The following is a 922,746-nucleotide window of genomic DNA, read 5'->3' as shown; positions in this document are numbered from 1 at the left end:
AGACGTAGTTGTCGTCGACAAACAGATCTTTGCCTTCCACCAGTTCCACGCCCATCTGCTGAGCCAGGAACGTGTGCTCGAAATACGCCGAGTTGTACATGCCCGGCGTGAGCACCACGACGACCGGATCGTCGACGCCTTCCGGCGCGACCGAACGCAACGTATCGAGCAGCAGATCAGGATAGTGCGCCACCGGCGCAATGCGGTTCTGTACGAACAGTTCCGGAAACAACCGCATCATCATCTTGCGGTTTTCCAGCATGTAGGACACACCGGACGGCACTCGCAGATTGTCTTCGAGCACGTAGAAAGCACCGTCGTCGCCGGCCCGCACCACGTCGACGCCGGCAATATGCGCATACACGCCGAGCGGCACATTGACGCCCTGCATCTCCGGACGATACTGCGCATTGGTATAGACCTGCTCAGCGGGAACGATGCCGGCGCGCACGATATTGCGGTCGTGATAGACGTCGTGGATAAACAGATTGAGCGCCTGCACGCGCTGCCGCAGACCCGCTTCGAGAGACTGCCATTCGCCGCGCGGAATGATCCGCGGGATCAGATCGAACGGGATGAGCCGTTCGGTGCCGGACAGGTCGCCGTTAACCGCGAAGGTGATCCCCACGCGGCGAAACAACAGGTCCGCCTCCGCGCGCTTGCGCGCGATTGCCTCATTGCCCTGCTTTACGAGCCAGCGCTCGAAGCGTGCGTAATGAGGCCGCACGACTTCATCGTGATGACGCATCTCGTCATAGCATCGCATGTCACGCCCCGCTCTTGTTGTCGGATAGAAGGCGAATGCGCTGCGCATTCGGGTGTTCAACAAGCATCAAAGCAAACGCTATGCCATTGGCTTTCCGCACACAAACCGGAGAAGGATGCACACGAACAGCGCATACGGCCCGCACAGCTTCGGCATCATCGTACTGCGGCGCCCCGCAATGCGCTACTCCGGTGCATCGGGCGCATCTCCATGGCGTATTGGCGGCCTCATACGCCCAGCCCGTGCGCGTTGCGCAACAAACCGCAGCGCCAATAAAAATCCCCGCGGATTCGCACCCGCGGGGATTTTGCACTGCCTGAACATTCAGCACATCAGCTCGGCGTGACGCCAACCGCTGTTATCGAACCGGCCATAACGAGCGGGACGTCCTGCACGATTACGCTGCTGCTGCGTCCTTCAGCTTCTTCAGCGGACGTGCCTTGATGCGCACGCTAGCCGGCTTGGCCGGGAACCAACGCTCTTCGCCCGTGAACGGGTCTTTGCCGAAGCGCTTCTTCTTCGCCGGCACAGCTTGCACGACGATCTTCAGAAGACCCGACAGCGTGAATTCGCCAGCACCCTTCTTGTGGACTGCGCCGAGGATCGTGTCTTCGAGCGCGGCCAGCACAGCCTTGGCAGCCTTCGGCTCAACAGCAGCCAGTTCTGCGACGTGTGCAGCCAGCGAGGCCTTCGTGAAGGTGTCCTTGATCGGCGACGGGGCGCCGCCAGACGCCTTCACGGCGACCTTCTTAGCTGCGACGACTTTCTTCGCAGGAACTTTCTTCGCAGCAACCTTTTTGGTCGGTACCGTAGCAGCCTTCTTGGCCACCTTTTTTGCGGAAGTCGGCATGTTTCTCCTACCTGTTGTTGGTCAGTGAATGCAAGAAGCGCCCGCGGTATGCGCACGCTTCAAGGCCGGATTCTACAAGCGCTATGGCGTTTTGCGCGACTCTTTTGTGTATTAGCGTTACGGTTTGTTGCGTCGCGCCGACTCCGCAACACTTTTTAACCCGTATTTCAGGGGGTAAACGTGAAACGGCGCATGAAAAATGAACCCTGGCGCTCAGCGTGCGAGACGGGGCATCAGCTTCGCAAGCGCCGTTAACGCAGCATCAATCTGTTCAACCGCGATGCCGCCGTAGCCGAACATCAGACCAGGCTGCGGCCTCGCTCGACGATGAAATCGAGCGATTCCGTAGAGCCCGATCGACGCCGCGCGCGCCGCTGCGATCACCTTTTCCTCGGTAATCGTCCCTTTGAGGCGCGCGGCGAGATGGATGCCGGCGGTCGGCACCACGGCGTCAAACCATGGTTCGAGGCCGCCTTGCAGATGCTCGAGCAGACACACGCGACGCGCCGCATAGATCTTGTGCATGCGCCGCAAATGCTTGGCGAACTCACCATCCAGCATGAAAGCCGCAAGCGCGGTCTGGGTCAGCGTGCAGCCGTGCAGGTCGGCAACCTGCCGCGCCGTGCAAAGCGGCCTGAGCAATGGAGCGGGCGGCACCACGTAGCCGACTCGCAGCTCCGGGAAGATCGTTTTCGAAAACGTGCCGATATAAGCGACCAGTCCGGCGCGATCGAGACTTTTCAACGGCTCCATAGGCCGGCCTTCGAAGCGATATTCGCTGTCGTAGTCGTCCTCGATGATCACTGCGCCGCGCTTTTGCGCCCATTCCAGCAACGCAACGCGACGCTCGAGACTCATCGGCATGCCGAGCGGAAACTGGTGCGAAGGCGTGACATAGACGAGCCGCGCATTGTCCGGAAGTTTGTGAACCATCAGGCCGTCCGCATCCACCGGCACGGCAACGACCTTCGCCCCGGCCGCCGCGAAGCAGGCACGCGCGGGCGGATAGCCGGGATCTTCGAGCGCCGCCACGTCACCCGGACGCAGCATGACACGCGCCATCAGGTCGAGCGCGTGCTGCGCGCCTTGCGTGACGAGTACCTCATCCGCGTTGCACACGACCGCGCGGTTAAACCCGAGATAGCGCGAAATCGCGAGACGCAACTCCGGCTCCCCGGCGGCGTCGCGATAAATACCTGGACTGCGCGACTGCACTTGCACAGCCTGATTGATGCAGCGGCGCCAGACGTCGAACGGGAACAGCGATTTGTCCGTCATGCCGCCGATGAATTCGTGCTCCAACACGAGCTTCGATGCCGGCAACGACAAGCCGGCAGGCATGTGTTCCCAAAGCGGCTGTGCGCGCGCTTTAGAACGGGCTTTCGTCTGCGCACGCGCCGGTTCAACTGTCCGAACGTAGCCCGCATGTTGCACGGGTAGCCGCTGCAGACCTTCGGCAACGAACGTTCCTGCCCCTGTGCGCGCGCTCAGATAGCCCTCGGCAAGCAGCCGCTCGAACACATCAAGCGTCGTCTTGCGCGATACGCCGAGTTGCACCGCGAGATCGCGCGTGGAAGGCAAACGCGTGCCGCCCGCCAAACGTCCTTCGACGATGCCCGCGCGCAATTGCCGGTAGATCTGGCCCGCCAGGTCGCGGCGTCCAACGACTACGATGTGGATGTCCATCGAAGTGGCTACCTGAAATAGTCGATAAATGGCTATTTTATACGACCAATCTAAGGCCTAAGCTGACGTTCGTGGTCCCGTCTTGCGGACATTTTCAATCAGGAGCAAATCATGCAATCCCGTCTCGACTTCTACAAAGCGAGCCCCACCGGCACCCGCGCCATGATGGCGCTTGAAAAGGCCGTCAGCGAATGCGGTCTCGAGAAGCCGCTGATGGAACTCGTGCGACTGCGCGCCTCGCAGATCAACGGCTGCGCGTTCTGTGTCGACATGCATACTACCGATGCGCGCAAAGGCGGCGAAACGGAGCGGCGTCTGGCGTCCATCGTTGTCTGGCGCGAAGCGCCATTCTTCAGCGCACGCGAACGCGCAGCGCTCGAATGGACGGAAGCGCTCACGCTGGTTGCCCAGACTCATGTGCCGGATGCAGTGTGGGACGCGGTAAGACCGCATTTCACCGATCAGGAACTGGCCGACCTGACGATGCTGGTGGTCGCGATCAACGGTTGGAACCGGATCTCGGTCGGCTTTCGCAAGATTCCGGAATGAATGAAGCCGCACAGCGCAGTGACAGGAAGCGGCCATAAAACAAGGCCGTAAACGGAACAGGGCGCGCCGCAAAGGCACGCCCTGTTCCGTTTATCGAGCGGGAAACGGCATCCGTTCCCGTCTGATATTTACTTCGCTGCGGCAGACAGTTGCCCTTCAGCCTGCGCGGTCTCGCGCGCTTCGTTCGAACTGCGATGATGCTCGCGCGACAGGCGGTTCATCAGCGGCAACAGCAGAACGGCCACCAGCGCACCGAGCGCCGCGAGCCAGCCGAGGCCCATAAAAAGTTTCGTATAGAGCGGCAGCGACTGCAGCGGATCGAGATCGCCGGAAGGCATCTGCGCGAAGTTCGCCACCACGCTGCCGAGGTATTGCGACACACCGCTCGCCACGAAGTACGCGCCCATCAGAAAGCCGCTCATACGCGCCGGCACGTAGCGCGCGATCATCGCGAGACCCAAGCCGCTCACCAGCAGTTCGCCGAGCGAATACAGGCCGTAGCCACCCACCATGAACCACGACGACACCCGGCCGTCCACCGCATAACGACCGCTCACTGCGTAGACAAAGAAGCCCGCTGCGACGACCGCGAAGCCAATCGCATACTTCACCGCCACCGACACATCGTTGCCGCTCTTCGCCGCCCGCGTGTACATCACCGCGAGAATCGGGCTCAGCAGCATGATCCAGATCGGATTGAGCGCCTGGAACTGCGCCGCGCTCCAGGTGAAGAGCGAAGTGCCGAGCACGTAGAAATGCGGATCGACATTGCGAACCGCAAACAGCGTAAGCGACGTGGACATCTGCTGATAGAACACGAAAAACAGGATCGCCTGCAGTGTGAGAACCAGCGCAGCAATCAGACCGGCGCGTTCCGACTGTTCGCATTTCGCGAGCATGTAGCCGAAGATCGCCAGAATCGCGACACCTGCCGTGTAAACGCAGGCCACGGCAATCGCCTTATGCTGCAGCACGAACATGGTTGCGAGGCCGAGCGCGGCGCCACCGATTACCACCATGCCCACGCGATCCCAGCGGATCGGTTCGGAGTCCGGTGCAGAACCCACATGCGCCAGCGTGCGGAACATGATGAAGTAATTCACCACGGCGAGCAGCATGCCGCCGCAGCACACGGCGAAGGCTGCATGCCACCCCCAATGGTCCTTGATCCACGGCGTGGCGAGCATCGACACCGTCGAGCCGATGTTGACGGCCATGTAGTAGATCGTGAACGCGCTGTCGATACGCGCGTCGTCGCCTTCATAGATGCGGCGCACCAGATTCGCCGCATTGGCCTTGAAGAGGCCATTGCCCACGACGATCACGCCAAGCGAGCCATACATGTAGCCGAGCTGATCATTCGGCATCGCCAGCATCAGATACCCGCAGCACAGCACCAGTGCGCCGAACACCATCGTGCGGCGGGCGCCGAGGATCTTGTCGCCGATCCAACCGCCTACCGACGGCGCGGCATACACGAGCGCCGTAAACGCGCCCCAGGTGAGCGTGGCATGACTGTCGGTGAAGCCGAGCTTGTCGATCATGAACAGGACCAACAGCGCGGCCATTCCGTAGTAGCCGAAACGCTCCCACAGCTCGATCAGGAAGACGGTCGAAAACGATCGAGTCTGGGATACGGTTGAATTCATCATTAATCTCGTGTTCTTGGCAACGGCGCGCTTCGGTGAGCGCGCCGCCCGTATGTCCGCGCCCAGGATCGCCGTGCGCGGGATTTCAAGGAGCAAGCGAACCGAAAGCTTATGCCGCTTCGCGAGCGCTCGCGATTCTCCTGAGTGCCAACCTCCGCGTCACTCAGGGAATTCACTGATGCAGGTAACACCACGTAAGGGCAATCGAACATTTTTCCCATGCCTGCCGCGCGATATCATCCATTACTCCAAACGCATCGCGTAATTTAAGCGCCAGATGCATGAATGGTGCGAATTCCAAATAGACGCTGCTATCCTCTGCTGCGCCTCCGGACGGCACCTGTCACTGAGCAAACTGCCGACCAGAATGGGCTTCTGGCACTATAGAGAGTTTATTTCGAAAAAAAACGCCCCCGGGCATACTCGCGCTAGTGCGATGGCCTACAAGGCTATCAAATTTTGTTTACTTAAATCAAACATATTTTGACGGGCTGATTCATCTCGCTATGGTCACGAAAACTGAAAACAAAAATCCGGCCCTCGAGCTGGGTAGCAAGATACGCGCGCTGCGCCAGCGGCTGAAGCGCACACTCGATGACACAGCCACAGCAGCACGCATTTCAAAACCCTTCCTCTCGCAGGTGGAACGCGGCCTCGCCACGCCTTCGCTGACGTCGCTAGCGGGGATCGCCAGCGCGCTCGGCGTCACCGTGCAGTATTTCGTCGACACGCCCAGCGAAGAACGCTCGGTCAGCCGCGGCAACCAGCTGAAGTTTTTCGGTTTCGCCGACTCTGCGAACCTGTTCGCGCGCCTGACCAACCTGACAGGCGGCCGTCAGCTCGAAGCGATTCTGGTGAAGATGCCCCCAGGACAGAAACGCTCCGAGGTGAACACCCATGCAGGCGAAGAATTTCTGTATGTGATCAGCGGCAAGGTCTCGTTGACACTGGAAGGCAAGACATTTGCGCTACAGGCAGGCGATAGCGCGCACTACGAGTCGACCGTGCCGCATAGCTGGGCCAATACGGCGCGCGGCGAATCGCTGGTGGTTTGGGTCGGAACACCGAGATTGTTCTGATAAGGGCGCCCCGCCACCTTCGGTCAGGCCACCCGCTCGTTCGTCATGACACGTGAGAGGCCATGCATTGGCCGGCGCAATGCCACATCGAACGGGTTGGTCTGCGGTCCGAGTGCCTGAGCCTGGCGCCGCAATAATTCGACCACCATCGGCAGACGGTCGTCGCCGAGACGCGCGGCTAGCGTTCCGACGCTGAGCGCCGCCACCGCCACGCCGGTGCGGTCGAGAATCGGCACCGCCACGCCGGCCATGCCGTCCAGCACGCCGCTATTGCGGCCTGCGTACCCGAGTTGCCGCACCCGTTCGATTTCGGTACGCAAATAGACTTCGTCGAGCACGCCGTAGCCGCGAATGCGCGGCACATTGAAGCGAATGATTTCCTCACGCTCGGCTTCCGGAAGAAACGCCAGAATCGCGAGACTCCCCTGCCCAACGCCAAGTGCCACGCGCCCGCCAATATCGCCGGTGAACGAGCGAATCGGGAACGGCCCTTCGCAGATGTCCAGACACACCGCGTCGAAACTGCTTTTGACCAGCAGGAAAATCGTGTCGCCAAGGCTCGCGCACAATCGCAACAACGCCGGCCGGCACAGCGTGCGCATGCCGCTCGGATTGCCCGCCTGAGCCGCGAGCGCAAAGAACTCGACGCTCAGGCGATACAGCTTCGAATTCTCGTCCTGCTCGACCATTCCCTCCGCGATCAGCGCGTGCAGGATGCGGTGTACCGTGCCCTGGGTCAGCCCCACCGCTTTCGCTAGCCGGGTGACGCGCCCGCCATCGGGTTGCGCATCGGCCAAGGCGCGGATGACGGCAAACGAGCGCTGCAGCATGCCCGTGCCGGGTGCGTCGGGTGCGTCGGGGGCATCGGGCGTGTCGGCATGAGCAACCCCTCGCTTTGCGGCAGCATTCATAGTTTTTCCTCAAACTTATTCCACTGTACGGAACACTATAAAGATTTTTATTCGTCAATGGAATAGCCGTCCGCTACCCTCGCGCACGCACTTCCTCCTGAATATTGGGGATTCCTCGCGTATCACAGAGCGGAATGATGCACCGCCATTCCGAACAATTCATTCCGATCAATGGAATTTTTTCCATTCTTATACCGCCAAACGGAATTTGCATTTGACGACGCATAATTTGGCTAGCTAGAGTCGGCTCCATCAGAAGCGTTGTCGATTCAGCCGGTGCCGAGCCACCGAAAGGCCACATCATGTCGTTCCTCACACTCACGGACGTGACGAAAACGTTCGGCGACCTGCATGCCGTCGCCGACGTCAATTTGTCGGTGGAAAAGGGCGAATTCGTTTCGCTGCTCGGTCCTTCCGGTTGCGGCAAGACCACCACGCTGCAGATGATCGCGGGCTTCGTCGAGACCACACGCGGGCGCATCGTGCTCGATGGCCGCGACATCACACATACCAGGCCTAACCAGCGTGGACTCGGCATCGTGTTCCAGAGCTACGCGCTGTTTCCGCACATGAGCGTCGCGCAGAACGTCGCTTTCGGTCTGGAAATGCGCGGCATCGGCAAAACCGAACGCGCCGAACGGGTACGTGAAGCGCTGGCACTGGTGCGGCTCGACACGCTCGCACACCGCTTTCCACGCGAACTCTCCGGCGGCCAGCGGCAACGTGTGGCGCTGGCGCGCGCCATCGTCATCGCGCCGCCCGTGCTGCTGCTCGACGAACCGATGTCGAATCTCGACGCCAAGTTGCGCGAGGACATGCAGTTCGAACTGCGCGCGATCCAGCGCAAGATCGGCACGACCACCATCATGGTCACGCACGACCAGTCGGAAGCGCTGTCGATCAGCGACCGCGTCGTCGTGATGGAAGCGGGTCGCATCACGCAGGTCGATACGCCGTATCGCGCGTATGAGCGCCCCGAAAACCACTTCGTTTCGCAGTTCATCGGCAAGGCCAACATGCTGCCGGGCAAGATCGTCGCGCGCGATGGCAACGACATCCGCATCGACCTCGGCCACGATCTCGCCGAGACCGGCAATACCGCACAACTGCCGATGCGCGAGCGCGTCGTCAACATCGGCGATGCCGTCACCCTATGCATTCGCCCCGAAAAACTACGGCTCTGCGCAGCGGGCGCGGGACGTCTGCCCGCCACCGTCACCAGCCGCTTTTTCCTGGGCAGCCAATGGCTGTACCGGGTGGACTCGAAGCTCGGCGAAGTGCTGGTGTGTTGCCAGAACGAAGGTACGGAACCTTTAGCGGAAGGCGCCACGGTCGGCGTGGACTGGAATAGCGACGCGATCCGCTTCGTGCAGCGGGAGGCACGCCATGGCTAGCGCGCCGCCTCTTTCCTCTGATAACGCGAACAACGCCGATAGCACAGGCAACGCCAACGAGAGCGGCAACGGCAGCAACGGCGATAGTGGTCACCGCGCCGGAAGCACACGCCGCGCGCCATGGCATGCCTTTGTCCCGCTATGGCTGATGTGCGCACCCGCCTTCCTGCTCTTCGCAGCGCTGGTGCTGATCCCGCTCGCGATGACGCTCGTGCTGACCTTCTACCGCTTCGATCCTGCGAGTGGTCCGATTGCTGCATTCCAGTTCGGCAACTACGCGGAAGTGTTGACGTCGAGCTACTTCCACACGATCTTCCTGCGCACTTTCGGCATTGCGTTCGTGACGACCTTGTTGTGCGTGGTGATCGGCACACCCGAAGCGTATGTCCTGTCGCGCATGCGCGATCCGTGGCGCTCGCTGTTCCTGCTGGTGATCCTGGCGCCGTTGCTGGTGTCGGTGGTGGTGCGGGCATTTGGCTGGAGCATGCTGCTCAATCCGGGCGGCCTGGTGAATCAGGCATTCGCCCTGGTGGGTCTCGGACCATACAAGCTCGAATACACGACCTTCGCGATCGTCATCGCTCTCGTGCACGTGATGCTGCCGTTCATGGTGATCCCCGTGTGGACAGCCCTGCAGAAGCTCGACCCGCAAACCGAAAACGCCGCACTGTCGCTGATGGCCTCGCCTGCCACGACGCTGCGGCGCATCGTGTTGCCGCAACTGACGCCGGGCATCCTGTCCGGCAGCCTGATGGTGTTCGGCCTGTCCGCGAGCGCCTTTGCGATTCCGGGCCTGCTCGGTGGACGACGCCTGAAGGTGGCCGCCACGGCCGTCTACGACGAATTCCTCAGCTCGCTGAACTGGCCGCTCGGCGCCACCATCGCCGTGCTGCTGCTGATTGCGAACCTGATCGTGATGTTGACCTACTACCGGCTGCTGGAGCGCAGGTACGCCCGGAGCATGGGCTAATCCACCAGACGACGAGACTACGATGAGAAAAAACGGCCCTCTCGCGCTACTCTTTCATGCGCTCGTGATCCTGTTCGTGCTGGCTCCCCTTGCGATCGTGGTACTGGTCGCCTTCACGCCCGACGAGACGCTGACGTTGCCCACGCACGGTTTCTCGCTGCGCTGGTTCCGCGCGATCCTCGACTATCCCGACTTCATCTCGGCGTTCTTCAACAGTCTCAAGCTTGCCTTCGCGTCGGCCACGCTGTCGCTGATCGTCGCGCTGCCGGCTGCACTTGCCATCGGCCGGGCGCGCTTTCCTGGGCGCGGCTTTCTGAACGGTTTGCTGCTGTCGCCGCTGGTGATTCCCGGTCTCGTGCTGGGCATTGCGTTGCTGCGCTTTTTCGCGCTGATCGGTGCAACCGGCTCGTTCGCATGGCTCGTGCTGGCCCATATGATCATCATCACGCCGTTTGTGATGCGGCTCGTGCTCGCCTCGGTCAGTGGTCTCGATCGCAGCGTCGAGCATGCGGCCGCGTCGCTCGGTGCGGATGCGTGGACCACGTTCCGCCGCATCACTTTTCCGATGATCCTGCCCGGCATCACCGGTGGATGGCTGCTCGCTTTCATCAACAGCTTCGATGAACTGACGATGTCGATCTTCGTCACCTCGCCGCAAACCATCACGCTGCCGGTGCGCATGTACATGTATGCGACCGAATCGATCGATCCGATGATGGCCTCCGTCTCTGCGCTGGTGATCTTTATCACGGCCGGCGCGATGCTGCTGCTCGACCGCGTGTATGGGCTCAATCGCATTTTGATCGGGCAGCACTGATGACTTCTTCTGCTTCGCCTACCATGTCCGGCACGCTGCACGTACCTGAATCCTCCGCTGAACACCGCCCGCAATTCGTACGCGTCGCGGAGCTGCGGCGCGCGCCGCTCGCTTTCGTGCTTGATGGCAAGCCGGTTAGTGCCTTGAACGGCGACACTGTGCTGACTGCGATTCTGACGCAGCAGCGCGAGGTCCGTCGCAGCGAATTCAGTGGCGAACCACGTGCCGGTTTTTGCCTGATCGGCGCGTGCCAGGATTGCTGGGTGCGCAGCGAAGATGGTGTTCGTCTGCGGGCATGTTCCACTTTGCTCACGCAAGGCATGCGCATTGTTACGCACAGCGCTGCGCCGGTTGGCTGCGCGGTGAATGCCGCGAGTAACGTTGGTGCTGCTGGGGACGCTGATGCTGCTCGTACTGCCGGTACTGCTGCGGACGCCGGTAACGCCGGTAACGGAGATGCTGGCAATGCAGCCGCCGACGGAGCCACGCCATGACGCACGAACAACGCGTGGTGATCGTAGGCGCGGGACCAGCCGGCGTACGCGCCGCCGAAACGCTCGTTGCAGCGGGCGTACGCCCCGTGGTGCTCGATGAAAATGCGCGCTGGGGCGGACAGATCTATCGCCAGCCGCCCGCCAATGCCGCATTCGAACGCACGAAGCAAACCCTCTACGGTTTCGAAGCCCGCAAGGCCGACGCCCTGCATACAGCAATGGCGGCGCTGCTGCCGCATCTGGACTACCGGCCCGACACGCTGGCGTGGTCCTGCGGGCAAGGCCGCCTCGACACGTTGCACGCGGGACGCGAAACCGGCGTGCCGTTCACGCATCTGATCATCGCCAGCGGCGCCACCGACCGCGTGCTACCCATACCCGGCTGGACCCTGCCGGGCGTCTATACGCTCGGCGGCGCACAGGTCGCGCTGAAGTCGCAGGGCTGCGCGATCGGCCAGCGCGTCGTGCTGGCGGGCACCGGTCCCTTGCTGTACCTCGTCGCGTATCAGTACGTGAAAGCCGGTGCGCAGGTCGTGGCCGTGCTCGACACCAGCGCGTTCTCGCAGCAGATCGCCGCTGCGCCGAAACTTGCACGCCAGCCCGTCACATTGGCGAAGGGGCTGTACTACGTGGGCTGGTTGCAGGCGCATGGCGTGCGGATCGAGCGCAATGTGACGCTCGTCGGCATCGGCGGTGGGCACCACGTCAAATCCATCGCCTGGCACGGTGCGGGCAACGGCGCAACTGAGGAGACCCTCGTCTGCGACGCAGTGGGCCTCGGCTTCGGCCTGCGTCCGGAGACCCAGCTCGCCGATCTGGCCGGCTGCCGTTTCCGCTTCGATGCGCAGAATCGTTGCTGGCTGCCCGAACTCGACGCCGCTGGACGCAGCTCGGTGCCAGGCATTTACCTGGCCGGCGACGGCGCGGGAATCGCCGGCGCCGATGCCGCGGAACTCGCAGGACGCCGCACCGCTCTCGCCGTCCTCGACGATCTGGGTATCGCCCATCCCCGTGGCCCCAACATGCCCGGCGCAGCATCGCTCGAGCGCCGCTTGCAGCGCATCACCGTGTTCCGCCAGGGCCTCGAAGCCGCCTTCGCGCCGCCCGCCGGCATTGCATCCCAATGGCCTGACGAGATGACCGTGTGCCGTTGCGAAGAAGTGAACGCGGGCGCGCTGCGCGGCTGCATCCGCAGCGGTGGAGCAACCGAGATCAACCGCCTGAAAGCGCTGACCCGCGTCGGCATGGGCCGCTGCCAGGGACGCATGTGTGGCGAAGCCGCGCTTGCCCTGCTGAGCGCGGAAACCGGCAAGCCGCTGGAAGCGGTCGGCCGGCTGCGCAGCCAGCCGCCGGTCAAGCCGATTCCGCTCTCTCCCGCGCTGTATGCCGACGACGTCGCCGAGATACCCGAAGAGGCCCGCGATGAATAAGCCTCTGCACTACGACGTCGCGATTGCCGGCGGCGGCCTGGTCGGCGCCTCGGCTGCGCTTGCGCTCGCCAAAAGCGGCCTGCGCGTGGGCCTCTTCGAACGGCGCTTCTGTGGCGCCCAGGCGAGTGGCGTCAATTACGGGGGCGTGCGTTGCCAAGGGCGGCCGGCCGAACAGATGCCGCTTGCCATGCGGGCACGGCGCGTCTGGGACCGCTTGCCTGAACTGATCGGCATCGATGGCGAGTTTGTAGTCTCCGGCCATTTGCGGCTCGCACGCAGCGAGTCCGATCTCGCCGCGCTCGAAACGTGGGCCCGGATGGCGCGCACGCACGGTCTCGATCCGCAAGTGATCGGCGGCAACGAATTCCGGCGCCGTTACCCGTGGCTGGGCGCCGCGGCCATCGGCGGCTCGCTGTGTGCCAGCGATGGGCACGCGAACCCGCGCCTCGTCTCGCCGGCCTTCGCTCGCGCTGCGCGTGCCGCAGGTGCGGATATCCGTGAGCAGACCGAACTGACCGAAGTTAGCCACGACGGCACGCACTTCCAGTTACGCGCGGGCGATCAGCATTTCACTGCGGACTGGTTGATCAATTCTGCCGGCGCATGGGCCGACAAGATCGCCGCATCCTTTGGCGAAAGCGTGCCAATGAAGCCGATCTACCCGAACATGTGGGTCACCGAGCCACTGCCGCTCTTCATCACGCACAACCTGGGCGTGTACGGCGGCGGCATCTACGCGCGGCAAGTTGCACGCGGCAACTGCGTGGTCGGCGGCGGTCGTGGACACGGCGACGGCGAATACGGCCAGCCCTCCACCGACACCACCCGCGCCGTCATGCGCGATGCCTGCGCGTTGTTGCCTGCGCTGCGCGACGCGCTATTGATCCGCACATGGAGCGGCGTGGAAGGCGAGACGCCGGACAGCAACCCGATAATCGGCGCGAGCCGCACCGTGCCGCGCCTGCTGCACGCGTTCGGCTTCTCGGGCGGCGGCTTTCTGCTCGCGCCCGGAGTCGGCGAAGTGCTCGCCGATCTGATTATCCGCGGCGCGACCTCTACGCCGCTAGACGCATTTGCAATCGATCGTTTCACCTCCGTCCCTACCCTGCACGCTCTCTAGTCAAACCCAGGAGATCCATCATGAAACTATTCCGGACCATGGCGGCGCTCGCCGCATTGTGTGCCTTCGGTGCTGCGACGCCGGCGTGGTCGCAGACCAAAACGATCTACATCGGCATGAACGGTGGCCCGATGGAGAAGGCCTATACGAGCCAGGTATTCCCCGACTTCGAAAAAGCCAATGACGTGAAGGTGGTCGTGGTGCCGGGCACGTCGTCCGATATCCTCGCCAAGCTGCTCGCCAACAAGGCCAATCCGCAGATTCATGTGGTGTTTCTCGACGATGGCGTGATGGCGCGCGCGGTCAGCATGGGCGTCTGCAAAAAGCTCGACGACGCACCGGTGCTCAAGGAGTTGTACCCGTTCGCGCGCATGAAAGACGATATGGGCGCAGGCGTGCAACTCGGCATGACCGGCATTGCGTACAACAAGAAGCTGTTTGCCGAAAAGGGCTGGGCGCCGCCGACCTCATGGATGGATTTCGCCGATCCGAAGTACAAGGGCAAAGTGGTGTTCCAGTCGGAGTCGAGCAGCACGTTCGGCCTGCATGGCTTCCTCGCGATCAATCGTGTGATGGGCGGCAGCGAGCAGAACGTCGAACCCGCCTTTACGAAGTGGTCCACGACCGTCGGGCCGAACGTCGCGGAGTACATCCCCAACTCGGCCAAGATCTCGGAAATGGTGCAGACAGGTGAGGCCGCTCTGTTCCCGCTCACGCCGACCGGTGTCAGCGATCTGCAGGACAAGGGCATTCCGGTGGCTTACGCGAATCCGAAGGAAGGTGCGGTGCTACTGCTGGTCGACCTGTGCGTGGTGAACAACAACCCGGACCCGGCGCTCGCCCAGAAGCTCGCGCAATTCCTGCTGTCCGCTCCTGCGCAGACCAAGGCGGCCGACGCCGGCAAGCAGATTCCGACCAACCGCCTCGCGAAGATGCCGCCCGCCATGCAGCAAAGCCTCGGCAATGTCGAGGATCTGCTGCACAAGGTGACGGTGGTGGATTGGGATGCGATCAACGCGCACCGCGCGCAGTGGGATACGCGCTGGAACCGGCAGATCGAGCAGTAAATACCCGCGGTGCGCGGTGCGTGGTGCGTTGCAGCGTCGCTGCAGCGCGCCGCGCTTAAGCGGACATCATGACGGAAAGCGACACCGAGAACCAGATCGCGCACACGCCAGCCAAAAACAGACGTCGGGCCACGCGAATCCCGGCGTCGTTACTCTCCGACTCGACCGGGCGGGTTGCCATCCACGGCACGAGACCGAGGCAGGCGAAACCGCCCAGCGCGCACAGGACCACCAGCGCATCGGTGAATCTCCACGGCGCGGGCTCGTGGATCCCCCAGTAGCCGAGATAGACGATACCGATCGAAAACGTCGTCGCCGACGCCGAACTCAGCGCCACCACGGATCCCGTTGGACTCGGCATCATGCCCTCCTGTTGAACGACCGCCGCTGCGTTCGCGGCCTGATCGATTCTACTGCATGGCATGTTTCGTTCTACCGCGTGCTGTGCGCCGTGCGCCGCAAAACCTCGCCAGCGGCGCCCCAACGCCCGACTATTGCCCGACTATTCAGCCGTGCGTGCCTGACGAGCCTCGTAGGCCTTCAAATGGCTATAGGCGATGCGCAACAGCGACAGCCCTGAATCGCGCTGTTGCGCCGATCCGCCGCGCTGGATCAGATCGCCGAGAATGTGGTCCGCTTCCGTGCGGGCGTGATTTTCGACATCGCGCAGCATGGAAGCCGTCAACGGCGAAGGAGTGAACAGTGTCTGGTTGGCACGCGCGTCGAACTTCGGCCCCATCGAGAAGCCGTTGTGCTCCGCCACGGCGCGGCATTCGCCGAGCACGCCTTCAATCACGCGACGGCCATCCGGCGCACTCAGAATATCGGCCACTGCGCCACGGAACAGGCACGTGCTCGCCGCGAGCGTTGCAAGGAACACCCACTTTTCCCACATGCCCAGCAGAATATTGTCGCTCGTCGCGACGTCGAAACCTGCGCCGGACATGACCTCGCCAATTGCGCGCACGCGCTCCGACAGGCCGCCTTCCAGTTCGCCAAAAGAGATTGCCTGAGATTCGTTCAGGTGAACAATCTCGCGCTCGCGGTTGAGTGTCGCTGCGATAAAACATTGACCACCGAGCACACGCGTTGCGCCGAACTTCTGCGTAAGGATATCGATGTGCCGCATGCCGTTGAGCAACGGCATGATCACCGTCGACGAGCCAACGAAAGGTTCGAACGACGCGATCGCATCGTCGAGGTTGTAGGCCTTGCAGCTCAGCACGACCAGATCGAACGGCTCGGCGGTATCGCCTGTCTGCACGGTCTTGACGTCACGCAGCGTGGCGTCGCCGTGCGCGCTCTTGATGACAAGGCCGGCACGCCGCAACTCTTCGGCCCGGCCGGCTCGCACGAGGAATGTCACGTCACGGCCAGCCTGAACCAGACGGCCGCCGAAGTAGCCGCCCACCGCACCTGCACCTACAACTAGAATTCGCATCGCTTTGTCTCTCGGGAGAATGTGTTGCGCCGTTCACGGGCACTGTGCCGCCCGCCGCCTGAAGGCCGCGGGACGCGAACCGGCGCATCTGCGTGAATGTAGCAAAAATTCCCGGTCCGCATCGACGCGGTGTGCATTGGGCAGCTCGCCTCCCTGCGCGCGCGCATTGGTGGCGACGCCGCTCCGCTTTCGCAAGGCTCAGAGAATTTCGAGCGCCAGCGCGATGCCCTGGCCGCCGCCGATGCACAACGTCACGATCCCGCGCTTGAGGCCATCGCGGCGCATCGAGTGGATCAGACGAGTGGTCAGCACGGCGCCCGTTGCGCCGATCGGATGACCGTGTGCGATCGCCCCACCTTCGACATTGACGACCGCTTCGTCGAGGCCGAGCCTGCGCAACACGGCAATCGGCACAGCGGCAAAGGCCTCGTTGATCTCGACCCGCTCGACGTCCTTCAACTGTCAGCCGGCGCGCGCCAGCGCCATCTGTACGGCCGGCACCGGTCCAAGCCCGAACATACCGGGCTCGACCGCCGCCACGCCGTACGCGACGAGCCGCGCAAACGGCTCGATACCGTGCGACTCAGCAAAGCCGCGCTCCGCAACCACCATCGCTGCCGCACCGCTGTTCAGACCCGGCGCGTTACCGGCGGTAATCGTGCCGTCGTGGCGGAACGCCGGACGCAGCCTGGCCAGCGTTTCCACCGTGGTGTCCGGACGAGGTTGCTCGTCGCGTGAGAATGGCTGCGGTCCCTTGCGTCCTTCGATCTGCACGCTCACTACCTCGGCATCGAACAGGCCGCGCTCCTGCGCCGCCGCGAAACGCTGTTGCGAACGTGCGGCCCAGCGGTCCTGCGCCTCGCGCGTGATGTCCATCAGCGTCACGAGGTCTTCGGTATGCCAGCCGGAATGCTCGCCGGAAAACGCATCCAGCAAACCATCGCGCAGCATGCTGTCGTGCACCTGAGCGTTGCCCATCCGATAGCCCCAGCGGCCTCCGTCGAGCAGATACGGTGCACGGTCCATGTTTTCCATGCCGCCCGCCACCGCGGCGTCGCCCAGACCTAGCCAGATTTCATTTGCCGCCGATGCGATAGCCTGCGCGCCTGAACCGCAGACACGGTTCACGGTCAACGCCGGTACCGCGACCGGCACACCGCCGCCGATTGCCGCCTGACGCGCCGGGTTCATCCGGTTGCCGGCCTGGATCACATTACCCAGCACCACCGAGCCCAGTCGCTCTGCCGCAAGACCGCTGCGACTCAGCGTCTCGCGCACCGCAACGGCACCGAGATCCGTCGCCGGCACCTCTTTTAGCGTCCCGTTGTAAGCACCAATCGGCGTTCTCACCGGATTGCAGATCACTACATCTCGCTTGCTCATCATCATCTCCCGCTATGAAGTACCGCACGCCTACGCCCCGCATGCGCGAGGCAAGCGTGCCTCAATTGGCGGCCACCGCCGCCGGCGCATCCCATCCGCCGCCCAACGACCGGTACAACGCCACCGCCGCCAGCGCATGCTCGCGCTTCGCCTGATTCAATGCTTCGGAGTCCCGCAGATACGCTTCCTGCGCAGCCAGCACGTCGAGGAAGCTGGAAGCGCCGTCCTTATAGAGTTCGGTAGACAGCCGCAGCGCATGACCGGATGCATCGAGTGCACCGCCCAGGCGCTCCACCTGCGTGGAATCGCTGACCAGATCGCTGCGCGTGTCTTCGACTTCCTTGAGCGCCTGCAGCATCGTCTGCTGCAAGCCGAGTTGCGATTCGCGCAGCTTGCTTTGGTGCTCGTCGATATTGGCGGTGATACGGCCCGCGTTGAAAATCGGGCTGGTCGCGTTCAAGGCGGCGCTAAACAGGTTGTCGGTCAGGGTTGGCAAGCCGAGATACGACGACGCCAGCAAACCATCCGCGAGATTCAGATTGAACTGCGGATAACGTTGCGCCTTCGACTGCCCCACTTCCGCTGCACGTTGTTCGACGCTCGCATAGGCAGTCCGCACATCGGGACGGCGCAACAATGCTTCGGAGGGCAGAACTTGCGGCACGCTTTGCGCCGGCACGGGGATATCGCGCGCCGTGGTCAGCAGCAGGTCATTGACGCTTTCCGGCGTACGTCCCGAGTAAACCGCGATCAGACTCAACTGATGCTGGATCGTCGACTGCACATGCGGAATCTGCGCCTGCAGGTCCTGCAACTGGTTCTGCGCACGGGCGACGTCGAGCTGCGTCGACAGGCCATAGTGCAGCCGTTCTTGCGTCAGCTTCAACGCCCGGCTTCGAATCTGCTCGTTGTCGTTCAGGATCTGCAGCTCCGACTGCGCCCAACGCAGATCGATGTAGGCCGACGCAGTGTTGGCCGCGAGCGCGAGGCGCAGTTCGTCGAGCGCACCCTCACGGCCCGAAACCTGAGCCTCGGCAGCCAGCACCGCGAGCCGCTCGCCGCCGAAGACGTCGGGCGTCCAGCTCGCCGCTACGCCGAAGCCAGCCTGACGTACATAGCCAAGCGGTGGCGGCGCATTCTCCCGTTGGTCCGCGGCCGTCGCCGTAGCATCGAGTTCGGGCAGCAACGTCGAGCGTTGCTGCGTGGTGACGGCCTGTGCCTGCTTGACACGCTCCACCGCAGCCTGCACATCCAGATTGCTGTTCAGCACCGACTCGACGAGTTGATGCATCACCGGGTCGCCGAAATGCGTCCACCAGGTATTTGCGTCCACCGTATCTTGCGGTGCGTCGACGCTCCACGCGGTGGGCGCCACAGCCTGAGCCGAGTGCGGCAGATCCGCGTGCGTCTCGGGCTGTACCGCACAGGCCGCGAGTCCCAGAAGCAGCGCACTCGCCATGCTATATGCTGCGATCGATTTCATATCGCTATCCTGATCAATTTCTAATGAGCGTCGGGAGGCGGCACGTTCAGGCCGAACGGACGCGAAAACGCCACGCTCACCAAAGCCACCACAAAACAAAGCGCCACCGCAAGATAGGCGTCGGAGAAGGTCAGCACCAGCGCTTCGCGCATCAGAAGCGTGTGCAGCAAGTCCAGTCCCGCATGGCCAGCATTGAGCGTGTCGCCGCCGATCGCGGCGAGCCGCGCAGCCTGCTGTTGCAGTAACCCTTCGACTATCGGACGCCCGGCGGTGACGTGCTCGTCGAGCCGTTGGTAGTGCAGGTTCAGGCGGTCGTTGAGCATCGTGCTGCTCACTGCAATGCCGATAGCACCGCCCAGGTTTCGCATCAGGTTGAACAGCCCGCTTGCCGAGCGCAGCCGCGATTGCGGCAGCGAACCGAGCGCCATCGTGACGATCGGCGGCACGCAAAATTGCTGGCCGATACCGCGCAACGCCTGCGGCAACAGCAATTCCTGCCAGCCCCATTGGTTAGTCAACGGCACATACAGATAGCAGCCCAGACCAAAGCACGCGAGTCCGAAGACCATCAGCCAGCGCATGTTGATCACCCGTGCGAGCCGCGAATACGCAACCAGCGCGATCAATTGAAAACATCCCACGGACAGCAGCGCGATACCAATCTGCAGCGAATCGAAACCGCGCACGCGCCCGAGGAACACAGGTGTCAGAAACACCGTGCAAAAGAGGCCAATGCCCGTGATGAACGACAGCAGGCTGCCAATGCCGAAGTTGCGGATCGCCAGCGCACGCAAATCGACGATCGGCTCTTTGGCCGTGAACGCATGCACGAGGAATAGAAACCCGCTGACGGCGGAGACCCACGTACACAGCACGATTACGTCGTCGCCGAACCAGTTCTTGCGTGGCCCTTCTTCGAGCACGTATTCGAGGCAGCCGAGAAAAAGCGACATCAGCAGCATGCCGAGGTAGTCGCCTTTTTTTATCAGCGACAGCTCGACTTTATCGATGTGCACGAACTTCGGCACCAGCACCGTGACCAATACGCCCGGCACGAGGTTCAGGTAGAACAGCCAGTGCCATGACCACTGATCGGTGATCCAGCCGCCGATCACCGGGCCGATAGTCGGCGCAAGCGAAGCGAGCGCGCCGATGGTGGTGGACGCAATCAACCGCTGTTTGCCGGGGAAAAGCACGAACGCGGTGGTGAACACAGTAGGAATCATCGCGGCGCCGAGTGCGCCTTGCAGGCCGCGAAACAGGATCATCGAGTTGATGTCCCACGCGAGGCCGCACAGCATGCTGGTGATCGTGAAGCCGAGGGAAGAGAACGCAAACAGCCAGCGCGTCGAAAAAACGCGCGTGAGCCAGCCCGACATCGGAATCACCATGATCTCCGCGATCAGGTACGAGGTCTGCACCCACGAGAGCTCGTCCTGGCTGGCGGACAGGCCGCCGCCAATATCCCGCAGCGAAGACGCGACGATCTGGATGTCCAGCGTGGCCATGAAAAAGCCGAGGCACATCAGCGCGAATGCAAACGCCTTGGTGCGGGTGGGCTGGTCGGCAGGGTTCAAGGGTTGGGTCATGGTCGGCAGGTCTCAGACGGACGTGTACGCGAGCGCAGAGCCGCGCGATTCGGGGCTGCGGTCACGAATGCGCCGGCGTGCTGCCGCCGCTGCCGACATGAACCTTCACCGTCGCGGACAAGCCGGGGCGCAGCACGCCCAGCATGTCTGGAGGCACCTCGAGGTGTATCCGCACCGGCACGCGCTGCACGATCTTCGTGAAGTTGCCGGTTGCGTTTTCTGCGGGCAGGACGCTAAAGGTCGCGCCAGTAGCAGGCGCCAAACTGTCGACCACGCCGTGCAGCGACTTGCTGGAAGCGTCGAGCGACACGTCGACCGCATCGCCCACGCGCATCTTCTTCAACTGGTCTTCCTTGAAGTTCGCGTCGACCCACAGACCCGTCGAAGGTACGACCGTCAGCAGCGAAACGCCGGTATTGGCGAGCAACCCCACCTGGGCCGTGCGATTACCAATGTAGCCATCCACCGGTGAGCGGATCGTGGTGTATTCGACGTTCAGTTCCGCGACGCGCTGTGCCGCCTGCGCCGTCGCCACGCGCGCCTGCGCCGCACCGATTTGCGCGTCGAGCACGCTGATCTGGCGCTGCGCGGCCAGCAGCGCCGCGCCGCTGCGATCCACCGCGGCATGCGCCTTGGTGAGATCCGCGTCGGCGCGCTCGACGATCTGGTTCGACACGGCTTCATCCTTGACGAGTTCGCGGTAACGGGTCTCGTCCTGGGCACTACGGGTCAACTCCGCGCCCGATGCCTTCACCTCGGCCGCCTGCTCGGCGATGGTCGCCAGTTGCAGCGACTTCCTGGCCTGCAACTCGGTGACCGCTGCCTGGGCGCTCTGGACGTCGGCGGTAGCTTGCGCGAGACGCGCATCGTAATCGCGCGAATCCAGCCGGATCAGTACCTGATTCACCTGCACGTGCTGATTGTCATGGACCAGCAGATCGGTGACGAAACCGTTCACCTTCGGCGCCATCACCGTGACGTCGCCGCCGACGTAGGCGTCGTCCGTGGTCTCGACAAAGCGGCCAATCACAAACCAGTACGACAGCGCCGCGGCCAGAACCACGGCCACGGCAATCACCGCGAGCAGCATCCACGGGGTACGTCGTGCCGGTTTTGCGAGGCCGGCGGCGCTGGGCGGAGCAATAGTCGAAGGTGTAGTGGACATGATGATGGTGTGTGTGTATGCACTAAATATTGGTCAAAGCGAGCGTGAAAACCACGCCACCCCTTACCTGATAATCAGGCCTTGGTCATATCGAACAGCTCGCGCCGCAGCGATGCCGCGCGTTGAGCGCCGAAACGGCGCTCGAAGTCGTCCTGCGCCGCGTGCCAGCAAACGCGCGCGGCCGCGAGTTTCGCCTCACCGGCCTCGGTCAGGCTAAGCGCCAGTTCCCTGCCCTTCGTTGCCGCGCTGCGACTCTGCAACAGGCCATCGCGCTGCAGCGGCTGGATCGCACGCACCAGCGTGGTCCGTTCCATCACCATCTGATCCGCCAATACCTTCATCGTCATCGACGCCGCGCGACTGATCCGGCTCAGGATCGAGAACTGCGTGATCGTCAAACCAACCTCGGTGAGATGCCGGTCATAAAGCTGCGACACGTAGCGAGCGGCCTGGCGAATTGCGAAACAATCGTCATCGGGGAACACCTGCATCTCGTCGATCCTGATTCCAAGTGCATACGCACTTACCAGCATAAAAGATGATCGCCAACCTTACAGCCTTGCAGCGCTAACGTCCGCGTCCGGCGGCCGCTTCACTCAGCGGTCATACCGAACAGTTCAGCCCGCAACGCCTTCGCCCTCGCGTGGCCGAACTTTCCTTCGAACTCGGCCTGCGCGTTGTGCCATGCCGCGGATCCCTGCGCGAAGGTCGCCTTGCCCGCTTCCGACAAGCTGAGCAGATAGGTCCGCCCATCGTGCTCCGATGCTTCGCTAACCACCAAACCATCGCGCTGCAGCGGTTTGAGCGCTCGCACCAGCGTTGTGCGGTCCATCACCATCGAATCGGCCATCTCGACCATGGTCGCCGGTGCCCGCCGCGCCAGCTTCGCCAGAATCGTGAACTGCGCAGCCGTCAGCCCCACCTCGCCGAGATGGCGCTCGTAAAGCTGCGTCACATAGCGGGCGGCTTGCCGCAGCGCGAAGCAATTGCACTCGTCGTAAGAGATAGGTCGGGTCATGAGAGCGAGTCTATATGTGCGTACACACAGAGTCAAGAAGCAAGCAAATCGAAAACTTCTTGTAATCTCCCCGAATACGTTATTACAATATCTTACAAATCGATCCACCGGGGTTAGAACGGCTTGGGCACTTGTTTGAGCGCCCGCTTACCGCCGTTTCTATGTATCAAAAAAGACGCGAGGGGCCACCACGTCATGACAACGGTAACCAGCAACACCGCTTCCAGTTCAGCGAGCACGGCACTCCAGGAAGCCGCGCAATCGATCATCAGCGGCTCGACCAACTCGACCACTGACGTGAACGCCCTCGTCACAGCGCTCGTCAATGCGAAAGTGGCCGGCAAAACGGCCATGCTCGCCAGCCAGGCGACGCGCGACAACAATCAGTTGACCGCACTCGGCACATTGAAGTCAGTCCTGTCGCTGATGCAAAGCGCCTTGACGCCGCTCGCAAACGGCACCGCCTTCTCGAGTTTCACGGCCACCGCCAGCGGCAAGGGGCTCACCGCCACTGCCGGCAAAGGCGCTGTGGCTGGAAGCTACACGGTCGACGTCGACAACATTGCCTCCTCGCAGTCCATCACCTCGGGCGCGTTCAGCAGCAAAGAGGCGCTCGGCTCTGGCTCGCTGAAGATATCGTTGGGCGGCAACAGCACCACGATCAATATCGAACCGGGCAAGAGCACGCTTGCTGATATTGCCGCGGCTATCAACTCGGCATCCGGCAATCCGGGCGTGTCGGCCACGGTCGTCAACGGCGTGGACGGTACGCATCTGTTGCTGCACTCCACCTCCACAGGGCTGGCTAACGGCATCAACGTGCAGGTCACCTCTAGCGACGCTGAACTCAACAAGCTCAGCGTCAAAACCAGCACCTCGACCACGACGCCTGCCACCACGGTAGTGGACGATTCGGGCAACTGGAAGCAAAGCGTTGCCGGCCAGGACGCGCATTTCAGTATCTCCGGCATGGCGATCGCGAGTGCGAGCAATACCGTCACCTCGGCGATCGACGGCTTGACGCTGAACCTCTCCGACGATGCCGTAGGCAGCCCGCAGACGCTGACGATCGCGCAGGACGTCACCGATCAGAAGACCGCCATTGGCGCGTTCGTCACGGCGTACAACAACTTCGTCACCGCGGCGGCTTCGTTCACGGGTTTCGATGCAACGAAGGCGGCCGGTTCCCAGGGTAGCGTGCTGCTCGGCGACTCGACGCTCAACGCGATCCGCAACACGCTCTCCGGCGCGATGAGCGGCGGCGTGAAACAGGGCAGCGGTGCGGCGAATCTCGCAGGGATCGGCATCACGTTTCAGAAAGACGGCACGCTCGAGATCGACGATGCCAGACTGACTAGCGCGTTGAGCAACGACTCGACAGCGGTCTCAGCGCTCTTCAATTCAAAGACTGGTCTGGCTGCGTCGCTGGACACGTCGCTTACGTCGTTCCTGAAGACCGGGGGTTTGCTCGATACGCACTCCGCAGCGCTCACTACTGATCTGAAATCGCTGACCACCCAGCAGGACCAGCTCACCGATTACACGGACAAGCTCACCAAGCGGTATGAGGCGCAGTTCACGGCGCTCAATCAGTTGATGGCGCAGACCAGCCACAACGCAGACTATCTGACCGCGTTGTTTGGCGGGAAGAATAGTGATGGGGCGTTGGCGAATAACAAGTAGGTCGCCAACCGCACACCTCACCCCCGCGACAACACAGCCTGCAAAAAAGCCTGCGTCCGCGGTTGAGTCGGCGCCGAGAAAATCTCCGAGGGCGGTCCGGCTTCGACAATCACGCCGCCGTCCATCACTACGACGACGTCGGCGACTTCTCTCGCGAAGCCCATTTCGTGCGTGACGACTACCATCGTCATACCTTCGCTAGCCAGCAGTTTCATCACCTGCAGCACTTCCCCAACCAGTTCCGGGTCAAGCGCCGAGGTGGGCTCATCGAACAGCATCACACGCGGCTGCATGGCGAGAGCGCGCGCAATCGCGACACGTTGCTTCTGGCCACCCGAAAGACTGGCGGGCATCGCATCGGCCTTATGTGCAAGGCCAACCTTCTCAAGCAACGCCAGCGCCGCGGCGTCAGCATCGCCTTTGCTCAAACCGCGCAACATGCGCGGCCCCACCGTAATGTTATGCAGTACGGACAGATGCGGAAACAGATTGAACGACTGAAACACCATACCCACTTCAGCACGCAACGCATTGAGCGAGCGCTCCTTGAGCATGACGCCATGATCCACCAGACGATGTCCGCAAATATCGACGGTGCCCCCCTCGGCCTGCTCGAGCCCATTGCAGCAGCGCAGAAACGTGCTCTTGCCCGAGCCGCTCGGCCCGATTACGACCACCACCTGCTGCGGCTGAATGTCGAAGTCGATGCCGTTCAACACCACATGCGAGCCAAACGATTTGGTCAGTCCGCGAATCTGAACGATAGGTTGCGATGCGTCGTTCATTGCACCATGCCCCCTGCGCGCAGATGGCGTTCGACGCGATGCAGCGCGTAATGCGTCGCCTGGGTCAGCACGAGATAGACCAGCGCGATGACGAGATACACCTCGAGCGAACGGTACGACACGCTGATGATCTTCTGTCCTTCATGCATGAGATCGTCGATCGTCAGCAGCGAAACCAGCGCCGAGTTCTTGATCAGCGCAATGAACTCGTTGCCGAGCGGCGGGATCATCCGCACCACGGCCTGTGGGAGAATGATGGCGCGCATCGCCTGCCCCGACGACATGCCGATCGAGCGTGCCGCCTCCATTTGCCCGCGGTCCACGGATTGAATCGCCCCGCGTACGATCTCGGACACATACGCAGCCGAATACAGCCCAAGCCCAAGCACGCCGCACACGAACGCAGGCAACAGGATGCCGAACTGCGGCAAGCCGAAGAACAGCAAAAACAGTTGCACGAGCAACGGCGTACCGCGAAAGAACGTCAGATAAGCGGTGCAAAACCCGTACAGCACGCGGCGTTTCGGCGTAAGCCGGCCAATGCCGATAAGAAGTCCGAGCACACAACTCAGCGCGAGCGCCGCGGCAGTCACTTCCACCGTAACGAGCGCACCGTGTGCGATGTCGCTCCAGCCTGCGACGACCGGCGAGAAATCGAGTTCCATCTGGATGGCTTAGCCGTTTACTGTGCGTCGGCGCCGAACCATTTGTGGACAATCGCCGTGTACGTGCCGTCCGCCTTGATCTTCGCAAGCGCGGTGTTCAACGCGGTCTTCAGTTCAGGCTCGTCCTTACGGACCGCAATGCCGTATTGCTCGGTGGTGAGCTGCTGGCTGATCACGCGAAAACCGCCGCGCGTTTTCGCCAGTTGATAAGCAGCGGGCTTGCCGGTGACGGCGGCATCGACACGGCCAATGCCGACCAGATCGAACATCTCCTGATTCTTCTCCACCTCGACGCGCTGCACTTGCGGGTAGTTGTCACGCAGGAAGTTGACCGACTTCGTGCCCACCTGCACCGAGATCTTCTTGCCGTTCAGGTCGGTGAGTGCCTTGATGGGCGAATCGGTTTTCACCAGCGCGACGAGACCACCTGCATAGTATGGCTCGGTGAAGTCGACCACTTTGGCGCGCTCGTCCGTGATGTAGATCGCCGAAATCGCAATGTCGAAGCGGTGCGCAATCAGACCTGGGATCAGGCCTTTGAAGTCGATATCGGTCCACTGCACGGTCTTGCCCATCACCTTCGCCAGCGCATTCATGATGTCGATATCGAAGCCGGTACGCGCGCCGTTTTCGGTGAACTCCATCGGCGGGAAGGTAGCGTCAGTGGCGACCTGTAGCACGTTGGCGCCTTGCGCGGAAGCGGTCCCGGAGAACCCGGCGAACGTGACGGCGAGCGCGAAACACGTGAGAGACAACAGGCGATGCAGTTTCAAGGCGGCGCTCCTTAAGAGGATCAATGAAAGGCTCGATGCAAGGATCAATGCGACGCTCGAGTCACTCAAGCGGCAGCACGCTCACCCCCACTTCAACACGATGCGCCCCGCCACCGAGAATCATCCCGCGCAACAAGGATACATCGCTGTAATCGCGGCCAATGGCCAGCGTCACGTGATCCATATCGGCCAGCACGTCATTGGTAGGATCGAGATCGATCCAGCCGCTGCCGGGGCAATGCACCGACACCCACGCATGCGACGCGTCCGCGCCAATCAGGCGCGGTTGTCCGGGCGGCGGATCGTTGCGCAGATAGCCGCTGACGTAGCGCGCCGGCAGCCCAAGCGAGCGCAGACAGCCGATCATCACCTGCGCAAAATCCTGGCACACGCCGCTCTTGAGTTCGAAGGCGCGCTCGGCCGGCGTATCGAACATCGTCGCCGAAGGCTTGTAGTCGAAGTCCTCGTAAATGCGATGCATCAGGTCGATCGCTCCAGCTGCGATCGGCGTGCCGGGCGCGAAGCTCGGCAGCGCATAGGTACGCAATGCGGGCCGCAGCGTGATATTCGGGGAAGCAAAACAGAACTCGACTTCGGGCCGGAATTCGCCGCCCACGCGAAAACGCAGCGCCTCGGCCACCTCGTCCCAAGCCGGCGTGGTGTCCGGATCGAGCTGCGTCCAGCGCGGCGTCAGTTCCACGGTCGTTTCGCTGATCATTTGCAACCGTTCGTGCGGCGCATCGAGCGTGAAGTACAGCACATCGTTGCCGAATGCGTCGACCCGGCTATGCAGATACGACGGCTGCGGTTCGATCGTCTCTTCGTGCGAGATGACACGCTGCCATTCGCACTCCAGCGGCCGGATCGTCGCCAGATGCTGGGCGGTCTCGACGAACGTCGAATAACGATAAGTGGTGCGATGCGAAACCGACAGGATGGTCTGCGCGGTCTTCATGACGATACCTGCGAAGCGAGCGTGTTGGCGTGGCTGAAATAGCGCGCGCTGATTTCATTGGCCGCGGCGGCGGCAAAGGCGCCGAGTTCGTCGCACACCTGGATCAGTGCGACATAGGCGCCGTTTTCATCCGTTTCGCACAGGCTTTCGAGCGATGGCAGCGTGCCGGGCGGCGGCATCAGATCGACAAACGAGCGACTCCGGGCGCTGCCCGCCGCGATCGAAATCTCGTCGAGCTTGCCGCACAGGCGCTCGTAGACCCCGTATAAACCACGCGGATTGGTCGGCTCGACCACCAGCAGATCGATCAGCGCCGGAACTTCGAGACGCCCCGGATAGAGCGAGCGATACGTGAGCGTGCTGTCGAAAAGCTGCAGCAGCAGATCGAATCCGGCGGGCGTCGCAAGCTGTCCTTTGTCGGCTACCACGCGCAGGATCGACGTCATCGCCGCGACCCGCTCGATATGCCGGCCGGCGAACAACAGACGCCACGCTTCGTCGCGCGTCATGCGGTCGCCTTGCGCGCCGCTGATCGCCGAGAGTTGGGTTGCGAGGTGTTCGAGCGCATCCATCAAGGTGACGCGGTCGTAGCGGTCATAGCGTCCGCTGCCGGCCGACGCGGCGACGCCGTTCGCACCATTGCCGCCCGCCTGCGACACGCTCGCCGGCATCAGCCTCTGCAACGCGTCGCGGAAATCGTTGCGAGCGGCGAGAATCGTGCGCCAATGATCGTTCGACAGGCGGCCACGAATCTCGCCGCTCGCCCGCGCCTGCGCCGACAGCACCTGGCCGATGCTGGCCGCGCCGTTGGCCTCGTGCAGATTGGCCACCAGCGTCCGCTCGAAGGCCTGCAGCGAATCCTCGGCGCGCACGTCGCCGGATTGCACCAGGCCGCAGTACAAGGCCAGTTCGACCAGCGTCTCGAACATCGCATCCGCGTCGGCGCTTTCGAGCGAGCCGAGAATCAGGCGCAACAGCCGCACGTTGTTTTCAGCGCGCTCGCTGTAGCGGCCGGCCCAGAACAGATTCTCCGCGGCACGGCTCGACACCGTACGATGCTTGCGCGCGAGATCGGCGGGCTGCATCGGCGATGGCAACAGCGTGAATGTGGAGATCGGCTGGCTCGATAGCACCCACGTGTCGACGCTGCTGCCGCCGAACTGCATCGAGACGGTAGCCTGCCGTTCCGCCGCGAGGCGCGTGAAGCCGCCAGGCATCACATGCCAGCCGCCGTCGAAATCCGCGATGGCATACACGCGCAGCACCGACGGCCGTCGGCCAAGTGTGCCGTCCTCGAAACGAGGCGTGCACGAATACGGCAACGGAAGCTGGATCGTGAAGTTATCGGGCAGCGCTTCAATACGGCTGCGCCACGCTTCGAGATTCTGTAGACCTTGCTCCAGTCCAGGTGGACTGTCGCGCCGCGCCGCGGGCCAGGTCGGCACGAGAAAGGCTTCATCCAGCCGCCTGAAGGCGTGCTCGCGAGCCGCTTCCTCGCCGCACCACCACGTCGGCACGCCCGGCAGCAGCAGATCTTCGCCCAGCAGTGCCTCGGCGATGCCCGGCAGAAAGCCGTGCAACGCGGGCGATTCGACGAAGCCCGAGCCCGGCACGTTCGAGACGATCACGTTACCTGCCCGCATCACCTGCAACAGGCCAGGCACACCGATGCTTGAATCCGCACGTAGCTCGACCGGATCGCAAAACGCGTCGTCGAGGCGGCGCAGCACCACGTGCACGCGCTCGAGTCCTGCGAGCGTCTTCAGATACAGCTTGTCGTCGCGCACCGTGAGGTCTTTGCCCTCGACGAGCGTCACGCCCAGGTAGCGCGCCAGAAAAACATGTTCGAAATAGGTTTCGCTGAACGGCCCTGGCGTGAGCAGTGCGATATGCGGGGAACTGTCCGCGGCGTCGCCATGCATCACGGCGCGCGCCGACTCCACCAGCGTGGCGATCAGTTGCGAATAGGTCGGCGCGAGCCGGTTCACATGCAGCGAGCGGAACGGCTCGGCAAACTGGCTCGAAACGATCAGCCGGTTTTCCAGCGCGTAGCCGAGGCCCGACGGCGCCTCGGTACGATGCGACATCACGGTCCAGTTGCCGTTAGACGCACGCGCCAGATCAACGGCGACAACGTGCAGATACTGGCCGCCCGGAGGCGTAAAGCCGCGCACGGAACGCAGATAACCCGGATGGCCGAACACCAGCGCCGGTGGCAACTGCCCATTCTGCAGCAGGGTCTGTGGGCCATAAACATCGGCCACTACGGCGTTCAGCAACTGCGCACGCTGCATCACGCCCCGCTCGATTTCGGCCCACTCGGCCTCGCCAATCAGCAACGGTAAAAGATCGAGCGCCCACGGCCGTGGCTCGCCCTTGTCCGCGTAGACGTTGTAGCTGATGTCGTTATCGCGGATCTGCTGCGCGACCGAGGCGGTGTTGTTTTCAAGCCTGGCGATACCGTCTTCGCCTAGCAGATCGAAAAACTGCCGCCACGGTTCGCGCAACGCCCCGGACGAATCGAGCAACTCGTCCCAATGCCCATCGCGGACCGGCAGCACCCGCAGGAGCGACAGCGCATCCGCGTGAGCCGCGGTTGCCTCAAAGGGAAAAGTCGATTGAAAGGCCAAGGTCGTGTCAGGTTAATTGTTTTCAGATCACCAGTAGCGTAAGTCCAGCGTGAACGGGAATTCCAGGCTGCGTTGCGGCGCTTCGGCCACGAGCGGCCCAGGTGTATGACCCATCGTGAAGAAGCGCGCGCGCCGCCGGCTTTCGGCCTCGTACGCGTTGACCGGGAAGGTCTGGTAATTGCGCCCACCCGGATGAGCCACATGATACTGGCATCCGCCTATGGATCGCCCAGTCCAATTGTCAACAAGGTCAAAAACCAGCGGTGCGTCGACGCCAATCGTCGGATGCAAGGCCGACGGTTGCGACCACGCGCGATAGCGTACGCCGGCCACGTACTCGCTGACGCGGCCCGTGGGCTGCAGCGGCAACGGCACGCCGTTGACCGTCACGACGTGGCGGTTCTCGTTCAGACCGAGTACTCGCACTTCGAGCCGCTCCACCGACGAATCGACATAGCGCACCGTACCGCCGGGCGCCCCCTCCTCGCCCATCACGTGCCACGGTTCGAGCGCACTACGGATGGACAGCGTCACGCCGCTGGTGGTGGTTTCGCCCACCAGCGGGAAACGGAACTCGAAATGCGGCGCGAACCACGAGCGGTCGAACGCGTAGCCAGCCTCGGCCAGGTCCGCGAGCACGTCGTCGAAATCCACCTGCACGAACGTGCCGAGCAGGAAACGGTCGTGCAGTTCCGTGCCCCAGCGCGTAAGCCGCGCGGTGTACGGCGTCTTCCAGAAGCGCGCCACCAGCGCGCGCAGTAGCAACTGCTGGACCAGGCTCATGCGCGCATGCGGCGGCATTTCGAAACCGCGCAGTTCGAGCAGACCGAGACGGCCGGTCGGACCATCGGGCGAATAGAGCTTGTCGACGCAGAACTCGGCGCGGTGCGTGTTGCCGGTGACGTCGATCAGGATATTGCGCAGCGAGCGGTCGATCATCCACGACGGCAGTTGCCCGCCCTCGCGGCCGCCGAGCAGGTCGATCTGCCGCTGCAGTTCCCGGAACGCGATCTCCAGTTCGTAGACCTGGTCGTTGCGCGCTTCGTCGACGCGTGGCGCCTGGCTGGTCGGTCCGATAAACAGGCCCGAGAACAGATACGACAGCGAAGGATGGTTGATCCAGTACGCCACCAGGCTAGCAAGCAGATCCGGCCTGCGCAGGAACGGACTGTCCGCCGGCGTCGCGCCGCCGAGCACGAAGTGATTGCCGCCGCCGGTGCCGGTGTGGCGGCCGTCGGTCATGAACTTCTCGGTGCTCAGATAGGTTTCGTGAGCCGACTGATAGAGGTACTCCGTGTGATCGACCAGTTGATCCCAGCTCGAAGCCGGGTGGATGTTCACTTCGATCACGCCCGGGTCCGGCGTCACTTGCAGCAACTTCAGACGCTGATCGCGCGGCGGCGGATAGCCTTCGATGACGATCTTCATGCCCAGTTCGGCGGCGGTCGCTTCGACGGCGGCCAGCAGGTCCAGATAGTCGTCGAGTTCGGTCAGCGGCGGCATGAAGACGTGCAACATCTTGCGACCGCTGCCGAAGGTTTCGGTTTCGACCTTCGGACCGGCTGCGCGGGCCGGGTCGCGCGCTTCGACGCACAGTGCGGTGCGGGTGATCCAGCTTGCCGATTCACCGCGTTCGGGGACGCGCAGGGAGGCGCGTGAGGCGTCTGAAGCGTCGGCGCCAATGCCAATGCCGGTGCCAATGCCCGTGCCTGTACCACCAAGACCGCTGCCGGCTGTGCCCAACGCCGCAGCGCCGCTAACGCCACCATGGCCGCCTGCGCCCTGGCCGTCCGCCGCGTTCGCATCTGCGCCTGAAGCACCGCCCGCGCGACCCGCCCCACCCGTGCTGCCTTCATACTGCATGCGCAACTGCGCCGCGCTGCGCAGCGGCGCAGGCGGCGCGAACGGATCGTGCGCGTGCTGGTACGGGTAGTCCGTCTCCGAGACCCACGGCAGCGCATCGAGCGGCAGGCGGTAGCCCATCGGCGAATCGCCAGGGATCAGATACATCCGGTCTCCGCGGAAATACCACGGCCCGGTGACCCAACGCGGCCCTTGCAGCGGCAGATCACGTTCGCGCGACAGCGGCAGCACATAGCCCGTCACCGACGCCAGCCCGCTGTCGTACACACGTCGCAGGCGCACGCGCTCCATCTCGTCGTCCAGACGCGATTCGAACGGATCGACGTTGACCGGCAGACGACGCTCGCGCCACAGGTAGTACCACGTGTCCTCGTAACCAGGCTTGATGAACTGCGTATCAAGCGCGAGCTTGCCCGTCAGGTGGGTCAGGAAACGCCTTGCATCCTCGGCGGTATAGCTGCCCGGCTCGCGCTCGTCGGCGAACAGCGTGTGGTCGTGCCAGCACGGCTCGCCATCTGCACGCCAGTACAGCGACAGCGCCCAGCGCGGCAGTTGCTCGCCCGGATACCACTTGCCCTGACCAATGTGCAGGAAGCCATTCGCGCCATAACGCGCGCGCAGCTTGTCCATCAACCCGACCGCGTAGCTGCGCTTGGTCGGCCCGAGCGCGTCTGTATTCCATTCCGCGGCGTCGCGGTCGCGCACCGCGACGAAGGTCGGCTCGCCGCCCATCGTCAGGCGAACGTCCATGGCCTCCAGTTCGCGGTCCACGTGCGCGCCCATCTGCAGCACGTCGGACCACACTTCCTCGGTGTACGGCTTGGTGACGCGCGGGGTTTCCAGCACCCGCTGAATCGACATCGTGTGCTCGAACTCGACTTCCGACTCGTCGACCGCGCCCGAAATCGGCGCGGCGCTGCCCGGTTCCGGCGTACAGGCGACGGGAATGTGTCCCTCGCCCGCCAGCAGACCCGAGGTCGGGTCGAGGCCGATCCAACCCGCGCCCGGCAAATACACTTCGCACCACGCGTGCAGGTCGGTGAAGTCGATTTCGGTGCCGCTCGGGCCGTCCAGCGACTTGGTATCCGGTGCCAGTTGCAGCAGATAGCCGGACACGAAGCGCGCCGCGAGCCCCAGTTGGCGCAGTGTCTCGACCAGCAGCCAGCCCGAGTCGCGGCACGAGCCGGCAGCCGTGGTGAGGGTCTCTTCGGGCGTCTGCACGCCAGGTTCCATGCGGATCAGGTAACGAATCTCGCGCTGCAACCGCTGGTTGATCTCGACCAGAAAATCCGCCGTGACCTTGGGCGAGCGGTCGATGCTCGCCACGAATTCGGCAAAGCGCGGGGTCGGCTCACGCTTGACCAGATACGGCGCCAGCTCGGCCGCGAGGCCGGGCGCGTACTCGAACGGGAATTTCTCGGCGGACGGCTCGAGGAAGAAGTCGAACGGGTTATAGACGGCCATTTCGGCCACCAGGTCTACCGTGATCTTGAACTCGCGGGTCTTCTCGGGAAACACCAGCCGCGCCTGGTAGTTGGCGAAGGCATCCTGCTGCCAGTTGATGAAATGCTCGGCCGGTTCGACGCGCATCGAATAAGACACGATCGGGGTACGGCAATGGGGCGCCGGACGCAGCCGCACGACTTGCGGCGACAGTCCGACGAGGCGGTCATAACGATAATGTGTGACATGGTTCAGCGCGACACGTATAGACACACCTGACTCCTGGGCGAAGAATGGCAGCCCGCCAAAAAGCAAGCTTCATGCCGTTGGTAGAAAAACTTTCCGGGTTCGGTCCTGATTCGACCCGGGATTGGCCTGCCGGCCTAAAAACACACCCTGCACGCATCGCAGTGGACGTTGCAGCCTTCGCGAGCCCGCGCGCGAGCGTCGAACGCCCTTCGCCAGCCCACCATGCAACGGGCGTTGCCGACCGCGCGCACCAAAGCGGCGCACTCCACATGCCCCATCATGCACGTAATGTGCGTTAAACCAGTGACCTCTGGCAAATGCGGCATGAAGATTGCGACGTCTTCCGCGACAGTCACGCCTCCCCGTTCCTTACTAGAAGCCCCGCCATGCGAACCTTCCACTGCAACCGCTGCGATCAACTCGTGTTCTTCGAAAACGTCCGCTGCGAGCGCTGCGAGGCGCTGCTGGGCTATCTCCCCGATCTGGGCGAGCTCAGCGCCTTCGAGGAAGCCGGCGACGGGCTGTGGCGCAGCCTGCATCCCAAGGCCGAAGGTGCGCTGTATCGCCAATGCCACAACTACGCGGTCGAAAACGTCTGCAACTGGATGATCCCGGCGGACCAGCCGGAGACGCTGTGCCGCTCCTGCCAGTTGACGCGCACCATCCCGAACCTCACCGCGCCGGACAACCGGCTCTACTGGTACCGCCTGGAAGTCGCCAAACGGCGCCTGCTCTATACGCTGGCGGCGTTGGGTATCAAGGTCGAGTCGCGCCATGAGAATCCTCAGACGGGGCTCGAGTTCGAGTTTCTCGAAGAGACGAGTCCCGGCGAGAAGGTCCTCACCGGCCATGACAACGGCCTGATCACGCTGAATATCGCGGAGGCCGACGACGCTTACCGGGAGCGCACCCGCACTGCCATGCACGAGCCCTACCGGACGCTGCTTGGGCATTTCCGGCATGAAACGGGTCACTACTTTTTCGACCGGCTGGTGGACGGCACACCCTGGCTGGAGCCGTTTCGCGCGCTGTTTGGCGACGAAAGCGTCGACTACGCCGCGGCGCTCGACACTTACTATCGCGACGGCGCACCGGCCGACTGGTCGCAGTCGTACGTGAGCGCCTACGCGACGATGCATCCGTGGGAAGACTGGGCGGAAACCTGGGCGCATTACCTGTTGATTGTCGACGTGCTCGACACCGCCACCTCGTACGGCGTGGCGCTGATCCCGCTCGACCCGAGCGATCCGACGCTCACCGACCAGACGCCAGTTGAAGACGCCAGCTTCGATAATCTGATGAAGCGCTGGTTTCCGCTGACTTACGCGCTCAACAGTTTGAACCGCAGCCTCGGCATGCCGGATGGGTATCCGTTCACGCTTGCCGCACCGGTGGTGGAGAAGCTGCGGCTGGTGCACCGGGTGATTGCGGCGCAATCGGCGGCAGGGGTGGAACCTGCGCAGGCGGCCCAGGCGGCGCAGGCGCCGGGGCCGACGCCGGGGGCCCAGCCGGGTCAAACAGGTCAAACGGGGCAAGCGGGGCAAGCGGGGCAGCCCGGTCAAACGGGCCAGCCGGGCCAAACCGCCTCAGCGGCTGAGCCCGCTCCGGCGCCGCAACCTGATCAACCACAGCAAGCGCCGCAAGACACGCCCGCGCCGAATCCTGCAACCGCTCCGTAATATATTGTTACCAATAGTAAACCTTGGTAGTGAAACGCTCGTTATCCTGCCCGTTCTGGCGGAGAGGCACCGGCTGATCGGCCCCGGCTGACTCCGCCCAAATCGCCACCCCCAAGAACAAGGCAGGACTTCGATGCGGACCGACCAGTGTCTCGCGTTGGCCAAAGAGCGTCACCTCGCGGGCGATCTCAACGGCGCACGCACGCTCTACGAAACCGTCCTCGCCGACGAGCCCGCCAATGCCGACGTGATGTTTCGCCTGGGCGTGCTCGGCCTGCAATGCGCCGCCTACGACGACGCCCTCGCCTGGCTCGACCGCGCGATTGCGCTGGCGCCGCAGGAGTCCCGCTACCATTTCGCACGCGGCCAGGTACTCTCGACGATGGGACGTTTCGACGACGCCATCGATACCTATCGCGCCCTCCTCGCCTTCGACGCCACCTCCGCCGATCTCTGGTTCGCGCTCGCCAACGCGTTGCAATCGAGCGGCGACCTTCGCGCTGCGGCGTCTGCTTACGAGTCCGCCGCCTTGCTCGACCCGGCACAGGTCGATGCGCTGAACAACCTGGGCAACTGCCATCGGCAACTTGGTGCGCCCGAACGCGCGCAAGACGCTTATCGCCGCGCCCTCTCGGTTCAGCGCGATCACGCGAATGCTTTAACCAACCTCGGGACCCTGCTGCAGGCGAGCGGCCAGATCGACGCCGCCGTCGAACTGCTCAACGAGGCGCTGCGCGTCGCGCCCGATTCGCCGTCGTGCCTGCTCAATCTCGGCGTGGCTTTGTGCGAACGTCACCAGTTCGACAAGGCGGCAGCCCTGCTCATGCGCACGCTCGAACTCGAGCCGCGCTTCCCCAAAGCGGCCTATAACCTGGGCAACGCGCTGCACGCACTCGGCCAGCGCCGTGACGCGCAGACGCAGTATCGCAACGCGATCGCACTCGACCCGCACCACGCAGACGCCTACAACAATCTAGGTAACGTCAGCAAGGAACTGGGCGAATACAAAGCCGCCGCCGAAGCATTCGACGCAGCGATCCGCGCACGTCCGGGGTTTGTGGCCGCGTATAACAACGCGGGCAATCTGATGCGCACGCTGCGCCGCACTGCTGATGCAGAGGCGCTCTTCACAGCCGCGCTCGGCTTTGATCCGGATCACTCGGCTTCGCACAACAACCTCGGCAACGTGCTGAAAGACTGTGGCGCGCTCGACGAAGGCATCGTCCACTACCGGCGTGCAGTGGAATGCGATCCGGGCAACGTCGTCGCACATAGCAATCTCGCCTATGCGCTGACGTTTCAGGCCGAGCATGGCGAAGCCGTGCTCGATGAGTGCCGCCGCTGGTCCGCGCAACATGAAGCGCCGCTGCGCGCCGCGCGCAAGCCGCATACAAACGACCGCACGCCCGGCCGCCGTCTGAAAATCGGCTACGTGGCGGCGGATTTCCGCGATCACTGCCAATCGCTCTTCACAGTACCGTTCTTCTCGCACCACGATCATGAACAGTTCGAGATCTACTGCTATGCGAGCGTCGAGCGGCCTGACGATCTGACGCGGCGTCTCGCCGGCTACGCCGACGTGTGGCGCGACGTGCGTGAACTGGACGATGAAGGCCTCTCGCAACAGGTCCGCGCGGATGGCATCGACATTCTCGTCGACCTGGCCATGCATATGGCCGACGGCCGGCCTTTGCTGTTTGCCCGCAAGCCGGCGCCCGTACAGGTGGCATGGCTCGCCTATCCGGGCACCACAGGCATCGAGGCGATCGACTACCGCCTGACGGATCCTCATCTCGACCCGCTCGACTCACACGGCACAGGCGCGAACGACAGCCACTACACCGAGCGCTCACTGCGCCTCGCGGACTCGTTCTGGTGCTACGACCCGCTGACGAACGAGCCGGGCGTGAACGCGTTGCCGGCGCTGACGACGAACCACATTACCTTCGGATGCCTTAACAATCCCTGCAAGCTGACCGATCGCACGCTCGCCATGTGGGGCGCCGTGTTGCGCGAAGTGCCCGATGCCCGTCTGCTCCTGATGGCGCCGGCCGGCAACGCGCACCGCAATCTCGCACAGCGCATGGAACAGCAGGGCATCGATACGCAGCGCGTCGGCTCCGTACCGTTCCAGCCGCGCGCCGATTATCTGCGCACGTATCACCAGATCGACCTCGGCCTCGACACGTTTCCGTATAACGGCCATACCACCAGCCTCGACTCGCTGTGGATGGGTGTGCCGGTCGTGACACGGGTCGGCGAGACGGCTGTGGGACGTGGCGGGCTGAGTCAACTGGCGAATCTGGGACTGACCGAACTGGCAGCATACTCAGACGATGCGTTTATACGCATCGCCGTCGAGCTTGCCGCGGACAGGCCGCGTCTGGTTGCATTACGGCAAACCCTGCGGCCGCGCATGGAGCAATCGCCACTGATGGACGGCGCGCGTTTCGCGCGCACCGTCGAGGCGGCGTATCGGGAGATGTGGCAGGCCTGGTGTGCCTAGTACGCGATATACGGTCCCGTGCCACCCGGTGTCGATTGCTGCTCGACTGCCGCGTAGACACTGCGGCCGTAGAAAAACGGCAGGCCCCAGTCGAAAATTGTCGAAGTCACGAACGCCGGCCCCGCCAGCAGCGGCATCACCGCATCCCCGCTGGAAGTCTGCGTTAGCGCCGTGGCGTTGCCTACATCGAACGACACCGCACTGTTGATGCCGTTCACGCCTTCGATCACTGCGCTTAACTGCTCGGTCGAGGCCGGACAGTAGTACGCGCTATTCGGGCTCGCGCAGACAGGCAATCCAGTGGTCTGGAAGAACAGGCCGGTCGAGCCGCTGTCCATGATGCTGTTCGTGTAGGTCGTGCCGTTTTGCACGGTCGAGAAGGTGCCGTTGTTCGGATTGACGCCGATCACCTGCGCACTGCCAAGACCGTTGTTGGTCTCGGTGCCGATGCCGAACACCAGTTGTCCGGCAAGCGACGCGGCACCGCTCGAAGCGGCGGCGGGCAACATCAGGACAGAGCCGTTATTGTCGGTGCTGAAGTAAGGAATCGGATTGGCCACCTGCAGCGCTTCCGCGAGGGCGAGCGACGCGCAGGTGGTCCCCTGGCAGCCGTAATAGGTCGCTGGCACCGCCTGCTGCACGCAGTTATAGCCGCAATCATGCTTGAACACGCCAATGCCGAGCACGCCATTGGCGGCAAGCGCGGTGGGCGTATTGCGCGATGCGCCAACGCTGCTGCAGTCCGACGGCACGGCGCTGTAGTTCGGATCGATCACCTGGATCGGCAGCGAAGCCGCCTTTTCACCGCCTATCTGCACATCGGCGATCCGCACGGAACCCCACGTATAGCCATCGAAGAACTGCATGCATTCGGCCAGCGGATTGGCGAGAACATCCTGTTCCTGCGGCAACGCCACCGACGCCGGCAATTGCGACGCGAACACCCGCAGACCCCACGAGCCGGTGTCGACCAGCACGTGATTGATGGTTTGACACTGCGTCGAACCGGGCGCACAGACCGTCACGCTGACGAAGGGCATGTTCGGCACGTCCGTCACGCCGGAGTCGACGGTCACCGTCGCGACGTTGGCGGCCAGCGCTTGGGCTGCAGGCGCGGTAGTGGTAGCGGTCTGCGTCGACGTGGAAGCATTCGACGCGCTGGTGCTCGCACTGCTGCCGCCACCGCCACCCCCGCCGCATGCGGCGAGCAACAGGGCAAAGACTGCAACGGCGAGCAACTTAAGGAACGAATCAGATGGGCGCATGATCGCTCCGTTATTGAATGACGTTGACATCGACGCCCGCAGGCACCGCTTGCGGCAGGTACGCATGTCCCGCGAAGGCACGCAGATGACCGCCCGAGAACACCACGAGATCGCTGTTCGACACGGCCAGCGGCGTGGCGCGTCGTGTCGCGGTGGCTGCGACGTATTGGTCGAAAGCCGCGCCCAGCGTGGTCTTCAGATCCGGCAGAGTCGGCCCTTCCCATGCAACGCCGAACACCGTGCCATTGGGTGCGACGTACTCGCGCACCACCGTGCCGGAGGACAGCGTCATCAGATGCACCGTGTACGCGAATTGCGAAGTACTGCTATGCGATATGGCATGCATCACCGCCTGGTCACTGCTGATGCTGCTGACCTTCTGGCCCAACGCGGCTTGTGCAGGCGAAGAAAGCGCACAGATTGCCCCGAGCATTGCGCAAGCAATGCCTGTATGAAGCATCGTTTTCAAGTGAATTCCTTCGAGGTGAAAGCGCTCGTGATCCTCATCGCGATCGCGAACGACGAATTAGGGGCGCACTTCTCGACCGGCGGGCACTGGTGCTGCAATCACGCCTAGAGAGGTTGCGTGAATGCGTCTACGGAGTGGCGGCGCGAAACTTTAGTGAAGGAAAACTGCTCTCGCAATCGTTTGGCGGGGAATCCAAACTTGCGTGGTGACAGAGGTTGTTTGACTTATGGAATCGGCGCCAACACCAGCGGTGCATACGCGTCGATTTCCGCTATGGCTCGCGTTTTAAGCGAACAGCATCTATGCGGGCAGGATTTGCAGCAAAAAAGTTATGACGCGCCGACGCTTGGTTTCGTTTTATTAAATGAACGCTACATAAATGCAGATCAAGCAGCTTTTCCTCATACTTTTCGTTCTGCGAACTTTATTTTCTTCGAGGAACCCGGCACCGGCTTCATGTGAATTCAGGTGGACCCGCAGCGGAAAGCTAACCGTAATCTCCTGCGGTCCGGCCTCCAAATGAAAATGCCGGCGATGACTGCGTACTTCCAGTCAGCACCGGCATCTGTTCGACCGCATCGGTTTGCTCTCGGGGCGAGAGCAAACGCGAGGCCGTTACTGCTTCGGTTGCAAGAGCGTCTTGAGTTCCTGCACGTTCTCTTCTACGCGCTTTGCGATCACCGCATACGACTCAGCCTGCGATTGATACGCTGCCTGCGCGAGCTGTTGCATATCGGCCAGGGCTTTATGCAAGGTTTGCTGGACCAGCTCGGCCGTTTGCGTGGGTGCGCCTCCCGTAGCGGAGAACTGACCCGCCAGGGTCTGCAACTCGCCCAGAGTCGAACGGAGCATGTCGGCCTGCTTCTGCGCGAGCGACTGCATGCCCTGCAGCGCAGCCTGATTTGCCGTTACCAGCGCTTCGACATCCTTACGTCGCGCTTCCATGATGGCGGGCACGTCGAAGCCAGGTAGTTTGAACTGCTCCAGCATTTTGGTGAATTCGCCAAACGGATTGGCGGCGTCAAATCGTTCCATGCTATTTCCTCCAGAGCAGATAGTTACATGTCGTGCCAGCCCACGACGTAATGATGCGCCTTCTGCCGCTATTGCGCCAGCTAAGGGACAGAACCGTGGGCCCGAACCGGGTTTGATCGTCCCGCGTTGCGCGATTCTTACCGGCCCTTACTACGCTCGTTCATCCGCCGCACATTCACCACGCTTGTGCGCACTGTCAGCGCGTTTTGAAGCGAACGTAAACCGAATGAAATAAGCCTCACTGCATCTGCAAATCGATGTGCAATTCTGCGGCCCCATACCTCAAGAACTCATCCTGCAGGTCGTTTACACGGGTACGGCCCAGCGTCGCGCGATGGGGATTCCGGCGAAACAAACACGCGCGCATTCCCTCCGCAAAGATTGATTACACCATCGTCACAGGTATCCCCGCATGAACAAGTTGACCAATACCATCAGGTTCAAGATCATTCTCGCGCTCGGCGCGTGCATCGTCTTGATGATCGCTATCGGTTTGATGGGCGTTCGTGGGCTCTCGACCATGAGCTCCGACATGAACTCCATGTACACGAGCAGCACCGTGCCGATCGAAGACCTCGCTGCCACGCAGGCCGACGCGCTGAAGATTCGGCTGATGTTGAGCCGTCTGATGGGCATGCACGATGCGAACGACCAAAAGCAGGCGGTCGGGCAGGTTCGCGAACTGCAGAAGAAACTCAACACTTCGTGGACCGACTACTACCCCGGCAAGGTCTCCGATGATGACGAACGCAAGGTCGCCGATCAGATCGCCGCGCAATCCGCCGACTTCAAATCGCAGGTCGACACCGTCCTCTCCGCCGTCGACGGCGGTACGTTCGACGCCAGCAGTACGTCCCTCGAAAAAATGCGCGACGTGGGCAACGCGCTGTCCGACACCATTGATCAGGACATCGATATCAACGCGGCCCAGGTCAAGCAGACCGCGGATCAGGGCGTGGACACGTTCCACACGCTGCTGTGGGTCGCCATCGGCACAATCGTGCTGGGCCTGATCGTCGCCATCGCTGCATCCATGTATCTGTTGAAGACGATCATGATTCCGCTCGGAGCGGCACTGAATGTCGCGCAGCGCATCGCGGAAGGACAGCTCGAAAACGAACTCAGCGTTCACTCGAAGGACGAATTCGGCCACCTGCTTGGCGCGCTCAAACAGATGGACACGCAACTCGCCAGCATCGTGCGCGGCATCAAGACTTCGAGCGAATCGATCATGGTCGCTTCGAGCGAAATTGCCGCCGGCAACATGGACCTGTCTTCGCGCACCGAAGAGCAGGCTGCGTCGCTGGAAGAAACCGCTGCCAGCATGGAGCAGCTCACCGCCACCGTCAAACAGAACTCCGAAAATGCCCGTCAGGCCACCACGCTGGCCGGCAATGCATCGGAGATCGCGGACAAGGGCAACACCGTTGTCGAACGCATGCTGGTGACGATGGGCGATATCACGGCGAGTTCGTCGAAGATTGCCGAGATCACCACGCTGATCGAGGGCATCGCGTTCCAGACCAACATTCTTGCGCTGAACGCCGCCGTGGAAGCGGCGCGTGCCGGTGAACAAGGGCGCGGTTTCGCGGTCGTGGCGGGTGAAGTGCGCAGTCTCGCGCAGCGCTCGTCCAGTGCTGCGAAAGAAATCAAGGACCTGATCCAGAGCTCGGTCGCGACGATTCACAGCGGCTCGACGCAGGCCGAAGAAGTGGGCCGCACGATGACTGAGGTACAGCAGGCCATCAAACGGGTCGCCGATATCAACGCGGAAATCTCTGCCGCTTCCGATGAGCAAAGCCGCGGTATCGAACAGGTGAACCAGGCCGTGAGCCAGATGGACGAAGTGACGCAACAGAACGCGGCGCTGGTCGAAGAGGCGTCGGCTGCAGCCCAGTCGCTGGAACAGCAGGCCGCGCAGCAAAAGCGGGCCGTCTCCGTGTTCAAGGTGGCCGAGAGCCATTCGGCCGCCGCGCCGCGTGCGCAGCGTGATGCGGCTGCTCCCGCCAAAAAGCGCGCTCCCATCATGCGCCCCGCAGTCAAACGCGAACCGCTTACCGCAGCCGCTCAACCCGCCGTTGCATTGTCCGACGCCGGTTCGAACAACTGGGAGACGTTTTAACGCTTGACCCACACGGTGCGCGATCGCGGATCACAACAGATTGCGCACCGTTCGACACTTCTCCAGACAGGCCAAGGCCTCCGGTTTCATCAAACCGCCTGCTGGAAAATTCTGTAAGACTTGGCCGATGTATTCGCAACGCTCTCGCTAACCGGCGCCCCCTCGCGACATTCACGGCGCAATGTTAGTGCCCGCCTGCAAGGTTATGTAAGGTCCAGACGGACTTCCGTAACCCTACAATCGGCTATCTCCACTATCGTGTCCACATGGTCGGCGCACTGTCGTGCCGACGCTGATCCGATGGAATCGATAATATGAAAAAGGCCTTTGTGAGCACGGCGGTGGCCGCGCTGCTGATCACCGCTACGTTCTCTGCAACCGCACAGCAAGACACCTCGCCGCCACCTCAGATGGACGGCCTGATGGGTCATGGCCAACCCTCTCACGGCGAAGGCATGCCGCCGCCCCACGGTCCGGGCTTCGCCGTGATCAACGACCTGGAACAGTTGCGCAGGCTTTACGCGATGACCGGACACGAAAGCGAAATCATCGGCGTCTATCACGATGTGCTTAACAAAACCCAAGACCCGATGTTGCGGCATTTCATTTATGAGTCGCTCGCGCGCGAACAACTGAAGCCGGCGAATCCGGATCAGGCCATCGCAACGCTGCGTACCAGCCTTGCCGAGGATATCGTCGAGGCCAACCGCGCGCCTCACGGCGAGCACGCAGGCGCCGACGTGCCGCACGCCTCGTCTCAGACGCAGTAATACGCTCGCCGAAGTTGGCTGAGTGATTGGCCAAGTGATTCACCGCGCGACTCGCCGATTAGCGCGCTGCGCGGTTCTCGCTGGTGGACAGCAGGCAGACCGTCGTATTATCTGCACCTTGGCCACCCACCGTCGAGCACCATGCCGTCTGCCGCAGCGCCCCGCATCGAGTCCGCCTCCCCGCTATTGCCTCGCATCGCCCCGCCACCTTCGTGGCGGGCTCGCTCCCGCACGTGGCTGTGCCTGCCCACCGCTGCGCTGTGCCTCGCGCTCGCGGCGTGCGCCACGCCGCCGTCTGCGCCCACTACGCAGGTGCGTATCGGTATCGATCCGGTCAGCGTGTTCCCGATGGATGCCTACGACCAGGACGTCGATCATTGGATCGACCCGGCCAGCCCTGGCTACGATCAACCGTTCCTGAGCGCTGCGGACCAGCAGACTCATTTTGAAGCGTTGCGCGCCCGCTACTTCGGCGCAGCAGAAGGCGATGCTTCGCCGTGGAATCGCGCTTACGTCGACACACGCGTCTACCGCGATGGCGGAGCAGACATCGCCGCCCTGCAGCGCCGCCGTATTGCGGAGTTCGACAACACCGGCAAGGCTGCCGACGAACTCGGCTACGGCCAGAACTTCCGGCCTCACACCAAGGCCTGGATCGACGCCATCGAGCAGAACATGGATGTCGGCCAGTTCGAGCGAGCGCCAGGATACTCGGCTGCGCGCCGCGCCATTGCAACCGGCAACGTGCTGGTGCGTGAACTGCCGACCGTCGACCCATCGTTCTACGATCACCGCCTCGCTGGCGAAGGCTATCCGTTCGACAATCTGCAAGTCTCGGCGGCCCGTCCCGGCACGCCGCTCTATGTGCTGGGCAGCAGTCTCGACGGCGGCTGGTACTACGTGCAGACGCCCGATGTGCAAGGCTGGGTGCGCAGCGACGAGGTGGGCCTCGTGAACGACGCGTTTATCGACATCTGGCGCAGCGCGGCACGCAACGGACTCGCCGCCGTCGTCGTGGCATCGGCGCCGGTGCGCGACAGCCAGGGCACTTTCCGTTTCGATGCACCCGCCGGCACCTTGCTGCCGGTCGCACCCGACGATAGCGCAACCCAGCGCAGCGTGATGGTCCCCGCCCGCGACGCAAACGGTCATGCCGTGGCGCGCATCGCACAACTAAGCGATGCACAGGTGGCCACTGCGCCTCTCGCAGCCACGCCACGCCATCTGGCGATGCTGATCAAGGCGCTGATCGGGCGGCCATATGGCTGGGGCAATGCCGACTTCTACAACGATTGCTCGTCCGAAACGCAAAGCATTTTCGCCGCGTTCGGCGTATGGCTGCCGCGCCATTCGTCGACACAGATGAGCGCTGGGCGCATGACCGATTTGTCCGCCGACACGCCAGAGCAACGCATCGCTTACCTTGCCGAGCACGGCGTGCCGATGCGCACGCTCATCTATATCGGCGGCCACGTGATGCTGTATCTCGGCAACACCACGCGCGACGCTCAGGTGGTGCCCGTGGTCTATCAGGACGTGTGGGGCTTGCGCCCGGCGGACAACAGCCGCCGCGCGGTAATTGGCGGCTCGGTGATCTTTCCGCTGCTCGCGCATATCCCCGAGGACCCAAGCCTTCAATCGCTCGCGGCCACGCGCATCTTCCAGATCAGCATCATCGGCGCGCCTGGCGAAGGCACGCCCGTTCAACCCGACGACGACAATCCCGCCGGCTGAATACAGCTTCGCTTCCGGTTACTTCGACCCTGGCATGGCACTTGCAGCAGGTAGCTGCAAGCGCAGGGGCCTCAGGCCCCTGTCATGATCAACCACAAGTATCCGGAGGCGTTATGTTGGGAACCATTCTTCTGATCGTTCTGATCCTGCTGCTCATCGGCGCCTTTCCAGCATGGCCGCATAGCCGCTCATGGGGTTATGCGCCGACAGGCACGATCGGTATTGTCGTCATCGTCGTGATCGTTCTGGTCGTGATGGGGCAGATATAACCCAGATGTAGCGACACCGCGAAACGCGTAACCCGTCAGTTTTACCGTTTGGTTTGTCAAACTGGCGGGCTACGTGCCCAACCGACCATCCGCAGTCTCAACTATTGGCAATGCGCCGCCCGCACCGCGCAGTGATTCTTACACTGCCCCGGCAATCCGTGCATTGTTGTTTTGCGCATCTCCCATCCCTCCAGCACGTAACACCCGGCCGGCATCGTCCACATCCAGAGCAGGCGTCAACCGCCCGCCCTTCTCTTCGTCTCGTCGCGATCTGCGCCTCGGCGCCGCGCCAAAGTGAGGCACGCTGCTTGCGGCCCATAAAAGTGTGCAGATGGATATCCGTCTGCGTGACAACCCTACCTTCTGGAGGATCTGAAAATGAACAGCACAACGAAGAAAATTCTTGCATCGGCGCTCGTCATGGCCCTGTCTGGTGGTGTCTATGCAGCAGGTGGTGCCGGAGGCGCTGGCGCGGGTGCTGGTGGCGCCGGGGCTGGTGCTGGTGGGGGTGCCGGCGTAGGCGGAGCCAGCGGCAACGGCGGCGGGATTGGTACAGGCGGGACGGTTGCACCTAGCGGCCCCGGCAGCGTGAAAAGTCCGGCTGACACCAGCGGCTACGGTTCGCCGGGCACGACCGCTACCGGCGGCGGGATGGGTACAGGTTCAGGAGCATCGCCTAACTCGGCCACCAGCCCGCGTAACAACATGACCAGCCCGAACCAGATGGCCCCGAACGGCACGATGCAGAACGGCCAGTAACGTGGCCAGCAACTTGACGGCGCAAAGACGCGCCACATAAAGCGGCGGCGCGCGCGCCGCCGCTCCCTATTGCCTGGGTTGCAAGAGTACGTCTGCAGCCCACATGACTTGCCTGACTCGCGTTCTTTGAGGAACCCACCATGCCAACAGATGCCCGGCGCGTCATCAGCCTGACGCAACTCGCCACAGAGCACGCGACACGCGTCGAGGTAGACGGCGAGAAGATCCTGCTCGTACGCGATGGTGACACGGTGCGTGCTTTCAGCGCGGACTGCCCCCATGCGGGCGGCCCACTAGAAGAAGGCGCCCTTTGCAACGGCCATATCGTTTGCCCATGGCACAAGGGAACGTTTGACGCCACCAGCGGAGACGTCCTCGAACCGCCTGCACTCATGGGGCTGGACCGTTACCCGGTCGAAGTGCGCGATGGTGAAGTCATGGTTACGCCGCAAAAGCTGGAAAGACCCCGAGCGACGGAGTTCAGCGATACGCCGAAATTCGTCGTGATCGGCGCAGGCGCGGCAGGTGCGGCAGCCTGCTCCGAGCTGCGCAGAATCGGCTTCAATGGGCGCATTACCCTGATCGGAGAGGAATCTCAGGAGCCATACGACCGGACCGCGCTGAGCAAATTCGTGCCGTCTGGGGAGATGGCCGTCAAGGATGTGCCGCCGCTGTTACCCGGGCACTGGCTGGAGAACGGGCAAATCGAGCGCATCACCGCGACGATCGTCGAGCTCGATGTTCCAAAGCGCCAGATTCGCCTCAAGGACGGGCGCGAACTGACGTACGACACCGCGCTACTGGCATCTGGAGGCACGCCCAAGGCTCCGCCCATCCCCGGCTGCGAGCTTGGATCCGTGCACATGCTGCGCAATCTGCAGGACGCCAGTGCCTTGTGCGATACGCTGAAATCCGCACAGCATGCCGTCATCGTCGGCAGCAGCTTTATCGCACTCGAGGTGGCGTCGGCGCTGCGCGAGCGTGGCACTCAGGTCACCATCGTGTCGCCTGAAAAAGTGCCCTTCGAGCGTCAATTCGGCGCCCGTCTCGGCACGCTGTTTCAGCGCCTGCACGAGAGCCATGGCGTCACATTCAGACTGAACGAGAAGGTGACGGAACTTACCGGCGATACGCGCGTGCGGGACGTCGTGCTCGAGAACGGCTCGCGCATCGCCGCGGACGCGGTTCTGCTTGCCACAGGCGTTGCGCCCGCCACCGGTTTCGTCAAAGGACTGCCGTTGCAAAAGGACGGCAGTGTGCTGGTCAACGCCGGCATGCAGGCAGCACCTGGTCTCTATGCCGCCGGAGATATCGCGGCGTTTCCGTTATACGAGGATCAGGAACCCGTACGCATCGAGCACTGGCGTCTCGCGCAGCAGCACGGATTTATCGCCGCGCGAAACATGCACGGTGCGCGCAAGCCTTACGCGGGTGTGCCGTATTTCTGGACTTATCACTACGGCATGAACTTCGAATACCTGGGGCACGCCAGCGGTTGGGATACCGTAACAATCGACGGCGACCTCGAGCAGCACCATTTCCTCGCCCTGTTTGTGAAGGCGAACATCGTCGTAGGAGCACTGGCCTGCGGGCGCGAAGCTGCAACCGCGCGCCTGATCGAATCGATGCAAATGGGAGTGTCGCCCTCCGAAGCGCTTCGACTAGCCAAGGAGCAGGAAAACGCCACCGCCGGGTGAGCGGCCATTTATCAAAACAATCCCGAAACCACAGCGAAAAAACAATGAACCACCGAGACGTGGAACAGGAACTCCGGCACCTCGAATATGTGTTCGGACACATCACGGCCGCCAATACGGTCCCATCGCTCACGTACTGGCGCGGCCGCCTCAATTCGCTGCGCCAGGCGTCGATCGCGCCGCAACAGCGCAACCGCATCAATCGTCTGGAGCAACAGCTACTGAAGCTTGAATTACCCGAGCGTGAGACCGCCGGGCCGGCGTCGCAAGAGACGCGCACCCATCCCCCTCAGCGTGCGCCGCGTTAACCCCGTGTTAACCGTCAGCGTGGATCCACTTCGAGGCGCAGGCGATCGAACGAGCGCAACACACGGCCATCGGTAAGCGCCGTTTTCCAGTAGCGTTCCTTGAGTGCGCCGCCGAGGAGCAGGTTGTAGGGCAGCACAATCGCCCCATGTCCCCAGTTAGGGCGCCAGGTGCGTGCGATGCCGCGTCGCATGAACAGCGATAAAGTCGGCACCCCCAGCGCGGACGCCAGATGCCCAAGACCGGAGTCGTTGCCGATAAACCATCCGGATTCGGCAATCCAGGCCGCCACATCCCCGAGACTATCGAATGACTGGAGCCGTTGAGCCGCCTCATGGTCCATCAGCCAAGTGTGCCGTTCGCAGGGCGCAACCAGAAAGGTCGGTTGAAAATCGCGCTGCACGAGCTTGCGCACCAGCGCGAGAAACTTGTTGCGCGGCCACATTTTTTCCACGTGACTACCGGTGGGATGAATCGCCACTCGCCGCTCGTGGATCCGGAAGCGAATCCAGTTCGGCACAGCAATACCATTGTGGCGTGTGACGTCGGCGAGGCCAAAGTTGTCACGCGCCACAGCAACGATCATGTCGATCATATGCCCAAGCGCCTGAAACGCTTCACAGCGGACGATTTCGCAGACTTCGCCATCCGCCGCCAGCGAGGCACCCAATGGGGTCGCGCGCAACTGGATCACCAGATCGAATTTTCCGCTCGCCTCCCGCTCGTGACGCACGTCGACGCCCGGGAACCAGTCGGCCAGATCCGCTATCACCCAGCTAAAGACGGTAAGGCGGTAACCATTCCTTATCAGGTTGTTGACGAGCACCATCATCAACAACGCATCGCCGATGGCCGTCGGCATTGCTACGGCGATCGACGCGGCACCTTCAAGCTTCGCCTTCATCTTCCAAACATCCCCGTTGAACTTCTTATGTGCGCCTAACTAACCCGCCGCGCGAGAACGCAACCCGCTAAAGGCCTTGATCACGCGCCGGACGCTGATGCTCTCGCGCCACCAGCGCTCCTTGAGCCTCGCCGTCGGCACCCACCATGACGGCAAAACAATGACTCCGGCCGTGAAGCCCGGACGCCAACGCTGCGCGACGCCGCGCCGGCGGAAGATAGTCAACGTCGGAATACCGAGCGCAGACGCCAGATGTCCGACGCCAGAATCGTTGCCGATAAACCAGCCGGATTCGTAGAGCCATTCCGCCAGCTGCGCCGAGGAAGCAAACGAACGAAGCGGCGGTAGCGGGTCGGCACGTTGCTCCCAACGCGAACGCTCGCGCTCTGCGAGAATGAATTCCACCTGCATCCCGGTTGCCTGGAGACGGCGAAACAGGTCGAGGAAGCGCTCTGGCGACCAACGTTTGTCAGGCGTGCTCGCCTCCGGATGAACCGCCACACGCGAGCCGTGTTTACGAAACACCAGATCGGCCGGCGGCCGCATGCCATTCGAAACCACCACGTTTTGAAGCTCGAATCGCGCTGCTGCGAAATCGGCGAAGCGCTTCGCCATGCAATGCGGGTTATCGGCGTATTCCACGTCGTGCAGGTCGATAAAGCCCGGATGCCAGTCTCCCACCTGCGCGAGCGGCCGGTCGCGATGCATCTGGATGACATGCGCATAACCGGTGAGCACGTTGCGCACATCACCCGGCTCGAGCGCGGGGGCAACGCTCAGATTCGGGAACCACGCGGCAAGCGCATGGGCGTGGGCGCCAAACACGTCTACCCGCCAGCCGGCGAGCACAAGATTGTTCGCGACGATGAGCAGGTTCAGGGTGTCGCCCAAGGCGGGCGACATGACGAACGCGACGCTTTGCGGGCCGGATTGCACGTCAGGCAAGCCGCTGCCGATCGAACCGGTGCGATCCGCCTGATGCGCCTTGTCATTCCCCATACTGTCAATCCGGCCAAAGTCGATTCGCTCGAATGTTGCCACAAGAACGGCTAAATCATGGATTTCGGAGTCTTGCACCATATTTCGATTTTGAAAGCCTGGAGAACCTGCGCGCGAAGCCAACCAGGTGGTCCGCTTTGGCGATTTGATTTCGAAGCATTTCTTGAGGTGCTTGCAGCGCCCAGCCAGCCGGCCCGTGCCGCGTACCGAAGCGCTAGCACCGGCGCGACTCTGCCCCCTTCGAGCGGCGCGCGCGGCACGCGTTTTCTCGCGAAGCGCTGAAACTTTCGGTAAGACTCTTGAGTTCGTGACGCGGCGCGCTTCATGCACTATGCCGCTGGAATCGACCGGGCGGCGCAGCCATGTCCGCTTTCGATTTTGACTATGGGGATTCCCCTATGCATCACGCCGTCCGGCTCATTTTCTGACCGTCATTTCCAGCCATGCAAGTTGTCGTGTGCCTGACCTCGTTCAATCGCATCGATTGCGCGCGCATCTCCATGGAGATCATCAAGCTCAACTGGGCCTACAAATGGCCTGTGGTGCATGCCTGTTCGGATGACGGCTATACGCGTTATATCGAAGACGTCCTCGTCAAGCGCGAGCCGCGGCCGCTGACCTCCGGCGCCGCCGATCTGCTGCTCGCCTCGGTCACGGCGGCCATCGACCGCTTTCAGGCCGATTACGTTATCCACCTCGAAGCCGACACCTGGATATTCGATCAGAACGTCATCAGGCGGTACCTCGAGAAGCTCGCGGAAAAACCTCATGCGATGATCGCCGCCTCCTCCTGGAGCACCGATTGCATCCCGCAGTGGAAACGCTCGCCGTTGCTCGGAAGGCGGCTGCGCGCCGGCCTCGCTAGCGCCATCAGGCCGCTTGGATTCCGCTATGGGATTCGCGAGAGAAAGTCGCTCTCCACCCAGTTCTTCATCGCGAGGGCAACGCCCGCGTTCCTGGACATGCTGTCAGGGATGCGCGTGAAAGACGGCGACTTTCTGGAGAAGGAACTGTATGCGGCAGTGGTCGAGCGCTTCGGGCGGCGCGCGATCATCAACATGCCGGAGCGCGAGCCGGTCCATCCGCACTTCCGGCACGCTTGCGAGCCGCTCAGTCTGTTCTGCCAGCATTGGCCGAGCGCGGAAGACGCTCCGACGGATCGAACCCATCCGGACCTTACGCAGGACGACCGGCTGCGCGGAAAGAAGGAATGCCTGGCGACGGCGCCTTTGATGCGCCGTGGTCCGTACATGGAGCAACTGCTCAACAGCAGCGATTTGCGCTATTACAACGGCAACGCCAAGCGGTCGGGCTAACGCGCTCAACAAATACCAGGGTGGATTAGCGTCGCCCTCGCCTGAAAACATTAGTTGCCAAGCTAATCATATTGCGCTTTAATACGCTCCATGTTCGATCATTGCCTTTACTTCAACTCCGTCGCCCTTGGCCGCCTGGTCGAGCGCGAATGGACTATTGCCTACGCCGGCTTTGGACTCACACCGGCGCAAGGGTTTGTGCTGCGTGTCGTGCTTGCAACCCCAGGTTGCTTGAGCAGTCAGGTGGCCGATCTACTGGGCATCGCTCGTCCCACCGCTACCCGTCTCATCGACAACCTTTGCGACAAGGAGTTGGTGGAGCGGCGTCAGGGTGAAGCGGACGGCAGGGAATGGGGCGTGTACCCCACCCGCTCGGGCAAGGCACTCGAGCGGCCCATTAACGAGGCGAGCGCGGACATTGCCAAAGCGTTGCGCCGGAAAATTGGGCCCGGCTTGTTCGAATCCGCTGTCTCTACCATGCACGACGTCCGCAAGGCACTCGATTAGCGCAGTCCGTTTGTTCGGTTGTCCATTTTCCTGCGCCAATCATTGTTTGCTTATTTTCCATCGCAAATGATTGCCTTGCTAATCAAATTGAGGAAGCCCGAATGGAAAAGCTTGCGGTACAGCGTCTGAATGTCTGTGAGGCTTCTCAGCGAGGCGCGCTCAAGGCGGAAGGAAAGCGGCACTGGACGGTTGGCATCGCGATTACGCTAGCTGCGATTGCCTTGTTTGCGATCGCTGCTGTTTTAGCGGCTTCAAGCGTGCCCGCCAACAACGCCTTGTGTCTTCAGAAGGTTGCAAACGATGAGCACGTAAGCCTTGACGCGTTCTTTCAGAACCCCGCACGACAGGACGCGCTAGTGGAGGCCGCTACCCTATGTTCACGCTAAACCGCAAGCGAACCGCAAAACGAGGCAGGCGGCGCGGAAAGCCCGGCGATGATCAACCGGCTTGGCGCGCTGCAACAGCCCGCTCGACAGGTTAGCGTTTTGGCGACCCGTTATGCGACATAGTTCGCTGCCCTGCGCTGCCGCACACCAGGACCGAACGTCAAGGCGCTAAGCAGCGCTAAAGCCCAAACACCGAGACCACCATAGAGCATCACCAGACCAAACCCATGCACGAGTGCGGCATGAACGATCGCGCCATGCGAAGCGATCGTCGCAAGTACCGCATCATGGTTTAGCAAACTCATGTCCCCTGCGGCTACTTTTTCGGCGAGCTGCTGCAATTGTCCCTCGTCGGCAATCGCCGCAAGCGCATGTTTCAGGTACGACAGCACACCTTCAAGAAGAATAAACCCCATCACGGCGATGTTGATCGCAAGCGTGATCAGCCGCGCACTCATGTCGATGCCAGAAGCCATCCCCGCGCGGTCCGCAGAGACTGCGCCAGTGGCCGTGTTCGTTACCGGCGTGTTGGTCAGACCCAGCCCGATCCCGGACAACAGGCAGCCGGGCAACATCGTGAGCCAGTTCGCATGCTCGGCACTACTGCCGAACTTCATCAGGATGAAGCCGAGGCCGATTGTGAACATGCCAAGCGGAATCACCCTGCGTGCCTCGCAGCGAAGCACGAGCCGCTCGGCTAGCGGCGGAACGACCAGTGTGGGCAAGGTATAGGCAAGCAGCGACAGCCCGGCGCTAACGCTCGCATAGCCCAGACCCCCATGAAAATAGATCGGCAGATAGATCATGAACGGCCAGAAACTGAAATTCATCCCCATCGAGCCGAACAGCGCGCCCGAAAAACTGCGGATGCGCAGCACCGAGAAATCGAACATCGGCCGCGCACTGCGCCGCTCCACCACCAGGAACGCGATGAAACTCAACACCGCCACGGCAATGATGCTGATTGCAGCGACGCTCCCGAAACCCAGATCCGGGCCTTGCGTAATGTAGTAAACGAGACCGAAGCACGCCACGGAAAGTGTGACGACGCCCGCCACATCCAGACGTTGCGCCTCCGGATCGCGCGACTCCTGCACGCCGGCGAAGACCAGGCCCAGTGCCACGAGCGAAACAAAAACGTGGATCAGAAAAACCCACTGCCAGTTCGATACCGCGACGATCACGCCGCCAATGATGGGACCGAATCCAAGTCCAATGCCAAGGATGATTCCCCAGGCTGCAAACGCCCTGCTGCGCTCGCGGCCTTCCTGAAACTGATGCGAAAGCACCGCCACCTGGCAGATCAGCATGGCGCCCCCGCCGATCCCTTGCAGAAACCGGCTCACGATCAAAGCCGACACGCTCTGCGCGATGCCGCAAAGCAACGACGTGATCGCAAACAGCACGATCGTGGCGGCGTACACGCGCTTTCGACCGAAGCGATCCGCGAGTGCGCCGGTTGCCATCAACACGGTTGTGCACGCAATCGTGTACGCATTCATGATCCATTGCATCGACTTGAAATCACCGTGCAGCACGGTCTGAAGCGTTGGGAGAATGGTTGGTACGCTGGAAATTTCGAGGCCGAACATCAAAGAGGTCAGGCAAACCGCAGCCAGTGCGAGGGCGTTTCTCGGATTATGGGTGTGCGTCATGGGTACCGCCGGAGGTTGAGTAAGGTCCGATCGCGCTGGGCGCGAGTTCAGGATTAATATATCGGGACCACACTTCCCCATTGGCGAGAGTTTTTCCCGTGAATTATTCCTGCAGGGACCCAATATGACGGACCGGCTCGATGGCGTAACGACCTTCGTACAGGTGGTCGACGCGGGCAGTTTCACGCTGGCGGCCGAGCGCATGCACCTCACGCGCTCGGCTGTCGGCAAGGTGATTACGCGGCTCGAGACCCGGCTCGGCGTGCGCCTCCTGAATCGCACGACGCGCAGCCAGACGCTGACTGAAGCCGGTCAAGCCTATTACGACCGCTGCGTGCGGGCGCTGGCCGAACTGGAAGCGGCAGAGGCCGACCTGGAGAGTGAGCGCACCGACCCGCAAGGCCGCTTACGTGTCAGCGTGCCGATTGCGTTCGGCCATCAATGCGTCGCGCCCGTGCTGTTCGAACTTGCACGCCAGCACGCGCAACTGCAGATCGATATGTCGTTTACGGACCGGGCCGTGGATCTCATCGAGGAAGGGTTTGATCTGGCGGTACGCATCGGCGATCTGCACGACAGCACGAGTCTGGCCGCGCGCCGTCTAGGTGTGCAACATATGAGCATTGGCGCCTCGCCGTCGTATCTGAAGCAGTACGGCATGCCTGCGGACCTCGACGACCTCCACGGGCATGCCGGCATCGCCTATTCGCGCGGTGGAGTATCGGCGCCTTGGCGCGTGCTCGATAGCGACGGCCATCAACAGGAATTGCGCATCACACCGCAACTAAGCCTCGACGACGTCCAGGCAATCGCAGACGCCGGCATTGCCGGCTTCGGCCTCGTGCAATTGCCATGCTGGTTGCTGAAACGCCACGTGCAGACAGGTGAGCTCGCCGTCGTGAGAGAGCGCTGCGGCGTGCGGGCGCAGGACATCCACGCGGTGTGGCCGAAGACGCGTTATCTGCCGCTCAAGACCCGTTGCGCGATCGATGCCCTCGTGGCAGAAATTCCGGACATGATTCGCGCCTGACGCACTAGCTACCCTGCAACGCTGTCCGTATTGCAGCAAGCCAAAGTCCCACTGCGTGCGCACCAGGATCGGCGAAACCGAGCGCGCGCTTGCCGACATAACTGGAACGCCCTAGCCGCGGACTCATCGATGCCGTCTGCTCCGCACCAGCTTTGGCTGCATTGACCGCGGCCAGCAACGCAGCGTCGACATCACCCGAATGCGCGAGCGCGCCTTGCAACGCTTCGGCAGCAGGCTGCAGCGCATCTACCATCGTGCGATCGCCAGGATGCGCGCCGCCGAGTTCCATCAGCGCCGCGACGCCCGCGCTAAATGCGTCTGTCCAACGCTTTGCATCGGCCCCGGTGGATTGATCCAGCACACTGCCCGCGCGCAGCAACATGACGGCATAGAGCGGCCCCGAAGTCCCACCCACGACGCGCCGGACTGTTGCGGACACGGCCCGCAATACCGCACCTGACGCCGTCTCTGCCGGGTAGCTGCCGATTTCCTGAAGGATGCCACGCGCGCCGCGTGAGAGACTGATGCCCAGGTCGCCATCGCCCACGCGTTGATCCATCTCGGTCAGGACCGGTTCCGCATCGATCAGGCACGCGCAAACCGCTTCGATTACACGGCGCAACCGGGATTCGCGGGCGAGCCGCGCGTCGTGGTTCTCACGAGGCGCGGTCGGCGCGTCTTTGATGGACGCCCGTGCAATATGGCCGCTCAAAGCGGGCCAAGCCGACGTATGTGCAGGCGCGTCGAGCCACGCAAGCCGCTCATCGTCGAGGCGTAATAAGGTCAGCGAAACACCGGCCATTTCTAGCGCGCTCAAGAAAGTGCCAGCCCACGCGCGCTCGACGTTGATGTGCCGCTCCCCAAGGTAGCGCAGTGCTGAAGCGGCCACAATGCTCAACTCGCTCTGCGGCGTGCCACCGAGATTGTTCACCAGCAACGCGACCCGCTCGCTCGTCTGCAGCGCAAGGTCGTCGACGATTTTCGTCAGCAGCCTCGCGACGATCGCATCAGCGGACTCCAGCGCGCCACGTTCGACGCCTGGCTCGCCATGGATCCCTAGCCCCCACTCGATCTCGCCATCGGCCAGCGTAAAACCCGCCTTACCTGCCGCCGGCACAGTGCACGGCGTCAACGCCACGCCCATGGTGCCGAGCTTGCTGGCGGCCTCGCGAGCCACCTGGGCCACTTCTGCCAGCGGACGTCCCTCGGCGGCAGCCGCGCCCGCAATCTTGTGAACCAGCACCGTGCCGGCCAGACCGCGCCGGCCGGCGTGCTCACCGCTTGCTGCCAGCGCGACGTCGTCCGCAACGATAACCATCTCGACCTTGGTACCTTCTGCGCGTGCGATCTCCGCGGCGAGGCCGAAATTGAAGCGGTCGCCCGTGTAGTTCTTGACGATCAGCAGCACGCCTGCGGGACCCGCTACAGCGCGGATTGCGTCGAGCACAGCATCCGTCGACGGCGACGTGAACACTTCACCTGCTACCGCTGCGCTGAGCATGCCCGCGCCGACATAACCCGCGTGTGCCGGTTCATGACCCGAGCCACCACCGGAAATCAGCGCGACCTCGCCGCGCCGGGCGGCCGCTTCTGCGTCAGCACGCACGATGATCGTGCCGCCCTGCAGCAAGGAAAGGTTGGGGTTGAGCGCAGCGAGTCCGTCGAGCATGTCGGGGACTACCGCGGAAACATCGTTGATGAGCTTTTTCATATGCGCCAGCTTCCTTGTAGGCCGCGGGCCCTGTCTCCATCACGAGCCGGTCGCGGCTGGGGTTGCGAGTCTGTCGAGAAACAGTTGCAAACACATCACCGGAAACCGGACTTTACCGCGCCTCGGCGTATAGCGTCGAATTGCACGGCAATGCAGGAAACCAGGACCACGAAAAGAAGCTGGAAACAAAGCGGAGCATAGACCCCAACCAGACGCTCACATCTTCACCACCGTAAGCAGGGTCTGCTTGCCGCTCTTGTAGTCATAGAGCGAGATCGCACCCTGCTTCAGATCGCCATGCGCGTCGAACTGGGTACGGCCCAGTACGCCGACAAAATTTGCCGCCGGCATCGCCGCGAGAATGCTCGCGGGCTGCGTCGAATTCGCACGCTTCATTGCATCGACGATGATGTACACGGCGTCGTAGGCAAACGGCGCATTCAGCTGCACATGTTGATGAAAACGTGCTTCGTAACGCTGCTCGAATGCAGGGCCATCCGGCATCTTCTCAAGCGGCATGCCGGCAATCGAGCACACGACATTGTCGGCGGCGTCGCCCGCCAGCTTCGCCAGCGAGTCGGCACACAGACCGTCGCCACCCAACACCCGCGAAGTAATGGCAAGCGCACGCGCCTGCTTGGCAAAGGGGCCGCCAGTGGCATCCATGCCGCCATACATGATGATGTCCGGATGCTCACCCTTGATCTTCGTAAGAATCGAACGGAAATCGACCGCCTTGTCGGTGGTCGCGTCGTGCGACAACACATTGAGCCCATCTGCCTTCGCCTGTTTCTCGAACTCGTTGGCGAGGCCCTGGCCATAGGCGGTTGCGTCGTCAACGATCGCTACGGTTTTCGCCTTCAGGTCCTTCTGTGCGTAATTCGCCAGGGCTGGTCCCTGTTGCGCATCCGTCGCCACCACCCGGTACGCGGTCTTGAAGCCCTGTTGCGTGTACACCGGATTGGTCGCCGAGGGCGACACTTCGACGATGCCGGCATCGCTGTAAATCTTCGACGCCGGAATCGTGGTGCCCGAATTCATATGACCAACCACCGCGGCGACATGATCGTCGACCAGTTTTTGCGCCACCTGCGTGCCCTGACGCGGATCCGAAGCGTCATCCTGAGCGTCCAGTTCCAGGGTCACCTTGTGGCCGTCGATCACCAGTCCTTTCGCATTGATTTCTTCCACGGCGAGACGCGCGCCGTTTTCCGTGTCTTTACCCCACTCGGCGTTCGGACCGGTCAACGGTGCGACGTGACCGATCCTGACCACTTCGTCCGCACGGGCCAAACCTGTGCCCGCCGTAACCAGCCCACCCAGAATGCCGACCGTCGCCATACGACGAAACCCTGCGAACATGCTCATACCCCACCCGCCATAGTGTTGGTTCAATCAGGAACGCGCTGCGCGAAGCAACTGACAAACACCTGCAACGGGCCACGATGGCCTTGCGCGTTCACCTACCCCAGCCAGGCTCGCCAGATGCGATATGGCTTAAGGGATAGGGCGAATGTAGTCAGAACGAAAAGATCGGCATTGAACCGATCGGCCCGAAAACAGAAGAATTGCGGCAGCGCGGATTACCCTTATTGATGCGCCCAGCCAGCCTTATACTGGCCGTGTTCAATTGTTTGTTCTGCTCAAGTTCCGTTTCTTCGATCAGGAAATCGTCATGCGCCAGACCGATAATGCAATTCGCAGGGACGATTGTCCCGCGGGCCGTGAGCTGGTCGAGCATCTGGATCACGCCGCGGACATGCCGGAGCAGCGCGGCAACCGCTCCAGCTCTGCGGAGCTCAACGTGGGTTTTCTGCTTTGGCCGCGCTTCCCGCTGCTCTCGCTGGCCGGGCTGTGCGATGCGCTGCGTCACGCCGCCGATCTCGGCGACCAGAGCCGGCCCTTGCGCTGTTCATGGACCATCATCGGCGAACAGAACGAGGTAGTCGAGGCGAGTTGCGGCGTGACCGTAACGCCGCAGGCTGCATTTCCGCCAGTGGAGCAGTTCGATTACATCGTGGCAATTGGCGGCTTGCTGCCGCATCTCGACGACGCCCATCCATGCTATTGGGATTACCTCCGGCAAGCAGATCGAGCGGGGATTCCGCTAATCGGCATGTGCACAGGCAGCTTTGTGCTGGCGCGCGCGGGGCTAATGGAAGGCCACGTGGCCTGCGTACACAGCTTCCATCTTGAGGATTACCAGCAGATGTTCCCCGCGCTGCGCGTCATCACGCACAGTGACTACCTGATCGACGGTAATCGCATCACCTGCGCCGGCGGCATCTCCGTTATCGAACTGGCGACTCGTCTGATCAGCTTGCATTGTGGAGCCGACCGCGCGTCGAAGGTGATTCATCAGATGACAGTCAGCCGGCAAAGCGGTACCTCATTCGTCGAACGGCGTCGCGCGCTAGGCTATCTCTCCGTTGAAGACGTGACGGTGCGGCACGCGATCATCCTGATGGAGGAGAACCTCGAAGCACCGCTGAATATCGCCGTAATCGCCAAAATGAGCGGCACCAGCGTGCGGCAACTCGAACGCGCTTTCATGACAGCCATGAAAACGTCGCCTAACGAATTTTATCGGCAGATGCGCCTGCGCTACGCACGCTGGATGTTGCTCAACACCGCCCGACGCGTCACCGACGTCGCGTACGAGTGCGGCTTCGCCGACTCCGCACACTTTATTCGCGTGTTCAAGGAAACCTACGGCGTGACGCCCGGCAAACTGCGCGCCTCAGTTGGGGCGCCCGCAACGGAGGCTTGACGGTAGCCCGCCCCCTGTCGCTTTTCTTCTATTTTTCTGCAGATTGGTGCAATCGCAGTGCCCGGCTTTACCCGTACATTGCCTGTCATGAAAGACAAGGCCCACATCGTCGTGATCGGTACAGGCGGCACCATCGCAGGACGCGGCGCATCGTCCGTCAACACATCGGACTATGCGTGCTCTGTTCTATCGATCGACGAAGTGCTATCGGGTATCCCACAAGCGCACGCTATTGCGCGCGTAAGTGCGGAACAACTGATGCAGATCGGTTCGGAGAACTTCTCAACCACGCATCTGCTGACACTCGGCAAACGCATCGATACGCTGCTCAAGCAGGACGATATCGACGGCATCGTGGTGACGCATGGCACCGACACGATCGACGAGACCGCTTACTTTCTGCACCTGACGTTGAAGAGTTCAAAGCCCGTGGTGGTAGTCGGCTCGATGCGGCCACCGTCTTCGCTCAGCGCAGATGGCCCGTTGAACCTGTATAACGCGATTCTCGTCGCCGGCAGCGAAACCTCTCACGGCAAGGGCACGCTGGTCGTTGCGAACGATGAGATACATAGTGCGCGCGATGTCGTCAAGACCAGCACGTTCAAGCTCGAATCGTTCCGCTCACCCTATGGCCCGCTCGGATATGTCGTCGAAGGCAGCCCGCGCTATTACCGCACGCCGGCGCGCCGCCATACGCTCAGTACCCAATGGTCGATCGATGCGATAGACGAGTTGCCGGAAGTCGGCATTGTCTATGCACACGGCGGCATCGATGCCGCCGTGATCGACGCCACCGCGCAATCTGGCGTACGAGGCTTGATTTACGCGGCTACCGGCAACGGCAATGTCGCGGCGCATGTCGTCGGCGCGCTGCAGCGGGCAAGACGCCGCGGCGTGCAGATCGTGCGAGCCTCGCGAACCGGCAGCGGCATCGTGATACGCAACGCCGCGCAACCGGACGACGAGTACGACTGGCTCGTCGTCGACGATCAGGTGCCGCAAAAAGCGCGGCTTCTGCTGATGCTCTCGCTTGGCAGCGAACAACGCAGCGCGGATCTGCAGGACGCGTTCTACCACTACTGAAGCGCAACCAGCCGCTGCGGCCTGCACGGATTCCCGCTCAGCTTCCAGTCAGTTGCTCAAGACTGTCTACATTCTCCGAATACGTCCCCGTCTGGGTGCCCACGGTAACGACAACATTCACCGACGACGCCCCTGAAGCCGTAATCGTTTCAACCGCGCCATCGTCCGTCAGCTGAATCACTCCGCCTTCCAGGTTGCCGTTGCTGATCGTAACCGCAGTAGGAGTGGTGACCCCGAAGGAAATCACCGCGTCGCTCGCCTGCACGCTGATCGCGCCGCTGGACGACAGCGTGTCGCTAGACGGATCTACGCCGTGCAGACGCGAATAGGCAAGCGCAGTAATCGTGATGGTGCCGCTGACGTTTCCAGAGCTCGCCGTATGCGTAATGGCCAGCGTGACCGTCGGTGCGCTTGCGGTCGTCGTGGTGGCGCCCGTGGCGGCATCGTAGCTCATTGAAAACGTTACCGTCCCGTTGACTGACGTGACGCCGTCGGGCGAAGTCAAGGTCAGGTTGTTCGCGGTTTCAACGGCGGTGTACGACCAGTCCGCCGAATTGTTGCCCACCACACCCTGCGCGCTTTGCACCTGCACCGTCACCGAACCGCTGACCGACGCACTGCTCGATACGGCTGGAGCCTGCACCTGCCCCACGCACTGGTTGAAGGTAACTGTTGCCGTCTCCCCGCTTTGCAGACCGGATGCACCTGCGTTCTGCGTGGCGATGTCGATCGAGCCACTGCCAGGACACAACTTGGTAGTTGTGGCCGCGCTCGACGTGACACCGGTCACCAAGGACTGCACGACTGACGAATAGATCGCGCCCACGCCGGGACCGGACAGAATTCCGAAGGCCGCCGCATAGCGGGCAACCGGTTCGCTCTGCACTGCCGTCGAGAGTTTTAGCTGGTTCGAAGCAGCGGTACTGCTGGCGCTACCCGACCCTCCGCCACCGCCGCATGCACCCAACAGGGCCGATGCCGCGATAAGCGCGACTGCAGCGAATGACCGTGACGCCTGATACAAAGACATGCTTGCTCCACTCAAAAATGCCGGCGTGCACACGGTCCCGCCACTCGCAAACGAAGGCGCTCGTGCGCCGCGTTTAATCAGACAAATCGGTTCGTCTGCATGTCCGTGTGTGCGAAACGGACGAACCAATGAACAGAGTGATTATCGAAGCGAGGCGTCGTCGGCAATCTCACGAACAGGCCTTAAAAAGCAGGTCTAATCTGCGCAGGCGAATCGATCATTTAGGATTCCGGCAATACTTACCCGCAGAAAATTCCGGTTGCGCGAAGTTCGACTTCACGAATCAGAACTGCTGTGTGATTTCCCCGTTGTTCATGCATTTGAACTCGCCGCTCGAACCGTAAAGTCTCTTCCACAAGACGGATTTCGTTTACGGAGAAGGCGCGGTGAAACAGGTAAAGAATGCTGCTCTCGCAGCAGCAACGGTAATACTCGCGGCAAGCGCAGCGAGCACGGTAAGTGCGCAGGAAGTGTATGTTCAGGGTGGCACGCTGGGCGCCGGCGTCGGCGCTGCATTGCCGCTCAGTTCGTGGGCCGGTGTGCATGCCGAACTCGAAGGCTTCGGTCTCTCGCATTCGGTCACGGTGGACGGCAATGTTTACGATGGCCGTCTCACGCTGTTACAGGGTGGGCTGTACCTCGATCTGTTTCCGTTTTCGTCGAGCGGCTTTCGCGTGACAGCCGGCGCGCTGATCAACAATGACGAGTTGAAGGCGCACGCTGTCGCCAACTCGGACGGTAACTACAAGATCGGGAATAGTTACGTGCCCGCCGTCGGCGCTGCTCCATCCGCAACCGCCGAATTTCCGCACGTGATGCCGTATCTCGGCATCGGTTACGGGCACAAGCCGGTTTCGAAGGGCTTTGGGGTGACGTTCGATCTGGGCGTGGCCTATGGACGTCCACACGTCGACTACAGCGTGCCGCAGATCTACACACTGTTCACGACCCAGGCGAACATCGATCAGGAAGAGCAGAAGCTCAATAATGACGTAGCCCGTTACAGGTGGTACCCGGTCGCGCAGATCGGTGTGACTTACCGGTTCTGAGTTGCGCGCGTTATCCGAAGTCCGGTTGATGACTCCCAGCCGCCGCCGTCTGCGCCAGCGGCTCACCAAACTGCAACGCCGCTAGCTGGGCATAAAGCGGCGAGCTCAGAAGAAGTTCGGCATGACGTCCCTGCGCAATGATGCGTCCATGTTCCAGCACGATAATGCGGTCGGCCTGCTGAACGGTCGCTAGCCGGTGAGCGATGACCAGCGTGGTGCGGTTTTGCGCGGCATTGTCCAGCGCCTTCTGCACGAGACGTTCGCTGGCGGCATCGAGTGCGCTGGTGGCCTCGTCGAGCAGCAGGATGGGCGGATTCTTCAGGATCGCACGAGCAATCGCAATGCGTTGCCGCTGTCCGCCGGAAAGCCGCACACCGCGTTCACCGAGAAACGTGTCGTAGCCCTGCGGCAGTTCTTCGATAAAACCCGCCGCAGCGGCCATTTCCGCAGCGCGCTGAACTTGCGCGAGCGTGGCCTCGGGCGCGCCGTAGCGAATGTTATCAAGCACGCTACCCGAAAAGATCACCGATTCCTGTAGCACCACACCAATCTCACGGCGCAGTTCATCGAGCGGCACCTGTCCCGTAGGGACACCGTTGATCAGAATCGTGCCGCCCTGTGGGTCGTAAAAGCGCAGCAGCAATTGGAACAAGGTGGTCTTGCCGGCGCCGGACGGTCCCACTAGCGCAACATGCTCGCCCGCGCGCACGTGCAGCGAGAGCGCGGATAGCGCAGCGATGCCGGGGCGTGACGGATACGAGAAGCTCACGTTGTCAAAGCGGATGCCGTCCCCGCGCGCCGGCAATGTGATAGTGGACTCGGCTTGTACCACTGGCGAGCGCGCGGCCAGCAGCTGCAGCAACCGCTCAGTCGCGCCAGCCGCGCGCTGCAGATCGCCCCACACTTCCGCGATCGCCCCTACCGCGCCAGCGGTGAACACCGCGTAAAGAATGAACTGGGACAATTGGCCGGCCGTCATGCGCCCGGCCAGCACCGCCTGCGCCCCGAGCCACAGCACGAAGACAATCGCGCTGAACACCAGCACGATCACCACGGCGGTCAGCCACGCGCGCGCCCGGATACGCGTGAGCGCAGTTTCGAAAGCCACTTCCACCGCGCCGCCAAACCGCTGCGCCTCGAAAGGCTCCTGCGTATAGGACTGCACAGTAGGCATGGCATTGAGTACCTCGCCCGCCAGTGCGCTCGTGTTCGCTATCTTGTCCTGACTGGCACGAGAAAGACGCCGCACGCGCCGTCCGAAGATGACGATAGGTGCGACCACTACGAGCAACGTAACGATGATATAGCCCGACAACACAGGACTGGTCACTACCAGCATCGCTACGCCGCCGGTCAGCATGAAGAAGTTGCGCAAGCCCATGGAAAGGCTCGTGCCGACCACGGCCTGGATCAACGTGGTGTCAGCCGTAAGCCGCGACAGCACTTCTCCGGTCTGCGTGGTTTCGAAGAACTGTGGGCTCATCCCCAGCACGTGCTCGTAGACCGCGCGCCGCAAGTCCGCCGTTACGCGCTCCCCTAGCCACGACACCAGATAGAAGCGCAGCGCCGTCGCGGCAGCGAGAATCAGCGAAACGAAGAACATCGCGAGGAAATAACGATCGATGTGCACGCGTTCGCCGCTCGCAAAGCCACGGTCAATCAGGTATCTGAACGCCACCGGCAACACCAGCGTCGCACCTGCTGAGGTGATCAGAGCGAGGAACGCGAGCGCCCAGCGCCCGGCATACGGACGCAGGAAGGGAAACAGGGCAAACAGCGGCGCGATACGCCGTGAGGCCGGTGCAGGGTCTGGCATGAGGATTCCCAAGGGATCGAAGATCGCCTCGATTGTGCCAGTCCCTGCCGATTTGAAGTTGTTCCCCCGCGAAAAGACTGACGCCGCCCAGAAGATTGCCAGCACCCCGGCAGCGCCCGCTTGCTGTGAACGTCCAGAAGGATCAAGATCGGGGCGACACATTCCTCGCAAGTCATTCCCATGACAGACCTACCCGATCCTGATCCCGACGCCGATAGCGATCCCGACAAACTGAAAGGACCTGGCGGCATGTCGTTGCGTCAGATCCACGAACAGGTGCAAAAGAGCGTCGAACGCGATCGCGAAGCGCGCGCCGGCCATGATGCCCAGGCCATGCCGCGCAGCAGATGGCAGCGTTGGGTGCGGTACGTGTGGGGGCGTAGCGGTCGCCGCTAAGCGTTCAAGCTCAAAGGCTCGCGGCCCCCATATCGGCCGGCGAGCGGAAGTCTGCAAAAAATACACGGCCCCGCAGCACGCCTCACGGCGCCCTGCAGGGCCGTACCTACACGCTAGCTACGATCAGAAGCGGTGCTTCAGACCAACCGCCACAACAACCTGCGAGTTATTCGACGACGGATCCAGACTGTAGACGCTGGCGTCGAACGCTGCATTGCCGTTGCCGCCGCCAACACGCTGATACACGCCTTCCAGATAGACATCCGTGCGAGCCGAAAGGAAGTAATCGGCCTGAGCCATCACCTGGTTCCAGTGCGGCGTGGCCGACGTAAAGCCCTTCGTCGCGCCGCCGAAGCCGCCCGTCGTGTACGTGTACGCAACGCCCAGGCTTAAGTCCGGCATCACGAAATAGCGGCCGTTGATTTCGAAGTTGTCGAACTTGATATAGCTGCCGCCGATCGCACCCGTAGACGTGCTGCCGCCCTGCCAGATGCCCGTCACGTTGTCGGTGACAGAATGCGTCCACACCGCGCCAACGGAGGACTTGCCGAACTTGTACTGGACACCGGCACCGTAGATCTGCTGGCTGCCGCCCGTCGTGAGCTGGTCGCCGTCGCCCGTGCTGACTGCACCCGTTGCGTTCGCCAGTGCGGACTGCGCCGTGCGGTTGATCTGCAGGTATGCGGCCGCGACGTTGAACGGACCATACGTGTAGCTCGTACCCAGGCTGTATGCGCTGTTGTTGGCAAAATCACCCGCCTCGCCGGAGAACGCATACATCGCGCCTGCCTTGAAGCCGCCAAACGAAGCGCTGCTGAACTTGACCGAGTTGTTCAGACGCAAATCGTTGTTCAGGTTGTCGTTGTCGTACACGTGCGACGCAAGGTTGCCGCCGAAGCCCGAACCCGTCGCGCTCAAAGGTGCAACGTAGTCGACCATGAAGTCGTATTGACGACCGAGTGAGAGCGTGCCGTACTGTTCCGAACGCAGACCGACCCAGGCTTGCCGGCCGAACAGGTCGCCACCGTTCTTCAGGGCGCCGCTGTCAACGTTAAAACCGTTCTCGAGCCAGAAGACCGCGGCAAGCCCACCGCCAAGATCTTCCGAGCCGCGCAGACCCCAACGCGACGTGAAGACGTTGCCGCTTTGCATCGACCAGGAGCTGGCGCCCGGTGATGTGGCGCTCGATTCCGACACACGCGCGTTGTTCTGGTAAACGACGCCGGTATCAATGAGTCCGAAGAGCGTGACGCTGCTTTGCGCGTGTGCCGCTCCAGCCAGAAGCATGGCCGACGCAGCGGCCAGATATCGCATCTTGATCAAAACCTCACCCCATATTCAAGTTCGTGTTTCCCATCTGGCGATCGGCGACCGCCATGAAAACGGGTGGAGTATAGGGTTGAGCCCAATTGCAATGAATGCGCAAATCGTGGAAATCAGCCTTCCTGTTTTTGAGGGCAAAAATTCATAAAACTTTAACGTTACTGAATTCAATGGCTATTGACGCGGCTACTCAAGGGACAACATTAAATGTACATCTCTCAGGGAGAGATATCGCCAGCCCATGAGCCAGGCAGGCACTTCCCTCATGTCGCAATTTAGCTACAGGAAGCGCTGCATATTCTCATAAGACGTAACTGAACCACAGGACGATCGTCATTTGAAATTTCAGCGTCGGCCAACTGAAATTTAGAAAATAAAGTCATTTATAAAATAAAATTTAATTTCTAAAAAAACTTTCATCTTTCAACGGTGGTGTCGAAGCCTCGATGTCAGTATCGGCATCACGGTCGAGCACCGCTCGCGCCTTCGTCATATCGAGCGCCCCCTCCCATCGCGCCACCACGATAGTTGCCACACCGTTGCCTATCAGATTGGTCACGGCGCGCGCTTCGTTCAGGAAGCGATCGACGCCTAGCAACAGCACCAGGCCGGCCACAGGAACCTTGTGCATGGTCGACAGCGTGGCCGCGAGTGCGACGAATCCGGCGCCCGCGACACCGGCTGAGCCCTTGGAGGTCAGCAGAAGCACGCTCATCACCAGCAACTGATCCCAGATCGTCAGGTGGATGTTCATGGCTTGCGCAATGAAGAGGGTTGCCATCGTCAGGTAGATTGCCGTGCCATCTGCATTGAACGTGTAACCGGTCGGCAATACCATTCCGACGACGGGCCGCGAACAACCCAGCTTCTCCATTTTGATGAGCATCTGCGGCAGTACCGCTTCGGTGGAAGCCGTACCGAGCGTGATGAGGATTTCGTCCTTGATGTAACGGAGAAACTTCCACAAGGACAAACCACATAGCCGCATGACGGCGCCCAGCACGACGATCACGAAGACGATCGAAGTCAGGTATAGGCAGAACATCAGTTGACCGAACGATGCGAGCGTGCCGATTCCGTACTTGCCGATCGTGAATGCCATGCCGCCGAACGCGCCGATCGGTGCGACATACATGACAATTCGAACCACGCCGAACATGCCCTGCAGGAACATATCGAGCATGTCGACCAGCGGCGCGGTACGTGGCCCCAGCTTGGCAAGGGCAATTGCGAACAACACTGAAAAGAAGATGATGGGCAGCATGTCCCCGTTAGCGAACGCGCCGACGATACTGTTCGGCACGATGCTCATCAGGAAATCGAGCGTGCCGTGCTGCTGCGCCGCGTGGGTGTAGCTTGCAATCGACGCGCTATCGATATGCGCCGGGTCGATGTTCATCCCGCTGCCAGGCTTGATGACGTTCACGACCAGCAGACCGATGGCGAGCGCGATGGTGGATGCGACTTCGAAGTAAAGAATAGCCTTTACGCCGACCCGCCCCGCCTCGTGAAGATCGCTCATGCGCGCAATGCCGACCACCACCGAAGCGAAGATGATGGGCGCAAGTGCCATCCGGATCAGCTTGATGAACAGGTCCCCTAACGGCTTGAGCTGATCGCCGGTCTCAGGATAGAAGTGTCCGACCAGAATGCCGGCGATGATGCCAATCAGGACCTGTACATAAAGCCTGGAAAGATATTTTCCAATCGTTGAAACCAGCATGTCTGTCTCCTGTCGTCCTTTTTGCTTTTTTGTGGACGCTGCGCCGGCGCTTTGAGCCGGCGCGGTTTCGCTAACGGCTTACGCGGAAAGCTTCTTCATCTCCGCAAAGAGATCGGCCTTGCCTTCAAAGCCGATACCCGGCAAGTCGGGCATGGTGATATGGCCGTTCTCGACCTTCACGCCATCCGGGAATCCACCATACGGCTGGAACAGATCCGGATACGACTCGTTGCCGCCAAGCCCCAGGCCAGCGGCGATATTCAACGACATCTGGTGGCCGCCATGCGGGACGCAGCGGCTCGGCGACCAGCCATGCTGGCGAAGCATGTCGAGCGTACGAAGGTATTCGACCAGCCCATAGCTCAACGCGCAGTCGAACTGCAGCCAGTCGCGGTCCGGGCGCATGCCGCCATAGCGGATGAGGTTGCGGGCGTCCTGCATCGAAAACAGGTCTTCGCCAGTCGCCATCGGATTGGCGTAGTAGTTTCGTAGCGTCGCTTGCAGTTCGAAGTCCAGCGGATCACCCGGTTCCTCGTACCAGAACAGGTCGTACTGCGACAACGCCTTCGCATATTGAATCGCGGTGTCGAGATCGAAGCGGCCGTTGGCATCGACTGCAAGCTTCTGGCCGTCGCCCAGCACGCTCAGGATCGAATCGATGCGACGCAGGTCTTCGTCGAGCGATGCTCCGCCAATTTTCTTTTTCACCACCGTATAGCCCCGGTCGAGATAGCTGCGCATCTCGTCCTTGAGTTTTCCGTGGTCCTGGCCCGGGTAGTAGTAACCGCCCGCGGCGTAGACGAAGACCTTGCGATCGGGTTGACCGTTGCCGTAGCGGTCGGCTAGCAACTGGAAGAGCGGCTTGCCTTCGATCTTCGCGACGGCATCCCAGACCGCCATGTCGATTGTGCCGATGGCAACCGAACGCTCGCCGTGACCGCCCGGCTTCTCGTTCGAGAACATCGTGGCCCAGATTTTGTGGGGGTCGAGGTTATCCCCGGCGTCGTTGATAAGCGTGTCCGGAGCGGCTTCCAGCAGACGCGGAATGAAGCGCTCGCGCATCAAAGTTCCCTGTCCGTAGCGGCCGTTGGAGTTGAAGCCGTAACCGACGACCGGCTTGCCGTCACGCACGACGTCGGTCACTACGGCGACCAGACTCAGCGTCATCTTGCTGAAGTCGATATAGGCGTTGCGGATCGGTGAGCTGATAGGGACGGTTTTTTCGCGGATTTCAACGATTTTCATGAGGGTCTCCTGGCGGCATCGCGCGTCGTCGATGCAACGGGCTGTAAGAGCCGCTAGGTTATGCCCTGCAAGTAGCGTTATGATTCACTGAAAGTCACTTCTTTATTAACTTACGGTGAAGACTGACCTCGCCTCCCACCTGCAGTTTTTCGTCCTGCTCGCACGCCACGGAAATCTGACCGCGGCCGCACGCGAACTCGATCTGACGCCGCCCGCAGCGACCAAGCGGTTAGCCCAACTGGAGGCGCGGCTTGGCGTACGACTGGTGAATCGCACCACACGCAGCGTCAGCTTGACCGCTGAAGGTGAAACCTACCTGCACCACGCGACGCGAATTCTGGCCGAGGTGCGGGAGATGGAAGATGCCGTTTCATCCAGCCGGTCGATGCCGCGAGGACTGCTGCGTGTGAACGCGACGCTGGGGTTTGGCCGCACCACGATCGCGCCACTTGTCTCCGAGTTCGCAAAACGTCATCCGCATGTGGAAGTACAGCTTGACGTCACCGACCGGCCGATCGATCTCGTAGACACTGGTGTCGATCTGGCCATCCGCTTCGGTTCACTGCCCGACAAACGGCTCAACGCGCGGCGCGTCATGTCGAATCGCCGATTCCTCTGCGCATCGCCACGCTATCTGGAGCAGCACGGCACGCCTGCGACGCTTGCCGACCTTTCCGATCACCAGTGCATCGTGCACCGCCAGAACGACGATGCCTATGGGATCTGGCGCCTGGTGCACAAAGGACACCCCGAAGTGGTAAAAGTGCAAGGCATGCTGTCGAGCAACGACGGCGACATTGTGCTGGGTTGGGCACTCGACGGACACGGCATCCTGGTCCGCTCGGAATGGGACCTTGCGAAATACCTGGAGAGCGGACGACTGCGCATTGTTCTGCCAGAGTTTGTGCAGCCCTCGGCAGACCTCTTTGTGTACTATCCAAGCAAGCGCAATCAGTCCGCACGCGCCCGAGCGTTCGTAGACTTTCTGGTCGAACGATTTAAAAAGCCAGTAATACCTGCTGTTTAGGCCGCTTCTCTCCGACACCGGCGGACCGCGCCATAACGATATGGCATCAATTAACAATCCTTAACGAACCCGGTCTCCCGACTGCTGTTCGTTGCCCTTACACTGGGCTCTCCGCCGCGAAATATAACCAGACTAGCCTGGACATCGACGCGTTCCCTTCCCGAACGTTCGATCTGGACCGCGCTCGGGTTCTTCCGATCGCCTATCGTCACCATGAATACACTTCAGACTCCAATCGTCCCTGTCGCAACCGTACTATTGGTCGACGATCAACCGATTGTTGGAGAGGTGATAAGACGCGCCCTCGAGAACGAGACCGGCATCCTTCTCCATGTCTGCACCGAGGGACGCGAAGCCCTCTCCACGGCGTGCCGGATAAAGCCCACGGTAATCCTTCAGGATCTCATCATGCCAGGCATAGATGGGCTGGATATCGTGCGCAGCTATCGCACTCATCCCGTCACGGCGAACGTCCCGGTTATCGTGCTGTCTTCGCGGGAACAGCCTACGGTAAAAAGCGCAGCATTCGTTGCCGGCGCTAATGATTACCTGGTCAAACTACCCGACTCGATCGAGCTGATCGCGCGAATCCGATATCATTCGGCATCCTATATTAGTCTGCGCCAGCGCGACGATGCGATGGATTTTCTCTCGCATGACATGCGCTCGCCGCAAACGTCCATTCTGGCCCTGCTCGAACTCTATCGCGCGGAACACGGGACGCTCACGCCGCTGCTCGAGCGTATTGCCACGCACGCCACCAATGCACTGGAACTGGCGGACGGCTTCCTCAATCTCGCGCGTGCACAGTCGGAATCGCGGCAATTCGAAATCGTCAACCTGAACGAGATACTGATCGTTGCCGTCGATCAGCTCTACGAAAAGGCTGTCGCTAAAGGATGCCGCATCTCCATCGAAGCGCCCGACACGTCGCTGGTGTGTCTTGCCGACAGCCTGCTATTGACTCGCCTCGTCACCAACCTGCTCGACAACGCATTGAAATACGGACCGCGTGACGCGACCGTGCGCTGCATCCTTGCGGATACGCGCGAGGGTCTGCTTATAGGTGTGGAGGATGAAGGCACGGGCATTCCGGCGAGGGAAACGGACCGCGTCGCGGAGCGCTTTGTCCGGCTGCCGTCTGGAGTGATCAATGAAGCGAGCGGCTTCGGTCTGGGGCTGGCATTTGTCAATTTCACCGCCACTAAACATAGAGGCCGCGTGATCATGAGCCGAACGGAGAGAGGCTTTATGATCGGCGCGCTCTTGCCTAAGGCCGAGCAGCTGCCGAGAAGTCTCGGTGCAAGGTAAAGTTGACCAGCGAATGATCTGATGTTTGCAGTATCAGGCTCTGCATAGCAGCAATAACCGCAGGCGGGTTAGCCTTGCAAAGGCAAAGCTGACCACCCGCGGGATTTTCTTGCCGGGCAAGCTTACCGGGCCTGCGATTGACCCTGCTGAGCGGATTGCTGGTCTTGTCGGGCAGCGTCCTGCTTCGCCTTCTTCGCCGCCATATGATGGCCCACCGCGCATCCCCCTGCGGCGCCCACCGCTGCGTGGCCGTTGCCAACATAGTGGCCCGCAACGCCGCCAGCCGCGGCGCCTTTCAGGCATCCCGCAGCGTTCGCTTCGCCGGCCAGCGCCATTGAGACGATGCATGCGGTCAGTACGATAACTTTGGATTTCATCTGCTTTCTCCCTGTGAGTTCGGCTTGGCTTCATAGCCTTGCTTCTAACCAGGAGAGCGCAAGTTCCATTCCATCCATAGCGATTGGGGCAACGTGAAGCGAAAACGTCGCGGTTCGCGTCACGTACTCTTCGCACACTTTTAACTTTCGAAGTCTTTCGAAACCTAAAGCACTTACAAATTCCGGTCGATACGCGAGTGGTCAATGCAAGCTGCCCAAAGGACCAGGATGAACAGATCAGAATCACGTTCACACGCCAGGCGAACTGTATCGGCATCGCGCCTGCGTAGATTGCAATGGTATTTTCGGCCGCGGCTCGGCCTGCGCGACCTCGACGCGTTGCTTCGCCCAAAGCGCGGGGTGACAGGACAGCATGCCCGTCGATGACGGCGCCCGATGCTGTTTGCGGTCTCCGTCCGTGCGTGGGGCGTACGGCGCGAATACGCCGGGGCCCGCGGTAGACGTGTGACGGCAAACGAGGCCAGGCCGCGGATTCTCAGGACCGTGTGAGGGTTGGCTCTCGAAAGCCGTATAGCCGGTGCGCGTTCTTCGTCAGAATCGCGGTGCGGGTCTGCTCATCCGGCGCCCACACGGCGAGCGTATCGAGCAACTGCCCGACTGTCGGCATGGCGCCCCACAAAGCGACGTGCGGCCAGTCGGAGCCCCATACGCAGCGATCCGGCGCCGTTGCGATCAGGGCGCGTGCGTAATCGGCGGTATCGGCGTACGCGGGCGCCTGGGTACTCAGCCGGTATGCACCGGAAAGCTTGACCCATGCGCCGTCGCGCACCAGTGCCAGCAGACCTTTAAAGCCCGCGGACTCAACGCCGACTGCGGTCGGCATGTGGCCCATGTGATCGATCACGATGGCCGAGCGCAGCTTGTCGAGCCGCGGCGCGAGTTCAGGCAAGCTCCGCGCGTCCAGCAAGAACTGGATATGCCAGCCCCAATCGCGCGCCAATGCGTCGTACTCGGCCAGTTGCGAAAAACCGATGCCGCCTCCGCCGAACAGCACGTTCAGGCGCAATCCAACCGCGCCGGCGTCCGTCATGTCCTGGTACGCAGCATCGCCTAATCCTAGTGACGGCACCACCACGCCGCGCAACCTGTCCGGATTCGCACGCAGCGTTTCCAGCAGCAGCGTGTTGTCCTGCCCATGCACGCTCACCTGGACCAGCACGCCATACTGCGAACCTGTGTCGTCGAGCATCTTCAGATAGGCTGCGGGGGTGGCCGCTGGCGGCGTGTACGAGCGATCGGGCATCCACGGATAACGCGGCGGCTCTCCGATCACGTGCGCGTGTGTATCCACGGCGCCGGGCGGCATGACGAAGGTGGACGGCCCCGATTGCACTGCAGCGGGCGGCGGACACAGCGGTGCATCATGATTTTCCGTTGAACCGGTCATTTAGGGATCCTTGCATGTTGGATTGCCCGGTCCGCGCGGCCATAACGCGTGCGGCTCCGAAGCAGGCTTAAAGACGAAGCATGCTCCGCGTGGCTCACGTCCCGTGCGGCAGAGACTTCTCAGAGGTCGATTCCGGCTGCTGGGCGGGGATCAGATGATCAGCATCGTCGAGCCGTCGTCCTCGCGTCTCAGGTAACGCCAACACCGTCACAAATACTGCCGCGTTGGCGATAACGGCGAGAATGCAAATCGCGTTTCCCAGTCCGGTCTTCGCACTCAGGAGGCCGACGAGGGCCGGAAACAAGGCGCCGATGCCGCGGCCGAAATTGTAGGCAAAGCCCTGACCGTTCGCGCGAAGCGCAGCGGGAAACAGTTCCGTGAGATGCGCACCGACTCCGCCGAAGATTCCCGACGCACAAAATCCGAGCGGGAATCCAAGGTAGAGCATTTGTGAATTGCTGAAGTTGACCTTCGTATAGGCGATCGTGATGACCGCAGACAGGAATGCGAAAAGCAGCATATTGCCGCGCCGGCCGATCCGGTCCGAGATATAGCCGCCGCTTGCGTAGCCGATAAACGATCCGGTAATCAGCACAGCCAGGTAGCCGCCGGTGCCGATCACCGACAGGTGCCTGTCCATCCGCAGAAAGGTGGGAATCCAGGTGGCGATCGCATAGTATCCGCCTTGCAGGCCGGAGCACATCAGCGACGAACATACCGTTGTGCGCAGGATCCCGGGTGCAAAGATCTGCAGAAACGAGGGGCGTCTCGCGCTCGAGCGCATGATCTGCTGCGCTTTATTGAAGCTCTCAGGTTCCGCCACATGCCTGCGGATATAAAACACCAGCAATGCCGGAGCAAGCCCCACCCAGAACATGCTGCGCCAGGCCAGCGCTTCGGGGAGGACAGAGAACGCCACCGTGTAGAGAATGGCGGCGAGGCCCCAGCCAATCGCCCAGCCGCTTTGCACCACGCCGACAGTTTTGCCGCGATGCTCCGGCCGAACGATCTCGCCAATCAATACGGCGCCCACGGCCCACTCGCCGCCAAATCCAAATCCCTGCAACGCTCGCAGGACAAACAGTTGCTCTACGTTCTGTGACCAGCCAATCAGGAAGGTGAACACCGAGAACCAGACGATGATCCATTGCAGCACCTTGACGCGGCCGAACCGGTCCGCAAGGATGCCGCCCACCCATCCTCCGGCGGCGGAGCAAAGCAGACTCACCGTGCTTAGCAAGCCGATCTCGCCCTTGCCGACGCCCCACAACGTCATCAGCGAGGTGACGACAAAGGTGAACACCATAAAGTCAAAGGCGTCGAGCACCCAGCCCGTGAAGGCGGAATGGAAGGTCGTGCGCTCCGCTTTGCTAAACGACGCGTACCAGTTCATCGCTTGTCTCCTTCATTGCAGCCTCGGTCTCGCGCCGCTGGCGAATGGAAAATTATTACAAGCTCACGACGGCACGGAAAGGATGTTTATGAAGATTCAGTAGATAAAAAAATTTGCGTCCCACCGGCTGAGCAACCTGCGATGCCTCGCGAGAATGGCTGTGCCTTGCGCCAGGCACGACGGCCACGCAAACCAATCGATCATGCTAGGATCATCAGCTCCCCTGTTCGAACCGATCGAAATCGCGGCCCTTGGTTGACGCCACGATTCCTGCACCAGCGAGGATTCCGATGACTCATTCTGCTCTCACTCCCGGCGCAGTCGCCGTGATCACTGGCGGCGCTGCCGGCATCGGCCTTGCTGCGGCCAAACGCTTCGCACAACTCGGCCTGCGTGTCTGTATCGCCGATCTCGGCGCTGAGCGCATCGCGCAAGCAGTGGAGGAAATCGCTGCGCTGAGCGCGAACGGCAAACAGGATGTCTTCGCGCTCGAAACCGACGTGAGCGTCGTCGCCGACGTGCAACGCTTGCACGATGCCGTCGTCGAACGATTCGGCGGTGTGGACGTGTTGATGAACAACGCGGGTATTCAGCCGGGCAGCAAGATGTTCGGGCCCGCCGAAAACTGGGAGCGCGTGCTTGGCGTCAATCTGTGGGGCGTGATCCACGGCACCCAGGTGTTCGTACCGGAGATGATCAAACGTGGTCGCCCGGGTCTCGTGATCAATACCGGTTCGAAGCAAGGCATCACCACGCCGCCCGGCGATCCGGCCTACAACGTTGCGAAGGCTGGGCTTAAGGCGTTCACCGAGGCATTGCAGCACGAACTGCGCAATACCGCGGGCTGCCAGCTCAGCGCTCACCTGCTGATTCCTGGCTTTGTGTTCACGGAACTGACACGTCACGGCCGCGGCGAGAAACCGGCCGCCGCGTGGACGCCGGAGCAAACCGTCGAGTTCATGCTGGAGCGTCTGGAAGCCGGCGACTTTTACATTCTCTGCCCGGACAACGACGTGCCGCGAGCGCTCGACGAGCGGCGCATTCTTTGGGCAGCCGGCGATATCGTCGAGAACCGTCCTGCGCTGTCGCGGTGGCATCCTGACCACGCAGCGGCGTTCGAGGCATTTATCAAGCAGCCTCGCTAGGCGCAGCTCTGGCCAACCGGCCCGATGCCGGGTTGGCTGAGCGACCTGGGCGCTATCAGGCGGTCGTATTGATGTTGCCGCCCAAGATGCTGTTCACGGCGGTCGAGGTCGACGATCCGCTACCCGTGGACGACGTGCTCAACCCTGCGTCCGTCGCGACCTTATGGCCGTGGTGGCCGCCGCCATGTGTGCGCTTCGGTTCAGATGTCTGCTGTGCAGCCGGCTTGCTGCTGATGCTTTGGGCGGAACTGACAGAGGAGGCAACGCTGGAAATGGACATGATGTTCCCCGTATATAGGTCGATGTTTTGATGTACGGCCGCGCAAGAAAGGGACCCATGCGCGCGCGCCATTTAACAACATCGCCAGCATGCGACGTTTACTGCGTCGTTTCAATGACGAAACCACATCATCGGGCGACGCCCTGTTACCAGAAGTTACGGCGTGCGGACTTCGTCATTGTCCGGTAATCCCGGATTCTCTATCGCCGCCGGCCTCACTTATCACGCGCGACGCCGTCGCGGACAATTTGGGTAAGGGATTTCAGCCGAATTCCATTACCGGGAACCGCCATGAATACGTCCGCTTCACTGAGCATGCCGAGCACGCCGAATTCGATTCGGGCAGCTGCCGCCGTAGCTTTCACAATCCTGTCGTGGGCCGCGGCCTTTCCTTTCATCCGGCTTGGTCTGCAAGGGCTCACGCCGATGCAACTCGCGGCCGCGCGCTTCGCGACAGCAGCGGTGCTGGTCGTGGGATGGTTGATTTACGCGCGTCCGAAGCGACCGTCGCTGCGCGATTCACTGCTCTTTGTCCTGTCCGGCTTCCTCGGCATCGCAAGCTATAACGCGCTTCTGAACACCGCCGAACTGACCGTTGCGCCAGGCGCAGCGGCCTTCATCATGAGTACCTCGCCTATCTTCACCGCCATTCTGGCGACGGTTTTCCTGCGCGAAAAACTCAATCGATGGGGTTGGCTCGGCTCGGTGTTCAGCTTTGCAGGCATCGGTCTGATTGCATGTGGACAACCCGGCGGCCTCGCACCCGGCAGCGGCGCAACACTGATCCTGCTCGCTGCTTTGGCATCCTCAGCATATTTCGTGTTGCAGCGACGCCTGATTCCGATCTATGGGCCGCTCGCAAGCACTGCTTATACGCTACTCGCCGGCGCATTGCTGCTATCGCCGTGGTTGCCGGGCGCCATGAGCGCACTTGCAGCGCCTTCTGCATCGGCAGGAACTTTGGGTGCTGTGCTCGTGCTCGGCGTCTTCCCGGCCGCGCTCGGTTACGCGACGTGGACGATTGCCCTGGGCCACTTCGGTGCGGCGCGGGCGTCCAATTTCCTGTATCTGGTACCCGCGATCGCGATCGCGCTATCGATCTTTTTGACTGGCGAGCACCCCGCGCTGACGACCATCGCCGGTGGACTGATGGCGATTGCTGGTGTTGCCTTCGTCGCGTGGCGCGGCCGGGGCTGACTACAACCTCACTTCTGCTGACCCGCCGCTTCGAGGATCAGGTTCGCCACTTCAGTCGGATGCGACAGCAGCGACACGTGGCTCGAATCGAGCTCGATCGTATGCGCATGCATCCGGTTCGCCATGAAGCGCTCCAGATCGGGGTTGATCGTCCGGTCTTCAGTCGACACCGCATACCAGGTGGGTTTGTCGTGCCACGCGGCGACCGTCGTCTTCGCCATCGTGATTGCCTTGCCAATCGGCTGCTGAACCGCGTAGTACGTCTCAGCTTCAACGGTAGGCAGATCGCCCGCAAAGTCGTGCACAAAGGCCTGCTCAGACAGCTTGCCGTAACCATCCGCCGACCACTGCAACCCCGCCGACGCCGGTGCGGCCGGGAATTTCTTCGTCAGCGCCGGATAGTCCTCGCCAGCGTCCGGCGCACGCGCGGCGATGTACACGAGGCCCGCCACCTTCGGATCGTCGCCGGCCTGGCTGATCACCATCCCGCCGTACGAGTGCGCGACCAGCAAGGTTGGACCATCCTGTTGCGCAAGCGCTCGCTTGACCGCATCGACATCCGCGTCGAGCGAGGTGGTCGGATTCTGCACCGCCGTCACGTGCAGGCCCTTCGCCTGCAGCAGCGGAATCACTTTCTGCCAGCTCGAACCATCTGCGAACAGACCGTGAACCAGCACGACATTCCTGATCGGTGCGGACGGGGCCGCAGCGCTGTCCTGCGCGAATGACGTCGTCGCGCTCACCAGCGTGGCGCAGGTCAGACCCGCGAGAACAAACGAACTCAACTTCATGAAACTTCTCCCAAGCATGTGTAGGACGAGATTCGTGGATTTCGTTCACCTCGTTGTGGTGACGCCATAGACGAACCATACCCAGGCAGTCATCATTTGGCCGATTCCTGACGTCCGCCGAACGGACGCTGCACTCTGGTGTACTTAGGAGCAAACACAGCGCTGGCGCAAACATTCCGCTCAGCGCAAAAATTTTTCGCGGCGTCGGCGCCGACTGTTGCGCAAGTTGCCATGCGAAAATGTCAGCCACTCGCCTCTTTCCAGCTGACAAGCGAATGACACGATAATGTTCACAAAAGGATTAACACTGTGAAACTCGAGTTACGCCACATTCGCTGCTTCATCGCGGTCGCGAGACACCTCCATTTCGCTCGCGCAGCCGAAGAGCTCGGCATCGCGCCCCCGTCCCTTACCAAGCAGATCCAGGAGACGGAGCGGCTGCTCCAGGTCCGTCTGTTCCACCGGACCAAGCGCTCTGTTGCATTGACAGCGGCGGGCGAAGCGTATTTGCCCGAAGCGACAGCCGCCCTCGCCTCGCTTCAGCGCGGTCAGGAACTCGCTGAACTGGCGGAACGAGGCGAACTAGGTCGCATCCAGATTGGCTTCATAGCCTCGGCGGCCTTTGCGGGGATCATGCAGAAGACCATAAGAGGCTTCCGGAAGCACCGCCCTAAAGTGGATGTCGTGCTCATCGAAGCACCGATGACCCAGATTCCGGGGATGCTTACCGACGGCCGGCTCGACGTTGCGTACATACGGCCGCCGTTGGACTTTCCGGAGGAAATACGGGCCGTCAGCGTCTATCAGGACGAGTTCGTGCTGGCCCTTCCGGACGACTCACCGCTTGCAGATCATGCGGTCATCAATCCGTCGCAACTGCGTGAGGCGTGCTTCGCGCTTCCGGAGCAGGAGTTCGGCACATTCGAGGTGGGCAGACGTGGACGCTTCCAGCCAAAACTGGGGCCGAGACCCGGCCCGCTGGCTGCGGTACTCGCGTGCGTTTCGCTTGGAAGCTTTGTGGCCGTCGTGCCCCGCACATTGTGCGACTGCCTGAACTTACCGGGCGTGGTCTATCGACCGCTTGGCGGCAAACCTGTTGTCTCGGAGATAGCCCTTACGTTCCGGCGACATGAGCGTTCCTATGCTGTCCGCGAATTTATTAAGTATGCCGGAGCAAATACGCGCTAGGTTGAGCGCTTGCCGCTACTCCTCCGGTTCGGGTTGAAGCAACGCGGCTGCGGAGCATAAGTAAAGCCGGCGTGACGAACGTCAGTAGGCGAATTTGAGGTAACTTTCGGCACTCTGGAAGGCGCCGGCGTCGTCGACCTGGGGCATGTGCCGGAGCAATCGCTTTGCTTTCGGGCCAAGTTGTTGATAGACGTCGCGCGGAACGTCGATATGCACTTCCGGTCTGAAATACCAGCTTCGACTGTATCCAATGACGACCATTGGACGCGGGGCGTCCGTATTGTTTGGCGTACCGCGATGCAACGCTCTGACGTCGCGAATCATGACGTCGCCGAGTTCCATCGGAATGGCATGCAACGGAATCTCCCCCGCCACATATGCCCGCATCGCGTCTTCCGAGTTCATTCGGTGGGTGCCGAGCGTCGTTTCGAACGGGCCGTTATCTGCGGTGACGTCGCAAAGCGGAAAATTTACGGCAAGTTGAAACGACGGCGTTTCCGGCTCGTTGTCGAACAGGGCAGGTGTGTCGCGATGAACGTCCTGATACGTCGACCCGCGTAGTGGCGTGTCGGTCGCGAGTTGGCACATGACCGGGTCTTCACCTGCAACGCGTTCGACAATAGCCAGTACGTCAGGGTCGCAGAATATGCTTTCATCCGCGAACACGCCCGCAAACGGCAACGTGATGTAGTGCCGGTTGGCTCCGCGCACAGCCGTTGCGTTCTCCTGCAATCTATGGGCAAGGATGCCGTCGAAGGCCTGTCGCCAGCCCGAGAGCGTCTCCTTTGGAAAGTGCTGCTTCAGGAGCACCATTCCATCGCGATCGAATGTCCGCGCGAGCACATCGTGTTCCTCGTTTGAGTAACGCATCAAAGTGTCCCCGTGTAAGTTCCATAAGGCTAGCAAGCGGGCTCAGATAGATCAATCCTGGTGAATAGTGGTTTCGCCTTGAACGAACTCCCGCTTACACTGCTTACTGGCAGACGTACACCCGATACAAATTGATCTCGTCCCAAGGGTGGCACTTTTTTTGCGTCTGGCTTGGGTTGCTCTCCGGCGGTCTCATGTTCCTTTAGAAATCCAAGGGGTCTACATCATGCAGAAGCGGGCATCGTCAGGCGTAGTGCATCTCCTCAGCGTTCTGTTTGCAGCCCTCGCCGGCTTGTATCTGCTGATCGGCGGGGCGTGGCTCATCTCGATCGGCGGGTCGCCCTACTATGTCGTCGCCGGCCTGGTCATGCTGGTGACGGCCGCCCTGCTTTACCGCCGGAACGCGAGCGCGCTTGGCTTGTATGCGCTGCTGCTGCTGTGCACCATCGTATGGGCGGTGTGGGAAGCCGGCTTCGACTTCTGGGCATTGACGCCACGACTCGATGTGCTGGTTGTGTTCGGCATCTGGCTGCTGCTGCCGTTTGTCTATCGCACCCTCGAAGCCCCTGCGAAGTCCGCGGCGCTGGCGCTGGGCGCGACCTTGATTCTCAGCGGCATTGTGCTCGTGTACGCGTCCTTCAACGATCCGCAGGAAATCAATGGAACCCTGAGCGCCAGTGCAGCATCGTCCGCAAACCCGGCGGCGGGCGGCACCGATGCCGATTGGCCTGCCTACGGCCGCACGCAGCACGGCACGCGCTACTCGCCGCTCAAGCAGATTACCGCGGACAACGTGAAGAATCTGCAGGTTGCATGGACATTCCAGACCGGTGACACGAAGCGTGCGACCGACCCGGTCGAAACGACCAACGAAGTCACACCGATCAAGGTGGGCAACATGCTCTACCTGTGTTCGCCACACCAGATCCTGTTCGCGCTGGATGCTGCAACGGGCAAGCTCGCGTGGAAATTCGACCCTGGCCTGAAAACGGATCCGAGCTTCCAGCACGTGACATGTCGTGGCGTCTCTTACTACGACTCGACCGCGGCAAGTACCGATGACAGCGGTCAAACAACGGCCTCGACCGCTGCCAATACCGGTAACAACGGTCAAACGACGGCCTCGAGCGCCGCCCCGGCGGTTTGCGCGCGCCGCGTGCTTCTGCCGGTCAACGACGGCCACCTGTACGCGCTCGATGCGCAAACGGGTCAACGCTGCCCGGATTTCGCCAACCATGGCGACCTCGATCTCCAGCATGGCCAGCCGGTGACCACACCCGGTCAATATGAACCCACCTCTCCGCCTATCGTCACCGACAAGGTCATCGTCATCGCGGGTGCGGTGACAGATAACTATTCGACCCGCGAGCCTTCCGGTGTGATCCGCGGCTTCGATGTCAATACCGGCAAGCTGCTTTGGGCATTCGATCCGGGCAACAAGGATCCGAACGTCATTCCCGGCGAAGGGCAACATTACTCGCTGAATTCGCCGAATTCGTGGGCGCCCGCGGTCTACGACGCCAAACTCGACATCGTTTACCTGCCGATGGGCGTGACCACACCGGATATCTGGGGCGGCAACCGTACGCCCGAGGAGGAGCGCTATGCAAGCGGCCTGCTCGCGCTGCACGCTTCGACCGGAAAGCTCGCCTGGTTCTACCAGACCGTGCATCACGATCTGTGGGACATGGACCTGCCGGCGCAGCCCACGCTGGCCGACATCACCGACAAGTCGGGCAACGTCGTGCCGGTGGTTTACGCACCCGCAAAGACAGGCAACATCTTTGTACTGGATCGCCGCACTGGCGCGCTGGTCGTCCCGGCTCCGGAACAGCCTGTCCCGCAAGGAGCCGCGCCTGGCGATCACGTCTCCCCTACCCAGCCGTTCTCCGAGCTGACGTTCCGGCCAAGCAGGAAATTGACGGGCGCAGACATGTGGGGCGCAACGATGTTCGATCAGATGGTGTGCCGCGTGATGTTCCACCGCCTGACCTATGACGGCACGTTCACGCCGCCATCGGTGAACGGCACCCTGGTGTTCCCGGGCAACCTCGGCATGTTCGAGTGGGGCGGCATGGCTGTCGACACCGATCGTCAGATCGCGATTGCCAACCCGATTGCCCTGCCATTCGTATCGAGGCTGATGCCGCGTGGTCCGGGCAATCCTATCGAGCCGGCCGCGAGCGATGCGGGCGGCAGCGGCACCGAATCCGGTATTCAGCCGCAGTACGGCGTACCGTTCGGCGTGACGCTGAACGCGTTCCTGTCGCCGCTCGGTTTGCCGTGCAAGCAGCCGGCCTGGGGTTATGTCTCGGCAATCGATCTGAAGACCAACCAGATCGTCTGGAAGAAGCGTATCGGCACCGTGCGCGACAGCTCACCACTACCTCTTCCGTTCAAGATGGGAATGCCAATGCTCGGCGGTCCAATGACAACTGCGGGCGATGTGTTCTTTATCGGCGCCACCGCGGACAACTATATCCGCGCCTTCAGCACCAACACGGGCGAGCAGTTGTGGCAGGCCCGTTTGCCTGCAGGCGGTCAGGCCACGCCGATGAGCTATGAAATCAATGGCAAGCAGTACGTAGTGATTGCCGCTGGGGGACATGGCTCGTTCGGCACGAAACTGGGCGACTATGTCATCGCCTACGCATTGCCTGACGGGAACTGATCCGCGTGCGTAAACACGCGGTCTGCTCGCTTGCCGTTCTGCTTGCACTGGGCGCTGGCGCCCGGTGCGCTTACGCGCAAAGTTCGGTGACGCTGTATGGTTTGATCGATACCAGCATCGAAATCACCAACCCCGGCTCTTCGTGGACACCACGAGTGGATTCGGGCGCATATCGTGGATCGCGGATAGGCTTGCGCGGCGAAGAGCAGATCGGCTCGGATACGCGCATCCTGTTCGATCTCGAGAACGGTTTCAATGCGGGCAACGGCGCACTGGCGACGGCAGGCACCCTGTTCAATCGCCAGGCGTGGATCGGCGTTGGTGCGCCATGGGGCGAAGTGCGGCTCGGTCGCCAGTACTCGCCGATCTACATTCCGTTCAAAGGACAACTCGACGCATTCGGCGCAGGCACGATTGCATCCGGACTGAACAACCTGTCGAAGATCACGCCGTATACGAACAACGGCCTCGCGTATCTGTCGCCCGATCTGCACGGCTTCACGACGACCTTGATGGTCGCACTGCCCCAAAGCGGCAACGGCAACGGTCTATCCGGCAACTACGAGACCTTCGATTACCGTAACGGGCCATTCCACATTTCGTATGCTCACCAGCAGACCTCAGGGGACACGGGACTGCGCGCGAATCTCGGCGGCGTGTCATACGTGATCGGCAAGACGACCGCTTTCGTGTCGTTCTTCAACGGCGACGGCGGATCGCCGCGTTATCACGACGACGGCATGTCGGTGTCGGCGCGCTACGCGGTCTCGACGCGCCTGCGAGCCTCACTGGGCTACACCTATATGCGAGACCGGTCGGGTGGCGACAACAACGCGGACCAGTTCAGCGCTGAATGCGAATATGACCTCTCGCCGAGGATAATGCTGTACGCGAGCGCCGGCATATTGCGCAATCGTGCTGACGCTGAGTTCACGCTGCGCGGTGTCGACGTGACCGGGCTTGCGCCGGCTTATCCGGGTGCGCCTGTGCGCGGTGTCCAGTTTGGGATGATCGACCGGTTCTAGAACCCGTGGCGAAGGACAATCTGTACCGGATACCATCATCGAATCTGTACCGTTACTGTACCGGCTCTGGCCGATAGACTGCGTAAAAGCGTATCGTCACCGGAGTTACCCCCATGTCTTTCGAATCCCTCAGTGCGTTGCCCGCCGGCATCCTGTTCGCGCTAGTCACCAGCATCACGCCGGGGCCTAACAACACGATGCTGCTCACCTCGGGGGTCAACTTCGGCTTTCGCCGCACGCTGCCGCATGTGTTCGGCATTAGCGCCGGGGTCGTATTGCTGATGCTGTGCGTCGGTTTCGGGCTCGGCGAAGCATTCCACCGTTTCCCGGCGCTGTACTCGGTGCTGGAAATCGCCAGCGTCGCCTATCTGCTGTATCTCGCGTGGAAAATCGGTACGTCGGGTGAGGTGAAGCTGCGCAACGGGGAGCGCCGCCCGATGAAATTTTACGAGGCCATTGCGTTTCAATGGGTCAATCCGAAGGCATGGATGATGGTGCTGACTGCCGTCACGACAATTCACGTGAGCGAAAACTTCGGCAGCAATGTGATGCTGATGGCCGTAGTGTTCTACGTCATCGGTCTGCCCTGCATCTGTCTGTGGGCCGGGTTCGGTACGGCCATGCGGCAAGTGCTGACGGACCCGAAACGGCTGCGCATCTTCAACATAGCGATGGCCTTGTCGCTCGTGCTGACGCTGTATCCGATCGCGGCGCGTCTGCTGGGTTAATCGACCGGGTTAATCGAGCTTCCCTTTACCCACGCGCTCGATAAACAGCCACAACGCGTCCTCGGTCGAATACGGCGCGTTGAAGCGGAACCACGCGCTCGCCGCATCATCCGGCCGGAAATACGAGCCCGGCGCGAGCCAGATGCCGTGAGCGAGCGCGGCCGTCGCCACCTCTCCTGCACGCTCCGGTTCGACCGGCAAACGCGCCCACAGAAAGAGTCCCCCACGCGGCCGGTGAAACACCTCCAACCCCAGCGCATCGAGCCGCTCTTCCACCACCGCATGGGCGGCCTTGAGCCGTTCGTTGACGTCCTCCACGTGACGCGCGTAGCGCCCTTCGAGCAGCACCTTGTCGACGATCCGCTCGATCGTTTCTGACGACGTCAGCCCCACCGCCATCTTGGTGCGTGCCAGTTCGCGCAGCACGTCGCGCTCGGCCACCACATAACCGCAGCGCAACCCAGGCGTCACCGTCTTCGAGAATCCACCCACATACAGCACCCGCTGCAAACCCTCCATCGCGGCAAACAGCGGCGCGCCCGGCGGAGCGAGCTCGCGGCTCACGTCATCCTCGATCACCCACATGCGCGCGCGTTCCGCAATCTGCAGCAGACGGAACGCCGCGGCCATCCCGAAGGTCGCGCCGGTTGGATTCTGCAGCGTCGTGTTGACGAAAATCGCCTTGGGCCGATGCGCGGCCACCAGGGTTTCGAGGACATCCGTATCGACACCCGCCGGCGTGCGCGGCACGCCGTACACGATCAACCCCGCCAGCTTGAGAATCTGCAGCAGGTTGCAGTAGCCGGGATCTTCGACGATCACCACATCGCCCGCGCGCAGCAAGGTCCGCACGATCAGATCCAGCCCCTGGGTCGCACCTTGCGTCAGCAGCACATTCGAAACCTCGACCGGCAAGCCGTGGCGATCGAGTTGCCCGGCGATGCGCTCGCGCAGCTGCGCAAAACCGTACGGATGACCATAATCGCCCATGCGTGGCCCCGGCACCCGGCTCATCGAGCGTAGCGCCTGCTGCAGGCCGCTTTCGTTGATCCATTCGTTCGGCAGCCACCCGCCGCCTGCCTTGATCGGCACCGAATGGTCGGCGAACACGTCGGACAGCAGCCACGTCGCGGTGAGGCTGGGCGGTTGCCAGTCGGTCGCGCTCACGCGCGCGGCCTGCGCGCGCGACGCCACCCGGTAGCCCGAACCCCGGCGCGCGACCACCAGACCCATCGAAACAAGACGGTTGTAGGCCTCCGTCACGGTAAAGGTGCTCAGCTCGTGGCTCGCCGCCAGGCGCCGCACCGACGGCAGCAACGCGCCGGCCCGCAACGACTGTCCTTCAATGGCGCTCGCAAACCCTTGCACCAGTTGCTCGACGAGGGTGGGCGCGGCGCGGCGGCCGCGTTCCAGTTGGAGTTCGATCATTGGGGCGAAAGCACGGTTGCGAGCGGAGTCACGGCAAAAGGAGTGCAATATGGGCAAGAGAGGCGAGTTGCAGGACGCCCAAAGGACGTCCAAGCAACCAGCACAGTTTCAGCAACTTGACCTGCACAGTTAGCAGCGCAGTGCATCAACTGTTTATGTCCTCCATTTAACCGCGGACGCTACAGTTTCGCAACGGCAACGCCCCGAAGGAAATCTCCTCGGGGGACCACTTCGAGGAGAACACCATGACTTCGCGCCCCGTCATCGACGATCTGTCGTCTTTCTGGATGCCTTTTACCGCCAACCGCCAGTTCAAGGCGTCGCCGCGCCTGCTGGAATCGGCCAAGGGCATGTACTACCGCGCGACGGACGGCCGCGAGGTGCTCGACGGCTGTGCCGGACTCTGGTGTGTGAACGCTGGCCATGGCCGCGATGAGATCGTCGCTGCAATCACCCAGCAGCTTTCCACGCTCGATTTCGCGCCGACCTTCCAGATGGGCCACCCGCTCGCGTTCGAAGCGGCAACGAAAGTCGCCGAACTGATGCCGGCCGGCCTCGACCGGATTTTCTTCACCAACTCGGGTTCCGAATCGGTGGATACGGCGCTGAAGATCGCGCTGGCGTATCACCGTGCGCGCGGCGAAGGTCAGCGCACGCGCCTGATCGGCCGTGAACGCGGTTATCACGGCGTGGGCTTCGGCGGCATTTCGGTCGGCGGCATCGCACCGAACCGCAAGACGTTCTCTGGCGCGCTGCTACCGGCGGTCGATCATCTGCCGCATACGCACAACCTCGAACACAATGCATTCACGAAGGGGCAGCCCGCCTGGGGCGCGCATCTGGCCGACGAACTCGAGCGCATCGTCACGCTGCACGACGCGTCGACGATTGCCGCGGTGATCGTCGAACCGGTGGCCGGCTCCACGGGCGTGCTGATTCCGCCGCAAGGCTATCTGCAGAAGCTGCGCGATATCTGCACGAAGCACGGCATCCTGCTGATTTTCGATGAAGTCATTACCGGCTTTGGGCGTCTGGGCAAAGCGACGGCCAGCGAATACTTCGGCGTCACGCCGGACCTGCTGACGATGGCCAAGGCCATTAATAACGCCTCGATTCCGATGGGCGCGGTGGCCGCCAGCCGAAACATCCACGACACGGTCGTCAATGCCGGCGCACAAGGTGCGATCGAGCTGTTCCACGGCTATACGTATTCGGCGCACCCGGTTGCGGCTGCGGCGGCCGTGGCGACGCTCGACCTGTATCGCCGCGACGGCCTGTTCGAACGTGCTGCATCGCTAGCGCCCGCGTTCGAAGCCGCTGCGCATGCACTGCGCGATGCGAAGCATGTGAAGGACATTCGCAATCTCGGCATGATCGCCGGGATCGAACTCGAACCGCGCGACGGCGCACCGGGCGCACGCGCCTATGAGGCCTTCGTCAAATGCTTCGAGGCCGGCGTGCTGGTCCGCTTCACGGGCGATATTCTGGCGTTCTCGCCGCCGCTGATCATCAGCGAAGAGCAGATCCAGCACATCTTCAAGACCGTGCGCGACGTGCTCGCCACGGTGCAGTAAGAACTGCGGCAACACTTTGAGGTATCGGGCAGCGCCCGCGGCTACGTGCCGTCAGGCGCCGCTGCCCGATCTGTTTAGCCAGCCCTGCCGACGATCGTCTCGAAGTAGAGCTGCAGAAAGCCCTCTACGTCGACGTCGACACACACATCCTGCTTCGCCACGTCATCCCAGTCGGGCGCCGGCACGCCCATCGTCTCCGGCTTCTGAATGGTTTGCCCAATCGCGAGACCTTCCACCACCACGCGCACCGCGCCACGCCGGATCTGATAAAGCTCAGGCGCCATCAGATAGGCAACCGCGGACGAATCGTGCACGTAGATGCCCTGCACGCCCGAACTGTCGACGTGAAACTGCTCGTATGAGCGCGACACGTCCCAGATAAACTGCCCCACCTCGCCGCCGTGCTGACGGATGCGCTCGAGGTACGCCGTGTTCATGATGGCCTTTTGCGTCACGTCTAACCCTGCCGCCGTGACTTTCCACGCAGCGGTGAAGACCTGATCGGCTGCGTCCGGGTCGGCGGAAATATTCGCTTCGGCACACGGCCTCACATTGCCTAACACGCCGTTGATACCGAATGCGCCGCCCATGATGATCACCTGTTTAACCAGCTGCTGGATCTCCGGGTCCTCCTGCAGCGCGAGCGCGAGATTGGTGAGCGGCCCTACCGCGATCAGGTTGATCTCGTGCGGATGCTTACGGATTTCGTCGATGATGAAACGATGCGCCGGGCGTGCGTCGAGGCGGGCACGGCCCTCGTCGGGCATATCGGGGAGCTCGATATCGCCGAGGCCGTTTTCCCCGTGGATATGCGGAATCGGCTCGGGTGCGGCCTTGCGCAGCGGCTTTGCTGCGCCGCGCGCCACGACGACGCCCGGGTCAGCGAAGCGTTCGACCAGATACACGGCATTGCGGGTCGTGGTTTCGATCGTCGCGTTGCCGAACACGGACGTCACGCCGATTAACTCGATCTGCGGATGACACGTCTGGAACACCAGCGCCATCGAGTCATCGACACCGGGATCGGTGTCGAAAATTACCTTGTGCATGATGGTTGGGCACTCATGTTGATTGCGTATGGGACCGCTTTAGCGTGCATGTGAAACGCACGTCGCCATGCCTGACGCTAAGCCGCAGACGCGCCGCCGTCAGGTTCGAGATAGAACGCGCCCGGTAGTAATGCGGCGGCGCTGGTCACTTCGACCTTGCCATCCAGATTGCTCAGTACGACTTCGAGTTTGGGCGAGCCCAGTTCGATCATCACCTGACGGCAAGCGCCACAGGGTGCAATCGGGCCATCGGTTTGTCCAATGACAGCTAGTCTTTTGAATTGCCCCGGACGATAACCTGCCGCCACCGCGCTAAAAAACGCCGTACGTTCCGCGCAATTGCACAGGCCATACGAAGCGTTCTCCACATTGCAGCCGTGAAAAATCTTGCCGTCGTTTGTCTCAAGCGCAGCGCCGACCAGGAAGCGCGAGTAAGGCGCATACGCAAGCTCGCGGGCTTTGCGGGCTTCGTCAATCAGATGTTCGTGTGTCACTACTCCTCCGCATCGGGGTCAGGATCCGCGTTGTTCGGTTACTCAGCTGATCAGTTCGTACACGGTGGCCGGAACGGGCGAAGCGGTCTCGGCGAGCGTGCACGCTGTCAGGATGTCACGGGCCGCCTGTTCGGCGGCAGGAAGATCGCTGGCATGAATAAGTGCCAACGGCACTCCCGCTTCGACGTATTGTCCGAGTTCAACGACGTCTGTCAAACCGACCTGGTAGTTGATCGCATCATCAGGGCGGCGCCGGCCTCCACCGAGCCCGACTACCGCCAGTCCCAGCGCGCGGCAATCGATGTGTGCCACATACCCTGCACGAGGTGCAGTAACCGGCACGATCACCGCCGCCTGCCCCAGATGACGCTCGGGCGCACCGATAAGATCAGCGGGCCCGCCCAACGCTCGCACCATCCGCGCGAAGCGCTCCGCCGCGGCGCCGGAATCGAGCACCGCGTTCAACTTTGCACAGGCTTGCGCGGTATCGCTGGCGAGGCCACCCAGTACGAGCATCTGCGCGGCCAAGGCCAGCGTGACCTCATGCAAGCGCGCAGGACGACGATGCCCGGTCAGATAATCGATCGCACAGCGCACTTCCAGCGCGTTGCCGGCGCAAGGGGCCAGCGGCTGGTTCATATCGGTGAGCACGGCGGTCGTCTTCATGCCTGCACCGTTGCCGACCTCGACGATGCTGCGCGCCAGTTCCAGTGATTGCTCGTAGGTCGGCATGAAAGCGCCGGAGCCGACCTTGATGTCCATCGTCAGCCCTTCGAGCCCTGCCGCAAGCTTTTTCGACAGGATGGACGCCGTAATCATCGCGATCGATTCGACGGTCGCCGTTACGTCGCGGATCGCATAGATCCGTTTGTCGGCAGGCGCGAGCTGCGCCGTCTGACCGATGATCGCCACGCCGACTTCCCGCACGATCCGCTGAAACGTCCGCGCCTCAGGAACCAGGTTATAGCCGGGAATGGCCGCGAGCTTGTCGAGCGTCCCGCCGGTATGGCCGAGACCGCGCCCGGAGATCATCGGCACGAAACCGGCGCAGGCAGCCACCATCGGGCCGAGCAACAGCGAAGTCAGATCGCCGACGCCGCCCGTCGAATGCTTGTCGATCAACGGGCCCGGCAGATCGAACGCATCCCAGGACAGCACCTGGCCCGAGTCGCGTTGCGCCAGCGTCAGCGCAACGCGTTCGTCCACGCTCATGTCGTTGAAATACACCGCCATCGCGAACGCGGCGACCTGCTCGTTCGCGACGCTGCCGTCGACCACACCCCGTACGAATTCGCCGATCTCATCACGGCTCAGCGGCTGCCGGTCGCGTTTCTTGCGAATGATTTCCTGCGTCAACGACATAATGATCAGCTTAAGAAAAGGTAGGAGCCCCTGGCGTTCCGGTGACGGACGGACTCAATGAAACGACAGGAAAATCCCCGCAATGGCGGCGCTCATCAGGTTCGATAGCGTAGCAGCCGCTACGACACGCAATCCATAGCGCGCCACTTCCGCACGGCGTTCCGCGGCAACGGCACTAAAACCGCCCGTGAGAATCGCGATCGAAGAAAAATTAGCAAAGCCACACAGTGCAAACGACACGATCGCAAGCGTCTTCGGATCCAGCACCTGCAAGCCGGCCGCCGCGACCGACTGGGCGCCCTTCAGGTACGGCGACAGATCGACGTACGCGACGAACTCGTTGAGGATCAGCTTCTCACCGATAAAGTTGCCGGCGAGCGGTGCGTCCTGCCACGGTACGCCAATCAACCACGCGAGCGGTGCAAACACCCAGCCGAGGATGCTTTGCAGCGTGATCTGCGGATGGCCGAACAGACCCGCGATTCCGCTGACGGTCGAATTCAGCAACGCGATCAGGCCAATAAACGCAATCAGCATGGCGCCGACGTTGATGGCGATTCTCAGGCCAATCGAGGCGCCTGCTGCCGCCGCCTCGATCACGTTGGCCGATTTCCTTTCGTCGAAATGCAGCCCTTCCAGCACCACCCGGCTTGGCTCCGTGGTCGGGAAGATCAGCTTGGCGAACAGCAGGCCGCCCGGTATGGCCATGAACGACGCGGCCAGCAGATACTCCAGGTTGACGCCGAGGCCCGCATAGCCGGCCAGCACCGAACCCGCCACCGAAGCCATTCCGCTCGACATGACCGCGAACAACTCAGCGCCCGTCATCTCGCGGACGAACGGCTTGACGAAAGCCGGCATCTCGCTCTGGCCGAGGAAGATCGTAGCTACCGCGGAACATGCCTCGACTCGGGTCACAGCCAGCAGCTTCTCGAACACGACACCGAGGCCGTTGATGATCCACTTCATCACGCCGATGTGGTACAGCACCGCAATCAGCGCGGTGACGAAGATGATCATGGGAAGCACACGCAACGCGAAAACGAAGCCGCCACCGCCGAAGAGCTGGAACATCTTTGCGTCGACGAGGCCGCCGAACATGAACGACACGCCGCGGTCGCCCATCTGCAGCACATTGTTGACACCACGCGCGGCGGCCGCCAGCGCTGCGCTGCCAAGCGGTACGAACAGCACTAGCGCACCGATCGACACCTGCGCGAGGAGCGCGGGAATCAGCGTGCGCAAACGGATACCACTTCGATTGGTCGACAACACATAAGCGATCAGCAACAGAAAAACAATGCCACACAGACTGCGTAAGATATCCACGTTGTGCTCGCTGTTTGGAAATTAGAATTGGGGATGAGCGGATGGTCACAAAGCGGACTAAATTTTCCTTCGCATACCTATCTTCCTCCTGTCGTCTCTTTTGTCGATCTTATCCAGTGCGTCGCCCAAGCGTGCACCGTATAGTGCAGCGCAAAGACACATACGTCCACCCTCGGCCGGCGAACGTCCCTTCACTTCGACATGCTGCAGCGCGATGAGCTTCTACGTCGCGTCGTTATGGGGAAGCCGCATCGATGCATCGCGCATCGTTGGGCTTTTCGAGCTTCAATCCTGTCCTGTCGGTCAGGTTATAGATGAACAAAAAAATAAAGTACAAGGGTTTTGTGAGGACGCAGGATTTTGATCGCCTGGCCGCGCGTCATGCAAGCGGCCCGACCGGAGCGCGAAATTACCCGGACTTACGTGGGGTAAGGGTTCTGCATTTATTACATTCGCCCATCCGCATTGCACGGAAGGCGAGATCAGGCGGCGGCGTGGTACCGCCGCCCTTCTACCGCTTTTGCGCCCAACTCAATGGTGCGAGCGCGCCGCTCTCGTATGAGCGGCTTTTTTCGCCGCGGCCGAACGGCCCGCGGTGCCCTTGGTGGCGACCGCCTTTTTCGCCGCCGCCGAACGGCTCGCTGCGGGCCGGCGAGTCGCCGAACTCTTCGCCTGTTTCGACATCGCCGCACTCGACGCGCCGCATCCGCTCTCGCGCTTTAGCGCTGTAGTGGCGGCACGCGCGCGTTTTGCCTTGGATTCAGTGCTGGTGCTTTTGGCTGCGGTCTTGTGCTGGCCCGCCGCGTTGTCTTTGGCGGCCTTCTTACGCGTCGCTTCGCTGGTCGTACCCTTCTTCGGCGCCTTCAGATCGACGCCGGCACGGCGCGCCTTCGACAGACCGATGGCGATGGCCTGCTTGGCCGATTTCACGCCGTGCTTGCCGGCGCGCACGCGGTCGACCTCTTCCTTGACGAACTCCCCGGCCTGGGTACTCGAGGCTTTGCCGGCGCGCTTGTCCGCGTGGGCACGGTGGATGGTTTTCTGTTCAGGCATGACAGTCCTCCAGATTGGCTGTTGGCCTGTATCACGCAGCAACCCCTGTGCCTTGGCAAAAACGTGCGGTATCCGCGCGGACGGCGTATGGTTATAACAAGGGGCGGCAGCTGCGCCGACTCTACGGTTTTCGGACCATCCGGGAGAAGCCGCATGAAGATACCCACCTTACGAGCAGGTGCCCACATCGAAGGCGTGCACTGGATTGCCGAATATGCCGAGGACGTCCACGAGATTCGCGTGTTTCGCGAGGGACAGGAAGTGGATGTGCATAACGCACCGTCGACGCTGTTCGGCGACGAGGAAAACGCCGGTTCGAAAAGCTGCGCCGATCATCGCGCCGCGGAAGCGGCTGTGCTTGCTTACCTGAAGCGTTTCGTCGCCGAGCACGACGCCGAAGAGTAGCGAACGCAGGCGCGGCGATTTTCACCGCACCCGCCACGCCTGGCCCGCTTTAACATCCAATCAATCAGCCGGACGCAGTTTTTTCACTTCGGCGTCCGAAGGCTGCACGCTCGCGCCGTCGATATAGTGGAACGACGTCATTACGCCCTTGCCGTCCTTCACGCCCGTCACGCCGACAAAAGCACCCATGGTCGACTGGTTGTCCTGCGCGCGATACGACACCGGACCAAACGGCGTGTCGACGCTCAAGCCCTTGAATGCAGCGGCCAGCTTGTCAGGATCCGTAGAACCGGCTTTCTTCAGCCCATCCGCAAGCGACATCAACGCGGAATATCCGACCACCGAACCGAGGCGCGGATAGTCGTGATACTTCGCCTGATACGCATCGACAAACTTCTTGTTCGCAGCCGTATCGATCGAGTACCACGGGTAACCGGTCACGATCCAGCCGGTCGGCGCTTCGGCGCCAAGCGGATCCAGGTAATCCGGCTCGCCCGTCAGCAGCGAAACCACGCTGCGGTCCTTGAACAATCCCGTCGTATTGCCCTGACGGACGAATTTGCCGAGGTCAGCGCCAAACAGCACGTTAAAGATCGCATCGGGTTTCGCATCGGCGATGGCCTGGGTCACCGCACCAGCGTCGAGATTGCCTAGCGGGCTCGCCTGATCGGACACGAACTCGATATCGGGTTGGGCAGCCTGCATCAGCTTCTTGAAGGTCGCCACCGCCGACTGACCGTACTCGTAGTTCGGATACACCAGCGCCCAGCGCTTTTTATGCAGCTTGAGCGCTTCCGGCACCAGCATCGCGACCTGCATATAGGTGGAAGGACGCAGACGGTATGTATATTTGTTGCCGTCGGCCCAGACGATCTTGTCGGTCAACGGTTCGGCCGCGAGGAAGAAAACATGCCGCTGCTTCGCGTAGTCGGCCAGCGCGAGGCCGGTATTCGACAGGAAGCCGCCGAACAGCACCTGCACGCCTTCGCCCGTCACCAGCTCCTGCGCGACGCGTACCGTATCGCCAGGGTTGGCGTTGTCGTCGCGCGAGACGACTTCGAGTTTCTTGCCGAGCACGCCACCCGAAGCGTTCACCTCGTCGAGCGCGAGATTCCAGCCGTTCTTGTAAGGGCCGAGAAAGGCCGGTTGGGCCTTATAACTGTTGATTTCGCCGATCTTGATCGTCTCCTGAGCCACGGCCCCAAGCGCCGTCAGCGAGAGCGTCAACGAAACAGTCAGACGAGAGATCCATCCTGCGCGTGTGGTCATGCGTTTCTCCGTTATCAGTAGTGGGTGCGAGAAGGCGAATGCGGGTACAGCGAATCAATCGGCGCGCGATGTCGCGCGAATACGCGCCACGCTTGCCTCGACGTCTTGCCATGCGGGCCTGCCGCCCGCGAATTGCTGACGCAGGTACGACACGAGTTCGGCTACCTGGGCGTCGTTGAAACTGTCGCGGTAAGCCGGCATCGTACCGAGTTCGGGCCGTGCAGGCGAGTTGATGCCGTCCAGAATCACGCGAATCAGATTATCGGGCGCTGCGCTATGCAGATTCGTGTTAAGCGCGAGCGACGGATGCGCACCGAATAGCGTCGGTCCACTGCCGGTGTGATGGCACGCCGCGCAGGCGCCGTCGAACAGCCGTGCGCCCATGCTCGACGCCGTGGGCGTAGCCGCGCTGGCCTGCTCGTATTCGCGCGCCAGCGCTTCTGGATTCGCATTAGGACCCGCGGGGTTCAGCGAGGCAAGGTAATTCGCCATGGCGCGGATATCGCTGTCCGGCAAGGAAGCCAGCTCGCTGACGACCGGTCCCATCGGGCCGGCCGCTACGCCATGCAGCGGCGCGTGCCCAAAGCGCAGATAGCTGAACAGTTCGTCTTCGGTCCACGGCACGGGCGCATTCGAAAGTGTCGTCAACGCAGGCGCTTCCCAGCCTTCCGCTATACCGCCGCCAAGAAACGCCGCGCCAGTTTTCTCGGCGCCGAATGCATTGCGCGGTGTATGACATGCGCTGCAATGGCCGAGGCCGTTGACCAGATAGGCTCCGCGATTCCATTGCGCGGTTTGCGTTGCCTCCTGCGTGAACGTATTGCGCTTCAGAAACATGGTGTTCCATGCGGCCATCAGGGGCCGCACGCTGAAGGGAAACGCCAGCTTCGTTTCAGGCGGACGTGAGCGTACCGGCGTTTGCGACATCAGGTAGGCATACAACGCCTGAAGGTCATCGTCCGATACGTTCTTGAACGACGTGTACGGGAAAGCGGGGTATAGGTGCCGTCCATCGCGATGGATGCCCTTGCGCATCGCCCGTGCAAACGCGTCGAACGACCAGTTGCCGATGCCCGTCTGCTCATCCGACGTGATATTCGTGGTGTAGATCGTGCCGAACGGTGTATCCAGCGCGAGACCTCCCGCGTTCGGCACGCCGTTGTGTGCCGTGTGGCAGACGGCGCAGTCACCGAGCGAGGCGAGCAGTTTGCCGCGTGCGATCAACCCGGGTGCAAACGAAGTCGCTAGAGGCGGTGTGATCGGGGCAATCGGCTGAGGTGCGAACGAGGCCATGCTTAACCAGCCCGCGGTACCTGCAGCCAATGCGCCGAGGAAACCGAAACGCCAGCGCTTTTTCCTGCGCGCGGTTGCGGCCGCGGCCGCCTGCGCCGGGCCGTCGGCGAGCGCGGCCCGAATCACTTCCGGCGTGAACGGCGGCCTGCGAAACCGCACACCCGTCGCATCGAACAGCGCGTTTGCAATCGCAGCCGCACCAGGCAGCGACGCCGATTCGCCCGTACCCATGGGCGGCTCGCCGTGGCGCGGCATCATCACCACCTCGATGACCGGCACCTCGCGGAACGTCAGGATCGGATACGCGCCCCACTCCTGGCTCGTCACTTCGTTCTTGCCGAAAGTCACGCGCTCTTTCAACGCGCGGCTCGTCGCCTGGATCACGTTGCCGTGAATCTGGTGACGGACACCATCTGGATTCACCATCGTTCCGGTGTCCTGACCGACTACCACACGCGTCACCGCCAGTTCGCCGCTCTTGCGATTCACCTCGATATCCGCGACCCACGCGGCCCATGCCGCGCCAAAGCCGGGGAATTTACTGTGCACGTAGCGCGCGTAAGCGAAGCCTCTGCCGCGCGCGATGTCGCCTTCCTCTTCCTCTGCGTCTTGCGCTTTGAGCGCGACGTTGCGGGGTTCCCAGCCAGCTTTCGCTGCAACGGCTTTGACGAGATCGATCGCGCGCGGATCCGTCAAATGCTGCAGACGGAACTCGACCGGATCGACACCCGCGTCGGCGGCCAGTTCGTCGATGAACGATTCGTGTGCAAACGTGTTGGGCAACGCCGACACGCCACGCAACCACGAGGCCCGGACAATCGGCGGCGTGTCGTCGCAAACGATACGCATCGTGCGGTAGTCATAGGGCGGAACGGACGTGCGGTCGCCCATTTCGAACACCTGCGGCTGCGGCGAGATCGCTCCGGTCAACAGCAGCCCAAGTGTGGGTGCATCGTTCGAGGGGTAACGCGTGGAGAAGTCGTAGCCCGTGAGCAGGCCATTCGCATCCACAGCGCCACGCACGTCCATCAATTGCGCCGCGCCTTTCGGTTCCCACCGGTGTTCGTCTTCGCGAGACAGTTGCACGCGCACTGGACTGCCCATCGCACGGGAGAGCAAAGCGGCATCCGCGGCTACGTCGTCGGCACAATTGCGACCGTAGCAACCGGCAGCGTCCATGCGCACCACTTCAATCTGCGTTTCTTCCAGCGACATCAGCAACGCCAGATCCGCGCGCAGCGAATGCGGGTTCTGTGTACCGGACCAGACCTTAAGCACACCGTCGCGATAGTCGGCCACCGCACACGACGGTCCGATCGACGCATGCATCTGGAACGGCCAGACGTACGTGCGTTCGAGCGTGTTGTCCGCTTGCGCCAGCGCCGCGTCGACATCACCTTCGATCAGCAGATCGCGGCGCGTCGAGGGATTGGCGCGCAAGGCGGCCTCGACCTCCTCGCTGGTTTCGAGCGCCGGCAGGCCTTCCACTGTTTTCCACTGCACGTCGAGCCGTTTCACCGCCTCCTGCGCGACCTCCTCGCGCACCGCGACGATGCCTATGAAATCGCGGATCACGACCACTTTGACGATACCCGGCAGATCGCGCACAGATTCTTCGTCGACGTGCAGCAGGCTGTTGCCGATAAAGTCGCCTTGCGCGACGCCCGCATAGGGCGGCCGCACTACCCGGCCGTGCAACATGCCCGGCAGACGCACGTCATGCACGAACATCAGTTCGCCGATCGCCTTGGCCGGAATGTCGATGCGCGCAGTGCTTTTGCCGACGATCCGATACGCCTCAGGCGGCTTCAAAGGCGTATCCGCTGCTAGCGTCAGCTCGATACGCCGCCCAGCGATCAGTTCGCCATAACCGATTCCTTGCGCCCGGTCGTCGCCACGACGATGCACGATGCCATCGCGAACCTCCAGCGTCTGCGCGCCGACGCCAAAGCGCAACGCTGCTTGCCCGACCAGGTACTGCCGCGCCTGCGCCGCGGCCAGACGCAGCGGCACGGCGGAAATCTGGATCGTTGCGCTCGCAATGGTTGGCCCCTGATTTGGCGCCTCGGTGGTGTGACCGAGCACGACCGAGACACGCGTGAGCGGCACATCGAGCTCTTCGGCGACGATCTGGGCGAGCGCCGTGCCGATGCCCGTCCCCAGATCGACGTGGCCGTTAAACGCCACCACGCTGCCGTCGCCACGCACGACGAGGAACACATCGGCCAATGTCGGCACAAACGATGAGCGCGACCCAGGTTGCCCGATCGCGGGTTTTACCGGCGCTTGCGGCGGCCGTACGACGACCAGCACGTTCTGCATGTCGTCGAGCTGCTGCCGCGACAGAGGCTGACGCTCGACGCTCACGTCCGGCCCTGTCATGCGCGCTCTCCTTCAAGCCCTTCATGCCCGCGACGGCATGCTGCCAGCAATTCGGCGGCACGATGCACTGCACGCAGAATCTCGACATGCGTACCGCAGCGGCACAGGTTGCGTGACAACTCGCGCCGGATGGTGGCGTCGCTGGGATGAGGATCGCGGTCGAGCAGAGCTTTCGCGGTCATGATCATGCCGTTGAGACAATAGCCGCACTGTGCGGCCTGTTCGTCGATGAACGCCTGCTGCACCGGATGCAGTGCCGCACGCGTGCCCAATCCTTCGAGCGTGGTGATCTCTCGTCCTTCCGCAACCCTCGCCGTCGTCACGCACGAGCGGGTTGGCATGCCATCGAGCAGCACCGTGCACGCGCCGCACTCGCCCAGCCCGCAGCCGAACTTCGGACCGTTCAGCGCCAGGTCGTTACGCAGCAGATAGAGCAGCGGCGTGTCAGCGCTGGCACTGACGACATGCGTCGCCCCATTCACCCTAAGCGTGAGGTTCTCGGGGAGGTTCATGGCCACCACGCCGGCAGGTCGCGACGCGCGTTCAGACAACCACCGGCACTTCGGTCGCCGGCGGCGTATTACGGCTACGCCGGCAACGGATCAGGCCGTCGATCATCACCATGCCAACGCCCGGAATGTCGCCAAGCTGTACGCTCTCGAGCAACGTGCTGCCGGCCGTATGCTGCGCGCGGTCCATGAACACGAGATCCGCGGGGCGGCCCACTTCGATCAGCCCTTGCCGCAGATTGCGCTGCCGCGCCGTGTTGCCGGTTGCAAAGCAGAATGCGATTTCCGCCGGCACGTCGGCGAGGCTTGAGATCAGCGCGATCATCCGCAGAATGCCAAGCGGTTGCACGCCGGAGCCGGCCGGGCTATCGGTGCCGAGAATGATGCGGTGCGGACATTTGAGTTCGATCGCATGACGCGCGGTCAGCAATGCAATGCGTTCATTGCCGTTGTGGACGATTTCCAGTGCGCGTGTGGATTGCTCGCACAGGTCGCAGACGTGACGATAAGACAAGGACGTGTGGCCGCCATTGATGTGACCGATAACGTCGGCGTCAGCCGCGAGCACCACGTCCTTGTCGATCAGACCCGAGCCGGGGATCGACGGGCCGCCCGTGTGAATCGTGCTTTGAATCCCGTACTTGCGCGCCCAGGCGACCATCTGGCCCGCTTCCTCGCCGGCCTTGACACTGCCGAGACCGACTTCGCCGAGCAGCTTTACGCCCGCTTCCGACAGTTCCTTGAAGTCTTCCTCGACCATGCCCTTTTCGATCACCGGCGCGCCGGCCAATACCTTGACGCCTCCGCCGACGCCCGCGCCGCGCATGCCTTCGAACGAGCGCTGCGCCGTAATCGCCAGCGCCTTCACGCCGATGATATCCTTAGGACGCCCTGGCAAGTGCACTTCGCCGGCGGAGATCATGGTCGTCACGCCGCCGTTCAGGTTCGACTCGATCCAGCCCATCTGGTTCTGGCGCGGCGTCCAGTCGCCGAAGACGGGGTGCACGTGCGAATCGATCAGGCCAGGCGCCACCGCCGTGCCTTTGCAATCGACCTTCGTGCGCGCGCCTTCGAGGTCGCAGTCTTTCTCCTTGCCAACCGCGACGATCACGCCATCGTCGATCACCAGCGTGTCGGCATCGAGAATCGGCTGATCGATATCGCCCGATAACAGCAGGCCGATGTTCGTTACGACAACCTTCCCCGACAATCCTGTCAACGTCTCTGCTGCCATCTGCTTCTCCCTTTCGCAACGACTACCCGAGGCGGCCCACACGCGCGCATTGCGCGAGGCGTATGACCGCGTCGCAGGAATCAGACGCTCAAGTAAGCGCGCCTGACTGTTTCGTTCTTCGCGAGTTCGCCGATCGTGCCGCTAAAGCGGATCTGCCCTTTTTCAAGGACATACGCGCGGTCGCTGACCAGCTCGGCGAAGTGCAGGTTCTGTTCGGACAACAGAATCGACAGCCCTTCGCGCTTGAGTTCGAGAATCATGTTCGCCATCTGTTCGACGATCACGGGCGCCACGCCCTCCGACGGTTCGTCGAGCAGCACCAGATACGGATTGCCCATCAGCGTGCGCGAGACGGTCAGCATCTGCTGCTCGCCGCCGCTCATCTGCCCGCCGGGACGTCTTGGCATCTCGCCGAGATTGGGGAACAGGCGAAACAGCTTTTCCGGGGTCCACCGCGGCGCGCCTTCGCGCGGCGGTTGCCGACCTGTGTCGAGGTTTTCCAGCACCGTGAGATCGGAGAACACGCGACGGTCCTCGGGTACGAAGCCCATTCCCATGCGGGAAATCCGATACGGCGGTAGCGATCCAATGTCCGTGCCGCGGAAACGCACTTCGCCCTGGCGACGCGGCAACAGCCCCATCACCGCCTTCATCGTGGTCGATTTCCCCGCACCGTTGCGACCCATCAGCGCCACTACCTCGCCGCGCCCGACTTCGAGGCCAACGTCGAACAGGATGTGTGCGCGACCGTAGAACGCGTTGAGGCCGGAGACTTTCAGCATCGGCTCGCTCATTGCAAGGCCCCTTGGCGACCGCTTTGGTCGTCGTGATGGTCGTCCAGCGCCGCATGCGCCTGGAAGGTCTTGCCAGTGCCGAAATAGACTTCCTGCACGCGAGCGTCGTTGCGGATCGTCTCTGCGCTGCCTTCGGCAATCAGCTTGCCGCGCGCGAGCACGATCATGCGGTCAGCGTAGGCAAACACGACGTCCATGCTGTGTTCGGTGAACAGCACGCCGATCTTGTGCTCCGTGACCAGGCGCTTGGTCAGCGCCATCAGATCGTTGCGCTCCTTGGGCGCCATGCCGGCGGTCGGCTCGTCCATCAGGAGAAGCTTCGGGCGGTTCGCCATGGCGATAGCAAGTTCGACGCGTTTGACGTCGCCATAGGCCAGCACACCGCAGGCGCGATGCGCGTCGGCGGCCATGCCTACCTGCTCGAGCAGGCCGAATGCTTCATCCGCATACCACGATCCGGCGGCCTTCCACAGGCCAAACAGTTTGCGTTCGCGAGACACCAATGCCATCTGCACGTTTTCGAGCACGGTCATCGAGTTGAAGGTTGCGGCAATCTGGAACGTGCGGCCCACGCCGAGTCGCCAGATATCGCGTGGCCGCATGCCGACGAGTTCGTGATCGTCGAGGCGGATCGAACCCGACGACGGCCGCAGTTGCCCGTTGACCATATTGAAGCACGTCGATTTTCCAGCGCCATTCGGGCCGAGCAGCGCGAGCAGTTGACCGGCTTCGAGATCGAAGGAGACATCGTCGACCGCTTTAAGGCCACCGAATGATTTAGACAAGCCCGAGACGCGCAGGAGGCTCATAGACCCTCCTTCATCGCAGTGGCCTGCGATGGCGGGGTTGATGCTGGCCCGGCGGCAGCCCGCTCCGCGTCGGCCGATCCACCTGCGTGACCATTCTTCGTACCAGTATCGTCGTCGCCGAAGCGTTCACGGACGAAACCTACGATGCCTTGCGGGAAAGCGATCACCAGCAGCAGGATGGCAAAGCCAAGGAGTGCTTGCCAGTAGTCGGTCTGCCGCGCCACCGTATCCTGCAGCCAGGTAAACACCGCCGCACCGACGATCGGCCCGGCGAGGGTCTGCAGACCGCCTAGCAGCACCATGACGAGTCCGTCGACGGAACGGCTCACGCTAATCACTTCAGGCGAAATCGTGCCCTTCGAAAACGCGTACAGGGAGCCCGCGAGACCACAAAACACCGATGCAATCACAAACGACGCCCATTGCACCCGCTTGACGTCAATGCCGATTGCCTCGGCGCGCAAGCCGGAATCGCGCGAAGCTCGCATGGCATAGCCAAGCGGTGAGAACAGCATGCGCCGCAGCAACCAGACGCAGATCACGACGCACACTAGCGTCAGGTAGTAATACGCAACCGGCGAGGACAACCAGTTCGACGGCCACAATCCGAGCACGCCGTTGCTGCCACCCGTCACATCGTCCCACTGAAACACGACTGACCACACGATCTGCGCAAACGCCAGCGTCAGCATGGCGAGGTACACGCCAGACAGTCGCACGCAGAACCAGCCGAACACCAGCGCTCCGGCGAGAGCGAGCAATGGCCCAAGCAGGAGCGCTGCTTCCATCGGCAAGTTGAGCACCTTGAGGAACAATGCAGCCCCATAAGCGCCGAGGCCAAAATACGCAGCGTGCCCGAACGAGTGCATGCCTCCCGGTCCCATGATGAAGTGCAGGCTAGTGGCAAACAACACCGCAATCATGATCTCGACCAGCAGGATGGGCATATACGGGAACGCCTTGGCCGCAAGCGGCGCGAGCACCAGCACGGCAAGCACCGCTACCGCCAGCCGCTTCAGACGTTTGCCCGCGGGCCGCAGCGGCGCTTCCGGCGCAGCCATGCCGCGCACCGCGGCAGTTGCGCGGCCAAACAGACCCCAAGGCCGCACAACGAGCACGACGGCCATCACGACGAATTCCGCAACCAGTGTGAAGCGGCTTAGCGAAAAGTCGATCCCGCCAATCGACACGTGTCCGATGCCAATACACAGCGCCTTGATCTCCGCAATCAGCAAGGCAGCGACGAACGCACCGGGAATGGATCCCATACCGCCCACCACCACGACCACAAATGCATTGCCGATCGTCTCGAGGTCAAGCGACAGATTCGCCGACATGCGCGGCCCTTGCAACGCGCCGCCGAGGCCTGCTAAAAATGCGCCAACGAAGAACACCCCGGTAAACAGCCAGGCCTGATTGATACCCAGCGCGCCGAGCATTTCACGATCCTGTGTCGCCGCGCGCACCAGCGTGCCCCAGCGCGTGCGCGTAAGCGCATACCAGAGCAACAGCAATACGAGCGGGCCGATGATGATCAACGCGATATCGTAGGTAGGCAGTGGGTGGCCGAGCAGATTGATGGCACCTCCCAGATGCGGCGAACGTGGCCCGAACAGATCTTCCGGACCCCACAGCCATAACGCGGCGTCACGGAAGATCAGCACCAGCGCGAAGGTCGCCAGCAAATGGAACAGCTCCGGCGCCTGGTAGATGCGCCGCAGTACGATCATTTCGACCAGCGCACCCAGCACCGCAACAACCAGCGCTGCCGCCAGCACCGAAAACCAGTAGCCGCCTACGGTGTGGCCGAAGCGGCTCGCAAAGGTATACGCGACATAAATGCCGAACATATAGAACGAGCCGTGCGCGAAGTTGACGATGCGCGTCACGCCGAAGATCAGCGACAGGCCCGCGGCGACGAGAAACAGCGTCGACGCATCGGCGAGTCCGTTGACCAGTTGTACCAGCAGATTCGAAAGCATCGTAATCCTTAGCGGCTTGCCATCCATCCCATGCGCGGCACGCTCATACGCACCTCACGGGCAGCACAGTACCAGCGAAACTATTCAACGCAAACCGTCTTCGCCCTTGATTTCGCTCGCCTGCAATCCACCGATGCGCGGCAGCGGCCGGCCCGAGGCCGTCACCGCAACCGCCACGACGATTTCGTTGGCGCGCGGCGCATCGGCAACGCGTGCTTCGATGGCGTCGAAATGGCTGCGCACGAAGGCGGCGTCTTTATGGCCAAGCGGTACGTCGATGGCAGTACCCAGCGTGCCCATTTTCTTCGCCGACGGCACCAGTGCCGCCCCCTTCTCCACTGCAACGCGCAGCGGCGCACCAAGCTTTGGATGCAGGATCGCCGCAGCGTGCTCCAACTCGCCCGCCTCTCCGACAATCGCCGCCTTACCGTAACTTTGCGCCTCGCCTGGTTCGATGCCCAGCGCTTCGACGCACTTCTTGCCGAGCAGCGCGCCGAGTTCTTCACCCGCCTCGATCAGTGCATCGAGTTTAGGTTCGAAACGGCCCGCGTAGGGGTTTTCGATCACGGCGATGGCCACCGCGCGACGCGTCGGCGGATCGATCGTCTGGCCCATTTCAATGCGTGTTTCATCTACCTGAACTACCAGCTTGCGAAGCTTGATTGCCATTTCGCTCTCCGTGTATGGGTTCGCCGGGTTTGCGTGAGCCCGGTTTGCCTTGACCCTGCGTTGACCGTGTCTACGTGTCTGCCACTACGCTACGTCGCGGTCGCCTAGCGCAGGCCGTCCTTGCCGACAATCGCCTCTTTCGCGAGACCGCCTACCCGCGCATGCACGCGCTGCCCCGTGCTCATGACGAGGATGTAGACCACTTCGTCCGCTGCCGGCGCTCCGGGCACGCAGACTTCGATCGCATCGAAATGACTGCGCACGTAGCTCGCGTTCACATGAGTCATCGGTACATCGAGCGCCGTGGAGGGTGCACCGACCTTCTTGGTCGACGGCACGATCGCGTTGGTCGGCACGCCGTTCTTCTCCAGCAGTTCACGCATGGCGTAGCCGCCCGGCACGTGCCATAGCGCACCGTGTTCCAGTTCACCCGCCGCGCCGACGATTGCTCCCTTGCCGTAGCTCTCGATTGCCGCATGCGGGACGGCCATCGCGGCAAGCAGACGCTGGGCCAGGTCGATGCCGATCGGCTTGAGCGCTTCCATGGCGTGCTCGATCTTCGGCTCGTAGCGGCCCGCAAACGGATTCGTCATCACCGCGGCAATCGCGCCCTTGCGCAATGGTTGCGCAGGCGGCGGTCCGAACTCGTGAAAAATGTCTTCGACGTGCGTCAGCACGCGGCGGATTTCGAACACGGAGCCTCCGTTGGATATTGGGTGTTATGGGTCACGCGCAAGCCGCTGCCAGCGGTCAGCGGCGCATGCAAACTCGTCATGCCGACGACACTCACACGCCGCTGCAAAAACAGCGCGGCGCCTTCGATCAAACCTTGCTCGTGCAGACGTCTCGCTTCCTGCGCACCGCAGGCGAGCGCGAAATCGACCAGCGGTTGCGGCAACGGCGGCACGTCGACGGTGACCAGCAAGTCGCCGAGGTCGCTATCGTCTTTCAGCGACGAAGCCGGCTGGCGCACGATATCCGCGTGCTTCAGATCGACCGCGTTGGCGATCATCGTTGCAGCGGCGTCAGCGGCGGCTGCGCTGCGAGCCAGCACGGTCACGCTATCCGCGATGCCGAGGCTGAAACTGCGGCCACGCCAGCCGCTCGTTGCAATACCGCGCACCGGCGACGCAGCGTCGAGCGTCAGGTTGGCGTCGAGCTTGAGGCCTTCATTCAAGCCGGCATCGGGACCATTGGCCAGGCTCGCGCCTTCAAATTCAGCCAGATCGGTGAACACGCCGATCCGGTAATGTTGGCCCTCGCCAAGATACAACGCAATATCGCCACCGTTGTTGATGAACGCCCGCGATACGCCGGGCCGCGCGAATGCCGCGATCAGTTCATCGGCCACGCTGCCCGCGACTGCAGCCATCGGCGTGATGTAGCGGGCCCGGTGCGGATAACAGGCGTCCCACATGCGGCGTGCGACCGCGCCTTCGCATGGCGCGCTCGACGCATCCTGCGGCACGGGCTGGCGTAACTTCGGCAACTCGGCCACCAGTTCGTCGAGGATCGTCGTGAAGCGCGCCCAGCACGCTTCATGCGCAGCCTGCACCGCCGCGGCGTCACCATCGGCGCCGATGATCAGATCGATCGGGCCGTGATGCAGGTGCCAGCGTGTGGCGTCGAGGGGCGCGCGGGTTGCGGTCATGGACGTCATCCGAGCATCGGTGGTGTGCCGAGCGGCCAAGGGTTGTCAGGGTGACGCACGAGGGTACGGCGCCCGAGCGGCGCTCCTTCCACATGATCTGGTCCGTGAGCGAGCACGCTTTCCAGCGAACGAACGGCATCGAGGTGGCCGCCGAGATCGCGGTAAACGTCATAGCTCATGGTGAATTCGATCGGCGCCACGATAGCGGGTGTGGGCACCGTACCGAACGAACGGTCCGGCATGCGCGTCACGTCTACCATGACGGTGATACCACCACCAGGCCATACGTACGCAGGCGCCCCGCCGCAGGTCACGTTCACCAGACGCTGTTTGATCGCACGGGTCAGCAGGACGGGATTCTCAGTAGCGCCGGCGCGCAGGCTGCCGCCCGCGCCGCCCAGGAAAAGCACCGTAGCCAGCGATGGCTCGCAGTTTTCACCAATCCGCTCCACGGTCCGACGAACCGCTTCGGGCATCTCCATCACTCGCGGCGCCAGATTCGCATCCAGTTCGTACCACTGCGCATGTTCGCCCGTGGTGGACACCATCAACAAACGCATACCGGGCCGCGCTACAGCGGCATCAAAGCCCTCAACGATGGCAAGCGGGTCCGAGATGTCCGTGCCGCCCCATCCCGTGCCGGGGTTCGCCACCTGGAAATAACGGCCCGGTGTCGATTTGCGGCCGCGAATCTTCAGACCTGAACGCGTCATGCCGAGGCATCGTCCCGCTTGATGCTCGGTCAGCACGCCGGTAATGTGATCGTCGACCACCACCACTTCGTCGACATGTCCGAACCACTGCTTGGCAAATATGCCGATGGTGGCCGAGCCGCAACCCACACGCATGCGCTGCTCTTCGACGCCATCCACGATCGGCGCCGCGCCGGCGCGAATCACGAGACTCGCGCCGCCGTCGATGGTCAGCTCCACCGGCTGCTTGTTGCCGAGTTCGAGCATCATCTCGCAGGTCACGCGGCCCTCTTTCTTGCTGCCGCCGGTCAGATGGTGGACGCCGCCGAGGCTCAGCATCTGCGAACCGTATTCGGCCGTGGTCACGTGGCCGACGATCTCGCCCTGGCAACGCACATTCGATTGCTCAGGGCCGAGAAAGCGGTCGGTATCGATTTTTACCTTGAAACTGCAGTAGCTGAAGATGCCCTCGGTGACGACCGTCACCATGTCCACGTCGTCGAGCTTTGAAGAAACGATGAAGGGCGCCGGCTTGTAGTCAGGATAGGTAGACGACGCGCCTACGCCAGTTACAAACAGCGCCTGGTCCTGAGCCTGGAGTACCGCCGGCGAAGCTCCGTTCACGCCGGCAGATGCACCAAATTCGATCACCGCTGCTTCGTCCGTGGGCTTGCCGGACGCAAGCGACGGCGCCATGAACACCACCGGATCAACGCGGATCAACCGCCCGTCCGCATTTGCATAGCGGTCGCAAGCTCCGGTGCGGCCTTCGGAGATCTGGCACAGCACGGGACACGCATTGCATTCGATCTTGTTGCCCGCCATCCGCTCGCTGCGGGGCGCCGCTTTTTCGAGCACGGTGGGACCGGGCGTGGAAGCGGTTTCGCCATCCACACGGTCTGCACCGAAATCGACCTTCGTATGTTCGGTCATGTTGGGGTTCCCATACGACGACATTACAATCGGCCCTGCCCGGTTGACGAAATAGCCCTTGTTTCAAGGCATATTCGTGTGACCCGCACCGGCATGCATTTTGAAAAATGTTGCGGTCACTAACCGTTCGTGTAGTATGCACTACATCAAACTTGATAGAAATCTACTCGATCAAAATAGACTGCGCAACGTCTTTTCCCTGGTCGTTGGTCATGTTGCGGCGCGCCATTGTCTGCGCCGCGGCCCTATGCAGAAGGAGTTTCGCCGTGACACATGTCGTGACAGAAGCCTGCATCCGCTGCCGTTATACCGACTGCGTAGACGTCTGCCCGGTGGACTGCTTCCACGCCGGACCGAACATGCTGGTGATCGATCCGGACGAATGCATCGACTGCGCGGTCTGCGTAGCCGAGTGTCCCGTCAATGCAATTTACGCCGAAGAAGACCTGCCTGCAGCACAGCAGACGTTCACCGCGCTGAACGCCGAGTTGACCGGCGTGTTCCCGGTGCTAAGCAAGCGTGAAGACCCGTTGCCCGACGCCGATGTATGGAAAGACGTCACGGACAAATTGCATCTGCTCGAGCGCTGAGGTGTGCCATGCCGGGTCCCATGCGTTCCGCGCCACCGCCGTTCAGCATCCTGATTTCGCCGCACCGCAGCCTCCCCGGCGTGCGTATCCGGCTCCTCGTTCCCCCGTTGTTTTTCCCTCAACCGATCGCAGGAGAAACCCATGAACGAAGTTGTTGACCACCCCGCCTCTCACAATACGCAGGACACCCATGCCGAACCGCCATCGCCCATCGAAACCGACGCATTGATCGTCGGTGCAGGGCCGGTCGGCCTCTTCCAGGTGTTCGAACTGGGGCTGCTTGAAATCAAGGCGCATGTCATCGATTCGCTGCCGGTAGTAGGCGGCCAGTGCGTCGAGCTGTACCCGGATAAACCGATTTACGACATTCCTGCGGTGCCGATCTGCACCGGTCAGGAGCTCGCCGATAATCTGTTGAAGCAGATCGAACCGTTCGGCGCAACGTTTCACCTCGGGCAGGAAGTGCAGATCGTCGAGCGTCTGGAAGACCGGCGCTTCTTCGTGCGCACCAGCAAAGGCACCGAGTTCGTGACTAAAACCATCTTTATTGCAGCGGGGGTGGGCTCGTTCCAGCCGCGCACGCTGAAAGTCGCGGGCATCGACAAATACCACGGGCGGCAACTGTTTTACCGCGTGCGCGATCCCGAACTGTTCCGCGACAAGGACATTGTGATCTGCGGCGGTGGCGATTCCGCGCTGGACTGGGCACTCAATCTCGTGGACGTCGCGCAAAGCGTGATCCTCGTGCACCGGCGCGATGACTTCCGTGCGGCGCCTGCATCAGTAGCAAAAATGCGCGCGCTCTGCGACGATCTTCGCATGCAATGTCTGGTCGGCCAGGTAAGCGGTTTCGAAGACAATCATGAAGCGCTTCATCGCATCAAGGTGACGGGCGGTGACGGCGTCACGCGCACGCTCGAACTCGATCATCTGCTGGTGTTCTTCGGACTCTCCCCGCAGCTTGGGCCGATCGCCCAGTGGGGACTGGATATTGAACGCAAACAGGTAGGCGTCGATACTGAGAAGTTCGAAACCAATGTGCCGGGCATCTTTGCGGTTGGAGATATCAACACCTACCCCGGCAAAAAGAAGCTGATTCTCTCGGGATTCCATGAAGCCGCGCTGGCAGCATTCGGTGCTGCGCCCTATATTTTCCCGGACAAGAAGATTCATATGCAGTACACAACAACCAGCACTAAACTGCACAAGGTGCTGGGTGTGGAGTCGCCGGTGTTCGATTAATGACGTGCTTGCCCGTTTGCATCCGGGCGGTATGATGACAACGGCCGGCGGCGGAAACCGCTGGCCCGCAGTTTTGTGCCTAGTTTTGTGAGTAGATGCATCAGAACCATCACCAGAGAGAACCGAGGCCGCCCATGAGTCCAACTGCCGCCCGCAAGACGGGCGCTACCGGCATCCGCGCGAAGCAGGCCCAGGATACGCGCGCAAAGATCCTGAAAGCAGCCATCAAGGTATTCGCGAAGCAAGGCTATGCAAGCGGCCGGGTCGAAAGCATTTCAAAAGCAGCGCGCTCGCACGACCGGATGATTTACTACTACTTCGGCAGCAAGGAGCAACTATTCGTCGAAGTGCTCGAGACGATCTACTCGCAGTTCAATGAAGCCGAAAGCCGGCTCGACCTGGATCTGGACAATCCCGTGCATGGCCTGCAACAGATGGTCGAATTTGTCTGGCAGTACTACCTCGATCACCCCGAGTTCGTCACGCTGCTGTCCAGCGAAAATCTGCATCAGGGTAAGCACTCGAAGAAATCGTCCAAGCTGCGTGAGATTTCCGGCTACGCGATTTCTGTGGTCCAGAAAGTGCTGGATGCGGGCAAGGACAAGGGTGTGTTTCGTAGCAGCATCGCAGCGCGCGATGTGTACATCATGATCGCGTCGTTAGGGTATTTTTATAACGCCAATCAGTACACGCTTGGCGCGTTTCTGGGCGAGTCGCTGATGGACAAGGCAGCACTCGCGCATTGGCGCGAGGTCATCAAGGAGACGGTACTGCGAGCGGTGTTGGTAGAAGTGCCGGCCGAGGTGGCCGGCACAGAGAGCGAAAAAGCTTCGGTATAGGGCTGACCAGGGCTGGCGCTTAAGCCTTTGCCCCGTCTTCCTCGCGGAACAGCTTGTCGGCCAGATGAAACGCCGAATTAGCCGCGGGCACGCCGCAATAGATTGCGGTCTGCAGCAGCACTTCCTTGATCTCGTCGCGGGTCACGCCGTTGTTCTTCGCGGCGCGCAGATGCAGAGCGAGTTCTTCGCTGCGATTGAGCGAAACCATCAGCGCGATCGTCACGAGGCTGCGGGTATGACGCGGCAAACCTTCGCGCGTCCAGATCTCGCCCCATGCATAACGCGTGATGAAGTTCTGGAATTCCTCGGTGAGTTCGGTGCGGTTGGCCAAAGACCGCTCTACGTGCGCGTCGCCCAGCACGGCTCGGCGCACGTTCATTCCGGCTTCGTAACGTTCGTCGTCGTTCATTGCTGCTCCGTGAGGAAGTCGAGGATGGTCTTCGTGAAGGCGTCAGCTTGCTCGATGTTGGAGATATGCGAGGAGTCGAGTTCGACATAGCGCGCGCCAGGAATCGACGCTGCGAGCTCCTTGCCTTGCGCGGGCGTCGCGGCCAGATCATGCGTACCGGAAATCACCAGCACCGGCAGCTTGATACCAGGCGCTTCGGGACGCAGGTCGGTGGCATCGATCGCTTCGCAATTGCTGGCGTAGCCTTCCTTGTCCGTGTGGACGAAAACATCGCGGATTACGGAGAAGATCAGCGGTTCGCGTGCGATGAACTCGGCGGTGAACCAGCGCGGCAAAACCGCTTCGGAAAGCGCCAGCATCCCTTCCTTGCGTGCCCGTTCGGCACGCGGCACCCAGACTTCCGGCGAACCGATGCGCGCTGCCGTATTGCACAGCACGACGCGTTCGAAGCGGTTCGCGTGACGGGCCGCGAGGCCGACGCCGGTCAGTCCGCCCATCGAGAGGCCGCAAAAATTCGCCTTGGCGATCTTCAGCGTATCCATCAGGCCAATCACGTCGCCCGTCAACTGTTCGATCGTGTACGGCCCCTTCGGCGCTTCCGAATGACCGTGGCCGCGCGTGTCGTAGCGCAACACGCGAAACGTCTTCGATAGCGCGGCGACTTGCGGCGCCCACATCGACATATCGCTGCCAAGCGAATTCGACAGCACGATCCACGGCGCGTGACCATGACGGTCGCCGTCGATCCGATAATGAAGCTCGATGCCGTTGACTGCGGCGTAGGGCATTCCGTTACTCCTGGGAAGGTGCGCGGCCAGCGCGCTCGCTGTGAAGAGCCAGCACGGCGTCTACATAGGCGTGTGCCTGGCCGACGTATTGAGCCGGATCGAGCAGGCGTTGCAGTTGCTCGACCGGAAGATGTTCGGTGACTGCGGTATCGGCAGCGAGGACGTCGAAGAGCGTTTGCCCCGATTGCACCGCTGCTTTCGAAGCCCGCTCTACCAGATGATGCGCGTCGAGCCGGCCGATGCGATCGCCCAGCGCAAGCATCACCGATTCGCCGAGGATCAGACCATGCGTGACTTCGAGGTTGCTCGCGAGCCGTTCGACATTGACGTCGAGACCGCTCACGATCTGTTCTATGTTGGCAAGCGCCCCACCTGCGAGCCGCGCGAGATCGGGCAACGCATCCCATTCGGCCTGCCAGCCGCCGAGGGCACGCTCGTGTTCCTGCACCATGCCTGCAAGCACGGTAGCGACGAGCCCCGGCGCGCGCGCCGAGGCGGTTAGCACGGCCGCGCAGCCGACGGGATTGCGTTTATGCGGCATCGTCGACGAACCGCCCTTGCCCGCCGCGGCCGGTTCGGCCAGTTCGCCGAGTTCGGTTTGCATCTGCAGCGAGATGTCGCGAGCAATCTTGCCAAGCGTGCCGATCAGCATGCCGAGCCATGAGGCCGTTTCGGCGATACGGTCGCGCTGCGTGTGCCACGGCACCGCGGGCACGCTCAGGCCCAGCTCTTTGCCTAGCGCTTGCGTTACTTCCGGCGCTGCGTCGCGCAGACTCGCAAGCGTGCCGGCCGCGCCGCCGAATTGCAGTGCCAGCACGCGAGGGCGCAACGCATCGAGCCGTTCTTGATGACGCAGTAACGTATCGAGCCACTGCGCGAATTTCAGACCCAGCGTAATCGGCAAAGCCTGCTGCAACCAGGTCCGACCGATCATTGGCGTCGCGCGATGGGTGCGGGCAAGCACAGCGAGCGCCGCACAGGTAGATTGCAGATGCGGGCCGAGCAGATCGAAGGTGTCGCGCAGTTGAAGGACGGTCGCGGTATCGATGATGTCCTGGCTCGTCGCGCCCCAGTGGACGTATTTCGACGCTTCCGCGTCCGCCGCCTTCACGCGCGCAGTCAGTTGCTTGACGAGCGGAATGGCCAGATTACCGCCGAGAGCCGCGTCGCGTGCGAGCGCGTCGGCATCCAGTTGATCGGCCTGGCAAGCCGCTTCGATCGCGGCCACCGCCGATTGCGGAATGACGTTGTGCTGCGCCGAGGCCCGCGCGAGCGCCGCTTCGACATCGAGCATTCTTTGCAGCGTGGCGCGGGGCGACCAGACATCGTTCATTGGCTGCGTGCCGCAGATGAGACCGGTCAGACGGGCGCTGGCTTCGAGCATGGTGAATTGAAAAAAACGGAGAAAGGATATCGTCCGCGTCCGAATCTACGCGCAAGCGGAGCACGCGCGGCCTTCGGAAACAATGGACACGCGAGACACGTTACACCATTGTCGCCAATGCCGCGCCGAGCTCACGCAGCGCGTGCCGCCTGGGTGCCGTCGATCAGCGGCACGCCGGTCAGTTTGTGCAGCGCGTCGAAATCGATGTCCGAGAAAATCTCGCGCACCACGAGGCCGTCTGCGGTGACGTCGATCATCGCCAGGTCGGTGTAGATGCGATCCACGCAGGCCACGCCTGTGACCGGATAGGTGCACTCGGCAGCGATCTTGCTCTCGCCCTGCTTGGTCAGGTGCTCCATCATCACGTACACCTGCTTGGCGCCGATGGCCAGATCCATTGCGCCGCCGACTGCCGGAATCGCATCCGGCGCGCCGGTGTGCCAGTTCGCGAGGTCGCCCTTGGCCGATACCTGGAATGCGCCGAGCACGCAGAAATCCAGGTGGCCGCCGCGCATCATCGCGAACGAGTCCGAATGGTGGAAGTACGCACCGCCCGTCAGCAACGTGACGTGCTGCTTGCCGGCGTTGATCAGTTCGTCGTCTTCCGCGCCAGCTGCCGGTGCCGGGCCCATGCCGAGCAGACCGTTTTCGCTGTGCAGGAAGATTTCCTTGTCTGCAGCGAGGTGGTTGGCCACCAGCGTCGGCACGCCGATACCGAGGTTCACATACGCGCCTTCAGGGATGTCCTGAGCGACGCGCTTCGCCATTTCATCGCGGGTCAGTTTTTTCATGTCGGGTCTCCTCAGGCTGCGGTCGCGGATGCGAGCTCTGCTTCATGCGTGGCTTGCGGCACTTCGATCACGCGTTGCACGAAAATGCCGGGGGTGACGATCACTTCCGGATCGAGTTCGCCGAGCGGCACCACTTTCGACACCTGCACAACCGCAGTTTTCGCCGCGCTCGCCATGATCGGGCCGAAGTTACGCGCCGTCTTGCGATACACCAGATTGCCCCAGCGGTCGCCCTTGAAAGCCTTGATCAGCGCGAAATCCGCATGCAGCGGCGACTCGAGCACGTAATGCTTGCCGTCGATCAGGCGCGTTTCCTTGCCCTCCGCGAGTTTCGTGCCGTACGCGGTCGGAGTGAAGAAGCCGCCGATACCCGCACCTGCTGCGCGAATACGCTCGGCGAGATTGCCCTGCGGCACCAGTTCGAGTTCGATCTCACCGGCGCGGTAGAGCGCGTCGAACACATAGGAATCGGTCTGGCGCGGGAACGAGCAGATGATCTTGCGCACGCGCCTGGCCTTCAGCAACGCGGCCAGGCCGATGTCGCCGTTGCCGGCATTGTTGTTGACGATGGTGAGCTCGCGCGCGCCTTGCTCGATCAGCGCGTCGATCAGTTCGGACGGCATACCGGCCGTGCCGAAACCGCCGATCATGACGGTCGCGCCGTCGTGCACATCGGCGACCGCCGACTGAAGTGACTCGAAAATCTTGTTGATCATGTCGAATTCCCTAAGGGACGCGCCGTACCGTGCCGCTCGCGCCGTCACGGCACGCCTGCTCTGGCGAACCACGCGGAACGGTTTGCGGGACGGTCTCCACGTCCTGGTCATGGCGCGCCGACCGGATTCGATCAACACGCAGTTTGTTCGCAAATTTGTTCGGTATACGAACACTGATTCGTTTAGCGAACGCATTGGCGCATTATGAAAGCTGCTGCTTGCGCTTGTCAAGGCGGGGCTATCCATGATCCGCTTTTATCCCACCCGCCCGGTAAAAATTCTGACGAAAGAAAAGAAGTCCCCGCTTGTTTAACCTGCTCAGGATATTCAATATCTTGATCTGGCGATCTTCGATGTCCACGTGGTTTTGAGTTCCTGACGGTTGGGGTAAGTGATTCAGGACACACGATCCGTATCTCACGTATCTCACTTCATCAGGATTCTTAACTAACCAAATTGAATGAGCCAGATCGAACCACAATTCATCATAGAGACAAAATATCTTGCAGCTCAACCATCCGCCTAACAACAACGTCGACGCAACCCTGGACGTGGAGGCGCTTGTCGCACTCGCCGACACTGACTTTGCCGCGCGGCGTTTCACCGAGGCGATGAATGGTTACCGCAAAGTGCTCGCCATCAGCCCGCGCCATGTGCACGCGCTGCATCTGATGGGACTCGCCTGCGTGCATGCGAACGACATGAACCAGGCGCGCGGCTATCTTGAACAGGCGCTGCAAGTCGCCCCTGACCGCGCCGATCTGTGGGAGCACGCCGGCCTGCTCGCGGCGTTGCAGGGAGACATCGTTTGCGCCGACGCGTTCTATCGTCGCGCGATCGCATTGGGCGGCAGCACCGCCAGCCTTCACAGGAACCTCGCTGACAGCCTGCGGTTGTCCGGCCGCTTTAGCGAGGCAATCACCCACTACAAAAAGTCCCTTGAAATCGAGCCAGCGTTGAATCATGCAATTCGTGCCTTGGCCCGAATCAGCGCGCAAATCGGCCACATCGATGACGCCGCCGATTACTGGTTGCGCGCATGGACGCTCGATGCATCCTGCCTGCAGGACGGCCTTGATCTGATTGCAGCACTGGCAAAGACAAACCGTACCAGTCAGCTCGACTTGGCGACCGCGCAGATCCGAACCCGCTTTGCCCGCGACGCCGAGGCGCTCAAATCGCTGTCGTTCGTATTGAACACCAACGATCATTTCAGCGACGCATACAGCGTTGCGACACAGGGACTCGCCATCGATCCACGCCATCCCTTACTGCACCACAACGCAGCGCGCGCACTCGGCATGCAGGGTGACCTCGCCGCAAGCCGGCCACACAGTATGGAGGCTGCGCGGCTTATGCCGGATAACCCATATATGCAATTTCAACTGGCCGGTGTGCAACTTGGATTGGGCGAGTTCGAAGAAGGCTGGCAGCGATACGGATGGTTCTACAAAATCCCCGGCCGGGAGAAAGAATTGGTCCGTCCACCGTTTCCTGAATGGCAGGGTGAATCGGTTGCGGGACGTCTATTCCTGCTGGTTGGTGAACAAGGACGTGGCGATGAAATCCAGTTCATCCGGTTTGCTGAATGGTTGCATCAACAACGAGCAATCGTCGACGTGCTGGTAAGCGAGCCCATAGCAAGGCTAGCCGCCAGCATGACGAACGTGCGAACCGTATGGACTACCGTACCTCCCGGACCTTACGACTACTGGAGTCATATGCTAAGGATTCCAGAGCGCATGAAACTCAGCTTGCCCATGCTCCCCGTTGCGATGCCGTATCTCACCACGACGCCTCACAAGTTTCGCTATTGGCAGGGCTACATTGATGCCCTGTCATCGCGAAAGATGAGCGAAGGAGGCAAACATATCGCCGTGGTGTGGGCAGGCAGCGCGACCCACGCTCTCGACCGTTACCGGTCTATCCGGATCGAGGCGCTAAAGCCGCTCTTCAACCTCCCGCAGGTCAGATGGTATTCCGTGCAGAAAGGCGAGCGCGAACGCGAGAGCGAACGTCTCGGCAATGACTTCGACGTGCACACGTTAGGCCCCGCAATCGAAGACTTCACCGATACGCTCGCGATACTTCAAACGCTCGATCTGCTCATTACGGTAGACACCTCCGTTGCCCACCTTGCCGGAGCCGCGGGCTTGCCCGTGTGGACGCTTATACCCGCCTGCGCGGACTGGCGCTGGCTGACGGACAGAACAGATAGCCCCTGGTATCCATCAATGCGCCTGTTCCGGCAACGTCGGTTGGGAGAATGGGATGCCGTCGTCGACGAGGTAAGGCATGCGCTACGCGAGTGGCAAACGGCCCCTTCGGCGCTTTCCCCAATATCCGCCAGCGCGATTTAAGGAGTAAGGTATATGCGTTAAACCGATACTCCCTTGCGCTGCCGGCATGCCCGAACTAGACCTCAACCTGATCCCCTACCTCGTTGCGATGGAGGAAACCCGCAACGTGAGCCGCGCCGCGGAGCGTCTGGGCGTCAGCCAGCCACGCGTAAGTACGGCGCTTGGCCGGCTGCGCGAGTATTTCGGCGATCAACTGTTCGTGCGCACTTCGCGCGGCATGGAACCGACGCCGCGTGCTCTCGCGCTGATTCCCGCGGCGCGCGAGGCACTGCTGCGCATCGAGCAAGGCATGCTGGACGCGCAGGACTTCGAGCCGTCCACTACCACCCAGACGTTTTCGATCGCTCTCTCCGACGTCGGCGAAATCGTCTTTCTGCCGCGTCTGCTGCAAATGTTCGCCGAACGCGCACCACGCGCGAATCTCCGCTCGGTCTCACTGCCGCCTTCGCAAATCGAGCGCGGTCTCGAATCAGGCGACGTGGATCTGGCGGTCGGCTACTTCCCGGACCTCTCAGGGAACAACTTCTTTCAGCAACGCCTCTTCACGCATCGCTTCATTTGTCTGATGCGCAGCGATCATCCGCTCGCGCGCGAACCGTTGACGCTGTCGCAGTTCATCGGATGTGGACATGCTGTCGTGCGTGCCGAAGGACGCAGTCAGGAAGTCCTCGAGCAATTCCTCGAGAAAAAACGCATCCGGCGCCGCGCGGTGCTCGAAACTTCGCATTTCATGAGCTTGCCGTTCATTCTCGCGCGCACCGACCTGATCGCCACAGTGCCGCATGCAATCGGCTTTGCGTACGTCTCCGAACATGCCTCCATCATGCTCGTCGAACCGCCGCTCGAACTGCCGCGCTTCGATCTGAAGCAGCACTGGCATCGCAAGTTTCATAACGACCCGCGTGCGAGTTGGCTGCGTAGTGTCGTCGCCGAACTCTTTAACGACGCCATGGACGAGTGGCCGAAATAGCCGGCGCATTGCGGTGCCGCGGACCAGCGCTCACGGTTATAAAGCTGCAGCCTTGCACACCGCATCGCAAAACATGGAACAATGACCGGTACCGGTCGGACCTGGTAGACGTGCGACCTCACAGGAGTGAAGGATGACCAGCAAGGCAAAGAAGACCAAACAAAGCGAAGCCCTTGGCCGCCCGACGCGTGAAGAGGCGGAAGATGCCGTACGCGTGTTATTGCGCTGGGCCGGCGACGATCCGCAACGTGAAGGACTGCTCGATACGCCGGCGCGCGTCGTGCGCTCCTATGAAGAGTTCTTTGCGGGCTATTCGGTCGATCCGCGCGAACTGCTCGCTCGTACGTTCTCCGAGGTGGATGGCTACGACGAGATGATCGTGCTGAAAGACATCCGTTTCGAAAGCTATTGCGAACATCACATGGTGCCGATCATCGGTCGTGCGCATGTCGCCTATTTACCGGGCCATCGCGTAGTGGGGATTTCGAAGCTGGCGCGGCTCGTCGATGCGTTCGCCAAGCGTCTGCAGATCCAGGAGAAGATGACTGTGCAGATCGCCGATACGCTCAATGAAGTACTGCAACCGGCCGGGGTCGGCGTGATCCTCGAAGCGGCTCATCAATGCATGTCGACACGCGGCGTGCACAAGGCCGGCGTCACGATGGTCACCTCGCGCATGCTCGGCACATTTCGCACGGATCCGTCCACGCGTCGGGAATTCCTGTCGATCGTCGGCCATCCTGGTGTCGTGGCAGTGTCGAATACCTGAGCACGCACCTAGGTGCTCGCAAAGTTCCGTCGTGGGATCGGCGCTCAGACCCGCGATCAAAGCCGCAGCCAGGTACGCCGCGTCACGCTGTGCGACGCGGTGCGCGCTTCAGGTGCCCCATCGTCGCAAGCAAAACCGCGCCGAGTACACACGCCACCCCGGTAAGCTGCGCACCCGTCACCGGCTCGCGTAGAAACACCGCCGCCATCACCACGGCGCTAATAGGCACGAGCGCCGTCATGAGGCCAGCTTCCGCGCCGCTGATCCGGGCGGCCCCCGCATACCACAGCACGAACCCGCCAACCGTCGGCACCAGGGCGTAATAGACAACGCCCGCCAGCGCGGCTGCATCGAACGGCAGACGCCATGCGTGCTCAAAGGCCGCTGGTACGATTGCCACCGCGAAGCCTATTCCACTCATCAATGCGGACAGCGGCAGCGCCGCCACCGGCGTGCGCAGCTTGCGGTTAAGCAGAATGAATAGCGCTTCGCACACGATCGCGATAAACACCAGTGCATTCCCCGCTAACGAACTCGCTGCACGCGGGACACCAAGCTCGCCCAGCCGCACGGTGCACACCAGCACGCCTGATGTCGCCAGAATAATGGCGCCGACGAGCGAAGGCGCTGGACGCTCGCCGAGCGCCAGCATCGCCACGAGTGCCGACACGGCCGGAAGAGTGCCCGCAATCACGCCGGCATCCGCTGCCGAAGCGAGCTTCATGCCGCTGATCAGAAACACCGTGTAGCCGACGCTGCCCGCACCTGCCTGCGCGATCAGCAGCAACACGTCTCGCCATGCAAGGCACGGCCAACGCACACCGCGCACGCGCATCACCAGCAGGAACACAGGAAACGCGATCGCAAAACGCAACGCAGTGGCCGAAAACGGCGGCAGCCCGGCCGCGATCGTCTTGCTGACCACGACCGTGCTGCCGACACCGATCATCGCCAGACCGCAAAACAGATAGCCGACGTAACGCGAATTCATTCTGCCGCCGTTCATGATTGAATGAGCGGCCAGCTTAGAAGTCGCGCAGCGGGCGGTCTTGAACGAAATTGCAGCGTACTGCGTGTTGACGCGCGCAGATCGCCCCGCGCGCCGCCGCATGCAAAAGAAAGGAGAGAACGCTGCGAACACGGGCCATGTGGCCCTCGCGAGACGCCGAACGGATCGCTAGCGGATCGCCGCGGCGTAGTTAGCCGGCGTCACACCGAGCAAACGCACGAATGCACGCGTCATATGACTCTGGTCCGCAAATCCCGCGGCAGCCGCCGTCTCGGCAAGCGCAGTGCCACGCGCAATCAGCTGACGAGCCAGCACAACGCGCCGCTGCATACGGTACGCATGCGGCGGCAGCCCTAGCGCTTGCGCGAAGTTGCGCAATAACTGAAAGCGGCTCATGCCCGCCTCTGCGGCCAGCTCCGCGAGCGTAAGCTGTGCTGCGGGATCATCGTCGATGCGGGCCCTGGCGCGCGCAATCGGAGTCGCCACGTCGCGCGGCGAAACGTACCTCAACGTAGTGTGGCGCCGCGCGAGATGCCCGAGCATATGCAGCAGCGCCGTTTCGCGCGCCAGTGCATCGCCGGGGCCGGCTACCGTAACGGACACCAGGAACAGCCGATCGAACAGGGCGTTCAATACAGGATCGTGAGCGACCGGCTGCGTCAATTCAATCATCTGATGCGGCACGCCGGCTGGTCCCTGCGCTACCAGTTCACCCGCAACATCGCGCAGAAGTGCCGGCTCGAAGTAAAGCATGCGCCATGCGCGGCCACGCTCGTCCAGCGGACTGCCGTCGTGAACTTCCCCAGGGTTGACCATGATCGCGTCATTCATGCGCGCTTCCACCACACCGCGCCCGCTCGCCGAGCGGTGTCCGCCTCGCACGATCACCCCAACGCCGAAGCGGTCGTGCGAGTGTCGTGGAAATGCATGTGCCGTTTCCGCAATCGTCGCCTCTACGCCGGCGATCGCGCAGCGGGGCATATAGACGCGACCGCCAGTCACGGCGAACTCCTCCGGGCGTGGAAGAGCGTCGGCATCAACGCCCCCCGTCGTCCTTGCGATCGCCTTCGCGGATCTTGCCCTGCGAGACGCTGCTGCCCGGCGGCACGCTATGCGTCAACCAGACATTGCCGCCGATCACCGAGCCTCGCCCAATCGTCACACGTCCGAGAATCGTCGCGCCAGCGTAGATCACGACATCATCTTCAACGACCGGATGGCGGGCATTGCCCTTGACCAGCGTGCCATCCACATCCGCCGCGAAGCTTTTCGCGCCGAGCGTCACGGCTTGATACACCCGCACGCGCTCGCCGATCACAGCGGTCTCGCCAATTACCACACCCGTGCCATGGTCAATGAAAAAACTCGGCCCGATCTGCGCGCCAGGGTGGATATCAATGCCAGTGGCCGAATGTGCGATCTCGTTGATAAAGCGTGCCAGCAGCGGCACACCGAGCCGGTGCAGTGCGTGCGCGAGGCGGTGGTGCGTCATCGCCCACACGCCCGGATAGCAGAGCAGGATTTCGGTAATGTGCTGCGCAGCGGGGTCGCCCGTGAATGCGGCCTGAATGTCGCTGACCAGCAGCGCGCGGATACCAGGCAACTGCGTGCCGAATTCACGCGCCACCTCGAACGCGCGCTCGCCCAGCTCCGTCTCCGGTGTCTCGGCGTGTTCCGGCAGGAATCGCAAGGCGCGGCGAATCTGTTCGGCGAGCAGCCGCAAGGTGCTTTCGAGTGTGTGCCCAACGTAGTAGTCGACAGTCTCGTCAGTCAGGTCGGGCGCACCATAGTGCGTCGGAAAGAGCGCGGCGCGCAGGCCCGTGACGATACTGCCCACTGCCTCGCGTGAGGGCAGGTCGCGAATGCCGAGCGGGTGGCGGGTGCGGTGCAACTGCTCGCGCGACTCGCGCAGGTCTGCGACGATCTGCTCGAGGCCCCAGTTATGGGAAGGACGGTTTGACATGGTGAGGACGGCGCCCGTGCGGCGAGCACGGTTCAGAGTGAATTGTCCCCAGAGATTACCGCGTTTTGCCGCCGCTCGCGCGGCGCTGCATCCAGGCCAGCAGCGTCATATGGTGACGCTGCTGGCGTCGATCCAGCGCACCGCCCAGTCTCGCGCATGCGCGATCGCGGCGGCTTCATCGGTAAAGCGGAAATCGGTAGGGAAGAAACGGTTGGCCACCAGTTCGCCGTCGCTCGAACGGGAGATCACCACGTAAGGTTGCCAGGTTCCATCTCCTGCGCGCGCCGGCTCGCAATTCAGCAAGTAGCCGCGATGTGTGAATGCAGCATCGAAGTGCATGTGTCACCGCCCCTGATTGCCTCGTATATAGTTGGCTCGAGCAGCGCCGTCTCTCTCTGGTCACGCTGAAACGGCTCGGTAAAAACCGTCGATTTAATAACCGCGCTGACTCGTCGGATTAAGATCATACTCTGTAGAAAATACGCGCTGGTCAAAAAAAAATCAAAAGAATGTCATACGCCCGCCCTGGTGCAAGCTGAACCGTGCAGCGCTACTCAGGGAAGACCCGGAACAACTTTTGCTGCACTCACCTATGTTGTCTTCAAGGAGAAAGCATAATGAACAGCAATGTCACAGACACCACCCGTAAGCCCGGCACCGGCGGTCCGAGCAGCACAGAGTTGCACAACGACCGCACTCACGACAGCACCGTCGACACCGACGGCAAGAATCTCGAAGCTGCGCGTCTCGCGGGCCATAGCCCGATTGGACCGGACGAAGTCACAACCACCAACGCCACGCTGGTGAACAGTGTGCCGGAAGCAGGCGACGGTCTTGGCGGCTTCGACAGCCGCGTTGGCGGCAATCGCCTACTGCTCGCGTTAGAGCCGGGCTATACGGTGATCGACAAGGGCATGGTCGGGCCGCAGTCCGCCTACGATGAAGATCATCAGTTCGACGATCCGCGGCCGGTGGGGAGCCGTCAGGACCGCGGGCGCATTCATTACGCGTTGAACCATATGCGGCCTACGCGCGTCATCGAGTTGCAGCGCAGGACCAAGGAGTGACCTTTGCACCGCATGAGGTCACGAGACTCATGCGGTGCAGCGTTTACTTTCTTCCTGTTTCGCCCGGATCTGAGGGAATCCGCGTAGCGCGTACCGTTTGAATGACGACGTGGCGCTACGCGTCGCTGCATCGACATGCCGCTTCGCAAGACGATTCGAAACTGCAGGTTTAAGCACTTGCAAGCCGCGCCCTCTTACTCCCGCTCCCTATCCCGTCGACAATCGAACCCACATTTAACATTCAGGGGTGGCAGATGAAAAAGATCGTCGTGATTGGCGCTACCGGCACACTCGGCCAGGCAGTGAGCGCCGAATTGAAGGCCCGCCATGAAGTAATCGAAGTGGGTGCGACGCGCGGCCAATATCGCGTCGACAGCACGGATCCTGCGAGCATAGAAAAGCTGTTCCGCGAAATCGGCAAGGTGGATGGCGTCGTCACCACCACGGGCAAGGTACATTTCGGCCCGCTGCCGGAGATGACGATCGAACAGTTCTGGGTCGGCTTACGCGACAAGCTGATGGGACAGATCAACGTGGTGCTCGCGGCGCAGCAGTACGTCAATGACGGTGGCTCGTTTACGCTGACCAGCGGCATCCTCGCCGAGGAGCCGATCCGGGAAGGCGCGAACGCGACTACCGTTAATCTCGCGCTGGAAGGTTTTGTGCGCGGAGCGGCGATCGAATTGCCGCGCGGTATCCGCATCAACCTGGTGAGCCCGACGGTGCTGACCGAATCGATGGGAGGCTACGCGCCGTATTTCCGCGGCTTCGAACCGGTGACGGCCCAGCGCGCTGCGCAGGGGTATCTGCGCAGCGTAGAAGGCGCGCAGACGGGACGCGTGTATCGGATCGGGTCTTGACGATGCATTGATGCGCAATGACGTATTAGATGCCTGCGGCGCCAGGCAACCAACGGCGGCGGGACGCGACCAAAAACGTCCCGCCGCCCCGAGCAAAACACTCAGTGAATTTCCGGCTCGCTGCCCGCCTCAGCCGCACCGTCGCGCTGCAGGAAGTCGAAGTCGCAACCCTTGTTGGCCTGCATCACGTGTACCTGATGCATCGCACCGTAACCGCGCGTAAAGCGCGGCGCCGGTTCGACCCACGCGGCCTTGCGGCGCGCCAGTTCCTCGTCCGATACCAGCACATTGAGTTTGCGTTGCGGCACGTCGAGTTCGATCATGTCGCCGTCCTGCACCAGCGCGAACGGTCCGCCGATAAACGATTCCGGCGCCACGTGCAGCACGCACGCACCGTAGCTCGTACCGCTCATCCGTGCATCGGAGATGCGCAGCATGTCGCGCACGCCCTGTTGCAGCAGCTTCTTCGGAATCGGCAACTGGCCCCACTCCGGCATGCCCGGTGCGCCCACCGGACCCGCATGCTGCAGCACGATCACACAGGTCTCGTCGATATCGAGCGCGTCATCGTCGATGCGCGCCGCCATGTCGTTGTAGTCCTTGAACACCACTGCGCGGCCGGTATGCACGTGCAGCTTCGGGTCGGCCGCACCCGGCTTGATGACGGCGCCATCCGGCGCGATATTGCCGCGCAGCACGGCGAGACCATTGTTCGGCAACAGGGGCGCAGCGCGGCGGCGGATCACGTCGTCGTTGAAGATCTTCGCGCCTTCGAGATTCTCGCCGATCGTGCGGCCATTCACAGTCTTCTGCGAGCGGTCGATCAGATCGCCGAGCTCGCCCAGCATCGCCTGCAGGCCACCCGCATAGTAGAAGTCTTCCATCAGGTACGAACCGGTCGGACGGACGTTCGCCAGCACCGGCGTCTGCCGCGAGATATCGTCGTAGCGGTTCAGCGTCAGGTCGATGCCGGCACGGCGTGCCAGCGCAATCATATGCACGATCGCATTGGTCGAACCCGAGAGCGCCAGACACGTAGTCACGGCGTTGTCGATCGAACCCGCCGTGATGATGTCCGACGGCTTCAGGTCTTCCCACACCATCTCGACAATCCGCATGCCGGTTTTCGCCGACAACTGCGCGTGGCGCGAATCCGGCGCAGGCGTCGAGGCGAAGCCCGGCAGCGTGAAGCCCAGCGCTTCCGCTGCACTCGTCATGGTCGAGGCCGTGCCCATCGTCATACAGTGGCCCGGCGAGCGCGCGATACCGCCTTCCACGCCCTGCCAGTCCTGCTCGGTGATCTTGCCCGCGCGCAGGTCGGCCCAGTACTTCCAGGTGTCCGAACCGGAGCCGAGCGTCACGCCATTCCAGTTGCCGTTCAGCATCGGACCGGCCGGCAGGAAGATGGTCGGCAGATCCATCGAAATCGCGCCCATCAGCAAGGCCGGCGTGGTCTTGTCGCAGCCGCCCATCAGCACCACACCGTCTGCGGGATACGAACGCAGCGTCTCTTCCGCTTCCATCGCAAGGAAGTTGCGGTAGAGCATCGTGGTGGGCTTCTGGAACGGCTCGGAGAGCGTCTGCACCGGCAGCTCGATCGGGAAGCCACCCGCCTGCCAGATACCCCGTTTAACTTCTTCCACACGCTGCTTGAAGTGCGTGTGGCACGGGTTCATCTCGCTCCACGTGTTGAGGATCGCGATCACCGGCTTGCCTGCATATTCCTCGCGGCTATAGCCCATCTGCGAGGTACGCGAACGGTGGCCGAACGAGCGCAGGTCATTTACGCCATACCAGCGATGGCTGCGCAATTCTTCAGGGGTCTTTCTCTTGGTCACAACACTCTCCAACGACGTCTTGACTACAAAGCTCGTTAATAAAACACGCTGAGCACGCCTGCCCGAACCGCCGCGTTACCTCGCGCGGCGGTTCGCCTGGCTCAGCGCTTCTGTTCCTTCACACGTGAGACGATCTGCGTCGGACTCACGAATTGCAGCGCGATCAACACCCATACCAGCGTGATCGCCATATAGATCATCGCCATCGCATCGATCGATTGCGGCGCGCGCACCCCGGTCGAAAACACCGCGTAGTACAGCGCGACCACCAGCGTCTGCGTGCCGGGACCGGCCGTGAAAAAGGTCAATTCGAACATGCCGATGGTGCGCACCAGCACGAGCAACCCCGCGGCCAGCATGCCAGGCACCAGCAGCGGCAGCAGCACGTAACGGAAATAGCGGAACGTATTCGCGCCGAAGATCCGCGCAGCCGCTTCGAGATTCGGGTCGATCTGCTCGATAAACGGCGTCATCACCAGAATCACGAACGGCAGCGCCGGCACGAGATTCGCGAGAATCACACCGGGCAATGTGCCGGCGAGGCCGACCTTGTACATCACCGTCGCCATTGGAATGCCGTACGTGACCGGCGGCACCATCAATGGCAGCAGAAACACCAGCACTGCGAAGCGTTTGCCGGGGAATTGCACGCGTGCCAATGCATAGGCGGCCGGCACACCGAGCAGTACCGACAGGATCACCACGGCGCCAACCACTTCCACCGTGACCCACAGCACGCTCGCCAACTGGAAGTCGCTCCATGCCTGCGCGTACCAATGCAGCGTGAAGCCTTGCGGAAGCAGCGTGCCGAACCAGCGCGTGCCCACCGAGTTGACGGCTACCGTCGCGATCAGCAGCAGGACGTTGAGGAGGAAAAACACCATCGCGCCCCACACCAGCACTTTCCAGATCCGCTCGGCAAGCGGCGTGCGCTGTTTGACGGCTTTGCCCGGCTGCACGCCGCGATTGCGGCCCGCGCTATCGTCTTCGGTCTGGCCGGCCTGGGTTTGCGGCTTGGCGGAGGCGGGCCACGCTTGCGTAGCGTGATGATCGGTTGTCATCAGCCCTTCCCTCCTGTCACCGGGCCGCTATAGAAGAAGCGGCGCGCACCCAGCATCCCGGCGACCACCAGCAACTGCACGAAGCCCATCACCATCGCGATGGCCGACGCAAGCGAGTAGTCGTAGTTTTCGAACGCGGCTTCGGCGGCGGCAATCGACATCACCCGCGTCGGTCCCGCCGGCGCGCCGAGCAGCACCGCCGAGGGGAACACCGAAAACGCCTGCACGAACGAGAGGCAAGCGGCCATCGTCAAACCGGGCACCAGCAGCGGCAGGTAAATGCGCAGAAACTGCTGCCACGGGCTCGCGCCGAGCGTGGCGGCGGCGCTGGCAAGCGTCGGATCGATCCCCGTCACGTACGACAGCGTTAGCAGAAACGCAAACGGAAAGCCCGACACGATCAGCGAAATCAGGACACCCCAATAATTGTGCGTGAGCCGTACTTCGTTGGTGTACAGATGCAGGCCTTGCAGCGCCTGAGGAAACCAGCCGTTCGGCCCGAAATACGTGAGCATGCCGTCCGCAATCAACACCGTGCCGAGCGTGACCGGAATCACTAACAACGTCGTGACGAGCTTCTGATACGGCGAATTGCGGCGCAACGCGAAGGCTACTGGAATCGACACGCCCACGTTGATCAGCGTTGCAGGCACCGCGAGTTTCAATGTGACCAGGATCGTCGGCCACATCGACGTATCGGTGAAGAACGCGACGTAGTTCGCCCACAGGCCACCGCCGTTCATCGGCTGGAACGACAGCACCAGGCCGTAGGCGAACGGGTAGATAAACAGCGCAACGATAAAGATCAGCGCAGGCGCAACCAGCCAGCCCTTGGGATCGTGCGCAGCGACCGGCGGTGACAGCGTGCCGGCGTTCATAGCGCGTCGCCGTCGTAGACGAGCGTGCGTGAAGGCGGCACGCGCAACGTAATGCGCTCGCCCTCAGCGAAGTCGCCCGCCACGCGCGCCCACAGATCGCCGAATGCCGACTTCACACGAATCAGCGAATCGCGGCCGCCGTATTCGACGGTCGTTACCTCGACGTCAAACGCGTTCTCGGCGCCGGGCGTGCTGCGTTCCAGATCTTCAGGACGCATGGCCACATTCACCCGCTTGCTGTTGAAGCCGTGCATCGGCATACCCAATAGACGGACACCGTTCGCGTTCACCGCGACCGCTTCTCCCTGCGTGCCTTCGAGCGTGAACTCCATCACGTTGCGATAACCCATAAAACGCGCGACGTGCAGGTTCTTCGGCCGCCCATACACTTCCTTCGGCGTCGCTACCTGCTGCACAACGCCTTCCTTCATCACGACGATGCGGTCTGCCATCGAAAGCGCTTCGTCCTGATCATGCGTCACGTAGATCGTCGCGCGCTCGAGCTGACTATGGATGCGGCGAATCTCCGCGCGCATCTCGATGCGCAACTTCGTATCGAGATTCGACAAGGGTTCATCCATCAGCACGAGTGGCGGCTCGATCACAATGGCCCGCGCGATTGCTACGCGCTGTTGCTGGCCGCCGGACAACTGCCCTGGCAGCTTGCCTTCATGCCCGACCAGTTGCACGAGTTGCAAGGCTTCGCGCGCGCGGCGCACCGCGTCGCTTCTCGCGACGCCGCGCATCTTCAGTCCAAAGCCGACGTTGTCGAGTACGCTCATGTGTGGAAACAGCGCGTAGTTCTGAAACACCATACCGAAGCCGCGCTTTTCCGGCGGCAGGACGTCGATACGGGTGTCGTCGAGCCAGATGCCGCCGCCGGTGAGCGGTTGCAAGCCGGCGATGCAATTGAGCGCGGTCGACTTGCCGCACCCGGACGGCCCCAGCAACGCAATGAACTCGCCGCGCTGGATGTTCAGATCGAGGCCCTGCAACGCAGCCACAGGATGCCCTTCAGCATTCGTAAAACTGCGGCTCACCGAATCGAGACGCAACTGCTCAAAATGAGGCTTCATGGCGCTTACTCCCGTCCCATGCAAAGCGGAGGCGGGCCGTAGCCCGCGCTCCGGCTATTGGCTTTTCTGCGCGCCGATATCACGGTCCCACTTCTGGAACGCGGCGACCATCGCAGCAGCGTCCAGCGGCAGAACGTGCGGATGAGCCGCCAGCATTTGCGTATATTCCGGCCGGCCGTATTTCTTCAGGACTTCCTGGCTATGCGCCGGTGCCTGATCGACGGTCACGCCCTTGATAGCCGGTCCCGGGTAGAAGTAGCCATCGTCATAGGTCAACGCCTGCTGCGCCGGTTCCAGCATGAAGTTCATCAACTTGTAGAGCACGTCGAGCTTCTCTTTCGGCACGCCCTTCGGAATCACCATGTAGTGCGCGTCGTCGACCCACGTCATGTTGTCGAAGTTCTGCACACGGAACTCCGCCGGTACGATCCCGAGCGCACGCGGGTTGATGTCCCAGCCGGTCACCGTCACCGTCATGTCGCGAGTGCCTTCGCCGAGTTCCTTCATCACCGCCGATGTGCCGCCCGGGTAATACGGAATGCAGTCGTTCAGCTGCTTGAGGAATGCCCAGGTCTTGTCCCAGCCGTGCACCGGATCGCGCGGATCCTTGTCGCCAAGCACATACGGCAGCCCCATCAGGAACGTGCGGCCCGGGCCGGAGTTAGCCGGACGGGCGTAGATCAGCTTGTTCGGATGCGCCTTGCACCATTGCAGCAACTGATCGGGAGTCTTCGGCGGATCGGTGACCTTGGCCGGGTTGTATTCGAGCAGCGGTCCAGCCGGCATGTACGCCACTTCCAGCCCAAAGCCCTGCGCCAGGTCCTGCATCTTGCGTGGACCAGGCGCGTATTTGTCGAGCACGCCCGGGAAGGTGGCGGCCTGCTCCGGCAGCAGCTTGGTCCACAGGCTCTGTTCGATGCCTGCAGCGAGTGCGTCCGTGCCGGTCAGCACCAGATCGATATCGGAGCGGCCAGCCGCCTGCATCGCCTTGATCTTGCCGGGCAATTGCGGCGCCGGAGCGTTCGTATAGGTGATGTTCGCCACGAGGTTCGGGTACTTCGCCTTGAACGCCTCAAAGCCCTTTTGCGTCAACTGAAGATCGCCCGCTACATCGACGATATTGAGCGTGACGGGGTCTGCATAGGCCGGCGACGCGAAGGTCGCGCCCAACGCTGTTCCCACTGCCACGCAGATACTCGCTAACCTGACTGACAAGCTGCCAGAAAAAGTCATTACGTCTCCTCGCTTCTTGGTATGGAAGTCCGCCGGTCGGATTGCGGTGCCCGCGGTACGTGTCTCTCAATGCAACATAGCCAGCGCCCATTCATCACGTCAAGCAAATCGCAGGCTAAAGCGCGGGCAAGACGCCGTAGCCTGTTTCAGCAAAATCCTTTTGATGCTTAACCGCCCTTCACACCCTGCGTGTTCACGTACAGCGAATACAAACCGTGGCTCGCCGCCATGAACAGGCGATTGCGATGCACGCCGCCAAAGCAGACGTTCGCGCAACGCTCGGGCAATGCAATATGGCCGATCGCCTCGCCTTGCGGCGTGAAGATGCGCACACCATCGAGTTCGTCGGTGCCCATACCCCAGCCGCACCACAGGTTGCCGTGAACATCCACGCGGAAACCGTCCGGCGTGCCCGGGCCCGCATCGATGAGCACGCGGTTGTTCGAAAGCGTGTTGCCGCTGACGTCGAACGCGCGGATCTTGCGCGGCTCGCTACGCGACTCGACCACGTACAGAATCTTTTCATCCGGCGAGAAGGCGAGGCCGTTCGGGCCAAGCACATCGTCGATCACCATCGTCACTTCGTCGCTCTGCCCGTCCACGCGATACACGCAGGCCGGCAATTCAGATTCCTGGTGCTCGCCTTCGTAAAACCCGTCGATGCCGAAGGTGGGATCTGTAAACCAGATCGAGCCGTCCGACTTGACAACCACATCGTTAGGCGAATTGAGGCGCTTGCCGTTGTAACGATCCGCCAGCACGGTGATCGAACCGTCGTACTCGGTACGCGTGACGCGGCGTGTCAGATGCTCGCAACCGATGAGCCGCCCTTCACGGTCGCGCGTGTGACCGTTGGCGTTGTTCGACGGCTGGCGAAACGGTGTCACCGTGCCGCTGTGTTCATCCCAACGCAGAATGCGGTTGTTCGGGATGTCGCTCCACAGCACATAACGCCCGTCGCCAAACCATACCGGACCTTCCGACCAGCGCGCACCCTGGTACAGGCATTCGACTGAAGCCGACGCAAGACGCAAGGCTTTGAAACGCGGATCGAGAATACGGACGGCGGGGTCGGGATAGCGTCGGTTTGTCTCGGTCATGCAATGTCCTTTGGATGCTTCGTTTGGTGCCTCTTACGGCGCCCATATGGCGCTTCTTCGCACGGCACCTCGTTCGGCGCCCGTGCGAAGCGATCGACGCTTATCCCTGCACAAGCTTGCCGTCGCGCAGGCGCCAGAGCTTGAGCGGATTATCGTCGTGCAACGCTTCGGGCAACAGTTCGGCCGGCAGGTCCTGATAGCAGACCGGGCGCAAGAAGCGCTCGATTGCGGTCGCACCCACTGAAGTCGCACGCCCGTCGGACGTAGCCGGGAACGGGCCGCCGTGAACCATCGCATATGAAACTTCGACGCCCGTCGGGAAACCGTTCGCCAGAATCCGGCCTACCTTGCGCTCGAGTGTCGGCAACAGACGCCGCGCCAGTGCGTAATCGTCGGCTTCGAGTTGCAGGGTCGCCGTCAGCTGGCCTTCGAGATGGCCGGCCACCTTGAGCATTTCGTCGATGTCCGCACAGGTGACGATCAACGAAGTCGGCCCAAAGATTTCGTCTTCGAGTTGCGCTGTCGCGAGAAATTTCGCCGCCGTGGTTTCGAACAGGACCGGGATGGCGGCGCAAGTCGCTTCCGATGGCGTGCCCTGCGCCACGCTTTGTACGCCGCTCTGCTCCGCGCGTTGCTTGACACCGTCCTTATAGGCAGCGGCGATGCCGGCGGTCAGCATCGTCTGCTCGCTTTTCTTTGCGAGCGCCTGCGCGGTGGCGTCGATGAAGCCGCGTGTATGCGGCCCTTCGAGCACCAGCACGAGGCCCGGGTTCGTGCAGAACTGGCCCACCCCAAGCGTGACCGAATCGACCAGCGCATTCGCCAGCGCTTCGGCGCGCTTCGCCAGCGCACCGGGGAACACGAAGAACGGATTGACGCTGCTCATCTCAGCGAACACGGGAATCGGCTCGCGACGCTTCGAGGCGATGTCGACCAGCGCAAGACCGCCGCGCCGCGAACCGGTAAAGCCCACCGACTTGATGGCCGGATGCTTGACCAGCGCCTCGCCGATTTCATTACCCGCGCCGATGACGAGCGAGAACACGCCTTCCGGCAGACCGCTATCGGCCACGGCTTTCTGGATGGCCCGTCCGACCAGTTCGGAGGTGCCGAGGTGCGCCGGATGCGCCTTGACGACTACCGGGCAACCGGCGGCCAGCGCGGAGGCGGTATCGCCACCCGCCACGGAAAATGCGAGCGGGAAGTTGCTCGCGCCGAACACTGCAACCGGCCCGACCGGAATCTTCTGCAGACGCAGATCCGAGCGCGGCAACGGCTTACGCTCGGGCAGCGCTGAGTCGAGCGTAGCGGTTAGCCAGCGGCCTTCGCGCACGAGCGTTGCAAACAGCTTGAGCTGCCCGACCGTGCGTGCGCGTTCGCCTTCGAGGCGCGCTTTGGGCAGCGCCGATTCAACGTGAGCGCGCTCGATCAGCGCGTCGCCGAGCGCGACGATATTCTCGCCGATCGCTTCCAGAAAACGTGCGCGCGTCTCGAGCGGCGCATGGCGGTAAGCGTCGAACGCCTGGGCCGCCAGCTCGCATGCGCGGTCGACATCCGCTGCGCCGCCAGCGCCGAACGCGGGTTCGATCTCCGCGTTACGCGCCGGATCGAACGCGCGCAATGTGCCTTTGGTCCCGCGTACTGCGGAACCACCCAAAAGCATGTCTCCTGTGATCTGCATCTTGCAATTCCCTTAACGTGCCGCGGAGGTTTCCGCAAATTGGCGTTCGAAAGCGAGCAGCGCCTGTGTCGCGCTGTCGATACTCGCATGATGCCCCACTGGGCTCGAACTCAACAGCGGCAGCATCGGTCCCATGTCCGCGATTTTCGAGAAAGTCACGGCGTCGTGCAGCACGCGGATCAGCGAAATATCGTCGCGCAAGGTTTCGAGCGGCATGAAAGCGTCATAAAGGCGTTGGGCCTCGTCCATCTGGCCGGCCTTGATGGCACGCAGCAACGCCATGACGGCATGCGAGGCGATGCAGCCGGAGCCCGTGGTCCATGCTGCGAGACCGAATTCATGCAGATGCACCAGCGCCGGACGTTCGCCCATGCCGGACACCAGTTTAGCGGCTGGCACGCTTTCGAGCAGACGGCGCAGATACACGTCGTCGGCCGGGTTCTCACGCACGATGGCGTACTTGACCGCGATCAGCGTGCCGCTGTCGACGAGGCGCGCGAGCGTGTCGACGTCCACGTAGTTTTCGCTCTTGACGTAGAGCGTGAGCGGGATTCCCGCGGCGTCGACAATCCGCTTGAGACCGGTTTCGACGCCTTCGGAAGTGGTAAAGCCGGCGAGCGGCAGGACCATCGCGGTGCGATACGAGGTCTGCGCGAGGATGCGGGCCTGGTCGAGCATCTTGCCGTAGTCGGCGCCGATGGCCGGAATCACCCGGGTGTCCGGACCCGCGCTTTCCGCGAGCATGTCGAGCAGTTCGCGGTATTCGCTCACGGCCACGTGATACAGGTTGGCGTTGCCGCCATACAGCAAGGTGCGCACGCCGCCGGCTTCGATGTGCCGGATCAGCTTCTGGTTTTCGGCGGCGTCGAGCGAATAATCGGCGCGGCGGGCCAGCGGCGGCACGGCCATCACGGTGGCGGCAAACTCGCTATCGAGGATGGGGGAGATTTTCATGGCGCCTCAGCACAGTATCGAAGAATTGATGCCAAGGTAGCACCGGGTCCGCAATGTTGTCAAACAACATTTGCGAGACGCTCGGAGGATGTGCTCGCGCAAGCATGCACGCGCGGTGCCGAAAGCAACCTTTCGATTCTGGTCTTCAAGCCGGCCTGTCGGTGCTGTCAGAGATTTTTTCCTTAGGCCGGATCAGTGACTTAAATTTCGTATGACAACATTTAAACCGAAGGTCGTCGCGGCCCAGTCAAGATTCGTTAGTTCACGCTGGATAAGCGTCGATGGCCAGGCGGCACCGAAATCGGCCAGGCGGAACAAACCAGAAAATGGTCAAACAGGCAGAACATAATCTTTCGCGCAGTTTTATCGCTCGAATAGGCACTCTATTTTTGGCCTTGGTTTTTATAAGTACCCGGTCATTAACCGTTGGGCGATTTGAACAGAATTCCGGCACGCCGGACAACCCATTCAACCCTGGCAGCTAAATTTTTGAAGATTATTGCCGATATCAAGTGTTTGAAACTATGATGCTGTTCCGCGCGCAAAAACCGGCCCGGGACAATTGTTAAATCGTCCGGAAATCGTTTTCAGCCGGGCTGATTTGACAATTTTTTGAGGAATCCGCAGCAGCCGGGGCATTGGTCTTACAAGCGGTAACCAGTCCGGGCAAATTTTCGCCGAGCGAAGATAGTATTGGTTTATCCGCCGCGCGGAGAGATTCTGAAAGTCCGGAATATGGGTCCGGACTTCGTTTTTCGAGCCGCTCAGTAATAAACGGTGATAGATTGCTGCCCATTATCATGCCGGTCGCGAGTTCGCGCCGGCGAAGCCCGCAGCTGGGCCGCTGTGATTGAGGAATCGAAAGTGTCGCTACATTTTACTGAGCAAATGTCGCCACTCGTGGACGCTCCGGACGAAGCAACGTGGTTCAACGCGATTACCACTATTGCAGGCGGCTGGGGTTTCGACCGGGTTCTGATTGCAATGCTGCCGCGGCCCGGCATGCGTCTGGAAGATGCATATGTGCGCAGCACCTATTCGCAAAGCTGGCGCCGCAGTTATGAAGAGCAGGGATACATGCACATCGATCCCGTCGTCAGCCACTGCCTCACCCGCGCAACGCCGCTGGTCTGGTCACCCGAACTCTTTGCCACACGGGATCAGCGGGCGCTTTACGAACTGGCCTGCTCGCACGGCCTGCGCTCCGGCGTGTCGTTGCCGATTCATGGACCCAATCAGGAAGCCGGCATGCTGTGCGTCGCCAACAACTTCCACGGGACCGACACGTTCTGGACCCACATCGACGGCGTGCTGCCCAATCTCGTCCTGCTGCGCGATCTGGTAATCGACACCAGCCGCCGGCATCTCAACTCGCATGCGAAAAGTGTCCTGCCGCAATTGACGCCACGTGAACGGGAATGCCTGAACTGGACCGCGCGCGGTAAATCCACCTGGGAAATCTCACATATTCTTAGTTGCTCGGAAGCTGCAGTGAACTTCCACGTAAAGAATATCAGGGCGAAATTCGGGGTGAACTCACGGCGCGCGGCGGCCGTGATTGCCGCTCAACTCGGTCTTATTGACCCGGGCTAAGCAGCGCAGCGGCGTCGCGGCTGTAAATCACGCGTTCGGCACGCCCTAAATCGCTGTCGGAAACCGTTTTCAGGAAGTAAAGCCCCAGCAGGATTGAAACCGGCGGCGGAATTTCCGCGCCCGATTCGAACCGGCTGCCGCGCGACTGCGTCACGCCAAAGCGCGCCCAGAAACGGCGCTGGCTTTCCTTTTTCATTTTCCTGTAAGCAATGATGAGATGCCGATCCACTGCGGTGGCCGGAGTCTCTTCTGCGACGTCAACGGCCCGATTTTGAATGGTGACGGGTGCTTTCCAGTGATTTTCGAGTAATTCCATTTTTTGAGTCTCTCAGGTGGATTAACCATTATTCGTCTGAATTTTGATGGACCCTGAAAAAGGACACACCTATCCAGGTAGGTAGGTGCAAATCCGACCCAACATGCATACCGTTTTTCACGCGTTTTTTATGCCCTACGGACGAGCCGATAAACACAGGAAATCAGGAATTATTTCCGGATAACTGATTATGGTGTTTGAAAAACGGTAAAAATGTGACTTAATTGGCGCTGCGTCTGAACGTGATATTCGAGATCCGGCGGACCACAAAAGCCGCCACCAGCGCGGCAACGCCCGTGAGCACCACGCCGATATGGATGGACTGAACCAGCACATGGCGTGCCGCTTCCACTAGCGCCGGACCCGCGAGACCCGCCCGCCCCAGCTCGCCGAGCAAGGTATCGCGCAGGCTCGGATCGATCAGGATCCGCGGGTCAGACAACTTTGGCAACCAGGTGGAGGCCACCGGTTCGCCGAGCACCTGCAACGCGTCCGCGACGCCCGTCTCGTAGCGGCGGTTGATGATCGTGGCGACGATGCTGGTACCCAGCATCCCGCCCACCATCCGGCTCGACTGCAACAACGCCGTCGTGATACCGAAGCGCTCCCGGCCCGCGATCTCCTGGCCGAAGACGTTCAGATTGTTGAGAATGAAGCCGAGTCCGATGCCGACCGCGCCCATCGCCAGTTCGAGATAAAGATGCGGTGTGGCCGGCGTCGCCAGTGCGATCCCGACCGAAGCGATCACCAGCAGCATGAAACCGATCGACAGGATCAGCGTCGGCTTCGGCAAATGAATCACGATCCGCGTGTTGATCAGACTGCCGAGCGCGATGCAGGCGGCGATCGGCGTCGCAAGCAGTCCGGCCTCCTGCGGAGTCAGCCCAAAGCCGCCCTGCAGCAGCAACGGCGCGAAGAAAATCAGCGAAAACATCACGAAACCGGACAGCAGCGAGAGGGTGAACAGCGTCACGAGCTGGGCGTCCCTGAACAGGTCGAGCGGAATGATGGGGTGCGTCGCCCGGCGCTCGCAAACCAGCAGCGCGCCGGTGCCAAGCACGACGAACGCCGCCAGCAGCAGATTGGCCGTTGTCAGCCCCGACTTGGGCACCGCCTCGATAAACGTCTGCAGGCCGCCCAGCACGAGCGCCACCAGTACCGCCCCGCTCCAGTCGATACGCACCTCGCCGGTCACGGCACGCCGGTAATTCGGCAGATGCGCCCAGATGAAATACAGCGCAAGCGCACCGACAGGCAGATTGACGAGGAAGGTAGAACGCCAGCCGAACTGCTGACTCAGCCAACCGCCGAGCGACGGCCCCGCCGCCGTGCCGATGCCGTAAGCCGCCGCCATGATGACCTGCCAGCGCACCCGCGCGCGGGCGTCGGGGAACAGATCGGGAATCGAGGCGAACGCGGTGCCGACCATCATCCCGCCGCCTACGCCTTGCAGGCCGCGCGCCACCACGAGGAACGGCATGGTGGGCGCCACGCCGCACAGAAGCGAGGCGACCGTGAAGACGATCACCGCTGCGATCACAAAGCGCTTGCGGCCGAAATAGTCGCCAAGGCGCCCGAACACCGGCACCGTCACCACGGACGCCAGCAGGTAGGCGCTCGCGATCCACGCGTAAAACTCGAAACCGCGCAACTCGGAGACGATCGACGGTAGCGCGGTGCTGACCACGGTCTGGTCGAGGGCGACCAGCATGTTGACGAGGGCGATGCCGAGCATTGCCAGCAGCGCGTCACGGAAAGGCAGGGGGCGGGGAAGATTCACTTCGGCACGACGCGGCGTAGCGCGTAAAGGAGCATGAGGGAGCCAGACACGAGGCCGGACCGTTCAAAAAAAACGGGCCGCGTTCGACGCGGCCCGCAGAGACTGGGATAACTCAGGAACCGAACATCCGCTCGAGCGCATTTTCGAGGTGCGCGCGCATCGCCCGGCCGGCTCCGGGGCCGTCCTTGCGGCGGATTGCTTCGAGCACCGCGAGATGCTCGGCCTGCACCAGCCGCTGCCGCTCGACCGTCTTCACCAGCGACAGGTTGCGCGACAGGTTCATGCTGAACACGATCTGCTCTTCGATAAAGGACATCACGGTAATGAAGAATGGATTCTTCGACGCCCGCGCAACCGCCAGGTGAAACGAGAAGTCATCCTTCGCGCCGATCCCTTGGGTTTCGACGATGCGCTCCAGTTCGTCCCACGCGAACTGGATCGCGTCGATGTCGTCCACTTCAGCTTTTTCCGCGGCGAGTTCGGCGGCCCCGCCCTCTGTGACAATGCGAAATTCGTAGCAGCGACGGATATCGGAGAGCGTTTCGAGCGGCGCAAAGCGGCGCACGTCCGGATCGGGGCGACGCGCGACCGTAGTGCCGGAGCCGTGCCGCGTCACGATGATGCCGTCGGCACGCAGACGGGCCAACGCCTCGCGTACCGTGGGCCGCGAGGTCTCGAAGCGCTCGGCCAGCGCGTGTTCGGTGGGCAGCCGCTCGCCTTCCTTGTACTCGCCTTCGAGTATGCGATTGAGGATGTCGCCGTAGATCTTGTCGGGCAGGCCCGTCGATTTGCGCTCGTTCATCATCGATGAAGGTTTCAGCTTGTCAGAATAGGCCACAATTGTAAGGCAAACAGGGTGGATTGCCTGCTCAAAGATTGGTTAGATGGACTGCACGCCCGCCGCAAAGGCTCACCGGACGGCGTTCCGCCTATATGACCCTACCTGCGGAAATTTGCCAAGTGTTTGATTTACATCCCGACAAAAAAACACAATCCCGCACATGATCTAAGCTGAAACCGGCAATCAGGCGGCAACAGGCGCAGCCGGTCCCGAACCCTTTCCACGCGGAGTCCAACATGTACAAACGTATCCTCGTAGCGGTCGACGGCAGCAATACCTCGCGCCGCGCATTTGAATCTGCGCTGAACCTGGCGGGTTCCATGGGCGCGGTACTCCAGCCGTTCTACGTCGTCGAAAACACGCCAATGTATTTCGAGGCGCCCGGCTATGACCCGTCTATCCTGCGTAACCGGCTGATCGAACAGGGCAAGGAACTGGGCGCAGAATTTACCCAGGCGATGCGCGAAAAAGGCGTTTCCGGCGAGGTGGCGGTCGCCGAGGCCACGGCGGTCGACGATGTCGCCACCGTGGTGCTGAAGGCCGCCGCCGCGTTCAACGCCGATCTGCTCGTCATGGGCACGCACGGGCGCCGGGGCGTTCAGCGGCTATTCCTCGGCAGCGTTGCCGAACGCTGCGTGCGTCAGGCTGCGCTACCCGTGCTGCTGGTGCCTTCGGCGGCAGGACAGGAGCACGACGCCGCATCGGCTTGACGCGTCATTTTGCCGCGAAACGGTGGATAACCACGGTGGGACAATGGATTAATTCCCTTACAAACGGTCGTACACCATGCTTACGCCCACCGCCGTAGTTCGGCCTCCAGCCCGTCGCCGCCGCCCCTCCACCAGCCTGCCGGTACCCCGCAGCATCGCGCGCTGCTCGAACTGCGCGATGCGGCCGCTCTGCATGCCGCAAGGTCTCTCCCCGGACGAACTGCCGAAGCTCGAAGCGCTCATCTGCAGCGCGCGCCCGGTCCAGCGCGGCGAGACGCTATACCGCTCCGGCGACGCGTTCGGCAATCTGTACGCGGTGCGCTCCGGCTCGCTGAAAACCACCCTGGCTTACCGCGACGGCCGCGAGCAGGTCACGGGCCTGCGCCTTGCCGGCGAGGCACTCGGCTTCGACGGCATCAGCGAAGACCGGCACGCCTGCAGCGCAACCGCGCTGGAAGACAGCACCGTGTGCATCATTCCGTACGTCAAGCTCAAGCGTCTGTGCCGCGACATCGGCTCCATGCAGGAGCGTCTGCACAAGCTGATGGGCGAGCAGATCGTCCGCGAGGCCGCGCAAATGATGGTGCTCGGCTCGCTGTCCGCCGACGAACGGGTTGCCGCGTTCCTGCTCGATGTATCCGAACGCAACGCAAAACGCGGATATTCGTCCGCGGAATTCAACCTGCGCATGACGCGCGAGGACATGGGCAGCTATCTCGGCACCACGCTGGAAACCGTGAGCCGCACCCTGTCAAGATTTCAAAAGCGCGGCCTGATCGACACGCAAGGCAAGTTCATCCGTATCGTCGATCTGGACGGACTGCGGCACGTGTAAGCCGTGAGGCGTCACACCGCGCGGCCCCGCGCGCCGCGCCTGTCCCAGGACGCTTCAGTTCCGCCACCATCCGCCTCCCCCGTGGCTCCGCCTTGGCACGTCTCCTGCGACTGCGGTACAGTCTTCAAACTGTCCCCCATCCAGGAGACCCGGCGACATGAATCGCGACCCCACCCCGCATCATCCGCTAGTCCAGCGCCTGATCGACGCGCGTCAGATCACAGACGCCCTCTTCTCCATCGTCAAACCCGAGTACCTGTACGAACGGCCGATCCGCGAGCGTCACCGGATCGTGTTCTACATCGGCCATCTCGAGGCGTTCGACCGGAATCTGTTCGATCAGCGTCTGTGCACGTTGCCCGCCTTCAATGCTTCGCTCGACCAGTTGTTTGCCTTCGGCATCGACCCGGTCGACGGCGGCCTGCCGACCGACGTGCCCGACGACTGGCCGTCGCTGGAGGCCGTGCGCGGCTACGGCCAGCAGGCACGCGAACAGATCGACCGTGAACTGGCGGCCTTGAACATCGACGGCGACCCCGAGGCGGATGACGCCCAGGATGCCACGGCCGCGCAGCTGCTGAACGTGGCCATCGAGCATCGTCTGATGCATGCCGAGACGCTCGCCTACATGCTGCATCAGTTGCCGCTTGCGTGGAAGGTAGACGCACCCGGCCGTGAAGACGGCCAGGCGCCGACGAGTTCCGAGCGTCGCACCTTCGGGCCGGAGGAAGCGGCCATGGTCCGGGTGCCGGCGGGTTCGACGCTGCTCGGCATGCCGCGCGACAGCGGCCGCTTCGGCTGGGACAACGAGTTCGGCGAACTGCGCGTCGACGTGCCCACCTTCGAGATTGACCGCTACATGGTGACGAACGGCGCCTTCCGCGAGTTCCTGCTTGCCGGTGGATACCACCAGCGGGCCTGGTGGAAAGACAAGGACTGGGTCTGGAAGGAAAGCGAGGGCATCAGCCACCCCGCCGGCTGGTCGCAACGCGACGGTGACGGCGAGTGGATGCTGCGCACCATGTTCGAAGAGATCCCCTTGCCGCTCGACTGGCCGGTCTACGTCAGCCACGCGGAAGCCAGTGCGTACGCCCGCTGGGCCGGCAAAGCATTGCCAACCGAAGCGCAGTGGCAGCGCGCCGCGCACGGCGCCCCGCACGCAGCGTCAGGCAACTTCGATTTTCGTAGCTGGGATCCGCAGGCCGTGGATGCGCATCCCGACAACATTAGCGCATTCGGCGTGGAAGGTCAGTTCGGCAACGGCTGGGAATGGACCTCGACGTTGTTCGATGCTTTGCCGGGGTTTGAGCCGTTTCCGTTCTACCTGGGATACTCAGCGAATTTCTTCGATGGGCAGCATTACGTGTTGAAGGGTGGTTCGCCACGCACCGCGCAATGCATGTTGAGACCCGCGTTTCGCAACTGGTTTCAAGCGCATTATCAGTATGTGTATGCGGGGTTTCGGTGTGTGCGCGCGTGACAAACAAAGCGTAAGTTGATCGTCAAAACAGCCTTATGCTTTATTGCAAATACTGGCCGACTTATGCTTTATTTTCCCCACCCAAAGCGAATATGGAGGCGAGCAGAAAACGTGCGGGGTGTCTCGGGACGAGTATGAGCTGCCCCCAACTAAAGCTTACCTCGTATTACCAGTTTCAGTATGCGACTGCTTTCCGTGCCGGGCCAGAACCCTGCCCCTGTCTCCGAGCGAGCAACGCACTCTGTAAGCCGGCCGCCCGTCGCCTCAACTTCTCTCTTGATCTCATGCAGCCTTTGCACGAGCCGTTGCCTACGCGCGCGACGCCTCTTGGCCCTTTCAATTTCGTCCTTTCTTCTTATGGTGGCTACTAGTTCCGGGAGTATTACTTCCATCCTCCTTGGAGCGACGCGCACCGATTGCGCGAGTTCATGTAACGACATTCCAGGCATCTCACCAGCCGCCTGTTGAAACGCTAGAGCGAGCTCAGCATCGCGGATCGTCCTGCGGCGCGCCCGGGGGATAGCATCGGACGGCTGGTAAGCCCGCTCGATTTTCCCGTCAAGCAGACGTACGAGATTCGCGCCAGTTGTCAAGCATATCGTCATCAGCAAATCGATGGGGACCCTTGATCGGCCGCCAAGCGTATACAAGTGACCCACATCCATTCTAAAAAATCGGGATGCCTCCATTACGCTGCCGAACTCATCAACGAGGTGGCACAAGACCGCCTCAGCAGCGACGCCACGATCAAACTCCTTGCCATCCGATATCGCCGCAATCAGATCGGCCATCTGCGAGGCGATTATAAGTTTGTTCCCGGTTGCCCGTCTTGCAGGGTGTTCGGAACAGCCATACGACACCGATCCACAGCATGGACATACACCAAATAGATTCGGTGCCTTTGCGGACCCGTACTGCATCGGGATGAGACACGAGCAAGACATTAAGTCGATCTCATGGAATGGACATGCGTCCACTATGGAAATGTCCCACAGCACCCGGCCCCACGCATCTGGAAATGGAGATTCCTCAACACACACAGGGCAATAACGCCCGGCGCCATCTATCCCTCCGATCATTAAAGCGAAGTTATTTCGAAATGGTAGTAGTGCGCATTTATGAAGACCGTCGCAGCCCGTCGCTAAAGTGAGCGATTCTGCCTCTTTGCCCGGACTGTTATATCGATTGCGCAATCCGCGACGACTCGGATAAATTTCGGAAAGGTACGATTTTAATTTCACATAAGGTACGCAGTGCTGGAACGCGAGGCGACGCATGAAGCTTCCGACGCTTTCGCAGTCCCACAAACCGAGACCAATAGGCTTCAACGGATAAAGGATGGTTCCCGTCGTTTGCACATCTACCTGATTTACCACGGTACGTACCTTTATCAACTAGTGCAACTAACCATTACGTATCGAAGACTCGACAATTCAAGAAATCTAGCCTACGCGCGCTAGAAGCAGATCGGCGAGCACGCTGTTTGGAGTTGGTGATCGAAAAACCTCGGGCAATGTGAACGACTAACCTGTCATCTCCTCGTTGGTGCAATCGCTGCACTTCGGCATCGCCCTACTCGCGCTGTACTAATGCAGCGGCTGACGAGACTAGTCGTTCTGCGCATCCTGCTCACGCCTGAAAGGCTCTTCAAAGCGTGAGCCTCGACTTACACAAATGCCCGATTCGAGCCACACATTGCGTAGCGTAACGGATTTACCTGCGTTCTTCAGATTCTGGGCAACGGATTCAATCGATGCTTGTGCCTCAAGTATGCGCGCGGCCGTATTAATGCTTCTTGCCGAGCGCCAACGCGCTGTGAGCATCGCCGCCTCCTCCGGCAGACGTTTCGAAATGGTTGAACGGTCGCAACCTATATAAGCCGCAACAGCCGCCACGGAGGGATCTTGCAGGACAGCAAGCGCAGAATCTATCTTTTCGCGCAACTCATCAAGAGAAGTGATCCGAGTTCGGCGCGCGTGAGGCTTATAGCGAAAGTCCGCCCCTTCGGAGCATTGCGCCGGGCCTCGCAACACATCAACGACATTTATACCGCATGCCGCGCAGAGCGCGAGCAGAGGGGCGTACTTGATAAGCCTGACTCCGTGAATCCAATCGTATAGCCTGGCTTTGTTGAACCCGCATACTGCAGCTGCGCGAAATGGGAAGCCATCGCCTATCTGGGTCGCGAGCCCGCGGATACGCTCAGGCGCCAACGGTGCGTCAAAATTCTCGCCATCCGAGACCGCAGCAATGAGCATCGCTGACTGACGCGCCACCCACTGCTCTGCGAGCGACGCGCCTACGTGGGAAACCGCCCGGCAAGCGTAGGCGATCGAGCCACACTCGGTACAGACCCCTGGCATGTGAACTCTATGCCACCTCGGACGGCGTTGGGGTGTCTCCCGTCCGCATTCAGAATCGACCAGTCGCACCGCGTGAACCGGACAGCAACTGACTGCCTTCAGATCCCAAAGAAGCGGACGGTGCAGTTGGGCAAACTCTGCGGCTCCGTAGCACAGCGGACAGTGGCGAAGACGGAGAGAGGACATGCCCGCCAAATCTATGACGCCATCAAGAGAAGCTAGCGAAAGCCGACCGACCGCCTGAATTCCGGTCGCTCCGACGAGGGCGTCCCGGAGTGCCAGCGTGCGTTGCTTCGCAAAGACATCCACCGCGCGGTCTTTCATCCACGTCGAGAAATGACGCCAGATTTTGAAATCGTTTGCGGAATACCGCGCCAGTCCCATGTTGACCAGATCATCGACGCTAACGCAATGCGCCAAAGCCAACCTGCAAAGGTAACTCACCAGACCTTCGCAATCTCCCGTCCCTATCCCCATTGGCAGAAGCCCATAAAACAACGGAACAGGTTCTCGCGCCAGCGGTAGACCGGAACGCAAGTCTTCGGACATGGCGGACTGCATCGTATCTGCGTTCACTTCACCTTCCCGCCACGAGCTTTTCCATCTCCGCAACGCGATCCAGATCAATGGTTGACTCATCGAAATTTTCTCTTATCAACATGGCTTCACCGGCCTCGACTGCTTTCCGGATCTTTTCGATAGAGTGCTTCTTCTTGAGCGCAACGGGTATGAAGCCTTCCTTCCACCTTCCCGAGTTCTCTATCTGGCAAATCAGACATCGCGTCAAAAATTCCTTCAGCAATCCGACGATACCTAACGTCGCCGTCAACAAGTCGCTTGCTACCAGTTCAAATCGCGGCACCAGCTCCAGTGGCCAGCGTTCCATCAGTTTTCTTATAATATTTTTGTACTCATCCACATCGCTTTTGTTCCGAACTTTATCCGGTCGATCATTCCTGTACCGGCCGAGATAAACCATTTCGCCTCGCCGCACCACCTGGTCATAGTTTGTCACCATGCCGAACAGATCATAAGGCCCGATCAACAGAATCTGGGTTGAAACGGCGTCCGACAGGTCTTTCACCGAGTCCAAGGCTTTATCGTGATCACCATATCGCAGGATATGGAGAATTTCGTCAACGACGAGTAGCCGTGTGTCACGGTTTTTCAGCATCTGGCATACCGCATTTTGCAAAGCCGGGAGGTCAGCCCGACTACTCGAGCCGATCAGACGATTGTCCCGCACGCCCCATGAGCGCTTCGCGTCAATCATCGGTTCCTGACCTGCCTCCAGGATTTTTCTGAAAAAACCACCCCAGGATACTTTTGCGGCTCCAAAAGCGGGCGCTCTCACATAAATATATGGCCGATGACCGGCTTCAGTCGAGTTCATCCGGGAACCAACTGTCTCGGCCAGCGCTGTCTTGCCCCCTCCGGTTGGCCCGAAAAGTGTAATTATTCCGGTATCGGTGCACGGCCCCAACAGATCCGTTAGCTTAGCTTCCGCACCGTCACGAAGAAGATGCTTTACTCTCAGCGAATAAAAGTAGCGAACTTTCTGCGCATCGGGAAGCGCGAGGACCTGCTCACGAGTCAGCCTGCTATACATCAGCCTCTCTTCGTACGTAATCCTGTGTATTGTCTTAGAGAAGTCCAGCTTCATCTGGCTCGCTCCATGCGGAAGAGGTCGGATCAGACAGCGCGGCAAGTTCGGCAGCCGCTTCTCCACCAGCTCGCGCGATCGCCGCATCGGGCGCCATGTCCACCTCCGAGGAATCGGGCCCAGAGGCTGAACTGCAAGCTGGTTCCTGACGAGGTACCATGCCAAGATCAATGGCTCTTGCAGTTCCCATTCCAAGCGCCTTATAAAGCTCCAATTCGCTCTTCTGTTTCTTTGCAGTGGTCTCGTCAAAACTTATAGGCGTTCTTACCTGCCCAAGACGCACGGCCCGCGATGTCGTATGGCGGTCACGTTCTGCAGCAAGGCGGTTGAAATTTCGCTCCATCCGCTTGGCGTACTCCACTTCGTAGCGCGTTCGACCCCAGTAGGGCTCGAGGTCACGCGCGAGGGCCGTCACCCAGCAATGACCAACATAGACATAGATGACGTTCGCCAGCCACGGCTCGTATCGGACCGGACACGGCTTCCCGCCGACCTTTGCAAATTCCGCATGCCAATAAAACATGCCGCTCTCCCACACACCCCGTTGCGCGTGAACCTTGTGTTCGCTGCGTGGTGGCGAAGGCGCCGTGAGCAGAAGCAGATTCTCGTCAAATTCGACCCGTATATGGTCCCGCCGGCCTGTCTGTTCGAGCCTGGCCTGCTCGTAGTCACACTGCGTCATACCCAGCCCCGGATGAACGTGCCGACGGTATCTGAAGTCGAAAAGAAAGGATTCCATCGCGCGGTAAAGCTGAGGGAACGTCCAGACAGCGCGGCGCGTAGGATCGACTGACTTGGTTACGGTGCGAGCCTCCTTCAACTGGATCGAACAGCCTTCCAGACCGGATAGCAGTTCTTCCTCGGTCAGACCGAATAGCCGCTCAACGTCTTTGCCGCCACGCGGTCGACCGCCTGCCCGATATCGCACATCAATGTTATGGATCTTGCAGAACTGTTCAACCGCGTGCGAGCGCATGTCGGCGCCACCGTCAAAGACCACAATCCGCGGCAGGCGCCTCCACCGACGCACATAGTCCCGGAGTGTCATGAGCACCGACAGCGCGGATGGTGGACGATATGAGAGATAAAATGCGCGTGCACAGGTTACGTTACCGTCCACTGCCGCAGAGAGCCAGAGCTTTCCCCAGTCCTGTCCCTCAGGACCCTTCGTGAAGAGATTAGGCTCGGTGTGGTCGATGTAGCAGACTTCGTGGGGCGCTACGCCATCCACCGGCTCGCGCGCGTCCAGGATCAGAGGAATCTGCCCGTCCCGGTAGGCAACACGTTTGCCGAACCGGGCATTCGGGTCCTCGTATGCCTTGACCCGTTGGCACAATGTTGGATAAGACATGGGCACGACACCCTGTTTAATGCATTCCTCGCAGTAGGTGTCGTAAGTCTTCTTTGCATTGCCGGCCGATGCCGCGTTATGAACGGTCTCAATCGTCGTCTTCGCAAGCAACTCGACCAGTGGTGGAAGCCGGGGTAACCGGTTACCTTTTTCTGCGTGATGCGGTGCGAGCTCGAGCAGGACATCCTGTACGAAGGTGCAGTCGCGTATTGCCTGCCTGGACCTGCCCAGAGTCGCATCGGAATACTGGTCTGCCCCGTCGTCCAAGATTACTGCCTTATATTTCTTTATTCCATCCTTGAGCTCCGTCCTGCTTAAGGAAGCGATGGCGCGCCGTTTCTCGCTGTTAAGCAAAGCAACGCGCTCTTCATCGGTTGCGCGCTCGGCCAGCAATTGCCTTGCTGTCTCGGTGGGGAGGCTCATTCTCCCTCCCGCGCCTGAAGTAAGAAGCACCTCCGCGTCCGGTCCTGTCGAACCCAAGATAACAGTCCACGCCTCTCCTCCATATTGCAGTCGGGTGCCGATTGGGCACGCTGCAAGGCCGGGAAGGGGCAACGGCTCGCACATGAAGTCGCCCCGGCGAATGAGCCGATCGGCCTCGGCAAGGTCAGCATCGCGGTGCATCAGCAGATCGGCGGGATTACCAATACTGTCGGTATTCAGATCAACGAACAGCACACCCTGGACGATCGCCGACAGCAGAACATCCGCTTGGAATCCCTCACGCTTCATCATGTCATCGTAACTGACCGGACCGTTCTGTACGCATTGCCTTAGCCGCTCTGCCGTATCCGAGGAGAGAACCGGTGTCCTTGGATCGTAAAAATCCCGCAGATATCGAATATTCTCGAGAAACCGTCGTGGAATCTCTCGGTTCGTCCGCAGTTGATGCGCAATTCCAAGCGACCCGCAATATTGCTCGCATGCGCGGTCATGCCAGCGATCGCATTCATCACGCCAGAAGCGGCCCACCTTTTTCCATCGATCGTCTTCTTTCTTTTGCATCTGGAATAGGACCGTCTCCTCTTTCCAGTCCTCGAAGCGGGGCGCACCGTCCCCAAGTATCAGAAAATCGAACCAGTGCTGCGACTTGTTTGCGACGCTCCCATCTTCCCGTTGAGTAATTGCAGTGAATGAATGCACATTTGCATAGTATTCCTGAATTTTTTCGTCAAATTCATACCACATGGCCGCACTGGCGTGTAGCGTCCGGCTCTGTACGGTGACGCCCTGCTGCATTTTTGCGGAACGAATCGTCACGACCGTTCGTGTACCCTGATGATTGAACGGATTGAAGTCTGACTGATTGCGCCGGATCTTCTCCACCAGTTCGCGCGTGGTAGCCGGCATCGGATGGCTTGCGAGATACTCAGCTAGTTCCAGTTGACCGAACATTCTGGCACCTGTAATCCATGCATCATGATTGCAACACACTTCTGATTGACGGCGGCGGGATACGGTGGATCCTGACCAACGCTTTTGCGTTCGCCATCAGTTACACACCTGACACGTCCTGAAATAGCAGCTCATGCGCCATATTCCAACGATCGGAAGCCGGAGCACCCCAATCGCGCGCCCACTGTCAGGGACAAGCATAGCTTGCCTGCCCGGGAATCGAGGCATGACCTGCGGTGTGGGCACGTGGTGGGCGGCTGTTTCCAGGCCGTGCACGGCTGGCTGGATAACACGGGCACGTAAGAGCTTTTTCGGCACAAAATCGGGTTTTTATGGGAAAGCCGAAATGTCGATATATGTCCTACAACGGTTTTCAGAGCAGTCTGACGGAATACTGTTTGTATCGGAAACATCGTCTGTGGTATTTTTTTTCAATTGCTGATACGCGCAACCGCCATGTTCGATTGCGAACATCCGTCTTTCCCCATACCGGTTGCCGTTGTTATTTAGTTAACGGCACAAATAAATACACGGCAAAAAAAATGGACGGTTGGCGCGTCATGCCGGGACGGTGAGCGCAATAATGCCACTCTGTTTCGCGTGATAATTAAAGTTATCATTTCTCCAGCGCTCTATCCCGGACATTTATCCCAATCAGTACGTCCTGTATGTATTGGAATAACCGCGAATCACATTAAAATCCGTTTTCGGGCCATAATCAGTTTTATGAGCCGCGCTCCGTCCAATTCCCCCGAAGCCGTTCGTGCGACCGTAATCGCTTTGCTGGCCGAAGCTGGTCAACCCGCGCCTGCGTCAACGGAAGAGTTCCGCCGTCACGTCTCGGTCCGACGAGTCAGGGCGAGGCTCGGGGGCGGTGACACCACAGCGTTAGGGCGGACGATAAACGAGATTGAAGTTGAACTCGTCGCAGCGGGCCGGGCGCACCTGCGCGTGCCGGACATTCCGCCACACGTCTCTGACCTGATGCGAGGGTTATGGACTGCGGCACTGGATGCGCAGACCCACGAGATACTTAAAATCCAGCAGGCGGCGGCCGAATCCGTGGAGAACGCCGAGACCGAGCGCGACAATGCCCGCGCGAGGGTGGATCTGCTGAAGGTGGAACTGGATGATCTGCGTCAGGATCTTTCCACCCGTGACGAAACGGTTGGCGAACTGCGTGCCCGACTCGCGGAAACCGAGACGCAGCTGGAAGCAGCAAATCGCAATGCACGGACTATGGCGGATCGGCTCGATGAGATGAAGTCCCAGCGCGATGAGGCACACCGCGCTTACCAGGAGCGCGTTGATGCACTCCGACTGCAATTTGACGGCCTCGGCAGGCAACTCAGGCTTGAGACCGACACGCTGCGGCAGGGGATGGTGTCTGAAAAGGCAGCCCTCGAAGGAGGGTTGACGAGAGCATCGCAAGTGATTGAAAGCCAGAAGCAAATCATTGAGGAACTCCAGGCCGACCGGCAAAAACTCAGGAGCGAACTCGCGGGCCAGCGCGATGCGGATTCCCCGGTCCGGTAGTCAGGCCGCCCGTTCACTGTTTGAAAGGTTGCATCATGATGCCTTCCGCGTGGATCGACGCGATGGTCGCACCGCCGCGGCGACTGCCAGACCGAATCGACGACGCGATCGAGTATGTGTCCGCGGCGCTGGGTGTCCCTGTCTATGAACGATGGACACCGGCAACGCTGGCACGTCGTTATCCGTCGATGACCGCCGCGAAGAGTGCCCAGCCGGCAGTGTTCAATCTGCTGCTCGATTCGCTCGAAGCCGTGCAGTTCTGGCACGCTGGCACCATCGTGGTGATGACAAGCGAGCAGGCGCCCACCTCGGGACAGGTGCTGGAACAGCTGTTACGCACCCTCACCGTCCGGTTTCGCCTGACGCACCCGGATGCAACGAAACGTTCAGCAGACAATCACCCGATCCCGAAGGGCGACGGCCATGCAGTTGCTATAACCGGTTCCTCCCATGATGAAAGGTGGTTGGCGAGAACGGGCAGGTTCTTCAACGCGGACCCCAGCACAAATACCCTGAGCTCGACGAACGACGCGACGGCACTCCGTGCATTCCTCGTTGACCGTACCGGCCGGTCTTTGCATACCCGGCGCGCGTACGTGACAGAGCTGAAACGGCTGATCGCGTGGTGCCAGTGTGCCGATCTCGGACCGTTATCAGGTCTCACCCGCGAACACTTGATCGCATTCCGTGATACGCTGCCTCATATTTCAGCTCACGCTACCGCCCACCCGCTTGGAGCAGCAAGCTGCGCGCGCGCCATGGCGGTCGTTAAAAGTCTTTACCAGTACTGGGCGAAAACGGGCTATATAACGGTGAACCCCGCACTGGAACTCGGGAGTACCAAGGGCGAACGACCCACGTTCGAGCCGAAGCGCTTTCTGCCAGACAGTGCCACTGAAGCGTGCGATGCATGGATTAGCGCGTGGCTTAGCGCCCCGCCGGCCAACGCAAAACGGAACCGCCAGGCAACCATCCTTGGCCTCTACCGTTATACAGGTGTCAGACTGGCCGAGCTTGCGTGGGAAGACGGCTATCCACTGCTTCATACAGACCGGACAGGATGGACACTCGAGGTGAAGGGGAAAGGTCAACGCGTGAGACGCATTCCCCTTCCTGCTCAATGTGTCAGCTGCATCATGCGTTACCGCGAGTCGCGGGGACTACCGCCCGCTCCGTCTCCGATCGAAGACATGCCTCTCATCCACACCACACGAGGACACGGGCTGGGACGAAGCGGACTATATCGCGAGGTGAAGCTGGCTTTCGAGGAGATCGCAGGCCAGCTTCCAGCCAACGACATCGCCGGACGGTTCGCCCTCATGGCCGCGTCAACCCACTGGCTGCGACACTCGTACGTGCATCACCTTGTTGTGAGCCATCAGGTGCCACTGCCCGTGGCGCAAGCGCTCGCCGGTCACTCATCCGTGCAAACCACGGCAGCATATGCCCTTACCGATCAGTCGCAGCTGCGTAAATTTGTGTCGGAAAGCTTCGGCGACGTGCCAGCGTCGTGATCCTCCCGTGGCGCGACCAGCAAGTGGGGCACTTTCACTGTGCAAGTATTCTTCGCGACACCTCTACTCGGCCCGCACGCTGTGCGCCCCACCTCATGTGACAGTCGGCCATCCAGAATCGATGCAGCGTGCACCGACTGCCGCGGAGTTATCCGCAATTGAACGAGGCGCTGGCGCGTGTTTCCTACGTAAGCGCGCAGCAAACCCGCCTTGACGGATTGCGCTAATTGACTATCACAGGCGGACGCCAGCGATGCGGCAGCAATGCCGAGATGTCGCTGGCCTTGTGGGTCGGCAGCCGCGTGAGGATGTCCTTCAGATAGGCGTGCGGGTCGTGGCCGTTGAGTTGGGCCGAGCGTATCAGGCTCATGATGGCGGCAGCACGTTGGCCTGCTCGTAGCGAGCCGGCGAACAACCAGTTGGCCCTTCCGATAGCCCATGGGCGGATCTGGTTTTCGACCCAATTGTTGTCTAGGCGTCGAGAAGGCGATAAAGATCGTTCAGAGTCCTGACTACTTCGATGCGCAGGCACGTCGACTTCTGTTACCCCTTCTCACGGAGGACGACAAATGGCAGCTTTTGGGAATCGACTTCGGTGTGGCAGCGTGAGCGCACGACTGTGAATTTCTGATGTGCTTCGCCTTTCAAGCAGCGAATGCCGAACTGTCAGCCGCTAGTCCCTACGTTGAAATTGGCTTCTCCTTGCCTGAGAGTTCCGCTGCCGAGTCAGAGTTCATTCCGACAATCGAAACGGTGTTCGGCACGGATTGCCCGCGTTCAATGAGGGTCACGCGCTCACAGGAACCATAAGTGCTTCCGCGCCGAGATAGACGCCCAACGTCAAAGCGTCGTAGCGATTGAAAAATGTCTCGAAGAAAAACCGGTGCGAATCTCCATTGTCATCCGTCAAGATGAGCTCTCGTTCGCCAAGCAGGCCGCCCTTCTGTCGTCCGCAATAGCTGCTCACTGCGTTGAACAGCTCCACTTCAGTGATTCTGGAAAATCTTGCGTGAAAAGCGTGCGACTGAATCAGATGGCGGCATGGACTTGCTGGATCAAAATTGATCGGGCGACGATCCACATGCGGGTGGCAGGTCATGAGGCCCACTACGGGAGTTTCCTGTCCGACGCTCTCGACGAAGCGATAGAGGGTCGTTGAAAGCGTATTCCCATACGTATTTTTGAGATCGATTATTGATTGAAGACACGCCGGCGAGGAGCGGGCTTCGTTCACAAACCGGTCCCGAAGGAAAAGTAGCCGACCGGCCGCGAAATTAGCCTCGGTTTCAATCTGTTCGGCGCAGTCTCTCGAGACCGTGTTCTCGTTATCGCCATGCATCATGTCCTGATGCCAGGGAATGAGACTGTGGCCAATTTCGTGAGCTTCATTCCATCGGTGCTTGAGCAGTGGTACCGCACTGTCTAGCATGATCCGCTTACGATCAGGCAGGTAAAGTGCTTTCAGAGAAAATTTCTTCACTGCATCGAGAATCAGCGCGGGCCGGCGGTATACCTGCACGGCCGCGACGCGGATTCGGCTGATGGCTTCCCGAGCCAGACCAGGATCGTCCGAGGTGTAGAAAGCCAGATCTAACTTGAGGAGCTCACGAACATCTTCAAGCCGCAACGGAGGCTCAGGGTTGCCGAGGCCCCGGAGCACCCGTTCAACTCGACTGTCGATGTCATTTGAAGTCCTGGCAGAAAGAATCAGATTCCTGGCCATAGTTGCCTCATGCAGTTATGTTTACTTCTGCTCGCTGAGTACCGCGACGAACGCCTCCAGGGCGGAGCGCTCGGTTTCATTCAGGTCAGTGACCTTCTCGGATCGAGCCGCGAACCGTATTGCTTCATTGGCAAGATGGCTATCGCGCTGTTGCGATAGACCGGCCAACTGCATCAACTTCGAACTGGGAATCGCGAAATAGCTTGCCAACTGGAAGACAGTGCGCGGCTCCGGTCTGTAGTGTGAATCTTCCTCAATTTCTACGAGTTCGGTGACGTCGATGTCGGCAGCTTCCGCGAGTTTCTCGAGCGTCTGCTGTCGTCCCCTTCTCATGAGTCTGACAAATCTGCCAAAAGCTATCCTGGGATCGGCGGATTCCTCCATCGCATACTCCGGACGCTGTGTGGATGGGTCTGCGGCAAACAGGCCAGCACCGATCTCGACGTCTGTTCCATTCTCGTGCTCAAGCCTCGCCATTTTCAGGCACCACTCTTTCGTTACTTCAAATTTCATGACTAGACTCCTTTGGCGATGAACGCCTCCGCCTGTTCAGGCGTCATCTCAAAATAGCGGAGGTTCTCCTTGGCGGAATCAATTCCCAGGTCCGACATACCGCATACGTTTGCGTACCAAGCGTTGGCCTGCGGCAGCGAGTGAAGTCCAATTCGTCCGCCAAATCCTTCACTACGGCTAAGCTCGATAGCCGCGCGGACTAGTAGCGTTCCCACGCCTTTCAGACGTGGATGTTCAGCGGAGAGGCCAGGGCGATTCCATGGCGCCATTTCGAGGTACTGGATATAAACGAGCGGCTTGCCCTTCTGATGCGGCAACCGGCAGGATTCCAGGGTTTCGACAATCATCAGGCCCTGGGTCATCCCCTGGCACACGATGCTGAAAGATGGAGCCGCAAGCAGGCCTTTGAAGGCCTCAGCTTTTCTGCGCCAGTCCCAATGCCGGTTCTGTGGCCAGAATCGCCTGTCGACACCCTTCTCCTTTAGCTGCTGAAGCGCTCTCGCGAGCGCGGGCATCCAGGCATCTTCCCAGTCGCTAACGTTGGAATCGGAAATGCCCTCGATCAGGCTTGCCTCAACGGCCGCGTCCGAAGCGACATCAACTAGGTATACCGGGAATTGGCTCATAGCATCACAACTTCTGCCTTTTCCTTGGTTTTCTCATCCTCGAAAAAAAACTTGTCGCCTCGCTCAGCCCGTACTTCGACAGCCTGATAAAGCCGCAGCGCCTGCCGAAGGACCGCCGTTTTGCTCAGATCCTTCTTTTCGCAAAGCTCCTCGAGCGCACTCATCTCAGCATCGGTGAGATTTAGGGTCATAGTCTTTTTTGATGTGGCCATGTCTTTCTCCTTACTGTTTCCACAATTTTAGGTCCAAAAAATAGCCATGTCAAAGCTATTGACTAGCTAAAATTTAGCTATATAATCAGTATCAAGCTACCGGGTGGCCGGTTGCTCGAATCAGGGAGAACAGAATGAACATAACGATTGAAGATCTGCAGGATGCGCTGGCGGCAGGCCGCACGATCCGCGACCATGGCCCTTATCATGTGCGGATCGGGATGCAAGGATTCGACTTCAAGAAGGTCGTTCTTGCTGAGCCGGTCGTGACCGGCAACGCAATCCTCGAAGCGGCCGAGGCATTTCCCGTCGAGCAGCACCTCCTCTTCAGGATTACGCGAAGTGGCGTGACGGAAGAGATCCGCCCTGATTCGGCGTTGGATTTGCGCCTGGACGCTGTGGACAGGTTTGTCGTGTTTCGGAGTGATCGCACCTTCCGGTTCCTGCTGGATGAGCGTGCATTCGACTGGGGCGCATCGCAGATTTCAGGCGCCACCCTCAAGCACCTCGCAGGCGTTGACATGTCAGATCACGATGCGTGGCAACTGGGTACGGACGGGACTGAAGCGTTGATTGAGGACGACTGTTTTGCCGACCTTGCAGCACCCGGTGTTGAGCGCTTCATCACCCGACACACCGGGCTGACCATCGTCGTGAATGGCAAGCGCAAGGAGGTATTCCGACGTCGCCTGTCGTACTGGGAGGTCGTGAGGCTCGCGTTTCCCGACGCGGTGAAGAGCGAGAACATCATCTATACGATCAACTATGCTCGCGGTCCGCACGCGAATCCCGAGGGCTCGATGGTCGATGGGCAGCACGTGAAGATCAAAGAAAATATGGTGTTCTATGTCACTCCGACTGATCGCTCTTAATCAGGACCTGCGTCGCCTGCGCGACGAAGGATATGAACTGGAAATCAGATCAGGCTACCTGCTTGTTCATTCCATACCGTACGTAAATTCGAGGCGTGAAGTGTGCCTTGGGGTTCTCGTGTCGGAAATGAATATGGCGTCTCCTGACGTTCTCGATCGCCCCAACACGCATCAAATCTATTTCGTTGGGGAGCATCCGTGCAACCCTGACGGATCTGAACTTGTCCAGATCAAGAACGGAACGAAAACCTACCAGTTGGCCGACAACCTTGTCGCGAACCACTACTTCTCGAACAAGCCGAAATCCGGCGCGTACGAGAATTACTACGAGAAGGTAACGACCTACGCCAACGTCATTTCAAACCAGGCGAGAGCCCTTGACCCGACTGTGGACGCGCGGACATGGAAAACGGTCGACTCCGCTGAGGATGAGTCCGTTTTTCTTTACGAAGACACCGCATCGAGTCGTGCCGGCATCCAAGCGATCGCCGCACGCCTGAAGCACCAGCGCATCGCGATAGTCGGGCTCGGTGGGACCGGTGCGTATGTACTTGACCTGGTGGCGAAAACGCACGCCAAGGAAATCCACCTTTACGATGGAGATCCGTATCGGCAACACAATGCGTTCAGATCGCCTGGCGCTGCATCGCGCGAAATGCTCAATCGCCGGCTCAGTAAGGTTGCGTACTGGGTTGAAGTGTATTCGGCCATGCGAAAAGGTGTCGTGCCTCACGAGGTCATGATCAGCGAGACCAACGTCGCGGAGCTGTCGGGCTATGACTTCGTCTTCATCTGCGTAGACAAAGGTGAGGTTCGGCAACTTATCGTTCGGGAACTCGAACGGCAAACTGTGCGGTTTATTGATGTCGGAATGGGGATTAACCTCACAGAAGACGGAAGCCAGCTCTGGGGTACCTGCCGCATCACCACCAGCACGCCCGCGACCCGTGCGCTTGCGTCCGCCCGAATCCCCAAGGTGGACCGCGATGACGAAATATATGGCTCGAACATACAGATCACCGACCTGAACTGTCTGAACGCAACCCTGGCCGTCATGAAATGGAAGCGTCTTAGCCAGTTCTACGTTGATGACCGCAACGAGTACGACTCAACCTACAACGTTAATCTGAACCAGTTGACAAACGAGGAGCCCGAATCGTGAAGGTTAGCGGGTTCAAACCAATGTTTGTCGAGTACATCCCCGATCGGCTCGACGAGGGTGTTCTCTATCTGTCGATGGAGTTCGCCACTGCCTCTCATGCGTGCGCCTGCGGATGTGGCCGTGAGGTAGTCACACCGCTGTCGCCGGTTGGATGGCAAATGCGCTACGACGGAGAGAACGTCAGCCTTGAGCCATCCATCGGCAACTGGAGCTATCCCTGTAGATCCCATTACTGGATCAAGGGCGGGCATGTCCGCTGGGATAGCGAGATGCCGCAATGGGCCATAGATGAAGGCCGGGAGCGCGACCGGCAAGCAACAAGAAGATATTACGCGGAACGATCGAATCCGGCAGCGCCCGCAGCACAGGTCGAGCAGGCTCCGCAGTTGCATGACGTAACCCAGGAAGCAGACGTCCCCGTCTCGCGTACCTGGTGGGAAAGATTGATTTCTGTTTTCCGGTAAGGGGGACAACAACATGATCGAGCGGCACAGGCGCTAAGCCTCAAGTTCGCGCGGGGCGGTACTACGAACTGCCCTGTCATCTCGAAGACCTTGGCCATTGAATCGCTGGTTTCCAGTCGGGGATTACTGACCAAACCAGCGGACGTTGCGCATCATGTGCGATGGCGATCGCAGCTTGTGATGCATGATCCGGTAGCGGCGGCTGTCGCAGCGATCGGACGCTTGGCTCAAATTGTCGTCGTGTAGACCAGCTCTGCCCAGATTCTCAAGACCGTATTGGTCCCAGTTCAACGAGGAAATAAACATGAAGCTTGCCGAGTACATCGAACATCTCCAAAGCCTACAGAAGCAGTATGCGGGACTAGACATCGAAGTCGCCCAGCGACATCCGACAGTGAGTACGAATGCCGGACTCTATGTCGTACCAGCGAAAGCTCCTCGTGTTTGGCCCGTGAGAACGGAGGACTCTCATTCTCAACTAGTGCCGTTAGGCGCACAACCGCTCGACCCGGCCGCAAAACCGAAAGGCCCCGGTCCACACGGCGTCATCCTTGTGTTCGACGTTCAATGAGTGACGGCTGGTCCCGTATAGGCTCACACGTATCCGATGAGCAGCGGTTGCCAGCATCCAGCAATACATTTGGAGTTCCATAGTGGCGTTGCATACCGTACGTGTTCGGCTACCCGGCGTATCGGTAACGACGGACATGGAGAAGCGTTGATGACCCAAGTGCTACTGCCAATTGACCGACCAGATGCGTGGCCGGCTCGGCTGATATCCCTTCTGGACAGTCTCCACGAATTACTTCTGGACTCGCAGATCGCCCCAACGAAAGTGAATCCGCCAGACCATGACCGAGCGATTCTCGCCGTCGGTGATGCCCTTCGTCCGTATTCGATCACCGGCTGGCACTGCACCCGCCTCACAGATATAGAGATCGCGCAGATCGTCGGATCTGGGATGCAACTGCCCGACGATACGATGCTGCGCCGTCGCATCAATGCGCTGGTCAAATCGGGCCGACTTCCGGGCGACATTGGTGACCGCCTCGCAAGGACCAATCAGGCTGATGAGAGCAATCGCGCAGGACGGCTGTGGTTCTGCTTTTTCCCGCCGCATCGCGCTGGCGAACATGGCATTGGACGCTTTTTCCGTCATTCGGGCGGTGAAGCGCTCTATAACTCCCATGAGGACGACCCAGTGACGTCTCAGATCCTCTGCGCGATCGGAACACCGTGTGTGATCGAGGCCGACGTACCTGTTACCTCACTCGCCCCCGGTACCGGCCTTGCCACGAAGCTCGTACGCACGTATTTGATTAGTCGCGGCTACGGGACGCATGAACCGGTGAAACATGTAGACAGAAGCGTGCAGCCCATTGTAGCTGACTGCATCAGGCAGGTGATCCGTTATCCCGAAACTGACTTCATGGAACTCACCGGATGCGCAACCTGGCGACGTCCGCCTTTAGATGGACAATAAACGCTGTTTCGGAGTGAATTCCGCCTCTGTCCGTGCGGACAGCACGGTATGAATAGGTAATTGCCAAAGTTCAGTCCAACCCCTCCGCCGCGCTCGCCGCTTCGAGGTCCGGCCTGAGAATGTTCCAGTGCAAAGTTAGATCGCCGCGTTCGGCGTTGAATTCACCCAGCCCCATGCTGTCGACAGCGAGGTTGATCAGGTGGATCGCAGCGGCGTTGGCACATAAAAGCGTCGACGCCATGTCGGACGTATCGGGCCCGAAGAAGTACGCGTCTGGCTCGCCGTCGATACCTTCCCTCATGTGGCGAACAAATGCACCCAGCGTCGCGTGTGCCCCGTTCCCGGATGTGAACCTGTACGAAAGTTCGTAGAGCAGCGTGAGATCTGACTCATGAGCAAGCGTCGCAAGCTTCAGTGATCGCGGCCTGTCATACTGCGCTTCAATCTCAGCTTTCCTTCTCCTGAAAATTTCCAGCCGTTCGTCCCCAGCGTCATTTCCGTTGAGTTCGAGAACCCGGTTACATACACCGAGATCGTGCGCTGCATCGTCCTCGCGGAGGCGTTCGAGCGTGCCCTCCACCTTTGCCAATCCGGCCGTTACGATGACGGATTCTGTGCACAAGCGTGCCAGCGCACGAGCCTCTGGCAGCGCTCCGCGACTAGCCATCAGGATGCCCCCCTGGAACGCTCCCAACGCCCGTACGAACCCGGCAATGGCCCACTTTACTTCCTCGCGGAGCTCGTTCAGATCAAAAGCCTTCCGCATTCGCATTCCCATCTCGTTCGCGCGCCCCGCGAACTCGAAGGGCCCGGCGAACAGTTCACGCGCAGCCGTCTGCCAGCCCTCAAGATCGTCAGACAGGAACCCGACTTCATCAAAACTCGCCATGGTGGCTTTCTCCAGTCACCGCACACAATGCCGGGGCCAGCTAGAACTACGCAGCAGCCTGATCCCGCTCGATGGATGTACTGCTTCGCTGAGGCTTGCGCAAGACTAGAGGCACGTGATGGCCTGTAGGGTGGACGGCTTTTCCGGCCAGTCCAGCCGCCGCCAAGCCGAACTGGCTCGTATGGGAGAGTATCGCGGTTTTTCGCGTACGCGAAAAATGCCCCGGGCTTGTCGCGATTTTTGTAGCAACGTTGTAGCTACACGCCACCTTTTGAGATACAATCAACCTACGCGAGATTCCACCAAAGGCCCGCGCGGGATCTCGCTGTTTATCGTCATTTTCAATTTCATAGCAGTATGAAGTAACTATTTCCGGTAACGGTGAAGCGGCTTGGCCTTTGAACTTGCACGGTTCTGGAGTGGAGATATGCAATGGTCGGAACCACTGTTGATAACAAGACAGCCGATGTGCGTACCCGAATCGAACCGGAATTGAAGGAAGCAGCCGTGAAGGTACTCGCACAGAACGGGCTAACGCTGTCTGACGCGATGCGCCTGTTCCTTCGCCAGGTCGTGCTTTACAAGGGATTGCCGTTTGAGGTTCGGCAACCAAATGAGGCAACAGTAAGAGCGCTCAGGGAATCCCGGGCGATGCGGGAAAAGGCGCGCTTCGGCTCTGTAGCGGAGCTAATCGATGAGCTTGAAAAAGAAGGGCGCAAGTAGCAAACGTACGACGCTGCCCCTGCGCAGCGACATGAGTAAGGATTTCAGGAAGGACTGGAATCGGCTGTCGGAGTCGGGGCGTTATGACCTTATCCGGCTCAAGCGGGCCATGATGCTGCTGGGCATGAATGAGGGGCCGCTGCCGGCCGAGTACCAGGACCACGCGTTGACTGGCGACTGGAAGGATCACAGGGAGTGCCATGTTGGCGGCGACTTTCTTTTGATCTACCGGATCACAAAGGACGCGGTGATTTTTGTACGGGCGGGGACTCACCCGGAGCTATTCGGCTGAGTGAAGCGGGCAAGACAAAAGGCCGTCGCGGCATCGCGGCGGCTTTTTTTCGCGTACGCAAATAGCTGGCCAAGGCGGCAGAAAGCGTTCGCCAGCTAACGAAGTGTGCCCTGGCATCCTCTTTGCCAGGCATCGATCTGCGCCATCCAGTACGGTATTGCTGAAGACCCACACGGGCATCCGCAGTGGTGTGACCCGCGAAGACAGGCGGTTCCGACTCGTAGCCGCGGATATCCAGATAGTCAGGAACGGCCGGCACATTTAGGAACACGCCCAGATCATCACGAATACAAATCCGGCTCGACTCCGCACGCGTCGTGCAGTACCTGAGTCTATGACTACTCCGGCGCGTTCGCAGCCGCTGCACTTGCCCAAGGTCGCAGCGCTCCGGATCTGAGCGCGACGCCCGCGTACGGAGAACTGGCATCAAGGTCGAAGCGGAAGGAGTTCTTCTTGTCGGTCAACCCAGGAATGGCGCCATGCCAGAACAACGTTGTCTTCTGGCCTGCCAGTGTCGGAAGGTAGTCGGGCAGCACTTTCTTTTTGCTCGATACCAGTAGCAGGGGAAGTTTCTTGGCTTCATGGAGAAATCGTTTTCTGCTTTCTATAAGGAAGCTATAGTCCGCCTCTCTGACAGTTGACGCGCCGAAAATGATACGCTCGCGCGGATTCAGCGAACTGATTTCATCGGAAGCACTGCCAAGAAACGTAAAGGCAGTCTCGTACGTCAGGCGGCGGCTGCCGATTAGACAGCGTCAAGCAGCACGGCCGGTCAGCGACAACTATTTTGGCCGGTCAACGGGTGTAGTTGTCGCTGGCTAATTCATAGTTGTCGCGCCTCCATCGTAATTGTCGCCGGCGCGCTCTGTTTGTCGCTGGCCTTTCGACGGCGATAGCTTTCCACATACAGTTCAAAGATCGTCGAGTGATGGACAAGCCCGTCGATGGCTGCGACCGTCATGCCGGGGTCGGGGAACACGTCATTCCAGCCAGAGAACGGCTGATTGGCCGTTATTAAAAGACTTTTTCGCTCATACCTCTCGGCGATCAGCTCGAACAGTACGCTGGTTTCGGCCTGGTCCTTGCGCGCATACGACAGGTCATCCAAGATGATGAGATCGAAGCGATCGAGCTTCGCGAGCGCGGATGGCAGCTGCAGGCGCTGGCGTGCAGCCTGCAGCTTCTGGACGAGTTCGCTGGTGCGCGTGAACAGCACCCGGTAGCCAGCGTCGATCAGCGCGTGCCCGATGGCCGATCCCAGATGACTCTTACCGGCACGAAGCGGCCCGAACAGGAGAATCGTGGCGCCTTTCTCCAGCCAGGATTCCCCGGTTGCCAGCGCAGTGACATGCGCCTTCGAGACCATCGGCACCATGCCGAAATCGAAGGTAGCAAGTGTCTTGGTCGGGTCCAGATGCGACTCGGTTCGGTGGCGCTCGATGCGTCGTTTGGCGCGTTCGGCCAGTTCGTGCTCGAGCAATGCGCCGAGCAGCCGTGAAGCCTGCCAGCCTTCCTTGTCAGAGCGTTCCGCGAACTCGGGCCACAACCTGCCGATGGTGGGCAGGCGCAGCTCGTTGAGCATCAGGGCCAGACGACCGTTCTCATAGGCGGGTGCGTTCATGCGGCCGCCTTGTCGAGGAGTTCGTCATAGACTGCGATGAGAGGCATCTCGACCACCACCTCGGGACACAGCGCCTCGCGCGGAGCGAATTCGTCGCGCAACTGTTTCAGGTCGGGCAGTTCGCCGACTACGAGTAACGCATCAAGCCGCTGCGCCAGCAACGCTTCAACGCCGTGGTGTCCTGCAAGTTCGAGCAACCCCACCATGGTCTTGCATGCCTGACGTTGCATCGGTTGCGCCTCCAGCCGCTCCCAGGTCCGGCGGTGGGCATCGCGCGGAAACAGCGCGTCGCGAAACGCAAGTCCCCTGAACGCCTGAGGCTTGCGCTTGAGAGAATCGATGAAGTGACGGTAATCCAGCGCGTGGCGGTTGTCGGCGGCACGGGAGCCTCGCGGCGTACTGTGCGCCAGCGCGCCCGACAGATACCGGATTCGACCAGAAGCAGCTAATGGCCCATCGTTTTCACGGTGAAAAGGTTCAGCATACTAGCTGCTTCGCCCACTCGAAATCTTCATCTTCCCCGATAGACTTGAGCGTCCAGACAACATCGCGCTGCGGGCAGTGATCAACCAGTTTTTGCAGCACGTCGAGGCGGATGTTTCGCAGCATGCCCACGAGATTGACGTTATCCTCGTGCAGCCTTTCGTCATGCACAGAACCGGCCAGATATTCCAGGATGGCACGTTCTGTGGCCGCCACCGGCATCCTTGCACTACGCGCGGGCAACGCCGAAATCGCGAACGTCGTCGGCAAGGCATCGTCAAACAGGCGGTCGTGCTCGTACGTGAGCAACAGCAACTCTTTCGCCCACGAAGGAAATTCGAAGGGCACGGCGCCCCACAGATTGATCCGGGGCGTGCGTACAGGTAATAGCGTATGCCTCGCATGTCCAATGCGGCCTTGCCGCTCACATGAAGCCCGGGAACGCGTCGGGCAAAAAAGGCAACGGTGCCGTCGAGAGCCGGCAAATCACCTCGGAGTAGGTAAGCGTCGTCAGAAAGTCGCCGCAGCCAACCGCCTGTTACGAGATCTGACGCTTCGACCGACGTCACGCCGTATTCGGCGAGGAAGCCTAGATCGAGCGGCTCTCCGCGTGGCGCGAAATCCATCAGAAGCTGGACCAACCGGGTGATGTCCTCCATGTCCGATTCGACTACGTCGCGTCTACAACCGGGTCATTGCAATCCTGTGCATCCAGGTTGAGTGCAAGCTGCAATGGGGCGTCGTTGGGAAGGCGATGCCGCAGCCGGGAGCAGGGATGCAGATCACCCTCTTCCGTTCTGTACCAGTAGTCGTACGCCGGCGCAATGATTTGCTGCTGGGTCAACAAGCCTGTCACGCGTTGCATTCGCGCAGATGGCCGATCCTCGGCGGGTGCATCCATGACGTACACAGAGAAGCTCCCTGACGTCAGTTCACTCGCGATATCGAGAAGCGCCGCCGGGTCGACGACCAGCAACCCGTCGGGCAGTGCTCCGGTCCGGTCAGACTGGGGCGCGGGGAAAACCCAGAAACAGATCGTGTCGTCCGTCCATCCCACACACCTCCACGGTTGGAACGGCTTTGCGATGGCGCGCCGGAACGCACTCGACTCGGCCCAGTTTGCATCTGTGAACAACATATCTCTCCCTTACGGTGACACGGAAACGCAAAACACACGACAAGACAACAATTAATGTTGCCAACCAATATAAAGCGATGTTATCAGATCAGTACATTGAAGAGACCATCTCATGTTGAATGACAACATGAAATGGTGACTTTTGACTGCCGTGAACGAGCAGAAGACCGCAAAGCATTTGGGGCGCGCGCTAGCAGCGGCCCGAGCCGATGCACAGCTAACGCAGGAGCAGGTGGCCGAACATCTTGGCGTTTTTGTCGAGACCGTAAGCCGCTTTGAGCGCGGCGCGCATTGGCCGACCATCCCGCGTCTGCTGGAGCTAGCGGATCTCTATAAAATTCCGGTCGTGACATTGCTCAGGCGCGCGTCCGACCGGCCAACAGATGTCAGCCTGGAGATCGCCGAGCAACTCGAGCGGCTCAGTAGTGACGATCGCGCATGGGTGGGCACGCTGGTCAAGGATCTGTGCAACCGGTTGCCAGCCGCATATGAACACAAAGCGAGCGGCCAAGGCCGTGCGCGTCAGTAACGCGACTTTAGCGGTTCACTCCGCAGCGCGCGACCGAGGGAGTTTTTCAGCGTCCCGACAGGATCCGCGCAACCTGCATACTCCGCGCCTTCCAGACACGAAGCTCGCTGAGGTATGTCGTTCGAAAGCAGGCCAATCTATACCGCCGGCGCTGCAGCGGTACTTTCCCGCACAATGAGTTCCGCTTCGAACTCGTCTTGCCTGACGGGCTGATTACCCACGTTGTTGACCTGCGCCAACAGGTTTTCAGCACTTAGGTGTCCGATCTTAACGGCATCGGAATGGATGGTGGTGAGCGATGGAGAACCGAGTCTGGCTAGATCCCAGTCGCCAAAACCCGTTACCGACACCTGACCCGGAACGGAAACGCCGAGCGCTCTGCACTCGGCAAGCGCCCAGGCCGCTACGAAATCGTTGTTGCAGATAAGCGCAGTCGGAGGATTTGCCCTGGAAAGAAATTGACGCGCTGCGGAGCGAACGGACTCGGGGTCATACGGCGTAGCGATCACAGCTTCAGGCCGCAAGGCTATTCCATGACGCCCCAACTCCTCGCGTATGCCCGAGAGTCTCGCGGCCGACAACTGATGGACATCGGACGGACCTGTGAGCACGCCAATACGGACATGCCCAAGGTTGACGAGATGCTCAGTGACGCGCCCCATGGCACGTTGGTTGTCATAGCCGACGGTCGGATGAACGCGCTCCGGGTCAGTCGCCCACATCAATACATAAGGAAGTTCCTGCCTGCGTATCAGGGTTAGCACGTCGGGATGATGGCTGGAACCGACTAGCGCGAGGCCATCGACTCCGCGTTCGATAAGCGTCCGAACGATACGCAACTCCAGATCTCGATCATCACGATGGCAGGTTAGCAGCCCCGTGTAATCCAACTGAAGAAATTCGCTTTCCAGGGTATCAACGGCTCGCGCGTACAACTCGTTCATCAATGTCGGCGCAACGATACCGATGGTTCGCGAGCGACCCGACCGGAGTACGCGGGCTGGCGCGTACGGGACGTAATCAAGCGACGCAATTGCCTCTCTGACCTTTTTCAGCGTCTTCGGGTGCAGGCGCTCCGGCGCTGCAAGCGCGCGCGAAACGGTGGACGACGACACCCCGGCAAGCGCGGCGACTTGTTTCAGATTCACCATGTACACCCCGATACCGGCATGTTCATACCCATAAGATCGTGCGGCGTTGAGTGTATCAAAACAGCAATTCTCTTCATGCCCGTCTCCAATGGAGGCGCCAAAAGCATCGCAGCATCCCGGCCCGTTGAATTCCCGGCAACTCGCCCCACGAAACCACAAATGATAACGATTGCAAAACATCATAATATTGATTTAAATAGAAAAAATATGATATAAGTCTGAACGTTGCAATCGTTGTCATCAAATTCATCAAGGCTAGGGAAAGGATGGGAGCGCGCAGCTGCGGACAACTTCCCATGCAGACGGCCCCAGTAGGAGAGATAGTCCATGAAGGCATCAAAACAACTCCTGATCATGCTGTGCGTGTCCATACCGTCGTTCATGATCAACCTTGACGGAAACATCATCGCCGTATCGTTGAGTTCGATTGCCCGTTCGTTACATGCCGATTTCGCCGCAGTCGAATGGGTTATCAGCGCTTATACCTTGACCTTTGCGGCCATGCTCATGCCGGCCGGAACGCTTGCCGACCGCTTTGGTCGCAAACGCATGCTGATCGTCGGCCTGGTCCTGTTTACGGGCGCCTCGGCGATGTGCGGCGCGGCACACTCTGATACGGCGCTCAACTGGGCACGAGCACTACAGGGAGTCGGTGCGGCCTTGCAGCTGAGTGCGGCGATGGCAACCCTCTCCCACTCATTTCGTGGACTCGCACGGGCCCGTGCGTTTTCGTTCTGGGGCTCGGTCATCGGCGTTGCGATCATGCTCGGGCCAGTCGCCGGCGGCCTGATCACCCAATATCTCGGCTGGCGCTGGATTTTCTTCGTCAATTTACCGGTGGGCGTGTCAATGATCGCGTTGACGCTGTACGCGGTCGAGGATTCGAAAGATCCGCAAGCGAAGCGACTCGACATTGCTGGTGTGACGACCTTCGGCGGCTCTCTGATATTGCTGACGCTTGCCCTTATCTCGGGTAACCGTGCCGGATGGTCCAATCATCTGATTCTGGCGGAGTTCATCGGGGCAGCGGTCCTCTTTGCCGGGTTCCTGACTGCCGAGACACGACAAGTCCGGCCAATGGTCGATCTGCGCTTTTTTTACCAGCCAACGTATGTCGGCGCCAATATCGCCGGACTAGCCTACGGGATGGCTTTTCTGACCATGCTGACCTATTTGCCGATGTACTTCCAGAATGGCATGGGCCGCACGCCGCTCGACGCAGGGCTTCTCATGTTGCCAATGGCCTTGCCGCTATTCGTGATCCCACGCGTCGTCGCCTGGTGGCTGGCGCCGCGTTGTTCCGGTCGCCTGCTTCTCAGCACAGGCTTGGCACTGGTCGGGCTGGGATTGATATGGACGTCCACCGAAATGCGCAGTTTCGCCTATACACCCATCCTCGTCAGCATGCTCGTCGCCTCTTGCGGTGCCGGAATTCTCAATGGGGAAACCGCCCGGGTCGGCATGACTGTCATTCCCTCAGACCGTGCGGGGATGGCCTCCGGGGTTTCGGGTACCGTCAAGTTCAGCGGAATCGTGATCGGCTTTGCGACGCTGGGGGCGATCCTGGTTTCCCGCGTCCAGGCGTCGCTCGCAGACGCTTTGCCTGGGTACCCGGCGGCGGTGCGCAAAGAGCTCACGCGAATGATCACGGGTGGTAATTTGCATGCCGCGCAGGTGCTGGCTGGCCAGCGCGGTGGTTCGTCATTTGCGCAGTGGAGCTTTGGAAGTGGGTATGAGGCCGTGTTCTTTACGGCCGGCGCCATTGCACTGATAGCCGCCGCCCTGAGCTGGATGCTGGTCGACGCAGGTGAGACGGCACCGCTGGGAGCGGAAAGCATCCGGGATCACATCGCCGTGATGGAAGACTGAACCCATGAGATCGGCCACTCTCAACGGACCGTTCAAGCCGCGTCACGAATGACCTCCCTGATCCATGTTGTGAAGGCATCCATCGTGGCCTCGGTCCGCGTTGGCAGATGGCGGTGTCTTGGATAGAGAATCGATACTTCGGGCGCTGGCGTCTCCCATGAGGTCAGGATCCGCTCCAGCCTGCCCTCGCGTAGTGCGGGCGCAGCGAGGAACGAGAGGCTCTGGACGATACCCATGCCGGCGATCGCCAGTTGCAGCCGGGCATCGGAATCCCCAATCGAGGCGATACTGCGAGGGAACAGTTCCTGCCGTTCCCCGTTCTTGTCGAACTCCCACTCGAGCCGCGCTCCTTGCTGCGGCAGCAGAAAGTCGATCAGATGGTGTTCGGCGAGGTCTTCCGGACACTGCGGCCGCCCCCTTTTCCGTAGATACGCGGGCGAGGCGACCGTGACGCGTCGTGGACGCCCCAGGGGCCGCAGCACCAGGTCCTGATCCTCAAGTCCTCCAATCCGTACCGCGAAATCGATCCCGTCGCGTACAAAATCGCTGCGATGGTCATTCATCACCAGTTCGACGTGGATCTGCGGATGCTGCTCAAACCAATCAGGCAAGCGCGGTATGAGAATCGAACGGGCAATCGAGATGTTCGCACTGATTCGGACCCGCCCCGCGAGCGCCTCTTGAGAACCGGTCAGTGAAGCTTCGATTTCGTCCAGTTCGCCGAGCACCCGGCGACAGACCTCGTAATAGCGCGTACCAGCCTCGGTGGCGGCAACCGCACGCGTCGTGCGGGCCAAAAGCCGCACGCCCAGGATTTTCTCAAGGCGGGCCACCCGTTCCGTTGCATTCGAAGAAGACATGTCCATTGAACGGGCTGCCTTACCGAAAGAGCCCGTTTCCACAATGCGCACGAAAAGACGCATGGCAGCCAACTGATCAACGCGCATCCGATTACTCGCTTAAGCCGAAAAGAGTCTTCGCATCTTACGCTCTAGGCGACTGACCGTCGATTCCCTATTGTGTGAAGTGTTCTCAACATAAAGCGGGCTCACTGTCATGAACTACTGCACCTTCGGCCGCTCCGGCCTGCGCATTTCCCGTCTCACACTCGGCGCCATGACGTTCGGCGCAGGTGAAGGCATCTGGGCAACGATCGCCGGCCTCAATCGTGAGCAGGCAGCACGTCTTGTGGGTCTTGCCCTGGATAATGGGGTGAATCTGATCGATACTGCCGATGCCTATTCGCAGGGTCAGTCCGAGGTGGTGGTCGGCCAGGTGTTGGCCGATCTGGGCCTCGACGAAACGCGCATGCTCGTCGCCACCAAGGTCCGCCTGCGTACAGGCCCCGGCCCCAACCAGGTGGGCCTTGGGCGCTCGCATATCATCCGCACGGTCGAAACGAGCCTGAAGCGGATCGGCCGCGATCACATCGATCTGTTGCAACTGCACGATCGCGACGCACTTACACCGCTCGACGAAACCTTGCGCGCGCTCGACGATCTGGTTACACAGGGCAAGGTCCGGCACATCGGAGTATGCAATTTCAGTGCTTCCGAACTCGAGCGGGCACACGCGATCACGTCGCAGGCGCATTGGGCGCAGGTTGCCAGTAATCAGGTGCACTACTCGCTGGCCGCACGCGACATCGAGCACGAAGTCGCGCCCGTCGCACGGCAACACGACATGGCGCTGATGGTCTGGAGTCCTCTGTCAGGCGGTTATCTGAGCGGCAAATACACCGCGCAGAACGGCGAACCTGCAAAGGGTCGGCGCACCAATCTCAACTTTCCGCCAATCGTTCCGCAAAAGGTCGATCCCATCGTCGAGGAATTACGCGTGGTCGCAAATGCACTGAACACAACGCCAGCGCAGGTCGCGCTCGCCTGGTTGCTCGGGCGCGACGAAGTGGCAACCGTGATCGTCGGGGCAAGTTCCGACGAGCAACTTGGCGCCAATCTGCAAGCAGCAGAACTCGTGCTCCCGCCAGAACTCCGTGACCGGCTCGATCGCATCTCGCAACCGGACGTACCGTATCCGCACTGGATGCAGCGCTTTCATGACAAGGACCGTGTCTAATCCCACAGCAAATAGGTGAGAAAGACGAAAGGACGACCCCATGACTGAAGGCAATATGACTATTCCCCGCGCCCTCGCATTGCTGGCGATTGCAGGGAGCGCGCTTGCAGCGTTCCCCGCATTTAGCCAGGGCAGTATGCAGCCGACCGCTCAGCCGGCCACAAACGACGTCAAAACGATGCAATTCGATCTCCAACACCGTTCGCGGGAGATTCACTGGCCCGAAGGTTTCAACCCGGAAACAGCCGACCTCTTTTCCCACAATGAGACCGTCATCCATGCGTCGTGCGAACGCGTATGGGACAACATAATCGATGCCACCAAATGGCCTCAGTGGTATCCAAATTCGAAAGATGTCCACATCATCGGTGACAGCCCCGTCCTCACTCGCGACTCCGTGTTTCATTGGACAACATTCGGCCTGCAACTGGAAAGCAGGATTCACGAATTCGTTCCGTACACGCGTATCGGCTGGTACGGCTATGCACCAGGTACTCAGCCCAGCTTCTACCACACGTGGTATCTCACGCCTGAGGGGAGCTCCTGTCGTGTAGCGATGGACGAAGTAGGTAACGGTGCCGCCCCAGCCCATCTACGCGAGACCGATGAGAGCCTCATGCACCGCGGCCATGATCTCTGGCTTGCTACGCTGAAGTGGGTTTCTGAAGAACACTAGCCATCGTGACGGCATCATTGCCAGCACTGACTACGAGCACAAGCAAATCGTAGAGAAAAACAACCGCCCCAGCAATCTGTAACGTTCGCCAATACAAGGGCGAATGTGATCGTGGGTTTCAGACGATCCCACCTTCGCTTGGGAGTTCTGATGGTGAAAGCTGGAAAGCTTGGTTTGATTATGCTCGGAGTGGCGGGAGTCGCCCTTGCATGCGCAATCCGTTACGCATGGCAACCCTCGATTGAGCCGCTGTTGGCCCCTGCACCGACTGGCGCCGACACGGCGCTGGTCGCCCACGGGGAGCAAGTCGCAGAAGTGGGTGACTGCATGTACTGCCATACCGCCAACCGCGAAAAACCTTTCGCAGGCGGCATGCCACTCGATACACCGTTCGGTGTGATCTACAGCACGAATATCACGCCCGATCCGGATACCGGCATTGGCCGCTGGCCGCTCGATGCGTTCACGCGCGCGCTGCGCGAAGGCGTTTCACGCGACGGCCATCTGCTGTACCCAGCCTTTCCGTATCCGCATTTCACGAAGATGAGCGACAGCGACATCGCTGCACTCTATGCCTATCTGATGTCAGTCGCACCAGTCAGCGCACCGGCGCACCCGAACGATCTGCGCTTTCCGCTCAACTTCCGGCCACTCGTGGCTGGGTGGAATCTGCTGTACCTCAAAACGGGCGAACTTCAGCCGCCGGACAGGTCGGAATCGCCGGCATGGCTGCGGGGCCGCTATCTCGTAGAAGGAGCCGCCCACTGCGCATCGTGCCACACGCCGATGAACGCGTTGGGTGCGGAAAAAAACGGCGAAGCATTCGCGGGCAACCTGATTGACAGCTGGAACGCGCCGCCGCTCAACGCACTGACACGTGCGCCAAAACCGTGGACCCACACACAGCTCGTCGACTACCTGCGTACCGGGCTCGCCTCCGAGCACGGCGCCGCAGCTGGTCCAATGCTGCCCGTCACGCAACACCTGGGCAACGCGCCGGAGTCCGATGTAGAGGCCATCGCCACTTACCTGATGTCGTTGCAACCGCCGCCCGCACCGGCGCAACCTGCATCCTCCCGCGAGAAAGCCTCCAGGACCGACGATGCAAGTGCACAGTCCATCCGTGGCGGGACCTTGTTCGCATCGTCGTGTGCCGGCTGTCATGCGAGCGAAGCGCCGATGCGCGAAATCGGTGGCAGCCCTGCGCTCGGGCTCAGCTCCGTCCTCACCTCCGACAGCCCACGCGATGCGATCCATCTCGTCTTGCAGGGCAATCCGTGGAACGGCTCTGCGACGGCGCATTACATGCCCCCGTTTGCCGACGTTCTCGACGACGACCAGGTCGACGACCTTCTCGCCTACCTGCGTACCCAGTATGCGCAGCGCCCCGTCTGGAAAGACGTATCCCGGACGACCGCCGCAATCCGCAAGGAGATTCCACAACCATGACCAAGCTCTCAGTCAACGGTGTCGAATACAACCTCGACGTCGACCCGTCCATGCCGCTTCTCTACGCGCTGCGAAATCATCTGAAGCTCAATGGAGCGAAATACGGCTGCGGGCTCGGACAGTGCGGCGCCTGCACAGTCGTCGTCAGTAAACGCGCAGTGTTTTCGTGCCTGATGCCTATCTCAGCCGTCAAGGACCGACCGGTGCTGACGATCGAAGGACTCGGTACCGTCGAGCGGCCGTCGCCGCTTCAGCAAGCCTTCATCGACAAGCAAGCGGCGCAGTGCGGCTACTGCATCGCCGGCATGGTCATGCGCGCACAGGCGCTACTCGAACAGAAGCCCGGCGCCACAGAAGTCGAGATTCGCGAACACATGCAGCCCAACCTGTGCCGTTGCGGTACCCACATGCGTATCATCGGCGCTATCGTGGAAGCCTCGCAGACAATGCGTGAACAACACCGCGCGCAGGGAGCCGATGCATGAACGTGCGTCCCCCCTCCAATCCGGACGCCCCCACGAACCCAGGCCGCCGACGCCTCCTCGTCGCCGGCTCCCTGACGGTGAGCTTCGCGCTGTTTCCTGCTGTGGACGTCATGGCCCAGCGGGCCACGGAAGACGCCGCACCCAATGCTACCAGCGCAGCATTGACCAGCTTGCCTGGCAACCTGGCCGGGACGCCCTCGCTCGATGCATGGATACGCATCGACGAACATGGTCATATCACCGTATACACAGGCAAGGCTGAACTAGGCACGGGAATCAGCACCGGTTTCATCCAGATCGCCGCCGAGGAGCTTCAGGTTCGTCCCGGTGACATTCACCTGATCACCGCCGACACGGGCTCGACGCCGAACGAGGGCTACACCGCAGGCAGCCACTCCACCGCGGACAGCGGTACAGCCATCATGCATGCGAGCTCGCAAGTGCGTGTCCTGTTGCTGGAATCCGCCGCCGGCAAGTTGGGCGTGTCCGCCGATACGCTGCAGATCCGCGATGGGACGATCGTCGCGCCGGATAACCGCAGACTCACGTTCGGCGAGGCAGTCAGCGGTCTCAACCTGCACCGTAACGCCGTCGCGCAGTCGCAGTTGATCGCGCCGGCTCGACATCACGTCATCGGGCAGCCGATACAGCGCATCGACATTCCCGGCAAAGTCACCGGTGGAGCGAGCTACGTGCAGGACATGCGCCTGCCCGGCATGCTCCACGCAAGGGCGGTGCGCCCTCCCTCGTATGGCGCCAGGTTGATTTCCATCGACAACGCGGTGGAAATGATGCCGGGTGTCGTCAAGGTTGTCCGCGACGGCAGCTATCTTGCCGTGGTCGCCGAGGACGAATGGCAGGCGATCCAGGCAATGCGTGCGCTCGAGCGGACCGCCCGCTGGGACACCTCCGCGAAGCTGCCGACGCCAGCGACAATCTACGAGACGCTGCTCACGCTCCCGCGGCGGGAAATTCAGGTGGCCGAGCAACATGGTCCGGCGCAACCTGCCGTGCGAACGCTGCACGCCAGGTTCACGAAGCCGTATCTGTCCCACGGATCGATTGGGCCGTCGTGTGCCGTCGCGCATCTTGATCAGGGCAAGATGACCGTGTGGACGCACGCACAAGGCGTATTCCCGCTGCGCGGCGGGCTCGCGGAGATGCTCGGCATGAAACCGGAAAACATCCGCTGCATCCACGTTCCCGGCGCCGGTTGCTACGGCCACAATCCCGCCGACGATGCCGCCGCCGATGCCGCACTCATCGCACGGGCCGTTCCCGGCCGACCGATACGTGTCCAATGGATGCGCGAGCAGGAACATACATGGGATCTGTTCGGGCCAGCAATGGTGACGGACGTGCGCGCATCGCTCGACGCGACCGGCCACGTGATCGACTGGCAATATGAAATCTGGAGCAACACGCACAACTTCCGTATCGACAACGCGGGGCGATTGCTCGGCGCGCAATATCTCGCGCAGCCCTTTACGCCTGCCCCGCCCCAACCCATCCCGATGCCGGAAGGCGGCGGCGACCGCAACAGCATACCGCTCTACAACTTCCCGAATTTCAACATCCAGCACCACTTTCTGCCGGACATGCCACTGCGAGTCTCAGCCCAGCGCGGACTCGGCGCCTTCCAGAACATATTTACGATCGAGAGCTTCATGGATGAGCTGGCCAGCGCGGCGCAGGTCGATCCTGTTGAATTCCGGCTGCGACATCTCGACAACGCTCGTGGTCGTGACGTGATCGAGCTGGCAGCGCGGCAGTTTGGCTGGAACCCGAAGCACGCGCGACGCCCGGGCCACGGTGTGGGGTTCGCGTTCGCACAGTACAAGAACCTGATGAGCTATCTGGCGATCGCCGTCGAACTTCGCGTCGTGCCGGAAACCGGAGCCGTGCAGATCGAACGAGCCGTCGCGGCGCTCGACTGTGGCCAGATCGTCAATCCGGACGGCGTGCGTAACCAGGTCGAAGGTGGCATTCTGCAGTCGGCCAGCTGGGCACTGTATGAGCAGGTGCAATACGACAGCGAACGTATCCGAAGCTTCGACTGGAGCGGCTATCCGATCATGCGGTTTTCCGAAGTGCCGCTGCACGTCGAGGTGCATCTCATCGACCGGCCCGGTGCACCGTTCCTGGGTACCGGGGAGGCGTCGCAAGGACCGACGTCTGCGGCTGTCGCCAATGCAATTGCTGACGCAACCGGCAAGCGGATCCATGATATGCCCCTGGCAGCCGGCGGCCGACTACGAGAATTCACCATCTGACCGCCTGATCCTGATCAACCGTCGCGCTGCAAAAAACGCGAGATGGTTTCCCACCCCGCGTACGGCCGTTACGCCAGATCGAACTGCAAGGTGCCCAGCTTCTCTATCGTACTTTCGATCTGGTCGCCCGCCTTAAGCCAGACCTGCTGATCCTTCGGCTTGCCGAGGATAACGCCAGGCGGCGTACCCGTGAAAATAATGTCACCCGGCTCGAGCGCGAATAGCTTCGACGTATAGGCGATCATTGCCTGTGTATTGAAGATGAAACGACTCGTGTTGCTCGATTGCCGGACCTGGCCGTTGATCCGGGTTTGAAGCGAAAGGTTGTTCGGGTCGCCGACGAGATCGGCTGACACAAAATATGGCCCGATCGGCGCGAAGCCATCTAGCGTCTTGCCGACCATCCACTGGCCCCCCGTATCCATCTGCAGATCGCGCGCCGAGAAGTCATGGCCCACCGCATAGCCGGCCACGTAGTCAAGCGCGTCTGCTTCGGTCACGTTTCGTGCGGTCTTACCCATCACGATGAGCAGTTCCGTTTCATAGTCGAACTGGTAGGACACTTCGCGCGGCGGCAACTTGATCGTCGACCGGTGAGCTGCGAGCGTGTTGTTGTACTTGTTGAACAGAATGGGTACTTTGGGTAAAGCTTCGTGCGTCTCCTCCGCGTGCTCGCGATAATTCAATCCGACGCAGACGATCTTGCCGGGCGAAGTAAACAGCCTGCCGTATCGTATAGACGATTCTTCACGGTAAGCGGACGCAGCGGCCGGATTGCGAGCCGCTGCGGCGATCAGCGATGTCAATTCTGCGCCATTACCGTTACGTAGCAACGCTTCGAGCGTCACAGGGACGTTCGCGTTAAGCAATGCGTTGGCCTTAGCCACATCGAGGATGCCGTTTGGAGTTTTGACGCCGAGCGTTTCGGAACCATCGGGCTGATAAATGGACAGCAGCGTCACGCCGCGCGGCAATGCCGATGAGCGCGAAGCGCCAGCCAATGCAGCAGTATTTCCCTGCGCCAACACAGACTTTGTTGTCAGGGCCGAGGCGGCGAGAGAAAGCGCGCCTACAGTTTTGATCATTGTTCGTCGATTCAGCATGTCAATCTCCTTGGTTAAGGTCAGTCTGGTGCCATGTACGATATTGAGTTCCGCTTTCACAGCGACGACTGCACGAGTGCGCCATTAGCTGGCAAGCGCATTTCATCGCGCCCATTATGTTAAATCCGACCTCCGATCGGCCCGGACTTTCTCAGCCATCGCCAGTCAACACAGATCAGTAACAACGCCGAGAGAGCGGTTGCCGTAGCTGCCGCAAACGCAGAGGGTATGCCGTAGGATCGTGCGACCGCACCGGCACCGGGACCCGCAATCGCGAGCCCCAGATCGAAGCACGCAAGATAGGCACCTATCGCGAGACCGCGGTTTTCGCCGGGCACGCGCCTCATTGCCTCAACGCCGAGAGAGGGAAAGACAAGCGAGTAACCCAGCCCGGTGATAGTGGCTCCAGCCAGCGCGATCAAGGGGTCACTTGCCCAGCCGATCAGTCCAAGCCCGATGGTCTCTGCAAAGAGTGAAGCAAGACCCGTTTGATACCCACCCAGCCGGTCAGGAAGGCCACCCAGGACGAGACGCATCACAATATAGGCAGCGCCAAAGGCCGCAAGCGCGAAACCCGCATGAGGCCACGCCGCCATGCTGTAGCGTAGCGGTAAAAACGCGCTTATCGTGCCTACGCCGGAGGACGCCAGTGCCATGCCGAGTCCGGGTACCCATATCATGCGCAACACGCGTAAGAAGGAAGTACGCTGGGCGATGCGTTCGACGGCGAAGGCTTGCCATGTGCTTGCAGCCGCTGCGCCAAGAAGTGGGGCAAGGACCGCGCAAGCCGCGACAGCACCGAAGCCAGCGGCACGATAGATTGCCAACCCCAGCGGCGCGCCGACAGCCAGTGCTGCGTACATCGCGATGCCTGACCACGCCATCGCCCGACCTGCATATTCCGAACCGACACGACCGATACTCCACGCAGCCAACGCGGTAATGAAAAGGCTTTCTGCCAAACCGAGAAGCAAACGCCCAAGGCAAAGTAGCGCGAGACTCTCCCCCGGGTGCTGAACCAGGACAGCGGCGAGCAGATAAAACAAACCCGCTAAGGACGCGAAAAGGAGCCCCACCAGCGAGGTCAGCTTCGGGCCACGGGTATCCGACAGCCGACCGGCATACTGGCGCGTCAGAAGCGTAGCGAGTGACTGCAGACCAATTACGCCGCCGACAACAAGCGTGCCGAAACCTAGTCTTTCATGCACATAGAGCGACAGCACGGGTAACGGAAGACCAACCGCGAGAAAGCCCAGAAACGCTACCGCAGAAAACGGTACCAGTTGCCGGACCACGTGCGCTTCCTTGAGCATAGACAGAATCCTGAACAGCAACGGTGGCAACGGATCGCATGGACGCAAGAAAAATCATGGGTCTACCATGACCACTCTATTGCGACATTCGCTGTATCAGACGTTCGAGTGCCCGATCGATCGTGATAGAACCCTTCCGTATCGCAGACTTGTCGCCGTCGAACTCGATCCATCCTTCGTTGAAGCCATCGAGCATGCGTATACGTGGTTCGGGATTGGACGCGCCCTGCGAGCGGAACAGGTCGGCCCACGTCTGCCTTGGTACCACCTCCGCGCGCACCGGCCGTGCGAGCAACTTGCCGAGCGCAATCGCGATTTCGGTCGGCGTCACCCGTTGCGGTCCTTCAAGCTGCACAACACGCTGTATCGCGTCGTCCTGTTGGAGCAGTTCCGCCGCGACCTGTCCGATGTCCTCAGTGGAAACCATCGGTACCGGCTTGTCGAGCGGCTGCAGAAAGCTGGCAATCGTTCCGGTTGTCATGGCCGTCTGAATGTCGCGCGCCGCATTCTCCATGAACCATGCGGCACGCAAAAACGTGACGGATACCGGGAGCGCGATGAGGCTCCGTTCCATGATCCCAAGCTTGCTCAGCAAGTTTGACTGTGTCGCCCGCGCACCGATGGTTGACAGACAGACCACCCTCTGAGGGAGTGTCTCCTCGAGCGCACGGCGAATGGACGTCACCATCCTGACCGTCTCGGGAAATCCGTCTGCCTGATCGAAATTCGACGGCAGCATGACAAAGACCCCTCTTGAGCCGTGGAACGCGGTGACCAGTGACTTCTGATCGTCCATGTCGGCGACACACACCTCACATCCACGCTCCGCCCAGGCGGATCCCTTTTCCTGACTGCGCACGATCGCGCGAACTGGCTGGCCTGTGGCAAGAAGCGATCGGGCCACTGCTCCGCCGACCTTACCGGTTATTCCGAGAACCGAAAACATGTGTCACCCTACGAAGGATTGTCGAAAAGTGCTGCCATCGTGACTACAATGTCAGCCAGGAAAGTGGAACCAGACAGGCAAGCTTGGCTACCCCCAATTACGTGCGTCGATTACGACGGTCGCGCCAGGCCCGCATAAAATGCGTCGGCATCGCGCGCGAGCATGGCCTTGATCTCGGCGCTACGCGCGTCGGCACACACTTCGCGCTGGTTACTGGCAACGCCCGCAATCGCGCTACGTGCGATATCATCCGCGCTTGTTTTAGAAACGCCCAAGGACGCCGCCATATCCGTATCGATAAAGCTCGCATAGACACCCACGACCAGCGTGCCCTGTGCCGCCAGCTCCAGGCGCAGCCCGTCTGTCAGCGCGCGTTCAGCTGCCTTCGATGCACAGTAGGAACCGTTCATCGGATGCGTAAACCAGCTGACGACCGAAAGCATATTGACCAGCGCCCCGCCACCGTTATTACCGAGCACCGGCGAAAACGCACGGCACATGTTCAGTGTTCCGAAGTAATTTGTCATCATTTCTTCTCGCGCAGCCTCGATTGACGGCGCGGCGATGAACGGGCTCATCCGCATAACACCCGCATTGTTAATCAGCAGCGTTACATCGCTACATTGCCGGGCCGCTGCGGTGACAGTGTTGGGATCTGTGATGTCAAGTGCAACTGGAACCACACCGGGATCAGTGATTTTCGAGGGATCTCTCGCGCCGGCATAGACCTTTACCGCTCCAGCCTGAAGGAGTACTTGCGTGAAGGCACGCCCCAGCCCACGATTGGCACCGCTCACTAGCGCGGTTACCCCTTTGATCTGCATAGCCGGCTCCTGCTGTAGTTCGACGCCGCCGAGTATAGGGTTCCTCATCTGATTCAAAAAGCGCATCCGTGTCAAAATCACCGTGACACAAATTCATTGATCACTATGGCCTTCGATACACGTCTGTTGAATGGTATTGGCGTTCTCGCCGCAGTCGTCGAGAGCGGCAGCTTCGTGCACGCCGCAGAAGCACTCGGTGTAACCGCCTCTGCGGTCAGCCGCGCGGTGGCCCGGATGGAACAGCGCATTGGAATACGGCTATTCGACCGCACGTCCCGCGCGGTCAAGCTCACCGACGAGGGACAGCGCTTCTACGAGCGCGTCGCGCCGCTGCTAGCCGAAATGGAGGACGCAGCGACCGAGACGGCAGGCTCATCCGTCAACGTTCGGGGACGACTGCGCGTCAATGTAGACCCCTGGTTTGCCCGCTTCATACTGGCGCCCAAACTCGAGAAGTTTCTGTCAGCGCAACCATCGCTCCACGTCGAGCTGGCGATTCGTGACAGGCTCGGGGATCTGGTCGCGGAGGGTTTCGACGCGGCGGTACGCTTTGGCGTACCTGAAGCGTCATCGCTCGTGGCACGCCCGCTTCTGAGTACCCGCATCCTGACCTGCAGTTCGGCCGCCTATCTCGCGCGGCACGGTCGACCCGCGCATCCGCTCGAGCTCGCCGACGGTCGATACGAATGCCTGTTATTCCGGGATTCGTCGACCGGTCGGCCATTTCCGTGGGAGTTCCATCGCAATGGCGAAGTGCTAACTGTGCCCGTATCGGGACGGTTGATCGTCAATGATCTCGCGACAAAGCTGAGCGCTTGTGCCGCTGGTCTGGGTATCACACAGACGATGGAACTCGGGGCGCACCAATGGCTCGGCGACGGCAGCCTGGTCGAACTGTTTCCGGAATGGGCTCAGGAACAGCTACCGCTCTATGTCTATTACCCGTCGCGCCGACTGGTGTCGGCCAAGATGCGGGCATTCATCGACCTGCTGACAGCGGACATTGGCTAGCGTCAGGCATCTTGCAAGCCGGACGACGCGCTTCCGCTTGTTCAGATCCGCCGTGCGGCCCGCCGTATGGCGAGTAGCCACTCGCAGACGTTAGCTGCAATACGTGCCGGTAGCACCGGCTTACGCATCCTGGCGATTCGTTCAATGACAATCCGGCATCTATTAGATGACTTCGATGTTATTCAAGTTTGATCTATTTTTGTCCAGAATCTATTCCGAACGATCCGTTCCTTTCTTAACCCGCGTAAAGGAAATTTGCCATGAACTTCCGCCAAATCACCCTGGTCGTCGCGGCTGTGCTCGTCTTTCCGATCGCCAGCCATGCCCAGGAAACCTCCTCCACCGTAACCCGTGCCCAAGTGCGCGCCGAACTAGTTCAGCTCGAAAAGGCCGGCTACATGCCGAGCCGCGCCAATGATCCTCACTATCCGGACGACATTCAGGCCGCCGAGGCCAAGATCAGCGCACAGCGCAACACCTCTGCTAACGTCGAAAGCAGTTTCGGTGGTGTGCAGAACGGCTCCGAGGCATCGGGCAGTCCCACCGCCGTGATCGGCCTGGGTTCACTTTATACACGTCCCTGAGCGACCTGCCGTCCGGCCTGAAAGTACTCACACTTTCCCAGGCCTCGAAGGCCTGGATGCGTAGGGCCCGCTTTCCTTTGCGTCGGTGTGCTAACGGCAATGCAAGAAGGTCTCGCACCTGTTTAAGCGGGAAGGTGCGCCGGCAGATGCGTACTCAATGTTTGACGACGTTGAAGACGCGTGTACGGCGCATCGGCCACGACGTGACGCCTTCAAGTCGATTGCTGACGATTCGCAGGTCCGGCGTGTCGTACAAAACGATCATCGGTACATCGGCGATCATCATTTTATGCAACTGCTCAAACGTCTGTCCGCGCGCAGACGCATCAGTCACGCCGCGCAGGCTCTGCAGAAGCTTGAGTGCTTCTGGATTGTTCCACTGTGCCATCGGCGTCTTGGCTTTGTCCCCCAATATATCGCTGAACATCATCGCCGGGTCGGTTCTTGCCGAGTAAGCGAACGACATGATCTGAAAATGTCCGGCACGAAAATCGGCAACCTGCTTGCCCCAGTCGACCACGTCGAGTTCTGTCGAGATGCCTGCTTTTCTCAGCAGTGACTGAACGTAAACCGCCAGTGAAAACATAAACGGAAAGCGATGATTCGTCTCGATCTTCAACGTCTGTCCGTGATAGCCCGCCTCTGCAAGCAAACGCTTCGCTTCCCCAATATTTTGCGAGAACCCGACCCGGTCGCCGGGCCCGAACACACCACTCGTCTCCGGTACCAGTGATGGACTGTAGTGCGCACGACCATCGGTAACGGCATTCACAATGGCGGGAAGATCCAGTGCAAGCGCGATTGCACGACGAACCCGCGCGTCTGCAAGCGTTGGGTCCTGGCTTTGCATCAGTAACTCGACGGGATCGGCACTGGGGCCCACGATGACACGCCATCTGGGGTCGCTCCCGACGAGCCCGTCTCCGCTCACCGACATCATGTCGACCTGCCCGGCGACGACCGCAACCTTTTGTGCCGCCTCGTCCGGGATGACGACAAATCGAGCGTCGTCGTACGCGACCTTCGCGCCCGCAAGACCACTCGGCGGTTCGCCTCTCGGGCGATATTGCGCAAATCGCTTCAGCAGAATGTACTGTCCGTGTCTCCAGTCCGCAAATATGTACGGACCTGTTGCGACGGGGCGAAGCCAATGACCGGAGCTGTCGACGCTTGATGGGCTAAGGATTGCCAACTGACAGTGCGTGTCGACCATGTCTTTGAGGAACAGTTCGTTCGCTCTGTCCAGTTCGAACACCACGGTATAGGCATCGGGCGTCCGCACGCCGACGACCTTGGCACCTCGATGCCCGTCGTAGTTGCCACGGCACATGAATCCATTTTCTGGCCTCATCAGGAAGTCGAAGCTCCACTTGACCGCGCTTGACGTGAATGGCGAGCCGTCGTGAAACACCACGCCATGCCGGAGATGAAATGTGTAGGTCCGAGCATCTGAAGAGATGTCCCAACTGTCCGCGAGCATCGGGCCAATGCTGAGATCGGCACGTAGCGCTACCAGCGACTCGACAACGTTGGCCAGAACATTGTCGGTCATGGTATTGCGTGCGATATTGCCTGGCATCGAGGTAGGTGTGTCGGTGCCCTCCGCGACGCGGATTTCAGGTGTCCCGATCGCGGTCGACGAAAGCGTGCGCTGCGTTTCCGCTTTCGCGAAGACGGGAAGCACAATAGCGACGACGGCGGCCCCAATCCGGCAAAGAGTGGTCAGTCTGGACATTAAGATCAGGCAATTGAGGCAGGATGAGGTCCCCGCTTGCTGGCGAGTACACGCGCGAAGAATGCCTGGACTGCCGGAATCACCTCTGCGGATCGATGCGTGGCGTTCTCGACTTCTTCCAGCGCAACGTTGATCCCATGCAACTCAAAGCTGTTCTTGAGCGACTTCAGTCTCTCGGGACGCGTACGGCCCGCGTCGTTCGCGCCGGGCATATAGTGCGCGCCGTCCGGTTGATGGGTAATCTCCCAGGTCTCGATATCGGCTTTTCCGACCACCATGTGAATCGGGACTTTTCTCAACGCCTCCACATCGATCTTTTTCCCGAAATGGGACTCGACGTCTCGCGTGCCAGTCCACCAGTCACGGGTCGGATCAAGCAGCGTGACCGAGCCAGGCGCGCCGATCGATGCGGCCCATAGCCTCCCAGGATGCAGCAGGCAAAACCGGTTGGCAAACTGGCCACCGCCCGAAAATCCAAAGAGCCCAAATGTCTCCCATCTGCGTTGATACTTCTTCTCGATCTCGGCGATCATGTCCAGCAGCAACTGGTCGTAGCGGATCGTTCCTTCGCGTAGCTGCTTATACCCGTCACGATTGTCGTCGCCGCAAACGTTGGCGGGAAACAGAGGACTCAGAACGACACAGTTGTGCGACTCCGCGAACTCGGAAAAACGATCTCTGAAGCCCTCCATTCTGCGGTTCGACCCATGAACGACGACGATGAGGTCAATAATAGACTCAGGATCGAGAATGCTCTTCGGCACGTAAAGGGTATAAGCGAAGCGCGGATCCTTCGTATGCGAATAGACGGTGGTGTTCCCGAAGTTGTACATGCGATCCGAGCGCGATGCCGATGCAGACGTTTTTGTTGTGTCAGAGGTATCCATGACGTTTCCCTTTTGCTGATGCGGAGAGTATCGTATTGATCAATTCAAAAAAAAAGCTAAATTTACTTTATTTGAATTAAACAATTTCTTTCCAATCAGGTGTTGCTGAAAACGCAGAGTCCGTTGATCGAAGGGAGATACCCATGAGCACATTGAGGTTCCTCAGAACCTTCGTTGCGATTGCCGAACATGGAAGCTTCGCTGCCGCGGCTGAACGTGTCGCGCTGACGCACGCCGCTGTCGGCCAGCAGATGCGTGCACTGGAGAGCGAACTCGGCCGGCCTTTGTTCAGTCGGGAGAAGCGCTCAATCACGCTGCGCCCAGAGGCTTACCAGTTGCTTCCGCAAGTCAGGCAGTTGCTGGCCGACTATGAAGGGATCGTTGCAGGCGACAAAACTGAAAACAATGTTGCCGGGCACGTTTCGATAGGCGCGATCGTCTCCGGGATGGGGTTGCTTTCGAAATGCCTGGTCGAGGTTGCGCAGGTTCATCCCGCACTCGAGGTTACTTTGGCGACCGGACGATCGAGCGATCTGATCGTTCGGGTAGGGTCGGGCGAGCTGGACGCCGCGGTTGTTATTGAAGACAGTCGCCGGCCCTTTCGCGGTATCGGATGGACTCACTTGTATGATGAGCCACTCGTCCTGCTTGCAAATCGTGGACAGATCCGTCGCAAGGACGACTTTGATAGCCTGTTGGAAACATCCCCGTTCATTCGCTATGACAGGGCTACGGCAACCGGCGCGCAGATAGAGCGACTATTGCGTCGGGTGGGCACAAGACCACGGCAGATTCTGGAGCTAGACTCGATTCTGGGGATCAGCGAACTGGTCAGGCAGGGGGTGGGTGTTGCCATCGTACCGATGCTCGCACATTCCGGTTGGCACAAAGACCCTGCGCTACGCGTGTTCCCTGTGCCTGACGGCATCTATTCCCGTCGGGTTGGAATGCTCGAGCCGAGTCGCAAAGGGCATATCACCGGAATCATTCGGCGGCATCTGGTTGGCATCATGAGTAACCCATGCTAAGCGTATGAGGAATTCAAACCGGATTCGGAGCGAGCGTCACAGGCTTTGCGTCGATCCTGATGCGGAACAACGTATAAGGCTTCTTGCGCAAATCGTGACCATGATGAAATGAAGCCTGCCGAGGCAACTGGTTCGCCGTGAAGTACAGATAGCCGTCGTTCCCGACCGACAAAGTATCCGGCCACAGAATGCGCGGATCGTGTGCAATGGTTTGCCACTCACCGTCTGGACGCCGCCGGCGAATGCTGTCGTGTTCATAATCGCCGGCATAGATAGCGCCGCTCGCATCTGCTTCAAGACCATCGGATGCGCCCTTCTCGCCCAGATCCCGCACAGCTGCCGCTACCGCCGCGGGGCTGGCATTGCGATCGCGCAGCAGCGCAGTCGGCACCGAATACAGATGGCGGCTGGACAACGGTGAGTAGTACAGCGTCGCTCCGTCGGCTGACAACGCAATGCCATCTGCCGCACCATGTAGCGGCCGGCGTTCTCCGTCAGGACCGTCGGTTGCCATCTCTTCGCCCTCCACCACTGGAACGAACGCCGCATCGGCGCTGGTCGAAGGGTCCCCTGATAGTTTGCGCCACGCCTCGCCGCTTGCCAGATCCACAACAATGATTCCACCTGGCCCATGCGGCGACGAGTCGGTAACATAGGCAATGCCTTGCGCACCGAACCGGAAATCGAAACGCACGTCGTTCAGGTACGTTGTCGGCAACAACGCGTTCGGCGGAAGGAGAATCGTCCTGACCACCTTGTTGGTAGCAAGGTCGACGGCGACCAGTTTGGCGCCGCCCTGGATCGGTGCCGCCAATTTCGGCGACGCCGTGTCCAGAATCCACAGCCGGTTCTGCGAGTCGGCAACGACGCTTTGAACGCTAATCAGGCTATCGGCAGGATGCGCGGGATCCGCGCGATTCGTCTGTGCGTCCGGATAAGGCACGATCCGCTTACCGACGATCTCGCCGACGGTAAACGGCACGTCGTCTCCCCAACGTGGAAAGTTGACAAACAGGCGACCGTCTGGCGCTTTCGTTACACCGGTGGGCATGGCACCGTAGAACTCGAATACCGGTTCGATATGGCCGATCGTCTGTTCAGTGGCAAGTTTGGGCGTCGCGTCCGCAGTTGCCGTGAGCGTTGCTGTCAATCCGAGCGTCACCGCTGCCACGGCTTTGCTTATGCTTCTCATGTTTTTCCTGATTGGATTGCACGATTGAGCGCCTCCGGCATTCCCGTAACCAGCACGGTATTTTCCGCGGGGTGGCGCTGGACTGGAAATATCATCGCCCATTCACCGCACTGCCTCGCTCGATTTCCAGCGCTTCGAGCACCTCCGCTGCGGCATTGCTGGCAGTGTGCGCCGCCGGAAACCCGGCATATACAGACGCCTGAATCATCACTTCCTCGATTTCGCCCATGCTCAAACCGTTAGTCAACGCGATGCGAACATGATTCTTCAGTTCGTCGCGTTGGCGTAGCGCAATCAGAATACCGAGCGTAACGAGAGAGCGTGCACGACGATCAAGGCCCTCACGCGCCCATACGCTTCCGAACACAAAATCTATTGACAGGGCCGCCATCGATGCACCGAATTTCCCATCAGTCATCGAGTCCGCCATGTTCCGCGCTCGCTCAGCACCACGTAGTTGCTCGAATACGGCAAGACCCCGTTCCATGGCGTCCTTCATTGCGGCTCCAATACGATTGCACCGAGAACGGCCTTCGTCTCAAGAAACGCCTCGAGCCCGAATGTCCCGTATTCCCGACCGATGCCGGATTGCTTGTAACCGCCGAAAGGTGCGAGCGGTTCATGTGGCGCGCCGTTTATGCTCACGCGGCCGGCTTCGAGCCTGGACGCCACAGCACGGGCCCGTTCGATGTCCGCTGAAATCACGTACGCGTGCAACCCGTAGACAGTGTCGTTCGCGATCTCGATCGCTTCTTCCTCACTGCGATAGGTGAGAATGCACAGCACTGGCCCGAAAATTTCTTCACGCGCAATGCTCATGCCGTTCGTCACGTTCGCGAACACCGTGGGTTTTACATAGTAGCCGGCCAGCCCGTCCGGATGACCTTCTCCGCCAATTACGAGCGTCGCGCCTTCTTCGACACCGCGCCGGATATATCCCTGCACCCGTTCATATTGTCGCTGGCTGACCATGGGTCCGATTGCCGAATCGGCATCGTTCAAGTGACCGACCTTTACCGCTGACACGGCTTCCTTCACCAGCCGGATGACATCCTGAAGACGATCCTCAGGTACAAGAATGCGTGTACCCGCAATACACGCCTGGCCGCTATTCTGGAATCCGGAAGTGACGGCGACGGGTACCGCTGTCTCGAGATTGGCGTCGTCAAGAATCAGTGTCGGCGACTTACCGCCAAGTTCAAGCGTCACCCGCTTCATCGTGTCGGCGCCGGCGCGCAAGATCGATTTGCCGACCGCAGTCGACCCCGTAAAGGAGATCTTCGCGATGTTCGGGTTCACACTCAGTTCCGAACCCACAATGTCGCCCCGTCCCGTCACAATGTTGAACACGCCGGCTGGCAGACCCGCCTCGTGCAGGGCTTCGGTGACAATCTGCGTCTGGAGCGCGCTCATTTCGCTTGGTTTGATGACCACCGTGCAGCCCGCGGCAATCGCCGTTGCCAGCTTGTTGCAGATAAAGCCGGCGTTCGCGTTCCAAGGCGTAATTAGCGCAGCGACGCCTACCGGTTCCATCACCACTTCCGCCGACCCAATCCTCCGCGTGAACGAATACTCCTCCAGCGTCTGCGCAGCGTGCAGAAAGGACTCGGCGGCGTAACGTGCTCCCCACTTTGCACGCGTCGAGGGCGCGCCATATTCCTCGATTGTCGCAGCGGCGAGGCGATCGACATTCGCGAGCATGGCCTCATACAGACGCTTGAGCCACGCAATACGCTGCTCTCTGGTCGTACGCGCGAACGCCGGAAATGCACGGCGCGCGGCGGCTATCGCATCTTTCGTGTCTTGCACGTCGGCAAGACGCACCCGGCCGATTACGTCACCTGTCGAAGGGTTGTGGAGGTCGAACCACTCCTGACCATTTGGCTGCACAAACTGGCCGTCGATATAGATGTGTTCAATGCTGTACATGAATGCCTCGATCAAATGGTCACGTGTCCCAGCGTAGTCGATTGCATCCGGGCCGATAAGAGGGATAAACTTACACGACTTGATCCGTAAATCGGGACAATGCTCAAATCAGGCTTGATCGAACTGGAAGTCGTGCTCGCCGTCGCGCGGCTCGGTGGCTTTCGTGCGGCGGCACGTGAACTAGGCATGTCGTCGACAGCGTTGAGCCGTGCGATCGTGCAACTCGAAAATCGGCTGGGTGTGCGGATATTCAACCGGACGACCCGCAGCGTCGCGCTCACGGAACCTGGCAAGCAGTTCATCGCAACCGTCGGTCCCGCCCTGTCCGAAATCCAGCAGGCGATGGCCGCCGTCAACAATCATCGTGCAATGCCGACAGGCACCTTGCGACTGAACTGCGCGGTTGGGGCTGCGCGCGCTATCCTCGTTCCAGTCGTGCTGGAATATCTGCGCCGGTTCCCCGCGATGAGCGTCGACATCGCCACGGAAGCGCACTTCGTCGATATCGTAGGTAGAGGCTTTGATGCTGGCATCCGTGCCGCAGATGATGTGCCACGCGACATGATCGCTGTGCCGTTTGGCGGTGCATTGAAATTTTCCGTCGTCGGCTCGCCATCATATTTTGCGCAACGCAAGAAGCCGCGCACGCCAAAGGATCTGATGTCGCATCAATGCATACGAGCGCGCTGGCCAAGCGGCAAGCTGTCCCGTTGGGAGTTCGAGCGACGGGGCGAGAAACTCTCGCTCGACGTACCAGGAAATCTGACGCTAGACGAGCCCACGCTGATGCGTGATGCTGCGATTGCAGGTGCGGGCGTCGCGTATCTGTGGGAAGCCCCCGTAGCGGATGAACTCGCGACGGGGCGGCTCGTAGCTGTGCTAAAGGACTGGACCGTCAGTTCAGCCAGCTTGTGTCTGTACTATCCGGATCGGCGTAATGTATCAGCGGCATTGCGAGCATTTATCGAACTGCTGCGAGAGCCAATAAACCATGAAAGCCGAGGTGATGCGATTGTCCTGAGGTGCTGAAGTCAAGACACAGTTCGCCATTCACCGCGCCCTGCACGTCATTCCACGCCGCGAATGATCCGGAAATCGCGCACGACGGCGTCGCCCAAGGCTTCAAGCGCCTTCCGGTACGCGTCGCTTTCGTATGCGGCAACGGCCTGCTCATAGGACGGAAACTCAATCACAACGGTTCGCTCCTTCAAACCGTGCTCACGGACTTCGTCAGCCACTCCACGTGCGATCACTCTGCCGCCGGCAGCCTCCACAGCGGGTACCGCCAATTGGGCGTACGTCGCCAGCCTGGCCTGGTCCTTCGTTTCACGATAAGCCGACACCCAATATCCCTTGCTCATTTAAATCTCCTTCTTCCAAGAGGAAAGCCGCTTTTATGCAGTACCTTTTCTTCGCTTCGGCGAGATCGCACTTACGTGTCCCTGCAACGCCGCCGGCAGTGTCGTAACGCTCACGTCGTCTGATGCCGTCTGTTGGTATTCCAGAGCAGCGCTGATCAGATCCGCAGCGTCGTTAACCTTCAGACCCGACAAGCGGACGCGCGGCTTTTCCGGCGCGTCAAGCGCAGCGGCACAGGGCTTCCGACAACTGCCGAGGCAATGGACCATCATTACGGTTACGCCCTGGCCGGTCAACCTTTCTTTGACTTCGTTATACAGGGACAATCCCACCGCACCGCTGTGCGGCTGGTCCCTAGGGCAGGTTCGGCAGATTGCGACGGTATTCGACCGCGCCCTCTCGCTCATATCCTGACTAACGACCTGAGATTGTTCCTGGCTCTCGCGTGTGGCTAACATGACGCCGTCTCCTGGCTCTATCTTTTCGAGGAAGGAACTGTCCCGAGTTTTATGAACCGTCTTTAAACAACCTGGGACAGCAAATCCTATGAACAAATTCTACGAGCGTGTCAGATCGCATGCTTATCAGAGCGTCGTATCGCGTATCCTAGAATCCAACTCTGTCATTGATATTTATATGGAATCCTATATTTATCATCAATCTCTGCTATGTCACTGCTTCCCCGGTCCTGGAACTTTCCGCAAACCGCACGCCAGACGTCCGACCGCTCGAAGGACCGAACTACGGATTCAATTTCGCGCAGCTTGATATCTCAATGCAGTAGTGCAAATTTTATCGAATGGGTCGTCATGCCACGAGGTGTTCTGCATCCTCTTCGACGCTATGGACACCCATCCTTAATATCTGCGCGACAACTTGATACTCATCAGGCGTTAGCGTCTGCGGATGATATTGTAGAAGTGCCCGGAGAGCATGTAACAATCGACTCAGGGAAATGATCGGCCACGCACTCATGAGGTAAGCAAGTGGTAGTACGCTTTTTCTCTCGCACCATCTATCAAAGAGAGGGAGGCAGAGTCTTTCGAGCTCATCGATTTGCGCATCGACAACGAGTTCGTCAACGATTTTTGACGTGTCGACCAGATGTTTGCAGCGGCAGCAGCCGCCAAGCCAATTGAATAGCCAGAATCGAGACCCCGGCAGCGCAGATCCCTGTCCAGCCCCATTGACCCCAGACCCACCCGAATACCACGCCACCTCCACCACCGGCAAAATGGCACGTCATGTAGGCTGTCCGAATACGGACATGGATGATCGACATAGCCTTCCAGGCACGACTTCTACTTTCGGCAGATGCCAGCGAGCTCCACGCCAAGGTCCACGAAAAGCAATCAAACGTCATCACAGAGAGGTAAGCTCGGTTGAACCAGAAATGCCAAACGTTCCAATGGCCGGCGACATCGTTGAATCGGTTACATTGCATACACTTCCCCGATTCCCATGACTTTCAATGACGGCGCTTAGCAAAGTGGAGCCTGCGCCGATGGAGTTTGACCAGCCATGCGGAATTTCGCGTAAGTCAGACACCGTCCGACCTGCCCCAGGCAAGCTAGAGGACGAACCTCAAAATTCCGAGGGCTTACCGACACGCGTCCCACATGGCTGCTCCACGCTGCGAAAGCAGCGTGCTGGTTCAAGGCGTACCGGTCCCCTGCTCCCCAGACTCCGAGTTCGCGCTGGTTACACCACCATAGGAGGTCTGCGGATTTCCACCCGCTGCGTTGCTCGCGCGGACCCTGGCCTCGGCGGCCTGAATGTCTGCCGGGTAGTAAGGGCTGGGCTTGCCCGGATGATAACCAGCTTTTTCGAGGGCCACCAGTTCAGCACGTACTTGCTCACGCGTGACGGGAGTGCTATTTTCCTGAGCGCTCGCAAGAATGGGCAGAACCACCGCGAAACCAATAACCAGATTGCGAATGTTGACGATCATTTTCATGCTCCTGTGTATCAACGAAAACTTGAATGAGCGAAAAAAAGCTGCATCGCAGAAGTTATTAACTGCATTTCCTCGACGAGCATTTCCTTAATCAGTTCAACGTAGCGTCATTCCGTAAATATCCAGTTACATCGGGCTTCGCCCTCTGGCTATTTGCACTCGCTGAACTTGATGATATTTTCGGCAGTCGTAGCCAAGACGTCTACGTACGGCAGGTCATGTCTGTCATAACGTCGTAGCATCGCATCACCGCGCAAATCATCTACAACCGGCATGCTGGCGATCGGTGATCAGGCGGGCGAATGACGTACCGCTCCGTCAGCTTGTCGATCAGTTCCCTCAGCGCATTAGGACCGACATCGTGTCATGTCTACAATGCCGACATGGCATGGATAGTCTTCTCAAGAAACCGTCGTCTGATTTTTGCGCCGCGCGAACCGTAGGTGTCGGCGAATCGTATCGCTACGTCCGGGAGAGCCACCGCAGTTGCGCTCGGCGAATCAGGAACTCGTCGATCGATATGGCGCAGTCCACGATCGCGTATTCGTGGCCATCGTGATCGACAACCACCCGGCTCAACTTGTACAGACGGTCTGCATCGTAGTCCCACGCCTCGCGTTCGTCGGAACCGTCACCACCACGCAGGATTGCGTACGTAGTACCACCCTCGTTCAGCCTGTCGATGTTTAGCCGTCGCTCATTGCGAGCGATCTTCACTAGTTTGCGCCACGGCGGCGGACTCCACACCTCGATTCGATCGGTGCCGTCCGGCAATTTTTCCCGTTGCATCGCCCACAACTTCAATACGACCACATCCTCGCCGTACGCGTCCCATGACCACGCGCGATTCGTCAGTTTCAAATTGAGTGTGTACAGCAGAAACTCATTGATCGTCTGTTGATTGTTCCTGGCCATGCGGTTATGCCGTTCCAATGCCGTCGTGGCACGGCGGCGGTCTACGCCGAACAGTGCCCGCACGCTATCAACTAGATTACGGGTTGAGCCAGCGGAGTGTTCTCCGACGACAGGAGCTCCCGATTCTCGTCAGCCAGCGCCAGCGGCACCTGGTCTCGCGCGAACTCGACGAAGGTTCTGATCTTGGCGTCGAGGTAGCGTCTCGACGCATATATCGCATAGATGTTGCACTCTCGCAGGCGGTGCTCAGGCAAGACGCGAACAAGGCTCCCATCGCGTAAGCCCGGCAGCGCGACAGAAATCGGCAAAGGTCCGATTCCCATCCCCTCACGTATCGTCTCGACCAGCGCTTCGGCGACATTGACGGTGAGCGGTGCAGGCCGCATGTGACAAAAAACCGGCTCGCTTACATCCTCAAATTGCCATTCTCCGGGAGGCACATCCGGCAACATCAATTGCAGGCATGTGTGTTGGCTCAGGTCCGCAAGACGAGCCGGAGTGCCGCGCCTCGACAGGTATTGTGGAGAGGCGCACAGAATCGTTTGCACGCTTCCAATGCGTTGGGACACCAAGTTCGAATCCACAAGATCTCGCGTCATCACCACGGACACGTCGATACCTTCGTTAACGATATTGGGCACGTTCTGCGAGAGTACCAGCTCGATCAGTACCTCCGGAAACCGTTTGCTATAGCGTGCGATGAGCCGCGCCAGATGGTGTTGACCGACACTGGCTGTCGCGTGGACCTTTAACTTGCCGGAGGGGCGGGTGCCCGCGCCTGCCGCCTCGGTCTCTGCGAGTTCAACATGGGCCAGAATGTGCTCGCAGCGTTGTAGATAGCGTTCGCCAGCACCGGTAAGCGTGACTCGCCGCGTTGTTCTTTGCAGCAGTCGTGTGTGCAGATGCGATTCAAGGTCCGTGATTGCACGTGAAACGTGTGCTGTCGACACAGACGCAAGATTCGCGGCCTTCGTGAAGCTGCCGGTTTCCGTAACTCGCACGAACATCCGCATGTTTTCTAAAGTATCCATCGGAATCCTGACTACAAGTAAAAGGTTTTCGGCAGATCAGCATCGTGTCGATAGGCGTTGAGTCGTAAGGAGCCGTCGGGCGCTCCGAGCCTGTTGCGCCTTACTGACACAGAAGCTGGATTAGCACGCGTTTCGAATAAGCTCGCGCAATACGACATCTAAAGGTACACGCCCAATTCGCGTTTCGGTCCGACGGCCCTCGAACTTCAGCCAGCCTTCGTTGAAGCCATCGAGCATTTGCATGCGCGGCCCAGGATTCTTCATGCCTTGCGTGCGGAACACTGCCTCCCATGCGTCCCGGGGAACCAGCTTCGGCCGGACTTCGCGTCCGAGCAGTCGATCAAAGGTCCGGGCGATGTCATTCGGGCTAATACGCCTATCACCTTCAAGTTCTATGATCCGAATACCGTCCCACTCTTCTGTGAGCGTCTCTGAAACCACGCGTCCGATGTCGGCCGTTGCCACCATGGGAATGGTCTGGCCAAGCGGCTGAAAAAAGGTGGGAATCTCCCCGCTTTCACACGCAGGCTCAACATCACATAAGGCGTTCTCCATGAACCACGCAGCACGCACGAACGCGACTGGCATCTGGAGATTGCCAAGCGCTTCTTCCAGATAGCGAACCTGCGTGAGCAGGCTAGGTTGAGACACCTGAGCCCCAATGGTCGACAGGCAGACGACCTTGCGAGGTTGCGCGGTGACAATCGCGTCGTGCAAAGACGAGGCGATTTCGCGCGCTTCCGAAAAATCCGAAGAAGGATCGAAATTCAGGGGCAACATCACAAAAACGCCTTCCGCTCCCTGGAACGCCAGCGCCAACGCTTGCGTATCGCGCAAATTGGCAACCGAAACCTCGTATCCCTGCTCCCGCAACGTCGGCGTATGGTCCGGATTTCGAACAACGGCGCGAACGTCGTATCCGTTTGCCAGAAGCAGTCGGGCAGCAACGCCTCCTACCTGGCCGGTGACTCCAATCACGGAAAACATAGTGCCCCCCTTTCGCTAGAACTGAATCAAATACAGTGTTCCAGCATTCTCATTCTTCTTTCATCGGATTAGGACCGCCGTCACGTCATACCTTCCATAACGGTATGGCATAGCTAAGCCTCGAGCTGGGCTTTTTGAGACGCGAGTTCGATCTTTCGCATACTCCTGTCGGCTTTCCACCAACGTGAAGCGCATTCCTTTTCCGCCCTCGGCAACATGGCCGAAAGCACGGCTTCACATCGGACTGCTTCAGATTCAGGGATTCAGGTAACGCGTATTTTGGGCGTGCAGATAGCTCTCATTCCCGCGTGGGTATTCGCTGCAGGCGCGCTGAAAAAAAGCCGGTCGTCAGCGCATGCTCACGACCGGCTTTTTTCTGTCACGCGCTGCTCTTTCGTTGCGAGCGCCGCATCCGGGGCATCATCAGAACTTATGGCGTAGTCCGACGCTAACCACTTCCTGTGTGTTGGTGCCACCGTAGCCATACGAGCCCACGGACGCCTGCGCAGCCACCACGGCGGTGCCGCTTGCGCTAAGTGTTTCTCCGCTGGCGTGTTGCCATGCGCCTATCAAATATAGGTCAGTGCGCGTGGACAAGTTGTAGTCAGCGCCAATGTTGACTTGATGGTAGGTCGCGCCCGTGTCGCCGCTCGACTTCGTATAGCTGTAAGCCACACCCAACAGGATTGCCTTGGTGGCTTGATAGTTGAGGAAGCCCTGCCCTGTGTTGAATTTCTCAGTCGACGAGAATGCCGATTGTCCATCCGACTTGTACTGTGCGTTGCTATAAGCCGCACCGAACGTGAACGGCCCCGCCACATACTGCGCCGCGACCCGGGCAATGTTGATGGACTTCGCGCTCTGCAAGCCCAGATTGATCAGCGAGCCGTCGAAGGTGCCGTCAGATGACCCGCCCCAGCCGGAGCCACTTGTTGTCGAGGGTCGCACGAGGCCACCCACAGACGGATTGTTTGCCACAAAGTAACCCGCCGCCACTGAGATCGGGCCGTTGTTATACGCCGCAGCGGCCGACCAGGTCTGGCCCGAGCCCGTCTGTCCCGCGACGCCACCGAACGCATACATGCCCTCGACCTGCAGTCCAGAGTACACCGGCGACAGGTATTTGATCGCGTTGTTGGTACGGGAACTGTTATCGTAGTTGTCGACGTCACCTGCGGTTGCAAATCCGCTGCCGAAATAGTTATCCTCAGTAATGCCCTGCACAAGGTCAACGAGTGGGTCATATTGGCGGCCCAACGTGAACGTGCCAAATTGGCCTGAGGTCAAACCCACAAATGCCTGGCGACCAAATTCCCGGCCACCCTGCGCAAGTTGCCCCGTGCTCGGGTTAAACCCGTTTTCCAACTGGAAGATCGCCTTCAGACCACCGCCCAGGTCTTCCTGACCCTTCAAACCCCAGCGGCTGCCGGAGAGATCCCCGTTACTCGCGTTGCCGACGGACCACTGATTTTGGCCGGCTGCGTTCGCGTTATGAATGAAGGTAATCGACGTATCGATGGTGCCGTATAGCGTGACGCTGCTTTGTGCATGTGCTGCGCCTGCAGCAGTCAACAGTGTCAGCGAGAGTGTCGAAAGCGCTGTTCGTTTCATCTGTTTCTCCGGGTGGATGAATGATCTGGTTATCGCGTGATGGACGATAACGTGACGCCCCCTTCCGGAGTACCGAAAAAAATTGCCCGTCGCAAAAAGTTAACAGAAGCATGAGCCGAAGTGGACAATGATGTGCTCGACCAGAGCCAACGGACAATCAAAATTTTATGTGAGCGGAATTGGCCTGACACGGCTTTGCCGAGCAGCACACTTTCATCTACTTTTTCTGCGAACGCTGTGGTCTAACGAAACTGACTCACACCTCGACCCGCTTATAGCAGGAACGTCTGAGGCGGTCTGTATACGCGCAAAAACAAGGAACAGGACACCCATTTCAGTCGAACTGTCTTATTTTGTGTGGCGCACCCGTATCCAAAACCATGCTGGTTTCTCCAGAGAATAGCGTGTGCGTTACGCCCCCTTAACGTTGTCGACCGACCTAACCGTCGGTAAAGTCGGTGGCGCACTTGTTAGTTATACCCACCATTTGTCCCGATCCACGAGCGGCGAAACGTATCGTACAGTCCAACATATGCCATTTCGTCATAACAGGGATGCCGCTCTGGCCATTCTAATTTGACGAAATAAACGGTAAACCAAGTGCGATCCGCTTTCCGACATCAATCATAAGCCGGCTAGAGAGCTATCTCGCTCCGCGTCCGTTGCCTGCTCGGTTGTGCCGCCAGGCGCGTGCTCGGCAATCCGGTTCAGTGGCCGGATTTCTCCAGGCCTCCTTGGTGTTTTCACGCGCTCCTGTGATTCCACTGGCACTCTCTTATCAGATAGTCTATTTTTTCCGGACCCACGCGTGAACTCCAGGTGTACGACCAATACCTGGCTCTTCTAAGGCGTGCTAGCCTGTAAAAACTAAAGGCCGTCCAGCGACTGCGACTGGATAGCCACTTTATGGAGAGAGGCAAATGATGAATCCGCAGCTTTTTACCAATGTGAAGATTTTCGACGGCACGGGTGCACCAACGTTCGTGGGCGAAGCGCTTGTCGATGGCAATCTGATCCGCGCCGTGGCTCGCGGCAATGGCGGGATTCCGCGTGAATCCTACTACGACGTCATCGACGGCAAAGGCATGACGCTGATGCCAGGCCTCGTCGAAGCGCACGCTCACGTCACCTACAGCAACATGGCACAGTTCAGTGAACTTGGCCTGATTCCGATTGAAGAACACACCATCCTCGCGCTGCAGAACGTCAAGCTGATGCTGGACTCGGGCTTCACCAGTCTGTACTCGGCGGCTTCGGCGAAGTTCCGGCTCGAAGCGGTGCTTCGCGACGCCATCGACGCGGGAAAATTCCCCGGGCCGCGCATGCGGGCCGCTTCGCCTGAACTCACCGCAACAGGAGGTCTTGGGGACGAACGTCAATACCACACGAACCACCAGGGCTTCGAACTGATTGCAGACGGCCCCGATGAAATCCGGCGAACGGTCAGGACACTGATTCGCGAGGGTGTCGACACCATCAAGATGAACATCTCGGGTGACATGTTTGCTGGACGTCAGGGGTTCGCCCGCCGGCTTTCCTATACGGAGGCAGAGGTCGCCGCCGCCGCGGAAGAGGCCCATATGCGCGGCGCCTGGCTATCGTGTCATGCCCGTGCGGATGCGGCCGTGAAGCTTGCCCTGAAGTATGACTTCCGCGTTATCTATCACTGCGATTTCATCGAGGGTGAAACGTACGACCTGCTCGAGGCGAAGCGCGACAGCGTGTTTCTCGCGCCGGCCATTGGCGTGATTTACGCAACCGCGTACGAGGCAGAGCCGTGGGGCATCACCCGGGAGTTTGTCGAAAAGAGCGAGCTCTTCACCATGATCGAGCAATGCCCGAAGGTGTACGGCGAACTCAGGAAACGCGGCCTGCGGGTTCTCCCGGGCGGCGACTACGGGTTCGCATGGAATCCGATCGGCACCAACGCACGCGACCTTGAGCACTTCGTCAACATTCTTGGCTTCACGCCGGCCGATGCCCTGATGGCCGCCACGAAATGGGGTGGCGAAATCATGGATATCCCGAACCTCGGTCTCGTCAGCGATGGCTACCTCGCCGACCTGCTGCTCGTCGATGGCGATCCGGTCGAGAACATCAAGCTTCTCCAGGACCGCGACAACATCAAGGTCGTGATGAAGGACGGGGTCTACTACAAGCGGCTCATCCCGACACCCGGCATGTAGGGACCGAATTGTTACTGTGTATCTGAAGCCTATTTAAAGCAGGAGAATTTAAATGACAGTTAAAAAAAGTGTTCTCGTCGTAGGTGCCTCGCGTGGGCTCGGTCTTGCTCTTGCGGAGGAATACTGCGGCCGGGGCTGGCATGTAATTGCGACGTCGCGGAGCAAGTCCGCCGGACTTGCAAGCCTGCTTGAGCGCTATCCGGAATCGCTTGAGCTTGAGACCGTGGATATCGTGGACCTGGCCTCGGTGAGAACCCTGCGCACTCGACTCGAGGGGCGCAAGCTCAATACGCTCTTCGTCAACGCCGGCATCGCCAAGGCGAATGTATTGACGACGGTCCAGGTGGAAGAGAAAGACTTTCTCGACATGATGTTGACGAACGCGCTTAGCCCAATGCGAGTCATCGAGGTATTTCGGGACATTGTCGCGGAGAATGGCGTGATGGCAGCGATGTCGTCCGAGATCGGCAGCATTACCAACAGCTTCGGGTTCTGGGAGCTATACAGTTCGAGCAAGGCAGCGCTGAATATGCTGATGAAGGCGTTCTCGACACGCCATCCGGACGATTCGCGCGCACTTCTCCTGGTCGCTCCAGGCTGGGTCCGCACTGAAATGGGCGGACCGGAGGCAACCTTCGAGATTTCGGAGAGCATCCCGCTCGTGGTCGACGTGGTCGAGCGCAACGCAGGCGTGCCGGGACTTCGCTATACCGACCGTTTTGGTGAAATCCTGCCGTGGTGAGAACGACAGAAGGCGCGGAAATCTTCCGCGGTCGATAGCCCGTCTGAATTCCCGAGGCGATCAAATGGACGTGGACATAAAAAGAAAAAAGACCGAAGGCAAATCCACGCCCTGTTCGCCTACGCGGGCTGCGTCGACCGCGGAGTTGAGCGCCAGGACGCTTGTCTGGAAGGCTGTCCCTTCGTTTCGGTGGCGTAGGACGGCTAACCACCGGGTGGACGCCGAATGCGGCAGTTGAGCAATGTCGCGGCAGCGGCCATTGCCCTGCCCGATGTCATCGACAAAGAGTGCCGTCGCGATAGGCTACCAACCCCACGGCTGATAGCCCACCGGTTTTGCGTAGACGACGCGCTCATCGATCGACGTGTGGCGTTCACACCAATCGACCGCGAAAATTGTCGCGCCGTGCGTCTTTCTCACCACGGCAGGATTTCGCCAAAACGGTCGGTATAGCGAAGTCCCGGCACGCCTGCGTTGCGCTCGACCACGTCGACCACGAGCGGGATGCTCTCCGAAATCTCGAAGGTTGCCTCCGGTCCGCCCATTTCAGTGCGGACCCAGCCTGGAGCGACCAGGAGAAGTGCGCGCGAATCGTCCGGATGGCGTGTCGAGAACGCCTTCATCAGCATATTCAGCGCTGCCTTGCTCGAACTGTATAGCTCCCAGAACCCGATACTATTTGTAATGCTGGCGATCTCGGACGACATCGCTGCCATCACGCCATTCTCCGCGACAATGTCACGAAATACCTCGATGACACGCATTGGACTGAGCGTGTTCGTCAACATCATGTCGAAGAAGTCCTTCTCATCCACCTCGACCGAGGTCAATTCATTCGCCTTGGCGATGCCGGCGTTGACGAAGAGCGTATTGAGCTTGCGCCCCTCGAGTCGAGTGCGCAGGGTTCTCACCGAGGCCAGGTCCACGATATCCACGGTCTCAAGCTCAAGCGATTCCGGATAGCGCTCAAGCAGGCTTGCAAGTCCGGCGGACTTGCTCCGCGACGTCGCAATTACATGCCAGCCCCGGCCGCAGTATTCCTCCGCAAGAGCAAGACCGAGCCCACGCGAGGCACCTACGACGAGAACATTTTTCCTAACTGTCATTCCAATTTTCCTGCTTTAGTCTGGTGCGAGTTTTTTCGCCGGTTGTCTGGACATGCGGCTCGGATATCAGGCCACCGATGCCCCGCCATCGGCGACTACAACTTGGCCCGTCGTAAAGCTACCTCGCATCAGATAGAGGTAAGCTTCGGCCACCTCATGTGCTTCAGCGGCATGCTTGACGAGAAGGTTTTCTTCAGCGCGTTGAAATGTCGCCTTACGGACAGCCTCAGGGAAGCTATCCCAAAGGCTGGTCTTGACCGTTCCAGGGCAAACCACATTGACCCGCAGCGGCGCAAGTTCCACCGAAAGCGCACGCGCAAGCGCTTCAATCGCGCCGCAGACGCTCGACACCACGGACGAGCCCTTACGGGGGCGGCGCGCTGCCATCCCGGAGGAAAGGACGATCGAGCCCCCCTCACGAATCTGGCCCGCACCGTACTTCGTGGCCAGGAAAACACCCCAGTAGCGGACTCCGAAAAATGCCTGCGCATCCTTGAAGCTCAAGTCCTTCTGATCAGCCATTAGCAAAGGATTGCCGGCCGTATACACCAGATGGTCGTACGCTCCTATCTTCTCGAAGAACGACTTGATGCTAGCCTCATCCTGCAGGTTGAGCACATGACCTTCCGCACTCGGCGGCAGTTGCTGCTGCGCCTTCGCTACCCTCTCCTGGCTGCTAGACGCAATGACGACAAGTGCACCTTCGTCTGCCGCAGCCTTCGCCGTAGCGAAACCCATTCCCGACGATCCGCCGAGAATGACAATCCGTTTACCTTTAAGCGACATAACTTCCTCCAATACGATGCAAAAACCCCAGTTTCATTTCTGAATCATTGCCGTCAGTGTGGGCCAGACGTCCAGCAAATACAGTACCAAAGAGCGTTCTGCACGTCCTAAGCCCGCATTCGAATCTGCGGAGTCAGCGGCTCAAAGGTTCCAACCTGACGACGATGATCCTCCGGAATCCCAAGCGATCTTACTGCACACTCGATGATGTCTTACCCACGCCCATAACGCTTGACCGACTGGCACTGTTCGCCGAGACCCGCGATGCCAAGGCGCATGGTGTATCCACCGTCGAGGTAACGCGGCGGCGTGAAGCCAAGGCCGACGCCTTGTGGCGTTCCCGTTATGATCACGTCACCCGGAAGCAGAGTCATAAATTTGCTGACATAGCTGACACACTGCGCGACAGAGAAAATCATGTCTGCTGTATTGCTATGCTGCACTCGCCCACCGTTCACTTCACACCACAGATCCAGCGCCTGCTCGTTGCCCACTTCGTCCCGAGTTACCAGCCAGGGGCCGATAGGGCAAAACGTGTCATGACTCTTGCCTTTGGTCCACTGACCGCCTCGCTCGAGCTGATGCTCACGCTCCGATACGTCATTCACAATGACGTATCCAAAGACATGATCGAGCGCCACGGCCTCTGAAACATTTCTCGCACGGCGCCCTATCACAACGCCGAGTTCCACCTCCCAATCCGATTTCGTCGAGTTTTCCGGAAGAACGACGTCGTCGAACGGACCTGTGATGGCCGTATTCGCCTTAAGGAAGATGATTGGCTCCTTTGGAATCTCGGCGCCCGCTTCTTTCGCGTGCTCGCGATAGTTCAGTCCGATTCCGACCACCTTGCCGATATTTCCGATGGGACAACCAAGCCGGGAACCAGCGGGCGCTGCTGGTAAGGCGTCGATTTCCCTTGAATCGAGGCCCTGTAGCGAGTCCGACCCGATCAGTTGCGGATCAATGTCTGATACGTGTGCGGACAGATCGCGGACGACCCCGTCCGACCCGACGATACCTGGCTTCTCGGCACCTGTATGACCAAAGCGTACTAGCTTCATATCTTCCTACTGGAAGGAGTGATCCAATGTCCTGCCTGTTGGCGCGAAGACCCAGGCACGATCAGAGATTTCAGAGAAATTGACATCTCCGACTGCGGTGTCGGGCTCCTGCACGTCTTCACCTCAGCACGACACCGCAGCATGGCTTGCGCGTTTTATTTCGTCAGGAACTGGAGCAGCAATTCGTTCACGGCTGCTGCCTTTTCGATGGGCGTCCAGTGACCGCATTGCGCCAGTTCGACATACTTCGAGCCCGGAATCTTGTCGGCAATGCCCTTCGCAGTCGCAGGCGGCGACGTTGCATCCTGATCGCCCGTCACAACCAGCGCCGGAATCCGCAGCTTCTCGATTGCCGCCGGTTCGAGGCCGACAATCATCTCGCAGGTTTGCGCGTACATTTCGGGATCCTGTCGCATCACAAGCTCCCGCACGAAAGCCGCCAGCTCCGGATGATCCCGCTTGGTCTCAGGCGACGTGCCGCCCTTCACGGTCGCGTCGGCAATGCCTGCCAGACCAACCTTCCTGGCCTGCTCCGCACGATCGCGGATCGCCGTTTTCGCTGCCTCCGGCGCTGCCTGGATCGGCCCGATCAACGCAATGCTGCGCACCATCTGCGGATGCTCGAGAGCCAGACGCTGCACGATGACGGTGCCCAGCGAATGCCCGACCAGATGGACACTTTCAAAACCCGCACCGTCGATCAGCTCCACGACATCGGCGACCAGCGCATCGATGGAAATCGGTGCCTTGTCGCTGCGGCCGCAGCCACGGATATCCGGGACCACAACCCGAAAGCTGGGCGAGAGTGCCGCAACCTGCGCTCCGAAAACGTTACCCGTGCCGCCGAGTCCGTGCACGAACACGACCGGCGTACCTGTTCCTACGTCATCGTATTTGAGTTTCATATGTCATTCCTGAATGTAGTGGGTTGATGAAATGAAGGTGATGTGGTGCGTCGATCGCACCGCTCTTTTATGCTGCGCTTCGTTTCCGTTTCGGTGAAATCGCAGTTACGTGTTGCTGCAGCATCGCCGGAAGCGTCATGACGCTCACGTCATCCGATGCCGCCTGCCGGTACCCAAGTGCTGCATCGATCAGATCCAGCGCATTGACGTCCTTCAGGCCGGACAGCCGTACCCGCGGCTTCGCCGGCGCATCAAGCGCAACAGCGCACGGCGTCCGGCAACTGCCGAGGCAGTGGACCAGCATCACGGTCATACCCTGGCTGGTCAGCCTTTCCTTTATTTCGTTATAGAGAGCCAGTCCCTGCTCACCGCTGTGCGGCCTGTCCCTCGGGCAGGTACGGCAGATTGCAACGGTACTCGATTGGTCGCACCCGTTCATATCCGGGTTGACGGCATCGAGTGGTACTAGGCTCTCGTGCACGGTAAGCGCCACGCTGTCTCCTGACTTCATCTATTTCGAGGAAAGAACTACCCCTCTTTTTCTGAACCTTGTTCGGACAACCAGAAACTGCAAATTCTGTGGATGAATTCTAGGTGTGTGTTCAATCGCACGCTTATCGGATCGTCTAGTCGCGTATCCGCGCCGAGGTTGACTTGACGTTGATTTCACCAGTGTTGAAGGTCGCGGTGCCGCCCGGGCACTTCGGTCCGACGATTGCCCCGACGGCATTGCGTGACGCTGGCCGGGTGCGGAACGAATTGTTTAGGGCCGACTATAGAGCGCAGCATTCAACGCTTTCAGCTGCCCATCGTTCTGGGCCTGAATCAATTGTTCACGCACTTCCTGACGGGTAAGCCCCCTATTCGGACTACCGTAAGCGGTTGCCCCGGCCTCTGTACCGCCTTGATCCAAGCTGGCCGGTGACTGGGTGGGCGTGTTCTGATTCTGAGCGGAACCGGACACCGAATCCGCATGAGCGGCAGCTCCGACTATCAGAAGAGAGGCAAGGCCAAGAGCCGAAAGAATAGTTTTCACACCAATACTCCTGCGCGGAAAAGGCTAAAAATTAAGTGGAATGGATCAGATAGCTTTCGCAAGCGAATCCTGTGAATGTATTCTAGGTCTGGGTACGACTTCGGGCTTATCGCAGTGTCCTGACAATTATCAAAGAGTCCATGTTTACGAGAGCCAGGGTGAGCGCTCTGGGTGCACAGCAATACAACTGGATACCGACCGTTCCGAAATTGATCCTGGGACACGAGCCTTACTCTTGCTCTGCAGCAGATTTCGTTCGGTTGCGCATTAATGCGACGCTCCTTTCGCCTACGGCATCCGCGTGGTTACCCCAACTGCCACGGATGTAAGTCAACACCTCCGCAATGTCATGATCGCTCATGACTGCGCCAAAGGACGGCATCGGGTACGCCGCCGGGACACCCTGGATCACCACCCTGCCCGTCCCGTTCAGTGAGACGTTGATCAATGACGACGCATCGGTTTCGAGCAGATTCGGGTTGCGCTGAAGAGGCGCAATCAGTGGCGCCACTCCCTTCCCGTCGGCGCCATGGCATTGCAGACAATAGATCGCATACAAGCCCTTCCCGCTTTGTACCGGTGTTCTATCAGAAGTGGGGGATGCGAACGCAGATTGTGAAATGTATACGGCCCTCCCTTCCGCCGAATCACGAGCTGGGGGCAATGACTTCAGGTAATGCGCCATCGCAGCCACATCGGCATCAGTCATACCCTGCGTACTTTGATTGATGACTTCAACCATTGAGCCAAAGCTGGTGGCGTGCCGGTTTGATCCTCTCTTAAGAAATTCCGAAACTTCCTCCTCGGTCCATTGTCCTAGTCCCGTATTCGAGTCTCCGGTCAGATCGGATGCGTACCAGTTGTCGATTAACGCACCGCCGAGAAATCCCGCCCGCGAGCCGTCAAGTGCAAGCTCCTGATGAGCCACACCGCGCGCGGTGTGGCATGCTCCGCAATGCCCCAGACCTTGGACTAGATAAGCTCCGCGATTCCACCGCGCATCCCGACCCGACACAGGCTCATAGACCTTTGAGTCCAGAAAGATTGCGTTCCAGATCTTTATCGGCCAGCGAATGGCGAGCAGCGGACTGATGTCCGGTTGCCGATTGTTCTTCTGTGCCGGACGCACCCCATGCATGAAATATACATATAGTGCATGCACATCCGCGTCGTTCACCTTCGCAAAGGATGTGTACGGCATCGCCGGATAGAGGTTGTGGCCATCCTTCGCCACACCTTCACGGAGTGCTCGGGAGAAGTCTTGTTCGGTATACTTGCCGATACCGGTCACCGGATCTGGCGTGATGTTCGTGGAGAAAATCCTGCCCATCGGCAAAGCCATCGGTAAGCCACCTGCCAGCGGAGCACCGCCGGGCGCGGTATGACAGGCTGCGCAGTTTCCGACCCGGGAAAGATATTCTCCTCGTTCGACCAGTTGATAATTGGGATCCTGACTTTGAGCGCTTGCAGTGAATGCGAGGAGTGAAAGTATTGACGCGCAAACGCCACGGAACGTAGAAACATTCATTACCGATTGTCCTCAAGCGAAGTTGCCGTCGGCCAGCTGGTTTCCTACTGACAAGTGACGCAGGCGCTTGCCGGTCGCTGAAAAGATGGCGTTTATAAGGGCTGGCGCCAGAACCGCACACCCTGCTTCACCTATTCCGCCCGGCGATTCGTTGCTCTGCACTACGTGAACTTCGATGCGAGGTGTTTCATGGATACGCAAGATGCGATAGTCATTGAAGTTGCCTTGCACGACTCGACCTCGATCGATTGTGATGCCTCCATATAGCGCTGCAGTGATGGCGAAAATCACGCCTCCCCGAATCTGCGCGTCGACTGTATCCGGATTGATTACATGCCCGCAATCTACAGCGATCACTACCCGCCGCACGTGGACTTCGCTATTCCGAACGTCTGCTTCGACGACCGCAGACAGAAAGCTGCCAAACGCATGCATCACTGCCACCCCACGTCCGGCGCCGGCATCAAGGGGTTGGTCCCATCCCGCCTCACGAGCGACGACATCGAGAACATGAAGCGCACGCGGTGTAGGCGACAGCAGCGCCCGACGATAAGCGACGGGATCGGTCTTTGCCCGCGCTGCCAGTTCGTCGATAAAACTTTCAACGACAAAGGTTCCTCGTACCGGTCCTACGCCACGCCAGAAGCCGGTGACGATTCCACGCGGCTCCTGTCTGACATACTCGATCCTTTGATTGGGTATCGCATAAGGCAGATCGGAAGCGACGGCAACGGCGTCCCGGTCAAGACCGCCTTTGAAGTACGTCGGCTGAAAACGCGCAAGTACAGATGAGCCGGCCACAGTGTGCCGCCAGCCTACGGGCCAACCGTGTTCGTCGAGACTAGCCGCGATCTTGTCGTGGTACATGGGCCGAAGCGTACATTGACGAATGTCTTCCTCCCGCATCCACGTAAGCTTGAGCGGTGCATTCACATGCTTCCCGATCTGCAAAGCCTGGATGACAATGTCCACTTCGCTGCGCCGGCCAAAGCCCCCACCAAGGAGCCGGTTATGGAGGACGATTCGCTCCCGCGGCAAGCCCGTATAATTCACGCCGGCGTCCACTGCCCAAACCGGCACTTGCGTTCCGGTCCATATGTCACAGCCGTCCGGCCTGACATGAACTGTGCAGTTTAGTGGCTCCATGGGAGCATGTGCGAGGAACGGCTGACCGTACTCGGCCTCATAATGCAGGGTGTGTTTGGCGAACGCTTCCTCCACATCACCGACCTGCCGCGACACGACCCCGCTTCTCAATGCCGCCGTTTGCAGATCCCGCTGCAGTATCTGTGTATCGAGCGACGCGTTCGGGCCGTCATCCCATTCGATCACCAAGGCTTCGAGACCTCGCTTTGCTGCCCAGGTATGATCGCCGACGACCGCGACAGTGCGTTCGAGCGTAACGACCTGGCGTACACCCGGGATTTTTCGGGCAAACCGGTCATCAACCGCTTTGACCTTACCTCCGGCCACCGGACTTGTAATAGAAACCGCGTAAAGCATCCCCGGAACCCGGACGTCGATACCAAATACCGCGCTTCCATTAACTTTCTCTGGGGAGTCAAGGCGTTTCACTGGCCTGCCAATAAGGCGGAACCGCCGCGGATCCTTCAGCGTAACGGTCTTGGCGAGGTCTTTCGGGATCGGCAAACTCATAGCCATCTCAACCAGTTGCCGGTACTCCAGCGTGCGGCCGGTCGGTCCATGAATGACCCGCGCATTCTCAGCATGACAGCTCTCAGGGGGCACCTTCCACTGACTGGCCGCTGCCTGAATTAACAAAACTCGTGCGGCGGCCCCCGCGCGTCGCAGGGGTTCCCACGCATAGCGTATTGAATTCGATCCCCCCGTAATCTGCGCACCTAGCAGCGGATCGGTATAAAGCTCGGAAACCGGAGGCGAGGTCTCGATTTCGACATTGTCGAGAGATACTTCGAGTTCCTCAGCAATCAGCATCGGAATTGATGTATAAACACCTTGCCCCATTTCCACCTTAGGCATGACCAGCCTGATACGTCCATCCCGTGCAATACGGACAAACACATTCGGGACGAAATCGCTCTGCGTATCAGTGAGATCGGAAGAATCAACTAGCGGATTGCCCGCTCTCAATACTGGAGCCGCAATTACCGGCAAACTAACGCCAAACAGGAGCATTCCGCCTACGGTTAAACCAACACCGCCGCCAATCCTCAGAAACGCACGCCGGCTGTACTCGACCCCGTTCTCGTCGATCACGCCGCCTCCGCTGCCAGGTGAATGGCTGCTCGAATCCGCTCGTATGTCCCACAACGACAGATGTTTCCTGCCATTGCAACATCAATGTCCGCGTCCGTCGGTTTCGGGGTGCGGCCAAGCAGTGCGGCCGCTGACATGACCTGTCCCGACTGGCAATAACCGCATTGCACTACATCAATGTCAAGCCATGCCTGTTGCACCCGCTTCCCGACAGGCGAGTTGGCCACGGCTTCGATGGTGGTGACCTTGCGGTTTGCCAGAGTGGCCACCGGGGTCACACAAGCGCGGCCAACGTCGCCGTCCAGATAAACCGTACACGCGCCGCACTGGGCAATGCCACAACCGAACTTGGTTCCGGTGAGACCAATCACGTCTCTCAGCACCCAAAGCAGCGGCATATCACCTGGAACATCCAGCTCGTAGCCCGTACCATTGACATGCAGGAACACCATTGCTTCTCCAAAGTTTGTTCAAACGAAAGCGGGAGCCACAGGATGGGAACCAAGAGCCAGCCTGCTTACGGATTTGCGTCAGCGATGGGCTGGATGGAAGTGCACAACTTCAGCGGTCATTGCGGAGCTGATGCGCCGGTTGCCGTACTAACGGTTTTCAGCGGCGTTGACCCGGTGTGCTCCGCAGTGGATGAAGCATCCTCCGGGAAAGCCGTTTCCCAACCACCACCGAGGGCCTTGTACAGGGTCACAAGATTGACTGCAGCGTCCGCCTGACTCTGCGCCAGCTCGCTTTGAGCGGCCAGCAGGTCTTTCTGTACGGCGAGCACGTTGAGGAAATCAATGGCACCCTCACGATACCGTTGCTGCGCGACCGAAAGCGCGAGCTGGTCCTGCTGCACCACCTCCTTCAAATTATCACGGCGGCGCTGCTCGGCATCGTAGGCGGACAATGCGTCATCCACTTCATGCCACGCCTGCAAGACCGTACGCTGGAAGCCGATCGCTGCTTCCTGTTGCTGGGCCTTGCGCAACTGGAGCGTGCCCCTGAGTCTTCCGCCCTGGAAAATGGGCATCGAAATGGAAGGACCAAAGACGAACTGATGCGAAGCCCAGTCACCCAGACTCGAAAGCTGAAGCGACTGCGAACCAAGACTACCCGTGAGCGAGATCTGCGGATAGAAGTCAGCCTGGGCAACGCCAATCTCGGCAGTTGCAGCATGCAACTGTGCTTCCGCACGCCGGATGTCGGGGCGGCGTCGTACCAGTTCCGACGGAAAGCCGATCGGCGCACGAGCCGGGAGCGATGGAATGTCGCGCGGGGCTCCCAACATCTGTGCGAGTGCACCGGGTTGTTCGCCGAGCAGGAAGCTGAGTGCGTTGATAAGTGCGTCGCGGCGCGCCTGCAGCGGCGGCAGCCGCGCTTCGATCGACGCAACCTGCGCCGATGCGTTGGCAACATCGAGGGGGGTCGTAGCGCCCTCGGTCATGCGCAATCGTGTCAGCTTGACGGTAGAGTTGGCGAGCGCGAGATTCTGGTTCGTGATGTCAAGCAGGGTCTGTGTAGCTCGTAACTCGATATAGTCACGGGCAAGTTCGGCTTGCGCGGAGAGCAGGACAGCGCGGCGTTCCTCAGCCGAGGCCTGCACTGCCGCGTTGGCTGCTTCCACGCCGCGCCGCGCATGGCCCCACAGGTCCAGCTCGTAAGACGCATCGAAGCCGTACTGCCATAGGTTGTAGGGCGGCGATCCGCTCGAGCCAGGTAAGCTGGAAACACCGAATGCGGTTTCTCCATTCGCGGATTCGGGCTGCACTCCTGCGGGAGTGGTGCCCAGCAGCGAAAAGATGCCATTCGGGCTCGCCCGCTCCCGGTCGTAAGACGCAGCACCGCTTAACGTCGGATACAGTTCCGCGCCTGCAATGCGTAACCCGGCGCGGCTCTCCAGCAGGCGAACCGAGGCGGCCTTGACGTCGAGATTGTCGGTCGCGAGCCGCGACTCCAATGCCACCAGGTCCGAGTCTCCCAGCAGGGACCACCACTCGGGCGCGAGCGTGGCCTCGACGGGTCGGCTCGGCGCCTCAGCCTGGTTGGCACGGGTGAAATCATTGGGTGCTGAAACATTGGGCCGCTGAAAATTCGGTCCGAGCGTGCAACCCGCAAGCATGGCACCTGACAGCAGAGCTAGCAGAACGGGCCGAATAGACAAGGAGTGTGCCATCAGTTTGTCCCCGCCTCTTTAACTGATGTGTCACTTGCTGCGACATCGACCGTCGGCTCGACCGAAAGGCCCACGCGCAACCGGGCTACGCCCGGCTGACCCGGATCGAGGATGATCTTCACCGGCATGCGTTGCACGATTTTGGTGAAGTTGCCCGTTGCGTTGTCTGGCGCGACCGGCGCGAACGCGATACCCGTCGCCGGCGCAACGCTGTCGACATGGCCGGTCAAGACAAGACCCGGAAAGCTGTCCACTGTGATGCGAGCCGGCTGATGCGGGTGCATATGGTCAAGCTGGTTTTCCTGAAAGTTGGCGACGACATAAGCCTGTGACAGCGGTACCACGGCCAGCAACGGCGTACCCGCAGCAACGATTGCGCCAACTCGGATCGAGCGCTGGCCGACCATACCGTCTATCGGTGCGCGGATTTCCGTATAGGAAAGGTTAAGCTTCGCCTGATCGAGCGCGGCCTGGGCGCGCGCCAACTCGCCGAGCGCTCTGGTGCGCCCCGCACGCAGAATATCAAGATCCTGCTGGGCAGCTTGCAGCGCAGCACTGTCGCGATCGTGGTCAGCCTGTTGCTGATCGAGCGTGGTCACGGCGTGCTGCTGCTCCTCCATCGTGCCGGCGCCGCCAGCGGAAAGATTGCGATAGCGCGTGGCGTTGGCGCGCGCGAAGTCAATGGCGGCTTCGTCGGAGTGCAAGGTCGCTTGCGCCTGTGCGACGACTGCGGGATGCTGCGCAATCTTCGCGTCAAAATCACCCACGGTGGCCGCGGCTACATTCAGGTCACCCTGCGCACTGGCAAGGGCGGCGCGATAGTCGCGGTCATCGATACGCGCCAGAAGCTGGCCCGCTTTCACCACCTGGTTGTCGTCGACCAGAACCTCGGCAATCTGGCCAGCAACACGCGGTGCAACAAGCGTGTAATCGGCGGTGACATAGGCGTCGTTTGTCGACTCAGCGACGGGTTGTTGGGAGAGCAGCTTTGTGCCGCCCCAGCCGCAGCCGGCTAATAGGAGGGCCAAGGCCCCAAGCAGGACGGGCTTTCTGGATGGTCGGGTAGATTGTGACATTTTCGATGTGTTCAGCGAGAAGTTGTCTGGGTGGGCGCGCGGGGCGGACGGACACGCACAGGCACGATGGGAATGAGCAGCACAAGGGCGGCGGCAAAGACCGCCATGACGAGATAGAGGTCCGCCGACATTAGTACGATCGCCTGCTCATGGATCCTGCTGGCCAGTTGCGTAAACGTCCCCGCGTGATCGGCGGCCTGTCCGGCGATCAAAGGTGCGCCGCCCAACTGGTCGACGAGCATCGTGGAATGGTAGTGTTCACGCGCGGTGCCAAGCCCTTCCACCAGCCCGATGCCGATCGCCCCGGCAAAGCCCTTCACCATGTTGAACATGGCCGACGCAAACGGGCCCTCGGTTGGCGGCAGTCCGGTAGTCGTTTGCAGTAGCAGCGGAATCACGGCCATCGGTTCGCCGACCGTTAGAAGCGCCTGGAGCAGGTAGAAGTTCTCGCGCACCCAGTCCGACGTCATGAAGGTGCCGAGGGCACAAGAGAGCGCGATCAGGGTCAGTCCAATCCCCAGCACCCAGCGGCAATCAACACGTTCGATGTTGAGGATCGCCGCCGTGAGCGGTAGCGCGACAAGCTGCGGCAGGGCGACGACCAGCGCCAGTGGTGCAATCTGCAGCGGCCGATACCCACGCACCTCGGTGAGATAGTCGGCTGGAATGACAGACACCGCCAACAGGATCACCAATACGCCAGCAAGCGTAATCAGCGAATGGGTGAAATTGCGTCGAGCCAACAACCGCAACTGGAAAAAAGGCAGCGGGTGCGACCACTCGTTCAACAGGAACATACAGAACAGCAGCCCCCCTCCAACGAGCAGCAGGCAGATCAGCGGCGAATTGAACCAATCCAGCCGGTCGCCCTGGTTAAGCCCGATCACCATCATCGAGATGGCAGGAAAACCGGTGAGCAAGCCGACCCAGTTGAATGTGCGAAAGCGTTCCAGCCTCAGCGGATCCTGCGGCAGACCATAGGCGATCGCCGCGCTGCTCATGAGGCCCAGCGGCACTACCTGCCAGAACACCATGTGCCAGCCGACGTATTCGGTCCACAAGGCGGCTAACGGCGTACCCAGGTTGGGTCCGAACGTCGCGGTGAGCGCATAGCTGGCAAGCCCATAAAGTCTGACGTTGGGCGGCAGGTACCGAAGCGCCGCCGTCATCAGCATGGGCGGCAGGCATCCACCGGCAAGCCCCTGCAGCGCCCTCAGGACCGCGAGCGTTCCAACATTGGTGGCGAACGGGCAAAGGAAGCCCAACAATGCGAAAGCGAGGACCGCGCCGATGGTGAAACGTCGCAGCGAGAAGGTCACTGAGCACCAGGGCGCGAAGGCCATGGCGGTGACGTTGGTGGCCTCAAAGAGCGCGGTCAGCCAGGTTCCCTCGTCGTGGCCAATCGACAGCGCGCCACGCACGTCGATCATTGCCACGTCGGTGACGTGTTCGTTCAACCCCGCGGTAAACGAAGCGAGCAGTACGCCCACCAGTCCGATCGCAAGCCGTAGTCCGAAAGCGGGTGGCGTGGGCGCAGCGGGGGCCGGTGGCGCAGGCGCGGCAGCAGCCACCGGCATCTGCGGGCTTGGCACGGGGGGCGCCAGAAGTTCGACAGTTGTCATACTGATGAATCCGCAAACGCACACGCAAGCGTGAAAGGCACGCTTAGGCGAGCAGTTGTAGGGCAGATCGCTGTCATAGCTGCAGCGGCGCTGCAGACCCATCGGGACCGCGACCTACGCGTGGTGAGAAAATATGTACAGAAACTCGGCATGGTTTACACCCGGTGTGTTTGGAACAGTTTGTGTACTCTAGCAATTCCTGATTTGACCGTACCGTCAAGGGATGCCAACCATCGTCGCGATACGGACAACTGCTCTGAAAGAGATTTTCCCGCTTCAGCCGGGTACTTCACCAGCAACAACCCGCATCGGCCTGCGATGAGGTGGCCAGCCTGTTAATGCGCTGCCGTCGGAACATAAACGCCCTAAGACATCGGCGTGCCTGCCTGCATGCACCCCTTCGAGGTATCGGGAATAGAAGCAAAAATTCAATGTCGCTTCGTCTTGCCGGCCACCTTTCGGCCAACCTCAATTCATTCATTTCCGCCCGCTCAAATAAGCGGTTGGTGCGATCCCGAGCGTGCGCCGGAACATCGCGGTGAAGGCGCTCGGACTGTCATAGCCATGCTCCATCGCGACCTGCAACACCGAGGCGCCCGCAGCGAGACATGGCAGGCTTAGCAACAGCCGCATGCGGCGCAGCCACTGCCCGAAGCTCATCCCAAGTTCGCGATGGAACATTCGGGCGAGGGTTCGCTCGCTGACGTTGATTCCGGCGGCCAGATCTGCGAGTATCACGGGTCCGGAAGGGCTTGCGATCAGTTGCTCGCACAAGCACATGAGTCGCGGGTCTCGAGGCATGGGCACGTGCAATTGCAGCCGCGGCGCTGCTTCGAGCTCATCGAGAATCAGCTCCATGACCCGGTGATCCCTACCCCCAAGCTCGTAGTCCAGCGGTACGCGCGTCGCGGCGACGATTGCCTCGCGTAGGAACGGGGACACTTCGATGACCTCGCACGCATCTGGAAGACCGGGACGGGCATCAGGGGCGACAAAAACCGTGCGCATGCTGACGTCGCCAAAAAAGCGCACGGCATGGTCCGATCCAGTCGGCATCCACACGGCACGTCCCGCGGGTACGACCCAACTCCCGTGCTCGCTTATGACCGTCATGACACCACTAAGCGCATGAATCAGTTGCGCACGTAGGTGGCGGTGCGGCGGAAAATAATAGCCGTGCAGATAGTCGCTTGCCAGGGCCGCAATTTCTCGGGGAGATTGTTGGCAATCCTCAATGGTTCGAAAGATTTCCATAGTGCGAAAAGTGTAGCTGTTCCTAAGCAGGTCGCCGGAATCGAAAATTTCACGCATCAACTGCAACGACGCACGGCGTCCGGCAACTGCCGAGGCAGTGGACCGGCATCACGGTCGTCTCCTGCGTGGCCAGCTCTTCCTTTACGCTTTGATAGAGAGCATGTCCGAATCCTGTGAATGCATTCTAGGTCTGGGGGCGATTTCAGGCTTATCGCAGCGTCCTATCGGTTATCAAACAGTCGAGCCCGTGAGCGGGCCTTATCCGGAATTCGTGGTTTTTTCGCACGCTCCCGTGACTCTGCCAGCACTCGCTTATCAGACAGTCCACTTTTTCAGGATCCACGCGTGCTAGCCTGTAAAAACTAAAGGCCGCCCAGCGACTGCGACTGGACGGCCACTTTGAACATCTCGGGTGACATGTTTGCTGGACGTCAGGAATTCGCCCGGCGGCTTTCCTACACGGAGATGGAGATCAAAGCCTCGAGGCGAAACGCGACAGCGCGTTTCTCGCGCCGGCCATTGGCGTAATTACGCAACCGCCTACGAGGCAGAACAGCGGGGCATCACCAGAGAGTTTGTTGAAAGAAGCGAGCGCTTCACCAGTTCACCTGTCGGCTCAAACCCCGGGGCCGGTTACTACGAGCTTACCGAACGAGCCTCGCTCCAAGTGGTCCAGCGCGGCTGGGAGCTGGTCGAACCGATACGTTTTCTCGATCACAGGTTTCAGTTCTTGCCAGTCAACCGCGCGCACCAGGTCTTCTAGTGCGCGGCGCGGCCCGACTCCAATGCCCTGCACCGTGGCGCGCGCCTGCAGCAGCGGGAAAACGGAGGTCCGCAGCTCGTCTCCCTGCAGAATGCCGATAACCGATATACGGCCAGCTTGTGTCAATGACAGCATCGACTGGCCGAAGTTATCTCCACCGGCCAACTCCACAACGTGGTCTGCCCCGCGTCCTCCAGTGATCTCACGCACCGTTGCGGCCCAGTTCGGCGTCCGCTTGCGATTGATGCCATAGGCGGCGCCCAGATGCCTGACGCGTTCCAACTTGTCGTCGTCGCCGGAAATCACGATTACGCGTGCCCCCTGTGCTGCCGCAATCTGCACTGCGAACAGGGCGACGCCACCGGTTCCGATCACAACCACGGTGTCGCCTGGACGAGTCGATGCACTCTCGGTCAGCGAAAACCAGGCGGTCAGGCCGGCGCAGGTTAATGTGCTAGCCTGAGCCGGGTCCAGCGAACGCGGAGCAAGCACGAGCGAGTCCTCGTTGAGCACGACATACTCGGACAACATGCCTGGCCCTGGCGCGCCGAACATCACGCTAGTTTGTGGCTGGACGCCATCGACCCAGCCGGAGAAGAAAGTGTTGATCACCGCGTCGCCCACCGCGAAGCTGGTGACGCCCGGTCCCACCACGACAACCTCACCGCTCATGTCGGAAGCTGGCACGAAGGGCAACGGCAATGGCATGCCCATCCCATCGTGGGTGATCCGCAGATCACGGTAGTTCAATGCGATTGCCTGTACCTTCACCAGCACCTGACTAGGGCCGGGCACCGGTACAGCGACTTCGGCCAGTTGCAGATTTGTGCGACCATAAGCAGGCAATTGCCAACGTTGCATCGAGAGCGGCATGGTGTTCTTCCGTATTAACATGATGACAGCCGCAGAATAACGATTCTGTGGACTACAGAGTGCATCATATTGATCGGCAGTATGCAGATAAAATGGAACCAATAAGTGGAACCTGTTTCACATGATCGGCTGGCCGGAATTAGCGCCTTCGTGGCTGCAGTAGAAGCGGGAAGCTTCGCGCAGGCAGCGGCACGATTGAGGCTGACCCGCTCTGCAGTAGGCAAATCAATCGCCCGACTTGAGGCACGGCTGGGGTCCCGACTCTTCGTGCGAACAACGCGCAGCCAGAGCCTGACTGACGACGGCCAGGTCTTCTACGAGCGTTGTGCCCGTGCGCTGGAGGAGCTGAACGCCGCGCAGCAAATCCTCGAAGCAGGGCGCGACGAGCCGGTAGGTCGGATACGGGTAAGCGCGCCGGTAGTTTTCGGTCGTTTGCACGTGACGCCCGTTTTGCTAAGTCTGGCAAAGCGCTATCCGCGACTCCAGCTTGAAGGGATCTTCACTGATCGCCTGGTCGACTTCGTCGACGACGGCATCGATCTCGCAATACGCAGCGGTCTCCTCGCCGACAGCGATGCGATTGTGGCGCGCCGGCTCGGCGAGCAGCGCATGATACTTTGTGCGTCACCGGCCTATCTCGAGAGCAACGGAACGCCACGTGACCTTGCCGATCTCACCGCGCACCGAGGCATCAACTATATGCGTGGGGGTCGGATATTCCCATGGCCACTGACGGACGCCACTGGACGTAAGGTGGAAACGGAAATTGCACACAGGATTGGATTTGATGACATCGGGGCGATAGCTGCCGCTGCTGTCGATGGCGCTGGGCTTGCACACGTCCCGTATTGGCTGGTGAACGAACATTTGCAGTCGGGTGCGCTCGTCGGCGTCCTCGGTGAAGCCTCGTCGGTAATGGTCCCGTTGCACGCTATCTGGCCCCGGACGCGCTACCTGCCGTACAAGTTGCGTGTAGTGATAGACACACTGCTGGACGCCATTCCACCGTCCCTGCAGCCGGCAAACAAGCTTGCCGATCCGGCATACTCGCCTTGATCTGCACGCACAAGCTCAGGCATTCCTGGTACTACTGTACGTGCGGCCGCCTGACTTCACGAGCGCGAAGACCGGCAAGCGGAATGCGATGATCTCGCCAATCTCGCATCACGACGTCCCAGCTCACTGCCTTGGCACCGGGTGGCGCGAATGCCTTTTAAAAACGCTGGTTTGCCAATCCGACGTTCACCTCGTCGAGCGAGCGGGACATGTCGTGCAACACTGAGACTATGAGCAACACGGGGCTGTCTTATGTTGCGGTTACTGATCCAGTCTGAGTCGGAGCAACCGTCGAGGCGCTCGCAACCCCAGCCCAGCAAAGCGATGTCTTCAAAGAAAGCGGCACAAGAATCGATAAAGCGAACTACCGCACGGAATCTATTTCTCACGTTCAAAGGATTGTCCGTTGAGTGATCGAGTTGAAACGTCGGTCACAACTAAAGTTCGTGGCACCTGCCGGGAACGGTCACGGTCGTGGAAGCGTTGCATCCAGTGCGGATACGGCAGGCCCGGCCGCGGTACACGATCGAGCCGTTTCAAGCTGGTCTCCGCCGTACGCACGATGTGTAAGCGACCGAGTCCTAGCTGACTGGGACCAGCGCCAGTGCGCAGCCGAACTTTGGTCGCGACGAGCATGCGCCGAATGTGCAGTAGTTCATAGTCCAGACCCCTACCTAACCTCAACATGGATTGCGACGGCGGCGGGATTGATGCCCCGCCGTCTGGTGGCGGAACGACTGACAATATCCCGAATGCGGACTAAAAGCAGTGTTCGGGCGCAGGGAATTCTCTCGACTTGACAGCCTTGATATAGGCGCCGATAGCAGCTTCGATACTCGGCATTCCATCCATAAAGTTACGCACGAAGCGAGCGGTCTTGCCGGGAAATATTCCCAACATGTCGTGCATTACAAGGACCTGACCGGAACAGTCTGGACCAGCGCCGATTCCGATGGTCGGTATTTGAAGCAGGTCAGTCAGTTCTTTGCCCACCGTCGCCGGAATCGCTTCAATGAGCATCAACGATGCGCCCGCCTCCTGGAGTGCTACTGCATCCGCTTTCAATCGTTCGACATCCTCAGCTTTCTTTGCCTGAACCTTGAACCCACCAAGACGGTGAACCGATTGCGGTGTCAACCCAAGGTGGGCACACACGGGTATGCTGCGTTCCGTTAAAAATTTCACGGTTTCGACCAACCAGGCACCACCTTCGAGTTTGATCATTTGTGCGCCCGCCTGCATCAATCTCACAGCGCCTTCAAACGCAGACTCGGGCGTCCCGTAGGTGCCGAACGGCATATCAGCGGCTACCAGCGCAGATCGATTTCCGCGGGACACACACGCCGTGTGATACGCAACATCTTCGAGGGTAACTGGCAAGGTTGTGGTTTGGCCTTGCAACACGTTGCCCAAGGAGTCGCCAATCAGCAGCATATCGATTCCACAGCGGTCCATCATCGAAGCAAAGCTTGCGTCATAGCAGGTCAGCATCGCAATCTTCTCACCGGCTAATTTCATGTCCATCAGCGCTGGTGCTGTGGTCGCCTTGCGCACGGCGCTTTTGCTCTCTTGAAGATAGCCGGTCATTTAAAATGTTGTCGTTAAAGAAAATTTTTTCAACGCCGGAATGGGACTGCCGGGTGCGACGCTGATGAGGGCCTTCGTCGACGAGAACGCCCGATCGAGGTACGTGGTCGTCCGTTAGACCAGCACGTGGCCACCATCGACAATAATGACCTGGCCCGTGCTAAAACCCTGTTGTATCAGGTAAAGATACGTTCGAGCAACGTCGCTTGCCTCTCCAACCCTTCGCACAGGCATCTTTTCGGCGATGTGATCATAAAGACCATTGCGATCAGCTTCACTCATATTGTCCCACAAGGCCGTGCGCAAGACACCGGGCGCTACGGCGTTGACTCGCAGCGGCGCAAGCTCGACCGCCAGGGTGCGAGTCAGTGACTCGATCGCGCCAAGAATGCTCGACGGGATCGCCCAGGCAGGCAGCGGGCGCGACGACGCCACTCCGCTTGTGAGCGTGATAGAGCCACCCGCGCGAATCAGCGAAGCCCCGTATTTAACGGCCTTGAGCGCACCCCAATAGCGCACTTCGAAAGCCTGCTGCGCAGCCTTAATGCTGACATCGGCAAGGTTTTGCAGGAGCAGCGCTTCACCGGCCGTGTAGACAAGGTGGTCGAATGCGCCGACGCGCGTGAAAAACGCGCTCACCTGTGCCTCGTCGGTAAAGTCGAGCGACTCTCCGCGAGCGCCTTGAGGCAGTCGGTCCACTGCAGCTGCGACGCGTTCACGGTTGCTTGATGCGATGATGACCTCGGCTCCGGCTTGCGCCGCAGCTTCGGCCACAGCAAAGCCAATTCCCGAGGTGCCGCCCGCTACGACGACCCGGCTTTTCTGGAGGGTGACGTTGGATAGTTGATTGTTTCCCATGCTCGAAGTTTCGTAAGAAAGAAAGACCACGCGACGACGTAGAGCATAAGGCAGCACGCACCGCCTTAACTGATCTCTACCCTATCGCAGCTGCGAAAGAGTGTACTTGTTTAGCGACAATCGCGTCGACCCAATCGACCGATCGCCCGCGACACCGACAATCCGATTCGACAGAAATAATTTTCCCTATGTCAACGCAAAGTGTAAATTCGGACCCGATAGCTTCACCGCATGTTCCGCCTCGTAGCTGATAGACCATCGCAGCAGTGGATCATTCACACTGGGTGGATGGAATGCGCGCAGGGGTACTGCGCGCCCAGACTACATGCTCAGGTCAAACACTTTTGGCATCCTCACTGGGCGTCCGGAATTGAAACGCAACGGGTAAAGGTACGACGCGTCCTAGTTGGACTTCGACACTGCTGACGGCCCTGATTCCGACGAACCGGACACATCGCCGCCGCCGATCCCTTCCGAACGGTGTTTCTCAGCCACCTTGGCTTCAGCAGCCTGAATTTCCGCCGGATAGGTAGTTCGACCCTGGCCTGGGCGCCAACCAGTTTGTTCGAGCTCAACCAACTCGGCGCGAACCTGCGCCCGGGTGAGCGGACCATTTGATTGGGCAAAGGAGGCAACCGGGATGGCGAATACGCCGGCAACGACAATGGCTTGCATGAGGGACTTCACGATAAATTAGCTCCGTATTTCCGGTCTTGCCACGAACACCTTTGTTCATGGACTTTCATTTATATTTTAGATATCCGAATCTTTTTTATAAACGCCACAATGCGGAAAACACTGTTACGGAGTTGCGCGCCAACGCAAGCAAACCAGCTCTTTCGTTCCAGACCTACTACGCTATGGTATCGATACAATAAGCAACACTAATTTCATGCGAATTTTTCGTTCGCAAAGTACAGCAATTTCCCAATGGCGTCGCACGCCATACCAGCACGCGGAGCTGTCGCTGCGCGCCTGTAGTCAGAAGGCGAAACGCCAGTATGCTCCTTGAAAAAGCGTGAAAAATTGCTAGCCGCAGAGAATCCCAGTTCATCGGCGACGTTTATCAAGGGTACATCTCCGATCGCCAGCTTACGAATCGCCTCTTCAAGGCGAATTGCGCTCCAGAACACCTGCGGTGTAGTGTTGAGTTGGTCGCGGAATAGCGCAAACAGTCGTGCTCTCGACAATCCTGCCTCGCTCGCAATCTCGTCGATTGTAGTGCGCACATCAACTCTTTCGCGCATAAGCACTATTGCCAACCTCAACTTGCGACTGAGCAGCGGGACGCCCGCAGTCAACGGACCCGGTGAGTGTGCAACCAGCGATGTCTGGATTGAACCACTAATGAGCTCCTCTGCTGCGACCTCAATCTTCTCTTGTAGCTCCGGATGGAACATTATCAGGTCCAAGACCTTCCAGAGACTGGCGCGCAACTCGGGACTGATGGCAATACGAGGGGAGGTAAACACGAACGGCCTACCTGTTATCGCGGCCCTTTTGTCCAACCACTCTTTATTGATATACACCGAAAGGAAAACGGCTGGCGAACTTGACGACAAAAGCTTCCCGTCGTGCTGTTCGAATGGCTTGACCGCAACCGCATGCGTTTCGCTAAAGCGGAAAACCTGCGTACCTATCCTCGCCTCAGCGTCGGCGCCGCCGAGCCACCAGACGATATGCGCTTCCGAGTGCGCGTGGGAAACCAATCCCGTGCGCAGTGGCAGCAGCGAAATGCGACCGAACGCTCCTTCGTGCATGGCAAATGTCTCGGGCATCATCGTCTCCTACAGTAGTTTCACAATTGGTTAACGCCTATCAATTCTTCACTTTTGCTTCAGTATTCCTAATTTCTACGGCAGATCGGTCCAACGTGATGTTGCCTGTTTCCATTTCAGATGAAGCGAAGTGCAGCCTGTCACTTCAGCTCTGCCGTTCATCGCCGACGTGATCGAGATGGCATCACCACCTCGAACAGTGCCAGGGGTCCGATGCGGACCATGTGCGGGGCGGATGTCGCCAATCTGCACCGCACCGCTTTACGGGTAACCTCAATGCAGCGAGCGACCGGCAACTCCGCCACCTTCAGCTATGTGAGAAAAAACACTGCTTTCCGCGCCGAACAGCCAAAATCTGGCTGTTCTTGAATTTCAGCGCGAAGCGTTTAGATGTGAACGACCTCATTCCTCAGAACGCCGATACGATCGATTTCATTTTCGATGACATCGCCTGGCAAGCAATAGCGTGTCGCCGCAACCAATCCCTCCTGACCTTGCCACTTTCCGCCGAGTTCGGCGTCGGTTGACCAGGCTGTGCCTGCGGGCGTTCCGGTCAGGATGACCATACCGGGACGCAGAGTGAAGTTGATCGAGAAGAAATGAATCAGGTCTGCGCACGTCCAGATCATGTCTGAAGTCGGGCTTGATTGACGCAACTCTCCATTGATCCGGGTACGCAGCATCAGGGTCTGCGGATCGCCGATCTCATCAGCAGTGACAATGGACGGTCCTAGCGGCGAACTACTGTCGAAGGCTTTGCCACGACCTACTTCGTACCACGTGAAACCTTCAGGCGATTGGCGAACCTGCCGATCCCGGGCGGTGACGTCGTTGGCGACCGTATAGCCGAAAACGTAATCAAGCGCCTTTTCAACCGGAATGTGTCGACCCTCCCGACCGATGACAATAGCCAGTTCGGTTTCGCAATCGAGCTTCTGTGTAAGTTCGGGGTCGTAGACGATCGGCTCATCCGGTCCTACCACGCAGTCCGACGTCATCACAAAAAACTCGGGTTCTTTGCCGCTGATAGGAGCGCCCACCTTTTCGGCGTTGTGCGCGCGATAGTTGCTACCACTGCAGAGAATAGTCGAAGGCAAAATCGGCGAGGTCAATCGCACGTCACCAAGCGAATGCCTGCCCTCGCCCGAACCCACAATTGCGTTCGCCACTTCCCGGCCAGCCGCGCCGGAACGAATGAAGCTAGAGGTATCAGCCAACAGAGCGCTGTTCTCCGATCTTGCTCCAATCTTGGTCGCTAGCGGATCGACAATCTTGTCGTCGACCAGAAAACCAAGTCGACGCTGGCCGTCGACTGTGAAATTAACGATCTTCATCTTTATCCTTTGCTCTTGGGGGGTAACCGTGTTCATTGGTGATGGCGACATCTCGCCCTCGAAACCAAGGTTATACCATTAACGTCTTTGGTTCAACCAAAAATGCATCAGCATCGCACTTCCCTTCCCCACTTTCGGACCGCCAATTCCGATTTCGCACGGGAGGACGGAACGTCCCACCAGGCACCAAGGTCACTGGAAAACGGCGTCCCATCCCATAGCCGGGCACGGATCGACGTTTGCCCCAGATTCGGTTTGCCTAGGCAGAAATGTCCGCCAAGGCCGCGACTACGGGGCGCATCGAAGTGCAGTGCAGCACAGTAATTCTTTAGTTTCCATGCCTCTGGATTGAAACCAAGTAGTTGACAACGGGGTGTACCAAGGACTACATTGGTGTAACCAATGGACATTTTGGTGAAACCATTTGCCCAATTCTGATCGGGCGAGACCAGATGGATTCAAGGAGAGCGTGTGATATGGAGAAGCTTGATTTTGGCGAGGCGCACGTTCATCGACGCGTCGGTCGCTTGGCCAACGTGCCATGTTTTGCGAATACCCCTAACCCGCGAATTCTCGACGCGGCGCTCCGGACCTACCCGTTCGCGCTAGAAACTGACCTTGGAACTCCAGAAACTGGAGGGCCGCTGTGACAGCGGACCGTCCAAATGGCGGTGATTCCGCTTCTTCCGTGCACCGGGAGACAAATCTTCGTGTTCGCCTTCGCAAACGCGAGCCTTTTCTCGCGCTTTTCTCCATCATCCCGGCGGTCGAGCTCGTTGAAATCGCTGCTCAGTCCGGATTCGACGGCATCATTCTGGATACAGAACATGGCAGCTTTGGAACCGAAACGCTACCCGCTTTGATCCTCGCAGCACGGGCCTACGGCATTTTTCCTATTGTCCGCGTGCGATGCAATGATGCCTCTCTCATCGGTGCGGCGCTCGACGCAGGTGCGGCAGGCGTGCTGGTCCCCCAGATCGGGTCAATGCAAGAGGCAACACAAGCGGTACGAGCCGCCCGCTTCGCGCCGCAAGGTTCGCGTGGCGCCAACCCCTGGGTGCGAGCTGGCGGCTATGGTTGCTCTCCACGTTGGTTTGAGACGGCAAACGACGAAACCGCCGTTCTCCTGATGATTGAAGGCGCCGGGGGACTGGCAGCACTTGACAGCATCATGGGCATCGCCGATCTCGACGGCATCTTCCTGGGTCCGGTCGACCTGTCCCATGCACTGGGAGTGCCCGGACAAATCAATCATGAAACGGTGCGTGCAGCAATTACCACGACGATTAACCACGCCCTTGAGGCCAGCGTCGCGCCGGGGGTTTTCTCGCCCACGGCAACGGTGGCAAAAACCTGGCTCGATTGTGGCGCGAGGTTCGTAGCGATCGGCGTTGACACAGCACACATCGGTTTCGCCCTCAGCAACCTCGTTCAAGACGTTCGATCCACCGCTCAGGCTACCGGGCGCATCCAGAACTGATCACTAGCAAGGAGTTATACGCAATGACCAAGACGAAAGTAGCGATCATCGGGTCCGGCAACATCGGGTCCGATCTGATGATCAAGGTAATACGAAACAGTAAGTATCTGGAAATGGGTGCAATGGTTGGCGTCGATCCCAATTCAGACGGCCTCGCACGTGCATCTCGTCTGGGCGTGGCGACAACCGCCGAAGGTATTGACGGCTTGCTGGCCCTCGATGTATTCAAGGATATCGACATTGTCTTCGATGCGACTTCCGCCGGTGCACATAAACACCACAATGAAGTGCTACAGGCGCGCGGTGTGCAGGTGATTGACCTGACTCCCGCCGCTATCGGCCCATACGTCATTCCCGCCATCAATCTGGAAGAGGAAAACGCGACGAACATGAACATGGTGACATGCGGCGGGCAAGCCACCATTCCAATCGTTGCGGCTGTCTCACGCGTTGCAAAGGTTCACTACGCGGAAATCGTCGCGTCGATTGCGAGCAAGTCGGCGGGGCCGGGCACTCGTGCCAATATCGACGAATTCACTGAGACCACGCGCAGCGCGATCGAGAAGCTCGGCGGTGCAACGCGTGGGAAGGCGATCATCGTTCTCAATCCGGCCGAGCCGCCGCTCATCATGCGAGATACTGTGTTCGTCCTCTCCGAAATGGTCGATCAACAAGCCATCCAGGAGAGCATTGAGAAGATGATCGCAAAGGTGCAGAGCTACGTGCCAGGTTATCGACTTAAACAGCAGGTGCAGTTCGACGTGATTCCTGCTGATAAACCGTTGAACATTCCCGATGTCGGTCTGGTACACGGCCTGAAGACTTCGGTGTTTCTCGAAGTCGAAGGAGCAGCACATTATCTGCCTTCGTACGCCGGCAACCTCGACATCATGACCTCCGCCGCCCTCGCCTGCGGCGATCTGGTGGCACAACGTCGGCTGGCTTCAGGCATCACACGCGGCATCAAGGAGGCTGCACAATGACTCTCAACAAAAAGATCTACATTTCCGACGTGACGCTGCGCGACGGCAGCCACGCCATCCGGCATCAATATAGCGTCGCTAATGTCAGGTCAATTGCAGCCGCTCTTGATGCAGCTGGCGTCGACAGCATGGAAGTTGCGCATGGCGACGGCATTGACGGCTCAAGCTTCAACTATGGATTCGGCGCACATAGCGACGTAGAATGGATTTCGGCGGCCGCTGAGAGTGTGAAGACTGCGAAGATTGCTACGCTGCTGATTCCTGGCATTGGCACCACGCACGATCTTCGCAACGCATACGATGCGGGCGCCCGCATCGTACGGGTCGCTACGCATTGCACAGAGGCAGATGTCTCGCGCCAGCACCTTGAATTCGCGCGCGAACTAGGCATGGATCCGGTCGGCTTTCTGATGATGAGCCACATGACGACGCCTCAAAAGCTTGCCGAGCAGGCAAAGCTGATGGAAAGCTATGGCGCAACCTGCGTCTACGTCGTGGACTCGGGCGGCGCACTTGGTATGAACGATATTCGCGACCGGTTCCGTGCATTTAAGGATGTGCTCAAGCCCGAGACACAGACGGGGATACATGCACACCACAATTTGAGCCTTGGCGTGGCGAATTCGATCGTTGCCGTAGAAGAGGGCTGCGACCGCGTCGACGCAAGTCTAGCCGGGATGGGTGCGGGGGCGGGTAACGCACCGCTCGAGGTGTTCATTGCCGCCGTGGAGCGTCAAGGCTGGAACCACGGTTGTGATCTGTACAAGCTGATGGACGCCGCCGACGATCTCGTCCGACCGTTGCAGGACCGCCCCGTGCGCGTGGACAGAGAAACGCTCGCGCTGGGTTACGCAGGCGTCTATTCGAGCTTCCTGCGCCACGCAGAGCTCGCAGCCGCCAAATACGGCCTGAAGACGGTCGACATCCTCGTCGAACTTGGCCGCCGGAAAATGGTGGGGGGACAGGAAGACATGATCGTGGATGCAGCCCTGGATCTGCTTCGACGGGATGCTCGCCCTGTCGCCCAGCACGGTTAGGATTGCTATGCCAGTGAGGGGCTCCTGGAGTGATCAATCCCGGAGCCCCTCACCAATCCACCCCATCGAAATGATGGCGCTTTCTGGCAATGCGTGTGATGGCGCGGTCGCCGATATCAACACGCTGGCACGGGCGAGGCGGCCGCGAAGATCCACGTGACGCCGCTGCCGCCGTTCAGATATCCTCAACCTCCAATTCATCAAGCGCTTTGGACATAAGACCGGCGCGTCTCCATTGGACCCATTTGATATAGCACGTCTGTAACGGCGGAAAGTTAGCCGGTAACCTGTGCCGCTTCTCGTTGCAGGCTATGACCCAAAGAATCGCCTTCAGTACGTCCCGCGGATCCCGCGCGGGGCGCTCAAACCGCTGCTGCGAGCCTTGGGAGAATAAGTGACCGACATGCTGCCAATCCCGTTCAGCACTTCGATGTCCGTTGTGCGGTCGAGTACAGGCATGGTCGGACGTTTACGCATGATCCAATTAAACCGCTTCTAGAACGTTCGTCAGTGCGCGCCCTTTCAGGGGACGCTCCAGCAGTGAGACATGCGAAACCGCAACGGGCGATCCGGTGATGGATCGCCCCGCTGTAGAGAAAAGGAATCACGAGGTTCTACGTATTCCCCTGAACCACCTTGAACACGTTAACAGTTCGCCTGCTACATGCCGGGTGTCGGGATGAGCCGCTTGTAGTAGACCCCGTCCTTCATCACGACCTTGATGTTGTCGCGGTCCTGGAGAAGCTTGATGTTCTCGACCGGATCGCCATCGACGAGCAGCAGGTCGGCGAGGTAGCCATCGCTGACGAGACCGAGGTTCGGGATATCCATGATTTCGCCACCCCATTTCGTGGCGGCCATCAGGGCATCGGCCGGCGTGAAGCCAAGAATGTTGACGAAGTGCTCAAGGTCGCGTGCGTTGGTGCCGATCGGATTCCATGCGAACCCGTAGTCGCCGCCCGGGAGAACCCGCAGGCCGCGTTTCCTGAGTTCGCCGTACACCTTCGGGCATTGCTCGATCATGGTGAAGAGCTCGCTCTTTTCGACAAACTCCCGGGTGATGCCCCACGGCTCTGCCTCGTACGCGGTTGCGTAAATCACGCCAATGGCCGGCGCGAGAAACACGCTGTCGCGCTTCGCCTCGAGCAGGTCGTACGTTTCACCCTCGATGAAATCGCAGTGATAGATAACGCGGAAGTCATACTTCAGGGCAAGCTTCACGGCCGCATCCGCACGGGCATGACACGATAGCCAGGCGCCGCGCATATGGGCCTCTTCCGCGGCGGCGGCGACCTCTGCCTCCGTATAGGAAAGCCGGCGGGCGAACCCCTGACGTCCAGCAAACATGTCACCCGAGATGTTCATCTTGATGGTGTCGACACCCTCGCGAATCAGTGTCCTGACCGTTCGCCGGATTTCATCGGGGCCGTCTGCAATCAGTTCGAAGCCCTGGTGGTTCGTGTGGTATTGACGTTCGTCCCCAAGACCTCCTGTTGCGGTGAGTTCAGGCGAAGCGGCCCGCATGCGCGGCCCGGGGAATTTTCCCGCGTCGATGGCGTCGCGAAGCACCGCTTCGAGCCGGAACTTCGCCGAAGCCGCCGAGTACAGACTGGTGAAGCCCGAGTCCAGCATCAGCTTGACGTTCTGCAGCGCGAGGATGGTGTGTTCTTCAATCGGAATCAGGCCAAGTTCACTGAACTGTGCCATGTTGCTGTAGGTGACGTGAGCGTGCGCTTCGACGAGGCCTGGCATCAGCGTCATGCCTTTGCCGTCGATGACGTCGTAGTAGGATTCACGCGGAATCCCGCCATTGCCGCGAGCCACGGCGCGGATCAGATTGCCATCGACAAGCGCTTCGCCCACGAACGTTGGTGCACCCGTGCCGTCGAAAATCTTCACATTGGTAAAAAGTTGTGGATTCATTTTCTATTCTTAAATAAATGGATTTATCAGTTCCGTGTAACGCTAGCTGCGATGGCAGGCTACCGAAGCGTCGCTTTAGCACGACACCGCCGCATGGGTACCCGATCTATTTCGCGAAGAACTGGAGCAGCAATTTATTCACCGCTGCGGCCTTTTCGATGGGCGTCCAGTGGCCGCACTGCGCCAGTTCGACATACTTCGAGCCCGGAATCTTGTCGGCAATGCCCTTCGCAGTCGCAGGCGGCGACGTTGCATCCTGGTCGCCCGTCACAACCAGCGCCGGAATCCGCAGCTTCTCGATTGCCGCCGGTTCGAGGCCGACAATCATCTCGCAGGTTTGCGCGTACATTTCGGGATCCTGTCGCATCACAAGCTCCCGCACGAAAGCCGCCAGCTCCGGATGATCCCGCTTGGTCTCAGGCGACGTGCCGCCCTTCACGGTCGCGTCGGCAATGCCTGCCAGACCAACCTTCCTGGCCTGCTCCGCACGATCGCGGATCGCCGTTTTCGCTGCCTCCGGCGCTGCCTGGATCGGCCCGATCAACGCAATGCTGCGCACCATCTGCGGATGCTCGAGAGCCAGACGCTGCACGATGACGGTGCCCAGCGAATGCCCGACCAGATGGACACTTTCAAAACCCGCACCGTCGATCAGCTCCACGACATCGGCGACCAGCGCATCGATGGAAATCGGTGCCTTGTCGCTGCGGCCGCAGCCGCGGACGTCCGGAACCACAACCCGGAAGCTGGGCGAGAGTGCCGCAACCTGGGCTCCGAAAACGTTACCCGTGCCGCCGAGTCCGTGCACGAGCACGACCGGCGTACCTGCTCCTACGTCATCGTATTTGAGTTTCATATGTCATTCCTGAATAGGTTTTGTGAATCGAAGGTGATCGGTGCGTCAGGGCGCCGCTTTTTATGAAGTGTGACTTCGCTGTTCCGGCGAAGTCGCAATGACCTGTCTTTGCAACAGCGTCGAAAACGTAGTGACGGGCACGTCACCCGACATCGCCTGTCGGTCTCTCGGGCAGGTGCAGCCTGTCGCGACGGTCGTCGAACGGCCGTGCTCGCTCATATCCTGACTGACGATCGACATTGCGTTGGGCTCTCGTGTGCGATGAGCATGACACCGTCTCCTGGTTTTATCTTTTCGAGGAGGGAACTGTCCCAAGGTGCCCGAACCGTCGTTAAACATCCAGGCACCGTGAATCCCGTGAACAAATTCTAGGAGGGTGTCCAATCGGACGCTTATCGGATTGTCCAGTCGCGTATCCGGCAATCTAGCTCAGTGTCTGAATTTCTGCGGGAGTCCCTAACATTTCAGATGCCCGATGACCCGTCGGCGCTCCGTTATCAGAAAGTCCATTTTTCAGCGCCCATGCATGCAATCCAGATGCCCGACCAATCCCACGCCCCTATTGCGCGTGCTAGGCTCTACCAACACGAGTGAACCTTTCCGCAAACCGGTTGAAAAATTGGTTTACGACGGGCTAAGTGCCTTATAATCGAACAAAACGCGAGAGGAATGACAACTATGGTGAAGGTCTGATATGGAAGACTTTGAAGCTGTCGCGGCTGCATTGTCGCAGCGCATTGCGGACGGTGCCTTTCTTCCGGAGGGGCGCTTGCCTACAGAGCGAGAACTCGCTGTCGAGTACAGAATCCCTCGAAGCGGCGTTCGAAAGGCGCTTGCCAACATTGAGCGCGAAGGGATGATCGTCCGCAGTGTGGGACGGGGAACCTTTGTTGCCGGCAGTTTGCCACCCAGCTTCGAGCAAGAGGATCTTGCCGACATCAGTCCGGCCGACCTGAACCTGGCTCGCCTTCTACTTGAACCTGGTGTAGCAGAGCATGCGGCGCTTCACGCAACAGCGGCCGATCTCGCATCGATCGAGAAATGCATGCTTGAGTGCGAGAACGCTAAAGATGTCAAATCGGTCGACTTTTGGGATGCGAACCTGCACATGGCGATCGCGAAGGCAACTCACAACAGCTTCATTGCTTTCACGTTCAAGGCTTTGCATCAGGTCAGGCAGTCACCGTCCTGGAGCCAGGTCAAGTACTTCGCAGTTACGCCCGAACGATTTGAGGTCACAGTTGCTGCGCATCGCGCAATCGTGAGCAGTATTCTTCGACGAGATGCTGCAGCAGCTCGTCGTGCAATGGAAACCCATATCGAGCAGATTGGCAAATACATTGCCAATCGCGACTAGACTCGCGTAGCAAATCCACGCAATCAGGTCGGGGCCTGTGCACCCGACCATTTTCTTTGATACCCGCGGCAGCGTCCGTATTTCCAGATGCGGGACTACATAAGACGTTTCTCATTCGCTCCGGCATGATTGCTTCGTGCGGTGTCGGCACTGTACCGCTCCGGAGGCGGTCGGAAGGTGCATCTGATGCCCGCGGCGGACACTGGCCTCTGCCTCGCGGAAATGGGGCTGCCTTGTAACCGGTCATTGCTAATCGAAAGACGTGTCGTTCCAACTTTCGGGGTCGAATGATGGGGTATGCGAATCCATCCAATCATAACGACTACTGTCCGCAAGCCATGCCCAATTTTGCGTCGACCTGGGTGACTGAGCTGCAGCTTCACTACTCGCACCTTCCAGTGTTTCTGGATCCGCATTTGGATCTCGCCGGTCGGCACCGAGGTTTTCAACCTTCGACCCAGCTTTGTTGTTGAGTTTCATTGCTTTCTACTCCTATCAATGCTTCCGATATGCACGGCCAATCGCTCGCTCCCGATAAGCAAAGCCGCTGCTTGCCTGACGAACCCGACAAAAAATCAATCTACAGAGTCATCTGTCGGATCTTCACATGCAGCGGCTCATGGTCGACGGACGACGCCAAGACCAACTGCACCGATTAACTAGACCGCACCTTCCGATCGTTGCTGCGTTTAATCTGCAATCCGATCAATTTCCGACATCGCTTCTCTCAACGCCGTCCGGCAACGACCGTCCGAAAATCCTGTGCATTGATTCTAGGTGAATGTATGGCTCCGGGCTTATCGGAGCGTCCCGTCGCATATCTGGAAATCCAACTCCGTATTCTTGCTGCTCTTAAGGTCGCGGCGCTTCGCCCCTCGGGTTGTCTCACTAGCAATTATCTTTTGCGAAATATAGCTCCCGTAGATCAAGCTATGACTGCGGACGTATTAAAAACACTCACATTTCCTTCGGTTTGCTAACCATTTAAAAAAATCACATCCGAATCCAGCGCGATGGCGACTACGACAAATATCAACGACCTTGCGGGACAGATAGAACGACGCGAGCCGGAATTTTCTCGGACAGGAAACCAAAACCCTTTGCCGCCGGATGAGACGATACAGAAAATCGACGTTGGTGAAAAATCTGGGACCGGCTGATAACATGATCCACCGGCAAGGACCTATCCGTTCGCGATCGCCATGCAGGGCTGTCATTTTAGGTATGCCATCGAGGTAGTTCTAATCCGGAAAATGACTGCCCATGATGAAATACGTGTTAAATTTTTCCGGCACCTCCAGTACGATTCGCGGAGCACGTGTTGCCTAGCTCATCTATTGGAGAGTCGTTACATGGAAATCGCAATTTAGGTATCTTGCGCAGGTCCACTACTTGATCCGGAGTTCTCTCAGGCACGCGTGTATCACGAATATTTCATTTAAATCTTTTCGAAGAACTTCCGACCAACCCACACCCCTCCGCTTCGGACAACTACCATGTCACTTCGCCCATCCCCAGGATTCGACGCGATCAGTATCGTGGACCTTATCGATCGGGGTCAGTTGTCTGCCGTGTTCCAACCCATCATGAATTTCGACGACGGGGCGATTCTCGGTTACGAGGGGCTGATTCGGGGGCCAGCGGGTTCCCCGCTCGAGAGCCCGTACGACCTTTTCGCACAGGCTAGCACCGAAGGTTGCGTGATTGAACTCGAGCAGGCTGCCGCACGTACCTGCATTGAGACCTTCGCTAAGCTCGCGTGTGCGGGCAAGCTCTTCCTCAACTTCAGCGCGGATACGATACGTCGATTCGCTGAGGCCAGTGACGACGTGCTCACATTGCTGCGCGAGTCAGGCATCAGCCCTGAGCGAATCGTGATCGAGTTGACCGAACAAAGCACGATTCGTGACATCGACAGCTTGTTGCAGGTGCTTACGACTTTGCGTACCGCTGGTGCGCAATTCGCACTTGATGACTATGGTACCGCCAACGCCAGCATGAATCTGTGGGTGCAATTGCAACCGGACATTGTGAAAATCGACCGGTTCTTCATCCATAACATCGCGAGCAATCTTCTTAAGCTCGAAGCTGTTCGTGCCATACAGCACTTCGCACACGCGAGCGGCGCCAAATTGGTTGCAGAGGGAATCGAAAACGAAGCGGACCTGATCGTCGTGCGCGACTTGGGGATTGCTTGCGGCCAAGGCTATTTCTTCGGTCGACCCACCGCGCAACCGGCTCGCATGGTGGCGGACGAGGTCCGCCTGGCGATTCGCGCGGGCCACATCGCGGTTTCTTGTGATAGATCACGCTCATGTCGAATCCCGTGGTGAGCCGCACAATCTCAGGCCCTACGCAACAGACGGTTTGTCAAGCCGATCCAATCCAGCAAAATCTTTCGGCAAAGCCGGTTCATGCCATTTTGGCATTACTGACATGATGCTATGTCGCTCGCAATTAGCGAGAGAATAAACAAAACGATGTCGCTCCGGTCTCCGATATGACGAGCTGGATGACAGCCGTTTCGTGTTCGCGTCTCTTGCCTGAGCCATTTCTGGGCTGAACGTGGCACCGTCTAACTCTGGTCGATATAGGAAACACCATGGTCAAAGCAGTTCGTTTCGATAAGACAGGCGGCCCCGAGGTGATGAAGTGGGTCGATGTCGAGGTAGGCGAGCCGGGTAACTGCGAGATCCGCATCAAGCAGCATGCGGTCGGTCTCAATTACATCGACGTGTACGTCCGCACCGGTTCGTACCCGTTGCCGCTGCCGGGCGGCCTCGGCATGGAAGCGGCGGGTGAGATCACGGCGGTGGGCGCCGGCGTGACAGGTCTGAAGATTGGCGACCGGGTTGCGTATGTGGCGCGCCCTCCAGGCGCTTATGCTCAAGAACGGGTGCTGCCGGCCGTTCAGGTCGTCAAGCTGCCGGATGCACTGAGCTATGAGCAGGCCGCTTCAGTGATGCTGCAAGGGCTCACCGCGCAATACCTGTTGCGACGCACTTACCCTGTCAAGGCGGGTGACACGATCCTGATCCAGGCAGCTGCAGGCGGCGTTGGCCTGTTGGTGTCTCAATGGGCCAAGGCGCTGGGCGCGACGGTGATCGGCACAGTTGGCTCGGACGAAAAGGCGGAAATCGCCAGGGCACATGGTTGCGATCACGCCATCGTCTACACGCGCGAGAACTTCACCAAGCGCGTGCGCGAGATTACAAACGGCGCAGGCGTGCCCGTCGTCTATGATTCGATAGGCAAGGACACGTTTGCGGGTTCGCTCGACTGCCTCGCGCCGCTTGGCCTGTTCGTGAGCTTCGGCAATGCATCCGGTCCGCTGCCACCGATCGACTCCTCCGAATTCGTCGGACGCGGCTCGCTCTTCTTTACCCGGCCGACCTTGTTTACACACATCGCCAAGCGCAGTGACTACGAGGCGATGTCGACCGAGTTGTTTGAAGTTTTGGTGTCGGGCAAGGTCAAGACCAGCATCAACCAGCGCTACTTGCTGTCCGAAGTTGCGAAGGCACACATCGAACTTGAAAGCCGCCGCACCACCGGTTCGACCGTTCTCTTGCCGTAAGCGCGCCAAGAGGGACACCAAGGTGGAATCATCGGACCGTTCCGTCCAGCACTGAACGGTCTCTTTCAATCAAACATTTTTATGTTCCCTCGAGCACCCTCGAGCGAACGCGCCATGCCGATCGGTATAACGTTCTATTGGTCGTACATACCCTCGCCAAGGCTACACAACACGCCCTAGTTCACCTCTGACACAACCTTGGCCGCGCGCCTGCCACGCATAGCGCGCATCTAGCATCCCTTGTCGAGCCAGGGACAGGGGCATCTTTTGATTAGTGAGAAAAAAACGGGCGGTCAATTGACACCGCCCGTGGGAAGACCCGTTAAAAAAACAACATCGGGTCGCGTGGATCGGTCGACGCGCCCACCACGCCGACCGATCCACGCAGTCTATAGCGCCTGTCAACAATCTCGATATCAACGCGTGTCGAAATTTATTTTTCTTTCATCGAGCACAATGTCAGGGAGAGACGCCTGACTTGCCGCTCGACCACTCGTTCTCACCGCACGACCATGCATCCCAGCCGGATGAATCACCTCTGTCCCCGGGTAATACCTAATAACAGAACTGGATTCCTCGATAAACGACGAGACGATCTGGTAACCCTAAAATCAAGTCTACGCCTAGAGTTGAATCTCAGGATTCGCCAAGTCATCTTAACAACGATCAGACATTTGGCGACGAAATTTATATATTCTCACTCGAACGCGCTTAAGTTCGTAGCAATTTAACCTGATTTGCAACGAGCCTCTACAACTCTGACAAGATAACCGCGCTCCTTATGACAAACAATTCGCAATCCTTAACTTTTAATGGGATTATCGCGTTTACGCGATGCGAACTTGAAGGAGAAAGCAATGAGTACGATGGACCGTTCTTTGCGTTCCCTGGTCGCTAGATGGCTTGGAGCGAATCCCGCAACACTGACTCGGGTAGTCCGGTTCGGTCACATACGTCCAAATCGGCGCCGATATGTGTGCGTTGAGACATTACGGCCGACAGGCGCGTTGACAATTTATTTCTTCCTTCACGATGACGGCATGTGGAGCGTTTATCCACAGGAGATCGAGCGTCCGAGCATGAGTTTTTCATAACGTCGATACCGGCGGCGATCGATACAGGTACGCCAAACTGCGCGCTCTCACAGTTCGCCAGCCCGCAACCAAGAACACTTTCGAAACTAAAAACGAGCAACTGGATTATCAGCCCACGCAGCTAATTTTCAGCACTTCAACGGAAATTCGGACCCAGGCGCGCCACAACGCGCCTAACCGATCTGCAGCAGCGATGCCTGGCTCTCCAGCACAGTCTGCAGTTCGTTGCAGTCCGGCCGTGTCCCCCAGTTTCGGGAGCCGACCACTGATGCGATGGCAATCCACGAATTGGGCGGAAGCCACTTCCGAACTACAGTCTCTCCCTGAAGAATCCGCAGACGCCCGGTCTGCTCGCAATAATCGGCACGCAGTTCTGTGCCGTCCAGTTGGACAGTCATGAGAGGGTGACGCGTTCGCTTCATTGATGTCTCCTTTCAAGAAAAAATCTGATGCGTGCACGGATATCCCAACAGGACCTTTCCTTCCGCACCGCCATGCCCTACGCTTCCCTTCACAGAAACCGGTCTCGAACTTCAATGTCCCCATCTCGCAGTTACCCACCTTCACACCAATCCGCTCAACGTTTTCTCATGGTGGAAACATTCGTTAAACGAAATATAAATTGTTCGGTGCAGTCGGTTTAGTAAGCTCGCACCAGCCGATCCTGTAAATCAATCGTAGATGCACGTTGGTCCTATTTCTTATCGGAACGTCCCGTCGTATATCCATGAATCCAGCTTCGTAGTCAGGATTTTCCCGAAGTCCTCTGCGTTTCGCGTGGTGCCAGTCGAAGGCTGAATGGAGGCCATAGTTGCGGGCCGATCCTGACGAGCAGGCACAATGCTTTGACCCAGGCTGTCCCGCACCCTTTGCGGAAGCCCTCAGGAACGCATACGCCAGCGCTCATCCAGGGAATCGCGCGCGTTGATGCTCCAAGCCTAGACACTATCCGCATCTGCCGCCCCTCCCTCTATAACCTGGTATTGGTGCATGCCACGCCACCAGATCTCTCGACGAGGAAGTGCGTAATTACAAGCGTCGTCGGACGATTGCAACACATGGAACTCCGGGAAATACCTCATGACGGAACTGGACGATCCGATACGTCACAAGACGATCCGATAAGTCTGAAATCGAACACATCCTTACACTTGCTTCACATGAGCAGTTGCCGGAAGCGCAGGAGCAGTCGGCAAGCGTTGTCCGAATGATCTAGAACACGAGAGGTCTGTTCCTTCCTCCAATAGATGAAACCAGGAGACGACGTCATGCTCACCCCACAAGAGAACGCAATACAACTCGAAACCATCAGACCGGGATGCGTGAACGCAACCAGCCGATTTTCGCTTTTCGCTGGGTTTGATTAAGGTTGAGAGGACGCTGACAGCATGGAGATCCAAGCCACGCTACGACCGCCGGACACCAGATTCTCCCGATGTCCACGTACGCACTCGTAATGCGAAGTGCTGATGTATGGAGTCCATCTTGATGCGTGACGAGCATCCCGCAACGCTGCTATAGCTGACGATTAAATTTCAAACAAGGAGACAAGATCGTGATTTCTCTCAAAACACCTCTTATTTCATTAGTTATACTAATTTCGACGGCAACGGCTGCACAGCCATCGTCCGCGCAGGTCGGCGATCTCAAGGATCCACAATACAAGCCGACCTCCGCACAACTGACCAAGGCTGGCGCATTCAAGAAAAGCCCTCCCTACAACGTCGTTTTGGCTATGCCTGGTCTTTTTACGACATGGTTAATCCAGGAAACCGAGGAGGTGCGCCACGAGGCAACGTTGCATCCCGAAATCGGGAAACTCACGGTGATATCGAGTGATTCGAATGCCGCCAGACAGGCTGCAGACCTCGAAGATCAGATAACGAAGGGCGTCGACGCCATCGTAGTATCGCCGGTTTCCTCGACCGCCATTAATGCGCAGATCGCCAAAGCGGCCGCGAAAGGGATTCCAGTTGTTACCTTCACGGCCACCGCCAGTTCAGACCAGGTCGCGGTCGCCGTGTTATCCGGCGGGGCTCCTGAAGGAAAGATCATGGCCGACTGGCTTGCAAAGCAACTGGGTGGCAAAGGTAGCATTTGGGCGTTTCGTGGCATCGCCGGAAACACAGAAGACACTGACCGCTACGCGGGACTCGCTCAGTCCTTGAAAGTAACCAGGTTGCCGGTCTCTGCCGAAGTCTATGCCGACTGGAACTATGCCAAGGGCAAACAGGCATGTGAAAGCCTGCTCCTTTCAGGAAAGCCGGTCGACGGCATCTGGGCCTCCGGAGGTGAGATGTCGCGAGGATGCCTGGAGGTTTTCCAGGAAGTCGGAAAAGCTCCAGTTCCTGTGACGGGTGAGGGCAACAATGGCTTTCTCAGAGCCGCCCAGAAGTCGGGGGGACCGTTTGTAGCATATATCTACCCTCCGTCCCTGGGACCGGTCGCACTTCGAGCGGCATTGTTGCTCCTTGAAGGTGACCAGATGTATCGAAGCTACTGGAGCGACGGGGGAGAAGTCATCACACGCGAGAACCTGACCAAGTATTACCGTCCCGACCTGAACGACTCCTACTGGGTGGGTTCGTTGCTTCCGGATGCAACGCTTAAGCACCTCTATCAAAACAAATAGTCTCCAACCCGGCAGGCGTCCCTCCCATGTGCATTCTGTCCCTGACACACGGAGTCAAACATGCTGTATCAAGCTGAAAAAGCCCCGCATCGGAAGGCGTGGCCACCGCTTATCGAAGGCATCGACATTTCCATGAATTTTGGAAATACGCGCGCGGTTTCTCGTGTTTCAATAGCCGGCCACGCTGGCTCCGTTCATGCCGTGACTGGCGAAAATGGTGCTGGCAAGTCGACCTTCATGAAGATTCTCGCTGGTGTGTATCGGCCGAGCGCCGGCGAATTGCGCATGCATGGCAAAACCATAACGCTGCGCAATCCACGCAGTGCCCGAGAGCATGGCATTTCCACGATATTCCAGGAATTCACTCTGCTGCCCAATCTGACTATCGCCGAAAACATTTTCATCGGACGCGAGTCTGGCAGGCGCGGATGGATCAACAGGAAGCAAATGCATGAACGTGCGAGTCGTACATTGAACTCCCTCGGCGTAGACATCGATCCTGGGACGCTCGCAGGCAGCCTTTCCGTGAGCGAACAGCAACTCGTGGAGATCGCCAAGGGCATCACGACAGATGCGTCGGTATTCATTTTTGATGAACCTACGGCAGCACTAAATGGTCCCGAGGTGAAAAAGCTTGAGACACTCATCAAGGACCTGCAGGCAAGAGGCAAATCCATCTTCTATATTAGCCACCGACTCGATGAAATCTTTCGATTGTGCGACACCGTCACCGTGCTGAAGGATGGGCAGCATGTTCTTACGACTCCTTGCAGCGAACTGGATGAACACACACTCGTCACGCTGATGGTCGGTCGCCCTATCGAGGACCTCTTCCCGCACAGGTCGTCTGGCCAGCTATCCAGTGCGTTGCGATGTGAACGCCTGAATTCCGGTCCTGGACGCAGCGCCGTGAATTTGAATCTGAACCGACGAGAGATTGTCGGACTCGTTGGACTGGAGGGACAAGGGCAGCGGGAAATCATCCGGGCCGCAGCAGGTCTCATGCAAACACCGCATGCGACGATTGAAAAATTCAATAGCGTCGGCAAAGCCCATCCAGTCGACCCGAGTGCCGGCGTGGCGCGGCGCCTCGCCCACGGGATAGCCTTCGTACCCGGCGACCGCAAAGCGGAAGGCCTGTACCTGGATCTCTCGGTTGCGGAAAACGTCGTTATAGGCACCTATCGGGATAGTGCGCTATACGGCCACGCTTCAGCCCAATCTTCGCTTGTAGAAGACGTCATTGCGCGGATCGGTCTCAAGGTAAAGCATCCAAAGCAGTCTGTCACAACCCTTTCTGGCGGGAATCAGCAAAAGGTTCTACTGGCACGAGCGCTAATCGCTGACATCGACATCCTGCTCATCGAGGAGCCAACCCGCGGCGTAGACGTAGGCGCCAAGGCAGATATCTATCGGCTACTACGCGGATTTGCCGACGAGGGTGGAGCGGTACTCGTCGGCTCCAGCGAACTGACAGAACTCATCGGGCTGTGTGACCGTATTCTTGTCGTGCGGGCAGGCACTATTGTCGCTGAAATTGATGGCACTCAAGCATCAGAAGAAACTGTCATGTCGCACGCGCTCGGCGTCTCACAGCGACAATCAACGGAGAAGACGCAATGAACCCATTCGGTCCCAACTCCCGCTCCGGCCTTAAACCCTACGTCGTGTCGATGCCGATCGCGCTTATCGTTGGGCTTTCCTTTGCCGCCACCGATTTCCTGAATCGCGGCAATCTTTCTAATCTCTCGGCCCAGATCGCACCGCTTGCAATTGCTACATTGGGCCAGTTGCTGGTCGCCCTGGTGGGCGGAATCGACCTGTCCGTTGGTTCAGTAATCAGTCTGACTACCTGCGTCGCCTCCGCTTCTGTCGGGTCAACCGCGGGTATCGCACTCGCTCTTTTATTGGGTTGTGTCATCGGTATCGCCAACGGTCTCGCGGTGTCCGTGGCCCGTATGCATCCGATTATCGCCACGCTCAGCTCCATGACGTTCGTCCAGGGACTGGCGTTGTACTGGCTCCCAACGGCCGGAGGGCTTGCTCCTCCGTTCTTACCGGCCTTCATCAACTCGACTATCGCCGGCCTGCCGGTCAGCATATTGCTGCTACTAGGCTGCGTGATAGTCGTAGGGTGGCTTCTCGCCCGTACGCGTTTTGGTCTACGCCTTTATGCGGTCGGCGCACACCCGCGCAACGCATCGCTTAACGGCGTAACGGACCGTCAGATCATCGTTGCAGCGTACGCTGCCGGAGGTCTGTTTGCCGCTTGTGCTGGTGTTGTACTTACAGGTCGAATCGGCGCTGGCGACCCCGTCATAGGAGCGCAGTTCGCACTCGCAACGATTACAGCCGTCGCGCTTGGCGGAGTCCAATTCTCCGGCGGAATCGGCAGTGCCGTGGGAGCATTTTGCGGCGTTCTTACCTTGGGCCTGATGCGCAATGGAATGAACCTTGTTGGTATCGACGCGTTCCTGCAATCTGCCGCTACTGGGGTGCTATTGCTCATTGCTATCAGCTTTCAGCGTCGAACGATCATAGGGTTTTAATACCATGCCAGCAATCACAGTCCAACAAACTCCCGATAGCCAACGCGCCGCTCGCAGACTCTATGGCTTTCTCTCTAATCAACCGCCATCCTGGTATGGCCTCGGAATTCTGCTGCTAGTGGCCTGGGCAACGCGCCCGGCCCTGCTCTCCCCGTTGCTGCTTCTTGCAATCCTGAAGCAGGGTGCGATCCTGGGTGTAGTCACCATAGGACAGTCTCTGGTGGTCCGGAGTCGTTCCATCGACCTTTCAATCAGTGGGGTCGTCGTAGTCGTCATCTGGATAGTCACCAGCGGGGCAATCCCGCTGCCGGTTCCCGCTCTGGTCTTCCTGGCACTGCTTGCGGGGGCACTCATCGGAACCATCAACGGCCTGATCATCACTCGCCTCCGGGCGTCGGCGGTAGTCGTCACGCTCGCGATGGCCATCGTCCTAACAGGCTCCGTCGTTGCAGCGAGCCAATACCATCAACCCGGCGAAACACCCGACCTTCTGCGGATCGTGGGTTCGGGTCGCATCGGGTCGCTTCCGATCGCGGCGATTGTGTGGGTCGCAGTGCTCATCCCATTCGCCCTTAGCTTGCGCACGTGCGTGTTCGGTCGCTATCTAGACGCGGTTGGATCCAACCCGACCGCCGCAACCGTGTCCGGCATACCAAGCCTTCGCGTCATGTCGATTACCCATATCTTCTCTGGACTGACAACCGCATTGGCCGCTCTTTTGCTCGTTGGCTCAGTCTCGGTGGGCAACACGAACATCGGTCAGGACCTGGTACTTAACTCGCTGGCGGCAGTCATTCTCGGTGGCGTGAGTTTCGGCAGCGGTAAGGGACGCATGCTGGGGCCGGCTGTCGGCGCATTCATGCTTACCTACCTTTTTAGCCTGTTAATCGGTTTTGGACTCGGCGCCGCCGGTCAAGCCATGGTCCAAGGAGCAATTATTGCGCTAGCCGCACTTGTCTTCACATTTCGAAGCCGGTGATACGTCGCCTTGCGCAAAGCGACATAGCGCATGAAGTTCGACACGAAGAAGACCTGGCCGCCGCTCGCGGCCTCATTACAAGGAGACAGTAGTGAAAAGAAACACTCTTGCGGCACTGCCGCTGGCGCTCGCAATGGCAGGCGCTCATGCCCAAAGCACCGTCACGCTCTACGGCGTAATCGACGTCGGCATCGATTACGCGAACAACGTTGTCAGCGGCTCAAACGGGAACGTTGTGCCCGGCAGCGGTGGCAAGCTCACGCAGATGCAAAGCGGCGTTCCCCTCGGTAGCCGGTGGGGCCTTCTCGGCACGGAAGACCTTGGTGGTGGCAATCAGGCGATCTTTCGGCTCGAAAGCGGCTTTGACGCGGCGACGGGAGGTTTGGGCGGTGGTCTGGCGTTTTCCCGTAATGCTTATGTCGGCATCAAGTCCAATCAATACGGTTAGCTAACGTTTGGCAAGCAATGGGATGCATCCGTCGACATCGTCGAGCCGTTCACGCTGAACGGCCAGTATGGCGGCTGGTACTTCGCACACCCGAACGATATGGATAATCTGGACAACGGATTCCCAATCAACAACGCGGTCAAGTATGTGAGCCCCAATCTCGTGGGTTTTACGTTCGAGGGTCACTACTCGTTCGGGGGTGTTGCCGGCCAGTTCTCCAACAACTCTTCGTACAGTGCGGCCGCGGGTTACTCGCATGGCACGTTCAGTGCGGGCGTCAGCTACCTTCGCATCAACGATCCGATCACGGCGGTCGCCGGCTATGGCAGCAGCGGCGGCTACGTCAACACGATCTACGGCGACGCACTCGCGAACGCGCGTTATCAGGGTGCTCTGTCGGCCGGCGCCGCCTACGTGCTTGGTTCGCTCAAGGTCGGGGCCGACTATTCGAACGTCGATTTTGCCGCGGGCCCTGGAGGACATGACCTGCGCTTCCAAAACTATGAGGTATCGGGTATCTACTCGGTCAACTCCGCGTTGATCATCGGAGCTGGATATACATTCACGACCGGCCTCGAGCATGCAACCGACACGTCGCCGAAGTACCACCAGGTTAACCTGATTGCGCAATACAGTCTCTCGAAGCGCACGTCCGTCTACGTAATGGGAATCTACCAACACGCCGCTGGGGCCGCCCAATACGCGCAGATAACCTCCTTCAACCCATCCAGCACGCAAAACCAGGTTGTCACTCGCGTCGGCATCACACACTCATTTTGAAGGTGGCGCCGCGGCAACGTGGTCCGTTTCGTGCCCGCAGTTGTCGCCGCGTCACCCTCAACTTGCCACCAACGCGACAACACTACTATGAATGGGAACGGTCGGAGTGTGCCTTTTCCGGTTGCCGGCGGTTCGCCCCGCGCTTTGCAGAACAACCGCCGTCTCCGACCGGTTTCGAACGCTTTCAGTACGCCGGAATCCGCCGTTACAGCACCAGCCAGCCTCCACTAATTTGCAGCGAAATTGAACTGACATACCGGCTCTCGTCTGAGGCCAGGTAGACCGCCCCCATCGCAACGTCGTGTGGCGTCCCAAGCGCACCGAGCGGAATGAGCGCCGTGAACGTGGCTCGTGCTGCTTCCGGGTCCGAAAACTCGCCACGACGCGCAGCACCCTTTAAAATCGAATCCATCATGCCGCCGTCACCCGTCTCAATCTGGCCCGGCATGATGCTGTTGCAGCGAATGCCGAACGGAGCGCCGTGCGCCGCTACAGACCAACTAAGGTGGCGAACCGCTGCTTTGCTCACACCATATGCGACCTCAAACGGCGTTGCGAGTACTGCGGCAATCGAGGAGATGTTGACGATGGACCCTCCGCCCGCACGCTTCATTGCAGGAATTGCGCTACGGCACCCAAGCATCACCGACTCGACGTTGACCAGTTGGATGCGACGGAATTCGTCGACCTGCGTGGTCTCCGGGTTTACGTTCTCCGTGGACCCCAGAATGCCTGCATTGTTCACAAGAACATCGATGCGACCATGCTTCTTTTCGATTTCATCGATGACCTGCGTCCATTGCTCCTCGCTCGTGACATCCTGAACCACCGACGAACACCCGATTTCTTCAGCGGATTCATCCAACAGACGCTCGCTGATATCCGAAATGATGACCGTTGCGCCCTCGTCCTTGAAGGCCTTGGCTGTCGCATGTCCAATCGCTCCTCCCCCGCCGGTAACCAGACACACCTTGTTCGAAAGCCTGTTCATAACATATCTCCATTTAAGTATCATTAGCGTCCAGAGCCGTAAGCGGCACCAAGACGCGAAGGTGACTACGTAATTCCTTCTCAAGACCCACGTGTTTGCTGGCCAGCTCGCCGGTAATGGCGAGCGGACCTAACCCAAAAACAAGACAAAGTCCAATGGACCAGTTAGCGACGATGTAAGCGAAGCTCAGCCCTCATTCATGCTCGAGAAAGCTCACATCTTGCGTGTTGACTTCACTCAGGGATGTCTCTTTCGTTCGAATGTCCGTTACCTGAGATTCGGATTGAGGCGTCCCGCGTTTTCTCATCGCAGCGCGGAAAACGTAGTGGGCGTCAATGTTTTCGCCGAGAACGATTCGACGATCGGGCCGTCACGCTCGGAACTCAGCTTCGCTTCCAGCCAGCGTGGGTCTTTCAGAAACGCCCCCATCTTTTCGGCGCGTTCGGCCTCGCTGTTCCACTTCAGCAGATAAATCAGTTCGGACTTACTGTCTGCTTCGGTGGTCCAGAATCCGATTGTCTGGATGCCCAGTTCATGAAAGATACCCAGTACCGGATGTTCGAATCGTTCCGCGACAGCGTGGAGCCGACCGGGCGTACAGATATAGGTGCGCAGTTCGTAGAACATCTCAATCAACCTCCCTTCTTCATGTGGAAAACACATTTGGATAACTAATTTTATTACGACTGTCAGTGCAGGGATTTTCGCCTTCCTGACTCCACTCTAACGCGGCGTCTACGATCGACGTCCGCCATTGCGAATCAATTACAGATGGGCTGCCACCACTTCGTCCGCTTCAAACGGATGGGCTACACAGAATCTTTCGCAATAGTCATTTCCTAAATAGTCCTATGTAAGTTGTGGTGATTGATGCATCAAACATCCATCGTCGTTAGCTACTTTTCCGTGGATGCCCCCTGTTTCGACTGAGCCGAGCGGCAAGTCACCGCAAAGCCACTCGGTACATTTACATGGCGACAATGCCTCAGCCTACTGCTAACCCTCCATCGGCTACCACTACCTGACCGGTCGTGAAGCCGCCTCGCATCAGATAGAGGTAAGCTTCGGCGACTTCATGAGGTTCACCGGCATGCTTAACGAGCAGACTCTGTTCCGCACTTTGGAATATCGCTTCACGGGCGGCCTCGGGAAAGGTATTCCAAAGTTCAGTCTTGACCGTTCCTGGGCAAACTACATTGACCCGCAGCGGCGCCAGTTCTACTGAAAGGGCACGCGCGAGCGCTTCAACCGCCCCACAGACGCTCGAAACCACCGACATGCTCTTAAGAGGGCGTTGCGATGTCATCCCCGAAGTAAGGACGATCGAGCCACCCTCGCGAATTTTTCCTGCACCGTATTTTGTGGCCAGAAAGGCGCCCCAGTAGCGAACTCCAAAAAACCTTTGCGCTTCCTCAAAGCTCATGTCTTTCTGATTGACCGCTCGCAAAGGATCGCCGGCGGTATACACGAGGTGATCATATGCTCCGATCTTTTCAAAGTATGACTTGATGCTGTCCTCATCCAGCAGGTTGATCACGTGCCCTTCAGCACTCGAGGGGAGTTTGTCCTTCGCCTGCTCTATCTGCGCCTGACTATTAGATGCAATGACCACGAGTGCACCTTCATCTGCCGCTGCTTTCGCCGTCGCGAAACCGAGTCCCGACGATCCACCGAGAATCACAATCCGTTTATCTTTAAGCGACACCGTTTCCTCCGATACGTTAGAAAAACTCCAGTCTGACTTTTTGAATCATTGCCATCACAATAGATTTGTCCATTCCACATTGCTCCGCACTGTGACGTCAGGCTCCATTACTCTTCGCTTGAGGCTGGCAACAACCGATGGGTTATCGTCTGGTCCCGACTGGAACCGGAGCCGCGCTCGTTCATATCTGCCCCAAAGGTCCCGAGTTGTACCAGCCGCCGGTATGCGGCCAACCTGACACCACCTCCCAGTTTCATCTAGTAGAAGAAGTCACTTCCCTCGGTCTTCGTACTTCGCTTAGATCACATCCGCCCGTGAGCCCTGCGAAGCAACTTTAGGTGTGTAATTGACTACTGGCTTATCGTATCGTCTCACGGCGTATCGAAGAATCCAGTTGCGTGATCAGGTCTTTCCCGAGGTCCTTTGCAATTCGAACGCTCCGTGGTGCTGCCAGCGATCTTTCAGAGGTATTGGCAGATTGAGGGCGATGCGACGACAATCGCGGGGAAGCAACAACCCACGTTGTCACGGCGCACGCCGGATATCGGGTATCGGAAGGCGCATGATGCTAAGGCGGTGCGCTGGCCTGTCACGAGGAGATCAGGTAGGCGCCGAACGATCTATGGATGGCGCGCAGAGCTTTGCGCAAAAACCTGAAAATGCAAAAAAAATCGAGGCCGCCAGTCTCAACCAGCGACCTCCGGCACAGAAAACGAGGCGATCAATGTACGGAATGCTCTCAACGTTGATACCGCCGCTGAGGTTAAGGCGGCCAGATCAGCGCGCCGTAGAGGGTTGTGTTGAGGTCTGGGTCAGCGCAAGTGCATCGCAACGATCACCCCCACAGGCTTCCCACCCTCCGCCGAGTGACTTGTACAGTGCCACAGCGCGTACGTTAATATCCGACTCGGCCTGCGCCAGATCATCCCCCGCAGCGAGCTCTACCCGCTCGGCATCGAGCAGTTCCAGAAAACCTGTCGATCCCTCCCGGTAGCGGACGCGCGCGAGATCAGCTGCGCGGTGACTCTGCGAAAACTGATCGATCAGTTTGCCGACCCGAGCATGAGTTTCGTTGTAAGACGTGAGCGCGCTGTCAACGTCCTCGATAGCGAGAAGAATGCTTTGCTCGTAAGCGGCTTGCGCAGCGTCCGAGCGGGCTTGCGCCGCATGAAGGTTTGCACGCACGCGCTGTACATTCAAACCATCCCAGGTAATACCCGGCATGATCGACCATGCCTGCGAACCCGCCGTCAAGAAATCCGTGCCCTGGCTCGAGAGAAAGCCGAGAAATCCGACCAGTGAAACATGCGGATAGAAGTCGGCCTCCGCAACGCCGATACGCGCGGTCGATGCCGCCAGTCGACGCTCCGCTTCCTGCACGTCAGGTCGACGCGCAAGCACATCGCCTATTGACCCCATGGGTAGGCTCACGGCGATTGGCTCGGAAGTGCGCGGCGACAAATCGACGTCAAGTTCGCCGGGGCGCTTGCCAAGCAGCACCGCAAGCCGGAACTGTGCGGTCTGCTCGTCTATCCTGAGATTGGGCAACTGCGCCTCCACTGCACTCAACCGAGCGCCCGCGCTTGCGACATCCTGCTCCGAGCCCGTGCCAACATTCGCCTGCGCCTGCACGAGACGCAGCGTCTCCTGGAGCGTCTTGATGTCGTTCTGGACAATGGCGATTCGTGCCTGTGAACCGCGCATCATGAAGTAATTACGGGCCACTTCGCCAATGACGGAAACCTGGGCGCCGCGCAATGCCGCCTGCCGTGCATCGCGTTCATCCTTCGACGATTCCACTTCGCGTCGGATGCCACCGAACAGATCAAGTTCCCAACTGGCATCGAACCCAGCGCGATACTCGTCGTAGCTAACCTGGTCCGTGGTTATTCCCGGATACTGACCATAGGTGCGCGCAAAACTGGTCCCAGCCGAAACGGTTGGAATCTCCGCCGACTCCGCGCCGCTTACGAAGGCCCGCGACTCACGGAGGCGTGCCTGTGCAACGCGTAGATCGAGGTTATCGAGCGCCGCCATCTGTATAAGGGCATCAAGCGTCGGATCTCCAAACTGCTTCCACCATTGTGCCTGGAAGCTCCCGTTGTTCTCACGCATCGGATCGACGTTGAGCAGCTTCGGTACCGCTGGGGCGGCGGCGTGGTAATCGGGCCCGACGGACACGCACCCAGCGAGCGCCAGCGCAGACAGGATTGCTGCAACAGCCGAGAAAGGATTCAGCCTATTCATTTCAGTGCTCCCCGAGAACCGGCGCGCTTTGGATAGCCTTACTGCGGCGCGCCTCACGCCGTTCCACGAACCCGCGTACCAACACATAGAAAAGAGGCGTGTACACCAATCCGAACGCCGTCACGCCTAACATCCCAGCGAACACCGCCACACCGATCGCGTGTCGCATCTCCGCCCCCGCGCCGTGAGCCAACACCAGTGGAACAACACCCATGATGAATGCCACCGATGTCATCAGGATCGGCCTCAGACGCAGGTGCGCTGCCTGAAGGACTGCCTGCTTGCGATCCATACCGCGTCCTTGTGCGTCGCGTGCAAATTCCACGATAAGAATTGCGTTCTTGCACGCGAGGCCTACCAGCACGATCAAACCGATCTGCGTGAATATATTGTTGTCGCCATGTGTGAGCCACACGCCACCAATAGCTGACAAAAGTACCATCGGTACAATCAGGATGACCGCCAGCGGGAGCGAAACACTCTCATACAGGGAGGCGAGCACGAGGAACACCAGCAGCACGGACAAAGGAAATACGAGTACAGCCGTATTACCCGCAAGGATCTGCTGGTACGTCAGATCGGTCCATTCGAACGTCATCCCTCTCGGCAGATTCTCACGCGCAATGCGCTCCATCGCTTCCTGTGCCTGTCCGGTGCTGTAACCCGGCGCGGCGCCGCCGTTGATTTCCGCCGTGGGATAACCGTTGTAGTGCATCGAACGCTCCGTCCCGACGGTGCGCTGCACTGACACGAACGAGCCTAGTGGCACCATGACCCCCGAAGAGTTACGGACCTTCAGTTGCCCGATGTTGTCAAGCGTGCGCCTGAAGTCCGGTTCAGCGGAGAGATTCACCTGGTACGTGCGACCGAAGCGGTTAAAGTCATTCACGTAGAAGGTGCCCGTGAACGCCTGAAGCGTGTCGGCGACGTCGGTCATGTCGAGACCCTCAAGCTTCGCCTTCTCGCGGTCTATGTCCACGCGGACTTGCGGTACGCGTGCGTCGAAGCTCGAATAGAGCGGGCTCAATGCGGGCTCTTTCGCGCCTAGCGCAATGAGTTTATCAATCTGGCGTTGCATTTCCATCGAACCATAGCCAGCACGGTCTTCAATCTGCATCCGGAACCCGCCCGTCTCGCCCATGCCGTCCACCGGCGGCGCGGGCACGACGCCAATGCTGGCGCCAGAGATAGCCGCATACTTCTTGTTCAACGCAGCAATGATCGCGTCGGCCGACAGCGACGGATCCCTCCGTTCCTCAAACGGCTTGAGAAGAAGGAAGATCACACCCGAATCGCTGCTATTCGTGAGGCCATTGATCGACAGACCCGGAAATGACGCGGAGCGCCAGACGCCAGGCTGATGAGCTGCGATGTCAGTCATCTCGCGCACGACGCCTTCCGTGCGGTCGAGTGACGCGCCGCTCGGTAACTGGACAAATGCGAGAATGAGTTGCTTGTCGAGCGTCGGCACGAAACCAGTCGGTACTCGCATAAAGCCGACCGCCGCGAGCACAATCAGACCGCCATACACCACAAGCGCAACCGACGAACGGCCCAACACCCGACTCACACCGCCGACGTAACGACCCGCGCCAGTCACGAACAGCCGGTTGAAGGGTCTGAATAACCAGCCGAACAGGCGGTCGATCCATACTGTCAGCGCATCTTTAGGCGCGTCGTGAGACTTGAGCAGTATTGCGGCAAGCGCCGGGCTCAGCGTCAGGGAGTTGAACGCGGAGATCACCGTCGAGATTGCGATCGTTAGCGCGAACTGGCGATAGAACGCGCCGGTGAGCCCACTGATAAAAGCAGCCGGTATGAACACTGCACACAGTACCAGTGCCGTGGCAACGATTGGGCTAGTGACTTCCCGCATCGCACGTCGGCTCGCCTCCTTCGGACTCTGTCCCAGCTCGATATGCCGCTCAACGTTTTCAACCACGACGATTGCGTCGTCGACAACAATTCCGATCGCCAGCACGAGCCCGAACAACGACAGCGTATTGAGCGAGAAGCCGACTGCATCCATAACAGCGAACGTGCCGATCAGCGACACGGGCACCGCAATAAGTGGAATGATCGATGCACGCCACGTCTGCAGGAAAAGAATAACGACCAGCACCACAAGCGCAATTGCATCGAAAAGCGTATGAACGACCGCTTCGATGGACGCCCGCTCGAACTGCGTATCGTCGCGGATGATTCGAAAGTCCAGACCCTCCGGAAAATTCGCCTTCAGGCGTTTCATTGTCGTCATGACCTCGTTCGACGTCTGGATCGCGTTGCTGCCTGGGCGCTGGAACAACACAATACCAACAGCCGGATCGTTGTTCAGCAGGCTACGCTGCGCGTACAGGTCCGCGCCGAGTTCGACGCGCGCGACATCGCCAAGATGCACGACACCCGTGTCGCCACTGCTGCGCAAAATAATTCGGCGGAACTGGTCTTCGGAAACGAGACGCCCCTGAGTATTCACATTCAATTGAAATGCGTCGTCCGTATGCATCGGGGGAGCGCCAAGCGTGCCTGCTGCCACCTCAACGTTCTGTTCCCGAATCGCCTTTATAACGTCAGGTGCCGTCAGTCCGCGTTGTGCCATACGTTGCGGATCCAGCCACACGCGCATGCTGTATTCACCCGCACCGAAGATCTGCACGTCACCGACGCCATCGAGACGAGACAATTCATCGCGAATGTGTGTGCGGGCGTAGTTCGAGAGATAGAGACCATCATAGCGATGGTTCGTCGACACCAGATGCACTACCAGTGTGACCTCCGGCGAACTCTTCTGGGTCGTCACGCCGAGGCGCTGAACCTCATCGGGCAGGCGCGATAACACCTGCGCCACCCGGTTCTGCACTTGAACCTGCGCCGTATCGAGGTTGGTGCCGAGTGCGAAGGTAACTGTCAGCGCAAGCCGTCCGTCACTCGTCGCCTGCGACGATGTGTACAGCATGTGTTCGACGCCGTTGATCTGCTCCTCAAGAGGTGTGGCCACGGTCTGCACAATCGTCTCGGGACTTGCCCCCGGGTAGTTCGCCTGCACGACAACAGTCGGCGGTACGATGTCCGGATATTGACTGACTGGCAGCATCACTAGCGCAATGGCACCAGCGATCACGAACAGAACCGACAAAACACCAGCGAAGATCGGTCGGTCGATAAAATAATTAGCTATACCTTTCATGACTTGAGTCTCGATGAAGCGGCTATCGTGCAGCCAGTGCGGTTGTGCCAGATCCGGCAACCGGTCTGGTTACACTTGCGAGCTCAGCCTTTTGGCGGTCGTTGAGCTGCGCATCCATTGAGACGGTGATCGGCAGTACCACCATGCCCGGTTGAACATGTTGCAGGCCATCAACGACCACCCGCTCGCCTGGCTGAATACCGCTTTCGACGACGCGCAAGCCGGCAAAGACCGGACCTGTCGACACCTTGCGGTAGATGATCTTGCTATCTGGCCCGACCACGTAAACAAACTGATCCCCCAGATCAGTTCCCACTGCCGTGTCCCTCAGGAGGATGCGCGGCACCGGATGGCTCTCCTGAAGGCGGATCTGTGCATAGAGTCCTGGCGTGTACGCACCTTGCGCGTTGGGAAATACAGCTCGAAGGCGAATGGTTCCCGAACCAGAGTCGAGTTGATTGTCAACGAAATCCAGATGACCGACGTGCGTGAAGTCGTGCTCGTCCGCGAGGGCCATTGCAACTTCGGGCACGCTATGACCGTCATCGCGAAAATGCTGGAGCGTAAGGTAGCTCTGTTCGTCGACGTCGAAATATCCGTAGATGGGGTCGACGCTGACGACGCGGGTCAGGACCGCATCTGGCGTGACCAGGTTGCCGGCAGTGATCATCGCATAGCTGACCTTCCCGTCGATCGGCGCACGCACGTCTGTGAAGCTGAGATTCAGTTGCGCCGCGTCGAGCTGGGCGCCGGTCGCAAGCGCCTTCGAATGCGATGTGCTTGCCGCGGTGTCAAGTTGCTCCGACGCTTCGCGCGAAATGGCACTCTGCATCAGCAATCGCTTACCTCGATCCGAATCGGACCGGGCTTGCACCGCCTCCGCCTGAGCTTGCGCGAGTTCCGCTGTCAGACGGTCTACCTCGGCGCGATAAGGACGCGGATCGATCCGGAACAGTACGTCGCCCTTGTGTACCCGGGTGCCCTCCTTGAACAGCACCTCATCCACGTATCCGCTCACTCGTGGTCGTACGTCAATCGTGTCGACGGCCTGTAATCTGCCGGTGAATACCTGACGGTCATCCACCTGAAACGTACGGGCCTGCGCTACTGTCACCTGAGGTGCTGGCGCGGCGTTCACCGAATCGGCCGAAGCGGATGCATGCGTTTTAAGCAGCAGACTACTGCCCACGACGACCGCCAGCGTCATTATCTGGAGTACGATTCGCTTTCGTTTAAAGAAATGTGTCGTTGGTTGAGACATTACTTGACCCTCGTCGATTTGAAAGTATCGCTACTTCGTTTGCCTGATCCTCGGTTCCTGAGACACTGCCCCGCTGCGCCCCGGTCACCCCGTCTTGTACCTGATGCGTGTAAAGTTTTTCGCTCACATCGAAGTAAAAAAAGCGATTGAATGCCATCACGACATCACACGCATTCTGGCCCAGCAAGTCCGCTTTTCCGACAGCAAAGATGGCATCTTTCAGATGCAGTTTCGTCATGGCAGCGCCGATGCGCGTCACAAGCCCATGTGCATCTCGTGCGAAATCAAAATAAAGACGGACGACCGACACGAAAGCTACGCTCGCCTGTCGTCTGGCGAACCGCTCAATGTTTCTGTACAGTCTCTGGCTGAAGAGTCACTTCCGATACGCCACGACGTTTATCATTGCGATCTTCAACATCGATACGGTATTCGCTGCGAATGGTATTCGCGTCATCACACCTGGCACCAACGAAGACACCTTCTCGGGATTTAGAATAACAGCGCGAACGTCACATCCGTTCACTAGAGTCGACCGGGCGCCACCGCCTCTTACCTAGTTGACGACTCCAACAACCGAGAACATAAAGGATCCTATATTGCTAGAGCCGAATCAAATACGGTGTCTAATCATTCTCGTTCTTCTTGCATCAAATTAGGACCCCCGTTTCGTCATGTCTTTAATAACGGTATGGCATAGCTAACCTCGAACGTGACTTTTTCGAGGTTCAATTTCGACATTTCGCGCAGGCGAGCAAAGAAACGTCTCACGTCAATTTTGGGTCTGTCACGATCGTTGCCCTTTCCGAAATTCCGTCACTACGCTAGTTGCCACAGTCGCTCCCGCAGTTCTATCCGAAGAGCATCTGGTATTCCCATGCCTTCCTCTGAATGGAAACGGAACGGCACACCCTCCAAAGACGCGCCGTCGGTCAACCCCTGGCATTGTCACGTTATCGAACGGCACGCTCTCGAACACACTGTGTATAAAGACGCCGACTCTAATCAGAGTATCGCTACAGCACCGGAGCGCGCGTCACGCTTTCCCACGCCTGGAATGCCTCGGCGCGAAGAGGCCGCTTCTTTTTGCGTCGGTGTGGTAACGGCAATGCAGGAAGGGATTGGTGAACTGACCGCGTACCGAAGTTAGTGTCCGGTCCTTCATACGACGAACAAGTGGAGATAATACGTCTGCCAATCTCAAGGCGAACGCAAGCACGGTCACACAAAGGAATGACCACGTAGGCTGCCTCTCTCGCGCTGACGCGCTACTACAGATGGAGAGCGTCAAGCCGCGCTTGCGCGATCTCGTCTGGGTATTGGCGCTGGTACGCGTCGAACAACTGTAAACACAGCTGGGCGAGTAAAGCAAGTCCCAAGGCCTGCTCCGCGTACTCAACCTCGCCCGCGCTTAATACGTCATCGAGAACGGGAGCGAGACGGCGCAGTTGCAAAAACTTGGCGGACTCTAGCTTCATGCTAAACCTCGTGCGGCCTGATATTGGAGTACACGACTGCAGTGGCAACACCCTGGCAATGCTTCACCAGTAAGCGCGAATCGCCCCTCCCCACAGCGTCTCAAGCGATTGCGCGGTGCGTGGCCAGCTCGCTGGCCAGAATCATGGCGTCGCCGTTGAGTGGCCTCGATGGTCCGCGGCCTCGGGGTCGATAGACGCAATCGCCGCGGCCAATACGTTTGCCAGACAAGGCACAACGCCCGGACGAGCGAGCGCGGCACGGCACCCAGACCTGCTCCTCGTAGTTGCAAAGCGTCGGATCGTGCCAGCACAGGGAGAAGCGCGAATTGGACAATGCCTCCACAACCCTTACCGTATAAGGCCGCACTTCCCCGCGGTCGCTCTTGCGTGGAAGGCGCTGGCCGCCATCGGACCAGGAACGCCTAGACAAATGCGGAGGCTGTCGGTTCGGATCTGGCGGTGAAGAAAACTCACGGATGGTTGCGAGCATCGAAGTCCAAGGGTCCGCTGAAGTATGACCGGCTGGCCGATGCGATGATAGGAGGTCGGCCGTTAGCAGCATGGGGCCAATAGACGCATGGTAAGAATCATTGTTTAAGAATGTCTCAAGGGGCGAATCGCACTCAGCGTTCAACATCGCGTTCCTCTCTTTAGCGACGAGTGAAGATCAATCAAATTTAGCAGTACGGTCGAATGACCACTAACTTACGGCTACTGGACACATATTGAGATGACTCTTCGAAGAAGTTAAACGCTCAAACGGGGTGGGCGGCAGTTCCGCAGCAATGTTGGCCCAAGCCGCGCCGCACGCTTTGCGCTTTCGTAACGGTGTGTGGCCTCAATGTGAGAAGAGTAGCTCTTGCGGAAGAGCGAATCTATTCCCCGGTAGGATATTCTGACGCCGCATTGAGGTAAGTCGCATATACGAGGGTATAAGCGCGGCAAGGAAGCTTCATGCGCGGCGCCGATCTGCGCAAAGACGAGACTGCCGCAGAGTTGGTTCGATTCGCATATACGTTCGTATCATGTCGCCGCACATGGTTATAAGCTAATCTGCAGATGAAAAAGAGATGGACTGCACCGGCCTCACGCCGTCCCTTAAAACGAGAGGTCGAGAGGGCATTTTGCAAATTTCGCCTGTTGTTTCGATTGTCGATGATGACCAAGCGGTTCGTCATGCCCTGGACAGCCTGATCCGGTCGCTGGGTTGGCAGGTGCGCATGTATAAGTCGGCGGAGGAATTTTTTTCGTCAGGGGATGCTGCTCACACCGCCTGCCTGATTTCCGATGTTTTGATGCCAGGGATGTCCGGTATCGAGATGTATGAGCACCTTCGTGCTCAGGGGCATAATCCACCGACCATATTTATCACCGCCTGTCCGAGCTCACCTCTACGGGCGCAAGTCGTGAGTGCCGGCGCACTCGTGTTGCTGCCGAAACCTTATGACACAGCCACTTTGACTCACTGGCTCTCGGTAGCACTTGGTAGTCCTTAGCGATGGAACGGCGCTGAGAAGAAGTCCGAATTACCTGACACGATGACGCTCAATGATGATCGCCGCGAGGCAGAGAGGGCCCTATACCGAGCGATTCGGCCTTGCGGACCAGATCCGGCATCGAGCACGCGTTCATTTTACGCATGACGTGTCCACGGTGAACCTTAACCGTGATCGCACTCAGGTTCATCTCATAGGCAATCTGCTTGTTCAGAAGACCGGAAAGCACAAAGCCCATCACTTCTTTCTCGCGCGGCGAAAGGGACTGGTATAACGCACGCAGATCGGCCAGCGCGGCTTCTGCCGCGAGCCGCTCGTTGTCTCGCGCCAGAGCCTGAGCAACGGCGTCGAGCATGTCCTGGTCCTTAAACGGTTTCGCAAAGAAGTCCTGCGCGCCGGCCTTCATTGCCTTCACGCCCATCTCGATGTCTCCGTGACCGGTCATGAATACAACGGGAATACGCATGCCGCGATTCACGATATCTTCGTGAATCGCCATGCCGCTCTTTCCGCGGAGTCGCACGTCGAGGATGAGGCAACTTGGTCCGGCGGCAGGCGGGCACCGTAGAAATTCGTCCGGGGATTCGAACGCTTCGACCCGCAGGCCGACTGAGCGCATAAGGGTGCTAAGGGAAAGCCGGATTCCCTTGTCATCATCGACGATGTAGACGACGGAGCCTTCGGTTGCTGCGGTTTCGGCTGTTTTACGGGAGTTCGTTCCAGTAGTCATTCGGCCACCTCGCGAAACCGGAACGCGGCCGCGTCCCGTTGGCATGCAATTATTCTACGCCCCCGAGCGAAGCAGGTACCACTTCTACTCTCCCCCCCCAGCAGGCAACGTGAACTGAAAGACAGCCCCTCGCGGTTCATTCTTGCAAGCCCACAACCGCCCCCCGTGCGTCTCGACGATTGAACGGCAGATCGACAGGCCCATGCCTAGGCCATTCTCCTTCGTCGTGTAGAACGGATCGAAGACGCGACTGAACTCATCTGGAGGGAGCCCCGGACCAGAATCCCGCACGACGATAGACACGCCATCCGATAAATCTGCAGTTGTGCTGATCAGTAGCTCACGGGGACCCGTGCTCGTTGAGCCCATCGCCTCAAGGGCGTTGACGATCAGGTTGAGCATCACCTGTTGCAACTGAACGCGATCACCCAGGACGAGAGGCAAGGCATCGCCGAGTGCCGTCAGCACTGAGACGTCGTACTTCGCCGCTTCGCCCCGCGTCAGTTCGATCACCTCGACGACCGCCTCGTTAATGTCTACTCGGTCCTTGCGTGGAGGCGCTTTTCTGACCAGGTCGCGAATCCCGCTAATGATGCCGCCAGCGCGTGTTGCCTCATAGACGATGCCATCGAGCGCCTGCCTGACCTCATTAAGGTTAGCGGGCCTCGCGTCCAGCCAGCGCGAGGCGGCCGAAGCATAGGTCGCTACCGCAGTGATCGGCTGCCTGACCTCATGGGCAATCGAGGCTGTGAGCTGCCCCATCGTCGCGGCCCGGTTAGAGTGCGCGAGCGCCATCTGCACTTCACGGTAGCGCTCCTCGCTCTCCCGCACTTCGGCTTCCGCCCGCTTGCACACGGTCAAATCAAGTGCGAAACCGACACCTTGGTGCTGCCCTACTTCGAACGTCGCCACGCCGATCAGCACGGGCGCACGGCTGCCATCCTTTCTGAAATATTCCTTCTCAAAGGGCTGTAATGTCCCTGTCGTCGTGAGCTCCGCGATTCGCTGGTTGTCGCGCTCGAGCCACTCGGGTGGGGTCATGTCGGTCCAGCACATCCGTCCCGACTCGAGGTCCTCGCGGTCGTATCCCACGATCCGGAGAAACGCTTCATTGGCCTCGAGAATCTGGCCATCGAGATGGAAAGTGAAAATACCCACAATGTTGGCCTCGACGAGACGTCGGATCCTTGCTTCGCGTTCCGCCAGATCGCGGTACAGACGAGCGTTCTCGAGGGTAATCGCGGCCTGCGAGGCCAGCAATTCGAGGACGGTTATGCGCTCAGGCGTGAACGCCTGGATGGCCAGGTTGTTCTCCAGATACAGCAAGCCGATCAATTCGGAACGGCGCATGAGAGGCAGACACAACACGGACTTCGGTTGGCGGCGGGTAAGGTATTCGTCTGCCGAAAAGGGGTTCGCTTGCGTCGCATCATCCAGCAGCACCCGCTCCTGGCAGCGCTGGACATAGTTGACGATGGAGTCCGGCAACGCCGCTTCGCGCGCGGCTGACTCCGGCGGGGCCGAGCCGTGCGACACGTCGCCCAAGTGCCGCCGGACGTGAACGGTCTGCTGCGCGAGGCTCGCTTCGGCCACGAGTGCCAAGCTGGCATTGTGGGCTAGCAACAGCCGGCCGGTTTGCGCGCCGGCACTTTCGAGCAGGATGTGCATTAGCGTGTCGACAAGATCGTCAAGCACGATATGGCTAGATATGGCCTGCGAGGCTTTGGCGACCGACAGCAGATCGAGTTGCACCACATTGCCAACAGGCGTGGCGAGCCGAGACGTTGCTACTTCGCGTATTGGCGATATGCGCGCGTCGAGCTGCCTGACTTTGCCGTGTGCGCCCCAGCGCTCAAAACAGCTGCGCGCTTCGTTCAGATGGGCGCGGCCGGCGCTCGCCCATCCGCGGGCACGGCAAAATCCGGCGGCCAGTTCATGAGCGATGCCTTCGTTTTGGACAAACCCTTGATCGCTGGCCGCTTGAATGGCCACTTCGTACAGACACATCGCATCGAGGTTCCGCCCTTCGATCCGGGCGATCTCAGCCGACACCAAGGCGTGCTTGTCCGCGAACGTAGGCGGATAGGTGTCAGCCCACTCGCGCAATTGCTCCCGGTGCTCGTCGAGGAGGGCGTGCCACGCGACCTGCTCGCCAGCGGACCCGTTCTCATAGAGTGCAGCCAACGTCAGCGCCGTGTAGTAAAAATAGTCAAGTGACTGAAAGAGGCCGACCAGGACCCACAATTGCGGTTGCGCCCGTTGGGCGGCGTCGAGGGCCGCTACGTAGTCGCCTGCCAGAAATCTCGCGTGCAGTTTGAAGATCCAGTACGTGCAGACCATCGAGCTCATCCGGTCGTCCGTCAGTTGCGCCTCAAACGCCGCTTCGTCGAACTGCGAGTCGCTAAACGTGGATAATTTCGCGGTATGACCCTGCATGGTCGCAATGAAGCGTTGGTTGCACACTATGGCGTCCGCCGCGTCGAGGTACCCGGCCTTGCGCACGAAGTCGAGGCTCCGCTGCGACTCGCGCCAGACCGTTTCGAGCGGATCGCCCCGCAGTAGAAGGTCGCTGGTGCAATGGAACGCACTGTAGCAAGCCGTCGTCAGATCGCCCGTCTCGGTCGCGGTGCGAAACGCTGCCCGATGGAAGTCAATCACGGTTTCGATCGGCTGGGTCCAGAAAGCAACGTGTCCCGTTGCGATATAGACTAATGCCTTATCGACAGGGAAACCGCCCTCGCCGACCAGGTCGCATGCAAGCCTGGCGAAACGGTAACCGTCGCGGTAGCGGCGAAACACCGGGCCAAGGATAAACCCGAAGCAGGCGTACGCGGACGCACCACTCGAGCCGTGCAGCAGGCTGATGTTCACCATGCGGCACAGGTGCAGGCACAACAACTGGAAATCGATAAAGTAGGCGGATTCATACAGGGTCGAGAGAAGACGCATCGCGACCTGCAGTTCCGGATCGGTCATCAGCGGCACGTCTATTAAGCTCTCGACCGGGCGACCCGCCAGGTTGCGCCAGACCGCTTCGTATTCGGCCTCGACCTGTTCCTGAGACGGGTGCGCCGGGAGATCGATGCCGAACAGGCGCAGGCAGGTGAGCACGCTGTCGACGGCCTGCCGGTTCTCCGACTTGACGATATGCAGCCGCACCTTCATATGGCAGACGGCCGCATGATCGACTCTCGACACGCATCGCCGCAATAGCTCCTCGATGAGTTGCTCAGCCTTGTCGGCGCGACCTGTCAGATACTCACACTCCGCGCGTTCGAGCCGCAGACTGAACATCAGGTCACGGTGGCTGACCCAGTTGCCGTCGTCGAGCAGGTCCATGCCGGCCGCCAGGTACACGCACGCAGACGCATAAGCTGCCGAGGACTTAGCCCGGCGCCCGGCACTCAGGTCGAGCGCCGCGATCTGCACTTTCTCATCATGCCCGGTGAGCAGGGTTGCGCCCCGATTGAACTGGTTCGCGACATCGAACACATGCTCTGCAAGTTCGTCTGCAGTCAGGTTGGCCAGCAGCACGCGACCGATGCTTAGGTGGACGCCGGCGCGCTCCGCGTCGGGAATCAGCGCGTAGGCGGCCTGCTGGATCCGATCATGCAGGAACTTGCCGGTGCCGTCGGCAAGCACAATCAGATTTTCGCGCGCCGCGGCCGCGAGGGCTTGCTCGACCTCGACCTTGACCTCCCTCACGCCTTGCCATGCAGCGAACGCCAAATTGCCGCTGACCAGCGCGACATGGCGAAGGTCGAAAGTGTTGCCGAGGCATGCCGCCAGTCGCAAGGTTTCCTGTGCCGCGACCCTCAATTGTCGCAACTTACCCACCGTCAGGTCGACGGCGTTGCCGGCAAAATTTTTAGCCCTGATCTGATCCAGGTTCCACCGCCAGGCCCGGTGTTGCGCATCGTGCCGCAGCAACCCCTCCTGGTGCAGCACATCCAGGAACTGGATAAAGAAGAACGGATTGCCCCCTGTGCGCTCGCGAACAAGCCGCGTGAGCGGTTCGCAGGCGGCAGCAGATGGTGCACGGAGCGTGTCGGCCACCAGCCGGTTCAGATCCACGACCGACAGCGGCGCGAGCTGAAGCTCGTTCACCGATGTGCCATTCTGGCGGATCCTCTCGACGCTCGTCATCAACGGGTGCGTGGCACTCACTTCGTTATCACGAAAAGCACCCACTAGCAGCAGATAGCGTGTGTCCGGGTGTGTGATCAGGTCCTCGACGAGCGTCAGGCTAGCCGGATCGATCCACTGCAGATCGTCCAGGAAGAGAACCAGAGGATGTGCCTCGCTCGCGAACCCCATGACGAATTGCCGGAACACCACGCGGAACCGGTTTTGTGCCTTGGTCGGCGGCAACGCCGACACCGGCAATTGCGCGCCGATAATCAACTCGACCTGGGGCAGCACATCGACAATAAGCTGGCCATTGGTGCCGACCGCGGCCTGGATCCGTTGCCGCCAGCCGGCGACGCGCGCTTCGCTTTCCGCCAGTAGTTGTTGCACCAGTTCGCGAAACGCCTTGATGATGGCAGCATAAGGAAAATAGCGCTGGCCCTGATCGAACTTGCCCGAAATGAAGTAACCACGGTTCGCCACAATCGGCCTGCGCAACGCCTCGACCAGCGTCGACTTGCCGATGCCGGAGTACCCGGAGACGATCGCCAGCATGGCCTCGCCGGTGGCCGCCGTCCGCTCGAAGGCGCCTAGCAGCCTCGCTGCTTCGTGGCGCCGCCCGTAGAGCTTGTGCGGGGCATGGAAACGTACCGGGATATCTTCCCTGCCGAGCGGGAACGGCTCGATCTGACCCGAGGTCCGCCATTGCACCAGACACCGATCGAGATCGGCCTTCAGGCCTTGCGCGCTTTGGTAGCGGTCTTCTGGTAGCTTGGCCAGCATCTTCATCACGATATCCGACACCGGCTGTGGCACCTCGGGCGTGATCCCCGTCGGTGGTATCGGCATACGGGCGATATGGCAATGCGTCCATTCCAGCGGGTCGTTCGCCTGAAATGGCAGCTGGCCGGTCAGCATCCGATAGAGCATTACACCCATCGAATAGCAGTCGGTCCGATAATCAACCGGACGATTCATGCGGCCCGTTTGCTCGGGGGACACGTAAGCCCAATCTCCAGCGGGGGCGGTGACCTCCCTCGTCGGGACGGTGCTGGCTTCCTTTGCCGTCGCCATACTGAAATCCACCAGTAGAACCCGGCCAGTGCCAGGCTCGACGAGGAGATTGGCGGGTCGGATATCGCGGTGGATAACCTGCGCGGCATCGATACCCGCGAACGTATCCGCCAGATGACGGCCGATACGCAGGCAAACAGGCAGGTCCATTCGCGGCGCACGACCCAAAACGGCTTCGAGCGACTCGCCGGCGAAGTCTTCGAGCACCAGCACCGGGCCGATTCGCTCATCGATTAACGTGAGCGGTTTCGCAATCCCCGCGACGTTTAAAGATTGCAGCAGGAGGTGTTCGCGTTTCAGCAGAGCGAATTGGACTGGGTCGGCGTTTTCCGCAGGCAACTTCAACAGTACCGTCGACCCATCCGCGGAGCGTCCACGGAAGAGGTCGGAGCCCGCTGTCGCGCAGACCCGCTCAAGGATCTGACAGTTCGCGATGGCCACACCCTCTCCTTTGTGACGCCAGCGACTTGCCTACACCGGTACGTTGCGTTTTCCCTTAGTGCCCGAAACACAGGCACAGAGAAACCAGTGTGAGCATCGTGAGGGGGCCAATCACCCAGGGAGGTGCATAGCCCAATCGACGCGCGGGTTCGACGTCGACGATGGTAGATTTCTGTGGAAAATTTCTGATCTGCACTAGGGTAACCGGATGACAAAAGCAACAAAAATACTATTTAAAAATTGATGCTATGCTTTTGAGGTATAGGGGAACGAGGTCCCTCATGGAATTTCGCCATTTACGATATTTTCTCGCCGTCGCCGAGCATCGCAGCGTTGCCGAGGCCGCGAGACACTTGCACGTCGTTCAGCCAGCCTTGAGCCGCCAAATCAGGGATCTGGAAGAAGAATTAGGAGCCTTTCTCTTTGTCCGCAGCATTCGAGGTGTTGAACTCACTGCGGCGGGACGACAGCTTGTCGTAGACGCAACACGCCTGCTTGATGACCTACAGATGGCGACTGAGCGGGTCTCGCGAATAGCAAGCGGTCAACTTGGCGCTCTCCGAATCGGGGTATCTGCCAGCTACAGTTGGCACCCTTCAATCTTGCGACTACTACGCGAGTTCAGAACGACTCATCCCAATATAGCCGTTACGCTTGAGCCGGTACTCGCTATGAAACAGATCGAGGAAATTGCTGATGGCAGTCTCGACGGCGGATTTCTCGCGCTTAGGGATCGAAGCGATAAAGCATTTTTTGGGCACACCATATTTGGCGGCAGGCTGATGCTCGCGGTGCCGCGCCAAAGCAATCTTGCCCGTAAGCCGCCAGCTACACTTGCCGAACTCAAAGATGAACCCTGTATCTGGTTCGCTCGCGAAAACGCACCGTCGCACTACGATTTTTGGATTGATCAGTGCCAGCGAGCGGGGTTCGTGCCGCGCCTGGTAGAAGTGGCGGTCGATACTTCCACCATCTTGGGGTTCGTCGCTGCGGGCATGGGATATTCGATTGTGCCGGATGTATCAGAGTACAGCTGCCCGCCTGATGCTCAACTGATCAGTCATCCAGACCTGTCCAGCACCTATGAAGTTGAATTCGTATGGAGCGCGGACGCTAAAAACCCCGCACTCGATCAGTTCATCCAACATTTTAGGCCTTGATATCGCGTCCGGCGATTGCGTGTCCAGCATGCATTCGCGCCAGGTCTACGGATTCCCACTTACCTCATTTCGCTGGCCTGTGAGTCGCGCGGCAGCCGATCAGCAACGGTCGGCGAATCATCTGTGCCAGCAATACGCCCAAAAGAGTGACTCCGCCGCCGAGGAGGTGATATGCATGCAAATGCTCTCTGAACCAGCCAACCGCGATGACGGCTGTCGCGACAGGTAGCAGGTTAATAAACATACTGCAGCGGTTAGCGCCTAGATGTTTGACTCCCTGCATCCACAAATACGGCAGTACGACGGAAGCAGACATGCCTGCATATACGATCAACGGTACGCTCGCCCGATTCGGGAGCGCCGCGTGCAGCGGTAGCCGAAATTCGAAAACCAGCATGAAGCCCAGCGCGGCGATTGCCTGCAAATAGGTCGACTGCCATGACGGTAGGCCGACGTTCCAGCGTCGGAGCAACACGCCGTACAGTGCGTAAGCAAGAGCCGCAATCAGCATCAGCAGATCACCCACGTGGCCGCCGCCTGAGAGAAGAGCCGCCGGGTTTCCTGAACTGACCAGGTAGACAAGACCAACCAAGGATAGAAGGCCGCCGCATAGCATGCCCACCGTCGGGGCTTCGCGCAAAAACAGCACAGAGAGAAGCATAGTCAGAAGTGGCACAAGCGAGGTGATGACCGCCATGCTGGTCGCGGTGGTGGTTTTCGCTGCCTGATATGCCAGGCATTGAAACAGCGCCATGCCGAGAAAACCTAGAATCGCAAGTCTTGGCAATTGCGGCACGATCACGGCGCGGCTGCGCCACACCGGCTTCTGAACAAACGTGCTCATCAATGCAACAGCAAAAGCAAGTCGCCAGAACGTGATAGCCGTCGGATCGATGGCGTTGACCGCCAGCTTCGTAACCATCACGTTACCAGCCCATAGCAGTATCGCGACGAAAGGAAACAGGAAATACGGGGCAGACATGGCGGAACGTCTCCTGAAATAAGGAAATTGGAAAATGGTGTCCGCGGCGAACGAGAGCTCGCGAGGCATCGTGACTGTTTAGAATTTCCTGATGTAGAACCTTGCTGCCATTTTTTATCGGAGACTCGGGAGGGCTATTGCGGGGTCTCCGCGGGTCTTGTCAGCACCATGGAAGAACGCTGTGAGAAGTTTTCATACCAGTACGCAAGGTGGGGAGATGTCGCGCGCCATTGATCGCCTTGATAGCGGAAATCGGAAAACCCGCAAGCAGCGGCAATGGTTATCTGGGCAAGATCCGGTTCTGGCGCGAAATCCACCGCGTCTTCATTCAGCGCCACGAAGCAGCGCTGTGCCCGGACCTTCATCTTTTCGAGGAAAGCGGCGGATCGTCCCGCCGGATCGCGGAGCAGTTCCGCGCGCCGGCTGATGTGCGCTTCGAGTATGCCGTTCGCGATGGCGACTTGGGACAGGATGCGCCACCGGCGTTCGCCTGCCTGAGGAAGCAGCCGGTATTGACCATACTCAGCGTTCAGGTAATCGCAGATCACCATCGAATCCGCGAGGCTCAGCCCTTGATCCGTCACCAGCGCGGGGATGCGGCCAACCGGTGTAGCCTGGCCGAATTCGGGCGTGAATGGCACGGTGTGCGTTCCCCACGAGTGCGGCCATCGGGTTTGGATCGTGGTGACTTTGTCCTGGATGCCCAGTTCGATGATGCAAATCATGACCCGGCGGACCCAGGGCGATGCGGGGGTTGCGAATAGCTGCATGATGCCTTGGCGCGAACGAAATCGAACACGCATGATGTAGCTCCAGAGGAAAAGTGACTATCAGTATTTTTAAAAGCCCCCGTCAACGCATCCCTAACACGGTGTTAATGCAATCCTGATTGCCAGCCGCAGCGACCTGTCCGCACAATGTTCGGGTGTTCAACATACGAGCTGGCTCGAATGAAAATCATCGATGCACATTTCCATTTGTGGGATTTGAAGGAAAACTATTACCCGTGGCTAAACGACGGCAATCGATCTTCGGTCGTGCCGGACTACTGCTCGTTACGGCGTAACTATCTGGTGACGGATTTTCTTTTGGACTCAGAGGATTTCGAATTGCTTGCTGCGGTGCATATCCAGGCAGAGCACGATCCTTCTGACCATGTCCGCGAAACCCGCTGGCTGCAAGGTGTAGCCGACGATGTCGTTCGTTCCGGAGGGGTCCCTCAGGTCATCGTGGGCAATGTCGATCTGGCGGCGCCTGATGTGCGTGCAGTCCTCGAAGGCCATCGTGCATTCAGGAATACCAGGGGCGTCCGCCAGGCCTTGCATCGGCGGCTCGACGCGTCGCCCGCCTACGACCCACTGCACGACCCGGTATGGCAACGCAATTTTCGGTTGATCAAGGAATTCGATCTGACCTTCGATCTGCAATTCTTCCCCGAACAGGGAGCAGACGTGGTCCGGCTGGTGCGCGCGCACCCAGACACGCAATTTATTCTTACGCACGTCGGCATGCCCTATGCAAACCAAGCCGAACGCCATGCGCTCTGGCGCAAGAACATGCGGAAGCTGTCCCAGCTACCTAATGTCGCGGTGAAAATATCCGGGTTCGGCATGTTCGACACCGCATGGACGCTGGATTCGATACGTCCCATTTTGGACTATACCGTTGATCTTTTTGGCTCTGGCCGGTGTGCGCTTGCCAGCAACTACCCCGTGGAGAGTATCGTCACGCCCTATCGGGAAGTCTGGCAAGACTATGTCCGATATTTCGAAGATTACAGCGCCGACGAGGTGGAAGGCCTCTTCCGTGGAAACGCGCGACGCCTTTATCGGTTGGAACTGAATGGCGACATGTAGGCGAATGATTCATTCACCGCGGTATCATGATGCGCCATGAACCTACGTCTGGATCTGTTCGATCTACAACTCTTCATCCATATCGCCGATGCTAGCAGCCTGACTCAAGGTGCCAGCCGCAGCGCCATTTCCACCGCCGCCGCGTCCACGCGGATCAGGAACATGGAGGCCACGGTTGGTGCGCGGCTGCTCAATCGCACGCCTCAGGGGGCCACGCTGACTGCGGCTGGCCGGGCACTGCTTGCGCATGCGCAGCAGATCATACAGCAGATGGAGCACCTAAGCTTCGACATGCGCGATTTCAGCCGTGGCTTGCGGGGTCAGGTGAAAGTCTACGCGCACACGACTTCGATGACCGAATTCATGCCCCAGGCGCTCAGCGGATTCCTAGCGCAGCACCAGGACGTGGAGATCGAGCTCAGAGAGGCACTCAGCGACGATATCGTACGGGCGGTCGCTGCCGGCGAGGCGGATATCGGCGTCGTGTCCAGTCCGGTCGGAACGGGCGAATTGTGGGCCCGCCCTTTCGGCAGTAACAGGCTGGTCGTCATCTTGCCGCCTTCTTCCGAACTGGCGCGCGTCTCTTCGATCTCTTTCACCGAGACGCTCAGGCTTTCCTGCATCGCTTTGCCGGGCGACACAGCCCTACACCGGTTCATGGCGCGCGTGGCAACGCAATCCGGCGGGAATTTCCGGCCTCGAGTGCAGGTCAGCAACTTCGAGGCCATGTGCCGCATGGTCGAGGCGGGCGTCGGAATCGGCATCGCGCCGATTTCCTCAGTGGAGCGCTACGTGAAGAGCATGAACATACGTTATATCGCGCTCGAAGATCCCTGGGCCATACGCGAGGTAAGCCTGGTGACGCAACCGCCCGACACGCTGCCGACGCTTGTGAAAAACTTGTCGGAGCACCTGGTCGAATATGCAAAGGCCAATAGTCGAATGCGAGTGGACAGATGACAATCGGACACGGCTAGCGTCGGCGACGAGGGTCGTGTGGCTCCCATTCCAGTGTGGATTCATGAGACCCGCGCCGCGTTCATAGCGACGCTGGTTGACGCGTCTGACCATCAATCAATACACCCGATGACGTGCCGGTCCGGTGCCTACAAGTCGAGAACGAGTCTCGCGCTTTTCGAGCGGGAGCAACAGACTGTCATACAGTCGTTGCGAAGATGTTCCGCATCCGTCAAATACACATCCCGATGATCGGGTTCGCCCTGCAACACCCGCGTCAGACACGTTCCGCAGACCCCCTGCTCGCAGCTGACTTCCAGAGCGACACCGGCTTCGCCCAGAACCTCCACGATACTTCGATCCGCAGGAACCGTGAGGATCTGCCCCGTGCTGCTTAGTTGTACCTCGAAGGATTCCTCTGCAGACGCGGCGGTTGATGTCGATGCAGCGAAGAACTCTCGATGCAGCCGCGCTTCTGGCCAACCCCGTTCGCGCGCATTCTCCAGAACATATCCAATGAACGGCGCAGGTCCGCAAACATACACGTGCGCGTCGTCGTCCGAACTCCCCAATGCCTGCCGGATCTCAAGCCGTTGTTCTGGAAGCCCGTCATCAAAATGAAGATGCACATGAGCCGAAAATGACGATTTCGTCATGCGCCGGACAAAGGCGGCACGAGCTGCCGTGCGCACGCAATAGTGCAACTCAAAGGGCTTTCCCGAATCACTGAGATGTTCGGCCATGGCCAGTATCGGCGTCACGCCGATTCCGCCTGCAAACAGGATGTAGCGGCTTGCAGTGGGATCAAGCGCGAAGTGGTTACGCGGCGCTCTGATCCGGATTGTGTGACCGGCCTGAATGCTGTCGTGCACAGCTTGTGAGCCGCCACGCGATGACGGCTCCCGCAGCACACCGATCACGTAGCGATGGCGCTCGCGCGGACTGTTGCAAAGCGAATATTGTCTTATCAGGTCAGGTGCGACTTCGACATCGATGTGTGCGCCAGCCGTGAACCCGGGGAGCTCCCCGCCCTCCCTGTCCACCAGCTCAAGACGGACAACGCCATCCGCCTCGAGTTCCTTGGCCGAAACTTCTACTTCAATCCACGACTCATTCATTTACGACGCTCCACCATCCCATCACTATCACTCTTCGCCTCAAGGTCCAGAAGCCGCTCGCGCGCCCTGCGGACCCGCATTGCAGCTGCGTCACATGTCAGCAGCACCGGCTTCATTTCTTCTAGCGTGCGACCGTCCATATTCCTCTGGACGCTCGCGATCATTGGCTCATCCTCCGTGGCGAACGCCTGACGGATAAACTCCGCCAGTTCGTGCGTCATGGCATCATCGTCGCGACGATAGTTACGCAGATGTATAAAGAAGTAGTAACACCGGTTAGCGCTCGACGGCGTCACTACCTGCAAGGAATCAATCTGAGCTCCGTGATAACGTCCCTGTCCGGCCGGTGCGTGCCCAGATGTGAGATAGAAGTTCGCTGGCGCATCCCAACGGATGTCCAGCCAGTAATCTACGACGTCGTCCTTCGAGCACCCACCTGACATCGAAAAGGATGGCGCGGGCTTTGTGTTTGGCGCCATCCGCATGCTCCATATCGAGTTGCCATCCTCACGTACTTCCGTCTGACCAGGGACGAGCCCATCAGAACCCAAGGTATTCTTGTGCGTAAAGGCAACGTGACTCAAATCCATCAGGTTGTCTGTCATCAACTCATAATTCAAGGGCATCTCCATCGTTTGCCCACGGGTGTACGTAAACTTTTCGGGTTGATTCAACTCCGGATAACGAACAATGGTGGACTCATCGGCGAGTTCGGCTGCGCCCATCCAGATCCACACGATCCCGTCGCGCTCCGCCACCGGGTAGCGCCTGACACAAGCCGCTTTGGGAATGGTCGCACTGTGGGGATTGTGAACACATTGCCCCGAAGGTGCGAATCGCAGACCGTGATAGAGGCATTCGATGGTGTCGCCAACCACTGTGCCCATGCTAAGCGGAGTAAAGCGGTGCGGGCACACGTTTCGCAGAGCCGCCACCTCACCCTCGGAGGTACGAAACAAAACGACGGGTTGGTCGATGATGAGCCGTTCGAGAGGCTCTTGCAAGACATCCGCAGACCACGCGGCAAAGTACCAGACGTTCTGCAAAAACCGCGTATTCGGCTGCCCGTTCTCCTTCGAATCAGAACCGACAACTTCGAGTTGGACAGGGTTCTTTTGTACGGTCGACATCACGCTATCTCCTGTATTTGATCTATTCGTGCGAGGAAGCGCCCCTCGCGTTTCAAGCATTGTCCGGACAAATTTCGCCGGTTAATCCTATGTATCAATACTAGACCTGCGTCCGGCCGAACGCTTATCGGATCGTCTAACGCGTTGCCCAGGTCTTTCCCGAAGTCCGTTATGTTTTACACCGTGCTCTCCGCATAGGTCTCAGCAACAAACCTGTTAGTCGTCACGAGCCTGGAGTTTTCACTTACGTCCTTAGAAAGCTGGACGTTGAGATAAAGAAAGACGGTGGCAATACCACATACTCACGCCCAGTATCTAACGGAGGTCATGTGCCGCATTCACCCCAGGAAAAAAATTTTCTGCTTACCCGCGTCAGACGCTTGCGTGGGCAGGTCGAAGCGCTTGAGCGGGCGTTGGAGGCGAGTGCTGAGTGCGCGGCGATTCTGCAGCAGATCGCCGCAGCGCGCGGCGCGATCAATGGCCTGATGGCCTGCGTGCTTGAAAGCCATTTGCGCGAGGAGTTTTCTAACGCGACCAACCGCCAGGACGGCGCCAATGCATCGATCAACGGCGTTATCAATCTCGTTCGCACCTACCTGCGGTGATGATGTGCAGCCCAGTCCGTCCAGATACTCATATCGCCTGTCTTCGTCGTCCAATTGAGAGAGCTGTCATGAAATCACGTGCTGCAGTTGCATTCGCGCCAGGAAAACCCCTTGAGATCGTCGAGATCGATGTTGCACCGCCAAAGAAACGCGAAGTATTAGTAAAGATCACTCACACGGGTGTATGCCATACAGACTCCTTCACCTTGTCGGGCGACGACCCAGAAGGCCTGTTCCCCTGCGTGCTCGGGCATGAAGGTGCAGGCGTCGTCGTGGAAATCGGCGAAGGCGTCACATCTGTCAAACCTGGCGATCACGTGATTCCGCTGTACACGGCCGAATGCGGCGAATGCCTGTTCTGTAAATCCGGAAAGACGAACCTGTGTGTCGCCGTGCGTGCGACCCAAGGCAAAGGTGTGATGCCCGACGGTACAACCCGCTTCTCCTATAACGGCCAGCCGATCTACCACTACATGGGCTGCTCAACCTTCAGCGAATACACCGTAGTCGCCGAGGTCTCGCTGGCGAAGGTTAACCCCGCTGCCAACCATGAACAGGTTTGTCTGCTGGGGTGCGGTGTAACGACGGGTATCGGCGCGGTGCACAACACCGCGAAGGTTCAACCGGGTGACAGTGTCGCCGTGTTCGGACTTGGTGGAATCGGCCTTGCAGTAATTCAGGGAGCGCGTCAGGCCAAGGCCGGGCGCATCTTTGCGATCGACACCAACCCCTCGAAGTTCGATCTCGCGAAAGCCTTCGGCGCTACCGATTGTGTCAACCCGAAAGACCATGAAAGGCCGATTCAGCAGGTGATCGTCGAAATGACCGGCTGGGGCGTCGATCATTCGTTCGAATGCATCGGCAACGTCAAGGTCATGCGTGCCGCGCTGGAGTGCGCGCACCGTGGCTGGGGACAGTCCATAGTCATCGGCGTCGCGGGGGCCGGTCAGGAAATCTCGACGCGTCCGTTTCAACTGGTGACAGGCCGTACATGGAAAGGCACAGCATTTGGTGGCGTAAAGGGGCGCTCACAACTACCAGGCATGGTGGAAGACGCCATGCGAGGTGACATCCAGCTCGCCCCATTTGTCACGCACAGATTGCCGCTTGATCAGATAAACGAAGCATTCAACCTGATGCACGACGGCATGTCGATTCGCACCGTGATCAACTATTAGGACACGACCGTGCGCAGTCATTGGCGTAGCGTTGTTGCGCCGATTCCTATTCTGAAAACATTGGAGAATTCAAAATGAGCACTGTGGCAATCCACCCATCAGTCGATACCGGTATCAAGAAGGGTACACCCGGCTTCGCCGGCGGTACCCTCCATTGCAATTGTCAGAAGGACAAAGTCGAAGTCCGGATAACCAGTAACGTGGCACACAACCATGCTTGTGGTTGCACCAAGTGCTGGAAACCCGCTGGCGCCGCTTTTTCGGTAGTGGGAGTCGTCCCGAGAGACAAGGTCGAAGTCACGGCTCACCCGGAAAAGCTGCAGGTAGTCGACGAGAACGCCGCTATCCAGCGCCATGCCTGCAAGGCGTGCGGAACTCACATGTATGGTCGGATCGAGAACCGCGACCATCCTTTCTACGGTCTCGACTTCGTGCACACCGAACTGTCCAACGACAAAGGTTGGGAGGAGCCACGTTTTGCGGCATTCGTCTCGTCGGTGATCGAAGGTGGCGGCGCAAAGCCGGAACAAATGGATGACGTTCGAGCCAGACTTACCGAGCTTGGGCTCGCACCGCACGACGCACTCAATCCTCCGCTAATGGACGCGATAGCCGCGCACATCGCAAAGCGCAGTGGTGTGCTGAAGTAGCAAAAAAGCCAGGGCGGATCGTTCATACCGATCCGTCCGCTATTTATAGGAGTCGCAATGGAACGGATAGAACACCGTGCCTGTTTTGACGGATGGCAGGACGTATACCGGCATGAGTCGGCCTCGCTCAACTGTTCAATGAACTTCTCGGTGTTTCTCCCGGCGCTGGCATCCAGGAAAAAACTACCCGTACTGTACTGGCTCTCCGGTTTGACTTGCACCGAGCAGAATTTCACCACGAAGGCCGGAGCTCAACAATACGCGAGTCGCCATGGCGTCATCATAGTCGCTCCGGACACCAGCCCTCGCGGGCAACAGGTTGCTGACGATATGGGTTATGACCTTGGAAAAGGTGCAGGCTTTTACGTCAATGCAACCCAGAAACCTTGGGCAGCCCACTACCGGATGTACGACTACGTTGTCACGGAACTTCCCGAATTGATCGAATCGGAATTCCCTGCTTCAGAAGCCCGCTCCATAAGCGGACACTCGATGGGCGGCCATGGTGCAATCGTCGTGGCGCTGCGCAATCCGGGCCGCTATCGCAGCGTTTCGGCATTCTCGCCGATCGTCGCTCCCGCCCAGGTGCCATGGGGCAAGAAAGCATTCGAGGCGTACCTGGGTCCAGACCGTACAGCATGGAGGCAATACGATGCGTGCGACCTCGTCAGGTCCGCGGCAGAGAAGCTTCCGCTACTGGTTGATCAAGGCGCTGCAGATGAATTTCTTGAGACTCAGCTCAAACCTCATCTGTTAAAGGCTTCCTGTGAAGCAGTCGGCCATCCCCTGACACTTAGGCTCTATCCTGGATTCGATCATAGCTACTACTTCATCACTACCTTCATTGGCAATCATATTGCGTTTCATGCTAAAGCTCTCCATGGATAGTCGATTTACACCCGCAGAATTGTCGGACGCTGACACATGGAGACGATGCTGGTCGTAGTACGACCCAACACATTATTGACATGTTATGGCACCGATGAGTTACCTTTTCATCGTGATCCCTCGGTCAAAGTCGCACCGGACTTTTGCGGCGGTCTCATTTCCGATACTTTGAGGCTATAGGTAGTTCAGACGGCATTAAGGCGCGTTTCACTCGCTCCCGTATCTGCATACCGGCACGTAGTGCAAGCGCGGCACGATATGGCAATGACAACACTTCCGTCTTGTCTCTTGGAATGCGTTATCAATAGGCCTTCGCTTTTCGCTACCATCGCTGTTGCGAAAAGATACCACCGACAGGAGAAGCCATATGGCTTTCGACGAGCGAACCCTCAATGGGATGAGCGTACTTGCTGCAGTGGCCAATAGCGGCAGCTTTGCTGCCGCCGCTGAGGCGCTAAATATGTCGCAGCCCGGCGTCAGCCGTGCGATCGCGCGACTCGAGGGTCGGCTTGACGCGCGTCTGTTCGACCGTCATCCTCGTTCCGTAACCCTTACGGACGAGGGACGTCGCCTTTACGAACAGGTGGTGCCGCTGCTCACCGCACTGGAGGAGGCCGCTGAGTCAGCTGCCTGCAGCAAGGAGACCGTGCGTGGACGTCTGCGAGTGAACGTTCACCCTTTCTTCTCAAACCTTATTCTTGGACCACGCCTAAGCGAGTTCCTCAAAGCCCATCCCGAACTCAAGCTTGACCTGGTCACACGCGACCAACTCGGCGACACCGTCTCTGAGGGCTTCGATCTCGCCATCCGTTTCGGCGAGCCGAAGTCCTCGTCCATGATAGCTCGCAAGTTGCTCGAAACACGAATACTCACGGTGGCGTCGCCTTCTTACCTGAAAGAGCACGGCCGCCCGCGTAGCCCCGATGAGTTGCGTGGCTCCTCACATATTTGCCTGAGATATCGGAATCCTGAGACAGGCCTGCCATTTAAATGGGAGTTCCATCGCAATGGCACGCAAATGGAGCTTTATCCCGAAGGCCAATTAATGGTTAATGATGCAGGTACGATGCATGCGGTATGTTTGGCTGGATACTGTATCGCCCAGGTCATGGAGCTGGGCATTGAAGGCTTGATTGCAAGTGGGCGACTTGTCAATCTGTTCCCCGACTGGTGCGACGAACGCTGGCCTCTCTATGTGCTGTATCCCTCTCGAAATCATATGCCCGCGAAGACGAATGCGTTCCTCGACTTTATCTCGTCGATCGTCGGTAACCCTCGTTGAACCGCCATGTCTGTACGGCGCTTTGAGCAGAGCTGCTATCCCTGCCTCACTAACGTCTGCCAGCAGGCTCATTTGTTCCTCGCACTCGGCCAGACCTACGACTACGAGGCTTGCGTGCGTGTTAAAGCGAACCTTCGAAAGCGCGCCTGAGCCGCCGCACCCCCTCCCTGATCAGTACTTCGCCCGGAGCGGCATACGACAAACGCAGTGACGAAATGTCGGGCTGGTCAGCAAAAAACACCCTTCCTGGAACGTAAACAACGTCATTTGCAATCGCCTTAGAAAGAAGCGCCGAGGTATCACTTCCGGATCGCAAGCGTGCCCACAGAAACATTCCGCCCATTGGGCGATCAAAGACGATGCCGTCACTAAATTCCTGCTTTAGTAAGTCACACAGCACATCACACTTCTTCCCGTACTCGTCAGCAATTTTTTTCAGATGAGGTCTGAGGGCCCCACTTTTTAGATACTCGGCTGCAACGGCCTGCATCCAGGTGGAGCTGCATAGATCGGCGGTCTGCTTCGCAATGACACATCTGCGCACGATATCAGCCGGTCCGATTGTCCATCCCACCCGCAAGCCTGGCGCCGATATCTTAGACAGACTCCCCAGATGGACCACCCAGTCTCGAGCACCTTCGACGCGACCTGAGAGACTGAGCAAGGAAGGGATAGGCTCACCATCAAAACGCAACCCGTGATACGGATCATCTTCCACGATTACGAACTGATGCTTAACAGCCAGTTCAAGCAGTTCGATCCTTCTCTCCAGGCTCAGCGTAAGTCCGCTTGGATTCGAAAACGAAGGCACGACGTAGAGCAATTTCGGCTTTGCCTTTAGAGTATCCGATTCGAGGAGTAGTTTTAGCGCAACCGTATCCAGTCCGTCGCTGTCCACAGCGACTCCGGTGACCGAGGCCTGTTGCAGCCTTAGTGCTTGCAACGTGGCGGGATAGGTACGCTCTTCGACAAAAACCACATCACCAGACGACACAAATGCTCGCAACAGGAGATCGAACCCTTGTTGAGACCCCGTGGTGACTATAACCTCCGAATCGTCGCGTCTAATATCATCTTCTTCCACAAACCGGAGAATTTGTTCCTTTAACGCGGGCATTCCTTCGGTCGCACCATACTGCAGGCACGCCACTGGATTTTCGAACGCTATTTCACTCGCGCGTTTAAATCCGTGGACGTCGAACAGATCACTCGCTGGAACTCCGCCTGCAAACGAAATCATTCCCGGTTGGTTCAGATATCTTGAAAGCTCGCGGATGGGGGAACCCGTTGGTTGTTTAAAAACTGGCGCAAAATCGTACATTTTTTTCCTCGAAGCCATGCATCGCGATCACTGAAGAATGAGATCAAGTTCTTCTCAACGGTTGGCTTGTTGTTCAACACACGTGGCTATCCAGGCGAAGTCAGGTCCAGTGTTTCAAAACGCCCATTCAAAACCAACTTCGCTTATGGCGCGGCCAGGTCTGCAATCTGAGACCACAGCAATACGCGTAACGAGACCTACACAAGCAATGGCCGCTGCCCTATCTCAATCACGCGTCCACTACTTGATAGACCGACAGGTTTTCACTGACCTGCTACAGCTCATAAGAAACTGTCCCTTCCAGCCGCCGGATCATGGCCCCATACTGTTAAATTTCATACACCTTTGTTGGTTGATGTCACAACGACCCATTGACCTTGCTTCACTTGGTAAAGTGTTGAAATTGCTGTTTTGATATCGCCATTGGCAAGGAAGGCAATAGGACCGGTGATCCCAGTGAACTGGATTTTCTTGATTGCTGCGTTGATATCGGCCGGCTCCGTCGAATTGGCTGCTTCTATGGCGTGAATCAGCACGCTGGCTGCGTCATAGCTAAACGGGCCATAGGGGAGCAGGTCAATATCATAGGTTTTTCGGTATTTCGCAACAAACTCTTTGCCGTTCGGCAGCGATTGCAGCGGTAAACCGTAGTCCCAAACAAATGCGCCTTCCGCAGCATCGCCAGCGATCTTGATAAAGTTTGCATCTGCGACGCCGCCGCCCGCAACGAACGTCGCCTTCATTCCAAGCTGACGCATGCGCTTTACGACCATGGCAGAAGGCGTGTCACCACTTCCTGCGAAAAATAGCAGATCTGCACCTGTACTCTTGATTCTCGTCAACTGGGCGCTGAAATCCACTGCCTTATCGTTTGTGTATTCGCGGCTGACAATCGTTGCGCCGCTAGCCCGCGCCGCCTTTTCAAACTCGTCAGCTTCCCCAGCCCCGAAGGCAGTGCGGTCGTCCAAGATTGCAATCCGCTTCGCGTTGCCCGCTGTCGCGGCCCATCTACCAGCCGTGCCGGCATTTTGTGCATCGGTCGGCATAACCCGATACACCGTCGACAACCCCCCTTGGGTAATGCTCGGGTTAGTCGCAGCTGGCGAGATCATTGGAATACCAGCCTTTGAGTAGATTCGTGAAGCGGGAAGTGTAGTGTCAGAGGTGAAGTGCCCGATCACAGCAACAACTTTCTCGTCGACCAATTGTTGAGCGACCTGAACAGCAATACGAGGATCGCCCTGATCATCAGCGGAGACCAGTTGCAGCTTGATGGGCTTCCCGTTGATCGACAGCTTCTTCGCGTTGGCTTCGTCGATAGCGAGCCGCGCGGAGTTTTCACAGTCTTTGCCGTAGCCAGCATAGGGGCCTGTCATAGGCGCCACTAACCCGATCTGAACAACCGTCTCTTGCGCGTTCGCGTAGGCGGACAAAAAGAGAGAATGAGCAAGAAGTGCGGAGCTGGCTGCAAGACACCGCATACGAAATTTTAGCGACTTGAACATTTTTGCGAGTCCTCGGTGATCCTGAATATGGGAAGTCCGTTTGAGTCTCAGATTGAGCAAACGGGGCTACGGACCCGCTCAAGGTCCCATATGCGACCCTAGGTTTCATATCGGACGCACAGCCTAATTATAGACCCCGATCTTTTTTAGAAAGAACAAAAATCTGCGTACTTAGCGCAAACCCTAGTGCTGCACCTCGCACTGGCCCGGACGTCTCTGCCGTCGACTTAGCATCACGCGTGGCGTTCTCTACGAACCATGGGGCGCACCGAAAGCTTCGACGCAGCGTTTCGGGAGGTATTCCATACGGAATCCTGATTGCGTCCTCTTCCGCAATTCCGTCACGGCTCAGCCGTTCCCGTGGAACTCCACCGTCGCGGCAGAACCATGACCGTACTGTCAGACCTTTCGATCATCGTAGCTGCATACATAATCGACAGTCTCAAACACCGTCCCATCTATCTAGCTCTCGCGTTGAACACTAAACGAACCCCCGGCGCGATACTCGCTCCAATCATTTCTACCGACCGCCCTAACCATGCAATGACCAGCCAATACCTCAATTACATCGTCAACAGTCGCCGGAAGCGTCATTAATCCGGGCAAAAGAACGCCGAGTGTCTTCCTCATTCCATCCGCAAAAAGATAGTGTGAGACATACATTTTTCACCATATTTATTTGCTATTTTTTGATGATTAATACTCCTACGTACTGCATATCATTTTATATTTTCCCCACCTCTCCAGAGCCTCGCCTCACGCCAAAAAATAAGCGACTGCAATCTCACTCGCGACATCACCAGCGACGATGATATTTTGAAATCTGAAAGCGGTGGACAGATGCTTAGGTCAGGTTGCTCCGCTCGCGCCAGTCCACCGGCGCAAGCGCGTAGAAAATGGTCGCGCCGCGGCCTTCGTAACGAACTGACGTACCTGCGGGAATCCAAAGCACATCGCCCGGTCTTGTCTCATAGGCATGCTCACCGACGCGCAGCGTAAAAGCCCCGTCAAGCGTAAAAATCAATTCGTCGTAGTGGACCGTCCATTCGACAGAGACATTGTCGAAACGCGCGAGACCCGCACCCATGGTTTTGCTTAGTTCAGGACCGACCAGGCGTGCGATCGACGCGGATCCGCTACCTTGTTCGCCGAACGGTTCGAAGGACACAGTGTCACGTTGAAAATGAATGACTTCGGACATGGACATCTCCATCGTTGAGCGGCTGTACACAGTCGCCGAGGGTTTGCAAAAGGACGATTTTTCATCTTCCAGTGGAAGCAAAACAGCCGTGCCGTAATTGCGAAACGCGAACGGCCTTCATACCTGGGGCTGTTGACGGATAGTGCTCCTGTCATTTCATCCCCTTTGTTGTCGATTCGATGTCTTCTCGCTCTGCGACCTTGCTTTTATTTTGAAGCACCAAGTGCAGCTTCGCGAAATGAGCTAAGAGTTGCGAAAGGAGTAATTGCTTCGGGATCAATCAGACAGTGCAGGATCGCGGGCTTTCCGGAGGCGTATGCCCGATCCCACGCGCCTTCAAATTCTTCGGTGGTTTCGATGCGTTCGCCATAACCTCCGAAAGCCTGCGCGTATGCGGCGAAGTCCGGGTTACGTAATGTGGTGGCGACAACCCGGCCAGGATAGTTTTTCTCCTGATGCATCCGAATCGTGCCGTACATGCTGTTATCCACCACGATAAAAATGATGGGAAGTTCATATTGCACCGCGGTCGCAAATTCTTGCCCGTGCATCAGAAAGCAACCGTCGCCAGCGAATGAAACGACGGTTCTGTTACTGTGAACACGTTTCGCAGCGACCGCTGCGGGTACGCCATAGCCCATGGAGCCGCATGTAGGAGCGAGCTGCGTTCCGAACTCGCTGAACCGGTAAAAGCGATGCACCCAGATCGAGTAGTTTCCCGCGCCGTTGCAAATAACCGCATCAGCGGGAAGTCTTTTTTGGAGAAACTCGATGATCCGCGCCATTTGGAGTTCACCCGGAGACTGGATCCTGCTGAGGTCACTCCATCCTTCGTAATTCGTACGCGCAAGCTGCGTGGAAGACGCCCATAACGGCTGCTCAGGGGTGGCCAGCCTTGCAACCGCGGCGGCGAAGGACCTCGGCGATGCGTTGATGGAGAGTGTCGGCTGATAAACGCGCCCCAGTTCGTTAGTGTCCGGATGCACGTGAATGACATTTTGCGCAGGGGTCGGAATTCGTAAAAGCGTATAACCCTGACTCGCTGCTTCGGACAGTCGGGTGCCGATCAGCAATACGAGATCTGCCTCTTCTATCCGGGCCACCAGCTTTGGATTCGCTCCGAAGCTAAGATCGCCGATGAAATTGGGATGTGTTGCCGGAAAGAGCATCTGCCGACGATACGAAACCGCTACAGGGAGGCCATATCGTTCGCTAAATCGGACAAAGTTGGACACAGCCTCGGCGTCCCAACCGCTGCCTCCGAGAATCGCGACGGGGCGCTCGGCCGCCCGCAAATGTGCATCGAGCGTGGCAACGTTCGCTTCGCCGATCAACGTCTCGACCGGCGTGAACGGTTGAGGATCTAATGCGATGGCTGTCTCTGCAAGCATATCTTCGGGCAGCGCGATCACTACAGGTCCGGGCCGACCAGAAGTCGCTACATGGAATGCACGAAGCACAATCTCGGGGATCCGGGAAGGATCGTCGATTTCTGTAGCCCATTTCGCAAGGTGTCCAAACGTCGCCCGATAATCAACCTCCTGAAAAGCGTCGCGGCCGCGGGTTTTGCGTTCGACCTGGCCGACGAAAAGGATCATCGGGGTGGAGTCCTGCTGCGCGATATGAACGCCGGCCGCGGCGTTAGTGGCTCCTGGCCACGTGTAACGAAACAGATTCCGGGTCGTCCCGAAAGTTTTCCATGTGCCTCCGCCATCATGGCGGCACCTCCCTCCTGCCGACAAACCGTAACCTCTATGGGCGCGTCATGCAGTGCATCAAGAGCGGCAAGATAGCTTTCGCCGGGAACGCAAAAAAGGTGTTTGACACCGTGAAGTACCAGCTGATCAATGAGGATTTGCCCGCCAGTTCGCGGCGTTGAAAGAGAACATTGCATGAAATGCCGTCCGATACAGTTTGTGTGAGACGCTAGGGATCGTGTTCTGCTTCAGGGTGTTTGAGATCGGGAGTGCGCTGCTTCAGCAGGTATAGTTGAGGCCCATTCGGCCACCGTCTGCAAAGATGACTTGCCCTGTAATGTACGAAGACTCATTGCTCGCAAGAAATAGAGCAATAGATGCAATTTCCTCTGGCTTGCCAAGGCGGCCCATCGGTGTGCGAGACATGATTTTTGCCGCGGCGTCCGGGGACGACAGCACCGTGTTTCGCACCAGCTCAGTTTCAATCGTGCCAGGGCCAATCGCATTCACGCGGATGCCGTGAGACGCGAGCGTAACCGCCATATTTCTGGTCAACTGGTTAATTCCGCCCTTCGAAACGTTATAAGCAAGTAACGAAGGAATCGTCATCACGGAATTGACTGATGACATATTGATGATGACACCAGGGCTTTCTCTTGAAAGCAGGTGGCGCGCCACTTCCTGACTCGCGATGAACGCCGATTTGAGATTGATGTTCAGGGTGCGGTCGAATACCTCTTCGGTGATTTCGAGCAGATCCTGCGGTGTTGCTACCCCTGCGCTGTTGAGCAAGATGTCAACTACGCCCATGGTATCTATCGACGACTGCACCAAGGCCCGCACCTGCTTCGCATCACCCGCATCGGAGGGGAAAAACGTCGCCTTGAAACCTTGTCGCTGCAATTCGTTTGCGAGAGCCTCACCAGAATTCTCGTTGATATCTGAAAAGCAGACTTCAGCGCCTGCCAAAGCAAATCGCTCTACGCACGCTCGCGCGATGCCATTCGCACCTGCAACTACGAGTGCCTTCTTGCCTTCGAGCTGTTTCATTTGCGTACTCCCCGATTCGTGAGAAGTGCTGGCACCCTACGCGCGGACGCTACTTAAGATGCAAGCCCACCAATACTAAAGTGACCGCAGCCTACGTTCCGCTACGCCGCCCTGCATTGGTCCGATATGGGACATTACGTCCGTATGAAGACCATTCTATTGTTCCAACTCTTTGATGTCAACGAAACCTGGCTGTGGGGATTGGCCAGCCCACGGTAGTCGTGCGAGGTGGGCGTCCAGGTTTCGTTGGGTTATTCAAGTCACCTAATACCGTGAGATGAACGGCAGGTATTTCAGGAGGTGTTAATGAGGGAAGCAGACCCAAGGCGGAACTCGTGTTGAGCGGGTTGGAGTGCAGTGCAACCTCGTTCACGTTCGTTTGCAACACTTATCGAGAAGTGGCTTTGACGGGGAATGTGTCGCGACCCTTGCCGCTCAGCTGGTTTCAGTCACGCCGGACGTGGCACAAGCGCGCCGAGAACCGCATCCAGTTCAATCTGACCGCGGATGATTTCATCGGGGTGATTTTCGAAATCAATCCAGTCTTCGTTGAGTCCATCGAACATGCGTATCCGTGACAGCGGATGCTTCATGCCTTGCGAGCGGAACAGCGCGTCCCAGGTGTCCCGGCCGATGGCTTCGGCGCGTACCGGGCGGTGAAGCACGCGGGCAAAGGCCAAGGCGAGGTCGTTAGGGCTCACTCGGCGTGGACCTTCGAGTTCGACGATACGCACGCCGCTCCATGTTTGCTGGAGCAGTTCAGCCGCAACGCGGCCTACATCTCTGATGGAGACCATCGGCAAGGGCTTGTCCAGCGGCTGCAGGTAACTGGCGATGACGCCATCGTCACGAGCAGACGCGACATCCCGCGCGGCGTTTTCCATGAACCAGCACGGTCGCAGGAATGCTACCGGCACAGGCATGGTGCGCAACGCCTGCTCCATCATCGTGTGTTGTGTGAGCAGATTGCTCTCACTAGCTTGCGCACCGATCGTTGACAGACAAACCACTTTTTCGGGCCGCGCCTTCAGAATCGAGGCGGATACGGCGTCGCTAACTGCGCGCGCCTCGGGGAACCCCGGTGTGGGGTCGAATTCCGAAGGGGCAGGATGAAAACGCCAACCGCGCCATCGAACGCGGCGGCGAGCGCGGTAGCGTCGTCCATGCGGGCAGTGGCAAGCTCGCAACCGCGCTCCGTCCACGAAGCGGCTCGTGCGATGTCACGCACGATCCCTCGCACGGGGAGACCTGCCGCTATAAGTTCGAGGGCCAGCGCGCTACCGACCTTACCGGTGATTCCCGTGATTGCATACACTGCTCATCCTCCTCGCGTGGATAATCATGATGGAGCCGCACTGAAGTACAAGCCGTCCGGTGTTCCTTCGCGCCGACGTGGCTCCCCGAAGTGAACCGTGCAAAGATCTGGAGGGCTGGAAGCGTAGTGTCCGAGGTGAAATACCTGGTTCGTTTTTGTTGACAAGGTCCGATATGTGACCTATAGTCTGAATTGGGACAATTCTATTGCTGCATTCTTTTGATGTCAACGCGAGGAAGGATTGCATTGGTCATTTAGCGGATAGAGATGTGCTATATGGAAACCGAAACATTCGGATCTCGTCATAAGACTCAACCAGTCTTGAGGCATCCAGAAGCTTTAGAGGGGCACGGGAAGCGGCGCGGGGCGTTGAACGACAAGACGTCTTCGCTTCCTTGAGGAAACGCGACTTTAGCGGTATGCCTCCCGATCGGTTTCAGAGTGCAATGCCAGTATCCACACCAAGTCAAAATTCATTTATCAGCATGAGTAAAGCAACTGGAAGTACCTCGGTGAAGGAGCGTCGCCCGTCACCGCGAGCTGCCGCGCGGATAGTCCACGTCCTGCGACTCTTGGCCGATTTGCGCGAAGGTGCAAATTTAAGTAAGTTATGCGAACTTACTTCCACCCCCAAGACAAGCCTTCTGACGCTGTTGCGGGCTCTTACCGAAAGCGGCTACGTAAAAAACGTCCAGGGAACGTACACTTTAGGTTTGGAAGCGTTCAAGCTTGCATCAGCGGTTGTCGCTCACCGCCGCTTTCCCGAGGTTGCTCAATCGACAATTGAAGCGCTTGCCGCTGCTTCAGGTGAGACTGTGCTGATCGCTCATTTCACGCAAGACCGGCAACACATTGTTTATATCGCCAAGGCCGATAGCCCTAAGGAAGTGCGATTTATGGTGTCGGTTGGGGATAGAAGACCACTTTATTCGTCCTCTGCGGGGCGATTGCTCCTGGCAAATATGGCTCGGGTTGAGCAGGACGCTTACGTAAAGACTGTCCGGATCGACCCCGCCTCGAAATTGGTTACAAGCAAGTCCATGCTAAAGGACTTACTCGCTAAGGTTATTGAGTCCGGACTCGATACAGCAGACCTCGGCTCCGCCAACGATGTATATGGGATCGCTGCGCCGATCCTTGAGTCAAGTGGTGAGGTTTTGGCGGCGCTGGTCGTCGGTGGTCCAAACGCTCGAATGCTTGCCGACATACAGAACATCACCAATCTGTTAGTCCAGTCCGCGAACGAAATTTCCGAGCTTCTTGGCCGTCGCGGCCTTGACGCTTAAGTCGCCCCTTGCGCCGGAAAGCTTCGAGGCATTTAAGTAAACCTGCAATCCAGATTGAGTCAGATGGGTCCAGTGTCCCTTTAGAGTCGACTTTTTAAGAAATTCGAGCCACGTCGCCCGCGGGCGAATTTTGCTTGGATGCGAGACCTCTCGGCCCGACCAAGGGCACCCGACTCCGTTTTAGCGCATTGGTGACCATCTGCCTCCTTTACGCCCCCGCCAGAAAGCCGATCAATCTCCAGGCGTGATAGCACATTAGTCAGCGACAACATCACGTCGGGCCGATCACTTACTAAGTAGTCCGCTATATCAGCGTCAACAACGTCCCGTTTTCCCTCCGTACAGCCGTTCCTCCACCTTGATTGACGCCCGCTGAGCAGCCCGGCCCAAATTTAAAGCGCACTGCGCAGGTAGAAGATGCTCTTCGAAGATCGGTTCGAGCACTGCCATCTCTACCTTCACGCTCATACCAATCGCCCTAACCCCGGTCGACCCGGCAATCCAGTCAGTGCGCATTGCGCGCGAGATGGGTGCCGAGATTGTGCTCATCACCACATATGGCCCCACGCGAAGCTGCATATAAGAGACACCGGCATCAGGGTTTGCGATCAGTTCGACGAAATTATTTGTTTTCACAAAAAACCGATGGCTATAATCAAGTCAAGGTCTCCTATGGAACGCGTGTTCTGATATCGGACCATGAAATCGAGGCTCCAGGAACAGGCCACCTTGCTAAATGCTCAAGTCACGGTTCCCGTTCATGGATTGACGTGCGAAGGATTTGCAAAATGTCCGGAGTTTCCCGCATTGCAAGCCGCTCCTCACAATTGGTTACCCGGTGAGGTCTATTGATATGCAGAATCGACGACATGGACAGGAGGCACCGGGCTTGACGAACAGATGCCGACAAGGGGCATTGAAGTCACTGTCCAGTCAGAGTTTTGATTAGTTATACAAATTAAATCGTCGTTTGAGTGAAAACCAACCATGGAATAGGAGACCGCTGTGAGTAATTCTTCAGTCAACTTAAAGATCTCTGCAATTGCGCTCTCGTGCGCATTCTTCACACTCAGTGCGCAGGCACAGTCCACAGTAACTCTCTATGGCGCACTCGACGAAGGTCTCGACTACGTAACCAACAGCGGAGGGCATTCTCTTTGGCGCATGCGAGACGGCACATACGATGGCGTGTACGGCAGCCGATGGGGACTGAAGGGGAGCGAAGACCTCGGCGGAGGGCTCAGCGCCATTTTCAAGCTGGAGGCAGGTTTCAGCGTCGAAAATGGCCAGATGCGACAGGGGGGACTGGAATTCGGACGGCAGGCTTACGTCGGATTGTCAGACGACAAATACGGCACGCTTACGTTCGGGCGCCAGTACGATCCCGTTGTCGATTTCCTCCAGCCTATGACAGCAGGTGGCCAATTTGGCGGCCCGTTCGTCCATTCGGGCGATATCGACAATACGGACAACTCGTTCCGTGTAGACAACGCAATCAAATATGCTAGCCCGAAGATCGCTGGCGTAACGTTTGGCGGGATGTATTCGTTCTCAAACACCAATGCCGTCGGGCGGAGCACGACCGGACTCTGGGGCCTTGGAGCGAGCTACTCTTTCGGTCAATTTAATTTTGGCGGCGCTTACGAATACATCAAGGATCCAGGCGCCCTCCTCACGGACGGTGACTACGTGCCGAATACAACGGGGGCGGGGATCGGTGCGACCGGCCCCTTCAGCTACGTCGGACAGCCGGCCAGTCAACAAATCGTGGGCGCTGGGGTGTCCTATCTGATCGGTAACACAACGCTCGGCCTGGATTTCAGCGATACGAATTTTAAAGATGCGAACGGCACGACGAGCTCAGTGCGCTTCGACAATTACGAAGCGTTTGTACGCTACGCGATCAGCCCGGCGTTTTCTGTTGGTGGCGCCTATACGTACACCCACGGCAAGGTCAACTACAGCGGACAGGTTCCAATCTATCAATCAGTCGGGCTTGCGACGTCTTACGCACTTTCGAAAAGCACATCTCTCTACGCGATGGCCGTATGGCAGAAGGCAGTTGGCGGCGCCGGCGTGGCTGATATCCTCGACGGTGCAGTTGGCGATGCATCAACTAACAACCACCAATCGGTGGTCCGAATCGGCATTTATCACCTGTTCTAACAGACAAATTTCTCAACTTGAACCCAGCACCGACGTCGCGGATCTGCTTTAGCCCGAGCAGAAGCGACGCCGGCGTTTCGACGCGAGTCCCTTTAAAGCAGGGTCGCGATGGAGAACCAACCGTTGTCTGTAACGCGGTTCACAGCTGTGTTTAAACAGGTAGATTGGGCACACCGGTGGGCGAGCTGATCCATCAAACCCTGCACGTTTGACTAACTTTATTATGGATACCAAAACATGTGCCGTCCGAGCGGTACTGCGTGATGAGGACCATCACGAGACCGTACAGCAACTGACAGATCATCTCGGTCCCGACAATCTCATCGCGACTCAATGGCCGGTAGGCCACCCGGTCGATCGGGATCGCGAGCGATAACGCTGAAGCACGCCGTCGAAATCGCTAACAGGACTCGAAATCAGCAGCGGTAAAACCGCAAAACAGATGCGAAGATAGTGGTCATTCAGTTAGCAGATACGGGTGATGCCAGTCCATCCAGTCATACCATCCCGTTGTATTGACCCATGCCCACGTCGAACAATATTCCTTGGTAGCCGGCATAGCTACATCCCCTTCTCCGCTCAGTTGCTCATCTGCCCCTAACCCCGCTCGGCTTTCACCAAGATTCTTTACCGGCATTGTCATTGACTTCTCATTCATAGCCGGACTCCTTTTAAGCAGCACTCTTCACCATATCCTCGATCACCTTCTTCGCATCGCCGAAGACCATCATGGTCTTGTCCATGTAGAAGAGATCGTTGTCGAGCCCCGCGTAGCCGGCCGCCATCGAACGCTTGTTGACGATCACCGTGCGCGCCTTGTACGCCTCGATGATCGGCATGCCTGCAATCGGCGACTTCGGATCGTTCTTGGCCGCCGGATTTACCACGTCGTTCGCGCCGAGCACCAGCACCACGTCCACCTGGCCGAACTCGCTGTTGATGTCATCCATCTCGTAGACCATGTCGTAGGAGACTTCGGCTTCAGCGAGCAGCACGTTCATGTGTCCCGGCATGCGGCCTGCCACCGGGTGGATCGCGTACCGCACATCAATGCCCTTTTCGGTCAGCTTGTCCGTGAGTTCTTTCAGCGCATGCTGTGCGCGGGCCACGGCCAGACCATACCCCGGCACGATCACCACGGTTTCAGCGTTGCCCAGCATGAATGACGCATCCTCGGCCGAACCCGATTTGACCGGCCGCTGTTCCTGGGCCCCGCCCGCAGCCGCCGCGCCCGCCTCCGCGCCGAAACCGCCCAGCAGCACATTGAAGAATGAGCGGTTCATCGCGTGACACATGATGTACGACAGGATCGCACCGGACGACCCCACCAGCGAGCCTGCGATGATCAGCATCGGGTTATTCAGCGAGAACCCGATACCCGCCGCCGCCCAGCCCGAATACGAGTTGAGCATCGACACGACCACCGGCATATCCGCGCCGCCGATCGGGATGATGATCAGCACGCCCAGCGCGAACGCGATCAGCGTCATGATGATGAACGGCAGCCACGCTTGCGTCAGAAAGAAGATCACGCCGAAGCCGATCATGCCGATCGCCAGCATCAGGTTGATCAGATGCTGACCCGGATACACCACCGGCGCGCCCTGAAACAGGCGGAACTTGTACTTGCCCGAGAGCTTGCCGAACGCTATCACCGAACCGGAGAACGTAATCGCCCCGACGAAGGTGCCGATAAAGAGCTCAATCCGGTTGCCGTACGGCAGAAACCCCGGGATCGGATTGTCCGGATCGACGAGGCCGAACGCCGACGGCTCCGAGACGACCGCATAGGCAATGCACACGGCCGCGAGACCGATCAGCGAGTGCATGGCGGCGACCAGTTCGGGCATCTTGGTCATCTCGACGCGCGCGGCGACGAACGCTCCGATCGCGCCGCCTACCACCAGCGCCGCGAACAGCAGTCCGAGGCCCAGCCCGAGATTCGAGCCGAGTCCGGCCGCCTGCTTGAGGATCAACGCGATGGTGGTGAGGATCGCGATCGCCATCCCGGCCATACCGAACGTATTGCCGATGCGCGCGGTCTTCGGATTCGAGAGCCCTTTGAGCGCCTGAATGAAGCAGACCGAAGCAACCAGATAAAGCAGCGTGACGACGTTCAGACTCATTGCGCCTTCTCCTTTGCCGCTGCGGGAAGCTTCTTCGGCTCTTTCTTCTTGAACATCTCCAGCATTCGCCTGGTGACGAGGAAGCCGCCGAACACGTTGACTGCTGCCAGCCCGACCGCCAGGGTCCCGAAGAACTTGCCTGTGCCGCCCACCGTCAGGCCGGCCGCAAGCATCGCGCCCACAATGACGATCGCGGAAATCGCGTTGGTCACGGCCATCAGCGGCGTATGCAGTGCCGGGGTGACGTTCCAGACCACGTGGTAGCCCACGTAGATCGCCAGGATGAAGATGATCAGGTTGATGACCGTATGGTTGATGACTTCCATCGCGGGCTCCAGTTATGCCTTGCGCGTGACTTCGCCGTCACGGGCCAGCAGCGTGGCCGCGACGATGTCGTCCGCGAGATCGATGTTGAGTGCGCCTTCCTTGTTGATGATCAGCTTCAGGAAGTCGAGCAGGTTGCGTGCGTAGAGCGAGGAGGCGTCGGCGGCCACCATCGAGGCCAGGTTCGTGAAGCCGACGATCTGCACGCCGTTTCTGGTCACGATCTTGTCCGCTACGGTGAGCGGACAGTTGCCGCCGCGCTGGCCTTCGTACTCGGGGCCACGGCCAGCCGCCAGATCGATCAGCACGGAACCGGGTTTCATGGCCTGCACGGTTTCGACCGAGATCAGCGTCGGTGCAGGACGGCCGGGGATCAGCGCGGTCGTGATGACGATATCGGCCTGTTTGGCGCGTTCGTGGACGAGAGCGCCCTGGCGTTGGAGCCAGCTCGGCGGCATGGGCCGAGCATAACCGCCCACACCCTGTGCGGCCTCGCGCTCCTCGTCGGTCTCATACGGCACGTCGAGAAACTTGGCGCCGAGCGATTCGATCTGCTCTTTCACCGCCGGACGCACGTCCGAAGCTTCGATCACGGCGCCCAGGCGCTTGGCGGTCGCGATCGCCTGCAGACCCGCCACGCCGGCGCCGAGAATCAGCACACGCGCCGCTTTCACCGTGCCTGCGGCGGTCATCAGCATCGGCATGAAACGGGGGTAGAGATCGGCGGCGAGCAGCACGGCCTTGTAGCCGGCAATGTTGGCTTGCGACGACAGCACGTCGAGACTCTGCGCACGGGTCGTGCGCGGCGCGGCTTCCAGCGCAAAGGCCGTTACACCAGCCGTTGCGAGCTTCGCCGCGTTGTCGGCATTGAAAGGATCGAGCATGCCCACCAGCACCGCGCCGCGTTTCAGATGCGGCAGCTCGGTCTCAGTCGGCGATTGGACCTTGAGGACGAGATCGGCGCCAAAGGCGGTGGCTGCATCGACGATCTCCGCGCCTACCGCGCTGAAAGCCTCGTCAGGAAAGCTGGCGCCAGTTCCGGCGCCGCTCTGGATCGTGACCCGGTGGCCCTGCGATACGTATTTCTTGACCGTCTCGGGGGTGGCGGCAACGCGTGATTCGTGCGCTCGCGTCTCGGCTGGCACTCCTATGTGCATACATTCCTCTACTCATTGCCTTAAATCGGCGTGCCTGGTCATCGGGCACGTTCCACGTCAACGGCCGTTGCCCGCCTACTGGATAGGCCGACGTCCAATTGCACATTAGGGTTTGGGGAAACGTATCTAGGCGGTATGGTGGAACGAAGCCGTAAGACAGCGACCTCGAACCGTCAGCTCTACAGACCCTATCATTGACGTTGAGTCGTAACGTCCATCCTTTCTGGTGTCAACACAACGGATCGCCGATGATCAGCGCAGAAGCAGCGACCGCGGTCCACCTTCAAGCAGAGAGCAACCGTCAATCACGGAAGCTGCAGATATATTCGACCGTTTCAAATACATTTACCTCGATCGAGCTGTTGCGCGGGACTTCAAAGAAATCACCCGCACGATATTCGGTCCACTCAGCGCGATTCTTTTGTCGAACCGAACAATGACCAGCCAGGATCTCGAGTTCCTCATCCACTACTGAAGGAATCGTCAGTTTTCCACGAAGGAATACACCGAGCGTCTTTCTCGTCCCATCTGCAAAGATGACCGTGTGCGAAACGCATTTTTCGCCGAAGACATTCGCCCGCTTTACTACTGATACTCCTTCGTATTGCTTATCGTCTGGCATTCTGAAATATCCTTATATAACCGGTTTTTACACAGAAGGCTGGCAGGGCGCGCCAACCTTTTTCTGAATGTCACGCTGCACGAAATCTTACAGGGCTCGAACCAGCGCTCCATCGACACGGATATTTTGTCCGGTGATGTACCCCGCGCCTTCTGACAGCAGAAAGGCAACTGTCTTGGCGATTTCCTCGACGGTGCCGAGTCGCCCTGCCGGCAGGCCAGCAACAAATTCTTTCGGGGCGTCCTCCCAACTGTCAACGTAGCCGGGCAGTACAGAGTTGATACGAATATTCTTCGCCGCGTAACGCTCCGCGTACAGGTGCGTGAACGCACTCAACCCTGCTCGCAGCGTCGAAGAAACTGGCATGATCTGGAGCGGTGAATCAGCGGCAAAGCTGGAAATATTAACGACCGCGCCGCCTCCTTGTGATTCGAACACCGGTGTAACGCGCCGCAGCATACGGATGACGTTCAACAAGATGATGTCAAGACCGCTGCGCCACTGGTCATCGGTAAGAGTCAGCAGGTCGCCTTTCGGAGGGTGACCAGTATTGTTAACAACCGCATCGATTCGTCCGTATTTGTTAAGCGTTTCCCGAACCAGCCGATCAATGTCAGCGTCCTCTGTAACCGAGCCAGATAGACCGAAACCGCCCAGTTCTTCAGCGAGTTTCGCCGCGCTGCCCGACGGTGACATGAGGGCCACCCGATAACCGCTGGATGCGAGCTCCTGCGCAATCGCCCCCCCCATGCCTTTACCCGCAGCTGTGACGATAGCAACTTTTTCGGCACTCATACCACCTCCTTGTAGATAGTTTGGGAATTCACGCACGATGCGCCCGTGGAAGATCGACGTGTCTCCTTAAGACATGGTTCGGCTTTCAGTGAGGCTGGTAAGGTCAAAATCTTCGTGCAAATTCACAGTCCAAGCTCAACTTGATCATTTGAGATTTCGCGCTTTGCTGCACACACTCGAATCGCTGTGGGCCGTTTACAAATTCAGCTGATTGACGAGCTCGGGGACGTGGTCGAACAAGTCTCCCACCAGACCGTAGTCGGCGACGCTGAAAATCGGCGCTTCCGGGTCCTTGTTGATCGCCACGATGACCTTCGAGTCCTTCATGCCGGCCAGATGCTGGATCGCACCCGAGATGCCCACCGCGACGTACAGTTGCGGCGCGACGATCTTGCCCGTCTGGCCCACCTGATAGTCGTTCGGCACAAAGCCCGCGTCCACTGCGGCACGCGAGGCACCTAGTGCCGCGTTCAGCTTGTCCGCCAGCGGCTCGAGCACCTTCGTATAGTTCTCGCCACTGCCCAGACCCCGGCCACCGGAAACGATGATCGACGCCGACGTCAGCTCTGGACGGTCCAGCTTCGTGACTTCACGGCTCACGAACTGCGACAGGCCGCTGTCGGCTGCGGCTTCGATCTTCTCGACCGTTGCGCTGCCGCCTTCTGCTGCTACCGGGTCGAAGCCGGTGGAGCGCACCGTGATGACCTTGACCGGATCGCTCGACTGCACCGTTGCGATCGCATTGCCTGCGTAGATCGGGCGCTCGAACGTGTCGGCGGAATCCACGGCGGTGATATCGCTGATCTGTGCGACATCGAGCTTCGCGGCGATACGCGGGGCAATGTTCTTGCCGTAGGCGGTAGCCGGCGCGAGGATATGCGAGTAGTCCTTCGCAATGTTCAGCACCGTCGCTTCGACGTTTTCCGCGAGGCCTGCTTCGAGTTGCGGCGCATCGGCCAGCAACACCTTGGCGACACCTGCGACCTTGGCTGCAGCGTCGGCCGCGCCCTGCGCGTTGTGACCTGCCACCAGCACGTGCACATCGCCGCCAATCTTGGCTGCCGCTGCCACCGTGTTCAGCGTCGCAGCCTTCAGCGACGCGTTGTCGTGTTCCGCAATTACCAGAATCGTCATTTCGTCCGTCTCCTCACAGCACCTTGGCTTCGGTCTTGAGCTTCTCGACCAGCGTCTTCACATCGGCGACCTTCACGCCAGCGGAGCGCTTCGGCGGCTCGACAACCTTCAGCGTCTTCAGGCGCGGGGTCACGTCAACACCGAGGTCTTCCGGCTTGAGCGTCTCCAGCGGCTTCTTCTTCGCCTTCATGATGTTCGGCAGCGTGACGTAACGCGGCTCGTTCAGGCGCAGATCCGTGGTGACCACAGCCGGCAGCGTCAGCGCCAGCGTTTCCGCACCGCCGTCCACTTCGCGCGATACGGTTGCCTTGCCATCCGCCACGACAACCTTCGATGCAAATGTCGCCTGCGGCAACCCCGCCAAGGCAGCCAGCATCTGACCAGTCTGGTTCGAATCGTCGTCGATGGCCTGCTTGCCGAGAATGATCAGCGATGGCTGTTCCTTGTCGACCAGCGCCTTGAGCAGCTTGGCGACAGCCAGCGGCTGCAGTTCTTCCGACGACTCGATCAGGATCGCGCGGTCCGCGCCGATCGCGAGCGCCGTGCGCAACGTTTCCTGCGCCTGCGTCACGCCCGCCGACACAGCGATCACTTCGGTCGCCACGCCCGCTTCCCGCAGACGCACCGCCTCTTCCACGGCGATCTCGTCGAACGGATTCATCGACATCTTTACATTCGCAATGTCGACGCCCGTGCCATCCGATTTCACCCGGACTTTCACGTTGTAATCGACCACTCTCTTCACCGGCACCAATACTTTCATGTATGTCCTCTCATCGCCGCACACGACTGAATCGCAGCGTCGCTCTCCGCAAGTACGCGTCCAGACACGCGCTGACGGCGTTTCGCGCCGTCAGCGCGTGTCTTCCCCTTATATCCGGATGCTTGTCACACGACGTTTTTCTCGACAATCGGTTGGTTTTCCAACACCCTGGACCAACCGAGAGAAGAAACATCCAACGTTGTATAGCGACCATTTCTGATCAGCTCGCTCACAGCACGTCCCGTTGCAGGTCCATGTTGCAAACCATGACCACTGAAACCATTTGCAAAAACGCAATTCTCGACATCGGGGTGGTATCCGATGATGGCGTTTTGATCAAATACGTTGTACTCGTAATAGCCAGACCAGCAACTCTCGACTCTGAGCGCCTCAAACTGGGGAACCCGTTCTGCGAGTTTGGGCCACACGATCTCGTCGAAAAGTGCGTGATCTACTTCGTGCAGGGGCAAATCATCATGGTCATTCTCTGGCTTGGGTGCGATACCGCAAAGGTAACCGTTGCCTTCGGGTCGAAACCAGACGCCAGTAGGGTCAATCAGGAGAGGAGCGCGTTCTAGGACAGCAGGGGATGAAACGTTGAAAATGCTCCGACGGCGCGCGTGCACAGGGAGATCAATATCGAGCATCGCTGCGATGTTTCTAGCCCACGGCCCGGCTGCATTAACCAACGTGTCACATTCAAACTCCTCGCCGGAGGACGTCGCGACTCCGGTGGCCCGGCGAGCTTGCCTACGCACAGCGACAACTTCCAATGGAAAGTAGCGGGCACCTAGCGCCTGGGCCTTTTTCCTTAGTGCTTGAAGCACACCGTAGCTATCGAACCAGCCTTCACCTGAGACCCCGTACGAACCCGCTTCCAGATCGTCCACGTTCAGCCACGGAAACCGCTCAACCAGGCCCTTGCAATCCAGAAACGCAATGTTGGCTCCAAGACTATTCTGCATTGCGCAGTTCTCTCGCAGGACATCGGCCCCCTGCCGACCCGCAAGAAACAGATATCCGCCTTCATGCAGACTGGCCGTCGGTTTCGATCCGTTCACATCAAGAAGTTCTGGCATGGACCGAAGAAATTCGAGCCCGAAGCCCGACATCTGAACAGCCACCGCAGTCGAAAACTGCTGGCGAATCCCGGATCCAGAAAGCGCAGAAGACGAGCGAGCATAGCTCGGATCGCGCTCCAGGACCGTGACGGAGAGGCCGGGTTCATTCGCCAATAGAAAATAGGCCACTGCACTGCCAATCACTCCGCCGCCAATGATTACGACTTTCTGAGCCACTTTCGCTTCCTCCTATTGCTAACTAAGTGGTGATTCCGGATTACGTGGGCGATTGCGATCAGCCGTCCCCTATTGCGCAAGAGACAGCGAGTCGCCGACTCGTCTACCAAGGCCACTACCGGATCACGAGATCGTTTTCAACGTCGAGCCGTTCTGCGGTTTTGTCCCGCAACTTCGGGTTTCCAATGCCCCCGCCACCCGGCGTGCGTAATTGAATAACCTCGCCGGGCTGGATGACCTGCGTTCCCTTTCCTGCCATCACCCTGTCAGAGTCACGCATGCCAAGGTATCCGCTTGCACCGTCCTGACCTTCGTTACGGCCACGAGGAGGATGTTCTATCCGGTCAAAAGCAGCCAGAAGTTCTATAGGGCTGGAAGAAATATTCTCGATTTCGATATCGAGGCCGTTACCGCCGCGCCATTGACCTGCCCCCCCGGAACCGGGTCGCAGCTCTTTCTTCCAGAACATCAACGGCGTCGTGGTTTCCACAATCTCGATCGGCGTGCCTTTAACGCCGCTTGGGTACGCAGTCGCACTTAGCCCGTCTTTACCCGGACGCGCGCCGACGCCACCGTTTGTCACAATGCTACTGGCGAAAGCGCCGTTGCTACCGCCGTCGCGTCCACGGAAAGTCATAAGGTAAATGCACGATGTTCCTTCAGCGGGAACGCGGTCGGGAATCGCCTGGTGCAAACAGCCGAACACGACATCAGGAAGCATCTGGCCAACAATGTGCCGTGACGCTACGGGTGAAGGTTTCAGCGCATTAACAATAGAACCTTCTGGCGCAACTACGTCAAACAAGGATAGTGAGCCCGCGTTGTTAGGTATATGCGGCGCAACCGCGCAAGACAGTCCAAAAATTGCATAAGCTTTGGTATAGGACATCGGGCAGTTGATGCCCTTTCCCGATGCTGGCGAGGAGCCGGCAAAGTCAACAGCAATTCCCGATTCCGTGATCGTCGTCCTCGCAGTCAACGTAACAGGCTCGCTGTACCCGTCGATCGTCATGGAGCTTGTCCATGACCCCTTCGGCAGCTCCTTGACTGCGGCCAGCACCGCGGCACGCGAGCTTTCGAGAATATGTCGGCCGAGTTCGTCAAGGCTGTCCAGGTTGAACTCCCGCATCATGTCCGAAAGCCGCCGCGCACCGATTGCATTGCAATTCACAAGGGAATAGATATCTCCCTCCGTGTCGACCGGTGTACGTGTGTTGGCTTTGAAAATAGCCATCAACGTCTCGTTGAGCACACCCGCGTCAAAAAGCTTCATGAATGGCACTGCAAGCCCTTCCATGAAGACATCTGTCCCGTCTGGAACCGTCCCGATTCCCCCAATGTCCATCAGATGGCTTGTCGACGCGAACAATGCGACTAAGGTGCCGTCGTGGAAGGCTGGCGTCACCACCACGAGATCATTCAGGTGGCCCGTTCCCTTCCATGGATCGTTCGTACAATATACGTCCCCTGCCTTCATGCTATCTGCGGGGAACGCCTTGAGGAAGTGGCCAACCGATTCGGCCATTGAGTTGACGTGGCCAGGGGTACCCGTCACAGCCTGCGCCAGCATGCGTCCTTGAAGATCAAATACGCCTGCCGAGAGGTCTCCTGACTCGCGCACAATCGTACTGAACGCAGTTCGCAGCAGCGTCTGCGCCTGCTCTTCGACGACCGCCAGCAGTCTGTTCCACATGATCTGACGGCGGATCTCGTACAGTCCACCTTGCCTGACTTCCGATTTCATCTTGACTCTCCCTGGGAGACGCTCTTCTCGAGCACAATGCAGAGTCGATCGTTGACGGACGCGCTAAAGGTCGCTGGCACGAACGTCGTCGTCTCATATTCAGCGATAATGGCCGGCCCAGTAAGCGTGTTGCCGACTTCCATCTGTTCTCGCGCATAGACCGGAACGGTGATCGATTTGTCCGAGTCCGGGTCGAACAGGGTTCGTTCACCGACCGGTGTTGCCTCTGTCGCCGTCACCGGTCCCCTTCGCGTGATATCGGGCTTTTCCGCTATCGTGCTAACCGAAAACGTCCAAGTCAGTATTTCGACAATTGCGTGTGGAATTGCACGCGAGAACAATGCGATATATTCCTTTTCGAAAGCATCTCTAAGCGACTCCGCATCGCCTGCCGTCAACTCGCGCGCCGGCACACGCACCACGATCTCGTGTCCTTGGCCCTTGTAGCGCATGAATGCTTCGCATACTTCCACAAGTTCGCTGTCGCCCGCACCGGCGCGCACAACTGCACTGGCCTCCTGACGCATCTGGTCGATGAGTCGATTGGCCTGACCCGCATCGAATGTCGACAACGTCATGTAGCGGCTTCGTACGACCTCGAAAGCAATCGGCGCCCGGAGAAACCCGACCGCAGATCCCACACCGGCGTTTGCCGGGATGATCACCCTTCTCATTCCCAGCTTCTCGGCAAGACGAGCCGCGTGCAGGGGTGCCGCACCGCCGAAGGCAATCATCGTATGTGTCGCGATGTCTTTGCCGCGTTCCACAGAGTGCACTCGTGCAGCATTGGCCATGTTTTCATCGACCATTTCAAGGACACCGTAGGCCGAGTGGTGCACGGAAAGGTCGAGCTTCTGCCCGATCGCTCGTGTCAGGGCGGCTGCCGAGCGGTCCGGATAGAGCTTCATCTTGCCGCCAGCAAAACGATCGGGATCGATTCGACCGATGCAAAGATTCGAATCCGTGACCGTTGGCTCTTCTCCACCGCGACCATAACAGGCGGGCCCCGGCTCGGAGCCTGCGCTCTCGGGCCCGACCGCAATGCGCTTCAATGTGTCGACATGGGCAATGGACCCCCCCCCTGCACCGATCTCTATCATTTCGATCACGGGAATGCGCAACGGCAGTCCACTACCACGCAGGAATCGCGCTGCGCGGTCGACTTCGAAGGTGCGGGACGATTGAGGTTTCTGATCTTCGATGAGACAGATCTTCGCCGTGGTACCACCCATGTCGAACGAGACGACCTTGTGCTCGTCACATTGGGCCGCAACGTACGACGCAAGGATGGCACCGCCCGCCGGACCGCTCTCCACCAGGCGGATCGGGAAACGTGCGGCAGTCTCAAGGGTCGTCAGGCCACCACCCGACGTCATCAGGTACACCGGGCAATCGAAACCACGTGTTACGAGCTCCTTTCCGAGCCGCTGCAGATACCCCGCCATCAGCGGCTGCACATAGGCGTTTGCAACTGCTGTCGAGGTCCGTTCGTATTCGCGCACTTCGGGACAAACTTCGTACGAGAGAGTGACGGCAATGTCGGGACACTGTTCTGCAAGGATTTCCCGAACGCGCTGTTCGTGCTGCGGGTTGGCATACGAATGCAGCAACGCAACCGCGACGCTCTTGATCCCCATACGCCTGAGCTCGGGAGCCAATGCGTGAACCGACTTGTCGTCAAGTGGCAATACGACGTCGCCGCGCGCGTTGACACGCTCAATCACTGTGAATCGACGCGACCGCGGAATCAGCGCCGCGGGTTTGTCGATGAAAATGTCGTATTGATCAAAGCGTCCTTCGTCGGCGATGTCCAGGGTGTCCCTGAAACCTTCCGTGCCGATAACAGCGGTCAATGCACCCTTGCGCTCGATAATCGCATTGGTCGCGAGTGTCGTTCCGTGAATGAAAAGATCGACGTCAGACGGGGAGATTTCATGCTCCGCGAGCAAGGAAAGTGTGCCGTCGATCACTGCTCGCTCCGGCTCGCCAGGCGTCGTCAGCACCTTGCTTGTGAGTCGCTCGCCATCACGCTCCACTACGATGTCTGTAAAAGTACCGCCTATATCAGATGACAATCTCACGCGAGATTTTCTGTCTTTCGTGCTCATGTAATGCCCTTAATAGGTTGGCTGACTCTCAAAAGCTCGCGATTGAAGCGCATGTACTCACGTCAATACTGGCTTCGAGAACCACCACGCGAATGCATGTCGTACAGTCACCGCTACCGGATAGCTCATGGCGCCGAGCGCATCGCCACGCGTCCGGTCTCAGGCGGGAACACACACCATGCGCCGTCGTCGTGCCTGAAAAAAAAGAGTCCAACCGAGCCTGCAGGTCGGAGTATTTCGACACGCACATAGCACCTCTGATTCGAGCGCGTGCGACTGAATCGGGTCACCCGAACCGGTGTCGAAAGAGTCGGCACAAGCCATTTCTCGACCTGCAAACGCAATGATCTCGCTGCTACATTCACCTTCGTCTCCTTCAACTGCCAATTTTCAACTCGGGGCAGGAAACTTACGTATCGGAGTGCGCTGATAACGCGACGCCAACGACCAAAAGTCGCCTGCGGAATTGCGAGAACTCGGACATTTTGCGAATCCCTCGAATAGCCTGATGGTCAATGGAAAGCGCGGGCTCAAGCTCAAGCTCGGAACGATGCGGCCTACCTCGTGAGTACCGACGATGATGTTCCGTATTCGGACCATAAGTTTCATATCGGACCACAATTCAATTATAGGCGGGGAATTTTTCTGAAAACAACTAAATTCTGTAAAGGTCAGCGCAAACCCTAACGTTGTGACGATATGGCCTCGCGGTAGATACAGCGTCAGGGGGATACCCCTAGAATACGACTCGAGCGCACATAGATGCGCCGCTCGTGACAGCGTTGTGGCTGGCACGCTACCCCGGCGGGCCGATTCGACTGACAAAACAAGGCACCAATGCCCGGAGATCCGGACAGTCCTGGTCTGGCTTTTGTTAGGGGCCGCGGTGGGGTTGTCGGACTGGCGCCAGAGTCCCGTCTAAAACGACTTTCGGCAACCTATATGCGCGTGGCATTTATAGAGGAGTGCGAAGTAATAATTCAAGATGCCGATAAATTTCATGATATGAAATCCCCAATCCTGAACGCATCCAAACCGCTCCCACCGAAAGACATCGCCGTCGGGTGTCAACCACACCAATCGCCGCCTAGGGCAAAGGCACTGCATCGCTAGAGCCACATCGCGGCAAGAGGTGTCGGAAACCGCGATCTACGCTTGGTTAGCGACGGGTACGCGCATCCATCGCGGGTTGCGCGACTTCCGGACACCGTCGGTGGGCAACGACGGCAGACGCCAGCTTGAATCCTTCAAAACCGAGTGTTTATATTCCTTGGACATTCCTTACGTATCCGCTTCCTTCAGGACACGCTGGCTTTGGATATGCCCTAGCGGTGCGTCAACAGCTACCCCGCTACCGCTTTTTCCGCTATCAGACTCCCGCGCCTGCGGTTTACCCGCCCTGGTAATGACCCTGCCCCACGGTCTCGTCGTGGTCCTTTGTCTCGCACTCCTCCCCACCATACATCGGGTGCCCGCGTTTCCCGCGTCGACGCCGCACATTTCTTGCGCGTTGACATCCCTGATTGGGTGAAATAGACTGTTCTCCATTCAGACCATTAGTCTCGCATGAGAACAAATTCATTGCGAAATATTCTCTGCCAGAAACTTTCGCGACAACGACTCCGAGAACCTCCAGTCGAGTCGTCGCGGCCCGCGACAGGAAAATTCACCGAATCGGGAGCACGAAGATGAAATCCCTCGAAGGTAGAAAGGCACTCGTGGTTGCGGGTGCGAAGGGCATTGCCAAGGCGTGTGTAGAACGATTTGCCGCTGCTGGAGCAGAAGTCTGTTTCTCCGATATCAACGCCCAGGCCGGCTTTGCGCTCGCTGAAAAACTTCAGGAGGCCGGCTATAAGGCAAGCTTCTTCGTGTCAGATGCGGGTGATTCGAAACAGGTCCGGGAACTGGTGAAGTCGGCTATTGACACGATGGGCACCATCGATGTTCTGCTTAACAGTGCAGGCGTGGCAACGCCGCAGGATCTGCTTGACATCACCGAAGAGGAATATGACCGGACGCTCAACGTCAATCTGAAATCGGCATTTGTGGCGAGTCAGGAAGTGGCACGCCACCTTCTGGCCAATAAGAGCACGGGGGTGATCATCAACATGTCCTCGGTCAATTCCGTCATGACGATTCCCAGCATCCTGGTCTACAACGTCTCGAAGGGCGGCATCAACCAGCTGACGAGAAACATGGCGGTCACGCTAGCTCCTCATGGCATCCGCGTGAATGCAATCGGTCCTGGCACCATCGAAACTGAGCTCGTGCGATCGACCGTGTTGTCGTCCGAAGAAGCCATGGCGAAGATCATGTCACGCACACCGATGGGTAGGCTCGGCCAACCGGAGGAAATGGCCTCGATCGCCGTGTTCCTCGCGAGTGATGAGTCATCCTATATCACCGGACAAATCATCTTCGCAGATGGCGGCCGTATGGGTCTCAACTACACCTGCTGACAGTGGCTAGACACTGTCGTCTGACACGCATGTTGACGTGACGGTCTGCCGACAGGAAGGGAGCGCCACCATGATGTCCGAAGCCACGCAACAGGTAGCTCGCAGCCAAAGCAGAAAATTTCAATACTGAGTATGAAGGACGGAGGAGACAAAATGGCCAGTGCATTGTCTGAGATCAGAGTATTAGACCTGTCGCGCGTGTTGGCGGGTCCATGGGCGGCTCAGACGCTTGGAGACATGGGTGCAGAAGTCATCAAAGTTGAGCGTCCCAATACTGGTGATGACACGCGCACTTGGGGGCCGCCTTACGTGAAGGACGCAAACGGCGAACTGACCCGAGAGTCGGCCTATTTCATGTGCACGAATCGCAACAAGAAGTCCGTCACTATCGACTTCACCCGCCCCGAAGGTCAGGAGCTTGTGAGGCAACTAGCAGCGAAATCGGACATTGTTATCGAGAACTTCAAGGTAGGTGGCCTCAAGCAGTACGGTCTCGACTACGCGTCCCTAAGCGCTATTAATCCACGTCTCATCTATTGCTCGATTACTGGCTTTGGACAAACTGGCCCCTACGCGCCTCGGCCAGGCTATGACTTTCTGATCCAGGCCATGGGTGGCCTGATGAGCATCACCGGTCATGGCGATAGCGAGCCGGGTGGTGGCCCGATGAAGGTCGGCGTGGCTTTGACGGATGTTATGACCGGGCTATATGCAGCCATCGCAATCTTGGGTGCACTTGCCGCCCGGAGCGGCACGGGTCGCGGTCAGCACATCGACATGAGTCTGCTCGATGTCCAGGTGGCCTGCCTCGCTAATCAGGCTATGAACTACCTTCATGGCGGTGTCATTCCAGGACGCCTCGGCAACGCTCACCCGAACGTAGTTCCCTACCAGGACTTTCCGACTGCCGATGGGAACATGATCCTGGCTATCGGTAACGACACCCAGTTTGCAAAGCTCTGTGCGGTGCTTGAACGGCCGGAACTGCTGTCCGACAGTCGCTTCGCGTCTAACGCCGCTCGCGTCGCGAATCGCAACGAGCTAGTCCAGACCCTGCGCGACATTACCGTTCAACGTACGACAGACACCTGGCTCGCCCAACTCGAATCGACTGGTGTGCCAAGTGGACCCGTCAACACGCTTGATCGCGTATTCCGCGATCCTCAGGTCATCCACCGCAACCTCAAAATCGAAATGGAGCATACCCAGGCGGGGCCTCTCCCCCTCCTTGCCAGCCCGGTGCGGCTGTCGGACACGCCCGTGGAATATCGGTTGCCCCCGCCCCTCCTGGGCGAGCACACCAACGACGTGCTTTCAACGGTCCTCAATCTCACCCCTGAAGTGCTGGCCCGTCTCACCTCCGAAAACGTTATCTGAGGACTATCCAAACCCGACGGTGAAACCATGATCGAATCACTTGACTATGTCTGTCTCCCGGACGAAGCGGAAGCCTTACGCAGCGAGGTTCGCGCCTTCCTGGCCGAGCACCTCATGAATGTTCCGGCGAACCAACGTGCCCGCTCTTGGATGGGCTTCTCCGCAGAATTTAGTCGAGCCTTGGGCCGCCGTGGCTGGCTCGGTTTAACGTTGCCGCGCAGCTACGGAAGCGCAGAACTGGGTGCATTTTCTCGCTTTGTTCTTGTAGAAGAACTACTTAACGCGGGGGCACCGGTCGGTGCCCACTGGATTGCCGACCGTCAAAGCGGCCCGCTCATCTTGTCGTACGGAACTGAAGCCCAGAAGCAATTTTATCTGCCCCGCATTAGCCGAGGCGAAGCGTTCTTTTGCATCGGCATGAGCGAGCCCAATGTTGGATCCGATTTGGCGAGTGTCCGTACCCAGGCACGCCGCACGAGTGACGGCTGGATTCTATCTGGGCAAAAAATCTGGACAACGCAGGCGCATCGATCACATTACATGATCGCACTAGTGCGGACCTCGGGATCGCCGGAGGACCGCCAGAAAGGTCTTTCGCAGCTCATTGTCGATCTTTCGCTTCCAGGGGTGGTCGTGCGGCCAATCAGGGATCTAACAGGCGACAGCCACTTCTGTGAAGTGTTTTTCGACGATGTGCATCTTGGCGGAGACGCCCTCATTGGAACAGAAGGGGATGGGTGGCGACAGGTGACCGCCGAACTGGCCTTTGAGCGCAGCGGTCCTGAACGGATCTATTCCAGCATCGTGCTGCTGAATGAGTGGGCTAGCTATCTGCGGCGGTGTGGAGCAATCGATCGTCTCGAATACGTCGCAGCAGGCCGACTTCTGAGTTCGCTTGTCACGCTTCGGGCAATGTCCATTTCAATCGTCGCGAAACTTCAGGCAGGTGAAAGTCCGGCGACCGTGGCCGCGTTGACGAAAGACCTCGGCACGGAGTTCGAACAGCTAGTGCCCGCTGTGATCGCCGACCTCGTGTCGGCAGTAGACAGCAGAACCGGACACGACGGGCCGCCATCCCCGGAGTTGCTTCAGACACTCGCATACATCACACACGTCGCGCCCTCGTTCTCTCTCCGGGGCGGTACGCGCGAGATTTTGCGCGGAATGATTGCCCGTGGTTTGGGTCTGCGCTAAATCTGCCGGAAGGAGACCTCGCATGAACGATATTTTTGCAGACTCATTTGATCGCCTTCTCGCGGGCGAGTGCCCGGCAAGTACCGTCCGGCAAATCGAGTCAGGAGAAAGCTTTTCCGGCCTCTGGGAAGCGCTGACCGAGAGCGCCTTTGCAGACCTGCTAGTGCCCGAGAGCGCCGGCGGCGCCGGACTATCGCTGCTCGATGCATCACCACTGATTGCTGCATGCGGCCGATATGCCCTTCCCGTGCCTTTGGCGTACACCATGCTCGTGCGTGCGTTGCTCGACCGCAAAAACCTCGAGACGCTCGCGGGTCCCGTTACGATTGCGGCAAGCGCTGTCAGGCACACCGGAGACGTGTTCCATTGTGACAATGTACCGTTCGGTCACGTCAGTGAATGGATCATGGTGGAGGAAAGCGGGCTTTGCCAGTTGTGGTCACTTGAAGCCGCCGATGTCGAAAGTGACGGCATTGAGGGAAGTCTCGACGCGTCGGCGACGTGGTCAAAGCGGCCTCGCTCGATCCCTCTTTTCTGCAACGGAACGCGAATGTCTGGTGCCGCTGTCACCGCGCTGTTGATCTCCGGCGCGCTGGAAAAAGTGCTGGAAATGACGATTTCCCATGCAAACGAACGCTCACAGTTCGGTCGCCCCATAGGCAAGTTTCAGGCAATCCAGCAACAGGTCAGTGTATTGGCAGAACTGACCTTTGCAGCACGAATGGCTTCCCGATTGGCGTGTTCTCCGTCGAGTGCGACACCAATCGCCAGCGGCGTCGCAATAGCTAAAGCTTACGCGAGTCAGGCCGCAGCTACTGCTGCCAGTATCGCCCACGCCGTCCATGGAGCAATCGGCATTACGGCTGAACACGACCTGAATCTATACACGCGCAGGTTGCACGCGTGGCGTCGCGCATTCGGAGCCGAAACGGCCTGGTATGCCGAGATCGGCGCGGCTTGGCTTGGTGGCAACGATTCTGCTCTCGATTTTGTTCGAAACGCAATTCCGCCCAGTGCGTCGTACGCCGACTCAACCAGTGAGTTATGACCATGACCAACTTTCTTGAAGTCACACGCGACGGTGCAGTGCTTACCTTGGCAATGAATGCGCCAGACACGCGCAACGCGCTCACGGGCAATACGGCCATACCGGAGTTTCTTGCTGAATGCGATCGGATCAACAGCGACGTGTCCATACGGGCAGTCATCATTACCGGATATAACGGTATGTTCTGTTCCGGGGGTAACCTCAAGGACATGCGGCGATATTTCGATGACGAGCTCACTCAAGCGCAGATCGCAATCGAGTATCGCACCGGAATACAGCGCCTCACGCGTGCCATCTACGGTCTGGATGTCCCAACCATTGCCGCAGTGAACGGCCCAGCCATTGGTGCTGGCTGCGACCTTAGTTGTATGTGCGATATCCGCATCGCTTCGGAGAGAGCAACTTTCGCCGAGAGCTTCATCAAGGTCGGAATTGTTCCGGGGGATGGCGGTGCATGGTTGTTGACCCGAACTATCGGTCGTTCTCGCGCGGCCGAAATGGCTTTCACTGGCGACATGCTCAGCGCCGATGAGGCACTACGGATTGGCCTCGTTTCTCAGGTCGTTTCATCGGAGGACCTGCTGGAAGCGGCCCAAAAGCTTGCTGCCCGAATCGTTCGCCACCCCGGGGCAACGCTGCGAATGACCAAACGGCTGATGCGCGAAAGTCAAGATAGTGGACTGGATACGATACTCGAAATGTCGGCGACTATGCAGGCCCTGGCGCACAAGTCACCGGAGCACCGCGAGGCAGTGACGGCGTTCATCGAGAAACGCGCCCCTCGATTCCCGGAGTGACCTCTGCGTACGCCGAGAAATAACCGCCAAGTGCAAATTTACTATCGCTAAGTCCCCGCGACGACACACTGAGCAAGGGGCCATCTCATACGGAGAAGAAGTTATGCAACGTTACCAAATGTACATCAATGGTGAGTCCCGCGCTTCGGTGAACGGCGAATGGTTCGAAACAGAAAACCCCTTTACAGGTGAAGCCTGGGCAGAGGTCGCCAGAGGAAGCCGCACTGATGTCGATCATGCCGTGAATGCGGCTCACGCCGCATTCGTCTCAGGGCCATGGGCGCAAATGTCTGCAAGTCAACGAGGCATGCTGCTACACCGTGTTGGTGACCTGATCGCACGCGACGCCAGGCGGCTCGCCGAACTTGAGGTACGCGATAACGGCAAACTCATGGCCGAGATGTATGCCCAATGCCAGTACATCCCGCAGTGGTACTATTACTTTGGCGGCCTCGCCGACAAGATTCAGGGAAGCGTTATTCCGCTCGATAAAAAGGGCTTTTTCAACTTTACTCGTCATGAACCTCTGGGCGTGGTTGCCGCCATCACGCCATGGAACTCGCCTCTCCTTTTGGCATCCTGGAAAATCGCTCCCGCACTTGCTGCGGGCTGCACTGTTGTCATCAAGCCATCGGAATTCACATCCGTCTCAACGATTGAATTTGCGAAGCTGTTCGAGGAAGCTGGTTTTCCGCCGGGAGTAATCAACGTCGTCACCGGCTTTGGCGCCGATGTCGGAGCCCCCCTGGTCGAACATCCGCTGGTCAAGAAAATCACGTTCACCGGTGCCGAGACGACCGGCAGAGCCGTTAACGAAGCAGCGGCACGTCAGTTCAAGCACGTCAGCCTTGAACTCGGCGGTAAATCTCCGAATATCGTATTCGAGGATGCGGACCTCGAAGATGCTGTGAACGGTGCGGTGTCCGGCATCTTCGCGGCAACGGGTCAGACGTGCATCGCTGGATCACGTCTTCTTGTTCAGGAAAGCATTTACGACGAATTTGTAGATAGGCTGCTGACCCTCGCTCGCACTGCGCGAATGGGGGATCCGTCAAGCCCGGATACACAAGTTGGCCCCGTGACCACTCGACCGCAGTATAAGAAAGTCCTCTCCTATATCGATATAGCAAAGCAGGATGGTGCGACACTGCTGCTGGGCGGCAAGCCGGGCACCGCGCCTGAATGTGGGAATGGATGGTTCGTTGAGCCTACCATTTTCGGAAATGTCAGCAACAGTATGCGCATTGCACAGGAAGAAGTCTTTGGCCCGATTCTCTCTGTTATCAAGTTCAAGAACGAGGACGAGGCCGTTTCGATCGCAAACGACGTCCGTTTCGGCTTGGGTTCGGGGGTATGGACAAAAGACATCGGTCGCTCAATTCGCATGTCAGAGAAGATTCAAGCTGGCATCGTGTGGGTGAACACTTATCGCGCTGTCAGCTACATGTCGCCATTTGGGGGATACAAAGAGTCCGGTCTGGGCCGTGAGAACGGTATCGACGCGATCAGGGAATACCTACAAACCAAGAGTGTCTGGATCAACAGCGGCGTCAAGACGACAAACCCGTTCATATTGCGCTGAATCTAGTGAGACCAGGTTGCACGCGAGACCCAGTTCATCAGTTCGAGATGGCGAGTGATCCTAGCCAACCGCGAAACGACATGGGCTCGAACAGCTTCCCGGGATTCGGATGCTGAAGTACCCCTTCCTACGATGAGCTCATTTTGATGGATACGACTTCTGGCTGCGTGTACGGCCTGCGCGAGTCAATGAAATATAACGGCTGCGCCCCTTGAATCAGACCTGGCCGGAAGAGGTAACCTCGATGACAAGGGCCAGACCTTTCACGTGGCGATAGACCGCGAGCAACGGGAAGTGTGTGGCACTGACGTCAAGGGCCGCCGCGCGCTACCTAAACACAGTCAAAGACGACTGTGACCTGGTCACGCGATAAACGCATCATGCCGTCAGTGGATGTGTCGACTTCCCTCACCTGCTTGCCCTGGCTACTACAGTACGCTTTGGCACGGCCCGTGGCCGAATTCTTTACACTTGCCCATGAAATAAATTCCGAGTTAAGGTTGCCGCGCGCCGACACGGCCCAGTGCCCGTGCTCTGTCGAAGTTACGTCCGAGCTGGTCGCGCATCCCGCAAGCGCGATAGCATAAAGTATGGGTAATGTTAGTCGCATTTTTTAAATCTAAACTTTTATGGATTCCTGATCACCATTTTTTATCAGCGGATCGATTGTCGCCTTGATCGCCCACAACTCGATGGCCCTGTTTATCTCCGGTTGTCAAAGTGACCGTATCTCCTCCGCAGTGTATTTTTATTACTCATGAAAAGGAATTCCTAAACCGGTAACTAACTGTTAGCACCCGTGCAAAACTGCCCCAGTCGCTGATGTGGGAGCGGATCGACAGCGAGGCCCTTGTGATCCACTTTCTTCCGCCGAAGGCGGAAGACTCGAGTGGTGAAGCGGTCGTGGCGCAAGAGGTTGCCATTCCGATTGGCGCTACCTGCTGCGGCGCCGTGGGTGACAGAGGGGCTACATCCGGAACTCGTAGCCTCGGCCACAAGGGAAGAAGATGCATACGTGGAGATGAATACGGCCGACGCGTGTGTCTCCTCAAACCGCACGTGCGAAATGGGTTTGAGACACGTCACCGGATGACCCTACGAGTCGTTTGTTTTCAGTCTCGAAGAGTGCACCCGGGAGACGTGAAGCATCGCGGAATTTTGTGGCATGACATGCGCGCTTCGATGCGACCTTATTGCGCGCTCCATCCGCCATCGATTTGCAGCGCGGATCCTCGCATCTCATTGGCGGATGGGGAGCACAAGAATACGGCGAGATCGCCGATTTGATCAGGAGTTACAAATTGCTGAGAGGGTTGTTTTTCTCCAAGAAATCTCGCACTTGCTTCGTCTGGCGACAGCGATTCACGCACAGCGAAATCGTCGATTTGCTTCTGCAATAGAGGTGTCAACACCATACCGGGGCAAATAGCATTCACCGTGACACCTGAGCGTGCGCTTTCCAGCGCGGCGACCTTTGTCAATCCAACGACGCCGTGCTTTGCTGCTACATATGCAGATTTCCCAACAGAGCCGACAAGGCCGTGAACCGACGCGATATTGATGACCCGTCCCCAACCCCGTTCGCGCATCGCTGGTAGTGCGAGCCGCATTGTGTGAAATGCCGAACTCAGGTTGATGGCGATGATTGAATCCCAGCTTGCCACAGGAAACAAATCGATCCGCTCGACAAACTGGATTCCGGCATTGTTGACCAGTATGTCGACACCGCCAAACGTTTGGACTGCAAAATTTATCATTGCTTCGATTTCGGCCGGCCTCGTCATATCAGCGGCGTGATGCACGACGTTCACGCCCGACGTTTCGACCGTGGCAACGGCTTCTTTAACGTCGCCGAATCCGTTCAACACCAGGTTCGCACCCGCACGGGCCAAGGCGGTTGCAATTCCCAGCCCGATGCCACTCGTCGATCCGGTAACGACGGCCGCTTTGCCTGCGAGGAATCTGGAATCAGAAATTTTCATATGCAGTGTTAGACAGTAGTGGGAAAACATGGGGATATCGCCCCGGCATTGCAGTGCGTACAGACCACTGCGGTCACTTTGCATCGGAATTGCGGTGCGTGAGACGTAAAGACTAAATCGATCCGCCCGATCGTAATGCACCTCTTGCCGCTACACGGGCGTTCGGGCGCCTTCGTACATCTGGACTACCGGCGGTATCGTCATCAGCCCCGTGCCCAGCATCGGCCGCTGACTGGAAAAGCCCGAAAGCACGTTCGGCGAGTACCGCGCTGAAATTCGCGCTTCTCACTATCTGCTGGACCAGGCCGAGGTCCTTGACGAAAACGTCAAACCCCGCCCGCAAAAGGGAGGTGGCCACTCCCCTTCCCATCGCGCCCAAGCCAACCACCCCCACTTTTCGTTGCATGGCAATTTCCTTTCGCACGCCCCATATTGGTTGTACCAGAACTTACATGGTCGGACCTGAGAGGTCAATTTTCGATTTCCCGGGTCAGGCTGATACATTGCATGGATTGCAACGATTCGTCCGTGGGTCGAGGCCTGAGGGGATTGGGGCGATAAATTGACTTCGCCGTTTTTTGAAACTACCATCTGGTTGTACCAGATATGGCAAAAAATGGGACAACGTATATTTGCGTGCGAGGACATTTTTCTGCGGCTTCACCGAGGGATAAACATGCATCGCAAGTTTCGCGTTCTTTCTACGAGCAAAATCGATCCGCTCGGGTCTGAAATGCTGGCTCCTTTGTGCGAGCTGATAGTTCCACCAGATGACCGGGCGGACACGCTGCGACGATACATGGCGGATATCGACGCGCTGATCGTGCGCGTTCGCCTGCCCGATGACATATTTACGAAGGCCGCGCGACTAAAGGCTATTGTGCGCCACGGCGTCGGGCTTGATTTCATCCCGGTTAGTCAGGCGACTGAAGCCGGCATTCCTGTTGCCAATCTTCCAGACTCGAATACGCAGGCGGTGGTGGAGCATGTAGTCGGCGCGCTCTTCGCGCTTGCGCGCGACTTTCACCGCATACCCGGCCTGCTCAAACGCGAGGGTTGGTCCGTCAGGCAGGCGTATCACGGCTTGGAACTTCGGGGCCGAGCCGTGGGGATCGTTGGACTTGGACGCATCGGTCTCGGTGTCGCAACAGCACTGCACCATGGTTTCGGCATGCGAGTGCTCGGGTACGACGTCGCGACCCAAGCCACGTTACCTGATTTCATCGTACAGACGTCTCTTGAGAGCGTGTTCAGCGAGTCCGATTTCATTACGCTACACGCACCGCTCCTGCCGTCCACGCAACATCTGGTCAATGCACAACTTCTTGGTCTGGTCAAACCACAGGCTTATCTCATCAACGCCGCACGGGGCGGTCTCGTCGACGACTCCGCATTGCTAGAGGCACTGAGTGAAAATCGGCTCGCTGGAGCAGCGCTAGATGTGTTCGAACCTGAGCCACTCGCCGCAGACCATCCCTACCTGCAACGCGACAATGTGCTCGTTACGCCCCATACAGCAGCGCTTACCCAGGAGAGTGTCGCGCGCATGAGTGTGGGCTCGGCGCAGGCCGTGCTCGATGTCTTGCATGGCCGGTGTCCCACGAATCTGGTCAATCCGGAAATCTGGGACCACTACCTGGAGCGCTGGAATCTGCGCTCCCCACGCTGAGCAGTCAGCCCTGTTCTGTCAGCTACTTAAAAAATATGAAAATCACAGACATCATTGCATATCCGGTCACTTCGCCCGTGCCGGAGGCACATCAAGTTCGCCTCGGTATTGGCAAAATGGTCAAGCGCGACACGGTCGTCGTGAAAGTCACAACTGATGAGGGGATCGTCGGCTGGGGAGAATCCCATCATGCGCGCGCGCATCTGGCGGTCGCCACGCTGGTTAACACGACGTTAAAGCAACTTGTACTCGGGTTTGACGCGACTGACGTAAACGGCGTCTGGTCGCAAATCTACCGCTATCAGCTTGCGTCGCATGGCATGGGAGCGGCTTGTGCCGCGGCGATGAGCGGCATAGATATCGCCTTGTGGGACATCCGCGGCAAAGCCGTCGGGTGGCCTCTATACCGTCTTCTTGGCGGTGCCGCGCGGGACGTGCGTGCGTATGCGGGCGGTATCTGCCTCGGATTTCAGGATCCAGGAGCGCTGGTTGAAGAGGTCGCCCTCATGATTGAACGGGGATTTTCCGCCGTCAAACTCCGCATTGGGGATTCACCGAGATCCGATATTGACCGCGTGAGAGCCGTGCGCTCGCATTTCGCAGATGTAGAGATACTTACCGATGCGAACGTTGCGTATTCACTGTCGGACTTTTATGCGGTCGCACCGTACTTTGAAGAGGCGCGCATTCGTTGGTTAGAAGAAGCCTTTCCTGCACACGACTATCGCAGCTACCGGGATGCGAAACGAATGTCGCGCTTCGAGCTTGCCGCCGGCGAGAATCACTTCACCCGATATGAGTTTGCACAACTGATTGACGCAGAATGCGTGACGGTCCTCCAGCCGGATCTCTCCAAGGTGGGCGGCGTTTCGGAGATGCTAAAGGTGGCTGCGATGGCGTCTGCGCAAAAACTCCCCATCCACTGCCACTCGAGCATGGGCATCAACATGGCGGCCACGCTACACGTACTGTGTTCCATCGACAATGCAGGATATTTCGAGGCCGACTGTTCCGTTCACAATCCGCTTCGCGATCAGCTCGTCGACTTCCGTTTCGACATTGATCACCAAGGTACGCTACGGCCTGGCGAGCGCCCTGGAATCGGCATTGAAGTTGACGAAGATTTTATCCGCCACCATAGCGGCTCGACTGGGCCTAGCTTCGTTTAATGTTCACGGCAATATGTGTCAACGTGATCGATTCATTTTATTTCCAACAATCGAAGGAGCAAGCATGTCAGAGCAAATTCAAGCCGTCGTTGGCAGGACCTCGGTGCGGCACGTCGCTGCAGATGGTTCGGATATCGAACATGAATTAAGAGAATATTTTACATATCGCGACACAGGCTTAAAGGAGGCTACGTCCGGCGCTTACACTGCGCACGTAATTCGGGCGGTGCCGGGCAAACAGGGGGAGGCAGAATGGCACACCCATGAAACAACCTTCCAACTGGTGTTTGTACTTCGCGGATGGATCGACTTCGAGTTCGAAGATATTGGTGTTGTGCGCCTTGTACCGGGATCGTCGTGCTATTTCCCGTCCGGGGTGCGACATCAGGTATTAGGCAACAGTGACGATTTCGAACAGCTGGAAATCGTTTCACCTGGCGATTTCGCGACGAACCCTGCGTCAAAACCCTGAGCGACCCCGCAGAGCCAGATAAGATTTGACCTCCGGCACTCTCTACTTCAGGTAGATTGCGGGCGGAGTCTGGCTGAAACGCGCTGCCTGCCCCGTTGACAGGCGGTCTGTTGCCTCAGGCGAACTCTTTCGTAGCGGCACGTTTGCGCTTTCGACCCGGCGCCGCAAGTTTGTCCGCACCTTGTTCTTCGTCATTCTCCGTTGCAAACAACGTGCGGAAGTACACATCAACACCTTTAATGTGCTGCCGCAGTATCGTCTCGGCTTCTTCAATGTTTCTCGCGGCGATCGCGCCAAGCAACTTGCGGTGATCGGCAACCGACTTGCGGCAATGCTCGTCTGACGAAAAGTAGACCTCGCGACGCTTCTTCGACATCAGATAGAAGACGTTTACGAAGCGCACGAAGACGTCGTTTTGAGTGGCCGATACGATTGCCAGATGGAACTCCGCGTCGAGTGCTGCGAGTGCGTGACCGTCGCCACGTGCCTCGATGCAACGTTTGAGAATCGCGGAGAGCTTGTTCAGGTCCGCATCGGTTCGGCGCTCGCACGCGAGTCTCACCGCCTGAACCTCAAGCAATCGCCGCAACTCCACGGACTGGATCACCTCGTCAGGGCTCAGGGGCGTATCGGCCTCGGCAAATAAAACCATCGCTTCAATGCTTGTTTCGGCTGAGTCGGCGCGAAGAAAAATGCCGGATTTCGGCCGCGCGTCGACGATTCGCAAAGTGTCCAGCCGGATGAGTGCTTCCCGCAGCGCTCCACGACTCATGCGAAACATTTCCGACATCTCGCGTTCAGACGGCAGCTTGTCGCCCGGTCCAAAACCACGCTCCTGAATCAGACGGACGAGTTGACGAACGTTTTCCATCATGCAGTCACCGCTCAATATGCAGAACTGGCACTATTGCCTTTAGGTGCATCGGACTGGCGCAACAGCCACCATTCACGGGCCTTGCACCGCTTCGCAGGGCAAGCACCCAGCGCGCCATGTAGCTTACGCGTAAGGCCCAATCTGGTCAAACCAGATCAGGCCTTACGCTGCGTCTAACTGCCCATGCTGGTCAGTCCGCGGGCCGTCGCAGGAATCCGGCCGCCGGCCACATAGTTTTCAACTACTGTGCGATCGGGTTCACGCGATGCGGCACGAGAAACAGAAGCGCGCAGGCCGGTCCCTCCACAAAGCGTCTCCTAGAGCAGAATGCGTCACGGGAAAAGTTGTTCGCGGACGTAATCGCGAAGACGTTCATGCCATGGGCACTGTCTGCTGCTCCCAACCTCTGAGGGACGTGGTTAAAAGACCGGTTACGGTGTATCCATCCCAACCGTCTCGAAATCGTGTATCCATGCAACAGCGATAAATATCGGCTGGAGTACCTCGTTCATCTCCCGCTCCCCGTGCGCCTGCCTGGGTTTGTTTCGACACAGTCATTGTCGACGATTCGTACGGTAGAGCCGACGGACCGTTCTTGGCCGCTTGCCGCACGCGTTAGCGACTATCATGTATTGAACAGTCTCCTTCGCGAGCGTTGCGGCGGGCATGCTGGGCAAGCCGTCGCCGTTTAGCCTGCAACAACGGAGCCCAGTGGGCTCTGCCGGACCGCGGCGAGAGTGCGAATGCGACGGCCTTCGAGCATTACGTCGACGGGCCGTCGAAGGTCTTCCATCAGGTTGACGGCAGGTTCGAGTATGCGGGGCCGGGCGGCAATCGCGCGCAGCACGCTGCTGATGGTGGTGCACGCGGTGGTCGCGCAGTTGACCCGGGATGGATAAGGGTCGTGTGTACGCTACGGCATGGGCCTGATGCCGCAACGTCCGGCACCGTCTTCAGGCCTCATTGGAAGGAGACAAGACGATGAACTCGAGAAGCAGGCTGTGGCGCACGCGTGGGCGCGCGCCGTCGTGGCTGGGTGCATTCTGTGTGCTTGTACTGTGCGCCATGTCGAGCGGCGGTACGTATTCGGAGACGACGGATGGTCCATGCCGGGACGCGGAATGCGGACCACACGGGCCACCTCCGCCGTCAAAAACAAGCTGTCCGCAACTAAACGGGTTGACCATCCCGGCCCGCGAGATCGGCCTGCCGACAACCGGTGCCATCGTCACATCAACGACACAGGTGGCGGCGAGCGGCACCGGAGCGACAGCTACCGGGTCATACTGCCTCGTGGCCGGCGCGATTCGTCCGGTCGATCCGTCCGCCCCGGATATCCTGTTCAACGTCGCGTTGCCGGACCAGTGGAACGGCAAGATCCTGATGCTCGGCGGCGGCGGGTTCGACGGCTCGATTCCAGCCGTGACCGGGAACGTGCCGAGCGCGCCGGCCAATCTGCCGGGACCGTTGTCGCGCGGCTACGCGGTGTTCGCGAGCGATTCCGGGCACGAGGCGACGAACGGCTCGGTGAACGGCGCGTTCTCCGTCAACGCCGAGGCGTACGACAACTTCATGGGCGAAGCCCTGAAGAAGACGCACGACGCCGCGCTCGTGATCATCGACAAGCATTACGGCACGCATCCGTACAAGGCGTACTTCGCGGGCGGCTCGACTGGCGGCCGCGAGGCGCTGACCGTCGCGCAGCGCTGGCCACAGGACTGGAACGGTGTGATCGCTTTCTACCCCGCGTATGACTTCACGACGCTGAGCCTGCAGCAGTTGCGCGCGACGGAAGGTTTCACCGCGCCGGGCGCGTACCTCGACACAGCACAGCGCGCGCTGCTCCTGAAAGCGGTGATGCAGGTGTGCGATGGGCTCGACGGCGTCGAGGACGGGTTGATCAGCAACGTGCAGGCGTGCAACTCGACGTTCAATCCGGCGACGGCCCATGTCGACGGCAAGCCATTGCGCTGCGCCGGCGGTGCGGCACGGGGAGACACGTGCCTGTCGGACCGGCAGATCGCGGCGCTCAACACGATGAACACCCCGCTCGTCTTTGGGTATCCGCTCGAAAACGGCGAAACGCAGTATCCGGGCTATAACGTGTATGGCGCCGATCTGGGGGTGGGCAGCAGTTCGCCGCTCGAGGCGACGATCACGGAGCTCGCGCTCGGTACGACGCAGCCGTCGTATCCGCTGCAGAGCACTGCGATGTTCGACGGACAGATCAGCGACCAGTTCGTCCGCTACACGGTGATGGGCAACCCGAACTTCGATTCACTGACGTTCAATCCGGCGCTCGCCGGTCAATGGTCCGGGCGGATCAGCATGCTGTCGGGACTCGACGCGACCGATGCGAACCTGACCCCCTTCATGCGACGCGGTGGCAAGTTGCTGATGGCGCACGGCACCGTGGACCAGACCGTCAGCACGCGGGCCACCGAGATCTACTATCAGCGCTTGCTGTTCACGATGGGCTTTAGCGCCGTCGAGTCGTTCGTGCGCTTCTACGAGATTCCGGGGATGCAGCACGGGATCGGCACCGAGTTCAACGCGTCATGGGACTCGCTCGCGGCGCTGGAGAACTGGGTCGAGCACGGGACGCCGCCGGTACATCAGGTGGACACCGATACCGCGGGCGTGCCGGGACGCACGCGGCCGCTGTGCCAGTATCCGGCGTGGCCTAGCTATAACGGCGCGGGTGACGTGAACAGCGCGACGTCGTTTACCTGCGTGCAGGGATAGCGAACGCAAGCCGCGACGCGCGAATGGCTACCGCGCCCGTTATCGCCGCGCGTCGCGCATCAACCGCAATCTATAGCGCTGGTGTGCCTGCATCGACCGCGTGCATCTCCTTCTGGATATGCGCGATCTGTTGCCCGTGATCGGCGAGGCATCGATACTCATCGTTCCTTGCAACGTAGACGAAGTCGCGCTTGGTAAAGAGTCCTTTCTTCCTTGATGCCGAGGTAAGTGGTTTCGGGACATACGCCTTGATCCCGGCCAGTTTGCACGCACGGATATCCGGACCGCTGAAGTACCCCCGGTCAGCCAGCACCTTTAGCTTCGGCTTGCCCATGGCGCTCTTCGCCGACAAAGCCCTCCTGCTGAGTTACCCGTGATCGCTTCCGATATTCTTCACCTCGTGTTCGACGATCTGATGATGCTTCGTATCAGGAACGTCTGGACGTTGTAGCCAACGGTACCGGTTCTCTTGCACCGCTGGTGCTGGCGCAGGAGCGCGATCGTCTCGTACAGGCGCACGGTCTTCACATCGAAACCTGTCGGACTGGTTCGGTCTGCAGTTTCAATCATGTCGAGGTATCGCTGGAGTCACCCGGTCTCAATGCGTTGATTCAGTTTAGGTGATGAATGCGTTTTCGCACGCCCTCGGCCGGAATGAGTCGCTAACGGCGGGCGGGTCGCAACGGCCTCCGTGCTCCCCATGTCCATATCGGGGAACCGGCAGCTTCTACAAACCGCCCATCAACTTATCGGGTGTGATCGGTAATTCGCGCACCCGCACGCCGATGGCGTCGTAGACCGCGTTGGCGACGGCGGCGGCAACCCCTGTGGCGCAGAGTTCTCCGATACCTTTGGCGCCGAGCGGTCCGGAGTTGGCGTCGTATTCGTCGACGAACCCGACATCGATGGCCGGCGGAATGTCTGCGTTCACGGGCAGCGCAACGCCGGCCAGGTCTTTCGAAATCCAGCGGCCCAGAGCTGGCTCGAAGTGGCTACCCTCCATCGCCGCCATACCCCAGCCCCAGACGATGCCGCCTATCATCTGTGACCGCGCAGTCCGAGGGTTAATGATACGGCCGGCGCTATAGATTCCTGTTGCCCGCCGCAAACGCAGCAGGCCCAGATCCGGATCGACGGCGACTTCCACGAAGATCACGCCAAACGTACGAGCAGGAAATTCCGGAGCACCCATATCAACGGGCGCCCCACCAGGCAGGTCGAAGGCGCCGTCGCAAACAAGTTCAAAGACGCCTGCCTCGTCCAACACGGACTGGATGCTGCGCGACCTTTCGCCATAGAGAATGTGCCCGTTGCGCATGGTCACCTCTTCCGTCGGCCAACCGGCCAGCCGCGCGAGCTTCGCGCGCACCCCTTGCGCCGCCTGCTGCAACGCCGCGCCTGTGCTGATCGTCGTCCCCGAGCCATAAGTCGGCCCCGAATAAGGCAGTGAGGTGTCACCTGCCAGAACGCTGACTTCCTCTGGCTTCAGGCCCAGGATTTCTGCGACGATCTGCGGAAAGACCGTGGCGGAACCAGTGCCGATGTCGCAGAAGCTGGATTCCAGTCGCGCCATTCCGTGTGCGTTGAGCCGTACTCGCGCGGTGGTATGGAATCGCGCCTGCCCCTGGCTGCAATCGGCGAGGCCGCAGCCAATGCGCCAATGTCCGTCGCGCGTACCGCCCTTTGGCCTGTCTTGCCAACGGAAGCGGCGCGCGCCTTCGTTATAGGCCTCTCGTAATTTTTTCGACGACCACGACTTCCCGCTTTCAGGATCGGTTTCAGCGTAGTTGGCGAGCCGCAACTCCAGCGGATCGACCTTCAACGTGCGTGCCAGTTCGTCCATGGCCGAGCCGAGCGACCATGAACCTGGGCCGTCCCATGGAGAGCGCATGAAGGTCGGCAGCACGACATTCCCACGGCGAACCTTCTGGCTGGTCGAAATGTTATCGCATGCATAAAAGGACCGTCCCGGGATCGATCCGAACTCGACATAATCTTCCGTGACGCTCGTGATGTTGGTGACCGCGTGGACAATGCCAAGCAGTTTGCCGTCCTCGCTGGCACCCAACGCGACGTTTTGCGTCATCTGCGGCTGAAATCCGACCATGTCGTACATGTTCTGCCGACTGAGCACCAGTTTGACTGGCCGACGCGTCACCCAGGCCGCCATGCTGGCGAGGATTTCGTGCGGCCAGACGAACGCTTTCACACCGAATCCGCCGCCCGTGTACGGGGAAACTACCCGGACCCACGCCGGGTCGATGCCGAACGCGGCAGCGAGCGTGTTTTGAACCGCCGGCAGGTGTTGCACCGAGTCGTAAACGGTAAGCTGCTTGTCCTTCCAGACTGCCAGGATGGCGCACGGCTCCATCGGGTTTGCGTGGCGAGACGGCTGTATGTACTCGGCACCCGTCCTGAGCGGTGCGGCGGCGATAGCCGACGCCGCATCACCCTTGCAAAATTCCAAAGCACTCGAATGGGAATAGCCACCCCGCTCCGGCGCAGGCGGTTCGGCTGGTGCGGTGTCGGGCACGATGAAGGAAGTGGCTCGGTAGTCCACGCATACGGAATCCGCACCTGACTCGGCCGCTTCGATGCTCTCCGCCAGCACGATTGCCACCGGCTGCCCCTCATAAACGACTTCGTCAGTCTGCATCGGAACGAAGCGGGTGGCGAGCGGCGGAACACTGATGTCGGCCAGCCTTGCATGCACTTTCGGCATGTCGGCGGCGGTTAGCACGTGCGTAACACCGGGCATCGCCAGCGCCTCGTGCGCGTCGATCTTCTCGACCCAACCGGCCGGAACGGTGGCAGATACCATCACCGCATAGAGCTGTGCTGGCAGATTCTGGTCGCCGGCATAACGGGCCTCGCCCGTCACCTTTACCGGACCGTCGAAGCGTGCAATCGATTCACCCGAATGGTTCATGGCGCACTCGCCGCGAGTTCGATGGCGCGAAGCGTAGCGTTGCGAGCGAGCGCGATCTTGTATCCGTTGGACGATAGCGGTCGGGCATCGGCAAAGCTCGCCCCTACCGCAGCCGCGACGCCGGCCGAGCCCAGCCGCTCGCCGACTAGCAGTCGCTCTGTCTCGTCGAGACGCCAGGGGCGCATTGCTACGGACCCCAAAGCAACGCGAGCCTTGTTGATCACGTCGCCGTCCAGTTCGAGCGCTACCGCCGCGGACACGATGGCGTACTCATAACTCTCCCGCTCCCGAATCTTCAAATATGCAGATTTCGGCGCTGGCCCACCTAATTCGATACTGGTGATCAGTTCGCCATGACGCAACACGGTGTGTGCGGATGGATTTTCGTCGGGCAGCACGTGGAAGCTGCGTGCGGGAATGCGCCGGCCGCCGCCTTGCGCATCCTCGGTTACGATCACCGCATCCAGTGCAGCGAGCGCCACTGCCGGGTCGGAGGGCTGCACCGCCACACACTCGTCGGTCCAGCCGAAGATCGCGTGCCTTTCGTTCAGGCCGTGCAATGCTGCGCAGCCCGAGCCCGCCACTCGTTTGTTGCACGGTGTGGGCGCATCGGCACGGAAGTAGGCGCAGCGTACACGTTGCAGGGGATTGCCGCCGATAGTCGCAAGATTGCGCAACTGGGCAGAGGCCGATTTCAGAATCGCCTGCGACAGGACGGGATAAGCGTTGCGGACCCGTTCGTGTTGCGCCACGTCGTTAAGCCTGGCAAGTGCGCCGATCCGCAGCCCCCCGCATGGTAACGCTTCGATGCGATCCATTTCAGGCACACGGCTGATATCGACGACCCGTTCAGGTTTGGTAATCCCGATGCGGAACCAGTTGAGGAGTTCAGTCCCACCAGCCAACACCGCCGCGTCGGGCAGTTGGGCGAGCGTCAGGGCGTCGGCCCGCGTCGTCGCGCAGGCATAACTAAAGTCGCGCATCAGCCCATCTCCTTCGCGGCAGCCTCGACAGCCGCCGCGATCTGCGGATACGCAGAACAGCGACAGATATTACCGCTCATCCATTCGCGAATTTCAGCGTTGGAACCGGTGTGTCCCTCGGCAATGCAGCCCACAGCGGACATGATCTGGCCACAGGTACAAAAACCACACTGGAAGGCATCGTGCTCAATGAAGGCCTGCTGGACGGGATGCAGCACCCCATCACTCGCTAATCCCTCTATCGTGGTGATTTTCTTGCCATCGGCACTGACTGCGAGCACGAGGCAGGCATTGACGCGCCGGTTATCCATCAACACCGTGCAAGCGCCGCATTCTCCGCGGTTGCAGCCCTTTTTTGCGCCTGTCAACTGCACCTGTTCGCGCAACAGATCCAAAAGGGTCGTCCTTGCTTCCACGTTGACGGAATGCTCAACGCCATTGATCTGGACGTGCGTCCACCTGCGTGGGGCAAACCGCGTTTCCATTTCTGGATCAGGCTGCCCATTCGCCGTGATTGTCTCGCCGTCTGTCGCGGGACCGGCAACGGCGGTCAACGAATCGTTGTTCATGACAGGCCTCGGCAAACGCTCGTCTTTACGAGGATGCCTCACTCCGTCCTAAGTCTGGCGGTATGAGGCTTCAGTCAACACAGACAGGACCGGCAGAATCTGCTCGGTCCAAAAATTATAGATGCCCATCGTCGGTTTGCAAGAATCCGCGCAGAACGTATGGCAGCGAATCTTTGATGTTTGGATGCCGATAGCGCTGTCTTCAGTGAGTAACAAGCGGTTGATCGATTGCTTCACCGGTTACAGGTATGACATGTTCAGACGAACAGCTGACGTGCCGCCCATGCGGGATTTTCGAGCCGTCAGACGAACTACCGGTAGGTCTGGTGCATTGATGAACTTATCGTTTGCGGTGACCTACCAGGACAGCTCTCTTCAGCACAGCACCCAGTAAAAGATGGCATAAGCCATTTTGTGAGGACTCCGTGTGGCTTGTATTCCGATCCCCTTAAGTCAGATCTATGAACGACGATGGTGGCAGCGCAAACCGATTGCGGTAACAAGAGGGACCGCCGCCAGAAGAGGATTTCGCATTGGACTGCCAGCTAACAATATGATGATATCGACAAAAACACGTACCGATTCCGATGGATGATGGCGCGACGGGTATAGCTGGTATAACTGAACACTTCCCTCTCCCCATGTGCGCCCACCACCATAGGGGTGGCCGGACAAACAACTCCGTTGATTTCCGCGTAGACGAAAGGGGGGCGCTCACGCTCATGCCGCTCAGATACGAAACATCGCTCAGCGTCGCAATCGTGCTGCCGAAATCCTGCTGCAGTTGCGCCAGAGATGACGAGCCCGCGCTCGAACCTCGGTTCACCACAAGCATTGGCGTCGTGGTCGTCACCTCCATTGCGTAGCGGATCGAGCCGGCGGACATCGCGGAGGTGTCCCCCGTAAGCGTATGCCCAACGCCGCCAATGACATCATTGGCAACGCTACCGACTGGCTGTCCGGAAATGTCGGTCGAAGTCAATGTAGCCTGCAGCACTCCCGGTGATCCACCAAGGCCGAACATGAAACCGTTCACGCTTTGTGCCGCTAACTGCATGTCGTTGCCTGGATACAGCGTTCTGAAGGCCGCGGAACTCGTCACCAACGACATCTGTGTCAAGGTTGCGACGTACTGACCAATAGCCGCGCTGGTCTGTTCGTTGAATACCGTTCTGCTAACACTGGCGAGGGACAGTTAACTTCGCTAAAGCGCCCGAGAATAGCCGTTGCAGCTACACAGTGTTGCTCGAGGACAGCCTCTGGTTCGCACTCCTTGTGAGTCTGGAGACGGACCGGTCACCAGCCAATGACGACGCTTTCGTCGCCTTCACGCAAGCCCTCCAGACAAGCACTACTTAATATCTCATCAACCGGGGTAAGCGACGACGCGAACTCTCGCGATACAGTTTCCCCGAAAGCCGCCGTCGGCATTTCAAACGCTTGACCGCTTTCCCACGCGGGCTGTTCCCCCCGGCGACTCGGTGTGTAGGTTGTACCGGGTCTTACCCACGGCATGACGGTCGCGGCCAAGGAGGCGGCTGTGTTGCGCGAGGTGCTCAAGGCGCACGCTTCGAATTACGACCCACTCGACGGCGTCATCGTGGATACAAGGTGTCCATCATGCTTGAAGAATTGGGCGTACCTTACGATCTCGCCGCAAGCGTCGAACCTTATAATGCGCTAAACCTTTGACCTGCGAGATGTCGATCAAAACCTGCTTGCGCGCAGACGGAAAATGAGGTCATCAAACGAATGCTCTCCCGATAATGCGGCCTGCGAAGGTCTCTTTGGTCTGCTCAAGACGCAACTGTTCTATCCTCGTGACTGACGGCTACGACCGTTGATCAATTCATCGAAGGTAGTTGGCTCTTATCCAGTAGTACGACGCAAAGTGTATCGAGATCTAACTCGGTTCTCTCAGCCCACTTGAATACCGCGAGAGTCTTGAAATCACGGCGTAAGCCACTCCAGGATTTTAGCCGTCCTGCGTCACGATTCCTTGCAAATCAACAAGTTACGCTCTGCTTGGGCAGGAGCAACCGAGACACCGGCCAGCCGATGGATTAGCTATTTTCGCGAACGATTTGAGCCGTCAGCAAAACGTGTTGCTGGATAAGGCGAACAGCCTCTTCAACGTTTCTCGCGAGCGCCGCGTCCACCATGAGCTTGTGTTCATTTTCGCGCGGCAATACCACGGCATGCCGTGACAAATTACGGTATCGTTCGGCGTGGTCGAAAAGATGCATGCACGCGTCGATCATCCATTCTGACCCACATCCGGAAAACAGCGCCTTGTGAAATTCGCGGTGGGGACGGTCATATAGCGGGTTTACGACTCGAGGGTTCTCTGAACTATACCGATGGACTTTGGAAAGTCGATGATAGCTGAGAAGGACGCGCTCTTCCCATTCGTCGTCACCCCGCAGCACGGCTTCGCGCATGGCAACTTCCGATGTCCAGGCTCGCGCCTGCGCCAGATCCATAAGGCTTTTGGTACTGACGGGTGCTACCGCGAACCCCTTCTGATTTGAATAAACCACCAGCGCTTCGGCTGCCAGTCGACTAAGCGCCTCGCGGATAGGAATGGGGCCGCAGCCATATCGCTTGCTGATATCGTTCAGGCGCAGCTTGAATCCGGGAGGCAGTCCACAGGAAATAATGTCCACGCGAAGCCGCTCATATATGGCTCCAGCGGCGGTCTGCAGACCGAGACTTCCCGGTGTCCTAGCTTCGGCGTCGGCATTTTTGGAGCGATGGTTTTCGACAACTTCCTTCATATGTAACGTAGAACCCAGCGAGCGTCAGCTGACTATTTTTACACAGCAGCTCTTTATATACAAATTGATTTGTGAAGTCAGATATATATACTTTGTGGCGCAAGCTGTTTCCAAGAACCATGTAGAAACCGGACGGCCTGTTGGTCCCCATCGTCCCGAGTCGCTCGGACCAGAAAACTGCGACCTGGGGGCTAGTTCGGCGTAGCTGACGGCGAAAGCGTGAAGACTAAAGATCATCGCCTCCGTCGAGTCGCCCATGGGCTACCTGGTCAGCAAGTGCGTTGTAAGGAAACGGCAGATGTGCTGGATACGGTGTAGTACGTGCCAGCTACTTCAAACTCTCGTGCAGGTTCTGAACGGTGACTTGCTCGACATGTTCGAACGATGGTTTGCGAGGAACACGGCACCGGCGCAGGCGAACCCGAGGGAGGTCGCATAAAACTCCCCCTACGTCCTCCTGCTCTCCCAACAAGGGCGCCTGTAGTGGCCGTTCCTGACGAGGAGATTGAAGGAAAGAGTTAGAGGCGAATCGGGACTGCTGATCGACCACGTAAGGAGCACCGGGTCGAACAAGTCCAACATTCCATTTGCGAAAAAAGCGGATAAAGCGAAGCCTGTAGGCCCATGTTGAGAGTTCACTATCGCCTGTTGAAAAACTGATCATGACTACAATCTCTAAACATAACCAGCTTATTACGTTGATCAACGTATTCACCGTCGAGCCGTCCCGGCAACAGGAACTCCTCGATTTGCTTGACCGTGCAACCCAGATCGTGCGCCTGGAGCCCGGATTCATCTCATCAAGCCTTCACCGGGGCATAGATGGCAACAAGGTCACCATGTACGCGCAGTGGCGAAGTGTTGAGGCCTATCGGGCGATGCGTGAGAATCCCACCCCTTTAAGCTACTTTGAGCAGGCAGCAGCATTCACGGAATTCGAGACCGCAGTGTACGAGGTCGTCGAAACATATTCCCCCCAGCCGGAGAGGCGTAGGGCGATCGGCGCACGAACGTGGGTAGAGAGAAGCTTCGTCGCCATAGCGTGTAGAAGTGACTTACAGAAATAGGCCCAATGCCCCTTCGGGGACGCGCGAAGCGGACCGGGGCGAAACTCGTTGTCGTCCGCGGGGGCCAGCTGACGAGCTTTGTTCTCATTTATTTGTCGCTGTGGTAAGTCTGCGATAAGTGCACCCCGTCACCGCACCGCGTTCGCACTACTGCTCCTGCGCCACGCGCAACACCGAGTGCGGATCGTTCACCATCTCCTCGAAACAGTCGGCAGTCAACCAGCGTTGCGTCTTCTGATAGACCCGTTCCCACGGCGCAAAGCTGATAGACAGCATTTGCGCGCCGGCTCGCACCCTCCAGCGCAGCGCGTCGAACACCACGCACAATTCGTATCGGCGTGGCGGCGCGTCTTCGTTCATCTGTGTCGGGCACGGAGCAACAAAACTCCATTTCTCATTCGAAACATGCGTTGGGTATCGCTTGCGACCTGGCATCCCGCCAGGTTACCAGGTCTGGCCAAGAATGTTCAACCCGCTTCAGGTATCCCGGTGTAAGGGCCGAGATGGCCTGCGCCTCTGCATTAACGCCGAAAGCAGGCGTATACGACCATACGTAACTCGTATCGCTGAACCGTGTGAGGTTCGCATAGCCGATATTGTTCAGCAGTGGCGCCCATCCGCCGCCGAGCCACTAAAAAAAGTGACGCATCCCGATATTTACACCGTACGTAGTCCCCGGTATTTCGGTAAGAATATCTTTGTACGTCAACGACAGGCCGGTGTCCATTGCTCCGTGGTTGTCGACACGTCCGAATTGCAAATAGACGGACGTGCGTCTCGAGAGGAAGTAGGTTGTACCCACCGCTGCCAATAGTGAGTGATTGGCGGTATCGTTGCGGTCACTAGTTACCCAAACGCCGCCGTTCAATTCAAGATCCGATCGGGCAAAGTAATCGACTCCCCCACCATAAACGTTCGAGTTAAATGCACCGGCCACCTTGTAATTGGTGAACGACACCTTGGTGGTCAGTGCCCCAAACCTGTACGCTACGCCTAGCATGCGACCCGTGAATTCTATATCGGTGGGAATAGGCGTGACCGCACCACCTGCATTGCTATCGTAGATCGCGGCGTCAACCATGAACGAGCCGTTGTCATATTTGAGGCCGCCCGACCACTGCCGTCCCGCTGAAAAATCACCGGCGACGCCGCCCGGAGCAAACATCACAGTGCCTGTGAGGCCAGCCAGGTTTGGGGTGGTGTACAACACAGCATTAGAGCTGATCATGCTTGTAAAGCGGACGTTGTTGTCATACGGCAAAATGGAGCTGCCAAACGTCGAGTGCCGTGGATCCAGATCGACCGCGGCTTGAAAGAATGGCGAGTGTTGTACGCCGAGCCTGATTTTGCCGAAATTGCCCTCGAGTCCGATCCATGCCTGGCGCCCCAGGAAATAGCCGTTCGAACTGACAATGCCTCCAGTGACCGTGCTGATCCCGCTTTCAAGATCAAATTCGGCCTTCATGCCGCCACCAAGATCCTCGCTCCCTCTCAGTCCGAAAACCGAAGGACCGAGGCCTCCATTATCAATCGCGAACGTAGGGCCGGCATTTTTCCCTGTCGAACCTGGGGTCCTGTTTGCATACAGGAACCCTGCGTCGAGCATGCCATAGAGCGTGACGCTACTTTGCGCGTGCGCGACACCAATTGGCACAAGAATCGCATTGACCACAACACACTTCCACATCGAGCGAAAAGATGATCTCACCCTGTCTCCTGCATAGTTAGTACTATTAATTTATTAAATTTATATTTTTTTCATTGCACTCAACACTTCATTCGGGCAAGTCGCTGCGCCGGTTAAGTTCATGCCGATCTGGTATGGCGGTCGCTTGATACGGGTAAGAACATCGTCATTTTCGTAACGCTTTACGCCGCTATGCTGCCTGGCCGGCGAACGTACGCCTGTAGCTCAGGTGCAGGCTGCCGGCGCCAGCAGGAGCACCTCCCCAACCTGTTCGGAAGAATCAGGCTTTCCGGATTCGAAGCATGACAAGGGCGCCCATGAAGGACGCGATTGCGAGCAGAAATAACCCATACTCTGGCCGCCCGCTTATCTCGCGCAGCCAGCCAATGCCAAAAGGGAAAACGTATCCACCCGCATTTCCTATCATCGAAATCATGCCGATACCGGCGGCGGCAGCCGTGCCCGACAGGATGCTCCCAGGCACGACGAACAGCACCGCATTCGCGCTGATCAAGCCAGCCGCAGCAAGCGTCAGACCGATCAGCGACAGCACCGGAATATGTGCAAACGCGCCGCTGAGCAGGAGGCCACTCGATCCGATTATGGCCGTGCAGGCTACGTGCCATCGTCGCTCGTTTACGCGGTCTGAATGCCGGCCGACAAAGATCATCGTCAACGCCGCGAAACCGAATGGGATGGCAGTTATCAGACCTGTGTGGAGCAAGCTGGCAACTCCGAGTTCGCGAATAATTTGCGGCAACCAGAAAGCAAGTCCGTAGATGCCGCCGATCTGAGTAAAATTCACGCAAGCCAGAGCCCAAACATCTAGATCCCTAAAGGCGTGCCCAAGTTTGTGGCCCATGCCAAGAGCATCCCGCGCAGCGCGCTCCTGAACTAGTGTGTCGATGACACGTTCTCGTTCGTTAGCCGTCAGCCATCGCGCTTTCGCCGGACCGTCATCAAGAAAGAAAATCGTTGCGATGCCAGCCATGACAGCTGGGATTCCCTCGATCAGAAACAACCATTGCCAGCCATGCAGGCCACCCTGTCTGTCTAATGTCTGCATCAACCATCCGGAGAAAGGACCTCCGATTACGCCAGCGAGTGCGATGCCCAGGAGAAAATAACTGATCGCCTGAGAGCGCTGACGAGTGGGAAACCAATATGTCAGGTACAGAATGATCCCTGGGAAAAAGCCTGCCTCCGCAACGCCAAGCAACACTCGCATCACATAAAATTCCACTGGCGATGTAACGAACATCATGCCTGCGGACACCAGCCCCCAGAGGAGCATGATTCGTGCAATCCATATTCGCGCGCCCACACGCGCGAGAATAAGATTGCTCGGGATTTCACAGATACAGTAAGCGACAAAGAAAACGCCAGCGCCAAAACCGTAGGCAGCATCGCTTAGTCCAATGTCGGAGGCCATACGCAGTTTTGCAAAACCGATGTTGACCCGATCCAGAAACGAGATCACGTATAGCAGGATCATGAATGGCAGTAACCGGCTGGCTATCTTGTTATATAGTCGCCACTCTGATTCATCGCCGAACCCTGCACGCGCTAAAAGATTCACTGTCTCCTCCACTGCTTCTTATAATCGCGTGCGCAAGCACGCGCTGACTTTGCACGCCGCGAGCGGCGCCAAGAGTCACAGGATCATGCTGTCATCCAATGGCATTGAGCGATTTCGCGCCGACGCTGTACGGCTCGGCATCAATCAGTACAAAAGCGATCACGCACGGCTCGGTACCCCGGTTTATCCAATCGTGAATCGTGCCGCGTTGAACCAGCACATCGCCGGCCTTCAGGTGAACCTCGACGCCATCCACATCCATATCGATCTCTCCAGATATCACCACGGCGTAGTCGATCGAGTCCGTACGATGGTTTCGCGGTTTGACACCCGGTGCATATTCGATGACGCGGAACACCGTACCGTTGGAATGACTGGTTGCTACCTTGCGTTTGGCACCGTCGAAGTCGTCGTTGTTATCGATCGGGAAGCCTTCGGTAGTCCAGATGACGGTAGCCTGTGCCCCTTCGCGCAACGAAGCGACATTTTTCACAAGCTCGTCGATGGCGACAACTGCTTTTCCGTTGGCATCGTGACCGGTCACAACGCGGCGCACAGAGAGTGTCATAGCTGCTCTTCTCGTATATTAGGTAAGGTGATTTTCACATTCGCGACTGCAACGACGATGGGGCACACGTGTTGTGGGCGACCAGATCGTGGACCGTCAAGCGGCGGTGGCGATGAGATTACGCAACAGCCCCAGCCCCGCAACCTCTGTTTCCAGAACATCTCCAGGCTTCATAAATTCCGGAGGCGTACGGGCATGTCCCACGCCCGGTGGCGTACCGGTAGCAATCACATCGCCCGGTTCAAGCGTAAGTCCATGAGATAGCTCCGCAATGATCCTCGGAATCTTGAAGTACATGTGACGTGTGTTCGACGTCTGCTTGCTCTCACCGTTCACTCGACTGGAGAGATCGAGACTCTCAGGATCGATCTCATCTGCGCTGGTAATCCAGGGGCCCATGGGGCAGGTTCCATCGATGCTCTTTCCCTTGAACCATTGCTGCCCATGCCGACGTTGAACGTCGCGCCACGTCACGTCATTGAGTACCGTATAGCCGAAGACATACTCCATCGCGTTAGCTTCCGGGATGTCGCGGCCCGCGCGACCAACGACTACAGCGAGCTCGACTTCCCAGTCCAACTGGGCCGACAAACCGCCGAAGAAGGGTATCGGGTCAAACGGCCCAATCACCGTTGTCGGAGCCTTGGTAAAAAATGTCGGAAACGCAGGCATTTCTTTCACGTGCGGACGGATCTTTGCGCCTTCCTCGAAATGATCCTGGTAGTTCCAGCCGACACAAAAGATGTTCTTACGAGGCCGTGGAATAGGCGCGTTCACCTGCACGTCGGCAAGCAAAAAATCCGTCGAGGCATGGTTGACAATAGTCCGGATCACATCCAATCCTGGTTGACCCGCTGAGATGACCGAAATCATGTCCCTCGAGTCGAAAGGCGTCTCGAGACCCAATTCAGCGGCCGACCTTCCGATGTCGACCACGCGCCTGTCGGCGTCTCGTAGTGCTCCGACGCGGCTCGCCTGGTCTCCGGTGGTCGCAAAAGTAAGGAGTCGCATTGATATCTCTGTAAAAGTAAAATTTGAACCTATTTAGCTATGATACATATTTTTTCAACAAATCATATATTTTTTTGGTCGGCACATTGCCTGCATGTCGGAAAACGGTCACCTTGATGCCAGACCATGCGGCGACAATCGCCGACATGAGGCACATCCGGTTTCCGCCTGATACGATCAGCCGCGCGGTGCGGCCGTACTACCGCTTGCTGCCGAGCCTGCACATGGTCGAAGAACTGCTGGCCGCGCGGCATCCCACCCATGTACGAGACCAAGCGAAGTCGGTCGGTAAAGTTTGACCTGGACATTGCTCGACGTATCCGGCCCGCCGCACCGACACGAGGAGACGAAGTGGCACCTGGATGGAAGTCGTCACGATCAATGTCAGGAGGCACCGGTTGTGGCGCACGGTGGACCTGCATGGCGCCATGTTCGACGTGCTGATGCCGAGGTGGAGCGACCAACTCGGCCAGGCGCCTTATGCGCGAGCTGCTCAGGAAGCACGGGCGCACATCGCGGGTGTTGATCCCGCTTCAGATCAACGCGTCGCCAGCAACGTTTTCGCTTCGGTGCATGATCAGGTCACCAACCTCTTTCGGCATTGCATTGCCATTACCACACCGACGCAAAGCAAAAGCAGACGCTCCGAGGCGAGGTCTTCGAGGCGAAGGAAAGCTTGACGGGAGCGCCGATGCTGGGGCAATTGGCTCATTAAATAGGCATCCTCAAGCGCGGCGTGCCAAGGGCGTGCCGTTCGACAACTTGACACCACCTCTCTGCCTCATCGACAAAAATCGCGGTCAATCCGATGGAGCGCCCCTGAGAGGCTAGCTAGGATTTGCGCAGTGCGGCCGCGGCTGCGTGAATAGCCTCTCGAATCTGAATGTAGGTTCCACAACGACAAATGTTGCCGTTCATCGCATGGTCGATATCCTGATCAGAAGGTCGGGTGTTTTTCATTAGCAATGCCATCGCGCTCATCATTTGTCCCGACTGGCAGTATCCGCATTGCGGTACTTCATGCTCGAGCCATGCCTTCTGAATTTCCCTGCCGATAACGCTCGCGCCCATCGCCTCCACCGTTGTGATCTCGTTGTCCTCAACTGCCGAAACGGGAATGCAGCAGGAACGAACTGCCTCTCCGTTCAGATGTATGGTGCAAGCTCCGCATAACCCAAGTCCGCAGCCAAAACGCGTTCCCGTCATGTCGAGCTCGTCACGAAGCACCCAAAGAACCGGGGTTTCAGGCGAGGCCGTTACCGGTTGTGTTCGTCCGTTGATCCTAAGCTTGTGCATAAAATTTTTGCCACGCTATCTGGTGAAAACGACGGGATGGTTGAATGCTCAGCTTCAAACCCGTGGAACCGACGATGCGCAAACACGGTTTGCGAACAGTCGATCAGTCAAGCACTCATTCAGGCTAAGACGTAGCCTGCTCCTTCTCCTTAGCCCATCCATCCGACTCGTCGCAAGGAACCTGCGACTGCGACTTCGTTTCATGCGCCTACAAACCGCAACTGAACGGTGTTGCGAGCCAATCGGACCAGAACGGCAGGGCGCAAAGCTCCTTGTGGGCGGAGTCCTTCTCTCGTGACCAGCGGAACATCAGAGCTACCGCGCGCGTCGCGTTTACAGCAATCTTAGGCCAATAATATATATTTTTCAATAAAACAAAATTTGATATATGATTCGTACATTGCGCGGGGGAACTTGATGGAGTTCGAATGGCGGCCGGGCAGAGTGGCGAAGTTGTGCAGCGACATGAGGGAAGCCGGCAAAGGGACCGATATGAACAACAAGGGCGAAGGTATTTCGCGGCGGGGCTTTATCTTTGGAATCAGTGCTGCGGTTGGCGGTCTTGTCCTTACAGGCTTGCCTTCGCTCGCGGAGAGTACAGGGGTGGTGCAATCGCCATTGCTCACAAATGCCCCTGGCTCAGAGGTAGGGATCTGGGTTGTGATAGACGGCGAGACCACGACGATTCGTGTTGCGCGATCGGAGATGGGTCAAGGGAATTTCACGGCGTTACCGATGCTGGTAGCTGAAGAACTCGACTGTGACTGGAGTCATGTGACGGCCGAATATGTGTTGCCCGAAGCAAACCTTGCGCATGGTCACGCATGGGGCGACATGATGACTGCATCAAGCGCGTCCATCCGTATGTCTCACCTCTATCTGCGTAAGGCGGGTGCTCAGGCGCGTCATATGTTAGTGGACGAAGCCGCGGCGCGTTGGAAAGTCAGCGCGTTGGAGTGCACGGCACGCGACAGTGTCGTAACTCACGCTGCTAGTGGGCGTTCATTGACCTACGGGGAACTCGCGGAAAACGCAGCGCGGCGTCCTGTTCCACAAGAAGTGACGCTAAAAGACCCGAACCTATGGCGACTGATCGGGACACCGGTGAAACGGCTGGACCTCGAAGACAAAGTATTGGCGAAACCGATCTTCGCGACCGACGTGCGTCTTCCCGACATGCTTTACGCAACGGTTACGGCATGCCCAACTCTCGGCGGACGACTCAAAGATTTCGACGCGTCAAAGACGTTGGTCATGCCTGGCGTACGTCATGTGGTGCCGGTTGGGGATACAGCCGTCGCCATAGTCGCCGACTCGTGGTGGCAGGCCCACCATGCGCTTGATACGTTGTTGGTCCGATGGGACGCTGGCCCTGCTGCGGCGCTATCCAACGAATCCATCCGTGAGATTTTCCTGAAGGGTCTTGACGATCCGCATCCTGCAGTTGCCCAAAGGATCGGCAACGTGGACGAGGTCCTCGCAAATGCTACCAATGTAATACACGCCGATTATGAGGTTCCATATCTCGCACACACCACGATGGAGCCCCAAACCTGCACTGCTCACGTAACTCCCGAATTCGCCGAAGTTTGGGCGCCTACCCAGAATGGCGATGGGACGCTGCAAGTCGTAGCACACACACTCAAGATTGATCCGTCCCGCGTCAAGATTCACAAATGCCATCTTGGCGGCGGATTCGGGCGCCGCGGAGTATCTCAAGATTGGGCTCAACAGGCAGTCTTGATTGCCAGGGCTGTAGGTAAACCGGTGAAAATGCTATGGACCCGGGAAGAAGATGTCAGGCATGACTACTACCGCCCCATGTCCATTGCCCGACATGTAGCAGGATTCGACAGGAATGGAAAACTTCTCGCATGGAAAGTGCGGCTGTCGTGTACGTCTATTCTGGCCAACCTTATGCCCTCTCGGCTGAGGCATGGACAGGACTTCGACATGATGGGGGCATTTCTACCGGGTGACATGAGCTACCACATCCCCAATTTTGAAGTCGGCTACGCAATGCGGCAGTTGCCGATCCCAGTGGGCTTTTGGCGAGGTGTCAATCATAGTCAGAACGGATTTTTTAGAGAGTCCTTCGTTGATGAGATGGCGCATGCAAGTGGCCAGGATCCCTACGCTTTCCGGCGTGAGTTACTCGCGCATAGCCCGCGCTCGCTTGCCGTTGTGGATGAGGTAGCGACTCGCGCTCAGTGGGGGCACACTAAAGCCGGCACATACCAGGGAATGGCACTCGTCGAATGCTACGACTCAGTCTGCGCTCACGTCGTCGACCTATCGATCGATGACGAAGGACGGGTGAAAGTACATCGCGTCGTATGTGCGCTTGATTGCGGATATGTCGTGAACCCAAGCATCGTCAAAAAGCAACTACAGGGCGCCGTCGCATATGCGCTTAGTGCTGTGCTTTGGGGTCAGGTAACGATCAAAAATGGCGAGGTACAGCAGTCTAACTTCCACGACTATCCGGCGCTTCGGATCAGCGAGATGCCCGTGGTCGAAACCTATCTCATCCCAAGTGGCAACAAGTACATTGATCGCTGGGGAGGTGTTGGCGAGCCGGGTACGCCACCCGTCGCACCTGCCGTCGTTAATGCGATTTTCGCCGCAACCGGTAAGCGTATTCGACTGTTGCCGCTTGCCGGCCAAAAGCTGGTGTAGACGCTGCTCTCCTGGCTTCCTTTCGAAGCGAAATTCATCGATGAAGACTGCAATCTCAAGCAACCCGACGCGCATACGTAGATGGTTCGCGCTTGCGTCAATCCTGGCGATGGTGCTAACGGCAAGTCTACCAAGCCGGGCGGCTACGCCTGCGGATCGTTTGGTCGCTCGGGGCGGCTATCTGGCAAAAATCGGCGATTGCGCAGCATGCCACACGGTTCGAGGCGGTGCGGATTTTGTCGGCGGGCTGCCCATGCAAATGCCCGTCGGCACGATCTACACGACCAATATCACGCCCGACCCCGACACGGGAATCGGCCGATACACGCGGGACGATTTCGAGCGTGCGTTACGACACGGAGTCGCTAGAGATCATAACTTGTATCCGGCAATGCCGTATCCATCCTTTTCCAAGATCAGCGATGAGGATGTGGACGCGCTGTATGCCTATTTTATGAAGGGTGTGAAACCCATAAAACAGCGCAATCGACAATCGGATATTCCTTGGCCGCTTGATATGCGCTGGCCACTCAAGCTGTGGAACCTCCTTTTTCTTGACGATACGGTCTATCGGGCAAAGCCGAACAAAGACCCCATCTGGAACCGGGGTGCTTATCTTGTTCAGGGCCTCGCGCATTGCGGCGCTTGTCATACGCCGCGAGGCATGGCGATGCAAGAACTAGCGCTCGACGAGAAGAGTCAGACTTTCCTTTCCGGCGCATCTCTCGACGGATGGTTTGCATCGAATCTGACCGGTGATAACAATGCGGGACTCGGTAGATGGACGGAAAATGATCTGCACATGTTTCTGAAAACTGGAGCGAACGTTCATGCTTCCGCGTATGGTCCAATGACGGATGTCGTCAACAATAGTACTCAGTATTTGTCCGACGAAGACCAAGTCGCGATAGCACGGTATCTCCGTTCGTTGGTTCCGTCACACGCGGGTGACGTCAACGAGAGAGAGCCGTATCGATACGACGGTCAGATAACCTCCACCTTGGTCGCAGGAACGCCGTTACCGAACGGCGCACACGTCTACTTGACCTATTGTGCCAACTGCCACGGGGTTGATGGCCGAGGACGTGCACCCTTCATCGCTCCCCTGGCAGGAAACCCGGATGTGTTGGGCACTAATCCATTGTCGCTTATTAACGTGACGATCAATGGCGCCGCGAATCTTGTAGTCGGCGGCGTGCCCGCGGCCTATCCCATGCCCAGGTTCAGGCTAGGCCTCACGAACCAGGATATCGCCGACGTGTTGAGTTTTGTACGAAGCGGCTGGAATAACCGCGCTCCAGAAATCAAAGCACAGGATGTTGCGAAGGTGAGAGCCAGTACGAGCGGCAAGTGATAGGTGGATACACATTTTTTGAGCAAGCATCAAATACAACTAGATCTACTTTCTTGACGACCAAAGAGGGAATCATGCGCCACCCTGTCGATCACACTTTTTCTTCGAAGACGCGGCAGACTTTGCGGAACGATAGCAACAGAAAACATCGTCGCGTACATGGAGGCGGCACATTAATCGTGGTGTTGACCGCTCTAGCACTGTCGCATAACGCCGTGGCTCAAGAGTCACAGGACAAATGGCAAACGCGTTCCTGGCCTGAGCTTGCCGCCGAAACGCAGGCGCGTGCGGATCGAGGTGCCTATCCTTTGACTGGACTCAAGCCAGATGATGTTCGCGAAGCGCTCTCGCATATCCACTCCCTCGATCGCGACGAATGGGCTTCGGCCTGGATGGCGATTGGCGATCAATACGAACTGCGTGCAAAATCGGAGGAACCGACAGACTCTGGCGCCGCACGTGATGACTATCGGGCAGCATGGCTCAACTATTCGTTCGGTCGTTGGCCCTCCCCTAATTCGCCAGGCAAAGCGCAGTCGTATGCAAAAGCACAGGAAGCTTTCGCCAACTATGGGCGGCTTCTCAATCCACCGATCGAAACGATCAGCATTCCATTCGAAGGCAAGCAGATCGTTGCCTATCTGCAAAAACCGCCCGGTGTCACAAAGCCACCGATTGTCCTTGACCTCGGCGGCATGGATGAATGGAAGGACTCCGTCGCTGACCAGGGGCGCGGATTCCTGCAGGACGGCATTGCCGACGTCGCAGTCGACATGCCCGGCACTGGCGATGCACCTATGGCCCGCCCGGGAGCCGAGAGGGTCTATTCACGTCTGATCGACTATCTACTCACGCGAACCGACGTCGACGGTAGCCGCATCGTCGTACGCGGCACGAGTTGGGGCAGTTATTGGTCCGCGCGGCTCGCATTTGTTGAGGCGAATCGTCTAAAAGGTGCGGTGTATCAGAGTGGTCCGGTGGACAGTTATTTTCAGCGTGCATGGCAAGATAACTCTCTGCACACGAAGGAATACCTGTTTGATTTCGTTGCATCACGCTTATATGTTCTTGGGCAACCCTCGGTAGAAGCGCTCTTGAACTATATGCCGTCGATGTCGCTGAAGGCAGCCGGACTCCTGGGACAGCCGACGTCACCTATGCTTCTGATCGGTGGTGTACAGGACAGCCAAACGCCGTTCACCGATCTAATCGAGCTACTGCAGACCGGGACGCCAAAGGACGCATGGGTCAACCCAGAAGGCCGACACATGGGAGACTCTGGCAGTTGGACGCATAAAGCTATCTTCGACAAGGTTATCCGACCGTGGATACGGGCGCGTTTGATCGTTGGGCAATGATCCATTTCGCGCGTCTCGTGATTCAAAACTGATCAAACTATGGAGCCACCACTTGCCACTAGCGGAGATGCGTTTCGGCAGTGGCATGACGTGTTGGCGTCGACCGCGTGAATGGCAGGACAACGGCGTGTGGGCAGACTCGCATCGGGCGTTCCTTGTACGCCTGCGTGGATATGACGCGATTGACTGGAGTCGTGTGAGCATTTATAGGGCGAGCCGACCGGGCCAAACACGACCGACCGGAGCAAGCTAGGCAGCAAGCGGCATATTGCAGTAGACGCCCAGGGTATCCCGCTGGCCCCGGTGGTCACAGGCGCCAACCGGCACGACTCGACGGTGTTCGAAGCTGTACTCGATGCAATACCGCCCGTGTCGGGCGTGCCTGAGCGACCACGGCGGCGGCCGGACAAGGTCCATGCTGACAAGGGATACGACTATGCGCTCTGCCGGGAATCACTGCAACAACGAGGCATCACGGCACGCATTGCGCGTCGTGGTATCGAGAGCAGCGAAAGGCTCGGCCGTCATCGCTGGGTGGTCGAACGCACACATGCCTGGTTTGCCGGTTTCGGCAAACTGTGCATCCGTTTCGAACGGGCTCTCGATACTCATGTCGCGTTGCTCAATCTGGCTTGTGCTGTCGTCTGCTCAAGGTTGGTTGATCAGTTTTGTTGGCAACTCTTAACCAGATTACCAGAACACCTCATTGCGCCCCCCTCGATCACATGCTCAATCTCTTCGGAGAATCATAATGTCTCAAGAAAAAGAACCGCGCAGACGATTCTTGCGACAGATGTTCGCAATCGTACCGGCATCCGGCCTGGCCACAGGCGTCGCACTAACACAAACGGCCTGTTCCAAACCCCCACAGACGGGGAGTGCCAATGAACTGGGCGCTACCAGTCTCGGACTCTACGAACCAACCTATTTCACGAAAGAGGAATACACGTTCATTGAAGCGGCTGTCGATCACCTCATTCCATCGGATAAATTTGGTGCCGGCGCGCTTGAGTGTGACGTACCGGTCTTCATTGACCGCCAGATGGAAACGCCTTACGGGCACGGCAAGCTCTGGTATATGCAGGGACCGTTTCATCCGGATGAAAGCCCTGACATGGGCTACCAGATGAACCTGAACCCGCGCCAGATTTATCGCCACGGTGTTGCCGAGACCAACACGTACTGCGTGAAGCATCATGACAAGGTGTTTGTCGATTTGTCGAAGGGTCTTCAAGTCGAAGTCCTGAAAGCACTCGACGCCGGCACGCCGCAATTCGAATCTCTTCCCTCCAGGACCTTCTTTTCATATCTGTTGGCAAACACCAAGGAAGCTTATCTGGCCGATCCGATTTACGGTGGCAACAAGAACATGGGCGGTTGGAAAATGATCGGATTCCCGGGTGCCCGTGCGGATTTCATAGACTGGATCGACAAGCCAAACGTGAACTATCCGTACGGCCCGGTCTCGATCTCGGGAATGCGGGGATAACATGGCAATCCAAAAAGACAAGGTAGACGTCGTCCTGATCGGCTTTGGATGGACCGGGGCAATCATGGGAATCGAGTTGACGGCGGCCGGCCTTAACGTGCTGGCGCTCGAGCGCGGGGAGTTCCGCGATACACCGACGGACGCGGAATATCCGAAGGTCGCGGACGAACTGAAGTACTCCACACGCGGCGAGCTATTGCAGCACCTTGCCGACGAAACGGTGACCATTCGTCACGATATGACGAGGACAGCGGTGCCGTATCGTCAGCATGGCGCATTTCTGCTGGGAAATGGTGTCGGCGGTGCCGGCTTTCACTGGAACGGCATGATGTACCGCAACCTGCCGGAAGAACTCGAGATGCGCACGCGCTATACCGAGCGCTATGGCAAGAAATTCATTCCCGACAATATGTTGCTGCAAGATCATGGCGTGACTTACAAGGATCTCGAGCCGTTCTATGACTTTTCGGAAAAAGTCATGGCTGTTTCGGGTAGGGCCGGCAATATCAATGGCAAGCTAACTGGCGCCGAAGAAGGTAATCCGCTGGAGGGTCCACGAACCAACGAATTCCCGACAGCGCCGCTGCAAAAGCAATATAGCGGCATGTTGTTTGAAAAAGCCGCACGGGAAGTGGGTCTGCATCCGTACTCGGCACCGGCAGCGAATGCGTCCGCGCCATACACGAACCCCTATGGTGTGCGCATCGGACCGTGTAACTTTTGTGGTTTCTGCGATGGCTATGGCTGCTACATGTATTCGAAGGCATCGCCACAGACGACGATCATGCCGGTTCTGCTCAAGCGTGAGAACTTCGAGCTTCGGACCGAATCGCAGGTGATCAAGGTCAATATGGACTCCACGGGCACGAAGGCAACCGGGGTGACATATGTCGACCGGCAGGGGCGTGAGGTCGAGCAACCGGCGGACATGGTCATCCTGACAGCCTTTCAGATGCACAACGTGCGTCTGCTGCTGTTGTCCGGCATTGGTAAGCCGTATAACCCGTTGACGGGTGAAGGTGTGGTCGGCAAAAACTTCGCCTACCAGATGAACGGAAGCATTGGCATCCTGATGCCCAAGGGCACACATTTTAACCGCTTCGCGGCCGCGGGCGCAGGCGCTGTCGGCTTGGACGACTTCAATGGCGACCAGTTCGACCACGGGCCGCTCGGCTTCATAGGGGGGGCGAGCATTCGAAGTTTGAGCTCGGGCGGCCGACCGATCGGCCAGGCCCCGACGGTACCGGGGACGCCGTCATGGGGCTCGGGTTGGAAAGAGGGTGTCCAGGATGCATATCAGCGGTATATGAATATCGCGATCGCTGGCTCGGTCATGTCTTACAAGGACGCTTATCTCGATCTGGATCCGACCTATCGCGACAAGTTCGGTAAGCCATTGCTGCGCATGACGTTCGATTGGCATGACAACGAGTATGACATGCTGGGTTTCATGGGCGACCAGATGGAAAAGCTGGCCAATGTGATGGGCGGTGACAGGGTAGTTCGTGGCATCCGCAAGAAGGGAAAGCATTTCGATGTGCGCGAGTATCAAAGCACACACCTGACTGGCGGCGCCATCATGGGTACCAATCCGAAGGACAGCGTGGTCAACACGTATGGCCAAACCTGGGGTGTGTCGAACGTTTTCGTGATGGGCGCCTGTCTGTTTCCGCAGAACATGGGGTACAACCCGACAGGGCTGGTAACGGCAATCGCTTACCGTTCCGTGAAAGCGATCCGCGAACAGTACCTGAAGAACCCCGGCCCGCTGGTGCAGGCTTAGGCACGCACGATGACTAAATATACGAAGCGCGTGCTGCCGGCGCTGGCGTCGGTTGTCATGTCATCGCTCGCGCTTGGACTAGCGGCATTATCCACGACTGTGCGCGCGCAGGATGCAACTAGCGCGGATATGACCCAATTGATAAGGCAGGGGGCCTACCTCGCGCAAATCGGTGACTGTGTCGCCTGCCATACCGCGAAGGATGGAAAGCCGTTCGCTGGTGGCCTGCCGATGAGCATATCGATCGGCACGATCTGGTCGTCGAACATCACGCCCGACAAAGACACCGGGATTGGCAGTTACACCCTTGACGACTTTGATCGAGCGGTTCGCCACGGGATAGCGAAGAATGGCGAGACACTGTATCCGGCGATGCCTTATCCGTCGTATGCGAAGGTCAAGCCATCAAACATCAAGGCGCTCTATGCGTACTTTATGCACGGCGTGCAACCGGTCTCGCAGGCGAACAAGACCACGGACATCATGTGGCCGATGTCAATGCGATGGCCGCTGTCGGTCTGGCGTAAGCTGTATGCACCAGACGTGGTAACTGACGACACACCTGTAAGCGCTACTGATCCGGTGCTCCGTGGCCGGTATCTGGTGGAAGGTCTGGCGCATTGCTCCGCGTGTCACACGCCCCGTAAGGTGACGATGCAGGAAGCATCGCTGAGCGACGATGGATCGACGTTCCTGTCAGGTACGGTGATCGACGGTTATCTCGCAGAGAATCTGCGCGGAGACGTGAAGGACGGCCTCGGCAATTGGAGCGAGGGGGATATTGTCGCGTTCCTGAAGAGTGGCCGTAACGAGCACTCCGCTGCCTTTGGCGGCATGGCCGAGGTCGTACAGGACAGTACCCAATTCATGATGGACAGCGATCTCATGTCGATCGCCACGTATCTGAAAACGTTGGGACCGGCGCATCCGGACCAGACGTCGCTCACGTACGATAGCGCCACGGAGAAGATGTTCCACGACGGGAGCGCCAGCAGTAACGGCGCGATCCAGTTCCTGAATAATTGCGCAGCCTGCCACCGGACTACTGGCAACGGTTGGAATGGGACTTTCCCGCGACTGGCGTTGAGCACCACGGTCAACACGAAAGATCCGTCGTCGCTGATTCGTATCGTGTTGTCCGGGGCCCAGATGCCTTGGACGGCATCCGCGCCGACGCACTATGCGATGCCTGGCTTCGCTGATCGGCTAAGCGATCAGGATCTGGCGGATGTGTTGACGTTTGTGCGTAGTAGCTGGGGGAACACGGCACCTGCCGTTACATCGGAAATGGTGGCCGCCGTGCGCAAGAGCCTTCCCGAGAAGGCGCCGGCCACGGATCTTCAGACACGTCTCATCAACGGGATTTGTCGCAGTAAGACTCGATGAGTAGAGTCGAATCGATATGCAAAGTATTGCTTACGTTGCGAGTTCGTAGAATCGATCGGCGACGGGCGGATGATAAGCTCGAGCATGTTTCATCTGTCCTTTGCCGAACATATGCATCAGTTCGATGCCACTGTGATCGTCGATTAGCGCAACCCGTCAAGACGGGTTCCCGAGCCGCTTATGGTTCGTCTGCCATCATGCACAAGGATCGCTTCTACCAACGCGCCTTCCTGTCCTAGCACCGAGCTTACGGCTCATGGTTATGGACGCGATCGTTAAAGGTCGGAATCACGCAACTGATATCTGGTGACGACACGGCGCGCCTCCTCATCGCCACCATCGACGGACGTAAGCGGAGCCGGAACGACACCAACACAAGCATCTAGATCGAACGGAACATCCGTCGCCAAAGTGCTCAACAAGGTCCGTATCTTATGGCGTTGTGTCGAATAGTGCTCCTCGGCAATTTCTGCGAAGCTGGCGTCGAGCGTCGAACAGATGTCCAACCGACAGGGCATAACGGCAAGAAAACTAGCTTTCAGGCGCGGGGATTTCTACTTGACCGAGAAACTGATTCGCCTGCGCAAAATCTCTGCACGAAGACGAGGCCTAACTCGGAGGGAATTCGGGCGCCGCGGGAAGACGGCGCACGGGTACTGGGGCCGCCGCAAACTAGTTCGAGTCAGCGCAGGAGTCGGACGCCCTTTCTTATGACGAATCTGCTATCGGTGACACGCCGACTTGAGGGACTGCTAAGCGGGGCGGTGGTGCTGTCGGTAAATTTGTCTCGCCCCCCCAATTTAAGGTATGCGCAAGAGGCACTACAGCGATCGAAATACGCCCCAACTGACTGCTCGCGAACCGATTACTCCTGCTAATGCTGCATGGCAACACAGTTTTGAGACGTGCAGTAGGCTCTGCTGTATCTGAAATATCCAGAAGCGTTTGCTGCAGACTTTGTTGTGCTCCAATATCTGCATCAAAGAAAAAGCGATTCGAGAGCTTTCCCTTAGAAGTTTCTATCCAATCTCGGACCGCGCTTGAGACTCGCTCCGCTCCCTACCTTCAGCCTCTTACGGAAATATCCAACCCGCTCTGTGGACCCTCTTGGGTACACCACATTTTGATTAATAATCTGTTGGGCGGTTACCGTAGGCACGTGACGACCATGAAACGCTCAACATATGCTTCACCCCGCAATTCATTGACAAGAAATAACATTTAAAATCAATGCATTACATAAAAAATCAAACAATTTCAGCTTTTGCTTTATTTCTGCAAATAGTTGCGGGCTTTTGATTTATTCAGCGTCTGCTGCACCGATCCGCGTGCCCGATCTGACGTTCAACTTTTGGTTTATTTTTGATCAACTTTTGCTTAATTTGTCAGCGCGTGAAGGCAATAGACACCTTCTCCAGCACACTACCCTTCAAGGGATAGTGACCGCATGCGCGGAGCGCTTTCACACCGAACGCGCTGACAGCCGGTAGCTGACCGTGCGCGACACACCGGCGCGGAACGCGAGACCCGTTCGGCCCGCCAGCGGATGGTCGGCCGGAGGCATCACTACACGGCCAAGGTCGAAAAAGCTTTGGGCCGGCTCAACGCCCAATGCAAAGTTTCGTCCGGACCATGGTTCGTACGCACGTCCGCCATTGCTAATCCAGAGCAACGCGTCCGGAAGTTCCTCGGGATTCCAGTCGAGCAGGACATCGGCCTGCTGAGTGGAATATCGCAAGACAAACGGCGGCCGACACCCTGCGATCTGTAACAACTCCTCAGTCTTGCCCAGCAGTGGCAATCGCGTCACGTCCATAGGGCCGGTTGCTGTCGCGATCTCTTTCAGAGAAGCGAAGGCATGGTTCGGCAAGCTCCGCGAAATGCCCGACTCCGGTGAGACCGGGTAGCTGTGAACCATTTGATACGGACATGCGAGCACCTCGACTCCCTCGTCCGGTACGGCGAATGTAGGGTGGAGAGCGAACGGCAAGACGACGTCTCTACGCGCGTGGACAGTCAGTGAGACGATAAGCGCCGGCGCTTCAGGGTCAACTTCAATGGTGCGCTCGAGGCTTTCGATTGCTTCCTCGGATGGGTAATCAATCCGCAGCGTGAGCCTGTCTGCAGTCTTCTCGACAAGGCGCCACATGTGATTCGCGCCGTATCCATGGTTCCACGTATCAGTGGCGTTCCGTGTCTCGAAGCCTGGAGGCAGACCGGGTGGTGCCGCAACCGTTCCAAACGGCAGGCACGGCCATTCGCCGCGCAACGCGCGCAGGAGACCTGGCCAGCGAGCGTCGTCACCCCATGGAGCCACGTACAGCGGCGAAACGCTGCGGCCCCCGCCCAGTTCGAATCGCACAGGAGCAAGCATTCCGCCAAGCGACTGCGCAGTCGCTTCGCCATGGGCCCATTTCAACGTCCAACGTTCCATTGAATCCATCGTCCCGTCTTTCCAGGTTAGCTAGCAGTCGGATTCCGCCGGCCTTCTACGACGGCCACCGAAACACCAGGTCGGCACGATCTCGCGTCGAATCGATCAATACTGCATTGGGCTCGTCGGTCTGCTGGACCCACTTTCGAGCAGCGTCTTCATCGCGACCAAACCTGATGTGGCGATCGACAAGCCGCTGCCTGCGCAACTCCGGATCGACTTCGACATACCAGGCCTCGTCGAGAAGTGGGCGAACCGCCTTCCAGTGCCCGCGCTCCAGTAGCAGATAGTTTCCCTCGGTGACAACGAGTGGCACGTCGGGGCTGACAGGAATGGCCCCGGCGATGGGCTCTTCGATCTCCCGCCGAAAAGCCGGCGCATAGACCGTCTCGCCATGGCGCGGTGCCCGCAGACGGCTCAGCAGCGCGACGTAACCCGCACTGTCGAAGGTATCTTCGGCGCCCTTGCGGGACGCGCGCCCGAGCCGTTCGAGTTCGACGTTCGCAAGGTGAAAACCATCCATCGGCACAACCACGGCCCGGCCAGGCAGCGCTTCAAGGATCTGCTCCGCCAGCGTTGATTTGCCGGCTCCGGGCGCGCCCACCAGGCCGAGGATACGGCGCTGACCATCGGCGACAAGCTGTTCCAGCCGGGCGAGAAAGGGGTCTTCGATCATCGATACAATCCAGAGTTATTCGGGCAGGTAGATACTGTCAACGGGCCCAAAATACCGCATGCCATGCAATATGACAACGGGAAACCGCATGACGGCACCAATCCATACGGCATCCTAATTGTATCTGCCGCTCCTCTTTGCAACAGAACAGCACGGCACTCTCAGTGATGCGCCTTCGCTTTGGCCGCAGCATTGATCCCGCCGGCAATGAAACTCCTTGCGTGTGTTGCCAGATCCATGCCGTCGTCCCACATGTTTCGCCAGATTGCCAGTGCGTTGGACAACTGTTCGTTCACGACCGCGGAAGAGAAACTCTCGAACGTGACCACACCCTTATAGTCGATCATGGCGAGTGCGTGGAAAAACTGCACGAAGTCGATGGTTCCAGAACCCAGATAACCGCGATTGCTCTCGCCGATATGGACGTAACCGAGCCTTTTTCCGCACTCCAGTACCGGCTGCATGAAGTCCGATTCCTCGATGTTCATGTGATAGGTGTCGAGGTGCACAACCACATTGGGCGCATCGACATCGTCCAGTATTCTGAGCGCCTGCGATGCCGTGTTAAGCAGGTTGCTCTCGTAACGATTCACCACTTCAAGCCCGAGGGTCACGTTTTTCTTCAAGGCGAAGTCTGCAATCCGCTTGAGCGAGTCGACCGCGTTCCTGCGTCCCTGCACGGTGACGGGCGCTGAATACTTGGCCATCGCGCCGTACAGGATGCCGCCGAAGTAGTTGCCCCCGAGCTCGGCGGTAATGGTGATGCCTTCTTCCAGCAGCGCCACGCCACGCGCAACCGTGGCCGGATCGTCGCTGGAGACGTCCGCGTCGAAGGTCAGGCCACGCGAACAGCCGATTTGCAGCCCGTGCTCCTGCAACAGGTCGCGAGTGAGCGCCAGGTCCATTACCTTTGGCCCATGTAACGACAGTTCAACGAGATCGAAGCCTGCGGCCCTGGTCTGGCTGATTACCTTGCGCGTCGACTCCGGCGTCAGATCGCCAGCCCATACCAATGCGTGAACACCAAGCGTATTCATTGTGCAACTCCTCCCGATGCGGTCGCGCGTCTGCGGACCAAGGACTGAAAAAAGCCGTTTGCCCACGCCCAACGGAGCAGCATCACGGCAAGCAAAAACACACCCCATAAGGCGGTGGCGAGATGTTGGTTCGCACCGAGCAGATTGAGGCCAGAGGCAATCACCTGCAGGATGACCAGCGCAATCACCACCGGCACGACACGCCCGAAGCCGCCGAACGGGTCGACGCGGCCGAGGAAGCAGGCGAGTACGGAAATCAGCAGGAAAGCCTCGCCATGACCGACGCGCACCGAGTTGAAACTGGCCAGCATGACGATGCCGGCAACGCCGCACATGAGACCCGACAGCATGTAAATCCGCGTGACCGCGCGCGTGGTGGCAATGCCCGAGTAGCGCGTCGCCTCGAGATTCGAGCCGATCATGCGTGTGGCAAAGCCAAGTCGCGAGCGCGTCATGACGACGTGCCAGACGGCCGCGCAGCCGGCGAAGATCCATAGCGGCACCGGCACGCCAAGCAGCAGGCCATTGCCCATTACCAGCACGGCGGGCGGGAAGCCGGAGATATCGCCGCCGTGGGTCAGGAATTCGCCGAGGCCGCGCAGGAAGATCATCATCGAGAGGGAGACGAGGATCGGGCTTGCGCCGGTGCGCGCGATAATGGCGCCCATCACCCATCCGGACGCGGCACCTGTGGCGAGTGCCGCGACAATGCCCAGCACGATGACGCCAGCGCCGGCATCCGCCCCGCCATAGGCGTGCAGCACCCAGGCCATGGCCAGTCCGGAAATATTGGCGGTGAAGGTTACGGCGAGATTGAAGCCGCCGGAGATCAGCGGCATCAACATCGCCAGCGTGAACAGCCCCAGTTCCGGCAGCTGAAAGGCCACGGAGACAAACGTATCCGCAGAAAAAAAGCGGCTGGACGCAAGGCTCATTGCCAGAATCACGACAGCCAGAAAGCCGAGCAGACCGACGACGTCAGCAGGCACGAACGCTACAGCGGAACGTTGCGACGAAGAGGTTTTCATGAGAAGGCCTTGACGCGTTGCGACGCGAAGCGCGATCCGACGAGTTTGGCGAAGCCGCCGCTCGACAAGGTAATCGCGATCAGAATGACGGCGCCGATGATCATCTTGAACGCGTACGGAGAGACCCCTAGCAGGTTGAGTCCGTTCGCGGTGATGGCGGTGAGCAGAATGCCAAGGATCGCACCGAGGATCGTGCCGCGTCCGCCGCCCAGTCGTGCGCCGCCGAGCACCACGGCGGCGAGCACGTCCAGTTCGCGGCCATACAGCGCGTTGGGCACCACCTCCTGAACGTAGTGCGCCTGCATCAGCCCCGCGATCCCGGCCATCATCCCAAGCCAGCCAAAGGCGATGTAGTGCATGGCGCCGATATTGATGCCGACGCGCCGCGCCGCTTCCGGGTTGTCTCCCATGGCGTAGAGCTGCCTGCCGGTGGTCGTGCGCCGCAGCAGGAACCAGGTGGCCACGACCGTGCAGAACATGACGGCGACAGGCAGCCCGAGGTCGGCAACGCCGCTTGATGTCTTCAGCGCGATCAGTGAAATGCGGTTCATCCACCAGTCCGGCAGATCGTAGAGGGATACGCCTCCGGTCAAAAACATCAGGCCGCCAAAGAACACGTTAAAGGTCGCGATGGTCACCACGATGGAGACGATGCGGAACCGGTAGATGAACGTGGCATTGATGGCGCCCAGCAGAAACCCGAACGCGGCCGATGCGAGGACGCCTAGCGCCCAGTTGCCTCCGCCCAGATGCATGACCGTCAAGGCGGTCAGGTACTGCACCACGGAAGCGCCCACCGCAAACGAGATGTCGATGCCGCCAGCGATAAGTACAACTAGCAGTCCGACGGCAAAGATGATGTTGACCGAACTCTGGTTTAGGAGGTCGAACAGATTGGGCAAGGTCAGGAAAGTCGAGGTCGTCGCGCCAAGGCCGATCACCATGACGGCGATGACGAGGATCAGCAGCGCCTCGATCGAACCGATTCCGAGTTTGCGCAGATCAGGCATGGACGTCTCGCTCGATTTGGTCGATGGATGTGGCACCCGGCACGTATTCCTTCACCATGCGGCCATTGCGCATATGCAGGATACGGTCGGCGTTGAAGTAGACCTCCGGGATCTCGTCGGAGATCAGCAGGATGGCCATGCCCTGGGCAGCCAGCTTATGGATGATGGCGAAGATGCCGGCTCGGGCGCCGACGTCCACGCCTACCGTGGGTGAATCGAGAATCAGCAGCTTCGGGTTCGTGGCGAGCCACTTGGCGAGCACGATGCGTTGCTGGTTGCCGCCGGACAGCGTGGAGACCGCATCCTCGGGCTTGCCGATCTTGACCGCCAGTTGCTGGATCCAGTCCTTGATCAGGCCGTCGCGCTTCCTGAGACTGATCAGACGCGTGGCGTCGAGAAGATTGTCGAGCACCGCGGCCACGGTGTTGTCGCCGATCGATTGCGGCTGCACGAGGCCGAGCTGAAGGCGATCTTCGGAAACATAGGCTATACCCGCCCGTATCGCGTCGCGGTTCGAGCCCAGCGATAATTTCTTGCCGTCGAGGCCGATCGAGCCGGCGTCCGGACGCGTCATGCCGAACAACGACAACGCGAGTTCCGTTCGCCCCGCGCCAAGGCGACCCGTGACGCCGAGGATCTCGCCTTTCCTGACGGAGAACGAAACTGCGTCATATTCACCCCGGCGGGTCAGGCTATCTACCTGCAGTACAGCGGGTGCGGCGGACAGGTCCGTCGTGCGCACGGCATAGTCGAAGGTGCGGCCCGTCATCAGTTCCGTGAGGCGGGTTTGCGTCATGCCGGCCGTGGGAAAAGTGCCGACGTACTGGCCGTCGCGCAACACCGTCACGCGCGTACAGACGTTGAGCACTTCGGCAAGCCGGTGACTGACGAATACCACGGCAATGCCGTCGGCCGAGAGACGGCGCACGATCGTAAGGAGTGCCTCGGTTTCGGCATGACTGAGCGAGGCCGTCGGCTCGTCCATGAAAACGAGGCGCGCGTCGGCAACGAGCGCCCGGGCGATGGCGACGATCTGGCGCTGAGCGATCGACAACGAACGCACCGAACGGCCCAGATCGATTGAAACGCCGAGCCGCTCGAGGATGCGGCGCGCCGCCACTTTCATCTGGCGATAGTTGACGAGGCGCGGACGCGGCCCGAGGTTCTGTTCGAAAGCAATGTTCTCTGCGACCGTCATCTCGGGAAACAACGCGAGATCCTGCCAGATCACCTGGATGCCCAGCTCCCGCGCCTTCGCCGGATCCAACCCCTCGATCGACTGACCGTCCATCAGCATGACGGCACCAGGCTCCGGCTGATAGACCCCGCTGATCACCTTGATCAGCGTGCTCTTGCCGCAGCCGTTTTCGCCGGCGAGGCACAGCACCTCGCCGGGCAGCACGTCGAACCTGATAGCCTGCAGCGCTTTCACACCGCCGAATATCTTGGAGATATTGTCGAGCTTGAGCAGCGGCGTACGAGAGGTGTCGACGACCACGCCCGCTTCGCTCGTGTGTCCCCGCTCAGGCACAGGACGATCCTTTGAGGCCGCTGAAATCATGGGAATGCTCCAATGCGACTGACAGGCAACCAAGGTCGCTTCAGAGACCTAACTTCGCGAGATCGTCAACGGTACTGGCATTGAGATCCACCAGCTGGTCGACGATCAGATCGTGACCCTGCGGATGCACGACGCCCAGACCCGGGATGTTCGTGCCGTCCTTGATCGGTTCACCCTTCGCGACCATCGTGCCGAGTGTGACGAATACCTCACCCGCCAGCTCCGGATTCCACATGTAGCCGCCGGTCAGGATGCCGTCATGCACGAGACGCTTGCCTTGTCCCGGCGAGAACGGTCCTAGCACCACGACCTGGCCTTTCTTATGCGTTTCGTCGACAGCGCGAGCCGCTCCGATCGGCCCCTGGCTGCCGAACGCCAGAATGCCCTTCAGATCGGGATGAGCCCGCATCAGATCAAGCGCCGTCTGGCGCGATGCGTCGACGTTCTCGGCCACGCCATAGCGGTCGCCGACCAGCTTCATGTCCGGATCATTGGCCTTTAGATAAGCAATCGCGGCGTCGGCCCATGCGTTGTGCAACGGCACGGTGAGCGAACCGACGAAGACCGCGTACTCTCCTTTGCCGCCCATGGCGGTGGCGAGGCGCTTGCCATACGCTTCGCCGAAGCCTTTGACCGAGGCCAGTTCGAAGTCCCAATCCGTATTCTCCTGGTTCGGAGACTCATGCGTAATGACCTTGATGCCCGCGGCTCGCGCCCGCTGCAGGACGGGCTCCAGTACCTTGGCATCGTTCGGCACCACGCCGATCACATCGACGTGCTGCGCAATCAGATCCTCGATCGCCCGGACCTGCAACGCCGGGTCCGCGCTGGTCGGGCCAACCATAAACGCCTTGACGCCCAGTTGATCCGCGCGTTTCTTGATCCCCGCCTCCATGGCGTTGAACCATGGGATGCCGCCAATCTTCACGACGATGCCGATGACTGGCTTGTCGGGCGACGCCGAAGCCAGGCCTGTCGCGAGTGCAAACGCGGCGATGCCTGCGCACAGTGTGCGCACGAAGTTCTTTGACATGTCTCCTCCGTTGGACCTCGGCAAGCTTCGCCAAACGCCCGGATAGGTAATGGAAATGAGCCGATCCGCTAACCTCAGCAAAGTTTGCTGAATCCATTCAGCAAATCGGTGAGCAAATGCTGAATCCATTCAGCGAGGGGGTCAATCGGGTAGATACCCTAATATGGCTTCCGGTGGCAGAAGGTCTACCGTCTGCACAACATGAACGATGGTGCTTTGGGAGTAAAAGGCAGATGGCCCGCAGCAGTTCAGGACGTAAGTCGACTATTTATGACATCGCCAAAGCGACGGGTTCTTCGACGTCAGCGGTGAGCATGGTGCTGAACGGCACCTGGGCTCGCTATCGCATCAAGGAAGAAACCGCCAACCGGATCCTCGCGAGCGCCGCGCAACTTGGCTACAACGTGAACATGAAAGCGCGCGGACTGCGCCTGTCTCGCTCGGGACTGGCCGGCATGATCCTTCCGCACTATCGCAACCGCTTTTTTGCGGGGCTCGCGGAGAACTTCGAGGAGCATGCGAGGAGCCGTGGGCTGTGTCCAATCGTGGTCAGTACCCAACGCGACCCGGCGGTAGAAATGAGCGTGACGGAGACGCTCATCTCGCAGCAGGTGGAGTTGCTGTTCATCGTCGGCGTGCGCAATCCCACGCCTCTTGACGCACTGTGCTCGGCGGCAGGTATTCCATGCATCAACGTCGACCTGCCCGGCCCAGGTGCACCATCGGTGGTGTCGGACAATCGCGGCGGCGCGCGGGCGCTGACAGAGGCCCTGATGGAGAAGATGATCGCCGCCGGCAGTTCGCCCGGCGAACTACTTTTTCTGGGTGGCATCGTGGACGAATATGCGACCGAAATGCGCATTGCCGGCTACCGCGACGCGTTCGAGGCTCGCGGGATCAGCCCCGCGGCAGATGCCGTGGAATGCTTCGGATACGGCGCGTCGTCTTCGCGGCGCGCGCTGGCGAGCCGTTATGAAAGTCTCGGCAGACTTCCCACAGGATTACTGATGAATTCGATCACCGCGTTCGAGGGCCTGGTTCAATTCGCGTCGAAATTGCCGCGCGAGGCCTGGCAATCCACGGTGGTCGGTTGCTTCGACTGGGATCCTTTTGCTGTGCATCTGCCGTTTGAAGTAACCATGATGCGCCAGGACGTGCAGAAGATAATCCTCGAAGCCTTCGCGCTGGCGGACAGCCACGACGCAATCGACCATCCTCTCGTTATGGTGCCGACGGGCTTCGGAGAAATGGTCGAGGAAGACGAACTGACGATCAAGATCGGACGCGAATGCTGACACGTGCGTTCATCTGATCGCCTCATCAACGTATCTGAGAGATGCGAATCGCCCGTAAGTCACTTCAAGCGCAGGGGTATCGAGGGCACGCGTAATCAGCCGCTTGTTCTGTCCCACTTTGGCGCAAGCCCAGGTGGATTGACGATCCGGCTGTCCGCCGTCGCCAACGAATGTATTGCCGTCATATCCTCGCTCTCCAGTTCGAAGTCGAATACCGCGAGGTTCTGCGCCAGCCGCTCAAGCTTGGCGGTCCTCGAAAGCGCGACAACTCCGCGCTGTTGTACAAGCCACCGCAAGACTATCTGAGCGATGGTTTTGTCGTAACGGGCCGCGATCTCCTCAAGCGTTGGCTCCAAGAACACACGGCCAATCGCCATGCCGCAGTATCCCGTCACGGCAAGCCCCGCCTGCAACGTGCTTTCAATCAGCAAGGACTGGTTCAGATACGGGTGATATTCGAACTGGTTCGTCACGAGAGGAACCGCAGAGAGCCGCACAGATTCCGCCATCAATGCGCGATTGAAATTGCTCACGCCGATGTGTCGAACCTTGCCGGCGCGCGCGACTGCATTGAGGCCCGCGATCTGTTCCGCCAGCGGTACGTTCGATCCCGGCCAGTGCAGCAAAAGCAGATCGATATAGTCTGTCTTGAGCCTTCGGAGGCTCTCGTTCACTGACGCTTCGAAGTTTCTCACTGCATAATTGCTCACCCAGACCTTGGTCGTCAGAAAGATTTCGCTTCTTGGGATGCCGGACGCTGCGACGCAGTCGCCGATTTCGCCTTCGTTACCGTAGATTTGCGCGGTATCGATATGGCGGAAGCCGGCACGAAGCGCTGCGGGGATCAGTCGATAGATCTCCGCAGCGCTCATTCCGTAAGTGCCGAAGCCGATCGCCGGAATGGCGGCGTTACCAACATGGACGTTTTGCATGAGGTGTTCCCGAAAGAGTCTTCGCACACTGCCTGAACCGCAAACCGCTTTAAGCGGACTATCCGATGCGCCCGCTGCGACGCAGTTGTACCCCGATCTCCCTGATCCTGGCCTCACCCGCACGCAACGTTTCCGACGACGTATGAACCGAGTAATAGCCAAGCACGAGATCGTGCGGATGAGGGATCGCGGAGCCGAGGACGAACTCTGTGTCTTCATCGGCAGTGAATGCCAGGACGTCTTCGGACTCGTCAAACACAACGAGCTCGTCGGCGACGGATTCATCTGCAATGCGCAGTGCGCCACGCTGTACACAAACCCAGGCGACCTCGTGACCAGCCGGTGGCGTGTATTCCCAACGCTCTCCAGCCGCAAGCCGCACGAACAGATAGTTGATGCCTGCCGGTGCGGCTACCGGGCTTTCGGCGTTTCCATAACGACCCAGGACAACGCGCGCCGGACCGATGCGAGGCACTTCGCTCACCGACAAATACTGGCTACGGGGCTCGCCTAGTTCGATCTCGGGCGGCAACGCGACCCACAGTTGAAAGCCGCGCACCGGTCCATCGCCTCGGGCGCGACCATCGTGCCACACGCCTCGCCCCGCGTTCATCCACTCGACGCTGCCAGCCGGCATGATCCCCGACGCGCCTGTCGTGTCTTCATACTCAACTTCACCTTCCAGCAGCACGGTCGTCGTGGCGAGGCCCGAATGGGGATGCATGGAAAAGCGCATGTTGGCTTCCACCGAGCTATCGAAATAGTCGAGAAAGACAAACGGCTTCAACACTTCTCCAAGGTCGGACGGACTGACCAGCCGCTTGACGGCACCGTGTTGCCGGCCGGCTGTCCGTGTGACTATCGCTCTTCCGGCCCTCAGCGGGCCGGAGGTATGGGCAGTAGTTTGCATGGCAGGCCTAGCTTGCGTTCAGAGGCGAAAGACGTGAAGCGATGCGTCCGAGCCGGGCATCCAGGCTGAACGCGCCCGCACCGAAGTAAGTGATCTGCAGGAGGCCGCCAGCCATCATCACGTTCTTGAGGAAGTGAATCATCTGGTTTTGGTCTGCCCAGTTGTGGTGGAAGAAAAGCGCCGTGACCACACAGAACACCGCCATTGCCACTGACACAACACGGGCGCGGTAGCCCGACAGCAGCAGCAAACCGCCGCCCAGTTCGGTCAGCACGGCAAGAACGAACGCGAGAGGCGGTACTGGCAGACCCATGGCTGCGATATAACCAACTGTCGCACCGTACGCCGCAAGCTTGCCGAGACCACTCATGACAAACGGCCCACCAATCAGGATGCGGCCCAACAGCGGAAGAAATTTAAAGCGTTCCATTACGATCTCCTAAATTAAATTACGGAGGTGGATGACAAGAAAGGGAATCAGCCGGCGTCCACCATCACCAGTTCTGAATCTTCAAGTGCTGAAATCTGCGCCGTGGCGATCGTCGTAATCGCCACACCGTCAAGCGGTCCAACCGGCTCGCCGTTCACTTCGATGCGCCCCGACGCCACCACGAGATAGGCGCGACGCGCTGGCGCCAATTCGTATCGAACGCTTTCGCCTGCCTTAAGCAGCGCGCCAAGTACACGCGCATCGGCTCGAATGGGAAGCGCACCTTCGTCGCCGCCAAACCCGCTGGCAAGGACTACGAAGCGCCCGGATCGGTCGCCTTTTGGGAAAGGCTTCGTATCCCACGCTGGTTCTCCACCGCTTTCACGAGGTCGCAGCCAGATCTGATAGAGCTTGAGCGGCACCTCGCCCCGATTGAACTCGGCGTGGCGTATTCCCTTGCCTGCGCTCATGACCTGGACATCGCCTGCGTTGATCACTCCCTCGGATCCCAACGTGTCCCGATGCCCGAGCAGCCCCTGACGCACGTAGGTGATGATCTCCATGTCACGATGTCCGTGCATCGGAAACCCGCTGCCAGCGGCGATCTCGTCGTCGTTCCAGACAATCAGGGGTCCCAGGGGAGCATGCGCAGGATTGCCGTCGGCGCTGACCGCGAAATGGTGTTTCGCACGCAGCCAGCCGTGGTCCGCCCTGTCCAATGATTCCCAACGCCTGTGTGTGAGCATGTCCGCCTCCGTTTCCCGCCACCGCGAATGCGGTGCAGGCCGCCTGTATGACCGGCCGGTTTCGGCGCGGGTACAGTTGATGAGGCACATGCTATATTTGCAACGAACCCGTGCATATCTCCTGTATTGGAATGCATCGTTGCCCAGGATAGAACGATAAAAGCGAGCTTGTGCCTATGAATGCGATCACCGACCTCAACGATCTTCGGCTCTTCGCAGAGGTGGTCGAGCACGGCAGCTACACGGCGGCCGCGCGCAACCTCGGCCTGCAGACGTCGAAGCTCAGCCGGCGCATTCGTGCTCTGGAAGAAGAACTTGGCGTCCGCCTGCTCAATCGCACCAGCCGGAGCCTGTCTTTGACGGAAACGGGGCGGCAGTTCCACCAGCATTGCCTCGCGCTCGTAGCGGAAGCCAACGCTGCCAAAGATATCGTGGACCGCACGCGCGCCAGGCCGCAGGGCACCGTCCGCATCGCCTGCCCCGTCGCCTTGCTTGAGTCCGGCATCTCCACGATCATCGCGCGATACGTCGAGGAGAATCCTGATGTCCAGGTTCTGCTGGATGCAACCAACCGCCGCGTAGATGTCGTCGAGGAAGGCCTGGACTTTGCGATCCGGGTCAGGCTTCCGCCGTTGGAGAACACCGATCTCGCGGTGCGCCAGTTGGGACTGTCGATCCGCATTCTGGTTGCCAGTCCGGCCTTGGCGGCGCGCTATCCGGCGCCCAGTTCGATCGAATCGGTGAAGGAATGGCCCACCGTTTCCATGGCCAGCAGCGGCGGGCGGTTTGTCTGGGACCTCGTCGACGCCGAGGGACACGCGACATCATGGGCGCATCGACCGCGCCTCGCCACCGACGACCTGGCCAGCCTCCGGGTCGCGGCGATATCAGGTGTCGGGGTGGCCATGCTGCCGAGGGAGCAGGTCGAGGCCGATATTCAGGCAGGCCGCCTGCAGCACCTGCTGCCAGGTCTGGCCAGCACGCCGGGTCTCGTGCATGCGATCTTCCCCACGCGCCGAGGCATGGTTCCGGCGGTGCGTCACCTGCTCGACGCACTCGTTTCGGGGTGCGAAGGTTTGAACCCGGCGCACTAGAGTGGCAAGTCAACCTCCTGCGCCACGACTCAGTTGCCGGCCTCCCGGCGCCCCTGTTCCTCAACCGTATAGATCGCCTCCGGCATCACCTCTAGCCGGCCTTTCGGAATCGGGTCGCCGCTTTTGTCCGAAAAGCCGTAGGTGCCCTCATCGATCTTCTGCAGGGCACGCTCGATGTCGCCGATGCGCAGGTCATTCGTGTTACGCAGCGACTGGTTGATTTCATCCTGCGCCATTCCTTGCGCGTCGTCCTCGAATTCTTCGGCCTCGTCGCCGTGCTCCTCCTGGGACGCACGCTCATCGGCAATCGTGCCCTCTTCTGTACCGAGCAATTGCCGACGCAGCGCCTCGAGACGCGTGCGTTGTTGCGCGATAAACGCCTCACTCAAGCCACCTGATTGATCCGGCATGGTGTTCTCCCTTACGGCAATAGACGGAACGCAGCGTGATCCGCGTTTCGCGATTTCGTCACATGAACGACCATCATCGCGCCGAAAGCATGCGGCCGCAATGCCTATACCGACGACGAATGCCATGAGCATGTCACGAACACGCGGAAGTGGCATGATTGGGCTCGGTCAGCGAGAAGCAACCGCGCAACCGCAAACGGGTTTCAATCAGGAACGTAAAAGGAGAACACGATGGCAGAGAGCACCGTTTCTTACGGCGGATATGAAATCGTTATATCCCCTGAGACCAACAAGTTCGGCGCCTGGGTCACAAGCGTGAGCCTGAAAGATAGCGCGGGAAAAGTTGTCGAACATCGTCCCATGACCGTTCAACCCGAATGGCGGACTGAAGCGGAAGCGATTAGAGACGCAGTCGAGTGGGGGAGCCGGTTCATCGAGCGTGAACTCAACACGCCGCGGTCGCACTCATGGGTGGTCGACCGGTCCCGTGCGGAAATCTGGTTTCGCGATGTGCAGGAAAAATCGCGTGGCCCCGAAATCGACGCGTAAAGCCAGAAGGCCGAGGAGTGCAACAGAACCCGGCGAGGCGGGTTCTGTTCGCGTTCAGAGGATTTTTGCGGGATTTTCATCCTGCAAAAATCCTCAAACGATAGGTCCTCGACGGTGCAACAATGCCCTATCAGAACTGGTGATTGATACCGATAGTCGCGCCGAACTGGCTACGGGACGACGCAGCAGATTGCTCAGCGATGGCCGCCGTCGCGGTAACCACCTTGCCGTTATCGATCGTCTGGCCGTTAGCCCGCTGGAACGCCTCCAGCACATAGATGCGAGTTCTCTTGGAAAGGTTATAGAGCTCGGTCAGGTTGATCTGCTGATAACTCGCGGCGTCCTGGACACCGTTGGCCTGGGTAGCACGCGTGTAGCTGTAGCCAACGGCCAGATCCCACGACACCACCGGCCGGTAATGGAGAACCGCGCCGCCCGTGTTGAAGATCGCGGTCGTCGAGAAGCCTGAGTTCGGACCCACGATATATTGCACATTCGAATAGGATGCCGAAACATCCCATTGCGGATTGAACTGATAGCCGCCGGTCACAGCGAAGCGTTGCTGCGCTGCCGCGTTCTGATAGCCGTTCGTGATGCTCGATTCACCCTGTTCGCCGGTGCCCGAGTAGGCGGTCGAACTCGAGCTCCAGGCACCACCGCCGCTCGTTGCATTGTCAAAGCGCGCAAAGCCGACGCCTATGCCCGCGCCGCCAGCCACGTATTGCGCACCGACGCTCCACGATGCGCCCGAATTGAAGGCGCCCGCTACTCCGCCCAACGCGTACATGCCGCTTATCTTCAACCCGGCGAATGACGGCGACGTGTAGACGAGGGCATTGTTGACGCGATAATCGGTATCGAGCGCGTCGAGGTCGCCCGGATGGGCGCCGAAGGCACCTGTCAGCCACGGCGTCGGACCGTATTGCGCGAGCATGTTGTAGTAAGGCGTGTACTGGCGCCCTGCCGTGAACGTACCGTAGGTATCGTTGGTCAGGCCCACCCAGGAAGCGCGGCTAAACATCAGGCCGGCCTTGCTCAATGCGCCGGTGTCGGCATTGAAACCCTCTTCGAGCTGAAAGATCGCCCTGGTGCCGCCGCCCAGGTCCTCAACGCCCTTGAAGCCGAAGCGCTCGCCACCCCACACCCCTTCAACCAGCTTGACCACCGATTGTCCACCCTTGGTCGCGCCAGTCGACGGAGCCTGGCTGCTCAGGTAACCCACCCCCGTGTCCACAATCCCGTACAGCGTGACGCTGCTTTGCGCAAACACCGTCCCTGTCGCAAGCATGGCCGTCATGCCAGCGAGTACAAACCCGGCTTCCTTGTAGCGTTTCATCTGATCATCCTTTGTTGTCGTTGGAGTTATGGCGGCATGTCATGCCGCACGAAATTGTCCGGCTGCCATCCCGGCACCCAGTTATCGCTCTCGTCGTCACGCATCTCCAGAAATGCCGTTCATGACGATAAGTTATCCTTATCACGTGTTTCGAACCCTGGTCTCCTGTCGGAAAGCGCGTTCGGATGTCGCAGGCTGGGACCGATGAAGCTTTCTTTGCTGTGTGAGCTTGTGTTCGTGCGGACGGGCGCTAGCGTTCAAAGCGTGGGTTGAAGTCGCACTGAGCCGGAGGCCGAGTCGTCGCTTCGAGCGACATCCACGGCGCGACATTTGACTGACAACCGCACCAAATTGAACGCGCTAACTCACTAAAATCCTGTTATTTGGGATTTTTCGCGGATTAGCGCCCTGACAACTTTACTGTCCCAGAAACTATCCGTAAGCGAACATACCGAACCACAGGCAATGATGTCAAGCAACTTGAGGTGAGCAGCAGATGTCGCTGCTTAGGGAGAAATGACGTAACTATTTGTTTTAATTTTAATATTTTATATACGTAAGGAAAACCCGAATGTGGTGATTCCGCATACGCTTAACATCATGAAGAAAAATATCGACTCGTAATACAACTATATTCTTACATCGGTCAGTGAGCCCGCATAGCCAGCAGCGCCGTTGTCCGGCCTTCTGCTGGCCCCGCGATCTCACTCCACCGCCGACCTTACCGGCTGATGGACGAGATCAGCGCCAGCACCTTCCTCCACAACCTGGCCGTAATCGAGCTTGATATAGCGATCCGCGAGTCCAAAGTAGCGATCGTCATGGGTGATCACCAGAACGGTTTTGCCTTTGACCTTGAGATCCGGCAGCAGGCGGCGATAAAACACATCCTTGAAGGTCGGATCCTGATCTGCGGCCCACTCGTCGAACACATAGAACGGACGGTCCTCGAGATACGCAACCATTAGCGCGAGACGTTTGCGCTGCCCCTGCGACAGATTGATCGTCGACAGCTTGCCGTCGCGAATCGTCACCTTATGCTCCAGATGCAGCAGTTCGAGCAGCTCCTGTGCATGAGCGTCCAGCCCCTCCAGATGCAGGCCATGCAACTGGTCGAACAGGAAGAAATCGTTGAAAACGACTGAAAAATGCTGACGGTAGATGTCGCGCTCGGCCTCGCCGACCGCCTGGCCATTCAGCAGGATTTCACCGCCTTCCGGCGCATAGAGGCCCACCAGCATCTTCGCAAGCGTCGTCTTGCCGCTGCCGTTGCCGCCAATCAGGTACACCAGCTCGCCCGGTTTGAACGCCAGGCTAACCGGCCCGAGCGTGAACACCTCGTTTTCTTTCTCGCGGAAATAGCGGTGCGTGACACCCTTCAGCGCGATGCTATCGAACGCGCGAGCCGATTCTGCGGGCAGCACGTTCTCACGAGGAAGGTCGCGGTTCACCTTGTCGACACGTTCTAGCGCCACCTTCGCCGAACCCAGCGAGGGAATCGACGACAGCAGGCTCTCGATTGCCGTGCTCATGTAGAGGAAGATCACCACGTAGCCCGACAGCACATGTCCTTGCACCGGATAGATGCGTGTCAGCAGAAACAGCACGCAGCCGATGAAGGCGAGGAAAATCATGCTGCCCCAGCTCGCGGCAGCCGTGTACAGCACATAGCCGTGCGTGCGCTGCACGCGCACCGCCTCGACACTCGTAGCGAGCGAGTCGTCGACGAACGCTTGTCTGCGGCGGCGATGTAGTTTGAGTTCTTTTGCCCCATCGAAGAGCGAGCGGAAGTCGCCCACCAGATCATCTTCCCGCTGACGCGAACTGCGCAGATGAAACATGGCACGTGTATTGGCCAGATGAAATCCCAGCGATCCGATCAGGATCGTCACCAGCGCAAACAGCAGGATTTGCCACGACAGATAGCCCAGATACGCGAGACAGCCCAGCACAATCGAAGTGTTCATCGCGAGTGTCGGCACGCTCAGGAAGAACACGACGATAGTGTCGAGATCCTGCGTCAGTACCGTCAACGCCTTTGCGCCGCCCTGGCGTTCGAGGTTCTGATAGGAAGCCTCAGTAACGCTGCGGATCGTCCTCATGCGTAGCGCCGCTTTGGTTGCCTGGCCGAGCCGCACGAAGAAGGTCTGCGACAGCGTTCGCGTGACGAGCACGGCGAGCGCCAGCAGCAGAAAGCGCCAGCCAAGCTCCGACAACTGGTCGGCCGAAGCGCCGAGCGCCTGATTGATGATCGCGATGAGCGCGGCATTGCTCAGACCGCCGACAACACTCGTTATCAGCGCGAGCAGTAGAATCCAGCGGGATTGCCGGACCAGGGTCAGTAGCAGGGACATGAAAACCTTGTTTTGAAGTAGTTGAAAACGTCCAGCGTATCGGTCAATGCGTTGCCAGTCAGATGCGAGGCCACCGTCATAGCTCCGCGAGAATGTCCTGCATTTCAGCCGCCATTGCATCATCGTCCTGCGCCACCCGGTTCGCGGACGCGAGCGTCTGCGCGAGGTGATACAGCGGCTGATTGTTCATCAGATCCGCCAATTGCGCTTCGATGCCTAACGTACTCCGGATTGCCGACTGCACCTGCATCGCCGCCAGCGAGTGGCCGCCGAGTTCGAAGAAGCGATCGCTACGGCCTACCTGCTGTACCTCGAGGACACTGGCCCAGATCGCGGCAAGCGCCTCTTCAAGCTGGCCTTGTGGCGGGTCGGCCGGTTCCGCGTCTGCCTGCATCAGCTCATGCGAACCGGGCATGGGCAGCGCGAGCCGGTCGATCTTGCCATTCGGGTTCAGCGGCAACGCGTCGAGCACGATCACCGCTGACGGCACCATGTAGTCCGGCAGCGTAGCAGCGAGGCCGGCGCGTAACGCGCGAACGTCGAGTTGCGCGCCCGGCACCGCTGCGACATAGGCCAGCACGCGCGCGCCGCCCGCGCCTTCGCGCACCACCGCCACTGCCTCGCGCACTTCACGCTGACACAATAGCGCCGATTCGATCTCGCCGAGTTCGATGCGGAAGCCGCGCACCTTCACCTGATGATCGATGCGGCCCAGATAGTCGAGCGTGCCACGAGCGTTCCAGCGCACCACATCGCCAGTTCGATACAACCGGCCACCAGGGGACGCCGCATGAGGATCGGCGATGAAACGTTCCGCCGTCAAGCCTGGGCGTCCATGGTAGCCACGTGCCAGCAGCGTGCCGCCGATGCACAACTCGCCGGCCACGCCGACCGGCACGGGATTAAGCTGTGCATCAAGGACCTGCAGCGAACGGCCGTCGAGCGGACCCCCAATCGAAATATGCGGCGGGATCTCAACACCTGTGCGCAGATAGGGCGAGCAATCGAATGCGCTCGCCGTGACCGTAGCCTCACTCGGCCCGTAGGTGTTCGCGAGCTCAACGTGTGCGAGGCCCGCCGTGCGCCAGGCGAGTACGCCGTCAGCCGGCATCGCCTCGCCGCCGGCATGCACCCTGCGCAGGCTCGCACAAGCGACGCGTGCACGCGGATTACTGGCGAAGTCCTGGGCCAGTGCGTTCCAGTAGGCAGTGGTGAGATCGGCAACCGTGATGCGTTGTTGTTCGACCTCATCGAGAAAGCGCTCGCTGCTCCATAGCTGCGGTCCACGCAGGATCAATGCAGCGCCTGCGCTCAGCGTCGCAAACACCTGTTCGACAAAGCCATCGAAATTGAACGTAGAGAACTGCAGGACGCGGTCGCTCGAAGTGACACCGAACAGATCGATCGATACCTGGGTATGCTGAGCAAGCGCACCATGCGTAATCCCGACGCCTTTCGGGCGGCCGGTCGAGCCTGAGGTATAGATCACGTAGGCGAGGTTGTCGCGCGATACGGTGCACGCAGGAGCGCGGTCCATCTCCTCATCCTCAGGACGGGCACCCGCCAGCGCCGACGCCTGCTGCACGTCGATGCTGGCTACGCCAAGCTCTGCGAGAGCGTCAGTGGACGCCCCGCCAGTCAGTGCCAGCTTGATCCCGCTATCCTCGATCATGAACGCGAGCCGCTCGGCCGGGTAGGACGGATCGAGCGGCACATAAGCGCCGCTCGCCTTCAGCACGGCAAGCACCGCGATGATCATCTCGAACGAGCGCTCAAGCGCAATGCCGACACGCGATTCCGCCCCGACGCCGGCCGCGCGCAGACGATGCGCGAGACGGTTGGCACGGCGTTCGAGCGTCGCATAGTCGAGCGATTCGCCGTCGAGCATAAGCGCCTGCCCGGCGCCCCGCATGGCTACCTGACGGCTGATGCGTTCGTGCACCAGCGGTGCCTGCTCAAGCCTGCCGCCCGCTCCCCGTTGCCGCAATTGCGCGAATTCGGCATCAGGCAACATTGTCAGCGCACCGAGCGGAGCCGCCGGATTCGCAACGAACGCGTCGATTAGCGCTACCAGGTGCGACGCCAGATGTTCGACCTGCGACGCATCGAAAGCGCTACACGTGTAGGCGAATTCGATCCGCAAAGTCTCGCCGTCCCGTTGCGCGCCGCTATGTTGTGCGTGTCGTCCGTGGGTAACCGACAGTGTCAGCGGATAACTCGTGCGATCCTCGCTACGCAGCCCGGAGAACTGCAACTCACGCGATGTCGCTGCTTCAAGGATCTCGTCGACCGGATAGTTCTCGAACACGACGATGCTGTCGAACAACGCCTGCCCGCCTTCCAGTTTCGCCCAGCGCTGGATGTCGTACAGTGCGACGTGCTCGTGTTCGCGTGCCGCTACGCCGTGCTGCTGAATCTGTTCGAGCCATGCACCGACGCTCAGCGAAGGTTGCGGCACGGCGATCACTGGGATCGTATTGATGAACAGACCGAGGGTGCGGTGCGCACTGGCCAACGCTTCGGGGCGACCGGCGACGGTCGCCCCGAAGCTTACCGTGCGCTGCCCCGTGTAACGCTGAAGCAACAGGAGCCAGGCCGCCTGCACCAAAGTGTTCAGCGTTACGTGCTGTGCTTTCGCGAAAGCGCTTAGCTGTGCGGTGTGCTCGGCATCCCAGATCCGCAACGTTGAAGCATGTGACTCCGCGCGTATAGTGCTGGTCGACTCGGGTGAATCGGCCCGGCTGGTCGCTGCGGCGGCAGCGTCCACGGCCTCTGGCTTCGGCAACGCGCTAGCCAGCAACGTCGAACCGTCGAGGCGGCCGGTCTGCGCTCGCCACCACGCCTCACTTGCATTCTGATCGCGGGACTGCAGCCACGCGATAAACTCGCGATAACGTCCGGGCGGCCCAACCTGCTTGCGGCCTTCATACTCACCCAGAACTTCCGCGAGCAATTGCGCGGCACTCCAGCCGTCGAGCAGCGCGTGATGAAAGGTCCAGACGAAGTGATAACGCGATGCGGCCGTACGGATCAGCGTCACGCGCCACAACGGTGGACGGCCCAGATCGAAACCGCTCTCGACCTGCGCGGCCGCATAGGCATCCAGCCGCGTTGCAAGCTCTGGCTCTTGCGCATCGCGCCAGTCTTCGATGAAGAACGGTAGCTCGATGTGGCGCGCCACCCACTGGCGAGGCGCATCCTCAAACGAAAGAAAGCCAGTGCGCAGAATGTCATGGCGCGCAGCAGCCGATTCCCACGCTGCCTGAAAGCGCACGCAGTCAAGTCGTTCGATGTCGACACGCAACTGGTTCACATACGCGCCGGACTGCTGCCCCAGCAGACTGTGAAACACAATGCCCGTCTGCATCGGCGCCAGCGGATACAGGTCTGCGATTTCGCCGGCGCCCACCGGCAAGTTGTCGAGCTGCGCCTGATCGAGCATGGCGATCGGAACATCCGATGGCGTCAGGCCGCACGCACCGCTTTCACAATGCGCGAGCACCGCCAGCAGTTCACGACGAATATCTTCCGCGAGCGTGTCGAGCGTGCTCGCATCGTAACGGTCGCCACGTGCGTGCAGTAGCGTCAACGACAACTCGCCACCGTGCACCTGGCCTGCGATTTCGAGCGCGTGCGTACTGCCACTGCGTTCGTCGTGCGTGTGGCCGGTGCCTTCGCTCGCCAGTTGCCAGCCACCGTCGCCAGCGAGCGTGCCGTCGAACTGACCGAGGTAGTTGAACAGCACCTCTGCATGACCGACTTCCGATAGCGCCGCACGTTGTTCTGGAGTTCCCAGATATTTAAGCATACCGAAGCTCATTCCGCCGTGCGGTACTTCACGGCGCGCTTCCTTCACGCGCTTTAACGCAGCGCCGATCTCGCCACTAGGGTCGAGCCGGAATGGATAGACCGCCGTGAACCAGCCCGTGGTGCGGCTCAGGTCTGCCGCGCCGAAATGTGTCTCACGGCCATGTCCTTCGAGATCGATACGCAACACGTCCCGTTTGGCGAAGCGACACAAGGCACGACCGCTTGCCAATAGCAACAGATCGGCGAGCTGGGTTCGATAGGCCACCGACGCATCGCGCATCAAGCGGCCCGTCGTGGCAGCGTCGAAGCGCACGGTGGAGCTGACTGGAGCAAAGGATTGTGGCCCGACGCCGCCACTATCGCCTATCGAACCCGCGGGCAGCGCGACCGGAACATCGGCCAGCGCCTGCCACCTGGCGCTGTATCGTTCAATCTCCGGCTGACGTGCAGCGTGCTGCAACTGGCGGGCGAACGCCTGATACGAGGTGGTACGCGCGGGCAACGACACTGCCTCGCCCGCAACCAGTTGCGTGTATGCGCGCCGCAGATCATCGAGCAGGATGCGCCACGACACGGTATCGATGACGAGGTGATGGATCGCGATGAACAGACGCCAACTGCCGTCCTCGATACGCATGGCAAGTGCTCGCAACAGCGGCCCGCGTGTCAGATCAAGCGTGCGCTGCGCGGCGTCGCAGAGTGTCTCGATGGCGGATGTACGCACGCTGCTCTCAACCTGCAGCATGGGCGCTGACTCCACGGGCGCGTATTGCTGACGCCAGCTAAAGCCGTCCGATTGCGCCGGCTCGCACGGCACGAAGCGCAGACGCAACGAATCATGATGTGCGACGACAGCGTGCAATGCCTGTTCGAGACGATCGGTGTCGACGGCCTCATCGAGGCGCAGCAACACCGCCTGGTTCCAATGATGACGTTCCGGCAGCGGCTCCGCAAAAAAACGCGCCTGAATCGGCAGCAACGGAGCCGGTGCTTGCGGATCTATTGTGGTGGATGCATTGCGGTCGTCCGGCAGCGCTTCGTCTGGAGCGACTGCGCAGGCCGCGAGTTGCGCAATCGTCTGCTGTTCGAAGATCTGCCGGGCGGTCAAAAGAAGTCCGGCCTGACGCGCACGCGCAACGATCTGCAGTCCCATGATCGAATCGCCGCCCAGCTCGAAGAAATTCTCATGACGCCCGATCCGCTCACGCCGCAGCAACTGTGCCCAGATATCCGCCAGGCGCTCTTCGACAGTGCCCTGCGGAGCGTCGTCGTTCGCCGGCGCGCATGCTTGCGTGGGGGTAGGCAATGCATGCCGGTCCACCTTGCCGTTCGCGTTGAGCGGCAACGCGTCGAGCACCATCACGACGCTGGGCACCATGTAGTCGGGCAGCGTCGCGGCCAGTCCCGCGCGCAGCGCGGCCGTATCCAGCGAGTAGCCCGGTAGCCCGCTCACATAGCCCACCAGCCGCGTGCCACCCGGTCCCTCCTGCGCGTCCACCACGGCGTCGCGCACACCGGGCTGGGCGCGCAATTGCGCTTCCACTTCCCCCAGCTCGATACGAAAACCGCGCACCTTGACCTGATGATCGATGCGTCCGATGTACTCCAGCTCGCCGTCGCTGCGCCAGCGCACCAGATCGCCGGTCCTGTAGAGCCGCGCGCCCGGGTCGCCGGAAAACGGATCGGGCACGAAGCGTTCGGCCGTCAGTCCCGGCCGGCCCAGATAGCCGCGCGCCATACCGGTGCCACCCAGATATAACTCGCCAGGCAGACCTGACGGTACCCGGTTCATCTGCGCGTCGAGAACCCAGGCGCTGCGCTCGCCGACTGGCCGGCCAATCGGTGCGTACGCGCTGTCGAACCGGGCGTCGGCGTCAGGCTGCCAGAGCGTCGGTGTCACCACGGTTTCCGATGGCCCGTAGGCGTTGTAAATCCGCTGCGGATTCAGGTGCGTGCGCACTGCCTCGAAGCCCGCCCTCGACCATGCTTCGCCGCCCGCGATGCAGGCCCGCAGGCTCACCGCGCCGGTCTCCGTGACCCGGGCAAACGCGTCGAGATACGCAGGCGGCAGATAGAGCACTGAGACGTTCTTCGAGCGAATCTCGTGGACGAGCCGCTGCGCCGACCACACCTCGTCGTCGCGTAGTACGATTGCCGCCCCGTTCATCAGGGGCACGAGGAACTGCTCTGCGGCAGCGTCGAAACTGACCGAAGCAAAATGCAGAAGGCGGTCCGCGGCACTCATGCCGTAGCATTTCCCGACGGCATGGCAATGCGCCGCAAGTGCTCCGTGTGCAACCGCGACGCCCTTCGGCCGCCCGGTCGAGCCGGATGTGTAGACGACGTACGCGAGATTGTCGGCATGCGGCGTGAGCAGCGGATTCCCCGCAGGTTCGTTCGAGACATCGAGGGTATCGAGATCGAGCATCCGTCCCGCGCCGGATACAGGCAGGTGCGCGACGGACGCCCGATGCGTCTGCACGAGCAGCAGTTCGATACCGCTATGGTCGATCATGTAAGCGAGGCGCTCTGCCGGATACGCCAGATCGAGCGGCACATAGACGCCGCCCGCTTTCAGGATCGCGAGCTGCGCAACCAGCATCTCAGGCGAACGTGCCATTGCAAAGCCGACCCGAACCTCCGGTCCAACACCCTCGTGGATCAGACGTGCGGCGAGCCGGTTGGCGCGCTCGTTCAATTCGCTGTAGCTGAGTTGCACGTCGCCACACAGCAAGGCCACTGCATCGGGCTGCGCCTCTACATGCATTTCGAATGACCGGTGCACTAGCGGCATGCCAGCGGCCACGTCAACCCGGTGCGCCAGGAATTGCGATGGCTGGCACTCCGCGGGATCTGATAACTCAATGTCTATGAGCGCCTGGGCGGGATTCTCTGCCAACCCGCTCAGCACCTTCACATAGTGACGGCCGAAACGTTCGATCGTCTCTTTATTGAACAGATCCCTCGCATAAATCAGTTGTGCCGATAAATTCCCGTCGGAGGCCTCGACGATATTGAGCGTTAATTCGAAAGCCGCAGCACCGTCGGTCAGTTCGTACCATTCGACAGTCAGCCCGGGCAGCGCGTCGAGCACCCGGTAGTCACTGTGCAGATGACTGAACATCACCTGAAACAGCGGGTTATGGCTCAGACTGCGCTCCGGCTGCAGCGCATCCACCAGTACATCGAACGGTAAATCCTGGTGCGCCTGTGCGCCAACCGTCGCCTGCCGGGTACGCTCGAGCAGTTCACCTAGCGTGTCGCGGCCGGCGATCTCGGCGCGCAGCACCTGCGTATTGACGAAGAAGCCGATCAGCGGCTCCGTTTCGACGCGGTTGCGGTTCGCGACCGGAACGCCTACACGGATGTCGCGCTCGCCTGTGTAGCGGTGCAGCAGCGCCTGGAATGCGGCCAGCAACACCATGAACGGTGTCGTCGAACTGCGCTGCGCGCGCTCGCGGACGGCCTGCGCCAGTTCGGGCGGCAGCGTCACGCCATGGCGGCCTGCCGTGTACGACGCGTGCGCCTGGCGCGGTGCGTCCGTCGGTAATGCCAGCACGGGATGCGTCGTGCCCAGCGTATCGCGCCAGTAAGCGAGCTGCTTTTCCTGCTCGCCTGCTTCGAGCCACTCGCGTTGCCAAGCCGCGTAGTCTGCGTATTGCACGGGCAACGCATGTGCGGTCAACGGTTCGCTCATTACTGCTGCGCGGTAATGCTCCACCAGTTCTTCCAGCAGAACCTGTATCGACCAGCCGTCCGAGACGATGTGATGCAGCGACAGAACCAGCAGGCTGCGGCCTGCTTCGCCTTCGCTGCGGTACAGGGCGGCACGCAACAATGGACCGGCCGCCAGATCGAACGGCTCGCTCGCCAGTGCGCGCGCAGCCGTGTTGATCTGTGTGGCCGGCAAAGTAACTTCGCGCCAGTTGAGCTGAGCATGTGCATCTATCTGTTGTTCGACCCGGCCTGCTTCGTTTGCTACGAAGCGTGTGCGCAGCACTTCATGACGCGCCACGATTGCTTCAAAACTCGCGCGCAACGCAACCGCATCGACCTCGCCGGTCAGCCACAGCCCACCTGCCACGTGATACGCACTGCTCTCACGATCAAGCTGCCACAAGAACCATTGCCGCTGCTGAGCGTATGAAACCGGCAGTTTTTGTTCGGACACCCGCGCCCGCGCAAGAATCGGTAACTGCGCTGGCGTTACGCCCTGCTCGTTCATCCTCTGCCAGAACAGACGACGCTTGTCCGGCGACAACTCGATGAAGCGCTCGGCAATGCGTCGCGCGGTGTCTTTTTCCATGAATCTGCTCAAAGGGTGTCGATAAAGAGATCGAGGCCACGCAGCGCCTCGTCATTGTTCTCACCTTGACGCGTACGATCGATAGCCGCCGCCTGCTCATGCAGCGTCGCCGCTTCGAACAACGTGGCGAGCGGCAGGTTCGCGTTCAGTTCGAGCGCGATCCGCGCGTTCAAACGCACCGCGAGCAGCGAATGGCCGCCCAGCGCGAAGAAATCATCGTGACGTCCGACGCGTGCAGCGCCTAACAACATCGACCAGATCGCCGCGAGTTGCGCCTCGACGCCCTCACGCGGCGCCTCCCAGGTCACCTCGCTCGCGGCCTCCGAAGAAGGCTGCGGCAAAGCGCGCCGGTCCACCTTGCCGTTCGCATTCAGCGGCATCGCCGCGAGCGGTATGATCCGCCAGGGCACCATATAGTCGGGCAAACGTCGCGCAAGCTGCACCCGCAACGCGGCAGCGTCAAGCGACTCGCCCACCGCGTACGCAATCAGTCGGCCATCGTGCGCAACGACCACGGCTTCGCGAACACCGGTCTGTGCAGTCAACGCCGCCTCGATCTCGCCTAACTCGATGCGAAAGCCACGGATCTTTACCTGGTGATCGAGCCGCCCCAGATAGTCGAGCGCGCCATCGGCACGCCAGCGTACCAGGTCTCCGGTACGGTAGAGGCGCGCGCCGGGCGTACCGCCAAGCGGGTCCGGCACGAAGCGTTCCGCCGTCAGCCCCGGCCGGCCCAGATAACCACGCGCCAGTCCGGCGCCGCCAAGGTATAACTCACCGGGCACACCCTGCGGCACAGGCTCCATCCGCGCATCCAGCACCCAGGTTTGCGTAGCCGCAATTGGCCGGCCGATCGGCACCGGACGCCCGGCTTCTGCGACGCAAGTCCACGCGGTGACATCGATCGCGGCTTCGGTGGGCCCATACAGGTTGTGCAAAACCACCTGTGGCATTGCTTGGGAGACCTTTACTTGCAGATCGGCCGGGAGCGCTTCGCCGCTGCATACGATTCTCGCAAGTGTCTCGCCGCAGCGTGATGCCTCTCCGCTCGCGATGAACGCCTGCAGCATCGACGGTACGAAATGCAGCGTGCTCACCCGGTAATCGCGGATGGCTGCCGCCAGCCGCTGAGGATCGCGATGCGCGTCCGGCGCCGCGATCGCGAGTCGTGCACCCACCATCAGCGGCCAGAAGAATTCCCAAACGGAGACGTCGAAGCTGAACGGTGTCTTTTGCAGCACCGTTTCACCACGTTTCAGGCCGTAGGTCTGCTGCATCCAGACCAGACGGTTCCATAACGCGTCGTGACGGTTGCCCACACCCTTCGGACGGCCGGTCGAACCCGACGTATAGATCACGTAGGCGAGATTCGCGCCGTGCAACGGGATGTCGTTGAGATCGGATGTTGCGTACGCATCGGCGTCGATCGATTCCAGTTCGACGCGGCGCACGCCGTCTACCTCTGGCAACGAGATGCCGCCGTGGGTCAGCAACAGGTCAATGCCGCTATCGTCGATCATGTACGCGAGGCGCTCGGCCGGGTACGAAGGATCGAGCGGCACGTAGGCCGCGCCTGCCTTCATGATGGCGTAGAGCGCGACGACCATCTCCAGCGAGCGATGCGCTGCCATACCGACACGCGATTCGACGCCAACGCCCTGCGCACGCAGCCAGCGCGCAAGCTGGTTAGCTTGCGCGTTCAGTTCGCCATAACTCAGGACCTGCTCGCCAAAGAGCAAAGCGGCCGCGTCCGGATGTACGGTGGCATGATGTTCGAAGGCACGGAACACCGGCTCGTAGCCCACGTAACGAGTCGAATTGCGGCTCCAGTCTGCGAGGATGGAACGTTCCGTGTCGTCGGCTAGCACGATCGCGTCGACCGTTTCGTTTAGTCCGTCGGTGTGTCGCGAGAACGCTTCGAGCAGCCGCTGGTAATGGCGAGTCAGACGCTGCACAGTCGACTCGTGGAACAACTCCTGCGCGTAGGTGAATTCGAGCGTCAGCGTGCCGTCTTCCTCTTCACGTGTATCGAGCATCAACTCGAACTGCGCCATCGTGCCCGGAAGCCGGTAAGGCTCGATGGTTAGATCAGGCAGTTGCTGCAGCACACGCCAGTCGCGTCGCTGATGATTGAACATCACCTGGAACAACGGGCTGTGGCTCAGACTGCGCTCGGGGCGCAGCGCGTCCACCAGGACATCGAACGGGAGTTCCTGATGGGCTTGCGCGCCTTCGGCTGCGTTGCGTACCTGGGTCAGCAGAGTCCCTAATGTGGTCGCGCCGTCGATCTGGCTGCGCAGCACCTGCGTGTTCGCGAAGAAGCCGATCAGCGGCTCCGTTTCGACGCGGTTGCGGTTCGCGACCGGAACGCCTATGCGGATGTCGCGCTCGCCTGTGTAGCGGTGCAGGAGCGCCTGGAATGCGGCTAGCAACACCATGAACGGTGTCGTCGAACTGCGCTGCGCGCATTCGCGGACCGCCTGCGCCGGTTCGGGCGGCAACGTCACGCCATGGCGGCCTGCCGTGTACGACGCGTGCGCCTGGCGCGGTGCGTCCGTCGGTAATGCCAGCACTGGATGCGTCGTGCCCAGCGTATCGCGCCAGTAAGCGAGCTGCTTTTCCTGCTCGCCTGCTTCGAGCCACTCGCGTTGCCAAGCCGCGTAGTCTGCGTATTGCACGGGCAACGCGTGTGCGGTCAACGGTTCGCTCAGTACCGCTGCGCGGTAGTGCGCCACCAGTTCTTCCAGCAGCACCTGTATCGACCAGCCGTCCGAGACGATGTGATGCAGCGTCAGGACCAGCAGGCTGCGGCCTGCTTCGCCTTCGCTACAGTACAGGGCGGCACGCAACAATGGACCTGCTGCCAGATCGAACGGCTCGCTCGCAAACGCGCGCGCTGCTATATCAATCTGTGCGGCCGGCAAAGTAGCTTCGCGCCAGTCGAGCTGAGCATGCGCATCTATCTGTTGTTCAACCCTGCCTGCTTCGTCTGCTACGAAGCGCGTACGCAGCACTTCATGACGCGTTACGATCGCTTCAAGACTCTTGCGCAACGCAACCGCGCTGAGTTCGCCCCCCAGCCACAGCCCACCTGTCACGTGATACGCACTACTCTCGGGGGCTAGCTGCCATAAGAACCACTGTCGCCGCTGCGCAAAGGACGCTTCCGTGCGCGCCCTCACTGTATCGGGCAGACGCTTGATCGAAGGCTGTCGATGAGCATCCTGCTTAGCCGCTCCACCCTTCGACTCCGCGTGAAGCGCAAGTTCGGCCAGAGTCCGCCGCTCGAACAACTGCTTCGGCGTGAGCCACAATCCAGCCTTACGCGCTTTCGCAACGACCTTGAGGCCAAGAATCGAATCGCCGCCGACTTCGAAGAAATTCTGTCCCCGGCCGATCGGGCCCGGTTCGATACCGAGCACTTCCGCCCAGATCTGCGCGAGTGTGAGTTCGGTTGCCGTGCGAGGTGCATCGACGTTAGTAGTATCTGGGCCTGCGGTCAGCTCAAACTGCACTTGCCGATTTTCGTCGAGCACCGCCTGCAGCGCGGCGCGGTCGAGCTTGCCGTTGGCGTTCAGCGGCAGCGCATCGCGCGCGATGGTCTCCGCCGGCATCATGTAGTCGGGCAGCGCGCGGGCAGCGTCGACCATCACGGCATCGAGTGCACGGCTCGTCACGACAAACGCCGCCAGGCGTTTTCCCGACGACGCGTCGTATGTCAGCACCGCGACATCTTGCACGCCATCCACGCGAAGGATCTCGCGCTCGACCTCGCGCGGTTCGACGCGATAGCCGCGAATCTTCACCTGATCGTCCACTCGACCGAGGTATTCGAGCAGGCCGTCGGCGCCGCGACGTCCTCGATCGCCGGAGCGATAGAGGCGAGCACCGGGCACTAGCGGATCGGGCACGAAGCGTTCAGCCGTGAGGCCAGCGCGACCATGATAGCCGCGCGCGACACCCGGTCCACCGAGGTACAACTCACCCTCAGCGCCTCGCGCCACTGGCTCCATCCGATCATCGAGCAGGTAGATGTGGGCGTTGGGCAGCGGCGCACCCAAGGGCAAATCGCGGCCTGATTGCGACGCTTTCGGGAGAGCGTGCATCGCGATGCCAATCGTCGTTTCCGTTGGCCCGTAGTGATTGAAGATTCGACAGGTCGGCTGGAGCGCACTGAGACGTTCGAGCAACGCGGCGGGCGTCGCCTCGCCGCCGGCAATCAGCGCATGTGTCGGCAGAACATCGCGAGGACGCGCTGCGGACAGCAATGCGGCCAGGTGGCTCGGCACGATCTTCAGTACACCGATCCGGTGCTCGGCCATATAGTGCGCGAATCCATCGGGGTTGAATGCGAGGTCCTGTGCAAGCAGATGCAGCGTGCGTCCTGAGCACAGCGCGCCAAATAGCACCGTATGGCCGAGATCGGCGGCAGGGGTAGACACCATCGCAAACGACGCGTCCGCGTCGACCTGCAATGTCGTGAGCATCCCGTTCACGTAGTTTGCGAGACCACCATGGGTAACGACGACGCCCTTCGGTTCACCCGTCGAACCTGAGGTGTAGATCATGTACGCCGCTCGGTCTGCGTGCGGTGGGCGGCGTGAACGTGGTGCCGGTTCGGTGGAAGCGATCTGGTACGCTGACGAAGCCGTTAGGTCGTGTTGCAGCGCGAGCGTTGAGATGCTCGACGCGATACTAGTCAGGGCCGCCGGCAAGGCGCCTGCATGGAGCAACACAACTGCGCCGCTGTCCGCGATCTGCGTGGCGATCCGTGCGGGCGGCATCTGCGGATCGAATGGCACCCAGGTTGCGCCGGCCTTGAACGCCGCCAGCATGCCAAGCACCTGTTCGATCGAGCGGCTGGCCAGCACGCCAACGCGCGCTTCATCGCCTACACCGAGAACGTCAAGTTGGGCCGCGAGCGCTTCTGCTGCGGCGTCCAGTGCACCGAATGTCACACTGCGCTTGCCGTCGTAAAGAGCGATGCGTTCGGGGTGACGTGCGACGCTGGCATCCCACAGCGCCAGCACGTCTTGCGTAGTGTACGCGTCCTGTGGATTGGTGATGTTCTGAACGTTGCTTGCGCGTCGCCCGGTAGTCGCGCCGCAATGCATCAGCTCCGTAACTGAGCTCGCTACATGTCGCTCCAAAGGCGTATCGGGCGCCCCGCCGAGTCGCTCCGCCAACTCAGTAAACAAGCCCGCAAAGCGTTCAGCAAACGCGGTGTCGAACACCGTATCGTCATACGCGAGCAAGCAGTCAATCGCTTCACCGGTGCGGGTGAAATCAAGTGCAAGGTCGAAATGAGGTGCGTCATTCAACAACACATGAAGCCGCGCGTCGAGTGGCGCGAACGCGGCTTCGGCGAATGGCTGCTGTTCGGTCAGCTTGACCTGGAACAGCGCGGCCCCGCTTGCGCGGTTCGGCAGCAGCGCGCTGACGAGCCGATCGAATGGCACATCCTGATGTTCCTGCGCAGCCAGCACGGTTTCGCGTACGGCATCGACGAGCGCGCCGAAATCGCGATGCGCGTTCATGCGCGTGCGCATTACCTGCAGATTGACGAAGTAGCCAATCATCGACTGCGCTTCGGGAAGCTTGCGCAGTGACATCGGCGCGCCAACGCGAATGTCGTGCCGGCCGCTCAGACGTTGCAGGGTGACATTCAGGACTGCGAGCATCGTCATGAAGAGCGACGCGTGCCGAGTTGCGCCAACGCGTTTTAGCGTCGCTGCGGTACGGGCAGGAAGCGAGAAGGTCAAACTGCGTTGATGCCCTGCAAGGCTCGTAACATCTGCGACTGAAATCGCAGCACTTGAAGCGGGTCGTGCAAAGAGTTGCGCTGCGGCAGCGGGATCCCCGTCCGCAGCGAGTTGAGTACGCCAGTACTCGAGCTGGCGCGCAAGCGCAGCGGAATCGAGCGTGGCACGCTCCCACGCGACATAATCCACGTGCTGTAGCTGAGGCTCGATGCTCGATACCACTGAAACCGCGCCGGCCAGTTGCGCACGATAGGCGTCCGCCAGCGACGTCAGCAACACGTTCACCGACCCGCCATCTGCGATGATGTGGTGGAGTGCAAGCAACAGGCGATGCTCACGTCCACCGATGCTGACCAGGTGAGCGCGCAATAGCGGCCCGTGTTCGAGATCGAAGGGCTGTCGGGCCACCTGCTCGACCAGTGCATCGAGCGTAGCCTCACGTTGTGCGGCAGGCGAGCCGGTTTCAAGCCGCGTCACGGGTAACAGCACGCGCATGCCGCCCTCGATGACCTGCACGGGCTCACCGTCGTCGCCAAGCGTGAAATGGGCGCGTAGGATTTCATGGCGTCGTACCACGTCGTCAAACGCACGCTGCAGGGCGCCCAGATCCAGTTCACCTGTTAAATGCAACTCGCCGCTCATGTTGTAAGCGGCACTCGCGGGGTCATGGTGCCACGTCAACCAGAGGCCTCGTTGGGCATCGGAGGCGCGTGTCTGCGTCCGCTGGTCGTCAGAGAGACGCGCTACCACCAACTCCGGCGACACCGCTCCTTGCGCGCTCCTCTGCTCGATTAGTGCAGCAGCGTCCCTGAAAACGGGCGCACCAAAGACATCGCGCGGCGTGTAATCGATCGCCCAGCGCGCCCGCGCAGAAGCAGCCAGTTGCACCGCCGCGAGCGAGCTGCCGCCGAGTGCAAAGAAGCTGTCTTCGCGAGCAGGGCGCTCCTGCGGCAAGCTCAATGCATCACGCCACAGCGCGGCAAGCTCCTGTTCAAATCCGGCCAGCGGCGCTAACAATGCAGACTCGGCCACAGTAGCGCCATCATCACGCAAGGCATTCGATTCAACCCGACGTCCCTGCTCAAAATAAGCATAGGCGTCGAGCGAACGCTGCTGCCAACCGCGCACACAGGCCGCTCGCTGTACCTTACCGCTCGACGTCTTCGGCAACCCACCTGGATTCAGCAGCACAACGACACCCGCCGGTTCACCGCAAGCAAGTGCGACTGCTTCGCTCAGCGCAGCCGAAATCGCCTCCGCCGGCGCGAGCTTCTGCATGTTGCGCGAGACTTCCGCAGCGATGCCAATGCCTTCCTGACCATCGATCTCAACTGCAAACGCCGCGACGCGACCACGACGCACCAGTTCGACCTCGCGCTCGATCGCGAGCTCAAGATCCTGTGGATACACGTTGCGACCACGCACGATCAGCAGATCCTTGATGCGCCCGGCGACGTAGAGTTCGCCCTCGTGCAGAAAGCCCAGGTCGCCCGTGCGCAGCCAACGTGAGCCGTCGCGCTCGACGAACGTACGAGCGCTGTCCTCGGGCCGACGCCAATAGCCAGCCGCCACGCTCGGACCTCGCACGAGAATCTCGCCGATCTGCCCTGCACCCAGCTCAATGCCACTCTCGCTATCGACGATTGCCAACGCATGGCCGTTCACAGGCTTGCCGCATGAAACGATGGGTATGCCATCGCCATCCCCGGCGCCTTCGCCTTCGGCACGACCGGCTGCGAGTCCAGTCGCAGAAAATGACGGCGCACGAGGACCACTCCCCGGCGCAATGCCGCTGACATAGAGCGTAGCCTCAGCCAGTCCATAACACGGAAACAACGCATGCGGATCGAACCCGACGCCAGCGAAGCGTCCAGCAAAAACCTCCAGAGTGGCCTTTCGAACCGGCTCCGAGCCAGAGAATGCGAGCCGCCACGAGGACAGATCTAAAGCTGCACGCTGCTCTTCGCTGACGCGATCGGCGCACAACCGGTACGCGAAGTCAGGACCACCCGAGATCGTGCCGCGATGACGCGCGATTGCTTCGAGCCATCTCACCGGCCGTTCGAGAAAATACTGCGGCGACATCAGCACCAGTGGAATCCCGCTAAACACAGGCTGCGATAGCGTTCCGATCAGACCCATGTCGTGATACAGCGGCAGCCAACTCACAAACACGTCGTTCTCGCGAACACCAAGGCCTTCGCGGATGGCCAGCTCATTGGCCCACAAACTGCCATGTGTAACCATCACACCCTTGGGTGCCGATGTCGAACCTGAGGTGTACTGCAGAAATGCGATGTCGGACGGCACGGCGCGATGCGGCTCGAAGGAACTCGATGCGTCGCTGCCCAGATCGAGCGTGTCCACCATTATGATTTCAGCGCGTGGTGCGATCTTCTCAAACGCATCGCGAAGTTTGCCGGCAAGCGCGGCAGTCGTCAGGATGAAGCTAGCTCCCGCATCTGCGGCGATCGACTCGAGGCGCGAGAGATGTTGTCCGCGCAACGACTCGGGCGGATAAGCCGGCACTGCGATAACGCCTGCGTAGAGGCAGCCGAAAAACGCTGCTACGTAATCGACACCGCTGTCCATCAACAGAAGCGCACGCGGTGGCATATGGGCTGCTTCCGCATCCGCCTCGCCATCCACCCCGTGCAAGACTGCGCCAATTGCCCGTGCGCGCCGGTCCAGGCCCGCATAGTCATAGCGCTTCTCACCGCTGGCATCCAGCGTCACCAGCGCGGTGCCGGTCGCGCGCGATACGCTCAATGCGCGCAAGCGTTCGATCATGTTCTCAGTCATTTCACCATCTCGTGTGGCAGGCCGCGCCCGTTGCGGCGATTCGGGCAATGCGTCACCCACTCGCTCAATCTTCGCCGCGTTCACGACGCGCACGGCGTTCGCGTTCGTGCTCGGTCTCAGTCGGGTGCCGATGTTCTGCGCCATGCCACATCGGCAAGCGCGTGGGCTGCAGCCTTCTCGCGTTGACGCTTGAGAAATGGACAACGATCGTCGGCGGGCAAGTTGGTGTCGTCGAGGAAGTATTGCTTCCATTCCAGATTGCCTGGGTCGCCGTAAAAGCCGAGGTCGGGGTGTGCGGGAATCGTGTCCCAAGTTTCGATGCGTTTGCGCACCTGATTGCGCGCCTCACGCCCGATCACCTTGTTGGTAATGGTGTCGACGAACACGCTGCGTGGCTGAAACAGCAGCACCATGCCGGGTCCAAGATTGCGACTATGTCTCTGCCGGAACGACGGGCACGCGCAAACCACGAAGGTCTCCACGCCGGCAAACGAAAACTCCCAGTCTTCGTGCGACGGGTCCGGCTGGGCATCGGCATGCGGATGGGGGTCAACGTCGTGCAGGTGCTGCAGAATGCTCCAGAACAAGTCGTGATACGCCGCGTGCGTAAGCGGCTCGCGATCGGGTTCGAAGAACACTGCAATGTTGTTCTTGCGATATTGCGGCAGCGAGACGAGCTCGGCGAACGTTTGCATCGTTGCGGGCAAATCGCGAATGTCCCTGCCGTTCACATACGAATAGAACATTTCGCCGCGTTTCTCGGCCATCGTGCCGAAGAAGCACGGATACGCCGGGTCCATCACATGCCCGCACATCGTGCCATACGACGCATCCAGCCATGCGGGCGGATTCGCTGCCGCGCCAGTCGCGCGTCCTGCGATGATCCGGCTTTTCCAGTCGCCGGGATCGAATCCTTCGCTGGGCAGCGCGTCTTCGTGTGGGTTTGGCGCAGGCGGTTCGGCGAACTGCACGGCATCCATCACGGTTCCCTCGTTTGAGCGCATCTTCAATGTCCTTTGTCGTCACACATCTGCATCGCGCAGTGGCGAGCGGGCCGGCACACGCCCTCGCGGACGTGCGTCAACTGAGATATCGGTTTGCGGGGGAACCGGCGCCCTTGTCCCAGGCTTTCCGGTGTTCACGGCGCTCGGCAACGATACGGCCACAAAAGAACCGCAAGTGCCCGCGCGCGATGCTCAGGCCTCGGCCTTCGCGTCCAGTTCGGTGACCAGCGCCTGCACCCAATCGTCGGGGATGATCGGCTGATGATAGGTGCACTCGCCGGAGACGACGGTCGAGCCATGCAGGCGTCCATCGGGGATCAGCACCATGTCGCCCTCGTTCATCTTGAGCTGCATGCCGACGTTGCCCCAGAAAAGCATTTCGCCATCCTGAATGGTCACGAGACGATGGTCGTTGTGAACGTGCGTGGTCGAGCACATCTCATGCGGCTCGACGAAGGTCTCACGGTCGATGCCGGGGCATTCCGCATCGATACGCGTGCTGATGCGATGCGCGAAATCGACGTAGCGGCGAATCGACGAAAGCCACAGCAGTTGTTCGCCAAGATCCCAACGGGCCCGCTCGGCGAGACGCTCGGCAGCCGCGACGCCTTGCACAGCCTGCGTGAAGGCAGCGGCGCCGAACTGGCGCTCGATGCTCTGCAACGCCTGCGTGAAGCGCGCCACCAGTTCGGTCTTTCGCTCAGCTGCGTCGCCGCGACGGCGTCCGGCAGGCTGCAGATGCGCACAAGCGCGCTCGAGTGCGAGACCGAAAGCGAGCCACTCGGCTTGCGCCGCGAAGGCGGCGCCGACGAGTGCGAACGCGCGATCCGGCCGGCGTCCCAGCGCGTACAGCAGATTGCACTTCGCCATGCTGGTGGGCAGGTAGAACTGCCAGTACGCATGTTGCTGGCGAGTGACACCACACGCACCGGCTACACGTTGCAGCAAAGCGTCGTCAGGAAGATCGCCTTCGAGCGTCGGACGCAACTCGGCAGGGAGCATATCGAACAGGCCGCTTGCGGCAGCCTTCGCCAACGCGCGGCGCTTCGACGGCGCCAGCGCCCAGCGCTGGACCATGATGAAGCGCAACCCTTCCTCGAGATAATCGTTGCGCATCAGGCGCTCGAGTGTCCCGCTCCAGAATGCGGTTTCGTCGTCGACAATCCGCGCAAGGCGTCCCGCCGCCGCGGCGGCATCCGTTTCGATGCCCTGGTCCTGAGCGAGATATTCAAATGCATACGACTCGAGGAACGGCGCGAGTTGTGCGCCACGCACCTGGACGTCGTCACGATAGAACCCGCTGAAATGTTGCCACTCCGCCGCCTCTGCGCTGCGCGGCAGGCGCGCGATGCCTAGCTCATAGATCGATAGCAGCGTACGGTTTGCAGCCAGCGACGGCAGACGGCTCACGTTATGTTGACGGACCGGCTTGGCGAACTTGAGGAACTCGAAGTCTTCGGGGCGCAACGGACGCCGGTGGTAGTCGTCATCGAGTAGCAACTCGTCGACGGTGGCGCTGCGAAACGATTGGGCGGCGGCGAACTGCTTGATCAGCTCTACGTACTGTTCGCTTTTGCCGGCGAACGGCGCAAAGTCGAATAGCAACGGCGTAGCTTGCGTCATGGCGATATTTCCTGTGAGTGACTCGGGAGTGCGCTGCACGACAGCGTCGGCATAGCATGCACAGCACACCTCACGAATGGCTGGCGGATAACAAATGCGGCAAACGCGACAAACCCGGCAGACACACCGCCGGCTCGACATGCTGAATACAAATACGAATGATTATCATTTATACAAAATTAGACATGATGCCCAGTCTTGTCAAGTTCTTTCAGGTCAAGCTGGCTCCGAGGCGGCGCGTTTCCACAAGCGCTACGAACGCGCGGCGCTGTGCGTGAGGTCCAGAGACCAGCGCGCGGCCACGCCGTAAAGCGGAGCCGCGCATTTCATGCAGCCGCATGCGCGAAGGAATTCCCGCGCATGCCTCGATTTGCCACGTTAGAAATCTGTGCGCACCGTCAACATCAGGTTGCGCCGGTCCCCGAACTGGCTAAAGTACGTTCCGGGCGGACGCACGTAGTACTCGCGATTGAACATGTTGTTCAGCGTCAGCGAGGTATCCACGTGCTTGTTGATGCGATAGCCCACCTGCGCATTGAAGATCGCATAGCCGCCCTGCTCTACACCACGGGTAATCTCGCTTTGAGCCAGCATCCCGCCGCCCACCGTCACACCCTTCAGGAGTCCTTGCGAGAGGCGGTAGCTCGTCCACAGCTTGAACAGATGTTTCGGGTCCGTGCCGTCCGAGTAATTGGCCGTCTGGTTCGTAAAGCTTTCGTTCAGCAGGGTGTAGCCCGCATACACATTCCAGTTCGGCAGCGGCTCCCCGGTGACTTCGAACTCGAAGCCCTGGTCACGCGCCGCGCCGCCGGCGATCGAACCCGTCGGATTGTCGGGGTCCGTGATCGCGACGTTGTTGGTGTTGATGCGGAACAGAGCGGCCGTCGCACCAAGGCGTCCGTTCAGGAACGTGCCTTTCAGGCCGGTTTCGTACTGGTCACCCGTTGCTGGCGGCAACGCCGCACCCGTATAAGTGGTCGCCGTCTGCGGCTCGAAAATCTTCGAATAGCTGACATATGCGCTCAACCAGGGAACGATGTCATAGACGAGTGCCGCCGACGGCAGGAACTTGCCATTCATCCGCGCTTCCGTGCTCCAGTCGGATACGCTCGGCAAGATGGTCTGCGACTCTTCATTGAAGAACGTTTCGCGCGCACCGAGCACGAGTGTCAGCGGCTTGGCGAGATGAATCCTGGCCTGTGCGTAGACCCCGTATTCCTCGGTCCGGATGTTGGAACCATACGTGAACGGCACGTTGACGCTCGGCACCGAGTCCGCATCGAAGACGTTGTAGTCGCCGTCAGCGAATGGCCCCGTGAGGGAGACAAAGCCGGACTTCGTAGTCTCGTTCTGCAGCGAGTAGTTTGCCCCGACGGTCAGCGTATGAGTCTGGCCGAACAGATTGATCGGGCCCGACACATGGGTATCGGCGCCGAACCAGTCGTAGGTAATGCGCTGCCGCTGATCGCCGTAGGCCGAGAGGCCGTCGTCGGTGACGCCCGGGCCGGAATAGGCGTAATTTGTCGACTGCAGTTCATGGCGATAGAAGACCGTGGTCGACGACTGCCAGTCGTTCTCGAAGCGGTGCGTCAGGTTGAGATTGGTTTCCGCCAGCGACGTATAGCTGTAATTCCAGCTCGGGCTGAAGTTTTGCGAGTACGAACTCGGCAGCCGCGTGCCGGAGGCCGTTTCGCCGATACCATAGTCGAAGCCCGACACCGGATTGACCTCATAGGCCGCCGACAACGACAGCGTCGTGCGCGGATTGAAGTCGTAGTCGAGCGCGCCGTACACCATGAACTTTTTTTCGCGCACGCCGTCGACCGATTGCAGTCCATCGCTGCCCACAATCACCGCGCGGCCACGCAACGAGCCGTCCTTGTTGAGCGGCCCGGTCACGTCGACCATCTGGCGCACAGCGCCGAACGAGTCGATCTGCGTCTCGGTTTCCAGATGGAACGTGTTCTGCGGACGTTTGCGCACGAGGTTGACCGTACCGCCGGCATCGGTCGGATCGGCTGCACCCGTCATCACACCTTCCGGACCGCGGAACACTTCGATGCGGTCGTACATGGCCAGATCGAACTGGGTCTGATACTGCAACCCGCTGACAACCGACACGCCGTCGAATTCGACACCAAGGTAATTGCCGCGCGACCTGTAATAGGCCGTGCCATCGCCGTAATTCAACGCTTCGACGCCCGTGACATAGAGCAGCGCATCCTGAATCTGCGTCATGTTCTGGTCGTCCATGCGCTGACGCGTTACCACCGAGACCGAGGCCGGAATCTCCTGCAGCGGTTGTGCTACACCGCCCGCGACCGTCGCGTTGCGGGCCCGGTAGGAGCCGCTGTCCTCGGTGGTGGCATCGCTGTCGCTCGTCACCGTAACGGCCGGCAGCACACTGCTGTCGCCTGTCGTGCTTGCTGGCGTCGATTGCGCCCGGGCGTGCCCGGCCCACATCGCAATCAGCGAAATCGCCACCGGCGTCAGCCGGGACTGGAACAAGCGAGCTTTGGCTCGCCGCTTACTACGGCTATGGTCCATGGTTGTTTTCATCGTGGCTGGCAAATTCTCGGCGTGAAGACACAAACCCGTCGGGTCCTTTGAAAAGGACAACTAACGAGGCATGTCAGGATGATGTATTCGTAGCGAAAGTGAATCGCGGCTTTGCACTTTCCCCAGCACCGCGAACAGCAATAGACCACTCTCGCGCAGTGGATGCCTCACGCGGACGCGCTATGCGCCAGACATCTCGTTATCGCGAATAAGATGTTAATCGATAACGATTCTCATTTGCAAATACATTTTGAGTTTTGTCTGTTGTTTGTGACCTGTGGTCCGTATAGAGGGCGAAAGCCCGGCGTGAAGCACCGGGCTTTCGGAGCGCTCAGGTGGACGCAACTGTCTTCCGCAGAGTCAGCGCAATCAGATAAGGACCGCCTATTAACGTCGCGACAAGGCCAGCCGGCATCTCCTGAGGGAACATGACCTGGCGACCAAGCCAATCCGCGAAGCCCATCAGCAACGCGCCGACGATCGACGCCACGAACATCTGCACTGCAGGCCGGCGCGCGCCCGAATAGCGGGCGATATGCGGCGCGATCAGCCCGACAAACGAAAGCGGGCCGACCAGCAACGTGGCCGTGGCGGTGAGCAACGCCGCTAGCAGCAGGATCGCCAGACGTGCTCGCGCGACGGGCACGCCGAGGCTGCCTGCCATCGGCGCGCCCAGGCTCAGCGTTTCGATCCAGCGTGCCATCAACGGGCCGAGCACCAGTCCCGCTAGCGCGACGGCAGCGGCCGCATAAGAAGCCGCGGGTTCGATGTAATAAGTCGAGCCGACCACGAGATCCATTAGCAGACCTGCACGTGGATCGCCGCTAGCCAGCGTCGCGCTGACGATAGCCTCGAACAGCGCGCTGATCCCGACACCGATCAGCAGCAGCCGGTCCGGCACGAACGAGGCGCGGCCGCCCAGCCACAATAGCAGCGCAAGCGTCGTCATAGCGCCGGCGAGGCAGCCCGCGAACAGGATCCCAGGTGTTGGATCGAGTCCTGCGAACAGGATGATGACGATGCCGAGGGCGCCACCAGAACTCACGCCGAGCAGATCGGGGCTCGCCATCGGATTGGCGGTGACGCGCTGGATCAGCGTACCGGCGACCGCCAGCAGCACACCTGCCGACATCGCCGCGATGGCGTGCGGCAGCCGCCAGAACAGCAGCGCGCCGATCTGCGCAGGACTGGCAACGTGCCAGCCGTGGACACCGCGCGATATGCCGAAGGTCAGCACCAGCACCACGACAAGGCCGACCACTGCCCACGGCAAGCGTCTACCAAGACTGGCTACCGGTGCATGCGCGATGGCGCTCGCATGCAGGTCAGGCTGGCTGCGCAAACGCGGCAGCAACAGCATCAGCAAGGGAACGCCGAGCAACGAGGTGACCGTTCCGGTGGGCACCAGATGCGCCGAGAACAGTTCCGTTGAAGACACCATCTGGACGATTTCATCAGTTGCCCACAACAACGCCGCGCCAAGCAAAGGCGCCCAGATCAGGCGCTGTCTGAGTCGCCTTGCGCCAGCGAGGCGCGCCAGCGTGGGTGCAGCAAGGCCGACAAAGCCGATCACGCCGACCGTCGACACGACGCAGGCCGTCAGGACTACCGAGATCAGCAGCGCGGCAAAGCGCGTGCGTTGCAACGAGATGCCAAGGCTCTGCACGGTCGAATCGCCGGCCTCGAATACGCCCAATGGACGGCGCAGCAGCACAGTCGCGACGACACAAGCGAGCACACCCCACAGAAGTTGCCGGCTCTCCTGCCAGCCGCTCTGATCGAGCGCCCCGCCGCCCCAGATCATCAGCCCGCGCAGCAGGTCGAAATGGGACATGCAGATGGCGAGACTGATGGCGCCGCAGTACAGGTTGACGATCATCCCTGAAAGGATCACCGAAAGCGAAGACATCCGTTGCCGCCACGCGAGCCCGAACACGAGCAGCATTGCGATGCCGCCACCGGCGAGCGCCACTATGGTACGGCCACCGGCGACCCAGGATGGCGCCCACAACTCGGCGATCATCAACGCGAGGTACGAACCGGGGAAAATGCCAAGCGTCATCGGCTCGGCGAGCGGATTGCGCAGCACCTGTTGCGCCAGCGTGCCCGCCAGTGCCAGTGCCGCGCCGCACAGCAAGGTCATGGCGATACGCGGCAGCAGGCTGTCGCGCACGAGCACCTGATGCAAGTCAGTGCGGTTCGGTGCAAAAAGCGTCGTCCAGAACGAAGCGCCGTTCAGTTGGACATGGATACCGACGATCGCGAGAATCAGGGCAACCGCCCCAAGCACGCCGACGAGCGCCGCCCGAAAATCGCGCGGTGCAGCGGGCACAGATGCAGCAGCAAGGTTACGCAACGCCGCCTCCGCCGTTGTCGATTGTGGCGAGCGCCGTCGCCACTGCCTGCGCGAAACGCTGCATCGAAACCAGTCCTCCATACGGGGCGATCACAGGCAGGATGGCAATGCGGCGCTCGCGCACCATGGGCAGCGCCTGCCAGATCGCATTCTTCCTGACGCCGGCACGTGCGGAGGCCTCCAGCGGACCCACCAGCAGCAGGCTTGCCTGCTGGACATCGGCAAGGCGCTGCACCGGCACCATCGCGAAGCCCTGTTCCGTACGCCATGGCTGGCTTCCCGCGCCGGGATTGGCAGCATTCTGGACTCCTAGCTTCCGCAACATCTCGTCGAACAGGCTGCCTTGCGCATAAACGCGCAGATGGCGGTCGTCGACCAGATCCGCGACGAGAACCGGCGCGCGCAGCAGCGCAGGACGCACGCCGAGTTGCGCCCGCACGTTAGCGGTGTTGCGATCCGTCGCGGCGATCAGGTCGGTTGCGCGCTGCGGTCTCTGCAGTTTTGCGGCGAGTTCGCCCGTCTCGTTCAGCAGCGCTGGATAAGGCGTATCGCTCGACATGTAAGCGCCGAGCGTGAGCGTCGGCGCGATACGCTCGAGCCAGCGTTTGGCGGGGGCATGTCCCGGCGTAATGATCATCAGATCCGGCGCCAGCGCCTGCAGCATCTCGAAGCTCGGCTGATACAGTAGCCCCACATCGGCCACACTCGCGGGCAGCGGCGGCTCGACAATCGTATTGCGATACCAGTCGGGCAACGGTGTGCCGACCGGTGCAACGCCGAGTGCGAGCAGCGTCTCGGTCAATTCCCAGTTCAGGGTGACGATGCGGTGAGGCGCGGGCTCGGACGAAGTGCTCTGTGTCTGCGTAGCAGCCCAGGCGCTCGCCGAACCAAACGCGTCAAGCATGCTGAACGCACCGAGCGCGCCGAATCCTGCAAGCAGCCTGCGGCGTAGCGGGTCCGTGCGCGGAATCCTGCTCGCAGGTCGAATGACGGGTTTGGTCATCGCGGAAATCCAATCGCATAGCCGCTCTGCGGATCGGTCAGCACACCCATCGGCACCCCGTAGATGGCTTCGAGGCTATCCGGACGCATGATCTCCGCAGGACTCGCCTGCATCAGCACCTTGCCGCCGCGCAGCGAAATCAGCTCATTGCAGAAGCGCGTCGCCATGTTCACGTCGTGCAGCACGACGATAGCGGTCATGCCGCGCTTTTCGCACAGCGAACGGATCAGCCCGAGCACTTCGATCTGGTGACTGATATCGAGCGCCGAGGTCGGTTCATCGAGCAGCACGCAGCGACTGTTCTGCGCGATCAGCATGGCCAGCCAGACACGCTGACGCTCGCCTCCCGAGAGACTGTCGACGGCGCGGTCCGCGTAACGCGCGACGTCGGTCCATGCCATTGCTTCCTCGACGCGCGCGTCATCATCTGCCGTGACGCGGCCCAGCGCGCCATGCCATGGATAGCGGCCCAGTGCGACCAGTTCGCGCACCTGCAGGCCATCCGTAGATGGTGTGTATTGCGGCAAATGCGCTACTTGCTGCGCGAAGCGACGGTGCGGCCAATTCTCGAGCGGGGTACCGTCGAAGTAAATCGTGCCGCGCGTCGGCTGATGCAGGCGTGCCAGCAGCCGCATCAGCGACGTCTTGCCCGAACCGTTGTGGCCGATCAGACCCACCACCTGGCCCGGTGCGATATGGAGCGAAATGGATTGCAGCAGCGGCCGGTCGCCGATTGAAAAATCGACGTCGGAGAGCTGGTAAAGCGAGGAACCGCCTGATGACTGCATGACGAAAGCTGTGGTCCGGTTTTAGGTTGTCAGGATGAGGTATCTGTGCCGCTTGTACTTGTGCGTGTCCGCGCCTCTTGCATGCTCAGCAGCTTTTGCAGTTGGGCTTTTACGCTGGCATGCAGCGCCGGATGATGCACGATTCCGGTGTGGCTCGCTTCGATTTGGACTGCTTCGACTGCCGCGGTTGTATACGGACGCCAGTCGCGCTCGCGGCCCGGTACTTTGTCGCGGGCGGCGTGCCAGAAAGTAATCGGTACGTCCAGGGTCGGCAATGTGTGGGCGAGGCGCAAGCGGTAGTGCAATGCGTCCAGTTCGGCTGCCCGTGTGAAGAGCGCTTGCAGTTGTGCGCCATCCGTCTGCTGTTCCAGCCATGCGGACAGATCGCCCTGTGCATGCTCCTCGTCCGGTGCTGCGTCAGCGGTACGCGTCGCCGTGTCGAGCAGTCCGAGGAAATCGACCTGATGGCCGCGTGCGCGCAACTGCCCGGCAACCGCCACCGCCAGGCGCCCGCCGAATGACCAGCCAAGCAGCCGGAATGGTCCTTCGGCTTGCGCCTTCAGCACGCGCTCGACGCATGCTTGTGCAAGTGCCTCGAAACTGGCGGGTTGATCGTGACGTGCGAGTGCTGTTGCATCGAGCGCCTTACTCGTTGAATCCCCCGCATCAATCGCGAAACCCGGCGAACGCAACGCGAGTACGCTGGCGGTCCCTTGTAGCGCAGCGGCAAGAAAGCGGTATTCGCCGACAAGTCCAAAGCCTGGGTAAAAGCAGAACAGCGTGAGCGGCGCACCGGTGGCGTTCAGCGGCTGCATGTCGATATCGTTTGCCGTGCCGTAAGGCGGGCACAGCAACGCCTCGGTGTAAAAGCGCTGACGCCACAGTTCGAACGCATCGAGTTGCCCGGGTTCGGTTGTGGCGGATACGGACGTTTGCGAAGCCACCGTCAGGCCATTGAACAGATGCCGCTTAGGTGTTACAAGTCCCGGTTCATCGATCGCCGTGGCGGCCGTGTGCGATGAGTCCGCGCTTTGTGATGCACCGGCCAACGGATCCACCGGTTGAGCCAATGCCCGCACATGTGTTTCGAACGCGTCGATCAGCCTGCCAAGCTGGGCCAAATCAAGCGCATCTGAAGCGACGCTCCACTCGAGTTTCAGGCAACCGCCTGCGATCAGGCCATTCAGGTCCAGCACGTGACGTGGCCCGTTGGCGATGTTCGTGCCGATGCCGTTGCCGCTGTCTTCGGGAGCAAACGTAAAGTAGCCTTCGCTGAGCCGTTCTTCGAAACGTCCGAGGTAGTTGAAGCCAATCGTCGTGGGAGGCAAAGCCGCCAGCGCGGCGCGCATCGACGCCGAGCCACCGTAGCGGAACAGGTTGAAATGCATGCCTTCCGCGGGCACCGTCTGCAGCAGGTTAGCAATTTCGCGGCGCGTCGACTCGAGTTGCGGTGCGGCACTAAGGCGTAGTGGGTACTGCGTGGTAAACCAACCCACCGTGCGGCTCAAATCGAGCCCAGGGATGCAATCGCGGCGACCATGCCCCTCCAGTTCGACGATCACGGGCAGTTGCGGCAAATGCTCGGCACATGCCTGGGTTAGCGCAGTCAGCAGCACTTCGTCGATACGCCTGCCAGAGTCGGTGAGCTGACGCGTTGTCTGCGCATCGAGTGTCCAGTTGCGATGCTGCGTGTGGCCTTGGGAGGTGGATGGAGCGATCGCGTGTTGGCGTGACGGAGCGGCATCCGTGGTCGTCCCCAGTTGTTTCTGCCACCATGCTAGTTCGCTCAGATGCTCGGGCAAACTGGCGTATTCGGCGAGACGTCGAGTCCATTCACTCCATGCGGTACTCGCTCGCGGCAGCAGCGTCTGCGTGCCGGACAAACGTGCCGCCTCGTACGCATTCAGCAGATCGTCGAGCAGGATGCGCCACGACACGCCATCGACCACCAGATGATGGACGACGACCAGCAGTCGTGCGCCATCCGCTGTGCTCATATAAGCCGCGTGGAGTAGCTTGCCGGCAGCGAGATCGACACTGTCGTGCACTTTGTCTGCGACCGCTTCGATTGCGACCACTGGGTCAACGGAGGCTCGCAGATCTACGATGCGCAATACGTCGTTGGAAGACTTCGGCGGCAAAATAGTCTGCGACCACTCACCCGTCTGCGGATCGCGCCGAAAGCTCGCGCGCAGCGCATCATGCGTGCCAAGCACGGCATCGAACGCCGCTCGCAGTGCTTCGACGTCGAGCGCCTCGGCACTACGCAGCAATACCGCCTGATTCCAGCGTGCAGGGGCGTCCGGATAGTGCTCGAAGAACCAATGCTGCATCGACGCGAGCGGTGCCTCGAACGGGACGTTCACAAGCGGTTCATCCGCTGCTGGCGCGACACTCGCCTGCGCAACACGCGCCAGACCACGCACCGTGGGATGCTCGAATACCTGGCGGGGTGAGACGACCCAGCCCGCGGCGCGCGCCTGCGCAATCACCCGCAGGCTGGAAATCGAATCCCCGCCGAGCGTAAAGAAGTTATCGGTTACGCCGAAGTCAGTGCGGCCGAGCACAGTCTGCCAGACTGCCAGCAGCGCCGTTTCGATCGGCCCTGCCGACGGTACCGCGGCACTTTGCACCGCGTCGTCCGGCTCGGGCAACGCACGTCGGTCGAGCTTGCCGTTAGGCAGCGTCGGCAACGTATCGAGCGCGATGCAAATCGAGGGCACATGCGAGGCTGGAAGCGTCCGCGTCAGTTCTTCGCGCACGGCATCTGGATTGGCGGACCCGGTGAAGTAGGCGACAAGGCGTTTGCGCTCTCCTTCCCCCTTCAATTCGACGATAGCCTCGCGGACCTGAGCGACGCGCCGCAGTGCGACTTCGATTTCGCCAAGCTCGATGCGGTGCCCGCGCAGTTTCACCTGCTGATCGATCCGCCCGAGGAAATCGATGATGCCGTCGGCACGCGCACGGCACAGATCGCCGCTGCGATAGACGCGCGAACCCGGTGCCCCATGCGGATCCGGCACGAAGCGTTCGGCGGTAAGCGCAGGCCGCGCCAGATAGCCCTGCGCGAGGGTCGCACCGCCGATGCACAACTCGCCCAGCGCGCCGTCCGGCGCACGATTACCGTCGAGATCGGCGACATATGCGTGACGCGCCGGATAGCAGCGGCCAATTGCGACAATGGCGTGCTGCGCATCGTCGCGCGAGACCGGATGATGCAATGCCGCCACGGTGGTCTCGGTCGGACCATACAGATTGTCGATCGCGACGTGCGCTAGCGGGCCTTCGTACCATCGCTGCAATGCGTCGCCAGGCAACGCTTCGCCGCCTACTGTGATCTGTCGCAGCGCGATATCCTCCGCCGGCGGCAACGCGATGCGCCATTGTTGCCAGAGCGCAGTCGGAATCCGCGCGAACGTCACGTGCTCGTCGCAAAGCGTGCGGTTCAGCGAGGCGAGCTCCCAGGCCTGCGGCCCGCGCATCACGACGCGGCCACCCACCATGAGCGCCGGCAAGAGCTCATGCAAGGCCACGTCGAAATTGATGGTCGACGACTGCAGCACGATGTCGGACTCGACGATCCGATGGTCGTGCAGGAAGTCTTCCAGATGCAGCGCGAGCGCGCGGTGCGTGATTGCCACGCCCTTCGGCGTGCCTGTTGAGCCAGAGGTGTAGATGACATAGGCGAGCGCATCGGGGTGCACGGACCATACGGCATCATCGCAATTCGCGGTGCTATCGGAGGCATCAGGCCGCACCGCGGATGCAAGTACCGTACGCAGCGGAGCGAGCAATGCGCGGCAATTGCTCCGAGTCGTTTCGTCGACGATCACACGTGTCACGCCTGCATCGGCGATCATCGCCTGCAGTCGCGCTGGTGGGTAATCAGGATCGAGCGGAACAAACGCGCCACCCACCTTGAACACGCCGAGCAATGCTGCAGGCAGAGCCAGCGAGCGCTCCAGCAGCAAGCCAACGCGTTCGCCCGTGGCGATGCCGTCCGCGCGCAACGCAAGCGCGATGCGCTCCGCCCACGCGTCGAGCGCAGCGTACGTTATCGCTTCGCCCTCGCAACGCAGGGCGACACGCGTCGGACATTGGCGCGCACGTTGAGCTATCCGCTGGTGTGCCGCGATAAACGAATCGCGAGGGATGTCTGGTGCGGTTCCATCCCCTGTCTCTCGTTCGATATCGGTCGGAGTGCTGACTTCACCGCTGCGCACGTCGTACCGCACATGCTCGCCAATTCCCCGGCGCACAGCCAGATCGCCCACGTTGCGCTGCGGTTCCGCCGCGACCTGTTCAAGCAGTTCGACATAGTCGTCGAGCATGCGCCGCGCGGTCGCTTCGACAAAGCGGTCGCGTGAATAGGTCAACGCAAGCTGTAACGTGCCACCCGCTCCGCGATCCTGCGCATTCAACGCCAGATCGAAGCGTGCGGTCGGCGCAACGTCGAGTATCGATTCGACCGCAAGAGGGCTGTGCCCAGCGGTCCTGGCGGACTGCGCCTGCGTCTTGTCAGCGGCATCGGCCGCAAGATCGAACATCACCTGAAACAGCGGTGAGCTATCGAGGTTGCGCTCGATTGCAAGCGCCTCGACCAGCCGCGCGAACGGCACATCCTGATGAGCCTGCGCTTCTAGCACGCGCTCACGGACGGTGCGTAACAGCGTATCGAACGGCTGTCCGCCAGCAAGGTCCGCGCGGACGATCAACGTGTTGACGAAAAAGCCCACCAGCCCTTCCAGCTCGGTACGTCCACGCCCTGCGGCGGGCACGCCGACCACAATCGTGCGCTGCCCCGAATAGCGGTACAGCAGCACGTCGAACACGGCCAGCATCACCATAAAGAGCGTCGTACGCCGGCTACGCGCGATCTCACGCAGCGGCTCGGCCAGCGCGGCGGGAATCGACAGCCGGACGAGGCCGCCGTCGTGGGAACGGGTCGCGCGCGGCGGCACGTCGCGCGGCAGCGTGAGCGCAGCAGGAACACCGTCGAGCCGTTCGCGCCAATAGCCGATCTGCCGCTCGAGCAGATCGTTGGCCGACCACTCCCGCTGCCACACTGCGACGTCTGCCAGTTGCACCGGCAACGGCGACAGGTTATCCGCACCGCGATAAAACGCCAGCAGATCGCGGAACAGCACATTCATCGACCACGCATCGGCGACGATGTGATGCACTACGAACTGCAGAACACACCCCTGTCCACCCGTCTCGAACAAAGCGACCCGCAGCACCGGACCATTGACGAGATCGAACGGTTCGCAGGCGAAATCGCGTAGCGCCTCGGCGAGTGTCGCCTCGTCGTCCGCGAGGGTATGCTGTACGAAACCGTAGCTGGCATCAGGTGCCGGATATTGTGTCGGCACGCCTTCTTCCGCATCGAAACGCAGCGTCAGCGCTTCGTGCCGGCGCACCAGTTGGCGCAATGCGCGATGCAACGCGTCAACATCGAGAGCATTTGTCAGCCGCAGAGTGTGCGTGATGTGATAACCCGCGTGATGCGGATCGAGACACCACAGAAACCATAACCGCTCCTGTGCAAACAGCAGCGGAAAGCGAGCCGGTCTCGGCAAAAGCGGAACAACCGGCAGCGTGTCTACGTCAAGCCCCTGAGCCCGCGCGCGGGCGCGAAACAATGCGCGCTTGTCTTCGGGGAGCGCTGCGTACTGCTGAGCGAGGCGTAACGCGCCGGACGGCCGGCGAACCGCGCCCGGCGATGCATCGGACGTTACGGATGCGTCTTTTACACCGGACGCAGAGAAAGAGTGATCCGTCACGTTCATCGTTTCCTGTCTGTCTGCGAATGCGGCGAGTTCTGTGAATCCTGCGCTTCCCGCATTTCGTGCCAGGCGAACTGCGCGACGATGCCGACTATTGCGCTCGTGATCAATCGGTTCATAAGGAATCCATCAGATCTTGCAATGCATCGAGCGTGTCTGCTCCATCGCCATTCGCGGCGGCACTGTGATCCAGTTGTGCGGCCATCTCGACGGGCGATGGATGCGCAAACAGCAATCCGAGTTCGATCTTCCGGCCGAGCGCCTCGCCGACACGCGATGCCACCCGCACAGCGAGCAGCGAATGTCCGCCTAGCGCAAAAAAATCGTCGTCAAGCCCGACCTGTGCCGCGCCCAGCACCTCGCTCCAGATCCGGCATAAGAGAACCTCGGTAGGTGTGACAGGCGGGCGATATGCGTCAGACGTCGCTGATGTCAGCAACGGCAGCGCCTTGCGGTTCAGCTTCCCGTTCGATGTCAGCGGCAACACCTCTAGCCGAGCAATTTGCGCAGGTACCTGCTGCGCGGGCAGACGGCTTGCCAGCAGCGGACGCAATGCTGCTGGATCGGCGTCGCCCGTTATGAATGCAACGAGGCGCCGCGACGTGCCCTCGCCCTGGATCTGGCATACCGCGTCGGCGACGCCATCAAGCGCGCGCAATGCCGCTTCGGTTTCTCCCAGTTCAATCCGGAAGCCGCGCAGCTTCACCTGCTGATCGGCACGGCCCAGGTACTCCAGTTGTCCGTCGCCGCGTACCCGGCACAAATCGCCGGTTCGGTATAGACGTGCACCCGGCGCGCCATGCGGATCTGGCAAGAAGCGTTCGGCGGTCAGTCCGGCGCGGCGGGTATAACCGCGTGCGAGATTGGCACCTCCGATGCACAACTCGCCTATGCCGTTGTCCGGTACCGGATTGCCGTCGGCGTCGAGCACCATCAGCGTCGTATGTTCGAGTGGTTCGCCGAGCGTAATCGGTGCGCCAGCGGCGTCGAGCCGCGCGGCGCTCGACCAGATCGTCGTCTCGGTCGGGCCATACATATTCCATAGCTGGACGCCACGCGTCTGCAACGCGTCGGCGAGGTCCACCGGTAGCGCCTCGCCGCCGCACAAGGCGCGTATCGGTGCGCCCGTTCCCCGTCTACCCTGCCAGCCACCATCAAGCAGAACGCGCCAGCCCATCGGTGTCGCCTGCATGACGCTCGCACGCGACGCGTCGACGAGCGCTGCAAGGCGGCGACCATCGGCGACGGTCTCGCGCGTCGCGAGTTCGATCGTGGCACCTGCAAGTAACGGGAGATACAGCTCAAGCGCCGCGATATCGAAAGACAGTGTGGTGACAGCGAGCCAGACGTCATCGGTATTGAGGGCGAGGCGAGCCTGCATGCTGTGAAGGAAACGCATCAGCGCGCCGTGTGTGACTGCAACGCCCTTGGGTTTGCCTGTCGATCCCGAGGTGTAGATCACGTAGGCGAGCTGATCGGCTCGAACCGGTGCAAACGACAGGGGGCAAGCGCGTTGTCCGGTTGCATCCGCGTCTGCAAACGCGGGATCGTCTTCCGCTTCGGTTTGATCCTGGCGGTCTGCATCGCCGTCGACCTCGACGAAGACATGATCTCCAGCGATATCCGCCAGACGCTCGCGTCCCACCACATCGACGAGTGTGCATGTCAGCAGCGCGTCGTCGATCATGCCGGCGAGATGCGCCGCTGGATAGGCCGGATCGAGCGGCACATAGGCGGCACCGGTCTTCAGCACAGCGAGTATCGCCACGACCGTCTGAGGCGAACGGGAAACGCACACACCTACGCGCGCTTCCGTCATAACGCCACAACGAAGAAGCCGCTGCGTGAGTCGTGTTGCGCGCTGGTCGAGTTGCTGATAGCTGAGCGTGGCGCCGTCGCAGCGCAGCGCGATAGCATCGGGAGAGTCCAGCGCCTGCTCGGCAATGCGAGCGTGCACCGGCACAAATGACACCGTCAAAACGGAAGATTCGCTCGCGCCGCGTTGCGCGACGGGCCGCGCCTCGAGCGCAAAATCTCGCACCCGTGTCACGCTTGCCTTGTCCTCGCGCACCAGTTGCGACAACATTCCCACGTAATCGCGCATCAAACGCTCGACTGTGGCGTGCTCGAACAGATCTTTTGCATAGCTGAAGGACAGGCTGAGCTGATCCGCAATCGTTACATTGAGCGTCAGATCGAATTGCGCAGCCGTGCGTTGATCACTGAGCGGCCGCAACTGCAGCGTCGTTCCTGCGTGCTGGTCGAGCGGAGCCGCCGGAACCTCCAGATTGAACATCGCCTGGAAAAGCGGCGTGTGATTTGCCGCGCGCACCGGTTGCAGCGCATCGACGATCTGTGCGAATGGAACATCCTGATTAACCTGCGCCTCCAGTACCCGCTGCTTCACTTGCGCGAGCAACGCGTCAAACGGCAACGAGCCCGTGAGGTCCGCACGGATCACCGCCGTGTTGACGAAGAAGCCGATCAGCGGTTCGATCTCCAGCTGCTCGCGTCCCGACAGCGGGATCCCAACGCGGATGTCGCGCTGGCCGCTATAGCGATGCAGCAACGCATGGAACGTCGCGAGCAGCGTCATAAACACCGTCGCGTCGTGCCGGCGGGCAAAGCCCTGCAATGCATCGGCGAGTGGCTGATCAAGCACGCCTTCGACCTGTCCGCCGTCCGAACTGCGCAGCGCGGGACGCGCGCGATCTGTCGGCAATTCGAGCACCGGCTGCTCGTCACCGAGGCGCATGCACCAATAGTCGAGCTGCTGTTCGAGCGCGGTGGCGTCGAGCGTCTCGCGCTGCCAGACGGCGAAGTCCGCGTACTGGACCGGCAGCGGCGCAAACGCCGGTGCGCGACCGGCGCGATGCGCCGCATAGGCGCTCAGCAATTCATCGATCAACAGATTCATCGACCAACCGTCGGCGGCAATGTGATGCACCACCAAGCCGAACACGTGGGAGCCACCGGCGAGACGTGCTAGTTGTGCGCGCAGCACCGGACCACGCGCGAGATCAAATGCTCCGGAGGCACCATTGCGCAACCACGCAGCGACGACTGGATCGGCTGCGCCGTTCGCGTCCGCGAAGACCGTCTCGGACCACTCGCAGCCCAGATGCTCGTCGACGATCAGCCACGGCGCGCCGTCGCGTTCCTCAAAGCGGCTATGCAGTATCTCGTGACGCTGCACCACGGAGTCAAGCGCCTTACGCAATGCTGGAACGTCGAGTTCACCGTTAATCTGCACAGCCAAAGAAAGGTGATAAGCCGGGTTGTCGGGCGCCAGACGCCAGAGGAACCATAAGCGCTCCTGTCCATGCGTCGGCAGCGTCTCGCGTCGACCCACGGCCTGCAGCCCGCGTGCATGACGGGTTTCACTTGCTCCCTCGTCAAGGGCGGCCGCAAGTGATCGCAACACCGGATTTTCAAACAACGTCCGCAGCGCGATCTCACGGTCGAGCGCACGTTGCAAACGTGCCGCCACCTGCAACGCAAGCAGGGAATGTCCGCCAAGGGTGAAGAAATCGTCGAGTGCGCCGACCCGGTCAATACCAAGCACCGCCTGCCAGATATCCGCAAGCATCATTTCGAGCGGGGTTTCAGGCGCTATGTAATCCGTATTATCTCCATCCGCGTCGGGCAACGCCTTGCGGTCGAGCTTGCCGTTCGGCAGAGTCGGAAGCACGTCGAGCGTCACGATTGACGCCGGCACCATATACGGCGGCAACGTGCGCGTCAGCGCCTCGCGGAGTGCACTTCCAGTGACTGCGGCCACGTTGTCCGCGAGAACGACATAACCCAGCAGGCGTTTCGCCTCATGATCGCCACGTGCGATCACCACCGCCTCCTTCACGCCTGCCTGCGCGCACAGGGCGCGCTCTATTTCGCCGAGTTCAATCCGATAGCCGCGCACCTTCACCTGATCGTCGAGCCGGCCCAGATACGCGACGCTACCGTCCGCGAGCCAGCGGCACAAATCGCCGGTTCGATATACACGCGAGCCGCGGGGACCCAACGGGTCGGGCACGAAACGTTCGGCAGTCTGCGCAGCGCGGCCAAGATAGCCGCGCGCCAGTGTCGCACCGCCGATGCACAATTCGCCCAGGCCGCCTTCGGGCACCGGCTCCCCGTCTGAATCGAGGATGCGGTAGATGCGCGACGCCCACGGCGCCCCCACCGGCACCGCGATATTTTCAGCATGCCCGGCTATGACGAGTTGACCCGACGCGGTGACGGTTGCTTCGGTCGGACCATAGGTATTCACGAGGACGATATCCGCAAGCGGACCATCGAACCATTGCGCGACCGCGTCACCAGGCAAAACTTCGCCCCCTACCGTGACACGACGCAACGCGAGCCCGGCGGTATCGTCAGGCAGTTGCTGCGCCCACTGCTTCCAATATCCGGTCGGCAAGTCCGCGACCGTGACGCGGCGCTCTTGCAGAACACGGGTGAATTCAGCAGCGCTCCACAGCACTGGCCCACGCAATTCAAGTGATGCGCCCACCGCGAGCGAAGCAAAAATGTGCTCCACCGCCGAGTCGAAATTGACGGTGGAAAATTGCAGCACGCGATCTGCCGCGCACAAACCGTTCTCTGCGATGAAGTCGTCAAGATGCAAGCTCAGCGCGCCGTGAGTGATAGCGACGCCCTTGGGCTTGCCCGTCGAACCGGATGTATAGATCACGTATGCAAGTTGCTCAGCGTGCAGCGCATGCTCAGGATCGTGGTCCAGTTCCGCCGTGGTCTCGTCTACCCGGACCTCTGCGCAGACAGTCGAAGCAAACAGTTCGGCATGCGTTGCACGAGTGACCGCGTCGGTCAGCAGCGTCGTCAATTGCGCATCGTCGATCATGTCGCGCAACCGTTCGCGCGGATAGGCGGGATCGAGCGGCACGTACGCACCACCTGCCTTCATCACGCCCAGCAACGCTGCGATCAAGGCAGGCGAACGCTCGACGCAAACGCCGACGCGGGCCTCCCGCGCTACGCCCACGGCGACCAGACGGCGAGCAATCCGGTTCGCCCACTGGTTCAGTTCGAAGTAGCTCAGCGTCACGCCGTCGCAATGCACTGCGAGCGCATCCGGCTGCTGCCGCACCACGGTATCAAAACGCGCGACAAACGGACGATAGGCGTGCGCCGCAGCACCGGTCGCCGCGCCGCTCAACGCGTTTGGGCCGGCCACGCGTAACGCGGCCAGCGAGACGTTCTGAGTCTGAACTCGCGCCAACTGCGCGAGCAGGTCCACATAAGCGCTCTGCAATACAGAGAGTGTCGTCTCCGGGATACGTTCCGCGTCCCAACTCCACTCCAGCGCAATGCGCTCGCCCGGCACGATACCCAGCGTCAACGGATAGTGCGTGCGCTCGAACGACTCGGAAGACGCGACGCTCAAACCCAGCGAACCATCGTTCAACGCAGGATCGACCGGGAAGTTTTCGAACACCAGCAGCGAGTCGAAGAGGGTGCCGAAGCTCGGTCCCGCCCATTGCTGGATCGACGAAAGCGGTGCATGACCGGCCTGGCGCAACTCGACGTTGTAAGTCTGCAGTTCGTGTAACCACTCGGCGACGGACTGCTGCGCCGGCACATCGACCCACAGCGGCAGGCTATTGATAAACAGTCCCTGGATGGAAGCTGATCCCGGAAGGTCCGCGGGACGCCCCGCCACCGTCACGCCGAAGCCGACCTGACGGCGATTGCCGAAACGCGCCAGTACTAACGCCCAGGCGCCCTGAATCAGCGTATTGAGCGTCACGCCGTAACTTTTCGCAGCCTGCGCGAGCGCAGCGCCGAGTGCGACGTCGAGCGTCTGTGCACGATGGCCGAATGCGGCGCGTGCGTGCACGCCGCGTGACGTACGCGTCGCCGGCAGCGACGGCACACTATCGAGCAGCAGCGCGGGACGGTCGACGCGTGCCAGTCGGGTGCGCCACCACGTGCTTGCGTCCGGTTGCTCGCGCAGCCATTCGAGGTACGAACGATACGGTACGACGGGATCGAGTAGCGGCGCTTCACCGCGGCTGGCAGCGTGGTAGACGCGACTCAGTTCGCCAAGCAACTGTGCACTGCTCCAGCCGTCGGAGAGCGCGTGGTGATTGATCCATGCCAGATCGTGCGCACCGTCGGGCCGTTTGATCAGCGCGACATGCATCAAGGGCGCCGCGTCGAGATCGATCAGATGCGGCGCTTCGAACTCGAACCAGCGCGCAAACGCTTCTTCGTAGTCGTCGCGGTCGCTCCAATCGTGCACGACAAATGGTTCCGGTACCTCGGCATACACGGCCTGCAGCATCGCGCCACCGTGGGCGCGCACGAAACGCGTACGCAAGACCGCGTGACGCGCGACAACCGTGCGCCACGCAGAACGCATTGCGTCGACGTCGAGCGCGCCGCGCAACGTCATGCGCTTACGGTTCAGATACGCCCCCGGCTCCATCAGACTGTGGAAAATCAGGCCCTGCTGTAGCGGCGTGGCGGGATAGAGGTCTTCGATCGTCGCAAGCGGCAAGCCGAACGCGTCGAGTTCACTCTGCGTGAGCGCTGCGAGCGGGACGTCCGAAGCGCTCACACGCGGCGTCGCCGTGGCGCAATGTGCAACAAGGTTCGCGACTTCGCTATCGAACGTGGCCAACAATGCTTCGACGTCCGCTTGCGCGAGCACCTCTGGATCGTAGCGCCAGCTAAACGACAGGCAGTCGCCGACAATCATCCCGTTCAGATCGAGCGCGTAGCCGAGCGGCTCGTCGTCAGGTTGCGGGTTGCCCGCTGCTTCGCTCGCAAAACCGAACGGGCCATCGGCGCCGAGACTTTGGTCGAACTGGCCCAGGTAGTTGAAACTGATGCGCGGCGTGGGCAAACCGGCGAGGGCATCATGTACGGCTGCCGTTCCATAGGCGTGCAGCCAGCCCCAAGAAACGCCATCGTCCGGCAGCGAACGTAGTTGTTCCTTGGTGGAGATGAGCGCGGTCTGGTTGTCCGCTTCGGGTTGCGCGGACAACCAGACCGGATAGCGCGTCGTGAACCAGCCGACTGTACGGCTCAGGTCCGTGCTTGCTACACCGCGCTCGCTTGTGCCCAATACAATCTGCGATTCGCGGCCATGACCCTCCAGCGCGAGCAGCACGCCGCTGCTACCCAACGCGTGAGCCAGCGTGCGAGTGAGCGCAGTCAACAACAGTTCGTCGATGCCAAGCCGGTAAGCGCGCGGTGCGGCATGGCGCAACGCTGCGGTCGCATTGGCGTCAAGGCGCCAATCGATCTGACGACTTGACGCGGATGTGCCACGGGGTGCTGGCAGCCCCGGCGTGGCGTTGGCCAAAACTTTTTGCCATGCTTGCAATGCAGCGGTCACCCGGCTATCGCCAACTGCTTTGCGCTGGGCGTCCGACCAGACACTCCATGGCGTACTCGGACCGAGCACCGGCAGCTCGCGCGCGAGTGTCGCCGCATAGGCCTCCTGAAGATCGGCTAACAGGATGCGCCACGACACCCCGTCGACGATGAGGTGGTGAATGACCAGCAGCAAACGACCTGATGCCGTGGTTCGCGCCGCGTCCTTCGCCGTCGTGGGCACCTTGAAGTACACCGCTTTCAAAAGACGCCCAGCCTGCGGATCGAGGCTCTGTTGCGCAATCTGACCTTGCGTGGCCAATGCCGCTTGCCAAGCTCCCGGCGTGTGGGACGCGTCACGCAGATCATTGACGCTCAGCAGCTCCGGTGGCGCATCGGCCAGCACCCGCTGGCTCCAGCCGTCCGGATGCCGCTCGAAACGTAGACGCAGCGCATCGTGACGCGCCACCACGGCGCTAAGCGCACGCTCCAGCGCGTCCGCCTCCAGTTCGCCGCGCACCTCCAGCAGAACTGACTGATTCCAATGCGGTTCGCCGTCCGGATAGCGGCTGAAAAACCATGTCTGTACCGGCGTCAGCGGCAACGCGTCGCGTATCTCAACCGGCGCTTCACCACCAACATCTTCGAGTGGACGCATCACCATCGCAAGACGCGCGATGGTGGGATGCTCGAATACCTGACGCGGCGTCAACAGCCAGCCCTGCGCGCGAGCCCGGGCAATCAGTTGCAGACTCAGAATGGAGTCACCGCCAGCGGCGAAGAAATCGTCCTCGACACTCAGGCCATCGCGTCCCAACACGGCCTCCCAAAGCGTCAGCAACAGGCGCTCGGCATCGTTGCGCGGCGCGATCTGTTGTTCGTTTTCCTCTGCACCAATTGCCGGCAGCGCCGCGCGATCGACCTTGCCGTTGCGCATCAGCGGCAACGCCTCGAGCAGTGCAATCGCCGAGGGCACCATGTGGGCCGGCAACTGCTGCGCGAGTGCGTGCTGCAACGCGGCGCTCTGTACGGACTCGCCGTGTTTCGCGACCACGTAAGCAACGAGGCGCGGCGCACCCAGGTCCTTTGCGAGGACGACCACTGCATCAGCGACGCCCGATTGACGACGCAGCGCCGCCTCGATTTCCCCCGGTTCAATGCGCAGGCCACGCAGCTTGACCTGTTGATCAAGACGGCCGAGGAAGTCGATCGCGCCGTCGGCGCGGCGGCGACACAGATCGCCAGTGCGATACAGACGCGCACCTGGATGCGATGGATCGGGGACGAAGCGGTCGGCTGTCAGCGATGGCCGGTCCAGATAGCCGCGCGCGAGCGTGTGACCGCCAATGCAGAGTTCGCCCAACGCACCGACCGGTGCTTCGTTGCCATCGCTATCGAGCACGCGGGCGGTGCGCGACGCGTAGGGCTTGCCGATGGAGACGATCGGTTGCGAGGCGTCGTCGGCGGTGGTTGCGCGATACATGCAGGCCACCGTCGTTTCCGTCGGGCCATATAGATTCGCAAGGCCAATATGGCCGAGCGGTCCATTGCGCCATTGCGCAAGCGCGTCGCCCGGCAAGCCTTCACCGCCGACTGTGATCTGCCGCAGCGCCGCGAGGGCCTCCGCCGGCGGCGGCGTGCGCAGCCACTGTTGCCAATAGGCCGTAGGCAGGCGCGAAAAGGTCACGCGTGCATCGATCAGATGCCGGCTCGTCGTTTCAATGTCCCACGGCTCCGGGCCGCGCATTTCGACCTTTCCGCCGCGCAACAGCGCCGGCAGAAGTTCGTGCAACGCGACGTCGAAGTTGATCGTTGAGGACTGCAGGACGGTGTCGTTTGCAGTGATCTGATGAGCAGCGATGAAGTCGTCGAGGTGGGAGGCAAACGCTGCATGCGTGATCGCGACGCCCTTGGGCCGTCCGGTCGACCCCGAGGTGTAGATCACATAAGCGAGTTGCTCACGATGCGGCGCGTACACAGGCGCTGCGGCTGCGGTTGCCCTTGCGCTTACGGCTTCGTTGGAGATTGCATCTGCCGCTTCACACGAATCATCATCGAGCGCGTCAACGTCAATCACCGTACGGCCGGCGAACAACTCACCGCATTGCTCCCGCGTCGCACGATCGCTCAACAGCACGCGCACGCCCGCATCGTCCATCATCAGTGCGAGACGCTCTGCCGGATACGTGGGATCAAGCGGCACGAATGCACCCGGCGATCTGAGCGTCCCGAGCAGCGACGCCACCATACCGATGGAACGAGTCATGCAGATGCCGACCCGCTCGTCAGCGCGTACACCAGCCGCGACAAGACGCATTGCAATCCGCCCGGCCCATGCATCGAGCGCACCATAAGTCACGCGCTCCCCTTCGCAATGCACGGCAAGGGCCTGCGGCTGCCGTGCAGCGCTCGCCACAAAGCGCGCCGGCACTGACTCGAAAGCCTTTTGCGCAGGTATGGCCGGAATTTCTCGCACCAGTTCGAAGCTGGCAAGCGGCGCGGCGGCGTTGCGTGCGATCTGCTCCAGCAGCACAACGTAGTGATCGAGCATCTGTTCGATTACCGAAGCATCGAACAGATCTTCGGCGTAGGTCAGGGCAACTTCGAGGCCGTTCGTACGGTCACGCGCAGCGAGCACCAGATCGAAACGCGCGGTCTGCGTGCCGACTTCATGATTGGACACTTCGAGGCCAGGCAGACGCGGCATATCGCGATCCGCGCCGAGATAGTTGAACATCGCCTGGAAAAGCGGCGTGTGCCCCAGGCTGCGTTGCGGCTGCAGGGCGTCCACCACCTTCGTGAACGGCAGGTCGGCGCAGTCGTGTGCTTCGAGCACGCGTTCACGCACCTGAGCCAGCAGATCCACGAAGGTCGTAAGGCCCGCGAATTCGGTGCGCACCACCAGCGTGTTGACGAAAAAGCCGATTGCGCGCACCACTTCATGCCGGTCGCGGCCGGCGACCGGCACGCCGACGCGGATGTCGCGTTGGCCGCTATAACGGGCGAGCAACAGGTCGAAGGCCGCGAGTAGCACCATGAATAAGGTAGCGTCGTGAGCCTCTCCAAGCTGCGCAAGTGCCGTGCGCAACGTGGCTGGCAGCAACCGCACCACGCTTGCTCCGGCGCCGCTGCGCAAACCAGAGCGTGAACGCACGTGCGGTAGTTCCAGAACCGGATGCTCCGTGCCGAGACGGTTGCGCCAGTAGTCGAGTTGTCGTTCCAACGCGGACTCGTCGAACCATTCGCGCTGCCATTGCGCGTAGTCGCCATACTGGATCTGCGGCGCGAGCACAGACGCACGTGCCGCGTCAGGCGCGCCCACCGCCATCGCGCAGGGAGCCGCAACGCAGGCACGGTAAGCCGCCGCAAACTCGGCCACGAACACCTCAATCGACAAGCCATCTGCGACGATGTGATGCACAGAGATGTGCAGCAGATGATCGTCCGCTGCTCGCCGGATCAGCGCCACGCGCAGCAGCGGCCCGCGTTCGAGATCGAAGGGCAGCGCGGACCGGCTAGCCAGCAGCGCTTCGAGTGCCGCGTCCGTATCGCGAGCACCGTCGAGTTCGAATTCATCCCAGCCATACTGTGTCGATCCGGCGATCTGGAACGGCACGCCGTCGACCTCGTTGAAACGCTGCCGCAAGCTCTCATGCGCATCGACGACCTGATCGAGCGCCGCGCGCAGCGCCCGTACATCAAGGCTGCCGCGCAAGCGCACCGCGCCGGTCACGTTGTACGCGGCGCTCGCCGGATCGAGGCGCCAGAGGAACCATAAGCGCTCCTGAGCATTCGATAACGCAAAGCGTCGTTCGCTGCCGGGGAACGGGACGATCGGCAAGCGCGATGGATCGATGCCGCGCTGTTTTACACGGGCGCGGAATGCTGCACGTTTCTCGGGCGATAACGCGACATAGGCCGTCGAAATCGACAGCAGTTCCTTCGACACTTCGCTCGCAGTTTCACTCATGGATGGTCTTGATTCGAGAGGGGTTCGGCGACCAGCGGAGCCAGGCGCGCTGCGGCCGAAGATCAGATCGTTTAGGCGGTCATCGCAACCAGCACGCGGCGCTTGCCGGCGAACGGCGCGCGGCCATGCGACATCAGAAGGTTGTCGAGGATCAGCGTGTCGGCGGCTTGCCAGTCGAACGAGAGCATGGTGTCGCGGTACACCGCGCGGATTTCGTCGAGCATCGCAGCGTCGATCGGCGTGCCGTCACCGAAGAAGGTGTTACGCGGCAGGCGGTCGTCATCGACGACTTCGAGCAACGCTTCCTGTACCGCGAGCGGCAGATTCGAAATATGAAACAGGTGCGCCTGGTTGAACCACACGGTCTCGCCCGTCACAGGATGACGCAGCTCCGACTGGCAAACCTGGCGCGTGCGCAGCGCCTCGCCATCGTCGAGCCATTCGTAGTCGATCCGGTTGGCGCGGCAGTACTGCTCGACCTCGTCTCGCTCTTCCGTGCCGAACACCTGCTGCCACGGCAGATCGAGACCGTTGCCGTAGTTACGCACGTACATCACCTGCTTGTCGGCGAACCGTCGGCGCAGCGCAGGGTCGAGCCGTTCGTAGACGCGGCGGCTGTCGGCGATCGGTGTCGCGCCACCCTGCTCCGCGGCGATGTCGCAGTAGAACCAGATCGACGCCGGCCAGCTGAGCGTGTAGGACTGCTCGTTATGTTGATCGATCCATTGATCGGCCGGATACTCGGTCGAGGAGTAGACGCCTTTTTCGATTTTGCTGCGAGGCGTCGAGCCGAATTCGTAGGTCAAGGTCGGTTGGCCAAAGCTTGTGACGAGACGGTCGAAACCCGACGCACCGAGCGCGTCGAAACCGCGCAGCAGCACGCCGCCGTAGATTGGCCTTGCACGCGCTACTAGAGTCTGCAACTGCGGCAGAAGTGCCTCGATATTTGTTGCGTCATTTGGGCTCAACGCCAGCACGCGGGTGCCGTTTCGCTCGATCACCTGTTCATTGAGCGCCGCGTCGATACCGCTGATCAGTGTGTCCATGCTTCGCCTTTCATCGCGACCGGCTTAGGTGCGGCCGGCTTAGGTGCGGCCGGCCGCGCAAGTGCATCCGCGAGAGACGTGGCGACGCACGCCATCACGGAATCGGGCGTGCCGTCGAGATAGAAATGACCGCCGTCGAAACGATGCAGCGTGCACGTCCCGCGAGTTTCGTCACGCCAGGCCGCGACGTCTTCAGCGCACGCAGTGGCGCGATCGTCACAGCCTGTGAAAACGCCGACTGGACAAACAAGCGGCTCGCGCACGGTGCTCTCCTCAGCCGTTGCAAGCGGCGCATAAGTGCCACACAGATGAAAGTCAGCCCGTAGCACCGGCAGCACGAAATCGATAAAGTCCCGATCGTCGAGCAATGCAGCAGGTGTGCCGCCGAGCTCGCGCAACCTCGCGACCATCGCCTCATGTGTGCAATTGAGCCAATGCGTCTCCCGGTTGCGGCGCGACGGTGCGACCGACGCCGAAGCGCCAAACCAGATCGGCTCGAGCCCATGACGCGCACGGAGCGCGTGGATCAGTTCGAAGCCGACGAGCGCGCCCATGCTGTGACCGAACACCGCGAACGGCACGTCGTCATCGAACTGTTCGGCGAGGTCGACTATCAGCATGTCGATCAGCGCCGGCCACTCGGTATGGGCTCGCAGCCTGCAACGTGAACCGTGCCCCGGCAACTCCAGAGGCATCACCTGCACGCCGTGTGGCAGACGCTGCGCCCAGCGGCGGTACAGCATCGCGCTTCCGCCCGCATGCGCAAGACAAACGAGGCGCACGGGCGGCAGCGCTGCAGGCACCGCGACGAATCCACTCATCGGTCAGGTCGCCGAACCCGCGCGCGCCGCGGTCTCTTTCGCCGCATCCTCCGCCATCGCCTTACGGAGGCTGAGCGGTCGCATATCGGTCCAGACCTCGTCGACCCATGCAAGGCATTCCGCCCGCTTGCCCGACTTGCCGGCCTGACGCCACCCTGCCGGAATCGCCTTGTAGTCCGGCCAGATCGAGTACTGCTCTTCGTCGTTGACCACTACGTGGAAGTTCGTGTCTTCATCGCCCCAGCTCATTGAACGCTCCGGTGTAGATTGTTGAGTACTTAAATACGTATCATTCCCATTTACGTCGACCATGCGGCGTTTGATGCTGCCTGGCACGGCCACCATGATCCAGTCAACGCGGCATCCTCTTCATCGGAAGAGAGCAGCGCCAACGAACTTCGCAAATGAGAATCATTTCTGTTTAGAGGCGTAAATTAGAGGGCACGCTACCCTTTGTCAAGCAATTTTGGCGGAGCTGAGACGCGCCCGGAGCTTGGCGAAACCGCGGTCAAGCCCGTCAATTGGCACATGCAGGCGAACTTCTGGCAGTTATCGCGCAACTCCGAGATCAATTTATCAAATGAGAATCATTTGCATTTGAGGTCAAACTGTGTCATCATAGGCGCCATCGAACACGTCAATTCTCTGCGCCCATGGACTCACTTCTCGCCGTTGAACCTCTCGATGTCACAACCGCCCCGGACCCGCAAGATCGCGCGGAAACCGTATTGCAAGCGCTACTGTCGCGCCAGTCGCACTGGCCGTTGACGAGTCCCGGTCCCGGCGACAAGGAACTGGCGTCAATTTTCGACGCCGCTTTGCGCGCACCGGATCACGGCAATCTGCGGCCGTGGCGCTTCGTGGTCGTGCGCGGTGCGGCGCGCGCCGCATTGGGTGAGGTGCTGGTCGATATCGCCTGCGCACGTTCACCGGGCGAGCCGCGCTCCGCGCATGCGCATCGCGCCCAGAAGGCGCAGGCCGCACCGGTGATCATCGCTCTAGGCGCCGCCGTGGATCCGAGTTCGACGGTGCCTGAGGTCGAGCAGTTACTCGCTGTCGGCGCGGCAACGATGAATATGCTCAACGCCATCCACGTGCTCGGCTACGGCGGGTTCTGGGCCACCGGCGCGGACTCGTACGAGCCTGCGATGCATTCGGCACTCGGCTTCGAGCCATCGGAACGGCTGCTTGGCTTCCTGTTCGTCGGCACGCCGCCCGCGAATCAACGTCCCGCTAAACGGCCTGCACGCGCCGCTTTCGTGCGCGAATGGACCGGTCCGTCGTCGCAACGAACATCGGCCAATTGAGCGGATGCGCGGCGCTTGGGCCCGACGGCCCAAACGCTACGCAACACACGATCCAGGCGAAGCGCTGTACGCCAACCCGGCCAGCGGCAGGCAGCATTGGGCGCAGCGCGTCTCCCATTTCCGGTTGGAGGTCCCATGTATTTTCATAGTCCATCCGCGCAGCCGTACACGCTGCTCGACGAATCGCTCGCGCAGCATCCCGACGTCGCGGAGCAGACGCTCCTCTCTGCACTTCGGACATGGATGCGTCCGCAGTGCGATTCCGTGCGCAAGAATGAGAGCTGGCGTGCCGTGCTATCCGAGGCCGGCCTGTCCGCCGACTGCATGACCTGTTTCAATCTGCTGATGCATGCGCTCACCGACCCGTCGTGCCGGCCGCTCGATACACGCTGCCGCTGCGCGAGCGAACTCGCCAAGGATGAAGCCGCTCTGCTGCAAGCCATCGCACTACTGCAGCGGATGCGCAGCGATGCAGCGGTCGAATTGCTCGACGGGTGGTTGCCACGGCCGGCCTTGGGTGTCGTACTGAAGCTTGGCCGCTGGTTTGCATTCTCGCTGCTCGAGGCGGGACTCGAGATCCCGGTGCGCGAGCGCCGCGTCACGTACATGCATTAATGGCATTGATGGCGCTTTGTGATGCCCTTCCTTCTGGTCACCACAAAGCGCTAAAGACCCGCAACGCCCAGCATTTACTGCGCGCCGAGCTTCTTGATCAGCACATCCAGTTGCGCCATCTCGTCAGCAGTCAAATCGGTGAGCGGAGCGCGCACCGGACCCGCGTCGCGGCCCACCAGTTTTGCACCCGCCTTCACGATGCTCACCGCGTAGCCCTGGCGGCGATTGCGAATCGCCAGATACGGCAGGAAAAACTCGTCGAGCAGCTTGCCGACCGTCACGTGATCGTCAGCGGCAATCGCCCGGTAAAACTGCATCGCCGTCTTCGGAATGAAGTTGAACACCGCCGACGAGTACACGGGAACACCCAGCGCCTTATAGGCAGCGGCGTAAACTTCCGCCGTCGGCAGGCCGCCGAGATACGAAAAGCGGTCGCCCAAACGGCGGCGAATCGTTACCATTGCTTCGATTTCGCCCACGCCGTCCTTGAAACCGATCAGGTTCGGACAACTATCGGCCAGACGTTCGAGCATGTCCGCATTGAGCTTCGAATTGGCGCGGTTATAGACGATCACGCCCATATTCTCCACTGACTTGCACACCTGCTCGACGTGCGCGGCAATACCTTCCTGCGACGCTTCGGTCAGATAGTGCGGCATCAGCAGCACGCCCTTTGCGCCCAGGCGCTCCGCTTCCTGCGCATATTCAATCGCCACGCGCGTCGGACCGCCGGCGCCAGCCAGAATCGGCACTTTGCCCTTGCAGGTTTCCGTGGCAGTGCGAATCACATTCGAGTAATCGTCCTTGGTCAACGAAAAGAATTCGCCGGTGCCGCCTGCAGCGAACAACGCCGTCGCGCCGTAAGGCGCGAGCCATTCGAGGCGCGCCGCGTAGGTGTCGGGGCGGAAATCGCCGTTCGCGTCGAAGTCAGTCACGGGAAAGGACAGCAGTCCTTCGGAAACAATCGCTTTGAGTTCTTGAGGGGTCGTCATGGTCGGATGAGGTTCAAGTTTTGGGTAAAAGTGAACGGCCGCGACGGCCGCTGTCGAGTTGAGATCGGGTTGAAGTCAGGCTCAGCGCACCAGGCACGGGCGCTTGTTGTCGAACTTCCAGTTCGGAATCAGGTACTGCATCGCGACGCCGTCGTCGCGTGCGCCCAGGCCGTGCTGCTGATATAGCGCGTGCGCCTTCTCCAGCGCATCCATATCGAGCTCGATGCCCAGACCCGCTGCTTCCGGAACCTTAACCTTGCCGCCGACGATCTGCAGCGGATCGCGCGTCAGGTGCTGACCGTCCTGCCAGATCCAGTGCGTGTCGATGGCGGTGATCTTGCCGGGGGCCGCCGCGGCGACGTGCGTGAACATCGCGAGCGAGATATCGAAGTGATTGTTCGAATGCGAGCCCCACGTCAGGCCCCAATCGTTGCACATCTGCGCGACGCGCACCGAGCCCTGCATGGTCCAGAAGTGCGGATCGGCAAGCGGGATGTCGACGGACTGCAACTGGATAGCATGGCCCATCTGACGCCAGTCGGTAGCAATCATGTTGGTCGCCGTCGGCAGACCGGTCGCGCGGCGGAATTCAGCCATCACCTCGCGGCCCGAATAACCGTTCTCCGCGCCGCAGGGATCTTCGGCATAGGCCAGTACATCGTGCTGGTCGCGGCACAGACGCACGGCTTCCGCCAACGACCACGCTCCGTTCGGATCGAGCGTGACGCGTGCATTCGGAAAACGCTCTGCCAGCGCGGTAACCGCTTCGATCTCAGCGTCGCCAGCCAATACGCCACCCTTGAGCTTGAAGTCATTGAAGCCGTAGCGTGCCTGGGCAGCCTCGGCCAGTCGCACCACGGCCTCCGGCGTCATCGCCTCTTCGGTGCGCACGCGCTCCCAGGCGTCGCGCCCCTCGGCGCCGCTCGCGTACGGCAGGTCGGTCTTCTTGCGATCGCCGATGTAGAACAGGTAACCGAGCATCTCAACCTCGTCGCGCTGCTGGCCTTCGCCGAGCAACGCGGCAACCGGCACGCCAAGATGTTGTCCGAGCAGATCGAGTAACGCTGCTTCGAGTGCGGTCACCGCATGAATCGTGGTGCGCAGGTCGAAGGTCTGCAAGCCGCGTCCGTCCGCGTCGCGGTCGGCAAACTGCGTGCGCGCCCGGTTCAGCACGGCCTGCAGGTTGCCGATCGACTGACCGACGACGAGCGGCCGCGCGTCGTCGATGGTCTTGCGGATGTTTTCGCCGCCCGGCACTTCGCCGACGCCGGTATTGCCTGCGCTATCGCGCAGAATCACGACGTTGCGGGTAAAGAACGGCCCATGCGCGCCGCTCAGGTTCAATAGCATGCTGTCACGGCCGGCAACCGGCACGACGCGCAACTCGGTGACGATCGGTGTGGCATTCGTCTGGATGGGTTTCGTAGACATTAAAGTAGGACCCTAGAAGTGATGGAGCCAACGGGCAGAGTGAGTTCAAGTACGGTTCAGATGCTTAGTTGGCCTTGCTATGCAGCGGCTGCACCAGGCCGTCGGTAGGCGGCGCGCGGCGATTGCGCGTCAGGAACGCCGCAGCAGCAGCGATGAGCGACGCGACACCCAGCCCATACAACCCACCGCTAATCGAACCGGTATGTTGCTGCAGATAGCCAAACGTCGCGGGCGCGAAAAATCCGCCGAGGTTGCCCACCGAATTGATCAGCGCGATCACGGCAGCGGCCACCCGCGCATCCAGATAGCCCTGCGGAATCGGCCAGAACAGCGACGAGGCAGCCTTGAAGCCGATCGCGGAGAAGCAGATTGCGACGAACGAGAACACCGGATCGGCAGAGGTCGAGGCGAACAATCCACACGCAGCAATCACCAACGCACCAGCCAGCCACGCTTGCTGAAAACGCCACCTGGCCGATAGCACGGCGAAACAGTACATGGCGACCATCGCGATGAGCCAGGGGATGGTGTTGAACATGCCAACCTGGAAATCCGAGAGTGCGCCCATCTTGCGAATGATGGTGGGCAACCAGAACGTGGCAGCGTAAATGGTCAATTGAATCGCGAAGTACAGGAAGCAGAACAGCGCGATTTGCGGGTCTTTCAGCAACTTCAAGGCTGGCAAGTGGGCGCCGCCGAGTGCGTCGCGCTCGGCCTGTTCTTTCGCAATGGACGTTTGCAGCACCCGCTGCTCTTCAGCCGTCAGCCAGGTAGCGTCACGGATATGCGATTTCAGCAGGACCCAGCTCACGCCACACAACACGATTGAAAACCCGCCTTCGATCAGAAACATCCACTGCCAGCTCTGCAGGCCAAGCCCGTGCACGGACAGCAAACTGCCGGTAATCGGACCAGACAGCACCGACGCGAGCGCCGAGCCCGAGAGAAACACCGCCACCGCCTTACCCCGCTCTTTCTGCGGCAGCCACTGTGTGAAGTAAAACACCACGCCCGGGAAAAAACCCGCCTCTGCAACACCGAGCAGAAAACGCAGCACGTAGAAAGAGGTGTCGTTCCAGACAAACGCCATCGCCCCGGCGACCAGACCCCACGTCCCCATGATGCGCGTGAGCCATGCGCGCGCCCCGTACTTTTGCATCAGGACGTTCGACGGTACTTCGAACAGCGCGTATCCGACGAAGAACAGGCCGCTGCCCAAACCGTAGGCCGCCGCACCGATCCCCAGATCCGCCTGCATGTGCGAATTGACGAAACCGATGTTCACGCGGTCGATGTAATTCGCGATGAACATGATCAGGAAGAGCGGCAGGATGTGCCGCTTCACCTTCGAAACCGCTGACTCGAGCGGGTCGATCGCCGCGGTGGGAACAGATGTCAAGGTTTGTCTCCTGGCTCCAGACGCAACGCGGGCTGATTTGCGACGAGCGCGGTCGCGCTCGCTTCCCAGCCCCGGCTATGTTGTCTGACGACAGTCTACTTTTTATAGAATTAAATTCCCATTAGGTGTTTACCCTTTGAGTCAGGCGCACAACCTTGATGGACAAGGGATTATTACTACCGCAAGTCCTTAAGATGAGGACTCTCGCAGCAAGACTCGATGCCTAAGTGACTGTTTTTTAGGCATAACATCGTTTGTTATACGATGACTGATATTGGAACCCTGAGCAGGGCAGATGCAACAAAAAAGCGGCCCGCAGGCCGCTTTCTGACTTCGCGCGGGCCTGTCTCAGGCCGTGCGCTCGACACCCTCTTCCGACGCGCCCACACTCAAGCGTCGCAGCCGTTCGCGGCTACTCGACAAATGCATCCGCATGGCCGCACGCGCACCCTCCGGGTCGCGCCGGGCAATGGCGTCGAGAATGCTCTCGTGCTCAACATTGACCCGCGCCATGTATGCGGCGGGATCGCTGTGGGCAAGACTCGGCGAATCGACACGATGCCGGGGAATCAAGGCGGTGCCCATCTGCGTGAGAATGTCCACGAAATAGCGGTTACCCGTAGCGCTCGCCACCGCGACGTGAAACCGCAGATCTGCGGCTGCGCTGTCACCGCCGGCGCGACTGGTGGCTCCGATAGCGTCCAGCGCGGCGCGAATATTAGCCAGGTCGCGCTCGCTCGCGCGCTGCGCGGCGAGCCCTGCACACTCGGTTTCGAGGCTGATACGCAGTTCCATGACCGATAACAGGTCCGCAAGCGTCGTGGCGGGCACCATCTCGAGACCCAACGGCTCACGGCGCGGCTCAAGCACAAAGCTGCCGATGCCATGACGCGTCTCGATCACCGCATTGGCCTGCAGTCGCGAGATAGCCTCGCGCACCACCGTCCGGCTGACGCCAAGCAGCGACATCAAGGTCGTCTCGGTGGGAAGCTTGTCGCCCGGCTTCAGCGTATGCGCCGCGACCTGTTCGTTGATGTAGTTCACCACCCGGTCAGCAAGACTTCCGCGCGCGCGCGCAGGCGGCGCAGTGAGGGCTGGGGACGCGGTCATCAAGGACCTCCTGTTGGTTTGCTGACCCGCTCATTATACGTTGTCCTACAACGCGGGACGGCTGATTTCAGCAATGGACGCAACCGGAGGGATTAGGCGCAAATCCTTGTCGGACGGTGCAGAGGAGCGGATTTGCCGGAGACTTGAAGCAGCGTTATCGACGACGTCAGATGACCATCGATAACGCGCGTTGAGCGCTGGGTCCGGGACGCCGCGCACACCTCACACAGAAGCCCCCGAATCCCGCGACACCCAGCCTCAAACTTCCCGGTTCGCGTCGATCACCGTCAACGCCGCCATATTGATGATCCGGCGCACCGTCGAGCTCGACGTCAGCACATGCACCGGCGCATTGGCGCCCAACAGGAAGGGCCCCACCGCCACATTGCTGCCTGCCGCAGTCTTCAACAGGTTGTAGGCGATGTTCCCCGAGTCCACGTTCGGGCACACCAGCAGGTTCGCCGCGCCCTTCAGGCGCGACATCGGCAGGATGCGTGAGCGCAGCGCTTCGTCGAGCGCGCAATCGCCGTGCATTTCACCGTCGACTTCCAGCGTCGGCGCCTGCTGCGTCACCAGTTCGAGCGCACGCCGCATCTTCGCGCCAGACGCAGAACTGCCCGAGCCGAAGTTCGAGCGCGACAACAACGCCACCTTCGGTACCAGATTCAACCCAGCCATGCTCTTCGCAGCGGCAATCGTGAATTCGGCAATCTGCTCGGCGGTCGGGTCGTCGTTGACGTGCGTATCGACCAGCGCGATGGTGCGATCGTCGAGCAGCAGAATATTCATCGCCGCATAGGTCTGCGCTCCGGCCTTCTTGCCGATCACCTGATCCACGAAACGCAGATGGTCGTGGTACGCGCCAACCGTCCCGCACACCATGCCGTCGGCGTCGCCGAGCTTCACCATCATCGCGCCGATCAGCGTCAAACGGCGGCGCATTTCCACGCGCGCCATTTCCTTGGTGATGCCATCGCGGCACATCAATTCCCAGTACGTCGTCCAGTATTGATGGAATCGTTCGTCATACTCAGGATTTGTCACTTCGACGTCCTGACCGAGGCGCAGACGCAGGCCGTACTTTTCGATCCGCGCCATCAGCACTTCAGGACGGCCGACCAGAATCGGACGCGCGAGCTTTTCATCGACGATTACCTGGACCGCACGCAGCACGCGCTCTTCCTCACCTTCGGTAAACACAATGCGCGACTTGCCGCCTTCACGGACGATCTGCCGCGCCGCTGCGAACAGCGGCTTCATGAAGGCGCCCGAGCGGTAGACGAACTGCTGCAGTTGCTCCGTGTACGCATCCAGATCCTGCAACGGACGCGTGGCAACGCCACTGTCCATCGCGGCCTTCGCAACAGCCGGCGCGATACGCACGATCAGGCGCGGATCGAACGGCTTCGGGATGATGTATTCAGGACCGAAGTCGACGCCATATGCCCCGTACGCAGCGGCGACCACTTCGTTCTGCTCTTCCTCGGCGAGCGCGGCAATCGCGTAGACGGCCGCCTTTTCCATTTCCGGCGTGATGGTGGTCGCGCCCACGTCCAGCGCCCCGCGGAAAATATAGGGGAAACACAGGACGTTGTTGACCTGGTTCGGATAATCGGAGCGACCCGTCGCGATGACCGCGTCGTCGCGCACGGCCTTCACTTCGGCCGGTGAGATTTCCGGCGTGGGATTGGCCAAGGCGAGAATCAGCGGGCGCGCCGCCATGCGTTTCACCATCTCGGGCTTAAGCACGCCGCCGGCGGACAGTCCGAGAAACACGTCGGCACCCTCGATGACTTCGGCCAGCGTACGGGCCGAGGTGTCCTTCGCGAAGCGCGCCTTCTGCGGGTCCATCAACGTGGTGCGGCCTTCGTACACCACGCCTTCGATGTCCGTTGCCCAGACGTTCTCGATAGGCAAGCCGAGGTCCACCATCAGTTCGAGGCAAGCCAGCGCTGCCGCGCCTGCGCCGGATGTGACGACCTTGACCTCCTTGATGCTCTTGCCCACCACCTTCAGACCATTGATAAAGGCCGCGGATACGGTGATGGCGGTGCCATGCTGATCGTCGTGGAAGACCGGAATCTTCATCCGCTCGCGCAGTTTGCGCTCTACGGTGAAGCATTCCGGTGCCTTGATGTCCTCGAGGTTGATACCGCCGAAGGTCGCTTCCAGGCCCGCGATGATATCGACCAGTTTGTCGGGATCGGTCTCGTTGATCTCGATGTCGAACACGTCGATGCCGGCAAACTTCTTGAACAGCACCGCCTTGCCTTCCATCACCGGCTTCGAGGCCAGCGCGCCGATATTGCCCAGTCCCAGCACGGCGGTGCCATTCGTGATGACGCCGACCAGATTTCCACGGCCGGTAAAGCGGAACGCGTTGAGCGGATCGGCGGCGATCTCTTCGCACGCTGCGGCCACGCCCGGCGTGTACGCCAAGGCAAGGTCGCGCTGCGTCACGAGCGGCTTGGTGGCGGTAACCGCCGTTTTTCCCGGAACCGGGAATTCGTGATAGTCGAGAGCGGCCTGGCGATCCGTCGTGTTCATTCTTGTTGAGCCCTATGGTTGGGCGCCTTGCGCGGCGCAAATCAAAAGTGATGGGCTCATTCTAGGCACGCGCCATAAGGATAATATTTAGAGTTAATATGCCCCCATCATATTTTTCTAATGGCTAGCGGCTTTTATGGCGGCATTCGATCCCAACGCGGTGGTCCGCAAGCTGTCATCGCGCCTAAAAATGCGGCACCTCACCTTGCTGCTGCAAATCCAGCAACACGGCTCTCTGACGCGCGCTGCCGAGCGCATGGCAAGCAGCCAGCCCGCAGTCACCAATATGCTGGCGGAACTGGAGGACATGTTCGGGGCGCCGCTGTTCGACCGCTCCGCGCGCGGCATGGCGCCGACGGCGTTGGGCAAGGTGGTCCTGGCGCGAGCGCGGGCCATGACCGAGGATCTCGATCATCTCGTCAGGGAAATGGAGTCGGTGGCGTCGGGGCATGCGGCGCATCTGCATATCGGCGTGATCCCGTTCATCCCGGGCCAGATGGTGTCGACGGCGATTCAGCGTACTCGCCCCGAAGGCAACCGGCGTCTGACCGTTACAATTCACGAGGGTACGAGCGAGCAGTTGCTCGCCCAGTTGCGCGACCATACCGTCGACATCGTGCTCGGCCGTGCATCCGCCTCGCTCGATTTGCAGCAGGTCAGCGTCGAGGTGTTATATCGTCAGCCGCCGCGGTTGATCGCGAGCCGCCGCCTCGCGGCGCACCTCGCACGCGGACAGATCGACTGGCAGAAACTCGCGGAACTGGACTGGATTCTCGGCGCCCCGAACACGCCGATGCGCGAACAGGTCGCCGATATCTTCCTCGGCGCGGGTCTGACGCCGCCGACGCCGATCGTCGAGAGCTATTCGTCCAAGCTGATTGGCGAGATGATCGTCGCCGGCGAGCAATCGGTGTCCATCGTCCCCGCGGATATCGCCGAGGAGCTGGTGCGCATTGCCGGTGTCGCGATCGTGCCTTACTCGTTCGAATGGACGTTGTCGCCGATCGCGCTGTTCACGCGTTTGAACGAACCTGAGAGGATGTCCAATCGACTGTTCGCAGAGTCACTCCGTCAGGTCTGCCAGGAAATTTATAAACGAGTCGCTTCTTGAGAAAACCTTACGTCGTCATCTTGCGCGATGGGCAATTGGGGGGATCTTTTGCACGCCATTAATTCGCCCGCTTGCTCACGATCACCACGCCGCGTGAAATCCCGCTAACGTTATCAACCGATTGCGAGGCTGCGTACAGTTGCGCTATTGGAACCCAAACGGCGGGGTACTTGTACCGCGCAACGTCGAGAAGCAGCGCGCTATCTGTGTCTGCGTCATATGCCGCAAGCGGCGACCAATGGCCCCCGCCCGTCTCGCCGATCTCCGGACGCCTGAAATTCAGCAGCGCAAAGCGGTCGGATTGCGCCGTGGTATCGCGAATCAGATCGCGAAACTGCGCGAGCGTCAGGTCGCTGGAATGGAATTTCTTCACGTCCACCGGGAATTCGCTCAAGACCGAACTGAGCTGGTCAAGCGTCATGCCCTCTCTCGATACCCGCGCCGCGTTGGCGACCTGCGGATCGACGCTACGGAAAAAGTCCTCTTGCGAAAAGTACGGGAAGTCGGGGTATTGCGTCGACTCCGGACGCTTGATGCCCAACGCATTCAGTGTCATGACGGAACTCGCCACTGAACAGTAGGCCTCGTTCCTCTGCGTTTCGAAGTACTGGGAGAGCGGCCAATACGACTGTTTGTCCACGCTGGACAGGAGCCGTTTCTGTCCTTCGGGCTGCATCAAGGCGACGAGATTCGGCGGGACGGGTAAGGGACCGTCGGCGGAATGGATCGCCGGCGGCGGAGCGGATTGAGCTTCCGCAGATGGCGAAGCCGCACAGCCCGACAACGAAAAAGCAACACCAGCGGCTATCAGCACGCCGAGGCTCTTGAATCGACCGGAGCACAGAAATGAATTAGTGGGCATCGAATCCTTCTCACGCAGATGATTGCGGGCGATAACTGCCAGGCCGCTATGCATGCACCCGATAAGCGACTTCGTTTTTTAACACGAAACAAAGCCGCGCGTGAGAATGGTGCCCGCGCCGGCCGGATGAACGTCCGGGGCGGCGCGAGGCACTCAGGTTCGTTGGGAAGACTGCAGACCATTACGATCGATCGGCGCCGCTGACGAGCGCCGATCGATCGCTTCCAGGCTGACTGTAATCAATCCGCCTTATACAGCTTGATGACGGCCGAAAAGTCCAGACGCCCCGCGCCTTTGGTGCTCATCGTCTGATACAACTGCTGCGCCAGCGCGCCGAGATAGACGGGCTGACGCACCTGCTTCGCCGCATCCGTAGCGAGACCGAGATCCTTCAGCATCAGATCCGTGCCGAAGCCGCCGGTGTAGCCCCGCGATGAAGGCGCCGTTTCGATCACACCAGGGAACGGATTGTACGTATCCGAACTCCAGCAGCGTCCCGTAGACGTATTGATGATCGCCCCCAGCACCTTCGGATCGATACCGAGCGCTGCGCCCAGCGACATCGCTTCCGCAACGCCGGCCATCGTGATACCGAGCACCAGGTTATTGCAGATCTTCGCGACCTGCCCCGTGCCAGTGTCCCCGCAATGGACGATGTTCTTGCCCATTCCCGAAAGCACCGGCTTGACCTGCTCATAGACGGCACCGCTGCCGCCCACCATAAACGTCAACGTACCCGCCGCCGCGCCGCCCGTACCACCCGACACAGGCGCATCCACGAACGTGTTGCCGTGCTGGGCCGCGAGTTCTGCGAACGCCTTGACGCTCGCCGGATCGATCGTGCTCGAATCGATGATCGTCACGCCGCGCGCAATCCCTGCCAGCACGCCGTTCTCCGCCGTCAGCACACTGCGCACGTGGGCGGCCGCCGGCAGCATCGTGATGACGCATTCGACATCCGTCACCGCAGCCTTCGGCGAAGCCGCTGCTTTCGCCCCCGCATCGACCAATGCCTGTACCGCCTGCGCACTTAAGTCGAACACGTTCACCGTATGGCCAGCTTTCAGCAGGTTCTGCGCCATCGGCGCACCCATATTGCCGAGTCCGATAAAACCGATCTTCATGATTGCGTCTCCACTTCGTGATCCATAGGTCTCGGCGCTAAACGACTAGCGCAGGCTGATCGTCGTATTGACGCCGTCGTTGACGGTTGCGTCGTCGAACCAGCGCGCCGTCACTGTCTTGGTCTGCGTGTAAAACTGCACGACCTGCTTGCCGTACGGCCCGAGATCGCCCAGCTTCGAACCGCGCGAACCCGTGAAACTGAAAAACGGCACTGGCACCGGAATCGGAATGTTGATCCCCACCTGCCCCACGTCGATGTCGCTCTGGAATTTGCGTGCCGCAGCGCCGCTTTGCGTGAAAAGCCCCACGCCGTTGCCCATCGGATTGCGGTTGACGAGTGCAATCGCTTCATCGAGCGTCGGCACGCTCAGCACCACCAGCACCGGCCCGAAAATTTCGGTGCGATAGATTTCCATTTCGGTTGTCACGTCGGTGAAAATCGTCGGGCCGATAAAGTTGCCTTCTTCGTAGCCCGCCACCTTGACGTCGCGGCCGTCCAGCGCAAGCGTTGCGCCCTCTTTCACACCCGCTTCGATCAAGCCAAGGATACGCTGCTTCGCGGCGCGTGAGACCACCGGACCGATGTCCGTGCCAGCCTCGTTGCCTGCATTGACCTTCAACGTCTTCGCTTTCTCAACCAGATCCGGCAACCACTGCTGCGACGCGCCCACCAGCACCACCACCGAGGTCGCCATGCAGCGCTGGCCCGCTGCGCCGAAGCCGGCGCCCGCAAGCGCATTCAAGGTCTGCTCGCGGTTCGCATCCGGCAGCACCACTGCATGATTCTTCGCACCCATCATCGACTGCACGCGCTTGCCGTGTTCGCTGCCGAGGCGATACACATGCGTCCCCACCGCCGTCGAGCCGACGAATGAAATCGCCTTCACCAGTTCATGCGTGCACAGCGCATCCACGACTTCCTTGCCGCCATGCACGACATTCAGCACGCCCTTAGGCACGCCGGCTTCGATCGCCAGTTCGACCAGTTGCATCGTCGAGAGCGGATCCTGCTCCGACGGCTTCAGCACGAAAGTGTTGCCGCAGACAATCGCCATCGGGAACATCCACAACGGAATCATGGCGGGGAAGTTGAACGGCGTGATGCCGGCGCACACGCCGATCGGTTGACGTAACGTGTACGTATCGACGCTGCCCGCAACGTTCTCAGCGAACTCGCCCTGCTGCAACGTGCCGATCGAGCACGCATGTTCGACCACTTCAAGTCCGCGGAAGATATCGCCTTCCGCATCGGGAATCGTCTTGCCCTGTTCGGCTGACAGCGTCTTTGCAATGCGCGGCATGTGTTCACGGACGAGCGCCTGATACTTCAGCATGATGCGCATCCGTGCGCCGATCGGCGTGTTCTTCCACGTGGCGAACGCGGCGTGCGCAGAACGAATGGCCTGATCGACTTCAGCGGCGGTTGCAAACGGCACACGTGCGAGCACTTCCTGGGTCGCCGGATTGACGATATCGCGCCATTCGCGCGTGCCCGATTCGACGAACTCGCCGTTGATCAGCAGTTTCACCGTACTGACATTTGCGTTGGACGCCTGAGTAACAGCATTCATGATCGACTCTCTTGGTTAGGTTCGGATAGCTAAGTTCAGTGGTTTATTGGTGGGCAAGCGATGGGCTTTCGGCCGGCTGAGACTCGTCAGCATGCGGTCGCATCAACACCGTGCAGAACAACGCGACAATGCCCATTGCCACCATATAAGCGACCACGTATTTCGGACGGCCGGCACCCAAGGCAAGCAGCGCGGTAGCGATGATCGGCGCGATACCGCCGCCGATCACGCCGGCAATCTGCACGGACAACGAGATGCCGCTATAGCGAATCTCAGCCGGAAACTGCGAGGCGAACAATTGCGACTCGGGGGCGTACAGAATCGGAAATACGACGCCCACGCCAAGCACCATCGCCCACCACACGGTGACCGGATCGCGCGTGCCGAGCATTGCAAAGAACGGCGCAGCGAACAGGCACATGATGACGAGGCCGATCAGGAACAGACGCCGTTGGCCGATGCGATCGCTGAGGTGGCCGCAAAACGGCATCGTGACCAGCGACAGCACGGCGCCAGCGGTGATCGCATGCAGGATGGAGGCCTTGGGAATCTTCAACTGATTGGCGGCATAAGCGAGCGCAAAAGCAACGACCAGATAGAACCAGGTGTTTTCCGCAGCCCGTGCGCCGATGATGATGAGCAGTTCGCGCGGATGCCGGCGCATGGCCTCGAGGATCGGCGCCTTGACCGGCTCGCCCTGCGCTTTCACCCGTTCGAAGTCGGGCGATTCAGGCACGCGTACCCGGATCACCCAGCCGATCACGACCAGCGCGATGCTGGCAAGAAACGGAACGCGCCAGCCCCATGCAAGCAGATCGGCTTCCGGCAGTGCGGTGACAGCGGCCATCGCCAGCGAAGAGAGAATCAGCCCGAAGCCCACGCCAGTTTGCGGCAGGCTGCCGAAGAAACCCTTGCGGCCAGGCGGCGCGTGCTCCACCGCCATCAGAACAGCGCCGCCCCATTCACCGCCGACAGCCATCCCCTGCAGAAAGCGCATCGCCACCAGCAGCGCCGCGGCCCAGTAACCGATGCTCTGATAAGAAGGAATCAGGCCGATCACCATGCTCGGAATGCCCATCATCAGCAGCGTGACCAGCAGCATCGCCTTGCGGCCGATGCGGTCGCCGAAGTGGCCAAACACGATGCCGCCCATCGGACGCCCGATAAAGCCAACGCCGTACGTTGCGAACGCGGCAAGCGTGCCGAGAATCGGGTCGAGCGTCGGAAAGAAGATCTTGTTGAATACCAGCGCGGCGGCCGTGCCGTAGAGGAAGAAGTCGTACCACTCGATCGTGGTGCCGGCCATGCTGGCCCAACCGGCGATCAGGTAATCCCGGGCGCGCCTGGGAACCGGTGCGGCAACTGCCGCCCGGTCGGGGGTCGATTGCATCTGCATCCTGTTTGTCTCCGATATCTTTATAGGCTCGCCAGTCGCGCGGATGACGCAGGCGTCCATGCCGTGGTTGTTCCAGCGGCTTGCATCCGAGTATAGTTATTCGAATATCCACGGCATAGAGATGAAAAAGCCCATCTGATATGCAAAAAAACACAACGCAAGCCAGCTGGCATGGGCTCGGAGTAGCGCATTGAAGCGCTAACTCCGAATCGACGGGAGACTAGATGCAAAGCGTGAACTGGGATGATCTGCGCTACTTCCTCGAGGTCGCGCGGACCCAACGGGCCAGCGGTGCGGCAAAGCGGCTGGGCGTCGACCACACCACCGTGGCACGCCGGGTGAGAGAACTGGAGGCGTCGCTGGGCACCGTGTTGTTCGATAAATCGCGGGCGGACGGCTTCGTGCTGACAGCCGACGGCCAACGCCTGCTCGCCTACGCCGACGCCGTGGAAACCACGGTGCAATCCGCCGCCGAGCAGTTCACGGGTGGTGCGCACTCGCTGTCGGGGCACGTGCGGGTCGGCTCCACCGAGGGCTTCGGATGCTTTTTTCTCGCGCCGCAGCTGGCGCGCTTCGCGGGTAAACATCCGGATATTTCGATCGACCTGCTACCCGTTCCGCATTTCGTCAGCCTGTCCAAACGCGAGGCGGATCTCGCCATCATGCTGGAGCGGCCCGAGCGCGGCCAATACGTCTATACCAAACTGTGCGACTACCGGCTCAAGCTGTATGGCACGCGCGAGTATCTGGATCGTCATGCGCCGGTGAACACCGTTGCCGATTTGCGCGACCACGCCTTTATCAGCTACGTCGGCGAACTCGCCTTCAGCCGCGAACTGCTCTATCTCGACCGGACCATCCCTAACGCCGCGGCCAATCTATGCAGCACGAGTGTGATCGCCCAGTATCATGCTGCGCTGCAAGGCAACGCGCTCGCGATCCTCCCATGCTTTATGGCGGAGCCGAATCCCCTGCTCGAAGCCGTCTTGCCGCATGAAGTCGTCGTGACACGGCATTTCTGGCTCTGCTGCCGGGAGGACCTGCGCAAGCTGCGACGCATCACTTCGTTGTGGGACTATCTGCGCGCTGCGGCCGATGCCAACCGGGAACTGCTAATGGGGGAATCGGCTGACATGCTGTATGTGGAAGCCTAAGGGTCGCGCCGATGCCGCGCTCGTACCCGCAGACTCTGATAACTAACACCACGCCTATGACCGATTCTTTCGCAGCAACGTCACACGTTGTTCACGAGTTCTGGCGGCTCATGGCCACCAACGATTTTCACGCCACTGCTTCGGTGCTGGCAGCGGAGTTTGTCCTCGAGTGGCCGCAGTCCAATGAACGAATCAGAGGCGCGACGAATTTCGCGCTGCTCAATACGGACTACCCGGCCCACGGGCCATGGACGTTCACGATCAACCGCATCGTGGCCGGCGAGCGGGACGCGGTGTCGGACGTGTCGATAACCGACGGAGTGCTGCGAGCCCGGGCCATCTCGTTCTTTACGATTGCGGACGGCAAAATCGCGCGGATGGTCGAGTTCTGGCCGGAGCCCTACGAAGCACCGTTTGACCGCAAGAAATATGTCGAACCGCTTATCTGAGCGGCTGCATGGGACCGAGCGTTGGAACCGCCGCCACCGCCGGCAGATCGCGCAGGCGAACCATGACGCAGAAGAGGCTTAAGCTTTTGGCGGAGAGGCCGTTATTGCAACTGCCACCTTCTAACGACCCGCTCATGGCCAAGACAATTCCGTTTTCCGGCAACACCCAGGCAGCCCGCGCGCGGGCAGCAAAGGCCATGCTGTTGCCACTTCCGAGGGACACCGCGGATGAACTCGCCCTCCAGGTCCACCTGGCGCTCGACAGCCTGCGGCGTGGGGACGGGAACGTCGAAGCGGCCCAGACGGTGACGCAGGCGATGTTGCTCGTCGCCTTCATCGTCGAAGCAGGTTACGGCAAGCTGACACCCGAAGCGCTGCGGACGGCAGATGCTTTGAGCGCCGCCTGCTTCGAGCGCGGTCGCGCCAGCGGCGAATGGATGCTCGATCGGGCCGGCTACGACATCTTCGCGTCGATTGTGACGATTTACGACCAGCAATTGCAGAAAGCCCCTTTATGGGCGATTACCGAAGCCAGCGACCGGCTGACCCGGTTCAAAGCCGGCGAACCGTATCAGGCAGTGCAGCGGAAACGCGCGTAAGCACAGAGTGTTTCATTACCGAAACTTACATCAGACACCCCTCGTAATGATCCGTAAGCCTTCGGGCTCGAAGTTCAAATCGGCGCAAGTATTGCGCTGCTATTCTCCAACGGTTCGTCTCCTCTGATTGCGTTTCATCCGCGCAACCGGATGTGAGACCCGCTGAACCATCGCTCTACCTGCCGCGCGCGTCGCCTCACGTGCCACGCCTGGCGGCGCTCTTCAACCATGTCCATCGACTCTCATCTTTCCCTCGCCTCCTCCTATCAGCAGGAGGGACGCCTTGACCTCGCCGAAAGCCATTTTCGTCAGGCGACCGGTATCGAGCCCGGTCATTGGGACGCCTGCTTTGGACTCGCCCAGGTATTGATCCGAAGGGATCGATTCGAAGAAGCGATTGGCCTGCTCGCTCAACTGCTGGCGCGGCCCGGTGACCATGCCGCCGTGCACCGGCAACTTGGCCTTGCCGAAGCATGCACCGGACGACGGCAACGTGCGCTGAGTCATTTCAAACGCGCCCTCGAACACGAACCGGATGACGCCGCGACCCTGCACATCGTCGCCAATTTTCAGCAGGCACTCGGTCTCGACGACGAGGCCGACGCCAGCTATCGCCGCGCGCTGAAACTGAAGCCGTTGATCACGATCCCGGCCAGCGTCGCACCGCCTGCATTCCGCGTGCTGTTTGTATTTGGACCGAATGCGGGCAATACCCCGATCGAATATCTGATCGAGCGGGCCCGCTTCGAGACCAACATCATCACCCTGTTGCCGGACGTGGAGTACGACATCGACCGCCTGCGGATCTATGCTGATGTAGTCGTGAATCTCATTTCCGATGTCGATCGCGGTCACGCCTTTCTCGCACCGGCGCAAGCATTGGTGGACGGCGTGGGCAGCCCGGTTATCAACCCGCCACAACTGATTGCGGGAACGGGCCGGGATGCGGTTGCGAAGCGGCTTGCGCAACTACCGGGTTGCTGTGTCCCGCAGACGCGGCTTTATTCAGCGGCCGAACTGGCTGCGGTGGTTAAAGGAACGTCACAGGAGTCCTTATCTTTTCCGGTTCTGGTAAGGCCTGCTGGCGCACACGGTGGTGATAACTTCGAGAAATTCGAGGATCCAGCGCAGCTAGAGGCATTCCTGAGCCGCCTCAATGCCAGCAGCTACTATCTGACGTCGTTCGTCGACTACCGGTCCAACGACGGCTATTTCCGCAAATACCGCTTCGTCTGCGTGGGCGACGAGATCCTGCCGTACCATCTCGCGATTGACGACAAGTGGAAGGTCCATCACGTGACCACCAGCATGGCGACCCACGCATGGATGCAGAACGAGGAACAAGCGTTCCTTGAAGATCCGTGGCGCGTCTTCGGCGCCACTCAGCGCGCCGCATTGCAATCGATTCGTGACGCTATCGGTCTGGATTACTTCGGCATCGACTGCGGACTTGCGCGCGATGGCGCCATCGTCGTGTTCGAAGTCAATGCGAGCATGCTCGTACACGGGAATAACCAGCGCTTCCCGTACAAGACAAAGGCCGTAGAGCGCATCAAGCAGGCATTTCAGGCTTTACTCGAACGACGGGCGCGTCCCCCGGGAAAAACCTCTGTGCAAGAGTACGGCACCTGATATCAGGCCGGCGCGACTTCGATCGTCGGCTCGCAAACGATCGGGAAATTGACCGAGTTTGCCACGTAACATTTTTCATGCGCCGCATGATGCAGATGCTCCGCGAGATCACGATCGCCGCCCGCGCGAATCGTTACATGCGGGCGCAAAACGATCTGCGTAAACTGGCCACGCTGGGCGCTATCGACCATCGTCCCCTCTGCATGGTCATGGTATTCGAGCACCGCGATGCCCGCGTCAGAGCAAAGATGCAGATACCAAAGCTTGTGACACGCCGAAGCAGAGGCGACCAGCAGATCTTCGGGATTCCAGCGCGCTGCGTCACCGAGAAACGCCGCATCCGACGACCCTGGAATATCGGGCTTGCTGCCAGCGCGAATAGTATGGTCGCGGCCATATTCGCGGTAGCCAGACGTTCCAGTGCCACGGTTACCGGTCCATTCCACCGAGACCCGATATTTATGCTCGCCATGTGCCACGCCAATCTCCTTCAAGTTGAACATGCTGGGCCCGCGAGGCTGTCAGCAGCTACGCGGGCCGCTCACTTGCGCAATGCCATCACCACGTAGCGGAACGCCTCATCGCCGGGAGCGACAATCAGCGCGGCCAGTTTCGCGGCGCTCAAACGGACCTCGAGGGTATCGGCCCGAAGCGTTGCCAGTGCATCCATCCAATAACGGATGTTAAAGCTGAGGTCTACGGGCGTTCCCGCGTAGTCTATCTCAACCTCCTCCACCGATTCCTCGTCTTCAGGGTTGCTGACGCTCACCTGCAGCCGGCCCTCTCCTGCCACCCATTGGACACTTTTGAATTTCTCGGTTGTGAGCACGGCCGCACGCTGCAAGCAGGCGTAAAACGATTTCCGGTCAATCGTGAATTCCGCCTCGAATCCGGAAGGGATCACGCGCTTGAAGTCGGGATAGCGGCCCGCAATCAGCTTGCAGGTGAAGAATATCTTCCCAAAGGCGAAACTCGCGTATCCCGCGGCAGTGGTTAGCATGACCGTCGAATCGTCTTCCGGAAGCAGGCGTATCAGTTCGATGATCGCCTTTCTTGGCACAATGATCTCGCGCGCTTCGTGCTCGCTTTGCGACGCAATGCGCGCGGTCGCCAATCGGTGTCCGTCGGTGGCCACCGCCGTCAGCTCACGTCCGGTGATCAGCAACGCCCCGTTGAGGAAGTAGCGAATGTCGTTGTCCCCCATGGCGAAATGCACCATGTGCAAAAGCCGCTTCAGGCTCCCGGCGTTGACGCAAAGCGATAGTTCCGGTTCTGAGCTTTGCCTGATCTGAGGGAAATCCTCAGCGCTTCCTGCATGCAGGGATATCCGGCTGCCCGGGCCCTCAATGATGAGACGGTTGCCTGAAGACGAAAGGCTGATGGGTGCATCGGGCATGGCTCGCACGACATCCAGAAGTTTGCGGGCGTTGACCGTCAGGGACGTACTGGACTCGCAGGAGTCGATAGTTTCCGTCGCCCTCAGATCCAGCTCCAGGTCGGTACTGCGGAAACTCAATTCGTTTCCTGCGGTGGACACAAGCACGCTGGAAAGAACAGGCAGGGTACTGCGCCGCTCCACGATGCCGCAAACAATTTGCAAGGGCTGAATCAGGGCATCACGCGGCGCTTTGAGAAACTTCATGGTGTTTCCTTATGGTTTGACGATGATGCGATTTGTCGATTCGTTCTAACACCATCATTTAATTCGCCATCCTAAATGCATAGGGGCGAGCAATGCATTTCTGCCAGTGGCCCACGGCGTCGCATTTGCGCGGACGAAATCCCCCGACGCCTGCCCGCGATGGGCGAGGTTTAGTCTTGCAATGGGTGCACGATAGCTGCCCAATCGGCTTTCGTCAACTGACAAGCTTCACTTGTCAATCACCTGATTCGCGCAAGTGGAGGCATGAACCGCCTCTCGCAAGAACGATCAAATGCGGCTCCCGGCAATGCCCTATATTTGCTCGAAACCCTCGTCAGGAAACCCATGGATGTAGTTGCAAAAGCGCTGTGGTTCATTGAAATTGAAATGGGCCGGGAGCTGACCCTCGACCGGATCGCCAACATCTGCGAAGTCTCACGCTTCGGTCTTGCTCGCAGCTTCGCAATCAGCACAGGATGGCCGGTAATGCGCTACGTCCGGGCTCGACGGCTCAGCCGTGCGGCACGCGAGCTTGCGCAGGGCGCACCGGACATTCTCAGCGTGGCGCTGGACACGGGATATGGGTCGCACGAGGCGTTTACGCGCGCCTTCCACGATCTGTTCGGCATCACGCCCGAACGGGTGCGAGCCGGGCGCAATCTTGATGGCATGTCTCTTTTGGAGCCACTACGCATGAAAGAAACCAGAATTGTCGATCTCGCCGGGCCACGCTTCGAGGTGGGCGGGACGCTTTTGATCGGCGGCATGGGCGGCCGGTTTACGTTTGACACCAACGAAGGCATCCCTACGCTCTGGCAAGCCTTCATTCCGTACATCGGCAATCTCGCCGATCAGGTCGGCGGTGTGACCTATGGAGTTTGCTGCAACCCGGATAGTGAAGGCGGGTTTGAATATATCGCCGGCGTGGAGGTGAAAAGCCGCGACCGGTTGCCTCCATCGTTTCGCTGCATTGAAATCAAACCCCAGCGCTACGCCGTCTTTGTGCATCAAGGACACGTCACCACGCTGCATCAGACCTTCTACAGCATCTGGAATCATTGGCTGCCGCAGTCGGGAATGGAGGCCGCGGAGGCGCCCGAACTCGAACGCTATAGCGAAGATTTCAATCCGGTTGCGGGAACCGGTTTCGTTGAGGTCTGGCTGCCTGTAAAGGACCGCTCAGAGCCAGCTGACGAGTCAAGGAAGTGACTTATCAATGATCAGGAGAACGACTTGAGCTTCAGTACCGCCCGCGACATGATCGCTGCGTTGCAGTCGCGCGAGGTATCGGCCGTCGAACTGTTTGAAGACGCCGTGGCTCGCATCGAACGTTACGATGGGCAAATCAATGCCGTCGTGATACGGGACTTCGAACGCGCGCGCCACGCAGCCAAAGAGGCGGATGACGCGCTCGGTCGTGGCGAACGTCGTCCGCTCCTCGGTGTGCCCATGACGGTGAAGGAGTCCTTTAACGTGGCGGGACTGCCTAAAACGTGGGGAGTACCAGGCACCGAGAACCTCGAGGTCACAGAAGACGCGGTCGCCGTGCGGCGTCTCAAACAGGCAGGCGCCGTGATTCTGGGGAAGACCAATGTCCCGACCATGCTGAACGACTGGCAGACCTACAATCGCATTTACGGCGTGACCAATAACCCCTGGGACCTCACCCGCACGCCTGGTGGGTCATCTGGCGGCTCCGCTGCCGCGTTGGCGGCTGGGTTCGTGCCGCTCGAACTGGGTAGCGACATCGGCGGCTCGCTGCGCGTTCCCGCTCACTGCTGCGGCATCTATGCGCACAAGCCCACTCACGGCCTGATACCGATGCGGGGCATGGCACCCCCTGGCATTCCGATGCTTTCAGTCAGCGCCGATCCCGACCTCGCCGTGGTCGGTCCAATGGCGCGCAGCGCCGGCGATCTCGCATTGGCCCTCGATGTGCTAGCCGGCCCCGACGATATGCAAGCAACAGGCTACCGACTGGATCTTCCCCCCTCTCGCCATACCCGGCTCGCCGACTTCAGGGTGTTGATGCTCGAGGATCACCCTGACGCGACGCTCTCCAACGATGTGCGCTCGGCGATGCAACGTTTCCGCAAGCGTCTTGAGGGAACCGGCTGCGTTGTTGCAACGGGGAGCGCCTTGTTACCCGATCTCAGTCTGATATTGCGCACGTTCGGACAGTTACTTCTGTCATTCTCGGGTGCAGGGCTGCCGCTTGAGGAATATCGCTCGCTCCAGGGGCTTGTCGCCGGTCTATCGAGCGACGACACGAGTCCAGCGGCCGTCGAGTTGCGCAATGTCGTGCTTGGTCATCGGGACTGGATTGACGCCGATCGCACGCGCGTTGCGCAGATGCACCGGTGGCGCCAGTTCTTTCGCGAGTGGGATCTCGTCGTTTGTCCCGTGCTTACCGTAGCGGCTTTCGTCCATGATCATGCCGACATGCGCTCGCGTCACATCGAAGTGGACGGCAAACGAGTCGCCTACACTGAGCAGGCGGCATGGCAGAGTCTCGCGAACATGGCTGGATTGCCGGCGACCACGTTCCCAATCGGCCTTGGAGACTCCGGCTTGCCGATCGGGCTCCAGGCAATCGGCCCTTATCTGGAAGACCGCACGCCTATCGCCTTTGCCAACCTTGTGGAACGCGAGTTCGGAGGCTTTATGCCACCACCCGCGTTCTCCGGTCCATGATGTCGCGCATGGCACCTGAATCATCCCGAGGCAAACCGCTACCTACAGCGTCTTGACCCACCCAAGCGCATCGTCAGCGAACCTGCGAAGAAGACGTACGAGGTCGCGTACGTCTTCCTTGTCCCAATCCGCCAGCAATCCTTCAACGATCTTCTGGCGCGCGGCGTCAAGTGCCGTCGTAATCGCCCGCCCCTGATCCGTAATGACCGCCGCGCGAACCCGTCCGTCTTCCGGACTGGGGCAACGCGCAATAAGCCCAAGGCTCTCCAGTTTTGCGATCTGCCGGCTGACCGTTGTGTAGTCGCGTCCAACTAACTCGGCCAGTTCCACGATGCCAAGCGGCCCGCGCCGCTCTACCCGGGCCAGTAGCGGGAAAAGCGCGCGGTCCAGGTCGACGCCGGCGGCTTCGATCAAGGCAGCGTCGGGCTGCGGTCGATTCAAAATACCCGTCAGATCCAGCAGGGCTTCCCGCAGTTCGCGGACTTCTCTTTTCATCGCCATTGGATTCCTTGCGCATGTTCAATATGCGTGTATTATACATATATATCGAGTTCTCTAGCCGAGGACGAAACCGATACTTTTATACTCGTCAAAGGAAAGCAAACATGAAAGCGGCACTCGTTAAAGGACCTGGCGCAACGCCAGTTTATGCAGACTTCACAGAGCCGACCGTCACCGAAGGCACGGCTCGCATCGCAGTTGCAGCGTCAGCTCTAAGCCACATTACGAGGAGCCGGGCATCTGGCAACCACTATAGCTCCTCGGGAGAGTTTCCCCTCGTCCCAGGCATGGACGGTGTCGGGACGCTCGAGGACGGAAAGCGCGTCTATTTTGTGCTTCCCGAAGCGCCCTTCGGCGGCATGGCCGACTATTGCCTCGTCAAGCAGCAACGGTGCATCCCGTTGCCGCCTGAACTGGACGATGTCACGGCAGCCGCGATCGCGATTCCAGGCATGTCGTCGTGGGCTGCGTTCGTTGAACGTGCAAAGCTGGTCAAGGGAGAAACAGTGCTGATCAACGGCGCAACCGGTTCCTCGGGTAGTCTGGCCGTGCAGATCGCGAAGTACCTGGGCGCCGGCAAGGTCATCGCGACCGGACGCAATGCGCTGACATTACAGACTTTGCAGACGCTCGGCGCTGACGTCACGATCAACCTCACGCAGGATGCGGCAGCAATTGAAAGCGAATTTCAAACTCACTTTCGTGACGGTGTAGGCGTGGTTCTCGACTATCTTTGGGGGCAAAGCGCGGAACAGTTACTGGCGGCCGCCGCCCATGTTGCTCCGGATGCGGTGCCAATCCGCTTCATCCAGATCGGCGCTATTAGTGGATCAACCATTAGCCTGCCCAGCGCAATACTTCGATCGACGGCGATCGAACTCATGGGCAGCGGGATCGGCAGCATTCCGATGCCGCGCATCTTCCATGCGATTACGCAGGTGCTCCGTGCCGCTGTGCCCGGTGGCTTAAAGATCGCAACGAAAACCGTTCCTCTGTCTGAGGTGGAAAAGCATTGGGCAGACGTCGATGACCGCGCGCGGACCGTATTTACGATGAGCTCATGATCGCAGATCAGTGGCGCTCAGAGCGCCTTGCGGAAAAAATAGCGCTCATGCACGCCAGCCATTTCGGTCAGGCGTCCCCATTCGGAATAACCCAGCTTCCGGTAAAAGTCCGGTGCCTGAAAGCTGAAGGTATCGACGATCACTTTCTTGCAACCGCGGCGCTTCGCTTCCGCCTCAGCGGCTAATATCAGTGCCGTTGCGTGACCACGCTTGCGGTATCGCGGCGATTGTCGCAGATAATCGCATGTTCAACCCTTCGACGTCGCATGAACTGGCTTGCGACATGACAGGCGAAAACAGAAGGCAAATCGTTCATGCTCGATCTCCCCTCCCTCGTCTTGCTGCTGGTCGTTTTCTCGCTTTGCTTATCGTTGATCGTGTTTCAGGCCATTACCGGCGTGCCGCCAATGTCGTCAAGCGCACCTGAAGCGGCGGATGTCGTGGCACTACTGAAGCAGGCAAGTTTGCCGAACCAGGCCATCGTGTACGAGCTGGGTAGTGGGTGGGGCTCGCTCGTCATGGCGCTAGCGCGGGCGTTTCCCGATGCGAAAATCCACGGTATCGAGGCTTCACCGCTACCGTACTGGGTAGCCCGCTTTCGAACCCGCAGGATGCCTAATGTATTTTTGCAGCGACGCAATTTCTACGCCTGCGATCTGCGCGATGCGCATGCGGTAACGTGCTATCTGATGATCAAGCCGATGCCTAAGCTGGCCGCGCATCTCGATCGCATGCTCAAGCCTGGCACGCCCGTCGTATCGCTCACATTCTGGTTTCGCGATCGGGAAGTCGCGGCGGTCCGCCAGGGCCCCGGACTGCGCGGAGCGGCCGCCCTGTATTTCTGGCCCGCGCACAAAGCCAAAGCCACTGAGGAAACATGGTCAACGAACACATGATCTTCCCCGTGATACGCTAGCGAACGTCTGTGCGACTGCAGTTGCAACGTATGTCTAACGCAATCAGTCCGGCCTCATACCCGGACAAAGATTGCACGCAACAAACGATCAACGGTTAGCCAAACGCTCACGCCCTTACTCCTACCTTTCGCGCCCCCATGAACTTCACCGAATCGTCCTCCTCGCCGAAAGCAGCATCCCCCATTTACGCTGCATTCGGCAGTTGGAAGTCGCCGATTACCGCTGCGCTGGTCGTCGGCGAATCGATCCGGCTAGGACAGCCGCGCATCGGTGCCGATGGCATTTACTGGACCGAGGGACGTCCGCAGGAAAAGGGCAGGAATGCGCTGGTCCGGCTTCGCGCCGATGGCGAAGTGGAGGACCTGATAGCAGCGCCGTTTGACGCCGCAACGCGCGCGCACGAATATGGCGGCGGCTCATTTGCCGTGACTGCTGCCGGCGTCTTCTTCAGCAACTTCAAGGATCAACAGGTCTACACGCTCGATGCCTCCGGCCAGCCGAAAGCCGTGACGCAAACCGAGGGCCTCCGCTATGCGGACCTGATCGCAGATCCGGCTCGCGGGCGTCTGATCGGAGTTTGCGAAGATCATCGCCAGGGCGGCCATGAACCGGTCAACACGTTGGTCAGCATCGATCTGGCAACCGGAAAAGCCACAGTGATCGCGGACGGTCACGATTTCTTTTCTTCGCCCTGCATCAGCCCCGACGGAACGCGGCTTGCATGGTTGAGCTGGGACCACCCAAACATGCCGTGGGATGGCACCGAACTTTGGGTGGCTGAGATTGCAGCCGATGGCGCGCTGGGTACGCCGCGCCGTGCAGCGGGGAGCAACAGCGAATCGCTGTTTCAGCCCGCCTGGTCGCCGGCTGGCGATCTGCACGTTGTATCGGATCGTAGCGGCTGGTGGAACCTCTATCGGGTGCGAGGTGCTTCATCCGTTGTACCCGACGTGAACGCCTCAGACGACACACTCGAAGCCCTTCGCCCCATGGATGCCGAATTCGGCAAGCCGCAGTGGGTGTTCGGTATGAGCACCTACGGCTTCACGGATGACGGCCGGATTGCCTGTCTTTACGAACAGAATGGCATTACGCATCTGGCCGTGTACGATCCGTCAACGGGTGCATTCGATGAAATCCCCACGCCATACAGCACAATGCGCGACCTGCAGGTCGACGCTCAACGGGTGGCCTTCGTCGGCAGTTCGCCGACCGCAGGCGAAGCGATCGTCGAGCTTGATCTCGGGACTCGGACTAGCCGCATCGTGCGCAAGTCCGATCGTGCAGAAGTCGACGCCCACTATGTATCGATTGCCGAGCCGATCCGTTTCCCGACTGAAGGCGGCCTCCACGCACACGCTTTCTTTTATGCACCGACCAACCCCGACTTCAACGGGCCCGACGGCACGCTGCCCCCACTGATCGTGATCGCTCACGGCGGCCCGACCTCGGCGACCCATTCCGGATTCAAGTGGCAAATCCAGTACTGGACCAGTCGCGGCTTTGGCGTGGTCGACGTCAACTATGGCGGCAGCAGCGGTCATGGCCGTGCATACCGGCAACGTCTCAATGGCCAATGGGGAATCGTCGATATCAACGACGCGATCAATGCAGCGCGTTACCTGATAGGCCAGAAGCGCGTGAACGAGAACGCACTCGCCGTTCGCGGGGGCAGCGCCGGCGGCTATCTGGTGTTGTGCGCGTTGGCCTTCCATGATTTTTTCAAAGCGGGTACAAGCTATTACGGTGTGGCAGATCTCGAAGCCTTGATGCAAGACACCCACAAGTTCGAATCGCGCTACATGATCCGGCTGGTCGGTCCTTACCCTGAGGAGCGCGCTCTTTACCAGGCACGTTCGCCGATCCATTTCGTGGATCGCATGTCGAGCGCGATGATCCTTTTCCAGGGCGCAGACGACAAGGTCGTGCCACCGAATCAGGCCGAATCGATCTATCAGGCGGTGCGCGCGAAGGGCCTGCCGGTTGCTCACGTGCTGTATCAAGGGGAAGGCCATGGTTTCAAGCGGGCCGAGAACATCACGCATTCGCTCGAAGCCGAGTTGTATTTTTATGGCAAGGTCTTCGGCTTCGAACCCGCCGACAAGATCGAACCCGTGGCGATCGACAACATCTGATGCGCCGGCTAGCTGAGACGCGTAGGCCCTAAACTAAAATCGCCATCTCCGCCGAAGAGCGGAAAACCATGACCCTTGATATCAGTGCATCGACAAAGACGCCCGCCCCTGTCGCCCTTGTCACCGGCTCGACTTCCGGTATCGGCGCGGCCATCGCCCGAAGGCTATCGAGGGAGGGATACTCGATCGTTTTGCATTCGCGCACTTCGGCTGACGCGGGTCATGCGTTGGCTCGCGAACTAGGCTCAGCAGTTTATATCCAGGCCGACCTGGCCGACGATGCGGACAGGGTAAGGCTTATCCGCGAAACAGTTGGCGTGTGGGGCCGCCTCGACGTTCTGGTCAACAACGCCGGGATAAGTCGCGTGATCCCACACGCCGATCTCCAGGCGGCCACACCGGACGTGTGGCACGAACTGTATGAAGTCAATGTCGTTGCTCCATTTCGTCTGGTGTCCGAAGCAGAATCTGCGCTGCGCGATGCGGCCGCGCGAGGACGGCCTGGTTGCGTCGTGAACGTCAGTTCGCACGCGGGCGTCCGACCCAAGGGAGCCTCCATTCCTTACGCAGCAACCAAGGCCGCGTTAAATCACGTCACACGCCTGCTCGCTGTTTCGCTTGCGCCGGATATCCGCGTGAATGCGGTCGCACCTGGACTCGTCGATACCCCGCTTACCGCCAGCTGGACCCAGGCGCAGCAACTCTGGAAAGAACGCGCACCCATGCGCCGGGCAGCCAGTCCCGAGGACATTGCGCAGGCTGTCGCCTTGCTGGTCGCCTCGGACTATCTGACCGGCGAAATTCTGCTCTCGGATGGCGGATTAAATCTGACGTAAGCGCGTCGAGCGAGCCATATTCGTTTACGTAGGAACATTCCCGCCGTCAATACACCGCCCCGAATGATCCAATCTGTGGGATAAGGTGTGAAATCTTCGCTAGATCACGCTTTAGAGCCCGCCCACTAAAACGTATATTGGGAATGTACTGGATAGTTAATTGGGGTCACCGTGATGGATATTCCTCTTTCCGATGAGGCTTGGTTGCGCGTCAGCCATCTCCTGTCCCGCGATTCGAAGCAGCGGTTTGGCCGCCCCGCCCGGGATCCGCGAGATGTGTTGAATGCCATTCTCTGGGTCATCACCCGCGACGAGAAGTGGCACCGGCTACCGGCCAACTTTCCGCCATCGCAGACGTGCTACATCAAATGGCTGCAATGGCGACGCGCCGGCCTCATGACTCAGATACTCGATGAACTGCAGATCGAGCAAGTCTGAATGAAAGCTCTCCTCCTCCGTGGTATGTCGGCTGCTCGGCCGCGATAGTGCACATTTTTTGCTACTCCGTAAGCACTATTGAGCACCATTGCGACGGCGACCCGCGAGCTTAGGCCGCCACCGGCCTGCAGCAACGGGCCGGCCCGGGAGGAGTAATTTATGCGAGCTTTAAATAACAAGGTACGGACTGCAATTTTTTCCGTCGCGACCGTATTGCTTGCAGCATGCGGCGGCGGCCACGGAGGCAGTTCGAGTAGCGGCGGCAGCACAACCACACCGGCAGGCGGCGTCAATCTGCAGGTTGTCTCATTCGGCGACAGCCTCTCGGACGTCGGAACGTACGCGCCGATCGCAAGCGCGGTGGGTGGCGGGCGTTTTACGACCAATCCAGGCCAGGTGTGGACGCAGAACGTCGCGCAGTATTACGGCAATACGCTCACCGCCGCGTACACGATCGGCCTCACACATGCACTGAGTCCGAATGGCGGTATGGGCTATGCGGAAGGCGGCGCGACGGTGGCAACGCCCGCGACCGAATACAACTTCCTCACCGACGTGATTGGCGACATCGAAATGCCTGTCAATCAGCAGGTTTCGAGCTACCTGAGTGCGTACAAGAGCTTTAACGCCAATCAGCTGGTGCTCGTGTGGGCCGGCGCGAACGATGTGCTTCGCGCGGGAGCGCTGCCCGCCGCTGCTTCGATCGTCCAGACTGCCGCCAACACACTCGCCCAACAGATCGGGCTGATCGTCCAGAATGGCGCCACGCATGTCGTGGTGGTCAATCTGCCGAACGTCGGTCTATCGCCTGACGGCCTCGCGTCGTCCGACGGCGGAGCCAACTTGACGCAGGAATCGGAACTCTTCAACAGTACCCTGACCGGCGCGTTGCAAACCGCCGGCCTGCAAAGCAAGGTGATCCAGATTGATGCCTACGCATGGTTGAACGGGATCATTGCGAATTTCCAGGCCAATGGCTTCGCCGTGTCGAACACCGCACAGGCCTGCGACGCCTCGAAAACGCCCGATGACACGTCCTTGCTATGCTCGCCCGCAACCTACGTGAGCGCCAACGCGGACCAGACCTACATGTTCGCTGACGACCTTCATCCGACGACCCATTTGCACGCGCTCTTCGCCCAGTACGTTGAGCAGCAGATCGCAGCCAGCGGTTTGGGTCACTGAAGACACGACTGACCGCCCCTGCCTGCGTTGCTTGACGACAGGCAGGAGCGCTCGCCTCATTTCCTCAACCACGTAATAACAACCGCTCACGACCCACGAGCGTCAGAACTTGTACGTCGCCCCAATCTGCGCGAAGCGGCCGACATACGTGTACAGCGACGTGTCGTAGCCCTGTTGCCACAGCGGGCCATCCGCCCATACCGCGTCGAACGGCGGCACGCGATTGAAGATATTGTCGATGCCGCCGTACAACGTCCAGTGCTTGAAGCCCGTGTAGGTCACCATCAGGTTGAACTGGCTATAGGACCCCATACTGGTACTTTGCGGCGTCGGCGTCGGGATGTACGTGAAGGTCTGCGTATAAGGCCCCACGTACTGCCACGTCAGCGAGGTACTCCACTTGTGATACGCCCAGTTCAAGGTCGTATTGCCCTTCCAGCGCGGGAAAGCGCCGCCGAACGGCTCATTGAGCGCGAGGTTGTTGCCTGCCGCGTTCACCGTCTGACCGTCCAGCGTAAACTTGAACGACTCGACATAGGCCCAGTCTCCCGACAGCGTGAACGTACCGTACGGCGTCGGCAACGACTGGCGGAAGGTGGTTTCGAAACCGCTCGTATCGAGCCCGCCGAGGTTCTGATACTCGAAGGTCTCGTATTCCGGCGTGGTCGTACCCGGGTAATAGACCGTCGACGACGGCTGGTCGATGCCGATCACGTTGCTGACGTGAATCTTGTACCAGTCGAGACCGACATCGGTTGTGCGGGCCGGCGACAGTTCGAAGCCAATGTTGTAGTTCTTCGTGCGCTCCGGCTGCAGATCCGGATTGCCCGACGTCAGCGCCGTCACCGCACCGGACTGGTTGATCACGAGCGCCATGTTTTGCGAGGTGCTGTCTTCGACAAACGTCGGTGCACGAAAGCCGCGATCGTACGACGCATACGCGGTCAACTCCTTGACCGGCTGCCAGCGCAAAGCGAAGCGAGGCGAGAATGCACCGCCGACATCGCTGTAGTGATCGTAGCGGCCCGACTGACTAAACGTCAGCCCCTTGATGATCGGGATATCGAACTGGTAGTACACCGCAGCAACGTTGCGCTGACCTTGCACCTCTTCCTCATCCGGCGTCAGCACCAGGCCCTCGGCGTACGCCGCACCTTGACTCAGCGACTCGCTCTGGTGGAAGAACTCAGCACCCAGACCAAGGCCCACGTCGCCCGTCGGCAGGTGAAACAGCGTCGGGGTCGAGATCGTCGCATCAAGCGTGTCGAGCTTGGAGACGGCTATATTGTTAGCGTCCATGTACAGGCCGTTAAGCCCGTTCGGCGTCGCAGACGGATTCGCGAAGTCGTAGGTGCCGTTCTGGAAGATGTTGTTCAGAACGTTGACATTCAGCTGGTTCGAGTACGAGTTGGACACATCGCTTTGCGAGTGGGTGTAGGTGGTTGCCCAGTCCCAATCCCCGTTCGGCAGTGTGAGCGAACCCTTCACACCCGTGGCCGCCCGCCAGTAGTTGGCGTCCGTGGTTTCCGCCACGGAGTTGGGGAACGAATAGATGAGCGGCGTCGCCACCCCGAACGGGTTGTACGGGTTGCTCGCCGGCACGGTGTTGTTGAACAGCGAAAACGTCTTCGTCGATGGGTTATACACCAGCGACGAATTGGTGCCGCCCACGGTGTTGTTCCAGACTCCGCCGCCCTGCACGCTTGTGTTGTTGCTTTCCCAGAGATCGACAAATGCGGTGGTTGTGTCGTTGATCTTGAACTGCGCATCCACCTTCGCGCTTAGACGCTGACTCCACGGTTCAATGGAGAAACCGTTGCCGGTGTACAGGCCGCAGACGCTTCCGGTTGTCTGACCATAGAAGACCGAGGTGAAATTCGTGCTGGCCGGTTTGACCGAGCTGCCGTATGGACACGAACTGAGCGCCTGCGCATTGCCCGTGGTGGGATTTGTCCAGTAGGAAGGCGCGAGCATCGACATACCGCCCGGCTGCCCCGTGAAGTCCATGGACGAGGTCGAATCGCGATCGGCCAGCGTGGAGCCGTTGTCCCTGACGAAGCTTGCGGATGCCGTGACGTTGTAGCCGTCCGAAGTGAGGTTGCCGAAGCCGCCGAGCGCGCTGAACTTCGCCGTGCCGTTGCCGCCGCCACCGTCAGTGGAGCCGCCATAGCTGCCATCGAGCTGCAAGCCCTGGAAATCGTGCTTCGTGATGATGTTGACCACGCCCGCGATCGCGTCCGAACCGTATTGCGACACCGCACCGGTCTTCACGATTTCGATGCGGTCGATAGCGTTAAGCGGCAGCGTGTTCAAATCGAAGAAGGTATCGACGCCGTTCGAAAAGAAGGCGAACGGTGCAACCCGCTGTCCGTCGATCAGCACAAGCGTGTATTTTTCGCTGAGCCCGCGCAACGCCATGCCCGAGGCGCCTGCCGCAAAGTTATTGGACTCGGCTTCGCTCCAGCTATCGGCCGAATTGGCGCTAGTGCTGCGCAGGAAATCGGAAACGCTGTTGGCGCCGCTGTCCTGGATCTCCTTGGCGGTAACCGTCTGGACCTGGTTAAAGCCAACCTTGTCGGAGCTACGGATCAGCGAACCCGTCACCTCGAACCGCTTGACCTGGGCAACACCGTTTTTGTCCTTCGTCATCTCCGGTGAAGACGGTGCGGTAGCCGCCGAACTGGCTCCGGCAGCCGGCGCCGCGGCAGTGGCCGCGGGCGTCGAGTCGTTCGTTGCAGCCGGTTGACTCTGAGCGAGCGCAGAGGTGCTGAGTGTTGTGCCCAATGCTGCCGACAGCGCTATTTCAGCCCAAAGGATCTTCCCCATGGCCGATACCAAAGCTCTTTGTTTCATGATTTCCCTTCACTCTTGTCAATAAGCCAAACCCGTTGCGCAACTCAACGTGTTGCGCCTGGGCATTTTTTTCGACTTCAGGTGGCCTGGAATTTTTGAAATCCCCACCCTGGTACTGCGGGACAGCAGACACAACATCAACGACTCAAAGACCTTTCAATTACATCGACATAAAATAGGATTACTAATTTATTTACAAAACATTAAAACTGAAAGAAACTGAATCTATACGGGTTCCCGTTCGGCTCCAGGGTCGAACCCAGGCGATCGGGAAAAGCGTAGCCATGCCAGGCATGGCTACGTTCACAACTGATGAAGCACTTTGCGATGCGCGACACGGCATGCCGCGCGCACCGCTCGCACGGTGCGGACAGCGCGCTGACTAGTTAGCGGGGACGCCGTCTTTCCATTGCGCCCAGTTCTTGACGATGGCGTTGACCAGCGGCGAACCGGCGAGATAAAGGTTGTCCACTGCAGGAACGAATCCGCCCTGTTGCTGGTAGTTCAGCAGGTTGTCAACGTTCGATACGCCGGGCGGCGGCCGATCGAAGTCCGATCCCGCACGCAGGACGGCCACACGATTCGTGTCGGCGAGGCCCGCCGCAGCGGCGCGCTTGATGACCTCGAAGGTCGCGTTGTCTTCCTGCTGGGTGGTGCAGTACGTGCCTTTGCCGTCGGTCAGCAGTTTGGTCCAGTCACGCGCGCGCTGCCCCAGCGCCTCGCCGGAGAACCATGTGTCGCCGGCGAGCGTGTCGCACTGGATGACCGTCGGCGGCTGATTGGCCGGCGCGGTCGTGTATTTCGCCCGATACGCCTGTGCTTCGACGCTATCGGTCAGCTTCACGTCGCGCGAGAGCAGGTAAGCTTTCTGCAATAACGCTTCGTTTAACTGAAAGACTTCAGTGTGGTAGTCCAGCGGAGGCTTTTCGTTGCCGCTCTTTGTGTTAATGCCGAGATAGCCCGACTTCCAGCCGCTGGGGATTTCGCGCGCATCGAGCTCCCACTGGATACCGAAGTCCACCAGATAGCGAGCCCACGCTGCCGACCCCAGCGTGCCCTGCGCCGGATCGATGCCGGCAATGCCCGATACCAGGAAGTAGGTCTTACGCAGATCGAACTTCTTCGAATAAACCAGTGCGGCCATCGTGGCAGCCGCGTTCGCGTGTCCCATGCCCGTCGTGACAACGCATACGTCATCATGGTTGCAGTGAACCGCAGGGTAATCCGGCGATAAACCGGTCACTTCGATTGCCTGTGTTTTTCCCAGATGGTCGAGCCATGTTTTACCTTCCGGCGCGAACATCGAAATGATCAGTACCTTGACGTGCCGCGGCGTCGACGGCGACTGTGCGGCGAAGGTGGTGCCGGTTTGAATAACAAATGCGAGACCCGCGCAAACAAGACTTCGAAGCAGTTTCTTTTTATGCATGAGGCGCTTTGATTAAAAAATGATTCGGCCGAACAGCCCAGCTTTGTGCTTAAGTGCCCAATAATCGTGCGGCGACGTCGCCTTACTGCGAGTTTCATAAACAAACAGTAACTTTTTGTAGCGCCTCGGCGCAGTAGGCGGGACTATAAGCACGGCGCATGCCAAAGCTTGTCCGAGGGACGGGTGTGATACCCGGTATACGAGAGGATATATAACTGCGGATGCGAAATGGGTAAGACCCAAGCCGTAAAAGGAAGAAGCCCGCGCATCACACATCGCGCATGGCAAGAGGCCCAATCTTGCGGCCAAGGCAGCAAGCAAAATGTAGGCGGATTCGCTAGCGCCCCGCTTGGGGTGCGTGAGGCCGCCACGCCAGTGCGGCCCCAATGCCCTTTGAGACGCCGCTCACGATTGCTGTACGTGGCGGGCAAATGCAGATATTCGGATGCTCTACTAGTCCTTGTCTTTGAACCGCACGGCCCGGACTCGATTCACGCCTCTTAAGAGAACAGCTTTTGCCATTCATCCTGCTTGTGCATGTCCTCGCGCGTGTTGACCTCGATCAGGACGCCACCAGGCGAGCGGCAAAAGAACCGCGATCCACGCGTGTTATTGAAGACCTCAGTTTCCATGCGGACGCCTCCCGCGCGAAATTCCTCATAGAGGGTATGGACGTCCTTCAAGGTCTCGACCTCCACGCCGAAGTGGAAGTTCTTTGGCCAAACCGGCACCTCCTCCGTGACGCACTCCAGAACAATGTCGAAGCCGCTCCGTTTGAGCAGGCAGTGCTCGCCGGCGGCGACAATCTCGCAACCAAGGTATTTTTCGAAAAAGGCAGCCGTTTCGGCCACGTTGGTCGTGGGGAAACTGAGGTGGTTCAGCTTTGCTTCTTGATGAAGATTCATGATGGATCTCGCAGAAATTTTGAAATGTGTCGTAGAGCGGTTGCTCGGCGCTCCGCTTGCATGCAGCCGCGCCGATCAACGCGATGCTCCACGAGGATTATTTTGCGAGTAATTGCTCGATTTTTAAACTCGCATTGGGCAGCGCCTGTGCGGTGGCGTGCGACCCAATATCTGCGCGGGTTTACGGGTTTGATGGAGCAACGATCTGAACAATTGCTCGCTTTTGGGAAGGCAACAAGGCACCGCCGGCTATTTCCGGGCTCGCGACTTTTCGGGCGGACGCTCCACGATCCCCAGATATCCGAACAAAGCGCGGCCGACACGGCTTTCCAGGTCGCGGCGATCCGATTCGCCGCGCTCCCCCGCACCATCGACGATGGCGCGAATGACGGCGATCAGGTCTTCGGTCGTGACATCCATGTTTGACTGCAGCGGAATATCCTCGCGACCCAGAATCTGTTTCATTACGTCGTGAAAGGCGCCCTTCGACGCGGCCAGTTCTTTCGCAATCGCGGGGCGGTTTTCCTCGAAGTCGAGCGCGCGTGCAAGCGCCGGACGGCGCAGTTGCTGGTGGACCGCGACGGCGATCAGATGCTTTAGTGCCTTCTGGCCGGTGGGTTCGTGCAATGCATCTTTGGCCTCGGCAAAGAACACGGCTCCTTCCCGCTTGCTAAGGGAAACGATCAGCGCGTCCTTGTTTGGGAAGTATTGATAGAGCGTGCCGACGCTGACGCCCGCGCGCTGCGCGACGAGATTGGTATTCAGCCCGTCGAGTCCCTTGGTCTCAAGGATGAGGGCTGCTGCCTCGAGAATCGTAGCGACCGTTTGTTCTGCGCGCGATTGCTGTGGAATCTTGCGCGGCTTAAGTGAATGGCGCTTTTTTGTCGTCACCACGAGATCCGTCAAAAAGCGAGCAATCGCTCGGACCTTATAGCTTAACGGATGATTCGCCAGACCGCCGCGAACGCAGTTCGCGGCGGCGCCATCGCATCGACTACGAAGCTCCGGTCAAGACCGGACTCGAGGTTCAGCGCGATCAGACCTGCGCGGCCCATGCCACAGCGTCAGCGCCGGCAGGAATGCGCAACGGGCACGATGGGTCATTTGCCGCACGCCACACCGCTTCGGCCACATCCAGCGAATGCGTGACCACCGAGGAGTCAGCCCATCGCGCGAAGACCCCCTGTGCAATCTCGGCGTACGCCTCGTGGATGCCACCTGCCATCCGCGGACGGCCGTTTTCAGCGAAGCGGGTCTCGGGGGCACGTCCCGGCAGCACCAGGCGCGCTCGCACATTGAAGGGCTCGAGTTCCAGCGCAAGAGATTCGGTAAATGCGTTCACGGCCGCCTTGCTGGCGGTGTACACGGAGAGCAGATGGAGCGGCCTCAAGGTCACGCTCGACGTCACATTGACGACGACGCCGTCCTTCCGCTCGCGAAACTGAGGCAGCACTGCCTGAGTCATCGCTATCGTGCCGAGCGTGTTGGTTTCGAAGATCTCGCGCGCGATCTCCATCGACGTACCTTCGAGCGCGTTCAGCATGCCAATCCCCGCGTTATTGACGAGTACGTCGATCGGCCCAGCCGCATCCACAGCCGCGCGGATGCTGGCCGGATCCGTGACATCGAGCGCGAGCACGCGCAGGTGCGCGGAACGCGGCAGCACGTCCTCGCGCGGCGTGCGCATCGTGGCGATGACCTGCCAATCGCGATCGAGAAAGTAACGAGCGGTCTCGAGGCCGAATCCGGACGAGCATCCGGTGATCAGGACGGTTTTCATGGTGACTCCGTTGGTGGGTTGCCGTACCCACACGATAAGTCGCCGCACCCGGACTTGCTACAATTGAGCGTCCATTTTGCATTTGCAGGAGTCCGGTTATGGTCGACCCGCTCGCGGAAGTCGTCACGCTGCTTCAGCCGACCGCCAGTTTCTCAAAAGTTGTCACTTGCGCCGGCCCTTGGCGTGTTCGCCGCTCGGACACGGGGCAGCCCTTCTATTGTTCGATCCTCGAGGGCTCCTGCCGCCTCGAGGTGGACGGGCATGAGCCAGTAATCCTCCAGACGAACGACTTTGCACTGATCCCGGCGGCATACGACTTCGCGACGACGAGCCTCGAGCCGCCGTCGCCCAGGCACGCGGACAAGTCGCCCGTGATGCTCGCCGATGGCAGTTTCCGGGTCGGTGTTCAGGAGGGTCCGCCTGACGTGGTGGTGCTCGTGGGCCACTGCGTCGCCGGTTCGCCGGATGCGGCCCTGCTGGTGTCGCTGCTGCCGAAACTCATTCACGTCCGCGGTGAGAAAAGGCTCGCCACGCTCGTGCAACTCGTGCGAGACGAGACGCGCGCGCAGCGGCCCGCACGGGATGTCGTCCTTGCGCGGCTGCTGGAGGTTCTTTTCATCGAGGCGCTTCGATCGTCGGGAACAGCGGCATCGCCCGGCCTGGTGCGTGGACTAAGCGACCCGCGCCTCGCCGCCGCGATACGGCAGATGCACGAACGTCCAACAGAAACCTGGACTGTTGCACAACTGGCAAAAGAGGCCGCCCTCTCGCGCTCGGCATTCTTCGAGCGGTTCAGCCGCGCCGTGGGCGTCGCACCCATGGAATACCTGCTGTCGTGGCGTATGGCCTTAGCCAAGAACCTGCTGCTACGCGAAGAGTGCAGTGTGACAGAGGTCGCAGGGCGCGTCGGCTACAGCTCCGCCAGCACGTTCAGCGTCGCATTCACCCGCCACGTCGGATTGCCGCCAACGCGGTATGCTCGGGACCGGAGACTCGTCAGCGCGCAGCCGTGAATCCGGATCGTCCAGGCTGCGAATTTGAAACCCTGCAAGGAGTACGACATGAGTTCAGCTTCACTCACGACCGGAATTGATCACGTAGGTCTTACCGTCAAGGATCTCGGCCTCACCAGCGCGTTTTTTATCGACTGCCTTGGCTGGAAAAAGATAGGCGAAAAGCCGGACTATCCTGCCGTGTTCGTCTCGGATGGCCACATCATGCTGACCTTGTGGCAACTCAAGAACACCGAATCCGAGGTCGCCTTCGACAGAAAGTCCAACGTCGGGCTGCATCACCTCGCAATACGCGCCGCGGATGAAAGCGCATTCAACGAGATATTCGAGCGTGTGTCGAAATGGCCAGGCGTCAAGGTGGAGTTTTCGCCCGAGTTGCTCGGCAAGGGGCCGAAGCGCCACATGATGATTTACGAGCCGAGCGGCATCCGCATCGAGTTCGACCTGAATCCGCCCAAGTAAGCACTCGTCAGCCATCCTGAACATCGTCTATGGGCCGGGCGCGGCTGTTCACCGCGCCCGGCGCTGAGGTGTTCGCGCGACGCGCAATTCCGATGGATCGAGGAAGAAGTCCCGGTTGTCCGCCAGGCGCTCGATCATGAAGTCGATGAAGGTTTTCACGCGCAGCGGCTGTTCGGTTCGATGTCCGTAATAGATATGGATCATGCCGTAGTCCGCAATGTGCTGCGTCAGCAACGGAACGAGCCGGCCGCTTCGGATGTGAGCCGTAGCGTTGAAGGTGGCCAGCTGTCCGATGCCAAGCCCCGATAGCACAGCATGCGTTTCCATTTCTGTGTCGTTCACACAGACGACACAGGGCACGTCGCGATAGACAACCTCATCGCCGATCCGGAACTGCCACTGCGCAAGCTTGCCGGTGTTCGCGCGACGATAGCCGGTGCAACGATGCTGAGCCAGTTCCTCGATGGTCCGCGGCACGCCGTTACGCTCGATGTATTCCGGCGACGCGCAGACAATCAGATGGATCGGCATGAGCCGGCGCGCAATCGATCCGCCCGAAGGTGGCGGCCCCGCCCGAAATCCCACGTCGGAACGTTCCGTCACGAGATCCGTGAAGTGATCGTCGAACTGCACTTCGAGTTGCACGTTCGGATAAAGCTGCTGGAATGCCTCGAAGCAAGGCCACAGCAGCGGAAGTCCGAGCGATCGCGGTGCGCTCACGCGCAGCAGACCGCCGACCTCCTCTTTCGAGCGCCGCGCCTCGTCGAGCGCGGAGTGCAGAGTGGCAAGCGCCGGCTTCACGCTGTCGAAAAGCCGCTGGCCCTCCTCGGTCAGGCTCAGCTTGCGGGTAGTCCGGTGGAACAGCCGCACCCCCAACTCCTTCTCCAGTTGCATCACCGCGTGGCTCGCAGCCTGAGGCGAGATGCCCTGATCGACCGCGGCGCGTCGCAGGCTGCCGAGCGCCGCGGCGCGCACGAAAGTGGTGATCGCACGAATTTCGTTCATGATCGCGCCCAGATTAGCAAATTTTAGTTGATTATGAGTCTAGCAATTGACGGCTAGTTTGTGTCAATCGTGACGCCTACCATGGCATCACCTCATCCGAGGCCACCCATCCGTAGGAGAGACATCATGGCAAGTACCCAGCAAGGCGATTTCAAGCGCGTATGGTTCATTACCGGTGCGTCGCGCGGTATCGGCGCGCTGATCGCCGAAGCAGCGCTCGCGGACGGCAACGCCGTCGTGGCGGCGGGACGCAACGTCGCGGCCATCGTCGAGCGGTTGGGCGAATCGGCCGCCTTGCTGCCGGTGGCGCTGGACGTGACGGATGAGACGCAGGCCCGAGCGGCGGTACGACAGGCGGTGGAGAAATTCGGCCGCGTCGACGTGCTGGTCAATAACGCCGGCTTCGGCCTGCTGGGCGCAGTAGAAGAGTCTGCTGACAAGGACGTCCGCCGGATGTACGACACCAACGTATTCGGCCTGCTGAACGTGACGCGCGCGGTACTGCCGACGCTGCGCGCCCAGCGCTCGGGCCATGTGATCAATATTTCGTCGATTGGCGGTTACCGCGGCTCGGCGGGATTCGGCGTGTATTCGTCGACGAAGTTCGCTGTCGAAGGCATTACCGAAGCGCTGCATGCCGAATTGAAACCGCTCGGGATTCACGCGACGGTCGTCGAGCCCGGCTATTTCCGCACGGACTTTCTGGATGGGTCCTCGCTGGTCGTCGCGCCTGAGGTGATTGCCGACTATGACGCGAGCGCAGGCGCCGTGCGCCGCAAAGCCCAGGAGATGAATCACAACCAGCCGGGCGATCCGAACAAGCTGGCGGCTGCGATGATCAAACTCGTTGATGCACCTACGCCACCGCTGCGTCTTCCGCTTGGTACTGACACGCTTGCTGCTATCGCTGCGAAGAACGCTTATGTTACGCAGGAAACGGAGACGTGGAAGGCGTTGTCGGCATCGACGGACTTTGCTGCTTGAGTCGGGAAAAAACAGGAGCGCGGCGATTCGACATCCGCGCCTGAATCGTCGACAATCAACCCCGATCCAGGGCCATCGGGGAAAGTGACATGAGCATTCGGGACGCGCGATCGAGCGATGCGAAAGAAATTTGCATCTTGAGTTGCCAGTTCGGCTGGACTGCTTCCGAGGAAGACATCAAGACGCGGCTTGAGGTCATATTGCCCAGATCGGATCACAAGATTCTTGTCTATGAAAATGATGCCGGAGAAGTCCTTGGATGGATTCATGCTCGCGTCGACATCATCGTCTCCAGTGGAAACTATGGAGAGATTTTGGCTTTCGTGGTGCGTGAGGGTTCGAGAGGCGTCGGCACTGGCCGCGAACTCCTTTCAAGCGCCGAGCATTGGATCAAAAGCCACGAATACAACGCTACATCGATTGTCATACGCTGCAACAACGAGCGAAAGCGCACCCACGAGTTTTATACGCGCAACGGCTATAGCATTACGATGATTGGCCTTAGAAAGCAGATCGGCAACTGAGCCAGCCCGCCTAAAACTGGTCCCATGACGGCTGTTCTCCATAAGCCTCAGCCAGGTAATCCATGAATCGCCTCGCCTTCGAAGGCACATAGCGCGCAGTCGGATAAACCGCGTGGATCGTCAATTCGGGCGCCTTATATCCGGGCAAGAGTTCCACCAGTCGCTTCGTGCGGATATGCGGTCCAAACACGAACGTAGGCCCATACGCAATGCCGATACCTGCCAGCGTCGACGCCAGCAGCATCTGCATGTTGTTCGCCTGCATCCGGTACGGCCCGTCGATCGCATGTTGGCGGCCTGCTTCATCTATCAGTGCCCACTCAGGTATCGACACCGCCTCGTTGAAGGCCAGACGAGGCGCGTCACGCAGATCTTCGGGCGTTTTCGGCACACCCTCACGTTCGAGAAACGCAGGTGCCGCGCACAGGACCATCCTGCACGGCGCAAGACGCCGCGCGACCAGCTGCGAATCGGGCAACCGGCCGATGCGGATCGCGACATCGACTCCATCGTTCTGCAGATCAACGTAGCGATCATCAAGCGAAACCTCGATGTTCACCTGCGGATGGTTCTCGAGGTAACGCGCCACCACGTCGCCCATATGCAGTTCGCCAAAAGTAACCGGCGCGGCCACGCGCAACGTGCCGCGTGCAGTGCTGTGGGCATCGCTCGCCTCGCTGTTGGCGTCGTCGAGTTCTTCGAGTATCCGCTTGCAGCGCACGTAATAACTACGTCCGGCATCCGTGAGGCTAAGGCTGCGCGTACTTCGCTGCAGCAACCGGACGTTCAGATCGGCCTCGAGCGCGCTCAGATACTTTCCTGCCATGGAGGCCGACAGTCCAAAGCGTCTGCCGGCTGCCACCAGGCTGCCCTCGTCCACCGCGGCAACGAATACCCCAATGCTCGCAAAACGGTCCATGGCTCGCTCATTCGATAGTTTTACGACAGGTTGATGATAAGAAATACCGGATTATCTCGCCAAGCGATCCAATCTACTATGGATTCACGGTCCGGAAACGGAAATCGAATCGCGTGAACATCAGAGGAGCGGCGCCATGAAAATCGCATCAAACGGCATTCATATCGAGGTCAACGATCAGGGCAGCGGCACACCCGCTATTGTCTTTCTGCATTACTGGGGCGGCTCGTCACGCACCTGGAACGACGTGATTGCCGCGCTGCCGAACTCATACCGGACAGTCGCGCTCGATCACCGCGGCTGGGGAAACTCGGACGCTCCGGCTAACGGCTACGCACTCGCTGATTTCGCCGATGACGCACAAGGGGTAATCGGGTCGCTGAATCTGGGCAAGTTTGTGCTGGTAGGTCATTCGATGGGCGGCAAGATCGCACAATTACTGGCGGCGCGCCGTCCCGAAGGACTGGCGGGATTGGTGATGGTCGCGCCCTCCCCGCCGGTTCCACTTGTGCTTCCCGCTGAAACGCGAGCGCAGATGGAAGTGGCCTACGAATCGCGCGCGTCGGTCGAGATGTCGATCGACCACATGCTCACGGCGAAGACGCTAAGCCCGAAGCATCGTGAGCAGGTGATTGAAGACAGTTTGCGTGGTGCCCCGCAGGCCAAAGCAGCGTGGCCGCTCCATGCGAGCCATGAAGACATTACACGCGAGGTTGCGACGATCAATGCCCCTGCGATCGTTATCGCTGGCGAACTGGATCGGGTGGACAGCGTGGAAACGCTTCAGACGAAACTGCTTCCCTATATTCCACATGCTCGCATGCATGTCGTGCCAGGCACCGGCCACTTGTCGCCGCTCGAATCTCCGGTTGAGGTCGCCAGGCTTGTCAAGAATTTCGTCGGGTCCCTTGAATTGACGACCTCGTAAGCGAAGCAATGTTTGAAATGCGCGGGGAAAGCCGCGTTGGCACTACCTTCCCCGCGTACTCGGCTATAAAATGACGCTCCCCTGCAAAAGCCCTCTCCGCGGAGCAACATGACTAACGTACGACTCAGCCGCGCTACCCCGGCCGACGCAGCCGATCTGATCGCCGCCAACGTTGCGAGCCAGGCTCACCATTTGCCATGGGTTACATCCTTCACCGATCAGGCCGGTTTCGACACCTGGTTTGCGCGTAGCCTCACCGGACCCAACGTTGGCCTGGTCGCGCGTGAAGCAGCGTCGCATCAGGTAGTGGGCATCATCAATCTCAACGAGATCGTCATGGGCGCTTTCCGGAGCGCCTATCTCGGCTACTATGGAATGCTTAGCTTCGCCCGCACGGGCCTGATGACCGAGGCGCTCCGCGCGGCCGCATGCTATGCGTTCAACGATCTTGGTTTGCACAGGCTGGAGGCCAACATTCAGCCGGACAATCTCGCATCGATTGCGCTAGTGCGCCGCGTGGGTTTCAAGCAGGAAGGCTTCTCGCCGCGCTATCTTCGCATCAACGGGGAATGGCGCGACCACGAACGCTGGGCACTGCTTGCCGACACGGCGGACTAAGCAATGCCCCACACAGGGCGCCGTCGCGCGGACCTTTTAGAACCGGTGGCGCATCCCCACTCCCACCACAATCTGCTCATCGGTCGAAGACATCGCCTGACCGCTTACATCGGCCGTTAATCCCGAGCCGTCGCTGTCGATATGCTGATAGCTGGCCTGCAAATACAGGTCCGTACGCTTGGACAGAAAATAATCGGTCATCACCGATACCTCATGCCACTTCGGATGATGCTCGCCGCTCGCCGTAGAGAGCGCCGCGTCCGTGTAGGTGTATTCGCCGATCAGCTTGAGCGCCGGGCTTAGTGTGTAACTCGCATTCACTTCATAGTTGTTAAAGCTCGCACCCTGACCATTCTGCGTGAGGCCGAGGCTATTGGCCCCGTTGATCGTATCCAGGCCACCCAGTTGCGTGCGGGTCCAGACGAAGCCGAACCTTGCTGCTCCGAGCGCATAGTTTGCCCCTGCGCCATAAGTACGCTGCTGCGCGGCTATAAACGTCCGATCAGTCAAGGTTATCGCGCCGCCGGTGTTGCTACCGCCACCGTTGTTCGCCTGCAAATAACCCGCACCGAGACTCAACGGACCCGCGTCATAGGCCGCGCCGAAGCTGTACAAACGATTGTCGTCGAAGCCGCCAGCCTCATCCGAAAACCCATACAGTGCTCCAAAGCGCAGCCCCTCGTATGAGTTGCTGGCGAACTTCACCGAGTTATTCACGCGAAACGAGTTATTCAGGTTGTCGTTATCGAACGGATGTGCAGACAGATTGTTGCCGCCAGGATGCACACCGGTGAAGCTGAGCGGGGCGAGATAGTCCACCACCGAGTCGTACTGGCGTCCCAACGTGACCGTGCCGAAGCGGTTGTTCGACAGCCCCGCAAGCGCCTGATAGCCAAACTCGCGACCGCCTTGCCGAGCCGTTCCATTCATTACGCTGAAGCCGTTCTCAAGCTGGAAAATCGCCCGTGTGCCGCCGCCGAGATCTTCGCGCCCGACGAAGCCCCAGTGGCTGCCGGTCACATCACCGCTGCCTGCTTGCCAGGCAGAATGCCCATTCTGATTGCTGGCATACAAGAGCCCAGCATCGATCACCCCATAAAGCGTCACGCTCGATTGTGCTTGCGCCCCGCAGGCGTACCCCGCCGCGCATACGGCAATAACAAGAGTCTTCTTCATTTGTGTCCTGAAGTTTTGATTTGACCGCTCGTGCGCACGCCGACGCGACGCCCCTTCCGAGAGCGTGCGTCGATGCGTTGCCGAAGCGGCGTGGTTTGGGGGCTGGCTGGGCCGTGTGGCTAACGGCTGGCGATGCCCGTCTGAACGGCGAGTCCGTCGATCAGAACCTGATGGTGGCCGCGCGAGCATGGCTCGATACGCGCGGCGACACCGAATACCTGGCTGAGCGTCGCAGGCGTGACGACTTCGGAGGGAGGTCCGAAGCGCACGATGCGCCCCTCGTGCAGCAGCATCGCGCACTCGCACGCGCGCATCGCTGCGTTAATGTCGTGCAGCACCACTACGGTGACGATGCGGCTCTCACGCGTGACCTCGCGCAGTACCTGCATCACGTGAAACTGGTGGTTGAGATCGAGTGCCGAAAGCGGCTCGTCGAGCAACAACACTTGCGGGTCGCGCACCAATGCCTGAGCAATGCCGACGAGTTGGCGCTGCCCGCCCGACAACTCGTCGAGCGAACGCGCAGCGAGGTTCTCGATGCCGAGCCTGCGCAGAACGCTGTGGGCGTGCGCTAGATCGTCCCCATGCTGGGACCGTCCCAGAGAACCGGCATATCCGCGCGTGGCGCGGCACGCCACCAATACGGACTCCAAAACTTGCAGGCGCACTCCGGCGGGCAACGCCTGCGGCAGATATACGACGCTATGCGAACGGGCACTGGCCGCCGACAACGCGAGCGCCTCGCCATCGAGCGACAGCGAGCCGGCGTGAACGCGCGTAAGCCCGGCTAAAGCCCGCAATAGCGTGGACTTGCCACTGCCATTGGGTCCCAGCAGTGCAGTGATCTGGCCACGAGGCAGCGGTCCGGCCTCGAGCGCAGTGAGCACCTGACGCTTGTCGTAGCGCACGCTGAGATTGTGGATGTAAAGGCCACTCATCCCAGTTGCCCCTGCGAGCGCACCACAATGCCGAGAAACAGCGGAATGCCGACCAGCGCCGTGACAATGCCCACCGGAATCAGCACACCGGGGATGATCAGCTTCGAGGCGATGGATGCAAGCGAAAGCGTCAATGCGCCGATCAACATGCTGCCGGGCAGATAAAAGCGATGATCCTCGCCGAACAGGGTGCGCGCAATGTGCGGCGCAATCAGCCCCACGAAGCCGATCGTACCGACGAACGACACCGCGAGTGCGGACAGCACCGATACGCGCAGCAGCGTCGACAGGCGCAAGCGCCGCACGTCGATACCGAAGCTGGCCGCGCGGTCTTCGCCAAGACGTAGCGCAGTCAACGTCCAGGCGTTGCGCATCGACAGTGGCAACGCCAGCGCCAACGCGACCGCCAGCACTGAAATCTTGGGCCAGTCCGCGCGCGCCAGCGAACCGAGCGTCCAGAACACGAGACCCTGGAGCGCATCGGCCGAGGCCACGAATTGCATCAACGAGACGAGCGCGTGAAACGCGAACACGAGGGCAATGCCGAGCAGCACGACACCTGCCGTGTTCATACCGCGCCAGCGCGCCACCAAATCGAGCATCAACGCGGAAAGCAGTGCAAAAATGAATGCATTCGCGGAAACGATCCAGGTTTGCGATACGCCAGGAATCGCGATATCCAGCACGATCGCCAGAGATGCGCCGAACGCAGCCGCAGCCGATACGCCCAGGGTGTAGGGGCTTGCGAGCGGATTGTTGAGGATCGTCTGCATCTCCGCACCCGACAACCCCAGCGATGCGCCCACCAGCAGCGCCATCACCGCGTAGGGCAGGCGAATCTGCCAGACGATCACGCTGGTCGCCGGATCAGCCGAGGCCCGTTCGAAAACCGTGTGCAGCAGCGCCATCAACGGCAAGCCGGAGGGCCCGGTGCGCAGGTCGAACAGCAGCGAGCACGCAATCAGCGCGGTGACAGCCAAGAGCCACATGACGCGTCGATGCGTGAGGCGCCGGTAATGCCGCAGGCTGATGTCCTGCGGCATGGTCTGGTGCGGAAGCGTCGCCATGCATTAGCCGCCAGTTGAATGCGACGCAACCGTAGATGCGGCGCCCTTCACTCCGTCCACCCAGTACGCGCCATCAGGCGGCACAGCGAGGAAGCGGCGATACAGTTCGGCCTGCGTAGCATTCACGTCGAGGTCCTTGAACTGCTGCGGATAAAACCACTTCGCAAACGCCTCGATCGCCACGATGTTGTACGGCGAATCGTAGTAGTTGTGTGAGATGCCATGCACGTCGCCGTCGTGAATCGCCTTGATCGTATCGAAGCCCGGCCGTGCGACGAGCGTCGCGAGGCTCGCTTGCGCATCGCGCTCGCTCGTCAGTGCGCCGACCCGCAACGACGCGAGGCCTGGCTTGGTGCGGCTGCCAGTGGCGATATACACATCGGGTCGTGCCGCGATGATCTGCTCCATGCTGATGTCGCCGAGCACGCCGGGCAACAGGCCCGCCGCGATGTTGCGTCCGCCTGCGGCCTGGATGAACTCGCCAAAGTTGCCGTTGCCGGCGGTATGGCAGCAACCAGCATCCCACGCGCCAGCTAACAGGTCGATAAAGACCGTCGGCCGCTGCTGCAGTGGAATCTGTTTCACCACGGCCTGCACGCGCGCCAGGTGCTGCTGATAGAACTGCGCATACGCATTCGCCTCCGGCTCGCGGTGCATCACCTTGCCGAGCAGTTCGATACTGGGCAGGGTGTTCTGCATCGGATGCAAACGGAAGTCGACGAATACGACCGTCGTACCGGTCGCCTCGAGTTGCTTGACGAGCGCGTTATAACGGCTCGGGCCGTGACCCGCGAGACTGAAAATGGCGAGATCGGGCTTGAGGCTCAGCGCCTTCTCATCGCTGACGCTGTCTTCTGTTGCCTTGCCGATCAGCGGAACCTGCCTGATGCCCGGAAATTGCTCGGCGTAGGCGTCGAAGGTCTGCGGATCCATGGTCGGCAGATCGCCTTGCCATCCGACGATACGCTCCAACGGCTGTTTGCCTTCCAGCAGTGCGACCGCCATCAGCAAGCGGCTTTCGCCAAGCAGGATGCGGTGCGGGTTCGCTGGGATGCGGATCGTGCGGCCGGCAAGGTCTGTCACAGTCTGCGCGGGCGCCGGGCTTGATATTCCGGGGGCCGGCATTGTTCCGGGGGCCGGCCTTTCTCCGGTTGGGGTCGTCGCAGCATGCGCTGCTCCACCGGCCCCGAGCATGGCGAAACCAACCGCCGCGCACGCCACCATGGCGCGCGCGACCGGGCCAAGGAAGTGAGCCCGTGACTGAAACCGGAAAATCGACATGGTATAGTTCTTGAATGAGAATGATTGCCATTTGCGGACTCCACTTTAGCGGTGCAATGTAATGGCGATGTGTTGAAACAAGGCTGTTTTGTAATGGAATGTGTTGGCGCGGACGCGATCGCGGTGATTGCGTCGTAGATGCGCAGATGTGTAGATGCCCCGCGCCCCGCAAACAAGAACTCACGATGGACCACATACTCGTTGTCGACGACGACCCCAACATTCGCCAACTGCTGCAGGACTACCTGCGCAGCATGGGCTATGGAGCGACCGCCGTCGAAAACGGCGTGCAGATGAAGCAGGTCATCAACACGTCGCACGTCGATCTCGTCGTACTCGATCTGATGCTCGAAGGCGAGGACGGCCTCGATATCACGCGCGATCTGCGGCGCGAACGCGGCGTACCGGTCATTATTCTGAGCGCACGAGGCGGCCTGCTTGACCGCATCCTCGGGCTAGAGATGGGCGCCGACGACTACTTGCCGAAGCCCTTCGACCCGCGCGAACTGGTTGCCAAGATCAAGGTGGTGCTACGCCGCACGCGCAGCGTGCCTGGCGAACGGCTCGCGGATTCGTCAGCGTTCGTAAGCTTCGCGGGATGGAAGCTCGACACTCGCATGAAGCAGATGTGCTCGCCCGACGGCATGATCGTCTCGCTCGGCGGCTCCGACTATCGCGCACTGCGCACGCTGCTCGATCATCCGAACCGGCCGCTCTCGCGCGAGTTTCTGCTCGACCGCGTGTTCGGCAAGGAACGCACGCCGCTCGACCGGTCGATCGACGTATGCATCAGCCGTCTGCGTCAACACCTCAAGGACTCGGCGCGCGGCACCGGACTGATCCGCACCGTGCGTAACGAGGGCTATATGCTTGCGGCCGATGTCACACATGAAGCCTGAAGCGCCTCGATGAGCCACTCACACCGATGAAACTGCGCCTTTGGCCCGATACACTGTACGGACGGCTTGTACTGATTCTGGTGATCGGCATGTTCGCGGGGCAACTCTTCACCAGCACGATCTGGTTCGAGACACATGACAACCGCACGCTTGAAATTCCCGCGCGTCTGTTTGCCAGCCGGCTCGCGGATACCGTGCGTCTGCTTCAGAACGCCCCGGACGACAGCTCGCGTGATGCGATTGCCAGGCAACTCGGCGATCAACGCTACCGCTTGCAATGGATCGACGCGCCCGCTGCCGTACCGCTTGACGGGTCGCTCGCACAGCACGCCGTTAGCGACCTGATAGCGGGCGTGATCCGCCGTCGTCTCGGTGAAGCCATCGAAGTACATCTGCTTGACGTTCAGTTGCGCGACGATAGGGGCCGCCATAACGGCATCCTCGGCCTGTTCAATTCGCGCATGCCGTCGGGCGATTTTCATCTGCAATTGAAACTGCCGCAGGGTCAGTGGCTCGACGTGCACGCCAACGAAGGACAGGCCGGCATGCAGACCGAGCCTGGCTCGCTGGTGCTCGACTACCTCTTGCGGATCTATCTGGTGCGTCTCACGGCCGTGTTGTTGCTCGCGCTCGTGGCCGTGCGCTTTGCAGTCAAACCGCTAAAGGAACTGGCGAAGGCCGCCGAGGCGTTGGGCCGCAACATCTACCGTCCGCCACTGCCGGTAACGGGTCCGCTGGAGGTGCGAACCGCGGCGCAATCGTTCAACGCGATGCAGGAGCAGCTCACCCGTAGTCTCGCGGAACGCACGCGCTTTTTGACTGCTGTATCGCACGATCTTCGTTCGCCGCTGACAAGGCTGCGGCTGCGCACCGAGATGCTCCCCGACACCGAAGCGCGCGAGCGCTTGCGCGGCGATCTCGATGAGATGGAAGCCATGGTCGGCGCGACGCTCGATGCCGTGCAAGGCGTGGAGATTACCGAAGAGCGTCACGAGATCGAGATCAATTCGATGCTGGAAGGCCTGGCAGAGGATGCCCGCGAGGCGGGTCATGAAGTCAGTATCGAAGGTCGTGCGACGCGTCCTTTGTCCGGGTATCCGCGCAATCTGAAACGCTGTTTGCAGAACCTGCTCGACAATGCGATCCGCTATGGCGATAGCGCGAAGATCAGCGTAAGCGACGATGACACCGTCTTGTCCATCGCCATCAGCGACGAAGGCCCCGGCATCGCCGACGAGGCCTTGCTCGAGCGCGTGTTCGAGCCGTACTTCCGCGTGTCGGCGTCGCGTAGCGGGGCAAGCGGCGGAACAGGACTCGGACTGACGATCGCACGCAGCGTTGCGGCCGCACATGGTGGCACACTGACGCTGCGCAACGGCGCGGTTAAAGGACTCGTGGCGACGCTAAGACTGCCGCGAGACGGCCACACGCATGAACTGTCGTGGCGCATCGGCTGAAGCGGCAGGACGCTGCGCCTTGTTGGCCCTTCTCTAAAGATCGTACCCGGGATTCCGCCGCGCGAGCCGGTAGGCGGCGGCGAGATCGAGACGAACCTGCCACTCCTCCGGTGAAACCAGATGACGGACATCAGAAATTTCGAGTGCGGTGTTCAACATGCTTTTCCTCCTGCCGCTCGCGCGGCGTGTTCTTCCTGCAGTTTGCGCCACAGGATCTTGCCGCTGCCGGATTTGGGTAACGACGTCACGAACTCGACAAACCGCGGCGCCTTGTACGACGCCATCTGCTCATGCGCCCAGTCGATGATGTCGCTCTCAGTCAGTTTTCCTGCATAACCGGCGGCGGGCACGACCAGCGCCTTTACCGTTTCGCCACGCCGCTCGTCCTGCACGCCGATCACGCACACCTCATGAATGCCCGGATGCCGGTACATCAGCGCTTCCACCTCGGCCGGCCAGACCTTGTAGCCGGATGCGTTGATCATGCGCTTGAGGCGATCGGTCATGAAGAAATAACCGTCTTCATCGATATGCCCCAGATCGCCAGTACGCAGAAAACGTTTGCCATCGAGCTCGACAAACGCCTCAGCCGTCCCCTTGGGATTGCGCCAGTAACCCTGCATGATCTGCGGCCCGTTGACGACGATTTCGCCGGTTTCGCCCCGCGCCACTTCCTGCAGCGTGGCCGGATCGATCACCCGCGAATCGAGATCGAATACAGGAACGCCAAGGCACTGCGGTTTGGGACGATGAGGCGGGTTGATATGCGTCCCGGCGATCGTCTCCGACATGCCGTAGCCTTCTACATAGTCGAGGCCGGTCAGTGTCTTGAGCTTGCGCGCAATCGCCTCCGGCATGGCGGCGCCACCGCCGCGCGTACCGCTCAGGCTGGAAATATCGTATTCAGCAAGCTTCGGATTGGACAAAAAGTCGACCATCATCGTCGAGATGGATTGCCACGCGGTAACGCGATAGCGCTGCATGCACTGAGCCGCTGCGTCGCGATCCCAGCGCGGCAATATGACGATGGTTGCGCCTGCATACAACGGACCGTTCATGCCGCCCTGCATGCCGGTGACATGAAACATCGGCAATACCGACAGATGAACGCTGTCTTGCGATCCCCCAAACCACACGCAACCACCCACCGACGTACTCATCACACTGCGATGCGTGTGCATGCAACCTTTCGGCTTGCCCGTGGTGCCGGACGTGTATGGCATCACGCACAGATCGTCTGGGCCGGCAGTGAGTGGCCCTGGAGCCAGGCGACGCTCAAGCACCGTGTTCCATGCGGTGACACCGTGACGTTCGATGGATTTTCGCGGCGCAGTGACGAACTCTGGAGGCGTAATGGGCAACGGCTGTTTCAGGTAGTCGCTATAAGTCGCGACGATTGCATATTTCAGGCCCTGCCCTGGCGCCTCGCCCAGCAAGGGCTCGATCTGTGGATACAGGCATTGCGGGACGATGGCGGTCGTCGCGCCGCTGTCCTCCACGTAATGCCGTAACTCGTCCGTCAGGTTCATCGGATTGACTGGCACAACCACCGCGTTCGCTCGCAGGATGCCGTAGTAGGCAAGCACCCATTGCGGACTGTTCTGCATGTAGAGCAGAACCCGGTCGCCAGCCTTTACTTCGCACTCCTGTTGCAGGAAACCCGCGATCCGTTCGGTTTCATCTTTGAACTCCGCAAACGTAACCGGTGTATCGTAGAAGATGATGAACGGCTTATCCGGAAAGCGGGTTGCCGCGACCTCGGCGTTATAGAACAGGCTGGTTTCCGGCAAGCTCAGGTGCAGTGGCACGCCAGTCGGCCAGTGCGCGTGATGAAGCGTATTCATGGTATCTGCTGCCCTCATGTTCTTGTATGCGTCTGCCTGTCTGCGCTCGTCGTCAGACGATGCTTGAGCCGCCATCTACCGCCAGATGCTGGCCAGTAATATGGCGCGACGCCTCGCTCGCGAGAAACACCACCGAACCCTTCAGATCTTCCTCGCCGCCGAGCCGGTGCAGCGGCGATTGCGCAATGACGGCTTCGCTCATGGTGGCGAGCAGCCCCGCCGACATCTTCGAGGGGAAAAAGCCCGGACAGATGGCGTTGACGTTAATGTTGTGCCGGCCCCATTCGGACGCCAGCGCTCGCGTGAAGTTGATCGCCGCGGCCTTCGAGGTGTTATAGGCAATCGTGTTCATGCCGGCTGGCGCGCCCTTCAGGCCAGCTATCGAGGCAATGTTGATGATCTTGCCGGAGCGGCGAGGAATCATGCTGCGCTTGCCGACTTCGCGTGCGAGAAAGAATGGCGCATTGATGTTCAGGTTCATGACCTTGTGCCACGCCTCGTCAGGATAGTCCTCTGCAGGAGCGCCCCACGTTGCGCCGGCATTGTTGACGAGAATGTCTATGTGGTCGTAGACCCCTAGCACCTCGCTGACAAGATCGGGAATCCTGTCGAATTTCGCAAGGTCGTTGACGATGGTATGGACTTCGATGCCGAGCCCTTCGAGATGCGCTTTCGCCTCTGCCAGTTCGTCGGCCTTGCGCGCGGTGATCGCCACGCGGCAGCCCATTTCTCCCAGCGCCTCGGCCATCTGCAAACCGAGCCCGCGCGAGCCGCCGGTAATCAGCGCCACCTTGCCTTCCAGTTGAAACAGGTCTTTCACATGCATCAGGCGTCTCCTTGATATAGATGGGCTTCCGCGAAGCAGACGAGTCCGTTTTTTCAGTCCATCATACGTGTGAGCATTCGCTGTGTAAATAAAAGCATGACCGTTCAATTTATGCATAAACCGTCGGCCCTGCCTCTGTCATCGGGACTTACCCGGCTGTCGAGCCGATCGCATACCGATAGATGAGCGAATAACCGCGCGTACGTTGCGCCGCACCACCAGGAGGCCCTTGCCGGTAAAATCGCTCCTTACGAAATCAAAACTTACCGGTGCGCTCCACGCACAGCCCATCACAGTGACAACGACTCTCGACCAATTGCTTGCGGGACAACTGACCGGTACGCAACGCCTGAAACTGGCCTGCGGGTTCCACGAATTTCCGCGCGAAATTCTGGATCTGGCGGACACACTGGAAATTCTCGATCTCGCCGGCAACGCGCTCTCGTCGCTACCTGATGATCTACCCCGCCTGAAAAAACTGCGCATCATCTTCTGCTCGGACAATCAGTTCACCGAGCTGCCCGAGGTACTCGGCCGGTGCGAGCAGTTAAGCATGGTGGGCTTCAAGGCAAACCGCATCCATACGGTGTCGGGCCGATCGTTGCCACCCGCACTCCGTTGGTTGATCTTGACGGACAACGAAATCGAAACGCTTCCGCCTGAAATCGGCAACTGCTCACAGCTGCAGAAGCTGATGCTGGCCGGGAACCGCTTGCAGACATTGCCAACGGAATTGACCGCATGTACCCGTCTCGAACTGATCCGGCTCGCGGCGAACCGGCTTACGGAATTGCCAGCCGCGTTGCTCAAACTGCCTCGGCTCTCGTGGCTGGCGTATGCCGGCAATCCGTTTACCGCGAAACTGGAAGCCGCAGCATTGACAGAAACGCCGATCGCGGACGTGCACTGGGATGCGCTGGAATTGCATCATCAACTCGGCGAAGGCGCCTCGGGTGTCATTCATCGCGCAGCGCATCGCAAACACGAAAAAGACGCTCGCCATGTGGCCGTCAAGCTCTTTAAGGGCGACGTGACCAGCGATGGCTTGCCCCACTGCGAAATGGCGGCTTGCATCAACGCAGGCGCTCATCCCAATCTGATTCCGGTGCTCGGCAAGCTCAAAGAGCATCCAGCGGGGAGCGATGGCCTCGTCATGGAGTTGATCGATCCGCAATTCAGGAACCTGGCTGGTCCGCCCAGCCTCGATTCGTGTACGCGCGATATTTACAGCAACGACACCCGCTTCGATTTCCCCTCGGCGTTAAGCATTGCATGCGGCATTGCTTCAGCAGCCCGTCATCTGCATCGGCGAGGCATCATGCATGGCGATCTTTATGCCCACAACATTCTGCATTGCGGTCAGGGAAGAGCCTTATTGGGCGACTTCGGCGCCGCGTCGTTCTATGCGCGAGACGACGGGACACTAGCTCCTTTGCTCGAGCGCATCGAAGTGCGGGCGTTTGGCTGTCTGCTTGAAGAGTTGACCGAGCGAATCGATGAACGTGAAGCGGAGCCGGACACTCTCGCTGCCTTGTTAAGGCTGCAGGCCGCATGTTTTAGCACAACGGTGGCCGCAAGACCGTCGTTTGAGGAGATCGTGGAAGGGCTTTCAGCATTAAGCGGCTCGCAAGGGAGCCTTGGCGCTTAGCCACCGCAGGGCGCTGCGACAGCGCGTAATAAAACCGTCAGGATCTAACTGTGCTCCTCGCCAAGTCCGGCGACTGTACCGGTTCCAGCGGCAGTCGTGCCGCTAAGATGTCGCCTCGACGAGAGGTATATCGCTTCAGCTGCGAATCAAGGTGCGATCTGCCGCACTTTATTTTTTCTCCTCGTTATATACGCAGCGATATCACGATCTGTCCGACCCCATAGATCGCGACGTCTCCCCACACGCAATCACGACAAACGAAATGATCATCAACATGAGAAAGTCGCTACTCACAGCGGCGTTGTTACTCTCCTGGGCAGGAACAAGCTATGCACAAAGCAGTGTCACCCTCTACGGCATCGTCGATACCGCACTGATCTATGCAAACAACCAGACAACCGGCGGCGCAGGCGCACCCGGTCACAGCGGCATCGAAATGGACAGTGGCGGCATCAGCGGAACACGCTGGGGCCTGAGGGGTTCGGAAGATCTGGGCGGCGGCCTTTCCGCCGTCTTCCTGCTGGAAGATGGCTTCTCCAGCGCCAACGGAAAGCTCAGCAACACGGGCGACCTGTTTGGCCGCCAGGCGTATGTCGGCCTGAGCTCGAACACCTACGGCACGATTACAGCGGGACGGCAGTATAGTTTTATGTCCCAATACCTCTCCGCGCTGAGCGCCGAAGGTCTCGGCTGGGCCGGCAATCTTGCTGATCACCCGTTCGACAACGACGACATGATCCGGCATCAAAGCATCCAGAACTCCGTAAGATATGAAAGCCCGACGTATCGCGGTCTGACCGTAGGCACGATGTATGGCTTCTCGAATGAGGCCGGCGAGTTTTCGAACGATCGCGCCTATAGCATGGGCGCCAAATACGACAACGGACCGGTCTCTCTCGTCGCCAGCTATCTCCAGATCAATCGTTCGGCCGGCGCTGCTAACGTCAACACGAGCGGCGCTGTCACCAACGACGATAGCGACGCCGTCATCACCGGCGGAAGTCAGCAGATCTGGGGGCTCGGTGGAAAATACGACTTCGGTCCGGCATCCATTGGACTGGTGTGGACCCATTCGTCAACCAACGACGTGACGAGTGTCTATCAAGGCGGCAACCTCGCGCCCTTGGTGGGCAGCCTGCTTCGCTTTAACAACTTCGAAATCAACGGCCGCTATTTCGTCACCCACGCTTTGGCGCTTTCCGCATCCTATACGTACACTGATGGACGTTTCGACTCGTCGACCGAAAGCCTTAGCCCCAAATGGCACGAGGCGATCGTACAGGCCGACTACCAGTTTAGCCGTCGCACCGATGTCTACCTGGAGAGTCTCTACCAGACGGTGAGCGGCGGCGGTGGCAATCCGGCATTCAATGCTTCGATGTTCAATGTGACACCATCCGCAAACAATCGTCAGTTACTGTTTGTAGCAGGCTTCCGTCACCGGTTCTAAAGCAGGTCTGTGCAGCAACGGAAACTAAAAAACTATTAATCCACCGTTCGCGGAAGTTAACTGCCAGACACTTGCGAAATTCCGCAGGTCCAAGACCCAGAAACGATAACGCCCAGGTTATCGTTTCGTTCCAAAAGTTTTACTGTCGCATCTTCAAACACCCCACTACTATCGCCTCCAAGGAGAGATTGACGTAACGCGTTGCTCTCCGGCCGTCGTTTTCCAGATGTAATCTCGCTGTAAATCAGAAACCTGTTTTGTTGAATGACGACACATTTCAATCGATTTCCTTTTATATAGGAATACGAAATTGTGGCGGTATATTTTTTCAAGTTAAACCACAGAAGGTAAAGAAACATGACTGACCTGTCGCGACGCAAAGTTCTGGTTGGCGCTGCTGCCTCGGCTGCAGCGCTCGGTGTAGCCGCCACTGCTAAAGCCGCGTCGTTCGGCAACCCCGATCGACCGCCCGAAGGCCAAATCAACGCAAAGAGCCCGACGAGCCTGAACGATCCCGGTCCGCAAAATCCGACACTGGCCGGACAGTTCCCGTCGTTCCAGAATCCGCCGGCTACCGATATCAACGGCATGCCGCTTTTCTGGGCCTCGTTCAACAATGCCCACAAGCGCTACCAGAACGGCGGTTGGGCTCGCGAGGTCACGCAGGACGACTTCGCCATTTCGGAAGATATTTCGGGCGTCAACATGCGCCTCGCCGCCAACGGCATCCGCGAGATGCACTGGCACCAGCAAGCCGAATGGGCCATCATGCTCGACGGCAAGTGCCGGATTACAGTTCTCGACGAACAAGGCCGTCCGCAAGTGGCCGATGTGAAAACCGGTGACCTCTGGTACTTCCCGCCCGGCCTTCCGCACTCGCTGCAAGGTCTGGGACCGACGGGCGCCGAATTCCTGCTCGCGTTCGACAACGGCCGCGCATCCGAATTCAACACGCTGCTGCTGACCGACTGGATTGCCCACACGCCGCCAGAGGTGCTTGCCGCCAACTTCAACGTTCCTGCGGACGCATTCAAGAACATTCCGGTCGACAATCTCTGGATCTTCCAGGGTGAAGACCCGGGTCCACTGGACGCCGCACAACGAGCGGTGGCTTCCCCGCTAGGCCTGCCTGCTCACCCGTTCATCTTCTCGCTCAGCGATATGCCGCCGACGAAGCTGACCAAGGGCGGCATGGTACAGATCGCCGACAGTCGCAATTTCAATGCATCCACCACGGTCGCCGCGGCCCTGGTCACGATCAAGCCGGGCGGCATGCGTGAACTGCACTGGCATCCGAACGCAGACGAATGGCAGTACTACATTAAAGGCGAAGCACGCATGACCGTGTTCGACACGGGTCCTAAGGCCGCCACTGCCGATTTCCGTGCCGGCGACATCGGCTATGTGAAGAAGAGCCTCGGCCACTATGTGCAGAACACGGGCAACACCGACCTGATCTTCCTTGAGATCTTCAAGGCTGACCACTTCGCCGAAGTGTCGCTGTCCGACTGGCTGACGCACACCCCGCCGAAGATGGTCATGGAGCATCTGAATATCACCGCCGAGACGCTTGCACGGTTCCCCAACAACCGCCCTGACGTATTGCCGATTTAACGGCTGCAACAGAAGTCGTACCAAGTTGCCGCCCGGGACATAAACGGTCCCGGGCGGCGCAAAAGGACGGGCATAGGCGGGTAGGCGACCGACGTCGCGCTCCATTAGCCGTTGCGTTCAATTCCGGTGGGTCAAGGTTAAGACGATGCTTCCATTTCTCAAGATACTCCAGCCGAGCGGTGCACCACTGTCCGGCGCGACACAGCAAACCGAGCTAGCCGTGCGCGATGTGCTGAACGGACGTCGTAAAGGTGTACGCGCTTTTCTGCCGTTCGTTGGCCCCGCCGTCATTGCGTCGGTCGGCTACATGGATCCGGGTAACTTTGCGACCAATATCCAGGCGGGTTCGTCGTGCGGGTATGAGTTATTGTGGGTCGTCGTCGTGGCGAGCGTGGTCGCCATGCTGTTCCAGGCCATGTCGGCCAAACTGGGCATCGTCACAGGGCGAAATCTCGCGGAACTGTGCCGCGAGCAATTCCCGAAACCCGTTGTGAAGGCAATGTGGTACGGCTCGGAGATCGCCGCGATGGCGACCGACATTGCCGAATTTCTCGGTGGCGCCCTGGGCGTCTCACTGCTGTTTCACGTGTCACTGCTCTGCGGCCTGGTCGTCACCGCTGTAGTGACGATGGCTATCCTGCTGCTCGACCGGGGAGGCTTTCGCCCACTCGAACTGGTCATCGCCACCCTGGTCGCCGTAATTGGGCTCAGCTACGTCTGCGAACTCTTCATTGCTCCGCCCGACTGGCACGCAACGATAATCGGCAGCATCGTGCCGCGGCTGCACGGAAGCAATGCGATCACGCTTGCCGTCGGTATCATCGGTGCAACCATCATGCCGCACACGTTGTTTTTGCATTCTGGCCTGACACAAAACAGGACTCCTGCGCGTAATGACGAGGAACGCCGCCGGCTGGTGTGGTTCTCTAACCGCGAGGTCCTCATTGCGCTCGGCATTGCAGGTTTCGTCAATCTGGCGATGGTGATGATGTCGGCGGCGGTGTTCCCGCGTTCCGCGGACGGCATCTCGGACATCAGCGTGGCGTATCACTCGCTGATTCCCCTGCTTGGCGTCGGCGCCGCCGCGGTATTCCTGATCTCGTTGATGGCATCAGGCATGTCGAGTTCGGTAGTAGGCACGATGGCGGGTCAGGTCATCATGCAGGGCTTCGTCGACTTCAAGATTCCTGTCTGGACGCGCCGCATCGTCACCATGGTGCCGGCCTTTGTAATTGGCCTGCATTTCAATGTGGTCAACGCAATGGTCATCAGCCAGGTCGCTCTCAGCTTCTTTCTGCCGATCCCGCTCGTCGCACTCGTGGTCCTTTCGTCACGCCGCAGCGTAATGGGCAAATTCACGGCCGGCAAATCTACGATCCTCGTCGCAGCGCTGGCCACCATTCTGATCGTCGCGCTGAATCTCGACTTGCTGAAGCAGGCATTGTCTTAAGGTCAATCAAGGAAACATCATGGGCTCACTAAGCATCTGGCATTGGCTAATCGTTGCGTTGATCGTCTCGCTCGTATTCGGAACGAAGAAGCTTCGCACAGTAGGCGGCGATCTCGGCACGGCGATTCGCGGCTTCAAGGACGCCGTGAACACAGAAACATCAGCCGACGCACCGACACCGGCCGCGACCACGGCGAGCACAGGAACATCATCTGCGGTCGCGGAGAACGTGACGCGCGTCACGCCATTGTCCTCACAGGAAATGCGATGAGTAGGGTTGCTCCTAAGCGCTGTAGATCGACACGGCCCGCAAAGCTATCGTTAGACGTTCGCAAAGACCGAGCTTAGTGGTGGTCGACGGCAGTCGTTATTTCATTGGTCTGCATCTCCCCCTCCTTGCTCAAAAACGTTTTGAAGGCTTGAGCGACGGGTGCGAGTTGCTTGTCCAGGCGGTGTACCACGTGCCACTTTTGCACTACCGGAAAGCCCGCGACGTCGAGTACCGCCAGCATGCCTGCCCGCAATTCGAGCGTAACCGTATGAGCGGAAAGGAAGCTGACGCCCATTCCCGACATCACCGCTTGCTTGATCGCTTCCGTGTTGCGGATTTCCATCGGCTCGCTCAACTGCACTTGACCGTCGAAACACTGTTGCATTGCATTCCACGTGTCCGAACCTTTCTCGCGAACGATAAACCGCTCGCTACGCAGATCGGACAGGCGGATGTTTTCTTTGCCAACCAGTGGATGACGCGGCGAAGCGACAATCAGAAACGCGTGCGGCGCGAACGGCGTACTAACGAATTTATGATCCGCGGGCGCGCCTACCATGATGGCGAGATCGATTCGATTCTCTTCCAGACGTCCAAGCAGCGCGTCGTGATTTTCCACGGTCAGATCCAGCTCGACCGCTTTGTTTCGTGCCGAGAATTCCGCCAGCAATCGCGGAAGAAAATACCCGCCGGTACTGATCACACCAATGCTAAGACTGCCTCCCGAGAGGCTTCTCATCTTTGCCAAGGTTTCCTCAGCTTCACGGAAACAATGAATGATCGCGCGGCTATGGCGGAGCATTTCCTGACCAGCGGGTGTGAGGTAGATTTTTTTTCCAAGCTGCTCAAACAGCGATACGCCTGCATGTTCCTCAAGATGCTTGATCTGCGTCGAGACCGCCGGCGGCGACAGATTCAACTCGTTCGCCGCCCGGGAAAAACTCAGGCGGCGTGCGACAGTTTCAAAGGTCTTGAGTTGACGCAAAGTGGCATTCTTCACAGTGACCTGCACAAGGTTGAGGGTTTTACCGGGGATGCAGCGGTCTGCCGCGCGTCCCCCAGACAGGACGCACGGAGACGGCCTTAGATTAAACCGGCCCCGGAGCTAACGGGTATGACGTCAACATTGCAAGATTTTCATCTCGCATGCGATGCCGCGCGATTGCGCAAGCAACTCATACCTGCCAAAACCGAATTAAAACCCAAATCGACTCACCCCATCAGTTACACCTGTAACACAGCCCGTCTCGCATGCAATAGACCGGCAATCGGGGCCAGCGAAACTGTTACTCGACACCACTTGCAGCAGGCACACGCTTATGCAGCGAATTCTCAGCGCGGACTATGACCGGATCATCGGCAAGGTTCTCCGGGACACAGACCTCGAGTGAGTCCCGAACCATGCGCATACTTTTCGTTTCTCCACGGCATCCGGAGGCCAGCTGGTTGTATAAAGCCTTGCACGAAAGTACCCACAGCCTGTGCCGCACCCACGACGTGGTTCAGGGCGTGCGGCGGGCCATGCTGGAGTCGTTCGACGCGGTGATCCTGATGATCAACGACCCGGGCGTCTACTCTGAACTGGACTCGGCGCTAGCGAGGCTCTCGGCCGCTGCTCGTACTGCGATCCAGATCGTCATTCTCACAGGGGCCACCGCTCAGGGGCGAACCGCAGCGTTACGCGCTGGCGCCGACGCCTGTTTTGCCCGGCCGTTCTCGTTCATCGAAATGCATGAACGTCTGCAGGCACTACACCGGGCCGCCCTGACACGCTCGCGTGGCGAACAGCAGGCCGTGATGCCGCTCCGGCTTGATTCCATGACGCGTGAACTGGTGAGTGGGGAGCGCCGCCTGCTCCTGACAAAGACCGAATACCTGTTACTCGAATGTCTGATGCGACAGGTCAATGTCCCCGTCCCTCACGAGCAGTTGATACGCTATGCGTGGCCCGGCAAAGACATCGTCACTTCCAGCAGTGTCAGTCCGTTAATCTGGCGATTGAGGTCCAAGCTGAAGACGCATGTGCCGCTGGTTCATATCAACACGGTGAACTGCTATGGCTATCAGCTAAGCGTCTTGCCGGGCTGAGGCGCCACTCACTGACTAAGGACTCGATGAAGCGTAAGCGCCAACTCGTCCGAACGCAGTGGCTTTCGTAGCGACGCCGCGACACCGGCGTTGGCCGCTTCGCTCTCGAGAAGCGGATTGCCGTGACCGCTGCAGAGAATAACCGGCAGCGTGTCCCGAATCGCGCGAATGCGGGCCGCCAGTTCAAGACCTGTCAGGTCAGGCATGGTCTGGTCCGTAACGATCACATCGAAGCGGTCCGGATCGTCTTCGAACGCCCGCAATGCAGCGGTGCTGGATCGGAAGCCCACGGGTTCATAACCCAGTTCGGCCAACACCTCCTCGGCAAGCGTCACCAGCGCATCTTCGTCATCGACGATCAGCACCACCTGCCCCTCACCGCGGGGCAGCGTTTCGGCAATATCCTCGACGGCGGGCGGCGGCGCTGCAGTGACGGGAAGGTAAATATCGAATCGCGTGCCCTCCCCAACCACGCTGTGAACGTCAATGCCGCCGCCATACTCGCGCACAATTCCGTCGACAAGCGAAAGTCCGAGTCCGGTCCCCTCACCGGTCTTGCGTGTCGTAAAGAACGGATTGAACATGCGTCCGCGTACCTCATGCGGGATTCCGGTGCCGCTATCGCTAACGCTCAGCCTGACGAAATCACCAGGCCCTACGATTCCGTCCGATAACGCTTTGGCAGATATCAGATGCTGATCTTCGAGTGTTACTGCTAGTGTGCCGCCCGCCGGCATCGCCAGGACCGCGTTGCTGCAAAGATTCATGACGACCTGGTGCAGGTGCGTGGCATCGCCAGCAACGTAGGTATCCTTTTCAGTGAGCCTGATATCGAGCTCGATGTTGTCGGGCAAGCGAGCCTTTAGCAACTCGATGGTCTCAGCGACTGCAAGCAAAACATCGACGGGAACGCGCGCGGCCATACCGCTTCGACTGAAGGTCAAGATACGCTCGACGAGCGCCCGCGCCCGGTTGCCGGCATTCAGAACCTGCTGGACGTATCGTCGCTCGTCGCTCCCGGCAGGCAACGAGTGGAAGGCCCGTTCCCCATAGCCGAGAATCGCACCGAGAATATTATTGAAGTCGTGAGCAATGCCTCCTGCGAATGTGCCCAACGCCTCGAGCTTCTGCGATTGCCTCAGTTGTTCCTCGAGCTGGTCGCGTTCGTGTTCGGCCTCACGGTGCGCGGTAATGTCTTCTACCGTCGCAATCAGCATGTCGTCGGTTTGCGGAAGATGGTGTTGCGAATGTGGGCGATGAGCCGCAACGCTCGCCATGCCGACGTCAGCCCAAACCACGCGCCCATCCAGATGTGTGAAGCGGGTTTGAAAGCGGACCGTATCGTGCACGCCGGATAGCAGTCTGGCGACGTACTCGCGCGCCGAAGCAACGTCCTCGCGAGACGTGATGTCGAACGCACCCACCTGTTCGAGCTGAGCCGCCGAGTAACCCACCATCCGCTGGAACGCTGGATTGGTCGCCACATAGCGGCCATCTGCGGTCAATACGACAACGCCCAGCGGCGCATTTTCGAATACCGCTCGCCAGCGGCGCTCGCTCGAACGAAGCCGACTGTTCACGTCCTCCAGACGGCGCATCTGGCAGATCAGCGCATAAGCAAGGAACGCGACGAAGGCAGAGATCGAGCCCGTGCGCACCACCGCATTGATCGAACTTGTGCGCCAGTCGGCCAAAGCGACCGGCTTGTCACGTGAAACGACAACTAGCAGAGGGAACCCGGGGACCTGACGCGTCGCGGCAAGCGCGTCGGCGGGCAGCTTTCCTTGAGGCTCGGCGGCAAACTCGACGATTGGCGTGCCGCCATCGCGCAGCAGCCTGATAGCGGCCCCGTCGCCCAGGTCGATGCGTTTATAGAAGTCTCTAAAGTATTCCTCTTCGACGAGCGCACGCGCCACACCCGCGAACCGGCCCTCGCCGTCCTGCAGACGAATCGCTACGGCGAACGTCGGCGTTCCGTCAATGAGACTTTGCAACGGCTCGCTCACCACGACCGCCTCTCCGGACGATTTCCTCAAATCCTGGAAGTACTGACGATTGGCGATATTCGGACTCGAGTTCGCGGGTGGCACCGTCGTGGCAATACGGTTGCCGTTCTCGTCGGCGATCGTCACCTCGCGAATCTGTGGCAAGCCGTCGATCTGGCGCCTAAGGAAAGCGGCTTTCTCCGCAGGCGTTTCCACCTGGTTGCGCGGGTCCCGCTCCCATACCGATGTGCGCCTCAGGATCAGCTCCACCTCCTGTAGCGAGCGGGCCGTCTGTTCAGCAAGCGCGCTCGCGAGGCTGGAGACTTCACGGTCATTGTCTGCGAGGGTCAAGCGGCGCGCCCGCCAGCTATCCCAGCCGGACGCCACACATACCAGCAATACGATCAGGCCTGCACCTATCGCGATGACCCAGTGCAGGTAGGGTCCGCTGATGACACGTCTTGTTGGCTCCGCCTCGGCCATGGTTCTCGCGATAGGGTGGACACTCACCGGACCTCAGCATCATGGAACAGCCCGCCAACCGCGGAGACCAGTTGCTCGCAGCTAAACGGCTTGGCCAGCACGCGGTCTACGCCGAGCTGTCGCGCCATCTCCGCGCCCGTCCCGGGTCCAGGCTGAAAATATCCGGAGACCGCTATGATATACGCGGTTGGAAAGCGGGCTTGCAATTGCTGCAACGCTTGCGCCGCGCCGACCTTTGGCGAGTTCAGGTCGGCGATGACGACTGCAAACGAGTGGCGTTCCTCGGTTCGCAGCGTGTGTAGCGCCTCGGAATCGCAGACAGCGTATCCGGCATCCGTCAGCCACAGCGAGACCAGTTCATGCATGAACGGATCCTCGTCCAGAACCAGAATGTCCTTTCCACGCGCCATGACGGATGCCCCATCATTGGTTGACCGGGGTCGCTTGAGTTACGGTAGTCCGGGCTATTTAAAGCGCGTGAAATTGCCGCGCTGTTTCTCTTTTGTGCCGTTCTATTACATTTGAAATGAAGCTTTGCGTTGCGCAGGCTACAGCGCAACGGAACTCAATTTTTCCACTGGTACGGCGAAGACGTAGCCGGCGCCCCGCTCGGTTTTGATAAATTGCGGCGTGGACGCGTCTTCCTCGATCTTGCGACGCAGACGCAGAATCTGCACATCGATGGAACGGTCGAAAACATCGTCGTACAGACGACTTGCTTCGAGCAACTGATCGCGTGACAAAACCCGCCCCGGTGCCGACAGAAACGCACTCAGCAGAGAGAACTCGCCATTCGTGAGTTCAATGCGTTCACCGGCTGGCGTCGTCAATTTTCTGGTGCCGATATTCAGTTCCCAACCGGCGAACCGATAGGCGCGAACGTCGAGTTGACGACCGATCAGGGTCTGAGATGCGGCTGTGCGGCGCAGGACCGTGCGGATTCGCGCGAGCAGTTCGCGCGGGCTGAATGGCTTGGTAACGTAGTCGTCGGCGCCCAGTTCGAGCGCCATGACGCGGTCCGCTTCGTCGAGCCTGCCGGACACGATGATGATGGGAAGCGAGGACTGGTCGCGCACTCGCCGGGCGATCTGCATGCCGTCTTCCCCCGGCATGCGCAAGTCGAGCACGATCAGATCGATCGCAAACTCTTTAAGAGCCGCAGCCATTTCCTTGCCATTCGCTGCTGCCGCAACCCGCATGTCGTTCTCGCGGAGATAGTCCGCAATCAGTGTTCTGATTGCGGGATCATCATCCACCACGAGAACGTGAGGAAGATTTTCATTGCTCATGCCTGGCGCTCCTATAACCGCTTGGATTATAGCGTGCAGGCCTTTCAGCAAGCTCTAGGTGAAACGCTCCATGGTCTCGTTAGCGAGGTCGAGAAAAGCCTGCACAACAGGATTGATGTGCTGCAATTGCGGACGCAAGGTAAAACCCCTGAACATCACATCTGGCGAAAACGGGCGGAATACGATCCGCTCCGGATTCGTGTCGAGCGTGGCAAGCGGGTTCACCACACCAATCCCGAGTCCGCGGGACACCATGGCGCAAATCGTCGCGCCGTACGGCGTTTCGATTGTCGGCACCTGGTTGACTTCTGCCTGACGCAGGGCACGATCGACCGCCGAGCGCGTATCGTCCGCATACGAGGACAGGACAAGACGCTCGCCCCTGAGGTCGCGCGCGTGAATACGCTTTTTGCCCGCAAGAGGGTGCCCGGCCGGCAACGCGCACACGCCGGCGAGGCGATACAACTCAGCGCTCGTCACACCGAATGCATCGGGCGTGGTGGTGGCAAAGCCGATGTCGCAATAGGCAGACGACGCCCAGCGCTGGATGGTCCCTTCACTACGCATTTCCAGTGCAACGGCGATGCGCGGATACGCCGCCAGAAAGCGCTCGATCACCATCGGCACAAACGACAGCGCGAGCACCGGCGCCGCCACGAGCCGCAGGCGCCCCGTGCCGAACTGCCGGATTTCGCGCGCGGAGTTCACGAGCTTCTCCAGCCCCACGAAGCTTCGATCGACCTCCCGGTAAAACGCGCTTCCCGCATCGGTTGCCTGGATGCGCCCACCGTTACGCGTGAACAGGGCGAGCCCTGTCGATTGCTCGAGCTCCGCAATCAGGCGGCTGATGCTCGGCTGCGACGTGCCCAGTTCTGCGGCCGCCGCCGTCATCGAACCACGCAGCATCACCAGCCGGAAGGCCTCGATTTGTCGCTGATTCATTGGATAGTCCCTCCGTTGAGCCTCGATCCGGATCAGCATGCCATATCAAAATTGAATAGCAGACGTTTTTGGCCGTATTTGACTGGATGATCGACGCAAACCTAGACTGGTTCCTATGCTTGTCACTTCAAAGAGGCCATGCGACCCGACACCCTGCTCTTCCACGATAACTTCCGGCTTGCGCCCTACTGGTGGGATGCAGCGCCGCCCGAGACGGCACGCGAGCCGCTGCCGGATAGCGTCGACCTGGTGATCGTCGGCAGCGGCTACTGCGGCCTGTCTGCCGCCGCGCAAGCCGCGCGCGACGGCGCGAGCGTCGCGGTGCTCGATTCGGCCGAGATCGGCGCGGGAGGCAGCACCCGCAGCGGCGGGATGGTGTCGAGCGGACAGAAGCTCGCTTTGACCAATGCGATACGCGGGGTCTCCGCGGAGCGCCTCGTGCGTCTGATGCGTGAATCGGCGGCGAGCTTCGAGTATCTGCAACGCCTGATTGCCGACGAAGCGCTCGACGCCGATTTGCAGATTACCGGCCGCTTCTTCGGGGCCTTCACAGAGCGGCATTTCGAACACCTGCGCAAACAAGGCGATCTGTTGCGCGAGAAAACCGGCGTCACGGTGCACCTCGTGTCGCGCGACGAGCAACGCTCGATCATTGGCTCGGACTACTACTACGGCGGCATTCTCGTCGACGAATATGGCGGCCTCCATACGGCCAAATATCATCGTGCCCTGCGCGGACTGGCCCGGCGCCGCGGCGCCAGCCTGCATTCGCACGCTGCAGTAGAACGAATCGAACGCAGTGGCGCGCATTTTCTCGTGCATACCGTACGTGGAAAAATCGAAGCAAGGCAGGTACTAGTGGCCACCAACGGCTATACGGGACGCTTGCTACCGTTCGTCTCGCGGCGCGTCTTGCCCGTCGCGAGTTATCAGATCGCGACCGACGCTCTGCCGGCGGGCCTGATGGATGCGCTCAATCCGGGACGCCGAATGATTAGTGATTCGAAGCGAAATCTGTTCTATACACGCCCCTCGCCGGACGGCACCCGGATGATCTTCGGCTCGCGGCCGGCGATCCGCGAAGTGGACGAGCGCGCAGCCGCGAGGCTCCTCTACGCCAAGCTGATCCAGCTCTGGCCGGCGCTGCGCGACGTGCGCATTACGCATGCATGGAAAGGCTACGTTGCGATGACCGGCGACAAGCTGGCGCATATCGGCGTGCACGACGGCATTCATTACGCACTCGGCTGCAACGGCAACGGCGTCGCGTTGATGAGCTATCTGGGGCAGCGCACCGCGCGGCACATCCTTGGCTTCGACGCCGCCCCAGGCGCGTTCGGCGAAGGCGAGTTTCCGCTTAGCGTGGCGGGCATGGCGAGCCGATGGGCGGTGCCGGTCGGCACCGCGCTTTACAAGCTCGACGATCTCTGGAACGGTCGCGCACGCGCCACCCTCTCCTGAAACCGACCTGGAAATTGCTGGACATTGCGTTGACTTCTTTGTAATACCCTTCAATCGGTGGTCCTTTCGACGGAGCAAACATCATGCGCTTTCGCCACTTTCTGCGTCTCATTGCGATAGTCGTTCCTCTTTCATTCGCGGCGCTCACCCAGGCGCATGCCGAGGATGTGGGCACGCTGACACCCGGCAAGCTCGTCGCCGGCGTGGATGCAAACAACAAGCCCTACTCGTATATCGACGACGGCAAGATGACCGGCTTCGACGTCGAACTGCTGCGTGCCATTGCGGCGAAACTCGGCCTCACCGCGGACTTTCGTGCGCAAGACTTTAGCGGCCTGTTGCCAAGCGTGGCGAACCAGCAGATCGATCTTGCTGCCGGCTCGATTTCCATCACCAAAGACCGCCTGAAGATGGTCGATTTCTCCGAGGGTTACCTGACGGGGCTGCTAAGCGTCGCGACCTTGCCTGGCAGTCCGATCACGAGTGACCCAGCCTCGGTAAAGGACAAACGAATCGGCGTCGTGCAGGGCACCATCGAAGATACGTATTCGGATAGCTACCTGCCCGGTGCGCAAATCGTGCGCTTTCCGAATCTGAATGCAGGCTTCCTGTCGCTACGCTCCAAGTATATTGACGGCTACTTCGTCGACAAGACGCTCGTCGAAGGTCTGCAAGGCAAGTATCCGCAGATGAACATCGCCGACAAGCTCGATATCTCGGCGGTCAATCTGCCCGCCGGCTTTCCGGTGCGCAAAGGTAACGCCAAGCTCGAAGCGGCCTTGAACAAGACCATTGACGAACTCGTTGCCGACGGCACCTGGCTTAAGCTATACCTGCAGTTCCATCCGGGCTATCCGAAGCCGGCCAATCTGCCGCCGTACGCAATGAAGACCGGCAGTTAGCCGGGCCGTAACTGCGACGCAACCGGGCGGCGTCTAACGCGCCGCCGACGCTCAAAACAGGAGCGCGCCATGAATGCCTTTTTGCAGAACTTTCTCGACTGGCCGTTGTTGATCGGGTCGTTGCCTTCATTGCTCTGCACCGGCCTCGTCAATACGCTCGTGCTGTCGCTGTTTTCGACGGTACTGGGCATTATGGCGGGCATGGTGCTCGCGCTGATGGCGGTCTCGCACACGCGCTGGCTGATGCTGCCGGCGCAGATCTTCATCGACGTGTTTCGGGGCCTGCCGGCCGCGCTGGTCATCCTGCTCGTAGGTCAGGGGCTGGCTCCGGTCGGACTTGCGGTCTTCGGTCCAAACCCTTATCCGCTCGCCATCGTTGCGCTCGGCCTGATTTCGTCGGCCTACATTGCAGAGATTTTCCGCTCGGGCATTCAAAGCGTGGGACGTGGGCAATTGTCCGCCTGCCAGGCACTTGGCATGACCTATTGGAGCAGCATGCGGCATGTGATCGTGCCGCAAGGCATTCGCCGTATCTTGCCGGCGCTTGCCAACCAGTTCATTTCGATCGTCAAGGACTCGAGTCTCGTCTATTTTCTCGGCCTGCTGACCTCGCAGCGCGATCTGTTCACCATTGGGCAGAACACCTCGGTCAATACGGCGAATCTTTCGCCGCTAGTCGCGGCCGGTGTCGTGTATCTGCTGATCACGGTACCGCTCACGCATGCAATCAATCATATCGACCGTTGGACCAATCGCCATGCCAATCCACGGCAAGGCGGTAAAGCACGGGGCACCATGCTCATGACTCGAAGGCAGCGTAGATCTGTCCAGGCATCGGCAAGCGAGGCCGCCGTCGCCGAAACACGTCACTAAACACAATCTCTATCTATTGGGCAGCAACCTATATGGGACCACAAGTCGAGACTGTCGCTAGCGATACCACGCCGCCTGCTGAAGTCGATGTCGTCGTGATCGGCGGCGGGATTATCGGCGTGAGCACCGCGCTCTACCTGAGCGAAAAGGGCTTACGGGTAGCGCTCTGCGAGAAGGGGCATATCGCGGGAGAACAGTCGAGCCGCAACTGGGGCTGGGTGCGTGTCACCCATCGCGACATGCGTGAATTCGAACTGAGCATTGAAAGCCTGAAACTATGGCGCGGCCTCGACCGTGCTCTCGGAATCGAGACCGGCTTCAACCAATGCGGCATTCTCTATATGACCGAGGACGAAAAAGTCATGGAGGGTCATCGCACATGGCTTGCGAATGCACGCGCGCTCGCAGGGGATGCGTTCGATACGCTCGAGGTCGATTCGAAGGCAGTCGCCTCGTTACTTCCTGGCGCGGCGAAATCGTTTAGAGGCGGCTTATACACACCGGGCGATGCCCGCGCCGAACCACAACGCGCTGCACCGGCGATCGCCAATGCTTTGCGTAAGCGCGGCGTGAAGATTCTGACGCCCTGCGCAGCACGCGGTATCGAAACGAGTGGTGGGCGGGTCAGCGCGGTGGTAACCGAGCACGGCACGATCCGCTGCCAGAGTGTCGTCGTGGCTGGCGGTGCGTGGTCGCGGCTCTTCTGCGGCAATCTGGATGTCGATGTGCCTCAATTGCTGGTGCGTGCCTCAGTACTACGAACCGATCCGCTGGAAGGCGGCCCGACCACCAGCGCAAGCAACAAGCAGTTCGCGTTTCGCAAGCGTGCGGACGGTGGATATACCGTGGCCTATGGATTCCGTACCTACACCGACCTCACACCCGATTGCTTTCGCCTGTTCTTCAAGTACCTCGAAGCATTGAAAAGCCAGTTGGGCGCCTTGCGGATCGGGATCGGCGCGCGCTTCTTCGACGAGCTGCGACGCCCCCGGCATTGGGCGCTCGATCAGACTTCGGTGTTCGAACATGTCCGCACGCTCGATCCGGAACCCATCGTCCGCTACGTCGATGCGGGACTGCACGAGTTCATCAAGGTGTTCCCGCAGTTTAGTCACGCACGTATCGCGCAGCGTTGGGCGGGCTATATGGACGTCACACCCGACGCCATTCCGGTGATCTCGGGGGTCGACAAGGTACCCGGGCTGTTTATCGGCACCGGCTTTTCGGGTCACGGCTTCGGCATCGGTCCGGCTGCGGGAAAGCTGATGGCCGACCTCGTGGCAAACGATGCGCCATTGGTCAATCCCCACGCGTTTCGTTTGAACCGCTTTAGCGACGGCACGAAAATCGTCATCGATGCAGGTTTCTAGGGAGGATCATATGCAGAAGGTAGCGATGATTTCCGGCGCGAGCCGCGGTATCGGCCGGGAGATAGCGGACGAACTGGACCGGCGCGGTTATCTGTTGTCGCTGGGCGTGCGCAATCCCGCGGGGCTCAACGACAGCTACGCCGACAGCCTCGTCTTCGGGTACGAAGCGCGTGATCCGGAAGCGGGACGTCGTTGGGTTGATGCCACTATCGAACGGTTCGGCGGCATTAACGTGCTAATCAGCAACGCTGGAATCTGCAAGCCCATCAGTCTGGAAGACGGCACGGACGAGCTGCTCGAAGAGACCCTTGATATCAACGTCAAGGCGCCGTTCAGGCTGATTCAGGCAGCGTTGCCGCATTTGCGCCGTGCAGGCAATGCGCGCGTCATACAGATTGCGTCGCTGTCGGGCAAACGCGTAAAGAACCTCAACGCGGGCTACCAGATGTCGAAGCACGCGATCATCGCGCTCAATCACGCGGTACGGCGCGCCGGTTGGGACGACGGAATCCGCGCTACCGCGATTTGCCCAGGGTTCGTCAATACGGAAATGGCAGCCGGTATTGCAGATCTGCCGCCTGAGGCAATGACACAGCCGGACGACATCGCGCGTCTCGTTGCCAACACAATAGAAATGCCAAACTCGGCGAGCGTCGCCGAGATTCTGGTCAATTGCCGTCATGAGGATTTGTTTTAGCGCAGCGCAACATTTCGAGCCGAAAGATGGTCGATGCTAAAACGTGACAATGCTGTGACGCAACAGACAGGTCGCATTAGGCCCTTTAATCGTGCCTCTTATGCAGTTCCTAAATTGGCGCTTTTGCAGCGTCCAATTAAGTTAGTTTAGTCGCGTGCAACGAGATTGTTGACGCGTCCCTCGCCTGTCACAAGGCAACTCGACAGGAAATTCTGCCCTTGTCCGCTGGAAGCCGCATCGGAGAAACCCTTATCCATTGCGCCCAGTCTGACCAGCTCAGCGCCTTTCGCGCAAGAGATCGAGCCCTCTTCACCAGCCTGCGCATGGGTTAATGCCCGGCCTGCGGTCAAATACGCAAGGAGCATCAGTACTGCAATATTAAATACGCGTCTCATGGTTTGCCTCCTCTGACGAGAAGACTAGCGCGAACCATGCTCACACGATGTTAGGGGTTTCCCGATCAGCGTTAAGCCGATAATCAGTCAATAAGGACCCCACACTTTACTGTTTACGGGTTTTCCCTTTGTCAAAATGACGCACGACATGCTGCGCTGCATTATCGTGCGGCGCAGCAATTCAAAGATGCATGGAGGTCCCTTAAGAGCCTGGGTGGTTTACTATCCGAGCTTGAACCCGACTCAGATCGATCGGGACACGTGGAGAAAGCGATGCTTCCAGCAGCGCAAACGTATGAGACATTGGCCGCCACATTCGCATGGCAGATACCGGATCGCTACAACATTGGCGTGGACGTGTGCGACAAATGGGCCGACGGCTCGGGGCGCCTCGCGCTGATCTACGAGGATCGCGACGGCAGCGCTACGCACTATAGCTTCGACGACCTCAAGGCTCGCTCCAATCAGTTTGCCAATGCCTTGCGCCGCAGCGGAGTCGAGCGGGGCGACCGGGTGGCGATCTTCCTGCCGCAATCGCCCGAAACTGCGCTTGCGCATGTGGCGGCATATAAGGCCGGCTGCGTCGCCGTGCCGCTCTTCGCGCTGTTCGGCGTCGACGCTATTCAATATCGGCTCGCGGATAGCGCCGCAGCCGCTCTCATCACCGACGCAGCAGGTCTGCAAAAGCTCGCTGAAATACGCCACACGCTGCCGGAGTTGAAAGCGGTGTATTGCATCGACGCCAATCAAGCCGCTGCGGCCAGCGACGTGCACGCGTTCTGGGAAGCCCTCAACGTAGAGTCCGACGCGTTCGAACCAGTGGACACCTCGTCCGAAGATCCCGCGGTCATCATCTACACCTCCGGCACCACGGGCAAGCCAAAAGGCGCGCTGCATGCACAACGCGTATTGCTAGGGCATCTGCCAGGCGTGGAACTGTCGCAGGCCTGCTTTCCGGCACAGGCGCAACTGATCTGGACGCCAGCCGATTGGGCGTGGATCGGCGGTCTCTTCGATGTGCTACTGCCCGCGTGGCATCACGGCGTGACCGTCCTTGCGCGCCGCTTCGAAAAGTTCGACGGCGAAGCCGCGTTCGACCTGATGGCACGCCATGCAGTCACACACACCTTCCTGCCGCCGACCGCGCTGAAAATGATGCGCACAGTCGCGCATCCGGAGCGCTGGAAGCTCGCGTTGCATGCGGTGGCGAGCGGCGGCGAATCGCTTGGCGAAGAACTGATCGCGTGGGGGCGCGCCGCGCTCGGCGTGACCATCAATGAGTTCTATGGGCAAACGGAGTGCAACGTCGTGGTGTCGTCGTGCGCGACGCTGTACCCGCCGCAGATTGGCGCGATCGGCAAAGCGGTGCCGGGCCACGAGGTTGCGATCGTCGACGATGATGGTCAGCCCGTGCCGAACGGCATGATCGGCAACATCGCAATTGCCGGCCCCGATCCGGTAATGTTCCTCGGTTACTGGCGCAACGAGGCCGCCACGCGCGACAAATTCCGCGGACGCTATCTGCTAACCGGTGATCTCGGCCAGCGTGACAACGAGGGCTTCATCCGGTTCGTCGGACGTAACGACGACGTCATCACTAGCGCTGGTTACCGCATCGGGCCCGCGTCGATTGAAGACTGCCTGCTGCAACATCCGGCAGTCTGCATGGCCGCGGTGGTCGGTGCGCCAGATGCGCAACGCACGGAGATCGTGCTGGCATTCGTGGTGCTGAATGCGGGCTTTGTGCCGGGCGACGATCTGGTGCGCGACATACAGCAGCACGTCAAGACGCGCCTTGCCGCGCATGAATATCCACGCGAGATACGCTTTGTGGAAGCTTTGCCGATGACCGCAACCGGCAAGGTAATTCGCAAGGAGTTGCGTGCGAGTCTCACGGTGTCCGGCGGAAAAGCCCCGTAAAATACGCGGTCTCAACGCCTCGGCGTAACCCACGGAATAATCGAATTGCAAAGCCTACGTGCAGACGAAGCACTCGCCTACCCGGGCTCTCTGCTTGATACCAAAGGCCGCATCGTCGCGCCGTACGATCTCGAGCAGCGCGACGCCGAGATCGGCGAGCACGTTGCGCTTGCGAGCCAGGCCGGCATCCTCAACGCAGCCGCCCAGCCATTCGAAGTCGATTACTCGCAAATCGCTGTTGCTCATGTGATCAACGGCATGGGCGTGACGCTCGGCGATTCGATTATCGGCTTGACCGCGCTGGCAGCGATCCGGCAGATCTACCCGCACGTGCGCTTCGTCGTGTACCGACCGGAACTGGCGCCAGCTTACGTCGAACAACTCTATGCGCTTGCCGAAGGCCACGTTGCGAGCACTCGCAGCTTGCCTTGGCCGCTTGCGGATATCCCACGCGAAGAAGTGCGTGTCGACCTCGGCAACCAGCTCTTCTGGCCTCGCTTTATGTCGTTGCCGATGATCGATTTTTTCCTCGATGCGCTCGGTGTGCCGCCCTCGAGCGTGCCGTCAGCGAACAAGGCCAACCGCTGGCTCCAGACACTGGAGCTGCCTTCATTGCCCGAGGCGTGGCGCAACCGTCCATATGTGCTGTTCTGTCCAACGGCCAGCACGCCGATCCGCAGCATTGCGACACCGGTGCGTAGCGCACTCGTGAGCCGCTTGTTCGAGCAGTTCGGCTTTCCCGTGATTGGCTTTGGACCTGTCGATCATCCGCAGTATGTGGATGTGACAGCAGCATCTCCAGGCACTGCAGACTTTCTTACGTGGGTCAGACACGCGCGTTACGTGCTGACTGCAGACACCGCGGCCGCGCACATTGCAGCCGGATTCGACGTGCCCACGACGGCGTTCTTCACGACGGTCGCACCTGAACTGCGGGTGCGCGACTATCCGTTGTGCCGCCCTGTCACGCTGGAGTTGCCCGGATTGAGCAATGTGCAGGCAAGCGATCGCGAGCAGGACATGGCGCGACTGAACGCGGCGTATCAAGAGGCGATGAACAGCGAGTTGCCCTTCGCACCGCTGCGACCAGCGTCGGAATGACGACGGCCCTGCAACCACCACCCGGGACAATATAAACCGACGCAACCGCGGCCCAGGCACGCCCAATGCTGGGTAGTTCTCGTACCACAACCATCTACCGGAGGAGAACTATCATGCCCTACTTACTCGGCTGGCTACTTGGCGTACCGGTAATCGTCCTCGTCATCCTTTATCTGATCTTTCACTGACATCACCGTCTCAGGCAGAGGTGCATGTGGCTACCCGCAAGGGTGCGGCTACCTCACCTCTGCGAAAATAAAGTTAACCACCCGCAAGCAGCACCGGCCAGCCTGTTAAACAGGTCCAGGTCGTATCGCGCTGCATGACTGGTGCGCGCGTCTTGATTGTGATTTTCAGCCTCGTACAATGTGATCCGGCATGTGATGTCATGTCGGGCTGATGCAGCGTCCTACGCTGTGCGGCACTCGAAAGACGATTGCGTTCGAGGAGCACATTCATGGCAAACAGCGAGTATTTGTTGTCGCATCAGGAACTGGTGAAGGCCGTGATCATTCATCAGAACATTCACGATGGATTCTGGCGCCTTAACATCAACTTCAACGTCGTTGCCACACACGGCAAGCAGATGCCGGACCCCTGCCTGTCTGTGACCATTCAGGGCATCGGCATCATGAAGGCGGACCCCACCGACGAGATGGCAGTAGACGCGGCGCTCACCAATCCGGAGAAAATCGAACCTGTTCAGGAAGCAATGCCGGAAGCTACCGCCGGCATGCAGTTTTGCCGCGACGTCTACCGCAAGGTTGCGGTCCATCTCGACGACGCGGCGAGACCGATCAGCGCGGCGACAGCCGTCGACCTGCGTGCGCGGCTACATAAATGAACGCGAACCCTCTTCGCAACACCACACGCTAGTTGCGCCGCGCCGCCCGCATCATCACCACATAAAGCACTGCACCCACCGCTGCACCGATCAGCCACCCGAAGTTATTGGCGGGCAACACGTGCAGCAGTTGCGTGCAGAGTTCCCAGCCCACCGAGATGATGCCGGAAATGACCAGCGCAGCAATGCCCACCTTGTTCCAGCCGCCGTCGTAATAGAAGCGTCCGGCCGGCGCCATGCTGTAAAGCTCGGCCGTTTCGATCTGCTGCTTCTTGATGAGGTAGAAGTCGGCCATCATCACACCATATAGCGGCGCCAGCACTGAGCCAAACACGCTGACGAAAATCGTAATCGCCTTGGGACTGTCAACAAAAATCCACGGACACACGAGAACCGCAAGAATCGAGGCCACGAGGCCGCCCTTCTTGAAGTCGATATGCCTGGGAAAAAGATTCGCGATGTCGTAGGCAGGAGAGACAAAATTGGCAACGATGTTGATGCCCATTGTCGCCACGATAAACGTCAGGCTGCCGATCACCACGGCCACCTTATTCTGGATGTGAGCGACGATTGCAACCGGGTCCATGATCATTGAGCCGAACACGGTCGCGCTGCCGGAGGTCACGATCACTGTGATGATGGCGAATACGATGAAATTGACCGGCAGGCCGAGAAAATTACCTACCTTCATCTGACGCTCGCTCTTGGCAAAGCGCGAGAAGTCGCCGAAGTTGAGCAACAGCGCAGCGAAGTAACTCACCACCAGCAGTGTGGCATTACCCATGCTGGCAAACTGCTCGCTGCCGGACAGTACCTTGCCGCCGAGCGTGAGACTCAGGCTGCCCAGCCCCGCTTGCGAAAGAATCCACGCCATCAGCGCGAACATCACCACATATACTGCTGGGCCGCAGAAATCGATGAACTTGCGGATCGCCTCCATGCCGCGCTGGAAGATGATCAGCTGGAACACCCACATGAACAGGAAGCTGACCCAGCCAAGTCCGTCGAGGCGCAGGAAGCTGAAGTCGTGCAGCGCCGCAGCCGCTGGAAAAAACAGAATGACGAGCGTCGCCACCGCTTTCGACGCAAAGTAGGTTTGCACGCCGTACCAGACAATGCCCACCACACCGCGGATGACCGCCGCGAGGTTCGCACCCATGACGCCCATGCTGACGCGGGCCATGACCGGAAACGGAATGCCATGCACATAACTGGGTTTGCCGACCAGGTTCATCAGCACATACACGACCAGAATGCCGATGGTGAGAGCAATCAATACCTGCCAGCCGGATATGCCGAGAAGAAACAGGCTTGCCGCGAACGTGTAACCGCCGACGCTGTGGACATCCGACATCCACATGGCAAAGATGCAATAGCCGGTCCACGTGCGTTTGTTGAGCGGAACCGGTGCGAGGTCATGATTGTACAAACGCGCGTCGGTCTGTGCCGCCTGCCCGCCGGTGCCATGCGGGGCGCTACCATCGATAAGCGGTGAGGTCGACATGTCTTCCCCTGTTGCTGTACCTGACGATTGAATCCCGGCGCAATGCGCTGCCATGCTGTGCCGGGTTGTGGACGGGCTGCGTTCCGACGACCTGCCGCTTGCCATTGCAACAATATAGATTGTTCTACAAGAAAATGACCGTGCCGAAATAATCAGCCATGTTTTACGGGGGAAAGTGCAAAGTGTGGGATGCACGCCTGTTCGGATGCTTAGGCGTGCTGGTGGAGATTGGCGAGCCCGCTACTGCAGGTGCTGTCCACCATTGATGGCGATGTTGGCGCCGGTGACGAAGGCCGCCTCCCGCGAGCATAGATAGAGTACGAGCGCCGCCACCTCCTCGGGCTGCCCAAGCCGTCCCACCGGGATCTGCGGAATGATCCTGGTGTCGAGCACTTCTTGCGGCACCGCCATGACCATTCTGGTGGCGATGAATCCAGGCGACACGGTATTGACCGTGACACCCTTTTTCGCCACTTCGAGTGCCAGAGATTTGGTAAAGCCATGCATGCCTGCTTTTGCGGCGGCATAGTTCGTCTGACCGAAACCACCCTTGGAGCCGATAATGGACGAGATATTGACGATGCGCCCCCAACCTCGCTCCACCATGCCGTCGCAAACCGGTTTCGTCATGTTGAAAAGCGAATCGAGGTTGGTGCGCAGAACTGCGTCCCAGTTGACCTTGTCGAGCTTCTTGAAGCTGGCGTCGCGCGTGATGCCGGCGTTATTGACGAGAACATCGACATTGCCCACTTCCGCTTGAAGCTTTTGGGCACCTCGCTGACATGCATCGTAGTCCGCAACATCTACTTCGTAAGCCGGAAAGCGGCGCCCGGCCGCTTCCATCCGCGCTAGCCAGGCTTGCGCACCGGTGTTAGCGGGTGAGTACGTCACCACCGTCGTATAACCTGCGTCATGCAGCTTGACGGCGATGGCTTCACCGATACCACCCATTCCACCCGTCACCAATGCGATCTGGCTTGTCATTGCGGCTGCCTCGCGTGAGAGGATGCTGATCCGGTCACCGCGTGTTCAGCCTTCCCGGCCACTCACCCGGTTGTTGCGCCCGATGCGTTCGATGTGCGCGGCAGCACCGCTTCGAAGCCGCCTTCGGCCATGTTGACAGCTTGCCGAGCCGACTTGTTGACGCTGTCGTAAAACGCGCCGCTCGAATCGATCAGCTTTTTCAGCGCAGCGACAGCCGCTTCGGAACCCGCCGGCGCCTGCTTCGACATATCTTCGAAGAGCGCCTGCACCCGGCGATTGTGCGCTTCGTACTGCGCCGCTGCAATCGCTGCGAATCCCGTCTGGGTGCCCACTGCAATCTCATACACGCGATACTGCCAAGCCTGGATTCGTTCGGCAAACCCACCGCCGGGACTGGCCTGCTGCGCGAAAAACGCCTGCGGGTCAGCGGCGGACAGCAGTTTATGCGTGTCGGCAAGGGCCGATCTGGCCGCCTGCAGATTCAACACGGTCAGCTTCTGGAAGCTCTCGAAGGACAGGTTTGCCAGACCGTAAAACGTTTCGAGGCTGGCCTTTTGAGCCGCGGCAAACTGCTCCGGAAACAACTCATTCATCTTGAAGCTCCTTAAGGCGACTCGTATTTTTAAATAAGCATAACAAACTAAGTTACCGCTCTCTCAGGTTCTATACCAGCACGTCCGCTCAAATTACCGTTATCTGGAAGCCTCCTCGGGATCGTACAGACGGTGACGCGGCTTCCCGCGCTCCGGGTCGATATCAGTGAATGCGGCCAGCCGCTTTCAGGAACGAGTAACCCTCACGGGTCAAACGCGGCAATGCCTCGCCGGAGCCCGCGTGTTCGAGACTGACGAGTTGGCGCGCGAGCAGAACGTCGAGATCTGCCCGATCAACCTCCAGTTGCGCCGTGGCGTCCTTGACCAGCATCAGCGTTGCGAATTCATGAGGGCTCAGCATCTTTGTCTCCCAAGCTTTTAGGGGCTGCCTTGACGGGATTCTGACGGTCAGCCGTCGCGTCCCGAAACCTGACTCATTGAACGGATTACCGCAAATGCGACTCCTCGCCGGATCGACACGCGTCGCGTATCGAGGGAAGTCATCTTAATTCGGGCCAGCGCAAAATATCAATATGTGGGAAATGGCTTTTGAGATAAGCCGCGGCTGATGACCGGCGTGCGCGATCTCGGTGAAATATGCGCTTTGCCAGAACCGGCGAGCGTTTGAACGCAGTTGCGGCGGCAACTCGAGCACTGCCGGACAAGTTGCCTCCAGGGTAAACAGGTAGCCCGTATGTATGAATATCGGTCTGGATCGGCGCGCTTATCCCCGCCAGCGGCCAGCCGGGTTTTTCTGACCAGTACCGGGACGGACGCAATCGGCGCAATGCTTCGCCGCGTCGCGAACCATGAAGTGAACCAGCGTTTGCGACACATTCAGCGCGCGAGCCGTGTCCTGCAACGTCTCTTCGCGCAGGCGCACGAACTCGAAGGCAGCACGCGTGCGCTCAGGCAACTGGGCCAACGCATCGAACGCGTGGCGCAGCGCATCGCGAGTCGCTAGCGCCGCTTCGGGACCCGGGTCAGACGAAGCGATATCGAGGCCGTCCTCTGCGTCAGCCTGCCAGGCGCTTTCGAGCATCTGACGATCGCACGCATCCATCGCGGCATTGCGCACCATCCGCGTGACATATGCCACTGGTTGACGAATTGCATCCTGGTTTGGAAAAGCCACGAGCTTGACGAACACGTCGTGCACCACATCTTCGGCGCGGCTGCCGCAACCGACGAACGAGGCAGCGAGCGTCACCAGCGACGGGCGATGTCCGATCAGCACGTCCAGCAACGCACCGCCGCAGCGGCCCGCAGCGTTAGCGGTCTGGCCCGGTTCCCGGCGACGTTTGCCGGTCTGCGGTAGGGACGCGCGCGGCGTGCGGCCACGGTGCAAAACCTGTGCGGGTCCCGCTAGTCCATCCGCCATCGCTCCAGCCTCCGTTAATCCATTGAGAGGCTGTAATCTAACTTAAATGCGAATAATTCTCAATAGCATTTAAAAGTGCCATCACCCACCAAAAGGGACGAGGCGTTCCTGCGTCGACCATGCGACGCACGTGGCATAACCCGCAGGCGCAGCGAGCCACGTCGCCGCGAGATCCCGGGCCTCGTCAGGCACGTGATCGCGCAAACGTACCTGCGTACCCTCGCGCGGCAGGACCGTCAGACGTTGCAACCCACGCACCACGCCGACGCCTGTTGTCTTGAGCAAGGCCTCCTTCGCGACCCAGGCGTCGTAAAAGTGCTCGAGACGTTGGTCCGCAGACGCCTCGTCGAGCCAGGCCACTTCGCTGCCCGCCAGCGTTAGCGAGGCAAGCGAGCGCCAGTCGAGATGGGCGCTGCGCTGCTCAATGTCCACGCCTACCCGGCGTCGCATGGATAGTGCGATCAGTCCATGCGCGCCCGAGTGCGACACGTTGAAATCCAATGACGTGGTTTCAGCCAGCGACGGACGGCCCATGGCGTCGCGCACAAGCCACAGCGCGTGCGGCGCGGTGGCGAGCGTACTCGCGAGTTGCTCTCGCAAAGCCGCGCGCACCGTCGCGAAGCGAAGCGCATCTTCGCTGCGCCGAAACACGCGCGCGTGCGCGCGCTCGTCGCCGGAAAGCACGCTGAACGCTTCGTCAGCGAGCGTCGCGGCGAAGTCGATATCGACTCGCCACACCTGAACATCGGACGGGCCGTCATGCAACAACGGACAGAGAGGGATGCGTTTCATCGCGGGGTGCGGATGCGTTGCCCGGCGGGCGTGCGGAATGCGCCACTGTACCCGATACGGGACAGCAACTTTACAGATCGCCTGCTTCGGAAGCCAGCCATGACGGGCCTGTCACGGCCCCGCTCCCCCATCAGAGGGATATTCGATGCTGAGGACTCCGCTCAACATACCGAGACCATCCCACCGGTCCGGTGAGCGAGAAGAACACTGGCCCACTGCGCATCTGCAGTTCACAAAGGCGGTAGACCGGTTCACGAACAAAGCATCCTCTGGAGAACATGTATGGCCAAAAAAGTGGCCGAAATCATCGTGGAAACGCTCGCCGCGGCTGGCGTAAAGCATTGCTACGGGATCGTGGGCGACACACTGAACCTTATCGCTCACCACATCAACGAGAGCGACATCGAGTGGGTCCATGTGCGCCATGAAGAGGCGGGCGCATTCGCTGCCGAAGGCGAAGCCATGTTGACCGGCAACCTGACGGCCGTTGCCGGAAGTTGCGGGCCTGGCAGTCTTCACTTCATCAATGGTCTGGTGGACGCGAACCGCAACCGTGCGCCGGTGATCCTGATTGCAACCCAGGTGGCCAGCGAGGAAATCGGCTTCAACTTTCCGCAAGAGGTCGACTTCAAGGCGATCTACGGATCGTGCAGCGTGTTCTGCGACATGATCATCACGCCGGAGCAGGCCCGGCGTAAAACGGTAATTGCGTGTCAAACCGCCATTGCAAAAGGTGGCGTGGCCGTGCTGATCGTTCCGGTTGACATCTCCCACGCCACTGCGAGCGACGCGGTGCCGTATTCGGTCCACACGAATGTGCCCATGGTCCGGCCGAATGACGCAGACCTCGACCGTGTCGCCGACATTCTCAACTCGGGCGAGAAAGTTGCCATCTACGGCGGCTCGGGATGCCGCGGCGCCCACGCTGAAATTCTCGCGGTGGCCGAGCGGCTGAAGGCGCCGATTGCACACACGTCGCGCGCCAAGGACGTGCTTGAACACGACAACCCGTACAACGTCGGCATGACCGGCATTATCGGCAGCGAAGCGGGTTACCTGGCGGTGTCCGAATGCGAGACCTTGCTGTTGTTGGGCGCGGACTTCGCATGGCGGCAGTTCTACCCGGAGAAGGCCAAAATCGTTCAGATCGACATCGCACCCGATCACCTCGGCCGCCGGCATCCGGTCACGCTAGGGCTGGTTGGCGATATCAGGTCCACCATGGAAGCGTTGTTGCCACGCCTGAAACCGCGCACGTCCACCGAGTTCCGCGACAGGCTCGTCGCACGGCATGCCGATGCGCTGGAGAGCCACCGGTCCAAGGCGGTCCCGTCGGACCGTGGGACGATCCCTCCCATCTATCTGACCGAGCTGATCAACCGGCATGCGGCGAGCGATGCGATCTTCTGCGCCGACGATGGCACACCCACCGTCTGGTTGTATCGGCACATCGAAACGAACGGAAAACGCCGCGTGTTTTCGAGTCTGCTACACGGCACGATGGCGGCTGCTCTGCCAATGTCGCTGGGGTTGCAAAAGTGCCAGCCCGGACGTCAGGTGATTTCGATGTCCGGCGACGGCGGTCTTGCCATGCTGTTCGGTGAACTCATGACGGCCGTGCAGGAGAAGCTGCCCATCAAGGTGGTCGTGTTCGACAACGGCAAGCTCGGGTTTATCGACATCGAACAGAAGTCCGAAGGCATGCTGCCGCTCTACACAGGGTTGCAAAACCCGGACTTCGGTAAGGTTGCCGAAGCGATCGGATTCTGGGGGCGCACGGTGACGAAGGCCGATGAGCTCGAAGATGCCGTCGTGACCTGGTTGAAGGAACCGGGCCCCGCGCTTCTGAACGTCAAGGTGGATACGATGACGCTCGTGATGCCGCCGAAGATCGATTGGGGCTCCGCGTACGGGATGGTCCTGTACTCAGCGAAAGCGATGTTGCAAGGCCAATCCGCCGATGTCTTCGCCATGATCCGGGAAAATTTATAAGGTTTGCCAGGCGAATTCGATACGGAACGAACCATGAAAGACAGTGCAGACGATCAACGGTGGCAGCAAGTGCTGGCCTTGTTGGCACCCGTGTCGCCGCTTGCGGTCGTCAGGGCCGCCGAGGCCCGTTGGGCCTTGGCGGCGGCGGACCGGCGACGTCAGGATTCCGTACGAAACTCCACACGGATCGAGATCCTCGAGCGCATATCTCCGACCTCCATCGTGGTGGCTCTCGCAGACGCGACATCAGGCAGATATGGCGACCAGACCTGGACTTTGCGCGTCGCCCGCCGCAAAGGCGTTTGTTCGCTGAGCGGCGAGACGTTCCTGGCGGGCGACCCCGTCTATCGCGCAAACGTGCGGCGGCGCAACATGGCGATTGCCCGCCAGGCGATATCCGCAGCCGCCATTGCTCGCCTCGAGGCTGGCATGTCCTCTCCGAACCCGAAAGGTTCGTGGTAACCCGAACCCGGTCCAACCCTGGGTAGAAAAGCGTCCCAAAGGGGGATAGATTGCTGACTAGAATAATCGTGTTCTAACGAACGACAGGAGACGTGCGGGAGATGTCAGGCCACGCACGCGCCGGACTGAATGGAGCCTGAAATGGTGCGCACAGATCTGGCAGTACTCGTAGGCGTCGCGATTCTCGCGTTAGTCAGCCTGCTTGCGTGTGGCTTTTACGTGCACCGGTGTAGCGATCGCTACCGCAGTCGCAACCGGAAACGGCGCTCAGGGGCGCCAATCAAAGTTAGGCCTGCGATCCAGCGCATTGACGATTTGCGCGCGAAAGCGGAGGCCACCATGGGCACCCAGCTCAGCCATCGTTGCAAAACCTCGCTGTATCGCGTGATATCCGGGCACGGGCGTGACGAAAGCATCGTGTTCCTGATGGCCGACAGCCGCATCGCCGCGCAAAAGGAAGCCATTGCCGCGCTGGCCGCAATCCATTGCATTGCTCCCCACGATGTCTCTCTCCACGGCCTTGCCTCATTTCGTGACCTGATAGACGGCGGCGTTAGCGAGGATGAGGACCTGCGCATATTCGAGGTTGCCTGGGAGGGTGCAAGCGTCACCGTTTGGGCCGAACATCCGCTGTTCCTGACCGACGATCCCAGCCTGCTTGGCAAGTGGGCCGAGCTGTATGGAGATCTTGCGCGAGAGCTGGCTACAACTGCGATCGAACGGGCGCGCAGCTAACGATACGGCACACGGTGTACGCACCACCCACCGGCAGGATCGGTGGGCCGGCGTTGACCCACACAGCTCCCGACAATCGGGGCGCAGCCTGCAGGCTGCGCCCCGATCTTCATACGCCATCTGAAAGTCGATCCATACGGCATCTTCAGGATTGCCTGGTTTCCAGAATTATCAGGCTTCGTTCCTGCGCCTGATCGCCCATGGCGTTGCCATATCCCCGCCTGCTCAACCTGGAAGAATCTACGCACACCCGATCTCGCGCGCAGTCAGGTATTTATTACCCATCACCAGGGTTTGACCCAGAAATTTTTGCTTGCTTAGAAAATACAGCCGGGAGTACATTTTTTCCTGCAGTACGGCTGTATCCGTTGGAACCTGAGAGCCTATAAAAAAGCCGCGACATAAAATAACGATGCGCGGTTACGCAGTAAAAACGGTCCGCACCCGGAATCCGGGCGCGGACCGTTTCTATCTCCTCCGTCGTCTCCTACGTTCGTGAATGGGGCTGTCAACGCACGAACGCGTCAGTAGCCTACTCGGCCACACATTGCCGGGCTTCGAGCGTGCTCAAAAACTCTTCGAAGCTTTCGATCGGAAGCGGCCGGCAGAAGTAGTACCCCTGATACGCGTGACATCCTGCTCCGGCGAGGAAGTCACGCTGCGCCTCGGTCTCCACGCCTTCGGCAATCACCCCGAGGCCGAGGCTCTGTGCAAGCGCGATGATGGCGCGGGCAATCACGGCGTCGTTCGGATCGACCAGCACATCGCGCACGAATGAGCGGTCGATCTTCAACTGATCCAATGGCAGACGCTTCAAATAGGACAACGATGAATAGCCAATGCCAAAGTCGTCGAGCGAGAACTCCACGCCTTTCGCCTTGAGCGCCGCCATCTTCTGGATAATGTCCTGCGCGTTGTCGACCAGCACGCTCTCGGTCAACTCAAGCTTCAACCTGTCTGGCCTCGCGCGGGTGCGGGCAATGATGGTCAAAACCTTGTCCACGAAATCAGGTTCGCGGAACTGCTGGACACTGACGTTCACTGCAATCGTGAGATGTTCCATGTCCGCACGCGTGGCCCATTGCGCCAGTTGCATGCAGGCCGCCTCCATGACCCAGCTTCCGAGGGCAAGGATCAGACCGGTTTCCTCCGCCAACGGAATGAACTCGGCAGGCGGGACGATACCGCGCGTGGGATGCTGCCAGCGCACCAGCGCTTCCGCACCCGTTACGCGTGTGCCGTCGACCTGAGCCTGGTAGTGCAGCAGGAACTGATTGGCCTCGATCGCATTGCGCAACCCGGCTTCCAGCGCGGCCCGCTCCAACACGACGGTCTGCATGTCCGGATCGAAGAAACACACCGCATTGCGACCCTTTTCCTTGGACTTGTACATTGCGAGGTCTGCCTGCTTCAGCAGTTCGTCGATGCACGTCTGATGTCCCTTGAACACGGTGGCGCCGATGCTCGCGGTACTGCGATATTCAATGTCTCCAAGTTGATACGGACTACCGAGGACAGCGAGAATTTTTTCGCCCAGCGTTTCGGTCTGGGTGGCGGCTTCCTCCCGATTCTCGTGCAGGCTCCCCACCACCACCACGAACTCGTCGCCCCCTACGCGGGCCACTGTGTCGTTCTCAAGTACGCTCGCGGCCAGGCGTTGCGCGACTTGCTGCAGCAGCAAGTCGCCTTTGTCGTGGCCCAGGGTGTCGTTTAGCGTCTTGAAGTGATCCAGATCGATAAAGAGCAAGGCGCCGCACGTGTCACTCCGCGCGCTCGCGGTAATCGCCTGCTTCAGGCGGTCCAGCAGCAAGGTCCGGTTAGGCAAGCGGGTCAGCGCGTCGAAGAACGCCAGTTCCTTGATTCGCTCTTCCGCGATCTTGCGCTCGGTAATGTCGTGATGCGTGCCGACATAGTGACTGATAGCCCCATCGTCGCCTCTCACCGAGGAGATCGTCAGCCACTTCGGGTAGATTTCGCCATTCTTGCGACGGTCCCAGACTTCCCCTTGCCATGCGCCGTCACACTGAATCGCTTCCCACATCGCGCGGAAGAACGCTTCGTCGTGACGACCCGACTGAAATACGCGCGGCGTCTGGCCCACAATTTCCTCGGGTGTGTAGCCCGTGCACGCGGTGAACGCCGAGTTCACGCGCAGAATTTTGGCGTCGGCGTCGGTGATCATCATCGGCTCCTGCGAGTCGAACGCAACCGCGGCGATGCGAAGCTCGGCCTCGTTGTCACGCAGTTCTTTCGTCATCGCCGAGGCGAGCCGCATCGCGCGACCGCGGCCGGTCATGATGAGCCAGGTGAGGACGGTCAGCATCAGGCTAAGGCCCGTCCCGATAGCGGCAATCAGCAGGGCTGTGTTGCGGCCGAAGCGGGCATTGAAATCGTCCTGGGCGCTCATCGAAAGCGTCCAGTCGTGACCGTCGACGACGAGATATTCGTTGGCCGAAATATCCGTGGGCAAATGATGGCCGCCCGCATCGGCTGTCTTATACACCAGCGTCGCGGCCGAAGGCTCGATGCCATCGTAGATCGCGATGGTCAGCCCGGGAGGCTGCTCGCCGTACAAACTGGCGATCACATCGCGCATGCGGAACGAAGCATAGACCCAGCCGATCAGGTGAGCGCGGCGCTGGGCAACGCTGTCCTGCGACTGCCCGGGTGCGTAGATCGGCAGGTACAGGACGAATCCGGGGCGAGGCGTGGCCTCGGAATCCACCGAGAGGCGAACCTTCCCTGAGATCGCCGCCATGCCGGAATCGCGCGCCCGCTCCATGGCGCGGCGCCGCGCCGGGTCGGTCCAGCCATCGAAGCCAGGCGGCGCGCGATTGAGGCCAATATAAGGCTCACGCTGGATGATAGGCGCGTAGTTTTCGCGCGAACCGTCAGGCTGGATCGTATAGTCGGGCAGGCCCTGTTGGCGCATGGCGGCGATGTGGTCGGCCTTTTGCGCCGCCGGCACCCACGTGACGATGCCAATGGCCTGAATGCCCGAGAAGTTGGCGTCGAGATCAAGCGTGCTGACGTAATCGTGGAAGCGCTCGCGGTCCACCGTGCCGGTCGCGCTGAACAGACTCTGCACGCCGCGCAGCAACAGCTCATACGTGCCCATTCGCTGTTCGATCCGGCTGACAGCGTCGCCCAGCGAGAAGTCGAACTGAGTAAGCAGTTCATGGCGCGCAGCTTGCCGCTCATGGTCCCAAAGTGCCCACGTCACACTGAGTGAAGTGGACAAGACCAGGAGTGGCAGCAGGATAAGGCGCGTCCAGCTCACGGCGGCGTCTGGAAGTCGACCATCGAATCGGCGAGGTCAGGTTTGAAATACTTCTGGAAGATCCGCCGTACGGTGCCGTCCGCACGCATTTCATTTACCAGCGCCCGCCATTTCTCCCGCTCGGCCGGCGACAGCGACCTCTTCGACATGATCACGCCGTGCGGTACGGCGGGATCGTTGAACTCCACGATAGTGGTCACATCGCGAATTTTCGTTTCATCGATAGCGGGGTAATCGAAGGGCTCGATAATCATCCCCTGGATTTGCCCCAGAAGCAGCGCCTTATACAGCGGGTCCAGGCCGCCGGCCTGGCTAACGCGGTTTTCCGCCGTCAGATCGTCAACCAGCCGGTTGGCCGATTCGCTATAGCGGAAGCTGCGGATAACGCCGAGCTGAAACTGGTCGTTGTGCTCGAAATCGCTTAACTGGCGAATGCCGGCATCCTTGCGCACCAGCAAATAGTATTTGTCGCTGAAGTACCAGGCGAAATCCGCGTACTGATTACGCTCGTCATTGGCAATCCCGGACAGGCTGAAATCGAGCGCGCCAGATTCGATCAGCTTCCAGATGCGCGCGCGCGACATCAGGCTGACTCTGATCTGGCAACCGCTGCGACGGATCAGCTCGTCGGCGAAGTCCTTGTCGATGCCCGTGTCGGTGTCAACCGAATAGAGCAGACCGTGATCGTGCAACGCCAGCGTAAACGAACGGGAACAGGTCGGACCAGCCGCCATTGCGCTGCCAAGGCAACTCAATGCGAGCAGCAGACCCCCGAGGCCGCGTCGAATCACAGCGTCTCCATGTGAAGGTGACCAGGATACCGCCTTCAATTCCGTCGAAAACGACTCCGCCTTCGGATTTTGCCGTCCCCGTCGCATTGAGAGCAATTGATTAAATGCGGATTTTTTCGGATGCCAGCTTACACCTATCCGCTCGAATCGCTAAAAGATTCAATCCAAAAGCGCTCCGTACGCATTAACGGCAGCGCCTGGCGATTCTTGAGGGTAATGGGAAAGAAAGCGGGAAAGAAAGCGGCGAACGCCGCTAGGACGATTCACCCGCTGCAGGTTCGGGCTCATTCGACAGGCGTGCCTTGGCATGGCGCATCTTTTCGAGGGTCTTGGGCCCAAGCTTGAGGGCCACGCCGATAGCCAGCGCATCCATGATGCACAGATGCACGAGCCGCGATACGCCCGGCGTGTGTGGATCGATCGCGCTCGGCACGCGCAGCAGCAGTGGAATGTCGACGAGCCACGCAAGCCGCGAGCCGACATTGGTCAGCGCGATGGTCGTGGCGCCGCGCTCCTTGGCGATCTGAATGCTTTCGTTCACCTCGATGCTGCGCCCCGAGTGCGAAATTGCGAAGGCCACGTCCCCGGGTTCGAGAAGCCCCGCATAAAGGCGTTGCAGATGACCGTCGACGAAAGCGCTGGCGGCGATGTCGAGTCGCAGGAAGCGCAGTGCCGCATCCTGGGCCACCAGTCCCGAGCCTGATCCTACGCCGAAGAAATACACGCGACGCGCGCTGGCCAGGCTCGCAATCGCCGCTTCGACTACCACCGGATCGAGCGCCTCGCGCGCGTGCGTGATGCCGTCGACCGCCGCTTCGCCGACCTTGTCGAGCAAGGTCTTGATGTCGTCATCCCGTGCGACGGCTGTGGACGCATACGGCAAACCGCCCGCCACGCTCTGCGCCAGTTGCATCTTGAAGTCGCGCAGGCCATTCGCGCCGACCGCGCGGCAAAAGCGCGTGACCGAAGGCTCGGACACGTCCGCGCGCTGGGCGAGCTCGGTAATGCTCGCGCGCATGGCGAAGTCGACGTCGCTCAGCACCATGTCGGCGACCTTGCGCTCGGCTGGCCGTAACTCGGTCAACGCACCGCGAATGTGGGGAATCAGGTTGGGAGCGGACACCCGTGTGTTTCCTTATGGGTTCAAGGTCTGGAATCCGCGCTTCGTACAACTCAAAACGGCGGCCACACGCGATTTCAGTCGAGCCTGCGTCCACTCTCCGTATCGAACAGGTGAATGTGTCCAGCCGGCAAGCGTAGCGCCACGCGCTGACCAGGCTCGATGGTCGAGCGCTGGCGCGTCGTCACGCACCACGTGCTGCCGCCTATTTTCCCGTACAAGTGGGTCTCGGCGCCAGTTGGCTCGACCACTTCGACCTCCATGGAGACGCCTTCCGGCGGCGCCACGACATCAATGTGCTCGGGTCGAATGCCAAGCGTAACCTTCGCGCCGGTTTTGGCGGAGGACGGAGTCTGCGACAAGGCCACCTCACTGCCGTCCGCCAGTTTCAGCGCGAGACCGCTTGCGCCGCTCGTCAGCACGCCGTCGACGAAATTCATCGAGGGCGAGCCAAGAAAGCTGGCCACGAACAGGTTCGCCGGCCGGTCGTACAGATCCAGCGGCCGGCCGATCTGTTCGATGCGTCCCGCGTTCATCACGACAATCCGGTCGGCCATCGTCATCGCTTCGATCTGATCGTGCGTGACGTAGATGACCGTGTTCTTAAGCCGCTGGTGCAGTGCCTTGATCTCGGTGCGCATCTGTACACGCAGCTTGGCGTCGAGATTCGACAGCGGTTCATCGAACAGAAACAAAGACGGTTCGCGCACCACGGCGCGGCCCATCGCCACACGCTGGCGCTGCCCGCCGGAGAGCGCGCGCGGCAAACGGTCCAGATAGCTGCCAAGGTTGAGCATCTTCGCCGCGGCTTCGATGCGCGGCTTGAAACTGCTGGACGCTTCCTTACGGATGCGTGGGCCGAAGGCGATATTTTCGTAGACCGAAAGATGCGGATACAACGCATAGCTTTGGAACACCATCGAGATATTGCGCTGCTGCGGCGCGAGACTGTTGGCGCGTGTGCCGCCGATCATCAGGTCACCGCCGCTGATCTCTTCGAGTCCGGCCACCATGCGCATCAGCGTGCTCTTGCCGCAACCCGACGGCCCGACCAGCACGACGAATTCGCCGTCGTCGATATTCAGATCGATGCCGTGCACCACCTGCGTGTCGCCGTAACGCTTGAAAATGCCGCTCAGTTGCACTGCTGCCATGCTGTCCTCATCGTCGTCCGGTGCAACCGCAAGGTGCGCGCACCACGTTCATCTGGTTCAAAACGTCTCGAGCGTCAAATCCTCGGCCATCAGCCGGTTACCTGCCATCAGGCCGCCGTCGACCGGCAAAGCCACACCGGTAATCACGCGCGCCATCGGCGAGGCGAGAAACTGCACCGCGTCGGCGATGTCGTCCGGCGTTGCGAAGTCGCGCAACGGATAGTATTTCTTCAGGTTCTCGAAGACCTGTGGATTCTTGTCGACGCGCGCCTGCCACGCCTTTGTTTTCACGGTGCCCGGGCAGACGATGTTCGCGCGGATGCCGTATTTGCCCAATTCCAGCGCCAGCGCCTTCGTATAGCTGATCAAGCCGGCTTTCGCGGCGCTGTAGGCCGGGTGACCAAGCGACGCCAGCCCGTTGACCGAGCCGATCAGCACCAGCACGCCCTGCTGGCGCTCGATCATCGAGGCGCGCACGGCTTCCACCGTGTAATACGTGCCATTCAGGTTGAGGTTCACGTCGCGTTGCCAGCTGGCGATGTCGGTGGCAGCCAGCGTTGGCGATTTTGCGCCGCCCGCGTTGGCCACCAGCACGTCGACCGGCCCGCGCAGCTTGACCGCCTGCGCGACCGCCGCCTGCACAGACGCGGGGTCCGCCAGATCGGCCACGACCGGTGTGATTCGGTCTGCGCCCAGCGTGGCGGCAAGCGCATCGAGCGCGGCCGGGTTGAGGTCGAGCGCGAGCACGGCATCGCCCTGCTCGACAAAACGCCGGCACAGCGCGCTACCGATCCCGCCAGCGGCGCCGGTGACCAAAACCACTCGATTCATGTCTTCCCTCACCCTCGGTTGACCGGCGCCAAAAACCCTTCGCACCCTGTAAATTTCCAACACAAACCACTCAAACCGCTTATTCTGAGTGCCTCGGCGGATTCTACGCCCGTCTTCGCACCGCACAAAATACGCCTTCTTTACAGCATCTTAAGCATAAACGGCCCAGATAAAAAATATCGTAGACCCTACGTGACAACATTTTTTAACTCCTGTAGGATTTTTTCAAACAATTTGATAACCCAGCAGCCGGCGACGGCAGCAGACCACCCCCCATCTTCGTTGGATGGGACCGGAGTAAGCGCTAAAGCGTTAACTCCGATCGACACAGGAGAGAGAAATGTCGTTGCAAGCCCGTGCTTCCTTCGCGCTAGGCAAGATTGCCGTAGCGCTCGCGTGTGCAGGTTTGGCCGTCGCGGCACACGCCGACACGGTCCGCGTGACCGTCGCCCATTACAGCGACGCCACCGCACCGTACTTCCAGCAAGTTGCCTCGGACTTCGAAAAGGCCAATCCCGGCACGACCATCAAGATCGAGGACGTGAGCTGGGACACGCTGCAACAGAAACTGCAAACGGACATCACGGGTGGCGCCAACGCCGATCTCGCGATCGTCGGCACACGCTGGCTGCTCGACTTCGTGAAGGACGATGTGGCTGAGCCGCTCGACGGCTACATGGATGCGAGCTTCAAGAACCGCTTCATCGGCCCGTTCCTCGCTCCGGGCGAGATCAACGGCAAGGTGTACGGCCTGCCGATCGCCGCCTCGGCCCGCGCGCTCTACTACAACAAGGATCTGCTGGCCAAGGTCGGTTATCCGAACGGCCCGAAGACCTGGAATGACGTGATCGATGCGTCGAAGAAGCTGAAGGCGCAAGGCATTGCCGGCTTCGGTCTGCAAGGCAAGGAAATCGAAACGGATGTCTACTTTTACTACGCGCTGTGGAGCTACGGCGGCGAAGTGGTGGGCAAGGACGGCAAAGCTGCGTTCAACTCGCCGGCTGGCGTGAAGGCCGCGACGCTGTACAAGACGCTGATCGACGACGGCCTGACTGAACCGGGCGTGACGGGCTATAGCCGTGAAGACGTGCAGAACCTGTTCAAGCAGGGCCGCGTCGCCATGGTGATCTCGGCACCGTTCCTCTCCAAGCAGATCGCCAAGGAAGCGCCGAACCTGAAGTACGGCATCGATCCGATCCCGATGGGCACGACGCACGCCACGTATGCAGTGACGGATTCGATCGTGATGTTCAAGAACTCGAAGGTGAAGAAGAGCGCCTGGAAGTTCCTCGACTATCTGTTCACGAAGGAACCGCGTGTGAAATTCACGAGCACGGAAGGTTTCCTGCCGACCACCAAGGCCGAAGCGACCGACCCGGCGTTCGACAATCCTGATACGAAGGCGTTCATCGCGCTGCTGCCGAGCGCGAAGTTCGCTCCGACCATCACGGGTTGGGAAGATACCGCCAAGGCTGTATCCGACGCCATGCAGTCGATCTACCTTGGCAAGGCCCAGCCGGCCGCTGCGCTTAACGCGGCAGCCGAAAAGGCAAATGAATCGCTTGGCAAGTAATGCCAGGGTAATTTAACAACGTGTCAATGTAGACCGGTGCGCGCCGCTGCTGTCAGCGGCGCGCATTGTGTTGTACCCGGCCCATCCCGTTGCACCGGCCTCGAGGCTGAATCGAGCGTCCGGCGCGACTTACGATCGAGCACGCATGAGCCGTCCTGCTTCCCCGCGCCTGTCGGCGCCCTGGTTGCTGATCGCGCCTAGTTTGATATTGGCGCTGTTTATCATCAGCTATCCGATTTTCAACATCGTGTATCAGTCGCTGCACGATGTTTCGCGTTTTGGCGCCATCCGTGACTTCACCGGGCTGAAGAATTTCTATACCGTCTTTGCCGATCCGGAATTTCTCGGTGCGCTAAGGCGAACCGTCTACTGGACCTTCTTTGTGGTGGGCGGCACCGTGCTGATCTCCGTGCCGGTGGCGCTCGTGCTTAATCAGGATTTCTACGGACGCGGCGTAGCACGCACCATTGTGATGCTGCCGTGGTCCGTGTCGCTGACGATGACCGCCGTCGTGTGGCGTTGGGCCTTCAATGACGACTACGGCATGGTCAACGTCACGCTGCACCGGCTCGGCCTCATCGACGGGCCAATTCACTGGCTCGCTACACCCGAGCTCGCGTTTCCGGTCGAGATCGCCGTGGGGATTCTCGTATCGATTCCGTTCACGGTGACCATCCTGCTGGGCGGTTTGTCATCCGTACCGGGCGATATCTACGAAGCGGCGCGTATCGACGGAGCGAGCGCATGGCAGCAGTTCCGCAAGCTGACGCTGCCGCTGCTCAAACCGTTCGTCAACATGGCGATCCTGCTGAATGTGATCTACGTGTTCAATTCGTTTCCGATCATCTGGGTCATGACGCAAGGCGGCCCCGATGAAAGCACGCACATCCTCGTCACTTACCTATACGAAGTCGGCTTCCGGCTTGGACGTCCGGGTCAGGCGGCAGCGGTGTCGCTGATCATGCTGGTCATGCTGTTCGCGTTTTCGATGCTGTATCTGCGCATGCAGCCGTCAAAAGAAGGAGAGAACGCATGAGCCTCAAGATGAAACGCACGCTGTGGTGCTGGCTCGCGCTCTCTCCGCTGATCGTCCTGGTGCTGTTCCCGTTTGCGATCATGCTGTTTACCGCGCTCAAGCCGGCCAACGAGGTGTTCGTCTATCCGGCGCGCTGGTTGCCGGTGCACTGGCAATGGAGCAACTTCGCGGATATGTGGGAGGCCGCCAACTTCGGCGTGGCGTTGCGCAATAGCGTGGTGATCAGCCTGCTTTCCATGGCGCTCGCGCTGGCGGTCAGCCTGCCCGCGGCCTATGCCCTCGCGCGCTTTCCGTTCAAGGGACGCGGCTTGTACCGGCAGTTCCTGCTCGTCACGCAGATGCTCTCGCCCATCCTGCTGGTGGTCGGCCTGTTCCGCCTCGCCGCCATGATTCCCTACGGCGACGGCAATCTGGTGGACTCGAAGCTGGCGGTCATCGTCTCGTACGCGGCGTTCAACATTGCGTTCGCGGTATGGATGCTGTCGTCATACTTTCAGACCGTGCCGCGCGACCTCGAAGAGTCGGCGTGGCTCGAAGGCTGCGGCAGAGCCAAGGCGGTATTCAAGGTGTTCCTGCCGTTGGCCGTACCAGCTATTGTCGTCACCGCCATCTTTACGTTTATCAACGCGTGGAATGAGTTTGCGGTGGTTTATACGCTGATCCGTTCGCCCGAAAACAAGACGCTCACCGTGCAGGTCACCGATATGGTGGCGGGGAAATACGTCGTCGAATGGCATCTGGTCATGGCCGCGACGCTGTGCGCAACCTTGCCGGTTTCCGTGGTGTTTGCCTGGCTGCAGCGCTATCTGGTCAAAGGACTCGCTTTGGGGGCAGTGAAGTAAATCAGCAAGCTCACGAGGCGCAGACGTCGCCCATTCCGGTCACCGTTACGCTAGACTGCGGTCGTCCCGGAGGGCTTCGTCGTGTCCAACCTGAAATCCCGACTGATTCGCTTCAACGCTGCTTGCGCCCTGCTCTGCTTCGAGGCGCTTGCGCATGCCGCATCCTTGCAGGCCGCCTCCGATGTCAAGGCTGCGAGCCAGGCGCAAGTCTCGCCGCGCGCGGATATTTTCGCGGCGCGGCCTGTTGTCGGCGACGACCCCGGTGCGGTTAGAGATACGCTGGCGACAGGGCGCGTCCATGCGAACTGGCCCACCTTGACCGAGCGTCTACGCGAACTGATTCCTGCCCGCAAGCCGCCGCCCAATCTCGACCTGGCCAAGGTCGGTCTCGATCACGATCTGGTTTTCGTCGTACCGCTGCCGTACGGCGTGCTCTATCGTTCGCAAAACCATTCCCTGACCGTCAAGACTGATCTGGCAAGCGACGACGCGCCGGGCATGATAGTGCTTAAGAAAATAGTCGCCGGGCAAAGCGGACGCGGTCTGGTGGTAGCCCCGGAAGCCAAAGCGAAAGGATTTGTCCAACAGATCGATCTCGTTGAACTCAAGCTCGACGCATCCAGCAAGACCAAGGTGCGCGCGCACCTCACGGTCCCGCAAGCGACCTTCGCCAGTGTCGACGGCGACTTCGCCATTGCGCTGATGTGTGACCTGACGCCGCCCTACCTGAGCGATAAGCGCGAACACAGCGATCCAACCGATGACGAGCCGACCGACATCACGACCCGAACCTCGGTTCTGTACGCCAATATTCGCGCCGTCTGGCTGATCAGCCCGCACACGGGTACGGTGCTAACGAAGAACCTGCATTTGTCGAACTAGCTTGGCAAACTGATTCGGCGCCGCCAGAGCGGCGCCGGTCGCCTCAAACGCCTTCGACGAGAACGGCGCGATATTTCGAGCCTTTGAAGCGGTGCTGCCTGACTTCCTGATACTCAGGACCGTCGTACCAGGCGCGTGCCGCTTCCGTGGTGGGAAACTCGACAATCACGACACCCTCAGGCGCGTCACCCTCGAGCACCTGCTGCGGACCATAGGCAGCAAGGATTTTGATGGGATGCCCCTTGAAGGTTGCGCCCACCTTGCTCTGATAGATGTCGAGTTCGGCCTGATCCTGCGTGCTTTCGCGGGTGAAAACGATATACGTTGCCATGGCATGCGCTCCTGCAGTGGAGTGGAGGTGCCACAGATGATGCCACGAAAGCGCGTGATGGTCCGCCGTGCTGCTCAGGCCGTCTGCACCTGAAGCTCGTCCAGCGACCCCTCGATCGCCTTGCGGATTGCTTGCGCCAGTTCACCGGCCGCGAACTTGGCGATATATCCGTTCGCACCCGCATTCTTCACGTGCGCTTCGTTGGCGGCTCCGGTCAGCGACGAATGAATCACAACCGGAATGTCGCGAGTACGCGCATCGCCCTTGATATGCCGGGTCAGCGTAAAGCCATCCATTTCGGGCATTTCGAGGTCGGTCAGGACGAGGGCGACCTTGTCGCGTGCGCGCAGATTCTGAGCCTGGGCGTCGCGCGCGATCTGCTGCAGCATGTTCCAGGCTTCTTCACCGGTTTTGGCCATGATGTACTCCGCGCCGATCGCACCTAAAGCCTGTTCGATCAGCTTGCGTGCAAAGCCCGAATCATCCGCCGCGAGAATCTTGGCTCCGGGCGGCATGCGCAAGTGTGCGCCGACCGAATTGGGATCGACCGCCGGGTGTTGGGTCGGGAAAACGTCGCGCAAGACCTGCTCGACGTCGATAACCTGAGCGAGCCGCGAATCGCCCGTGTTGCCGTCAATACGCGCAATGCTCGTCACCGACTTGCCGGCAGCGGCGCCCTCGGCCGTCAGCACCTGGTTCCATTCGAGCCGGACGATGTCGTCCACTTCCTCGACCGCAAAAGCCTGCGTAGAGCGCGCAAACTCGGTAACCAGCAGGATGTTCAGGCCGCGCGTCGGCTGACAGCCCATCAGTCGCGGCAGATCGATCACCGGAATGATTTGCCCGCGAATATCCACCGCGCCCATCACAAACTCCGACGCGCCCATAATCGGCGTCACGTTCGGCATGGTCGAAATTTCGCGGATCTTGAAGACGTTGATACCGTATAGCTCGTGGGCATCGCTATCGGGAACCGATCCAAGGCGAAACAGCAGCAATTCGAACTTGTTCGAGCTGGTCAAGCTTGTACGTTCATCGGTCGCGCGCAATTCTGATGCCATTACTGATTCTCCGGGTTCGATTACCGGGCACAGCGCGTTGATGTCGCCCATGACACCGATCGAACGCTCCCGCCTCATAGCTGGTTATCGGCGCACTGCGCACAAAATTCAGCGCAATCAGGGCGTGTTGCGCAGCTTTTCTGCGCTTTAAGGGTTTGCGAGCAACACGCAAACGATTGCGAGCAGGCAATAAACGTTAGACGAAAGCGTTTCGCACGCCGCGTATTCATCAGACGCTGCAAAGTGCAGTCATGAATCTTGCTGCTGCCTTTCGACCCAATGCCCTTCGCAGGGCTCACTAGAGAGTTGACGCCATGAAACTGAAGACGATTGCCCCGTTGGCCGTTTTGCTGCTCTCAACCGCCGCGTGGGCGGCAGATGGGGGCGACGCATGCGGCAGGCTGGTAGGAGCCAGCGGGGCGAACCAGCCGGATGGTGGCTTCCGGCTACGCAGTGGCGAACCTGTTGATTTCGTCGGCGGTGGCAAGACGGTGCACGGCGCGTTACAGGTATTCGTCGACGGGAGCGTGTATCGAGCCTATTGGCAGCCCGACGGCGGCCATGAACTCTATGTGCTCGCGAATGCCGCGGCAAACAGCACCCGTCTGATCTCGACACCGCCGCAAGGACAACCCGCCGGCGCGGGGCAGCCCGGCACCGTGCTCGCCCCGCTGAACGTGGTGTCATGTCCGGCCCTGTAAGCTGCGTGGCATACTCATCGCAGCAGCGGGTGCCGTCGTCTCCTCGCACGATGCGCCCCAGCGCCTACGTCTTCACACTTCGAAAACCGGCCAGGCAGGAGTCGATTCGATGCACCAAGCCATTCGCCATTTGCACGTCAGAGCGCCCGCGCGCGGGCTTGTTGAATTCACCGCGGACGTGCGTGAGTTTGTTCATGAAGCGTCCGTCCAGACCGGCATCCTGACGCTGTTTTGCCGTCACACCTCCGCGTCTCTCCTCGTTCAGGAGAATGCCGATCCATCCGTGCGACGCGATCTGGAAACCTACTTCGGCACACTCGCGCCCGAAGACCTCACCCGCTACGAACACGACACCGAAGGACCCGACGACATGCCCGCGCATCTGCGCACGGCCCTCACCCAGGTGCAGCTTTCCATACCGGTCGAACATGGACGCATGACCTTGGGCACGTGGCAAGGCATCTACCTGTTCGAACATCGACGCCTTCCCCAGACACGCGACATCGTCGCGCACCTCATCGGGGAGTGATGAACGGAACCGTTCGTCGCGTGCGCCTCAAGATTCCGCGGGGCGATGAATCCTTAAGGGCAGGAAGCTTGCCGCGCCCACGGTCATCAAATGAAAACCGGTGAGTACGATAAACACGACAAAAAACCGCTGCGGTTCGGCGTTCGTTGTGGCATGCGTCGTAAGCGACATGACCATGGCCAGCAGGGTGGTCGCAATCGGGGCGCCGAGCCTTTGCGCGATGTTTAACGCTGTATTCGCCAGCGGAATCCTGTCTTTCGGAATCGACGAATAGGCTGCGGTGATTGACGGTATATTGATCGTTCCCTGCCCCGCTCCCGCCGCGAACAGGCTGAGTGCTGCCCATACAGGCGAGAACTGATGCTCGATCATCCATAGGAACGGCAGCATGCCAAGAAAGGCGAGGCCTGCGCCTCCGGCAGAGACCACGCGGCAACCGTACCGGTCCGTCAGGAATCCTACTAGTGGGAACGAACACATCATCCCAACCCCGATTGCTGAGATCAGCCAGCCGGCTTGAGCGGGGGACAACGCGCAACCGGTTATGAGGTAGAGCGGAATGAGAAGCTGCCGTCCAAACATGATCCCATTCGCGCAGAATTGCGTGGCTGCGGCAACCGAAAAAATCCGGTTGCGGAAAATCCTCACGTCGATCAGCGACGCGCTGCCGCGACGTATAGAGTGAAAGAAAAAGCCGCAGAGAAACAGCGCACCCACCACTAACGTGCATTTTCCGAGCGTTATAGACGTGTTCTGCAGGCCATAGATGACGCCTACGAGACCTGGCGAGATCAACAGGAAGCCAGGAAAATCAAACGGCCGCTTGTGCTCTGCCAGCGTATCGCGCGGAAGCAGTCGAACCGCCAGGATGACGCCCAACACGCCAAGCGGCAAGTTGAGGTAAAACAGCCAGGGCCACGTGGCGTGCGCGAGAATCGCCCCGGCCAGCACCGGGCCGACAACCGGCGCGACCAGGATAGGCACGGTGACATAGCCCATTGCACGCGCCATGTTCTTTCCGGCGACGCGCGCAATCATCATTTGCGTCATCGGCGTCAGCACACCTCCCGCCAGTCCTTGAGCGATCCGGGCACAGATCAATTCGTCCATGGTGCGTGCCGCGCCGCAGAGAAGCGAGGCAAGTGTGAATGCGGCAAAGCACGCAAGGTAAATGCGCTTTGCGCCGACGCGGTCGACCAGCCAGCCGTTAAGTGGCAGCATCAGCGCCATCGCGAGCAGATAGCCGCTGATGATCCACTGCGCCGACGCAATCGACGCGTGGAGCGACTGACCGATGGTCGACAACGCTACGTTTACGACAGTCGAATCGACTTGCGTCATGATTGGCGCGATCAATACGACAACCGCGACCCGCCAGACCATTGGATCGATGCGATCCGATGTGTTCGCGCTTCGGGTGGAGCTGCTCATTTTTCCGCCAGCCGTTTGATGATTTCGCCGGCCTTGAAGAGCGTTTCGCGTTCTTCATCATCGAGTGCGTCAATCGCCTGCGACAGCCACATGCGCTTGGCGTCCCCCGTTTTCTTGCGCAACTGGACAGCCTTCTGGGTCAGTTCGATCAATACCTGGCGTCCGTCGGTCGCATGCGGCTTGCGTTTGATCATGCCCATTTCTTCGAGCGACGCCACCGTCGTGCCCATTGACTGGGGTTTCATACCCTCGGCACGCGCAAGATCGGCCGTGGTGGCGGGACCGTCTTTCGCGAGACGTGATACGACCATCGATTCCGTGAACGAAAGCTCGTCGCTATAGGATTCGCTGCGGGTCCGCCGCACCAGCATCCCGATGGCTTGCATAAAGTCGATGATGGCTTGATCGAAAGGCTTTTTAGACATATGTCTCAGGAACGTCTGGATGGAACAATGAGACACAGCATGGACAAAAACAGTCAAGCTTGCAAGGTAAACTTGGAAGATTAACTTCTAATATCGTTGACCACGAAGCCACGATGCCGGTCAGCGCGGCTCAGATTCGCCAACGATCCCGCGTGCCGGATGTCCGAATTTCGAAAGTACTTGACCTAACAACTGAATCGCTCCCCGCTAAAGTCTCTTCTGTATCCAGGGCAAAGCGCTGCCACGCCTGCTCTTAACAGCGACCGGGAGAATGCAAGGTGGACGCACTGAATTCGATGCGGGTCTTCGTCAAAGTTGCGGAATTCAACAGCTTCGCGCGTGCCTCAGAGGCGCTCGATATCGCGGTGCCGAGAACAAGCAGGATCATTTCCGAACTTGAAGACCACCTCGGCACCCGCTTGCTGCAACGAACTACGCGCAAGATGTCGCTGACCGAACCTGGACGCATCTATCTGGAGCGTTGCCGGCAGATTCTCGGCGAGATCGAAGAGACCTATCTGATGCTTTCGGCCAATGCGGTGAGCACTTCTGGGCGAATCCGTGTCGTTGCGCCGGCCCTCTTTGCCCAGCGGAAACTGGCGCCGGTACTCGCCGCTTACCAGCGCGCCTATCCTAACGTCGTCGTCGAATTCGTTCTCGCCGATCGCACGGTCGATCTGATCGAGGAGGAGTTCGATCTCGGGATTCTGCCAGCACGCCGGATCCATGGCATGAGCCAGATCTCGCGCCATCTTACGCATACCGACTTTTACGTCTGCGCAGCGCCCAGTTATATCGATGCGCATGGGTCACCTAAACATCCATTGGATCTGGCCAATCACGCATACCTGGCATTCCGTACTGAACACAGCAACGAAGAAGTCGTTTTCCATGCCGTCGACGGCACGCCTATAGCCGCGCATCCCAAAGCCAGCTTTGTGTGCAACAACATCGGGATGGTGCGTGAAAGCGCATTAGCCGGGATGGGCATCGCCACCCTCTCCGCGTATCTGGTCGAGGACGACATTCGCACTGGACGCCTACAGCGCGTGTTGCCCGAGTATCATCTGGCGGACCGCGAGTTTCGCATCGTTTACTCGACACGCAAGTTCCAGTCGCTCAAAGTCAAGGCGTTCATTGACCTGGCGGTTGAACACTTCCGCGAACGGGATGTCTAGCTCCTACACATAGCCCGCTTGATCGCCTGAAAGGCCGCCCCCTCCAGCACGACCCATCAGACAATTGGCCGAATCGGCATGCAGACCACCGTCTAAAGCGCCACCACCGCTCGCCCTTCCTTCCAGATGAGCCTTTCCTGGAAGGAAAGCCTGCTTGAGAATCCATCGATTATCGCGCTCCGGAAAATGCAGCAGGATGCGAAACATAGCGTTATCGCCCTTGCTTAAGAAGGAGTTTGGTATGCCATTGATCGATCACCTCGATCATCTCGTCCTGACATGTGTCGACCCCGAAGCGACCCGGCATTTCTACACGCAGGTCATGCAGATGGAACTCGAAACCTTCGGCGCAGGCCGTCTGGCGTTCCGGTTCGGCAACCAGAAAATCAATCTCCACGTCCGTGGCGCCGAATTCGAACCCAAGGCGCACGTGCCCGTGCCTGGCGCGCTGGACCTGTGCTTCATCGCCACCGTTCCCCTTGACGACGTTATCCGGCATCTGAACAAGGTGGAATGGCCGATCGTCGAAGGTCCGGTTGAGCGAACCGGCGCTATGCAAAAAATCCGCTCGGTGTACGTGCGAGATCCCGATCTCAACCTGATCGAGATTTCAGAACTCCTGAGCTGATTGGTAATGCCCAGCTCCGCACCCGGCATAAGAACCGTGGGCGGCAAGACACCACAACCTACAAATCAAGGAGACACCATGAATGCCAACAATCCGGGCATGGGCGCCGCTACAGGCGCCCAACCCGCCTTTCCATCCTCCGAAGCAGGCATAGCAGCAAGTGCAGCCCCTCAGTCCGCCGACGCCTTCACGGTCGGCGGCTGGATGGACAACATGCCGGTGGGCTCGCTGCATCGATTCGTGGTGTGGGTGATCGGCATTGGCCTCTTCTTCGACATGTACGAGATCTTTCTCGTCAGCTCGATCGGCACAGCGCTTCAGAGCGAGTACGGAATCAACCCGCACAGCACCGACTTCAAGTTCCTGCTCGCCTCAGCCTTCATTGGCATGTTCGTGGGCTCATTTCTCCTCGGCAGCATCGCCGACCGTATCGGCAGGCGCAAGGCGTTTCTGTTCACCCTCGTCTGGTATAGCTTCTTTTCGCTGGCCGGTGCATTCTCGGTGAACGCCGGAATGCTGGTAGCCTGCCGCGTGCTCACCGGCATTGGCGTGGGCGCGATCTATCCCGTTGCAGATAGCTTCCTCTCCGAGATTCTGCCCAAAGAACGCCGCGGCCGGCTGGCTGCATGGGCCTACACCACTTCGTATGTGGCTGTACCGTTAGTGGGATTCCTTGCAGTGTGGCTCAATCCGCTGCACCTTGGCGGTGTGGCGGGCTGGCGGATCATCCTCGCGATTGGGAGCCTCGGTGCCGTATTGGTCCTGTTCGTTCAGCACAAGCTTCCGGAAAGCCCACGCTGGCTTCTGGCCCAGGGACGTGTGCAAGAGGCGCACGCCATGCTGCGAAGGTTTGCCGGCAGCGCAGGTGTTAACGTATCGAGCATTACCCCGGAAGCGAAACCACACCAGCACCCAATGCGCTTGAGCGAACGTATCGCTTTACTGCGCCAGGCGCCTTACGGAAAGCGTTATGTAATGCTGACCATCTTCCATATGCTGCAAGGGTTCGGCTACTACGGCTTCGGCACTCTGGCCAGCACCGTGGTGAAAAGCCGCGGTTACGACATCACAGGTGGGACGTTGTTTATCGCGCTGTCGTTCCTCGGCTATCCCGTGGGGTCTCTGCTTTCGATTCCGCTTCTCAACTGGATCGAACGCCGGACGCTGGTAGTCGCGTCTATCCTCTCGATAGCAGTCTTCGGGTTATGTTTTGCCTATTCGAACAACTCAATGTTGATCGTGTGCTTCGGCATTTTGACAACGTGCGCATCGAATGTATTCAGCAATGCGTACCACGTATATCAGTCGGAGATATTTCCGGCCAGTGTGCGGTCCACTGCGATCGGCAGCACCTACTCGCTGTCACGCTTCGTCAGCGGCGTCTTGCCGTTCATCCTGCTGCCGGTATTGAACCAGCAAGGCGCAGGGGCCATGTTCGGCATCATCGCGGCGGCGTTGCTGACCGTAGCGATCACCATACGTACGCTGGGGCCTCGCACCACGCGGCGTAGCCAGGATGAAATCAATCCCGTTTAGCAGACCGGCGCCGCTATCCCTACAGAGGCAATAGCGGCGCAAATCGTCTATACAGCGACCTTTCGCTCCGCTCCAAGCGGCAATTCAGGCATGTTACGGTCAGACTGCGGCACAGCGTCGGCGCGCCGATGCACGTCATGTGTCACGAAGCCCTGTTCTCGGCTCGGCACATCGAACCACTCCCGATGGGCGAACGAGTCGCGGATATCCTCAAGACCGCTCTCCCAATGCTCGTTCATCGTGTCGACGCTGAACTCGTAGTCCTTGTAATGCCCCTCATAAGGTTTGTTCTTGTAGATGAGATGCACGACATTGATCGCGCTGCCGTCAGCGGCTTCTTCCGCGCGACGGAATAGCGGATCGGACTTCAGCACTTCAGGCGGAACATGCGCAAGCAGTTCCTTGATGAAACGCGCGTGCTTCTGACGATCCGCCAGCATGTTGGTGATCGCCCGCGTGCGGCTCGAGTATTGAATGTCTTTGGCGCGTTCGGACACGTCGAGGAAGTCGCCCGGAGGATTACCGCGCGCGCTCCACAGATCCACCTGAAACACCAATGCATCCTTGTGATCCGCATCGCGCAACACCTCGGTAAGCGGTGTGTTGGACACGAGGCCGCCGTCCCAGTAGTACTCGCCGTCGATCTCCACCGCAGGAAAGCCAGGCGGCAATGCGCCCGACGCCATGAAATGCTCCGGTTCCAGACGCATTTTCGTGTTATCGAAATACACCAGGTTGCCGTTTCGTACATTCACCGCGCCGACCGACACGCGGATGTCGCCGTCGTTGATGCGATCGAAATCGGCGAACTGCAGGAGCGTTTCCCTTAGCGCAGACGTATCGTAGTAGCTCACCAGGTTGGACGTCTGCTTGCCGAAGCCGGCCATCGGCAACGGTCTGCGTGGCGAGAAAAATCCCGGCTGACCTTCCGTCAAGGCGCGTCCTGCTGCCCACAGGCCGGCCCACTTGCGCGACTGATCATGCATGCCGAACACGGTCGGTATCCAGGCTCCCAAACCGCCTACCCAGTCAAGCGGGTGGCAGATCGAGTTCCAGAAATCGTGCAACGCTTCCACCCGCTTCTCCGGCGCATTGCCGGCGATGATTGCGGTGTTCAACGCACCGATCGAGACGCCTGCAATCCAGTTCGGTTGCACGCCGGCCTCGACCAGACCTTCGAAGACGCCGGCCTGATACGAGCCAAGCGCACCGCCACCCTGAAGCACCAGAGCAATTTCGTCGTAGCGCGGCAGCACGAACGCATCTGGCTGCCGGTTGTTCTTTTTCGTACTGCTGCGCATACGTTACCCCTTTTATTGCATTGCCCAACCGTGGCTGACGATCACCGACTGTCCGGTGAGCGCATTCGATTCGAAGCCGGCAAGGAACGCCACCGTATTGGCCACGTCCTCGACCGTGGTGAACTCACCGTCGACAGTTTCCCTAAGCATCACGTTCTTCACGACTTCGGCTTCGGAGACGCCGAGCGCCTTGGCCTGCTCGGGAATCTGCTTGTCGACAAGCGGCGTGCGTACAAAACCCGGGCACACGACATTCGCGCGCACACCGCGCGGACCACCTTCTTTCGCAACCACCCGCGCCAGCCCTAGCAACCCATGCTTGGCGGTCACATAGGGGGCCTTCAGCTTCGACGCCTCGTGCGAGTGCACCGATCCCATGTAAACGATCGAGCCGCCCTTGCCGCTTGCGTACATGTGTTTGATCGCCGCTTTCGTGGTGAGAAAAGCGCCGTCCAGATGGATTGCCAGCATCTTCTTCCAGTCGGAAAACGCATACTCCTCAATGGGGGCGACGATCTGGATACCCGCGTTCGAGACGAGCACATCGATGCTGCCGAGTTCCTTCACCGCGCGCTCAATGCCGCTATTCACCGCTTCCTCGCTGGTGACATCCATCGCAACGGCGAGCGCCTTTCCGCCCGCAGCGACGATGCTGCTCGCCACCTTCTGCGCGTTCTCGAGATTCAGGTCGGCAATCACCACTGCCGCGCCGAGACTGGCGAGTTTGCGTGCGCACTGCTCACCGATACCGCTTGCCGCACCGGTCACCAGCGCGACTTTATTCGTCAAAGACATGTTGCTCTCCTTTCCTGCAGGTTCATGGAGCGTTATTGATTGACCGCGAGTTTCACGGTCTCGGTCGAGGCCAGATAGTCGAACGCAACCTCGCCGATATCCAGTGTCAGATTGGCGATCACGTGCCGAGCCCCGACAATGCGCTTCACCGGCAGGTCGGCGACGGGCGCCAACGCATGCGGATGCAGTTCGAGCGCTGCCGGCCCCGACCACGCGCCGAGCACGCTCACGTCGCGCAGAAAGAAACGCACGAGTTCGCACACGCGCGCTGAACCGTCGACATGCGGAATCACTTTCAACAGATAGTTCGGTGTGTCCGCCAGCTTCTTGCGCTCGGCCTCGATATCGAGCGCTGTGTGCTTGAAACCCATCGTGCCGGTTGCGATACGCTGTGTGCCGTAGTCGAGCGTGCCGAGCAGCGTGTCGTTGCCGTCCACACTCAGAGTGGGCCTGGCCAGTTTCTTCGGAAAACCCCAGATTTCGCGGCCACCCGCGATCGGGCCTTCATCATCGAGGTACATCGAGTGCGTGTAGTTGCCGAGACGCCCTTGCTGGTCGCGTACCGAGATCACCTGACCGCTTTCGGTGTAGTCGCCAAAGCCGGATGAGTCCGGCATGCGAATAAATTCGTAATGCACAAGATCGTTTTCCGGATGCAGCGGCTCCGGCACAATGGCGCGCAATGCATCAAAATCGGTCTCATACGAAATGATGAAGTATTCCCGATTGATGAATCGATACGGCGGCCGCGGATAGGCGGGATTATGAACGGGCATCGCAAAGGCATCTTTGCGGATGGAAGCGAGATTCATGACATTCCTTTTATGACTGGGGCGCAAGCAGCGCCGCGTGAAATGGTAGGGGCAATCCTCACGCCGAACGAGCCACCATTTATCAATAGACCGTTAACCAAACTGCAACGCTGGAACTGGAACCGCCTCACACATCACGGTGTCGAACGCGGCAGTGGCATAGCCAGTAAAATCATCGCTGCCTGCGCGGAATCGTTTCTCAACGCACGCGATTCACCGGGCGCGAGGCGACACGAGTCGTGTTTATAGAGCGTCGTTTCATCGTCTCCGGTACTAACCACCACCTGGCCTTGCAGCACCAGGTAGTGCTTTTCCAGCGGCGACGCTGCAAGCGAGGTGTGGCCTCCGGGCTCTATCGTCGACACACCCATCCACAATGCTTCGGAAGGGCCGGCCTCATGGCCCTGCAGTCTCACGCAACGCATCTGATAGTGCTGCGCAGGAAAGTACTCGGGGGCTTCATTAAATCGCGTCACGTTCATGGCTTAAGCAAGGCTCCGTGGGTGATGACTTCATTCGTTGCGTTGAAGTGAATGGTAGTCGCCGCATAGCAGCCGGAATGCCAATTACTTTCGCTTTTCGGCCAACCCTTTGCAGCCAGTTTTCGCTGCTAAGGAAAAACCTGAAGTACGCAGAATGACCGGAACTCGAAAACATCTGTCTGAACGGTCTTCGGATTTAACGCTAAGCTCTGCGGCAAACTGCACTCTTCGAGATTGATACCCATGACCGAAACGCCCGGCGACGATACCGCCCAGCGCCATCTTGTACGTCTGACTGCGGCGCTGTTCCTCTCCTACCTGGCCGTCGCGATGGCGCTGCCGGCCATTCCCGTTTACGTGACCCATCAACTGCACCTTGGCAACGCGCTGGGAGGACTGGCCGTAGGTATCGCATTCCTCTCGACAATTCTCACGCGCAACCATGCCGGCAATCTCGCCGACCAGGTTAGCAGCAAGATCTGCATGCTGCGTGGACTCAAGCTGTATTCACTGGCCAGCCTGATTTGCCTCGTATCCGCGTGGGCGGTACTGCCCCCGCCCGCCAGCTACGGATTGCTGATCGTCGGGCGTCTGCTCCTCGGTCTCGGCGAAAGTCAGGTACTGGTCGGCATGATCAGTTGGGGTGTCGGCCTCATGGGCACCCACCGCTCGGGCAAAGTCATCGCACTCGTCGGCGCCGGGATGTACGGAGCATTCGCCGCAGGCGGCCCAGTTGGTCTTTTGCTGCTTCGCTACAGCGGATTTGCCGGTCTGATGCTCGCCTGCACCGTCGTTCCGCTGCTGGGTTGGTGGATGGTTCACAGCGTCCCGGAAGTGCGGTCGCCTACCGGTAAGCGCGAATCGTTCTGGCGCATCCTTGCCCGCATCTGGCGGCCCGGCGCGGCGGTGGGACTGCAAGGCGTGGGCTTCGCGGGACTCGGCGCCTTCATCTCGCTGTACTTCTCGAGCCGGGGTTGGCCGTTGGCCGGTTTTGGACTGACCTGTTTCGGTGTCGGCTTCGTGCTCGTGCGGCTCGTTTGCGGACACTTGCCGGATCGTATCGGCGGTACCCCGGTGGCCATCGTGTCGCTGATGGTCGAAGCGTGCGGCCAATATCTCTTGTGGATCGCGCCCGGCCCTTCACTGGCACTGATCGGCGCGTTGCTGACCGGGCTCGGCTGTTCGATGGTGTTTCCGTCGATGGGCTCGGAAGTGGTCAAACGCGTGCCGCCTCAACTGCGCGGCACCGCGCTCGGCGGCTTTGCCGCGTTTCAGGATCTGGCTTACGGTGCGACAGGTCCCATCGCAGGGCTGTTCGCCGATCACTATGGCTATTCTGTCGTGTTTCTGATCGGCGGACTTGCGGCTGTGCTCGGGCTGGGCATGGCGATCGCGGCCCATCGGGAAGGTAGAGTACTTGCCAGTAGCTGAGGATCACTGGATATCTTTGGTGCATTAGCGCGGTAAGCCCGAGGAGCTTCGGCCAACCGCGCAAACGTCTTGTTAGAAATGCAGCACGACCGGTTTGGAGAACATGTACCGCTCCGCAAGCGCCACATAGCGGTCTGCCGATGTGGTCATCCCGGCGAGCTCCTGCTCTGTGAGTGGACGCAAGAGTTTGGCAGGATTGCCGGCCCATAACTCTCCCGACCCAACCACCTTCCCCGGCGTCAGCACCGCACCCGCCGCCAGCATGCCGCCGGCACGGACAATTGCGTTGTCCAGCACGCGCGCACCGAACCCCACGAACGCCAGATCCTCGATGGTGCACGCATGCAGGATTGCGCCATGTCCCACGGTGACCTGGCTGCCGACCAGAGTCGGCGGGCCATTGGTCGTGCCGTGCAGAATCGAACCGTCCTGAATATTCGTTCGCGCACCGATCACAATGCGCTGTACGTCCCCGCGTAATACGCAGTTGAACCAGATCGACGCTTGCTCGCCAATCTGCACGTCGCCAATGATCGACGTACCGCGCGCAACGAATGCCGTTTTGTGCACGGTGGGTGTCCCGAACTGTCGGGCGTCCTGATGCTCGCTCATTTCACCAGGCCCAGTTGTTCGCGCGCCTCCCGTGGCGTCGCAATCTCTCCACCGAGCGACAGGACGATATCCCGTGCACGAGCCACCAGCACCGCGTTGGTTTCGGCCAGCACCCCTTCGGAGATGTAGATGTTGTCTTCGAGGCCAACACGCACATGCCCGCCGGCCAGCCAAGCCTGCGCGACAATGGGGAATTCCGTGCGGCCAATGCCGAAAGCCGACCAGGCCGCGCCTTGCGGGAGAAAGTTGCGTGCATAGAACAGCGTCTCCGGCGTTGCAGCGAAGCCGTACTTCACGCCCATGACGAACGTCCAGAGTCCCGGCCCGTCGAGTACACCTTCCTTGATCAGATCGAGCGCGAGGTGCAGGTCACCGGAATCGAAGATTTCAAGCTCCGGCTTGACGCCCGCTTCGCGTATCACACTAGCCATGCGCCGCACGTTCTTCGGCGTGTTGATCACGACGTCGCCACCTGAGTTCATCGTATTCAGATCCAGGCTGCAGATATCTGGCTTCAATGCGGCAATGTGCTCGACCCGCTTTTCAGGCGGCAACAATGTCGTTCCAGCTGCCGCCACCTTGGGATCGTGGTCGCTCGGAATAAAGCGCCCGCCGGGACCGGTGGTCAGATTGATGATCAGCTCGTGATCGACGGCACGGATGAGTTCGATCACCTGCCGGTACAGCTCGATTTCCATCGAGGGCCGGCCGGTTTGCGGATCGCGCACATGAATGTGAACGACGGCAGCGCCGGCCTGTGCTGCTTCCAATGCCGACGTAGCGATCTGATGCGGCGTGATGGGCAGGCCAGGATGCTGCTCCGGCTTTGTCAGGTTACCTGTCACCGCACAGGTGATGATGGTTTTACGTGCATGCATGATAAGTCTCGCTTAAGCTCAGTTCAGACGACGGCCACCATCGACCACAATCGCGACGCCAGTGCTGAATTTCAGGTGGGTCGCACACGCTTCGATTGCTGCGGCGATATCTTCAGGAGTGCCAATGCGACCCAGAGGTGTCGTCGTGGCCACCTTGTCGTTAAAGTCCGAGCCACGTCCAGGCACAAAGCTCGTATCCACGACGCCCGGAGAAACATTCAGAACGCGGATGCGTGGCGCAAGCGCGCGCCCCAGCGATGCGGCCATCACATCGAGGCCGGCCTTCGCCGCACAGTAGGCAATGTTGCTGCCCACACCGGTAGTGCCGGAAATCGACGATACGTTCACCACGAGACCATCACCCGACTCGTCGAGCAGCGTGCGAAAGGCGCGAATTGCCGCGAACTGCGCGCGCCAGTTCACTTTCATGATTTCGTCGATCAGTTCGTCGGTCAACGCGTCGAGGTCCGCGTGTTTGATTGGTCTGGTGAACCCAGCCGTATTCACCAGAATGTCGGCCCGCCCCAGTTGCGACTTGACGCAGTTGGCGAGGTCTGCGAGCGACGCGCTATCGGCAATCGACGTCACCGCTGCCAGGTGGCCGCTGCCCGGCAGTGAATCGACCACACGCTGTGCCCTGGCAACGCCGGACTGGCTGGTGACGACAACGGTAGCACCCGCATTGGCGAGCCGGTTTGCCGTAGCGGCACCAATACCACCCGTGCCGCCAAGAATGACTGCCACTTTTCCTTCGAGATCGTTGGACACTGTAGTCTCCGCTTTATTTGATGGGGGGCGTCGGGTACGTCGGCGTCCCTTCGGCCAGCACAAATTCGTACCCGAGTGTGTAATACGGTCCGCTCACATCCGCGTCAGGGGCGTTGCCGTCTTCGTGCAGTTCGAATGTGCCGACCAATGAGCGAATAACGCCGAACACGACGTCCGATCCCAGGTATTCCGAATCGTCTGCAAAGACCTGGCTCACCAGGGTTTCGTAGCCCTCAGCAATAACAACGAAGTGAATATGAGCCGGGCGATACGGATGCCGGTGCTGCTTGTCGAGCAGCACGCCAACCGGACCGTGCGTAGGGATCGGATAGCCCGCGGGCCTGACGGAGCGAAAGCGGAAGTAACCGTCGGCATCCGTTCTGAAGCGGCCACGAAGATTCATATCGGGCTGCTCCGGGTCCTGGTTTTCGTACAGACCCACCGGCGACGCTTGCCACACGTCGACCATGGCATTCGCGACTGGCCGGTTTGCCCGATCGACTACGCGAGCGCGCACGAACAACGGCGCACCGGGCGAACCATCGTCGACGATGCAGTCGCCATTGCGGTATTCAGGTGAATTGCCGCGATAGAACGGGCCGAGCAGCGCGCCGGGTGTCCGGTCGGTCTTGTCGATCGTATTGAGCAGCGTGACCAATGTTGAAAAGCCCAGCACGTCCGAGCACAACACAACCTCGTTGTGATCGTCCACGGTGGCCTGGCCAATCGCTTTGACAAATTCAATGCCCTTCTCGAACTCCTGGTCCGTCAACCTGACTTCCCGGAAGAACGCGTGGGCGTGACGTACTAGCGCGTCGACGATCTGCTTGAGCCGGGCGTCGTCGGTCCGGCTCATTGCGGCAAGCACCACGTCCGTAATCGAATCAGCATCGTCCACGATACTGTCCAGATGCGATAAATCGGTCATACGAGTCTCCTTATAGGCTCACCGGACTCGCCTCACGACGGCGCTGATGAAGCGCCTGAAATTGGTTTCAATGAGTTTCGTGAGGCCATGTCTGGATGCTAGCCACTCGGGAGATGCGCGGCGGACAACCGCTTTCGAGTTTCTGCCACTTGAGCGTTTCTGCGCTGCTGGTGCCCTCACCCGAGGGAGCGCGACCAGCAATCAATGATCACGCGGACGCCCGGATCCGCGTTCGCCAACCTCATCGTAAAGTCGTGCACGCGCAGCACCGCCGACACGATGCTTAGACCGATGCCAGAGCCAGCATGATGCTCCGTGCTTTTGCTCCGGTAGAACCGCTGCAGCACCAGATCATGTTCAGCGGCCGGAATACCAGGTCCTGTGTCGGCAACGGTGACCTGCGGGCCGGCCGGTGTTTTTCTCAGTTCCACCTTGACGGTGCCGCCCTCCGGCGTGAACTTGATGGCGTTATCCACCAGGTTGCTCAGCGCCTCGAACAGCAGATTGCGGTCCCCATGAATCCCGGGAATCGGCTCCACGTGCATGACGAATTGAACCGACCGGCTTTCGGCCAGCGGCTCATAAAGCTCCCCGACTTCCCGCACGAGTGTTTCCATCTCCACATCGGCAAATCCCTCGCGGCGTTTCAGCGCGCCGATCTCCGAGATCCGCAGGATTGCCCGGAAGCGCTGCAGCAAGCGGTCGGTATCGGATCGGGCACGCGCAATCAGGTCCAGCATTGGCTGGTCTTTCAGGCCTCCGGCCCGATGCGCCATGCTACCGAGCAGCACAATGACGTGCGCAAGCGGGGTGCGAAGATCGTGGGCAATGCTATCGCACGCCCCCTTCATTTCACCGATCAGCCGCTCGACTTCATCGAGCATGTGATTCACAAGATGCGACAGCATGTCGATTTCATCGCGGCCGCCTGTTGGCAGACGCTGGTTCAGATCGCCTTGCGAAATTCGCAGCGTGACGCGACGAATCGCCCTCACACGTCTCATCTGCCGCACACTCATGGCAAGCCCCAAAGCAATGCCAGCGGCCAGGCAAAACGTGCCGCCCATCGAAAATGCCCTGATGATCGCCTTACGGATGTGAAAGATGTTCGTGACATCGCGGCTGACCAGCAATATGTCGCCGTTCTTGCGCCGCTCTGCCATCGCACGCACCATGGGCACCGGGCGCCTGCCTGTGACAGACAACGTGCGCGCCAGCGTCACGCCATCCCTGTCGACGGTCAACTGCGGGGGAAACGCCATCACGTTACCCGCAATGTGCCTGCCATCGGATGTAAATAACCCGTAGTAGTTGGCGTGCATGTGCGAATTTTCGAGGCGATCCTGGATCGCCTCGGGAAGCATGTTATCGGGCGTCGAATCGAAATAGATCAGTTGCCAATCCATCACCACGTCGACTTCGTGCTCCATCTGCCCGGTCACTGCGTGCTCCACGAAGACCAGCAGCAACAGCATTGAAAACAGAAAGGTGATCGTATAGACGAACAATAGCCGCGAGGTCATCGTGGTCCAGCGGGGCCGCCGCTCCGCAGGTTCGGTCTCAAAGGGGGATTTCACTTGCGTTGGCTTCGGATGGACGATCGACGGTCAACAGGAAAACACATTTTTCGGAATCCTGCTCTGCAGCGAACAGCTTGCAGACTAGGCTCGCTGCCCGAACCGCTGCCTGACCGCTTGATTAAAGAAAATTTAACTGGCGGTCTGCGTAGACACTGTTATCCGGCCGACAATAATCCTCCTCTATCCAATCGCTTCAGGTCCGCAAGTACCGTCGAAAGGACCACAAAATAGGGGCTCAAATCGCAGTGTTCATCTAGCCGTCAGTTCGCCGCCATTTTCGCGTCACTCCATTTTTGTATGATGAGCCTAACGAGTGCCGGCCGATAAAGCGGCATGCGCATCCCATCCATCCGTGGTTCAGCGGAGAATCAGACTCATGAGTAAAGATCCCCAGAAACCGGACGCCACCACAGACGATCCTGCAACGGTGCTTGAACGCCCTACGCGTCGATCGTTCCTGACACGCGTGGGCGCTGCCGGGGTCGCAATCGGCGCCGGTCAACTTCATTCGGTGGCCCTCGCGGAGGCCGATCCCACCATCGAGGAAGCACCGCCAGCATCGAACGTGTCGGCAGATGGTGCCAACATGCACGTCCGCCTGAACGTCAACGGCACAAACTACGATCTGGATATCGATTCCCGCACGACCCTGCTCGACTGCCTGCGCGAGCATCTGCACCTGACCGGCACCAAGAAGGGCTGCGACCATGGCCAATGCGGTGCGTGTACGGTCCATGTGGATGGGCGGCGTGTAAATTCATGCCTCAGCCTTGCCGTCACCCACGAGGACGAGGCGATCACGACCATTGAGGGTCTTGGCAAGCCCGGAGCACTGCACCCGATGCAAGCGGCTTTCCTCGAACATGACGGGTTCCAGTGCGGGTACTGTACGTCCGGGCAGATCATGTCCGCCGTCGCGCTTCTCAAGGAGCCATACGGTCATAGCGACGACGATGTGAAGGAGGCCATGAGCGGGAATATCTGCCGCTGTGGCGCCTATACGAACATCGTGGCCGCGATCCAGCAGATTCGTCGCAGAGTTTAAGCGGAGCGCGCTCATGGAATCCTTTCAGCTTAAACGCGTCGCCAATGTCAGCCAGGCGATCGACTCCGCGAATCCTGCCGCTAACGGCCAGGCCAACGGCGCCCCGATTCGTTTCCTTGCGGGAGGCACGACACTGCTCGATCTTATGAAGCTCGACGTCGAACGTCCGGCCCAGGTGATCGACATCCATCGCCTGCCACTCGATCGGGTCGAGGCCATCGACGGCGGTGGCATCACGATAGGCGCAACGGTCCGCAATTCGGATCTCGCCAATCATCCGCTAATCAAAAGCCATTATCCGGTTCTGTCGCAAGCGTTGCTATCCGGCGCATCCGCGCAATTGCGCAACATGGCGACGACCGGCGGCAACCTGCTGCAACGCACACGTTGTGTTTACTTTCGCGACACCGCAACACCCTGCAACAAGCGCGAACCCGGCACCGGCTGCTCGGCGATCGACGGCTTCAACCGGAACCTGGCCATTCTAGGAACCAGCGAGCACTGCATCGCGACGAACCCCTCGGACATGAACGTCGCGATGACCGCACTCGAGGCTACGATTCACGTCGAAGGCGCGCAGGGCAAGCGGGATATTGCTATCGACGATTTCTTTCTGTTGCCGGGGAGCACGCCCGAGCGTGAAACCTCGCTTAAACCGGGCGAACTCATTACTCATGTGACGCTTCCGGCGTCGGTGCCTGGCAATCGCATGGTCTATCTCAAGCTGCGCGACCGCGCGTCGTATGAGTTCGCATTGGCGTCGGCAGCGGTCGTCATCAAGGTCTCAGCGGGCAAGATCGATCACATCCGTATTGCGTTAGGCGGTGTAGGCGTCAGGCCTTGGCGCTCAAAAGAGGCTGAAGCGCAATTGCTTGGACAAGCGCCGGACGCCACGGCTTTTCGTGCTGCGAGTGAAGCAGCGCTGCAATCGGCGCGCGTACAAAGCCAAAACGGCTTCAAGGTCGAACTCGCAAAGCGCTGCATCCAGCACGCACTCACACTTGCCACACAGACTGCCTGACGCAACGGTCGCGATGGTCGCAACGTTGGCGACGCGGAGAGAATATGCCATTAGCTAGCACTAAAGCGCAGCCGATTATCGGCGGCGACTTCACTCGAATCGACGGTCCGCTTAAAGTCAGCGGCACCGCCACCTATACTTCGGACGTCAATCTGCCCGGGACGCTTTACGCCGTGCCTGTTTGCGCGACGATCGCCAAAGGGCGCATCACACGTCTGGACACCGCCGCGGCCGCAGGCATGCCGGGCGTTCGAGCGGTATTCACGCGCGAGAACATCGGCAAGTTCTATCGCGTCGGTTTTGCGGTGGACACCCGTATCGACGAAAAGCGCCCTCCTTTCGAAGACGACAACATTTACTACTATGGCCAGTACATCGGCGTGGTGGTGGCCGATACATTCGAGCGGGCAAGCGCAGCATCGCGCGCGGTGACGGTGGCGTATTCGTCGAGCCAACCCGATGTCCGCGCGGAGATGTCAGCGGACCAGACGCCGAGCGTCGATACGCACCGCGGTGACCCGGATGCAGCGTTCGCAGCAGCTCCAGATACGCAGAAGCTGGACGAGACGTACACGACGCCCGTTGAAACGCACAACCCCATCGAATTGCATGCAACGGTAGCCGTATTCGATGGAACGAACTACACGTTCTACGAAACGTCGCAATCCATCGTCAACCAGCGCCTCGTCATGGCGCAGATGCTCGGTGTGTCGCAGGACCAGGTACGCGTGATCATGAAGTACCTGGGCTCCGGATTTGGCGGCAAGCTGTTCCCGTGGTCGCACTCATTGCTCGCCGGCGCCGCGGCGCGCAATCTGATGCGGCCCGTGAAGCTGGTGGTGACTCGCGAGATGATGTTCCACAACGTCGGTCACCGTACCAGCACGCAACAACGCATGCGCATCTCCGCGACGCCCGACGGACGCTTCACCTCGTTCCAGCAGGACTACGTCTATCAGACCGCGCGCAAGGAAATGCGCAAGGAGAACTGCGGCGAGACCACAGGCTATCTGTACAGCTCGCCTAACCTGCGCGCAACCGCCGCCTATTCGCGCCGCGACATTGCACCGAGCACGTCGATGCGAGGCCCCGGTGCCGTTCCAGGACTGTTCGCCATCGAGTCGGCTGTGGACGAGCTCGCTATCAAGCTCAATCTCGATCCTGTTCGCTTGCGCCTCGTCAACGAGCCCGAGATCGACGAAGGCCTGAGAGTGCCGTTTTCGTCCCGGCATCTCAAGGAGTGCATCACGCTCGGCGCCGAGAAATTCGGCTGGGCACAACGCACGCCTGCGGTGGGTTCCATGCGCCGCGACGGCCTCGTGTTGGGCTGGGGCATGGCGGCCGGCTCGTGGGCCGCACGGCGCCTCCCGACGGAGATCCTCGTCGAGCTTCACGCCGATGGGACGGCACGCGTCTCGACCGCGACCCAGGACATCGGTACGGGGACGTACACCGTGCTGGGCCAGATGGTGTCCAACCTGACTGGCGTCCCGCTCGAGCGCGTCTCCGTGGCACTCGGCGATACGCGCTTGCCACCCGGACCGCTGTCTGGTGGCTCGATGGTGACCGCATCGCTAGTTCCAGCGGTGACGCAGGCCGCGCAGGCCGCGATCCAACAGCTCCTGATCGCGGCGTCCCAGGCAGATAATTCGCCGTTCAACGGCCAACCGGTGACGGAACTCGCGTTCGACCACGGCATGATCTACCGTAAGGGCACCTCACCAGGCGCGGGCGTGCCGTTCGAGCGAATCCTCGCGCCGGCGCAGGTCAATATGGTAGTCGGCCGGGGCCGCTCCGGTTCAAGCGCGGACGATCCCGACGCGGCGAAAATTTCGATCCACTCGTATTGCGCGCACTTCATCGAGGTCACCTGGCAGCCCGAAACTGCTCGATTGCGAGTCAACCGCGTAGTGAGCCTGATCGACGGCGGCAAGATCATCAACGCGCGCACTGCCCGCAACCAGATTGAAGGGGCCGTGGTAATGGGCGTCGGCATGGCGCTGTTCGAAGAGACACACTACGACAAGCGCAGCGGAGCACCGATCAACCGCAACCTCGCTGACTATGTGATGACCACGCATGCCGATGCGCCGAAAATCGACGTGACGTTCCTCGACTATCCGGACCTTGCGTTGAATCCGCTCGGCGCACGGGGGATCGGCGAAATTGGCCTGGCAGGCATTGCACCTGCCATTACCAGCGCCGTATATCATGCAACCGGTGTACGGGTGCGCAATCTTCCGGTTCGAATCGAGGATCTGCTAGCGGCTCAGGTCTCTGCGTAAGCGGTCACCGCCAAAAGACTCCGGCCCTTCAAGGGCCGGAGTCCAGGCAAAAAATAAGCGAAATTCTCGCCTACATGGTCGAGTTGTTGGCGATAGCCAGGCTCGGGCAATAATGCGTCGCGCTCAGATACGGCGTTTGCTGTGTGCGAACGCCAGCCGCGCTAGACGTAGGCGGATCAATAAACACTTGCGCATTGTTCGATCCCACGGGAGCGGTGAGCGTCATTGTCACTTTCCACCAGTTCCCCTCTTTCACTGCGGAGACCGACGTAGCCTGCCCCGCGCCCCACGTCCCGCGCACTACAGCACCCGTATTCGTATTGAGAACCCATGCGAATTCGGTGCCGCTCGGGTCGTCGGTCTGAATCGAGCCTCCAGGAAAGACCGTTGCGTTAGTAGTCGCAAGCACATAGTCGCTGAAACTATACGATTGTCCGCCCTGAACCCTGATGATCTCGCGGACGTTCGACACCGACGAGCCGTTTGTGCTGATAACCGTCGCAGCTCCTTTGTCCACTCCCGACACATCCGTTGCAGGCTCTGCGGTGCCGCCATTCTGTTGCGCCCAAACATCCGGCGTTGCGAGACTCAACGGCGAATCGATCAGGTTGTTCGCATAGCAGGCTGCCGTGGTCTTGTTGGCCGGCGGACCATAGAAGCTAGCAATGCTGGCCTGAATTGCGTTGTCGGTTGTGTTGGAGGTTGCCTTGGTAATCACCGCGCCTTCGAAGAACTGGATAGGCGCAGCGCTACCGTCACCGCCTTCGCCAAGCGAGAGGCCGCCTTGCCATTGTCCGTTGAAGGCATGGCCTGCATCGCTCTCAAAGTTAAGCGCTTCCGGAGGCGCCGCATCGTAGACTGGAGTGAGTACGCTCTGTGAGGCGGAACCGCCCTTGACAACGAAGATATTGGACGCCGTCACGGGTGAGTATTTGGAGAGTACGGTGACAAATTTCTCCTTCGCAGGCTGCTGCGGACCATAGAGGTAGACGCCAGCTTCTGCATCGACGCCTGGCCAGTTGGTATCGAGTGCGTTGCAGACAGGGTCTTTTACAGTGGACGGTTGGGCCGAATCACCGTCGCAATAGCCAAACACTGCGGCATTGCCGTTTGAGAACGCCAGCGCAAACATTTCGCCCTCAATTTCTCCGTGCGCATAGGTGCTCGGGTTAGCGCTGCTTTCCATGTTCCCGTAGGTGCCGCAGCAGGTCGAGGACTGGCTATAGTGCGCCCCCGCGACCATGTATTCGGCAATCTCCGAGTCGCCGATCGACTGGTTCACCGTGCCGAACCGGTTGCGATATGCCTGTCCCGCCAACGTACCCAGCGCTGGAACCTCGGCGCCTTGCAGCGGCACGAAGCCGAGTTGTGCGGGCGTGCCGGGTAGCGCCGGCAGATCGTTACCAATCGATACCTGTTCGGTCGGCGCCGCCGTGGTCAACGCAGTAGGCGGCTGCAACAGTTGCACAGTCAGCGTGCCACTGGTTCCCGGAAGCGTGATCGTCGCAAAGCCGTTCAGCACCGGAACGGTCGTCGACTTCTTCGCAGCGGTACTGGTACTCGCCGGTGCGCTGGTGCTCGGAATGGTCAGTGACTCTGTTCCGTCCGAGTTGAGTGTCAGCGTCCCCGTCACGTTTCCGAACGCGCCTCCCTTCAGAGGTGAAACCAGGTCGATCTGATCGTAGATGTACGTGACGGAGCAGGTTGTCCTGTTGCAGAACGAGTCTGCGCTTTTCACATTCGCCGAGCCCACCAACGAGCGGTCGGAGCCATTGGGCAAGTTGCCCGACGTATAGGGATAAACGTTCAGCGTTGTATTGTCGGACGCCCGCTGAATCTGGAACAGCGGCCCCGAGTAGTGCTTTGTCAACAGCCGTGTCACGCTATGAGCCGCGGAGCACGGTGTGTTGGCCTCGGCTGCGGCGTCACACGGCAGGGGGTTCGCCGTTGACGCTTCTTCCGATGACGTATTGGCGCTCGTCTGCGCCGCGGCCTGGGCGGCGGCTTGCGTTGGCGACGAACTTGCGGCTGCTACAGCCTGAGATGCAGATGTGCCGCTACTGCCGCCGTCGCATGCGGCAAGCGCGACTGTCATCGCTAACAGAACGGAAAGTAACCCAACTCCTCTGGACATCATGACCTCCTCCTGGAAGACCAAGCTTTGGATTTAACTCAACAATTTAGTTCTACGGATTGATGTACTCAGAAACGTCACTGATCAAGCAACTGCCATGCGGAACCGTCAGTCTTTCGAAAGGGTTAGACAATGCGCTGCCAACCGGCGCACCGCGCCGTCCCGGCCACGCTCTATCCGGCAATCCAGTTCAGCCGTCGGGCACGAGTTCGCGCACGTTGGCCGGAAGCAATCGAGTTTGTAATTTGATCAGCGTGGGTTTGCGGGTGCCGTGAGATCCGGGCACCGCGGTGGGCTGGGGCAGCATTGGCTTCATCGTGTCTCGCTGGGCCGGCGGCTAGCGCAAAACGCCAGCAGGCAGCATCACCAGCGTCCGTTGAAACACTCCGTGACTCACCATGCTTGTCTCCATTGTCATTGCAGCGGTTGTCCGCCCCAGCGGGGCAGCATCCAATGCAGCGTGGCTGTCAGGCAGCCGCGTCGAGTAATAATATTAGTCAATAATATCGATTTGACGTCTAAGTACAATCCCTTACACGGAGAAAGAAGTCCAGTGGCTGGGCCTCAGCGCCCAGATCTACCATACATACGGCACGGCATTGGGTAAATATTATTGCTAATACGATCAGTCATAATCGACCGACGGCGGGCGACAGGTGGGATTTCAATTCGTTGTCCGCAACAACGCACGTGCGAGCCAGGCCGCCTGCCCCTCGTTGTGAGGGGCAGCGTTCCGCGGCATTCGGCTCAAGCGGTTCTCGTTTTGCGAGGCTGGGGAAGACTACTGGAGGGGTCTTGCAGACTTGCGGTCAGTCAGTCCTCGGCACGATCAACCGGTCCATGAGCAGCCGCCGTGGCGAGCCGCCATGATGCACGGCCGTTGCGTTTGACTTCGTAGAGTGCGCAATCAGCGGCCTGAAGCAGTTCGTCTGGCGTATATCGGGTGCCTTCTTCGTCCAGCGCGACACCGACGCTGATCGAGACCGGGATCGCCTGTCCGCGGAAAGTGACGGGCGTTGAAAATGCGTCAACCAGTTTCCGCGCAACTACGCGCGCTGCATCGTCGTCACGCAAACGGCCAAGCAGCACGACAAACTCGTCTCCGCCGAGCCGGCCGACAAGGTCATCGTCGCGTGTGGCAGTACGCAGTCGTTGTGCCACGACACGCAGCACCTCGTCGCCGGCTGCATGACCATAGGTGTCGTTGATGATCTTGAAGTGGTCGACGTCGATGTAGCAGAGTCCTACGCGCGTACCGTGACGCCGCCGGTCGTTCACGGCGTCGCCGACCGCATGCATGAAAGCACGGCGGTTGGCGGAGCCCGTCAGCGGATCGATCTTGGCAGCACGCTCGAGCGCGGTGACCTGTTCGACGCGGGCAGTGATGTCCGTCACCACGACGTGAAAACCGTCGACGCGTTCCTCGGCATTGCGGTGCGGGATGTATCGCACATCGACATAGATCGACCCGTGTGGCGACATCACGCTACGCTCCAACTGCTGAGGTTCTCCCGCTAATGCACGCTGGACGTATCGCTCGGAAATCTGGTACTGCGCGTCGCCAAGATGCTCTCGCATCGTCCTGCCAATCACTTCTTCTGGAGGAGTACCAAGCATGGTTGCAAACGCCGCGTTCGCATAACGGTAGGTTTCCGATGTATCCACGTAGCCGACCAGGGACGGCAAAGCGTCGGTAATAGCCCTGAGTTGCGCCTCGCTGCGTGCTGCGGTACCGGCAGCGCTATGCTGGGCCTTGACGATCGGCACGATGCGGGCTCGAAGAAACAGTGTGCCTGCCAGCGCACATAGCGCCATCACGCCGACGGCCACCAGCAGCGCGTGCTGTACGGGAGCGAGAAAGACCTCGGTCCTGATCTTGGAGGCTGTGGCGAGTCCGGTCGTACCGACCGGCGCGTAGGCCACCACGACGTCGTCGCTGCGCGAATCCCTGTGCCGCTGCGTGCCAGCTTCACCATGAAATGCCGGCGTGATCAGTGGGCGATTCCCCAGCGCTGGATCGATCACCAGGTTGTGCGGCAATTCGGAAGCGGTCGCCGCGAAGCAACGTAGCAGCCGGCCGTCGAGACCACATAGCACGGAGCGCCGCCCTTCGCGCGAGCGCGTCGCCGCCATCGAATCCAGTATCGGCAACGTCTGCTCGGTTTCAAGCGCGAACTGAACAGGAAGTCCAGCGGCGTCTTGCAGCAGAAGTTCGGAGCGCTGACGATAGACGAACCCTGCGTGCCAGAGCAATTGCGCCTTGACGCGGGGTTGACCGGCAGAGGGGCGCACCGGCACGATCTGGTCCGGCGTGGCGAGGCGCCTGCCCGCGCTGGAGAGCACCCGACCGTCGCTGCCGACCAGACGGATGCTAGCGAACGCATCGGGTCCCACATAGGCGCTCATGTCGAGCGCGGCGGCACACGATTCAGGGCTGCCGGCGCAGGGCGTGTGTTGCAAACGGCTCTGCTGCCTCGTGGCGAACGCATTGGCATGCTCCTGCGTATTCTGCAGGATGACTGACAATGTGGCGGCTTGCTCGACGGTGTCGCTCAGCAACTCGCTACGCTCTGTTGCTTCATCGCTACGCACCATCAGCGAAGCGAGCATGACGCCGACGGCGAGCGCGGAACTGACAACCACCAGCGCGGCGATCACGGGTACGCGCGCGTTGGCGCTTTCACCCAGAATGCTCACGCCAGGCTGGCGTTTTGCCCAGACACACCATAAGGTTGCACCGGCGAGCACGAAACCGGTGCCGTTCAGTGGCGCGACAACGAAAAGCTCGCCCCATCTCCACAGGCCACCAATTGCCATGCTCTGACACAGCAGCCCAATAATGCCCGTGAGAATCGTGCCGTAGATGAAGACACGCGGGCCGACTGCGTTGCGCGGTGCGGCTAGTCCGCGCAAATGCAGAAGCGCCCCACCGCAAAACACAAAGCCGATGGCAGTCAACGCCGCCACGGGATATGACTGGGACGCCGGATCGGCGAGAAGCCTATCCAGGTAACGGGCGTCGAGCGAGAAGCCAAGCCGTTGCAACCATTCGACCAGCACCACGGCGCCGCCACACATCAGCGTGAAAGGAGCAATCAGAGAGAGGCGCGTCGACCGCACGCTGCCGCCTGTCTCGCGCAGCATCCCGATGGAGGCGACCAGGAAACAGAACGCGTTGAATGGCAGCACATCGCTGCATGTTTGGGTCATTCCCGCTACGTGCAGCAGTGCCAACGAAAGTTCGTAGACTGCACCGGCGAACAGCAACCACGCGGCTCCCCGGCAACTCACCAGCGCGTCTGAACACGCACGCAGCTTCCGGCCGATAAAAGCACGGGCCAGTAAATATGTGATGGCGCGGCCACCCGGGCGCCGCGGGATAGACCAGTTCATGCGGCAGCGCTGTCGGAAGTCGAGATGGTCAGGTCGCCCGAGGCGCGAAACGCGCTCAATGGCCGCATGCGATCGCCGGCCGTGGTCAGCAGCGCGTCGAGCGAGCCACCATCAGCGGGCCACGCTGCGGTGCCGACACGTACAGCGGGCGACACCGGCAAGCCGTCGATGATGTCGATCAGCGTGTCGAGTTGACCAGCCAGCGAGACGACCATCGTCGCCGCGCGTGAACCGCCGGGGACCGGAATCCGGTCCGGCACCAGAATGGCGATCTGATCATCGGCGGCACGCACGAGTACGTCGGACGGTCCCAGCACACGGTTGATGCGTTCGAGGACGGCGCGCAACAGCACGTCGCGAGCCTCAAAGCCCCACGCATCGCGGACCGGCTTGAGCGAGTCGATACAGAGCAGGATGATCGACAGGGCGCCCGTGTTGCCCAGCTGATGTGCGCGATCCATGGTGAACTGCTGGGCGAGCCAGTGCCGGCTATGCAGACCTGTGGCGGCGTCAGTGTCGAGCTGCGTTTCAAGAGCGCCACGCTGACGCTCGGTCTGCGCGACCTCGCTGACGACGCGCGAGCGCAGCGCATGCAGCGTCACCACAACGAGCATGACGAGCGCTGCCAGCGCGCCCCACAAAACCAGCGCCCAGCGCGTATGGGCACGTTCGCGCCCGTTCAGCAGTTGCGCTTCCTGATCCGCGAAGGCCTGCAGCGTTGAGCGAATCACCCTGCGATCCGCTTCATAGCCTGGATCGGCAAGCAACGCTTGCGCAGCGCCGTTGCGCCCTTCCTTCATGTCATCGCGGAGTTCGTCGAGGCGGGCACGGATCCGGGCCATCGCTCCACCGATGGTCTGCAGGCGCGATACCTGTTCCGTATTGTCGGCCGTCAGCGTGAGCAGCTGGGCGCGCAGTATCTCGGAGCTGACGTAGGCGTCTTCGATTTCTTGCAAAACCGCCGTGCGATCCCCAGCCCGCGAATCCATCGTCGGGACATCGAACACATAACGCAGCATGGACGAATCGCGGACAACCATCGTAATGCGCATCTCCGACTCGAGCCGCATCACCTCGTAGGAGTGCTGGATCCAGTCCGTTTGCGATTGCTGCATGGTCGCGCCGAGCCCGACGCAGGCGAGAATCGCCGCGCCTAGCGCAGTTGCGATCCGCACACGGCGGCGCATGAGAGTTTCGATATTCGGCACGATTTACCTTGAACGACATCTGTCACACAAGTTATCGGCAAATGTTTGCGCAACTTCAATCAGACCCACATGCGTAGGTGTATTTACCTAGGGGTATTTGTCCGATGAATACTATGAGTCGGTCACAGATCTCGCAGGCGCCGTCCGTGGGCGGCGATGATTGATCGCTATGAATACGCCCATCAGAATGAAGAAACCGAGCAACAGCAATACGGCATTGATGAGCACACGCTCGTAGCCGAGCTCGCTTACGTTAATGAAAGGATAGGGATAGAAGTCGGTTTCGCTGCCGCGCCAGAGCGTTATCAACAGATAGCCGAGCGGATAGATCAGCCAGAAAAGGCAATCGCGCAGCAGCAGATGGAAGCGGGGAACGAAGAGCAGCCAGTACAGCGTGCATAGCAGCGGTATGACCGTGTGCAGCAATTCGTTGAGCAGTGCGCGGTAGCCGTACGGCGTCCATAGATGGCGCAGCAAGGTGTTGTAAGCAATGCCGACGAACACGATATAGACGACCACGGCGGTGAGCACCGGTGGCTTGCGGAAGAACCGCCCGGGTGCGGAGCGTGCCCGTATGGCCACAAACGAAAAGCTGATCGCGACGACGAGCGTCGTGAGGTTCGTCAGGTACGCACTGATACGCTCGATGCCGTCGATCACGCCCAGGCCGCGGAACAGCATCCTGCCAATCGTGATGTCGCTCTGTGCCGCGAAGCCCACCCATGCTAGCACCGCAATCAACGATGCCACGCTCAACGACGCGAAGCTCGGCGTCGGCAGTGGCAATTCAGATGAGTGCGGCTCAGGTTGAGCAGAACGCTTCAGCATACTTCCAGATTATTTCTCGGCGGTAAGCTTGTCCTGCGTGCTGGTATCGAAGTCTGTGGCGGCATGGCGCTCGTGCAACTGATCTGAAAGCTCGCCGAAGACGCGATTGACCTTGCGGCCGCGCTTGACGGCCGGGCGCTCGCCGATCGCATCGGCCCAACGCTGGACATGCTTATAGTCCTGCACCGAGAGGAATTCGGCCGCCCCGTAAAGCCAGCCCTTTACGAGGCCGCCGTACCACGGCCAGATCGCCATATCGGCGATCGTGTACGCATCTCCCGCGATGTATTCGTTCTCGGCGAGCTGCTTTTCGAGGACGTCGAGTTGACGCTTCACCTCCATCGCGAAGCGGTCGATCGGATATTCCATTTTGCTCGGCGCGTACGCGTAAAAATGGCCGAAACCGCCGCCGAGGTAGGGGGCACTACCCATCTGCCAGAATAGCCACGACAGGCACTCGGCGCGCGCGCTCGGCTCAGTCGGCAGGAAAGCACCGAATTTTTCGGCGAGGTGTACCAGGATCGCACCGGACTCGAACACGCGGATGGGTTTCGGTCCGCTGCGATCGAGCAGCGCGGGAATCTTGGAGTTCGGATTCACGCCGACAAAGCCGCTGCCAAACTGCTCGCCATCGCCAATCCTGATGAGCCATGCGTCATATTCCGCACCGCTGTGACCGAACGCCAGCAGCTCCTCGAGCATCACCGTGACCTTGACGCCATTCGGTGTCGCCAGCGAATAGAGCTGCAGCGGGTGCACGCCGACCGGCAACTCCTTGTCGTGCGTCGGCCCCGAAATCGGGCGGTTGATATTCGCAAAGCGGCCGCCGTTATCCTTGTTCCAGGTCCAGACCTTAGGCGGTTCGTAATCGACAGTGCTCATGCTTAAAGCTCCTCGCGTCCTTGCATCGTGGGATGGGTGATTGGAAGCGAGATTAACAAATTGACGGAAAACGTGCAGTCCGCTTCATAGTGCGTTCCGACCCGCAACGGAAAGTGCAGCACGATGCCAGCAATGCGTTAGTGAATCGCAAGCGGAGTTACCATACGCAAACTGGATGCAGCGCTTGCGCTGCAAAGACCGCATTTAGACTTGACCGAGCCCGCCATGAGCAACGACTCTTCAGGCAATTTCGACGAGCTGGCCTCGGGTGGCAGCCGCTACCACCAGGTATACCCACGGCTGGACGAGAGGCAACTGGCGATATTGGAACGCTACGGCGAGCGCCGCAAGCTCAAGACCCACGACATCCTCTATTCCGAAGGCGACCGGCACACCGGGATGTTCGCCATTCTGTCGGGGACGATCGAGGCATCCAGACGGTCCGTTGAAGGCCCCGTACTGCTGGGCACACATGGCCCGGGCAGTTTCACCGGCGAGGTAGCCACGCTCGCGGGCCGGGCTGCAGTCGCAACGTCGCGCGCCATCTCCGATTGCGAGGTGATCGTCATCGACGAGGAATCGTTGCGCTCGCTCGTCATCGCCGAAGCGGAGTTGAGCGAAACCATCATGCGCGCCTATATTTTGCGGCGCGTCGCTTTCATCCGCGGCGAACACGTGGGCGTGGTGGTGATCGGCAGCACGTCCTCGGCCCCTACGCTACGTCTGCGCCACTTCCTGAGCCGCAACGGTCAGCCCTCGGCTTACTTCGATATCGTTGAGCACTCCGAGGCCAAAGAACTGCTGACGCACTATGACGCAACCGAAGCCGACATCCCGGTTGTAATCACGTTGCAAGGCGTCGTGCTGAAACAGCCCAGCCACCGCGCCGTCGCCGATGCAATCGGCCTCAGTCCGGACAGACTCGACGGCGAGCACTTCGATCTCGTTGTGGTAGGCGCGGGACCCGCAGGACTCGCGGCCGCGGTGTACGCCGCATCCGAGGGACTGAAGGTGGCCGTTCTGGACGCCAAGGCGCCGGGAGGCCAGGCCGGCACCAGTTCGAAGATCGAAAATTACTTTGGCTTTCCAACCGGCATATCGGGGCAGGCGCTAGCCGGTCGCGGCCTGTCGCAGTGCCGCAAGTTCGGCGCCGAAGTTGGGGTGCCTATCGAAGCGCTGACAATCGACTGCACAGATGCCAGGTCGTTTCACATTGGCCTGAATCAGGACGAGTGCGTCTACGCTCGCGCTGTCGTCATTGCCAGCGGCGCGCGCTACCGGAAACCGGATCTCTTGCGTCTCGAACACTTCGAGGGTCGCGGCATCTACTACAGCGCGACCTTCATGGAGGGCGCATTCTGCAACAACGAAGAGCTGATCGTGGTGGGCGGCGGCAATTCGGCGGGACAGGCTGCGGTATTCCTTGCGAGGTTCGCGCGCCATGTCCACGTGGTGATTCGCGGAGAGGGACTCAGAGCGAGTATGTCGACGTATTTGATCAGACGGATCAACGCGGCGTCCAACATCACGCTTCACACGAAGACACAGATCGTCGAGTTATGCGGCGAGTCGCGACTCGAGGCCATAAAGTGGAATCGGCAAGGAGAGATTGAACATAAACCCATCCGGCACGTTTTCCTGTTTCTTGGCGCTCAGCCCAGTACCGGATGGCTTGGCGATTGCGTCACCCTGGACAAGGATGGGTTTGTGCTGACCGGCGCCGATACCGGCGCCAAATGGACAGCAGAGCGGCCGCCGCACGATCTCGAGACCAGCCGGCCCGGTATCTTTGCGGCGGGTGACGTACGCAGTGGCTCCGTCAAAAGAGTGGCAGCCGCCGTGGGAGAGGGAGCCGCCGCTATTCAGGCGGTTCATCAATATCTTGCAGGATGGGCGTGACTAATCCTTGGCGGGCACGCTCGGCTCCACTGCCCGGAAGTGCCAACCGTCGCCCTCCTTGACGTACACGGCCATGATATGGCCGCTCTCCTGGCGGAATGTCCCGTCGCCTTTTGGCACCTGAACGGAAAACTCTGCGACGCTGAATCCTCCGTCGCCTTGCGCGCTCGCATCGATCACGTGAATGTGATGCTCTTTCGCACCCGAGCCAAAGCGCTTTTCGTAGTACTCCTTGAGTGCTGCGCGTCCTTTGATGATTTTCCCGGCCGGGGAAACCAGCATGCCGTCTTCGGCATACAGTTGCGCCATGGCATCGGCATTTTTAGCCGCGTAGTTGGTGTCGTAAAGATGTCCAAGCTGCGCAGCCGCAGACTGCGCTTCCTGAGACGACGGCTCTGTCGCATTCGCATTGGACGTCGCTGCGCAAGCCAGCGTATTGCCAATGAAAAGTGCAGCGAGCAAAAGGGAAATGTGCCGTTTCACCTTGGAACTCCTTTGATCGGGTTGCGGTAGTGGCTCTCTCGATGAGTCAGTCGAGAAGAGCAGGATCGTGGATCGCGCCTGTCAGCAGTTCGGCAAACGCCTGCAATGCATGAGGTAACGTGCGGCCGGCCATCGTCTGAACCTGAAGCCTGCGCTGGTGTAGTTCGGGATTGCTGATCGGCACGGCTGCGAGTCCCTCCATTACGAGGCGGCTGCGCACGGTCAGGAAGCCGGTTAGCGTGACAGCATCGGTAAGCAGCACGAAGCTCTGCAGCGCAGCGTGGTAGTTGCTAACGAACACGGGCTCGAAAACCAGACCTTCCAGACTGCACGCAATATCGAACATCTGGCGGATCGTCACACCCTGGTTGTCGATGGCGAGCGGCCAGGCCATCAGATCCGCGAGCGAGACGGACTCGCGTGCGCCAAGCGGATGATCGCGCCTGACCAGTGCGAAGATCGGTGCCAGCTGCGAATACACTACGTGGATGTCCTTCTCCGGCGCGACGCTGAAACACACGGCGATATCCGCGGTGCCCTCACGCACGCGTTGTGTCGCGACCGATGGCGCAGACACGTCCAGTTGAAACTGCGTCGCCGGATGCGTCTTCAGGAAGCGTGCAAATACCTGCGGCAGAAAATACGGCGCGACCCCTTCCGAACTTGCCACGCGAATCGTCGCGCGGCTGCCATTGCTCAGCCCGCGAATTTCGTCGGTGACGCGCTCGGTTTCCAGTAGGCTGCGCCGCGCGTGTTCGGCAAGCACACGTCCCGCATCGCTCAGCACCATCCCGCGCGGCCGCCGTTCGAAAAGCGCCGCACCGACTTCCTCTTCGAGCTTCGCAATCTGCCTGCTTAGCGCCGACACCGCCACGTATAGTCGCTCCGACGCCTTGCTGAGCGAGCCGCTGCGGGCGACTTCGAGAAAGTAACGCAGTGCAGTATTGTCCATTTCGGTCAGGCTTCCCCGCTTTGCCGTTTCGGCAACGATATCTGCCAAATATTGTAATTGTCCACAAATATCGTCCACGCCAAGATCGTTACACTGCTTCGTACGAGCCAGGCGCGCGCCCACGGCGCGTCACGACGGAGAACGATGTCGACCAAGGACGCCTCCATGAGCCCTGATTCAGCAGCCGTAGTAAGCGAATCCCTCGCCAAGCCCGTCTCGCACGCCGGGGTATCACGCCTGATCCTGGCAACGTCCATTGGAAATGCGCTCGAGTTTTACGACCTGATTGTCTACGGGTACTTTGCCACCACGCTGTCGCGGCTGTTTTTCCCAACGCATGACAAGACGGTGTCGCTGCTGCTCACGCTCGGCACGTTCGCCTTGTCATATCTGGCGCGGCCGCTTGGTGCGTTGGCGCTCGGCTCGTATAGCGATCGCAAGGGCCGCAAGGCTTCATTGACGCTGTCGATTTCGATGATGACGCTCGGCACCGGGATGGTCGCGCTGATGCCGTCCTATGCCACGATCGGCCTGGTCGCGCCGATCGGCATTTTCGTTTCGCGTCTGTTGCAAGGCTTTTCCGCTGGCGGCGAATTCGGCAGCTCCACGGCGTTTCTGATCGAGCATGCGCCGGCACGGAAAGGCTTCATGGCGAGCTGGCAGTTCTCGAGCCAGGGGGCAAGCACGCTGCTCGCTTCGGCGTTCGGCGCAGTGCTCACCGGCACGTTGACGCAGCCTCAGCTCGAAGGCTGGGGCTGGCGCATTCCCTTTTTGTTCGGCATGCTGATCGGTCCAATCGGTCTTTATATCCGGCGCCGTATGGATGAAACGCCGGAGTTCGAACGGGCGGAGAAATCCAGTTCGCCGGTGCGTGAGCTGCTGGCTACGCAGAAGGAACGCGTGCTGGTGTCGATCGGCTCGCTGGTGCTCACCACCACGGCCAACTATATGCTGCTGTACATGCCGACGTATGCAGCGCGGCAACTCGGCCTCGCGCCATCGTCAGGCTTCATTGCGACGCTGGCCGCCGGGTTCATCATGATGGTGCTGACACCGGTGGTCGGACACTGGTCCGACAAGGTAGGCCGCACGCGCATCATGCTGGTGGCAGGCACGTTGTTCTTCTTCACGGTCTATCCTGCGTTCATGTTCATGAACGCCCACCCGTCGCTTGCGACGTTGCTTGCCGCGGTGGTGTGGGTCGCCCTGCTGAAGGCCACCTACTTCGCGCCGATTCCTGCGTTGATGTCCGAGCTGTTCCCGACCCGCACCCGCACCACCGGCATGGCGCTCGGCTATAACATCGGCACGACCGTTTTCGGCGGCTTCACGCCGCTCGCGGTGGCGGCATTGATCGAGGCCACAGGCAATAACCTGGCGCCCGGCCTCTATCTGATGTTCGCGGCCATCATCAGTCTGTTTACGGTGGTGTGGGCGCGAGCGCGTTTGAATGCCCACTAGGTCAGCCGGGCCCTTCGAACCAATCGGGATTCTACGAATGCAATACGATTTTGAACAAGCAGTGCAGTTTGCAGTTGATCATGAGTCGCTTTGGGACCGCCATGTGGATGGCATGTGGGGCGTGCATGTGAACGACCCGCCACCGTGGAACCGGTTGCTCGGGCCGGTGCATGACCGCGGTCCCGTGTCCGGCACGATCGCACTCGATGGACGCGTATTGACCTCATGGGGCGAGCCCGACCGGGCCGATCTGACTTTCAGCGTCGCGAAGATGTACCTGGCGCTGCTCGCAGGCATTGCCTACGACCGCGGCCTGCTGCCGGACGTCGACGAACCGGTGCACGTGCGAGTGCCCGGCATCGGCCTTGACGATGAGCACAATGCCGCCGTAACCTGGGCTCATCTGCTGCAGCAAACAAGCGAATGGCAGGGCACGTACTTTGGCCTGTCTGATCAGGCGGACCACTATCGCGCCGTCAACTTCGCGGCACCACCGGACGGCAAAAAAGGTGATCTGCGTCCTTTGCAGCGCCCCGGGACGTATTGGGAATACAACGACGTGCGTATCAACCAGCTTTCGCTGGCGCTGCTTCATCTGTTCCGGAAACCATTGCCCGAGGTGTTCCGCGAGGCGATCATGCGCCCGGCGGGCGCGAGCGAAAACTGGCAATGGGTTGGCTACGACAATGCGTGGGTGGAGATCGACGGCCGGCGCATGCAATCCGTGCCGGGCGGGACGCACTGGGGCGGCGGGATGTCCGTCAGCGCGAACGATCAGCTCAAAGTGGCGCAACTGCTGTTGAACGAAGGCATGGTTGACGGCCGGCAGATTCTGTCTCGCGAGTGGATCGCGCGTATGCGTACGCCATGTGCGATTGCGCCGTTCTACGGTTACCTTGTGTGGCTCAATACCGATCGCAAGATTTTCCCGAGCGTGCCGGCGTCAAGCTATTTCGGCGTCGGAGCCGGCAGCTCTTTCACATGGATCGAGCCCGAGCGACGCATGACCGTAATCGTCCGGTGGTTGAATCCTGCGCACGCGAACGAGTTCTTTGGGCGAGTTCTGGAAGCGGTCGAGGCGCCCCGCGCAGCTTAATCGTAGCCGTTCCTGTTTCCCGACATGGGCAACGGCGTTGATGTCGATGCAAACGAGATTATCGAGCCCCTTGCACGGATCGACGATGAACGCGTGGTAGTGCTGCCGAAGGCCATTCTCGTGGGCAATGATCTCTTCTGAAAGTGACGCGGTCGATAATCTGCATACCGAAGTTTTGAGTTGTGTCGCCGCCCAAGACATTTGACGTCTTGGGCAGACGTTTGCATCGCTTTCCTATCCTGTCACTTCTTGCTGGCCAGACCGTCGAGGCCGCCAAGCAATCCGCCGCCAGATGTGCCTGTGGCCGTCGTCGTGCCGGTCAATGCACCCGTTAAGGTACTGACCAGCCCCGTGACCGGCGCAAGCAGATTCCCGGCGGCTCCCGTGCCGCCCGTACCCGAGCCCGCGACCGTACCGAGGGAGCCGGTCAGCGTGGTCACCAACGACGTCACCGGCGCAAGCGGACTGGTGCCGCCGCTCTTCACGCCACCCGCCACGCCGCTCAAGGTGCCGGGTAACGAGGTGAGAATGCCGGTCAGCGGTGCAAGCGGGTTGCCTGGTGTCCCGCCTGCCGTGAGCAAGCCGCCGGCCGAGGTGACGGTGTTGCCGACTGCTGTCACGACATTGCCGAGATTCTGTCCAATCGGATTGCCGGTCGCACCACTGAGCTTGGTTCCAGCGCCATCCAATCCATGACCGATCGTCGACAGCAAGCCGCTCAGCGGCGAGCCGAGACCGGTCGTGTCGCCGACGGTTTGAGTCGTCTGCGTGAGAACGGTTGTGATTGGCGTGATGGGCGCGCTCACTGTTTGCGTCACCTGCTGAATGAATCCTGTGGACAGCGTGGTGGTGAGTTGCGTCCCGAGCGCACTGACAGCATTGCCGACCGTGGAGACTGTGTTGCCGAGCGGCGTGGTCAGCGGGCTAAGCGGCGCCGTGGGACCACTGCCCAGGCTGCTTACGAGTTGGCCGGCGCTGTTGACCGCCTGGCCCGCGTCATAGACGAGGTTGCCCGTGCTCGACACCGTCGGGCCTAGCGGATTGGCGGAATTGCCCAACTGTCCGAGGCCGTTCGTCGCGCCAGCGCCCAATGCGGTAACGCCGGCGCCGAGATTCGACACAACGTTGCCGAGCGCTGTTGTGGTGGCAGGATTCGCGCCGGGAATCGGCGTGAGGCCAATCTGGTTGCCCACCGACGATACCGTCTGGCCGGTACTGGTCACGACGTTGCCTGCGTTCTGGACCACTACGCCGAGCGGGTTGGCGCTCGTGGGCGTTGGTGTTGGCGTTGGTGTCGGCGTTGGTGTCGGCGTTGGTGTCGGCGTTGGTGTCGGCGTTGGTGTCGGCGTTGGCGTTGGCGTTGGCGTTGGCGTTGGCGTCGGCGTGGGTGTAGGCGTACCACCACCTGTTCCTGCTCCAGCACCTGCTCCAACTCCGCCCGGCTTCGTCGGCGTACTTCCACAGCCCGTCAGGACGATCATCGACGACACGCACATCGCGATCGCCGACAGTTTGAATCTGTTCATGGTTTAGCTCCCCCGCAAATGTGGTTATCTGCTGCGGGGAGCTAACTGCAAGACCTATGCCGATTTGTAAGACGAAGGAATTGATCGAAAAAATACCATTCAAATCAATGCGTTAATTAGCGAACGCCGACTCGGAAAGCCGCATTCCAAAGTGGATGTGTCGAGGAACACCTCAACGAGCGAGCACGTGTAACGTAACGCGATGCCCCCGCGAAGCACCTCAACTTTCCGGGATTCTCTCCCACGCGCCAGATCGAGCCGAGCGAAACACAGCATCGATCACTCGCATATTCGCGCGTGCATCTTCTAGTGGTATAGCCTGCGGGCGTCCACTCAATATCGCCTCGGCGAACGTGGCCGCTGCGATGCCATATTGATCGCACACAGGAAGTTCCACCCAGCGATCAGTCGCGACACCGGCGCTGGTGTTTTCGCTCACTAACAGACGCGTCGGTCGATCGGCTGGCGCATTGAATGGAATCTCGACTTCGATCCGCCCCTTCGTGCCGTGAAATTGCATCCGCTGATAGCTATAGGTCTGGGTGGAGTAGAAGAAACTCGCCTGCACACCTTCAAAATCCATCAGCACGGAGCCGAGCCGGTCCACTTCGAATATTGGGTCCCGCTCCATCAGGGCAACCACCCGCCCCGGCTCACACCTGGTAACGAAGCGTGACGTTGTGATGGGATAACAACCAATATCGAGCAGACCACCTCCGCCCAGTTCGCTCTGGTTGCGGATATCGTTCGGGTTCGTGTTGCTATAGGTGAAGCCGCCGGTCACTGCCCGCAATTCGCCAATCACACCTTCGTCGATCAAGGTCCGCACCTTCAACCATTGCGGATGCGTGCGAACCATGAACGCTTCCTGTATGTAACGGCCGGTTCTGTCGCGCGCAGCGATGAGCTGTTCGACCTGTTGGGCGTCCAGCCCGATCGGCTTCTCACACAAGACGTGCTTGCCTGCCTCGACGGCCTTGATCGTCCATTCCACGTGGATGTGATTGGGTAGCGGAATATAAACCGCGTCGATTTCCGGGTCCGCCAGAAGCGCCTCGTAGCTGTCGTATGCCACGGCCAGACCATATTTGGCGGCGGCTTCCCGAGCCTTCTCCTGAGATCGCGACGCGATGCCCTTCACCCGACACTTTGGCGCGCTGTGCATGGGCACGACAACCTTGTTGTTGATCTTCGCGGCGCCCAGGATCCCCCAGACAATCTCATCCTTTGCCATAACTTCTCCTTTTCCGATCAAGTACCTGAGGAGTAGAGACAGACTGGACAATCGCGTGAGCCGGCAAGTTCATGAGCCCGCGAAAGACCAGACGCATCCGATCCTGCCAGTCTACACGCGGCGACCACAACCACCACCGCCGGTACAAGAGCGCCCACCACCGCTTTCGCAATCGAACCGTCGCTGCCTTCTGGCCGGTCGCTGCATTCGAACCGGTATTAGCCAGAGTCGGTCATTTGACCGATACCGCAGAGACAAGCCAAGTGCGATCCTCTCTACCGACGCGAGCCTTAGCCGTGCGATAGATCACGTGCAGTCGGGCCGCCTTTGTCAAAACTTTAAGGAGTCGCAATGGTTGCTCATCACGAAGATATCACTCGCGTTCGGGAAGAACGCTGGCTCAAGCACTATTACTTTATTCGGACCGCGTTTTCCGCTATCTGGGTCGCACTTGCTTTCTCCATCGGACAGCACTCCCCGGTCGGCGCGGCTGTCTTGCTCGTCGTCTATCCTGCATGGGATGCACTGGCCAACTACGTCGACATGTCGCGTAGCGGTGGGATGGCTGAAAATCGTACCCAGGCCACGAACGTCCTCATCAGCGTCCTGACAGCGGTTGCAGTGATCGTGGCGTGGACGGTGAACATGAACGGTGTTCTCGGCGTATTTGGCGTCTGGGCCATACTTGCCGGGTTGCTTCAGCTCGGCACTGCCGTCCGCCGCTGGAAGCGCTTCGGTGCGCAGTGGGCGATGATCCTGAGCGGCGGACAGTCGGCATTGGCAGGTGCATTTTTCATCGTACAAGCCCATGCGCCAATGCCTCCCGCTATTGCCAAAGTGGCTGGCTATGCAGCGGTGGGCGCCGTCTATTTTCTCGTGTCTGCGCTCTTGCTATCCGTTGGCCAGCTGCGACGCAAGGTTGCCTGAACGCCTTGAGATCTCGGTGAAAATCCTGGCGATCGCACTCGCATCTACTATAAAGCTAGTTGACAAGACACGACGTTCATCCTACGATCTACTACATCTTTAGTAGGAGGCATTTTGGACATCTCGCTGACCGACCGCGAAGCTGACGTCATGCACATACTATGGGAACGCGGCCCCTCGGTTGTCAGCGAAGTTCGTGCTGGACTCGCAGATGACCTCGCCTACACCACTGTCTTGACGATCCTTCGCACGCTGGAAAGCAAGGGTTATGTAACCCACGTGGAAGAGGGTCGGGGACACCGCTACACTGCAGCCGTTAAGCAGCAAGCCGCGCGCAAAAGCGCTTTGCGGCACCTCACGAGCAAGCTATTCGGTGGATCAACGGAATTGTTATTTGCGCACCTGGTGGCAGATAAGAATCTCACGCCCAAGCAAGCTCGTCGTATGCGTGAGCTACTGAAAGAAAAACCAGACGAGGAGTAGCCCGCATGCTGACGTGGATGATTTACGCGGTGTCGGTGTCGGCGGTTCTATCCGTGGCTGCGCTCATTGCCGAACACTCCGCACGGGACCGGCGATCGCCCAGCAGAGGGTTCTGGCTTCTCGCGATCGTCGCATCGCTGGCCATTCCAGCGCTCATGACGTCGGTTTCAATCGAAATCCCCGAGGACCTGAAACCGTCGGTGCCCCCGAACGTAATCGCTCTGCATAAGATCACGTCGACGCGTCTATCTCCCGCAGTCTGGGTCGAAAATCACGACAGTGGCTCTTCAACGTTTCAATACGCTGAACTCCATGCCAAAGACGTATGGCTTGGAGCGTCGATATTGATGATTCTGGCTTTGCTGATCAGCGCAACACATTTGCAGTGGCGCAAACGGCAATGGACTGTTGCATCAGTCTGCGGCGTTTCAGTGTATCTATCGAGTGACGCTGGCCCCGCTGTTGTTGGCCTTCTCCGCCCTCAGATTGTTTTGCCAGCCTGGCTCCTCGATTCGCCTCTGGAGCAACAGGCAGCTGTCATGGCGCACGAGAGTTCACACATCGACGCTCATGACCCGAGACTGCTCACGATCGCACTCTGCCTGATCGCGCTGATGCCGTGGAATTTGCCACTTTGGTGGCAATTGAGACGACTCAGGTACGCCATCGAGGTCGATTGCGACGCGAGAGTCCTGGAGGCCGGACACAGGTTTTCTGTTTACGGCGAAACGCTAATCGCAGTCGGAGAACGGCAATCGCGATACATCGGCTCAGTAGCTGGCATGTCGGAGTCCAGATCATTTTTAGAGCGACGTCTAAAGCTGATGCTAAGGAAGCCAGCCAAGCGGAAATTGCTAATCGCAGTACTTCTAGGATGTATGTCAATCACCCTGGTCACTCTGGCCGCACAAGTGAGCCCACCTATCATGAACGAAGCTTCAAGCGAACATACTCAAGTGCCCGTAGCTGCTGAAATTCTGGATCGATATGTTGGCACGTACAAGTTTACCGGTACAGCGGTGATGAAAGTCCGACGCGAAGGCGACCATCTGGCCCTCCAGCTTACAGGGCAAGGATGGGTTGAAGAGTATCCCATGAGCAACACAGAGTTTTTTGCAAAGGTCGTCAAGGCGACGCAGACGTTTGTGGTTGATGATCAAGGCCACGTTACTGCCTTGATCCATCACCAGAATGGCCGCGATATCACAATGCCGCGAATCGATTCTGCCGAAGCGGAAAAGATGGAGGCAACGCTCGCTGCGAAGGTCAAGAGCCAGACTGCAACTCCGGGAAGCGAATCTGCACTTCGCCGGAACATTGACGGCTTGCAGTCAGGAAATCCGCTTTACGCCGAAATGTCGACCGGCTTGCAAGAGGCCACGCGAGAGCAACTGCCCAGAATCAAAGAAGACCTGGATCGAATAGGTCCTGTTGAAAATGTCCGGTTTGTGGGTGTGGGCAACCAGGGTTGGGACATCTATCAGGTTACGCACGATTCGGGGTCTTCTACCTGGCGCATTCATCTCGCTGACAACGGCATCATCGATGGCCTTCTCGTACAAGTGGGGCCCTGAACGCCCACACGCCAGCTAGTCGCTACCGGTCCGCACCCCTCGCGTCAAGCAGCCGGCGCGACAGTTGCGCCGACGATGCCATGCCGCTCGAGAGCCTCGGCGACAAAGCCGGACGCCTTCATCTCTTCAACGAACGCGTGCAACGCATGTGCCGCCGCGGCACCACGGCTCTTGGGCACACCCATCGCCTGGCGGATGACCATGAAGCGCTCGTCGATCAGACGCAGGCCAGACGCGTTGCGCGCATCGGCTTCGAGCTGCTGCTTGACCCCCGCCGCGACTTCGAGATTCTCGTCGAGGAACGTTTGAACGACCGTCGGCGAGGTGGGCGCGCGCACAATCTGCGCATGCTTGAGTTCGCGCGTAAGAAACAGATCATAGGCGCTGCCCTTGCCGACAGCCACGCGATGCTGAGGCTGGTCGACGTCCGCGTTGTCGCGAATCGGCGAGGCATCGCGCACCAGGTAATAGCCTTCGATTAGCACATACGGTTCGGTGAATGCGATGGTCTCACCTCGCAACGGATCGACGGCAAAAAAGCCGAAATCGGCGCGCTCTTCGCTAACCGCTTGAACGGACTTGCCAGCCGCATCGAACACAACGAGTTCCAGTTCCACACCGAGCTTTGCAGCGAAAGCGCGCGCAAGATCGACCGAGACCCCGACGACCGTGCCCGACGCATCCTTACCCGCGAGAATCGGATTGCCGAGGTTGATGGATGCGCGCAGCTTGCCTGCGGGCGTAAAGGCTTGAATGACAGACGGATCGGCTTTCATGGCTATGAGTAGGTTCGAGATTCGGTTCGTGTGGGCCGCTGTCGATGCTTCACGGCGAGTTCCCAGATGCAGTGGGCAGTGATTTCAACCGGCTATGCGCGCCTCGCTCGCCTTGAGCCGGCCGGGCAAGCCCGGCCGCAAAAGAATCGCGACAGCGAGCACGCTCGCGAGCGCAATGCCCCCCGCCAGCACGAAAGCGCTGAAGAAGGTATGGCTCCGCTGCACGAGAAAACCCGTCACTGCAGGGCCGATGATACCCGCGCAGTTGGCGATCGAATGCACGCATCCGCCAACGCTTCCAAGCTTCGCGCCGGGAATCGTGTCCTGGATCAGCGCCCAGTACGTGCTGCCGCTCAGATACAACGCGAACACGGCGACGGCCATCAGCAGCAATGCGCTGAGCGTGGTCGTCACGGTGCCTGCGAGCGCGACGCAGATGCCCGCCGCGCCAAGACACACGATCAGCACCCATTTGCGCGCGCGCAGCGCATTGCCCGTGCGGCGGAAAATCAGATCGGACAGCAGGCCGCTCAAGCCATAACCGACGAAGCCCAGCAGCCACGGCAGCACCGTCGCGAGACTCATGCTTTTCAGGCTCAGGTGACGGTCCATCATCAGGAAGCTCGGGAACCACGTGAGGAAAAAGAACAGGATGTAGCTGTATCCGAAGTACGAAATCATCGCTGCGAGAATGGCGGGCTGTCTGAGGTAAGCGCCGAGTGGCTTCAGATCAGCGGGATCCTCCGAGACGGCACGGTCGGAACCGATCAGCCTGCGCTCCTCTTCCGATACGTGCGCATGCTGATGCGGCCGATCGGTGGTCATGAATTGCCAGAACACCAGCCAGATCAACCCGAGACACGCGACGCCGGCGAATGCGATGCGCCAGCCGTAGGCCGCGGTCAGCAGTCCGACGACTGGACCCGCAACCGCGCCGCCCAATGGCAGGCCGCAATTGGCGAAGCCGAAGGCGGTGGCCGATTCCTTGTGGGGAAACCAGTTGTTCACGATCTTGTTGATGGTCGTCGCGAGCGGTCCTTCGGCCATGCCGAAAAACGTACGGATGACCAGCAGCGAGCCGAAGCCGGTGGCGAGGCCGGTTGTTCCGCACAACACGGACCACATCAGGATCGCGCCGGAAAAGACGCGCTTGCCGCCCCAACGATCGGCCGCCCAGCCGCCGATCGTGTTGAACACCGCATAGCCGATAAAGAACGTCGAGAACACCAGCCCCAGGTTGGCTGGCGACAAGTGCAGCTCCTGCATGACCGCCGGCGCCGCGACAGACAGCGCCGACCGGTCCAGGTAGTTGATGAAACCCGCGATGAACAGCAGCAGGACGATGCGCCAGCGGATTTTCGTCACCTGTAGCTCCTCCAATGTCGTTATGCGCTTGCGGGCCAAGCGCCGTGATGGGCCGCCTGAGTCCGCCGCGTGTCTCCTCGCCGGCGCGTCTCCGCCTGATGCGCGGATCATGCGCGAACCGGCGCTTCAGCTCTGCGGGCGCGCGGCCGCTTCCAGCATCGCGAGCTGCGCTGCGCCGATATCGATGCCGTCGGCCATCTGACGGTCCAGCCGGTCCAGCTCGATCTCGCCAGGCACGATCACGGGCGCGTTCGGATCAGCCGGCGCGGAGCCGTGCAGGATTGCGGCATAGTCGGCCATGCGCGCGGCGAGCCACGCGCCGCTGCCGAGCATCGCGACATCGATCAGGATGTAGAAGTGGCCAAGGTTTTGCGGCTGGTCCGGCTCGTTTTCCCACGACTTCACGTGCGTTAGATAAGCCGCGCCGGAAAGCAGCCCCGCGAGCAGATCGACGACCAGCGCGAGGCCATAGCCCTTATGGCCGCCGATTGGCAGCAGGAAGCCATCGAGCGCGGCCTTCGGGTCCGTGGTCGGCTTGCCTTGCGCGTCGGTGGCCCAGTCGCCCGGAATCGCTTCGCCACGCTTTAGCGCGTTGCGAATCTTGGCGCGCGCGGCGACGCTGATCGCCATGTCGAGAATGAACGGACGGCCACCGGGATTCGGTACACCGAAGCCCACAGGACTGTTGCCAAGCCGCGCGTCGGTGCCACCCCATGGCGCGATCGTCGTCGTCGCGTTGCTGCCGATGATGCTGGCAAAGCCCTCCGCGGCCGCCATGTACGAATACGGTGAGACAGGGCCGAAGTGATTGCTCCCACGCACGAACACACACGCGATACCCTGTTCGCGTGCGGCCTTCATCGCCAGTTTGAGAGCACGGAAGCCCACGAGTGGGCCGACGCCGTTATCGCCGTCGAGCCGGTAAAGCGCGGGGCCAACCTGCTCGGACGTAATCGACGGCGTGGGATTGATGCCGCCGATGCGCAGGCGTGAGCCGTACGATTCGATTCGGCTCGTGCCGTGCGTACGCAAGCCGAACAGATCCGCCAGCACGAGAATGGTGGCGGCGTCGGTGGCGTCGGTACGATTCAGGCCGAGCGCACAGAGCGCTTCGACCGACAGTTCGGTCAGCCGTGCCTTGCTGACGATGCCATTTGCGGACGTGGACTGGGTCATGGAACGGGTCGTCTCCTTCGATCTGCAAACCGTGCGGTTCATGCGGCTGCCGTGTGGTGCCGCTGGGTTTCACACATGATCGGACCAAACAGATTCCCATGACAAACGCATTTTTTCGCTTGATTGACGCGTCACACGCACGAATCCCGCGTCTGCCGGAAAGGCATGGAAACACGCGTTTTCAGGCGGTCGCTCGTGACTTGGCGCGCTGACGGGTGCCGCCGCGCGCCCGCACGAGCAGATCGAAGAAATGCTGCGCAGCCACCGGCAGCGGCCGGTTCTTGCGGCGGATCACACCGAGCGTGCGCACCACGCTCGGGCCCGTCACCGGAATGCTGACGAGCGAGCGATGACGGTCGCGCGGCAGCGCGAGCTTGGGCACGATGCCGATGCCAAGTCCCGCTTCGATCATGCTTACAAGCGCAGGAACGTGCTGCACTTCGCAGAACCAGCTCGGCTGCCGCACTGCATTGGCGAGCGCGCTGTCGATCAGCGTCCGGTTGCCGCTGCCTTGCGCAAGCAGCATGTAGTCCGGGTACTGTGCGATCTCCGCCCAGCTCACCGAGCGCTTGCCCGCCAGCGGATGATCGCGCTGGCAGGCAAGCACGAACGGATCCTGCAGGATCGGTGTGAACTCGATGTCGGGTTCCTGCGTGCCAATATAGGTGAGACCGAAATCGGCTTCGCCCCGCGCCACCGCGAGGAATACGACAGACGACGTTTCATCGATCAGCCGCACGCGGATGCCGGGATAGGTCTGGTGATACGCCTTGAGGGCATTGGGAAGAAAGAAGCTTACCGCCGACGGCACGCAGGCGATGGTGACGAGTCCCGTCAGCCGGCGTCCTAGATCCTCCATGCCGAACAGCGAGCTTTCCAGTTCGGCGAGCACGTTGCGCGCCTTTTCGACGAACGAGCGGCCCGCGACTGTCAGTTCCATCTTGCGCGTCGTACGTTCGAAGAGCCGCACGCCCAACGCCGATTCGAGCTTTTCCACGCGGCGCGATAGCGCGGACGGCGAGATGTTCAGCGAGTCGGCGGCGGCGCGAAAGCTGCCGAAATCGGCGGAGGCGACGAACGCACGCAGGTCGGACAGATCAAAGTTCATTTTGCTGGTCTATCGATGAAGGGGCATGTGTGTGCACGGCCGGTGTAACGCTGCCCGATATCAGCGACCACGCGCTACCCCAATCCCGTCAAGCATAAGATCGATTCCAACGAGAAAATCGACACGGTCGTCGTGAGCGCTCATCTGTCTCGCAACGCTGCGGGTGAACGGGTATTCATCCGGATCGAGCTGAGACCACACGGTCGACACCTCGTCCAGAAAGTTGGTTCTATCGAGGCCTTGCTCGCGAGCGAAATGCGTATTCGCCGCGTTCTGCCCACCCACGCCAAGGATGTAGCTCAGCAGCGCGGACACCGTCGCCCACTGCTCTTCGTCTGGCACGCCAAGAGCGCGCAACGGCTGGCCGATGCGTTCGAGAACGCGCACCATCGGCAACTGCCCGGGGGCACGTGTCAGTGCTGAGCCAACCCAGGGATGCGCGTCGATCGCGTCGAACATGGCAAGCGCGAGCGCGCGAATGGTTGCTTTCGGCGTCGCGTCATCCACAGGCGAGCTCATCGTGCGAGCGACGATGGCGTCGCACGCAGCGGTCAGCAGATCGTTCTTGCTGGCGATGTGCCAGTAAATAGCACCGGGCCCTGTGGCGAGCCGCTCGGACAGTGCGCGAAAAGTCAGGCCCTTCTCTCCGCTGCTGTCGAGAAGCGCGATCGACGCCTCGATGATTCGATCCGGAGACAGCGAGTCTTCGCGCCGTTGAGTGCCACGTGCCTTTTTACCCTGCCTCATCTTGACACCTATGGAATGTTGTTCCAATATTACTCTGGAACGACGTTCCAGTGAGTGCCCGCAGCTTGCGGCCACCTCCGGCTATCGAGGAATCAGGATGAATACTTCAGTTGCGATCGTCGGCGCGGGGCTCGGCGGGCTGACTCTTGCCCGCGTCCTCCACGTCCATGGCATCACTGCGACGATCTACGAAGCGGAAGCCTCGGCAATCGCGCGGGCGCAGGGCGGCATGCTCGATATCCACGAAAACAACGGACAACTCGCGCTCAAGGATGCGGGACTCTTCGATCAATTCCGCGCAATCATTCACGCCGGCGGACAGGCAACACGCGTGCTCGACAAGGACGGCAATGTCCTCTTTGAAGAGCCCGACGACGGCACAGGCGGCCGGCCTGAGGTTCCGCGAGGCGAGCTGCGCAGGATTCTGCTCGACTCGCTTCCTGCTGACACAGTGCGCTGGGGACGCAAAGTCACAGCGGTGTCCGCACTCGGCGATGGACGGCACGAGTTGACCTTTGCCGATGGCGCAACGGTGTCCACCGACCTCCTCGTGGGCGCCGACGGCGCCTGGTCAAGAGTGCGCCCCCTTCTTTCCGATGCCAGGCCGGCATATGTCGGCACGTCATTCATCGAGACGTACCTGTTTGACAGCGACACACGTCACAAGGCGAGCGCGGAAGCGGTCGGCGGTGGCGCGCTGTTCGCGCTGACACCCGGCAAAGGCATCGCCGCGCACCGCGAACCCAATGGGGTGCTACACACGTACGTGGAGTTGAACAAGCCCAAGGAGTGGATCGACAGCATCGACTTCTCCAACCCGGCGACTGCCTTGGCCCGCGTCGCCGAAGAGTTCGACGGTTGGGCGCCGGCACTGAGAGCGCTAATCACCGATGGTGAGACCGACCCGGTGCCGCGCGCGATTCATGCGCTCCCGGTCGAGCACAGGTGGGCGCGCGTGCCCGGAGTGACGTTGCTCGGCGATGCGGCGCATCTGATGTCGCCGTCTGGCGAAGGGGCCAACCTCGCCATGTTCGATGGCGCTGAACTCGGAAAGGCCATCGCCGCGAATCCAGGTGACATCGAGGCCGCTCTTATCGCGTATGAGAACGATCTCTTTCCTCGCAGCGCGGCCGAAGCTGTCGAGTCGGAAAGAATCCTGAACATGTGTCTTGGCCCCAACGCACCCGAGGGCCTGGTTGCCATGTTCACCGGTTATGAGGCCATCAGGTAATCACACGCCTTCCCTGCTCCTACCTCGCATTCTGGCGCGTGTCGCGGCGCAGCTTGCGTGATCCAGCCGGACAGGCGGCGCGTCTTCCAAGGTGCCCGCGGAAGCGAACAGGTACGGCCGAGTCGTGTAAACTGTCTCCATGTCCGAACCTATCGATTACCTCAATCCCGCTCTTCCTTCTGGGCTCCGCCGCGTGTCGATGCCCGTGGTTGACGCGACCCCGTCGACACTTGAAGGCTTTGGCAAGCTTGTCGAAGACCCGCGTGAGTGCTCAATCGAAATCGTGCAGTGGCCGAGGGTGGGTTCAAGACCCATCGACGCGGACACCGGTGATCAGGCAGGCACGACCGAGGGCGTTTTCGTGAGCGAGTGGCGTGGCGACATTCTCTACGGTCGAAACGAGGCTGTAGGCGGTCACTACGTCCTGGCATACGCAACAGAACCAGAAGCGGCCCGCGAAGACAATCCGAATGCGCCGGAGCGCATGTTGCTTTGGCATGCGAACTATCATCCTGACGGCGGGCAACTGTTTTTCCCGCTCGACCACCGCCCTTTCTACATTCCCTTAGCGTTACCCGGGGATGACATTGCACCAGAGAAATTCGTGTGCTTTCGCTTCGACGGGCAACAGGGCCTCTACATTCATCCAAACATCTGGCATGAAGGCGTGTTCACGCTTGGCGGCACGCAACGGTTCTTCGACAAACAGGGTGCCGTCCACGCACGGGTGTCTGTCGAATTTGCCCAGGAGTTTGGTTGTCTCCTCGAAGCGCCCATCCGCTGAGACGCCTAAGGGTAAGCCTTTTACCGCGGCACCTGCCCGCCGCGGTCAACGAGCCACGCCTTCTCACTCACGAGAGTTTATCTAACGTGATATCTCAACTTATATGGTTTGTCAGCTGATGCCGGGATAGATATCCTGTTTGCCATACCCTTGGCTACAAACCTAAATGCTTAGTTATGCTGGCGGTTTCGTTCTGCTTGCCGCCCTGCTTCACGCGAGCTGGAACGCGATGCTGCATGGCAATCGCGACCGGTTCCTCTCCATGACGTGGATGAGCATCGCCATCGCGGCAATCTCCACGCTCGTCGTCCTGTTCGTACCGTGGCCAGCCCGCGCGGCGTGGCCGTACCTCGGCGCATCGGGACTCGTACATATCGTCTATAACGTGACGCTCGTGCGGTCATATCGCCGCAACGATCTGGCGCAAGCTTATCCGGTCGCGCGCGGCTCGTCGCCGCTGCTTGTCACGCTCGGCGCAGCACTCTTCGCACACGAAGCGATCGGCCCCTTACACGCTCTCGGGATTGCGATGATCTCCGGTGGCATCATCGCGATCGCGCTGCAGGGCCAACACGTGTCGCGCGCAGGCGTGCTGGCTGCGCTGACAACCGGCGCGACAATCGCGGTCTATACGGTGATCGACGGCATCGGCGTGCGCTTATCCGGCGGTCAGGCGCTCGCCTACACCGCGTGGATGTTCATGTTCTATTGGCTGATGCCGGTGCTGTTCGTCGCGGTGCGTGGGCTCACGGCGCTGTGGGAACCGGTGCGCGAGGCGCCGCTGTCGGTCGGTTCGTCGCTGATTGGCGGTGTGGTATCGATCGCTGCGTATGGCATCGTAATCTGGGCGCTGCAGTCGGGCGCGATGGGCACCGTGTCCGCGTTGCGCGAAACCAGCGTGGTATTTGCAGTGCTGATCGGGCGAGTATTCTTGCGGGAAACGGTAAGCGCAAAGCGCTGGCTCGCATGCATGATCGTCGCAGCCGGGGCGATCTGTCTGGGGCTCTAACCCAGCGTGATTCAGATCTCGCTCAACACGGCCAATGACGAGCTATAACCTGCTGACCGTCGAATTCAATCACTGGCGTGCGCTGTGGCACGACCTGGTTGCGGCGCGCTCGATACAGGAAGCGGTGGGCTATGTAATCCGGCCACCTGGGTGGCAGCCCGATAAGGAGGGGGAAACGACCGAAGATTTACGGCGACGTGCAGAAGGACGGTCGTTCGGAATAGAGCAACCGTAGTGTGCCTTGATTACGTGAGTACGGGGCGCCGCACGCCCCACTGCCCTGCGCTTACAGATACGTGCAGACGTAGTCCAGCGTTTCGGTCACGTCGATATCGAAGCGGCTCTTGCCGGGCACCGAGAATGTCTCACCCGCACCGTATGTCTTCCACTCGTCACTGCCTTCGAGGCGAATGCGGCATTGGCCGGCCTGCACTTCCATGAGTTCCGGCGCGTCGGTCCCGAAGTTGAGCGTGCCGGGCAAGATCACGCCGAGGGTCTTGCGGGTGCCGTCGGCGAAGAGAACGGTATGCGAGACACATTTGCCGTCGAAGTAGACGTTGGCCCGTTTGATAACGGAAACTTGATCGAATTGCGTTGCGGCCGACATGGCGTTCCTCTGGGTAATCGTGAATGGATGCGTTGACGTTGGGCGGCCCCGCTGCGCGGGCTTTCTAACGGGCGCAAGCCTGTCATGATACAGGCCCCGACGCGGCCCAGAAAGCTAGTCGGCCAAGCGCCAGCGACCAGACTCCGGGCACACCGCGACACGTTCGCCGTTCAGGCAAACCTGCTCTGTGTCCAGTTGCAACGCGGTCGAAGGGTCGATATCGAAGTCGACCTTAAGCGCGTGCGCTACGTGGATATCTTCAATGGGTAGCTCCCAGGTCAGGAATATCTGGTGCCAATCCCGATCCGGCGTGAAATCAGGCACATTAAAGCCATTACTGCCGCGCGGAATTACGCCATGCGGCTGGCATGTGTCGAATATGACTGCCGTCCCGCGGGTTAGAGGAATACGAAGGCCTAAAGAGGGAAAATGCAGGTCCAGCCCTTTGTCCTCACTTAAGAAGAGATTGCAAAAGGCCGCGCTGCCATATTGCTCACCGTCATAGTGATAGCGCGCACCGCGGCTGGCCATGAGGGCTATGTCGCTAGACGCCAGCACTTCAGGCAATCCAAGCGAGGACGTCCAGTCGAACATCGCCTGCACGCAGCGCGAGTAATCGGGCCAGCGGGCACGTGCCCGCGCTAAAGGCATGACTTCGACGTCGCCGGGCTCCAGAACCATGCGCGACGATATCTCCCTGTCCCAATCCGCAAGCAGACGCACGGGCGGCACGGGCACGTCGATCGTGTCGAATAGCACGATGTCGCTAACGCGCCGACTGCGGATAGCGTCGCCGCTCCAGAAATAGGAGGTCAGCATGTCTTGCTCTCGATGCGGATGCGGGACATGGTTCATCGAAGCATTGTAACGAAGCGACAGGACCTTTCAGGCCAAAGCGACCGCCATCCGTCGGTTGCTGCCTGTGGATCAAACCGGCAACTGGAACACCGCCACCACATCGCTCATGCGCGTGGCCTGCTCCTCGAGCGAAACGGCTGCGGCCGCCGCCTGCTCGACCAGCGCTGCGTTGCGCTGCGTAACTTCATCCATCTGCGAGACGGCTTTGTTGACCTGCTCGATGCCGTCGCTCTGCTCTTCGGACGCAGCCGCAATCTCGGCCATGATGTCGGTCACGCGGCGCACCGCGTCGTTGATCTCCGTCATCGTCTTGCCAGCGCGACCGACCAGCTCGGTGCCGTTCCCCACCCGGTTGACCGACTCGCTGATAAGCGTTTTGATTTCCTTGGCCGCCGATGCGCTGCGTTGCGCCAACGTACGCACTTCGCCCGCCACGACCGCAAAGCCCCGTCCCTGCTCACCTGCTCGCGCCGCTTCGACTGCCGCGTTCAACGCGAGGATATTGGTCTGGAAAGCAATGCCCTCGATCACGCCAATGATGTCGGCAATCTGCTTCGAGCTCGCGTTGATCTCGTCCATCGTCGTCACGACCTTTGAAACGACATCGCTGCCTTCGTGCGCAACACCTACCGCGACTCTCGCGAGATCGCTCGCCTGACGTGCATTGTCGGCGTTCTGGCGCACGGTCGAAGTCAGCTCCGACATGCTCGAGGCGGTTTCTTCGAGCGAAGCCGCCTGCTCTTCGGTTCGCTGCGACAAATCGGTGTTGCCCGCAGAGATCTGCGCGGTCGCCGTGGAGATGGATTGCGCTCCGTCGCGCACAGAGACCATCGCCTCCCTGAGACGGGACTGCATCATGCGCAGGTCTTGCAGCATCTGACCCATTTCGTCGCGCGAACGTACCTCGATGTGCCGGCTGAGGTCGCCATCGGCAATCGCGCGGAAGTGGTGCATGGCCTCATCGAGCGGGCCTGCAATCGATTTGCGCAGCGCATGCCATGCGAATGCAGCCATCGACAGCCCGATCAGAAGACCGACCGCGGCGAGCGCGAGAATCGTGTGGAAACGATCCTGCGCGGTGTCGTACCGGCTGCGTGCCTGATCCGCCTGCATTCTCTCGAGCTCAGCGGAACGGTCCGTGATTTCGTTAAACGGCGCCGTCATCTTGTTCGAGATCAGATCGGCCAGTTGCGCGGTGTCTCGCCGGTCGATCGCGGCAAACACCTGGGCAACCGGCCCGTTCATGGCAAGCGTCCGCTTGGCTTCGACCGCTTCGGCCAGCTGCTGCTCTTGCGGCACCGAGGGTAGCGCACGGTAGGTCTGCCAGGCCTGGTCGCCGATCGCAAACTGCTCGCGCGCGCGAGTTTCGAGGCTTGCGACATCCGGACGATCTGGCTGAGCAGCAATCCGGTCCAGCACCAGCCGGCCGCGCGCGTAGAAGAAATTGAACTTGCCGATCGCAATCGCCGACGCGAGTTCGTTGGAATAGAGCTCCTTCTGATCTGCGTTGCTCAGGGCAATGCCAACCACGCCCAGCACAGCGCCGATCGTCATGAGCAAGCCGAGGAAGCCCATCGCAAGGGCGAGACGGGCGCGGATCGTGATGTTGGAAAACATAGACGCCTCAAGACACAGCCAGCAGAACAGGAAAACGTCGCACCGGAAAGGCGCGCGCGGTCATTGGGGTTTACGGCAATAGATCGGGAAAATGAAGGGGAGATTCGAACTTCAGGTGTTCAACGGGCTGAGAACGGCGTAGCAAAAGCGTAGTAACAGCGTCGTCACTATGTTACGGCCCGTTGCAGGACGCGTGATGGGTCCTGCAACGAGCCGTCAGAAACGCTTGCGCCCGCACGACACCGGATGACCGTGCTGGCGCCCTTCGGTCATTGCATCGGTCAGTGAGCCTGGGCCGTGTCGCTCAGCAACTGCACCAGGTATGGCTTCCACACTTCAGGATGAGCGAGGGTCTGGTGGCCGTAAGAATGCGCAGTCTCGGGTATTTCAACGTACCCGCCGTTCGGCACCGCTTTCATCTCCCGTTGCATGATGCCTAAGTCCGCGGCGTTGATCAGATCGTCGGCAAAGTTGACGGCAAACAATCGCGCGCGAATCTTCGACAAATCAGGCGCCGGGTTGTAGTCCCACGACGATTCGAACCAGTACAGCACGTCGTTGGCGTCGCTCTTCTGAGCGTTGTCGACCAGCGTGTCGTACAGATGCGTGGCCGCGTCGCGATCCGGAGCTTCGCTTTGCATGCGAGCCGGGTTGTTGGTGAAAATCGTGAAGACCGGCATCACGCGAGTCCATTGGGTGGGCGGCACGGTGTAGTCGCCGCCCTGCCAGCCCGGGTCGTTGCGAATCGCGCCGACGATCATCTGCCGCCAGAGCCAGTTGCGGCCGGCCATCGGGATGGGTTGGCTGGCAATCGGCATCAACGCATCCGCCATCTCCGGATAGCGCTCGCCCCACATCCACGTTTGCATGCCACCCATCGACGTACCGAGCACCAGGCGCAGATGATGAATATGCAAACCCTCGACGAGCAAACGGTGGTTAGCCTCGACGACATCGCCATAGCCGTAATGCGGAAATCTCGCGTGCATGCCATCGCTCGGCTTGCTCGAACCGCCTCGGCCCAGGCCATCGGGCATCACGATGAAGTACCGGCTCGTGTCGAGCGGTTCGCCGGGAGCGAAGAGTTCCTGGCGCATGGTCGGCGTGAGGAAAGCTTTGCCGGTGCCGGTAGTGCCGTGCATCAGCAGCACCGCGTTGTCGATCTCGCCGTGCGCATCGCGCCGTGGCGTGCCCAAGGTGGTGTAGTGGATATGAATATCCGGCAACGTAGCGCCGTCGGCGAAGTGGAAGTCGTGTTCGGTGAAATCGGCTGCCTGTTCGGAAGCAGGTTCAGTTGTCGCAGCGTGGGCCGGCACGAGGCCGGTCAGTACGAACATTCCTGCCGTGGCCAGCAGGGATGTGAAGCGGATCATAGCGGTGTCCCGTCGATTGTGCGGAAGGAGAGAATATCGTAACTGCGTGACGTCATGCTCTGCCGGCTGTGCTGCCTCGGCGAACAGCCTACGACGCGTTTGAAAGCCTTGCCGAACGCGCTTTCGGACTCGTAGCCGAGCGATGCGGCAATGCGGGGAATGGAGTCGTCCGGATTCTTCAGCCGGTCGCAGGCCAACAGCATGCGCCAGCGGGTCAGGTACTCCATTGGGGACGTCCCCACGGTCTCCTTGAAGCGCAGCGCGAAACTCGAGCGTGACATGCCTACGCGAACAGCCAGCGACTGCAACGTCCACGGATGCCCCGGGTCGTCGTGCATGCAGGTGAGTGCCGCGCTTAGCTGCTTATCCGCCAATGCGAAGAGCCAGCCCACGCCTGCATTCGCCTTATCGCCCAGATGCAGGCGCAGTGCCTGAACCAGCAACATGTAGGCGAGTTGCTGGGCGATCAACGATCCCCCAGGTTGCCGATCGCGCATCTCTTCGGTCATGCGCTCGAGCGACCAACGCATCGCCGCCCTGTCCGATTCCTTGCGGATATGCACGATGCTCGGCAACGAACCCAGCAGCAACTCGGTGTAGCCACCAGTGAGGACAAAGTGGCCGCCGACGAGATAACACCCTCCGCCTTCGCTGCTAGCGGGATTGCTATCGAGGCCGCCTGTTATCCGCAGTTGTGCAAAGTTGACAGGCTTCGCCGAAAGGTCAGTGGCGAGACAGAAAGGCGGACCGGGCGGCAACAAATAGCAGTCGCCAGCGTTGAGAAGCACCGGGTCGGCAACGCCATCCACGGATAACCAGCATTGACCGGAGGCCACCGCATAGCACTTGATGCCTTCATGTCGCGGCCATTGAATCGCCGTGTTGGGCTTCACTGCGACGCCACCCGATACAACGCTCCGAGGTTTCAGCAGGGACAACAGGTCTGAGAGCGGATCCATGAGATTCCCGGACGATCGATCCAAAAATGCGGACTATATGACATTGATCGTATCACGGGCGACGCCTACATTAGGCATCGTTGAACTGCGACTGCAGCCCTTAACCTACGTAGAGGCCAATTCATCATGCGTATTTTTGTTACCGGTGCGACCGGCTTTCTGGGTTCCGCCATTGCCCAGGAACTCATCGATGGCGGCCATCAGGTACTCGGACTGACGCGATCGGAGGATGGTGCGCGTTCGCTCGCCGCGATCGGGGCCGAAGTGCACCGTGGCGATGTCGAGGATCTCGACAGCCTGCGCCGCGGCGCGGGTATGGCCGACGGTGTCATCCACACTGCCTTTAATCACGACTTCACAAGGTTCGCTGCGAACTGTGAAGCAGACCAGCAAGCTGTCGAAGCAATGGGCACCGCGCTGCTCGGCTCGCAGCGCCCTCTCGTCGTTACCTCCGTTTGCATGTTGGGTACCTCTGCGCCAGGCAAGCCGGCAACGGAGGACTACACGAATCCCGACCACCCGAGCCCGCGGAATGCGTCGGAATTAACTGCGATTGCTCTGGCCCAGCGTGGCGTCCACGTATCGGTGGTGCGGCTTCCGCAAGTCCACACTCCCGTCAAGCAAGGGCTCGTTACCAATCTGATTCAACTGGCTCGAGAGAAAGGCGTTTCCGCCTATGTCGGCGACGGGCTTAACCGTTGGGCTGCAGTGCACCTCAGCGATGCAGTCCGTGTCTATGTGCTGGCGATGCAGAAAAACGTAGCGGGCAGCCGATACCACGCGGTCGACGAAGAAGGTATATCGCTTCGGACGATTGCCGAAACCATCGGTCGAGGTCTAAACGTACCGGTAAAGAGCATTGCCGCTGAGGAGGCACCCGCACACTTCGATTGGCTCAGTCCATTCGTCAGCCGCGACATGCCCGCATCCGGCGCGCTTACGCAGGAACGACTTTCGTGGCAGCCGAAGGGGCCGGGACTGATCGCCGATCTTGAAGCGATGAACTATAGATAGAAGTTGAATATTTGGTAACGTGAGCCCTGGAAAAATCCGTTACCGAATATCACCCTTCGAATCAGGAGGGTGATAAATTATTAACGCAGAATAAAACGGTATAGAGAGATACCACCACATTGCTTTGACTTGGCGCACGCGTCCAACTAAAGCAATTCAAAAATATAACAGCAGGCTTACAACCAAGAAAAATGAAAAACATCAATCGACCAAGGATAGCGATCGCGGTTACTTTGTCAGTTCTACTGATAGGGTGTGGTGGGGGAGGTGGAGGTAGCAGTTCATCTTCGACTGCGGGCCTGAGTGCGGATCAGAAAGCATTCGAACAGTTTGCGCTGGCGCCGAATGCCTCATACAACGTTCAATGGTCATTGCCAGCCTCAGGCACGCCGGTAAACGGCACTAACTATCTGATTGAATCGCATGCGTCGACTGCCGCGTCTCCGTCCACCGGCACACAACCGCTGAACGGCACTCCGTCGACGTCGCTTGCCGCCACGTTAAGTGTTCCGACCACCTTCGACAATGGCCGCTACCTGATCAACGGTGCAATAGTCGTGGGCTCCGGATCGCTTAACACTGCGAGTTTCCAGGGCACCGGCATCGTGGTCGACGCTCTTGCGACCGATGGCGTGACGGTGGTAGCAAGCCAGCTGCGCAGCAATCTTTCGGTGGTCCCCTTGAGCGGAGCCGTCGCGGCCGCTCCGACCGCTCTGGCGCAATGGTTCAATGCGCTTTACTACAACGCATCGCTACTCAGTGCATCGGCCGTCTGGGGCACTGGTTCCGCATATCTTCAATACACGGCGACCGAAGTTGCTGATACCTATACGGTTGTCGATTACGCCGGTTCTACAACGGGCAATACGCCCGATCCGGTGGCAGGCGGTACGACCATCGCGGCTTTGATGGCTGCAGGAGGCATTGTCTCGAACGATGACGGCACGACCTACACGCTGACCAATGGCAGCGTGTCGTCGATCAACGGCGTGACGACGTATGTGTCTTCGGCGGTGCGCCCTAACCTGACGACACCTACCTACAGGACCTTTTACCAGCTCAACGGCAATGTCTATGAGGGTAACTTCGTTAAGGCGGGAACCGTATTGGGCGGCAGCGTGTACCTGGTCGCGGCACCCGGTACGTCCACCGGCTATACACTCAATTACTCGCACCAATATCAGATTCGCCTGAATGCCGCTGCCGTCGCCAGCTTGCGTACAGCGGTGACGTTTTAAAGGGCGGCCTCAGCCGCCGCTCAGTTGAACGGCTCGCAAAACGACACCTTGCCGCGTAGCGCGTTGCCTGCGGCGGCAGGGTCCTATCCTGCCGGCAACGAATGTCCGGCGTTCTACCACGCGCAAAGTTGCTTTGCAATTCAGGAGATATGCGCGCCCTCGCTGCCACTCTACTATCCGTGCATAGGTCCGATCGCCGGACGATGTCTCTTACACGATAAAGGAGTTAGCGATGGAAAATTCACCCGCCAACGGCGTATCTAACTCTTTTGTCGTAACGCATCCACTCGATCCTGAAGACGGCAAGATCATCGCGATGATGCGAGCCGGCGCCAGTTCCACCAAAGGGGTGAGGCTGGGGATCGAAGCGCGCGGGGCCTTCGATGCCATGATGGAAAGCGTTTTGCCGCACGAAAACGTGACGTTCGAACAAGACGCAGTGGGCGGCGTCCCAGGCATCTGGGTGATTCCTGAGCACTGTCGGCCGGGCGACGCGATCCTCCATTTGCATGGAGGATGGTTTAACTTCGGCTCCGCCAACGCATTCCGCCATCTTGTCGCGCACATCGCGGCGAGGAGCGGAGTAAAGGCCTTCGTTCCGGACTATCGGCTGGCTCCCGAGCATCCGTTCCCCGCAGCCGTTGACGATGTGCTGGCCTGCTATCTCGGACTTGGCGAGAGAAACATCGAGCGGATTGCTATCACTGGAGACTCGGCCGGCGGTAATCTCGCCCTGATCCTCGCCTCGCGCATCGCCGGCAACGACGTCCCTGCTAAGGCGATGCTTGTTGGCGTGGTTGCCCTGTCACCCGTTACCGATCTGACGCTCTCGGGCGCCACCTACGAGACACGCGCAGACGCCGATCCGCTTTTCACACGCGCTCAAGTGTCCGAACTTGTGCATTCCTATTTGCGTGGTGCCGATCCCAAACATCCCCACGCTTCGCCGCTCCATGCACCGTTGAGCGGTTTACCTCCCGTTCGCGTTCACGTGGGAGACGATGAAGTGCTACTGGATGACTCACGTGAATATGTCCAGCGCGCCTTCGCCGCAGGTATCGATGCACGGGTCGATGTCTGGATGGGGATGCCACACGGATTCCCCGGCAGGATTGGAACGTTAAAGGCTTCGGGAGAGGCTCTCGAGGCTATCGGTGTGTTTCTCGGAGAGAAGCTGCAATCGGGAATCTGATCAAGCCGTTTGCGCCAAAAGCTGCGCATCCCGCTTCGCCGCATACATCCGCTGATCCGCCAACGAACACAGTTGATCCAGCGTTCCGGCGTCTTCTGGAAAAAGCGCGATGCCAATGCTTGCGCCCAGTTGGACCTGCTCGCCTGACGCCTTCGCAGGCGCCATCAAGCTATCCTGCAGGCATTTGGCGATACTGACAGCGGTGTCCCGATTCATCGGGCACTCAAGTAGAAGGCTAAATTCGTCGCCGCCGGTCCTCGCCAGAGTGTCGCCGCTTTGGACACAGCCAGCAAAGCGATGGGCGACATCCTGCAACGCCAGGTCGCCGGCACGATGGCCGAATCTGTCATTGATCGACTTGAATCCATCCAGATCGATCGCCAGCACAGCGACCCTGACTCCTTTCTGCTGTGCCCGCGAGAGCGCCGCACCCAGCCGGCTTTCGAATAGCCTTCGATTTGGCAAGCCGGTCAGTTCATCGTGGTCCGCCAGATGTTGATTCTGCTTGAGCTGATTTTCAAGCAGCAACATGATCATGCCGACCGCAACCAGGAACTTGGGCAGATTCCACATTTCGACGTCGAACTCAACTTTGGGCAGCCAGAGGTCTGTGAGCAGCCCCATAGGAAAAACCGCCGCCCAGGTCAACAGCCCGACGAACGTGACGATAAAGCCACCGGTGCGCGCCTTCAGCATGAACCAGCACTGAATGCAGCAGTATAGGTAGGCGGCGCAGAGCATCGTCGCTGTCTGCACGCCTAGGGTTGCGGGGAGCATTTCGCAAAATAACAGGGCGACGGCTAGAGCAATGTCGAGCACTACCGTTGTAAGGCGCGTGGTGGTTCGCTGCGCGGACGGAAGGACGTAGAAGATAGTCAGCGGGACCAGCGCGAGCAAGGTTGCAACAACCATTCTCGGCGGCGCAGGCACGCCGGGCCAATCCGCAAGGCAGATGTACAACGTGTAGACGAGCGCACGGCTCCAGAACATGAGCCGGCTACTCCAATGCCGAGGCTCCGCGTCCATCGACCAGCAGAAGAGCTGCGCACACCAGATGAGCGCGGCCGTGCCGATTGCATCTGCCGCTGCGCCCCAGGCTCCGGGCAACGCGAGAAACGAATACGCGGCGAAGTGTATTTCGATGCAGATCCAGCCGCGCAACCAAAGCCGGGTCATGGTCGAGCCGGCAGGCCGTGCGACCGCTACAAATGCGTAGATCAGTAATCCGACCGAGAACAGATCCGGTAATTCTCGCCAGGACATAATGCCTCAGAAATCTCGTTCGCCGTTGCGATACGGCACCTGAAAAGAAGCCCATGAAAGTTAGCGACCGCTACGTGAATTAACGGCAGGCGAAGAACATTCTGAAGGAATGATGTCAGTCGCGCGTATTTATTGGCAATTTTGATATTTCTGCGCCACGCCTTATTCTTCCCTGCTGCGGCGCAGGCTCGACGCATTCGGCTATCAAAAACCCTTCAAGCCTCAGCTTCCCGTGCCGTTAGCACAAGGAGCGTATCCAAAAAAAACGGCTGCGCGCCCTCGCGGAATACACACCACCGACAAACATTTGAGTGAGGTTGAGGTTTGGCGTTGCACGACGAACGAGCGTCTTCCGATGGCTGACGCATCCGCACGCGAAAATCCGGCGGAGAGCACCGCGCTGGCTGCGCCGGCAATCGATGCCCAATTGCGGGCGGTGAGGAACGGCAGCCAGCCATGGGCCGAAACGTGGGCCTGGTATCGCGCGGGCGAGCAGTTGCACCTTGCCGGCCACGGCGATGCATCGCTCGACTGGCCGCAAACCATCGCCGAACAGGGTCTCGTAAAACTCTGCGCTGGCCGGGGGTGGCTACGCTTTGCCACGGGCCGCGGCGAACGGGTGCTCGGCTGGCTCATTGCGCCAGCCACATTTGCTGACGACGAATCCCTGCAGGAATTCGCCCGGAGTCTGGGCGAACGCGCTCAGACCGACGCCCTCGCGCGTGCCCAGAACACGCAGCGCGTGCTGTATGAAATCGCCTATCTCGCGAGTTCAGTGCCTGATCGCGCGGAGTTCCTGAGGCGCGTGCACGAGCGCCTCGGTACGCTGATCGACGCCGAGAATTTCTACCTGGCGCTGTACGACCGCAAAAGCGGCAAGATCACTTACCCGTACTATGTTGACGTGATCGACGCCGATGTCATCGAAGCGGAAAACTTCGACATTCTCGATCCTGCGCGTCCGTCGATGACTGCCCAGGTGCTGACGACCGGTCAGCCGCTCTTCGTCGATGCTGCGACGATCCGCGCCGGAAAGGACGCCGGTATTTTCTACCCGATCGGCGACTGCCCCGAGTTCTGGATGGGCGCGCCGCTGAAGAATGCTTCGGATGAAGTCTTCGGCATGCTTGCGATGCAGGTGTACGACGTCTCGCGGATCTACAGCGCCGAGGACCGCGAGCTCTTCCTGGTGGTAGCGCGGCACGTAGCCATGGCATTAGACCGGATCCTGCACCGCGCCGATCTGGAGGAACAGGTCGCGCGTCGCACCTCTGAACTCTCGCAGGTCAATGCAGCGCTGCGCGAAGGCATCGCCCAGCGCGAACGTGCTGAACACCTGCAGGCAACGCTCTTTCAGATCGCAGAGCTTTCGAGCCGCCCCGGAGACATGGTGGGATTCTTTGGCAGCCTGCACCAGATCGTCGGCGAGCTGCTCTACGCGCACAATTTCTACATCGCACTCTTTGATGCGGAAACCCAGACCGTTTCCTTTCCGTACTACGTCGACGAACATATCCACGAGCCACCACCACCGCGCTTTGGGCGACGCGGCCTTACCGAATACGTGATCCGCGAGCGTCGCCCTTGCCTTCTTGACGAGGACGGCGCATTACGCCTGATATCCGAAGGCGAGATCGAAACGAACACTTCAGAAGTGCGGCTTCGCTCGTGGCTTGGGGTACCGCTGTTCGATGGAGATGACGTACGCGGAGTGCTCGCCGTACAAAGCTACGCGCCACTCGTTCGTTACTCGCAGCGCGATCAGGAACTGCTGACGTTCGTGTCGCACCATATCGACACCGCGCTGTCCCGCCGACGAGCCGCCGATGCCCTGCATGCGGCGAACGCAGAACTCGAATCCCGCGTTCAGATTCGCACGCGGGAGCTCGACAACGCCAACGCACGCCTCGTGCATGAAAATTTGCACGACTCGCTAACCGGGCTGCCGAACCGGAGCCACCTGCTCCAAAGGCTGCAGACCGCATGGAGTGCCTATTGCGAAACGGGCAGCCAACTGACGGTAATGTTCCTTGATCTTGATCGCTTCAAGATCGTGAACGACAGCCTCGGCCACCACTGCGGAGACATGTTGCTCGTTCAGGCGGCGGATCGCTTGCGCGGCTGCCTGCGTTCGACCGATCTGCTGGCGCGTCTCGGCGGCGACGAATTTGCAATTCTCTCGCCAGATGCTCCGTTGAGCGATGCCGTTTTCATTGCGGAGCGCATACTCGCCGCATTCGATCTGCCGTTCGATATTGACGAGCACGCGGTTTTCTCTTCGTGCAGCATCGGCATTGTGAACGCCGACTGCCAGTACCACAACAAGCCAGCCGACCTCCTGCGTGACGCGGATATCGCGATGTATCGCGTGAAAAGCGCAGGCCGCGACAGCTATGTCGTGTTCAATCACGAGCTGCGAAGGGAGGTGCTGGATCAGGTGGAGCGCGAAGGTGCGCTGCGTAATGCGCTTAAACGCGACGATGAACTGCTGCCGTATTTCCAGCCCATCGTCGACGTCGCGACGGGCGACGTTGTCGCGCTTGAAGCGCTGATTCGCTGGCGGCAGCCGGATGGACGGATTGTCAGTCCCGGCGAGTTCTTGCCGCGGTTCGAAGGCTTGCGGCTAATCGGGCGACTCGACCTTTACATGCTTACCCGCGTCGCCATCATTTTGTCGGCGCCGGAGCGCGCGAACTGGCCGCCCGTCCACGTAAACTGCTCGAGCTTTAGTATCACGCGGCCTGAGTTTGCGGACGACGTGCTCGCGCTGTTGCACCGGCACGGTGTCTCGCCCTCGCGCGTGTGCCTTGAATTGACGGAAGGCGCGCTCGTTGCCGAACCCGATCTTGCGCGCAGTACGATGCAGCGTCTCGCAGATAACGGCATGTCTGTTGTACTTGATGACTTCGGCGCCGGATTCTCGTCGTTGAGTTATGTTCACCAGTATCGCTTCAGCGGTCTGAAGATCGACAAGTCGTTTATCCTCGAACTCACCGCGAGCGCCCGCAGCCGGGCGATCGTCACAGCGATCGTGCGAATGGCGGAATCGCTCGGTCTGCCGGTCGTCGCAGAGGGCGTCGAGGATGCGGGGACACTCGCGATACTGCGGGAAATGGGCGCTGCCCAGGCGCAGGGGTATTTCTTCGATAAACCGATGCCGCTTGATGCTCTTCCGGGTTTGTCGAACCGTGAGCGCGGCGCGGGCACGGTTGCGAAAGCGTCGGCTTGCTAGCGCTCTGGGCTTTGTCGGCCCCCGGCTGATCACGTGGACGCGGCGGATGTAGCGGAATTGTGCGAGCTCATCGACGGCCATGCCACGCGACATCAACGCAGACTTCTAACCTGCCCTGCCGTGACATCCCCGTCAAACCGGTTGCCGAAATGGGTTCTCGTGTAGTTGACGACAGCAGCAACCTGATCGTCACTCATCGAGTCGCCAAAAGATGGCATCCCCTTTCGGCCGTGCAGTATGTTGACGATGACGTAGGGTGCCGCTTCGACTGCCGGGTTGTCAGCGAGCGCCGGGTAGTGACCCGCGCCCTGTGCGCCTTTTCCATCCGGCATATGGCATCCCGCGCAGGTAGCGTTGTAAAGCGCTTCGCCGCTCGTTTCGGTGAAGCGGTAGCCAGGCGAAAGCGTGAAGGTGCGTGGTGCGTCCTGCACCACCGCCTGAGCCGATACCTTCGCGGCTACCATCAGCAAGGCCATCAACATTACGCCGGAGATCGACCACGGCCTATCCATTGACGATTCTCCGATGCAACCGGGTGATCGCATCCAGCGACGACAACACCGCGCCTTCCTGCCATGCCGGGATATGGGAAGCGTGCTCTCCGGCAAGGACGATCCGTCCGTCGATCTGACAGAGATTCTCGTAGTGCGCCTTTCTCAACGCATCTGTCCAGGCGGCGAAGCAGCCATTCGTGAACGGCGATCGGCTCCAGCTCATTGCGAAGCCGTTCTGGTACTCGCTCGCATATTGCGGATGAATCTGGCTACCCTGGCTCAATGCCATGGCGATCCGTTCCGCCGGGGGCAGTGCACCCATCTCATAGCTGGCGGGTCCCCACATGTAGGCGCCAAGCAGTACCGCAGGACCTGTCGATCCGTAACCTGTTGCCGGATAGCCGATCGTCGAGATCGGCAGGTCGGTGTAGGTGATGCCGCCGTAGATCTGCTCGTCTTCTTCCCAGAATCGCCGGCCAAATTGCAGCCCGATTTTCACGGATGTCTCGTAGGGCACCGCATCGATCGCGGCGCGCATGCTCGGGCCGACCGCCATGTCGATCTGACTCAGAATCGAGAGCGGGATGGTGCACACCAGCCAATCCGCGTGCGCGTTCCGTTCGGCTCGAGTGACCGTGTCCGTGTAGCGCACGCTGACGCCCTGCTCGTCCTGCGAGATGGCCGTGACTCTGGCGTTGAGCACAACGGCACTCGCAACCTGCGAATAAAGCGCATGGGCAATCCTGTCCATGCCGCCGACGGGCTGGAAAATGGTGCTCTGAAAGTCCTGCTCGTTCCCAGACGAGAGCCATTGCCACAGACGGGATGCAAGCAAGGGATCGCGCGGGAGCAGATTCGACGGCACGGCCTTGGGCATCAACCCACCGCCATGCGCGGTCGCGAATCCGCGGCGTTCACTGCTTCGCTGGTTCGGTTGATAGACACCATGCCGATCGAGCGCACCCCATTGGCGCAAGGATTCGAGTAGCAGATGCGCATCGTCGGCTGACAACGCATCATCGAGTGCTTCCTTGTGGATTGCTTTGGAAAGCAACTCGGCGATATAGCCTTGATAGTCGGTCTGCACCTCCCGGAATCGTTGCGGTTTGCCGCCGAAAGCCTCCGTCGAATGCAGGTATGCGTTGTAATTCACCTGGATGAATGGCTCGAGCGGCACCTTCAGGCGTTTGGCATAGTCGAGTACGCCCTGGTGGTGATACGGAATGCGCCAAGGCCCTGGGTTCAGGTAAAGCCCGTCTGCGAAATCGCAGTACTGGGTGGCACCGCCGAGTTCTGTATAACGATCCCCACCCCTAACGGTCCAGGCCCGACCACCCGCACGGTTGTTGTACTCAAGCACCTGCACCTGGTAACCCGCGTTCCTCAACTCAAACGCTGCGACGAGGCCAGCCATGCCCGCGCCGAGCACGAGAATTCGTGTTCCTTTCGGCGCGCCATCGAGTCTGATCGGTCCGGCGTAGGTCGAGGTGGCGGCGAACCCCAACGAGCTCATGCCCTGCATCATGGCGGCCGCGCCGAGGTTCTTGCCGATCAGCGTTAGCAGTTGCCGGCGGCTTATCGCATTGGTGGTTGTTCTCGACATAAGGGCGGGCGCAATGCGACTTACGCAGATTCCCTCTGGCTATCAAATTGCCGGCGAGCCGCTGTGACTGCAGCGTGATTCTCGTCGGCCCATTGAATCAAAACGTTCAACGCCTCGAACATCGAATGACCGAGTTCAGTCAGGCTGTATTCGACGCCCGGTGGCTTCGTGGGAAAGACCTCGCGATTCACGTAGCCGTCGCGTTGTAGCTCATGAAGCGTCTGTGTGAGCATTCGCTGCGAGATGTCCGGCACCAACCGGCGAAGTTCACCGAATCGATGTGGGTGCTCGGCCAGCGCCAACATCAGCAGCGAACTCCAGCGCCCGCTGATGATATCGATGACGTCGCGCACCGGGCAATTCGCCAAAGGACCGAATTGGGTCCGGGCCTCGTCCAGCCTTGTCTTGAGATCGCCAATCGACGGCTTGGTGGTTCCCATTTGGTAACTATCTCCTGAAAAACTGCCTTCTTTACGGAAGAGCGCAGACGCCTGATTATCGAGGCGCTCTCAAAACGAGAGTAACACTCAGAATGAGGCTAGTCCATGAGCGACACCATTTTCGTCACCGGTGCATCCGGTCAACTCGGCCAGCTTGTTATCAAGCATCTGCTAGCGCGCGGCGTAACGCACGACCGCATCGTCGCCGGTACCCGCAGCCCGGAAAAGCTTGCCAGCCTCGCGGCAGCGGGCATTGAGGTTCGCAAGGCAGACTTCGAAGACCCGCAAGGCCTGACCGCAGCGTTCAAAGGCGTCGGCACCGTCCTGATCATTTCCACAGATGCGCTGGATGGGGTAGGCACACGATTGAAGCAGCATCGCAATGCGGTCTCGTCAGCCGTCGAGGCGGGAGTCAAGCGTCTCGCCTATACGTCGATGCCCAATCCAGGGAGTTCTTTGCTGACCTTTGCACCGGACCATCTGGAAACCGAGCGGACCATCAAGGCCACCGGTACGCCGTACGTGATTTTTAGAAACAGCTGGTATCACGAGAATCTGCTCAGGTCGCTCCCCAACGCGCTGAAAAGCGGGCAATGGCATACAGCGGCCAAAGGTGGGAGAACGTCGTACGTCGGAAGGGAGGACATCGCTGAAGCGATCGCCGCAGCGCTGGTCACGACAACCTCAGATAGCCGGACCTACACACTGACAGGGTCTGAAGCGCTGTCTACCGAACAAATCGCCGACCTCGCTCGCCCGGCTACAGGCAAGCCGCTTGCCGTCGTCCATGTGTCGGACGAGCAACTCGTCACGGAACTGAACGCGGCTGATGTTCCGGGCGTGTTTATTTCTGTATTGGTGTCAATCGAGGCAGAGGTTCGGGCTGGCAATCTTTCTATCGTCACGGACCATCTCGAATCGCTCATCGGCCGCTCTCCGAAGCGGCTTGCCGACTACCTGGAAGAGGCCAAGGCCACCTATGCAGTTTGAGCGTCTTCCTGCGCTGTAGCCGGACGTCAAGGGTTCGCTTTGGGAAATGCGTAGCTTGACTGAACGCTCCGAAACGATCACGTCGCCCAGCCAGCCGGCTTCGTTCGACAAGTCGGGCTACCTGTGCACGAGTCCGGGTGGGCAGGCGGGGTTGCGCTGCCGAGGCTAGCGATGCATGTCAGCACGCCCAGCAACGTGCGTGATTTCTCTGGAATTACACGAACTGGGCGTCTTTCGGAAAACTAATCGCAACGATCAATTGTTGTCATGCGCATAGCCATCCGATGTCGTATCGACACTCACGCGGATAAGTACCCCGCTGCTCCCAGTCACACCACCGCCCTGGAAAGTAAGGGAGCCCTCTTTCTTGTAAAAGGTTTCAAAACGATAGGCATCCTTTCCAAAATAGAACGGGATAAATGCCTTGCCTGTAGTGTAAGTGTGAGAATCATTAGGCATGCCGATCAAGTCCTGGACTTCCTTCTGCCCCATACCAATCCGAAGTTTCGCAAACTTGCTGTTCTTCGAAGGCGTACCGATAATTTCGCCATTGATTTGGCCGACACGGACCTTCTGGATGGGGCGGCCATCGGCAGTTGAAGATAACTGCTGGTTGTTTGCTGCTGTAGACGCTGAAGCTTGCGGTTGTGATGAAGACTGCGGTTGTGACGAAGACTGTTGCAACGCCGAGCAGCCACACAGTGCCGTTGCAAGACCGATAGCGACGATAATTTTCGTATTCATGAAATTCCCAGTTTTTATTATTACAGTGTTTGAAAATCTATTTTCTTGGCCCGTTCCGCGAGGTGCTGGTCGAGCGAACGTCCGGATCGTGTTCGACCGTAGTCCGCCGGTGACTGATGCATTACCAGCCCAGAAATAATATCGGATTAAAAAAAGAAAACTTTAGACCTGCGCCCGGCTTTCTTTCATCCGGGTCGAGGCTTCAAAGACGGGGCACTCGCCGAACACCCCTCCTATTGCACGGCGTGACAGACGCGGCGTTGATCCTCGACCGCGCGAGGTATTCTAAAATTTATTCGGTTTGAGTTAATTGCGTATCCATTGCGCATAATTGGGTTGCCCAATTGAGGCTGCCAAAAGATTTGCCGTTTGTGTTTTTGCTTCAACGCTTTCGTTTTCGCAGTCGCGGCATTGGCCTCCGTCTGATATAACTGGCCCTAGGCGGGGCCAGGCACACCTTCAGGTTTGCTGAACCATCGCGCCAAAGCTTCGGCAGGTTCCTCATCGCGAACCGCGGCCTCACTTGCCCACGCAACAAACCCGTCAGGGCGCAGCAATACCGCGCGCAATCCCAGCCGTTCCTTGACGTCGCTCGCGACGTAGGTGACCCGCTCTCGCCAACGGCTCGCGAGCGCCTGAAGCGATGCGCCTGGGTCGAACTCCAGGAACAACCCTCTTCCTTCGCGCAGAAGACTACCGACCTTAGTCCCGTCGACGAGCTCGAAATCAGGAGCACTGCGGCCTACCAGCGGATGACCGTCGCCAAGATCGTAGCGAAGCGAAACGCCCCACACGCGCTCAGCAAAGTATGTCGCGCCATCGCGGGTCTCGATGAGGTCACGGATGACGGCTGAAAGCGCACGCGTGCTTTGGGTGGGGCGCATAAGCGCAACCTGCGCGCGCGACCAGTCAAGAACGTCCGCTCCCACGGGATGCCGTTCCCGCTGATAGCTGTCGAGTAGATCGGCCGGCGCGTCGCCATTGATCGTGGCTGCCAGCTTCCAGCCCAGGTTCATCGCGTCTCCCAGACCGAGATTGAGCCCTTGACCGCCCAAGGGGGAGTGGATGTGTGCGGCATCACCCGCAAGCAGTACGCGTCCTTTGCGATACGTTGTCGCCTGGAAAGCGCGATCCGTCCAGGTGGTAGCGATCTGAAGCTTCGTCAGGGTGATATCCGTGCCGGACACGCGGCGCAACACCTCCTGTATATGCTCCAGCGTGATCGGTTGGATCCGGTGAAAAGCGCCGCCGTCGAATTCCACCATCGCGATCGTGCCAGGTCGTGCATAGGTGTACATACCATTCGACGTATAGTGCCGACCAGGGCGGAGCGCTTGCGCGTCGACCATCTCGACTTCAACGGAATAGCCAGTGAACTCGGGATCGGTGCCAACGAACTCAAAGGCGCCTGCCTTGCGCATCGCACTGCGACCGCCATCGCAACCGACAAGCCAGCGTCCAGCGAAAGTTTCGCCGCCCGCGTGAACACTTACCTCGTCATCAGACGCCGTTATCGCGTCGGCGCTAAAGCCACGCCGGATCTCAGCCCCCATCGCACTAGCTCGGCGGGCCAGGACAGTTTCGAGCGTCTCCAGTTCGACCGCCATACTGGCGCCGGCCGGGCTTGGCAGGCGATATGGCCACTTCGATGTGTCGATGTCGTCGTGATAGAACTGGATGCCCGCGAAGTGGCCGGCTGGCCGACGCGGCTGTCCCATCCAGTGTGCAGCCTTTGCACTCTTGCCTGCGGCCTCACTCTCACGCTGCGCCGCGACTACCTCGTCCAGCAACCCACGACGATACAGCGCTTCAAGCGTAGGCGCCGAAAGGCCGCGCATTCCGAATGGAAGCTGCTTCAATGGGGAGTGTGGGTCCTCGGCTTGCTCCAGCACCAGGACCGAGAGGTCAAACAGGCGCAACTCGCAAGCGAGAAACAGGCCGACGGGGCCAGCGCCGGCAATTACAACGTCATAGATATCTGAGTGATGTCTGCGCATGAACTACTCCTGTGTCGATGTCCGACCGGAGCGTTCCTCGATTGAGACCCACACGGACGAACGTTTGGACGCCTGTGCAGCGTCGAATGTTCGTCGTGGGGATCTCTTGCGCGAGGCCAAAGACCAGAGCTTTCGTTACCGAAAGGACTTGGGCTTACCAAACCAAGTCTGCCTTTTCCGACATCGCTTTATAACATTGTGGCGATGGCGTGGCAACAACCGGCGGCCGAGGCGGGCCGATCGCAGTTGACCTCGTTGGACCGGCGTCGGCCAGGAGGGGATGCTCGTCGCTCCATGGAACCATAATTCACCGAATAGCGTCCGCATCGATTTTTGGCCATGTTGACAACTGAAAATACGGCGCTTTAGACTTTCCTCTCACCCCGTGGCCTGACAATGACGTCCGCCCGGGGACCCGGCACAGAAGCCCTCTGACGAACATCCGTTCGTCAGAGGGCTTTTTTTTGTCCGCATTTTTCCCTGTCTAGCGTTCACCTCTGGAGAATCCGCATGTTGCTGAAGCCGTCGGGCTGGATGCGTCTCGCCCTTATCGCAGGACTTGCACTGACTTCGCTCGCATCGAGCGCCGCCGATCCGGTGAAAATCGGTTTGCTGGAAGACGCCTCGGGTAATTTCGCACTGGCGACCATTCCGAAGATCCACGCGACGCAACTTGCGGTCGAAGAGATCAATGCCAAGGGCGGCATTCTCGGCCGCCCCGTGCAACTGATCGCCTACGACACCCAGTCGGACAACACCAAGTTTCAGGAACTTGCGCGACGTCTCGTCCAGACCGACAAGCCGGACGTCATCTTCGGCGCATTTTCCAGCGCCTCGCGCGAAGCGATCCGCCCGATCATGGACCGCGCGCATCAGCTTTACTGGTACGACAACCAGTACGAGGGCGGCGTGTGCGACACCAACACCTTTGTGACCGGTGCGGTGCCCGAACAGCAATTCTCGACGCTCATTCCCTGGATGATGCAGAAGTACGGCAAGAAGGTGTACACCATCGCCGCCGACTACAACTTCGGGCAGATCTCAGCCGAGTGGGTGCGCAACATCGTCAAGGAAAACGGCGGAACGATGGTCGGCGAGGAATTCATTCCGTTGTCGGTATCGCAGTTCGGCCAGACGATCCAGAACATCCAGAAGGCGAAGCCCGATTTCGTGGTCACGCTGCTGGTTGGCGCGAACCAGTCGTCCTATTACGAGCAGCAGGCTTCGGCGCATCTGAATCTGCCAATGGCGAGTTCGGTGAACGTCGGTCAGGCGTATGAGCACAAGCGCTTCAAACCGCCTGCACTCAAGGACATGTACGTGACGGCGAACTACGTCGAGGAAGTCGATACGCCCGCGAGCAACGACTTCAAGAAGCGCTTCCATGCGAAGTTCCCGAATGAGCCGTACATCAATCAGGAAGCAGCGAACGCCTACGATGCCATCTATCTGTACAAGGCCGCTGTCGAGAAAGCCGGTTCGACAAACCAGGACGCCGTGCGCAAGGCGCTCGAAAGCGGAACCATCTGCACTGACGGTGAGCAAGGCAAGGTCTGCATCGACCCGAAGAGCCATCACGCGAGTCACACCATCTTTCTGGTCCACGTGAAGGAGGATCACTCCGTCGAGATTCCAAAGGTGTGGCCCGACGTGCAGCCGTACTGGCTCGGCAAGGTCGGCTGCGATCTGCCGAACAAACCGGATCATCGTCAGTACACGCCGTCGGATCTCCCCAAGAAGTCCTGATTTAAGCTGGCACGCCGCGGCAGACGCATTGCCGCCGCGCGCCCGCTCCTGAACGTGGAGCATGCATGGCCACCTTATCGGTTCTCTATTCGCTCATCTATCAGTTCGGCGACAGCTTTGCCTATCTGGTGCTCGCGGCGCTCGGCCTCGCGGTGATCTTCGGCATGATGGGCGTCATCAATCTCGCGCATGGCGAGTTCATCATGTGCGGCGCGTACGTCACGATCATTGCGGCCAAGCGCGGCGTGCCCCTGCCTCTCGCGATGCTGCTTGGCGCGATCGCGGCGGCGCTGGCTGGCGTCGTGATCGAGCGGCTCGTCATCCGTCATCTGTATGACCGTCTGTTCGATTCCGTCGTCGCGACGTGGGCCATCAGCCTCATCGTTCAGCAGACCATGCTACTGGTCGCCGGTCCTTCGCTCGAAGGCATCAGCACGCCGTTCGGATCATTCTCACTTGGCGAGTACTCCTTTTCGACGTATCGCGCCGTGCTGCCCGGCATCGCGCTGGCGATACTGTTCGGCCTCTATCTGCTGTTCTTCAAGACCAATTACGGTGTTTGTGCACGCGCGACGATCCTGAACGCCAAGATGGCGCAATGTCTTGGCTTGCGCACCGACCGGCTTTATACATTGACCTTCGCGCTCGGCGCGGGCCTCGCGGGGCTCACCGGCGCGCTCTATGCCCCGACCATGACAGCGGTACCGACGATGGGCAGCAACTTCATCGTGCAGGCCTTCGTATCGGTGGTCGTCGGGGGCGCCAACGTGATCGCAGGAACGACGCCGGCCGCCGCTGTGCTCGCCGTCATCCAGACTGCGCTCACCGCGTCCTACGGTCAGCTGTTCGGACAGATCGGGCTGCTGGTTACGGTCATCGTCGTGATCCGGCTGATGCCGCAAGGTCTCGGCAATCTCTTCACCCGCTTGCGCTAGGAGGCAGAAGTGAAGCAAACGAAGCTGCCTTCGACGAGCGTCACGACGCGCGCGCTGCCTTACGTGCCGTGGCTCGTGGCGCTCTGCCTGCCGCTCGTGGTCGATGCGAACACAAGCGGCAATCTCGCCTACTGCCTGCTTTGGGCATTCAGCGCGGTCGGGCTCGCCGCGATGTGGGGCTACGGGGGCATCCTGTCATTCGGGCAAACCGCCTTCTTCGGACTATCGGGCTATAGCTACGGCATCTTCACATTGAACTACGGCGATACGTGGCTCGAATCATGGCTGGGTCTGGGCGCAGGGCTGGTGGTGAGCGTCGTCGTCGCCGCGCTGATCGGCTACATGATTTTCTACGGCCGCATCAAGGGTGTTTTCATCGGCATCGTCACGCTGTCGGTAACGCTCGTGCTCGAAACCTTCATGTCGCAGACTGCAGGCCCGCAATGGGCAATCGGCGAAGCGCGGCTGAACGGCTACAACGGCATGGGCGGCATGCCGCAACTGACGATTCCATGGCCGGGCGGCCCGCTCACGCTGGAAAACGCGAGCTTCTATTACCTCGTGGTGATCCTGCTGATCGTGGTTTATGCCGCGATGCGCAAGCTGCTCAACGGCACGTTCGGCCTCACGCTCATCGCCATTCGCGAGAATCCGCAGCGTGCGGAGATGCTGGGCGTCGACATCCGCCGTCATCAATGGCTCGTGTTCGTGCTCGGCTGCACGCTGGGCGGATTGTCGGGCGCGCTCTACACGATCTGGGGCTCCTACATCACACCGTCGACGATGGGCCTGACTGCCGCCGCGATGCCCGTCATCTGGGTTGCAACGTCGGGCAGAAAGAGCATAGGCGCAGCCATTCTCGGCACGGCGCTGCTCGTCTGGCTTTCGCAAAACCTCGCTGTATACGGCAGCCAGTACGCGTTGATTCTGCTCGGCGCGATTCTGCTGATCGTCGTGCTGGGCGCACCCGAAGGACTGCTGCCGTTCGTCACGCGTCATCTGCGGCGTATCTCCGGCCGCGCGCATGACGGTGCGCGCCATCGGAGCGCACGCCTCAAGCAGGAGGAAGGCAAGTCATGACCACGCTACTGGAAACGCGCGGACTCAGAAAGCATTTCGGCGGCGCACATGTCATCAACGGAATCGACTTCAGGATCGATGCGGGCGAGATTCGCTGTGTGATCGGGCCGAACGGCGCGGGCAAGAGTACCTTCTTCAAGCTGATCACCGGGGAGCATCGGCCGTCGGAGGGCAGCGTGATGTTTCTCGGCGAGGACATGAGTCATGTGCTGCCGCACGAGCGCATCCGCATGGGCATGAGCATCAAGTTCCAGATTCAGGGCGTGTTCCCGGACCTGAGCGTGCGCCAGCATCTGCAATTGTCGCTGCATCGCGCGAAGGACGACCGGCCCGAGAGCCTCGACGAGCTCTTGCACCGCTTCATGCTGGAGAACGAGGAACATGTCCTCGCGCGCAATCTGTCGCATGGCAAGAAGCAGTGGCTCGAAATTGCCATGGCCGTGTCGCTGCGCCCGAAGTTGCTGTTTCTCGATGAACCGGTAGCAGGCATGTCGGTCGAGGAGACGCACGCGACCGGTGAACTCATCAAGCGTCTGTCGGCAGCCGGTCTCACGATGATGGTCGTCGAACACGACATGACCTTCGTCAAGCAGATCGCTTCACGCGTCACGGTGCTGCACGGCGGCCGTGTGCTCGCGGACGGCCCGCTCGACGAAATCCTCGCGCGCGACGATGTCGCCGAAGTCTATCTGGGGAAGAGGAAATGAGCGCGTTGCTCGAGGTATCAGGCGTAGAGGCGGGTTACGGCGGCGGACGCGTGCTCAACAGTGTGTCGTTCAGCGTCGGCAGAGGCGAGGTGCTCGCCTTGATCGGGCGCAACGGCGTTGGCAAGACCACGTTGATGCGCGCGTTGATTGGCCTCATCACGCTCGATGCGGGTGAAATCACGCTTGACGGCGATGCGATCGGCCACCGGAAACCCTACGTCCGCGCCCAGCAAGGCATGGGCTACGTGCCGCAAGGACGCGAGATTTTCGGCGCGTTGACCGTCGCCGAAAACCTTCAGGTCGGCGCGCAGGCGAATCGCGCACAGGCGGCGCGAATGAGAGAGAAAGTCGTCGGCTACTTTCCGGTTCTGAAGCAGCGCTACGAGCAGAAAGCGGGAACCATGAGCGGCGGCGAACAGCAGCAACTGGCAATCGCGCGCGCGCTCATCGGCTCGCCGAAGGTGCTGCTGCTCGACGAGCCATCGGAAGGCATTCAGCCTTCCATCGTTAATCTGATCGGCGAGACGCTACAGCAGATCGCGCGCGAAACGGGCATCGGTGTTGTGCTGGTCGAGCAGGACATGGGCATGGTCGAACGCATCGCGACGCGCTGCTGCGTGATGGACAAGGGCCGTATCGTCGAGACATTAACCCCCGCGCAGCTTGGGGACGAACACCTGATTCGCCAGTATCTGGCACTGTAACGGAGAACAGCACATGAAATGGCTTGAAGAATCGATCATGATGAAGCGCGGAGTGGGCGCTGATCGTGAACCGGTGGAGCATCATCTTACTGAGGAGCTGCAGAAGACGTATCACTACACCATCGGGCCGTATTCGCAGCCGGTGCTGCACGTCAAGCCGGGCGACCGCATCGTGGTCGAAACCCGCGACGCATTCGAAGGCAAGATCAAGGAGGAAACCGACAAGCCATCGCAAGTTTTACAGGTGCCATTTCTTAATCCGCAGAACGGCCCGATCATGATCGAGGGTGCGGAGAAAGGTGACGTAGTCGCTGTGTACATCGAAAAGATGGCGCCGCGCGGTGACGATCCGCACGGCTTCTGCTGCATGATCCCGAACTTCGGTGGCCTGACCGGCACCGACTACACTGCCCTGCTCAACGAGCCGTTGCCGGAAATCGTGCGCAAGATCAAGATCGACGAAGAGAATGTGTACTGGAGCAAACGCAACACGCTTCCGTACAAGCCGCATATCGGCACGTTGAGTCTTTCGCCCGAGATCGATTCCATCAATTCGCTCACGCCCGACAATCACGGCGGCAACATGGACGTGCCCGATATGGGGCCGGGCAGCATCACGTATCTGCCGGTGCGCTCGCCTGGCGGGCGGCTCTTCATCGGCGATGCGCACGCCTGCCAGGGTGACGGCGAAGTCTGCGGCACAGCCGTCGAGTATCAGAGCACGACGACGGTGCGCGTCGATCTCATCAAGAACTGGCAGATCGCCTGGCCACGCCTCGAGAACGAGGATGCGCTGATGAGCATTGGCAGCGCGCGGCCGCTGGAGGACGCGACGCGCATCGCCTATCGCGAGCTGGTGCTGTGGATGGCTGCGGAATATGGCTTCGACAAATGGGACGCGTACATGATGCTCAGTCAGGTCGGCAAGGTTCGTCTTGGTAATTTTGTCGATCCAAAATACACCGTTGGCGCGATGGTCGCGAAGCACTACCTGAAATAAAGCGTCAAGCAGCAAGAATCAAGGCAGATCAAAGCGCGGGGCACCCGCCCTGCGCGCTTTCGAGAGTGCATCACGAAATGGCTTTGTCCGATGTCATCCGAGTGGGCCTTCTTTGCTCTACGAGCGGCTCGACCGCGTTGCTTGAGCAGTCACAGTGGCGCGGTGCGTCCCTCGCCATCGAGGAGATCAACGCGAACGGCGGCGTCGGCGGCCGCGAACTCGTCGCCCTGCACTATGATCCCGCCTCTGACCCGACTGCATTTCGTGAACTTGCCGAGCGGCTGATCCTGCAGGACGGTGTCAACGTCATCTTTGGCGGATACACCTCGACGAGCCGCAAGGCCATGCTGCCCGTTGTGGAGAAACATAACCGGCTGCTGATCTATTCTCAGCAGTACGAAGGCTTCGAATACTCGGACAACATCATTTATAGCGGCGCTTCGCCGAATCAGAACGGCGTGCAGCTTGCCGATTTCATGACGGAAGCCTATGGCGCGCGCGTCTACTTCATCGGTTCGCGCTACGTCTATCCCTATGAATGCAATCGCACGATGCAGGAGCTCCTGCTTCAGCATCCTGAAGGTGCGATTCTCGGTGAGCGTTACCTTCCGCTCGACGCCACGCGCGATCAGTTCGCGCAGGTCGTCGCGGACATCAGGCGCAAGTCGCCAGACTGGATCTTCAGCACGGTCATCGGTGCGACCGTGCCCTATCTCTACGACGCTTACGCACACGCGGATCTCGATCCGTCACGTATGCCTATCGGCAGCCTCAATACCTCCGAGACCGAAATTCATGCGATGGAGCGCGGCATCGCGGCGGGGCATTACACGGCGGCGCCCTATTTCCAGAGCATCGACACAGCGGAGAATCATCGCGCGGTGCGGCGCCATCAGTCGCGCTTCGGCGCGGACACGCCCACCGACATGAACTGGGAGGCCGCGTACTATCAAATGCATATGTTTGCGGAGGCATGCGTGCGCGCAGGCTCCGACGAGATCGGCACCATCATGCCGCATCTGCTCGGCTCGGAATTTACTGCGCCGCAAGGCCGGGTACGCATCGATCCGGTCAATCATCACATGGCGCTTTATCCGCGCATTGGCCGCGCCAATGCGGACGGCCAGTTCACCATTCTGCGCGAATCGAAGTTCGCGGTCGGTCCCGATCCGTATATGACGCGTCAGACGCTCGGAGACTGGGTCACGAAGTTAAGCACGCGGGACTACTGACGTGAACACGCGAGCCGACAGAGGGCAGCGCAGCCTCACGAGTTCGATCCTCGAGCGCATTGCACGCGTGGTCGTTTTCCATCCGGATGACGGCGACGGCCAGACGCTCATGAACCATCTGCGACGCATGGGCTTTCAGGTGGAGCGATGCTGGCCGCCGACGGACACGCTACCCGAGCAGACCGACCTCGTGTTTCGCGCGTTGCTGCCGGAAGAGCGCGCGCCGAAGAACGAGTGGTCGGGGCCCGATGCACCGCCTGTCATCTGTGTGGTGAGCTATGAGAATCCGACCTTCATCGATCAGGCCATCAAGATGGGTTCGGACGGAATCGTGACGACGCCAATTCGCGCATCGGGGCTGCTCTCCACTGTGGTAATGGCGCTGTATCACGCGAAGCGCGTGCGTCAGCACGCCCAGCGCATCGCCCGGCTCGAACAGAAGCTGCTCGACAGCCGGCATCTGCAGGAAGCGAAAGAAATTCTGATGTCCATGCACCACGTGAGCGAACGCGAGGCGTACGACATGCTACGCGCGCAGGCGATGGAGAAGCGCGTGACCGTCGACGATATCTGTCACTCCGTCATTCAGGCGGGCGAGGTGCTGCAGATCGCTCGTGGCGTGGCATCGGAGCCAGGGCGCGAGAAGGATTGAATGCGCCGTCAAAACGTTATTCATCGATAGGCAAAGGAGCGACCAGCATGGACCTGCAACTGAAGGGCCTGAAGGCAATTGTGACCGGCGGCACCAAGGGCATTGGCCTCGCGATCGCGCGCACATTGGCCGCAGAAGGCGCGGAAGTCGCCATCTGTGCGCGCGACGAGGCCAGCGTCAAGTCGACCGCTAGCGCATTGCAGGAACTGAGCGGCGCACGCGCGTCGGGTACGGCTGTCGATGTATCGGATGGCGCGGCGCTGAAGGCGTGGGTCGGGCGCGTAGGTTCCGAGTGGGGCGGACTCGATATCGTCGTGGCCAATGTAAGCGCGCTCGCAATCGGTAACGACATCGAATCCTGGCGCAAGGAGTTCGAGACGGATCTGCTCGGCACCGTCAACCTCGTGGATGCCGCCATGCCGTTTCTTGAGGTGAGCAAGGCCGCGTCGATCGTCGCCATATCGAGCGTCTCCGGACGTGAGATCGATTTTGCCGCGGGGCCGTACGGCGTGTTCAAGGCTGCGCTTGTTCACTACATGCAGGGACTCGCGAATCAGCTGGCATCAAAGGGCATTCGCGCAAATACCGTATCGCCCGGCAATGTGTATTTCGAGGGCGGCGTGTGGGACTGGATCGAGCATAACAATCCAACGCTGTTCGAAACCGCTCTGGCATTGAATCCAACCGGACGCATGGGCAGGCCGCAGGAAATAGCCAATGCAGTGGCATTCATCGCGAGTCCGGCGGCGAGTTTCGTCAGCGGCTCGAACATCGTCGTCGATGGTGCGCTGACGCGTGGCGTACAGCTCTGAGGAACGCGTCGACTCAACAGGAGCATTGAATGGAACAAGGTAAAGCGATGAACATCGATCTGGAAAATCTGACGGTCGAAGCCGTGCAGGCTGCGTTTGCGGCCGGAAGTTTCAGCGCCGAGCAGCTGGCCCGGGCCTGCTTCGACAGGATCGAGCGATACAACGCGAAATACAACGCGCTGATCTTCCTGAATCCGGCCGCCATAGAAGATGCCCGAAGAATCGACGAGCGACGTGCCGCTGGCGAGCGGCTGGGTCCACTCGCCGGCGTGCCGGTCGTCATCAAGGACCCGATGGACATGGTCGGATTCCCGACCACGGCGGGATGGGCAAAGCTGTACAGCAAGAAAGGCGGTATCGATCTGTTGCCCGAGCGTGATTCGCCGGTTGTCGCACGCATGCGGAGCGCGGGGGCCGTTTTGCTCGGCAAGACGAACGTTCCCGTGTTGAGCCATACCGGCACGCATGCGAACGACAGTTGGGCGGGACCGACAATCAATGTGGTGATGCCCGAACGGGCACCTGGAGGCAGCAGTGCGGGAACGGCCTCGGCGGTGGCGTCCGCCATGGCGGTTCTGGGACTCGCCGAAGAAACCGGTGGGTCGATCCAGAACCCCGCATCGGCACAGGACCTCGTCGGCATCAAGCCGACCATCGGGCTGGTGCCGAACGCCGGTGTGGTGCCACTTTCGGCGAATCGGGATGTGGTGGGGCCTATCGCCCGAAACGTGAGAGATGCCGCGCTGTGCCTCGACATTCTCGCGGGATATTCGAGCGAAGACCCGAAGACGCTCACCAGCGTCGGACGGCAGCCCGAAGGCGGCTATGCCGCGGGACTGGACCGGAATGCGCTAGCGGGCAAGCGCATCGGTTTATACGGTCCGGGATGGCGCGCCCAACCGCTTTCCGATGAAGCCGCGGCGCTGTACGAGCGAGTCAAGGGCGAACTGGCCGCGCTCGGCGCGACCCTGATCGACGATCCGTTCGAAGGTTCGGGGTTCGCCGAATTGCGGCAGCCGACCCCGCCGCTTTCGAACTTCGACGCACGGGGTCTCGAGTCGATTCCTTACGATATCGAGAAATATCTGGAGCGGCTCGGCAAGCATGCACCGTTGAAGACCTTCGCGGCATTCGCCGAAGCAACCAAAGACGAAGACGCTTTTGGACCGGATGGCGTGCTGCACTATTTGCATAACCTCGCAGATTTCAAGGCGGCGCTGGCCGATCCCTCGTTGCCGCCCGAGATGCCTGAGTTCGTCGCGCTGAAGGCGCGCTATCTGCGCATCTTCGAAACGGTCATGGCGGAGCATCGTCTCGATGCACTGGTCTTTCCGCAAATGCGATGCGAGCTTCCTCCGCTTCACGGCAAGAGCACGATCCAGGAAACGACGGTGGGCGAGATCAATATCGCGGGGCTGCCCGGCATCGCAGTGCCGGCGGGCTATTACGAGTCGGGATCGCCATTTGGACTGATCTTCGTCGGCCGCCAGTGGGATGAGGCGGCGTTGCTTGGATATGCCTATGCGTATGAAAATGGCACAAACCACCGGAAGGTGCCGCACCTCGCGACCTGAGTGGCGAGCTACCTGCTACGCGGCAACCTCGGATAGCTCCGACGCGCTTTTACCGCGTCAAAATACGTCTCGAGCGCCTCGGCTGAGCGGTCACTCAACGAGCAGATTCGCGCAAGCCAATCGCCCTCGGCGAAAACCTCGGCGTCCAACAGTCGTTCATAGATCGGTCGCGTGAACTGATGCAACGCCGTTGCGCCGATGTTGCCACTAACACCGAGAAGCAGATGCAGGGCATCATGTGCGGACCCAACGTCGCCGTCAGCAACGCTGGCAGCAAGTCGCGTCACCGTCGAGCGCATCTGGTCAATGCCGCTGCGCAACGTCTTGTTCAGCAGATCGAGCGTCACCAGTTCTTCAAGATGTTTTTCGTCGAGCAGCGGGATTTCCTCGATCGGTGCAAAACTGTAGACCGGTGCTTTTGGCTCCGGGACCGCATCTGCCGCCAGTGATGCGCGCAGAGCACGTTGCCGGGCAAACTGCCGCGAGAGAGCAGCGTATAGCGCACCGACCTGGACGGGCTTGACCATGACCTCGTTCATGCCCGCAATCAGGCATGCCTGCGCGGCTTTGATGTCGGATTGGCTAGTCAATGCAATGATAGGAACGTTCGCGTACGAGTCGGTGCGAGAACGAATCGATTTCGTGGCCTCCAGGCCACCCATTCCCGGCATGTGCATGTCGATCACGATGGCATCAATGGCGTTATGCTCCTGCAACCGGGACAGCACCGCGTGTCCATGTTCGGCTTCGACGACATTGGCGCCGCAACGCTCCAGGTAGCCCTTGGCCACGAGCCTGCTATAGGTATCGTCGTCTGCCACCAGAATCGTTTTGCCGGAGAACTCGTCGAATGCGTGGGTCGGACGGTGCCGGTTACCGTTTTCCATGAGCGACTGGAGCGCACCGATCAGTTCCGTCATGCTGCTGGATTTGCTGATGATGTCGTCCATGCCGGCTCTGCGGGCGAGGACGCGAGCAACATTGCCAGGCTCCGCCGTATAGCCGACGATCAAAACACCGGCCCCATTCGGGTGTTCGCCGTCAGCGCGAATTTTCTCCGTGGTTGTGTAGCCATCCAGAACCGGCATATTGATATCCATCAATATGAGGTCAAAGGGCCACGCTCCCTCCCGAAAAATGGCTAGGGCCAGTTGCCCGTTTTCCGCTTCGGTCATCTGTGCACTGACTTTTGACAACGCGCGCCGGACCCTTGCCCGTTGAGTCGGGTCGTCGTCTACGACGAGGACACGCTTGCCTTCCAGAATGGGCTTGGCACGCTCAAAAATTCCGCGCTCGTGTTCGCTAACGTCACGGTCGGAAACCACAGGGAATTGCAGCGTGAATTCTGTAAAACTACCCACTTCCGAACGGCAGCTGATTGTGCCGCCGAATGCACGCATCGCCCGCTGGCAGTAGGCGAGCCCCAAGCCCGTGCCTGCGGAATTCCCGGCTGTCCGGAAGGGTTCAAAAAGATGCGGAAGGATGTCTCGCGAGATGCCGGAACCCGTGTCATGTACAACCACCGCATGCTTGTCTACCGTGACCGTGAGGGTCGCGGCTGGACGTGCGGCTATGTGGTGGAGGGCATTCTTGATCAGATTGAACAGCGTGAAGAGATAGACGGTTTCGTCGATCTTGAAGGTGAAATCCTCCGACACCACGAGTTTTACCTTGCTGCGCTCGGTGTCATCATCGAAGCCGTATTCGTCGAGCGCTTTTCGGGTGATGACTCCCGCGCGCAGATAGACAAGGCTGTCCGAGCTTATAGGCTTTGCACTGACTTCGTCCAATGTCATCGCGATGATGCGCATGCCACGTTCGATGGTTAGTTGACCGTGAGCGAGATGGCGATAAAGCGAGGCCACACTCTCAGGAGACAAGCCCGATGACGTTGTGGATTCGGCGGTGGCAGGCAGTGCGTCTTCAACACGATCCAGGACGTGCCTCAGTTGGCTGAGCGGATTGCGCATTTCGTGGGCAATCGTACCCGCAAGCGCCTGAAGTGCTCCGGCTTTCGCCTGCGCGGCGATCCCCTTCATGTTGCTGTAGCTGAACGTCAGGCCTGCACCAATGCCAAACGTAAAAATCGGGAAATACGTGTATATAAAAAGATGCGTGTCCAGATAAAGCGATTGCGGAATCAAAACCCGCGCGCATAGCACCGCCAGACCAATTCCCACAATAAGATTTAGTGACAACGCCGCGAATGAAGGAAACAGAACGATCAGGAAAAATATCATCCCCAGCTCGGCCATTGACCAAAGTGTCGAATAATGATTGGCGATCAGGTAATACGTGAAAAAAAACGGCAGCGTGTAAGCCACCGTTACGAAGTAGTACCATGACAGAAAGCGTGCCACTGAAACGGGCCAGAGGCGCCGTAAAAGCAATAAAGCACAGGCGACCATGCCGAAAATCCGCATCGGCAGACTTTCAAATGGTTGAGGATCGACGTAGGTCCACCATAGCCAATAGGCAGGATGCCCGATCGTGCCAATTACGCCAACCGCAAGGATATTGTAATCAGACACGCTCGCGGAGTCACAAATCCTCCGTTTGAGATAGCGAATGCTTCCTGAAATGGCTTTCATGTCGTTCTTTGTGTTTGACTGGCCCAGTCTCAGAATCTAAAGCTACTAGCGTTGAATGACATCCCTGCGCTGCCGACCCAGCATAACACCCGGTCGCCCCGCTTCAGTTGACCGCTCTCCTTGGCGAGAGAAATGGCTGCCGGGATCGAGGCCGACACGAGGTTCCCGGTATCGGGATAGATGTGGTACATCTTGTCGTCGATTCCGGCCTTTTCCCCGTAAGCATGCCACGCCGCCTTGGACGATGCGTGCGTGAACACGATGTCGATGTCTTTCTTCGGAGTGGGTAGTTTAGCCAAAACCGTCGTCAGTTCATCGGAGTTCTTGTGCAACTCGTGACCGAACGATGTAAAACGCATTTCGCCATTTTTGCCGATGCGTTCTGTCGGATGACAAAACTCTTCGTAGCCCGGGATTGGGATCGTGCAAAGGTCCGAAATTCCCGGTTTCGCGCGAAAGGAAAAGCTGAAATTATCCGGCTCCTTCGCGACGAGCAATGTGGCAGTCGCAGCCTCACCGATCGTGAACGACGGCAACGTATATTCGATCTGGTCCTTATTTTTCAACGCAAAATTCCCCGGATAGAGTGGACCACCCGCCAGCATGTTGAACTCGGCATTCACAATCATGGCGTTTCTGTACTGACCGGACTTGAAGAGGCTGTCGATAATTGCCATTGCTCTTGTCCAGCTCATACATGCGTCAACCACATCGAAACATTCGGCATTTACGAACCCGAGCGTACTGGCCATCATGTGACTGTTGCCAGGTTCCAGAAATCCTCGCCCGATGCCGACAAAAATAAACAGCTCGATATGCTCCGGATTCAAATACGTTTCCGATAGTACCTTGCGCGTGGCCATTGCAACATGATCGATCGGGCTTTCGTGGCTTGCGCACCAGCGCCGATGGACCAGTCCACTTCTATCGAGCAAAGTCTTGATGGTACGTGTAGCCCTATCGATATCGCCTTCGTATTCCGTTGAATGGAAACGAATCATATCGACAACTTCATCATTCGTCACGACTCTGGATGGCAGGCTGACAGCTACATTTTTGATAAGCATAAAAAGTCCATGAAAAGTGTATTTCGGTGAGTGAAAGTACGTTCAGCGCCAATAGCGCGCGGGCACCGAACTTCCGGTGCCCGGCCTTTGCGGCGCTGGTACCTTACCGCGCCCACCGTGTGTTACAAATATCTCGGGCTTTCGATGCTGTTTTTAGAAACCGCTTGAGGCTTGTGCTGCGATGCTATGGGAGGCGTGACGTGCCTGATCTGGCTAGAGCACTCGACCGAGGAAGTCGTGCATCCGCCTGGCGATCTCCTCACTCTTGTCGGCCAGCGCGCAATGACCGCTGTCTGTCAAATGGATCTCGGCGGCGGGCACGACTTCGCGATACCGCAACTGACTCTCGGCCGGAAACAGGATGTCGTTTTTCCCGCTAACGACCAGCGTCGGCGGCTTTTGCGCGCGCAGGTAGTCCTGGGCACTCTTGAGTGCGGGACCATTGGTGCGGATGTCGTAGAGCAGATCGAGCGAAATATCCGCAGCGCCGGGGCGCTGCAACGAGGAATAGTCGATTTGCCACTGCTCCGGATCGACCAGGGACGTATCCTGAACACCCGTAAGATACAGATCGCGGATCACGTCGAGGGTTAGATAGTATTGCCTGACCTTCTCGCGGCTCTCGTCCGTACCGTCCTTCCAATACGGCACAAGCGGCCCGAACCATGGGCTCGCTCCCAGGAACAGCGGATTGTTTTGCGCGACCAGCGCTCTCATCCGGTGAGGCGTTTTCAACATCACGCGATATCCGACGAGGCCCCCGAAATCCGTCGCGTACAAAACGTATTGATCGATGCCAACCTTGTCGACGAACTTGCCGATCGCCTCGCCGAGCGCGTCGAAGGTATAGGGCGCGTGCGAGCGATCGGGAATATCGCTGTTGCCGAAGCCGGGATAGTCCGGAGCAAAAACATGGAAGTTCGCCGACAACTCACGGATGAGATCGCGAAACATCGCGGATGACGACGGCCAGCCCGGTAGCAGTAGCACGACCGGTGCACCGGGCGCACCTGCTTCACGGTAAAAGATCGAAACTCCGTCGATATCCACCGTGCGGTAGTGGGTCGCAAAATCCGGCTTGCCAGCAAGCGACGATTTTCCATCCGGGTTGGCGGGCTGGGCTTTGGCCGACGTAGCGGTGGTTACGACCATGGCTGCAGCACCAGCGAGAAGACTTGTTGCAAAGGAACGGCGCGTAATCATAAAGGGCTTGTCCTGCGAGGGTTAAAACAGAACCATCCGTTGTCGCGGCAAAAAATCCCCGTGACCACGTCTGGGGCGCATCAACATCCGCCGATCCAGCCGGCGAATGCTGTTATCGATCCGGCCAACCGATCACCGGGGCATTCAGGCGCCGAGGTGCAGCGAGACGTATTCCAACTTCCGGTTGTCGCTCGACCACAGTTGCTCGACTTGCTGCGCCAGCGGATCGGGGAAGATGTAGGGGTGCCCTTCGGCGATGCCTTTCACGATATTGACGGCGGCATATTCCGGCGTCGCCTTGTCCGGATAAGGCACCTCCTTCGCCAGAACCGTCTCGATCGGTCCGGGATAGATGCCGATAACCGTGACGTTGTCTTTTTCCAGCGTCCCGCGCAGAGACTGGGTGAGAGAATGGAGCGCTGCCTTGGAAGCCGAGTAGCCGGCCATCAAGGGAACGGCCGACAGTCCCACAACGCTGCATATATTCGCGATGGTGCCGGACTTGCGGGCCACGAACTGCGGGGTGAATGCCCGGAGCACGCGAAGGGTGCCGAAGTAATTCGTCCGCATGTCGTCTTCGAAGGCTTCCCAGTTGTCGCCGAGATAATTGCCGAAGGCCAACGTGCCCGCGTTGTTGACGAGCACGTCCACATCCTGCATTGCAGCGGCAGCCTCGTTGACGGATGCGTCGCTCGTGATATCCAACTGCAGCGGAACGACCCGCGAGTCCCCGAACGACGGTAGCGCTTTCGGATCACGCGCCGTGGCATAGATTTTCGCCACATCGACCTTCAGCAATTCCTTTACGATGGCCGCGCCAATGCCGCGATTGGCGCCGCTTACTAGCACGACCTTGTTCGAAAGAGTCATGATCTTCTCCTGAGTGTTTGATTACCCATTGCCGGGATACGGAAAATCATTCGGCGCGAGCCGAAGATTGACGACGTCTCGCCGGGCGCGCGTCGAGACGAACGCCTGCGTCGCAGATGTAAACGAATTCGTTTACCTTCCGATATTTGTAAACGACGTCGTTTACTTTGTCAACGGAATTTGCTATAAACAGGAGATGGAATTTACGAGGGTGGGGAGATGGAGCAGGAAACGGAAATCGAAGGCAAGAAGCTCGAGATCGTGAAATATGCGTTCGACCGCTTCTACGATGCCGGCTTCCATGCAACGGGAATGGAAGCGGCCCTGGCCGGCAGCGGCATATCCAAGCGCACGCTTTACAAGTATTTCCCGTCGAAAGAGGATCTGATCGCGGCCGTATTGCGGCTCTATGGCGAGGGCGTCGTGCAAGAACTCTTCGATCCGGTCGCGCACATCAGCGACCCGCGCGAGCAGATCATCCAGTTCTTCGACGTACGCAAGATTACCGGCCGGATGCTCACGCGTGGCTGTCTGGGTACGAAGGCGGCACAGGAATATGCCAGGAAGCACGAGGGCATCGTCGAACTTGGCATAGCGGCAAGTTCACGTGGCGAAGTGAAGTTCCTCGAACTGTGCAAGCGGGCGGGCTTTGCCAAACCTCAGCGTCTCGCCAAGCAACTCAACCTGCTTCTTCAGGGCGCGTTGGCGCTCTCGCACGCCTCGGGCGAAACATCGGCGTTTTTGCTGGCCAAGGACGCGGCGGCGGCGATCCTGGAGAACGCGCCTCTGGTGCAGACTACGCGTGCAGGATCGTAGCGTCGGGTCAGGTGGACCGTGTTGGTCGGGCTCCCCGCGAACAGCGGTTCTGGCGAGCCAAAAGATGCTTGCGCGCGCTCACGCAATACTCATAGCACCACAAGCGAGCGCAAATCGTAACCGGCAGCCTTGAGTTGCTTTTCAATGCCAACTGCTTCGGCGCGAAGCATTCCGGCTTTTTCCGCATCGCGCTGAAATAGCTCTGCGTCCGTCGCTTGCAGCTGCAGGTCACTCCACTGTGCAGCCATCTGACTTATATCCATGATTTCCCCCACCCGGTTAGAGTGCTTTTGGCACTGGTAATCGCGGCGCTGATGACCGCGATATACATGGTCATCGGAAGAAATCGCGCGGAATTTAGCCCTTACACAAACTATTTCGTGTCAGACGGCCACTCCGATTGCGCGTCAGAGGCCAAGTTTTCGTTCGCTCATCCACTTTACAATCGCCGGGTCGCGATGCGAAAAGAAGCTGCTCGTGCCTGTCTCCAACGTCGCAACGGCCGTCATGTCCTCTTCGGACAACTCGAAGTCGAAGACGGCCAGGTTTTCAAGCATCCGCTCTTTCCGCACGGATTTCGCGAGAGCAACGACGCCGCGCTGAACCAGCCATCGCAGCACGACTTGCCCCACGGTCTTGCCGTGGCGCCCGGCGATCGCTATCAGCCGATCGTTCTGGAACAGGTTGTTCCGTCCTTCGGCGAAGGGCGCCCACGCCTCCGGCTGCACGCCATGCTCGCGCATGAACTCCACGCTCTCGGCCTGCTGGTGAAAGGGGTTGACCTCGATTTGATTGACGGCTGGTGTGACCTCGTTGAAAGCCGTGATGTCCATGAGGCGGTCCGGCTGAAAGTTGCTCAGTCCGATCGCACGCAGCTTGCCGGCGCGATGTGCCTCCTCCATCGCTCGCCACGCGCCGTGAACGTCGGAGAACGGCTGATGGATCAGGAACAGGTCCAGGTAATCCAGATCAAGTCGCTTCAGCGACTTGTCGATGGCCACTCGAGCACGTTCATAGCCAGCGTCCTCAACCCACAGCTTGCTGGTGACGAAAAGCTGGTCGCGGGGGACGCCGCAACGCTTGAGGCCACGCCCGGTCGCCTCCTCGTTCTTGTAGGACGCAGCAGTGTCGATCAGACGATAGCCTGCCTGCACCGCGTCCACGACGCAGCGTTCGCATTCTGTCTCGTCGGCGATCTGGAAGACACCGTAGCCGAGGATCGGCATCTTGATTCCGTTGTTGAGTGTTACGTCTTGCATGTTCGTTCCTTGCTGTTGAAAGTGACGGCGGCATGAGGTCTGCTCAGGACGCGCCGGGCTCCCTGGTCAAGCCGGTCTCGTCGAGCCACTCGTTGGCGAGATTCATCGTTTTGCGCTCCTGATCCGCCTCCATCACGAAACGAACCACTGGTGGCGCGGTCTCTCCCCATATCGGAAAGCCATACGCTCGTGCGAAGACATCATCCACGGCCCTGGTTCGACCCGTGGCCGGACCATGTCCGTTACTTTAGGTGTCGCAGTTTCAAGCGACTAGTGGATTACTCCTTGCACCAGTATCAAGCTCAGATTGATACTGGATGGACCGTGCGACGCGTCCCGACGCACTTCAGCAGAAGAATCGATCATGCCCACGAATGATTTCAAGGCCATCGCGACGTTCGCCAAAGCCGTGGAACTCGGTAGCATCCGGAAGGCCGCGCTGGCCCAGGGTGTCACGCCCCAGGCTGCCAGTCAGGCCATTGCGCAGTTGGAACAGCATCTTGGAGTCCGCCTGTTGCATCGGACGACGCGCAGCCTCGCCCTAACCGAGGAGGGCCAACGGTTCCTGGAGAACACACAGCCCGCCCTGGCTGCGCTGGACAGGGCTCTGGTCCTGGCGCGGGAGTCCAAGGATGAGATTGCGGGGCCGCTGCGGATCGTTGGGCCGAAATCGTCGTTCGCCGCCATCCTCATGCCGCTGCTCGACGAGTTCTGTCGGAAGCACCCCGATATCCAGCCGGACGTCCAGCTCGATGACGGTATCGGCAACTGGGTGCTGGATCGCGTCGATGTCGGCTTCAGGATCGGAGCGTCGCCCAGCGAGGGTGTGATCGGTCGGCAACTCTTCGCGATACAGATGATCGTGTGCGCCGCGCCAAGCTATCTGAAAGCGTACGGCGCGCCATCGACGCCCGAGGATCTGGCGGCGCATCGCTGCAGCGTGTTCCGGCATCCGGGCACACGCAAGGTGGCGCCGTGGTACTTGACTGTGGATGGCAAGCTGGAACATCGGCAGATGTCTCCTGCGTTCGCGACGAACGATTCGGAGCTGGAATTGCAAGCCGTGCTCGCGGGGCAAGTCATCGGTCAGCTCGCGAGCTTCTCGGCGGTGACCCACATCCGGGCTGGCCGACTGGAGCCAGTTCTCCTGCAGCATATGAGCGCGCATATCGGTTTGCACGTGTACTACGGAAGCCGGGCTGCTCAGCCCAAGCGAGTACGAGCGTTCCTGGACCTCGCCTTTGCTCGCCTGCTTGATTGCAGCGAATACCTGCTCACTGAGAAAGAGCTAGCCCAGTTTAGGTCGCGATCGAAGCGATACAGCCGCAATGGGTAGTGCGTTGGTTCATCAACAATAAATTCAGTACTCTCAAATTGAATGGCCGCGATCGGCTGTGAAGCCGTCGTTCACCGTGATCGGTCCACGGTCGGCAACGGGTCCAAGGGAAGTTCGAGGTTGAGTCGGAGAGATCAGCCGTGGGCCGATGATGAGCTTCCGGGTTCGGCTAAATATAGTCGGCCGCGCACGCTCCCAGACGGAAATTCGAACGTCCGCTTAGCTGAAACAACGGACCTCTCAACGACACTTAGGTTTGCCGCGTCATCCGTCGAGTTGGTCACCTCTTGATCCAGGAAAACTACTCCGCCTTCGGCGTACTGATGTTTTGCACCGAGACGTCACCTTCAGCTTAGTACCAGACCTCCGAGGCTCGCTACGAGCAAACCGAACACGACAATGACACACTTGGATAGCCCGCACAGGGGTAACGATCAGGTTCGTGACATCGCGCTCTCAAGTTCCTTGGCTTGCAAGGGGATCGAAGGATCCAGTCTTGATTCCAGCTTCGTTTAGCCTGACCAGTCTTTGTCGAAAGCGAGTGACCCAGTCGTCACTTTTCGACCACGGATGCCTTTGAACGAATACATCCCCCATGCTGGCGAGAAGCACGTCTTCGAACCGGCTGACTTGTCCCATCCGGCTCCCATAGATCATCTTGCTTATCTTGTCGTCGTCGTAACCTTCTATACATTCATCGACTTGGGACAAGGTAGTGAACCCTAGCGCGATCACATAATCCGCAAGTAAGTCGTAGACCCATGCCGCCTGTCGAGCGTCCGGCCCGAGACGTCGATCGAGGTAAGACTTAAGCGAATCAGGTGTTATCTCGACGGCACCCAATTCGCCGGACTGCACCGACTCCCGAGCCTCCTCCCGCAATTTCTGGTCTGCTTCCTGCAGCGATTCGAATTCCCTATCGGCCATCTCCAGCATGCCCGCGAGCGCGATAAAACGCCTTCGGATATTCGTTGGGATGACGGCTTCGGTCTTGTACTGAATATCGTGCTCCATTTCCGCCCAAGCATGTTGAAGCACAGTGCGTGTCTGGATTTCGAACACAATGTCTTTGAACCGGGAATACTCCGGAAGCCGGACTCGCGCATCGTTCAGTGTGACCAGAAAATGGAAGCTCTGATATCCAAACTTCCCTTGGCTGATCAAGGCCTCCGATTTGTCCTGAAATTCGGTCACTTTAAATTCGCGGCGAACAAGTTTGCATATCTCGTCAACCGCCCGGGGTTGAAAGGCGATCACACGAATACCCGCAAGGTCGGTAATCTCCGACATTGGATCAGGATATTTTGGCTTGTTCGGGTCCGTATCGGACGGCTTAGCCGCCTTGTCCGCAAAACTCTCGAATGATTTCGCCCTGCCTTCAATGGACTGTACTTTAATTGCCTGTCCAGACAGAGCATTTTTCAGGATGCCCCTTGCTGTTTCCACGAGGTCAGAGTAAAGGCCGTGTACATCGCGATATCTGCCTAATGCTACGTCCTTATGCTTGCCAAAGTCGAATTCGACCTTAAAAAGGTCATCGCCCACGCCGTCTTTTTTCTCAGCAGCCGCTTCAGCGAACATGATCGCCCCGAATCATATTTAATTAACATCGTACAGTATGACGTCACGAAGCTGATCATTCAACTGCGTTGCCCCATTCCTCTTCCAGCAGCACGGAGCCGGTTTTCGAGCGCCACAAGGTTGCCGCCTACGTCGGTTTTGCCAGGATTGGTCGATGACCTGATACAGCCGCTTTTTTCCCTGCGCCTGGTTGTGGGTAAGTACGATCTCCAGCCGTTACTCATCCCGTTCTGATGGCGACTGGCGATGCAAATTCGTTTAGGCAGGCTGGAAGGCGTCTGTCGATATAGACACACGGGTAGGCGGATGTCGGCTGCCCGCTCGAGACCAGCCGTTGGAGGCCCGATACAGCGAATGTCTCAGAGGGCAGAACTCCGCGCAATATCGTAGCTGCTCAACGCCGGCCGGCTCACCGACTCCAATTAAACAAGGGATTTTCCTTTGGAAGAGAGCACCCTCTCTTTCTTCGCCGCCACGCATGCGCCCCTCTACGCAGTCGGCAAAAACAATTTCCACTGACCTTCTGAAACAACCTGGACGGCACTATGAGTGACTGCGATGGCGGTCTGATCATCAATGGCATAGACCGGCGCCGGTATCCTGGCAGCCCATTTTTCAGCATTCTGCAAGGAGGCATCCGGATGATCCGGATTGTCCAAATGCGGGATCAACGCAAAGTCAACCCAGCCTGCTCCGTGGGCCGTGACCAGGAGACTTGAGACCTCGCCCTCTGCTGTTGCGAACGAGAAGCTCTCAGAGGTCAACGCATCGTGATTACCACTGGGCGGCCGACTGTAGTTTTCTGAAAATGTCGAAGACACCGCCATGCTACCGGCGCTAACGCCCACGTAAACCAGTTCATCGCGCAGTGAAGGCAATAGCTCGACGAGGCCGGAACGACGCATCCAGTCAGCCAGATAGATAGGGTCACCGCCCCACACCAACAGGACATCCGCCTCTTCCACCAGGGGGATCCAATCTTTTTTAGAGAGGCTCGGAAGTGCGGTGAGTTCAAGAACACCCAGCGACTTCCAGCCCAGTTCGCACAACGGGCTTCGCGCTTTTCCAGCGAACGCCTGCCACGCCATGGCAGCATGTCGCGGATAGGCATACATGGCGGTAGGAATGAAGAGCGCGCTGCACTCGGCGATCGGCTTGCCCAACAGATCAACAAGTGCCGCGTGGATGCTGGCGTTGGTGATGCCGCCGGACGTCAGAAGAAATTTCATACGGTTTCCCTCCTTTCTATGAGCATGTTTAGCATCTCATCAGGTTGACGAACGGCGACCGCCATATTCGACAATGATCCGTTTTATTTTTCAGATGCAGATTCCAGTGGTGGCTGAGCAGTATTTGGGCATAGGCTTGGATCCACGCCCGCGTTGGGGGCCTTTCTAGTATTGCCCCATTTTGGTCGCCAAAGAGGCTATGGGTCGCACGCCGTCGGTCGTCGCATTGCGAAGCATCTGCCGCATATGCTGATTGCATGATATGGAGCCCGGCAAGGAAGGGACGCTCGACGATGTGGCATACACCGTCGACAATCGACGTGCATTTCGCGAGCAATAGGCCGCCCATGTCGAGGAGAAAAGCAATCGATGGCCGAAAGCTGTCGGCCATCCACCGTGCGTCCAGTGAATTAGCCCTGCACAAGAACTAAAGTCAATATCGAGCACGGCCTTTGAATCGATATAATCCGCGTTAGCGATTGACGAGAGGTGCAAGTGAAAAAATCTATTCTTCTTGCGGTTTTTGCGTTCACGATATGTGCGGCTTTCGTCACTTGGGGCGCTTGGACTGCGCTTGGTCTCAATGCGGAACACGGGTCGTTTTTCAGTCGAGCGGGTGGAGTGGCGATCATTGCGCTATACGGTTGGGTCGCCAAGTACTACATCGAGCGGATTCGGCGCAAGGACGCGACCTAAGCCATGCGCCGATTCATCGGACCAAGCTTATCGAGCGCGGACTATCGCCTGGGAAAAAGTCTCTGACGATTTGAAGTCCAAGGCTCTAGAGCATCGTCCTTATGCAAACAAGCCTGCTCCTGATCTTCAGACCCGCAGTACATGAAGATCAAGACTTCATCTACGATTTGGTCAAGGCCAGCCTTCCTGATGTCGTTGGCATACCCGTGCCAGACTGGTCGCGGAACGATTTTCTTCAGTCGTGGGAGCGCGGCACAAAGACGATCATCACATTCGAAGGAACGCGCGCTGGCTACTTACGTTGGGAGCGTGATCCCGATGCGCTACACCTTGCCGATCTTCAGATCGTGCCGGCATTCCGTCGGCAAGGTCTCGGGACGAAGGCGCTCATGTACTTCGAACGGCAAGCAGCGGCCGAAGGCTTCGCCAAAGTTTCGTTGGTAGTCCACGATGCAAACCACGCTGCTGGCCCGCTCTACGCGAAACTCGCTTACTGCTGCGAAGCACGAGATAGCAGACGTAGCCTGATGACCAAGACACTCGCCTGAACCGTTGAGCCCGATGGCCAGACCGCTGCGAACGTCTCCTATCGAGGGAGTTGAAGGACAGCTCAGGCTCGCGTGCTGCCGAACGCAGCCATCTGAGCTGCCGGCAATTCATGCAGCATGCATGAGACAGGGATCGGCCACAACCGGACCCTCGGAGCCGCGATGAAGATCGTGAACAATTTGATCTATCCCCGCCGTCTGCTGATATGGTCCATACCGGACCTCAGCCCGGTGACAGAACTGCAGCTTCAAACAGGCCGGTTCCTACTTTAGAAAACCTCGCCTATCTGATGAGTGCGATCTTCGATGCTTATGCGCAGGAAGATCAAGCATCCTCCGGATCGTTCCGAAGCATTAAATCGCGGACGCCAGCAGACCAAAACGACATACATGACAACGACGAAGGCCCGTTGACACTCTGGTGTACCATGTGTCACATTATAAATATGACACCATTCGATTACAAGCCGCAATCTGGTCAGTCGATATTCGACGCCGTGGTCTTTGCCGCCAAGCGCGCCTTCATCAGCGGCGATTACCTGCCGGGGCAGGAGTTTCCGTCGGTCAGAGCGTTGGCGGCGGACCTGAAGATTCATCCGAACACGGCTCACAAGATCATCCAGCACCTGATTCACGAAGGTTGGCTCGAGGCGCGGCCGGGAATTGGGACAGTCGTCTGCGAGCCGCCCCAGGCGCGCCCGGGAGAAAAGGCGCAACTGCTAGGGCACGAAGTCGAGGCACTGGTGGTCGGCGCACGTCGCGTCGGCCTGACGCAGGCGGAATTGCTCGACGCGATCGTTGAGCGTTGGAACCAGATCGACATAGCGAGGGGAACACAAAAATGATCATCGAGGCCCGCAATATCGAGAAGCGCTTCGGCCCGTCTGAGGCGCTCAGCGGCCTGAGTTTTTCGGTCGATGAGGGAAGCGTCTATGCGCTGATTGGCGCCAATGGCGCCGGCAAGACGACCACGATCAAGATGATGATGAACATCCTGGCGCCGACACGGGGTGATCTCACCGTGATGGGCACGCCATCACGTGAACTCACGAGCCGCCACCTTAACCAGATCGGCTATGTCTCGGAGAACCAGGTGCTTCCTGGGCAAATGGCCGTGGGTACCTATCTCGATTACGTGAGACCGTTTTATTCGAATTGGGACGAAGCGCTTGAAAAAGCCATGCTGAGACGGTTCAATCTGCCGATGGAGCGGAAAATCCGCGCCCTTTCACATGGTATGCGTATCAAGCTCGCGCTTGTTGCCGCCCTGGCCTTCAAACCAAAGCTGCTGGTGCTGGATGAGCCGTTTAGCGGCTTAGACCCGCTGGTACGCGACGACCTGGTCGAAAGCGTGCTGAGCCATGCTGAAGACCTCACTATCTTCATCTCATCGCACGAACTGAACGACATCGAGGGTTTCGTTAGCGACGTCGGTTTTCTTAACCAGGGTCGCCTGCTGTTCGAAGAATCGATCGAGGTCCTGAACGCGCGCGTCCGCTCGATTCGCGTCACGTTGCAATCGCCGGCCCGCCCTCCCGATACCTGGCCCAGGGCGTGGATCGATCCCGGTACCTCGGGCAATGTTGCGAGCTTTGTGCATACGGCGTTCGCCGAAGATCAACTGGCATCTGAAATGGCCACCGTATTCGGCGACGTCAAATTCGTTCAGGTCGAGCCAATGGACCTAAGGTCGATATTTACCGCGTTCGCGCGGGCCGAACAAATGACGGGGAGATGATATGTGGCTGCATATTTTGAAAAAAGATCTGAGACTGCATTGGCCGTACGTAGCCGCGGTGTTGGCTCTGAAAATCGCGGCGGTCTGGATCATCCTGCACATGGGGATCTTCGGTGAGCCACTGGAATTGGTGTTGCTACACACGTTCAGCGATCTGGCGTTCGCTGTGGTGGCAGGCTTCGCCATCATTGTGGTCGTACAGAGCGACCCCATTGTGTCGAACAATGACGACTGGCTGATCCGACCGATCCGTCGAAGCGACCTCGCGCTAGATAAAATTGCTTTCGCCGCCCTCGTGACCTTCTTGCCGACCTTTGTTTTCGACCTTGGCGTCGGCCTTATACATGGGCTAGATACGCAGCCGGCAATCAGTGCGTCGGCCTATACGGCGCTCGTCATATTCATCGGTGTCGGTTTGCCCGCATTAGCCGTCGGCACGATCACCGCTAGCTGGTCCCAGGCCGCAGGCATCGTTTTCGCGATCTTTCTGATATGGATTGCCGGCTTCATAGTGACCGATGGCGGGATGGTTGACCTTGACAACTGGCCTGTTCAACTAGCGCTCATGGCTATCCTTGTCATTGCGAGCGCACTCATCCTTGGCCTGCAATACAGCCGCCGGAACACGACGACTTCGCGTGGCGTCCTCGCCGTGGCAACAATTTGCGCGATCACGGTGATGTTCACGCCGAGAATAGCAGGCCGTCTGATCCTACGCTTCACTGATTACGGCAAAGTGACGACGGGCGGCCCGATCCGCCTGTCGTTCGACGACCAGTCCAAGGCCGAGGTGATCGGCAAGGCCCAGCAGCTCGGCGACCCTGTCATCTACGTTCCGCTTAAGGTGGTGGTCGACCCGAACCGTATAGTCACGATCAATAGAGTCATCCTTAGTATCGCCAGTAACGACGGCAAGCCGCTATATAGCGGCATCATATCGGTCGCGTCTGGCTATCCGCCCCATCAGGTCAGCAACCTCCTGGGCGATACCTTCGACGGCACGAGCAATGACCGCACGTCGAACTATCAAGCGGTCAATCTTCCGAGTGACGTATTCGCAAAATACAAGAACACGCTGGGGCGGTTGACTCTGACCTATCTACTAAACTCCTATGCCCCGGTCGCAACCGTTAAAGCCGCGCTGCCCTTCGGCGCCCCACAAAAGGTTGCCGGTTTCGGCGTATGCGAAACACGGCTCAATCCCGCCAATGACCAGGTCGTCGACCTATATTGTTTTCCGGCCACGAATAGCTCAAAGTGCATCGCGGCATCGGCGCTCGATCCCGCCGGCGCTTCGATCGACGCGCCGCAAACGAGATGTCGGGCGACATCTACGCAGTGGGGCCTCAATACGGCGGCTCTGACCGACCCTGGCCAGTTCGTGGTGCAACTCCCCGCGGCGGACGGCGCCGGTATCAGGCCGCTTACCCTTACTAGCTATAGGGCAGCCGGTCGCTTCATCCAGACAGTTGTCCTTCCCCAGGTGAGGCTTACGGATTTGACGCGCTCTGCCGGGTCGTGATGACACATATGCGGATCATGCTGCCGCAAGTTTTCAGGCGGGGTAGTCCGATGGTCTGGCCGGTTATGTCGGGGTGTCGAAATCGGACCGGTCGCGAAGCGTAGTGCTACAGAGAGACGCGTTGCTCGCCGCCGGCGTGACGCTGGAACGCATCACGATGCTGGAGGTTTTTGGCCAGTGAATGGCTGCTTTCGAGCAACGCGAAGGACCGTTGAAGTGCGATCAGGGCCGTTCGCCTTCGGCCCGGGTCCGGCCAAAAGCCGACACTCGAAGCGTTTCAATCGAGTGACGGCTTTCCGGCAGCAGCCGCCATTCGTTGACGGATGCAAATTAGTGGCATCGACTCTACCTGCATGCACGTGCGATCACTTCGACTCCTTCATCGCTAATCGCACGCAATGCCGCGCCAGTATGCTGGTCGGATCCACGATGGCGACGGTCGTGCCGTTTACGATGTACGCATCCTGTTCTCCGAGGACGAGCGGCAGTTCCGTGCAGCCGAGCACTACGACTTGTGCGCCGCGCGCGACCAGATGCGCGATCGCGGCGTCAAGTTCGGTGCGGCAGGCGCCTTCAGTGAATCCCGCTTTGACACCCTGCGGGCCATAAATCGCCTGCATCACGCACTGCTGGAATTGTTCGTCCGGTGTGATCAAGGTGAGTCGCGCATCGGCGGCATCGTGATATACGAAGCTTTCGATCGTACCGGACGTTGCCAGCAGGCCCACGCAGGATCCAATGCCAAAACGGCTCACGATGCACCTGACGGTTTCGTCCAGCATATTTACGATCGGCACTCCCAGATGGGGCTGGATGCGTGCCACGAATGCGTGCGCCGTATTGCAGGGCAATGCGATTGCGCTTGCGCCGCCCTCTTCGAGGCGCACACAGGCGGAGAACAACGCGAGCGAAGGATCATCTCCGTTATGTAACAGATGCGCAGTGCGATCGGGAATCTGTGGATTATGGTCAACGAGCATCCGAACGTGCGCTTGATCAGTACTAGCGGGTGTGTGACGCACGACTTTCGCCATAAAGTCGACAGTTGCGGCTGGGCCGATTCCGCCGACGATCCCCAGCCGGAAACGGGAATTCGCGCGGGAAGCGAGCGCGCGGCGCGCCCATCTTGCGTAGTGTCGACGCGGATCCCCCGACACATCAGTAAGCGCACCGCCGTCACAGAATGCATCGACGGTGCGCATGTCGCTTACCGGCATGTCGAGCTCGGTTTCTAGGGCGACGACGACCGAACGCGCGCTCGCCCCGGACAGAAGGATCGCGTCTGCGCCTTTGGCCAAAAGTTTTCGGCAGGTGCGCAGTAGACGGAACACGTCATCGTTCCATTCGGTATGCGAGGATCGTGAGGCCACCGCTGCGATATCATACGGATGGGGCTCAACGACGACGCGCATGGTATCGCTGGTCTGTGATGTGGCCATTGAACTGTCCGGGTCATCTGGAAAAGAGACGATCCCTAGTGTCAGGTCTTCGCGGTTCATGCAAGCCTCGCCGGACGATCTGCGCTAGCCGGACGCCATGTCCATGCCACTAGCACCGCGCCGAGTGCTGCGACGAGCAGCGCCGCGTAAGCACAAAGGTAGCTACCGGGCGTAAGATCAACCAGCATGCCGATCATCGCCGGCGCGATCGCCGCCGCTAACTGCCCGCCAAAATTTATGATGCCTGCCGCCGTGCCGACCGACGTGTCCTGCATATGCTTGAGTGGAATCGCGAAGACGGTGCCGTATATGACCGTGTAACCGACCAGACATAACGTCCACATTGCCAGCAACGATGTCAGCGAATGCGCTAGCGCCATCGCGGCGAGAAACACGAACGCTGTCGCACCGCCCATTAGCATGAATTGACGCTCGCGTCCTTGCCCGGCTTTATCGAGCAGCCAGCCCACACCGTTCAGACACGCAAAGGCGATGAGATAGGGAATCGACGAGGCGAGGCCTGCATGCAGGATGTCGATATGGCGCGTGCGGATGAGGAATGCGGGCATCCACGATATGAGCGCGACGTAGACAATGTTGCTAAAGAAAAAAATCAGCATGGTCTTGCGCAGCATGGGCAAAGCAAACAGCTTCCGAAAACCCGCTTGGCCCGCAGTACGCGCGCGCCGCTTCGCAGGTTTGATGGCGAACCACAACACCACCGCCACGATGATCCCGACAACACCGAACGCGTGATACGCGTAGCGCCATCCGTGATTATGGATGAGCGTGGCGATTGCGCTTGACCCGACTGCGCTGCCCAAAAACGACGCGCCGATTACAAGCGACTTGGCCCGCGCACGGTCCCTGTGCAAAAACGCTTCCGCGATTGTGACCGTGCTGGCGGGCACAAATCCCCCTTCGCCGATACCGAACAACACACGGATCGCAAAGAGCGCGGCGAAGGTCGAGGCAAAACCAGTCAGTCCGGTGAAGACCGACCAGCACGCCACAGAAAAGACCAGCACCAGCCGCGAGCCGAAGCGGTCGCCAAGCCATCCGGCGGCGAGCTGCATCAGCGAATAACTTACGTAAAAGGCACTCAAAACGAGGCCGGCTGAACGTGCGTCGAGGTTGAAGTCCCGCGTGATCGGCACGATTGATATGCTCATCGCCATGCGGTCGGCATTGGCGAGTATCCATGAAGCGAGCAGCATTATCAGCAGAAAGGTCTTTCGCGCCGCCGAGTACGGGGTGGACCGGCACTCGCTTGCGCCGAGATGCGAATTTGCTGCACTGACGGCAGTTGTCTCAGTTGAGGAAGACATGAGGGCTCTCTCTGATGGAAGGATGTGAAACAAGCTCAGTGCGCGCGACGGATCACCTGACCGGCGTGCACGTCGTGCGGCTCGCCGTCGCGGTACGCGAGCCGTCCATTGACGAATACGGCGTCGATGCCGGCACACGCGAGAGTGGGATGCGTGAAGGTTGCTCGATCGGCGATATGGTGTTCGTCAAACACAACGATGTCGGCGCAGTGACCCGGAGTAATGACGCCCCGCTTGTGCAGTCCGAAGCGTCGCGCACTCAGGCCCGTCATTTTGTGGACGGCGGTCTCGAGCGAGAATAGTTGTCGCTCGCGCGCGTAATGCCCAAGCACGCGGGGGAACGTGCCCCACAGGCGCGGATGCGGCTGAACATCGTGTGCCAGGCCATCCGAGCCGACCATGCTCATCGGATGAGCGAGGATGCGGCCTACGTCTTCCTCGCTCATCGCGAAATACACGGCGCCTGCCGGTGCGAGACGGCGCGCCAGAACTTCAGGCGACACGTCGCGTTCTTCGGCGAGCCGGAACAATGAGTGTCCGGCAGCAGACGGATCGGCTTTGGACCATGTGACGAGCACCTCATCGGACTGCTTGACGCGAGCTGGCAGAAGCATGGTCGACGACGCGTTGTACGGATAGCAGTCGAAGCACACCGACTGATGTTGCGCTGCGTCTTCGAACATGGCGAGCGTCGCTGCGGAGCGACCATGGTTGCTCCGCCCAACGAGCTTGTGATGCGAGACGATCGTGTCGATCGCCAACTCGCGGCCGATTTGCAGCGCTTCACGCAGCGCTTCGTCGATGGCGTCGGCTTCGTCGCGCAGATGCATGGTCACGATCCCGCGTGCCGCGCTCAACGGCCGGCCAACTTCGATCACTTCCCGCGTGCTCGCCGCGCGCGCTGGCGGATAGTAAAGTCCGGTAGATAGGCCCAGAGCACCGGCAGTGAGTGCGTCGTCGAGGTCGTGTGCCATGCGGGAGGTTTCGTCGGACGTTGCGGGGCGCTCAAGGTTCGCCACATGACGCACGCGCAGAGTCGAATGGCCGACGAGACAAGCCGCATTGAGTGCGGGCCGCGAGGCATCGAGCGCGTCGAGATAATCGGCAAAGCGGGCGAAGTGCCACGCATCGTCGCCAAGCAGATCGAGCGGCGAGGGCGGCCGCGCGGTCACCAGCGGTGCGAGGCTGATGCCGCAATTTCCCGTGACGACCGTTGTTACGCCCTGCGACAGCTTCGGATGCGGTCCTTCCACACGATTAAGCAACAAGCGGTCGTCATGCGTATGGACGTCGATGAAACCTGGCGCGACGATGCGCGCACTGGCATTGAAGCGCTGGTGCGCCGGCAAACCGCCCAAATCGCCGAGCATCGCGATGCGGCCATTGACTACACCGACATCACATATGCGACGCGGTGCGCCAGTGCCGTCGATCAGCGTGCCGTTTTCGATAATGAGATCTATCACTGTTTCATGGCTTCCGATGTCAGATGGGCGCAATGATTGGCCGGCAATAAACAGCGGGCAAACCATTTGTCCTGCGGTCAGCGTGAGAATTTCTCATGGACGGGCCATCGATTCCGGCATAATTGGCTGTTCGACGCGCGAAACGATGAATTTTCGTATTGCGTGGGCAATGTCTGTCAACGTGTTGGTAAGGATGCGCCTCATGTTTCATGCCCCATCCACTCAGTCGTTGTTGTGCTTCGAGTCGAGCGCCCGTCTGCGCTCCTTCACAGCGGCCGCTCATGAACTGCATCTAACGCAAGGCGCGGTGAGTCGGCAGATAAAGATGCTCGAAGAGCGTCTGGGTGTTGCTCTGTTCGTGCGCCGTCGCGATGCAATGACGCTGACTGACGCCGGCCGGGAATACATCGCGGAGATTGAGCCCTTGCTCAAGCGGCTCGAACGCGCGACGGTCAACGTGATGGCGCTCAAGGGACGCGGCGGCGCGTTGTCGCTGTCGGTGGGATCGTCGATCGGAAACTATTGGCTGATTCCGTACCTGCCGACATTCACGCGCGAGCACGGCGAGATCACGCTCAATCTGCGCACGCGAGTCGGCGCAGTAGACTTCGCGTCCACGAGCGTGGATGCATCTCTCGAATTCGGCGATGGCAAGCGACCGGGACTGCACAGCGATTTCATCCTGCCATTGCGCCTGTTGCCATATGCCGCGCCTTCGTGGGTAAAACGGCACGGATCACGAATTGGGCCAGCAACGCCCCGCGCGGACCTGATCCAGCATTTGACCTTGCCAGACGCTTGGGACGGCTGGTTCGAGCGCGAACGAATCGCGGGCGATGCAGGCAAAGAGGGCCCGCGCTACGAGATCATGTCGATGGCGTTAAATGCGGCGGCGGCAGGCCTGGGCGCCACGTTGCTGCCCGCGTATATGGCAGACGACCAAGTTGCGGCGGGACGACTGGTGGCGCTCTCCGATCATGCTTGGGATTACCCGAAGGGCTATTACCTCGTGTATCCAGAAGCGTCGATCGGGATGAGATCTTTGCAGACGTTCAAAAGATGGATTCTTGCGTTGGGAGAGCAAGAGCGCACAACGCTGGCGGTGAGGCTAGGCGCGGAATTGGATAGCTAACTTGCCGCAGAACCGTTCGCCGTGCATTATCCGCGGTCTGTCCACGTCTACCGCCCGGACGGCACACTAGCGCCGTCACTTTACGATTGGGCATGCTCAACGCGAATTCCACATAACGCAGCGCGGGTAGAGATTTCGCTGACCGCATATAGCCGCGAAGGGGTAACAAGTGGTGTCGCCATCGTCGGACTGAGTCGTTCGACGACTGCTTCGCTTTTATAACAGCCGTTGAAGCCTTAATCGCGCGACCGGCAGCAATGGGTCGACATGTGCCGAACGTATCGGGCGGCACGCGGCCAGTTTCGCTCAGTCGACGGCGGAGCCCAGATCGTCGACAATGTGCTTCCCTGGCTTTGAGATTACCTTTCACGTCATGCGCAGATTACAGGCGTCGCGCTTCTTTATTGCGGGTGGCTCTGCAGAGCCAGTCTTCATGCTAGACGGTGCGGTCTCGGAGTGGCTCTTCGCGTCGGGATTCTGGAATCGAATCAACTACTCGCTCGGAACGATGTTCGACCAATTCGAAGAGGATGAGGGTGAGCCTGCGGTTCTCGTACGAATTGCGTCAGAGTTAGAGATTTGGGTTGGATCGCTTGAATCGCAGGGCGAAGAAAAGGTGCGCTTCGTTTGCGGTTGGTCCCCTACTGGAGACGCCCATACTGTCGAGGTTCAGCGGACGGATCTTATCTCCCAACTGATCATGCTACGAAGCCTTCTTGCTTCGGCTGCTGCCAACAGAAACGTTCTTGAATTCAGCCTTTGACTGTGCGGCCCGCTATCAAAAGGGGCATGGCGCGGCCACTTTGCGACGTTCGACCTCGTAACCTGATTCGTCGACAATCGGGCCGGCAGTGCACTCCGGTAGACTTTGGTTATTGCCAACCTCGCGGCGACAACATGGACACCCAGCTTCTGGTCATATGCGGGCTTACATTCGTAATCCATGTGATCGCGACGCTTGCGTATGCGGTACGGATCGCTGGTGTTCGCACGCGCCGTATCGCCGTATCATTTTCTCTATTCGGGATCATCGCCCTGGTTTCCCGGACGGCAAATTCCTTTCAAGGACCATTCATAGCGAAGCGGGTTGAGCTAGACATTGCTCATCACATGGAGCACGGTCTGCTCGGCGACTTTCGGCTTTTCCTGCTGACCGCCACGGTGGCAAGCACTGTCGGTGCGTTTCTAATTCCCACGTTCCAGCGTTATTTCAGCCGCGCTGTCGATCACTTTCAAGCAAACCGCTCGATCCCTCGCCTGCTGCTCCATATCTTCAGCCGCGGGGGCGTCAGCTACATTCGGCTTGGAGCAAGGCTTCCGTCCCGGCACAACGTCACCCAACTGGCAACTGGCGCAGGCGTTTCCTGGAAAGTTATAGGACTGAACGTTATCGCGATGGCGATCTGGACGGTCGGCGTTTTCGCATCGCTTTATGCTGGATACCTGAAGCCCGATTTGCGGGTTACATGCGCGAATCTATCATCAGTTATCAATGGCTTTGCGACCGTGGTATTGGCAGTCGTCATCGATCCGCAAGTCTCAGTGATGACGGACGACGTAATCGAAGGCCGGATTTCGGAAAACAGCTTCCGGCGGGCAATTACAACTCTCGCGGGCGCACGCGTTCTCGGGACACTGTGTGCGCAGGCGGTGCTCGTTCCAGCGGCATTTATCATTGTTCGCATCGCCGAACTCATTTAGCGCGCCGACCAATACTGGAAATCGCGAAGGTCTCTTGCGCGTCGGACCGAGCCACGCGTGTCCAGCAGCCAGTTTCGGTTGTTCGACACGATCGCCTGAATCGTTGAGAATCCAGGGTATTTAGGCCCGTCAAGCCTTTCACGTTCATTGACGACCCTCAGAATATGCTTTCAGCTTCCTTCATTGTCCGGGCTGCTATACCGCAAGACGCTGCGGCATGGTGTTCGTTGCGTCGCGTGCTTTGGCAACATGTGAGCGATGACGACCATATCCGCGAAGCTGAACGACTGCTTGCCGACGGGGATCGTTTCGCGACGTTCATGGCGTTTTCTTGCGAAGGTGACCCAGTTGGTTTCGCCGAAGCCACGGTGCGTCACGACTACGTAAACGGTTGTAAAGCGTCGCCGGTGCTGTTCCTCGAAGGTATTTATGTCGTTCCGGTCGCGCGTCGGCAAGGTATTGCGAAGGCATTGTGTGCCGCTGTTGGTCAATGGGGCTTGGCACACGCTTGCACAGAATTCGCATCCGATACACCGGTCGACAATATCGACGGGCAAGCGGTGCACCGCGCCCTTGGCTTCGATGAAACCGAGCGCGTGGTCTTCTTCCTGAAGCGGCTTATATAGACCGGTTTGGAAATTCACGAAGACAGCTCAACGGAGATAAGAGCTATGACCTCGAGAAGCATTCGCAGAGCAACCGCGGAGGATGTACCGGTACTTACACAGATCCGGAACGATGCGCACGCAAAGAAGGTAGCTCATGGTGATTATGCGTGGGGCAGGGAAGGAGACGGATTTTCCGAAGGGTGGGTACTAAACAGTATCTCGCGAAGACAGGTGTATGTTGTCGAGCAAGACGGTGTACCCGTGGGGACGTTCTCTCTGGATTGGGACGATGAACTGTACTGGGGGCGCCAAGAACCTATCGCGGGCTATGTGCACGGACTTTCTGTGAGAAAGGGTTTTAACGGTCGTGGACTTGGCAGATTTGTAATCGATTGGTGCGCTGATTTGGTGAGCGCCTTGGACCGACGTTTTGTTCGGCTTGGGTGCGATGCGAGAAACACGAAGCTATGTGCCTACTATGAGTCGCTTGGTTTCGTCCGGGTAGGTATCGCGCCAACACCCGAGCATGGCGACTATATCGATTCACTGTACGAGAGATCGGCTGACTAACGTTCAATCGGAGCGCCGAGGCTCGCGCATGGCTGACTATACGGCCGAGGCACGCACGAGCAATTGCGGAAGTCCGGGCCAATGACCGCTTTTGAGTTTGTGGAGCGTTCCTTTCGGGTCGGTCCATGCCGCATGTATCACGCGAGCGTCGAGGCGACTGTGAGACACTGCGCCCACGAAAAGAAGTTCACCGTCGCATACATAATCATGCGTATACGTTATTGAAGGGAGGCACAATGCCAGCATTCGTGCACGTCAATCTACGCGTCATCGACTCCACCAAGCAGGCCGCGCTCGCTCCACGCTTTCAGGCGGCGCTAAAAGAGGCGGGCGGGAAGATTCTACATTTTGGTCCTGTTGCGCAGGTTCTAGAGGGGGATGAGGTGCCGTTGCCGATGGCCGGCGTGTTCGAGTTTCCGACTCTCGCCCAAGCGCTAGCTTTCTACAATTCCGAGAGGTATGCGCCGATCAAAGTCGAACGTCGGGAAGCCCAGCAAGCGCGGATGTTCATAGTCGAAACGCCCTCGTGAGTGACCGCTTTCGGAAGGCGCGACGGTCCCAAGTGGGTCGTGTCATGCCTTTCGCATGAGAACCGAGCCCAAGGCGATCGTCGCGCTCGGTCGTGGGGCACTAGCCGGCCTGAGCGCGACGATCATTGGCGACTGCGGAATCGTCGACAAATTCGACGCTGCGGGCAGCTAGTAGAATGCGGCGGATTGGCCCGATACCCTTTACCGTGTTTGCTTTGTTGGAAAAAGCGATGACTCATGTAATCCGCGTCGTCCCATGGGAGGAGTTAAGCACGGCCCAGAAAAACGATGTTGAGAATTTGAAGATTTCCGATCAACAGATTGAATATGCTGGGCCGACTCATCGAGCGGTCGCCGCTTGCACATCCGATCTGACTGGCGACGTTCAGGGTGCGGCTATCTTCGACGGGGATGTGCCTGTAGGTTTCCTCGTTCTGAAGAGGGGAGCCGCCAACCCCAGTTGGGCATCGACGGCAGCGGCCGTCATCTCGGCGCTACGTATTGACTTACGCTTCCAAGGGTTAGGCATCGGAACGGCGGCGCTCCAGTATCTGCCAGAATGGCTCTCGATTTACTGGCCCGACACCAGGTCAATTATGCTTTCCGTCGACGAGGAGAACGAGGCCGGCCGCCGTTCATATGCAAAAGCCGGTTGGGTGGATCTGGGAACTCGGGACAAAGGAAGAATCGGATGGGTTCGCTATATGAAGCGTGACCTCCAAGCAGTTTCTTCTGCTCCTGATTGAGAGCGGCAAAGACGTCCCTCGACTAGAAGGTGATGTTCACCGGTAAACTTGCAATTCGATACTTCCTTATATTGAGTCAGCCATCGTCAAGGATGTCCTCGATGAAGCTTTGGAGCATTCGCGATTACGTGTTTTTGCTTTCAGCGCAGTCAGCATCCACCTTGGTCGGTGCGGGTATGAACGTGGTCTTTCCGCTATTGATCCTGAAATTCACCGGATCGATGGCAGCCGCAGGTGTGGTGGGTGTCCTGAGGTCCGCGCCTTACTTGTTCTTAAGCTTGCCGTTAGGGGCGCTAGTCGATCGGTGGAACCGCAAACACATCATGATGGCGTGTCAGATCGGGCGGTACATCTGCTTTTTCGCCCTTGGTCTAATGGCACGTTACGGCGTCGTCAACCAGTGGCACATTTACTTCGTTTGCATAGTAGACGGCACCTTGTTTGTATTTTTCAATATCGCTGAAGCAGCAGTTCTGTCGAGCGTAGTGCCGCGCGAACTGCTGTCTCAGGCATCCAGCACGAACGAAGCTGGCTTCGGTACCGCAATGATTCTCGGGCCGGCTGCCGCGACCTTGGTCTATCAAATTTTGGGGATTAGCGGGGCGCTTTTCGCCGGCGCTTTTTGCTACCTTTTTTCCTTCATCCTCCTCAAGATACTTAAGACCGAACTAAATGTTTCGCGTGCGGATGCGCGCCGTTCCTTGACCGAGGAAATTACGGAGGGACTTCGATGGCTTTCGGGCGCCCGCCTAGTCCTTTTGCTCGCATGCATTATGGGAGGGCTGAATTTAATTAACGCCGCAATGCCGCTTTTAGCAATCACTGTGGGACAACGTTTAGGCGTCAGTGATACGTCGATTGGCACAATGGTCGCATGCGGCGGTATCGGAAGTGTTCTCGGACCCATTTGTGGCACGCGTTGGTTGCGTCTACATGGTTTCGGCCGAGGAGTGGTACTGGCCGCCTGGTTCCATGCGATAGCCTTTGCTGCGTTGTTCATGGCAACAAATTTGCCGAGGCTTGGCTTAGTTTTTGGGCTAGTCGAAGCGTTCTACTCTCTCTACGCCGTTATGCAATTCGCTTACCGTGTTAGGTCCGTGCCTGAAAAGCTTCAGGGAAGGGTCAACAGTTCATGCCGATTGATAGCCTTCTCTTTGTATCCCCTCGGTTCGGCGGTCGCTGGGATAATCTCCGAATATTGGGGCGTAGAAGCCTTATTGACTCTATTTACAGCGGTTGCAGTCCTGCTGGCCTTTACCCTATCGCTCAGTCGGTCGATCGCGCCTACATGGCATGAAGGTTCTATTCGGGAAGGCTTACGAGAATGATTGTGCTGCTGCGGAAACACCAGCTTGGTGAGACCTGTCGCGCGGTGTTCGCCGGAGGACATTTCGGATCGATAGAATGAACGATGTAGCGTTTACGCACGTTCCTGCAACGGCAACCGTTGCTGCTTCATTACTGTGAACGGCCGCTATCGAGCAAACCGATTGACCGTAACGGGTCGCTTTATGCCCGCTGCAAGAGAGGCTGCGCCCGAGGCGATCGTCGCGCTCTGTCGTCGGGCGCTAGGCGGCTAATTTCGGACCTTGGTTACAACGCCCTACATTGCAATCCGGTCAGCATCGTGCGCCGCCGCATGCTTTCCGCCTCGATGGATAGCCAGTACAGTATGGGAGTATCGCCTCTGACGCTGAGGCGAGGCTCATTGACGCGCCGACGCAACCATTCGTCGCGGTTCGAACAACGCACAGGATTGTTATGCCCGATACCGGCTCCCCGATGCATAACCGGGGTACTGCACCGCAGCCAGATGGCGACGCACGCATTGAGGGGCTGTTGGTGGCGATCAACTCCAACAGTCGTCAGTCCCTGCTGGATTTTTTGCGCGTCCATGTGGCTCTGCCGTCCTCCAGTCCGACGACTGTGGACGAATATGCTGACTGGTTTGTCTCTTTCTCTCGTTTATCGCAAGGCATCGTGCTGCGGGAGATCAAGCCGGTAGAGACGAGCGATTTCACTCAGACGGTAGTTGTAGAGGACCGCATTTACTCCGCTACACATGAATTCCATTTGCGCTTTGAGCCGTTTGAGGACGGCAAGATTCTGGAGATTGAGGTCGGCCCGAGTGAGATGCACTGCATCGCCAGGTCGCAGGCCGATTGTTTGGGACAAGTCCAGGATCTATGCGATCGAGGCGCTCGCGCAGGAGTGTTCTCGGGAACCGTGCTTATCGCACGCGGATCTGAAGTGCTGTTTGAATATGCATGCGGAGCCGCAAACAAGCGGTATGCCGTGCCCAACAATCCGGACACTAAATTCAACCTTGGTTCGGCTAACAAGATGTTTACTGCAGTGGCGGTGGCCCAACTGGTGGAACGCGGCCTTCTTAGCTTCACGGATACCGTCGACCAGTACATTGACGACACCTGGCTACCGGCATCGGTGACCCGCCGCATCACGATTCATCATCTGCTCTCGCATACCTCGGGGTTGGGTAACTATTTCAACGAGACATTCTTCAGCGGCTCACGTGCCCGGTTTCGTGCCATCGACGACTTCAAGCCACTCGTGCGCGATGACCTTCCCGCCTTTACGCCGGGTGAACGATTCGAATACAGCAATAGCGGAATGCTGCTAGCCGGAGTGATCATCGAGCGGGTGACGGGCATGAGCTACTACGACTATGTTCGCGAAGAGATCTACGCACCGAGCGGTATGCTCGACACCGATTGCTACGACATCGACGCCCCGGTTCCGAATCTGGCGATGGGCTACATCCCGCTTGTCGATCCGCCGGATCGTCGGAGCGCATCTGGTTGGCGCGAGAATATTTTCGAGCATGTCGCCAAAGGTGGGCCAGCAGGCGGTGGCTACTCGACTGTGCGCGATCTACACCGGTTCGCCAACTCGCTTCTTTCGGGCGCCCTCGTGGGCCCGGAAATGCGTCAAGCTCTCTGGAGCGATTACGCTGGCGTGGGCTATGGCTACGGTTTCAATGTCGAAAAGACGGCATCGGGCACGATGATCGGTCACGGCGGCGGGTTCCCTGGAATCAGCGCGAGTTTCAGGGTAGCCTTGGGCACTGGATACGTAGTGATTGTCCTGTCCAACTACGACATGGGTACGTTCGGGCTTGCCCGTTGTATCGAGCACGCTGTTGATCAGATACAGCAGTGAACCGCACTGTGACCTGATATATGCGAGATCTGCGATACGTTGCCGCTTAGGGATCTAGGGCCCAAGGACTGGCGAGGCGCGAATGGCCGCTTTCGGCAAAGACGGGGGGCCGCAGTGGGTCGACCTGAGCCGGCCGCCATCGGGCTCAGTGCCGCCAGCAAGGGCCAGTCAGCATGCTTCGCTGAGTCGTTGACAAACCGCAAACAATTTGACAACAGTGGCAAGTTGACCGGCAACCATCCTATTATCGTCTTCGCAGGCCCCCCAGACTGGGCGGTACAAATCGGAGATTGCCAAATGGACGCCTTGTCTTCTTCCTCGACGGTACCGGCTTGGCGCGACCGGCTAGGGCGCGGGCTCATGTTTCTTGCTTCAATGGGTGCGGTTGGTGCGTTCGTGTCATCTGTTCCCGTGGTCCGTTCTGCATCGCCCGAGACACTTTGGGTCGAAACCTGGCGTATGTTCGGCTTCCTTGTGTTCGCGGGAATGTTCGCTCTTGTCGCTCTATGGCCACGAGCCTCCGCCGGCGTGTGGGAACTTGCGTTCTTCCACAAGCTAGCGATGGCGGTTACTGCGTTACTCGCTTCGAATGCCCGAGACGCTGTCTTGGCCGGCACCGTTGACGCAGTACTCGTGGTTTTCATTGGATTCGCTTACTTCTGCACTAGAGGTTGGCAATCCTGGCAGACTTCGACTCATCAACGAAGGAGCGGCCCACCAACGTCCCCTTTAGAGAAAATCGGCTGACTGAAACGGGTCGAGCTTGTGTGAGAACCCAATTTTTGGCGCTGAACGCCCGGTCTCGGTTCAGCTGGATCAAGTTTGGTAGGTCCAGCTTACGCTGATTGAGTCTCGCGAGCGCAGCGAAGCCCCTCCGGGCTTTAGCTTCCAGCCATCTTCATGGCCTTCATCGTTCCCGCAACCCCGAGTATGCTGATGACCCGCTTCAGGTTGTAGGCCAACACCTGAAGACTCATCTCCGTACTCACCCGCCCAAGCGTCCGAGTCAGGAAGTGCGTGGGACCCATCCAGTGTTTGAGCGTACCGAAGACGTGCTCAACGGTACTTCGGCGGATCGTCATTGCATCGGGCTTCCTGTCGAGCCGACGCTGCATGGATTCCAGTATATTTTCGTGCTCCCATCGTCGGATGCGGCGATAGTCGCTGGGCGAACATCGGTCCTTGAGGTGGCAACGGGGGCACGCACTTGGCCAGTACACCCGCAGTGTCATGTCATGCTCAACGGTGTTGAATCGATGAATGGCGCGCTCGTCGGCAGGGCATCGATACACGTCGCTTCCTGACTCGTAGACAAAGTCGGCCTTCGTGAAGAGACCTTTCTTCCTTGATGCGGAGGTGAGTGGCTTGGGAACGTACGCACTGATGTTTCCCAGATCGCATGCCCGTATCTCCGGGCCACTGTAATAGCCGCGATCGGCCACCACCTTCAGCCTGGCTTTGCCCATCGCGTTCTTCGCGGAGATTGCCATTCTGCTGAGTTGCCCGTGATCGTTTCCGACGTTAGTCACCTCGTGTGCGACGATCAGATGATGCTTTGTGTCCACGGCGGTTTGAACGTTATAGCCCACTATGCCGGAGCCTCGTCCGCTTGTTGCCATCGACCGTGCGTCGGGATCCGTCATGGACAGCTGTTTGTCCGGTTGCTTCTTCAACTGCTTTCTGACCTGGTCGAGCTCGCGCATCTGCTGGCGCAAGCTGGCAATCTTCTCGTACAGGCGGACGGTCTTCACATCGAACCCCGTCGGACTGGTCCGGTCTGCACTTTCAATCAGGTCGAGATATCGCTGAACGCTTTCCTCAATCTGCTGCTGGCGCTTGTCAATTTTGCCCGCCGTGTAGTTTTTGTCGCGGCTGTTCGCAGCCTTGAACTTGCTGCCGTCGATGGCCACCATGTCACTCGACAGCAGCTTCAGTCCGCGACACAGTTCGACGAAACGACGGCATACGTTACGAATGGCTGGCCCGTTGTCGCGGCGGAAGTCGGCGATCGTCTTGAAGTCGGGACCCAGACGCCCCGTCAGCCACATCATCTCCGCGTTGCGCTGGCACTCGCGCTCAAGACGCCGGCTGGACGGTATCCGGTTCAGATACCCGTAGATATAGATCTTGAGCATCACGCCAGGATGATAGGACGGGCGACCCGTGAGAGCTGGCGTGGTGCCGTTGAATCCAAGTTCCGCGAGATCCAGCTCTTCGACAAAGGCATCGATGACCCTGACCGGGTTGTCCTGCCCGATGTAGTCATCGACGCATTCGGGAAGTAGTGCGACCTGCTTGCGGTCATCGCCTTCAACGAATCGCTTCATGAGTCACCCGATCTCAGTGCGTTGATTCAGTCTAGACGATCAATGCGTTTTCACACACTCTGGGTCGCGTGCTGCCGAACGCAGCCGTCTGAGCTGCTGGCAATCCATGCAGCATGCATGAGACAGGGATCGGCCACTAATGGCCAGTCGACACTGGTCACCTGAATCGCTGACAATCGTCCACAAACCAGCGCTATTAAGGAAGGGTCGGCAATGCTCGCCTCGTCAAAACGGATAGAACAGTCTGCGGGACGCACGGTTTTCGGTAACGATGCCAACGGTTATGCTGAAGGTCGTCCCGATTACCCTGCTCGCGTCTATGACATCCTGCGGACGACTTGCAGGGCAACCCCGTCGACTCGGGTGTTCGAAATTGGTCCAGGCACGGGACAAGCAACCAAAAGACTACTCGACCTTGGCTGTGCGGTAACGGCCATTGAGCCAGATAGCCGTCTCGCCGACGTGCTGCTCGCGAAGTGCAAATCAAAGACACCAGGCCGCCTCTCTCTTCATATAGCAGCGTTCGAAGACGTGGATTTCTCGGACGAGAAGTTTGACCTTGGTATTGCCGCGACTTCGTTTCACTGGCTGGAGCAGGAAAGTGCTCTTGCTAAGGCCAAACGACTCCTCAAGCCGGGCGGTCAATGGGCCATGTGGTGGACAATTTTTGGGGATTCCTCGCGTGAAGATGAGTTCCAGCGCAGGACTCGTTCCCTGTTCGCCAATCTTTGGCGTAGCCCTTCGCACGGTAGTGAGTCGCAAGTCCCGTTTGCTCTGGATGCAGAGACGCGTAAGGCCCAATTGCGGGGGGCAGGATTTGCATCTCTATCCCATGAACTTATTCAATGGACAACGACCCAGACGACGAGTCAGGTACTGGCACTGACGAGCACCTTCTCCACTGTGGCTCAATTGCCTCAGACAGAGAGGGAAATCTTGATGAAAAGGCTAGAGCGCATTGCGGACTTGGAATTTGGCGGGGTGGTGGCACGCAATTTTGTCACTGTCGTATATACCGCGTCATGTCGTTCCGACGTGAGCTAAAGAGCGGGGCATTCCGCCTCCTAGCAGCAACATGGAAGCTTTGGCAGATATAGCCATTTTTTTGTGCAGCAAGTATCCGCTCGCCCTAGGTGATATGTCATAGACTGACCTCTCCGCAACCATGCAAACACGGCCTGCCTGAAGGCACAAGCAAATCATTCGATAACCACGGCGCACCGATGGAAGACCGGCGATCAGTAAAACGCAAAACTTGATGGTTGAATTTTTCGACAAAAAACAAGACGCACATGAAGAACAATCCCATTCGGAACGCCCTCCATTCTTTTCGGAATCGCATTTCGTCCAGCCTCGCAGTTCATGGGCGCTTACGTACCCGGCGCTGCATCCGCTTGTTCTATGTGGTCTTTCTGCTGGTAACGTCGGCCGTAGCCGGTGTCGCATACCTTTTTCATTACTCGTTGCGCGTTCACGGTGCAACAATGACACCTGGTCACGAATTACTGATGCGAGTGACTTTCTGCGGCGCGGCGCTGGTTGCGACCAAAGTCACCAGCGGGTTCGAGAAGGAGCCTTGGCTCGCTTACGGCCTGGACGCAAGACACCGCACCGTTCACTTCGGATTCGGACTGTTGGTAGGCACACTGGCACTGTCTGGGACGATGACCGCTTTGGTTCTGACCGGAGGCGCGAACGTCACGCGCTCGGAAAGCCTCGGCGGCTCGCCGATCGCGTCGGGAATGCTTTGGGCGCTCGTGTTTATACTGGTCGGGTGGTCCGAAGAGCTGATTTTCCGAGGCTACGTGTTCTTCAGGCTCGCTCGGGACGTCGGCGCCGTTGCCGCAGCTGTCCGGACTTCCTTGGCGTTTGGCTTCGTCCACGCATTCAATCCCAACGAAAGCATTCTCGGTCTCGTCCAGGTAGTGCTGTTCGGTCTGGTTGCCTGTTTCGCGATCTGGCGCACAGGGTCGCTCTGGTGGGCCGCGGGCATGCATGCCGCGTGGGACTGGAGCGAGTCCTTTTTATTCGGCGCAGCGGATAGCGGGAGAATGGTCTCCGGTCATTTCCTGACCAGCCAGGCAATCGGACCCAGCTGGCTTAGCGGCGGGGCAACTGGCCCGGAAGGCAGTCTGCTGGCGATACCTGCGGTAGGGATACTTGCCCTTATCGTCCTGCTTGCGCTCCCGAAGACCGGGGCGGCCATGTCATTGAGAACAAGACAGGCAGCCTGATCAACGTCCGGACTATTTTCCCCATCCCCGGACCAGATGTGGCGAGGAACCTGCGACCTTGATTTCCGGTGCGAACGTGATGGCCGCCCGTGCTTGCGTTCTGGGCTGCGATTCCATCAGCGCGCGAAGACAAAATATCCATGCGAGCGAAATACTGTCTTCCAATGATGTAGCCGACCGTAAAATCTTACGAGAACTCAATAGCCCTAGAGGAAGCCATGCTGGCGGAAACATTCAAGCGAACCATATCTCTTTTGATCCCCGCGACGTTGATAGGGATCGTCATTGGGTACCATGAAACAGGAAGAGTGACAGTCGTTGGAGTAGTGGTGTACATCGCCGTGGCGCTGGTTTCGGGCATGGCGCTTGAGAGCTTAAGCCTCTGGTATAGCCGGCGCTTCGGAACGGGCACGACTCCATCGATTGTCAAGGCTGTGTTTTGGCTAGTTGCCGCAATCTCCCTATATCTGTTCTTTCGCCACTTTGACCGTGGATGATTGAAGGCCACCCGTCTGGCGTAGTACGCAATAATCCTGTCAGCTTTGCGACATTCAAATCGTCAACTCGCGGACCAGCTCCACACGGACTGCCGCGAAAGCTTACTGGGCAGCGATCTCCGGGACGCGAATTGCACATGTCAACTGCCGCTCCGCGTCCGCCATGAGCAAAATCCACAATGTTTAGCGCGGACACTGATTACTGGTCGTTGGCGCTGACCAAATGGACCGCCCCAACCGCAAGAGCAACCCGGCCATGAAGAGACGGTCGACGGCCTCTCACAAATCGCCGACAATCGGACAGCTACAAACTCATTTGGGGACGAACGTGTCGCTGCACGATGATAACGAAAGCTACATCAGTCGGCTGAGGAAAAAGGTTGGCAGTGGTTTGATATTGAGTCCCTCCGTTGCAGCCGTGATTCACGATCACGAAGGCAAACTGCTCCTTCAGGAAAAGTCATCAGGTGAGGCATGGAGTTTGCCAGCCGGCGGAATTGAATTGGGAGAAAGCCCGCAAGAAGCAATCGTCCGAGAGGTAATGGAGGAAACAGGATATGCTGTTTGCATTCACAGCATTCTAGGCGTGTTCGGCGGGCGATCGTTCCGATACACATATCCAAGTGGCGATCATGTCGAGTACGTAGTGACGCTGTTTCAATGCAAAATCATCGGCGGCTCCGGAGTGCCCACCGATTCCGAAACCAAGTCGACCCAGTATTTCGGAAGGCACGATATGCCGGAACTGGCGCTACCGTATCCGAAAGACGATTTGTTTCGCGCATTCTAGGAACATCGTCGATCCACCTTGCCGACTGATAGACCCTTGGGTTCAGCTTATGCGGCCCTTCGATGCGCCCGCTCGGACCGTCCAGAATCAATAGCTGCTTGAGGAGTTCAGCGGCAAACATGAGCGGCACTATCTGCATAAAAGGCTCGATGACAGGCGTCAATAGGGTGCGGCCTCGGCGCGGCCCTAAGCTCTGCGTGCAACGTCCTGAACGGTGGGTTGAAGGTCCGCTTTGCGTCAAGTCGAACGGCAGAAACGCCGCAAACTATGTCTTGGCGCGTGAGCGCTGAAGCTCCGGTTCTGCAGGCGTCCACATGAGCGCGCATAACTCTGCCCTACACCGAGGCGGGACACACCCCCTACAGTCGCAAGTAACGGCGCGCCGTCAGGTCTTCGGCGACGCGAGAAGGTCTTCAAGGATGCGCTCAAGATGGATGGAATGAATCGCTAACGGCGGGCGGGTCGCAACGGCCTCCGTGCTCCCCATGTCCATATCGGGGAACCGGCAGCTTCTACAAACCGCCCATCAACTTATTGGGTGTGATCGGTAATTCGCGCACCCGCACGCCGATGGCGTCGTAGACCGCGTTGGCGACGGCGGCGGCAACCCCTGTGGCGCAGAGTTCTCCGATACCTTTGGCGCCGAGCGGTCCGGAGTTGGCGTCGTATTCGTCGACGAACCCGACATCGATGGCCGGCGGAATGTCTGCGTTCACGGGCAGCGCAACGCCGGCCAGGTCTTTCGAAATCCAGCGGCCCAGAGCCGGCTCGAAGTGGCTACCCTCCATCGCCGCCATACCCCAGCCCCAGACGATGCCGCCTATCATCTGTGACCGCGCAGTCCGAGGGTTAATGATACGGCCGGCGCTATAGATTCCTGTTGCCCGCCGCAAACGCAGCAGGCCCAGATCCGGATCGACGGCGACTTCCACGAAGATCACGCCAAACGTACGAGCAGGAAATTCCGGAGCACCCATATCAACGGGCGCCCCACCAGGCAGGTCGAAGGCGCCGTCGCAAACAAGTTCAAAGACGCCTGCCTCGTCCAACACGGACTGGATGCTGCGCGACCTTTCGCCATAGAGAATGTGCCCGTTGCGCATGGTCACCTCTTCCGTCGGCCAACCGGCCAGCCGCGCGAGCTTCGCGCGCACCCCTTGCGCCGCCTGCTGCAACGCCGCGCCTGTGCTGATCGTCGTCCCCGAGCCATAAGTCGGCCCCGAATAAGGCAGTGAGGTGTCACCTGCCAGAACGCTGACTTCCTCTGGCTTCAGGCCCAGGATTTCTGCGACGATCTGCGGAAAGACCGTGGCGGGACCAGTGCCGATGTCGCAGAAGCTGGATTCCAGTCGCGCCATTCCGTGTGCGTTGAGCCGTACTCGCGCGGTGGTATGGAATCGCGCCTGCCCCTGGCTGCAATCGGCGAGGCCGCAGCCAATGCGCCAATGTCCGTCGCGCGTACCGCCCTTTGGCCTGTCTTGCCAACGGAAGCGGCGCGCGCCTTCGTTATAGGCCTCTCGTAATTTTTTCGACGACCACGACTTCCCGCTTTCAGGATCGGTTTCAGCGTAGTTGGCGAGCCGCAACTCCAGCGGATCGACCTTCAACGTGCGTGCCAGTTCGTCCATGGCCGAGCCGAGCGACCATGAACCTGGGCCGTCCCATGGAGAGCGCATGAAGGTCGGCAGCACGACATTCCCACGGCGAACCTTCTGGCTGGTCGAAATGTTATCGCATGCATAAAAGGACCGTCCCGGGATCGATCCGAACTCGACATAATCTTCCGTGACGCTCGTGATGTTGGTGACCGCGTGGACAATGCCAAGCAGTTTGCCGTCCTCGCTGGCACCCAACGCGACGTTTTGCGTCATCTGCGGCTGAAATCCGACCATGTCGTACATGTTCTGCCGACTGAGCACCAGTTTGACTGGCCGACGCGTCACCCAGGCCGCCATGCTGGCGAGGATTTCGTGCGGCCAGACGAACGCTTTCACACCGAATCCGCCGCCCGTGTACGGGGAAACTACCCGGACCCACGCCGGGTCGATGCCGAACGCGGCAGCGAGCGTGTTTTGAACCGCCGGCAGGTGTTGCACCGAGTCGTAAACGGTAAGCTGCTTGTCCTTCCAGACTGCCAGGATGGCGCACGGCTCCATCGGGTTTGCGTGGCGAGACGGCTGTATGTACTCGGCACCCGTCCTGAGCGGTGCGGCGGCGATAGCCGACGCCGCATCACCCTTGCAAAATTCCAAAGCACTCGAATGGGAATAGCCACCCCGCTCCGGCGCAGGCGGTTCGGCTGGTGCGGTGTCGGGCACGATGAAGGAAGTGGCTCGGTAGTCCACGCATACGGAATCCGCACCTGACTCGGCCGCTTCGATGCTCTCCGCCAGCACGATTGCCACCGGCTGCCCCTCATAAACGACTTCGTCAGTCTGCATCGGAACGAAGCGGGTGGCGAGCGGCGGAACACTGATGTCGGCCAGCCTTGCATGCACTTTCGGCATGTCGGCGGCGGTTAGCACGTGCGTCACACCGGGCATCGCCAACGCCTCGTGCGCGTCGATCTTCTCGACCCAACCGGCCGGAACGGTGGCAGATACCATCACCGCATAGAGCTGTGCTGGCAGATTCTGGTCGCCGGCATAACGGGCCGCGCCCGTCACCTTTACCGGACCGTCGAAGCGTGCAATCGATTCACCCGAATGGTTCATGGCGCACTCGCCGCGAGTTCGATGGCGCGAAGCGTAGCGTTGCGAGCGAGCGCGATCTTGTATCCGTTGGACGATAGCGGTCGGGCATCGGCAAAGCTTGCCCCTACCGCAGCCGCGACGCCGGCCGAGCCCAGCCGCTCGCCGACTAGCAGTCGCTCTGTCTCGTCGAGACGCCAGGGGCGCATTGCTACGGACCCCAAAGCAACGCGAGCCTTGTTGATCACGTCGCCGTCCAGTTCGAGCGCTACCGCCGCGGACACGATGGCGTACTCATAACTCTCCCGCTCCCGAATCTTCAAATATGCAGATTTCGGCGCTGGCCCACCTAATTCGATACTGGTGATCAGTTCGCCATGACGCAACACGGTGTGTGCGGATGGATTTTCGTCGGGCAGCACATGGAAGCTGCGTGCGGGAATGCGCCGGCCGCCGCCTTGCGCATCCTCGGTTACGATCACCGCATCCAGTGCAGCGAGCGCCACTGCCGGGTCGGAGGGCTGCACCGCCACACATTCGTCGGTCCAGCCGAAGATCGCGTGCCTTTCGTTCAGGCCGTGCAATGCTGCGCAGCCCGAGCCCGCCACTCGCTTGTTGCACGGTGTGGGCGCATCGGCACGGAAGTAGGCGCAGCGTACACGTTGCAGGGGATTGCCGCCGATAGTCGCAAGATTGCGCAACTGGGCAGAGGCCGATTTCAGAATCGCCTGCGACAGGACGGGATAAGCGTTGCGGACCCGTTCGTGTTGCGCCACATCGTTAAGCCTGGCAAGTGCGCCGATCCGCAGCCCCCCGCATGGTAACGCTTCGATGCGATCCATTTCAGGCACACGGCTGATATCGACGACCCGTTCAGGTTTGGTAATCCCGATGCGGAACCAGTTGAGGAGTTCAGTCCCACCCGCCAGCACCGCCGCGTCGGGCAGTTGGGCGAGCGTCAGGGCATCGGCCCGCGTCGTCGCGCAGGCATAGCTAAAGTCGCGCATCAGCCCATCTCCTTCGCGGCAGCCTCGACAGCCGCCGCGATCTGCGGATACGCAGAACAGCGACAGATATTACCGCTCATCCATTCGCGAATTTCAGCGTTGGAACCGGTGTGTCCCTCGGCAATGCAGCCCACAGCGGACATGATCTGGCCACAGGTACAAAAACCACACTGGAAGGCATCGTGCTCAATGAAGGCCTGCTGGACGGGATGCAGCACCCCATCACTCGCTAATCCCTCTATCGTGGTGATTTTCTTGCCATCGGCACTGACTGCGAGCACGAGGCAGGCATTGACGCGCCGGTTATCCATCAACACCGTGCAAGCGCCGCATTCTCCGCGGTTGCAGCCCTTTTTTGCGCCTGTCAACTGCACCTGTTCGCGCAACAGATCCAAAAGGGTCGTCCTTGCTTCCACGTTGACGGAATGCTCAACGCCATTGATCTGGACGTGCGTCCACCTGCGTGGGGCAAACCGCGTTTCCATTTCTGGATCAGGCTGCCCATTCGCCGTGATTGTCTCGCCGTCTGTCGCGGGACCGGCAACGGCGGTCAACGAATCGTTGTTCATGACAGGCCTCGGCAAACGCTCGTCTTTACGAGGATGCCTCACTCCGTCCTAAGTCTGGCGGTATGAGGCTTCAGTCAACACAGACAGGACCGGCAGAATCTGCTCGGTCCAAAAATTATAGATGCCCATCGTCGGTTTGCAAGAATTCGCGCAGAACGTATGGCAGCGAATCTTTGATGTTTGGATGCCGATATTGTGAGGACTCCGTGCGGCTTGTAACCTGATTCGTCGGTCAGTCGTATCCGATCCCTTAAGTCAGACCTATGAACGACGATGGTGGTAGCGCAAACCGATTGCGGTAAGAAGAGGGACCGCCGCCAGAAGAGGATTTCGCATTGGACTGCCAGCTAACAATATGATGATATCGTCGAAAACACGTACCGATTCCAATAGATGATGGCGCAACGGGTATAGCCGGTTCCCCAGCATTTCTACATGCCCCCGCAATCTCCCGAGTCTCCACTCACGCACCCACGCCCCCTTCCAGTTCCGCAAGGCGCTTGCGCAGCAAGCGATCCTCCTGAAAGCGGCTGGTTTCGTCACGGATCACTGCAACGATACCGGTAAGCTCATTCTGCGGCGAATGCAGCAACGCAACCGTAAACGCAATCGACAGTGCCCGCCCGTCCTTGTGTGTGGCGGGAACGCGCAGTACGTCGTTGCCATAGCGGGTTTCGCCCGTTGCCATGGTCTTGTGATATCCGTCCCAATGGCGGCCGCGCAAACGTTCCGGAATGATCAGGTCCAGTGAGTTTCCCAGCGCTTCGCTTTGCGTAAAGCCGAACATGCGTTCGGCCGCGGGGTTCCACAATGTGATGCTGCCGCCGGCATCGGAAATGATAATCGCGTCGCCGATTGCATTGACGAGTTGCTGAAAGTCGATAGCTGTTTGCATAGCGCTCCCCCCAACGTAAAACCGCAGACCCTTGAATCGGATACGGCGCCACCAGGGACGCCGTATCTGCAGGACCAACCATACAAAATGGGCCTGCCTTGCACCGTTAAACCGCTTTGACTTCGCGCAGGTTGAAGATGTCCTGCTTGCTGTAGCCAAGGCTCGCCAGTACTTCCTCCGTGTGTTCGCCGAGCAAGGGGGACGCGGTGACTTCCGGCTTCATATCCGAGAACTTGATCGGACTGCCGACCGTCAGATACGAGCCGCGTTTCTTGTGCGGCACTTCGACGATCGTGCCGCTCGCGCGCAACGACGGATCGTTGGCGAGTTCTTTCATCGTCAGCACCGGCGCGCACGGAATGTCGAACTTGCGCAAGATGTCGACCGCTTCGAATTTGGTCTTGTCGGCCAGCCAGGCTTCGATGGTTCCGAAGATCTCGAAGATATGCGGTTGACGTGCTTCGGCAGTCTTGTAGGCCGGATCATCGATCCATTCGGGTTTGCCGAGTGCCTTGCAGATCGGCTCCCACGCATGGCCCTGGATCGTAAAGTAAATGTACGCGTTCGGATCCGTTTCCCAGCCCTTGCACTTGAGCACCCAGCCCGGCTGACCACCGCCGCCTGCGTTGCCGCCACGCGGCACGACGTCGCTGAATTCGCCGTGCGGATACTGCGGATATTCCTCGAGATAGCCCACGCGCTCCAGCCGCTGCTGGTCCCGCAACTTCACGCGGCACAGGTTCAGCACGCTGTCTTGCATCGACACCGCGACCTTCTGGCCTTTACCGGTTTTGTCGCGCCCCAGCAGCGCGGTCAGAATGCCGATTGCCAGATGCATGCCGGTGTTGCTGTCGCCGAGTGCCGCGGCGCTGATGGTCGGCGGACCGTCCCAGAAGCCGGTGGTGGATGCCGCACCACCTGCGCATTGCGCGACGTTTTCGTAGACCTTCAGGTCGTCGTAGTGATGGCCGTCGCTGAAGCCCTTCACCGAAGCAACGATCATCTTCGGATTGAGTTCGTTCAGGCGTTCCCACGAAAAGCCCATCCGGTCCAACGCGCCCGGCCCAAAATTTTCGACTAGCACGTCTGATTCGCGAATCAGTCTTTCGAGTACTTCCTTGCCTTCGGGCTTTTTCGTGTCCAACGTCAGCGACTTCTTGTTGCTGTTGAGCATCGTGAAGTACAGCGCGTCGGCGTCGGGGATGTCGCGCAACTGATTGCGCGTCACGTCGCCCGAACCCGGTCGTTCAACCTTGATCACGTCGGCGCCGAACCACGCGAGCAACTGGGTGCACGCCGGGCCAGCCTGAACATGGGTGAAGTCGATGATCTTGATGCCTTCGAGAGGTTTGGTCACTTTGGTATCTCCGTAGTTACTCTGGATCACTTTTTCATTGCCGCGCTTTGCGGATTCAGATTGGTCAGGCGGCCGCTTTCGGTCCCCGCCGCTTCATCAATGACGGCATTGATCAAGGTCGGCTTGCCCGATGCGATTGCTTCAAGCAGCGCCTTGGTCAGTTCTTCCGGCGTGGTCGCGTGGTGGCCGACACCGCCAAATGCCTCGATCATCTTGTCGTAGCGTGCGCCCTTCACGAACACGGTCGGCGCGACGTCCTTGCCGCCCGTCGGGTTCACGTCGGTACCGCGATACACGCCGTTGTTGTTGAATACGATCGTGCAAACAGGCAAGTCATAACGGCAGATGGTTTCGAGTTCCATGCCGCTGAAACCGAACGCGCTGTCACCTTCGATCGCGACAACCGGTTTGCCACTCGTCACCGCCGCGCCTATCGCGAAGCCCATGCCGATGCCCATGATTCCCCACGTGCCCGAGTCGAAGCGTTTGCGCGGCTCGTACATGTCGATGATGCTGCGCGCGTAGTCGAGCGTATTCGCGCCCTCGTTGACGACGTTGATGTCCGGGCGCGTCTTCAGTACATCGCGGATCGCGCGCAGCGCACTGTGGAAATTCATCGGCGACGGGTTCTTGTCGAGCGTGGCAGCCATCTTTGCAAGGTTCTTGCTCTTGCGCTCGGCGATCGCGCCGGTCCATTCGTCGCTCGGCTTCGAAAATCCCGCCTCGAGGCCTGCTCTCAATGCCGCCACGCACGAGCCGATATCGCCGATCACCGGCGCGGTAATCGCGACGTTGCTGTCGATCTCGGTCGGCGAAATATCAACCTGAACAAACTTCTTCGGCTCTGCGCCCCACGTTTTACCCTTGCCATGCGAGAGCAGCCAGTTCAAACGCGCGCCGATCAGCACGACGACATCCGCTTCCTGCAGCACGAACGAGCGCGCCGCCGACGCCGATTGCTCGTGCGTATCGGGCAACAGGCCCTTGGCCATCGACATCGGCAGATATGGAATGCCACTTTGCTCGACGAACGCGCGGATCTCCGCGTCAGCCTGCGCATACGCTGCCCCCTTGCCGAGCAGGATCAGTGGACGCTTCGCGCTCTTCAATACGTCGATTGCACGCTTGACCGATTCCGGCGCCGGCAGTTGACGTGGCGCGGCGTCGACCACTTTGACCAGCGACTGCTGCGCCTTCACGGCGTCCAGCGTTTGCGCGAGCAGCTTGGCTGGCAAGTCCAGATACACGCCACCAGGGCGGCCCGACACCGCAGCACGAATCGCACGCGCCACACCGATGCCGATGTCTTCGGCATGCAGCACGCGATATGCGGCCTTCGCGTACGGCTTGGCCGCGTTCAACTGATCCATTTCTTCGTAATCGCCCTGCTGCAGATCGACGATTTCGCGCTCGCTCGAGCCGCTGATCAGGATCATCGGGAAGCAGTTGGTGGTCGCGTTGGCGAGCGCCGTGAGGCCGTTGAGAAAGCCCGGTGCCGACACCGTCAGACAGATGCCCGGCTTCTGCGTCATGAAGCCGCTAATGGCCGCTGCGTTACCCGCGTGCTGTTCGTGACGAAAGCCGATGAAACGCATCCCTTCCGCTTGCGCCAGCCGCGCCAGGTCGGTAATCGGGATACCGACAAGGCCGAAGATGGTGCTGATGTCGTTCAGTTTCAGCGCGTCGATGACGAGATGAAATCCATCGGTCGTCTGGGCTATCTCCTGCTTCGGGGTCGCTTCTGTTGCGGGCCTATCGGCTTCTGCCATGATATGTCTCCTTGGTCACGGGGCTTTGTGGGATTCGTCGTGAGGGCGCGCTCACGTCGTGGTTTATTTAGGTGAACCGCCAGGCGATGGCTGCAGTCGTGCTTCGGCGATGACCACACCGGCCGTCGCGCCAGAATTTTCAATCCAGCGCTTTCTCATCGGGGCGAGGATGAACTTCGCGGACACAGCCGCTGTGATCGAGATCACTGCCGCCGAAATGAACACCGTGCTCCAGCCGCCGTTTGCCGACAGCACCGACGCGATCGGCACCAGCATCGACGCGGTACCTTTCGCGGTATAGAGCGTTCCCGCATTAGCCGCGGCGTATTTGCTGCCGAACGTATCCGCGCAGGTTGCCGGGAAGATCGAGAAGATCTCGCCCCAACACAGGAACACGGCAGCGGCGAAGAACATGAATGCGTAGGGGTTATGGCCGAACTGCATGAGTCCCAGCAGCGCGAGACCTTCGCCGAGAAAGATCATGAACATCGTGTTTTCGCGGCCAATGCGGTCCGACAGAAAACCGCACAACGGACGCGTGAAGCCGTTGCACAAGTTGTCGATCGACAGCGTCATCGTGAGCAGCGGCAGCGTGATGCCCAGCAGATTCACCGGCAGTTTGGCGAAGCCGTATTCCTTCGCGATGGGCCCAAGCTGCGCGGTCGCAATGATGCCGCCGGCCGCGACGAACACGAACATGAGATACAGCACCCAGAAGAGCGGCGAGCGGATCATCTCGCCGGGCGTGTAGTCGATCTTGCTTGCGACCACGCGTCTGGTTGCGACCGCGGTTGCGGGTGGCTTCGGCCGTACCAGCATGGTGGCGAGCAGCAGAATGCAGACGCCCTGGAAAATGCCGAAGAACATGAACGTGTGCTCGTAGCCTGAGCGCTGGATCATGTTGGCGATTGGGATTACGGTGACAGCCGCGCCGGCGCCGAAACCTGCCGCGGTCAAACCGGCTGCGAGACCGCGCTTGTCCGGAAACCATTTGAGTGCCGTGCCGACGCAGGTGCCGTACACGCAGCCCGCACCGATGCCGGCGATCACTGCCGCGGCGTATAGCTCGGCGAGACTGCTCGCATGCGCGTCGATGATCCAGCCGAGCGCCGCACACAGCGAGCCGCCGATCACAACCGGGCGCGGCCCGAACTTGTCGACGAGCCAACCCTCGACGGGCACAAGCCAGGTTTCGGTGACGATGAAGATTGTGAACGCGGTCTGGATTGCCGCCTGGCCCCAATGGTGGGCGTTGTCCATCGGTACGACGAACAGTGTCCACGCATATTGCAGATTCGCGACAAGCCCCATGCACACGACGCCGATCGCCAGTTGCATCCAGCGGTGATGCCAGAAGGCCGTGCGGCTTCCTCCGGGTACGTTGGAATGTCCCATGTCTTTCGTCTCCTGTATATTCCGTCGCGCTCGAACGGCGCGTTGGACCTACGTGATCGAATCGCTTCATGGCCCGTTTGCCTGTGGGCAATGAAGCGCCAATGGTCGGCCAGACGAAATTGCGCTAACGAAAACCCTTACCGTCGATCGAAACGACAACTGGGAAGGTGTTTGGCGTAGAGCGCGTCTGAGGGATGCTGCGCGAGAACAACAATAAGTGAAAGTTAAAACATTTTATGGTTTGTATTAGGCATACCTAATGGATGGGTTTGCGGCCGCTGGCTGTGGGCTTGTGAGAAAGGCAACGCGACTGTCCAGGCACCGAATTTGGTTGCTGCTGTGCCGGGAGCCGACACATAAGCAATGAGTTATCGTTTATCCAAATAACTTTAATTATTGTTTATTGATGCGCCAGCCTATTCTTGGTCGTGCCTATTCCTCAAGGAGACGACCATGAACCCCTCCCAGTTCGATGTTCGCGAGAGCGCGCATGATGCGGAAGTCGAGGCGCAACTGTGCGCCTATAACAGCGCATTCGATGAACTCGGCCTGCGCTTCCGTTGGGACGCGAGCACGCTGGCGTCACTAGCCCGGATCGACGATGAGCAGGCGCAAATTGCTACGTACATCGAAGCGCACCATCCGCACTTGCTGAAAGCGTATAGCGCCGTATTTCTGAGCCAGGCCATTCTCGAGAAGAAAAAAGCTCGCCGTCCAGCGCGCCTACCGATGCACGTCGAAAGTGCACCGCCTCTGAATCACGTGACACGTCAGCCGCAGATGAACAGCCGGCACGCGCGCGTGTCGTACGAGGTCGAGCTGCCGGCGCTGGCTGGTGTTTAGAGGCGGTGCCGCTCCACGATGGAAGTATCTGAGCCCTGCACCGCAGTAGAGCCACAACACAGGCGAGCCGGTTGAAATCGCCCCAAGGGCGATGAAGGGCGCGGGATAGCCAAAGTGACGCGCGAGCAAACCGCCAGGCGCCGGGCGCCGGGCTCAACGCGGCGCCCGCCGCCTGCACTGTTATCACGACGCCTTGTCCGGCATTGACACGCCCAGTGCCGGCACTTGTGCAACCCCCATTCCACCCGCCGATGCCATTCCCGGCCAACCTTGCGCACGGGCCCACGTCAGCAGGTGTCGCGTTACTGGACAGCCGCTGTCCGCAGAGTCGACAGTAAGTGGTGCCCGAGAGCGCCGTGACGTTTGCCCTGTCAGCCGGCGTGGCTCATCCTCCCCGCTTTGCGTGGCCGGTTTTTTGCTACTCTTGAAGTCCTCCCTTTCGCTACCGGCTTATGCCCGCAACCCGACGTCGTCTCTCGTTCGCCAGCCAACTCGTGGTTTTCTGGCTGCTGGTTGCGGTGATGTGCGCGCTCCTCATCGGCCTCGTCTGGTTCATGGCGCAAGGCAATCTGGAGCGGCAGATCGGCGTTGCGCGTCAACAGGCGCAGGCCGGTTGCGAGGCAGTCGCCTCCCGCTATGACTTTTCCTTAGACCGAAGCTCCGATGCGCAAGGCGCGCCGAACACAGACCTGATGCATGCGATTCTTGACGTGGTGCTCGCGCAGATGCCAGGCGTCGAAGGCGGCTTCTGGCGTCCGACGGACAGCGCGCGTGGCACGTTCGACGCCTACGCTTTTCCGACCTACGAGGGCAGCGGCATCAAGCGAGATATTCCGGAAGCCGAAACGCCGTTGATTCTGCGCACGCTGCGTGGGGTGACGGGCGGCCAGGCAGCGTCCGGGTTTGTCGAAGGACGGCAGGACGCTGTCATCGTTTCGGCCTGTCCCGTGCCGCATCGCGCCGGCCTGCTCGCGTGGACGCTCACACGCGTGCGGCCGCCGCTCGGCCCGTATGGCAAGACCCTCGTCACCGCGCTTGCTGTCCTGCTCGCTGTAATCATCGGAATTGCGATTGCGTTGGGCATACTGCTGCGCCGTTGGCGCGGCAATCTTGCCCGCGTCGAGAAGAGCCTGAGCGAGCCAGCGGATCTGCACGCGCCTTTCACTCCGATCGAGCCCACCGGCGAGCCGGACCTGGACAAGATCGTCGCCGCATTTAACGCTTACGGTACGCGCACCACGGCACTGCAACATCGGACGGGCGACCTCGACAGGAAGCTTGCGGGCGCCGAACGGTTTGCCGCGCTCGGCCGGCTGGCGGCGCAAATCGCTCACGAGATCCGTAATCCGATCGGCGCGATGCGGCTCAAAGCAGAAAACGCGCTGGCTGGAGACGCACAGCGCCAGCACCGCGCGCTTGCGTCGATCCTCGAACAGATTCAGCGCGTGGAAACGCAGCTGGCCGGTTTGCTTGCGCTCACGCAGCCGGTCCGCATCGACGCGCAACCGGTCGTGTTGCGCGAATGGCTGGCTGAGCGCATCGAGCTGTATCTCGATGCCGCGACGCAGGCCGGCATCGCGCTCGTCCTTGACGAGAATAAGGACCTGCCGCACGAGGCGCGTTTCGACGCGGCGCAACTGGCACGCGCTATCGACAATCTGATTCTAAACGCACTGCGCCATACACCCGCTGGGGGCCACGTCATGTTGCGCGCGGCGCAGCATGCGGATACCTTGAGCATCGAAGTCGCCGACGACGGACCGGGCGTGCCACCCGCCGAGCGCGAGCGCATCTTTGAGCCATTCGTGACCGGCCACGCCACCGGCTCGGGGCTGGGTCTCGCCGTGGTGCGGGAAATTGCCGTGGCGCATGGCGGCCGCGCCTTCTATGCCGTGCGTCCACGCGGCGCCTGTTTTGTGATCGAGCTGCCATGCCGCACATCCTGATCGTCGACGACGATGACGCGTTCCGCGAGAGTCTCGCCGAAACCCTTGGCGATCTGGGCCATACCGTCATCGAGGCAAGCGGAGGCCGCCAGGCACTCGAGTGTTTCACGAGCGGCGTGCCTATCGACTGCGCATTCCTCGACTTCAGGATGACGGATATGAGCGGCATCGAGCTGCTCGAACAGTTGCGCGCCATGCCCGAGCGCAAGACCCTGCCGGTTGTCGTGCTGACCGCATTCGCCACCAGCGACAATACCATTCACGCGATGCGTCTCGGTGCATTCGAACACCTGACCAAACCGGTGGGACGTGACGCAATTGCTGAGCTGCTGCGCAAGATTGCAGCATCGAATCAAAGCTCGTTCACCGCCACCCAGGTTGCGTCTGACGAGGCGTGGGGCGACGACACCGCGCCGCGCCTGCTAGGCAGCAGCGATGCATTACGCGACGCGCAAAAGCAGATCGGCCGTGCTGCCGCCACGGATTCGACTGTGCTGATCAGTGGCGAAACCGGCACAGGCAAGGAGGTGGCGGCGCGCGTCCTGCACGACGCGTCGGCGCGCCGCCTGCGTCCCTTCGTTGCGATAAATTGCGCGGCCATTCCCACTGAACTGCTCGAGAGCGAACTCTTCGGTCACGCGAAAGGGGCGTTCACGGGAGCGCAAATGCAACGCGTCGGCCGCTTCGTCGAGGCGAACGGCGGCACGCTGTTTCTCGACGAGATTGGGGATCTGCCTTTGCCGATGCAAGCGAAACTGCTGCGGGTAATTCAGGAGCGCGTGTTGACGCCGCTCGGAAGCAACCTCAACACGCCGATCGACGTACGGATCGTTGCGGCGACGCATCGCGACCTCGGTGCCGAAGTCGCCGCGGGGCGATTCCGCGAGGATCTGTTCTACCGGCTCAACGTGATCCCGATTCATCTGCCGCCGTTGCGCGAACGCCCCGACGATATCCTTGCGCTCGCCGCGCATTTTCTGGCGCTCGCCGCGCAGCGCTCCGGAATCTCGCGCACGCTCGGTGCGAGCGCCGAGCGACGTCTGCTCGCGCATACGTGGCCGGGCAACGTGCGCGAGCTGAAAAACGCGATGGAGCGTGTCGCCGCACTCGCGCGCGGCCCGCTTGCCACCGACGACGACCTCGCGTTTCTAACCGCACCGCAGATCGCGGCCAGCGATCTGCCCGGCGCGCTGCTCGATTTGCCGCTGCCTGAAGCCATTGAACGCCTGGAGCGAGCCTCGATCGAACGCGCGTTGCGACTCGCTGCCGGCAATCGCGCTGAAGCCGCGCGGCGTCTCGGCATTAGCCGCCAGTCGCTCTATACGAAGATGGCTGCGTACAAGCTGGGCTGAAATTGCTGGGCAATGCGTCACCGATGTCCGGTTCATATCGCCCAGAAAGCGACGCTCGTTCCGGTACTCATCAAAACGTTCGAACGGCCCTTTTTCCCATAACGTGTCGCCGGTCGCCACCCGCCAGCGACCGGGCACAAGCCATCAATCAGATGTGGCTAACGCACACGGGACGTACCATACTTCAAGCGTTGTGCCTTCCTCTCACTGCCCGACAGGAGAAGTGCCGCCATGAAGCTATTTACCATTGCTATCCTGGCGGTCGTGCTCGCCGGGTGCGTCGCGAACCAAGGCATGTCAACCAATGCGGCGGCGGGGCATACGGAAAGCTGTAAGGTCACATCAGATCAAGAAATTGCGGCGTTGTTCGATCGATGGAATCAGTCGCTGCAAACCGGTGATCCACACGCCGTGGTTGCCAACTATGCGGAGCGGTCCATTCTTCTCCCCACGGTATCCAACAAGCCGCGCTTAACGGTGGCGGAGAAAGAGGACTATTTCCGCCATTTTCTACAGGATCGTCCATCCGGAAAGATTGACTTCCGCTACATTGAGCTGGGGTGCAATTCCGCTGTAGATGCCGGGCTTTACACATTCACCTTCGCAAGAACGGGAGTGGTTGTTCAAGCCCGTTACACCTACACCTATCGCTGGGATGGAGCGCAATGGCTAATCACAAGTCATCACTCATCGGTCATGCCGGAGAAGCAGTAACAGGGGTAAACCTGTTACCGTCCCCAGCTCGCCGCGGTCCCGAACAACGTATCAGCCGCCTGTAACCCGGTCCCAGCCGTGCCGCACGGCAGCCTTGAATCGCTCCCAACCGCTTTCCGGGTAACGCGACTCCCAGTCCTCGCGAGCGTTCGCTTCCACCCCTTGCCAATCATGTCCGCGATACCGCTCATCTTTTCCGAGCGTGGCTCCGTGTGCGTAGGCCCGCTGATATTCGTCGTATGACGCACCCGTACTCGCGTAATGGGCGTCGTATTCTTCCCGCAGTTCATCGACATAAGGCGTGTCGTCCATCGGAATGCCGGCGACGGGATCGCCCAGACGGCCCGTCCCCAATGTCTCCTCCGTCTTTATCCCGCTCGTGCTGTCCTCGGGCGAGTACGCTGCACGAGGAGATTTGACGCCTGCGAACGCATCCTCGGGCGGGCGGGCGAGCCCGACGTCGGGTACACCCGTCAGCTGCTGGCCGCTTTGCACGGACGCAGTCGATCCGAGCCCCTCCGTACGAGTCGTTACCTGCTGCATCCCGCCAACCATCCTCCCGCCCGCCGAAGAATAATCGGTAGCGCCCTGCGTTACGGGCCGCCCGGGTGAAGGCTCCTCGCTCGTCTCTATCGAACCATTTCGCCATACTTTGGCACGCTCTTCGATGTCGGCTGCGCCGGTGCGGCGCATCAAATCGCGAGCCAGGTCTACTTGCATTTCGGACACGTCGGCGCTGACGATCGCTCCACCTCGGCGGATCAATTCTCTGTAATCCTCAGTTTCCGGCGGATATTGTCCGCTTTTGAACAGCCGCGCAAACAATTGTTCGAGTTGATCGAACACTGGGTTGTGATGCCGCAGATCGCCGCTGCCTGGTGCATAAACACGCGGGCCACTTTCGACCGGTGCGTCATCTGACTTGGCATAGATGGCAATATCGGCCTGGGCTACGCCAGCCTCGCCCAATGTCCGTTGTGCCGAGCGCGCGTCAGCGTAGCTATCGAACACGCCTAAAACAGTCTGTCTCATGATTTGCTCCTCCGCAATCGTGGTGCGACAGTCTCGCCGCCGTGTCGTAGTGGGCGCAACACGCGTGCCCGGGGGCGGCAGGAAGTCGCCGACTTTCGCTCACCTCGAGCGGTCGTCCCGCGCGCACAGGACGGTTGCCTGTCTTTCATCCTTTCCTTGGCCGGTAGTAGTTACAGGACCGGCAGGCCAGCGCTAATCCAACGCTACCTTTCGGACGCTCGCAAACCTACGCCTGTCTCAATGCTGCGAAGTATTGGCGGGTGCATCGTCGGCGGCTGTCGTAGATTGACCCGAACCTAAACGTGTGAACAATGTCCTGCGCGTCCACCGACCTCGCGAATTCAGCGGGTGGTTCAGCAATGCCATTCGTCTGACATTAACCCCGTGGCCACTTGCGCGCTGTGGGTATGACGTGCTGTGGACCGCTCAAAAGCCGCTGGAGAATCGCCATGAAATCTCTACAACGCAGGCCGGCTTTTTCTTCCACTTTTTGGCGTCACCTATTGGAGATTTGCGTCGGATTGCTAATCGCCTCGGGCATTGGATCGTGCGGCGGCGGTTCGGGTAGCAGCCCGAGCGCCACCGGTTCGGGCAGCGCCGGCAGTACCTCCGGAACCACTTCTGCGCCTGGTACGCCGGGCACGACTACACCCGGGGGCACAACTACTGGCTCGACACCGACAACTGCGCAAACCTACCCGACCGACGTTCTCATGCACCACAACGACCTCGCGCGAACCGGTCAGATGCTTGCGGAAACAACGCTCACGCTAGCCAACGTCAACTCGACGACGTTCGGCAAGTTGCGCTTCCTGCCGGCGGACGGCAAAGTCGACGCGCAGCCTCTATTCGTAACGAATCTTATGATCGGCACGGCCGCGCACAATGTTGTCTATGTTGTGACAGAGCACGACAGCGTCTACGCTTACGACGCCGATAGCGGTAACGCGCTGTGGCAGATCTCGCTGGCCGCTGCGGGTGAAACCTCGAGTCCTGATCCGGGCTGCACGGATATCACACCGGAGATTGGTATCACTTCGACGCCGGTCATCGACCGCTCACGCGGTCCGAATGGCGCGCTATATGCCGTGGCCATGAGCACGGACGCCAGCGGGAACGTCCATCACCGCCTTCACGCGATCGATCTTGCAACAGGTGCGGAACTGTTTGGCGGCCCGACCGAAATCGCCGCGACGTATCCGGGAAGCGGCGCAGAAGGTGCGAATGGCGTCCTTACCTTCACGCCCTCCCTGCACACCGTGCGCGCTGCACTGACGTTGGTCAACGGCACCATCTACATGGGCTGGACCGCCCACTGCATGTCCGGGAACTACAACGGTTGGCTCATGGCGTACAGCGAGGATACGTTGCAGCAAACGGGAGCGCTGCCCGTTACCCCGAACGGCAGCCAGGGATCGGTCTGGATGGCGGGCTCGGGCATGGCATCGGATGGGACGTCCATCTATTTGATCGACGGCAACGGCACCTTCAACCCGACGCTCAATGCACAGGGATTTCCAGTCGATGGCGATCTGGGTGATGCATTTATCAAGCTCTCTGCCACCCCTGCACTGGTCGCAACCGATTACTTTGCCATGTACGACGTCGTGGCCCAGGCCGCTGCGGACGACGATTTCGGCTCGGGTGGGGCGATGCTGCTGCCTGATCAAACCGCCTCGGACGGAACCGTCAAGCATCTGGCTGTCGGAGCGGGCAAGGATACCCATATTTACGTGGTGGATCGCGACAACATGGGCAAGTTCAATTCAACGACCAACAACATCTGGCAGGAGATCACCGGTGTGTTGACCGGCGGCATCTGGGGTTCGCCGGCGTATTTTAACAATGTGGTTTATTACGGAGGACAGACCGATGCGCTTAAGGCGCTGCCCGTTACCAACGCGTTGCTTGCCACCACGCCGTCGTCGCAAAGCCCGACAACGTTCGCTTATCCCGGCGCCACGCCGGCCATTTCCGCGAACGGTACGAGTAACGGTATTGTGTGGGCGGCGGAAAACGGCACAGTCGGCGCGTTGCACGCCTACGATGCCACCAATCTCGCGCACGAGTTGTACAACAGCAATCAGGCCGGCACGCGGGATCAGTTCGGTCCGGGCAACAAGTTCATCACACCGATGATCGCGGATGGGAAAGTTTATGTAGGTGCGACGAACGGCGTTGCGGTCTACGGCTTGCTAAATTGATGGCGGGAGACGAGGCGTGCACGGGCGTCACGCCAGGTGATCTCTATTCGTGAGAACTCATAGCCTGATCGAAATACTATTTAGGCCGCTCACCCAGCGTTAGCCTCAGCAAGCCGGATCACCCGAATCTATTGAATCAATCATTTTCGACTGGCCGCGTCCCCCAAAACAACACAGCTTCAATGGCGAAAAATACAACAACCGGCACAATCGCCCCCACCGTCCCTGCGATGTCACGTCCAAACCGGCTCGCGACATAAAGCAGCACGATCATGCTGACCGCCATGCCCGGCGCACCGAGCCCGCGAAGCGCCGCGCTGCGATGATAGCCGACCCAGAACGCGGCCCGCCCGGCGATCCAGACCACGGTTGTCGCTACGACCGCGCGCATCGCCGAACCGTCGGGAGAGTAGGCGGCCAGACCGAAAAGCGACGCCGCAAACACGATGATCTGCTCTACCGTGTTCTGCAGGTATCGTTGGTTGACGCGCAACCTGCGTGTCTCGAAGCCCGCCAGCGGATCGAACGCGGGTGAGGTCAACCGCTCGTGCGCCACTGCTTCGACACCCGTCACCAGGCAGAACAGCACGGCAACACACCAGCACTTAAGTGTCAGCAGCATCCGGGCGTCGAGACTATCCATGCCCGGCAAGGGCGACATCAGATAGTCGATACCAAACCAGAGTACCGAGGCAAGAAGCGAGGCAGCCGCGATGCCAGCAATGCCTATTGTGCGCTGCTGGCGAAAGTTGGACGGGTCATGGGCCGGATCGGTCATAGATTTTCCCCCTGGTATTTCGAACAGTGACGTCGTTGGCTATAACAGGCCAGTCGAGAGGACGGTAACACGTTGAATGTCGGGTCTCGGCAAACCCGCAAGACCTTTTCGGGTCGCATGCGACCGATAGCATGTCGGCAGGTACAGCCCGACAGTCGCAGAGATAGCCACACACAACCGTCGACAAGCCCACCCCAATCACCGACAATTTAATGCACCATCATTCCGCCGACGTCCTCGACAACATTGACCTCTCCAACTCTACCTACGTCATTTGAAACAGACCGCCTCGTGATCAGGTGTCCTCGGTCTGGCGACGGTCCCGACTTGTTTGACGCGGTCGTCGACGCGCTGACGGAACTGAGGCGCTTTCCAGCGTCGTTGCCATGGGCGCTCGAAACACCATCAATCGAGACCTCCGAGTCGTTTTGCCTGGCGGGCTCCGCAAATTTTCAGGCCGGAAAAGACTTTCCGTTTTTGTTTATCGACAAGACGTCGCGCATGGTTGTGGGCAGCGGCGGTCTTCACCGGCCAAGATGGACTGTTCCAGCTTTTGAACTTGGCTTCTGGGGAAGGTCATCGCATGTGGGACGCGGACTGTTCAGTGAAGCCGCCAACGGCCTGGCAAATTATGCTTTTGCCAATTTCGGCGCAAAGCGAGTTGAAGCGATCTGCGACGACTTGAATGAAAGAAGCATTCGAGTTTGTGAACGCATCGGAATGCAACTGGAAGGCGTGTTGCGGCAGGAACGGCGCGCATCGGACGGCAGTTTGCGAAACACGCGCATTTATTCGAAGCTAGCGTGAGTTTGCGCTCGGGTCAGGCAGGTGCCGGCAACAGGCGGTCGTTCGCTGGGTCGGCGGTTCACCGATTTGCCTGCTGGACTTCGGGCGCCAGCCACCGATTTATCGCGCCAATCCGGCCAGGCGTAGCCAGGTCACAAGTGCAACAGGGTCACGCCGGTCATCAGCAAAACCGATCACGCCATCTGGACGCACCACGAAGATCGCTCCCGTGCTGGGTTCCCAGATCGTGCTTGCGTGGTTGAGCGAATCCACGAGCGTCGGCACGCCGCCGTCCTCAGGCATCGAAGCGCCGGGCGACAACACACGGACCGCGTGAACAGCGTCGGGGGCAGCAGCGAGGCCTGCGTCAAGCACCGCCCCCCACCCTTCGCCAAACGCCAACACCGTGGCCCGTGGTCCGCGGAAGACATCGAACAGCCGCAATGACCTGCCCTCACGATCGACCAAACCCGGTGCATCTGGCGCACGATCCCCAGCGTGCAGGCTGCCGGGTGCCGAGCGTAGTTCGTGCGAAAGCGTCGACTCCCGATAGCTGATGCCGAGTTGGGACGTGTCCTCCGATGGAGCGACAAGGCCCTGCGTGTTCGAAGACAGCGTCGTGGCGGCCAGCCGCGTCGAAAGTTCGAGTACATGTCGCGCTACCGGCAACCGCTCGGCCTCGTAACTGTCGAGCAACGCACTGTCGGCGCCCCGCTGCACCGCCGCCAGCTTCCAGCCGAGGTTGAAGGCGTCCTGTATCCCGGTGTTCATGCCTTGCCCGCCCGCAGGTGTATGCACATGCGCTGCGTCACCGGCTACCAGGATGCGCCCGGCACGATACCGCTCAACCATGCGCACATTCGCGCGCCACAGCGAAGTCCAGTCGGGCCTCGACAGGCGGATGTCGCTGCGGCCCGTGTAGCGCTCGACCAGTTGCTGGAAGTTCTCCAGGGTGGGGGAATCGGGCGACTTCGGACCGATTGCGATCTGCAACTGGAATCCGTCGGTGCCGGCCAGCGGCGCCATCGCAAGAAAACCTCCGCCTTCAGGGCGCCACACGTGCCAGTGTGCGCGGTCTACCCCTTCGACATGCAGGTCGCCGACCAGCATGCGCATGTCCTCATGCGTCTCGCCGAGAAAACCCAACTTGGCGATGTGCCGCACGGTGCTGCGCCCGCCGTCGCAACCCACCAGCCAGGCCACGTCGACTTCGTCAGTGCCTCCGGCGTGCTGGAGTCTCGCGCGCACGACGTCGTTGGCCACTTCAGCGTCGATGAGAGCCGTTCCGAATTCAACGCGGCCGCCGAGCGCTTCGAGGCGGCCGCGTAGCGCGGCTTCGGTGCGCCACTGAGGGATCAGGACGGATGACGGCCAAGGCGCATCGGGCCGTTGGGCCGGCACGGGACGCGGCACGTCGCGAAAACCGCCATCGGCCGTGTACTGTCGATAGGGCAAGCCGACAAGACCTGAACTCACAATCTCATCGACAATGCCCAGCCGGTCGAACACTTCAAGCGTGCGCGGTTGTACACCTTTGGCGCGTGAACCGGCGAAAGGACCTTCGGCAGAATCGATGATCCGGAACGGCATCCCTCGCACGGCAAGCTCACAGGCGAGGGTCAAGCCGGTTGGACCCGCCCCGACAATCATGACAGTGGACATCGATGCGGCCTCCGTTAAAGGTAAGAAAGCCCAACTAAAATGGAACTAGCAATACGCTACCTAAGACTTGGCTATCAGCCTTTTACGAGTGACCGTTTCGAGAACGCTCACGAATTCCGACGCTGCAGGAGATATATCCGTGCCGGTGAGAATGCGCAGCTCAAGCGCCGGCAATCGCGGTAGCCCAAAATCGAGCCGTCGTATTCCATCAGGAATGCCATGCATCGTCCGGACAGTCACACCGAGGCCAAAGCGGACCGCGGCCCACAAGCCAGACAGGCTTGGCGTAGTGAGAGACAGACGCCAGCGGACCGCGGCCGCATCCAATGCCTGGAGGGCGGCCTGCCGAAACAGACACGGGTGATTGAAAAGCACGAGCGGAAGACCGTCCTGATACCCGCGCACTACCTCCGCGGCATCCTCCCGGCCGAACCAGAACATCGGCATGGATGCCAGCAGGTCACCCGCCCTCGAGCGCCCCGCTTCCGAAAACGCGAGCGCAATATCGAGCCGTCCCGCCCTAACCTCTTCCTCCAAGGCATAGTTGCGCCCTGCGCGGACCTCGACGTGCACGTTCGGCTGCAATTTCGAAAAGCGGGCGATCGCATCGGGCATGACGTCCTCGAAGAAATCCTGCGGCAATCCCAGCCGGATAGCCGGCGCCGCAACCGTCGCACCCAGCGTCGCGCCGGCTTCGTCATGCATGGCAACGATCCGCCGCGCATACGCGAGCAGTGTTTCACCCGCCTCGGTAGGCACAAGTCCGCGGCCGTTGCGCTGGAACAGGATGTGGCCCGCCTGCTCCTCAAGGCGTTTCAACTGCATGCTGACGGCTGATTGCGACCGCCCGAGCTGAACAGCCGCACGCGCGAAGCTGCCCAGTTCCGTACCGACGACCATGGTACGCAGCGCTTCGATATCGAAATGTGGCCTCATCTATCTGAATCCTTGAAGTGTTACTTCATATATATCCGTTAGACGAAATGGTAGCCGTTGATCAGAATCATGGGCAACTAAAAAAGGAACAGGCCATGAATACATCGAAGGCAATTGGCTTCATCGGCATCGGCACCATGGGCGAGCCGATGGCAAACAATCTTCTGCGCGCCGGCATCCCGCTGATGGTGTGGAACCGGTCGGCGCAACGGTGTGAACCTCTGTCGCGAGCTGGCGCGACGGTCGCGCAGAACATCGCCGACGTGTTCGCGAGGTGCGACACGATCATCCTGATGCTGGCCGACGGTGCGGCCATCGATGCCGTACTCGGCCGAGGCACGCCCGAATTTGTTGCGCGTGTCGCAGGACGCAGGCTGGTCGCCATGGGGACGGTGTCGCCGGGGTTTTCGGAGGCCTTGGCGGCCGACATCCGCGCAGCCGGTGGTCACTATGTGGAGGCGCCGGTCTCGGGTTCACGCAAGCCGGCCGAAGCGGGACAGCTTGTCGCCATGCTCGCGGGGGATGACGAGGACGTCGCTGCGGTACGCCCGTTGATGGCTGCGATGTGCCGGGAATGTTTCGAGTGCGGCCCGGTGCCGTCAGCCCTGCGCATGAAGCTCGCAGTGAACGTCTTCCTGATCACAATGGTCACCGGCCTGACCGAAGCTGCACATTTTGCCGAGCGCCATGGTCTCGATATGGAGCGTTTCGCTGCCATCCTCAGTGCTGGCCCGATGGCGAGCGATGTATCGCGAGTCAAGGCCGCCAAGCTGGTACAGCGCGACTTCGCTCGTCAAGCCGGCATTTCCGACGTGCTGAAAAACAGTCGGCTGATCGTCGAGGCGGCCCGCGAGGCGGCCGTCGCAGCACCGCTCATGGAAACATGCTTCTCGCTCTATGGCGAAACCGAAGCCTTGGGCTTTGGCGAGGAAGACATGGCGGCCGTTGTCCGGGCATTCGAAGCGCGTACGGCAGGTGGTTCGCTATAAGCTTCTTTTGTTTTCGCCTTAAGCACGGACCCGCTCTGAGGCACGCGGCGTCGCACAATGACCGGGCATGCGCAGGGGTGTGCACGGCATCGTTAGTTTCTCTCCCGATCTCCCTCCTGATCGCGCGCCAGTAAGGCAATCGCCCATTCCACCAAGTCGTCTCGTATCGGTAATAATTTCGGTTACCTGATTATGTTGTCATGCACAAAGATAGCTTCTTTTGATGCATTTTCATTGCGTCTCTTTCGCACTCTTTATGAAATCCAGTTCGACCAGTCTTGTTGATATTTTGTAAATAGATGATATAAACAAAGCCACGCATCGGTCTGCATCGACAACGCTCATTTAAAGCGGGCGAAATTATGCAAAGGAACGTGTGGAGTCTCGGCTTTGGCGGGATGGCAATCCTTACCGGCGCGATGCCGGTGGGCGCTGATGCAGCCTGTTCGGCGACAGCACCGGTCAGTAATACCACCGTTACCTGCTCTGGCACAGGCATCTCATCCGTCGTTGCCGCGACGGGAAGCACCAACGTCACCATCAACATCGATTCAACGGCGACCGGCAGTTTCTCATTGCCGGGAACGCCGACGCCATTCACGGTTGACTCCTCCAGCGCGATCACCAACAACGGCACGCTCTCCCTGTCAGGCAACGGCACGGGTGTCGCGAACCGCGGTGCGGTACTGATCGGCATGAACAACGGCAATACGATCACCAACGGCACGACAGGCGTGATCTCCACGACGGGTGCCTACAACGACGGTCTCGCAGCGAACGGCAACAACAACGCGCTAATCAACAACGGCAAGATCACGACGACGGGCAACAACTCGTATGGCATGACAGCCGCGTGGGGGCAAAGCAACGCAGGCGCTTCGGGCAACACCCTCACCAACACAGGGACAGTCTCCACGACGGGCAGCAACGCCCGCGCCGCGTCGCTGCTAGGCGGCAGCGGCACGATTAACAACAGCGGCACGCTGACCTCGAGCGGCAAGGACAGCCCGGCTGTCTACATGCAGGGCAACAACGACACGCTGATCAACAGCGGCAAGATCCAGACCACGGGTACCGCGACGAGCAGCGGAAGCGTCGACGCGGTCGTGTCGAACACCCTCGGTACATCGTTCACAGCGACGATCACGAACCAGACGGGTGGACAGATCATCAGCAACAACGGCATTGGTGTACGCTCGACCAACGGCAATACGACGATCACGAACGCCGGGCTGATCCAGGGAGGCGGCGGCACTGCGATCAAGGGCGGCAACGGCAATGTCACCCTGAACCTGCAGACCGGCTCGCAGATCATCGGCACCGCCGACGGCGGCGGCGGTACCAACGTCGTCAACCTGCAAGGCTCAGGCACCGCGTCGAACGCATTCGTCAACTTCCAGAGCCTGACGATGGCAGGCGACGCGTGGACCTGGGCGGGTACCGGCACGTTTTCGAACGCCCTCGTGCAGAGCGGCACGCTGAACCTGACAGGCACGCTCGGCACGACGACGGCATCGGTTATCGCGACGATCAACAGCGGCGCGACCCTGCAGGCCAATGCGTCGAACCTGCCACTCTCCGTGACGGATAACGGCCTTGTGCGCTTTCAGCAGGACAGCGCGGGCACCTACACGGGACTGATCGGCGGCGCGGGCGCAGTGGAGAAGGCAGGCGCGGGCACGCTGAGTTTGTCCCCGGCTGCGTCGGGTGGCAACACCTATTCGGGCGGCACGACCATCACGCAAGGCACCCTGTCCGTCGCGGCAGACAATGCGCTTGGCGCGTCATCCGGCGGCTTGACGTTCAACGGCGGCACGCTTCAGCTCGACAGCGCGTTTAATCTCGCGTCGAGCCGTGCTCTCTCGATCACCTTGAACAATGGCACAATCGACACGCAAGGCTACGACTCGACGATCACGCAGAACATCACGGGCGCGGGCTCGCTGACGAAGCTCGGCTCCGGCGCGTTGACGCTTAACAGTGCGAACAGTTATACCGGCGGAACGAATGTGGATGCGGGCACACTTATCGTCGGCGACGGAACGAGCTCATCGGCGGCGCTGTCCGGCGGCGGCCCGGTCACGGTCGCATCGGGCGCAACGCTTGGCGGCTACGGCAGCGTGACGGGCAACGTGACGAACAGCGGCACGATTTCCGTGGCGAATGCGCTCGGCAGTCTTTCGAGTGGTTCGACCGGCAACTTCCAGATCAACGGCAATCTGACGAATGCGGGCCTCGTGCAACTCGGTGGCAGCGGCATCGGCAATGCGTTGACGGTCGCGGGCAACTATGTCGGTCAGAATGCAACGATCGCGCTAAACACCTATCTGGCCGGAGATGGCGCAGCGTCGGACAAGCTCGTGATCAACGGCGGCGCGGCAAGCGGCACGAGCACGCTGAAGGTGACGAATGTCGGCGGCCCTGGTGCGCTGACTCCCACAGACGGAATCCAGGTCGTGCAGGCGGCCAACGGCGCGACGACGGCCGCGAGCGCCTTCACACTGTCCGGTGGATCGGTCAGTGCGGGCGCCTACACGTATTACCTCGCGAAAGGCGGTACGTCGACGGGGACGAGCGACAGTTGGTATCTGCGCAACACGGTGCCGCCGAAACCGCAGCCGCTGGCATCGCAACCGGATCAGCCGAGTCAGCCCGGTCAGCCGGCTCCAACTCCCCCATCGCCCATCGTCGCGGAGGGCACGCCGCTCTCCATCGCGCAGGCCGTCGCCGCTGCGGCCCCAGGCGCCGCAGAAGTGCCGGTCTACCGGCAGGAAGTGCCGCTGTACACGGAAGCGCCGGCGGTCGCCCGCCAACTCGGGCTGGAGCAGATCGATACGTTCCACGATCGCCAGGGCGAACAGGGGCTACTGACCGGGAACGGCCAGGCGCCAGCATCGTGGGCGCGTGTCTGGGGCGGCTACAGCGACCTGCAGCAGAAAGGCGACGTGGCGCCGTCCTTCGACGGCACGGTATGGGGGATACAGATCGGGCAGGAGCTATACGCGGACAACAGCCCCAGCGGCCACAGCAATCACTATGGATTCTTCCTCGGCTTCTCGCGCGCGGTAGGCGACGTGAACGGCTTTGCACTGGGCCAACAGGATCTGGGCGTCGGTACGCTGCAGGTGAATGCGTACAACCTGGGCGGCTACTGGACGCACGTGGGTCCGGGCGGCTGGTACACGGACGCAGTGATGATGGGTAGCGCCCTGACCGTGCGCACACTTTCGAACGACGGCGTGAGCGGTTCGACGGACGGCAACGCGTTCACGGGCTCGGTCGAGGCGGGGCTGCCGATCGCGTTGGGCTACGGGCTGACGCTGGAGCCTCAGGCGCAACTGGTGTGGCAATGGCTGTCGCTTGACCGGTTCAACGACGGAGTCTCCGACGTGACGTGGAATAACGGCAACACGTTCCTCGCCCGGGTTGGCGCACGGCTGCAATGGGCATTCGATGCGAACGGAATCGCCTGGAAGCCTTACCTGCGTGTGAGCGTGCTGCGCTCATTCGGCGCAGACGACGAGACGACTTTTAGCGGCACGACGACACTGGGCACCCAGGTCGGCCAGACGGCCGGTCAGATCGGCGCAGGGCTCGTCGCGCAACTGACGAAGCATGGCAGCGTGTATGCGACGGCCAGCTATCTCACGAATCTCGGTGGCCAACATCAGCGCACGATTACCGGCAATGCCGGCGCTCGCTGGACCTGGTAGCACGCCATCCCTGGTCTTTAAAAGCGATCACGCCCCGACCGGCAGCGACTGCCGGTCGGGGCGTGCGCGAAGCTGTGCTCCTAGAACCTGTGGCGAATGCCGACGCGTCCGACCAACTGCTTGCCGTTCGACGAAATGGCGGTGGTATCGGTGATGGCCGCGACTGCCGGACCGCCGGTAGAGTCGTCGCCGATAGCGCGCTGGTAGAGCGCCATCACATATACGTCGGTACGCTTGGACAGCGAGTAGTCGAGCGCCGCGTCGTATTGCAGATACTTCCCGCTTTCGACTGATTTTCCGTTCCGCTCCGTGAGCGAATTGCGATCGACGTAGTCGGATGCCAACAGCAACTGCAATCCGGGCGAGATCCGATAGATGAAATTGACCTGCACGTCATTGAAGGTCGCCGTGCTACCCGTCGCGTAGCCACCGGCCGGACCCTTGGCGCCGGTCGGCATCGGATTACTACCCAGATTCATGAACTTGGCGTTCGTATACGTGACGCCGAGCGTTGCCGACCCCAACTTGTAGGATCCGCCGAAATCGATCAACTGAAACGTGTTTGCGCTCATGAAGCCGGAGTAGATCGGCGTCATCAAGGTTTCGGGCAGACTCGAAGCGGCAGTGCTAAACATGCCGGTGCCCGGGTTGCGCGCGTTCAGGTAGGCAGCGCCAACGGCGACCGGCCCCTGGTTATACGAAGCACCGAGCGACCAGATCTGGTTATTGGTGAAGTTTCCAGCCGTACCGCCGAGACTGTACGTACCGCCGAATTTCAGGCCCGAATAGTTCGGGCTGGCATATTTGATGGTGTTGTTATCGTGGTAATCGATGTTCGAGTTATCGAGGTCGCCTGGGTGCGCGCCGTAGACGCCGCCGCCCAACTGCCCGGCTGCGAGCGGAGCCGCATAATCGAAAACCGAGTCGTATTGGCGACCGAGGGTGACCGTGCCGTAGGGAGTCGCGAGGCCAACCCAGGCCTGACGGCCGAACAACAGGCCGTTCTGGCTCAGCGCGCCGCTGTTGCCGTTAAAGCCGTTTTCGAGCAAGAATACCGCCTTCATGCCACCGCCGAGGTCCTCGGCGCCGGTCAGCCCCCACCGGTTGCCCTGCATCACGCTCCCGGCTAACTGGTATTGGTGGCCGCCTTTGTTGTTGGTGATCATGTCGAACCCTTCATCGATAATGCCGTACAGGGTGACACTGCTTTGTGCGTGTGCGGCGCCGGCTAATGTGCCGAGCGCGACGAGGGCGATAGTTGATTTTTTCATCTGGTGGGTGATTGTTGTTTTACTGTCTAAACAGAGCCTGTCGCAACCGGACGAAGCAACGCCAATCAAACCGCATGGAAGCGGCTGATACGTTATGGAGCGTCACACTCGAGACAGGAGTCCGTAACGTCAGCTTGTCGCTGACGACTTAACAGAGCCAACAATGCCACTACACAGCATGCTCTTAAATCAGGGTAAATTCGAAGCAGAATGTTCTATCACGCCACCCGATAACTTTGCTATGCTTTGCGGCGAGGCGCCATCCGTAGCCGCGCATCTTCGCTCCTAGCCGGTTACGGACTCCCAGGCTTCTCCAATCGGTCGGCGGGTATCCTTTAGGTCAGAAGCGGACATAGCTTCGATTTTGAAGACCGAGACTGCGTCCCGCAGCGCTGTCGCCTGCTCGGACATGGCCTGCGCGGCCGCCGATGCCTGCTCCACGAGCGCCGCGTTCTGCTGTGTCACCTCGTCCATCTGACCGACCGCGTTGTTCACCTGCTCGATTCCGGTACCCTGTTCTTCAGAAGCCGTCGCGATTTCGCTCATGATGTCAGTCATCTCGCGTACCGCCTTCACGATGTCATGCATCGTTGCGCCAGCCCGTTCGACCTGCTCCGAACCTTCGGCCACATGCTGGACCGAATCGTGAATCAATTCCTTGATTTCTTTCGCAGCACTCGCGCTGCGCTGCGCCAGCGTCCGGACTTCGCCCGCGACGACCGCGAACCCCTTGCCCTGCTCGCCGGCCCGGGCCGCCTCGACCGCTGCGTTGAGCGCGAGAATATTGGTCTGAAACGCAATCCCTTCGATCACCGAAATAATCTCGGCGACCCTATCCGAGCTCCGTGAAATCGACTGCATCGTTTCGACCACCTGATGCACCACTTCACCTCCGCGCATCGCGACTGCACAGGCTCCTCCCGCCAGCGCGTTCGCCTGTTTCGCATTTGCCGTGTTCTGACGCACCGTCGAAGTCAGTTCCTCCATGCTCGCCGCGGTTTCCTCGAGCGATGCTGCCTGCTCCTCCGTACGCTGGGAGAGATCCATATTTCCCTGCGCAATTTCTCCGGCAGAAATCTTGATCGACTCGGCTGACGACTGGATACCCGCAACGATCGACTTGAGTTGCTGCCGCATAGACTCCAGCGACGCCATCAGGCTAGCGTGATCGTTCGGCGCCACAGGCACTGCAACCGACAGGTCACCTTGCGCAATGCGCGCCGCAACATCCGCTGCATCGGCTGGCTCTCCGCCCAGCGATCGCACGATCCCGCGGGTAATCCAGATTCCCAGCGCAACCGCAAGAAGCACGGTCATCGCACCCGCCGCCGCAAGCACGAGCTTTGTTGCCAAGGCTAACGCTGCGACCTCGTTAGAGCGTCTGTCGAGTTCCATCTGCTCAGCGCTGTCGAATTCGGCCGCGACCTTCCTATAGCGACCCATGAACGGCTTGTCATTCCCCTGCCTGAAATAGTCCGACAACGCATTCCAGGGTTGTTGACCCGCGGTTACGTCTCTGCGCAGCCCGATCAGTTTCTCGTCGATCTCCTTGACCTTCGCGCGCATCTCACTCAAGGTTTTGAGTCTTTGTTGCTGGTCGGGATCGTCGGCTGTCAACGAGCGAGCCACGTTCAGCGCCTTGTCAAACTGCTCACTCCCTGCGTTGTACGGCTCCAGCAATGGTTCGGTTCCGGACGCGACGAATTCACGCACACTCGCTTCCATCTTGATCATATTGGTCAACATGTCATCGCTGGTGCGCAGGACCTGATAGCTACGAACGTTCCAGCCGTTCGCCTGATTGAGCCGGAGGAAGTTGATGATGGAGATCGTGTTTCCAACCAGCGAAACGACTACAACTGCGCCGAACGTTGCGGCAAGCTTTCTGCCTACGGTCATCCTCATGAACTTATCCCCGGGGTGACATACCACCTTTACTGCGTGGATATTTTGAAGTTATGCACTCGCGTCTGTCGCAAGCCGTTTCTCAAGGCCGAGGCCGAGCGCCTTCCCAGGCGCGCTGGAGCAGCGCTCGAAGGGGAACAGCCTCCACTGGACGCGGATTCCAGTAGGGATTCGACAAGGCTACTTCGCATGCCTGATCAAGATCGGACTCGCTCAGTCCAATCTCACGCAACCCGCGTGGCACACCGAGTTCCAGGCTCAGTTCGTACAATCCATCTGCGGCGACATCCACGTTGAGTGCCCGCGCAATACGTGTGATTGCGTCATCTGCGACGATGCTGTTATACGCGAGTGCATGCGGAAGAACGATCGCATGCGTCTCCGCATGCGGCAGATTGAAGGTGCCTCCAAGGGTATGGCAAAGCTTGTGATGAAGTGCCATTCCTACGCTGCCGAGGACCGTCCCGCACAGCCACGCCCCGTAGAGGCACTCACTGCGCGCTTCCCTGTTCGTGCTGCTCGCTTTCACGCCACGCAGACCTTTGGCGAGCGCGCGGATTCCCTCTTCAGCCATCAGCGACATGACGGGGTTTCCATCCTTTGCATATAGGCCCTCAGCAGCGTGAGCAATCGCGTTCAAGCCGCTCACCACCGAAAGACCGATCGGCAAACCGAGCGATAGCTCCGGATCGTAGAGCACTGTTTTCGGAAGTACCTTTGCGTCGCGCCCGGTCCGCTTGAGTCCCCCTTCGGTTATGCCGTATATCGGCGTCATCTCCGAACCGGCATACGTCGTCGGAATCGCGATAATCGGCAGCGACGACTCGAGCGCGATGGCTTTGCCAAGGCCAATGGTCGAGCCGCCGCCAATGGCTACCGCGCAGTCGGCGTCGACCGACTTCGCATGCTCGCGAGCACGTCGGGCGTTTTCAATGGGCACATGCATCTGCGCGCCGTCGAAAACGCCGGCACTCGAGGGGCCGAGGAGAGAGGAAACGATCTCGGCCTGCTCTCGCTGCTCCGGCGTGCACAGAACCAACGCCCTGCGCGCTCCCAGCGTCTCGACTTCCTGCTGGATGAGTTTCATGCTGCCTGCGCCGAAAATCACCCGGGAGGCAAGCGTCGTATACGTAAAGTCGTACATAAGATCTGGATTTCCTCGTTATGGGAAACAGGCGTTCGGGCTCAGATGTAATCCACCTGATGCCTGGCAATACGACTATCTCCGATGATCTGCTTAACGCGGATATGCTCGGGATGAACCGCATACGCTTCAAGCGACTCGTGACTCTCGAACTCGGTGTAGAGTACGACGTCACAGGCGTAATCGACTCCGCTGACATCCACGCCGACCTCCAGCTTTGTGAGCCCCGGGATCTTCCCAGTGAGACTTTCGAAGGCACTCTTTACAAGCTGAGCCGTTTCCTTCTTTTGCTCGGGCGTATCACCGCGAACATCCCACATAACGATGTGCTTGATCATGTCGATTCCGTATTAACTTCCAATGCCTTGGGAAACCATGCGCGAGCGTCCCTGCGGGTACTTGCCCACATAGATCGACTGCCCACTTGCCCGCTGAAATTTTCCAGGTCCAGGTGCACGTCATCTGACGGCACCTCCGAAACACAATGCTCAAGCCTTGTTCTTGTTGTAGACGTCCACAAAAACCGCCGCGAGCAACACTATCCCCTTGATCACCTGCTGATAGTCGACGCCAATGCCCATAATGGACATCCCGTTGTTCATCACGCCCATGATGAAAGCGCCCACGACCGCACCGACCACCTTCCCAACACCGCCAGAAGCAGACGCACCGCCAATAAAGCACGCAGCAATCACGTCGAGTTCAAAGCCCGTACCTGCTTTCGGTGTGCCGCTGTTCAGGCGAGCCGCGAAGATGAGACCGGCCAACGCCGCCAGCACACCCATATTCACGAAGGTCATGAAGCTGACTGCAGGAACACTGACCCCCGACAATCTGGCTGCTTTCGCGTTGCCCCCCACTGCATAGATACGACGGCCAATGGTGGTGCGATTCATGATGAATGTGTAAACACCAATCAGCACGCCCATGATGACGAGAACCGTCGGCAGACCGCGATACGACGCGAGGATGTAGCAGAGAAAGACGATCAGGCCGGTGAGGATAACGTTCTTCGCGATGAACATCGAAAACGATCCGCTGGTCATACCGTATTTCGTTGCGCTCGCGCGGTGCCGAAGCTCGATCACGAAGAAGAGCACGCCCACCAGAATTCCAAGCAGGATGGACGTGATGTGCAGATTCTGGCCGTGAAAAACGTCGGGAATGAAGCCGGAGCTGACCGTAGCGAACGCGTCCGGGAAAGGCCCAATGGACTGACCCTGAAGCACGAGGTTGGTGAGCCCGCGAAACACTAGCATGCCGGCCAGCGTGACGATGAACGACGGCATCCGCCAGAACGCAATCCAGTAACCCTGAATGGCTCCGATCAGCGCGCCGGTGATGATGCAGATGACAGTGGCCAGCACGTAGTTGACATTGAACTGCACCATCAGAACCGCCGCGAGCGCGCCCACCAGTCCGGCGGTCGAACCGACCGAGAGATCGATATGGCCTGCGACGATCACCATCAGCATACCGAGCGCCATGATGACGATATAACTGTTCTGAAGCACCAGATTCGTCAGATTGAGCGGCTGCATCAACACACCGTTCGTCGACACCTGGAAGAATGCCATGATGACGATGAGCGAAATCAGCAGTCCGTATTCACTCGCGCCCCGCTTGAACGCGCGAACGATTTCGCTTTTTTCAACTCCGGCTTCCTGCGGCGCCGCCGGCGAAAGTACCTTACGCATTTTAGATGCCTCCATTTCGCATGATTGCCCGCATGATCTTCTCCTGCGAGACTTCCTCCGCGGTGAACTCGCCAACAAAGCGGCCTTCGTTCATCACATAAACGCGGTCGCACATGCCAAGAAGCTCCGGCATTTCCGAAGAAATCATGACCACGCACTTGCCCGCTTCAACCGCCTGATTGATGATGCTGTAAATTTCGTATTTCGCGCCCACATCGATGCCTCGCGTGGGCTCATCCAGAATGAGTACTTCGGGCCCCGAAAACAGCCATTTGCTGAGCACCACTTTCTGCTGATTGCCGCCGGACAGATTGGCGACCACATGGGTTACCCCTTGGGCGCGGATACGGAGCTTCTTCAGAAAATCTGCCGCAACTGTCATTTCCTCGTGTTCGTTAATGACTCCGAGTTTCGACACGCCCGTGAGGTTCGCCAGTGTGATGTTTCGCTGGATGTTGTCGTCAAGGATCAGACCGTTTCCTTTCCGGTCTTCCGTCACATACGCAAGGCCTGCCTTGATGGCCTTCTGCACCGACGAAACGTCTACCGGCTTTCCGTGCATGAGCACGGTTCCGGAAATGTCCTGCCCGTACGTTCCGCCAAAAACACTCATGGCAAGCTCGGTACGCCCGGATCCCATCAGACCGGCGATACCCACGATTTCGCCTTTTCGTGCCTTCAGATTGACGCCCTTGATGACAGCGCGGTCCCGCTGGGTTGGGTGCTGTGCGCGCCAATCCCTGACCTCGAAAATCACCTCGCCGATCTTTGGCACACGCTTCGGGTAGCGGTCCGACATCTCACGGCCGACCATCGCCTTGATGATGCGGTCTTCGCTCACACTTTCCGCCTTGCAGTCGAGCGCATCGACCGTGGAGCCGTCGCGGATGACCGTGATGCCATCGGCAACGCGTGAAATCTCGTTGAGCTTGTGCGAAATGATGATGGACGTCACGCCGCGCGCCTTCAACTCCAGCAGGAGATTGAGCAGCGTATCGCTGTCCTTTTCGTTGAGGCTTGCCGTGGGTTCGTCGAGGATCAACAGACGGACCTCTTTCGACAGCGCCTTGGCAATTTCAACCAGCTGCTGTTTACCGATGCCGAGCGTACCTACAGGCGTATCGGGGGAGTCAGTCAGACCGACCTTCGATAGCAGTTCCTTCGCCCTGGACCGGGAGCGTTGCCAGTCGATCACGCCTCGCTTCGACTGCTCGTTGCCCAGGAAGATGTTCTCGGTAATCGAGAGCATGGGCACGAGTGCGAGTTCCTGATGGATGATGATGATCCCGACCTGCTCGCTGTCTGAGATATCCGAGAACGCGCGATCTTCACCGTCGTAGACCACATTTCCTGCGAAAGAGCCGTGCGGATAAACGCCACTCAAGATCTTCATCAGCGTCGACTTACCCGCGCCGTTCTCGCCGCATATGGCGTGAATCTCGCCTTTTCGAACTTTAAGATTGACGTTGTTCAGGGCTTTGACCGCGCCAAAGCTTTTCTGAATTTCGCTCATCTCCAGAATGGTTTCCATCGTCGTACTCCTCGGGTCGATCAACTGCAACAGACCTCTGTTCGGTGCCGGCTGCAAATGCGCCGCCGGCACCCTCATTGGCCTGCGATTTGTTACTTCAACTGCGCCTGCGTGTAGTACCCGCTCGTGACCAGTTCCGGCTGCCAGTTGTCCTTGTCGACGAGGATGGGCTTCACGAGGTAGGTCGGAACGATCTTGGCCCCGTTGTTGTAGCTCTTCGTGTCGTTCACAGGTACGGGCTTTCCGGTCAGCGCGTCGTCCACGATGTCGGCCGTGATGCTGGCCAGCTTGCGCGTGTCCTTGAATACCGTGGTCGTCTGGTCGCCGCGGATAATGCCCTTGACGTTCTGCAGGTCGGCGTCCTGTCCCGTGACGATCGGCATCGGTTGTTGCGGTGTGCCATAGCCGACACCCTTGAGCGACGAGATCACACCGATCGCGATGGCATCGTTCGGCGTCCAAACGGCATCGAGCCGGTTGTTGCCGTAGAAAGCGCTCAGCAGGTTATCCATACGCGACTGCGCCGTAGCGCCGTCCCAGTTGCGCGTAGCAACCTTGTCGAATTCCACCTGCTTGCTGCGAACCACGAATTTGCCGCTGTCGATATATGGCTTGAGCACCGACATGCCGCCGGCGTAGACCATATGAGCGTTGTTGTCGTCGGACGAGCCACCGAATACCTCAATGTCGAAAGGCGTCTTGCTGCCCCTCTTCTGCCAGGCGGCAACGATACTCTGCGCCTGCAGAACACCCACACCATAGTTGTCGAACGTGGCGTAGTAGTCGACGTTCTTGGTCTGGCTGATCAGGCGATCGTACGAGATAACCTTGATGCCCTTCTGTTGCGCAAGCGCCAGCGCGTCGGAGAAGGTCTTACCGTCAATCGGGGCAATCACGAGCACCTTGACGCCCTTGGCCAGCATGTTCTCGACCTGGTTGACCTGCGTCGGCACGTCATAGTTGGCGTACTGGAGATCCGAGGAATAGCCTTTCGCCTTCAGCGCGTCGACCATGCTCTTACCATCGGTGATCCACCGCGACTCCGTCTTGTCGGGGAGGGAAATCCCAATGACCCCTTTGTCCTGGGCGTAAGCGCATACCGACACCGCGGACAATGTAATCGAAGCGGCCAAAGCCACCGCAACGTTCTTGATCATGTTCATCGTTTTGTCTCCTGATAAGGACTACATAGTTAACGTCTGACTATCGTTAGCCAGTTTCTACTGACCGGCCCCGAAAAGAGACCGGCCGTTTTCCTTCCTAGTCGATAAAGATCTCGGCTCCGGCCTGCTTCGAAGAAGCAAACATCGACTCAATGACGCGGCTGATGTTGTATGCCTGTGTGGCGGGGACAACCGACGGGGTACCGTTGCGAAGCGCGTCGAAGAACGCGTTCGATTCGCGGTCGAAGTAAACCGGATTGCCGATTTCAGCAATGTCGGGGGAATATTCGGTCTTCTTCGTGGCCCAGATTTCCGGGAAGCTCGTTTCCTGCCATTCGGTCCATCCTTCCGGATGGGCGCCCTTACCCGCGTCGTAAATCTTGTAGCTCGACGGCAGCGAACGGGAGGACATGATGCCTTCGGTGCCGTACGCCGTGATGTCCCAGCTTTCCGTCCAAGGCAGCACGTCCCACGACATGAAGTCGATGACGACGATCTTGTCTTCGTAGTTCAACACAGCGCCCGCAGCATCTTCGCGAGACTCGTCGCCATGGAAGTTCGGGAACTTCGTGATGCGGGCATTGACGGATCGCGGCAAGCCAAAGTGCAGGAGAATGCGGTCTACCAGATGGCAGCCGATGACAAAGACAGCGCCGCCGATGTCGCCCGGTTGGGTCATGTGAGCCGTGCCTGCCTCGTCATGCGAACAACCGCCGTGCGCACGCACCTGGACGACCTTGCCGAGGCGGCCGCTCTTCAGCGCTGCCTGCATGGCGTCAACCGACGGAGCAAAGCGCCAGCAATAGCCCACCTGCACGAGACCGCCGGTACGCTCGACCGCCTCGACAATCCGTTTTGCATCCGCGGAACTGCGGCCTGCGGGCTTTTCGCACAGCACCGACTTGCCGGCCTCGAGTGCTTCAATGGTCAGGTCGGCCATCTTCTCGCTCTTCGAGTGCACGAGCACCACGTGCACGTTGTCGTCAGCGAGAATATCGTCTTTCGTGCGCACTTCCAGACCGAGCGCATCCACGAATGGCTCGAGCAGCGGACTGGTGTCCCACGCGCCGAGCATCTTCGCGTCGGTACGACGCTGGATCGCCTTGACCCGACCGGACGTGTGCGGATGCGTAATACCGAGGCACGCCACGCCTAACGTTTCGTTGGCACCAATCTTTCGTGTCATGTCTTATCTCCTCCGGATTTCCCGTTACACCTTGACCGTCTTCTCCGACACCGCGGACTCGAGCGCACACTCAGCCAGACGCAATGCCTTGAGGCCGTCCTGCACCGAGGTCGGCAGGGGCGAATTCGTACGCAGCGCTTCGACGAATGCTTCGAGCTCGGCCTTGTAAGCCGCTTCATAGCGCTCGAGGAAGAAGTTCAGGAGCGGTTCGCGAACATCGGTTGCGTCCTTCGTCCAGCGACGGATCGTCGAGGGGCGAAGGTTTTCCTGCAGAAGCATGCCCTTGGAGCCGGACACTTCCATACGCTGGTCGTAGCCGTACAGCGCCTCGCGACAGCAATTGATGTGACATTGCTTGCCCGACGCGGTGCGAAGCTGCACCATCACCGTGTCGAAGTCGCCGAGCGCTTCCAGCGACGGATCGACGAGCCGGCTTGCCGTTGCCATGACTTCGACCGGCTCTTCGCCCAGCAGCCAGCGGGCCATGTCGAGATCGTGAATCACCATATCGCGGAAGATCCCGCCGGAGTGCTCGACGTAATCGCGCGGCGGCATGCCCGGATCGCGACTGGAGATGATGACCTGGCGCACTTCGCCGACATCGCCTGCATCGATCGCCTTGCGGAAGGCCTGGGACGTCGGATCGAAGCGACGGTTAAACGCGAGCATCACACGGCCGCCGAGGCGTTCGACCGTGTTCGCCGCGGCGAGCGACTTTTCCATGTCGAGGTCGATAGGCTTCTCGCACAGCACAGCCTTGCCGTTCGCCACGGCTTTCAACATGAATGTGATGTGGGTATCCGTCGGCGTGCCGATGACCACAGCATCGATGTCATCGCGATCGAGGACGGCCGAAGCATCCGTCGACGCTTCACAGCCAAGTCTTTCCGCAAGCGAGGTCGCAGCCTTCTCAACAGGATCCGCAACGACGACCAGTTTTGCGTTCGGGCTCGCGGCGACGTTGCCAGCGTGAATGCGACCAATGCGGCCAGCACCGAGTACGGCGATTCGAATCATGTGAGTCTCCAGAAGTACTTTGTGGGTTTAAGGTCAGGCGCGTCAGACGGAAGCCGCGCTTTTTTCCGAGAACTGAGCGACGGTAGTGTCATAGGCGCGCTTTGCCATCTCGTCGAGCGGCAACTTCCGGTGCGTCTCGGAGATAAGCTCCACGCCGTAATAAGGAAGCGTGCACCCCGCCTGTTGCAGAGCATCAATGAAGGCGGGACAGTCGCCAGCACCTTCGCCACAAAGCTGACGGTTAAAGCTCGAGTCCTCGAACAGCGTCCCTTTGATCTGCGCGGCTACGTCGTTCAGTTCCACACCGGTGATGAAGCGCGCCGGAATTTTGGCGACTTCGCTATAGGGGCTGCCACCGCGAGCTACGTGCCAGTGGTCGACCATCAGGCCACCGTTGGGCTGGTCAGCACCTTCAGTAATCTTCAGCGCTTCCCCGATGTTTCGGATGGGGGAGAAAGGCATGAACTCGATTGCAACCGTCGCGCCAACCGTCGCGACGTCTTCGCAAAGTTTCGCGAATTCGTCGGTCATGCGCGCAAAGTCGGCCGGACTTTCATCGAAGGGGCTCGCGCCGATCTTCAGATTGCGCATGCCAAGCTCGCCGCCCAGCTCGATGACACGGCGACGGAAATTATCCGATTTGACACGCGCCTCGCCATCGAGGTACCAGTCCATGAGAATTTCGAGCTCGAAGTACTTCATGCCGGTGTCGTCCAGAATACGCTTGACGCCAGAGAGTCCGTATTTCTCGACGCTATGCTCGAGGTCATCGAGGATGAGGCCGACGCCGCTCCAGCCAGCACGCGATGCCGCTTCGCAACGATCTCGCAGCGGGAACGGGCTGACTTCGACCGGGCCACACGGATAGACGTCGCCCGCAATGGTCCAGTATGCCGCCAGCAGTTCAATTTTCTTCGCGCTCATGTGTAGTACTCCTGTTTCTCAGTTTCATCGGTTCGTCGACGGCACACGCTCCCGCGTGCCAAAACGGTTACGGGGTTGGCCGCGTGGGCCTGGTAGACGTTGCGAGCGTGAAGTCCCACGACACAGACCAGAACGGTGATGAGAACCCGACACGCCTGGCGGCTTCCGGGTCGTCAACCTTGTTGAATTCGGCGATGAGTTCACGCTTGACGCCGAAGACCGCGTCCTCAGGAAGGTACGGGCAGTCCGGCGTGAAGATGTGGGTAATGACGGGCTCATAGCCCGGCGCGGTCACAATGAAATGGAGGTGGGCCGCACGATTCGGGTGGCGCCCCATTGCGCCAAGGAGTTTGCCGACCGGGCCGTCCGACGGAATCGGATAGTGGCGCGGCTTGACGGACTTGAACCAGTAGCGCCCCTCCGCATCCGAAGTAAATGCGCCACGCAAATTCGAATCGGGCTGAATCCCTTTTTGCTGCACGTCGTAGAAGCCATCGTCATTGGTCTGCCAGACTTCGAGCTTCGCGTTCGGAATCGGTGTGCCGTCAATGTCCGTCACACGCCCGGCTACGACCAGAGGTTCGCCCTTTCCGTCGAGACAGATGTTGGCGCCGTTTTCGTACTCCGGCGAATTCGCAACATAGAACGGGCCGAGAATCGTGTTGGGTGTCGCTCCGCTCGGCCGGCGATGATTGATCGCGTCGACGAGCATCGAGACACCCAGGATGTCCGACAGCAGGATGTACTCCTGGCGCCAGTCGGTACACATATGACCGGTTTCAGTCAGGAACTGGATGGCGGTGAACCATTCTTCATGCGTCGGCTCGATCTCCTTCACCGCTGCATGCAGATGCTTGACCAGAACTGTCATGACCTGCCGCAGCCGTTCGTCGACATTCGGCGCCATGCGCGCGTTGACGACGTCGGCCGAGTGCGTTTCATCGAAATACGGCGATGGGGATGGCGATTCAGAGGGTGCTGCAGATTGCATGGAGCGTCTCCTTCAATGTTTTCGTACCGCTTTGAGACGAGTCTATATTCCCCGCAGCCGGCAAAACAGAGCTAAAAAGGGAATCTCTTTCGCGATGAATGGGAAACTGGGAAAGAGCAGCCGGGATTACCCTGGCCACGTGACTATTACGCTGTCCAGTGACGCTCGTACTCGTTCTGCTGAAACCGCTCGACGAGTGCATCGATAAACAGCCGAACCTTCACCGGCATATGCGCGCGTGTCTGAAAGGCAATGTTGATCGTCAGCCGCGGCAAATCCCAGTCATTCAGCACAGGGACGAGGCGGCCGGCTTTGAGGTCGTCGTAGACGATGTACTTGGGCTGCACGAGGATGCCCAGGCCGTCGAGGGCCGCGACCCGCAATATCTGGCCGTCGTTGGATTCGAGGAGAGGCTTGACCTTGACGAGGACCGATTCGCCCGTTCGGCAAAATGCGAGCTCGCGCGGATTGTCGGCGAGTGCATAATTCAATATCTTGTGCCGGGTCAGTTCCGCGGGAAGGCGTGGCGAGCCATTTGCTTCGAGATACGAAGGAGCCGCGGCCAATATTCGCCGGGTCGAGGCAAGCCGCTTCACCGTTATGTTGCTGTCTGCTTCAAGAACCTTGGTACGGATGGCGACGTCGATGCCATTCTCAATGATGTCGTGGTAGCGATTCGCCGCCACCACATCTACCGTAATGTCTGGATAACGCGCTGTAAATTCCGGAAGCATCGGTGCAACGTGCAGCATGCAGAACGAGAGCGATGCAGTAACACGCAGTACGCCACTCGGTCGAACTGTCGCCTCCTTGATAACCGACTCGGCTTCACCCAGATCTGCGAGTATGGACTTACAACGTCGATGGAACTCTGCCCCAGCTTGCGTGAGATAAAGATTGCGTGTCGTCCTGCGCACGAGCTGGACGCCAAGCCGGGTTTCCAGCGCGATCAGGTACCGGCTTGCCGCAGAGATGGAAAGGTCCACGACCTCCGCGGCGCGGCTTATGCTGCCCGACTCGGCAACCTCGACAAAAAGCCGTAGTTCCTTGAACTGATCCATCTCTTATCAGCTCGGAATGCAATTGCTGCGGTGGCCTTGGGTGGCTTCGATTTCATCTGCCTGCCCCAATGCGATCGCTCGCGCAATGCCGGATAAACTGCCTTGCACAGTGTCTCTCTCCATTTATAGGCCAAGCATAGCCCCAGGAACCATCGCCGGGGCAGCGGAAACACATCAAAAACACCTCAGGAATTTTCTCCCATTCCGGCCCGCGTCAGCGGTGTCGCCATCTTCATGGGGCGAATACGCGGCAAAACGCCTGACGGAAAGGGTTTTCCGTCAGGCAAACCAGATGTGACCGCCACCGCGACATGAACCCTTGCGTGTCTCCTAGAACTGGGTGGCGACACCTGCGATTACGCCGAACTGGCTCTTGCCATAGTTCGGGTTGGTGCTGGACGCGTTGCTGTTCGTCGGGTCGTCGTTGCTGTTCGCACCGTACAGCCCACTGTCGAGCCCAAGGTTGGACGTCGAACTGTTGCGGACGTAACCGAGCTCGGTATACAGAAGCGTGCGCTTCGAGAGCGAATAGTTCGTACCCAGTGTGTATAGCGTCGCGTTGCCATTACCCCGGTTGGCATTGGCGTGGTAAACCGCACCGGTGACCGAAAGCGCCGTCGTCGTGTGCCAGATCGCCCCAAGCCACTCGTGATTGACCGCTGTCGGCAGCGATGTGCCTGCCGGCAGCGTGCTTGGAGTGGCCGTCCCATAGTATCCGGCATTGGACGCATCGGGTGCGCTGAGGTGCTGATAGCCGATGAACGCTACGACCGGGCCAATTGCGTACGTTCCACCCGTGAGGATCGAGCGCGAGGCCAGGTACACATTGCTGAACTGGCCGTTAGGATCGCGCACCTCATCGTATGTCGCCTGCCAGAAAAGGCTGCCGGTCTGATACGAAAGCTTGATGCCGTCCGTTCTCCCCTGCGCACTACCCAAGCCGCTTGAGGTTCCCAACTGGCCTGGTGCGCTTCCCGGACTTCCGGAGTTCCATTTCGTCGAGTTTGTCAGGTCGTATTGGCCTTGCACCGTGAACCCGCCTACCAGCGGCGACAGATACTCTATGCCGTTACCCGCCTGCGAAAAGATCCGGCCACGCACCAGTGTACCGATCGCATATTTCTCGGTCTGTTGAGGATCGACATCGCCCGAATACTGGCTGATTTCAGCCGAGCCCATATTGCCTAACTTCACTTGACCCCACGTGTCGTTATGCAAACCAACGGTCGCCTGCCCCTCGAAGAAGCTGCCGTTGGCAAAGCTACCGTTGACTGTGTTGAGGCGAGACTCAAGGTGGAAAATGGTCTGGGTACCGCCGCCGATATCTTCTGCGCCCTTGAGGCCAAATCTCGACTGGGCCCATCCCCCGCTCTCTGCGCCGAACACGTGCCCCTTCGGCATACCGGTCTCGTATGCGATCCCGTTGTCTACGATGCCATACAGCGTGACGCTGCTTTGTGCAGTCGCCGACGCCGCCGCTGTCATTGCAAACATCCCAATCAGAACCTTCCTCATCACATCTCCTATATATGTAGTACTACTATTTTAATCGCCGGTCCAATGGAAACCTGACTACGGCGATTTGATGCTGCCGGCAATTTCAGATCCAGGTGGGAGAGCGTGCCATCAGCGACTCGCACGGAGATGCCACGCTCTCCCGAATCCGGTTCAAAGAAAATCAGGTCTGCCGACTATCCTGCTGGTTAAGTTGCGCTCGCTTGTTGCAGTTGCTAGCCGTTCGACAACAACAAGATCCAGGCGGTTGCTGAACGCGTTCGCTGAGTGCGGTTGGTCGAAGGACAGGGGGATCGCCAAGCTGGGGCTGCTTGCGGTAAGGCGCGTCTCCATCGTCGTTCTCGTTTGACTCTGGCCCGAGTGTATATTCGTCAACGATGGAGACATAGAGCCGAAAGGGGAATCTCTTTCGCAGAAATCGGGAAAATCGAAGCGGTCAAGGACCAGCCGAACAGTTGACGTTACACGCGGCGACCACGCATACACCAGACTGGTGTCCGTTAGCGAATCATGCATGGTTCGTCACATCAGGATATCCCTACATCAGTTTCAGCAACACCCTATGGATAGCACCTTCAGTCTCCGCCGTTTCAGCCGTATACCTGTAGTGACCGAACTCCGAAACCGCTAATGGGCATCTTCGCCCTTTAGTCATTGAAGAAAGCCACTATGCCGACCTTTATGTCCAACTTGCCCATCGCCAAACGACTGGGTGCCGGTTTTGTGCTGGTATTGATCATGTCGTTGATCAGCATCGTCATAGGGCTTGCGCGCCTCTCGTCTGTGGCGCAGGCAACCCGCGATATGGTTGCCAGTCCAATCCGGACCGAGCGGCTTATCAACGACTGGTCGCGCAACATCAATACCGCTGTCACCCGCACAACCGCGATCGCCAAGAGCGCTGACCCAAGCCTCGCCAGTTACTTCGTGGAGGAAGCCGCAGCTTCGTCCAAGGTGTCGGGAGCGTTGCAAAAGTCGATAGAAGCTTTGATGAGTTCGGACGAGGAAAAGTCCTTGTTTGCCGCCATTGGCGAACAGCGCAAGATTTTCATTTCTACCCGCGACGAGATCTACGCGCTGAAAAAGGCGGGCAAAGCCGACGAGGCGAACCAGGTGCTGGAGCAAAAGTTCATACCGGCCTCCCGGCTCTTCGTGACGAAAATTGATGCCCTGGTGAACCATCAGCGCGAGGAAATTGACACGGTAGCAACGCAGATCGACGCCAACTACCAGTTCAGCCGCACGCTGATGATTGCTTTGGGAGTGGTCAGCCTGCTGCTGAGCGTGGTGTGCGCGTGGCTCATCTCTGGGAGTATCACCAGGCCGCTGGTGAAGGCCTCCGCGGTGGCCCGTCAGGTCGCCGAAGGCGATTTGACCGCCCGTATCGACAATCAAAGCACCGACGAAGTCGGCCAGTTGCTCAGCAGCCTGAGAGACATGCAAAGCAGCCTGGTGCGCGTTGTCTCCAACGTGCGCTCCGGATCGGAAAACGTGGCCACTGCCAGCGCCGAAATCGCGCAAGGCAACGACGACCTCAGCGCTCGCACGGAAAGTCAGGCCAGCGCCCTGGAACAAACCGCCGCCTCCATGGAAGAGCTCGGCTCCACCGTGCGCCAGAACGCCGACAACGCCCGTCAGGCGAACCAGTTGGCCATGAACACCTCCACAGTCGCCATCCAGTGTGGCGAAGTCGTCAACCAGGTCGTGGAGACCATGAAGGGTATCAACGACAGCTCCAGGAAAATCGCCGACATCATTGGCGTGATTGATGGCATTGCCTTCCAGACCAACATCCTCGCCCTGAACGCAGCGGTGGAGTCAGCCCGGGCCGGCGAGCAAGGCCGTGGCTTCGCGGTAGTAGCCAACGAAGTGCGCAGCCTGGCCGCGCGTTCCGCCGATGCCGCCAAGGAAATCAAAAAGCTTATCAACGCCAGCGTGGAACGCGTCGCACAAGGCTCGGCCCAGGTCGAGCAGGCCGGTCTCACCATGTCCGAAGTCGTCCGTTCCATTCGCCACGTCACCGATACCATGGGTGAGATCAGTGCCGCCAGCAACGAACAATCGTTGGGCGTCGCTCAGGTCGGTGAGGCTGTCACGCAGATGGACGAGGCGACCCAGCAGAACGCAGCGCTGGTGGAACAAATGGCGGCCGCGGCCAGCAGCCTGCGCAGTCAGTCTCACGAGCTGGTACAAGTCGTCTCGGTTTTCAAACTCGCTAGCTAATAATCACGAGCCGGCGACCGCAAGCACGCGGATCGTCGCGTACGTATGGTTTGTCCGCCAGCGCTTATTCCCGCGCTTTGCTTTTATAGGCGCCAGGAAAGTGGCCGGTCAGTACGTATTCACCGACTGATCGGCGTCGTTCGCTGGTCGAATTGGCCGGCAGCCTTTCAGTCGACCGTCATGCCATGAGTCGCGCAAACCTGCCGCATCGCGCGCAGGACGATCGGCTGCATCTGCAGACTCAACGAATCGGGATTTGCTTCGAGGTACTTATCGACAATGGTGCCCACTTGTCGCGCGTCGGCATGCATCGTTCCAATGCACTGCCGAAGTTTCTCGATCTTCGCATCTGGCGCGCCAAAGACAGGAGCGTAAGAGAAACCGTCGAGCACACCAATCACGTAAGCGGTACGCATCGATTGGCTTCCGCTTTGAAAGGATTTGCCCGTGAGAAATCCATTGTTGATATCGGACGCCGGACTCGCGTGTGCGATGGAGCAAACTGTCATAAGCAAGGCCGCGGCCATTGATCTGTTCATCTGATGTCGATTCGGAGGGATTGGGGGTGCGCTATTGTGGGCCGCTATTGTGACGATTTCCGGACCGACGCCAGAGGTCGACTGCAAAAACTAGCCCGGCGGCCGCGATCCGAGCAGAAGTATGTCAACCAGTCTTTTCGCGCTTTGCTGCCAGTCCGGCGCAGACGCGACGTTGGAAACGCCCACGAGAGCGCGCAGCAGATCCAGCGGCACGAGGTCAGCGCGAATGTCGCCGCTGTCCACGGCGCGCGTCACAAGCGACTGGATCGCGTCCTTGATCTGGGCCCCGGACGATTCGAACAGCTTCGTCGACCCTCCCACGATTGAGTTCAATGCAGGCGCGATGATCTTTTTGGTGGCGATGTAGTCGACGAAAAGCATCATCCAGGATCGCAACGCATCAAGCGGAGGCAAAGACTCGGTCATCCTTCGCGCCTCCTCCGCAAGCTTGCCCACCTCAGCACGGTAGACACTCTCCAGCAGCGCCTCACGCGTGGGAAAGTGCCGGTAGACCGTGCCTACGCCGACGCCCGCCTGACGTGCCACGTCGTCGAGACTGACGTCGCTTCCCGCGTGCGTAAACGCCGTTTTTGCTTCTTCGAGGATGCGCTCGCGATTGCGTAGCGCGTCGGCCCGGGGCTTTCGTTCTTTCGGCGTCGAGTGACTCACTGCAGGTTGAATCCTTGCAAGCGGAGAATTTCTCCGGTTGATATACTGAAAAAAGCGGAGAGAGTCTCCGTTTTATCCCGGACGGGGAATGGCGTCAACGCTATTGTGATGGAGAAGCGGAAATGGCTGAGAAATTTGGAGCAACTTCAACGACAGACGACGTGCTTGCAGGCGTCGATCTTCACGGCAAGCGAATTCTTGTCACTGGTGTTTCGGCGGGACTCGGTGTGGAGACCGCCCGGGCGCTTGCAGCGCACGGAGCGAGCGTGATCGGGGCGGCCAGAGACCTGGCAAAAGCGGAGCTGGCGATTGCCGAAGCGCGGCGCGATGCCGCCGCGGCAGGCGGCAGTATCGACCTGGTCGAACTCGACCTCGCAAGCCTCGGGAGCGTCCGGGCTTGCGCCGACAAGCTATTGGCCGAGGGCAAACCGCTCGACGTCATCATTACGAATGCCGGCGTAATGGCGACGCCCTTCGGCAAAACCGCAGACGGATTCGAGACGCAATTCGGCACGAATCATCTGGGGCATTTCGTGCTCGTGAATCGCCTGGCGTCGCTGATTCCGTCTGGTGGTCGAGTGGTCGCACTGGCGTCATCCGGGCACCGTTTCGCGGACGTGGATATCGACGATCCCGGCTTTGAGCGTACGCCTTACGAGCCGTTTCTCGCCTACGGCCGCTCCAAGACCGCGAACATCCTCTTCGCGGTTGCTTTCGATCAGCGACATCGCGCGCGCGGCGTGCGGGCAGCCGCTGTTCATCCTGGCGGGATTCACACGGAGCTGGCCCGCCATATGGACGAGAGCCAGCTGACTGCACTCGTGGACAGGATCAACAGTCAGCTGGCATCGGAGGGGAAAGGACCGTTCCAGTTCAAGACGATCCCGCAGGGTGCGGCGACTTCGGTATGGGCCGCGGCGGTGGCGGCAGCCGAAGACGTGGGAGGCAGATATTGCGAAAACTGCCACGTAAGCGAAGTCGTGGCGGACGATGTTGTCATCACGCCCGTCAGCGAGGGCGTTCGCCGCTACGCTCTCGACGTTGCGAATGCTGACGCACTCTGGCGCAAGAGCGAAGAGATGGTTGGCGAGTCGTTCTGACCAACGCTTCGTCGAGCGTCATCGAAACGGGGCCCGCCGCGCCTTGACCCAGATCTTTGGCGCGGCGACCTGTGACAGCGCAACTTTCCTCACAGCTCAAATCGGTGAAAACGATAGGATCATCACAAAAATCGCGATAATTGTCGCAATTCTCCTGCCGAATGCCGGTCGAATAGGGGCTAAATGTTATTGACGCATCATATGCATGATGCGAAGATCACAAGACAGTTCGCGCCCGATCGCGAAGCATAAGCATTCGTCATACCGACGAAGGAGACATCAGGATGAGTGAGCCGGTTGCGGTCGCGGCCGCTTCATCGCCTCGACTGCCATTGATCCGCGTTACTGGCGTCACCAAGAAATTCGGTGGCGTGCAGGCGTTGCGCGGCGTCGATCTGGAAGTTCTGCCGGGTGAAGTGCATGCACTGCTCGGCGAAAATGGCGCGGGCAAATCCACCCTCATCAAGATACTTAGCGGCGTCCATACCTACGACGAAGGCTCGATCGAAATCGCCGGCCAGAAGGTCGCGTTCGAATCGCCGGCGAAGTCGCGCGAGGCGGGCGTCGCCGTCGTCTATCAGGACCTGAGTCTCGTCGAATCGCTGTCCGTTGGTGCCAACCTGATGCTTGGGCGTGAGCCGCGCACGCGGTTTGGCTTCGTCAGGCAACGCGAACTGTTGGCGCAGGTCAGCGCATTTCTGCGCGAACACAATATTCCACTCGATCCACGCGTGCCAGTCGACTCGCTGCCGTTTGCCTACCGGCAGATGACGGAGATCTGCAAGGCGCTGATGGGCGACGTGCGCGTGCTGATCCTCGACGAGCCGACGTCCGCGCTAACGGGCGGCGAAGAACAGATTCTCTTCGACGCGATTCGCGCGGTGACGGAGCGCGGCGTTGGTGTGATCTACGTGACGCACCGTCTGAACGAGGTGTTTCGTATCTCGCAGCGCGTGACCGTGTTCCGCGACGGCGCGAACGCCGGCCAGTTCGCCACGGCCGAGACCGACATGAAGCAGTTGGTCGCTGCCATCGTCGGCCCGCGTCATGCGGCGATGCAGGCCAGACAGGAAACCACCGGGGGCGTAGTGACGCAACCGGGGCTTGGCGTAGATGCTCAAGCCGCCTCACAGGTCGCACACAATGCGCCCGTGCTGACGCTATCAAACGTGAGCAATGCGCGTCTTTCCGGCGTGAACTTCTCCGTGCACAAAGGCGAAGTGCACGGCCTCGCAGGACTGATCGGCAGCGGCCGCACGGAGATTCTGCAGACGATCTTCGGCCTGCTGCCGACGCACGCAGGCACGATTGAGCTCGACGGCGAACCGCTCGCCGCTCGCCGACCCGCCGATGCCATCAGGCGCGGCATCGCGCTCGTCCCGGAAGACCGGCATCTGCAAGGGCTCGTGCTCGATCACTCGATTGAACGCAATCTGACCTTGCCGCGTCTGCCGCAGTTTTCGCGAGGCGGCTGGCTGCTCGCGAAAGCCGCTGCACAACAGGCGCGCACGGCGATGAAGCAGCTTTCCGTAAAAGCGCCCGATGCGTCGACGCAAGTGAAGTTTCTCTCCGGCGGCAACCAGCAGAAAGTCGTGTTCGCCAAATGGAATCATCCGCGGCCGAAGCTGTTGCTGCTCGATGAGCCGACGGTCGGTGTGGACGTAGGCGCGCGCGAAGAAATCTACGGCGTGGTGCGCGACGCGGCGCATGCGGGTACAGGTGTCGTAGTGGTGTCGTCGGATCTGGACGAACTGTTGCGGCTATGCGATCGCATTTCCATCGTGATGGACGGCTCGATCGAACGGACCGTCGAGCGCGCGCAGATTCGCCACGCGGAAGAACTTCACCATCTCATTCAACTTCCCCGGCCTATGGAAGAGCTTGCAACATGAACGACTCCGCTTCGCCGATGCCCGCCGAGCAACAGAGCACCCCGCGTCATGGACGCACGTGGCGGATCGCGCAGCTTCTGCTGCAAGGCGATCGCCCGTACATGCTGTATATCGCGTTTGCGATTCTGCTGGTCGTGTTCAGCTTTGCGTCGCCGTGGTTCCTCTCGATCGACAACTTCCTCAATATCGGACGGCAAACGGCGCTTGTCTCGATCATCGCGATCGGCATGACGTTCGTAATCATTGCGCGGCAGATCGACCTTTCCGTGGGATCGGCGCTGGCCTTGTCGGGGATGTCGGCGGCGCTCGCGATGTCGCACATCAGCGATAACTGGATTCTCGGCGCGATTGCGGGCATCGGCACGGGCGCGATCGTCGGCGCGATCAACGGCTTCGTCACGACGCGCCTCTCGATTCCGTCGTTTCTGGTCACGCTCGGAAGCTTGAGCGCAGCACGCGGTCTGGCGCTGATGGTTACGACGACGCGCCCCGAGATCATCACCAACGACAACTTCATCGCGATCTTCGGCGAGGGCACGATTTTTGGCGTGCCGGTGCCGATCCTCTGGACACTGCTCGCCGTGATCGGCGGCATTCTGCTGCTGCACTACAGTGTGTTCGGCCGGCAGATTTATGCGGCCGGCGGCAATCCCACGGCCGCGCTTTATTCAGGCATCAACATCCGCCGCGTGACGACGCTCGCTTTCGTGCTGACCGGCGCGCTTGCCGGCCTGGCCGCGCTCGTGCTGTCCGCGCGTTCGCATGCGGCGCGGCCCGACGTTGTGCAGGGCATGGAACTCGACGTGATCGCGTCCGTTACGCTCGGCGGCTGCAGCCTGTTCGGCGGACGCGGCTTCATTCTGGGCACGCTGCTCGGCAGCCTCATCATCGGCACGCTGAATAACGGACTCGTACTGCTCGGCGTGAGTTCGTCGCTGCAACTCGTCATCAAGGGCGTCATCATCGTCGCGGCAGTCGCGTTCACCCGCAAATAGGCACTAAGCAGTCCGAGTAAAACGGTCTCCCGTGCATGCGACGTTGCACGGCAGGCCACGCAGGGCAAGTTCAAAAACAGCTGGAGACGCAGTACAACAAGACCACCGGAGGAAGATCATGAACTATCGTCGTGGATCAGCAGCGAGGCTGGCGAGTGTCGCCGCAATCACTGCCATGACCCTGTGCTGTTCGCAGGCATTTGCGCAGGCATGCACGAATCTGCCTGTGAATTCAATTGGACCGAAGGGTATCGTCGGGCAGGGACCGAATGGCGAAAAGGCGGCGTCTGTGGATGCCGTCAAGCTGACGGATGCCGAGGCCGCCAAGGTCAAGGCCGGCAACTTCAAGGTCGGCATTTCGATGCAGACGATGAACCTCGACTGGTCGCAACTGCAGGTGCAGGGCATCACCGACACGCTGAAGAAATACGGCGTGGAAGTGATCGGCACGGCGTCGGCCGAGTATCAGGTCGACAAGCAGATTGCCGACATCGAGAACACGATCCAGCGCCATCCGAACGGCATCATCTCGATTCCGGTCGACGGCACGGCGACGGCTGCGACGTACAAGAAAGTCTCGCAGGCCGGCATCAAGCTGGTGTTCATGGACAACGTGCCGACGGGACTCAAACATCCGCAGGAGTACTCGGCAATGGTCTCGGCGGATAGCGAGGGCAACGGCCAGATCGCGGCGAAGGTGCTTGCATCGTGCGTGCCGAAGGGCGGTACGGTGGGTCTTGTGAACTTCGGCGTCGATTACTTCAGCACGACGGAGCGCACGAAGGCCGTCAACGACTGGATGAAGAAGAATCGCCCCGACATCAAGATCAAACAGGTCGCCTTCACGGACCCGTCGAAGGTCGGTCAGGTTGCCGGCGACTTCCTTACCGCCAATCCGGACGTGAAGGGTGTGTTTGCCGTTTGGGACCAGCCCGCGCTCGACACGCTGACGTCGATGCGCGCGCAGGGCCTCAACACGCCCATGACGACGGTCGACCTCGGCCTTGAGTCGGCGATTGAAATTGCCAAGGGCGGCCCGCTCAAGGCAACGGGCTCGCAACGTCCGTACGATCAGGGCGTAGCCGAAGCGATGGCGATGATGAAAGCGCTGATCGGCCAGACGCCACCGGCGTGGATCGGCGTGCAATCGCTGCCCGTCGTGCAGTCCAACGTGCTCGAATCGTACAAGACGGTATTCAAGAAGGACCCGCCGCCGCAACTGGCCGATGCCTGCAAGAAGGCAGCGCCCGCTTGCGGTTGATGACCGACGCGGTGTGACGTGTAGGTGTACGCGTGAACTTGAGAGCGAAGCCTTTGGGGGCTTCGCTCTTTTTTATTGCGCTTCGAATTCTTCGCCCCGCTTTGCGTTCTTCGCCCCTTGCGATGAATGCACCGCTATATTGCCGAAATTCAGCGCGATATAGCACTCCCCCGCTCAGCTCGCTTCGGAGCTCACGCCCCCACCTTCCAGCAAGACCTCCGTCACTGCCTCAGAAAACCGTTTCGTCTGGCCCTCGATCATTACCCGTTCCGGGTTCGACGGATCCCGCTCCACCTTGGGAAGCCCGTAAGCCAGGAGCGCGCGCGCGCAACCTGGCCAGTCCGGGTTCCGCGCCAAAACCGGCTCGTTGACAGAGGCCCAGGAAAGCGTACCGAGCACATCGTCTCCGAAGCCTTGCGTCTCACGCCAGCAAGCTCCGTGAGAAAGCAGAAAGGCCGTGAGATCCGCGTCACCGTGAAAGACAGCGTGGTTTAACGCCGTCGCATCCCAGTCTCCTCCGCGCGCGGCAATCGGCCAACCGAGTTCGACCATAAGCTTGACCGCAGAGATCGATCCCCATGCCGCGGCATCGGGCAGCAAGCGCAGCCGGTCCTCCGGCAACGCGCCTGGCAGATCCGGACGTCGGGCCTGAATACGACGCGCCTCGATCGCGTCAGCACGTCCACACGCGGCCACGAAGTCATCATCGTCGCTTAGCGTCTCCTGCACTCCGTAGGTACGCAGGAGTGCTACGACTTCCGGTAGACCGACCTGGCTCGCCAGCCGATAAGCACTGATGCCGGCGGGCGTCTGCGCGGTGGGATCGGCGCCGGCCGCCAGCAGTGCGGCAATATGGCGAGTCGATCGGCTCACGGCGATCGCACGCAGCAACGGAGGCCCCCAGACTTTCGTGGGCCCCTCTCCCGCCGGCTCGTTGGCGTCGCCACCATGCGCCAGCACCAGTTCGAGGGCAGCCGGGTCCGGCATATCTAGCGCTCGCCGCAGCGCATTCGTCCCGGCGGCACGCGCGCCGTACCGGAACAGCAAGCGCGTGCAGTCCGGATTTTCCAGCGAGTGGTAGAGCGATTCACCGTCATTGGGATCCGCGCCCGCCTCCAGAAGCATCTCTGTGAGCGCCAGATCGCGGACAACGCCGGCCGCACCGTAAAGCGCAGACAGCGGCTCCGACTCGTTGGGTTTTGCGAGAGAAGCCGGTGGAAACCGGTTACCGATACGCTGGTTAGGATCGGCCCCGGCCGCAAGAAGGTGCTGGGCGCATTCGCGTAGCGGTTCGATGAACTCCGGCAGTTGACCCAGCCTCGAGTGCGTCACCGCGACGAGCGGCGGGAGGCTTAGTGGTCCCCCCGCGCGGTTGATCCACCCGGGATCAACCGCGGTCATTCGCGACACCACTTCGAGATGCCCCGCAGCGCAGGCAACGTACGCATCCATGGCCAGAAAGCCGGGGTGTTCCTGTAGAAGCTGAACTGCAACGCGTGGCCGTGCCGCGTTATACGTTCCTGTGACATCGCCACCATAGGCGAGGCCAAGCCAGCGGCGTATCAGAGCCGCCTGATCGTGGTGCGCGAAAGCACTCGTCTCGACATACAGCGCGAGATCCGCCCAGGAAGAAAAACCGTACTCGCGCGCGATGCAGGACTGCGCGTCGTGTAGACGAAGCTGAAGCGCTATCGCTTCGCTATCTGAGCGGTGCGCGGCGGCGGGAAGATGATTGACGAAGCGGGCGATCGCTGTTGCGTTGCCGTCGCGGTAAAGACGCAACAACTCCTTCGCCTGCTTCTTGAGATGGTCGAGATTGGCCTTGGGAGGCAGCTTGTTCATGGCGGATCCTCGTGCATTGATGGCCGAAGGTCCGCAATACCGCCAGCACAAAGGATGGTGAGATATCTGACACGCTGCAACAGGTGGGTTCAACCCTTTCCGCGGACCCGGAAGCGGCCTGCACCGCTAATCCGGATGCTAGGCGATGGTGTGCTGCTCCGTCAACCCAGGCTCGAGGCGGAGGTCAGCCCTGCTGGACAGGGCTGACAAACTGCTCGATATACGCCTGCCGAACCCTTTCGACTGTAGCGAGCCAGGACTCCCCTTCGGCTCGCCGAAACAGACGCACCATATCCGGATACCAGGGCGAGTCCGCTCGTTCCTGCATCCATCGCCAGTCGACACCCGTCGTGGGAAGCAGTATCCAGCAGGGCGTACCCAGGGACCCAGCAAGATGGGCTATCGCCGTATCGACGCACACGACCAGATCCAACTGGCTGATAATTGCGGCGCTGTCGGCGAGATCCCCCACTTCCGACCCGAGGTGCAGAAGCGGTTGATCCGCGGGCGGGCATTGAGCTTCGCCCTCGCCCTGCCCTTTTTGCAGACTCACGAAGCTGACGTCAGGCAGGCTCCAGAGAGACGTCAGCGTAGCCAGCGAAGGCAGCGACCGGTGCGCGTCATTGTGGTGCTGCGGATTGCCCTTCCACACCAGCCCGACCTTGCGGCCACGCGGAAGCGTTGCGAGCCGTGAGCGCCAACGCTCGACGATCGACGGCTCCGGCACCAGGTGAAGCGGCGGCGGAATCGTCTCCAAGGTCGTACGGAGATGCCAGGGTGAGCTCAACAGGCTCGTCCAGCAGTCGAATCGCGCGGATTGCGCGAGGGCCGTTTCATGATCCACGACCTCGTCGACACCATCGACGGTGGCCATCAGCCTGCGTAAGGCAGGCGCACACGCAAACGCAATGGTCGCGGCCTCTCGCGCCTTGAGCAGCGCGAGATAACGGCCGAACTGAATCATGTCGCCAAGGCCGTCTTCCTGCCAGACCAGCAGGGATTTGCCTGCCAGATCGTCCCCTAGCCACTGTGGGCAACGTAGCAGGACGCGCGAATTGTGGTGAGCAAATCCAGGATGCTCGTAGCGCGACTCGTAAAGCTCCCATCCTTGCGCGTACTGTCCCGTGCCCAGCAGCAGCGTTCCCAGATAGAACCTGGCATCGGAATAGTTGGGACGCAATGCGAGCGCTTGCCGGAATGCGGTTTCGGCCTCCGGCAGACGATTGAGGCGCTTCAACGTGCTACCGAGATTGTAGTGAGCCTCGGCGTATCCGGGACGTAAGGCGGCCGCCTGCTGAAAGTGCGCAACGGCTTCGGGCAGACGCTCGAGTGCTCCGAGCACGCAGCCGAGGTTGTGATGCGCCTCCACGATTCCCGGCCGGCAGCGAAGCGCCTGCGTATAAGCCTCCTCGGCCTCGGCTAGCCGATTGAGCGCATAGAGCACATTCCCGAGGTTATGGTAAACCTCGGCATAGTCCGGGTTGGATGCGATAGCTTGCCGGAAAGCGGCCTCTGCTTCGGGCAGACGCTTGAGTTGGAGCATCACAGCACCGAGATTCGCGTGTGCTTCCGAATAGTCGGGTTGAATGGTCGATGCGAGCCGAAACGCGAGCTCGGCCTCGCGGAGCCGGTTGAGCCCCAGCAATACTCCGCCCAGGCTGTTCAAGGCAGCGGGATTGTCCGGCTTCAGCCGCAGCGCTTGCCCGTAAGCCACCTCTGCCTCCGAAAGGCGTCCTTGCTCCTTGAGCACGTTGCCGAGGTTGTGGTGCGCTTCGACAAAATCGGGACGCGCCGCCACAGCAAACCTGTATGCGGTCTCGGCATCGTGGAGCCGGCGAAGCTCGTGAAGTGCGAGGGCCAGATTGAAGTGGGCCTGCGCATAGCCGGGGCGAATTGCAATTGCCTGCCGGTATGCCGTCTCCGCCTCGAGCAAATAGCGGAGATCATGCAGAGCCGCGCCGAGATTGTGGTGAACCTCGGCAACGCCGGGCCGAATTTTTTGCAACTCCTTGTAGATCGCCACGGCCTCCGCAGGACGCTTGAGCGACATGAGCAACGTACCGAGGCTGTCATAGGCCGCAGCGAAATCAGGCTGCAGGTCGATACATTGGCGCCAATACGTTTCCGCATCCGCCAGCCGGTTCAGGCCGAGCGAGCACGCCGCAGCGATGTTGAGCGCCTCAGCGCGAAGCCCTGGAGGAACAGTTACGGTCGAGTCGAGTGCTGGCTGAACAATGGACAACGCTTCGGAAAATTTTCTCTCCGAATAGCGTGAAATGGCTTGCTGAATGCGGTCTGTGACGGGAAGCGCGGGCTTCGGCGCGAGTGGCATGGGATGTGGATTGTCTTCGGAGGCGCCCCAAGATCTTGATCCGCCAGGGGCGCCCTCCTGCAAGTTGCGTCAGACCTTGGCGACTGAGGCCTGATAGATCTCTTCGATGGCTTCCTTGAGCGTCGAGTCGAACTCACTATCGCTCATCGATACCTTGAGTTCGTTGATCAAGGCCCTGGAGAAGCTGGCGATCATGCCGTGATTTTTAGCGAGCCGTTGACACGCGTCGGTGCGCGTATAACCGCCGGAAAGCGCGACGACCCGTGCCACACGCGGATGATCGATCAGCGGACGATAGAAGTCCGGTACGTCAGGTATGGTCAGCTTGAGCATCACCTGACGGCTCTCCGGCAACGCGTCGAGACCTTTAGTCAGTTCCGCGAGCAGCGTGGCTTCCGCGCCCGGCTTGTCCGGACTCTTGATCGAAATCTCGGGTTCCAGAATCGGCATGAGACCGTGGCCGTCGATCTGCGCACCCAGTTCAAACTGTTGCTTCACGATCGCAGCGATACCCTCTTTCGAATTCAGCTTGATGACCGAACGCATCTTCGTGCCGCAGATACCGAGTTTCACCGCCCGCTCGAGCAGCGCGTCCAGCCCAGGAATCGGTTTCATCAGCTGGACACCGTCCGCTTCGTCCTGCAGGCCCTTATCGACCTTCAGGAACGGCACGACGCCGCGATCCTCCCACAGGAAGGCCGGAACCGGCTTCCCCTGAGCCTGCCCGTCCATGGTGGCTTCGAACAGAATAGCTCCGATGACCTTGTCCCCGGTAAAGGCGGGCGCCGTGATGATGCGCACCCGCATCTCGTGGATCAGTTTGAACATCTCGGCGTCGCCACTGTAGGCGCTCTCCGGGATGCCATAAAGCTTCAGGGCGCCGGGGGTCGACCCACCGCTTTGGTCCAGGGCCGCGAAAAATCCCTGTTTTTCACGAACTTGCGTCAGCATCTTCTCATCAGCCACGATTTGCTCCCTTTTTCGACAATGGAAATCGGACCAGCACGCCCAGTCGGGACATAGTGCTCAATACGGTCAGTGTATCAAACGCCCATCACATACTGTTCTCCGGGCCGCCTGCGCCCGACGCCAGCAAGATTCGGGCTCGGACCGTCCAGTTAAAGTATCTGCGCTGACTGCCGATATGCTGTGTGAGTAGCAGCCCTCCAGGGGGCGCCTAAGCAGCCCTGTTTTGCAAAGAATCAGGTGCCGATCGGATCGACGTCGAAAAGTGAACCCCAAGTGCGACAAACTGCGTTTGCGTCTTTGCTGTCCATCTTGGCCTGTTTGATTGTTTTTTCGTTGTGCGGTTGCCATCAGCAGGACCAGACTTCTTCGAGCACGGGCGCGCCCGCCAGCACCACGATCACCGCCCTGATCTGGGCTCCCGACTGGCCGCAGGAAATGCTGCAGATTGCCGCCGAATTCAGCAAGCTGAATCCAGACATACACGTGGATGTGCAGTTCATGATCGGCAACTCGGTGGAGGAAAACATCAAGCCGCGGGTCGCCTCCGGCAACTTGCCCGATCTGGTAAGTATCAACCCGAATGCCTACGCGGCCGACCTGGCCGATCAAGGGCTCCTGGCCGATGTGAGCAAGACGTCCGCCTGGAACAACATGCTCGACCCGCTCAAGAAGGACTGGACCAATCGCCAGTCCAGGCACTTTGGAATAGCGGGTGGAGTGGCTACGACGCTGATCTACTACAACGAGGACATGTTCGCGAAGGCAGGGATCAAGGAACTGCCGACCAGTTTCAACGAATTCCTGGCGGTATGCGAACAGCTCAAACGGGCGGGTGTTACGCCTATCATGTGGAACGGCGGCTTTCCGAACATGCTCGGCAACGGCCCTTTCAGTTCAGGCTTTGCCAACAATGTGGTGGCGCACGAGCCAGACTGGAAAAACCGGATCAGCGACGGCACGCTGGATCTCAACACCCCTCAGGTAGCGGATATTTTCGCCAAGATGTTGCTGATACCCGAACGTGGTTTCGTCCAGGACTCGTTCATGACGACCGGTTACGACGATGGCATACGGCTTTTCAAGGAAGGCAAGGTCGCGATGGCTTTTCACGGCAGTTGGGCCGCCGGTCTGTTGCTGCACGGGAACCCCTTCCAGGTAGGCGTATTCATCCCACCGTGGAACGCGCCGGGCGAGCGGGTCGTGCCGGTAATCGGCAGCGAAACTGGCTTTGCGGTGTCCGAGACGCCCAACAAGGCTGCTGCGATGCGCTTTCTCGAGTTCATCGCCGGGCCGGGGTTTTCCATTCTGCAGACAAAACGCCAGAACATCTCCCCGTTCAAGCAGGTCTCGGGGACAGCAGTTAGCGATCCGAAGATTATCGACTACACCAACACGGTTAGTCGCTATGCGGTGACCGGAAGCCCGTACTATTCGTTTCTACCCTCCAATTCCATCGAGCGTTTGCATCGATTGATGCAGGATGTGCTGTTTGGCAAAATCACGCCAGGACAGGCGGCGAAACTCCTGGATGAGTCGGTTAAGAATGAAGCGAAGATGCACTACAAATGACTTCCCTGCTCGGTTGGCTGCGAAACGCATTCGCCTACTTCTCGTTAGATCTGCTGCGCCGTGTCGAGATTCGCTACCGGCTGATAACCGCGTTCATCCTGCTTTCGCTGATCCCGATACTTGTTTCGGGCTACATATCGTATGTAGATTCGACCGCGGCGATCAAGCAGAAGGCGGAGATATTCTCGAAAGAGGTGGTCAAACAGGTCGCCAAAAACATCTCGCTGCGCATGGAGCAGATCGAGACGGAGAGCAGTCTGCTGGTGCTCTCCGATCGCGTTCAGGACGCGCTGACCCGCGTCGCGAGCGGCAATGAAAAGGAGCAAAGCGAAGCGCGCCAGGATATGACCCGACTGCTCCTCGAGCACTACGGCGCGGTTGATTACATCAACCAGAAATATCTGCTCGACCGGAACAACCGGATCATGGACACCCAGGCGTTCGCGCAACTGACGCGGGGTGTCGTGCGTCTGGTCCAGCAGGCGCCCAACCGCAATGGCCGGCCTTACTGGGGTAGCTACGACAACGGAGCCGGTCAACAGGACCTGGGGATGGTGCGTGCCATCATCGGCAAGAGCAACAATCAGCAGATCGGCAATCTGGTTCTGGTGATTCGTCCCGAACATTTCTCGGCGATTTTCGATGACGTCGCTACGGGCAGCGGAACGGAGATCTATGTCGTCGACGCCAGTACCGACAAGCGGATTGTCGGCGCCGACGGCACTTCGGTGACCACCGACGGCAGGGCCGAGCCGGGCCTGATCGAAAAGATCACACAAGCCGATCCGCACGGCGAGCCGAGTGGCTTCGTCGACTTCGAGGGCACAAGCGGCGGCCGATATCTCGCCGCGTACACCGCCATCGCCGGAACGCCATGGTTTGTGGTCAGTACCATCCCGGAGCAGAAGCTGACGGGGGAGGCACAGTCGGTGCGCAACCAGATCATCCTGGTGGGCATCTCGGGGTTTCTGCTTTCGATCTTCCTCGCCTACTTCATTTCGCACAGCATCTCCGCCCCGCTCAAGGAACTGGTGCGAAAGATGCACGACACCGGCAGCGATGCGGGCGCCGAGGTAGAGATACCGGTGGACGCACACCGCGACATTGGCGCCGGGGATGAACTGGGCAGACTGGCGCAGCGGTTCGAACGAATGAGTGCGGCGATCAGACAGAAAATCCAGAAGATCAACGAGATCAACGCCTCTCTCGAGCAAACCGTCATCGAGCGCACAGTGGAACTGGTCGCGCGCGAGCAGGAGTCGCGCACGTTGATCGAAAACTCGCCCGACACGATTACGCGCTACGACCGCGATCTTCGCCGCACCTACGCCAATCCCGCGTTCTGTGTTTCAGCGGGCCGCAGCCTCGCCGAATCGCTCGGCAAGCGGCCCTCAGAAGTCCCGGGCGGCGCCAATGCGCTGACCTATGAGAGGAAGATCAAAGAAACCATTACAACCGGCAAAAGTCATCAGTTTGAACTGCGATGGCTCGGCAAGGATGGAAAGGAACAGTGCAGTCATATCCGGCTCACGCCGGAGATCGATGCATCGGGCAAGGTGAACTCCGTGCTGGCGGTAGGCCGTGATTTGTCGGACCGGATGGTGTTCGAGGCAACGATCTGGAAACAGGCCAATTTCGATGCGCTGACCCATCTTCCGAATCGCCAGATGTTTCATGAGCGTCTCGACCACGAAGCTGGCGTGTCGGATCGCTCTGGGCGGCCCATGGCCCTGATGTTGATCGATCTGGACCGCTTCAAGGAAGTCAACGACTCACTGGGACACGATACCGGCGACATCCTGCTGATCGAGGCGGCGAGACGCATCACCTCTTGCGTGCGTGAAACCGACACGGTCGCTCGTCTTGGCGGCGATGAGTTCACGGTCATTCTGTCCGGGCTGGACGACACCGGACGCATCGAACAGATCGCGAAGACGGTCATCGCCAAGCTCGCCGAGCCGTTCAAGCTCGGCGCGGATGAGGCCTTCATTTCTGCGAGTGTCGGCGTCACGCTATACCCCGACGACGCCAGCGAACTCGACGTTCTCTTCAAGAATGCCGACCAGGCCATGTACGCGGCGAAAGCCGCTGGACGCAACCGTGTCCACTATTTCACGTCCGAGTTGCAGGTGGCGGCGGAAAAGCGCCGGCGTCTCACGAGCGATCTTCGCACCGCCTTGCAAGCGGAACAGTTCCAGGTCTATTACCAGCCCATCGTCGATCTCGCGACGGGCGAAATCTACAAGGCCGAAGCACTGATACGCTGGATGCATCCCGAACGCGGCACGATCAGTCCGCTAGATTTCATCGCCTTGGCCGAAGACACGGGGCTCATCGTTCCAATTGGCGACTGGGTGTTCAAACAGGCCGTGCGCCAGGCGCATCAATGGCGCCAACGATTCCATCCGTCGTTCCAGATCAGCGTCAACATTTCACCGGTGCAGATTCGTCAAGACAATCTGGTGTGTATCCAATGGTCCGAATACCTCATACGGGAAGGGATGCCCAGACAAAGCGTGGCCATTGAAATAACCGAAGGGTTATTGCTGGACGCGGAACTGAATGAGAAGTTGCTGAGTTTCCGTGATGCGGGAATGGGGATTTCGATCGACGACTTTGGGACCGGCTACTCGTCCCTGGCGTATCTGAAGCGCTTCGATATCGACTATCTCAAGATCGACCGCTCATTCGTGCAGAACCTCGGCTTCGACGGCGGCAACCAGGCGCTTTGCGAAGCGATGGTCATGCTGGCTCACAAGCTTGGGCTTCAGGTGATCGCTGAAGGGGTCGAGACGACAGATCAACGCGACTTTCTCGCCGCCGTGGGTTGCGACTTTGCGCAGGGCTTTTTGTACTCCGAGCCAGTTCCGTCCGATCAGTTTGAGGAGCGGGTGTGGCCGGCCGTCACGGCGATTGCTGACTAGGAACGACGCGACGCGCCCTATAATCAGCCGATCCCCACCCGCGCCCTCCCCATGGAACTCAGGCAGTTACGCTATTTCGTCAGTGTGGTTGCCCACGGCAGCATGGGGCGCGCCGCGCTCGAGCTCGGCGTGGTCACATCGGCACTGAGCCAGCAGATCAGCCGGCTCGAAAGCGAACTCTCCACTCGGCTGCTGCGGCGCACCTCGTCCGGCGTGGTGCCGACCGATGCCGGCCTCGCCTTCTGGCGCCAGGCGCAACTCGCGCTGCGTCACGTGGATGCGGCCGCGCTGGCAGCGCAGGAAGCGCGGCTATCGGGGCATGTCAGCGTCGGGCTCGCACCGAGTACGACGGGCGTGCTCGGGCTGCCCTTCATCCAGGCCATGCGCGAGCGCTATCCGGAAGTTCGGCTGCACATGGTAGAAAGCCTGTCCGGTCATCTGGGCTCGATGCTCGACGCGCGCCAGATCGACCTCGCGATTCTGTTTCAGGAAGAACCGGCTCAGCGCTGGAGCAGCCTGCCGTTGCTCGACGAGCAGTTGTTCGTGATCGGCAACCCGACGCTGGCCGGCATGCCGGCCACAGCGTCGGTATGGCTCGCGCAACTGGAGCGCTTGCCGCTCGTCCTGCCAAGCGGATCGCACGGATTGCGTGCGCTGCTGAGCGCCGCCTTCAGGCGCGCGCACTACGAACCGCTGATAGCCGCGGAAATCGACGGCCTCGCGATGCTCATGGACACCGTGCGCGCCGGCATTGGCGCGACGATCCAGCCGGGCGCCGCACTGGCGCGCCCCGAAAACGCCCAGCTCACCAGTATCCCGATCCTCGATGCCGACGTGACGCGCCCCAACCTGATCGTCAGCGCATCCGACGACGAGCTGTCGCCGGCTGGCCTCGCCGCGCGTGTCGTGCTCCTCGATGTCGCGCGCGAAATCGTGGCCGCCGGCCGCTGGCCCGGCGCGGCGCTCCGCGCCAGCGCGACCCTTCACGAAAACTGAAGCCCCCTTGCCCCGCCGCCCATGGCGGTGCGGCGCGTTCGCCCGTACAGTGCGAGCCAAAGGAGACAACTCGATGGTCGATGTTCTCGTCATCGGCGGCGGCAATGCTGCGCTATGCGCCGCCCTCATGGCTCGGGAAGCCGGTGCTTCCGTTCTGTTGCTGGAGGCCGCGCCGCGCGAATGGCGCGGCGGCAATTCACAACACACCCGCAATCTGCGCTGTATGCACGACGCGCCGCAGGACGTGCTCGTCGATGCCTACCCCGAAGAGGAATACTGGCAGGATCTGCTGAAAGTCACCGGCGGCCTCACGGACGAGGCGCTCGCGCGGCTTGTAATTCGCGCGTCGTCGACCTGCCGGCCGTGGATGCGCCAGCATGGCGTGCACTTCCAGCCGTCGCTCTCGGGCGCGCTGCATACCGCCCGAACCAACGCTTTTTTCATGGGCGGCGGCAAGGCCCTCGTCAACGCCTATTACCGCAGCGCGGAACAACTCGGCGTGCAGATCCGCTATGAAACGCCGGTGCAGCGCATCGAGCTCGACGGCCCGCGCTTCGTGGCCGCGTGGGCGGGCAACGAACGCATTACGGCGCGCAGCTGTGTGCTCGCGGCGGGCGGCTTCGAGTCGAACCGCGCGTGGTTGCGCGATGCCTGGGGCGTCAACGAGCGCGGAGAACACCCCGCCGACAACTTCCTGATCCGCGGCACGCGCTTCAACATGGGCACGCTGCTGCGCTTCATGATCGACGCGGGCGCGGACAGCATCGGCGACCCGACCCAGGCACATATGGTGGCAATCGACGCACGCGCGCCGCTCTACGACGGCGGCATCTGCACGCGCGTCGACTGCGTGTCGCTCGGCGTGGTGGTGAATCGGGACGCCGAACGGTTCTACGACGAAGGCGAGGACTTCTGGCCGAAGCGCTACGCGATCTGGGGGCGTCTCGTCGCCCAGCAGCCGGGGCAGACCGCCTGGTCGATCATCGATGCGAAGGCCGTTGGACGCTTCATGCCGCCGGTGTTTCCGGGCGTGCGGGCGAACAGCTTGCCTGAACTTGCAACGGCCCTCGGACTCGACCCCGCGCGTTTCATGGAGACCCTTAACGCGTACAACGCCGCCTGCCGCCCCGGCACGTTCGATCACACGAAGCTCGACGATTGCCGCACCGATGAGCTCGCTCCGCCGAAGACTCACTGGGCGCTCCCGCTCGATACGCCGCCATTCTTCGGCTTCGCCTTGCGTCCGGGTATCACGTTCACTTATCTCGGCCTGAAAACCGACCAGACGGCCGCGGTTCGCTTTGGCGACGAGCCTAGCGAAAATCTCTTCGTCGCCGGCGAAATGATGGCCGGCAACGTGCTCGGCAAAGGCTATACGGCCGGCGTCGGCATGAGCATCGGCACGGCATTCGGCCGCATCGCCGGCACCAACGCCGCCGCGCATGCCGTCGCTTCGGTACATAAGGAAAGCAGTCGTGCAAGCTCTTGAAAAACTGATCCAGCAAGCCAGCGACGAGTGGTCGCCCGTCGCCGTGACCGTCGCAAGGGCGCCGCTTCTCTCCGTGCCGGAGGACGAAGCCGCCCGGATCCTGCAGATCTGCAACGCGTGCCGCTACTGCGAAGGCTTCTGCGCCGTCTTTCCGGCCATGACACGGCGCCTCGAGTTCGGCACCGCCGACGTCCATTACCTGGCGAACCTGTGCCACAACTGCGGGGCCTGCCTGCACGCGTGCCAGTACGCGCCGCCGCATGAGTTTGCCGTCAACGTCCCGCAGACGATGGCCAGCGTGCGCGGCCGCACGTACCGCCTGTTTGCATGGCCCCGTTCGTTCGCGGCGCTGTACGAGCGCAACGGCCTCGCGGTCGCCCTCGCGCTTGCGGGCGGCGTCGCACTGTTCCTGATCCTCGCGCTCGCGATGAGCGGTAACCTGTGGCAGGCCTCTGTGAGTGGTTCGTTCTACGATGTGTTCCCGCACACGCTGATGGTCGATATCTTCGCGCCGGTCTTTCTGTTCGCTATCTGTGCACTGGGGATCGGTGTGCGTCGCTTCTGGCGCGAAGCCGTGCCGGGCTCGGCCAGTGGCGCGGCGCTTGCCGAAGCCACCAGCGCGGTCGCAACGCTCCGGTACCTGGGTGGTGGACACGGTGAAGGCTGCAACAACGAGGACGACCGCTTTTCGCTCGCGCGCCGGCATTGCCACCATGCCACTGCCTACGGTTTCGCGTTATGTTTCCTGTCGACATGCGTCGCCACGCTCTATCACTATGTGTTCCGGCTCGAGGCGCCGTATGCCTATACGAGCCCGCCGACACTACTCGGCACCGTCGGTGGCATTGGCATCGCCGTGGGTACACTCGGTCTTGGCTGGCTGAATCTGCAACGCCATCCCAACCAGGGCGACGCCGCGCAAAAGCCGATGGATCTCGGCTTCATCGCTCTGCTGCTAATCGTCGCGCTCAGTGGCCTCGCACTCATGGTGCTGCGTAGCAGCGCTGCGATGCCCAGTTTGCTGGCGCTGCATCTCGGCGCCGTGATCGCCTTGTTCCTGACCATGCCTTACGGCAAGTTCGTTCACGGACCGCTACGCGCGGCCGCGTTGCTCAAGTGGGCAATCGAGCGCCGCCAGCCGAACCGGGTCGGCCTTACGGATGACTGATCAATCCAGACAACCTGCTCGCAGCTCTCCTGTGTTCAGAGACCGTGGGCGTCCCTCTCCGTCTGGAGCAGAACCAACCCTTGGATAGGCGCCGCAGCGCCCATCCTCTGCAGCTCACTCCCGATAGCTCGGATCGATCCGGTCCAGCTTGCGCAGCAACGCCGGCCATTCGAGCAGGCCGTACGGACGACGCGTCTGCGGCTGGTAGTTCATGTACGTTTGTTCGAGCACTTCGGGCGAGACTTCGTTGAGTTCGACACCGCACGCCTGCGCCGCCAGTTGCGAGCGGCACGACAGCTCCAGTCGATGCATCGCGTTGAACGCCTCCGGAATCGTGCGGCCGACGGTCAGCAACCCATGGTTGCGCAGGATCAGTGCGTTGTTGTCGCCGAGATCCGCGATCAGCGAGTCACGTTCGCTCGTATCGAGCACCACGCCGCAGTAATCGTGATAGCCGATCTTGTAGAAGCGCATGGCGGTTTGCGTCATCGGCAGCAGTCCGCATTTGAGCGCCGACACGGCCATCCCCGGCCAGCTATGCGTATGGATCACGCAGGCAAGCTCGTGCTTCGCCTCATGAATCGCGCCATGAATCACGTAGCCGGCGCGGTTGATGCCATAGTCCGCGCCGACGAATGCAGGTTTGCTCAGAATGTTGCCATCGTTGTCGATCTTGATGAGACTCGACGCCGTGACTTCTTCGTACAGCATCCCGTATGCGTTGATCAGGAACGCCTCTTCGCCGGGCACACGCGCGGAGATATGGTTGGCCGCCATGTCGGACATGCCGTAGTGTTCGACGAGGCGATAACACGCGGCCAGGTCCACGCGCACCTGCCACTCCTCTTCGGAACAGTGTTCGCGCATCGAGGGGATGTCGAATTCGGGAATCGGTTTCATGCGATGCTCCTGCAGGTCATAAAGGAAGTGAACAAAGGAATACGTGCTTCATGCGGTCATCTGCGAATCGCTGCGGCGCAGACATAAGGCGGCCACCAGCGTGCAGGCGATACAGGCCGACGCGTACAGGTAGAAGCCCTGTTCGTAGCCGACGCTCTTGAACCAGAGACCCGCATAGCCGGCGGTGCCGCCGAACAATGCGGTCGCAATCGAATAAGGCACGCCTACGCCGAGCGCACGCAAGCGCGCAGGAAAGAGGTCCGCCTTCGCAATCGAACAGACCGACGTATAGCCGCATACGATCAGCAGCGCCACGGCAAGCAGCAGGAAGGCTGTGGATTCGCTGTGGGTGTGCGCGAGTGCAGCAAGCAGCGGCCAGGTACCGAATGTCCCGCCCACGCCGAACGCGATCAGCAGAGGCCGTCGTCCAATGCGATCCGAAAGCGCGCCGAACAGCGGTTGCACAAGCATGAACAACGTCAGCGTGGATAGCGACACCCACGCGGAGGCACGTGCCGAGAGCCCCACCGTGTTGACGAGATAGCTGTGCATGTAAACCGTGTAGGTGAAGAATGCGAGCGTGCCGCCTGTGGTGAGGCCGAACACGAGAATCACGGGACGCCAGTGCTTGCGCAGCTCGGAAAGTCCGGTGCGTTCCTTGGCGGCTTCGGAGAGGTTGCGAAAGTCGGGCGTTTCGTCGATATTGCGGCGCACCCAATAGGCGACTAGCGCCAACGCCGCACCTGTGATGAACGGTACACGCCAACCCCACGCGTTGAGCTCAGCGCGCGAAAAGAAAAACTCCTGCAGCAGGACCTGGACGAGCGTGGCGAGCAACTGGCCCATGATCAGCGTGACGTAATGGAAGCTGCTGTAGAAGCCGCGACGACCAGGCTTGGCAATCTCGCTTAGATAGACCGAACTTGCGCCGTACTCGCCGCCGAGAGAAAACCCCTGCACGAGACGCGCGAGCAGCAACACCAGCGGCGCGAGGGCGCCAATCTGGACGTAGGTTGGACACAGGCCAATCGCAAGCGAGCCGCCGCACATCAGGATGACCGAGAGCGTGAGGCCGGCGCGCCGGCCCCGCCGGTCTGCGTAAAGGCCAATCATCCAGCTTCCGATTGGACGCAGCAGGAAGCCCAGCGCGAACACGGCGGCTGCGCTGAGTAGCTGGATGGTGCGGTTCTCGCGCGGGAAGAACGACGCCGCGAAATAGATTGAAAACGTCGTGTACACATGAAAGTCGTACCACTCGATCAGATTGCCGATCGAGCCGCCGACTATCGAACGCGCCGCACGGCGCGTTGATGACCCCGCGTGGATGCCCGGCACAGCATCAGGGGCGGCGGCCGTTGCGTGTATGTCGTTCATGGACGTTTGTCTCCTGTAGTTTTGTGTAATGGCCTTCTGTGCGGCCTTAAGTCATGCCGGCGCCGAACGGATCGTCCGGGCCGGAAACGCCACTAGCAATACAACAGCACCGCAACCGATGATCGCGCCCAGCACGACCAGGCCGCTGCCGAAGCCGGCCGCGCCATGACTCATCCAGCCCAGCGCGGCAGTACTCAACGCACCGCCAAGCGAGCCGATCACGTTGATCACCGCGATACCGCCGGCTGCGGTTTCGCGTGTGAGGTAAGTCGGCGGAATCGACCAGAACACTGAAAGACAGGAATAGTGGCCCGCCGACGCCACGGCCAGCAGGACGATCGCCACGACCGTGTTGCTGTGAAAGAGCGGCAGCATCGCAAGCGCCGCGGCAGCACAAACGAGTGCGATAGCCGCATGCCAGCGCCGCTCGAGCGTGCGGTCCGAGTGGCGCCCCACTAGCAGCATCACGATGGTCCCGATGAACGCCGGGATTCCCGCCAGAACGCCAACGTTGACGACCTGCGCCACGCCCGAATTACGGATCACCATCGGCGCCCAGAAGGCCAGCGTGTTGCCTAGCGAAAAACTGCACGCGAAGGTGAAGCCCGCGCAGAATACGCGCGGGTCGGACAGAATCGCGCGAAACGGCGCGTGCTTCGAGCGGCGCGTCTTGTGGCTTTCGTCACGGTCGAGATCCGCGAGAATGAATGCGCGTTCGGCGCTTGCCAGCCAGGGCGCTGTATCGGGCCGGTCACTCAGCACGAAGAAGAGCACGACGCCGAAGACGGCCGAGGGCATGCCTTCGAGCAGGAAGAGCCACTGCCAGCCATGCAGCCCGAGTTGTCCCTGGAACGCGTGCATGATCCATCCCGAGAGCGGTGTGCCGAGCGTCGCCGCGAGTGGAATGCTCAGGTAGAAGATCGACGTCATGCGTGCACGACGCCGCGCCGGAAACCAGTAGCTCAGGTAAAGAAAGATGCCGGGCGTGAAACCGGCCTCGGCCACACCGATCAGAAAACGCACCAGGTAAAACTGCATCGGCGTACGAACAAACATGGTCATCGTCGACAAGATTCCCCAGGCCACCATGATGCGCAAGAAGGTCTTGCGCACGCCGATGCGGTCGAGCATCAGATTGCTCGGAATCTCGAACACCACATAGCCAACGAACAGCAGACCGGCGCCGAAACCGTAGGCCGCATCGCTAAACCCAAGGTCGGACTTGAACTGGATCTGCGCAATGCCGATGTTGATCCGGTCGAGATAATTAAGGATGTAGCCGAACACCAGCAAGGGCAGGATACGCAGCGCGACCTTGCGATAGACCGCCCGCTCGAACGCGTCAGCCGTCGCGCCTGTGTCGAGAGTTGCGGGGGGCGAATCGATACTCAACGCCATGCGGTAACTCCAGTTGGTGGGCTGCAAGTGTGATCAGACGACGGCGAACTGCGGCGGCACCGCATTGACGAGCGGTGCGCCGCGCTGCCAGCGCGCCAGGTTGTCGAGCCAGATGCGGCCGACGGCGTCGTAGTAGCTGTCCGAATGCCCTGCGGTGTGCGGCGAGATCAGCACGTTGGGCAAATCCCATAGCGGCGAAGCCGCATCGAGCGGCTCGCGTTCGAACACGTCGAGCCATGCGCCGGCGAGCGCGCCGCGCGCAAGGGCCTCGATAAGCGCGGACTGCGCCACCACCTCGCCACGCGCCACGTTGACGAGGTAAGCACGTGAAGGCAGCGATGCGATTCGACGCGCGTCGATCAGGCGTGTTGTGAGCGGCGTCAGCGGACACGCGAGGATTAGCCAATCGGTGTGCGGAAGCGCATCGTCGAGTTGTCCGAACGAGATCGTACGTACGGTCCCGCTCGTCTCTGCACCCGCCGCTCCGCCCGCGCCGCTTTCGCGGCGCACGACGGTGACGTTCATCTCGAGAACCCCGAGCAAACGCGCGAGCCGCTGCCCGATCGGACCATAGCCGACAATGAGGGCATTTTGGCCCGCGAGGTCGCTTGGCGAGGCCTCGCCAAGCAACGGCTCCCACGCATGACGGTGTTGAGCTTCGTAGAGACGGCTAAAGCGGCGCGCGAGCGCAAGCATTCCGCCGAGCGCCGACTGCGCCACGACACCCGCGTTCGCCCCCGAGGATGTCGTGACGGTCACACCGCGCTGCAGCAATTCCGGGAAGATTGGCCGGTCGGCGCCGGACGAATGCGTATGGACCCATGCAAGACGAGGCGATTCACGCAGTACCTTGTAGAAAGCTTGCAGTTCCGCGGTGAGGTCGGTCTTGGTTGAGCGACCCGTCACATCGCGGCTGATGAACGCAATGTCGGCTCGCCCGCGATGCGGCTCGTCGGGCGTCACGATGCGGTAAGCGGTATCGCCAAGCACGTTCGCGATCGCGCCACCCAACCGTTCGGCCGCCGAGCGCGAAAGTAGAATATCCAAAGCCAGTCTCCGTCTTTTGTTCGAATGGGTGGGGTACCTCCGCCGGGAAAACCGGCACACTCCTGTTCAGATTGTGGCCGCCCCAGATAGGGCTGCTGTTCATTTTGGCGAATGCAGCGTTTCCATTTAGATAACGCTCGAGCGGCAAACGATCCGTACCATGCAAGTATGCGCTGCGCTTTGCCGCCTTCCGTTCAGCCCGACTAAACACCTGTTCACAATGACGAAACCCTGCCTCGGTCCCCTGCCGCCCCCGGCCTTTGTGCCGGCCGCCATTCCACCGCGCGCGTGTGATTGCCATGCACACGTGTTCGGCCCTTACACGCAATTTCCTTTGGCCGACGAACGCAGCTATACACCACCGGAAAACCCCGTGACGCGCTTCATCGAACAACTCGATGCCACAGGCTTCGCGCGCGGCGTAGTCGTAACAGCAAGCGTGTACGGCACCGATAACCGCTCTCTCGTCGACGCACTCCGGCAAGCCCCTACGCGATTGCGCGGCGTGGCGGTAATCGACGGCAGCACCTCCGAGGCCGAGCTCGACAGCCTCACGCTGCATGGGGTGCGCGGCGCCCGCTTCAATCTCTATCAGGAGCACGGGCAGAAGGTGTACCGCAACGGCGCCGGCCTCGACGATCTGCGCGCCCTCGCCCCGCGTCTTGCGGCGCGCGGCTGGCACGCGCAGATATGGGTTCACGCGCCCGACCTGCCGGAACTCGCGCCCACGTTGCGTGCACTGTCGATCCCGCTAGTCGTCGATCACATGGGGCGCATGAATGTTTCACGCGGCACGGATGACGCCGGCTTTCAGACGCTTGTCGCCCTGCTCGCCGACGGCGCCGCGTGGACCAAGATATCGGGCGCGGATCGGATTTCCGCAACGGGGGCACCGTACGAAGACGTGTTCGCCTTCGAGGCCGCGATTCTTGCGGCCAACCCCGATCATGTGGTGTGGGGCAGCGACTGGCCGCACGTCAATTACTTCGAGTCCGCAAGGATGCCGGACGACGGCACACTGATCGAGCATTTCTTGCGCGCCGTGCCCGATGCTGCGTCGAGACAAGCCATACTGGTAAGCAATCCGGCGCGCCTCTACGATTTCCCGCTTTGATCCTCGCGCACTGCGCGCGGCAAGCCGGGGACCTCGCGTATCATGCATCCACCCTTGCGGGCGTGGCGAAACGCCGGCCCGCGTCATCCCATGGATCGTCCCGCGCATGAAAATGGATTTGCCCGGCCTCCAGATGCTGGTGGCCGCCATCGAGGCGAAGAGCCTTTCGAAAGCTGCAGAACGCGAGAATCTGGCTACGTCGGCGGCGAGCAAGCGCATCGCCGAGCTGGAGCGGCGGCTCGGCACGACGCTGCTCGTGCGCCATGGACGCGGCGTCGAACCGACACCCGCTGGCGCGGCGCTCTATCATCGCGCGAAGGCGATCTTGCGCAGCGTCGAACTGGCGCAAAACTCGGTAGCGGAGTTCGGCATGAGCGGGCAGCCGAAAATCCGGCTGGCCGCGAACCGCTCGTCGATCATCCAGTTCCTGCCGCAAGCGCTTAGCCGTTATTACGTGAGCGAGCCCAATGTTCAGATCGAACTGCAGGAACGCTACAGTTACGACATTCCGCGCTTGATCGCCGATGCCGATTCGGACATCGGTATTTATCATGCCGTCACGCCCGCGCCAGGCATTCATTCGATTGCCTACCACCGCGATCGCGTCGTGCTGGTCGTGCCGCTCGACCACCCACTCGCCACGCACAACGAAACAACGCTCGAAGCGGCAAAGGACTATCCGTTCGTCGGCTATTTTCCGCGACACTCATATGAGGCGTTTCTGTCGCTCGCTGAAGACGGGTTGTCGCGACCGCTCAATGTTCGCATCGAAGTTTCGAACTACGAAGCACGCTGCCGCATGATCCGCGAAAGGATCGGCATTGGCATCATGCCGGAGCTGATTGCCGCTTCCTATCTCGGCCGTTATGGTCTTAGGGCTATCCGCCTGCTCGATGGGTGGGCAACTCGCCAGTTCTATATTGGCCTTAGGAACAGCGGCGAGCAGCCGCCGCTGCTGGCGACTTTTATTGCGCATTTGCTCGCTGCGGCGGGGGATGAGAAAGCATCAGAATGAGGCTGCTGGGGCAGCCTCGTATCCCAATGCAAAGATTCCTCCTCCAGAATTTTTATTCTCGGATATCATAGGCGCCGTCGTACACCGTCAACACTCGGTCCCACTTGGCGTCAGGCTATTGTTTTGTTTCAGGGCGGACCCACTGCAATCAGGAGGTTTGGATATGAAAGATCTTTACACCGCAGCTTCAGGCGACTTTCTTCTGAATTCTTCCATGCATTGGGATCATGACCACGCTCGAATCCAACCTGCTTTGCAAGACCGCGTCTGCGCGTCTTAGCCTTCATCCTCCAAGTCCTCAACGTCCAAGCAGGACACTCGGCCCTAATGGGTCTGCAATCGTTGAACTAACGCGCTGGTTGCGCGTCTTCCTTCTCCAGCGAAATAACCCGCGCCTCGGCAGCATTGGCGCCGGACTAGCGTGCCTTGCGCAAGTCCACGGATTCCGCTTGCTCCACGATCCCCCTCCTTCCAGGCGTTGCGTTTTCTAGCACGCTCTCCAGACCTCATGCAGGCCTAAACCGCGTCGCGTCAGTCGTCGCGGTGGCTCGCGCTCGTCCCATACATTCCGGCGGCGAACGCATCGGGTCTCGTTAGTCATGCTTATTTCATTCAGCGTGGCACGCCACCGTGTGTGCCTGTGGCATTGAAGCATCCCTATGCGAATGCCCGACCTATAGATCATTCAGGAACTAACAATCTTGTCCAACTCCTTAAGAAAACTGGGCTTCAACGATCACTTCGCAGAACACGCCGCACGCTACGGCATCGGCCAACCCTATCGCGTCACCGAGGACTTCGGCTTGCGCTTTGTCGTATCCGGCGACGCAGGAGGACAACTGCGACCATTCAACCTGACCTTTGCGAGGAAGAGCGAACGAGCGCCCATCATCGGCGACTGGATACTTGGCACCCCGACGGAAACCGGCGAAGTCGAATTTATCGACATCCTCGAGCGCAGTAGTTGTTTCCAGCGCAGTACAGGCGAGGACCGTGTGCAACTGCTGGCGGCCAATGTCGACAAGCTGTTCATCGTCACGTCCTGCACGGACGAATTCAACTTGTCGCGACTTGAACGCTATCTGCTCCTGGCCCGCGCGAACCACATCTCACCCGTTCTTGTCCTGAACAAGGCCGATCTGGCGACGGACCCAAACACCTATCTCGAACAGATCGCGGAACTCGGACCGGAAATCCCCGTGTGTGTGCTAAGCACTTTTAGCGAACCGGGGGTAACGCAACTCAAGCTCATGATCGCGGAGGATGAAACCTGCGTGTTCGTCGGGTCGTCTGGCGTTGGCAAGAGTTCCATCGTGAACGCCTTGACCGAATCACAACGGCAGTTGACGCTAGGCGTAAGCGCTAAGGGCGCGCGCGGATCGCATACGACTACCAGCCGCTCGCTGTTCATGCTGCCGGAAAGCGGCGTGATCATCGACACCCCGGGCATCCGGAGCGTCGGCGTAAGCGCTAGCGCCGATAGCCTGAGCGACGCCTTTGAAGACATCGCGCACTTGATGAGCCAGTGTGCGTTTCGCAATTGCGGGCACAACGGGGAGGCAGGTTGCGCCGTCACGCAGGCCGTGGACGAAGGTCGCCTAACGTTAAGACGCCTCAACTCGTACAAGAAGTTACAGCGCGAAGCAGAGTTCTTTGAGGACAAGCAAGCGGCAATGCGGCGCCAGCGCGACGAGGCCAGGCAGCGGGCAGCGCGACGGGGCAGCCGGCAAAGATTTGAGCGTGATCCGAAATGAGGGGAAGCCCTAACGCAACGACTAGCGGGTTCCACACCGCTGTCGTTGCTACGCCACACCGACGTCCTCCTCTAGGTAAAACATTTTTATTTGTATCTAACAAATTTAGAAATATGTATCTTAGCTAGATTACATCTGGCAACACCCTGTAATGGCTGTGTTAGGTAAAAACCCCAAGCAACGGGCTTGTGCAGCTCGCACATAGGCGGTGCACGACAATGAGCGTAATCTGTGCACCCTTTTTGAAAGCACAAAAAAGGTGCTGGGGCAGAGAGAAGTACAAGCATTTGTCGGCAAGCGTGTCATAGACCCGGGCGTCTGACGCTCTCACGAAAAAAATTTTAATTGCTATGCAAATCAAGACATAACCGTTAGTAGTCCGACAGACATCGGGGATATCACCATCGGTTTATCCATGCTGCGCGCACCTCATACATGGAGTGCGTGTGAAGACGCTTGCGCGCAGCGTTTCGGCGGAATACGGCGCATCGACGCCGCGAACCGCGGGGAGAGGTCCATAAAACCACTCTCCGCATAACAACGTGTGGCCTTACTGACAAGTGTGAGGGGTGAGATGAAGCAAAGGGCATTGGCGATTGCCATCAGAAGAATAATTTGGGCTGAACTAGCGTTGTCCACGGCGATCGCCGTTCCGGCATTCGCGCAAAGCCAGCCGGCGACGCCGGCAGCAGCGGCGTCGGGCACGGCTGCAGCAGCCGCTCCGGCGGCAGCATCGGGCGCTACAGCGACGGGCGGCAAGAACGTCAAGCAACTGCAGACGTTTCAGGTGACAGGTTCGCTGATCCGTCAGGCGGACAAGACCGGGTTCAATCAGGTCCAGGTCATCAACTCGAAGGAAATCCAGGATTCGGGTGCGAAGGACGTGTCCGATTACATGCGCCAGATCTCGGCCAACTCGGCTAATAGCTGGGGAGAGTCCACCTCCGACAGTTTTGCTGCAGGCGGTTCGGGCATCGCACTGCGCGGCCTCAGCGAAAAATACACGCTGGTGCTTGTGGACGGTCAGCGCGTCGCGCCGTTCGCATTTGCCGTCAACGGTTCAGACCAGTTCTTCGACCTGAATACGTTGCCGCTAAACGTGGTGGACCGGATTGAAGTGGTGAAGACGGGTGCTGTATCGCAGTACGGTTCGGACGCTATCGGCGGTGTGGTCAACATCATCACGAAGCATGACTTCCAGGGCCTGCAACTCGACGGCAGCATTGGCGGCGCCACGCAAGGCGGCGGCGGCACGACCAAGTTCGGCGTCCTCGGCGGCTTCGGTAATCTCGCGTCGGATGGCTTCAACGTCACTGCGACCGCCAGCTATTACAAGTCGAACGGCTATACGCTTGCCGATCGCGACACGACCGAGAACCAGGACTTCAGCAACAAGCCGTTTGGCGGCAGTATCCAGCAACCGTCATACCTCCTGAACCCCAACACGGGTGCAGCGACGCCTTACGGCTGCGCGACTTCTGTGCCGGCTGGCAACAGCATTATTGCGTCACAAACCGGCGCAATCAGTAGCGGCAACGTGTGCCTGAAGAATACGGCTGAAGACGTTTCGATCGAGCCGATGACCGAGCGTCTCAACGCTAAAGTTCACGCCGACTTCAAGATCAACGACACGACGACCGCCTACGCCGACCTTTGGGAAAGCAACAACACGACCACCACAAACGATGGCCCTGTAGTCGTCGGCAACGGGCTTGCGTACAGCCCGACCACCAAGACCGTCAGCCCTCTCAGCTTTACCGTTCCGGCCAACAATCCGTACAACACGACCGGCGTAGCGCAGGAACTGTTTGGCTACCTCCCGACCACGTATAGCTCGACCACGGATTCGAATTTCTGGCGCGCGGCAATGGGCTTGAAGGGCAGCTACGAGCTCGGCAAGCAGGACTGGGACTGGAATGTGGGCTACACCCATTCCATGAGCACGGTGAGCAACACGCTCGGCAGTGTGATCAACCCGAATGCCCTGCAGACTGCGCTCAACAACGGCACGCTTAACTTCGTGAATCCGTCGGCTACACCCGGTGCGCTGAACAGCATCCTGACGACGGCTGACAACCTCGGTATTTCCAAGCTCGACGCCTTCGACGCAACGCTGGCAACGCCGAACCTGTTCCATCTGCCGACCGGCGATGTGGGCCTCGGTCTCGGTGCCCAGTTCCTGCACGAAAGCGAACTGATCGAGGAAGGCGGCAACTACCTGAGCGGTAACGTACTGAACCCGAACCTCCAGGAAGTAGCCGGTGAGCGTAACGTGGCGGCCGTGTACTACCAGGTCGATGTGCCGTTGATCGACAAGATGCTGACGTTCAGCCAGTCGGGCCGTTACGACCACTACAGCGACTTCGGCGGTGCGTTCTCGCCGCGTTTCGCCCTGCGCTTCCAACCGATCCAGCAGTTGACCACCTACGCTTCGTACACCCGTGGCTTCCGCGCGCCGGAATTCCTCGAGAATACGAATTCGTCGAACATCGGCATCATGCCGATCGGTCCGAACGGTCAGGACGAAAACGTTATTACCAAGGGCAACCCGGATCTGCAGCCGGAACGCACGAAGAACTACAACATCGGCTTCGAACTGTCGCCGACGCGTACGACTGACATCGGCTTCGATTGGTACAAGATTCACGTCGACAAGGCGATCGGCACCCAGCTCGATCCGTCGGCCACGGTCTTCAACGCGGACGGCTCGATCGCGTACATGGTCAACACGTACGAGAACCTGGGTTCGTTCGACACGGACGGCTTCGAAACGACGTTCTCGCAGTCGTTGCCGACCCCGGTCGGTACGTTCAAGCTGTCGGCCGACTGGGCCTATATCTGGCACTTCAAGATGAACGGCATTGGCGGCCTCGCCTCGACGGTTGACGGTGCAGGTAACGACCTGACGCTCGCGCAGCCGTTCGGCGGTTCGTTCCCGCGCTGGAAGGGCAACACGGACCTGTCGTGGAACTTCCACCAGTGGAATGCCGATCTGGAATGGCAATACACGGGGCCGTACTCGGACGCGCTGGGTCTGGACTACTCCACCGCCTCCTATAGCGTGTTCAACCTGAACGTAGCGTACACGGGCTTCAAGCACTGGACGATCTACGGTGGCATGAACAACATCTTCAACAAGGCGCCTCCGTACGATCCGCTGTGGGTCAACCAGATTGACCAGACCGGTTACGACCAGTCGCTGTACACGTACATGGGCCGTTATCTGCAGGTTGGCGCAACGTACAAGTTCTAAAGCGCAGCAAGTTCACTTTGAAGTAGTCGTCTGTTCCTCTCACGGCCGCTCCGGACTCCGGATCCCCTCCTTCGTCTCCGGAGCGGCCGTCTTTTTCTTCACAGCGAAAAGCGTGCAGGGGCGACGCGATGTAGTACCTTATTTCACGAAGGCAACACTGACCGGAGTCGGCTCGTCAACCGATTGCCCGGTGTTCGAAACCATGCCAGACACAGGGTCAATATTGAACGCATTGACTGTGCCGCTCTGCTGGTTGGCAACTAGCAGCCACTTTCCCGACGGATCGATTCCAAATCCCCATGGTTTCTCACCGCCTGCTGACGTGCGCTGAACAAGCGAAAGCTCGCCCGATTCAGGGTTGACGCTATAAACAACCAGCGCATTTTCACCGCGGTTCTCCACATAGACGAAACGCCCGTCACCGCTGATCGCAAGCTCGGCTCCGCTCTTCGCCCCTTGGAATTCCGGGCTGGTTGTCGGCACCGATTGCACTAACATCAGGTGTCCTTGCGATGCGTCCCAGCGCAGCACCATGAGATTCGCGCTCAGTTCGGTCAGCAGATAGACAAACTCGCCGCTCATACCGAAAGCGATGTGACGGGGGCCGCTGCCAGGTGGAACGACGAAGGCACGTGAGTTGGACTCGTCACCTGGCGACAAAGTATGAGTTGCGCGGTCAAAGCCGTAAACGAACACACGATCGGCACCCAGATCGGGGATGAGCGCATATCGACCTGACGGATCGACTGCAGCGCTATGCGCATGCGCGCTCGCCTGTCGACGATTCGGCCCGGAACCCGTTTCCTTGATCGTCGACACGAGTGAGCCCAGGCTTCCGTCGGGGTTGACGGAGACGCTGGATACGGAACCGCTTGCGTAATTGGCGGAGAACAAGGTCATCGAGGGTGCGTCCCACCCCAGATACGTGCTTCCGTTGCCCCCCGTGAGAACAGCGTTCATCTTCGTGAGCGCACCCGTCCCGCGATCCACCGCGTATGCGGTGATGCTTCCTTCCCTGGCGTTGTCGTCATCTACTGCGTAGAGAATCGGCAGATGGGGATGTACAGCGACCCATGTCGATTTAGGTCCTTCCGCAACCGGGCCGATTGCCGTCAGCTTGCCGGTGGCCGTGTCGAGGCTTAGCGCGTCGATCTGGCTCTTCTGCGTGCCCACGTAGACGAGTTCTGTCTGTGCACTGTCCGGTAACGTGGCAGCATTGTTAGGCGTGCTGTATGTTCCTGCGATTGACGCAAGCGAAACAAGCATCGCGGCAGCTCCGTACCGCGTCAGCCTGTTTCTCGGGAGAGGCTGTCTCATAGTGTGTTTTTTTAAAATTCGTTCAAAGCACGCAAACGGTCAATCATCGGTCTCGAGATCGTCGATGCGGTGACCGTGCCGGTCAAGAGTATCGGATTCGCAAGCCCGCGTCCCTGCACAAAAGTCCGATTCACTTGCACTTTTTTGATGTGCTCAGCTACAACGTGGGCTTGAGACGATGGGGTCGCGCGGAATGGAAACGAATCGCCGCGGCAGGCGACCCGGGCAAGCGAGTCGACTCGACCGCTGGCAAAAAAGGGGGTCCGGTGCTGGCGTCATAGACGCTCCAACGGCACCATGAGTTCGCTTACTGCGAAACGACCTTGCGATGAGGCTGCTGCCGGGCAGCGACGCGAAACTGGCTCGGCGCTTGTCCGACTTCCCGCCGGAAGAAACGCGTAAAGTACGCGGCGTCCGCGAAGCCAAGCCCAAAGGCGATCTGCTCCACCGACATGTCTCCGAAAATGAGGTTACGCTTTGCCTCGGTAATAATGCGCGCGTGGATCATTTTCGTAGGACTTTGCTCAGTAGCGGAGGCACATGCTGCACGCAATTGCACTAGGGACACGGCCATCATTGATGCGTAGTCTTGCAGTTGCAGGTTCTCGCGGAAATGTTCGTCAATCAGTTTGCGGAACCGGTCGACCTGGCGGACATCGTTGCGTGTTGCACTTTCGTTGCCGGTTTCTTCCAGGCGTGTTTCGCGTACCAGCATGAGCAGAAGACTCGTCAGCAATGCTTCTGTGCCCACCACATGACCAACCGCGTCCGACTCGACCTCGTGCTTGAGGCTCTTGATCAGGTTGCAGAACTCGATTCCCGCCTCGGCCGAATAGGAGAGCGGGATCATCCGGGGCGCCGCCCAGAGCGAGATGAACTCCTGAAGTTTGGCGTTAACCTGGGTCAGATATGCCACCTCGATTGTCACGACCCATCTGTCCACATCGATTTCATAGTCGAGACCGTGAACGCATTCAGTAGGCAATAGCAAGGCACATGGGCCCTCGAACGGCACGCTGCTTCCCTCGAGATTCATGACGCCGCGGCCGCTACGAACGAATATCACCTGACCATAAGCGGGATGCGCGTGGGGCTCCGTTTTCCAGCGGCCCCTGTCGGTGACATGTCCAACGTGAACAAACCAGTTCTCTTTTTCAGGGCGCTCAACGTACAGGCGGACTTTCGGAACGGTTGTCTGCTTCGCTTTGGGGACAGATTTGGGCGGGTACTTTGCCACGGTACTGTATGTCATAACGTCTCCTTGGCGGCCGTATCGATGCGTACGGCCGTCCTTGAAATTCCAGCCTCACGCGGAAGATTTCTGACGCGAATTCCGCGCAGGCCATATACCGGCGTAGAGCACCTTGGCTCTTGAAGCGATCGGCTTCGAAGCGCACACGACACAGTGGCGCACCGAGCGCGGGCCGAAGTTGCACGACACCATGACGGTTCGCGCCGATCGCGATTGCAGAAATGCTAACAGTCCCGGGGAATTTATGAAACCGCCTCTACGTTCGTTCACTGACGTTGAGAACGGATTCCAACCTGACTTCAAGCCAACCGCTCGTCGAATCTGCGGCAGTTACAGGAGGGTATTTACCAATGGCCATCCTGCCGCCGAAGGTCTTGAAGATCTTCTGCCGAGCTCGAATATCCGCTGTTTTCAGCGTATCTCGTCGCTGGAATCGCCCCGTGCAGCACGCAATCTTAACCGTCTCGCAAGATCGCGGAAACAGGGCATATTTTTCCATAGATTTCCGAAGGGGTAACTTGCGACTTACCCCCACGGGCGGCGCCGGTCTCGAGACGCGGGCGCCGCGTACTCAGAACGAATGCACCATTCCAAGCGTTACGCCGCGCGTGTTGGAACCCGGCGCGACAGTGACGCCTGCATACGAAGTACCGTTGAGGGTAAAGTCCGCTTCGTTTCGGTTCTGAATGAAACCGGTGGCCGCGTAGAGGGTGGTGGCCTTCGACAGGAAGTACTCATAGGTCAAACCAACCTGCTGCGCGTTGTTCCCCTGCCCTGTTCTGTCATGCGCATAGCCGTACATCAGCGACAGCTGGTCAGCGCTACTGAACGAGTACGAACTCGATGCCTCATAGACGTCACGCTTCTCGCTGTCGTCGGTCTGGCGCTCCGTGTGGTAGGCCAGATAAAACCGGGCAGCGCCCACGCCGAGCGAAGCCCCTGCGTTAAACACCTTCAGGATAGACGTCCCGGTTGCATTGGCCGCCTGCTCATAGCCGGCCGCCGCGCGAAACGGCCCGTTTACATAGCGGACTGCCGCGTTGTAGAACTGCAATCCGTCACTCGGTCTGGTCGTTTGATCGCGCATCGCGACCATAAATTGCGCGGTGAGGCCGTATACCGTGGGGGTGAAATAGGAAATCGCGTTATTGACCCGGATGGTCAGGCTGTTGAAATTGTTCATTGGGGACCCGATGCTCATCACTGCCATAGGGTCGAGTTCGGGGTTCATGAATATGTATTGGGGCGTATTTTGCAACCCAAAGCGCGCCTCACCAAAGCTCCCGGACAGGCCCACCCAAGCCTGACGATTAAAGGCATCCGCGGCGTTCGACGCCGCGCCGGTCGCGCCCGAGAAGCCTTGCTCCAACTGAAAGTTGACGTGAAGACCGCCGCCGATGTCCTCGCTGCCCTTCAAGCCGTATCGGCTTGCAAACAGCCCGCCGGATATGGCGCGGATCGTCGCAGGGGCAGAGCCTGGGTTCTGATATTCCACACCGTTATCGATCACGCCGTAGAGCGTGACTGACGACTGGGCGTATGCGGCATTGAAAACACATGCCGATACCGCGCCAGACACAAAAACTCTCAGCTTTTTCATGCAGTCTCCGATTTAACGTCTAGTTATTTATGTACTTCGTATGCCTAATTTTTAAAAATTGGCAGATTCCTCCAACCACATACCGTGCAGCGAAACGCGCTCAAAGCGCCGATAAGCCTGGCACTTCGGGCCACCATGTGCCAGGCGATACGAGAGGGTAAGACGAGCGAATCTGGCGGCGGCATTCATCGCGCCGAAAAGACAAGAGCGATGCTCCGTCCCATGAAAGTCTCCGTTGCTCTTTTTGAATTGGACTGCTTGGGCCGAACGCCCTTGATGAGAAATAAGAGTATTGGATGCCCGGCCGTGCGTCCCTACACAAAAACTAGATTCACTGGCATTTTTCGTCGATTGGCGGATGAAGGCGGAACGTTCCGTTTCCGCGATGACGTGGAGGTAGTGGGAACAACGTGCTGCACGTCTGAGTGGTGAGATATGGTTCGAACCGATCCATCTCATCGCGCCACGACCGCTGCAACAAAAAATGCAAGCGAATCTAGTTTTTGTGTAGAGGCACGCGCTCGACCTTCAAATACTATCCTCATCACCGCAACAAGAATTTTCTGTGTTGGATTACCCAGCGAGTTGCCGGCCGTGCGGCGCGATTGAGAGTCGAAAAACGACCACGCCGCCCATATCAACACTGATCCAATCTGGACGGAGACACGCACAACCACTTCAATCTGGCGCACCGCGCCAAGCCCTGCTATTGCCTTAGCTTCTCGTAGCAATCGTACGTCGAACGGCTTTTGACAATTTCGCCCCGAGCATCTGCCTCTCTGTTCGTCTCCAAGAAGACTAAACAGCAGCAGAGCCGATAAAAAACCATATGGAAGGAGACATGCAAAAATTATCCGTAGCTTTGCGCAAGCCGCTTCTCGGTGCAGCCATCTTCTGCTGTTTGAGCGGAGTGAGTCATGCGGAAGAGGTTATCACCGCACCGAGCGATTCCGCTCCGCCGCAAGCGCAGCCGACCCAGCAGAACCCGCAGGACCAGCAGACGCAGAGCCAACGCGCCCCTGGTACCTACAAGAACGGTGCAGCGGCTCTCAGTGCTCCGGATTTGAAATCGGCGGAACAGTTCGGCGCGCCACCTGTTTCGTGGAACGATACGTATGTCGGCTACCGTTATGGCAGCGATTTCCACTACCCCGGTGTGCCAGACAAGGTTGTGCAGAACATCGGCTATCTCTCGACCATCGGCGGTTTCAAGTACGGTAGTTACGCATTCAACGTGGACTACCTTGTCTCGAACTCCGCCAACCCGGAAGCCGGTGGACCGTCCAACGGCGGAGCTCAGGAAATCTATAGCATCGGCCGGGTCGAGTTGAGCGCCGGCAAGATTCTCGGCCACTACATGGGTTACGGCTTCATCCGCGACTTTGGTATCACCGGCGGTTACGAGTTCGGCACCAAAAACGACGCGTATGGCGAACGTGCCCGGATGCTGGTGTTCGGCCCAACCATCGAGTTCGCCGTGCCGCGTGGCTTCTGGAACATCACGGCCGGCGTTCGTACCGAGAGCAACCACAATGGCATCACGGGCGTGGACGTGCATTTCAACCCCGCGTGGCACATCGAGAGCTCGTGGCTCGTTCCGTTTCAGGCGGGGCCTGTGCCTTTGGTCTTCAAGGGCTTCGCCAGCGTGACCGGGCCAAAAGGCCGGGACGGCTTCGGCGTGCCGACTACGACAGAGTTTCTCGCTCGCGCTTCGCTGTTGGCTGATCTGGGTTCGTTTGCCGGTCATCCGCGTGTGGTCTATGCCGGTGTAGGTTACGAATACTGGTATCACATGTATGGATCGCCGACTAACGAAACGGTCGGCACGATAACGTCGGCACCGATGTTTGTAGCCGAGGTTCATTTCTAGTCAGCAGTGCTCGTGAATGCGCTCATTGGCGACCCGTCAGGCGGGTCGCCAATCGTCGTTCTGGAGAACGCTTTGATGTTGCCTGCTATCCTTTTAGAGTAATAATGCTGACAGGCATGGCGCGTCTCAGTCCGAGCAGCTTCGACCGATAAGATTGTGTATTTTTTTGAGCACGGTCGAAAAGAGAGAATTCATGGAGACGTATCAATTGAAACGACCGGCAGCCGAGAATCCCTGGAGCATTGTCGTGCTCCTCGCGCTCGGACTGCTGATTTCGTTTGTCGACCGTACGAGCCTGTCCGCTGCTCTGGCGGACAAGAGCTTCGTTCGAGAATTTGCACTGACGAGCGTCGAGCGCGGCTGGCTCAATTCAGCGGTCTTCTGGTCCTACGGTTTCGTCCAGATGCCCATGGGCTGGCTCGTCGACCGCTACGGCGTGAAATGGCCTTACACGATCTGCTTCACGCTGTGGTGCATCGCTGCGGCAGTCACTGGCCTCGTGACAACGCTGTCCGCCCTGATCATCATGCGTCTGCTCATCGGCGTGGCCGAATCCGTTGTGATTCCCGCTACCTATCGCTATCTGGCCAACAACTTCGAAGAAACCCAAAAAGGCACCGCACTAGGCATCTTTTCGATTGGCGGCAAGATGGGCCCCGCGCTGGGCGCACCGATCGCGGCCTGGATGATCGTCGCGTATTCGTGGAAGATGATGTTCATTGCGACGGGACTCGTTGGCCTGGTCTGGCTCGTGCCATGGTTGCTGATGGTCAAAAACGACTATCCGTCCAGGGAGCAACTTGCGGCAGCAATACATAGGGCTTCCTCTGTACCCCTTAAGAACCTGCTGGCGAGCCCTGTCGTCTGGGGCGGACTGATCAATAACTTCTGCTACAGCTATTTCGCTTTCTATTGCATGACCTGGATGCCAGCCTATCTGGTCGAGCAACGCGGTCTTTCTCTTGAGAGATCGGGTCTTTATACCTTCTTTAGCTTTGCTGGAATCGCGATCGTTGCGGCCATAGCGGGATGGGCTGCAGACCGGATTATCGCGCGTGGCAACGACGCCGTCGTTGTGCGTAAAGCGTTCATCGTTGCCGGCTTTATTGGTGGAACCACCGTGCTGCTCGGTGCCTATGCGCCGTCGCTCGAGATGGCGTTGTTCTGGAACGTGCTATCGCTTTCGCTGCTTGGCCTTGTCACAGCCAACAATCTGGCGCTGTGCAAGCTGACCTTGATCCCCAAGCAAGCGGTTGGATTGAACACCGGACTACAGCAGGTTTCCACCAGCCTCGCAGGTGGCGTATCGGCCAGCCTTTCAGGTTGGTTGCTCCATCTAGGCGGCAGCTATTTACTGCCGATGATGGCGATCTTCGCCTTCCTGCTGATGGGCGCAACGAGCACGCTGGTGCTGCTTCAACGTAAATGGGCGCCGAAAGTCAACGACATCGCCCTCGAACCGCCGCAGACAGAAACGCAGACTTCGATTTAGGCGCGCAGCAACGTTTGCACCCAGCGGTATGAATCAGGCCGAGCGCGGCGCTCGTGTGCGAGGACTAAAAACATAGACGATTGCCCCGACCGTGAGCGGCAATGCGGTGACCGCGAACAGCAACGCATAGACCTGAGCGGACGAAGCGTTCGCCAGCCTTGCATGTCCCGCGATCCAGCCGAAACAACCGCTAGCTAACGCCACCCCAAGGAAGACGAGACTATTGAGCAGACCCAAGGCGAGTCCCAGCCTCTCAGCAGGTGTGATCGCGCGCGCCTGTGACATGACCAACGGATGAATCGCACCTACCGAAAACAGGACACAGATCAATCCCACGCCGAGGACGCTACTGGCGCCAGGGAGAACAGCGAGCAACACGGCCGCAAGTGCCCCCGCTATAAGCCATAGCAAGGAAATGGATTTGGGCGTCCAGAGCCGAACCATCAAAGGAATGGAGAACGATGCAGCGATTCCGGCCAGGCTGGTGATCGTCATCGCGTTGCCGCGTGCCAACAGGTCAAAGCCAAACACGTCCGCCAGATAGGGGCCACCCCAGGACGTGCGAAACGTTGCACCTACCGACATCGCGAGACACGCAGGCCCCAGCGCCCAGAAGCGCCCAACTCCCGAGCGCGGTGTACCGTTCGCCACTGCGACGCGCAACGCATGCGACTCAGGATCCCGGCGCTTCACGCACAAGACGACGCTGAGCGTAGCGCAAAGCATCGCCCCCGCGGCAATCAGCAAGGGGGTTCGCCACCCTGCTTCAGCAGTGGCCCGGCTGAGCGGCCACGCTGCAAGCAATGCCCCCGCCATACCAATGGCGCTGGCGGTCGTGACCGCACTTGTCTGCCGCGGTCCAGCGCCGCTGCTGAGCACGTAGTTGAGCAGCCCCATGAAAACGGGAGCACAGCCCAACCCTATGCCGGCCTGCGCAGCAATGGCGGTCCATGGATCAGCGGTGCACGCCAGCACGCCGGCACTGAGCGTCCCTATGGCCATCAGCACCGCGGTCGGCGCACGGACGCCATAGCGGTCGAACATCAGGCCGACTGGTATTTGCGCGAACGCGAATACAAGAAAAAAGGCGCCGGCAAACCAGCCAAACATCTCCGATGAAAAACGGAAATCGGCGATGACCTGAGTCGCAATGACCGCGACGTAGCTGCGAAAAAACTGGCTCAACACGTAGCTAAAGGTCAGCGCCCAGAAGCCGTAGTCGCTCAGGAACGTTGCCGTCTGGCTACGATGCCCGGTAAGGTCGCGCCGCGTGTCGCTCATCGATGATGTCTCTGTAGGTTACCCAGACCGACATGATAAGCGTTGCCTGTAGATGTGGCCGGCAGCGTCTTCCGCCAACGACAGAACTGGTTGGCCCACGAATAAAAAAGCGCCGTGCTTCCGCACAGCGCCTTCACCACGCCGATCCAATATCCGCCCTAAGGGTTCGGAATATAAAGCGGCATCGCTTCTTCCCACAGCGTATCGGTGATCGGATGCTGATCGCTACCATCAGCGTTCATCACCCAGTTCTGGCCATCGGGCTGGAAACTGTTGTCGTACAGCGCGAGTTCATCGCGGAAGCCATACACGCCTGAGCTATACGCGATACGGCCATCGTAAGTCCAGACAGCATGGCCCTGGTTCGCGCCCGGCGTCGTCAGACGGGTCAGGCCCGTGCCATCCGGGTGGATCGTGTACACGTCATAGTGGAACTTGTTCGGATCCGCCGGGTTAACTTCCTTGCGCGTGAACAAGATCTTGCTACCGTCGGGCGACCAGCCAGGCAGGTTGTCCGGCTCGGTGGTCAAGGCCGTATCAGCGTGCGTATCCAGATCGATGATACGCAGACCCTGCACCTTCGGACTCCAGACGCGGTAGACGATCTTCTTGCCATCCGGCGAGTAGCTCGGGAAACCCGCATTGATCGAGCCATCGGTCAGGACTTCCGGCTTGCCGTTCATGCTGCCGTCGGTCTTGATCCGCATGATGCGGCCGGGGCCCATGCCACGCGTAAAGAACCAGTCCCCTACGCCGAAGGCGACCCATTGACGATCCGGCGACCAGGTCGGCTGGAATGCACCGGCGAGACCCTGCTTGATCATGACCGGATCCAGCCCGCTGTTCGCAGGATCGTAAATCCGCTGATAGCCAGTGAAGTCGGGGTTCATGATGGCAATGGAAGAGTTGACTGCCTTCTCCGTGTACACCAGTTTCTGCCGATCCAGTGACAGCTGCGGGAACACATCGATGTATCGATAGTTCCACTCCGGGTCGAAGCTATACAACGGCGTGCCATTCGTATGTGCCGGACGCATCGTGATTTTTTCGTAGACCACCTTGCTGCCGTCCGACGAATAGTGAGGCGAGCGGATACCCGAGTTGGCCGTCGAGCGGAACGTGCCAGCTGTGGTGTACAAGCCTTCGGTGTCGCCACCCTTCACGTGATACGCGATGTTGTTATCGCTGAGGTATTGCGGAAACACCTTGAAACCGGGGGTCGAGGTCAAGTCCTTTCGCTCGAGCGTGGACACATCCACCGATACCAGTTGCGAGCTAACCTTATTGATTCCTTCGGGACGGTGTGCGCCCCAGGTCGACTCCACGGGCGTTTCGTAAAAGACCACGTGCTTGCCATCGGGCGACCACGAAGGCGAACCTTCATCGAAGCCGGGATTGCTGGCAATCTTCTTCCAGTCCGAGCCATCCGGCTTGATGAGGTAGATACTGCTTTCCTGCGTGCGCTCCCAGCCGACCGGCAGATTGTGGCCGCGCCAATCGGAGCCCGTGTCGGAAGAAAGGGCGAGCCACTTGCCATCCGGGGACCAGGAAGGCCTGAAATAGCTATGCGGCTTGCTCGGATCGAATTTCAGCGCACCTGTGACGTTCTTCAGGGCACCGGTCGCGATGTTCAGCGTCCAGATGTTGACCGTACCGTAGTCCTTCTCGCCTCGGCGCGACGAAACGAAGGCGATGATATTCGGGTTCGTCGGCGAAAAAACGGCCGCATCCGAAACGCCGGGGTGATCGGTGAGCCGCTGCAAGTCCGTGCCATTCACCTTCACACGATAAAGGTTGGACTGACCGAGACCGTCGCGTTCCGATGTGAATATGATCCACTGTCCGTCTTTCGAAAACGAAGCGTGGTAATCGAAACCATCGGTTGGAAGCAGCCGGTGCTCGCCGCTACCGTCTGCATTGGAGATATACAGCTGGGATGTAACAGGCCCCACGCGATCGAGCAGCAAAGTGCCTTTCGTCGCCGCGCCTGCTCCCGTCGGCATGAGAATCCAGGCCCCCCCGATGGCCGCACAAGCCATGAGTTTCTTCAAAGACGTAGTTAGATACACAGCAAAATGCCTCCATTAATTATGCGTAGGTGAGCGGCGTGGAACCGCTCAACCGCTTGACTGCTTCTGCGCCGTACTTTTCGTCGACGCATTGTGCTTCCGTTGCTTACCTATGCATCCCGCGTCTACCCGCTGTCCCCGCAGTCGTTCAGCCAAGGCTGCCAGTAACGTCGTCGAACAGTTCGTCAACCGAGAGCCGGTGCGGAATGATCTTCTGATCGAGCGCCCAGTCGATCGCCAACTGGATCCCCTTGCGGTTCGCTTCGAGTCCGATCGGCGGGAAGATAGCCGGCACACCGCCTTCGGTGAGCGCACGGCTTTCGACGATCATCCGGTACAGTTCGCGAACCACCTCCGGGTGCTTCTTCGAAATGTCGGCGTGCACCACAAACATGTGATTGATCGGCACAACGCCCTCACGCGCAAACCAGTCTTTGGCCGCGGCTTGTGCGTCCGGCACCAGCGTGCGCACACGCGGGTCTTTCGGCATGTCCTCGCCAAGCAACGCCGCGCTTAATTCACCGTCGAGCATCATCTGCGGAATCGACGAGCCAGCGGGCAGGCGCTCGCAGTTGTTCGGATCGCGATACTCGGTGAGATGCCCGTCACCGAGCGTCATCCACGTCACCTTGTCGAGATCGACACCATATTCGTGGCGCAGAATACCGCGAATCCAGAGCGCTGTTGTCTGGGTATAGGTGCGTACACCGACTTTCTTGCCTTCGATATCTTTCGGCTTCAACTCGCCGAAGTCGATGTTGTAGCCGGCGCAATGATGCTGGAAGCGTCCCGAGATCGGCGTCGGCAGCAAGACATAGGGCTTGCCGTACGCCTTGGCCTGCAGGAAGGTGACGATGGCCAGTTCGCCCGCGTCGAACTTGTTCTCGCGAACCATCGCCTTGAAGCCGTTATGCGCCGGCGTTGGTCCGCAATAGTCGAGGTTGACGAGGTCCGACTTTACACGGCCGTCTTTCATTGCCTTCGTTACCGGATAATCGGCCAGATTGGTGCGCAGCGTCGGCACGTCGGTCCGCGTCGTTGTCATTGATGTCTCTCCTTACGCTTGAATAGATTTACAGCCTGACCTCGATGAGGCAGGGGCCAGCCTCGTTCACCGAGTCAGCCATCGCCTTGTAGAAGGCCTCGGCCGTATCGACTGCGACAGCCGGAACGCCCATGCTTTTTGCCATCGCCAGCCAGTCGATGCGGGGACGATCGATATCGATCATCGCCAATGCACGCGCACCGGGTGCGCCGGCACCCATGTTGGTGTACTCGGCCTTGAGGATGGCGTAGCTGTTGTTGGCAAAGATGATCGTTGTGATGTTCAGGCCTTCGCGCGCCTGGGTCCACAGCGACTGGATGGTGTACATCGCGCTGCCATCGCCGACCATGCAGAACGCGCGCCGCTCAGGGCAGGCGAGCGCAGCGCCGGTGGCAACCGGAGTGCCATAGCCGATCGAGCCGCCCATGTTATTGATCAGGTCATGAGGCGCAGCGCCAACAGTCAGGCCCATCGTCTCGCGGCCAGTGGTCAGCGATTCGTCGATGAGGATGCAGTTTTCCGGCAGCGCCGCGGCGAGCGCCTGGGCAATCGTCGCCGGAGTCAATGCGCCGGTCGGCGGTGGAGCGTCGGAACGTGACTGAAAAACCGCTGCCGTATTCGTTGCGCCAAGCGCTTCAACCAGCATCTCAAGACCAGCAGCACCGTCCTCGCCAATTTCCACCAGCGAGTGAACGCTGGTGGCGGGCGATTTAAGCAAACTCGGTTTGTCAGGATAGCTGAAGAAAGCTATCGGCTCGGTCGTCTCGACCGTGACGATGTGCTTGAATTCCTTCAAATACTCAACAGCCAGTCCAACCGCATAAGGAATGCGTTCGAGCGTAACGCGCCCTGCTCCGCGTTCGATTCGCGAACTGAAGAATTGCGTCGCGATGCGACAGCCGGTCGCCGCCTTGATTTTGCCCGCCAGCTCGATTGCGCGTCCGCGTGTCGACCCACCAGCCAGGACGATGAGTGTCGGTTCGCCCGAACGCAGCACCTTCGCAATGTGCTCGATACGCGCGGCGTCCGGTATTTTCGCCTTGGCAACCGCGCGCGGCGGCTTGACCTGTTCGCCCGCATCCTGCCAAGAGGTATCGCCAGGCAGAATGAGCGTCGCGATTTGCCCCGGATGTCCGCTTGCCTTGCTCACCGCCGTCGCAACGTCCCACGCCACCGCTTGCGGTGACTCGACACGGCGCACCCAGTGACTCAACGGCCGCGCGAGGCCCTCGATATCGGACGTCAGCGGCGGATCGTACTTCAGGTGCGAAGCCGAGTGCTCGCCCACGATGTTGACCATACCCGACGATGCTCGTTTTGCATTGTGGATATTGGCCAGACCATTCGCGAGGCCCGGTCCGAGATGCAGCAGCGTAGAGGCCGGCGTCTCTTTCATCCGGTAATAGCCATCCGCAGCGCCGGTGCACACGCCCTCAAACAGACAAAGGACGCTGCGCATACGCGGGTTCTCAAGCGCCTTCAGAAAGTGCATCTCCGAGGTGCCCGGGTTTGCGAAGCAGATGTCGACGCCCTGATCGGTGAGCGTCTGAACCAGGCTTTCGGCTCCGTTCATTGTTTAGTACCCCGCCATCTCGCGCGCCATGCCGACCACGCCGTAGCTCTTCAGCGGAGCCGAGATCAGGAAGCGATAGCCTTCTTCGAGCAGGCGCTTATGGTTCTTCGCATTGACGTGCGGATTGCCAACCACGACGTTGTGCTTGTGGCACGTCTCGACGATCTGGCGCATTGCGTCGACCACGACCGGATGCTCGTAATCGCGCGGATGGCCCAGCTGCTGGCTAAGATCGCCCTCACCAATCAGGATGAAACCGATACCCGGCACGTTCGCGAGAATGTCGTCGAGGTTTTCAATCGCCTCGGTGCTTTCACACATGAGACCGACCAGAATTTCGCCTTCCGGGGCCAGCGGCCACACGTCGGCCTTCCTGTAGTAATCCGCCATGCTCAAACCCCAGTAGCGGGCCGCGTTAGCCGGGCCGTCGCCGCGGATACCCTTTGGCTCATACAGCGGTGCATCCTTGGGTCGCGCATATCGGCACGATGCCACGGCGTTATAGGCCTGCTCCACAGTCGACACATGCGGCCATACCACGCCATAAACGCCACGATCGAGCACCTGCTTGGCGAACGACTGGTTCATCTCGGCACCGTTGGCCGGAATACGCGCAATCGGGGTGACACGCGGCGCAACCGAGCCGGACTCGGCAATTTGCTTGCGGCTCAGCATGTATTGCAACGCATCGCCCAGCGCCGAGACGTCGTAGGGGTTGTGCTCCATCTCGAAGATGAGGCCGTCGTACGGCGCGTCGCTCATCTCGATGGCGTTCTGCTTGTCCAGTTTTGAAAACGCGGCGAAAGCGGGCTTGCCGGATTCGAAGGCGCGAATGATGCTGTTCAGACGGGTATCGCTCATGGTGTTTCTCTCTCGTTGATTGGGTACCTAAGTGACTGCACTGAGTGGTTGCATCCAGCCAGATCAGTCAGCCGCTTTCCAGTACATGAATCCCATACCCTCACCCGTACCGGCTGGTGTGCGCCAGCAGGGCACGTAGTCCACCAGCGTCATCTCTGCGCCCGTTTCCTGCACCGCTTTCATCACGCTGACGTAGAGTTTGATTTCCGAAGTGCCCGACTGGTACGAGCGGTTATCTACCGCAGCGAGGCCGTCGTAGTCGTAACCGGCCAGCATCTTCATGATGTTGTGATCGAATTCCTCGTCATTGACGAAGTGCGACAGCCCACCCGAAGCAAAAATGCCGACCCGTACATCCTCAGGCCACGCCGTAATTGCATCGCGCAGTACCCGGCCAAATTCGATGCAGCGCGACATGGACGGCTGCGTTGGCGGATAGAAGCAATTCATGATGATCGGCACGTGCGGCGGCGGGTTATCTCCCATGATCTGGTGATACACGAAGCTGTACGCATGCGGCACCACCGGATATTCGGGCAACGGCTTCATCCACACGTTGTCCGGCCATGCAAAGAGATCGGTCAGATCGAAACCTTCGCCCTGGAAGTGTTCAATCAGATAGGCGGCCAGCTTCGGATGACACTTGTGCGTGACGTGATGATCCGGAGCGTAGACGGCGCGCTGCGGCGGACCGTTGTGCACTTCTTCGCCACTGTAGATGGCGATCGAAGGGGAGAAGTCCGTGAAGATCTCCTTCTGGTCCTTGCCCAGGATGATCGCGACATCGATATTGGCGTCGCGATAAGCAGCAGCCATCTCGTCAAGCGCGCTACGGCAGCGTGCGGCGCGCGCAGTACGTTCCTCCAGCGTCAGGAATTTCTCGAACGCTGCTCCGCGGTGCGCTTCCAGCTCAGGATAAGTCCAGGTCTGATTGCGAAACCACAATTCCGGATTGCTGCGGTCGCGTTCCCCGTTCTTGAGCCAGTCCTCCGGTGCCTGACCCAGCATGCCGCTATGCGGCACCGCCATCCCGAATACAATCTTCGCCATTTAGGATTTCTCAGTAAATTAATGTGTTCAACAAAGCCGGCTATTTCTGCTATTGCGGCCGCACCTTGATTTCTAGGCTCGCCGCAGCGATCCGTGCGCTTCGGTTACCTTGGGCGCCCACTCGGGACGAAACAGAGTCGCCGTGGCCAACGCGCCGATCAGCAGGAAGACCAGGATCACCAGCATCGGCAGGTCATAACTTCCGCTGACATGGAGAAGCCAGCCCGACAAGCTTGCCGCTACACCGCCCGCGAGACTGGTAGCGACCTGTTGCACGCCAGTCACCAGGCCGATTGCCTGCCTGGGAATCAAGGTCAGGCGCGACAAGACAAGGTTGTTCGCAGTGGCGAGTCCAAGCAGCGATAGCGAGAGCACATTCCAGAAAAGCGCCATATTCAGCGTGTGCGCATAGGCGCCAAGCAGCACCGTGCATCCGCCGCCGAAGCCCGCAATGGTGAACGCCTTGCGCACCCGAATCGGGTTGCCGCCACGGGCGATGATCCGGTCCGCTGCCCACCCCGCGACTGCCGCGACAATCGCAATCCCGGCGAAGCTAAAGAATGTGAAGAGTCCGGAGCGCGAAATCGACAGGCTGCGTTGCTCGACCAGATAAGCAGGCATCCACGTCATGCAATAAAACGTGAAGTAGCCGTAGCAAAAATTGGTGATCATGCCGCCCCACACGACTGGGCTGGCCAGAATGCTGCCAAGGCCAACCGTGCGCGCACTGTGATTCGCCACCGTCAGTTCTCCTTTCGATGGCAGGTCGTTGCGGACCATCAACAACCACGGAGCCAGCCAGAGCAGGCCAACCAGACCGGTCGCTATAAACATGATCTGCCAGGAATAGTTGACGAGGAACCACGCGCCGACCGGCGCACCGAGTGCGGGACCGAACTTGTTGCCCATCGCCAGAATGCCTACCGCAAGACCGTTCTGGCTCTCACCGAAGTTGTTGCGAATCCAGCGGTAACTCGCAGGAATCACTATGGCCTCGGCCATGCCGATGATCAGACGCATGACCACCAGACTCGCGAGCGCCGTCACCGCACCCATCAACGCGGTGGCGAGGCACCACAGCGCGAAGCTGACCGCGTACGGCCATTTCACGCCGTAGCGGTCGGCGACCCAGCCCATCGGCACCTGAAACACACCATACGACCAGAAGAAGGCCGAGTTGATCCAGCCGCGATCGACATCGGTCAGCGCAAAATGTTGAACGAAGCCTGCGTCCGCCAGCGTGGAAGAAATGCTGGTGCGATCGACAAAAGAAATCAGAACACCGATCGCAAGGAGCGCGAGTATGGCCCAGCGGTTCGCAGTCCCGGGTCGTGCAGGTTTGCTTGTCTCCATCTGCTTGTTTCTCTTTAGTGTGATTGGTTCTGCGTGCGCACTAACCGATCTGGCCTTGAACATCACGGGTAGCCCGCACAGATGCGAAGCAGCCTCAGGCCAGGGCCGGATACAGTTGCTGCGCAGTCCTGCCGAATATCCACGCACGATCTTCGTCGCTCAGGCACGCCAGACCCGCCTGGGCCTTCGCGAGGATTTCCGGCAGCGTGCCCGTCGAGGTCGGATAATTCGAGCCCCAGGCCATCCGCTTTGCACCGAAGGCTTCCACCACACGCGGGAAGAACGTTTCGGCGCTGGCCTTCTCCTTCTTCACGTCGCCAAAGATGCGCGGCGTGAGCTTCAGGTAGATGTTCGAAAGCGGCGCAAGGTCGAACAGGCTTTGCGCTGCCGCATAGGGTGCGCCGTCGGCAACCTCCGGTCGTCCCAGGTGATCGAGGACGATCGCGACGTTCGGGAAGCGCTTCGCCAACGCCGTGACTTGCGGCAGGCCGATCGGGCCGGTCTGGATGCACATCGGCAAGCCCAGGTCACCGCACAGCTCCCATGCGGGAAATGAGCGCGGATCGTCGAGCTCGCTCGGGTCGAACTCCTTGGTGCTGCCGCCGGTAAAGAGACGCAGACCCGCGAGACCGCGCCCGACCCATTCCCGGATGCGCCCCGGTGCGTCCGGTTGCAAGACGTCAACGGAGCCGACGGCCACCAGGCGGTCCGCATACTTCGCGCAACCGTCTACAACGTAGCTGTTATCGAAACCGTAAGTGGTAGAAGAATGCACCACAGCAGCCTTGGCGACGCCCGCTTCGTCCATGGCCGCGATCAAGGTTTCAACGGTCGTGGGACGTTCCTGCGACCAGTCCGAGCGCTTGCCGAACAGCGGCGCAGGCGGATAGCGGGTTTCGTCGTCGGAAATGATGTGTGGGTGAATATCAACAATGGAAGTCATGATTGCCTCTGTACTCTACTCATTGCATCCGGCTCGCGCCGGTGTCACTTGCCGCGCGCTTTAAGGCGTGCATCGAGACGCGGATAAACGCGACGCGCATTGCCTTCGAAGATCTTGTAGCGGTCCTCGTCTGACAGCGCCGTGCAAGCGTCGATGTAGCGCTTGGTGTCGTCGAAGTACTGATCGGTTGCCGGATCCTTGCCACGCACTGCGCCAATCATTTCCGAACCGAACAGCACGTTGTCGGCGGGAATCACCTTGGTCAGCAACTCGACACCGGGCTTGTGATACACGCATGAGTCGAAGAAGATGTTGTGGAGCAGTCCTTCGAGTGGACGATCGCGCATCTCGAGTGACATGCCGCGATAACGGCCCCAGTGATACGGCACGGCGCCGCCGCCGTGCGGAATCACCAGACGCAACGTCGGGAAGTCCTTGAACAGATCGGATTGCAGGATCTGCATAAACACCGACGTATCCGCATTCAGGTAATGCGCGCCCGTGCCATGGAAGCACGGATTGCACGAAGCGGCCACGTGGATCATTGCGGGCACATCCAGATCGACGAGCGCTTCGTAAAGTGGGTACCACTCGCGATCGGTCATCGGCTTGCCGGTCCAGTAGCCGCCGGTCGGATCGGGATTCAGATTGCAGCCAACGAAGCCCAGTTGCTCGACGCAACGGCGCAACTCGGGAATCGAATTCGCGGGCGCAGCACCCGGCGATTGCGGCAACTGGCATACCGGCGCGAAGTTGTCCGGGTAGAGTTCGGTCACGCGATACACGAGGTCGTTCGATACCTCGGCCCACTCCAGACTGGTGCGCTCGTTGCCGAGATGGTGGCTCATCAAACCGGCGATCGGCGAAAACAGCGTCAGGTCGCTGCCGCGTTCGCGTTGCAGCTTGAGCTGGCCATTGCCGATCGCTTCGCGAATCTCGTCGTCGCTGACAAAGGCGCCGTCACGCGACGGGGCGTTGGCCGGGTTGTTGGCAAACTCGACCTGCCTGGCGCGCCAGGCGCGAAATGATGCGGGTACGGTCGTGAAGTGACCGTGGCAATCGATGATCATGTTTTTTCCGTTCGGGTCTTGAGGTCAACGAGCCAGCGGGTCCACAAACAGTTCGTTGATGGACATGCGGCGTAGCGTGAGACCTTGCTTGAACGCGGTGGCCTCCAGCGTTTCGATCGTCTTGAGGTTCTCCTGCAGACCGTACGGCAGCGGATCGTGTCCGACGATCTTGCGCAACTGGAGGTACTTCTTGTCGCTGGCGCTCGTGGCCTCGCCCGAGTCGAGTCGCGCCAGCCATTCCTTTTTCGCCTGAGCGAAAGCGTCGTAAATCGACCTGGCGATCCACGGATTCTCGGCAAGCACCGAGTCCTTGACGACGATCGTGCCGTGCATCGGATAAACCCCCGTGCGAGCGTAGTACTCGGTCTCGAGCTCGGTCGCATTGGGCAGCAGATCCGGATAGTCAGCCTCGACTTCCTTCCATCCCCCCGTGGGAGCACCGGTGCGGCCGATACCCGCGGCGGCGGCAAAACCCGCCGACAATTCACCCGAGGCCATCATCTCCGCCAGCGAGCTGCCCGCAGGAGCATGGATCACATTCGACGGCAACTTGAGCTGCGTGACATGCTCTTCGTCGTCGACCACCCAGGTCACCTTGGATGAATCGAGGCCGAATTCATCGATCAGCACCTGACGCGTCCACACGCCGGTCGTGACCGAGTAGGCGCGTACGCCGACCTTCTTTCCTTCCAGGTCCCTGGGGGTGTTGATCCCTGCATCCCGTCGTACCAGCAGCCCGCCATGGTGAAAGCGCCGCACCACGAAGATCGGCAAGCCGACAAATGGCGCGCCATAGGCACGAGCAATGATGTAAGTAGTCGGCGCCAGTTCGCAGACGTCGAATTCGACGTCGCGCACCATGCGGCGGAAAGCGCCAATTTGCGGCTGAACGGTGATGAACTCGGCGTCGACGCCCTCAATGGGAATGGATCCGTTACGGATGGGCGACGTGTGCGGGTGCTCAGCGATAGCGATCTTGAGCGGGACTTTTCTGGTCAACTTCCTCTCCAATGTTTCGGCCGGAGTGGGCGCTTCAGCGCTTGGTCCGGTCCCATGCAAAGACATTTGCGGATTGATCGTCGCGGACAACTGAATGAAGGCTCCAGCGCCGGACGGATCGTCTCGATGGGGTGAGAATATGGGAGGATGAGCGCCGCGTCCCTACACAAAAATCAGATTCAATGGCACTTTTGTTGATGAGCCGAGGAAGGCGGGACGCGCGCGCCGTGGGCTTGTGCGCCCCACCCGGGTACGGCGATGGTCAGCGGAGAGGGTGCCGCTTGCGGGCTATTTCGCAAGACCGTCGGCGTTGGTGGAACACTGTCATTGCCGTAAGCCTACGGCGCATCGAATCCAATGCCGCGCAGGAATATCTCAAGCCGCTTCTTGATGTCCTGCGTTCTGCGCGCCCTGTCCACCGCCTGCAACAACCGTCTGCGAGGCAGAAGCGCACCGAAGACGATGTCCATCAGCATGCCTGCACACAGCAGCGGATCCGCGATCGTCATCCGTCCGCGCTCAGCCTCCCGTTGCAGCCATTCGATCAACTTTTCGCGCGAACGAATGATCTTGTGCTCGTACAGGTAGTCAGACAGTTCCGGAAACTGCACGGACTCCCGAACGATCAGGTTAAGAATCGCCTCCCGCGCACGTTCGGCTTCGTCGTCGATGTCCAGACGGAAAATTTTGATCAGCGTTTCGAGGATCGGCAAGGTCTCATCCTGAGGTCTCGGCAGATCGAGGATCAGATGCTGGTTCGCGCCGACAACGGCCGCAAACAGTTCGGTCTTGTCACGGAAGACCTCGTAGATGGAGCGCTTTGACACTTTGGCCTTCGTCGCAACGACGGCCGTCGTCGTTCGTGCGAACCCCAGTTCGACGAAGGCCTCATGCGCTGCCGTCACGATGGACTGGCGGCGCTGCGTCTCCCCGATCACCTTCGGCCGCCCGCGTCTCGCAGACGGTTTCTCTTTGGTGATTTCCACTTCCTTCTCCTGCCTTTCCATTGAAACAACCGTGTCGTTTATATATGGTACTCTGATAGTACCGCAATGTCGTTCGAACTAGCAAGGAGAGTAAGCATGGCACAGGTCGCCGTTCCTCAAGCAACCGGACCGAGTCCCATCCGGGATCCTCGCGTCCTTGAAGTCATTGCGCGTATGAACGCTTCGCGCCGTTTCCCGCCACGCGAGGCCTTCGACGGTCCGGTCGGCAAGGACCCCGAAGCGTTCGCGGATTATGGGTTTTCCATCCACCCCGACCAGGGCGATCTGATCTACCTGCTGTGCAGAGGCCTCGGCGCAAAGCGAGTGGTGGACTTCGCCACGTCAATCGGCATGTCCGCTATCTATTTTGCGGCAGCCGTGCGCGATAACGGTGGCGGCCTCGTCATCGGTTCGGAGTTTGTTCCGGCGAAGGTGGAAGTCGCGCGTCGCAATCTCGACGATGCGGGGTTGGCCGAATACGCCGATATCCGCGCCGGCGACGCACGCGAGACGCTGCGCGACCTCGGCGGACCGATCGACTTCGCGCTGATCGATGGCTGGCCTGTTGCCGAAGGCCCTTCGCTCGCCCGTCAGGTCGTCGAACTCGTCGCACCGCAGTTGCGGGTCGGCGGTTATATCCTGAACGATAACGCCGAGCCGGATTTCCTCGACTATATCCGCGACCCGAAGAACGGTTTCATCTCCATCACGCTGCCGATCAAGCGCGGCACGGAACTCGCGCTGAAGGTCGAGTGAGCGATCGTCGGCAGGCTGGGGTGTATGCAGCGCATAGGGTGTTGAAGGAGCATGAAGTTGCAAACACGTAGAGACTTTCTGATCATGACTGCAGGTGTGGGAGTGATTCTCGCAGTCAGCGTACCGGCTGTTGCAAGCAACAGCGCGCCGCATGCGAAGCGCGCCACGGCGATCACGCAGGTTTTCGGCGACGGTATTCGTCTAAGCGCAGTTGCGGTGGAATATGACACACCGGTCAAGGGTGCGGACCTGTCCGCTGCGGACTTCCGCGTCGAAGGCCGAACCGTTACAGGCGTGTTCACCAGCACGAGCGCCGATCCGGCAGACCGTGCAGAGACCGGCCGTTTCGTTATCGTGACTCTTTCGCCCGACGACACAAATGCCACCCTCGCCGAGAAGGTTCAAGGCCAAGGCGTTATGCCACCACCGATTGGCGGCAGCGGTGGCGGTCCCGGTGGTGGCGGTCCAGGAAAGGCCGGCGATATCCCGCACTACGACACCGTTTACAAGCGCGCCGAGGCATCGATCATGATGCCAGGCGGGCGCACGCTGGCAACGACAAAGGTCAAGAACCTGATCGTCGACGATTTCCGTCAAAGGGAATTCCACGACCCGAAGACCGGCAAGATGCTCCGGTACAACCTGTTTGTGCCGAAGGACTATGACGCGAGCAAATCCTATCCGCTGGTGCTCTTCATGCACGATGCAGGCGCAACTAGCGACGTCACGCGTACCACGCTGTTCCAGGGACTGGGTGCCATCTCGTGGGCAAGCCCCGAGGATCAGGCCACGCGTCCTTGTTTCGTGCTGGCACCGCAGTTTGCCGAAATCATCGCCGACGACGATTCGCGTACGTCCAGCATGCTCGACACCACCATCGATCTCATCAAGTCGTTGGCGCGTCAGTACAGCATAGATCGCAAGCGGCTCTACACCACCGGCCAGTCGGGTGGTTGCATGATGTCCATCGCGATGGATATCAAGTACCCCGAATTCTTTGCAGCCTCGTTCCTCGTTGCCGGTCAATGGGATCCCGCGCGCGTGAAGCCGATGGCCCGACAGAAGCTGTGGATTCTTGTCTCGCAGGACGACGACAAAGCGTACCCGGGGCAAAACGCCATCACTGAGGAACTGAAGAAGGACGGCGCCAGGATTAGCCGCGCGGTGTGGGATGGAACGTGGACGGCTCAGGAATTTCGGGCCGCGTTTGAAAAGATCGACGCTGAAGGTAGCTCAATCAATTATGTGACGTTCCGCAAAGGCACCGTCATTCCGCCAGGCGAGTCGTCGGCAGGGGCCAGCGGACATCGAAACACCTGGCGTATCGCATACACGATTGAGCCGATTCGTGAATGGATTTTTCGACAGCAGCGCTGAAGCTCACGCAGCCCGCCTGTAGCCGTTCATCGCCGGACGCTCGGCCACTGGAGGAAACACATTCCACGAACCGTCGTCATGACGAAAGAAGACGATCGAGAGTACACCTCCGGGACGCGTTGTCTCGACGCACACCACACACCCACGACGCGAACCCGCACGACAAAGACGGGTGACGCGTGCCGGCATCGCGGGGGTGGGCGCGAGCCACTTATCGACGATCCAACGCAAAGACTTTTCGGCGGCATACATGTCATTCCCCTTCGAAGCTTGAGGCCCTACAGCCCGTCGTTCGCAACCTAAGTTCTGTGAACGGAACGGCCATCAGGCGACACGGGCGCCCGAATAGGCACCCTTCAATTCGGCTGCGACGAGGGCCTTGAAAAGGCTCGCCAATACATGCAGCCCCGCGCGCGGATGCGTGAGGCAAGTCTCGACCTGCTGGCTGCGACTCTCACCGGACAGGCACCACGCACAAAAATGCTCGCAATTGTTCGTCAACAGGCGATAGCGGTTTTCGCCCAGGCGCGAACGGGCCCGCAAAACGGCCTCCGCGCCCATGTATTGCGCACAGGGATGAAGGCGGATTGCAATCGCGCTACCGGCGGCAAAACGGTCCAGCGTGACTTCAACGACGGGACCGCGGCAGTGGCCGGCGGCAAACCCCGCGTAGTGAACGACCTTGCCTGCGCCTACGTAGATGCCGTGGTGTTCGTAGCCACCACGGCTCGTCACGAGATGCGCGCCGAGCGGTATGTCGCATTCGTCAACGAACGGAAGGTCCGACGAGGCGCCAGCCGCGCTACGCATTACGCGTTGCCGTTCGCTACGGACGTCTTGTTGTTTGCTGTTCATGGCTCGCCTCTGTGTTTCCGGGTTCCCGCAAGCGGCGCTTGCACACATATCCAACACTGTTGCGAGCTCTCTTGCATCAACCGGACCAGAGCATTCAAGCCATTGATTTCCCTAAGGAATCGGATAATTTTCGAAAGTGGCCGAGGTTACTATGTCAGTGCCTGGCCAACACTCGTCGTGCCAAACTGTTGGAGGCTGCCCGCCATATCAGGAGCCCGAAGCATTCCACGACGTCCGTCCGATGTGTTGGGTCGCGGACACAGCTGCATCCACCAGTGTTGGCGAGGCCCCCACATTTCGCTGTGCCGCGTGCCCCGCTCCACGCGAGGACTAACGAACAATTCCCGCGCAATCAAAGGCTTACCGGCATGCGCACAAAGCGCCGCAAAGCTAGCACGTTACTTGCACCGTATCGGCCATCTACCCCATGAACCGCGGTCGCGAGTCGGCGACCACTCCGGAGACTCGACATGGCTTCCATTACGATCCACGACCTTCCAGACAGCTTCGCGCTTGACCACAAGGCAATGGCGATGATCCGCGGCGGAGACGGCGCCCCGTGGCTATACGGCTGGATACAGCCGTTCACGCCAAGTACGCCGAGCGCCGGCCCCGTTGTCGCCAACCTGTACCAGACCACCAACAACTTCTATGCTGGACAGATGATCAACCAGTTCCAGTCGATCAATGTCAACAACACCGGAACGGGTGCGAACATCAATGCTTCTCCCGACGAACGCAGCACGAACCATGCGGCGTAAATACCGTGACGTGTACCAGTCAATTCAGATGGGTATCGGCGGCCCGCTCGGATGTGGGCCGGGTCCGCGAACACAATGAGGACGCCTGCCTGCAGCAGCCGGAGCGCGCCTGCTGGGCAGTCGCCGATGGCATGGGAGGCCATGCCGTCGGCGACCTCGCGAGCGGCTTGATCGTCGACGCGCTAAGCCGTCTGTCTGCGCCCGATACGATTGCCCGCTACCTCGCGGACGCGCGCAAACGCCTGCTGACGGTCAATCAACGGCTGAGGCAGGAAGCCGCAAGACGGCAAGTATCCGTGATCGGCAGTACAGTCGTTGCGCTGTTCGCATGCGATAGCTACTGCGGCTATCTGTGGGCGGGCGACAGCCGGCTGTATCTGTACCGCGATGGCCATTTGCGGCAACTGACCCGCGATCACAGCCAGATTGAGGAGCTCAAGGCGCTTGGACTTCTCACTGAGGAAGAAGCGGTCAATCATCCGGCCCAACACGTGATTACCCGTGCGGTGGGTGCGACCGATCAGCTCGAATTCGACACCAACACGCTGGCCGTAGCCGACGGTGACATGTTCCTGCTGTGCAGCGATGGGTTAAGTAACGAATTGAGTGCGCAGCAGATGCAGGCCGCGTTGATCGCGGCCGATTGCGACGCTGCCTGCGAGGCCTTGATTGCAGCTGCCCTTACGCGCGGCGGCCGCGACAACATCACCGCTGTCGTGGTCCGTGCCGAAGACCCCTCCGCCGCCGACAAAACCCTCCTGAATCCCACACCCTAGCGTGCAACCTTGAGGCCGTTGCTGCTCAACTGCTGCCCGGCTCCTTGTCATGCGTCTGGCCGTTGCGATGACGGAAGTCTTTTGAATGCAGTCCGTGCTTCTTGAGCAGCATTTGCAGATGAGAGCGGTTCATGTCGACGCGCCGCGCCAGTTCGGCAACGGTGCCGCCCACTTCCTGGAGACCGCGTTCGAGGAACACTTTCTCCGCCTCGTCGCTGGCTGCACGTTTGGCATCACCGAGCGACATCAGATTCGGCACCACGCTTACGGCGGATGCGGACGGCGACGCTGAACTGGGTCGTACATCCACTGGCAGATGCTCGACATCCGCCGTATCGCCTGCGAGGCACGAGATCCGGTAGATGACGTTGCGCAGTTCGCGAATATTGCCGGGATAGGGATAGGTCAGCAGGAAATCGCGCAACCGTGGTGTCATTCGAACTGGACGGCGCTTCAGGATGCCGGCCGCTTCGTCGCTGAAGTACGCAAGCAGCAGCGGGATCTCGTCGCGCCGTTCGCGCAGGGGCGGCAAGGTGATGTGTATCACGCTGAGCCGGTAAAACAGGTCCTCGCGAAATTTGCCTTCTTCGCTCAGGCGCCGCAGGTTGCGGTTGGTCGCCGCGACAATGCGCGTGTCGACCGCGATCGTCTCGTCCGAACCCACGCGTTGGATTTCATGCGCTTCCAGCACGCGCAACAGTTTGACCTGGCCCGCCAGCGGCAACTCGCCAATCTCGTCGAGAAAAATCGTCCCGGTGTGCGCGCTTTCGAACTTGCCCTTCCGGTCGCTCGACGCACCTGTAAACGCCCCTTTCCGATGACCAAACAGTTCGGACTCCAGCAGGTTCTCGGGAATCGCACCGCAATTGACCGAGATAAACGGCTTGTCCGCACGGCTGCCGTTTGCGTGAATCACCTTCGCCATCAGTTCCTTGCCGGTACCGCTCTCGCCGTCGATCAACACGGGTAACTCAGTGGGTGCCGCCTTCTCCGCGATTTCGAGCGCTTCGAGCAGTTGTGGATTGTCGCCGAATGTCCCCTCGAAAATGAAGCTGCGTGCCAGCAACGCCTCGCGTCGTGCGCCGCGCGACAGTTCAACGCGCACGGGCTCCGCCACCGCCTGCACGAAGCGCTCCTTGTGCGACAGTTGCATCACCTCGTCACGCAGTACGCTCGCCTGCCGGAGCACTTTTTCGATGTCGGCGCGCTCGAGCCTGGATGCCCAGCGCAACATCGAACGCAGGATTTCGATCTTCTCGATCAAGCCGGCGTAAGAGATGGCGGGACTCGGGTCCTCGGTCTGGTCAAGTATCTTCATCCGGCACTCAACTGTTTCTGTACGAGCTGGTAGTACATCCCCTTGCGCTGAACCAGTTCCTCGTGACGCCCCTGCTCGGCGATAGCGCCTTCGTACAGCACGAGAATCTTGTCGGCGCGCATGATCGTACTCAGGCGGTGCGCGATGATGACCGCAGTACGCCCTTTCAGAATGTCGTGCATATTGCCGAGAATATTGCTTTCGGACTGCGTATCGAGCGCCGAGGTGGCTTCGTCGAACACCAGCAGTTTCGGGTCGTGGTAAAGCGCCCGCGCAATGCACAAGCGCTGGATCTGGCCGCCCGACAGTCCGACACCGCGCTCGCCCACTACCTGTTCGTAGCCGAGCGGCATCTTGCTGATGAATGCGTGCGCGTCCGCCATCTTTGCGACCTCCTCGATGCGGCGCCGGTCCGGCGCATCGTCGCCGCTCGCGATGTTGTCTGCGATCGTCCCGGAAAACAGCAGATTGGTCTGCATAACATAGCCGATCTGCCCGCGATAACACGCCTTGTCGATCACGTTGAGGTCGTAGCCGTCGACCGTCATCTTGCCCTCGTTGGGGCCGTAAAAACCGACCAGCAGCTTGGCGAGCGTCGTCTTGCCCGAGCCGCTGCGGCCGACGATCGCCACGAGCTCGCCCGGCTTGATATCGAAGCTGATGTTCTCGAGCACGTATTCGTTTTCGCTGCCACCGTAGCGGAAATACACACCGCTCAGGCTGATTTCGCCCTGGAGATCAGGCAGGATCACACGCGCGGCCAGATCTTCAGGCTTCTGTTCGGGCTCGATATCGAGCACATCGCCTAGCCGTTCCATGGCGACGCCCGCGTCGTTGAGCATGCTCCACAGGCTGACCAGGCCCATCAATGGGCCTAGCACACTGCCCATGAACGCATTGAAGGCGATCAACTGACCGATGGTCAGTTCACGAGCGAGCACGAGATTCGCACCTACCCACAGGATCGCGATGCTCGTTGCCGCGTTCAGCAACTGGCTGCCAAGGCCCACCAGAATGTTGAACGCCTGCGACCGGTACTGCACTTCGAGTGCCTTCGCGTATTTCTTTTCCCACCTGAGACGAACCGGACGCTCCATACCCATGCCCTTGATCGTCTCGACGCCGGCGAGCGCTTCCATCAGGAATGCTTTGGAATCCGTCGATGCGGCGAATACTTCGCGCGCGTAACGTTTGATCTTCGGCGTGGCGAGCGCGGTCAGCGCAACGATGGGAATGACGAAGCCAATCAGAACCAGCGTCATCTTCACGTTGTAGACAAACATGATCGTAAAGTAGATGAACACCATCAGCAGATTCAGCGCGGTCGTCACCGTCGATTCGGTCAGGAACGCGCGAATGGTCTGGTTCTCCTGAAAGCGCGCGAAGATGTCGCCGGTCTTGCGGCTGGCGAAGAAGGAAAACGGCAGCGACATCGTATGCTTGAAGAACTGCGACATCATCGCGAAGTCCATGTTGCGCACCATGAAATTCGCCAGATAGGCGCGCACCGTCGCCATGAGTTGTGAAAACACACTGGAGACGATCAGCCCTACGATCAGCAGTTCAAGCAGGCTGACGTTCTGGTGTACGACTACGCCGTCGAGAATGTTCTGGATGATGAGAGGCGGAATTACGCCGAGCACCTGGATCACGAAGGTCGCCAGAAAGAGATGCGCGAGAATTTTCCGGTACGGAGTCAGGTACCCAACAAAGCGGATCCACGGCGAACGTGACGCCGCCATCTGCACCAGGTTGGGTCCGGGCGTGAACAGCAGGCAGGTGCCGCTCCAGCCGCGCTCGAAGTCCTCCACACTCAGCTTCCTGAAGCCGAGCGCCGGGTCGGCTATCCACACCCATTCCTTCGAGGTTCCATACACAACAATATAGTGGTACCCCTCCCAATGCACGATGAAAGGCAGCTCGAAGCTACGTAGCGACTCATAGATGCACTGAACGCCCCGTGTGGTAAATCCTAGCGATTCGCCAGCCCGCGCCAGACTGTCCAGTGTCGCGCCCATGGTCGTCACATTGGCCAGATCGCGCAGCTTGCCGAGCGTCATCGAGATGCCGTAGTGCCTGCAGATCATCGCAAGACAGGCCGCGCCGCAATCCATCTCCTCGGCCTGCTCGACCAGCGGAAAACGCCGGATCACCTTTTCGCCGGACTCCGGTTTCGTATGAAGGTCGAGCACCACGGGGTGCTTGCGTCGCTGCTCGACGCGCTTTTGTCTTTCCAGCTCCCGTTCCGCAAAGCGGATCCGTTCTTCGAGCGCTTCGCGCAGCTTCGGGTTGCGCTCCAGAATGAAGTGCACCGTTTTCTCGGGGATGACGAGAAGCCGGGTCTCGGTGTTGGCAATGACCGAGACCATCTGCTCCTGGCGCAGCAAACAGGCCTTCTCACCGAAGATCTCGCCTTGCCGAAGCGTCGCCAGCACGTAATCGCGGCCCTCTTCGTGCCGCACAAGGCGCACCTCACCCTGACGGACCACATAGAGCCGGCGGTCTTCCCGCGCGCCCTGCTTGAGGATCTCCTTGTCCGCGCCCATCCGTTTCGCACCGACGCTACGCACACATTCTTCGAGTTCGGCCTTGTTCAGTTTGCTGCGTAAGTCGAACAGTTGCGTGACAAATCCGCCGGCTGAGCTGATTGCGACATAGCTCGTCACGAACGCCAACGCGTCCGGGTTGGCGGCGATCACAGGCTCGATGGCAATACGCGGAATAAACAGCAGTTCAGTCTTCGCCGATGCACGCACCGACGACTCGTGCAGATAGTCGCGCAGCATCGCGATGTCCGCAAAAATCTCGCCGGTCTTGCGTACTCCCATGCTGATTTCTTTACCCCGTTCCTCGGTAAAGATGCGCACCGAGCCGGACTTGATCACAAACAGTCCGTCCGCGGGTTCGCCGGCATTGCATACGGTTTCGCCGAATGCGAAATGCCGGGACTCGGCGTGCGCGGCCAGCCGTTCGAGTTCGTCCCGCGAAAATGGCGAGAGAATCTCGACCGTCGAGAGGAAGTCGACCGCGGGCGAAGCTGTCTGTGGTGCATCCATATGCTTGCGAACCTCGACCTTGCCAGCGCAGGGCCTAACGCACTTCGATCACGTGTTCCTGGGCGCGCGCCATCAGCCACTCTTCGCGCAGCAGGCGCTGGATTTCGGCCTCGACATCCTCGTCGAGCGTTGCGGGATGTTTCGCCGTCACCGCGAAAATCTCGTAGCAGGAGCCGTCAGGCGACGCAAATGGCCCCAGTAGGTCACCCGCTTCGGCATTGAAAATCTTCGCTTCGATCTCGGGCTTCAGCGAGCCGCGCAGCACTTTGCCGATTACGCCGCCGCGCTCTCGCGTCTCGGCAATCGAGTGTTCGCGCGCCATCTCGGCGAAGCTGTCGGGATCGTCGCGCAGCACTGAGATCATTTCGCGCGCTTTGCCCTCGCTGTCCAGCACGACATGGCTGACTTCGATCGCGTCGAACCTTGGCGAATTCAATGAGAAGTACTCTTGCACTGCGACCCGGTCTCCGATCGTGGCGAGCATCTTCTCCTGGTAGAGGCCGTCGGTGATGAAGCGCTCGAACTCGTCAAGACTCACCCCAAGCGCGTCGAGGTAGTGATTCATGTCGGTCGCTCGATGCAGGCCGCGTACCCGGCGAAACTGATCGGCACGCTGCTGTATTTCGTCCTCGGATATCCGGACGCCCTGCTTTCTCGCCGCGTGGACGGTGAGCTTCTCTCGCACGACGCCTTCAATCAAGCTCTCGAACTGTCCGGTCAGTTTCAGTAGACGTATGAACTCGGCGACGTCCACGACTTCGTCATCGATTCGCACTATCGCGGTCATCTCATCCGCTCCTTGAAGAAAGGGCCTGCGTGCCGCACATGCGTCATCCGGCCAGTTGCCTGAACGGGTCGAGGCCGAGATCGATCAGACGCCGCTCGCGCACGACGATTTCGGCATTGGCAGTCATGCCATAACGCAACGCGTATCGGCTGCCTGCTACCTGGTAGTAGTTCTGTTCGAGTGCAACCCGCCCTTCGTAGACCGGTTGTTTATCCTGTGCGGAAGGTTTCGTCGCCGGCGAGATGTACTCCAGGGTGCCGTTGATCAACCCATAGCGCTGATACGGAAACGCATTGAACTTCAGCTTGACGGACTGACCTTCATGCAGAAAGGCCCTATCGCGCTCGGCAATCTCAACCTTCAACACCGGTCTTGCGTCCTGCGGCGCGATCGCCCCGAGCGGCGTGTTGGCCTGTACCTTGTCGCCGGGTTGCGTCGAGGTCACATCCGTGACGACGCCAGAGACCGGCGCGACGATCAAAAGAAAGTTGTCCTTGTCGATATTCTCGAAGCGAATCCGCGCGGCTGCGTCCGCCACGAGACGGGCACTCTGCAGTTCCAGCCGCACCTTGTCCTCAGCCGTGGCGATATCGCGTACCGCGGAATCGTATTGAATCTGCAGGTCGGTGGCTTGCTCGCCGCTCGTGGCGAGTTGTGCATTGGCCTGTGCATATTCGTGGCTCAACTGGAAGTCCAGTTCGGAGAGTTTCGATTGCGCCACACGGTAGGCGTTTTCCGCCTCCTGATAGGCGTTTTTCTTCGCTTCGACCTGGAGTTCCGCGACACCACCGCCACCCGGCTGCGCAAACAGGCGCACATATTTATCCTGTTCGTCGCGTGCCGCATCGCGTGCGTGCCGCGCGTTGTCGAGATTGCTGCGCGCCTCTTCGAGCAGCGCCCGCTGCCCTTCGGCGAGCTTGGTCGTCCCCTCCGACATGCGGTTCTGGTGCAGATTGGATTCCACTTCCATCTGTTCCTTCAATGCCGCAGCCTTGCGCTCCATCAGCGCCTTCTTCTCGGGAAATTCGCGCCACTCGCGCTCGGCCTCCTCGAGTTTGAGTTGTGCCTGCAGAGCGTTGCTCGCCGCCTCGATCGCACCACGGGCGTTCAGGCGCGCCAGCACGTCCCCCTTCGAGACCGGTTGGCCTTCAGCCACATAGAGGTCCGCGAGTTCGCCGTCGATGGGCGCGTAGAAGCGGCGTACCTCCGACTCGGGCGCAAGCGTGCCTTGCGCATTCACGATCACGTCGGCGCGCCCGAAAAACGACCAGAGCAGACCGGCGATCACGAGCCCGACCATGAGGAGCACGAGCGCGCGTGCCAACCGCACCGGCTCGGCGGTCAGGATCGCGATGCCTTCGGCGCTGTGATCTTCCAGCGCCTCGGCAAGCGGCTTAAGGTGAATTTCCCGCTTCACTGCCGGTGCCTCCGATCAGGGCGAGCTTTGCGCGCAACAGATCCGGGTCCAGTACCATGCGCAACTCCTGCAGCGAACGACGCTGCAATTCCACCTCGGCGTTGATCGCGGCGAGCAGGCTGTCCCAGTCGCCGGAATGATCGGCGCGCAACTGCGTATAGATGCGCATTCCTTGTTGAGCCACCGACTGTGCTTCGGATAGCGTTCTGGCCTGGTTACGAAACTGTGCGGAGATGCCTGACTCGAGCCGCTGAGTGCCCCCGATCGCACCGTTCTCACGATATTGACGCCACAGGGCCTGCGCGCGCGTGAGCCCGTCTTGCGCGCGGGCCAGCGCCTTGTCGCGGATCGAGGACACGTCGGTGCCAATTGCCTGCACGAACCAGGCGTCGTCGGTGGCGTCCAGCGCGCCGTAGAAGGTCAGCAGTTGCTGGTCGTAGTCCTTCGTGCCGCGCGTTTTTTGCAGCGCACCGAATTGATCGAACACGGCCTGCTTGTGCGCCTGCTCCTGGGCGAGTACGTCGGACCATGGCGAAGGCGGCATCGACTGCAAGCCGGCGAGCGCCTGCCGCCCATCGCCGCGCTGCCACGCCGCGGCGACGAGGTCGTGCTGACGTATCAGCGCATCAGAAGGAAGCTGCGTCGCGGCGAACGACCGGTACTGTTGCTGGAACGGCGGCGTCGCAAAGTGCGCGGATTTCATCAGCGCCAGCAGGGGACCGAGCTTGCGCGCACGCGCCTCGTCGGCGAGGGCGGCGTATCGCTGAAGATCCGCTCGCAATGCATCAAGACCGGCAAGACGCGGGTATTTCTCGGCGTAGTTGCTAAACATCGCTCGCAGCCCGTCGAAGTTGCCTTGCGGCAACTCAGTGGCGATGGCTGCGTTCAGTCGCGCGATCGCCGGCAGATACACAGAGTTGTCGCGCTGCAGCGCGCGCAGGTGACTCATCGCCAGCGCGTACGGCTCAGCGAACTCAGGCACGTATGACGAAATCCGGTCCAGCGCGTGTTGATGTGCCTGCGGGTCGGCGTTCCAGCGCTCAAGGAGCTGGGTGATGCGGTCCTCATCCGCATTCATCCGGATAGGCGCTTGCGAGCCTCCTCTGCCTACGACGAACTGTTCCAGATCCCCCACCCATGCCAGTTCATCGACGAGCGGCCTCGCGTCGGGGTTGGGCCTGGCCTGGTCCTTTGCACCGGCGAGCGTCGCCGCCGCCTGATCGAAATTACCTCTGCGCAATGCCGAAAGCCATTCGGGCACAGAGGCCTTCATCAGCGCTTCGCTTGCGAGAGCTTCCATCGGCGCATCGGCAGGATGACGCTCGAGATCCTTGTTCGCCAGCGTGACGGCGTTGGAATAGTTGCCTTCCGCCAGCAGCGCCTTCACCTCGCGTTGCGACGCGCCTCTCATATAGAGCGTAATCGCCACGACCAGCAGCAGCACCAGGCCCGCTATTCCCCACGCCGCGCCGCGTCGGATTGCGGTGCGATCGCCGCCCGAGAACACGCGCATCCACTCGGCAGCGAACACGCGCCATTTGCGCGGGCTGTCCGCGGCTCGTGCATCGTGATCCGCTGCGTGTGGAACGTGGGAGACCGCCTCGTTGACCTCATCCTCTCGCTGCGCGACCTGATCGACGCAAAAGATCTCGAGAAATGAATGTGCGGCGCCGACGAAGGTGGTCTTGTCGGTATCGAGCAGCTCACACTGGGTAGGGTCGGGAACGGATATCGCGGTCACGGTAGCCTCGAGGTCGGACGCCTTTTGCAATTGCACCTTGTAGACGAAGTGGTCCCCGCCGAATGCAAGGACATCGCCGTCATGTAGGGAAACTGCCGATGCCTCGAGCCGCTTTCCGGCGATGAAGGTACCGTTCGTACTGCCGAGATCCTCGATGCAGGGAACGCCAGCGTTCAGAAAAATGTGAGCGTGACGCCGCGATATGTAATTGACCTGATGCGGATAGCGCGTCTTGTAGCGTGAGAACAGTTCGTCGATCTTGCTGACGAGAAACGGGAAGGTGTGGACTTCGATAGGCTGAAGCCCAAGGTCGCCGCGCTCGGGAACGAGCGTGAGGGTGACGGGCTGTGCCGTGTAGGCCTCGACCTGCGCACGTAATTGAATGCCCACGCGATAGCACAACGTACCGCCAAAGCAGACTTCGTCCCCGTCGCGCAGGTGGTGTGGGGTCTGCCGTACGCTTGTGCCATTGACCATCGTGCCGTTCTTGCTATCGAGATCGGCGACATAAGCGACACCGTGCTCGACAAAGACTCTGGCATGCCTGCGCGACAACGCAGAGATCAATTCGTCAGGATAGCCGGTAAAAGGAGACTCACCGCGGCCGACCGCAAACAGGCAATCGCCGATACGGATCGTCCCCAGCTCCGGGTTCGAGACAGGCGAAAGCACCACATCGAACTCGCGCTCGTGGGTCACCCTCAACTCTGCAATTGGAGCCTCGCCGGGATTCATTTGTCTTCATCACGAAGCGTTGATTCGCTGCCGCCACGAATGACTCAGCGAAAGGCCGGCGAAACCCGCGGCGCGAATGCTTTGGCGCGACGAACCGTCGGACGGGCGATGACAATCAAATTGTAAGACACGCATTGCGGGAGTCAATTATCCGTTTGCCCCTGGTGTTGCCTTTGCCTTGATGTTGTCTGCGTGTGCCTACGCTTTACCTCAGCATTCCCTTAGTTTTCCTTCACTTCAGCCTGCACATCGAGCGCGGGCCAGCCACCGCCAAGCGCCTTGTAGAGCAGCACGGTGTCCGAGAGAATCTGCTGATGATTGGCCAGCAGCGCGAGTTGCGCCTCGAGCAGCGTGCGCTCCGTCTCGAACACTTCAAGCTGCGACACCACGCCTTCCTTCAACTGCGCTTCGATCTGATCGGCAACGAGGCGCAACCGCGCTACTTCCTGTTGCAGTTCCACACGTTGCTTGCGATGCGAGTCTAGATTGACGAGCGCGTTCTCGACCTCTTCGAATGCACCCATCACCGTGCGGCGATACTGCTGCTCGGCAAGATCGCCTTGTGCCTTGCTCGTCTTCACGTGGGCGCGCACGCCGGGATCGAAAATCGGAAAGTCGATGCTGGGCATCAGGCCGTACGTGAACGCCTTCAGCAGGGAGGACAGCGCAAAGCTCGCGGTGCCGGCGTGCCCCGTCAGACTGATGGTGGGCAATTGGGCCAGCTTCGCCTGACCGACGAGGTCGTAGGCTTCCAGCACGCGGAATTCCGCAGCCACGATATCCGGCCGCCGCGCCAGCAACTGGGCGGGCAGTCCCGCGGGGACCGGCGGCAACTGGACGCGTTGCTGCAAGTGCCCGTCCGGCAGCTGGAATTCGCCCGCCGGCACGCCGACCAGCGTGGCAAGCGCATTGTTCGCGAGATCGCGCGAGCGGCGCAGTTCCAGCAACTCGTTCGTCAACCGGTTGATTTCGGCCTGTTGGCGCATAACGACGGTTTGAGGTATCAGGCCGCTGCGGCTTTGACCATCGTAGATCGTGAGTATCTGCCGGTTAGTAGCCAGCGTCTTCTCCTGCTGGGTAATCTGATCGTCGTACTGAAGAATCTGGAAATAGGTCACGGAGACGTTGGAAACCAGTTCCAGGTACCCCGCGCGCCAATCCGCTTCCGTCGCATGAAATTCGGCTTTCTGTGCCTGCACGCCCTTCTCGACCTTGCCCCAGATGTCGATGTCCCAGTTGACCTGGGTCCCCAGCATGTACTGCTGCTGGAACGGCACGCCTGTGCTCTTCTGGAAGTTACCGCCAGCGCCTGCGTCCAGGGTAGGGAGGGCGCCCGCCTGCGCCTCGCCGATCTGGGCGCCCGCCACCTGAATACGTGCGGCAAGGATCTTGATGTCGAAATTGCCTGCTATCGCTTTCGCAATCAAAGTGTTCAGATACGGGTCCTGGAAGGTTTTCCACCAGTCGGGCTCGATGGTGGCGGCGGCGGATACGGCCACGCTCCCGTTCGACCACGAATCCTTCGCCGGCGTATCGGGGCGCTGATAGGCGGGCATGCTGACGTCGACGCAACCGCATAGCAGTACTGCACACAGCGTCACGGCCCCCAGCACCCACAGCGCTGAGCTTCGATGCTCGACGTGTGCACGGCTGCAGGTACTTTCTTGCGTCGCTGCCGCAACCGGCGTGCGATGACCCGCTGCCAGACAGAACAAGGCAGACACGATTTTCTCCAGTAAGCGCAGCTGTATGGACAGAACGATCAGCTGCAGGCGCGTTTTGATTGCGTCCTGTAGCCGGAGCGCAGCTGTCAGATCAGCGTGATGCTGTTATTGGCGGACTGATGCGGCGTGATCGTCGAAGACATGCCAGTCGCGAAGGCCGTGTCCATGCCATTGACGTTGTCGATGTTCAGGCCTTGATTGATCAGTTGCGAAGCGCCGATCGTGATGCCATTGCCGAATTTGAACTGGCTAAGGGAGGGAAACAAGGACGTCAGCCCGCTTGCCGCCAGGCCGCCGCGCACCGCGCGCATCGTCTTGCGGTCGAGTTCATCTGTGTCGGCCAGATCTGAAATCATGAGCGTGTTCATTGCGGTTCTCCGGTGTCGAGGGTGGAAGCATCTCGTGTCTGCTCGCACCCATCTTATGCACAGGTCGTGCCATAACCCCGCTGCTGCCCGCTCAAAAGCACCCAATCGCCTGAAATCACGCCGCTGCTCAGCAAATCGAAGGACGTAGCCTCTTGCATCGTCAGGATCTGCAAGCCGCCATGTGATTGCCGCGTTCCAACACGATCCATTCACACCGTTGGCGCCACACCAACAGACAATGCCCGACACAGCATTGATGTAGTTACTTGACGTAGATCGTGATCTTCTTCGAGTAGACCGGCGGATCGTGAGGCATATGCATGTAGTCGCCCATCAATAGCTGAAGCGTGTGTTTCCCGGGCGGCAGCACCAACGTCGTTTCGGTTTCGCCCGCGCCGAAATGCAGATGGTTACGATCGGAAGGAATCTCCTGGTCGAGCGGGGGCAAGCTGGTATCGATCAGCAAGTGGTGGTGGCCAGTGTTCGGGTAATTGACGCCTTTGGGTGCCACGCCCATGTTACGCAGGCCGAACCACACGCGAAACGGTTTGCCCGCAGGCATCGTCTGTCCTTCGTTCGGATAGCCGATATAGCAGAATGCGCCGGGCGGCGACGGCGTACCGGCCGCAAAGGCAGCACTCAGCCAGACCATGGCGGCCAATGCAGCGAGAGCGATTATCTTCTTCATCGTGCGTGCCCCCCGTCTTCCCGGACCGAAGCATACAAAGCGGTCCTAACGTACGTAAATGGTGATCTTTTTCGAATACACCGCGGGAACCTGCGGCACGTGGTTCTCATCCCCGAGCAGAAGCTGCAGGGTATGGGTACCCGGCGCGAGTTCGACGCGCGCGTCGGTTTCGCCCGCACCGTAGTGCAGATGATTGCGGTCTGAGGGGATCTGCTGGTCGAGCGGCGGAAGATCGGTATCGATCAGCAGATGATGATGCCCGCTATTGGGAAAACTGACGCCCTTCGGACAGATGCCCATGCCGCGCAAGCCCATTCGCACCCAGAGCTTGCCGCCGTGAATCACGGTGCCGTCGGGTGGCCAGATGATGTACTCCTCGGCGCCGGGCGGCGACGGCGACTGGTGCGGGACTGGCGCCGCGGCCGTCAGGCAGATCACGGCCAGAACACTGAGCGCTGTTCTTACTGGCATGTTGCGCCTCCTTTGGGAGTGCGGAGCTCGTATTTCGTCCTTTAGCTTAGAACGTAACTTCACAAAAAGAAACGAACCATTCGTTAACCTTGTGACGCATGTGGCGCGTGCTATCGTTGTTTCATCGGGAAGCAGGTTCGGTACGGACAACCAGGATTTGAATATGTGGCGAAAATTCCTGCTCGTATGCATAGCCGGGGCCCTACACGTGTCGTGGACGGATGCCAATGCGGTCACTCGATCTGGCAGCAGCGCGATTCTTCAGACGACAACGCGAGCCGTGGAAAGCACGGCCGAGCGGCGCGTCGCGCTTGTCATCGGCAATAGCGACAGCGCAGCCACTCCGCCTGGCAGTGCGACCAACGACGCCCGCAGCATGGGCGCGCTGCTGGCTTCGCTAGGCTTCGAGGTGAGCGTCCTCATGGATGGGACGCCGCAACAGATCCAACAGGCGCTCGCCGCGTTTCGCACACGTCTTGCGAGCGGTGGTGTCGGCCTCTTCTATTTTGCTGGACATGGTCTGCAGGTCGGCAACGAAACGATCCTGGTACCGGCAGGTGTCGACACCCGCTCCCCCGCCTCTCTTCTCGTCAATGGAATCGGCCTGAGCAATGTGCTCGCCGCAATGTCAGCACCCCGCGTGCACAAGACCAATGTGGTCATACTCGATACCTGCCTGGAAAATCCATTCCATTCCGCCGATACCCAGAAGCCCGGCTTAGCGCTGCCACAGCAGACTTTTATCGCCTACGCTGCAGCCCCAGGCGGCTTTGCCGCCGACGGTCGCAGCCACGGCGTCTACACACGCGCGCTACTGCGTGCGCTCGGCAATGCGCCGGAACGCGACATCGACGGGATCATCCGTGGGGTCGAACGAAGCGTACGCGCCGATACCGGGGATAAGCAAAGACCCTGGTCAGTGTCGTCGCTTGCCGGCACCTTTCGCTTCGCACGCTATCCGGGTGGCGCTGTGGCAAGCCAGGATAGCCCGGAGCTTGCCAGCGCAGCGATTGTCTCCATGCGCAGCCGCGGCATCATGCCGAAGGACAGCAGCGAACAATACGAACTGACGTTCTGGGACTCGATCAAGAACAGCAACTACGCGAGCGATTACCAGGCCTATCTGAAGGCTTATCCTGACGGCCGCTTTGCAGCGCTCGCGAAAGCACGGATCGAGCGCTTGCAGGCCGCCGCGCCGGCGCCGACGCCGGGCACCGCGCCGGCAACTGCGCCGCCCGCGCCACCTCCCGCATCGAAAGCTCAGGCCTCCGTGGCGCAACCAGGTCACGCGGTTGTGGCGAGTAGTCCCGCACCTGCCCCTGCGCCGCCGCCCGCACCTGTCGCCGCTGCTCCCAAGGCGCCGGCCAATCCCGCGGCCAACAGTCCAGCCGCCGGCGAGAGCAAGGACTGCGCAGCTTGCCCAGTGATGGTGCCGCTACCCGCCGGCTCGTTCACGATGGGCAGCAATGCAGGCGACATCTCGGAGCGGCCACCGCATCACGTTACGGTCGGCGCGCCGTTTGCGATCGGCAAATACCCCGTGACTGTCGAACAATGGAATGCCTGTGTAACGGCCAATGCCTGCCCGAAGCTGTCGAGCGAAAACGCAACGGGCACGAAAGCTCCCGCTCGCGATCTCAGCTGGGACGACGTCCAGCAGTACATCAAGTGGCTCAGCAAGGTGACCGGCAAACCCTATCGCCTGCCCACCGAAGCAGAATGGGAATACGCCGCACGGGGCGGCACCTCGACGCCATACTGGTGGGGCGATCAGATGCGCAAAGGCAACGCGAACTGCAAGGGCTGCGGAGACCCATGGCACGAAACGGGGCCGGAAAACGTCGGAACGTTCGCGGCAAACCCCTATGGTCTGTACGACATGGGTGGCAACGTCTGGCAGTGGGTGAGTGACTGCTGGCACAGCTCGTACAAGGACGCCCCGGCAGACGGTCGTATCTGGGATGCGTCCGGTTGCAACATGCGCGTCATTCGTGGCGGCTCGTGGCTCGAAGGCGCCGACTACATGCTCGCTTCGACGCGCTTTAAGTACAGCGAAAGCGTGCGACAGTCGCAGAACGGCTTCCGCGTTGTCAAAGATCTGAAGTAAGCGAACCAGTGGAGATGAGCCGCGATGTCCAAGGGGGCCGCGCTGCGCGGCCCTCACTGCTTGCGAGGTTGGGTGTTGATCTGAGTAACGTCGGCCACGATGTGATCCGGACCATACTTGCCCGCGATCTGTGTGAGACGTGTGTCGAGTGCGCGCAGATACTCCGCGCGCGCTTCGCTTTCCGGCCGGAGTGCGTTGAAGAGCGGTGCCGGCGTGACCATCAGCACCACCAGTTCGGTTCCGAACGGTTTGGCAATCACCCAGTCCCCCGCGCCGCCGACGGTCGCTGCGTAATTCGCCGGTGCCTGATTATCTGGCGCGCGCGGACTGGGCACCATATGCACGACACTGCCGTCTAACTGGTAGTAGTCGATATTCACGTACGACTCATAGTCCGGTGTCGTCAAGCTGACCACCAGAGGATCGCCCTCCGCAAGTTGCCCGTCAGTCGCTTTCACCTGAAGCGCGGCGGGGTGGCCAGCCTGCCAGTTGCGGGTCCAGTATGGCGCTACGAACTGAATGACATCGCATTTGTCCGCTGCAACCGGTGTCACGTCGACATTCAGTGTGCTCACACCCGGCAGCGCACTCAGGCGATCCTTGAGCGTGGCGATACCGTTTGCCTGCGGCACGAAACCATGCACTTTTACCGCATGGCTCTGTACCGAGGCGGCGAGCGCGGAACACGGCATGTGCGCAAGCAATGTGGCGACCGATGCGAGCGTGGGTGGAAGCGGCGCCGACACCGCGGCTAACGACGACGCCACCCCTGACGCCAATGCAGCTTGCGGCGCTGGCGTTTGCACGCGGTCGGTCAACGCTTTCGACGTTGCCGGCGCCGCCGCAATCAGTGGCGCTGAAGCTGTACTCGGCGCACCGTTAGAATTGCCAGGCATCCGGTACCAAAGGACTCCGAGGGCAGCCACGCTCAGCCCTGCGAGCGCAGCGCCCCCGGCAATCATCATGCGTTGCCTTGTAATACGCGGCTGGGCCGAGAATTCGCTGACGAACCGGTTGACGGTCGGCATGCGCGTACGGCGATCGAAGGAGAGAGCGCCGCGCAAGGCCCGCCACGGGCGCGTACCCAAACCTTCGGGACGCTGCGGCTTGAGATCGGCACTACGGGCCTGGGTGGCCGCGAGCCGGCCGAACGGGTGATGTCCCGTCAGCAGTTCATAGACAATGCAACCGAGCGCATACACGTCGTCACGCGGATCGGGCTCGAGATGCTCGAGCATCTCGGGACTCGCATAAGCAGGCGTCAGCGCGCCGAGCGTGCCCGGATCGAACACGGTTGCATCGCTCTCCTCATCAGGCCGCTGAAACGCCCGGGCGATACCGAAGTCGATCACCTTGACGTCGCTCTTGTCCGTCAGCAACACATTGCCTGGCTTGAAGTCGCAGTGTACGAAACCATGCTCGTGAGCATAGGCGAGCGCGCTGGCCATGCCTTTGACGATCGGCAGCGCCGCGTCGTATGGCATCCCCTTGAAATTCTTGTTGCGCAACAGACGGCTGAGCGGCTTGCCAGACAGATATTCCATCGTCAGATAGACGACCGCACCGTCCCTGTCGAAGTCGTAGACGGTGACGATATTGCGGTGCGCCAGCACCTGAGCTTTCTTGGCTTCACGTTGCAGCGCGATCAGCGACTGGGGATTGCCGCGGAACTGTACGTTGAGGACCTTGATGGCGACGTAGGGCTTGCGGTCGGATGCTTCCAGCTTGCGCAGGTCAAGTGCCTTGTACACCGTGCCCATGCCACCGACGCCGAGGCATTCTTCCAGCACGAAGCGGTTATTGAGCGTGTCGCCAACGCCTTTGACAGCCTCGGAACTGGTGGCGGCCTGAGCATCAGAAGGCGCACCCGCTTGTCCGGGTTGCACCGATTGTCTCGATTGTCCTGCGCCGCTTGCAGATTGCGCTGGACTGCCCGCAAGGGACGCGGAATATCGCGGCGTTGTCTGCACACGCGTCTCGCCGCCGCCCAGTGTCAGGTTGGCGCCGCTCAGCCGCTCGATCCTGCGCTGAACTTCCGCGTACACCTCCGGAGGCAGCGGCATGTGTGTATGTGCTTCACCCAATATCTCCAGTAGCCGTGCCGAACCAACACTGTCCTTCGTCAGCGTGCTGTCGAGCTGTGCGATGAAGTCATCTTGCGACAGCTCGCCGTTCTGGAATTCGCTAATCGCGTGCGCAAGGTTTGCCATTTTTTTAAAGCCACGCAGCTCCCGATAAACCGTAATCAACCTGTCGTAAGAAGTTACATGCTCACGATCGATACTAGTCCGCACCCATGCCTTCCGCAATTCAGGATTACACAACAATGTCACAAGAGCGTCCTGCAATACACAGGTGTTGTGCCGCTTCTAACAGCATCGCCCTATTGTGTTGGTTTCAGCCCATCACTTCCCAGTCATCGCGCCAGGCGCATCCGTGCAGAGCAAAACACGTGCGAGCGATGCATTGTCTATACTGAATCGAAGCAGTCCTTTATGGATTTCCCGCTGCTCCGTCACATTCCGAAGAGCTCTACCTTCATTCCACGCAATCAGGCGATCACGACATAAGGAACAACCATGGCTATCATCGCAATCAAGGATCTTCCAGACAGCGTCGAACTCGACAGGCAGGCCATGACAGCCATCGTAGGTGGCGCGCGAAGCGGGGCACAGTACGGCTCGCTTCTGCAACCAGCACCAAACCCAACCCGTCTCGTCGAATATCCGCAAGGCTTTTCATCCATGCGTCAACCTGTTCCAACCGCCAAATCATAGTCAGACATAGACACGAACAAGCACTAACGCTTTACCCGGTCTTCTTTCGAGCGGCCTCGTGAATGGCCGCCCGGATACGCGGATAGGTGCCGCAACGGCACACCACGTTCGACATCGCGTCGTTGATGTCCTTGTCGCTCGGCGTTGGCTTCTGCTTCAGAAGTGCCGAGGCCGCCATCAGTTGCGCGCTCTGGCAATAACCGCATTGCACCACGTCGATGTTGCTCCACGCGGCCTTGAGCGCGACGGCCTCGGCGCCTCCGAGTCCTTCTATCGTGGTGATTCTGCTGTTGCCCAGCGTGGAGATGACAGCCTGGCACGACACCTGGGCCGCACCATCCAGATGGACCGTGCAGGCTCCGCACACACCAATCCCGCAGCCGAACTTGGTGCCCGTCATACCGAGTTCGCACCGCAGCACCCAAAGCAGCGGTGTAGCCGGATCCGATTTCACCATCACCTTCTTGCCGTTGATGTCGAGCGTTAGCATGTTCTCTCCCACCACTTACGCGAGTTGCAATGGCAGCGTGCGCAGGCGCTGACCAGTCAGCGCAAAAATCGCATTGGCCACGGCCGCCGCTACGGGTGGCGTGGCAATTTCGCCCACGCCTTGAGGCTCGGCTTCACTCGACATGATCTCGGTGTCGATGACGGGGCAGTCGTCCATATGCACGATTGGGAAGTCGCTGTAGTACTGCTGCTGCACCTGCCCGTGGTCGATCGTGATGGCTTCGTACAATGCCGCCGACAGGCCGAACACGATGCCGCTTTCCACCTGCTGGCATATCAGGTTCGGGTTCACGGGCGTACCGCAATCGAGCACACAGACCACCCGCCGCACACACACGGTTTTGTTCGCGCCGATCGACACCTCCGCCACCTGCGCGACGATGCTGCCAAACGCCTCGTGCAGCGCAATGCCGCGCGCGCAGGCAGCGCCGTCAGAGGTTCGCGCAAGCGGACGCCCCCAGTTCGAAAGCACAGCGGCACGCCGCAACACCGCAAGATGCCGTGGATGATGCTCGAGCAAAGCCGCCCGGAACTCCACCGGATCCTTGCCTGCGGCCGCGGCCAGTTCGTCCATGAAGCTCTCGACAAAAAATGCCTGATGCGAATGCCCTACCGAACGCCAGAACCCGACCGGAACCGGCAGGTCGACCGTGGTTTGCGCAACCCGCAGATTGGGCCACTCGTAGGGTTGGTCGAACGCGCCCTCCACCGTGGTGCGATCGCGCAGCGGGTCGGGGATACCATAGTTGCGCTTGAGCGATGCAACAACGGCCGACTGGCTGGCCGACAGGTTGCGCCACGCCACCAGCTCGCCTGCGCGATTCAGCCCGGCCTTGAAGCGGGACACGCAGGCGGGTCTGTAGAAGTCGTGCGTCATGTCTTGCGGACGGCTCCAGATCGTCTGCACCGGCCTGCCGTCAGCCTCACTCGCGATGGCGGCCGCCTGCGATACGTAGTCCACTTCCAGGCGCCTGCCGAACCCTCCACCGAGGAGTAACACCTGCACCTCCACCTTGTCGGTATCCATGTGCAACACCTTCGCCACCTGCTTCCGCACGAGTGCCGGGACCTGAGTGGAGACCCAGACTTTGGCGCCGTCGGCCGTGACCTGTACCGTGCAGTTCATGGGTTCAAGAGGCGCGTGCGCGAGATACGGCGCACGGTATTCGGCGCTCACCACCCGGGCAGCTGTTTTCAGGGCGCCGTCGACATCGCCCCGGCTATAGTAAGCATGCCCTTCCGAATGCTCCAGGGCATCCGTGAGGCTGCGAACCACGTCGGAATCCGAAACTTCGGCCGCTGCACCATGGTTCCATTCAATCCCCAAGGCGGCAACGGCATCGAGCGCGTACATCGCAATGAAGACATTCTCCGCAATCACCGCTACACCGCCGGTGCCGCCGTTATAGGCATCGACCTTCAGCACCTTGACGACACCTGGTAAAGCGCGGGCCACCGAGTCGTCGCAATCCTTGAGCGTTCCTCCCAGTGTCGGACACATCAGCACGCTCGCGTACAACAACCCGTCCGGCAACGCGTCGATACCGAACTTCGCACTCCCATCGAGCTTGGACGGCCCATCGATACGCTTGACCGGTTTGCCGATCAGCCTGAACTGCGCTGGTGTCTTCAGCACGACGTGCGTCTGCAGCGATTGCTGGCCCGCGAGTTCGGCCAACTCGCCGAAACTTGCCGAACGTCCCGACGGATGCAGCACGCGGCTGTTCTCGGCGCGGCATTCGCCCGCCGGTACGTGCCATTGTTCGGCTGCCGCGCCGCACAACATCATGCGCGCGCTTGCGCCGGCTTCGCGCATCGGCTGCCACAGGTCGTTGATGCTCGTGGAGCCGCCCGTGATCATCGTGCCGAAGAAATCACGCGAAGCCTTGCGTAACATCCAGACGGTCAACTCTTCGAAGACACCGTGATCGTCGGGGCGAAACGGAAGATCGCCAATGATGTTATCCAGATTGTTGTAGATCTTGTCGATCGGCGACTGCTCGACCTTCACCCGCGCCCAATCGGCATCCATCTCGTCTGCGAGCAGCATGGCCGCTCCGGTATAGATGCCCTGGCCCATTTCCGCTTTGCACATCATCACTGTCACGCTGTTGTCCGACGAAACCTTGACCCAGCCGTTGAGCGGCACCTGCGCGCCCTGTACCGGCAATGGCGCGGAGCCTGCCAGACGCTGGCGCAGCGGCAACGCCGACCACCCCACGACCAGGGCGCCGGCGACGCCGAGACCACCGATCAGGAAGGTTCTGCGCGTTAGCATGAGAGGGCTGGGAGCCGGTAGTTCATCGTCGATCAGTCCTGTTGCCGCGTCGGCTGGCGTCTACCGACCATCAATAGAAGAACGCGCGCGCTTGCGCGCAATTGAAATAACGGACTCCAGATCGTTTTGAAAAGAACAACGCTTCCTGCAAACAGGAACACCGCGATACGACCAGGGACATCCGCTAGTACCGCAAGCACATGAATCACCTATATTAGTCTGGGCAGTAACGCGCCGAAACCGGCATTCATACCAGGCAAGAGACCGTCAACGCATCGCACGCCAGAAGCAGAGTTCGCATAGCAACGCCACGCGGAGGTCGCCGATGCTCGTTGATCTTGTACGCGATTTACTGAATCGCATCGCCCCTGGCTGGGAAGCGGCGTTCGCGCGTCACGGCCTCAATCTTCGCGCAACGGACACCGTGAGCGAACTCGCCCGTGCGCTGAAGATCGACTGGACCGATCCGCTTGTCTGCGACTTATGCCGCACCACGTACCGGGCCATCGAACCCGGAGACCCGGCACGTAGCCTGCTTTATCACGTGCTCGCGCGTCCCGCGGAGCAGTCCGTGGGTGAAAGCATCTCGCTCGACGAACTGGATCTATTGGAGAACTACGTTTATTCACTAGCAGGGCCACCCGGCGACTGGCCGGAGCTGAACGTCGCAGTGCTTGCCTACCAGTATCGGCCGGCCCGCCGCACCGGCCACCAGGTACACGCCGACATGGTGTTTTCGCGCCTGGGTATTGCCCGCAATGGCGACGTCGAAGCTCTGTTCGATCCGCTTGGTCGCGGCTTTTCGCCCAATGCCGGAGACGTGGCACACGTCCGCGTGCTACCGGCACGTTTCGGCGCGTTCCTTGTCCGTCGCCAAAAGGGACCGCACGCGCTAGCGCTAATCGAAGGCGAGCAAATGCGTGATCACGAGCGGGACTTCGTGACGCCTGTCTACAAGCTGTTCGAAGGCCCGGAATGCATTCCCGGAATCTCTGTTTCGCTCTCCTTCATGCAACACCATGTCGGCGACAAGCTCAAACGCGCGGCGCAGGCGACATGGGGCGTTAAGGTGCCGCGCTCGGCAAACCTCGACGCACCGCCGTTCACCATGACGAGCAGCGGCCAGGCTGGAGATGCAGTGGCGTTGGTGCGATCCGGTTCCGCCGTGCTGGTGATGCCCAAACCTCTGCCGCTTATCGAGTCCGTGCAGACCGACAGCGCGCCAATATATAGCTTTAAAGTGCCACGCCAGTGGCCGTGGCTGCTCGAGATCGTCAATCGGCGCTATACCACGATGCGCATCGTCAATTCCCTGTTTCGGGTGTTTCTCGCGGGGGTCGATGAAGTGCGACAACTCTACTTTCCACACTTCGCGCCGAACTGGCTCCGCTACCCCGAGCCGCGCAACGCGCCGGAGTTCATCAACATCCGTCACCCCGCAGGACGTGGAAGCGCAGCGCCGCTGAACATGTGCATGCACCCGGACAACCGTGTGAAATTTCTGGACGAGGTCAAAGACGGCGGATACGACACCCGGTTCTTCATCGACCATTGCGCCGAGGGCGTGGTTAGCGTCGCGCTCGGCGGACCATCAGCGTTGCCCGTTCTTCCCGCCTATTCGATCGTCGCCGCACCCGATTTCTATCCGTATGCCGACCAGGTCGAGCTGGAACGCTGGTTTCGGCAAACGCACACCGATCCTAAATCGCAGTTCAGAAATGGCGGTCCTTCGTCGCTCAGCGGCGAACGGTTGACTGCCAACCCGGACCATAGCGATCCGCTCACCGGCGCGCCGGCATTCACCTCCAGGGACACCACGATCTCCGTCGCATTCAGCCTCGCGGCCCGCACCGACCATCACACGGGACCGGTGGCTTCCAGCGTGAGAATGGTGTCGTTCCTGTCGGATGCTTCGTCCAATGTATTTGCACCCGGCTGGGACGTGACGTATTCGGGCGATCGCGGCGGCATCTTTCTCGCGACGCATGGACTCGGCAGTCCATTCGCAGAAGACGTCAAGCTATGCGCGGCCTCGAACAGCTTCTGGCCCGCGCTCAGCCCGGACGCTTCGCGCACCTTCAATCGTGCCGATGCTCCAACCGCCATCCCGATGCTGGATGAGGAGATCGGCCTGCATCCTTCGCATCCGCTGGTGGTCAAGGGCATGGCCGTGGACTGTCGCGGATGGGACGGTGAGTATGGCCCTTATCTGACGCCAGACGGTATGGCAGAATACGCCGACATCTATCGTTCGGATTACGTAGCGAATGCGCTCGCTGGCAATATGCTGTTCGGTTCCTTGCAGCACGTCGATGCTGCCGAGCTGATCCGGCGCATCAGGGCGCTACGTCACGCTGTGGCTGCCTGCGATTCTGGACAAACACCCGCCCATACCCGCTTGTGGCTGGTCTCGGCGCGTCGCGTCGACGACCGGGCGCCGGGGGCGCAAACCGCTTATCGCTTCCTGTTTGTGCTTCCGGTCGACCGTGGTCCAAAGCCGGTGCAAAATGCGCCGGGCCGCTTGCGCGTGCCGTATGCAAAGGCCCTGTGTTGCGATTCGACCGCCACCGCTCTGCTGAACCAGGTTCGCACCGCCGCGCCAGGTGCTGCAGCGTTGGCGCTTTATCTGTGAGGCGCTTGACGCGCGACGCGCGTCGCGTCATCCGCTAGCTAGCGACATGCAATGAACAGCTACGCAGATGTTGTCGTCATTGGCGACGGACCCGCTGCTTGCGCTGCGGCCATCACAGCCGCGCGTGCGGGACTGGAGGTCGTCATGCTCGGACGCGGCCGTTCGAGCGGCGCACCGGAGTACCTTTCACACGCCTCTGTAACGCTGCTTGCTGCTCTTGCTCCGCGTCTTTCGCACGCGGCCGACATCTGGCTCGACCCAGAACCCTTACCGCAGTCCGGTCGCGCACTGATGCGCGACAAGTTCGATCAATGCTTCAGGATCGAAGCTGTCGAGACAGGCGTGCGATACGTTCCGCTCGTTACCGGCCGACTCGAGCCGCACGTTGCGCAAGGCAGAATTTCCGGCGTGTGCTGGGGAGAATTGTCGGTCACGAGCCCCATTGTGATCGACGCCAGCGGATCAAACGGCTGGCTTCGGCGTGCCATGCAACTCGAAGAGTCGATCGGTTCCCCGGCATTGTGGCTAGAGCGTGGACTAGCAGCAGCAAGCTCCCAAGCGCCGCAAAATCACTGGGAAATCGCGCAGCAAGGCTGGCTGTGGATCAAGGCGACCGCCACGCAGACCATCTGGACGTCCCTGTCAACCCAGCGTGAGACCGCCGTCCAATGGCCGGATGGCGTGTGGCCCATCGGCAGGCGATGGCGTGATTGCCGCCGTTGGCGTTGCCTTCAGCAGGCAGCCGGCCCCGGCTACTTCGTATGCGGGGACGCCGCCGTGCAACTCGATCCCGCCACGGGCGACGGATTCCGATTCGCTGTCGAATCCGGCGCCCGCGCGGCATCGATGGCGGCACAGCTTCGCCGCCACCCCGAAAGCTCCAGTCTCATCGAGGCGTTGTACTCGGACTGGATCGTGCAGTTTTATGTGTCCCGCACAGCGGCGCTTGCAGAGTGCTACGCGAACGCCGACCTGCTCTGGGCGGGATAAAGCGCGTGTGGTCCCAACGCTTGAAGTGTGCAGCACCACCCTCCCCGGAAGGTGATACCGCGGACCATTACAGCGCGTTTAGCTGATAGCCGCCGAAATTCTGGATGTTCGGAATGCTAACGTTGACATGCTGGCTCGCGTCGGTGGTCGTCACGATCGGCCCAACCTGGATACCGATGGTGGGGCTGGCAAAGCCGCCGCCGCCGAACACGTTGCCGTAGTTTCCGCCGACGCCGGCGAGTGCGCTGCCACCGCGAATAGCGGACATGCCCTTGCGGTCAAGTTGTTCGCTAACGGGCAGATCTCTGATCATAAGGGTCGATTGCATGACTGACTCCTGGAGTTGAGCGGACGGGCGTCACCCTCCGCGAAGGGTGACGCGCGCACCTGTTACAGCAATACGCCTTGCAAGCCGCCAAAGTTCTGGACCGTGGGGATGCTCAGGTTGAGATGCGAACTCGCGTCGGTCGTGTTGACGGCCGGCCCGATCTGCAGGCCCGTCGTCGGGCTGGCAAAGCCGCCGCCGCCAACCACGTTCTGGGTATTGCCGCCGACCACAGCGATGGCGCTGCCACCACGTACGGCGGACATTGCCTTGCTGTCGAGTTCTTCGGCGATGGGCAGATCTTTGATCATGAGGTTCGAGTGCATGATTAACTCCTTGGAGAAAAGATTGATGTGGCCACCCCGTCGTGGGGTTGGCACGCACATTGTTTAGACAACCAGCTGGGTGCCACCGAAATTCTGGATGGTGGGGAGGCTCAGGTTGAGATGCGAGCTTGCATCGACCGTGTTGACGGCCGGTCCAACCTGGATACCCGTCGTCGGGCTGGCAAAGCCGCCGCCGCCGACCACGTTCTGGCCATTGCCGCCGACGATGGAGATTGCGCTACCGCCACGCACGGCTGACATTGCCTTGCTGTCGAGTTCTTCGGCGATCGGCAGATCCTTGATCATGAGAGTCGATTTCATGGTTAATACTCCTAAAGTGTTATGCGGGTTACGTTAAGTGAGCATCGGGTGTCGCGCTCACACCAGCTAATGCATAGGGTGTGCCAGGCGAGCAGTCAACGTGTGCAATTGGGCCCCAGCGCCTTGCCGCACAAGGGAAAGGCCACGTTGTCCCGGCCTCGGTCCAGGCGGGCAGCGTCGAGTGGGGTGTTGTTCATGGCCAGACAGGGAGGGTGACAACAGTGCGCCGTTGACAGACACCTGGGCCGAACAGTCCGAGCAACGCTGGGCGAAGGTCTCGCCTGTTCGTTCGGCCGCCGCTTTTTCACGGCCCGGGTATCATTCAACTGAGGAATCAGCGAGAACGACGTGGGCACGAAGGCAGCGAATCGCGAAGACGCCCACCACGCGGCACACCGTATGCCCGAGGAACGACCTTCAGAGGAGACGAGTCAGCATGTCGAATGACACTAACGCTTTTCGTGCGCGCCTGAGTTCGAACAGTCGCGGTCCGCTTGGAAATTTCCTGACCCGGTGTGTCGCCATCGTGAGCCACGTTGCCTGCGTGGCCTGCGTTGCCTGCACGCTGATGCTGGCCGCCACGGCCACGCAAGCTGCCGGCAACAGCACGGCGACCGCCGAAGCTGTGGTGATCAAAACCAGCGAAGGCGCCCTGCGCGGCAGCACGCATGGCATCGTCGATGTCTATCAAGGGATTCCTTACGCAGCGCCGCCGGTCGGCGATATGCGATGGCGCGCACCGCAACCCGCGATCGCATGGACCGGCGTTCGCGACGCCACCCAACCCGGCAATGCATGCGTACAGGCGGCCGTGTTCTGGCGCCCCGGCAACGCGGCGAGCTGGAATGAAGACTGTCTCTACCTGAACGTCTGGAAACCGCGTCATGTGGATGCGCGTCTGCCCGTAATCGTCTGGTTCCACGGCGGCGGATGGATCAACGGGGCAAGCACCGACATGCAACCCGTACAGATCGTGTCGCACGGAAATATCGTCGTAACGGTCGACTACCGGCTTGGCGCACTCGGCTACCTCTCGCTGCCCGCCCTCGACACGGAATCCTCGGATGGTCAATCGAGCGGCGACTATGGCGATCTCGACAAAATCCGCGCGTTGCAATGGGTCAAGCAAAACATCGGCGCATTCGGCGGCGACGCCAACAATGTCACGATCGGGGGGCAATCGGCTGGCGCAGGCTCGGTCTGCTGGCTGCTCGCGTCGCCAGCCGCTGCGGGCCTATTCAACCGGGCGGTCATCGAGAGCATCGGCGACTGCGCGATCATCAGCCATGACACCGCTGCTGCGCATGGCAAGTCGTTTGCCGAAGCGATCGGCTGCGCGGATCCTGCAAGCCAGCTAGCCTGTCTACGGCAGAAGACGCCGGCTCAGATCATCGACGCACAAGCGAAAACCAATCTGAACTGGCGCCCCGTAGTCGGCGGGGAGGCTCAGCCTGTGCCGGTACTCGATGCGTTCCACTCGGGTAAATTCAATCGCGTACCCGTGCTCATCGGCAATGTGCGCCACGAGACCCGCGTGTTTGTCTACGAAGGCAACGACATGGTCCGCCAACCGGTAACGCCTGAAACCTATGTGTCGAACGTGCGCACTATGGAAGGCGACAAGGCAGACCGCGTGCTCAACGAGTATCCGCTCTCCGCGTATCCGGCGCCAGGGGTCGCGCTCGCCGCGGTGCAAACCGATTCGCGCTTTGCGTGCGGCTCGGTTCCGGTCGAAGACGCGCTGTCGGCCTGGGTGCCCACTTACACCTACGAGTTCCGCGACGAAACGGCACCGCATACACCCTACATGGTGATCACGCCGTCGTTTGAGATTGGCGCCGCGCACTCGTCCGAACTTCAGTACATCTGGCGCGGCGACGCGTCCACGCCAGTCTCCGCGGGGCAGTCGAGCGGTTATCTGCCGCTTACCAGCGCACAAACAAAGCTGTCGCACATGATGATGAATTACTGGGCCAGCTTTGCGCGAGCCGGTGATCCCAACACGGCGTCACAACCGAACTGGCCTCGCTACGATACGACCAAGACGCAACGGCTCGGTCTGTTAGCGGGCGGCGCTACTGAAATCGTATCGGGCGACGCTTACAGCAACGAGCATCACTGCGCCTTCTGGGCCTCGATGCAATAAATCAATCAGCCGGCTTGCCAAAACGATTTGCCGGCCACGACGATGAAGTGAGGACTGCATGTCAGAAGATCGAACGGTGACGCGCCGGCGCGTGCTTCAATACGCCGGTGCCGTCGCCGCAATGGCGGTATCTCCTGTGCGCCTGTTTGCGGCAGAAGACGCTGATATAACGGGCCGGCTTGCGCGCTATATGACTGCGGCTCGCGACAATGCGCTGCCTGAGCAGGTCGTGGTGGAATGCAAGCACCGTATCCTCGACACCTTCGGCGCAATGGTGTCCGGCTCGCGCATGAGGCCAGGCGAGTTGGCCGTGAAGTACGTGCAGGAACTAGGGGGCACACCGCAAGCATCCGTGATTGGCGCACGCTTTCGCACGACGACGGTCAACGCGGCACTCGCCAATGCGATGTGCGCCCACTCCGACGAGACCGACGACTTCGAACCCGTCACCAAGGCGCACCCCGGCAGCTCGGTCGTTCCTGCCGCGCTAGCAATGGGTGAATACGAGGGCCGTAGCGGCCAGGATCTGATTCGCGCGGTGGCGCTCGGGTACGACCTTGCATGCCGCCTGTTGATGGCGCTTGGACCCGATCTGGTGCGCGGCTCGCATCGTAGCGCCGAGGGCACGGCCTCCACTTTCGGGGCGCTCGGCGCCGCCGCATCTCTCGCGCAGCTCGACGAGCAAGGCATGCGCTATGCCATTTCCTATTCGTCCCAGCAGGTGTCCGGACTCTGGAGTTGGGTGAAGGACAAGGACCACATCGAGAAGGCATTCGACTTTGCCGGCATGGGCGCACGCAATGGCGTCACAGCGGTCACGATGGTGCAGGCGGGCATGACGGGCGTCAACGATGTGCTCGACGGCGCGAATAACCTCTTCATCGCGCTATCCACCGATCCCAAGCCGGAAGCGATGCTCGACGGACTCGGCAGCCGGTTTTACGTCACCGAGACGGCAATCAAGACCTATTCGGTGGGCTATCCGATCCAGTCGCCGTTGGACGCATTCCTCACGTTGCGCAAGCAATACGGTCTTACCCCGGACAATGTCCGCAGCATTGTCGTCAAGATTCCTACCGATGCTGAGGGCATCGTAGGTGAAAGTGCCATGCCAGACGTCAATTGCCAGCATCTGGTTGCGGTCGCGCTCGTTAAGGGCGCGGTCTCGTTTGCCGACAGCCACGATGTCGCGCTGATGCACGATCCGCGCATTCTTGCGCAACGTTCGAAAATCACCGTTGTGCCGGACGCTGCTCTGATGGACCCGGCCGCACCGCGTGGCGGAATCGTTCAGGTCACGACGACCGACGGACGAACCGTCGAGCATTTCACCAGGTTCCCGCCCGGCACCAAGGAGAATCCGCTCAGCACCGAGGCCGTTAGCGCGAAAGCGCGTGACCTGATGGCTCCGGTCCTCGGGGCTGCCAGAACGGAACAGCTCATCGAGCGGATCAACAGGCTGGAGACGCTGGACAACATCCGCCAGTTGCGCCCGTTGATCACGACGTGACCGAACGGCGCTAACGGCGGTCCTCTTTAGAACAAGCCTATCCGCCCACCCGCCGCTAGCCAGTCGCTAAACGCATCACGCTGCTCCTTCGACAGCAACGGTGTGACTGCCTGCTTGTCACCCAACTGCATGAAGTTGCCGCTATCGAGCTGCGGCCAGGTCATCAGACCCGGCCCGTTCGGATTGCCGGTGCGAATGAAGTTGACCCAGTAAGACTGAAGTTGATGCGAAATCTCCCGGTCCTTCGCAGTGAACGGCCGATGACCATACTCCAGCGTGCCGAATACGTACGGCACCTCTGAGCTATGAAACGTCGCAAAGCGCTTGGCAAGCGGGCCCGGTTCCGGATGCGTGTAGCGATAGCCATACGCAGGTGCCGCCTGGCCGTCGCGCCCCTGCGACCATGCAATCACCCCTGCCGAAGCAGAATCCGCCAATAACCGCCGCACCGTCGCCGATACGTCTGCATCGCTTTTCACTGGATACAGCGCAGCAAAACGCGCAGACACCGGTGCGAAACGATCGCCAAGCATTGCCTGGTAAGCCTGGGTCGTGCTGATCTGCCACGTCGGGCTAAAGGCGCTAGCTTCGTCATGGTTAGACCCGAGCAGTACCGGCACATCAGTCCGCTCCTTCGTCCCTTCAGGAATGAATTTGCCATCGTCGACAGGGAAGAAGCGCACGTGATCGCCCAAACGCGGATCCGTCTGCAATGCGAGAAGCTGATCCGCAGAGAGCGCGCGAAGCGCCTCGAGCGTCGTTGCGCCGCTCAGACCAGAGAGTTTGTCGCCAACCGCTTCGGCGCGCTCACGCGGGATGAGCGTCGTATCGCCCCACGAGTTGCTTTCTGCAATCGCGCGCGCAAACAGCCCTTCGGCCGACGGCGCGGCGAGCAGATGATGGACCGAGATCGCGCCGGCCGACTGCCCTTCTATCGTCACCTGGGCCGGATCGCCGCCGAAGCTCGCGATATTGGCCTTGACCCATTGCAACGCGGCGACCTGATCCATCATGCCGTACTCGCCCGAACTGCCTTGCTCGGCATCGAGCAATTTATCCGCGAGAAAGCCGAACAGGCCCATCCGATAGTTGATCGTGACAACCACAACGCCCTTTTGCGCAAGATGATCGCCCCGGTAAACCGGCACTGCGCCCGAGCCTTCCGAAAAGCCGCCGCCGTGAATCCATACCATGACCGGCAGCTTGCCCGCAGGACGCAGCGTGGGAGTCCAGACGTTCAGGAACAGACAGTCCTCGCTAAACGGCGGATCGGCGAGATATTCCGCAGTCCAGGGAATGACCGCTTTCGAATTGCGCCGCGGCTGTTCGCAACTGGCGCCGAACTTCGTGGCGTCGCGCACACCCTGCCAGGCCGTCGGCGGCGCGGGTGGAGTCCACCGCAGCGGGCCAACCGGTGGCGCCGCGTAAGGAATGCCCTTGAAGGAGAGGACATGCCCCTCCGTGGCGCCGCTCAATTCGCCGCTTTGGGTTTGAACCAGCGGCGCCGCAAATGCGTCGAGCGTGAGCATCGCAAGCACGATGAAAACTGCCGTCCGAATGACGTTGATCATGAGCAGAATTCCCTTCGGTTGTTCTGTTTCCCCAGCAGGTCCGATCGCGAACCGCGATCGCGAGTCGATGATAATACGCACGCTTTGCAAATGACGCGTGGGCGGCGCAGCATTCATGGCGGCAAGCTGTCACTGGAATGGCAAAGCCGCCATATATTCCCTTCGTTGACCTAAGACCTGGCGCAAACCCTTAGGGCTACCGTCGCCCCGCCGCATCATATCGGGTGAAAGCTAAGTGTGAGATTTCCACGATCATGCAACTATGTCCGACGACGCCTAAGCGCACACACCGACACGCGCGCACCAGCAGGAGGAAGCAGGTGGAAGGCATGCGTTTGACCGGGACTGCAAGATGACCTCCGAAGATCTATTGATGTTTCTCAGCGTGGCGACCAGCGGCAATTTCTCGCGAGCGGCCATTGAAGTCGGCCTGTCGCAATCGGCTTTGAGCCGGAAAATCTCGACCCTCGAGGCGGAGTTGAATATCCGTCTGTTCTATCGCAGCGGCCGCGGCGTCGTGCTAACGGAGCCGGGGCATCGTCTGGTCAAATACGCGACCGAGGTCAAGGAATTACTCGAGCATGCCACTGCCGATCTGTCTTCGCCGGAGCATCAAGGGCCGTCGAGCATCGTGCTGGCCGCGCAGCCCACCATTGCCAAGATCCTGTTTGGATCGATCGGCAAGGCTTTGAAACAGGAGTATCCCGGCATCAAGATGCGCTTCAAGGAGGGCTTGGGCGGCTATATCCGGGAGTGGATCGCGAACGGCGAGATCGACGCGGCCATCGTGTATCTGCCGGAAAATCACGCGTCGCTGGGCGCGGATGTCATTCTGCGCGAGCAGTTGTATTTTGTGGCGCCGCCCGAATTCGGCCCGATCGGCAAAGGCTTTCCGGTTGAACGTCTCGCCAGCGTGCCCTTGGTTCTGCCCGCGCATCCCCACGGACTCAGGGTTCTCGCGGAATCGCTGACGGCCCGCTTTTCCAGGTCCATCAATCTCAGCATGGAGTGCGACGCTTCCGTCTACATCACCAAGCAACTGGTGGCGGAAAACTGCGGCTGCACGATCCTGCCACTCGTATCGGTGCAAGAGGAAATGCGCAAAGGCACGTTGCAAGCCGTGCCGCTCATCAATCCCGAGATCATCCGGGACGTCGCCATCATCTCCGCACGCAACAGACCGCCCATCCCTAGCCAGCGCCAGGTGCTGGAGACGGTGCGCCAACAGATCGTGCATCTCGTGAATAGCGGTGCCTGGGCCGGCGCGACACTGGTCTGATACCGCGCGACCCTGCTGCCCGGCGTGCTCGCCAACGTGTTGCCATATACGGGTATTTACCCGGTATGGCCAATCGGGCGCGCAAGCCACACCCCGCAAAATTTCATAGCTGCTATGCGTCAAACGTATTGCTAGCACATACCCGTTCGGCAAGAATTCAGCCAGCCAATACGGCGATGCGCGCGGCCCGCATGAGAAGACAAATATAAATCGGCGTTAGATCCGATACTAAACATGACTAACAAAATAATAGTATTCAAGGAGACCCAATGAAAAAGCTGATCAGGATCGGTGCCGCCGGTGCATTGCTAGGTGTGGTCGCGTCGCCCCAGGCATTCGCGCAATCTTCCGTAACGCTCTACGGTGTGCTGGATAACTACATTGGCTACCAATCGTCCACCGTCGGAGGCAAGAGCACATCGCTAACGGTGTTGGGCAGCAACGGTCTGTCCACCAGCCGCTACGGCCTGAAGGGGGTCGAAGATCTTGGTGGCGGCATGAAGGCCAACTTCGACATTGAGGGCGGCTTCGATCCCAGCACCGGTGCACAACAGAACTCGTTTCGCATGTTCGATCGTCAGGCCTGGGTTGGATTGTCGGATGACCGCTTCGGTAGCTTCCGTGTGGGCCGCCAGGAAACCGCGATGTGGTTCTACAGCGGCAATATGGATGCGTTCGGCGCGGCCACCTATGGTTCGGGCTTCAATAATTTCGCGCAGTGGCAGGCACGGGTCGATAACGACATCGCCTATTTTGCGCCAACCTTCTTCCATACCCAGGTCGAAGTCCACTATTCGCTCGGCGGCCTGGCGGGCAATACCGGCGGCAACGGGATCTTCCAGGCGGCAGTGCAAAGCTGGCAGGGACCGGTGTACGTCGCTGTGGCGTACCTGAACGCGGTGAATGCCACGCAAACCAACCGCGTCCAGCAGTTGATGGCGGGCGGCAACTACAACTACGGATCGGGCAAAGTCTATGTGGGCTTCTTCCGCACCAATGACGTGGTTTCCGCCACCACGGGCAACGCACTCGGCAGCCCCGGCGGCAAGTTCGATCCGGCTGTGGGTGCAGTCAGCAATACGCCGGGGAACTACCACAACACCTACAGCCTTTCTGCCGACTACCAGTTCAATCCTGCACTAACAGTAGGTGCCGGCTACGCGTATATCCAGGACGACTCTTCGCTGCATAACAACGCCGAGGAGTTCAGCCTGATTTCGACCTACTCGCTATCCAAGAGCACGACGCTTTACGCGGTTGCATCGCGGATCAACAACTCGCATACCGCACAGTTCAAAATGGGCGATGCGGCAACCACGACGGGCACCTTCCTGACGCCAGGGACTGGACAGAGTGAAACCGGCTTTCAGCTCGGTATGCGTCATTCATTCTGAAGACACGTTCGAGCGGGACTATTCAGGCACTTCGTAAGCAAGACTTCAGGTGGCAAGGCTAAGCAGTTTTCTTCGATACTTCAAAAGATGGAGGCGCAATGAAGCGTTTGATTCGCGTGGTCATACTGGTGATGGCGAGCTGTTTCTGCGCGGGTGGCGCCAATATGGCGCTGGCCGATGCGACAAGCGATACGGCCAATGGCCCTGTGGTTGTCGTGGTGCATCTGGACATCGTCCGTCCCCAGGTGAGCCAGGCGCTGCCGATCATGCGGGGGTATCTCGCGACCACGCGCCAGGAACACGGCATCCGCAATGTCGAACTTCTGTTGCAGGTCGGCACGGACAATCACTTCACCGTAGTAGAGACATGGGACGACCGCGCGGCTTACGATGCACATAACGCTTCTCAAGCGATTCGCGATTACCGCACCCGGATTTTCCCGTTTCTGGCGAGTCCGTACGACGATCGCATTCATACGGAAATCTCGGCAAGCTAGTCTTGAAGCGGCGTAACCATTTTTCAGTCGTCTGGTTGACTCACCGGGCGACTGCGCCGCGTTGTGCGCATACGCATTTCACCATTGATATGGACCGCTACTCATGATGCAAGGATCTATGGAACTTAAGACACCGAATGACACGGCAGGCCAACGGCGGTGCTCGGCACTGCGGCGCAGCAGTGCGTGGATGGCTTCGCGGCTCGGTGCGCTTGTCTGTGTGGCCTGCGTTGCCGCGCTGGCTGCCTGCACAACCTCGCCACAGGCCAGCCGCCCGTCTGCCCAGGTGGTGTCGGAGCTTGCACCGTCCGGTACGATGCGCGCCGCAATCAACGTCGGCAACCCCGTGTTGGCCACAATGAATACCGCCACCGGCCAACCCGAGGGCATCTCGGTCGATCTGGCGCGCGAACTGGCCAAGCGTTTGGGCGTGCCGGTTAGCTTCGTCATCTACAACGCGGCCGGCAAGGTCACGGCAGGTGTCCAGGCACAGCAGTGGGACGTTGGATTCGTCGGCATCGATCCCGAGCGGGCAGAGTATATGGACTACACGCCGCCGTACGTGATTATCCAGGGCGTCTATATGGTGCCTCAGGATTCGAAGATCAACACCAACGCCGATGTGGACCGGGCCGGCGTGCGCATCGCTATCAGCGGTGGAAGTGTCTACGATCTGTATCTCTCGCGACGCATCAAGAACGCACAGCTTGTGCGGGCGCCGGCTCCGTCACTGGTGACCGACATGATGCTCACGCAGCACTATGAAGTCGCGGCAGGCGTCAAACAGCGGCTCGCGGCGGACGTCGCACGTCTGCCAGGACTGCGTCTGCTGGACGGGAATTTCATGGTGATCCGCCAGGCCATGGCCACGCCCCGCAACCGGCCCGAGGCGACGCGCTATCTCACGCAATTCGTCGAGGAAATGAAGTCCTCCGGTTTCGTGGCGGCGTCCTTGCAGCGGCATCATGTCGATAGCGCAGAAGTAGCGCCCGCAGAAACCGCGCCGCAATAAAAAAGCTAAAAACACCAGGAGACACAATGACAGCGTGGTACCGCAGCATGACTCGCCCGCAACGGCAAACGTTCTGGGGATGTCTGATGGGTTGGGCGCTGGACGCCATGGATGTCCAATTATTTGCCTTCGTGATTCCGACGTTGATCACGGTGTGGGGCATGACCAAATCGCAGGCGGGTATCGTCGGCACAGCGGCCCTGATCACGTCGGCCGTCGGCGGCGTGATTGCAGGACTGTTGGCTGACCGCATCGGCCGGGTGCGGGTGCTGCAGATCACCATCGTATGGTTCGCCGTGTTTACCGGCTTGTCGGCTTTCACGAACTCCTTTCACCAGTTGCTGCTGACGAGAAGTCTGCAAGGACTGGGATTCGGCGGTGAATGGGCGGCGGGCGCGGTATTGATCGGCGAAGCGGTCGACAAGCGCATTCGCGGACGTGCAGTCGGCACGGTACAGGCCGGCTGGCCCATCGGGTATGCGTTGGCTGCGCTCGCCTATTTCATCATCTTCAGCCTGTTGCCTGCTGAAATGGCGTGGCGTTGGCTGTTTCTTGTCGGCGTGCTGCCGGCCCTCTCCGTGGTCTGGATGCGCCGCAATGTACCGGAGTCCGAAGCGTTTAAGGCAACCGCGGACGTGCGCGAGAAAACCAGCATCTTCACCAATCTCAGCCTGATGTTTTCGCGCAATATGATTGGCCGCACCTTGACCGCTTCGATGCTGGCTGCTGGAGCGCTAGGTGGGAACTATACGATCCTAACCTGGCTGGTGACGTATCTGCGGCAAACGCACAGCATGTCGGTGGGCAACACCACGACCTACCTCGCGATCAATATCCTCGGCTCGTTTTGCGGCTATGTCGGTGCGGCCTATCTGAGCGATCTGCTCGGACGCCGCAGGACGTTCGTGCTGTCCGCACTCGGCGCCACGCTGGCGATTCTCAGCTACACCTACCTGCCTGTCATGGGCCTGACCATGCTGCTCCTGGGCTTTCTGGTCGGCATGTTCCAGTCGGGCATCGTCTCCGGCATGGGCGCCTGCTTTTCCGAACTGTTTCCCGCGCAGATTCGCGCTAGCGCGGGGGGCTTCTCCTATAACTTTGGCCGCGCGTCCGGGTCACTGGTGCCGGCTGCGGTCGGCATCACCAGTGCCGGATACGGTCTGGGCGCTTCGATAGGCGCCTGGGCCGCCGCCGCGTACGCGGTGGTTTTTATCGCCGCGCTGGCCATGCCCGAAACCCGCAACAAGGAGCTTGAATTACATGTCTGACTTGACTCCGCAGCCTGGCCGAACCGGTGGTCGCATCCTGGTCGACGCGTTGGTCCTCAATGGTGTGGACAGCGTCTATTGTGTGCCTGGTGAGAGCTATCTGCCGGTACTCGATGCCCTGCGCGATGCGACTGCAATCCGCACCTATGTGGCCCGTCACGAAGGGGCCGCTGCCAATATGGCCGATGCCTATGGCAAATTGACGGGCCGTCCGGGCATCTGTTTTGTGACACGCGGGCCAGGCGCGACGCATGCCAGCATCGGGGTGCACACCGCCAGCCAGGATTCGACGCCGATGATTCTGTTTGTCGGGCAAGTCGAACGCGGCTTTCTGGGGCGCGAGGCCTTCCAGGAGGTGGACTATCGGCGCATGTTCGGCGGCATCGCAAAGTGGGTGACGGAGATTGAAGACCTGGCGCGCATTCCCGAAGTACTGGCACGCGCTTTCAGTGTCGCGATGTCAGGACGGCCAGGCCCGGTGGTGATCGCGCTACCCGAAGATATCCTGTTCGGTTCAGGCGTAGTGGGTGATGCCCATCCCTCGCAGGCGGTCCAGGCCGCGCCCACCGCCGAAGACATGGACGCCTTGCAGACGCTGTTCAGCGAAGCGCGTCAGCCGCTGGTGGTGGTAGGCGGATCCGGCTGGGACGAGCAGGCCTGCGCGCACTTGCTGGGCTTTGCGCGGCGCTACGGATTGCCCGTGGCGGCCTCGTTCAGACGTCAGGATCTGCTCGATAATCGTACGGACAACTACGTAGGGCAGATCGGACTCGGGATTTCGCCGCAACTGGCTGAACGCGTCAAGGCGGCCGACCTGCTGATCGCCGTCGGCACGCGCCTGAGCGAAGTCAGTTCCGGCGGCTATACGCTGGTGCAAAGCCCTGTGCCGAAGCAAAAGCTGGTTCACGTCCATGCCGATGCAAACGAACTGGGCCGGGTGTATCAGGCACGGCTGGCCATCAATGCCGGCATGCGCCACTTTGCGAAGGCGCTAGACGCGTTGCCCGGTATCGACGTGAACTGGTCCGCGTGGACTCAGGCCGCACGCGACGCTTACCTCGCGCACTCGACGCCGCAACCGCCACACCCCGACCACAGCGGTGTGGATCTGGCGCAGGTAGTGGCCCATCTGAACGACGTGTTGCCTGACGATGCTTTGGTCAGCAACGGTGCGGGCAACTACACCGTGTGGGTTCATCGCTTCTATCGCTATCGCCGGCATGCAACGGAACTGGCGCCGACTAGCGGTGCGATGGGTTACGGGTTGCCTGCGGCGGTCGCCGCCAAGCTGAAGCACCCGCAACGTCAGGTAGTGTGCTTTGCCGGCGACGGTTGCTTCATGATGTATCCGCAAGAACTCGCGACAGCGGTACAGTACGGCGCGGCTGTTATCGTGATCGTGGTGAATAACGGCATGCTCGGAACAATCCGTATGCATCAGGAGCGTGAGTATCCTGGACGAATCTCCAGCACCAGCTTGCAGAATCCCGGGTTCGTCGCGCTGGCTCACGCGTTTGGGGCCTTCGGTGAAGTGGTCGAGCGTACAGAGGATTTTCCCGCGGCTTTCGCTCGGGCGCAGGCGGCCGGTATTCCCGCTTTGCTCGAGTTGCGTACCGATCCACGACAGATCACACCTGCGCTGCGACTTGAATGACGGCTATAGCGACGGGCGATGCGGCGGCGGCGAGCCGCTGTGCCGCCCGTTGTGCGATACACGTCTAGCCAGTTTTTGCCAGGCCTGGTTCAGCGTGGGCACACCGTGTTCATCATCGCATCGGCAACCGAGTGCGGCGTTACGCTACGGAAGTCGTTTGGATCGCCGGGGTTTGAATCCACCTGGTTACCGTCTGCACCGTAAGACACGACCTGGCCGATGGCAGTCGTCTTGTCGGCGCAGTTGAAGATCCAGTGCGAGACCTGCCTAGTGAGCGGGACACTGTACCCAGGGCGTACGGCAGGCTGCGCGTAAGTGGCGGAAACCCACGTGGCAGTGATTTTGCCCTTATGCGTGATCGACTCGGTGTCGTACCTGAGCGTAGTATCGTTGTTCCATTGAAATACCTTCCAGTTCTCCGCCAATGCCGTCATCGACATGGACAGCAGCGCGGCGCAGATTACCCCTTTCTTGAGCATTTTCGGTCCTACTTTAAGAGGAGCATCAGTGTAGATCGGACAGATTTCGATTGCATCTTGAGCTTGATTACCCTGCGTTACGTGATTTAACGAGCCATGAGGCGCGCTGCGGGCCTGTGCGCCGAGCGTGGTCCGGATCATTGGATGTAATCGCGCGGTCGCACGACGACGTCAAAGCTGGCCTTGTCGCGAAGCACCGACAACCGCACCGACTTCAGTTCACCGGAAGAGATCTTCCGCCTCGTAGCATTCACCAGATCCTGCGACACCGGATTCCCGTCGATCGCTGTGATCTGGTCGCCCTTCCTGAGTCCAGCCTCCCACGCGGGCGAATCCTTGTAAATCGCTCCGACCACGGCGTCGCCGGTCGAATCGACTTCCACTCTCATACCGGTTTGAACGTTTTTCGACGCAGAGGGCGCCGCCGTCGCGTCGGGAACGACCCACGCCTTGCGATCCTGATAGTCGAACGTCAAAGCTGACGTCATGAACAAAGCGTCACCGAGATCGCCAGCGGTCTCTGTGTCGCTTACCAGCCCCACGTTCAAAGTAGGGAACAGCGCGACAGGTTTCGGTACGGTTAGCTGACCGACCTCGATTGATGCGAGCCGGCCCAGAAATACAGGCGATCCCTTGCCGGACGCACCGTGGATCGACCCGCCATCATACCTGCGGCTCGGCATCTGTCCCGCATGAAACAAAGCAAATGGCACGTTGACAACCACTGCCGTATTCAACCCGGTATCGATCCAGAATTGAGCGGGTATGCCATTGATCTGACCCGTCGTCACCGGCAAGGTGTGGTCCAGCATAAACGGAATGCTAAACCGCGCGTCATCGGCAGCACCCAGGTTTGGGTGAAGTGCGAGCGTCAGCGAATGGTGTGGATAGTCGAAGGTGGTCACGAACCGGTCCAATAGCTCGGTGCCGATAACGCCATCCAGCGGCCTGGGTCCGCCGCTGGCGCCGCCGCCTAAATCAGCCTCCTTCGCATACAAGCCACGTATGTGAGCATCGCCAAGACGAAACTCCGGGAGCTTCACAATACGCTCAACAAAAGCATTTCCATCGATGTCGGTGTCGCTCCCTTCTCCTAAGGCTTTTAGACCGAGTTGGGCGATGGTCTTCGAGGATAACTGCAGCGTAGCACCTGTATCGACCATGAAGTTGAACGGCCCCTTGCCGTCGAGGAACACATCGACGTAAAGCTGGCCTTCGATCCGCATCGGCACGGTTGTAGTGGTTGCCGAGTCGATTCCGTAGTCGGTCAAGCGGGTTTGAGGCTTTGTAGAAAGGGCTGCCACGTCAGACGGCGGGACTGACCGGCGTACTCGCTTCGTATGCAACACCCAACGCGTGCCGTCACGATCGACGAATGTCTGCTCAAGGGGGATCCCGTGCGACGTGCCGCTCCCATACGCTGCGTATGATGTAGTCGCCACAGCCGGTTCGTCACGGCGCGTCCATTTGAGCGGCAAATGCGACTCGCGCGAAACCCATACCTTCGTGACCTTGCCGCCTTGAGGCACGACTTCGAGAATGTCCGCCACGTCTGCGCCTTGTGGCTCCTCGCCAACGTATCGCACCTCGGCAGGCCAGCATGCATTGGCAAGGCCGCCGCTTGCCCAGTAGATCTCGCTCACGAGGCCGGTACGGAAGCCTGGGAAATCGGCGTCGCGTATCGTCGCATTTCCGTCCTGAACCCAGACACCCGTTTTCGTAACGCCGATGGAAAAATCGAGGAGCCCCAGGTTCGTCGTTTTGATGATGCCGGTTTGCATACCGGGATCCGTCGCGATCAGGAAGCGTCCTTTCAACCCACCGGATTCGATATCGCCCTCGGCAATACGCGCTGCGCAACCTGTGGCGTGATTGACGGAAGACGCATCCCGCAGTTGAGCGACAACTGAAGCGGCACGATCGGCGGGTGTGTCGGTTGGCGCAGCGGCAACTGCCTGGCTAAGGACAACAGCCGTCAAGGCGGCGACTCCGATTAAACCCTTGAAACGCATAACCTCGCAGTAAGGATGCTCTAGTCGTCTATTCATGGACCAATAACAAAAGGGCGGTTTAAAAATGATCGCTTGCGGAATCCAGGCAACCGCCATCGTAACTGAACCAATATACCTGGATCACAAATCAATCTGCTCTTTCTGCCATCCCACCGGCCGATTTTTCTCTACGTTTTATTAGCAATCCATACAAATGGCAATAGCTCTTCGGATACCACGCCACCGCGAATGGTCACCATGGGTCAAAGCCTTCTGAATCCGGAGCGGCTTGGACTTTATCACCGAGGTGTTCCATCACTGAAGGTCGAAGCCAGGTGATCGATAAACGAACGCACAGCGGGTGGCAAGCCTCGGCGCGTTGTAAAAACCAGATGAATGATGCCGACCGGAGTCGTCCAATGCGGAAATACGTGGACAAGCTTTCCGTCATCAAGCGCGTCACGGCAGGCATGGTCAGGCAATAGCGCCACGCCAAGTCCGGCAACGGCGGCATCGCGCAGTGCGGCGAAGTCCACACAGGTCATACGGGGTTGATGTCGAAGCGCAAAGGACTCATCCTTCGGACCACGAAACTCCCACACAATTTCCCCCATCTGGTCTGTGGTTGCGAGCGTTGCCACCTCGTTCAGGATCGCAATGTCGCCGCCCGCGCACAGCGAGGCCATTTTCGGCGCGGCAACCAGGATACGCGAAGAATGGCCGAGCGTGCGCATGATCAGTGACGCATCCGAATCGAGCTTCACACGCACACGAATCGCAACGTCGATCCTTTCTTCGATCAGGTCAACTGCACGGTCCGCCGCCACCACCTGTAGCGTGGCCTTTGGGAAACGCGACAGAAACGATGAGAATGCCGTCGATAGCACTTCCACCAGTCCTAGCGGGCAGCTGCATCGCACGACGCCTTGCGGCTCGCCCAATGCCTCTGAAGCGACCGCGTCGGCCTGCTGCACGTCGAGCATGATGGTCCGGCAGCGCTCGTAGAACGTCTGTCCAACGTCGGTCACCCTGAACCGACGGGTCGAACGCTCAATCAACCTTACCCCAAGCCGTTGCTCTAACGCGGCGATGCGCCTGCTGACCGTGGACTTGGGCGTGCGCAGAACGCGACTGGCCGCAGCAAACCCGCCATGCGTGACCACCTCCGCGAAAAGCACGTAGTCGTTGACGTCTTTCATGCTCATTGACCCATTTTTGGAACAATTATGTCCATTTTAGCCGTCTACCGCTAACTTTGTCCCACCGGCATGATGTTTCCAACGCAGCGAGCTGTTCGCTGGAACTCAAGGAGAACTGAAATGACTGGCAAATTTGATAGCAGGGTCGTGGTTGTAACCGGCGGCACCAGTGGCATTGGCCTTGCGACAGCCACCCGATTCGCGGCCGAAGGGGCTTCGGTTTTTATCACCGGCCGTCGCCAGCAGGAACTGGATGCCGCGACCAGAAAGATCGGTGGCCGCGTGACCGGTGTGCGTGCCGATATGTCGAAGCTTGCAGACATCGATCGTCTGTACGACGCGGTTCAGCAAAAGCATTCTCATATCGATGTGCTCTTCACTAACGCGGGCGGCGGTTCGATGCTGCCGCTTGGATCGATCACCGAAGAGCACTACGACGACACCTTCGGACGCAACGTGAAAGCGGTTGTCTTCACGGTCCAGAAGGCGCTTCCGCTGCTTCGGGATGGAGCGTCCATTATTTTGGCGGGATCCGTTACGGGATCGACCGGGACAGCCGCTTTCAGCATCTACAGTGCATCGAAGGCCGCCGTGCGCAATCTCGCTCGCAGCTGGACGCTCGATCTCAAGGATCGCGGTATCCGTGTCAACGTGGTGAGCCCGGGGCCGATCAAGACGCCGGGGCTTGTCGAACTTGCGGGCAATGACCCAGCGCAGCAACAGGGGCTTCTTGATCACATGGCGGCACAGGTGCCTCTCGGTCGCGTTGGCAACCCTGAGGAAATCGCCAACGCGGTACTCTTCCTTGCCTCGGATGAAGCGAGTTTCATCGCTGGCGCTGAATTCTTTGTTGACGGGGGCATGGCGCAGGTTTGAGTGCGTCGAGACCGCGGGGCGTTTTTTGAAAGCGGGCCCGCGGTCCGGACATGAGTTCTGCAGGCCTCCCCCTGCAGTCATCTCCCCAACGATTTACTTGACATCTAAAATATCGAGGACTAAATTACATTCCAGATTGCAACTGGAGCATCAGCATGCGCATCGTCTGTATTGGAGGAGGACCGGCCGGCCTGTACTTCGGGCTGTTGATGAAGGGCCGCAACCCGGCGCATGAGGTCACGGTCATCGAACGCAACCGGCCCTACGACACGTTCGGCTGGGGCGTGGTGTTCTCAGACCAGACGCTCGGCAACCTCCGCGCAGCGGACGCACCCAGCGCGGACGCCATACTCGACGCCTTCAATCACTGGGACGACATCGAAATCAATTTCCGCGGCGAAAAGATCCGCTCGTCCGGCCATGGCTTTTGCGGCATCGGCCGCAAGCGCCTGTTGAATATCCTGCAAGCGCGGTGCGAAGCACTCGGCGTCAAACTCGTGTTCGAAACCCAGGTAACGGACGACGCCGCTTACGAGGCCGATCTGATCATCGCCTGCGACGGCGCGAACAGCGCCATTCGTCAGAAGTATGCCGCGACCTACCAGCCCGACATCGACATGCGCGACTGTCGCTTCGTCTGGCTAGGCACGAAAAAACTTTTCGAAGCATTCACGTTCGCTTTCGAAGAAACCGAATGGGGCTGGTTTCAGGCCCATGCCTATCGGTTCGACGATCAGACCTCCACGTTCATCGTCGAAACACCGGAGCGCGTCTGGCGTGCTGCCGGCCTCGACGAGATGAGCAAGGAAGACAGCATCGCCTTCTGCGAGAAGCTGTTCGCCAAGTATCTGGACGGCAATGCGTTGCTCTCGAACGCCGCGCATCTGCGCGGCTCATCGCAATGGATTCGCTTTCCACGCGTGGTCAATCGGGAATGGGTGCACTGGCGCAGCAATGCCAACGGCACCCCGGACACACCGGTCGTGCTGATGGGCGACGCCGCCCACACGGCCCACTTTTCAATCGGCTCGGGCACCAAGCTCGCGCTGGAAGATTCGATTGAACTCGCCAACAGCATCGACGCGCATCCCGGCGATCTGGCCGCCGCGCTCAAGCACTACACCGAAGTGCGCAGCGTCGGCGTGCTGCGCATTCAAAACGCGGCACGTAACTCGACGGAGTGGTTCGAGCACGTCGACCGCTATACCGCGTTCGAACCGGAGCAGTTCGCGTATTCGCTGCTGACGCGCTCACAGCGCATCTCGCATGAAAATCTGCGTGAGCGCGATGCGGGCTACGTGTCCGGGTTCGAAGACTGGCTTGCATCACGCTCCGGTATAGAACGCGCGCCAGCAAAACCCTCCGTCCCGCCAATGTTCACACCGTTCAAGCTGCGCGGCGTGACGCTCAAGAACCGTGTGGTGGTCTCGCCGATGGCGCAGTACTCCGCCGTCGACGGTGTCGCCGGCGACTATCACCTCATGCATCTGGCCGCGCGCGCCATGGGTGGCGCCGCACTTGTGATGACGGAAATGACCTGCGTGTCGCCTGAGGCGCGCATTACGCCGGGATGCCCCGGCATGTACGCACCGGAACATCTCGCCGCGTGGAAGCGCATCGTTGAACTCGTACATCGGCAGTCGGATGCGAAGATCGGCATGCAGCTAGGGCATGCAGGCGCCAAAGCATCGACACGTGTGAGTTGGGAGGGCATCGATCAGCCGCTGCCCGACGGCAACTGGTCTCTCGTGTCGGCTTCGCCGCAACAGTATCTGCGCGGCGTCAGCCAATGGTCGCGCGAAGCAAGCCTCGACGATCTGCGCGAAATCGAAGCGCAATTCGTCCGCTCAACGGAAATGGCCGCGGACGCGGACTTCGACTGGCTCGAACTGCACTGCGCCCACGGCTATTTCCTGTCGAGCTTCCTCTCGCCGCTAACCAACCAGCGTAGCGACGAATACGGTGGCTCGCTGCAGAACCGCCTGCGTTATCCGTTGGAAGTGTTCGCTGCGATCCGCAAAGTCTGGCCGCAGGACAAACCTATCTCCGTACGCATTTCCGCTCACGACTGGGTAGACGGCGGCACGACGCCGGACGACGCGGTAGAAATCGCCCGCGCTTTCAAGGCAGCAGGCGCGGACATGATCGACGTATCTTCAGGCCAGGTTAGCAAAGAAGAAAAGCCCGTCTACGGCCGCATGTTCCAGACGCCGTTCGCCGACCGCATCCGCAACGAAGCCGGTATTGCGACAATCGCCGTCGGTGCGATCTCCGAAGCGGATCACGTGAACAGCATCATCGCCGCCGGCCGCGCGGATCTGTGCGCGATAGCAAGGCCGCATCTGGCGAATCCTTCCTGGACGCTCAATGAAGCTGCAAAAATCGGCTATTTCGATGTGATGTGGCCCAAGCAATACACGGCAGCGAAGTCGCAACTCGAACGCAATCTCGAGCGCGAGCGCGCTCAGGCCGCGGCAAACGCAGGCCTCTCGCCGCAAGAACGCGCACAACGCGCAGAAGGAACGGTGTGAACACAGAACTCTCCGGACTGGCCGGAAAACACGCGGTCGTAACCGGCGGCGGAAGTGGCATCGGCGCTGCCACCGCTGAGGCGCTGGTGCGCGCCGGGGCGCGCGTCACGTTGATGGGCCGCGACGCTGCGCGTCTAGCCGCGCAGCGGGACGCGTTAATTGCGCTAAGCCCAAGCGGTGCAGCAGACGAACTCACATGCATCACGCTGGACGTGGCGCAGGAAGCTGCCGTCATTGCCGCATTCGAGCAAGCCGGTCCTGTAGACATCCTGATCAATAACGCGGGCCAGGCGCAAGCCTCCCCGTTCACACAGACCGACATGGCGCTCTGGCAGCGCATGCTCGACGTCAATCTCACTGGCGTATTCCTTTGCACGCGCGCGGTACTGCCGGGCATGCTCGAGCGCGGCTATGGCCGCATCGTCAATATCGCCAGCACTGCTGGGCAGATCGGCTACGCCTACGTCGCCGCTTATTGCGCGGCAAAGCATGGTGTGATCGGGCTGACGCGTTCGCTCGCACTCGAAGTCGCGACCAAAGGCATCACCGTCAACGCAGTCTGCCCCGGCTACACCGAGACCGAACTGCTGCGCGCTTCGCTCGACCAGATCACCAGCAAGACGTCACGTAGCGAGAAAGAAGCACGCAGCATCCTGTTGCGCAATAACCCGCAACAACGCTTTGTCGCACCGGACGAAGTCGCCAACGCCGCCCTGTGGCTATGCATGCCGGGCTCGGCAGCGATAACCGGTCAATCCATTTCCGTCTCCGGGGGAGAAGTCACATGACCCGTGCAGCTAGCGCTAAAAAGGCGGCATCCGCAGAAGCAAAGCCCGCGGTACGCAAAGGCGTCGCGAAGCCTGCGGAAAACGTCGTCGACATGGAAATGAGCACGGGCGTCGACAGCCATATGGGCCTGCGTCTATGGCTGCGCATGCTCACCACGACCAACCTCGTGCAAGCCGAACTACGTAAACGCCTGCGCAGCGAATTCGACACCACGCTGCCCCGCTTCGATCTGATGGCCCAACTCGAACGTCATCCGGAAGGCCTGAAGATGACCGAGCTCTCGCGCCGGTTGATGGTCACAGGCGGCAACGTCACCGGCATTACCGATCAGCTCGAACAGGAACGCCTCGTGGTACGCGATGCGGATCCAAACGATCGCCGCTCGATCAGCGTGCGCCTGACACCTGAAGGCCGCAAGCTGTTCGACCGCATGGCCGTGGCACATGAACAATGGGTCGTCGAAATGTTCGGCGGCCTCAGCCTCGATGAGAAGTCGCGCACGCATCAGCGTCTGGGCAAGCTCAAGAAACATCTGCTCGACAACCTCAAGGGTTGAGCGGCACCGAACCGGAGGAGATATCCATGACACGATCCCACGTCGACGCATTGCTAGATGGCAATCGCGTAACGCTGGCGGGCTACGAAGCCAAACACTTCGGCTGGTCGGTGAACGCGAAGGTCGCGACGATCACGTTGAACCGTCCCGAACGCAAGAACCCGCTGACCTTCGAATCGTATGCCGAGTTGCGCGACCTGTTTCGCCAACTGGCATACGCAACCGATGTGAAGGCCGTCGTGATTCACGGCTCGGGCGGCAACTTCTGCTCAGGCGGCGACGTGCACGACATCATCGCGCCGCTGATCGATCTGCCGATGCCGGAGTTGCTGCTGTTCACGCGTATGACCGGCGATCTCGTGAAGGCGATGCGCCACTGCCCGCAACCTGTGATCGCCGCCGTCGACGGCGTCTGCGCGGGTGCAGGGGCCATTCTCGCGATGGCATCCGATATGCGTCTCGGCACCGCGCGCAGCAAGCTCGCATTCCTGTTTTCGCGTGTGGGTCTGGCCGGCTGCGATATGGGTGCGTGCTCGATCCTGCCGCGCATCATCGGTCAGGGACGCGCGTCGGAATTGCTGTTCACCGGCCGCTCGGCAAGCGGTGACGAAGGCTACGCCTGGGGCTTCTATAACCGTCTGTGCGAACCCGATGCGCTGCTCGACGAAGCCGCCAACCTCGCCGCCGAGCTCGTCGCCGGGCCGACTTTCGCGCACGGCATCACCAAGAAGATGCTGCACCAGGAATGGAGCATGAGCATCGACGAAGCAATCGAATCCGAGGCGCAAGCGCAGGCCATCTGCATGAGCACGCATGATTTCGAACGTGCTTACCGCGCGTTCGCGGCAAAGACGCGTCCTGTGTTCGAAGGAGACTGAATTGAGCTCTTCCGGCAAGACCGATCTCCATAGCGCGCTGGCGTGGCCATTCTTCGAAGACCGTCATCGCGAACTCGCGGCCGGCATCGAAGCGTGGTGCAGAACGCATCTCGCTGACGCGGAACACGGCGGCGATGTCGACGCAACCTGCCGTCGTCTCGTGCGCCAACTGGGTGCTGCGGGCTGGCTGAAATACGGCGTCGGCGGCACTGCATATGGTCGGCACGGCGACACCATCGACACCCGCGCCGTCTGCCTGTTGCGCGAAACGCTTGCCAGGCATTCTGGTCTCGCCGACTTCGCGCTTGCCATGCAAGGGCTCGGCTCGGGCGCGATCTCGCTCGGCGGCACGCACGAACAAAAGCAGCGATATTTGCCGCGGGTCGCGAACGGCACGGCCATTGCCGCATTCGCGCTGTCGGAACCGGAAGCAGGCTCGGACGTCGCAGCCATGGCTTTGTCCGCGCGAGAAGATGGCGACGCCTATGTACTCGACGGCGACAAGACCTGGATTTCCAACGGTGGAATCGCCGACTTTTATGTGGTGTTTGCCAGAACCGGCGAGGCGCCTGGCGCACGCGGCATCAGCGCGTTTATTGTCGATGCCGATACGCCGGGCCTTGAAATCGCCGAGCGCATCGACGTGATCGCACCGCATCCGCTCGCGCGTTTGCATTTTGCCGGCGCACGCGTGCCGCGCAGCCAGATGCTGGGCGAACCCGGCGAAGGTTTCAAACTGGCCATGCGCACGCTCGATATTTTCCGCACCTCGGTAGCAGCGGCATCGCTCGGCTTTGCGCGCCATGCCATGGCCGAGGGTCTCACGCGTGCAGCCTCGCGCAAAATGTTCGGCCAGACGCTCGGCGATTTTCAGCTGACCCAGGCGAAGCTCGCGCAGATGGCGTTGACCATCGACAGCAGCGCCCTGCTCGTCTATCGCGCAGCCTGGTTGCGTGACCAGGGCGAAAGCGTCACACGCGAAGCCGCAATGGCAAAGTGGCACGCCAGCGAAGGCGCGCAGCAAGTGATCGACGCAGCGGTTCAGCTGTGGGGCGGTATGGGTGTGCAAAGCGGCACCGCTGTCGAAATGCTCTATCGCGAGATTCGCGCTTTACGCATCTACGAAGGCGCAACCGAAGTGCAGCAGCTGATCGTGGGCCGTGACCTGCTGAAGGCACACGCTGCCGCCCAACAGGACAGCAAGAGCAAGCCATGAGCGCCACGTTCGACATGCCCGTACGCATCCGTTTCGCGCATTGCGATCCGGCCGGCATCGTGTTCTTTCCGCAATATCTCGTGCTGACGAATGCACTGGTGGAAGATTGGTTCACCGAGCGCCTGAAAATCGACTACGCACATATGATCGGCCAGCGCCGCATCGGCCTGCCGATCGTCAAGCTTGATTGCGAGTTTTCGCGGCCCAGCCGCATGGGCGAGACAGTCACGCTCACGTTGACGGTGAACTCAATCGGCCGCCGTTCGATCCGGATCGGCATTGTTGGCCATTGCCATGACGAAGTGCGCTTTCGCGCGCATCAGGTGCTGGTAACCACTTCGCTCGAGACCGGCCAGTCCATCGATATTCCCGACGACATCGCGAGCGCTCTCGCGTCCTTCGCTCCACCGCCTGCCCTCATCGACGAGCCACGCTCATGAAAAAACCTCTTCTTCCCGCCGGCTGGGTCAAACCGCGCGGCTATGCAAACGGCGTCGCGGCCGTCGGGACGCAAGTCTTCATCGCCGGACAGATCGGCTGGGATGCCGAGGCGCGCTTCACGTCAAACGACTTCGCGGCTCAGGCTATTCAAGCCTTGCGTAACATCGTCGCCGTGCTCAACGAGGCCGGTGGCAAGCCGGAACACCTGGTGCGCCTGACATGGTATGTGACCGACAAGAGCGAGTACCTTGCGGCGCTCAAGGACATCGGCCGCGCGTTTCGCGAGCTGATCGGCGATTACGACATCGCCATGAGCGCGGTGCAGGTCGTCGCGCTGATCGAAGACCAAGCCAAGGTCGAAATCGAAGCCACTGCAGTGATCCCCCACGAAGCCAGCTAACCGTCCGGGAGAACCTCATGGAACCGTCAGCTCACGTCGATACCTTTGCCCGCGATCATCTGCCGCCGCAGGATCAGTGGCCGGTGTTTCTGCTCGACAATCCCGACATCGCGTACCCGGCGCGTTTTAACTGCGCGACTGAGTTGCTTGACCGCACGATCGAGGCTGGTCACGGCGAGCGTCCCGCGATCTGGTCGGACATGAACGGCGTGCCTCAGGCGACTACCTATCGCGAACTGCTTACGCTGGCGAATCGCAGCGCACATGTGCTGGTCGATGAGATGGGGCTGCAGCCGGGCAACCGCGTCTTGCTGCGCGGGCCGAATACCTTGCAGATGGCAGTCGCCGCGTTGGCCGCGCTCAAGGCGGGACTTGTGCTGGTGCCTACGATGCCGCTGCTGCGCGCCAAGGAACTCAAGCAGATCATCGATAAGGCGCAGATCAGTGCCGCCTTGTGCGACACACGTCTGACCGAGGAACTCGAGCGTTGCCGTAATCCACAAGACGAGTATTTTTGTCCGGATCTGCAGCAGATCCGCCTGTTCCATGATGATGCTCCGGACTCCCTGGAAACACTTGCCGCGAGCAAACCAGAACACTTCAGCGCCTGCGATACCGCAAGCGACGACGTCTGCCTGATCGCCTTCACCAGCGGCACAACAGGCTTACCCAAAGGCTGCATGCACTTTCATCGCGACGTCCTGATGATGTGCGACCTGTTCCCGCGCCACGTACTCAAGCCCATCGCCAGCGACGTGTTCTGCGGCACGCCCCCACTGGCCTTCACGTTCGGACTCGGTGGTCTGCTGTGCTTCCCGCTTCGGGTCGGCGCTTCTACGGTGCTGATCGAGAAGCTCACACCGGAGACGTTGCTGCAAACCGTCGAACGCTTTCGCGCCACGATCATGTTCACGGCGCCGACCTTCTATCGGCAGATGGCGCCGCTGATACCGCGCTTCGATATCTCGAGCCTCGAGAAGACCGTTTCCGCTGGCGAAGCGCTGCCCGACTCGACGCGGCGGCTATGGCGCGAGGCAAGCGGCATTGAAATGATCGACGGTATCGGCGGGACCGAGTTGATCCATATTTTCATTTCAGCCGCGGGCGCGGAGACCCGGGCACATGCAATCGGACGCGCCGTTCCCGGATATGTCGTGCAAGCCGTCGACGATGCCATGCAGCCCGTGCCACCCGGCACCATCGGCAAGCTTGCCGTGCGCGGACCGACCGGTTGCCGCTATCTGGCCGACGAACGGCAAGCGAAGTTCGTGCGCGACGGCTGGAACCTGCCTGGCGACTCTGTCTATCTGGACGCCGACGGTTACGTGTTCTACCAGGCACGCGCCGACGATATGATCGTCTCCGCCGGCTATAACATCTCCGGTCCGGAAGTGGAAAGCGTGCTGCTGCAACACGATGCCGTGGCGGAATGCGGCGTAATCGGTGCACCGGACGAAACGCGTGGACAGGTCGTCAAAGCGTTTATCGTCCTCAATCCCGGCTATACCGGAGACGACAATCTGGTCGCGCAATTGCAGGATTTCGTGAAGAATAGCGTTGCGCCGTACAAGTATCCGCGTCTGATCGCTTTCGTCGATTCACTGCCGCGCACCGAAACGGGCAAGCTCAAACGGTTCGCTCTGCGCACCCTGTAATACGATGTAGCCTCACGTTCTTCCTTCCGCAACCGTGTTGCATGGGACCGATGTAGCGCGCTGAAGCGCGAACTCTGGTCAACAGGAGACAGGCATGTCCGCGTCATTCATCGAAGTCACCGCCCACGATGGCGGCCGTTTCAACGCTTACGTGGCGCGTCCTGCGCAAGGCTCGGGGCCAGGACTCGTGCTGCTGCAGGAAATCTTCGGCATCAACGACTTTATGAAGTCGATGGCCGACCGCTTTGCAGAAGAGGGGTACGTGGTGCTGGTGCCCGACCTGTTCTGGCGGATCCAGCCAGGCGTCGTGCTCGGCTACGGCGATGCCGATATGCAAACCGCGCTCGGTTACCTGCAACGCTTCGACATTGACCGCGCGATAGGCGACATCGAAGCAACCATCGGCGCGTTACGCGCGCTGCCGGAGCAGGCAGGCAAGGTCGGCACAATCGGGTACTGTCTGGGCGGCAAGCTCGCCATGCTAAGCGCAGCCCGCACCGACGTCGACTGTGCAGTCAGTTATTACGGCGCCGGGCTCGAAGCTTACCTGGACGAAGTACCGGCCATCCGCTGTCCGATGGTGTTCCACTTCCCCGAACAGGATGCGCACTGCCCGCCCGAGGTTCGCGAGCGCATCAGCAGCACACTGAAGACCCGGCCACAGATCGAGCAATACGTCTACGTGGGATGCGATCACGCCTTCGCCAATCCCTCACGCAAAAGCTACGACAAGCCCGCCACGATGATGGCGTACTCGCGCACCCTCACGCTGCTGCGCAAGGTGCTGGGGCCGGTGTACGACCTGAATACGCTGTGGGAACAGCACTGCTACTACGAATTCGCGACGCGCGACGTGGACGCGGTCATGCCGACCATGGTTGAACAACCGTACGTCAATCACGTCCCGACGATGACGGGCGGCGTAGGCCACGACAACCTCAAGCGCTTCTACACGCATCACTTCGTTCATTCGAACCCTGAGGATACGAAGCTGATTCCGATATCACGGACGATCGGCGCGGACCGCATCGTCGACGAATTCGTTTTCAGCTGCACGCATACATGCGAGATCGACTGGCTGCTGCCGGGTGTCGCGCCCACCGGCAAGTATTTCGAAGTGCCGATGCTGGCTGTGGTGTGCTTCCGCGGCGACAAGCTGTACAACGAGCATATCTACTGGGATCAGGCGTCGGTACTCGTGCAGGTGGGGCTGATCGATCCGGCAGGGCTGCCGGTGGCGGGTATCGAGAGCGCGCGCAAGCTGCTTGATGAGACGTTGCCGTCGAATCAGCTCATGGGCGCGAAGGCAAAGGCGTAAGGGGCATAGCGCGCAAAAGCAGCGCGCTCAATCCACCAACCCGACCTCAAGCGTGCGCTGATCGATCCGCCCATGATCGTCGATCGCCCGCACGCTGTAACTACCCGCCGTGCGCGGTTGCCAGTAAAGCGCCGTGCCCGGATCGCTACGGCCCACATACGCGTCGTTGACGAACCAGTACAGCGCATGCGCATCGGCATCCGTGGTGGCATTGAAGGCGATACGCTCCTGGCCAAGCTGTTTCAGACGCATCGCATAGACACTGCCACGCACGGGTGAAGTGATCTGCGGCGGATCGCCATCCGGCGTGCCCGCATTACGGCACTCCGGATTTTGCGGTGGCTTGCGGCGCGGGATACCTGCTTGCGCAAAAACCTGCTGCAGATCGGACGGCCAGAATTCATACACTTCTTCGTGCGTGCGCTTGCCCGTATAAGGCGGGCACGCCGGCAGACCGCTCGCATCATCGATCACCACCGGACGATGCACATTGCTCACGCGGATCGGCGACTTGCCTGGAATAAACCACGTCCAACCCTTCTCTGGACACCATTGATTCGGCAGCTCGCCGCTGGCAAGGCAGATCTGCACGCGTTTGACGTTACCCGGCCTGGGCCGGAATGGCTCGGCAAGCTGCGGACGTTCGGCTTCAAGCCCATCGACGATCTGGAAAAACAGCGGCGCAGCTGCATCCACGCCAACGAATGCCTGATTGCTCGTGCTGTCGAAATTGCCCACCCACACGATCAGCACATAAGGACCAAACACGCCTGCGGTCCACGCATCGCGAAACGCCCATGACGTGCCAGTCTTCCAGTACACCGGCAAATGCGATGGTTGCGCCCCGGTGGTTTCGTCCGGCCGCAGATGCTGACGCAGCATATCCATGACCATGAAGCTCGCCTCGTCGCTCAGCATGCGCGTACCCGGTACCTGAGGATCGCTGGCGAGCAGGCGCAGCGGTTTCAGTTCGCCGCGATTGGCGAGCATCGCATAGAGGCCGGCCAGATCCTGCATGGTCACCTCGCCACCGCCGAGCACCAGCGCGAGCCCATAGTGCTGCTCGCTCGCCAGATGCCCAATGCCGGCCTGCTGCAGGAACTGATACAGATCAGGCTGATGCAATTGCGACGCCACCCAAACCGCCGGAATATTGCGGCTGCGGTTCAGTGCATCGGTTGCGGTAATCGGCCCGAGGAAATGGCCGTCGAAATTCTCCGGCGTGTACGGGCCGAACGAGGTTGGCACGTCCCGCAGCACGGTCTGTGGATGCAGCACGCCCTGGTCGAAGCCAAGTGCATAGATAAACGGTTTGAGCGTCGACCCCGGCGAGCGCCGTGCCAACGTTCCGTTCACCTGACCTTGTATCGAGCGGTTGAAATAATCAGCCGAACCAACCATCGCCTTGATGCCCATGTCGCGCGTATCCACCAGCATGGCGGACGCGTTGCGAATCCCGATCCCGTTGTTACGTGCAACGTAGCGGGTAATCTGCCGCTCGAGGGTGTGCTGCAGATCCAGGTCGATCGTCGTCCGCAGACGCGATTCGTGATCTTCGCCGTCGATCTGTCGCGCCGCCAGCAGTTGCTCCACTGCATGCGGCGCCTCGAACGGCAGGCGCGACAACGGCCGGATATTCAATGGCAACGCAAACAGCGGTTTGAGCGAAGCATCCTGCGGATGGCCCGCCAGCCAACGCGCGTACAGGCGGTTGCGTGAAGTCGTGAGCTGCGGGTTGATCACGCCATCGGCACCCGCCGGCCCTCGCGTCGGCACACGCGGCAAACGGCGCGCCGGGTCCTGCGGAATCACTGCCAGCGTCAATGCTTCCGGCAAGCTCAACGCGCCCACCGGCTTGTTGAAATACGCGATGCTGGCCGCGCCGGCCCCCTCGACGTTTCGGCCATACGGCGCATCGTTCAGATACGCCTCGAGAATCTGCTGCTTGGAATAGAACAGCTCGAGCTGGATCGCGCGCCCCACCTGCTTCAGCTTGCCCCATGGCGTGCGCGTATTCAGTTGCCATAGCGAGCGCGCCAGTTGCATGGTGATGGTCGAGCCACCCTGCGGGTTGCCGTGCCGCACGTAGGTCACCCACGCGCCGCGCGCGAGGCCGTACGGATTGAAACCGGGGTGCCAGCGATACCAGCGGTCTTCGTGCAACAGCACTGCGTCAACCAGTTGCGGCGACATATCCTTGAGCGGCACCCACAGGCGATAGCGATCGTCGCTCGCCAGCGTCAAACGCAACAGGCGGCCGTGGTCGTCGTAGAAGGCAGTGGAGGACGGTTTCCATCCCTGCAGCGAAGGATGCGGCCAGAGACGGCAACCCGCCAGCACGCCCACGACGAGCAGCGCGCCGACCAGCCAGTTCTGCCAGCGGTGCAGCCAGCGGCCACACGCATGCAGCAAGGAACGAAGTAAAGACACGATGATGAGATTCGCAGAAAGCTGGAACAGCGTCGCTTGCCGGGCCACACGTCATGGGCTTTCGCTTCAGACGTGTGGCCGCGGGATTACGGTGTGCGTACCACCGTTAGCGTAGCGCCTCCTGGCGAACGGGCCTGGATCCGGCGATCGTACATCGACTCGCCGAAAGCCGGCGGCACGATGAAGGTGCCGGCATTGCTGGCCTTGATGCGATATACGAACTCCTTGACGTCCGGCGTCGCGGTTCCGTAGATCACGACGCGGTCTTCGCGGATATCCGCGTACTCGGGCTGCCAGGTCGAGCTCGACAGACCGATCGGCGAGCGGTACGGCGCAGCCTTCGCGTCGCTGCTGTCACTGTTATTGTCGCCGTTGTTGTTGTCGCTGTCGCTGCTGTTGTTATCGCCCTGGTTGGCCTGGTCGCCTTGATTCCCCTGGCTGGACTGATCGCCCTGGCCACTCTGCGCGTTACTGTCGTCTGTCTGGCTATCCGCAGCAGGCGGAGGCTCGATGACCGGCTCAAAACCGCCCGGCAGCAGATCGACAATCGCCACGTTACCCACGCCCTCGTCGCCCGTCGCGCGAATCTTCACGTGAACCTCGATCTCCTCGCCCAGTGTGATCTTGTCGAGCGGTTTGCCGTTGGTATCGGTGTAGTCGCGCACGATCTCGAGACCATTCTTGATCGCCTTGTCCGGCACGCCACGGTCGTAGCCCGTCTGACTGCTGACCCGCCACGCCGGCAAGCTGCTGCCGTTGACGAAACGCAGCTTCGTAGCCGCCGCACTCCAGCTACCCGATTGCAACAGGTTGCCCTGCAGCGTCGAGATCGCCTTGACGCTGCCGTCGGCGTGGACCTCGTCGATCGCCAGCTTGTCGACACCGGTTGCGTTCAAACTGCCGTACGCATCGAGCGCGAGCACCGTCATGGACGACGACAACGTATTGAACTGATTGCGCGCCAGCGGCCCGGCGATGTTCTCCATCACCTGCGGCGACAGTCCCTTCGCCCGGTCAGGGAAGTACTTCGACAGGAGATACAGCACGCTCGCATCGCGCGTCAGCGGATCAGTGTAGTAACCATACTCGAACTTTGCGGGATCCTGCTTGCGTTCCAGTTCGCGCTGCGGACCTGCGATCAGCGTGTTCGCCTCCTTGTCCTGCTTGAGCAGTTCATAGGACGCAGCAAGCCACGCAGCAGCAAGATCGTTCTTCCAGTCGTTCGGGAACGCTTCCTGCAAGCGTTTCTGCACCGCTGCCAGATCGTTGGTCGTCACATTCCCCTGGCGAGTCAGCAAGTAGACCGCATAGGCGCGCTGGCGCAGCAAGTCGAGCGAATCCAGACTGTCGTCGCTCGCGAGTTGATGCAGATACTGGTTGCCTGCGTCGAGCACGTCGCCCGGCACTGCGACACCCCGATCGCGCGCCTCCAGGAGGAATTGCATCGCGTACGCCGATATAAACGGCTCAGCATCTGGTGTCGCTGACCACAGTCCAAACCCGCCTTGACTATTTTGACGCGTACGCAGCACGTCGAGCGCTTGCGCCAGCGCCTGGTCGTTGGTGACTTGCGGGTCGCCGTTGGCGGGTTGCAGCGCGTGCGTCAGTGCAGGTACCGACGGCCACTTCGACGCAATCAGCCGCGGCATCGCCGCACTGACGATCTGCTCGCTGCAATAGTTCTGCACGTTGACGAGCCACGACGTCAAACCTTCCGACAACACCACCGGCACCGTAGAGATGCTCGCATCGCGCGATGCATACGCGTCGTACATCTTGCGCAAGCCTGGCAGATCCGTGTTGCTGTTAGCGCCGACGCGGGCGATATCGACCTGCGATCGATACGCAGCAGCCGGCCGCACAGACAGATCGAGGCTCTGCGCCGCCGACTTGCCTGCGTAGCTCGCCGTAAAAGTGAGGTTGCCCGAGCCCAGCGTATCGGTCGCCTTGACGCGGAACAGCGCCACGCCCTCATGCATCTGCGCGAGGCTCAGGTTCTGCGAAGCATTGCCGAGCACCTTCAGCTGCGGGCCGGTCTTCAGCGTCACCGTCACAGGTACCGGCTTGTCGCCGAGGCCCGTGAGATTGTTCGCCACACCCACGCTAACCTCGGCTTCGTCTCCAGGCGCGAGCATATTGGGCACGTTCGGCGACAGCACGAAGTCGCCGCGTACCGTGGTGGCCGCTTCAACAGTGCCCACCAGATCCGGCGATACCGACACCGCCATCACCCGCAGCTTGCCGTTGAAGTAATCGGGCACGGTGTAGCTGACGTCCTTCTCGCCATCCACATCGACGATCCCCGACCAATACACCACCGGCTTGTCGCGTTTGCGCTTGAACGGGTTGAGCTGACTGCCGATAGCATCGTCCGCATCGCCGCCGGGCGCCGCCATCGCCATCAGCTTCTCGAAGTCCGGCAAGATCAGATCGAGAATCTGCGAGGTGCCCACTTCAAGCATGCGCTTGCGGAAGAAGAACTTCAGCGGATCCCCGAGCTTATAGCGGGCGACCTGCAGGATGCCTTCGTCCACCGCGAACACCACGACCTTCGTCGGATGCGCCGCGTGCAGCTTGAACGTCGCCGTCTGTCCTGGCTTGACCAGCGGCGGCGCATCGAGCGTGAGCGCGTTACGGCGCGCGTCCATGTTCACCGAGAACGGCACGACACCATAGCTCAGCGGGCTCATGAAAATCTCGTCCGACGACGGATCGCGGATGTACTGCACGTTGATATAGCCGTTGCCCTCGAAGCCCGGCGGCACGGTGATGTGTTGCACGGAGCTGGTGGTGTCGGCATGGAACCACGCGTGCGCGTAGACCTTGTCGCGTTCGATCGTAATCAAACCGCTACCCGCATACGGCGCGCGAATCGCGATCTCCACCGGCTCACCCTGGGCATAGTCATGCTTGCTCAGGTTGATCTGCAACTCCGCGTTGCGGTCCAGCGAACGCGACACGTTGGCGTCGCCCGCCACCGAATATTCGACGCGATTCACTTCCGTTCGATCAGCACTCCGGATAATCAGCGCGTAGTTGCCCGGCTTGTCGGTCGGCAGCGTGTAGTCGAGACCCGCAGCCGGAATCGTCAGCGGATTTTCGCTGATCGGCACTTCCTTCAGACGCGAGTCGTACTTGTAGACGCCCGAATCCTGCTTGGTCAGCACCGACACATAGCGCCGCTCGACCAGTTGCGCCTTCAGGTCCTTCAGATCGATCGATTTGGCCTGCGGATTGATCGCGACCAGATGCACCGTACGCGGACTGCTGCGCTTCACGTAGGAGAGATCGTCGACCGACTTGTAGCCGACCAGCCAGTCGTCGCTAGACACCAGCGTCTGCACGTTCGCGGCCACGCTGCGGCCACCGTCCGCCTCATACGCTTTGGTCAGAAAATACAGCTGATAAGTTGCATCTGCGTATTTCTTGAGGTCGAGATCGAACTCGGCGTGTCCCTTGTCGTCGGTCTTGCCGTCCTGCAGATTGGTGGTGTAACCCTCCTGGGCGCGTCGGACGTCGAAGAAATGATAGTCCTGCCAGCTGCGGAATTCCGGCCATACCGGACGCAGCGTCAATGAAGCCTCGACGCGCCGGTCAGCCGCCGGCGTGCCGAACAGATTCTGCGCGTCGACGATACCCTTCAACTGATCCGGCTTGACCCACCCTTCGGCCACCTGCGACGAGAGCTTGGCCTCGACCTTCATGCGGTCCGGCAGAAACTCCTTCACTTGCACCGTGGTCGAGCCGATCGGCTGATCCGTCGCCTTGCCATCCTTGACGATATACAGGTTCACCGTCCACGCGCCGGTCGGCGCCGTTTCGGAAGGCGTATACGCCAGCTCGCTAAAGCCGGAGTTGTCGACGCTAATCGGCATGCGCTGAACCGTAATGCCGCGCGGATCGACGATCTCGGCCTGCAACGGCACGCCGCCCGGGCTACGCGCCCAGCTCGCCGCGCGCACGATCAGGCCGATATGGAACAGATCGCCCGGCCGGTAAATGCCGCGGTCCGAGAACAGATAGGCAGACAGTTGACCTTCGCTGGTCGGATTGCGCTCGCCGCCCACGTCGAAGCGCGAGAAGTCGAGCTGGCGGTCCTGGCCGCCCACCGGCAGGAACGACAGGTCATCGTCCTTCTTCACGACGTATAGCGTCGGCCGCTTCTCGTGGTCCAGTCCCTTGAAGGTCGGGAAGTGCACCATGCCATCGGCGGTGGTGTCCTGGGTGTACAGCGTCTGACCGTTGAGCGCCAGCACCGACACCGTCGCACCAGCCACCGGTTGCCCGGTGTGGATCGACTGCACGAACACATCCTGGCTGCCGTCGAGCGCGCGCTTGACGAGCATGCCCAGATCCGTGACCACGATCATGCGCGTATCGGTCGGCGACTGGTCGTCGCCGTTGCTGCTGTCGTCGCTCGAGTCGCTGTTGACGTCGCCGTTGTCATTGCCGGAGTCGTCACTCGAACTGGCGTCGCCGCTGGAATCTTGACTCTTTTCCTTGGCAGCTTTTTCAGCCGCCTTCTTCTCGGCGACCGGATCGTAGGCTGACAGATGCAGCAGGAACACGCCGCGCTTGCCGTCCTTCAGATATTGACCGAGGTCCACTCCTTCGTAATGCGCCTGACCCGGACCCGCCTTCGGAAACGCCCGCTTCTCCTCGAAGCGATCGACGATATGATCCTCGCTGAAGTTGTAGCCGAGCTCCGGCTTGGTATAGGTACCTTGATTGAAGCTCACCAGATGCTGCAACTGGTCCGGCAATACGCGACCGATCTCCACCTTCATGCCGGGCAGATTGCGCGACACCACGGAGATCCGCTTGCTGCCGCTCAACGACAACAGCGAGCCATCCGCCATGAAGTGCAACAGCTTCGGATAGTCGGGCACCGTGAAGGCCTGAACCGAAGGCTTGCCGAGCATGTAACCGCCGAACGACTTCAGCCCGGAAGCAATCCGCACATAGACGCGCTGTCCCGGGTCGGCGTGGAACTTGAAGCTTTGCAGCTCTGCGAATTCGTTTTCCGTCGGCACCAGTTCGAGTTTGAGCGGCTGCGACTGACGCAATACACTCTCGCTCACGTCCGCGGGGTCCCACTCATACGGCGGATCGTCGTCCTTCTGGTCCACGTCCGGCTTGCGTTTGGGCAGCACCCAGGCCTTGATCACGCCGCTCATATCGCTGCCGCGCACGGCGCCGCTGAGTTCGGTAACGAGCACCTGCTCCGGTTCGTAGCGGTCGTTGTCGACCAGCGTCGGAGTCACACTGTTGACGGCGAGACTATAAAGACCCGGCACCCGCACCACCGACTTCAAAGGGTCTTTGGTGCCCGCACCGCCGCGCGAGCTGCGCACGCCGCTATCGAGCGTGAGTTGCACCGCGCCGTCGTCGCGCGGCAGGTCGAGCGGCTGCGAGTGGACCCACGCGTTCAGTTTGGCCGTGTCGTAGATCACGGTGAATTTGAGCGGCGTGTTGAACTTGCCGTCGCTACCGGCGAGCGCCAGCGAGATGCGCTTTTCGAATTGCGCCGTGTCGACCGGGTAGTTGAAGCTCACCGGCATGATGGTCTTTTTCGCCGCCGCGTTTTGCGGATCCTGATAGAACTCGGCGGCACCCGCCTTGGCGATGAACGGTGCGATGTCGAAGGCCAGATGGTCATCGGCCATCAGCACGTGCGGGGCGAACGCCTGCTTGATATCGAACGCCAGTTCGATATGCGCACCGACCGGCCAGTCCGCCGCGGGCACGAAGCGCAGCGTGCGATCGTCCGCCCAGCTCCACTCGCCCTTCAGCGCCGGCGTCATGGTGATGCCTTTGGTGACTGTCTTGCCGACCAGTTCGATCGGCGCAGCCGAGCGCGAGAAGTCCACTTCCAGCGGATGAATCGTAATCTTGGGCGTGCCATCCGCCTGCACATAATCCGTGACAGCGGGCACCTTGGCCTGGAAGCTAATCCGTTCCGGTTCAGGGGCTTTCGGACGATGCGAATACCAATGCCAGCCGGCCACTGCCGCGACCACCAGCACGATGGCGCCGAGCAAGCCGCCAGCGAAGTGCCGGGGGCGGCGCCGGATCGCGGCGCCCGTGGCCGGCGCCCATGCGGGAGCCGACCACGAGACACTGCCGAAGACCGGCCGCGTAATCTTCGCGATGAGGCGGAACAGGCCGCGCACCAGACGCAGCGGCAGAACGAACAGAAATCGCAGAATATCCATGCTTCCCTCATCAAGGATAAGCTTGCGGCTTCTTATCCCCGTTTCCTCTTGCTTTTGTTAGCGCTAGTTTTATTGCTGCTCGATTCGTGCTCGTGCTGCCGGTGCCTGACGTGGATGCGGTAGAAGCAACTTCAGCCGGTTATTCGCCCAGCTTCGCGTCGACGCATCCCGTGCTGCTGCATTCGCGTTCACGCTCGCGCAGGAAGGCAATGCGCTGCTGCGTCATGTCCGTTGCGCACTCGAGATTGACGAAGTAGCCCTCGTCCTTTTCAAGGCTGCATCGGGCATCGCGCTGGCTGAGCCATGCGAGTTGTCCGTGCTTGAGCGTCGCCTGTTCCGCCGGGTGCAAGGCCAGCTTCACGCGGTCGTATTCCTGGTTCAGGTCGCGGTCGGACTGGGAGAACTGCGTGCTCGAGCAATACACCTGGTCAAATGCATTGCGGGGCTTGGCGCAACCGGCTGCGTGAGCCGTCATCGAAAATGCAGCCAGCAGTAACGGCAAAACGATTTTTTTCATGCTCAATGCATCCTTTAGATTAAAACGAAGGTTTTTTTATCATTAACGGGTACAGCCGAAAACCGGCGCTTCTTCGTCGCGTCCCATAAATCTATTCCAGCTGCATTAATGGCTTCCATGGACACACCAATCACCTCCGCGTATTGCAGCGGGTGCGCAGGTTTCAATATCCAGTTGCCAGTTTCTAACGCAAATCTCCCGGGCAGATTATTCACTAAAGCGCGGCACCTGGGATAGAGCCACTTTCAATATTGATTGTGACGACCGCAATCGTTAAACCAAAAAACCACAATAAAGCGCGGGTAGGGCAAAGCTCACGTGCAGATGAGTCAAACCCATCGCCTGATATCCGGCGCCGTGAATTAGATGCGCGAAGCCTGTTCTTTTGCTTCTTCCCGGACACGAACCGCCTGGAAGCCGACCGTGGGTTCTAAAAGCGCCCCGTCCAACAGAGCTATCATGTGGCACTCCACAGGCCCGGATCCCCTATGCTGACAGTCCATCATCTGAACAACTCCCGCTCGCAACGAGTCCTGTGGCTGCTTGAAGAGCTTGGCGTGCCGTACGAGATCAAACGCTACGAGCGCGACCCCAAGACCATGCTGGCACCGCCCGAATTGCGCGCGGTCCACCCACTCGGCAAGTCGCCGGTTATCACCGATGAAGGCCTCACGATCGCCGAATCGGGCGCTATCATCGAGTATCTGGTGGGCCGTTACGGCCAGGGCCGCTTCGCACCGGCAGTTGGCACGCCTGAGCGTTTGCGCTATACATACTGGCTGCACTACGCGGAAGGATCGGTCATGCCGCCTCTGCTGCTCAAGCTGGTGGCAACGCGGATCGGCAGCGCACCGATGCCGTTCTTCGCCAAGCCGATTGCCCGCAAGATCGCCTCGACGCTGCAATCGAGCTTCGTCGATCCGCAGATCAAGCTGCACCTTGGCTATATCAACGACGCACTCACGCCGACCGGCTGGTTCGTCGGCAACGAGTTCAGCGCCGCGGACGTGCAGATGAGCTTCCCGCTCGAAGCCGGCGCCGCGCGCGGCGGAGTTGACAACATTGCCGCGATTCGCGGTTTTCTGGACCGCATCCACGCGCGGCCGGCGTATCAGCGTGCGCTGGAACGTGGCGGCAAATATGACCTGCTGAGTTGAGCGCCCCCGCCGGCGCGAACGCTCGCCGACGGACGCTGCAACCCGACTACGGAGACACACCGCATGACCCATAACATCGACGCGCGCAAACGCTGGCTGGCCCTGATGGTCCTGTGCCTAGGCGTGCTGATGATCGTGCTCGACTCGACGATCGTGAACGTCGCGCTGCCGTCGATCGCCGCGGATCTCGGCTTCTCCGAGACCTCGCTGGTTTGGGTCGTCAACGCCTATATGCTGACGTTCGGCGGCTTCCTGCTGCTCGGCGGCAGGCTGGGCGACCTGTACGGCCACCGCAAGCTGTTTCTGGGCGGCATCACTCTCTTCACCGTGGCGTCGCTCGCCTGCGGCATGGCGAACTCGCAGGTGCTGCTGGTTTGTGCGCGCGCGGTGCAGGGCTTCGGCGGTGCGGTCGTGTCGGCTGTTTCGCTGTCGTTGATCATGAATCTGTTCACCGAACCGGGCGAGCGCGCCAAGGCGATGGGTGTGTATGGCTTCGTGTGTGCGGGTGGCGGCAGCATCGGCGTACTGGCAGGCGGTCTTCTGACCAACCTCTTGAGCTGGCATTGGATCTTCCTGGTCAATCTGCCGATCGGCATCGCCGTTTACGCCATGTGTATCGCGCTGTTGCCCAATGGCCGCGGCAGCGCGCACGGCGAACGACTCGACGTAGCAGGCGCGGCGACGATTACCGTGTCGCTGATGCTCGCTGTGTACGCGATCGTCAATGGCAACGAAGCGGGATGGCTGTCGCTGCAGACCATCGGCATGCTGGTCGCCGCGCTGGCGCTACTGCTCCTGTTTCTGCGCATCGAAGCGCGCGTGCAACATCCGCTGATGCCACTTGGTCTGTTCAAGCTGCGCAACGTCGCCGTGGCGAATGTCGTCGGCGTGCTGTGGGCGGCGGCGATGTTCGCATGGTTCTTTATCTCGGCGCTTTATCTGCAGCGCGTGCTGGGTTACCGGCCCATGCAGGTCGGGCTCGCTTTCCTGCCTGCCAACCTCATCATGGCGCTGTTTTCGCTTGGCTTGTCCGCGCGGCTCGTGATGCGTTTCGGCTTGCGCTTGCCGCTCGGCGTCGGTTTGCTGCTGGCCGCCGCTGGACTTGCGTGCTTCGCACGGGCGCCGGTTGACGGCAGCTTTATCCTCGACGTGTTGCCCGGCATGACGCTGCTTGGGCTCGGCGCAGGTATCGCGTTCAACCCGGTTTTGCTGGCAGCGATGAGCGACGTGGAGCCGAGCGAATCCGGTCTCGCGTCGGGCATTGTCAATACCGCGTTCATGATGGGCGGTGCCGTGGGTCTCGCGGTGCTCGCGAGCGTTGCCGCGGCGCGCACGGATGCGCTGCAGGCATCTCAAGGAACGGTGGCCGCACTGAACAGCGGCTACCACCTCGCCTTTCTGACTGGAGCGGTTTTTGCAGCAGTGGCGGCGCTGTTTGGCGCTTCGTTGCTACGCGCCAACGGGCAACAGAACAACGCTCGTGCGGAGGCGGCGGCCGAGTGATGAAAACCCGGCCGCACCCGGCTAGATATCCGCAGTGAGCCCTGCTATTTCGCGGGCGGCGTGCCTGCGTGTCGCAAACGCTCAACACCTTCGGCAATTGCAAGCACCACCTGTTGCCCATCCCGTTCGCGGATGCTGATCGTCTGGTCGCGTTCGTCGCGCGGCCCGACTGCGACGAAGATCGGCACCTGCATTTCGCGCGCGTCGTAGATCTTCTTTTCGAGCCGTTCCGGCCGGTCGTCGAGGACCACTCTCACGCCGGCCTCCTCAAGCGCCTGCACAACCCGCGTGGCGTACGCGGCGCTTGCATCGTTGATCGTCGCTACCGCAACCTGGTCCGGTGCCAGCCACATAGGCAGCCAGCCTTCGTGATGCTCGAGCAGCAGGCCAATGAAACGCTCCATGCTGCCGAGCACCGCGTGATGGATCATCACTGGCCGCTCGCGTTCGTTGCGCTCGTTGACATAGAGCGCATCGAGCCGCTCCGGCAGGACGAAGTCGAGTTGAACCGTGCCGCATTGCCAGCTACGCTCGCGGCTATCGATCAGATGGAATTCCAGTTTGGGGCCATAGAACGCCCCCTCTCCCTCGCGCACCTCGAACTGGAGTCCAGCCGCGAAAGCGGCTTGCCCAAGCGCTGCTTCGGCTCGATCCCATACTTCATCTGAGCCCGCACGCACATCGGGACGCGTGGCTAGCGCCACTGAAAATGCAGGGAATCCGAGGTCAGCATAGACGTGCCGCAGCAGATCGCAAAAGCGTCCGACTTCAGCTTCGATTTGCGCTTCCATACAGAACACGTGGGCATCGTCCTGCACGAATGCGCGCGTACGCTTGAGCCCTTCCAGCGAGCCGGAGGGTTCATCGCGATGACAGGCGCCGAACTCGCTATAACGTACCGGCAACTCGCGGTACGAACGCACGCGCTGATTGAACACCTGCACGTGACAAGGACAGCTCATCGGTTTAAGACAGAGCGCGCGCGCTTCGGAGGCGCTTTCTTCACCGCCCGTTTCGTGTCCTTCGGAGAACGAATACATGTTCGCGCGGAATTTTTCCCAATGCCCGCTGCGTTCCCACAACGAGCGGGCGAGCAGTTGCGGCGTGCGGATTTCGCGGAAACCCGCGCGCCGCATTCTCTGGCGAATGTAGTCCTCCAGCACACGGTATAACTCCCAGCCACGCGGATGCCAGAAGACCATGCCGGGGCCTTCCTCCTGTTGGTGGAAAAGGTCCAGCCTGTTACCCAATACACGATGATCGAGGTCGTTCACAGTACGCTCCGTTTGATGTGAGCCATCGACGGAAGGCCGTAAACGCCAAGAGCCCCGTCCGTCTCCGGCGGGGCCCTTGGGGGTTTGCAGCAGCTTGTTGCTCTAGCGCGCGCAACCTCCAGACGACCCGCCCATGAGGGTGGTCGTCGTGGTGGTGACAGGCGCGAAGGAGAACGAAAAGAGGTCCATGAGTCGACAATAAACGATCTGTTGGTGAAACGTCAATCGACACTTTCGGAATTGCTTGCCGCCCCGCTTATCGCAGGCTCCACTTCAAACGCCTCGCCGGTGGCGAAAAAAGTCCCGCCTGCCACGTAGTGACAGGTGCGCAGATCCGGATCGTCACCGAAATGCCAGCGGTTCTTCGAATAGACACGGCTATCGGCGTACGCCGCCACCACTTCGCCGATAATCAGATCGTGGCGCTGGCTGTCGTCGGGAATCACCTTGCATTCCATCCACGTGATGCAGCCGGCTAGCATCGGCACGTCGATGCGCTGACCCGGAAACGTCTCCAGATCGAATGCAGCGAACTTGTCGAGATCGTTGCCGGGCGTCGAGCCGACCGCAAGCGTCTGCCGGGCGAATCCGCGGCTCGGCAGTTGCAGGCCGAACACGCCGCTCGCTTCGATCAGTTGCCGCGTGAGGGTGCGGCTGTCGACCACCACCACGATTTTCGGCGGATTGAAATCGAGCGGCATGGCCCATGAGGCCGCCATGACGTTCGTACGTCCGGCGTGCGCGCTGGTGATCACGGTGACTGGACCGTGATTCAGTAACTGGGTCGCCCGCGATAGTTCGACTGGTTCTCTGGTGCCTTTCATATCTGCCTTCATCGTGCGAACAGTTCATCGGTTCGTGCGGCGTGCCTGCGTATCGAATCCGAGCCAGATGGCATTCTAGCCAAGAGTTGGGGCACCAGTGCCCAGCGGCGCCACAACGTTTCGATACGCATCGAAGCATGCGGCCTCCGCGAGCCCCTATGATGGAAACATCGCAGCCACTACGTTGCATGGGATCGGAGTCGCGCGCTAAAGCGCCGGCGCCGATCGACAGGAGATCGACCATGTGTGCCCAACCAAATATCGCGTCCACCGCCTTCCTGATCGCCGACCCAGCCCGCGCCAGCATGCTGATGGCACTGGTCGACGGACGGGCACTGCCCGCCGGCGAGCTCGCCTATGCGGCCGGCGTGACCGCACAGACCGCCAGCACGCATCTGGCGAAGCTGCTGGCCGGGGGACTCGTCGAAGTGGAAGCGCAGGGCCGGCACCGCTATTACCGGCTAGGCGGATCGCACGTGGCATTACTGCTGGAAAACCTGGCGTCGATCACGCCGCCGAGCCGCCCTCGTATCAAGCCGCTCAGCGCGGACGCCAGGAAGTTGCGCTTTGCACGCTGCTGCTACGACCATCTGGCCGGACAACTCGGCGTTGCGGTCACTCAGGCGTTGGAGCGGCGCGGTGTGATCGTAGCGGCGACCGACAAGCAGTTCGAGGTCAGCCCCGCTGGAATGGACTGGTTCGCCCGGATGGGGTTGAACGTGCCTGATTTGCAACCCACGCGCCGAGGTCTCGCGCGCCAGTGCCTGGACTGGTCGGAGCGGCAGCATCATCTGGCTGGGCCGCTCGGCGTGCAATGGATGAAGCTGCTGTGCGCGAAGGGCTGGTTGCGGCGGGTCAAGGCAACGCGTGCGGTACAGGTGACGCCGCAAGGCTGGGCGTGGCTAAAAGACGAATTGGGTATCGAAGGAAGGCTGGGGGAACTCGCCGTCGACGACAGACGTGTGGAGGTCGTGCCCGAAGCGTAGACACGATGAAAGTTGAGTGACGCGGTGCGTCACCGGTTTGCTGTCGAGATGCGCCATCGCAATCCGTGGATGGCGCATCACGGTCGCACGTGAATTAGCTCTTCTCGCCGTGCTCAGGTTCCAGCGGTTTGTGCTGCTCCCCACCGAGCCCCGGAAAGAACGCATTCCAAGCCGCGCGAACGCCTTCGGCCGCGGTTGCCTCGGCGCTGAACGACTCGCTTTCGCCAGAGCGGGCCGGATCGGAGGAAAGCCCTCTCCAATGCGTGAATACGAGCAGCGGCTTTTCGCTCCACTCGTTCTCGCCGAACTTCGCAAACGCCGTATCGCCGCTCACTAGCTGAACCTCGTACCAGCCGTCACGGACGGGCGTATAACGGTCCAGCGGAAACCACGCGGTCGGTCGAATATCCATCATGTCCTCTCTGAATGAACGAAGGTTCGTCACGAGAGAACATAAGGCATTCTTCATGCCCGAGGCAATGCCGAATACGGCCAGTGAGGTGTGAGTCCGGTGGGATAAGCGGTGGCATGGACATCGCAAAGCCGGGACAGCGTGCAGGCGAGCTTCAGGCGTTCTGAGATCGCGTAAAGACAACGCGCCGAGCGTTTCAACAAAAGTAAAACTTACACGACGTGAGGTCATGGACATGCTTGCGCGTTCACGCGTTCAGGTCTTTAGGTCTCCAGGTCTTCGCACCTGCAACACGCCGTCTCGGACGCACCGTGCCCGCCACCTCGCTTGCACATCGCGCCAGCGAACGGACCGCCGTCTCAATCTGCTCCGCCGACGTATTCCCATAGCCGATCACAAGCCCGTTGTCTTCGTCTTGCGGCTGTAACGTGAACCCGGAAAGCGCACGCGCGCTGATCTGTTGCTGCTGCGCAAGATCGACGACCGCGCGATCCGATATGTGCGGCGGCAGTCTGAGCGTCAGATGCATGCCGCAATTGCCGCCCAGAACCTGCGCGGGTTCGAAGTGCGCAGCCAGCGCCTCGCGCAACGCCTGTTGCCGCTCACGGTAAAGCCGCCGCATCCGCCCCAGATGGCGGCCAAATTCGCCGCTTTCGATAAAGTTCGCCAGCGCCCACTGCTCAAGCCGATGACCGCCGCGCAGCATTTCCTGCAACGGTGTGCGCGTCTGCGCCACCATGCTGCGCGGTAGCACGACAAAGCCGATCCGCAGCGCCGGAAACATCGTCTTGCTGAACGATCCGACATACAGCACCGGCGCGTCGGGCACGAGCCCCTGCATGCTGGCGATCGGTTCGCCGGTGTGCCGGAACTCGCCGTCGTAGTCATCTTCGATCAGCCAGGCGCCCGCACGCCGCGCCTGCGCGATCAGTTCGAGCCGCCGCGCCACCGAGAGCACGGCGCCCGTCGGATACTGATGCGCGGGCGACGTATAAATCAGTCTGGGTGGGCTGACGCGCCACGCATCTGCCGGCACGTCCATGCCTTCCTGATCGACACGGATCGGCACGGTTTTCAGATCGCCCAGGTTGAAGGCCGCTTTGGCGCCGCGATAGCCGGGATCTTCGACCCATGCGATATCGCCGGGATTGGTGAGCAGCCTCACACACAGGTTCAACGCTTCCTGCGCGCCCTCGGTGATAACCACCTGAGAGCCGTCGCAACTGACGCCACGCGCCACGCGCAGATGCGCGGCAATGGCGTCGCGCAAAGCCGGCTCGCCGGCGGGGTCGCCGTAGCCAAGCAAATGCGGCAACGCACGCTCCATGGCGCGCTCGAGCGAACGGCGCCACGCGCCGAGCGGAAAGCGATCGAGCGCCGGGGTGCCCGGCATCAAAACAGCCATCCCGCCCGGATGCGGCCGGAGCGCGGCGAACGGCTCGAGCCGCGCCGCGTAGGCAACCTCGGCGGTAGCCATATCCGGGCGCGCGTCGACGCGCGATGCGGGGCTGGATAGCGGATTCACGCGCGTGCCCTTGCGATCGGCCAGCACGTAGCCTTCGGCGACCAGATGGTCGTACGCGATCACCACCGTGTTGCGCGAGACGCCGAGTTCTGCCGCGAGCAGCCTCGACGACGGCAACAAGGCTCCTGCCGGCAGCCGCCCGGCCAGAATCGCCTGCTGCAGACGCCCGATCACTGCTTCTGCAGTGGCACAGGCTTGCCGGCCGGCGTGACGGCGTCATGCGCCAACGGCCCTATGATTTCGATCATCGTGTATCGACCTACCCTGTGGACCTATCAAATACTGCTTTCGTGGATCTTTTTAACATACCACGTTTGCCGTATTGTCTCTCCTGAATGCAAGCAAGCCAGGAGAAAAAAGTGGAACCACGCCTCAACGAATACAAGCAGCCAATCGGCTTTGACTTACCAGACTGGAAGGGCGCTCAGCTACCCGGGCGTGAGCCGCTCGTCGGACGCTATTGCCGGATCGAGCGGGTGGATGTGGAGCGGCATGTCGAAGACCTCTACGAAGCCTATAGCACCGCCACGGACGGTCGCGACTGGACCTATCTGGCCGTGGGGCCGTTCCAGAGCCTCGAAGCGTATCGCGAACACCTGACGAAGGCCGCGGCGCTGGCCGATCCGATGCACCATGCAGTGATCGATCTCGCGACCGGCAAGGCCGTCGGCACATTAGCCTTGATGCGCATCGACGCGCCTAATGGCGTGATCGAAGTCGGCCACGTCACCTACTCGCCGCGTCTGAAGAGAACCCGTATCGCCAGCGACGCGATGGCGCTGTTGATGACCTACGTGTTCGAGGATCTTGGCTACCGGCGTTTCGAATGGAAGTGCGATTCGCTCAACGCACCATCGCGGGCGGCGGCGCTACGGTACGGCTTCAAGTTCGAAGGAATCTTCCGCCAGGCGATCGTCAGCCGTGGACGCAATCGCGATACCGCGTGGTTTTCCGTCATCGACAGTGAATATCCAGCGGTACGCGAGGGTTTCGCGCAATGGCTCGAGCAGAGCAATTTCGACGCCGAGGGTAATCAGCGCGAAAAGCTTGCGGATCTGATTGCACGGCGGCGAGCGATAGCGGGCGAGGCGGGCGCCTGAGTTCGGCGCGTCGAGGCTCGAGCCCTGACGCACGCGTCTCAGGCGGCCCCTGCGGCGCGGCGTAGATGGATCTGCGGTTTGCCCTTGTAGGTTCCGCGGGTCCACTCCACGTAACCGCACTTCTGCGCCACACGCAAGGAGGGCGCGTTCTCCGGCGCGATAATGCAGGCGGTGTCGGCGGCGGGCCATTTTGCATCGGCCCACTTCAGGGCCGCGCGCACGCCTTCGGTCGCATAGCCACGCCCCTGTGCGGCGGGCGTCAGCGCCCAGCCGACTTCGGGCATGCCGCCGAGCGACGGCTCGGTCTGCCGCTCGAAATTGGCAAAACCGATTTCTCCGATAAACGTGCCACTCACTTTATCGCGCACCGCCCAGTACCCGAATCCCAGCATCGTCCAATGTCCGACATAGCGCAGCAGACGCGACCAGGTCTCCTCGCGGGTGGACGGCTGGCCGCCGATAAAGCGCGTCACCTCGGAATCGGACCACATCGCGAAGCTATCGTCGAAATCCGCGCGGACGTGGGGACGCATGATCAGGCGATCGGTTTCGAGGAGCGTGCTTAACTCGGTCATAGGGAGGAGGAAGAAGGTTGAGGGGTGGATGGGATGATGGCAGATTTTGGGCATAAAATGGTCCGCGCGATCCGCTCTGACCTGCATGAACGCACGCCCGCAAGAAGCATAAGCGCCCACTCGGAGCACAGCGCATGAAGCTTCGACTCAGATACCTGTCCGCCGTTTTCATCAACTTCGCGCTGCCGTGGCTCGCTTACCGCCTCGCCCATCCGCATTGGGGGCAAGCGGGTGCCCTGCTCGCTTCGGCCTTGCCGCTCATTGCGTGGATGGCCTGGGACCTGGTACGTCACCGTCATTTCGACGCCTTGAGCAGCATCGTTCTGATCGGCATCCTGCTGTCGCTGGCGACGGTCACTGTGACTGGCGTTCCGCAAGAGCTGACGATTGAAGAGCCGATGGTGTCGGGCATGATCGGCGTCGCCTTTCTTGTTTCGCTGTTGCTGCCGCGTCCGATCGTGTTCTACCTGGCGCGATCCACCATGGCTCGCGAGAGTATGCAAAACGCGAGCGAATTCGAACGGGACTGGCGGGAGAGTCCCACACTGGCCTCGAGAGTCCGCGTCATGACGCTGGTGTGGGGTATCGGTCTTGTAGCGGAGAACGTGATACGCACGTCGATTGTTTGGGACGCCGAGAGTAGTCCTCATGCGGCGCTGGTGTCGAATCTCGTGCGCTACAGTTTTTATGGCGTCCTTATGTTGTGGACGTTCTGGTATCGACGACGTATCAAGCAGGATGCCGAACGTTTGGTCAGTGGGCCGCACAATGCGTCGCACAGCACTAACGTCCCTCGCTAAGCCAGCTCCAAAAACCGCACCAGACACGGATTCCGGTTCGCCGGCGACCACACCAGCACCTGCTCAATCATCGGCGCATCCGCCAGCGGCCGGAACACCACACCCGCAAGCTGCGCTTTACGCATCGACGCAGGCACCAGCGCAACGCCGACGCCTTCGTCGACAAGACTGAGCACGGTCTGCTGCAATTGCACTTCGAAACGGATGTCGGGCTCGAAACCACCTGAGCGGCAATGCTCGAGAATGGTGGCCCGCAACGTAGGCGCCACCTCCTCCGAGGCCAACACGAACGGCTCGCCCGCCAGTTGCCCAATTTTCAACTGCCGCGCCCGGGCACGCGGATGCGCGCGCGACAGTGCCACACAGAGCGGTTCACGGACAATCGTGCGCGCCTCGAGCCCCCTGTTCGGCACGCTCGGAAACATGATCGCCGCGTCGATCTGGCCGGCCAGCACCTGTGCCGCCAAATCGTTCGACACCACCTCGCGCAGATTCAGCGTCACCTCCGGATACGCGGCACCGAAGGTCCGCGCGTATCCCGGCACCACGCTATACGCCGCGCACATCGTGAAGCCAATCGCCAGCGTGCCGGCATCGCCATGCGCGGCGGCCTGCGCATTGCGCGCGGCCTGTTCAATCGCGCCGAGAATGGCCTTGGCATCCACATAGAAGCGCTCGCCCGCCGCCGTCAGCGTGACGCTGCGCGGGCTGCGCTCGATCAACGTAACGCCCAAACTCGCCTCGAGCGCCGCCAGTTGGCGGCTCAACGGCGGTTGCGACAGATTGAGCCGTGCCGCAGCCCGGCCAAAATGGAGGGTCTCGGCAAGCGTCACGAAATAGCGCAGCGGTTTGACGTCGATCACGATGCAAAAAAGGTATTGTTGAACGCCTGAAACGGTATTTGATTGTATCAACCCGAACCACTACTCTGGCGCATTGTATTTTCCAGCCGCCAGACTGCCACACCAATGTTATCGACCCTTGAGATCCTGCTTCCCGTATTTGGCCTGATTTTCGCGGGGTTCGTGTGCCGCAAGCGGGGCCTGCTGGGCCCCACGGCGGCGTCGGAACTGAACCGTTTTGTCGTCTGGCTCGCGCTGCCTGCACTGCTGTTCGACATCATGGCGCACGCTACCTGGCATCAGCTTTATCAGCCGGCGTTTGTCGCCACCTTCGCGCTCTCCTGTTCCGTCGTATTCGTGCTGATTCTCATGGTCCGTCTGCTGAGTGGCCGGCCGCTCGCCGATGCCAGCGTCGATGCCATTGCGGGCTCGTATCCGAACACCGGCTACATTGGCTTTCCGCTGTGCCTGATCGCATTCGGACAAGCCAGCCAGACGCCGACCACGATCGCCACGATCCTCGTCGCCTGCGTGTTGTTTGCGATCGCGATCGTCCTGATTGAAGTGGGACTGCAGACCGAACGCGCACCGCATCGGCTGGCGTTCAAGGTAGTGCGGTCCTTGGCGCGCAATCCGCTGATCGTGTCGCCGATCGTCGGCGTGCTGGTCGCCAGCGTTCACGTGACGTTGCCGCAAAGCGCGGAGACATTCCTGAAGCTGCTGGGCGGTGCGGCAAGCCCCTGCGCGCTCGTCAGCCTCGGATTGTTCCTTGCTGAAAAACGGACGCCTGCAGACAGGTCCTCCGCACCCTCGACGTCGAACCACGTCGCGTCCTGGGCACTGACGGGCGCCAAATTGCTGCTGCAACCGGCTTTGACGTGGTGGCTGGCCGCGCGCGTGTTCGCGCTATCGCCCATGCTGGTGGAGATGTCGGTCGTGCTGGCCGCGCTGCCCACAGGCACCGGGCCGTTCATGCTCGCGGAGTTTTATCGGCGTGAGGCGCACATCACGTCACGGACAATACTTCTGTCGACGCTAGGCTCACTCGTGACGCTGTCCCTGCTGTTGCTGTATATGCCGCGCGGCTGATCCATCAGGACTTCTTGACTTCGTGGCCCTGGCTGGCTGCAGCTGTCGTCCTCGTAGTCGAAGATAGCGCGCGGACCAGTCGGCCGTGCGCCTCACCGGAAGACTCGGCAATCTGCCAGGCAAACAGTCCCGGCACGAAAATCAGCAGATCGCGAATCCGTCGCGCGCCCGCGAGTGCGAGGCAGGTTGAAGGATCGAGACCGAGTGCCCCGCCGATCAGAATGAACCCGCCTTCCTGCACCCCAAGGCCTCCGGGCACAAAAAAGGCCGCACTGCTAACCGCCTGGATCAGCGATTCGATCACTACCGCCTCGGTGAAACTCACCTGCGCGCCAAGAAAATGCACCGCGAGCCAGATCTCCAGCGCGGTCAATACGCACTGCAAAGGTTGCCAGAAGAAGAGGTAACGCAGCACCACACCACGGCGGCGCCAGATCAGTTTGATCGACTGATCGATCTGCGCCGACTGACCAACGAGCGCGGCCAGCTTGCCGCTGGTTGCACGGTTGAGCACACGGGTGATGCGTTCGAACGGGCTTGCATGCTGCACCAGCGAAAACAGCACCAGTAGCGGTGTGAGCGCGACAATGCCCCATGCCAGATCGGCAGCAAGACGTAGCGTGCCGGATGCCGCATGCGCGAACAGAAAGCCGATGCCCACCATCGTGAACATCAACTGGCTGATCAGCGTGAGTTGCATGTCGACGACGAGACTCGCCGCCGCGGTCGAGCCACGCAGGCCACGCCGCCGCATCATGCGGAACGACACCACCTCGCCGCCGATGCGCGCCACCGGCAACATGCTGTTGACCGATTCGCGGATCCAGACCAGCTGCAACATGCCCGCAACGCTCGGGCGGTTTGCGCCGCGGATGAGGCTTTGCCAGTCACGTGCGTTGGCAAGCATCGGCAGGACGTGGGCCAGTCCCGCCAGCACCAACCCGGCGCCTGCGGCACGCATCAGTCCAAGCACTGCGCCGGGGTTGTCATGCAGAACTAACCACAGCGACGCAATCAGCCCCGCCAGCGCGGCAATACGGCCAAGATGCTTCATCACGTAGCCGCTATGCGCGGCTCGTCGAGCTCCAGACCCACGCAACCTTTCAAAGAAATCCGCATTACCTTGACTCGTCCTGAACCGGCGATAGCAAACCATCGCCGTCCACCTTGAAACTGAAGCCTCGCCAGATCACCCGTGTCGAGAAGAAGCTCGCCACGAAGATCAAAAACGATACGATATCCCAGAACGGTAGTAGCCACAGATCGCGATGCGCTTGCCGCAATGCGTGATCGGACTGGACTTTAAGCGCAAGGCGCGCGAGCAGCGCCACCGCAGCAAGCGGCCATGCCCATGCTGCACCGCCAGAAAACGCCACGGTCAGCCAGGCAAACGCTAGCGGATGAATCAGTGCCGAGCCGAGGTGCCCAATCGGATCGATGATGCGAATTGTTCGACTCCAGCGCAGTTCGTGCGCAATCAGCTTGGCGGCACTGCTTTCCACACAGGCATGCGACACAGTGAATGGCGGAATCACCACCTTTTCGCCGATCATCCGCACTGCTTCGCCGATCGCATGATCTTCCGCGAGGTGATGCACGAACTGCGCGAAGCCGCCGATCTTCTCGAGCGTCTCGCGCCGCATGGCTATGGTCTGTCCGAAGCACGGCCGCGCCATTCCAAACGCCAGGCCCGTCACGACGCTAGGCAGGAACTGGTAGTTGGTGGCTTTCGCCGAAAGACGCGGCCAAAAGCCCGGATCCGGTTGACCACGATAGACACAGGTGACCAGTCCCACACCAGGTTTCTGCAACTCGCCGATTACATTGCGCAGATAACTCGGGCCAACGCTCACGTCGCTGTCCGCAAAGACCAACACATCATGCTGCGCCTCCGGCAGCATGTTGAGGATGTTGCTCATCTTGCGGTTTGGCCCATACAGGCGCGCATCGGCCACAACCGTTATGTGCGCTTCGGGATGCAGCAAACGCAGTTGTTCTACGGTCTGCAGCGCAGGATCTTCCGAGTCGTGCACGCCGAACAGGAATTGCAGCTGACCCGGATAGTCCTGATGGCAGAAGCTCGACAGGTTGCTGAGCAAGGTCCACTCGTCGCCATGTAATGGCTTGACGATGGTGACCGGCGGAAAGCTGGTGGGTTGCGAAGGAGTACGAGCAAAGAAACGTCGGATCAACGCGCCGGCCAGCAGCGTGTACACAATACCGAACACAGCACCCATGCCACACAGCAGCGCCAGCGCGGAGAGCATCAGATGCACTGCGCGCCCAGGCCCTTCGAATTCGACAAGCCCGATCGCAAGCAGCACGGCGATCGGACACACAAGCCAGGCGAGGCGCTTCATGCCTGGTCCCTCCGCGCGGAACGACGGAAGAGGCACATGCCCGTTATGCTTCGTGAGCGCGCAGGAAGCGGAAAAACTCCACGCCTTCGCGCAGACGCCGCTTCATCATGTCCCAGCTCAGCAACATCTCGCGCACGATCTCCCAGATCTTCGAGGGCCGGAAATAGAAGCGCTTGTAGAAGCTCTCGACGTGGTGATAGATCTCTTCGCGCGACAGATGCGGATAACCGATCGCCGCGAGCTGCACCCCTTCCTTGCTCACCAGGTTGATCACCTTGTTCTCCTGCAGCCAGCCGTTTTCTACGGCCTGGTTGTAGAGCGTCGTGCCCGGATAGGGTGCCGCGAGCGACACCTGGATCGTGTGCGGGTTGATTTCCTTTGCGTACTCGATCGTCTTTTCGATCGTCGCCTGCGTCTCGCCCGGCAGCCCAAGGATGAAGGTGCCGTGGATCTTGATGTCGAGCTTGCGGCAGTCTTCGCTGAAGCGTCGTGCGATGTCTGTGCGCAAGCCCTTCTTGATGTTCAGCAGGATCTGGTCATCGCCCGATTCATAGCCCACCAGCAGCAGACGCAGGCCGTTTTCCTTCATGATCTTCAGCGTCGCATACGGCACGTTCGCTTTCGCGTTGCAGGACCATGTCACGCCGAGCTTGCCCAGCCCGCGTGCGATCTCTTCGACGCGCGGCTTGAAGTCGGTGAAGGTGTCGTCGTCGAACATGATCTCCTTGACTTCAGGCATGTTGTCGCGGATCCACTTCACTTCTTCCAGTACGTTCTCTACCGAGCGCGTGCGGTAGCGGTGACCGCCCACCGTCTGCGGCCACAGGCAGAACGTGCATTTCGAGCGGCAGCCGCGGCCCGTGTAGATCGACACGTATGGATGCTTCAGATAACCGATGAAGTAATTTTCGATTTTCAGGTCGCGCTTGTAGACGGGTGCTACAAAAGGCAGTTCATCCATGTTCTCGAGGATCGCGCGCGCCTCGTTGTGCTCGATCGAACCGTCCGCAGCGCGATAGCTCAAGCCCTGGATCTGCGCGAGCGGTTTGCCCGCCGCCACTTCCTGGCAGGTGAAATCGAATTCTTCACGGCAGACGAAATCGATCGCTTCGCTTGCGGTCAGCGAGTTGTGCGGATCGACGGCGACCTTTGCGCCCACCATGCCGATCATCATCGACGGTTTGCGCTTCTTCAGATCCTGCGCAAACATCGCATCCGTAGGGAACGACGGCGTACTCGTGTGAATGATGACGAGGTCATACTGCTGCGCGATATCGAGCGAAGCCTCTACCGAAAGACCATCCGCCGGCGCGTCGAGCACGCGGCTATCCGGCACCAGCGCCGCGGGCTGAGCGAGCCACGTCGGATACCAGAACGAACGGATCTCACGCTTCGCCTGATAGCGCGACCCCGCGCCGCCATCGAAACCGTCATACGACGGGGCCTGCAAAAACAGCGTCTTCATGAATGCTCCGGCCAGCTCCATCGAGCTTGATAGCGTAGGGAATGGCAATTAGTTATTGACGCCGTGCGCGGAATTCGTCCCGCACTTAAGGGGATTCCGTCACACGCGTCTCTGGACGCGTTCGACCTTAACCCGCCGCAATACTCCGATCAACCAGGTATCGTCTCCCAAACGATCTTTTTAAAATACGCTGCCGTATTTGCAGGCAAGTCGTATGCAAAACGTAAATGAACCGGCGCCAACACACAGAAACGAAAGCGGACGTAATATCAGGTTCAAAGGCAGAAGTGCCTTCTTTGATTATGAGAGCCTTGCATGGAGATTTTGTGAAATGAGCGAAAGCACTCTCGGTATGCTGACCCGCTACAACCGCTGGGCCAACCAGCGCATCTTCGACGCAGTCGCCGCGCTGCCGGACGGCGAAGCACTCAAGCGTCGCGAAACGGTGTTTGGCAACATCGTCCATACATTGAGCCATTGCTATGTCGTCGGCGAAATCTTTCGTGCCCACCTCGAAGGGCGGGAGCACGGTTTCTCGAGCCGCAATTTCAGCGAACCCATGCCGCTAGCGAAGTTGCGCGAAATGCAGCAGGCAATTGACAACTGGTATATCGCCCGCAGCGACGCCTTCACGCCGCACGACGCAGAGGAAACGGTGCACTTCAAGTTTGTGGGTGGCGGCGAAGGCGCCATGACGCGTAGTGAGATGGTGCTGCATGTCGTCAATCACACGACATATCACCGGGGATTTGTTGCGGATATGTTTTGTCAGATTCCGGTCAAGGCGCCTGTTACCGATCTGCCCGTGTACGCACGCGAAGAGCGCGCGGCGCGCGCTCTCCAACAGCCTGGCTGATCAGTTCGGGACCCAGTGCCCGTGCACCCATACCCAGTGGTCGCCTTCCCAGCGGTAATGACCCTTCATCCAGTGATAGCCGGGCGCGGGCGCGGCCGGCATCACTTCGACCAGCGGCGCAGGTTCAGGTGGCCGCGCCGGCTCAACGACACATGCGCTAAGTAATGAAGCGCACACGCAAGAAAGCAAGGCAGCAGTGAAGGTCGATCGTTTTGTCATATAACTCTCCCGTTTTTAGAACTGCAACTACACATCCGCGGCATACACGTCGTGCTAGCTACGGATCAAGCCTGTCATGGGCTGCGTGGAGCCCGCTTGCGTAAAAAGGGCCGCCGCGGTTCGATGCGGATCGAGGCCGAGACTTTCGCTCGCGGCACCCGCGATCACCGCGTCCAGTCCGGTCGTGGGTCTGAGATCGCGTCCCTGATACAGCTCGTTGGGCTTCAGTCCCGGCCAGTCGGCGATCACCCGTCCACCGTTCACGGCGCCACCCATCACCATCGCGACCGATCCTTGTCCATGGTCCGTGCCCCCCGTACCGTTGGCGGCAGCGGTGCGGCCAAACTCAGTAGCCACCAGCACCGTCGTCTTGCCCCACAGCGGGCCGAGACCGTCGCGCAAGGAAGCGAGCATCGTGTCGAGCGCCTTCAGCTGATTCGCGAGACGCGGGTTCTGCGCGCTGTGCGTGTCCCAGCCGCCCGTTTCGATCATCGCAATGCGTGGGCCGTCGTCGCGTGACAGAAAACTCGCGGCGAGTTTGCCAAGGCTGGCGGGGTCCTGGCGCGCTCCGGCGTCGCCAGCGAGGCCGCGCGCCGTCATGGCGGATTCCCATAACGGCCTGAGTTGCGCGTCCTGGTTGTAAAGGTCCGATACCCGCATGAGCAGATCGTCGGGCGCCTGCGGTAAACCCGAGGGTGCGTACGATGTCACGTCGGCCTTGCCGCGCAGTGCCATCGGCACAGTCGGCGCAAACGCGATGGCGTTTTCATGCGTAGCGGGCATCATCGCAACCAGACGGTTGAGCCAACCGTCCTTCACCTGGTACGCCGAAGTGCCGCCCGTCTCCAGCACGTTCTGACCGTCGAAATGCGAGCGATCGCGATACGGCGAGGCCACGGCATGCACGAACAGCGCCTGGCCCGATGCGTACATCTTCGCGGTTTCGGCGAGCGAAGGATGCAGCGCGAACGTGCCATCGAGTTTGGTCGCCGTGGCCGGATCGACGGCGAGCGCGCCACGCAAGCTCGCATACGAAGGCTCGGCGTACGGCACCACGATGTTCAGGCCATCGGCGGCACCGCGCTGGATCACGAAGACGAAGCGGCGGTCCGTTTCGACCCTGGCGAAGGCCATGTGCGGCGAGACGAGAATCGCGCCGGCACCGGCTGCGGCGAAGTTGAGAAACTGGCGACGGGACATCATGGCGTTCATCTCCGTTGAAAATCGGGCGACACGAGCAACAGCGCTATCGCCGTCGAAGCGCTCTCAGCGCGTGACACTGCAGTCGCAGTCGGCGCACTGATGGAGCCGACCAGCAAGGTCTGGCCGAGAGTGCGAGGGTCGAGCTGGTCGCCAACACGCGCAGCGAAGCGTTGGGCGACTTCGACGCGGCGCACCAGCGCATCGGGCGCGGCCCAGCTCGCGGCGATATCGTCGTAGCCGGCGGGCGACCCTGGTCGCCAGACCGGCTCGCCGAGTTGCGTGAGAAGCGGCGCGCCCTGCAGGTTGCCGACGTCTTGCCAGCCGAGGCCGCGCATCGAAGATATGGTCCATTCCCACGGCGTTTTGAATTTCACCGCCACCGGAGACCAGGCCTCCGGCGAATCGATCAACGCGCGATAGACCGTGGGCAGGTCGCCACCGCTGCGCTCGAACGCATTGGCGAGCCGTTCGGTAACCGCGGGTGGTGGGTTGTCCGAAACAAAATGACGTGCCAGCTTGCTCGCGATATGTTGCGCGGTAGCGGGCGACGCTGCGAAGTCATGCAGGACCGCCAGCGCCTGATCCTCGCCCTGCTGATCGTAACGGCGCCCCAGGATGGTCCGCGAGCCGGGCTCATGCAATTGCTCGTGAAACACAAAACTGCCGGGCGCGGCGCCATTTGGCTGCGGCCCCCTCACGCCGGCTACACTCCAGCCGGTCAGTGCGCGGGCAAACTCCGTCACGTCGGCTTGCGTGTAGCCGCTGCGCACGCCCAACGTATGCAGTTCCATGATTTCGCGTGCGAGGTTCTCATTGAGACCGCGCTTGTTGTCGGGATTGCGTTGCTCCGCACGCATCGCCGCCATGCTGTCGGGACCGACCGAGCGCGTCTGATCGAGAAAGATCTGCATCGCAGGATGCTGCTCTACCGCTACCAGCATGTCGTCGAAGCGGCCCAGCACGTGCGGGCGGATTGCTTCCATTTCGAACGCGCCAGCCAGCGCCGCGACTTGCGGCTTTTCAGTGGACACCGCGAAATGATTCGCCCAGAAATGGACGAGCCGGTCGATGAACGGTGTGGAACTCGTCAGCGCGCTATTGACGCGCACATTCACCGCCGTACGGTAAACATCGCGGATTTCAGCGCGCATCGCCTTGTTCGCGGCCTGCTTTGCGGCTTGCTTGTCTGCAGGATTGACGGTCGCATCAGAAGCGGGACCGACATTCGCGTTGGCATTCGCATTCTGCATGCGCTGCTCGCCCAACTGGGTCGCGAGCGCGACCGCACCCGGCTGGCCCGCCCATGCCGCGGGCATAGGCTGATATTGATCGAACTGCGAAAGCAGCCATCGCTTCGGATCGGCGGGCGGCGTGTCTTCCGGGCGAGCGCCGAGACCGAAGCGGTTCAGCGCAATTGCCGCGGCATTGTCGTTGGGTGACGGAATCATGCGCGCTCCTTCGAACGTTGCGTACCTTCTTTAAACGTTCGGCGCCGCGGTTTCCGTCGCTACCGGCGGAAGTTTTTATTCGGGCGAGACGAAGATCGTCTCGCTCATTGATTCTGATTCGCCGGCCGCTTTTCCTTTGGTGGCGGAGGCGGCGGTTCACGCCAGTTGCCCGCCTGCTTCAGGCCTTCGGCAAACTTCACGCGCTCGTCGGGCGTGAGCGTTGTCGCAAAGTCGGCCACGCTGCTTTCGACTTCGGTACGTTGCGCGATATCGGCTGCGCGCGTGCGCTGTAACGCGGCGTCGAGCGCGGTGCGGTCGAATTGCGGCGCGGCCAGCAGCGCCAGCACTTCGTGACGTCCTTCGCGGGCCTCGCGCGCGTAGTCCTTAGCGTTACGGCGCGCCTCCTTCAGTCCATCGAGGAACTGCTTCTGACGCTCGGACGAAAGCCCATCCGTCGCGAAGCGCAGCGCCGTACGTTGCTGCGGCGCCTTGGCGACGTTGTCGTGCGTGGTGAACCATTCGTACGCACCGCCCGCAATGCCGCCCAGCAGAAAGACGTTGACCACGAACGAGCCAGCCAGCAAAAGCTTCCATGTACGATCAGTCATTCGCCGCTCCAGTCGACGCCTGAACCGTCGAAGCTCGAAGCCAGGTAGGACGGCGAATCATGCGTCTGCGGCGGCTGGCCAGTCATGACAAAAAACGACACCGCAAAGGCACCCGCTAGCCCACCTGCGAGCCCGATACCGGCAAACGCAGCGCCCTGCCACCAGAGCCGCACGCGATGCTTCACCGGACGCCGGTTAGGCGCCGCCGCAACAACTCGCTCGATCAATGCGCGCTCCGGCGGCGCGACCGTATGGTCTGCAAGCCATGCATCCAGGTTGGCCGATTCGGCCAGCATGGCATCGGCCTCGATCCGGTGAAGATCGGCCCAGCTTTCGGCCGCCGCGCGCTCCTCATCCGGCCAGCGGCGCGGATCGGCGCCGTAAGCGTCGACGATGGTACGAAATCTCTCAGGTGTCATGGCAGATCCTTGCTAAAGCCACTGTCGGCCAGTTGTGCGCGCAAATTGCGACGTGCACGCGCGAGCAAACTTTCGAGGGCATCGACGGTAATACCCATCAGGGCGGCAGCTTCGATATTCGATAGCTCCTGGTAGTAATTGAGCACCAGAGCTTCGCGCTGCCTTACCGGCAGCGCAGCAAGCGCCGTGCGCACACGTTCGTCGCGCACACGGGCTTCAAGTTGCATGTCAGGCATGGGTTGGGGATCGGCTTCGTCCGGCAGATCGGCGACGGGGTCTTCGCGCCGCCCTCGCAAGCGGTCGTAACAGAGATTCAGCGCCACGCGATGAATCCACGTGTCGAATCGGGCCTCGCCCTCTTTCCAGTGCGGCGCCTGCTTCCAGATCCGCACAAAGGCCTCTTGTGCTACGTCTTCCGCTTCCATACGGTCTCCCAACATGCGCGTCGCGAGCGCGAGCAAACGCGGCAGCTTGCGCGACACGAGCGTGCGCACCGCTGCCGGATCCTGCTTGCCGACCCGTGCGACGAGGTCCGCGTCGGGATCGCGTTCGCTCAAGGCGCGCGGTCCCGTGATATCCACGGCATGCGCGGCGGCGTGAGCCGCGGTTGCCGTTGCACCCGAACATATCGTGTCGCGACACGAGCGTTTCTCACTTGCCGTTGCTCCGAGAGGGGGCGCTTTGCGCCTGTTTCAGGCTTGTTATCAACCTTCTGTCGCATCTGGTTCAGGACTGGGTGACCCGGTCCTGAAGCTCGTCAATCGCGACGACCGAGTCCTCAATATACGACGACGGCAGGATGGTAATACGCCGGCCGCGCCGGCACTACGATGCAACCGGTCAGCGTTGCCGCCGCCAGTGCCAGAATCAAGAGCGTTTTCATAAAACTCTGCTGGTTTGGGTAGAGCGCCGGGGCCGCGAAGCGAGCAGCGCTTGCAAGCGCGCCCCGCGGCGTCCGGCAACAGGGATCAGAAGGCTAGCCCTGGCGGCTTACGCCCAGTGACCTTCCACCCACAGCCAGTTCGGGCCACGCTGTGCCCAATGGCCCGGCACCCAGTGATAACCGACCCGGACCGGCTGCCAGTGACCTGCTATCCACACGTATCGGCCGTGGTCCCAGCGCCAGTGTCCGTGATCCCAGACATAGCCATCGCGCGGTGCGGGCACGACTTCGACGCGCGGTGCTGGCGGGGCGACGACGATCGCTTGCGCGAAGGCGGCGGAGGCCGACAGCGTCACCGTGGCGGCGACCAGCAGGCGTGTGAGGGTTTTGGATTTCATGTAAGGCTCCCGTAGGTTTAAGGAAAGCGGATTGGCTCCGTTTTGTCTTAAACGCGGCTGCGGGGGAAATCCGTCGCGGGTTGACGCGCTTTTGTGAGAAAGCCCGCCTAAGCGGGCTTTTACTTCAGTCGAGCCATGGCCGAAGAATAGACGGCGCTACGCTCACGCTTTCCTACTGCCACTACGATCACAGTGACTTTGCTATCGACGACGCGATACACCAGTCGATATCCCGAGGCGGTCAATTTGATCTTGTAGCAATCAGGAAGCGTACCAAGACGCGCCGATTCGACACGTGGATTTGCCAACCTCTCAGCCAGTTTGCGCTTGAACTGCTCACGCACCGTGCTGTCCAGCTTCTTCCACTCTTTAAGAGCGACTTCTAAAAACTGCAGATCATAGGTCTTCAAGTCGCACGCTCACAGCTTTTTCGCCGCTTCGCGCCCTGACGATTTCTGCCAGCTCGATATCTTCAAGTCTGTTGCAGATCGCTTCCCACTCTTGAGCCGGGATCAGATACGCGACCGGTTTGTTACGGTTCAGCACCGCGATCGGACCGTCTGCTTGCTCAATTGCCGCGGTCGGGTTGACCTTGAGCTCGCTGATACCGATTGAGGCGCGGGCAAGAATGCTTTCCATGGTGGTTCCTCAAGCGCTATAGGCCAAATCGCGTGGATTAAAAGACCTTATGCAAGCACTAATAATAGGTCTTTTATTTGGTCTCGTCAACCGCTGTACGTGCGTCCAATCTTCGGCGCCAACCCCGTCTGCCCCCTTCTACACGCACCAAACCGCTCGCGGCGTTATGCTTATGCGCCTGATCCCACAAAGCCATTCCGACCCGAAGACGCCGTGTCCCAAGCCCGCCCTCCTGAACTTCCCGAAGACGACGACGCTCACTCGCTCGCCCGGCGCTACCCGCGCGGGCTGCACATCGAGCCCCACTCGCACACCTGGGCACAGGTGCTGTACGCGGTGGCCGGGGTGATGTGGGTCGAAGTCGGCCGCGAGGCGCTGGTGGTGCCACCGCAACGCGCTGTCTGGCTACCCGCCGGCACCGTGCACTCGATCAATATGATGAGCGAGGTCGAGATGCGCAATATCTATCTGCACAAGCGCAACGTCCAGCACCTCAGCAAACAGTGCGACGTCTTCGAAATCAACGGTTTGCTGCGCGAGCTGATCACAACCATCGCCGAATACGAACACAACCACGCACGCGACAACGCGTATATGGAAACGGCCTACAAGCTCGCCATGTTGGAACTGGGGCACGCGCCCCGCTCCTCGTTGCGCATTCCGCTCCCTGACGCGTCGGACCGCCGGCTCGACGCGCTGTGCCGCGCGGTGATCGACAATCCCTCGATTGCGGTCAGCTTCGAACAGCACGCCGCCTCGGTCGGCGCCAGCGTGCGGACGCTCGCGCGGCTGTTTACGCGCGAACTCGGCATCGGCTTTTCCGAATGGCGGCGTCAGGTGCAACTGGCCGTGGCCGTCTCCGGGCTGGCGGAAGGCCGCTCGGTCAGCAGCATCGCGCGCTCGCTCGGTTATCTGCCCAGCAGCTTCAGCGATATGTTCCGCCGTGAACTCGGCGCCCCACCCACCGAGTTCGATCCGCAGGAAACGCTCAGCACGGGGCGCGAGGAATCGCGCGCGCCCGCCGGCGGCTAAACAGCGAAGCGTACGCAGCAGAAGCAGGTGGGAGCCGTCGCGTAATTGCGTAGTGACCGGTTCGGGCAGAGCCCAACCAGCAGTTTCAGCCCTGTCCGAAACTCGAAAGTCCTTGTCTCAACAAGGCCATCGCGGACACCTAGAATGGCTTCAACGCTGCACCACGCGGCCCAATCCACTCAGGAGAGTTTCGATGAAAACCATTCAGTTCAAGTCGTTTGGCAGCCCCGATGTACTGGAATACGTCGAGGTCCCGACACCGAAAGCCGATGCCGAAAACGCCGTTGTGCAGATCAAAAGCGCCTCGGTGAATCCGAGCGACGTGAAGAACGTTTCTGGCCACTTCGAGCACACCGTTTTGCCGCGCACGCCGGGCCGCGACTTCAGCGGCGTGGTCGTGGACGGTCCTGCGGAATGGATCGGCGCCGACGTGTGGGGCACCGGCGGCGACATCGGTTTTACGCGTGACGGTACGCATTCCGAGTTCATCAAGATTCCGCTTGCCGCGTTGTCGCGCAAGCCGAAAACGCTGAGTCACGAACAGGCCGCCGCGATTGGCGTGAACTTCGTGGTCGCATGGCTCGGCACGGTGGAATACGCACAACTGAAGGCCGGCGAGACGATTGCCGTGATCGGCGCCAGCGGCGGCGTGGGCGGCGCAGTGGTGCAGATCGCCAAATCGCGCGGTTGCCGCGTGATTGGTGTCGACCGTCATGCGCCGCTGGCGGATTCGCCGGCGGGTCGTCTGATCGACGAGTTCGTGCAAATCGACGAGCACGCGGCCGAGCGCGTCAAGGCCCTGACCAACGGTGGCGTGGACGTGGTCTACGACGCGGTCGGCGGCGTGGTGTTCGAAACCGCGTTGAGCCTCGTCAAGCGGCGTGGCCGGGTGGTCGAGATCAGCGCGACCGGCAAGCGCCGCGTCGAGTTCGACATGATCGACTTCTACCATAACGAGACTCAACTGCTCGGCGTCGACAGCGCCAAGCTGGGGGTCGCCGAGTCGGCCCGCCTGATGACAGCGCTGGTCGAAGGCTTCGAGAGCGGCGCGTTCCAGCCGCCGGCAATCGCGCAGCGCTTCACGCTCGAGCACACCCGCGAGGCGTATGAGGCGGTCACCGCGGGCACCCGTGGGCGCGTCATCATCACGATGTGAGTCCGGCTCGGGCGGTGGGTCTGAGTATCTGCCGCCTGCCATGGTGAATGGCTAACAGGCTAATGGGTGATCCATCATGAAAGCGTATTTCGTTTCCCTCGTAGTGGGCCTTGTGGTCGGCCTGTTCTACAGCGTCGTCAACGTGAAATCTCCGGCGCCGCCCACCATCGCACTGGTCGGACTGCTGGGCATGCTCGGCGGCGAGCATCTGATTCCGCTGCTGCGCACGCTGCTCGGTTTTAGCGTGAACTAGGGCTGCAGTAGCCCTGGCCGTCCAGTGGGCCGGGTGCGGACTATACTGATGCCCTTTGAGACGGCAAGTTGGCCCTCATGCATCTCAGTCCATACATCTTCCAATGAATACCAAGCGGCAATTCGACGATCTGCTGCTCGGCAGCATCGAGTTGTTCTGCGCCGCCGCGGAGCTGGCGAGTTTCACAGCCGCCGCGACGGCAGCCGGCGTCACGCCCGCGGCGGTCAGCCGCTCGGTGTCGCGTCTCGAGGAAAGGCTGGGCGTCCGGCTGTTCGTCCGTACAACCCGGCAAATCCGGCTGACCGAAGCCGGCCGTCTCTATTTCGAACAATGCAGCGGTGCACTCGCACAACTGGTGGACGCGGAACGTCTCGTCACCGGACAGCAAGCGACGCCATCCGGCTTGCTGCGCATCAGTATGCCCACGCCGTATGCGCACTATCGGGTGCTGCCTTTGCTGCCGCTGTTTCGCGAACGCTATCCGCTTGTGCGGGTCGACGCGCACATCAGCAACAGCAACATCGATTTCGCTGAGGACAGCTACGATCTGGCCATCCGCGGCCGCGCACCGGCTGACTCCAACCTGATCGCACGCAAACTCGAAGATGCGGAACTGGTCGTCGTGGCGACGCCGGCCTATCTAGCGCACGCCGGTACACCGCGCTCGATCGACGATCTGCAGCACCACGAATGCATCCAGTTCGACCTTCCCAGCACGGGCCGGCGTATTCCGTGGACGCTCGCCAAAGACGGCGATTTCGTCGATTTCAACACCGACAGCGGCTATACGATCGGCGGTGATGTCCTTGGCGGAGCGACGCTCGCGCGTCACGGCGCGGGCCTGTTTCAGACCTACCGCTTCGTGGTTGAGCGCGATCTGCGCGAAGGCAATCTCGTCGAGGTGATGCGGGACTTTGGTGGCGCCACGCGACCGTTCGTGCTTCTCTATCCGCATGGGCGGCTTCTGTCGGCCCGCGTGCGCTGCTTCGTGGAATTTCTGGTCGAGCAACTCGCTGATCGCAACGCCAAGCGACCCTCAACACAAACACGCTAAGATTGAGCCTCGCGCGAGTGTGCACCACGGCCAACGGGTGCTGGCTCGCGCAGGGCCGCGCAGATCGCTGCGCCGCCACGATTCTTCATAAAAACTCAATACGCTAGTCGCGGGAGTGTTGGATGTCTGATGAATATGAAGTGCATGGTCTGCACGATCATGCTGTAGAGCATGTTGGTGAGGGACATAGCGCTCACGCGGACGCCGATCCGTTCGCGAGCCGCATGGCAGTGATGACGGCCATTCTCGCGACCATAGGCGCGATCTACGCCTATCAGAGCGGCACCAGCGAAAATCTCGCGCTGTACTACAAGAACGAAGCGGCCATCAAGAAGACCGAGGCCGCCAATCAATGGTCGTACTACCAGGCAAAGGGCGAGAAAGAAAACCTCGCGGAACTGGGCGCTTCGTTGTCGACGCCGGGCAGCGACGCACATGCGAAGTTCGTCGCCGATGTCGACAAGTACAAGCAGCAGAAAGAGCCGATTCGCGCCAATGCCGAAGCGATCGAAAAGCAGGTCAACGATAACGACGCGCGCAGCGAAACGCTGATGCACGGTCATCACCGTTGGGCGCAGGCCACCACGCTGATCCAGATCTCGATCGCGCTGACCGCAATCACCTTGCTCACGCGCAAGAAGTGGTTGCGTAATCTTTCGATAGGCGTCGCTGCAGCCGGCCTTCTGTTCGGTGCGGCAGCGTTTTTGTCCATTTAAGCAGAGACCGAGCGCGCCCGTTCCAGCAAGAGCTCGCGCTCGCGCGCATTGCGCGTCATCGCGGCGGCACGCTCGAATTCCGCGCGTGCCTCGTCGCCTCTTCCAAGCTTAGCCAGCAAATCTGCGCGCACGCTAGGCAGCCAGTGGTAGTTCGCGAGCGCGGCATCGGCGGCCAGCAGGTCGACAATCTCGAGCGCCGCCGCCGGACCAAACGCCATACCGACGGCAACCGCCCGGTTCAACTCCACCACAGGTGACGGACTGATCTGCGCGAGTGCGTCGTACAAAGCGACGATCTGCACCCAATCGGTCTGATCAGCTGTATGCGCACGCGCATGACATGCGGCCAGCGCCGCCTGCAACGCATAGGGGCCACTGGCGCCCCCGAGTGACTGGGCGCGCTCAAGCGCGGCAAAGCCTCGCCGGATCAGCAGCGTATCCCAGCGGCTGCGGTCCTGATCGAGCAGCAGCACGGGACGGCCCTGCGCGTCGACTCGCGCGGGCGTACGCGAAGCCTGAATTTCCATCAGCGCGACGAGGCCATGCACCTCGCTTTCGTCAGACACGAGGCCAGCCAGCACGCGCCCGAGCCGCAGCGCTTCCTCGCACAAGGCCGGACGCATCCAGTCGTCGCCGGCGGTGGCCGAATAGCCTTCGTTGAAAACCAGGTAAATCACTTCGAGCACCGACGCGAGCCGCGCGACCCGTGCATCCGCTTGCGGCACTTCGAACGGCACCTTGGCGGCAGTCAGCGTGCGTTTGGCGCGCACGATCCGTTGCGCGATGGTCGGCTCGGGCACGAGAAAGGCTCGCGCGATCTCGTCGGTCGTCAAACCGCCGAGCAGGCGCAGCGTGAGCGCCACGCGTGCATCGGTGGAAAGCACCGGATGACACGCCGTGAAGACGAGACGCAACAGATCGTCGCCGATGTCATCCTGGCGCGCGGCATCGAGCGCATCGACAAAGTCGGGCACGAGGTGGGCCTCCTGTGCGTCCAGGTCACGACCGAGCTCCTCGCGCTTGCGTGCGTGCAGCACTTCCTGGCGCAAGCGGTCGAGCGCGCGGTTTTTGGCAGTGGCCATCAACCAGGCTCCAGGATTGTCAGGCACACCGCGTTCGGGCCAGTGTTCGAGCGCAGCAACCAATGCATCCTGCGCCAGTTCCTCCGCGACACCCACATCGCGCACCATGCGAGCAACGCACGCGATAACCTTCGCGGACTCGATGCGCCACACCGCTTCGATCGCGCGATGGGTCGCCGCCGGGTTCACCGCCACTTCAGTTCACCGCTTTTCATTGCACGCTCGCATGCGTCCGAGAGGCTCAATGCGCAAGCCTTCCCATCGGGATCAATAGGCTTGTACATGATTCGGCATCCTGACAACATGACCTAGCGCCGTCCCTCATCCAGTTCGCGAAAGCGGTCCACGGAAGGCCCCGGCTCGAAGTCGTCCCATTCGAACAGTTGCCGCACTTCGATCTCGCCGTCGGCGTCTTCACCGAACGGCGCCGGAAAGCGGCGCGCCCATTCCATCGCCTCTTCACGCGAGCGCACCTGAATTAGCGTATAGCCCGCCAACAGTTCCTTTGTTTCGGCGAACGGACCGTCAATCACGGTGCGCTTCCCCTGCGAATAATGGATACGCCAACCCTTCGACGTCGGCTGCAATCCGGTTGCGTCGAGTAACACGCCGGCCTTCGCCAGTTCCTCGTGATACGCGCCCATCACGGCCATCAGGGACTCGTCCGGCCTGGCGCCGGATTCGCTCGCCGCGGTCGCTTTCACCATGATCATGAATCGCATTTCATCGCCCCTTGTCGTCGTGGATATCGAGCCTGCTTGAGTGCATGGGAGGCTCTTCATTCACACGACGCACGATTCATCGCTGAATCGACACGAATTTCGCCGACTGGGGAAAACCCTGGCGCCTACTACACTCCGCGCCGCGGCCAGTGCCCGGCACGCACCCCACCCCGCATCATTGATAGCAGGGACCAACCTCGCGAACTTCGACAGTGCACCATTGCGCGGCCGGACAGCCCGTCGCAATCGCCACCGCTTCTTCGCGCGTATCGACATTGAGCAGCAGGAAACCGCCGACCATTTCCTTGGCTTCGGCGAAGGGGCCGTCAAGCAGCCTTGGCTGGCCGCCGCGCACCTCCACACGCACGGCATCTCTCGTGGACTTCAGCGATTCGCACGCGAGCAGCAAGCCGCGCTCGCGCAGATCGTCGGCGTAATTCGACATACGCTCGTAGAGCACCTGCCCTTCCTGCTCGGTGCGTTCGTTACGCTGGTTAGTGGGTTCGACGATGAACAGCATGTAGGCCATGAGGAACTCCGATCGGTGGATATGCGCAGTCTTGCGCACGATTTGCGAAGGCAGTCTACAAGCGCCGCCGGATCGACGCAAACACGTCGAGATACTTCAGCCTTTGCTTAACGCCGCTTGCCCTGGAGCCGCAGTGCAAAACGCTGTTACGGCACGCGCCTTGCTGTCAAAGCAGGTATCAAGGCGTAAAACGAGGTTGAAAATGAAGATTCGATCCAGGTGGACAGGAATCCTGACTCTCGTGGTTTTAGCCTCCCTCGCGACCGGTTGCACACTAGGCGGCGCGGCGGCAGGCGGTGTAGTCGGCAACGAAGCGACCAATCACAGCACAGCGGGTACCGTGGGCGGCGCTGTAGTCGGCGGCGCGATCGGTTACGAGCTCGGTAAATAGGCCGGTAAGTTTGACACGCGGCGCGAGGCAGAGCACACTGCCTCGCGCCCCACGAGTGGGCCAAATACCTGACTCAAGCACCTTCAGCACATGACCCATTCAGTCGTACCCGCACCCGTCGTTCATAGCTGGCATGCCCACGTGTATTTCGATGGCGATCATCGCGACGCCGCATGGGCTCTGCGCGAACAGATTGAAGCGCGTTTCGCGAACCAACTGGAGTTGGGCCGCTTTCACGAGCGCCCGGTAGGACCGCATCCAAAATGGTCATATCAGCTTGCGTTCGCTCCCACGCAGTTTGCCGAGATCGTGGCATGGCTGACGCTCAATCACGGCGAGCTCGACGTTTTCCTGCACCCGAATACCGGCGACGATTTACGCGATCATCGTGACCGTGCCGTATGGATTGGTCATTCGCATCAGCTCAAGCTCGAAGTGTTCGGCAAGTGATCTGATCTTGCCGAGGCAGCGGGTACGCGAGTACTCACGTCATTCGAAGAACTTCGCAAACCGCTCGACAGGCTCACGCTCGGTACTCAACTGGTTGACGAGCGCGTCCTGATCGGCCCAGCCGAGCGACATGCCGCAGACCAGTTGCTCTTCATCCGGTAGACCGAGATGGCTCGCGATCACGCGATGAAACGGCACGAACGCTGCCTGCGGGCACGTGTCGAGACCGTGTCCGCGTGCGGAGATCATGACGGCTTCGAGGAACATACCGTAGTCGAGCCAGCTACCCCGCTCGAGAATCCGGTCGATCGTGAAGAACAGTCCCACTGGCGCGCCGAAAAACGCATAGTTGCGCGCGTGCTGCGCATGCATTTTGTCTTTTTCTCCCTTTGCGATGCCTAGTAATCCGTACAGATCCCAGCCAATCTTGCGGCGGCGATCGATATACGGCGACACCCATTGACGCGGATAGTACCGGTAGTCTTCCTGATACAGGCTGTCGCGCTGCGGATCGTCGTACGCGGCGAGCAATGCCTGTGAAAGCCTTTCGAGCGCTTCACCCGTCACCACATAGACTTTCCACGGCTGCGTGTTGGTGCCTGAGGGCGCGCGGCTCGCCGCCTCGAGAATCGCTTCGATCTCTTCACGCGCAACCGGCGTCGGCAAAAACGCGCGGATCGAACGCCGCGACTTCAATACTGCATCGATCTCGTTGACCGTTTCGTTCATCGGGGTGTCATTCATGCGAATAGCATCTCCAATCATCTGCGCCACATGGGCCAGGATCTACGCGCCGGCTGGCACCCTGCTTCAAACTATTCTAGCCAACCCCGCCACGCCCTGCTGGTGAGGGGTAAAAAGCGGCCCAGCCCCGGCCCATAAGCCGCAGCCGCCCAAGGCACGGCCGCCTCGACCATCCCTCACACGAAACCTTCAAGAATTGCGGCACGAGGCCGTTAATCCTTACATGCTCCAAAACTGGGCAATCCAACCGGTGCGATTCGTAACGACTGATCAACATGGGATTTCTCAATGCGCTGTTAGGACGCAAACCCTCACCGGATGCGTTCGCCGCCCTGTTCATTGAAGCCGTCCAACATCGGGGCTTCGATGCCTCGCTGAACTACAACGCCGACGAATTCCGGCTTGAGTACGGCGACAACGCGGTCTTTAACCTGCATCACGCATACCGCGCCTATTGCGGTAGCGACAGGGCATTCCGCGAGGCTGCGATGGAAGGGTTCGTCGCGACGCTATGCGCGAGTCATCGAGCCGCCCCCGAACGCCTGTCCGAGGCGCGGGCGATGCTGCGGCCGCTGATCCGCGGCCGGGGTGTGCTCGAAGACGTGCGCCTGCATCAGTTACGCACCAGCGGTAGGGAGGCCTCATTCGCACCCGCGTGGCGACCGTTCGGCGACGACTGTGCCGTCCTTCTTGCACTCGACTATCCGGAGTCCACCTCGACGCTTATGAGCGGACCCGTGGAATCGTGGGGCATTTCGCTCGACGACGCGCTCGCGATTGCGCGTGACAACCTGCGAGACATCACCACCGACTCGTTCGTCGAAGTGGCCCGCGGCGTATATCGCGGCAACTGGCGCGATGGCTACGATGCGAGCCGTGCGCTGCTGCCCGACCTGCTGCACCGCGCGCCGGTGCATGGCGTTCCTGTCTTTATGATCCCCACGCGCGACGTGCTGCTCGTCACCAGCGACAAGGACGACGGCGGCATCGCGCGCATGGTCGAACTGAGCCGCGAAGCCGCGCACAGCGGCCGCCCTGTTTCGCCGTTCATGTACTGCTACCACGAAGGCCTGCGACGTTTTACGCCGCGCCAGGGCCACGTGGTACGCCGCCTCGCACAGCTGGTCTTGCGCTATCACAAGGAGGACTACGACTCGCAAAAGGCCGCGCTCGATCGTCTGCATAAGCAGGAAGGCAGCGACGTGTTCGTTGCGAACTATCTGCTCTATGGCACCAAGGACGATGCGGGGGAAACGTTCTCGGCCGCAACGTGGACCGCCGGCGTCGAATCTTTGTTGCCGCAGGCCGATCGGGTCGTGCTGGTGCGTCCCGAAACGGGCGAGACACGAATCGTCCCGTGGCAACAGATCACGCCGCTGGTGGGCAGCCTGCTCGAAGAAGAACCCATGTATCCGGCGCGCTACAGGACGCGCGGCTTTCCCGATCCGGGTCAGTTCTCATCGTTCGCGCGCAGCGAATCGTAGACACCCTCTTCTCCACGGACTCGTTCCGCCCTGGTACCCGCTTCACGCTGCCGCGCGGCGTGAACGGCGCATTGCTCTTTCCTCGCCTTACAAACCATCAACCTCTGGACCCGTCCCTCCGATAAACCGTTCGATCAGGCTCGTGATGACGAAGTGAGTTCGCCCTTCGATGTCGCCGGCCCCTGCGCTATCCAACGTGTTTACCTGGAGGAAATGGACCATGTCGATCGATTCGTTCGGTATGACGATGGCGTCGCTGCCGACGCCCGCCGCGCCGCCCGCGTCGTCGGTGGAAGCCGTGCCCGCGAAGAAGCAGTCCACTTCGACGGAACCGTCGGCGTCGACTTCGACTGCAAGCACCGATCCGCTGATGGCCGCGCTTCAGCAAACCCTGTCGCGGCTCGGCTACAACATGCCATCCGGCTCGCTCACGACAGACGCCACCAGCGGTACGGACGCCGCTAGCGGCACAGACCGCGCCGATGGCACCACGACGATCACCGTCAGCGCGACCAGCAGCGACCCGGCCAGCACAGGCGCGCAATTCCTTGCCGCGCTCTATCAGGCGCTAGCGCTTCAACAGTCGATCGCGTCGAGCAACGGGGCCACGTCATCCGGCGATAGTTCGGCAAACGCGATTGCCAGCTTTAACGATGCAGCGACCTCGGGTGGCGGTGTGAGCGCCTATCGCGACATGGGTTCACGTATTGCGGATCTGTCGACCGCATCGCGTCCGGCAGTCGACGATACCGATGCCGATACCGACGCAGGGGAATGGGACGTTGAAGTCGACGACGTAGAAGAGATTTCCGAACCCGAGGAAGCCGAAGCGGCCGACGGTGAGGATCCGCTCGACACCGCCATGTCGAACCTGAGCAACGCATTGCAGGCGCACGTTGCCGCGCTCGACCAGGACCCCGGCGCGACGGTGACGCTGTCCGATGTGCTCGACGGGCTCTCGGACACCGCCAGCAGCCTGAACTGGCAACCCGTGGGCGTACTGGTCGACGTCTCCGCCTGAAACGGCGTTGCGTTAAGGGTGATGTCTACAGAATCCCGGACTTCCAGATCATCTGCGCGGCCGCCAAGAGAACGAACAGCAGCACGAGCTTGCGGAAGACCGCCGGTGGCAGTTTGTCACGCAGCGGACGCACGATCAGCATGCCGGCGATCACCGGGATGCTCGCGGCGGCCGAGATGGCGAGATCGACCCAGCTGGCGTGGGCGCCGCCGCTAAACGCGGCGATCAGCGAAACGATCGAGACCACCAGGATGATGGCAATCTGCTTGGTAAAGGCTTTGCCGGTGGCTCCGGTTGCAATCAGGTACATGGCCAGTAGCGGTCCCGGCACGGAGGCAACGCTCTCCATCACGGCCGCCCCGAAACCGAGCACCAGCCCTACGGGTTTGGCGAAGCCCGGCGATAGCGTGAGCCGGGGCGAAGCGAACAGCAGCAACGCCGCGACGATCAGGGCAATTCCGGCGGCGGCCTGCGCGCGATGAGGCGCAAGCGAAATCAGCATCGTCACCCCGACGATGTTGCCGAGCACCGTGCCGACCAGCGGCGCCGCGATCCGGCGCACGGTGGCAAGCATCTCGCCACCTTCGAGCGCCTGCGGGATATTGCCGAGAATGATCGGCATCGACAGTAGCAGCACCGCCTGCTTGATCGGCAGAAAGTGGCTAAGAATCGGCATCGCCACCAATGGCACGCCGATGCTAACCACCCCTTTGACCATGCCGCCCAGTAACAACGCGGCGAGGATACCGACTAGCGCGTACGGATCGAGCGCCTGCAGAGCGGGGCCTAAAACGCCGTCGGAGAGATTGATGTGAACCATGATGTGTTGGTCTACCCGCTATGACTGCGGATGGGTGGCTTCGAATATCGCGCAGTAAATTTCTTGTGTCTTCGCTGACCCGCCATGCAGGCCCGCTGACCGGTGAGCGCCTACGCCCGCCGGAGCCGCATGATACCCCGGTGCGCCTAGGGCCACCCGGCCGGGCTTTATGCATCGCGCGTCCTTACATCGCCTTACCAACCCTAAAGATAAGTTTCTGCGCGGTCGAAAAGTCAGGCAAGGCGACATCGCACTGCGTGCCGGCGGGCCGCCGCGGAGAAGGCGTTTCGTCTCCGGCGGCCCGCGGCAACGCTGAATGGGCCTCTGGTCGCGCGAGACCAGATCGTCCCAGATGGATACACGGATGAGAAAGGATTGCCATGCAAGTTAGCAACGCCGCGGCGTCATCTACGCTGACGCAAACGGGTGCCAGCGGGAGCACAGCATCGAACTCGCCCCCGGTGTCTGCCACCAGCGACGCAACGACGACGTCCGTTGGCTCGAGCGCCGCGAGCCCCAGCCAGGACTCGGCCGTTACCATCTCGCCAGAAGGCGCCGCGATTGCCGCGCAGGACGCGAGCAGCACCCAGAGCGACGTGACGACGCAGAGCGCAGCGCCGTCAAACACTGCTGGCGGCACGACAGACGCCAGTGACGCCGACTCGGCTAACGACCCCAGCGCAACGGGCGGCACCAGCGACGCCAGCACAACCGGCACCGCTGGCAATAGTGACACCTCGGTCGGCACCACCAACGCCTCGCCGCTCAAATCGTTTACCTACGGCACCTTGGGGCTAGAGCGCCCCGATCAATCGCAGGACAATCGCAACCCCTTCTACACTGCGGGCAGATGGCTGGCGGCCGGACTCACCATCGGGGGAATCATTTCACTGCTGGTTTAAAGACCCTTGCGCACGGTGGACGGATGGCTGGATCGGGCACGGCGGATGCTATGTCCCCTGAAGAAAACAAGCCGCGCCGCAGTCCGCCATGAGAGAAGCGCGTAGCCGCAGATCGCGCACTTCTACGTTTGTGCGCTATCTGCACAGGCATCCCATGGCGTACCGCTGGCCTCTTAAAAGGAAAAGCCATGTCCGCCACACCTCATGGGCTGGCAGCGAACGCCGCTGCGCACCCGCATAACCGCTTTCACGTCGTGCTGACCAGCGTAATCGCCGCGCTGGCCGGCTTATTGTTTGGCCTCGATATCGGCGTGATCTCAGGCGCATTGCCGTTTATCGCGCGACAGTTTCATGTCGGCGACCAGATGCAGGAATGGATTGTCAGTTCGATGATGGTCGGAGCGGCGCTCGGCGCGCTTGGCTCGGGGTGGATGGCCAAAGCCATCGGCCGCAAATACTCGTTGATGATCGGCGCAGCGTTGTTCGCTTGCGCGTCGGGCGTGTGTGCATTCGCATGGAGCCCGGAGATGCTGATTACCGGACGCGTTTTTCTTGGCGTAGCAGTCGGGATCGCTTCTTTTACCGCACCGCTTTATCTGTCCGAAATCGCTCCCCGTACCATGCGCGGCGCCATGATCTCCCTGCATCAGTTGATGGTGACAGTCGGCATTCTGGCGGCTTTCCTCTCCAACACCGCCTTTAGCGGCACAGGAGACTGGCGCTGGATGCTCGGCGTGATCGCCTTTCCGGCGCTCGCCTTGCTATTCGGTTTGCTGTTCCTGCCGCGCAGCCCGCGCTGGCTGATGAGCCGTGGCCGCAACGAGGAAGCTGAGCGCGTGCTGGAAAAGCTGCGCAGCGACCGCAAGAGCATAGAAACCGAAATGAGCGAGATCGCAGATCAGCTCAAAGTGGAATTCCAGGGATGGGGACTATTCCGTAGCAATCCAAACTTTCGTCGTACCGTGGGGCTCGGCATCATGCTGCAGGTAATGCAGCAATTGACCGGCATCAACGTGGTGATGTATTACGCACCGCGCATTTTCGGGCTCGCCGGTTACGGCACCTCGCACGACCAGCTGTGGGGCACGGTAATCGTGGGCGCTGTGAACGTGGCGGCAACCTTTATCGCTATTGGCCTGGTGGACCGCTGGGGCCGCAAGCCGATTCTCTACACCGGCTTCACCGTGATGGCACTTGCGCTCGCTACGCTCGGCGCACTACTGCATATAGGCGTGACGAGCGGCGCCAGCCAGATCGCGGCGGTGGTGATGCTGCTGGTGTTTATCGCGGGCTTCGCGATGTCGGCGGGACCGATGATCTGGATTCTCTGCGCGGAAATCCAGCCTATGAAGGGTCGCGATTTCGGCATCGCAGCTTCAACCTTCGTCAACTGGGTGGCCAACACGATTGCCGGCGCAACGTTCCTCACCTTGCTTAACACGCTGGGTCATGCGCAAACGTTCTGGCTGTACGCGGTAATGAACGCTGCATTTATATTCCTGACGCTATGGCTCGTGCCGGAAACGAAGGGCGTTTCGCTCGAGCAGATCGAACGAAATCTGATGGATGGGCGGGCGTTGCGCAAGCTCGGAGAGTAAGGGTGTTGCAGCCGCGTCGCCCCGCCCGAAAGAGATGATTTTTTACAACGTTGGCGAGCGCATGAAACGAAGTTAAAGTAATGCGCTTAGCTCGACGAGCGTTATACGCCACACATCCTTGAGGCCGTCGTGCTATAGAAAAAGCATAACAACGGAAAGCACGGTTCGCGCATTCCCTCGTCGTCATTCGAACGGAGGCCTTCTTGGACGACTCACTCACGCAGCCTGAAGAACAAACAAAGAGCGCAACACGCGGAAGCCGCTTCAAACGAAGAGTGCGCTGGGTATTCACCAGTCGCAACGGAATGCGGGCCGGCTGGGGCGTCGCGGTTTTTATCGCGACGTTTGTGGCGGTCGTCTTCGGCATCGCCGCGGTGCGGGCGCATTTCGGGCACCATCACCACCCCATCACCCTGTTTACTCTGCCGGTTGCCTATCTAGGCGAGACGTTTCAGCTTGCCGGCCTGATAGCTGCATTGGCCGTAGTGGCGGCCATCGAGCGACGCTCAATGCTGTCTTTTGGCTTGCGGGATTCCGCCGCCTGGACGCGTTTCGGAGGCGGCCTCCTGTGCGGATTCGGCGCAATCAGTCTGATGGTGCTTGTCCTCGTGCAAATGCATCTGCTGGTGCTCGACCCGCCCACGGACCACGGTGTAACAGTCTGGACGCGTGCGGTCGCATGGGCCGGCTTCTTTCTGCTGGTCGGAATCTTCGAAGAGTCGACGTTGCGCGGATATCTGCAATACACGCTGACGCGAGGCATCGGCTTCTGGTGGGGCGTGCTGCTGCTCTCGATCCTGTTCGGCGGTTTGCATGGCTCCAATCCCGGAGAGACGCCCATCGGACTGATCTCCGCTGGCGGCTTCGGGATCGTGATCTGCCTGAGTCTCTGGTACACGGGATCGCTATTCTGGGCAATCGGCTTTCATGCGGCGTGGGACTGGGGTGAATCGTACTTCTACGGCACATCCGATAGTGGCACGCTGGTAGATACCCGGCTCTTTACGGCGCATCCGCTCGGCAACATCCTGATGAGCGGCGGCAAAACCGGTCCGGAGGGCAGCCTGCTGATCTTCCCAATGCTCCTTATCACCGCGGTGTTGATCTGGTTATGGTGGGGACGCCGAACCACATCGCCATTCCGCGGCAGCGGCTGGAAGCCGGCGCGCACCGCTATCCGCTAACGTCGCGCTCAACAGGTTTCCAGTGGACACCGAATGAAAATAGAAGCAGTCCAGTCCAGCGACGAAGCCGCGCTAGCGTCGATGATGTTGAGAACCATCCGGACCAGTGTCCGGATTGAAGCGGACGAGATGGCCGCCGTGATCACCAACGTTCTCGCAAATATGCACTGGGCGTTCGATCATGCACACCAATGCGTACACCTGAAATGCGTCGTGGACGGGCGCATTGCCGGCGCGGTACTGGTCAAGAATTTCTGGAATCTGTGCAGTCTGTTTGTCGAGCCGGGCGACCATCGACGCGGCATCGGTCGAAGCCTGATTGAGGAAGCGATCAGACAGTGCGTGCCGCGCAACGAGCGGCCCTATGTGAGGGTCAATGCAGCGCCTAACGCGGTGGAGTTCTACAGTGCGATGGGCTTCACGCGGGTGGACGACAAGACTCAGTTAAGTACGAGCACGCCGATGGCGCTGTTCCTGTCTGCATCGCGACCGTTGCCCGCCCGATAGCAGGCGCGACGGCGACGCGCGCTTATTCGACGGCGCTGCCTTGCGGGGCTGCGCTGTCTTCCTGAGCGGCGGGGTGGTCCGGTTGAGCGGAGACGTTTTGCTCAGCGTTGCTAGCCTGCTGAACCGCAGCCTCTTGCGCAGCCGCCGCACCCTGCGGAGCGGAAGCGCCTTGCGCAGCGTTCCTGGCTTTTTGCCGCTTGGCCTGCAAGCCGCGCGCACGCGCGGCTTCCGCCGGCAGCACCTGGCCGGCATCCTGACCGTTCAGGTCGACGCGCATGGCGTTTTCGGTGACGCATGCCCAGTAACGGCTACCCCAGCACCACACCTTGATGGCGTCGCGCAAAGCCGCTTCGTTTAAGCCGAGTTCTTCGGAGTGCTCCAGCAGATCCTTGAAGATGCCTACCTTGAGCGGCACCTTCGGAGCCGGATTTTTGGGGAACGCCTTCGGGAATCGCTTCTGAAGCTTGCCGATAGAGAGCACCACCGGATCTACCGGCTTTGACTTTTGCGCCGGCGATTTCTGCGCGGACTGCTTCGGTGCAGATGACTTATGTGCGGCCGCTTTATGCTCAGGTGCGGTGCGCGCCGCGTCGGGCGTGTTACGGCCCCCGTTAGCGTGCTTCGCTACCGCGGCTTGCTTTGCTGCCTCAGCCGGCTTCGCTGGCCTCGCCGGCCTGGCGTGCTTTGCGTGCCTGGCTGCGCGTTTCTCTTCAGCCTGTTTCGCCAGCTGTTCTTTCAGTGCCGCGAGTTGTTCAAAGCCCATGATGCAGTCTACGACGAGGAAAATGCGTGGATTGTAGCAGCTAGACCGGAAAGCGATATGTGCACTTCCGGCGCTTCGCCATGCGGGATGCCTGAGTTCCGTTTTCAGCAAGCAACGTGCCGCAGATTTTTCATCGGCAGCGGTAAATACATTCTCAAACACACGCCGTGAATGCTCAAAGACCCGCATGACAAGAAGCGCTTGTCAGTTGACGAGCAATCAATTCATCGATATTGTTCGGTCCATGGCCGATTCAGAATTCATCCATCCCGGCGTCACTGTCCGGCAGAACTGCCTCGAGCGGTTCAATTTGACCGTCACCGAAGGTGCGCTGGTTCTGGGCGTCAGTCGCCAGGCTTTAACGAATCTGTTGAGCGGCAAGGCAGGTATCTCACCGGAGATGGCCCTGCGTCTCGACAAGGCGTTCGGTGGCGGCGCAGAAACCTGGTTGCAAAGGCAAGTGCTTCACGATCTCGCGAAGGCGCGCCTGCGGCTCGACGAACTCAACGTCGTACCCATGGTGAACGCTCAACAGCCGGCGTTGTTCTAGGCGCCGGCGCATCGACGATCGGTAAGATCCGCGTTAGCCGTCATACCCGTTAGCAAGTGTTGAACCTTTGAATCATCAAAGGTTCGCATTGTTTCGCCCTGCCTTTTTAGCATTCCTTATTTAATTATTCGACTCGCTTCGAAGGCGTTGTTGCGTCCTGCCGTCGCGATCGAAACGCCACGACCTCCCGAACCAGGATGCATCAAGGATGAACATGTCCGGTAATCGCCGCTTCCATATGTTTCTGATCGGCAGTTTCTTTGCCAGCTTCGGTGGATGGATTAACTTTCTCGCGATACTGAACATCGCAACCTATCGATTCAACGCGACACCATTCGATCTGGTGATCCTGAGTGCCGCATTGCTGGTGCCGCCCATTCTGCTCACGCGGATCATCAGCCAGGTTTGCGACCGCTATGCCAGCACACGTGTCCTTGTCGGCGCATTGGCGATCACGCTCGGCACGACGGCCGCCCTGCTTTGGGTCGGCCACTTCGTCGCCTTTCTGCTGGTCGTCGCGTTCAAGTCGGCGGCCCTCGGCTTCACCGATCCTGCCGAAACCGTGTATGTCACCACCAGTGTCGACGAGGCGCAGCAAAGCCGTGCGTTCCGCTTACTCAGTCTGGCTCAAAGCATGGCGAAGATCTGCGCACCCGCTGCCGGTGGAATCGTCGGCGCATGGGCCGGCGACAATCACACGATGCTCGTCTCGATCGTGTTCATCGCCGCAGCCATCCTGATGATGCTGCTGGCCGCGCCGGCCGCTAAGGCCGTGCTACCCGTTGCCGCTGCACCTGACGCAAAGGCTGCACCGCGTACGCGCTGGACCGGTGCCATCCTGCCGCTGCTGCTTTGCACAGGCATTTACTTCGCGCTGGCGGCGGCCGTCAACAATCAGTTTCCGCTCATGCTAAGAAACCAGGGGTTCGACAAGTCGGCGCTCGGCATTGTGGTCTCTTGTGCTGCGCTAGGCGGCATGCTCGGCAGTCTGCTGCCCATGGGACGCAATGCCGAGCGGGCCGGCCTCGGACCACTGCTTGCGCCAGCGTTCGTGTCGTGTGCCGTGTTCATCGCCATTGGCGGCATCTTCCGGTTGCCGTTGCGTCCGGCCGAATGGCTGCTCGCGCTCGCGTTCTTCGCGACCGGCTTCATGAGTGCGCGCTTCAGGGTTGAGTGCCGGCTGTTTATCGCCCGGCGTCTCGCAGATCAGGTGGCGAGCGCCAGTGCCGCACTGCAATCCGCGGGCATGTTCGTGCAATTCGTCGCGCCATGCGTGGGTGCCGTACTGACGAGTCTGCTGTCCACCAGCGATGTCTTCATCGTGCTTGGCTGCGTCGCGGCGGCTTGCCTTGCGGCTGTAGCCTTACGTTTTAGCAAGCAGCCGCAGGTTGCCGGGCTTGCCGCCGCCGCAGACGCAGATTGCCGATAAGCGCTATGCTTTTTGTTTAACGCAACCGGCAACCTGTTCCTCTCGCGGAGTCCACCATGCAATACCGTAAATTCGGCCGCACTGGCCTGAGCGTTTCACGTCTATGTCTTGGCACGATGACATTCGGCTTGCAAACCGAAGAGGCGGTCTCGCACCGCATCCTCGACAAGGCCGCGGAAGCCGGCGTCAACTTCATCGATACCGCGGACGTCTATCCGCTGGGCGGCGGCGAAGATCTCGCGGGACGCACCGAAGAGATCGTCGGCCGCTGGTTGAGGGGAAAGCGCGATCGCTTCATCCTTGCCACTAAAGCAGTGGGCAAGGTTGGGCCGTCGTCATGGGATCAAGGTGCGTCGCGCAAGCACCTGCTCGATGCCATCGACACGTCTCTTCGGCGCCTCGGCACCGACTACGTCGACCTGTACCAGCTGCACTCCGACGATCACGAAACGCCGCTCGACGAAACACTGGAAGCACTCGACATCATCGTGCGCTCGGGCAAGGCGCGCTACGTGGGCGTATCGAACTTTCTGGCTTACCGGCTGGCGCGCGCATTGGGACGCGCGGATGTGCTGCGTGTGGCGCGCTTCGTCTCCGTTCAGCCGCGTTACAACCTGCTGTTCCGGCAGATCGAACGCGAGTTGCTACCGCTCTGCGGAGAGGAACAGCTGGCGGTGATTCCGTATAACCCGCTGGCAGGCGGCCTGCTGACCGGCAAGCACCGCCACGATGCGCAGCCTGAGGCCGGCCGCTTCACCGAAACGGTGGGCAAAGCGGGGGCGACGTATCAGGAACGCTACTGGCATAAGCGCGAATTCGACACCATCGAAAAGCTGAAGGGCATCGCAGCGGACGCCGGCGTGTCGCTGACGAAAGCGTCGCTCGCCTGGGTGCTTGCGAATCCGCACATCACATCGGCGATCATCGGCGCAAGCAATCCTGATCAATTGACGGACACACTCAGCGCGATAGATCTAACACTGAATGCCGAACTGAAAGCGCAACTTGACGATGTGACGCACGAATATCGTTGGGGTGACGCGGCACGCTAAACGGCCAAAGTAGCCTAAAGGTCCTAAAGCGCATAGGCGGCGATGCGATTGCCAACCGGCAATCGCATCTCGCACATCGATTACTCGAAAATGCCGGTACGCTGGGTCGCTTCCGGCAACTGCCGTGTATCACGCAATGAGCGCGGATGCCAGAGCTTGGCCCCGCCTTCGATACCCGCATCGTTGGACACAACCGCCACATTCGCGGGCAGCTTGAAGTTCAGGCGCGCGGCGTTGCCGCCGCCTATCCATAGCTTGTCGTAGTTCACGAGCGAAGCCAGAATCCCGATCACCTTCTCGACGCGGTGGTTCCAGCGCTTGTTGCCCGCCTGCATGCGCGCCGCGTCGCCGATATATTCGTCGTATGCGCGGTTCTTGCTGACCGGGTGATGCGCAAGCTCAAGGTGCGGCATCAGTTCACCGTCGCGAAACAGCGCCGTGCCCGCACCCGTGCCAAGCGTCAGCACGAACTCGATGCCATGACCTTCGATTGCTGCAAAGCCCTGCACCTCGGCGTCGTTGATCATGCGCACCGGCAAGCCGCCGAGCCGCTTGGCCAGCGAATCCGCAAGGGGAATGTCGTGCCAGCCTTCATCGCCGAAATGCGGTGCCGTGAGCACGCGGTTGTTACGCACGAAACCCGGAAAGCCAATCGAGATGCGCGAAGGCGCATGCTCTGCAATCAGCGGCTCGACCAGCTTCACCAGCGTATCGACGAGTTGATCTGGCGTGCAAGGATGCGGCGTCGCCACGCGCAGACGCTCGGTAACCATCTTGCCGTGCGTGTCGATGATCGCGGCCTTCAGACCGGTACCGCCCACATCGATGGAGAGGATGTACCCTCCGCCGTGCCTGACGGCACTTTTAGCCGCGGGTTTGGCCGCAGCCCTGGCAGCGGGCTTAGCCGCGGCTTTCACCACGGTCTTCTTCGCCGCACGTTTAGCAGCGGTTTTAACGGTGCTGCCGGTGCTGCTCTTGACGTTACCTTTGACGTTGGTCTTACGTGTCGCCACGGTGGTCCCCTGTTAGTGTGATGTTAAGCCTTACTTCTTCGCGTCCGCGTCCTTGTCCTTGCTTAAAGGTCGCCATGCATGACCGCTGCGCGCCAGCAGCGCATCCGACTCGGCCGGACCCTGGCTACCCGCGGGGTAGCCGTGCACCGGCAGCGGACTGCCCTTCGGATGCAACACGTCGTCCACCGCGGCCCAGCTCGTTTCGATGCTGTCGGCACGCTGAAACAGCGTCTCGTCGCCGAGCATGCAGTCGTACAACAGCGTTTCGTAGCCGACGTTCGGCTGTTCATCGAAAAAGTCGCCGTAGTTAAAAGACGACTGCACAGCGCCCATCTGCATGATCGGCCCCGGCGCCTTCACGTTGAAATCGAAACTCGTGCCATGCGTCGGATCGATGCGCAAGGTCAGCACGTTAGGCGTCAGCGCATCCACAGGCGTGTCGCGAAACAGCCGGAACGGCACCGTCTTCAGTTGCACCGATATCTCCGTGCGACGCGCCGCAAGCCGCTTGCCGGTACGCAGATAGAACGGCACGCCGGACCAGCGCCAGTTTTCGATGAGCACGCGCGCAGCGGCATACGTCTCCGTCTGGCTGTCGGGCGCCACATCGGGCTCCTGCCGATAGCCCGGCCCTGCCGGTCCCTTCTCGTATTGTCCGAAAACCACGTCATCCGGTTTTACCGGCTGGATAGCGTCGAAAATATCGGCTTTCTTGTCGCGCACTGCTTCGGCGTCGAAGGAATTGGGCGGCTCCATGGCGACCATGCCGAGCAGCTGGAACAGATGGTTTGGCAACATGTCGCGAAACGCGCCGGTCTGTTCGTAGAACGAGCCGCGCCCTTCCACGCCGATCGTCTCGGACGCCGTGATCTGCACGCAGTCGATGTACTCGCGCCGCCAGATCGGTTCGAACAAGGCATTCGCAAAGCGCACGGCCATGATGCTCTGCACGGTGTCCTTGCCGAGAAAGTGGTCGATACGATAGACCTGCTCTTCCTTCGCATTACTCAGGATATGTTCATTCAGATCGCGAGCCGACGCAAGATCCGTACCGAACGGCTTCTCGATCACAATGCGACGGAAGCCTTTGCCGTCGTCGCCTTCCTTGAGCAGGCCAGCTTTACCGAGGTGCTCGACAATCGGCTTGAAGAAGCGCGAACTGACGGCGAGGTAAAACACTACGTTGCCGCCAGGCGTGTTTTCGAGCTTCTGTTTCAGGGCGGAAAACGTGTCGTCGCTTTCGAATTCGCCCGCCATGTATTCGAGGCGCTGCGCCAGCGAACTCCACGCCTTGTCGTCGAGCTTCGAGGTGTGGAAGGTGCTGGCCTTGTCGGCAGCAAACTGCTGCAGCGCCTTGTACAGATCGTCGCGCCACGCGCTGGTTTCGACCTGGCCGTGATTCACGCCGATGATCTTCATCTGCGGATCCAGCAGACCGTCTACAGTCAGGTTGTACAGCGCGGGCATCAGCAGGCGTTTGGTGAGATCGCCGCCTGCGCCGAAGATCACGAGGGTGCACGGCGGCGCCGGGTGTTTGCCTGCCGGTACGGTAGGAGTGGAAGACTGCGCGCCGGCAGAGGAGGAACTTGAATCAGGTGCGTTCGAAGGAGTCGACATAGGGTTCACTTGATCGAAGTAAGCCAGTGGAACAGACGTGGCAATAGAAGAAAGACCAGGGCCGCCGCCGCACAGTTCAAAATCAGTTACGAATCGTCTGTCTGCAGGGTGACTGTAATACCCTTAACCCTGCCCTCCCCCTTCGTTTTGCTGCAGAACCTACTTGGTGACCAAGGCAGCCTCGGCGTCCGTTGTGGCCGGCACTTCGCCCGTCTCGCCCGCCATACGCGGCTGCAGCAGCAACGCAACGAGCCCGCTCCAGCCGGTCTGGTGCGAAGCGCCGACGCCCCGGCCATTGTCGCCGTGAAAGTATTCGTGGAACAGCACGAGATCGCTCGAACGCGGGTCGGCCTGCAGCAGCGGATACGCGCCCATCACCGGACGCTCGCCGTTGCTGTCCTTGAGAAATAGCGTAGTGGCACGCCGTGCGAGCTGATCGGCGATTTCGCGCAACGAGAACTTCTGGCCGGAACCGGTCGGAAACTCCACGCGGAAATCGTCGCCGTAGTAGCGGTGAAACTCGTACAGCGACTCGATCAGCAGGTAGTTGACTGGCATCCAGACCGGTCCGCGCCAGTTCGAATTGCCGCCGAATACACGCGAGTCCGATTCGGCCGGCAGATATTTAACGCAAAAGCTGTCGCCGTTGTGTCTGAAGACGAACGGCTCGTCGCGGTGTACCCGCGAGAGTGCCCGCACGCCGTGATCGGAAAGAAATTCTGATTCGTCGAGGGCACGCCGCAACAACGCCTTCATCCGGTGTCCGCGCAGCAGCGACAGCAGCAGGGTGTTGCCCTTGCCAGTTTCATCCCAGCGCGACACCAGTTTGGCCAGATCGGGACGGTGCTCGAGGAACCAGAACAGTCGCTCCCGCAACCCAGGCAGGCTGCCGTGCAGGCGCTCTTCGAGCACATGCACCGCAAACAGCGGGATCAGACCGACGATAGAACGCACCCGCATTGGCTCGCTGGTGCCGTCGGGCAGTCTCAGCTTGTCGTAGAAGAATTCGTCGGCGCTGTCCCACAAGCCGGTCTCGCAGTCGTCGTCGCAACTGACTGCCTCGGCGATATACAGGAAGTGTTCGAAGAACTTCACGCCGATATCGACGAACACGTGATTGGCAAACGCCAGTTCCAGCGCGATGCGCATCAGATCGAGCGCATACGCCGCCATCCACGCGGTACCGTCGGCCTGATCGATGTGACCGCCGGTCGGCAGCGGCGACGAGCGATCGAAGATGCCGACGTTATCCAGCCCAAGAAAGCCACCCTGGAAAATATTGCGGCCGTCGGCGTCCTTGCGGTTCACCCACCACGAAAAATTCAGCAGCAGTTTGTGGAACACCAACTCGAGGAAATCGCGATCGCCTTTGCCCATCAGCGCCCGGTCGATTTCATAGACGCGCCACGCGGCCCATGCGTGCACCGGCGGATTGGCGTCGCCCAAGGCCCACTCGTAGGCCGGCAACTGTCCGTTGGGATGCTGATAACGGTCCTTGACCAGCAACAGCAACTGCCGCTTGGCGAACTCAGGATCGATGAGCGCAAAGGCCGCGGCATGGAAGGCGAGATCCCAGGATGCGTACCACGGGTACTCCCACTTGTCGGGCATCGAAACGATGTCCGCATTGCACAGGTGACGCCAGTCGGCGTTGCGGCCGCGCTTGCGATTTGCGTCAGGCGTGGGCTGCGCCGGATCACCATCCAGCCAGCGCTGGACGTCGAACTGGTAGTACTGCTTCGACCACAGCATGCCGGCGAGCGCCTGCCGCTGCACGAGCCGTGCGTCGGGATCGTGGATTTCATGCTGCAACGCCGCATAAAACCCGTCGGCTTCGGCAAGACGGCGAGCAAACAGCGCGTCGACATCGAGCGGCACGTCATCCGGTGCGGACTCGGGGCGCCAGCGCATATAAATTACCGCGCGGCCGTAGGGCGGGAGTTCGAGCGGCACGTGGGCCGCTGCCTTGGTGCCGGTGTCGGACCGTACCGCTTGCGCGTCGCCATGCACGAGGTAATCGTTGATGCCGTCCTTGAACGGACCCGCCCCGTCCATATTGAAGAGGCGTTTGACATTGGTGTCGTTCTCGCAGAACAGCCACGTCAGTCCGGGCGCGTCTTTCGACCACGCGGTCACCACAAACGGATCATGTCCTGGCTGGCGCCCCAGCAAATACGTTGCGCCGTTCGCTGTCTGCTTCGAAAGCGATGGACGGTCCTTCGTTTCTTTCCACGACCACGTATTTCGCGCCCAGATCTGCGGCAGCACATCGAGCGAGGCAGACTTGTCGCCCCGGTTTTCGACCGTGACCCGCATCACGATGTCTTCGGGCGTGTGCTTCGCGTATTCGACCTGCACGTCGAAATAGCAGTTGTCGTCGAATGCGCCGGTATCGAGCACCTCGTATTCGGGCATATCGGCGCCGCGCCGCGCGTTCTCCTGCACCAGATCGTCATACGGATACGCAGCGTGCGGATACTTGTACAGCATCCGCATATAAGAGTGGGTGGGCGTGCCGTCGAGGTAGAAATACAGTTCCTTGACGTCCTCGCCGTGATTGCCCTGCGAGTTGGTGAGGCCGAACAGGCGTTCCTTGATGATCGGATCCTGGCGATTCCAGAGCGCCAGCGAGACGCACCAGTTCAGCTTGTCGTCGCCGAAGCCGGCAATGCCGTCCTCGCCCCAGCGATAAGCACGGCTGCGGGCATGGTCGTGGGGAAAATAGTCCCATGCGGTGCCGTTCGGGCTGTAGTCCTCGCGCACGGTGCCCCACTGGCGCTCGCTCAGATAGGGCCCCCAGCGCTGCCAGCGGGCGCATTCCCTGGAGTGCAGGCGGGTGCCTTCGATAGTTGCGAGCAGATTGGCGGCACGCAGCGGCGGCATGGAGCGGTCCCTTGCTTTTCGAGCTTGGCGGTGGGACTCACATCCTAGCGCGTTTTGCTCAAAGGGTGCGCCGGCGTGGGCTTTATCCGGGGCCTATCCGGAGCTTGTCCCATGCCTGCTCCGCAGTCCGCCTAGCGGTTCACCCATTCGCCAGCATCCGCTTAACCCTCAGCAATTCCCCCAGCGACCACGCCTGAAACGGCGTGCCGCCCGGATGATGCGGTGCATCACCGTCGGCCACCTCGCAGAGGTGATCGAGGCCGTCGCGGTCGAGATACTCGATCAGCGGCGCAAGAAAGCGCGTGCGCGCCTGGGCCCGCGCACCTTCGGCCGGTTGATTCACGCGCAACCATGCCTCGACGAACGGCCCGATCAGCCAGGGCCACACTGTCCCTTGGTGATAAGCACTGTCACGCTCGACCTGACCGCCCGCGTAGCGTCCCCGATAGGCGGGATCGGACGGCGCCAGGGTGCGCAGGCCAAGCGGCGTCAACAGGTGCGTCTCGACCTGTTCGACCACCGCACGCGCTGCGGCGCCTTCGAGCAGCGGAAACGGCAAGCCTCCCACCGCGAAAATCTGGTTCGGCCGGATCGAGTGATCGATTTTGCCCCGCACGTGGTCCGCGTCGACGTTGTCGAACAAAGCACTGCTCGCCGGATCCGTGAAGCGCTGTACAAATGCCTGCGAGGCACGTGCCGCTGGTTCCTGCCACTGCGGATTCCACTTCGCAGCAATGCGCAGCGCGTTGATCCACAGCGCCTGCACTTCTACTGGCTTGCCGATACGCGGCGTTACGACCCAGTCGCCGACCTTCGCATCCATCCACGTCAGTTGCACACCTGGCACGCCGGCGCGGAGCAGACCGTCGTCATCGGCACGGATGCCGAAACGGGTGCCACGACTGTACCCCGTGAGAATCTCCTCGACCGCCTGCTGCAGACGCTTGCGTGTGTCGTCGCAAGCGTGCTCCGCGGCCAGGTAGTCGTGCACCGCAACCACGAACCATAGGGACGCATCGACGGCGTTGTATTCGGGCGTGCTGCCGTAGTCGGGAAAGAGATTCGGCAACATGCCTTCGGAGATCGTGCTGGCCCACTCGAGCAGGATCGACTTTGCCGCTTCGTGACGGCCCGATGCCAGCAACAAGCCGCGCATCGCGATGAACGTATCGCGGCCCCAATCGGTAAACCACGGGAAGCCCGCGACCAGCGTGCTGCCTTTTTCACGCGCGATGAGGTAAGCATCCGCAGAGCGATGCAGTTGCGAGGCGAATGCGCTGCGACGCGCAAATTCGCCATCGGCCAGCGCCTGCGCCCGTTCGACAGCCGGCGTGTCATCGGCTTGCGGGCCGGCACGCAGGATCATCAGTGCGGCACCGTCGGCGAGTGAGAAAGTGAACACACCGGGCGTCGCAAGATCTTCGCTGAAATCGAGGCCACGTTCGCGCTCGCGTACATAGCAGAAGTTTCGATACCAGTCCGGCGCGTGAGTGTACGTTCCGTTGGTCGACGCGTGAATCGCCGGCAGGTCACCGTATGGCTGCCAGCTCACCTTGGCGCGGGCATCATCCGTCTGTGCATTGAAGTTGAACGCGGCGTTTTCGTGATGCAGCGCGTGATAGTCGCGTCCCGACAAAAGCGGCCGCACGTTCAACGTATAACGGCTTGCGGCTTCCGCGCTAGCACTGCCCGGCGCAAGACGCCAACGCAAGACCGTCTCGCAGCTCGCCTTCGCAACGAAGACCTCGGCGATCAGTACCGCTTCGCCGTCCAGCTGGAAACGCCACGTCGGCCAAGGTTGCGTATCGAAACCGAGCAGGCTGGATGACACGTCGGGATACACCACGTCTGGCACATAGCGCTGCATGGTGAGTGGATAACGCTTGCCGTCTGCTTCGAGCCACGCTTCGACACCATTGACGAGTGCAACGCGCCCGCCAGGTGGATGCATCGCCGTCAGCAGCAGCGCGTGATAGCGGCGCGTACGCGCCGTGCCGACTGTTCCCGATGCGAAGCCGCCGAAGCCGTCCGCCTCGAGCCACTCGTATTCGAGCTGGAAGGAATCGAAAGTTTTTTCGATGCGCGTCATTTTTACATCCGCCGTTTTTACTGCTTCGATCTTACCGATTTAATGAAACAGCAAGGAAAAATCGCCAGATAGGCGTTCGCCATAATTTCTAATCACTTTCCGAATTCCAACAAATAGCCATCAAATTCGCAGCTCGCAAACGTTACACCGTATTTCATAATATTTTCTTCAAGTCACTGGAGACTGCATCCCGCTACCCCGAACGAGGATGCAGACATGCGAAATTTCCAGGTCGCGGCCACGGCCGTAGTCGTTGCACTCACAACCGTTTTGTTGACCGCCTGTGGTCCGGACGAAAACAGTTCGGCAAGCGTCGGCCAAAGCAATGCCGCAACCAGTTCAGTCACACCCGCGGCCACACTCTCAGCTCCTCAGACAAACCTGGCGGCGACGTCTCCCGCATGGGGCGCGTCAGCCGCGCTAGCAGGCGCCGCTACACCTGGTACCTCCGCCGCATCGGACAGCGCTGTGCAAAGCGTGGAAGCAAGCCTCGCAGGAGACAGCCAGCAGGTTACTCCCGTGCTGCGCTATGCGCCCGGTGACGGCGACCAGAGTGGACACAGCAATTAACCAACGGATTACCCCCAGCGCATCGAGACGCGCTATTCTTTCCCCCCGCAGAAGGTGATAACCAATGACCTCAAACAGCCGTCGCCGTTTCCTGCAGACCGTTGCATCATCCGCCGGTGCCGCCGCCGCGTTGGCCGCATTCCCTGAATCGATCCGCAATGCATTGGCGATCCCGGCCAATTCGCGCACCGGAACGATCGAGGATGTCGAGCACATCGTGGTATTCATGCAAGAGAACCGTTCGTTCGACCACTACTTCGGCCATATGCGCGGCGTACGTGGTTACAACGATCGCTTCCCGATTCCGCTGCCGGGCGGCCAACAGCCGGTGTGGTATCAGCCGTCGAAAGAGAACGCGGCGCAACCGGTTCTGCCGTTCCACCTGAACACGCAGACCACCAGCGCACAATGTATCGGCGATCTCGACCACAACTGGTACCCGACGCACTATGCCATCAACAACGGCGCGTACAACCAGTGGCCGCAGTACAAGACCGACATGACGATGGGCTACTACCTGCGTAGCGACATTCCGTTTCACTACGCACTGGCCGACGCGTTCACCATCTGCGACGCCTACTTCTGCTCGATGCCCGGCCCGACACACCCGAACCGCTCGTATCTGATGACCGGCATGGTCGACCCGAGCGGCACGATGGGCGGACCGCTGCTCGACAACAACGATTACGTGGACGGCGATGGCCCGCCGAAGTACGCACTGCTCTCGTGGACGACGTATCCGGAACGTCTGCAGGCTGCGGGCATTTCGTGGCAGGTTTACCAGCAAGGGCTGACCGGCGCCGATCCGCTGAACGGCAACTACGGTACCAACATCCTGCAGAACTTCGTCAACTTCATCAACGCACAACCGGGCTCGGCACTTTACGAGCGCGCACAGACGGTGCGCACGATTGTCGATCTGAAGAACGACGTGCTCGCAGGCAACCTGCCGCAGGTATCGTGGCTGTGCCCGCCGGCAGCGTACTCGGAACACCCGAGCTACACGCCCGCTTATGGCGCGGAATATACCTCGCAGATCATCGAAGCGCTGACGTCGAATCCGGAAGTCTGGAGCAAGACCGTCCTGTTCATCATGTACGACGAGAACGACGGCTTCTTCGATCACCTCGTGCCGCCGCAACCGGCAACGACCGCGGCCCAGGGTCAATCGACGGTCAGTGTGGCCGGCGAAATCCACAACGTGGTGAATCCGCTGCGCGGCGGCAGCTACACTGCCGACGGCCTGCCGTACGGCCTCGGACCGCGCGTGCCGATGACGATCGTCTCGCCGTGGACCAAGGGCGGCTTTGTCTGCTCGCAGGTGTTCGATCACACGTCGGTGATCCGTTTCATCGAGAAGCGTTTCGGCGTGACGGAGCCGAACATCACGGAATGGCGCCGCGCCGTATGCGGCGACCTGACGACGGCGTTCGACTTCCGCACGCCGGATGCGACGATGCCGCCGCTGCCGGACACCAGCAACTACATCAACATGGCCAACAACCAGTGCGCCGTGAATCCGGCGCCGGTCGTGCCGGCCACGCCGGGGCCGTTCGACGCGCAGGAGTCGGGTATCCGTTTTGCCCGTGCACTGCCGTATGAGCTGCACGTGAATGGCAAGGTGGACGTCAAGGAGAACACCTTCACGATCGATCTCGCCAACACCGGCACGCACGGTGCGCACTTCTACGTCTATGCCACCAACCGCACCGACGGCCCGTGGCGCTATACGGTCGAAGCAGGCAAGTCGTTGACGGAGACTTTCGATCTGACCTCGACGATCGGCGTCTACACGTTCGAAGCGTTCGGCCCGAATGGCTTTGTCCGCAAGTTTGCAGGCAATGCCGTCGAGACGCAGAGCAGGAACAACAAGCCGTCGCTGCCGGAAGTCCGCACGCACTACGACGTGGCAAACGGCAACGTGTACCTGAAGTTCACCAACAAGGGCAAAGGCACCGCGCGCCTGACGGTGATCGACAATGCGTACGGTGCGCGTCCGCGTCAGGTGATCGTGCCGGCCGGCGCGGAGATCGAGGAAGCATGGGTGCTGGCGTCGAGCCACCACTGGTACGATCTGACTGTCAGCAGCAATGACGACGCCAGCTACAGCCGCCGCCTCGCCGGCCACGTCGAAAACGGCCGTCCGAGTATCAGCGACCCGGCCGCTATCGCGCCGACGTTGACGGTAGTCTGAAACCGCTGAGGTGCCGCCGGGCAACGAACTTGCACGCGTCGCTGTTGTTAGGCGGCGTGTGCCGGTCGTTGCCCGGCGCGTTCAGCGGTGTGGCCGCGCGCAGCACCGCTGATATCACCAGGGAGGTTTTATGGAACGCGAAGCCTTTGTCGGCACCCTCGAAAAAGAGGGGTTCAAGGAGTTCGTCACCGTGACGCGCGAGCCCGGCGGCGCGCTCGATGTGCACGAGCATCCGTTCGAAGCGAAAGCGCTGATTCTCGAAGGCGAAATCAGCCTGCGCGTTGGAGACGAAGAGCGGCTCTACAAGGTGGGCGACGTGTTCCATCTGCCGGCGCACATCGCGCATTCAGAGCGCTATGGGCCGGCTGGCGTGCAGTATCTGGTAGGGCGCAAATAACGCGTATCGAGTAACGCGTTAACGCATCTTAGGTAACGTCCCCGCTCCCCGGACGAATCACGCACCCAGCAGCACGCCGGTGCGCAGCGGCTTCGTTCCCGTCACGCGGCCCAGCGGCGCGCCCGCTGTCACGAAGCGGATCGCACGACGCATATAGAAAATGCCATCTGTTTTGCTGCTGATGGTGGTCGTCTCGTCGGTCAGCGGATCGATGATGTCGAATAGCGGATCGCCCGCACGAATGCTGTCGCCGATATTCGCGCGGTGCACGAGTATTCCGCTCACCGGTGCATAGAACTGCTCGCTGCCCGCGAGCGGCGTGGCAGGCGCGAGCAGTTCGGGCAGCGCCTTCGGCTCGCCGCGAATCGCCTTACGCCACATCAGGTAATCGACCAGCGCATCGGCATCCTGCTGCGCCACTGCGTACGAGACGTCCCGTTGTCCGCGGCATTCCACCGTCACCGCAACCGTGCCGGTGCCGACCGGTTGATGCGCCGGCAGCTTCTGCTGCAGTTGCCACCACAGCAGGCTATACATCTCGTCAAACGCTGCAGCGCCCGAGTCCGTGGCGAGCAGCGAAGCGCGTGCGCCGAGATAGCGCGAAAGCGGCTCGAAATCGGGCCAACCCACCTCGCTCGTGTACAGATGCATCACGGCTTCCAGCGAGCAATGTAGATCGATCACGACATCCGCATCGAACGAAAGCTTTTGCAGCGCCACTTGCAGCGATTCGAACTCAGTCAGCGGTTTTTGCTCGTTCAGCTCCGCGTTCATCAGTTGCCGAACGATCTGGATGTTCGCCACCGGGTCCGCCCCGAGCGACTCCTTGGCGCGTTCAAGCAGACGCGGGAACATCAGGAAATTGCGGTTGAAGTTCCTGCCGCTGGCCAGATCGAAGCGGCCGAGAAACTGGCCCAACACGTATTGGCCGAGCCCGACGGGGTTCGCCACCGGCACCACTACGATCTCCGCAGCCAGCGCGCCCTGCGCTTCCAGTTCGAGCAGACGCCGCTTCAACAGGACCGTCGTCAGCATCGCGGGTGTTTCGTCCGCGTGCAGGGTCGACTGTATGTAGATTTTCTGACCACTGTCCTCGGGTCCAAAGTGAAAGCTCACCAGTTCACGATGAGTGCCAATGGCGGCGGACAGCAGAGGGATCGATTGTTTCTTCATGAGCGTATAGCGAATGCGGAGAGACCAACGTTATCTATGACTGTTCTATGTCTGTGCAGCGGCGCGAGCGCAGCGATCGATGCTCAATCGCTGCCGTACGGATCGAAGTCGAAGTACTTGTGCGCAATCTTCGCATACGTGCCGTCCTTCAACATCGAAGCGATCGCGTCATTGATCGACGCCTGCAGGGCTGTTTCGTCCTTGCGCAGACCGATGCCTGTGCCATGGTCGCCCATCGACAGCGGTGCGCCGACAAACGCGAAGCCCTTGCCGGCCGGTGTACGCAGAAAGCCTTGATCCGCTTCCACCGTACCCAGAAGGGCGCCGTCAAGGCGGCCATTCACCAGGTCCGCAAAGACCTCGTCCTGACTCTTATACGCTACCACGCCCACGCCATGGGGCGCCCAGTGGGTTTGCGCATAGGTTTCGAACTGCGTACCCGACTGCACGCCGATCTGCTTGCCCGCCAGCGACGCCGGCGCGTCGCTCAATCCTGAGCCTTGCTTCGCAATGAGATGCGACTTGAACTGGAACAGTTTCGACGAGAACAGGATCTGCTGCTGGCGCTTTTCGGTAATCGCCATCGACGACATGATCGCGTCGATCTTGCGCGCCTGCAGCGCAGGGATCATTCCGGAGAACTCCAGTTCCACCCACTCGCATCTGGCATGGATGCGCCGGCAGATTTCATTGCCGAGGTCGACGTCGAAGCCTTTCACGCTGCCGTCCGGCGCCTTGGAGTCCATTGGCGGATAGCTCGGGTCAATGCCAAGGCGCAACGTGGCGCTATCAACAGCAAACGCACCGCTGCTGAAAGTCAGCGCGGCGGTCAGGATCATCAACGGGGTCTTCATGGCGAGGCGGTCCGGTGCGGAGAGCATGTCGGAAAGGAGCGGATGGCGTGCGGCTGGACCGCGCGGCGTCTGGCAGGCGTCATGCTAACCCTCGTTGGCGTGTCAAAGAAGCCCTCCGGGGCTATCGCGATCACATTTAGCGATCACCCATGGCGCCAGATCTTACCTGTCTCGTCCCGCACTACCCGTGCGCGGGCGGGATAGCGGCGAATGGGCGCGATCCGTAAGCGTCCCGTCGAGAAATGGGGTCCGCCACTCTGACTTGTCCGCCAAACCCTCGCCGTCCCCGGACAACTCTTTGGGCAAGGCCGCCAGCAGGTTAGGATGCCCACAAGGACACTACGCTTAACCGGCAACGTAGTCGCAAAACACTCCGATCGCCTCAATCGGTCAAGGAGACAAGTGACATGCTTGCGCCATGAGCATCCTGCCAACCTTATCCCGATCCGTTAGCCCTTCCATGCGAGTCCTATTCGTCGTCGGCAATCTGGGTGACTACCATGTGCCCCGGTATCAAGCGCTTCTCCGTCTTGCCAACAGCCGCGGCCACGAAGTATTTCTCGTCGAGGTATTCGGCAAATCCGGCGTGTACGGCTTCCCTCAGGATCGCCGCGCGGCCTTCTTCAATACCCATCCTGCGAACTGCGTTACGTTGATCAAGGACGCGGGCGAAGGCGATGGTCATACCTTCCGCGTGGCGGCCGAGTTGCTGGCGGTCTTCCGCAAGTTTGCTCCGGACGTCGTCGTCACATTGGGCTACAACACGAACTATTCGATCGTGCTGTGCGTGCTCAAAGCACTGACGCGCCGTTTCTCGCTGATCTATATGTCGGACTCGAAAGCCGACGACGGCAAACGCTACACCATCAAGGAACGTGCGAAGCGTCTGCTGGTGTCGAGGTTCGACGCGGCCCTTGTCGCTGGTGAAAAACACCGTGTCTACGCGGAATCGTTGGGTATCCCAATGGAACGCTCGCGCGTGGGCTTCGACGTGATCGACGTGGAGTACTTTTCCAGAATGGCCCGCGAGGCCGCTTCGGCGGCAGACGAGATTCGCGCACGCTTTACGCTGCCGCCGCGCTACGTGCTGTGCGTCAGCCGCTTTGTGGCGCGCAAGAATATCGATCTGCTGATTGGCGCATTCTTTCACGCGGGACTGCATCTGCGCGGCATCTCTCTCGTGCTGGTGGGGCAAGGTCCATGCAAGGCGCAACTGCTGGAGCAGATCGACCGGCTCGGCTTGGCCAAACATGTGCTCATTCTGAGTTCCGTGCCGAATCCCCATATGCCGGGGCTCTACGCACTGGCGGATTTCGTCGTGCTCGCCAGCAAGTTCGACCAGTGGGGCTTGTGTATCAACGAGGCCTTTGCAGCGGGCACCCCGGCCATCGTCACACACGCTTGCGGTGTGGCGAACGAACTGGTGCAGGACGGCGTCAACGGCTTTATCGTCGAGCCGGATGACGAATCGGCGCTAGCGGCAAAGATCATGCAACTGGGCACGAACAGCGAGTTGCGCGAACGCTTCTCCGCCAACGCGTTGGCATCAGCGAAGCGCTGGACGCCGGCGCTGTTCGCGTCGAATACCATCGAACTGGCAGAAGCGATGATCGGCCCGGCGAGCCGCACGCAGGAAGCGGCCTAGGAACGCGAACAGGGGCACTGGATCGCCGTTCGTTGCGTGGCTTGTCACGCACGCAACGAAGCCACTAGACGAACAGCGCGACACTCAAAGATTAGGCGCGAACACAGCCGCCGAACCCGGCGCAATGCGGCGCTTGAGAATTCGCGCGACCGAATACATCGTACTCAGCCGTTCCACCCCAAGCCGTTGCTTCAGCTCTCCACCGAAGCCATCCAGGAAGTTGAAGGTGGCGGGGCTGGAAAATCCATCGAAATCGAACGTCAGCTTGCGCTCGAGCGCATGCTGGATCGCCATCCAGATCAGCAGGCTGATCGACCCGCCGTGCGCGCCAAGGGCACGCGACGAGAGCAGGTAATACATCGAATGCTGGTCCCACACCAGACCGATAGCTGCAACCAGCCGCCCACCCGGGCCATAAGCCCCCAGCAGATGACCCGCCTTGCGAGCGACGAACGCGTTGACCAGTTGCCGCATCACGGTCGATCCGTAGGCATTCGTACGCGAACGTTCAAGCAGATTTGCTTCGTAGAACTGCAGGAATTCACTAGGCGTCGCGATGGGCGCGACCGTGAGATTTCGCTCTGCACTCCGGATGACATTGCGGGTTTTGCCATGCAGACGAGCCCAGGTCTCGGGCACCGTGCAATCCGGCGCGATCTGAAACGTGTAGCGCGCCGAGACGGTAAATCCGCGTAAGGCGAACGCCAGCGCATCTTCAGTGCGTGGATCGAACAACTGGAAGAAGCTGTCGAAATGCGGCAGTTGATCGATCAGCTCCGAGGTGACGCTCAGCCGGTGATGCTGCTCGTGCGTGCGGTCGAGGCCCATGGGTTTGATGACCGGACCCAGCGTCCGCGTGAGCGGCGGAAGATGCGAAATCCGCCACACCCCCATGCGGGTCGGATAGTAAGGCAATTCGCCGAGCACCTCGTTGCGGCGCACGACTTTCACCGTGCTCCAGTTACCGCCGGTCGCGATATCGAGCCACCAGGGTTCGTGGAAAATGGATTTAGCAACCGATGCTTCGACTGAGCGCGCCGACGCGGTGACAGACGGCACCACGGGGGTGCTGCGTATCACGCGTTCAAGAGGCACCGCTGAGTCTCGTACGGTTGTCATCGGCAACTCACATGGTTCCGGGCCCGATCCCCGTTGATACAGTTTGCCTTTCCCCCCAAGCCGCGAGACGCATTGCTTCGCTCAGACGAATGCGCGCGGTTCGAGCCGACTACGGCGAGTCTATTCGCACTTTGGTAGTACTTTCACGCCAAAATCGAGTAAAAACAGTGGACTCGTATGGAGAAAGGCAGGTCTCGGAAAAGTGTTCTGCTCGATAGCCCACTTAGGTCGAAAGGGTTACCGGTGTGAGGCCGATTTCTACGCTTATCCGATGATATCGAAGTCCTGCAGATACTTGTCGCTTAGCGTAATGCCAAGCCCAGGCGTTTCGTCGGATAGTTGCAGAAAGCCATTTTCCGGCTGCGGCTCACCTTCGAAAATGTAGTAGAACAGTTCATTGCCCACTTCCACATCGAACACCGGAAAGAACTCCGACATCGGGCTCGCCGTCGTGGACATCGTCAGGTGATAGTTGTGCATTTGCCCCGCGTGTGGGATCACAGGCACGGACCACGCTTCGGCCATCGCGTTGATCTTGCGCGCAGCGGTAATGCCGCCGACGCGATTCGTGTCGTACTGGATCACATCCACTGCGCGCCTTTCGAGCAGGTCCTTGAAGCCGTAGATCGTGAACTCATGCTCGCCGCCCGAGACGGGAATGATGTTCATCTTCTTCAGTTCCTGATATCCCTCGACGTCGTCGCCAATCACCGGTTCCTCGATCCAGCGTGGATTAAATTCGGCGAGACGCGGCAGCATGCGGCGCGCGTATTCGAGCGTCCAGCCCATGTAGCACTCCACCATGATGTCGATCTCATCGCCCGCGAGTTCGCGCAACAGACGCAACTGCTCGATATTTTTCGCCATACCCTTCGGGCCGTCCTTGGGACCGTAGCCGAAGCGCATCTTCATCGCAGTGAAGCCCTGCTCGAGATAGCCCTTTGCTTCGCCGAGGAAAGCATCACGGTCGTCGTTGTTATAAAGCTTGGAGGCGTAGCACCAGATCTTCTCTTTGGTGCGCCCACCGAGCAGTTTGAACACCGGCTTGTTGACTGCTTTGCCCATGATGTCCCACAGCGCGATATCGATCGCCGAGATCGCCGCCATGCCGATGCCCTTGCGGCCCCAGGCTAGCGTACGGCGGTACATCTTCTGCCAGACGTATTCGTTGTCGAACGGGTCTTCGCCGAGCGCGATCGGGGCGAGATGTTCGTCGATAATCTGCTTGGCCACGTGCGGCGCGAGCGCGCAGTTGCCGATACCAACGATGCCGTCGTCGGTCTCCACTTCCACCACCAGCCAGCCGTGAAAACGGAACGAGCCCATCGCATCGCCACGCTCGAAGAGAATATCGACCGCGTTGGTGCAGAAATGCGCTTGCGGCGGCACGACCTTGCCTTTCCATTCAAAGACGCGGGTGCGGATGTGTTTGATCTTCATAAACGTCAGTTCCTTGGAAAGATTAGTGGCTCGGCCGTTTGCCAAGCGATGCGGTGGATTCTTGAGGCAGGCGAACGGTCTCCGGCGAGGTGGATTTGAACCACTGCAGCAACGCGGCGCCAATCAGGCCGACCACCGCCAGCGAAAGCATGCCGGCCTGCGGCGAGCCTACAAGGCGCTCGGCAAAAGCCTTGAGATTCGGCGCGACGAAGCCGCCCAGATTGCCAATCGAATTGATGAGTGCGATTCCGCCCGCGGCAGCCGCGCCACCGAGGTAGCCCGTCGGCAAAGTCCAGAAAAGCGGCTGCACGGCGACGAAACCGATTGCCGCGACGCAAAACGCGGCAATCGCGAGTACGACCGATGAGGTCACCGCGGAGGCGGCAATGCCGAGCGCCGCGAGCGTGAGCATCGCCGCGGCCCAGTTACGATGATGGCCATGGCGGTCCGCTGTGCGCGTAACGATAAAGGTGCCAACAATCGCCGCGATCCACGGGATGGCGGTCAGCAAGCCGACCTTCGTGCCGACGTGGCCACCAGTCAGGCCGGCGATGCGGGTGGGCAGGTAGAAGACCACGCCGTACACGCTCATCTGGACAGCGAAGTAAATGAGGCTGAGAAACAGCACGCGTGGATCGCGCAGTGCCGCCAGCACAGAGGCGGGACCATGTGCGCGTTTATGCTCGTCCTCCACACGCAAGGCAGCAACCAATGCATCGCGTTGCGGGGTATCGAGCCAGCGGGCATCGGCGGGACGGTCGGTCAGATAGAAGAATGCGATCACGCCGACCGCGGAAGCAGCGATACCCTCCACCACGAACAGCCACTGCCAAGGATGCAAGCCGAACGGGTTGGAGATATCGAGCAACACGCCCGATACCGGACTGCCAAACAGCATGGCAAGCGGGAAACCGAAATAGAACACGCCCATGGTTTGCGAGCGCGTGTTTGCCGGAAACCAGCTGGACAGAAACAGGATGATGCCGGGGAAGAAGCCTGCCTCAGCGATACCGAGCAGGACCCGCAATGCGTAGAAGCTCGATGCGTCGTGGACCAGTGCGGTACACGCCGAGACAAGCCCCCAGGTGACCATGATGCGGCTCATCCAGACACGCGCACCGAGCCGGTACATCAACAGGTTGCTGGGCACTTCGAACACGGCATAGCCGATGAAGAAGATGCCGGCGCCGAAGGCGAACGCCGCATCGCTCAGGCCCGTGTCGGCCTGCAGCACGTTCTTCGCAAAGCCGACGTTGGCGCGATCGATAAAAGCCAATATGTACATCAGCACGAGGAAAGGCAGCAGTCTCGTGCGTGCCTTCACGATGGCGCTCTCGAGCGCCACGCCGCTTGTCGCGTTCATTGATTCGTCTCCTGAGTCTTGTTTTGTGCGCCGCACGCAGTCATTGCGCGGACGCCTCCAGTAGCGCCTAAGCTTCGCTAGTGTGCGAAACTATGCGATAACTGACTAGTGAATTAATCGAATCGGCCTATTCCCTGGAGTTATCGCTCGCATGATTGCGCCTGCCTCGACCATTCGCAAACGGCTGCGCCTGCGTCACCTGCAACTGATGGTGGCGCTCTCGGAAACGGAGTCGCTTCGTCGCGCGGCCGATGAGCTTGCGATGACGCAGCCCGCCGCCACCAAGGCGCTCAAAGAGCTCGAAGACACCATTGGCGTCTCGCTGTTCGTGCGGCACGCGCGCGGCATGGAGCCGACCATCTTCGGCGAAGCGGTGATGCGCTACGCGCGGGTCGTGTTCGAAGACCTCGATGAATTGCGCGACGAGCTGGCGGCAATCGAGGCGGGCGATATCGGCAAGGTGCGCATCGGTGCAGTGATGGCGCCGGCACCCGAACTACTGACACACGCCATCGTTGCGCTGAAGGCTGCGCATCCGCGCCTGCAGATCTCGGTGCAGATCGATACCAGTGACGTACTCGTGCAGGCGCTGCAGCAGGACCAGCTGGACATCATGCTTGGGCGCATCCCCGATGGCTTTCCTGCGCTCGACCTGAGTTTCGAAACCTTGGGTGAAGAGGCCTTGTCGATCGTCGCGCGGCCTGATCATCCGGTTGCGCACGCAACGGTTCGTCCGAAGCTCAACGAACTGGCGAAATACCCCTGGATTGTGCAGCCGCATCCCAGTCCGATGCGGCAGATCATCGACCAGACCTTTCGCGAGTCGCGCGTGGCGCCTCCCATCAGCACGGTGGAGACTTCGTCGATCCTGACCACGCTGTCACTCCTGCTCGACTCCGACATGCTGGCGGTGCTGCCCACTTCCGTAGCGCAGTACTACGTCGATCTGGGGACCATGGCCGCACTCGCCACACCGCTGCGCGGCCGCCTCGCCCCCTATGGGCTGATCCTCAGGAAGAACCGCCGGATCCGTCCCGCGACGCAACTCGTGATCGACGCAATTCGCACGGCTTAAGCTGCGGGTGGCTTAATGAAATGAGAACATCACAAGCGACGAGATGCGACGCGCATGACGAAATGCGCGCTACCGTACGAAGTAAAACGTTTGCGTCTTCAAGGACGGTTGAATCGGTGGATTTGCCCTTGCAACGTCAAGCACGGACCCTGCATACTGCCTAGCACCACTAACGACGCCGCTTCGTCACGGCGCGATTGACCGCTCACCCAGCCTCTCGCTGGTCAGTTGCGGCGATAAAAAATATCAGAGGGAATCATGAACGTACGCTTGAGCAGTGTCGAACTGCGCCCGGTCGATCTGGCAGATCCAGAAGTGGCTCGACTCTACCTGGAATGCCTCGATGCCGAAAAACGCTTGCGGGGTAGCAGGAAAATGGCCGCTGCGGCGGTATTCCAGTTGCGGGAAAAGCAGTTGAACGAGCTATGGAAGCGACTGGGCGAAGTCGACGCGCAACTATGCAGCGAGCTGCAAGACGGAGTGCGCGAGTGGCATGAAATCGCCGTCAAATTGCGTGGCGGCGAGTGAAGGGCGAATCAGCGATAAGTGACGGCCCGTGCGCGTGCGGAGTGTCCGCCGTGCTAAGGACGCAGCAGGTCGAAACCGCCCAGCACGACCACTCCGCTTAGCGCAATCAGCGCGACAGAGTGCTGGCCAAAGTAAAGAATGGCCGCGGCCGACCAGGTGGCAAGAGTAAAGGCTGCAATTCGCTTCATGATGAAATAGCCGCAACGGCGGAGCTCTGGTTTCTGCCGTGTCTAATCATGAGGGCGTAGGGAACGCGCTTACGACCCCCATATGATTAGCTACACAACCAGTTGCAGAATATCACGCTTGCCTGAAAGCTCGCTGCCGGCACGCCAGTTCGCTCACTCTGCCGGATCGCGGAACAGATCAGCGCACAAACTCCGCCCCGCGTCGCTCAATCGCGCGGTGCCGGTGCCTTCCTCGTTCAAAGTTGTCTCGGCGATGCCGCCGTCGGCCAGCGCCGTCAGGTGACGCCGCAGCGTACTCATCGGCACACCTGCCTGCTTCGAGAGCTTCGCCAGCGACCAGTCGCGGCCGGGCGTCTCCTGCTCCGCGCGCCACAGCTGCATCAATATTGCTACCAGCATCGGATCAACTTCGTCGTTCATCGGAGCCCCCTCAGGCCATCTCTGTAACAAGGCCGCCCAGCGTCCTGAGCGCCGCTTCCGTCTGCGCAGTCCAGGGATAGCTGTAATTCAGCCGGATAAAGTGGCGAAAATCGTTGCGGGTCGAAAACATGTAGCCTGGCCCGACCGTGATGCCACGCGCGAGCGCGGTCCGGTAGAGCCGCATCGAATCGACGCGTTCCGGCATTTCCACCCACAGCACGTAGCCGCCCTGCGGCGCGGAAACGCGCGTACCGGACGGAAAGAAACGCAGCACCATCGCGCTCATCAAGCGAGCCTGCTGATGGTAGAACTTGCGCACGTGGCGCAAATGGCGGTCGTATCCATCCTGCCGCAAATAGTCGGCCACGGCCACCTGCGGCACCGACGGCGTCGTCAACGTGTTCAGGAATTTGAGCTTTTCCACTTGCGCACGGTAACGGCCCGGCATCGCCCAGCCGATCCGGTATGACGCAGTCAGGCTCTTCGAAAACGAAGCACAGTGCAACACCAGTCCCTTGGTGTCGTACTGCTTGAGCGTGGAAGGCCGCGCGTCGCCGAAGTAGAGCTCCTGGTAGACGTCGTTCTCGATCACCGGGATATCGTGTTGCGTGAGCAGGTTGAGGAGCTGCTTCTTCCGTTCATCCGGCATCTGAAAACCAAGCGGATTCTGGAAATTCGGCATCACCATGCACGCCGCGATCTTCTGCTTGTCGATAATGCCGGCCAGCACCTCGACGTCGACCCCGTCGGTTGGATGCGTCGTCACCGCAATGGCGCGCATGCCGAGACGCTCGATGGCGTGCAGCATCGCGTAGTAAGTCGGCGACTCGACAACCACCGTATCGCCCGGCTTCGCCACCGCCTGCAGGCTCAGGTTGATCGCCTCGGTCGCGCCGAGCGTGACGATGATCTCGTTCGGATCCACCGGCACGCCGTTTTCCGCGTAGCGCCGCGCAATCTGGCGGATCAGTTCGGGATTGCCGGGCGGCAGGTCGTCGATCAGGTTCCAGCTCGCGTGACGCCGGGCAATCGCGTTGGCGTACTGGTTGATGCGCCGCCAGGGGAACAGCGTGGGATCAGGATACGGCGAGCCGAGCGGTACAGCGTCGTGAGCACGGATGCTGCGCAAGGTCGACAGCACCAGCCGGCTCACGTCGACCTCCGAGGCGGGCGCGGGCGGTGCCGCCGTGTGGTCGCGCACGGTCTGCGGCGGGACTGCCAGCTCACGCACGAAGTAGCCCGACTGCGGGCGCGTCTCGATCAGGCCGCGGCCTTCCAGCAACGCGTAGGCGTGCAGCACGGTCTTGATGCTGACGCCGTGCTGCTGGCTCGCCTGGCGCACGGACGGGATCCGCTCGCCGGCGGCGAACACGCCGCGGCGTACGGCCGCACCGATTTCATCGGCGAGTTTTTCGTAGAGCTTCAAGGGACGAGGCGGCCGGGCGGGCGGCGCGTGGCAAAGGAAATGACCGCAGTTTATGCCAAATCGCCGAAAACTGTATCCCTCCCCTTTCCCGTTTTCTGTGTTCCGCCAACTTTTCGGAACACAGTAGGCTTCGGTTTATCGGCAAATCCGCCTGGTTACCGGCAGCAAGGTCATGAAAAAACCCGAAGCGCGCATCGAACCGTACACCCACCCCGCCGCCGGCTGGGGCGCCCTGAAGTACGTCGCCATCAATCTCATCAAGGAAAGGGTCGCCGGCGTCAACTACAAGACCCTGTTCAAGCAGAACCAGCCAAACGGCTTCGATTGCCCGGGCTGTGCGTGGCCGGACCGCGAACATGCCTCCACCTTCGAATTTTGCGAAAACGGCGTCAAGGCGGTAGCCGCCGAGGCCACCAGCAAGCGCGTGACACCGGAGTTCTTCGAGCAGCACACCATCGAAGAACTGATGGCGCAGTCGGACTACGAACTCGAACAACACGGCCGCCTGACCGACCCGATGGTCTACGATGCCTTGCTCGACCGCTATGTGCCGATCGAATGGGATGCGGCGTTCGAACTGATCGCGCGTCATCTGAAAGCCCTCGACGATCCCGACCGCGCCGCCTTCTACACCTCGGGGCGCGCCAGCAACGAAGCCGCCTTTCTGTACCAGTTGTTCGTGCGCATGTACGGCACCAACAACTTCCCCGACTGCTCGAACATGTGCCATGAAGCGACGAGCCGCGGCTTGCCTGGCACGGTAGGCGTCGGCAAGGGCACGGTCACGATGGACGACCTGGAGCACAGCGACACGCTTTTGATCTTCGGCCAGAACCCGGCCACCAACCATCCGCGGATGCTCGGCGAGCTGCGCGAGTGCGCCAAGCGCGGCGCGACGATCGTGTCGATCAACCCGATCAAGGAACGCGGCCTCGAGCGCTTCGCCAGCCCGCAGCATCCGGTCGAAATGCTGACCATGGGCAGCACCAAGATCAGTTCGGTGTTCATTCGCCCGAAGGTGGGCGGCGACTTCGCGCTGATCAAGGGCGTCGCCAAACGCGTGATCGAGCTGGACGACGCGGCGCTCGCGAGCGGCGGCGAACGCGTGCTGGACGTCGGGTTTATCGCCGAACATACGGTAGGTTTCGACGCCTTCGCCGACGATCTGCGCGCGGAAGACTGGGGCGCCATCGTCGCCGAATCGGGCGTGCCGATGGAGGACGTGCTCAAGCTCGCCGACATCTACGTCAAGGGCAAAGCGGTCATCTCCACCTGGGGCATGGGCCTCACTCAGCACAAGAATTCAGTACCGACGATCCAGCTCCTGTCGAACCTGATGATGATGCGCGGCATGATCGGCAAGCGCGGGGCCGGTCTGTGCCCGGTGCGCGGTCACTCGAACGTTCAGGGCGACCGCACGGTGGGGATTGAAGAGCGTCCGACCCAGGCGTTCCTCGACCGCCTCGGCAAGGTCTATGACTTCGAACCGCCGCGCGAACACGGCCTCGACGTCGTGAATTCGATTCAGGCAATGCTCGACGGCAAGGTGAAGGTGTTTATTGGCCTGGGCGGCAATTTCTCGATCGCGACGCCGGATACGCCGCGCACGTGGGAAGCCATGCGTTCGTGCGACCTGACCGTGCATATCACGACCAAGCTGAACCGCAGCCACCTCGTGCACGGCCGCGACGCGCTGATCCTGCCGACGCTCGGCCGCACCGAGATCGACATGCAGAACGGCGTGGCACAAGGCGTGAGCGTCGAAGATTCGTTCAGCATGGTGCACATCTCGTACGGCATGAACAAGCCGGCTTCGCCGAATCTGCTGTCGGAAATCGCCATCGTGGCGCGCATGGCGGACGCGACGCTCGGCAGCAGCAAGGTCGACTGGCTGGCGCAAATGAATGACTACGCGCTGATCCGCGACGGCATCGAAAAGGTGTTCGACGGCTTTGAGAACTACAACGAGCGGCTCAAGCATCCTGGTGGCTTCCACCTCGGGGTCGCCTCGCGCGACCGGATCTGGAACACGCCTAGCAAGAAGGCGCAGTTCCTCGTGCACGCGATTGCCTTCGACACGCCGATTCACCGCGCCCGCAGCCGCCACGGCGAGCGCCTGATGACGCTGATGACCACCCGTTCCCACGACCAGTACAACACCACGATCTACGGTCTGGACGACCGCTATCGCGGTGTTTACGGCCAGCGGCGCGTGCTGTTCGCCAACAAGGACGACCTCGCGATGCTCGGCTTCGTGGCCGGCCAGCGCGTGGACATTACGAGCGTGTGGGACGACGGCATCGAGCGCCGGGCGGACAGCTTTTTGCTCGTCGAGTACGACATCCCGCGCGGCTGTCTCGGCGCTTACTATCCGGAGACGAATCCGCTGGTGCCGCTTTCGTCGGTCGCAGACGGGGCCGGTACGCCGACGTCGAAATCGATCCCGGTGCTGCTCACGGCTTCAGTGGAAGAGCTGGAAGCGGTGGCCGCCTGAGCCTGAGATCGAACGCCGCCTGATTCCCGGTTGAAGCAAAAGAAAAGGCCGTTCCGATATGAGTCGGAACGGCCTTTTGCCTTTTCACTTCGTGCTTTGGCAAAACTAGACCAGCAGTTTGACCAGCAAGGAGCCGATCAGTCCAGCCGTGCCGACGATGACGAGCGTCTGGATGATGGTCAGCGATTTACGCGAGCGGGACAACGAGGAGTTTGAGGAAGAAGTCACGAATATTTCTGGTTTCAATTCAAGGAACGGCATACGCCGCGCGGCGCCCGGCGAGAGCTGGACGTTTTGCGAAGGCGTGATTGTACGTCCTGGTTCGGGATAGCCGGTTTTTTACGGGCGGCGGCGGATTGCCGCCCCCTTGCGGTTCAGTTCTTGACCGGGAAGTACCAGAGATTGCGGTCGCTATAGCCGAACTGCCTGATGATCGTTCCCAGCGTGCCGTCTGCGCGGATTTCATCGAGCGCACGCGAGACCGCATTGTTCAGATCCACATCGTTCTTGCGCAGCGTGTAACGAGCGTAGCCATATTCCTTGGGACGCGGCTGGTAGTCGTGCACCATCTCCATCGCGACGGTGGGATGCGCCTCAAGGAACTGTGAGATCTTGATGCCATCTTCCATCGCCACGTCGATGCGTCCCGCCATCAGGTCAGCGAATTCCGCCTCGTTGCTCGCATACAGTTTCATTTCCTTCAGATCGGTACGCGGGCTGAGCAGTTCGTGGTTGATGCCGCCGCGCAGCGTGCCCACAGTATGGCCTGCGAAGTCGGCCCAATTGTGGATCTTCAGGGGATTGCCACGCGCGACTGCGATGCCCGAGCCGTACCAGTAGGCCGGACTCGTGAACGCCACGACGCGCAAACGCGCTTCCGTCTCATGCAGGTTATCGACGATCACATCGCCCCGCCCGGACAGCAAGGTGGGAATCAGCGCGTCGAAGGGCACGATATCCCAGTTCACCTTGGTGATCCCGAGGCGTTTAGTGATTTCGCGGAAGATGCGCACGTCCGCACCGTCGAAGCTATTGGTCTTGTTGTCCTGGAACGTCGACGGGGGGTCGGCTGCAATAACCAGGGTAATGCCATTCTCGACGGCACGCCGGTAAGAGCCGTCGCCGCCATCGAAACGCGCGCTGCTGGTCGCGGCTTCATCGGCGGCCCAGACTGTGGAGACAGACAGCAAGCCTGTCACGATAGATGCAAGCATCAGCGTCGCCACTCTCATGGAAAACTCCTGAATCGTTGGTCTTAAGTTTGGAGTGCTACAGGCTGGCTGTTCCGACAAGCTGCCGGTTCCGTTCCCACAACGAACGCAGAAAATCCCGGGTGCGTGCTTGCTGAGGCGCCGCAAAGAACGCCGCGGGGTGCCCCTCTTCAACGATCCGTCCATCGGCCATGAAGACGATCCGGTCGGCTACCTCACGCGCGAACCCCATTTCATGAGTGACGACGACCATCGTCATGCCTTCGTCGGCAAGCGTGCGCATCACGCGCAAGACCTCGCCCACCAGTTCGGGATCGAGAGCGGACGTGACTTCATCGAACAACATGACTTCAGGCTGCATGGCGAGCGCACGCGCAATCGCCACGCGTTGCTGCTGGCCACCGCTCAACTCGTGCGGATAGTCGTTCGCTTTCGCCCGCAGGCCGACCTTGTCCAGCAACGCATAGGCGGCTTGCGTTGCATCGGATAACGAACGACCCAGTACATGAACGGGCGCAACCGTAATATTTTCGATCACGCTCAGATGCGAGAACAGATTGAACGATTGAAACACCATGCCGACCTTGGCCCGAATCGCTTCAATCTCCCTGTCGCTATCGGCATGAGGGCGGCCGTTCCTGAGGCCTTGGTAAACGGGTGCTTCATCGAAATAGATCGTGCCGCTGTCGACGGTTTCCAGATGGTTGATGCAGCGGAGCATCGTCGACTTGCCCGACCCCGACGGTCCGACGACACACAGCACCTCACCCTTCGCGACGCTAAGCGATACGTCCTTCAGCGCATGGTGGTCGCCGAAGCGCTTGTTCACACCGTCAAGACGGATCATGGCGTACCCACCGTGGCATCAGGAGCGCCATGATCTATGGGCTTCGCCTTGTTACCGACATTCATGCGCCGTTCGAGCCAGCGCACCGCCAGCGCGCTGGGGTAAGAGAACGCCAGATAAATCGCGCCAATGATGGTGAACACCGTGGCGTACTGGAAATTCGTCGACGAAATGATTTGCCCCGTAAAGATCAATTCCTTGACGGTGACAATCGATACCAGCGAGGTGTCCTTGAACAGCGAAATGCCGTAGTTGCCGAGCGGCGGAATCACCACGCGGATGGCCTGAGGTAGCACGATCAGACGCAGCATCTTGCGGCGCGACATGCCGAGCGCTTTGGCGGCTTCGATCTGGCCACGCGGAACCGCAGCGATGCCGGCGCGATACACCTCGGCCAGATAAGCCGAATAGTTGATCGACAGCCCGATGACTCCGGCCACGAACGGATCGAAGCGAATACCGAACGACGGCAGAACGAAGTAGATATAGAAAAGTTGCAGCAGCGCGGGCGTTCCGCGAATCACTTCGATATAGATCGAAGCACACCACCGCAGCAGCCGCGAGCGGCCAAGTTTGGCGAGTGCGATCAGCAGTCCGAGTGGCAAGCTGATCAACGTGATGCAAACAGTCAGCGCCAGACTGGTGGCGGCGCCTTTTAGCAACGCGGGCAGGTAGTCGCTCACGCCGTGCAAGTCGAACAGGGCAAGAAATTCTGTCAGCATGAGGTTCCTTCGTGCCGAAGCCTGACGCGCGCAACCCTCCCACCCTGATTGCGGTGTCGCGCTCCGGGCAATACGCTCGATGTCGTGGCCTGGTTATTTACACCGCGTAGACTTCCGGATCCACCTCGGCACCCAGCATCTTGCTTACGCGGTCTGCATGCCTGCGGATCGTCCGACCCAACTCATGCAGGTCCTCATCGCTCAAACCGCTTTTCAGCGTGGTCACGCTGATCGCGGCGACACCCTCGCCTTCGCGATTGGTAATGGCCGCGCCGATGCACACCACACCAATGTTGTCCTCTTCGTTATCGAAGGCATAGCCGCGCTCGGCGACCAGCATCAGGTCGCTCATCAGTTCGGCGGGTGTCACGAGGGTGTATTCGGTGCGGCGCGGCATGCCGGTTTGCGCCAGCAGTTTGACCACCCTTGCCGGCGGCAGCAGGGCCATCAGCGATTTGCCAAGCGCCGAGCAATGCGGCAATTCGCGCTGCCCAAGCGCCGACGCGATCCGCAGAATGCCAGGCGCGTCGACGCGGTTGATCGCGACCGCGTAGCCCTGATCGAGGATCGCGAGGCGTGACGTCAGTCCAGTCAGTTCGGTGAGCTCACGCAGCACCGGCATGGCCAGTTGCGACACGCCGATATCTTCCGCCGCGCGATCGCCGAGATAGACGAGCGAAAGCCCCAACCGGTAGCGGCGCGAGCCCCCGAGGCGGACGTCGGTCACGAAATTGCGCATCAGGAGCGTCTGCAGCAGCGCGAACGCCGTGCTCTTCGACACCCCGATCTGTTCGGCGACCCCAGCGACTGTCATACCTTCGCTGGCAGCCTTCCCCAAGGCCTCCAGGACATCGAGCGCGCGGTTGACACTGCGTAGCGCGTATCGGTCCTCAGCAGTTTGAACTGCATCTGTCATTTTCTGTTTTGATTCCGTTGATGAAGCTACCCGGTAGCATCCCACATCTCATATTGACAGTCACTAAATCGGAAATTAAGATGAACTTATCGCCGAACGTGGTTCGGTAGTGCCGAACGATTAATCGGTCAGCATCTGGCGCTCCGGATTCGCGGCTCGCCTCGCCACAAAAATAGCGACAGGAGGCCGAATTCGAGAGGCGCCGCGTTCCGGGGATTTTTTGCGCGGCGTCACACAGCTCGGCGGCAAGGACCATGGGAATAGTCTCTGAAGAAGGCTTGTGCATCGACGGGCAGTCGAAAATGTCAGGCGCACACTCCGCGAAACTCGTCCACAGCGAACTCGCGCATATCAAACTCGTGCTTGGGCGCTTGTCGGCGTCCGACCTCGACCAGTCCGGGTTGCCGCGCGCTTACTGGCGCAAGCGCCTGCGCAGCGTCATGGAGAATCATCAATTGTCGCCGGCACAATTCGGCGAAATCGACCGCATTCTTGCCGGCCTGTCGGACTAGGCCATCTACATCTGCGGCAAGTCACCCCGGATTGATCGTACGATCCGCGCGCCATTATCGGGTATCCACGAAGACTGCAACGCCACGCTGGCATTGTTACGTCCATTTGCTGACATGCTAATGACATGGCGAAATTCGGCCTCAAGCCGCGGTCCGGTTTGGTCTGCGCAATATAAAAAGTAAAATCGGCTGCATTCCAATGATTATCAGGAGCACATCAATGACTGGGCGCGTAAATGGGCCGGTTGCGGCTACGACTTACCGTGGCGACGCGATCGAAAACACGCATGTTGCACATCTGGCAGTGGTCGATGCGCAGGGCGGTCTGCTCTACGGATTTGGCGACCCTTCGCGCATGACGCTGGCACGTTCCGCAGCCAAGCCCGCGCAGGCGTTGGCGGTGCTCGAAACCGGCGCGCTCGAACGCTTCGGCTTCGAGGAGGCCGACCTCGCGCTGATGTGCGGCTCGCACAATAGCGAGGACCGGCATATTGAACGCGCACGGCAGATGATTGCGAAAGCCAATGCGAGCGAAGCCGACCTGCGCTGCGGCGGCCATGCGCCTATATCCGACGCCGTTTACCGGTCGTGGATCAAGCGCGATTTCACGCCGGGTGCGGTATGCAGCAACTGCTCCGGCAAGCACGCCGGCATGCTCGCGGGCGCGCAGGCGATCGGCGCGGACGTGCAGGACTATCACAAGGCCGATCATCCGCTGCAGCTTCGCGTGAAGCACACCGTCGCCGACGTCTGCGATCTGCCCGACGAGGCGGTCCAGTGGGCTGTCGACGGCTGCAATCTGCCCACGCCCGCTTTCCCGCTCGAGCGTCTCGCACGGCTTTACGCAAAGCTCGCCGACGCGGCGGCTCAATCGTCTGAAGCATCTGCGCGCAGCGCGGCGCTTGCGCGCATCTACCGCGCGATGACCCGGTACCCGGAAATGGTCGCGGGCGAAGGACGTTTTTGTACCGCGCTCATGCGCAGCTTCGATGGGGCGCTGGTCGGCAAGCTCGGCGCCGAGGCAAGCTACGCCATCGGCGTGCGGCCGAACGAGCAGACGGCGCGGCTTGGCGCCAAGGGCGCATTGGGAATCGCCGTCAAAGTCGAAGACGGGAATACGACTGTGCTTTACGCCGTGGTGGCACAGTTGCTGACGCAACTCGACATCGGCACAGCTGCGCAGCGCGCCCAGCTCGAATCGTTCCGTGCGCCGCCCATGCGCAATACGATGGGCGTGGAAACCGGGCGTCTCGCGCTGTCGGTCGCGCTCGAACCGGTTAGCGCGAAGCAATAAGGGCTGAACGGCCAGCCGTGCCGTCCCAATGAACCCTACCCACGCGAGGGATCACCCTGCCCTAATTGAGCTTCAGAATGGCCGACAGAGCCGATATTTCGCAGCGCGTGCCGTCAGGGCACGGTGTTACGCTCGATTGAAATCTATCGCCGGTCGAGCGCGAGCCGCATAGGGGGATGGGTCCACGTCGCAACACGCCCCTTGGGGCAGTGGATCCAGACACGGATTGCAGCGAGACCGCACCAGGAGGCTCCGCGATGAAAATCACCCTACCCATCATGGGCCTGACGCTGCTCACGCTGAGCGGTGCCGCCTCGGCGTGGCAGCCGGTGGTTTATCCGATTCGCAGCCAGAGCCCCTGGCAGCAGAACGCCGACGCCGCCACGTGCTACGGCATGGCCAGCCGTCAAACCAACGTCAACATCACGCGGCAAGCGCAATCTGCAATGCCGCCCAAGCTCGCGTCCGGCGCCCCCGGAATAGGCGGAGGCGGCGTGGTATCGCAACCGCCGCTGCCTGCTAGCGGAACATCCCTCGCGTCGGCCAGTGCGACAACCACAGGCGCTTCACCGGCTACCGGCATGCCCGCCACTGCGATGCCGGCCAGCGGCGCGCCGGCCACCACGGCGCAGGCGAGCGAACCGATGCCGAAAACCGACAAGAACGGCGTCCCGCAATTAGGCGGTGCCAGCGACCCGCAAACCGCGGCGGAGGTTAAGCCGCCGCCAATGCCACCGCCCGAGCCGCCAATGACGCGCTACTGGCGCGCCTACGCCGGCTGTATGCAGGGAAAGGGCTACGCCGTGCAATGAAATCGGTGCCGAGCCGGGCGTGACGATACGCGGCGGTGATTGTCGGCCAGTGGCCCTCAGCGCAGTAGCGGCATGCTTATTCGCTGCTGGTCCATTCCACGTTTGCGCCTACCGAGCGCAGGTTTTCCACGAAGTGCGGATGCGCGCGCCGAATCGGCAACGCGTTCATGATTTCCGAGCGCCCCTCGATACTCGCCGCGACCATCAACAGTGCGATGGCGACACGAATGATGTACGGACTTTCGACCCTGGCCGGCGTCAACGGCAGGCCACCAAACGTGATGAGGCGGTGCGGGTCGGACAGGAACACGTGTGCGCCGAACTTGGAAAGCTCGACGGACCAGCCCATTGCGCCGTCATAGACCTTGTTCCAGAACATCGCACTGCCTTCGGCCTTGACGCCGAGCGCGATGAAAATGGGCAGCAGATCCACGGGCAGATAAGGCCAGGGCGCCGCTTCGACCTTGGTGAGAATGTTCTGTGTGAACGGCCGACGCACCCGCAACGGACCCTCACGGAATGCACGCGACCAGCCGTCACGATGGACCACGTCCACGCCGAACTTGGCGAACGTCCGGTCGATCAGCGGAAACTGCTCGGGCGCGGTATTCCTGACTACGATGTCGCCGCCGGTGATCGCGCCCAGTGCAAGAAACGTGGCAATTTCGTGGAAATCCTCGCTGAAGCGGAATTCGCCGCCGCCCAGTTTGCCGCCGCCCGAAACGCTCAGGCGCGATGTGCCGATGCCGTCAATCTCGACGCCCAGCATTGCGAGGAAACGGCAAAACTCCTGCACGTGCGGCTCGGACGCGGCATTCACGAGCGTCGACGTGCCGCTTGCCGACGCAGCGCACAGCACGAAGTTCTCGGTGGTGGTGACCGACGCGTAATCCAGCCAGTGGTGATTCGCGCTCATCTGCGAGTCGGCACGCACGATCAGCGACTCGGCCGTGCGCGTCACCCGCGCGCCGAAGCGCTCGAACACCTCGACGTGCGGATCGATCTCGCGCACGCCGAGCGTACAACCCTTCACGTCGTTCTCGAGACGCGCCACGCCGAAACGGGCCAGCAAGGGCGGCACGAGCATGATCGACGAACGCATCTCCTCCGGCAGCTTGTGCGTAACAGGATCGAACGTGGTGGCGTGATGATGCAGCTCGAGAATGCCGGTCTGGAAATCCATCGACACTTCGCTGCCGAGCGTGCGGAAAATCTCGAGGATCTTCTTGACGTCGGTAATCTCGGGGACGCCGATCAGACGCAAGGGCTGATTGGTCAGCAGCGTGGCGCAGAGGATCGGCAGGACGGCATTTTTGTTGGCGGATGGCTCGATCTCGCCGCGGAGCGGGAGACCGCCATGAACGATCAGGTTCGACATGTTCGGCGCAGGCGTATGGAAGGGGACGTGAGGTCGATATCATGCCACCGCGCGAGCGCGCACGCTTGACCGGAAAACGTGATTTTCTGCAAAGGCCGGTTTGGCCTTGTCAGCTTTACAGGCGCGCCTCGATCCGCTCAATCAGGCTCCCAGTCCAGCGGCGCAGCGCGCTATTCGAGGCCGCTAGCGCCGTCGAATATCCGATCACCTCATACACCTTGCTGCGCTGGATCTTGGAGACCTTCGCCGGATCGAGCCACGCCTCGTTTTGAACCAGCAGGAGCAACGTCTCCAGACCGATCAGCACCGGCCACAGACACGCCAGGCGCAAGCGAATGGACAGGCGCGGGATCGCCAGCGTGTAGTCGACGGCCTCGCGGAAGTGTGCCAACGACATCCGCACGAGTTCGAATAGCAACGGTTGCGCGCGGACCGAATTGCCGGGCTCCAGCAGGTCCTGCGGCGCGAGGCCGAAGCGATCCAGCATTTCGGTGGGAAGGTAGCAGCGGCCGATCCGCAGATCCTTGCCGCAATCGCGCAGCACGTTGGTCATCTGCAGCGCTTTGCCAAACCGGACTCCGCGTGCGAGCATCGTTTCGGGCTCGGCTTTAAGCGTCCCCGGCAGGTGCGCGTATGTCATCCGGGTCCAGAACTCGCCCACGCAGCCCGCGACCAGATAGGTGTAACGATCCAGCTCCGAGACATGCTCAAGCGCGACAATCTGGCCGGAACGCTCGTCCGGGAACGTGCGCAGGTCGAACTCCATGCCTTCCGTTAGCGTCGAGACAATCTCGCGTACGGCCGCGCGATCCGACTCGTTCAACTGCGACAGAATGGCGAGCGCCGGTCCGAGCGATTCGAGCAACACCTTCTCATCCGATTGCGTCTGCTGGCCCGCCACTTCGACGGACATCCGCTGCAAAAACGTGCCTTCGTCAGCCGCGCCGTTGACCTGAGCACGCAGCGACAGCAGCAGCTCCAGACGTTGCTCCGGCGGAATCAGCGAGGTGTCCGCGATCGTATCGGCGGCGCGCGCGAGCAGATACGCGAGGCCGATTGGGTCGCGCATTCCAGCAGGCAAGATACGCAGCGTGAGGTAAAAGGAGCGAGAAACGCCCTTTAGCAGCGGACCCAGGAGATAGGTCCGGGTAGGATTCAGCATGAATGGATCAGGTCGGTTTGGGACAATTTGGGCGCTGCCGAATTGTATCCTGCAAAACGCGACCGACCCGTCGGCGCCGCCGCGCAGGCCTGCTGGCCTCGCGGCGGGCGCCGGTTTCTTACGCGATCGGCTTGCCGGTCTTGGCGGCTGCCTTTTCCATATGGCCGCCGAAATCGTGCCGCATTGCCGACAGCACACGGTTAGCAAAATCCGCCTCGCCGCGCGAACTGAAGCGGGCGAACAGGGCCGCGCTCAGCACGGGCACCGGCACGCCTTCGTCGATCGCCGCGTTAACGGTCCAACGCCCCTCGCCCGAGTCCGACACGCGCCCAGAGTACTGTTCAAGGCCTGCGTCGCCGACCAGCGATGCAGCGGTCAGATCGAGCAACCATGAGCCGATCACGCTGCCGCGGCGCCAGACCTCCGTGATTTCCGGCAAATTCAGGTCGTACTGATAGAACTCCGGGCCGTGCAGCGGCGAAGTTTCCGCATCGATTTCCGCAGTCTTTTTGCCGGCGTTTGCGTTGTGGAGGATGTTCAAGCCCTCCGCGTAAGCCGCCATGATCCCGTATTCGATGCCGTTGTGAACCATCTTGACGAAGTGGCCGGCGCCTTGCGGCCCACAATGCAGATAGCCCTGATCCGCCGTACCCGCGTCCTTGGGACGTCCCGGTGTCGGGACGGCCGCGCCCGGTCCCGGCGCCAGCGTCGAGAAAATCGGCGCGAGATGTTCGACGATCGGCGTCTCGCCACCGATCATCAGGCAATAGCCGCGTTCGCGGCCGAACACGCCGCCGCTCGTTCCGACGTCCACATAGTGAAGCTTCTTGCTACCGAGTTCATTGCCGCGGCGAATGTCGTCGTGATAGAACGAGTTGCCGCCGTCGATCACGATGTCGCCCGGCTCGAGCAAGGGCGTCAGTTTCGCCAGCGTCGAATCGACCACCGCGGCCGGCACCATCAACCAGACGGCGCGTGGCTTCGCCAGTTGCTTGACCAGATCTTCGAGGGACGAGGCTCCCTCGATGCCGCTGCCACTCTGCTTGAGTTTCTCCACCGCCGCCGGCGCTACGTCGTAGACCACGCAGGTCTGACCACCGGCGGTCAGACGCCGCACCATGTCGGCGCCCATGCGCCCCAATCCAATCATGCCTAGCTGCATCTCTCACTCCTTACGTTGCGATACCGCGCTGGCTGCTGCCGCGGTCGTTCAAGCAGTTGTGAAGCAGAACCGCCGCTGTATGCGCTGCGTTACGAGGCAACGAAGCTCACATGCGAAAACGGGGATTCTGCGCGGTCGTACCGTAGTACGTTAGTCGTCACTTGCCGCTTTTGCAGGGAATCTTTTTCCGAACGATTCCCGGCAGAAGTCTGGCGCGCCGCAGTTCTTGCCGGGGATGCCTATGCGCCAAGAAGACGCAATGCGCCGGATTGCGGGTCAGCGCAACAGTGAGACAGGGGGAGGACGGAAGGCGTTCAATGCTGCGGCGAGCGTGCTGAAGAATGATGCGGCTCGCCGCCGCCGAAAGTTGGACTAGCTTAAGCCTTCTGCGGCCATAGCGTGCGGCCAAAGAAAGTCAGAGCGCGGTCCCAGGCCAGTTGAGCCCAGACCGGATCGTACTGGGTCTCCGCGATACGGCCGGGTCCGACCGCCGTCTCGTTGGCAAACGCGTGGTGGGCCTGGTAGTGGTACGACTCGAGATCCACTTTCGCGTTGCGCAGCTTGGCTTCGACCGCCTCGACCGCATCGGGCGGGAAAAACGCGTCTTGCGTAGCCCAGTGCGCTTGCACCGGCACCTTGATGTTGTCAGCCTGGATGTAGTCGAGCGGCGGGCAGCCGTACCACACCACCCCGGCGGACAATTCGGGAATCTGGCCGAGCGCCAGCAGCGTCAGCGCGCCGCCCATGCAAAAGCCGGTGACGGCCACACGGTCCGCGTGTTGCTTCAGGTATTCAACGGCGCCGCGAATATCCTGGGAAGCGGCGTCGCCGAAGTCGAGGCCGCTCATCAAATGGTGCGCTTCTTCCTTCTCGACCGTCATCTTGCCGCGGTAGAGATCGGGAACGAGCGCCAGATAGCCGGCTTGCGCAAGGCGGTCGGCCACGCCGCGAATCTGGTCGTTCAAGCCCCACCATTCCTGAATCACAACAATGGCGGGAGCACCTACGGGGTTCTGCGGCTTGGCGAGATAACCTTCAACATCCTTTCCATCGGGACGGCGGAAGGTAATCATGGATCCTGGTGAATGTGTCATCGAGCGGTCCTCGGTTGGGCGAAACGCATAGCATAGCGTTTGTCGTGCGGGGACGCTGGCGGGCGGTGCAGGTTGCGAATGTCACAATTCACGTCGCTTCACCCGCGCCAGTGTAATAGCCCGCTCCGGGCAAGCCGTCACGCACAACCCGCAGGAACGGCATGCATCCGCATTCGGCGTATAAGCGACCTTCAGACCGTGCACCCGCAGCTTGAATTTATTCAACATACCTAACTGATTGTAATCTTCAGCGTCGATCTTACGAATCTCGAACACGTTCTCAGGGCAAACCACCGCGCAATCGCCCTTCCCTTCGCAACGCCTGAAGTCGACCACCGGCGCAATCACGCCCGGTGCCTGCTTGCAGGCGGCAGCTGTCGATGTCTTGCTCACGATGGGTTGTCCTCCTGCGACTGCGCCCTGCGGTCCCGGGGCGAGAAGCCCTTGAGAAAATTCTCGCGTTCCTCCGGCGTCATGCGCTCCCAGCGGCGCCAATGTCCGCGTCCACCGCCGTGCCAGCCGCCACGGCCGCGGAACCCGCCGAACAGGATGCGGCTCAGCACCAGCAAACCTATCGCGTGCAGAAAATCAATCGAACGGCCGCCGACGAATATCGCTGGGATCACCCAATTCCATAGCGACATCACGATCCATCCAAGCACCGCGATCGCCACCAGGGCCAGCAGTGCTTTGCCGAAGCATCTCACTTTGAATCTCATCACCTGCTCCTTTAAATTTCCAGTTCGTCATACACGGCTTGCAGGCTGGCACGCAGATGCAGCACCGCATAACGCTTGCGTGCGAGCAGCGTGTTCACGCTGACGCCGCTCTCGCCAGCCAGTTCCTTGAAGCTGCGCCCTTCGAGCTCGTGCGCGACAAAAACGTCGCGCTGATTGGCCGGCAGTTCGTCGAGCGCGGCTTGTAGCGCATCGAGCAGCACCGACCGCGCATAGGCCGCCTCCGGGCCGGCATCCTGTGACGGCAGCGCAAGGTCGAGCCGGTATTCGCTTTCGTCATCCGGCTCTGCGGTGGCTTCGACCAACGGCAGTTCCCGCCTCTTGCGAAACACGTCGATGATGCGGTTGCGCGCCACGCGGAACAGCCAGGCGCTGGCCTGTTCGATCGGCGCGGGCAGCCGGTAGGCCTGCACGAACTCATGAAAGACGTCCTGCAAGATGTCTTCCGCGTCGCTCGGATCACGCACCCGGCGCCGGATGAAATGCCCAAGCCGCGTACGCTCACGCAAAATGGTTGCAGTGAGGTCGTTGTCTCGTTCGAGCATCGGGTCCGGGGGCGGCGGCGTTTCCATACGTCTGTAGACGACTTGGGAGCGGGAATATTGTGGCGGGCAGAAAATAATGTGTTTTTTGGCGCGAGCCGGGGTTTATAGGTCCCGCAAGCCTATGTGCTGGCCCGCTCAGGCGGCTGAGCGGTTAGCCGGTCACCGGCCGTTGGTAGAGGTCTGCGCCGACTGGCAGCACTCGCGACGATCCGACTTGATCAGCGACAGCAGACGCACGTCGTGAAACGCGTCTTTCCAGTAGCCCCATTGCCGCATTACGCCTTCTTCGACAAACCCCAGGCTTGCCAGCAGCCCCGCTGACGCGTGATTGTCCAGGTCCGTTGTCGCCTGGACGCGGTTCATCGCGAGCTGATCGTAGGCGTAGGTGATTGCGGCATCGAGCGCTTCGCGCATCAAGCCCTGACGCCAGTACCGGCGCTCCAGTTCGAAGCCGAGACTTGCCGATCGGAACGCGAAGTTGAGCCGGAATCCGCAGGTCCCGATGACGCATCCGTCGTTCGTGGACACGATCGCCCAGCGGATGCCCGTTTGTTCAGCCGTGTCCTGCATGAGCCTCGCCACCACGTGCTCGGCCTGTTCGAAGCGGGTCAGCGGCGCCACGTCGTAGAAGCGCATCACTTCCGGATCGGACCAGATTTCAAAGATGCGCTGCGCGTCGGAAACGTCGAGCGGACGGAGCTGGAGGCGCGCCGTCGCAGGGAGGTGCAGATTGGGGAAGGGTGCGGTCATCCGCACAGGATATCAACCTGTTCCTCTTCAGTGTGACCACTCTGGAAACGGATCGGCGAACTTGCACTTGCGCGCGGTGTCGCCCCATTCGTCGAGGAAAACACGGAATCTTCGAGTCTTCAGTCGGCACACTCCACGCAAGCTTTGCGCGGGGGAGCGCCGTGCCATATCGCCTAACGCGCACGCAGAAGCTTCGAGGGGAGTGTCAATTAGACGGGAGATGAGAAAGCCATGCAGCTGGACGCTGCACGCTATTTACTTGCATACAGGTAGCGATTGACTTCGGTGAGCAGCGCCGACTGATACTGTTCCGGCAAACGGCTATCGTCGGCCAGCGACAACAGGAATTCGACCCTGTCACGGAATGACTTGTCGACTTCGTTACGCATCGTTTGGGGCAGGTGACTCAGCAACGCCGCCAGCAATTCGCCGATCACCGCAATCCGTGCGCCTTGCTGGATCACCGCGTTGCCGTTGGTTTTGGACAAGGTGGCAAGCAGATCAATCAACTCGTCGTCGCCTTGCTGCCCCTGCGTGGGCTCGACCAGCCCGTTATCTCCGGGCGAAGCTGGATCGATCTCTCGTCTGTCTTGCATGCTGCTGATTCCCCATCAAGATGAAACTGTTTCTATAAAACATACGTTCACCGGCAAAATCGATTCAACTGTTACATAATCGAATCAATGATTTCGGTATTTTTTACCGTATATCCCAATTGCCTATCGGGAAGGCTGCAATGCAAAATGGCCCTACCCGGTCGATCCCATATGCCAAGCCCTCTGGCAGGCCCTGACTCCACGATCATGTTTACGACGAACCAGTACAACTCTTAAGCCAATAATATGCAATATGGCGAATTTTACGAGTTAAATTGGGAAATCTTCATATAAGCGGAAATATGATTCGGGATATCCTTACTGCAAATCAGGAAATGCCTACTTCGATTTAACAATATGCGTATTTGATATTCTGCCGGTCATGTGAGCCTTCCAACGTGGAGTGGAACGTTCACCGACACCGTGGTGCCCGCACCCGGCGCGCTGTCGATCCGCAATGAAGCCCCAATCAGACGGGCACGTTCGCTCATGCTCAAAAGTCCATACGAATAGCCGTTGCGCGCCGTCTCCGGCTCGAATCCGCAGCCGTCATCGTTGACGTGCAGATCGAAGCCACGTTCGGTGCGCGTGAGCGTGACATGGACGTGCGAAGCCCGGGCATGGCGGCCCACGTTAGTGAGCGATTCCTGAACGACGCGAAACACTGCGGTTGCATGCGCTTCGGGAAGCACCGGCTCGCTGCCGTTCATACGAAACAGACACGGTATCGTGTTGCGCCGCGCGAAATCTTCGGCAAGCCATTCGAGTGCCGAGGCAAGACCGAAATTGAGTGCGGCAGGGCGCAAATGATTGGCGACGTTGCGCACCATCCAGATCGTCCGGTCGACGAGCACGTGCATGTCGGCCACTTTCTCGAGCAGATCCGGTGCGCTCAAACGCATCTTCAGCAACGACACGTCCATCTTTAGCGCCGTCAGCAGTTGCCCCAACTCGTCGTGTATTTCCAGGGCAATGCGTTTTCTCTCGTCTTCGCGCGTCGCTTCCATGTACGCGCCGAACTCACGTAATTTCTCGCGCGACTCGAGCAGTTCCTGTTGATTCGCCCTGGTACGCACGCGCTCATCCGTCTGTGCGCTCAGATCATCCTTTGCCCGAGCGAGTTGTGTAGCGAGTTGAGCTACGCGCGCCTCGAGTTCATCGCGGATCAGATGCGAGCAATAGAGGTGCGTGCTCAATGCGTTGAGGGCCAACACGACACGGTCGAGTTCGTCGAGCGTCGTGGTGCGGCGGCGTGCAAGCGCGAGCGGGCTCGGGCGTGGCGCTTCGCGATAGTCTCCGCTGCGGGCCGCTAGCGCAATTACGCGCAGATGCCGCACGATAAGTCGATCCGCCGCGCAGGCCACCAGCAACGCCACCGAAAAGATGCCGGCACCCTGGATCGCGAAGAGTTTCGCCGCCGCGCGCGCGAACTCGACGCCAGTGCGGTGATCACGATACAACTGTGGCGCAGTCGAACTCATGGTCGCGATGCAGCCAAACGCGAAGGCGACGACATACAGCCGCAGCGCAACGCTGCGACGCAAGCGCTCGACCAGTCGGTACTGTGGGATATCCACGAGCCGTTTCATGCCCGGCCCTTCACGGCCAGTGGAGGTGGCCCGATTGAATTCTGTTGCTTGACCATTCTTCGCGAGAAACACCGGGATATGGCGGAGGTGCCGGCTTAGGGCGCATTGCTACCCTTGAGTACCGGCTCCACGAAACGCACACCCCGTGCCGCGCGCTACGCGCGAACCCGCTTATTTAGCAGCGAGTCCGTGTCTGACCGTATAAAGAATCAATTCCGCATTGTTGGCGAGACCGAGCTTTTGCATGAGCCGCATCTTGTGCGTGCTGATGGTTTTCGCGCTCAGCGCGAGGGTCTCGGCAATCTCGTTGATGCTTGTGCCTGCGGCCAGCATCTGCAGCACCTGAAATTCGCGGTCGGACAGAACTTCATGCGGCGGCGCGTCGCCCGAGTGCGTCTCGAAGATGATCGCGTCGACCAGCTTCGGGTCGATAAATCGACCGCCCGCAGCCAGCTTGCGAATCGCGGCAAGCAGCACATCGGGGTCGCTGTCTTTCGTCACATAGCCCGTCGCACCGGCACGCAGAGCACGCGATACGACCTGCGCCTCGTTGTGGATGCTCAGCACCAGCACCGGCAACGCAGGCTGCTCGACGCGCACCCGCCGGATCAGATCAACGCCGCTGATGCCTGGCATCGTCATGTCCAGCAGCAGCAGGTCTACTTCGCAGATGCGCAGCTTGTCGACCACTTCAGAGCCTTGCGCCGCTTCTCCGGTCACGACGATATCGTCGGTGGTAGCGATAATCTGTTTCAATCCCCCGCGCACAATCGCGTGGTCATCCGCAATCAATATTTTTATCATCAATTTGATCCGCCAGCCGGCGGAATATGTCCGGTCAGCTTGACCTTAACCCGAGATTGCGTGCACGAGTTCCCTGTTAGCCATTGGCAGGCTGCGATCCGGCAATGGTGCGTCCTGCAGAATTTCGTCTGTCCAGTCTGCCAGTTCGAACAGCGCCTGCTCAGTCTCGGCGTCGATCGTTTCAAGGTGCGTCCTGCGCAGTTCCGATAGCGTCTTGTGGAGACGCCGGACTGTCGCAGGCCGGCTATCCATGAGCGGCCAGCAGTGCAGCAGATAAGTCAGCGCGGTCGTGCTTCGACGCTGGCACCAGATATCAAACAGGCGCAGGCAAATCGCGTTGATATGCTCAAGCGCATTTTCACGTTCGGACAGGCGAGAAATCATGATCGCCACCACTGATTGGTTTTCGATAACTGATACTAGGCGGTGGGCCCGACCGGCGCAGTCAGGAAGCGTGGAAATTGCGCGACGGGGACGCTGAACCGGAGGTAAGGAAATCCTTAGGAGGAAAATCCCTACAAGAATTCCAGCAACGCCTGACGCGAAAAGCCCTTTAGCTTCGATCATTTGAAACCGTATACCCGTAGAGACTTGCTGGATCAGCAGACGCCTTGATGTCGAATGAAACGCTGCGGAATTCGAAGTGATTTCTTACAGGAAATGAAGTGAACAAGTTCGTCCACACCATCAGGTTCAAGATCATCGTGTCGCTTGGCGCATGCGTCGCCGTGAATATCGCGGTCGGCTTGTCCGGCGCAAACGGACTGGCCAGATTGAACTCGAACATGAGTGATACCTTCTCCACCGCCGTGCTCCCGATCGCCCAGCTTTCGGATGTGCGCGCCGCGGAGCTGGATATCCGCGCCAAGCTTCGGCGCATGCAGGTGGCCAGGTCGCCTGAAAATGTAGCGAAAAACGCCACGAGCGTCGAGGCCGATCTGGCCATTATCGACAAGCAGTGGTCCTCATACTATCCGGCAGGCGTATCCGGCGACAAGGAACGTGCGGTTGCAGACCAGATCGCGAGTGGCCTGAAGGACTTGCAGGCGCAGACCAACGAAGCCCTTTCGGATTTCAAGGCAGGCAACTTCGATGCCGCCGGCGACGTGATCAACCGGAGCGCCGACGCGGCCGATGCGGTCGCCGGCCTGCTCAGGGATGACTCGCAGATCAACGTAGAGGAAGCGAAGCAGTACTCCGAGGACGGCGAGTCGTTGTATAGAACATTGCTGTCGATCGCCATCGTCCTGGTGGGTATTGGTCTCGTCGTTGCAATTGGCGTCTCGGTCTATCTGTTGCGCGTGATCTTGCGACCTCTCCGAAAAGCGATCGACGCAGCAAACCACATCGCCGACGGGCAATTGGACAACCGCATCGAGAGCGACTCACGCGGCGAATTCGGTGAGCTTCTCGACGCGCTCGGCAAAATGGACCGGAATCTTAGCAATACCGTACGCGGAATCAAGACGTCCACCGAATCGGTCAGCGTGGCGGCGCGAGAAATAGCGAGCGGCAACACCGATCTTTCTTCGCGCACGGAAGAACAGGCGGCGTCGCTCGAAGAAACGGCGGCGAGCATGACGCAGTTGACCGAAACGGTAAAGCAGAACGCGGACAATGCACGCCAGGCGAACACCTTGGCAACCCGGGCCACGGACATGGCCGATACCGGCAACGACTCTGTGCAGACAATGGTCGGCACCATCGGCCAGATCAGCAGCAGTTCGACCAAGATCTCCGAGATTACCGGAGTCATTGAAGGCATTGCTTTCCAGACCAACATCCTGGCGTTGAACGCAGCCGTCGAGGCTGCACGCGCCGGCGAACAGGGCCGGGGCTTTGCCGTAGTCGCCAGCGAAGTGCGTAGTCTGGCTCAACGCTCGGCTGCAGCAGCGAAGGAAATCAAGGAACTGATCAGTTCATCCGTCACGATGATTCAGGACGGCGCGAAGCAGGCGACCGAAGTCAGCACGACCATGGGACAGGTCAAGCAGGCGATCAAGCAGGTTTCAGACATTGTCGGCGAGATCACGGCCGCATCCGAAGAGCAAAGCCGTGGTATCGAACAGGTGAACCAGGCTGTAGGCCAGATGGACGAAGTCACTCAGCAGAATGCAGCGCTCGTCGAACAGGCGGCAGCGGCGGCCCAGTCGCTCGAAGAGCAGGCTAACAGGCTGAAGGATGCGGTCTCGGCATTCAAGCTCACCGACACCGGGACATCCGCGCCGATCAGGACGATTCCGCAAACCAGGGCTCGCCCGGCGCCTTCACGCGTTGTCACCAGGCATCGGGCAACGCCCGCAAGATTGGCAGATGATCGCCCCGCTACTGCAGACAAACACCCGGACACGGCAGGCGCCGCCATGGCGGATGCGGACTGGGCGACCTTCTAAACCGTTCTCTCAGGTTCTGGTATAGCCCTCGTAAAGCGCCAGAACCTTTAGCGGCGTCGTGCGTTGCACGACGCCGCTTTTTTAACATCTGTGGGGTGCCGGACGGCAGGTCCATGCGGGACCAGACACGTCCTTGTCACCGCGCGGGCGGCTGCGGGTTGTTCGCCGGATTGGTATCGAACTTCACCACGCTCTCTATCCCGCCAAGGCCGACAAGGGCGTCGAGTTCCGCCTGCAAAGGATCGGCGCGCTCCTTGCTGTAGACCTCTTCTCCATCTACGTAGAGCGTAAAGGATCGCAGATAGCGGGCCTTTTTCTCAGGCTTCTCGATAGTCTCTTTGGTCCAATGATAGAGCGGATAATTTTCGACGCCGCGTTTTTCGGCCTCACTAACGTAGTCGGCAAACGCATCGAACTGACACTTCAACGACGCGTTGTGTTTGCGCAGAACATCGCCAAGCAGTGCGTATGATTGGCTCGCGGGATCGCCGCGCAGGCTCGCCGCAAGCTCTGGGGAAACAGCGATTCTTAGTTGGAACTGCCAGGTATTTTCCATGGCCGGCATTTCAAAGATCGCTCTGCGCGAAGTTCAATTCCACCCCGTTGCCCGCTGGATCCTTAAAGAACAACTGCCGCTGCCCGGTTAACGGCACATCGTCTTGCCGATATGGGATCTTCAGTTCAGTCAGATGTGCTTCGAACCCGCGCAGGTCGCGGCAGGTGAATGCGACGTGGTCGAACGTGTTGGTCACGTTGGGAGGACGTACTTCGTCCGCGTCGGCTTCGGAAAGGTGCAGCACGGCCTCGTCGCCGATATAAAGCCAGTATCCAAAGTTCTGAAACGGCGGTCGGGTGCCGGGTTGCAACCCCACCACCTCGATATAAAAATTGCGCAGGGTATCGAGTACCGCGCGGCTGGCCCGAAGGTTGTAGTGACTGAAGCCTAGAACGGACATGCTGTCTCCTCCCTGGCGAGCCGGTCGCAACCTGCACTGGCTTTGCGCCATCCAAAACGGTAGATCGGAGACGAAACTCTATCACTGAGCGGCATGCGACGCGATCAGGCGCCAGACCATCCGCTCGAGCGAGCGACCGGTCTGGGAACAACTCAACTCAAACTCAGGCTTGCGGAGCGGCGCTGTCCGCATCCGTGTCGGACGCCTGTTGCTCGCTGCCCTCGCCTTCTTTCTTCTCAGCGAGCGACTCCAGCGCGCCAGCGCCTTTGAAGCCGGCGACTGCTGCGATGCCTTTTGTCAGCAGACCCGCATCCGGATCGACTTTTTCAGCTGCTTCTACTGCCACGACTGCGCCTGCAATCTCACCTACCGTATCCAGAATACCCATGGCAATCACCGTATATGTTGAAGGTCGATATGAATTCGCTGATGGCAGTTCGCCGGACGCCATCCGCAACGACGATAGCATCTCAGAATGGGCAAAGCTGTAAAACATTGTCAACTTCCGGCGCTTCAGACGCGGCATTGCCGGATCATCGCAAACCGCTAATCGCGTAGCATGCACGCCATCAAATTGAGCAGACCACGCAGTCGCATCGAGATTACATTTTCCATTCGATGTGACACGCCGCGCTACTCAAGTTCGGTCTTGAACAACGCATTCAGCAGGTTCGACGCGGGCCGCTCGGCAAGCCGCGTGAGCGACTCGATCATCTCGACCTGGCAGTCCTGCAGCGGAATCATTCTGATGCGGCGCGATTCGTTGAATTCCGCGGACGCGATCACGCCCACGCCCATGCCCTGCGCGATCGCTTCCTCTAGCGCCTCTCGGCCGTCCACGTACATCACCGGTTCGACCTGCAACGACTGTCGCACCAGTTCGATCTCAAGCAACTGCTGCGTCACCGATTGCGCTTCCCGGAAGATCACAGGCTCCTTGACGAACTCAGCGTAGGTCAGCTTGCGCTTCTTCGCGATTGGACTTGTGGCGGGCACCATCGCGACCAGTGGATCGCGCCGCAATACGCGCGATTCGAGCCGGCTGTGGACCTGCGGCGCGGCGGTAATGGCCGCGTCCACCGCGCTCGATAGCACGCGCTGCATGCACTCGGCTGCGTTCGCGATCGACAGCGTCACCACAATGCCGGGGTACTGCTTGCGAAACGCGCCGATCAGTTTGACCGCGAGGTCAGGCGCGTCCGCCACGAGCGACAGCGTGCCGGAAGCCAGTCCGCCCGCGGAATCGAGCAATTGACGAGCGTCGCGCTCGCAACTCAGCATTTGCCGCGTCACACTGAAGAGGCGCCGTCCAAGCTCGGTCGGCTCGACGCCACGAGGCCCGCGATCGAACAGCTTGACCCCAAAATCCTGCTCGAGCCGCCGCACGTGATCGGAAATGGCCGGCTGCGTCAGCGACAACGCCTGCGCGGCCTTCGAAAACCCGCCGTGCTCCGCGACCGCGTGAAACGCCCGCAATTGAGCGTATTGCATCTGCGCCTCGTCCTCGACTATAAGTTTCGGTGATACACACATCGATTATATCGATTTTACCGATGAACCCAGATTCTGTACTCTGCCAAGCACTGAGATCCTCATCGGACGTCAAGCATGGACACCCCAGTCGACCATTCCGTTACTTCGTGCGCCGCCCCCGCCAAAGGGGAGCCGTATCTGTTGACGCCGGGGCCGCTTACCACGGCGCTCTCGACCAAGGAAGCGATGTTGCGCGACTGGGGATCGTGGGACGGCGATTTCCGCGCGATGACCGCGCTGCTTCGCCGCCGCCTCCTCGAAATCGCCGGCGACACCGCCGGTGACTACGATTGCGTGCCGCTGCAGGGCAGCGGGAGCTACTGCGTCGAAGCCATGCTCGGCAGCCTGGTCCCGCGTGACGGACATGCGCTGGTGCTGGCGAACGGCGCCTACGGCAAGCGCATCGCCACCACGCTTGGCTATCTGGGCCGCCGTTGCACCGTGCTCGACAAGGGTGACTATCTGCCGCCGCGCGGCAGCGAAATCGAGCGCATGCTCGACGCCGAACCAGGCATCACACACGTTGTCGCCGTGCACTGCGAGACCAGCTCGGGGATTCTCAACCCGCTCGAAGAAATCGCTGCGTCCACAGCAAAGAAAGGCCGCAAGCTGCTGATCGACTCCATGAGCGCGTTCGGCGCAGTGCCGCTCGATGTGCGGCATCTGCAGTGCGAAGCGTTCGTTTCGTCGGCAAACAAGTGCATCGAAGGCGTACCGGGCTTCGGCTTCGTGATCGCGCGCAAGAGCGCGTTGCAGGAGGCGAAGGGCCGCAGCCATTCGCTGAGCCTCGACGTGTACGACCAATGGGACGTGATGAACCGCACTGGACAGTGGCGCTTCACACCGCCCACGCACACCGTCGCGGCATTTATCGAGGCGCTCAGGCTGCACGCCATCGAAGGCGGTCAGCCTGGCCGGCTGGCACGCTACGCCAACAACCGCGATGTGCTGGTCACCGGCATGCAGGAACTCGGCTTCGAACCGCTGCTCGACGCGCACTGGCGCTCGCCGATCATCGTGACGTTCTTTGCACCCGCGGATCCGGCGTTCCGGTTTGAGCAGTTCTACGAGTTGATGAAGCAGCAAGGTTTCATCATCTACCCGGGCAAGCTGACCGTGGTGGACAGCTTCCGCGTGGGATGCATCGGTCAGGTGGATGCGGATGTCATGCGACGCGTCGTCGTAGCGAGCGCTCAGGCGTTGCGCACGATGGGCGTGGAGCACGCCGCGCCCCCGGCCGCCGCGCTCAAAGAACGCCACCTGCTCGCCGAACAGGTTTGAAATCGACGGCCCAGACTCTTCTCAGGATGCGACATCAATGAAACACGTAAAAGCAGTGATCTTCGATTGGGCCGGAACCGTGGTCGACTATGGTTCGCTGGCGCCGATGGGTGCGTTTGTCGAGACATTCGAACAGTTCGGCGTGTCGATCACCATCGACGAGGCGCGCGGGCCGATGGGTATGGCCAAGCGTCCGCATATCGCCGCGCTGATGGCCCTGCCGAGGGTGTCGCAGGCGTGGGCCGACAAATACGGCCGCGCGCCGACCGAGCGGGATATCGACGCCGTCTACGACGTCTTCGTGCCGAAGAACATCGCGGTAGCCGCAAGCTATAGCCAGGTGATCCCGGGCGTCGCGGAAGTCACGACGGCGCTGCGTTCTGAGGATATCCGCATCGGTACGACGACGGGCTACACGCGCGAGATCATGGCTGAGATCACGCCGGGCGCTGCTGCGCAGGGGTTTTCACCCGATAGCCTCGTTTGCACCGGCGATACGCCGGAGGGACGTCCTTCGCCGTACATGATCTACAAGACGTTGCCGCAACTCGGCGTATGGCTCGCGAAGAATGCGATCAAGGTCGACGATACCGAAGTAGGCATCGAAGAAGGCATCAACGGCGGAACGTGGGCGGTAGGCGTGGCCGTGAGCGGCAATGCGTTCGGGATGGCCGAAGCCGATGTGAAGGCGCTGGCGCCTCAGGAATTTGCCCAACGCCGCGCCGCGGCAACCCAACGCTTGAGCAATGCAGGCGCACACTATGTGGTCGACAGCGTCGCCGATCTGATGCCGGTGGTGTACGACATCGAGGCAAGGCTGGCGCGCGGGGAACGGCCTTAAGAGTTCGTGAGGACGCCTGAGGTCCATTAGGCACTCCGCATCAGTAACAAAGCCCGCCTGGATAACCCAGGCGGGCTTTGTCGTTTCGATGTCCGCTATCTGCGAACCGCAGCTTAGAACTTGTGACGGATACCGATCATGCCCATAGCCTGTTTGTTGGTGGACGCGTCGTTACCGAAGTCGCCCATCGACGCCACCGCTGCGACCACGTCGCCCGACGATGCGCTGATCGTATTGCCCGATGCCTTCTGATAACCGGCCAGCGCGTAGATGTCCGTGTGCTTCGACAGGAAGTAGTCGGCGCCGAAGCTGAACTGGTTATACGACACTGTCACGTTGTTGCCGCTGCCCTTCGTGTAGTCGTAGCCCACACCGAGAACCATCGCCGGTGTCAGCTGATAGTTCACGAACGCCTGGCCCGTGTTGAACTTCGTGTTGTTCTGGTCACCGAAAGAAGTCGTGTAGTTGTTGTACTGCACGTTGCTATACGAAACGCCGAACGTGAAATTCCGGAACACGTAATCGCCCGCGGCGCGGATGATCTGCATCGAGTTCGCCGAGACGAACCCACCAGAGATCGCTTCTGAATCTACCGCAAAGCTGGCTGCATCCGGGTTCAGGCCGTCGAACGATGCTGCTGTGCCGTGATCGCTATTGGCGTGGAAGTAACCTGCGGCGAAACCGAACGGACCGTGGTTGTACGCGAGAGCCGCCGCGTAGGTCTGGCCACTCGCGGTGCTGCCAGGCACACCACCGAACGCGTACATCGCCGAACCCTGCAGACCTGCGTAGTTCGGCGTGGTGTACTTGATCGAGTTGTTGGTGCGATAACTATTGTCGTAGTTGTCGATGTCGCCCGGCGTGGCGAAGGTCGGACCGAAGGTGTCGTCGTTCGTCAGCGGCTGGATCAGGTCGATCAGCGGATCGTACTGACGGCCGAGCGAGATCGTGCCGGTGTTGTCGCCCGTCAAACCGACCATCGCGGTACGGCCGAAGATGCGCGAACCCTGGCCGAGACGGCCATTGTCGATGTTGAAGCCGCTTTCCAGCTTGAAGATGGCCGACAAACCGCCGCCCAGATCTTCCGTGCCTTTCAAGCCCCACAGGTTAGGCGAAATATTGCCTGCCGCCATCTCGAAGGTCCCACCCGAATGGTTGGTGCCCTGCTGGTTGCCGAAGTACGCAATACTCGTATCGAGCGCGCCGTACAAGGTGACGCTGCTTTGCGCATGGGCGATCGACGTCATGGCTGCGAGAGACGCGACTGCAAGAATTGTTTTTTTCATGAAAATTTATCCAATTAAAGATATTGGTCTCGATTTACTATCCTGCGAGGCGATTCGCAAACCGAAGGCTATTGCGCTCAAAGCCTGTACTTTCAACTCGACATTAATGTCCGGATAACAACTGGTTGATTTTTACAGACCTGATCGACTACCGCGGCGCAAATATATCTGATGGTTTCATGATAAAAAACAGACCCATATTGAAATTCTATCTTTCAGCAACCTGAAAGGATTGGGAACCCTACGCAGAAGGGACCTCCGGTTTTTTTTCATCTCCTGCGCAGCGATTTATTTGGCAGGTGTTGGATGATTGCCACATGTGAATACTTCGTCTGGAACCGAATCTCGCGCCGCGAAATCTCGTTCAGCAATCCGTCATTTTGATCACGTATTTAATACGTCACATGCACTCTGAAAACTCGAAAGACGTTATCAGATACGCGCTTTAGTTTTACCGATCTATCGCGCAGAAAAAGTCGCTCTACGCACCGACGCGTGGCGTCCACAGTCGGTTGGCGATAAAAAATGGCGACGCTAGAATCGGTCGACGGGGAGTCTGGCAGGCCAGCCAGTTCACACGTTGTCGAGGAGCTAACGTGGAAGTCAAGTGGATCGAGGATTTCATCGCGCTCGCGCAGCACCAGAGCTTTTCGCGCGCGGCGGAAGTGCGCAATGTCACCCAATCCGGGCTCAGCCGGCGCATTCAGGCGCTGGAACAGTGGATCGGCGCTGAACTGATCGACCGCAGCACCTATCCGCCCACGCTCACGCCCGCTGGCGCGTTGTTCCGCGAAGCCGCTGAGGACATCCTGGGCAAGCTGTTCGACACGCGGGCGATCATCCGCAGCGAGCAGCGCATGCCCGGGACCGGATTGCAGATCGCCGCCGGCCACGCCATCTCCGTTGGCTTTGTGCCGGACTGGCTGCGCTCGCTGCAAAGCCGCTTTAGCGGACTGCGTGTAAGGATTGTCCCGACCAACGTCCACGATTCGATTCTGATGCTGGTGAACGGTAACTGCGAGCTGATGCTTGCTTACGAGCACCCTGACCTGCCCCTGCATCTCGACGCCACGCGCTATCCTCACCTCACCGTCGGGCACGACGTCTTCCTGCCAGTCTGCGCGCCCAGCCAGCGCTCGACGCCGTCGTTCCGTCTTCCAGGGACGCCGGGCCGTCCGTTACCGTTGATTGGCTATAGCGCGACCACCTACTTTGCCCGTTGCCTGCACCTGCTGCTGCACAGGGCGACCAAAAATCCAGCACTGACTCCGCACTTCGAATCAGATATGGCGGATGTGCTCAAGAAACTCGCGCTTAACGGCGAAGGCATCGCCTGGCTACCGCGTAGCCTGATCGAAACAGAGCTGAATAGCGGCACGCTCGTGACCGCCGGCGACCGTACGTGGCAACTCGACCTGCAACTGCGCCTCTACCGCGATCGCAACAACGAGATGCCTCTCGTGAAGGACATCTGGGAATACCTGGAGTCCCGCATCGAGGCTTGAGGCACGCCCGGGCTCCTTTCGCGATATCTATGCGGCTGCCGCATAGTGCAATGTCAAGCCCGCATCACGTTCATTTTTTTCGTCTCTAGTATCCGTCCAAGTCTTCTCATCACCGCGATTCGGTCGCGCGAGAAGGCGATATGCACGCTTTCGTGTAGGAAGCCGTGCGGAAGCGGATGTTCGTCCTAGTCGACGAAAAAAAGGACAGCTATGAAAAATCGCCTTACGCTTTATATCGCCGTCGGCATGGTGCTCGGCGTCGCAGCAGGCTACGTGTGTCACGCCGGCGCCCCCGATGCTGACTCGGCAAAAACCCTGGCCGGCTATTTCTCGATCATCACGGATATCTTTCTGCGGCTGATCAAGATGATCATCGCGCCGCTGGTTTTCGCCACGCTCGTTTCCGGACTGGCTGGCATGGAGAGCGGTCAGGAGGTCGGGCGCATTGGACTGCGTACGGTCGGCTGGTTTATCTGTGCGTCGCTCGTGTCGCTCGCCCTCGGATTAGTACTCGCCAATGCTCTGCAACCGGGCGCAGCGCTGCACATGGTGGTGAGCGGCAGCGACGTGAACACCGGCCTCAATACCGCGGGGTTGAACTTCAAGGACGTCATTACCCACGCGTTTCCGACCAGTCTGCTGGATGCGATGGCGCGCAACGACATCTTGCAGATACTCGTGTTTTCGCTGTTCTTCGGCCTGGGGCTAGGCGCGCTAAAGCACGACGCACGCGTAAAGGTGGTTGTGCAGGCAATCGACGGCATGGTGCCCGTGATGCTGCGACTCACCGATTACGTCATGCGCGCTGCGCCGTTTGGGGTGTTCGGTGCGATCGCGTCCACCGTGACGCTGCGCGGCCTGGGCGTATTGCTTACTTACGGTAAGCTGATTGGTTCGTTCTACCTGGGTCTTCTACTGCTGTGGACGCTCCTGATTGGCGTGGGTTACCTGTTTCTGGGCAAGCAGATCGGAGGCTTGCTCAAGGCTGTGCGCGAACCGGCCATGCTAGCGTTTTCGACCGCCAGCAGTGAAGCGGCCTATCCCCGCCTGACCGAGCAACTCGAGAAATTCGGCATCGACAAGAAAGTAGTTGGATTTACGCTACCGCTGGGCTACGTATTCAACCTCGACGGGTCTATGATGTATCAATCGTTTGCGGCAATTTTCATTGCCCAGGCCTTCGGTATCGACATGCCGCTGTCGCAGCAGATCTTCATGCTGCTAGTGTTGATGCTAAGCAGCAAGGGCATGGCAAGCGTGCCGCGAGGGTCCGTTGTGGTGGTCGCAGCCGTAGCACCGCTGTTTCACTTGCCCGCCGAGGGGGTCGTATTGGTCCTCGCGATCGACCAGATTCTCGATATGGGACGCACGATGACCAACGTGATCGGCAACAGCGTGGCGACTGCCGTGATCGCAAAATGGGAGGCGCGCCGCAGCAGCAGCGAAATTGCCGCTCCCACCCCGCAGTTTGAACAACTTCAGAGCGAAGTCCAATGACAGCAAGGAAGTTAGCTAACAGGCGGGTGTTTGGCGTGATCGGCGGGCTTGGGCCGCTCGCCGGCGCGGATGTACTTTTCAAGCTGATTCAGGCAAGTCCCGCGCATAGTGATGCGGAGCACTTCGACGTCCTGTTCGAACAGCGTCCGTTTCGCAATGCAAGCCCATCTCGCGCCGCGACGACCGAGCGGAAGCTGTATATCTTCGACATGATCCGCGATTTCGAAAAGCGCGGCGTCACGAGTGTTCTTCTGCCTTGCTTTTTGAGCCACACGTTCATCGATGAGTTGCAGGAGAACACGTCGGTGCAGATCGTCGACATGCTGGATGCGCTGCGTTGCCATGTAGCTCGCTCGTTTCCATCGGCGCGGCGCGTGGGTGTATTGACCTCGGACTACATTCGCGACGAGGGGCTTTTTGAGCGGTACTTCCGGGCACCGGAGTTCGAAGTGCTGCATCCGCGTCAGCGTAGTTCAGCTGATACGGATCCCGTCACCGAAGCTGTCTATGGTGAGGCTGGGATCAAGAGCGGCAACCTTGGTGGACGGCCCGTCGAACTATTGCGCGAGGCGTGTCAGGATCTGATCGCGCAGGGGGCGGACGTGATTTTGCCTGGGATGACTGAAATTGGTCTCGTGTTGAGTCAGATTGCGGCGCTGGACGTCCCGATCGTCGATTCGAACCTGGTGTACGCGCAATACGCGTCTGTAGGGCAATCCTTTAGCCACAACAACCGTGCGTTCAAGGTTGGTGTGGTGGGTGGTGTCGGTCCTGCTGCCACCGTTGACTTCATGCAAAAGCTGGTGCGTAGCACGCCGGCGACGCGTGATCAGGAACACATCAAACTGCTCGTTGAACAGAACCCGCAGATTCCGGATCGCACGGAGAATCTGCTGGGTGACGGGCAGGACCCGACGGTGTCGTTGTACGCGACGTGCAAGAAGCTGGAAGCGGGGGAGGTGGACATTATCGCCATCCCTTGCAATACCGCTCATGCGTTTGTCGAACGGATACAGCCGTATCTGAACGTACCGATCGTCAATATGCTGACGGTGAGCGTCGAATATCTGAAGCTGGCGTTTCCCGATCTGCGTGAGGTTGGGTTGCTTGCTACCACTGGGACTATCAGGAGTGGGGTCTATAAAAAAGCATTCGAGGCGCGTGGGCTGAGGCAGATCGTTCCGAGCGATGATCTGCAGACGCGGGTGATGAATGCGATTTATGGGGAGTGTGGTGTTAAGGCGGGATTTACTACCGGCGAGTGCCTCGACGATATTCGCGCAGCTGTCGATGAACTAAGCGGGCGCGGCGTTGAGGTAATTCTTCTTGGGTGTACTGAATTGCCGTTGTTGCTGCCTGAGGCGAAGATTTATTCGGGTGACGGTCGGGCTGTGAGGCTTGTGGATCCGACTGAAATCCTTGCACGGCGCTGTGTGGCTTATGCGCGTGGGGAGATGGGGGTGGTGCGTGCCTAGGGTGGGAGAGCCATAGGGGATTGAGTATCCCCCGGACAATGGCTCGCCAGGAACATCAAGCACCGCCCACGCCCCGCTCATCGCCCCAAAAACACGTCCCTGTAAGCGCCATAAATCGACAGCAGCGGCAATGCGGTCAACAACGGCGTCAACACCAACGCACGCAACATCAGCGGAACCATCGGTGCGAACAGCACGGCCACCGTCATCGCCGCGAAGTACATCACCATCACCGGCCAGTTGCGCGCCGCGCCATTCAGACTTGCGAACATTGCTCCGTGCGGCGTCATGTTGTGCAAGATCACCAGAGCCGGGGCGAAGCAGGCCGATGCAATCGCGACGGCGAAAATGGACACCCCCAGCAGCGATTCGAGCGCACCGCGTACGCCATGGTCGCCGCCAAAGCTGATCGAGACGTTATGCACCCCACTCGCCGTAACCGACACGTTCAAAGACAGATGGAACGTTGCCAGCAGAACCACATAGCCGATAGCAACGATCGCCGCCCCATACAAACCGATCAGACATAACGCGTTGCTGCGCCGAATCAGCGCCGCAAACGCCTCGCGCAACGACACCGGTTGCCCCTTGCTAGCGCCGTCCTGCACGAACATCAGCCCACCCACCACGAGTGGCGCCAGCAGCACCGCCACTGGATACAACTGCGGCACAAACCCCAGCAACGTCGCGAGATCGGCGCAGACCAGCAACACGCTAAGCCATAGCACCGGTTGCATGCTCGCGACGCGCACGCCACTCCTCAGCCAATCGGAAATATGCAGAGGGTTGACCTCCCTCCCACCGGAAAAAGGTAGTCCCGACAGACGATGAAGACGCGTTTGCTTAGAAATGTCGCTCGGAAAATCGATGTTCATGACAGTTTCCTCAGTGAAAACGAAGCGTTGTTATTCGTACTCCTACAAACTGAAAATCCGGTTCATCGCCGTCCGGGTATTGCCTCTTCTTTCCCCAGCATCCACGGTATCGTCCTGGCGTGCTGTTACTGCTAATCTACGGATCATTGCGGACAAAGGTTGTCCGCATCTACGAAGGGCGACGCCGAAATGTTGCAAAACTCCACGAGACTGCTGCGTCTGCTGGGAATGCTCAGGAGTTCCCCGTCGTGGCACGGTGCCGTGCTGGCCGAGCGCCTTGGCGTCACCGAGCGGACCGTGCGTCGCGACGTCGACCACTTGCGCGGTCTGGGCTACCGGATCAGCGCGACGCCGGGGCCGGATGGCGGATATAGCCTGGAAGCCGGGACCACCCTGCCGCCCTTGCTGTTCGAGGAGGACGAAGCACTGGCCGTCTCGCTGGCGCTGCGAACGCTTGCTGCGAGCGGTGTGGAAGACGTCGAAGAGTCGGCGCTCTCCGCCCTCGTCAAGCTGGAACATTTGATGCCTCCAGGCCACAACCGCAAGGCGAGGGCTTTTTTCGCATCTATCCAGAAGTTGGCCCAGACGGGCCCCAAGGTCGACCAGGCCGTGCTGGCTACGCTAGCCGGCGGGTGTGCGGACCACGAGCAATTGCAATTCAACTATAGGGATGGCAAAGCCCAGGTCAGCCAGCGCACGGTCGAACCTCAAGGCCTGGTCAACGCGGAGTCGCGGTGGTACCTCGTTGCCTGGGACGTCAGCCGGGCAGACTGGCGCACATTCCGAGTCGACCGGGTAGTTCCGCCGATTTCGAGCGGAGCGCGTTTCGAACCTCGTAGCGGGCCGGACAAGGGTGATCTTGCCGCCTACGTCTCGCGCTCGGTTTCAACGGCGGCTTACCCGGTGCGCGCCAAGGTGATCCTTCACGCGCCGATGCAGGCGCTCGCCCAAAGCATCTGTCCACTCGTAGGGCAACTGGCACCGCTCGATTCGCAGCGCTGCATCGTGCACACGGGAGCGCATGATCTGCACACGATCGCATCCTGGCTGTGCACGCTGGAAGTCGAATACGATATCCAGGAGCCTCCCGAGCTTTTAGAGTTCCTGCGAGCAATGAACGCGCGCATCGACCGGACTTTGGGACGAGCTATAAAAGCAGCACATTAGGGCACGACGGCCATTACGCGCCCACGTCGCCCGCAACGAGTCCGCCAACACTCGCCAATCTCACGCTCACCTATCCATTTCGCATCTATCCATCAGATGGCTTCAGGATTTCCCTGGCGCGTAGTTCCTCAATCCTGAATCCTGACCAACCAGACAACTTTGGCATGCTTCGTGCGTTCAATCGCCGCCTACATGCATAGCGTGCGCTTAACCTGACCAACTGGTCGACATTGGGGCGTGAGCGCACTCGAAGCATGCAGCCTGTGCAATCTAGCGGTGCTTCTGCCAAGGACTGAAGAGACTTGCACGGCAGCAGTCGTCGTAAATATTAATAACGGTAAGGATTCGATCAGATGATAACAATTAGGCATCCAAATGAAATAGCTGGAAATAAGTGGATGGCTGCCGTGAAGCGCCATTGCAAGCTTGCTGCCCTGATCGCAGCGCTCATGTCGGTCAGCCTCTTCGTAGTTCAAACAGCCAGGGCCGACGAGTCGACCGACCCGACTCTCGCGGAAAGCGGCACCGTCGTCCCCAATACCGCAGCGCAACCGGCTGCCGCGTCTCCTTATCTATCGTCATGGTTTCATCAAAGTCTCGGCGTGATCGGCTCAAAAGACATCCGCTTCGGACCTTATGAGACCAACGACATGTATCTGGAGTACGAGTACTTCGGCAGAAAAGGCCCGTTCGACCTATACGGGTATATCGACGCACCAAAGGTGTTCGGAGTAGGCAGTACGCATGACACCGGCATGTGGGACCGCGGCTCTCCCCTGTTCAGTGAGCAGGAACCGCGCGTATCGATCGACGACCTCGTCGGCAGGCACCTCGGTTTTGGTCCGTTCAAGGAATGGTATCTGGCGTTCGACTGGATCTATGACGAGGGCTACAACATCGGCGGCCGTCAGAACACCCTGTATAGCGGCATCGGCACGGATATCGACACGCACACGCCGTTGATCCTGTCCGCAAATCTCTACGTGCGCAGGCAATGGGAGAACTACGGTGCGGCGAATGAAAACTCGTGGGACGGCTATCGCGCCCAGATGAAATACATCTATCCGCTCGGAAGCTTTCATGGCGGCAATCTGACGTACGTCGGCTTCTTCAACTATGACTTCGGCTCGAAGCTGCGCGAGGAGACCGGCGGCACCAGCCGCACGGACACGGCCTTCGTCGAAACGAACGTGCTGCTCTATTCATTCACGCACTGGCGCTTCTGGGCCGCAGCCCGGTACTTCCACGATGGCGGCCAATGGTCTGGTGGCGATCTCGACTTCGGGAATGGCCCGTTTGCCAACCGCGCGACCGGTTGGGGTTATTACGCGAGTGTCGGCTATCAGTTCTGATCGTATGCTGCATCATCCGGCGTGACCGACGATCGCACCATGAGCGAAGTCGCAGACGCCGGACAAGTTTGAACAACCCATTAGGAATACAGATCTCATGTTGAAGACGAAATTTCTACGGATGCTCGCCGGACTGGGACTCGCCGTGTCGCTGGTTGCCGGCGTGCATGCCGCAGGGGACAACGCGCATCACCCACGCCCAGTCAAGATTCTGATCATCTCCATGTTTGGACCAGAGGGCAAAGTGTGGCTGGACCACCTCGGCCCGATGGAGAGCATCAAGGTGCCGGGGCTTTCCCCTGACTATCCCGAAGTCCACTGCACCCACGACGGCGTCTGTGTCCTGACGACCGGCATGGGGCACACGAATGCGGCGGCGTCGATGTCAGCGCTCGTGTACTCGAAACAGTTCGATTTGCGCAAGACGTACTTCCTTGTACCCGGTATCGCCGGCATCGACCCGGCGCAGGGCACCCTCGGCTCAGCCGCATGGGCGCGCTACCTGGTGGACTTCGGCATCCAGTGGGAACTGGATGCACGTGAAATTCCGCCGGGTTGGAAGTCCGGCTACCTTGGCATCAATACCAAAAGCGAAAATGAAAAGCCGCCGCTGGACTACCGCACCGAAGTGTTTCAACTGAACGAGGCGCTACTGCAAAAGGCCTATGGTCTTTCGCGCGACGTGACGTTGACAGACAGCCCGCAGGCTGCAGCGTATCGCGCGAAATACTCGAGCGCGCCCGCCAATCAACGCCCGAGTGTCATTCAGTGTGACACCCTCGCGGGCGATACCTGGTTCTCCGGGAATGCCATCGGACAGCGCGCTCGCGACTGGACCAAACTCCTGACCGACGGCAAAGGCGTGTACTGCACGACGCAGCAGGAGGATAACGCCACTTTCGAGGTCATCAAACGCGCGGCATCTGCCGGGCTCGCCGACACGCAACGTGTGGCGGTATTGCGCGCCGGCTCGGACTTCGACCGGCCTCCGCAAGGCGTATCGAACGTCGACAACCTGCTCGATTACCAGAATCAGGGAGGCTTTGCCCCGGCGTTGAACAACCTGTATCTCGCCGGATCGCCGCTCGTGAATGCGATCGTCAAGGACTGGCCGCACTGGAAAGACGGCGTGCCGGCCAACTAAATTTCGAGGGGAACCACGTGGATATTGTCCGCAGCCTTTGTGGCATGTTGATATTGCTGTTGATCGCCTATTTGCTGTCGAACAATCGCGGCGCGGTTCGGCCGCGCACCCTGGTCGCTGCGCTTGCGACCCAGTTGGCAATCGGTGCACTGGTGCTCTTCGTACCCTTCGGACGCACTGCCCTTGCGGCAGCCGCTGCAGGAGTCAACCGGGTGCTCGAAATGGGCAACCATGGTGTGTCGTTTATCTTTGGCGGTCTGGTCGACAACAAGATGTTCGAGCTCTTCGGCGCGGGTGGCTTCGTATTTGGGCTACGTGTGCTGCCCATGATCATCTTCGTGACAGCACTGATCGCAGTGCTTTATTACGTCGGGGTCATGAAGTGGATCGTCACCATCGTCGGCATCGCGCTGGAGAAGTTGCTCGACGTGAGCCGCATTGAAGCCTGCTCGGCGGTTGCAACCATCTTCCTCGGTCAAAGCGAAATGCCTGCGCTGGTAAAGCCGTTCGTCCGGCAGATGACCAGTGCCGAGATCTTTGCTGTGATGTCGAGCGGCATGGCTTCCGTTGCGGGTTCTGTGCTCGCCGCGTACGCCGGCCTCGGGGTGAAGATGGAGTACCTGCTGGCCGCGTCGTTCATGGCGGTCCCGGGTGGCCTGTTGTTCGGCAAGCTGCTGTATCCCACTGTCGAGCCGAGCCAGACGACGATAGAGGGGCTCGATTTCGACGAGAAGGGTTCGACCAACGTCATCGAAGCGGCCGCCTCTGGCGCAACCATTGGCCTGAGAATCGCCATCAACGTCGGAGCGATGCTGATTGCGTTCATCGGACTCATCGCGCTCGTCAACACGTCCGTCGGAGGCATCGCGGCGCTGTTCGGCTTCGCACATGTGACGCTTCAGGGTCTCATCGGCACGCTTCTGGCGCCGCTCGCCTGGTTGATCGGCGTGCCGTGGCACGACGCGCCGCTTGCCGGCAACTTTATCGGCGAGAAGCTGATTCTCAATGAGTTCGTTGCCTACGGCGACCTCTCCCCGTACCTGAAGGACAGCGTCCAGGTCGCTGCGGCAGGACTGCAGATTCTCGATCCGAAGACGATTGCGATCGTATCGTTCGCGCTGTGCGGCTTTGCGAATTTCTCTTCGATCGCGATTCTGGCTGGGGGTTTCAGTGCGGTGGCGCCTGAGCGACGCTCTGAAGTGGCGCGACATGGACTGCGAGCGCTTACGGCGAGTACGTTGTCGAATTTGATGAGCGCTGCGATTGCGGGGTTGTTCTTTTCGTTGCACTGAGCGGGACGGGGCATAATCTCCGGGAGCAATCCGTCAACGGAGTTCGACAATGGTGCAGGCATTCAATCCGCCCGAATTATGGTCACCGTTTGGCGCGTTCTCGATGGCCGTCATCCAGGGTGACGGCCATATCGTGCACCTGAAAGGTCAGATCTCGCTCGATAGAAGCGGACAGGTGGTGGGCCACAACGATATGCGCGCGCAGACGCGCCAGGTGCTGGAGAACATCCGCGATGTTTTAGCAGCCATGGGTGGACAAATGATCGACGTGATATCACTGGTGCACTACGCAACGGATATCGATGCGTTCATGGGTACAGGAGATATCCGCAAGGAGTTTTTTACCGCACCGTTTCCTGTCACCACCACGGTTCAGGTTGAGCGACTGTATCGTCCGGAACTGATGATCGAAATCGCCGCGATTGCGGAAATTCCGCGGGAGAGGTTTCGGCACCCCGCTTCCGACACGCCTTGACCTTGCCCTTGCCCGCTATTTGACGAACCCCGCCAGCCCCAACACCGCACCCGCCGCAACCAGCCAGATCGGGTTGAACCGCGTGCGATAAGCGACGACCACCGTCACGATCGTCAACACGGCACGACCGATATTGACGTCGATTTCCCGAACGAAAACGTAGGATGCGCAAGCGAGCAGACCCACTGTCGCAGGCGCGAGACCACGACGAATTGCCTTCACAACAAGCGAATCGTTGCGCCGTTCGACCCAGCCGCTCACAAAGTACGCGAGCAACGCGGACGGCAAAATCATGGAAATCGTCACAACCAGCGCGCCAGCCAGCCCTGCTGCCTGAAAACCGATCAGCGAGACCGCCATGCCATTAGGACCCGGCGCCGCCTGCATGGCTGAAAAAAACGTGACGAACTGCTGGGCAGTGAGCCAGTGACGCGTATCCACTGCGTAACGTTGAATATCGGCCAGTGTGGAGTTCATCCCGCCCACGGCGAGGACGGACCACAGCGCGCTGTGGAGCGCGAGATCGGTCAGTCTGGAGGTCATCAAGCTCACTCCGCACGAGGCTTCGTTAAAGCCTCGGCGTGCAGCGCACGCCACATCAGCCACGAGCCAAACGGGCCGAGCACCGCGAGAACCGGCAGCAGTGGCAGCTTCAGCAAGCCGACCGCGACAAACATCGCGACCACCAGTACCAGGTTCCGAAGGTCACGTGGCAAGCTCACAAGCAGCTTGAGCACCGTCGCAATCACCAGACCCGTCGCTACAGGCATCAAGCCTGCGAGCAGGTGTGTCGTAACGGCCGCGTTACCCCAGCTTGCGTAAGCGTAGCCGACGCCTACGGTGATGATCGTAGGGGCAAGGTAAAGCCCGCATACACCCGTCACCGCGCCGAGTGCGCCGTGATACTTCCGTCCGATGATGGTGGCGATGTTCGATACGTTCGGTCCAGGCAGGAGCTGTGCCAGTGGTAGCACTTCGGCGAACTCGCGATCAGTCAACCAGCCACGGCGCTCGACGAGCATGCGGCGCGCCCAGGGCAACACACCGCCGAAGCCAGTGAGCCCGATCATGAAGAACGCACCGAACAATTCGCCTAAAGTCGGCTTAGGCGAAGCGAAGAGCGCGTCGGCGCGCGGGCCGTCACGTTGGCTATTTCCATCATCGGAGATCGGTGCGTTCATTGGACATTCCACTCAGGGCGGTTTGTTTGCGGTGCGGGAGATAATAGCAGCGGCATATTCCGTGCCGCAGCGACGCAGATCACACTGAATCCGCAATGTAATCGCGCAACCATCGATGCGCAGGATCGCGATGGGAGCGCTCATGCCAAAGCATGGCCATCTCGTAGCCAGATACCTCCAGCGGCGGCTCGACCACGCGCAACGTTGGCGTATTGCGAGTCAGGCGCGATGGCAACATCGCGACGAGATCTGTGCTCGCCAAAACCGACATCATGAAGAGAAAGTGCGGAACCGAAAGCACAACCCGGCGTGACATTCCTGCTTCTGCAAGTACTTCGTCGGTAACGCCACGGAACCCGGCGCCGTCCTGCGACACGATTACGTGCTCAAGCTCGCAGAATTGCGCGAGCGTTGGCCGCCGCTTCAGGCGCGGATGTCCCGCACGACCGACCAGCACGTACCGCTCCGCAAACAGCACCCGGCGATGCAATCCGGCGGGTGACCCCTCGCTGGTATGGAAAGCAAGATCGATCTCCCCCCGTTCCGCTTGTCTGGCAATGCGCGACGGAAACATCTCCACAACCGCCAGCCGGGTGCCAGGGGCCGCCGAGCGCAAGCCGGCCAACACCGGCAGCAGGATCGTCGATTCCCCGTAGTCGGCAGCGGCGACGCGCCACGTATGACTCGCCGTGGCTGGATCAAAGGGGCTGGCTGGGGCGACTGTTCTCTCCAGTGCTTCAAGCGCTTGCCGCAAAGGCTCGCGCAGCGATTCCGCTCTCGCGGTAGGCCGCATGCCGCGCGGCCCCGGCAACAGCAGTGGATCACCAAAGATATCCCTTAGCTTGGCGAGATGCACGCTGACCGATGGTTGCGAAAAATTCAGCCGCTCAGCTGCACGCGTCACGTTGTGTTCCGAGAGCAGGACATCCAGCGTGACTAGCAAGTTGAGGTCCAGCCGCCTGAGATTATTCACGGTAATACCTGGAATATTGGATATTCATTTCCAATATACCCGACCGAGACCTATCCTGCCTCTCTTTGCAATGGAGGCCAAGTCATGAATATTCTTATCGTGTATGCCCATCCCGAGCCTCGATCATTGAATGGTTCGCTCAAGGACTTCTCGATCAAGCGTCTTGAAGATGCGGGGCATACGGTACAAGTATCAGACCTGTACGCAATGAACTGGAAAGCGTCGCTCGACCAGGACGACAGCATCGATCGGCCAGCCGGTACGCGTTTTGATCCGTCGCATGAGTCCAGACTTGCGTTCGAGAGCGGTAGGCAGAGTCAGGACATCGTCCTGGAACAGAACAAGTTGCGCTGGGCGGATGCACTCATCCTGCAGTTTCCGCTGTGGTGGTTCTCGATGCCGGCGATCCTGAAAGGCTGGGTAGAGCGCGTCTACGCGTATGGCTTCGCGTATGGAGTAGGAGAACATTCCGACTCTCACTGGGGCGACCGCTACGGAGAAGGTTCGATGACGGGCAAGAGGGCGATGCTGATCGTCACCACTGGTGGATGGGAATCGCACTACGGCCCGCGAGGTATCAACGGACCCATCGACGACGTGTTATTCCCGATTCAGCACGGGATACTGTATTACCCCGGCTTCGACGTGTTGCCGCCGTTCGTCGTCTATCGGACCAGCCGTATGGACGACGAACGGTTTTTGGAAACCTGCGACAAACTCGGACAACGTCTCGACGACCTTTGGAATACGAACCCGATACCGTATCGCCAGCAGAATGCAGGCGAATACGACATTCCCGAATGCACGCTTCGACCTGAGATTGCTCCTGAACAGGTCGGCTTCGCCGCGCACATCGCGTAGAAGTGCGCGGGGCTCACTGCCTGCTCGACCCAGAATCGCCCTCAGGTACATCCGGCGAGGGTGTAGGCGACGAACCTGGCCCTTCAACGGGGAAACCGCCGTTGCGTTGCGGCACGCCCATCAACTCGGCGGCCGATGCCGGTGAGAGTACCGCTGCAGGAGGTATAGCGCTCGAGCCAGAATTCGAAGCAGCCGCAGGCGCCGATGCAGCTGCGCCAGGGGCGCCGAGCAAAGGCGGCACTTCACGCGGCACTGAAGCTGCAGGAGCCGATAGGGCCGCAGACGTCCCCGACGATGCGGATGACGGCACAGATGCCGAAGGCGGAGTAACTGGCGCCGGCTTCGGTGCCACATGACGCACCGGTGCAGACGCAGTTTGCGTCTTCGGCTTCGATGCAAACAGATAGCTCACCCACGCATTCAGTTTGTCGCGGAACTCATCGAACAGACTCGGCTGCACCTCGGTCGCAAACTTCACTCGCGAATCGATCAGCCGCGCTCGCAGCGCACGCTGATAGAAATCCCCGACAATCGGCAACGCGGTATGCGCGCCTTCGCCCCAATAATTGCTGCCCAACGTGACACGCCCGTCGTCGAAGCCAACCCACGCACCCGCCACCAGTTGCGGATGCATCAGGATGAACCAGCCGTCGGCATTGTCCTGCGTCGTGCCGGTCTTGCCCGCCACATCCGCGCGAATGCCGAAACGCGAACGGATAGCGGCACCAGTACCGCGATTCACGACATCGCGCATCACATCGAGCAGCGTCCTATCCGCCGCAGCCGACAACGCCCGCTCCGGCGAAGCGGGCTCGAATTGCGCGAGCACGTTGCCATTGTGATCCTCGATGCTCGTCACCATGCGCGGCTCGAGATACTCGCCGTCGTTCGCAATCGTGCTATACGCCGAGACCATTTCCTTAATCGTCACCGGGCTCGTGCCCAGTGCAAGCGATGGCACAGGGGCGAGTTCGCTGTCGCGCACGCCCATCGCGCGCGCGAGCCGAACCACCTTGTCCGGCCCAACCTGCTCCATCAACTGCGCGGTGATGCGGTTGCGCGAATAAGCGAGCGCATCGCGCAGTGTCATCGGCTTGCCGCTCGGCGGCGCGTCGTCGTTCGGACGCCAGATCTCGCCGCCCTTCAGCGGTATTTCGATCGGCTGATCGATGAAGGTGTCCGTGGGCTTCGCGCCATCTGCAAAAGCGGCACCGTACACGAACGGCTTGAACGTCGAACCGGGCTGACGCCGTGACTGCTGAACGTGATCGAACGGCTCGTCAGTGAAATCGCGGCTGCCCACCCATGCCTTGATCTGCCCGTTACGCGGATCGATGGCGAGGAAACCTGCCTGCACTTCGGTCTTATCGTGGCACAGCGTGCGCACGAATGTGCGGTCAGCGCCCAGATGCTGAAGCGCATCGTCGTCGCTTTGCCCGGCGCTGATCGCAGCCTTGTAATCCGGCGTCTCGCGGATGAAACTCTTGAAGAGATCGCTTTGCGGCGAGCAGCCGGAGCGTCCGCTCCACGCCCCATTGGCAACCGATTGCAACGCATTGCCCTGCAAGACAACCGCCGCGGTCGCCATCGACTGCAGACGCGAATCGATCGTCGTATGAACAATTAGTCCATCTGAGTAAATGTTGTAGTCGTTGCGATCGGCCCACGAGATCAGCCACTTACGCAACTGCTGCGCGAAGTGCGGAGCAGGTCCCGGCGGTTCGATCTGCCGTTCGAAATCGACGCGCAGAGGCTTGCGGCTCAATGTTGCGTAGGTCGTCTGCGAGAGACGGCCGTATTTGACCATCTGCGCGAGCACCGTATTGCGGCGCTCCAGCGCGCGGTCCGGATTGATCACCGGGTTGTAATAGCTGTTGCCCTTCAACATGCCGGTCAACGTGGCGCTTTCCAGAATATCCAGTTGATCCGCGGATTTGCCGAAGTACGTGCGCGAAGCCATTTCGATGCCGTACGCGTTGTACAGAAACGGCACCGTGTTCAGATACGTTTCGAGAATCTGGTCCTTGCTATAAGCCGCCTCGATCTTTAGCGCGGTGATCGCTTCTTTCACTTTGCGCGTGAGAGTCGGAGCGCGGCCGATTTCGTCCGGATAGAGATTGCGCGCCAGTTGCTGGGTGATCGTCGAACCACCCTGGCGGTCGCCGCCGAACGTGTGCAATGCCGCAGATCCCGTGCGCCGCCAGTCGATACCATGGTGCTGGTAAAAGCGGTGGTCTTCGGTCGAGATCAGTGCGTCGACCATGTGGGGCGAGATATCGGCGAGCGAAACCCATTCGCGGTTCGAAGGCTTGAATTCAGCGAGCAGCTTGCCGTCGGCCGAGAGAATCTGCGCCGGCTGGTCGACCCGCGCCTTGCGGATATCGCTAATGCTCGGCGTGAACGGAATCAGCACAATCACATACAGCAGCACGAGCGCAGGCGGTGTGGCGAACGTAAGCAGAACACCGCGCCGCGTCGGATGACGTAGATGGAACAGCACCTTGACCAGCAAGGGTTTGAGCAGGCGAGCGGCGAACCCGATCAACTCCACGACGAGAAGAAGGGTGGCCCCCAGCAAACGTGCAAGCCGGCCGGCCCACAGGCGGCAGAATTCACGTACGGACGATACAAATTGGCGACTCACGCTGGTTTCGGCCCATCTTGAAAAGCGTGAATGGTATCAAACCGCATATGTGGGCCCAGGTTCTGGCAGATGTGGAAAGAGATCGGGAACAGCGGTTTTGGTAAAACCGGCCTGAATGCTAACCGAAAGATTGGGTAACTAGAATCGTCCGGCAGACCAATTGAGAAAAACCAAAGACCATGAAAACGACAAGAACCATCCTGCTACTGATTTCCCTTGTTGCTCCCACGCTTGTGCACGCAGAGTCCGTCGCTGCCCCCAAACTCAGCGAGGGCGACACCTGGACGTATGTCAATACGATCGAGAACGGCCCTAACGGCTGGCACCAGAGTCATGACGAGATCGTCGTACTGCGGACCACGTCCGATCATATCTACTTCGAAACGAAGCAGGTTGGCACGACCCAGGCCGCAAAAGAACTGATCGCGGGCTCGGACTGGAGCCGTTCGCGTAACGTGAACGGCTCCGAAACTACGGTCAATCGGCCTCTGTCGTTCCCGCTGACCGTCGGCAAGACGTGGGAAGTGAAATACACCGAGGCGCATCCGAATGTGCAGCACGCATCGGAGTCGTTCGACAGCCGGTTCAAGGTGGTCGGCCCCGAATCCGTAGAAGTGCCCGCGGGAAAGTTTGACGCGATCAAGGTCGAAGCCGAAGGAGACTGGACCGCGGAAACTGCGCCGATTCAATCCGCAACGGGAGGCGCCTTCTCCACGCAGGGAGGAACGACCGTTATAGCGCAGACCCGCAAGGCCGCGCCGACGGCCGTCACTGGCCGTCTCTACAAGGCGTTCTGGTACGTGCCCGAAACCGGCCGCTGGGTTAAGTCCGTCGAGGAGTACTACGGAAGCAACGGCGTCAGGACTCAACGGTTTACGAGCGAACTGGAATCGTTCAAGCACGCCACGCAGTAGCCGCTTTCCTTAGCCATTGGCTGATATGACGGGTGGAATGAAGCTCGGGTGAGCGCTAGTTCGATCCCTCACCCGCCTTCAAAAAATCCACAAAAGCCCGCAACGGCGCCGGCAAATGCCGCCGCCCCGGGTAGTAGAGAAACGGCCCCGGAAAACGCTGCCACCACGGCTCCAGAATTGGCTCGAGCGTTCCGCTCTCGAGATGCGGGCGCAGCATATCCTCGAACAGGTGAATCACCCCTACCCCGGCCACCGCAGTGCTGATCGCCAGGTCCATTGCAGCCCCCGGCCGGACAAGCAGCGGCCCCGAAGGATCCAACCGCACTACTTCACCGTCCCGTTCAAAATCCCAGGTCGGTTTCGCCCCTCCAGCAAACTGCCCACGCAGGCAAGCATGCGAAAGCAGTTCGCGCGGATGTTCGGGTCTCCCATGCACATCGAGATACCCCGGCGCCGCAGCCGTAGCAAAACGCTGCACACGCGGTCCGATCGGCACAGCGATCATGTCCTGCTCAAGCCGCTCGTCGTAGCGAATACCCGCGTCGCAGCCGATCGAAAGCACATCGACAAAGCCGTCCTCCACCACAACCTCCACGCGGATGTCGGGATAGGCCTTCAGAAACGACGCAATGACGCTGGGCAAGACAATCCGCGCCGCGCTCGACGGCACGTTGAGCTTGAGCGTGCCGGTCGGCTTCTCCCGAAACCCGTTCAGGACATCCAGCGCCGCTTCCATCTCGCTGAACAGGGGCGTCAGCGTTTCGAGCAGGCGTAGCCCCGCCTCAGTCGGCGCCACACTGCGTGTGGTCCGGTTGAGCAAACGCAGACCGAACTTCGTCTCGAGCCGGCGCACGGCGATGCTCAGGCTCGACGCCGACACGCCGCTGATGCGAGCAGCGTCGCGAAAACCTCCGGCATGCGCCACAGAGACGAAAGCGGCGAGATCATTCAATTCCATGGCGATTGTGCAAAATTTTTAACAACCCGTGCAATTTAGATCGGATTTTCAAACAACGCAATCACGACCATACTGCGTCCCATCACTCGCCAAAGGAGGGCGTTATGACTACACCTACCCTTGTAGACACTTTTAAGCTTGCCGGCCGCACCGTAAAACGGATGGGCTACGGCGCCATGCAGCTTGCGGGCCCCAACGTATTTGGTCCCCCGAAGGATCGTGACGCGGCCATCGCGGTGCTTCGCGAAGCCATTGCGTCGGGCGTCGACCACATCGATACGAGCGATTTCTACGGGCCGCATGTCACCAACCAGATCATTCGCGAAGCGCTTCACCCTTATCCCGACGATCTCGTCATCGTCACCAAGGTGGGCGCGGTTCGTGGCGACGACGGTGCCTGGCTAGCAGCAACCGACCCGAAAGATATCGAACGCGGCGTCCACGATAACCTTCGCAATCTGGGTCTCGACACGCTCGAGGTCGTCAATATGCGGATCATGGGCAAGATCCACGGTCCTGCGGAAGGTTCGATTGCCAGGGAGGTCGAAGCATTGGCCGGACTTCAGCGTCAAGGCCTGGTTCGCCACATCGGGCTGAGCAACGTGACCTCGACGCAGGTTGCCGAGGCGCAGGGCATCGCGGAGATTGTCTGCGTGCAGAACCATTACAACCTCGTGCAGCGCGAAGACGACGCGCTGGTCGACGAACTCGCCGCCAAGGGCATCGCGTACGTGCCGTTCTTCCCGCTTGGCGGATTCACGCCGATTCAGTCGTCGGGGTTGTCCAAGGTCGCGGAATCGATTGGTGCAACGCCAATGCAGGTCGCGCTCGCGTGGCTCTTGCATCGTTCGCCTAACATTCTGCTGATTCCGGGTACTTCGTCGGTCGGGCATCTGCGAGAAAACCTGCAGGCGGGGCAGTTGAAGCTGTCCGAAACGGTGCTCGCTGAACTGGACACGATCCGTCAGGTAAGCGGGGCGCATTAAGCGCAGGGTTTAATGAACTGAACGCAATGCCTCGGACAACCGGGGCATTTGCCAAATATCAGGGTAAGTATCGAGAAGCAAGCGCTTGTAGGAGCGCTTAGCTTTTCGTAGGCTTGTTGGGGAAGTAAGGAATTAACGAACCCCTGCGTTGGGGACGCCCGCCTACACCGGAAAAGAACCTGCGTATGCCCGTACGTCAAGCTCGCGCCGGCATGCCATGACGGCTTGCCACCTGGAATTACTGGGAATCCGCAAACGCTTCGGCGGTGTTCATGCGCTGAAGGGGGTCGATTTCGACGTCGCGGCCGGCGAGGTGCACGTTCTGCTCGGCGAAAACGGCGCGGGCAAATCCACGTTGATGGGGGTATTGTCGGGCGCAGTTCGGCCCGATGCAGGTGTCATCAAACTCGACGGAAATCCGCTGAACTTCGCGAGCCCTCGCGACGCCCATGCTGCGGGAATCGCCATGATCCCGCAGGAACTCGATCTGGTTCCGGGCCTCGACATCGCGGGCAATCTGTTCCTCGGCAACGAGATGACCCGTTGGGGCGTGCTGGCCGGCGCCGCCATGCGGCGCAAAGCGCAGGATCTGCTGGCTCATGCAGGCGTGTCGCTGGATGCCAGTCTGCCGGTTTCGAGCCTGCGGATGGGCGAGCGCCAGCTTGTCGCGATCGCCAAAGCCTTGTCGGCCAATGCACGCATCCTCATCATGGATGAACCCACCGCCGCTTTGTCGGCCGTCGAAGCGGACCATCTCTTCTCCGTCGTGAAAGAGCTATCCGAACGCGGCGTCGGGATCGTTTATATCTCTCACCGGCTTGAGGAGGTGACGCGCATCGCGCACCGCGTGACGGTGATGCGCGACGGCGCCGTGGTCGGCACGACTGCCCCGGACGCGCCGCAAGCTACGCTTGTCCAGCTTCTCGTCGGGCGCCCGTTCTCAGATCTGTTCCCACCGCGCTCAGAAAAGATAGGGGCACCGATCCTGCGACTCGAACACGCTGCCTTCGAGTCCAACATCCCGCGTGTCGGCTGGCAGGTGCCGCGCGATGTTTCGCTGACCGTCCACGAAGGCGAGATTGTCGGTCTCGCGGGCATCATGGGAGCGGGACGTACGGAACTCCTGTCGACCCTGTACGGCTTCGGCACAAGCGGACATTGGCGTGGACTCGTCGAAGTGCGTGGCCGGCCAACTGCACTCGGCCATATCAAGGCCGCCCGTCAGGCGGGAATTGCTTATGTCACTGACGACCGGCGCGGCACCGGACTGATCCTCAATCACACCGTCGCGCAGAACACAGTAATGTCGACGCTAAAGCGCGTCACGCCCTTTGGCCTCGTCTCACGTGCACTCGAACGGCGCGAGGTGATCCGCGCCCTTGAAGACTACGACGTACGTCCGCGGCGCCCCGAAGCCAAGGTCGTCAACCTCTCGGGCGGCAACCAGCAGAAGGTCGTGTTCGCCAAGGAACTGATGAGCGATCCGGGCTTGCTGCTGCTCGACGAACCGACTCGCGGCGTCGACGTCGGCGCCAAGGCTGAAATCTACCGGCGCTTGCGCAGCCTCGCGGAACAGGGGCTTGGCGTGCTGGTGGCGTCTTCGGAACTGCCGGAGCTGATCGGCCTGTGCGACAAGATCATTGTGATGCACGCGGGGCAGACGATTCAGGAATTCGGCCCGAATCCCAGCGAAGAGGCGATCCGGCGCGTCAGTGAAGGGGAGGGACTGGCCGCATGAGCACGACACCGACATCCACCACGGCCGGAGACCGTCCGCGTGGCCTGCTCACTTATCTAGTCCGGTTTCAGAGCCTGCTGGGACTCATACTCGTGATGGCCGCCGGCATTATCTGTTCGCCGCGCAGGCACGGCCACATCCTGTTTCTTGCGCCCGACAACATCGCCAATATCATCCGGTCGATCTCCGAAACCGGCATTCTTGCGCTCGGCATGACGTTCGTGATTATCGCGGCCGGCATCGATCTCTCCGTTGGCGCGGTGCTCGGACTCTGCTCTGTATTGACCGCGACCTTGTTTATCAACCAGGGCTGGGGGCTCTGGAGCACGCTGTCACTGGTCGTCGTGACGGGGGTGATATTCGGCGCCATTCAGGGAGCCATCTCTACCGCGTTTCGCATTCAGGCGTTTATCGTCACGCTCGCCGGTCTGCAGGCAGCGCGCGGTTTCGCTTTGATCGCCTCCAATAACGCTTTCATCAACATCCAATATGGCGTGGGCCCTGGCAACGCGCCACCGGCCTTCGGGGTGCTCGGCGAGAGAATCGGCGGTGTTTTCCCTGTTGCTACGCTGGTGTTCGTGGTGCTCGCGGTCATCGCTGCGTTCCTGCTTAACAACACGCGTTATGGGCGCTATGTCGTCGCTGTCGGCGGCAATGAGAAGGCGGCGCGTCTGTCCGGCATTCCGGTCAGTGCGATCAAGATCTCGGTCTACGCACTGACCGGTTTCGCCTCCGCGATTGCCGGCATCGTTCACGCGGGACAGTTTTCATTCGGTAGCCCTAACGACGGCTTGGGCTATGAGCTCAACGCGATCGCCGCCGTCGTGATCGGCGGCACCGACCTGTTCGGCGGTGCCGGTTCGATGATCGGCACGATTGCAGGCGCCATCATGCTGGGGGCGCTAGCCAATATCCTGCAGCTCAATGACGTCAGTGCCGCCATGCAGCTTCTCGCGACGGGCGCAATCATCGTGATCGCCGCAGCACTGCAAACCTACGTCGTCGGCCGCGGAGGTTCGAAGAGGTAGTCTCTCGCGCGGCTCCCGGCGGCGAAGATCGGGGTTGCGTCCGGCATCTTTCAAAACGATTTGGAGACGGACACATGAAAACACTTCTGCAGACGACTTTGCTTGTTGCCGGCGCGGCTGTCGCCTCCGGCGCGTGGGCTGCGGGTACGCCGCTCGCGAAAGAGTGCGGGCCGAATAACGATTACGTGATCGGCTTTAGCCAGGCCAACTTCAAGGAGCCGTATCGCGAGCACGTCAATCACGAGCTCGAGCGCCTCGTGAAGAACTACCCGAAGTTCAAGCTCGTGATCGCGGACGGACAGGCCAGCGTGAACACGCAGGTGTCGCAGGTCGAGAACTTCCAGACCCAGCACGTCGATCTGCTGATGATTTCGCCGTTCGAGGCCGCGCCGCTCACGCCTGCCGTAACAGCCGTCTACAAGTCCGGCGTGCCCGTGATCGAACTCGACCGCAAGACCACGGGCGACAACTACACAGCTTTCGTGGGCGGGGACAACCGTCAGATCGCGAAAGAAGCGGGCGAGTGGGCAGCGAAGACGTTACTGCCCGATGGTGGCGAAGCGGCGATTCTCGAAGGTCTGCCGAGTTCGTCGCCCGCCATTGAGCGACTCGAAGGATTCAAGGCTGGCATTGCCGCGAATCCCAAGATCAAGCTCGTCGCGGTGCAGCCCGTAGACTGGATGGAAGACCAGGCTGTGACCGTCTTCTCCGCCATGCTGCAATCGCATCCGGACATCAAGCTGGTGTACACCAGCAACGATCTCGCGGCAGCGGGGGCATATATCGCAGCGAAGCAAGCTGGCAAGACCGATCAGGTGAAGATCATCGGCACGGATGGTTTGCCGGGGCCGTCAGGCGGCATCCGCGCGGTCGCGGACGGTCAATGGGCTGCGACTTACACCTATCCCACGGGAGCCGCGCAGGCGCTCGAACTTGCCAAGAAGATCCTGATCGACTGCGCGACCGAGGTGCCACGCAATGTCACGGTGCCGACCCAGCGTATCGACCAGAACAATGCGAAGTCGCTTTTCGGCAAGGAGCAGTTTTAGTTCCGGCTTTAGTCTGAATGATGCACTCCGAGATCGATCGCCTTGTTGCAGCACGGCAAGGCGATCAAAGGACATCCATTTTTTTCACGCTTTAGGTTCCACATTTCTCTACCATCGCTAACGGCGGGTACACTACCTGGAAGCGTCACGCCCCTCACCCGCTCCTGACCACTCCCCGTGGCGATTCAGCCGGTCTTATGCAAAATGGAATCAATTTCGATCTGAAGGCGCTCGAGGTCTTCGTGCTTATCGTCGAATCCGGCGGCATGACGGCTGCCGGTCAGCGGCTCAAAATCACACAGTCCTCCGTCTCTCAAACGTTATCGAACCTGGAGCAGGCGCTCAATCTGCAATTGCTGGATCGCTCGCAGCGTCCCCCGATGCTCACACCCGTGGGTCGTCAGTTTTATAACCGCGCGCTTACGCTGCTGGACGACGCCAGGCATTTGAGTCAGGAGTTCCACAAGCCCCACGGCGAACCGCTCAAACACATTCGCATCGCACTGGTCGATTCCATGGCCACCAGCATCGGCGCCGAGTTGCTGGCCGCAATACGGCAACGCACCGCCAACTGGTCGATGGTGACCGGTCTATCGCATCAGCATGCCGAAGCGTTGCTCGCGCGAAAGGTCGACATCATCATCTCCGATGACGTGGTGTCGAAAAACCCTTCGCTGTACCGCCAGCGCATTCTGCGTGAGCCCTTTGTTCTGGTGTTGCCCAGCAATTTCAAAGGAGCGGTTCCTTCTTTGCGCAGCCTGCAGGTCAGAGACGACTTCATTCGCTACAGCAATACCAGCGTAATAGGCCGAAGTATCGAAACGCAGCTGGAAAAATGGGGATTTCGGCCACCCGTGCGTCTGCAACTCGACAACACGTTCGCGATCATGTCTCTCGTGATGGCCAATGCCGGCTGGACCATCACGACGCCACTGTGTTTGCTGCAATCGGGGCTGACCGCAGATAGGCAGTTCTCCCAGGCGTTTCGCCTGGCGCCAGTTCCCGGAGAGGAGTTCTTTCGCGAACTCACCATGGTTGCTCGTCAAGACGATCTAGGCCTGCTACCGCAGCAACTCGCTCAGGACAGCGTGCAGTTGCTAAAGGATCGCTTCTTGCCAATCATCGAGGCCAACGCGCCGTGGTTGCTGCCGTCTATCGTGTTGGGCTGACTTTAAAGCAGCGTGACGCCGGGCCTCAGTTTTTCGTAGCGTAACTGACGCAAGTCTGCAGCATTGGCGCCGGGCGCGGCCACCACCAGAATTTCGTCCGCAAGCTCACCGAAATCGGCCCGGAAATGAACCGAGCTCTTTAGAACCAGAATGCGATAATCAGCCGGATCAGCGCCGAGATGGCGGAACATGGCGCGATCGGCAGCTTGCTGTTTGCGGCTCGATACCACGACCTCGATGCCCAGGGGGCCACCGCAACGCACCCGAGCCATCGGCCCGAGATCCATATGACAGCCAAGGTAGAACGGTCCTGTGCCGGTGAAACGGCCCGTTCCCAGCGCAAGCACCTCAAACGGCACCTGCAGCGGCGGCGCCCCGATGCCATTCGCTGCGCCGAGCGGGACCTCGATCACAGCGCCAACACCAGCGTACGTCGCCGCTTCGGCAAATCCCGCGTCGCACACTACGCCGACGCAAACCCGTTGCGCGTTTTGACGCAACAGTTCGTGAAGGATATCGGTCGTATCGCCACTCCCCCCGCCGCCAGGATTGTCCTGGGTATCGGCCAGGATGATGGTGCCGGCTTCCCCACGTAGTCCCTGCTCAATCGCATACGCAACCGCGTCAGTCGGCGAATATAAACGGCCACCGAAGTCGGCCTGCCTCGCGAGAACAGCTTGCGTCAACGATTCGACCGCGCGCTCGACCGCCATGCGATCGTGACCATACGCGATCACGCTCGGTCCACTGTGATAAATATCGGCAAGTGGAAAGCCCGGCACAAACTCGGCAGAAAAAACCTGTTCCGATGCCAGCGAATCACCGAGCGCAACCAGACTGCGCATCGGTTCAGCCAAGGTACTTTGCCAAGGCATGGGAATCAGGAAGGGCAATTGGCGGTAGCCCTTGTGCAGCACTCTGCCGCCGAGCAACCGGTCCATTAACTCCCGCGCACGCTGCCCGGTCTGCGCCATATCCACATGCGGGTAGCTGCGGTATGCCAGCAGGCCGCTCGTATGTTCGAACATGGCAGGCGTGATGTTGGCGTGGAAATCGAGCGCGACGACGATCGGAAGCGCGGCGCCGACTCTTTGCCTCAAGCGCCGGAGCAACTCGCCCTCGCCGTCCTCCAGATGTTCACTCACCATCGCGCCGTGCAGATCGAGGAACAGCGCATCTAGCGGACCCGCATCGCGGATCATCCGGTCGAGCATGAAGGCAATCGCTTCGAATGCGTCTTCCGTTACCGGGCCGCTTGGATTTGCCGAAGCCCACAATAGCGGCACCAGTTCATGTGAGGTCCGCGCAGCGCGGATAAAACCGTCGATTGCCAGATTCACGCCCGAGACCGCGCCGAACATCTCCTCGCCAACCAGCAAACCGGGCCACGCGTCCGCTTCGACGAAGGTAGCGAAGCGCGCGCGGCTGGCGGCGAAGGTATTCGTCTCGTGTAGAAAGCCGCCAATCCCGATTCTTGCCACGCCATCCCCCAATAACACCGACTCGTTGCGACTAGCGTTACAACATGCCTTCTAGAGCCGCTACAAAAATGCGACTGTAGTCTGCAGCACTAAACTGAATCGGGTTAGTCCCGGCGGACCCGTCGACCACCGCCATTTCGCCCACCTTCGCCGCGTCTTGCGCACCGATGCCGATCTCACTCAGCGTATGGGGAATGCCCAGCGATTCGCGCATCGCCAACACCCAGTCGAGGAACGATGCAAACGACGGTTGCGCCAGTTCAAGGTAGCGCGCCAACAATTCAATCCGCTCGGCGATGACGGCCTCATTGGCCTTGAGCACATACGGCATCAGAATGGCGTTCAGCATGCCATGGTGAGCGTCATATAACGCACCGAGCGGATGGGCCAGCGCATGCATTGCGCCGAGACCACGCTGAAACGCCGTAGCGCCCATGCTCGACGCCACCAGCATCTGCAAGCGCGCTTCGAGATCGTGGCCATCCTTGACCGCACGCGGCAGATACTGCTTGATCAAACGAATACCCTCGAGCGCGATGCCCGTGGCCATCGGATGATAAAACGGCGAGCAGTAGGCTTCGAGGTTATGCGAGAGCGCATCCATGCCAGTCGCTGCCGTCAGCTTTGCAGGCAGACCAACTGTCAGTTCGGGGTCGAGAATAACGACCGCAGGCAACATCTTCGCGTGAAAGATGATCCGCTTCACGTGGGCGTGGTCGTCGGTGATCACCGAGGCGCGTCCCACTTCCGAACCGGTTCCGGCAGTAGTCGGCACCGCCACCACCGGCGCCATACCGGCCACGTTGACGCGCAGATAGTTATCGCCGACGTCCTCGAAATCCCACAGCGGACGTTCTTGCCCAACCATCAGCGCTACGGCCTTAGCCGCGTCGAGGGCCGAGCCGCCGCCGAAGGCGATCACACCGTCATGGCCGCCGGCCTTGAAGATCGCCACGCCATCATCGACATTCTTGCCGGTCGGATTGCCCTTGATATCGTGAAACAGCCCGCATTCGAGACCGGCGGACCGGCAGTGATCGAGCACGCTACCGATGAGCGGCAACGCCGCCAGGCCCGGATCGGTGATCAGAAGCGGCCGGCGCATGCCGAGGCTCTCACACCATTGCGGCAATTCGCGCACACGGCCAGCACCGACCTTCACCGCAGTCGGGTAATTCCAGTTCACGGAGGGAAGTGACATACGAAATTCCTTCGAAGGTCTCGGTCAGAGGCCGGTTTTCAGATGAAAAGATTTGGGTCGCGTCAGGTGCTCGTAACCGACCGCCGACAACGTCGCACCACGGCCCGTGTTCTTCACGCCGGTCCAGGCGAGCGCCGGGTCGAGATAGTCGCAGCGGTTCATAAAGAACGTACCCGTTTCGACGCGCCGACCGATCGATAGCGCGGCTTCTTCGTCGGTGGTGAATACAGCTGCGGTCAAACCGTAGGGGCTGTCGTTCATCAGTTCGATAGCCTGATCATCTCCCGACACCGGCATGATGCCCACCACCGGGCCGAAACATTCGTCGTTCATCAGCGTCATGCTGTGATCGACATCCACGAACACACCCGGCGCCACATACGGCGTACCAGTGCGCGACATGCCGAACTGGCTTTCGGCGATCAGATTTTTGGCGCCTTTGGCGAGTGCTTCGGCGATCACTGAACGCACCCCATCCGCTGCCGACGTTCGCACCACTGGACCCAACGTGGTTTGCGCATCGAGCGGATTACCCAATACATATTGGTTCGTCAGCGCCACCGCACGCTCGACAAAATCCTTGTACAGAGGCTGAGCCACATAGATTCTCTGGATGCCGCAGCACGACTGGCCTGAATTGAAGAAGGCCCCGTCGACGAGCGTCTCCACTGCATGATCAAGCTTGGCGTCGCTTCGCACATAGGCCGGATCGTTACCGCCCAACTCCAGCCCAACGCCAATAAAGCGCCCTGCTGCCGCTTCCTCGACGATCCGACCGCCGCTAACTGAACCGGTGAAGCAGACAAAGCCGATCTCGTTCGAGCGTATCAAGCGACGCACACGTTCATGGTCGACATGCAGATACTGGAATACACCTTCGGGTGCCCCGGCCTGAACAAAGGCTTGATGGATCAGTTCGGCACACAACGGCGTCTGGTCGGAGTGCTTAAGAATGACCGTGTTGCCTGCGAGCAGGGCCGGCACAATACTGTTGACCGCCGTCAGCAAAGGGTAATTCCACGGCGCGATAGTCAACACTACGCCAACCGGTTCACGCGAAATAAACCGCGTAAAGCCGGCTTGCGGTTCCACCTGAACGGGCTTCAATGAATCTTCTGCAATCGCCATCATATGACGCGCCCGCCCGGCGAAGCCGTCTACCTCACCGGCGGTGTAGCGTAGCGGACGTCCCATCTGTCGGGTAATCGCTTCGGCGATAGCTGCCTTGTTCTCGACAAAGTGATCTATAGCACGGCCAACGAGTGCCAGCCGCTCCGAGAGCGGCGTCGCAGCCCATGCCTTCTGGGCAAGCTGCGCACGCTGCAGCGTTTCCCCGATCTGCGACTCGCTCGCATAAGGGCGGCGCACGAATTCGCTGCCGTCAATCGGGCTAATGGTAATCAACTCATCTTTCATCATGGTGGGCCTGGATTCCTGGACTCAGATAATCTCGAAGTAACGTGCCAACTCCCAATCGGTCACATGCCGACGGAACTGCCGCTCTTCCCATTCGCGAGTGGCGACAAAGTGCTCGACGAACGCTTCGCCAAACAAGGTCTTCGCGGCTTCGGAATTGCGCAGTCGCTGTGCGGCATCCCACAGGGTGTTGGGCAATCTCAGATGGGCTGGAAACTCTTGCGTATAAGCGTTGCCCTGGACGATCGGTTCTGGCTCCAGGCCTTGCTCGATACCACGCAAACCAGCGCCCAACGCGGCTGCCAGCGCGATATAGGGATTCGCGTCGGCTGAACCGATGCGGACTTCAACGCGCTGCGATTTCTCCGAGCCCGGGATCAGCCGCAACGCCGTGGTTCGATTTTCCACACCCCAGGTTGCATCGAGCGGGGCCCAGTAGCCCGGCACCAGACGCGAATAACTATTCACGGTTTGCGCGAACATCGACATGAATTCGGGCAGATAGCGCTGCACGCCGGCCATAAAATTGGCCTGCTTCGCGCTCATGTTGTAAGGACGACCTGCGTCGTGGAACACCGACTTGCCAGTACCGATCTCACGCAACGAGACGTGGATATGACCGCTCTGTCCCGGATGGTCGTGCGACCATTTCGCCATGAAGGTGGCCATCAGATTGTTCTTCTGGGCCAGCGCCTTGGTAAAAGTCTTGAACAGGATGGCCTTGTCCGCCATATCGGACGCGTTGTCCACCGCGAGGGCGGCCTCCAGCACGCCTGGACCGGTTTCGGTATGCAGGCCCTCGATCGGCATATCCATCTGCTCGCACAAATCGAGCAATTGCCGGTAGAAATCGCCCTCAACCGTGCTGCGCAAAACCGAATAACCAAAGTTGCCAGGCGTCCAGTTTTTAAGGCCACGATAATTTTTTTCACGCGCCGAATGCGGCGTCTCGTCGAACATGAAGAATTCATATTCGAGTGCAGAAAAAGCTTCGAAGCCCATATCCGCTGCGCGCTTCAATACGCGCTTCAGCAAGCCTCGCGGGCAGATTGCTTCGGCATCCTCTACGAATTCGCACAGGAAAAACAACATGTCTTCGCCGTCGCCCTGTTCAAGCGGCAAACGCCGGCAGCTCTCCGGCACGATGCGCACCAGAGCATCCGGATAAGCGGTGTGCCAGCCCGTATACTTCGTGTTGTCGTACATCTGGTCATCCACGTCCCAGCCCAGTACGACATTGCAGAATGCGAAACCTGAACGCAGGGCCCCGAGGAATTTATCCTTCCGCAGATATTTGCCGCGCAGAATGCCGTCGACGTCGGATAAACCGACCTTGATATGCGTCAGCCGGCTCGCCTCCACCAGGCGAATCGCATCGTCTACTGTCCTGATTGCTCGTTCTGGCTTCACCTGCGCGTCCATATTCAGTCTCCCCGCGTTGCCGGCTTGTACTTGTTACGGTGACCCATCCTAGAAACGAGAAAATTCCAGATCAACAACAATCGTTATTCTTTATGGCGATGATCGGCTGCGGTAATGCTCGGCGCTGTGAGGTCACATGCGAGCGGCGTTTTTCTCAAACGCGGGCTGCAATGTGGAGTTCGCACGGCGTCTGGAACATCTCAGAGGCAATCGGCGCGGCGCGCCCGACCGCCTCTGCCGGAACGAATACGTAGAAGCGCCAGAGGTCTGCATACCGGTCCTGCAGTGCGCATATTTCCGTGGTGGTGCCGCTGCCGGCGTCGTTCAGAAGCTCGAGGCCGCGACTGGTTTCGACGGGCACGGCGGCTTCCTTCATGGCGGTCAATGCCGGACAGTACAACACGACGTCCGCGAAAGGCACGCCCAGTTTCTCTGCCAGCTCCCTCTCGGTTTGCGCGCGCTGCGTGTGCGACACGTGATACCGCGCCACCCAATCCTTTCGCAGTGCGGGCGGCACGCTGCGGCCAGAGACCACGTAGCCGCGTTTGAGCAGATCGCGATTCAACGTGCGGCGCGCGAGGGCGGCGGCATCCGCGATACCGCAACGCGCCAGACGGTCCAGCAATGTCCAGTCGTTAAGTTCAAGCAGATCGCTTTCGACGAGTACGCCATGATCGAGCGCGATCTCCACCGATTTCGAAATCATCGCGCCCGCCACGACCTTGGTGTGGTGGTAGTAGACACGCTCGGTCAGGAAGTAGCGCAGCCGGAGCACGCCGATGATTTCCGAACGGGCGTCGGAACGGTCCATGCCATGCTTGGCGAGTCGGATCACGAGACGGTTGTCGTGCTCGGCGAAGCAGCGGAAGATCCGGTCATCGTAATCGTGGGACAGGCCAGCAAAGAAGCTGTCGCGGCGGAGATAGTCGAGCAGGTCGGCGTCGATGCTGCCCGAGACAATGTCTTTTGCCCAATGAGGCACACTTTCAGGCGATGGCAGGCCAAGCAGACTGCCCACGGCATCGCGAATGCCCAGGCCGTCCAATGCATGTCCAAGCTCGCCCGCGAACATGTCCGCGAGGCGCGAGCCTTTGTCGTGCCGCGCGAAGAGCCGGCGCTCGTCTTCCAGTGTGTGGCCGAACGGCACATGCGTGACGTCGTGGAGCAACGCGGCAACGCCAATCGCATCTTCCAGTTCGGCGGGAACCTGCAGCCCCGAGCGACGCAGACTCGCCACGATACGATGCGCTACCGCGCAGACGCCGACGGAATGATCGAAGCGCGTATGCAGCGCTCCGGGATAAACCAGGTGCGCCGTACCAAGCTGCTTGATGCCGCGCAGCCGCTGCATCACCGGCAGATCGAGAATCGCGGTCTCGAGGCTGCCGAGTTCGATATCACCGTGGATGGGGTCGCGTAGCAGCATGTGCATAGAGCGCGGTGCGTTCGGGAGACTGTGTCATGGCGTGTCCTGTGTTTCAGTCAAGGCCACCGCCGGCATGCGCGCCAGCTCGATAAAGGCCTTGAGGTAATCGATTTCAATGTCGGTTTCGCGGACGCCCAGGAAAATCTGCTTGGCGATGCCTTTCCGCCCAAGCCGCACCGGGACAAGACTCATCTTGCCGGCATATTCTTCCACCAGCCAGCGCGGCAGCGCCGCGACGCCCCTGCCGCTTTCCACCATCTGCAGCATGATGTCGGTGGTCTCGATCGCCTTATGGCGACGCGGCGTGACACCTGCCGGCATCAAAAACTGATTATAGATGTCGAGCCGGTCGGTCTCTACCGGGTAAGTCACCAGCACTTCTCGCGTCAACTGCTCCGGCTTCACATACTCGACGTTGGCAAGCGGATGCTCGCGATTCACCACCAACACCTGCTCATAGTCGAACACCGGTTCGAAACGCAAACCCGGCTTGTAGAGCGGATCCGGCGTCACGAGCAGGTCGATCTCATAGCCGAACAACGCGCCAATCCCGCCGAACTGGAATTTCTGTTTGACGTCCACATCCACGTCCGGCCAGCGCGCGAGGTAGGGCGAGACCACCTTGAGCAGCCACTGATAGCAGGGATGACACTCCATGCCGATACGCAGCGCGCCCCGCTCGCCCTGTGCGTACTGCTTGAGGCGCTCCTCGGCGAGATCCAGTTGCGGCAGCAGGCGGTTAGCTACCGCAAGCAGGTATTGACCGGCCTGGGTCAAACGCAGGCCACGCCCCTCGCGCAACCAGATATCCGTCCCCAGCTGCTGTTCCAGTTTCTTCATGGAGTGGCTCAGTGCCGACTGCGTCACGCACAGGATCTCCGCCGCGGCGGTCAGTGAGCCGTGCTTGTCCACGGCCTGGACGATGGCCAGATGAACTCTCTCAAGCATGATTGCACATGAGCGAAACTAATGGTTAGGTGAATTATCACCATTTTACTTCATAAGACGCCTTCGTTAGGATGCTCCGATCCGCAACCGACCGAATCAAGGCGACACGATGGCAACGACACACAATCTAGGCTTTCCTCGTATCGGCGCAAAGCGCGAACTGAAGTTCGCGCTCGAGTCCTACTGGAAAGGCGAGTCCTCGCTCGGCGAACTGAAGGCACTGGGCGCGCAGTTGCGCGAGCGTCACTGGACGAACCAGACCGGCCTAGGCTTTGCGGCCGTCGGCGATTTCGCCTTTTACGATCAGGTGCTGGACATGAGCTTCACCCTCGGCAACCTGCCGGAACGGGTGCAAGGCTTCCATGGCGATACCCTCGACAACTACTTCCGCGTCGCCCGCGGCCGTTCGGCAAAGGGTGCCGAAGACCACGCCGCCTGCTGCGGTGGTGTTGCCGCCGGTGAAATGACCAAGTGGTTCGACACCAACTATCACTACATCGTCCCCGAGTTCAGCGCCAGCACCGAATTCAAGCTGGATGCATCGCGTCTGCTCGAACAACTGGGCGAAGCCAAGGCACAAGGCGTCAAGGCCAAGCCGGTGATCATCGGCCCCGTGACCTATCTGGCAATCGGCAAGGCCAAAGACGATTCCGACAAGCTGGCCTTGCTGCCGCGTCTGCTGCCAGTCTACGCTGAACTGCTCGCCACGCTGGTAGCGCAAGGTGTCGAATGGGTGCAGATCGACGAGCCGATTCTCGTGACCGAACTGTCTGCTGAATGGCAGCAAGCGTATGTCACCGCCTACCAGGCTCTCGCAAACAGCAAGGTCAAGCTGCTGCTGGCGACGTACTTCGGCCAGTTGCTCGACAACCTCTCGCTGGCTGTGAAGCTGCCGGTGCAAGGCCTGCATCTGGATGCGATCAATGCGCGCACCGAAGTCGACGCTGTGATCGCACAACTGCCGCAGGACCGCGTGCTGTCGCTCGGCGTGATCAACGGCCGCAACATCTGGAAGACGGACCTCAACAGCGTGCTGGACTGGCTCGAGCCGGTCGCGAAGCAACTGGGCGAGCGCCTGTGGATCGCACCGTCGTGCTCGCTGCTGCACGTGCCGGTGGACCTGGCAAGCGAACAGAAGCTGGATGCGGAAGTCCGCTCGTGGCTCGCCTTCGCGCTGCAAAAGCTGGGCGAACTGAAGGTGCTGGCTACCGCGCTGAACAACGGTCGCGACGCTGTGAAAGCAGAGCTGGCGGCTAACGGTGCCGCGATTGCCGCCCGCCGCGCATCGCCGCGCGTGAACAACCCCGCTGTCAAAGCTGCCCTAGCGAAGATCAATCCGGCCCTGGGCCAGCGCAAGAACGCCTATCCGGCACGCGCTGACAAGCAAGCCGCGTTGCTGAACCTGCCCGCTTACCCGACCACGACGATCGGCTCGTTCCCGCAGACCGGCACGATCCGCCATGCGCGCAGCCAGTTCAAGAGCGGCGCATTGGACGAAGCCGGTTACAAGCTTGCGATGCGCACCGAAATCGAACGTAGCGTGCGCGAGCAGGAAGCTCTGGGTCTGGACGTGCTGGTGCACGGCGAAGCCGAGCGTAATGACATGGTCGAATACTTCGGCGAGCAGCTCGACGGCTACGCGTTCAGCCAGTTCGGCTGGGTGCAGTCGTATGGCTCGCGTTGCGTGAAGCCGCCTATCCTGTTCGGCGACATCAGCCGTCCAAAGGCCATGACGGTCGAGTGGATCAAGTACGCGCAGTCGCTCACCAGCAAGCCGATGAAGGGCATGCTGACCGGCCCGGTCACGATCCTGAACTGGTCCTTCGTGCGTGACGACCAGCCGCGTTCGGTGTCGTGCTATCAGTTGGCTCTGGCGATCCGCGAAGAAGTGCTGGACCTCGAAAAGGCCGGCGTGCGCGTGATCCAGATCGACGAAGCAGCTCTGCGCGAAGGCTTGCCGCTGCGTAAATCGCAATGGGGTGAATATCTCGACTGGGCAGTAGCATCGTTCCGTATCACCGCCAATGGTGTGGATGACGAAACGCAAATCCACACCCATATGTGCTATTCGGAGTTCAACGACATCATCTCGTCCATCGCCGATATGGACGCCGACGTGATCACGATCGAAACCTCGCGCTCGGACATGGAACTGCTGGACGCCTTCGACAACTTCAACTACCCGAACGAAATCGGCCCGGGCGTGTACGACATTCACTCGCCCAACATCCCGACCGAAGAACACATCGTTCAACTGATGAAGAAGGCAGCGGAGCGCATTTCGCCGCAACGCCTGTGGGTGAATCCGGATTGCGGTCTGAAGACGCGTCAGTGGGAAGAAGTCATTCCGGCGCTGACCAACATGGTGGCAGCGGCGAAGAAGCTGCGCGCTTCTGCCTAAGGGCTCCTTTTTTTGAATCCACGCCATGTTTGAACGGCGGGGAAACCGAAACCGGCCACCTTCGGGTGGCCGGCCGTCGTTTACAGGCACGCTCCTCGCTACAAATCGCCGCCATGGAGTAGCATGATCACGCGCAAGCCAAAAAGAGCGATCCTCTTTCGGCGAAATGCGCGCTGGGACAGCAACCACCGTTCTACCTTCCCTACGACATCACATGGAGCAAAGCATGGCCTATGGCAACTATCACAAGCGCAAGATCGCCGATCGCGATCTGCACCCAGAAACCCAGATGATGTCGTATGGCTACGATCCGTTCCTTTCGGAAGGATCGGTTAAGCCGCCCGTGTTCCTGACGTCGACGTTTGCGTTCCGCACTGCCGAGGACGGCGCCGACTTCTTCGATATGGTCTCAGGCCGCAAGCCTTCGCCCGAAGGCGAAAGCGCGGGCCTCGTCTATAGCCGCTTCAATCACCCGAATCTCGAGATTGTCGAAGATCGACTAGCGTTGCTCGATGGCTCGGAGTCCGCTGTCGTGACGTCGAGCGGCATGTCTGCGATTGCAGCAATTCTGCTGGCATTTCTGCGACCGGGCGATTGTGTGGTTCAGTCCGTGCCGCTTTATGGCGGGACTGAAACGCTGATTTCAAAGTTTCTGCCTGAATGGGGTATCACTTCGCAAGTGATCGAGGATGGTCTTTCGGTCGAGGCGATTCGCGACGCACTCGAAACCGCGGCGAAAAAGGGCAACGTGCGAATGTGCTACATCGAGACGCCGGCCAACCCGACCAACGCATTGTTCGACCTTGAAGGACTGCGTCGCGAGATCGACGCGTTCGAAACGCGCCACGGCTATCGTCCGCTTTCGGTTTGCGACAACACGCTTCTAGGGCCGTTGTATCAGAAGCCGGTGAAGCAAGGTATCGACCTCAACGTGTATTCGCTGACGAAGTACATCGGCGGTCATAGCGATCTGGTCGCGGGCGGTGTTACCGGTAGCCGTAGTCTGATCACGAAGGTGCGCTCGATCCGCAGCGCGTTGGGCTCGCAACTCGATCCGCATTCGTCATGGATGATCACACGTTCCATGGAAACCCTCGTGCTGCGCATGGAGCAGGCCGCGCGCAGCGGCAGCGCAGTCGCGCGATGGCTCGCGAGTAATCCGTATCATCCGGTGAAAGTTTTGCATCCCGAACTGATTGAAGATCCGACCTACCAGGCGGTTTATCAGCGTCAGTGCAGCGGACCTGGATCGACGTTTGCCTTCGTGCTCAACGGCGGTCGCGAGCAGGCGTTCAAACTCATCAACGGTTTGAGTCTGTTCAAGTCGGCGGTGAGCCTGGGCGGCACGGAGTCGCTGATTTGTCATCGCGCTTCCACAACACATTCCGGCGTGCCAGCAGAGGCACGCGCCAAGGCAGGCGTGTCGGAGGGATTGATTCGCATGTCCGTTGGATTGGAGCATCCTGACGATCTGATCGCCGATCTGTCTTACGCGCTGGAACACTGCTGAGTCGCGCAGCGCACGGCTGCGGAGCGTCGTTGGGCTTCGGTTCTGGCACCTGCTACGGGCCAGAACCGAAGAATGCCATTAGTTAATCAAGCCCACCCTGGCAGAGATACTTGATCGACAGATAGTCATCGAGACCATACTTCGACCCTTCGCGGCCATAGCCCGATTCTTTAACGCCACCAAACGGCGCGGCCTCGCTCGAAATCGCGCCCTCGTTGATGCCGACGATCCCCGCTTCCAGCTGTCTTGAGACGCGGTCAATGCGGCGCACATCCTGACTGTAGAAGTACGATGCGAGCCCAAACGGCGTGTCGTTGGCCGCGTGGATCGCTTCTGCTTCATCCTCGAAACGGAACAGCGGTACGACGGGGCCAAAGGTTTCCTCGCAGCTCAATTGCATCTCGCTGGTGGCATCGGCGAGAACGGTAGGTGCGTAGTAGTTCGGACCCAACGCCGTGAGGCGCTTCCCACCGGTGAGGGCGCGTGCGCCTTTCGAAACGGCATCGTCGACGTGACGTGCGATCTTGTCGACAGCACGTGCGTTGATCATCGGACCGATCTGCGCGGCGGAGTCGGTGGCCGGCGCGACCTTCAGCGCGGCGACGCGTTTGGCGAGCATATCGCCGAACTTCTCGTACACCGACGTCTGCACGTACACCCGGTTCGGGCATACACACGTCTGGCCACCATTGCGAAACTTCGACACGAGCAAGCCATCGACCGCGGCGTTGAGGTCTGCATCGTCGAACACGATGAACGGTGCGTTGCCCCCCAGCTCAAGCGAGAGCTTCTTGAGCGTCTCGGCCGATTCGCGCGCCAGATACTTGCCAACTGGCGTCGAACCCGTGAAGGTAATCTTGCGCACGCGGCCATCGTGCAGCCAATCCGCCACCGCAGGTACCGCACTCTCGCGCGATGAAGCAATCAGGTTAAGCACGCCGGGCGGCACGCCCGCTTCGTGTGCCAGCATCACGAGTGCGAGGGCGGTGAGCGGCGTGTCCTCGGCGGGCTTGCCAACCACCGTGCATCCCACAGCAAGTGCAGGCGCAATCTTGCGCGCGATCATCGCGAGCGGAAAATTCCACGGCGTGATGGCCGCGACCACGCCAACCGGCTCCTTCACCGCGCTCATCCGCTTGCCGCGCTGCTGTTGCGGAATCAGATCGCCGTAGATGCGCGTCGCTTCATCCGCGAACCACGCGACATACGATGCGCCGTACAGCACTTCGCCACGCCCTTCCGCGAACGGCTTGCCCTGCTCGAGCGAGATCAGGCGGCCAAGCACGTCGGCGTTCTCGAGCATCAACGCGTGCCAGCGGTGCAACACGGCCGCGCGATCCTTCGGCAGGGCATCGTGCCATGCGGGGAACGCACGCGCGGCGGCGTCGGTAGCGGCGCGGGCGTCGGCCTCACCGCCATCAGCGATAGTGGCGATCACCTCGCCCGTCGCCGGGTTCGTCACGTCGAAGCACTTGCCGCCAATAGAAGCGACCCATTGGCCGTCGATAAAATGCTCGGTGCGGATCAGGTCGCTCAGTTCAAATTTCGTTGCCATCGAAATCTCCTTGTTCAGGCGAGCCGTTCGGCAATCGCCTTGCCCACTTCCGTGGTGTTAGCCCGGCCACCGAGATCGCCAGTAAGCGGACCTTCCTTGAGCACCGCCTCGATCGCGGCGAGCATCGCATCGTGAGCCTCACGCTCGGCCCCCTGGTGGTTGCCGAGGAAGTCGAGCATCATCGCCGCCGACCAGACCATCGCGATCGGATTGGCGATGTTCTTGCCGAAGATATCGGGCGCCGAGCCGTGAACCGGTTCGAACAACGAAGGAAACTTGCGTTCGGGATTCATGTTCGCCGAGGGCGCGAGGCCGATCGTCCCCGTACACGCGGGACCGAGATCGGACAGTATGTCGCCGAACAGATTGGTCGCCACGACCACGTCGAAGCGGTCCGGATTCAGCACGAAGCGCGCGCAGAGAATGTCGATGTGCTGCTTGTCCCACGTCACATCCGGATACTGCGCCGCGATGCCGGCGGCGCATTTGTCCCACCACGGCATGCTGATCGCGATGCCGTTGCTCTTCGTCGCGACGGTGATCTTCTTGCGTTCGCGCCGTTGCGCGAGGTCGAATGCGAACTTCAGGACGCGCTCGCTGCCGTGACGCGTGAACACGGACTCCTGCAGCACGAACTCACGGTCCGTGCCTTCGAACATCACGCCGCCCACCGACGAATACTCCCCCTCGGTGTTCTCGCGCACGATCCAGAAATCGATGTCGCCTGCCTTGCGCCCTGCGAGCGGTGAAGGCACGCCGGCAAAGAGACGCGCGGGACGCAGGTTGATGTACTGATCAAATTCGCGCCGGAACTTCAGCAGCGATCCCCACAGCGAGATATGGTCAGGCACCGTCTCCGGCCAGCCGACCGCACCGAACAGGATCGCATCCATGGGCTGCAGTTGCGCTTTCCAGTCGTCTGGCATCATCTGACCATGCCTCGCGTAGTAGTCGCAGCTTGCCCATTCGATGTGCTTGAATTCCAGCGCGATACCGAATTTTTTGCTGACGGCTTCCAGCGCGCGCAACCCCTCCGGCATCACTTCCTTGCCAATGCCATCTCCGGGGATGACGGCGATGCGGTACGGCTTGTTCATGTGACTCTCCTCTGCAGATAACGAATGGTCCATTGAGCGACCCGGCGAATTGCGCAGGTTTCTCTTTCAAAAGATGGGGCCTCGGGATTCATTTTCGCTCTAACGCGAGAATCACGCAGCCAGCTGCCCTACACGGTGGCCACAGGCGTCACTGGGGAGCCCACTGCGCCCGGCAAACGCAGCGGCGGTGCGGTAAGCAGAAACCGGCTGCGTCCGTTTGCGTGCAACCAGTCGGCAAGTTCGCTCAGATGCCACAGTTCGCCGAGATACACGCCCAGCCGGAACAGACAGAGATCATGCAACGGATGCGAGGCATACCGATCACTTTCAGTGGCTTTGGGCGGCAACATCTCCACAGCGGCGTTGTCCGAGATCAGCGCTACCACTTCGGATTCGACAATCCAGTCGCGCAATTTCTCGTCCCGGCCGTCGAGCGCAGCGAAACTTTGGTTCAGGCGGCTCATGTCGGGATTGCCGGCCATTTCGATCAACGCCTCATCCGTACCGGTACGCAGACAGACCATGTCGCCTGGCTCGACATCCACGCCTTGAGCGTCCATCGCTTCGCTCAACTCGGCGTAACCAACAGCGACCTTCTTCGTGCCGAAATGACGCTTGAGGTCGATCATGACGCCGCGTCCTTGCACACCCGTCGCAGCCATGTTTTCGATCCCGAGGCGCTTCGCACCCACAGGATGCTCCACGACACGTTCGTTACCATTCCGGTAATCGATCGGCCCGACGATATCCTCTCCCGCGCGAAAGCCGTTATAGAAGACCATTTCCGGCACACCATCGCCCATGAGATCAAACCACTGCCCCATATGCGCGAGGCTGTCCCACTGCGTCGAGTACTGGAGCGCCAGATGGACCGTGTCGTCGCAGATGACATCCAGTAGATGAGGGTTATCGCGTGACAGCGGGTACGTCATGTTCGGGCGGCTGCCACGCCGCGTCGGCTCGATGCGGGGCGGTTGGCGGCGCGGATTAAGCGCCGTCCCGCCCGGACAGTCGAGCGGCAAACTCAGACAGAAAACGCGACCTTCACTGACTTCTCGTATGCCCTGGAGGACCTTCTCTGGCGTCAGCAGATTGAGCCGTCCAAGTTGATCGTCGGGACCGAAGTCGCCCCAGTTTGAATCCTCCGGCCGTTGATTCCACCGCCGGGCACTGCTTGACCGCATCATCTCACTACATCTCCTATGGCAAACCTCGCGTCTTCGTCGGCACCATCCCGACCTGACCGGGTCTCTGGACCAACTTCCTCGTCGGGCATCCAGCGCGACGTATTGAAGACACTGATGGCGATGATCAACAACGCCCCTGCGGCGATAAACGACGCCATCGAAAATCTGAGTCCGAGCGACGGCGTCACAAGCGCGATCACGTAGGGCGCAGCCACGCTCACCGAAGTCATCGCGTAGCTAATGCCGATGCCAGTTGCCCGAGCTGCGACCGGGAAGCGCCGCGCCTGATAGAGCGGCAGGATGCCGAATAGTCCGTTCGCGAACATGCCCATCAGAAATGCGCCGGCACCCAGCTGAAAGTGATCGGAAACAAGCGTGTAGAGGACCGTGGACGGAATCACGATCGTCATGAAGACAATGATGGTCAAGCGCTCGCCGAAACGGCTCGCCGCATAACCTGAAAGCGGCTTGCCAATCACCGAGCCGACCGAATAAGCCACGATAAAAGGAAATATCGAACCCGAGTCCAGATGTTGAGTCGTGAGCAGGAACGTCGGATAAAGCACCTGTACGGCCCAAAGCATGAAGTTGATGCCTGCCGAAAACGCCCAGGCCTGCGCGACAGCAGGATTGAATACGAACGGCTTGAACTTTCGACCTTCCTTTTTGTGTTGCTGCTGACGCACCCAGTCGTCCGATTCCTTGACGTTACGACGCAGGAAAAGCGTAAGCAGTGCAGGCACTACGCCGATAAAAAACATCCAGCGCCAGCCGAGCACCGGAAACAAAAAATGGAACGAGAGTGCCGCCAGCATGTAGCCGAACTCGTAGCCCGCGACCATGATGCCGGAGGCAAGCGGACGGATTTTTTCGGGTACGGTCTCCATCAACAGCGATACGGAGGCCGTCCATTCACCGCCGAACCCGAGGCCAAACAGGATGCGTAACGCCATGAACGACGCATAGCTCCATGCGAGCCCACTCAAGCCGGCGGCGCACGAAAACCACAGTACGGCAGCCATAAACGCGAACTTTCGGCCAAAGCGATCGGCAGCGAGTCCCCACCCAATCGTGCCAGCGATCTTGGCGAAACCCGTGGCGGTGACGATGAACGCCATCGCAGGCAGACCCACGTCGAACACCGTGCGCAGATGCGGAATCAGAAACAGAAGGATGGTGAAGTCGAACGCGTCGAGCGCCCAGCCTGCTGTCGCGGCGAAAATAATGTGCCAATGCTTCCTGAGCAAAGCTGCATTCGAATGTGTCGCCCCTTCCGCGAAGGTAGCGGGCTCCATTGCGTTGTGGGGCATGGATTGTCTCCTGATGGGTCAAAGTCCGACGTGATACGGGGCTTACGCCCCGCTTTTATCGCTCTGGTTTGCACCGCCCATGCTTATGCTTGCCGGGTCCGTGCGCCATGGTTCATTGCTCGATGAATTCCCGGGCAAGCTTGCGAGCCGCGTTCGCGAACATGAGAATGTCCACACCGGTCGCGACGAATGTGCAGCCAAGCTCGAGATAGCGGCGCGCGAGTGTCTGGTCCGATGTCAACGTGCCGGCTGCCTTACCCGAAGCGACGATGGTGCGAATCGCCCCCTCGATCGCCTTCTGTACCTCCGGATGAGTGGGCTTGCCGCGATATCCCATCGACGCTGCCAGATCCGCCGGGCCGATGAATACACCATCGACACCGTCGACCTCGCAGATCGCCTGTAGATTCTCGAGCGCCGTGACGGTCTCCGCTTGCACGAGCAGACAGATTTCGCTGTCCGCAATGTCCAGATAGTCGGCACGCGAGCTCCAGCGCGACGCACGTCCCACCGCACTGCCCACGCCACGAATTCCGTGCGGCGGATAGCGCACAGCGGCGACGCTCGCGCGAGCCTGATCGGCGGTATCGATCATCGGAATCAGCAGGTTGCGCGCGCCGATATCGAGCAAGCGCTTGAGCAACGCCGGATCGGCGTTCACAGGACGCACGACGGGTTCGGCGCGATAAGGCGCAACGGCCTGCAATTGCCCAAGAATGCTGCGCACGTCGTTCGGAGCGTGCTCTGCGTCGATCAACAGCCATTCAAAGCCAGCGGTCGCGCTGACTTCGGCCAGATAGGAATCGGCCATCGAAAGCCAGAAGCCGATCTGCTCCTGGCCGTTTGCGAGCGCCGTCTTGAACGGATTAAGCACGGACGTCGACGTTGCGTTCATCACGATTTCTAGCCTCCATGGGGACTTGATTGAACTGGATGGGTTCCACTTTGCCGAGCAGGAACAGATAGTTGAGCATTGCAATCACGATCAGCGCCGACGAGAACAGCAATGCCGCAACGAAGGAACCGGTTGAACCCACGATCGCACCCGTGACAACCGGGCCGACTACGCCGCCCATGTTCGAAACGGTGTTCTGGATACCCGCAACGCGTGACACCATGTTGCGTGGCGCGACATCTCCGGGCAGTGCCCAGACCTGGGATGCAGCGACGGTCGTGCCTGATTTCGCCACGCAGAGCAACGCGACAGCCACCAAAGGTGACGCGGCGAACGCCGCGAAGCCGATGCTCGAGGCCATCAACAGGCCGATGATGAGAAACAGTTTGCGGGTTGCCGTGAGCGAGAGCCGTCCCGAGGCATATACGCGATCCGAGGCCCAGCCTGCGAAGATCTCGACGACCATCGAAAGAATGAGCGGCAACGAAGCCATGAAGCCCATTTCCATCATGCTCATGCCGCGTTCCTTGACGAGGTACGTCGGCAACCACGTGATGAAGAAGTAAGAGTTGTAGTTGATCATGAAGAAGCCGATACACATGGCCCAGATGTTCCGGTGTGCGAACAGTCGGTACCAGGGAACATCGGCAAGCGCGGCACCGTTCTGGCGCGGCGCTTCTTCATCGGCGCGAATGTAGGCGAGTTCGGATGCGCTGACACGCCGATGATCGGCCGGCGAGTTCTTGAACACCAACACCCAGACCACGCACCAGACCAGCCCAAGCGCGCCGGTAATCGCAAACGTGACTTTCCAGTCGAAGACCGCCAGCAGCCAGGCAATCAACGGAAGCGCGATGGCGCCGCCAAGCTTCGATCCGCTATCGAAGATGCCCGCGACGGTGGCGCGCTCCTGGCGCGGAAACCACCGCGTCGCGATGCCCGCATTGCTCGGATAGGAGCCCGCTTCGCCCACACCCAGCATCACCCTCAGCGCCACGAGCGATTTGAAACCGCTGGCGAGTCCGGTCACGGCCGTCGCGAGCGACCACCAGAATACGGCCATGCCCAGTACGATCTTCTGCCCGAATCGGTCGGCAAGCATGCCTGCGGGCAGTTGCAGCAGCGCGTAGGACCAGAAGAACGCCGACATCACGATGCCCATCTCCATGGCGCCAAGATGGAACTCGGACTGAAGATGGGGTGCCGCGGCGGATAGCACCGTCCGGTCAATGTAGTTGATCGCAATGGCTGACCACATCAGGCCGGCCACCACCCAGCGCACTTTGCTGCGGGGCTCCTGTTGCAACGCTTGGCTCAATCTCTGTCTCCGATTTTGTTGTTGGTGCGAGGCGGCGCTTCAGCTCACGATGCCCATGTGCCAGGGCACAAACTCGTGATCGCCCAGGCCGAGCAGTTCGCTGCGGGTACGTTCGCCCGATGCGGCCCGCAGGATGTGCTGGAAGATGTCCTCGCCCATTTCTTCGACTGAGCGTTCGCCATCGAGGATCAGTCCGCAGTTGATATCCATGTCGTCGCGCAGCCGCTCGAACATCGGCGTGTTGCTTGCGAGCTTGATCGTGGGCGCGGGCTTCGAACCGAACATGGAGCCGCGGCCGGTCGTGAAGCAGATCAGGTTTGCACCGCTGGCGATCTGCCCGGTCACCGCGACGGGGTCGTAGCCGGGCGAGTCCATGAAGACGAAGCCGGCGCGATCGATCGGCTCGGCGTATTCGTAGACGGCCTGCAGCGGCGTCGTCCCGCCTTTCATCGCGGAACCAAGCGATTTCTCGAAGATGTTGGCAAGTCCGCCTTGCTGATTACCCGGTCCTACGACGCCATTGAACTGGCCATTCTGGCCGCGCGTGTACTGCTCCCACCACGTAAGCCGGTCGAGCAGTTTCTGGCCGACCTCCGGCGTCACCGCGCGGCGCGTCAGCATGTATTCGACACCATGAATTTCGGGGGTTTCGGAAAGGATCGCGGTGCCGCCGTGGCGCACCAGAATATCCATCGCCGCGCCCAGGGCCGGGTTCGCCGTGATGCCGGAAAAGCCGTCGGAGCCGCCGCATTCCAGACCGATCTTGATGTGACTCGCGGGCACCGGACTGCGGCGAATATCGTTCGCGGCCGGCAGCATCTGCTCTATGGCAGCGATCCCTGCCGCGATCGTCGCACGGGTGCCGCCCTCGTCCTGCATGACCAGCGTGTGGACCGCGGCACCGGCCTGAAGCCCCTGCGATTCGAGCAAGGCGCCGACCTGATTGCGTTCGCAGCCTAGCCCGACGATCAGCACGCCGCCAAGATTCGGATGACGCGCATAGCCGGCGAGCGTGCGGCGCAAGACATCGAAGTGTTCGCTAGGCGAAGACATCCCGCAGCCGCTGGTCTGCGCAAACGCGACCACGCCGTCGACATTCGGGTAACGTGCGAGCCGCTCAGGCGTAAACCACGCGGCGATATTCTTGATGACGGTAGAAGAGCAGTTGACCGAGGCCAGAATGCCGATGAAGTTGCGCGTGGCGACGCGCCCATCGGGTCGCACGATACCGTTGAAGGTTGCCCGTTCGGCTTCTGCAATGTACTCGACGGGACGCACATCCAGGCAGAAACCCGGATCGCGTTCGAAATCGATCAACTCGACGTTGTGCGTATGGACGTGATCACCCGCCTCGATGTCGCGAGCGGCCCGGCCAATGATGGTGTCGTATTTGCGGATGGCCGCGCCCCGCGGAATATGTTGCGCCGCCACTTTATGACCCGCGGCAACCTGGGCGCGCATGCGGATGGCCGCATCGCCAATGGAAAGCTGTTGCCCGATGGACAACGCCTCGCGCGCGATCAGCACATTGTCCGCGGCGTTAAGCCGGATTAGCGGCTCGTTCACCATCATCTCACCAGCCTGCGACATACACGTCTCCTGTCTCTGCAAGTCCTGCGGCACCTGTTCCGCTTATCTTCGGACAAATGTTACCGGTTTATGTAACCGGTAACATAGGGCGCATGGTAGTATGCTTTTGAGACAATTACCAGCAACTTTTTTCGGGCCCGAGTGATCAACGACGTGAGCAAAACGCCTACTTCCCTGCTTGCCCCTGTCGAACGAAGCGCCTCGCGGCGCGCCCGCAAGAACTCCGGGCGCGTCACGCTCAGCGATCTTGCAGCGCTCGTTGGCGTGACCAAGGTGACCGTCTCACGCGCACTGAATACGCCGGAACTGGTCTCGGTCGATACGCTGGAACGCATCCGCGAGGCGGTCCGGCAAACCGGCTACACCCCTGATCTCATCGCAGGATCGCTGGCATCGACACGCAGCGATCTCATCGTCGCACTGATCCCCGCGATGGGTGGTAGCGTGTTTCAGGAGACCGTCGAGGCCCTCACAAGCGAGCTTGCCGCGTCGGGCTATCAGTTGCTGATCGGGCAAAGCGGTTACGACGAGTCGCGCGAGGACGCGCTACTCGATGCAGTGATTGGCCGCCGGCCGGCCGGCATCGTGCTGACCGGCGTCGTTCACTCCCAGAGTGCGCGGCAAAAACTGCATGCGAGCGGCATCCCGGTTGTCGAGACCTGGGATCTGACGAGCGAGCCGATCGACATGCTGGTCGGCTTCTCGCATGAGCAGGTTGGCAAAGCCGCGGCAAAATTCCTGAAGAAGCGTGGCGCGCGGCGCCCCGCTGTCTTCACACCCAGTGACCGGCGCGCGCAGGCTCGCACCAAGGCGTTCCTTGAAGCGTTCGGTGGCGCCAAGACGAGCCCCGCCATCCCCGTGGTGACGATCGAGTCACCGGCAAATCTCGGCGACGGGCGGCGGGCGTTGAAGGACTTGCTTGAGAAAGATGCCGATATCGACGCCGTTTTCTGCGGCGCGGATAGCCTTGCGTTGGGCGTATTGATGGAAGCCGAGAGCCAGGGTATTGCAGTGCCTGGACGGCTGCGTGTGATTGGCTACGGTGACCAGAATTTTGCCAGGGACACCACGCCGCCTTTGTCGACCATGAGAATCGATGGCACGCGAATCGGCTCGCTCGCGGCGACCATGCTCGTCAACCGGATTGAAAACGGTCCGGACTCCGAGCAGATGGTCGACGTCGGGTTTAATCTGATCGAGCGGGATAGCACCTGACGCCGTCGGCCCCATAGCAGCACCGTCCTGTTTCATACCTTCTTCATTGCTTCAGTTCGCCATTCAGGAGTGTTGGCCGATGTCGACTTCGTCATCAGGTTCCGTGCGCCACGGTAGTACTACTTTGGTCACGTCACTGGTCGCTGCCGCGTTCTTCATGGAAAACCTCGACGGTTCGATTATTGCCACGGCATTGCCGCAGATGGCGCAATCGTTTCATATCAGGCCAGTAGAACTAAGTATCGGTATCACGTCTTATCTGCTGACGCTTGCCGTATTTATTCCGATCAGTGGATGGATTGCCGATCGCGTCGGCGTTCGCAACGTTTTCACCGCGGCCCTCGCGATCTTCACCGGTGCATCGATACTCTGCGGCCTGACCGGCAATCTCGTCGAATTCACTGGCGCACGCATCTTGCAGGGCATAGGCGGCGCAATGATGGTGCCAGTCGGACGTCTCGCTGTGCTGCGCGTCACGCCCAAGGAACAGCTGGTGCGCGCGATCTCGGTGATCACATGGCCGGGGCTGGTCGCGCCGGTCCTCGGGCCACCGCTCGGTGGATTCATCACGACATACTTCACGTGGCGCTGGATTTTCTATCTGAACCTGCCGCTGGGCTTGATAGGGATGGCGCTGGCCTGGCGTTTCCTCAGCGCGGAGCGCGACACGGCTTCCCGCCCTTTCGACTTACTGGGCTTTGTGCTGACCGGCGTTGCGGGCACCTCGGTCATGTATGCGATGGAGGCAATCGGCCGCGCCGACACGTCCTGGCACTCGTCGCTGGTGTTTCTCGTGGTCGGCTTCGTGGCCTGCGCGGTAGCCTGGTTCCATCTTCGCCGCACCGCGCATCCGATGATCGATGTGTCCGCGTTCCGGATCAAGACGTTCGTGGTGGCGATCTCCGGCGGTTCGCTATTCCGGATCTCGATCGGCGCGGTGCCGTTTCTGTTGCCCTTGATGTTTCAGGTTGGCTTTGGCATGAACCCGTTTCAGTCGGGCTTGCTAACGCTCGCTGTGTTTGCGGGCAATCTGTCGACGAAACTCGTTACGACGCAAATCCTGCAGCGTTTCGGCTTCCGGACCGTGCTCGTCTACAACGGCGCGTTTGCCGCAGTCACACTCGCAAGCATGAGCCTGCTAAGGCCGACCACGGGGTATGGATGGATTCTCGGCGCACTGTTCGTCAGCGGCGTCGCACGTTCGTTGCAATTTACCGCCATCAATACGCTCGGTTTCGCTGACGTTCCAAAACCGCAGATGAGCGGCGCCTCGACCTTGTCGAGCACGATGAGTCAGATGACAATGGGGATGGGCGTCGCAGCCGGCGCAATCGCGCTGCGAATCGCCTCGTGGTGGCACGGCCACGACGCTCAAACATTAGTGCCGGCAGATTTCAGCATCGCCTTTCTGATGGTGGCAGCGTTAAGCGTGATTGCGATATTCGACGTGTTTACGTTAGCCCCCGACGCGGGCGAACACGTCAGCGGGCATCGACGGAGCGTCGGCAAATCTTGACGGCTAAGCGGCTTTCGCCGCAGTTCGCAACTCGCCTAACAGCGCTTTTCCTGACCATGCAGGGCGTGCGTCGGCTCGCTCGGCTTCGTGCACGAGCTGGCAGAGTCGTTCGTTCACCGGCGCCGTTTGCCCCAGACGTTGCGCGAGGCGCATCACTTCGCCGTTGATCCAGTCAACTTCCGTAGCGCGCCCTGCCTCCAAATCGTCGGACATGGACGAACGCGCGAGGGGATCGATCGTCAGCATTGCGCGACCGACGCGTTCGAACAACGCATCAGGCAAGCGAAGAGCGCGCGGTATCCAGTTGGCGGGAAGCGGCGTCACTTTGACTGGCCGTATGCCGGCCCGCTTCAGAAGCGCGAGCGCTTCTTCCTGCGCCATAGCGAGGCAAACCCGGTACGCGCGTTGCGAAAGCTCTTCCTTGAGAGGCCGGTTCGCGAGCGCATTGATTGCGTTGTTGAGGTTGAGCAACAGCTTGGCCCATTGCACGGGCCGCATATCGTCGTGCTGAATCAGCGGCAGTCCTGCATTCCTGAATGCTTCGACGAACGGCTGCATGGCCGGCGTATGCCGGATCTCCAGTTCGCCGCCCGAGCCTTGATGAAACGCACCCGGGCCGCGTTCGACGACATTGAATGGCACCATCCCTTCCAGCACCGTGTGCTGTGGCAGCGCGGCACGCAACACGTCCGCGTTGCCAACGCCGTTCTGGAAGCTCACAACGATCGTGCCGGGGCGGAGCACACCGGCCAGCTCTGCTGCGGCCGTAGGCGTCGCGGCAGATTTGACGGTGACAAGCACGAGATCGGCGGCGGCGGCGCTCGCCGCGTCCGTTGATACGTCGATCCGCTCCGGTGGCGCATGCCAGCGGCTATCGTCGTGCCGCGACAGTGTGATGCCTCGATCGCGCAACTGGTCGGCCACGCGCGCACGTCCGATGAAAGTGACGTCGCTGCCCGCGGCAAGAAGTCGTCCGCCGACATAGCAGCCAATCGAGCCAGCGCCATAGATAAAGATCTTTGCCATGCTGGTTCTCACGGTTAGTCAGCGTATCCGGGACTGCGACGGTCAAGCCGGCGCAGCAGGCCTGGCCATGCCAGCGCTCCTGGCGTGCCGCTTGTTACCGCACGGATCTGTTCCTTGATGCCGGCGAGAATCGACTGGGGGATCGGAGTCAGCTTTGCGCCACCCGACTGAGCACGTACCTGAATCATGCAGGACGCCTCAAAGAAATACATGGCGACGAAGGCGTCTGCCGGCGAAGCGCCAACCGTCAGCAGGCCGTGGTTGCGCAGCATCAGATACGTGTTGCTTCCGAGGTCCCGAACGAGACGCGGTTTCTCGGCTTCGTTAAGTGCGATGCCCTCGTAGTCATGGTAGCCGAGCGATGCCAGCACCCCAAGCGATTGCTGGGAGAGCGGCAACAAGCCCGCTTCCTGCGCCGACACTGCAACGCCGTTGACCGAGTGCGTGTGCATCACGCACAGCGCATCTTCGCGGGCCGCGTGCACAGCGCTATGGATCGTAAAGCCAGCCGGGTTGACGTCATAAGGCGATTCGACAACCTTGCGGCCGTTGAGGTCCACCTTGACCAGCGACGACGCGGTGATTTCGTCGAACATCAGGCCATACGGGTTGATCAGGAAATGGTGTTCGGGGCCGGGCACGCGCGCCGAGATGTGCGTAAACACCAGGTCGTCCCACCCGAACAGCGCAACGAGGCGATACGCCGCCGCTAGATTGACTCGCGCTTCCCATTCGGCAGATGAAACTTCGTTCTTCAGACTGAGATTAGATGAGGCCACGTCGACACTCCTTATTCGATGATTCAAGCATGGGATAACCCAGGACAACGGCGAGTCCCCATGATGTTCGCGAACCGGCCTAAAATCTGTCGGGTACACGACAGGTCGACGCACCAATGGAATCCAGCCAGAACCGCTACCGGACGCAACTCGAAACGACGCCGTGGTTCCGCGGCCTGTCGGTCGAGTTGCGGGACTATCTGGTCAGCCACGCCAGCCTGGTGACGCTGGAAAGGGGTGAAGTCCTGTATCGGCGTGGCGAACAGTCTTACGGTCTGTATGCTGTGCTCGGCGGTGCGCTTGCTATCGGCACAGTCGGGGTGGACGGGAAGGAGGCGTTGCTTGCGGTATTAGGACCGACTGCGTGGGTGGGAGAAATCTCGCTGTTCGATGGGTTGCCACGCCCGAACAACGCCACCGCGGTTAGCAGGACGCTTCTGCTGCACGTGCCCGAGGCTGCGCTGAAAGACCTGCTCGACACCGCGCCCCGTTATTGGCGCGATTTTGCGTTGTTGATGGCTCAAAGACTCCGGCTTTCGTTCGACAACGCTGAAGCGATGACCTTGCTACCCGCGGCGCAGCGCGTGGCGAACCGCTTGCTGTCAATTGCGGGCGGGTACGGCGGTCTCAATGCGGCGCAGAACAGGATAAGGCTCTCGCAAGACAGTCTCGCTTCAATGGTGTCGCTGTCGCGGCAGACCACGAATCAGTTGCTCAAGAATCTGGAGAGTCAACGGATAGTGAGTCTGAAATCCGGGGAGATCACCATTCTTGATTTTGACCGGTTGAGGGCGGCTAGTCTTGGGGATCTCGAGACGTGAGGGATGTCGATGTCGCTGCGTATGCCCTACGTCCGCTCGAAAAGACTTCAAGCCGAATATGCCCGCAAAAATCTCTTTCGCGTAGCTTATAGTTTGGTTAAGCTGATCTCAATCGACACGACTACGTGGAGCCGACATGGAAGTGAGCACAGAAACGCTTGTTGACATGCTGCGGGAAGTGGAAGCTGACGATCCCATCGATTACGCGGACCTCCCGTTTGGTGAGCAGGAACTCAGACGTCTCGTGATGAGTTCGCTAGTCGAGCGTCACCATCTGGTCGAAGCAGGCATGTCGGTCTCCGACGTTCACGCGCTATACCTGCTAAGCACGGCCAAGCTGGTCCTCGAAAACACGGTGCTCCACGCAAGACTGCTCATGCTCCAGGGCCAACAGGTCGATGTGCAGTCGCTGCTAGCTCCCTTTACCCTAAAAGGGAAATCGTGACCGGCTCTGCGCCGATCGATTGAATCCGGCACGTCGCCGAGGGTTGTTCGGGCGAGACCTCCAGGCTCACGAGCGTCGCAAACTGCGAGCCGCTGCGCGAGCAGCAAGAATTCCTCCGAGCGCGCCACCAAGATGGCTTTGCCACGACACGCCGGGGTAAACCGGCATCACGCCCAAGAACATAGTCAGCCCGTAGCTGCCTGCCACGAACAGCGCCACCAGCATCGCGAGGATCTGCCGCGTGTAGTGAGCCCGCGCAACCAGATAGCCAGCGTAGCCGAACACCAGACCGCTAGCGCCGATGTGCACCGTGTAAGGCGCACCAAGCAGCCAGGCGCACAGGCCCGCGCCAAGCATTGCGCCGATTGTCGCCTGCCAGAAGTTCGCGATGCGCGGCCACATGCATAGCCAGCCCAGGATGATCAGTGGACCCGTGTTCGACACGATATGCATCACGTTTGCATGCAACCACGGAGCGAACAGGATGCCCTGCAGCCCGCTGAGCGTACGCGGCACCACTCCGTGTCGATTCAATTGCAGGAACGGCAACGCGGCCGACAGAAAAAAGATCACCCACATCGAACCGACAAAGGCACCGAGAAGGAAAATGCGTGCCCTAAGCTGCGCAAACAGCGAGTCGGCGGTGGAGGTCGGGCGTGCGAGCCGTATCGAGGGTTGTGGCATGACGAGTCACTTTACCAATGTGCCATCGCGGGGTAGTCGCGTCGCGAGCCTGCCCCTTTTGACATGCATAGTAGCGGAATCCAATTTGCCCGGCAAAGTCAATTCCGGACAGGTGGGCATCACAGCAGGACACGCCAACCAGGCATAGGCGGGGGCGATTTCCGCGCTGCGGCACAGCGTTTGCTACGGACTGACACCGACGCCGTGCAGCAATAACAGCGCGGAAATCAATCCAACCGTATCAAGTGCCGGAGGCTTAAATGGACTTCCCCGTTACCGAAGAGCAGATCAGAACGCTTGCCTTTTACCTCTGGGAGAAAGACGGCAGTCCGGAAGGCAAGTCTGACGAGTACTGGCTAAAAGCGCAGAGGCAACTGGCCGGTGAGGACAAGGCACAGGACGAGCCACCGTCCGTGACGCCAAACGACGTCTGAGGTGCGGACGCCTTATTTTCCGACTAGCGCAAGTCAGCCTTGGCGCGAACGCTGAGGCGCCAATCAATAAGCGGCGAAGTCCAGAGTATCATCAACCCATCACGCATTCGGAGGGGCTGAATTGCCGTTACCCGCAAGCACCATCAAACTCGCTGTTCTGATTCCCTGCATGCTGTTTAGCGCAAGCTCGTGGGCCACCGACATCCAGTGCGAGAGCACGCGCCAGCCCGCCCAGCGGATCATTTGCGACCACGCGATTCTGAATCATGAGTACGATGACGTCTATGAGCAGCAGCAAAGGCTTCTGCAAGAGGGAAAGCTGACGCCGAGCGATGTTGCCGCCTGGAAACAAAAGCGCGACGCCTGCACTGACGTGCACTGCATTGATGGCGTTTTCGCTGAAGCGAACAGCACCGTCGACAAGAGTCCCGCGAATATCGTCGCGGCGCCTGTCATGACCGCATCGGAAGCGCTTGGGCCTGCCTCAGGTGCGTTGCCCGCCTCTCAGGTCGCCGCTCAAGTCGCCTCTGCGGCAAGCCAGCAAGCGTCGAGTGTCCCCGTCTCACGCCAGGGAAGCGCTTATGGCGTGGCGCTGCCGCAGTCGGTTCCGGCGGCTGCGTCCGCCCCGGCTGAGGTCAGTGCGGCATCCGCGAACACCGTTACGGCAACCGGGAATTCGTCCAGTCCGTTCTTCATCGTTCCTGGCCTTCTGTTCGTTATTGTCGTATTAGGCGTGGGCGCGATGATGATATATCGAAGGAAGCGCGAAAGATAACTGGAGACAAAACGGCTAGCTAAACTTGCTGTATCGCACTGGCTACGAGGTAGACAAGATGGCGGACCACCCTGAAATCAAGGCACTCGTGTTCGATGTGTTCGGAACGGTTGTCGATTGGCGCAATGGTGTCGCTCGCGACGTAGGCCCATTCCTCAGCCGACACGCGCTGGCGATTGACCCGTTTGAATTTGCAGACGCGTGGCGGCGTGAGTACACACCGGCAATGGAAGAGATACGAAGCGGACGGCGCCCATTCGTCAGGCTCGATGTATTGCATAAGGAAAACCTGGCCAAGGCAATGGTCGCCTATGGAATCGATCCGGGTTCAATTCCTGACGATGAACTCGACGAACTGAACCACGCCTGGCATCGGCTCGACCCATGGCCCGATTCCGTCGAGGGACTGCTAAGACTCAAGCGCCGCTTCATGATCGCGCCGCTCTCGAATGGCAACATCCGGCTGATGGTGGATATGGCCAAACGGGCTGCCCTTCCTTGGGACGCGATTCTCGGCGCGGAGGTCGTTCGGGCATACAAGCCGTCGCCACAAGTCTATACCGACACCGTCGAAATCCTTGGTCTGAAACCCGCCGAGGTTTGCATGGTTGCAGCCCACAACGGTGACCTGGCCGCAGCGAGACAGTGTGGGCTAAAGACAGCATTCGTCATACGACCAACCGAACACGGACCCGCTCAACAGAGCGACCTGCATCCCACACAGGCGTGGGACTTTGTAGCATCGGATATGAACGATCTGGCTACGAAGCTGGGATGCCCTACCTAGCCGTCAAGCGACAAGGAGGTCACTGTGAACGAGCCAGACCTGAGTACCCTCTACCGGAACTACCTGGATTGCCTGAATAGACGGGATTGGTCGTCGCTAGGCCAGTTCGTCGGCGACGACGTCATCCACAACGGCCGACCGTTTGGCTTGTCGGGTTACCGCGAAATGTTGGAGCAGGACGTTCGCGACATTCCGGACTTGCGCTTCGATATCGAACTGCTGGTAACCGAACCTCCGGTTATCGCAAGCCGTCTGCGCTTTAACTGCTCTCCCAAGGGCACTTTCCTCGGATTGCACATCGACGGCAAGCGCATCACTTTCACGGAGAACGTCTTCTACGCGTTCCGCGACGGAAAGATCGCGCAGGTATGGTCGGTGATCGACAAAAGCGCGATCGAAGCGCAAATATAATCTGCTCCACATTGCGACCGGCAATGTGGAGCGCCGTTAAAAGCGATACCCGATAGAAACAAACGAAATGATGGGATTGAGCTTGAGCTTCGTGGTGCTCGTCACAGTCCCGGCCTCCGCCGTGTGCGTCGTTAAAGTGGCTCGCGTCGATAGCCACATATACGACAACGACGCATCCACCGACCAGTGTTTGTCTATGTTATAGGCGAACCCCGCGTTGATGACCGGCGCAAAAGAACTGCTCAGCTTCGCCGTCGTAGTTCCCTCCAGCGCAGTTCCATAGGTGCTCGAGTACAGATAGCTGCCACTCGACACGGCCTGGCTCAATTTCACGCCGCTATACCAGACGTACGATCCACCTGCGCCCAGGTATGGCCGGAAGTGGCTCTGCGCGTCGTTGAAGTAGTACTTCAGGAGCAGCGTCGGACTCCATTCGTAGGCCGAGCCGAGCTGCCCAAGCTCCGCAAGCGAACCGGTGCCGCTCAGATGGAATTTTGGCGGTATGCCGAATACTGCGGTGGTGGCGATGTGATCGGTAATGAAATAGGTGCCCGTAATGCCGAACGTGTCGGAGTCGTCAACCGACGCGCCCGTACCACTCTCCGTCACGCTCGTGCCAAGGGCATTGACCGTAAGCGGTTTACTCGAGTCCTGCGGCGAGAGATGGAACCATCCAAGGTTCGCGACAAAATCGCCAGCGCTTTGCGCATGCGCCCCAGTACTCGCCAACAATGCAGCCGCCAGCGCGATCACGCGAATCTTCCTCATCTTGTCTCCTCCGTTTAGGTCAGTTTTTTGATAAATCAGAGGCGATTCTATGCGTACGCTCGTTCGATTCGCTATCCTATCTGTCGAATGTTGTCTCTGAAATTTGGTAAGGATTTTTGCGCTGGCGAATTAGTTCGGCATGCTTTGAATATGTGTGATCTCATTCAACGCAGCGATTGGACAAAGCCAAAAGCCCGCTGGTTAGAGCGGGCTTCCGGTTGCCTTTTGTGGAAGAAAACACTTTTGCGTCGTCGCGTCACCTGGAACATGACAACGCAATGTCATTTAACCGCAGCAGAAACTCGGTATGCAAGGGCTAGCGCGAAGATGTTGGCCTCGACTCCCTTCTCTTTTCTTACCTGCATTCAAGCGTCGACGCTAAGCTTTCGACGGCTCAAACAGCCTCGCTGCCGAAGCGAGATAAAGCGGCGACGGCTGGCGACGGTCCTCGCAAAGACATGTGTAGGTCATCTTGATCACATGATCATCGTCCGAGGCGACCGCCATCTGGCACAACTCGCTCCAGTTAACCGCGATATTCGGAAAGCTCGTTTCCGTATTGGCTGGTCTGCCGATCATTGCGTAAGCTGCACTTAGCGCAACCCACAAGCCGGGCAGCAATTGCTCGACGAGGCTATCGTGAAGCTCGGCAAAGACGATTCGCGCGGCGCGCGTTGCCGTGACCGTGTGCAGCAATGTGAAGTCGGGTTTGCGCCAGTATGCGGCAATCGTCGCTCGCGCCAGATCGTCCAGCAAGGCCGCACTGGCGGGAGGCGCAAGGACCGCCGTGCCAAACCGCACATCGCTTGCAACGGCGCGCAAGCGTGCCGTGATCGAGCTACCGGCGAACACCGTACCGCTTAATGCGCGAGCGGCGTGATCGAATCCAGCATCGGCACTCTCAGCCCTCGGATTTTTGTCCAGGCTAACGTCAATAGGCAGATGCGACGAAATCAACGACGCCAGCCCCGCTGCAATCTCGCCGGCATGCCCCGCTTCAATGCCGTAGGCCAGCCTGATAAGCGAATGAAAGGCCTGCGTAGCAGGCGCGAAAGGAACCGCTTGCAGCACTGCCGTGATTACCGGAACAGCACCGGCGTCTACGATCCAGTCCAAGAAGCAAAGTCGTAAAGCACCGAATGCCTCACGTTCGCCCACGTGTCGCTTCCAATCGTTACGGGAGATAGTCGCGTCAACAGGCGGTGCACTCAAGGCGTACTCGCGCTCCCACATATCGAAGAACGCTTGCAGTCGATCTGGCGACGCCCCCATTTCCGCCAATGCAACAAGCGCCATTGGGCAGTGATTGGTTGTACCTCTTGCGGCAAGGTCGAAACGTGCGTTCGCATCCAGAAGCTCACTCAACTTGAGCCGAACCGAGTCGCTGTGCATGTGACCGTCTCTCAGTCAAAGGAAGAAGGTCCCATTGTGAAAGTTCAAGTAAACTTGAAGTCAAGAGCAAATACCCGGGAGCGTCATGAACGAGACGACAATCACCATCGGCGAGCTTGCGAAGCGCTCCGGCGTGGCGACAAGTGCGATCCGCTTCTACGAGGAACAGGGGCTGATTAGCAGCACCCGAACGGACGGCGGTCAACGGCAGTATCGAAGGGAGACGCTGCGCCGGGTCGGGTTTATCCGCGCCGCACAGGCCGTTGGATTGAATCTGGCGGAGATCCGCTCCGCGCTTGACGCGTTGCCCGGGCAGCGCACTCCGACCAAACAGGATTGGGAGCGACTCTCACGGGCGTGGCAGCCTTTGCTCCAGGAGCGCATAGACGGACTGATCGCTTTGCGCGATCAGCTTGCGTCCTGTGTGGGCTGCGGATGCCTGTCGTTGAAATCCTGCTCGCTCTACAACCCCGAAGACGTCGCCCGACGGCGCGGCAGCGGTGCCCGCTATCTACTGGGCGACCCTTCGCATGCGGTGCTGGCCGAGGCTAAAGGCCAATCTTGAGTACGCACTTTTCGTCCGTGCATGCAGGATGGATTTTCAGGCCGAGTCGCCTGGAAATGGTCATTCGGTTTCGGGCAAATGCACGGTAGAAGGCACGGAATGCAGGACGATTCAAGCCGGCGTTGTAGGCTCGGAAGGTCAAAAGTCGCTGCGCTACCTGCCGCGACAACTTCCCCTTCAATCCCCACCCGGCATCGCGGGACAAACCACCTGCGGATTAGCAAACTCCACGCGATTCCGCCCGCCTCGCTTCGCTTTATACAAGGCGGAGTCCGCTAGCCCGTATGCAGTATCGAAGTCAGTGCGAGCAGAATTTGCGCTGACTCCAAAACTCGCGGTAATACGACGATTCACCGGCGCAGGGAAGACGTGGCTACCAATCGCCCCGCGCATCTTCTCCGCCAGTTGCAATGCGTCGGTGAGTCCATACCCCGGCAACAACACCGTAAATTCCTCACCGCCGACGCGACCGATAACACCCTCTTCACCAACGATGCGCCGCAAACAATCGACAATGCCGAGTATCACCGCGTCCCCAACAGGATGTCCGTAGTCGTCGTTTACTTTTTTAAAGTCGTCGATATCGAGCAGGATCATCACGGCCCGATCGGCGCGCAGCGCTTTGATCGTCCGCTCGATCACGGCGCTACGATTCAATACATTGGTCAGCGCATCGTGCGTCGCACGATATTGCAGCTGTTGCGTCAGTGCATGCATCTCACGCTCAGCGCGGTCGCTGCGGCCAATCAGGCGGCGCGTCTCGCGCATCAGGCGTTCGAAATTTCCGATCAGCTCAGCCAGCGCCAGACGACACTGCTCCGCGTCGGCGTCGGCGTTCGCATGGATCGCGCGCGCCTTCTCCAGCGCCTCGCTCTCGGTCTTAAACAGGTCCGGAGCGTCGTTCGCAGCTGCGTCCGATGAGGAAGTTGAGCCCACCGTGGCCGCCCTTACGTCGCAACCGGGCAATCGTTGAACTCGATTGCCGTGAAATCGGCTTGCAGTTCCTCGCCAAACTCGAGAATGGTTTCGTCCTCGGCGTCCCGGAACCATCTCACCACCACGCGGTTCCCAGATGAAGCGGCCTGATCCAACGCGTCGAACACGCTGAACAGCATCTTCGTGCTCGAACTGTTGAAGTAAGTCAGCGTGACTTCCACTGTGATGACGGCATCGCTGCAACCCGCAAGGTACGCGCGAAGCCGCTCGATCACCGGAGCATAAAACGCGGCTGCGTTCTCAGGGTAAGACTCGCCCCTGAACGTCAGAACGTTCTGGTCAAATTGAAAATCGATTTCCGGCGACGTACTCGTGGCCGCGATATGAAGGTTGTCCATGGTGCCGACTCGTCCCTAGGTCAGATGATGGTCTTGAGGCAAAACAGCGTGGTTTCAGGGGCATCGACACGCGGATAAAAGGCAAATTCCAGCGGAGCGCTCGCGTCGCGAGCCATTGTCAGAAACCCGAGCCCTGCGCCCTTGCTCTCTTCTGGCGTATCGGAGCGCAGCGATATTTTGTACGCCTGCTTGATTTCTTCAAGCGACATATTGCACAACGGCTCAAGCCTCTCGCGCAGATGGCTCACAGCCGACGTCGCAACAGGATTCACGCATAACATGAGATGACGTTCACCGTCCGTCGTGATGCACACCGCGCCTTCACGGATGGCCCCGCCGGTCCCGCCGCCCTCGGCGAGCGAATCGGACGAATAGTGAATGATGTTCTGCGAGAGTTCGATAAACGACGAAAACAATTTGCGCCGGGTCGGCGCGTTGATGCCGGCCACTTCCAGTTGCAGTTTCACGACCTCACTCATCGCCGCGACTATGCTATGGGAGAAGTAGCCCTTGTGATAAAAAAGCAGGTTGCGCCTCTGAGCAAGTTCGAAAAACGCGGCATCCTGTTCTAAGAGTTCAAACATATTCATGGACTACCCTAAGCGCGTGCAAAAAATAGCGTTACGTCGTCGCGACGCGATTGTGCGCCCTGCCAGTCGGCGAGCGCGCGCTGCAAACCTTCACATATGCCGGACAATGGTTGCGCGCGATTCTCGACAATGAACTCGAGAGCGCGGCGCCTCCCAAAAGCAATTTTTCGGGGACCGCCAATCTGATCGATCAACCCGTCTGTCGAAACGAACAAAAGACTTCCCTGCGGAAGCGCGACTGCGTTCAGCGCCCACGCATAGTCCGCCAGACTGTCGACATACCCTACGCCCATGCGTTCGCCCGGAATGCTCTCGAAGTTATCGGCATCCGGCCGCAAAACATGAAGGGCGATGCGTGCACCGGAAAAATAGAGTCGCTGCTGTGCAGCGTCGAACCAGAAGAATGCTGCGTCGAGGCCATCGTTCGACTGCGGCGACTCGCCTGCCCCATTTACTTGACCGAGCAACCCCTTGACGTTGCGATTGACAGCTGCGAGAAGAGCGGCTGGATCACGTGGTCCGATTCGTTCAAGCGCCTGCGAGAGTGAGGCCGAAGCAAGCAACGTCATGAAAGCGCCCGGCACGCCATGTCCGGTGCAGTCGGCTACAGCGCCAAACCATCCGTCGGGGAACGAAGCAAAGTGATAAAAGTCGCCGCCCACCACATCACGCGGCTCCCATACCAGTTCGGCATCGGGCAACATGGACGACAACGCGTCGCGCGAAGCGCGCAACATCGCTTGCTGGATCACGCTCGCATATTCGATGCTCTGCATGATTTGCCGGTTCTTTTCCGCCTGCATCTCGGCTACGGCGCCTAACAACTGAAAGCCGCTAGCCAGTCCGGCGAACCGGCCCTGTCGC

The 922,746-nt window shown here is 60.1% G+C and carries 770 protein-coding genes and 20 pseudogenes (2 of these 790 cut by a window edge); 327 read left to right on the top strand and 463 right to left on the bottom strand.

The genetic code is table 11. The features are described 5' to 3' along the window. The 3 genes from BUS06_RS28635 to BUS06_RS28625 all read right to left on the bottom strand — a co-directional run. Positions 1-766 carry the 5' portion of a circularly permuted type 2 ATP-grasp protein gene (locus tag BUS06_RS28635; protein ID WP_074269340.1) on the bottom strand. The gene continues 644 nt to the left of window position 1, outside the view, so 766 of the gene's 1,410 nt are visible here — the first part of the coding sequence; it begins with the start codon at positions 764-766; its stop codon lies beyond the left edge, outside the window. Between the two features lie 397 nt (positions 767-1,163). Beyond that, a complete protein-coding gene (locus tag BUS06_RS28630) occupies positions 1,164-1,616 on the bottom strand; it encodes an HU family DNA-binding protein (RefSeq protein WP_074267738.1) in 453 nt (150 codons plus the stop codon). A gap of 213 nt (positions 1,617-1,829) precedes the next feature. After that, positions 1,830-3,302, bottom strand: a complete 1,473-nt coding sequence (locus BUS06_RS28625; RefSeq protein WP_074267737.1) for a MocR-like pyridoxine biosynthesis transcription factor PdxR — start codon at positions 3,300-3,302, stop codon at positions 1,830-1,832. A gap of 111 nt (positions 3,303-3,413) precedes the next feature. Here BUS06_RS28625 and BUS06_RS28620 point away from each other — a divergent pair, with 111 nt between their 5' ends. Further along, the gene (locus tag BUS06_RS28620) at positions 3,414-3,851 is read left to right on the top strand and encodes a carboxymuconolactone decarboxylase family protein (protein WP_074267736.1); all 438 of its coding nucleotides are present in this window, start codon (positions 3,414-3,416) and stop codon (positions 3,849-3,851) included. A 128-nt stretch (positions 3,852-3,979) separates the two neighbouring features. Here BUS06_RS28620 and BUS06_RS28615 read toward each other — a convergent pair whose 3' ends face one another. Then, complete coding sequence (locus BUS06_RS28615; RefSeq protein WP_438803560.1) at positions 3,980-5,503, bottom strand: peptide MFS transporter; 1,524 nt, start codon at positions 5,501-5,503, stop codon at positions 3,980-3,982. A 503-nt stretch (positions 5,504-6,006) separates the two neighbouring features. Between BUS06_RS28615 and BUS06_RS28610 the strand changes: the two genes are divergently transcribed. Then, on the top strand, positions 6,007-6,579 hold the full coding sequence (locus BUS06_RS28610; RefSeq protein WP_074267734.1) for a helix-turn-helix domain-containing protein: 573 nt from the start codon (positions 6,007-6,009) through the stop codon (positions 6,577-6,579). 23 nt (positions 6,580-6,602) lie between these two features. Here BUS06_RS28610 and BUS06_RS28605 read toward each other — a convergent pair whose 3' ends face one another. After that, entirely contained in the window at positions 6,603-7,490 is an 888-nt protein-coding gene (locus BUS06_RS28605) for an IclR family transcriptional regulator (RefSeq protein ID WP_074267733.1), read from the bottom strand. 302 nt (positions 7,491-7,792) lie between these two features. Here BUS06_RS28605 and BUS06_RS28600 point away from each other — a divergent pair, with 302 nt between their 5' ends. From BUS06_RS28600 to BUS06_RS28570, 7 genes and pseudogenes are all read left to right on the top strand, one after another. After that, entirely contained in the window at positions 7,793-8,884 is a 1,092-nt protein-coding gene (locus tag BUS06_RS28600) for an ABC transporter ATP-binding protein (RefSeq protein WP_074267732.1), read from the top strand. Beyond that, on the top strand, positions 8,877-9,854 hold the full coding sequence (locus BUS06_RS28595; protein WP_074267731.1) for an ABC transporter permease: 978 nt from the start codon (positions 8,877-8,879) through the stop codon (positions 9,852-9,854). Before BUS06_RS28600 ends, BUS06_RS28595 begins: the two co-directional genes overlap by 8 nt. A 22-nt stretch (positions 9,855-9,876) precedes the next feature. Further along, on the top strand, positions 9,877-10,671 hold the full coding sequence (locus BUS06_RS28590; protein WP_074267730.1) for an ABC transporter permease: 795 nt from the start codon (positions 9,877-9,879) through the stop codon (positions 10,669-10,671). Between the two features lie 23 nt (positions 10,672-10,694). Further along, positions 10,695-11,033 (top strand): annotated as a pseudogene (locus BUS06_RS38395) ((2Fe-2S)-binding protein); the annotation flags it as partial. 128 nt (positions 11,034-11,161) lie between these two features. Next, positions 11,162-12,595 (top strand): NAD(P)/FAD-dependent oxidoreductase, encoded by a 1,434-nt coding sequence (locus BUS06_RS28580; protein WP_074267729.1) that lies wholly within the window; start codon positions 11,162-11,164, stop codon positions 12,593-12,595. Continuing rightward, positions 12,588-13,715 (top strand): NAD(P)/FAD-dependent oxidoreductase, encoded by a 1,128-nt coding sequence (locus BUS06_RS28575; protein WP_074267728.1) that lies wholly within the window; start codon positions 12,588-12,590, stop codon positions 13,713-13,715. Before BUS06_RS28580 ends, BUS06_RS28575 begins: the two co-directional genes overlap by 8 nt. 20 nt (positions 13,716-13,735) lie before the next feature. After that, entirely contained in the window at positions 13,736-14,782 is a 1,047-nt protein-coding gene (locus BUS06_RS28570; protein WP_074267727.1) for an ABC transporter substrate-binding protein, read from the top strand. Between the two features lie 55 nt (positions 14,783-14,837). Here BUS06_RS28570 and BUS06_RS28565 read toward each other — a convergent pair whose 3' ends face one another. From BUS06_RS28565 to BUS06_RS28530, 8 genes and pseudogenes are all read right to left on the bottom strand, one after another. Beyond that, a complete protein-coding gene (locus BUS06_RS28565; protein ID WP_074267726.1) occupies positions 14,838-15,143 on the bottom strand; it encodes a hypothetical protein in 306 nt (101 codons plus the stop codon). A gap of 141 nt (positions 15,144-15,284) precedes the next feature. Further along, positions 15,285-16,223 carry a 2-dehydropantoate 2-reductase gene (panE, locus tag BUS06_RS28560; RefSeq protein ID WP_074267725.1) on the bottom strand — a complete coding sequence of 313 codons (939 nt, stop codon included), beginning with the start codon at positions 16,221-16,223 and terminating at the stop codon, positions 15,285-15,287. Between the two features lie 198 nt (positions 16,224-16,421). Further along, positions 16,422-17,606 (bottom strand): annotated as a pseudogene (locus BUS06_RS28555) (thiolase family protein). Between the two features lie 61 nt (positions 17,607-17,667). Beyond that, a complete protein-coding gene (locus BUS06_RS28550) occupies positions 17,668-19,089 on the bottom strand; it encodes an efflux transporter outer membrane subunit (protein ID WP_074267724.1) in 1,422 nt (473 codons plus the stop codon). 20 nt (positions 19,090-19,109) lie between these two features. Next, the gene (locus tag BUS06_RS28545; RefSeq protein WP_074267723.1) at positions 19,110-20,678 is read right to left on the bottom strand and encodes a DHA2 family efflux MFS transporter permease subunit; all 1,569 of its coding nucleotides are present in this window, start codon (positions 20,676-20,678) and stop codon (positions 19,110-19,112) included. A gap of 61 nt (positions 20,679-20,739) precedes the next feature. Beyond that, complete coding sequence (locus BUS06_RS28540) at positions 20,740-21,843, bottom strand: HlyD family secretion protein (RefSeq protein ID WP_174567549.1); 1,104 nt, start codon at positions 21,841-21,843, stop codon at positions 20,740-20,742. Between the two features lie 74 nt (positions 21,844-21,917). Next, positions 21,918-22,334: a MarR family winged helix-turn-helix transcriptional regulator gene (locus BUS06_RS28535; protein ID WP_074267721.1), complete on the bottom strand. Its 417-nt coding sequence runs from the start codon at positions 22,332-22,334 to the stop codon at positions 21,918-21,920. Positions 22,335-22,435: 101 nt separating this feature from the next. Beyond that, positions 22,436-22,861 (bottom strand): MarR family winged helix-turn-helix transcriptional regulator, encoded by a 426-nt coding sequence (locus BUS06_RS28530; RefSeq protein WP_074267720.1) that lies wholly within the window; start codon positions 22,859-22,861, stop codon positions 22,436-22,438. A 195-nt stretch (positions 22,862-23,056) separates the two neighbouring features. Between BUS06_RS28530 and fliD the strand changes: the two genes are divergently transcribed. Further along, positions 23,057-24,544 carry a flagellar filament capping protein FliD gene (gene fliD / locus BUS06_RS28525; protein WP_074267719.1) on the top strand — a complete coding sequence of 496 codons (1,488 nt, stop codon included), beginning with the start codon at positions 23,057-23,059 and terminating at the stop codon, positions 24,542-24,544. 17 nt (positions 24,545-24,561) lie between these two features. On the opposite strand, the gene BUS06_RS28520 is transcribed toward fliD, so the two are convergent. The 6 genes from BUS06_RS28520 to BUS06_RS28495 form a co-directional block, all read right to left on the bottom strand. Beyond that, the gene (locus tag BUS06_RS28520) at positions 24,562-25,329 is read right to left on the bottom strand and encodes an amino acid ABC transporter ATP-binding protein (RefSeq protein ID WP_074267718.1); all 768 of its coding nucleotides are present in this window, start codon (positions 25,327-25,329) and stop codon (positions 24,562-24,564) included. Next, a complete protein-coding gene (locus BUS06_RS28515) occupies positions 25,326-25,994 on the bottom strand; it encodes an amino acid ABC transporter permease (RefSeq protein WP_074267717.1) in 669 nt (222 codons plus the stop codon). The genes BUS06_RS28520 and BUS06_RS28515 overlap by 4 nt, the downstream gene beginning before the upstream one ends. A gap of 17 nt (positions 25,995-26,011) precedes the next feature. After that, positions 26,012-26,767 (bottom strand): transporter substrate-binding domain-containing protein, encoded by a 756-nt coding sequence (locus BUS06_RS28510; protein ID WP_074267716.1) that lies wholly within the window; start codon positions 26,765-26,767, stop codon positions 26,012-26,014. 61 nt (positions 26,768-26,828) lie between these two features. Beyond that, on the bottom strand, positions 26,829-27,722 hold the full coding sequence (locus BUS06_RS28505; RefSeq protein WP_074267715.1) for a transglutaminase family protein: 894 nt from the start codon (positions 27,720-27,722) through the stop codon (positions 26,829-26,831). Beyond that, positions 27,719-30,352, bottom strand: coding sequence for a circularly permuted type 2 ATP-grasp protein (locus BUS06_RS28500; RefSeq protein ID WP_074267714.1), 2,634 nt, complete (start codon positions 30,350-30,352; stop codon positions 27,719-27,721). Before BUS06_RS28500 ends, BUS06_RS28505 begins: the two co-directional genes overlap by 4 nt. A 27-nt stretch (positions 30,353-30,379) precedes the next feature. Next, on the bottom strand, positions 30,380-33,931 hold the full coding sequence (locus BUS06_RS28495; RefSeq protein ID WP_074267713.1) for a transglutaminase family protein: 3,552 nt from the start codon (positions 33,929-33,931) through the stop codon (positions 30,380-30,382). A 362-nt stretch (positions 33,932-34,293) separates the two neighbouring features. On the opposite strand from BUS06_RS28495, the gene BUS06_RS28490 reads away from it, so the two are divergent. Then, positions 34,294-35,586: a putative zinc-binding metallopeptidase gene (locus tag BUS06_RS28490; protein ID WP_074267712.1), complete on the top strand. Its 1,293-nt coding sequence runs from the start codon at positions 34,294-34,296 to the stop codon at positions 35,584-35,586. A 133-nt stretch (positions 35,587-35,719) separates the two neighbouring features. Then, positions 35,720-38,092, top strand: coding sequence for a tetratricopeptide repeat protein (locus BUS06_RS28485; protein WP_074267711.1), 2,373 nt, complete (start codon positions 35,720-35,722; stop codon positions 38,090-38,092). Here the strand turns inward: BUS06_RS28485 and BUS06_RS28480 are convergent. Beyond that, on the bottom strand, positions 38,089-39,357 hold the full coding sequence (locus BUS06_RS28480; RefSeq protein WP_074267710.1) for a DUF3443 domain-containing protein: 1,269 nt from the start codon (positions 39,355-39,357) through the stop codon (positions 38,089-38,091). The two genes, BUS06_RS28485 and BUS06_RS28480, sit on opposite strands and share 4 nt — an antisense overlap. A 10-nt stretch (positions 39,358-39,367) precedes the next feature. Then, positions 39,368-39,817: a DUF2844 domain-containing protein gene (locus BUS06_RS28475; RefSeq protein ID WP_083611647.1), complete on the bottom strand. Its 450-nt coding sequence runs from the start codon at positions 39,815-39,817 to the stop codon at positions 39,368-39,370. Positions 39,818-39,943: 126 nt separating this feature from the next. Here BUS06_RS28475 and BUS06_RS37600 point away from each other — a divergent pair, with 126 nt between their 5' ends. Continuing rightward, positions 39,944-40,288: a hypothetical protein gene (locus tag BUS06_RS37600; RefSeq protein ID WP_143787669.1), complete on the top strand. Its 345-nt coding sequence runs from the start codon at positions 39,944-39,946 to the stop codon at positions 40,286-40,288. A 153-nt stretch (positions 40,289-40,441) separates the two neighbouring features. On the opposite strand, the gene phaP (BUS06_RS28470) is transcribed toward BUS06_RS37600, so the two are convergent. Further along, entirely contained in the window at positions 40,442-40,861 is a 420-nt protein-coding gene (phaP, locus tag BUS06_RS28470) for a phasin family protein (RefSeq protein ID WP_074267708.1), read from the bottom strand. A gap of 412 nt (positions 40,862-41,273) precedes the next feature. On the opposite strand from phaP (BUS06_RS28470), the gene BUS06_RS38605 reads away from it, so the two are divergent. From BUS06_RS38605 to BUS06_RS28435, 7 genes are all read left to right on the top strand, one after another. Next, a complete protein-coding gene (locus tag BUS06_RS38605) occupies positions 41,274-42,983 on the top strand; it encodes a methyl-accepting chemotaxis protein (RefSeq protein WP_074267707.1) in 1,710 nt (569 codons plus the stop codon). A gap of 314 nt (positions 42,984-43,297) precedes the next feature. Continuing rightward, the gene (locus BUS06_RS28460; protein ID WP_074267706.1) at positions 43,298-43,753 is read left to right on the top strand and encodes a tetratricopeptide repeat protein; all 456 of its coding nucleotides are present in this window, start codon (positions 43,298-43,300) and stop codon (positions 43,751-43,753) included. A 141-nt stretch (positions 43,754-43,894) separates the two neighbouring features. Continuing rightward, entirely contained in the window at positions 43,895-45,487 is a 1,593-nt protein-coding gene (locus BUS06_RS28455; RefSeq protein ID WP_083611646.1) for a C40 family peptidase, read from the top strand. Between the two features lie 113 nt (positions 45,488-45,600). Continuing rightward, entirely contained in the window at positions 45,601-45,756 is a 156-nt protein-coding gene (locus tag BUS06_RS28450) for a DUF3309 family protein (RefSeq protein WP_074267705.1), read from the top strand. A gap of 378 nt (positions 45,757-46,134) precedes the next feature. Continuing rightward, positions 46,135-46,515, top strand: coding sequence for a hypothetical protein (locus BUS06_RS37960; protein ID WP_074267704.1), 381 nt, complete (start codon positions 46,135-46,137; stop codon positions 46,513-46,515). Positions 46,516-46,655: 140 nt separating this feature from the next. Beyond that, positions 46,656-48,212, top strand: coding sequence for an FAD-dependent oxidoreductase (locus BUS06_RS28440; RefSeq protein ID WP_074267703.1), 1,557 nt, complete (start codon positions 46,656-46,658; stop codon positions 48,210-48,212). A 44-nt stretch (positions 48,213-48,256) separates the two neighbouring features. Then, positions 48,257-48,520 carry a hypothetical protein gene (locus BUS06_RS28435; protein WP_074267702.1) on the top strand — a complete coding sequence of 88 codons (264 nt, stop codon included), beginning with the start codon at positions 48,257-48,259 and terminating at the stop codon, positions 48,518-48,520. A gap of 14 nt (positions 48,521-48,534) precedes the next feature. On the opposite strand, the gene BUS06_RS28430 is transcribed toward BUS06_RS28435, so the two are convergent. Continuing rightward, entirely contained in the window at positions 48,535-49,422 is an 888-nt protein-coding gene (locus BUS06_RS28430) for a glycosyltransferase family 9 protein (protein WP_074267701.1), read from the bottom strand. A gap of 39 nt (positions 49,423-49,461) precedes the next feature. Next, positions 49,462-50,421, bottom strand: a complete 960-nt coding sequence (locus tag BUS06_RS28425; protein ID WP_254368983.1) for a glycosyltransferase family 9 protein — start codon at positions 50,419-50,421, stop codon at positions 49,462-49,464. Between the two features lie 443 nt (positions 50,422-50,864). Between BUS06_RS28425 and BUS06_RS28420 the strand changes: the two genes are divergently transcribed. From BUS06_RS28420 to BUS06_RS28410, 3 genes are all read left to right on the top strand, one after another. Next, a complete protein-coding gene (locus BUS06_RS28420) occupies positions 50,865-51,737 on the top strand; it encodes a hypothetical protein (protein ID WP_074267700.1) in 873 nt (290 codons plus the stop codon). A 90-nt stretch (positions 51,738-51,827) separates the two neighbouring features. Further along, complete coding sequence (locus BUS06_RS28415) at positions 51,828-52,244, top strand: MarR family winged helix-turn-helix transcriptional regulator (protein ID WP_074267699.1); 417 nt, start codon at positions 51,828-51,830, stop codon at positions 52,242-52,244. Between the two features lie 101 nt (positions 52,245-52,345). Continuing rightward, a complete protein-coding gene (locus BUS06_RS28410) occupies positions 52,346-52,630 on the top strand; it encodes a hypothetical protein (protein ID WP_074267698.1) in 285 nt (94 codons plus the stop codon). 110 nt (positions 52,631-52,740) lie between these two features. Here the strand turns inward: BUS06_RS28410 and BUS06_RS28405 are convergent, their stop codons facing one another. Further along, complete coding sequence (locus tag BUS06_RS28405; protein WP_074267697.1) at positions 52,741-54,285, bottom strand: MFS transporter; 1,545 nt, start codon at positions 54,283-54,285, stop codon at positions 52,741-52,743. A gap of 124 nt (positions 54,286-54,409) precedes the next feature. Between BUS06_RS28405 and BUS06_RS28400 the strand changes: the two genes are divergently transcribed. Next, positions 54,410-55,315 (top strand): LysR family transcriptional regulator, encoded by a 906-nt coding sequence (locus BUS06_RS28400; protein ID WP_074267696.1) that lies wholly within the window; start codon positions 54,410-54,412, stop codon positions 55,313-55,315. Between the two features lie 4 nt (positions 55,316-55,319). On the opposite strand, the gene dhaK is transcribed toward BUS06_RS28400, so the two are convergent. Further along, on the bottom strand, positions 55,320-57,026 hold the full coding sequence (dhaK, locus tag BUS06_RS28395; protein WP_074267695.1) for a dihydroxyacetone kinase subunit DhaK: 1,707 nt from the start codon (positions 57,024-57,026) through the stop codon (positions 55,320-55,322). A 216-nt stretch (positions 57,027-57,242) separates the two neighbouring features. Continuing rightward, positions 57,243-58,367 carry a branched-chain amino acid ABC transporter substrate-binding protein gene (locus BUS06_RS28390; protein WP_074269337.1) on the bottom strand — a complete coding sequence of 375 codons (1,125 nt, stop codon included), beginning with the start codon at positions 58,365-58,367 and terminating at the stop codon, positions 57,243-57,245. 334 nt (positions 58,368-58,701) lie between these two features. On the opposite strand from BUS06_RS28390, the gene BUS06_RS28385 reads away from it, so the two are divergent. After that, on the top strand, positions 58,702-59,796 hold the full coding sequence (locus BUS06_RS28385) for a GlxA family transcriptional regulator (RefSeq protein WP_074269336.1): 1,095 nt from the start codon (positions 58,702-58,704) through the stop codon (positions 59,794-59,796). An 87-nt stretch (positions 59,797-59,883) separates the two neighbouring features. Further along, positions 59,884-60,879, top strand: coding sequence for an asparaginase (locus tag BUS06_RS28380; RefSeq protein WP_074267694.1), 996 nt, complete (start codon positions 59,884-59,886; stop codon positions 60,877-60,879). Between the two features lie 37 nt (positions 60,880-60,916). Here the strand turns inward: BUS06_RS28380 and BUS06_RS28375 are convergent, their stop codons facing one another. Further along, positions 60,917-61,909 (bottom strand): hypothetical protein, encoded by a 993-nt coding sequence (locus tag BUS06_RS28375; RefSeq protein ID WP_074267693.1) that lies wholly within the window; start codon positions 61,907-61,909, stop codon positions 60,917-60,919. Between the two features lie 386 nt (positions 61,910-62,295). Here BUS06_RS28375 and BUS06_RS28370 point away from each other — a divergent pair, with 386 nt between their 5' ends. Further along, positions 62,296-62,958, top strand: a complete 663-nt coding sequence (locus BUS06_RS28370; RefSeq protein ID WP_074267692.1) for a hypothetical protein — start codon at positions 62,296-62,298, stop codon at positions 62,956-62,958. 10 nt (positions 62,959-62,968) lie between these two features. Here the strand turns inward: BUS06_RS28370 and BUS06_RS28365 are convergent, their stop codons facing one another. After that, the gene (locus tag BUS06_RS28365) at positions 62,969-64,774 is read right to left on the bottom strand and encodes an ABC transporter transmembrane domain-containing protein (RefSeq protein WP_074269335.1); all 1,806 of its coding nucleotides are present in this window, start codon (positions 64,772-64,774) and stop codon (positions 62,969-62,971) included. A 180-nt stretch (positions 64,775-64,954) separates the two neighbouring features. On the opposite strand from BUS06_RS28365, the gene BUS06_RS28360 reads away from it, so the two are divergent. After that, positions 64,955-65,170, top strand: a complete 216-nt coding sequence (locus BUS06_RS28360) for a hypothetical protein (protein WP_074267691.1) — start codon at positions 64,955-64,957, stop codon at positions 65,168-65,170. 123 nt (positions 65,171-65,293) lie between these two features. Here BUS06_RS28360 and BUS06_RS28355 read toward each other — a convergent pair whose 3' ends face one another. From BUS06_RS28355 to BUS06_RS28345, 3 genes are all read right to left on the bottom strand, one after another. Beyond that, positions 65,294-66,484, bottom strand: a complete 1,191-nt coding sequence (locus BUS06_RS28355) for a porin (RefSeq protein ID WP_074269334.1) — start codon at positions 66,482-66,484, stop codon at positions 65,294-65,296. Between the two features lie 406 nt (positions 66,485-66,890). After that, on the bottom strand, positions 66,891-68,216 hold the full coding sequence (locus tag BUS06_RS28350) for a dicarboxylate/amino acid:cation symporter (protein WP_074267690.1): 1,326 nt from the start codon (positions 68,214-68,216) through the stop codon (positions 66,891-66,893). Positions 68,217-68,294: 78 nt separating this feature from the next. Next, positions 68,295-69,461: a mandelate racemase/muconate lactonizing enzyme family protein gene (locus BUS06_RS28345; RefSeq protein ID WP_074267689.1), complete on the bottom strand. Its 1,167-nt coding sequence runs from the start codon at positions 69,459-69,461 to the stop codon at positions 68,295-68,297. A 115-nt stretch (positions 69,462-69,576) separates the two neighbouring features. Here BUS06_RS28345 and BUS06_RS28340 point away from each other — a divergent pair, with 115 nt between their 5' ends. Further along, a complete protein-coding gene (locus tag BUS06_RS28340) occupies positions 69,577-70,488 on the top strand; it encodes a LysR substrate-binding domain-containing protein (RefSeq protein ID WP_074267688.1) in 912 nt (303 codons plus the stop codon). Positions 70,489-70,701: 213 nt separating this feature from the next. Beyond that, entirely contained in the window at positions 70,702-71,799 is a 1,098-nt protein-coding gene (locus BUS06_RS28335; protein WP_074267687.1) for a hybrid sensor histidine kinase/response regulator, read from the top strand. A 122-nt stretch (positions 71,800-71,921) separates the two neighbouring features. Here the strand turns inward: BUS06_RS28335 and BUS06_RS28330 are convergent, their stop codons facing one another. The 3 genes from BUS06_RS28330 to BUS06_RS28320 form a co-directional block, all read right to left on the bottom strand. After that, on the bottom strand, positions 71,922-72,176 hold the full coding sequence (locus BUS06_RS28330) for a hypothetical protein (protein WP_074267686.1): 255 nt from the start codon (positions 72,174-72,176) through the stop codon (positions 71,922-71,924). Between the two features lie 496 nt (positions 72,177-72,672). Next, on the bottom strand, positions 72,673-73,584 hold the full coding sequence (locus BUS06_RS28325) for an amidohydrolase family protein (protein ID WP_083611643.1): 912 nt from the start codon (positions 73,582-73,584) through the stop codon (positions 72,673-72,675). A gap of 94 nt (positions 73,585-73,678) precedes the next feature. After that, positions 73,679-74,977, bottom strand: coding sequence for an MFS transporter (locus BUS06_RS28320; RefSeq protein WP_074267685.1), 1,299 nt, complete (start codon positions 74,975-74,977; stop codon positions 73,679-73,681). 290 nt (positions 74,978-75,267) lie between these two features. Here BUS06_RS28320 and BUS06_RS28315 point away from each other — a divergent pair, with 290 nt between their 5' ends. Then, entirely contained in the window at positions 75,268-76,122 is an 855-nt protein-coding gene (locus BUS06_RS28315; RefSeq protein ID WP_074267684.1) for an SDR family NAD(P)-dependent oxidoreductase, read from the top strand. 55 nt (positions 76,123-76,177) lie between these two features. On the opposite strand, the gene BUS06_RS37595 is transcribed toward BUS06_RS28315, so the two are convergent. Next, a complete protein-coding gene (locus BUS06_RS37595; RefSeq protein WP_143787668.1) occupies positions 76,178-76,402 on the bottom strand; it encodes a hypothetical protein in 225 nt (74 codons plus the stop codon). A 291-nt stretch (positions 76,403-76,693) separates the two neighbouring features. On the opposite strand from BUS06_RS37595, the gene BUS06_RS28305 reads away from it, so the two are divergent. Then, entirely contained in the window at positions 76,694-77,599 is a 906-nt protein-coding gene (locus BUS06_RS28305; RefSeq protein ID WP_083611642.1) for a DMT family transporter, read from the top strand. A gap of 8 nt (positions 77,600-77,607) precedes the next feature. Here BUS06_RS28305 and BUS06_RS28300 read toward each other — a convergent pair whose 3' ends face one another. Beyond that, on the bottom strand, positions 77,608-78,390 hold the full coding sequence (locus tag BUS06_RS28300) for an alpha/beta hydrolase (protein ID WP_074267682.1): 783 nt from the start codon (positions 78,388-78,390) through the stop codon (positions 77,608-77,610). Positions 78,391-78,699: 309 nt separating this feature from the next. Here BUS06_RS28300 and BUS06_RS28295 point away from each other — a divergent pair, with 309 nt between their 5' ends. Next, the gene (locus BUS06_RS28295; RefSeq protein ID WP_074267681.1) at positions 78,700-79,578 is read left to right on the top strand and encodes a LysR family transcriptional regulator; all 879 of its coding nucleotides are present in this window, start codon (positions 78,700-78,702) and stop codon (positions 79,576-79,578) included. 81 nt (positions 79,579-79,659) lie between these two features. Here BUS06_RS28295 and BUS06_RS28290 read toward each other — a convergent pair whose 3' ends face one another. Next, on the bottom strand, positions 79,660-80,448 hold the full coding sequence (locus BUS06_RS28290; RefSeq protein ID WP_074267680.1) for a phytanoyl-CoA dioxygenase family protein: 789 nt from the start codon (positions 80,446-80,448) through the stop codon (positions 79,660-79,662). Positions 80,449-80,674: 226 nt separating this feature from the next. Between BUS06_RS28290 and BUS06_RS28285 the strand changes: the two genes are divergently transcribed. From BUS06_RS28285 to BUS06_RS28275, 3 genes are all read left to right on the top strand, one after another. Continuing rightward, entirely contained in the window at positions 80,675-83,119 is a 2,445-nt protein-coding gene (locus tag BUS06_RS28285; RefSeq protein WP_074267679.1) for a glucose/quinate/shikimate family membrane-bound PQQ-dependent dehydrogenase, read from the top strand. A gap of 38 nt (positions 83,120-83,157) precedes the next feature. Then, positions 83,158-84,144, top strand: a complete 987-nt coding sequence (locus BUS06_RS28280; RefSeq protein WP_254369084.1) for a porin — start codon at positions 83,158-83,160, stop codon at positions 84,142-84,144. A gap of 113 nt (positions 84,145-84,257) precedes the next feature. After that, positions 84,258-84,872: a LysE family translocator gene (locus tag BUS06_RS28275; protein ID WP_074267677.1), complete on the top strand. Its 615-nt coding sequence runs from the start codon at positions 84,258-84,260 to the stop codon at positions 84,870-84,872. 9 nt (positions 84,873-84,881) lie between these two features. Here BUS06_RS28275 and BUS06_RS28270 read toward each other — a convergent pair whose 3' ends face one another. Next, complete coding sequence (locus BUS06_RS28270; protein WP_074267676.1) at positions 84,882-86,300, bottom strand: aminotransferase-like domain-containing protein; 1,419 nt, start codon at positions 86,298-86,300, stop codon at positions 84,882-84,884. A gap of 245 nt (positions 86,301-86,545) precedes the next feature. Between BUS06_RS28270 and BUS06_RS28265 the strand changes: the two genes are divergently transcribed. Then, on the top strand, positions 86,546-87,874 hold the full coding sequence (locus tag BUS06_RS28265; protein ID WP_074267675.1) for an omega-aminotransferase AptA: 1,329 nt from the start codon (positions 86,546-86,548) through the stop codon (positions 87,872-87,874). A 74-nt stretch (positions 87,875-87,948) separates the two neighbouring features. Here BUS06_RS28265 and BUS06_RS28260 read toward each other — a convergent pair whose 3' ends face one another. The 5 genes from BUS06_RS28260 to BUS06_RS28240 form a co-directional block, all read right to left on the bottom strand. Further along, positions 87,949-88,923: a nucleoside hydrolase gene (locus tag BUS06_RS28260; RefSeq protein WP_074267674.1), complete on the bottom strand. Its 975-nt coding sequence runs from the start codon at positions 88,921-88,923 to the stop codon at positions 87,949-87,951. Positions 88,924-89,000: 77 nt separating this feature from the next. Continuing rightward, the gene (locus tag BUS06_RS28255; protein ID WP_074267673.1) at positions 89,001-89,417 is read right to left on the bottom strand and encodes a cytidine deaminase; all 417 of its coding nucleotides are present in this window, start codon (positions 89,415-89,417) and stop codon (positions 89,001-89,003) included. Between the two features lie 42 nt (positions 89,418-89,459). Further along, positions 89,460-90,779: a thymidine phosphorylase gene (gene deoA / locus BUS06_RS28250; protein ID WP_074267672.1), complete on the bottom strand. Its 1,320-nt coding sequence runs from the start codon at positions 90,777-90,779 to the stop codon at positions 89,460-89,462. Between the two features lie 54 nt (positions 90,780-90,833). Next, the gene (locus tag BUS06_RS28245) at positions 90,834-92,108 is read right to left on the bottom strand and encodes a NupC/NupG family nucleoside CNT transporter (RefSeq protein WP_074267671.1); all 1,275 of its coding nucleotides are present in this window, start codon (positions 92,106-92,108) and stop codon (positions 90,834-90,836) included. Between the two features lie 531 nt (positions 92,109-92,639). Continuing rightward, positions 92,640-93,161 carry a DUF6496 domain-containing protein gene (locus tag BUS06_RS28240; protein WP_074267670.1) on the bottom strand — a complete coding sequence of 174 codons (522 nt, stop codon included), beginning with the start codon at positions 93,159-93,161 and terminating at the stop codon, positions 92,640-92,642. Between the two features lie 153 nt (positions 93,162-93,314). Between BUS06_RS28240 and BUS06_RS28235 the strand changes: the two genes are divergently transcribed. Beyond that, positions 93,315-93,566 (top strand): hypothetical protein, encoded by a 252-nt coding sequence (locus BUS06_RS28235; RefSeq protein WP_074267669.1) that lies wholly within the window; start codon positions 93,315-93,317, stop codon positions 93,564-93,566. Between the two features lie 60 nt (positions 93,567-93,626). Here BUS06_RS28235 and BUS06_RS28230 read toward each other — a convergent pair whose 3' ends face one another. The 11 genes from BUS06_RS28230 to BUS06_RS28180 form a co-directional block, all read right to left on the bottom strand. Then, positions 93,627-94,835 (bottom strand): ABC transporter substrate-binding protein, encoded by a 1,209-nt coding sequence (locus tag BUS06_RS28230; protein WP_074267668.1) that lies wholly within the window; start codon positions 94,833-94,835, stop codon positions 93,627-93,629. 54 nt (positions 94,836-94,889) lie between these two features. After that, positions 94,890-98,510: a molybdopterin cofactor-binding domain-containing protein gene (locus BUS06_RS28225; RefSeq protein WP_074267667.1), complete on the bottom strand. Its 3,621-nt coding sequence runs from the start codon at positions 98,508-98,510 to the stop codon at positions 94,890-94,892. After that, positions 98,507-99,022, bottom strand: a complete 516-nt coding sequence (locus tag BUS06_RS28220) for a (2Fe-2S)-binding protein (RefSeq protein ID WP_074267666.1) — start codon at positions 99,020-99,022, stop codon at positions 98,507-98,509. Before BUS06_RS28220 ends, BUS06_RS28225 begins: the two co-directional genes overlap by 4 nt. A 31-nt stretch (positions 99,023-99,053) precedes the next feature. Further along, on the bottom strand, positions 99,054-100,253 hold the full coding sequence (locus tag BUS06_RS28215) for an amidohydrolase family protein (RefSeq protein ID WP_074267665.1): 1,200 nt from the start codon (positions 100,251-100,253) through the stop codon (positions 99,054-99,056). Positions 100,254-100,333: 80 nt separating this feature from the next. Then, entirely contained in the window at positions 100,334-101,047 is a 714-nt protein-coding gene (locus BUS06_RS28210) for an ABC transporter ATP-binding protein (RefSeq protein WP_074267664.1), read from the bottom strand. Further along, positions 101,044-101,856, bottom strand: a complete 813-nt coding sequence (locus BUS06_RS28205) for an ABC transporter ATP-binding protein (RefSeq protein ID WP_074267663.1) — start codon at positions 101,854-101,856, stop codon at positions 101,044-101,046. Before BUS06_RS28205 ends, BUS06_RS28210 begins: the two co-directional genes overlap by 4 nt. Beyond that, entirely contained in the window at positions 101,853-103,838 is a 1,986-nt protein-coding gene (locus BUS06_RS28200; RefSeq protein ID WP_074267662.1) for an ABC transporter permease, read from the bottom strand. The genes BUS06_RS28205 and BUS06_RS28200 overlap by 4 nt, the downstream gene beginning before the upstream one ends. A gap of 84 nt (positions 103,839-103,922) precedes the next feature. Next, a complete protein-coding gene (locus BUS06_RS28195) occupies positions 103,923-104,507 on the bottom strand; it encodes an amino acid synthesis family protein (protein ID WP_074267661.1) in 585 nt (194 codons plus the stop codon). A gap of 104 nt (positions 104,508-104,611) precedes the next feature. Then, a complete protein-coding gene (locus BUS06_RS28190) occupies positions 104,612-105,202 on the bottom strand; it encodes an amino acid synthesis family protein (RefSeq protein WP_074267660.1) in 591 nt (196 codons plus the stop codon). Next, the gene (locus BUS06_RS28185; RefSeq protein ID WP_074269331.1) at positions 105,178-106,158 is read right to left on the bottom strand and encodes a UPF0280 family protein; all 981 of its coding nucleotides are present in this window, start codon (positions 106,156-106,158) and stop codon (positions 105,178-105,180) included. Before BUS06_RS28185 ends, BUS06_RS28190 begins: the two co-directional genes overlap by 25 nt. Before the next feature lie 5 nt (positions 106,159-106,163). Then, positions 106,164-107,783, bottom strand: coding sequence for a 6-hydroxynicotinate reductase (locus BUS06_RS28180; protein WP_074267659.1), 1,620 nt, complete (start codon positions 107,781-107,783; stop codon positions 106,164-106,166). A 266-nt stretch (positions 107,784-108,049) separates the two neighbouring features. Here BUS06_RS28180 and fdxA point away from each other — a divergent pair, with 266 nt between their 5' ends. The 3 genes from fdxA to BUS06_RS28165 all read left to right on the top strand — a co-directional run bounded on the left by fdxA (position 108,050) and on the right by BUS06_RS28165 (position 110,454). Further along, complete coding sequence (gene fdxA / locus BUS06_RS28175) at positions 108,050-108,373, top strand: ferredoxin FdxA (RefSeq protein WP_074267658.1); 324 nt, start codon at positions 108,050-108,052, stop codon at positions 108,371-108,373. Between the two features lie 141 nt (positions 108,374-108,514). After that, positions 108,515-109,615, top strand: coding sequence for an NAD(P)/FAD-dependent oxidoreductase (locus BUS06_RS28170; protein WP_074267657.1), 1,101 nt, complete (start codon positions 108,515-108,517; stop codon positions 109,613-109,615). 134 nt (positions 109,616-109,749) lie between these two features. Beyond that, positions 109,750-110,454: a TetR family transcriptional regulator gene (locus tag BUS06_RS28165; protein WP_074267656.1), complete on the top strand. Its 705-nt coding sequence runs from the start codon at positions 109,750-109,752 to the stop codon at positions 110,452-110,454. A gap of 19 nt (positions 110,455-110,473) precedes the next feature. Here BUS06_RS28165 and pcaC read toward each other — a convergent pair whose 3' ends face one another. From pcaC to BUS06_RS28140, 5 genes are all read right to left on the bottom strand, one after another. After that, entirely contained in the window at positions 110,474-110,863 is a 390-nt protein-coding gene (gene pcaC / locus BUS06_RS28160) for a 4-carboxymuconolactone decarboxylase (RefSeq protein ID WP_074267655.1), read from the bottom strand. Further along, on the bottom strand, positions 110,860-111,651 hold the full coding sequence (gene pcaD, locus BUS06_RS28155) for a 3-oxoadipate enol-lactonase (RefSeq protein WP_074267654.1): 792 nt from the start codon (positions 111,649-111,651) through the stop codon (positions 110,860-110,862). Before pcaD ends, pcaC begins: the two co-directional genes overlap by 4 nt. A 4-nt stretch (positions 111,652-111,655) precedes the next feature. Beyond that, positions 111,656-113,035, bottom strand: coding sequence for a 3-carboxy-cis,cis-muconate cycloisomerase (locus BUS06_RS28150; protein WP_074267653.1), 1,380 nt, complete (start codon positions 113,033-113,035; stop codon positions 111,656-111,658). Positions 113,036-113,166: 131 nt separating this feature from the next. Beyond that, a complete protein-coding gene (locus tag BUS06_RS28145; RefSeq protein WP_074267652.1) occupies positions 113,167-113,826 on the bottom strand; it encodes a 3-oxoacid CoA-transferase subunit B in 660 nt (219 codons plus the stop codon). Between the two features lie 11 nt (positions 113,827-113,837). Further along, on the bottom strand, positions 113,838-114,542 hold the full coding sequence (locus BUS06_RS28140) for a 3-oxoacid CoA-transferase subunit A (RefSeq protein ID WP_074267651.1): 705 nt from the start codon (positions 114,540-114,542) through the stop codon (positions 113,838-113,840). Positions 114,543-115,045: 503 nt separating this feature from the next. On the opposite strand from BUS06_RS28140, the gene BUS06_RS28135 reads away from it, so the two are divergent. The 3 genes from BUS06_RS28135 to folE all read left to right on the top strand — a co-directional run bounded on the left by BUS06_RS28135 (position 115,046) and on the right by folE (position 118,641). Beyond that, positions 115,046-116,902: a tetratricopeptide repeat protein gene (locus BUS06_RS28135; RefSeq protein WP_074267650.1), complete on the top strand. Its 1,857-nt coding sequence runs from the start codon at positions 115,046-115,048 to the stop codon at positions 116,900-116,902. A gap of 46 nt (positions 116,903-116,948) precedes the next feature. Then, on the top strand, positions 116,949-117,872 hold the full coding sequence (locus BUS06_RS28130; protein ID WP_074267649.1) for a LysR family transcriptional regulator: 924 nt from the start codon (positions 116,949-116,951) through the stop codon (positions 117,870-117,872). Between the two features lie 133 nt (positions 117,873-118,005). Continuing rightward, positions 118,006-118,641 carry a GTP cyclohydrolase I FolE gene (gene folE / locus BUS06_RS28125; RefSeq protein WP_074267648.1) on the top strand — a complete coding sequence of 212 codons (636 nt, stop codon included), beginning with the start codon at positions 118,006-118,008 and terminating at the stop codon, positions 118,639-118,641. Positions 118,642-118,723: 82 nt separating this feature from the next. Here folE and BUS06_RS28120 read toward each other — a convergent pair whose 3' ends face one another. The 4 genes from BUS06_RS28120 to BUS06_RS28105 all read right to left on the bottom strand — a co-directional run bounded on the left by BUS06_RS28120 (position 118,724) and on the right by BUS06_RS28105 (position 121,952). Further along, positions 118,724-119,632 (bottom strand): DMT family transporter, encoded by a 909-nt coding sequence (locus tag BUS06_RS28120; RefSeq protein WP_074267647.1) that lies wholly within the window; start codon positions 119,630-119,632, stop codon positions 118,724-118,726. A 186-nt stretch (positions 119,633-119,818) separates the two neighbouring features. Continuing rightward, positions 119,819-120,631, bottom strand: a complete 813-nt coding sequence (locus tag BUS06_RS28115; protein WP_074269330.1) for an AraC family transcriptional regulator — start codon at positions 120,629-120,631, stop codon at positions 119,819-119,821. Between the two features lie 55 nt (positions 120,632-120,686). After that, positions 120,687-121,613, bottom strand: coding sequence for a serine O-acetyltransferase EpsC (gene epsC, locus BUS06_RS28110; protein WP_074267646.1), 927 nt, complete (start codon positions 121,611-121,613; stop codon positions 120,687-120,689). Positions 121,614-121,718: 105 nt separating this feature from the next. After that, positions 121,719-121,952 (bottom strand): hypothetical protein, encoded by a 234-nt coding sequence (locus BUS06_RS28105; protein WP_074267645.1) that lies wholly within the window; start codon positions 121,950-121,952, stop codon positions 121,719-121,721. A gap of 278 nt (positions 121,953-122,230) precedes the next feature. Here BUS06_RS28105 and BUS06_RS28100 point away from each other — a divergent pair, with 278 nt between their 5' ends. Both BUS06_RS28100 and BUS06_RS28095 read left to right on the top strand, forming a co-directional pair. Next, positions 122,231-122,680, top strand: a complete 450-nt coding sequence (locus tag BUS06_RS28100; protein WP_074267644.1) for a DUF3005 domain-containing protein — start codon at positions 122,231-122,233, stop codon at positions 122,678-122,680. A gap of 254 nt (positions 122,681-122,934) precedes the next feature. Beyond that, entirely contained in the window at positions 122,935-123,540 is a 606-nt protein-coding gene (locus BUS06_RS28095; protein WP_074267643.1) for a short chain dehydrogenase, read from the top strand. A gap of 101 nt (positions 123,541-123,641) precedes the next feature. Here BUS06_RS28095 and araD read toward each other — a convergent pair whose 3' ends face one another. From araD to BUS06_RS28055, 8 genes are all read right to left on the bottom strand, one after another. Then, the gene (gene araD, locus BUS06_RS28090) at positions 123,642-125,378 is read right to left on the bottom strand and encodes an L-arabinonate dehydratase (protein WP_074267642.1); all 1,737 of its coding nucleotides are present in this window, start codon (positions 125,376-125,378) and stop codon (positions 123,642-123,644) included. Positions 125,379-125,479: 101 nt separating this feature from the next. Further along, complete coding sequence (locus tag BUS06_RS28085) at positions 125,480-126,439, bottom strand: ABC transporter permease (protein WP_074267641.1); 960 nt, start codon at positions 126,437-126,439, stop codon at positions 125,480-125,482. Beyond that, a complete protein-coding gene (locus BUS06_RS28080; RefSeq protein ID WP_074267640.1) occupies positions 126,439-127,317 on the bottom strand; it encodes an ABC transporter permease in 879 nt (292 codons plus the stop codon). Before BUS06_RS28080 ends, BUS06_RS28085 begins: the two co-directional genes overlap by 1 nt. Continuing rightward, on the bottom strand, positions 127,314-128,393 hold the full coding sequence (locus BUS06_RS28075; protein ID WP_074267639.1) for an ABC transporter ATP-binding protein: 1,080 nt from the start codon (positions 128,391-128,393) through the stop codon (positions 127,314-127,316). Before BUS06_RS28075 ends, BUS06_RS28080 begins: the two co-directional genes overlap by 4 nt. Before the next feature lie 54 nt (positions 128,394-128,447). Then, entirely contained in the window at positions 128,448-129,626 is a 1,179-nt protein-coding gene (locus tag BUS06_RS28070) for an extracellular solute-binding protein (protein WP_074267638.1), read from the bottom strand. A gap of 167 nt (positions 129,627-129,793) precedes the next feature. Continuing rightward, positions 129,794-130,726, bottom strand: coding sequence for an SMP-30/gluconolactonase/LRE family protein (locus BUS06_RS28065; RefSeq protein ID WP_074267637.1), 933 nt, complete (start codon positions 130,724-130,726; stop codon positions 129,794-129,796). Positions 130,727-130,826: 100 nt separating this feature from the next. Beyond that, a complete protein-coding gene (locus tag BUS06_RS28060; protein ID WP_074267636.1) occupies positions 130,827-132,407 on the bottom strand; it encodes an aldehyde dehydrogenase (NADP(+)) in 1,581 nt (526 codons plus the stop codon). A 12-nt stretch (positions 132,408-132,419) separates the two neighbouring features. Then, on the bottom strand, positions 132,420-133,361 hold the full coding sequence (locus BUS06_RS28055; RefSeq protein ID WP_074267635.1) for a dihydrodipicolinate synthase family protein: 942 nt from the start codon (positions 133,359-133,361) through the stop codon (positions 132,420-132,422). Between the two features lie 888 nt (positions 133,362-134,249). On the opposite strand from BUS06_RS28055, the gene BUS06_RS28050 reads away from it, so the two are divergent. Next, entirely contained in the window at positions 134,250-134,954 is a 705-nt protein-coding gene (locus BUS06_RS28050; protein WP_074267634.1) for a helix-turn-helix transcriptional regulator, read from the top strand. Here BUS06_RS28050 and BUS06_RS28045 read toward each other — a convergent pair. The 3 genes from BUS06_RS28045 to BUS06_RS28035 form a co-directional block, all read right to left on the bottom strand. Continuing rightward, positions 134,938-135,270: a helix-turn-helix domain-containing protein gene (locus BUS06_RS28045; protein WP_074267633.1), complete on the bottom strand. Its 333-nt coding sequence runs from the start codon at positions 135,268-135,270 to the stop codon at positions 134,938-134,940. The two genes, BUS06_RS28050 and BUS06_RS28045, sit on opposite strands and share 17 nt — an antisense overlap. A 220-nt stretch (positions 135,271-135,490) precedes the next feature. Beyond that, the gene (locus BUS06_RS28040; RefSeq protein WP_074267632.1) at positions 135,491-137,005 is read right to left on the bottom strand and encodes an MFS transporter; all 1,515 of its coding nucleotides are present in this window, start codon (positions 137,003-137,005) and stop codon (positions 135,491-135,493) included. Positions 137,006-137,162: 157 nt separating this feature from the next. Then, a complete protein-coding gene (locus BUS06_RS28035; protein ID WP_074269329.1) occupies positions 137,163-137,852 on the bottom strand; it encodes a FadR/GntR family transcriptional regulator in 690 nt (229 codons plus the stop codon). 275 nt (positions 137,853-138,127) lie between these two features. Between BUS06_RS28035 and BUS06_RS28030 the strand changes: the two genes are divergently transcribed. From BUS06_RS28030 to BUS06_RS28020, 3 genes are all read left to right on the top strand, one after another. After that, positions 138,128-138,601 carry a universal stress protein gene (locus BUS06_RS28030; RefSeq protein ID WP_074267631.1) on the top strand — a complete coding sequence of 158 codons (474 nt, stop codon included), beginning with the start codon at positions 138,128-138,130 and terminating at the stop codon, positions 138,599-138,601. Positions 138,602-138,677: 76 nt separating this feature from the next. Continuing rightward, complete coding sequence (gene fnr / locus BUS06_RS28025) at positions 138,678-139,436, top strand: fumarate/nitrate reduction transcriptional regulator Fnr (protein ID WP_074267630.1); 759 nt, start codon at positions 138,678-138,680, stop codon at positions 139,434-139,436. 157 nt (positions 139,437-139,593) lie between these two features. Next, positions 139,594-140,916, top strand: a complete 1,323-nt coding sequence (locus tag BUS06_RS28020) for an SUMF1/EgtB/PvdO family nonheme iron enzyme (RefSeq protein WP_074267629.1) — start codon at positions 139,594-139,596, stop codon at positions 140,914-140,916. 149 nt (positions 140,917-141,065) lie between these two features. On the opposite strand, the gene BUS06_RS38380 is transcribed toward BUS06_RS28020, so the two are convergent. From BUS06_RS38380 to BUS06_RS28000, 5 genes and pseudogenes are all read right to left on the bottom strand, one after another. Further along, entirely contained in the window at positions 141,066-141,707 is a 642-nt protein-coding gene (locus BUS06_RS38380; protein WP_253190076.1) for a hypothetical protein, read from the bottom strand. A 165-nt stretch (positions 141,708-141,872) separates the two neighbouring features. Then, positions 141,873-142,274: pseudogene (locus BUS06_RS38725) on the bottom strand (TniQ family protein); the annotation flags it as partial. 249 nt (positions 142,275-142,523) lie between these two features. After that, the gene (locus BUS06_RS28010; RefSeq protein WP_167379443.1) at positions 142,524-143,828 is read right to left on the bottom strand and encodes a TniQ family protein; all 1,305 of its coding nucleotides are present in this window, start codon (positions 143,826-143,828) and stop codon (positions 142,524-142,526) included. A gap of 28 nt (positions 143,829-143,856) precedes the next feature. Beyond that, a complete protein-coding gene (locus tag BUS06_RS28005; protein WP_074267626.1) occupies positions 143,857-144,942 on the bottom strand; it encodes an ATP-binding protein in 1,086 nt (361 codons plus the stop codon). Beyond that, positions 144,923-147,688: an integrase catalytic domain-containing protein gene (locus BUS06_RS28000; protein WP_074267625.1), complete on the bottom strand. Its 2,766-nt coding sequence runs from the start codon at positions 147,686-147,688 to the stop codon at positions 144,923-144,925. The genes BUS06_RS28005 and BUS06_RS28000 overlap by 20 nt, the downstream gene beginning before the upstream one ends. Positions 147,689-148,414: 726 nt before the next feature. On the opposite strand from BUS06_RS28000, the gene BUS06_RS27995 reads away from it, so the two are divergent. Then, positions 148,415-149,224: a DNA-binding protein gene (locus BUS06_RS27995; protein WP_074267624.1), complete on the top strand. Its 810-nt coding sequence runs from the start codon at positions 148,415-148,417 to the stop codon at positions 149,222-149,224. A gap of 62 nt (positions 149,225-149,286) precedes the next feature. After that, a complete protein-coding gene (locus BUS06_RS27990; RefSeq protein WP_167379442.1) occupies positions 149,287-150,738 on the top strand; it encodes a tyrosine-type recombinase/integrase in 1,452 nt (483 codons plus the stop codon). Between the two features lie 223 nt (positions 150,739-150,961). Here the strand turns inward: BUS06_RS27990 and BUS06_RS27985 are convergent. From BUS06_RS27985 to BUS06_RS27965, 5 genes and pseudogenes are all read right to left on the bottom strand, one after another. Beyond that, positions 150,962-151,213 (bottom strand): annotated as a pseudogene (locus BUS06_RS27985) (transposase domain-containing protein); the annotation flags it as partial. Between the two features lie 312 nt (positions 151,214-151,525). Then, the gene (locus BUS06_RS27980) at positions 151,526-152,461 is read right to left on the bottom strand and encodes an ImmA/IrrE family metallo-endopeptidase (RefSeq protein ID WP_074267622.1); all 936 of its coding nucleotides are present in this window, start codon (positions 152,459-152,461) and stop codon (positions 151,526-151,528) included. A gap of 21 nt (positions 152,462-152,482) precedes the next feature. Then, positions 152,483-152,974 carry a helix-turn-helix domain-containing protein gene (locus tag BUS06_RS27975; protein ID WP_074267621.1) on the bottom strand — a complete coding sequence of 164 codons (492 nt, stop codon included), beginning with the start codon at positions 152,972-152,974 and terminating at the stop codon, positions 152,483-152,485. Between the two features lie 2 nt (positions 152,975-152,976). Further along, positions 152,977-153,600, bottom strand: a complete 624-nt coding sequence (locus tag BUS06_RS27970) for a GNAT family N-acetyltransferase (RefSeq protein ID WP_074267620.1) — start codon at positions 153,598-153,600, stop codon at positions 152,977-152,979. Then, positions 153,597-153,812 carry a ribbon-helix-helix protein, CopG family gene (locus BUS06_RS27965; RefSeq protein ID WP_074267619.1) on the bottom strand — a complete coding sequence of 72 codons (216 nt, stop codon included), beginning with the start codon at positions 153,810-153,812 and terminating at the stop codon, positions 153,597-153,599. The genes BUS06_RS27970 and BUS06_RS27965 overlap by 4 nt, the downstream gene beginning before the upstream one ends. A 134-nt stretch (positions 153,813-153,946) precedes the next feature. On the opposite strand from BUS06_RS27965, the gene BUS06_RS27960 reads away from it, so the two are divergent. The 4 genes from BUS06_RS27960 (at position 153,947) to BUS06_RS37590 (ending at position 157,793) form a co-directional block, all read left to right on the top strand. Then, positions 153,947-154,684, top strand: a complete 738-nt coding sequence (locus BUS06_RS27960) for a multiubiquitin domain-containing protein (RefSeq protein ID WP_074267618.1) — start codon at positions 153,947-153,949, stop codon at positions 154,682-154,684. Continuing rightward, positions 154,659-155,846, top strand: coding sequence for a ThiF family adenylyltransferase (locus tag BUS06_RS27955; protein ID WP_074267617.1), 1,188 nt, complete (start codon positions 154,659-154,661; stop codon positions 155,844-155,846). The genes BUS06_RS27960 and BUS06_RS27955 overlap by 26 nt, the downstream gene beginning before the upstream one ends. After that, positions 155,843-156,310: a ubiquitination-like system serine protease family protein gene (locus tag BUS06_RS27950; protein WP_074267616.1), complete on the top strand. Its 468-nt coding sequence runs from the start codon at positions 155,843-155,845 to the stop codon at positions 156,308-156,310. The genes BUS06_RS27955 and BUS06_RS27950 overlap by 4 nt, the downstream gene beginning before the upstream one ends. A 721-nt stretch (positions 156,311-157,031) precedes the next feature. Continuing rightward, a complete protein-coding gene (locus BUS06_RS37590; RefSeq protein WP_143787666.1) occupies positions 157,032-157,793 on the top strand; it encodes a hypothetical protein in 762 nt (253 codons plus the stop codon). Between the two features lie 70 nt (positions 157,794-157,863). On the opposite strand, the gene BUS06_RS27935 is transcribed toward BUS06_RS37590, so the two are convergent. Then, positions 157,864-158,682, bottom strand: a complete 819-nt coding sequence (locus BUS06_RS27935; RefSeq protein WP_074267613.1) for a DUF5677 domain-containing protein — start codon at positions 158,680-158,682, stop codon at positions 157,864-157,866. A gap of 432 nt (positions 158,683-159,114) precedes the next feature. Between BUS06_RS27935 and BUS06_RS27930 the strand changes: the two genes are divergently transcribed. Further along, positions 159,115-159,405, top strand: a complete 291-nt coding sequence (locus tag BUS06_RS27930) for a type II toxin-antitoxin system RelB/DinJ family antitoxin (protein ID WP_074267612.1) — start codon at positions 159,115-159,117, stop codon at positions 159,403-159,405. Next, on the top strand, positions 159,377-159,697 hold the full coding sequence (locus tag BUS06_RS27925) for a type II toxin-antitoxin system YafQ family toxin (protein ID WP_074267611.1): 321 nt from the start codon (positions 159,377-159,379) through the stop codon (positions 159,695-159,697). Before BUS06_RS27930 ends, BUS06_RS27925 begins: the two co-directional genes overlap by 29 nt. An 823-nt stretch (positions 159,698-160,520) precedes the next feature. Here the strand turns inward: BUS06_RS27925 and istB are convergent. The 5 genes and pseudogenes from istB to BUS06_RS27900 all read right to left on the bottom strand — a co-directional run bounded on the left by istB (position 160,521) and on the right by BUS06_RS27900 (position 162,939). Continuing rightward, positions 160,521-161,318: an IS21-like element helper ATPase IstB gene (gene istB / locus BUS06_RS27915; protein WP_074267609.1), complete on the bottom strand. Its 798-nt coding sequence runs from the start codon at positions 161,316-161,318 to the stop codon at positions 160,521-160,523. Further along, positions 161,315-161,743, bottom strand: a pseudogene (locus BUS06_RS27910) (IS21 family transposase); the annotation flags it as partial. The gene istB and the pseudogene BUS06_RS27910, both read right to left, overlap by 4 nt. Before the next feature lie 52 nt (positions 161,744-161,795). Then, entirely contained in the window at positions 161,796-162,161 is a 366-nt protein-coding gene (locus BUS06_RS37955) for a type IV toxin-antitoxin system AbiEi family antitoxin domain-containing protein (RefSeq protein WP_302050890.1), read from the bottom strand. Between the two features lie 32 nt (positions 162,162-162,193). Next, a pseudogene (locus tag BUS06_RS38720) lies at positions 162,194-162,427 on the bottom strand (AbiEi antitoxin N-terminal domain-containing protein); the annotation flags it as partial. A gap of 44 nt (positions 162,428-162,471) precedes the next feature. Continuing rightward, positions 162,472-162,939, bottom strand: coding sequence for a hypothetical protein (locus BUS06_RS27900; protein ID WP_074267608.1), 468 nt, complete (start codon positions 162,937-162,939; stop codon positions 162,472-162,474). A 151-nt stretch (positions 162,940-163,090) separates the two neighbouring features. Here BUS06_RS27900 and BUS06_RS27895 point away from each other — a divergent pair, with 151 nt between their 5' ends. Then, entirely contained in the window at positions 163,091-163,468 is a 378-nt protein-coding gene (locus BUS06_RS27895; RefSeq protein ID WP_167379440.1) for a helix-turn-helix domain-containing protein, read from the top strand. Positions 163,469-163,605: 137 nt separating this feature from the next. On the opposite strand, the gene BUS06_RS27890 is transcribed toward BUS06_RS27895, so the two are convergent. Continuing rightward, the gene (locus tag BUS06_RS27890; RefSeq protein ID WP_074267606.1) at positions 163,606-164,619 is read right to left on the bottom strand and encodes a LacI family DNA-binding transcriptional regulator; all 1,014 of its coding nucleotides are present in this window, start codon (positions 164,617-164,619) and stop codon (positions 163,606-163,608) included. 327 nt (positions 164,620-164,946) lie between these two features. Here BUS06_RS27890 and BUS06_RS27885 point away from each other — a divergent pair, with 327 nt between their 5' ends. Continuing rightward, complete coding sequence (locus BUS06_RS27885; RefSeq protein WP_074267605.1) at positions 164,947-166,488, top strand: MFS transporter; 1,542 nt, start codon at positions 164,947-164,949, stop codon at positions 166,486-166,488. A gap of 32 nt (positions 166,489-166,520) precedes the next feature. Here the strand turns inward: BUS06_RS27885 and BUS06_RS27880 are convergent, their stop codons facing one another. Next, positions 166,521-167,435, bottom strand: coding sequence for a LysR family transcriptional regulator (locus tag BUS06_RS27880; protein ID WP_074267604.1), 915 nt, complete (start codon positions 167,433-167,435; stop codon positions 166,521-166,523). Between the two features lie 109 nt (positions 167,436-167,544). On the opposite strand from BUS06_RS27880, the gene BUS06_RS27875 reads away from it, so the two are divergent. The 5 genes from BUS06_RS27875 (at position 167,545) to BUS06_RS27855 (ending at position 173,447) form a co-directional block, all read left to right on the top strand. Then, positions 167,545-168,564 (top strand): aldo/keto reductase, encoded by a 1,020-nt coding sequence (locus tag BUS06_RS27875; RefSeq protein WP_074267603.1) that lies wholly within the window; start codon positions 167,545-167,547, stop codon positions 168,562-168,564. Between the two features lie 40 nt (positions 168,565-168,604). After that, complete coding sequence (locus BUS06_RS27870; protein WP_074267602.1) at positions 168,605-169,240, top strand: SRPBCC family protein; 636 nt, start codon at positions 168,605-168,607, stop codon at positions 169,238-169,240. Positions 169,241-169,393: 153 nt separating this feature from the next. After that, positions 169,394-170,689 carry a c-type cytochrome gene (locus tag BUS06_RS27865; protein WP_429288136.1) on the top strand — a complete coding sequence of 432 codons (1,296 nt, stop codon included), beginning with the start codon at positions 169,394-169,396 and terminating at the stop codon, positions 170,687-170,689. After that, a complete protein-coding gene (locus tag BUS06_RS27860; protein WP_074267600.1) occupies positions 170,686-171,174 on the top strand; it encodes a (2Fe-2S)-binding protein in 489 nt (162 codons plus the stop codon). Before BUS06_RS27865 ends, BUS06_RS27860 begins: the two co-directional genes overlap by 4 nt. Continuing rightward, positions 171,171-173,447, top strand: coding sequence for a xanthine dehydrogenase family protein molybdopterin-binding subunit (locus BUS06_RS27855; protein WP_074267599.1), 2,277 nt, complete (start codon positions 171,171-171,173; stop codon positions 173,445-173,447). The genes BUS06_RS27860 and BUS06_RS27855 overlap by 4 nt, the downstream gene beginning before the upstream one ends. Before the next feature lie 68 nt (positions 173,448-173,515). Here BUS06_RS27855 and BUS06_RS27850 read toward each other — a convergent pair whose 3' ends face one another. The 4 genes from BUS06_RS27850 to BUS06_RS27835 form a co-directional block, all read right to left on the bottom strand. Continuing rightward, on the bottom strand, positions 173,516-174,532 hold the full coding sequence (locus BUS06_RS27850; protein WP_254368981.1) for a fumarylacetoacetate hydrolase family protein: 1,017 nt from the start codon (positions 174,530-174,532) through the stop codon (positions 173,516-173,518). Positions 174,533-174,669: 137 nt separating this feature from the next. After that, on the bottom strand, positions 174,670-175,863 hold the full coding sequence (locus tag BUS06_RS27845; protein ID WP_074267597.1) for an MFS transporter: 1,194 nt from the start codon (positions 175,861-175,863) through the stop codon (positions 174,670-174,672). Between the two features lie 76 nt (positions 175,864-175,939). Further along, complete coding sequence (locus BUS06_RS27840; RefSeq protein WP_074267596.1) at positions 175,940-176,809, bottom strand: NmrA family NAD(P)-binding protein; 870 nt, start codon at positions 176,807-176,809, stop codon at positions 175,940-175,942. Positions 176,810-176,919: 110 nt separating this feature from the next. Beyond that, complete coding sequence (locus BUS06_RS27835; protein WP_074267595.1) at positions 176,920-177,633, bottom strand: SDR family oxidoreductase; 714 nt, start codon at positions 177,631-177,633, stop codon at positions 176,920-176,922. A gap of 105 nt (positions 177,634-177,738) precedes the next feature. Between BUS06_RS27835 and BUS06_RS27830 the strand changes: the two genes are divergently transcribed. Both BUS06_RS27830 and BUS06_RS27825 read left to right on the top strand, forming a co-directional pair. Continuing rightward, positions 177,739-178,644: a LysR family transcriptional regulator gene (locus BUS06_RS27830; protein ID WP_074267594.1), complete on the top strand. Its 906-nt coding sequence runs from the start codon at positions 177,739-177,741 to the stop codon at positions 178,642-178,644. A 260-nt stretch (positions 178,645-178,904) separates the two neighbouring features. Then, positions 178,905-179,228: a DUF4148 domain-containing protein gene (locus BUS06_RS27825; RefSeq protein ID WP_074267593.1), complete on the top strand. Its 324-nt coding sequence runs from the start codon at positions 178,905-178,907 to the stop codon at positions 179,226-179,228. Between the two features lie 154 nt (positions 179,229-179,382). On the opposite strand, the gene BUS06_RS27820 is transcribed toward BUS06_RS27825, so the two are convergent. Beyond that, entirely contained in the window at positions 179,383-180,963 is a 1,581-nt protein-coding gene (locus BUS06_RS27820) for an ABC transporter substrate-binding protein (RefSeq protein WP_074267592.1), read from the bottom strand. A gap of 5 nt (positions 180,964-180,968) precedes the next feature. Further along, entirely contained in the window at positions 180,969-181,850 is an 882-nt protein-coding gene (locus BUS06_RS27815; RefSeq protein WP_074267591.1) for a hydrolase, read from the bottom strand. A gap of 143 nt (positions 181,851-181,993) precedes the next feature. Here BUS06_RS27815 and BUS06_RS27810 point away from each other — a divergent pair, with 143 nt between their 5' ends. Continuing rightward, on the top strand, positions 181,994-182,878 hold the full coding sequence (locus tag BUS06_RS27810; protein WP_074267590.1) for a LysR substrate-binding domain-containing protein: 885 nt from the start codon (positions 181,994-181,996) through the stop codon (positions 182,876-182,878). 13 nt (positions 182,879-182,891) lie between these two features. On the opposite strand, the gene BUS06_RS27805 is transcribed toward BUS06_RS27810, so the two are convergent. The 3 genes from BUS06_RS27805 to BUS06_RS27795 form a co-directional block, all read right to left on the bottom strand. Continuing rightward, a complete protein-coding gene (locus BUS06_RS27805) occupies positions 182,892-184,070 on the bottom strand; it encodes an L-dopachrome tautomerase-related protein (protein WP_074267589.1) in 1,179 nt (392 codons plus the stop codon). Positions 184,071-184,161: 91 nt separating this feature from the next. Further along, a complete protein-coding gene (locus BUS06_RS27800; protein ID WP_074267588.1) occupies positions 184,162-184,569 on the bottom strand; it encodes a carboxymuconolactone decarboxylase family protein in 408 nt (135 codons plus the stop codon). After that, positions 184,566-185,999: an aldehyde dehydrogenase family protein gene (locus BUS06_RS27795; RefSeq protein ID WP_074267587.1), complete on the bottom strand. Its 1,434-nt coding sequence runs from the start codon at positions 185,997-185,999 to the stop codon at positions 184,566-184,568. The genes BUS06_RS27800 and BUS06_RS27795 overlap by 4 nt, the downstream gene beginning before the upstream one ends. Positions 186,000-186,098: 99 nt before the next feature. Here BUS06_RS27795 and BUS06_RS27790 point away from each other — a divergent pair, with 99 nt between their 5' ends. Continuing rightward, a complete protein-coding gene (locus BUS06_RS27790; RefSeq protein WP_074267586.1) occupies positions 186,099-187,028 on the top strand; it encodes a LysR family transcriptional regulator in 930 nt (309 codons plus the stop codon). 38 nt (positions 187,029-187,066) lie between these two features. Here BUS06_RS27790 and BUS06_RS27785 read toward each other — a convergent pair whose 3' ends face one another. The 7 genes from BUS06_RS27785 to BUS06_RS27750 form a co-directional block, all read right to left on the bottom strand. Next, entirely contained in the window at positions 187,067-187,360 is a 294-nt protein-coding gene (locus tag BUS06_RS27785) for a DUF1330 domain-containing protein (RefSeq protein WP_074267585.1), read from the bottom strand. A 33-nt stretch (positions 187,361-187,393) separates the two neighbouring features. Next, positions 187,394-187,765 (bottom strand): DUF1636 family protein, encoded by a 372-nt coding sequence (locus BUS06_RS38715; protein ID WP_367946980.1) that lies wholly within the window; start codon positions 187,763-187,765, stop codon positions 187,394-187,396. A gap of 1,247 nt (positions 187,766-189,012) precedes the next feature. Then, complete coding sequence (locus tag BUS06_RS27770; RefSeq protein ID WP_438803559.1) at positions 189,013-189,309, bottom strand: DUF4148 domain-containing protein; 297 nt, start codon at positions 189,307-189,309, stop codon at positions 189,013-189,015. 468 nt (positions 189,310-189,777) lie between these two features. Further along, positions 189,778-190,230, bottom strand: a complete 453-nt coding sequence (locus BUS06_RS27765; protein ID WP_074267582.1) for a hypothetical protein — start codon at positions 190,228-190,230, stop codon at positions 189,778-189,780. 71 nt (positions 190,231-190,301) lie between these two features. Further along, positions 190,302-191,261 carry a LysR family transcriptional regulator gene (locus tag BUS06_RS27760; protein WP_074267581.1) on the bottom strand — a complete coding sequence of 320 codons (960 nt, stop codon included), beginning with the start codon at positions 191,259-191,261 and terminating at the stop codon, positions 190,302-190,304. Positions 191,262-191,381: 120 nt separating this feature from the next. Beyond that, a complete protein-coding gene (locus BUS06_RS27755) occupies positions 191,382-192,248 on the bottom strand; it encodes an NmrA family NAD(P)-binding protein (RefSeq protein ID WP_074267580.1) in 867 nt (288 codons plus the stop codon). A 423-nt stretch (positions 192,249-192,671) separates the two neighbouring features. Beyond that, a complete protein-coding gene (locus BUS06_RS27750) occupies positions 192,672-193,859 on the bottom strand; it encodes a porin (RefSeq protein WP_074267579.1) in 1,188 nt (395 codons plus the stop codon). Between the two features lie 920 nt (positions 193,860-194,779). Here BUS06_RS27750 and BUS06_RS27745 point away from each other — a divergent pair. Both BUS06_RS27745 and BUS06_RS27740 read left to right on the top strand, forming a co-directional pair. Beyond that, entirely contained in the window at positions 194,780-196,045 is a 1,266-nt protein-coding gene (locus BUS06_RS27745; RefSeq protein WP_083611636.1) for an amidohydrolase family protein, read from the top strand. A 52-nt stretch (positions 196,046-196,097) separates the two neighbouring features. Then, complete coding sequence (locus BUS06_RS27740) at positions 196,098-196,787, top strand: SDR family NAD(P)-dependent oxidoreductase (protein ID WP_074267578.1); 690 nt, start codon at positions 196,098-196,100, stop codon at positions 196,785-196,787. A gap of 416 nt (positions 196,788-197,203) precedes the next feature. Here BUS06_RS27740 and BUS06_RS27735 read toward each other — a convergent pair whose 3' ends face one another. The 14 genes from BUS06_RS27735 to BUS06_RS27670 all read right to left on the bottom strand — a co-directional run bounded on the left by BUS06_RS27735 (position 197,204) and on the right by BUS06_RS27670 (position 213,208). Then, positions 197,204-197,893 (bottom strand): SDR family NAD(P)-dependent oxidoreductase, encoded by a 690-nt coding sequence (locus BUS06_RS27735; protein WP_074267577.1) that lies wholly within the window; start codon positions 197,891-197,893, stop codon positions 197,204-197,206. 66 nt (positions 197,894-197,959) lie between these two features. Next, on the bottom strand, positions 197,960-198,679 hold the full coding sequence (locus BUS06_RS27730) for an SDR family oxidoreductase (protein WP_074267576.1): 720 nt from the start codon (positions 198,677-198,679) through the stop codon (positions 197,960-197,962). A gap of 212 nt (positions 198,680-198,891) precedes the next feature. Then, the gene (locus BUS06_RS27725) at positions 198,892-199,743 is read right to left on the bottom strand and encodes a fumarylacetoacetate hydrolase family protein (RefSeq protein WP_074267575.1); all 852 of its coding nucleotides are present in this window, start codon (positions 199,741-199,743) and stop codon (positions 198,892-198,894) included. A 155-nt stretch (positions 199,744-199,898) separates the two neighbouring features. Continuing rightward, a complete protein-coding gene (locus BUS06_RS27720) occupies positions 199,899-200,648 on the bottom strand; it encodes an alpha/beta fold hydrolase (RefSeq protein WP_074267574.1) in 750 nt (249 codons plus the stop codon). A gap of 67 nt (positions 200,649-200,715) precedes the next feature. Beyond that, positions 200,716-201,141 (bottom strand): DUF1636 family protein, encoded by a 426-nt coding sequence (locus BUS06_RS27715; RefSeq protein WP_167379439.1) that lies wholly within the window; start codon positions 201,139-201,141, stop codon positions 200,716-200,718. Positions 201,142-201,411: 270 nt separating this feature from the next. Continuing rightward, entirely contained in the window at positions 201,412-201,684 is a 273-nt protein-coding gene (locus BUS06_RS27710) for a DUF4148 domain-containing protein (protein ID WP_074267572.1), read from the bottom strand. A gap of 229 nt (positions 201,685-201,913) precedes the next feature. Next, positions 201,914-203,212: a c-type cytochrome gene (locus BUS06_RS27705; protein ID WP_074267571.1), complete on the bottom strand. Its 1,299-nt coding sequence runs from the start codon at positions 203,210-203,212 to the stop codon at positions 201,914-201,916. 12 nt (positions 203,213-203,224) lie between these two features. Then, a complete protein-coding gene (locus BUS06_RS27700) occupies positions 203,225-205,450 on the bottom strand; it encodes a xanthine dehydrogenase family protein molybdopterin-binding subunit (protein WP_074267570.1) in 2,226 nt (741 codons plus the stop codon). Beyond that, the gene (locus BUS06_RS27695; protein ID WP_074267569.1) at positions 205,447-205,902 is read right to left on the bottom strand and encodes a (2Fe-2S)-binding protein; all 456 of its coding nucleotides are present in this window, start codon (positions 205,900-205,902) and stop codon (positions 205,447-205,449) included. Before BUS06_RS27695 ends, BUS06_RS27700 begins: the two co-directional genes overlap by 4 nt. A 116-nt stretch (positions 205,903-206,018) precedes the next feature. After that, positions 206,019-207,620 (bottom strand): efflux transporter outer membrane subunit, encoded by a 1,602-nt coding sequence (locus BUS06_RS27690; protein WP_083611635.1) that lies wholly within the window; start codon positions 207,618-207,620, stop codon positions 206,019-206,021. Then, positions 207,620-208,696 (bottom strand): HlyD family secretion protein, encoded by a 1,077-nt coding sequence (locus BUS06_RS27685; protein WP_074267567.1) that lies wholly within the window; start codon positions 208,694-208,696, stop codon positions 207,620-207,622. Before BUS06_RS27685 ends, BUS06_RS27690 begins: the two co-directional genes overlap by 1 nt. Positions 208,697-208,707: 11 nt before the next feature. Continuing rightward, positions 208,708-210,318, bottom strand: coding sequence for an MFS transporter (locus BUS06_RS27680; RefSeq protein ID WP_074269327.1), 1,611 nt, complete (start codon positions 210,316-210,318; stop codon positions 208,708-208,710). A 477-nt stretch (positions 210,319-210,795) separates the two neighbouring features. After that, the gene (locus tag BUS06_RS27675; protein ID WP_367117612.1) at positions 210,796-211,629 is read right to left on the bottom strand and encodes an AraC family transcriptional regulator; all 834 of its coding nucleotides are present in this window, start codon (positions 211,627-211,629) and stop codon (positions 210,796-210,798) included. 559 nt (positions 211,630-212,188) lie between these two features. Further along, positions 212,189-213,208: a zinc-dependent alcohol dehydrogenase family protein gene (locus BUS06_RS27670; protein WP_171991643.1), complete on the bottom strand. Its 1,020-nt coding sequence runs from the start codon at positions 213,206-213,208 to the stop codon at positions 212,189-212,191. Between the two features lie 105 nt (positions 213,209-213,313). Here BUS06_RS27670 and BUS06_RS27665 point away from each other — a divergent pair, with 105 nt between their 5' ends. Continuing rightward, positions 213,314-214,264, top strand: a complete 951-nt coding sequence (locus tag BUS06_RS27665; protein WP_074267566.1) for a LysR family transcriptional regulator — start codon at positions 213,314-213,316, stop codon at positions 214,262-214,264. A 759-nt stretch (positions 214,265-215,023) separates the two neighbouring features. On the opposite strand, the gene panB is transcribed toward BUS06_RS27665, so the two are convergent. The 5 genes from panB to BUS06_RS27635 form a co-directional block, all read right to left on the bottom strand. After that, on the bottom strand, positions 215,024-215,851 hold the full coding sequence (gene panB / locus BUS06_RS27655; protein WP_074267564.1) for a 3-methyl-2-oxobutanoate hydroxymethyltransferase: 828 nt from the start codon (positions 215,849-215,851) through the stop codon (positions 215,024-215,026). 114 nt (positions 215,852-215,965) lie between these two features. Then, positions 215,966-216,709 carry an SDR family oxidoreductase gene (locus BUS06_RS27650; RefSeq protein WP_074267563.1) on the bottom strand — a complete coding sequence of 248 codons (744 nt, stop codon included), beginning with the start codon at positions 216,707-216,709 and terminating at the stop codon, positions 215,966-215,968. Positions 216,710-217,111: 402 nt separating this feature from the next. After that, positions 217,112-217,396 (bottom strand): DUF4148 domain-containing protein, encoded by a 285-nt coding sequence (locus BUS06_RS27645; protein WP_074267562.1) that lies wholly within the window; start codon positions 217,394-217,396, stop codon positions 217,112-217,114. A 203-nt stretch (positions 217,397-217,599) separates the two neighbouring features. Further along, positions 217,600-218,490 carry a helix-turn-helix domain-containing protein gene (locus BUS06_RS27640; RefSeq protein ID WP_253190078.1) on the bottom strand — a complete coding sequence of 297 codons (891 nt, stop codon included), beginning with the start codon at positions 218,488-218,490 and terminating at the stop codon, positions 217,600-217,602. Positions 218,491-218,873: 383 nt separating this feature from the next. Then, positions 218,874-219,821, bottom strand: coding sequence for a fumarylacetoacetate hydrolase family protein (locus BUS06_RS27635; protein ID WP_074267560.1), 948 nt, complete (start codon positions 219,819-219,821; stop codon positions 218,874-218,876). A gap of 646 nt (positions 219,822-220,467) precedes the next feature. Here BUS06_RS27635 and BUS06_RS27630 point away from each other — a divergent pair. From BUS06_RS27630 to dmpG, 3 genes are read left to right on the top strand one after another with little or no spacing between them, the layout of a single operon-like run. Then, positions 220,468-221,301, top strand: a complete 834-nt coding sequence (locus tag BUS06_RS27630) for an HpcH/HpaI aldolase family protein (RefSeq protein WP_083611633.1) — start codon at positions 220,468-220,470, stop codon at positions 221,299-221,301. A 23-nt stretch (positions 221,302-221,324) separates the two neighbouring features. After that, positions 221,325-222,284 carry an acetaldehyde dehydrogenase (acetylating) gene (locus BUS06_RS27625; protein ID WP_074267559.1) on the top strand — a complete coding sequence of 320 codons (960 nt, stop codon included), beginning with the start codon at positions 221,325-221,327 and terminating at the stop codon, positions 222,282-222,284. Next, positions 222,281-223,321, top strand: coding sequence for a 4-hydroxy-2-oxovalerate aldolase (gene dmpG / locus BUS06_RS27620; RefSeq protein WP_074267558.1), 1,041 nt, complete (start codon positions 222,281-222,283; stop codon positions 223,319-223,321). The genes BUS06_RS27625 and dmpG overlap by 4 nt, the downstream gene beginning before the upstream one ends. A 175-nt stretch (positions 223,322-223,496) precedes the next feature. Here the strand turns inward: dmpG and BUS06_RS27615 are convergent. From BUS06_RS27615 to BUS06_RS27605, 3 genes and pseudogenes are all read right to left on the bottom strand, one after another. Continuing rightward, positions 223,497-223,727, bottom strand: a pseudogene (locus BUS06_RS27615) (transposase); the annotation flags it as partial. A gap of 254 nt (positions 223,728-223,981) precedes the next feature. Continuing rightward, complete coding sequence (locus BUS06_RS27610; protein ID WP_074267557.1) at positions 223,982-225,244, bottom strand: amidohydrolase family protein; 1,263 nt, start codon at positions 225,242-225,244, stop codon at positions 223,982-223,984. 106 nt (positions 225,245-225,350) lie between these two features. Next, positions 225,351-226,100, bottom strand: a complete 750-nt coding sequence (locus BUS06_RS27605; protein WP_074267556.1) for an alpha/beta fold hydrolase — start codon at positions 226,098-226,100, stop codon at positions 225,351-225,353. 694 nt (positions 226,101-226,794) lie between these two features. Here BUS06_RS27605 and BUS06_RS27600 point away from each other — a divergent pair. Then, positions 226,795-227,457, top strand: coding sequence for a FadR/GntR family transcriptional regulator (locus tag BUS06_RS27600; RefSeq protein WP_074267555.1), 663 nt, complete (start codon positions 226,795-226,797; stop codon positions 227,455-227,457). A gap of 249 nt (positions 227,458-227,706) precedes the next feature. On the opposite strand, the gene BUS06_RS37575 is transcribed toward BUS06_RS27600, so the two are convergent. After that, on the bottom strand, positions 227,707-227,937 hold the full coding sequence (locus BUS06_RS37575) for a hypothetical protein (RefSeq protein WP_143787664.1): 231 nt from the start codon (positions 227,935-227,937) through the stop codon (positions 227,707-227,709). Positions 227,938-228,953: 1,016 nt separating this feature from the next. Here BUS06_RS37575 and BUS06_RS27595 point away from each other — a divergent pair. Beyond that, positions 228,954-229,772 (top strand): annotated as a pseudogene (locus BUS06_RS27595) (EAL domain-containing protein); the annotation flags it as partial. A 287-nt stretch (positions 229,773-230,059) separates the two neighbouring features. Continuing rightward, positions 230,060-231,034: a quinone oxidoreductase family protein gene (locus BUS06_RS27590; RefSeq protein WP_074267554.1), complete on the top strand. Its 975-nt coding sequence runs from the start codon at positions 230,060-230,062 to the stop codon at positions 231,032-231,034. A 1,267-nt stretch (positions 231,035-232,301) separates the two neighbouring features. On the opposite strand, the gene BUS06_RS27580 is transcribed toward BUS06_RS27590, so the two are convergent. After that, complete coding sequence (locus BUS06_RS27580; RefSeq protein WP_074267552.1) at positions 232,302-232,550, bottom strand: hypothetical protein; 249 nt, start codon at positions 232,548-232,550, stop codon at positions 232,302-232,304. Between the two features lie 1,133 nt (positions 232,551-233,683). Between BUS06_RS27580 and BUS06_RS27575 the strand changes: the two genes are divergently transcribed. From BUS06_RS27575 to BUS06_RS27555, 5 genes and pseudogenes are all read left to right on the top strand, one after another. Further along, the gene (locus BUS06_RS27575; protein WP_083611630.1) at positions 233,684-234,760 is read left to right on the top strand and encodes an ABC transporter substrate-binding protein; all 1,077 of its coding nucleotides are present in this window, start codon (positions 233,684-233,686) and stop codon (positions 234,758-234,760) included. A gap of 60 nt (positions 234,761-234,820) precedes the next feature. Beyond that, complete coding sequence (locus BUS06_RS27570) at positions 234,821-236,383, top strand: sugar ABC transporter ATP-binding protein (RefSeq protein WP_074267550.1); 1,563 nt, start codon at positions 234,821-234,823, stop codon at positions 236,381-236,383. Continuing rightward, complete coding sequence (locus BUS06_RS27565) at positions 236,380-237,309, top strand: ABC transporter permease (protein WP_074267549.1); 930 nt, start codon at positions 236,380-236,382, stop codon at positions 237,307-237,309. The genes BUS06_RS27570 and BUS06_RS27565 overlap by 4 nt, the downstream gene beginning before the upstream one ends. 4 nt (positions 237,310-237,313) lie before the next feature. Further along, positions 237,314-238,288 (top strand): ABC transporter permease, encoded by a 975-nt coding sequence (locus BUS06_RS27560; protein WP_074267548.1) that lies wholly within the window; start codon positions 237,314-237,316, stop codon positions 238,286-238,288. A 133-nt stretch (positions 238,289-238,421) separates the two neighbouring features. Next, positions 238,422-239,516: pseudogene (locus BUS06_RS27555) on the top strand (porin). A gap of 205 nt (positions 239,517-239,721) precedes the next feature. Here BUS06_RS27555 and BUS06_RS27550 read toward each other — a convergent pair. From BUS06_RS27550 to BUS06_RS27510, 9 genes are all read right to left on the bottom strand, one after another. Next, the gene (locus BUS06_RS27550; RefSeq protein ID WP_254368980.1) at positions 239,722-240,531 is read right to left on the bottom strand and encodes an SDR family NAD(P)-dependent oxidoreductase; all 810 of its coding nucleotides are present in this window, start codon (positions 240,529-240,531) and stop codon (positions 239,722-239,724) included. 279 nt (positions 240,532-240,810) lie between these two features. Further along, positions 240,811-241,134: an NIPSNAP family protein gene (locus BUS06_RS27545; protein WP_074267546.1), complete on the bottom strand. Its 324-nt coding sequence runs from the start codon at positions 241,132-241,134 to the stop codon at positions 240,811-240,813. Positions 241,135-241,492: 358 nt separating this feature from the next. Then, on the bottom strand, positions 241,493-242,212 hold the full coding sequence (locus tag BUS06_RS27540; protein WP_074267545.1) for an SDR family oxidoreductase: 720 nt from the start codon (positions 242,210-242,212) through the stop codon (positions 241,493-241,495). 777 nt (positions 242,213-242,989) lie between these two features. Continuing rightward, the gene (locus tag BUS06_RS27535; RefSeq protein ID WP_074267544.1) at positions 242,990-244,459 is read right to left on the bottom strand and encodes an efflux transporter outer membrane subunit; all 1,470 of its coding nucleotides are present in this window, start codon (positions 244,457-244,459) and stop codon (positions 242,990-242,992) included. A gap of 1 nt (position 244,460) precedes the next feature. Next, positions 244,461-247,646, bottom strand: coding sequence for an efflux RND transporter permease subunit (locus BUS06_RS27530; RefSeq protein ID WP_074267543.1), 3,186 nt, complete (start codon positions 247,644-247,646; stop codon positions 244,461-244,463). Positions 247,647-247,668: 22 nt separating this feature from the next. Then, positions 247,669-248,853, bottom strand: a complete 1,185-nt coding sequence (locus tag BUS06_RS27525; RefSeq protein WP_074267542.1) for an efflux RND transporter periplasmic adaptor subunit — start codon at positions 248,851-248,853, stop codon at positions 247,669-247,671. A 25-nt stretch (positions 248,854-248,878) separates the two neighbouring features. After that, positions 248,879-249,217 carry a hypothetical protein gene (locus BUS06_RS37570; protein WP_074267541.1) on the bottom strand — a complete coding sequence of 113 codons (339 nt, stop codon included), beginning with the start codon at positions 249,215-249,217 and terminating at the stop codon, positions 248,879-248,881. Positions 249,218-250,178: 961 nt separating this feature from the next. Next, the gene (locus BUS06_RS27515; RefSeq protein ID WP_074267540.1) at positions 250,179-250,385 is read right to left on the bottom strand and encodes a hypothetical protein; all 207 of its coding nucleotides are present in this window, start codon (positions 250,383-250,385) and stop codon (positions 250,179-250,181) included. Between the two features lie 100 nt (positions 250,386-250,485). Next, positions 250,486-250,875 carry a DUF3331 domain-containing protein gene (locus BUS06_RS27510; RefSeq protein WP_083611790.1) on the bottom strand — a complete coding sequence of 130 codons (390 nt, stop codon included), beginning with the start codon at positions 250,873-250,875 and terminating at the stop codon, positions 250,486-250,488. Between the two features lie 580 nt (positions 250,876-251,455). Between BUS06_RS27510 and BUS06_RS27505 the strand changes: the two genes are divergently transcribed. Further along, positions 251,456-251,881, top strand: coding sequence for a response regulator transcription factor (locus tag BUS06_RS27505; protein ID WP_083611627.1), 426 nt, complete (start codon positions 251,456-251,458; stop codon positions 251,879-251,881). A 49-nt stretch (positions 251,882-251,930) separates the two neighbouring features. Here BUS06_RS27505 and BUS06_RS27500 read toward each other — a convergent pair whose 3' ends face one another. After that, positions 251,931-252,611 carry a response regulator transcription factor gene (locus BUS06_RS27500; protein WP_074267538.1) on the bottom strand — a complete coding sequence of 227 codons (681 nt, stop codon included), beginning with the start codon at positions 252,609-252,611 and terminating at the stop codon, positions 251,931-251,933. 84 nt (positions 252,612-252,695) lie between these two features. Next, positions 252,696-258,254, bottom strand: a complete 5,559-nt coding sequence (locus tag BUS06_RS27495) for a trifunctional serine/threonine-protein kinase/ATP-binding protein/sensor histidine kinase (RefSeq protein ID WP_083611626.1) — start codon at positions 258,252-258,254, stop codon at positions 252,696-252,698. A gap of 281 nt (positions 258,255-258,535) precedes the next feature. Here BUS06_RS27495 and BUS06_RS27490 point away from each other — a divergent pair, with 281 nt between their 5' ends. Then, positions 258,536-259,414 carry a LysR family transcriptional regulator gene (locus BUS06_RS27490; protein ID WP_074267537.1) on the top strand — a complete coding sequence of 293 codons (879 nt, stop codon included), beginning with the start codon at positions 258,536-258,538 and terminating at the stop codon, positions 259,412-259,414. Between the two features lie 64 nt (positions 259,415-259,478). On the opposite strand, the gene BUS06_RS27485 is transcribed toward BUS06_RS27490, so the two are convergent. Together BUS06_RS27485 and BUS06_RS27480 are read right to left on the bottom strand one after the other, a co-directional pair. Next, positions 259,479-260,396 (bottom strand): DMT family transporter, encoded by a 918-nt coding sequence (locus BUS06_RS27485; protein WP_074267536.1) that lies wholly within the window; start codon positions 260,394-260,396, stop codon positions 259,479-259,481. 134 nt (positions 260,397-260,530) lie between these two features. Further along, entirely contained in the window at positions 260,531-261,199 is a 669-nt protein-coding gene (locus BUS06_RS27480; RefSeq protein ID WP_074267535.1) for a glutathione S-transferase family protein, read from the bottom strand. A 147-nt stretch (positions 261,200-261,346) separates the two neighbouring features. Between BUS06_RS27480 and BUS06_RS27475 the strand changes: the two genes are divergently transcribed. Together BUS06_RS27475 and BUS06_RS27470 are read left to right on the top strand one after the other, a co-directional pair. Then, on the top strand, positions 261,347-262,252 hold the full coding sequence (locus BUS06_RS27475) for an amidohydrolase family protein (RefSeq protein WP_074267534.1): 906 nt from the start codon (positions 261,347-261,349) through the stop codon (positions 262,250-262,252). A gap of 36 nt (positions 262,253-262,288) precedes the next feature. After that, positions 262,289-263,212: a LysR substrate-binding domain-containing protein gene (locus BUS06_RS27470; protein WP_074267533.1), complete on the top strand. Its 924-nt coding sequence runs from the start codon at positions 262,289-262,291 to the stop codon at positions 263,210-263,212. 146 nt (positions 263,213-263,358) lie between these two features. Here the strand turns inward: BUS06_RS27470 and BUS06_RS27465 are convergent, their stop codons facing one another. After that, on the bottom strand, positions 263,359-264,327 hold the full coding sequence (locus BUS06_RS27465) for a PDR/VanB family oxidoreductase (protein WP_074267532.1): 969 nt from the start codon (positions 264,325-264,327) through the stop codon (positions 263,359-263,361). Then, positions 264,324-265,457, bottom strand: a complete 1,134-nt coding sequence (locus tag BUS06_RS27460) for an aromatic ring-hydroxylating oxygenase subunit alpha (protein WP_167379438.1) — start codon at positions 265,455-265,457, stop codon at positions 264,324-264,326. The genes BUS06_RS27465 and BUS06_RS27460 overlap by 4 nt, the downstream gene beginning before the upstream one ends. A gap of 329 nt (positions 265,458-265,786) precedes the next feature. Here BUS06_RS27460 and frmR point away from each other — a divergent pair, with 329 nt between their 5' ends. The 5 genes from frmR (at position 265,787) to BUS06_RS27435 (ending at position 270,060) form a co-directional block, all read left to right on the top strand. After that, complete coding sequence (gene frmR, locus BUS06_RS27455) at positions 265,787-266,062, top strand: formaldehyde-responsive transcriptional repressor FrmR (RefSeq protein ID WP_074267531.1); 276 nt, start codon at positions 265,787-265,789, stop codon at positions 266,060-266,062. A gap of 68 nt (positions 266,063-266,130) precedes the next feature. After that, positions 266,131-267,240 carry an S-(hydroxymethyl)glutathione dehydrogenase/class III alcohol dehydrogenase gene (locus tag BUS06_RS27450; protein WP_074267530.1) on the top strand — a complete coding sequence of 370 codons (1,110 nt, stop codon included), beginning with the start codon at positions 266,131-266,133 and terminating at the stop codon, positions 267,238-267,240. Between the two features lie 74 nt (positions 267,241-267,314). Next, positions 267,315-267,890: an S-(hydroxymethyl)glutathione synthase gene (gene gfa, locus BUS06_RS27445; RefSeq protein ID WP_074267529.1), complete on the top strand. Its 576-nt coding sequence runs from the start codon at positions 267,315-267,317 to the stop codon at positions 267,888-267,890. A gap of 57 nt (positions 267,891-267,947) precedes the next feature. After that, entirely contained in the window at positions 267,948-268,778 is an 831-nt protein-coding gene (gene fghA, locus BUS06_RS27440; RefSeq protein WP_074267528.1) for an S-formylglutathione hydrolase, read from the top strand. 367 nt (positions 268,779-269,145) lie between these two features. After that, a complete protein-coding gene (locus tag BUS06_RS27435) occupies positions 269,146-270,060 on the top strand; it encodes a LysR family transcriptional regulator (protein ID WP_074267527.1) in 915 nt (304 codons plus the stop codon). Between the two features lie 121 nt (positions 270,061-270,181). Here BUS06_RS27435 and BUS06_RS27430 read toward each other — a convergent pair whose 3' ends face one another. The 7 genes and pseudogenes from BUS06_RS27430 to BUS06_RS27400 form a co-directional block, all read right to left on the bottom strand. Next, positions 270,182-271,381: an aminotransferase-like domain-containing protein gene (locus tag BUS06_RS27430; protein ID WP_074267526.1), complete on the bottom strand. Its 1,200-nt coding sequence runs from the start codon at positions 271,379-271,381 to the stop codon at positions 270,182-270,184. 335 nt (positions 271,382-271,716) lie between these two features. After that, a complete protein-coding gene (locus tag BUS06_RS27425) occupies positions 271,717-272,886 on the bottom strand; it encodes a branched-chain amino acid ABC transporter substrate-binding protein (RefSeq protein ID WP_074267525.1) in 1,170 nt (389 codons plus the stop codon). 462 nt (positions 272,887-273,348) lie between these two features. Then, on the bottom strand, positions 273,349-273,480 hold the full coding sequence (locus BUS06_RS27420; protein ID WP_253190147.1) for a cupin domain-containing protein: 132 nt from the start codon (positions 273,478-273,480) through the stop codon (positions 273,349-273,351). A gap of 250 nt (positions 273,481-273,730) precedes the next feature. Then, positions 273,731-274,087 (bottom strand): AraC family ligand binding domain-containing protein, encoded by a 357-nt coding sequence (locus BUS06_RS27415; RefSeq protein WP_074267524.1) that lies wholly within the window; start codon positions 274,085-274,087, stop codon positions 273,731-273,733. Positions 274,088-274,293: 206 nt separating this feature from the next. Further along, positions 274,294-275,981 (bottom strand): annotated as a pseudogene (locus BUS06_RS27410) (thiamine pyrophosphate-binding protein). Positions 275,982-276,063: 82 nt separating this feature from the next. Next, positions 276,064-276,834 (bottom strand): SDR family NAD(P)-dependent oxidoreductase, encoded by a 771-nt coding sequence (locus BUS06_RS27405; RefSeq protein WP_074267523.1) that lies wholly within the window; start codon positions 276,832-276,834, stop codon positions 276,064-276,066. 449 nt (positions 276,835-277,283) lie between these two features. After that, positions 277,284-278,149 (bottom strand): annotated as a pseudogene (locus tag BUS06_RS27400) (NmrA family NAD(P)-binding protein). Between the two features lie 446 nt (positions 278,150-278,595). Between BUS06_RS27400 and BUS06_RS27395 the strand changes: the two are divergent. Beyond that, the gene (locus BUS06_RS27395) at positions 278,596-279,435 is read left to right on the top strand and encodes an IclR family transcriptional regulator (protein ID WP_167379437.1); all 840 of its coding nucleotides are present in this window, start codon (positions 278,596-278,598) and stop codon (positions 279,433-279,435) included. Positions 279,436-280,440: 1,005 nt separating this feature from the next. Further along, entirely contained in the window at positions 280,441-281,601 is a 1,161-nt protein-coding gene (locus BUS06_RS27385; RefSeq protein WP_083611622.1) for a porin, read from the top strand. 457 nt (positions 281,602-282,058) lie between these two features. Here BUS06_RS27385 and BUS06_RS37565 read toward each other — a convergent pair whose 3' ends face one another. The 11 genes from BUS06_RS37565 to BUS06_RS27335 all read right to left on the bottom strand — a co-directional run bounded on the left by BUS06_RS37565 (position 282,059) and on the right by BUS06_RS27335 (position 293,645). After that, positions 282,059-282,259, bottom strand: coding sequence for a hypothetical protein (locus BUS06_RS37565; protein WP_143787663.1), 201 nt, complete (start codon positions 282,257-282,259; stop codon positions 282,059-282,061). Positions 282,260-282,272: 13 nt separating this feature from the next. Then, complete coding sequence (locus BUS06_RS27380; protein ID WP_074267520.1) at positions 282,273-283,727, bottom strand: NAD(P)(+) transhydrogenase (Re/Si-specific) subunit beta; 1,455 nt, start codon at positions 283,725-283,727, stop codon at positions 282,273-282,275. Further along, positions 283,724-284,053, bottom strand: coding sequence for an NAD(P) transhydrogenase subunit alpha part 2 (locus BUS06_RS27375; protein WP_074262435.1), 330 nt, complete (start codon positions 284,051-284,053; stop codon positions 283,724-283,726). The genes BUS06_RS27380 and BUS06_RS27375 overlap by 4 nt, the downstream gene beginning before the upstream one ends. 12 nt (positions 284,054-284,065) lie before the next feature. Next, positions 284,066-285,208, bottom strand: a complete 1,143-nt coding sequence (locus BUS06_RS27370) for a Re/Si-specific NAD(P)(+) transhydrogenase subunit alpha (protein ID WP_074267519.1) — start codon at positions 285,206-285,208, stop codon at positions 284,066-284,068. A gap of 301 nt (positions 285,209-285,509) precedes the next feature. Then, on the bottom strand, positions 285,510-285,830 hold the full coding sequence (locus BUS06_RS27365) for a pyrimidine/purine nucleoside phosphorylase (RefSeq protein WP_074267518.1): 321 nt from the start codon (positions 285,828-285,830) through the stop codon (positions 285,510-285,512). 87 nt (positions 285,831-285,917) lie between these two features. Continuing rightward, positions 285,918-286,625: an SDR family oxidoreductase gene (locus tag BUS06_RS27360; RefSeq protein ID WP_074267517.1), complete on the bottom strand. Its 708-nt coding sequence runs from the start codon at positions 286,623-286,625 to the stop codon at positions 285,918-285,920. A 195-nt stretch (positions 286,626-286,820) separates the two neighbouring features. Continuing rightward, the gene (locus BUS06_RS27355) at positions 286,821-287,759 is read right to left on the bottom strand and encodes an electron transfer flavoprotein subunit alpha/FixB family protein (protein ID WP_074267516.1); all 939 of its coding nucleotides are present in this window, start codon (positions 287,757-287,759) and stop codon (positions 286,821-286,823) included. A 13-nt stretch (positions 287,760-287,772) separates the two neighbouring features. Next, positions 287,773-288,522, bottom strand: coding sequence for an electron transfer flavoprotein subunit beta/FixA family protein (locus BUS06_RS27350; RefSeq protein WP_074267515.1), 750 nt, complete (start codon positions 288,520-288,522; stop codon positions 287,773-287,775). A 125-nt stretch (positions 288,523-288,647) separates the two neighbouring features. Beyond that, positions 288,648-289,820 carry an NAD(P)/FAD-dependent oxidoreductase gene (locus tag BUS06_RS27345; RefSeq protein ID WP_074267514.1) on the bottom strand — a complete coding sequence of 391 codons (1,173 nt, stop codon included), beginning with the start codon at positions 289,818-289,820 and terminating at the stop codon, positions 288,648-288,650. 115 nt (positions 289,821-289,935) lie between these two features. Continuing rightward, on the bottom strand, positions 289,936-291,564 hold the full coding sequence (locus tag BUS06_RS27340) for a hydantoinase B/oxoprolinase family protein (RefSeq protein WP_074267513.1): 1,629 nt from the start codon (positions 291,562-291,564) through the stop codon (positions 289,936-289,938). After that, positions 291,561-293,645 (bottom strand): hydantoinase/oxoprolinase family protein, encoded by a 2,085-nt coding sequence (locus BUS06_RS27335; RefSeq protein ID WP_254368979.1) that lies wholly within the window; start codon positions 293,643-293,645, stop codon positions 291,561-291,563. The genes BUS06_RS27340 and BUS06_RS27335 overlap by 4 nt, the downstream gene beginning before the upstream one ends. Before the next feature lie 1,715 nt (positions 293,646-295,360). Here BUS06_RS27335 and BUS06_RS27320 point away from each other — a divergent pair. The 6 genes from BUS06_RS27320 to BUS06_RS27295 all read left to right on the top strand — a co-directional run bounded on the left by BUS06_RS27320 (position 295,361) and on the right by BUS06_RS27295 (position 302,129). Further along, a complete protein-coding gene (locus BUS06_RS27320) occupies positions 295,361-296,131 on the top strand; it encodes an SDR family NAD(P)-dependent oxidoreductase (protein ID WP_074267509.1) in 771 nt (256 codons plus the stop codon). Positions 296,132-296,263: 132 nt separating this feature from the next. Beyond that, a complete protein-coding gene (locus BUS06_RS27315; protein ID WP_074267508.1) occupies positions 296,264-297,508 on the top strand; it encodes a CaiB/BaiF CoA transferase family protein in 1,245 nt (414 codons plus the stop codon). 27 nt (positions 297,509-297,535) lie between these two features. After that, positions 297,536-298,702 carry an acyl-CoA dehydrogenase family protein gene (locus BUS06_RS27310; RefSeq protein ID WP_074267507.1) on the top strand — a complete coding sequence of 389 codons (1,167 nt, stop codon included), beginning with the start codon at positions 297,536-297,538 and terminating at the stop codon, positions 298,700-298,702. Positions 298,703-298,724: 22 nt separating this feature from the next. After that, positions 298,725-299,750: an acyl-CoA dehydrogenase family protein gene (locus BUS06_RS27305; protein ID WP_074267506.1), complete on the top strand. Its 1,026-nt coding sequence runs from the start codon at positions 298,725-298,727 to the stop codon at positions 299,748-299,750. A gap of 2 nt (positions 299,751-299,752) precedes the next feature. Then, positions 299,753-300,547, top strand: coding sequence for a crotonase/enoyl-CoA hydratase family protein (locus tag BUS06_RS27300; protein ID WP_074267505.1), 795 nt, complete (start codon positions 299,753-299,755; stop codon positions 300,545-300,547). Positions 300,548-300,650: 103 nt separating this feature from the next. Further along, positions 300,651-302,129, top strand: a complete 1,479-nt coding sequence (locus BUS06_RS27295) for an aldehyde dehydrogenase (protein ID WP_074267504.1) — start codon at positions 300,651-300,653, stop codon at positions 302,127-302,129. 1,190 nt (positions 302,130-303,319) lie between these two features. On the opposite strand, the gene BUS06_RS27290 is transcribed toward BUS06_RS27295, so the two are convergent. Together BUS06_RS27290 and BUS06_RS37560 are read right to left on the bottom strand one after the other, a co-directional pair. Then, positions 303,320-304,141, bottom strand: a complete 822-nt coding sequence (locus BUS06_RS27290; protein ID WP_290439562.1) for a 3-hydroxybutyrate dehydrogenase — start codon at positions 304,139-304,141, stop codon at positions 303,320-303,322. 277 nt (positions 304,142-304,418) lie between these two features. Further along, positions 304,419-304,517: pseudogene (locus BUS06_RS37560) on the bottom strand (3-hydroxyacyl-CoA dehydrogenase NAD-binding domain-containing protein); the annotation flags it as partial. A gap of 210 nt (positions 304,518-304,727) precedes the next feature. On the opposite strand from BUS06_RS37560, the gene BUS06_RS27280 reads away from it, so the two are divergent. The 3 genes from BUS06_RS27280 to BUS06_RS27270 all read left to right on the top strand — a co-directional run bounded on the left by BUS06_RS27280 (position 304,728) and on the right by BUS06_RS27270 (position 307,421). After that, positions 304,728-305,780, top strand: coding sequence for a hydroxyacid dehydrogenase (locus BUS06_RS27280; protein WP_367946979.1), 1,053 nt, complete (start codon positions 304,728-304,730; stop codon positions 305,778-305,780). A 35-nt stretch (positions 305,781-305,815) separates the two neighbouring features. Beyond that, positions 305,816-306,949, top strand: a complete 1,134-nt coding sequence (locus BUS06_RS27275; RefSeq protein ID WP_074267500.1) for a mandelate racemase/muconate lactonizing enzyme family protein — start codon at positions 305,816-305,818, stop codon at positions 306,947-306,949. Positions 306,950-307,013: 64 nt separating this feature from the next. Beyond that, complete coding sequence (locus BUS06_RS27270) at positions 307,014-307,421, top strand: cupin domain-containing protein (protein WP_074267499.1); 408 nt, start codon at positions 307,014-307,016, stop codon at positions 307,419-307,421. 115 nt (positions 307,422-307,536) lie between these two features. On the opposite strand, the gene BUS06_RS27265 is transcribed toward BUS06_RS27270, so the two are convergent. Continuing rightward, entirely contained in the window at positions 307,537-308,295 is a 759-nt protein-coding gene (locus BUS06_RS27265) for a FadR/GntR family transcriptional regulator (protein ID WP_074267498.1), read from the bottom strand. A gap of 981 nt (positions 308,296-309,276) precedes the next feature. Between BUS06_RS27265 and BUS06_RS27260 the strand changes: the two genes are divergently transcribed. Next, positions 309,277-311,040 carry a tannase/feruloyl esterase family alpha/beta hydrolase gene (locus tag BUS06_RS27260; protein WP_254368978.1) on the top strand — a complete coding sequence of 588 codons (1,764 nt, stop codon included), beginning with the start codon at positions 309,277-309,279 and terminating at the stop codon, positions 311,038-311,040. Positions 311,041-311,158: 118 nt separating this feature from the next. On the opposite strand, the pseudogene BUS06_RS37555 reads toward BUS06_RS27260, so the two are convergent. From BUS06_RS37555 to BUS06_RS27240, 4 genes and pseudogenes are all read right to left on the bottom strand, one after another. Continuing rightward, a pseudogene (locus tag BUS06_RS37555) lies at positions 311,159-311,628 on the bottom strand (IS5/IS1182 family transposase); the annotation flags it as partial. Between the two features lie 139 nt (positions 311,629-311,767). Continuing rightward, the gene (locus BUS06_RS27250; protein WP_074267495.1) at positions 311,768-313,969 is read right to left on the bottom strand and encodes a xanthine dehydrogenase family protein molybdopterin-binding subunit; all 2,202 of its coding nucleotides are present in this window, start codon (positions 313,967-313,969) and stop codon (positions 311,768-311,770) included. Beyond that, the gene (locus BUS06_RS27245) at positions 313,966-314,952 is read right to left on the bottom strand and encodes an FAD binding domain-containing protein (RefSeq protein WP_074267274.1); all 987 of its coding nucleotides are present in this window, start codon (positions 314,950-314,952) and stop codon (positions 313,966-313,968) included. The genes BUS06_RS27250 and BUS06_RS27245 overlap by 4 nt, the downstream gene beginning before the upstream one ends. Continuing rightward, the gene (locus BUS06_RS27240; RefSeq protein WP_083611605.1) at positions 314,952-315,521 is read right to left on the bottom strand and encodes a (2Fe-2S)-binding protein; all 570 of its coding nucleotides are present in this window, start codon (positions 315,519-315,521) and stop codon (positions 314,952-314,954) included. Before BUS06_RS27240 ends, BUS06_RS27245 begins: the two co-directional genes overlap by 1 nt. A 1,747-nt stretch (positions 315,522-317,268) precedes the next feature. Between BUS06_RS27240 and BUS06_RS38365 the strand changes: the two are divergent. Then, positions 317,269-317,428, top strand: a pseudogene (locus BUS06_RS38365) (IS3 family transposase); the annotation flags it as partial. 156 nt (positions 317,429-317,584) lie between these two features. Here the strand turns inward: BUS06_RS38365 and BUS06_RS27225 are convergent. Further along, the gene (locus BUS06_RS27225) at positions 317,585-318,298 is read right to left on the bottom strand and encodes a GntR family transcriptional regulator (RefSeq protein WP_074267492.1); all 714 of its coding nucleotides are present in this window, start codon (positions 318,296-318,298) and stop codon (positions 317,585-317,587) included. 662 nt (positions 318,299-318,960) lie between these two features. Here BUS06_RS27225 and BUS06_RS27220 point away from each other — a divergent pair. Then, positions 318,961-319,365 (top strand): antibiotic biosynthesis monooxygenase family protein, encoded by a 405-nt coding sequence (locus BUS06_RS27220; RefSeq protein WP_074267491.1) that lies wholly within the window; start codon positions 318,961-318,963, stop codon positions 319,363-319,365. 150 nt (positions 319,366-319,515) lie between these two features. On the opposite strand, the pseudogene BUS06_RS27215 reads toward BUS06_RS27220, so the two are convergent. The 5 genes and pseudogenes from BUS06_RS27215 to BUS06_RS27195 form a co-directional block, all read right to left on the bottom strand. Next, positions 319,516-319,800, bottom strand: a pseudogene (locus BUS06_RS27215) (IS5 family transposase); the annotation flags it as partial. A gap of 196 nt (positions 319,801-319,996) precedes the next feature. Beyond that, positions 319,997-321,052 carry a porin gene (locus tag BUS06_RS27210; protein WP_074267489.1) on the bottom strand — a complete coding sequence of 352 codons (1,056 nt, stop codon included), beginning with the start codon at positions 321,050-321,052 and terminating at the stop codon, positions 319,997-319,999. Positions 321,053-321,332: 280 nt separating this feature from the next. Then, entirely contained in the window at positions 321,333-322,631 is a 1,299-nt protein-coding gene (locus tag BUS06_RS27205) for an MFS transporter (RefSeq protein WP_074267488.1), read from the bottom strand. Positions 322,632-322,722: 91 nt separating this feature from the next. After that, the gene (locus BUS06_RS27200) at positions 322,723-323,187 is read right to left on the bottom strand and encodes a cupin domain-containing protein (protein ID WP_217272835.1); all 465 of its coding nucleotides are present in this window, start codon (positions 323,185-323,187) and stop codon (positions 322,723-322,725) included. Positions 323,188-323,295: 108 nt separating this feature from the next. Further along, positions 323,296-324,072 carry a fumarylacetoacetate hydrolase family protein gene (locus tag BUS06_RS27195; protein WP_253190080.1) on the bottom strand — a complete coding sequence of 259 codons (777 nt, stop codon included), beginning with the start codon at positions 324,070-324,072 and terminating at the stop codon, positions 323,296-323,298. Between the two features lie 161 nt (positions 324,073-324,233). On the opposite strand from BUS06_RS27195, the gene BUS06_RS27190 reads away from it, so the two are divergent. Both BUS06_RS27190 and BUS06_RS27185 read left to right on the top strand, forming a co-directional pair. Further along, entirely contained in the window at positions 324,234-324,509 is a 276-nt protein-coding gene (locus BUS06_RS27190) for a hypothetical protein (protein WP_074267485.1), read from the top strand. A gap of 63 nt (positions 324,510-324,572) precedes the next feature. After that, on the top strand, positions 324,573-324,890 hold the full coding sequence (locus tag BUS06_RS27185; protein WP_074267484.1) for a hypothetical protein: 318 nt from the start codon (positions 324,573-324,575) through the stop codon (positions 324,888-324,890). A gap of 151 nt (positions 324,891-325,041) precedes the next feature. Here BUS06_RS27185 and BUS06_RS27180 read toward each other — a convergent pair whose 3' ends face one another. After that, complete coding sequence (locus BUS06_RS27180) at positions 325,042-325,506, bottom strand: (2Fe-2S)-binding protein (RefSeq protein WP_074267483.1); 465 nt, start codon at positions 325,504-325,506, stop codon at positions 325,042-325,044. A 417-nt stretch (positions 325,507-325,923) separates the two neighbouring features. On the opposite strand from BUS06_RS27180, the gene BUS06_RS27175 reads away from it, so the two are divergent. From BUS06_RS27175 to BUS06_RS27145, 7 genes and pseudogenes are all read left to right on the top strand, one after another. Next, positions 325,924-328,185, top strand: coding sequence for a xanthine dehydrogenase family protein molybdopterin-binding subunit (locus BUS06_RS27175; RefSeq protein ID WP_083611621.1), 2,262 nt, complete (start codon positions 325,924-325,926; stop codon positions 328,183-328,185). A 40-nt stretch (positions 328,186-328,225) separates the two neighbouring features. Further along, a complete protein-coding gene (locus BUS06_RS27170) occupies positions 328,226-329,539 on the top strand; it encodes a c-type cytochrome (RefSeq protein ID WP_074267482.1) in 1,314 nt (437 codons plus the stop codon). A 74-nt stretch (positions 329,540-329,613) separates the two neighbouring features. Further along, a complete protein-coding gene (locus tag BUS06_RS27165; protein ID WP_083611620.1) occupies positions 329,614-330,897 on the top strand; it encodes an alpha/beta hydrolase in 1,284 nt (427 codons plus the stop codon). A gap of 64 nt (positions 330,898-330,961) precedes the next feature. After that, positions 330,962-331,569: pseudogene (locus BUS06_RS27160) on the top strand (IS5 family transposase); the annotation flags it as partial. A gap of 79 nt (positions 331,570-331,648) precedes the next feature. Beyond that, positions 331,649-332,386 carry a gluconate 2-dehydrogenase subunit 3 family protein gene (locus tag BUS06_RS27155; RefSeq protein ID WP_074267480.1) on the top strand — a complete coding sequence of 246 codons (738 nt, stop codon included), beginning with the start codon at positions 331,649-331,651 and terminating at the stop codon, positions 332,384-332,386. 1 nt (position 332,387) lies between these two features. Continuing rightward, positions 332,388-334,169 carry a GMC family oxidoreductase gene (locus BUS06_RS27150; protein WP_074267479.1) on the top strand — a complete coding sequence of 594 codons (1,782 nt, stop codon included), beginning with the start codon at positions 332,388-332,390 and terminating at the stop codon, positions 334,167-334,169. A 9-nt stretch (positions 334,170-334,178) separates the two neighbouring features. Next, positions 334,179-335,555: a cytochrome c gene (locus tag BUS06_RS27145; protein ID WP_074267478.1), complete on the top strand. Its 1,377-nt coding sequence runs from the start codon at positions 334,179-334,181 to the stop codon at positions 335,553-335,555. Between the two features lie 1,462 nt (positions 335,556-337,017). On the opposite strand, the gene BUS06_RS27135 is transcribed toward BUS06_RS27145, so the two are convergent. The 7 genes from BUS06_RS27135 to BUS06_RS27105 all read right to left on the bottom strand — a co-directional run bounded on the left by BUS06_RS27135 (position 337,018) and on the right by BUS06_RS27105 (position 344,334). After that, positions 337,018-337,704, bottom strand: coding sequence for an aldose epimerase family protein (locus BUS06_RS27135; RefSeq protein ID WP_143787661.1), 687 nt, complete (start codon positions 337,702-337,704; stop codon positions 337,018-337,020). A 340-nt stretch (positions 337,705-338,044) separates the two neighbouring features. Beyond that, positions 338,045-338,665 carry a nucleoside/nucleotide kinase family protein gene (locus BUS06_RS27130; RefSeq protein ID WP_074267475.1) on the bottom strand — a complete coding sequence of 207 codons (621 nt, stop codon included), beginning with the start codon at positions 338,663-338,665 and terminating at the stop codon, positions 338,045-338,047. Between the two features lie 161 nt (positions 338,666-338,826). After that, entirely contained in the window at positions 338,827-339,702 is an 876-nt protein-coding gene (locus BUS06_RS27125; RefSeq protein WP_074267474.1) for a sugar phosphate isomerase/epimerase family protein, read from the bottom strand. Beyond that, positions 339,699-340,730 (bottom strand): ABC transporter permease, encoded by a 1,032-nt coding sequence (locus tag BUS06_RS27120; protein ID WP_074267473.1) that lies wholly within the window; start codon positions 340,728-340,730, stop codon positions 339,699-339,701. Before BUS06_RS27120 ends, BUS06_RS27125 begins: the two co-directional genes overlap by 4 nt. Beyond that, positions 340,727-341,740: an ABC transporter permease gene (locus BUS06_RS27115; protein WP_074267472.1), complete on the bottom strand. Its 1,014-nt coding sequence runs from the start codon at positions 341,738-341,740 to the stop codon at positions 340,727-340,729. The genes BUS06_RS27120 and BUS06_RS27115 overlap by 4 nt, the downstream gene beginning before the upstream one ends. After that, complete coding sequence (locus BUS06_RS27110; RefSeq protein WP_254368977.1) at positions 341,733-343,271, bottom strand: sugar ABC transporter ATP-binding protein; 1,539 nt, start codon at positions 343,269-343,271, stop codon at positions 341,733-341,735. The genes BUS06_RS27115 and BUS06_RS27110 overlap by 8 nt, the downstream gene beginning before the upstream one ends. 70 nt (positions 343,272-343,341) lie before the next feature. Beyond that, positions 343,342-344,334, bottom strand: a complete 993-nt coding sequence (locus tag BUS06_RS27105) for a substrate-binding domain-containing protein (RefSeq protein WP_074267471.1) — start codon at positions 344,332-344,334, stop codon at positions 343,342-343,344. Positions 344,335-344,450: 116 nt separating this feature from the next. On the opposite strand from BUS06_RS27105, the gene BUS06_RS27100 reads away from it, so the two are divergent. Then, entirely contained in the window at positions 344,451-345,629 is a 1,179-nt protein-coding gene (locus BUS06_RS27100; RefSeq protein ID WP_254368976.1) for a LacI family DNA-binding transcriptional regulator, read from the top strand. Positions 345,630-345,724: 95 nt separating this feature from the next. Here the strand turns inward: BUS06_RS27100 and BUS06_RS27095 are convergent, their stop codons facing one another. From BUS06_RS27095 to BUS06_RS27080, 4 genes are read right to left on the bottom strand one after another with little or no spacing between them, the layout of a single operon-like run. Further along, positions 345,725-346,561, bottom strand: coding sequence for an aldo/keto reductase (locus BUS06_RS27095; protein ID WP_074267469.1), 837 nt, complete (start codon positions 346,559-346,561; stop codon positions 345,725-345,727). A gap of 58 nt (positions 346,562-346,619) precedes the next feature. Then, complete coding sequence (locus BUS06_RS27090) at positions 346,620-347,471, bottom strand: pirin family protein (RefSeq protein WP_074267468.1); 852 nt, start codon at positions 347,469-347,471, stop codon at positions 346,620-346,622. Between the two features lie 7 nt (positions 347,472-347,478). Further along, the gene (locus BUS06_RS27085; protein ID WP_074267467.1) at positions 347,479-347,901 is read right to left on the bottom strand and encodes a DoxX family protein; all 423 of its coding nucleotides are present in this window, start codon (positions 347,899-347,901) and stop codon (positions 347,479-347,481) included. Between the two features lie 47 nt (positions 347,902-347,948). Further along, a complete protein-coding gene (locus BUS06_RS27080; RefSeq protein WP_074267466.1) occupies positions 347,949-348,647 on the bottom strand; it encodes a pirin family protein in 699 nt (232 codons plus the stop codon). Between the two features lie 176 nt (positions 348,648-348,823). Here BUS06_RS27080 and BUS06_RS27075 point away from each other — a divergent pair, with 176 nt between their 5' ends. After that, entirely contained in the window at positions 348,824-349,741 is a 918-nt protein-coding gene (locus BUS06_RS27075) for a LysR substrate-binding domain-containing protein (RefSeq protein ID WP_074267465.1), read from the top strand. A gap of 29 nt (positions 349,742-349,770) precedes the next feature. On the opposite strand, the gene BUS06_RS27070 is transcribed toward BUS06_RS27075, so the two are convergent. Next, positions 349,771-350,277, bottom strand: coding sequence for a TraR/DksA family transcriptional regulator (locus tag BUS06_RS27070; protein WP_254368975.1), 507 nt, complete (start codon positions 350,275-350,277; stop codon positions 349,771-349,773). A 105-nt stretch (positions 350,278-350,382) separates the two neighbouring features. Between BUS06_RS27070 and BUS06_RS27065 the strand changes: the two genes are divergently transcribed. Next, positions 350,383-350,700: a DUF6566 family protein gene (locus BUS06_RS27065; protein ID WP_074267463.1), complete on the top strand. Its 318-nt coding sequence runs from the start codon at positions 350,383-350,385 to the stop codon at positions 350,698-350,700. Between the two features lie 130 nt (positions 350,701-350,830). Here the strand turns inward: BUS06_RS27065 and BUS06_RS27060 are convergent, their stop codons facing one another. The 15 genes from BUS06_RS27060 to BUS06_RS26990 all read right to left on the bottom strand — a co-directional run bounded on the left by BUS06_RS27060 (position 350,831) and on the right by BUS06_RS26990 (position 399,616). Beyond that, on the bottom strand, positions 350,831-352,036 hold the full coding sequence (locus BUS06_RS27060) for a porin (protein WP_074267462.1): 1,206 nt from the start codon (positions 352,034-352,036) through the stop codon (positions 350,831-350,833). Positions 352,037-352,740: 704 nt separating this feature from the next. After that, on the bottom strand, positions 352,741-354,390 hold the full coding sequence (locus tag BUS06_RS27055; RefSeq protein ID WP_074267461.1) for a cyclic peptide export ABC transporter: 1,650 nt from the start codon (positions 354,388-354,390) through the stop codon (positions 352,741-352,743). A gap of 76 nt (positions 354,391-354,466) precedes the next feature. Further along, a complete protein-coding gene (locus BUS06_RS27050; protein ID WP_074267460.1) occupies positions 354,467-362,506 on the bottom strand; it encodes a non-ribosomal peptide synthetase in 8,040 nt (2,679 codons plus the stop codon). Positions 362,507-362,514: 8 nt separating this feature from the next. After that, positions 362,515-371,070, bottom strand: a complete 8,556-nt coding sequence (locus tag BUS06_RS27045; RefSeq protein WP_074269317.1) for a non-ribosomal peptide synthetase — start codon at positions 371,068-371,070, stop codon at positions 362,515-362,517. Between the two features lie 116 nt (positions 371,071-371,186). Continuing rightward, positions 371,187-372,050 (bottom strand): YqcI/YcgG family protein, encoded by an 864-nt coding sequence (locus tag BUS06_RS27040; RefSeq protein WP_074267459.1) that lies wholly within the window; start codon positions 372,048-372,050, stop codon positions 371,187-371,189. A 216-nt stretch (positions 372,051-372,266) separates the two neighbouring features. Further along, on the bottom strand, positions 372,267-373,697 hold the full coding sequence (locus BUS06_RS27035) for a cupin domain-containing protein (protein WP_074267458.1): 1,431 nt from the start codon (positions 373,695-373,697) through the stop codon (positions 372,267-372,269). A 378-nt stretch (positions 373,698-374,075) separates the two neighbouring features. Continuing rightward, on the bottom strand, positions 374,076-376,244 hold the full coding sequence (locus BUS06_RS27030; RefSeq protein WP_254368974.1) for a TonB-dependent siderophore receptor: 2,169 nt from the start codon (positions 376,242-376,244) through the stop codon (positions 374,076-374,078). A gap of 343 nt (positions 376,245-376,587) precedes the next feature. Beyond that, positions 376,588-378,612 (bottom strand): Fe(3+)-hydroxamate ABC transporter permease FhuB, encoded by a 2,025-nt coding sequence (gene fhuB / locus BUS06_RS27025; protein ID WP_254368973.1) that lies wholly within the window; start codon positions 378,610-378,612, stop codon positions 376,588-376,590. After that, a complete protein-coding gene (locus BUS06_RS27020) occupies positions 378,605-379,615 on the bottom strand; it encodes an ABC transporter substrate-binding protein (RefSeq protein ID WP_143787660.1) in 1,011 nt (336 codons plus the stop codon). Before BUS06_RS27020 ends, fhuB begins: the two co-directional genes overlap by 8 nt. Next, the gene (locus BUS06_RS27015; RefSeq protein ID WP_074267456.1) at positions 379,612-380,403 is read right to left on the bottom strand and encodes an ABC transporter ATP-binding protein; all 792 of its coding nucleotides are present in this window, start codon (positions 380,401-380,403) and stop codon (positions 379,612-379,614) included. Before BUS06_RS27015 ends, BUS06_RS27020 begins: the two co-directional genes overlap by 4 nt. A gap of 29 nt (positions 380,404-380,432) precedes the next feature. After that, on the bottom strand, positions 380,433-386,192 hold the full coding sequence (locus BUS06_RS27010) for a non-ribosomal peptide synthetase (RefSeq protein ID WP_074267455.1): 5,760 nt from the start codon (positions 386,190-386,192) through the stop codon (positions 380,433-380,435). A gap of 112 nt (positions 386,193-386,304) precedes the next feature. Next, the gene (locus BUS06_RS27005) at positions 386,305-397,500 is read right to left on the bottom strand and encodes a non-ribosomal peptide synthetase (RefSeq protein ID WP_074267454.1); all 11,196 of its coding nucleotides are present in this window, start codon (positions 397,498-397,500) and stop codon (positions 386,305-386,307) included. Positions 397,501-397,571: 71 nt separating this feature from the next. After that, entirely contained in the window at positions 397,572-398,546 is a 975-nt protein-coding gene (locus tag BUS06_RS27000; protein ID WP_083611616.1) for a TauD/TfdA family dioxygenase, read from the bottom strand. Then, positions 398,534-399,367 (bottom strand): thioesterase II family protein, encoded by an 834-nt coding sequence (locus tag BUS06_RS26995; protein WP_074267453.1) that lies wholly within the window; start codon positions 399,365-399,367, stop codon positions 398,534-398,536. Before BUS06_RS26995 ends, BUS06_RS27000 begins: the two co-directional genes overlap by 13 nt. Before the next feature lie 3 nt (positions 399,368-399,370). Continuing rightward, positions 399,371-399,616, bottom strand: a complete 246-nt coding sequence (locus tag BUS06_RS26990) for an MbtH family protein (protein ID WP_074267452.1) — start codon at positions 399,614-399,616, stop codon at positions 399,371-399,373. Positions 399,617-400,020: 404 nt separating this feature from the next. On the opposite strand from BUS06_RS26990, the gene BUS06_RS26985 reads away from it, so the two are divergent. Continuing rightward, positions 400,021-400,674, top strand: a complete 654-nt coding sequence (locus tag BUS06_RS26985; protein WP_074267451.1) for a nitroreductase family protein — start codon at positions 400,021-400,023, stop codon at positions 400,672-400,674. Positions 400,675-400,809: 135 nt separating this feature from the next. Beyond that, on the top strand, positions 400,810-401,289 hold the full coding sequence (locus BUS06_RS26980) for a hypothetical protein (RefSeq protein WP_074267450.1): 480 nt from the start codon (positions 400,810-400,812) through the stop codon (positions 401,287-401,289). Positions 401,290-401,363: 74 nt separating this feature from the next. Here the strand turns inward: BUS06_RS26980 and kdgD are convergent, their stop codons facing one another. The 5 genes from kdgD to BUS06_RS26955 form a co-directional block, all read right to left on the bottom strand. Beyond that, positions 401,364-402,281, bottom strand: coding sequence for a 5-dehydro-4-deoxyglucarate dehydratase (gene kdgD, locus BUS06_RS26975; RefSeq protein ID WP_074267449.1), 918 nt, complete (start codon positions 402,279-402,281; stop codon positions 401,364-401,366). Between the two features lie 81 nt (positions 402,282-402,362). Further along, positions 402,363-403,712 carry a glucarate dehydratase gene (gene gudD / locus BUS06_RS26970; RefSeq protein ID WP_074267448.1) on the bottom strand — a complete coding sequence of 450 codons (1,350 nt, stop codon included), beginning with the start codon at positions 403,710-403,712 and terminating at the stop codon, positions 402,363-402,365. 64 nt (positions 403,713-403,776) lie between these two features. After that, positions 403,777-405,111, bottom strand: coding sequence for an MFS transporter (locus BUS06_RS26965; protein ID WP_074267447.1), 1,335 nt, complete (start codon positions 405,109-405,111; stop codon positions 403,777-403,779). Between the two features lie 348 nt (positions 405,112-405,459). After that, positions 405,460-406,221 (bottom strand): FadR/GntR family transcriptional regulator, encoded by a 762-nt coding sequence (locus BUS06_RS26960; RefSeq protein ID WP_074267446.1) that lies wholly within the window; start codon positions 406,219-406,221, stop codon positions 405,460-405,462. Between the two features lie 258 nt (positions 406,222-406,479). After that, positions 406,480-408,768: an NADP-dependent malic enzyme gene (locus tag BUS06_RS26955; RefSeq protein WP_074267445.1), complete on the bottom strand. Its 2,289-nt coding sequence runs from the start codon at positions 408,766-408,768 to the stop codon at positions 406,480-406,482. Positions 408,769-408,904: 136 nt separating this feature from the next. Between BUS06_RS26955 and BUS06_RS26950 the strand changes: the two genes are divergently transcribed. Further along, positions 408,905-409,879: a LysR family transcriptional regulator gene (locus tag BUS06_RS26950; protein WP_074267444.1), complete on the top strand. Its 975-nt coding sequence runs from the start codon at positions 408,905-408,907 to the stop codon at positions 409,877-409,879. Between the two features lie 58 nt (positions 409,880-409,937). Here BUS06_RS26950 and BUS06_RS26945 read toward each other — a convergent pair whose 3' ends face one another. The 4 genes from BUS06_RS26945 to BUS06_RS26930 form a co-directional block, all read right to left on the bottom strand. Then, positions 409,938-410,741, bottom strand: a complete 804-nt coding sequence (locus BUS06_RS26945) for a phytochelatin synthase family protein (RefSeq protein WP_083611787.1) — start codon at positions 410,739-410,741, stop codon at positions 409,938-409,940. A 239-nt stretch (positions 410,742-410,980) separates the two neighbouring features. Next, the gene (gene mmsB, locus BUS06_RS26940) at positions 410,981-411,865 is read right to left on the bottom strand and encodes a 3-hydroxyisobutyrate dehydrogenase (RefSeq protein ID WP_074267443.1); all 885 of its coding nucleotides are present in this window, start codon (positions 411,863-411,865) and stop codon (positions 410,981-410,983) included. Positions 411,866-411,910: 45 nt separating this feature from the next. After that, entirely contained in the window at positions 411,911-413,437 is a 1,527-nt protein-coding gene (locus BUS06_RS26935; RefSeq protein WP_074267442.1) for a CoA-acylating methylmalonate-semialdehyde dehydrogenase, read from the bottom strand. A 43-nt stretch (positions 413,438-413,480) separates the two neighbouring features. Beyond that, entirely contained in the window at positions 413,481-414,833 is a 1,353-nt protein-coding gene (locus BUS06_RS26930) for an MFS transporter (protein ID WP_074267441.1), read from the bottom strand. Between the two features lie 224 nt (positions 414,834-415,057). On the opposite strand from BUS06_RS26930, the gene BUS06_RS26925 reads away from it, so the two are divergent. The 4 genes from BUS06_RS26925 (at position 415,058) to BUS06_RS26910 (ending at position 418,667) form a co-directional block, all read left to right on the top strand. Then, on the top strand, positions 415,058-415,987 hold the full coding sequence (locus BUS06_RS26925; protein WP_074267440.1) for a LysR family transcriptional regulator: 930 nt from the start codon (positions 415,058-415,060) through the stop codon (positions 415,985-415,987). A gap of 56 nt (positions 415,988-416,043) precedes the next feature. Further along, on the top strand, positions 416,044-416,436 hold the full coding sequence (locus tag BUS06_RS26920) for a nuclear transport factor 2 family protein (RefSeq protein ID WP_074267439.1): 393 nt from the start codon (positions 416,044-416,046) through the stop codon (positions 416,434-416,436). A 134-nt stretch (positions 416,437-416,570) separates the two neighbouring features. Then, on the top strand, positions 416,571-417,035 hold the full coding sequence (locus BUS06_RS26915) for a hypothetical protein (RefSeq protein ID WP_074267438.1): 465 nt from the start codon (positions 416,571-416,573) through the stop codon (positions 417,033-417,035). A 228-nt stretch (positions 417,036-417,263) separates the two neighbouring features. After that, positions 417,264-418,667, top strand: coding sequence for an ATP-grasp domain-containing protein (locus BUS06_RS26910; RefSeq protein ID WP_074267437.1), 1,404 nt, complete (start codon positions 417,264-417,266; stop codon positions 418,665-418,667). A gap of 2 nt (positions 418,668-418,669) precedes the next feature. Here BUS06_RS26910 and BUS06_RS26905 read toward each other — a convergent pair whose 3' ends face one another. Both BUS06_RS26905 and dnaN read right to left on the bottom strand, forming a co-directional pair. Continuing rightward, positions 418,670-419,146, bottom strand: coding sequence for an OsmC family protein (locus BUS06_RS26905; protein ID WP_074269312.1), 477 nt, complete (start codon positions 419,144-419,146; stop codon positions 418,670-418,672). 62 nt (positions 419,147-419,208) lie between these two features. Further along, a complete protein-coding gene (dnaN, locus tag BUS06_RS26900) occupies positions 419,209-420,309 on the bottom strand; it encodes a DNA polymerase III subunit beta (RefSeq protein ID WP_074267436.1) in 1,101 nt (366 codons plus the stop codon). A gap of 345 nt (positions 420,310-420,654) precedes the next feature. On the opposite strand from dnaN, the gene BUS06_RS26895 reads away from it, so the two are divergent. Next, positions 420,655-421,518: an AraC family transcriptional regulator gene (locus tag BUS06_RS26895; protein WP_074267435.1), complete on the top strand. Its 864-nt coding sequence runs from the start codon at positions 420,655-420,657 to the stop codon at positions 421,516-421,518. A 24-nt stretch (positions 421,519-421,542) separates the two neighbouring features. Next, positions 421,543-423,003 carry an amidase gene (locus BUS06_RS26890; protein WP_254368972.1) on the top strand — a complete coding sequence of 487 codons (1,461 nt, stop codon included), beginning with the start codon at positions 421,543-421,545 and terminating at the stop codon, positions 423,001-423,003. A 42-nt stretch (positions 423,004-423,045) separates the two neighbouring features. Here the strand turns inward: BUS06_RS26890 and BUS06_RS26885 are convergent, their stop codons facing one another. Beyond that, the gene (locus BUS06_RS26885; protein ID WP_254368971.1) at positions 423,046-423,498 is read right to left on the bottom strand and encodes a MarR family winged helix-turn-helix transcriptional regulator; all 453 of its coding nucleotides are present in this window, start codon (positions 423,496-423,498) and stop codon (positions 423,046-423,048) included. A 110-nt stretch (positions 423,499-423,608) separates the two neighbouring features. Between BUS06_RS26885 and BUS06_RS26880 the strand changes: the two genes are divergently transcribed. Beyond that, the gene (locus tag BUS06_RS26880) at positions 423,609-424,568 is read left to right on the top strand and encodes a quinone oxidoreductase family protein (RefSeq protein ID WP_074267433.1); all 960 of its coding nucleotides are present in this window, start codon (positions 423,609-423,611) and stop codon (positions 424,566-424,568) included. A 17-nt stretch (positions 424,569-424,585) separates the two neighbouring features. Here BUS06_RS26880 and BUS06_RS26875 read toward each other — a convergent pair whose 3' ends face one another. Continuing rightward, the gene (locus tag BUS06_RS26875; protein WP_083611615.1) at positions 424,586-424,804 is read right to left on the bottom strand and encodes a GNAT family N-acetyltransferase; all 219 of its coding nucleotides are present in this window, start codon (positions 424,802-424,804) and stop codon (positions 424,586-424,588) included. Between the two features lie 78 nt (positions 424,805-424,882). Here BUS06_RS26875 and BUS06_RS26870 point away from each other — a divergent pair, with 78 nt between their 5' ends. From BUS06_RS26870 to BUS06_RS26850, 5 genes are all read left to right on the top strand, one after another. Next, on the top strand, positions 424,883-425,464 hold the full coding sequence (locus BUS06_RS26870) for a class I SAM-dependent methyltransferase (RefSeq protein WP_074267432.1): 582 nt from the start codon (positions 424,883-424,885) through the stop codon (positions 425,462-425,464). A gap of 158 nt (positions 425,465-425,622) precedes the next feature. Further along, complete coding sequence (locus BUS06_RS26865) at positions 425,623-427,620, top strand: S9 family peptidase (protein WP_074267431.1); 1,998 nt, start codon at positions 425,623-425,625, stop codon at positions 427,618-427,620. Positions 427,621-427,688: 68 nt separating this feature from the next. Then, complete coding sequence (locus tag BUS06_RS26860) at positions 427,689-428,456, top strand: SDR family NAD(P)-dependent oxidoreductase (protein ID WP_074267430.1); 768 nt, start codon at positions 427,689-427,691, stop codon at positions 428,454-428,456. Between the two features lie 174 nt (positions 428,457-428,630). Beyond that, positions 428,631-428,894 (top strand): transposase, encoded by a 264-nt coding sequence (locus BUS06_RS26855; RefSeq protein WP_254368970.1) that lies wholly within the window; start codon positions 428,631-428,633, stop codon positions 428,892-428,894. A 159-nt stretch (positions 428,895-429,053) separates the two neighbouring features. Further along, on the top strand, positions 429,054-430,079 hold the full coding sequence (locus BUS06_RS26850; RefSeq protein WP_074267428.1) for an SGNH/GDSL hydrolase family protein: 1,026 nt from the start codon (positions 429,054-429,056) through the stop codon (positions 430,077-430,079). A gap of 102 nt (positions 430,080-430,181) precedes the next feature. On the opposite strand, the gene BUS06_RS26845 is transcribed toward BUS06_RS26850, so the two are convergent. The 5 genes from BUS06_RS26845 to BUS06_RS26825 form a co-directional block, all read right to left on the bottom strand. After that, positions 430,182-432,932 carry a TonB-dependent receptor gene (locus BUS06_RS26845; RefSeq protein WP_074267427.1) on the bottom strand — a complete coding sequence of 917 codons (2,751 nt, stop codon included), beginning with the start codon at positions 432,930-432,932 and terminating at the stop codon, positions 430,182-430,184. Between the two features lie 382 nt (positions 432,933-433,314). Next, positions 433,315-434,361: a purine-nucleoside phosphorylase gene (locus BUS06_RS26840; protein ID WP_074267426.1), complete on the bottom strand. Its 1,047-nt coding sequence runs from the start codon at positions 434,359-434,361 to the stop codon at positions 433,315-433,317. Between the two features lie 500 nt (positions 434,362-434,861). Next, positions 434,862-435,266: a VOC family protein gene (locus tag BUS06_RS26835; protein WP_074267425.1), complete on the bottom strand. Its 405-nt coding sequence runs from the start codon at positions 435,264-435,266 to the stop codon at positions 434,862-434,864. 249 nt (positions 435,267-435,515) lie between these two features. Then, entirely contained in the window at positions 435,516-436,157 is a 642-nt protein-coding gene (locus BUS06_RS26830; protein WP_074269310.1) for a TetR/AcrR family transcriptional regulator, read from the bottom strand. Positions 436,158-436,302: 145 nt separating this feature from the next. Then, positions 436,303-437,046, bottom strand: coding sequence for an SDR family oxidoreductase (locus tag BUS06_RS26825; protein ID WP_074267424.1), 744 nt, complete (start codon positions 437,044-437,046; stop codon positions 436,303-436,305). A 98-nt stretch (positions 437,047-437,144) separates the two neighbouring features. On the opposite strand from BUS06_RS26825, the gene BUS06_RS26820 reads away from it, so the two are divergent. Then, entirely contained in the window at positions 437,145-438,059 is a 915-nt protein-coding gene (locus BUS06_RS26820) for an AraC family transcriptional regulator (RefSeq protein WP_074267423.1), read from the top strand. A gap of 48 nt (positions 438,060-438,107) precedes the next feature. Then, entirely contained in the window at positions 438,108-438,521 is a 414-nt protein-coding gene (locus BUS06_RS26815) for a VOC family protein (RefSeq protein WP_074267422.1), read from the top strand. Between the two features lie 48 nt (positions 438,522-438,569). Here the strand turns inward: BUS06_RS26815 and BUS06_RS26810 are convergent, their stop codons facing one another. After that, positions 438,570-439,526, bottom strand: a complete 957-nt coding sequence (locus BUS06_RS26810) for a LysR family transcriptional regulator (RefSeq protein WP_074267421.1) — start codon at positions 439,524-439,526, stop codon at positions 438,570-438,572. Positions 439,527-439,652: 126 nt separating this feature from the next. Between BUS06_RS26810 and BUS06_RS26805 the strand changes: the two genes are divergently transcribed. Together BUS06_RS26805 and BUS06_RS26800 are read left to right on the top strand one after the other, a co-directional pair. After that, positions 439,653-440,510 (top strand): oxidoreductase, encoded by an 858-nt coding sequence (locus tag BUS06_RS26805; RefSeq protein ID WP_074267420.1) that lies wholly within the window; start codon positions 439,653-439,655, stop codon positions 440,508-440,510. A gap of 89 nt (positions 440,511-440,599) precedes the next feature. Continuing rightward, positions 440,600-441,034, top strand: a complete 435-nt coding sequence (locus tag BUS06_RS26800) for a GNAT family N-acetyltransferase (protein ID WP_074267419.1) — start codon at positions 440,600-440,602, stop codon at positions 441,032-441,034. A 10-nt stretch (positions 441,035-441,044) separates the two neighbouring features. On the opposite strand, the gene BUS06_RS26795 is transcribed toward BUS06_RS26800, so the two are convergent. Continuing rightward, positions 441,045-441,953, bottom strand: a complete 909-nt coding sequence (locus BUS06_RS26795; RefSeq protein WP_074267418.1) for a LysR family transcriptional regulator — start codon at positions 441,951-441,953, stop codon at positions 441,045-441,047. Positions 441,954-442,089: 136 nt separating this feature from the next. Between BUS06_RS26795 and BUS06_RS26790 the strand changes: the two genes are divergently transcribed. After that, complete coding sequence (locus BUS06_RS26790) at positions 442,090-442,881, top strand: alpha/beta fold hydrolase (RefSeq protein WP_074267417.1); 792 nt, start codon at positions 442,090-442,092, stop codon at positions 442,879-442,881. Between the two features lie 108 nt (positions 442,882-442,989). After that, positions 442,990-443,499, top strand: coding sequence for a GNAT family N-acetyltransferase (locus BUS06_RS26785; RefSeq protein ID WP_074267416.1), 510 nt, complete (start codon positions 442,990-442,992; stop codon positions 443,497-443,499). 36 nt (positions 443,500-443,535) lie between these two features. On the opposite strand, the gene BUS06_RS26780 is transcribed toward BUS06_RS26785, so the two are convergent. The 4 genes from BUS06_RS26780 to BUS06_RS26765 form a co-directional block, all read right to left on the bottom strand. Then, positions 443,536-444,675, bottom strand: a complete 1,140-nt coding sequence (locus BUS06_RS26780; RefSeq protein ID WP_074267415.1) for a porin — start codon at positions 444,673-444,675, stop codon at positions 443,536-443,538. A gap of 119 nt (positions 444,676-444,794) precedes the next feature. Next, positions 444,795-445,613 carry an ABC transporter ATP-binding protein gene (locus BUS06_RS26775; RefSeq protein ID WP_074267414.1) on the bottom strand — a complete coding sequence of 273 codons (819 nt, stop codon included), beginning with the start codon at positions 445,611-445,613 and terminating at the stop codon, positions 444,795-444,797. Beyond that, positions 445,610-446,680: a FecCD family ABC transporter permease gene (locus BUS06_RS26770; protein WP_074267413.1), complete on the bottom strand. Its 1,071-nt coding sequence runs from the start codon at positions 446,678-446,680 to the stop codon at positions 445,610-445,612. The genes BUS06_RS26775 and BUS06_RS26770 overlap by 4 nt, the downstream gene beginning before the upstream one ends. Positions 446,681-446,683: 3 nt before the next feature. Continuing rightward, positions 446,684-447,763 (bottom strand): ABC transporter substrate-binding protein, encoded by a 1,080-nt coding sequence (locus BUS06_RS26765; protein WP_254368969.1) that lies wholly within the window; start codon positions 447,761-447,763, stop codon positions 446,684-446,686. Between the two features lie 383 nt (positions 447,764-448,146). Here BUS06_RS26765 and BUS06_RS26760 point away from each other — a divergent pair, with 383 nt between their 5' ends. Together BUS06_RS26760 and BUS06_RS26755 are read left to right on the top strand one after the other, a co-directional pair. Further along, positions 448,147-448,860: a response regulator gene (locus BUS06_RS26760; protein WP_074267412.1), complete on the top strand. Its 714-nt coding sequence runs from the start codon at positions 448,147-448,149 to the stop codon at positions 448,858-448,860. Positions 448,861-448,886: 26 nt separating this feature from the next. Then, entirely contained in the window at positions 448,887-450,317 is a 1,431-nt protein-coding gene (locus BUS06_RS26755; RefSeq protein WP_083611614.1) for an ATP-binding protein, read from the top strand. Between the two features lie 33 nt (positions 450,318-450,350). Here BUS06_RS26755 and BUS06_RS38600 read toward each other — a convergent pair whose 3' ends face one another. The 3 genes from BUS06_RS38600 to BUS06_RS26745 are packed head-to-tail and all read right to left on the bottom strand — an operon-like array spanning position 450,351 to position 452,987. Beyond that, positions 450,351-450,476, bottom strand: a complete 126-nt coding sequence (locus BUS06_RS38600) for a hypothetical protein (RefSeq protein WP_302050866.1) — start codon at positions 450,474-450,476, stop codon at positions 450,351-450,353. Then, entirely contained in the window at positions 450,470-452,161 is a 1,692-nt protein-coding gene (locus BUS06_RS26750) for a long-chain fatty acid--CoA ligase (RefSeq protein WP_074267411.1), read from the bottom strand. Before BUS06_RS26750 ends, BUS06_RS38600 begins: the two co-directional genes overlap by 7 nt. Before the next feature lie 52 nt (positions 452,162-452,213). Then, positions 452,214-452,987 (bottom strand): SDR family oxidoreductase, encoded by a 774-nt coding sequence (locus BUS06_RS26745; RefSeq protein WP_074267410.1) that lies wholly within the window; start codon positions 452,985-452,987, stop codon positions 452,214-452,216. Positions 452,988-453,282: 295 nt separating this feature from the next. Between BUS06_RS26745 and BUS06_RS26740 the strand changes: the two genes are divergently transcribed. The 5 genes from BUS06_RS26740 (at position 453,283) to tatA (ending at position 459,420) form a co-directional block, all read left to right on the top strand. Then, a complete protein-coding gene (locus tag BUS06_RS26740; RefSeq protein ID WP_074269307.1) occupies positions 453,283-454,635 on the top strand; it encodes a leucine-rich repeat-containing protein kinase family protein in 1,353 nt (450 codons plus the stop codon). 274 nt (positions 454,636-454,909) lie between these two features. Continuing rightward, positions 454,910-456,085 (top strand): porin, encoded by a 1,176-nt coding sequence (locus BUS06_RS26735; RefSeq protein WP_143787659.1) that lies wholly within the window; start codon positions 454,910-454,912, stop codon positions 456,083-456,085. Positions 456,086-456,442: 357 nt separating this feature from the next. Beyond that, positions 456,443-457,699 (top strand): oxalate decarboxylase family bicupin, encoded by a 1,257-nt coding sequence (locus BUS06_RS26730; protein WP_074267408.1) that lies wholly within the window; start codon positions 456,443-456,445, stop codon positions 457,697-457,699. Between the two features lie 145 nt (positions 457,700-457,844). Next, complete coding sequence (locus BUS06_RS26725; protein WP_074267407.1) at positions 457,845-459,149, top strand: Nramp family divalent metal transporter; 1,305 nt, start codon at positions 457,845-457,847, stop codon at positions 459,147-459,149. Positions 459,150-459,168: 19 nt separating this feature from the next. Next, the gene (gene tatA / locus BUS06_RS26720) at positions 459,169-459,420 is read left to right on the top strand and encodes a Sec-independent protein translocase subunit TatA (protein WP_074267406.1); all 252 of its coding nucleotides are present in this window, start codon (positions 459,169-459,171) and stop codon (positions 459,418-459,420) included. Between the two features lie 73 nt (positions 459,421-459,493). Here the strand turns inward: tatA and BUS06_RS26715 are convergent, their stop codons facing one another. After that, on the bottom strand, positions 459,494-460,420 hold the full coding sequence (locus BUS06_RS26715) for a LysR family transcriptional regulator (RefSeq protein WP_083611785.1): 927 nt from the start codon (positions 460,418-460,420) through the stop codon (positions 459,494-459,496). A 446-nt stretch (positions 460,421-460,866) separates the two neighbouring features. On the opposite strand from BUS06_RS26715, the gene BUS06_RS26710 reads away from it, so the two are divergent. Beyond that, positions 460,867-461,508, top strand: coding sequence for a response regulator transcription factor (locus BUS06_RS26710; RefSeq protein ID WP_254368968.1), 642 nt, complete (start codon positions 460,867-460,869; stop codon positions 461,506-461,508). Positions 461,509-461,516: 8 nt separating this feature from the next. Here BUS06_RS26710 and BUS06_RS26705 read toward each other — a convergent pair whose 3' ends face one another. The 4 genes from BUS06_RS26705 to BUS06_RS26690 form a co-directional block, all read right to left on the bottom strand. Beyond that, entirely contained in the window at positions 461,517-464,003 is a 2,487-nt protein-coding gene (locus BUS06_RS26705; RefSeq protein ID WP_143787658.1) for an ATP-binding protein, read from the bottom strand. Then, positions 464,000-464,386, bottom strand: coding sequence for a response regulator (locus BUS06_RS26700; RefSeq protein ID WP_074267402.1), 387 nt, complete (start codon positions 464,384-464,386; stop codon positions 464,000-464,002). Before BUS06_RS26700 ends, BUS06_RS26705 begins: the two co-directional genes overlap by 4 nt. A gap of 138 nt (positions 464,387-464,524) precedes the next feature. Next, positions 464,525-465,265 (bottom strand): response regulator, encoded by a 741-nt coding sequence (locus BUS06_RS26695; protein ID WP_074267401.1) that lies wholly within the window; start codon positions 465,263-465,265, stop codon positions 464,525-464,527. A gap of 54 nt (positions 465,266-465,319) precedes the next feature. Beyond that, entirely contained in the window at positions 465,320-466,207 is an 888-nt protein-coding gene (locus tag BUS06_RS26690) for a LysR substrate-binding domain-containing protein (protein ID WP_074267400.1), read from the bottom strand. 138 nt (positions 466,208-466,345) lie between these two features. On the opposite strand from BUS06_RS26690, the gene BUS06_RS26685 reads away from it, so the two are divergent. The 5 genes from BUS06_RS26685 (at position 466,346) to BUS06_RS26665 (ending at position 471,510) form a co-directional block, all read left to right on the top strand. Next, on the top strand, positions 466,346-467,668 hold the full coding sequence (locus BUS06_RS26685; protein WP_074267399.1) for an NAD(P)/FAD-dependent oxidoreductase: 1,323 nt from the start codon (positions 466,346-466,348) through the stop codon (positions 467,666-467,668). 83 nt (positions 467,669-467,751) lie between these two features. Next, positions 467,752-468,570, top strand: coding sequence for a substrate-binding periplasmic protein (locus BUS06_RS26680; protein WP_074267398.1), 819 nt, complete (start codon positions 467,752-467,754; stop codon positions 468,568-468,570). Between the two features lie 69 nt (positions 468,571-468,639). Further along, a complete protein-coding gene (locus BUS06_RS26675; protein ID WP_074267397.1) occupies positions 468,640-469,443 on the top strand; it encodes an amino acid ABC transporter permease in 804 nt (267 codons plus the stop codon). Positions 469,444-469,475: 32 nt separating this feature from the next. After that, entirely contained in the window at positions 469,476-470,813 is a 1,338-nt protein-coding gene (locus tag BUS06_RS26670) for an NAD(P)/FAD-dependent oxidoreductase (RefSeq protein ID WP_074267396.1), read from the top strand. Positions 470,814-470,823: 10 nt separating this feature from the next. After that, the gene (locus BUS06_RS26665) at positions 470,824-471,510 is read left to right on the top strand and encodes an SDR family NAD(P)-dependent oxidoreductase (RefSeq protein ID WP_074267395.1); all 687 of its coding nucleotides are present in this window, start codon (positions 470,824-470,826) and stop codon (positions 471,508-471,510) included. 146 nt (positions 471,511-471,656) lie between these two features. On the opposite strand, the gene BUS06_RS26660 is transcribed toward BUS06_RS26665, so the two are convergent. Beyond that, entirely contained in the window at positions 471,657-471,905 is a 249-nt protein-coding gene (locus BUS06_RS26660; RefSeq protein ID WP_074267394.1) for a hypothetical protein, read from the bottom strand. A gap of 273 nt (positions 471,906-472,178) precedes the next feature. On the opposite strand from BUS06_RS26660, the gene BUS06_RS26655 reads away from it, so the two are divergent. The 3 genes from BUS06_RS26655 to BUS06_RS26645 all read left to right on the top strand — a co-directional run bounded on the left by BUS06_RS26655 (position 472,179) and on the right by BUS06_RS26645 (position 475,770). Then, the gene (locus tag BUS06_RS26655) at positions 472,179-473,825 is read left to right on the top strand and encodes an acyl-CoA synthetase (RefSeq protein ID WP_074267393.1); all 1,647 of its coding nucleotides are present in this window, start codon (positions 472,179-472,181) and stop codon (positions 473,823-473,825) included. A gap of 45 nt (positions 473,826-473,870) precedes the next feature. Continuing rightward, positions 473,871-474,926, top strand: a complete 1,056-nt coding sequence (locus BUS06_RS26650) for an ADP-heptose--LPS heptosyltransferase (RefSeq protein ID WP_143787657.1) — start codon at positions 473,871-473,873, stop codon at positions 474,924-474,926. A 457-nt stretch (positions 474,927-475,383) separates the two neighbouring features. Beyond that, positions 475,384-475,770, top strand: a complete 387-nt coding sequence (locus BUS06_RS26645; protein ID WP_074267391.1) for a hypothetical protein — start codon at positions 475,384-475,386, stop codon at positions 475,768-475,770. Positions 475,771-475,798: 28 nt separating this feature from the next. On the opposite strand, the gene BUS06_RS26640 is transcribed toward BUS06_RS26645, so the two are convergent. The 6 genes from BUS06_RS26640 to BUS06_RS26615 form a co-directional block, all read right to left on the bottom strand. Then, the gene (locus BUS06_RS26640; protein WP_074267390.1) at positions 475,799-477,274 is read right to left on the bottom strand and encodes an NCS1 family nucleobase:cation symporter-1; all 1,476 of its coding nucleotides are present in this window, start codon (positions 477,272-477,274) and stop codon (positions 475,799-475,801) included. A gap of 240 nt (positions 477,275-477,514) precedes the next feature. Beyond that, positions 477,515-478,258 (bottom strand): acetoacetyl-CoA reductase, encoded by a 744-nt coding sequence (gene phbB, locus BUS06_RS26635; protein WP_074267389.1) that lies wholly within the window; start codon positions 478,256-478,258, stop codon positions 477,515-477,517. Between the two features lie 62 nt (positions 478,259-478,320). Beyond that, positions 478,321-478,851 carry a phasin family protein gene (phaP, locus tag BUS06_RS26630; RefSeq protein WP_074267388.1) on the bottom strand — a complete coding sequence of 177 codons (531 nt, stop codon included), beginning with the start codon at positions 478,849-478,851 and terminating at the stop codon, positions 478,321-478,323. A 163-nt stretch (positions 478,852-479,014) separates the two neighbouring features. After that, positions 479,015-479,212, bottom strand: coding sequence for a hypothetical protein (locus BUS06_RS26625; protein WP_074267387.1), 198 nt, complete (start codon positions 479,210-479,212; stop codon positions 479,015-479,017). A 363-nt stretch (positions 479,213-479,575) separates the two neighbouring features. Continuing rightward, positions 479,576-480,232, bottom strand: coding sequence for an RNA polymerase factor sigma-70 (locus BUS06_RS26620; protein ID WP_074267386.1), 657 nt, complete (start codon positions 480,230-480,232; stop codon positions 479,576-479,578). A gap of 81 nt (positions 480,233-480,313) precedes the next feature. Then, positions 480,314-481,024 (bottom strand): 4'-phosphopantetheinyl transferase family protein, encoded by a 711-nt coding sequence (locus tag BUS06_RS26615; protein ID WP_074267385.1) that lies wholly within the window; start codon positions 481,022-481,024, stop codon positions 480,314-480,316. A 282-nt stretch (positions 481,025-481,306) separates the two neighbouring features. Here BUS06_RS26615 and BUS06_RS26610 point away from each other — a divergent pair, with 282 nt between their 5' ends. From BUS06_RS26610 to BUS06_RS26600, 3 genes are all read left to right on the top strand, one after another. Next, positions 481,307-483,016 (top strand): thiamine pyrophosphate-dependent enzyme, encoded by a 1,710-nt coding sequence (locus BUS06_RS26610; protein WP_074267384.1) that lies wholly within the window; start codon positions 481,307-481,309, stop codon positions 483,014-483,016. A 33-nt stretch (positions 483,017-483,049) separates the two neighbouring features. Continuing rightward, positions 483,050-483,478, top strand: coding sequence for a DUF3331 domain-containing protein (locus tag BUS06_RS26605; RefSeq protein ID WP_074267383.1), 429 nt, complete (start codon positions 483,050-483,052; stop codon positions 483,476-483,478). Between the two features lie 339 nt (positions 483,479-483,817). Then, positions 483,818-484,213 carry a hypothetical protein gene (locus BUS06_RS26600; RefSeq protein WP_254368967.1) on the top strand — a complete coding sequence of 132 codons (396 nt, stop codon included), beginning with the start codon at positions 483,818-483,820 and terminating at the stop codon, positions 484,211-484,213. 532 nt (positions 484,214-484,745) lie between these two features. On the opposite strand, the gene BUS06_RS26595 is transcribed toward BUS06_RS26600, so the two are convergent. The 5 genes from BUS06_RS26595 to BUS06_RS26575 form a co-directional block, all read right to left on the bottom strand. Next, positions 484,746-487,493: a bifunctional diguanylate cyclase/phosphodiesterase gene (locus tag BUS06_RS26595; protein WP_074267381.1), complete on the bottom strand. Its 2,748-nt coding sequence runs from the start codon at positions 487,491-487,493 to the stop codon at positions 484,746-484,748. After that, the gene (locus tag BUS06_RS26590) at positions 487,490-488,284 is read right to left on the bottom strand and encodes a substrate-binding periplasmic protein (RefSeq protein ID WP_074267380.1); all 795 of its coding nucleotides are present in this window, start codon (positions 488,282-488,284) and stop codon (positions 487,490-487,492) included. The genes BUS06_RS26595 and BUS06_RS26590 overlap by 4 nt, the downstream gene beginning before the upstream one ends. A gap of 253 nt (positions 488,285-488,537) precedes the next feature. Then, on the bottom strand, positions 488,538-489,407 hold the full coding sequence (locus tag BUS06_RS26585) for a MurR/RpiR family transcriptional regulator (protein WP_074267379.1): 870 nt from the start codon (positions 489,405-489,407) through the stop codon (positions 488,538-488,540). 74 nt (positions 489,408-489,481) lie between these two features. Continuing rightward, the gene (locus BUS06_RS26580) at positions 489,482-490,558 is read right to left on the bottom strand and encodes an ABC transporter ATP-binding protein (protein WP_074267378.1); all 1,077 of its coding nucleotides are present in this window, start codon (positions 490,556-490,558) and stop codon (positions 489,482-489,484) included. A 57-nt stretch (positions 490,559-490,615) separates the two neighbouring features. Continuing rightward, a complete protein-coding gene (locus tag BUS06_RS26575; RefSeq protein WP_074267377.1) occupies positions 490,616-491,389 on the bottom strand; it encodes an SDR family oxidoreductase in 774 nt (257 codons plus the stop codon). A 340-nt stretch (positions 491,390-491,729) separates the two neighbouring features. Here BUS06_RS26575 and BUS06_RS26570 point away from each other — a divergent pair, with 340 nt between their 5' ends. The 4 genes from BUS06_RS26570 (at position 491,730) to BUS06_RS26555 (ending at position 495,722) form a co-directional block, all read left to right on the top strand. Then, positions 491,730-492,962 (top strand): ABC transporter substrate-binding protein, encoded by a 1,233-nt coding sequence (locus BUS06_RS26570; RefSeq protein WP_074267376.1) that lies wholly within the window; start codon positions 491,730-491,732, stop codon positions 492,960-492,962. A 145-nt stretch (positions 492,963-493,107) separates the two neighbouring features. Then, positions 493,108-493,998 carry a carbohydrate ABC transporter permease gene (locus BUS06_RS26565; protein ID WP_074267375.1) on the top strand — a complete coding sequence of 297 codons (891 nt, stop codon included), beginning with the start codon at positions 493,108-493,110 and terminating at the stop codon, positions 493,996-493,998. Next, positions 493,995-494,840 (top strand): carbohydrate ABC transporter permease, encoded by an 846-nt coding sequence (locus BUS06_RS26560; protein WP_074267374.1) that lies wholly within the window; start codon positions 493,995-493,997, stop codon positions 494,838-494,840. The genes BUS06_RS26565 and BUS06_RS26560 overlap by 4 nt, the downstream gene beginning before the upstream one ends. A gap of 81 nt (positions 494,841-494,921) precedes the next feature. Beyond that, a complete protein-coding gene (locus tag BUS06_RS26555; protein WP_074267373.1) occupies positions 494,922-495,722 on the top strand; it encodes a hypothetical protein in 801 nt (266 codons plus the stop codon). Positions 495,723-495,765: 43 nt separating this feature from the next. Here the strand turns inward: BUS06_RS26555 and BUS06_RS26550 are convergent, their stop codons facing one another. Beyond that, positions 495,766-496,053, bottom strand: a complete 288-nt coding sequence (locus BUS06_RS26550; protein WP_074267372.1) for a DUF1330 domain-containing protein — start codon at positions 496,051-496,053, stop codon at positions 495,766-495,768. 74 nt (positions 496,054-496,127) lie between these two features. Beyond that, on the bottom strand, positions 496,128-497,114 hold the full coding sequence (locus BUS06_RS26545) for a chemotaxis protein (protein ID WP_074267371.1): 987 nt from the start codon (positions 497,112-497,114) through the stop codon (positions 496,128-496,130). Positions 497,115-497,428: 314 nt separating this feature from the next. Between BUS06_RS26545 and BUS06_RS26540 the strand changes: the two genes are divergently transcribed. Beyond that, a complete protein-coding gene (locus tag BUS06_RS26540) occupies positions 497,429-497,815 on the top strand; it encodes a hypothetical protein (protein WP_074267370.1) in 387 nt (128 codons plus the stop codon). 109 nt (positions 497,816-497,924) lie between these two features. Beyond that, positions 497,925-498,344: a secondary thiamine-phosphate synthase enzyme YjbQ gene (locus tag BUS06_RS26535; protein WP_074267369.1), complete on the top strand. Its 420-nt coding sequence runs from the start codon at positions 497,925-497,927 to the stop codon at positions 498,342-498,344. Positions 498,345-498,371: 27 nt separating this feature from the next. On the opposite strand, the gene BUS06_RS26530 is transcribed toward BUS06_RS26535, so the two are convergent. Beyond that, entirely contained in the window at positions 498,372-499,775 is a 1,404-nt protein-coding gene (locus BUS06_RS26530) for a DHA2 family efflux MFS transporter permease subunit (protein WP_074267368.1), read from the bottom strand. Further along, positions 499,772-500,200, bottom strand: a complete 429-nt coding sequence (locus BUS06_RS26525; protein ID WP_074267367.1) for a MarR family winged helix-turn-helix transcriptional regulator — start codon at positions 500,198-500,200, stop codon at positions 499,772-499,774. The genes BUS06_RS26530 and BUS06_RS26525 overlap by 4 nt, the downstream gene beginning before the upstream one ends. A 278-nt stretch (positions 500,201-500,478) precedes the next feature. Here BUS06_RS26525 and BUS06_RS26520 point away from each other — a divergent pair, with 278 nt between their 5' ends. Then, a complete protein-coding gene (locus BUS06_RS26520; protein ID WP_074267366.1) occupies positions 500,479-501,378 on the top strand; it encodes a LysR family transcriptional regulator in 900 nt (299 codons plus the stop codon). A gap of 3 nt (positions 501,379-501,381) precedes the next feature. On the opposite strand, the gene BUS06_RS37550 is transcribed toward BUS06_RS26520, so the two are convergent. Beyond that, a complete protein-coding gene (locus tag BUS06_RS37550; RefSeq protein WP_143787656.1) occupies positions 501,382-501,585 on the bottom strand; it encodes a hypothetical protein in 204 nt (67 codons plus the stop codon). Positions 501,586-501,619: 34 nt separating this feature from the next. On the opposite strand from BUS06_RS37550, the gene BUS06_RS26515 reads away from it, so the two are divergent. Both BUS06_RS26515 and BUS06_RS26510 read left to right on the top strand, forming a co-directional pair. Next, positions 501,620-502,006, top strand: a complete 387-nt coding sequence (locus BUS06_RS26515; RefSeq protein ID WP_074267365.1) for a VOC family protein — start codon at positions 501,620-501,622, stop codon at positions 502,004-502,006. A gap of 99 nt (positions 502,007-502,105) precedes the next feature. After that, positions 502,106-503,542, top strand: a complete 1,437-nt coding sequence (locus tag BUS06_RS26510; RefSeq protein ID WP_438803568.1) for an MFS transporter — start codon at positions 502,106-502,108, stop codon at positions 503,540-503,542. Positions 503,543-503,589: 47 nt separating this feature from the next. On the opposite strand, the gene BUS06_RS26505 is transcribed toward BUS06_RS26510, so the two are convergent. From BUS06_RS26505 to BUS06_RS26490, 4 genes are all read right to left on the bottom strand, one after another. Beyond that, positions 503,590-504,843, bottom strand: a complete 1,254-nt coding sequence (locus BUS06_RS26505) for a DUF3734 domain-containing protein (protein ID WP_074267363.1) — start codon at positions 504,841-504,843, stop codon at positions 503,590-503,592. 12 nt (positions 504,844-504,855) lie between these two features. Next, positions 504,856-505,638 (bottom strand): 3-hydroxybutyrate dehydrogenase, encoded by a 783-nt coding sequence (locus tag BUS06_RS26500; protein ID WP_074267362.1) that lies wholly within the window; start codon positions 505,636-505,638, stop codon positions 504,856-504,858. A 32-nt stretch (positions 505,639-505,670) separates the two neighbouring features. Continuing rightward, on the bottom strand, positions 505,671-506,450 hold the full coding sequence (locus BUS06_RS26495) for an acetoacetate decarboxylase (RefSeq protein WP_074267361.1): 780 nt from the start codon (positions 506,448-506,450) through the stop codon (positions 505,671-505,673). Positions 506,451-506,584: 134 nt separating this feature from the next. Further along, the gene (locus BUS06_RS26490) at positions 506,585-506,932 is read right to left on the bottom strand and encodes a cupin domain-containing protein (RefSeq protein WP_074267360.1); all 348 of its coding nucleotides are present in this window, start codon (positions 506,930-506,932) and stop codon (positions 506,585-506,587) included. 243 nt (positions 506,933-507,175) lie between these two features. Here BUS06_RS26490 and BUS06_RS26485 point away from each other — a divergent pair, with 243 nt between their 5' ends. Further along, the gene (locus BUS06_RS26485; protein ID WP_074267359.1) at positions 507,176-508,363 is read left to right on the top strand and encodes an MFS transporter; all 1,188 of its coding nucleotides are present in this window, start codon (positions 507,176-507,178) and stop codon (positions 508,361-508,363) included. 72 nt (positions 508,364-508,435) lie between these two features. On the opposite strand, the gene BUS06_RS26480 is transcribed toward BUS06_RS26485, so the two are convergent. The 5 genes from BUS06_RS26480 to BUS06_RS26460 all read right to left on the bottom strand — a co-directional run bounded on the left by BUS06_RS26480 (position 508,436) and on the right by BUS06_RS26460 (position 513,072). After that, positions 508,436-508,975, bottom strand: a complete 540-nt coding sequence (locus tag BUS06_RS26480; protein ID WP_074267358.1) for a gamma carbonic anhydrase family protein — start codon at positions 508,973-508,975, stop codon at positions 508,436-508,438. After that, positions 508,972-509,853 carry a beta-keto acid cleavage family enzyme gene (locus BUS06_RS26475; RefSeq protein ID WP_074267357.1) on the bottom strand — a complete coding sequence of 294 codons (882 nt, stop codon included), beginning with the start codon at positions 509,851-509,853 and terminating at the stop codon, positions 508,972-508,974. Before BUS06_RS26475 ends, BUS06_RS26480 begins: the two co-directional genes overlap by 4 nt. Before the next feature lie 18 nt (positions 509,854-509,871). Then, a complete protein-coding gene (locus BUS06_RS26470; RefSeq protein ID WP_074267356.1) occupies positions 509,872-510,621 on the bottom strand; it encodes an SDR family NAD(P)-dependent oxidoreductase in 750 nt (249 codons plus the stop codon). 13 nt (positions 510,622-510,634) lie between these two features. Next, positions 510,635-511,549 (bottom strand): dioxygenase family protein, encoded by a 915-nt coding sequence (locus BUS06_RS26465; protein ID WP_074267355.1) that lies wholly within the window; start codon positions 511,547-511,549, stop codon positions 510,635-510,637. 176 nt (positions 511,550-511,725) lie between these two features. Continuing rightward, positions 511,726-513,072, bottom strand: a complete 1,347-nt coding sequence (locus BUS06_RS26460; protein ID WP_074267354.1) for a sensor histidine kinase — start codon at positions 513,070-513,072, stop codon at positions 511,726-511,728. 433 nt (positions 513,073-513,505) lie between these two features. Here BUS06_RS26460 and BUS06_RS26455 point away from each other — a divergent pair, with 433 nt between their 5' ends. Genes BUS06_RS26455 through BUS06_RS26445 form a run of 3 tightly spaced genes read left to right on the top strand, consistent with a single transcriptional unit; the run spans position 513,506 to position 517,480 of the window. Continuing rightward, the gene (locus tag BUS06_RS26455; protein WP_074267353.1) at positions 513,506-514,174 is read left to right on the top strand and encodes a (2Fe-2S)-binding protein; all 669 of its coding nucleotides are present in this window, start codon (positions 513,506-513,508) and stop codon (positions 514,172-514,174) included. 13 nt (positions 514,175-514,187) lie between these two features. Next, positions 514,188-515,195: an FAD binding domain-containing protein gene (locus BUS06_RS26450; protein WP_074267352.1), complete on the top strand. Its 1,008-nt coding sequence runs from the start codon at positions 514,188-514,190 to the stop codon at positions 515,193-515,195. Between the two features lie 44 nt (positions 515,196-515,239). Continuing rightward, positions 515,240-517,480, top strand: a complete 2,241-nt coding sequence (locus tag BUS06_RS26445; protein ID WP_074267351.1) for a xanthine dehydrogenase family protein molybdopterin-binding subunit — start codon at positions 515,240-515,242, stop codon at positions 517,478-517,480. Positions 517,481-517,550: 70 nt separating this feature from the next. Here the strand turns inward: BUS06_RS26445 and BUS06_RS26440 are convergent, their stop codons facing one another. From BUS06_RS26440 to yghU, 6 genes are all read right to left on the bottom strand, one after another. Then, complete coding sequence (locus BUS06_RS26440; RefSeq protein WP_074267350.1) at positions 517,551-519,617, bottom strand: arabinofuranosidase catalytic domain-containing protein; 2,067 nt, start codon at positions 519,615-519,617, stop codon at positions 517,551-517,553. A 187-nt stretch (positions 519,618-519,804) separates the two neighbouring features. Next, positions 519,805-519,930: a hypothetical protein gene (locus tag BUS06_RS38595; protein ID WP_302050865.1), complete on the bottom strand. Its 126-nt coding sequence runs from the start codon at positions 519,928-519,930 to the stop codon at positions 519,805-519,807. Between the two features lie 497 nt (positions 519,931-520,427). Continuing rightward, a complete protein-coding gene (locus tag BUS06_RS26435) occupies positions 520,428-523,007 on the bottom strand; it encodes a GGDEF domain-containing protein (RefSeq protein ID WP_083611613.1) in 2,580 nt (859 codons plus the stop codon). Beyond that, entirely contained in the window at positions 523,004-524,194 is a 1,191-nt protein-coding gene (locus BUS06_RS26430; RefSeq protein WP_074267348.1) for a sensor domain-containing diguanylate cyclase, read from the bottom strand. Before BUS06_RS26430 ends, BUS06_RS26435 begins: the two co-directional genes overlap by 4 nt. Positions 524,195-524,326: 132 nt before the next feature. Then, a complete protein-coding gene (locus BUS06_RS26425) occupies positions 524,327-525,043 on the bottom strand; it encodes a Pr6Pr family membrane protein (RefSeq protein ID WP_074267347.1) in 717 nt (238 codons plus the stop codon). 9 nt (positions 525,044-525,052) lie between these two features. Next, complete coding sequence (gene yghU / locus BUS06_RS26420; RefSeq protein WP_074267346.1) at positions 525,053-525,925, bottom strand: glutathione-dependent disulfide-bond oxidoreductase; 873 nt, start codon at positions 525,923-525,925, stop codon at positions 525,053-525,055. Between the two features lie 225 nt (positions 525,926-526,150). On the opposite strand from yghU, the gene BUS06_RS26415 reads away from it, so the two are divergent. Beyond that, entirely contained in the window at positions 526,151-527,824 is a 1,674-nt protein-coding gene (locus tag BUS06_RS26415) for an FAD-dependent oxidoreductase (protein ID WP_074267345.1), read from the top strand. On the opposite strand, the gene BUS06_RS26410 is transcribed toward BUS06_RS26415, so the two are convergent. Together BUS06_RS26410 and BUS06_RS26405 are read right to left on the bottom strand one after the other, a co-directional pair. After that, positions 527,825-528,307, bottom strand: coding sequence for a YybH family protein (locus tag BUS06_RS26410; RefSeq protein WP_217272834.1), 483 nt, complete (start codon positions 528,305-528,307; stop codon positions 527,825-527,827). A 46-nt stretch (positions 528,308-528,353) separates the two neighbouring features. Further along, on the bottom strand, positions 528,354-529,259 hold the full coding sequence (locus BUS06_RS26405) for a LysR family transcriptional regulator (protein WP_074267344.1): 906 nt from the start codon (positions 529,257-529,259) through the stop codon (positions 528,354-528,356). A 165-nt stretch (positions 529,260-529,424) separates the two neighbouring features. Here BUS06_RS26405 and BUS06_RS26400 point away from each other — a divergent pair, with 165 nt between their 5' ends. Together BUS06_RS26400 and BUS06_RS26395 are read left to right on the top strand one after the other, a co-directional pair. Beyond that, positions 529,425-530,720 (top strand): MFS transporter, encoded by a 1,296-nt coding sequence (locus BUS06_RS26400; protein WP_074269305.1) that lies wholly within the window; start codon positions 529,425-529,427, stop codon positions 530,718-530,720. A 37-nt stretch (positions 530,721-530,757) separates the two neighbouring features. Further along, positions 530,758-531,816 (top strand): serine hydrolase domain-containing protein, encoded by a 1,059-nt coding sequence (locus BUS06_RS26395; RefSeq protein ID WP_074267343.1) that lies wholly within the window; start codon positions 530,758-530,760, stop codon positions 531,814-531,816. A 242-nt stretch (positions 531,817-532,058) separates the two neighbouring features. Here the strand turns inward: BUS06_RS26395 and BUS06_RS26390 are convergent, their stop codons facing one another. Both BUS06_RS26390 and BUS06_RS26385 read right to left on the bottom strand, forming a co-directional pair. Continuing rightward, positions 532,059-533,342: a collagen-like triple helix repeat-containing protein gene (locus BUS06_RS26390; protein WP_074267342.1), complete on the bottom strand. Its 1,284-nt coding sequence runs from the start codon at positions 533,340-533,342 to the stop codon at positions 532,059-532,061. A 220-nt stretch (positions 533,343-533,562) separates the two neighbouring features. After that, entirely contained in the window at positions 533,563-534,597 is a 1,035-nt protein-coding gene (locus BUS06_RS26385; RefSeq protein WP_367946972.1) for a Gfo/Idh/MocA family protein, read from the bottom strand. A 330-nt stretch (positions 534,598-534,927) separates the two neighbouring features. On the opposite strand from BUS06_RS26385, the gene BUS06_RS26380 reads away from it, so the two are divergent. From BUS06_RS26380 to BUS06_RS26370, 3 genes are all read left to right on the top strand, one after another. Beyond that, on the top strand, positions 534,928-535,503 hold the full coding sequence (locus BUS06_RS26380) for a hypothetical protein (RefSeq protein ID WP_074267340.1): 576 nt from the start codon (positions 534,928-534,930) through the stop codon (positions 535,501-535,503). Positions 535,504-535,617: 114 nt separating this feature from the next. Then, complete coding sequence (locus tag BUS06_RS26375) at positions 535,618-535,986, top strand: BlaI/MecI/CopY family transcriptional regulator (RefSeq protein WP_074267339.1); 369 nt, start codon at positions 535,618-535,620, stop codon at positions 535,984-535,986. Between the two features lie 5 nt (positions 535,987-535,991). Beyond that, on the top strand, positions 535,992-537,560 hold the full coding sequence (locus BUS06_RS26370; RefSeq protein WP_074267338.1) for a M56 family metallopeptidase: 1,569 nt from the start codon (positions 535,992-535,994) through the stop codon (positions 537,558-537,560). 44 nt (positions 537,561-537,604) lie between these two features. Here the strand turns inward: BUS06_RS26370 and BUS06_RS26365 are convergent, their stop codons facing one another. The 5 genes from BUS06_RS26365 to BUS06_RS26345 form a co-directional block, all read right to left on the bottom strand. Next, positions 537,605-538,336, bottom strand: coding sequence for an ABC transporter substrate-binding protein (locus BUS06_RS26365; protein ID WP_074267337.1), 732 nt, complete (start codon positions 538,334-538,336; stop codon positions 537,605-537,607). An 84-nt stretch (positions 538,337-538,420) separates the two neighbouring features. Continuing rightward, the gene (locus tag BUS06_RS26360; protein WP_074267336.1) at positions 538,421-539,701 is read right to left on the bottom strand and encodes an MFS transporter; all 1,281 of its coding nucleotides are present in this window, start codon (positions 539,699-539,701) and stop codon (positions 538,421-538,423) included. Between the two features lie 126 nt (positions 539,702-539,827). Beyond that, a complete protein-coding gene (locus BUS06_RS26355; protein WP_074267335.1) occupies positions 539,828-540,877 on the bottom strand; it encodes an Ldh family oxidoreductase in 1,050 nt (349 codons plus the stop codon). 181 nt (positions 540,878-541,058) lie between these two features. Then, positions 541,059-541,985 (bottom strand): LysR family transcriptional regulator, encoded by a 927-nt coding sequence (locus tag BUS06_RS26350; protein ID WP_074267334.1) that lies wholly within the window; start codon positions 541,983-541,985, stop codon positions 541,059-541,061. Between the two features lie 60 nt (positions 541,986-542,045). Next, positions 542,046-542,732 carry a TetR/AcrR family transcriptional regulator gene (locus BUS06_RS26345; protein WP_074267333.1) on the bottom strand — a complete coding sequence of 229 codons (687 nt, stop codon included), beginning with the start codon at positions 542,730-542,732 and terminating at the stop codon, positions 542,046-542,048. Between the two features lie 97 nt (positions 542,733-542,829). On the opposite strand from BUS06_RS26345, the gene BUS06_RS26340 reads away from it, so the two are divergent. The 3 genes from BUS06_RS26340 to BUS06_RS26330 all read left to right on the top strand — a co-directional run bounded on the left by BUS06_RS26340 (position 542,830) and on the right by BUS06_RS26330 (position 545,756). Continuing rightward, positions 542,830-543,963 (top strand): FAD-dependent oxidoreductase, encoded by a 1,134-nt coding sequence (locus BUS06_RS26340; protein WP_074267332.1) that lies wholly within the window; start codon positions 542,830-542,832, stop codon positions 543,961-543,963. 139 nt (positions 543,964-544,102) lie between these two features. After that, positions 544,103-544,747, top strand: a complete 645-nt coding sequence (locus BUS06_RS26335) for an ureidoglycolate lyase (protein ID WP_074267331.1) — start codon at positions 544,103-544,105, stop codon at positions 544,745-544,747. Positions 544,748-544,913: 166 nt separating this feature from the next. Further along, positions 544,914-545,756 (top strand): DMT family transporter, encoded by an 843-nt coding sequence (locus tag BUS06_RS26330; RefSeq protein ID WP_074267330.1) that lies wholly within the window; start codon positions 544,914-544,916, stop codon positions 545,754-545,756. 286 nt (positions 545,757-546,042) lie between these two features. Here BUS06_RS26330 and BUS06_RS26325 read toward each other — a convergent pair whose 3' ends face one another. The 5 genes from BUS06_RS26325 to BUS06_RS26305 form a co-directional block, all read right to left on the bottom strand. After that, on the bottom strand, positions 546,043-546,363 hold the full coding sequence (locus BUS06_RS26325) for a pyrimidine/purine nucleoside phosphorylase (RefSeq protein WP_074267329.1): 321 nt from the start codon (positions 546,361-546,363) through the stop codon (positions 546,043-546,045). 114 nt (positions 546,364-546,477) lie between these two features. Further along, positions 546,478-547,182 carry a hypothetical protein gene (locus BUS06_RS26320; protein ID WP_074267328.1) on the bottom strand — a complete coding sequence of 235 codons (705 nt, stop codon included), beginning with the start codon at positions 547,180-547,182 and terminating at the stop codon, positions 546,478-546,480. A 108-nt stretch (positions 547,183-547,290) separates the two neighbouring features. Then, positions 547,291-548,838, bottom strand: coding sequence for a methyl-accepting chemotaxis protein (locus BUS06_RS26315; protein ID WP_074267327.1), 1,548 nt, complete (start codon positions 548,836-548,838; stop codon positions 547,291-547,293). A 281-nt stretch (positions 548,839-549,119) separates the two neighbouring features. Beyond that, positions 549,120-550,211 carry an alpha/beta fold hydrolase gene (locus BUS06_RS26310; protein ID WP_074267326.1) on the bottom strand — a complete coding sequence of 364 codons (1,092 nt, stop codon included), beginning with the start codon at positions 550,209-550,211 and terminating at the stop codon, positions 549,120-549,122. Further along, positions 550,208-551,170 (bottom strand): AraC family transcriptional regulator, encoded by a 963-nt coding sequence (locus tag BUS06_RS26305; protein ID WP_074267325.1) that lies wholly within the window; start codon positions 551,168-551,170, stop codon positions 550,208-550,210. Before BUS06_RS26305 ends, BUS06_RS26310 begins: the two co-directional genes overlap by 4 nt. A 126-nt stretch (positions 551,171-551,296) precedes the next feature. Between BUS06_RS26305 and BUS06_RS26300 the strand changes: the two genes are divergently transcribed. From BUS06_RS26300 to BUS06_RS26290, 3 genes are all read left to right on the top strand, one after another. After that, complete coding sequence (locus BUS06_RS26300; RefSeq protein ID WP_074267324.1) at positions 551,297-552,184, top strand: SDR family oxidoreductase; 888 nt, start codon at positions 551,297-551,299, stop codon at positions 552,182-552,184. Positions 552,185-552,555: 371 nt separating this feature from the next. Further along, on the top strand, positions 552,556-553,422 hold the full coding sequence (locus BUS06_RS26295; RefSeq protein ID WP_254368966.1) for a hypothetical protein: 867 nt from the start codon (positions 552,556-552,558) through the stop codon (positions 553,420-553,422). Positions 553,423-553,654: 232 nt separating this feature from the next. Continuing rightward, positions 553,655-554,614, top strand: a complete 960-nt coding sequence (locus BUS06_RS26290) for an alpha/beta hydrolase (protein WP_074267322.1) — start codon at positions 553,655-553,657, stop codon at positions 554,612-554,614. Here BUS06_RS26290 and BUS06_RS26285 read toward each other — a convergent pair whose 3' ends face one another. After that, positions 554,615-555,877 carry a GGDEF domain-containing protein gene (locus BUS06_RS26285; protein WP_074267321.1) on the bottom strand — a complete coding sequence of 421 codons (1,263 nt, stop codon included), beginning with the start codon at positions 555,875-555,877 and terminating at the stop codon, positions 554,615-554,617. It lies immediately after the preceding gene. 355 nt (positions 555,878-556,232) lie between these two features. Between BUS06_RS26285 and BUS06_RS26280 the strand changes: the two genes are divergently transcribed. Continuing rightward, the gene (locus BUS06_RS26280; protein ID WP_074267320.1) at positions 556,233-559,109 is read left to right on the top strand and encodes a sensor domain-containing phosphodiesterase; all 2,877 of its coding nucleotides are present in this window, start codon (positions 556,233-556,235) and stop codon (positions 559,107-559,109) included. Positions 559,110-559,201: 92 nt separating this feature from the next. On the opposite strand, the gene BUS06_RS26275 is transcribed toward BUS06_RS26280, so the two are convergent. From BUS06_RS26275 to BUS06_RS26265, 3 genes are read right to left on the bottom strand one after another with little or no spacing between them, the layout of a single operon-like run. Beyond that, positions 559,202-559,621, bottom strand: coding sequence for a c-type cytochrome (locus BUS06_RS26275; RefSeq protein ID WP_074267319.1), 420 nt, complete (start codon positions 559,619-559,621; stop codon positions 559,202-559,204). Beyond that, entirely contained in the window at positions 559,614-561,206 is a 1,593-nt protein-coding gene (locus BUS06_RS26270; RefSeq protein ID WP_074267318.1) for an NAD(P)/FAD-dependent oxidoreductase, read from the bottom strand. Before BUS06_RS26270 ends, BUS06_RS26275 begins: the two co-directional genes overlap by 8 nt. Before the next feature lie 20 nt (positions 561,207-561,226). Further along, on the bottom strand, positions 561,227-561,646 hold the full coding sequence (locus BUS06_RS26265; protein ID WP_074267317.1) for a winged helix-turn-helix transcriptional regulator: 420 nt from the start codon (positions 561,644-561,646) through the stop codon (positions 561,227-561,229). Between the two features lie 105 nt (positions 561,647-561,751). Here BUS06_RS26265 and BUS06_RS26260 point away from each other — a divergent pair, with 105 nt between their 5' ends. After that, entirely contained in the window at positions 561,752-562,636 is an 885-nt protein-coding gene (locus BUS06_RS26260; protein WP_074267316.1) for an SDR family oxidoreductase, read from the top strand. A 255-nt stretch (positions 562,637-562,891) separates the two neighbouring features. Here BUS06_RS26260 and BUS06_RS37540 read toward each other — a convergent pair whose 3' ends face one another. Then, positions 562,892-563,380: a hypothetical protein gene (locus BUS06_RS37540; RefSeq protein WP_074267315.1), complete on the bottom strand. Its 489-nt coding sequence runs from the start codon at positions 563,378-563,380 to the stop codon at positions 562,892-562,894. A 437-nt stretch (positions 563,381-563,817) separates the two neighbouring features. After that, on the bottom strand, positions 563,818-565,377 hold the full coding sequence (locus tag BUS06_RS26250) for an FAD-dependent monooxygenase (RefSeq protein WP_074267314.1): 1,560 nt from the start codon (positions 565,375-565,377) through the stop codon (positions 563,818-563,820). 510 nt (positions 565,378-565,887) lie between these two features. On the opposite strand from BUS06_RS26250, the gene BUS06_RS26245 reads away from it, so the two are divergent. The 10 genes from BUS06_RS26245 to BUS06_RS26200 all read left to right on the top strand — a co-directional run bounded on the left by BUS06_RS26245 (position 565,888) and on the right by BUS06_RS26200 (position 575,819). Beyond that, positions 565,888-567,123: an urea ABC transporter substrate-binding protein gene (locus BUS06_RS26245; RefSeq protein WP_074267313.1), complete on the top strand. Its 1,236-nt coding sequence runs from the start codon at positions 565,888-565,890 to the stop codon at positions 567,121-567,123. Between the two features lie 65 nt (positions 567,124-567,188). After that, positions 567,189-568,058 (top strand): ABC transporter permease subunit, encoded by an 870-nt coding sequence (locus BUS06_RS26240; protein ID WP_074267312.1) that lies wholly within the window; start codon positions 567,189-567,191, stop codon positions 568,056-568,058. A gap of 9 nt (positions 568,059-568,067) precedes the next feature. Beyond that, positions 568,068-569,138: an ABC transporter permease subunit gene (locus BUS06_RS26235; RefSeq protein ID WP_074267311.1), complete on the top strand. Its 1,071-nt coding sequence runs from the start codon at positions 568,068-568,070 to the stop codon at positions 569,136-569,138. After that, complete coding sequence (locus BUS06_RS26230) at positions 569,135-569,845, top strand: ABC transporter ATP-binding protein (RefSeq protein WP_074267310.1); 711 nt, start codon at positions 569,135-569,137, stop codon at positions 569,843-569,845. The genes BUS06_RS26235 and BUS06_RS26230 overlap by 4 nt, the downstream gene beginning before the upstream one ends. Next, positions 569,842-570,549, top strand: a complete 708-nt coding sequence (locus BUS06_RS26225) for an ABC transporter ATP-binding protein (protein ID WP_074267309.1) — start codon at positions 569,842-569,844, stop codon at positions 570,547-570,549. Before BUS06_RS26230 ends, BUS06_RS26225 begins: the two co-directional genes overlap by 4 nt. Positions 570,550-570,562: 13 nt before the next feature. Beyond that, positions 570,563-571,549 carry an acetamidase/formamidase family protein gene (locus BUS06_RS26220; protein WP_074267308.1) on the top strand — a complete coding sequence of 329 codons (987 nt, stop codon included), beginning with the start codon at positions 570,563-570,565 and terminating at the stop codon, positions 571,547-571,549. A gap of 77 nt (positions 571,550-571,626) precedes the next feature. Beyond that, the gene (locus BUS06_RS26215) at positions 571,627-572,781 is read left to right on the top strand and encodes a transporter substrate-binding domain-containing protein (protein ID WP_074267307.1); all 1,155 of its coding nucleotides are present in this window, start codon (positions 571,627-571,629) and stop codon (positions 572,779-572,781) included. A gap of 1 nt (position 572,782) precedes the next feature. Then, positions 572,783-573,433: an ANTAR domain-containing response regulator gene (locus tag BUS06_RS26210; protein ID WP_074267306.1), complete on the top strand. Its 651-nt coding sequence runs from the start codon at positions 572,783-572,785 to the stop codon at positions 573,431-573,433. A 47-nt stretch (positions 573,434-573,480) separates the two neighbouring features. Next, positions 573,481-574,245, top strand: coding sequence for an SDR family NAD(P)-dependent oxidoreductase (locus BUS06_RS26205; RefSeq protein WP_074267305.1), 765 nt, complete (start codon positions 573,481-573,483; stop codon positions 574,243-574,245). A 29-nt stretch (positions 574,246-574,274) separates the two neighbouring features. Beyond that, a complete protein-coding gene (locus BUS06_RS26200; protein ID WP_074267304.1) occupies positions 574,275-575,819 on the top strand; it encodes an amidase in 1,545 nt (514 codons plus the stop codon). Between the two features lie 8 nt (positions 575,820-575,827). Here the strand turns inward: BUS06_RS26200 and BUS06_RS26195 are convergent, their stop codons facing one another. From BUS06_RS26195 to BUS06_RS26180, 4 genes are all read right to left on the bottom strand, one after another. Then, on the bottom strand, positions 575,828-578,410 hold the full coding sequence (locus tag BUS06_RS26195; protein ID WP_074267303.1) for an ATP-binding response regulator: 2,583 nt from the start codon (positions 578,408-578,410) through the stop codon (positions 575,828-575,830). A 29-nt stretch (positions 578,411-578,439) separates the two neighbouring features. After that, entirely contained in the window at positions 578,440-579,477 is a 1,038-nt protein-coding gene (locus BUS06_RS26190) for a 3-oxoacyl-ACP synthase III family protein (protein WP_074267302.1), read from the bottom strand. A gap of 213 nt (positions 579,478-579,690) precedes the next feature. Beyond that, positions 579,691-580,629 carry an alpha/beta fold hydrolase gene (locus tag BUS06_RS26185; RefSeq protein ID WP_167379436.1) on the bottom strand — a complete coding sequence of 313 codons (939 nt, stop codon included), beginning with the start codon at positions 580,627-580,629 and terminating at the stop codon, positions 579,691-579,693. A gap of 195 nt (positions 580,630-580,824) precedes the next feature. Further along, positions 580,825-581,550, bottom strand: a complete 726-nt coding sequence (locus tag BUS06_RS26180; RefSeq protein ID WP_074267300.1) for an SDR family NAD(P)-dependent oxidoreductase — start codon at positions 581,548-581,550, stop codon at positions 580,825-580,827. A 219-nt stretch (positions 581,551-581,769) separates the two neighbouring features. On the opposite strand from BUS06_RS26180, the gene BUS06_RS26175 reads away from it, so the two are divergent. After that, complete coding sequence (locus BUS06_RS26175) at positions 581,770-582,366, top strand: TetR/AcrR family transcriptional regulator (RefSeq protein WP_074267299.1); 597 nt, start codon at positions 581,770-581,772, stop codon at positions 582,364-582,366. 89 nt (positions 582,367-582,455) lie between these two features. Here the strand turns inward: BUS06_RS26175 and BUS06_RS37945 are convergent, their stop codons facing one another. From BUS06_RS37945 to BUS06_RS37940, 3 genes are all read right to left on the bottom strand, one after another. Then, complete coding sequence (locus tag BUS06_RS37945) at positions 582,456-582,614, bottom strand: hypothetical protein (RefSeq protein WP_167379435.1); 159 nt, start codon at positions 582,612-582,614, stop codon at positions 582,456-582,458. Between the two features lie 159 nt (positions 582,615-582,773). Next, positions 582,774-583,625, bottom strand: a complete 852-nt coding sequence (locus BUS06_RS26170; protein WP_074267298.1) for an aldo/keto reductase — start codon at positions 583,623-583,625, stop codon at positions 582,774-582,776. A 43-nt stretch (positions 583,626-583,668) separates the two neighbouring features. Further along, on the bottom strand, positions 583,669-583,833 hold the full coding sequence (locus BUS06_RS37940; protein ID WP_167379409.1) for a hypothetical protein: 165 nt from the start codon (positions 583,831-583,833) through the stop codon (positions 583,669-583,671). Between the two features lie 156 nt (positions 583,834-583,989). Between BUS06_RS37940 and BUS06_RS26165 the strand changes: the two genes are divergently transcribed. After that, positions 583,990-584,961 carry a LysR family transcriptional regulator gene (locus BUS06_RS26165; protein WP_074267297.1) on the top strand — a complete coding sequence of 324 codons (972 nt, stop codon included), beginning with the start codon at positions 583,990-583,992 and terminating at the stop codon, positions 584,959-584,961. A gap of 456 nt (positions 584,962-585,417) precedes the next feature. Here the strand turns inward: BUS06_RS26165 and BUS06_RS26160 are convergent, their stop codons facing one another. Together BUS06_RS26160 and BUS06_RS26155 are read right to left on the bottom strand one after the other, a co-directional pair. After that, positions 585,418-586,542, bottom strand: coding sequence for a GTP pyrophosphokinase (locus BUS06_RS26160; protein ID WP_074267296.1), 1,125 nt, complete (start codon positions 586,540-586,542; stop codon positions 585,418-585,420). A 488-nt stretch (positions 586,543-587,030) separates the two neighbouring features. After that, positions 587,031-587,771: a Type 1 glutamine amidotransferase-like domain-containing protein gene (locus BUS06_RS26155; RefSeq protein WP_074267295.1), complete on the bottom strand. Its 741-nt coding sequence runs from the start codon at positions 587,769-587,771 to the stop codon at positions 587,031-587,033. Positions 587,772-588,266: 495 nt separating this feature from the next. Between BUS06_RS26155 and BUS06_RS37935 the strand changes: the two genes are divergently transcribed. The 5 genes from BUS06_RS37935 to BUS06_RS26130 all read left to right on the top strand — a co-directional run bounded on the left by BUS06_RS37935 (position 588,267) and on the right by BUS06_RS26130 (position 592,275). Further along, on the top strand, positions 588,267-588,467 hold the full coding sequence (locus BUS06_RS37935; protein WP_074267294.1) for a hypothetical protein: 201 nt from the start codon (positions 588,267-588,269) through the stop codon (positions 588,465-588,467). A 101-nt stretch (positions 588,468-588,568) separates the two neighbouring features. After that, a complete protein-coding gene (locus BUS06_RS26145; RefSeq protein ID WP_074267293.1) occupies positions 588,569-589,015 on the top strand; it encodes a GNAT family N-acetyltransferase in 447 nt (148 codons plus the stop codon). Between the two features lie 290 nt (positions 589,016-589,305). Beyond that, positions 589,306-589,860: a GntR family transcriptional regulator gene (locus tag BUS06_RS26140; RefSeq protein WP_167379434.1), complete on the top strand. Its 555-nt coding sequence runs from the start codon at positions 589,306-589,308 to the stop codon at positions 589,858-589,860. Continuing rightward, positions 589,857-590,753 (top strand): ABC transporter ATP-binding protein, encoded by an 897-nt coding sequence (locus BUS06_RS26135; protein WP_074267292.1) that lies wholly within the window; start codon positions 589,857-589,859, stop codon positions 590,751-590,753. Before BUS06_RS26140 ends, BUS06_RS26135 begins: the two co-directional genes overlap by 4 nt. A gap of 1 nt (position 590,754) precedes the next feature. Further along, positions 590,755-592,275 (top strand): hypothetical protein, encoded by a 1,521-nt coding sequence (locus BUS06_RS26130; RefSeq protein ID WP_074267291.1) that lies wholly within the window; start codon positions 590,755-590,757, stop codon positions 592,273-592,275. A gap of 365 nt (positions 592,276-592,640) precedes the next feature. Here the strand turns inward: BUS06_RS26130 and BUS06_RS26125 are convergent, their stop codons facing one another. From BUS06_RS26125 to BUS06_RS26115, 3 genes are read right to left on the bottom strand one after another with little or no spacing between them, the layout of a single operon-like run. Beyond that, on the bottom strand, positions 592,641-593,774 hold the full coding sequence (locus BUS06_RS26125; RefSeq protein WP_083611610.1) for a cysteate racemase: 1,134 nt from the start codon (positions 593,772-593,774) through the stop codon (positions 592,641-592,643). After that, on the bottom strand, positions 593,771-595,042 hold the full coding sequence (locus tag BUS06_RS26120) for an MFS transporter (protein WP_074267289.1): 1,272 nt from the start codon (positions 595,040-595,042) through the stop codon (positions 593,771-593,773). The genes BUS06_RS26125 and BUS06_RS26120 overlap by 4 nt, the downstream gene beginning before the upstream one ends. A 35-nt stretch (positions 595,043-595,077) precedes the next feature. After that, positions 595,078-596,508 carry an N-acyl-D-amino-acid deacylase family protein gene (locus BUS06_RS26115; protein ID WP_074269303.1) on the bottom strand — a complete coding sequence of 477 codons (1,431 nt, stop codon included), beginning with the start codon at positions 596,506-596,508 and terminating at the stop codon, positions 595,078-595,080. On the opposite strand from BUS06_RS26115, the gene BUS06_RS26110 reads away from it, so the two are divergent. The 8 genes from BUS06_RS26110 to BUS06_RS26070 all read left to right on the top strand — a co-directional run bounded on the left by BUS06_RS26110 (position 596,465) and on the right by BUS06_RS26070 (position 604,975). Continuing rightward, complete coding sequence (locus BUS06_RS26110) at positions 596,465-597,640, top strand: LysR substrate-binding domain-containing protein (RefSeq protein WP_254368965.1); 1,176 nt, start codon at positions 596,465-596,467, stop codon at positions 597,638-597,640. The genes BUS06_RS26115 and BUS06_RS26110 overlap by 44 nt on opposite strands. An 897-nt stretch (positions 597,641-598,537) precedes the next feature. After that, on the top strand, positions 598,538-599,341 hold the full coding sequence (locus BUS06_RS26100; RefSeq protein ID WP_074267286.1) for a lipid II flippase Amj family protein: 804 nt from the start codon (positions 598,538-598,540) through the stop codon (positions 599,339-599,341). A 164-nt stretch (positions 599,342-599,505) separates the two neighbouring features. Then, positions 599,506-599,967, top strand: a complete 462-nt coding sequence (aac(6'), locus tag BUS06_RS26095; RefSeq protein WP_074267285.1) for an aminoglycoside 6'-N-acetyltransferase — start codon at positions 599,506-599,508, stop codon at positions 599,965-599,967. A gap of 45 nt (positions 599,968-600,012) precedes the next feature. Beyond that, complete coding sequence (locus BUS06_RS26090; RefSeq protein ID WP_074267284.1) at positions 600,013-600,519, top strand: GNAT family N-acetyltransferase; 507 nt, start codon at positions 600,013-600,015, stop codon at positions 600,517-600,519. 236 nt (positions 600,520-600,755) lie between these two features. Beyond that, entirely contained in the window at positions 600,756-601,049 is a 294-nt protein-coding gene (locus BUS06_RS26085; protein WP_074267283.1) for a DUF1330 domain-containing protein, read from the top strand. Positions 601,050-601,279: 230 nt separating this feature from the next. Then, positions 601,280-601,795 carry a GNAT family N-acetyltransferase gene (locus BUS06_RS26080; protein ID WP_074267282.1) on the top strand — a complete coding sequence of 172 codons (516 nt, stop codon included), beginning with the start codon at positions 601,280-601,282 and terminating at the stop codon, positions 601,793-601,795. Positions 601,796-601,896: 101 nt separating this feature from the next. Continuing rightward, on the top strand, positions 601,897-603,123 hold the full coding sequence (locus BUS06_RS26075; protein ID WP_074267281.1) for an MFS transporter: 1,227 nt from the start codon (positions 601,897-601,899) through the stop codon (positions 603,121-603,123). A gap of 433 nt (positions 603,124-603,556) precedes the next feature. Further along, complete coding sequence (locus BUS06_RS26070; RefSeq protein WP_074267280.1) at positions 603,557-604,975, top strand: serine hydrolase domain-containing protein; 1,419 nt, start codon at positions 603,557-603,559, stop codon at positions 604,973-604,975. Positions 604,976-605,856: 881 nt separating this feature from the next. Here BUS06_RS26070 and BUS06_RS26060 read toward each other — a convergent pair. Next, positions 605,857-607,302, bottom strand: a complete 1,446-nt coding sequence (locus tag BUS06_RS26060; protein ID WP_074267278.1) for an IS1182 family transposase — start codon at positions 607,300-607,302, stop codon at positions 605,857-605,859. A 213-nt stretch (positions 607,303-607,515) separates the two neighbouring features. Between BUS06_RS26060 and BUS06_RS26055 the strand changes: the two genes are divergently transcribed. From BUS06_RS26055 to BUS06_RS26040, 4 genes are all read left to right on the top strand, one after another. Further along, the gene (locus BUS06_RS26055) at positions 607,516-608,346 is read left to right on the top strand and encodes a class I SAM-dependent methyltransferase (RefSeq protein WP_074267277.1); all 831 of its coding nucleotides are present in this window, start codon (positions 607,516-607,518) and stop codon (positions 608,344-608,346) included. A gap of 464 nt (positions 608,347-608,810) precedes the next feature. Further along, a complete protein-coding gene (locus BUS06_RS26050; protein ID WP_167379433.1) occupies positions 608,811-609,536 on the top strand; it encodes a CPBP family intramembrane glutamic endopeptidase in 726 nt (241 codons plus the stop codon). A 218-nt stretch (positions 609,537-609,754) separates the two neighbouring features. Further along, positions 609,755-610,033, top strand: coding sequence for a hypothetical protein (locus BUS06_RS26045; protein WP_074267276.1), 279 nt, complete (start codon positions 609,755-609,757; stop codon positions 610,031-610,033). A 223-nt stretch (positions 610,034-610,256) separates the two neighbouring features. Next, positions 610,257-610,823, top strand: coding sequence for an NUDIX domain-containing protein (locus BUS06_RS26040; RefSeq protein ID WP_254368964.1), 567 nt, complete (start codon positions 610,257-610,259; stop codon positions 610,821-610,823). A gap of 512 nt (positions 610,824-611,335) precedes the next feature. On the opposite strand, the gene BUS06_RS26035 is transcribed toward BUS06_RS26040, so the two are convergent. The 7 genes from BUS06_RS26035 to oxlT form a co-directional block, all read right to left on the bottom strand. Further along, the gene (locus BUS06_RS26035; protein WP_074267275.1) at positions 611,336-613,537 is read right to left on the bottom strand and encodes a xanthine dehydrogenase family protein molybdopterin-binding subunit; all 2,202 of its coding nucleotides are present in this window, start codon (positions 613,535-613,537) and stop codon (positions 611,336-611,338) included. Then, entirely contained in the window at positions 613,534-614,520 is a 987-nt protein-coding gene (locus tag BUS06_RS26030; protein WP_074267274.1) for an FAD binding domain-containing protein, read from the bottom strand. The genes BUS06_RS26035 and BUS06_RS26030 overlap by 4 nt, the downstream gene beginning before the upstream one ends. Next, positions 614,520-615,089: a (2Fe-2S)-binding protein gene (locus BUS06_RS26025; RefSeq protein ID WP_083611605.1), complete on the bottom strand. Its 570-nt coding sequence runs from the start codon at positions 615,087-615,089 to the stop codon at positions 614,520-614,522. Before BUS06_RS26025 ends, BUS06_RS26030 begins: the two co-directional genes overlap by 1 nt. Before the next feature lie 463 nt (positions 615,090-615,552). Beyond that, entirely contained in the window at positions 615,553-615,984 is a 432-nt protein-coding gene (locus BUS06_RS26020) for a PAS domain-containing protein (protein WP_074267273.1), read from the bottom strand. Positions 615,985-616,090: 106 nt separating this feature from the next. Then, entirely contained in the window at positions 616,091-617,341 is a 1,251-nt protein-coding gene (frc, locus tag BUS06_RS26015; protein WP_074267272.1) for a formyl-CoA transferase, read from the bottom strand. A 26-nt stretch (positions 617,342-617,367) separates the two neighbouring features. Beyond that, a complete protein-coding gene (gene oxc / locus BUS06_RS26010) occupies positions 617,368-619,110 on the bottom strand; it encodes an oxalyl-CoA decarboxylase (RefSeq protein ID WP_074267271.1) in 1,743 nt (580 codons plus the stop codon). Between the two features lie 63 nt (positions 619,111-619,173). Next, a complete protein-coding gene (gene oxlT, locus BUS06_RS26005; RefSeq protein ID WP_074267270.1) occupies positions 619,174-620,505 on the bottom strand; it encodes an oxalate/formate MFS antiporter in 1,332 nt (443 codons plus the stop codon). Between the two features lie 453 nt (positions 620,506-620,958). Between oxlT and BUS06_RS26000 the strand changes: the two genes are divergently transcribed. After that, the gene (locus BUS06_RS26000) at positions 620,959-621,348 is read left to right on the top strand and encodes a hypothetical protein (RefSeq protein ID WP_074267269.1); all 390 of its coding nucleotides are present in this window, start codon (positions 620,959-620,961) and stop codon (positions 621,346-621,348) included. A gap of 27 nt (positions 621,349-621,375) precedes the next feature. Here BUS06_RS26000 and BUS06_RS38355 read toward each other — a convergent pair. Continuing rightward, a pseudogene (locus BUS06_RS38355) lies at positions 621,376-621,568 on the bottom strand (MFS transporter); the annotation flags it as partial. A 232-nt stretch (positions 621,569-621,800) separates the two neighbouring features. Here BUS06_RS38355 and BUS06_RS25995 point away from each other — a divergent pair. The 3 genes from BUS06_RS25995 to BUS06_RS25985 all read left to right on the top strand — a co-directional run bounded on the left by BUS06_RS25995 (position 621,801) and on the right by BUS06_RS25985 (position 625,360). Beyond that, positions 621,801-623,294: an ATP-binding protein gene (locus tag BUS06_RS25995; RefSeq protein ID WP_074267268.1), complete on the top strand. Its 1,494-nt coding sequence runs from the start codon at positions 621,801-621,803 to the stop codon at positions 623,292-623,294. Beyond that, positions 623,279-624,646: a sigma-54-dependent transcriptional regulator gene (locus BUS06_RS25990; protein WP_074267267.1), complete on the top strand. Its 1,368-nt coding sequence runs from the start codon at positions 623,279-623,281 to the stop codon at positions 624,644-624,646. The genes BUS06_RS25995 and BUS06_RS25990 overlap by 16 nt, the downstream gene beginning before the upstream one ends. A gap of 231 nt (positions 624,647-624,877) precedes the next feature. Beyond that, positions 624,878-625,360 (top strand): SgcJ/EcaC family oxidoreductase, encoded by a 483-nt coding sequence (locus BUS06_RS25985; protein ID WP_074267266.1) that lies wholly within the window; start codon positions 624,878-624,880, stop codon positions 625,358-625,360. 51 nt (positions 625,361-625,411) lie between these two features. Here the strand turns inward: BUS06_RS25985 and BUS06_RS25980 are convergent, their stop codons facing one another. Beyond that, positions 625,412-626,392: a hypothetical protein gene (locus BUS06_RS25980; protein WP_074267265.1), complete on the bottom strand. Its 981-nt coding sequence runs from the start codon at positions 626,390-626,392 to the stop codon at positions 625,412-625,414. Between the two features lie 449 nt (positions 626,393-626,841). Between BUS06_RS25980 and BUS06_RS25975 the strand changes: the two genes are divergently transcribed. Next, the gene (locus BUS06_RS25975; protein WP_074267264.1) at positions 626,842-628,596 is read left to right on the top strand and encodes a PQQ-binding-like beta-propeller repeat protein; all 1,755 of its coding nucleotides are present in this window, start codon (positions 626,842-626,844) and stop codon (positions 628,594-628,596) included. 136 nt (positions 628,597-628,732) lie between these two features. Here the strand turns inward: BUS06_RS25975 and BUS06_RS25970 are convergent, their stop codons facing one another. Then, positions 628,733-629,374 (bottom strand): MAPEG family protein, encoded by a 642-nt coding sequence (locus BUS06_RS25970; protein ID WP_074267263.1) that lies wholly within the window; start codon positions 629,372-629,374, stop codon positions 628,733-628,735. A gap of 291 nt (positions 629,375-629,665) precedes the next feature. Here BUS06_RS25970 and BUS06_RS25965 point away from each other — a divergent pair, with 291 nt between their 5' ends. Further along, positions 629,666-630,181, top strand: coding sequence for a GNAT family N-acetyltransferase (locus BUS06_RS25965; RefSeq protein WP_167379432.1), 516 nt, complete (start codon positions 629,666-629,668; stop codon positions 630,179-630,181). Positions 630,182-630,280: 99 nt separating this feature from the next. Here BUS06_RS25965 and BUS06_RS25960 read toward each other — a convergent pair whose 3' ends face one another. After that, positions 630,281-631,822, bottom strand: a complete 1,542-nt coding sequence (locus BUS06_RS25960) for an FAD-dependent monooxygenase (protein ID WP_074267261.1) — start codon at positions 631,820-631,822, stop codon at positions 630,281-630,283. A 60-nt stretch (positions 631,823-631,882) separates the two neighbouring features. Beyond that, entirely contained in the window at positions 631,883-632,758 is an 876-nt protein-coding gene (locus BUS06_RS25955) for a LysR substrate-binding domain-containing protein (protein WP_074267260.1), read from the bottom strand. 17 nt (positions 632,759-632,775) lie between these two features. Between BUS06_RS25955 and BUS06_RS25950 the strand changes: the two genes are divergently transcribed. Further along, the gene (locus tag BUS06_RS25950) at positions 632,776-633,747 is read left to right on the top strand and encodes an NAD(P)-dependent oxidoreductase (RefSeq protein ID WP_302050864.1); all 972 of its coding nucleotides are present in this window, start codon (positions 632,776-632,778) and stop codon (positions 633,745-633,747) included. 190 nt (positions 633,748-633,937) lie between these two features. On the opposite strand, the gene BUS06_RS38350 is transcribed toward BUS06_RS25950, so the two are convergent. Then, entirely contained in the window at positions 633,938-634,348 is a 411-nt protein-coding gene (locus BUS06_RS38350) for a hypothetical protein (RefSeq protein WP_254368962.1), read from the bottom strand. Between BUS06_RS38350 and BUS06_RS25945 the strand changes: the two genes are divergently transcribed. Further along, positions 634,323-637,460 (top strand): autotransporter family protein, encoded by a 3,138-nt coding sequence (locus BUS06_RS25945; RefSeq protein WP_254368961.1) that lies wholly within the window; start codon positions 634,323-634,325, stop codon positions 637,458-637,460. The genes BUS06_RS38350 and BUS06_RS25945 overlap by 26 nt on opposite strands. A gap of 80 nt (positions 637,461-637,540) precedes the next feature. On the opposite strand, the gene BUS06_RS25940 is transcribed toward BUS06_RS25945, so the two are convergent. From BUS06_RS25940 to BUS06_RS25880, 13 genes are all read right to left on the bottom strand, one after another. Next, positions 637,541-638,731: a porin gene (locus BUS06_RS25940; protein ID WP_074267257.1), complete on the bottom strand. Its 1,191-nt coding sequence runs from the start codon at positions 638,729-638,731 to the stop codon at positions 637,541-637,543. A gap of 285 nt (positions 638,732-639,016) precedes the next feature. After that, on the bottom strand, positions 639,017-640,630 hold the full coding sequence (locus tag BUS06_RS25935) for a methyl-accepting chemotaxis protein (protein WP_074267256.1): 1,614 nt from the start codon (positions 640,628-640,630) through the stop codon (positions 639,017-639,019). Positions 640,631-640,718: 88 nt separating this feature from the next. Next, positions 640,719-641,780 (bottom strand): maleylacetate reductase, encoded by a 1,062-nt coding sequence (locus BUS06_RS25930; protein ID WP_074267255.1) that lies wholly within the window; start codon positions 641,778-641,780, stop codon positions 640,719-640,721. Positions 641,781-641,821: 41 nt separating this feature from the next. Further along, the gene (locus tag BUS06_RS25925; protein ID WP_074267254.1) at positions 641,822-642,118 is read right to left on the bottom strand and encodes a Dabb family protein; all 297 of its coding nucleotides are present in this window, start codon (positions 642,116-642,118) and stop codon (positions 641,822-641,824) included. Positions 642,119-642,268: 150 nt separating this feature from the next. After that, the gene (gene mmsB, locus BUS06_RS25920; protein WP_074267253.1) at positions 642,269-643,477 is read right to left on the bottom strand and encodes a multiple monosaccharide ABC transporter permease; all 1,209 of its coding nucleotides are present in this window, start codon (positions 643,475-643,477) and stop codon (positions 642,269-642,271) included. 1 nt (position 643,478) lies between these two features. Beyond that, complete coding sequence (gene mmsA / locus BUS06_RS25915; RefSeq protein WP_074267252.1) at positions 643,479-645,008, bottom strand: multiple monosaccharide ABC transporter ATP-binding protein; 1,530 nt, start codon at positions 645,006-645,008, stop codon at positions 643,479-643,481. Between the two features lie 92 nt (positions 645,009-645,100). Beyond that, a complete protein-coding gene (gene chvE, locus BUS06_RS25910) occupies positions 645,101-646,171 on the bottom strand; it encodes a multiple monosaccharide ABC transporter substrate-binding protein (RefSeq protein WP_074267251.1) in 1,071 nt (356 codons plus the stop codon). Between the two features lie 97 nt (positions 646,172-646,268). Then, positions 646,269-647,357 carry a Gfo/Idh/MocA family protein gene (locus BUS06_RS25905; RefSeq protein WP_074267250.1) on the bottom strand — a complete coding sequence of 363 codons (1,089 nt, stop codon included), beginning with the start codon at positions 647,355-647,357 and terminating at the stop codon, positions 646,269-646,271. Positions 647,358-647,381: 24 nt separating this feature from the next. Beyond that, positions 647,382-648,374: an inositol 2-dehydrogenase gene (gene iolG / locus BUS06_RS25900; RefSeq protein WP_074267249.1), complete on the bottom strand. Its 993-nt coding sequence runs from the start codon at positions 648,372-648,374 to the stop codon at positions 647,382-647,384. Between the two features lie 42 nt (positions 648,375-648,416). Next, positions 648,417-649,298, bottom strand: coding sequence for a sugar phosphate isomerase/epimerase family protein (locus BUS06_RS25895; RefSeq protein ID WP_074267248.1), 882 nt, complete (start codon positions 649,296-649,298; stop codon positions 648,417-648,419). Positions 649,299-649,365: 67 nt separating this feature from the next. Next, on the bottom strand, positions 649,366-650,289 hold the full coding sequence (locus tag BUS06_RS25890) for an intradiol ring-cleavage dioxygenase (RefSeq protein WP_074267247.1): 924 nt from the start codon (positions 650,287-650,289) through the stop codon (positions 649,366-649,368). Between the two features lie 146 nt (positions 650,290-650,435). Then, positions 650,436-651,350 carry a LysR family transcriptional regulator gene (locus BUS06_RS25885; RefSeq protein ID WP_074267246.1) on the bottom strand — a complete coding sequence of 305 codons (915 nt, stop codon included), beginning with the start codon at positions 651,348-651,350 and terminating at the stop codon, positions 650,436-650,438. A 330-nt stretch (positions 651,351-651,680) separates the two neighbouring features. Continuing rightward, positions 651,681-652,865, bottom strand: coding sequence for a porin (locus tag BUS06_RS25880; RefSeq protein ID WP_074267245.1), 1,185 nt, complete (start codon positions 652,863-652,865; stop codon positions 651,681-651,683). 669 nt (positions 652,866-653,534) lie between these two features. Here BUS06_RS25880 and BUS06_RS25875 point away from each other — a divergent pair. Then, positions 653,535-655,088 carry a methyl-accepting chemotaxis protein gene (locus BUS06_RS25875; protein WP_083611602.1) on the top strand — a complete coding sequence of 518 codons (1,554 nt, stop codon included), beginning with the start codon at positions 653,535-653,537 and terminating at the stop codon, positions 655,086-655,088. A gap of 167 nt (positions 655,089-655,255) precedes the next feature. Here BUS06_RS25875 and BUS06_RS25870 read toward each other — a convergent pair whose 3' ends face one another. Together BUS06_RS25870 and BUS06_RS25865 are read right to left on the bottom strand one after the other, a co-directional pair. Beyond that, a complete protein-coding gene (locus tag BUS06_RS25870) occupies positions 655,256-655,615 on the bottom strand; it encodes a Rap1a/Tai family immunity protein (RefSeq protein WP_074267244.1) in 360 nt (119 codons plus the stop codon). Positions 655,616-655,717: 102 nt separating this feature from the next. Next, the gene (locus tag BUS06_RS25865) at positions 655,718-656,296 is read right to left on the bottom strand and encodes a TetR/AcrR family transcriptional regulator (protein ID WP_074267243.1); all 579 of its coding nucleotides are present in this window, start codon (positions 656,294-656,296) and stop codon (positions 655,718-655,720) included. A gap of 122 nt (positions 656,297-656,418) precedes the next feature. On the opposite strand from BUS06_RS25865, the gene BUS06_RS25860 reads away from it, so the two are divergent. From BUS06_RS25860 to BUS06_RS25845, 4 genes are all read left to right on the top strand, one after another. Further along, positions 656,419-657,396: an SDR family NAD(P)-dependent oxidoreductase gene (locus tag BUS06_RS25860; RefSeq protein WP_074267242.1), complete on the top strand. Its 978-nt coding sequence runs from the start codon at positions 656,419-656,421 to the stop codon at positions 657,394-657,396. Positions 657,397-657,680: 284 nt separating this feature from the next. Continuing rightward, positions 657,681-659,288 (top strand): sugar ABC transporter ATP-binding protein, encoded by a 1,608-nt coding sequence (locus BUS06_RS25855; RefSeq protein ID WP_074267241.1) that lies wholly within the window; start codon positions 657,681-657,683, stop codon positions 659,286-659,288. After that, positions 659,285-660,283 (top strand): ABC transporter permease, encoded by a 999-nt coding sequence (locus BUS06_RS25850; protein ID WP_074267240.1) that lies wholly within the window; start codon positions 659,285-659,287, stop codon positions 660,281-660,283. The genes BUS06_RS25855 and BUS06_RS25850 overlap by 4 nt, the downstream gene beginning before the upstream one ends. A 118-nt stretch (positions 660,284-660,401) precedes the next feature. Beyond that, a complete protein-coding gene (locus BUS06_RS25845; RefSeq protein WP_074267239.1) occupies positions 660,402-661,544 on the top strand; it encodes a substrate-binding domain-containing protein in 1,143 nt (380 codons plus the stop codon). A gap of 174 nt (positions 661,545-661,718) precedes the next feature. On the opposite strand, the gene BUS06_RS25840 is transcribed toward BUS06_RS25845, so the two are convergent. The 3 genes from BUS06_RS25840 to BUS06_RS25830 all read right to left on the bottom strand — a co-directional run bounded on the left by BUS06_RS25840 (position 661,719) and on the right by BUS06_RS25830 (position 666,684). After that, complete coding sequence (locus BUS06_RS25840; protein ID WP_074267238.1) at positions 661,719-663,386, bottom strand: ankyrin repeat domain-containing protein; 1,668 nt, start codon at positions 663,384-663,386, stop codon at positions 661,719-661,721. Positions 663,387-663,570: 184 nt separating this feature from the next. Beyond that, entirely contained in the window at positions 663,571-665,718 is a 2,148-nt protein-coding gene (locus tag BUS06_RS25835; protein WP_074267237.1) for a tetratricopeptide repeat protein, read from the bottom strand. A 69-nt stretch (positions 665,719-665,787) separates the two neighbouring features. Beyond that, positions 665,788-666,684 carry a fructose bisphosphate aldolase gene (locus BUS06_RS25830; RefSeq protein WP_074267236.1) on the bottom strand — a complete coding sequence of 299 codons (897 nt, stop codon included), beginning with the start codon at positions 666,682-666,684 and terminating at the stop codon, positions 665,788-665,790. 276 nt (positions 666,685-666,960) lie between these two features. Here BUS06_RS25830 and BUS06_RS25825 point away from each other — a divergent pair, with 276 nt between their 5' ends. From BUS06_RS25825 to tcuB, 5 genes are all read left to right on the top strand, one after another. Next, entirely contained in the window at positions 666,961-668,256 is a 1,296-nt protein-coding gene (locus BUS06_RS25825; protein WP_074267235.1) for an ABC transporter substrate-binding protein, read from the top strand. Then, positions 668,253-671,180, top strand: a complete 2,928-nt coding sequence (locus tag BUS06_RS25820) for a bifunctional diguanylate cyclase/phosphodiesterase (RefSeq protein WP_074267234.1) — start codon at positions 668,253-668,255, stop codon at positions 671,178-671,180. Before BUS06_RS25825 ends, BUS06_RS25820 begins: the two co-directional genes overlap by 4 nt. A 51-nt stretch (positions 671,181-671,231) precedes the next feature. After that, the gene (locus BUS06_RS25815) at positions 671,232-672,176 is read left to right on the top strand and encodes a LysR family transcriptional regulator (RefSeq protein WP_074267233.1); all 945 of its coding nucleotides are present in this window, start codon (positions 671,232-671,234) and stop codon (positions 672,174-672,176) included. Positions 672,177-672,249: 73 nt separating this feature from the next. Continuing rightward, positions 672,250-673,665 (top strand): FAD-dependent tricarballylate dehydrogenase TcuA, encoded by a 1,416-nt coding sequence (tcuA, locus tag BUS06_RS25810; RefSeq protein ID WP_074267232.1) that lies wholly within the window; start codon positions 672,250-672,252, stop codon positions 673,663-673,665. Next, positions 673,652-674,833 carry a tricarballylate utilization 4Fe-4S protein TcuB gene (gene tcuB, locus BUS06_RS25805; RefSeq protein ID WP_429287186.1) on the top strand — a complete coding sequence of 394 codons (1,182 nt, stop codon included), beginning with the start codon at positions 673,652-673,654 and terminating at the stop codon, positions 674,831-674,833. The genes tcuA and tcuB overlap by 14 nt, the downstream gene beginning before the upstream one ends. A gap of 114 nt (positions 674,834-674,947) precedes the next feature. On the opposite strand, the gene BUS06_RS25800 is transcribed toward tcuB, so the two are convergent. The 4 genes from BUS06_RS25800 to BUS06_RS25785 are packed head-to-tail and all read right to left on the bottom strand — an operon-like array spanning position 674,948 to position 679,552. Further along, positions 674,948-675,733: a class II aldolase/adducin family protein gene (locus BUS06_RS25800; RefSeq protein ID WP_074267231.1), complete on the bottom strand. Its 786-nt coding sequence runs from the start codon at positions 675,731-675,733 to the stop codon at positions 674,948-674,950. A 48-nt stretch (positions 675,734-675,781) separates the two neighbouring features. After that, entirely contained in the window at positions 675,782-677,107 is a 1,326-nt protein-coding gene (locus BUS06_RS25795) for an MFS transporter (RefSeq protein WP_083611600.1), read from the bottom strand. A 51-nt stretch (positions 677,108-677,158) separates the two neighbouring features. Continuing rightward, positions 677,159-678,505 carry an MFS transporter gene (locus BUS06_RS25790; RefSeq protein ID WP_083611599.1) on the bottom strand — a complete coding sequence of 449 codons (1,347 nt, stop codon included), beginning with the start codon at positions 678,503-678,505 and terminating at the stop codon, positions 677,159-677,161. Between the two features lie 33 nt (positions 678,506-678,538). Continuing rightward, positions 678,539-679,552, bottom strand: a complete 1,014-nt coding sequence (locus BUS06_RS25785) for a D-2-hydroxyacid dehydrogenase (RefSeq protein WP_254368960.1) — start codon at positions 679,550-679,552, stop codon at positions 678,539-678,541. A 160-nt stretch (positions 679,553-679,712) separates the two neighbouring features. On the opposite strand from BUS06_RS25785, the gene BUS06_RS25780 reads away from it, so the two are divergent. The 4 genes from BUS06_RS25780 (at position 679,713) to BUS06_RS25765 (ending at position 686,688) form a co-directional block, all read left to right on the top strand. Beyond that, positions 679,713-680,666 (top strand): amidohydrolase family protein, encoded by a 954-nt coding sequence (locus BUS06_RS25780; protein WP_367946971.1) that lies wholly within the window; start codon positions 679,713-679,715, stop codon positions 680,664-680,666. A 106-nt stretch (positions 680,667-680,772) separates the two neighbouring features. Beyond that, positions 680,773-681,681: a LysR family transcriptional regulator gene (locus BUS06_RS25775; protein WP_074267230.1), complete on the top strand. Its 909-nt coding sequence runs from the start codon at positions 680,773-680,775 to the stop codon at positions 681,679-681,681. A 701-nt stretch (positions 681,682-682,382) separates the two neighbouring features. Then, positions 682,383-683,435, top strand: a complete 1,053-nt coding sequence (rsgA, locus tag BUS06_RS25770) for a ribosome small subunit-dependent GTPase A (protein WP_074267229.1) — start codon at positions 682,383-682,385, stop codon at positions 683,433-683,435. 574 nt (positions 683,436-684,009) lie between these two features. Further along, positions 684,010-686,688 carry a TonB-dependent receptor gene (locus tag BUS06_RS25765; RefSeq protein ID WP_074267228.1) on the top strand — a complete coding sequence of 893 codons (2,679 nt, stop codon included), beginning with the start codon at positions 684,010-684,012 and terminating at the stop codon, positions 686,686-686,688. 138 nt (positions 686,689-686,826) lie between these two features. On the opposite strand, the gene BUS06_RS25760 is transcribed toward BUS06_RS25765, so the two are convergent. From BUS06_RS25760 to BUS06_RS25750, 3 genes are all read right to left on the bottom strand, one after another. Next, positions 686,827-687,954: a lactonase family protein gene (locus tag BUS06_RS25760; RefSeq protein ID WP_143787653.1), complete on the bottom strand. Its 1,128-nt coding sequence runs from the start codon at positions 687,952-687,954 to the stop codon at positions 686,827-686,829. A gap of 358 nt (positions 687,955-688,312) precedes the next feature. Then, positions 688,313-689,257, bottom strand: coding sequence for a helix-turn-helix domain-containing protein (locus tag BUS06_RS25755; protein ID WP_074267226.1), 945 nt, complete (start codon positions 689,255-689,257; stop codon positions 688,313-688,315). Between the two features lie 571 nt (positions 689,258-689,828). Then, on the bottom strand, positions 689,829-690,857 hold the full coding sequence (locus BUS06_RS25750) for a porin (protein WP_074267225.1): 1,029 nt from the start codon (positions 690,855-690,857) through the stop codon (positions 689,829-689,831). 841 nt (positions 690,858-691,698) lie between these two features. Here BUS06_RS25750 and BUS06_RS25745 point away from each other — a divergent pair. Continuing rightward, positions 691,699-692,727: a hypothetical protein gene (locus BUS06_RS25745; protein WP_074267224.1), complete on the top strand. Its 1,029-nt coding sequence runs from the start codon at positions 691,699-691,701 to the stop codon at positions 692,725-692,727. A gap of 193 nt (positions 692,728-692,920) precedes the next feature. Continuing rightward, positions 692,921-694,219 (top strand): MFS transporter, encoded by a 1,299-nt coding sequence (locus tag BUS06_RS25740; RefSeq protein WP_074267223.1) that lies wholly within the window; start codon positions 692,921-692,923, stop codon positions 694,217-694,219. A gap of 33 nt (positions 694,220-694,252) precedes the next feature. Here BUS06_RS25740 and BUS06_RS25735 read toward each other — a convergent pair whose 3' ends face one another. The 11 genes from BUS06_RS25735 to BUS06_RS25685 all read right to left on the bottom strand — a co-directional run bounded on the left by BUS06_RS25735 (position 694,253) and on the right by BUS06_RS25685 (position 707,449). Further along, positions 694,253-695,500 carry an MFS transporter gene (locus tag BUS06_RS25735; protein WP_074267222.1) on the bottom strand — a complete coding sequence of 416 codons (1,248 nt, stop codon included), beginning with the start codon at positions 695,498-695,500 and terminating at the stop codon, positions 694,253-694,255. A gap of 158 nt (positions 695,501-695,658) precedes the next feature. Then, on the bottom strand, positions 695,659-697,503 hold the full coding sequence (locus tag BUS06_RS25730; RefSeq protein WP_254368958.1) for a hypothetical protein: 1,845 nt from the start codon (positions 697,501-697,503) through the stop codon (positions 695,659-695,661). Between the two features lie 214 nt (positions 697,504-697,717). Then, entirely contained in the window at positions 697,718-698,614 is an 897-nt protein-coding gene (locus tag BUS06_RS25725; protein ID WP_074267220.1) for a substrate-binding domain-containing protein, read from the bottom strand. A 28-nt stretch (positions 698,615-698,642) separates the two neighbouring features. After that, positions 698,643-700,187: an acetolactate synthase large subunit gene (locus tag BUS06_RS25720; protein WP_074267219.1), complete on the bottom strand. Its 1,545-nt coding sequence runs from the start codon at positions 700,185-700,187 to the stop codon at positions 698,643-698,645. A 3-nt stretch (positions 700,188-700,190) separates the two neighbouring features. Then, positions 700,191-701,048: an HpcH/HpaI aldolase family protein gene (locus BUS06_RS25715; RefSeq protein ID WP_074267218.1), complete on the bottom strand. Its 858-nt coding sequence runs from the start codon at positions 701,046-701,048 to the stop codon at positions 700,191-700,193. A 63-nt stretch (positions 701,049-701,111) separates the two neighbouring features. After that, positions 701,112-702,098, bottom strand: coding sequence for a DODA-type extradiol aromatic ring-opening family dioxygenase (locus tag BUS06_RS25710; RefSeq protein ID WP_074267217.1), 987 nt, complete (start codon positions 702,096-702,098; stop codon positions 701,112-701,114). Between the two features lie 72 nt (positions 702,099-702,170). Then, positions 702,171-703,451, bottom strand: coding sequence for an MFS transporter (locus tag BUS06_RS25705; protein ID WP_074267216.1), 1,281 nt, complete (start codon positions 703,449-703,451; stop codon positions 702,171-702,173). A gap of 94 nt (positions 703,452-703,545) precedes the next feature. Further along, on the bottom strand, positions 703,546-704,394 hold the full coding sequence (locus tag BUS06_RS25700; RefSeq protein WP_074267215.1) for an amidohydrolase family protein: 849 nt from the start codon (positions 704,392-704,394) through the stop codon (positions 703,546-703,548). 44 nt (positions 704,395-704,438) lie between these two features. Further along, on the bottom strand, positions 704,439-705,464 hold the full coding sequence (locus BUS06_RS25695) for an amidohydrolase family protein (RefSeq protein WP_074267214.1): 1,026 nt from the start codon (positions 705,462-705,464) through the stop codon (positions 704,439-704,441). Positions 705,465-705,488: 24 nt separating this feature from the next. Continuing rightward, entirely contained in the window at positions 705,489-706,463 is a 975-nt protein-coding gene (locus BUS06_RS25690) for a PhnD/SsuA/transferrin family substrate-binding protein (protein ID WP_074267213.1), read from the bottom strand. A gap of 338 nt (positions 706,464-706,801) precedes the next feature. Further along, positions 706,802-707,449, bottom strand: a complete 648-nt coding sequence (locus BUS06_RS25685; protein ID WP_254368957.1) for a TetR/AcrR family transcriptional regulator — start codon at positions 707,447-707,449, stop codon at positions 706,802-706,804. A gap of 96 nt (positions 707,450-707,545) precedes the next feature. Here BUS06_RS25685 and BUS06_RS25680 point away from each other — a divergent pair, with 96 nt between their 5' ends. Together BUS06_RS25680 and BUS06_RS25675 are read left to right on the top strand one after the other, a co-directional pair. After that, positions 707,546-708,205 carry an O-methyltransferase gene (locus BUS06_RS25680; RefSeq protein WP_074267211.1) on the top strand — a complete coding sequence of 220 codons (660 nt, stop codon included), beginning with the start codon at positions 707,546-707,548 and terminating at the stop codon, positions 708,203-708,205. A 57-nt stretch (positions 708,206-708,262) separates the two neighbouring features. Continuing rightward, on the top strand, positions 708,263-709,582 hold the full coding sequence (locus BUS06_RS25675) for a carboxylesterase family protein (RefSeq protein WP_074269293.1): 1,320 nt from the start codon (positions 708,263-708,265) through the stop codon (positions 709,580-709,582). Between the two features lie 3 nt (positions 709,583-709,585). Here BUS06_RS25675 and BUS06_RS25670 read toward each other — a convergent pair whose 3' ends face one another. Next, entirely contained in the window at positions 709,586-709,834 is a 249-nt protein-coding gene (locus BUS06_RS25670) for a hypothetical protein (protein WP_074267210.1), read from the bottom strand. Between the two features lie 72 nt (positions 709,835-709,906). Further along, the gene (locus BUS06_RS25665) at positions 709,907-710,437 is read right to left on the bottom strand and encodes a lecithin retinol acyltransferase family protein (RefSeq protein ID WP_074267209.1); all 531 of its coding nucleotides are present in this window, start codon (positions 710,435-710,437) and stop codon (positions 709,907-709,909) included. A gap of 470 nt (positions 710,438-710,907) precedes the next feature. On the opposite strand from BUS06_RS25665, the gene BUS06_RS25660 reads away from it, so the two are divergent. Together BUS06_RS25660 and BUS06_RS25655 are read left to right on the top strand one after the other, a co-directional pair. Continuing rightward, the gene (locus BUS06_RS25660; protein ID WP_074267208.1) at positions 710,908-711,198 is read left to right on the top strand and encodes a hypothetical protein; all 291 of its coding nucleotides are present in this window, start codon (positions 710,908-710,910) and stop codon (positions 711,196-711,198) included. A gap of 5 nt (positions 711,199-711,203) precedes the next feature. After that, positions 711,204-711,974: a PP2C family protein-serine/threonine phosphatase gene (locus BUS06_RS25655; protein WP_074267207.1), complete on the top strand. Its 771-nt coding sequence runs from the start codon at positions 711,204-711,206 to the stop codon at positions 711,972-711,974. 25 nt (positions 711,975-711,999) lie between these two features. Here the strand turns inward: BUS06_RS25655 and BUS06_RS25650 are convergent, their stop codons facing one another. The 9 genes from BUS06_RS25650 to BUS06_RS25610 form a co-directional block, all read right to left on the bottom strand. Next, complete coding sequence (locus tag BUS06_RS25650; RefSeq protein ID WP_074267206.1) at positions 712,000-713,292, bottom strand: sigma-54 interaction domain-containing protein; 1,293 nt, start codon at positions 713,290-713,292, stop codon at positions 712,000-712,002. Further along, entirely contained in the window at positions 713,289-716,348 is a 3,060-nt protein-coding gene (locus BUS06_RS25645; RefSeq protein ID WP_074267205.1) for a peptidase domain-containing ABC transporter, read from the bottom strand. The genes BUS06_RS25650 and BUS06_RS25645 overlap by 4 nt, the downstream gene beginning before the upstream one ends. Positions 716,349-716,382: 34 nt before the next feature. Continuing rightward, a complete protein-coding gene (locus tag BUS06_RS25640) occupies positions 716,383-717,135 on the bottom strand; it encodes a peptidylprolyl isomerase (protein WP_074267204.1) in 753 nt (250 codons plus the stop codon). A gap of 43 nt (positions 717,136-717,178) precedes the next feature. Continuing rightward, the gene (locus BUS06_RS25635) at positions 717,179-718,552 is read right to left on the bottom strand and encodes a beta-barrel domain-containing protein (RefSeq protein ID WP_074267203.1); all 1,374 of its coding nucleotides are present in this window, start codon (positions 718,550-718,552) and stop codon (positions 717,179-717,181) included. Further along, a complete protein-coding gene (locus BUS06_RS25630) occupies positions 718,530-721,028 on the bottom strand; it encodes an FHA domain-containing protein (RefSeq protein WP_074267202.1) in 2,499 nt (832 codons plus the stop codon). Before BUS06_RS25630 ends, BUS06_RS25635 begins: the two co-directional genes overlap by 23 nt. Before the next feature lie 221 nt (positions 721,029-721,249). Continuing rightward, entirely contained in the window at positions 721,250-722,641 is a 1,392-nt protein-coding gene (locus BUS06_RS25625; protein ID WP_254369080.1) for an efflux transporter outer membrane subunit, read from the bottom strand. Between the two features lie 197 nt (positions 722,642-722,838). Then, on the bottom strand, positions 722,839-723,120 hold the full coding sequence (locus BUS06_RS25620) for a hypothetical protein (protein WP_074267201.1): 282 nt from the start codon (positions 723,118-723,120) through the stop codon (positions 722,839-722,841). 262 nt (positions 723,121-723,382) lie between these two features. Then, positions 723,383-723,808, bottom strand: coding sequence for a DUF4399 domain-containing protein (locus tag BUS06_RS25615; protein ID WP_074267200.1), 426 nt, complete (start codon positions 723,806-723,808; stop codon positions 723,383-723,385). A gap of 45 nt (positions 723,809-723,853) precedes the next feature. Continuing rightward, positions 723,854-724,279: a DUF4399 domain-containing protein gene (locus tag BUS06_RS25610; RefSeq protein ID WP_083611596.1), complete on the bottom strand. Its 426-nt coding sequence runs from the start codon at positions 724,277-724,279 to the stop codon at positions 723,854-723,856. On the opposite strand from BUS06_RS25610, the pseudogene BUS06_RS38830 reads away from it, so the two are divergent. Further along, positions 724,173-725,207, top strand: a pseudogene (locus tag BUS06_RS38830) (caspase family protein); the annotation flags it as partial. The gene BUS06_RS25610 and the pseudogene BUS06_RS38830 overlap by 107 nt on opposite strands. A gap of 90 nt (positions 725,208-725,297) precedes the next feature. Next, positions 725,298-726,386, top strand: coding sequence for a formylglycine-generating enzyme family protein (locus BUS06_RS38825; RefSeq protein ID WP_438803567.1), 1,089 nt, complete (start codon positions 725,298-725,300; stop codon positions 726,384-726,386). Between the two features lie 53 nt (positions 726,387-726,439). Here BUS06_RS38825 and BUS06_RS25600 read toward each other — a convergent pair whose 3' ends face one another. Next, positions 726,440-728,596 (bottom strand): serine/threonine protein kinase, encoded by a 2,157-nt coding sequence (locus BUS06_RS25600; protein WP_074267198.1) that lies wholly within the window; start codon positions 728,594-728,596, stop codon positions 726,440-726,442. Between the two features lie 369 nt (positions 728,597-728,965). Between BUS06_RS25600 and BUS06_RS25595 the strand changes: the two genes are divergently transcribed. Next, positions 728,966-729,163, top strand: a complete 198-nt coding sequence (locus BUS06_RS25595; RefSeq protein WP_074267197.1) for a hypothetical protein — start codon at positions 728,966-728,968, stop codon at positions 729,161-729,163. Between the two features lie 31 nt (positions 729,164-729,194). On the opposite strand, the gene BUS06_RS25590 is transcribed toward BUS06_RS25595, so the two are convergent. Both BUS06_RS25590 and BUS06_RS25585 read right to left on the bottom strand, forming a co-directional pair. Further along, positions 729,195-729,653 carry a (2Fe-2S)-binding protein gene (locus BUS06_RS25590; RefSeq protein WP_074267196.1) on the bottom strand — a complete coding sequence of 153 codons (459 nt, stop codon included), beginning with the start codon at positions 729,651-729,653 and terminating at the stop codon, positions 729,195-729,197. 15 nt (positions 729,654-729,668) lie between these two features. Next, positions 729,669-731,951, bottom strand: a complete 2,283-nt coding sequence (locus BUS06_RS25585) for a xanthine dehydrogenase family protein molybdopterin-binding subunit (RefSeq protein WP_074267195.1) — start codon at positions 731,949-731,951, stop codon at positions 729,669-729,671. Between the two features lie 325 nt (positions 731,952-732,276). Here BUS06_RS25585 and BUS06_RS25580 point away from each other — a divergent pair, with 325 nt between their 5' ends. After that, positions 732,277-734,583 (top strand): hypothetical protein, encoded by a 2,307-nt coding sequence (locus tag BUS06_RS25580; protein ID WP_074267194.1) that lies wholly within the window; start codon positions 732,277-732,279, stop codon positions 734,581-734,583. Positions 734,584-734,634: 51 nt separating this feature from the next. Continuing rightward, positions 734,635-735,573, top strand: coding sequence for an NAD(P)/FAD-dependent oxidoreductase (locus tag BUS06_RS25575; protein WP_074267193.1), 939 nt, complete (start codon positions 734,635-734,637; stop codon positions 735,571-735,573). 67 nt (positions 735,574-735,640) lie between these two features. Here the strand turns inward: BUS06_RS25575 and BUS06_RS25570 are convergent, their stop codons facing one another. From BUS06_RS25570 to BUS06_RS25560, 3 genes are all read right to left on the bottom strand, one after another. Beyond that, a complete protein-coding gene (locus BUS06_RS25570) occupies positions 735,641-735,901 on the bottom strand; it encodes a hypothetical protein (RefSeq protein WP_074267192.1) in 261 nt (86 codons plus the stop codon). Positions 735,902-735,963: 62 nt separating this feature from the next. Continuing rightward, a complete protein-coding gene (locus BUS06_RS25565) occupies positions 735,964-736,224 on the bottom strand; it encodes a hypothetical protein (RefSeq protein ID WP_074267191.1) in 261 nt (86 codons plus the stop codon). Between the two features lie 63 nt (positions 736,225-736,287). Next, positions 736,288-736,545, bottom strand: a complete 258-nt coding sequence (locus tag BUS06_RS25560) for a hypothetical protein (RefSeq protein WP_074267190.1) — start codon at positions 736,543-736,545, stop codon at positions 736,288-736,290. 436 nt (positions 736,546-736,981) lie between these two features. Between BUS06_RS25560 and BUS06_RS25555 the strand changes: the two genes are divergently transcribed. After that, positions 736,982-738,691 (top strand): carboxylesterase/lipase family protein, encoded by a 1,710-nt coding sequence (locus tag BUS06_RS25555; RefSeq protein WP_083611595.1) that lies wholly within the window; start codon positions 736,982-736,984, stop codon positions 738,689-738,691. Between the two features lie 58 nt (positions 738,692-738,749). After that, positions 738,750-740,201, top strand: coding sequence for an MmgE/PrpD family protein (locus tag BUS06_RS25550; RefSeq protein WP_074267189.1), 1,452 nt, complete (start codon positions 738,750-738,752; stop codon positions 740,199-740,201). Between the two features lie 26 nt (positions 740,202-740,227). Here BUS06_RS25550 and BUS06_RS25545 read toward each other — a convergent pair whose 3' ends face one another. After that, complete coding sequence (locus tag BUS06_RS25545; RefSeq protein WP_074269289.1) at positions 740,228-741,772, bottom strand: carboxylesterase/lipase family protein; 1,545 nt, start codon at positions 741,770-741,772, stop codon at positions 740,228-740,230. A gap of 352 nt (positions 741,773-742,124) precedes the next feature. Between BUS06_RS25545 and BUS06_RS25540 the strand changes: the two genes are divergently transcribed. From BUS06_RS25540 to BUS06_RS25515, 6 genes are all read left to right on the top strand, one after another. Continuing rightward, positions 742,125-743,051: a LysR family transcriptional regulator gene (locus BUS06_RS25540; protein WP_074267188.1), complete on the top strand. Its 927-nt coding sequence runs from the start codon at positions 742,125-742,127 to the stop codon at positions 743,049-743,051. 269 nt (positions 743,052-743,320) lie between these two features. Continuing rightward, positions 743,321-744,445, top strand: a complete 1,125-nt coding sequence (locus BUS06_RS25535) for a porin (protein WP_074267187.1) — start codon at positions 743,321-743,323, stop codon at positions 744,443-744,445. Positions 744,446-744,543: 98 nt separating this feature from the next. After that, positions 744,544-744,942, top strand: a complete 399-nt coding sequence (locus tag BUS06_RS25530) for a putative quinol monooxygenase (RefSeq protein WP_074267186.1) — start codon at positions 744,544-744,546, stop codon at positions 744,940-744,942. A 190-nt stretch (positions 744,943-745,132) separates the two neighbouring features. After that, positions 745,133-745,954, top strand: coding sequence for an ABC transporter substrate-binding protein (locus BUS06_RS25525; protein ID WP_083611781.1), 822 nt, complete (start codon positions 745,133-745,135; stop codon positions 745,952-745,954). A 26-nt stretch (positions 745,955-745,980) separates the two neighbouring features. After that, positions 745,981-747,222, top strand: a complete 1,242-nt coding sequence (locus BUS06_RS25520) for an MFS transporter (RefSeq protein WP_074267185.1) — start codon at positions 745,981-745,983, stop codon at positions 747,220-747,222. Then, entirely contained in the window at positions 747,215-748,876 is a 1,662-nt protein-coding gene (locus BUS06_RS25515) for a thiamine pyrophosphate-binding protein (protein ID WP_074267184.1), read from the top strand. The genes BUS06_RS25520 and BUS06_RS25515 overlap by 8 nt, the downstream gene beginning before the upstream one ends. Positions 748,877-748,965: 89 nt before the next feature. Here the strand turns inward: BUS06_RS25515 and BUS06_RS25510 are convergent, their stop codons facing one another. The 3 genes from BUS06_RS25510 to BUS06_RS25500 all read right to left on the bottom strand — a co-directional run bounded on the left by BUS06_RS25510 (position 748,966) and on the right by BUS06_RS25500 (position 752,551). After that, a complete protein-coding gene (locus BUS06_RS25510) occupies positions 748,966-749,355 on the bottom strand; it encodes a surface-adhesin E family protein (RefSeq protein ID WP_074267183.1) in 390 nt (129 codons plus the stop codon). A 137-nt stretch (positions 749,356-749,492) separates the two neighbouring features. Beyond that, positions 749,493-751,463 carry an aspartyl protease family protein gene (locus tag BUS06_RS25505; protein ID WP_083611593.1) on the bottom strand — a complete coding sequence of 657 codons (1,971 nt, stop codon included), beginning with the start codon at positions 751,461-751,463 and terminating at the stop codon, positions 749,493-749,495. Positions 751,464-751,645: 182 nt separating this feature from the next. After that, positions 751,646-752,551: a LysR family transcriptional regulator gene (locus BUS06_RS25500; RefSeq protein ID WP_254368956.1), complete on the bottom strand. Its 906-nt coding sequence runs from the start codon at positions 752,549-752,551 to the stop codon at positions 751,646-751,648. Between the two features lie 114 nt (positions 752,552-752,665). Here BUS06_RS25500 and BUS06_RS25495 point away from each other — a divergent pair, with 114 nt between their 5' ends. The 10 genes from BUS06_RS25495 (at position 752,666) to BUS06_RS25450 (ending at position 763,205) form a co-directional block, all read left to right on the top strand. After that, the gene (locus BUS06_RS25495; protein WP_074267180.1) at positions 752,666-753,421 is read left to right on the top strand and encodes an SDR family oxidoreductase; all 756 of its coding nucleotides are present in this window, start codon (positions 752,666-752,668) and stop codon (positions 753,419-753,421) included. A 155-nt stretch (positions 753,422-753,576) separates the two neighbouring features. Further along, on the top strand, positions 753,577-755,952 hold the full coding sequence (locus tag BUS06_RS25490; protein WP_074267179.1) for a bifunctional salicylyl-CoA 5-hydroxylase/oxidoreductase: 2,376 nt from the start codon (positions 753,577-753,579) through the stop codon (positions 755,950-755,952). Next, the gene (locus tag BUS06_RS25485) at positions 755,949-756,740 is read left to right on the top strand and encodes an SDR family NAD(P)-dependent oxidoreductase (RefSeq protein WP_074267178.1); all 792 of its coding nucleotides are present in this window, start codon (positions 755,949-755,951) and stop codon (positions 756,738-756,740) included. Before BUS06_RS25490 ends, BUS06_RS25485 begins: the two co-directional genes overlap by 4 nt. Further along, entirely contained in the window at positions 756,737-757,297 is a 561-nt protein-coding gene (locus BUS06_RS25480; protein WP_074267177.1) for a MarR family winged helix-turn-helix transcriptional regulator, read from the top strand. The genes BUS06_RS25485 and BUS06_RS25480 overlap by 4 nt, the downstream gene beginning before the upstream one ends. Before the next feature lie 26 nt (positions 757,298-757,323). Further along, a complete protein-coding gene (locus BUS06_RS25475; protein ID WP_074267176.1) occupies positions 757,324-758,175 on the top strand; it encodes an enoyl-CoA hydratase family protein in 852 nt (283 codons plus the stop codon). Between the two features lies 1 nt (position 758,176). Further along, the gene (locus tag BUS06_RS25470) at positions 758,177-759,391 is read left to right on the top strand and encodes an acyl-CoA dehydrogenase family protein (protein WP_074267175.1); all 1,215 of its coding nucleotides are present in this window, start codon (positions 758,177-758,179) and stop codon (positions 759,389-759,391) included. Continuing rightward, positions 759,388-759,831, top strand: coding sequence for an acyl-CoA thioesterase (locus BUS06_RS25465; RefSeq protein WP_074267174.1), 444 nt, complete (start codon positions 759,388-759,390; stop codon positions 759,829-759,831). Before BUS06_RS25470 ends, BUS06_RS25465 begins: the two co-directional genes overlap by 4 nt. Continuing rightward, positions 759,828-760,232: a RidA family protein gene (locus tag BUS06_RS25460; RefSeq protein WP_074267173.1), complete on the top strand. Its 405-nt coding sequence runs from the start codon at positions 759,828-759,830 to the stop codon at positions 760,230-760,232. The genes BUS06_RS25465 and BUS06_RS25460 overlap by 4 nt, the downstream gene beginning before the upstream one ends. 17 nt (positions 760,233-760,249) lie before the next feature. Continuing rightward, positions 760,250-761,887, top strand: a complete 1,638-nt coding sequence (locus BUS06_RS25455) for an AMP-binding protein (protein WP_074267172.1) — start codon at positions 760,250-760,252, stop codon at positions 761,885-761,887. A 94-nt stretch (positions 761,888-761,981) separates the two neighbouring features. Next, positions 761,982-763,205 (top strand): dienelactone hydrolase family protein, encoded by a 1,224-nt coding sequence (locus BUS06_RS25450; RefSeq protein WP_074267171.1) that lies wholly within the window; start codon positions 761,982-761,984, stop codon positions 763,203-763,205. Between the two features lie 27 nt (positions 763,206-763,232). Here the strand turns inward: BUS06_RS25450 and pbpC are convergent, their stop codons facing one another. The 3 genes from pbpC to BUS06_RS25435 form a co-directional block, all read right to left on the bottom strand. Beyond that, positions 763,233-765,635, bottom strand: coding sequence for a penicillin-binding protein 1C (gene pbpC / locus BUS06_RS25445; RefSeq protein ID WP_254368955.1), 2,403 nt, complete (start codon positions 765,633-765,635; stop codon positions 763,233-763,235). Between the two features lie 86 nt (positions 765,636-765,721). After that, a complete protein-coding gene (locus tag BUS06_RS25440) occupies positions 765,722-771,850 on the bottom strand; it encodes an alpha-2-macroglobulin (protein WP_074267170.1) in 6,129 nt (2,042 codons plus the stop codon). Between the two features lie 139 nt (positions 771,851-771,989). After that, entirely contained in the window at positions 771,990-772,367 is a 378-nt protein-coding gene (locus tag BUS06_RS25435; protein WP_074267169.1) for a lysozyme inhibitor LprI family protein, read from the bottom strand. 488 nt (positions 772,368-772,855) lie between these two features. Between BUS06_RS25435 and BUS06_RS25430 the strand changes: the two genes are divergently transcribed. Together BUS06_RS25430 and BUS06_RS25425 are read left to right on the top strand one after the other, a co-directional pair. Beyond that, positions 772,856-773,524 (top strand): glutathione S-transferase family protein, encoded by a 669-nt coding sequence (locus tag BUS06_RS25430; RefSeq protein WP_074267168.1) that lies wholly within the window; start codon positions 772,856-772,858, stop codon positions 773,522-773,524. 63 nt (positions 773,525-773,587) lie between these two features. After that, positions 773,588-775,027 carry a DHA2 family efflux MFS transporter permease subunit gene (locus BUS06_RS25425; RefSeq protein WP_074267167.1) on the top strand — a complete coding sequence of 480 codons (1,440 nt, stop codon included), beginning with the start codon at positions 773,588-773,590 and terminating at the stop codon, positions 775,025-775,027. Positions 775,028-775,071: 44 nt separating this feature from the next. Here BUS06_RS25425 and thrS read toward each other — a convergent pair whose 3' ends face one another. Beyond that, a complete protein-coding gene (gene thrS / locus BUS06_RS25420) occupies positions 775,072-776,301 on the bottom strand; it encodes a threonine--tRNA ligase (protein ID WP_074267166.1) in 1,230 nt (409 codons plus the stop codon). A 221-nt stretch (positions 776,302-776,522) separates the two neighbouring features. Further along, complete coding sequence (locus tag BUS06_RS25415) at positions 776,523-777,125, bottom strand: flavin reductase family protein (protein ID WP_074267165.1); 603 nt, start codon at positions 777,123-777,125, stop codon at positions 776,523-776,525. Positions 777,126-777,367: 242 nt separating this feature from the next. Here BUS06_RS25415 and BUS06_RS25410 point away from each other — a divergent pair, with 242 nt between their 5' ends. Continuing rightward, positions 777,368-778,111, top strand: coding sequence for an ArsR/SmtB family transcription factor (locus BUS06_RS25410; RefSeq protein ID WP_074267164.1), 744 nt, complete (start codon positions 777,368-777,370; stop codon positions 778,109-778,111). A 94-nt stretch (positions 778,112-778,205) separates the two neighbouring features. On the opposite strand, the gene BUS06_RS25405 is transcribed toward BUS06_RS25410, so the two are convergent. Together BUS06_RS25405 and BUS06_RS25400 are read right to left on the bottom strand one after the other, a co-directional pair. Continuing rightward, the gene (locus tag BUS06_RS25405) at positions 778,206-778,526 is read right to left on the bottom strand and encodes a hypothetical protein (protein ID WP_174567561.1); all 321 of its coding nucleotides are present in this window, start codon (positions 778,524-778,526) and stop codon (positions 778,206-778,208) included. 244 nt (positions 778,527-778,770) lie between these two features. Beyond that, a pseudogene (locus BUS06_RS25400) lies at positions 778,771-780,296 on the bottom strand (PLP-dependent aminotransferase family protein). A 111-nt stretch (positions 780,297-780,407) separates the two neighbouring features. On the opposite strand from BUS06_RS25400, the gene BUS06_RS25395 reads away from it, so the two are divergent. Continuing rightward, positions 780,408-781,148 (top strand): GNAT family N-acetyltransferase, encoded by a 741-nt coding sequence (locus BUS06_RS25395; RefSeq protein ID WP_074267163.1) that lies wholly within the window; start codon positions 780,408-780,410, stop codon positions 781,146-781,148. Positions 781,149-781,186: 38 nt separating this feature from the next. On the opposite strand, the gene BUS06_RS25390 is transcribed toward BUS06_RS25395, so the two are convergent. Beyond that, positions 781,187-781,723, bottom strand: a complete 537-nt coding sequence (locus BUS06_RS25390; protein ID WP_074267162.1) for a GNAT family N-acetyltransferase — start codon at positions 781,721-781,723, stop codon at positions 781,187-781,189. Between the two features lie 134 nt (positions 781,724-781,857). Here BUS06_RS25390 and BUS06_RS25385 point away from each other — a divergent pair, with 134 nt between their 5' ends. Further along, the gene (locus BUS06_RS25385) at positions 781,858-782,523 is read left to right on the top strand and encodes a VC0807 family protein (protein ID WP_074267161.1); all 666 of its coding nucleotides are present in this window, start codon (positions 781,858-781,860) and stop codon (positions 782,521-782,523) included. Here the strand turns inward: BUS06_RS25385 and BUS06_RS25380 are convergent. Further along, positions 782,520-783,386 (bottom strand): LysR family transcriptional regulator, encoded by an 867-nt coding sequence (locus tag BUS06_RS25380; protein WP_074267160.1) that lies wholly within the window; start codon positions 783,384-783,386, stop codon positions 782,520-782,522. The two genes, BUS06_RS25385 and BUS06_RS25380, sit on opposite strands and share 4 nt — an antisense overlap. A 105-nt stretch (positions 783,387-783,491) precedes the next feature. Between BUS06_RS25380 and BUS06_RS25375 the strand changes: the two genes are divergently transcribed. Then, on the top strand, positions 783,492-784,454 hold the full coding sequence (locus BUS06_RS25375; RefSeq protein WP_074267159.1) for an AEC family transporter: 963 nt from the start codon (positions 783,492-783,494) through the stop codon (positions 784,452-784,454). Positions 784,455-784,458: 4 nt separating this feature from the next. Here BUS06_RS25375 and BUS06_RS25370 read toward each other — a convergent pair whose 3' ends face one another. The 3 genes from BUS06_RS25370 to hpnJ form a co-directional block, all read right to left on the bottom strand. Further along, entirely contained in the window at positions 784,459-785,508 is a 1,050-nt protein-coding gene (locus BUS06_RS25370; protein ID WP_074267158.1) for a lysylphosphatidylglycerol synthase domain-containing protein, read from the bottom strand. Between the two features lie 64 nt (positions 785,509-785,572). Further along, the gene (gene hpnI, locus BUS06_RS25365) at positions 785,573-786,814 is read right to left on the bottom strand and encodes a bacteriohopanetetrol glucosamine biosynthesis glycosyltransferase HpnI (protein WP_083611592.1); all 1,242 of its coding nucleotides are present in this window, start codon (positions 786,812-786,814) and stop codon (positions 785,573-785,575) included. A 43-nt stretch (positions 786,815-786,857) separates the two neighbouring features. Further along, the gene (hpnJ, locus tag BUS06_RS25360; RefSeq protein ID WP_367946970.1) at positions 786,858-788,300 is read right to left on the bottom strand and encodes a hopanoid biosynthesis associated radical SAM protein HpnJ; all 1,443 of its coding nucleotides are present in this window, start codon (positions 788,298-788,300) and stop codon (positions 786,858-786,860) included. Positions 788,301-788,610: 310 nt separating this feature from the next. Between hpnJ and BUS06_RS25355 the strand changes: the two genes are divergently transcribed. Continuing rightward, a complete protein-coding gene (locus tag BUS06_RS25355) occupies positions 788,611-789,135 on the top strand; it encodes a DinB family protein (RefSeq protein WP_074267156.1) in 525 nt (174 codons plus the stop codon). On the opposite strand, the gene BUS06_RS25350 is transcribed toward BUS06_RS25355, so the two are convergent. The 9 genes from BUS06_RS25350 to BUS06_RS25310 all read right to left on the bottom strand — a co-directional run bounded on the left by BUS06_RS25350 (position 789,136) and on the right by BUS06_RS25310 (position 794,952). Then, positions 789,136-789,354 carry a YXWGXW repeat-containing protein gene (locus tag BUS06_RS25350; RefSeq protein WP_074267155.1) on the bottom strand — a complete coding sequence of 73 codons (219 nt, stop codon included), beginning with the start codon at positions 789,352-789,354 and terminating at the stop codon, positions 789,136-789,138. 54 nt (positions 789,355-789,408) lie between these two features. After that, positions 789,409-790,557: a DUF1501 domain-containing protein gene (locus tag BUS06_RS25345; protein WP_074269284.1), complete on the bottom strand. Its 1,149-nt coding sequence runs from the start codon at positions 790,555-790,557 to the stop codon at positions 789,409-789,411. A gap of 5 nt (positions 790,558-790,562) precedes the next feature. Continuing rightward, positions 790,563-792,005 (bottom strand): DUF1800 domain-containing protein, encoded by a 1,443-nt coding sequence (locus tag BUS06_RS25340; protein ID WP_074267154.1) that lies wholly within the window; start codon positions 792,003-792,005, stop codon positions 790,563-790,565. A gap of 104 nt (positions 792,006-792,109) precedes the next feature. Continuing rightward, positions 792,110-792,613, bottom strand: coding sequence for a periplasmic heavy metal sensor (locus BUS06_RS25335; RefSeq protein ID WP_074267153.1), 504 nt, complete (start codon positions 792,611-792,613; stop codon positions 792,110-792,112). Next, positions 792,610-793,032, bottom strand: coding sequence for a hypothetical protein (locus BUS06_RS25330; protein ID WP_074267152.1), 423 nt, complete (start codon positions 793,030-793,032; stop codon positions 792,610-792,612). The genes BUS06_RS25335 and BUS06_RS25330 overlap by 4 nt, the downstream gene beginning before the upstream one ends. Then, positions 793,029-793,661, bottom strand: coding sequence for an RNA polymerase sigma factor (locus BUS06_RS25325; protein ID WP_074267151.1), 633 nt, complete (start codon positions 793,659-793,661; stop codon positions 793,029-793,031). Before BUS06_RS25325 ends, BUS06_RS25330 begins: the two co-directional genes overlap by 4 nt. Positions 793,662-794,022: 361 nt before the next feature. After that, the gene (locus tag BUS06_RS25320; RefSeq protein WP_074267150.1) at positions 794,023-794,313 is read right to left on the bottom strand and encodes a YXWGXW repeat-containing protein; all 291 of its coding nucleotides are present in this window, start codon (positions 794,311-794,313) and stop codon (positions 794,023-794,025) included. A gap of 119 nt (positions 794,314-794,432) precedes the next feature. Next, the gene (locus BUS06_RS25315; protein ID WP_074267149.1) at positions 794,433-794,723 is read right to left on the bottom strand and encodes a type II toxin-antitoxin system RelE family toxin; all 291 of its coding nucleotides are present in this window, start codon (positions 794,721-794,723) and stop codon (positions 794,433-794,435) included. Beyond that, positions 794,710-794,952 carry a type II toxin-antitoxin system Phd/YefM family antitoxin gene (locus BUS06_RS25310; RefSeq protein WP_074267148.1) on the bottom strand — a complete coding sequence of 81 codons (243 nt, stop codon included), beginning with the start codon at positions 794,950-794,952 and terminating at the stop codon, positions 794,710-794,712. The genes BUS06_RS25315 and BUS06_RS25310 overlap by 14 nt, the downstream gene beginning before the upstream one ends. Positions 794,953-795,165: 213 nt before the next feature. Between BUS06_RS25310 and BUS06_RS25305 the strand changes: the two genes are divergently transcribed. The 5 genes from BUS06_RS25305 to BUS06_RS25285 all read left to right on the top strand — a co-directional run bounded on the left by BUS06_RS25305 (position 795,166) and on the right by BUS06_RS25285 (position 799,163). Continuing rightward, a complete protein-coding gene (locus tag BUS06_RS25305) occupies positions 795,166-795,984 on the top strand; it encodes an AraC family transcriptional regulator (RefSeq protein WP_074267147.1) in 819 nt (272 codons plus the stop codon). A gap of 193 nt (positions 795,985-796,177) precedes the next feature. After that, complete coding sequence (locus BUS06_RS25300) at positions 796,178-797,140, top strand: quinone oxidoreductase family protein (protein ID WP_074267146.1); 963 nt, start codon at positions 796,178-796,180, stop codon at positions 797,138-797,140. Positions 797,141-797,216: 76 nt separating this feature from the next. After that, a complete protein-coding gene (locus tag BUS06_RS25295; protein ID WP_074267145.1) occupies positions 797,217-797,393 on the top strand; it encodes a DUF1427 family protein in 177 nt (58 codons plus the stop codon). A 103-nt stretch (positions 797,394-797,496) separates the two neighbouring features. Then, positions 797,497-798,447, top strand: a complete 951-nt coding sequence (locus BUS06_RS25290) for a LysR family transcriptional regulator (protein WP_074267144.1) — start codon at positions 797,497-797,499, stop codon at positions 798,445-798,447. Between the two features lie 122 nt (positions 798,448-798,569). After that, positions 798,570-799,163 carry a DUF4337 domain-containing protein gene (locus BUS06_RS25285; RefSeq protein ID WP_074267143.1) on the top strand — a complete coding sequence of 198 codons (594 nt, stop codon included), beginning with the start codon at positions 798,570-798,572 and terminating at the stop codon, positions 799,161-799,163. Here the strand turns inward: BUS06_RS25285 and BUS06_RS25280 are convergent. The 3 genes from BUS06_RS25280 to BUS06_RS25270 all read right to left on the bottom strand — a co-directional run bounded on the left by BUS06_RS25280 (position 799,160) and on the right by BUS06_RS25270 (position 801,496). Beyond that, positions 799,160-800,434, bottom strand: a complete 1,275-nt coding sequence (locus tag BUS06_RS25280) for an RNA polymerase sigma factor (RefSeq protein ID WP_074269283.1) — start codon at positions 800,432-800,434, stop codon at positions 799,160-799,162. The genes BUS06_RS25285 and BUS06_RS25280 overlap by 4 nt on opposite strands. Positions 800,435-800,553: 119 nt before the next feature. After that, complete coding sequence (locus tag BUS06_RS25275; RefSeq protein WP_074267142.1) at positions 800,554-800,967, bottom strand: YciI family protein; 414 nt, start codon at positions 800,965-800,967, stop codon at positions 800,554-800,556. Positions 800,968-801,142: 175 nt separating this feature from the next. Further along, positions 801,143-801,496 (bottom strand): YciI family protein, encoded by a 354-nt coding sequence (locus tag BUS06_RS25270; RefSeq protein ID WP_074267141.1) that lies wholly within the window; start codon positions 801,494-801,496, stop codon positions 801,143-801,145. Positions 801,497-801,698: 202 nt separating this feature from the next. Here BUS06_RS25270 and BUS06_RS25265 point away from each other — a divergent pair, with 202 nt between their 5' ends. Both BUS06_RS25265 and BUS06_RS25260 read left to right on the top strand, forming a co-directional pair. Beyond that, entirely contained in the window at positions 801,699-801,887 is a 189-nt protein-coding gene (locus BUS06_RS25265) for a glycine zipper 2TM domain-containing protein (protein ID WP_074267140.1), read from the top strand. Between the two features lie 90 nt (positions 801,888-801,977). After that, positions 801,978-802,337, top strand: coding sequence for a DOPA 4,5-dioxygenase family protein (locus tag BUS06_RS25260; RefSeq protein WP_074267139.1), 360 nt, complete (start codon positions 801,978-801,980; stop codon positions 802,335-802,337). A 39-nt stretch (positions 802,338-802,376) separates the two neighbouring features. Here the strand turns inward: BUS06_RS25260 and BUS06_RS25255 are convergent, their stop codons facing one another. Beyond that, positions 802,377-803,081 carry a nitroreductase gene (locus BUS06_RS25255; RefSeq protein WP_429287256.1) on the bottom strand — a complete coding sequence of 235 codons (705 nt, stop codon included), beginning with the start codon at positions 803,079-803,081 and terminating at the stop codon, positions 802,377-802,379. Between the two features lie 275 nt (positions 803,082-803,356). On the opposite strand from BUS06_RS25255, the gene BUS06_RS25250 reads away from it, so the two are divergent. Beyond that, positions 803,357-804,565: a DUF1444 domain-containing protein gene (locus tag BUS06_RS25250; RefSeq protein ID WP_074267138.1), complete on the top strand. Its 1,209-nt coding sequence runs from the start codon at positions 803,357-803,359 to the stop codon at positions 804,563-804,565. Positions 804,566-804,785: 220 nt separating this feature from the next. Further along, positions 804,786-805,586 carry a resuscitation-promoting factor Rpf1 domain-containing protein gene (locus tag BUS06_RS25245; RefSeq protein ID WP_074267137.1) on the top strand — a complete coding sequence of 267 codons (801 nt, stop codon included), beginning with the start codon at positions 804,786-804,788 and terminating at the stop codon, positions 805,584-805,586. Positions 805,587-805,611: 25 nt separating this feature from the next. On the opposite strand, the gene BUS06_RS25240 is transcribed toward BUS06_RS25245, so the two are convergent. After that, the gene (locus BUS06_RS25240; protein ID WP_074267136.1) at positions 805,612-806,406 is read right to left on the bottom strand and encodes a sulfite exporter TauE/SafE family protein; all 795 of its coding nucleotides are present in this window, start codon (positions 806,404-806,406) and stop codon (positions 805,612-805,614) included. A gap of 380 nt (positions 806,407-806,786) precedes the next feature. Here BUS06_RS25240 and BUS06_RS25235 point away from each other — a divergent pair, with 380 nt between their 5' ends. From BUS06_RS25235 to BUS06_RS25220, 4 genes are all read left to right on the top strand, one after another. Then, positions 806,787-807,308 (top strand): RodZ family helix-turn-helix domain-containing protein, encoded by a 522-nt coding sequence (locus BUS06_RS25235; RefSeq protein WP_083611591.1) that lies wholly within the window; start codon positions 806,787-806,789, stop codon positions 807,306-807,308. A gap of 188 nt (positions 807,309-807,496) precedes the next feature. Then, positions 807,497-808,906, top strand: a complete 1,410-nt coding sequence (locus BUS06_RS25230; protein ID WP_074267135.1) for a sugar porter family MFS transporter — start codon at positions 807,497-807,499, stop codon at positions 808,904-808,906. Positions 808,907-809,109: 203 nt separating this feature from the next. Next, positions 809,110-810,090, top strand: a complete 981-nt coding sequence (locus BUS06_RS25225; protein ID WP_074267134.1) for a CPBP family intramembrane glutamic endopeptidase — start codon at positions 809,110-809,112, stop codon at positions 810,088-810,090. 33 nt (positions 810,091-810,123) lie between these two features. After that, positions 810,124-810,597 (top strand): GNAT family N-acetyltransferase, encoded by a 474-nt coding sequence (locus tag BUS06_RS25220; RefSeq protein WP_083611589.1) that lies wholly within the window; start codon positions 810,124-810,126, stop codon positions 810,595-810,597. 22 nt (positions 810,598-810,619) lie between these two features. On the opposite strand, the gene BUS06_RS25215 is transcribed toward BUS06_RS25220, so the two are convergent. After that, positions 810,620-811,360 carry a ProQ/FinO family protein gene (locus BUS06_RS25215; protein ID WP_074267132.1) on the bottom strand — a complete coding sequence of 247 codons (741 nt, stop codon included), beginning with the start codon at positions 811,358-811,360 and terminating at the stop codon, positions 810,620-810,622. Between the two features lie 244 nt (positions 811,361-811,604). Here BUS06_RS25215 and BUS06_RS25210 point away from each other — a divergent pair, with 244 nt between their 5' ends. From BUS06_RS25210 to BUS06_RS25200, 3 genes are all read left to right on the top strand, one after another. After that, positions 811,605-811,910, top strand: coding sequence for a HigA family addiction module antitoxin (locus tag BUS06_RS25210; RefSeq protein WP_074267131.1), 306 nt, complete (start codon positions 811,605-811,607; stop codon positions 811,908-811,910). Positions 811,911-812,124: 214 nt separating this feature from the next. Next, on the top strand, positions 812,125-813,339 hold the full coding sequence (locus BUS06_RS25205; RefSeq protein ID WP_167379430.1) for an MFS transporter: 1,215 nt from the start codon (positions 812,125-812,127) through the stop codon (positions 813,337-813,339). A gap of 56 nt (positions 813,340-813,395) precedes the next feature. Continuing rightward, positions 813,396-814,391, top strand: a complete 996-nt coding sequence (locus BUS06_RS25200) for an aldo/keto reductase (protein ID WP_074267129.1) — start codon at positions 813,396-813,398, stop codon at positions 814,389-814,391. A gap of 80 nt (positions 814,392-814,471) precedes the next feature. Here BUS06_RS25200 and BUS06_RS25195 read toward each other — a convergent pair whose 3' ends face one another. From BUS06_RS25195 to BUS06_RS25180, 4 genes are all read right to left on the bottom strand, one after another. Then, positions 814,472-815,227 (bottom strand): ROK family protein, encoded by a 756-nt coding sequence (locus tag BUS06_RS25195; RefSeq protein WP_074269280.1) that lies wholly within the window; start codon positions 815,225-815,227, stop codon positions 814,472-814,474. A gap of 207 nt (positions 815,228-815,434) precedes the next feature. After that, the gene (zwf, locus tag BUS06_RS25190; RefSeq protein WP_074267128.1) at positions 815,435-817,021 is read right to left on the bottom strand and encodes a glucose-6-phosphate dehydrogenase; all 1,587 of its coding nucleotides are present in this window, start codon (positions 817,019-817,021) and stop codon (positions 815,435-815,437) included. A 159-nt stretch (positions 817,022-817,180) separates the two neighbouring features. Next, a complete protein-coding gene (locus BUS06_RS25185; protein WP_074267127.1) occupies positions 817,181-819,904 on the bottom strand; it encodes an MGH1-like glycoside hydrolase domain-containing protein in 2,724 nt (907 codons plus the stop codon). Between the two features lie 139 nt (positions 819,905-820,043). Next, a complete protein-coding gene (locus BUS06_RS25180) occupies positions 820,044-821,993 on the bottom strand; it encodes an amylo-alpha-1,6-glucosidase (RefSeq protein ID WP_074267126.1) in 1,950 nt (649 codons plus the stop codon). 216 nt (positions 821,994-822,209) lie between these two features. Between BUS06_RS25180 and BUS06_RS37525 the strand changes: the two genes are divergently transcribed. From BUS06_RS37525 to BUS06_RS25165, 3 genes are all read left to right on the top strand, one after another. Further along, the gene (locus BUS06_RS37525; RefSeq protein ID WP_074267125.1) at positions 822,210-822,563 is read left to right on the top strand and encodes a hypothetical protein; all 354 of its coding nucleotides are present in this window, start codon (positions 822,210-822,212) and stop codon (positions 822,561-822,563) included. A 64-nt stretch (positions 822,564-822,627) separates the two neighbouring features. After that, positions 822,628-824,757: a phosphocholine-specific phospholipase C gene (locus BUS06_RS25170; protein WP_074267124.1), complete on the top strand. Its 2,130-nt coding sequence runs from the start codon at positions 822,628-822,630 to the stop codon at positions 824,755-824,757. Between the two features lie 130 nt (positions 824,758-824,887). After that, the gene (locus BUS06_RS25165) at positions 824,888-825,154 is read left to right on the top strand and encodes a cupin domain-containing protein (RefSeq protein WP_074267123.1); all 267 of its coding nucleotides are present in this window, start codon (positions 824,888-824,890) and stop codon (positions 825,152-825,154) included. A gap of 57 nt (positions 825,155-825,211) precedes the next feature. Here the strand turns inward: BUS06_RS25165 and BUS06_RS25160 are convergent, their stop codons facing one another. Both BUS06_RS25160 and BUS06_RS25155 read right to left on the bottom strand, forming a co-directional pair. Continuing rightward, complete coding sequence (locus tag BUS06_RS25160; RefSeq protein WP_074267122.1) at positions 825,212-826,327, bottom strand: succinylglutamate desuccinylase/aspartoacylase family protein; 1,116 nt, start codon at positions 826,325-826,327, stop codon at positions 825,212-825,214. Between the two features lie 83 nt (positions 826,328-826,410). Continuing rightward, positions 826,411-827,181 (bottom strand): transporter substrate-binding domain-containing protein, encoded by a 771-nt coding sequence (locus tag BUS06_RS25155; protein ID WP_074267121.1) that lies wholly within the window; start codon positions 827,179-827,181, stop codon positions 826,411-826,413. 460 nt (positions 827,182-827,641) lie between these two features. Between BUS06_RS25155 and BUS06_RS25150 the strand changes: the two genes are divergently transcribed. Further along, entirely contained in the window at positions 827,642-828,826 is a 1,185-nt protein-coding gene (locus BUS06_RS25150) for a glycosyltransferase family 4 protein (protein WP_074267120.1), read from the top strand. Between the two features lie 84 nt (positions 828,827-828,910). Here the strand turns inward: BUS06_RS25150 and BUS06_RS25145 are convergent, their stop codons facing one another. The 3 genes from BUS06_RS25145 to BUS06_RS25135 form a co-directional block, all read right to left on the bottom strand. Then, positions 828,911-829,945 carry a GNAT family N-acetyltransferase gene (locus BUS06_RS25145; RefSeq protein WP_074267119.1) on the bottom strand — a complete coding sequence of 345 codons (1,035 nt, stop codon included), beginning with the start codon at positions 829,943-829,945 and terminating at the stop codon, positions 828,911-828,913. A 264-nt stretch (positions 829,946-830,209) separates the two neighbouring features. After that, entirely contained in the window at positions 830,210-831,385 is a 1,176-nt protein-coding gene (locus BUS06_RS25140; RefSeq protein ID WP_074267118.1) for an L-rhamnonate dehydratase, read from the bottom strand. 22 nt (positions 831,386-831,407) lie between these two features. Further along, positions 831,408-832,748: an MFS transporter gene (locus BUS06_RS25135; protein WP_074267117.1), complete on the bottom strand. Its 1,341-nt coding sequence runs from the start codon at positions 832,746-832,748 to the stop codon at positions 831,408-831,410. A gap of 151 nt (positions 832,749-832,899) precedes the next feature. Here BUS06_RS25135 and BUS06_RS25130 point away from each other — a divergent pair, with 151 nt between their 5' ends. Further along, positions 832,900-833,823, top strand: a complete 924-nt coding sequence (locus BUS06_RS25130; protein WP_074267116.1) for a LysR family transcriptional regulator — start codon at positions 832,900-832,902, stop codon at positions 833,821-833,823. Between the two features lie 258 nt (positions 833,824-834,081). Further along, positions 834,082-834,351, top strand: a complete 270-nt coding sequence (locus BUS06_RS25125) for a hypothetical protein (protein ID WP_074267115.1) — start codon at positions 834,082-834,084, stop codon at positions 834,349-834,351. 53 nt (positions 834,352-834,404) lie between these two features. Here BUS06_RS25125 and BUS06_RS38590 read toward each other — a convergent pair whose 3' ends face one another. The 3 genes from BUS06_RS38590 to BUS06_RS25115 all read right to left on the bottom strand — a co-directional run bounded on the left by BUS06_RS38590 (position 834,405) and on the right by BUS06_RS25115 (position 836,385). Further along, positions 834,405-834,539 carry a hypothetical protein gene (locus BUS06_RS38590; protein WP_297351763.1) on the bottom strand — a complete coding sequence of 45 codons (135 nt, stop codon included), beginning with the start codon at positions 834,537-834,539 and terminating at the stop codon, positions 834,405-834,407. Between the two features lie 153 nt (positions 834,540-834,692). Beyond that, positions 834,693-834,959 carry a helix-turn-helix domain-containing protein gene (locus BUS06_RS25120; protein ID WP_074267114.1) on the bottom strand — a complete coding sequence of 89 codons (267 nt, stop codon included), beginning with the start codon at positions 834,957-834,959 and terminating at the stop codon, positions 834,693-834,695. A gap of 10 nt (positions 834,960-834,969) precedes the next feature. Then, positions 834,970-836,385, bottom strand: a complete 1,416-nt coding sequence (locus BUS06_RS25115) for an aminotransferase-like domain-containing protein (RefSeq protein ID WP_074267113.1) — start codon at positions 836,383-836,385, stop codon at positions 834,970-834,972. 172 nt (positions 836,386-836,557) lie between these two features. Here BUS06_RS25115 and BUS06_RS25110 point away from each other — a divergent pair, with 172 nt between their 5' ends. After that, positions 836,558-838,879, top strand: a complete 2,322-nt coding sequence (locus BUS06_RS25110; protein ID WP_074267112.1) for an FdhF/YdeP family oxidoreductase — start codon at positions 836,558-836,560, stop codon at positions 838,877-838,879. Between the two features lie 105 nt (positions 838,880-838,984). Here the strand turns inward: BUS06_RS25110 and BUS06_RS38585 are convergent, their stop codons facing one another. The 5 genes from BUS06_RS38585 to BUS06_RS25090 form a co-directional block, all read right to left on the bottom strand. Then, positions 838,985-839,107: a hypothetical protein gene (locus tag BUS06_RS38585; protein WP_302050863.1), complete on the bottom strand. Its 123-nt coding sequence runs from the start codon at positions 839,105-839,107 to the stop codon at positions 838,985-838,987. A gap of 146 nt (positions 839,108-839,253) precedes the next feature. Further along, positions 839,254-840,111 carry a substrate-binding periplasmic protein gene (locus BUS06_RS25105; protein ID WP_074267111.1) on the bottom strand — a complete coding sequence of 286 codons (858 nt, stop codon included), beginning with the start codon at positions 840,109-840,111 and terminating at the stop codon, positions 839,254-839,256. A gap of 37 nt (positions 840,112-840,148) precedes the next feature. Then, positions 840,149-840,937 (bottom strand): amino acid ABC transporter ATP-binding protein, encoded by a 789-nt coding sequence (locus BUS06_RS25100; protein ID WP_074267110.1) that lies wholly within the window; start codon positions 840,935-840,937, stop codon positions 840,149-840,151. Beyond that, complete coding sequence (gene ehuD / locus BUS06_RS25095) at positions 840,934-841,659, bottom strand: ectoine/hydroxyectoine ABC transporter permease subunit EhuD (protein ID WP_074267109.1); 726 nt, start codon at positions 841,657-841,659, stop codon at positions 840,934-840,936. Before ehuD ends, BUS06_RS25100 begins: the two co-directional genes overlap by 4 nt. A gap of 97 nt (positions 841,660-841,756) precedes the next feature. Then, entirely contained in the window at positions 841,757-842,575 is an 819-nt protein-coding gene (locus BUS06_RS25090; protein WP_074267108.1) for an IclR family transcriptional regulator, read from the bottom strand. Positions 842,576-842,829: 254 nt separating this feature from the next. Here BUS06_RS25090 and BUS06_RS25085 point away from each other — a divergent pair, with 254 nt between their 5' ends. From BUS06_RS25085 to BUS06_RS25075, 3 genes are all read left to right on the top strand, one after another. Further along, on the top strand, positions 842,830-843,087 hold the full coding sequence (locus tag BUS06_RS25085; protein ID WP_143787652.1) for a hypothetical protein: 258 nt from the start codon (positions 842,830-842,832) through the stop codon (positions 843,085-843,087). Between the two features lie 220 nt (positions 843,088-843,307). Next, positions 843,308-844,381 (top strand): asparaginase, encoded by a 1,074-nt coding sequence (locus BUS06_RS25080; RefSeq protein ID WP_074267106.1) that lies wholly within the window; start codon positions 843,308-843,310, stop codon positions 844,379-844,381. Positions 844,382-844,638: 257 nt separating this feature from the next. Beyond that, positions 844,639-845,193, top strand: coding sequence for a hypothetical protein (locus tag BUS06_RS25075; RefSeq protein WP_074267105.1), 555 nt, complete (start codon positions 844,639-844,641; stop codon positions 845,191-845,193). A gap of 76 nt (positions 845,194-845,269) precedes the next feature. Here BUS06_RS25075 and BUS06_RS25070 read toward each other — a convergent pair whose 3' ends face one another. From BUS06_RS25070 to BUS06_RS38710, 12 genes and pseudogenes are all read right to left on the bottom strand, one after another. Further along, positions 845,270-846,571 (bottom strand): UDP-N-acetylglucosamine 1-carboxyvinyltransferase, encoded by a 1,302-nt coding sequence (locus tag BUS06_RS25070; RefSeq protein WP_074267104.1) that lies wholly within the window; start codon positions 846,569-846,571, stop codon positions 845,270-845,272. Between the two features lie 115 nt (positions 846,572-846,686). Beyond that, positions 846,687-847,733, bottom strand: a complete 1,047-nt coding sequence (locus tag BUS06_RS25065) for a phytoene/squalene synthase family protein (protein WP_074267103.1) — start codon at positions 847,731-847,733, stop codon at positions 846,687-846,689. Positions 847,734-847,851: 118 nt separating this feature from the next. Beyond that, complete coding sequence (gene gnd / locus BUS06_RS25060) at positions 847,852-848,895, bottom strand: phosphogluconate dehydrogenase (NAD(+)-dependent, decarboxylating) (protein ID WP_074267102.1); 1,044 nt, start codon at positions 848,893-848,895, stop codon at positions 847,852-847,854. 377 nt (positions 848,896-849,272) lie between these two features. Then, positions 849,273-849,989, bottom strand: a complete 717-nt coding sequence (locus BUS06_RS25055; protein ID WP_074267101.1) for a dienelactone hydrolase family protein — start codon at positions 849,987-849,989, stop codon at positions 849,273-849,275. Positions 849,990-850,070: 81 nt separating this feature from the next. After that, entirely contained in the window at positions 850,071-850,382 is a 312-nt protein-coding gene (locus tag BUS06_RS25050; protein WP_074267100.1) for a 4Fe-4S dicluster domain-containing protein, read from the bottom strand. Further along, complete coding sequence (locus BUS06_RS25045; protein WP_074267099.1) at positions 850,379-850,708, bottom strand: hypothetical protein; 330 nt, start codon at positions 850,706-850,708, stop codon at positions 850,379-850,381. The genes BUS06_RS25050 and BUS06_RS25045 overlap by 4 nt, the downstream gene beginning before the upstream one ends. A gap of 11 nt (positions 850,709-850,719) precedes the next feature. Further along, on the bottom strand, positions 850,720-851,298 hold the full coding sequence (locus BUS06_RS25040) for an RNA polymerase sigma factor (RefSeq protein ID WP_074267098.1): 579 nt from the start codon (positions 851,296-851,298) through the stop codon (positions 850,720-850,722). A gap of 132 nt (positions 851,299-851,430) precedes the next feature. Then, entirely contained in the window at positions 851,431-852,021 is a 591-nt protein-coding gene (locus BUS06_RS25035) for a GNAT family N-acetyltransferase (RefSeq protein ID WP_074267097.1), read from the bottom strand. Between the two features lie 251 nt (positions 852,022-852,272). Beyond that, positions 852,273-852,617, bottom strand: a complete 345-nt coding sequence (locus BUS06_RS25030; protein WP_074267096.1) for a hypothetical protein — start codon at positions 852,615-852,617, stop codon at positions 852,273-852,275. Between the two features lie 380 nt (positions 852,618-852,997). Next, positions 852,998-853,675: pseudogene (locus BUS06_RS38345) on the bottom strand (sensor histidine kinase); the annotation flags it as partial. 702 nt (positions 853,676-854,377) lie between these two features. After that, positions 854,378-855,010 (bottom strand): response regulator, encoded by a 633-nt coding sequence (locus BUS06_RS25020; RefSeq protein WP_074267095.1) that lies wholly within the window; start codon positions 855,008-855,010, stop codon positions 854,378-854,380. Positions 855,011-855,055: 45 nt separating this feature from the next. Then, the gene (locus BUS06_RS38710; RefSeq protein WP_367946969.1) at positions 855,056-855,577 is read right to left on the bottom strand and encodes a hypothetical protein; all 522 of its coding nucleotides are present in this window, start codon (positions 855,575-855,577) and stop codon (positions 855,056-855,058) included. A 98-nt stretch (positions 855,578-855,675) separates the two neighbouring features. Here BUS06_RS38710 and BUS06_RS25010 point away from each other — a divergent pair, with 98 nt between their 5' ends. Continuing rightward, the gene (locus BUS06_RS25010; protein ID WP_074267094.1) at positions 855,676-857,403 is read left to right on the top strand and encodes a methyl-accepting chemotaxis protein; all 1,728 of its coding nucleotides are present in this window, start codon (positions 855,676-855,678) and stop codon (positions 857,401-857,403) included. Positions 857,404-857,539: 136 nt separating this feature from the next. On the opposite strand, the gene BUS06_RS25005 is transcribed toward BUS06_RS25010, so the two are convergent. From BUS06_RS25005 to BUS06_RS24990, 4 genes are all read right to left on the bottom strand, one after another. Further along, positions 857,540-857,959 carry a hypothetical protein gene (locus BUS06_RS25005; RefSeq protein WP_074269278.1) on the bottom strand — a complete coding sequence of 140 codons (420 nt, stop codon included), beginning with the start codon at positions 857,957-857,959 and terminating at the stop codon, positions 857,540-857,542. Between the two features lie 10 nt (positions 857,960-857,969). After that, the gene (locus tag BUS06_RS25000) at positions 857,970-858,359 is read right to left on the bottom strand and encodes a VOC family protein (protein WP_074267093.1); all 390 of its coding nucleotides are present in this window, start codon (positions 858,357-858,359) and stop codon (positions 857,970-857,972) included. Between the two features lie 163 nt (positions 858,360-858,522). Then, entirely contained in the window at positions 858,523-858,747 is a 225-nt protein-coding gene (locus BUS06_RS24995) for a hypothetical protein (protein WP_074269277.1), read from the bottom strand. A 245-nt stretch (positions 858,748-858,992) separates the two neighbouring features. After that, on the bottom strand, positions 858,993-859,850 hold the full coding sequence (locus BUS06_RS24990; protein ID WP_074267092.1) for a LysR substrate-binding domain-containing protein: 858 nt from the start codon (positions 859,848-859,850) through the stop codon (positions 858,993-858,995). A 117-nt stretch (positions 859,851-859,967) separates the two neighbouring features. On the opposite strand from BUS06_RS24990, the gene BUS06_RS24985 reads away from it, so the two are divergent. Together BUS06_RS24985 and phnX are read left to right on the top strand one after the other, a co-directional pair. Beyond that, a complete protein-coding gene (locus tag BUS06_RS24985) occupies positions 859,968-861,173 on the top strand; it encodes a 2-aminoethylphosphonate--pyruvate transaminase (protein ID WP_074267091.1) in 1,206 nt (401 codons plus the stop codon). A 37-nt stretch (positions 861,174-861,210) separates the two neighbouring features. Beyond that, the gene (gene phnX / locus BUS06_RS24980; RefSeq protein ID WP_074267090.1) at positions 861,211-862,014 is read left to right on the top strand and encodes a phosphonoacetaldehyde hydrolase; all 804 of its coding nucleotides are present in this window, start codon (positions 861,211-861,213) and stop codon (positions 862,012-862,014) included. Positions 862,015-862,127: 113 nt separating this feature from the next. On the opposite strand, the gene BUS06_RS24975 is transcribed toward phnX, so the two are convergent. Beyond that, a complete protein-coding gene (locus tag BUS06_RS24975; RefSeq protein WP_074267089.1) occupies positions 862,128-863,300 on the bottom strand; it encodes a porin in 1,173 nt (390 codons plus the stop codon). A 596-nt stretch (positions 863,301-863,896) separates the two neighbouring features. Here BUS06_RS24975 and BUS06_RS24970 point away from each other — a divergent pair. The 3 genes from BUS06_RS24970 (at position 863,897) to BUS06_RS24960 (ending at position 867,777) form a co-directional block, all read left to right on the top strand. After that, complete coding sequence (locus BUS06_RS24970) at positions 863,897-864,805, top strand: LysR substrate-binding domain-containing protein (RefSeq protein WP_074267088.1); 909 nt, start codon at positions 863,897-863,899, stop codon at positions 864,803-864,805. Between the two features lie 210 nt (positions 864,806-865,015). After that, positions 865,016-866,302, top strand: coding sequence for a dicarboxylate/amino acid:cation symporter (locus BUS06_RS24965; RefSeq protein WP_074267087.1), 1,287 nt, complete (start codon positions 865,016-865,018; stop codon positions 866,300-866,302). Then, positions 866,299-867,777, top strand: coding sequence for a cysteate racemase (locus BUS06_RS24960; protein WP_074267086.1), 1,479 nt, complete (start codon positions 866,299-866,301; stop codon positions 867,775-867,777). The genes BUS06_RS24965 and BUS06_RS24960 overlap by 4 nt, the downstream gene beginning before the upstream one ends. Positions 867,778-867,854: 77 nt before the next feature. Here the strand turns inward: BUS06_RS24960 and BUS06_RS24955 are convergent, their stop codons facing one another. Then, the gene (locus BUS06_RS24955) at positions 867,855-868,652 is read right to left on the bottom strand and encodes a BPSS1780 family membrane protein (protein ID WP_074267085.1); all 798 of its coding nucleotides are present in this window, start codon (positions 868,650-868,652) and stop codon (positions 867,855-867,857) included. Between the two features lie 189 nt (positions 868,653-868,841). On the opposite strand from BUS06_RS24955, the gene BUS06_RS24950 reads away from it, so the two are divergent. The 5 genes from BUS06_RS24950 (at position 868,842) to BUS06_RS24930 (ending at position 874,082) form a co-directional block, all read left to right on the top strand. Then, on the top strand, positions 868,842-869,819 hold the full coding sequence (locus BUS06_RS24950) for a helix-turn-helix transcriptional regulator (RefSeq protein WP_074267084.1): 978 nt from the start codon (positions 868,842-868,844) through the stop codon (positions 869,817-869,819). 398 nt (positions 869,820-870,217) lie between these two features. After that, a complete protein-coding gene (locus tag BUS06_RS24945) occupies positions 870,218-871,171 on the top strand; it encodes a nucleoside-specific channel-forming protein Tsx (RefSeq protein ID WP_083611586.1) in 954 nt (317 codons plus the stop codon). Between the two features lie 97 nt (positions 871,172-871,268). Beyond that, positions 871,269-872,315, top strand: coding sequence for a purine-nucleoside phosphorylase (locus BUS06_RS24940; RefSeq protein WP_074267083.1), 1,047 nt, complete (start codon positions 871,269-871,271; stop codon positions 872,313-872,315). Positions 872,316-872,332: 17 nt separating this feature from the next. Next, a complete protein-coding gene (locus tag BUS06_RS24935) occupies positions 872,333-873,607 on the top strand; it encodes a NupC/NupG family nucleoside CNT transporter (protein WP_074267082.1) in 1,275 nt (424 codons plus the stop codon). Between the two features lie 49 nt (positions 873,608-873,656). After that, positions 873,657-874,082: a RidA family protein gene (locus BUS06_RS24930; RefSeq protein WP_074267081.1), complete on the top strand. Its 426-nt coding sequence runs from the start codon at positions 873,657-873,659 to the stop codon at positions 874,080-874,082. Positions 874,083-874,097: 15 nt separating this feature from the next. On the opposite strand, the gene BUS06_RS24925 is transcribed toward BUS06_RS24930, so the two are convergent. The 3 genes from BUS06_RS24925 to BUS06_RS24915 all read right to left on the bottom strand — a co-directional run bounded on the left by BUS06_RS24925 (position 874,098) and on the right by BUS06_RS24915 (position 876,251). Beyond that, entirely contained in the window at positions 874,098-874,625 is a 528-nt protein-coding gene (locus BUS06_RS24925; RefSeq protein ID WP_074267080.1) for a chromate transporter, read from the bottom strand. 5 nt (positions 874,626-874,630) lie between these two features. After that, entirely contained in the window at positions 874,631-875,263 is a 633-nt protein-coding gene (locus tag BUS06_RS24920) for a chromate transporter (RefSeq protein WP_074267079.1), read from the bottom strand. 79 nt (positions 875,264-875,342) lie between these two features. Next, positions 875,343-876,251, bottom strand: coding sequence for a LysR family transcriptional regulator (locus tag BUS06_RS24915; protein WP_174567560.1), 909 nt, complete (start codon positions 876,249-876,251; stop codon positions 875,343-875,345). 69 nt (positions 876,252-876,320) lie between these two features. On the opposite strand from BUS06_RS24915, the gene BUS06_RS24910 reads away from it, so the two are divergent. Continuing rightward, a complete protein-coding gene (locus BUS06_RS24910) occupies positions 876,321-877,097 on the top strand; it encodes an NAD(P)H-dependent oxidoreductase (RefSeq protein ID WP_074267077.1) in 777 nt (258 codons plus the stop codon). A 13-nt stretch (positions 877,098-877,110) separates the two neighbouring features. Here BUS06_RS24910 and BUS06_RS24905 read toward each other — a convergent pair whose 3' ends face one another. Continuing rightward, entirely contained in the window at positions 877,111-879,741 is a 2,631-nt protein-coding gene (locus BUS06_RS24905; protein ID WP_438803558.1) for a penicillin-binding protein 1A, read from the bottom strand. Between the two features lie 179 nt (positions 879,742-879,920). Between BUS06_RS24905 and BUS06_RS24900 the strand changes: the two genes are divergently transcribed. After that, entirely contained in the window at positions 879,921-880,655 is a 735-nt protein-coding gene (locus BUS06_RS24900; RefSeq protein ID WP_074267075.1) for a hypothetical protein, read from the top strand. A 55-nt stretch (positions 880,656-880,710) separates the two neighbouring features. On the opposite strand, the gene BUS06_RS24895 is transcribed toward BUS06_RS24900, so the two are convergent. Continuing rightward, positions 880,711-881,613, bottom strand: a complete 903-nt coding sequence (locus tag BUS06_RS24895; protein WP_074267074.1) for a LysR family transcriptional regulator — start codon at positions 881,611-881,613, stop codon at positions 880,711-880,713. A 104-nt stretch (positions 881,614-881,717) separates the two neighbouring features. Here BUS06_RS24895 and BUS06_RS24890 point away from each other — a divergent pair, with 104 nt between their 5' ends. The 5 genes from BUS06_RS24890 to BUS06_RS24870 all read left to right on the top strand — a co-directional run bounded on the left by BUS06_RS24890 (position 881,718) and on the right by BUS06_RS24870 (position 887,583). Then, positions 881,718-882,599 (top strand): aldo/keto reductase family oxidoreductase, encoded by an 882-nt coding sequence (locus BUS06_RS24890; protein WP_074267073.1) that lies wholly within the window; start codon positions 881,718-881,720, stop codon positions 882,597-882,599. Positions 882,600-882,816: 217 nt separating this feature from the next. Further along, positions 882,817-884,337 carry a sugar ABC transporter ATP-binding protein gene (locus tag BUS06_RS24885; protein ID WP_074267072.1) on the top strand — a complete coding sequence of 507 codons (1,521 nt, stop codon included), beginning with the start codon at positions 882,817-882,819 and terminating at the stop codon, positions 884,335-884,337. After that, complete coding sequence (locus BUS06_RS24880; protein WP_074267071.1) at positions 884,334-885,365, top strand: ABC transporter permease; 1,032 nt, start codon at positions 884,334-884,336, stop codon at positions 885,363-885,365. The genes BUS06_RS24885 and BUS06_RS24880 overlap by 4 nt, the downstream gene beginning before the upstream one ends. A gap of 74 nt (positions 885,366-885,439) precedes the next feature. Continuing rightward, positions 885,440-886,414, top strand: coding sequence for a substrate-binding domain-containing protein (locus BUS06_RS24875; RefSeq protein ID WP_074267070.1), 975 nt, complete (start codon positions 885,440-885,442; stop codon positions 886,412-886,414). Between the two features lie 197 nt (positions 886,415-886,611). Further along, positions 886,612-887,583, top strand: a complete 972-nt coding sequence (locus tag BUS06_RS24870) for a LysR family transcriptional regulator (RefSeq protein WP_074267069.1) — start codon at positions 886,612-886,614, stop codon at positions 887,581-887,583. Positions 887,584-887,585: 2 nt separating this feature from the next. On the opposite strand, the gene BUS06_RS24865 is transcribed toward BUS06_RS24870, so the two are convergent. The 6 genes from BUS06_RS24865 to BUS06_RS24840 form a co-directional block, all read right to left on the bottom strand. Further along, positions 887,586-889,064, bottom strand: a complete 1,479-nt coding sequence (locus tag BUS06_RS24865; protein WP_074269275.1) for a M81 family metallopeptidase — start codon at positions 889,062-889,064, stop codon at positions 887,586-887,588. A gap of 37 nt (positions 889,065-889,101) precedes the next feature. Continuing rightward, positions 889,102-890,265, bottom strand: a complete 1,164-nt coding sequence (locus tag BUS06_RS24860) for an iron-containing alcohol dehydrogenase (RefSeq protein ID WP_074267068.1) — start codon at positions 890,263-890,265, stop codon at positions 889,102-889,104. Between the two features lie 24 nt (positions 890,266-890,289). Further along, a complete protein-coding gene (locus BUS06_RS24855) occupies positions 890,290-891,681 on the bottom strand; it encodes an aldehyde dehydrogenase family protein (RefSeq protein WP_074269274.1) in 1,392 nt (463 codons plus the stop codon). Between the two features lie 24 nt (positions 891,682-891,705). Continuing rightward, positions 891,706-893,103: a glutamine synthetase family protein gene (locus tag BUS06_RS24850; protein ID WP_074267067.1), complete on the bottom strand. Its 1,398-nt coding sequence runs from the start codon at positions 893,101-893,103 to the stop codon at positions 891,706-891,708. A gap of 154 nt (positions 893,104-893,257) precedes the next feature. After that, complete coding sequence (locus BUS06_RS24845; RefSeq protein ID WP_167379429.1) at positions 893,258-894,529, bottom strand: HD domain-containing protein; 1,272 nt, start codon at positions 894,527-894,529, stop codon at positions 893,258-893,260. 33 nt (positions 894,530-894,562) lie between these two features. Then, positions 894,563-895,477: a LysR family transcriptional regulator gene (locus BUS06_RS24840; RefSeq protein ID WP_074267065.1), complete on the bottom strand. Its 915-nt coding sequence runs from the start codon at positions 895,475-895,477 to the stop codon at positions 894,563-894,565. A gap of 109 nt (positions 895,478-895,586) precedes the next feature. Between BUS06_RS24840 and metE the strand changes: the two genes are divergently transcribed. Further along, positions 895,587-897,878, top strand: coding sequence for a 5-methyltetrahydropteroyltriglutamate--homocysteine S-methyltransferase (gene metE, locus BUS06_RS24835; protein WP_074267064.1), 2,292 nt, complete (start codon positions 895,587-895,589; stop codon positions 897,876-897,878). Between the two features lie 226 nt (positions 897,879-898,104). Next, positions 898,105-899,388, top strand: a complete 1,284-nt coding sequence (locus BUS06_RS24830) for a cystathionine gamma-synthase family protein (protein ID WP_074267063.1) — start codon at positions 898,105-898,107, stop codon at positions 899,386-899,388. An 82-nt stretch (positions 899,389-899,470) separates the two neighbouring features. Here the strand turns inward: BUS06_RS24830 and BUS06_RS24825 are convergent, their stop codons facing one another. From BUS06_RS24825 to BUS06_RS24795, 7 genes are all read right to left on the bottom strand, one after another. Further along, positions 899,471-900,943 (bottom strand): NAD-dependent succinate-semialdehyde dehydrogenase, encoded by a 1,473-nt coding sequence (locus tag BUS06_RS24825; protein WP_074267062.1) that lies wholly within the window; start codon positions 900,941-900,943, stop codon positions 899,471-899,473. A gap of 14 nt (positions 900,944-900,957) precedes the next feature. Continuing rightward, entirely contained in the window at positions 900,958-902,040 is a 1,083-nt protein-coding gene (locus BUS06_RS24820) for a tartrate dehydrogenase (protein WP_074267061.1), read from the bottom strand. A 128-nt stretch (positions 902,041-902,168) separates the two neighbouring features. After that, positions 902,169-903,227, bottom strand: coding sequence for a cyclase family protein (locus tag BUS06_RS24815; RefSeq protein WP_254368952.1), 1,059 nt, complete (start codon positions 903,225-903,227; stop codon positions 902,169-902,171). Continuing rightward, positions 903,224-904,537, bottom strand: a complete 1,314-nt coding sequence (locus BUS06_RS24810; RefSeq protein ID WP_083611584.1) for an MFS transporter — start codon at positions 904,535-904,537, stop codon at positions 903,224-903,226. The genes BUS06_RS24815 and BUS06_RS24810 overlap by 4 nt, the downstream gene beginning before the upstream one ends. Positions 904,538-904,649: 112 nt before the next feature. Next, a complete protein-coding gene (gene hpaI, locus BUS06_RS24805) occupies positions 904,650-905,432 on the bottom strand; it encodes a 4-hydroxy-2-oxoheptanedioate aldolase (protein ID WP_074267059.1) in 783 nt (260 codons plus the stop codon). After that, positions 905,404-906,690: an MFS transporter gene (locus tag BUS06_RS24800; protein WP_074269272.1), complete on the bottom strand. Its 1,287-nt coding sequence runs from the start codon at positions 906,688-906,690 to the stop codon at positions 905,404-905,406. The genes hpaI and BUS06_RS24800 overlap by 29 nt, the downstream gene beginning before the upstream one ends. A gap of 99 nt (positions 906,691-906,789) precedes the next feature. Then, positions 906,790-908,319 carry a UxaA family hydrolase gene (locus tag BUS06_RS24795; protein ID WP_143787734.1) on the bottom strand — a complete coding sequence of 510 codons (1,530 nt, stop codon included), beginning with the start codon at positions 908,317-908,319 and terminating at the stop codon, positions 906,790-906,792. Between the two features lie 174 nt (positions 908,320-908,493). Between BUS06_RS24795 and BUS06_RS24790 the strand changes: the two genes are divergently transcribed. Both BUS06_RS24790 and BUS06_RS24785 read left to right on the top strand, forming a co-directional pair. After that, positions 908,494-909,555, top strand: coding sequence for a LacI family DNA-binding transcriptional regulator (locus BUS06_RS24790; protein ID WP_074269271.1), 1,062 nt, complete (start codon positions 908,494-908,496; stop codon positions 909,553-909,555). Between the two features lie 79 nt (positions 909,556-909,634). Next, on the top strand, positions 909,635-911,071 hold the full coding sequence (locus BUS06_RS24785; protein ID WP_074267057.1) for an MFS transporter: 1,437 nt from the start codon (positions 909,635-909,637) through the stop codon (positions 911,069-911,071). 3 nt (positions 911,072-911,074) lie between these two features. On the opposite strand, the gene BUS06_RS24780 is transcribed toward BUS06_RS24785, so the two are convergent. Beyond that, positions 911,075-912,097, bottom strand: a complete 1,023-nt coding sequence (locus BUS06_RS24780; RefSeq protein WP_074267056.1) for a 2-dehydropantoate 2-reductase — start codon at positions 912,095-912,097, stop codon at positions 911,075-911,077. 14 nt (positions 912,098-912,111) lie between these two features. After that, positions 912,112-912,876, bottom strand: a complete 765-nt coding sequence (locus BUS06_RS24775) for a class II aldolase/adducin family protein (RefSeq protein ID WP_074267055.1) — start codon at positions 912,874-912,876, stop codon at positions 912,112-912,114. A gap of 116 nt (positions 912,877-912,992) precedes the next feature. Between BUS06_RS24775 and BUS06_RS24770 the strand changes: the two genes are divergently transcribed. Together BUS06_RS24770 and BUS06_RS24765 are read left to right on the top strand one after the other, a co-directional pair. Beyond that, positions 912,993-913,697 carry a Crp/Fnr family transcriptional regulator gene (locus tag BUS06_RS24770; RefSeq protein ID WP_074267054.1) on the top strand — a complete coding sequence of 235 codons (705 nt, stop codon included), beginning with the start codon at positions 912,993-912,995 and terminating at the stop codon, positions 913,695-913,697. A 136-nt stretch (positions 913,698-913,833) separates the two neighbouring features. Then, positions 913,834-914,142 (top strand): hypothetical protein, encoded by a 309-nt coding sequence (locus BUS06_RS24765; protein WP_074267053.1) that lies wholly within the window; start codon positions 913,834-913,836, stop codon positions 914,140-914,142. A 66-nt stretch (positions 914,143-914,208) separates the two neighbouring features. Here BUS06_RS24765 and BUS06_RS24760 read toward each other — a convergent pair whose 3' ends face one another. Continuing rightward, positions 914,209-914,826, bottom strand: coding sequence for a rhomboid family intramembrane serine protease (locus tag BUS06_RS24760; RefSeq protein ID WP_074267052.1), 618 nt, complete (start codon positions 914,824-914,826; stop codon positions 914,209-914,211). Between the two features lie 260 nt (positions 914,827-915,086). Between BUS06_RS24760 and BUS06_RS24755 the strand changes: the two genes are divergently transcribed. From BUS06_RS24755 to BUS06_RS24740, 4 genes are all read left to right on the top strand, one after another. Then, positions 915,087-915,260 (top strand): DUF2934 domain-containing protein, encoded by a 174-nt coding sequence (locus BUS06_RS24755; RefSeq protein WP_074267051.1) that lies wholly within the window; start codon positions 915,087-915,089, stop codon positions 915,258-915,260. A gap of 121 nt (positions 915,261-915,381) precedes the next feature. Beyond that, positions 915,382-916,035, top strand: a complete 654-nt coding sequence (locus tag BUS06_RS24750) for a hypothetical protein (RefSeq protein ID WP_254368950.1) — start codon at positions 915,382-915,384, stop codon at positions 916,033-916,035. A 58-nt stretch (positions 916,036-916,093) separates the two neighbouring features. Continuing rightward, complete coding sequence (locus tag BUS06_RS24745; RefSeq protein ID WP_074269270.1) at positions 916,094-916,822, top strand: haloacid dehalogenase type II; 729 nt, start codon at positions 916,094-916,096, stop codon at positions 916,820-916,822. A gap of 24 nt (positions 916,823-916,846) precedes the next feature. Continuing rightward, on the top strand, positions 916,847-917,233 hold the full coding sequence (locus tag BUS06_RS24740) for an ester cyclase (RefSeq protein ID WP_074267049.1): 387 nt from the start codon (positions 916,847-916,849) through the stop codon (positions 917,231-917,233). Between the two features lie 36 nt (positions 917,234-917,269). Here the strand turns inward: BUS06_RS24740 and BUS06_RS24735 are convergent, their stop codons facing one another. Next, positions 917,270-918,001, bottom strand: coding sequence for an OmpW/AlkL family protein (locus BUS06_RS24735; protein WP_074267048.1), 732 nt, complete (start codon positions 917,999-918,001; stop codon positions 917,270-917,272). Positions 918,002-918,379: 378 nt separating this feature from the next. Next, positions 918,380-919,273, bottom strand: a complete 894-nt coding sequence (locus BUS06_RS24730; RefSeq protein ID WP_254369078.1) for a questin oxidase family protein — start codon at positions 919,271-919,273, stop codon at positions 918,380-918,382. Between the two features lie 205 nt (positions 919,274-919,478). Between BUS06_RS24730 and soxR the strand changes: the two genes are divergently transcribed. Continuing rightward, positions 919,479-919,958, top strand: coding sequence for a redox-sensitive transcriptional activator SoxR (gene soxR / locus BUS06_RS24725; protein ID WP_174567548.1), 480 nt, complete (start codon positions 919,479-919,481; stop codon positions 919,956-919,958). 177 nt (positions 919,959-920,135) lie between these two features. On the opposite strand, the gene BUS06_RS24720 is transcribed toward soxR, so the two are convergent. The 4 genes in view from BUS06_RS24720 to BUS06_RS24705 are tightly spaced (at most 20 nt apart) and all read right to left on the bottom strand, a layout consistent with a single transcriptional unit that may run on beyond the window. Further along, on the bottom strand, positions 920,136-920,894 hold the full coding sequence (locus tag BUS06_RS24720; protein ID WP_074267045.1) for a GGDEF domain-containing protein: 759 nt from the start codon (positions 920,892-920,894) through the stop codon (positions 920,136-920,138). Positions 920,895-920,905: 11 nt separating this feature from the next. Beyond that, positions 920,906-921,292: a DUF1987 domain-containing protein gene (locus BUS06_RS24715; protein ID WP_074267044.1), complete on the bottom strand. Its 387-nt coding sequence runs from the start codon at positions 921,290-921,292 to the stop codon at positions 920,906-920,908. Positions 921,293-921,312: 20 nt separating this feature from the next. Further along, positions 921,313-921,876, bottom strand: coding sequence for a SiaB family protein kinase (locus BUS06_RS24710; RefSeq protein ID WP_074267043.1), 564 nt, complete (start codon positions 921,874-921,876; stop codon positions 921,313-921,315). A gap of 14 nt (positions 921,877-921,890) precedes the next feature. Further along, positions 921,891-922,746, bottom strand: partial view of a SpoIIE family protein phosphatase gene (locus BUS06_RS24705; protein ID WP_167379428.1) — the 3' portion only. It continues 377 nt past the right edge of the window; only the last 856 of its 1,233 coding nucleotides appear in the window; the start codon falls outside the window, past its right edge; it ends in the stop codon at positions 921,891-921,893.

It is taken from the genome of Paraburkholderia phenazinium, assembly GCF_900141745.1.
GTDB lineage: Bacteria > Pseudomonadota > Gammaproteobacteria > Burkholderiales > Burkholderiaceae > Paraburkholderia > Paraburkholderia phenazinium_B.
Note: the sequence above shows the minus strand (reverse complement) of the source record. Positions and strands in the feature narration are given on the sequence as shown.

Bases quoted from the DNA above. Each gene is read 5' to 3' on its own strand.
- BUS06_RS26485 (WP_074267359.1), top strand. From the start codon at position 507,176: ATGACCGAAACGCCCGGCGACGATACCGCCCAGCGCCATCTTGTACGT.
- mmsB (WP_074267253.1), bottom strand. From the start codon at position 643,477: ATGCGTAAGGTACTTTCGCCGGCGGCGCCGCAGGAAGCCGGAGTTGAA.
- BUS06_RS27685 (WP_074267567.1), bottom strand. From the start codon at position 208,696: ATGTCACAATCTACCCGACCATCCAGAAAGCCCGTCCTGCTTGGGGCC.
- BUS06_RS27295 (WP_074267504.1), top strand. From the start codon at position 300,651: ATGCAACGTTACCAAATGTACATCAATGGTGAGTCCCGCGCTTCGGTG.
- BUS06_RS28375 (WP_074267693.1), bottom strand. From the start codon at position 61,909: ATGTCTTTGTATCAGGCGTCACGGTCATTCGCTGCAGTCGCGCTTATC.
- BUS06_RS24870 (WP_074267069.1), top strand. From the start codon at position 886,612: ATGCAAAATGGAATCAATTTCGATCTGAAGGCGCTCGAGGTCTTCGTG.
- BUS06_RS26665 (WP_074267395.1), top strand. From the start codon at position 470,824: ATGCAGAAGGTAGCGATGATTTCCGGCGCGAGCCGCGGTATCGGCCGG.
- BUS06_RS25855 (WP_074267241.1), top strand. From the start codon at position 657,681: ATGAGTGAGCCGGTTGCGGTCGCGGCCGCTTCATCGCCTCGACTGCCA.
- BUS06_RS28140 (WP_074267651.1), bottom strand. From the start codon at position 114,542: ATGATCAACAAGATTTTCGAGTCACTTCAGTCGGCGGTCGCCGATGTG.
- BUS06_RS25890 (WP_074267247.1), bottom strand. From the start codon at position 650,289: ATGCAATCTGCAGCACCCTCTGAATCGCCATCCCCATCGCCGTATTTC.
- BUS06_RS25350 (WP_074267155.1), bottom strand. From the start codon at position 789,354: ATGACAAAACGATCGACCTTCACTGCTGCCTTGCTTTCTTGCGTGTGC.
- BUS06_RS27530 (WP_074267543.1), bottom strand. From the start codon at position 247,646: ATGAAAGGTATAGCTAATTATTTTATCGACCGACCGATCTTCGCTGGT.
- BUS06_RS28080 (WP_074267640.1), bottom strand. From the start codon at position 127,317: ATGAACGCCGGCACGCTGTCACCGCCGGTCGCTGCGCACGATCCCAAG.
- BUS06_RS25415 (WP_074267165.1), bottom strand. From the start codon at position 777,125: ATGAAAGGCACCAGAGAACCAGTCGAACTATCGCGGGCGACCCAGTTA.
- BUS06_RS27310 (WP_074267507.1), top strand. From the start codon at position 297,536: ATGATCGAATCACTTGACTATGTCTGTCTCCCGGACGAAGCGGAAGCC.
- BUS06_RS27375 (WP_074262435.1), bottom strand. From the start codon at position 284,053: ATGGAAGTCATCAACCATACGGTCATCAACCTGATCATCTTCATCCTG.
- BUS06_RS26670 (WP_074267396.1), top strand. From the start codon at position 469,476: ATGGGACCACAAGTCGAGACTGTCGCTAGCGATACCACGCCGCCTGCT.
- BUS06_RS26405 (WP_074267344.1), bottom strand. From the start codon at position 529,259: ATGGACAATACTGCACTGCGTTACTTTCTCGAAGTCGCCCGCAGCGGC.
- BUS06_RS28020 (WP_074267629.1), top strand. From the start codon at position 139,594: ATGAATCGCGACCCCACCCCGCATCATCCGCTAGTCCAGCGCCTGATC.
- BUS06_RS25580 (WP_074267194.1), top strand. From the start codon at position 732,277: ATGCTCGTTGATCTTGTACGCGATTTACTGAATCGCATCGCCCCTGGC.
- BUS06_RS26250 (WP_074267314.1), bottom strand. From the start codon at position 565,377: ATGCGCAGACATCACTCAGATATCTATGACGTTGTAATTGCCGGCGCT.
- BUS06_RS27080 (WP_074267466.1), bottom strand. From the start codon at position 348,647: ATGCTCACACACAGGCGTTGGGAATCATTGGACAGGGCGGACCACGGC.
- BUS06_RS38605 (WP_074267707.1), top strand. From the start codon at position 41,274: ATGAACAAGTTGACCAATACCATCAGGTTCAAGATCATTCTCGCGCTC.
- BUS06_RS24765 (WP_074267053.1), top strand. From the start codon at position 913,834: ATGGAAGTGAGCACAGAAACGCTTGTTGACATGCTGCGGGAAGTGGAA.
- gfa (WP_074267529.1), top strand. From the start codon at position 267,315: ATGAGCACTGTGGCAATCCACCCATCAGTCGATACCGGTATCAAGAAG.
- fghA (WP_074267528.1), top strand. From the start codon at position 267,948: ATGGAACGGATAGAACACCGTGCCTGTTTTGACGGATGGCAGGACGTA.
- BUS06_RS26460 (WP_074267354.1), bottom strand. From the start codon at position 513,072: ATGACCTCGCGGCTATTGTTCGTCTATACGATCACCTTTCTGTTTTCA.
- BUS06_RS27090 (WP_074267468.1), bottom strand. From the start codon at position 347,471: ATGCAAACTACTGCCCATACCTCCGGCCCGCTGAGGGCCGGAAGAGCG.
- BUS06_RS28300 (WP_074267682.1), bottom strand. From the start codon at position 78,390: ATGAAGTTGAGTTCGTTTGTTCTCGCGGGTCTGACCTGCGCCACGCTG.
- BUS06_RS27145 (WP_074267478.1), top strand. From the start codon at position 334,179: ATGACTAAATATACGAAGCGCGTGCTGCCGGCGCTGGCGTCGGTTGTC.
- BUS06_RS28580 (WP_074267729.1), top strand. From the start codon at position 11,162: ATGACGCACGAACAACGCGTGGTGATCGTAGGCGCGGGACCAGCCGGC.
- BUS06_RS27870 (WP_074267602.1), top strand. From the start codon at position 168,605: ATGACTGAAGGCAATATGACTATTCCCCGCGCCCTCGCATTGCTGGCG.
- BUS06_RS26700 (WP_074267402.1), bottom strand. From the start codon at position 464,386: ATGGCGCGTGGAAAGGACATTCTGGTTCTGGACGAGGATCCGTTCATG.
- BUS06_RS27925 (WP_074267611.1), top strand. From the start codon at position 159,377: ATGAGCTTGAAAAAGAAGGGCGCAAGTAGCAAACGTACGACGCTGCCC.
- BUS06_RS26440 (WP_074267350.1), bottom strand. From the start codon at position 519,617: ATGATGTCCAGAGGAGTTGGGTTACTTTCCGTTCTGTTAGCGATGACA.
- BUS06_RS26745 (WP_074267410.1), bottom strand. From the start codon at position 452,987: ATGCATGTGAAAGACCTGTTTCAACTGGAAGGCAAGGTGGCGCTGATT.
- BUS06_RS25045 (WP_074267099.1), bottom strand. From the start codon at position 850,708: ATGAGATTCAAAGTGAGATGCTTCGGCAAAGCACTGCTGGCCCTGGTG.
- BUS06_RS25165 (WP_074267123.1), top strand. From the start codon at position 824,888: ATGGAACGCGAAGCCTTTGTCGGCACCCTCGAAAAAGAGGGGTTCAAG.
- BUS06_RS26935 (WP_074267442.1), bottom strand. From the start codon at position 413,437: ATGAATGCTGTTACTCAGGCGTCCAACGCAAATGTCAGTACGGTGAAA.
- BUS06_RS28040 (WP_074267632.1), bottom strand. From the start codon at position 137,005: ATGCTCGGCATCGCCCTCGTCAACATGCTGGTCGCCCTCGACCAGACC.
- BUS06_RS28475 (WP_083611647.1), bottom strand. From the start codon at position 39,817: ATGCTTCATACAGGCATTGCTTGCGCAATGCTCGGGGCAATCTGTGCG.
- BUS06_RS27365 (WP_074267518.1), bottom strand. From the start codon at position 285,830: ATGCCAGACGATAAGCAATACGAAGGAGTATCAGTAGTAAAGCGGGCG.
- BUS06_RS27750 (WP_074267579.1), bottom strand. From the start codon at position 193,859: ATGAAACGAACAGCGCTTTCGACACTCTCGCTGACACTGTTGACTGCT.
- fnr (WP_074267630.1), top strand. From the start codon at position 138,678: ATGCTTACGCCCACCGCCGTAGTTCGGCCTCCAGCCCGTCGCCGCCGC.
- BUS06_RS28430 (WP_074267701.1), bottom strand. From the start codon at position 49,422: ATGAAGGCGAAGCTTGAAGGTGCCGCGTCGATCGCCGTAGCAATGCCG.
- BUS06_RS25875 (WP_083611602.1), top strand. From the start codon at position 653,535: ATGCCGACCTTTATGTCCAACTTGCCCATCGCCAAACGACTGGGTGCC.
- BUS06_RS27690 (WP_083611635.1), bottom strand. From the start codon at position 207,620: ATGGCACACTCCTTGTCTATTCGGCCCGTTCTGCTAGCTCTGCTGTCA.
- BUS06_RS25905 (WP_074267250.1), bottom strand. From the start codon at position 647,357: ATGACACGAAAGATTGGTGCCAACGAAACGTTAGGCGTGGCGTGCCTC.
- BUS06_RS28290 (WP_074267680.1), bottom strand. From the start codon at position 80,448: ATGCGTTACTCAAACGAGGAACACGATGTGCTCGCGCGGACATTCGAT.
- BUS06_RS28420 (WP_074267700.1), top strand. From the start codon at position 50,865: ATGCAAGTTGTCGTGTGCCTGACCTCGTTCAATCGCATCGATTGCGCG.
- BUS06_RS27840 (WP_074267596.1), bottom strand. From the start codon at position 176,809: ATGTTTTCGGTTCTCGGAATAACCGGTAAGGTCGGCGGAGCAGTGGCC.
- BUS06_RS25850 (WP_074267240.1), top strand. From the start codon at position 659,285: ATGAACGACTCCGCTTCGCCGATGCCCGCCGAGCAACAGAGCACCCCG.
- BUS06_RS27150 (WP_074267479.1), top strand. From the start codon at position 332,388: ATGGCAATCCAAAAAGACAAGGTAGACGTCGTCCTGATCGGCTTTGGA.
- BUS06_RS25795 (WP_083611600.1), bottom strand. From the start codon at position 677,107: ATGAACGACATACACGCAACGGCCGCCGCCCCTGATGCTGTGCCGGGC.
- BUS06_RS24880 (WP_074267071.1), top strand. From the start codon at position 884,334: ATGAGCACGACACCGACATCCACCACGGCCGGAGACCGTCCGCGTGGC.
- BUS06_RS25660 (WP_074267208.1), top strand. From the start codon at position 710,908: ATGGCTTCCATTACGATCCACGACCTTCCAGACAGCTTCGCGCTTGAC.
- BUS06_RS26955 (WP_074267445.1), bottom strand. From the start codon at position 408,768: ATGAACACGACGGATCGCCAGGCCGCTCTCGACTATCACGAATTCCCG.
- BUS06_RS27395 (WP_167379437.1), top strand. From the start codon at position 278,596: ATGCCAGTATCCACACCAAGTCAAAATTCATTTATCAGCATGAGTAAA.
- BUS06_RS25040 (WP_074267098.1), bottom strand. From the start codon at position 851,298: ATGGAAACGCCGCCGCCCCCGGACCCGATGCTCGAACGAGACAACGAC.
- BUS06_RS24815 (WP_254368952.1), bottom strand. From the start codon at position 903,227: ATGATGCGGTCAAGCAGTGCCCGGCGGTGGAATCAACGGCCGGAGGAT.
- BUS06_RS26465 (WP_074267355.1), bottom strand. From the start codon at position 511,549: ATGACCGATTTATCGCATCTGGACAGTATCGTGGACGATGCTGATTCG.
- BUS06_RS26530 (WP_074267368.1), bottom strand. From the start codon at position 499,775: ATGAGCAGCTCCACCCGAAGCGCGAACACATCGGATCGCATCGATCCA.
- dmpG (WP_074267558.1), top strand. From the start codon at position 222,281: ATGACTCTCAACAAAAAGATCTACATTTCCGACGTGACGCTGCGCGAC.
- BUS06_RS25755 (WP_074267226.1), bottom strand. From the start codon at position 689,257: ATGACATACAGTACCGTGGCAAAGTACCCGCCCAAATCTGTCCCCAAA.
- BUS06_RS27795 (WP_074267587.1), bottom strand. From the start codon at position 185,999: ATGTACAGCATTGAACACATCTATATCGACGGCCAGTTTGTGCAGCCA.
- BUS06_RS28570 (WP_074267727.1), top strand. From the start codon at position 13,736: ATGAAACTATTCCGGACCATGGCGGCGCTCGCCGCATTGTGTGCCTTC.
- BUS06_RS27535 (WP_074267544.1), bottom strand. From the start codon at position 244,459: ATGAATAGGCTGAATCCTTTCTCGGCTGTTGCAGCAATCCTGTCTGCG.
- BUS06_RS28380 (WP_074267694.1), top strand. From the start codon at position 59,884: ATGAAAGACAAGGCCCACATCGTCGTGATCGGTACAGGCGGCACCATC.
- BUS06_RS28485 (WP_074267711.1), top strand. From the start codon at position 35,720: ATGCGGACCGACCAGTGTCTCGCGTTGGCCAAAGAGCGTCACCTCGCG.
- BUS06_RS25940 (WP_074267257.1), bottom strand. From the start codon at position 638,731: ATGAAAAAATCAACTATCGCCCTCGTCGCGCTCGGCACATTAGCCGGC.
- BUS06_RS27275 (WP_074267500.1), top strand. From the start codon at position 305,816: ATGAAAATCACAGACATCATTGCATATCCGGTCACTTCGCCCGTGCCG.
- BUS06_RS25430 (WP_074267168.1), top strand. From the start codon at position 772,856: ATGCTGACAGTCCATCATCTGAACAACTCCCGCTCGCAACGAGTCCTG.
- BUS06_RS27130 (WP_074267475.1), bottom strand. From the start codon at position 338,665: ATGATCGAAGACCCCTTTCTCGCCCGGCTGGAACAGCTTGTCGCCGAT.
- BUS06_RS26480 (WP_074267358.1), bottom strand. From the start codon at position 508,975: ATGAGCGAGCATCAGGACGCCCGACAGTTCGGGACACCCACCGTGCAC.
- BUS06_RS37565 (WP_143787663.1), bottom strand. From the start codon at position 282,259: ATGAATGAGAAGTCAATGACAATGCCGGTAAAGAATCTTGGTGAAAGC.
- BUS06_RS27415 (WP_074267524.1), bottom strand. From the start codon at position 274,087: ATGTCCGAAGTCATTCATTTTCAACGTGACACTGTGTCCTTCGAACCG.
- BUS06_RS26325 (WP_074267329.1), bottom strand. From the start codon at position 546,363: ATGTCGGCCGCAACGCAATTCGATCAAGTTTCCGTTATCAAACGGGCC.
- BUS06_RS24795 (WP_143787734.1), bottom strand. From the start codon at position 908,319: ATGGTGAACGAGCCGCTAATCCGGCTTAACGCCGCGGACAATGTGCTG.
- BUS06_RS27430 (WP_074267526.1), bottom strand. From the start codon at position 271,381: ATGTACGATTTTGCGCCAGTTTTTAAACAACCAACGGGTTCCCCCATC.
- BUS06_RS25815 (WP_074267233.1), top strand. From the start codon at position 671,232: ATGGAACTCAGGCAGTTACGCTATTTCGTCAGTGTGGTTGCCCACGGC.
- BUS06_RS24820 (WP_074267061.1), bottom strand. From the start codon at position 902,040: ATGAACAAGCCGTACCGCATCGCCGTCATCCCCGGAGATGGCATTGGC.
- BUS06_RS24710 (WP_074267043.1), bottom strand. From the start codon at position 921,876: ATGTTTGAACTCTTAGAACAGGATGCCGCGTTTTTCGAACTTGCTCAG.
- BUS06_RS27210 (WP_074267489.1), bottom strand. From the start codon at position 321,052: ATGTGGAAGTGTGTTGTGGTCAATGCGATTCTTGTGCCAATTGGTGTC.
- BUS06_RS26570 (WP_074267376.1), top strand. From the start codon at position 491,730: ATGTCGTTGCAAGCCCGTGCTTCCTTCGCGCTAGGCAAGATTGCCGTA.
- BUS06_RS26510 (WP_438803568.1), top strand. From the start codon at position 502,106: ATGGGCGCCGCTACAGGCGCCCAACCCGCCTTTCCATCCTCCGAAGCA.
- BUS06_RS25990 (WP_074267267.1), top strand. From the start codon at position 623,279: ATGCCGCACATCCTGATCGTCGACGACGATGACGCGTTCCGCGAGAGT.
- dnaN (WP_074267436.1), bottom strand. From the start codon at position 420,309: ATGAAGTTTCTCAAAGCGCCGCGTGATGCCCTGATTCAGCCCTTGCAA.
- BUS06_RS27730 (WP_074267576.1), bottom strand. From the start codon at position 198,679: ATGTCGCTTAAAGGTAAACGGATTGTCATTCTCGGCGGATCGTCGGGA.
- BUS06_RS26320 (WP_074267328.1), bottom strand. From the start codon at position 547,182: ATGCTGACCTCCTATTTCTGGAGCGGCGACGCTATCCGCAGTCGGCGC.
- BUS06_RS28200 (WP_074267662.1), bottom strand. From the start codon at position 103,838: ATGCTTTCGAATCTGCTGGTACAACTGGTCAACGGACTCGCCGATGCG.
- BUS06_RS28095 (WP_074267643.1), top strand. From the start codon at position 122,935: ATGAAAAAGATCGTCGTGATTGGCGCTACCGGCACACTCGGCCAGGCA.
- BUS06_RS26580 (WP_074267378.1), bottom strand. From the start codon at position 490,558: ATGGCAGCAGTGCAACTGAGCGGCATTTTCAAGCGTTACGGCGACACG.
- BUS06_RS28355 (WP_074269334.1), bottom strand. From the start codon at position 66,484: ATGCGATATCTGGCCGCTGCGTCGGCCATGCTTCTGGCTGGAGCGGCA.
- BUS06_RS28145 (WP_074267652.1), bottom strand. From the start codon at position 113,826: ATGAAAAAACTGACCCGCGATGAAATGGCGAAGCGCGTCGCTCAGGAC.
- BUS06_RS27175 (WP_083611621.1), top strand. From the start codon at position 325,924: ATGGAGTTCGAATGGCGGCCGGGCAGAGTGGCGAAGTTGTGCAGCGAC.
- BUS06_RS26885 (WP_254368971.1), bottom strand. From the start codon at position 423,498: ATGAAAAGAGAAGTCCGCGAACTGCGGGAAGCCCTGCTGGATCTGACG.
- BUS06_RS25840 (WP_074267238.1), bottom strand. From the start codon at position 663,386: ATGAACAAGCTGCCTCCCAAGGCCAATCTCGACCATCTCAAGAAGCAG.
- BUS06_RS26950 (WP_074267444.1), top strand. From the start codon at position 408,905: ATGGCGGCATTCGATCCCAACGCGGTGGTCCGCAAGCTGTCATCGCGC.
- BUS06_RS25075 (WP_074267105.1), top strand. From the start codon at position 844,639: ATGAAAATCACCCTACCCATCATGGGCCTGACGCTGCTCACGCTGAGC.
- BUS06_RS28035 (WP_074269329.1), bottom strand. From the start codon at position 137,852: ATGAACGAGCGCAAATCGACGGGCCTGCCCGACAAGATCTACGGCGAC.
- BUS06_RS26455 (WP_074267353.1), top strand. From the start codon at position 513,506: ATGAGTAAAGATCCCCAGAAACCGGACGCCACCACAGACGATCCTGCA.
- BUS06_RS26930 (WP_074267441.1), bottom strand. From the start codon at position 414,833: ATGCAGATGCAATCGACCCCCGACCGGGCGGCAGTTGCCGCACCGGTT.
- BUS06_RS25130 (WP_074267116.1), top strand. From the start codon at position 832,900: ATGATTGCGCCTGCCTCGACCATTCGCAAACGGCTGCGCCTGCGTCAC.
- ehuD (WP_074267109.1), bottom strand. From the start codon at position 841,659: ATGCTGACAGAATTTCTTGCCCTGTTCGACTTGCACGGCGTGAGCGAC.
- BUS06_RS27480 (WP_074267535.1), bottom strand. From the start codon at position 261,199: ATGCGTGTTCGATTTCGTTCGCGCCAAGGCATCATGCAGCTATTCGCA.
- BUS06_RS25030 (WP_074267096.1), bottom strand. From the start codon at position 852,617: ATGCAAGACAGACGAGAGATCGATCCAGCTTCGCCCGGAGATAACGGG.
- BUS06_RS27355 (WP_074267516.1), bottom strand. From the start codon at position 287,759: ATGACGATTCTGGTAATTGCGGAACACGACAACGCGTCGCTGAAGGCT.
- BUS06_RS26880 (WP_074267433.1), top strand. From the start codon at position 423,609: ATGAAAGCGGCACTCGTTAAAGGACCTGGCGCAACGCCAGTTTATGCA.
- pcaD (WP_074267654.1), bottom strand. From the start codon at position 111,651: ATGCCCTACGCCGCAGTCAACGGCATCGAGCTTCATTATCGGATCGAC.
- BUS06_RS25035 (WP_074267097.1), bottom strand. From the start codon at position 852,021: ATGACCGCACCCTTCCCCAATCTGCACCTCCCTGCGACGGCGCGCCTC.
- BUS06_RS26395 (WP_074267343.1), top strand. From the start codon at position 530,758: ATGCAATACGATTTTGAACAAGCAGTGCAGTTTGCAGTTGATCATGAG.
- BUS06_RS24965 (WP_074267087.1), top strand. From the start codon at position 865,016: ATGAAAAATCGCCTTACGCTTTATATCGCCGTCGGCATGGTGCTCGGC.
- BUS06_RS27315 (WP_074267508.1), top strand. From the start codon at position 296,264: ATGAAGGACGGAGGAGACAAAATGGCCAGTGCATTGTCTGAGATCAGA.
- BUS06_RS25270 (WP_074267141.1), bottom strand. From the start codon at position 801,496: ATGGCCTACATGCTGTTCATCGTCGAACCCACTAACCAGCGTAACGAA.
- BUS06_RS26345 (WP_074267333.1), bottom strand. From the start codon at position 542,732: ATGAGGCAGGGTAAAAAGGCACGTGGCACTCAACGGCGCGAAGACTCG.
- epsC (WP_074267646.1), bottom strand. From the start codon at position 121,613: ATGTCAAACCGTCCTTCCCATAACTGGGGCCTCGAGCAGATCGTCGCA.
- BUS06_RS26565 (WP_074267375.1), top strand. From the start codon at position 493,108: ATGAGCCGTCCTGCTTCCCCGCGCCTGTCGGCGCCCTGGTTGCTGATC.
- BUS06_RS27070 (WP_254368975.1), bottom strand. From the start codon at position 350,277: ATGGCATTCGTCGTCGGTATAGGCATTGCGGCCGCATGCTTTCGGCGC.
- BUS06_RS25295 (WP_074267145.1), top strand. From the start codon at position 797,217: ATGAAAGCGTATTTCGTTTCCCTCGTAGTGGGCCTTGTGGTCGGCCTG.
- BUS06_RS25160 (WP_074267122.1), bottom strand. From the start codon at position 826,327: ATGAAGAAACAATCGATCCCTCTGCTGTCCGCCGCCATTGGCACTCAT.
- BUS06_RS27085 (WP_074267467.1), bottom strand. From the start codon at position 347,901: ATGGAACGCTTTAAATTTCTTCCGCTGTTGGGCCGCATCCTGATTGGT.
- BUS06_RS28115 (WP_074269330.1), bottom strand. From the start codon at position 120,631: ATGCCCCGCTGCGCGATCGCCGGCGTAGAGGCGACGATTGCGGAAACG.
- BUS06_RS25665 (WP_074267209.1), bottom strand. From the start codon at position 710,437: ATGAACAGCAAACAACAAGACGTCCGTAGCGAACGGCAACGCGTAATG.
- BUS06_RS25540 (WP_074267188.1), top strand. From the start codon at position 742,125: ATGACCTCCGAAGATCTATTGATGTTTCTCAGCGTGGCGACCAGCGGC.
- BUS06_RS26170 (WP_074267298.1), bottom strand. From the start codon at position 583,625: ATGCAAGACGTAACACTCAACAACGGAATCAAGATGCCGATCCTCGGC.
- BUS06_RS27155 (WP_074267480.1), top strand. From the start codon at position 331,649: ATGTCTCAAGAAAAAGAACCGCGCAGACGATTCTTGCGACAGATGTTC.
- BUS06_RS26135 (WP_074267292.1), top strand. From the start codon at position 589,857: ATGATCATCGAGGCCCGCAATATCGAGAAGCGCTTCGGCCCGTCTGAG.
- BUS06_RS25265 (WP_074267140.1), top strand. From the start codon at position 801,699: ATGAAGATTCGATCCAGGTGGACAGGAATCCTGACTCTCGTGGTTTTA.
- BUS06_RS25705 (WP_074267216.1), bottom strand. From the start codon at position 703,451: ATGGAGACAAGCAAACCTGCACGACCCGGGACTGCGAACCGCTGGGCC.
- BUS06_RS25110 (WP_074267112.1), top strand. From the start codon at position 836,558: ATGAAAAAACCCGAAGCGCGCATCGAACCGTACACCCACCCCGCCGCC.
- BUS06_RS26850 (WP_074267428.1), top strand. From the start codon at position 429,054: ATGCGAGCTTTAAATAACAAGGTACGGACTGCAATTTTTTCCGTCGCG.
- BUS06_RS26415 (WP_074267345.1), top strand. From the start codon at position 526,151: ATGAGCAACGACTCTTCAGGCAATTTCGACGAGCTGGCCTCGGGTGGC.
- BUS06_RS26000 (WP_074267269.1), top strand. From the start codon at position 620,959: ATGAACCCCTCCCAGTTCGATGTTCGCGAGAGCGCGCATGATGCGGAA.
- BUS06_RS28075 (WP_074267639.1), bottom strand. From the start codon at position 128,393: ATGAAGCCTCATTTTGAGCAGTTGCGTCTCGATTCGGTGAGCCGCAGT.
- istB (WP_074267609.1), bottom strand. From the start codon at position 161,318: ATGAACGCACCCGCCTATGAGAACGGTCGTCTGGCCCTGATGCTCAAC.
- BUS06_RS26730 (WP_074267408.1), top strand. From the start codon at position 456,443: ATGACTGACCTGTCGCGACGCAAAGTTCTGGTTGGCGCTGCTGCCTCG.
- BUS06_RS24810 (WP_083611584.1), bottom strand. From the start codon at position 904,537: ATGCCCCACAACGCAATGGAGCCCGCTACCTTCGCGGAAGGGGCGACA.
- dhaK (WP_074267695.1), bottom strand. From the start codon at position 57,026: ATGAAAAAGCTCATCAACGATGTTTCCGCGGTAGTCCCCGACATGCTC.
- BUS06_RS27860 (WP_074267600.1), top strand. From the start codon at position 170,686: ATGACCAAGCTCTCAGTCAACGGTGTCGAATACAACCTCGACGTCGAC.
- BUS06_RS28545 (WP_074267723.1), bottom strand. From the start codon at position 20,678: ATGACCCAACCCTTGAACCCTGCCGACCAGCCCACCCGCACCAAGGCG.
- BUS06_RS38380 (WP_253190076.1), bottom strand. From the start codon at position 141,707: ATGGCCGATCTGATTGCGGCGATATCGGATGGCAAGGAGTTTGATCGT.
- BUS06_RS28210 (WP_074267664.1), bottom strand. From the start codon at position 101,047: ATGAGCGAGCCGATGCTGAAAGTCTCCGGCCTCAACGCGTTCTACGGT.
- BUS06_RS26985 (WP_074267451.1), top strand. From the start codon at position 400,021: ATGGACTCACTTCTCGCCGTTGAACCTCTCGATGTCACAACCGCCCCG.
- BUS06_RS25180 (WP_074267126.1), bottom strand. From the start codon at position 821,993: ATGACGCGCATCGAAAAAACTTTCGATTCCTTCCAGCTCGAATACGAG.
- zwf (WP_074267128.1), bottom strand. From the start codon at position 817,021: ATGTCGACTCCTTCGAACGCACCTGATTCAAGTTCCTCCTCTGCCGGC.
- BUS06_RS25310 (WP_074267148.1), bottom strand. From the start codon at position 794,952: ATGGAAAGCATTCTTGCCCGCGCCTCAATCGGTATCAGCGAGCTCAAG.
- BUS06_RS28365 (WP_074269335.1), bottom strand. From the start codon at position 64,774: ATGCCAGACCCTGCACCGGCCTCACGGCGTATCGCGCCGCTGTTTGCC.
- BUS06_RS26370 (WP_074267338.1), top strand. From the start codon at position 535,992: ATGCTGACGTGGATGATTTACGCGGTGTCGGTGTCGGCGGTTCTATCC.
- BUS06_RS38710 (WP_367946969.1), bottom strand. From the start codon at position 855,577: ATGATCGAAGCTAAAGGGCTTTTCGCGTCAGGCGTTGCTGGAATTCTT.
- BUS06_RS26350 (WP_074267334.1), bottom strand. From the start codon at position 541,985: ATGAACTTTGATCTGTCCGACCTGCGTGCGTTCGTCGCCTCCGCCGAT.
- BUS06_RS26855 (WP_254368970.1), top strand. From the start codon at position 428,631: ATGGATATTCCTCTTTCCGATGAGGCTTGGTTGCGCGTCAGCCATCTC.
- soxR (WP_174567548.1), top strand. From the start codon at position 919,479: ATGAACGAGACGACAATCACCATCGGCGAGCTTGCGAAGCGCTCCGGC.
- BUS06_RS26545 (WP_074267371.1), bottom strand. From the start codon at position 497,114: ATGGCATCAGAATTGCGCGCGACCGATGAACGTACAAGCTTGACCAGC.
- BUS06_RS25250 (WP_074267138.1), top strand. From the start codon at position 803,357: ATGGGATTTCTCAATGCGCTGTTAGGACGCAAACCCTCACCGGATGCG.
- BUS06_RS25775 (WP_074267230.1), top strand. From the start codon at position 680,773: ATGAAAATGGATTTGCCCGGCCTCCAGATGCTGGTGGCCGCCATCGAG.
- BUS06_RS27995 (WP_074267624.1), top strand. From the start codon at position 148,415: ATGAGCCGCGCTCCGTCCAATTCCCCCGAAGCCGTTCGTGCGACCGTA.
- BUS06_RS25385 (WP_074267161.1), top strand. From the start codon at position 781,858: ATGAAGCTTCGACTCAGATACCTGTCCGCCGTTTTCATCAACTTCGCG.
- BUS06_RS26220 (WP_074267308.1), top strand. From the start codon at position 570,563: ATGAAATGGCTTGAAGAATCGATCATGATGAAGCGCGGAGTGGGCGCT.
- BUS06_RS25240 (WP_074267136.1), bottom strand. From the start codon at position 806,406: ATGGTTCACATCAATCTCTCCGACGGCGTTTTAGGCCCCGCTCTGCAG.
- BUS06_RS25525 (WP_083611781.1), top strand. From the start codon at position 745,133: ATGGCTTCGCGGCTCGGTGCGCTTGTCTGTGTGGCCTGCGTTGCCGCG.
- BUS06_RS28405 (WP_074267697.1), bottom strand. From the start codon at position 54,285: ATGACGCACACCCATAATCCGAGAAACGCCCTCGCACTGGCTGCGGTT.
- BUS06_RS24840 (WP_074267065.1), bottom strand. From the start codon at position 895,477: ATGCTTGAGAGAGTTCATCTGGCCATCGTCCAGGCCGTGGACAAGCAC.
- BUS06_RS26145 (WP_074267293.1), top strand. From the start codon at position 588,569: ATGCAAACAAGCCTGCTCCTGATCTTCAGACCCGCAGTACATGAAGAT.
- BUS06_RS27500 (WP_074267538.1), bottom strand. From the start codon at position 252,611: ATGACTACTGGAACGAACTCCCGTAAAACAGCCGAAACCGCAGCAACC.
- BUS06_RS25510 (WP_074267183.1), bottom strand. From the start codon at position 749,355: ATGCTCAAGAAAGGGGTAATCTGCGCCGCGCTGCTGTCCATGTCGATG.
- BUS06_RS26185 (WP_167379436.1), bottom strand. From the start codon at position 580,629: ATGGTCGTAACCACCGCTACGTCGGCCAAAGCCCAGCCCGCCAACCCG.
- BUS06_RS28285 (WP_074267679.1), top strand. From the start codon at position 80,675: ATGCAGAAGCGGGCATCGTCAGGCGTAGTGCATCTCCTCAGCGTTCTG.
- BUS06_RS25140 (WP_074267118.1), bottom strand. From the start codon at position 831,385: ATGAAGATCAAACACATCCGCACCCGCGTCTTTGAATGGAAAGGCAAG.
- BUS06_RS25200 (WP_074267129.1), top strand. From the start codon at position 813,396: ATGCAATACCGTAAATTCGGCCGCACTGGCCTGAGCGTTTCACGTCTA.
- BUS06_RS26435 (WP_083611613.1), bottom strand. From the start codon at position 523,007: ATGAACTGGTCTATCCCGCGGCGCCCGGGTGGCCGCGCCATCACATAT.
- BUS06_RS27050 (WP_074267460.1), bottom strand. From the start codon at position 362,506: ATGGAAAAAGACACCGCGCGACGCATTGCCGAGCGCTTCATCGAGTTG.
- BUS06_RS28230 (WP_074267668.1), bottom strand. From the start codon at position 94,835: ATGACCACACGCGCAGGATGGATCTCTCGTCTGACTGTTTCGTTGACG.
- BUS06_RS28325 (WP_083611643.1), bottom strand. From the start codon at position 73,584: ATGACCGGTTCAACGGAAAATCATGATGCACCGCTGTGTCCGCCGCCC.
- BUS06_RS27805 (WP_074267589.1), bottom strand. From the start codon at position 184,070: ATGAGAAGCATAAGCAAAGCCGTGGCAGCGGTGACGCTCGGATTGACA.
- BUS06_RS37550 (WP_143787656.1), bottom strand. From the start codon at position 501,585: ATGTTTCGCATCCTGCTGCATTTTCCGGAGCGCGATAATCGATGGATT.
- BUS06_RS25435 (WP_074267169.1), bottom strand. From the start codon at position 772,367: ATGAAAAAAATCGTTTTGCCGTTACTGCTGGCTGCATTTTCGATGACG.
- BUS06_RS24975 (WP_074267089.1), bottom strand. From the start codon at position 863,300: ATGAAAAAAACAATTCTTGCAGTCGCGTCTCTCGCAGCCATGACGTCG.
- BUS06_RS25680 (WP_074267211.1), top strand. From the start codon at position 707,546: ATGGCACAGGTCGCCGTTCCTCAAGCAACCGGACCGAGTCCCATCCGG.
- BUS06_RS28170 (WP_074267657.1), top strand. From the start codon at position 108,515: ATGAACGAAGTTGTTGACCACCCCGCCTCTCACAATACGCAGGACACC.
- yghU (WP_074267346.1), bottom strand. From the start codon at position 525,925: ATGAGCACTGTCGATTACGAACCGCCTAAGGTCTGGACCTGGAACAAG.
- hpnJ (WP_367946970.1), bottom strand. From the start codon at position 788,300: ATGGAGCTGGCCGGAGCATTCATGAAGACGCTGTTTTTGCAGGCCCCG.
- BUS06_RS27260 (WP_254368978.1), top strand. From the start codon at position 309,277: ATGAACTCGAGAAGCAGGCTGTGGCGCACGCGTGGGCGCGCGCCGTCG.
- BUS06_RS27970 (WP_074267620.1), bottom strand. From the start codon at position 153,600: ATGAGCCAATTCCCGGTATACCTAGTTGATGTCGCTTCGGACGCGGCC.
- BUS06_RS25410 (WP_074267164.1), top strand. From the start codon at position 777,368: ATGTGTGCCCAACCAAATATCGCGTCCACCGCCTTCCTGATCGCCGAC.
- BUS06_RS27560 (WP_074267548.1), top strand. From the start codon at position 237,314: ATGCCAGCAATCACAGTCCAACAAACTCCCGATAGCCAACGCGCCGCT.
- BUS06_RS38590 (WP_297351763.1), bottom strand. From the start codon at position 834,539: ATGAAGCGAATTGCAGCCTTTACTCTTGCCACCTGGTCGGCCGCGGCC.
- BUS06_RS27675 (WP_367117612.1), bottom strand. From the start codon at position 211,629: ATGCGTGAAATTTTCGATTCCGGCGACCTGCTTAGGAACAGCTACACT.
- BUS06_RS26620 (WP_074267386.1), bottom strand. From the start codon at position 480,232: ATGGCGGATGGACTAGCGGGACCCGCACAGGTTTTGCACCGTGGCCGC.
- BUS06_RS27850 (WP_254368981.1), bottom strand. From the start codon at position 174,532: ATGATCAAAACTGTAGGCGCGCTTTCTCTCGCCGCCTCGGCCCTGACA.
- panB (WP_074267564.1), bottom strand. From the start codon at position 215,851: ATGACCGGCTATCTTCAAGAGAGCAAAAGCGCCGTGCGCAAGGCGACC.
- BUS06_RS26020 (WP_074267273.1), bottom strand. From the start codon at position 615,984: ATGCAAACAGCTATCGACTTTCAGCAACTCGTCAATGCAATCGGCGAC.
- BUS06_RS28195 (WP_074267661.1), bottom strand. From the start codon at position 104,507: ATGGCAATCAAGCTTCGCAAGCTGGTAGTTCAGGTAGATGAAACACGC.
- BUS06_RS26075 (WP_074267281.1), top strand. From the start codon at position 601,897: ATGAAGCTTTGGAGCATTCGCGATTACGTGTTTTTGCTTTCAGCGCAG.
- BUS06_RS27220 (WP_074267491.1), top strand. From the start codon at position 318,961: ATGACTACAATCTCTAAACATAACCAGCTTATTACGTTGATCAACGTA.
- BUS06_RS27605 (WP_074267556.1), bottom strand. From the start codon at position 226,100: ATGAAACTCAAATACGATGACGTAGGAGCAGGTACGCCGGTCGTGCTC.
- BUS06_RS27725 (WP_074267575.1), bottom strand. From the start codon at position 199,743: ATGAAGCTAGTACGCTTTGGTCATACAGGTGCCGAGAAGCCAGGTATC.
- BUS06_RS38595 (WP_302050865.1), bottom strand. From the start codon at position 519,930: ATGAAGCCAATGCTGCCCCAGCCCACCGCGGTGCCCGGATCTCACGGC.
- BUS06_RS28240 (WP_074267670.1), bottom strand. From the start codon at position 93,161: ATGCCTGAACAGAAAACCATCCACCGTGCCCACGCGGACAAGCGCGCC.
- BUS06_RS24885 (WP_074267072.1), top strand. From the start codon at position 882,817: ATGACGGCTTGCCACCTGGAATTACTGGGAATCCGCAAACGCTTCGGC.
- BUS06_RS26335 (WP_074267331.1), top strand. From the start codon at position 544,103: ATGTCCGAACCTATCGATTACCTCAATCCCGCTCTTCCTTCTGGGCTC.
- BUS06_RS25135 (WP_074267117.1), bottom strand. From the start codon at position 832,748: ATGAACGCGACAAGCGGCGTGGCGCTCGAGAGCGCCATCGTGAAGGCA.
- BUS06_RS27265 (WP_074267498.1), bottom strand. From the start codon at position 308,295: ATGATGGAAAACGTTCGTCAACTCGTCCGTCTGATTCAGGAGCGTGGT.
- BUS06_RS27020 (WP_143787660.1), bottom strand. From the start codon at position 379,615: ATGACCAAACCCGTCATTCGACCTGCGAGCAGGATTCCGCGCACGGAC.
- phaP (WP_074267388.1), bottom strand. From the start codon at position 478,851: ATGAATGAGTTGTTTCCGGAGCAGTTTGCCGCGGCTCAAAAGGCCAGC.
- BUS06_RS24945 (WP_083611586.1), top strand. From the start codon at position 870,218: ATGGCTGCCGTGAAGCGCCATTGCAAGCTTGCTGCCCTGATCGCAGCG.
- BUS06_RS28070 (WP_074267638.1), bottom strand. From the start codon at position 129,626: ATGACTTTTTCTGGCAGCTTGTCAGTCAGGTTAGCGAGTATCTGCGTG.
- BUS06_RS26495 (WP_074267361.1), bottom strand. From the start codon at position 506,450: ATGAATCTCGCTTCCATCCGCAAAGATGCCTTTGCGATGCCCGTTCAT.
- BUS06_RS25760 (WP_143787653.1), bottom strand. From the start codon at position 687,954: ATGCTTGTTTCGCTTGCGTCAATCGCAGGAACATACAGCACGCCTAAC.
- BUS06_RS25630 (WP_074267202.1), bottom strand. From the start codon at position 721,028: ATGAATCCCGGCGAGGCTCCAATTGCAGAGTTGAGGGTGACCCACGAG.
- BUS06_RS27380 (WP_074267520.1), bottom strand. From the start codon at position 283,727: ATGAGTCTGAACGTCGTCACGCTGCTTTATCTGGTTGCTTCGGTCTGC.
- BUS06_RS26120 (WP_074267289.1), bottom strand. From the start codon at position 595,042: ATGTCTTCCTCAACTGAGACAACTGCCGTCAGTGCAGCAAATTCGCAT.
- chvE (WP_074267251.1), bottom strand. From the start codon at position 646,171: ATGAACATGATCAAGAACGTTGCGGTGGCTTTGGCCGCTTCGATTACA.
- BUS06_RS25205 (WP_167379430.1), top strand. From the start codon at position 812,125: ATGTCCGGTAATCGCCGCTTCCATATGTTTCTGATCGGCAGTTTCTTT.
- BUS06_RS26535 (WP_074267369.1), top strand. From the start codon at position 497,925: ATGCACCAAGCCATTCGCCATTTGCACGTCAGAGCGCCCGCGCGCGGG.
- BUS06_RS28360 (WP_074267691.1), top strand. From the start codon at position 64,955: ATGACAGACCTACCCGATCCTGATCCCGACGCCGATAGCGATCCCGAC.
- BUS06_RS27735 (WP_074267577.1), bottom strand. From the start codon at position 197,893: ATGACAGTTAGGAAAAATGTTCTCGTCGTAGGTGCCTCGCGTGGGCTC.
- BUS06_RS24920 (WP_074267079.1), bottom strand. From the start codon at position 875,263: ATGAACGCACCGATCTCCGATGATGGAAATAGCCAACGTGACGGCCCG.
- BUS06_RS25285 (WP_074267143.1), top strand. From the start codon at position 798,570: ATGTCTGATGAATATGAAGTGCATGGTCTGCACGATCATGCTGTAGAG.
- BUS06_RS26040 (WP_254368964.1), top strand. From the start codon at position 610,257: ATGGACCGCCCCAACCGCAAGAGCAACCCGGCCATGAAGAGACGGTCG.
- BUS06_RS26390 (WP_074267342.1), bottom strand. From the start codon at position 533,342: ATGAACAGATTCAAACTGTCGGCGATCGCGATGTGCGTGTCGTCGATG.
- BUS06_RS25145 (WP_074267119.1), bottom strand. From the start codon at position 829,945: ATGACAACCGTACGAGACTCAGCGGTGCCTCTTGAACGCGTGATACGC.
- BUS06_RS25245 (WP_074267137.1), top strand. From the start codon at position 804,786: ATGTCGATCGATTCGTTCGGTATGACGATGGCGTCGCTGCCGACGCCC.
- BUS06_RS27550 (WP_254368980.1), bottom strand. From the start codon at position 240,531: ATGATACTTAAATGGAGATATGTTATGAACAGGCTTTCGAACAAGGTG.
- BUS06_RS25620 (WP_074267201.1), bottom strand. From the start codon at position 723,120: ATGAACACGCTCATGATTTCAGATCTGGCCGACACAGATGAACTCGAC.
- BUS06_RS26070 (WP_074267280.1), top strand. From the start codon at position 603,557: ATGCCCGATACCGGCTCCCCGATGCATAACCGGGGTACTGCACCGCAG.
- BUS06_RS25185 (WP_074267127.1), bottom strand. From the start codon at position 819,904: ATGCCGCCGCTGCGTGCCGCCAATCTGCTCGCAACTATCGAAGGCACC.
- BUS06_RS26365 (WP_074267337.1), bottom strand. From the start codon at position 538,336: ATGAAAGCCGATCCGTCTGTCATTCAAGCCTTTACGCCCGCAGGCAAG.
- BUS06_RS26090 (WP_074267284.1), top strand. From the start codon at position 600,013: ATGACCTCGAGAAGCATTCGCAGAGCAACCGCGGAGGATGTACCGGTA.
- BUS06_RS26270 (WP_074267318.1), bottom strand. From the start codon at position 561,206: ATGTCGAGAACAACCACCAATGCGATAAGCCGCCGGCAACTGCTAACG.
- oxlT (WP_074267270.1), bottom strand. From the start codon at position 620,505: ATGGGACATTCCAACGTACCCGGAGGAAGCCGCACGGCCTTCTGGCAT.
- BUS06_RS26695 (WP_074267401.1), bottom strand. From the start codon at position 465,265: ATGAGCAATGAAAATCTTCCTCACGTTCTCGTGGTGGATGATGATCCC.
- BUS06_RS38715 (WP_367946980.1), bottom strand. From the start codon at position 187,765: ATGAGCGAGAGGGCGCGGTCGAATACCGTCGCAATCTGCCGAACCTGC.
- BUS06_RS25505 (WP_083611593.1), bottom strand. From the start codon at position 751,463: ATGGCGGTTGCCTGGATTCCGCAAGCGATCATTTTTAAACCGCCCTTT.
- BUS06_RS28520 (WP_074267718.1), bottom strand. From the start codon at position 25,329: ATGAACGACGCATCGCAACCTATCGTTCAGATTCGCGGACTGACCAAA.
- BUS06_RS25070 (WP_074267104.1), bottom strand. From the start codon at position 846,571: ATGTCGAACCTGATCGTTCATGGCGGTCTCCCGCTCCGCGGCGAGATC.
- BUS06_RS27505 (WP_083611627.1), top strand. From the start codon at position 251,456: ATGGACTGCACCGGCCTCACGCCGTCCCTTAAAACGAGAGGTCGAGAG.
- BUS06_RS26780 (WP_074267415.1), bottom strand. From the start codon at position 444,675: ATGAAGAAGACTCTTGTTATTGCCGTATGCGCGGCGGGGTACGCCTGC.
- BUS06_RS26260 (WP_074267316.1), top strand. From the start codon at position 561,752: ATGAGCGACACCATTTTCGTCACCGGTGCATCCGGTCAACTCGGCCAG.
- BUS06_RS26050 (WP_167379433.1), top strand. From the start codon at position 608,811: ATGCGAGTGACTTTCTGCGGCGCGGCGCTGGTTGCGACCAAAGTCACC.
- BUS06_RS26060 (WP_074267278.1), bottom strand. From the start codon at position 607,302: ATGAAGCGATTCGTTGAAGGCGATGACCGCAAGCAGGTCGCACTACTT.
- BUS06_RS25125 (WP_074267115.1), top strand. From the start codon at position 834,082: ATGAACGTACGCTTGAGCAGTGTCGAACTGCGCCCGGTCGATCTGGCA.
- gnd (WP_074267102.1), bottom strand. From the start codon at position 848,895: ATGCAGCTAGGCATGATTGGATTGGGGCGCATGGGCGCCGACATGGTG.
- BUS06_RS26515 (WP_074267365.1), top strand. From the start codon at position 501,620: ATGCCATTGATCGATCACCTCGATCATCTCGTCCTGACATGTGTCGAC.
- BUS06_RS25335 (WP_074267153.1), bottom strand. From the start codon at position 792,613: ATGACTGATCGTACATGGAAGCTTTTGCTGGCTGGCTCGTTCGTGGTC.
- BUS06_RS27060 (WP_074267462.1), bottom strand. From the start codon at position 352,036: ATGAAACGCTACAAGGAAGCCGGGTTTGTACTCGCTGGCATGACGGCC.
- BUS06_RS27340 (WP_074267513.1), bottom strand. From the start codon at position 291,564: ATGAAATCGGAAGTCAGGCAAGGTGGACTGTACGAGATCCGCCGTCAG.
- BUS06_RS27845 (WP_074267597.1), bottom strand. From the start codon at position 175,863: ATGCTCAAGGAAGCGCACGTGGTCCGGCAACTGGTACCGTTTTCTGCG.
- BUS06_RS25065 (WP_074267103.1), bottom strand. From the start codon at position 847,733: ATGCTGAATCCTACCCGGACCTATCTCCTGGGTCCGCTGCTAAAGGGC.
- BUS06_RS37575 (WP_143787664.1), bottom strand. From the start codon at position 227,937: ATGAAACTCAACAACAAAGCTGGGTCGAAGGTTGAAAACCTCGGTGCC.
- BUS06_RS24925 (WP_074267080.1), bottom strand. From the start codon at position 874,625: ATGACCTCCAGACTGACCGATCTCGCGCTCCACAGCGCGCTGTGGTCC.
- BUS06_RS25455 (WP_074267172.1), top strand. From the start codon at position 760,250: ATGGAACCGTCAGCTCACGTCGATACCTTTGCCCGCGATCATCTGCCG.
- BUS06_RS28225 (WP_074267667.1), bottom strand. From the start codon at position 98,510: ATGACAGGGCCGGACGTGAGCGTCGAGCGTCAGCCTCTGTCGCGGCAG.
- BUS06_RS25925 (WP_074267254.1), bottom strand. From the start codon at position 642,118: ATGATCAAGCACATCGTTATGTGGGATGTTCGCGGTGATACGCCCGAG.
- BUS06_RS25935 (WP_074267256.1), bottom strand. From the start codon at position 640,630: ATGACCGTAGGCAGAAAGCTTGCCGCAACGTTCGGCGCAGTTGTAGTC.
- BUS06_RS25780 (WP_367946971.1), top strand. From the start codon at position 679,713: ATGCAAGTATGCGCTGCGCTTTGCCGCCTTCCGTTCAGCCCGACTAAA.
- BUS06_RS27075 (WP_074267465.1), top strand. From the start codon at position 348,824: ATGAATGCGATCACCGACCTCAACGATCTTCGGCTCTTCGCAGAGGTG.
- BUS06_RS26275 (WP_074267319.1), bottom strand. From the start codon at position 559,621: ATGGATAGGCCGTGGTCGATCTCCGGCGTAATGTTGATGGCCTTGCTG.
- BUS06_RS28620 (WP_074267736.1), top strand. From the start codon at position 3,414: ATGCAATCCCGTCTCGACTTCTACAAAGCGAGCCCCACCGGCACCCGC.
- BUS06_RS28505 (WP_074267715.1), bottom strand. From the start codon at position 27,722: ATGAAGACCGCGCAGACCATCCTGTCGGTTTCGCATCGCACCACTTAT.
- BUS06_RS26605 (WP_074267383.1), top strand. From the start codon at position 483,050: ATGAAAGACAGTGCAGACGATCAACGGTGGCAGCAAGTGCTGGCCTTG.
- BUS06_RS25545 (WP_074269289.1), bottom strand. From the start codon at position 741,772: ATGATCAACGTCATTCGGACGGCAGTTTTCATCGTGCTTGCGATGCTC.
- BUS06_RS25275 (WP_074267142.1), bottom strand. From the start codon at position 800,967: ATGCGATTCATGATCATGGTGAAAGCGACCGCGGCGAGCGAATCCGGC.
- BUS06_RS26490 (WP_074267360.1), bottom strand. From the start codon at position 506,932: ATGAACGTGACGCGATTTAATGAAGCCCCCGAGTACTTTCCTGCGCAG.
- BUS06_RS24845 (WP_167379429.1), bottom strand. From the start codon at position 894,529: ATGCTGCTACGCGACCCCATCCACGGTGATATCGAACTCGGCAGCCTC.
- BUS06_RS25520 (WP_074267185.1), top strand. From the start codon at position 745,981: ATGACAGCGTGGTACCGCAGCATGACTCGCCCGCAACGGCAAACGTTC.
- BUS06_RS27960 (WP_074267618.1), top strand. From the start codon at position 153,947: ATGAACATAACGATTGAAGATCTGCAGGATGCGCTGGCGGCAGGCCGC.
- BUS06_RS25700 (WP_074267215.1), bottom strand. From the start codon at position 704,394: ATGACTTCCATTGTTGATATTCACCCACACATCATTTCCGACGACGAA.
- BUS06_RS28540 (WP_174567549.1), bottom strand. From the start codon at position 21,843: ATGTCCACTACACCTTCGACTATTGCTCCGCCCAGCGCCGCCGGCCTC.
- BUS06_RS25710 (WP_074267217.1), bottom strand. From the start codon at position 702,098: ATGGCGAAGATTGTATTCGGGATGGCGGTGCCGCATAGCGGCATGCTG.
- BUS06_RS26165 (WP_074267297.1), top strand. From the start codon at position 583,990: ATGCCCACGAATGATTTCAAGGCCATCGCGACGTTCGCCAAAGCCGTG.
- BUS06_RS27010 (WP_074267455.1), bottom strand. From the start codon at position 386,192: ATGAACGTGACGGATCACTCTTTCTCTGCGTCCGGTGTAAAAGACGCA.
- BUS06_RS28005 (WP_074267626.1), bottom strand. From the start codon at position 144,942: ATGAAGCTGGACTTCTCTAAGACAATACACAGGATTACGTACGAAGAG.
- BUS06_RS26640 (WP_074267390.1), bottom strand. From the start codon at position 477,274: ATGTCGACCTCACCGCTTATCGATGGTAGCGCCCCGCATGGCACCGGC.
- BUS06_RS27565 (WP_074267549.1), top strand. From the start codon at position 236,380: ATGAACCCATTCGGTCCCAACTCCCGCTCCGGCCTTAAACCCTACGTC.
- BUS06_RS24735 (WP_074267048.1), bottom strand. From the start codon at position 918,001: ATGAGGAAGATTCGCGTGATCGCGCTGGCGGCTGCATTGTTGGCGAGT.
- BUS06_RS26225 (WP_074267309.1), top strand. From the start codon at position 569,842: ATGAGCGCGTTGCTCGAGGTATCAGGCGTAGAGGCGGGTTACGGCGGC.
- BUS06_RS28450 (WP_074267705.1), top strand. From the start codon at position 45,601: ATGTTGGGAACCATTCTTCTGATCGTTCTGATCCTGCTGCTCATCGGC.
- BUS06_RS28565 (WP_074267726.1), bottom strand. From the start codon at position 15,143: ATGCCGAGTCCAACGGGATCCGTGGTGGCGCTGAGTTCGGCGTCGGCG.
- BUS06_RS24755 (WP_074267051.1), top strand. From the start codon at position 915,087: ATGGACTTCCCCGTTACCGAAGAGCAGATCAGAACGCTTGCCTTTTAC.
- BUS06_RS25460 (WP_074267173.1), top strand. From the start codon at position 759,828: ATGAAAAAACCTCTTCTTCCCGCCGGCTGGGTCAAACCGCGCGGCTAT.
- BUS06_RS26785 (WP_074267416.1), top strand. From the start codon at position 442,990: ATGACTAACGTACGACTCAGCCGCGCTACCCCGGCCGACGCAGCCGAT.
- BUS06_RS26130 (WP_074267291.1), top strand. From the start codon at position 590,755: ATGTGGCTGCATATTTTGAAAAAAGATCTGAGACTGCATTGGCCGTAC.
- BUS06_RS24730 (WP_254369078.1), bottom strand. From the start codon at position 919,273: ATGGGGGCGTCGCCAGATCGACTGCAAGCGTTCTTCGATATGTGGGAG.
- BUS06_RS26960 (WP_074267446.1), bottom strand. From the start codon at position 406,221: ATGACCGCGTCCCCAGCCCTCACTGCGCCGCCTGCGCGCGCGCGCGGA.
- BUS06_RS27280 (WP_367946979.1), top strand. From the start codon at position 304,728: ATGGGACAACGTATATTTGCGTGCGAGGACATTTTTCTGCGGCTTCAC.
- BUS06_RS26675 (WP_074267397.1), top strand. From the start codon at position 468,640: ATGAATGCCTTTTTGCAGAACTTTCTCGACTGGCCGTTGTTGATCGGG.
- BUS06_RS27490 (WP_074267537.1), top strand. From the start codon at position 258,536: ATGGAATTTCGCCATTTACGATATTTTCTCGCCGTCGCCGAGCATCGC.
- BUS06_RS26205 (WP_074267305.1), top strand. From the start codon at position 573,481: ATGGACCTGCAACTGAAGGGCCTGAAGGCAATTGTGACCGGCGGCACC.
- BUS06_RS27835 (WP_074267595.1), bottom strand. From the start codon at position 177,633: ATGCAGATCAAAGGGGTAACCGCGCTAGTGAGCGGTGCCAATCGTGGG.
- BUS06_RS26500 (WP_074267362.1), bottom strand. From the start codon at position 505,638: ATGTCTTTGACGAATAAAGTCGCGCTGGTGACCGGTGCGGCAAGCGGT.
- BUS06_RS26155 (WP_074267295.1), bottom strand. From the start codon at position 587,771: ATGAAATTTCTTCTGACGTCCGGCGGCATCACCAACGCCAGCATCCAC.
- BUS06_RS27420 (WP_253190147.1), bottom strand. From the start codon at position 273,480: ATGACGCTTCCGGCGACTGTTGACGATGTAATTGAGGTATTGGCTGGT.
- BUS06_RS26870 (WP_074267432.1), top strand. From the start codon at position 424,883: ATGCTCGATCTCCCCTCCCTCGTCTTGCTGCTGGTCGTTTTCTCGCTT.
- BUS06_RS27015 (WP_074267456.1), bottom strand. From the start codon at position 380,403: ATGCAGTCATCAGGCGGTTCCTCGCTTTACCAGCTCTCCGACGTCGAT.
- BUS06_RS27820 (WP_074267592.1), bottom strand. From the start codon at position 180,963: ATGTCCAGACTGACCACTCTTTGCCGGATTGGGGCCGCCGTCGTCGCT.
- BUS06_RS27610 (WP_074267557.1), bottom strand. From the start codon at position 225,244: ATGAATCCACAACTTTTTACCAATGTGAAGATTTTCGACGGCACGGGT.
- BUS06_RS28270 (WP_074267676.1), bottom strand. From the start codon at position 86,300: ATGATCGAACTCCAACTGGAACGCGGCCGCCGCGCCGCGCCCACCCTC.
- BUS06_RS25800 (WP_074267231.1), bottom strand. From the start codon at position 675,733: ATGAAACCGATTCCCGAATTCGACATCCCCTCGATGCGCGAACACTGT.
- BUS06_RS37540 (WP_074267315.1), bottom strand. From the start codon at position 563,380: ATGAATACGAAAATTATCGTCGCTATCGGTCTTGCAACGGCACTGTGT.
- BUS06_RS27525 (WP_074267542.1), bottom strand. From the start codon at position 248,853: ATGACGCTGGCGGTCGTCGTGGGCAGTAGTCTGCTGCTTAAAACGCAT.
- BUS06_RS26735 (WP_143787659.1), top strand. From the start codon at position 454,910: ATGAGAAAGTCGCTACTCACAGCGGCGTTGTTACTCTCCTGGGCAGGA.
- BUS06_RS26845 (WP_074267427.1), bottom strand. From the start codon at position 432,932: ATGAAACAAAGAGCTTTGGTATCGGCCATGGGGAAGATCCTTTGGGCT.
- BUS06_RS27320 (WP_074267509.1), top strand. From the start codon at position 295,361: ATGAAATCCCTCGAAGGTAGAAAGGCACTCGTGGTTGCGGGTGCGAAG.
- BUS06_RS25020 (WP_074267095.1), bottom strand. From the start codon at position 855,010: ATGATAAAAATATTGATTGCGGATGACCACGCGATTGTGCGCGGGGGA.
- BUS06_RS27240 (WP_083611605.1), bottom strand. From the start codon at position 315,521: ATGAACAACGATTCGTTGACCGCCGTTGCCGGTCCCGCGACAGACGGC.
- BUS06_RS24990 (WP_074267092.1), bottom strand. From the start codon at position 859,850: ATGCAATACGCTCAATTGCGGGCGTTTCACGCGGTCGCGGAGCACGGC.
- phaP (WP_074267708.1), bottom strand. From the start codon at position 40,861: ATGGAACGATTTGACGCCGCCAATCCGTTTGGCGAATTCACCAAAATG.
- mmsA (WP_074267252.1), bottom strand. From the start codon at position 645,008: ATGGAAACCATTCTGGAGATGAGCGAAATTCAGAAAAGCTTTGGCGCG.
- BUS06_RS27720 (WP_074267574.1), bottom strand. From the start codon at position 200,648: ATGAAACTCAAATACGATGACGTAGGAACAGGTACGCCGGTCGTGTTC.
- BUS06_RS27055 (WP_074267461.1), bottom strand. From the start codon at position 354,390: ATGTCCCTGCTACTGACCCTGGTCCGGCAATCCCGCTGGATTCTACTG.
- BUS06_RS24995 (WP_074269277.1), bottom strand. From the start codon at position 858,747: ATGGGTATTCTGGATACGGTAGGTGAGATTGCAGGCGCAGTCGTGGCA.
- BUS06_RS27545 (WP_074267546.1), bottom strand. From the start codon at position 241,134: ATGTTCTACGAACTGCGCACCTATATCTGTACGCCCGGTCGGCTCCAC.
- BUS06_RS27245 (WP_074267274.1), bottom strand. From the start codon at position 314,952: ATGCGCGACTTTAGTTATGCCTGCGCGACGACGCGGGCCGACGCCCTG.
- BUS06_RS26625 (WP_074267387.1), bottom strand. From the start codon at position 479,212: ATGCTGAGCCCTCATGAATTCGCAACGCTGATGCTGGTCAAGGACGCC.
- BUS06_RS26810 (WP_074267421.1), bottom strand. From the start codon at position 439,526: ATGAACGAAATTCGTGCGATCACCACTTTCGTGCGCGCCGCGGCGCTC.
- BUS06_RS28260 (WP_074267674.1), bottom strand. From the start codon at position 88,923: ATGCACAAGGTAATTTTCGACACCGATCCCGGTGTCGATGACTCGATG.
- BUS06_RS27045 (WP_074269317.1), bottom strand. From the start codon at position 371,070: ATGACTGAGAACATGATCGAACGCTTGCGCGCATTGAGCGTATCGCGC.
- BUS06_RS26770 (WP_074267413.1), bottom strand. From the start codon at position 446,680: ATGGCGACGCTTCCGCACCAGACCATGCCGCAGGACATCAGCCTGCGG.
- BUS06_RS26240 (WP_074267312.1), top strand. From the start codon at position 567,189: ATGGCCACCTTATCGGTTCTCTATTCGCTCATCTATCAGTTCGGCGAC.
- BUS06_RS24715 (WP_074267044.1), bottom strand. From the start codon at position 921,292: ATGGACAACCTTCATATCGCGGCCACGAGTACGTCGCCGGAAATCGAT.
- BUS06_RS27095 (WP_074267469.1), bottom strand. From the start codon at position 346,561: ATGCAAAACGTCCATGTTGGTAACGCCGCCATTCCGGCGATCGGCTTC.
- BUS06_RS27115 (WP_074267472.1), bottom strand. From the start codon at position 341,740: ATGCCTGATCTGCGCAAACTCGGAATCGGTTCGATCGAGGCGCTGCTG.
- BUS06_RS25235 (WP_083611591.1), top strand. From the start codon at position 806,787: ATGCAAGTTAGCAACGCCGCGGCGTCATCTACGCTGACGCAAACGGGT.
- BUS06_RS27165 (WP_083611620.1), top strand. From the start codon at position 329,614: ATGCGCCACCCTGTCGATCACACTTTTTCTTCGAAGACGCGGCAGACT.
- BUS06_RS27485 (WP_074267536.1), bottom strand. From the start codon at position 260,396: ATGTCTGCCCCGTATTTCCTGTTTCCTTTCGTCGCGATACTGCTATGG.
- BUS06_RS25980 (WP_074267265.1), bottom strand. From the start codon at position 626,392: ATGAGACAGACTGTTTTAGGCGTGTTCGATAGCTACGCTGACGCGCGC.
- BUS06_RS26290 (WP_074267322.1), top strand. From the start codon at position 553,655: ATGGAAAATTCACCCGCCAACGGCGTATCTAACTCTTTTGTCGTAACG.
- BUS06_RS28065 (WP_074267637.1), bottom strand. From the start codon at position 130,726: ATGACCGAGACAAACCGACGCTATCCCGACCCCGCCGTCCGTATTCTC.
- metE (WP_074267064.1), top strand. From the start codon at position 895,587: ATGGCAACGACACACAATCTAGGCTTTCCTCGTATCGGCGCAAAGCGC.
- BUS06_RS27875 (WP_074267603.1), top strand. From the start codon at position 167,545: ATGAACTACTGCACCTTCGGCCGCTCCGGCCTGCGCATTTCCCGTCTC.
- BUS06_RS24960 (WP_074267086.1), top strand. From the start codon at position 866,299: ATGACAGCAAGGAAGTTAGCTAACAGGCGGGTGTTTGGCGTGATCGGC.
- BUS06_RS25440 (WP_074267170.1), bottom strand. From the start codon at position 771,850: ATGGATATTCTGCGATTTCTGTTCGTTCTGCCGCTGCGTCTGGTGCGC.
- BUS06_RS27475 (WP_074267534.1), top strand. From the start codon at position 261,347: ATGAAAATCATCGATGCACATTTCCATTTGTGGGATTTGAAGGAAAAC.
- BUS06_RS25390 (WP_074267162.1), bottom strand. From the start codon at position 781,723: ATGACCGAGTTAAGCACGCTCCTCGAAACCGATCGCCTGATCATGCGT.
- BUS06_RS28490 (WP_074267712.1), top strand. From the start codon at position 34,294: ATGCGAACCTTCCACTGCAACCGCTGCGATCAACTCGTGTTCTTCGAA.
- BUS06_RS27740 (WP_074267578.1), top strand. From the start codon at position 196,098: ATGACAGTTAAAAAAAGTGTTCTCGTCGTAGGTGCCTCGCGTGGGCTC.
- BUS06_RS25100 (WP_074267110.1), bottom strand. From the start codon at position 840,937: ATGATCCGTCTTGACGGTGTGAACAAGCGCTTCGGCGACCACCATGCG.
- BUS06_RS26825 (WP_074267424.1), bottom strand. From the start codon at position 437,046: ATGAAAACCGTCCTGATCACCGGATGCTCGTCCGGATTCGGCCTCGAG.
- BUS06_RS27590 (WP_074267554.1), top strand. From the start codon at position 230,060: ATGGTCAAAGCAGTTCGTTTCGATAAGACAGGCGGCCCCGAGGTGATG.
- BUS06_RS26600 (WP_254368967.1), top strand. From the start codon at position 483,818: ATGGGCACCCAGCTCAGCCATCGTTGCAAAACCTCGCTGTATCGCGTG.
- BUS06_RS26655 (WP_074267393.1), top strand. From the start codon at position 472,179: ATGCTTCCAGCAGCGCAAACGTATGAGACATTGGCCGCCACATTCGCA.
- BUS06_RS28530 (WP_074267720.1), bottom strand. From the start codon at position 22,861: ATGACCCGACCTATCTCTTACGACGAGTGCAATTGCTTCGCGCTGCGG.
- BUS06_RS26755 (WP_083611614.1), top strand. From the start codon at position 448,887: ATGAAACTGCGCCTTTGGCCCGATACACTGTACGGACGGCTTGTACTG.
- BUS06_RS28100 (WP_074267644.1), top strand. From the start codon at position 122,231: ATGAACAGCAATGTCACAGACACCACCCGTAAGCCCGGCACCGGCGGT.
- BUS06_RS25370 (WP_074267158.1), bottom strand. From the start codon at position 785,508: ATGAAGCATCTTGGCCGTATTGCCGCGCTGGCGGGGCTGATTGCGTCG.
- BUS06_RS26815 (WP_074267422.1), top strand. From the start codon at position 438,108: ATGAGTTCAGCTTCACTCACGACCGGAATTGATCACGTAGGTCTTACC.
- BUS06_RS25615 (WP_074267200.1), bottom strand. From the start codon at position 723,808: ATGAAGAAGATAATCGCTCTCGCTGCATTGGCCGCCATGGTCTGGCTG.
- BUS06_RS28425 (WP_254368983.1), bottom strand. From the start codon at position 50,421: ATGGGGAATGACAAGGCGCATCAGGCGGATCGCACCGGTTCGATCGGC.
- BUS06_RS28000 (WP_074267625.1), bottom strand. From the start codon at position 147,688: ATGTTCGGTCAACTGGAACTAGCTGAGTATCTCGCAAGCCATCCGATG.
- BUS06_RS28305 (WP_083611642.1), top strand. From the start codon at position 76,694: ATGAATACGTCCGCTTCACTGAGCATGCCGAGCACGCCGAATTCGATT.
- BUS06_RS27270 (WP_074267499.1), top strand. From the start codon at position 307,014: ATGTCAGAGCAAATTCAAGCCGTCGTTGGCAGGACCTCGGTGCGGCAC.
- BUS06_RS25170 (WP_074267124.1), top strand. From the start codon at position 822,628: ATGACCTCAAACAGCCGTCGCCGTTTCCTGCAGACCGTTGCATCATCC.
- BUS06_RS25560 (WP_074267190.1), bottom strand. From the start codon at position 736,545: ATGAAATCGACTCTCATGATCAAGGATCTGCCGATCGCCGAAGAACTC.
- BUS06_RS25530 (WP_074267186.1), top strand. From the start codon at position 744,544: ATGAAGCGTTTGATTCGCGTGGTCATACTGGTGATGGCGAGCTGTTTC.
- BUS06_RS25650 (WP_074267206.1), bottom strand. From the start codon at position 713,292: ATGAAGATACTTGACCAGACCGAGGACCCGAGTCCCGCCATCTCTTAC.
- BUS06_RS27600 (WP_074267555.1), top strand. From the start codon at position 226,795: ATGGAAGACTTTGAAGCTGTCGCGGCTGCATTGTCGCAGCGCATTGCG.
- BUS06_RS28180 (WP_074267659.1), bottom strand. From the start codon at position 107,783: ATGACCGAACATACGAAGGTCGATTTCGGTGCAGACCGTGTGGATGGC.
- BUS06_RS26160 (WP_074267296.1), bottom strand. From the start codon at position 586,542: ATGTTCGCTGAAGCGGCTGCTGAGAAAAAAGACGGCGTGGGCGATGAC.
- BUS06_RS28625 (WP_074267737.1), bottom strand. From the start codon at position 3,302: ATGGACATCCACATCGTAGTCGTTGGACGCCGCGACCTGGCGGGCCAG.
- BUS06_RS27470 (WP_074267533.1), top strand. From the start codon at position 262,289: ATGAACCTACGTCTGGATCTGTTCGATCTACAACTCTTCATCCATATC.
- BUS06_RS26945 (WP_083611787.1), bottom strand. From the start codon at position 410,741: ATGCCCACTAATTCATTTCTGTGCTCCGGTCGATTCAAGAGCCTCGGC.
- BUS06_RS25595 (WP_074267197.1), top strand. From the start codon at position 728,966: ATGGCTATCATCGCAATCAAGGATCTTCCAGACAGCGTCGAACTCGAC.
- BUS06_RS26505 (WP_074267363.1), bottom strand. From the start codon at position 504,843: ATGCGCAGCAGTACGAAAAAGAACAACCGGCAGCCAGATGCGTTCGTG.
- BUS06_RS26080 (WP_074267282.1), top strand. From the start codon at position 601,280: ATGACTCATGTAATCCGCGTCGTCCCATGGGAGGAGTTAAGCACGGCC.
- BUS06_RS28385 (WP_074269336.1), top strand. From the start codon at position 58,702: ATGCGCCAGACCGATAATGCAATTCGCAGGGACGATTGTCCCGCGGGC.
- BUS06_RS24910 (WP_074267077.1), top strand. From the start codon at position 876,321: ATGAATATTCTTATCGTGTATGCCCATCCCGAGCCTCGATCATTGAAT.
- BUS06_RS26340 (WP_074267332.1), top strand. From the start codon at position 542,830: ATGAATACTTCAGTTGCGATCGTCGGCGCGGGGCTCGGCGGGCTGACT.
- BUS06_RS25570 (WP_074267192.1), bottom strand. From the start codon at position 735,901: ATGCAATCGACCCTTATGATCAGAGATCTGCCCGTTAGCGAACAACTT.
- BUS06_RS25720 (WP_074267219.1), bottom strand. From the start codon at position 700,187: ATGAACGGAGCCGAAAGCCTGGTTCAGACGCTCACCGATCAGGGCGTC.
- BUS06_RS25480 (WP_074267177.1), top strand. From the start codon at position 756,737: ATGACCCGTGCAGCTAGCGCTAAAAAGGCGGCATCCGCAGAAGCAAAG.
- BUS06_RS25215 (WP_074267132.1), bottom strand. From the start codon at position 811,360: ATGGGCTTTGAACAACTCGCGGCACTGAAAGAACAGCTGGCGAAACAG.
- BUS06_RS24940 (WP_074267083.1), top strand. From the start codon at position 871,269: ATGTTGAAGACGAAATTTCTACGGATGCTCGCCGGACTGGGACTCGCC.
- BUS06_RS27405 (WP_074267523.1), bottom strand. From the start codon at position 276,834: ATGAAACAGCTCGAAGGCAAGAAGGCACTCGTAGTTGCAGGTGCGAAT.
- BUS06_RS25120 (WP_074267114.1), bottom strand. From the start codon at position 834,959: ATGAACGACGAAGTTGATCCGATGCTGGTAGCAATATTGATGCAGCTG.
- BUS06_RS28045 (WP_074267633.1), bottom strand. From the start codon at position 135,270: ATGGAATTACTCGAAAATCACTGGAAAGCACCCGTCACCATTCAAAAT.
- BUS06_RS25300 (WP_074267146.1), top strand. From the start codon at position 796,178: ATGAAAACCATTCAGTTCAAGTCGTTTGGCAGCCCCGATGTACTGGAA.
- BUS06_RS26035 (WP_074267275.1), bottom strand. From the start codon at position 613,537: ATGAACCATTCGGGTGAATCGATTGCACGCTTCGACGGTCCGGTAAAG.
- BUS06_RS28105 (WP_074267645.1), bottom strand. From the start codon at position 121,952: ATGCACTTCGATGCTGCATTCACACATCGCGGCTACTTGCTGAATTGC.
- BUS06_RS28390 (WP_074269337.1), bottom strand. From the start codon at position 58,367: ATGGCGACGGTCGGCATTCTGGGTGGGCTGGTTACGGCGGGCACAGGT.
- BUS06_RS28400 (WP_074267696.1), top strand. From the start codon at position 54,410: ATGACGGACCGGCTCGATGGCGTAACGACCTTCGTACAGGTGGTCGAC.
- BUS06_RS28550 (WP_074267724.1), bottom strand. From the start codon at position 19,089: ATGAAATCGATCGCAGCATATAGCATGGCGAGTGCGCTGCTTCTGGGA.
- BUS06_RS25645 (WP_074267205.1), bottom strand. From the start codon at position 716,348: ATGGATGCACCACAGACAGCTTCGCCCGCGGTCGACTTCCTCTCGACG.
- BUS06_RS27465 (WP_074267532.1), bottom strand. From the start codon at position 264,327: ATGAATGAGTCGTGGATTGAAGTAGAAGTTTCGGCCAAGGAACTCGAG.
- BUS06_RS24890 (WP_074267073.1), top strand. From the start codon at position 881,718: ATGACTACACCTACCCTTGTAGACACTTTTAAGCTTGCCGGCCGCACC.
- BUS06_RS25715 (WP_074267218.1), bottom strand. From the start codon at position 701,048: ATGAGCGATACCCGTCTGAACAGCATCATTCGCGCCTTCGAATCCGGC.
- BUS06_RS25565 (WP_074267191.1), bottom strand. From the start codon at position 736,224: ATGCACTCGAACCTCATGATCAAAGATCTGCCCATCGCCGAAGAACTC.
- BUS06_RS28235 (WP_074267669.1), top strand. From the start codon at position 93,315: ATGAAGATACCCACCTTACGAGCAGGTGCCCACATCGAAGGCGTGCAC.
- BUS06_RS26305 (WP_074267325.1), bottom strand. From the start codon at position 551,170: ATGGATCCGCTCTCAGACCTGTTGTCCCTGCTGAAACCTCGGAGCGTT.
- BUS06_RS28050 (WP_074267634.1), top strand. From the start codon at position 134,250: ATGTCGCCACTCGTGGACGCTCCGGACGAAGCAACGTGGTTCAACGCG.
- BUS06_RS27135 (WP_143787661.1), bottom strand. From the start codon at position 337,704: ATGTGGCGCCTTGTCGAGAAGACTGCAGACAGGCTCACGCTGCGGATT.
- BUS06_RS27760 (WP_074267581.1), bottom strand. From the start codon at position 191,261: ATGGATACTTTAGAAAACATGCGGATGTTCGTGCGAGTTACGGAAACC.
- BUS06_RS25320 (WP_074267150.1), bottom strand. From the start codon at position 794,313: ATGAAATCCAAAACCCTCACACGCCTGCTGGTCGCCGCCACGGTGACG.
- BUS06_RS26310 (WP_074267326.1), bottom strand. From the start codon at position 550,211: ATGATCCGCTTCACATCCCTGCTGGCCACGGCAGGAATGTTCGTACTG.
- pcaC (WP_074267655.1), bottom strand. From the start codon at position 110,863: ATGAACGACGACGAACGTTACGAAGCCGGAATGAACGTGCGCCGAGCC.
- BUS06_RS27980 (WP_074267622.1), bottom strand. From the start codon at position 152,461: ATGGCCAGGAATCTGATTCTTTCTGCCAGGACTTCAAATGACATCGAC.
- BUS06_RS26550 (WP_074267372.1), bottom strand. From the start codon at position 496,053: ATGGCAACGTATATCGTTTTCACCCGCGAAAGCACGCAGGATCAGGCC.
- BUS06_RS28595 (WP_074267731.1), top strand. From the start codon at position 8,877: ATGGCTAGCGCGCCGCCTCTTTCCTCTGATAACGCGAACAACGCCGAT.
- BUS06_RS25960 (WP_074267261.1), bottom strand. From the start codon at position 631,822: ATGTCCACTGTCATGATTGTCGGGGCGGGTCCAACCGGCTTGACCCTC.
- BUS06_RS27360 (WP_074267517.1), bottom strand. From the start codon at position 286,625: ATGAGTGCCGAAAAAGTTGCTATCGTCACAGCTGCGGGTAAAGGCATG.
- BUS06_RS26645 (WP_074267391.1), top strand. From the start codon at position 475,384: ATGGCAAACAGCGAGTATTTGTTGTCGCATCAGGAACTGGTGAAGGCC.
- BUS06_RS25535 (WP_074267187.1), top strand. From the start codon at position 743,321: ATGAAAAAGCTGATCAGGATCGGTGCCGCCGGTGCATTGCTAGGTGTG.
- BUS06_RS28345 (WP_074267689.1), bottom strand. From the start codon at position 69,461: ATGAAAATCGTTGAAATCCGCGAAAAAACCGTCCCTATCAGCTCACCG.
- phbB (WP_074267389.1), bottom strand. From the start codon at position 478,258: ATGACAAGCCAGATCGCATTGGTGACGGGTGGAATGGGTGGTATCGGT.
- BUS06_RS26285 (WP_074267321.1), bottom strand. From the start codon at position 555,877: ATGTCCTGGCGAGAATTACCGGATCTGTTCTCGGTCGGATTACTGATC.
- BUS06_RS28435 (WP_074267702.1), top strand. From the start codon at position 48,257: ATGAACCACCGAGACGTGGAACAGGAACTCCGGCACCTCGAATATGTG.
- BUS06_RS27890 (WP_074267606.1), bottom strand. From the start codon at position 164,619: ATGGTGAATCTGAAACAAGTCGCCGCGCTTGCCGGGGTGTCGTCGTCC.
- BUS06_RS24800 (WP_074269272.1), bottom strand. From the start codon at position 906,690: ATGTGGTCAGCCATTGCGATCAACTACATTGACCGGACGGTGCTATCC.
- BUS06_RS28265 (WP_074267675.1), top strand. From the start codon at position 86,546: ATGACTTCGCGCCCCGTCATCGACGATCTGTCGTCTTTCTGGATGCCT.
- BUS06_RS27815 (WP_074267591.1), bottom strand. From the start codon at position 181,850: ATGGATACCTCTGACACAACAAAAACGTCTGCATCGGCATCGCGCTCG.
- BUS06_RS24930 (WP_074267081.1), top strand. From the start codon at position 873,657: ATGGTGCAGGCATTCAATCCGCCCGAATTATGGTCACCGTTTGGCGCG.
- BUS06_RS26980 (WP_074267450.1), top strand. From the start codon at position 400,810: ATGTATTTTCATAGTCCATCCGCGCAGCCGTACACGCTGCTCGACGAA.
- BUS06_RS26175 (WP_074267299.1), top strand. From the start codon at position 581,770: ATGGAGCAGGAAACGGAAATCGAAGGCAAGAAGCTCGAGATCGTGAAA.
- BUS06_RS25230 (WP_074267135.1), top strand. From the start codon at position 807,497: ATGTCCGCCACACCTCATGGGCTGGCAGCGAACGCCGCTGCGCACCCG.
- BUS06_RS28590 (WP_074267730.1), top strand. From the start codon at position 9,877: ATGAGAAAAAACGGCCCTCTCGCGCTACTCTTTCATGCGCTCGTGATC.
- BUS06_RS27830 (WP_074267594.1), top strand. From the start codon at position 177,739: ATGGCCTTCGATACACGTCTGTTGAATGGTATTGGCGTTCTCGCCGCA.
- BUS06_RS25465 (WP_074267174.1), top strand. From the start codon at position 759,388: ATGAGCGCCACGTTCGACATGCCCGTACGCATCCGTTTCGCGCATTGC.
- BUS06_RS26045 (WP_074267276.1), top strand. From the start codon at position 609,755: ATGCTGGCGGAAACATTCAAGCGAACCATATCTCTTTTGATCCCCGCG.
- BUS06_RS27120 (WP_074267473.1), bottom strand. From the start codon at position 340,730: ATGAAAACCTCTTCGTCGCAACGTTCCGCTGTAGCGTTCGTGCCTGCT.
- BUS06_RS26660 (WP_074267394.1), bottom strand. From the start codon at position 471,905: ATGAGACGCGTATTTAATATTGCAGTACTGATGCTCCTTGCGTATTTG.
- hpaI (WP_074267059.1), bottom strand. From the start codon at position 905,432: ATGAACGCAACGTCGACGTCCGTGCTTAATCCGTTCAAGACGGCGCTC.
- BUS06_RS27650 (WP_074267563.1), bottom strand. From the start codon at position 216,709: ATGGGAAACAATCAACTATCCAACGTCACCCTCCAGAAAAGCCGGGTC.
- BUS06_RS28480 (WP_074267710.1), bottom strand. From the start codon at position 39,357: ATGCGCCCATCTGATTCGTTCCTTAAGTTGCTCGCCGTTGCAGTCTTT.
- BUS06_RS26805 (WP_074267420.1), top strand. From the start codon at position 439,653: ATGGCAAGTACCCAGCAAGGCGATTTCAAGCGCGTATGGTTCATTACC.
- BUS06_RS25555 (WP_083611595.1), top strand. From the start codon at position 736,982: ATGTCGAATGACACTAACGCTTTTCGTGCGCGCCTGAGTTCGAACAGT.
- BUS06_RS26055 (WP_074267277.1), top strand. From the start codon at position 607,516: ATGCTCGCCTCGTCAAAACGGATAGAACAGTCTGCGGGACGCACGGTT.
- BUS06_RS27900 (WP_074267608.1), bottom strand. From the start codon at position 162,939: ATGTTGTTCACAGATGCAAACTGGGCCGAGTCGAGTGCGTTCCGGCGC.
- BUS06_RS24850 (WP_074267067.1), bottom strand. From the start codon at position 893,103: ATGGACGCGCAGGTGAAGCCAGAACGAGCAATCAGGACAGTAGACGAT.
- BUS06_RS26190 (WP_074267302.1), bottom strand. From the start codon at position 579,477: ATGCTTATCAAAAATGTAGCTGTCAGCCTGCCATCCAGAGTCGTGACG.
- BUS06_RS26790 (WP_074267417.1), top strand. From the start codon at position 442,090: ATGAAAATCGCATCAAACGGCATTCATATCGAGGTCAACGATCAGGGC.
- BUS06_RS25375 (WP_074267159.1), top strand. From the start codon at position 783,492: ATGTTATCGACCCTTGAGATCCTGCTTCCCGTATTTGGCCTGATTTTC.
- BUS06_RS25670 (WP_074267210.1), bottom strand. From the start codon at position 709,834: ATGTATGCCGCCGAAAAGTCTTTGCGTTGGATCGTCGATAAGTGGCTC.
- BUS06_RS25105 (WP_074267111.1), bottom strand. From the start codon at position 840,111: ATGAGAGTGGCGACGCTGATGCTTGCATCTATCGTGACAGGCTTGCTG.
- BUS06_RS25345 (WP_074269284.1), bottom strand. From the start codon at position 790,557: ATGATGTCCCGTCGCCAGTTTCTCAACTTCGCCGCAGCCGGTGCCGGC.
- BUS06_RS26475 (WP_074267357.1), bottom strand. From the start codon at position 509,853: ATGCATGCACGTAAAACCATCATCACCTGTGCGGTGACAGGTAACCTG.
- BUS06_RS26425 (WP_074267347.1), bottom strand. From the start codon at position 525,043: ATGCTGAAGCGTTCTGCTCAACCTGAGCCGCACTCATCTGAATTGCCA.
- BUS06_RS25150 (WP_074267120.1), top strand. From the start codon at position 827,642: ATGCGAGTCCTATTCGTCGTCGGCAATCTGGGTGACTACCATGTGCCC.
- BUS06_RS28315 (WP_074267684.1), top strand. From the start codon at position 75,268: ATGACTCATTCTGCTCTCACTCCCGGCGCAGTCGCCGTGATCACTGGC.
- BUS06_RS28120 (WP_074267647.1), bottom strand. From the start codon at position 119,632: ATGAATTCGCGTTACGTCGGCTATCTGTTTTGCGGTCTGGCGATGATC.
- BUS06_RS27990 (WP_167379442.1), top strand. From the start codon at position 149,287: ATGGTCGCACCGCCGCGGCGACTGCCAGACCGAATCGACGACGCGATC.
- BUS06_RS28205 (WP_074267663.1), bottom strand. From the start codon at position 101,856: ATGAGCCTCCTGCGCGTCTCGGGCTTGTCTAAATCATTCGGTGGCCTT.
- BUS06_RS26990 (WP_074267452.1), bottom strand. From the start codon at position 399,616: ATGAGCTGGGGCGATGAAGACACGAACTTCCACGTAGTGGTCAACGAC.
- BUS06_RS28275 (WP_074267677.1), top strand. From the start codon at position 84,258: ATGTCTTTCGAATCCCTCAGTGCGTTGCCCGCCGGCATCCTGTTCGCG.
- BUS06_RS28515 (WP_074267717.1), bottom strand. From the start codon at position 25,994: ATGGAACTCGATTTCTCGCCGGTCGTCGCAGGCTGGAGCGACATCGCA.
- BUS06_RS27935 (WP_074267613.1), bottom strand. From the start codon at position 158,682: ATGGCGAGTTTTGATGAAGTCGGGTTCCTGTCTGACGATCTTGAGGGC.
- BUS06_RS26100 (WP_074267286.1), top strand. From the start codon at position 598,538: ATGGACACCCAGCTTCTGGTCATATGCGGGCTTACATTCGTAATCCAT.
- BUS06_RS28410 (WP_074267698.1), top strand. From the start codon at position 52,346: ATGGAAAAGCTTGCGGTACAGCGTCTGAATGTCTGTGAGGCTTCTCAG.
- BUS06_RS26610 (WP_074267384.1), top strand. From the start codon at position 481,307: ATGGCCAAAAAAGTGGCCGAAATCATCGTGGAAACGCTCGCCGCGGCT.
- BUS06_RS27790 (WP_074267586.1), top strand. From the start codon at position 186,099: ATGCTCAAATCAGGCTTGATCGAACTGGAAGTCGTGCTCGCCGTCGCG.
- BUS06_RS26315 (WP_074267327.1), bottom strand. From the start codon at position 548,838: ATGTTTTCCAACATCACGATCCGCGCCCGTCTCGCCCTTGCGATGGGC.
- BUS06_RS27880 (WP_074267604.1), bottom strand. From the start codon at position 167,435: ATGCGCGTTGATCAGTTGGCTGCCATGCGTCTTTTCGTGCGCATTGTG.
- BUS06_RS27300 (WP_074267505.1), top strand. From the start codon at position 299,753: ATGACCAACTTTCTTGAAGTCACACGCGACGGTGCAGTGCTTACCTTG.
- kdgD (WP_074267449.1), bottom strand. From the start codon at position 402,281: ATGACGACCCCTCAAGAACTCAAAGCGATTGTTTCCGAAGGACTGCTG.
- BUS06_RS25765 (WP_074267228.1), top strand. From the start codon at position 684,010: ATGAAGCAAAGGGCATTGGCGATTGCCATCAGAAGAATAATTTGGGCT.
- BUS06_RS27955 (WP_074267617.1), top strand. From the start codon at position 154,659: ATGTCACTCCGACTGATCGCTCTTAATCAGGACCTGCGTCGCCTGCGC.
- BUS06_RS27000 (WP_083611616.1), bottom strand. From the start codon at position 398,546: ATGGACACACTGATCAGCGGTATCGACGCGGCGCTCAATGAACAGGTG.
- BUS06_RS27290 (WP_290439562.1), bottom strand. From the start codon at position 304,141: ATGTTTTCCCACTACTGTCTAACACTGCATATGAAAATTTCTGATTCC.
- BUS06_RS26750 (WP_074267411.1), bottom strand. From the start codon at position 452,161: ATGAATACGCTTCATCACGCGCACTGGCCGACTGGCGTGCCACTGCAC.
- BUS06_RS26925 (WP_074267440.1), top strand. From the start codon at position 415,058: ATGCAAAGCGTGAACTGGGATGATCTGCGCTACTTCCTCGAGGTCGCG.
- BUS06_RS24900 (WP_074267075.1), top strand. From the start codon at position 879,921: ATGAAAACGACAAGAACCATCCTGCTACTGATTTCCCTTGTTGCTCCC.
- iolG (WP_074267249.1), bottom strand. From the start codon at position 648,374: ATGATTCGAATCGCCGTACTCGGTGCTGGCCGCATTGGTCGCATTCAC.
- hpnI (WP_083611592.1), bottom strand. From the start codon at position 786,814: ATGAAGCGCCTCGCCTGGCTTGTGTGTCCGATCGCCGTGCTGCTTGCG.
- BUS06_RS25500 (WP_254368956.1), bottom strand. From the start codon at position 752,551: ATGAGCATGAAAGACGTCAACGACTACGTGCTTTTCGCGGAGGTGGTC.
- BUS06_RS28455 (WP_083611646.1), top strand. From the start codon at position 43,895: ATGCCGTCTGCCGCAGCGCCCCGCATCGAGTCCGCCTCCCCGCTATTG.
- BUS06_RS37525 (WP_074267125.1), top strand. From the start codon at position 822,210: ATGCGAAATTTCCAGGTCGCGGCCACGGCCGTAGTCGTTGCACTCACA.
- BUS06_RS27305 (WP_074267506.1), top strand. From the start codon at position 298,725: ATGAACGATATTTTTGCAGACTCATTTGATCGCCTTCTCGCGGGCGAG.
- BUS06_RS27625 (WP_074267559.1), top strand. From the start codon at position 221,325: ATGACCAAGACGAAAGTAGCGATCATCGGGTCCGGCAACATCGGGTCC.
- BUS06_RS28085 (WP_074267641.1), bottom strand. From the start codon at position 126,439: ATGACAACCGATCATCACGCTACGCAAGCGTGGCCCGCCTCCGCCAAG.
- BUS06_RS28060 (WP_074267636.1), bottom strand. From the start codon at position 132,407: ATGCAGATCACAGGAGACATGCTTTTGGGTGGTTCCGCAGTACGCGGG.
- BUS06_RS25585 (WP_074267195.1), bottom strand. From the start codon at position 731,951: ATGCTAACGCGCAGAACCTTCCTGATCGGTGGTCTCGGCGTCGCCGGC.
- fliD (WP_074267719.1), top strand. From the start codon at position 23,057: ATGACAACGGTAACCAGCAACACCGCTTCCAGTTCAGCGAGCACGGCA.
- BUS06_RS28030 (WP_074267631.1), top strand. From the start codon at position 138,128: ATGTACAAACGTATCCTCGTAGCGGTCGACGGCAGCAATACCTCGCGC.
- BUS06_RS26680 (WP_074267398.1), top strand. From the start codon at position 467,752: ATGCGCTTTCGCCACTTTCTGCGTCTCATTGCGATAGTCGTTCCTCTT.
- BUS06_RS25955 (WP_074267260.1), bottom strand. From the start codon at position 632,758: ATGAGGCCACATTTCGATATCGAAGCGCTGCGTACCATGGTCGTCGGT.
- BUS06_RS28055 (WP_074267635.1), bottom strand. From the start codon at position 133,361: ATGAAAATCTCCCCCATCCTCGATAGCGAGTTTGCCGCCACCGTGATG.
- oxc (WP_074267271.1), bottom strand. From the start codon at position 619,110: ATGGCAGAAGCCGATAGGCCCGCAACAGAAGCGACCCCGAAGCAGGAG.
- BUS06_RS25490 (WP_074267179.1), top strand. From the start codon at position 753,577: ATGCGCATCGTCTGTATTGGAGGAGGACCGGCCGGCCTGTACTTCGGG.
- BUS06_RS28610 (WP_074267734.1), top strand. From the start codon at position 6,007: ATGGTCACGAAAACTGAAAACAAAAATCCGGCCCTCGAGCTGGGTAGC.
- BUS06_RS26245 (WP_074267313.1), top strand. From the start codon at position 565,888: ATGTTGCTGAAGCCGTCGGGCTGGATGCGTCTCGCCCTTATCGCAGGA.
- BUS06_RS25405 (WP_174567561.1), bottom strand. From the start codon at position 778,526: ATGATGGATATTCGACCGACCGCGTGGTTTCCGCTGGACCGTTATACG.
- BUS06_RS26835 (WP_074267425.1), bottom strand. From the start codon at position 435,266: ATGAATCTTCATCAAGAAGCAAAGCTGAACCACCTCAGTTTCCCCACG.
- BUS06_RS27030 (WP_254368974.1), bottom strand. From the start codon at position 376,244: ATGGACCATAGCCGTAGTAAGCGGCGAGCCAAAGCTCGCTTGTTCCAG.
- BUS06_RS26840 (WP_074267426.1), bottom strand. From the start codon at position 434,361: ATGCATAAAAAGAAACTGCTTCGAAGTCTTGTTTGCGCGGGTCTCGCA.
- BUS06_RS27570 (WP_074267550.1), top strand. From the start codon at position 234,821: ATGCTGTATCAAGCTGAAAAAGCCCCGCATCGGAAGGCGTGGCCACCG.
- BUS06_RS27510 (WP_083611790.1), bottom strand. From the start codon at position 250,875: ATGCTCGCAACCATCCGTGAGTTTTCTTCACCGCCAGATCCGAACCGA.
- BUS06_RS25260 (WP_074267139.1), top strand. From the start codon at position 801,978: ATGACCCATTCAGTCGTACCCGCACCCGTCGTTCATAGCTGGCATGCC.
- BUS06_RS25590 (WP_074267196.1), bottom strand. From the start codon at position 729,653: ATGCTAACGCTCGACATCAACGGCAAGAAGGTGATGGTGAAATCGGAT.
- BUS06_RS26995 (WP_074267453.1), bottom strand. From the start codon at position 399,367: ATGAGTGGATTCGTCGCGGTGCCTGCAGCGCTGCCGCCCGTGCGCCTC.
- BUS06_RS28330 (WP_074267686.1), bottom strand. From the start codon at position 72,176: ATGAAATCCAAAGTTATCGTACTGACCGCATGCATCGTCTCAATGGCG.
- BUS06_RS27185 (WP_074267484.1), top strand. From the start codon at position 324,573: ATGGAAGTCGTCACGATCAATGTCAGGAGGCACCGGTTGTGGCGCACG.
- BUS06_RS26920 (WP_074267439.1), top strand. From the start codon at position 416,044: ATGACCGATTCTTTCGCAGCAACGTCACACGTTGTTCACGAGTTCTGG.
- BUS06_RS28010 (WP_167379443.1), bottom strand. From the start codon at position 143,828: ATGTCCGAAGACTTGCGTTCCGGTCTACCGCTGGCGCGAGAACCTGTT.
- BUS06_RS26915 (WP_074267438.1), top strand. From the start codon at position 416,571: ATGGCCAAGACAATTCCGTTTTCCGGCAACACCCAGGCAGCCCGCGCG.
- tcuA (WP_074267232.1), top strand. From the start codon at position 672,250: ATGGTCGATGTTCTCGTCATCGGCGGCGGCAATGCTGCGCTATGCGCC.
- BUS06_RS27785 (WP_074267585.1), bottom strand. From the start codon at position 187,360: ATGAGCAAGGGATATTGGGTGTCGGCTTATCGTGAAACGAAGGACCAG.
- BUS06_RS26895 (WP_074267435.1), top strand. From the start codon at position 420,655: ATGGATGTAGTTGCAAAAGCGCTGTGGTTCATTGAAATTGAAATGGGC.
- BUS06_RS25340 (WP_074267154.1), bottom strand. From the start codon at position 792,005: ATGATTCCGTCACCCAACGACAATGCCGCGGCAATTGCGCTGAACCGC.
- BUS06_RS26265 (WP_074267317.1), bottom strand. From the start codon at position 561,646: ATGGGAACCACCAAGCCGTCGATTGGCGATCTCAAGACAAGGCTGGAC.
- gudD (WP_074267448.1), bottom strand. From the start codon at position 403,712: ATGTCTACGAAACCCATCCAGACGAATGCCACACCGATCGTCACCGAG.
- BUS06_RS25640 (WP_074267204.1), bottom strand. From the start codon at position 717,135: ATGACCGCGATAGTGCGAATCGATGACGAAGTCGTGGACGTCGCCGAG.
- BUS06_RS25425 (WP_074267167.1), top strand. From the start codon at position 773,588: ATGACCCATAACATCGACGCGCGCAAACGCTGGCTGGCCCTGATGGTC.
- BUS06_RS25080 (WP_074267106.1), top strand. From the start codon at position 843,308: ATGACTGGGCGCGTAAATGGGCCGGTTGCGGCTACGACTTACCGTGGC.
- BUS06_RS24745 (WP_074269270.1), top strand. From the start codon at position 916,094: ATGGCGGACCACCCTGAAATCAAGGCACTCGTGTTCGATGTGTTCGGA.
- BUS06_RS26800 (WP_074267419.1), top strand. From the start codon at position 440,600: ATGAGCATTCGGGACGCGCGATCGAGCGATGCGAAAGAAATTTGCATC.
- BUS06_RS28165 (WP_074267656.1), top strand. From the start codon at position 109,750: ATGAGTCCAACTGCCGCCCGCAAGACGGGCGCTACCGGCATCCGCGCG.
- BUS06_RS25740 (WP_074267223.1), top strand. From the start codon at position 692,921: ATGGAGACGTATCAATTGAAACGACCGGCAGCCGAGAATCCCTGGAGC.
- BUS06_RS27705 (WP_074267571.1), bottom strand. From the start codon at position 203,212: ATGAATGTTTCTACGTTCCGTGGCGTTTGCGCGTCAATACTTTCACTC.
- BUS06_RS37595 (WP_143787668.1), bottom strand. From the start codon at position 76,402: ATGTCCATTTCCAGCGTTGCCTCCTCTGTCAGTTCCGCCCAAAGCATC.
- BUS06_RS25885 (WP_074267246.1), bottom strand. From the start codon at position 651,350: ATGGATCAGTTCAAGGAACTACGGCTTTTTGTCGAGGTTGCCGAGTCG.
- BUS06_RS28220 (WP_074267666.1), bottom strand. From the start codon at position 99,022: ATGAACCTCCCCGAGAACCTCACGCTTAGGGTGAATGGGGCGACGCAT.
- BUS06_RS26775 (WP_074267414.1), bottom strand. From the start codon at position 445,613: ATGAGTGGCCTTTACATCCACAATCTCAGCGTGCGCTACGACAAGCGT.
- BUS06_RS28350 (WP_074267690.1), bottom strand. From the start codon at position 68,216: ATGCTGGTTTCAACGATTGGAAAATATCTTTCCAGGCTTTATGTACAG.
- BUS06_RS24830 (WP_074267063.1), top strand. From the start codon at position 898,105: ATGGCCTATGGCAACTATCACAAGCGCAAGATCGCCGATCGCGATCTG.
- BUS06_RS27035 (WP_074267458.1), bottom strand. From the start codon at position 373,697: ATGACGCAAGCTACGCCGTTGCTATTCGACTTTGCGCCGTTCGCCGGC.
- BUS06_RS27040 (WP_074267459.1), bottom strand. From the start codon at position 372,050: ATGGATGCCGTGCAGTTCGCCGAACCGCCTGCGCCAAACCCACACGAA.
- BUS06_RS26525 (WP_074267367.1), bottom strand. From the start codon at position 500,200: ATGTCTAAAAAGCCTTTCGATCAAGCCATCATCGACTTTATGCAAGCC.
- BUS06_RS27810 (WP_074267590.1), top strand. From the start codon at position 181,994: ATGAGCACATTGAGGTTCCTCAGAACCTTCGTTGCGATTGCCGAACAT.
- BUS06_RS25745 (WP_074267224.1), top strand. From the start codon at position 691,699: ATGCAAAAATTATCCGTAGCTTTGCGCAAGCCGCTTCTCGGTGCAGCC.
- BUS06_RS25450 (WP_074267171.1), top strand. From the start codon at position 761,982: ATGTCCGCGTCATTCATCGAAGTCACCGCCCACGATGGCGGCCGTTTC.
- BUS06_RS24875 (WP_074267070.1), top strand. From the start codon at position 885,440: ATGAAAACACTTCTGCAGACGACTTTGCTTGTTGCCGGCGCGGCTGTC.
- BUS06_RS27965 (WP_074267619.1), bottom strand. From the start codon at position 153,812: ATGGCCACATCAAAAAAGACTATGACCCTAAATCTCACCGATGCTGAG.
- BUS06_RS25975 (WP_074267264.1), top strand. From the start codon at position 626,842: ATGAAATCTCTACAACGCAGGCCGGCTTTTTCTTCCACTTTTTGGCGT.
- BUS06_RS25750 (WP_074267225.1), bottom strand. From the start codon at position 690,857: ATGAAAAAGCTGAGAGTTTTTGTGTCTGGCGCGGTATCGGCATGTGTT.
- BUS06_RS25725 (WP_074267220.1), bottom strand. From the start codon at position 698,614: ATGACAACGACGCGGACCGACGTGCCGACGCTGCGCACCAATCTGGCC.
- BUS06_RS25255 (WP_429287256.1), bottom strand. From the start codon at position 803,081: ATGAATGACACCCCGATGAACGAAACGGTCAACGAGATCGATGCAGTA.
- BUS06_RS25575 (WP_074267193.1), top strand. From the start codon at position 734,635: ATGAACAGCTACGCAGATGTTGTCGTCATTGGCGACGGACCCGCTGCT.
- BUS06_RS26865 (WP_074267431.1), top strand. From the start codon at position 425,623: ATGAACTTCACCGAATCGTCCTCCTCGCCGAAAGCAGCATCCCCCATT.
- BUS06_RS27975 (WP_074267621.1), bottom strand. From the start codon at position 152,974: ATGAAATTTGAAGTAACGAAAGAGTGGTGCCTGAAAATGGCGAGGCTT.
- BUS06_RS26760 (WP_074267412.1), top strand. From the start codon at position 448,147: ATGGACCACATACTCGTTGTCGACGACGACCCCAACATTCGCCAACTG.
- BUS06_RS26300 (WP_074267324.1), top strand. From the start codon at position 551,297: ATGCGTATTTTTGTTACCGGTGCGACCGGCTTTCTGGGTTCCGCCATT.
- BUS06_RS26540 (WP_074267370.1), top strand. From the start codon at position 497,429: ATGAAACTGAAGACGATTGCCCCGTTGGCCGTTTTGCTGCTCTCAACC.
- BUS06_RS25870 (WP_074267244.1), bottom strand. From the start codon at position 655,615: ATGGCCGCGGCCTTGCTTATGACAGTTTGCTCCATCGCACACGCGAGT.
- BUS06_RS27515 (WP_074267540.1), bottom strand. From the start codon at position 250,385: ATGAAGCTAGAGTCCGCCAAGTTTTTGCAACTGCGCCGTCTCGCTCCC.
- BUS06_RS24895 (WP_074267074.1), bottom strand. From the start codon at position 881,613: ATGGAATTGAATGATCTCGCCGCTTTCGTCTCTGTGGCGCATGCCGGA.
- BUS06_RS26560 (WP_074267374.1), top strand. From the start codon at position 493,995: ATGAGCCTCAAGATGAAACGCACGCTGTGGTGCTGGCTCGCGCTCTCT.
- tatA (WP_074267406.1), top strand. From the start codon at position 459,169: ATGGGCTCACTAAGCATCTGGCATTGGCTAATCGTTGCGTTGATCGTC.
- BUS06_RS27460 (WP_167379438.1), bottom strand. From the start codon at position 265,457: ATGTCGACCGTACAAAAGAACCCTGTCCAACTCGAAGTTGTCGGTTCT.
- BUS06_RS38600 (WP_302050866.1), bottom strand. From the start codon at position 450,476: ATGTTGAACACCGCACTCGAAATTTCTGATGTCCGTCATCTGGTTTCA.
- BUS06_RS38825 (WP_438803567.1), top strand. From the start codon at position 725,298: ATGCGCAGCCGCGGCATCATGCCGAAGGACAGCAGCGAACAATACGAA.
- BUS06_RS25220 (WP_083611589.1), top strand. From the start codon at position 810,124: ATGAAAATAGAAGCAGTCCAGTCCAGCGACGAAGCCGCGCTAGCGTCG.
- BUS06_RS28535 (WP_074267721.1), bottom strand. From the start codon at position 22,334: ATGCAGGTGTTCCCCGATGACGATTGTTTCGCAATTCGCCAGGCCGCT.
- BUS06_RS26355 (WP_074267335.1), bottom strand. From the start codon at position 540,877: ATGACCCAGTCCACGTCCGCAAATGGCATCGTCAGCAAGGCACGGCTG.
- BUS06_RS26725 (WP_074267407.1), top strand. From the start codon at position 457,845: ATGCTTCCATTTCTCAAGATACTCCAGCCGAGCGGTGCACCACTGTCC.
- BUS06_RS26215 (WP_074267307.1), top strand. From the start codon at position 571,627: ATGGCTTTGTCCGATGTCATCCGAGTGGGCCTTCTTTGCTCTACGAGC.
- BUS06_RS26025 (WP_083611605.1), bottom strand. From the start codon at position 615,089: ATGAACAACGATTCGTTGACCGCCGTTGCCGGTCCCGCGACAGACGGC.
- BUS06_RS25860 (WP_074267242.1), top strand. From the start codon at position 656,419: ATGGCTGAGAAATTTGGAGCAACTTCAACGACAGACGACGTGCTTGCA.
- BUS06_RS27885 (WP_074267605.1), top strand. From the start codon at position 164,947: ATGAAGGCATCAAAACAACTCCTGATCATGCTGTGCGTGTCCATACCG.
- BUS06_RS26430 (WP_074267348.1), bottom strand. From the start codon at position 524,194: ATGCGCCGCCGTGTGCGGATCGCAACTGCGCTAGGCGCGGCGATTCTC.
- BUS06_RS25730 (WP_254368958.1), bottom strand. From the start codon at position 697,503: ATGCCGACGGGAGCAGGCGCGGCGACGAAAGGCACTTTGCTGCTCGAT.
- BUS06_RS24860 (WP_074267068.1), bottom strand. From the start codon at position 890,265: ATGTCACTTCCCTCCGTGAACTGGAATTACCCGACTGCGGTGAAGGTC.
- BUS06_RS24855 (WP_074269274.1), bottom strand. From the start codon at position 891,681: ATGAAAGATGAGTTGATTACCATTAGCCCGATTGACGGCAGCGAATTC.
- BUS06_RS25515 (WP_074267184.1), top strand. From the start codon at position 747,215: ATGTCTGACTTGACTCCGCAGCCTGGCCGAACCGGTGGTCGCATCCTG.
- BUS06_RS25695 (WP_074267214.1), bottom strand. From the start codon at position 705,464: ATGATCATCGATTGCCACGGTCACTTCACGACCGTACCCGCATCATTT.
- BUS06_RS27225 (WP_074267492.1), bottom strand. From the start codon at position 318,298: ATGAAGGAAGTTGTCGAAAACCATCGCTCCAAAAATGCCGACGCCGAA.
- BUS06_RS27825 (WP_074267593.1), top strand. From the start codon at position 178,905: ATGAACTTCCGCCAAATCACCCTGGTCGTCGCGGCTGTGCTCGTCTTT.
- BUS06_RS25290 (WP_074267144.1), top strand. From the start codon at position 797,497: ATGAATACCAAGCGGCAATTCGACGATCTGCTGCTCGGCAGCATCGAG.
- BUS06_RS25475 (WP_074267176.1), top strand. From the start codon at position 757,324: ATGACACGATCCCACGTCGACGCATTGCTAGATGGCAATCGCGTAACG.
- BUS06_RS37945 (WP_167379435.1), bottom strand. From the start codon at position 582,614: ATGGCTGCACAGTGGAGTGACCTGCAGCTGCAAGCGACGGACGCAGAG.
- BUS06_RS26280 (WP_074267320.1), top strand. From the start codon at position 556,233: ATGGCTGACGCATCCGCACGCGAAAATCCGGCGGAGAGCACCGCGCTG.
- BUS06_RS26125 (WP_083611610.1), bottom strand. From the start codon at position 593,774: ATGAACCGCGAAGACCTGACACTAGGGATCGTCTCTTTTCCAGATGAC.
- BUS06_RS28460 (WP_074267706.1), top strand. From the start codon at position 43,298: ATGAAAAAGGCCTTTGTGAGCACGGCGGTGGCCGCGCTGCTGATCACC.
- deoA (WP_074267672.1), bottom strand. From the start codon at position 90,779: ATGTCGTTGACGCAGGAAATCATTCGCAAGAAACGCGACCGGCAGCCG.
- BUS06_RS27065 (WP_074267463.1), top strand. From the start codon at position 350,383: ATGGCAGAGAGCACCGTTTCTTACGGCGGATATGAAATCGTTATATCC.
- BUS06_RS25550 (WP_074267189.1), top strand. From the start codon at position 738,750: ATGTCAGAAGATCGAACGGTGACGCGCCGGCGCGTGCTTCAATACGCC.
- BUS06_RS26910 (WP_074267437.1), top strand. From the start codon at position 417,264: ATGTCCATCGACTCTCATCTTTCCCTCGCCTCCTCCTATCAGCAGGAG.
- BUS06_RS25895 (WP_074267248.1), bottom strand. From the start codon at position 649,298: ATGAGCGCGAAGAAAATTGAACTGCTGGCGGCATACTGGACCATTGCG.
- BUS06_RS25835 (WP_074267237.1), bottom strand. From the start codon at position 665,718: ATGCCACTCGCGCCGAAGCCCGCGCTTCCCGTCACAGACCGCATTCAG.
- BUS06_RS25000 (WP_074267093.1), bottom strand. From the start codon at position 858,359: ATGTCCGTTCTAGGCTTCAGTCACTACAACCTTCGGGCCAGCCGCGCG.
- BUS06_RS26030 (WP_074267274.1), bottom strand. From the start codon at position 614,520: ATGCGCGACTTTAGCTATGCCTGCGCGACGACGCGGGCCGATGCCCTG.
- BUS06_RS25005 (WP_074269278.1), bottom strand. From the start codon at position 857,959: ATGGAAAATACCTGGCAGTTCCAACTAAGAATCGCTGTTTCCCCAGAG.
- BUS06_RS25970 (WP_074267263.1), bottom strand. From the start codon at position 629,374: ATGACCGATCCGGCCCATGACCCGTCCAACTTTCGCCAGCAGCGCACA.
- BUS06_RS26380 (WP_074267340.1), top strand. From the start codon at position 534,928: ATGGTTGCTCATCACGAAGATATCACTCGCGTTCGGGAAGAACGCTGG.
- BUS06_RS26445 (WP_074267351.1), top strand. From the start codon at position 515,240: ATGCCATTAGCTAGCACTAAAGCGCAGCCGATTATCGGCGGCGACTTC.
- BUS06_RS27195 (WP_253190080.1), bottom strand. From the start codon at position 324,072: ATGATTTCGGTCATCTCAGCGGGTCAACCAGGATTGGATGTGATCCGG.
- panE (WP_074267725.1), bottom strand. From the start codon at position 16,223: ATGCGAATTCTAGTTGTAGGTGCAGGTGCGGTGGGCGGCTACTTCGGC.
- BUS06_RS28215 (WP_074267665.1), bottom strand. From the start codon at position 100,253: ATGGCAGCAGAGACGTTGACAGGATTGTCGGGGAAGGTTGTCGTAACG.
- BUS06_RS24780 (WP_074267056.1), bottom strand. From the start codon at position 912,097: ATGGCAAAGATCTTTATCTATGGCGCTGGCTCGATTGGCTGCTATGTC.
- BUS06_RS27170 (WP_074267482.1), top strand. From the start codon at position 328,226: ATGAAGACTGCAATCTCAAGCAACCCGACGCGCATACGTAGATGGTTC.
- BUS06_RS27435 (WP_074267527.1), top strand. From the start codon at position 269,146: ATGGCTTTCGACGAGCGAACCCTCAATGGGATGAGCGTACTTGCTGCA.
- BUS06_RS25845 (WP_074267239.1), top strand. From the start codon at position 660,402: ATGAACTATCGTCGTGGATCAGCAGCGAGGCTGGCGAGTGTCGCCGCA.
- BUS06_RS27800 (WP_074267588.1), bottom strand. From the start codon at position 184,569: ATGAAGGACGCCATGGAACGGGGTCTTGCCGTATTCGAGCAACTACGT.
- folE (WP_074267648.1), top strand. From the start codon at position 118,006: ATGACCAGCAAGGCAAAGAAGACCAAACAAAGCGAAGCCCTTGGCCGC.
- BUS06_RS27695 (WP_074267569.1), bottom strand. From the start codon at position 205,902: ATGGTGTTCCTGCATGTCAATGGTACGGGCTACGAGCTGGATGTTCCA.
- BUS06_RS25985 (WP_074267266.1), top strand. From the start codon at position 624,878: ATGAAGCTATTTACCATTGCTATCCTGGCGGTCGTGCTCGCCGGGTGC.
- BUS06_RS26230 (WP_074267310.1), top strand. From the start codon at position 569,135: ATGACCACGCTACTGGAAACGCGCGGACTCAGAAAGCATTTCGGCGGC.
- BUS06_RS26685 (WP_074267399.1), top strand. From the start codon at position 466,346: ATGCGACCCGACACCCTGCTCTTCCACGATAACTTCCGGCTTGCGCCC.
- BUS06_RS27580 (WP_074267552.1), bottom strand. From the start codon at position 232,550: ATGAAGCGAACGCGTCACCCTCTCATGACTGTCCAACTGGACGGCACA.
- BUS06_RS26690 (WP_074267400.1), bottom strand. From the start codon at position 466,207: ATGAATCAGCGACAAATCGAGGCCTTCCGGCTGGTGATGCTGCGTGGT.
- BUS06_RS25055 (WP_074267101.1), bottom strand. From the start codon at position 849,989: ATGACACATTCACCAGGATCCATGATTACCTTCCGCCGTCCCGATGGA.
- BUS06_RS26795 (WP_074267418.1), bottom strand. From the start codon at position 441,953: ATGGACCGTTTTGCGAGCATTGGGGTATTCGTTGCCGCGGTGGACGAG.
- BUS06_RS26195 (WP_074267303.1), bottom strand. From the start codon at position 578,410: ATGAAAGCCATTTCAGGAAGCATTCGCTATCTCAAACGGAGGATTTGT.
- BUS06_RS27640 (WP_253190078.1), bottom strand. From the start codon at position 218,490: ATGATGCCCGAGACATTTGCCATGCACGAAGGAGCGTTCGGTCGCATT.
- BUS06_RS25820 (WP_074267234.1), top strand. From the start codon at position 668,253: ATGACTTCCCTGCTCGGTTGGCTGCGAAACGCATTCGCCTACTTCTCG.
- BUS06_RS27755 (WP_074267580.1), bottom strand. From the start codon at position 192,248: ATGTTTTCCGTGATTGGAGTCACCGGCCAGGTAGGAGGCGTTGCTGCC.
- BUS06_RS27250 (WP_074267495.1), bottom strand. From the start codon at position 313,969: ATGAACCATTCGGGTGAATCGATTGCACGCTTCGACGGTCCGGTAAAG.
- BUS06_RS27425 (WP_074267525.1), bottom strand. From the start codon at position 272,886: ATGTTCAAGTCGCTAAAATTTCGTATGCGGTGTCTTGCAGCCAGCTCC.
- BUS06_RS25085 (WP_143787652.1), top strand. From the start codon at position 842,830: ATGGGAATAGTCTCTGAAGAAGGCTTGTGCATCGACGGGCAGTCGAAA.
- BUS06_RS28615 (WP_438803560.1), bottom strand. From the start codon at position 5,503: ATGATGAATTCAACCGTATCCCAGACTCGATCGTTTTCGACCGTCTTC.
- phnX (WP_074267090.1), top strand. From the start codon at position 861,211: ATGAAACACGTAAAAGCAGTGATCTTCGATTGGGCCGGAACCGTGGTC.
- BUS06_RS26450 (WP_074267352.1), top strand. From the start codon at position 514,188: ATGGAATCCTTTCAGCTTAAACGCGTCGCCAATGTCAGCCAGGCGATC.
- BUS06_RS24950 (WP_074267084.1), top strand. From the start codon at position 868,842: ATGTTGCAAAACTCCACGAGACTGCTGCGTCTGCTGGGAATGCTCAGG.
- BUS06_RS27450 (WP_074267530.1), top strand. From the start codon at position 266,131: ATGAAATCACGTGCTGCAGTTGCATTCGCGCCAGGAAAACCCCTTGAG.
- BUS06_RS24985 (WP_074267091.1), top strand. From the start codon at position 859,968: ATGGACACCCCAGTCGACCATTCCGTTACTTCGTGCGCCGCCCCCGCC.
- BUS06_RS28335 (WP_074267687.1), top strand. From the start codon at position 70,702: ATGAATACACTTCAGACTCCAATCGTCCCTGTCGCAACCGTACTATTG.
- BUS06_RS25355 (WP_074267156.1), top strand. From the start codon at position 788,611: ATGAGCGAAAGCACTCTCGGTATGCTGACCCGCTACAACCGCTGGGCC.
- BUS06_RS27745 (WP_083611636.1), top strand. From the start codon at position 194,780: ATGATGAATCCGCAGCTTTTTACCAATGTGAAGATTTTCGACGGCACG.
- BUS06_RS25495 (WP_074267180.1), top strand. From the start codon at position 752,666: ATGACTGGCAAATTTGATAGCAGGGTCGTGGTTGTAACCGGCGGCACC.
- BUS06_RS28440 (WP_074267703.1), top strand. From the start codon at position 46,656: ATGCCAACAGATGCCCGGCGCGTCATCAGCCTGACGCAACTCGCCACA.
- BUS06_RS25880 (WP_074267245.1), bottom strand. From the start codon at position 652,865: ATGAGGAAGGTTCTGATTGGGATGTTTGCAATGACAGCGGCGGCGTCG.
- BUS06_RS27100 (WP_254368976.1), top strand. From the start codon at position 344,451: ATGCTGAATCCATTCAGCGAGGGGGTCAATCGGGTAGATACCCTAATA.
- BUS06_RS24770 (WP_074267054.1), top strand. From the start codon at position 912,993: ATGGAATCCAGCCAGAACCGCTACCGGACGCAACTCGAAACGACGCCG.
- BUS06_RS37590 (WP_143787666.1), top strand. From the start codon at position 157,032: ATGACCCAAGTGCTACTGCCAATTGACCGACCAGATGCGTGGCCGGCT.
- BUS06_RS26200 (WP_074267304.1), top strand. From the start codon at position 574,275: ATGGAACAAGGTAAAGCGATGAACATCGATCTGGAAAATCTGACGGTC.
- BUS06_RS25090 (WP_074267108.1), bottom strand. From the start codon at position 842,575: ATGACAGATGCAGTTCAAACTGCTGAGGACCGATACGCGCTACGCAGT.
- BUS06_RS27765 (WP_074267582.1), bottom strand. From the start codon at position 190,230: ATGGCCAGGAACAATCAACAGACGATCAATGAGTTTCTGCTGTACACA.
- BUS06_RS27770 (WP_438803559.1), bottom strand. From the start codon at position 189,309: ATGATCGTCAACATTCGCAATCTGGTTATTGGTTTCGCGGTGGTTCTG.
- BUS06_RS27930 (WP_074267612.1), top strand. From the start codon at position 159,115: ATGGTCGGAACCACTGTTGATAACAAGACAGCCGATGTGCGTACCCGA.
- BUS06_RS27105 (WP_074267471.1), bottom strand. From the start codon at position 344,334: ATGTCAAAGAACTTCGTGCGCACACTGTGCGCAGGCATCGCCGCGTTT.
- BUS06_RS27855 (WP_074267599.1), top strand. From the start codon at position 171,171: ATGAACGTGCGTCCCCCCTCCAATCCGGACGCCCCCACGAACCCAGGC.
- BUS06_RS25790 (WP_083611599.1), bottom strand. From the start codon at position 678,505: ATGGCGTTGAGTATCGATTCGCCCCCCGCAACTCTCGACACAGGCGCG.
- BUS06_RS27370 (WP_074267519.1), bottom strand. From the start codon at position 285,208: ATGCACATAGGAGTGCCAGCCGAGACGCGAGCGCACGAATCACGCGTT.
- BUS06_RS24760 (WP_074267052.1), bottom strand. From the start codon at position 914,826: ATGCCACAACCCTCGATACGGCTCGCACGCCCGACCTCCACCGCCGAC.
- BUS06_RS25995 (WP_074267268.1), top strand. From the start codon at position 621,801: ATGCCCGCAACCCGACGTCGTCTCTCGTTCGCCAGCCAACTCGTGGTT.
- BUS06_RS37960 (WP_074267704.1), top strand. From the start codon at position 46,135: ATGAACAGCACAACGAAGAAAATTCTTGCATCGGCGCTCGTCATGGCC.
- BUS06_RS24785 (WP_074267057.1), top strand. From the start codon at position 909,635: ATGTCGACTTCGTCATCAGGTTCCGTGCGCCACGGTAGTACTACTTTG.
- BUS06_RS28575 (WP_074267728.1), top strand. From the start codon at position 12,588: ATGAATAAGCCTCTGCACTACGACGTCGCGATTGCCGGCGGCGGCCTG.
- BUS06_RS26085 (WP_074267283.1), top strand. From the start codon at position 600,756: ATGCCAGCATTCGTGCACGTCAATCTACGCGTCATCGACTCCACCAAG.
- BUS06_RS28415 (WP_074267699.1), top strand. From the start codon at position 51,828: ATGTTCGATCATTGCCTTTACTTCAACTCCGTCGCCCTTGGCCGCCTG.
- BUS06_RS26575 (WP_074267377.1), bottom strand. From the start codon at position 491,389: ATGAATCGAGTGGTTTTGGTCACCGGCGCCGCTGGCGGGATCGGTAGC.
- BUS06_RS28600 (WP_074267732.1), top strand. From the start codon at position 7,793: ATGTCGTTCCTCACACTCACGGACGTGACGAAAACGTTCGGCGACCTG.
- BUS06_RS26180 (WP_074267300.1), bottom strand. From the start codon at position 581,550: ATGACTCTTTCGAACAAGGTCGTGCTAGTAAGCGGCGCCAATCGCGGC.
- BUS06_RS28130 (WP_074267649.1), top strand. From the start codon at position 116,949: ATGCCCGAACTAGACCTCAACCTGATCCCCTACCTCGTTGCGATGGAG.
- BUS06_RS24825 (WP_074267062.1), bottom strand. From the start codon at position 900,943: ATGGCAACGAAATTTGAACTGAGCGACCTGATCCGCACCGAGCATTTT.
- BUS06_RS27005 (WP_074267454.1), bottom strand. From the start codon at position 397,500: ATGAGTGAAACTGCGAGCGAAGTGTCGAAGGAACTGCTGTCGATTTCG.
- BUS06_RS28630 (WP_074267738.1), bottom strand. From the start codon at position 1,616: ATGCCGACTTCCGCAAAAAAGGTGGCCAAGAAGGCTGCTACGGTACCG.
- BUS06_RS28150 (WP_074267653.1), bottom strand. From the start codon at position 113,035: ATGCTCGAAGCCAGCGCCCGTCTGACCGGTCTCATCTGCGGCACGCAG.
- BUS06_RS26860 (WP_074267430.1), top strand. From the start codon at position 427,689: ATGACCCTTGATATCAGTGCATCGACAAAGACGCCCGCCCCTGTCGCC.
- BUS06_RS26140 (WP_167379434.1), top strand. From the start codon at position 589,306: ATGAGTGCGATCTTCGATGCTTATGCGCAGGAAGATCAAGCATCCTCC.
- BUS06_RS25930 (WP_074267255.1), bottom strand. From the start codon at position 641,780: ATGTACGACTTTACGTATACGACGCTTGCCTCCCGGGTGATTTTCGGC.
- BUS06_RS26615 (WP_074267385.1), bottom strand. From the start codon at position 481,024: ATGAAACGCATCCCTCTCTGTCCGTTGTTGCATGACGGCCCGTCCGAT.
- BUS06_RS28320 (WP_074267685.1), bottom strand. From the start codon at position 74,977: ATGAACTGGTACGCGTCGTTTAGCAAAGCGGAGCGCACGACCTTCCAT.
- BUS06_RS27680 (WP_074269327.1), bottom strand. From the start codon at position 210,318: ATGACAACTGTCGAACTTCTGGCGCCCCCCGTGCCAAGCCCGCAGATG.
- BUS06_RS25210 (WP_074267131.1), top strand. From the start codon at position 811,605: ATGGCCGATTCAGAATTCATCCATCCCGGCGTCACTGTCCGGCAGAAC.
- BUS06_RS26330 (WP_074267330.1), top strand. From the start codon at position 544,914: ATGCTTAGTTATGCTGGCGGTTTCGTTCTGCTTGCCGCCCTGCTTCAC.
- BUS06_RS25600 (WP_074267198.1), bottom strand. From the start codon at position 728,596: ATGGCAAACCTTGCGCACGCGATTAGCGAATTCCAGAACGGCGAGCTG.
- BUS06_RS24955 (WP_074267085.1), bottom strand. From the start codon at position 868,652: ATGAACATCGATTTTCCGAGCGACATTTCTAAGCAAACGCGTCTTCAT.
- BUS06_RS25735 (WP_074267222.1), bottom strand. From the start codon at position 695,500: ATGAGCGACACGCGGCGCGACCTTACCGGGCATCGTAGCCAGACGGCA.
- BUS06_RS28605 (WP_074267733.1), bottom strand. From the start codon at position 7,490: ATGAATGCTGCCGCAAAGCGAGGGGTTGCTCATGCCGACACGCCCGAT.
- BUS06_RS27635 (WP_074267560.1), bottom strand. From the start codon at position 219,821: ATGAAGATCGTTAATTTCACAGTCGACGGCCAGCGTCGACTTGGTTTT.
- BUS06_RS27125 (WP_074267474.1), bottom strand. From the start codon at position 339,702: ATGAATACGCTTGGTGTTCACGCATTGGTATGGGCTGGCGATCTGACG.
- BUS06_RS27670 (WP_171991643.1), bottom strand. From the start codon at position 213,208: ATGCCGCTCTCGATGCAACGTTGGCAATTGCCTGCTTATGGTCGCACA.
- BUS06_RS25330 (WP_074267152.1), bottom strand. From the start codon at position 793,032: ATGACACCTGAGAGATTTCGTACCATCGTCGACGCTTACGGCGCCGAT.
- BUS06_RS27180 (WP_074267483.1), bottom strand. From the start codon at position 325,506: ATGCACAAGCTTAGGATCAACGGACGAACACAACCGGTAACGGCCTCG.
- BUS06_RS25610 (WP_083611596.1), bottom strand. From the start codon at position 724,279: ATGCCAGTAAGAACAGCGCTCAGTGTTCTGGCCGTGATCTGCCTGACG.
- BUS06_RS27350 (WP_074267515.1), bottom strand. From the start codon at position 288,522: ATGAAAGTATTGGTGCCGGTGAAGAGAGTGGTCGATTACAACGTGAAA.
- BUS06_RS26820 (WP_074267423.1), top strand. From the start codon at position 437,145: ATGGTCGACCCGCTCGCGGAAGTCGTCACGCTGCTTCAGCCGACCGCC.
- BUS06_RS26400 (WP_074269305.1), top strand. From the start codon at position 529,425: ATGAGCCCTGATTCAGCAGCCGTAGTAAGCGAATCCCTCGCCAAGCCC.
- BUS06_RS25155 (WP_074267121.1), bottom strand. From the start codon at position 827,181: ATGAAGACCCCGTTGATGATCCTGACCGCCGCGCTGACTTTCAGCAGC.
- BUS06_RS28185 (WP_074269331.1), bottom strand. From the start codon at position 106,158: ATGACCGCAACCCGCGCGCCCCTCGACGCCACACGCTGGCACCTGCAT.
- mmsB (WP_074267443.1), bottom strand. From the start codon at position 411,865: ATGAAGATCGGTTTTATCGGACTCGGCAATATGGGTGCGCCGATGGCG.